This is a genomic window from Rhodanobacter sp. C03 (assembly GCF_002001175.1).
In the GTDB taxonomy this organism is placed as follows: domain Bacteria; phylum Pseudomonadota; class Gammaproteobacteria; order Xanthomonadales; family Rhodanobacteraceae; genus Rhodanobacter.
The window spans coordinates 115,344-1,038,089 of sequence record NZ_MUNT01000001.1 but is presented as its reverse complement, the minus strand read 5'-3'; the positions used below and the strand labels follow the sequence as shown (position 1 = coordinate 1,038,089).

General features: G+C 63.8%; 788 protein-coding genes, 9 tRNA genes, 2 other RNA genes, 4 pseudogenes and 4 riboswitches (1 of these 807 cut by a window edge). Of the genes and pseudogenes, 355 read left to right on the top strand and 448 right to left on the bottom strand.

Annotated features, from left to right (window positions below):
- Positions 1 to 336, top strand: partial view of a mismatch-specific DNA-glycosylase gene (locus B0E48_RS04425; protein ID WP_077516263.1) — the 3' portion only. It extends 174 nt beyond the left edge of the window; 336 of the gene's 510 nt are visible here — the last part of the coding sequence; its start codon lies off the left edge, out of view; it ends in the stop codon at positions 334 to 336.
- Positions 337 to 423: 87 nt separating this feature from the next.
- Here B0E48_RS04425 and B0E48_RS04420 read toward each other — a convergent pair whose 3' ends face one another.
- Complete coding sequence (locus B0E48_RS04420) at positions 424 to 1,713, bottom strand: cytochrome c (RefSeq protein ID WP_077516261.1); 1,290 nt, start codon at positions 1,711 to 1,713, stop codon at positions 424 to 426.
- Positions 1,710 to 2,471: a c-type cytochrome gene (locus tag B0E48_RS04415; RefSeq protein ID WP_077516978.1), complete on the bottom strand. Its 762-nt coding sequence runs from the start codon at positions 2,469 to 2,471 to the stop codon at positions 1,710 to 1,712. Before B0E48_RS04415 ends, B0E48_RS04420 begins: the two co-directional genes overlap by 4 nt.
- 100 nt (positions 2,472 to 2,571) lie before the next feature.
- On the opposite strand from B0E48_RS04415, the gene B0E48_RS04410 reads away from it, so the two are divergent.
- Both B0E48_RS04410 and bla read left to right on the top strand, forming a co-directional pair.
- Positions 2,572 to 4,185, top strand: coding sequence for an amidase (locus B0E48_RS04410; RefSeq protein WP_139350141.1), 1,614 nt, complete (start codon positions 2,572 to 2,574; stop codon positions 4,183 to 4,185).
- Positions 4,186 to 4,336: 151 nt separating this feature from the next.
- Positions 4,337 to 5,218 carry a subclass B3 metallo-beta-lactamase gene (bla, locus tag B0E48_RS04405; protein ID WP_077516257.1) on the top strand — a complete coding sequence of 294 codons (882 nt, stop codon included), beginning with the start codon at positions 4,337 to 4,339 and terminating at the stop codon, positions 5,216 to 5,218.
- Positions 5,219 to 5,251: 33 nt separating this feature from the next.
- Here bla and B0E48_RS04400 read toward each other — a convergent pair whose 3' ends face one another.
- From B0E48_RS04400 to B0E48_RS04130, 55 genes are all read right to left on the bottom strand, one after another.
- A complete protein-coding gene (locus B0E48_RS04400; protein ID WP_077516976.1) occupies positions 5,252 to 6,619 on the bottom strand; it encodes a 3-deoxy-7-phosphoheptulonate synthase class II in 1,368 nt (455 codons plus the stop codon).
- 32 nt (positions 6,620 to 6,651) lie between these two features.
- Positions 6,652 to 7,155: a disulfide bond formation protein B gene (locus tag B0E48_RS04395; RefSeq protein ID WP_077516255.1), complete on the bottom strand. Its 504-nt coding sequence runs from the start codon at positions 7,153 to 7,155 to the stop codon at positions 6,652 to 6,654.
- Positions 7,156 to 7,339: 184 nt separating this feature from the next.
- The gene (gene rplQ, locus B0E48_RS04390; RefSeq protein WP_077442351.1) at positions 7,340 to 7,723 is read right to left on the bottom strand and encodes a 50S ribosomal protein L17; all 384 of its coding nucleotides are present in this window, start codon (positions 7,721 to 7,723) and stop codon (positions 7,340 to 7,342) included.
- Between the two features lie 208 nt (positions 7,724 to 7,931).
- Positions 7,932 to 8,930: a DNA-directed RNA polymerase subunit alpha gene (gene rpoA, locus B0E48_RS04385; RefSeq protein WP_077516253.1), complete on the bottom strand. Its 999-nt coding sequence runs from the start codon at positions 8,928 to 8,930 to the stop codon at positions 7,932 to 7,934.
- A gap of 15 nt (positions 8,931 to 8,945) precedes the next feature.
- Positions 8,946 to 9,572 (bottom strand): 30S ribosomal protein S4, encoded by a 627-nt coding sequence (gene rpsD / locus B0E48_RS04380; RefSeq protein ID WP_077516251.1) that lies wholly within the window; start codon positions 9,570 to 9,572, stop codon positions 8,946 to 8,948.
- A gap of 11 nt (positions 9,573 to 9,583) precedes the next feature.
- Complete coding sequence (gene rpsK / locus B0E48_RS04375) at positions 9,584 to 9,970, bottom strand: 30S ribosomal protein S11 (protein ID WP_007513384.1); 387 nt, start codon at positions 9,968 to 9,970, stop codon at positions 9,584 to 9,586.
- A gap of 12 nt (positions 9,971 to 9,982) precedes the next feature.
- Positions 9,983 to 10,339 carry a 30S ribosomal protein S13 gene (gene rpsM / locus B0E48_RS04370; protein ID WP_077445190.1) on the bottom strand — a complete coding sequence of 119 codons (357 nt, stop codon included), beginning with the start codon at positions 10,337 to 10,339 and terminating at the stop codon, positions 9,983 to 9,985.
- Positions 10,340 to 10,466: 127 nt separating this feature from the next.
- Entirely contained in the window at positions 10,467 to 11,789 is a 1,323-nt protein-coding gene (secY, locus tag B0E48_RS04365; RefSeq protein ID WP_077516249.1) for a preprotein translocase subunit SecY, read from the bottom strand.
- A gap of 4 nt (positions 11,790 to 11,793) precedes the next feature.
- A complete protein-coding gene (gene rplO, locus B0E48_RS04360) occupies positions 11,794 to 12,225 on the bottom strand; it encodes a 50S ribosomal protein L15 (protein ID WP_077516248.1) in 432 nt (143 codons plus the stop codon).
- Between the two features lie 5 nt (positions 12,226 to 12,230).
- Entirely contained in the window at positions 12,231 to 12,431 is a 201-nt protein-coding gene (gene rpmD / locus B0E48_RS04355) for a 50S ribosomal protein L30 (RefSeq protein ID WP_077516247.1), read from the bottom strand.
- On the bottom strand, positions 12,424 to 12,933 hold the full coding sequence (gene rpsE / locus B0E48_RS04350; protein ID WP_077442651.1) for a 30S ribosomal protein S5: 510 nt from the start codon (positions 12,931 to 12,933) through the stop codon (positions 12,424 to 12,426). Before rpsE ends, rpmD begins: the two co-directional genes overlap by 8 nt.
- Before the next feature lie 110 nt (positions 12,934 to 13,043).
- Positions 13,044 to 13,403, bottom strand: coding sequence for a 50S ribosomal protein L18 (rplR, locus tag B0E48_RS04345; protein WP_174566716.1), 360 nt, complete (start codon positions 13,401 to 13,403; stop codon positions 13,044 to 13,046).
- 88 nt (positions 13,404 to 13,491) lie between these two features.
- Positions 13,492 to 14,019 (bottom strand): 50S ribosomal protein L6, encoded by a 528-nt coding sequence (rplF, locus tag B0E48_RS04340; RefSeq protein ID WP_077516245.1) that lies wholly within the window; start codon positions 14,017 to 14,019, stop codon positions 13,492 to 13,494.
- An 11-nt stretch (positions 14,020 to 14,030) separates the two neighbouring features.
- Entirely contained in the window at positions 14,031 to 14,426 is a 396-nt protein-coding gene (rpsH, locus tag B0E48_RS04335; protein WP_077516244.1) for a 30S ribosomal protein S8, read from the bottom strand.
- A 221-nt stretch (positions 14,427 to 14,647) separates the two neighbouring features.
- Positions 14,648 to 14,953 (bottom strand): 30S ribosomal protein S14, encoded by a 306-nt coding sequence (gene rpsN / locus B0E48_RS04330; protein WP_077516242.1) that lies wholly within the window; start codon positions 14,951 to 14,953, stop codon positions 14,648 to 14,650.
- A gap of 14 nt (positions 14,954 to 14,967) precedes the next feature.
- Positions 14,968 to 15,510, bottom strand: a complete 543-nt coding sequence (gene rplE, locus B0E48_RS04325; RefSeq protein WP_174566715.1) for a 50S ribosomal protein L5 — start codon at positions 15,508 to 15,510, stop codon at positions 14,968 to 14,970.
- Between the two features lie 8 nt (positions 15,511 to 15,518).
- A complete protein-coding gene (gene rplX / locus B0E48_RS04320; protein WP_077516239.1) occupies positions 15,519 to 15,833 on the bottom strand; it encodes a 50S ribosomal protein L24 in 315 nt (104 codons plus the stop codon).
- 14 nt (positions 15,834 to 15,847) lie between these two features.
- Positions 15,848 to 16,216 carry a 50S ribosomal protein L14 gene (gene rplN / locus B0E48_RS04315; protein WP_007513359.1) on the bottom strand — a complete coding sequence of 123 codons (369 nt, stop codon included), beginning with the start codon at positions 16,214 to 16,216 and terminating at the stop codon, positions 15,848 to 15,850.
- A 14-nt stretch (positions 16,217 to 16,230) separates the two neighbouring features.
- Positions 16,231 to 16,506, bottom strand: coding sequence for a 30S ribosomal protein S17 (rpsQ, locus tag B0E48_RS04310; RefSeq protein WP_077516237.1), 276 nt, complete (start codon positions 16,504 to 16,506; stop codon positions 16,231 to 16,233).
- A gap of 12 nt (positions 16,507 to 16,518) precedes the next feature.
- Positions 16,519 to 16,704, bottom strand: coding sequence for a 50S ribosomal protein L29 (rpmC, locus tag B0E48_RS04305; RefSeq protein ID WP_077445199.1), 186 nt, complete (start codon positions 16,702 to 16,704; stop codon positions 16,519 to 16,521).
- On the bottom strand, positions 16,704 to 17,117 hold the full coding sequence (gene rplP, locus B0E48_RS04300) for a 50S ribosomal protein L16 (protein WP_077516235.1): 414 nt from the start codon (positions 17,115 to 17,117) through the stop codon (positions 16,704 to 16,706). Before rplP ends, rpmC begins: the two co-directional genes overlap by 1 nt.
- A gap of 11 nt (positions 17,118 to 17,128) precedes the next feature.
- On the bottom strand, positions 17,129 to 17,884 hold the full coding sequence (rpsC, locus tag B0E48_RS04295) for a 30S ribosomal protein S3 (RefSeq protein WP_077516233.1): 756 nt from the start codon (positions 17,882 to 17,884) through the stop codon (positions 17,129 to 17,131).
- Positions 17,885 to 17,899: 15 nt separating this feature from the next.
- Complete coding sequence (gene rplV / locus B0E48_RS04290; protein WP_077516231.1) at positions 17,900 to 18,235, bottom strand: 50S ribosomal protein L22; 336 nt, start codon at positions 18,233 to 18,235, stop codon at positions 17,900 to 17,902.
- A complete protein-coding gene (gene rpsS, locus B0E48_RS04285; protein WP_007082178.1) occupies positions 18,235 to 18,507 on the bottom strand; it encodes a 30S ribosomal protein S19 in 273 nt (90 codons plus the stop codon). The genes rplV and rpsS overlap by 1 nt, the downstream gene beginning before the upstream one ends.
- A gap of 12 nt (positions 18,508 to 18,519) precedes the next feature.
- Positions 18,520 to 19,344 carry a 50S ribosomal protein L2 gene (gene rplB, locus B0E48_RS04280; protein WP_077516229.1) on the bottom strand — a complete coding sequence of 275 codons (825 nt, stop codon included), beginning with the start codon at positions 19,342 to 19,344 and terminating at the stop codon, positions 18,520 to 18,522.
- Between the two features lie 17 nt (positions 19,345 to 19,361).
- On the bottom strand, positions 19,362 to 19,655 hold the full coding sequence (rplW, locus tag B0E48_RS04275; protein WP_056386840.1) for a 50S ribosomal protein L23: 294 nt from the start codon (positions 19,653 to 19,655) through the stop codon (positions 19,362 to 19,364).
- A complete protein-coding gene (rplD, locus tag B0E48_RS04270) occupies positions 19,652 to 20,254 on the bottom strand; it encodes a 50S ribosomal protein L4 (RefSeq protein WP_077516227.1) in 603 nt (200 codons plus the stop codon). The genes rplW and rplD overlap by 4 nt, the downstream gene beginning before the upstream one ends.
- Before the next feature lie 10 nt (positions 20,255 to 20,264).
- Positions 20,265 to 20,906 (bottom strand): 50S ribosomal protein L3, encoded by a 642-nt coding sequence (gene rplC, locus B0E48_RS04265; protein WP_077442333.1) that lies wholly within the window; start codon positions 20,904 to 20,906, stop codon positions 20,265 to 20,267.
- A 20-nt stretch (positions 20,907 to 20,926) separates the two neighbouring features.
- Entirely contained in the window at positions 20,927 to 21,238 is a 312-nt protein-coding gene (rpsJ, locus tag B0E48_RS04260) for a 30S ribosomal protein S10 (RefSeq protein WP_068095401.1), read from the bottom strand.
- Positions 21,239 to 21,693: 455 nt separating this feature from the next.
- Complete coding sequence (tuf, locus tag B0E48_RS04255) at positions 21,694 to 22,884, bottom strand: elongation factor Tu (RefSeq protein WP_077516213.1); 1,191 nt, start codon at positions 22,882 to 22,884, stop codon at positions 21,694 to 21,696.
- Between the two features lie 49 nt (positions 22,885 to 22,933).
- Positions 22,934 to 25,051: an elongation factor G gene (gene fusA / locus B0E48_RS04250; protein WP_077516225.1), complete on the bottom strand. Its 2,118-nt coding sequence runs from the start codon at positions 25,049 to 25,051 to the stop codon at positions 22,934 to 22,936.
- Between the two features lie 242 nt (positions 25,052 to 25,293).
- Positions 25,294 to 25,761 carry a 30S ribosomal protein S7 gene (gene rpsG / locus B0E48_RS04245; RefSeq protein WP_007514548.1) on the bottom strand — a complete coding sequence of 156 codons (468 nt, stop codon included), beginning with the start codon at positions 25,759 to 25,761 and terminating at the stop codon, positions 25,294 to 25,296.
- Positions 25,762 to 25,773: 12 nt separating this feature from the next.
- Entirely contained in the window at positions 25,774 to 26,148 is a 375-nt protein-coding gene (gene rpsL, locus B0E48_RS04240) for a 30S ribosomal protein S12 (protein ID WP_056386848.1), read from the bottom strand.
- A 177-nt stretch (positions 26,149 to 26,325) separates the two neighbouring features.
- Complete coding sequence (gene rpoC, locus B0E48_RS04235) at positions 26,326 to 30,540, bottom strand: DNA-directed RNA polymerase subunit beta' (RefSeq protein WP_077516223.1); 4,215 nt, start codon at positions 30,538 to 30,540, stop codon at positions 26,326 to 26,328.
- Positions 30,541 to 30,565: 25 nt separating this feature from the next.
- Positions 30,566 to 34,726, bottom strand: coding sequence for a DNA-directed RNA polymerase subunit beta (gene rpoB, locus B0E48_RS04230; RefSeq protein WP_077516974.1), 4,161 nt, complete (start codon positions 34,724 to 34,726; stop codon positions 30,566 to 30,568).
- Positions 34,727 to 34,963: 237 nt separating this feature from the next.
- Entirely contained in the window at positions 34,964 to 35,332 is a 369-nt protein-coding gene (gene rplL / locus B0E48_RS04225) for a 50S ribosomal protein L7/L12 (RefSeq protein ID WP_077516221.1), read from the bottom strand.
- A 45-nt stretch (positions 35,333 to 35,377) separates the two neighbouring features.
- On the bottom strand, positions 35,378 to 35,911 hold the full coding sequence (gene rplJ, locus B0E48_RS04220; protein ID WP_077516219.1) for a 50S ribosomal protein L10: 534 nt from the start codon (positions 35,909 to 35,911) through the stop codon (positions 35,378 to 35,380).
- Between the two features lie 345 nt (positions 35,912 to 36,256).
- A complete protein-coding gene (gene rplA / locus B0E48_RS04215; RefSeq protein ID WP_077516217.1) occupies positions 36,257 to 36,964 on the bottom strand; it encodes a 50S ribosomal protein L1 in 708 nt (235 codons plus the stop codon).
- Between the two features lie 3 nt (positions 36,965 to 36,967).
- The gene (gene rplK, locus B0E48_RS04210) at positions 36,968 to 37,396 is read right to left on the bottom strand and encodes a 50S ribosomal protein L11 (protein WP_077516972.1); all 429 of its coding nucleotides are present in this window, start codon (positions 37,394 to 37,396) and stop codon (positions 36,968 to 36,970) included.
- 196 nt (positions 37,397 to 37,592) lie between these two features.
- On the bottom strand, positions 37,593 to 38,153 hold the full coding sequence (nusG, locus tag B0E48_RS04205) for a transcription termination/antitermination protein NusG (protein WP_077516970.1): 561 nt from the start codon (positions 38,151 to 38,153) through the stop codon (positions 37,593 to 37,595).
- Positions 38,154 to 38,160: 7 nt separating this feature from the next.
- Positions 38,161 to 38,556: a preprotein translocase subunit SecE gene (gene secE, locus B0E48_RS04200; RefSeq protein WP_077516215.1), complete on the bottom strand. Its 396-nt coding sequence runs from the start codon at positions 38,554 to 38,556 to the stop codon at positions 38,161 to 38,163.
- An 80-nt stretch (positions 38,557 to 38,636) separates the two neighbouring features.
- Positions 38,637 to 38,712: transfer RNA gene (locus B0E48_RS04195), tRNA-Trp, on the bottom strand.
- Positions 38,713 to 38,805: 93 nt separating this feature from the next.
- On the bottom strand, positions 38,806 to 39,996 hold the full coding sequence (gene tuf, locus B0E48_RS04190; protein ID WP_077516213.1) for an elongation factor Tu: 1,191 nt from the start codon (positions 39,994 to 39,996) through the stop codon (positions 38,806 to 38,808).
- Between the two features lie 77 nt (positions 39,997 to 40,073).
- A tRNA-Thr gene (locus tag B0E48_RS04185) sits at positions 40,074 to 40,149 on the bottom strand.
- Between the two features lie 126 nt (positions 40,150 to 40,275).
- A tRNA-Gly gene (locus B0E48_RS04180) sits at positions 40,276 to 40,349 on the bottom strand.
- Between the two features lie 18 nt (positions 40,350 to 40,367).
- Positions 40,368 to 40,453 (bottom strand) — tRNA-Tyr (locus B0E48_RS04175).
- 103 nt (positions 40,454 to 40,556) lie between these two features.
- Positions 40,557 to 41,045, bottom strand: a complete 489-nt coding sequence (locus B0E48_RS04170; RefSeq protein WP_077516211.1) for an acyl-CoA thioesterase — start codon at positions 41,043 to 41,045, stop codon at positions 40,557 to 40,559.
- A 134-nt stretch (positions 41,046 to 41,179) separates the two neighbouring features.
- The gene (gene ychF / locus B0E48_RS04165; protein ID WP_077516209.1) at positions 41,180 to 42,268 is read right to left on the bottom strand and encodes a redox-regulated ATPase YchF; all 1,089 of its coding nucleotides are present in this window, start codon (positions 42,266 to 42,268) and stop codon (positions 41,180 to 41,182) included.
- Positions 42,269 to 42,342: 74 nt separating this feature from the next.
- A complete protein-coding gene (pth, locus tag B0E48_RS04160) occupies positions 42,343 to 42,930 on the bottom strand; it encodes an aminoacyl-tRNA hydrolase (protein ID WP_077516208.1) in 588 nt (195 codons plus the stop codon).
- A 53-nt stretch (positions 42,931 to 42,983) separates the two neighbouring features.
- Entirely contained in the window at positions 42,984 to 43,649 is a 666-nt protein-coding gene (locus tag B0E48_RS04155; protein ID WP_077516206.1) for a 50S ribosomal protein L25/general stress protein Ctc, read from the bottom strand.
- Between the two features lie 90 nt (positions 43,650 to 43,739).
- Positions 43,740 to 44,681, bottom strand: a complete 942-nt coding sequence (locus tag B0E48_RS04150) for a ribose-phosphate diphosphokinase (protein WP_174566714.1) — start codon at positions 44,679 to 44,681, stop codon at positions 43,740 to 43,742.
- A 52-nt stretch (positions 44,682 to 44,733) separates the two neighbouring features.
- Positions 44,734 to 44,810 (bottom strand) — tRNA-Gln (locus tag B0E48_RS04145).
- A gap of 79 nt (positions 44,811 to 44,889) precedes the next feature.
- Positions 44,890 to 46,272, bottom strand: coding sequence for a 4-(cytidine 5'-diphospho)-2-C-methyl-D-erythritol kinase (gene ispE / locus B0E48_RS04140; RefSeq protein WP_077516204.1), 1,383 nt, complete (start codon positions 46,270 to 46,272; stop codon positions 44,890 to 44,892).
- 9 nt (positions 46,273 to 46,281) lie between these two features.
- Positions 46,282 to 46,887 (bottom strand): lipoprotein insertase outer membrane protein LolB, encoded by a 606-nt coding sequence (lolB, locus tag B0E48_RS04135; RefSeq protein WP_077516202.1) that lies wholly within the window; start codon positions 46,885 to 46,887, stop codon positions 46,282 to 46,284.
- Positions 46,884 to 48,620, bottom strand: coding sequence for a tetratricopeptide repeat protein (locus B0E48_RS04130; protein WP_254423839.1), 1,737 nt, complete (start codon positions 48,618 to 48,620; stop codon positions 46,884 to 46,886). The genes lolB and B0E48_RS04130 overlap by 4 nt, the downstream gene beginning before the upstream one ends.
- A gap of 110 nt (positions 48,621 to 48,730) precedes the next feature.
- On the opposite strand from B0E48_RS04130, the gene hemA reads away from it, so the two are divergent.
- The 4 genes from hemA to ppk2 all read left to right on the top strand — a co-directional run bounded on the left by hemA (position 48,731) and on the right by ppk2 (position 54,089).
- Complete coding sequence (hemA, locus tag B0E48_RS04125; RefSeq protein ID WP_077516200.1) at positions 48,731 to 50,002, top strand: glutamyl-tRNA reductase; 1,272 nt, start codon at positions 48,731 to 48,733, stop codon at positions 50,000 to 50,002.
- 66 nt (positions 50,003 to 50,068) lie between these two features.
- On the top strand, positions 50,069 to 51,148 hold the full coding sequence (gene prfA, locus B0E48_RS04120) for a peptide chain release factor 1 (protein ID WP_077516199.1): 1,080 nt from the start codon (positions 50,069 to 50,071) through the stop codon (positions 51,146 to 51,148).
- A 44-nt stretch (positions 51,149 to 51,192) separates the two neighbouring features.
- Positions 51,193 to 53,298, top strand: a complete 2,106-nt coding sequence (locus tag B0E48_RS04115; protein WP_254423838.1) for a tetratricopeptide repeat protein — start codon at positions 51,193 to 51,195, stop codon at positions 53,296 to 53,298.
- Between the two features lie 17 nt (positions 53,299 to 53,315).
- The gene (ppk2, locus tag B0E48_RS04110) at positions 53,316 to 54,089 is read left to right on the top strand and encodes a polyphosphate kinase 2 (protein ID WP_077516198.1); all 774 of its coding nucleotides are present in this window, start codon (positions 53,316 to 53,318) and stop codon (positions 54,087 to 54,089) included.
- A gap of 3 nt (positions 54,090 to 54,092) precedes the next feature.
- On the opposite strand, the gene yccX is transcribed toward ppk2, so the two are convergent.
- The 3 genes from yccX to B0E48_RS04095 are packed head-to-tail and all read right to left on the bottom strand — an operon-like array spanning position 54,093 to position 56,094.
- Positions 54,093 to 54,359: an acylphosphatase gene (gene yccX, locus B0E48_RS04105; RefSeq protein WP_077516196.1), complete on the bottom strand. Its 267-nt coding sequence runs from the start codon at positions 54,357 to 54,359 to the stop codon at positions 54,093 to 54,095.
- Positions 54,359 to 54,832, bottom strand: a complete 474-nt coding sequence (locus B0E48_RS04100; protein ID WP_077516194.1) for a TlpA disulfide reductase family protein — start codon at positions 54,830 to 54,832, stop codon at positions 54,359 to 54,361. The genes yccX and B0E48_RS04100 overlap by 1 nt, the downstream gene beginning before the upstream one ends.
- A complete protein-coding gene (locus B0E48_RS04095; RefSeq protein ID WP_077516192.1) occupies positions 54,829 to 56,094 on the bottom strand; it encodes a YihY family inner membrane protein in 1,266 nt (421 codons plus the stop codon). The genes B0E48_RS04100 and B0E48_RS04095 overlap by 4 nt, the downstream gene beginning before the upstream one ends.
- A gap of 100 nt (positions 56,095 to 56,194) precedes the next feature.
- On the opposite strand from B0E48_RS04095, the gene wrbA reads away from it, so the two are divergent.
- Together wrbA and B0E48_RS04085 are read left to right on the top strand one after the other, a co-directional pair.
- Positions 56,195 to 56,791: an NAD(P)H:quinone oxidoreductase gene (wrbA, locus tag B0E48_RS04090; RefSeq protein ID WP_077516190.1), complete on the top strand. Its 597-nt coding sequence runs from the start codon at positions 56,195 to 56,197 to the stop codon at positions 56,789 to 56,791.
- On the top strand, positions 56,788 to 57,141 hold the full coding sequence (locus B0E48_RS04085; RefSeq protein WP_077516188.1) for a DUF2069 domain-containing protein: 354 nt from the start codon (positions 56,788 to 56,790) through the stop codon (positions 57,139 to 57,141). Before wrbA ends, B0E48_RS04085 begins: the two co-directional genes overlap by 4 nt.
- A 61-nt stretch (positions 57,142 to 57,202) precedes the next feature.
- Here the strand turns inward: B0E48_RS04085 and B0E48_RS04080 are convergent, their stop codons facing one another.
- The gene (locus B0E48_RS04080; protein WP_077516186.1) at positions 57,203 to 57,988 is read right to left on the bottom strand and encodes a thioesterase family protein; all 786 of its coding nucleotides are present in this window, start codon (positions 57,986 to 57,988) and stop codon (positions 57,203 to 57,205) included.
- Between the two features lie 100 nt (positions 57,989 to 58,088).
- Between B0E48_RS04080 and B0E48_RS04075 the strand changes: the two genes are divergently transcribed.
- Together B0E48_RS04075 and B0E48_RS04070 are read left to right on the top strand one after the other, a co-directional pair.
- The gene (locus B0E48_RS04075) at positions 58,089 to 59,729 is read left to right on the top strand and encodes an acyl-CoA dehydrogenase family protein (RefSeq protein ID WP_077516962.1); all 1,641 of its coding nucleotides are present in this window, start codon (positions 58,089 to 58,091) and stop codon (positions 59,727 to 59,729) included.
- Positions 59,730 to 59,881: 152 nt separating this feature from the next.
- On the top strand, positions 59,882 to 60,373 hold the full coding sequence (locus B0E48_RS04070; RefSeq protein WP_077516184.1) for an asparaginase domain-containing protein: 492 nt from the start codon (positions 59,882 to 59,884) through the stop codon (positions 60,371 to 60,373).
- Between the two features lie 49 nt (positions 60,374 to 60,422).
- On the opposite strand, the gene sufT is transcribed toward B0E48_RS04070, so the two are convergent.
- Positions 60,423 to 60,980, bottom strand: a complete 558-nt coding sequence (sufT, locus tag B0E48_RS04065) for a putative Fe-S cluster assembly protein SufT (protein ID WP_077516182.1) — start codon at positions 60,978 to 60,980, stop codon at positions 60,423 to 60,425.
- A 216-nt stretch (positions 60,981 to 61,196) separates the two neighbouring features.
- Between sufT and B0E48_RS04060 the strand changes: the two genes are divergently transcribed.
- Positions 61,197 to 61,652 (top strand): hypothetical protein, encoded by a 456-nt coding sequence (locus B0E48_RS04060; protein ID WP_077516180.1) that lies wholly within the window; start codon positions 61,197 to 61,199, stop codon positions 61,650 to 61,652.
- 8 nt (positions 61,653 to 61,660) lie between these two features.
- Here the strand turns inward: B0E48_RS04060 and B0E48_RS04055 are convergent, their stop codons facing one another.
- Together B0E48_RS04055 and B0E48_RS04050 are read right to left on the bottom strand one after the other, a co-directional pair.
- Positions 61,661 to 63,139 (bottom strand): NAD(P)(+) transhydrogenase (Re/Si-specific) subunit beta, encoded by a 1,479-nt coding sequence (locus tag B0E48_RS04055; protein ID WP_077516178.1) that lies wholly within the window; start codon positions 63,137 to 63,139, stop codon positions 61,661 to 61,663.
- Complete coding sequence (locus B0E48_RS04050) at positions 63,139 to 63,444, bottom strand: NAD(P) transhydrogenase subunit alpha (protein WP_077516176.1); 306 nt, start codon at positions 63,442 to 63,444, stop codon at positions 63,139 to 63,141. Before B0E48_RS04050 ends, B0E48_RS04055 begins: the two co-directional genes overlap by 1 nt.
- A 150-nt stretch (positions 63,445 to 63,594) precedes the next feature.
- Here B0E48_RS04050 and B0E48_RS04045 point away from each other — a divergent pair, with 150 nt between their 5' ends.
- From B0E48_RS04045 to B0E48_RS04035, 3 genes are read left to right on the top strand one after another with little or no spacing between them, the layout of a single operon-like run.
- On the top strand, positions 63,595 to 64,179 hold the full coding sequence (locus tag B0E48_RS04045) for an RNA polymerase sigma factor (protein ID WP_077516960.1): 585 nt from the start codon (positions 63,595 to 63,597) through the stop codon (positions 64,177 to 64,179).
- Positions 64,176 to 64,610 carry a hypothetical protein gene (locus B0E48_RS04040; protein ID WP_077516174.1) on the top strand — a complete coding sequence of 145 codons (435 nt, stop codon included), beginning with the start codon at positions 64,176 to 64,178 and terminating at the stop codon, positions 64,608 to 64,610. Before B0E48_RS04045 ends, B0E48_RS04040 begins: the two co-directional genes overlap by 4 nt.
- A 3-nt stretch (positions 64,611 to 64,613) precedes the next feature.
- Complete coding sequence (locus B0E48_RS04035; RefSeq protein ID WP_077516172.1) at positions 64,614 to 65,120, top strand: DUF3106 domain-containing protein; 507 nt, start codon at positions 64,614 to 64,616, stop codon at positions 65,118 to 65,120.
- A 53-nt stretch (positions 65,121 to 65,173) separates the two neighbouring features.
- Here the strand turns inward: B0E48_RS04035 and B0E48_RS04030 are convergent, their stop codons facing one another.
- The gene (locus tag B0E48_RS04030; RefSeq protein ID WP_077516169.1) at positions 65,174 to 66,277 is read right to left on the bottom strand and encodes an NAD(P) transhydrogenase subunit alpha; all 1,104 of its coding nucleotides are present in this window, start codon (positions 66,275 to 66,277) and stop codon (positions 65,174 to 65,176) included.
- Between the two features lie 133 nt (positions 66,278 to 66,410).
- Between B0E48_RS04030 and cdd the strand changes: the two genes are divergently transcribed.
- The 4 genes from cdd to B0E48_RS04010 all read left to right on the top strand — a co-directional run bounded on the left by cdd (position 66,411) and on the right by B0E48_RS04010 (position 69,022).
- Positions 66,411 to 66,827 (top strand): cytidine deaminase, encoded by a 417-nt coding sequence (cdd, locus tag B0E48_RS04025; protein ID WP_077516167.1) that lies wholly within the window; start codon positions 66,411 to 66,413, stop codon positions 66,825 to 66,827.
- A 62-nt stretch (positions 66,828 to 66,889) separates the two neighbouring features.
- Positions 66,890 to 67,459: a nitroreductase gene (locus tag B0E48_RS04020; RefSeq protein ID WP_077516165.1), complete on the top strand. Its 570-nt coding sequence runs from the start codon at positions 66,890 to 66,892 to the stop codon at positions 67,457 to 67,459.
- Positions 67,447 to 68,361, top strand: coding sequence for a 5'-3' exonuclease H3TH domain-containing protein (locus B0E48_RS04015; RefSeq protein WP_077516958.1), 915 nt, complete (start codon positions 67,447 to 67,449; stop codon positions 68,359 to 68,361). The genes B0E48_RS04020 and B0E48_RS04015 overlap by 13 nt, the downstream gene beginning before the upstream one ends.
- 94 nt (positions 68,362 to 68,455) lie before the next feature.
- The gene (locus tag B0E48_RS04010; protein WP_077516163.1) at positions 68,456 to 69,022 is read left to right on the top strand and encodes an NUDIX hydrolase; all 567 of its coding nucleotides are present in this window, start codon (positions 68,456 to 68,458) and stop codon (positions 69,020 to 69,022) included.
- A 37-nt stretch (positions 69,023 to 69,059) separates the two neighbouring features.
- Here B0E48_RS04010 and B0E48_RS04005 read toward each other — a convergent pair whose 3' ends face one another.
- From B0E48_RS04005 to rsmD, 7 genes are all read right to left on the bottom strand, one after another.
- The gene (locus tag B0E48_RS04005) at positions 69,060 to 70,106 is read right to left on the bottom strand and encodes a TMEM43 family protein (protein ID WP_077516161.1); all 1,047 of its coding nucleotides are present in this window, start codon (positions 70,104 to 70,106) and stop codon (positions 69,060 to 69,062) included.
- Positions 70,103 to 70,978 carry an MBL fold metallo-hydrolase gene (locus B0E48_RS04000; protein ID WP_077516159.1) on the bottom strand — a complete coding sequence of 292 codons (876 nt, stop codon included), beginning with the start codon at positions 70,976 to 70,978 and terminating at the stop codon, positions 70,103 to 70,105. Before B0E48_RS04000 ends, B0E48_RS04005 begins: the two co-directional genes overlap by 4 nt.
- Before the next feature lie 9 nt (positions 70,979 to 70,987).
- Positions 70,988 to 72,712: a gamma-glutamyltransferase gene (ggt, locus tag B0E48_RS03995; RefSeq protein ID WP_077516157.1), complete on the bottom strand. Its 1,725-nt coding sequence runs from the start codon at positions 72,710 to 72,712 to the stop codon at positions 70,988 to 70,990.
- Complete coding sequence (locus tag B0E48_RS03990) at positions 72,709 to 72,969, bottom strand: YfhL family 4Fe-4S dicluster ferredoxin (protein WP_077516155.1); 261 nt, start codon at positions 72,967 to 72,969, stop codon at positions 72,709 to 72,711. Before B0E48_RS03990 ends, ggt (B0E48_RS03995) begins: the two co-directional genes overlap by 4 nt.
- Positions 72,970 to 73,111: 142 nt before the next feature.
- The gene (locus B0E48_RS03985) at positions 73,112 to 73,615 is read right to left on the bottom strand and encodes a hypothetical protein (protein WP_077516153.1); all 504 of its coding nucleotides are present in this window, start codon (positions 73,613 to 73,615) and stop codon (positions 73,112 to 73,114) included.
- On the bottom strand, positions 73,608 to 74,147 hold the full coding sequence (gene coaD / locus B0E48_RS03980; RefSeq protein WP_077516151.1) for a pantetheine-phosphate adenylyltransferase: 540 nt from the start codon (positions 74,145 to 74,147) through the stop codon (positions 73,608 to 73,610). The genes B0E48_RS03985 and coaD overlap by 8 nt, the downstream gene beginning before the upstream one ends.
- A gap of 40 nt (positions 74,148 to 74,187) precedes the next feature.
- Positions 74,188 to 74,757, bottom strand: a complete 570-nt coding sequence (gene rsmD, locus B0E48_RS03975) for a 16S rRNA (guanine(966)-N(2))-methyltransferase RsmD (RefSeq protein ID WP_077516149.1) — start codon at positions 74,755 to 74,757, stop codon at positions 74,188 to 74,190.
- 74 nt (positions 74,758 to 74,831) lie between these two features.
- On the opposite strand from rsmD, the gene ftsY reads away from it, so the two are divergent.
- The 5 genes from ftsY to B0E48_RS03950 all read left to right on the top strand — a co-directional run bounded on the left by ftsY (position 74,832) and on the right by B0E48_RS03950 (position 78,616).
- The gene (gene ftsY, locus B0E48_RS03970) at positions 74,832 to 75,962 is read left to right on the top strand and encodes a signal recognition particle-docking protein FtsY (protein WP_077516147.1); all 1,131 of its coding nucleotides are present in this window, start codon (positions 74,832 to 74,834) and stop codon (positions 75,960 to 75,962) included.
- Positions 75,963 to 75,979: 17 nt separating this feature from the next.
- Positions 75,980 to 77,032 carry an AsmA family protein gene (locus tag B0E48_RS03965; protein WP_077516145.1) on the top strand — a complete coding sequence of 351 codons (1,053 nt, stop codon included), beginning with the start codon at positions 75,980 to 75,982 and terminating at the stop codon, positions 77,030 to 77,032.
- Positions 77,029 to 78,078, top strand: coding sequence for an A/G-specific adenine glycosylase (gene mutY, locus B0E48_RS03960; RefSeq protein WP_077516143.1), 1,050 nt, complete (start codon positions 77,029 to 77,031; stop codon positions 78,076 to 78,078). The genes B0E48_RS03965 and mutY overlap by 4 nt, the downstream gene beginning before the upstream one ends.
- Before the next feature lie 100 nt (positions 78,079 to 78,178).
- Entirely contained in the window at positions 78,179 to 78,457 is a 279-nt protein-coding gene (locus tag B0E48_RS03955) for an oxidative damage protection protein (protein WP_077516141.1), read from the top strand.
- 83 nt (positions 78,458 to 78,540) lie between these two features.
- Positions 78,541 to 78,616: transfer RNA gene (locus tag B0E48_RS03950), tRNA-Phe, on the top strand.
- A 696-nt stretch (positions 78,617 to 79,312) separates the two neighbouring features.
- Here B0E48_RS03950 and B0E48_RS03945 read toward each other — a convergent pair.
- Complete coding sequence (locus B0E48_RS03945) at positions 79,313 to 79,657, bottom strand: helix-turn-helix domain-containing protein (RefSeq protein ID WP_305793697.1); 345 nt, start codon at positions 79,655 to 79,657, stop codon at positions 79,313 to 79,315.
- Positions 79,658 to 79,783: 126 nt separating this feature from the next.
- Here B0E48_RS03945 and B0E48_RS03940 point away from each other — a divergent pair, with 126 nt between their 5' ends.
- From B0E48_RS03940 to B0E48_RS03925, 4 genes are all read left to right on the top strand, one after another.
- Complete coding sequence (locus B0E48_RS03940; protein ID WP_077516139.1) at positions 79,784 to 80,188, top strand: DoxX family protein; 405 nt, start codon at positions 79,784 to 79,786, stop codon at positions 80,186 to 80,188.
- A gap of 11 nt (positions 80,189 to 80,199) precedes the next feature.
- The gene (locus B0E48_RS03935; protein WP_077516137.1) at positions 80,200 to 80,943 is read left to right on the top strand and encodes an SDR family oxidoreductase; all 744 of its coding nucleotides are present in this window, start codon (positions 80,200 to 80,202) and stop codon (positions 80,941 to 80,943) included.
- A 166-nt stretch (positions 80,944 to 81,109) separates the two neighbouring features.
- Positions 81,110 to 82,060 (top strand): NAD(P)-dependent alcohol dehydrogenase, encoded by a 951-nt coding sequence (locus tag B0E48_RS03930; protein WP_077516135.1) that lies wholly within the window; start codon positions 81,110 to 81,112, stop codon positions 82,058 to 82,060.
- A gap of 68 nt (positions 82,061 to 82,128) precedes the next feature.
- On the top strand, positions 82,129 to 83,049 hold the full coding sequence (locus tag B0E48_RS03925) for an oxidoreductase (RefSeq protein WP_077516954.1): 921 nt from the start codon (positions 82,129 to 82,131) through the stop codon (positions 83,047 to 83,049).
- Positions 83,050 to 83,217: 168 nt separating this feature from the next.
- On the opposite strand, the gene B0E48_RS03920 is transcribed toward B0E48_RS03925, so the two are convergent.
- Positions 83,218 to 85,488 carry an AAA family ATPase gene (locus tag B0E48_RS03920; RefSeq protein WP_077516133.1) on the bottom strand — a complete coding sequence of 757 codons (2,271 nt, stop codon included), beginning with the start codon at positions 85,486 to 85,488 and terminating at the stop codon, positions 83,218 to 83,220.
- Positions 85,489 to 85,759: 271 nt separating this feature from the next.
- Between B0E48_RS03920 and B0E48_RS03915 the strand changes: the two genes are divergently transcribed.
- Positions 85,760 to 86,416, top strand: coding sequence for a hypothetical protein (locus B0E48_RS03915; RefSeq protein WP_139350140.1), 657 nt, complete (start codon positions 85,760 to 85,762; stop codon positions 86,414 to 86,416).
- A 620-nt stretch (positions 86,417 to 87,036) separates the two neighbouring features.
- Here B0E48_RS03915 and B0E48_RS03910 read toward each other — a convergent pair.
- From B0E48_RS03910 to B0E48_RS03880, 6 genes are all read right to left on the bottom strand, one after another.
- Positions 87,037 to 87,978, bottom strand: a complete 942-nt coding sequence (locus B0E48_RS03910; protein WP_077516952.1) for a hypothetical protein — start codon at positions 87,976 to 87,978, stop codon at positions 87,037 to 87,039.
- 68 nt (positions 87,979 to 88,046) lie between these two features.
- Entirely contained in the window at positions 88,047 to 91,784 is a 3,738-nt protein-coding gene (locus tag B0E48_RS03905; RefSeq protein ID WP_077516130.1) for an SNF2-related protein, read from the bottom strand.
- Positions 91,785 to 91,787: 3 nt separating this feature from the next.
- Positions 91,788 to 93,524, bottom strand: coding sequence for an EH signature domain-containing protein (locus tag B0E48_RS03900; protein WP_077516128.1), 1,737 nt, complete (start codon positions 93,522 to 93,524; stop codon positions 91,788 to 91,790).
- Positions 93,524 to 94,252 (bottom strand): flagellar motor protein MotB, encoded by a 729-nt coding sequence (locus B0E48_RS03895; RefSeq protein WP_077516126.1) that lies wholly within the window; start codon positions 94,250 to 94,252, stop codon positions 93,524 to 93,526. Before B0E48_RS03895 ends, B0E48_RS03900 begins: the two co-directional genes overlap by 1 nt.
- 3 nt (positions 94,253 to 94,255) lie before the next feature.
- Positions 94,256 to 96,232, bottom strand: a complete 1,977-nt coding sequence (zorA, locus tag B0E48_RS03890; RefSeq protein ID WP_077516124.1) for an anti-phage ZorAB system protein ZorA — start codon at positions 96,230 to 96,232, stop codon at positions 94,256 to 94,258.
- A 324-nt stretch (positions 96,233 to 96,556) separates the two neighbouring features.
- Positions 96,557 to 96,856, bottom strand: a complete 300-nt coding sequence (locus tag B0E48_RS03880) for a helix-turn-helix transcriptional regulator (protein ID WP_168170283.1) — start codon at positions 96,854 to 96,856, stop codon at positions 96,557 to 96,559.
- 148 nt (positions 96,857 to 97,004) lie between these two features.
- Between B0E48_RS03880 and B0E48_RS17880 the strand changes: the two genes are divergently transcribed.
- Positions 97,005 to 97,358, top strand: a complete 354-nt coding sequence (locus B0E48_RS17880) for a hypothetical protein (protein ID WP_217317804.1) — start codon at positions 97,005 to 97,007, stop codon at positions 97,356 to 97,358.
- A gap of 421 nt (positions 97,359 to 97,779) precedes the next feature.
- Positions 97,780 to 98,097 (top strand): hypothetical protein, encoded by a 318-nt coding sequence (locus tag B0E48_RS03875; protein ID WP_077516117.1) that lies wholly within the window; start codon positions 97,780 to 97,782, stop codon positions 98,095 to 98,097.
- Positions 98,098 to 98,216: 119 nt separating this feature from the next.
- Here the strand turns inward: B0E48_RS03875 and B0E48_RS03870 are convergent, their stop codons facing one another.
- The 6 genes from B0E48_RS03870 to B0E48_RS03845 all read right to left on the bottom strand — a co-directional run bounded on the left by B0E48_RS03870 (position 98,217) and on the right by B0E48_RS03845 (position 107,895).
- On the bottom strand, positions 98,217 to 99,041 hold the full coding sequence (locus B0E48_RS03870) for a hypothetical protein (RefSeq protein WP_077516115.1): 825 nt from the start codon (positions 99,039 to 99,041) through the stop codon (positions 98,217 to 98,219).
- 166 nt (positions 99,042 to 99,207) lie between these two features.
- Positions 99,208 to 102,282 carry a CusA/CzcA family heavy metal efflux RND transporter gene (locus B0E48_RS03865; RefSeq protein WP_139350139.1) on the bottom strand — a complete coding sequence of 1,025 codons (3,075 nt, stop codon included), beginning with the start codon at positions 102,280 to 102,282 and terminating at the stop codon, positions 99,208 to 99,210.
- 47 nt (positions 102,283 to 102,329) lie between these two features.
- Positions 102,330 to 103,520: an efflux RND transporter periplasmic adaptor subunit gene (locus B0E48_RS03860; RefSeq protein WP_077516111.1), complete on the bottom strand. Its 1,191-nt coding sequence runs from the start codon at positions 103,518 to 103,520 to the stop codon at positions 102,330 to 102,332.
- Positions 103,510 to 105,126, bottom strand: a complete 1,617-nt coding sequence (locus B0E48_RS03855; RefSeq protein WP_077516110.1) for an efflux transporter outer membrane subunit — start codon at positions 105,124 to 105,126, stop codon at positions 103,510 to 103,512. Before B0E48_RS03855 ends, B0E48_RS03860 begins: the two co-directional genes overlap by 11 nt.
- Positions 105,127 to 105,319: 193 nt before the next feature.
- Complete coding sequence (locus B0E48_RS03850; RefSeq protein ID WP_077516109.1) at positions 105,320 to 106,003, bottom strand: hypothetical protein; 684 nt, start codon at positions 106,001 to 106,003, stop codon at positions 105,320 to 105,322.
- Between the two features lie 290 nt (positions 106,004 to 106,293).
- Positions 106,294 to 107,895, bottom strand: coding sequence for a glucosyltransferase domain-containing protein (locus B0E48_RS03845; RefSeq protein ID WP_168170282.1), 1,602 nt, complete (start codon positions 107,893 to 107,895; stop codon positions 106,294 to 106,296).
- A gap of 13 nt (positions 107,896 to 107,908) precedes the next feature.
- Between B0E48_RS03845 and B0E48_RS17725 the strand changes: the two genes are divergently transcribed.
- The gene (locus B0E48_RS17725; protein ID WP_168170281.1) at positions 107,909 to 108,067 is read left to right on the top strand and encodes a hypothetical protein; all 159 of its coding nucleotides are present in this window, start codon (positions 107,909 to 107,911) and stop codon (positions 108,065 to 108,067) included.
- A gap of 194 nt (positions 108,068 to 108,261) precedes the next feature.
- A complete protein-coding gene (locus tag B0E48_RS03840; RefSeq protein WP_077516106.1) occupies positions 108,262 to 109,920 on the top strand; it encodes a M28 family metallopeptidase in 1,659 nt (552 codons plus the stop codon).
- A gap of 84 nt (positions 109,921 to 110,004) precedes the next feature.
- Here the strand turns inward: B0E48_RS03840 and B0E48_RS03835 are convergent, their stop codons facing one another.
- Positions 110,005 to 111,003, bottom strand: a complete 999-nt coding sequence (locus B0E48_RS03835; RefSeq protein ID WP_077516104.1) for an alpha/beta hydrolase-fold protein — start codon at positions 111,001 to 111,003, stop codon at positions 110,005 to 110,007.
- Entirely contained in the window at positions 111,000 to 112,622 is a 1,623-nt protein-coding gene (locus B0E48_RS03830; RefSeq protein WP_077516102.1) for an alpha-glucosidase family protein, read from the bottom strand. The genes B0E48_RS03835 and B0E48_RS03830 overlap by 4 nt, the downstream gene beginning before the upstream one ends.
- A gap of 483 nt (positions 112,623 to 113,105) precedes the next feature.
- Here B0E48_RS03830 and B0E48_RS03825 point away from each other — a divergent pair, with 483 nt between their 5' ends.
- The 4 genes from B0E48_RS03825 (at position 113,106) to B0E48_RS03810 (ending at position 122,005) form a co-directional block, all read left to right on the top strand.
- Positions 113,106 to 115,988, top strand: a complete 2,883-nt coding sequence (locus B0E48_RS03825; RefSeq protein WP_077516100.1) for a TonB-dependent receptor — start codon at positions 113,106 to 113,108, stop codon at positions 115,986 to 115,988.
- Positions 115,989 to 116,221: 233 nt separating this feature from the next.
- Positions 116,222 to 117,823, top strand: a complete 1,602-nt coding sequence (locus B0E48_RS03820) for an alpha-amylase family glycosyl hydrolase (protein WP_077516950.1) — start codon at positions 116,222 to 116,224, stop codon at positions 117,821 to 117,823.
- Complete coding sequence (locus B0E48_RS03815) at positions 117,820 to 120,267, top strand: TIM-barrel domain-containing protein (RefSeq protein ID WP_254423837.1); 2,448 nt, start codon at positions 117,820 to 117,822, stop codon at positions 120,265 to 120,267. The genes B0E48_RS03820 and B0E48_RS03815 overlap by 4 nt, the downstream gene beginning before the upstream one ends.
- Positions 120,268 to 120,454: 187 nt before the next feature.
- On the top strand, positions 120,455 to 122,005 hold the full coding sequence (locus B0E48_RS03810; protein ID WP_077516098.1) for a glycosyl hydrolase family 39: 1,551 nt from the start codon (positions 120,455 to 120,457) through the stop codon (positions 122,003 to 122,005).
- A 159-nt stretch (positions 122,006 to 122,164) separates the two neighbouring features.
- Here B0E48_RS03810 and tsaB read toward each other — a convergent pair whose 3' ends face one another.
- Entirely contained in the window at positions 122,165 to 122,857 is a 693-nt protein-coding gene (gene tsaB / locus B0E48_RS03805; protein ID WP_077516096.1) for a tRNA (adenosine(37)-N6)-threonylcarbamoyltransferase complex dimerization subunit type 1 TsaB, read from the bottom strand.
- Between the two features lie 87 nt (positions 122,858 to 122,944).
- Positions 122,945 to 125,242, bottom strand: coding sequence for a hypothetical protein (locus B0E48_RS03800; protein WP_139350138.1), 2,298 nt, complete (start codon positions 125,240 to 125,242; stop codon positions 122,945 to 122,947).
- Between the two features lie 605 nt (positions 125,243 to 125,847).
- Between B0E48_RS03800 and lepB the strand changes: the two genes are divergently transcribed.
- A complete protein-coding gene (gene lepB / locus B0E48_RS03795; protein ID WP_077516093.1) occupies positions 125,848 to 126,522 on the top strand; it encodes a signal peptidase I in 675 nt (224 codons plus the stop codon).
- 4 nt (positions 126,523 to 126,526) lie between these two features.
- On the opposite strand, the gene B0E48_RS03790 is transcribed toward lepB, so the two are convergent.
- From B0E48_RS03790 to B0E48_RS03780, 3 genes are all read right to left on the bottom strand, one after another.
- Positions 126,527 to 126,931, bottom strand: a complete 405-nt coding sequence (locus tag B0E48_RS03790; protein ID WP_217317802.1) for a DUF4440 domain-containing protein — start codon at positions 126,929 to 126,931, stop codon at positions 126,527 to 126,529.
- A gap of 43 nt (positions 126,932 to 126,974) precedes the next feature.
- Positions 126,975 to 127,343: a VOC family protein gene (locus B0E48_RS03785; RefSeq protein ID WP_077516092.1), complete on the bottom strand. Its 369-nt coding sequence runs from the start codon at positions 127,341 to 127,343 to the stop codon at positions 126,975 to 126,977.
- 97 nt (positions 127,344 to 127,440) lie between these two features.
- Entirely contained in the window at positions 127,441 to 129,411 is a 1,971-nt protein-coding gene (locus B0E48_RS03780) for an ATP-dependent DNA helicase (RefSeq protein ID WP_077516090.1), read from the bottom strand.
- 103 nt (positions 129,412 to 129,514) lie between these two features.
- Between B0E48_RS03780 and B0E48_RS03775 the strand changes: the two genes are divergently transcribed.
- The gene (locus B0E48_RS03775) at positions 129,515 to 129,904 is read left to right on the top strand and encodes an MAPEG family protein (RefSeq protein WP_077516089.1); all 390 of its coding nucleotides are present in this window, start codon (positions 129,515 to 129,517) and stop codon (positions 129,902 to 129,904) included.
- 49 nt (positions 129,905 to 129,953) lie between these two features.
- Here B0E48_RS03775 and B0E48_RS03770 read toward each other — a convergent pair whose 3' ends face one another.
- From B0E48_RS03770 to B0E48_RS03750, 5 genes are all read right to left on the bottom strand, one after another.
- Complete coding sequence (locus B0E48_RS03770) at positions 129,954 to 130,487, bottom strand: tetratricopeptide repeat protein (protein ID WP_077516087.1); 534 nt, start codon at positions 130,485 to 130,487, stop codon at positions 129,954 to 129,956.
- 2 nt (positions 130,488 to 130,489) lie between these two features.
- The gene (mrcB, locus tag B0E48_RS03765; RefSeq protein ID WP_077516085.1) at positions 130,490 to 132,832 is read right to left on the bottom strand and encodes a penicillin-binding protein 1B; all 2,343 of its coding nucleotides are present in this window, start codon (positions 132,830 to 132,832) and stop codon (positions 130,490 to 130,492) included.
- Positions 132,833 to 133,025: 193 nt separating this feature from the next.
- Positions 133,026 to 133,865, bottom strand: coding sequence for an NAD-dependent epimerase/dehydratase family protein (locus B0E48_RS03760; protein ID WP_077516083.1), 840 nt, complete (start codon positions 133,863 to 133,865; stop codon positions 133,026 to 133,028).
- 7 nt (positions 133,866 to 133,872) lie between these two features.
- Entirely contained in the window at positions 133,873 to 135,564 is a 1,692-nt protein-coding gene (locus B0E48_RS03755; RefSeq protein ID WP_077516081.1) for a hypothetical protein, read from the bottom strand.
- A gap of 155 nt (positions 135,565 to 135,719) precedes the next feature.
- Positions 135,720 to 137,846: a bifunctional (p)ppGpp synthetase/guanosine-3',5'-bis(diphosphate) 3'-pyrophosphohydrolase gene (locus tag B0E48_RS03750; RefSeq protein ID WP_077516079.1), complete on the bottom strand. Its 2,127-nt coding sequence runs from the start codon at positions 137,844 to 137,846 to the stop codon at positions 135,720 to 135,722.
- A gap of 8 nt (positions 137,847 to 137,854) precedes the next feature.
- Between B0E48_RS03750 and B0E48_RS03745 the strand changes: the two genes are divergently transcribed.
- Positions 137,855 to 138,499 carry a hypothetical protein gene (locus B0E48_RS03745; protein WP_254423836.1) on the top strand — a complete coding sequence of 215 codons (645 nt, stop codon included), beginning with the start codon at positions 137,855 to 137,857 and terminating at the stop codon, positions 138,497 to 138,499.
- A 9-nt stretch (positions 138,500 to 138,508) separates the two neighbouring features.
- Here B0E48_RS03745 and hrpA read toward each other — a convergent pair whose 3' ends face one another.
- Positions 138,509 to 142,645, bottom strand: a complete 4,137-nt coding sequence (hrpA, locus tag B0E48_RS03740; RefSeq protein ID WP_077516942.1) for an ATP-dependent RNA helicase HrpA — start codon at positions 142,643 to 142,645, stop codon at positions 138,509 to 138,511.
- 135 nt (positions 142,646 to 142,780) lie between these two features.
- Between hrpA and B0E48_RS03735 the strand changes: the two genes are divergently transcribed.
- Positions 142,781 to 143,248, top strand: a complete 468-nt coding sequence (locus B0E48_RS03735; RefSeq protein ID WP_077516077.1) for a Dps family protein — start codon at positions 142,781 to 142,783, stop codon at positions 143,246 to 143,248.
- A gap of 93 nt (positions 143,249 to 143,341) precedes the next feature.
- Here the strand turns inward: B0E48_RS03735 and B0E48_RS03730 are convergent, their stop codons facing one another.
- A complete protein-coding gene (locus B0E48_RS03730) occupies positions 143,342 to 146,005 on the bottom strand; it encodes a pitrilysin family protein (RefSeq protein WP_077516075.1) in 2,664 nt (887 codons plus the stop codon).
- A 479-nt stretch (positions 146,006 to 146,484) separates the two neighbouring features.
- On the opposite strand from B0E48_RS03730, the gene B0E48_RS03725 reads away from it, so the two are divergent.
- The 5 genes from B0E48_RS03725 (at position 146,485) to B0E48_RS03705 (ending at position 158,891) form a co-directional block, all read left to right on the top strand.
- Positions 146,485 to 149,118, top strand: coding sequence for a glycosyltransferase family 2 protein (locus B0E48_RS03725; RefSeq protein ID WP_077516073.1), 2,634 nt, complete (start codon positions 146,485 to 146,487; stop codon positions 149,116 to 149,118).
- Positions 149,119 to 149,250: 132 nt separating this feature from the next.
- Positions 149,251 to 151,026, top strand: coding sequence for an autotransporter assembly complex family protein (locus tag B0E48_RS03720; protein ID WP_077516071.1), 1,776 nt, complete (start codon positions 149,251 to 149,253; stop codon positions 151,024 to 151,026).
- Positions 151,027 to 151,033: 7 nt separating this feature from the next.
- On the top strand, positions 151,034 to 154,822 hold the full coding sequence (locus tag B0E48_RS03715) for a translocation/assembly module TamB domain-containing protein (RefSeq protein ID WP_254423835.1): 3,789 nt from the start codon (positions 151,034 to 151,036) through the stop codon (positions 154,820 to 154,822).
- Between the two features lie 108 nt (positions 154,823 to 154,930).
- Positions 154,931 to 156,589: a DUF3300 domain-containing protein gene (locus B0E48_RS03710; RefSeq protein WP_139350137.1), complete on the top strand. Its 1,659-nt coding sequence runs from the start codon at positions 154,931 to 154,933 to the stop codon at positions 156,587 to 156,589.
- 229 nt (positions 156,590 to 156,818) lie between these two features.
- Positions 156,819 to 158,891: a M13 family metallopeptidase gene (locus B0E48_RS03705; RefSeq protein ID WP_077516069.1), complete on the top strand. Its 2,073-nt coding sequence runs from the start codon at positions 156,819 to 156,821 to the stop codon at positions 158,889 to 158,891.
- A gap of 69 nt (positions 158,892 to 158,960) precedes the next feature.
- Here the strand turns inward: B0E48_RS03705 and murD are convergent, their stop codons facing one another.
- The 5 genes from murD to B0E48_RS03680 all read right to left on the bottom strand — a co-directional run bounded on the left by murD (position 158,961) and on the right by B0E48_RS03680 (position 166,861).
- Complete coding sequence (gene murD, locus B0E48_RS03700; protein WP_077516067.1) at positions 158,961 to 160,334, bottom strand: UDP-N-acetylmuramoyl-L-alanine--D-glutamate ligase; 1,374 nt, start codon at positions 160,332 to 160,334, stop codon at positions 158,961 to 158,963.
- Positions 160,334 to 161,674 (bottom strand): UDP-N-acetyl-alpha-D-muramoyl-L-alanyl-L-glutamate epimerase, encoded by a 1,341-nt coding sequence (gene murL / locus B0E48_RS03695; protein ID WP_077516937.1) that lies wholly within the window; start codon positions 161,672 to 161,674, stop codon positions 160,334 to 160,336. Before murL ends, murD begins: the two co-directional genes overlap by 1 nt.
- 25 nt (positions 161,675 to 161,699) lie before the next feature.
- Positions 161,700 to 164,264 carry a bifunctional aspartate kinase/diaminopimelate decarboxylase gene (locus tag B0E48_RS03690; RefSeq protein WP_256363546.1) on the bottom strand — a complete coding sequence of 855 codons (2,565 nt, stop codon included), beginning with the start codon at positions 164,262 to 164,264 and terminating at the stop codon, positions 161,700 to 161,702.
- A 362-nt stretch (positions 164,265 to 164,626) separates the two neighbouring features.
- On the bottom strand, positions 164,627 to 166,141 hold the full coding sequence (locus B0E48_RS03685) for a fumarate hydratase (protein WP_077516063.1): 1,515 nt from the start codon (positions 166,139 to 166,141) through the stop codon (positions 164,627 to 164,629).
- A gap of 138 nt (positions 166,142 to 166,279) precedes the next feature.
- Positions 166,280 to 166,861 (bottom strand): outer membrane beta-barrel protein, encoded by a 582-nt coding sequence (locus B0E48_RS03680; RefSeq protein ID WP_077516061.1) that lies wholly within the window; start codon positions 166,859 to 166,861, stop codon positions 166,280 to 166,282.
- 437 nt (positions 166,862 to 167,298) lie between these two features.
- On the opposite strand from B0E48_RS03680, the gene B0E48_RS03675 reads away from it, so the two are divergent.
- The 5 genes from B0E48_RS03675 (at position 167,299) to B0E48_RS03655 (ending at position 174,534) form a co-directional block, all read left to right on the top strand.
- Entirely contained in the window at positions 167,299 to 168,624 is a 1,326-nt protein-coding gene (locus B0E48_RS03675; RefSeq protein WP_077516059.1) for an amino acid permease, read from the top strand.
- Between the two features lie 51 nt (positions 168,625 to 168,675).
- The gene (locus B0E48_RS03670; RefSeq protein ID WP_077516057.1) at positions 168,676 to 169,212 is read left to right on the top strand and encodes a (2Fe-2S)-binding protein; all 537 of its coding nucleotides are present in this window, start codon (positions 168,676 to 168,678) and stop codon (positions 169,210 to 169,212) included.
- Entirely contained in the window at positions 169,209 to 171,479 is a 2,271-nt protein-coding gene (locus B0E48_RS03665; protein WP_077516055.1) for a molybdopterin cofactor-binding domain-containing protein, read from the top strand. Before B0E48_RS03670 ends, B0E48_RS03665 begins: the two co-directional genes overlap by 4 nt.
- A 257-nt stretch (positions 171,480 to 171,736) precedes the next feature.
- Positions 171,737 to 172,024, top strand: coding sequence for a hypothetical protein (locus B0E48_RS03660; RefSeq protein ID WP_139350136.1), 288 nt, complete (start codon positions 171,737 to 171,739; stop codon positions 172,022 to 172,024).
- 320 nt (positions 172,025 to 172,344) lie between these two features.
- The gene (locus B0E48_RS03655) at positions 172,345 to 174,534 is read left to right on the top strand and encodes a Six-hairpin glycosidase-like protein (protein ID WP_077516051.1); all 2,190 of its coding nucleotides are present in this window, start codon (positions 172,345 to 172,347) and stop codon (positions 174,532 to 174,534) included.
- Between the two features lie 63 nt (positions 174,535 to 174,597).
- Here B0E48_RS03655 and B0E48_RS03650 read toward each other — a convergent pair whose 3' ends face one another.
- The 4 genes from B0E48_RS03650 to B0E48_RS03635 all read right to left on the bottom strand — a co-directional run bounded on the left by B0E48_RS03650 (position 174,598) and on the right by B0E48_RS03635 (position 182,979).
- Complete coding sequence (locus B0E48_RS03650; RefSeq protein WP_077516049.1) at positions 174,598 to 176,193, bottom strand: tryptophan halogenase family protein; 1,596 nt, start codon at positions 176,191 to 176,193, stop codon at positions 174,598 to 174,600.
- 229 nt (positions 176,194 to 176,422) lie between these two features.
- On the bottom strand, positions 176,423 to 178,855 hold the full coding sequence (locus B0E48_RS03645; protein ID WP_077516046.1) for a TonB-dependent receptor: 2,433 nt from the start codon (positions 178,853 to 178,855) through the stop codon (positions 176,423 to 176,425).
- A 423-nt stretch (positions 178,856 to 179,278) separates the two neighbouring features.
- The gene (locus B0E48_RS03640; RefSeq protein ID WP_254423834.1) at positions 179,279 to 181,771 is read right to left on the bottom strand and encodes a glycoside hydrolase family 3 protein; all 2,493 of its coding nucleotides are present in this window, start codon (positions 181,769 to 181,771) and stop codon (positions 179,279 to 179,281) included.
- Positions 181,772 to 181,965: 194 nt separating this feature from the next.
- A complete protein-coding gene (locus B0E48_RS03635) occupies positions 181,966 to 182,979 on the bottom strand; it encodes a LacI family DNA-binding transcriptional regulator (RefSeq protein WP_077516043.1) in 1,014 nt (337 codons plus the stop codon).
- A 372-nt stretch (positions 182,980 to 183,351) separates the two neighbouring features.
- Here B0E48_RS03635 and B0E48_RS03630 point away from each other — a divergent pair, with 372 nt between their 5' ends.
- The 3 genes from B0E48_RS03630 (at position 183,352) to B0E48_RS03620 (ending at position 187,393) form a co-directional block, all read left to right on the top strand.
- Entirely contained in the window at positions 183,352 to 184,815 is a 1,464-nt protein-coding gene (locus tag B0E48_RS03630; protein WP_077516042.1) for an MFS transporter, read from the top strand.
- 36 nt (positions 184,816 to 184,851) lie between these two features.
- Positions 184,852 to 186,540 (top strand): alpha-amylase family glycosyl hydrolase, encoded by a 1,689-nt coding sequence (locus B0E48_RS03625; RefSeq protein ID WP_077516041.1) that lies wholly within the window; start codon positions 184,852 to 184,854, stop codon positions 186,538 to 186,540.
- 334 nt (positions 186,541 to 186,874) lie between these two features.
- A complete protein-coding gene (locus B0E48_RS03620) occupies positions 186,875 to 187,393 on the top strand; it encodes a hypothetical protein (protein WP_217317800.1) in 519 nt (172 codons plus the stop codon).
- Positions 187,394 to 187,472: 79 nt separating this feature from the next.
- Here the strand turns inward: B0E48_RS03620 and B0E48_RS03615 are convergent.
- The 4 genes and pseudogenes from B0E48_RS03615 to B0E48_RS03600 form a co-directional block, all read right to left on the bottom strand.
- Positions 187,473 to 188,254, bottom strand: a pseudogene (locus B0E48_RS03615) (SDR family oxidoreductase).
- A 46-nt stretch (positions 188,255 to 188,300) separates the two neighbouring features.
- Positions 188,301 to 189,317 (bottom strand): annotated as a pseudogene (locus B0E48_RS17990) (urea transporter).
- A 132-nt stretch (positions 189,318 to 189,449) separates the two neighbouring features.
- On the bottom strand, positions 189,450 to 191,369 hold the full coding sequence (locus B0E48_RS03605) for a hypothetical protein (protein ID WP_168170280.1): 1,920 nt from the start codon (positions 191,367 to 191,369) through the stop codon (positions 189,450 to 189,452).
- A 104-nt stretch (positions 191,370 to 191,473) separates the two neighbouring features.
- Positions 191,474 to 192,412 (bottom strand): hypothetical protein, encoded by a 939-nt coding sequence (locus B0E48_RS03600; RefSeq protein ID WP_254423833.1) that lies wholly within the window; start codon positions 192,410 to 192,412, stop codon positions 191,474 to 191,476.
- Between the two features lie 348 nt (positions 192,413 to 192,760).
- Here B0E48_RS03600 and fusA (B0E48_RS03595) point away from each other — a divergent pair, with 348 nt between their 5' ends.
- The 3 genes from fusA (B0E48_RS03595) (at position 192,761) to B0E48_RS03585 (ending at position 195,957) form a co-directional block, all read left to right on the top strand.
- Positions 192,761 to 194,800, top strand: a complete 2,040-nt coding sequence (gene fusA, locus B0E48_RS03595) for an elongation factor G (RefSeq protein WP_077516935.1) — start codon at positions 192,761 to 192,763, stop codon at positions 194,798 to 194,800.
- Positions 194,800 to 195,339: a DUF6438 domain-containing protein gene (locus tag B0E48_RS03590; RefSeq protein ID WP_077516037.1), complete on the top strand. Its 540-nt coding sequence runs from the start codon at positions 194,800 to 194,802 to the stop codon at positions 195,337 to 195,339. Before fusA (B0E48_RS03595) ends, B0E48_RS03590 begins: the two co-directional genes overlap by 1 nt.
- Before the next feature lie 108 nt (positions 195,340 to 195,447).
- Positions 195,448 to 195,957: a GreA/GreB family elongation factor gene (locus B0E48_RS03585; protein WP_077516036.1), complete on the top strand. Its 510-nt coding sequence runs from the start codon at positions 195,448 to 195,450 to the stop codon at positions 195,955 to 195,957.
- A gap of 134 nt (positions 195,958 to 196,091) precedes the next feature.
- On the opposite strand, the gene B0E48_RS03580 is transcribed toward B0E48_RS03585, so the two are convergent.
- The 8 genes from B0E48_RS03580 to B0E48_RS03545 all read right to left on the bottom strand — a co-directional run bounded on the left by B0E48_RS03580 (position 196,092) and on the right by B0E48_RS03545 (position 203,767).
- Entirely contained in the window at positions 196,092 to 197,399 is a 1,308-nt protein-coding gene (locus B0E48_RS03580; RefSeq protein ID WP_077516933.1) for a DUF58 domain-containing protein, read from the bottom strand.
- Positions 197,399 to 198,406, bottom strand: a complete 1,008-nt coding sequence (locus B0E48_RS03575; RefSeq protein ID WP_077516035.1) for a MoxR family ATPase — start codon at positions 198,404 to 198,406, stop codon at positions 197,399 to 197,401. The genes B0E48_RS03580 and B0E48_RS03575 overlap by 1 nt, the downstream gene beginning before the upstream one ends.
- Positions 198,403 to 199,530, bottom strand: a complete 1,128-nt coding sequence (locus B0E48_RS03570; RefSeq protein WP_077516034.1) for a DUF4350 domain-containing protein — start codon at positions 199,528 to 199,530, stop codon at positions 198,403 to 198,405. Before B0E48_RS03570 ends, B0E48_RS03575 begins: the two co-directional genes overlap by 4 nt.
- The gene (locus tag B0E48_RS03565) at positions 199,527 to 201,056 is read right to left on the bottom strand and encodes a DUF4129 domain-containing protein (RefSeq protein WP_077516931.1); all 1,530 of its coding nucleotides are present in this window, start codon (positions 201,054 to 201,056) and stop codon (positions 199,527 to 199,529) included. The genes B0E48_RS03570 and B0E48_RS03565 overlap by 4 nt, the downstream gene beginning before the upstream one ends.
- Positions 201,046 to 202,023, bottom strand: a complete 978-nt coding sequence (locus B0E48_RS03560; RefSeq protein WP_077516033.1) for a stage II sporulation protein M — start codon at positions 202,021 to 202,023, stop codon at positions 201,046 to 201,048. The genes B0E48_RS03565 and B0E48_RS03560 overlap by 11 nt, the downstream gene beginning before the upstream one ends.
- Positions 202,020 to 202,700, bottom strand: coding sequence for an RDD family protein (locus tag B0E48_RS03555; protein WP_077516032.1), 681 nt, complete (start codon positions 202,698 to 202,700; stop codon positions 202,020 to 202,022). Before B0E48_RS03555 ends, B0E48_RS03560 begins: the two co-directional genes overlap by 4 nt.
- Positions 202,700 to 203,218 (bottom strand): RDD family protein, encoded by a 519-nt coding sequence (locus B0E48_RS03550; RefSeq protein WP_077516031.1) that lies wholly within the window; start codon positions 203,216 to 203,218, stop codon positions 202,700 to 202,702. The genes B0E48_RS03555 and B0E48_RS03550 overlap by 1 nt, the downstream gene beginning before the upstream one ends.
- Before the next feature lie 81 nt (positions 203,219 to 203,299).
- Positions 203,300 to 203,767 (bottom strand): SET domain-containing protein-lysine N-methyltransferase, encoded by a 468-nt coding sequence (locus tag B0E48_RS03545; RefSeq protein ID WP_077516030.1) that lies wholly within the window; start codon positions 203,765 to 203,767, stop codon positions 203,300 to 203,302.
- 122 nt (positions 203,768 to 203,889) lie between these two features.
- On the opposite strand from B0E48_RS03545, the gene B0E48_RS03540 reads away from it, so the two are divergent.
- The gene (locus B0E48_RS03540) at positions 203,890 to 204,372 is read left to right on the top strand and encodes a hypothetical protein (protein WP_077516029.1); all 483 of its coding nucleotides are present in this window, start codon (positions 203,890 to 203,892) and stop codon (positions 204,370 to 204,372) included.
- A 43-nt stretch (positions 204,373 to 204,415) separates the two neighbouring features.
- Complete coding sequence (locus tag B0E48_RS03535) at positions 204,416 to 206,191, top strand: acyl-CoA dehydrogenase C-terminal domain-containing protein (RefSeq protein WP_077516028.1); 1,776 nt, start codon at positions 204,416 to 204,418, stop codon at positions 206,189 to 206,191.
- Between the two features lie 179 nt (positions 206,192 to 206,370).
- Here B0E48_RS03535 and B0E48_RS03530 read toward each other — a convergent pair whose 3' ends face one another.
- Positions 206,371 to 206,616, bottom strand: coding sequence for a hypothetical protein (locus tag B0E48_RS03530; protein ID WP_077516027.1), 246 nt, complete (start codon positions 206,614 to 206,616; stop codon positions 206,371 to 206,373).
- A 99-nt stretch (positions 206,617 to 206,715) separates the two neighbouring features.
- The gene (locus B0E48_RS03525) at positions 206,716 to 208,152 is read right to left on the bottom strand and encodes an RNB domain-containing ribonuclease (RefSeq protein ID WP_077516026.1); all 1,437 of its coding nucleotides are present in this window, start codon (positions 208,150 to 208,152) and stop codon (positions 206,716 to 206,718) included.
- A 164-nt stretch (positions 208,153 to 208,316) separates the two neighbouring features.
- Here B0E48_RS03525 and B0E48_RS03520 point away from each other — a divergent pair, with 164 nt between their 5' ends.
- Positions 208,317 to 208,790: a GNAT family N-acetyltransferase gene (locus B0E48_RS03520; protein ID WP_077516025.1), complete on the top strand. Its 474-nt coding sequence runs from the start codon at positions 208,317 to 208,319 to the stop codon at positions 208,788 to 208,790.
- A 107-nt stretch (positions 208,791 to 208,897) separates the two neighbouring features.
- Here the strand turns inward: B0E48_RS03520 and B0E48_RS03515 are convergent, their stop codons facing one another.
- Positions 208,898 to 209,680: a SapC family protein gene (locus tag B0E48_RS03515; RefSeq protein ID WP_077516024.1), complete on the bottom strand. Its 783-nt coding sequence runs from the start codon at positions 209,678 to 209,680 to the stop codon at positions 208,898 to 208,900.
- A gap of 239 nt (positions 209,681 to 209,919) precedes the next feature.
- Between B0E48_RS03515 and B0E48_RS03510 the strand changes: the two genes are divergently transcribed.
- Positions 209,920 to 210,519, top strand: coding sequence for an HNH endonuclease (locus B0E48_RS03510; protein WP_077516023.1), 600 nt, complete (start codon positions 209,920 to 209,922; stop codon positions 210,517 to 210,519).
- 82 nt (positions 210,520 to 210,601) lie between these two features.
- Complete coding sequence (gene dxs / locus B0E48_RS03505; RefSeq protein WP_077516022.1) at positions 210,602 to 212,494, top strand: 1-deoxy-D-xylulose-5-phosphate synthase; 1,893 nt, start codon at positions 210,602 to 210,604, stop codon at positions 212,492 to 212,494.
- Positions 212,495 to 212,656: 162 nt separating this feature from the next.
- Here dxs and prmC read toward each other — a convergent pair whose 3' ends face one another.
- The 3 genes from prmC to B0E48_RS03490 all read right to left on the bottom strand — a co-directional run bounded on the left by prmC (position 212,657) and on the right by B0E48_RS03490 (position 219,757).
- Positions 212,657 to 213,481, bottom strand: coding sequence for a peptide chain release factor N(5)-glutamine methyltransferase (gene prmC, locus B0E48_RS03500; protein WP_077516021.1), 825 nt, complete (start codon positions 213,479 to 213,481; stop codon positions 212,657 to 212,659).
- Positions 213,474 to 217,640, bottom strand: coding sequence for a hypothetical protein (locus tag B0E48_RS03495; RefSeq protein ID WP_077516020.1), 4,167 nt, complete (start codon positions 217,638 to 217,640; stop codon positions 213,474 to 213,476). The genes prmC and B0E48_RS03495 overlap by 8 nt, the downstream gene beginning before the upstream one ends.
- 341 nt (positions 217,641 to 217,981) lie before the next feature.
- Positions 217,982 to 219,757: an FAD-dependent oxidoreductase gene (locus B0E48_RS03490; protein ID WP_254423832.1), complete on the bottom strand. Its 1,776-nt coding sequence runs from the start codon at positions 219,755 to 219,757 to the stop codon at positions 217,982 to 217,984.
- 218 nt (positions 219,758 to 219,975) lie between these two features.
- Between B0E48_RS03490 and B0E48_RS03485 the strand changes: the two genes are divergently transcribed.
- Entirely contained in the window at positions 219,976 to 220,914 is a 939-nt protein-coding gene (locus tag B0E48_RS03485; RefSeq protein WP_077516018.1) for an alpha/beta hydrolase, read from the top strand.
- Here B0E48_RS03485 and B0E48_RS03480 read toward each other — a convergent pair whose 3' ends face one another.
- The gene (locus B0E48_RS03480) at positions 220,915 to 221,838 is read right to left on the bottom strand and encodes a LysR family transcriptional regulator (protein ID WP_077516017.1); all 924 of its coding nucleotides are present in this window, start codon (positions 221,836 to 221,838) and stop codon (positions 220,915 to 220,917) included.
- A gap of 139 nt (positions 221,839 to 221,977) precedes the next feature.
- On the opposite strand from B0E48_RS03480, the gene B0E48_RS03475 reads away from it, so the two are divergent.
- From B0E48_RS03475 to B0E48_RS03445, 7 genes are read left to right on the top strand one after another with little or no spacing between them, the layout of a single operon-like run.
- The gene (locus B0E48_RS03475) at positions 221,978 to 223,207 is read left to right on the top strand and encodes an acyl-CoA dehydrogenase family protein (protein ID WP_077516016.1); all 1,230 of its coding nucleotides are present in this window, start codon (positions 221,978 to 221,980) and stop codon (positions 223,205 to 223,207) included.
- A complete protein-coding gene (locus B0E48_RS03470) occupies positions 223,204 to 224,274 on the top strand; it encodes a phosphotransferase family protein (RefSeq protein ID WP_077516015.1) in 1,071 nt (356 codons plus the stop codon). The genes B0E48_RS03475 and B0E48_RS03470 overlap by 4 nt, the downstream gene beginning before the upstream one ends.
- Positions 224,271 to 224,966: a histidine phosphatase family protein gene (locus B0E48_RS03465; RefSeq protein ID WP_077516014.1), complete on the top strand. Its 696-nt coding sequence runs from the start codon at positions 224,271 to 224,273 to the stop codon at positions 224,964 to 224,966. Before B0E48_RS03470 ends, B0E48_RS03465 begins: the two co-directional genes overlap by 4 nt.
- A 30-nt stretch (positions 224,967 to 224,996) precedes the next feature.
- A complete protein-coding gene (locus tag B0E48_RS03460; RefSeq protein ID WP_077516013.1) occupies positions 224,997 to 225,767 on the top strand; it encodes an SDR family oxidoreductase in 771 nt (256 codons plus the stop codon).
- Between the two features lie 57 nt (positions 225,768 to 225,824).
- On the top strand, positions 225,825 to 226,613 hold the full coding sequence (locus B0E48_RS03455; RefSeq protein WP_077516012.1) for an SDR family oxidoreductase: 789 nt from the start codon (positions 225,825 to 225,827) through the stop codon (positions 226,611 to 226,613).
- 42 nt (positions 226,614 to 226,655) lie between these two features.
- Entirely contained in the window at positions 226,656 to 227,663 is a 1,008-nt protein-coding gene (locus B0E48_RS03450; protein WP_077516011.1) for an NADP-dependent oxidoreductase, read from the top strand.
- Between the two features lie 53 nt (positions 227,664 to 227,716).
- Positions 227,717 to 228,316, top strand: a complete 600-nt coding sequence (locus tag B0E48_RS03445) for a hypothetical protein (protein WP_077516010.1) — start codon at positions 227,717 to 227,719, stop codon at positions 228,314 to 228,316.
- 717 nt (positions 228,317 to 229,033) lie between these two features.
- Here B0E48_RS03445 and rimI read toward each other — a convergent pair.
- From rimI to B0E48_RS03430, 3 genes are read right to left on the bottom strand one after another with little or no spacing between them, the layout of a single operon-like run.
- The gene (gene rimI / locus B0E48_RS03440; RefSeq protein WP_077516009.1) at positions 229,034 to 229,507 is read right to left on the bottom strand and encodes a ribosomal protein S18-alanine N-acetyltransferase; all 474 of its coding nucleotides are present in this window, start codon (positions 229,505 to 229,507) and stop codon (positions 229,034 to 229,036) included.
- Between the two features lie 5 nt (positions 229,508 to 229,512).
- Positions 229,513 to 229,983, bottom strand: coding sequence for a hypothetical protein (locus tag B0E48_RS03435; protein WP_168170279.1), 471 nt, complete (start codon positions 229,981 to 229,983; stop codon positions 229,513 to 229,515).
- Positions 229,984 to 229,991: 8 nt separating this feature from the next.
- Positions 229,992 to 230,771, bottom strand: a complete 780-nt coding sequence (locus B0E48_RS03430) for a phosphatidylcholine/phosphatidylserine synthase (protein ID WP_077516007.1) — start codon at positions 230,769 to 230,771, stop codon at positions 229,992 to 229,994.
- Between the two features lie 124 nt (positions 230,772 to 230,895).
- Between B0E48_RS03430 and B0E48_RS03425 the strand changes: the two genes are divergently transcribed.
- The 3 genes from B0E48_RS03425 to B0E48_RS03415 all read left to right on the top strand — a co-directional run bounded on the left by B0E48_RS03425 (position 230,896) and on the right by B0E48_RS03415 (position 233,748).
- Entirely contained in the window at positions 230,896 to 231,312 is a 417-nt protein-coding gene (locus tag B0E48_RS03425; protein ID WP_168170278.1) for a DUF4124 domain-containing protein, read from the top strand.
- A gap of 110 nt (positions 231,313 to 231,422) precedes the next feature.
- Positions 231,423 to 233,120 (top strand): proline--tRNA ligase, encoded by a 1,698-nt coding sequence (locus B0E48_RS03420; protein ID WP_077516005.1) that lies wholly within the window; start codon positions 231,423 to 231,425, stop codon positions 233,118 to 233,120.
- A 304-nt stretch (positions 233,121 to 233,424) separates the two neighbouring features.
- A complete protein-coding gene (locus B0E48_RS03415) occupies positions 233,425 to 233,748 on the top strand; it encodes an H-NS histone family protein (RefSeq protein ID WP_077516004.1) in 324 nt (107 codons plus the stop codon).
- 97 nt (positions 233,749 to 233,845) lie between these two features.
- Here B0E48_RS03415 and B0E48_RS03410 read toward each other — a convergent pair whose 3' ends face one another.
- The 41 genes from B0E48_RS03410 to B0E48_RS03210 form a co-directional block, all read right to left on the bottom strand.
- Positions 233,846 to 235,126: a threonine/serine exporter family protein gene (locus B0E48_RS03410; RefSeq protein ID WP_077516003.1), complete on the bottom strand. Its 1,281-nt coding sequence runs from the start codon at positions 235,124 to 235,126 to the stop codon at positions 233,846 to 233,848.
- Positions 235,123 to 235,569: an NfeD family protein gene (locus tag B0E48_RS03405; protein ID WP_077516002.1), complete on the bottom strand. Its 447-nt coding sequence runs from the start codon at positions 235,567 to 235,569 to the stop codon at positions 235,123 to 235,125. Before B0E48_RS03405 ends, B0E48_RS03410 begins: the two co-directional genes overlap by 4 nt.
- A 10-nt stretch (positions 235,570 to 235,579) precedes the next feature.
- Positions 235,580 to 236,524 carry an SPFH domain-containing protein gene (locus B0E48_RS03400; protein WP_077516001.1) on the bottom strand — a complete coding sequence of 315 codons (945 nt, stop codon included), beginning with the start codon at positions 236,522 to 236,524 and terminating at the stop codon, positions 235,580 to 235,582.
- Between the two features lie 48 nt (positions 236,525 to 236,572).
- Positions 236,573 to 237,985 (bottom strand): ATP-binding protein, encoded by a 1,413-nt coding sequence (locus B0E48_RS03395; RefSeq protein ID WP_077516000.1) that lies wholly within the window; start codon positions 237,983 to 237,985, stop codon positions 236,573 to 236,575.
- Between the two features lie 39 nt (positions 237,986 to 238,024).
- Positions 238,025 to 239,365: a sigma-54 dependent transcriptional regulator gene (locus B0E48_RS03390; protein ID WP_077515999.1), complete on the bottom strand. Its 1,341-nt coding sequence runs from the start codon at positions 239,363 to 239,365 to the stop codon at positions 238,025 to 238,027.
- Between the two features lie 230 nt (positions 239,366 to 239,595).
- The gene (locus tag B0E48_RS03385) at positions 239,596 to 241,419 is read right to left on the bottom strand and encodes a DUF885 domain-containing protein (protein WP_077515998.1); all 1,824 of its coding nucleotides are present in this window, start codon (positions 241,417 to 241,419) and stop codon (positions 239,596 to 239,598) included.
- A 90-nt stretch (positions 241,420 to 241,509) separates the two neighbouring features.
- Positions 241,510 to 242,739, bottom strand: a complete 1,230-nt coding sequence (locus tag B0E48_RS03380) for an FtsX-like permease family protein (RefSeq protein ID WP_077515997.1) — start codon at positions 242,737 to 242,739, stop codon at positions 241,510 to 241,512.
- A gap of 13 nt (positions 242,740 to 242,752) precedes the next feature.
- Positions 242,753 to 244,060: an ABC transporter permease gene (locus B0E48_RS03375; protein ID WP_077515996.1), complete on the bottom strand. Its 1,308-nt coding sequence runs from the start codon at positions 244,058 to 244,060 to the stop codon at positions 242,753 to 242,755.
- Between the two features lie 55 nt (positions 244,061 to 244,115).
- Positions 244,116 to 245,321: an FtsX-like permease family protein gene (locus B0E48_RS03370; RefSeq protein WP_077515995.1), complete on the bottom strand. Its 1,206-nt coding sequence runs from the start codon at positions 245,319 to 245,321 to the stop codon at positions 244,116 to 244,118.
- A 60-nt stretch (positions 245,322 to 245,381) separates the two neighbouring features.
- Complete coding sequence (locus B0E48_RS03365) at positions 245,382 to 246,692, bottom strand: ABC transporter permease (protein ID WP_077515994.1); 1,311 nt, start codon at positions 246,690 to 246,692, stop codon at positions 245,382 to 245,384.
- Positions 246,693 to 246,758: 66 nt separating this feature from the next.
- Positions 246,759 to 247,997: an FtsX-like permease family protein gene (locus B0E48_RS03360; RefSeq protein ID WP_077515993.1), complete on the bottom strand. Its 1,239-nt coding sequence runs from the start codon at positions 247,995 to 247,997 to the stop codon at positions 246,759 to 246,761.
- Positions 247,998 to 248,005: 8 nt separating this feature from the next.
- Positions 248,006 to 249,313, bottom strand: coding sequence for an ABC transporter permease (locus tag B0E48_RS03355; protein ID WP_077515992.1), 1,308 nt, complete (start codon positions 249,311 to 249,313; stop codon positions 248,006 to 248,008).
- A gap of 64 nt (positions 249,314 to 249,377) precedes the next feature.
- Positions 249,378 to 250,592 (bottom strand): FtsX-like permease family protein, encoded by a 1,215-nt coding sequence (locus B0E48_RS03350; RefSeq protein WP_077515991.1) that lies wholly within the window; start codon positions 250,590 to 250,592, stop codon positions 249,378 to 249,380.
- Positions 250,593 to 250,602: 10 nt separating this feature from the next.
- Positions 250,603 to 251,925, bottom strand: coding sequence for an ABC transporter permease (locus tag B0E48_RS03345; protein ID WP_077515990.1), 1,323 nt, complete (start codon positions 251,923 to 251,925; stop codon positions 250,603 to 250,605).
- A gap of 26 nt (positions 251,926 to 251,951) precedes the next feature.
- Complete coding sequence (locus B0E48_RS03340) at positions 251,952 to 253,184, bottom strand: FtsX-like permease family protein (RefSeq protein ID WP_077515989.1); 1,233 nt, start codon at positions 253,182 to 253,184, stop codon at positions 251,952 to 251,954.
- 1 nt (position 253,185) lies between these two features.
- Positions 253,186 to 254,490: an ABC transporter permease gene (locus B0E48_RS03335; RefSeq protein ID WP_077515988.1), complete on the bottom strand. Its 1,305-nt coding sequence runs from the start codon at positions 254,488 to 254,490 to the stop codon at positions 253,186 to 253,188.
- A 27-nt stretch (positions 254,491 to 254,517) separates the two neighbouring features.
- Positions 254,518 to 255,750 (bottom strand): FtsX-like permease family protein, encoded by a 1,233-nt coding sequence (locus B0E48_RS03330; protein ID WP_077516929.1) that lies wholly within the window; start codon positions 255,748 to 255,750, stop codon positions 254,518 to 254,520.
- Positions 255,751 to 255,762: 12 nt separating this feature from the next.
- Complete coding sequence (locus B0E48_RS03325) at positions 255,763 to 257,073, bottom strand: ABC transporter permease (protein ID WP_077515987.1); 1,311 nt, start codon at positions 257,071 to 257,073, stop codon at positions 255,763 to 255,765.
- Positions 257,074 to 257,105: 32 nt separating this feature from the next.
- Entirely contained in the window at positions 257,106 to 258,365 is a 1,260-nt protein-coding gene (locus tag B0E48_RS03320) for an ABC transporter permease (RefSeq protein WP_077515986.1), read from the bottom strand.
- 10 nt (positions 258,366 to 258,375) lie between these two features.
- Positions 258,376 to 259,692, bottom strand: coding sequence for an ABC transporter permease (locus B0E48_RS03315; RefSeq protein ID WP_077515985.1), 1,317 nt, complete (start codon positions 259,690 to 259,692; stop codon positions 258,376 to 258,378).
- A gap of 62 nt (positions 259,693 to 259,754) precedes the next feature.
- On the bottom strand, positions 259,755 to 261,098 hold the full coding sequence (locus B0E48_RS03310) for a TolC family outer membrane protein (protein WP_077515984.1): 1,344 nt from the start codon (positions 261,096 to 261,098) through the stop codon (positions 259,755 to 259,757).
- Between the two features lie 46 nt (positions 261,099 to 261,144).
- Positions 261,145 to 261,867, bottom strand: a complete 723-nt coding sequence (locus B0E48_RS03305) for an ABC transporter ATP-binding protein (protein ID WP_077515983.1) — start codon at positions 261,865 to 261,867, stop codon at positions 261,145 to 261,147.
- 64 nt (positions 261,868 to 261,931) lie between these two features.
- Positions 261,932 to 263,203, bottom strand: a complete 1,272-nt coding sequence (locus tag B0E48_RS03300; protein WP_077516927.1) for an efflux RND transporter periplasmic adaptor subunit — start codon at positions 263,201 to 263,203, stop codon at positions 261,932 to 261,934.
- Positions 263,204 to 263,378: 175 nt separating this feature from the next.
- A complete protein-coding gene (locus tag B0E48_RS03295; protein WP_077515982.1) occupies positions 263,379 to 263,960 on the bottom strand; it encodes a hypothetical protein in 582 nt (193 codons plus the stop codon).
- Between the two features lie 114 nt (positions 263,961 to 264,074).
- The gene (locus B0E48_RS03290; RefSeq protein WP_174566707.1) at positions 264,075 to 264,284 is read right to left on the bottom strand and encodes a hemin uptake protein HemP; all 210 of its coding nucleotides are present in this window, start codon (positions 264,282 to 264,284) and stop codon (positions 264,075 to 264,077) included.
- 92 nt (positions 264,285 to 264,376) lie between these two features.
- Positions 264,377 to 265,351 carry an aldo/keto reductase gene (locus tag B0E48_RS03285; RefSeq protein ID WP_077515981.1) on the bottom strand — a complete coding sequence of 325 codons (975 nt, stop codon included), beginning with the start codon at positions 265,349 to 265,351 and terminating at the stop codon, positions 264,377 to 264,379.
- Between the two features lie 74 nt (positions 265,352 to 265,425).
- Positions 265,426 to 266,316, bottom strand: a complete 891-nt coding sequence (locus B0E48_RS03280) for an alpha/beta fold hydrolase (RefSeq protein ID WP_077515980.1) — start codon at positions 266,314 to 266,316, stop codon at positions 265,426 to 265,428.
- 50 nt (positions 266,317 to 266,366) lie between these two features.
- Positions 266,367 to 266,888, bottom strand: a complete 522-nt coding sequence (locus tag B0E48_RS03275) for a phosphatidylglycerophosphatase A (RefSeq protein ID WP_077515979.1) — start codon at positions 266,886 to 266,888, stop codon at positions 266,367 to 266,369.
- Complete coding sequence (thiL, locus tag B0E48_RS03270) at positions 266,885 to 267,853, bottom strand: thiamine-phosphate kinase (protein WP_077515978.1); 969 nt, start codon at positions 267,851 to 267,853, stop codon at positions 266,885 to 266,887. Before thiL ends, B0E48_RS03275 begins: the two co-directional genes overlap by 4 nt.
- 26 nt (positions 267,854 to 267,879) lie before the next feature.
- Positions 267,880 to 268,428, bottom strand: a complete 549-nt coding sequence (locus B0E48_RS03265; protein WP_077515977.1) for a GNAT family N-acetyltransferase — start codon at positions 268,426 to 268,428, stop codon at positions 267,880 to 267,882.
- Entirely contained in the window at positions 268,428 to 268,874 is a 447-nt protein-coding gene (nusB, locus tag B0E48_RS03260) for a transcription antitermination factor NusB (protein ID WP_077515976.1), read from the bottom strand. Before nusB ends, B0E48_RS03265 begins: the two co-directional genes overlap by 1 nt.
- Positions 268,874 to 269,335 carry a 6,7-dimethyl-8-ribityllumazine synthase gene (gene ribE, locus B0E48_RS03255; protein ID WP_077515975.1) on the bottom strand — a complete coding sequence of 154 codons (462 nt, stop codon included), beginning with the start codon at positions 269,333 to 269,335 and terminating at the stop codon, positions 268,874 to 268,876. Before ribE ends, nusB begins: the two co-directional genes overlap by 1 nt.
- 42 nt (positions 269,336 to 269,377) lie before the next feature.
- Positions 269,378 to 270,331: a muramoyltetrapeptide carboxypeptidase gene (gene ldcA / locus B0E48_RS03250; RefSeq protein WP_077515974.1), complete on the bottom strand. Its 954-nt coding sequence runs from the start codon at positions 270,329 to 270,331 to the stop codon at positions 269,378 to 269,380.
- A gap of 187 nt (positions 270,332 to 270,518) precedes the next feature.
- Positions 270,519 to 271,610, bottom strand: a complete 1,092-nt coding sequence (ribBA, locus tag B0E48_RS03245; protein WP_077515973.1) for a bifunctional 3,4-dihydroxy-2-butanone-4-phosphate synthase/GTP cyclohydrolase II — start codon at positions 271,608 to 271,610, stop codon at positions 270,519 to 270,521.
- Positions 271,611 to 271,670: 60 nt separating this feature from the next.
- On the bottom strand, positions 271,671 to 272,312 hold the full coding sequence (locus B0E48_RS03240; protein ID WP_077516924.1) for a riboflavin synthase: 642 nt from the start codon (positions 272,310 to 272,312) through the stop codon (positions 271,671 to 271,673).
- A 133-nt stretch (positions 272,313 to 272,445) separates the two neighbouring features.
- A riboswitch (FMN riboswitch) is annotated at positions 272,446 to 272,654 on the bottom strand.
- 105 nt (positions 272,655 to 272,759) lie between these two features.
- Entirely contained in the window at positions 272,760 to 273,857 is a 1,098-nt protein-coding gene (gene ribD / locus B0E48_RS03235; RefSeq protein WP_254423831.1) for a bifunctional diaminohydroxyphosphoribosylaminopyrimidine deaminase/5-amino-6-(5-phosphoribosylamino)uracil reductase RibD, read from the bottom strand.
- The gene (locus B0E48_RS03230) at positions 273,854 to 274,162 is read right to left on the bottom strand and encodes an MmcQ/YjbR family DNA-binding protein (RefSeq protein ID WP_217317793.1); all 309 of its coding nucleotides are present in this window, start codon (positions 274,160 to 274,162) and stop codon (positions 273,854 to 273,856) included. Before B0E48_RS03230 ends, ribD begins: the two co-directional genes overlap by 4 nt.
- Positions 274,163 to 274,212: 50 nt before the next feature.
- Entirely contained in the window at positions 274,213 to 274,722 is a 510-nt protein-coding gene (gene nrdR / locus B0E48_RS03225) for a transcriptional regulator NrdR (protein WP_077446368.1), read from the bottom strand.
- 2 nt (positions 274,723 to 274,724) lie between these two features.
- Positions 274,725 to 275,423: a CTP synthase gene (locus B0E48_RS03220; protein WP_077515970.1), complete on the bottom strand. Its 699-nt coding sequence runs from the start codon at positions 275,421 to 275,423 to the stop codon at positions 274,725 to 274,727.
- A 10-nt stretch (positions 275,424 to 275,433) separates the two neighbouring features.
- On the bottom strand, positions 275,434 to 276,687 hold the full coding sequence (gene glyA / locus B0E48_RS03215) for a serine hydroxymethyltransferase (RefSeq protein WP_077515969.1): 1,254 nt from the start codon (positions 276,685 to 276,687) through the stop codon (positions 275,434 to 275,436).
- A 77-nt stretch (positions 276,688 to 276,764) separates the two neighbouring features.
- Positions 276,765 to 277,637: a DUF817 domain-containing protein gene (locus B0E48_RS03210; RefSeq protein ID WP_077515968.1), complete on the bottom strand. Its 873-nt coding sequence runs from the start codon at positions 277,635 to 277,637 to the stop codon at positions 276,765 to 276,767.
- Between the two features lie 276 nt (positions 277,638 to 277,913).
- Between B0E48_RS03210 and ettA the strand changes: the two genes are divergently transcribed.
- From ettA to B0E48_RS03195, 3 genes are all read left to right on the top strand, one after another.
- Positions 277,914 to 279,575 carry an energy-dependent translational throttle protein EttA gene (ettA, locus tag B0E48_RS03205; protein WP_077515967.1) on the top strand — a complete coding sequence of 554 codons (1,662 nt, stop codon included), beginning with the start codon at positions 277,914 to 277,916 and terminating at the stop codon, positions 279,573 to 279,575.
- Between the two features lie 64 nt (positions 279,576 to 279,639).
- On the top strand, positions 279,640 to 280,455 hold the full coding sequence (pyrF, locus tag B0E48_RS03200) for an orotidine-5'-phosphate decarboxylase (RefSeq protein WP_077515966.1): 816 nt from the start codon (positions 279,640 to 279,642) through the stop codon (positions 280,453 to 280,455).
- Positions 280,456 to 280,518: 63 nt separating this feature from the next.
- Positions 280,519 to 281,493 (top strand): MBL fold metallo-hydrolase, encoded by a 975-nt coding sequence (locus tag B0E48_RS03195; RefSeq protein ID WP_077515965.1) that lies wholly within the window; start codon positions 280,519 to 280,521, stop codon positions 281,491 to 281,493.
- A gap of 56 nt (positions 281,494 to 281,549) precedes the next feature.
- Here the strand turns inward: B0E48_RS03195 and B0E48_RS03190 are convergent, their stop codons facing one another.
- Positions 281,550 to 281,783, bottom strand: coding sequence for a hypothetical protein (locus B0E48_RS03190; RefSeq protein ID WP_077515964.1), 234 nt, complete (start codon positions 281,781 to 281,783; stop codon positions 281,550 to 281,552).
- A gap of 265 nt (positions 281,784 to 282,048) precedes the next feature.
- Between B0E48_RS03190 and B0E48_RS03185 the strand changes: the two genes are divergently transcribed.
- Positions 282,049 to 282,762: a hypothetical protein gene (locus B0E48_RS03185; RefSeq protein WP_077515963.1), complete on the top strand. Its 714-nt coding sequence runs from the start codon at positions 282,049 to 282,051 to the stop codon at positions 282,760 to 282,762.
- A gap of 42 nt (positions 282,763 to 282,804) precedes the next feature.
- On the opposite strand, the gene B0E48_RS03180 is transcribed toward B0E48_RS03185, so the two are convergent.
- From B0E48_RS03180 to B0E48_RS03165, 4 genes are all read right to left on the bottom strand, one after another.
- Entirely contained in the window at positions 282,805 to 284,013 is a 1,209-nt protein-coding gene (locus B0E48_RS03180; RefSeq protein WP_254423830.1) for an acyltransferase, read from the bottom strand.
- Positions 284,014 to 284,094: 81 nt separating this feature from the next.
- The gene (locus tag B0E48_RS03175) at positions 284,095 to 284,376 is read right to left on the bottom strand and encodes a DUF427 domain-containing protein (RefSeq protein ID WP_077515962.1); all 282 of its coding nucleotides are present in this window, start codon (positions 284,374 to 284,376) and stop codon (positions 284,095 to 284,097) included.
- A gap of 1 nt (position 284,377) precedes the next feature.
- Positions 284,378 to 284,914, bottom strand: a complete 537-nt coding sequence (gene def, locus B0E48_RS03170; protein ID WP_077515961.1) for a peptide deformylase — start codon at positions 284,912 to 284,914, stop codon at positions 284,378 to 284,380.
- Between the two features lie 126 nt (positions 284,915 to 285,040).
- Positions 285,041 to 285,844: a DUF4197 domain-containing protein gene (locus B0E48_RS03165; RefSeq protein ID WP_077515960.1), complete on the bottom strand. Its 804-nt coding sequence runs from the start codon at positions 285,842 to 285,844 to the stop codon at positions 285,041 to 285,043.
- 183 nt (positions 285,845 to 286,027) lie between these two features.
- Here B0E48_RS03165 and B0E48_RS03160 point away from each other — a divergent pair, with 183 nt between their 5' ends.
- Together B0E48_RS03160 and B0E48_RS03155 are read left to right on the top strand one after the other, a co-directional pair.
- Positions 286,028 to 288,103, top strand: coding sequence for a carbon starvation CstA family protein (locus B0E48_RS03160; protein ID WP_077515959.1), 2,076 nt, complete (start codon positions 286,028 to 286,030; stop codon positions 288,101 to 288,103).
- A gap of 10 nt (positions 288,104 to 288,113) precedes the next feature.
- Complete coding sequence (locus B0E48_RS03155) at positions 288,114 to 288,317, top strand: YbdD/YjiX family protein (protein ID WP_077515958.1); 204 nt, start codon at positions 288,114 to 288,116, stop codon at positions 288,315 to 288,317.
- A gap of 95 nt (positions 288,318 to 288,412) precedes the next feature.
- On the opposite strand, the gene B0E48_RS03150 is transcribed toward B0E48_RS03155, so the two are convergent.
- The 4 genes from B0E48_RS03150 to iadA form a co-directional block, all read right to left on the bottom strand.
- The gene (locus B0E48_RS03150; protein ID WP_254423829.1) at positions 288,413 to 290,185 is read right to left on the bottom strand and encodes a Mur ligase family protein; all 1,773 of its coding nucleotides are present in this window, start codon (positions 290,183 to 290,185) and stop codon (positions 288,413 to 288,415) included.
- Positions 290,182 to 292,977, bottom strand: coding sequence for a cyanophycin synthetase (cphA, locus tag B0E48_RS03145; protein WP_077515957.1), 2,796 nt, complete (start codon positions 292,975 to 292,977; stop codon positions 290,182 to 290,184). The genes B0E48_RS03150 and cphA overlap by 4 nt, the downstream gene beginning before the upstream one ends.
- A gap of 85 nt (positions 292,978 to 293,062) precedes the next feature.
- Positions 293,063 to 293,911, bottom strand: a complete 849-nt coding sequence (locus B0E48_RS03140; RefSeq protein WP_077515956.1) for a cyanophycinase — start codon at positions 293,909 to 293,911, stop codon at positions 293,063 to 293,065.
- A gap of 79 nt (positions 293,912 to 293,990) precedes the next feature.
- Complete coding sequence (gene iadA / locus B0E48_RS03135; RefSeq protein ID WP_217317791.1) at positions 293,991 to 295,154, bottom strand: beta-aspartyl-peptidase; 1,164 nt, start codon at positions 295,152 to 295,154, stop codon at positions 293,991 to 293,993.
- Positions 295,155 to 295,297: 143 nt separating this feature from the next.
- Here iadA and B0E48_RS03130 point away from each other — a divergent pair, with 143 nt between their 5' ends.
- Positions 295,298 to 295,774 carry a DUF2127 domain-containing protein gene (locus tag B0E48_RS03130; RefSeq protein ID WP_077516918.1) on the top strand — a complete coding sequence of 159 codons (477 nt, stop codon included), beginning with the start codon at positions 295,298 to 295,300 and terminating at the stop codon, positions 295,772 to 295,774.
- A gap of 4 nt (positions 295,775 to 295,778) precedes the next feature.
- Here the strand turns inward: B0E48_RS03130 and B0E48_RS03125 are convergent, their stop codons facing one another.
- The 6 genes from B0E48_RS03125 to xerD form a co-directional block, all read right to left on the bottom strand.
- Positions 295,779 to 296,687 carry a DMT family transporter gene (locus B0E48_RS03125; RefSeq protein WP_077515954.1) on the bottom strand — a complete coding sequence of 303 codons (909 nt, stop codon included), beginning with the start codon at positions 296,685 to 296,687 and terminating at the stop codon, positions 295,779 to 295,781.
- Positions 296,684 to 297,565 carry a glycosyltransferase family 2 protein gene (locus B0E48_RS03120; RefSeq protein WP_077516917.1) on the bottom strand — a complete coding sequence of 294 codons (882 nt, stop codon included), beginning with the start codon at positions 297,563 to 297,565 and terminating at the stop codon, positions 296,684 to 296,686. The genes B0E48_RS03125 and B0E48_RS03120 overlap by 4 nt, the downstream gene beginning before the upstream one ends.
- 92 nt (positions 297,566 to 297,657) lie before the next feature.
- On the bottom strand, positions 297,658 to 298,395 hold the full coding sequence (locus B0E48_RS03115; protein ID WP_077515953.1) for a hypothetical protein: 738 nt from the start codon (positions 298,393 to 298,395) through the stop codon (positions 297,658 to 297,660).
- Between the two features lie 29 nt (positions 298,396 to 298,424).
- Positions 298,425 to 302,288 (bottom strand): phosphoribosylformylglycinamidine synthase, encoded by a 3,864-nt coding sequence (gene purL / locus B0E48_RS03110; protein WP_077515952.1) that lies wholly within the window; start codon positions 302,286 to 302,288, stop codon positions 298,425 to 298,427.
- A 92-nt stretch (positions 302,289 to 302,380) separates the two neighbouring features.
- A complete protein-coding gene (locus B0E48_RS03105) occupies positions 302,381 to 303,262 on the bottom strand; it encodes a DsbC family protein (protein ID WP_343124586.1) in 882 nt (293 codons plus the stop codon).
- Positions 303,237 to 304,154, bottom strand: a complete 918-nt coding sequence (gene xerD / locus B0E48_RS03100) for a site-specific tyrosine recombinase XerD (RefSeq protein ID WP_077516913.1) — start codon at positions 304,152 to 304,154, stop codon at positions 303,237 to 303,239. Before xerD ends, B0E48_RS03105 begins: the two co-directional genes overlap by 26 nt.
- Positions 304,155 to 304,204: 50 nt before the next feature.
- Here xerD and B0E48_RS03095 point away from each other — a divergent pair, with 50 nt between their 5' ends.
- From B0E48_RS03095 to B0E48_RS03075, 5 genes are all read left to right on the top strand, one after another.
- Positions 304,205 to 304,708 carry an RDD family protein gene (locus B0E48_RS03095; RefSeq protein WP_077515951.1) on the top strand — a complete coding sequence of 168 codons (504 nt, stop codon included), beginning with the start codon at positions 304,205 to 304,207 and terminating at the stop codon, positions 304,706 to 304,708.
- Between the two features lie 54 nt (positions 304,709 to 304,762).
- The gene (locus B0E48_RS03090; protein WP_077515950.1) at positions 304,763 to 305,521 is read left to right on the top strand and encodes a methyltransferase domain-containing protein; all 759 of its coding nucleotides are present in this window, start codon (positions 304,763 to 304,765) and stop codon (positions 305,519 to 305,521) included.
- A gap of 88 nt (positions 305,522 to 305,609) precedes the next feature.
- Positions 305,610 to 306,863 (top strand): polyhydroxyalkanoate depolymerase, encoded by a 1,254-nt coding sequence (gene phaZ, locus B0E48_RS03085; RefSeq protein ID WP_077515949.1) that lies wholly within the window; start codon positions 305,610 to 305,612, stop codon positions 306,861 to 306,863.
- 53 nt (positions 306,864 to 306,916) lie between these two features.
- Positions 306,917 to 307,834: a glutaminase gene (locus B0E48_RS03080; protein WP_077515948.1), complete on the top strand. Its 918-nt coding sequence runs from the start codon at positions 306,917 to 306,919 to the stop codon at positions 307,832 to 307,834.
- Positions 307,835 to 308,134: 300 nt separating this feature from the next.
- On the top strand, positions 308,135 to 308,527 hold the full coding sequence (locus tag B0E48_RS03075) for a hypothetical protein (protein ID WP_077515947.1): 393 nt from the start codon (positions 308,135 to 308,137) through the stop codon (positions 308,525 to 308,527).
- 138 nt (positions 308,528 to 308,665) lie between these two features.
- Here the strand turns inward: B0E48_RS03075 and B0E48_RS03070 are convergent, their stop codons facing one another.
- Positions 308,666 to 309,739 (bottom strand): D-alanyl-D-alanine carboxypeptidase family protein, encoded by a 1,074-nt coding sequence (locus tag B0E48_RS03070; RefSeq protein ID WP_139350134.1) that lies wholly within the window; start codon positions 309,737 to 309,739, stop codon positions 308,666 to 308,668.
- A gap of 333 nt (positions 309,740 to 310,072) precedes the next feature.
- Here B0E48_RS03070 and B0E48_RS03065 point away from each other — a divergent pair, with 333 nt between their 5' ends.
- Positions 310,073 to 311,956 carry an ATP-binding cassette domain-containing protein gene (locus B0E48_RS03065; RefSeq protein ID WP_077515945.1) on the top strand — a complete coding sequence of 628 codons (1,884 nt, stop codon included), beginning with the start codon at positions 310,073 to 310,075 and terminating at the stop codon, positions 311,954 to 311,956.
- Between the two features lie 21 nt (positions 311,957 to 311,977).
- On the opposite strand, the gene ppc is transcribed toward B0E48_RS03065, so the two are convergent.
- Entirely contained in the window at positions 311,978 to 314,683 is a 2,706-nt protein-coding gene (ppc, locus tag B0E48_RS03060) for a phosphoenolpyruvate carboxylase (RefSeq protein ID WP_077515944.1), read from the bottom strand.
- 96 nt (positions 314,684 to 314,779) lie between these two features.
- Positions 314,780 to 314,911, top strand: a riboswitch (S-adenosyl-L-homocysteine riboswitch).
- Positions 314,912 to 314,948: 37 nt separating this feature from the next.
- Here ppc and ahcY point away from each other — a divergent pair.
- The 5 genes from ahcY to B0E48_RS03035 are packed head-to-tail and all read left to right on the top strand — an operon-like array spanning position 314,949 to position 320,287.
- Complete coding sequence (gene ahcY, locus B0E48_RS03055) at positions 314,949 to 316,388, top strand: adenosylhomocysteinase (RefSeq protein WP_077515943.1); 1,440 nt, start codon at positions 314,949 to 314,951, stop codon at positions 316,386 to 316,388.
- Between the two features lie 49 nt (positions 316,389 to 316,437).
- Positions 316,438 to 317,844 (top strand): hypothetical protein, encoded by a 1,407-nt coding sequence (locus B0E48_RS03050; protein WP_139350133.1) that lies wholly within the window; start codon positions 316,438 to 316,440, stop codon positions 317,842 to 317,844.
- A gap of 39 nt (positions 317,845 to 317,883) precedes the next feature.
- On the top strand, positions 317,884 to 318,708 hold the full coding sequence (gene metF / locus B0E48_RS03045) for a methylenetetrahydrofolate reductase [NAD(P)H] (RefSeq protein WP_077515941.1): 825 nt from the start codon (positions 317,884 to 317,886) through the stop codon (positions 318,706 to 318,708).
- 24 nt (positions 318,709 to 318,732) lie between these two features.
- The gene (locus B0E48_RS03040; RefSeq protein WP_077515940.1) at positions 318,733 to 319,326 is read left to right on the top strand and encodes a DUF4124 domain-containing protein; all 594 of its coding nucleotides are present in this window, start codon (positions 318,733 to 318,735) and stop codon (positions 319,324 to 319,326) included.
- Positions 319,327 to 319,369: 43 nt separating this feature from the next.
- On the top strand, positions 319,370 to 320,287 hold the full coding sequence (locus B0E48_RS03035) for a branched-chain amino acid transaminase (protein ID WP_077515939.1): 918 nt from the start codon (positions 319,370 to 319,372) through the stop codon (positions 320,285 to 320,287).
- Positions 320,288 to 320,355: 68 nt separating this feature from the next.
- Here B0E48_RS03035 and B0E48_RS03030 read toward each other — a convergent pair whose 3' ends face one another.
- The 8 genes from B0E48_RS03030 to B0E48_RS02995 form a co-directional block, all read right to left on the bottom strand.
- Positions 320,356 to 321,639: a HAMP domain-containing sensor histidine kinase gene (locus B0E48_RS03030; RefSeq protein WP_077515938.1), complete on the bottom strand. Its 1,284-nt coding sequence runs from the start codon at positions 321,637 to 321,639 to the stop codon at positions 320,356 to 320,358.
- A complete protein-coding gene (locus B0E48_RS03025) occupies positions 321,623 to 322,309 on the bottom strand; it encodes a response regulator transcription factor (RefSeq protein WP_077515937.1) in 687 nt (228 codons plus the stop codon). The genes B0E48_RS03030 and B0E48_RS03025 overlap by 17 nt, the downstream gene beginning before the upstream one ends.
- 353 nt (positions 322,310 to 322,662) lie before the next feature.
- Positions 322,663 to 324,378: a M56 family metallopeptidase gene (locus tag B0E48_RS03020; protein WP_077515936.1), complete on the bottom strand. Its 1,716-nt coding sequence runs from the start codon at positions 324,376 to 324,378 to the stop codon at positions 322,663 to 322,665.
- Positions 324,378 to 324,773 (bottom strand): BlaI/MecI/CopY family transcriptional regulator, encoded by a 396-nt coding sequence (locus tag B0E48_RS03015; RefSeq protein ID WP_077515935.1) that lies wholly within the window; start codon positions 324,771 to 324,773, stop codon positions 324,378 to 324,380. The genes B0E48_RS03020 and B0E48_RS03015 overlap by 1 nt, the downstream gene beginning before the upstream one ends.
- Before the next feature lie 57 nt (positions 324,774 to 324,830).
- On the bottom strand, positions 324,831 to 325,337 hold the full coding sequence (locus B0E48_RS03010; RefSeq protein ID WP_077515934.1) for a hypothetical protein: 507 nt from the start codon (positions 325,335 to 325,337) through the stop codon (positions 324,831 to 324,833).
- A gap of 112 nt (positions 325,338 to 325,449) precedes the next feature.
- The gene (rimK, locus tag B0E48_RS03005; protein ID WP_077515933.1) at positions 325,450 to 326,373 is read right to left on the bottom strand and encodes a 30S ribosomal protein S6--L-glutamate ligase; all 924 of its coding nucleotides are present in this window, start codon (positions 326,371 to 326,373) and stop codon (positions 325,450 to 325,452) included.
- A gap of 10 nt (positions 326,374 to 326,383) precedes the next feature.
- The gene (locus B0E48_RS03000; protein WP_077515932.1) at positions 326,384 to 326,836 is read right to left on the bottom strand and encodes a RimK/LysX family protein; all 453 of its coding nucleotides are present in this window, start codon (positions 326,834 to 326,836) and stop codon (positions 326,384 to 326,386) included.
- 33 nt (positions 326,837 to 326,869) lie between these two features.
- Positions 326,870 to 326,943, bottom strand: a tRNA-Gly gene (locus B0E48_RS02995).
- 245 nt (positions 326,944 to 327,188) lie between these two features.
- Here B0E48_RS02995 and B0E48_RS17720 point away from each other — a divergent pair.
- The 3 genes from B0E48_RS17720 to B0E48_RS02985 all read left to right on the top strand — a co-directional run bounded on the left by B0E48_RS17720 (position 327,189) and on the right by B0E48_RS02985 (position 330,054).
- A complete protein-coding gene (locus B0E48_RS17720; protein WP_168170277.1) occupies positions 327,189 to 327,335 on the top strand; it encodes a hypothetical protein in 147 nt (48 codons plus the stop codon).
- A 6-nt stretch (positions 327,336 to 327,341) separates the two neighbouring features.
- Positions 327,342 to 328,052, top strand: coding sequence for a tRNA (guanosine(46)-N7)-methyltransferase TrmB (gene trmB, locus B0E48_RS02990; RefSeq protein ID WP_077515931.1), 711 nt, complete (start codon positions 327,342 to 327,344; stop codon positions 328,050 to 328,052).
- A 184-nt stretch (positions 328,053 to 328,236) separates the two neighbouring features.
- Positions 328,237 to 330,054, top strand: a complete 1,818-nt coding sequence (locus B0E48_RS02985; RefSeq protein WP_077515930.1) for an SLC13 family permease — start codon at positions 328,237 to 328,239, stop codon at positions 330,052 to 330,054.
- A gap of 18 nt (positions 330,055 to 330,072) precedes the next feature.
- On the opposite strand, the gene ltaE is transcribed toward B0E48_RS02985, so the two are convergent.
- A complete protein-coding gene (gene ltaE / locus B0E48_RS02980; protein ID WP_077515929.1) occupies positions 330,073 to 331,092 on the bottom strand; it encodes a low-specificity L-threonine aldolase in 1,020 nt (339 codons plus the stop codon).
- Between the two features lie 113 nt (positions 331,093 to 331,205).
- On the opposite strand from ltaE, the gene B0E48_RS02975 reads away from it, so the two are divergent.
- The gene (locus tag B0E48_RS02975) at positions 331,206 to 333,044 is read left to right on the top strand and encodes a glucan ABC transporter ATP-binding protein/ permease (RefSeq protein WP_254423828.1); all 1,839 of its coding nucleotides are present in this window, start codon (positions 331,206 to 331,208) and stop codon (positions 333,042 to 333,044) included.
- Positions 333,045 to 333,071: 27 nt separating this feature from the next.
- Here B0E48_RS02975 and lptG read toward each other — a convergent pair whose 3' ends face one another.
- Together lptG and lptF are read right to left on the bottom strand one after the other, a co-directional pair.
- Complete coding sequence (gene lptG, locus B0E48_RS02970) at positions 333,072 to 334,172, bottom strand: LPS export ABC transporter permease LptG (RefSeq protein WP_077515928.1); 1,101 nt, start codon at positions 334,170 to 334,172, stop codon at positions 333,072 to 333,074.
- A complete protein-coding gene (gene lptF / locus B0E48_RS02965) occupies positions 334,169 to 335,278 on the bottom strand; it encodes an LPS export ABC transporter permease LptF (protein WP_077515927.1) in 1,110 nt (369 codons plus the stop codon). Before lptF ends, lptG begins: the two co-directional genes overlap by 4 nt.
- 102 nt (positions 335,279 to 335,380) lie before the next feature.
- On the opposite strand from lptF, the gene B0E48_RS02960 reads away from it, so the two are divergent.
- Positions 335,381 to 336,868 carry a leucyl aminopeptidase gene (locus B0E48_RS02960; RefSeq protein ID WP_077515926.1) on the top strand — a complete coding sequence of 496 codons (1,488 nt, stop codon included), beginning with the start codon at positions 335,381 to 335,383 and terminating at the stop codon, positions 336,866 to 336,868.
- Positions 336,869 to 336,888: 20 nt separating this feature from the next.
- Complete coding sequence (locus B0E48_RS02955) at positions 336,889 to 337,311, top strand: DNA polymerase III subunit chi (RefSeq protein WP_077515925.1); 423 nt, start codon at positions 336,889 to 336,891, stop codon at positions 337,309 to 337,311.
- Positions 337,312 to 337,341: 30 nt separating this feature from the next.
- On the opposite strand, the gene B0E48_RS02950 is transcribed toward B0E48_RS02955, so the two are convergent.
- Positions 337,342 to 340,974 carry a hybrid sensor histidine kinase/response regulator gene (locus B0E48_RS02950; protein ID WP_077515924.1) on the bottom strand — a complete coding sequence of 1,211 codons (3,633 nt, stop codon included), beginning with the start codon at positions 340,972 to 340,974 and terminating at the stop codon, positions 337,342 to 337,344.
- Positions 340,975 to 341,106: 132 nt separating this feature from the next.
- On the opposite strand from B0E48_RS02950, the gene B0E48_RS02945 reads away from it, so the two are divergent.
- Complete coding sequence (locus tag B0E48_RS02945; RefSeq protein ID WP_077515923.1) at positions 341,107 to 342,573, top strand: GTPase domain-containing protein; 1,467 nt, start codon at positions 341,107 to 341,109, stop codon at positions 342,571 to 342,573.
- 108 nt (positions 342,574 to 342,681) lie between these two features.
- On the opposite strand, the gene B0E48_RS02940 is transcribed toward B0E48_RS02945, so the two are convergent.
- The 3 genes from B0E48_RS02940 to ubiH are packed head-to-tail and all read right to left on the bottom strand — an operon-like array spanning position 342,682 to position 345,971.
- On the bottom strand, positions 342,682 to 343,476 hold the full coding sequence (locus B0E48_RS02940) for a dienelactone hydrolase family protein (protein WP_077515922.1): 795 nt from the start codon (positions 343,474 to 343,476) through the stop codon (positions 342,682 to 342,684).
- Positions 343,477 to 343,533: 57 nt separating this feature from the next.
- Positions 343,534 to 344,745, bottom strand: a complete 1,212-nt coding sequence (locus B0E48_RS02935) for a UbiH/UbiF/VisC/COQ6 family ubiquinone biosynthesis hydroxylase (protein ID WP_077515921.1) — start codon at positions 344,743 to 344,745, stop codon at positions 343,534 to 343,536.
- The gene (ubiH, locus tag B0E48_RS02930) at positions 344,742 to 345,971 is read right to left on the bottom strand and encodes a 2-octaprenyl-6-methoxyphenyl hydroxylase (protein ID WP_077515920.1); all 1,230 of its coding nucleotides are present in this window, start codon (positions 345,969 to 345,971) and stop codon (positions 344,742 to 344,744) included. The genes B0E48_RS02935 and ubiH overlap by 4 nt, the downstream gene beginning before the upstream one ends.
- An 87-nt stretch (positions 345,972 to 346,058) precedes the next feature.
- Between ubiH and B0E48_RS02925 the strand changes: the two genes are divergently transcribed.
- The 9 genes from B0E48_RS02925 to B0E48_RS02885 all read left to right on the top strand — a co-directional run bounded on the left by B0E48_RS02925 (position 346,059) and on the right by B0E48_RS02885 (position 355,272).
- Complete coding sequence (locus B0E48_RS02925; protein WP_077515919.1) at positions 346,059 to 346,664, top strand: hypothetical protein; 606 nt, start codon at positions 346,059 to 346,061, stop codon at positions 346,662 to 346,664.
- A 19-nt stretch (positions 346,665 to 346,683) separates the two neighbouring features.
- Positions 346,684 to 347,256 carry a cob(I)yrinic acid a,c-diamide adenosyltransferase gene (locus tag B0E48_RS02920; protein ID WP_077515918.1) on the top strand — a complete coding sequence of 191 codons (573 nt, stop codon included), beginning with the start codon at positions 346,684 to 346,686 and terminating at the stop codon, positions 347,254 to 347,256.
- Between the two features lie 11 nt (positions 347,257 to 347,267).
- Positions 347,268 to 348,188 carry a histone deacetylase family protein gene (locus B0E48_RS02915; protein WP_217317824.1) on the top strand — a complete coding sequence of 307 codons (921 nt, stop codon included), beginning with the start codon at positions 347,268 to 347,270 and terminating at the stop codon, positions 348,186 to 348,188.
- Between the two features lie 174 nt (positions 348,189 to 348,362).
- Positions 348,363 to 350,795 (top strand): LPS assembly protein LptD, encoded by a 2,433-nt coding sequence (gene lptD, locus B0E48_RS02910; protein ID WP_139350131.1) that lies wholly within the window; start codon positions 348,363 to 348,365, stop codon positions 350,793 to 350,795.
- A 25-nt stretch (positions 350,796 to 350,820) separates the two neighbouring features.
- Positions 350,821 to 352,164 carry a peptidylprolyl isomerase gene (locus B0E48_RS02905; RefSeq protein ID WP_077515915.1) on the top strand — a complete coding sequence of 448 codons (1,344 nt, stop codon included), beginning with the start codon at positions 350,821 to 350,823 and terminating at the stop codon, positions 352,162 to 352,164.
- 5 nt (positions 352,165 to 352,169) lie between these two features.
- Positions 352,170 to 353,165, top strand: coding sequence for a 4-hydroxythreonine-4-phosphate dehydrogenase PdxA (gene pdxA, locus B0E48_RS02900; protein WP_077515914.1), 996 nt, complete (start codon positions 352,170 to 352,172; stop codon positions 353,163 to 353,165).
- On the top strand, positions 353,162 to 353,950 hold the full coding sequence (gene rsmA / locus B0E48_RS02895) for a 16S rRNA (adenine(1518)-N(6)/adenine(1519)-N(6))-dimethyltransferase RsmA (RefSeq protein ID WP_077515913.1): 789 nt from the start codon (positions 353,162 to 353,164) through the stop codon (positions 353,948 to 353,950). Before pdxA ends, rsmA begins: the two co-directional genes overlap by 4 nt.
- A 71-nt stretch (positions 353,951 to 354,021) precedes the next feature.
- A complete protein-coding gene (gene apaG, locus B0E48_RS02890; RefSeq protein WP_077515912.1) occupies positions 354,022 to 354,405 on the top strand; it encodes a Co2+/Mg2+ efflux protein ApaG in 384 nt (127 codons plus the stop codon).
- Between the two features lie 15 nt (positions 354,406 to 354,420).
- On the top strand, positions 354,421 to 355,272 hold the full coding sequence (locus tag B0E48_RS02885) for a symmetrical bis(5'-nucleosyl)-tetraphosphatase (RefSeq protein ID WP_077515911.1): 852 nt from the start codon (positions 354,421 to 354,423) through the stop codon (positions 355,270 to 355,272).
- Between the two features lie 69 nt (positions 355,273 to 355,341).
- Here B0E48_RS02885 and secA read toward each other — a convergent pair whose 3' ends face one another.
- Positions 355,342 to 358,068, bottom strand: coding sequence for a preprotein translocase subunit SecA (secA, locus tag B0E48_RS02880; protein ID WP_077515910.1), 2,727 nt, complete (start codon positions 358,066 to 358,068; stop codon positions 355,342 to 355,344).
- A gap of 199 nt (positions 358,069 to 358,267) precedes the next feature.
- Positions 358,268 to 359,197, bottom strand: coding sequence for a M23 family metallopeptidase (locus tag B0E48_RS02875; protein ID WP_077515909.1), 930 nt, complete (start codon positions 359,195 to 359,197; stop codon positions 358,268 to 358,270).
- A gap of 27 nt (positions 359,198 to 359,224) precedes the next feature.
- Between B0E48_RS02875 and B0E48_RS02870 the strand changes: the two genes are divergently transcribed.
- A complete protein-coding gene (locus B0E48_RS02870; RefSeq protein ID WP_077515908.1) occupies positions 359,225 to 359,707 on the top strand; it encodes a DciA family protein in 483 nt (160 codons plus the stop codon).
- 228 nt (positions 359,708 to 359,935) lie between these two features.
- On the opposite strand, the gene lpxC is transcribed toward B0E48_RS02870, so the two are convergent.
- The 17 genes from lpxC to rsmI form a co-directional block, all read right to left on the bottom strand.
- The gene (lpxC, locus tag B0E48_RS02865; RefSeq protein WP_077515907.1) at positions 359,936 to 360,850 is read right to left on the bottom strand and encodes a UDP-3-O-acyl-N-acetylglucosamine deacetylase; all 915 of its coding nucleotides are present in this window, start codon (positions 360,848 to 360,850) and stop codon (positions 359,936 to 359,938) included.
- Between the two features lie 452 nt (positions 360,851 to 361,302).
- Positions 361,303 to 362,496, bottom strand: coding sequence for a cell division protein FtsZ (ftsZ, locus tag B0E48_RS02860; RefSeq protein ID WP_077515906.1), 1,194 nt, complete (start codon positions 362,494 to 362,496; stop codon positions 361,303 to 361,305).
- Between the two features lie 130 nt (positions 362,497 to 362,626).
- Positions 362,627 to 363,859: a cell division protein FtsA gene (gene ftsA / locus B0E48_RS02855; protein ID WP_077515905.1), complete on the bottom strand. Its 1,233-nt coding sequence runs from the start codon at positions 363,857 to 363,859 to the stop codon at positions 362,627 to 362,629.
- A 28-nt stretch (positions 363,860 to 363,887) separates the two neighbouring features.
- Positions 363,888 to 364,622 (bottom strand): cell division protein FtsQ/DivIB, encoded by a 735-nt coding sequence (locus tag B0E48_RS02850; RefSeq protein WP_077515904.1) that lies wholly within the window; start codon positions 364,620 to 364,622, stop codon positions 363,888 to 363,890.
- Entirely contained in the window at positions 364,619 to 365,557 is a 939-nt protein-coding gene (locus tag B0E48_RS02845) for a D-alanine--D-alanine ligase (protein ID WP_077516909.1), read from the bottom strand. Before B0E48_RS02845 ends, B0E48_RS02850 begins: the two co-directional genes overlap by 4 nt.
- A gap of 8 nt (positions 365,558 to 365,565) precedes the next feature.
- Positions 365,566 to 367,005: a UDP-N-acetylmuramate--L-alanine ligase gene (gene murC, locus B0E48_RS02840; RefSeq protein ID WP_077515903.1), complete on the bottom strand. Its 1,440-nt coding sequence runs from the start codon at positions 367,003 to 367,005 to the stop codon at positions 365,566 to 365,568.
- Positions 367,002 to 368,075 carry an undecaprenyldiphospho-muramoylpentapeptide beta-N-acetylglucosaminyltransferase gene (gene murG, locus B0E48_RS02835; protein WP_077515902.1) on the bottom strand — a complete coding sequence of 358 codons (1,074 nt, stop codon included), beginning with the start codon at positions 368,073 to 368,075 and terminating at the stop codon, positions 367,002 to 367,004. The genes murC and murG overlap by 4 nt, the downstream gene beginning before the upstream one ends.
- A complete protein-coding gene (gene ftsW, locus B0E48_RS02830; RefSeq protein WP_077515901.1) occupies positions 368,072 to 369,310 on the bottom strand; it encodes a putative lipid II flippase FtsW in 1,239 nt (412 codons plus the stop codon). The genes murG and ftsW overlap by 4 nt, the downstream gene beginning before the upstream one ends.
- Complete coding sequence (mraY, locus tag B0E48_RS02825) at positions 369,310 to 370,410, bottom strand: phospho-N-acetylmuramoyl-pentapeptide-transferase (protein WP_077515900.1); 1,101 nt, start codon at positions 370,408 to 370,410, stop codon at positions 369,310 to 369,312. The genes ftsW and mraY overlap by 1 nt, the downstream gene beginning before the upstream one ends.
- Entirely contained in the window at positions 370,400 to 371,782 is a 1,383-nt protein-coding gene (gene murF / locus B0E48_RS02820; RefSeq protein WP_077515899.1) for a UDP-N-acetylmuramoyl-tripeptide--D-alanyl-D-alanine ligase, read from the bottom strand. The genes mraY and murF overlap by 11 nt, the downstream gene beginning before the upstream one ends.
- Positions 371,779 to 373,284, bottom strand: coding sequence for a UDP-N-acetylmuramoyl-L-alanyl-D-glutamate--2,6-diaminopimelate ligase (locus tag B0E48_RS02815; protein ID WP_077515898.1), 1,506 nt, complete (start codon positions 373,282 to 373,284; stop codon positions 371,779 to 371,781). The genes murF and B0E48_RS02815 overlap by 4 nt, the downstream gene beginning before the upstream one ends.
- Positions 373,281 to 375,098 (bottom strand): penicillin-binding protein 2, encoded by a 1,818-nt coding sequence (locus B0E48_RS02810; RefSeq protein WP_077515897.1) that lies wholly within the window; start codon positions 375,096 to 375,098, stop codon positions 373,281 to 373,283. The genes B0E48_RS02815 and B0E48_RS02810 overlap by 4 nt, the downstream gene beginning before the upstream one ends.
- Complete coding sequence (gene ftsL / locus B0E48_RS02805; protein WP_168170298.1) at positions 375,098 to 375,358, bottom strand: cell division protein FtsL; 261 nt, start codon at positions 375,356 to 375,358, stop codon at positions 375,098 to 375,100. Before ftsL ends, B0E48_RS02810 begins: the two co-directional genes overlap by 1 nt.
- Before the next feature lie 5 nt (positions 375,359 to 375,363).
- Positions 375,364 to 376,344 carry a 16S rRNA (cytosine(1402)-N(4))-methyltransferase RsmH gene (rsmH, locus tag B0E48_RS02800; RefSeq protein WP_077515895.1) on the bottom strand — a complete coding sequence of 327 codons (981 nt, stop codon included), beginning with the start codon at positions 376,342 to 376,344 and terminating at the stop codon, positions 375,364 to 375,366.
- Between the two features lie 41 nt (positions 376,345 to 376,385).
- Positions 376,386 to 376,832, bottom strand: a complete 447-nt coding sequence (gene mraZ, locus B0E48_RS02795; protein ID WP_077515894.1) for a division/cell wall cluster transcriptional repressor MraZ — start codon at positions 376,830 to 376,832, stop codon at positions 376,386 to 376,388.
- Between the two features lie 334 nt (positions 376,833 to 377,166).
- Positions 377,167 to 377,533: RNase P RNA component class A (rnpB, locus tag B0E48_RS02790), an RNA gene on the bottom strand.
- 27 nt (positions 377,534 to 377,560) lie between these two features.
- Positions 377,561 to 378,388, bottom strand: a complete 828-nt coding sequence (rsmI, locus tag B0E48_RS02785) for a 16S rRNA (cytidine(1402)-2'-O)-methyltransferase (protein WP_077515893.1) — start codon at positions 378,386 to 378,388, stop codon at positions 377,561 to 377,563.
- A gap of 82 nt (positions 378,389 to 378,470) precedes the next feature.
- Here rsmI and B0E48_RS02780 point away from each other — a divergent pair, with 82 nt between their 5' ends.
- From B0E48_RS02780 to metK, 7 genes are all read left to right on the top strand, one after another.
- Positions 378,471 to 380,399, top strand: a complete 1,929-nt coding sequence (locus tag B0E48_RS02780; RefSeq protein WP_077515892.1) for a penicillin-binding protein activator — start codon at positions 378,471 to 378,473, stop codon at positions 380,397 to 380,399.
- Positions 380,399 to 380,755: a YraN family protein gene (locus B0E48_RS02775; RefSeq protein WP_077515891.1), complete on the top strand. Its 357-nt coding sequence runs from the start codon at positions 380,399 to 380,401 to the stop codon at positions 380,753 to 380,755. The genes B0E48_RS02780 and B0E48_RS02775 overlap by 1 nt, the downstream gene beginning before the upstream one ends.
- 127 nt (positions 380,756 to 380,882) lie before the next feature.
- Entirely contained in the window at positions 380,883 to 382,253 is a 1,371-nt protein-coding gene (locus B0E48_RS02770; protein ID WP_077515890.1) for an FAD-linked oxidase C-terminal domain-containing protein, read from the top strand.
- A 20-nt stretch (positions 382,254 to 382,273) separates the two neighbouring features.
- The gene (locus B0E48_RS02765) at positions 382,274 to 382,870 is read left to right on the top strand and encodes a uracil-DNA glycosylase family protein (protein ID WP_174566706.1); all 597 of its coding nucleotides are present in this window, start codon (positions 382,274 to 382,276) and stop codon (positions 382,868 to 382,870) included.
- A gap of 131 nt (positions 382,871 to 383,001) precedes the next feature.
- Positions 383,002 to 384,261, top strand: a complete 1,260-nt coding sequence (locus B0E48_RS02760) for a nucleoside permease (protein ID WP_077515889.1) — start codon at positions 383,002 to 383,004, stop codon at positions 384,259 to 384,261.
- 47 nt (positions 384,262 to 384,308) lie between these two features.
- Entirely contained in the window at positions 384,309 to 385,295 is a 987-nt protein-coding gene (dusB, locus tag B0E48_RS02755) for a tRNA dihydrouridine synthase DusB (protein ID WP_077515888.1), read from the top strand.
- Positions 385,296 to 385,443: 148 nt separating this feature from the next.
- The gene (gene metK / locus B0E48_RS02750) at positions 385,444 to 386,643 is read left to right on the top strand and encodes a methionine adenosyltransferase (protein WP_077515887.1); all 1,200 of its coding nucleotides are present in this window, start codon (positions 385,444 to 385,446) and stop codon (positions 386,641 to 386,643) included.
- 131 nt (positions 386,644 to 386,774) lie between these two features.
- Here metK and cysN read toward each other — a convergent pair whose 3' ends face one another.
- The 3 genes from cysN to B0E48_RS02735 form a co-directional block, all read right to left on the bottom strand.
- Entirely contained in the window at positions 386,775 to 388,664 is a 1,890-nt protein-coding gene (gene cysN, locus B0E48_RS02745; RefSeq protein ID WP_077515886.1) for a sulfate adenylyltransferase subunit CysN, read from the bottom strand.
- Positions 388,664 to 389,584 carry a sulfate adenylyltransferase subunit CysD gene (gene cysD, locus B0E48_RS02740; protein WP_077515885.1) on the bottom strand — a complete coding sequence of 307 codons (921 nt, stop codon included), beginning with the start codon at positions 389,582 to 389,584 and terminating at the stop codon, positions 388,664 to 388,666. Before cysD ends, cysN begins: the two co-directional genes overlap by 1 nt.
- Positions 389,585 to 389,654: 70 nt before the next feature.
- On the bottom strand, positions 389,655 to 390,005 hold the full coding sequence (locus B0E48_RS02735) for a Rieske 2Fe-2S domain-containing protein (protein ID WP_077515884.1): 351 nt from the start codon (positions 390,003 to 390,005) through the stop codon (positions 389,655 to 389,657).
- Between the two features lie 78 nt (positions 390,006 to 390,083).
- On the opposite strand from B0E48_RS02735, the gene B0E48_RS02730 reads away from it, so the two are divergent.
- Positions 390,084 to 390,362, top strand: coding sequence for a hypothetical protein (locus tag B0E48_RS02730; RefSeq protein ID WP_077515883.1), 279 nt, complete (start codon positions 390,084 to 390,086; stop codon positions 390,360 to 390,362).
- Positions 390,363 to 390,623: 261 nt separating this feature from the next.
- Complete coding sequence (yedA, locus tag B0E48_RS02725) at positions 390,624 to 391,532, top strand: drug/metabolite exporter YedA (protein WP_077515882.1); 909 nt, start codon at positions 390,624 to 390,626, stop codon at positions 391,530 to 391,532.
- 129 nt (positions 391,533 to 391,661) lie between these two features.
- On the opposite strand, the gene B0E48_RS02720 is transcribed toward yedA, so the two are convergent.
- The 3 genes from B0E48_RS02720 to sucC form a co-directional block, all read right to left on the bottom strand.
- A complete protein-coding gene (locus tag B0E48_RS02720; protein ID WP_077515881.1) occupies positions 391,662 to 393,293 on the bottom strand; it encodes an NAD+ synthase in 1,632 nt (543 codons plus the stop codon).
- A 76-nt stretch (positions 393,294 to 393,369) separates the two neighbouring features.
- Positions 393,370 to 394,242: a succinate--CoA ligase subunit alpha gene (sucD, locus tag B0E48_RS02715; protein WP_077515880.1), complete on the bottom strand. Its 873-nt coding sequence runs from the start codon at positions 394,240 to 394,242 to the stop codon at positions 393,370 to 393,372.
- An 11-nt stretch (positions 394,243 to 394,253) separates the two neighbouring features.
- Complete coding sequence (sucC, locus tag B0E48_RS02710; protein ID WP_077515879.1) at positions 394,254 to 395,417, bottom strand: ADP-forming succinate--CoA ligase subunit beta; 1,164 nt, start codon at positions 395,415 to 395,417, stop codon at positions 394,254 to 394,256.
- 284 nt (positions 395,418 to 395,701) lie between these two features.
- Between sucC and B0E48_RS02705 the strand changes: the two genes are divergently transcribed.
- Together B0E48_RS02705 and B0E48_RS02700 are read left to right on the top strand one after the other, a co-directional pair.
- The gene (locus tag B0E48_RS02705) at positions 395,702 to 397,354 is read left to right on the top strand and encodes an ATP-binding protein (protein WP_077515878.1); all 1,653 of its coding nucleotides are present in this window, start codon (positions 395,702 to 395,704) and stop codon (positions 397,352 to 397,354) included.
- Positions 397,355 to 397,410: 56 nt separating this feature from the next.
- Positions 397,411 to 398,805 (top strand): sigma-54 dependent transcriptional regulator, encoded by a 1,395-nt coding sequence (locus B0E48_RS02700; RefSeq protein ID WP_077515877.1) that lies wholly within the window; start codon positions 397,411 to 397,413, stop codon positions 398,803 to 398,805.
- A gap of 87 nt (positions 398,806 to 398,892) precedes the next feature.
- On the opposite strand, the gene B0E48_RS02695 is transcribed toward B0E48_RS02700, so the two are convergent.
- From B0E48_RS02695 to B0E48_RS02680, 4 genes are all read right to left on the bottom strand, one after another.
- Positions 398,893 to 400,431, bottom strand: coding sequence for a response regulator (locus B0E48_RS02695; protein WP_077515876.1), 1,539 nt, complete (start codon positions 400,429 to 400,431; stop codon positions 398,893 to 398,895).
- Between the two features lie 115 nt (positions 400,432 to 400,546).
- Positions 400,547 to 400,993 carry a response regulator gene (locus tag B0E48_RS02690; RefSeq protein WP_077515875.1) on the bottom strand — a complete coding sequence of 149 codons (447 nt, stop codon included), beginning with the start codon at positions 400,991 to 400,993 and terminating at the stop codon, positions 400,547 to 400,549.
- Positions 400,994 to 401,000: 7 nt separating this feature from the next.
- Positions 401,001 to 402,782, bottom strand: coding sequence for an ATP-binding protein (locus B0E48_RS02685; protein ID WP_077515874.1), 1,782 nt, complete (start codon positions 402,780 to 402,782; stop codon positions 401,001 to 401,003).
- Between the two features lie 155 nt (positions 402,783 to 402,937).
- A complete protein-coding gene (locus B0E48_RS02680; RefSeq protein ID WP_217317822.1) occupies positions 402,938 to 405,289 on the bottom strand; it encodes a GH92 family glycosyl hydrolase in 2,352 nt (783 codons plus the stop codon).
- 131 nt (positions 405,290 to 405,420) lie between these two features.
- On the opposite strand from B0E48_RS02680, the gene B0E48_RS02675 reads away from it, so the two are divergent.
- The 5 genes from B0E48_RS02675 to B0E48_RS02655 all read left to right on the top strand — a co-directional run bounded on the left by B0E48_RS02675 (position 405,421) and on the right by B0E48_RS02655 (position 412,117).
- Positions 405,421 to 406,473, top strand: a complete 1,053-nt coding sequence (locus tag B0E48_RS02675; RefSeq protein ID WP_077515872.1) for a LacI family DNA-binding transcriptional regulator — start codon at positions 405,421 to 405,423, stop codon at positions 406,471 to 406,473.
- Between the two features lie 89 nt (positions 406,474 to 406,562).
- Positions 406,563 to 407,804 (top strand): L-fucose:H+ symporter permease, encoded by a 1,242-nt coding sequence (gene fucP, locus B0E48_RS02670; RefSeq protein WP_254423875.1) that lies wholly within the window; start codon positions 406,563 to 406,565, stop codon positions 407,802 to 407,804.
- 48 nt (positions 407,805 to 407,852) lie between these two features.
- Positions 407,853 to 408,833: a carbohydrate kinase gene (locus B0E48_RS02665; protein WP_077515870.1), complete on the top strand. Its 981-nt coding sequence runs from the start codon at positions 407,853 to 407,855 to the stop codon at positions 408,831 to 408,833.
- A complete protein-coding gene (locus B0E48_RS02660; RefSeq protein ID WP_077515869.1) occupies positions 408,830 to 410,056 on the top strand; it encodes an AGE family epimerase/isomerase in 1,227 nt (408 codons plus the stop codon). The genes B0E48_RS02665 and B0E48_RS02660 overlap by 4 nt, the downstream gene beginning before the upstream one ends.
- 78 nt (positions 410,057 to 410,134) lie before the next feature.
- Positions 410,135 to 412,117 (top strand): M1 family aminopeptidase, encoded by a 1,983-nt coding sequence (locus B0E48_RS02655; RefSeq protein ID WP_139350130.1) that lies wholly within the window; start codon positions 410,135 to 410,137, stop codon positions 412,115 to 412,117.
- Between the two features lie 130 nt (positions 412,118 to 412,247).
- On the opposite strand, the gene B0E48_RS02650 is transcribed toward B0E48_RS02655, so the two are convergent.
- On the bottom strand, positions 412,248 to 414,326 hold the full coding sequence (locus B0E48_RS02650; protein ID WP_077515868.1) for a trehalase family glycosidase: 2,079 nt from the start codon (positions 414,324 to 414,326) through the stop codon (positions 412,248 to 412,250).
- Between the two features lie 57 nt (positions 414,327 to 414,383).
- Complete coding sequence (locus B0E48_RS02645; protein ID WP_168170276.1) at positions 414,384 to 416,945, bottom strand: TonB-dependent receptor; 2,562 nt, start codon at positions 416,943 to 416,945, stop codon at positions 414,384 to 414,386.
- 558 nt (positions 416,946 to 417,503) lie between these two features.
- On the opposite strand from B0E48_RS02645, the gene B0E48_RS02640 reads away from it, so the two are divergent.
- The 3 genes from B0E48_RS02640 (at position 417,504) to B0E48_RS02630 (ending at position 420,549) form a co-directional block, all read left to right on the top strand.
- The gene (locus tag B0E48_RS02640) at positions 417,504 to 418,223 is read left to right on the top strand and encodes a FadR/GntR family transcriptional regulator (protein ID WP_077515866.1); all 720 of its coding nucleotides are present in this window, start codon (positions 417,504 to 417,506) and stop codon (positions 418,221 to 418,223) included.
- A 163-nt stretch (positions 418,224 to 418,386) separates the two neighbouring features.
- On the top strand, positions 418,387 to 419,868 hold the full coding sequence (locus B0E48_RS02635; protein ID WP_139350129.1) for a PLP-dependent aminotransferase family protein: 1,482 nt from the start codon (positions 418,387 to 418,389) through the stop codon (positions 419,866 to 419,868).
- Between the two features lie 129 nt (positions 419,869 to 419,997).
- Entirely contained in the window at positions 419,998 to 420,549 is a 552-nt protein-coding gene (locus tag B0E48_RS02630) for a hypothetical protein (protein WP_139350128.1), read from the top strand.
- A gap of 31 nt (positions 420,550 to 420,580) precedes the next feature.
- On the opposite strand, the gene B0E48_RS02625 is transcribed toward B0E48_RS02630, so the two are convergent.
- Positions 420,581 to 421,927, bottom strand: a complete 1,347-nt coding sequence (locus B0E48_RS02625; protein WP_077515863.1) for an aminotransferase class III-fold pyridoxal phosphate-dependent enzyme — start codon at positions 421,925 to 421,927, stop codon at positions 420,581 to 420,583.
- Positions 421,920 to 423,056, bottom strand: a complete 1,137-nt coding sequence (locus B0E48_RS02620) for a phosphotransferase (RefSeq protein WP_077515862.1) — start codon at positions 423,054 to 423,056, stop codon at positions 421,920 to 421,922. The genes B0E48_RS02625 and B0E48_RS02620 overlap by 8 nt, the downstream gene beginning before the upstream one ends.
- Here B0E48_RS02620 and B0E48_RS02615 point away from each other — a divergent pair.
- The 12 genes from B0E48_RS02615 to B0E48_RS02560 all read left to right on the top strand — a co-directional run bounded on the left by B0E48_RS02615 (position 423,016) and on the right by B0E48_RS02560 (position 437,431).
- Positions 423,016 to 425,148, top strand: a complete 2,133-nt coding sequence (locus tag B0E48_RS02615) for a beta-galactosidase (RefSeq protein WP_077515861.1) — start codon at positions 423,016 to 423,018, stop codon at positions 425,146 to 425,148. The two genes, B0E48_RS02620 and B0E48_RS02615, sit on opposite strands and share 41 nt — an antisense overlap.
- A gap of 46 nt (positions 425,149 to 425,194) precedes the next feature.
- Positions 425,195 to 426,139 carry a 2-dehydro-3-deoxygalactonokinase gene (locus B0E48_RS02610; RefSeq protein WP_077515860.1) on the top strand — a complete coding sequence of 315 codons (945 nt, stop codon included), beginning with the start codon at positions 425,195 to 425,197 and terminating at the stop codon, positions 426,137 to 426,139.
- A complete protein-coding gene (locus tag B0E48_RS02605; protein ID WP_077515859.1) occupies positions 426,133 to 426,777 on the top strand; it encodes a 2-dehydro-3-deoxy-6-phosphogalactonate aldolase in 645 nt (214 codons plus the stop codon). Before B0E48_RS02610 ends, B0E48_RS02605 begins: the two co-directional genes overlap by 7 nt.
- Positions 426,774 to 427,922 carry a galactonate dehydratase gene (gene dgoD, locus B0E48_RS02600; protein ID WP_077515858.1) on the top strand — a complete coding sequence of 383 codons (1,149 nt, stop codon included), beginning with the start codon at positions 426,774 to 426,776 and terminating at the stop codon, positions 427,920 to 427,922. The genes B0E48_RS02605 and dgoD overlap by 4 nt, the downstream gene beginning before the upstream one ends.
- A 40-nt stretch (positions 427,923 to 427,962) precedes the next feature.
- Entirely contained in the window at positions 427,963 to 428,727 is a 765-nt protein-coding gene (locus B0E48_RS02595) for an SDR family oxidoreductase (RefSeq protein WP_139350127.1), read from the top strand.
- The gene (locus B0E48_RS02590; RefSeq protein ID WP_254423826.1) at positions 428,724 to 429,641 is read left to right on the top strand and encodes an SMP-30/gluconolactonase/LRE family protein; all 918 of its coding nucleotides are present in this window, start codon (positions 428,724 to 428,726) and stop codon (positions 429,639 to 429,641) included. Before B0E48_RS02595 ends, B0E48_RS02590 begins: the two co-directional genes overlap by 4 nt.
- A 106-nt stretch (positions 429,642 to 429,747) precedes the next feature.
- A complete protein-coding gene (locus tag B0E48_RS02585; RefSeq protein ID WP_077515856.1) occupies positions 429,748 to 431,196 on the top strand; it encodes a sugar porter family MFS transporter in 1,449 nt (482 codons plus the stop codon).
- 174 nt (positions 431,197 to 431,370) lie between these two features.
- Positions 431,371 to 432,801 (top strand): APC family permease, encoded by a 1,431-nt coding sequence (locus B0E48_RS02580; RefSeq protein ID WP_077515855.1) that lies wholly within the window; start codon positions 431,371 to 431,373, stop codon positions 432,799 to 432,801.
- Positions 432,802 to 432,929: 128 nt separating this feature from the next.
- Positions 432,930 to 434,045 carry a histidine kinase gene (locus B0E48_RS02575; RefSeq protein WP_077515854.1) on the top strand — a complete coding sequence of 372 codons (1,116 nt, stop codon included), beginning with the start codon at positions 432,930 to 432,932 and terminating at the stop codon, positions 434,043 to 434,045.
- Complete coding sequence (locus B0E48_RS02570) at positions 434,042 to 434,782, top strand: LytTR family DNA-binding domain-containing protein (RefSeq protein ID WP_077515853.1); 741 nt, start codon at positions 434,042 to 434,044, stop codon at positions 434,780 to 434,782. The genes B0E48_RS02575 and B0E48_RS02570 overlap by 4 nt, the downstream gene beginning before the upstream one ends.
- A gap of 110 nt (positions 434,783 to 434,892) precedes the next feature.
- Entirely contained in the window at positions 434,893 to 436,197 is a 1,305-nt protein-coding gene (locus B0E48_RS02565) for an ABC transporter permease (RefSeq protein WP_077515852.1), read from the top strand.
- A 1-nt stretch (position 436,198) separates the two neighbouring features.
- Positions 436,199 to 437,431, top strand: coding sequence for an FtsX-like permease family protein (locus tag B0E48_RS02560; protein ID WP_077515851.1), 1,233 nt, complete (start codon positions 436,199 to 436,201; stop codon positions 437,429 to 437,431).
- 169 nt (positions 437,432 to 437,600) lie between these two features.
- On the opposite strand, the gene B0E48_RS02555 is transcribed toward B0E48_RS02560, so the two are convergent.
- Together B0E48_RS02555 and B0E48_RS02550 are read right to left on the bottom strand one after the other, a co-directional pair.
- On the bottom strand, positions 437,601 to 438,794 hold the full coding sequence (locus B0E48_RS02555; protein WP_077515850.1) for a glycoside hydrolase family 27 protein: 1,194 nt from the start codon (positions 438,792 to 438,794) through the stop codon (positions 437,601 to 437,603).
- Positions 438,795 to 438,861: 67 nt separating this feature from the next.
- Entirely contained in the window at positions 438,862 to 440,064 is a 1,203-nt protein-coding gene (locus B0E48_RS02550) for a glycoside hydrolase family 27 protein (RefSeq protein ID WP_077515849.1), read from the bottom strand.
- A gap of 158 nt (positions 440,065 to 440,222) precedes the next feature.
- On the opposite strand from B0E48_RS02550, the pseudogene B0E48_RS02540 reads away from it, so the two are divergent.
- Positions 440,223 to 441,224 (top strand): annotated as a pseudogene (locus B0E48_RS02540) (aldose epimerase family protein).
- Between the two features lie 125 nt (positions 441,225 to 441,349).
- Positions 441,350 to 442,450, top strand: a complete 1,101-nt coding sequence (locus B0E48_RS02535; protein WP_077515846.1) for an HWE histidine kinase domain-containing protein — start codon at positions 441,350 to 441,352, stop codon at positions 442,448 to 442,450.
- A gap of 46 nt (positions 442,451 to 442,496) precedes the next feature.
- Here B0E48_RS02535 and B0E48_RS02530 read toward each other — a convergent pair whose 3' ends face one another.
- The 7 genes from B0E48_RS02530 to B0E48_RS02500 all read right to left on the bottom strand — a co-directional run bounded on the left by B0E48_RS02530 (position 442,497) and on the right by B0E48_RS02500 (position 448,579).
- Complete coding sequence (locus tag B0E48_RS02530; RefSeq protein WP_077515845.1) at positions 442,497 to 442,859, bottom strand: response regulator; 363 nt, start codon at positions 442,857 to 442,859, stop codon at positions 442,497 to 442,499.
- A 118-nt stretch (positions 442,860 to 442,977) separates the two neighbouring features.
- The gene (locus B0E48_RS02525; protein ID WP_077515844.1) at positions 442,978 to 445,059 is read right to left on the bottom strand and encodes a response regulator; all 2,082 of its coding nucleotides are present in this window, start codon (positions 445,057 to 445,059) and stop codon (positions 442,978 to 442,980) included.
- Positions 445,056 to 445,385: a circadian clock KaiB family protein gene (locus B0E48_RS02520; RefSeq protein ID WP_077515843.1), complete on the bottom strand. Its 330-nt coding sequence runs from the start codon at positions 445,383 to 445,385 to the stop codon at positions 445,056 to 445,058. Before B0E48_RS02520 ends, B0E48_RS02525 begins: the two co-directional genes overlap by 4 nt.
- Positions 445,382 to 445,738, bottom strand: coding sequence for a circadian clock KaiB family protein (locus B0E48_RS02515; protein ID WP_077515842.1), 357 nt, complete (start codon positions 445,736 to 445,738; stop codon positions 445,382 to 445,384). Before B0E48_RS02515 ends, B0E48_RS02520 begins: the two co-directional genes overlap by 4 nt.
- The gene (gene kaiC, locus B0E48_RS02510; RefSeq protein ID WP_139350125.1) at positions 445,735 to 447,453 is read right to left on the bottom strand and encodes a circadian clock protein KaiC; all 1,719 of its coding nucleotides are present in this window, start codon (positions 447,451 to 447,453) and stop codon (positions 445,735 to 445,737) included. Before kaiC ends, B0E48_RS02515 begins: the two co-directional genes overlap by 4 nt.
- Positions 447,454 to 447,836: 383 nt before the next feature.
- Entirely contained in the window at positions 447,837 to 448,022 is a 186-nt protein-coding gene (locus B0E48_RS02505) for a CsbD family protein (protein WP_077515841.1), read from the bottom strand.
- 170 nt (positions 448,023 to 448,192) lie between these two features.
- Positions 448,193 to 448,579, bottom strand: a complete 387-nt coding sequence (locus B0E48_RS02500) for a response regulator (protein WP_168170273.1) — start codon at positions 448,577 to 448,579, stop codon at positions 448,193 to 448,195.
- 231 nt (positions 448,580 to 448,810) lie between these two features.
- Here B0E48_RS02500 and B0E48_RS02495 point away from each other — a divergent pair, with 231 nt between their 5' ends.
- Complete coding sequence (locus B0E48_RS02495) at positions 448,811 to 449,077, top strand: hypothetical protein (RefSeq protein ID WP_077515839.1); 267 nt, start codon at positions 448,811 to 448,813, stop codon at positions 449,075 to 449,077.
- A gap of 151 nt (positions 449,078 to 449,228) precedes the next feature.
- Entirely contained in the window at positions 449,229 to 449,456 is a 228-nt protein-coding gene (locus B0E48_RS17430) for a hypothetical protein (RefSeq protein ID WP_139350124.1), read from the top strand.
- A gap of 259 nt (positions 449,457 to 449,715) precedes the next feature.
- Here B0E48_RS17430 and ssb read toward each other — a convergent pair whose 3' ends face one another.
- Positions 449,716 to 450,228 (bottom strand): single-stranded DNA-binding protein, encoded by a 513-nt coding sequence (gene ssb, locus B0E48_RS02490; RefSeq protein ID WP_077515838.1) that lies wholly within the window; start codon positions 450,226 to 450,228, stop codon positions 449,716 to 449,718.
- Between the two features lie 440 nt (positions 450,229 to 450,668).
- On the opposite strand from ssb, the gene B0E48_RS02485 reads away from it, so the two are divergent.
- A complete protein-coding gene (locus B0E48_RS02485; protein WP_139350123.1) occupies positions 450,669 to 451,478 on the top strand; it encodes a hypothetical protein in 810 nt (269 codons plus the stop codon).
- A 56-nt stretch (positions 451,479 to 451,534) separates the two neighbouring features.
- Here B0E48_RS02485 and B0E48_RS02480 read toward each other — a convergent pair whose 3' ends face one another.
- The 5 genes from B0E48_RS02480 to B0E48_RS02465 form a co-directional block, all read right to left on the bottom strand.
- On the bottom strand, positions 451,535 to 451,909 hold the full coding sequence (locus B0E48_RS02480) for a hypothetical protein (protein WP_077515836.1): 375 nt from the start codon (positions 451,907 to 451,909) through the stop codon (positions 451,535 to 451,537).
- 70 nt (positions 451,910 to 451,979) lie between these two features.
- A complete protein-coding gene (locus tag B0E48_RS02475) occupies positions 451,980 to 453,209 on the bottom strand; it encodes an MFS transporter (RefSeq protein ID WP_077516899.1) in 1,230 nt (409 codons plus the stop codon).
- Between the two features lie 111 nt (positions 453,210 to 453,320).
- A complete protein-coding gene (locus B0E48_RS17985) occupies positions 453,321 to 453,734 on the bottom strand; it encodes an alpha/beta hydrolase (RefSeq protein WP_254423825.1) in 414 nt (137 codons plus the stop codon).
- Positions 453,735 to 453,743: 9 nt separating this feature from the next.
- Positions 453,744 to 454,286 (bottom strand): alpha/beta hydrolase, encoded by a 543-nt coding sequence (locus tag B0E48_RS17980; protein ID WP_254423824.1) that lies wholly within the window; start codon positions 454,284 to 454,286, stop codon positions 453,744 to 453,746.
- A gap of 236 nt (positions 454,287 to 454,522) precedes the next feature.
- Positions 454,523 to 454,867, bottom strand: a complete 345-nt coding sequence (locus tag B0E48_RS02465; RefSeq protein WP_254423823.1) for a cyclophilin-like fold protein — start codon at positions 454,865 to 454,867, stop codon at positions 454,523 to 454,525.
- Positions 454,868 to 454,877: 10 nt separating this feature from the next.
- Here B0E48_RS02465 and B0E48_RS17975 point away from each other — a divergent pair, with 10 nt between their 5' ends.
- Both B0E48_RS17975 and B0E48_RS02455 read left to right on the top strand, forming a co-directional pair.
- On the top strand, positions 454,878 to 455,075 hold the full coding sequence (locus B0E48_RS17975) for a hypothetical protein (protein ID WP_077515834.1): 198 nt from the start codon (positions 454,878 to 454,880) through the stop codon (positions 455,073 to 455,075).
- Positions 455,076 to 455,132: 57 nt separating this feature from the next.
- A complete protein-coding gene (locus B0E48_RS02455; protein ID WP_077515833.1) occupies positions 455,133 to 456,026 on the top strand; it encodes a LysR family transcriptional regulator in 894 nt (297 codons plus the stop codon).
- Between the two features lie 44 nt (positions 456,027 to 456,070).
- On the opposite strand, the gene B0E48_RS02450 is transcribed toward B0E48_RS02455, so the two are convergent.
- The 9 genes from B0E48_RS02450 to B0E48_RS02410 form a co-directional block, all read right to left on the bottom strand.
- Positions 456,071 to 456,775 (bottom strand): response regulator transcription factor, encoded by a 705-nt coding sequence (locus B0E48_RS02450; RefSeq protein ID WP_077515832.1) that lies wholly within the window; start codon positions 456,773 to 456,775, stop codon positions 456,071 to 456,073.
- A gap of 24 nt (positions 456,776 to 456,799) precedes the next feature.
- On the bottom strand, positions 456,800 to 459,487 hold the full coding sequence (locus tag B0E48_RS02445; protein WP_077515831.1) for a sensor histidine kinase KdpD: 2,688 nt from the start codon (positions 459,485 to 459,487) through the stop codon (positions 456,800 to 456,802).
- 57 nt (positions 459,488 to 459,544) lie between these two features.
- Complete coding sequence (kdpC, locus tag B0E48_RS02440; RefSeq protein ID WP_077516898.1) at positions 459,545 to 460,129, bottom strand: potassium-transporting ATPase subunit KdpC; 585 nt, start codon at positions 460,127 to 460,129, stop codon at positions 459,545 to 459,547.
- Positions 460,130 to 460,139: 10 nt separating this feature from the next.
- Positions 460,140 to 461,654: an outer membrane beta-barrel protein gene (locus tag B0E48_RS02435; RefSeq protein ID WP_174566705.1), complete on the bottom strand. Its 1,515-nt coding sequence runs from the start codon at positions 461,652 to 461,654 to the stop codon at positions 460,140 to 460,142.
- 72 nt (positions 461,655 to 461,726) lie between these two features.
- Positions 461,727 to 461,945: a hypothetical protein gene (locus B0E48_RS02430; RefSeq protein ID WP_077515830.1), complete on the bottom strand. Its 219-nt coding sequence runs from the start codon at positions 461,943 to 461,945 to the stop codon at positions 461,727 to 461,729.
- 117 nt (positions 461,946 to 462,062) lie between these two features.
- Positions 462,063 to 464,135: a potassium-transporting ATPase subunit KdpB gene (kdpB, locus tag B0E48_RS02425; RefSeq protein ID WP_077515829.1), complete on the bottom strand. Its 2,073-nt coding sequence runs from the start codon at positions 464,133 to 464,135 to the stop codon at positions 462,063 to 462,065.
- 3 nt (positions 464,136 to 464,138) lie between these two features.
- Positions 464,139 to 465,941, bottom strand: a complete 1,803-nt coding sequence (kdpA, locus tag B0E48_RS02420; RefSeq protein WP_077515828.1) for a potassium-transporting ATPase subunit KdpA — start codon at positions 465,939 to 465,941, stop codon at positions 464,139 to 464,141.
- A complete protein-coding gene (gene kdpF / locus B0E48_RS02415) occupies positions 465,938 to 466,030 on the bottom strand; it encodes a K(+)-transporting ATPase subunit F (protein ID WP_077515827.1) in 93 nt (30 codons plus the stop codon). The genes kdpA and kdpF overlap by 4 nt, the downstream gene beginning before the upstream one ends.
- Positions 466,031 to 466,273: 243 nt before the next feature.
- Positions 466,274 to 467,248: a DedA family protein/thiosulfate sulfurtransferase GlpE gene (locus B0E48_RS02410; RefSeq protein ID WP_077516894.1), complete on the bottom strand. Its 975-nt coding sequence runs from the start codon at positions 467,246 to 467,248 to the stop codon at positions 466,274 to 466,276.
- 238 nt (positions 467,249 to 467,486) lie between these two features.
- Here B0E48_RS02410 and B0E48_RS02405 point away from each other — a divergent pair, with 238 nt between their 5' ends.
- The 7 genes from B0E48_RS02405 to B0E48_RS02375 all read left to right on the top strand — a co-directional run bounded on the left by B0E48_RS02405 (position 467,487) and on the right by B0E48_RS02375 (position 473,744).
- A complete protein-coding gene (locus tag B0E48_RS02405) occupies positions 467,487 to 468,503 on the top strand; it encodes a polyprenyl synthetase family protein (RefSeq protein ID WP_077515826.1) in 1,017 nt (338 codons plus the stop codon).
- A 243-nt stretch (positions 468,504 to 468,746) separates the two neighbouring features.
- Entirely contained in the window at positions 468,747 to 469,364 is a 618-nt protein-coding gene (locus tag B0E48_RS02400) for a YceI family protein (protein ID WP_077515825.1), read from the top strand.
- Positions 469,361 to 469,939, top strand: a complete 579-nt coding sequence (locus tag B0E48_RS02395) for a cytochrome b (RefSeq protein ID WP_077515824.1) — start codon at positions 469,361 to 469,363, stop codon at positions 469,937 to 469,939. Before B0E48_RS02400 ends, B0E48_RS02395 begins: the two co-directional genes overlap by 4 nt.
- Positions 469,939 to 470,487: a YceI family protein gene (locus tag B0E48_RS02390; protein WP_077515823.1), complete on the top strand. Its 549-nt coding sequence runs from the start codon at positions 469,939 to 469,941 to the stop codon at positions 470,485 to 470,487. Before B0E48_RS02395 ends, B0E48_RS02390 begins: the two co-directional genes overlap by 1 nt.
- A 12-nt stretch (positions 470,488 to 470,499) precedes the next feature.
- Positions 470,500 to 471,867, top strand: a complete 1,368-nt coding sequence (locus B0E48_RS02385; RefSeq protein WP_077515822.1) for a GTP-binding protein — start codon at positions 470,500 to 470,502, stop codon at positions 471,865 to 471,867.
- Between the two features lie 157 nt (positions 471,868 to 472,024).
- Positions 472,025 to 473,044 (top strand): magnesium and cobalt transport protein CorA, encoded by a 1,020-nt coding sequence (locus B0E48_RS02380; RefSeq protein WP_077515821.1) that lies wholly within the window; start codon positions 472,025 to 472,027, stop codon positions 473,042 to 473,044.
- 187 nt (positions 473,045 to 473,231) lie between these two features.
- Positions 473,232 to 473,744 carry a transposase gene (locus tag B0E48_RS02375; protein ID WP_077515820.1) on the top strand — a complete coding sequence of 171 codons (513 nt, stop codon included), beginning with the start codon at positions 473,232 to 473,234 and terminating at the stop codon, positions 473,742 to 473,744.
- Between the two features lie 477 nt (positions 473,745 to 474,221).
- On the opposite strand, the gene B0E48_RS02370 is transcribed toward B0E48_RS02375, so the two are convergent.
- Positions 474,222 to 476,354, bottom strand: a complete 2,133-nt coding sequence (locus B0E48_RS02370) for a S9 family peptidase (protein ID WP_077515819.1) — start codon at positions 476,352 to 476,354, stop codon at positions 474,222 to 474,224.
- Between the two features lie 268 nt (positions 476,355 to 476,622).
- On the opposite strand from B0E48_RS02370, the gene tfpZ reads away from it, so the two are divergent.
- The 14 genes from tfpZ (at position 476,623) to B0E48_RS02300 (ending at position 491,713) form a co-directional block, all read left to right on the top strand.
- Positions 476,623 to 477,390, top strand: coding sequence for a TfpX/TfpZ family type IV pilin accessory protein (gene tfpZ, locus B0E48_RS02365; protein WP_077515818.1), 768 nt, complete (start codon positions 476,623 to 476,625; stop codon positions 477,388 to 477,390).
- Between the two features lie 304 nt (positions 477,391 to 477,694).
- Positions 477,695 to 478,132: a pilin gene (locus B0E48_RS02360; RefSeq protein WP_077515817.1), complete on the top strand. Its 438-nt coding sequence runs from the start codon at positions 477,695 to 477,697 to the stop codon at positions 478,130 to 478,132.
- A gap of 6 nt (positions 478,133 to 478,138) precedes the next feature.
- Positions 478,139 to 480,154 (top strand): hypothetical protein, encoded by a 2,016-nt coding sequence (locus tag B0E48_RS02355; protein ID WP_139350122.1) that lies wholly within the window; start codon positions 478,139 to 478,141, stop codon positions 480,152 to 480,154.
- Between the two features lie 493 nt (positions 480,155 to 480,647).
- Complete coding sequence (locus tag B0E48_RS02350; protein WP_077515815.1) at positions 480,648 to 481,160, top strand: pilin; 513 nt, start codon at positions 480,648 to 480,650, stop codon at positions 481,158 to 481,160.
- Between the two features lie 139 nt (positions 481,161 to 481,299).
- Positions 481,300 to 483,360: a hypothetical protein gene (locus B0E48_RS02345; RefSeq protein WP_254423822.1), complete on the top strand. Its 2,061-nt coding sequence runs from the start codon at positions 481,300 to 481,302 to the stop codon at positions 483,358 to 483,360.
- 130 nt (positions 483,361 to 483,490) lie between these two features.
- Positions 483,491 to 484,369 carry a glycosyltransferase family 2 protein gene (locus B0E48_RS02340; protein WP_077515814.1) on the top strand — a complete coding sequence of 293 codons (879 nt, stop codon included), beginning with the start codon at positions 483,491 to 483,493 and terminating at the stop codon, positions 484,367 to 484,369.
- Entirely contained in the window at positions 484,359 to 485,291 is a 933-nt protein-coding gene (locus tag B0E48_RS02335; protein WP_139350120.1) for a lysylphosphatidylglycerol synthase domain-containing protein, read from the top strand. The genes B0E48_RS02340 and B0E48_RS02335 overlap by 11 nt, the downstream gene beginning before the upstream one ends.
- An 87-nt stretch (positions 485,292 to 485,378) precedes the next feature.
- Entirely contained in the window at positions 485,379 to 486,149 is a 771-nt protein-coding gene (rfbF, locus tag B0E48_RS02330) for a glucose-1-phosphate cytidylyltransferase (protein WP_077515812.1), read from the top strand.
- Positions 486,146 to 487,222 carry a CDP-glucose 4,6-dehydratase gene (gene rfbG / locus B0E48_RS02325; protein WP_254423821.1) on the top strand — a complete coding sequence of 359 codons (1,077 nt, stop codon included), beginning with the start codon at positions 486,146 to 486,148 and terminating at the stop codon, positions 487,220 to 487,222. The genes rfbF and rfbG overlap by 4 nt, the downstream gene beginning before the upstream one ends.
- Complete coding sequence (rfbC, locus tag B0E48_RS02320; RefSeq protein WP_077516890.1) at positions 487,219 to 487,785, top strand: dTDP-4-dehydrorhamnose 3,5-epimerase; 567 nt, start codon at positions 487,219 to 487,221, stop codon at positions 487,783 to 487,785. The genes rfbG and rfbC overlap by 4 nt, the downstream gene beginning before the upstream one ends.
- Complete coding sequence (locus tag B0E48_RS02315; protein ID WP_077515810.1) at positions 487,782 to 489,005, top strand: class I SAM-dependent methyltransferase; 1,224 nt, start codon at positions 487,782 to 487,784, stop codon at positions 489,003 to 489,005. The genes rfbC and B0E48_RS02315 overlap by 4 nt, the downstream gene beginning before the upstream one ends.
- Positions 489,006 to 489,009: 4 nt before the next feature.
- Positions 489,010 to 489,852: an NAD(P)-dependent oxidoreductase gene (locus B0E48_RS02310; protein ID WP_077515809.1), complete on the top strand. Its 843-nt coding sequence runs from the start codon at positions 489,010 to 489,012 to the stop codon at positions 489,850 to 489,852.
- A complete protein-coding gene (locus B0E48_RS02305) occupies positions 489,849 to 490,913 on the top strand; it encodes a class I SAM-dependent methyltransferase (RefSeq protein ID WP_217317782.1) in 1,065 nt (354 codons plus the stop codon). The genes B0E48_RS02310 and B0E48_RS02305 overlap by 4 nt, the downstream gene beginning before the upstream one ends.
- A complete protein-coding gene (locus tag B0E48_RS02300; protein ID WP_077515807.1) occupies positions 490,910 to 491,713 on the top strand; it encodes a cephalosporin hydroxylase family protein in 804 nt (267 codons plus the stop codon). Before B0E48_RS02305 ends, B0E48_RS02300 begins: the two co-directional genes overlap by 4 nt.
- Positions 491,714 to 491,818: 105 nt before the next feature.
- Here B0E48_RS02300 and B0E48_RS02295 read toward each other — a convergent pair whose 3' ends face one another.
- Complete coding sequence (locus B0E48_RS02295) at positions 491,819 to 492,673, bottom strand: glycosyltransferase family 2 protein (RefSeq protein WP_077515806.1); 855 nt, start codon at positions 492,671 to 492,673, stop codon at positions 491,819 to 491,821.
- Positions 492,674 to 493,075: 402 nt separating this feature from the next.
- Here B0E48_RS02295 and pilB point away from each other — a divergent pair, with 402 nt between their 5' ends.
- From pilB to coaE, 4 genes are all read left to right on the top strand, one after another.
- Complete coding sequence (pilB, locus tag B0E48_RS02290) at positions 493,076 to 494,797, top strand: type IV-A pilus assembly ATPase PilB (protein WP_077515805.1); 1,722 nt, start codon at positions 493,076 to 493,078, stop codon at positions 494,795 to 494,797.
- Between the two features lie 141 nt (positions 494,798 to 494,938).
- Positions 494,939 to 496,207, top strand: coding sequence for a type II secretion system F family protein (locus B0E48_RS02285; RefSeq protein ID WP_077515804.1), 1,269 nt, complete (start codon positions 494,939 to 494,941; stop codon positions 496,205 to 496,207).
- Between the two features lie 117 nt (positions 496,208 to 496,324).
- Positions 496,325 to 497,182: an A24 family peptidase gene (locus B0E48_RS02280; RefSeq protein WP_077515803.1), complete on the top strand. Its 858-nt coding sequence runs from the start codon at positions 496,325 to 496,327 to the stop codon at positions 497,180 to 497,182.
- Positions 497,179 to 497,796: a dephospho-CoA kinase gene (coaE, locus tag B0E48_RS02275; protein ID WP_077515802.1), complete on the top strand. Its 618-nt coding sequence runs from the start codon at positions 497,179 to 497,181 to the stop codon at positions 497,794 to 497,796. Before B0E48_RS02280 ends, coaE begins: the two co-directional genes overlap by 4 nt.
- A 141-nt stretch (positions 497,797 to 497,937) precedes the next feature.
- On the opposite strand, the gene B0E48_RS02270 is transcribed toward coaE, so the two are convergent.
- The 4 genes from B0E48_RS02270 to lgt all read right to left on the bottom strand — a co-directional run bounded on the left by B0E48_RS02270 (position 497,938) and on the right by lgt (position 501,293).
- A complete protein-coding gene (locus tag B0E48_RS02270) occupies positions 497,938 to 498,903 on the bottom strand; it encodes a Nudix family hydrolase (RefSeq protein WP_254423819.1) in 966 nt (321 codons plus the stop codon).
- Positions 498,903 to 499,391, bottom strand: a complete 489-nt coding sequence (locus B0E48_RS02265; protein ID WP_077515801.1) for a dihydrofolate reductase — start codon at positions 499,389 to 499,391, stop codon at positions 498,903 to 498,905. The genes B0E48_RS02270 and B0E48_RS02265 overlap by 1 nt, the downstream gene beginning before the upstream one ends.
- 214 nt (positions 499,392 to 499,605) lie before the next feature.
- Entirely contained in the window at positions 499,606 to 500,400 is a 795-nt protein-coding gene (locus tag B0E48_RS02260; RefSeq protein ID WP_077515800.1) for a thymidylate synthase, read from the bottom strand.
- A 2-nt stretch (positions 500,401 to 500,402) separates the two neighbouring features.
- Positions 500,403 to 501,293, bottom strand: coding sequence for a prolipoprotein diacylglyceryl transferase (gene lgt / locus B0E48_RS02255; RefSeq protein WP_077515799.1), 891 nt, complete (start codon positions 501,291 to 501,293; stop codon positions 500,403 to 500,405).
- Between the two features lie 600 nt (positions 501,294 to 501,893).
- Here lgt and B0E48_RS02250 point away from each other — a divergent pair.
- Positions 501,894 to 504,806 (top strand): TonB-dependent receptor, encoded by a 2,913-nt coding sequence (locus B0E48_RS02250; RefSeq protein WP_168170272.1) that lies wholly within the window; start codon positions 501,894 to 501,896, stop codon positions 504,804 to 504,806.
- Between the two features lie 117 nt (positions 504,807 to 504,923).
- Here the strand turns inward: B0E48_RS02250 and B0E48_RS02245 are convergent, their stop codons facing one another.
- From B0E48_RS02245 to B0E48_RS02235, 3 genes are read right to left on the bottom strand one after another with little or no spacing between them, the layout of a single operon-like run.
- Positions 504,924 to 505,427 (bottom strand): TPM domain-containing protein, encoded by a 504-nt coding sequence (locus tag B0E48_RS02245; RefSeq protein WP_077515797.1) that lies wholly within the window; start codon positions 505,425 to 505,427, stop codon positions 504,924 to 504,926.
- Complete coding sequence (locus B0E48_RS02240) at positions 505,427 to 506,329, bottom strand: TPM domain-containing protein (RefSeq protein ID WP_077515796.1); 903 nt, start codon at positions 506,327 to 506,329, stop codon at positions 505,427 to 505,429. The genes B0E48_RS02245 and B0E48_RS02240 overlap by 1 nt, the downstream gene beginning before the upstream one ends.
- Positions 506,329 to 506,949 (bottom strand): LemA family protein, encoded by a 621-nt coding sequence (locus tag B0E48_RS02235; protein WP_077515795.1) that lies wholly within the window; start codon positions 506,947 to 506,949, stop codon positions 506,329 to 506,331. Before B0E48_RS02235 ends, B0E48_RS02240 begins: the two co-directional genes overlap by 1 nt.
- 204 nt (positions 506,950 to 507,153) lie before the next feature.
- On the opposite strand from B0E48_RS02235, the gene B0E48_RS02230 reads away from it, so the two are divergent.
- Positions 507,154 to 507,966 (top strand): sel1 repeat family protein, encoded by an 813-nt coding sequence (locus B0E48_RS02230; protein ID WP_077515794.1) that lies wholly within the window; start codon positions 507,154 to 507,156, stop codon positions 507,964 to 507,966.
- Between the two features lie 19 nt (positions 507,967 to 507,985).
- Here B0E48_RS02230 and B0E48_RS02225 read toward each other — a convergent pair whose 3' ends face one another.
- A complete protein-coding gene (locus B0E48_RS02225) occupies positions 507,986 to 508,357 on the bottom strand; it encodes a diacylglycerol kinase (RefSeq protein WP_077515793.1) in 372 nt (123 codons plus the stop codon).
- Between the two features lie 346 nt (positions 508,358 to 508,703).
- Between B0E48_RS02225 and B0E48_RS02220 the strand changes: the two genes are divergently transcribed.
- The 4 genes from B0E48_RS02220 (at position 508,704) to B0E48_RS02205 (ending at position 513,767) form a co-directional block, all read left to right on the top strand.
- A complete protein-coding gene (locus B0E48_RS02220; protein ID WP_077515792.1) occupies positions 508,704 to 510,257 on the top strand; it encodes an oligopeptide:H+ symporter in 1,554 nt (517 codons plus the stop codon).
- Between the two features lie 66 nt (positions 510,258 to 510,323).
- A complete protein-coding gene (locus tag B0E48_RS02215; protein ID WP_077516887.1) occupies positions 510,324 to 511,595 on the top strand; it encodes an ATP-binding protein in 1,272 nt (423 codons plus the stop codon).
- Positions 511,596 to 511,679: 84 nt separating this feature from the next.
- Positions 511,680 to 512,264, top strand: a complete 585-nt coding sequence (locus B0E48_RS02210) for a response regulator transcription factor (RefSeq protein ID WP_077515791.1) — start codon at positions 511,680 to 511,682, stop codon at positions 512,262 to 512,264.
- A gap of 114 nt (positions 512,265 to 512,378) precedes the next feature.
- Positions 512,379 to 513,767: a TIGR00366 family protein gene (locus tag B0E48_RS02205; RefSeq protein WP_077515790.1), complete on the top strand. Its 1,389-nt coding sequence runs from the start codon at positions 512,379 to 512,381 to the stop codon at positions 513,765 to 513,767.
- Here the strand turns inward: B0E48_RS02205 and B0E48_RS02200 are convergent.
- The 5 genes from B0E48_RS02200 to B0E48_RS02180 all read right to left on the bottom strand — a co-directional run bounded on the left by B0E48_RS02200 (position 513,739) and on the right by B0E48_RS02180 (position 519,332).
- Complete coding sequence (locus B0E48_RS02200) at positions 513,739 to 514,815, bottom strand: alpha/beta hydrolase (protein ID WP_077515789.1); 1,077 nt, start codon at positions 514,813 to 514,815, stop codon at positions 513,739 to 513,741. The genes B0E48_RS02205 and B0E48_RS02200 overlap by 29 nt on opposite strands.
- Positions 514,816 to 514,847: 32 nt before the next feature.
- Positions 514,848 to 516,122 carry an ABC transporter permease gene (locus B0E48_RS02195; protein ID WP_077515788.1) on the bottom strand — a complete coding sequence of 425 codons (1,275 nt, stop codon included), beginning with the start codon at positions 516,120 to 516,122 and terminating at the stop codon, positions 514,848 to 514,850.
- Between the two features lie 11 nt (positions 516,123 to 516,133).
- Entirely contained in the window at positions 516,134 to 517,300 is a 1,167-nt protein-coding gene (locus B0E48_RS02190; RefSeq protein WP_077515787.1) for an ABC transporter permease, read from the bottom strand.
- Between the two features lie 10 nt (positions 517,301 to 517,310).
- Positions 517,311 to 517,997 (bottom strand): ABC transporter ATP-binding protein, encoded by a 687-nt coding sequence (locus B0E48_RS02185; protein WP_077515786.1) that lies wholly within the window; start codon positions 517,995 to 517,997, stop codon positions 517,311 to 517,313.
- 99 nt (positions 517,998 to 518,096) lie between these two features.
- Positions 518,097 to 519,332 (bottom strand): efflux RND transporter periplasmic adaptor subunit, encoded by a 1,236-nt coding sequence (locus B0E48_RS02180; protein WP_254423818.1) that lies wholly within the window; start codon positions 519,330 to 519,332, stop codon positions 518,097 to 518,099.
- A gap of 155 nt (positions 519,333 to 519,487) precedes the next feature.
- On the opposite strand from B0E48_RS02180, the gene B0E48_RS02175 reads away from it, so the two are divergent.
- The 3 genes from B0E48_RS02175 to B0E48_RS02165 all read left to right on the top strand — a co-directional run bounded on the left by B0E48_RS02175 (position 519,488) and on the right by B0E48_RS02165 (position 522,243).
- On the top strand, positions 519,488 to 520,174 hold the full coding sequence (locus tag B0E48_RS02175) for a fumarylacetoacetate hydrolase family protein (protein WP_077515784.1): 687 nt from the start codon (positions 519,488 to 519,490) through the stop codon (positions 520,172 to 520,174).
- An 83-nt stretch (positions 520,175 to 520,257) separates the two neighbouring features.
- Positions 520,258 to 520,668: a large-conductance mechanosensitive channel protein MscL gene (gene mscL, locus B0E48_RS02170; RefSeq protein ID WP_077515783.1), complete on the top strand. Its 411-nt coding sequence runs from the start codon at positions 520,258 to 520,260 to the stop codon at positions 520,666 to 520,668.
- Between the two features lie 135 nt (positions 520,669 to 520,803).
- On the top strand, positions 520,804 to 522,243 hold the full coding sequence (locus B0E48_RS02165) for a M20/M25/M40 family metallo-hydrolase (protein ID WP_077515782.1): 1,440 nt from the start codon (positions 520,804 to 520,806) through the stop codon (positions 522,241 to 522,243).
- A 66-nt stretch (positions 522,244 to 522,309) separates the two neighbouring features.
- Here B0E48_RS02165 and B0E48_RS02160 read toward each other — a convergent pair whose 3' ends face one another.
- From B0E48_RS02160 to B0E48_RS02145, 4 genes are all read right to left on the bottom strand, one after another.
- A complete protein-coding gene (locus B0E48_RS02160; protein ID WP_077515781.1) occupies positions 522,310 to 522,702 on the bottom strand; it encodes a hypothetical protein in 393 nt (130 codons plus the stop codon).
- A 58-nt stretch (positions 522,703 to 522,760) separates the two neighbouring features.
- Positions 522,761 to 525,859, bottom strand: coding sequence for an efflux RND transporter permease subunit (locus B0E48_RS02155; RefSeq protein ID WP_077516885.1), 3,099 nt, complete (start codon positions 525,857 to 525,859; stop codon positions 522,761 to 522,763).
- 9 nt (positions 525,860 to 525,868) lie between these two features.
- A complete protein-coding gene (locus B0E48_RS02150; RefSeq protein WP_139350119.1) occupies positions 525,869 to 527,002 on the bottom strand; it encodes an efflux RND transporter periplasmic adaptor subunit in 1,134 nt (377 codons plus the stop codon).
- A gap of 209 nt (positions 527,003 to 527,211) precedes the next feature.
- Complete coding sequence (locus tag B0E48_RS02145; RefSeq protein ID WP_077515780.1) at positions 527,212 to 527,676, bottom strand: MarR family transcriptional regulator; 465 nt, start codon at positions 527,674 to 527,676, stop codon at positions 527,212 to 527,214.
- 67 nt (positions 527,677 to 527,743) lie between these two features.
- On the opposite strand from B0E48_RS02145, the gene B0E48_RS02140 reads away from it, so the two are divergent.
- On the top strand, positions 527,744 to 528,262 hold the full coding sequence (locus B0E48_RS02140) for an O-acetyl-ADP-ribose deacetylase (protein ID WP_077515779.1): 519 nt from the start codon (positions 527,744 to 527,746) through the stop codon (positions 528,260 to 528,262).
- A 12-nt stretch (positions 528,263 to 528,274) separates the two neighbouring features.
- On the opposite strand, the gene B0E48_RS02135 is transcribed toward B0E48_RS02140, so the two are convergent.
- The 11 genes from B0E48_RS02135 to B0E48_RS02085 form a co-directional block, all read right to left on the bottom strand.
- The gene (locus tag B0E48_RS02135; RefSeq protein WP_077515778.1) at positions 528,275 to 529,978 is read right to left on the bottom strand and encodes a BatD family protein; all 1,704 of its coding nucleotides are present in this window, start codon (positions 529,976 to 529,978) and stop codon (positions 528,275 to 528,277) included.
- A complete protein-coding gene (locus B0E48_RS02130) occupies positions 529,978 to 531,876 on the bottom strand; it encodes a tetratricopeptide repeat protein (RefSeq protein ID WP_077515777.1) in 1,899 nt (632 codons plus the stop codon). The genes B0E48_RS02135 and B0E48_RS02130 overlap by 1 nt, the downstream gene beginning before the upstream one ends.
- Positions 531,873 to 532,859 (bottom strand): VWA domain-containing protein, encoded by a 987-nt coding sequence (locus B0E48_RS02125; protein WP_077515776.1) that lies wholly within the window; start codon positions 532,857 to 532,859, stop codon positions 531,873 to 531,875. Before B0E48_RS02125 ends, B0E48_RS02130 begins: the two co-directional genes overlap by 4 nt.
- The gene (locus tag B0E48_RS02120) at positions 532,852 to 533,388 is read right to left on the bottom strand and encodes a DUF4381 domain-containing protein (protein ID WP_077515775.1); all 537 of its coding nucleotides are present in this window, start codon (positions 533,386 to 533,388) and stop codon (positions 532,852 to 532,854) included. The genes B0E48_RS02125 and B0E48_RS02120 overlap by 8 nt, the downstream gene beginning before the upstream one ends.
- Positions 533,385 to 534,302 (bottom strand): DUF58 domain-containing protein, encoded by a 918-nt coding sequence (locus tag B0E48_RS02115; protein ID WP_139350169.1) that lies wholly within the window; start codon positions 534,300 to 534,302, stop codon positions 533,385 to 533,387. Before B0E48_RS02115 ends, B0E48_RS02120 begins: the two co-directional genes overlap by 4 nt.
- Before the next feature lie 20 nt (positions 534,303 to 534,322).
- Positions 534,323 to 535,318: a MoxR family ATPase gene (locus B0E48_RS02110; protein WP_077515773.1), complete on the bottom strand. Its 996-nt coding sequence runs from the start codon at positions 535,316 to 535,318 to the stop codon at positions 534,323 to 534,325.
- A 185-nt stretch (positions 535,319 to 535,503) separates the two neighbouring features.
- Complete coding sequence (locus B0E48_RS02105; protein ID WP_077515772.1) at positions 535,504 to 537,693, bottom strand: type IV pilus secretin PilQ; 2,190 nt, start codon at positions 537,691 to 537,693, stop codon at positions 535,504 to 535,506.
- A gap of 56 nt (positions 537,694 to 537,749) precedes the next feature.
- Entirely contained in the window at positions 537,750 to 538,292 is a 543-nt protein-coding gene (locus tag B0E48_RS02100; protein ID WP_077515771.1) for a pilus assembly protein PilP, read from the bottom strand.
- Positions 538,289 to 538,957, bottom strand: coding sequence for a type 4a pilus biogenesis protein PilO (gene pilO, locus B0E48_RS02095; RefSeq protein ID WP_077515770.1), 669 nt, complete (start codon positions 538,955 to 538,957; stop codon positions 538,289 to 538,291). The genes B0E48_RS02100 and pilO overlap by 4 nt, the downstream gene beginning before the upstream one ends.
- Complete coding sequence (locus tag B0E48_RS02090; protein ID WP_077515769.1) at positions 538,954 to 539,712, bottom strand: PilN domain-containing protein; 759 nt, start codon at positions 539,710 to 539,712, stop codon at positions 538,954 to 538,956. The genes pilO and B0E48_RS02090 overlap by 4 nt, the downstream gene beginning before the upstream one ends.
- Positions 539,712 to 540,770 carry a pilus assembly protein PilM gene (locus B0E48_RS02085; protein WP_077515768.1) on the bottom strand — a complete coding sequence of 353 codons (1,059 nt, stop codon included), beginning with the start codon at positions 540,768 to 540,770 and terminating at the stop codon, positions 539,712 to 539,714. The genes B0E48_RS02090 and B0E48_RS02085 overlap by 1 nt, the downstream gene beginning before the upstream one ends.
- Positions 540,771 to 541,018: 248 nt before the next feature.
- On the opposite strand from B0E48_RS02085, the gene B0E48_RS02080 reads away from it, so the two are divergent.
- Positions 541,019 to 543,568 carry a penicillin-binding protein 1A gene (locus B0E48_RS02080; RefSeq protein ID WP_077515767.1) on the top strand — a complete coding sequence of 850 codons (2,550 nt, stop codon included), beginning with the start codon at positions 541,019 to 541,021 and terminating at the stop codon, positions 543,566 to 543,568.
- 78 nt (positions 543,569 to 543,646) lie between these two features.
- Positions 543,647 to 544,318 (top strand): hypothetical protein, encoded by a 672-nt coding sequence (locus B0E48_RS02075; protein ID WP_077515766.1) that lies wholly within the window; start codon positions 543,647 to 543,649, stop codon positions 544,316 to 544,318.
- Positions 544,319 to 544,399: 81 nt separating this feature from the next.
- On the opposite strand, the gene B0E48_RS02070 is transcribed toward B0E48_RS02075, so the two are convergent.
- The 7 genes from B0E48_RS02070 to rpoZ form a co-directional block, all read right to left on the bottom strand.
- Positions 544,400 to 545,695 carry a citrate synthase gene (locus B0E48_RS02070; protein ID WP_077516881.1) on the bottom strand — a complete coding sequence of 432 codons (1,296 nt, stop codon included), beginning with the start codon at positions 545,693 to 545,695 and terminating at the stop codon, positions 544,400 to 544,402.
- Between the two features lie 274 nt (positions 545,696 to 545,969).
- Positions 545,970 to 546,224, bottom strand: a complete 255-nt coding sequence (locus B0E48_RS02065; protein WP_077515765.1) for a type B 50S ribosomal protein L31 — start codon at positions 546,222 to 546,224, stop codon at positions 545,970 to 545,972.
- Between the two features lie 106 nt (positions 546,225 to 546,330).
- A complete protein-coding gene (locus B0E48_RS02060) occupies positions 546,331 to 547,266 on the bottom strand; it encodes a nucleoside hydrolase (RefSeq protein ID WP_077515764.1) in 936 nt (311 codons plus the stop codon).
- Between the two features lie 111 nt (positions 547,267 to 547,377).
- The gene (gene recG, locus B0E48_RS02055) at positions 547,378 to 549,492 is read right to left on the bottom strand and encodes an ATP-dependent DNA helicase RecG (RefSeq protein ID WP_077515763.1); all 2,115 of its coding nucleotides are present in this window, start codon (positions 549,490 to 549,492) and stop codon (positions 547,378 to 547,380) included.
- 95 nt (positions 549,493 to 549,587) lie between these two features.
- The gene (locus B0E48_RS02050) at positions 549,588 to 549,971 is read right to left on the bottom strand and encodes a Rid family detoxifying hydrolase (RefSeq protein ID WP_077515762.1); all 384 of its coding nucleotides are present in this window, start codon (positions 549,969 to 549,971) and stop codon (positions 549,588 to 549,590) included.
- Between the two features lie 88 nt (positions 549,972 to 550,059).
- Positions 550,060 to 552,231 (bottom strand): bifunctional (p)ppGpp synthetase/guanosine-3',5'-bis(diphosphate) 3'-pyrophosphohydrolase, encoded by a 2,172-nt coding sequence (locus B0E48_RS02045; protein ID WP_077515761.1) that lies wholly within the window; start codon positions 552,229 to 552,231, stop codon positions 550,060 to 550,062.
- A 126-nt stretch (positions 552,232 to 552,357) separates the two neighbouring features.
- Positions 552,358 to 552,648, bottom strand: a complete 291-nt coding sequence (gene rpoZ, locus B0E48_RS02040; RefSeq protein WP_007509529.1) for a DNA-directed RNA polymerase subunit omega — start codon at positions 552,646 to 552,648, stop codon at positions 552,358 to 552,360.
- 205 nt (positions 552,649 to 552,853) lie between these two features.
- Here rpoZ and B0E48_RS02035 point away from each other — a divergent pair, with 205 nt between their 5' ends.
- Positions 552,854 to 553,684, top strand: coding sequence for a VacJ family lipoprotein (locus tag B0E48_RS02035; RefSeq protein WP_077515760.1), 831 nt, complete (start codon positions 552,854 to 552,856; stop codon positions 553,682 to 553,684).
- A gap of 82 nt (positions 553,685 to 553,766) precedes the next feature.
- Here the strand turns inward: B0E48_RS02035 and B0E48_RS02030 are convergent, their stop codons facing one another.
- From B0E48_RS02030 to B0E48_RS02000, 7 genes are all read right to left on the bottom strand, one after another.
- Complete coding sequence (locus B0E48_RS02030; RefSeq protein ID WP_077515759.1) at positions 553,767 to 554,075, bottom strand: STAS domain-containing protein; 309 nt, start codon at positions 554,073 to 554,075, stop codon at positions 553,767 to 553,769.
- On the bottom strand, positions 554,072 to 554,752 hold the full coding sequence (locus tag B0E48_RS02025; RefSeq protein ID WP_077515758.1) for an ABC transporter substrate-binding protein: 681 nt from the start codon (positions 554,750 to 554,752) through the stop codon (positions 554,072 to 554,074). The genes B0E48_RS02030 and B0E48_RS02025 overlap by 4 nt, the downstream gene beginning before the upstream one ends.
- Before the next feature lie 25 nt (positions 554,753 to 554,777).
- Entirely contained in the window at positions 554,778 to 555,659 is an 882-nt protein-coding gene (gene mlaD / locus B0E48_RS02020; RefSeq protein ID WP_077516879.1) for an outer membrane lipid asymmetry maintenance protein MlaD, read from the bottom strand.
- Positions 555,660 to 555,740: 81 nt separating this feature from the next.
- Complete coding sequence (gene mlaE / locus B0E48_RS02015) at positions 555,741 to 556,517, bottom strand: lipid asymmetry maintenance ABC transporter permease subunit MlaE (protein ID WP_077515757.1); 777 nt, start codon at positions 556,515 to 556,517, stop codon at positions 555,741 to 555,743.
- The gene (locus tag B0E48_RS02010) at positions 556,514 to 557,350 is read right to left on the bottom strand and encodes an ATP-binding cassette domain-containing protein (RefSeq protein WP_077515756.1); all 837 of its coding nucleotides are present in this window, start codon (positions 557,348 to 557,350) and stop codon (positions 556,514 to 556,516) included. Before B0E48_RS02010 ends, mlaE begins: the two co-directional genes overlap by 4 nt.
- Before the next feature lie 88 nt (positions 557,351 to 557,438).
- Positions 557,439 to 558,071: a guanylate kinase gene (gene gmk, locus B0E48_RS02005; RefSeq protein WP_077515755.1), complete on the bottom strand. Its 633-nt coding sequence runs from the start codon at positions 558,069 to 558,071 to the stop codon at positions 557,439 to 557,441.
- On the bottom strand, positions 558,068 to 558,928 hold the full coding sequence (locus tag B0E48_RS02000) for a YicC/YloC family endoribonuclease (protein ID WP_077515754.1): 861 nt from the start codon (positions 558,926 to 558,928) through the stop codon (positions 558,068 to 558,070). The genes gmk and B0E48_RS02000 overlap by 4 nt, the downstream gene beginning before the upstream one ends.
- Before the next feature lie 92 nt (positions 558,929 to 559,020).
- On the opposite strand from B0E48_RS02000, the gene rph reads away from it, so the two are divergent.
- The 12 genes from rph to cydX all read left to right on the top strand — a co-directional run bounded on the left by rph (position 559,021) and on the right by cydX (position 571,778).
- Complete coding sequence (gene rph, locus B0E48_RS01995) at positions 559,021 to 559,752, top strand: ribonuclease PH (RefSeq protein ID WP_077515753.1); 732 nt, start codon at positions 559,021 to 559,023, stop codon at positions 559,750 to 559,752.
- A 5-nt stretch (positions 559,753 to 559,757) separates the two neighbouring features.
- Positions 559,758 to 560,360, top strand: a complete 603-nt coding sequence (rdgB, locus tag B0E48_RS01990; RefSeq protein ID WP_077515752.1) for an RdgB/HAM1 family non-canonical purine NTP pyrophosphatase — start codon at positions 559,758 to 559,760, stop codon at positions 560,358 to 560,360.
- Complete coding sequence (hemW, locus tag B0E48_RS01985; protein WP_077515751.1) at positions 560,357 to 561,523, top strand: radical SAM family heme chaperone HemW; 1,167 nt, start codon at positions 560,357 to 560,359, stop codon at positions 561,521 to 561,523. The genes rdgB and hemW overlap by 4 nt, the downstream gene beginning before the upstream one ends.
- Before the next feature lie 82 nt (positions 561,524 to 561,605).
- Positions 561,606 to 563,936: a DUF1631 family protein gene (locus tag B0E48_RS01980; protein ID WP_077515750.1), complete on the top strand. Its 2,331-nt coding sequence runs from the start codon at positions 561,606 to 561,608 to the stop codon at positions 563,934 to 563,936.
- Positions 563,933 to 564,292: a PilZ domain-containing protein gene (locus B0E48_RS01975; protein WP_077515749.1), complete on the top strand. Its 360-nt coding sequence runs from the start codon at positions 563,933 to 563,935 to the stop codon at positions 564,290 to 564,292. The genes B0E48_RS01980 and B0E48_RS01975 overlap by 4 nt, the downstream gene beginning before the upstream one ends.
- 164 nt (positions 564,293 to 564,456) lie before the next feature.
- Entirely contained in the window at positions 564,457 to 565,776 is a 1,320-nt protein-coding gene (gene pepQ, locus B0E48_RS01970; protein ID WP_077515748.1) for a Xaa-Pro dipeptidase, read from the top strand.
- A gap of 120 nt (positions 565,777 to 565,896) precedes the next feature.
- Complete coding sequence (locus tag B0E48_RS01965) at positions 565,897 to 566,595, top strand: response regulator transcription factor (protein WP_077515747.1); 699 nt, start codon at positions 565,897 to 565,899, stop codon at positions 566,593 to 566,595.
- Complete coding sequence (locus tag B0E48_RS01960) at positions 566,592 to 568,454, top strand: ATP-binding protein (protein WP_077515746.1); 1,863 nt, start codon at positions 566,592 to 566,594, stop codon at positions 568,452 to 568,454. The genes B0E48_RS01965 and B0E48_RS01960 overlap by 4 nt, the downstream gene beginning before the upstream one ends.
- A gap of 175 nt (positions 568,455 to 568,629) precedes the next feature.
- Positions 568,630 to 568,851, top strand: a complete 222-nt coding sequence (cydP, locus tag B0E48_RS01955) for a cytochrome oxidase putative small subunit CydP (protein WP_077515745.1) — start codon at positions 568,630 to 568,632, stop codon at positions 568,849 to 568,851.
- The gene (locus tag B0E48_RS01950; RefSeq protein WP_077515744.1) at positions 568,848 to 570,413 is read left to right on the top strand and encodes a cytochrome ubiquinol oxidase subunit I; all 1,566 of its coding nucleotides are present in this window, start codon (positions 568,848 to 568,850) and stop codon (positions 570,411 to 570,413) included. Before cydP ends, B0E48_RS01950 begins: the two co-directional genes overlap by 4 nt.
- A 10-nt stretch (positions 570,414 to 570,423) precedes the next feature.
- Complete coding sequence (gene cydB, locus B0E48_RS01945) at positions 570,424 to 571,557, top strand: cytochrome d ubiquinol oxidase subunit II (protein WP_077515743.1); 1,134 nt, start codon at positions 570,424 to 570,426, stop codon at positions 571,555 to 571,557.
- An 80-nt stretch (positions 571,558 to 571,637) separates the two neighbouring features.
- Positions 571,638 to 571,778, top strand: coding sequence for a cytochrome bd-I oxidase subunit CydX (cydX, locus tag B0E48_RS01940; RefSeq protein ID WP_077515742.1), 141 nt, complete (start codon positions 571,638 to 571,640; stop codon positions 571,776 to 571,778).
- On the opposite strand, the gene B0E48_RS01935 is transcribed toward cydX, so the two are convergent.
- On the bottom strand, positions 571,775 to 573,115 hold the full coding sequence (locus tag B0E48_RS01935; protein ID WP_077515741.1) for an aminopeptidase P N-terminal domain-containing protein: 1,341 nt from the start codon (positions 573,113 to 573,115) through the stop codon (positions 571,775 to 571,777). The two genes, cydX and B0E48_RS01935, sit on opposite strands and share 4 nt — an antisense overlap.
- Positions 573,112 to 573,675 (bottom strand): UPF0149 family protein, encoded by a 564-nt coding sequence (locus B0E48_RS01930; RefSeq protein WP_077515740.1) that lies wholly within the window; start codon positions 573,673 to 573,675, stop codon positions 573,112 to 573,114. Before B0E48_RS01930 ends, B0E48_RS01935 begins: the two co-directional genes overlap by 4 nt.
- A 112-nt stretch (positions 573,676 to 573,787) precedes the next feature.
- On the opposite strand from B0E48_RS01930, the gene B0E48_RS01925 reads away from it, so the two are divergent.
- The 6 genes from B0E48_RS01925 (at position 573,788) to rpiA (ending at position 576,465) form a co-directional block, all read left to right on the top strand.
- Positions 573,788 to 574,012: a TIGR02449 family protein gene (locus tag B0E48_RS01925; RefSeq protein WP_077443316.1), complete on the top strand. Its 225-nt coding sequence runs from the start codon at positions 573,788 to 573,790 to the stop codon at positions 574,010 to 574,012.
- A gap of 8 nt (positions 574,013 to 574,020) precedes the next feature.
- A complete protein-coding gene (gene zapA, locus B0E48_RS01920; RefSeq protein ID WP_077515739.1) occupies positions 574,021 to 574,329 on the top strand; it encodes a cell division protein ZapA in 309 nt (102 codons plus the stop codon).
- 107 nt (positions 574,330 to 574,436) lie between these two features.
- Positions 574,437 to 574,623: non-coding RNA, 6S RNA (gene ssrS, locus B0E48_RS01915), on the top strand.
- A gap of 66 nt (positions 574,624 to 574,689) precedes the next feature.
- A complete protein-coding gene (locus B0E48_RS01910) occupies positions 574,690 to 575,295 on the top strand; it encodes a 5-formyltetrahydrofolate cyclo-ligase (RefSeq protein WP_077515738.1) in 606 nt (201 codons plus the stop codon).
- Positions 575,292 to 575,759: an EVE domain-containing protein gene (locus B0E48_RS01905; RefSeq protein ID WP_174566703.1), complete on the top strand. Its 468-nt coding sequence runs from the start codon at positions 575,292 to 575,294 to the stop codon at positions 575,757 to 575,759. The genes B0E48_RS01910 and B0E48_RS01905 overlap by 4 nt, the downstream gene beginning before the upstream one ends.
- Before the next feature lie 64 nt (positions 575,760 to 575,823).
- Entirely contained in the window at positions 575,824 to 576,465 is a 642-nt protein-coding gene (rpiA, locus tag B0E48_RS01900; protein WP_077515737.1) for a ribose-5-phosphate isomerase RpiA, read from the top strand.
- A 67-nt stretch (positions 576,466 to 576,532) separates the two neighbouring features.
- Here the strand turns inward: rpiA and B0E48_RS01895 are convergent, their stop codons facing one another.
- The 4 genes from B0E48_RS01895 to rplM form a co-directional block, all read right to left on the bottom strand.
- Positions 576,533 to 578,431 (bottom strand): chloride channel protein, encoded by a 1,899-nt coding sequence (locus tag B0E48_RS01895; protein WP_077515736.1) that lies wholly within the window; start codon positions 578,429 to 578,431, stop codon positions 576,533 to 576,535.
- A 188-nt stretch (positions 578,432 to 578,619) separates the two neighbouring features.
- Positions 578,620 to 578,693 (bottom strand) — tRNA-Gln (locus B0E48_RS01890).
- 12 nt (positions 578,694 to 578,705) lie between these two features.
- A complete protein-coding gene (gene rpsI / locus B0E48_RS01885; RefSeq protein WP_077515735.1) occupies positions 578,706 to 579,098 on the bottom strand; it encodes a 30S ribosomal protein S9 in 393 nt (130 codons plus the stop codon).
- A gap of 9 nt (positions 579,099 to 579,107) precedes the next feature.
- Complete coding sequence (rplM, locus tag B0E48_RS01880) at positions 579,108 to 579,536, bottom strand: 50S ribosomal protein L13 (protein WP_077440973.1); 429 nt, start codon at positions 579,534 to 579,536, stop codon at positions 579,108 to 579,110.
- A gap of 160 nt (positions 579,537 to 579,696) precedes the next feature.
- Between rplM and B0E48_RS01875 the strand changes: the two genes are divergently transcribed.
- Together B0E48_RS01875 and coq7 are read left to right on the top strand one after the other, a co-directional pair.
- The gene (locus B0E48_RS01875) at positions 579,697 to 580,884 is read left to right on the top strand and encodes a (Fe-S)-binding protein (protein WP_254423817.1); all 1,188 of its coding nucleotides are present in this window, start codon (positions 579,697 to 579,699) and stop codon (positions 580,882 to 580,884) included.
- Between the two features lie 26 nt (positions 580,885 to 580,910).
- Complete coding sequence (gene coq7 / locus B0E48_RS01870) at positions 580,911 to 581,552, top strand: 2-polyprenyl-3-methyl-6-methoxy-1,4-benzoquinone monooxygenase (protein WP_077515733.1); 642 nt, start codon at positions 580,911 to 580,913, stop codon at positions 581,550 to 581,552.
- Between the two features lie 128 nt (positions 581,553 to 581,680).
- Here the strand turns inward: coq7 and speD are convergent, their stop codons facing one another.
- Positions 581,681 to 582,466 carry an adenosylmethionine decarboxylase gene (gene speD, locus B0E48_RS01865; RefSeq protein ID WP_077515732.1) on the bottom strand — a complete coding sequence of 262 codons (786 nt, stop codon included), beginning with the start codon at positions 582,464 to 582,466 and terminating at the stop codon, positions 581,681 to 581,683.
- Positions 582,467 to 582,750: 284 nt separating this feature from the next.
- Here speD and crp point away from each other — a divergent pair, with 284 nt between their 5' ends.
- Positions 582,751 to 583,452, top strand: a complete 702-nt coding sequence (crp, locus tag B0E48_RS01860; RefSeq protein ID WP_174566712.1) for a cAMP-activated global transcriptional regulator CRP — start codon at positions 582,751 to 582,753, stop codon at positions 583,450 to 583,452.
- Between the two features lie 16 nt (positions 583,453 to 583,468).
- Here the strand turns inward: crp and B0E48_RS01855 are convergent, their stop codons facing one another.
- The 13 genes from B0E48_RS01855 to B0E48_RS01795 form a co-directional block, all read right to left on the bottom strand.
- Positions 583,469 to 583,948 (bottom strand): GNAT family N-acetyltransferase, encoded by a 480-nt coding sequence (locus B0E48_RS01855; protein WP_077516875.1) that lies wholly within the window; start codon positions 583,946 to 583,948, stop codon positions 583,469 to 583,471.
- A 42-nt stretch (positions 583,949 to 583,990) separates the two neighbouring features.
- Complete coding sequence (locus B0E48_RS01850) at positions 583,991 to 584,680, bottom strand: HAD family hydrolase (RefSeq protein WP_077516874.1); 690 nt, start codon at positions 584,678 to 584,680, stop codon at positions 583,991 to 583,993.
- Positions 584,681 to 584,685: 5 nt separating this feature from the next.
- The gene (gene trpC, locus B0E48_RS01845) at positions 584,686 to 585,480 is read right to left on the bottom strand and encodes an indole-3-glycerol phosphate synthase TrpC (RefSeq protein ID WP_077516872.1); all 795 of its coding nucleotides are present in this window, start codon (positions 585,478 to 585,480) and stop codon (positions 584,686 to 584,688) included.
- A gap of 77 nt (positions 585,481 to 585,557) precedes the next feature.
- Positions 585,558 to 586,634 carry an anthranilate phosphoribosyltransferase gene (gene trpD, locus B0E48_RS01840; RefSeq protein WP_077515730.1) on the bottom strand — a complete coding sequence of 359 codons (1,077 nt, stop codon included), beginning with the start codon at positions 586,632 to 586,634 and terminating at the stop codon, positions 585,558 to 585,560.
- Complete coding sequence (locus tag B0E48_RS01835; RefSeq protein WP_077515729.1) at positions 586,631 to 587,227, bottom strand: aminodeoxychorismate/anthranilate synthase component II; 597 nt, start codon at positions 587,225 to 587,227, stop codon at positions 586,631 to 586,633. The genes trpD and B0E48_RS01835 overlap by 4 nt, the downstream gene beginning before the upstream one ends.
- A gap of 9 nt (positions 587,228 to 587,236) precedes the next feature.
- On the bottom strand, positions 587,237 to 587,701 hold the full coding sequence (locus B0E48_RS01830) for a hypothetical protein (RefSeq protein WP_077515728.1): 465 nt from the start codon (positions 587,699 to 587,701) through the stop codon (positions 587,237 to 587,239).
- Positions 587,698 to 589,173, bottom strand: coding sequence for an anthranilate synthase component I (gene trpE, locus B0E48_RS01825; protein WP_077516870.1), 1,476 nt, complete (start codon positions 589,171 to 589,173; stop codon positions 587,698 to 587,700). Before trpE ends, B0E48_RS01830 begins: the two co-directional genes overlap by 4 nt.
- A gap of 72 nt (positions 589,174 to 589,245) precedes the next feature.
- On the bottom strand, positions 589,246 to 591,273 hold the full coding sequence (locus tag B0E48_RS01820; protein ID WP_077515727.1) for an ATP-binding protein: 2,028 nt from the start codon (positions 591,271 to 591,273) through the stop codon (positions 589,246 to 589,248).
- 32 nt (positions 591,274 to 591,305) lie between these two features.
- A complete protein-coding gene (locus B0E48_RS01815; protein WP_254423816.1) occupies positions 591,306 to 591,887 on the bottom strand; it encodes a hypothetical protein in 582 nt (193 codons plus the stop codon).
- Entirely contained in the window at positions 591,887 to 592,576 is a 690-nt protein-coding gene (gene pdsR, locus B0E48_RS01810) for a proteobacterial dedicated sortase system response regulator (protein WP_077515726.1), read from the bottom strand. Before pdsR ends, B0E48_RS01815 begins: the two co-directional genes overlap by 1 nt.
- A gap of 737 nt (positions 592,577 to 593,313) precedes the next feature.
- Positions 593,314 to 593,982: a ribulose-phosphate 3-epimerase gene (gene rpe, locus B0E48_RS01805; protein WP_077515725.1), complete on the bottom strand. Its 669-nt coding sequence runs from the start codon at positions 593,980 to 593,982 to the stop codon at positions 593,314 to 593,316.
- A gap of 108 nt (positions 593,983 to 594,090) precedes the next feature.
- Positions 594,091 to 594,909, bottom strand: a complete 819-nt coding sequence (gene djlA / locus B0E48_RS01800; protein ID WP_077515724.1) for a co-chaperone DjlA — start codon at positions 594,907 to 594,909, stop codon at positions 594,091 to 594,093.
- Complete coding sequence (locus tag B0E48_RS01795; RefSeq protein ID WP_077515723.1) at positions 594,906 to 595,214, bottom strand: c-type cytochrome; 309 nt, start codon at positions 595,212 to 595,214, stop codon at positions 594,906 to 594,908. The genes djlA and B0E48_RS01795 overlap by 4 nt, the downstream gene beginning before the upstream one ends.
- Positions 595,215 to 595,345: 131 nt before the next feature.
- Here B0E48_RS01795 and B0E48_RS01790 point away from each other — a divergent pair, with 131 nt between their 5' ends.
- Genes B0E48_RS01790 through B0E48_RS01780 form a run of 3 tightly spaced genes read left to right on the top strand, consistent with a single transcriptional unit; the run spans position 595,346 to position 597,135 of the window.
- Entirely contained in the window at positions 595,346 to 596,242 is an 897-nt protein-coding gene (locus B0E48_RS01790) for a phosphoribosylaminoimidazolesuccinocarboxamide synthase (protein WP_077515722.1), read from the top strand.
- A gap of 18 nt (positions 596,243 to 596,260) precedes the next feature.
- On the top strand, positions 596,261 to 596,731 hold the full coding sequence (locus B0E48_RS01785) for an Mpo1-like protein (protein WP_077515721.1): 471 nt from the start codon (positions 596,261 to 596,263) through the stop codon (positions 596,729 to 596,731).
- Positions 596,728 to 597,135 carry a hypothetical protein gene (locus B0E48_RS01780; protein ID WP_077515720.1) on the top strand — a complete coding sequence of 136 codons (408 nt, stop codon included), beginning with the start codon at positions 596,728 to 596,730 and terminating at the stop codon, positions 597,133 to 597,135. The genes B0E48_RS01785 and B0E48_RS01780 overlap by 4 nt, the downstream gene beginning before the upstream one ends.
- Positions 597,136 to 597,215: 80 nt before the next feature.
- Here B0E48_RS01780 and B0E48_RS01775 read toward each other — a convergent pair whose 3' ends face one another.
- Positions 597,216 to 597,647: a hypothetical protein gene (locus tag B0E48_RS01775; RefSeq protein ID WP_077515719.1), complete on the bottom strand. Its 432-nt coding sequence runs from the start codon at positions 597,645 to 597,647 to the stop codon at positions 597,216 to 597,218.
- Between the two features lie 159 nt (positions 597,648 to 597,806).
- Between B0E48_RS01775 and B0E48_RS01770 the strand changes: the two genes are divergently transcribed.
- Positions 597,807 to 599,174, top strand: a complete 1,368-nt coding sequence (locus B0E48_RS01770) for a hypothetical protein (RefSeq protein ID WP_077515718.1) — start codon at positions 597,807 to 597,809, stop codon at positions 599,172 to 599,174.
- A 112-nt stretch (positions 599,175 to 599,286) separates the two neighbouring features.
- On the opposite strand, the gene B0E48_RS01765 is transcribed toward B0E48_RS01770, so the two are convergent.
- Positions 599,287 to 601,422, bottom strand: a complete 2,136-nt coding sequence (locus tag B0E48_RS01765; protein ID WP_077515717.1) for a beta-agarase — start codon at positions 601,420 to 601,422, stop codon at positions 599,287 to 599,289.
- A gap of 135 nt (positions 601,423 to 601,557) precedes the next feature.
- On the bottom strand, positions 601,558 to 602,886 hold the full coding sequence (locus tag B0E48_RS01760) for an amino acid permease (protein ID WP_077515716.1): 1,329 nt from the start codon (positions 602,884 to 602,886) through the stop codon (positions 601,558 to 601,560).
- 76 nt (positions 602,887 to 602,962) lie between these two features.
- Between B0E48_RS01760 and B0E48_RS01755 the strand changes: the two genes are divergently transcribed.
- From B0E48_RS01755 to dinB, 6 genes are all read left to right on the top strand, one after another.
- Positions 602,963 to 603,799, top strand: coding sequence for a hypothetical protein (locus tag B0E48_RS01755; protein ID WP_139350118.1), 837 nt, complete (start codon positions 602,963 to 602,965; stop codon positions 603,797 to 603,799).
- Positions 603,800 to 603,808: 9 nt separating this feature from the next.
- Positions 603,809 to 604,306: a sigma-70 family RNA polymerase sigma factor gene (locus B0E48_RS01750; protein WP_077515714.1), complete on the top strand. Its 498-nt coding sequence runs from the start codon at positions 603,809 to 603,811 to the stop codon at positions 604,304 to 604,306.
- Entirely contained in the window at positions 604,299 to 604,655 is a 357-nt protein-coding gene (locus B0E48_RS01745; protein ID WP_077515713.1) for a hypothetical protein, read from the top strand. Before B0E48_RS01750 ends, B0E48_RS01745 begins: the two co-directional genes overlap by 8 nt.
- 141 nt (positions 604,656 to 604,796) lie before the next feature.
- Positions 604,797 to 604,872: riboswitch (S-adenosyl-L-homocysteine riboswitch) on the top strand.
- Positions 604,873 to 604,888: 16 nt separating this feature from the next.
- Positions 604,889 to 606,151, top strand: a complete 1,263-nt coding sequence (locus B0E48_RS01740) for a gamma-glutamylcyclotransferase (RefSeq protein WP_077515712.1) — start codon at positions 604,889 to 604,891, stop codon at positions 606,149 to 606,151.
- A 43-nt stretch (positions 606,152 to 606,194) separates the two neighbouring features.
- On the top strand, positions 606,195 to 607,493 hold the full coding sequence (locus tag B0E48_RS01735) for a hypothetical protein (RefSeq protein WP_077515711.1): 1,299 nt from the start codon (positions 606,195 to 606,197) through the stop codon (positions 607,491 to 607,493).
- A gap of 112 nt (positions 607,494 to 607,605) precedes the next feature.
- Positions 607,606 to 608,709, top strand: a complete 1,104-nt coding sequence (dinB, locus tag B0E48_RS01730; protein ID WP_077515710.1) for a DNA polymerase IV — start codon at positions 607,606 to 607,608, stop codon at positions 608,707 to 608,709.
- Here the strand turns inward: dinB and B0E48_RS01725 are convergent.
- From B0E48_RS01725 to B0E48_RS01710, 4 genes are all read right to left on the bottom strand, one after another.
- Complete coding sequence (locus B0E48_RS01725) at positions 608,699 to 610,015, bottom strand: ABC transporter permease (protein WP_077515709.1); 1,317 nt, start codon at positions 610,013 to 610,015, stop codon at positions 608,699 to 608,701. The two genes, dinB and B0E48_RS01725, sit on opposite strands and share 11 nt — an antisense overlap.
- Entirely contained in the window at positions 610,012 to 610,962 is a 951-nt protein-coding gene (locus B0E48_RS01720) for an ATP-binding cassette domain-containing protein (protein WP_254423815.1), read from the bottom strand. The genes B0E48_RS01725 and B0E48_RS01720 overlap by 4 nt, the downstream gene beginning before the upstream one ends.
- A 99-nt stretch (positions 610,963 to 611,061) precedes the next feature.
- Positions 611,062 to 611,460, bottom strand: a complete 399-nt coding sequence (locus B0E48_RS01715; RefSeq protein WP_077515708.1) for a DUF3224 domain-containing protein — start codon at positions 611,458 to 611,460, stop codon at positions 611,062 to 611,064.
- A 50-nt stretch (positions 611,461 to 611,510) separates the two neighbouring features.
- Positions 611,511 to 611,837 carry a hypothetical protein gene (locus B0E48_RS01710; RefSeq protein WP_077515707.1) on the bottom strand — a complete coding sequence of 109 codons (327 nt, stop codon included), beginning with the start codon at positions 611,835 to 611,837 and terminating at the stop codon, positions 611,511 to 611,513.
- Between the two features lie 121 nt (positions 611,838 to 611,958).
- Between B0E48_RS01710 and B0E48_RS01705 the strand changes: the two genes are divergently transcribed.
- Positions 611,959 to 612,540, top strand: coding sequence for a sigma-70 family RNA polymerase sigma factor (locus tag B0E48_RS01705; RefSeq protein ID WP_077515706.1), 582 nt, complete (start codon positions 611,959 to 611,961; stop codon positions 612,538 to 612,540).
- Positions 612,537 to 613,019: a hypothetical protein gene (locus B0E48_RS01700; RefSeq protein ID WP_077515705.1), complete on the top strand. Its 483-nt coding sequence runs from the start codon at positions 612,537 to 612,539 to the stop codon at positions 613,017 to 613,019. The genes B0E48_RS01705 and B0E48_RS01700 overlap by 4 nt, the downstream gene beginning before the upstream one ends.
- A 70-nt stretch (positions 613,020 to 613,089) precedes the next feature.
- Here B0E48_RS01700 and dapB read toward each other — a convergent pair whose 3' ends face one another.
- A complete protein-coding gene (gene dapB, locus B0E48_RS01695) occupies positions 613,090 to 613,911 on the bottom strand; it encodes a 4-hydroxy-tetrahydrodipicolinate reductase (RefSeq protein WP_254423814.1) in 822 nt (273 codons plus the stop codon).
- Between the two features lie 67 nt (positions 613,912 to 613,978).
- Between dapB and B0E48_RS01690 the strand changes: the two genes are divergently transcribed.
- A complete protein-coding gene (locus B0E48_RS01690; RefSeq protein ID WP_217317779.1) occupies positions 613,979 to 614,572 on the top strand; it encodes an NADPH-dependent FMN reductase in 594 nt (197 codons plus the stop codon).
- Entirely contained in the window at positions 614,569 to 614,847 is a 279-nt protein-coding gene (locus B0E48_RS01685; RefSeq protein WP_254423813.1) for a GIY-YIG nuclease family protein, read from the top strand. Before B0E48_RS01690 ends, B0E48_RS01685 begins: the two co-directional genes overlap by 4 nt.
- A 36-nt stretch (positions 614,848 to 614,883) precedes the next feature.
- Here B0E48_RS01685 and ggt (B0E48_RS01680) read toward each other — a convergent pair whose 3' ends face one another.
- The 3 genes from ggt (B0E48_RS01680) to aceF all read right to left on the bottom strand — a co-directional run bounded on the left by ggt (B0E48_RS01680) (position 614,884) and on the right by aceF (position 619,883).
- A complete protein-coding gene (gene ggt, locus B0E48_RS01680) occupies positions 614,884 to 616,665 on the bottom strand; it encodes a gamma-glutamyltransferase (RefSeq protein ID WP_077515703.1) in 1,782 nt (593 codons plus the stop codon).
- A 63-nt stretch (positions 616,666 to 616,728) separates the two neighbouring features.
- Entirely contained in the window at positions 616,729 to 618,510 is a 1,782-nt protein-coding gene (gene lpdA, locus B0E48_RS01675; protein ID WP_077516861.1) for a dihydrolipoyl dehydrogenase, read from the bottom strand.
- A gap of 14 nt (positions 618,511 to 618,524) precedes the next feature.
- Positions 618,525 to 619,883 carry a dihydrolipoyllysine-residue acetyltransferase gene (gene aceF / locus B0E48_RS01670; RefSeq protein WP_077515702.1) on the bottom strand — a complete coding sequence of 453 codons (1,359 nt, stop codon included), beginning with the start codon at positions 619,881 to 619,883 and terminating at the stop codon, positions 618,525 to 618,527.
- Positions 619,884 to 620,111: 228 nt separating this feature from the next.
- Here aceF and B0E48_RS01665 point away from each other — a divergent pair, with 228 nt between their 5' ends.
- On the top strand, positions 620,112 to 620,996 hold the full coding sequence (locus B0E48_RS01665; RefSeq protein ID WP_077515701.1) for an ABC transporter ATP-binding protein: 885 nt from the start codon (positions 620,112 to 620,114) through the stop codon (positions 620,994 to 620,996).
- Positions 620,997 to 621,040: 44 nt separating this feature from the next.
- The gene (locus tag B0E48_RS01660; RefSeq protein ID WP_077515700.1) at positions 621,041 to 624,622 is read left to right on the top strand and encodes a M1 family aminopeptidase; all 3,582 of its coding nucleotides are present in this window, start codon (positions 621,041 to 621,043) and stop codon (positions 624,620 to 624,622) included.
- A gap of 7 nt (positions 624,623 to 624,629) precedes the next feature.
- Here B0E48_RS01660 and B0E48_RS01655 read toward each other — a convergent pair whose 3' ends face one another.
- From B0E48_RS01655 to B0E48_RS01615, 10 genes are all read right to left on the bottom strand, one after another.
- Positions 624,630 to 625,478 carry a mechanosensitive ion channel domain-containing protein gene (locus tag B0E48_RS01655; protein ID WP_077515699.1) on the bottom strand — a complete coding sequence of 283 codons (849 nt, stop codon included), beginning with the start codon at positions 625,476 to 625,478 and terminating at the stop codon, positions 624,630 to 624,632.
- 91 nt (positions 625,479 to 625,569) lie between these two features.
- Positions 625,570 to 626,784, bottom strand: coding sequence for a low temperature requirement protein A (locus B0E48_RS01650; RefSeq protein WP_077515698.1), 1,215 nt, complete (start codon positions 626,782 to 626,784; stop codon positions 625,570 to 625,572).
- Positions 626,785 to 626,849: 65 nt separating this feature from the next.
- Positions 626,850 to 627,170: a DUF2845 domain-containing protein gene (locus B0E48_RS01645; protein WP_077515697.1), complete on the bottom strand. Its 321-nt coding sequence runs from the start codon at positions 627,168 to 627,170 to the stop codon at positions 626,850 to 626,852.
- 82 nt (positions 627,171 to 627,252) lie between these two features.
- Complete coding sequence (locus B0E48_RS01640) at positions 627,253 to 627,537, bottom strand: DUF2845 domain-containing protein (protein WP_077515696.1); 285 nt, start codon at positions 627,535 to 627,537, stop codon at positions 627,253 to 627,255.
- A gap of 30 nt (positions 627,538 to 627,567) precedes the next feature.
- Positions 627,568 to 627,672 (bottom strand): DUF924 family protein, encoded by a 105-nt coding sequence (locus B0E48_RS17960; RefSeq protein ID WP_254423812.1) that lies wholly within the window; start codon positions 627,670 to 627,672, stop codon positions 627,568 to 627,570.
- Complete coding sequence (locus B0E48_RS01635) at positions 627,669 to 627,965, bottom strand: DUF924 family protein (RefSeq protein ID WP_254423811.1); 297 nt, start codon at positions 627,963 to 627,965, stop codon at positions 627,669 to 627,671. The genes B0E48_RS17960 and B0E48_RS01635 overlap by 4 nt, the downstream gene beginning before the upstream one ends.
- Before the next feature lie 4 nt (positions 627,966 to 627,969).
- Positions 627,970 to 628,410, bottom strand: a complete 441-nt coding sequence (locus B0E48_RS01630) for a DUF2383 domain-containing protein (protein WP_077515695.1) — start codon at positions 628,408 to 628,410, stop codon at positions 627,970 to 627,972.
- Between the two features lie 130 nt (positions 628,411 to 628,540).
- Positions 628,541 to 629,296 (bottom strand): DUF2884 family protein, encoded by a 756-nt coding sequence (locus B0E48_RS01625; RefSeq protein WP_077515694.1) that lies wholly within the window; start codon positions 629,294 to 629,296, stop codon positions 628,541 to 628,543.
- A 67-nt stretch (positions 629,297 to 629,363) separates the two neighbouring features.
- Complete coding sequence (locus B0E48_RS01620; RefSeq protein WP_077515693.1) at positions 629,364 to 629,906, bottom strand: hypothetical protein; 543 nt, start codon at positions 629,904 to 629,906, stop codon at positions 629,364 to 629,366.
- Between the two features lie 201 nt (positions 629,907 to 630,107).
- Positions 630,108 to 630,512 carry a hypothetical protein gene (locus B0E48_RS01615; protein WP_254423870.1) on the bottom strand — a complete coding sequence of 135 codons (405 nt, stop codon included), beginning with the start codon at positions 630,510 to 630,512 and terminating at the stop codon, positions 630,108 to 630,110.
- A gap of 326 nt (positions 630,513 to 630,838) precedes the next feature.
- On the opposite strand from B0E48_RS01615, the gene B0E48_RS01610 reads away from it, so the two are divergent.
- Positions 630,839 to 631,255 carry a universal stress protein gene (locus tag B0E48_RS01610; protein ID WP_077515692.1) on the top strand — a complete coding sequence of 139 codons (417 nt, stop codon included), beginning with the start codon at positions 630,839 to 630,841 and terminating at the stop codon, positions 631,253 to 631,255.
- A 154-nt stretch (positions 631,256 to 631,409) separates the two neighbouring features.
- Entirely contained in the window at positions 631,410 to 632,231 is an 822-nt protein-coding gene (locus B0E48_RS01605) for a ferritin-like domain-containing protein (RefSeq protein WP_077516857.1), read from the top strand.
- A 59-nt stretch (positions 632,232 to 632,290) separates the two neighbouring features.
- Here the strand turns inward: B0E48_RS01605 and B0E48_RS01600 are convergent, their stop codons facing one another.
- The 4 genes from B0E48_RS01600 to B0E48_RS01585 all read right to left on the bottom strand — a co-directional run bounded on the left by B0E48_RS01600 (position 632,291) and on the right by B0E48_RS01585 (position 635,030).
- Positions 632,291 to 632,767, bottom strand: coding sequence for a DUF6491 family protein (locus B0E48_RS01600; RefSeq protein WP_077516855.1), 477 nt, complete (start codon positions 632,765 to 632,767; stop codon positions 632,291 to 632,293).
- Between the two features lie 72 nt (positions 632,768 to 632,839).
- Positions 632,840 to 633,289 carry a DUF6491 family protein gene (locus B0E48_RS01595; protein ID WP_077516853.1) on the bottom strand — a complete coding sequence of 150 codons (450 nt, stop codon included), beginning with the start codon at positions 633,287 to 633,289 and terminating at the stop codon, positions 632,840 to 632,842.
- A 63-nt stretch (positions 633,290 to 633,352) separates the two neighbouring features.
- On the bottom strand, positions 633,353 to 634,093 hold the full coding sequence (locus B0E48_RS01590; RefSeq protein WP_254423810.1) for a hypothetical protein: 741 nt from the start codon (positions 634,091 to 634,093) through the stop codon (positions 633,353 to 633,355).
- 49 nt (positions 634,094 to 634,142) lie between these two features.
- Positions 634,143 to 635,030, bottom strand: a complete 888-nt coding sequence (locus B0E48_RS01585; RefSeq protein WP_077515691.1) for a LytTR family DNA-binding domain-containing protein — start codon at positions 635,028 to 635,030, stop codon at positions 634,143 to 634,145.
- Positions 635,031 to 635,183: 153 nt separating this feature from the next.
- Here B0E48_RS01585 and B0E48_RS01580 point away from each other — a divergent pair, with 153 nt between their 5' ends.
- Positions 635,184 to 636,377: an acyltransferase gene (locus B0E48_RS01580; RefSeq protein WP_077515690.1), complete on the top strand. Its 1,194-nt coding sequence runs from the start codon at positions 635,184 to 635,186 to the stop codon at positions 636,375 to 636,377.
- A gap of 2 nt (positions 636,378 to 636,379) precedes the next feature.
- Here the strand turns inward: B0E48_RS01580 and B0E48_RS01575 are convergent, their stop codons facing one another.
- The gene (locus B0E48_RS01575; RefSeq protein ID WP_077515689.1) at positions 636,380 to 636,682 is read right to left on the bottom strand and encodes a DUF3247 family protein; all 303 of its coding nucleotides are present in this window, start codon (positions 636,680 to 636,682) and stop codon (positions 636,380 to 636,382) included.
- Positions 636,683 to 636,839: 157 nt separating this feature from the next.
- Here B0E48_RS01575 and B0E48_RS01570 point away from each other — a divergent pair, with 157 nt between their 5' ends.
- From B0E48_RS01570 to B0E48_RS01550, 5 genes are all read left to right on the top strand, one after another.
- Positions 636,840 to 638,105 (top strand): MFS transporter, encoded by a 1,266-nt coding sequence (locus B0E48_RS01570; RefSeq protein ID WP_077515688.1) that lies wholly within the window; start codon positions 636,840 to 636,842, stop codon positions 638,103 to 638,105.
- Positions 638,106 to 638,164: 59 nt separating this feature from the next.
- The gene (locus B0E48_RS01565) at positions 638,165 to 639,082 is read left to right on the top strand and encodes an arginine deiminase-related protein (RefSeq protein WP_077515687.1); all 918 of its coding nucleotides are present in this window, start codon (positions 638,165 to 638,167) and stop codon (positions 639,080 to 639,082) included.
- Between the two features lie 176 nt (positions 639,083 to 639,258).
- Positions 639,259 to 639,744, top strand: coding sequence for a hypothetical protein (locus B0E48_RS01560; protein WP_139350117.1), 486 nt, complete (start codon positions 639,259 to 639,261; stop codon positions 639,742 to 639,744).
- On the top strand, positions 639,741 to 640,412 hold the full coding sequence (locus B0E48_RS01555; RefSeq protein WP_077515685.1) for a glutathione S-transferase: 672 nt from the start codon (positions 639,741 to 639,743) through the stop codon (positions 640,410 to 640,412). Before B0E48_RS01560 ends, B0E48_RS01555 begins: the two co-directional genes overlap by 4 nt.
- Positions 640,413 to 640,518: 106 nt before the next feature.
- Entirely contained in the window at positions 640,519 to 640,851 is a 333-nt protein-coding gene (locus B0E48_RS01550) for a hypothetical protein (RefSeq protein ID WP_077515684.1), read from the top strand.
- A gap of 80 nt (positions 640,852 to 640,931) precedes the next feature.
- Here B0E48_RS01550 and B0E48_RS01545 read toward each other — a convergent pair whose 3' ends face one another.
- Positions 640,932 to 641,468 carry an OmpA family protein gene (locus B0E48_RS01545; protein ID WP_168170271.1) on the bottom strand — a complete coding sequence of 179 codons (537 nt, stop codon included), beginning with the start codon at positions 641,466 to 641,468 and terminating at the stop codon, positions 640,932 to 640,934.
- A 256-nt stretch (positions 641,469 to 641,724) separates the two neighbouring features.
- Here B0E48_RS01545 and B0E48_RS01540 point away from each other — a divergent pair, with 256 nt between their 5' ends.
- Positions 641,725 to 643,335, top strand: a complete 1,611-nt coding sequence (locus B0E48_RS01540; protein WP_077515682.1) for an MFS transporter — start codon at positions 641,725 to 641,727, stop codon at positions 643,333 to 643,335.
- Between the two features lie 75 nt (positions 643,336 to 643,410).
- Here the strand turns inward: B0E48_RS01540 and aceE are convergent, their stop codons facing one another.
- The 5 genes from aceE to rsgA all read right to left on the bottom strand — a co-directional run bounded on the left by aceE (position 643,411) and on the right by rsgA (position 651,580).
- Positions 643,411 to 646,104 carry a pyruvate dehydrogenase (acetyl-transferring), homodimeric type gene (gene aceE, locus B0E48_RS01535; RefSeq protein ID WP_077515681.1) on the bottom strand — a complete coding sequence of 898 codons (2,694 nt, stop codon included), beginning with the start codon at positions 646,102 to 646,104 and terminating at the stop codon, positions 643,411 to 643,413.
- A 177-nt stretch (positions 646,105 to 646,281) separates the two neighbouring features.
- Entirely contained in the window at positions 646,282 to 648,573 is a 2,292-nt protein-coding gene (locus B0E48_RS01530) for an NADP-dependent malic enzyme (protein ID WP_077515680.1), read from the bottom strand.
- Between the two features lie 113 nt (positions 648,574 to 648,686).
- The gene (locus B0E48_RS01525) at positions 648,687 to 649,961 is read right to left on the bottom strand and encodes a flavohemoglobin expression-modulating QEGLA motif protein (protein WP_077515679.1); all 1,275 of its coding nucleotides are present in this window, start codon (positions 649,959 to 649,961) and stop codon (positions 648,687 to 648,689) included.
- Positions 649,958 to 650,446 carry a hypothetical protein gene (locus tag B0E48_RS01520; RefSeq protein ID WP_077515678.1) on the bottom strand — a complete coding sequence of 163 codons (489 nt, stop codon included), beginning with the start codon at positions 650,444 to 650,446 and terminating at the stop codon, positions 649,958 to 649,960. Before B0E48_RS01520 ends, B0E48_RS01525 begins: the two co-directional genes overlap by 4 nt.
- A gap of 78 nt (positions 650,447 to 650,524) precedes the next feature.
- Positions 650,525 to 651,580: a ribosome small subunit-dependent GTPase A gene (rsgA, locus tag B0E48_RS01515; protein WP_077515677.1), complete on the bottom strand. Its 1,056-nt coding sequence runs from the start codon at positions 651,578 to 651,580 to the stop codon at positions 650,525 to 650,527.
- A 178-nt stretch (positions 651,581 to 651,758) separates the two neighbouring features.
- On the opposite strand from rsgA, the gene B0E48_RS01510 reads away from it, so the two are divergent.
- The 4 genes from B0E48_RS01510 (at position 651,759) to grxD (ending at position 655,607) form a co-directional block, all read left to right on the top strand.
- Entirely contained in the window at positions 651,759 to 653,006 is a 1,248-nt protein-coding gene (locus B0E48_RS01510) for an aminotransferase class I/II-fold pyridoxal phosphate-dependent enzyme (protein WP_139350116.1), read from the top strand.
- 19 nt (positions 653,007 to 653,025) lie between these two features.
- On the top strand, positions 653,026 to 653,646 hold the full coding sequence (locus tag B0E48_RS01505) for an SGNH/GDSL hydrolase family protein (protein ID WP_077516850.1): 621 nt from the start codon (positions 653,026 to 653,028) through the stop codon (positions 653,644 to 653,646).
- A 101-nt stretch (positions 653,647 to 653,747) separates the two neighbouring features.
- Positions 653,748 to 654,605, top strand: coding sequence for a UDP-2,3-diacylglucosamine diphosphatase (locus B0E48_RS01500; RefSeq protein WP_077515675.1), 858 nt, complete (start codon positions 653,748 to 653,750; stop codon positions 654,603 to 654,605).
- A 78-nt stretch (positions 654,606 to 654,683) separates the two neighbouring features.
- A complete protein-coding gene (gene grxD, locus B0E48_RS01495) occupies positions 654,684 to 655,607 on the top strand; it encodes a Grx4 family monothiol glutaredoxin (protein ID WP_077515674.1) in 924 nt (307 codons plus the stop codon).
- A 104-nt stretch (positions 655,608 to 655,711) separates the two neighbouring features.
- Here grxD and B0E48_RS01490 read toward each other — a convergent pair whose 3' ends face one another.
- Complete coding sequence (locus B0E48_RS01490; RefSeq protein WP_254423809.1) at positions 655,712 to 657,007, bottom strand: aspartyl/asparaginyl beta-hydroxylase domain-containing protein; 1,296 nt, start codon at positions 657,005 to 657,007, stop codon at positions 655,712 to 655,714.
- 247 nt (positions 657,008 to 657,254) lie between these two features.
- On the opposite strand from B0E48_RS01490, the gene B0E48_RS01485 reads away from it, so the two are divergent.
- Positions 657,255 to 658,784, top strand: coding sequence for a sulfotransferase (locus B0E48_RS01485; RefSeq protein WP_254423808.1), 1,530 nt, complete (start codon positions 657,255 to 657,257; stop codon positions 658,782 to 658,784).
- Complete coding sequence (locus tag B0E48_RS01480) at positions 658,781 to 660,346, top strand: sulfotransferase (protein ID WP_077515671.1); 1,566 nt, start codon at positions 658,781 to 658,783, stop codon at positions 660,344 to 660,346. The genes B0E48_RS01485 and B0E48_RS01480 overlap by 4 nt, the downstream gene beginning before the upstream one ends.
- A gap of 57 nt (positions 660,347 to 660,403) precedes the next feature.
- Here the strand turns inward: B0E48_RS01480 and B0E48_RS01475 are convergent, their stop codons facing one another.
- The 4 genes from B0E48_RS01475 to B0E48_RS17865 form a co-directional block, all read right to left on the bottom strand.
- Complete coding sequence (locus B0E48_RS01475; RefSeq protein ID WP_077515670.1) at positions 660,404 to 662,251, bottom strand: tetratricopeptide repeat-containing sulfotransferase family protein; 1,848 nt, start codon at positions 662,249 to 662,251, stop codon at positions 660,404 to 660,406.
- Positions 662,252 to 662,317: 66 nt separating this feature from the next.
- The gene (locus tag B0E48_RS01470; RefSeq protein ID WP_077515669.1) at positions 662,318 to 665,257 is read right to left on the bottom strand and encodes a TonB-dependent receptor; all 2,940 of its coding nucleotides are present in this window, start codon (positions 665,255 to 665,257) and stop codon (positions 662,318 to 662,320) included.
- A gap of 501 nt (positions 665,258 to 665,758) precedes the next feature.
- Positions 665,759 to 666,550 carry an AMP nucleosidase gene (locus B0E48_RS01465; protein WP_077515668.1) on the bottom strand — a complete coding sequence of 264 codons (792 nt, stop codon included), beginning with the start codon at positions 666,548 to 666,550 and terminating at the stop codon, positions 665,759 to 665,761.
- A gap of 80 nt (positions 666,551 to 666,630) precedes the next feature.
- Positions 666,631 to 666,774, bottom strand: a complete 144-nt coding sequence (locus B0E48_RS17865; protein ID WP_217317835.1) for a hypothetical protein — start codon at positions 666,772 to 666,774, stop codon at positions 666,631 to 666,633.
- On the opposite strand from B0E48_RS17865, the gene B0E48_RS01460 reads away from it, so the two are divergent.
- Positions 666,755 to 667,699 (top strand): DegV family protein, encoded by a 945-nt coding sequence (locus B0E48_RS01460; RefSeq protein WP_174566711.1) that lies wholly within the window; start codon positions 666,755 to 666,757, stop codon positions 667,697 to 667,699. The two genes, B0E48_RS17865 and B0E48_RS01460, sit on opposite strands and share 20 nt — an antisense overlap.
- Positions 667,700 to 667,746: 47 nt before the next feature.
- On the opposite strand, the gene B0E48_RS01455 is transcribed toward B0E48_RS01460, so the two are convergent.
- Positions 667,747 to 668,529, bottom strand: a complete 783-nt coding sequence (locus tag B0E48_RS01455) for an SDR family oxidoreductase (protein WP_077515666.1) — start codon at positions 668,527 to 668,529, stop codon at positions 667,747 to 667,749.
- Between the two features lie 126 nt (positions 668,530 to 668,655).
- Between B0E48_RS01455 and B0E48_RS01450 the strand changes: the two genes are divergently transcribed.
- On the top strand, positions 668,656 to 668,853 hold the full coding sequence (locus tag B0E48_RS01450; RefSeq protein WP_077515665.1) for a hypothetical protein: 198 nt from the start codon (positions 668,656 to 668,658) through the stop codon (positions 668,851 to 668,853).
- Positions 668,854 to 668,942: 89 nt separating this feature from the next.
- Here the strand turns inward: B0E48_RS01450 and sppA are convergent, their stop codons facing one another.
- Together sppA and B0E48_RS01440 are read right to left on the bottom strand one after the other, a co-directional pair.
- Entirely contained in the window at positions 668,943 to 670,817 is a 1,875-nt protein-coding gene (sppA, locus tag B0E48_RS01445; RefSeq protein ID WP_077515664.1) for a signal peptide peptidase SppA, read from the bottom strand.
- A 38-nt stretch (positions 670,818 to 670,855) separates the two neighbouring features.
- Complete coding sequence (locus B0E48_RS01440) at positions 670,856 to 672,244, bottom strand: MATE family efflux transporter (protein ID WP_077515663.1); 1,389 nt, start codon at positions 672,242 to 672,244, stop codon at positions 670,856 to 670,858.
- On the opposite strand from B0E48_RS01440, the gene B0E48_RS01435 reads away from it, so the two are divergent.
- Positions 672,172 to 673,572, top strand: a complete 1,401-nt coding sequence (locus tag B0E48_RS01435) for a DUF3667 domain-containing protein (RefSeq protein ID WP_254423807.1) — start codon at positions 672,172 to 672,174, stop codon at positions 673,570 to 673,572. The two genes, B0E48_RS01440 and B0E48_RS01435, sit on opposite strands and share 73 nt — an antisense overlap.
- Before the next feature lie 387 nt (positions 673,573 to 673,959).
- Positions 673,960 to 676,134 (top strand): primosomal protein N', encoded by a 2,175-nt coding sequence (locus B0E48_RS01430; protein ID WP_077515661.1) that lies wholly within the window; start codon positions 673,960 to 673,962, stop codon positions 676,132 to 676,134.
- 11 nt (positions 676,135 to 676,145) lie between these two features.
- Here the strand turns inward: B0E48_RS01430 and tatC are convergent, their stop codons facing one another.
- The 4 genes from tatC to B0E48_RS01410 all read right to left on the bottom strand — a co-directional run bounded on the left by tatC (position 676,146) and on the right by B0E48_RS01410 (position 678,402).
- Positions 676,146 to 676,916, bottom strand: a complete 771-nt coding sequence (gene tatC, locus B0E48_RS01425) for a twin-arginine translocase subunit TatC (protein WP_077515660.1) — start codon at positions 676,914 to 676,916, stop codon at positions 676,146 to 676,148.
- A complete protein-coding gene (gene tatB, locus B0E48_RS01420) occupies positions 676,903 to 677,358 on the bottom strand; it encodes a Sec-independent protein translocase protein TatB (RefSeq protein WP_077515659.1) in 456 nt (151 codons plus the stop codon). The genes tatC and tatB overlap by 14 nt, the downstream gene beginning before the upstream one ends.
- A 24-nt stretch (positions 677,359 to 677,382) precedes the next feature.
- The gene (gene tatA, locus B0E48_RS01415) at positions 677,383 to 677,646 is read right to left on the bottom strand and encodes a Sec-independent protein translocase subunit TatA (RefSeq protein WP_077515658.1); all 264 of its coding nucleotides are present in this window, start codon (positions 677,644 to 677,646) and stop codon (positions 677,383 to 677,385) included.
- A gap of 66 nt (positions 677,647 to 677,712) precedes the next feature.
- A complete protein-coding gene (locus B0E48_RS01410) occupies positions 677,713 to 678,402 on the bottom strand; it encodes a lipid-binding SYLF domain-containing protein (protein ID WP_077516848.1) in 690 nt (229 codons plus the stop codon).
- A gap of 95 nt (positions 678,403 to 678,497) precedes the next feature.
- Here B0E48_RS01410 and hemH point away from each other — a divergent pair, with 95 nt between their 5' ends.
- From hemH to B0E48_RS01380, 6 genes are all read left to right on the top strand, one after another.
- Entirely contained in the window at positions 678,498 to 679,553 is a 1,056-nt protein-coding gene (gene hemH / locus B0E48_RS01405; protein ID WP_077516846.1) for a ferrochelatase, read from the top strand.
- Positions 679,550 to 680,395 (top strand): alpha/beta fold hydrolase, encoded by an 846-nt coding sequence (locus tag B0E48_RS01400; protein WP_077515657.1) that lies wholly within the window; start codon positions 679,550 to 679,552, stop codon positions 680,393 to 680,395. The genes hemH and B0E48_RS01400 overlap by 4 nt, the downstream gene beginning before the upstream one ends.
- A gap of 70 nt (positions 680,396 to 680,465) precedes the next feature.
- Complete coding sequence (locus B0E48_RS01395; RefSeq protein WP_077515656.1) at positions 680,466 to 681,803, top strand: TCR/Tet family MFS transporter; 1,338 nt, start codon at positions 680,466 to 680,468, stop codon at positions 681,801 to 681,803.
- A complete protein-coding gene (locus B0E48_RS01390; protein ID WP_077515655.1) occupies positions 681,800 to 682,306 on the top strand; it encodes a DUF1993 domain-containing protein in 507 nt (168 codons plus the stop codon). The genes B0E48_RS01395 and B0E48_RS01390 overlap by 4 nt, the downstream gene beginning before the upstream one ends.
- A gap of 145 nt (positions 682,307 to 682,451) precedes the next feature.
- Positions 682,452 to 684,107: an NAD(P)/FAD-dependent oxidoreductase gene (locus tag B0E48_RS01385; RefSeq protein WP_077515654.1), complete on the top strand. Its 1,656-nt coding sequence runs from the start codon at positions 682,452 to 682,454 to the stop codon at positions 684,105 to 684,107.
- Between the two features lie 122 nt (positions 684,108 to 684,229).
- Positions 684,230 to 684,889: a DsbA family oxidoreductase gene (locus B0E48_RS01380; RefSeq protein ID WP_077515653.1), complete on the top strand. Its 660-nt coding sequence runs from the start codon at positions 684,230 to 684,232 to the stop codon at positions 684,887 to 684,889.
- 15 nt (positions 684,890 to 684,904) lie between these two features.
- Here the strand turns inward: B0E48_RS01380 and B0E48_RS01375 are convergent, their stop codons facing one another.
- Positions 684,905 to 687,862, bottom strand: coding sequence for a bifunctional diguanylate cyclase/phosphodiesterase (locus B0E48_RS01375; protein ID WP_077515652.1), 2,958 nt, complete (start codon positions 687,860 to 687,862; stop codon positions 684,905 to 684,907).
- 266 nt (positions 687,863 to 688,128) lie between these two features.
- Here B0E48_RS01375 and dinG point away from each other — a divergent pair, with 266 nt between their 5' ends.
- The 7 genes from dinG (at position 688,129) to B0E48_RS01340 (ending at position 693,872) form a co-directional block, all read left to right on the top strand.
- Positions 688,129 to 690,234, top strand: coding sequence for an ATP-dependent DNA helicase DinG (gene dinG, locus B0E48_RS01370; RefSeq protein ID WP_077515651.1), 2,106 nt, complete (start codon positions 688,129 to 688,131; stop codon positions 690,232 to 690,234).
- A complete protein-coding gene (locus tag B0E48_RS01365) occupies positions 690,231 to 690,854 on the top strand; it encodes a HutD family protein (RefSeq protein ID WP_077515650.1) in 624 nt (207 codons plus the stop codon). The genes dinG and B0E48_RS01365 overlap by 4 nt, the downstream gene beginning before the upstream one ends.
- Before the next feature lie 26 nt (positions 690,855 to 690,880).
- Positions 690,881 to 691,684: a class I SAM-dependent methyltransferase gene (locus B0E48_RS01360; RefSeq protein ID WP_077515649.1), complete on the top strand. Its 804-nt coding sequence runs from the start codon at positions 690,881 to 690,883 to the stop codon at positions 691,682 to 691,684.
- A gap of 254 nt (positions 691,685 to 691,938) precedes the next feature.
- Positions 691,939 to 692,517 (top strand): NnrU family protein, encoded by a 579-nt coding sequence (locus tag B0E48_RS01355; RefSeq protein WP_077515648.1) that lies wholly within the window; start codon positions 691,939 to 691,941, stop codon positions 692,515 to 692,517.
- An 86-nt stretch (positions 692,518 to 692,603) separates the two neighbouring features.
- Positions 692,604 to 692,801, top strand: coding sequence for a hypothetical protein (locus B0E48_RS01350; RefSeq protein WP_077515647.1), 198 nt, complete (start codon positions 692,604 to 692,606; stop codon positions 692,799 to 692,801).
- A gap of 28 nt (positions 692,802 to 692,829) precedes the next feature.
- Positions 692,830 to 693,420, top strand: coding sequence for a DUF938 domain-containing protein (locus B0E48_RS01345; protein ID WP_077515646.1), 591 nt, complete (start codon positions 692,830 to 692,832; stop codon positions 693,418 to 693,420).
- 47 nt (positions 693,421 to 693,467) lie between these two features.
- Positions 693,468 to 693,872, top strand: coding sequence for a YchJ family metal-binding protein (locus B0E48_RS01340; protein WP_077515645.1), 405 nt, complete (start codon positions 693,468 to 693,470; stop codon positions 693,870 to 693,872).
- Between the two features lie 99 nt (positions 693,873 to 693,971).
- Here B0E48_RS01340 and ligB read toward each other — a convergent pair whose 3' ends face one another.
- The 5 genes from ligB to gltB all read right to left on the bottom strand — a co-directional run bounded on the left by ligB (position 693,972) and on the right by gltB (position 703,723).
- Positions 693,972 to 695,669: an NAD-dependent DNA ligase LigB gene (gene ligB / locus B0E48_RS01335; protein WP_077515644.1), complete on the bottom strand. Its 1,698-nt coding sequence runs from the start codon at positions 695,667 to 695,669 to the stop codon at positions 693,972 to 693,974.
- A gap of 97 nt (positions 695,670 to 695,766) precedes the next feature.
- Positions 695,767 to 696,543, bottom strand: a complete 777-nt coding sequence (locus B0E48_RS01330; RefSeq protein WP_077515643.1) for an NRDE family protein — start codon at positions 696,541 to 696,543, stop codon at positions 695,767 to 695,769.
- A complete protein-coding gene (locus B0E48_RS01325; protein WP_077515642.1) occupies positions 696,543 to 697,772 on the bottom strand; it encodes a spore maturation protein in 1,230 nt (409 codons plus the stop codon). The genes B0E48_RS01330 and B0E48_RS01325 overlap by 1 nt, the downstream gene beginning before the upstream one ends.
- A gap of 69 nt (positions 697,773 to 697,841) precedes the next feature.
- Positions 697,842 to 699,281, bottom strand: coding sequence for an FAD-dependent oxidoreductase (locus B0E48_RS01320; protein WP_077515641.1), 1,440 nt, complete (start codon positions 699,279 to 699,281; stop codon positions 697,842 to 697,844).
- On the bottom strand, positions 699,278 to 703,723 hold the full coding sequence (gene gltB / locus B0E48_RS01315; protein ID WP_077516844.1) for a glutamate synthase large subunit: 4,446 nt from the start codon (positions 703,721 to 703,723) through the stop codon (positions 699,278 to 699,280). The genes B0E48_RS01320 and gltB overlap by 4 nt, the downstream gene beginning before the upstream one ends.
- 296 nt (positions 703,724 to 704,019) lie before the next feature.
- On the opposite strand from gltB, the gene B0E48_RS01310 reads away from it, so the two are divergent.
- Positions 704,020 to 705,255, top strand: coding sequence for a peptidoglycan DD-metalloendopeptidase family protein (locus tag B0E48_RS01310; protein WP_077516842.1), 1,236 nt, complete (start codon positions 704,020 to 704,022; stop codon positions 705,253 to 705,255).
- Between the two features lie 133 nt (positions 705,256 to 705,388).
- Complete coding sequence (locus B0E48_RS01305; RefSeq protein ID WP_077515640.1) at positions 705,389 to 706,792, top strand: S41 family peptidase; 1,404 nt, start codon at positions 705,389 to 705,391, stop codon at positions 706,790 to 706,792.
- 7 nt (positions 706,793 to 706,799) lie between these two features.
- Here the strand turns inward: B0E48_RS01305 and B0E48_RS01300 are convergent, their stop codons facing one another.
- The 11 genes from B0E48_RS01300 to rhlB all read right to left on the bottom strand — a co-directional run bounded on the left by B0E48_RS01300 (position 706,800) and on the right by rhlB (position 721,266).
- Positions 706,800 to 708,269, bottom strand: coding sequence for an efflux transporter outer membrane subunit (locus B0E48_RS01300; protein ID WP_077515639.1), 1,470 nt, complete (start codon positions 708,267 to 708,269; stop codon positions 706,800 to 706,802).
- Complete coding sequence (locus B0E48_RS01295; RefSeq protein WP_077516840.1) at positions 708,256 to 709,443, bottom strand: efflux RND transporter periplasmic adaptor subunit; 1,188 nt, start codon at positions 709,441 to 709,443, stop codon at positions 708,256 to 708,258. The genes B0E48_RS01300 and B0E48_RS01295 overlap by 14 nt, the downstream gene beginning before the upstream one ends.
- On the bottom strand, positions 709,436 to 712,627 hold the full coding sequence (locus tag B0E48_RS01290) for an efflux RND transporter permease subunit (RefSeq protein WP_077515638.1): 3,192 nt from the start codon (positions 712,625 to 712,627) through the stop codon (positions 709,436 to 709,438). Before B0E48_RS01290 ends, B0E48_RS01295 begins: the two co-directional genes overlap by 8 nt.
- A gap of 156 nt (positions 712,628 to 712,783) precedes the next feature.
- Positions 712,784 to 714,163: an ATP-binding protein gene (locus tag B0E48_RS01285; RefSeq protein ID WP_254423806.1), complete on the bottom strand. Its 1,380-nt coding sequence runs from the start codon at positions 714,161 to 714,163 to the stop codon at positions 712,784 to 712,786.
- Entirely contained in the window at positions 714,147 to 714,827 is a 681-nt protein-coding gene (locus tag B0E48_RS01280; protein ID WP_077515636.1) for a response regulator transcription factor, read from the bottom strand. The genes B0E48_RS01285 and B0E48_RS01280 overlap by 17 nt, the downstream gene beginning before the upstream one ends.
- Before the next feature lie 161 nt (positions 714,828 to 714,988).
- Positions 714,989 to 715,846 carry an RNA polymerase sigma factor RpoH gene (gene rpoH / locus B0E48_RS01275; RefSeq protein WP_077515635.1) on the bottom strand — a complete coding sequence of 286 codons (858 nt, stop codon included), beginning with the start codon at positions 715,844 to 715,846 and terminating at the stop codon, positions 714,989 to 714,991.
- Positions 715,847 to 716,019: 173 nt separating this feature from the next.
- Positions 716,020 to 716,736 carry a uracil-DNA glycosylase gene (gene ung / locus B0E48_RS01270; protein WP_139350115.1) on the bottom strand — a complete coding sequence of 239 codons (717 nt, stop codon included), beginning with the start codon at positions 716,734 to 716,736 and terminating at the stop codon, positions 716,020 to 716,022.
- Positions 716,737 to 716,750: 14 nt separating this feature from the next.
- Positions 716,751 to 717,593: a response regulator gene (locus B0E48_RS01265; RefSeq protein ID WP_077515633.1), complete on the bottom strand. Its 843-nt coding sequence runs from the start codon at positions 717,591 to 717,593 to the stop codon at positions 716,751 to 716,753.
- Positions 717,594 to 717,732: 139 nt separating this feature from the next.
- Entirely contained in the window at positions 717,733 to 718,716 is a 984-nt protein-coding gene (gene ftsX / locus B0E48_RS01260; RefSeq protein WP_077515632.1) for a permease-like cell division protein FtsX, read from the bottom strand.
- Positions 718,713 to 719,390 (bottom strand): cell division ATP-binding protein FtsE, encoded by a 678-nt coding sequence (gene ftsE / locus B0E48_RS01255; protein ID WP_077515631.1) that lies wholly within the window; start codon positions 719,388 to 719,390, stop codon positions 718,713 to 718,715. The genes ftsX and ftsE overlap by 4 nt, the downstream gene beginning before the upstream one ends.
- A 121-nt stretch (positions 719,391 to 719,511) precedes the next feature.
- The gene (rhlB, locus tag B0E48_RS01250) at positions 719,512 to 721,266 is read right to left on the bottom strand and encodes an ATP-dependent RNA helicase RhlB (RefSeq protein ID WP_077515630.1); all 1,755 of its coding nucleotides are present in this window, start codon (positions 721,264 to 721,266) and stop codon (positions 719,512 to 719,514) included.
- Positions 721,267 to 721,658: 392 nt separating this feature from the next.
- Here rhlB and trxA point away from each other — a divergent pair, with 392 nt between their 5' ends.
- The 5 genes from trxA to B0E48_RS01225 all read left to right on the top strand — a co-directional run bounded on the left by trxA (position 721,659) and on the right by B0E48_RS01225 (position 727,948).
- Entirely contained in the window at positions 721,659 to 721,985 is a 327-nt protein-coding gene (trxA, locus tag B0E48_RS01245; RefSeq protein ID WP_077515629.1) for a thioredoxin TrxA, read from the top strand.
- Positions 721,986 to 722,172: 187 nt separating this feature from the next.
- Positions 722,173 to 724,053 carry a transcription termination factor Rho gene (gene rho / locus B0E48_RS01240; protein ID WP_077516838.1) on the top strand — a complete coding sequence of 627 codons (1,881 nt, stop codon included), beginning with the start codon at positions 722,173 to 722,175 and terminating at the stop codon, positions 724,051 to 724,053.
- 118 nt (positions 724,054 to 724,171) lie between these two features.
- On the top strand, positions 724,172 to 725,107 hold the full coding sequence (locus B0E48_RS01235) for an ankyrin repeat domain-containing protein (RefSeq protein ID WP_077515628.1): 936 nt from the start codon (positions 724,172 to 724,174) through the stop codon (positions 725,105 to 725,107).
- Between the two features lie 148 nt (positions 725,108 to 725,255).
- Positions 725,256 to 726,623 (top strand): glutamate--cysteine ligase, encoded by a 1,368-nt coding sequence (locus B0E48_RS01230; RefSeq protein ID WP_077516837.1) that lies wholly within the window; start codon positions 725,256 to 725,258, stop codon positions 726,621 to 726,623.
- 74 nt (positions 726,624 to 726,697) lie between these two features.
- The gene (locus B0E48_RS01225) at positions 726,698 to 727,948 is read left to right on the top strand and encodes a lytic murein transglycosylase (protein WP_077515627.1); all 1,251 of its coding nucleotides are present in this window, start codon (positions 726,698 to 726,700) and stop codon (positions 727,946 to 727,948) included.
- Between the two features lie 56 nt (positions 727,949 to 728,004).
- Here B0E48_RS01225 and pyrC read toward each other — a convergent pair whose 3' ends face one another.
- The 3 genes from pyrC to hemB all read right to left on the bottom strand — a co-directional run bounded on the left by pyrC (position 728,005) and on the right by hemB (position 731,302).
- On the bottom strand, positions 728,005 to 729,057 hold the full coding sequence (gene pyrC, locus B0E48_RS01220) for a dihydroorotase (RefSeq protein WP_077515626.1): 1,053 nt from the start codon (positions 729,055 to 729,057) through the stop codon (positions 728,005 to 728,007).
- Between the two features lie 200 nt (positions 729,058 to 729,257).
- On the bottom strand, positions 729,258 to 730,235 hold the full coding sequence (locus B0E48_RS01215) for a PD40 domain-containing protein (protein WP_168170270.1): 978 nt from the start codon (positions 730,233 to 730,235) through the stop codon (positions 729,258 to 729,260).
- 74 nt (positions 730,236 to 730,309) lie between these two features.
- Entirely contained in the window at positions 730,310 to 731,302 is a 993-nt protein-coding gene (hemB, locus tag B0E48_RS01210) for a porphobilinogen synthase (protein ID WP_077515624.1), read from the bottom strand.
- Positions 731,303 to 731,482: 180 nt separating this feature from the next.
- Between hemB and B0E48_RS01205 the strand changes: the two genes are divergently transcribed.
- Positions 731,483 to 733,138, top strand: a complete 1,656-nt coding sequence (locus tag B0E48_RS01205) for a S53 family peptidase (protein ID WP_077515623.1) — start codon at positions 731,483 to 731,485, stop codon at positions 733,136 to 733,138.
- A gap of 114 nt (positions 733,139 to 733,252) precedes the next feature.
- Positions 733,253 to 734,263 carry a glucokinase gene (gene glk, locus B0E48_RS01200; protein ID WP_077515622.1) on the top strand — a complete coding sequence of 337 codons (1,011 nt, stop codon included), beginning with the start codon at positions 733,253 to 733,255 and terminating at the stop codon, positions 734,261 to 734,263.
- Between the two features lie 84 nt (positions 734,264 to 734,347).
- Here the strand turns inward: glk and B0E48_RS01195 are convergent, their stop codons facing one another.
- The 7 genes from B0E48_RS01195 to secB form a co-directional block, all read right to left on the bottom strand.
- Entirely contained in the window at positions 734,348 to 735,580 is a 1,233-nt protein-coding gene (locus tag B0E48_RS01195) for an ABC transporter permease (RefSeq protein WP_077515621.1), read from the bottom strand.
- Positions 735,577 to 736,782, bottom strand: a complete 1,206-nt coding sequence (locus B0E48_RS01190; RefSeq protein ID WP_077515620.1) for a hypothetical protein — start codon at positions 736,780 to 736,782, stop codon at positions 735,577 to 735,579. Before B0E48_RS01190 ends, B0E48_RS01195 begins: the two co-directional genes overlap by 4 nt.
- On the bottom strand, positions 736,779 to 738,686 hold the full coding sequence (locus B0E48_RS01185) for an HlyD family efflux transporter periplasmic adaptor subunit (protein WP_077515619.1): 1,908 nt from the start codon (positions 738,684 to 738,686) through the stop codon (positions 736,779 to 736,781). The genes B0E48_RS01190 and B0E48_RS01185 overlap by 4 nt, the downstream gene beginning before the upstream one ends.
- On the bottom strand, positions 738,670 to 739,335 hold the full coding sequence (locus B0E48_RS01180) for an ABC transporter ATP-binding protein (RefSeq protein WP_254423805.1): 666 nt from the start codon (positions 739,333 to 739,335) through the stop codon (positions 738,670 to 738,672). The genes B0E48_RS01185 and B0E48_RS01180 overlap by 17 nt, the downstream gene beginning before the upstream one ends.
- 111 nt (positions 739,336 to 739,446) lie before the next feature.
- Positions 739,447 to 742,464 (bottom strand): DEAD/DEAH box helicase, encoded by a 3,018-nt coding sequence (locus B0E48_RS01175; RefSeq protein ID WP_077515617.1) that lies wholly within the window; start codon positions 742,462 to 742,464, stop codon positions 739,447 to 739,449.
- A 113-nt stretch (positions 742,465 to 742,577) separates the two neighbouring features.
- Positions 742,578 to 743,603 carry an NAD(P)H-dependent glycerol-3-phosphate dehydrogenase gene (locus tag B0E48_RS01170; protein ID WP_077515616.1) on the bottom strand — a complete coding sequence of 342 codons (1,026 nt, stop codon included), beginning with the start codon at positions 743,601 to 743,603 and terminating at the stop codon, positions 742,578 to 742,580.
- A 10-nt stretch (positions 743,604 to 743,613) separates the two neighbouring features.
- Positions 743,614 to 744,117, bottom strand: coding sequence for a protein-export chaperone SecB (secB, locus tag B0E48_RS01165; RefSeq protein WP_077515615.1), 504 nt, complete (start codon positions 744,115 to 744,117; stop codon positions 743,614 to 743,616).
- A 317-nt stretch (positions 744,118 to 744,434) separates the two neighbouring features.
- On the opposite strand from secB, the gene rpmB reads away from it, so the two are divergent.
- Positions 744,435 to 744,671 carry a 50S ribosomal protein L28 gene (rpmB, locus tag B0E48_RS01160; protein ID WP_072759006.1) on the top strand — a complete coding sequence of 79 codons (237 nt, stop codon included), beginning with the start codon at positions 744,435 to 744,437 and terminating at the stop codon, positions 744,669 to 744,671.
- An 11-nt stretch (positions 744,672 to 744,682) separates the two neighbouring features.
- Entirely contained in the window at positions 744,683 to 744,850 is a 168-nt protein-coding gene (gene rpmG / locus B0E48_RS01155; RefSeq protein ID WP_017463578.1) for a 50S ribosomal protein L33, read from the top strand.
- A gap of 375 nt (positions 744,851 to 745,225) precedes the next feature.
- On the opposite strand, the gene B0E48_RS01150 is transcribed toward rpmG, so the two are convergent.
- Positions 745,226 to 746,419: a fatty acid desaturase gene (locus B0E48_RS01150; protein ID WP_077515614.1), complete on the bottom strand. Its 1,194-nt coding sequence runs from the start codon at positions 746,417 to 746,419 to the stop codon at positions 745,226 to 745,228.
- 209 nt (positions 746,420 to 746,628) lie between these two features.
- Between B0E48_RS01150 and B0E48_RS01145 the strand changes: the two genes are divergently transcribed.
- From B0E48_RS01145 to mutM, 5 genes are read left to right on the top strand one after another with little or no spacing between them, the layout of a single operon-like run.
- Entirely contained in the window at positions 746,629 to 747,354 is a 726-nt protein-coding gene (locus B0E48_RS01145) for an ABC transporter ATP-binding protein (RefSeq protein ID WP_254423804.1), read from the top strand.
- Positions 747,351 to 748,136, top strand: a complete 786-nt coding sequence (locus tag B0E48_RS01140; RefSeq protein ID WP_077515612.1) for an ABC transporter permease — start codon at positions 747,351 to 747,353, stop codon at positions 748,134 to 748,136. Before B0E48_RS01145 ends, B0E48_RS01140 begins: the two co-directional genes overlap by 4 nt.
- Positions 748,136 to 749,491, top strand: coding sequence for a GldG family protein (locus B0E48_RS01135; RefSeq protein ID WP_077515611.1), 1,356 nt, complete (start codon positions 748,136 to 748,138; stop codon positions 749,489 to 749,491). The genes B0E48_RS01140 and B0E48_RS01135 overlap by 1 nt, the downstream gene beginning before the upstream one ends.
- A gap of 3 nt (positions 749,492 to 749,494) precedes the next feature.
- Positions 749,495 to 749,986 (top strand): hypothetical protein, encoded by a 492-nt coding sequence (locus B0E48_RS01130; RefSeq protein ID WP_077515610.1) that lies wholly within the window; start codon positions 749,495 to 749,497, stop codon positions 749,984 to 749,986.
- A gap of 15 nt (positions 749,987 to 750,001) precedes the next feature.
- Positions 750,002 to 750,829 (top strand): bifunctional DNA-formamidopyrimidine glycosylase/DNA-(apurinic or apyrimidinic site) lyase, encoded by an 828-nt coding sequence (gene mutM / locus B0E48_RS01125; RefSeq protein ID WP_077515609.1) that lies wholly within the window; start codon positions 750,002 to 750,004, stop codon positions 750,827 to 750,829.
- A 95-nt stretch (positions 750,830 to 750,924) separates the two neighbouring features.
- Here the strand turns inward: mutM and B0E48_RS01120 are convergent, their stop codons facing one another.
- The 3 genes from B0E48_RS01120 to B0E48_RS01110 all read right to left on the bottom strand — a co-directional run bounded on the left by B0E48_RS01120 (position 750,925) and on the right by B0E48_RS01110 (position 753,800).
- Complete coding sequence (locus B0E48_RS01120) at positions 750,925 to 751,692, bottom strand: hypothetical protein (RefSeq protein WP_077515608.1); 768 nt, start codon at positions 751,690 to 751,692, stop codon at positions 750,925 to 750,927.
- 24 nt (positions 751,693 to 751,716) lie between these two features.
- Positions 751,717 to 752,349: a thymidine kinase gene (locus B0E48_RS01115; RefSeq protein WP_077515607.1), complete on the bottom strand. Its 633-nt coding sequence runs from the start codon at positions 752,347 to 752,349 to the stop codon at positions 751,717 to 751,719.
- Positions 752,350 to 752,468: 119 nt separating this feature from the next.
- Complete coding sequence (locus B0E48_RS01110) at positions 752,469 to 753,800, bottom strand: NAD(P)/FAD-dependent oxidoreductase (RefSeq protein ID WP_077515606.1); 1,332 nt, start codon at positions 753,798 to 753,800, stop codon at positions 752,469 to 752,471.
- Positions 753,801 to 753,925: 125 nt separating this feature from the next.
- Here B0E48_RS01110 and B0E48_RS01105 point away from each other — a divergent pair, with 125 nt between their 5' ends.
- The 3 genes from B0E48_RS01105 (at position 753,926) to B0E48_RS01095 (ending at position 759,308) form a co-directional block, all read left to right on the top strand.
- Entirely contained in the window at positions 753,926 to 755,923 is a 1,998-nt protein-coding gene (locus tag B0E48_RS01105; RefSeq protein WP_077515605.1) for a UvrD-helicase domain-containing protein, read from the top strand.
- Between the two features lie 83 nt (positions 755,924 to 756,006).
- The gene (locus tag B0E48_RS01100; protein ID WP_077515604.1) at positions 756,007 to 757,584 is read left to right on the top strand and encodes a tetratricopeptide repeat-containing sulfotransferase family protein; all 1,578 of its coding nucleotides are present in this window, start codon (positions 756,007 to 756,009) and stop codon (positions 757,582 to 757,584) included.
- Positions 757,585 to 757,727: 143 nt separating this feature from the next.
- On the top strand, positions 757,728 to 759,308 hold the full coding sequence (locus B0E48_RS01095; RefSeq protein WP_077515603.1) for a sulfotransferase: 1,581 nt from the start codon (positions 757,728 to 757,730) through the stop codon (positions 759,306 to 759,308).
- A gap of 137 nt (positions 759,309 to 759,445) precedes the next feature.
- Here B0E48_RS01095 and B0E48_RS01090 read toward each other — a convergent pair whose 3' ends face one another.
- Positions 759,446 to 762,337: a TonB-dependent receptor gene (locus tag B0E48_RS01090; protein WP_077515602.1), complete on the bottom strand. Its 2,892-nt coding sequence runs from the start codon at positions 762,335 to 762,337 to the stop codon at positions 759,446 to 759,448.
- A 582-nt stretch (positions 762,338 to 762,919) separates the two neighbouring features.
- Here B0E48_RS01090 and B0E48_RS01085 point away from each other — a divergent pair.
- Entirely contained in the window at positions 762,920 to 764,497 is a 1,578-nt protein-coding gene (locus B0E48_RS01085) for a sulfotransferase (RefSeq protein WP_077515601.1), read from the top strand.
- A gap of 119 nt (positions 764,498 to 764,616) precedes the next feature.
- Here B0E48_RS01085 and B0E48_RS01080 read toward each other — a convergent pair whose 3' ends face one another.
- The gene (locus tag B0E48_RS01080; RefSeq protein WP_077515600.1) at positions 764,617 to 767,448 is read right to left on the bottom strand and encodes a TonB-dependent receptor; all 2,832 of its coding nucleotides are present in this window, start codon (positions 767,446 to 767,448) and stop codon (positions 764,617 to 764,619) included.
- 244 nt (positions 767,449 to 767,692) lie between these two features.
- Positions 767,693 to 768,724: an AI-2E family transporter gene (locus tag B0E48_RS01075; RefSeq protein WP_077515599.1), complete on the bottom strand. Its 1,032-nt coding sequence runs from the start codon at positions 768,722 to 768,724 to the stop codon at positions 767,693 to 767,695.
- Positions 768,725 to 768,851: 127 nt separating this feature from the next.
- Between B0E48_RS01075 and B0E48_RS01070 the strand changes: the two genes are divergently transcribed.
- The 6 genes from B0E48_RS01070 to B0E48_RS01045 all read left to right on the top strand — a co-directional run bounded on the left by B0E48_RS01070 (position 768,852) and on the right by B0E48_RS01045 (position 776,777).
- Positions 768,852 to 769,748 carry an HAD family acid phosphatase gene (locus tag B0E48_RS01070; RefSeq protein ID WP_077516835.1) on the top strand — a complete coding sequence of 299 codons (897 nt, stop codon included), beginning with the start codon at positions 768,852 to 768,854 and terminating at the stop codon, positions 769,746 to 769,748.
- A gap of 321 nt (positions 769,749 to 770,069) precedes the next feature.
- Positions 770,070 to 770,999: a hypothetical protein gene (locus tag B0E48_RS01065; protein WP_077515598.1), complete on the top strand. Its 930-nt coding sequence runs from the start codon at positions 770,070 to 770,072 to the stop codon at positions 770,997 to 770,999.
- Positions 771,000 to 771,024: 25 nt separating this feature from the next.
- Entirely contained in the window at positions 771,025 to 773,703 is a 2,679-nt protein-coding gene (gene plsB, locus B0E48_RS01060) for a glycerol-3-phosphate 1-O-acyltransferase PlsB (protein WP_077515597.1), read from the top strand.
- Between the two features lie 90 nt (positions 773,704 to 773,793).
- Entirely contained in the window at positions 773,794 to 775,167 is a 1,374-nt protein-coding gene (locus B0E48_RS01055; protein ID WP_077515596.1) for an amidohydrolase family protein, read from the top strand.
- A 142-nt stretch (positions 775,168 to 775,309) separates the two neighbouring features.
- Entirely contained in the window at positions 775,310 to 776,062 is a 753-nt protein-coding gene (gene ubiE / locus B0E48_RS01050) for a bifunctional demethylmenaquinone methyltransferase/2-methoxy-6-polyprenyl-1,4-benzoquinol methylase UbiE (protein ID WP_077515595.1), read from the top strand.
- A 49-nt stretch (positions 776,063 to 776,111) separates the two neighbouring features.
- Positions 776,112 to 776,777 carry a Pr6Pr family membrane protein gene (locus B0E48_RS01045; protein ID WP_077516833.1) on the top strand — a complete coding sequence of 222 codons (666 nt, stop codon included), beginning with the start codon at positions 776,112 to 776,114 and terminating at the stop codon, positions 776,775 to 776,777.
- A 7-nt stretch (positions 776,778 to 776,784) separates the two neighbouring features.
- Here the strand turns inward: B0E48_RS01045 and B0E48_RS01040 are convergent, their stop codons facing one another.
- Positions 776,785 to 777,483 carry a glutathione S-transferase family protein gene (locus B0E48_RS01040; protein WP_077515594.1) on the bottom strand — a complete coding sequence of 233 codons (699 nt, stop codon included), beginning with the start codon at positions 777,481 to 777,483 and terminating at the stop codon, positions 776,785 to 776,787.
- 22 nt (positions 777,484 to 777,505) lie between these two features.
- Positions 777,506 to 778,426: a DMT family transporter gene (locus B0E48_RS01035; protein WP_077515593.1), complete on the bottom strand. Its 921-nt coding sequence runs from the start codon at positions 778,424 to 778,426 to the stop codon at positions 777,506 to 777,508.
- A 140-nt stretch (positions 778,427 to 778,566) separates the two neighbouring features.
- On the opposite strand from B0E48_RS01035, the gene B0E48_RS01030 reads away from it, so the two are divergent.
- The 5 genes from B0E48_RS01030 to pip all read left to right on the top strand — a co-directional run bounded on the left by B0E48_RS01030 (position 778,567) and on the right by pip (position 785,044).
- Positions 778,567 to 779,061 (top strand): Lrp/AsnC family transcriptional regulator, encoded by a 495-nt coding sequence (locus B0E48_RS01030; RefSeq protein WP_077515592.1) that lies wholly within the window; start codon positions 778,567 to 778,569, stop codon positions 779,059 to 779,061.
- A 142-nt stretch (positions 779,062 to 779,203) separates the two neighbouring features.
- A complete protein-coding gene (locus tag B0E48_RS01025; RefSeq protein WP_077515591.1) occupies positions 779,204 to 780,760 on the top strand; it encodes a peptidase S10 in 1,557 nt (518 codons plus the stop codon).
- 16 nt (positions 780,761 to 780,776) lie between these two features.
- Positions 780,777 to 782,339, top strand: a complete 1,563-nt coding sequence (locus B0E48_RS01020; protein ID WP_077515590.1) for a peptidase S10 — start codon at positions 780,777 to 780,779, stop codon at positions 782,337 to 782,339.
- Positions 782,340 to 782,370: 31 nt separating this feature from the next.
- The gene (gene acpA / locus B0E48_RS01015) at positions 782,371 to 784,068 is read left to right on the top strand and encodes an acid phosphatase (protein WP_077515589.1); all 1,698 of its coding nucleotides are present in this window, start codon (positions 782,371 to 782,373) and stop codon (positions 784,066 to 784,068) included.
- A gap of 25 nt (positions 784,069 to 784,093) precedes the next feature.
- Positions 784,094 to 785,044: a prolyl aminopeptidase gene (pip, locus tag B0E48_RS01010; protein ID WP_077515588.1), complete on the top strand. Its 951-nt coding sequence runs from the start codon at positions 784,094 to 784,096 to the stop codon at positions 785,042 to 785,044.
- Positions 785,045 to 785,100: 56 nt separating this feature from the next.
- Here pip and B0E48_RS01005 read toward each other — a convergent pair whose 3' ends face one another.
- Positions 785,101 to 787,065, bottom strand: coding sequence for a serine hydrolase domain-containing protein (locus B0E48_RS01005; RefSeq protein ID WP_077515587.1), 1,965 nt, complete (start codon positions 787,063 to 787,065; stop codon positions 785,101 to 785,103).
- A gap of 252 nt (positions 787,066 to 787,317) precedes the next feature.
- On the opposite strand from B0E48_RS01005, the gene B0E48_RS01000 reads away from it, so the two are divergent.
- The 4 genes from B0E48_RS01000 to B0E48_RS00985 all read left to right on the top strand — a co-directional run bounded on the left by B0E48_RS01000 (position 787,318) and on the right by B0E48_RS00985 (position 791,732).
- Positions 787,318 to 787,959: a glutathione S-transferase family protein gene (locus B0E48_RS01000; protein WP_077516831.1), complete on the top strand. Its 642-nt coding sequence runs from the start codon at positions 787,318 to 787,320 to the stop codon at positions 787,957 to 787,959.
- Positions 787,960 to 788,033: 74 nt separating this feature from the next.
- A complete protein-coding gene (locus B0E48_RS00995; RefSeq protein WP_077515586.1) occupies positions 788,034 to 789,887 on the top strand; it encodes a M1 family metallopeptidase in 1,854 nt (617 codons plus the stop codon).
- 137 nt (positions 789,888 to 790,024) lie between these two features.
- Complete coding sequence (locus tag B0E48_RS00990) at positions 790,025 to 790,969, top strand: alpha/beta fold hydrolase (protein ID WP_077515585.1); 945 nt, start codon at positions 790,025 to 790,027, stop codon at positions 790,967 to 790,969.
- Positions 790,970 to 791,144: 175 nt separating this feature from the next.
- Positions 791,145 to 791,732 carry a sterol desaturase family protein gene (locus B0E48_RS00985; RefSeq protein ID WP_077516829.1) on the top strand — a complete coding sequence of 196 codons (588 nt, stop codon included), beginning with the start codon at positions 791,145 to 791,147 and terminating at the stop codon, positions 791,730 to 791,732.
- A 6-nt stretch (positions 791,733 to 791,738) separates the two neighbouring features.
- Here B0E48_RS00985 and B0E48_RS00980 read toward each other — a convergent pair whose 3' ends face one another.
- The 5 genes from B0E48_RS00980 to ttcA all read right to left on the bottom strand — a co-directional run bounded on the left by B0E48_RS00980 (position 791,739) and on the right by ttcA (position 796,382).
- Entirely contained in the window at positions 791,739 to 792,317 is a 579-nt protein-coding gene (locus tag B0E48_RS00980) for an isoprenylcysteine carboxylmethyltransferase family protein (RefSeq protein ID WP_077515584.1), read from the bottom strand.
- Between the two features lie 76 nt (positions 792,318 to 792,393).
- Positions 792,394 to 793,164, bottom strand: a complete 771-nt coding sequence (locus B0E48_RS00975) for a YgjP-like metallopeptidase domain-containing protein (RefSeq protein ID WP_077515583.1) — start codon at positions 793,162 to 793,164, stop codon at positions 792,394 to 792,396.
- A gap of 119 nt (positions 793,165 to 793,283) precedes the next feature.
- Positions 793,284 to 794,201 carry a recombination-associated protein RdgC gene (locus B0E48_RS00970; RefSeq protein ID WP_077515582.1) on the bottom strand — a complete coding sequence of 306 codons (918 nt, stop codon included), beginning with the start codon at positions 794,199 to 794,201 and terminating at the stop codon, positions 793,284 to 793,286.
- A gap of 92 nt (positions 794,202 to 794,293) precedes the next feature.
- Entirely contained in the window at positions 794,294 to 795,496 is a 1,203-nt protein-coding gene (locus B0E48_RS00965; protein ID WP_077515581.1) for an amino acid aminotransferase, read from the bottom strand.
- A 40-nt stretch (positions 795,497 to 795,536) separates the two neighbouring features.
- Positions 795,537 to 796,382 (bottom strand): tRNA 2-thiocytidine(32) synthetase TtcA, encoded by an 846-nt coding sequence (ttcA, locus tag B0E48_RS00960; protein WP_077515580.1) that lies wholly within the window; start codon positions 796,380 to 796,382, stop codon positions 795,537 to 795,539.
- A 162-nt stretch (positions 796,383 to 796,544) separates the two neighbouring features.
- Between ttcA and B0E48_RS00955 the strand changes: the two genes are divergently transcribed.
- Both B0E48_RS00955 and B0E48_RS00950 read left to right on the top strand, forming a co-directional pair.
- Complete coding sequence (locus tag B0E48_RS00955; protein WP_254423803.1) at positions 796,545 to 796,700, top strand: DUF465 domain-containing protein; 156 nt, start codon at positions 796,545 to 796,547, stop codon at positions 796,698 to 796,700.
- Positions 796,701 to 796,732: 32 nt separating this feature from the next.
- Complete coding sequence (locus tag B0E48_RS00950; protein ID WP_077515578.1) at positions 796,733 to 797,332, top strand: GNAT family protein; 600 nt, start codon at positions 796,733 to 796,735, stop codon at positions 797,330 to 797,332.
- Between the two features lie 101 nt (positions 797,333 to 797,433).
- On the opposite strand, the gene pssA is transcribed toward B0E48_RS00950, so the two are convergent.
- The 6 genes from pssA to B0E48_RS00920 form a co-directional block, all read right to left on the bottom strand.
- Positions 797,434 to 798,834, bottom strand: a complete 1,401-nt coding sequence (pssA, locus tag B0E48_RS00945) for a CDP-diacylglycerol--serine O-phosphatidyltransferase (RefSeq protein WP_077516827.1) — start codon at positions 798,832 to 798,834, stop codon at positions 797,434 to 797,436.
- Between the two features lie 80 nt (positions 798,835 to 798,914).
- Positions 798,915 to 799,907, bottom strand: a complete 993-nt coding sequence (locus tag B0E48_RS00940; protein ID WP_077515577.1) for an HlyD family secretion protein — start codon at positions 799,905 to 799,907, stop codon at positions 798,915 to 798,917.
- Between the two features lie 8 nt (positions 799,908 to 799,915).
- Positions 799,916 to 800,116, bottom strand: a complete 201-nt coding sequence (locus B0E48_RS00935) for a DUF1656 domain-containing protein (RefSeq protein ID WP_077515576.1) — start codon at positions 800,114 to 800,116, stop codon at positions 799,916 to 799,918.
- Positions 800,106 to 802,220 (bottom strand): FUSC family protein, encoded by a 2,115-nt coding sequence (locus tag B0E48_RS00930; RefSeq protein ID WP_077515575.1) that lies wholly within the window; start codon positions 802,218 to 802,220, stop codon positions 800,106 to 800,108. The genes B0E48_RS00935 and B0E48_RS00930 overlap by 11 nt, the downstream gene beginning before the upstream one ends.
- 148 nt (positions 802,221 to 802,368) lie before the next feature.
- On the bottom strand, positions 802,369 to 802,773 hold the full coding sequence (locus B0E48_RS00925) for a DUF4156 domain-containing protein (RefSeq protein ID WP_077515574.1): 405 nt from the start codon (positions 802,771 to 802,773) through the stop codon (positions 802,369 to 802,371).
- Between the two features lie 104 nt (positions 802,774 to 802,877).
- Positions 802,878 to 805,724 (bottom strand): pitrilysin family protein, encoded by a 2,847-nt coding sequence (locus tag B0E48_RS00920; protein ID WP_077515573.1) that lies wholly within the window; start codon positions 805,722 to 805,724, stop codon positions 802,878 to 802,880.
- Positions 805,725 to 805,998: 274 nt separating this feature from the next.
- On the opposite strand from B0E48_RS00920, the gene B0E48_RS00915 reads away from it, so the two are divergent.
- The 8 genes from B0E48_RS00915 (at position 805,999) to B0E48_RS17955 (ending at position 812,097) form a co-directional block, all read left to right on the top strand.
- Positions 805,999 to 806,205 carry a hypothetical protein gene (locus tag B0E48_RS00915; RefSeq protein ID WP_077516825.1) on the top strand — a complete coding sequence of 69 codons (207 nt, stop codon included), beginning with the start codon at positions 805,999 to 806,001 and terminating at the stop codon, positions 806,203 to 806,205.
- A gap of 51 nt (positions 806,206 to 806,256) precedes the next feature.
- Positions 806,257 to 806,727, top strand: coding sequence for a tRNA (uridine(34)/cytosine(34)/5-carboxymethylaminomethyluridine(34)-2'-O)-methyltransferase TrmL (trmL, locus tag B0E48_RS00910; protein WP_077515572.1), 471 nt, complete (start codon positions 806,257 to 806,259; stop codon positions 806,725 to 806,727).
- Between the two features lie 26 nt (positions 806,728 to 806,753).
- Entirely contained in the window at positions 806,754 to 807,404 is a 651-nt protein-coding gene (locus tag B0E48_RS00905) for an SCP2 sterol-binding domain-containing protein (protein ID WP_077515571.1), read from the top strand.
- On the top strand, positions 807,401 to 809,050 hold the full coding sequence (gene ubiB / locus B0E48_RS00900; protein WP_077515570.1) for a ubiquinone biosynthesis regulatory protein kinase UbiB: 1,650 nt from the start codon (positions 807,401 to 807,403) through the stop codon (positions 809,048 to 809,050). The genes B0E48_RS00905 and ubiB overlap by 4 nt, the downstream gene beginning before the upstream one ends.
- 100 nt (positions 809,051 to 809,150) lie before the next feature.
- Positions 809,151 to 809,894 (top strand): pseudouridine synthase, encoded by a 744-nt coding sequence (locus tag B0E48_RS00895; RefSeq protein WP_077515569.1) that lies wholly within the window; start codon positions 809,151 to 809,153, stop codon positions 809,892 to 809,894.
- Between the two features lie 9 nt (positions 809,895 to 809,903).
- A complete protein-coding gene (gene arfB, locus B0E48_RS00890) occupies positions 809,904 to 810,326 on the top strand; it encodes an alternative ribosome rescue aminoacyl-tRNA hydrolase ArfB (protein WP_077515568.1) in 423 nt (140 codons plus the stop codon).
- A complete protein-coding gene (locus B0E48_RS00885; RefSeq protein ID WP_077515567.1) occupies positions 810,323 to 810,919 on the top strand; it encodes a lysophospholipid acyltransferase family protein in 597 nt (198 codons plus the stop codon). The genes arfB and B0E48_RS00885 overlap by 4 nt, the downstream gene beginning before the upstream one ends.
- Before the next feature lie 434 nt (positions 810,920 to 811,353).
- Positions 811,354 to 812,097, top strand: a complete 744-nt coding sequence (locus B0E48_RS17955) for an energy transducer TonB (protein ID WP_077515566.1) — start codon at positions 811,354 to 811,356, stop codon at positions 812,095 to 812,097.
- A gap of 60 nt (positions 812,098 to 812,157) precedes the next feature.
- Here B0E48_RS17955 and B0E48_RS00870 read toward each other — a convergent pair whose 3' ends face one another.
- The gene (locus B0E48_RS00870; RefSeq protein ID WP_077515565.1) at positions 812,158 to 813,198 is read right to left on the bottom strand and encodes a LysR family transcriptional regulator; all 1,041 of its coding nucleotides are present in this window, start codon (positions 813,196 to 813,198) and stop codon (positions 812,158 to 812,160) included.
- A gap of 123 nt (positions 813,199 to 813,321) precedes the next feature.
- Between B0E48_RS00870 and aceB the strand changes: the two genes are divergently transcribed.
- Together aceB and aceA are read left to right on the top strand one after the other, a co-directional pair.
- On the top strand, positions 813,322 to 814,950 hold the full coding sequence (aceB, locus tag B0E48_RS00865; RefSeq protein WP_077515564.1) for a malate synthase A: 1,629 nt from the start codon (positions 813,322 to 813,324) through the stop codon (positions 814,948 to 814,950).
- A gap of 70 nt (positions 814,951 to 815,020) precedes the next feature.
- Positions 815,021 to 816,322, top strand: a complete 1,302-nt coding sequence (aceA, locus tag B0E48_RS00860; RefSeq protein ID WP_077515563.1) for an isocitrate lyase — start codon at positions 815,021 to 815,023, stop codon at positions 816,320 to 816,322.
- Between the two features lie 85 nt (positions 816,323 to 816,407).
- Here aceA and B0E48_RS00855 read toward each other — a convergent pair whose 3' ends face one another.
- The 3 genes from B0E48_RS00855 to B0E48_RS00845 form a co-directional block, all read right to left on the bottom strand.
- Positions 816,408 to 818,201: a sodium:proton antiporter gene (locus tag B0E48_RS00855; protein WP_077515562.1), complete on the bottom strand. Its 1,794-nt coding sequence runs from the start codon at positions 818,199 to 818,201 to the stop codon at positions 816,408 to 816,410.
- Between the two features lie 160 nt (positions 818,202 to 818,361).
- On the bottom strand, positions 818,362 to 819,861 hold the full coding sequence (locus tag B0E48_RS00850) for a YifB family Mg chelatase-like AAA ATPase (protein WP_077515561.1): 1,500 nt from the start codon (positions 819,859 to 819,861) through the stop codon (positions 818,362 to 818,364).
- A 151-nt stretch (positions 819,862 to 820,012) separates the two neighbouring features.
- The gene (locus B0E48_RS00845) at positions 820,013 to 820,270 is read right to left on the bottom strand and encodes an accessory factor UbiK family protein (protein WP_077442975.1); all 258 of its coding nucleotides are present in this window, start codon (positions 820,268 to 820,270) and stop codon (positions 820,013 to 820,015) included.
- Between the two features lie 183 nt (positions 820,271 to 820,453).
- On the opposite strand from B0E48_RS00845, the gene glnK reads away from it, so the two are divergent.
- Both glnK and B0E48_RS00835 read left to right on the top strand, forming a co-directional pair.
- On the top strand, positions 820,454 to 820,792 hold the full coding sequence (gene glnK, locus B0E48_RS00840; RefSeq protein WP_077516822.1) for a P-II family nitrogen regulator: 339 nt from the start codon (positions 820,454 to 820,456) through the stop codon (positions 820,790 to 820,792).
- A 160-nt stretch (positions 820,793 to 820,952) separates the two neighbouring features.
- Positions 820,953 to 821,168: riboswitch (cobalamin riboswitch) on the top strand.
- A 153-nt stretch (positions 821,169 to 821,321) separates the two neighbouring features.
- Positions 821,322 to 823,808: a ribonucleoside-diphosphate reductase subunit alpha gene (locus B0E48_RS00835; protein ID WP_077515560.1), complete on the top strand. Its 2,487-nt coding sequence runs from the start codon at positions 821,322 to 821,324 to the stop codon at positions 823,806 to 823,808.
- A 108-nt stretch (positions 823,809 to 823,916) separates the two neighbouring features.
- On the opposite strand, the gene B0E48_RS00830 is transcribed toward B0E48_RS00835, so the two are convergent.
- Positions 823,917 to 824,213, bottom strand: coding sequence for a GIY-YIG nuclease family protein (locus B0E48_RS00830; protein ID WP_077515559.1), 297 nt, complete (start codon positions 824,211 to 824,213; stop codon positions 823,917 to 823,919).
- 200 nt (positions 824,214 to 824,413) lie between these two features.
- Here B0E48_RS00830 and B0E48_RS00825 point away from each other — a divergent pair, with 200 nt between their 5' ends.
- The 5 genes from B0E48_RS00825 (at position 824,414) to B0E48_RS00805 (ending at position 831,191) form a co-directional block, all read left to right on the top strand.
- The gene (locus B0E48_RS00825; protein WP_077515558.1) at positions 824,414 to 825,439 is read left to right on the top strand and encodes a ribonucleotide-diphosphate reductase subunit beta; all 1,026 of its coding nucleotides are present in this window, start codon (positions 824,414 to 824,416) and stop codon (positions 825,437 to 825,439) included.
- A 117-nt stretch (positions 825,440 to 825,556) separates the two neighbouring features.
- The gene (locus B0E48_RS00820; protein ID WP_077515557.1) at positions 825,557 to 825,943 is read left to right on the top strand and encodes a BlaI/MecI/CopY family transcriptional regulator; all 387 of its coding nucleotides are present in this window, start codon (positions 825,557 to 825,559) and stop codon (positions 825,941 to 825,943) included.
- A 1-nt stretch (position 825,944) separates the two neighbouring features.
- Positions 825,945 to 828,530, top strand: a complete 2,586-nt coding sequence (locus B0E48_RS00815) for a M56 family metallopeptidase (protein ID WP_077515556.1) — start codon at positions 825,945 to 825,947, stop codon at positions 828,528 to 828,530.
- Between the two features lie 132 nt (positions 828,531 to 828,662).
- Positions 828,663 to 829,967, top strand: a complete 1,305-nt coding sequence (locus B0E48_RS00810) for an ABC transporter permease (protein ID WP_077515555.1) — start codon at positions 828,663 to 828,665, stop codon at positions 829,965 to 829,967.
- Positions 829,968 to 829,976: 9 nt separating this feature from the next.
- Positions 829,977 to 831,191, top strand: coding sequence for an FtsX-like permease family protein (locus B0E48_RS00805; RefSeq protein ID WP_077515554.1), 1,215 nt, complete (start codon positions 829,977 to 829,979; stop codon positions 831,189 to 831,191).
- Between the two features lie 73 nt (positions 831,192 to 831,264).
- Here B0E48_RS00805 and B0E48_RS00800 read toward each other — a convergent pair whose 3' ends face one another.
- Positions 831,265 to 833,595: a S9 family peptidase gene (locus tag B0E48_RS00800; RefSeq protein WP_077515553.1), complete on the bottom strand. Its 2,331-nt coding sequence runs from the start codon at positions 833,593 to 833,595 to the stop codon at positions 831,265 to 831,267.
- A 314-nt stretch (positions 833,596 to 833,909) separates the two neighbouring features.
- Here B0E48_RS00800 and B0E48_RS00795 point away from each other — a divergent pair, with 314 nt between their 5' ends.
- The 4 genes from B0E48_RS00795 (at position 833,910) to B0E48_RS00780 (ending at position 837,943) form a co-directional block, all read left to right on the top strand.
- Positions 833,910 to 834,659: a glutathione S-transferase family protein gene (locus B0E48_RS00795; protein ID WP_077515552.1), complete on the top strand. Its 750-nt coding sequence runs from the start codon at positions 833,910 to 833,912 to the stop codon at positions 834,657 to 834,659.
- A gap of 50 nt (positions 834,660 to 834,709) precedes the next feature.
- Positions 834,710 to 835,534 carry an NADPH-dependent 7-cyano-7-deazaguanine reductase QueF gene (gene queF, locus B0E48_RS00790; protein ID WP_077515551.1) on the top strand — a complete coding sequence of 275 codons (825 nt, stop codon included), beginning with the start codon at positions 834,710 to 834,712 and terminating at the stop codon, positions 835,532 to 835,534.
- Between the two features lie 126 nt (positions 835,535 to 835,660).
- Entirely contained in the window at positions 835,661 to 836,230 is a 570-nt protein-coding gene (locus tag B0E48_RS00785; protein ID WP_077515550.1) for a hypothetical protein, read from the top strand.
- Positions 836,231 to 836,296: 66 nt separating this feature from the next.
- The gene (locus B0E48_RS00780) at positions 836,297 to 837,943 is read left to right on the top strand and encodes a tetratricopeptide repeat-containing sulfotransferase family protein (RefSeq protein ID WP_077515549.1); all 1,647 of its coding nucleotides are present in this window, start codon (positions 836,297 to 836,299) and stop codon (positions 837,941 to 837,943) included.
- A 7-nt stretch (positions 837,944 to 837,950) separates the two neighbouring features.
- Here the strand turns inward: B0E48_RS00780 and B0E48_RS00775 are convergent, their stop codons facing one another.
- The 3 genes from B0E48_RS00775 to B0E48_RS00760 all read right to left on the bottom strand — a co-directional run bounded on the left by B0E48_RS00775 (position 837,951) and on the right by B0E48_RS00760 (position 845,028).
- The gene (locus tag B0E48_RS00775; RefSeq protein ID WP_077515548.1) at positions 837,951 to 839,780 is read right to left on the bottom strand and encodes a tetratricopeptide repeat-containing sulfotransferase family protein; all 1,830 of its coding nucleotides are present in this window, start codon (positions 839,778 to 839,780) and stop codon (positions 837,951 to 837,953) included.
- A 67-nt stretch (positions 839,781 to 839,847) separates the two neighbouring features.
- On the bottom strand, positions 839,848 to 842,826 hold the full coding sequence (locus B0E48_RS00770) for a TonB-dependent receptor (RefSeq protein ID WP_254423802.1): 2,979 nt from the start codon (positions 842,824 to 842,826) through the stop codon (positions 839,848 to 839,850).
- A gap of 1,227 nt (positions 842,827 to 844,053) precedes the next feature.
- Complete coding sequence (locus tag B0E48_RS00760; protein WP_254423801.1) at positions 844,054 to 845,028, bottom strand: tetratricopeptide repeat protein; 975 nt, start codon at positions 845,026 to 845,028, stop codon at positions 844,054 to 844,056.
- 500 nt (positions 845,029 to 845,528) lie between these two features.
- Between B0E48_RS00760 and B0E48_RS00755 the strand changes: the two genes are divergently transcribed.
- The 4 genes from B0E48_RS00755 (at position 845,529) to B0E48_RS00740 (ending at position 848,742) form a co-directional block, all read left to right on the top strand.
- The gene (locus B0E48_RS00755) at positions 845,529 to 846,185 is read left to right on the top strand and encodes a hypothetical protein (RefSeq protein WP_254423800.1); all 657 of its coding nucleotides are present in this window, start codon (positions 845,529 to 845,531) and stop codon (positions 846,183 to 846,185) included.
- A gap of 1 nt (position 846,186) precedes the next feature.
- Positions 846,187 to 846,543: a metalloregulator ArsR/SmtB family transcription factor gene (locus tag B0E48_RS17420; RefSeq protein ID WP_139350113.1), complete on the top strand. Its 357-nt coding sequence runs from the start codon at positions 846,187 to 846,189 to the stop codon at positions 846,541 to 846,543.
- Positions 846,540 to 847,001: an SRPBCC domain-containing protein gene (locus B0E48_RS17415; RefSeq protein WP_139350112.1), complete on the top strand. Its 462-nt coding sequence runs from the start codon at positions 846,540 to 846,542 to the stop codon at positions 846,999 to 847,001. The genes B0E48_RS17420 and B0E48_RS17415 overlap by 4 nt, the downstream gene beginning before the upstream one ends.
- Before the next feature lie 256 nt (positions 847,002 to 847,257).
- Entirely contained in the window at positions 847,258 to 848,742 is a 1,485-nt protein-coding gene (locus B0E48_RS00740) for a PLP-dependent aminotransferase family protein (RefSeq protein WP_077515543.1), read from the top strand.
- A 156-nt stretch (positions 848,743 to 848,898) separates the two neighbouring features.
- Here B0E48_RS00740 and B0E48_RS00735 read toward each other — a convergent pair whose 3' ends face one another.
- Entirely contained in the window at positions 848,899 to 851,157 is a 2,259-nt protein-coding gene (locus B0E48_RS00735) for a winged helix-turn-helix domain-containing protein (protein WP_077516818.1), read from the bottom strand.
- A 697-nt stretch (positions 851,158 to 851,854) separates the two neighbouring features.
- Between B0E48_RS00735 and B0E48_RS00730 the strand changes: the two genes are divergently transcribed.
- The gene (locus tag B0E48_RS00730; protein WP_077515542.1) at positions 851,855 to 853,339 is read left to right on the top strand and encodes a PLP-dependent aminotransferase family protein; all 1,485 of its coding nucleotides are present in this window, start codon (positions 851,855 to 851,857) and stop codon (positions 853,337 to 853,339) included.
- A gap of 470 nt (positions 853,340 to 853,809) precedes the next feature.
- Here B0E48_RS00730 and B0E48_RS00725 read toward each other — a convergent pair whose 3' ends face one another.
- Positions 853,810 to 856,662 (bottom strand): TonB-dependent receptor, encoded by a 2,853-nt coding sequence (locus tag B0E48_RS00725; RefSeq protein ID WP_254423799.1) that lies wholly within the window; start codon positions 856,660 to 856,662, stop codon positions 853,810 to 853,812.
- A gap of 203 nt (positions 856,663 to 856,865) precedes the next feature.
- Here B0E48_RS00725 and B0E48_RS17950 point away from each other — a divergent pair.
- Positions 856,866 to 857,209 (top strand): annotated as a pseudogene (locus B0E48_RS17950) (transposase); the annotation flags it as partial.
- A 117-nt stretch (positions 857,210 to 857,326) separates the two neighbouring features.
- Here B0E48_RS17950 and B0E48_RS00715 read toward each other — a convergent pair.
- Both B0E48_RS00715 and B0E48_RS00710 read right to left on the bottom strand, forming a co-directional pair.
- Positions 857,327 to 857,403, bottom strand: a tRNA-Arg gene (locus B0E48_RS00715).
- A 160-nt stretch (positions 857,404 to 857,563) separates the two neighbouring features.
- Positions 857,564 to 859,462 (bottom strand): M61 family metallopeptidase, encoded by a 1,899-nt coding sequence (locus B0E48_RS00710; protein WP_077516814.1) that lies wholly within the window; start codon positions 859,460 to 859,462, stop codon positions 857,564 to 857,566.
- Positions 859,463 to 859,684: 222 nt separating this feature from the next.
- On the opposite strand from B0E48_RS00710, the gene B0E48_RS00705 reads away from it, so the two are divergent.
- Positions 859,685 to 860,788: a GGDEF domain-containing protein gene (locus tag B0E48_RS00705; protein ID WP_343124584.1), complete on the top strand. Its 1,104-nt coding sequence runs from the start codon at positions 859,685 to 859,687 to the stop codon at positions 860,786 to 860,788.
- Positions 860,789 to 860,824: 36 nt separating this feature from the next.
- On the opposite strand, the gene B0E48_RS00700 is transcribed toward B0E48_RS00705, so the two are convergent.
- From B0E48_RS00700 to B0E48_RS00685, 4 genes are all read right to left on the bottom strand, one after another.
- Positions 860,825 to 862,321 (bottom strand): amino acid permease, encoded by a 1,497-nt coding sequence (locus B0E48_RS00700; RefSeq protein ID WP_077515540.1) that lies wholly within the window; start codon positions 862,319 to 862,321, stop codon positions 860,825 to 860,827.
- A gap of 111 nt (positions 862,322 to 862,432) precedes the next feature.
- On the bottom strand, positions 862,433 to 863,695 hold the full coding sequence (locus tag B0E48_RS00695) for a sterol desaturase family protein (RefSeq protein WP_077515539.1): 1,263 nt from the start codon (positions 863,693 to 863,695) through the stop codon (positions 862,433 to 862,435).
- Positions 863,692 to 864,438: a lysoplasmalogenase gene (locus tag B0E48_RS00690; RefSeq protein WP_077515538.1), complete on the bottom strand. Its 747-nt coding sequence runs from the start codon at positions 864,436 to 864,438 to the stop codon at positions 863,692 to 863,694. Before B0E48_RS00690 ends, B0E48_RS00695 begins: the two co-directional genes overlap by 4 nt.
- A 60-nt stretch (positions 864,439 to 864,498) precedes the next feature.
- A complete protein-coding gene (locus B0E48_RS00685) occupies positions 864,499 to 865,542 on the bottom strand; it encodes a glycerophosphodiester phosphodiesterase (RefSeq protein WP_077516812.1) in 1,044 nt (347 codons plus the stop codon).
- A 173-nt stretch (positions 865,543 to 865,715) separates the two neighbouring features.
- On the opposite strand from B0E48_RS00685, the gene B0E48_RS00680 reads away from it, so the two are divergent.
- Positions 865,716 to 866,087 carry a hypothetical protein gene (locus B0E48_RS00680; RefSeq protein WP_077515537.1) on the top strand — a complete coding sequence of 124 codons (372 nt, stop codon included), beginning with the start codon at positions 865,716 to 865,718 and terminating at the stop codon, positions 866,085 to 866,087.
- Between the two features lie 174 nt (positions 866,088 to 866,261).
- Here the strand turns inward: B0E48_RS00680 and B0E48_RS17945 are convergent, their stop codons facing one another.
- Together B0E48_RS17945 and B0E48_RS00670 are read right to left on the bottom strand one after the other, a co-directional pair.
- Positions 866,262 to 866,540, bottom strand: a complete 279-nt coding sequence (locus B0E48_RS17945) for a hypothetical protein (protein ID WP_254423798.1) — start codon at positions 866,538 to 866,540, stop codon at positions 866,262 to 866,264.
- A 249-nt stretch (positions 866,541 to 866,789) separates the two neighbouring features.
- Positions 866,790 to 868,445: a sulfatase-like hydrolase/transferase gene (locus B0E48_RS00670; RefSeq protein ID WP_343124583.1), complete on the bottom strand. Its 1,656-nt coding sequence runs from the start codon at positions 868,443 to 868,445 to the stop codon at positions 866,790 to 866,792.
- 251 nt (positions 868,446 to 868,696) lie between these two features.
- Between B0E48_RS00670 and B0E48_RS00665 the strand changes: the two genes are divergently transcribed.
- Together B0E48_RS00665 and B0E48_RS17410 are read left to right on the top strand one after the other, a co-directional pair.
- Entirely contained in the window at positions 868,697 to 870,685 is a 1,989-nt protein-coding gene (locus tag B0E48_RS00665; RefSeq protein WP_077515536.1) for a bifunctional 2',3'-cyclic-nucleotide 2'-phosphodiesterase/3'-nucleotidase, read from the top strand.
- A gap of 30 nt (positions 870,686 to 870,715) precedes the next feature.
- Positions 870,716 to 871,459 (top strand): hypothetical protein, encoded by a 744-nt coding sequence (locus tag B0E48_RS17410; protein WP_139350109.1) that lies wholly within the window; start codon positions 870,716 to 870,718, stop codon positions 871,457 to 871,459.
- 140 nt (positions 871,460 to 871,599) lie between these two features.
- Here the strand turns inward: B0E48_RS17410 and B0E48_RS00655 are convergent, their stop codons facing one another.
- Entirely contained in the window at positions 871,600 to 873,231 is a 1,632-nt protein-coding gene (locus B0E48_RS00655; protein WP_077515534.1) for a GMC family oxidoreductase N-terminal domain-containing protein, read from the bottom strand.
- An 88-nt stretch (positions 873,232 to 873,319) separates the two neighbouring features.
- Positions 873,320 to 874,240, bottom strand: a complete 921-nt coding sequence (locus B0E48_RS00650) for a LysR family transcriptional regulator (RefSeq protein WP_077515533.1) — start codon at positions 874,238 to 874,240, stop codon at positions 873,320 to 873,322.
- A 126-nt stretch (positions 874,241 to 874,366) separates the two neighbouring features.
- Here B0E48_RS00650 and B0E48_RS00645 point away from each other — a divergent pair, with 126 nt between their 5' ends.
- The 7 genes from B0E48_RS00645 to B0E48_RS00615 all read left to right on the top strand — a co-directional run bounded on the left by B0E48_RS00645 (position 874,367) and on the right by B0E48_RS00615 (position 880,563).
- Positions 874,367 to 875,233 carry a pirin family protein gene (locus B0E48_RS00645; RefSeq protein WP_077515532.1) on the top strand — a complete coding sequence of 289 codons (867 nt, stop codon included), beginning with the start codon at positions 874,367 to 874,369 and terminating at the stop codon, positions 875,231 to 875,233.
- Positions 875,234 to 875,345: 112 nt separating this feature from the next.
- Positions 875,346 to 875,984: a hydrolase gene (locus B0E48_RS00640; protein WP_077515531.1), complete on the top strand. Its 639-nt coding sequence runs from the start codon at positions 875,346 to 875,348 to the stop codon at positions 875,982 to 875,984.
- Positions 875,985 to 876,047: 63 nt separating this feature from the next.
- Positions 876,048 to 876,881, top strand: coding sequence for a pirin family protein (locus B0E48_RS00635; protein WP_077515530.1), 834 nt, complete (start codon positions 876,048 to 876,050; stop codon positions 876,879 to 876,881).
- A 114-nt stretch (positions 876,882 to 876,995) separates the two neighbouring features.
- Entirely contained in the window at positions 876,996 to 877,523 is a 528-nt protein-coding gene (locus tag B0E48_RS00630; RefSeq protein WP_077516806.1) for a nuclear transport factor 2 family protein, read from the top strand.
- Positions 877,524 to 877,794: 271 nt separating this feature from the next.
- A complete protein-coding gene (locus tag B0E48_RS00625; protein WP_254423797.1) occupies positions 877,795 to 878,613 on the top strand; it encodes a creatininase family protein in 819 nt (272 codons plus the stop codon).
- Between the two features lie 44 nt (positions 878,614 to 878,657).
- Entirely contained in the window at positions 878,658 to 879,830 is a 1,173-nt protein-coding gene (locus B0E48_RS00620) for a YncE family protein (RefSeq protein ID WP_077515529.1), read from the top strand.
- A 49-nt stretch (positions 879,831 to 879,879) separates the two neighbouring features.
- A complete protein-coding gene (locus B0E48_RS00615) occupies positions 879,880 to 880,563 on the top strand; it encodes a class I SAM-dependent methyltransferase (protein WP_217317775.1) in 684 nt (227 codons plus the stop codon).
- On the opposite strand, the gene B0E48_RS00610 is transcribed toward B0E48_RS00615, so the two are convergent.
- Positions 880,541 to 882,514, bottom strand: coding sequence for a TIR domain-containing protein (locus tag B0E48_RS00610; RefSeq protein WP_168170266.1), 1,974 nt, complete (start codon positions 882,512 to 882,514; stop codon positions 880,541 to 880,543). The genes B0E48_RS00615 and B0E48_RS00610 overlap by 23 nt on opposite strands.
- Before the next feature lie 378 nt (positions 882,515 to 882,892).
- Here B0E48_RS00610 and B0E48_RS00605 point away from each other — a divergent pair, with 378 nt between their 5' ends.
- The 3 genes from B0E48_RS00605 (at position 882,893) to thrC (ending at position 886,483) form a co-directional block, all read left to right on the top strand.
- Positions 882,893 to 884,053 carry a homoserine dehydrogenase gene (locus B0E48_RS00605; protein WP_077515527.1) on the top strand — a complete coding sequence of 387 codons (1,161 nt, stop codon included), beginning with the start codon at positions 882,893 to 882,895 and terminating at the stop codon, positions 884,051 to 884,053.
- A 23-nt stretch (positions 884,054 to 884,076) separates the two neighbouring features.
- Complete coding sequence (locus B0E48_RS00600) at positions 884,077 to 885,045, top strand: homoserine kinase (RefSeq protein WP_254423868.1); 969 nt, start codon at positions 884,077 to 884,079, stop codon at positions 885,043 to 885,045.
- 118 nt (positions 885,046 to 885,163) lie between these two features.
- Entirely contained in the window at positions 885,164 to 886,483 is a 1,320-nt protein-coding gene (thrC, locus tag B0E48_RS00595; RefSeq protein WP_077515525.1) for a threonine synthase, read from the top strand.
- 104 nt (positions 886,484 to 886,587) lie between these two features.
- Here the strand turns inward: thrC and B0E48_RS17405 are convergent, their stop codons facing one another.
- Positions 886,588 to 887,019, bottom strand: a complete 432-nt coding sequence (locus B0E48_RS17405; RefSeq protein WP_139350108.1) for a hypothetical protein — start codon at positions 887,017 to 887,019, stop codon at positions 886,588 to 886,590.
- On the opposite strand from B0E48_RS17405, the gene B0E48_RS00590 reads away from it, so the two are divergent.
- From B0E48_RS00590 to ubiA, 12 genes are all read left to right on the top strand, one after another.
- Positions 886,992 to 888,587 carry a 2-isopropylmalate synthase gene (locus B0E48_RS00590; protein ID WP_077515524.1) on the top strand — a complete coding sequence of 532 codons (1,596 nt, stop codon included), beginning with the start codon at positions 886,992 to 886,994 and terminating at the stop codon, positions 888,585 to 888,587. The genes B0E48_RS17405 and B0E48_RS00590 overlap by 28 nt on opposite strands.
- A 17-nt stretch (positions 888,588 to 888,604) precedes the next feature.
- Positions 888,605 to 889,549 (top strand): branched-chain amino acid transaminase, encoded by a 945-nt coding sequence (locus B0E48_RS00585; RefSeq protein WP_077515523.1) that lies wholly within the window; start codon positions 888,605 to 888,607, stop codon positions 889,547 to 889,549.
- A complete protein-coding gene (leuC, locus tag B0E48_RS00580) occupies positions 889,546 to 890,976 on the top strand; it encodes a 3-isopropylmalate dehydratase large subunit (protein WP_077515522.1) in 1,431 nt (476 codons plus the stop codon). Before B0E48_RS00585 ends, leuC begins: the two co-directional genes overlap by 4 nt.
- The gene (leuD, locus tag B0E48_RS00575; RefSeq protein WP_077515521.1) at positions 890,973 to 891,554 is read left to right on the top strand and encodes a 3-isopropylmalate dehydratase small subunit; all 582 of its coding nucleotides are present in this window, start codon (positions 890,973 to 890,975) and stop codon (positions 891,552 to 891,554) included. Before leuC ends, leuD begins: the two co-directional genes overlap by 4 nt.
- Positions 891,551 to 892,648, top strand: coding sequence for a 3-isopropylmalate dehydrogenase (leuB, locus tag B0E48_RS00570; RefSeq protein WP_077515520.1), 1,098 nt, complete (start codon positions 891,551 to 891,553; stop codon positions 892,646 to 892,648). The genes leuD and leuB overlap by 4 nt, the downstream gene beginning before the upstream one ends.
- Before the next feature lie 204 nt (positions 892,649 to 892,852).
- Positions 892,853 to 894,556: a dihydroxy-acid dehydratase gene (locus B0E48_RS00565; protein ID WP_077515519.1), complete on the top strand. Its 1,704-nt coding sequence runs from the start codon at positions 892,853 to 892,855 to the stop codon at positions 894,554 to 894,556.
- A complete protein-coding gene (gene ilvC, locus B0E48_RS00560) occupies positions 894,553 to 895,569 on the top strand; it encodes a ketol-acid reductoisomerase (protein WP_077515518.1) in 1,017 nt (338 codons plus the stop codon). Before B0E48_RS00565 ends, ilvC begins: the two co-directional genes overlap by 4 nt.
- Positions 895,570 to 895,640: 71 nt before the next feature.
- Complete coding sequence (locus tag B0E48_RS00555; RefSeq protein WP_077515517.1) at positions 895,641 to 895,982, top strand: hypothetical protein; 342 nt, start codon at positions 895,641 to 895,643, stop codon at positions 895,980 to 895,982.
- A gap of 166 nt (positions 895,983 to 896,148) precedes the next feature.
- Positions 896,149 to 897,942, top strand: coding sequence for a biosynthetic-type acetolactate synthase large subunit (gene ilvB / locus B0E48_RS00550; protein WP_077516800.1), 1,794 nt, complete (start codon positions 896,149 to 896,151; stop codon positions 897,940 to 897,942).
- Positions 897,943 to 898,104: 162 nt separating this feature from the next.
- Positions 898,105 to 898,353: an acetolactate synthase small subunit gene (gene ilvN, locus B0E48_RS00545; protein WP_072759207.1), complete on the top strand. Its 249-nt coding sequence runs from the start codon at positions 898,105 to 898,107 to the stop codon at positions 898,351 to 898,353.
- Complete coding sequence (gene ilvA, locus B0E48_RS00540; protein ID WP_077515516.1) at positions 898,350 to 899,915, top strand: threonine ammonia-lyase, biosynthetic; 1,566 nt, start codon at positions 898,350 to 898,352, stop codon at positions 899,913 to 899,915. Before ilvN ends, ilvA begins: the two co-directional genes overlap by 4 nt.
- Before the next feature lie 228 nt (positions 899,916 to 900,143).
- Positions 900,144 to 901,037: a 4-hydroxybenzoate octaprenyltransferase gene (ubiA, locus tag B0E48_RS00535; protein WP_254423867.1), complete on the top strand. Its 894-nt coding sequence runs from the start codon at positions 900,144 to 900,146 to the stop codon at positions 901,035 to 901,037.
- Between the two features lie 69 nt (positions 901,038 to 901,106).
- Here the strand turns inward: ubiA and B0E48_RS00530 are convergent, their stop codons facing one another.
- Positions 901,107 to 901,811 carry a ComF family protein gene (locus B0E48_RS00530; RefSeq protein WP_254423796.1) on the bottom strand — a complete coding sequence of 235 codons (705 nt, stop codon included), beginning with the start codon at positions 901,809 to 901,811 and terminating at the stop codon, positions 901,107 to 901,109.
- A gap of 24 nt (positions 901,812 to 901,835) precedes the next feature.
- Positions 901,836 to 902,045 carry a hypothetical protein gene (locus B0E48_RS00525; RefSeq protein ID WP_077516796.1) on the bottom strand — a complete coding sequence of 70 codons (210 nt, stop codon included), beginning with the start codon at positions 902,043 to 902,045 and terminating at the stop codon, positions 901,836 to 901,838.
- A 154-nt stretch (positions 902,046 to 902,199) separates the two neighbouring features.
- Here B0E48_RS00525 and bioB point away from each other — a divergent pair, with 154 nt between their 5' ends.
- From bioB to bioC, 5 genes are read left to right on the top strand one after another with little or no spacing between them, the layout of a single operon-like run.
- Positions 902,200 to 903,243 carry a biotin synthase BioB gene (gene bioB, locus B0E48_RS00520; RefSeq protein WP_077515514.1) on the top strand — a complete coding sequence of 348 codons (1,044 nt, stop codon included), beginning with the start codon at positions 902,200 to 902,202 and terminating at the stop codon, positions 903,241 to 903,243.
- Positions 903,221 to 904,414: an 8-amino-7-oxononanoate synthase gene (bioF, locus tag B0E48_RS00515; RefSeq protein WP_254423795.1), complete on the top strand. Its 1,194-nt coding sequence runs from the start codon at positions 903,221 to 903,223 to the stop codon at positions 904,412 to 904,414. Before bioB ends, bioF begins: the two co-directional genes overlap by 23 nt.
- 59 nt (positions 904,415 to 904,473) lie before the next feature.
- Positions 904,474 to 905,256 carry a sulfurtransferase gene (locus B0E48_RS00510; RefSeq protein WP_077515512.1) on the top strand — a complete coding sequence of 261 codons (783 nt, stop codon included), beginning with the start codon at positions 904,474 to 904,476 and terminating at the stop codon, positions 905,254 to 905,256.
- Positions 905,253 to 906,038: a pimeloyl-ACP methyl ester esterase BioH gene (gene bioH, locus B0E48_RS00505; RefSeq protein ID WP_077515511.1), complete on the top strand. Its 786-nt coding sequence runs from the start codon at positions 905,253 to 905,255 to the stop codon at positions 906,036 to 906,038. Before B0E48_RS00510 ends, bioH begins: the two co-directional genes overlap by 4 nt.
- Positions 906,035 to 906,916: a malonyl-ACP O-methyltransferase BioC gene (gene bioC / locus B0E48_RS00500; RefSeq protein WP_077515510.1), complete on the top strand. Its 882-nt coding sequence runs from the start codon at positions 906,035 to 906,037 to the stop codon at positions 906,914 to 906,916. The genes bioH and bioC overlap by 4 nt, the downstream gene beginning before the upstream one ends.
- 98 nt (positions 906,917 to 907,014) lie before the next feature.
- On the opposite strand, the gene B0E48_RS00495 is transcribed toward bioC, so the two are convergent.
- Together B0E48_RS00495 and B0E48_RS00490 are read right to left on the bottom strand one after the other, a co-directional pair.
- A complete protein-coding gene (locus tag B0E48_RS00495; protein WP_077515509.1) occupies positions 907,015 to 907,500 on the bottom strand; it encodes a hypothetical protein in 486 nt (161 codons plus the stop codon).
- Positions 907,501 to 907,608: 108 nt separating this feature from the next.
- Positions 907,609 to 908,199, bottom strand: coding sequence for a DNA-3-methyladenine glycosylase I (locus B0E48_RS00490; RefSeq protein WP_077515508.1), 591 nt, complete (start codon positions 908,197 to 908,199; stop codon positions 907,609 to 907,611).
- Positions 908,200 to 908,288: 89 nt separating this feature from the next.
- Here B0E48_RS00490 and B0E48_RS00485 point away from each other — a divergent pair, with 89 nt between their 5' ends.
- Positions 908,289 to 909,176 carry a DMT family transporter gene (locus B0E48_RS00485; RefSeq protein WP_077515507.1) on the top strand — a complete coding sequence of 296 codons (888 nt, stop codon included), beginning with the start codon at positions 908,289 to 908,291 and terminating at the stop codon, positions 909,174 to 909,176.
- Between the two features lie 70 nt (positions 909,177 to 909,246).
- Positions 909,247 to 910,356 (top strand): sterol desaturase family protein, encoded by a 1,110-nt coding sequence (locus B0E48_RS00480; protein ID WP_077516794.1) that lies wholly within the window; start codon positions 909,247 to 909,249, stop codon positions 910,354 to 910,356.
- Positions 910,357 to 910,380: 24 nt separating this feature from the next.
- On the opposite strand, the gene B0E48_RS00475 is transcribed toward B0E48_RS00480, so the two are convergent.
- Both B0E48_RS00475 and B0E48_RS00470 read right to left on the bottom strand, forming a co-directional pair.
- Positions 910,381 to 911,343 carry a pyridoxal-phosphate dependent enzyme gene (locus tag B0E48_RS00475; protein ID WP_077515506.1) on the bottom strand — a complete coding sequence of 321 codons (963 nt, stop codon included), beginning with the start codon at positions 911,341 to 911,343 and terminating at the stop codon, positions 910,381 to 910,383.
- On the bottom strand, positions 911,340 to 912,350 hold the full coding sequence (locus B0E48_RS00470; protein WP_077515505.1) for an aldose epimerase: 1,011 nt from the start codon (positions 912,348 to 912,350) through the stop codon (positions 911,340 to 911,342). The genes B0E48_RS00475 and B0E48_RS00470 overlap by 4 nt, the downstream gene beginning before the upstream one ends.
- 69 nt (positions 912,351 to 912,419) lie before the next feature.
- Here B0E48_RS00470 and pepN point away from each other — a divergent pair, with 69 nt between their 5' ends.
- The gene (gene pepN, locus B0E48_RS00465) at positions 912,420 to 915,071 is read left to right on the top strand and encodes an aminopeptidase N (RefSeq protein WP_077515504.1); all 2,652 of its coding nucleotides are present in this window, start codon (positions 912,420 to 912,422) and stop codon (positions 915,069 to 915,071) included.
- An 88-nt stretch (positions 915,072 to 915,159) separates the two neighbouring features.
- Here pepN and B0E48_RS00460 read toward each other — a convergent pair whose 3' ends face one another.
- Positions 915,160 to 915,345 carry a hypothetical protein gene (locus B0E48_RS00460; protein WP_077515503.1) on the bottom strand — a complete coding sequence of 62 codons (186 nt, stop codon included), beginning with the start codon at positions 915,343 to 915,345 and terminating at the stop codon, positions 915,160 to 915,162.
- 577 nt (positions 915,346 to 915,922) lie between these two features.
- On the opposite strand from B0E48_RS00460, the gene mnmG reads away from it, so the two are divergent.
- The gene (gene mnmG / locus B0E48_RS00455) at positions 915,923 to 917,797 is read left to right on the top strand and encodes a tRNA uridine-5-carboxymethylaminomethyl(34) synthesis enzyme MnmG (protein WP_077515502.1); all 1,875 of its coding nucleotides are present in this window, start codon (positions 915,923 to 915,925) and stop codon (positions 917,795 to 917,797) included.
- Positions 917,798 to 917,904: 107 nt separating this feature from the next.
- A complete protein-coding gene (locus B0E48_RS00450; protein WP_077515501.1) occupies positions 917,905 to 918,681 on the top strand; it encodes an RDD family protein in 777 nt (258 codons plus the stop codon).
- A gap of 187 nt (positions 918,682 to 918,868) precedes the next feature.
- On the opposite strand, the gene B0E48_RS00445 is transcribed toward B0E48_RS00450, so the two are convergent.
- Positions 918,869 to 919,177 (bottom strand): hypothetical protein, encoded by a 309-nt coding sequence (locus B0E48_RS00445; RefSeq protein WP_139350107.1) that lies wholly within the window; start codon positions 919,175 to 919,177, stop codon positions 918,869 to 918,871.
- Between the two features lie 394 nt (positions 919,178 to 919,571).
- Here B0E48_RS00445 and B0E48_RS00440 point away from each other — a divergent pair, with 394 nt between their 5' ends.
- Positions 919,572 to 920,030 (top strand): winged helix-turn-helix domain-containing protein, encoded by a 459-nt coding sequence (locus tag B0E48_RS00440; protein ID WP_168170265.1) that lies wholly within the window; start codon positions 919,572 to 919,574, stop codon positions 920,028 to 920,030.
- A 303-nt stretch (positions 920,031 to 920,333) separates the two neighbouring features.
- Positions 920,334 to 922,661, top strand: coding sequence for a Tex family protein (locus B0E48_RS00435; RefSeq protein WP_077515498.1), 2,328 nt, complete (start codon positions 920,334 to 920,336; stop codon positions 922,659 to 922,661).
- Positions 922,662 to 922,746 lie beyond the last annotated feature (85 nt).

Below are 922,746 nucleotides of genomic sequence, written 5' to 3'. Positions count from 1 at the left end.
CTCACACCGTCGGAGTTTCCCAATCTGCTCGAATACGGCATCGGACTCACCGATCTGGCCAAGCGTCACAGCGGCAACGATGACGAACTGCCGCGCGATGCGTTCGATATGGCGGCCCTGATCACCAAGATCGAGCGCTACCAGCCGCGAATGCTCGCATTCACCAGCAAGAATGCGGCGCGTGCGGCGCTGGGCCGTGCCGTCCACTATGGTTTGCAGACCGAAGCCATCGGTAGCACACAGCTATTCGTGCTGCCGTCGCCTTCCGGACAGGCGCGCGGGCATTGGGATTTTCTTCCTTGGGAAATGCTGTCTGACTGCATCAGCAAGCTTTGATCTTTTCGTTACTGTCGTAAGCTGGACAACACAAACGACTGCTTTCGAAGCGGCTATTCCAAAAATGCTCCGCCCTCAAGCACACCCTCAATCAATCGGCGTCTGCCGATACTTGCTGACATCACGTTCCAGCACCGCCGGTGCCTTGTTCGTCCATGAGCCGCGGATATAGCTGACGACGGCAGCCACGTCCGCGTCACTCAATTGTTGCGCGAACGGCGGCATCGAATACGGTCGTGGATTGGCCGCCGTCAGCGGCGCGAAGCCGCCCAGCAACACGGCGCGAGTGGCGTTGATGCCGCTCGGCTCGGTGACCGATGAATTGCCGTTGAGCGGCGGATAGACGCCGGCGACGCCGTTGCCGTCCTTGCCGTGACAATCCGCGCAACGCTGCGTGTAGACCTTCTCGCCCTGCGCCACCAGCGCCTTGGCGTTGAACGCTGACGGCTCCTCCGGTGCGGCTGCTCGCGCCGGCAAGGAACCCAGATAGGTCGCCACCGCGTGCAGGTCGTCGTCACTCATGTGCTGGGTGCTGGTCGTCACCACGTCGGCCATCGGGCCGAACGCGGCGCCCTTCGATGACTGGCCGGTTTTCAGCAGGTCGACGATGTCCTGTTCGCTCCAGCCCCGCAGGCCACCGTTCTGTCGCGTGCTCAGATCCGGCGCGTACCAGTTCTGCTGCGGGATCTGGCCACCGGTCAGATGCACGTCCTGCGGCGTGCCGCCGAGCGAGTCGCGCGCCGCATGGCATTCGTTGCAATGACCCAGCCCCTGCACCAGGTAGGCGCCGCGATTCCATTGCGCCGACTGCGCCGGATCGGGCTTGAACACGCCCTCCTTGAAGTACAGCGCGCGCCATGCAGCGAGGCTGTTGCGCACGCTGTACGGAAACTCCAGCGTCGACGCGGTGGCCGGTCGATGCACCGGCGGCAGCGACTGCAGGTAGGCGAACATCGCCAGCGCATCGTCATGTGTCACCCTGGTGTACGAGGTGTACGAGAACGCCGGGTACAGCAGTTCGCCGTGCCGGCCCTTGCCGGCATGCAGCGCCTGCCAGAAATCCTCGAAGCTCCAGTTGCCCAGACCGGTCTCGCGATCCGGCGTGATGTTGGGCACCGGGATATTGCCGAACGGCGTGGCCAGCGAACGGCCTCCGGCAAACGCGGCGCCACCCTGCGCGGTATGGCAGCCGGCGCAGTCGCCGACCGTAACCAAATACTTGCCACGCGCGATCAAGTCAGCATCGTGCAGCGTTGCCGCAGTCACCTTGCTCATCGCCGGTGATGTCGGCCGCTGAGCGCCACCGAAAAACAGCCAGCCCAGCAGCAGCACGACCAGCACCGCGATCAACAGCAACAGCCGAAGCAGCCATTTCATGAGCCGTCTCCCGTCGCGCCCAGGACACCGCACGGCAACGGCGGCGTCACCGAGCCGGCGGCCTGTGCATGCGTGTCGGCCGGCGGCTGGCGACTGGCCAGCGCTGCCGCCACCGCGGTGATATCCGAATCACTTAGCCGATTCGCCACCACCGCCATGCAGTCCGGCGCCACGGTGCCGCGGGTATGCGTGCGCCAGGAACCCAGCTGCGCGCTGAGGTAGTCATACGGCAGGCCGACCAGCCCCGGCGTGGACGGCTGCACGCCGGTCAGCTGGCTGCCGTGGCAACTGGCGCAGGCGGGAATCTTGTTCGCGGGATCGCCCTTGCTGACCAGTTGTTCGCCGCGCTGCAACGTCGCCGCGGAAACCGGCGGCAGCGGCGAGCGGCTGTACGGCACCTGCTGCGCCGCGAAGTATTCGGCAATCTCCTGCATGTAGGCCGGGCTCAGCTGGCGCACGGTGTATTCCATCGGCGCGTACTTGCGCAGGCCGTTCTGGAAATCCTGCATCTGCCGCGCCAGATAGGCGGCTGGCTTGCCGGCCAGACGCGGGAAATAGCCGCTGCCCGGCGTGCCTTCGCCATGCACGCCATGGCAGGTGGTGCAGGCGGCAATACGCTGCTGCAAGGTGTCCGGAGGTGTTGGATGTGTCGGTGGTGCATCGGCGGCGCGCAGAGGAGCGCCGAACAACATGGCGGCCACAAGCAGGGCCGCGGTACCGAACGACTTGGCAGGACGCAGGCTGGCATTTGTGTTCATCGTGCGATTGTACGCGCGCGGCAGCTGATGATCGGTCACGCATGGCGCTAAGCTGGCGCCTCGCGACAACATGCCGCATTCGTCGAACCCGGGGGTTACCGTGAGCCGTCCAGCCGTCTGTTTAGCCGCACTCTTCACTGCCCTGCTCGCTGCCCCGGCCAGCGCCGCCGATCCCGCGCCACCGACGACAGCCTACGCCTCGATCGCGCAGCTGCAGCAGCGCATGGACGCGGGCACACTCGACAGCCGTAAGCTGACCCGACAATTTCTCGAACGCATCCGGCAGATCGATCAGTCAGGCCCTGCCCTGCATGCGGTGCTCGAGACGAACCCCGACGCACTGCAGCTTGCCGCTGCGCTCGACGCGGCACGCCGTGGCAAGACACGCAGTCCGCTGTACGGCATTCCGGTGCTGCTCAAGGACAATGTCGACACTGGCGATCGCATGCTCACCACGGCCGGCTCGCTTGCGCTCACGGATGCGCCGGCACCGCACGACGCCGCACTGGTGGAACGCCTGCGCAAGTCCGGCGCGCTGATCCTGGGCAAGACCAATCTCAGTGAATGGGCCAATTACCGTTCCAGCAATGCCAGCAGTGGCTGGAGCGGAGTCGGCGGACAGACACGCAATCCTTACGCACTCGACCGCAACCCCTGCGGCTCGAGTGCAGGCTCGGCGGCAGCCGTGGCGGCCGGACTCGTCACGGTGGCGATCGGCACCGAAACAGACGGCTCGATCATCTGCCCGGCCTCGATGAACGGCATCGTCGGGATCAAACCCACCTTAGGGCTGGTCAGCCGCAGCGGCATCGTGCCGATCAGCCACAACCAGGACACCGCCGGTCCGCTGGCACGCAACGTGGCCGATGCCGCCGCGCTGCTGAGCGTGATCGCCGGTAGCGACCCGCGTGACCCTGCCACTGCCGACGCCGACAAACATGCTGTTGACTACAGCCACTCCCTCGACCCGAATGGCCTGAAGGGCAAGCGCATCGGCGTGGTGCGTCAGCTGGCCGGTGCCGAGCCGAACGCTGACCGCGTGCTTGAGCAGGCGATCGCGACCATGAAGGCGCAAGGCGCGATCATTGTCGACCCGGTCGCGCTGCCCCATCTCAGTGAATTGGGTGCCGCGGAATCGACGGTGCTGCAGTACGACTTCAAGCACGACATCAACGCCTATCTCGCCACCCGCACCGGCTTGAAGGTGAAGACTCTGGCCGACCTGATTGCATTCGACCAGCGCGAGGCCGCACGCGAGATGCACTGGTTCGCGCAGGAACTGTTCGAGCGGGCCGAGGCGAAAGGGCCGCTCTCGGAAAAGGCTTATACCGATGCACTGGCGAAGGCGAAGCAGCTGGCCGGCCCGGATGGCATCGACGCGGCACTGGCGAAGGATCACCTGGACGCCTTGCTGGCGCCGTCACAAGGGCCGGCCTTCGTCACCGACCCAATCCTCGGCGACCATATCCTCAGCGGTGACCCGACCATCGGCGGCGCCTCACAACCCGCCGCGGTGGCCGGTTATCCCTCGATCACCGTGCCGGCCGGCTGGACCCATGGCCTGCCGGTCGGCATCGTGCTGTTCGGCGCGAAGTGGAGCGAACCCACGCTGATCTCAATCGCCTACGGTTTCGAACAGCACGCCCAAGCATGGCAGCCTCCGCAGTTTCTCGACACGGTGGAAGGCAAGTCGCAACTCGCCGGCAGTCCGTAAATCTCCCCAAATCGGCCACATGGGTGACCGGCGGGTCGCCCTGTTCGGCCCCGTAGGCAGGACAGACTGTGGAAGTCGTTGGCGTAAATGGCGCCACGCGTCGTCACCACCAGCTTTCCTCGACCCACGAGCCATTCGCATGGATAACCGCATGAAACGATCCGCCTGCCGTCTGCTGATCGGCTTAGCTGCGATCACCGCATTGTCAGCCCATGCCGAAGAACCCAGTTGGCACCAGCCGCACAAGCCATTCCGGGTTTACGGCAACACGTACTACGTCGGCACCGAGGGCCTCAGTGCCATCCTGATCACCTCGTCACAGGGAAGCATCCTGATCGACGGCACCCTGCAATGTAATGCGCCACTGATCGAAGCCAATATCCGCGCGCTCGGATTGCGCGTCGAGGATGTTCGCGTGATTCTGAACTCGCATGCGCATTCCGATCATGCGGGCGCCATCGCCGAACTGGCACGCGCCAGCGGCGCACAGGTGCGGGCCAGTGCGGCGGGTGCGCGCGCCTTGATGGCTGGCGGCAACGATCCGGAAGATCCGCTATTCGGCGAGGCTTTGCTCTATCCGCCCGTCGCCCATGTCGGCGTGGTAGCCGACGGAGGCACAGTACGCGTGGGCGACATCACCCTGACGGCGCACTACACGCCGGGACACACTCCCGGCAGCACGTCGTGGACCTGGCGTTCGTGTGAACAGGGTCGCTGTCTGTCCATGGTTTACGCCGACAGTCTTGCTGCCATCAGTGCGAACGGCTTCCGTTTCAGCGACGACGCCACACACACGCATCGCGCGGAGGATTTCCGTCGCTCCATCGCGACGGTTGCCGCGTTGCCCTGCAATATCCTGATGGCCCCGCATCCGGACGCCATCGACTTCATGGACAAGGTGGCCGCACGCAATCGAGGACGGCAACCGGATCCGTTGATCGATCCGCATGCCTGCCAGGCTTATGCCGCCGCGGCTGGTCTCAAGCTCGAAGCGCGCCTTGTCAAAGAACAGCAGGGTCACGCCGCGCGTTAGGCTCGCAGCGGACCCGCTTTCAAGCGATACGCGTCAGGCCATCCCGCCCGACTTGCGCACAATCAGCATCGCCAGTTCCAGCGACTGCTCGTAATTGAGGCGCGGGTCGACCATCGACTTGTAGGCACGGTCGAGATCCGTCTCGGACAGGTCACGGGCGCCACCCATGCACTCGGTGACATCTTCGCCGGTCAGCTCCAGATGCACGCCACCCAGCCGCGTACCTGCCGCGGCGTGGATGTCGAACGCCTGATCCAGTTCGCCGCGGATATTGTCGAAGCGCCGCGTCTTGTAACCGTTCGAGGTGCTCTCGGTATTGCCGTGCATCGGATCGGCTACCCACAGCACGCGGCGACCCTCGTGCTTCACTGCCTCCAGCAACGGAGGCAACGCGGCGGCGATCTTTGCATTGCCCATGCGATGGATCAGGGTCAGACGACCCGGTTCGTCCTGCGGGTTCAGCGCATCGATCAGCGGCAGCAGCTGCGCCGGCGTTACGGACGGTCCAACCTTCACCGCGATCGGGTTGCGAATGCCGCGGAAATATTCCACGTGCGCGCCGTCCAGCGCGGCCGTGCGCATGCCGATCCACGGGAAATGGGTGGACAGGTTGAAAAAGCCGGGATGACGCGGCACCTGTCGCGTCAGCGCCTGCTCGTAGTGCAGCAGCAGGGCCTCGTGCGAGGTGAAGAAATCCACCCTTGAGAAACCGGCAATCGGGCCAGCCAATGTCTCCATGAAGCGCAGCGAATCGCCGATGCCGGCGACCATCTGCCTGTATTCAGCAGCCAGCGGCGAATGCTCGACCCAAGCCAGATCCCAGTATTCCGGGTGATGCAGATCGGCGAAGCCGCCGTCGATCAGTGCACGCACGAAGTTCATGGTCAGCGCCGAATGCGCGTGCGCCTGGATCAGCCGTTGTGGATCGGGGCGACGCGCGGCCACGGTGAACTCGGGCCCATTGACCACGTCACCGCGAAAACTGGGCAGCGTCTGTCCATCACGAGTCTCGCTGTCAGTCGAGCGCGGCTTCGCATACTGGCCGGCAAAACGGCCCACGCGCAGTACCGGCTTCTTCAGCCCGTGCACCAGCACCAGGCTCATCTGCAACAGCACTTTCAGCCGGTTGGAAATGATCGGGCTGGTGCAATCGGCGAAACTCTCCGCACAATCGCCGCCCTGCAACAGGAAGCGCTGGCCCTCCTGCGCCTCGGCCAGCGCCTGCTTCAACGCCAGCACCTCCCACGACGTCACCAGGGGTGGCAACCTGGCGAGCTGGGCGCCGGCCGCCGCCAGCTCGACGGCATCGTCATACTGCGGCTGCTGCAACGCCTCATGCTGCTGCCATGAGTCGGGAGCCCACGGCGTGGGAACGGAGGCGCTGGGCAAACCGGCATTCATCGGTACGGTCTCGATCACGGTGGAAGCAGCAGTCACTTCGACTGGGTTCGGCGGCACGTGGCCACGATCGCCAACACGGCCAGCACGATGAACCACAGCAGGCTCCAAGCCGGCATCGGCAGGCCGAGGATCGGTTCGACCTTGGCGCATTCGCCGGAACCGGTAAACACCAGTTGCAGCACCTTGGCAAACGGGAACGCACTGAACATGTAGTCCAGCGGCGGTCCGCAGGACGGGATCTGGTCAGCCGGCAGCGTCTGGATCCACAGATGCCGAGCGGCCACGGCGATGCCGAAGATCGCTCCGAGCAACGCCCCTCCGGTGAATACCCAGCGGGTGCCACCGCGCGGCGCAAACAGCGCGCCCAGCAGAAAAAACACGGCCATCACGATGAAGCCGATCCGCTGGAAGATGCACAGCGGGCAAGGAATCATGCCCAGTTGATATTCGGCATACAGCGCGAAGCCGAGCAGGCCGACGCAGATCAGGAAGCCGAGAAAAAAACTGACACGGTAGGACCAGCGGAATGGATTCATGGCACATGCTGCGTTGCGGAACAACGACCTTACCTGTTCGCCGGCGCGCTGTCAGCAGGTCGATGGCATTCGGTCGAAATTGGCTGCCTGCCACGCTCAAAAAGCAAAAACCCGGCAGGTTGCCCGGCCGGGTTTTTGTGTATGGACGTCTGAACGCCAGTCCGATCGGGTTACCCCGGGCGGCTTACTCGGCGTCGACTGCCTCGACCTGCGGGCGACCGACCAGCTCGACATACGCCATCGGCGCATTGTCGCCGGGACGGAAGCCGCACTTGAGGATGCGCAGGTAGCCACCGGGACGCTCGCTGTAACGCGGGCCCAGCTCGACGAACAGCTTGCCGACCGCTTCCTTGTCGCGCAGGCGCGAGAAGGCGAGGCGGCGATTGGCAACACCGTCGGTCTTGGCGAGCGTGATCAGCGGCTCGGCCACACGGCGAAGTTCCTTCGCCTTGGGCAGGGTGGTACGGATCAGCTCATGCTTGATCAGCGACGAGGCCATGTTCTTGAACATCGCTTCGCGGTGGCTGCTGGTGCGGTTGAGCTTGCGTCCAGATTTTTGGTGGCGCATGGCAATAACTCTCTATCTGTTGTTATGAAAAGCCGGCACTCAGGTCCGACTTTCCGCGGTTGCCCGCTATTATGAGCTCTATAAGAACGAGCTCTTATGAGAAGTGCAGCCATGAATGGCCGCTTCTGGCACCTGGCGAGAGAGCTATGCCCAAACTCGCCAGTGCGCCGATACCGCTGCGATCATGTGTGATCGCAAAAACAACTCATCAACCCAGCTGCATGCCGTGGGACAAGCCCGGCGGCGGCCAGTTCTCAAGCTTCATGCCGAGTGCGAGACCACGCCCGCCCAGCACGTCCTTGATTTCGGTCAGCGACTTCTTGCCCAGGTTCGGCGTCTTCAGCAGCTCGACTTCGGTCTTTTGTACCAGATCGCCGATGTAGTAGATGCTCTCGGCCTTCAGGCAGTTCGCCGAACGCACGGTGAGCTCCAGATCGTCGATCGGGCGCAGCAACAGTGGATCGAAACCGCTCTTCTCCGCCTTGTCGGTGGCGCTCTCGCGACGCGAGAAATCACCGAACACGGACAGCTGATCGTTGATGATCTCGGCAGCCTTGCGGACTGCGTCTTCCGCACCGATCGTGCCATTGGTCTCGATATCGAGGACCAGCTTGTCGAGGTTGGTGCGCTGTTCGACACGAGCCGCGTCCACTTCGTAAGCCACGCGCAACACCGGCGCGAACGACGCGTCCAGCTGCAGGCGACCGATCGGACGTGCCTCATCATCCGGATGCTGACGCGTGCTGGCCGGCTGGTAGCCGACGCCGCGACGCACCTTCAGACGCATGTTGAGCGCGACATCCTTGGTCAGATGACAGATCACGTGATCGGGGTTGATGATCTCAACCGAATGATCGACGACGATGTCGCCGGCCGTGACCACGCCCTTGCCCTTCTTGGACAAAGTCAGGGTGACTTCATCGCCGGTATGCTGAAGAATCGCCACGTCCTTGAGGTTGAGCAGGACTTCTATGACGTCCTCCTGCAGACCTTCCAGGGTGGTGTATTCGTGCAGCACGCCGTCGATTTCAACCTCGACGATGGCGCTGCCAGGGATCGAGGAGAGCAGTACGCGACGCAGCGCGTTGCCCAGGGTATGGCCGAAGCCACGCTCGAGCGGCTCGACCACCACCTTGGCGCGGTTGGCTCCGAGCTGTTCGACGCTGAGGCCTCGTGGCCGCAGCACACTAGTTGACGAAACTGCCATGCAGAACTCCGGTGATTACTTCGAGTAAAGCTCGACGATCAATGCTTCATTGATGTCGGACGGCAGGTCACCGCGATCCGGCACCGACTTGAAAGTGCCTTCGAATTTCTTGGCGTCGACTTCGACCCAGATCGGACGCAGATCCATGGTGTCGAAAATGGTCGCCGCTTCCTGCACACGCAACTGGGCACGACCCTTCTCGGTCAACGCGATCGCGTCGCCTGCCCGTACCTGGTACGAAGGAATGTTCACCTTCTTGCCATTGACCAGGATTGCCTTGTGGGCAACCAGCTGGCGGGCCTGGGCGCGGGTTACCGCGAAGCCCATGCGATAGACGACGTTGTCCAGACGGCTTTCGAGCAGGCGCAACAGGTTCTCACCGGTGTTGCCCTTGGTCGTCGACGCCTTGGCGTAGTAGTTGCTGAACTGACGCTCGAGCACACCATAGATGCGCTTGACCTTCTGCTTCTCACGCAACTGCACGGCATAATCGGACATGCGCATGCGCTTGTTCGCGCCATGCTGACCGGGTTTGTTTTCCAGCTTGCACTTGGAATCCAGCGCACGCGCCGGGCTCTTCAGGCTGAGATCTGCACCCTCACGACGGGCGAGTTTGCAGGTAGCTCCACGATAACGGGCCATGGGTATGCTCCTTAGACTCGACGCTTCTTGGGGGGACGGCAGCCGTTATGCGGAATCGGCGTGACGTCGATGATGTTGAGCACCTTGTAGCCCAACGCGTTCAGTGAACGCACCGCCGACTCGCGACCCGGGCCTGGACCCTTGATGCGCACTTCGACAGTCTTCACGCCGTAGTCGCCTGCAGCACGGCCAGCCTTTTCGGCGGCCACCTGCGCAGCGAACGGGGTCGACTTGCGCGAGCCACGGAAACCGGCGCCGCCGGCAGTAGCCCACGACAAGGCATTGCCCTGGCGATCGGTGATGGTGACGATGGTGTTGTTGAAGGAGGCCTGCACGTGTGCCACGGCATCCGTGACAACGCGCTTGATCTTCTTCTTGGTTTTGACCGGCTTAGCCATATTCGGAATCCGTTACTTCTTGATCGCGCGACGGGGACCCTTGCGGGTACGTGCGTTGGTACGCGTGCGCTGGCCGCGCACCGGCAGGCCGCGACGATGGCGCAGGCCACGGTAGCAACCCAGGTCCATCAGGCGCTTGATGGCCATACCCACCTCACGGCGCAGATCGCCTTCGACGGTGTACTTGGCGATTTCGTGGCGGATCTTCTCCACCTCGCCTTCACTGAGGGACTTGATCTGGGTGGTGGGAACCACGCCAGCATCCACGCAGACCTTCTTGGCTCGGCTACGGCCGATACCGAAAATGCTCTGCAGACCAACCCAGACATGCTTCTGGACCGGCAAATTGACACCCGCGATGCGCGCCATGATGTACTTTCTCCGATGCTTTTCGTGCGCGGTAAACGCGCAATTCTAACCTGAATTACCCTGACTGGAAAGCCCTGCGACACCACGGTGCCGCGACTCCCCGACTATGACCACTCTGTTGACAGCCTCAGCTGCGACGCAGATTGGCCTTCTTGAGCAGACTCTCGTACTGGTGACTGACCAGATGCGCCTGCACCTGAGCCGTGAAATCCATCACCACCACCACCACGATCAGCAGCGACGTGCCACCGAAATAGAACGGCACATGCCAGGCCTGCTGCATGAACGATGGCACCAGACACACCAGTACCAGATACAACGCGCCGACGCCGGTAAGCCGGGTCATCACCGCATCGATGTAACTGGCCGTGGCACGACCCGGACGAATGCCCGGAATCAGCGCACCCGACCGCTTGAGGTTGTCGGCGGTCTCATCGGCGTTGAACACAATCGCCGTATAGAAGAACGCAAAACCGATCACCAATACCGAAAACACGATCGAGTACAGCGGATTACCTGGACTCAGCGACTGCGTCAGATCCTGCAGCCAGCGCGACTGCTGACCGGTGCTGAACCAGCTGATCGCGGTCGCCGGGAACATCAGCAGGCTCGAGGCAAAGATCGGCGGGATCACGCCCGCCATGTTGATCTTCAGCGGCAAGCTCGAGCTCTGGTTCATGTAGGCCTTCTGCCCACCCGAACGCCGAGCGTAGTTCACCGTGATCCGTCGCTGCGCACGCTCCATGAACACCACGAAAGCAGTCACCAGCATCACCAAGCCAAACACCATCAGCAGCTTGATCAGCGACAGCTCGCCGTTGTTGGCCATGCCCAACGTATGCACCACCGCACCTGGCAGACCGGCGACGATACCGGCGAAGATCAGCAGCGAAATGCCGTTGCCGATGCCACGCTCCGTCATCTGCTCGCCCAGCCACATCAGGAACATCGTGCCGGCGGTCAGTCCGACCACGGATGACATGATGAAACCGAAGCCTGGCGTGTAGACCACCGGCGCGCCACCCGCGGCGACCTGATTCTGCAACGCCACCGCAATACCGAACGACTGGAACGCGGCCAAACCCACCGTGGCATAGCGCGTATACATCGTCATCTTGCGCTTGCCGGCCTCGCCTTCCTTGCGCAAGCCCTGCAGGCTTGGCACGACCGAGCCCATCATCTGGAACACGATCGACGCCGAGATGTACGGGATCACGCCGAGTGCGAACACCGAGAAGCGCGCCAGTGCACCACCCGAGAACATGTTGAACATGTCCATCAGACCGTTGCCGTTGACCAGGTTGGTCATCGCCTCCGGATTGACGCCCGGAACCGGAATGAACGAACCCAGCCGGAACACCACCAGCGCACCGATCACGAAGAAGATGCGCTGACGCAGCTCGGTCAGTTTGCCGAGCTTGCCGAGTGCATTGCCCTTGGCTGCTGCCACCTGATTACTCCACGCTGCCGCCGGCCGCCTCGATGGCTGCCTTGGCGCCGGCGGTAGCCAGCAGACCCGACAACTTCACCGCGCGACCGATTTCACCCTTGAGAACGACCTTGACCTTCTTCGCGCGGCTGCTGATCAGGCCAGCCTGATGCAGCGCGACGACGTCGATCACGTCAGCCTTGAGGTTGGCCAGCTGATACAGCATTACTTCCTGGCTCTCGACTTTCTTCTTCGAACGGAAGCCGACTTTCGGCATCCGACGATTCAGCGGCATCTGACCGCCTTCGAAACCGAACTTGTGGGTACCACCGGCGCGAGCGTGCTGACCCTTGTGTCCGCGGCCCGCCGTCTTGCCCATGCCCGAACCGATACCACGACCAACGCGCAGACGCGTCTTGTGCGAGCCGTCGTTCGGCTTAAGTGTATTCAAACGCATGATGCTTACTCCTCGACCCGGACCAGGTAATAGACCGTGTTGATCAGACCGCGCACCTGCGGGCTGTCCTTCAGGTCGCGGACATCGTTGATCTTGCCCAGGCCCAGCGCCTTGACGCTGAGGCGATGACGCGCCTGCACGCCGCGCAGGCCCTTGACCAGGCGCACGCGCACGGTCTTGTCGGCAGTTTGTTGAGACTTAGCCATTGCCGAGCACCTCATCCAGGGTCTTGCCACGCTTGGCGGCGATCTTCTTGGGCGAGGCAACCGCCTGCAGGCCCTTGATGGTCGCGCGCACCAGGTTGATCGGGTTGCGCGAACCGACGGCCTTGGCCAGCACGTTCTTGACACCGACCACTTCCAGCACAGCGCGCATGGCGCCACCGGCGATCACGCCAGTACCTTCCGAAGCGGGCTGCATGTAGACGCGGGCTGCACCGTGGTTGGCCTTGATGGCGTACCACAGGGTGCCGTTGTTCAGCTCGATGTTCACCATCTGGCGGCGGGCACGCTCCATCGCCTTGGAGATGGCGACCGGCACTTCACGCGCCTTGCCATAACCGAAGCCGACCTTGCCCTCGCCATCACCGACCACGGTCAGTGCGGTGAAGCTCATCTGGCGGCCACCCTTGACGGTCTTGGCCACGCGGTTGACGGCGATAAGCTTCTCGAGCAAGCCGTCCGAATTTTCGCGATCGTTAGAAGACATGTTCTTTTCCATGTGCCCGGCTAGGCCAGGACTTTACTTGCGGCTGAGCCGCTTGGAGTTGTAGGTGAAGCAACGGGAATCAAGACCTGCCTGATTCCCAGGTAGCGCTTTTAGAACTTGAGGCCCGCTTCACGCGCGGCATCGGCCAGCGCCTTGATGCGGCCATGGAAGCGGAAGCCGGAGCGATCAAACGCCACCGACTCGATACCCGCCGCCATCGCACGTTCGGCAACTGCCTTGCCCACCGCAGCAGCAGCGGTCAGGTTCTTGGTACCCTTGAGGCCTTCGGCAACCGACTTCTGCACGGTGGAGGCCGCAGCCACCACGTTCACGCCGGAAGCATCGAACACCTGTGCGTAAATGTGCTGACCGGTGCGGTGTACCGACAGGCGGGCAACAGCCAGCTTGCGGATATGGCAGCGCGTGGACTTGGCGCGACGCAGGCGATTTTCGTTCTTGTTCATCGTGATATCTCCAGAAAGCGGATCGACTTGATTTGGCAGCTCTTGTGAGGAGTGCGGCAATGAATGGCCGCTTCCACACGCAGGGACTGCGTACTTAAGCCTTCTTGGCTTCCTTCAGCGTGATCTTCTCACCGGCATAGCGCACGCCCTTACCCTTGTAGGGCTCCGGCGGACGGAAGCCGCGAATCTTGGCCGCGACCTGACCCACAACCTGCTTGTCGTTGCCCTTGATCAGGACTTCGGTCTGCGTCGGGGTTTCGATGCTGATGCCTTCCGGCGCCTCGAATACCACCGGATGCGAGAAGCCCAAGCTCAGGTTCAGCGACTTGCCCTGCATGGCGACGCGGTAACCCACGCCGACCAGCTCAAGCTTGCGCTCGTAGCCGGTGGAAACGCCGGTGACCATGTTGGCCAGCAGCGCGCGAGCGGTACCGCCGAACTTGTCGTCGGTGCCTTCAGCGAGGCTGATGGTGGCAACACCATTGTCCACAGCGACAGTGACGCCCGGCAGGTGATGCACGGACAAGGTGCCCTTCGGGCCCTTCACGGAGATCGCGTCGGCAGCGACGGTCAGCTCCACACCCTTCGGCAGGGAAATCGGTTTCTTGGCTACACGTGACATCGAAAGACTCCTTATGCCACTTGGCCGATGACTTCGCCGCCCAGACCCTTGGCACGGGCCTGCGCATCGGTCAACAGACCGGCGGAAGTCGAAATGATCGAGATACCCAGGCCGCCGAGGACCTTCGGCAGCTCGTCCTTGCCGCGATACACACGCAGGCCGGAGCGGCTGACACGGGAGATGGTCTCGATGGCCGGCTGGCCCTCGAAATACTTGAGCTTGATCTCGAGCACCGGCTTGCCTTCCTCGGCGGAAGTCTTGGCGTCGAGGATGTAGCCCTCGTTCTTGAGAAGGTCGGCGATCGCCACCTTCAGTTTCGACGACGGCATACGCACGGCCGGCTTGCCCATGGCCTGGGCATTGCGGACACGCGTGAACAGATCGGCGATGGGATCAGTCATGCTCATGAAAACATCCTTCAGAGTGCACCGATATCCGATAAAACCGGAAATCAATCAGATTGTGAGCCGACAAAACGTCGGCCTGCCTTGCGCAGACCGCCGACTATATCAGCATTTCCAGATTTTAGCGAATCTCGATGCGGTAGTCGCATCAGCGGCGGCACAAACATGCCGCCGGGTGAACCGATCGCGAAGCCTCGACTCCGCGAACCGGTCCGTGTCGGGTATTACCAGCTGGCCTTGCGCAGACCAGGCACGTCGCCGCGCATGGTCGCTTCACGCAGCTTGTTGCGGCCAAGGCCGAACTTTGCGTAAACCGCACGCGGCCGACCGGTCAAGGCGCAGCGGGTGCGCTGACGTGACGGGCTGGCGTCGCGCGGCAGCTTCTGCAGCTTGGACTGGGCTTCCATCTTCTCTTCATACGAAGAAGCTGGGCTCAGCACGATCGCCTTCAGGCCGGCGCGCTTGGCGGCGAACTTCTGGACGAGCTTGGTCCGCTTGATATCGCGGTTCACCATTGATGTCTTGGCCATGGATTACGCGCCTATCAGTTGCGGAACGGGAAGCTGAATGCAGTCAACAAGGCCTTCGCCTCGTCGTCGGTCTTCGCGGTGGTGGTGATGGAGATATCCATGCCACGCAGCGCATCGACCTGATCGAAATCGATCTCAGGGAAGATGATCTGTTCCTTGATACCGAAGTTGTAGTTGCCACGGCCATCAAAGGCACGTGCCGACACACCACGGAAGTCGCGGACGCGCGGCAGCGAGATGTTGATCAGGCGATCCAGGAATTCCCACATCTGCGCGCGGCGCAAGGTGACCTTGCAGCCGATCGGCCAACCATCACGGATCTTGAACGAGGCCACGGAAACGCGCGCCTTGGTCGTGATCGGCTTCTGGCCGGCGATCTTGGCCATGTCGGCCACGGCGTTCTCGAGCACTTTCTTGTTGCCCGCAGCTTCGCCCACGCCCATGTTCAGCGTGATCTTGGTGATGCGGGGAACCTGCATCACATTCTGATAGCCGAACTGCTCGGTGAGCTTGGCTACTACCTGGTCTTTATAAAAATTTTCAAGGCGCGTCATGATCGTGTTCCTTACGCGTCCACGACCTCGCCAGTCGAACGGAACACGCGGACCTTGCGCCCATCTTCGAGCGTTTTGGTGCCGACGCGTTCACCCTTGTTCGTGGCGGGGTTGAACAGCTGCACATTGGAGAGATGGATCGAGGCCTCACGCTCGACGATGCCGCCAGCCTGGTTGGCCTGCGGATTCGGCTTGGTGTGACGCTTGATCAGATTCACGTTGGAGACGAACACACGGTCGTCTGCAACACGCAGCACATCGCCGCGCTGACCCTTGTTTTTGCCGGTGATCACGAGGACCTGATCACCCTTACGGATACGGTTCATTTTGTGATCTCCGCTCAGAGCACTTCGGGCGCGAGCGAGACGATCTTCATGAACTTCTCGCTGCGCAGCTCGCGGGTAACCGGTCCGAAAATACGGGTGCCGATCGGCTCGAGCTTGTTGTTGAGGAGGACCGCTGCATTGCCGTCGAAACGGATCAGCGAGCCATCGGGACGGCGCACACCCTTGGCGGTACGAACCACCACGGCATTGTACACCTCACCCTTCTTTACCTTGCCGCGCGGAATCGCATCCTTCACGGTGACCTTGATGACGTCACCGATCGCGGCGTAACGGCGCTTGGAGCCGCCGAGCACCTTGATGCACATCAGCTCCTTCGCGCCGCTGTTGTCCGCTGCGGAAAGCGTGCTTTGCATCTGGATCATGGCTGCACCCTCCCTTAGACTTTGGCGCGCGTGATGATTTCAACCACGCGGTGATGTTTGGTCTTGGACAACGGACGGCACTCAGCGATACGCACGAGGTCACCCTCGTTTGCACCCAGGTCGTCCTGCGCATGCAGCTTGGTCGAACGGCGGATGATCTTGCCGAGCAGCCAGTGCTGAACCTGACGCTCGACCAGTACGGTGACCGTCTTGTCCATCTTGTTGCTGGTAACGCGACCTTCGAGGGTACGCGTCTGCTTTTCTACTTGTTGAATCTGGTTGTCGCTCATGTCGGCCGTCCCTTACTTCTTGCCGCCGAGCACAAACTTCGTGCGGGCGATGTCACGCCGAACGCGGCGAAGCTGGTGCGGCTGAGTGAGCTGGCCGGAGCCTTTCTGCATGCGCAGATTGAACTGCTCCTTGCGCAGATCCAGCAGATGCTGGTTCAGCTCTTCGGCCGACTGGTTATTGATATCTTTGGTGGCCATCACATCACCGCCCGGGTAACAAACTGTGTCTGCACCGAGAGCTTGGCGGCGGCCAGGCGGAATGCCTCGCGTGCCGTTGCCTCGTCGATGCCCTCGATTTCATAAAGCATGCGGCCGGGCTGGATCGGGGCGACCCAGAACTCGACACTGCCCTTGCCCGCGCCCATTCGCACTTCGATCGGCTTCTTGGTGATCGGCTTGTCCGGGAACACGCGGATCCACAGCTTGCCACCACGCTTGACGAAACGGGTGATGCAACGACGGGCGGCTTCGATCTGGCGCGCGGTGAGCGCACCGTGGGTCGTTGCCTTCAGGCCGTACTCGCCAAAGCTGACGAGGTTGGAGCACTGGGCCAGACCGTCGTTACGGCCTTTGAACTGCTTGCGGTATTTGGTTCGCTTGGGTTGCAACATGGCAACTCTCCTTACTTCGCAGTCCGCTCGCGGCGGCCGTCACCGGCCTCGCGACGCGAATCGTTACGACGACCTTCGCCACCTTCACGGCGCGGCTGCGAGGACGGCTCGTCCTTCGACTCCTGCGATGCCGCCGCCAGATCGAAGACCTCACCCTTGTAGATCCACACCTTGATGCCGATGATGCCGTAGGTGGTTTTCGCTTCGGCGGTGCCGTAGTCGATATCGGCACGCAGCGTATGCAGCGGCACGCGACCCTCGCGGCTCCACTCGGAACGGGCGATCTCGGCACCATTCAGACGACCGGAGACGTTGATCTTGATGCCCAGCGCACCCAGGCGCATCGCGTTGCCGACCGAGCGCTTCATCGCGCGGCGGAACATGATGCGGCGCTCGAGCTGCTGCGCGATCGACTCGGCCACCAGCTGCGCGTCCAGCTCAGGCTTGCGCACTTCATTGACGTTGATGTGCGTCGGAACGCCCATCATGTCGCTGACTTCCTTGCGCAGCTTCTCGATATCCTCGCCCTTCTTGCCGATCACCACGCCCGGACGGGCGGTGTGGATCGTCACGCGTGCGGTCTTGGCCGGACGCTCGATCTGGATCTTCGAGATGCCAGCGGCAGCCAGCTTCTTCTTGAGCATGTCGCGGACCTTGATGTCGGCCACGAGATACTTTGCATAATCGCCCTTGTTGGCGAACCACTTCGAGTTCCAGTCCTTGGCAATGCCGAGGCGGATACCGGTGGGATGAACTTTATGACCCATCGTCTATATCCTCGGTCAGTTACCAACAACCACAGTGATGTGGCTGGTGCGCTTGAGAATGCGCGAACCGCGGCCTTTGGCGCGGGCGTGCATGCGTTTCATCGCCGGACCTTCATCAACGAAGATGCTGGATACTTTCAGCTCGTCGACATCAGCACCGAGATTGTTCTCGGCGTTGGCGACGGCCGACAGCAGCACCTTGCGAACAAGGACCGCAGCCTTCTTGTTGGTGTAGGTCAGCACGTCGCTGGCCCGGCCCACGGGAAGCCCGCGGACCAGATCAGCCACCAGGCGTGCCTTTTGCGCCGAGATGCGGGCGCCACGCAGGATCGCTTTGGCTTCGGTGCTCATCACTTACCCTTCTTGTCGCCGACATGGCCCTTGAACGTACGGGTCACCGCGAACTCGCCGAGCTTGTGCCCGACCATGTTCTCGTTGATCAGGACGGGTACGTGCTGACGGCCGTTGTGGATGGCGATGGTCAAGCCGACCATTTCCGGCAGGATCATCGAGCGACGCGACCAGGTCTTGATCGGGCGCTTGTTGTTGGCGGAAACCGCAGCTTCCACCTTCTTTACGAGGTGAAGGTCGACGAACGGACCTTTCTTCAGAGAGCGAGGCATGTCGGTTTCCTGTTACTTCGTACGACGACGCACGATGAACTGCTGCGTGCGCTTGTTGTTACGGGTCTTGTAGCCCTTGGCCGGCGTGCCCCACGGGCTGACCGGATGACGACCACCTGAAGTCTTGCCTTCGCCACCACCGTGCGGATGGTCGACCGGGTTCATCACCACACCGCGAACGGTCGGGCGGATACCCAGCCAGCGCTTCGCGCCAGCCTTGCCGAGCTTCTTCAGGCTGTGCTCGCCGTTGCCGACTTCACCAATCGTGGCGCGGCAATCGACCGAGACGCGACGCATCTCGCCGGAGCGCAAACGCAGCGTGGCGTAACCGGATTCGCGAGCCACCAGCTGCACCGAGGCACCGGCGCTGCGGGCGATCTGCGCACCCTTGCCCGGACGCAGCTCGATGCAATGGATCGTGCTACCCATCGGGATATTGCGCAGCTGCAGGCAGTTGCCAGCCTTGATCGGCGCATCGCGACCGGACACCAGACGATCGTCCACCGCCACGCCCTTCGGCGCGATGATGTAGCGACGCTCGCCATCGGCGTAGCACAGCAGCGCGATGTGCGCGGTGCGGTTCGGATCGTATTCGATGCGCTCGACGCGGGCGGCGATGCCTTCCTTGTCACGCTTGAAATCGATGATGCGGTATTGCTGCTTGTGACCGCCGCCACGATGACGCACCGTGATGCGACCATGATGATTACGACCGCCAGTCTTGGACTGCGACTCGGTCAACGCCGCGTACGGCGCGCCCTTGTGCAGACCTTCCGTACGGACGCTTACCGCGTCACGACGGCCGGGCGAGGTCGGCTTGTGGTTGATTAATGCCATCTCACAAAACTCCTGGCTCAGGCCTTGGCGGACACGTCGATGGTTTGACCATCGGCAAGACGCACATAGGCCTTGCGCTTGCCCTGGCGGCTGCCAGCGCGTTGACGAAAGGCTTTGACCTTGCCCTTGGTGTTGACGAGGTTCACCTGCTCGACCTTGACGTCGAACAACTTCTCCACGGCAGCGCGGACATCGGCCTTGGTTGCCGCGGGGGCAACGACGAATACGTACTGGTTATGCTCGGCCAGACGCGCCGATTTCTCAGAGATGTGCGGCGCGCGCAGCGTATCGAGAATGCGTTCGTTGTTCATGCCAGCCACTCCTCGATCTTCTTCACCGCGTCAACCGTGACCACCACATGGTCGGAACCGACCAGGCTGACCGGATTCAGGCCCATCACATCCAGCACATGGATATAAGGAATGTTGCGCGCAGCCAGGAACACGGATTCGTTGGCATCTTCCGACACCAGCAACACGCGACCGGACACTTCCAGCTCGGCCAGCTTGGCCACCATCGCGGAGGTCTTCGGCGTCTCGATGTCGAAACTCTCGACAACCTTCAGGCGATCCTGACGAATCAGTTCAGAAAAGATCGAACGGATCGCGACGCGGTAGGCCTTGCGGTTGACCTTCTGCTCGTAGCTGCGCGGCTTCGCCGCGAAGGTGCGGCCACCACCGACAAAGATCGGTGCACGGTAATCACCGTGACGGGCGCCGCCGCCCTTCTGCTTCTTGAATTTCTTGGTGGTACCGGACATCTCGCCGCGCGACAGCTGCGACTGGGTACCGGCACGGCCGGCCGCCTGGTAGGCGATCACGACCTGGTGAACCAGGGCCTTCTTGTACTCACCGCCGAACACTTCGTCCGACACGCTGAGCGACTTGGCGCCAATAACATTGAGTTCCATGGCGTTCTCCTCAGCTCTTCGTCGTCGGGCGGATGATGACGTCGCCACCGGTTGCACCCGGTACCGCACCCTTCACCGCGATCAGATGACGCTCGGCGTCGACCTTGACCACTTCCAGACCCTGCTGCGTGCGATTGACCGCACCCATGTGACCGGACATCTTCTTGCCCGGGAACACGCGGCCCGGGGTCTGACGCTGACCGATGGAACCCGGCGCGCGATGCGACAGCGAGTTACCGTGGGTAGCGTCACCCATCTTGAAGTTCCAGCGCTTGATCGTGCCCTGGAAGCCCTTGCCTTTCGACACGCCGGCAACGTCGACAATCTGGCCGACGGTGAACACGTCGTCTGCCTTGATCTCGCTGCCCACGGTGTACTTGCCGAGATCGTCGGCAGACACACGGAATTCCCACAAGCCACGACCCGGCTCAACCTTGGCCTTCGCGTAGTGACCTTTCAGCGGCTGCGTCAGCAGGTTCGCGCGCTTGCTGCCCGCGGAAACCTGGACGGCGCTGTAGCCATCGTTATCGTCCGTCTTCAACTGGGTCACGCGGTTCGGCGTCGCTTCAATCAGCGTCACCGGAATCGAGCGGCCATCTTCAGTGAAGAGTCGGCTCATGCCGCATTTGCGGCCAACCAATCCGATACTCATCTTCGTATCCTGTCTGTCGCTCAACCGAGCTTGATCTGAACATCGACGCCAGCGGCGAGATCAAGCTTCATGAGCGCGTCCACGGTTTTGTCGTTCGGGTCGATGATGTCGAGCACACGCTTGTGAGTACGGGTCTCGTACTGGTCGCGTGCATCCTTGTCGACGTGCGGCGACGTCAGGATGGTGTAACGCTCGATTTTCGTCGGGAGTGGAATCGGGCCGAGTACCGTTGCGCCAGTGCGCTTGGCCGTCTCGACGATCTCACTGGCTGAGCGGTCGATCAGACGATGATCGTACGCTTTCAGCCGAATCCGAATCTTCTGGTTCGCCATAACCGTGTCCTGTTGTCGAAAGAACGTAATGTGAAACGAAACGGCTTCTCACCGCCTCGCACAACCCTTTACCACCACATCGGCAGCCGCAAACCAACTACACGGCCCCAAATTCAAAAAGACCAAGCGAGCGCTAGGCGGCTCGCTTGGACGTAGTTGCGTATCACGCAAAAAAACATAATCAGCAGGGATGCACCCTGTGATTACATTGAATTGCGAGGGCCATCCCGGCCTGCGAACTCGAAGCGCATCCTGCGCCTCATTTCGCGGTAGATCGACCGAGGACCAGCCTCTATCGATAAGCAAGCTGCGAAGTATACATGCAAATTTCGGCTTAGTGAAGTACCCCGATGAAAAACATCGCAGAGGGCCCCCACTTGCCCGGCGCTATCCGACCAACAGGCCGGATCAACGACGGAAGTCATCCCGGCAGCTAGCTGCCGGGATAACAGGACTTACTTGATGACCTTGGCCACGACGCCGGCGCCGACGGTGCGGCCGCCTTCGCGAATGGCGAAACGCAGACCTTCGTCCATCGCGATCGGGTGGATCAGGCTCACCACCATCTTCACGTTGTCACCCGGCATCACCATCTCCACGCCTTCCGGCAACTGGCAAGCACCGGTCACGTCGGTCGTGCGGAAGTAGAACTGCGGACGGTAACCCTTGAAGAACGGCGTATGACGGCCACCCTCGTCCTTCGACAGCACATACACCTCAGCCTCGAAGTCCGTGTGCGGGGTGATCGTGCCCGGCTTGGCCAGCACCTGGCCACGCTCCACGTCGTCACGCTTCAGACCGCGCAGCAGCAGACCGGCGTTGTCGCCTGCCTGACCCTGGTCCAGCAGCTTGCGGAACATTTCCACGCCGGTGACCGTGGTCTTCTGCGTGTCGCGGATGCCGACCACTTCGATTTCGTCGCCGACCTTGATGATGCCGCGCTCGATACGACCGGTCACCACGGTGCCGCGGCCCGAGATCGAGAACACGTCTTCCACCGGCATCAGGAACGGACGGTCGATGACGCGCGTCGGCTCCGGGATATAGCTGTCCAGCGCGTCGACCAGCTTGATGATCGACGGCACGCCGATCTCGCTCTGATCGCCTTCCAGCGCCATGCGGGCCGAACCGTGGATCATCGGGGTGTCGTCGCCCGGGAAGTCGTACTTCGACAGCAGCTCGCGCACTTCCATCTCGACCAGCTCGAGCAGCTCGGCGTCGTCCACCAGGTCCGCCTTGTTCAGGTAGACGATGATGTACGGCACACCGACCTGACGCGACAGCAGGATGTGCTCGCGCGTCTGCGGCATCGGGCCGTCCGCGGCCGAGCACACCAGGATCGCGCCGTCCATCTGCGCCGCACCCGTGATCATGTTCTTCACATAGTCCGCATGGCCCGGGCAGTCGACGTGCGCGTAATGGCGGTTCGGCGACTCGTATTCCACGTGGGCGGTCGAGATCGTGATGCCGCGCGCCTTCTCTTCCGGCGCCGCGTCGATCGAGCTGTAATCCTTGAACTCGCCACCAAAACGTTCCGCACCGACCTTCGTCAGCGCTGCCGTCAGCGTCGTCTTGCCGTGATCCACGTGACCAATCGTGCCGACGTTGACGTGCGGCTTGGTGCGTTCGAATTTACCCTTTGCCATGACTCTGAACCTCTAGAAAAGAACGGTATATGTTGGAAAGTCGGCCTTATCAGGCCTTCTTCATGACCTGCTCGGCGATGTTGTTCGGCGCTTCGGCGTAATGGTCGAATTCCATCGTGAAGGTGGCGCGGCCCTGGGTCAGCGAACGAATTGTCGTCGCATAGCCGAACATTTCACCCAGCGGAACCATTGCATCGATGGTCTTGCCCGACGGCGTGTCGTCCTGGCCCTGGAGCAGGCCACGACGGCGGCTCATGTCGCCCATGACGTCACCGACGTACTCTTCCGGCGTCACCACTTCGATCTTCATGATCGGCTCGAGCAGCACCGGCGACGCCTTCGCGAAGCCCTGCTTGAACGCCATCGAGGCAGCGAGCTTGAACGCCATTTCCGACGAGTCGACGTCATGATAGGAGCCGAACACGAGCTTCACCTTTACACCGACGACCGGGAAGCCGGCCAGCGGACCGCTGGTGATGGTTTCGCGCAGGCCCTTTTCGACCGACGGGATGAATTCCTTCGGGATCACGCCACCGGTGATGTCGTTGATGAAGAGGAAATCATTCTTCACGTTCGGATCGGCACGATCGGCCTCGGTCATCGGAGACAGCTCGATCACGACGTGACCGTACTGACCCTTGCCACCGGACTGCTTGGCGTGCTTGTAATCCGACTTGACGTCCGACGAGCGGATCGTTTCGCGGTAAGCGACCTGCGGCTTGCCGACATTGGCCTCGACGTTGAACTCGCGACGCATGCGGTCCACCAGGATGTCCAGGTGCAGCTCGCCCATGCCCGAGATGATGGTCTGGCCCGACTCTTCGTCCGTACGCACGCGGAACGACGGATCTTCCGCAGCCAGACGGCCGAGCGCGATACCCATCTTTTCCTGATCCGACTTGGTCTTCGGCTCGACCGCCATCGAGATCACCGGCTCCGGGAACGTCATGCGCTCCAGAGTGATGATGTGATCCTGCGCGCACAGCGTGTCACCGGTCGTCACGTCCTTCAGGCCAACCGCGGCGGCGATGTCGCCGGCGCAGACTTCCTTCAGTTCCTGACGCTCGTTCGCGTGCATCTGCAGGATGCGGCCGATGCGCTCTTTCTTGCTCTTGACCGGGTTGTACACGGCGTCGCCGGACTTCAACGTGCCCGAGTAGACCCGGAAGAACGTGAGCGAACCGACGAACGGATCGGTCATGATCTTGAACGCGAGCGCGGAGAACGGCGCCGCATCCTCTGCCTTGCGCGTGGCTTCGTTGTCGTCTTCGTCGATGCCAGCGACCGGCGGGCGGTCGGACGGCGACGGCAGCAGCTGCACCACCGCATCGAGCATCGCCTGAACGCCCTTGTTCTTGAACGCCGTGCCGCAGTAGGTCGGGATGATTTCGTTGGCGAGCGTGCGCTGGCGAAGGCCCGCGATGATCTCGTCCTCGCTGAGGTCACCCTCTTCGAGATACTTGTTCATCAAGTCTTCGGTCGCCTCGGCGGCGGACTCGACCATGAAGGCATGCGCTTCGGCGGCCGTGTCGGCCAGGTTCGCCGGAATCTCCCGGTATTCGAACTTCATGCCCTGGGACTCCATGTCCCAGATGATCGCCTTCATCTTGAGCAGGTCGACCACACCCTCGAAACCGTCTTCGGCGCCGATCGGCACCTGCATCGGCACCGGATGCGCGCCGAGGCGCGCCTTCAGCTGGGCTACCACCTTGTCGAAGTTGGCGCCGGTGCGATCCATCTTGTTGACGAACGCCAGACGCGGCACCTTGTACTTGTTGGCCTGACGCCACACCGTCTCGGACTGCGGCTGCACGCCACCCACGGCACACAGCACGAACACTGCACCATCCAGCACGCGCAGCGAACGCTCGACTTCGATGGTGAAGTCGACGTGTCCGGGGGTGTCGATGATGTTGAAGCGATGCTGGTCCAGCGAACCATCCATGCCCTTCCAGAACGCCGTCGTTGCCGCCGACGTAATGGTGATACCGCGCTCCTGCTCCTGCTCCATCCAGTCCATCGTGGCCGCACCGTCATGCACTTCGCCAATCTTGTGACTGACACCGGTGTAGAACAGGATGCGCTCCGTGGTCGTGGTCTTTCCGGCATCGATGTGGGCCATGATGCCGAAGTTGCGGTAGCGCTCGATAGGAGTGGTGCGTGCCATGAATATTTACCTGTGTCGGGCTACCTGCCCTGATTCAAAACAGCCGTCCGGGCCGTGCTCTATTTAGGAGTCCGCCATGGATGGCGGGGTGTTCTTTGCCGTCAAGGATGACGGTTTGAATCAGATCTCGGCATAGATGCCGGCTTGTTCTTAGCCGCCAAGGAAGACGGCATGAACTTCAAGAATCCGCCTCGGGCGGCGGATTTGTTCTTTGCCGTCATGGAGACGGCAAAGCAAAACAATTACCAGCGATAGTGCGAGAAGGCCTTGTTGGCTTCTGCCATGCGATGCGTTTCTTCACGCTTCTTGGCGGCACCACCACGGCTTTCCGAAGCTTCGAGCAGCTCGGCGGCCAGCTTGCGCGGCATCGACGTCTCGCCGCGCTTGCGCGCAGCATCGATGACCCAGCGCATCGCCAGCGCCATGCGGCGACCCGGACGCACTTCGACCGGCACCTGATAGGTGGCACCACCGACGCGACGCGACTTCACCTCAACCGCCGGAGCGATGTTGTTGAGCGCCTTCTCGACCAGAGCCACCGGCTCGGCATTCTTTTCGCCAATGTGCTGCAGCGCACCGTAAACGATGCTCTCGGCCACGGACTTCTTGCCGCTCTTCATCACCATGTTGATGAAACGGGCGATCAGCTGGCTGCCATGCTTGGGATCCGGCAGAACCAGACGGGCGGGATGTGAACCTTTACGCGACATGTTTCGAGTCCTTTACTTCTTCGGGCGCTTGGCGCCGTACTTCGAGCGCGATTGACGACGCTTGGTGACACCAGCGCAATCGAGGCTGCCGCGCACCGTGTGGTAACGCACACCGGGCAGATCCTTGACGCGACCGCCGCGGATCAGCACCACCGAGTGCTCCTGCAGGTTGTGACCTTCACCACCGATGTAACTGATGATCTCGAAACCGTTGGTCAGGCGCACCTTGGCAACCTTGCGCAACGCCGAGTTCGGCTTTTTCGGAGTGGTCGTGTATACGCGCGTGCAGACGCCGCGACGCTGCGGGCTGCTCTGCAAAGCCGGCGACCCACTCTTGTAGGTTTTGGGGCTGCGGGATTTCCGCACCAATTGGTTGACTGTCGTCATGCGAAGCTGTTCCTGAAAACATAAAGGCAGCCCGAATAAGCTCGGTCTGCCAAGAAGCGGGAATTTAACATGGGCAACCTGCCATAGGCAAGCCAGCACCCTGCCGTCCTGGGCCCGAACACGAGGCGCATCCGTGCGCCTCATTTCGTATGTCAGCGAGTGAAGCCCTGGCCGGGCTTACTCGACACCGTTATCACTACCGGCCGGAGCCTCGGCAAACGAGACTGCAGGCGTGGAGCCGGAGAGAGTCTCCAGATCCGAGGCGGACAAACCGCCCTGACGACGACGCGCTGCGTGGTACGCCAGACCCGTGCCTGCCGGAATAAGACGTCCAACAATAACATTTTCCTTCAGACCACGCAAGCCGTCACGCGTACCACGAACCGCCGCCTCGGTAAGAACGCGAGTAGTTTCCTGGAACGAGGCTGCCGAGATGAACGACTCGGTGGCCAGCGAGGCCTTGGTGATGCCGAGCAGGATCGACTGATACTCGGCCGGACGCTCGCCCTTGGCGATCGCACGATCGTTCTCGCGGTTGATCCGTACGCGCTCGATCTGCTCGCCGCGCAGGTAATGGCTCTCGCCCGGCTCGACGATCTCGACCTTGCGCAGCATCTGGCGAATGATCGCTTCGATGTGCTTGTCGTTGATCTTCACGCCCTGCAGGCGGTACACGTCCTGGATTTCCTTGACCAGGTACGAGGCCAGCGGCTCCACGCCCAGCAGGCGCAGGATGTCATGCGGACTCGGCTCGCCGTCGACGACGGTTTCGCCCTTCTCCACATGCTCGCCTTCGAACACGATGACCTGACGCCACTTCGGAATCAGCTCTTCGTGCTCGTTGCCGTCGACGTCCTTGATGATCAGACGCTGCTTGCCCTTGGTGTCCTTGCCGAAGCTGATGATGCCGGAGCGCTCGGCGAGGATCGCCGGTTCCTTCGGCTTGCGTGCCTCGAACAGATCGGCCACGCGCGGCAGACCACCGGTGATATCGCGGGTCTTCGAGGTTTCCTGCGGGATACGCGCGACCACGTCGCCCACGCCCACTTCGGCACCGTTCTGGATCGACACGATCGCGCCGGCCGGCAGGAAGTACTGCGCGGCAATGTCGGTACCCGGCAGCTTCAGCTCGCGGCCCTTGGCATCTTCCAGACGCACGATCGGACGCAGATCCTTCGCCTGCGTACCGCGGCGTTTCGGATCGGTGACCACCGCCGACTCCAGGCCGGTCAGTTCATCGGTCTGGCTCTGCACGGTGACGCCATCGAGGAAGTCGATGAAGCGCACCACACCGGCCACTTCGGTGACGATCGGATGGGTATGCGGATCCCAGCTGGCGACGGTCTGGCCCGGCTTGACCGGCGCACCGTCCTTGACCGAGATGTTGGCGCCGTACGGCACCTTGTAGCGCTCGCGCTCGCGACCGTTGGTGTCGATCACGCTGACTTCGCCCGAACGCGACACCGCCACCAGGTGACCCTGCTTGTGCTGTACCGACTTCAGGTTGTTGAACTTCAGCGAGCCGGTGGTCTTCACCGTCACGTTGTCCACCGCTGCCGCACGCGAAGCCGCACCACCGATGTGGAACGTACGCATGGTGAGCTGGGTACCCGGCTCACCGATCGACTGCGCGGCGACCACACCCACGGCCTCGCCCATGTTGACCAGATGGCCACGGGCCAGATCGCGGCCGTAGCAGAGCTTGCACACGCCATGTTCGGCGACGCAGGTGATCGGCGAACGTACCTTGAGGATCTGCACGCCGGCCTTGTCGAGCTTCTCGACCAGGGCTTCGTTGAGCAAGGTGTCGCGAGTGACGATCGGCTGATCGTCGTCGCCGGGGGCGTAGACGTCCTCGACCACCACGCGACCGAGCACGCGCTCGCGCAACGGCTCGACCACATCGCCGCCTTCGACGATCGGCTGCATGATGACGCCTTCCTCGGTACCGCAGTCATCCATGGTGATGACCACGTCCTGCGCCACGTCGACCAGACGACGGGTCAGGTAACCCGAGTTCGCCGTCTTCAACGCCGTATCCGCCAGGCCCTTACGAGCACCGTGGGTGGAGTTGAAGTACTGCAGCACGTTCAGGCCTTCGCGGAAGTTGGCCTTGATCGGGGTCTCGATGATCGAGCCGTCCGGACGCGCCATCAGGCCACGCATACCGGCCAGCTGACGGATCTGCGCCACGGAACCACGGGCGCCGGAGTCGGCCATGATGTACAGCGAGTTCATTGACTTCTGGTTGACTGTCTTGCCGTCGACATCCTTCACCTTCTCGGTGCCGATGCCGTCGATCATGGCTTTCGCCACCAGCTCGCTGGTACGCGACCAGATGTCGACCACCTTGTTGTAGCGCTCGCCGGCGGTGACCAGACCCGACTGGTATTGCTGCTGGATCTCGACGACTTCCTTCTCGGCCTCTTCCAGGATCGGCTTCTTCTCGTCCGGAATCAGCATGTCATCGATGCCGATCGAGATGCCCGCACGCGTGGCGAAACGGAAGCCGGTGTACATCAGCTTGTCGGCGAACACCACGGTTTCCTTCAAGCCCAGCAAGCGGTAGCTGGAGTTGATCAGGCGCGAGATGTTCTTCTTGGTCAGCTCGGTGTTGGCCAGCTCGAACGGCAGGCCTTCCGGCAGGATTTCCGCCAGCAACGCGCGGCCGACGGTGGTGTCGACGATCTTGGTCTCGTGCGTGCGGGTGCCGTCTTCGGCAACGTGCACCAGCTTAAGGCGCACCTTGACCTTGGCATGCAGCTCGACGGCGCGGTTGTCGTACGCACGACGAACTTCGGCAATGCCGGAGAACACCATGCCGCCACCCTTGACGTTGATCAGCTCGCGAGTCATGTAGTACAGGCCCAGCACCACGTCCTGGGTCGGCACGATGATCGGCTCGCCGTTGGCCGGGCTGAGGATGTTGTTGGACGACATCATCAGCGTACGCGCTTCCAGCTGCGCCTCGATAGACAGCGGCACATGGACGGCCATCTGATCGCCGTCGAAGTCGGCGTTGAACGCGGTACACACCAGCGGATGCAGCTGGATCGCCTTGCCTTCGATGAGCTTGGGCTCGAACGCCTGGATGCCCAGACGATGCAGCGTCGGCGCGCGGTTGAGCAGCACCGGATGCTCGCGGATCACCTCTTCGAGGATGTCCCACACCTGGGCCTCTTCGCGCTCGACCAGCTTCTTCGCCGCCTTGATGGTGGTGGCTTCGCCACGCGCCTGCAGCTTGGCGAAGATGAACGGCTTGAACAGCTCAAGCGCCATCTTCTTCGGCAGACCGCACTGATGCAGACGCAGGGTCGGACCGACCACGATCACCGAACGACCGGAGTAGTCCACGCGCTTGCCGAGCAGGTTCTGGCGGAAGCGGCCCTGCTTGCCCTTGATCATGTCGGCGAGCGACTTCAGCGCGCGCTTGTTGGTGCCGGTGATGGCACGACCGCGGCGGCCGTTGTCGAGCAGCGCATCGACCGATTCCTGCAGCATGCGCTTCTCGTTGCGCACGATGATGTCGGGCGCATTGAGTTCGAGCAGACGCTTCAGACGGTTGTTGCGGTTGATCACGCGACGGTACAGATCGTTCAGATCGGAGGTCGCGAAACGACCACCGTCCAGCGGCACCAGCGGACGCAGGTCCGGCGGCAGCACGGGGAGAACGGTCAGCACCATCCACTCCGGCTTGTTGCCGGATTCCAGGAACGCCTCGATCAGCTTGACGCGCTTGGTGAGGCGCTTGAGCTTGGTTTCGGAATTGGTGGAGGTGATCTCTTCCTTCAGGCGAATCACTTCGCCCGGCAGGTCGAGCGACTTCAGCAGCTCGTAGACGGCCTCGGCACCCATGCGGGCGTCGAACTCGTCACCGTGCTCCTCGGTCGCTTCCAGGTACTGGTCTTCGCTGAGCAGCTGGCCGCGCTCGAGCGCGGTCATGCCCGGATCGATCACCACGAAGGCTTCGAAGTACAGGATGCGCTCGATGTCACGCAGCGTCATGTCCAGCATCAGGCCGATGCGCGAGGGCAGCGACTTGAGGAACCAGATGTGTGCGGTCGGGCTGGCCAGCTCGATGTGGCCCATGCGCTCACGACGCACCTTGGCCAGCGTCACTTCCGTGCCGCACTTCTCGCAGACCACGCCACGATGCTTCATGCGCTTGTACTTGCCGCACAGGCACTCGTAGTCCTTCACCGGTCCGAAGATGGCGGCGCAGAACAGGCCGTCACGCTCCGGCTTGAAGGTACGGTAGTTGATGGTTTCCGGCTTCTTCACTTCGCCGTACGACCACGAGCGGATCAGCTCCGGCGAGGCCAGCGCGATCTTGATCGCGTCGAAATCCGGCGTCGCGCGCTGCTGATTGAACAGATTGAGCAAGTCTTTCATTCGAAATCTCCGGTGACTGCGCGGATCACTTGATCTCTTCCAGATCGATGTCGATGGCGAGCGAGCGGATTTCCTTCACCAGCACGTTGAAGGATTCCGGCATGCCAGCCGACATTTCGTGGTTGCCGTCGACAATGTTCTTGTACATCTGGTTGCGGCCCTGCACGTCGTCGGACTTCACCGTCAGCATTTCCTGCAGGGTGTAGGCCGCGCCGTAGGCTTCCAGCGCCCACACTTCCATCTCGCCGAAGCGCTGACCACCGAACTGCGCCTTGCCGCCCAGCGGCTGCTGGGTGACCAGCGAGTACGGACCGGTGGAACGCGCATGCATCTTGTCGTCGACCAGATGGTTGAGCTTGAGGTAATGCATGTAGCCCACGGTGACCGGGCGATCGAACGCCTCGCCGGTACGACCGTCGTACAGCATGGTCTGGCCCGACTCGGGCAGATCCGCCAGCTTCAGCATCGCCTTGATCTCGGTCTCTTCCGCACCGTCGAACACCGGCGTCGCCATCGGCACGCCTTCCTGCAGATTGGTGGCGAGCGTGAAGATCTCCTTGTCGGTAAGCGACTTCAGATCGACGTGCTGCACCGCACCGGCCACATGGGTGTTGTAGATCTGGTCGAGGAACTCGCGGATCTTGGCAACCTTCTCCTGCGCCTCGAGCATCTTCTGGATCTTCTTGCCCAGGCCCTTGGCGGCCCAGCCCAGATGAACTTCCAGAATCTGCCCGATGTTCATACGCGACGGCACGCCCAGCGGGTTCAGCACGATGTCGACCGGCACACCGTCAGCGGAATACGGCATGTCCTCGACCGGCACCACGTTGGACACCACGCCCTTGTTGCCGTGACGGCCAGCCATCTTGTCGCCCGGCTGGATGCGGCGCTTCACGGCCAGGAACACCTTGACCATCTTCAGCACACCCGGTGCCAGATCGTCGCCCTGGGTGATCTTGCCCTGCTTCTCCTTGAAGCGCTTGTCGAACTCCTCCTTGTGGCGCTTGACCTGATCGGCCGCACGCTCGAGGAACTCGGTGACTTCCTCGTCCTTGACGTTGATCTTGAACCAGTCGTCCTTCTTCAGGCCGTCCAGATATGCGTCAGTGATTTCGGTGCCACGCTTCAGGCCACCCGGACCGCTCATCGCGGACTTGCCGACCAGCTGGGTACGCATGCGGCTGTAGATCGCGCCTTCGAGGATGCGGAACTGATCGTCCATATCCTTGCGGACACGCTTGACTTCGGTTTCCTCGATCTGCTTGGCGCGCTTGTCCTTCTCGATGCCGTCGCGGGTGAACACCTGCACGTCGATGACGGTACCGTCCATACCCGGCGGCACGCGCAGCGAGCTGTCCTTAACATCGGACGCTTTCTCGCCGAAGATCGCGCGCAGCAGCTTCTCTTCCGGGGTCAGCTGGCTCTCGCCCTTCGGCGTGACCTTGCCGACCATGATGTCGCCGGCCTTCACTTCCGCACCGATGTAGACGATGCCCGACTCGTCCAGACGTGCGAGCGCCTGCTCGCCCACGTTCGGAATGTCGGCGGTGATTTCCTCGGCACCCAGCTTGGTGTCACGCGCGATGCACGACAGTTCCTCGATGTGGATCGAGGTATAGCGGTCTTCCTGCACGACGCGCTCGGAGAGCAGGATCGAGTCTTCGAAGTTGTAACCGTTCCACGGCATGAACGCGATCAGCATGTTCTGGCCGAGCGCGAGCTCGCCCAGATCGGTCGACGAGCCATCGGCCAGCGTGTCGCCCTTCGCCACCACGTCGCCGACGTTCACCAGCGGACGCTGGTTGAGGTTGGTGTTCTGGTTGGAGCGGGTGTACTTGGTCAGCGTGTAGATATCGACGCCAGCATCGTTGTCGCCGACCTCTTCCTCGTTGACGCGCACCACGATACGCGCCGCATCGACCTGGTCGATCACGCCGCCGCGCTTGGCGGAGACGATGACGCCGGAGTCACGCGCCACGGCGCGCTCGATGCCGGTACCCACCAGCGGAGTTTGCGAACGCAGTGTCGGCACGGCCTGACGCTGCATGTTCGCACCCATCAGGGCGCGGTTCGCATCGTCGTGCTCGAGGAACGGCACCAGTGCCGCAGCGACCGACACGGTCTGCATTGGCGAGACGTCCATGTAGTCGACTTCGGCAGCCGGACGCAGCTCGGATTCACCACGGAAACGGCAGGACACGAAGTCCTCGACGAAACCGCCGTGCTTGTCCAGCGGCGAGTTCGCCTGCGCGATCACGTGATCGCCTTCCTCGATCGCCGACAGGTAATCGACCTTGTCGGTCACTTTGCTGTGCGCGACCTTGCGGTACGGCGTCTCGAGGAAGCCGTACGAGTTGGTGCGGGCATACACGGCCAGCGAGTTGATCAGGCCGATGTTCGGGCCTTCCGGCGTTTCGATGGTGCAGACGCGGCCGTAATGGGTCGGATGCACGTCGCGCACCTCGAAGCCGGCGCGTTCGCGGGTCAGGCCGCCCGGCCCGAGCGCGGAGACACGGCGCTTGTGCGTCACTTCGGACAGCGGGTTGTTCTGATCCATGAACTGGGACAGCTGCGAGGAGCCAAAGAACTCCTTCACCGCCGCCGCGACCGGCTTGGCGTTGATCAGATCCTGCGGGGTCAGGCCATCGGCCTCGGCCAGCGACAGACGCTCGCGCACCGCACGCTCGACGCGCACCAGACCGATGCGGAAGGTGTTCTCGGCCATTTCGCCGACCGAACGCACGCGACGGTTGCCCAGGTGATCGATGTCATCGACGGTGCCATGACCGTTCTTGATGTCGATCAGCACCTTCAGTACGTCGAGGATATCGGACGTTACGCCCTGCTCCTTGACCAGGCGCTGGGATTCCTCTTCCTTGCGCTCGCTGAAGTACTTGTGGTCGTACAGCACGCCCGGACCGAGGATTTCCTTGCGGCCCACGCGACGGTTGAACTTCATCCGGCCCACGCCCGACAGGTCGTAGCGGTCGAAGGTGAAGAACAGGTTGAAGAACAGGTTCTGCGCGGCATCCTTGGTCGGCGGCTCGCCCGGACGCATCATGCGATAGATTTCCACCAGCGCCTCCAGCGGCGTCTTGGTGTTGTCGATGCGCAGGGTGTGCGAGATGTAGGCGCCGCGATCGAGATCGTTGACGTACAGCGTCGGCACCGTCTCGATACCGGCCTTGCGGAAGTTCTCCAGCTGCTCGGCAGTGATCTCGTCGTTGGCCGACGCCAGCAGTTCGCCGGTCTTGGCATCGACGATGTCGGTGGCCACGATACGGCCGACCGGATAGTCGTCCGGCACTTCCAGCGCGGTGATGTTCTCGGCCGCGAGCTGGCGCACGTGACGCGCGGTGATGCGCTTGCCGGCTTCCACCAGCACCGTGCCACCGATCGCCAGATCGAAGCTCAGCGTCTCGCCGCGCAGACGCTCGGCGACCAGCTCCAGCGTGGTGCCACCCTTCTTGCCGAGGTGGAACACGTTGTGCTCGAAGAAGATGCCCAGCATCTCCTCGTTGTTGTAGCCGAGCGCGCGCAGCAGCACCGTCACCGGCAGCTTGCGGCGACGATCGATACGGGTGAACAGCGCATCCTTCGGGTCGAACTCGAAATCGAGCCACGAACCACGGTAAGGAATGACGCGTGCCGAGAACAGCAACTTGCCCGAGCTGTGCGTCTTGCCACGGTCGTGATCGAAGAACACGCCCGGCGAACGATGCAGCTGCGAGACGATCACGCGCTCGGTGCCGTTGATGATGAAGGTGCCGGTGTCGGTCATGAGCGGAATCTCGCCCATGTAGACCTCCTGCTCCTTGATGTACTTGACCACCTTCTTCGAGGCCGGGCTGTCCTTGTCATAGATGACCAGGCGCACCGTGGTACGCAGCGGCGCACCGTAGGTCATGCCGCGGTTGCGACATTCGCGCTCGTCGAACGCCGGCTCGCCGAGACGGTAGTCGACATATTCCAGTGCGGCATTGCCCGAATAGCTGGTGATCGGGAATACCGACTTCAGTGCCGCATGCAAACCCTTTTCGCCGCGCTGTTTGGGCGCGACATGCTCCTGCAGAAACTCCCGGTAGGAATCAGTCTGGATGGTCAGCAGGTTCGGCACGCCCAGTACGGGCGGACGCTTGCCAAAATCCTTGCGGATGCGTTTCTTCTCGGTAAACGAGTAGGCCATGATCGGTAGCGCCTCGGTTCGCAGTGACGCCGGTGGTGCACACACCGGCTGAATGAAAAATCAGGTGTTCACAAATCCGTGGATCTGGGAATCGAGAATGTGGAATCGACAGGCGAATCCTTATTCTCCATTCCCCTCCTCGCTCAACTCTTTCGCGCCTAAGCAGGCAAAGCCCGGGGGCTCACGCCCCCAGGCTTGCTTGACGCTAGATCAAACTGACGACGCGCAAGGCGCCAATTACTTCAGTTCGACCGTGGCGCCGGCAGCTTCGAGGTCCTTCTTGAACTTCTCGGCGTCTTCCTTCGACACGGCTTCCTTCAGGACGCCGCCGGCCTCGGTGAGGTCCTTGGCTTCCTTCAGGCCCAGGCCGGTGATCGCGCGAACAGCCTTGATCACGTCGACCTTCTTGGCGCCGGCGTTCTTCAGGATGACGTCGAATTCGGTCTGTACTTCGGCAACCACAGCAGCAGCAGCCGGGCCAGCAGCGGCAACCGGGGCAGCAGCGGACACGCCAAACTTCTCTTCGATGGCCTTGACCAGATCCATCACTTCCATCAGTGACTTGGCGGCTACGGCTTCAACGATTTGTTCGTTGGACAGGGACATTTGATTTACCTCTGGAAATGGATTCAGTTTAGATAGACGACGAACTTAGGCGGGCTCGACTTCGGCCGGGGCTTCGGCGGCGACTTCGTCACCACCCTGCTTGTCGGCCACAGCCTTGACGGCGCGGGCAAACATCGAAGCCGGTTCGGCCAGCAAACGGGCCAGCATGGCCAGAGCCTGTTGGCGGGTCGGCAGCGAGGCCAGCACTTCGACGTGCTCAGCCGGCAGCAACTTGCCTTCCACCGAGACGATTTTCGCCTTCAGCTTGTCGTTGCCCTTGGCGAATTCCTTGATCAGACGCCCGGCAGCGCCGGGTTCTTCCATCGAGAATGCGTACAGCAGCGGACCGACCAGGGCGTCCTTGACGACCTCGAACTCGGTACCGACTACAGCGCGCGAAGCGAGCGTGTTCTTGACAACCTTCAAGTACACACTGGATTCACGAGCCTTCTTGCGCATCGCGGTCATCTGTTCGACCGTGGTGCCCGCATACTCGACAGCAATCAAGGAGTGAGCCTTCGCGGCGATTTCTGCCAGTTCGGCGACTACTTCATGCTTCTGAGACAGATTTAGAGCCATTGCACTCCTCCAAATGAACTCCGCTCACGGCTCCTGCCGCTTGCGGTCCTGGGCGACGCCATCCTTGACGTCGGGGACACTGGGTGTCCCGGGTGTTGGCCTTTCCAGAACAGTCGAACAATTCCAGATCGGGCAGCACCATCTGCGCAGGCCGGATTTGCAAGAAACCCGATTAAGCGGTCCCGCTGGCGACGACGGCGATTCCATGCCAGTGCGAGCTTCCTGCCCGTCGTCATCGCGCGCTGATCGCGCCTGCGGTCTTTGACGGCTGCTCCGGCCTACATAGCCGGGGCTGCCTTCAAAAACTTGCCTGCATCGACGAAACGCCGATGCAGGACTTGATTCTTACTTGGCCGCGATGTTCAGCGACGAGGTATCGACGGCGACGCCGACGCCCATCGTGCTGGACAGGGCAACCTTCTGCAGGAACTGACCCTTCGCCGTGGACGGCTTGGCCTTCAGCAGGTCGGCAATCAGCGTGTTGAGGTTGTCCGCGAGCTGGGACGCCTCGAAGCTGGCCTTGCCGATGGTGGCGTGGATGATGCCCGCCTTGTCGTTGCGGAACTTCACCTGGCCGGCCTTGGCGTTCTTGACCGCGGTGGCGACGTCGGCAGTGACCGAGCCATCCTTCGGGTTCGGCATCAGGCCGCGCGGGCCGAGCAGCTGGCCGAGCTTGCCGACCACGCGCATCGCGTCCGGCGTGGCGATCACACGACCGAAGTCGAGATCACCGGCCTGCATGCGTTCGGCCAGGTCGTCCATGCCGACGGCGTCGGCACCGGCAGCCTTGGCAGCCTCGGCCTTCTCGCCCGGCGGGCAGAACACGGCGACCTTGACGGTCTTGCCGGTGCCGTGCGGCAGCAGCGAGGAACCACGTACGCCCTGGTCGGATTTCTTTGCATCGATGCCCAGACGCACGGACACATCCACCGACTCGGCGAACTTCGCCGTGGCGTTGTCCTTGACGATCTTGAGGGCTTCTTCCAGGCCATAAAACTTGCCCGGCTGCACTGCGGCCGTAGCCGACTTCATACGCTTCGTGAGCTTTGCCATGTCTTAACCCTCCACCACAAGGCCCATGCTGCGGGCGCTACCGGCAATGGTGCGCACCGCGGCGTCGAGATCGGCAGCCGTCAGATCCGGCTCCTTCTGCTTTGCCACGTCTTCCAGCTGCTTGCGGGTAACCTTGCCAACCTTGTCGGTATTCGGCTTCGGCGAACCCTTCGCGGTGCCGGTGATCTTCTTCAGAAGAATCGTGGCGGGCGGGGTCTTGGTGATGAAGGTGAAGCTGCGGTCGGAGTACGCGGTGATGATGCACGGAATCGGCAGACCCGGCTCCAGCTTCTGCGTGGCGGCGTTGAACGCCTTGCAGAACTCCATGATGTTCAGACCGCGCTGACCGAGGGCGGGGCCCACCGGCGGCGACGGATTGGCCTGACCGGCCTTGACCTGCAACTTGATGTAACCGACAACTTTCTTTGCCATGGGATTTTCCTCGCGAGTCCAGGCGCCTTGCGGCTCCTCGCTGTGCACCGGTCCGTGGATGAAAGGAACGGATCCGCCTCATGCGGATCCTGAAACGCGGGCACGCCGGATCAAAAAGATCCAGCGTGAACCGCGCAGTATAGAGATTGGTCAGGCTTTCAGCAAGCCCCGTGCCAAGATGACGCTACCCGCCAGATCAGGCCTTCTCGACCTGACCGAATTCCAGTTCGACCGGGGTCGAACGGCCGAAGATCAGCACTGCAACGCGCAGGCGACTCTTCTCGTAGTTGACTTCCTCGACCACGCCGTTGAAATCGTTGAACGGACCCTCGGTGACTCGCACCATCTCGCCCGGCTCGAACAGCACCTTGGGCTTGGGCTTCTCGACACCCTCGCGGACGCGGCTGAGGATGGCTTCGGCCTCGCTGTCCTTGATCGGCAGCGGACGATCGGCGGTACCGCCGATGAAACCCATCACCTTCGGGGTTTCCTTGATCAGATGCCAGCACTCGTCATCGATCCGCGGCGCCTTGCCCTCGGTATTCGTCTCGATCTGCACCAGCACGTAACCAGGGAAGAACTTGCGATCGCTGCGCCGCTTCTGGCCGCCGCGCATCTCGATCACTTCCTCGGTCGGCACCAGCACTTCGCCGAACCGCTCTTCCATCTCGGCGCGCTTGATACGCTCCTCGAGGGAACGCTTCACCTGATTCTCGAAACCCGAATAGGCGTGCACCACATACCAGCGCTTGCTCATGCTCACCTCAGGCACCCAACTTCAGCAGCCAGTCGAGAATGACTGACTTCAGGATCAGGTCGATCAGACCCAGCAGCAGCGACAGGATGATCACCACCACAATGATGATGCCGGTCGTCTTGATCGTCTCGTCGCGAGTCGGCCAGACCACCTTGCGCATTTCGAACTGCGACTCGGCGATGAAGTTCCGCACCCGCCGCCCCAGTGCGGTGAAGGCGGCGATTGCCAGCGCAAGCACCAGCGCGGCCAGCACACCCAGCAGGCGTACCGACGAGGAAATACTGCCGTCCCGTCCGAACCAGGAATAGGCGACGATACCGGCAACCAGCACCAGCAACGCCAGTACCAGCTTGCCGATGTCGGCGGCGTTCGTGCCCTTGGGCTGTTCTACCTTGGTATTCATGCACAGTGATCGGGTGTCAGCAGCACGCCGGACCCTGCGGTCGGCCTTGCCATCGTCACCCGTCTCGATCCTCGGGGAAGTGGCACGCCAGGAGGGACTTGAACCCCCAACCTGCGGTTTTGGAGACCGCTGCTCTGCCAATTGAGCTACTGGCGTACATGGCTTGAACTTGAAACACGACAGCGAGCGGCCTTGAGTCCGCTCGCCCCGTGGAGTTTGAGCTGCGCACCGAAGCGCGCTGCCCGTATCTTACTTGATGACCTTGGCCACGACGCCGGCGCCGACGGTGCGGCCGCCTTCGCGAATGGCGAAACGCAGGCCTTCGTCCATCGCGATCGGGTGGATCAGGCTCACCACCATCTTCACGTTGTCACCCGGCATCACCATCTCCACACCTTCCGGCAACTGGCAAGCGCCGGTCACGTCGGTCGTGCGGAAGTAGAACTGCGGACGGTAACCCTTGAAGAACGGCGTATGACGGCCACCCTCGTCCTTCGACAGCACATACACCTCAGCCTCGAAGTCCGTGTGCGGGGTGATCGTGCCCGGCTTGGCCAGCACCTGGCCACGCTCCACGTCGTCACGCTTCAGGCCGCGCAGCAGCAGACCGGCGTTGTCGCCTGCCTGACCCTGGTCCAGCAGCTTGCGGAACATTTCCACGCCGGTGACCGTGGTCTTCTGCGTGTCGCGGATGCCGACCACTTCGATTTCGTCGCCGACCTTGATGATGCCGCGCTCGATACGACCGGTCACCACGGTGCCGCGGCCCGAGATCGAGAACACGTCTTCCACCGGCATCAGGAACGGACGGTCGATGACGCGCGTCGGCTCCGGGATATAGCTATCCAGCGCGTCGACCAGCTTGATGATCGACGGCACGCCGATCTCGCTCTGATCGCCTTCCAGCGCCATACGGGCCGAACCGTGGATCATCGGGGTGTCGTCGCCCGGGAAGTCGTACTTCGACAGCAGCTCGCGCACTTCCATCTCGACCAGCTCGAGCAGCTCGGCGTCGTCCACCAGGTCCGCCTTGTTCAGGTAGACGATGATGTACGGCACACCGACCTGACGCGACAGCAGGATGTGCTCGCGCGTCTGCGGCATCGGGCCGTCCGCGGCCGAGCACACCAGGATCGCGCCGTCCATCTGCGCCGCACCCGTGATCATGTTCTTCACATAGTCCGCATGGCCCGGGCAGTCGACGTGCGCGTAATGGCGGTTCGGCGACTCGTATTCCACGTGGGCGGTCGAGATCGTGATGCCGCGCGCCTTCTCTTCCGGCGCCGCGTCGATCGAGCTGTAATCCTTGAACTCGCCACCAAAACGTTCCGCACCGACCTTCGTCAGCGCTGCCGTCAGCGTCGTCTTGCCGTGATCCACGTGACCAATCGTGCCGACGTTGACGTGCGGCTTGGTGCGTTCGAATTTACCCTTTGCCATGCGCGCTAAACCCCGATGGAGTCAATGAATTGATGGAACTGGCCCTTGCGGGGCGGTGACCTTGACGGTCGAAAAGATGGTGCTCATAACAGGAATCGAACCTGTGACCTCTTCCTTACCAAGGAAGTGCTCTACCGACTGAGCTACATGAGCGTATGTATTTCAGCCATCCTCCATGATGGCAAAGAACAGACCGGCATCCATGCTGGACAATTCAAAAAAAGCGTCGATCTATGCAGCAATTGCTTCGATCAACAGCACCTGACACTTGCAGCGCAATGGAGCGGAAGGCGGGAATCGAACCCGCGTAATCAGTTTGGAAAACTGATGTTCTACCATTGAACTACTCCCGCCCTGCGCGGAACTCTTGCTGGTGGAGGGAGGTGGATTCGAACCACCGAAGGCGTAAGCCAGCAGATTTACAGTCTGCCCCCGTTGGCCGCTTGGGTATCCCTCCAACAAAGAACGCGTATTGTGTGGATCGAGCCCCAAACTGTCAACACCTCCCGGTGCCAAATTCGCATGCCGGCGTGAATTTCCAGCGAAATTTTGCGTCCATCTCAGCCCACTGATGCGGCGCGCAGGTCGACCAGCTTCTCCATTCCCTTGGACAGTTCCAGCAATTGCTTCGCCTGCGCCTGCAGCTGACGCTCACTGTCGTCGCGCGGCTCCCAATGCGGCACCGGGGTCGGCTTGCCGTCCTGACTGTCCAGCGCCACAAACACCATCACGCAACTGGTCGCCAGCCGGTGCTCGTCCTTGCGCAGGTCACGCGCCAGCACATCCACGGCGAGATGCATGCTGGAGGTACCGGTGTGGATCAACCGCGCCCGCACCGTGACCATGTCGCCGATCAGGATCGGAGCCACGAACTGGATACCGCTGACCGAGGCGGTGACGCAATACGCTCCGCTCCAGCCCACCGCACAGGCATAGCCGGCCTGGTCGATCCACTTCATCACCATGCCGCCATGCACCTTGCCGCCGAAGTTGACGTCGGTGGGCTCGGCGAGAAAGCGGAACGTCACCTCACTCTGCTGACCTGGCATGTGGACTCCGGCGGAACCAACCAAGAATGGAATCCACATTATGCCTACTGCGGCAGTCAACCTGTTGCCCGGCAAGCGAATGCGCACAAAAAAGCCCCAGACAGGCCGGGGCTTTGCATGCAGCAGAGCGAAGCTCAGACGTTGAACAGGAAGTGCAGCACGTCACCATCCTTGACGATGTAATCCTTGCCTTCCTTGCGCAGTCGACCCGCCGCACCGGCGCCAGCCTCACCCTTGTACTGAATGAAGTCGTCGTAACTGATCGTCTCGGCGCGAATGAAACCGCGCTCGAAATCGGTATGGATCACACCCGCCGCCTGCGGCCCGGTGAAACCGCGCTTGATCGTCCATGCGCGCACCTCTTTCACGCCGGCAGTGAAGTAGGTCTGCAGGTCGAGCAGCCGGTAGCCGGCGCGGATCACCCGATTCAGACCCGGCTCGTCCAGCCCCATGTCCTTCAGGAATTCGTCGCGATCGGCGTCTTCCAGCTGTGCCATTTCCTCTTCGATGGAAGCGCACACCGGCACCACTTCGGCCCCCTCAGTGACGGCACGGGCGCGCACCGCGTCGAGCAGCGGATTGTTCTCGAAGCCATCGTCGGCGACATTGGCGATGTACATCAACGGCTTCAGGGTGAGCAGGAACAGGTCGCGTACCAGCGCCTTCTCTTCCTCGTCCAGGCCGAGGCTGCGTGCGGACTTGCCCTCGTTGAGGCCGGCGGACAGCTTCTGCAGCACTGGCTTCTTCGCCATGGCCTCCTTGTCATTCGCCTTGGCCGCACGCTCGGCGCGGTTCAGCGCCTTGTCCACCGATTCCAGGTCGGCCAGCGCCAGTTCGGTATCGATGGTATCGATGTCGGAGATCGGGTCGACCTTGCCGGCGACGTGGATCACGTCACCTTCGAAACAACGCACCACATGGGCGATCGCATCTACCTCGCGGATGTGCGCGAGGAACTTGTTGCCGAGGCCCTCACCCTTCGACGCACCAGCCACCAAGCCGGCGATATCGACGAACTCGACCGCAGTGGGGATCACCTTCTGCGGATTGACGATGGCAGCCAGCGCGCCCAGGCGCGGATCTGGCACCGGCACTACGCCCACGTTCGGCTCGATCGTGCAGAACGGGAAGTTCGCCGCGGCGATGCCCGCCTTGGTCAGCGCATTGAACAGGGTGGACTTGCCGACGTTAGGCAGACCGACGATGCCGCATTTGATGCCCATGACTTTGAATCCGGAAAATAAAATCGTTGGTGGAAAATCGGAACAGTAGTGCGGAATCAATAGCTCCCGATGCGCTATTCCCGATTTCCCGTCGTGTGCAACTGCTGCATCGCCTTGTCGAACTGGCCATCCACCGCCAGCGGCAGCACGTCCAGCGCGCGCGCAATGCCATCGAGGATCGCGTTCTCGTCCTGCACCGATGGGCGACCCAGCACCCACGGCGTGACCTGATCGCGGTGACCGGGATGGCCAATACCCACGCGCAGGCGATGGAACTTGCCGTGATCCAGATGCGCCATGGTGTCGCGCAGGCCGTTCTGGCCGCCGTGGCCGCCGTCGAACTTCATCCGCACGGTACCGGCAGGCAGGTCCAGATCGTCATGCGCGATCAGGCATTCATCCGGCTCGATCTTGTAATAGCGCAGCGCCGAAACCACGGCGATGCCGCTCTTGTTCATGAAGGTAGCTGGCTTGAGCAGCCATACCGGCTCGCTGCCGATGTGCACCTTGCAGGTTTCGCCGTGCAGTTTGCCGTCGAAACCGAAGCGCCCACCCAGCCCGCTGGCCAAGGCATCCACAAACCAGAACCCGGCGTTGTGCCGGGTTCGGAGGTATTCGGCACCGGGGTTGCCCAGCCCGACAATGAGTCGCAAACCAGCCATGCGGACAAGCAGCAGTGGCGACCCGCACTCGGTGGAGTGCGGGTCGTCGCGGCTTACTTCTTGTCGTCTTTCTTGGCCGGAGCAGCAGCGGCCGCCGGAGCAGCAGTGTCGCCTTCGGCCGGAGCTTCCTCGACCTCTTCCTGCACAGTGTTCGCCGTGACCACCGCGATATCGTGGCTCTCACCCAGATGCAGCGCGACAATTTCGACATTCGCCGGCAGCTTCAGCTCGGACAGGTGGACAATGTCGCCCGGATTCAGCTCGCCCAGATCCAGCTCGATGAATTCGGGCAGATCCTTCGGCAGGCAGGTGATTTCCACTTCGGTCAGGTTATGCGAGATCACCACGCCGGAGGTCTTGCCGGCAGCCGACTTCTCCTGGTTCAGGAAGTGCAGCGGCACGCTGACACGGATGGCCACGTTCTCGTCCACGCGCAGGAAGTCCATGTGCATCATCAGCTGCTTGAACGGATGCTTCTGCCAGTCACGCACCAACACCTTCTGCACCTTGCCGTCGACGTTGAGGTCGAGCACCGAGGAGAAGAACCACTCGTGCTTGGCGGCGAGCAGGATGGTGTTGTGCTCGATCTGGATGCTCTGCGGGTCCTGGCCGGCGCCGTAGACGACGGCAGGCACGAAGCTCGCATGACGCAGGCGGCGGCTCGCACCTTTCCCCTCGTCCTTGCGGCTCTGCGCCTTGATTTCATGAGTCTTGATCATTTCAGTACTGCCTTAGGTTGTGTTTGCCGCCTCGCGGCGGCTTGAATGGTTCCCCCGCGACCAGAGGAACCGAGTAAAGGGACGAATCCCTCAGTCGACGTACAACGAACTCACCGATTCGCCGAAGGCGATCCGGCGAATGGTCTCCGCCAGCAGCTCGGCGACCGAAAGCTGGCGAATTTTCGCACAGGCCTTCGCTTCCGGGCGTAGCGGCAAGGTATTGGTGACCACCAGCTGGTCGAGCTGGGAGCCTTCGATATTGCTGATCGCCGCACCCGACAGCACTGGATGCACGCAGTACGCGACCACCTTGCGGGCACCACGATCCTTCAACGCCGCCGCCGCCGCACACAACGTACCGGCGGTGTCGACGATGTCATCGACCATCACGCAGGTCTTGCCATCCACGTCACCGATGATGTTCATCACGGTGGACACGTTCGCACGCGGCCGACGCTTGTCGATGATCGCCAGATCGGCGTCATCCAGCCGCTTGGCGATCGCACGAGCACGCACCACGCCGCCCACGTCCGGACTGACCACGATCAGGTCGTCCATGCTGTGATTGCGCCAGATGTCGGCCAGCAGCACCGGCGAGGCGTACACGTTGTCGACCGGGATATCGAAGAAACCCTGGATCTGGTCGGCATGCAGATCCACCGTCAGCACCCGGTCGATGCCCGCGGCGCCGATCATCCTGGCAGCCAGCTTGGCGGTGATCGGCACGCGCGCCGAACGCGGGCGACGATCCTGCCGGGCATAGCCGAAATACGGGATCACCGCGGTGACGCTGGCCACCGAAGCACGCTTGAGCGCGTCACCCAGGGCCAGCAGCTCGAACAGGTTGACCGCACTCGGTGCACCGGTCGGCTGCAGCACGAACACTTCCTGCCGGCGGACGTTTTCCTCGATCTCGATCTGCACTTCGCCGTCGCTGAACGTGCTGACCAGCGCCTTGCCGAGCGGAACACCCAGGCGATGGGCGACATCATCGGCGAGGGCGCGGTGGGCGTTACCGCTAAACAGCATCATCGGGGTGGACGTGTCCACAGTGGGTAACCTCGAAAGCAACGACCATCATGAGTGGCTGGGGCGGCAGGATTCGAACCTGCGTATGCGGGAATCAAAATCCCGTGCCTTAACCAGCTTGGCGACGCCCCAGTATTTTGTTCGCTCGTGCCTGTATCTGTATTCGTCGATCGCTGCCCTGCCGCCGACAGCCGTCGTCTTGTCCGTGTGCTCAGTTGATACCGCGATGACGCGCCAGTGCATCCTGCAAGGATGAAACCTCGACACCCGCGGCCATCCATGCCGTGAATGCGCTCGGGCATTGCGCGGCTATCGCCACGACCCGATCGAATGATTTCGCTTCCAGAAACACACAACCACCACTGCCGGAAAGCCGCGCCATCCCAAACCGGCCGAGCCAGTCCAGCGCCGCAGCTACCCGCGGATGGCGCGCGCGCGCCACTGGCGCGAAGGCGTTTTCCGTCGTTTCGCCGGAAGCAAAGGATGAAATTGTCGCCCGCGGGGCATTTCGTGTCAATTCAGCGGCTTGAAAAAGCGCAGCGGTAGGCACCGATTCGTGCGGATCGAGTACCACGTAGTGGCGCCGCGGCAGGCGCATCGGCGTGAGCTGCTCGCCGATGCCCTCGGCCCAGGCTGAACGGCCGCGCACAAATACCGGCACGTCGGCACCCAGTTGGCGCCCGAGTTCGGCCAGCAGGTCCTCGTCCAGATCCAGCTGCCACAGCAGGTTCAGCGCAACCAGTACGGTCGCGGCATCGGAACTGCCGCCGCCCAGCCCGCCACCCATCGGGATGCGCTTGTCCACCTCGATCTCGACACCGAGCGCGACGCCCGCATGCGCCTGCAGCAGCCGTGCCGCCCGCACCACCAGGTCGCTGGCTTCGGGCACACCAGGCACCTCGCGGACACGCCTGATTTCGCCGTCGTCGCGCACGCGAAGGCGGATCTCGTCGCCCCAGTCGAGCAGGCGGAACACGGTCTGCAGTTCGTGGTAACCATCCGGCCGCCGCCCGGTGATGCGCAGGAACAGGTTCAGCTTCGCCGGCGCCGGCCATACCGTCCATTCGCCGTGGGACAGCGGCAACAGCGGGCGGCTCATGAACACCCGCAGATCCTCGGGGAAGCCATTCTCCCGATCACGCTGGCGTGCAAAAGCAAACATCGGATCGTGCTTGTCGACCACCGAAAACCCGTGGTTTGCATAGAACGGCGCATTCCACGGCACATCGGCCAGGGTACCCAGATCGACGCGCCGGTATCCGGCCGCCCGCGCCCACGCGCAGGCATGTTCCAGCAGCGCCGCGCCGATGCCGCGCCGACCATATTCCGGCAGCACGTCGATTTCGGCGATGCCGATGCCGCCACTGCCTGCATCGGTATCCAGCCAGACGAAACCGACCGGCACGGCCGCCGCATCCAGCGCCACCCAGACCAGCCCACGACTGATCGCCCGCTGCAGCAACGCTGGCGGAATCGACATCGCTGCATAGGACGCCCACGCCGGATGGCCGCGGAACAGCTGCACGGCGGCACGCTCGATCGCGCACAAGGCGTCGACCTGCATCGGTACCGCACGTTCAATCGAAAACGTCATGCGCCGGGATCAGTCGAAATGCCACGATTCGATCGACAGCCGCACCTTGTACGGCGGTTTCCCGGCGAACACCACCTTCGGCAGCGGCGGCTGCCGCGTGGCATCCCACTCGCGATAATCGACTGCCCAGCCATCCTGCTGCAGCAACGACGGCAACCGGTCCGTACCGAAGCTCAACTCGGCCGGACCACTGTCGGCGCGCAGGCCTAGCACCCACGCGCGCAGGTCGCGCAGCGGCACCTCCCAGCCCAGCGCCTTGTGCATCAGCACTTCGGCATCCGGTCCATGCAACGGACCGCCGTTCAGTCCCTCGAGCAAGGCGCCGTCCGGACCACCGCTGAGACGGAAATTCATGCCCGAGATCGCGGGCCCGCGCAGCACGAACTCGTATTGCTCGCCGTTCTGCGTCCAGCTGAAACTGCCGCTGCCGCCGGTCTTGCCGTCGGAGACACCGAGCCGGCCCTCCAGGGTCCAGTGATCGGCATGCGCCAAAGCCTGCTCGCGCAGGACCTGGGCATTGAGCAGACCGGCATCACCCTTCATGCGCACCGCCGGCGCGCACGCGGTCAGCAGCAGCGGCAACGCGACTGCGAGAAGTCGGAAGCTTCGCCTCATGGCTGCAACCGCTTCAAGGTTGCCTGCAGGCTGCTGCTATGCGGATCGAGCTTGCGCACCTCGTCGAAGACCCGTTGCGCATCCTGCCGGCGGCCCTGCTTCCACAGCACCTCGCCCAGATGCACGCCGACATCGGCGTCCTTGTGCGCCAGCCATGCGCCGCGCAAGGTCTGCGCCGCCTGATCCAGGTGACCCTGTCGGTATTGCAGCCAGCCCCAGGAATCAGCGATCGCCGGATCGTTCGGTTTGGCCGTGCGTGCAACTTGCAGCAGCTTTTCCGCCTCGGGCAGGTCGCGGTCGGCATCGGCCAGGGTGTAGCCAAGCGCGTTGCTGGCATCGACATCGCCCGGCTTGATCTTCAGCAGGCGCTGGAAATCCTGCACCGCCTGATCGATCTGGCCAGCCTCGGCATAGGTCAGGCCGCGGCTGTAGAGCAGCCCGGGATCGTCCGGCAACACCTGCAACGCACGACTGAACGCCTGCTCGGCCTGCATGTATTTCTGCTCGCGCAGATACAGCTCGGCATCGACCTGATAAGCCTGGCGCAGCGGCTCGGGCTGATCGAGATAATCCATCTGCAGCTGATCCAGCAACTGATGCGCGTCGGCCACCTTGCCCTGCGTGTGCAGGATCAGCGCGCTGCGCAGATCCGCATCGAACGCATGCGGATCGTCGTCGCCGACCTGACCGTACCAGGCCAGCGCCTCCGCATCCCGATGCTGCATCTCGGCCAGCTGACCAAGCAGATACAAGCTCTGCTGACGCACATCCTGCGGTGCTTTCTGCAGTTGCTGATACAGCACCGCCAGTGTCTTGTTGTCGTTGTTGCGCGCGGCCAGTGCAGCGCGCAATGAATAGACCTCGGCATTCTGCGGGCCATGTTCGAGCACCCTGGTGGCACCAGCGTAATCACCACCCTGGCTGAGCATGCCCGCATAGGCCACGCGCAGCTGGGCATTCTGCGGCGCCTTGGCGAGTGCCTTCTGCAACAGCGCGGCGGCGCCGGCGTGATCACCGTCCCTGAACTTCATCTGCGCCGCCCAGGCGTAGGTTTCGGCGCTCTTGAAGCGCTGCACCGCCGCGTCGGCGATCTGCATGGCGTAGGCGTGCCGACCGAACTTGTCGCCGAGTTCGCTCATCGCCAGCCACGCCTGCGCATCGGACGGCAGTCGCTGCGGTGTCGCCAGCGCCTCCAGCAACCGGGCCGCCTGGGCCTGATCGCGGGCACCTACCAGCACGCGGCCGAACTGGCGCCAGGCATCCTTGTCGGTACTACCGATCAGCAGCTCCAGCTGGCGGCGTGCCTCGTCGGCATCGCCGCGATCCAGGGACAGTTCGGCGCGCGCCTCGGCCATCGCCACCGGCGTGGCACCCAGCGCCTGCCAACGATCGAGTGCTTGCTGGGCGGCGGCAGCGTCATGCACCGCGATCGCCAGCTTGGCCGCACGTTCGGCCACCTGCGGATCGTTGCTCAGCACCATCGCCTTGGCGTAATAACCGGATGCTGCCGTCAGGTCGGTGTGGCCCAGCGCCAGCTCACCCGCCAGCAGTTGTGCCAGCACGTCGTGATCGGCATCCGGCGTGACCACCACCACGCGCGCCAGCGGCTGCGCCGAGGCGGTCGGCGGTGTCTTTCGCGAGGGTGCATTGGCACACGCGACCAGACCCAGCGCCAGCGCCGCCAGTGCCGTAAAATGCCGCAGTTGCTTGAACTTGGACGCCCTGCTCCGCACACTACTCTCCAATCTGTTCGCCTGTTTCGGCGCTACCGGCGATCACGCCGGACGCTTTATCAAGCTTAGCCTACGCCGCCGACACCTGCCGCCGGGATGCTCCTCACACCATGCCGCTGATCGCCCTCGGGCTCAATCACCTCACCGCGCCGGTCAGCCTGCGCGAACAGGTGGCGTTCGATGCGGACGCCGCAGGCGCGGCCCTGCACGAACTGACCCGTGAACCTGGCGTGGAGGAGGCGATGATCCTCTCCACCTGCAACCGCACCGAGCTTTACGTCGGGGTGAGCGCCGGTGCCGAGGACATCCCGCTGGCATGGCTCCGCCGTCATCATCGTCTGACCCCCGGCAAGCTGGACGAGTTCCTGTACCGCCACGACGAGCAGGACGCCGTACGCCACATGTTCCGCGTCGCCACCGGGCTGGACTCGATGGTGCTGGGCGAGCCGCAGATCCTCGGCCAGGTGAAGGATGCCTACCAGCAGGCGCGCGCGGCACAGGCCCTGAAGGCACCGCTGGATCGGCTGCTGCAGCACACGTTCGCGGTAGCCAAGCGCGTGCGTACCGATACCCGTATCGGTGCGCACACGGTGTCGGTTGCCTATACCGCGGTACGACTGGCCGAACAGGTGTTTGCCGATCTCAAGCAGGCCTGCGTGCTGCTGATCGGTGCCGGCGACACGATCGAATTGGCCGCGCGGCACCTCGCCGAGAAGCAGGCGCGCCGGCTGATCGTCGCCAACCGCACGCTGGAGTCCGCGCAGGAACTGGCCGGCCGCTACGGCGGCTACGCGATCGCGCTGGCCGACTTGCCGCAGCATCTGGCCGAAGTCGACATCGTGATTTCCTCCACCGCCTCGCGGCAGCCGATCGTGACCCGGGCCATGGTCGAACAGGCGATGACGACGCGCCGGCGCAAGCCAATGTTCATGGTCGACATCGCGGTACCGCGCGACATCGAGGCCAGCGTCGGCGAACTGCCCGACGTCTATCTGTACGGCATCGACGACCTGCGCCAGGTGATCGACGACAATCGCCGCTCGCGTGTCGCCGCCGCCCATGAGGCCGAGGCGATCATCGACCTGCAGGTCGGCCATTACATGGCTTGGCGCCGCGCGCTGACCCTGCGCAATCCCGCGCTGGACATGCGCCAGCACGCCGAGACCTACCGCGACGAAGTGCTGGACAAGGCCCGCGCCATGCTGGCCCGCGGCAAGTCGGCCGACGAGGCGCTGGCGTTCCTCGCCAACACGCTGACCAACAAGCTGCTGCACCATCCCAGCGCGCGTCTGCGCGAGGCGGCGCTGAGCGGCGACCTGGATCTGCTGCAGGCGGCGGAGCGGCTGTATGGACTGGACCAGGAAGTGAGTGAAGAGGAGTGAGAAGTTAGAGAAAGCACCACCCCGCCTTCACTCTTTTCTCACTCCTCTCCACTCACTCCTCATCTCATGACCCCATCGATCCGCCGCAAGCTCGAAGCACTGGCCGAGCGCCACGAGGAAATCGGCCTGCTGCTGTCGCAGCCGGACGTGCTCGCCGACAACAACCGCTTCCGTGCACTCTCGCAGGAATACGCCCAGCTCGAACCGGTCGCCGTGTCGTTGCGCGAGCACGCTCAGGCCGAGCGTGAACTCACCGAGACGCGCGCGATGCTGGACGATCCCGAACTGCGCGAGATGGCTGCCGACGATGTGCGCCGACTGGAGCAGCGCCTGCTCGATCTCGATGGCGGACTGCAGTTGCTGTTGCTGCCGAAGGATCCGCGCGACGAGGCCAACCTGTATCTCGAAGTGCGCGCCGGCACCGGTGGCGACGAGGCGGCGATCTTCGCCGGCGATCTGTTCCGTATGTACCTGCGCTACGCCGAAAGCCGGCGCTGGCACGTCGAAGTACTCAGCGAGCACGCCGGCGAACACGGCGGCTACAAGGAAATCGTCGCCCGCGTCGAGGGCAAGGGCGCGTACTCGCAGCTGAAGTTCGAATCCGGCACCCACCGCGTGCAACGCGTGCCGGAAACCGAATCGCAGGGGCGCATCCACACCTCGGCGGCGACCGTGGCGATCCTGCCCGAACTCGATGAGATCGACGAGATCGAGATCAACCCGGCCGACCTGAAAACCGACACCTTTCGCGCCTCCGGTGCGGGCGGCCAGCACGTCAACAAGACCGACTCGGCGATCCGCATCACCCACCTGCCCACCGGCACGGTGGTGGAATGCCAGGAAGAACGCAGCCAGCACAAGAACCGCGCCCGTGCGATGAGCCTGCTGAAGGCACGCCTGCTCGACGAGGCACAGAGCAAGCAGAACGCCGTGCAGGCCGAGGCACGTCGATTGCAGGTGGGCTCCGGCGATCGCAGCCAGCGCATCCGTACCTACAACTACCCGCAGGGCCGGATCACCGACCACCGCATCAACCTCACCCTGTATCGCCTGCCCGAAGTCATGCAGGGCGATCTGCGCGAACTGGTCGACACGCTGACCCGCGAGCATCAGGCCGACGAGCTGAGATCGCTGACGGCTGGTTGAAGCCCGCGCTTGGCGACGGTGCAGCCATACGCTAGCGTGGGCGGATGAATGCCACTTCTTACCCCGAACTCAACATCCTTCTGGATCGCCTGACCAGACTGATCGAAACCAATTCCAACGCCGAGGCGGCGCAGGTCGCCGAAGATGCGTTGCCGCTTTTTCCCGACTCGGCCGAGCTGCTACGGGTATACGCCATCACGCTGCGCCAGTTAGGCCGTCGCGAAGATGCCCTTCGAATGCTGCACCAGGCCGAGCAACTCAGTCCCGACAACCTGCAAGTGCAGTGCAACCTGGCCAGCCTGGAAGTTGCCGATGGCCAAGCTGACGAGGCGATCGAACGCATGCGCGCTGCGTTGCGCAGTTCGCCTGGCAACCCGATGATCCTGCTGATCCTGGGCAACGCGTTGATGGCCGCCGCACGCTACGCGCAAGCGCGCGAATCTTATTCCTTGGGAACCCATGGCGCGCCCAACCATCCTGGCCTGCGTCTCAACCTCGCTGCAGCCGAACTCGAAATCGGCCACCCGGAACAATGCGCCATCCATGCCAACGAGGCGCTGCAGATTGCACCCAGGATGGCTGGTGCGCATGCCATGCTGGGGCATTCCCATCGCTTGCGCGGCCAGCATGCAGAAGCAGCACAAGCTTTCCAGCGCGCCGAACAATTGGAGCCCACCGAGGGTGAGCATCCCTACCATGCCGCACTCATGCTGGATGATCTGGGCCGGCTGGACGAAGCCCAGAGAGCTTATTCGCGTGCGCTGCAGCTGAATGGCAACAATGGCGCCGCACTCAGCCAGCGCATTTTCACGTTGCGCCGGCTGTGCGACTGGAGTGAACTCGACCTGCTGAGCGCACGCCTGCGAACGGCCGTGGCCGGCGGAATGAGCGGGATCACTCCGTTCGGGTTTCTGGCCGAGGATGCCTCAGCCGAAGAGCAGCGTCACTGTGCCGAAACCTTTGCCGCCACCATCGAAATGCAGATGGCGCCATTGCGCCGACAGCTGGCCTTCAATCATCCGATGCCTGCCGCCGATACTCCGATCCGGGTCGGCTTCGTGTCCAATGGCTTTGGCGAACATGCGACCGGCCTGCTCATTGTGGCGATGCTCGAGGCGCTCAAATCCGGCGGCATCGAGAGTCACCTCTACGCGACTGCCCCAAGTGACGGAGGTATCATCCGCCAGCGTCTGGAAGCGGCCGGCACCGTGCATGAGATTGCCAACCTCACCCTCGCCGCGCAGGCGCAGCACATCCATGCCGACAACATCGAGATATTGATCGATCTGAGTGTCTATTGCGAAGGCTCCAATGCCAAGTTGTTTGCCCTGCGCCCGGCACCATTGCAGGTCAACTGGCTGGGCTACCCGGGCACTTCCGGCGCACCCTGGATGGACTACATGCTGGCCGATGCGGTCGTACAGCCTGATCATCTACGAGCCACAACCAGTGAAAAACTGGTACGACTGCCACGCTGTTTCCAACCCAGCGACACCAGCCGATCAATCTCGGCAGCGCCCTCGCGTGAAGACTGCGGCCTGCCTGCGCAAGGCACCGTATTCGCCTGCTTCAATGCCAGTTACAAGATCAATCCGCAGACATTCAATCGTTTCATGAGCATCCTGGCGCAAACCCGGGACAGCGTACTGTGGCTACTGAGCGGCCCCGAGGACGCCAACCAGCGCCTGCTCGACCAGGCACTCTTGGCTGGGATCGCTGCAGAGCGGCTGATCTTCATGCCCAAGTTGCCGCATGCCGAGTACCTGTCTCGCTATCAGCATGCCGACCTGTTCCTAGACACATTGCCCTACAACGCCCACACCACTGCTTCCGACGCATTGTGGGCCGGTTGCCCGGTGCTGACCTGCATCGGCGAAACCTTTGCTGGCCGGGTGGCTGCCAGTCTGCTGCTGCACGCGGGCCTGCCCGAACTGGTGACTGAGGACGAAGCCGCCTTCGTCGCCTTGGCGGCAAGTCTGGGCAGCAATCGCGAAGCCTTGCAGCTGTTGCGGCATCATCTGGAGCAGCAACGGATCAGTGGCAGCCTGTTCGACATGGCTGGCTACAGCTCCGATTTCCGCCGCGCGGTGCAGGCGATGTCAGCCCGACGACGGATCGGCCGCCCGGCCGCCGATGTCGACATTCAATAAACCATAAAGGTGCCGCAATGGGTGAGCACGCCAGGCATTACCGCAAGAAACTGGAGAAACTGCAGCACGATCTGATTCGACTGCAACATGGGCTGCACACGAGTGGCAAGCGCCTCCTGGTGATCCTCGAAGGTCGTGACGCAGCCGGCAAGGGCGGCGTGATCAAGCGCATCACCGAGAGCATGGATAACCGCGGCTACCGCATCGTCGCGCTGCCCAAGCCGAACGAGCGTGAATCGACGCAATGGTATTTCCAGCGTTATGTCGAGCATCTGCCCAGCGCGGGTGAATTGGTGCTATTCGACCGCAGTTGGTACAACCGCGCCGTGGTGGAACCGGCCATGGGCTTCTGCAGCAAGGCCGAATACACGGCCTTTCTCAAAGCCGCCCCAACCTTCGAAAAGCTGTTGACCGACGACGGCATCATCCTGCTCAAGTACTGGCTGGCGGTGGATCAGGCCGAGCAGGAGCCACGTCTTGCTGAACGTGCAACCGATCCACTCAAGCGCTGGAAACTCTCACCGGTCGATCTGGCCGCACGCCAGAAATATGCCGAGATGGGCAAGCTGCGCGACACCATGATCGAGCGCACGCACACGGCCAGCGCACCTTGGTTCGTGGTCGACTTCAACGACCAGAAACGTGGCCGCATCAACCTGATCCGGCATCTGTTGCAGCAAGTGCCATGGCATGACGCGCCGATCGCCGAGGTGAAACTGCCGCCGCTCAAGGGCAAGCCGAAACGCGAGCACGTTACCGGCAACGCATCGTGGGTCCCCGATACGTTCTGACACTCAGCCGGTATGGAAGCCGCGCAACTCCTGCTCGGGCAGATCTTCGCGACTGACCGCATCGACCTTCGCCGCCGGTGGCCCCAAGTGCAGCCATCGCATCAGTGCATCGAGCGCTTCCGGCGAGCCAGTGGCCAGCACTTCGACCCCGCCATCCGGCAGGTTTTTCACGTAGCCGGTCAGCCCCAGACGCAATGCCTGCTCGCGGGTACTGGCGCGATAGAACACGCCCTGCACCCTGCCGCTGACGATGAACTTCGCCGTCGGCATCACTTGCCGCCGATGATCGCCGTCAACGAGGTGGCCGTGACCGGACCGATGAACTGTTTTGCCACTTTGCCGTCCGGACCGATCAGCCAGGTTGTCGGCAGGCCGCGCGGCTCGTCGAAATCCTTCGCTGGCTTGTCCAGCGTGACCTGCGCGATCGGATAGACCACCGGATGCTTGGCGATGAAGGCCCTGATGTCGGCCGGATCGCTGTCGTCGTACGCCAGCCCGATCGCTGTAACGTTCTTGTGCGTGGCGACAAAATGCGAGATGTCCGGCATCTCCTTGATGCACGGCACGCACCAGGTTGCCCAGTAATTGACGATCACCCACTTGCCGCGCTGCGCGGCGAGATCGAACGTCTTGCCGTCCAGTGTGGTGACCTTGAGCGTGGGCTGCACTGGCATTGCCGCATGCGCAGGCGCGGCGAGCACCAGCGCGAAAGCCAGCGCAACGAACGGTTTGATGAGAGTCATGCAGTTTCCTTGGATTCGATGGTCGCCGATGCCGGAAACGCCAGGTGCAATGACGTACCCAATTGAGTATCCAGCGTCGCGGCCACCTTGGTGAGCAAATCTATCAGTTCGTCCGGCAGGTCGAGGTCCAGCTTTGCCACTTCCTCGGCGGGCTTCAGCGGCAGACGATAACCGGTATGGGCATAGATCCGCAGCAGGTCGGTACTGTCGAGACTGCGGCAGAGCAGCCAGCCAGCGGTCTCGCCTTGCCGGATCAGCTCGGCACGCCGCAGGTCATCGAAATAGGCAGCGATCAAGCCACTGCGCAGATACGGTTCACGTGCCCGCACGACAGCCGGATCCACGCAGACACCCGCGCGCTGCGCCTCGACGAAATGCCGCAGCACCACCATCAGGCCGAGGAATTCCGACCCTTCCGGCAGAACCTTGTCCGGTGCCTGGTACTCGTATGAGGAGATCGACGCAGCAATCGACGCACATAGGATCACGATGATCCACGCCAGGTAGATCCAAAGCAGGAAGATCGGCAGCGCCGCCAGCGCACCATAGATCTGCTGGTAGGTATGCGCGCTGTGCACGAACCAGCGAAAACCCCAGCGCGCAATCTCGAACAGCACTGCGCCGAGCAGCGCGCCAATCGTGGCGTCACGCTTCGACACACGCTGGTTCGGCACCACCACATACAGCAGCCACAACGTGACGAAGGTGACCACGAACGGCAGCACGCGCAACAGACGCCCACCCATTCCGAGCTGCACCGCCGTGCCTTGCAGCAATGGCAGCGCGGTGATGTAGGAACTCACCGCGAGGCCACCGACCACCAGGATCGGCCCCAGCGTCAGCGCTGCCCAGTACAGCAGCAAGCGCGAAACCCAACCGCGCGGGCGCTGCACGCGCCAGATGCGGTTCATCCGGTCTTCGATGCTGACCATCATCGAGATCGCGCTGAACAGCATCACCAGGATGCTGATCCCAGTGAGTCCGCTGGCCTTGCTGGCAAAGGCATTCAGCGCCTCCTGCACATGCCGGCCGGCTGCAGGCACGAAGTTGTGAAACACGAAGTCGAGCAAGGTATCGCGCGCACTCTCGAATACCGGAAACACCGAGAACATCGCCAGCGCCGCCACCATCAACGGCACCAGCGACACCAGCGTGGTGTACGACAGCGCTCCGGCCGTCTCGAAGCACTTGTCGTCGACGAAGCGCTGCCAGAGGAAGCGGCTGAAGCTCGACGTACGGTCGCGGTTGTAACGCAAGGCCATGGACATCCTTTCGTGGATTGCCATCCCGCGCTGGGCGTGACGGCAACATCGGCGGCATCACTCGTTACACTAGCGCATCGCCACTGAATGCCCCAAATGCATGGACATCCTCGTTCTGTACTACAGCCGCAGCGGCCATACCGCCCAGATGGCGCGACTGATTGCCCGCGGCATCGAGGAAGTACCCGGCATGCGCGCGCGCCTGCGCCAGGTGCCACCGGTGGCGCCGGTGACCGAAGTGGCACAGCCGCCCGAGCCCGACGACGGCGCGCCGTACGTGCAGAAACAGGATCTCCTCGACTGCGTCGGACTGGCGATGGGCAGCCCCACCCGTTTCGGCAACATGGCGGCACCGCTGAAATATTTTCTCGACTCGACTGGCGCCGAATGGGCCAGCGGTGCACTGGTCGGCAAGCCAGCCGTCCTGTTCACCTCGACCAGCACGATGCACGGCGGCCAGGAATCCACCCTGCTGACGATGGCGCTGCCGCTGCTGCATCACGGCATGCTGCTGCTCGGCGTGCCCTATACCGAGCCGGCACTCACCGCCACGCAGAGCGGCGGCACCCCGTACGGCGCCAGCCACGTCGCCGGAGCCAAGGGCGACAACCCGATCAGCGACCACGAACGCGAACTGGCCCGCGCGTTGGGCCGCCGACTCGCCGACACCGCACGCAAACTGGCAGCCGGCGCATGAGCACGCGCGTCACCCTGCCGACAGAGCAGCGGGTGGGCTTGCTCGCCTGGACCTCACTAGTCGTGCTGCAGCTGCTCTGGCACGGCTGGCTGTTCCCACCGCAAACCATCCCCTTGTGGCTGGTACTGGCGATCACCGTCATTCCGCTGCTGCTGCCCTTGCTGGCGATCCGCGATCCACGCCGCGCCCTGCTCTGGGTCGGCATTCTCAGCCTGTTCTATTTCTGCCACGGCATCGCCGAAGGCTGGAGTTCGTCCAGCGAACGCTGGCTGGCACTGGCCGAGATCGTGCTGACCTTGCTGCTGATCGGTACGCTGGGTGCCGGCGTGAAGCGCAAGCGGCGCAATTAGCTTGCTACTGAAGTGTCAAAGGAAGTCATAGCAAACACCTGCGCACGATCACCCACTGCCCTCAACCAAACACCACCATGCTCTGCCGGCTCAGCGCCACCGGCTCGCCGTGCGGTCCCCACAGCATCACGCTCTGGTTGGTATAGCCGTCGCGGGCGGCGATCAGTTGGGCATCGACACGCCAGTCGTCCATGCCCAAATCGTCGTAGCGGTCGCGCAGCAGTTCGATCATCCAGGTGAGCGAGCTGCCGGGTGTCGGCGTGGCGAACATCGACAGTGCGATCGGCGGGATGAAGTCGGCGAAGGCGAGCACGTGGGTTTCGTCGGGGTTGCCGTCGTCGCGCAAGGAAAGCTGCAGCACGCTGTCGCGCTGGCTACCGCCGCCGAATGGCAGCTCGCCGCGCAACCAGCGTGCGCGGAAGTGCTGGGTGAAGGCAGGCATCTGACCTTCGATGTAGCGCAGTTCCTTCGATGTCGCGGCCGCTATGGGTGACTGCTCGGGCTGAAAATTCAGCACCGAGGGACGTGCGCTGCCGAACACACCCACCAGACGACACAACGTTTGATCGCCACCGCACAAGCTCGCCTCGACCTGGATCACGCTACGACCTTCGCGCAGGCGTTGCGCATGGATGGTCACGCCGCCGACTGGCACCGGCGCCACGAAGGTCACCTGCAGGGTGCGCAACGGCATGTCCGCCGGCACCAGTTCGCGCATCGCGCGCAAGGCGAGTGCCGCCTGCAGTCCGCCGAACGCGCTGCGCCCCTGCAGCCAGTCCTCGCTTACCGTGGCCTGCCAGTGATCGCCCTGACGCGCTACCGTCTGCATCGCTTCGGAGAATCGCATCGTTCGCCCTGCATCAATCGAGTGGCCTTCGATAATGCCAGCGCGGCGAGCCGAATGCGCATGCCTATACTCGACACCTTGACTCTGGATGGAGATCGCCATGGCCTTCCTGCAGGATCCACCTCAACTGCCGCACCCGTATCGCAGCGACCGCTCACTGCTGGCGCTGGTCGACCGCGTACTGCCGACCGACCGGCGCGCGGCGATCGACGCCGACCTCGACGCGCTGGGCGATTACGCGCAGATGGCGTGGCAGCGCGTGAGCTCAACGACGCGGCGCAAGCCGGTGCTGACGCAGTGGGATGCCTGGGGACAGCGCGTCGACCGGATCGAGTTGACCACCGCGTGGCAGGAAGGCCCGCAGCTCACTACGCGGCATGCAATGCTCGCCACGGGTCACGGCGACAGCGAGCATGCGCGGCTGGAAGAGTTCGCCCGCGTCTACCTGTATCACTTGGCCAGCGAGTTCTATACCTGCCCGCTGGCGATGACCGACGGCGCCGCCACCGCGATCAAGGCGTCCGGCAATCGCGAGCTGATCGAACGCGCGCTGCCGCATTTCCTCAGCCGCGACGCTTCGACCTTCTGGCTCAGCGGCCAATGGATGACCGAGAACGCCGGCGGGTCCGATGTGGGCAACACCGAAACCACGGCGCGGCAGGACGTCAGCGGCCAGTGGCGACTGTATGGGCGCAAGTGGTTCAGCTCGGCGGTGGTCGGCGAGGCTGCACTGGCGCTGGCGCGGCCGGAAGGCGCGGGCACCGGCACTGCGGCGCTGGCACTGTTCTATGTCGAGACGATGGACGGCGAACGGCGCAAGCCGGAACTGTTGATCGACCGCCTGAAGGACAAGCTCGGCACGCACGAACTGCCCACGGCGGAAATCCACCTCGACGGCCTGCCCGCGTGGCCGCTGGGCGAGCTCGCCCACGGCGTGCGCCAGGTGGCGCCGATGCTCAACGTCACCCGCACCTGGAACGCGATCTGCGCGATCGCCAGCATGGCGCGCGCGATCAGTCTGGCGCGCGATTACGCCACGCGTCGGCAGGCGTTTGGCCGTCCGTTGATCGAGCAGCCGCTGCATGCGCAGACACTGGCCGACATGCAGGCCGAGTTCGAAGGGGCGTTCGCGCTCGCATTCGAGGTCGCGCATCTGCTTGGCCGTGTGGAGCATGGCGCCGCCGCACCGCATGAAGCCGCCCTGCTGCGCCTGCTCACCCCGCTGGCCAAGCTATGGACCGGCAAGCTGGCGGTGAAGCTGTGCTCGGAAGCGCTGGAATGCTTCGGCGGCGCCGGCTACATCGAGGACACCGGCCTGCCGCAGCTGCTGCGCGACGCGCAGGTGTATGCAATCTGGGAGGGCACCACCAATGTGTTGTCGCTGGACAGCCTGCGCGCGCTGGCCGGCGACACGCTTGCCGCATTGCGTACAGCCAGTACTGCATGGCTGGAAAACAACGACAACATGCATGCGGCCAGTGCGATCCGGCAAACGCTGGACGCTGCTGCGCGCTGGCTCGATCAGCACGCGGCCACGCGCGATGCGCTGGAAGCCGGCGCACGTGGCGTTGCCATCACCTTGGCGCGCAGTGCAGCGGCGGCCTTGCTGGCGCGGCAAGCCATCTGGTCAAACCGGCAAGGCGATCCACGTCCGGCCGCAGCACTGCAGCGCTTCGTCGGCCACGGTCTCGATCGGCTGGTCACGCCGGATGCCGACAACACCGCATTGTTGCTGGGCTAACGCCTTTTCGGTGGGAGCGGCTTCAGCCGCGATGCTCTTTGGGCAGTTGGAAAAGCATCCCGGCTGAAGCCGCTCCCACAAACAAAAACTGCAGCGACCCGCTCCCTCCCGGCACGGGCTAAAATGACCCATCCCCCTCTTCGGCCACCCGCATGCAACATCTGACCATCGTCACCACCGGCGGCACCATCGACAAGATCTATTTCGACGACAAGTCGGATTACAAGATCGGTGCGCCGCAGATCGGCGAGATCCTCGGCCAGCTCGGCGTGGCATTCCAGTTCGAGGTGATTCCGATCCTGCGCAAGGACAGCCTGCACATGGACGACGTCGATCGCGCGCTGGTGCGCTCAACAATCGAAGCACAGCCGCATCGCCACGTGCTGGTGACGCACGGCACCGACTCGATGGTCGACACCGCGCGTGAACTGACCGGCATCAAGGGCAAGGTGATCGTGCTGACCGGCGCGCTGAACCCGGCGCGTTTCCAGGGTTCCGATGCGGTGTTCAACATCGGTTGCGCGGTGGCCGCGGTGCAGACCCTGCCAGACGGCGTCTACATCACTATGAATGGGCGCGTGTGGGATCCGTCCAAGGTGCGCAAGAACCGCGATGCCAACCGCTTCGAGGAAGCCGCCGGCTGAACGTTCGCGCAAGATTGTCCCCTCTCCCCAGCGGGGAGAGGGAGAACACTCACAGCATGCCGGTCTCGAGTTTGGCCGCGTCGGACATCATCGAATGGCTCCACGGTGGATCGAACACCAGATCCACCTCGGCCTCGCTGACCGTGGGAATCATCTCCAGCTTGGTGCGCGCATCGTCGACCAGGATGTCGCCCATGCCACAGCCCGGCGCGGTCAGGGTCAGCTTCACGTAGACCTTGCGCTCGCCCGACTCGGTCTGCTCCAGGCTCAGGTCGTAGACCAGCCCCAGCTCGACCACATTGACCGGGATCTCCGGATCGAACACGGTGCGTAGCTGGTCCCATGCCAGCTTCTCGACATCCGCATCGGTGGCGTCGGCCGCCACCTCGATCGGTGCGGGCGGCTCCTTGCCCAGCGCATCGGCATCCTTGCCGGCGATGCGGAAAAGGTTGCCCTCCACATACACGGTGAAGCTGCCGCCCAGCGCCTGGGTGATGTAGCCGATCTGGCCCGCCGGCAGGCTCACTACGTCACCTTGCGGCACCATCACCGCCGCGCAATCGCGCGCCAGGGTGAAAGGTTCGCTGCTCAGACTGAAACCACTCATGCCACTCGCCAATCCCGTATCTGCGGGCACGACCGTGCGTCGAACCCAAGCTGTCTATTATGCCGCCCGCCGCGCGGCCCTGCTTGTTCCAGATCAGGTCGAAACCATGGAACTCAAGGATTCGGGCTGCATGCCGCCAGCCTGATGCACGTTATGATGGCTACTTTGCCCGATGGACAAACCCATGTTCCCAGCTGTCCCGCCGTATGGTCGCCGATGAGCGCGCGCACTGTGCTGTTGTTCGTGTTCGCCCTGTTCATCGCCGCCATGCTGGGACTGGCGGCCGGTGCGACGTGGATGGTCGTGACGCTGTACCTGGGCCATCCATTGCCATGGCTGGTGCTGCTGTTCGGCACCTTGCTGGCCTGGACGATACGCAATGGCGTGCGTGCACCGGGTCGGGCCGCCGCGCTGCTGGCGGCCGTCGCCACCGCGCTGGCAGCGGTCTACGTCAACGTGCTGATCGCCGCCGTGCAGATTGCCGGCAATATGGGCATGGGCCTGATCGATGCGTTGCGCACGGCCGGTATCGGCATGCTGTGGCAGCTGGCGCGACTGGCGCTATCCCCGGCCGACCTCGTCTGGGCGGTGCTGGGCATCGTGTTGGCTGCATGGCTGGCCTGGCGCGCACCGCGCAAACGCGCACCCGTCATCGCAGCTGATCGCGGCTGACCAATGACTCAGGCGTCGATCGCCTTCAGCTCGGTCACCAGTTCACCCATCGCAGCCTGACCGTCGCCGTACAACATGCGCGTGTTGTCAGCGTAGAACAGCGCATTCTCGATGCCGGCAAAGCCGGTGCCCTTGCCGCGCTTGATCACGATCACGTGCTTGGCCGCACTCACGTCGAGAATCGGCATACCGTAGATCGGCGACGCCGGATCGGTCTTGGCCAGCGGATTGACCACGTCGTTGGCACCGATCACCAGCGCCACGTCGGTGGCCGGGAACTCCGGATTGATGTCGTCCATGTCGGCGATCAGGTCGTACGGCACGCCGGCCTCGGCCAGCAGCACGTTCATGTGGCCGGGCATGCGGCCGGCCACCGGGTGGATCGCGAACTTCACCTTGACCCCGCGCTTGATCAGCAGCTGGGCGAACTCCCACACCTTGTGCTGCGCCTGCGCCACCGCCAGGCCGTAGCCAGGCACGATCACCACGCGCTCGGCATAGGCCATCATCACCGCCGCGTCGGCCGCATCGACCGGCTTCTGCGCGCCTTCGATTTCCTGCGCCTCGCCGCCAGCGGCGCCGAAACTGCCGAACAGCACGTTGCCGATCGAGCGGTTCATCGCCTTGGCCATCAACTGGGTCAGCAGCGTGCCGGCGGCACCGACCACCATGCCGGCGATGATCATCGCCTCGTTGCCCAGCACGAAACCCTCGAACGCCACCGCCAGTCCGGTGAACGCGTTGTACAGCGAGATCACCACCGGCATGTCGGCGCCGCCGATCGGCAGCGTCATCATCAGGCCGAACAGCAGGGCCAGCACGAAGAACGCCACGATCAACGGCAGGCTGGCATGACCGCTGACCAGCGCGATGCCGATCAGCACCGCCGCAGCCAGCAACAGCATATTGACCACACGCTGACCGGCAAACACGAAACGCTTGTCCAGCCAGCCCTGCAACTTGGCGAACGCGATCAGCGAACCGGAGAAACTCACCGCACCAATCAGTGCGCCGAGCACGCCAAGCGCCAGTTCAACTGGCGACAGTAAACTCACGGCCGCCAGCGTCGATACCGCATTGCTCGCCCAGCTTTCCGGTCGCAGCGGCGAGGTGTCGGGAACGCCGGCCGGATGCAGCAACACGTAACTGTGCACGTAGCCGATCAGTTCGACCGCGCCGATCGCCGCCGCCGCACCGCCGCCCATGCCGTTGTAGAGCGCCACCATCTGCGGCATGTCGGTCATCGCTACCCGCTTGCCACTCCACCAAGCCGCACCGACGCCGATCACCACGGCGGCGATGATCAGGCCGAGGTTATGCATATCGGGCAGGAAGAACGTGGCCAGCACCGCCAGCAGCATGCCGTAGCCCGCCCACACGATGCCGCCCCGCGCGGTGCGCGGCGAACTCATGCGTTTCAGACCCAGGATGAACAGCAGCGCGGCGAGGAAATAACAGGCCTTGATCACGGTCTGCAGCCAGCTCATCAGTGAGCTCCCTTGCCGGCGTCCGGCTTGCTCGGCTTGAACATCTCCAGCATCCGCTCGGTCACCACGTAGCCGCCAGCGGCGTTGCCGGCGCCCAGCAGGACGCCGATGAAGCCGATCGCGGTCTCGAACGGCGTTTGCCCATGGCCTAGCGCAATCATCGCCCCAACCAGCACAATGCCGTGCACGAAGTTGGATCCCGACATGAGCGGCGTGTGCAGGATCACCGGCACCCGCGCGATGATTTCATAGCCGGTAAATGCGGCCAGCATGAAGATATACAGCGCCAGGAAACCGTCGATCATGACCCCATCCCCTATGAGAGCCGCCCGCCAGGACGTTGTGGCTGCATCATACGGATGTGAGTCAACCCATGCGAGTCTGCCGCGTTGAACACGGGAATCGAACCGATGGAGCCCGAGGATGCGTCACCTGACGATGCGGATGCGGCGGCCATGAGCAGCGTAGCCGGCACGCTCGGTGCGCAGCTGTTTGAGGATGCGCGCGAAACCCCCGCCACGCTGGACGCGTTTCTGGCCCAAGTGGAACGTCGTGCGTTCCGCATGGCCGAATTGCAGCTGCGCCAGCGCGAAGACGCCATGGACGCGGTGCAGGACGCCATGCTGCGGTTGGTCAAGCATTACCGCGAGCGGCCTGCCACGGAATGGGCCCCGCTGTTCTGGGGCATCCTGCGCCGACGCATCGTCGATCTGCAGCGCCGTCGCAAGGTGCGCTCGATCGTGGTGGGCTGGCTCGGTGGCGGCCGCGATGACGATGGTGACGAGCTGCCCACATGGGAGCCTGCCGACCAGGGCCCCGGCCCGCTCGACCGGCTGCACGACGCGCAGTCGTATGCCGACATGGCCGCCGCGGTGAGGCAACTGCCGCAGCGCCAGCGCGAGGCGTTCATGCTGCGCATGCTGGAAGGGCTGGATGTGGCGGAGACCGCGCAAGCCATGGGCTGCTCCGAAGGCAGCGTAAAGACTCATCTGTCGCGCGCGATGCATCATCTGCGCGATCAACTGGAGGACTGGCGATGACCTCGTCCCATAAAAACAGAACGGAAAACCGGCCTGACAACCGGCATCAAAAACCACTCGAACAGCGTGCCCGCGAGCTTTATCACGAGGCCGCCCAGCGTATCGACCCGGTCACTGCCGGTCGTCTGCGTGCCGCGCGACGGCAGGCGCTCGCCACCTCGCAGGCGCCACAACACCACACCGCCCGCTGGCTGATTCCGACCGGCGCGTTCGCGGCAGTCGCCTTGGCCGCACTGATGGTGTGGCAGCCGTTGCCACGCCACACTGCACCCTCGAGCACCCAGGTGGCCAACCCGACCGACGCGAGCGCCGATCTCGACAACGAGCTGCCACCCGACGCCGACAAGACCGATCCGAACCTCTACCAGAACCTCGACTTCTACGGCTGGCTGGCTGCAAACAACAGCCAGCCGCCATCCACCAACCGCTGAGCCATGATCCGACACCTTCGTTCCATTCTGCCGCTGCTGTTTGCCGCCTTGCTCGGCAGCGTCATCGCCGCGCCCCTGCATGCGCAGAACGGGCCGCCACCACCGGCGCGCCCATGGAACAGCCTTGATCCGGCCCAGCGCGAAATACTGGCGCCACTACATGAACAGTGGAATACGCTGCCGCCGCGCCGGCAGGCGCGCATGCTGCAATGGGCCGAACACTGGGTCACCCTGCCACCGGCAAAGCAGGAGGAAATCCGCGAACGCATCGGCCGCTGGCAGCAGATGACACCGGAGCAACGCCAACAGGCGCGTGTGAACCAGACCAAGTTTCGCCAGTTGCCACCGGAACAGCGTGAAAAACTGCACGCCGCCTTCGAGCGCTTTCAGCAGTTGCCACCGAAACAGCGCGAACAGCTGATGCGCCAATGGCAGGCACTCCCTCCCAAGCAGCGCCTGCAGTGGTTGAAGCGTTCCGGCCACAACGGCCCACAGCCTAGCGAGCGCTGACTTGCGTCACGAAAATCACCCCGCCTTGCGCGGGGTGATTCTTTATCAGACGCTCAACCGCCGCTGAAGCGGGTCTCGCCAGCGTGACTCACGCAACTCTTGGCGACCAGCTCGTCGTTGAAGTCCGGCTGCAACACGCCGTCATGCACCAGCAGCTCGATGAAGTTGAACACGTTGCGCGCATACATCTCCGATGCATGCAGCGGCGCACCGGCCGGCAGGTTCAGCGGCCCCAGGATCACCACGCCGCCATGTTCGACCCGTTCGCCCGGCCGGGTCAGCTCGCAGTTGCCGCCACCCTCGGCGGCCAGATCGACAATCAGTGCACCCGGCTTCATGCCATCGACCATCGCTGCGGTGAGGATCTTCGGCGCCGGCCGGCCCGGCACGGCCGCCGTGGTGACGATCACGTCGATCGATTTCAGATGTTCGGCCAGCGCCTGCTGCTGGGCGGCGCGTTCCTCCGCCGACAGTTCACGCGCATAACCGCCGCTGCCGGCCGCACTGACGCCGAGCTCGAGAAACTTCGCGCCCAGCGACTCCACCTGCTCGCGGGTTTCCGGGCGCACGTCATAGCCTTCGATCTGCGCACCGAGCCGGCGCGCGGTGGCGATCGCCTGCAACCCGGCCACGCCGGCACCGATCACCAGCACCTTGGACGGGCGGATCGTACCGGCCGCGGTGGTCAGCATCGGGAAGAACTTCGGCGAAGCCTCGGCAGCGATCAGCATGGCGCGATAGCCAGCTACCGCCGCCTGCGAACTCAGCACATCCATCGCCTGTGCACGGGTGGTGCGCGGCAACAGCTCCAGCGAGAACGCGGTCAATTTGCGTGCAGTGAGCGCGGCGACGCGCTCGGCCGCGCCATACGGGCGCAGCTGGCCGACCACCACGCTGCCTTCGCGCAAGCCGGCATACGCCGCGTCGTCCAGCGGCAACACGCAGGCCAGCAGATCAGCCTGTGCGAGCACGCCGGTGGCATCGGCAAATTCGGCCTCGGCATAGCTGCTGTCCGGAAAACCGGCAGCGCGGCCCGCGTCGTGTTCCAAGAGGACACGCAGGCCCTTGCCGCGCAGCTTCTTCGCCATCTCGGGTGTGATGGCCACGCGGCGCTCCCCGGCGGCAGTCTCACGCAAAGCGGCTACGGTGATCGGCATGGTGCAACCCCCTTTGAATGGTTCGGACATCTTAGCGTTACATGCAGGCTTTGATCCGGACAAGCCGGAAAGAGTAAGCTGGCCCGCCGGCATACGCGGCTCGCACCGCCCGGGGTCATCGCCGGAGATCCCGATGCCCGTAGCACCCAACACGTTCGATGATTTGCTGGCGCTGGCACGCCATGCGCGCGAACAAGCTTACGCACCGTATTCGCACTTCCAGGTTGGTGCCGCGTTGCAGACCCGTGACGGCCGTCAGTTCAGCGGTTGCAACGTGGAGAACGCCGCCTACGGCTTGTGCAATTGCGCCGAACGCACCGCCCTGTTCAGTGCGATCGCCGCCGGCTGCCAACCCGGCGACTTCGCCGCACTGGCAGTGATCGCCGATACTGCCGGTCCGGTCAGTCCCTGCGGTTCTTGCCGCCAGGTGATGTCCGAACTGTGCGACGACGCCATGCCCGTGCTGCTGAGCAACCTGCGCGGCGACGTCCAGCAAACCAGCGTGGCCGAACTGCTGCCCGGCTCGTTCAAGCTGCCGCGACGCGCCTGACGGTTCGCGCGTTGCTGGCCTGCCAGTTAGCATGGGCATCCCCGCATCGAAAGAATTGATTCATGTCCGCCGACCTCTCCCTGCTCCAGCAACGCCATTCCGTGCCATCACGCCAGCTCGGCGAGCCGGCGCCGGATGAGGCGAGCCTGCAGGCGCTGCTCGAAGCGGCGATCCGCGTACCCGACCACGGCAAGCTGGTGCCGTTCCGGCTGATCCGCATGCAGGGAGACGCGAAGCTGCATTTCGGCGAGCAGCTGGCCGCGATCGCGATCCACAACAACCCCGAGATGTCCGAGGCCAAACTCGAGAAGGAACGCCTGCGCTATACCTTCGCGCCACTGGTAATGGTGGTCGTCGCCTGCCTGCACGCCGACAGCAAGGTGCCGGCGATCGAACAGAAGCTGTGCGCCGGCAATGTCGCCTACAGCATCCTGCTCGGCGCGTACGCGCTGGGCTATGGCGCGCAATGGTTGACCGGCTGGGCCGCCTACGACGACGAGGTGGCCGCGATGCTCGGCTTGGCGGAACACGAACACGTGATCGGCTTCGTGCACTTGGGCACGCCGCAGTTCGAGGTGCCCGACCGCGATCGCCCGATGCTGGCCGAGCTGCTCAGCACCTGGGCGCCGTGAGTACGCCTGCAACCGGACTTCCAGCCGTCCACCTGGTCGACGGCAGCCTGTATGTATTTCGCGCATGGCATTCGATGCCGGACGAGTTCTTCGACGCGGAAGGCCATCCGGTCAACGCGGTGCACGGCTATACCCGCTTCCTGTGCGAACTGCTGGAGCGCGTCCAGCCCGAACACATCGCGGTGGCGTTCGACGCCTCGCTGACCAGCTCGTTCCGCAACGCGATCTATCCGCCCTACAAGGCCAACCGCGAACTGCCGCCGCCCGACCTGGAACGGCAGTTCGTGCAGTGCCGCGCGGTCACCGAGGCGCTCGGCATCCACCTGATGATCGACCACAGCTTCGAGGCCGACGACCTGATCGGCAGCACGGTGTGGAACCTGCGCGCACTCGGCTGGCGCAGCGTGATCGTTTCCGCCGACAAGGATTTCGGGCAGCTGCTGGGCGAACACGACGAACAGTGGGACTACGCCCGCAGTGTGCGCTGGGGACCGGCCGGCGTGCACGAGAAGCTTGGCGTGCATCCGCAGCAGGTGGCCGACTATCTGGCGCTGTGTGGCGACGCGGTGGACAACATCCCCGGCGTGCCTGGCATCGGCGCCAAGACCGCCGCCGCTCTGCTCAGCCATTTCGGCAGCCTCGATACCCTGCTCGACCGCATCGACGAAGTGGCCTTCCTGCGCCTGCGCGGCGCGGCAACCTGCGCCGCGAAACTGCGCGAGCATGCCGAACAGGCCCGGCTGTACCGCCGGCTTACCCGCATCGCGCTGGACGCCCCGGGCGCCAGCACGATTGAAATACTGCAACGCAAGCGCCAGGAACCCGGCCAGCTCGACAGCCTGTGCGAGCAACTGCGCTTCGGTGCATTCACCCGCAGTCGGCTGCGCGCGTTGCTGCGCTGAATCGGGCGGCACACGTCACCCACCCGCCCGCTGTTGTCGCTGTTGGCTGGACCGGTCAACATGGTCGCCAGCCTTCCTCAACACGCGATCACCGATGAATGATTCCGCCAACCGCATTCCTGCCGACGTCAGTGCCCCAGAGGAAACCCTGTACGAGGGTCGCTGGCTGAGCTTGCGCAAACGCGGCCGCTGGGAATATGCCGAGCGCAACAATCCCGGCGGCGCCGTGATCATCCTGGCGGTGACAGCGGACGATAACGTGCTGTTCGTCGAGCAGTACCGCGTGTCGATCCTGCAGAACACCATCGAGATGCCGGCCGGACTGGTCGGTGATCAAGTCGAGCAGGCCGACGAGAGCGCGCTGCTCGCTGCACAGCGCGAACTGGAAGAGGAAACCGGCTACCGCTGCAAGCGGGTGGAGTTCGTCCATCGCGGCCCGTCATCGTCCGGCATGAGCACCGAGATGATCACCTTCGTGCGCGCGTGGGAGCTGGAAAAAGTGGGGCCCGGCGGTGGCGACGAGACCGAAAACATCGTGGTGCACGAGGTACCACGCCGCGAAGCCGGCGCGTGGCTGTTCGCACGCGCCGCCGAAGGCTATTCGATCGACCCGAAATTGTTCGCCGGATTGTGGTTCATCGAGCACGCCGGGAAACAGTGAATCAGGTTGGATCAGCGCACGACCAGCACGCGATGCGTCAGCGATCCAGCTGCGGCTGGCGCCGCAGACGCCAGATCGCGAGGGCGACGCTGAGCAGCGCAACCACAACCCATGCGCATAGCATGAATGCGTCGTGGCCCAGCCACAGTACGCTGGCCACTGCAGCTACGGCCAGTGCGCCCAGTGCCAGCGCCAGCAGCGCGTCGCCGCGGTGGCGATGCGCCATCAGCAACAGGAACGCACCGAACGCGGCCAGCAGGATGGCCAGCAGCTGGCTGGCCATCACGAATTTCGGTGGCACCGGCAGATCGGGAAATACGTCGAGCAACGGCACCGTACCGATCTCCACGTCATAGCCCTTGCCGTCGGCGGCATCGGCGGCGGCGACCAGTCGATCGCCGTCGATGCGAGCGACGACGGTAACCTCCTGCAGCGGCACGTCGTCCCAGCTCACCCGCAGGTCACCGAGTCGCGGGGCGCCAGGATCCGCGCTGGTCACCAGATGCCCCTGATACGGACTGAAACTGGCCGCGAGATTCGCCGGCAACAGCTTCGGATCCGGCGCAACCTGCTCTGAACCGGGCAGCGCATGCTGCAGCAGCGGCGACAGCTTGAATCCACCCAGCTGCACCAATCCGGCATCGAACTGCTTTCCACTGAGCGGGAAGCTGGCAGGGTTGGTGTGTCCGGCCGGCTGTTCGAAGTGGCTGGCATCGAGCGGATGATCCACCCAGTCCAGCTCGTAATGCACATCGCCGCCAATGTGTATCTCGCGCCACTGGAACATTTCCACGTGACGTACCAATACCGGGGTATTCACCCGCAGGTTGAAATCCGGATCGCGCGGCGCCTCAACCACCTGTGGCGTTCCGACAAGGCGCACCATGGTGCCGTGTTCGCCGGCCTGTGGATTTGCGTTGTGGCCAAGGTCAACCACTTCACCGCCATGCCGCGCGGCGGCGGCACGATAATTGAGCTGACTGCGCACCACCATGGCCATCAGCGCGACGCCGGCAAGCACCAGCAACGCGCCGGCAACATTGCACATCAGATCGTGCACGGAGATCCGGCTGGCCAGTTTCATCGGGCCGCTCCAGCCAGTGATGGCGAAGACGCACCACGCAGCTCGTGCTGTTCGTCAGCCGTGCCAAACCGACCGCGCTCGTCACGCGTCACCCGCGCCAGCGCACAATCATCGTCATGGGTGAAGAACAGGCGCACGCCACGCGCCAGCTTGTCGTCCAGGAATGCGCGTTTCTCGTCGATCAGCTTCTCCGGCCAGCGGTCGTAGCCCATGGTGATGGGTAGATGCACCCAGAAACGACCCGGGATCAGGTCGGCACAGAACACCACGCCAGCGACCTCGGCGAGCATCAGGCCAGGCGTATGACCATCCGAAAAACTGAAGCGCACGGCGTTGCCAAGCGTCTGCGAATACTCGCCCTCGACCAGTTCCAGTCGGCCGCTGGCTTCCAGCAGCGAAGGCAGTTCCGGGATGAACGAGGCACGGTCACGTAGATGCGGCTTGAGCGCGCGACGCCAGTGCTCGGCACCCACCACGAAGCGCGCGTCCGGGAACAGCAGTCGCGGCGGCAGATCTTTTTCCCATGCCGCCAACAGGCCACCGGCATGATCGAAATGCAGATGCGACAGCACCACCACGTCGATGTCTTCGTGGTTCAGACCGGCCGCCGCCAGCGAATCGAGCAGCACATGCTGCGGCTCGACCACGCCATAACGTTCGCGCAAAGCCGGCTCGAAGAACGCGCCGATACCGGTCTCGAACAGCACATTCCTGCCATCCAGGTCCTTCACCAGCAGGCAGCGGCAGGCCAGCGGTATGCGGTTCTGCTCATCCGGCGCAATCCAGCGCGACCACAGCGCCTTCGGCGCGTTGCCAAACATGGCGCCGCCATCCAGTTGCTGCGAGTTGCCGAGGAGCGAGAACAGTTCCATGTCCTGACCTTACTGCACCTTGCCCAGCCCCGACGGCCGACGCGGATCGCTGGCCGCATCGAGCCGGTTGGTCCTGCGATCCCAGGTGACCACGTTCATGAAGCCCCACGACTCGCGCTGCTTGAGCGTGTAGCCCATCTTGGTCAGCGCATCGCTGGTCGCCGGATCGAACGTGCCGTCCTCCACCATCACCTCGTCCGGCATGTACTGATGGTGGAAGCGCTTGTGCGCGGCGATCTGCTGTGCGCTCTCGCCGTCGATGAAATGCAGGATGCCTTCGAGCACCTGGGTAATGATGGTCGAGCCGCCGGGCGAGCCGATCACCGCGGTGCGGTCGGCGCCGATCACGATGCTCGGCGACATCGACGACAGCATGCGCTTGCCGGGCGCCGGCGCGTTCGCCGCGCTGCCGAGCAGGCCGTAGACGTTCGGCTTGTTCGGCACCAGCGCGAAGTCGTCCATCTCGTCGTTCAGCAGCACCCCGGTGCCTGCGGCGACGAAGGTGGAACCCATCACATAGTTCACCGTCGAGGTGACCGCCGCCATGTTGCCGTCGGCGTCGATGATCGAGAAATGCGTGGTGTGCATGCCCGGTTCGCTGGCCTCGGCGCGCGGCAGCATCGACGACGGCGTGGCCTTGTCTGGCAGGATGCCCTGGCGCAGGCCGTCGGCGTAGTACGGCGACAGCAGCATGTCCAGCGGCATCTTCACGAAGTCCGGATCACCGAGATAATCGTTGTGGTCGCGGAACGCACGACGCATCGCCTCGACGATGGTGTGCACGCGATGCGCCTGGTCCATCTTCGTCAGATCGAAGCCGGACAGGATGTTGAGGATCTCGGCGATCGCCACGCCACCGGAGGACGGCGGCGGTGCGGTGACGATGCGGTAGCCGCGATAGTTCAGCACGATCGGCGTGCGCTCCTTCGCCCGGTAGCTGGCGAGGTCGGCCAGCGTCCAGTTGCCGCCGGCCGCACGTACGGCGTCGACCAGCTTCTGCGCGGTCTCGCCGTGATAGAAACCGTCATCGCCATGCGCGGCGATCAGCTCCCAGGTGTGCGCCTGATCCGGGTCGCGCCAGATTGCGCCCTCGGCGGGCGGCTTGCCGTCCGGCAGATACTTGGCGACCGCGGCTGGCCAGCGCTGAATGTTTTTCTGCTCTTCGGCGATCGAGCCGCGCAGACGGGCATCCGGCTGGAAGCCGTCCCGGGCAGTCCGGATCGCCGGTGCCAGCGACTGCTGCAGCGGCAGCCGGCCATAGCGCTTCGCGATGAGAACCAGTCCCGCCGGTTCGCCGGGGATGCCGGCCGAGAGCGGCCCCTTCAGCGCGGTATCGCGGTTCGGGCTGCCGTCAGGATTGAGATAATCCTTGCTGTTCACCGCCGCCGGCGCGGTTTCGCGGGCGTCGATGAAGATGTCGTGGTCGTCCTTCGCCCGATGCAGCACGGCCATGAAGCCGCCGCCGATGCCCGAACTCTCCGGCTCCACCACCGACAGTGTCGAGGCCACCGCGACCGCCGCGTCGAACGCGTTGCCGCCTTTGGCCAGCACTTCGAGGCCGGCATTGGTGGCGAGGTAATTCGCACTGGCAATCGCCGCGTGGCCGGGACGCTGCTGCAACTGTACGGAAGCATGCGCCGGCGTGGTCTTCGGCGCGCCATCGGCGGCAAATGCCGTACTGCCAACCAGCAGCATGCTCAGGACGAGCACTCGCCCATGCAGGGAAACACTCATGCTGCAGACTCCTTGCCCATCAGGTGGCGGTATTTGAGATCGAGTTGCTCATGCGACTCCACGTGTGCGGGGTCGACGATGATGCATTCGACCGGACACACCTCGATGCATTGAGGTTCGTCATGATGACCGATGCACTCGGTGCACAGCGCCGGGTCGATCACGTAGAACTCCTCGCCCAGCGCGATCGCCTTGTTCGGGCAAACCGGTTCGCAGACATCGCAATTGACGCAGGTGTCGAGGATTTTCAGGGACATGGCAATCGATACTACATGCTGGGCATGTGCAGCCCGTGACTAGGGGCGCCCCGGAATGACGCTTTCTCAGGAATCACCCTTCGCCCTGCCCTCTCCCCGCAGGGGAGAGGGGGAACGCGGCCGCGCCAGGCGCGGCCGCTGCTTACATGGCGACGAAGCGAATGGTGGCACCGGTCGGCTTGAGGACGTCATCGACCCGCTGCTCGTCAGCCTTGTCGCCGATGAACAGGACGATCACATCCTTGAACGAACCAGGCTTGGCATCCTTGAACGCGGCGACCAGCAGGTCGGCGGTCTTGCCCGACTCCGGGCCGCCGAACACCAGCATGTTGCCCGGCAGCACGCCACGGGCCACGGTGTCCTGCACGCTCTGCAGCTGACGATCGTTCTGCGCCTTGATGTCGTCGCTGTCGCCTGCCGCCACCATATAGGCATACGGCTGGTTGGCCTTCATGCCCTGCATGTTCTTCTGCACGATCTGGCCGAGGTAGGTGTTCCAGCCCTTGGAGTCGGTGGGGCTGGTCGGCTTCGGCGCCTGCTGCACCTGCTGCTGGGCGTTCTCCTGATCATCCTGCGACTTGTTGCAGCCGCTCAGGCTCAGGCTTGCGGTCAGCGCGACGGCGGCAATGAGAGCGAACTTACGCATGGTTATCACCTTCTGTTTCGGGTTGCTTGTTGAAGCCGGTGCGGCTTTTCTGCCAGCGCTGACGCATGGCCTGTTGTACCGCCGGATGCACGAAGCCGGAGATATCACCGCCGAGGCGGCCGATCTCGCGCACCAGCGACGAGGAAATGAAACTGTATTGCTCCGCCGGGGTCAAAAACAGCGTTTCGGCCTGCGGAATCAGATGCCGGTTCATGCTGGCCAGCTGGAACTCGTATTCGAAATCCGATACCGCACGCAGGCCGCGAATGATCACACCGGCGCTGGTTTCTTCGACGAAGGTCGCCAGCAGGCAGTCGAAACCGCGCACCTCCACGTTCGGCAGATCGGCCAGCGCCATCCGCGCCAGGGTAATCCGCTCGTCGATGCTGAAGGCCGGCCCCTTGCTGGAACTGTCGGCCACCGCCACGATCACCCGCTCGAACAACGGTGCGGCGCGCGTCACCAGGTCGGTGTGACCGTTGGTGATCGGATCAAACGTGCCCGGATAGACGGCCACGCGCGGATTGCCCAAAGGTTTGCTCACGGATCGAAGGTGGCAGTCAAAGTTAGGCCTAGCTTAACGGAACCGCGCGCCGATAGAGCGCAAAGCGCACCTCGCCGGCATGGCCTTCCCGGTGCATTTGCCAGTTCGACGGCAGCGCGAGTGCGCCGGCGCGCGGCGATTCCACGTAAATCCATGCCTGTGCGGCCAGCCAGCCGCCTGTCTCCAGTTGTTGCGCCAGTGCCGGCCACAGCCCCAGTGCAAACGGAGGATCGAGAAACACCAGGTCCTGCGGCTGCGGCGTACCGCGCAGGAAGGTCGTCGCCTCGAGCGCGCTTACCCGGCCAGCGCTTGCCTTGAGTCGTTCGAGGTTGTCGCGCAGCGCCTGCGCCGCCCGCGCATCGCGCTCGACGAACTGCACGCTGGCCGCGCCGCGCGACAACGCCTCGATCCCCAGCGCGCCGGTGCCGGCGCACAGATCCAGGCAGCGCGCGCCGTCGAGTACCGGTGCCAGCCAGTTGAACAAGGTCTCGCGCACCCGCTCGGCCGTCGGGCGCAGGCCCGGCAGATCCGGCACGTTGAGCCGCGAATTGCGCAGGTTGCCGCCGATGATGCGGATCCGCCCCGGGGCGCCGCTCAAGACGCCGGCCCCTCAGCGGCCAGTACGGATGGGAGTGTTAGCATGCCGCCCATTGTCTTTGAATCACGCCTGCAATGCTCAAGTTCTGGAAGAAAAAGCCTGCCGAAACGGCTCCGCCGCAACCCGTCGCCGGCGAACCACCTGCCGCTGCCGCAGAAATCGGTGGCGATCCGGCGTTGAACGAGGCACTCGCGGAAACACCGTCGCCCGCCGAAACGCAGAGCGAGCACGAGCGCTTCGTGGCACCAGTCATTGAAGCGCCGACCGCGACGCCTCCACTCACCAAGCGCAGCTGGCGCGAGCGGCTGTCCGGCAATGCGTTCGCACGCGGCCTCAGCTCGCTGTTCGTGCGCCATCCCAAGCTCGACGACGACCTGCTCGACGAACTGGAAACCACCCTGATCAGCGCCGACGTCGGCGTCGAAGGCAGCACCGAGCTGGTCGAGAACCTGCGCAAGCGCATGCACAAGCGCGAATTCGCCGATGCACCCGCCTTGCTGGCCGCGCTGCGCGAGGCCCTGCTCACCCTGCTCAAGCCGGTCGAGCAGCCGCTCGACGTGCGCGGCAAGCAGCCGTTCGTGGTGCTCGTCGTCGGCATCAATGGCGCCGGCAAGACCACAACCATCGGCAAGCTGGCCCGCCGCTGGCGTGACGAGCACCGCGCGGTGATGTTGGCTGCGGGCGATACCTTCCGCGCCGCCGCCGTCGAGCAGTTGAAGACCTGGGGCGCACGCAATGAAGTGCCGGTGATCTCGCAAGGCCAGGATGCCGACGCCGCCAGCGTGATCTTCGATGCGCTGCAGGCGGCGCGCTCGCGTGGCACCGACGTATTGATCGCCGATACCGCCGGCCGCCTGCATACCCAGGGCGGCCTGATGGACGAACTGGGCAAGATCGCCCGCGTGCTGAAGAAACTCGATGCCGATGCACCGCATGAAGTGCTGATGGTGATCGATGGCACCACCGGCCAGAACGCGGTCAACCAGGTCCGCCAGTTCCGCCAGATCGTCGGGGTCACCGGCCTGGTCGTGACCAAGCTCGATGGTACTGCCAAGGGCGGCGTGGTGTTTGCGCTCGCCCGCGAGTTCGGCCTGCCGATCCGCTACGTCGGCCTCGGCGAAACTGCCACTGACCTGCGCGTGTTCGATGCCGCGGCCTTCGTCGACGGCCTGCTGCCAGCCAGCCTCGGCGACGGTCATGACTGAAGCGTGGAACTGAGCCGATGTCACGCCGACTGCGGCTGATCCTGCTGGTACTCGGTGGCGTGATGCTGGCGGTCGCGCTGGCCGCGATCATCGCCGTCTATCTGCTGCTGCAACCGGAGCGCTTCACCGTCATGCTGCAGACCCAGGCACTCGATGCCGGGCTGGAGTTGAACCTGGCCAGCCCGGCCAGTCCCACCCTGTTTCCACGGCCGGCGCTGGAGCTGTCCGGCATCACGCTCAACGCGCAGGGTGCGAATGCACCGATCCTGCTCGCTTCGCGTGGCCGGCTGGCACTGCCCTGGCAAACCCTGCTCGGCGGACCGCCGGTGATCACCCGGCTGGAGATCGATTCCCCACGCGTCGACCTGGATGCGCTGCAGGACTGGCTGGCCGCGCTGCCCACACAACCGGCCGGTACTCCCCCGAACATTCCGCGCATCGACACCGGCGTCAGCATCAGCCGCGGCAGCGTGGTGCGAGGAGACCAGCTGCTGCTCGGCAACGTCGCGCTCGAAGCCGGCAGCCTGATCTCGGGCCAGCCGTTTCCGCTCAGCATGTCGGCGATCACCGCTGCTAACACATCATTACAGCTGCGCCTGTCCGCCACGCCACGTATCGAAGGCAATGCACTGCAGTTGGACAACATCGAACTGCACCTGTCGCAGGGCAGCGCCATGACCGTGGCCCTGAACGGCAGCGCGCACTGGCATGGCGCGGCCGATGCAGCCGCCAGCCTCGCCGGCAAGCTGGATCAGGCTGACGCCGGCCAATACGACATCTCGCTGAAACTGACTCCGGCCGACCAGGACAATCCGCTGCTGCTCGCGCTGAAAATGGACGGCCCCGACAATCACGCCGACCTGCACCTGCCGCCACTGGCGCTCGCCCATTGGTGGAGCCAGCTCGGCGATGAGCACAACCCGCAACTGACCGTGCCGCCTGCCAGCGGCCATGCGGAAATCGCCCGACTCGAGGTCGGCGGCATCCATATCGAAGGGCTGACCCTGCAGGCAGGCGACGACGTGCCCGTCTCCGCCAGCACCAGCGCATCGGCCAACAAGAAACCATGACAGCCACGCTGGCCACCCGCCTGCTGCACTGGTTCGACCAGTACGGCCGCAAGGACCTGCCATGGCAGCACCCACGCGATGCCTACCGTGTATGGCTGTCCGAAGTGATGCTGCAGCAGACCCAGGTCACCACCGTGGTCGGTTACTTCGAGCGCTTCGTCGGCGCACTACCCACCCTGCGCGATCTCGCCAGTGCCGACGAGGACACCGTGCTGGCGCTGTGGTCCGGACTCGGCTACTACCGCCGTGCACGATTCCTGCACCGCGCCGCGCAGCTCTGCGTCGAACAGCATGCCGGCGAACTGCCGCGCGACTTCGACGCCTTGAATGCGCTGCCCGGCATCGGCCGCTCCACCGCCGGCGCGATCCTGGCGCAGGCGCACGGCCTGCGTTTCGCGATACTCGACGGCAACGTCAAGCGCGTGCTCACCCGCTACCACGGCATCCACGGCCATCCCGGCGAAAGCGCCGTGGAGAAACAACTGTGGCAGCACGCCGAGGCCCATACACCGAACACGCGCGTCGCCGACTACACCCAGGCAATCATGGACCTGGGTGCCACCCTCTGCGTGCGCTCGCGCCCGCGCTGCGAGGCCTGCCCGCTGGCCGGCGACTGCGTCGCCCATCGCGACGACCTCACCACGCAGCTGCCCAGCCGCAAACCGGGCAAATCCATTCCCACCCGCGCCACCGTGATGCTGATCCTGCGCGACCGCCAGGGCCGTGTACTGCTGGAACGACGCGGCCCGCAAGGCGTGTGGTCAGGTTTGTGGAGCCTGCCCGAAGCGACCGACCCGAATGCTGCGTGGCGCATCGCGCAGCAGCATGCGCAGATCGACGATGCACAAGCACTCGCTCCGTTCATCCACGTGTTCAGTCACTACCGGTTGAACATCGAACCGCTGCTGTTCGATCACGCAACAGCAGCCCATGGCATCGCCGACAACCCACAGCTGCGCTGGTGCAGCGCCGAAGAACTGACTGCACTTGGCCTGCCAGCACCGGTGCGCAGCTTGTTGCTCAACATCGCCCGCCCCACATTGTAGGAGCGCACCCTGTGCGCGATGCTCTTGTTGGCTGGATGACTGAAAGCATCGCGCACAGGGTGCACTCCTACCCGACCAGGCAAAGACCCGAGGAAATTTCATGAGCCGTACCATTCATTGCGCCAAGCTCGGCATCGACGCCGAAGGCCTCGACTTCGCTCCTTGGCCCGGTCCGCTTGGCCAGCGCATCTACGCCGAGATTTCCAAGCCTGCGTGGCAGCAGTGGCTGGCCCACCAGACCACCCTGATCAATGAATACCGGCTCAGCCCGCTCGACCCGAAGGCACGCAAGTACCTCGGCGAAGAAATGGAGAAATTCCTGTTCGGCGGCGACTTCGCCAAGGCCACCGGTTTCACCGCGCCAGATGCCGAGTCTTGACGAAAAGCCGCACGTTCGGTCTAATACGCGGCTCCACGCATCATCGGCAACCCTAGCGGCTGTCCCGTGGTTGCAAGGTTTCCGGCCGAGTAGCTCAGTTGGTAGAGCAGGGGATTGAAAATCCCCGTGTCGGCGGTTCGATTCCGTCCTCGGCCACCATGTTTTACGTGTAGATACAATGACTTAGCTCACTCTTCGATTTTTCGAACGGTGAGCTTTTTCTTTTCAGGTTTCACTGAGGTTTCGCTTCATCCCCACCTCGACGAGATTAATCCCCTTCTCGACGAAAATAATTTCCCTGCTTGACGAATGATTGAACCCAACAACGGGCTCTCAAACACCAAGGCGATAATTCATTTAGACGTCCGTTTCCTGGTTGCCATCAGACAACCCTGACATCCTCCATCACCCTACCCTGATGGGTTGCGAGCCACAACTTCGGCAAGCTGTCCGTAGTCTGGGAAGTCTGGGCGCCGTGGAGGCCTCCACATCAAGGATGTTCGACGCACCAGATCACGCCACCTCTTCATGGGGGTGGCGTTTTCGTTTGCCCAAACTAGCCACGCTTGCCGAATGACAGCCCTCATTAGCGGCCTTTCCCGATAGCAGACGCTGGCTGATCAGTATCTGCGAGTTGATCGGCGCTTGCCGGCGCGATTGATCATAATTAACTTGCAACGACCACCCTGTCTGAAGCGCCCCCACCAAGGAATTTTGATCACCGGCGTGGAACACGCTACTCACAGAAATACCGCGCAGACTGTCATCGCCCGGGCAAATTTTGTTTGCGAATATCGGTTCATTTCGTTGATTAGCTCAACGAGTTGGCGGCCCTTTCTGCGAAACCTGAGCCGCCTAAGCTCCTTTGGCCTTGCGTCCACGCGAGGCCGTCTTTGCCGGCACACTTCTACCGTACTCGTTCCACCAGGCTGTTAGCGCCTCCATCGTCGGCCCCAACCCACGCGCCTTTGCCGTGATCTCGTACTCGACGCGCGGCGGCACTTCCGCGAATACCGTGCGGGATATCAGGCCATCAGCTTCCAGTTCACGAAGTTGCGCCGTCAGCATGTGCTGAGTGATTCGCGGTATGGCCTTGCGCAGCTCTCCAAAGCGATAGACCCGCTGGTTGAGCAGCCACATGATTTCCAGCTTCCACTTGCCCGACAGCAGCGCGAATGCGCGGCGCATCTCCTCGTGCATGTTGACCTCATCGCAGCCTTTAGTCTTCTTTTCCATACTAACCATCACTTTTTCATCCTACTTGCTGAGTTTCATCTTAGACGACATTCTCATGGGTGTCGATGTAACCCTGCTTTAGGAAACCTCATGACTCAAAGTTACGTGTACTGGATCAGTACGGCGCTGCTGTCCTTGCTCTATCTCGCCTCTGCGACGACGTACTTAGCCAAAAGGGCTTGGGTTGTCCAAGCACTCGCCGATCTTGGCTACCCCGGCTATCTCGTTCCGCTTCTCACTGCCGTGAAGCTCCTAGCCGTTGCCGCCATTCTGTCGCGCGTCAGCGTGCCGCTAAGCGACCTGGCCTACGCCGGCATGTTCTACCACTTGCTTCTGTCCGCTTTGGCGCACCTCGGCGTTCGTAAACCGAGAGGTGCGGTTCCGGCGGTAGTCGGCGTTGTGCTGCTGGTTGCGTCGTTCGCAACACAGAACATCGCTCGCGAGATTCCGTCCCCCTACGCCCCATCAGTGGGGCGTCAAACAGCCCTCAACTAACGGAGATCAACATGGCTCGACTCAACGGAAAAGTCGCGATCATCACAGGCGCCGGCCGCGGTATCGGTCGTGCCACTGCAAAACTGTTCGCTGCGGAAGGCGCCAAAGTGGCAGTTCTCTCGCGCACCCCAGCCAATGTGGATGCGGTCGTTGCCGATATTCGCGCTTCCGACGGCATGGCGATCGGCTTGCCTTGCGACATTGCCAATGCCGGCGAGATCAAGGCCGCGGTGGAAAAGGTGGTCGCCACCTATGGCGGGATCGACATCCTCGTCAACAACGCCTTCGACTCATCTGCGCCGTTCTCTTCCATTATTGATCTGTCGATGGAGCAACTGCAGCGCAATTTCGAGATGGGGCCGATTGCATATCTGAGAATGATGCAGGCGGCGTACCCTCACCTCAAGGCGAGCGGCGAAGGACGTGTCATCAATTTCGGCTCGATGGCTGGTGTTATCGGCTTGGCGGGATATGGCCCCTACAACATGGCCAAAGAAGCGGTGCGCGCTCTCACTCGGACCGCTGCCCGTGAGTGGGGAGCCGACAAGATCACCGTGAACAATGTACTTCCGGTGGCAGAAACATGGGAGCCGGAAACCAACGTTCCTCCCCCGGCCAACCCGCTAGGCCGCTATGGCTCGCCGGAAGACGACATTGCGCCTGTCGTCCTGTTCTTGGCGAGCAAGGATGCTCAGTTCTTGACTGGATACAGTCTTACTCCCGACGGCGGCTCAATTATCGACAGCGCTCGGTAAACAACGATTTCGTTCGTCAGGCTCCTAGCATCAGTACTCGACAATAACTTCGAGGAGCGTTTCAACTGTCTTTTTTCCTCCTGAACGCGCAGTCCCGGGCCATAAACGCCACTGGCATGTGCGGAATGAGCGTGGCTGCCCAGCCTAGTGTCGTAAGAAAAGATACATGGATAAAAAAATGAAAAGAATACAGTTCCATCGCTATGGTGGCCCGGCAGAAATGCGCTTGGAAGAATATCAATTGCCGGATTTGGCCGATGACGAAATTCGAGTCAGCGTCAAAGCCGCCTCAATCAATCCTGTTGACTGGAAGATCCGGCAGGGTGCGATGAAATTCATGACAGGCCGGAAGTTTCCGCGTGCCATGGGTCAAGATTTCTCCGGGGTCGTCGAGGGCATCGGTCGAGGTGTGAAGCGCCTCAAAGTCGGCGACGAGGTTTTTGGCTCTACCCCCGTGAAAACGTCCGGCTCATTTGCTGAGACGTTGATCACCAAAGAAGCGCTCGCCGTCGCAAAACCCGCTGCCCTGACCCATGAAGAAGCGGCAACGCTGCCCGTGGCGGCCACGACAGCCTGGATTGCGTTGGTGCATAAAGCCCAACTGAAGGCGGGGCAGTCCGTTTTCATCAATGGCGCCTATGGGGCAGTGGGGCAATCAGCTACGCAGATAGCGAAGGCCATAGGGGCAACCGTAGTGGGGCGCGTGCGCGCAGAGTCGATGAGCGCCGCAAAGGCGATAGGTGCTGACGCAGTTCTCGATTACAGGCAATCCCTTCCGGGCAATCTCATGGGGACGTTCGATGTCGTATTCGACACGCATGGAAGTTTGCCGGCCAATGACGAACGTAGGCTTGCAAAGCGCGGAGGCGTGATCCTCGACATAAGCCCCTCACCCACAAAAATGATGCGAGTTGTTCTCTCACGAAGCCGCCATTTCGTAATGGGCAAGCAAGACGAGGCAACGCTGCGGGAAGTCGCGGGGCTTGCCAGCAAGGGGAAGCTGAAACTTTCGGTAGGCCGGGTGGTTCGACTGAGTGAAGCCATCGATCTGATACGGGAGTTGGAAGCCGGCCGTCGCATCAACGGCAAAGGCCTCATTGCCATAGAGACCGCTTGACCTTATGGCCTGCGACGCAAGAGCGAGCTGGGCCATTGGAGCTAACTTTTACCTTAGACGGAATCATCATGTCGAAATCCACAGGCTTCACCGAAGCTGATGTGCCAGACCAGGCTGGCAAATGCTTTATCGTTACCGGCGCCAACACCGGCGTCGGCTATGAGGTCACGCGGGTCCTAGCGCAGCGAGGCGCACGCGTGCTGCTCGCGTGCCGGGATGAAGCGAAGGCGCAAGAGGCGATGGCGCGGATCAGGCTGCGCACGTCAAGTGCGAATCTGGATTTCCTGTCGATCGATTTCGCGGACCTGGACAGCATCCGGACTGCAGCCGAGCGCGTGGCCCGCGAGCCGCGTCTGGACGTGCTCGTCAACAACGCGGGCGTGATGGCGCCACCCCTGATGCGGACCAAGCAAGGCTTCGAGCTGCAATGGGGCGTCAATCACCTAGGCTGCTTTGCGCTGACGTCGCTGCTGCTACCTAAGCTGGGCGATACGCAGGGATCGCGGGTCGTGACGACCTCCAGCGTGGCGCACAAGGGCGCGCAATTCGACTGGAATGACCTTAACGCCCAGAACAGCTACGACCGGATGAAGCGTTACGCGGCCAGCAAGCTGGCCAATGCACTGTTCTTCTTTGAGTTGGACAGACGACTGCGGGCAGCCGGCTCGTCAATCACAGCGGTAGGCTGTCACCCGGGCATAGCCTCGACCAGCTTGGCGCGCAACATGGGGTGGCTGCAAATTTTCAATCCGATCGCCGGGGTCCTGCTCAACAGCGCTGACAAGGGAGCATGGCCCGCGCTGCAAGCCGCAACCGGCGTCGTAAAATCGGGTGCTTACCTCGGGCCCACAGGCCTTCGCGGAATTAGAGGCGTTTCTGGTGAATCATCCCGGTCTGCGGATGCGCAAGACGCTGCATTAGCGCAACGCTTATGGGATGTATCGGTCGCGATGACCGGCATTGATCCCGGTCTTTCTCCTGCGTCTTAGCCGAATTTTTTGAGTTGCGAGTGCGTGAGGTTCAGTATGGAGATACGCCACCCTACCCTGATGGGCTATGGGTCAAACAGTGGGCAAGCTGTCCTTAGTCTGGGAAGTCTGGGCGCCGTGGAGGCCTCCACATCAAGGATGACCGACGCACCAGATCACACCACCCTTTCATGGGGTGGCGTTTTCGTTTCCGACTTCTGCGACCTCTATAACAGGAGCACGTTCTCGATATGCGTTGCCCATCATCATCTTGTAGTGACCTTCATTCTCAGACTTCTCAAAGACCATGCGGAAGACATCAAGATACGTGTCCACTGACACCTCTCCTGCTGTAAAAAACACATCATCTTCCACACCATGCGACCCGTCGTTTGTCCAAGACATCAGCGCTTTGCAAATGGACTTATCGCGACCACTAAATTTGGCGATCAGCTCGTCCAAGGGAACACCGCCAAGGATCTTGAAGTAGTTTTCCAGAATGCGACGTAAGGCATTCTGGATGGTGGTGCTGTTTCGGTTTGGGTCACGCACCTCATGCCACAGCAACTCGTAAGAGGTCTTGATGGGGTTGGTTGCGTGCTTATTCACTTCCGACAACAGATCAGGTTTGCGAATGACCCAATGCGTTTCTGTGCGAACATCTGGACTCTTGACGCCCGTGAATGTGACTTCCTTATGGAAGTAGACATTGTGCGTGAGGATGAACACCTGCTTGATCATTCCACCTGCACGCGCCTCGGCAACCACGTCTCGGATCAAGGTGGAGACAATGAAAAGAACGTCACTGTCCAAGCTCGATACAGGGTCATCAAAAACAACCACGCGCTCTGTGTTCACACCAGATGACGCTTCACTTCCTCGCACCAGTTCAATGAAGTAGAGAAAGGTGACGAACGTCCGCTCACCTTCGCTCAATGAATGCATGGCCTCTGAGTCATCTGCCCGCACCAACTTATATTTGTTGCCATCAAGCTGCTTGATGCTGAAGCTCTTAAAACCGAACGACTTGAGGTTGCCATTGATGCGATCAACAGCGTGTCGTGTGTTGGTGTTCGCTTTTTCTAGTTCAGCAATTGCTGTATCAGAAGCCTCAACGTCACCTGTCAACGCCACTACCTTGTTGTTCAATGATTCAATAGCTGTATCCAGGCCTCCCACCTGGCGCTTATAGGTCTCAAGATCGGTCTTCAAGTCCTCTTCCAGCAAGAGCTTCCATACTTGCGCAATGAGGGTCGCTCGTTCCGTACCAAGATCCCGCACCATCTGGTTGTGCCGCGCCATAGCCACATTGGCACGCACGATCTCCTCCTGCGCCTCTTTCAATGCAGGCCCATGCGCTTCAAGTCGTGTTGTGAGACTTGGCTCCTTTGCCTTGTTAACCAGCCTAGTCTTGTTCAACTCAATCAGCGTGCTGAGCAACCGCTGGGACGACAGAAGACGCTCAGGCTCGATGAATGTTGATTGCGTGTCGATGATGTCCTGAAGTGCCGTCTGGATCTTCGCTGTCTCAAGGAGGTAGCTTGTTTGCAGGTCCGCAATCGCCTTGGTGTCGGTCTCGAAAGCACCATCAAAGTAGCTCTCAAGGTCAGCCTTCAACCTTGTTGGCGCTTTTTGCTGACAGAACGGGCAGTCGCCATGATTGACATCAAAAAAAGCTCGCCCCGTTTTCACCCAATCCGAATTCTGCAAACGATTGATCATGGCCGCGATTGTGGCGTCATTGCGGCCGACAACCGCTCGACCAAGAACATCGTTGGCCTCAAGCAAATCAAGCCCTGCGAGGGATAGTTCAGTGATTGTTGCGACTGGCTGCGGATTGCTCTCAAACAGCGTGCTGGCCTTCTCTTTCAAATCATCGAATGACAGCAGATCAGCTGTGTTGCTCGTGCTTTGAAGGAGAACTTGATCGCGGAACTTCGTTGCAGCACCACGAACCCTATAGTGTTCAAACGCGGTCTTGAAGAACGGATCGTATTTGCGAAATGTCGTCCAGCACGTGTCTGCAAATGCCGCGTTCAATTCGTCTCGCTCTACTTCCTTGCCCTTTGTTCCTGCCTCTTCGTCGCCCTTCAATGTCTTGGTGAACTTCTCGCGCTTTGATATGTGGTCATCGCGCTTGAGTTTTTCAGCTGCTATGTCTAAGACCGCCTGTACATTGATTTCGCCAAGGGTGAAGATGCCCTTGAGCCCAACGGTTGGACTGAAGTTTTTGGTCACAAAATCTCGGTTGTAGACCAAAGTTTGAAGTGGTGTCTGATTCTTCCAATTGATAGCGCATGCACGAAAATCATTGTGCGTGGGGTCACCTATGAGGTTCGACAGCGTTGTCTTGCCTGATCCATTACTACCAAAGAAATAGTTGACCGTGGACAGACCGTTCAACTCCCCGTTGGCTGCACCATAGGTCGCAACACCTGCAATACGCATTGACTCGATCATCCCTTATCCCCATTGGATGTTGCGAAAAATAACGTGCAGCACTCAATCATCTGTCACCGCATGATACCCGTGAAGCCAAGCCCATCGGGGGCCATGCGCCAAGTAGTGCTTCCACTACGCTTCCCTGATGGCGTGATCGAACGGTCAGCGCAACGAACTTGAATCTTCAAGAACATCGTTGCGCTTCACAGAAATCTTTCAGTACCCCCCTTGCGCTCATTCCGATTTCTGTTTGGATGGATATACGGAAACAGAAACGGGAGAAATAATCATGACCGATAAAACAGACGAACCAAGTGCTTGGTTGCTCAATGATGAACCCGACCTCACCCCAGACCAGGTGTGGACGGTATTGGCGGCAGCTGGTCAAGGTGATGTCAAAGTTTTGCGTGAGGGTGTGGCGATTGCTGACACCGCAGAACAGGCATCCAAAGCCATCGAGCGGTCTCGATGGATACCGCTTGTGATCGTGAATGAAACGGCACTAGATGCCCAGATCGCTGAGGCCGAAAAAGCACCCGCTTACGTGGTGCGCAACTTTTTCGGTCACGCTGGCACTCATCGGTTTGGGTGCGTGTTTGCCACCCATGAGGCCAAAAACCCCATTCGCATGGCCTGGGTCCTAGCGGCCAATGAGCAGGCGGCTAGTCACGCGTGGCGCCATCTTGGAGAGACCGAGAAGCCAACAGCAGTATTCAAGGTCTCGGACCTTGTGGGTTTGCGAGATAAAGCTCGTCAGGTGCGCCTTCGTCGTGGCAATGGAGCAATGACGGATGGGAGGGAATTTGCCGATCGAGCCCAGCGATGGAGGAAGTTAGATATTGAACGGATTGGAGAAGATAAAATTGAGGCCAGTCGTAAACGGCTTTCTGAGTGGTTGAACGCCAGTGGGGTGTCAGTCCATCATGACCGACAGGCATCCATGTAGGGAGCGTTCGTCGCACAAGTGGAGACCCCAAGCAGTCATCCCCTTCCCGACGAAAGTCGAAAACCTGACGCGGTTTCGGTTTTTCAGGTTTCAGTGAGGTTTCGGGCTCAGTAAGTCTCCATGGGGTTTGGCAAGGCTCCATAAGGTTCGCCAAATTCCTAACTCATTGAAGAACCGCATTAAATGGGGCTTCCCATTCGTCGAGGAAACTCTTGAAAATCCCCGTGTCGGCGGTTCGATTCCGTCCTCGGCCACCATGTGTAGAACGAAGAAGCCTACTTTAACGAGTGGGCTTCGTCGTTTTTGGGCTCTTGAAGGCCGCTGCCATGCGGATTCCGTAGCTCACGATGCTCACGAAGAAATCCCCAATGTTCCAACGAGCATCTGATCAATTTCGTTGCTCGAAGCTATTTTTCGCCTCGAAATCAGCACTTTTTCCTCGTCGACACGGGGACTGGGAGTCCTCGTGTCGACGAATTGATTTCGCCTCAGACAGCTTATTGATTCAACGGCTTAGCCGCACTTCAATTTTTCGGTCAATGGCTTTTTGCGCTTCGGGGCACGCTGTGGGCACAGGTGGTATCAGGTCCGATCAGGTTCAAACATCATTTCGATCGTGGCTACGAAGCCTTATCTTTAAGCCAGGACAACAATCCTGCCTCAAGCACCATCTTTGGAACCTCATCGGGACCCCACAAAGTGATCTGCTCGGTGGGCTCAACGTTGACCTTCCCTGTATGCCACACGAAAAACATCCGCGCGTGCGCATCAGTGTCCCTGAAATCCTTCGCGTAGCTCTCGAATTCTTTGCCTGATGTCTTGGACTTGATCTGGACAAAGGCTCGCTCACCTGTAGTGGGTAACAGAAGGTCTAAGTCGATTGTCTTCTGAGTTCCACCCGTCCGCGTCTGTCGCCGCCATCCGCTGGACGAAAAGATCAGCTCCACCAATAACTCAAAATCCTTTGGGTCAAGCAACTGAACCATCGCCAGGATTCGGGCTCGCAAAATGACCTCTGCCTCTTCAGCAACCGCTACCTCGGGAGTCGGCTCGTCGTTGATACGACGAAGTAGGTAAGCTCTCTCTGCGACCTCGCAAATGGTGCCGCGGAACATCTGCGTTTTGGTGAGCTTGCCCGAAAGTCGGCTGATGATGAGTGGATCACCACCTATGCTCTCGCGCTTCCAACCATCCACGGTCTGTCGCAAACGGGCGTCATCTTCAATGACGGCCGCGCGGCCTTTGGGTTTGCACCACCAGAGATACCCGCCGTGAAAAGTGATGAAAATGCTGTGCTCGTCGGCCTCATAAAACGTGCGGATCTGTCGAGCATCGTTCGAAGCAGTACCTTCTTTTTTGCGTACAATTTTCCAAAACGCCTGGACGCCACCCCAATCGCCTCGAAGACACATGTCATGTGGTGTTTCGTTGTATCCAAACCACAAGGTGCCGTCTTTCAGACATTTCTTTTCCCAGAACCCCCGCTCGCCGAGCTTGATGAAATAAGCCTTGGTGTTGGTTGGTAGTTTACGTTCAAGCCCCGTATCAGTTTGCTGATCCATCCCACCTTTCCTCCTGCCCTTACCGTCACCGCGCTTAGCAAGTCTTAGGTCAGTCGCCCGATCAGACGTCACCATTCCTTGTAAAGAAGCTTCTCCACGTCCATCAAGGTAACTGGTGTAGCCACCAGCATTTTTTCCAAATCAGATTGCTCAAGAAGCTCGACCTCGTTGAGAGTCGCGTTCATATGAGCCTGACTGTCGAAGCGCTGATTGGTAAGGCAGACACGCTGGAAAGTCACGCCTGGATACTGCTTCGCATAGTAAGCGTGACCCCCAACAACATCTTTGACTGCGCTCCAGCCCAGCGCCCCCCCCTCGCGCTCTGATGCTTTGACTTGAACTAACTTTCCGTCTGTTCCTTCGCGGGGCAACGCAACCACATCAACCCCGTTATCTTTGCTGGGCGGCGTAAGCACCGCATCGTAGCTACGTTTGGTGTAAAGCACGGCCGTAAGTGCCTCAAGGTACTGCCAGTTCATCGAGAGCGCCGTATCCAACGTCACAGGCACTTCAGGAATAGCAATACCAGGTGGAAGCACGTCATCAACAATGAAGTCACCTGGTCGTAGGTCGCCCGCACCATTCAACATATCGCTCGCAAGCCGTCGCTTGATTTCAAGAAGCTCGTTCAGCTTTACATCGAATGTGACAAAGTCGTCCGCCATAACGACGGGGTAGTACACATAGACGTCTTTTTTCTGGCCAATTCGATACGCTCTATCAGTCGCTTGGTCCTCCTTCGCGGGATTCCATGTCCGTGTGTAATGAATCACATGGTTTGCAGCTTGGATATTCACGCCAAAACCGACTGCAACAGGTGACAATATGATCACCCCAAAGCCTGCCCGCTCTTGAAACGACTTGATGCGCTTCTGCCTACTGTCGACGTGGCTGGCTGATGCAGCCGTATCTCCGTTGATGATGTCAGGCCTGAAGTCCAGCGACTCGTGAATGTAGTGCTGTAAAAGGCGCTGAATAACGCGAAACTCGCAAAAAACAATGACCTTTTCTTCCTTACTCTTGATAGCCTTTAGTTGAGACAAAAGCCAATCAAGTTTAGGCGCTTGGATTCGATAGTCAGCCAAGATACTCGGCCTGAAAACGTCCAATCCGAAGCGTCGCGGATCCGTGCATACGAGGCGGAGGTAGTGGAGCAATCCAAGGTGGTTTTTGAAAGGTGCATTTGTATCGGGCTCGCCGCGCTTTTTGAAAACTTCGATGGCCCAAGCGTAAAGCTCACGCTGCTTTTCAGACAGTCGTAGCTTGCGACAATCTTCGACTATGATCTTTTTTGGCAGATCCTTGGCGACCTCCGCCTTGGTTCGCCTCAGAATTTGCGGTGTGATCAACTTACGCAATTCTTCGACCCGAGCAAGCTCTTCAGTGGTTCTAGCTTCTATCGGCTTACGGTAACGGCGTCCAAATTCATTAAGCGCGCCAAGCAATCCCGGCTGCACGAAATCGAACAAGCACCAGATATCTGCCAGTGTGTTCTCAACAGGTGTCCCGGTACATGCAATCTTGAATTCGACGTTCTGCTTCTTCGCAGCGCGCGTCACCATCGCAGCTGGATTTTTGATCTTCTGCGCTTCGTCACAAATCATCAGCGACCAGCGTTGAGAGGCAAACGAGAATTCAAGGTCCCTAAGCGTTTCATATGTCGTGAGAACTATGCGCGCATCTCCAAGCCAGCCTGGCTTCAGGAACTTGGTCAGGCCATCCTCAGATCTTAAGCGTTCGTCGATGCTCTCACGCGGAACTCGGAGCGGAGCCAATTCTTGCCCGTAGGCTGTGAGAATCGGAAGCGCTTCCGCAGTGAAAAAAACCGCAGCCTCTTCCTTCCAATTTTCCAGTAACGATACTGGAGCAACCACAAGCATAGGGTCTGATTTCGGGTCCTTTTCCAGAATCCAAGCCATCAACGTCAGCAGCTGAAGTGTCTTCCCGAGACCCATATCATCGGCAAGTACGGCGCCACGACAGTTGTAGGCTCTATTAGCCAAATAGAGTGATTGAAGCCACGTCACACCTTCGCGCTGGTGAGGCAGCAACGCGTATCCAGGCCGCATTGACGATGGCATTTCGAGCGAGCAACTTTGTGTTGAGAGCGCCTCGCGGCGCTCTTCTGCATAATCAATGTTCTGAATATTCGCTAAGAGCACTGGGCTCTTGCGCGCAACGGTTGTGGTGGCGTCTGGCCGCCTCAGACTCGCGCGATCAAGACGACCTTCATCTGCGTCAGATTTTGCAGCGGTAAACGTCTCCGAAATGCGCACCGCCTCAGCAAGAGGAATTGGTTTGGCGACGCCTGGAATTGAGATTTCGGAGTTACCCGTCGCTTTGGCGTCAGCGATCTTCTGGCGAAATTCAGCCAACGTCTGAGGGCTGAGCGGTATAGAGATAGGCTCGGCCTCACCCTCTGCCACCCACGAAATAATGGGGATGACGTTCTCTGGAAACCAACCCTCATCATCTTTCTTCTTGGCGATGTAGGGAGAAAAATATGGCTTCTCTACGCCGATTTCCTGTACCCGAGATGTGTAGTGCGTCAGATCGTAAATTTGAGCATAGGTGATGACAATTGGAGGTCGCTTACGGTCCTCAAGCGCCTTCTCCAGCTCATGAAGGTATTCAGGTGAATCACCCTGCAGCTCAAGGTCGTAACCGTTCCAGCCAAGCAACTGGTAGTTCTTCGCAAGAGCGGATTTCAGCGACCCGACGAACATTGCAAGTTCATCGTCCGTAAGCCATATGCAGTCCGATGACATCGGACCCAAAGCAGATGCCGTCTCTACAAGAAGCCCAACCTTGAGAGGGTAACCAAATGCGTCCCGTTCGAACCTTGGTAAAAAACGTTCGTACTCGAGCCCAGCCTCCGAACGAGCGCGCTCAAACTGCATTTCGTCGATGACATCGTTGGCATCCTCGCCCAAAGCTGCATATGGATTTAGGATGAACGCTTGCGCACGTGCACCTGCGACGCGACGCATCGGGAGCCGTTTTATTTCCTCGAGAACAGTTCGCACCTTGGGTGAAATGACGACCTGTACGACTCCTTCATTGGTCGGTATGTCATAACGGCCTAGTACACGCGCCTGGCGATCGAATCGATCCAGCCAATCATCAGGAGCGCCGTCGAAACTTGGCTGAACTTCTATGATGGCGTCGTCGTCAACGGTCGCCTTGCGAATGCCGATCGTCAGGCGCTCTGGTGTGAGTACGACCGTGCGATGAAGAAATGAGTCAAGGTTTACATCTGCAGCGACGGCAAGGCGGCGAATTCGACCCCAGCCTAGGCGGTTAGCTTGCCCAGTTCGTTCAGACCCGCCTCGGTGGGCAAACAGACGAATTTCACGAACTAGTGCCCAAAGGGATGACGGTAGCAGCACCTTACGATCGTGGTGCGTAAGGACAGCACCTAGCAGGGATGCTTCATGTGCGAAGGAAGAATCGATTGACCAGTCGCCTATCGCAATTTCGAAAGTTGCGTCCTCAAGGGAATCGTGGCTGCTGACGGTAGCTAGAACCGGCTCAACAGCGGGCAACGCGAGTTCGGACATGCCTTGCGAATACTCGGGATGCACCATCAACTCATAGACTGAATTCCACGAAATGAAATAGCGACCATCCTCAACTTCCGCGAACCCCTCATCCTCAAGCTGTTCGAGAAATCCACCCAAAAACTCTGCGGTCAGCGAACGTGAAAGATCAGTTGGCTGAGTGCCTATACGAACCCCATCCTCGGTTTCAACGCAGTGCCAGCCACTTGGTGGGAGATGGTCGACCTTTTTGAACAGCTTGAACATTCCTCACCCCTGCTTCCACCAACCTTTGTTGTCCTTGTACCGAAAACCCCAGCGATGCAGCACTTGGTTGACGTCAAGATTCGTCGCGTCCGTTTGAACCCATAGGTTGCCGTTGTTCGCCGTCAGGTCGTTGATCTTCAGACCAAACCGCTCCGTAAACGTTGACAACATCACGCGCGTGTAATTGCGGCTCTTCCAGGCATCTATGGTGTCGCTCCCCGCACCAGGATAAGCCTCATGCCTGCGGGTCGACGGTTCCTGCTGAGCGCGCAGCGGACCCTTTTCATGCGTGCCTGCTACAGGTTCGCGTTGGTGCGTTTGTGCAGCGCCTATCTTCTTTGGCTGGATGCCAAATTCGGTGGCAAGCGTCGCCGTGAACATCTCTTCCCAACGATTCCACCCGTGAATACCATCTTGGTGCTGTAACCAAATCCAGTATGCAGAGTGCTTCAGCGAGTTGGTCGCATTCTTTGGCATCACTACTGGACGGTCGAGTCGAAAGGGCAATGGTTTCCTTCCATCGTACCCATAGCAGGCATTGCTGTAGCCGCTAAACTCTACGATCACAAGCGGCCCCATCTTCATGATGAAAGCGTTATTGCTTCTGACGTTGTCTTGCAAGTCGACAACAAGCCCTGCCATCTTCCTTCGAAGCGCTACAAAATCCGATGCTCTGGATGTACGTGCCTCCGTGCCCAAGGCGAAGTGGACCTCGTCAATCGCATTGACGTAGCGCTTCCAGAACTCAAGTCGGCGAGTGTCGCCAGTGCGCTCTTCGGCAAGCAACGTGAAGAATGCCTCAATGAACTCAAGCTTGAGCCATTCAGTAACCATCGCACGAGAAGCCGACGTAACACGACTCCATCGCATGCTATTTGAGGCTAACCAGGGATTTCCCCACCACTCCACTGCGGCGTCACGCAGAGGAACACTCAAAGGCACGGGCTGAACCGTAGCGTGCCTGTTAAGTAACATGGCCAAGCCTTCATTTCTCACTGCCTCGTTATTGCGCAGCATGTCGAGAAGGTGCTCGATAACTTTAAGAAATCCCGCATCTGAACGGCGCTCGGCAGCGCGAATTTGAGCCAGAAAGAGCTCCCTCGTGAACCAAGACGCGTCCGCGATACTCAAGCCTTCCCTCAGTTCGTCAACTTCGCGGCTATCTCCGTCTAGAAATGCCGTCCCATATCTATTACATGGTTCTTGCGACAACACCTGTCTGTGCGACTGAAGAGTATCGACCCAACCAGGATTTCGATCTCCGTCAACTACCATACCCGAGCGGTCGTGCAGGTAAGTTCTTAGCGCCGCCCAATTCTCCCGTCCGATCTGCGGAGCTTCTTTGCTGTGAGGGTCGTAGCTGAAATACCCTGCGAGAAGCCCTTGATAGCATCTTCTGTAATGCTTGCGTGCGGGAAGAATTTGATCGACTTCGCGTAGCAGTACAGGAAAGCGCTCACGATCCTCTATCACGCACATGCGCTGTGGTCCGACTGGAAGTGTCACGCCATAGGACACCAGCCGTGCATCAGTCAGGCTACCGAGCTCCCTCGAAACCCAGAAGCGTTGCACCGCTTCAACCTGCAAGTCCTTCGGAAGATATGACAAAGCTCCCGCTTTCAAGTGCCGCTGCAAGCGAGTGATCTCTTGATCGATCGAATTATCGACTGCCCAAGACCGACCTATCGGCTGCGATGATGCAGTCCCAAGCGATGATTTGAGTCGTTCAAGTGCTGACATTACGGTCCCAAAGCACAGATACCAAAGTTGCCCGCCTCGATGCCCGAAGTCGACGGCCTCTGTTCCTTTACGCCCAGCAAGATTAAGCGCATCTCGACGCGCCGACTTTCCTCGTCAGTATCTTTGGCTGCATTGAAGGAGTATCCGCCTACTAGGAAGAGCGCCCTCACCTCCTCTAGTTGCTGAGGTGTCATAGCCACCTCGCCCGACTGTGGCACGCCGAATAGCGCACATAGAACGCGTTGGCTTCGCTGTAGGCTAAGGTCAAGGTTGCTCAAATATGAGCCCTTCTTGTCGGTGAATCCATCAACGACAATCTGCTTTAGGACGCGCTTCCCCAGCTCATCATCCGATTTCTCCAATATTGCGGGAACGAACGCCCTGAGCAGACGTTGCTGCTCAAGCGTGAGGGTCGAACGTGCGAACGGAAATTGCGCGCGTGCACCAAAATCAATGACTCGACGCGTTCGGTCGACCGTAATGCCCTTGAATCGTTCGTCGTGGGTCACCGCATCAAACCGATCCAGTAGGCGCTCTATATCCTGATTGTGCTGGCTTTCCAGTCGTTGCTGTTCCGTAACTGTCTTGGTCACCTCTAACAACGTTACACACATGACTACAAGAAAGAGGACCATTAGCGCGGTCATCAGGTCAGCATAGGAAATCCAGAAGGGTTTTTCGGCCTCATCTTTGGCTTTCGCACGTACATTGGATCGCATCGATAACATGGGCTACTTCTTCGCCGAGCCAGCGCTTGATACCGTAACCTCAAGCTCTTGAATGGCAGAACCTAGCAAGCCAACCGCATGGCTCAGCTTTATATGAAAATCGCTGTTGGCGCGATCCAAGGTGCGGGTGATGCCGTCGCAAAAAGATTCGTGTGCTGTGGCGAGCACTTCAGTCACGCCCTCAAGATATGTGTCTGCTTCTTTCTGCGCTGAGACCAACTTCTCCGTTGCCGACTGGATACGATCGAGAATGCCTTGGGTCAACGATGCTTCGCGTTTTGCAGACTCGACTACAGCTCGAACTTCGACAAGCATGGAGCCCGTCGCTTCACGGTTGGCTTGATAGTCGACAAGTACGCCTTGAAGCGCAGACGCAGAAGAGTTCAAGGATCCACTGACCTCGGTCATCTTATTCGCGACAGAAGCAGTTTGAGTCATCGCATTGGTGACCTTATCCCCTGCTTGCGAGAATGCGATTGCCCCTTGCTCAAGCGTGCGTGCGCCTGTACTCATTTTGTCGATCGCACTCAAGGTCGTGCGCTCCATAGTTTCGACGCTATGCCGCATTTGGTTGGTGGAGCTGGCCAGTTGCTCAATCACTCCAGATACGGATTCACCCATGGAGCTGACCATATTGTGTGCGTGTGAGGAGAATGCATCTTCTCGTTGCCTTTGGTCTTCGCGAGTTTGGGCAGACTGTGTCTGCAGCACTCCCACAATGCTTCCGACTTGCTTGCCAAGATCCATCAAGAGACTTTGCAACCTCTCACTGGTGTCGGTTTGAGAGGTCGATACAAGCTGACGAATCTGTTCAACGAATGATCGAGTTTGGTCGTTGATCTCAGACTGGCGGCGCTCCATCTCCTCAACGGATTTCGCCATACGTTCAGCCATCGCATCACCAGAACGCTGGTTGGCGGCTTCAAGGCTTCCTACAAGGTGATTCAGCGACTTGACAGCGTCCTGCATGGCTTGGGCGCTCTTCTGGTTCAAATCCTGGATGCCAGAGATTTGGCCACCAAATAGCTCATTCAATCGTTGACTGAAACTCGACATTACGTCTTTGAGCATTTCTGAGGCAGCGCTGCTTTGATCACCGCTGGCTCTGGCAACAAGGTCGCTGATCTTTTCCATCGGCCCCTGAAGGCTGGTCCGAATGCTCCCCGCAATTTCCTGACTTAGAGTGGCGCTGTTTTGCATCTGCGCGGCAATCTGGCGATCAGTGACCTCCTGCAAGATGGTCTTAAGGTCTCCCACAAGCGAGTCCTTGAGAATCTTCGACTGACTAGCAGCATCCTCCGAGGCAAGCACGATGCGCGACAGATAGTCCTCGCCCGCCCCAGAAACGAACAAGCTGTCTATGTATTGCGCAAGGTCTTCAGTGCAGCGATAGAGCGACGTCAGCAACGCTTTCTCGATCAGCGTCACGAGCATCGCAATGGAAATGGCAGCAACGGACACAAAGAACGCTTCAAATACTCCATGTAGCAGAAGGTCCAAGCTCTCGCGCACCTGCCCAGGATTGTCTGAGACGTGAAAAGCCTGGAGACCAGAAATCAAACCTGCAAATGTGCCGATGATGCCGAGGCCCGTAAAAATTCCGGGAAAATGCTTGAAGAGCTCTGTACGTAACCGACCGTCAATTAGAAACTGAGAATTAAAGTAGGACTCCGCTGGAACTGTCGCGCGGAGTGTAACAACGACCGACTTCCCGCCACGGTTCTCTTTCTGTTCGTGCAAGGTCTCGCGGAACTCGTTCCATAGATGCGTCAACTTCGCATCAAATTGGAATACCCTTTTAAGGCCCTCGGAAGTGTTGATTTTTTGCTTGCGCAGTGTGCGAAGAACATGTCCGAGTCGGACTCGAAAGATGATGCCCAATAGCCCAAAAAAGATACAAAATGCTACGAACAAGACCAACAGGACACTTCCAGTGACCTGTAGGGAAAGAGGCGCGTTCTTGAAGAATGACAAGTCCACTACGGGCTCCCAACGATTCGAATCAACAAATTGGCAGCATTCAGTGCGACGCACACTTCTTGTTGCACGCCAGAATAAATATTCAAGACGCCATCCTGCTGCGGCACGACTGATAAGCCGTTACCCAGAGGGGTCTCCTCAACTGAACATTCCATGTTTTCGTCCCCTGTGACGATGCGAAACATCTGATGGCAGATGTTTCTTAAACTTCAGCCTCGGTGATGAGCTCGGCGAGCTTCATGTCCAATCCTTCGGCCATCCTAAGCTACTTGCGCTTGATGTAGCAGACTAGTACTTCGCTGACCCTTTCCCAAGGCGGCGTTTTCATTGACTCTGCCGAGTTGCCTTCTTCCCGCCGAGTCGCCCTTCCACTTCCTTGGCCCATTTCACCAAGTCCGAATCGCAAGCCTGGCACCAGTCCCGCAATTGCAGGCCGTCCAGGCGAACCACACCCCTCTCGGCAGCGCTGACATAGTTTTGCGACCGCCCAAGCCGTTCTGCTACCTGCACCTGGGTCAACGTAGCTCGTTCACGGAAATCACGAAGCACCGCCAAGAAAACGTGATTTTCTGGTCGATGGAGCGATTTCGGTGCTCGTTTGGCACCTTTCTTCAGCACGGCCATAGGCCCGCTCCTCATTGGATCGGGCTCTAAACCTATATTGCATATTGCAATACACCTACTTCGTTTATTTAGCTATTCTCCGTAGTGGCTACAAAGCTGTTTACAGGGCTACGCCTGCCGTAACTGTCCAAACACCTAACCCGAAAACATGTCCTCCACTCCCACACCGCTCGAAACACTCAACGACCCGTTAATTGCCACGTTCGATCAGCTGTCCGAAAGGCAGCACCTGACACCAAAGCAGGTTGCCGTCCTTCTTCAGGTGTCGTGCGATTGGCTGGAAGTGCAACGCGCGAGGGGCCAGTCTCCACCGTGGATTGAAGTCGGGAAGCACATGGTTCGTTACCTGGTCGGCCCTTTGCGAGAGTGGATCCGCTCGAACCAAGCCAATACCCCAGCAACGAGCCATGAGCGGACGCAGCGGAAAAAGGACCGCATTGCTGGCTTGGCCGAGGAACCGCTGCGTGGTCAGCGTCGTTGGCTAAAGGAGAGGTCCAAATGATCGGGGTGAGCAACGTCGCCCGTTTTCATGGCAGCGTTCTTCGCCTGCATTGCGTCAAGGCGATACCAAGCAGAATCTCCTGCTCGATGATGCACAGGGCTCTATGGGCACGGTTTTTGTGGGCACGCTGTGGGCACAGCTGCTATCAGGTTTTACGCCATTTCCATCAGGTGCCATCAGGTTTTGAAAACGCCTAAACCCTTGGAAACCCGCGTAAAACAAGGTTTCCCATTCGTCGGGGATTCTGTTGAAAATCCCCGTGTCGGCGGTTCGATTCCGTCCTCGGCCACCATGCATAGCAACGACTGGGCCCACTTTCACGAGTGGGCTTTTTCGTGCGCGCTCGATAACTCTCCCGTGACGTCGCAATGCAAGATCAACGTGCGAAAATCGGGCTACTCACTGATATCTCGCGTACCTCATGACCACCCAGAAATATGACTTTCGCCAGTTCCAGGAAGAACTCGCCACGCTCGAGCGCAGGGTAGAAAAGCAGCAACCCGTCCCCCCCAGACCGCTCGGCAAGAAGCAGGCTGCTGCCCAACGCCTGGCAATGGCGCGCGAGGAATTTCAGTTGCTGCGAGAGAAGCATGGCCTGACCGTTGCCGACGTCGTTGCGTTCTTTCCCGAGGAAGAAGGCATTGCCTACCTGCAACAACTCATCGCAGCAGCGGCAGCGAAGCCGCGGCGGGCACGCAAAACCAAGGAAAGCTCCGGCAGCGTAGTCATGGATGATTGACCGGCGCCCCGACAATCGATGCCGGGAACGGCGGTGAGTCCGGTCAGTGCCACTCACAGGTAGTCAGTCAACGCGCGCATGAAACCGCTGGCCCCGTTGCCCTGAACTACGCGCTTCGCTCAGGCCAGCGGCAGCTGACTGCTGGCCCGATCCGTTGGAATCACCAGCTGCGTGTATTGCGGGTGCGTGAAGTTGTGAAATGCGAACATGCGCTCCTGCCATCTCTCCCAGCGGTGCCGGTGGACCCGCAGCAGCTCGATGCGGCAGACCTTGCGGTCCGCAAAGCGCTGGTTGAATTCGTTGATCGCGAGCAGTTCGCCGACGTAGGGATTCATGCAGCCGAGGTCGTTCGCGGTCACGTCGTCGAAATAGCTGTAAACGCGCGGCAGATGGGTCGATGGTGGTCCGGACAGGATCTGCAACGCGGCAACGGTCGCACTGTAGTAGTCGAGATCGAATGCGACGAAACCGACCGGCGCATGTTGCTCGGCGATCCATCCTGCCGTCGTCGTGCGTACGTCACCCAGCACCAGTTTTGCGTTTGATAGTTGCTTGCGCAGCTTGTCTGCGTCCATGCGATAGAACCCGGCACCCCAGATGTGCGGCAGGTCGCGGTAGTCCACCGGGGCTGGCATGCCCTCACCACTGTCGAATCCGAACACATCGATACCGACGCCGGTTGCTTCGGATATTTCCGTGGCGGCTCGCTCAAGCGCGATCAGGCCGCGACCACCGGCAACCCCGAACTCGATGGCCGAAATGCGCTCGATGCCCAGCCGGGAAGCGAGCGTCGCTGCCCAGAACAGCCCGTACGCATAGTGCGGGTAAGGGAAAATACCGTGTTCCACGCGCAGGCGGAGCGGCCCGAGCGGGAACCGGCTCCAGAGCTTGAGGAAAAACGGAATCCGCGTCAGCTGCTGGACTATCCCTTCCGAAGCACTCATGGCGCAGACCTCGTTGTGTGATCAGTGAGACCGCTGCCCGTGGACTGCTCCCATCGGACCGCGACTGAACCGGCGTGCTGGGGATACTACAACTTCGCCATGCCCCATCGGCATGGCAAGCCTCTCCTGCCCCGCCAAGCCGATCCCGCATGGCCCCTGGATAACCTCAAACCTCCAGCCGATCGTGCGGACGCGCCACCAGGGCATACAGCGCCGGCATCAGGAAGATGCTGATCAACAGCCGCGTGAACAGGCCGCTGACAATGACCAGCGCAAACGGCCGCTGGGTATCCGTGCCTACGCCGGTGGCCAGCGCCGCCGGCAACAATCCCAGTGCCGCCACCAGTGCGGTCATCATGATCGGGCGCAGGCGCAGGATCGCGCCCTGGCGTATCGCCTCGTTGAGATCGGTACCGCCGAGACGCAGTTCGTTGACGTAGGAGATATACACGACCGCCGTCTGCACCGAGACGCCGAACAGGGCCAGGAAGCCGATGCCGGAGGACACCGAGAACGGTGTGCCGGTGAGCCAGAGCGCCACGATGCCGCCCACCGGTGCCGACAGCAGCACGCCGAGCACGGTGATGAACGGGAATTTGAAATTGCTGTAGAGGGTAAACAGCAACAGGAAAATCAGCGCCAGCGTGAGCGGCAGAATGACATTCAACTGCGCCCGTGAAGCGGTGTATTCCGAGTATTCGCCGCCCCAGTCCAGGTGATAGCCCGGCGGCACGCTGATCTTCTGGTTGACTTGCTGGATGGCGTCTTCGACCGCGCCGGCCAGATCCCGCCCTTCCACCGAAAACTGCACGCCGATGTAGCGCGAATTGTTCTGGCGGTAGATGAAGGAGGCCCCGTTGGTGACCTTGATGTCCGCGAATTCCTTCAGCGGAATCTGCTGTCCGCCGGGCGTCGCCACCAGGATATTGCCGATTTCCTCGGGGTTGTCGCGGTATTGCTGTTCGAGGCGAACGACCAGATCGAACTGCTTTTCTCCCTGCACCACTTCGGTGGCCACGTCGCCGCCGATGGCGGTCGTGATCACGCCATTGATGTCGGCAACGTTCAAGCCGTAACGGGCAATCGCGGCGCGGTTGATCGTGATGGAGAGACTGGGCTGTCCGAGTTCCTGCACCAGGGTCACGTCACGGATGCCACGTACCTGCTCCAGCACCTGCTTGATGGCTTTGCCCTTTTGCTGCAGCGTATTCAGGTCGGAACCGAAGACCTTGACCGCCAACGCGCTCTTCAGGCCGGTCTCCGCCTCATCCACCGCATCCTCGGCTGGCTGGGTGTAATTGAAATTGATGCCGGGGAAGGCCAGCAGTTTCTGATTGATTGCCGCAATCAGCTCGGGCTTGGTGCGATAGGAGCCGCTCCATTCCGAATAGGGCTTGAGGCCTACGTAGAATTCGACGTTAAAGAATCCGGTCGAATCGGTACCGTCGTCGGGGCGACCCAGTTCCGAGGCGACCGTGGTGACTTCGGGAAACGAGCGCAGGATGTCGCGGATCTTCGGAGTGATCTTCGCCGACTCGTCGAACGAAATCGTGTACGGCATCGTGGCGCGCACCCACAGCGCGCCTTCATCCAGCTGCGGCATGAACTCGGCGCCAATGCGCGGGATCAGCAGCAGCGAACAAAGCAGCAGAAGGGTCGAGGCGAGCGTCGTCCCCCATGGACGGGCAAGACAGAAATCGAGACCCTTGATGTAGACCGACTTGGTCGCTTCAAAAGCGCGGTTGTGTCGCTCCTTCACGCCCTTGCGCATGAACCACGCGCACAGCACCGGCAGCAAGGTGAGCGTGACCACCAGGGAGCCGACCAACGCGAAAATCATCGTGTCGGCCATCGGTTTGAACAACGTCCCGGAAGGCCCCGACAAGACGTAGATCGGCATGAAGCTGACCACGATCACTGCGACGGCATAGAACAGCGGACGATCCACCTCCGCTGCCGCGTCCCGGATGATTTCCCTGACGTTGAGTGGTGTTCCCTTGCGTTCGGCGATCTGGCGGAAGATGTTTTCCACCATCACCACCGCCGCATCCACCAGGATGCCGAAGTCGATCGCGCCGATCGACAGCAGGTTGGCCGAGGCGCCCTGCAGATCCAGGCAGATGAAGGCGAACAGCAAGGCCAGCGGTATGGTTATCGCGACAATCAACCCCGCACGCACGTCGTAGAGGAAGAAGATCAGGATCACCACGACCAGCAACATGCCGCGCAGCAGGTTCTGCTCCACGATCTTGGTGGTCAGTCCGATCAGATCGGTACGGTCGTAGTACGGAACAACCTTGACGTCGCTGGGCAGCACGCCACTGTTGAGCTCCTTGGTCTTCGCCTCGACCCGCTTCAGCACGTCCTGGGTTTTTTCGCCCGTACGCAACAGGATGACGCCTTCCACCGCGTCGTCCTGTTTCTCATAGCCGAATTCACCCAGGCGCGGTGCGATCCCGATGACCACGCGGCCGACGTCTTTCAGCAATACCGGGGTGCCGTCATGCACCGCCAGTACCACGTTGCCAATGTCCTCCAGCGTCTCCAGGTTGCCCATGCCACGCACGTAATAGAACTGGCCACCCTGCGAATAAAAGCCGCCGCCGGCGTTGCTGTTGTTGGCCGCCAGCGCAGCTTCCACCTGCACCGCCGACAGGCCGACCGCGGCGATCTTGGCCTGGTCGAGCAACACCTGGTATTGCATGGTGCCACCGCCAAACCCGGAGTCATCCGCGACGCCGGGTACCGACCGGTATTGCGGTTCGACCGTCCAGGCTTCGAGAGTCTTGAGTTCCATCGGCGAGCGGTCGGGGCTCTCCAGCACGTACCGATAGATCAGGCCCGATGGCGCGGACAACGGCGACACCGAAGGGCTCACGCCGGGCGGCAGGCTCAGGCTGGGCAGCCGGTTGAAGACTTCCTGGCGCGTGGGCAGGTCACCCGCACCATTGTTGAACGTGATGATGACGTCGGACAGCCCATACAGCGAGATCGAGCGGACGTTGTTCGAATTCGGAATGCCATTCATGCCGAGCTCGACCGGCACCGTGATCAGCCGCTCCACTTCCTCGGCGGCATGCCCGGGCCACTGGGTGATGATTTCGACGATCGGCGGCGAGAGATCCGGATAGGCATCCACCGGCAGGCGCTGCAGCGAGCGTGCTCCCGATCCCACCAGCAGCAGCGTCATCAGGATGACGAGGAAAGGCTGGCCCAGCGACGAGGCCACAATCCGGTTCATGATCGAGACCGTTCGGGACTGGGACTCGGTGGAAGGCAGTTGCTCGCTCATTGATTTTGCATGAACTGGATGAAGATGCCGCCATCGACCACGATCTGGTCACCACCTTTGACGCCGTCCGGAATGACATATTGGTCCCCGGTGCGCGAGCCCAGTGTCACATGCTGCCGAGCGAAACTGCCATCGCGCTGGACGGCATAGACAAACGGCAGGTTCTCGTCGTCGCGCAAGACCGCCGACACCGGCACCAGCATGCCCGTGCTTTGCTGCCTGGCGTGGATCTGCACGCGGACATACATCTGCTTCTTCAGCAGACCTTTGGGATTCTCGACGACTACGCGCGCGATGACGGCCCGGGTGTCGGGGTTCACCACGGCCGAGATGTTGTCCACGGTGCCGGAAACCTTCTGCCCGTCGACACCGGTCTCCACGTCGGCCGCGTCACCGGTACTCACCGAGGCAAGATCGGAGGCGGAAATCTGCGCCATCACCCATACGCGCGAAAGATCGGCCACGGTAAAGCACGGCGTGGTGCCCGCCTGCAGCAGTTGTCCGGGCGTGATCAGTTTTTCCACCACGGTTCCCGTGATCGGCGAGCGGATCACGCCCTGGATGTGCGGCACCGGCCGGCCGGCCTGGAGGTTCTTGATGGTCTGTGCATCCACGCTCAGCGAGGCGAGCGCCTGCAAGGCGGCATCGCGGTCGGCCTCGGCGCTGGCTGCGTCGGTTTGCGCCTGCTCGTACTCACGCTGGGACACCCCGTTGTGCTGGACCAGATCCTTGTCCACATCGGCCAGCCGGCGAGCGTTCTTCGCCGTGACGAGCGCCTTGCTGTAGGTGCTGATCGCCGCCGCAAAGTCGGGCGAATCAACCAGCGCCAGCGGGTCGCCTTTCCTGACTTGCTGACCGGGGGAAACGAGCAGTCGCGACACCGGACCGGAGAAGGCCGCCAGCACGCTGGTGGCCTGGTCGTTGTCGAAGTCCACCGCACCGGTCGCCTCGGTGGTCTGGTGGAAGGTGGACGCCGCGACGGTAAAAAGCTGGATGTGCTGTCGCTGCGCTGCCGTCATCGTCACATTGCTGGCCTTCACGGCGGCGGCCTGCGCGTTGTCGTCGGTCTGATGTGAGCAGCCGGCACACAACACGATCGTCGTCGCCGCCAAGGCGGCGGCAAGTGCGCGCGGGAATCTGACCCCACGTCCCGCAGCCGACATCCCGCCAAATGATTTACTTTTCATTGTCAGCCTTGCTTGAATCGGTCTTGATTGGGTCAGACTTGATTGAGTCGGTCTGGATCAGATCCGCGCGGTGCCACCAGCCACCGCCCAGCGCCTGGAACAACGCCGCCGTGTCGGCATAGCGATTGGCCTGGGCCTGCACCAGGTTGACCCGCGCTTGCTGATCGGCCTGCTCGGCGCTCAACAGCGAGAGATAGTTCGCGTAGCCGTCCTTCCATTGGCGTTGCGACAGATCCAGGGTGACCTTGGCGGCATCGGCGGCGGCCGCCGCCGCCTTCAGGCCCTCGGCGTCCTGTTGCAGTGCGACCAGCGTGTCGGCAACATTCTGGAAGGCCGTCAGGACCGTGCTGCGATATTGTTCGGCCGCTTCGACATAGGCGGCCTTCGCGGCGCGCTCCTGATGCAGCAGTGTTCCGCCCTGGAAAATGGGGGCGGTGATGGCCGCGCCCAGATCCCAGAAACCTGTGCCGGCCTTGAACACCTGACCAATCGCCAGCGCCGTGCTGCCGGCATCCGCAGTCAACGCAATATTCGGCAGCCGGTTCGCCGTGGCAATGCCGATCTGGGCGCTGGCGGCATGCAGATTGGCCTCGGCCTGAAGCACGTCCGGACGCTGCGCCACCAGCTCCGAAGGAAGGCTCAGCGGCAGTTCCTGCGGCAATTGCAGACTCGCCAGCTCGAATTTTTCAGCCGGCGCCTGACTCGGAAAGCGACCGGCCAGCACGGCCAGCAGATCGTCTTGCTGGGCCAGTTGCTTGAGCAGCGGCGGCAGCGTGGCGGTGACCTGCGCGAGTTGCGATTCCTGTGCGGCCACATCCAGTCGGCCGGCATAACCCTTGGCAAACTGGTAGCGCAGGATCTGCAGCATCTTCGTGTTGATGTCGATCAGCTGACGGGTCGCGTCGACCTGTGCCTGCAGCGCGGCCTGCTGCACCGCCGCGGCCACCACATTGGTGCTCAGCGTGATCTGCGCCGCGATCATCTGGAAACGAACGGCCTGCTCCTGCGCCTTCACTGACTCCAACGTTCGGCGGTTCAGGCCGAACAGGTCGGGTGCATACGAAATGCTGACCTGCGGGGTATAGAGGTTGTACAGCAGTGCATTCGAGCTGGGCGTGGGTGAGATGGTCCCCGGGGTCTTCTGGCGGCTGGCTGAGAAGCTTGCCGAGACACTGGGATAGAAGGCGCCCCGTTGCGCCAGCACATTTTCCCTGGCCACGGACAACGCGGCCTGCGCCGCCTTGAGGTCCGGATTGTTGGCGAGCGAATGTTCGATCAGCTCATTCAGCGGCCTGGAATGAAACAGGGTCCACCAGTCGCCAGGGATGTCGCTGCCCTTGGCAAAGTGCTGCGCTTCCCCGCCGGCAACGTTCGGGCTGACCACGGTGGTCGAGAGCGGGCGGCCGGTGTAATCACTGACCTGGGGGGCAGCAGGTCGCTTGAATTCGGGACCCACGCTGCATGCGGCCACCAGCACACAGGCCAGCGCCACGATCAAGGGCCGTGCGCACGATGACGACGAACGAGCAAGGGACGAGACATCCCCTGTCAGCTCATTTCCGGTCCGTTCGGTTCGGGCAAACACATCGGCCCACGTCTGGTTCATGCGAGCACGTCTTCGAGAGAGGCTGTCCAGACGTAACGATATATTGTTACAAATACAAGCGAAAGCCATATCGGTACTAGAGAATCGAAACGCAGGTTTCCCACGCCATCGCAAGTAACTGCCGCCAGCATGTCGTGACGGAGGGCGCCGCTGGCGCGATAGCCGATCGGCCACCGCGCCAGCGAGGCCGGACTCACATGGTGGTATTGCCGCTATCGGCATGCATGGATGTGCACCGATCCTGCTGGCATTCGATCTTGATCGGCGCAGCGGCGGCGCAGCTCGCCTCGAACAAGGCACGCTGGCCATCCGCCATCAGCACGCGAATGGCTGAATCGCACTGTTCACGCGCTGCCACATTCTGGGCGGCATTGAACATCGGCTTGCCAATCCGCGGGTCCAGGCTGGCCAGACCACCGGACTGGCCGGCTGCCGGCGCGCCCATCGTCGTTGCTCCGGTGTCTGCCTGACCTGCCGTCGACACCATTTGCGACATCACCGTCACCATCTGCGGATAGTGATGTGCCGCACCATCGCTGAAATCGACAATGACGCCGATCAGGCCGCCGAACACGATATTGCCCCATACCATTCCGCGCACATGCGAAGGAACCGATTGCTCGGCGACCTTCGTACCGCCCTTCTCGCAGCTGATGCTCAGCGGAGCGGACGCACGATGCACGATGACCGTGCCTGGTGTCGTGACATGCACCTGGCCGCGGTCATTGGTCAGCGTGCAATCGGCACCGACGATGCTCTGGTCGCCAGCGCGTGCGTCTATCGAGACCGGCTGGTAACGGCCGCCGATGATCGATGCGCATGCCGACAGCCCACACGTCACCGCCACAACGATGATCTGCTTGCTCAACGAATTCATGAGTTCTCCCTGAAGGTGGATACCCGCACGCGCCACGTGTTCGATCGAACACGTGATCGGCAGGAAACTGGAAGCAGTGACTCCGCACCAAGGCCCATCAACCCATGAGCAACATGTCAGACCGACATGACGATGCATTGGCGCGGCCAGCCCCCTGGTCACCGCGCGCGCTTATTCTCACGGGATTCCATGCCCCGAAGCAATTTGTAAGTTCATGACTTTGTTCGCAATATTTTGCGAACACGAACCGCGCCCCAGCAGCTTCCGCCCGGGTTCGGCTTCGCCGGAAGCTAGGCGGTTACCGGTGGCGCGCTGGCCACGCACCGTTGCTGACCGGCCGGGCGTAACGACAACACGGCGATGTCATCGACCAGGTACAGGCGGTAGAACCTCGTGTTGAGCACGGCGGGCATCCGGCAGGTTTCCGCCAGCAGCGCAGCTTCCTGTTGCAAGCCGCCGGCACCGCTCTCGAAACGCAGGTCGGCGACCTCCGGGAGGTAATACATGAGGAACATATGGGTGTGGAACGCATCGTCGACGGAAATGTACGGAATGATCAGCGTGTGGACGAGCGGAATTTGTTCGGCAACATGCGCCGCTACCGGTGCGTATCCGATGCTGCCGTCGAGCAGGAAGGAATGGATGGAATGGCTCACCTTCAACTCGGCAAGATCCTCGGCCAGATGCGCGGCGATCCGGTCCTCGTAGCCCTTCTGCTCACCCAGGGCATTGCCGTAGGCACTGGCGATGACGCACATACCCAGGGCAAGCATGCAGGACACCGACAAGGTCCACACATCCGACCAGCGCCATTGCCGCAGAGCAGCCTGCATGGCGATCAACGCTGCCGCCAGCAGTGCGCCAACTCCCATCAAGACACGCGGCTCGATCTCCGGCCTGAGCAACAGCAGCATGGGACCGAAGACGCAAGCAAGGGCAGCAAGGGGCAGCAGGAGGCTGAGCGCGAACAGGAGCGCACTGACCCAGGCCGGTTGTATCCGGCGGATCCTGAGCGCGTAACGGATGCCGATGGCCACCGGAACCAAGGCGAGCAGGATCAACACGGGCGTGAAGTACCGCCACCATTGCTGGTTGAAACTGTCGCCGATGAACGTATAGAAATCGACGATATTGGTCTTTAGCACCGGAAGATCGCGCAGGCCGTGGATCTTTTCGCTCTGCTGCCCCACCCAGCCGTGGATGTGGATGCCGACGACGAGTTGATAGACCAGCACGGCCAGTCCCGCTTGCCATGCGCGCCACAGGAATGGCAGCATCAACTGGCGCGGTGTGCTGTCGCTCAGTTGGGCCAGCAGCACCTCAAGCAGGATGAAGATCAGGCAGGCATTGATCGCTGGCTGGTAAAAACACAGGCTTGCAAAAAGCGCCAGCACACCCAGCCACCAGCCTCGGCGATCATCCTTGAGCGCGATCATCGGCAGCAGGGCGAGCAACATCGCCGCACTCATGCTGAGCGCATCGAACTTGTAGGACAGATTTTCCAGATAGAACGGCTGCGCGCCGAGCGGAAATGCCACGAGTGCTGCCAGCCATGGCGAGCGAATCGCATATCGGCGGCCAATCAACACGCCGACCCACGCGAGCATGGCGATGGCCCCGATCTGCGTCAGTGGCGAAATGTCCACCAGCGCGGCGTCATAGCACTGCAGCAGCTTCATCAGCAGGGTGGTCAGCGGCCGACCGTTGGAGTCCCAGCCGCTATGGCCGACCAGCGCACGCTTCAGGTCGTCATCGTAATAACGATTCGCGCGCAGGATCGGATACAGGATCAGAAAATAAAGCGCGAGCAGGATGGCGAAAACGCTGTGGTCGCCGCGCGCAGAGCCGGACTGGAGACCGCCGGGGTTTTCGGATGAAATCGACTGACTCACGTATCGAGGTTCCATGAACAAGCAAGATGTCGATGACGAGTACCGTATGCTGCGCGGCAGTAAACCCATGGCTATTTCGCACAATCCGCGAGTACCCCGGATGGCCACGCCGTCACCGGCGCAGAGTATGTTCAGGCTGGCTGAGTTTCTGCTGACTTTGGCCGCTGCATGACGATCCGCCGCGGACCGACCTCACGAATTGCACCCGAGGCGTGGCACAACCATGCCACTCGTTCAACGCAAATTGATTCGGGCCGTCCGGAACCTCGGCTCCCTGCGGGCAACGGAGAGCCGCCAATGGTGGGTAGACCGATCTCCAGTCGCTGACTAGTATCGGGTGTTCCTCCCCCGCGACAGGTACCGCCCGTGAAGCGATTGCTGCTCTCCACCCTTGCCCTGGCCGTATCCTCGGCACTGCTGGCTGCCACCGCGCAGACACCGACGTTCGATCCCCACCGCCTGTCCGCTGAGGTGAAGACGCTGTCCTCGGATGCGTTCGAGGGACGCGGTCCGGCCACGCCGGCCGAGACGAAAACCATCGATTACATGGTGGCGCAGATGAAGGCGGCCGGCTTGCAACCCGGCGGCGACCTCAAGGATGGCCAGCGGACCTGGACCCAGGCGGTACCGTTGCTGCGTACCGAGATCATCGGCACGCCAGAGTTGGCGCTCGCCTTGGGTGGCAAGAACCAGGCGCTGACCCAGGGCAACGAGATTGCCGTGCGCGCACCGATGGACGGCTCGACTTCGGTAACGATCGCCAACGCGCCGCTGGTGTTCGTCGGCTACGGCGTGAAGGCGCCGGAGCGTCAATGGGACGACTTCAAGGGCGTCGACCTGCGCGGCAAGATCGCGGTGGTGCTGATCAACGATCCGGATTTCGAGACTGGCGTGGGTGACTTCGGCGGCAAGGCGATGACCTATTACGGCCGCTGGACCTACAAGTACGAGGAAGCCGCGCGCCAGGGTGCACTGGGCGTGCTGATCGTGCATGAGACCGCACCGGCCTCGTATGGCTGGGCCACGGTGAAGAATTCGAACACCAACACCATGTTCGACATCGTGCGCGACAAGCCGGCTGCTGTGCATCCGCAGCTGGAGGCATGGATCCAGCGTGACCTGGCGGTGGCGATGTTCAAACACGCCGGGCTGGATTTCGACGCGCTGAAGAAGCAGGCGCAGACGCGTGCGTTCAAGCCGGTGACGCTGAAGGGCGAGAGCCTGTCGGCCAGCTTCAAGGTCGACAAGAGCGTGATCACCTCGCACAACATCGTCGGCCGCATCGAGGGCAGCAAGCATCCGGACCAGACCGTGATCTACAGCGCGCACTGGGATCATCTCGGTGTTGGCCAGCCCGACGCCAGGGGCGATCGCATCTACAACGGCGCGGTCGACAACGCCACCGGCACCGCGGCACTGATCGAGCTGGGCCGCGCATTCGCACATGCGCCGCGACCCGAGCGTTCGGTGGTCTTCCTCAATGTCACCGCCGAGGAAAAGGGCCTGCTCGGCTCCGAGTACTACGCGGCGAACCCGCTGTATCCGCTGGCCACCACCGCCGGCGTACTCAACATGGATGCGCTCGACCCGCACGGCCCGACACGCAACTTCACCATCTCCGGCAGCGCCAAGCTCGGTCTGCTGGATGACCTGATCGCCGACGCGAAGCAATATGGCATGGCCTACACCGCGGACTCGCATCCGGAAGCCGGCTATTTCTTCCGCTCCGATCATTTCTCGTTCGCCAAGCGCGGCGTGCCGGCGATCTCGTTCGGCTCGGGCAACGACTGGGTCGATGGTGGCGTTGCCGCCGGCGAGGCGGCGGCGAAGGAATACACTGCCAAGCACTATCACCAGCCGTCCGACGAGTGGCAGGCCGACTGGCCGTTCACCGGCATGGCGCGCGACCTGCAACTGCTCTACACCGTGGGCAGCCAGCTGGCCAATTCCGACCAGTGGCCGGACTGGAGCAAGGACTCGGAGTTCCGCGCCACCCGCGACGCGACCGCGGCCGAGCGTAAATAACCCGGCTCTTGTAGGAGCGGCTTCAGCCGCGATGCTCTGATGTCTTGAAGCAAAGCATCGCGGCTGAAGCCGCTCCTACATTATTCAATGCTGGCCATAGGCCCACAGCAGAAACGGCGGCAGCATCTGCTGCCATGCCGCCTGGTTGTGTTTGCCACCCTGCAGCAGGAACAAGGCGACATCCGTCTGGCGCGACGGGTGTTGCGCGTAGTCCAGGTTGACGGAATAGCCAAGCTGCTGCAGGCCGCGTGCATGAAAGCCGTCGGCACCACGATAACCTTCGATCACATCCTGCACGTCGTTGATCGCATCGATGGTGCCGTTGCCATCGCGATCACTGGTCTCTTCCGCGGTACCCACCGCAAACCACATCTTCAGGCCGGCGCGTTTGCCGCCACGATCGACCATGCCCTGCACCAGCCGCGTGTGCTCGACGGCGGTGGCGTTGCTGCGATCGGCCGCCAGCCAGAACGAGGGCGAGAACGCACCGATCCGGCCGAACACCTCTGGATACTCCCAGCCGAGATTGAACGCATTCAACGCACCCAGCGACCAGCCGAGCATGGCGCGGTCACGAACCGACCGGCGCGTGCGGTAGTGCGCGTCGATATACGGCACCAGCGTGGTGACGACCCACGCGGAGTATTCCTGCGCGCGTGTGCCGATCGGACCGATCGGCGAACCGCCGACGACACTGTGCGCCGTGGTGCGATCGGACAAGCCGTAGCCGCTGGCGCGATCGGCCAGCATGTCGATCGCGACCACGATGACCGGTTCGATCGCATGCTCGCGATACAGCCGCCCCAGTGTCGCCTGCAACCCCACCGCCGGCATGTCCTGGCCATCGTTCGCGTACAGCACCGGGTAACGCCGACCCGTCGCTGCGGCGCTGGCGTAGCCCGGCGGAAGATAGATCGCCAGCTTGATTTTTTCCGGCGCGAACGCCGCTGCATCCAGTTGCAGGTGCACGAGTGCTGTGTCGACAGCAACCGCCGCCGCCGGCACGCTGGCTGACCAGGCATTGCCAGCGCAGCACACCAGCAGCAGGCCAGTGATGAACCAACTGCCACGCCGAGGATTCATCGCGTCAGGCTGGCGAACCACACGCCGTAACCGGGCAGGTGCAACTGGCTGCCGTCGAGATGGGCTTGCAGCAGGCCATGGCCATCTACCGCGACCGGTTTGCTGAGTACGGCCGGCAGCGCCAGTTCGGTGGCCGTGTCCGCGAGGTTGAACACCACCACCATGGCCTGCCCGGCGTGACGGCGGATGAACGCCAGTACCGGTTCGGCGGTGTCGATGAATTCAATGTCACCCCAGCGCAATACCGGCTGCGACTGACGCCAGTGCATGAAGGTGCGGAAACCGTTCAGCACCGAATGCGGATCGCCTTCCTGACGAAGCACTGCCAGCGCGCGGTGTTCCCGCGGCACCGGCAACCAGGGCATGCCGCGACTGAACCCGGCATGCGCATCCTCGTTCCACGGCATCGGCGTACGGCAACCATCACGCCCCTTGAACTGCGGCCAGAACGCGATGCCATAAGGATCCTGCAAAGATTCGTACGGCAGTTCGGCTTCGGTCAGACCGAGTTCTTCGCCCTGGTAAACGCACACCGAACCACGCAGCGAACAGACCATCGCGGTGAGCAGATTGGCCAGTTGTGCCGACGATTGGCCCCTGCCCCAGCGTGTCAGCACCCGTTCGACATCGTGATTCGAGATCGCCCAGCACGGCCAGCCTTCCGTCATCTGCGCTTCCAGCGTCTGCACCGTGTCGCGGATGTGCGCGGCACTGAAATCATCCGTCAGCAACTCGAAGCTGTAGCCCATGTGCAGGCGGCCGTGGCGCGTGTATTCGGCCATCGTCGCCAGCGAATCCTCGGAGGAAATTTCGCCCAGCGCGGCCACATCCGGATAGCCATCCATCAGCGCACGCAGTTCGCCGAGAAAGGCCAGATTTTCCGGCTGGGTGTTGTTGTAGTAGTGGTACTGGAACGCGTAGGGGTTGTCCGGGCTGAAGCCACGACCGACGCGCTTCTCCTTCGGCTTGGGCGGGTTGTCGCGTAACTGACGGTCATGGAAGCAGAAGTTGATCGCATCCAGGCGCACGCCATCCACGCCCTTGTCCAGCCAGAAACGCACGCTGTCGAGGATCGCCGCGCGCACTTCGGCATGATGGAAATTCAGATCGGGCTGCGAGGTCAGGAAGTTGTGCAGGTAGTACTGGCCACGCCGCGGCTCCCACTGCCACGCCGAACCGCCGAACAGTGACAGCCAGTTGTTCGGTGCGCCGCCGTCCTCGCGCGCATCGGCCCACACATACCAGTCAGCCTTCGGGTTGTCGCGGCTCTGCCGGCTTTCGTGGAACCACGCATGCTCGATCGAGGTGTGGCTGAGTACCTGGTCGATCATCACCTTCAGGCCCAGCCCATGCGCCTTCGCCAGCAGGCGATCGAAGTCGGCCAGCGTGCCGAACAGCGGATCGACGTCGCGGTAGTCCGCGATGTCGTAGCCAAAGTCGGCCATCGGCGACTTGAAGAACGGCGCGATCCAGATCGCATCGACGCCGAGGCTGGCCACGTAGTCGAGCCGCTCGATGATGCCCGGCAGATCGCCCACGCCATCGCCGTCGGTATCCAGAAAGCTGCGTGGATAGATCTGGTAGGTGACGGCTCCGCGCCACCAGGGTGCACCACTCATTCGCATGTCCATTGGGTTCCTGCGCGAGTTGTTGCGACGCGCCCGACGGGCGGCCCTTTCGCGGCTTCCCGGGGAGCTTAATGGCTGCATGCGACAGCAGTTGCGACAGTGCATACGTATTCATGGATAGCCGTTATCGCAGCGCAGCATTTATTGCGGATCGATGGTTTGGACGTCCATATGAAAACCATGGACGTCGCTGTGGATGAAGGCTGGCACTGCTTTTTCTGCCTATCCACCGCACACTGACACGCAGAAAAAGGGCCTGCTGCGGCGACCCGCTTTGCAGGATGCGGCGCCCGTTTGCGATGCACAGCAGCAGAATGAATACGTATGCAGGAAACGGCCGGCTTGCAAACGCCGCCCTAACATGACGTCACGTCGACGGGTCATCGGCACATGCATCCGCGCTGCTTACCGAAAACGTTGGGGCAATGACCGCAACCACAACAATATGATGTGCAACCCTGGGAGGGGATAACGATGGTACTGAAACGCAATGTGCTGGCCCTGGCGCTTGCTTCCGCTGGATTCTGCTTCTCGCTTGGTCTCCATGCGGCACCCGCTGACAACAACGCGAATCCGGGCAGCGCATCCGTTACGTCCAATGCGCCGACGCCCAACCCGCAGAGCCAGACCACTACGTCAGACGACAATGCGGCGCCGAAAAAAGCCGACCAGAAAACCCAGCTGGCCAAGAGCCTCGGTGGGATCACGGTGACCGGCTACAACAAGAGCGTCGAGACCGCGGTCGACATCCAGCGCTATGCCGACACCATTCAGAACGTCGTGACCGCCGCGGATATCGGCGGCCTGCCAGACCAGTCGATCGCCGACGCGCTCACCCGTCTGCCCGGCATCACCGCCCAACGCATCGGCGGCGAAGCCTCGCAGATCAACTGCGGCGGTCTTTCGGGCAACTTCATCCAGACCACCCTGAATGGCCGCGCCCAGCCAACGACCAGCGGCACCAACTATGTGCAGTTCGACCAGTACCCGTCCGAGCTGATCAACCAGGCCACCGTGTACAAATCCTCGCAGGCTTCGCTGATCGAGGGTGGCGTGGGCTGCACGATCGCCATGGCCACGGCCAACCCGCTCGATGCCAAGCAGGAACAGACCGTCAACGTCGACTTCCGCGGCAGCTACAACAACCAGGCCAGCGATGTCTACGGCGCCAACTCGATGGGCTATCGTTTCAGTGCTGCCTGGCAGGGCAAGTTCCTCGACGACACCCTGGGCGTGGGCCTGGGTTTTGCGCGCATGGTGCAGCCGCATGTCTCGGAGCAATTCGTTGGCGAGGCGTTTGACGGCCTGCAGACCATCAATGCCGCGGGTCAGCAGGGCTACCCGTCGCAGGGTATCCAGGTGCAGCAGAACGGCGGCAGCGAGCAACGCAACGGCTACGTGGCGACCATCGTATGGAAGCCCACCGACAACCTGCAGGTCGGTGCCGACGGCTTCTTCTCGCGTTACAACGACGGCTCGTTCGGCCGCGGCTTCCGCGGCCAGTTGTTCGATCAGGGCCAGGCGCAGATCACCAACCCGGTGTACCTGCCCAATGGCGCAATCGTCGGCGGCACGGTGAGCAGCGCCGGCAGCAACTTCGGTCTGGAAACCACGGCCGACAACTACACCACGCATTCGAGCGTGTTCTCCGGCGGCCTTAACGCGAAATGGAACAGCGGCCCGTGGACCGTGGTGGCTGACGTATCGGCGTCGCGCGCGGTCAGCTCCCAGATCAATGTCGACACCACGGCCGACCCCTACACCGGCCTGGGCACTGCTAACCCCACGCTGATGAGCCAGTCGCTCACCTACGGGCTGAACGGCCTCAATATCGGCTCGCTCACGGTGCCCAATTCCGGCATCTACACCAACCTCGGCGACATGGCACTGTCACGCTATGGTGTCTATCCCTACGTCTATCACGATAAAAACCAGGGGCTTCGCCTCGAGACCACCTACGAGCTGACCGACAACCCGGTGATCTCCGCGATCGAGGGTGGCGTCTATATCAACAACCATACCTACAACGCCGATCGCAGCGCGTATGTCTACGGCTCGGAATGGGGCGACAATCCGTCGGCCGGTACGCCACTGCCGCTCAACAGCAGCAACGCGGTCACCACCTGCTGGCGCGGCGACTTCGCCAGCTTCCCGTGCTTCCTCGCCATCAACGGCGCAGCCGTCCTCGCCGCTAACGGCGTCACCAACACGACGCCGCTGAAGAGCTGGGCCAACAACTGGACGTACATCCAGAGCGGCCAGGTGGATGTCAAATCGCGCGATGCCTATCTGATGGCCGACATCGACACCAATGTGTTCGATCACAGCATCACCGGCAACGTCGGCGTGCGCGTGGTACGCACTTCGCAATACAGCAGCGGCCTGCAGGAAGTGGACAACAACGCTGGTGTACCGATCACCGACCAGACCGGCGTGACCAGCAGCAACTACATCCCGGTCAACCATGGCGTGACCTATACCGACTGGTTGCCGTCAATCAACCTGGTCTACCACTTCGACGACGCCAACCAGCTGCGCGTCTCCGCCGCCAAGACGATGGCACCGCCGTATATCAGTTCCTTGCTGGCCGGCCATGGCGCATGGGAAGACAGCGGACAGTACAACCTGTGGAGCAACACCAGCCCGTTGCTCAAGCCGATGTACGCGAACACGTTCGATCTCAGCTTCGAGCACTATTTCCCGGAGTCGAGCGGCGCCTTCACCGCGCACGTGTTCACCAAACACGTCGAATCGTTCGTGCAGCAGATCACCTACAACGACTTTGACTTCGCCGGTGCCGGCATCACGGTGCCGATCGACCCGAACACCGGCAAGCCATACCTGAATGGGCAATACCAGACCTCGTTCAACAATACCCAGGGCGGTACGGTCCACGGTCTCGACCTGTTCGTCCAGAAGACCCACTTCCTGCCCGGCATCTGGTCCGGTCTCGGCGTGAGTGCGGGCTTCTCGCTGGCCCAGAGCGCGGTGAAATCGGAGTCGACGATCAGCGGTCCGCCGCAGAACCAGGGCCTGCCGGGCCTGTCCAAGAAGTCCGCCACCGCTGCGCTGTTCTACGACAACGGCACGTTCTCGGCCCAGCTGTCTGGTACCTACCGGTCGTCGTTCGTGTCCGACTCGCAGATTGCCGTGAACAACCAGATCGTCTACTTCGCTCCAGAGACGGTGTTCAACCTCCAAGGCGCGTACAACTTCACCAAGAACTTCAGCTTGCTGGTGCAGTTCCTCAACCTGACCAACCAGCCGACCCGCACTTATTTCGGCAACACGCAGCAGACAGGCACGATCCAGTACTTCGGTCAGACGACCTACCTCGGCTTCAACCTCAAGCTGTAACCGCCATGCCGGACATCGCCCTCACGATGTCCGGCCGCTCTCCCCAAACCCGGCCCCGCGGCATGTTGCGGGGCCGGCTCTTTTCAGCAAGATCCGCATGACATGGCGGAGAGGCGATTGGCCTTCTCTCGTCCGATAGCATCCCTGCCGACAAATCTTCTGCCGGCCTGTTCGCATCAGCTGCCCTGGCTTGCGCCTGCATGACGGATGCGACCCACCCGGAGCAGATCGACATGCCCAGATTCCCATCCCTCGCTTGCGGCATTGCCACCGCCCTCGCCCTGCTTTCGTCCGGGCCGGCCCGTGGTGACATCGGCGTGCAGCAGGCCACTCCCGCAGCAACGACATCGCAGCAGGCGCTGGCCGGCCACGCTCCGTCCAACGTGTGGTACGAGATCTTCGTGCGCTCCTGGGCCGACAGCGACGGTGACGGCACCGGCGATCTCAACGGCATCACTGCACGACTCGATTACCTGAAGTCGCTGGGCGTCAGCGGCATCTGGCTGATGCCGATCAATCCATCGCCGAGTTACCACGGCTACGACGTCACCGACTACTACGGCATCAATCCGCAATACGGCACGATGGCCGATTTCCAGCGCCTGCTGGATGCGGCGCACCAGCGCGGGATCAAGGTGATCATCGACCTGGTGATCAACCACACTAGTGCACTGCATCCATGGTTCATCGCCGCCAGCAAGCCGAACGACCCGCACCACGACTGGTACAGCTGGGCGCAACCAGGCACCGACCTCGCTGCTATCAGTGCCACCGGTACACCAGCCTGGCATGCCACTCCGACGGGCCAGCACTACATCGGCGTATTCACCGGCATGATGCCCGACCTGGACTACGACACGCCGACCGTGCGCGAGGAGATGGTCCGCATCGGCCAGTTCTGGCTGAAGAAGGGCGTCGACGGCTTCCGGCTGGATGCGGCCCAGCACATCTATTACGACTTCAAGTCGCAGGACGGTGACCCGGCGATCCTCAAGAAGAACCTGGCGTGGTGGTCGCAGTTCCGCCACGGCATCGACGCGGTCACCCCCGATGCCTACATGGTCGGCGAAGTCGCGCAGGAAACGCCTGACAGACTGGCACCGTACCTGCGTCCGCTCAGTTCCGTGTTCGATTTTCCACTGGCGAAGCAGCTGATCGACAGTGCGAAGAACGAACGTGCCGGCCAGCTCGGCGCACTGCTCGCGCAAACCGAGGCCGATTATCGCAAGGTCGCCGGCAAGTCGGGCGTGGATGCGCCGTTCCTGTCCAATCACGACCAGGAACGCGTGATGAGCCAGCTCGACGACAACCCGCAGCACATGCGCATGGCTGCCGCGATGCTGCTCACCCTGCCCGGCCAGCCGTTCATCTACTACGGCGAGGAACTCGGCATGCGCGGACGGAAACCCGACGAGAATCTGCGCGAACCGATGCGCTGGAATCGCGCGCCGGACACGCCCGGTGAAACGACCTGGGAAACTCCGACCACGCACGACGATCCAGCGGTATCAGTGGAAGCGGAACAGGCCAATCCCGATTCCCTGCTGCACGACTACACGATGCTGATCCACTGGCGCAGCCAGATCAGCGCACTACGCGATGGTGCGATGGAACCGCTCACGGTAGCGAATCCGCACATTGCCGCATGGAAACTCGATGACGCCACCAGCCACATACTGGTGGTGCACAACCTGTCCGGTACGATGCAGTCGATGCCGCTGGACGTGCTCGGCGAAGCGCACTTCAGCAAGGTGCTGCGCCAGACCGGCGCCGGCGCCGAAATCCACAACGGCAGCGTGAGGCTGCCGCCCTACAGCAGCGTGATCCTGCAATGAGCCTGCGCATCCGCACGCCCCTTCTCTGTGCTTCCGTGGCCCTCGCCGGTTTCCTGGCGCTGCCGGCGGCGCGAGCCGATTTCATTGAGCCGTCGCCGATGACCGTCCACCTCGACGCCAATGGCATCACCATCGACAATGGAACCGGCACCGGCGCGGCAGGCGTGGGTGCGCCGCTCGCCATCCACTTCGACGGTGCCGGTATCTTGCACGTGCAGACTGGTGTGCCTGACGCACCACCTGCGCTGGTACTCGATCCCCATCCGGAACAGATGCAGGCATCGGTGTCGGTAAAGATGAGCGAGGACAAGCGCTCGGTAACGATGACGTCCGAACGACTGGTGGCGACGTGGAACCGCGACACTACCCTGAGCATCGATGACGCCAGCGGCCGACATCTGCTCACCCTGTATCTCCTCGGGTTGGGCGATAACAGGATCGCCTTCATGCATGGCGTGGGCGACGCCATGTATGGCATCCACGGTTTCAATGCCACCGAGCCAGCCACGCCCGGCCTGCTGCGCCAAGGCAACCAGATCGCCAAGGCTGGCGAGCAGGGCTACGCCGGCGCACCGTTCGTGTGGAGCACTGCGGGCTATGGGTTACTGGTGAACAGCGACAGCAACGTGGATTTTCGCGAAACGCTTCCCGGCGGAAAGCCGCATGCGGATCAGCGCCTTGCGAGTCTCGTCATCACTCCGGAGACAAGGGCGACGACCGCGAAACCGGCAAAGTCTGCGATGGATCTCTACATCCTCGTCGGCCAGCCACACCAGCTGTTCGACGCGCTGGCGCAACTCAGCGGCCACACGCCGCTGTTCCCCAAGTGGGCGATGGGCTTCACCAACAGCCAGTGGGGGATCGACCAGAACGAGCTGCTGCAGATCGTCGACACCTATCGCGCCAAACACATCCCGCTCGACAACTTCACGCTCGACTTCGACTGGAAGGCGTGGGGCGAGGACTGGGGCGAGTTCCGCTGGAACACGGCGAAGTTTCCCGATGGCCCCGACGGAAAACTCAAGGCCGAACTGGATCGCCGCGGCATCCACCTCACCGGCATCATGAAACCGCGCGTCCACGTCGATACCGTCGAAGGTCGCTACGCCACTGCGCACGATCTGTGGCGTCCCGGCGAACAGGCCACACCGGACTATTTCTCGCACAAGCCGGTGAAGGACATCGACTTCGACAAGCCGGCAGCGCGCACCTGGTTCTTCAACGACGCGCTGAAAAAGAGCTTCAACACCGGCATCGTGGGCTGGTGGAACGACGAAGCCGACAACACACCGAGCAACACCCAGTTCCTCAACATGCAGCGCACGCTGTACGACGGCCAGCGCGCGATCTCCAACCAGCGTGTGTGGTCGGTCAACCGCAACTTCTGGCTGGGCTCGCAACGTTATGCCTATGGCCTGTGGTCCGGCGACATCCCCACCGGCTTCGCCAGCATGGCCGGCCAGCGCGCGCGCATGCTCAGCGCGATCAATGTCGGCGCGATGCAATGGGGGATGGATGGCGGCGGCTTCAAGGACGGCACGCCGACGCCGGAGAACTACGCGCGCTGGATCGAGTTCGGCGCGTTCACGCCGATCTTCCGCGTGCACGGCGATTTCGGCCAGAAGCGCCAGCCATGGGTATACGGCCCGATCGCCGAGCAGGCCGCCACCGACGCGATCCGACTGCGTTACACGCTGATCCCGTACATCTACAGCTACGAATACCGGCGCCGCGTCACAGGCGTCGGCCTGGTGCGTCCGCTGCTGTTTGACTGGCCGCACGATCCGGCCGTACGCAACGATGTCGACGCGTGGCTGTTCGGCGACTACCTGCTGGTTTCGCCGGTGGTCGAACCGGGCCAGACCGCGAAGGACCTCTATCTGCCGGCCGGCCGCTGGACCGACTGGTTCAACGGCAAGGTCTACCAGGGCGGCCAGACCGTCCATCTGGCGATCGACAGCGAGCACTGGAACGACATCCCGCTGTTCATCCGCCAGGGCGCGATCATCCCGACCCAGGCGGCGATGGATTACGTGGGGCAGGAGCCAGTGACCCAGCTCGAAGTCGAGGTATTCCCGGATACGCAGCGCAGCACATTCGATTATTACGATGACGATGGCAGCACCTACGACTACGAACATGGTGCGTATTTCAGCCAGTCGCTGTCGGTGCAGCAGCAAGGCGATGCGGTGCGATTCGAAACCACCGCATCGGTCGGCAACTTCAAGCCGGCGCTGAAGTTTTACCTGCTGAAGATCCACGGCGCTGCCGCCACCGCCGTCGCCAGCGCAGACGGCGCCATGCCCTCGTTCACGAATCCGGATGTACTTGAGCAAAGCGATGGCGAAGGCTGGGCCAGCGGTCACGACCGCTATGGCTCGGTTACCTATGTACGGGTGAGTGCAGCCGTGGCCCGCCACATCACGCTCACGACAAAGCCATAGAGGGCTCCCATCGCCGTTCCTGGCATCCCGGCAAAAGCCGGAATGCCAGGAAGTCGCGCTTTGAACGAGTGGACGTCCCGCTGAAGCTGTAGGAAACTGTGCCGGCATGTAAACGATTACGTGCCGATGCCAGCTCGCTTCGGCACACCCGTTTCCGCGTCCCCACGCGCCAGAAAGGACCCCGGTGATGACCCTGCTGCGAACGATCCGACACCTCGCCCTCGGCGCTTGCGCCGCCATCTTGCTGGCCGGCAACGCGGCCTACGCCGCCACGGCAGCCAACACCAGCATCCATGTCGATGCAGCGGCCCAGGGCACACCGCTCCCGCATTTCTGGGAACAGATGTTCGGCTCCGGCCGCGCCTCGCTCGCCCTGCGCGACGATTACCGCAAGGACCTCGATGCGGTGCATCAGGCCACCGGCTTCGGCTATATCCGCTTCCACGGCATCTTCGACCACGACGTCGGGCTGGTGCGACGCGGTGCCGACGGCAAGATCAGCTACAACTTCTCCTACGTCGACCAGATCTACGACGGACTGCTCGAACACGGCGTGAAACCTTTCGTCGAACTCAGCTTCATGCCTGAGGAGCTCACTTCGAATCCGAAGGCGATCCAGGAATTCTGGTACCACCCCAACATCGCGCCACCGAAGGACTATGCCGAGTGGGACGCGATGATCGGCGCCTTCGCGCAGCATCTGATCGCGCGCTACGGCATCGATGAGGTGGCCAGTTGGTACTTCGAGGTGTGGAATGAGCCGAACATCGGCTTCTGGGCCGGCTCGCCGCAGCAATCGACCTACTTCACCCTGTACGACCACACCGTGCTTGCGCTCAAGGCGGTCAACCCGCGCCTGCGCGTGGGCGGCCCCAGTACGGCACAGGCCGCGTGGGTGCCGGACTTCCTCAAGCACACGCATGACGCGAAGGTGCCGGTGGATTTCGTCAGCACGCATGTGTACGGCGACGACACCGCTGCCAACGTGTTCAAGACCAAGGAGAACATCCCGCGTGCCGACATGGTCTGCCGCTCGGTGGACAAGGTGCACAAAGAGATCGCCGCGTCGCCATATCCACACATGCCGCTGGTCTTCAGCGAATACAACGCCTCGTACGCGAACCTGCCGAACGTCACCGACACCGTGTTCATGGGTCCATGGATGGCCAACACCATCCGCGAATGCGCGGGCAAGGTCGAGGTCATGAGCTACTGGTCGTTCTCCGACGTGTTCGAAGAACAGGGCGTGGTGCAGAACCCGTTCTACGGCGGCTTCGGCCTGATCGCCGCCGATCGCATTCCCAAGCCGGCATTCAACGCGTTCGCGATGCTGCACCGGCTGGGCGATACGCGACTCGCCATCACCTCCGATTCGGCCCTGGCCACCAAGCGTGCCGACGGCACGATCGTGCTGGCGCTATGGAACTACGCGCCACCGGTGGGCGACACGGCCAGCTATACCCGGGGTGAGCCCAGCGGTACCTCGAAGCACTTCAGTGTCGACGTCGCCCATCTCGCCGTCACGGCCCACGCCACCGTGTGGCGGCTCGATGAGAAACACGGCAACGCTGTCGCCCTGTTCGACCAGATGGGCCGCCCCGACTTCCCCAGCCGCGAGCAGATCACCCAGCTGCGCGAAGCCGGCAAGCCAGCCGCTCCGGAGCAGGTGGACATGCACCACGGCAAGCTCGACATCAGCATTCCGCCGCAGGGACTGGTAGTGATCGAGCTGCATTGAGCCACGCAGCAACTGCCTGAAACACGCAGGCCGCGCTCGACGCGGCCTGCGTACTTCAGGTCAGGTGTGGAAATACTTGCCAATCGTCGAAGCGCTGTCGCGTGTACTGGCTTTCTCGAGAGTGGCATCCAACATTTTGCTCAGCAGAGAGCAAACAACTCAGGCCTTGCCCTGCTCCACCAGCGTCTGCGCCACCTTGTCGCGCAGGTAGACCGGCAAGGCCAGCTCCGGCGCCTGCATGCGGCCAGCGCGGAACTCGCGCAGCGCCAGCTCGGCGACATGCGCGGCCTGCGGATAACGCATGCCATCGGCTGAGTGCAGCGTGCCGGTGAGATGTTGGGACAGTTCCGTGGCATAGGTGGCCCAGCCACTGCCGACCACCTGCCACGCCGCAGCCGCCGGCAAGTGCAAACCCCCGGGTGTGCAGATGCGCTCGTCGTCCAGTACGACCAGGCCGCCGCTGTCGTCGCGGCGATAACAGGCAGCGTAGATCTCGCCCATGCGCGCGTCGATCACGGCGAGGATCGCGGTGCCTTCCTCTTCGGGTGCTTCCAGTGCCAGCGCGGCCAGCGATGAAATGGTAATCACCGGCAGATCCAGCGCCAACGCCATGCCCTGCGCCAACGACACGCCGAGCCGCACGCCGGTGAATGCACCAGGCCCACGACCCACCGCGATCGCATCCAGCGCGTGCCGCCCGATGCCGGCTTCAGCCAGCAGGGCATCGGCCATCGGCAGCACCAGTTCGGTGTGCCGACGTGGCGCTATCTCGCTGCGAGCAATCAGTTCGTCGCCGTGGATCAGGGCGACGGAGCAGGCTTCGGTGGCGGTTTCGATGGCAAGAAGGTTCATGGTTCACCCATGATACCGGCAGTCGACGCCGGCATCATGGGCAAAGCATTCCAGTCCTGGTTCGGCAACACCAGCGCTATGCGTTGCTTACAGGCTGCAACTACTGCTGATCTTGAAATCGAGCACGCCCTTGGCACTACTCTTGAGCGTACCGCCCGGGGTCACCCTCACGCTGCAGGTGCTGCCCGCGGTCGTGCTGACGGTATAGCCGGTATTGGCCGGCAACCCAGTGACGATGTTGCGGGCAGCGCCATTGCTCACGCTGTAGGCGAAACTACCACTGATGGTCGTGTTGGCCGCCCCGCCGTTGTTGATCAGCACGGCATTGCCATCGCTGGCAAACAGCTGCACACCCACCACATTACCCAGCGTGATCAGCGCTGGCTGGACCGTCGCCACCTGGCTGGCGCTCGACGAAAGGTCGAACACCGCCAGCCACTGCTGCGTCACGTTGGTGTTGTTCGGACGAACCTGGGATTCCCAGACCTTGGCCGGGCTCAGATCCGGATAGATCGTCGCTGTGCTTACCTGGGCAGCCGCAGGTAGTACGGTGGTGAGGGCTCCGGCGTACTGACCACCATAGGTGACATCGAGACGATTGAGGCCCGCTGCCGTGGTCGAGGAAACCGGGCTTGCCGGGAAATGCCAGGCCATGTACTGGTCATAGCTGGCACTGCCGGTGGTCGTCCGGTCATAGACCACGAAGCGATTGGGCCGCAGGTAGACGATCTCGCGAGTCCAGCCAGTCACCGCAGGACCGGCGCTGAAGTTGCGGTACATGTCATTGAGCCAGCGAGCTTGAACGAAGACGTAGTCGCTGCCGTCCTCGTAAGCCGTCACCTGGGTACGGACCCCGTTGGACTCGCTGGTATAGGCGCCCTGACCGAACTGCTCCGCCAGCTGCGACCCGTTCATGTGCCGCACGTAGAAGATGTTGTACGGGCGACGATTTCCGGACCCTATATTGCTTGCGCTGAAGTTGCCGTAGTTGTCCGTGTAGACGTCATTCTCGCCCGTGGTGCCCTGCGGGTTGTGCACCGCCCAGCCGGTGGCATTGATCAACAACGGCGTGGCACCACGAACCAGTGCCAGGCTGCCCTGATCAAAATACTCTTCGCCCTGCGCAGGATTGTTGATGTAGGGTCCTGCACGGAACGACATCCAGGTGGCCCCGGTGGTCCAGTCTGAGCGGGCGGCGACGGCGCCCATGCCCTGAGCGAAATACGACGTCGGCAAGGTACTCAGCGGCGCCACCGGCGCACCCGGAGACACTTCAAGAAAGCCAACCCACGGGTCGGCCTGCCCATACTGGGCGTTGGTATTGCTGATGGACATACGGAACTGATTGAATGCGTTGATCTGCGCCGCTGGCGCATTCCAGTAGGTCATCTCGCCGAGGACCTGCTGATAGATCGACAGGTTTGGCGTCCCGGGCGGCTGGGTCGTCGAGCCGGAATGATTGGTATCGCGATCGTCGAAGTAGGTCAGCGACGGCCAGGTGAAGTGCATGGCGTAATTGGCCATATCCACGGGGTAGCTGTAAGGGGCCGAGCCGTTAACGAGGTCCATGCCCGTCGCGGTTTTGACCTCGCGCATGGGCAGGCTCATGTTGAGTACGCCGTAAGGCGCATAGTTGGCGAAGCCTTCTGGCCAGCCACCGCCGGTCAGATGCTTGGCGTAGTAGGGCTGCACGCGTGCGCCGAACTGGTTGGTAAGCCAGTCGTTCCATTGGCTCGCAGCGGTGGAATTTTCGTCGTAGGTAGCCAGCGCGATGGCAACCTGGGCGTGGAAAAATCCTGCGTAATAATTGCTCTGCGGATGTGCGTACTCAAAATCCGCACACCCTCCGGAAGCCTGCCAGGTGGCGATCCACTGGTTGGCGGTGGTGTAGACCTGGGTACGCTGGGCCGGGGTGAGCAACTCGTACAGCCAGTCGTAACCCAGCCCGAAGCCCACTCCGTAGAAGCGGATGACATAACCGTCATCGACGCACGGACTTTCACCCTGGTTGCCGCTCTGGGTGGTGTAAGGGGTGGACATCTTCATCAGGATGTCGACGCCTTTCGCACCATATTGGGCTGCCGCCGTGGGGTTGCTCGTCTTGAGCACCTGGTAACACATGCTTTCGGCCATCAGCGCCGGGAGATAAGACGAACCCTCATAACCCTGACCCACATTGGGGAGATTGGGATAGGTATTGCCGGTGGGGTAATTCACGGTCCCGCCGATGTAAGAGTCGCACGTGGCCTTGAGCGACTGCCATTGCGCGACATTGGCGGCAGCACGCGCACGGAGATTCGTCAGGGTGGCGGAATCCAGAATCAGGCGCGGATGGGGAGCCAGAGTCGGCGCAGCAGCGCTGGCTGCGACCGGCAGTCCAGTCATGCCCATCAAGGCGATGATCAACGGTAAGAGCCTGTCCCTGGCTGAAAAGATGCAAGAAAATGTCATGGGGCGGCCATCCGGTAGATATGTAGAAATGTTGCAGGGCGCACATCCTGAGATCGCTTGGGAGATCCAGGCAAGCACGCGGAGGTGAAATTGAGACCTTCGTCAAGGTTCTCACACCTTTTATGAACAAATCCCACGAAATATGAACAAATCCCCACGAAATTCAGCCATTTGCCGCGATAGCGCGGCTTCGTCTACGGCACAGCAAGATGTCGGTATCGAATATGTTAGTGCTGCATGAAGTGCAGATCCGGCACGCCTTACTGCACCCAACTGTTGTTCGCCGCGACGCAACCGGGCCAATACCGTCGGCATATCGATGCGATCTGGCCGCCATGGAGCGCCCGGGACTTCATCCCGAAGGTCGCGTATCCGGTGTCGCCCCCGACGCGCTGATCTCGGCAAGCCCTGATCGGTAGTTGCCGCGAAGGATTCAGCCGTGCAGAACCTTCGCCTGGCTGGCGTGGTCACTCTTGCTGAGGCATCCGGGATTTGCCGAAGTCGACGGGATGCACCCATCCAATCAGTCAGGGGGTTCCATGCACGCGATCGCGAAGTTTCTGGCACGCAACAAGGGCTTCATCACCTTCATGCTGTGCATGATCATGTTCCGCAGCGCGGTGGCCGACTGGAACGTGGTGCCGAGCGGGTCGATGCAACCCACCATCAAGATCGGCGACCGCATCCTGGTCGACAAGGCGGCCTACGACATCCGCCTGCCGCTGACCCACATTTCGCTGCTGCATCTGGCCGACCCGCAACGCGGCGACATCGTGGTGCTGGATTCACACGCGGCCAACGAGCGGCTGGTGAAGCGGGTGATCGGCCTGCCCGGCGATGAAGTGGCGATGGGCGGCAACGTGCTTTACATCAATGGCCACGCGGCCAGCTATACCGTCGGCAGCTACGACGGTATCCACGACGACCTGCAGAATCCGGCGCATTACGAAATCGAACGCTATGGCGACATGCGCCACGCGATACGCCTGTCGGCGAACTGGCCGAGCCCGGCCAGCACTTTCGGACCGGTAAAGGTGCCGCCCGGCCAGTACCTGCTGCTCGGCGACGATCGCGACAACAGCATGGATTCGCGCTATTTCGGCTTCTTCCCGCGCAACGAGATCGTCGGCCGCTCGCGCTATGTGGCTGCTTCACTGGACCCGCAGCATCACTACCTGCCGCGCGGGGATCGCTTCGGCGCAGCCTTGGACTGACGACTCAGCTGTCTGCCACTTCGGTACCCTGGTGGAACACGATCTTCCAGCCGTCCGGAGCATGCCGCCAGATAGTTGCGCGCCGGGTCAGCCGTAAACCCTGCCGCAACGTGTAGGTGAGCAGGTAGGTATCCGTTGCGAGCTGGCGACAGTGGAAACCCGAGGTCTCCCATACATCCGGCTCGGACGAGTCACGCCGTGCGTCGAGCACGTCGAGGACGCACTGCCGACTGTAGCGCCGGCCGGATGCACCCACTTCCCAGAAATCTGCTTCGGTCATGCGTTCGAAGTCGGCGCGAGTATTGCCGAATTCGGGACGATGAAAGATCGGCTCGCGTTGACGCAGTTCCTCCAGTACACCTAGAAGTTCAGGTGCAGTGGACAGATCGGGCTCGATCTCGACCGTCATCTATCGGACTTTCGCGCCAGCAATCTGAGACAGATACACCGATTTACGCCGGTGGCTGCCACAGCTCGATCCGCGTGCCGTCCGGATCCATGATCCAGCCGAAGCTGCCCAGTTCGTTGGTGTCCGTGCGTTCGTCCACCGCGACACCGTCGGCGTGCAGTTGCGCCAGCAGCGCAGCGAGATCGTCCACGCGAAAATTGATCATGTACGGCTGCGTGCTCGGCGCGAAGTAACCGCTGTCGGCGGCGAACGGCGCCCATAACGTGGAGCCCGGACGCGCCGCATCCTCGTCGAAGCGCACGCCGCCCCAGTCTTCGAGAGGCAGGCCCAGATGTTTCGCGTACCACGCGCTGAGTGCCGCCGGGTCGCGCGACTTGAAGAAGATCCCGCCGAGTCCGATTGCCTTTGCCATCGTCTGCCTCGCTGCACATGCTGTTTTGTGGGAGCGGCTTCAGCCGCGATTTCATTGTGTATCGTATAGCCTGGAAAGCATCGCGGCTGAAGCCGCTCTACGGGTTGCTCACGGACGCGTCGACGGTCATGGCTTGCGCGTCATCGAAGAATGCTCGCACATCGGCCAGTTCGCGCGTGCGCGGCATCGGCGGCAGACTGGCCAGGAACAGCTTGCCATAACCCTTGCTGGTCAGCCGCGGATCGCACAGCACCAGCACGCCGCGATCGTGCACGTCGCGGATGAGTCGACCGGCACCCTGCTTCAGTGCAATCACGGCGCTGGGTACCTGCCAGCCCATGAACGGGTTGATGCCGGATTGTTCCAGCGCCTCCAGCCGCGCCATCAGTACCGGATCGTCGGGTGCAGCGAATGGCAGCTTGTCGATCACCACTACGCTGAGCGCTTCGCCGACCACGTCGACGCCTTCCCAGAAACTCGCCGCACCAAGCAGCACGCCATGGCCACTGGCGCGGAATTCCTCCAGCAGGCGCGGCCGCGGCGCGGTGCCCTGCACGAACAGCGGCCACGGCACCTTGTCCTGCAACAGTTCGGCTGCGCGACGCAGCGCGCGATGCGAGGTGAACAGCAGGAACGCACGGCCATTCGAGGCGTGCAGCACCGGCAATATCGTCTCGATCACCTGCTCGGTGTAATCGCGTGCGTTCGGATCGGTCAAGCCGGACGGCAGATAACACAATGCCTGCTGCGCATAGTCGAATGGGCTCTCCAGACTCAGCGTCTGCGGATCGTCCAGCCCGAGCTGGCGCGCGAAATGATCAAAGTTGCCAGCCACTGACAGCGTGGCCGAGGTATGTATCCACGCCGCATGGGTGCGTTCGCGCAAGCCGCGCATCGGCGCCGCCAGATCCAGCGGCGTGGCGTACAGAGCGAAGCCGCGCGGAAAGCTTTCATACCAACGCACGTCATGATCGCCATGCGATTCGACGATGCGGTCCAGCCGCTCGACGAATAGGTCGGCGCGCTCGTGCAGATTCGTGAAACCACGCGAACGCTCGGCCTGCGAGGCAAGCAGTTCGGCCAGCGTCGCCAGCAGTTCGCGCAGATCGTGCAACCCCTCGCGCACACCGTCGCGATCCTCCAGTTGCTGGAACGCGCCGCGCGACGGCAACGCATCCATCGCCAAGCGCAGCTTGCGCAGTGCGTCCTGCAGCGCTTCAACCGGCTCCAGCAGCAGGCCGATCGCGCCGGTGATGCCGTTGCATTCGGTCAGTGCGTCCTGCGCCAGTTCGGTCAGCTGGCGTGCACTGATGCTCTGCGAGAAAAACTGCCCGGCCAACTCGGGAATCTGGTGCGCTTCATCCAGGATGAACGCTGCAGCGCCCGGCAGAATCTCGCCGAAGCCCTCCTGCTTCAACGCCAGGTCGGCGAACAGCAGATGGTGATTGACCACCACCACGTCCGCCTCCATGGCCTCACGACGCGCCTTCACCACATGGCAGTCGTCGAAGAACGGGCACTCCACGCCGAGGCAGTTTTCCGGCGTTGAAGTAACTCGTGGCCACAGCGGGGACTCTTCCGGCACCTCGGCCAGTTCCATGCGGTCGCCGCGACGCGTGCATGCCGACCACGCGCGTATCGTCGCCAGCTGCGCGGCCTGCGTACGCTCGTAGGTGGCACCCTCACGAACGGCCTGGTCGAGCCGGTACAGGCACAGGTAATTCGCGCGCCCTTTCAGCAACGCCGTCTTCAGCCGCGCACCCAGCACCGAACGCACCTTGGGCAGATCGCGAAAATACAGCTGGTCCTGCAGCGTCTTGGTGCCGGTGGAGATGATCACCCGCTCGCCTGACAGCAGTGCTGGTACCAGGTAGGCGAACGTCTTGCCGGTGCCGGTACCGGCTTCGGCAATCAGCGTGTCGCGACCGGCGATCGCGTGTTGCACCGCGCGCGCCATCGCTTGCTGTGCCAACCGCGGCGCGAAGTTCGGCAGCTCACGGGCGAACGGCCCATCGGCACCGAGCAGGGCGCCAGTATCGTCGGACCCGGTGTCGTCAAGATCAGTCATCCATCAAGTATGGCCGAGTGGACCGGCGCGGCAAACCAGGCCACTCACTGGCATGGGCCATCGCAAAGGTTCACCATGCCAGCACCACAACGGGGAACACATCATGACGACCGAACTGAGCATGCTGGTGTGGAGTGTCGTGCTGGGACTCGTGCAGATCGCGCTCGCCGCGACATGCTCGGTCAGTCAACGCGGACTGGGTTGGGCCGCAGGCGCGCGCGATGGCGTCACGCCAGCGCTGACCGGCGTCGCCGCTCGACTGGATCGCGCCCGCGCCAATTTCCTGGAGACCTTCCCGTTCTTCGTCGCGGTCGTGCTGATCGCCCATCTGCTGCAGCGTCATAGCGGCATGACCGTGCTTGGCGCCCAGCTCTACTTCTGGGCCCGGCTCACCTACGTACCTGTGTATGCCGCCGGCATCGCCTATGTCCGCACTCTGATCTGGGCAGCCAGCATCGTCGGCATCGTATTGTTGCTGGTAGCGCTGTTCTGAAGTGATGTCACCGCTGTTGACCGTGTAATGGGTCGACAGCGGGCCGCACTCAGTACCGCGGAACGCCACCCTTGTGGCACTGCTGCACCCACTTGCGTGCGGTGTCGGCACCGGCTTCGTCGCCAGCCTGCAGGCGCATCTCGACGATGGTCTGCCAGTTGCGCGCACACAGCGGGCCGAGTTTGGGACCGAGCGACCACGACTGGTGGGCGAGCCTTTCCGCGGTGGCGAAGTCCTTCAGGCGTATCGCGATCTCGGCGCGATCCTGCAGCAGGTCGGGCGAGTCCGGGCTGAGCTTGAGTGCCTGATCGAGCTTGGCGGCCGCGTCCGCATAGCGACCAGCCTGCTCGTCGGTGCTGGCAACGTCTTGCAAGGCGGAGACCCCGGGATCGCGCAGCGGGTTGACGTCGATGACGGACTTTTCGCGATCGCCGGCCGCATGGATCGCACCGATCATGTCGTGATCCGGCACCGCCGCCGGCGTGGCCGGAGTCGGCGTACGCTCGAACAGACTGCAGCCGCCGAGCACGCCGGCAGCCAGCAGCAAGGGAAGTACGCACGATCGCTTGAACGGATGCAGCATGGTCAGTTCCGGATGGAGGTATCGGTGGCGGCAGGCGTGGCGCTGCCGGCGGAGGCAGGATGGTCGCCGCCGAACAGGCTCTGTACACCTTGCCAGAAACAGCCTTCGGTATCGCTGGACAAGCTGCCGGCAATCACCGGCACCTGCAGCGCACCTTCGCACTGCGCCTCGGTGCGCTTGCCGTCGGCCGGGTTGATCCAGGCCATTTCCAGTCCCGCCGCCGGCGCGGCGGAAAGCGGCTGGGTCGGCAGCTTGGCAAACAGCTCGCGCCATGCGCGCAGCGCACCGGTAGCGCCGAACAGGCCGGTTGATTTGTTGTCGTCGCGACCCATCCAGAACACCGCCAGATGCTCGCCGGTGAAACCGGCAAACCAGCTGTCGCGGGTGTCGTTGCTGGTGCCGGTCTTGCCGGCGGCATGCAGCCACGCCAGCCCGGAACTGCCAATCGAGCTGGCAGTGCCGCGCAGCGCCACCTGCTGCATTGCCCAGGTGGTCAGATGCACCGCGTCCTGGTATTCGCCGTTGCCGGACTGCACCTGATAGCGCTTGATGGTGCGCCCGTTGCCATCGACCACGCCACGCACAGCCACCAGCGGCAATGCATGGCCGTCGGCGGCGATGTATTGATACAACTGGGTCAGTTGCAGCGGTGCCAGATCCAGCGCACCGATCAGCAGCGACGGGCTGGGATTGACGCCGGTGAGGCCGAACGATTCGAGGAACGATTTGATCCGCGGCAAGCCCACATCCAGGCCCAGCCGAATGCTTGCGATATTCCACGAACGCGCCAGTGCATCGACCATCGGCACCTGGCCGTGGCTCTGGTTGTCGTCATTCTGCGGCGTCCACGTGCTGCCGTCCGGCTGGCGCATGCTGAGCGGACTGTCGTCGAGCAGGCTGGCCAGGTTCCAGCGTTCGGGCTGGGTCAGCGCCACCAGGTAGACGAACGGCTTGATCGTCGAACCGACCGGGCGGCGTGCGTCTAGCGCGCGATTGAAGCCCTGGTCACCCGGAATCTTGCTGCCGACCACGGCCAGCACGCTGCCGGTTTGCGCATCGGTCACCACGGCCGCCGCCTGCAGCGTGTCAGCACGCTTGCCGAGGCTCTTCATCGTGCTGCTGATCGACTGCTCGGTATACAGCTGGGCGGCCGGATCGAGCGTGGTGAATACCGACAGATTGCCCTGGCTCAGGGTCTCGTCATCGAAATCGGCGGTGATCTGCGTGCGCACCAGCTGCATGAATGCAGGGAAACGGTTATGCGGCAGCTGACCGTTGCTGACCACATCCAGCGGCGCGGCCTGCGCGGCATTCACCTGCGCGGCGGTGAGCAGGCCGGTGCTGGCGAACTCCTGCAGCACCAGGTTGCGCCGGGTCAGCGCCCGTGCCGGCGCGCGACGCGGGTCGTAATAGCTCGGCCCCTTCACCATGCCGACCAGCAAGGCAATCTCCTGCGGCCGCAGATCCTCCAGTCGACGGCCGAAGTAGAACTCCGACGCCGCGGCAAAACCATGCACCGCCTGATCACCCTGCTGGCCAAGGAACACGTCGTTGACGTAGGCCTCGAGAATCCGGTCCTTGCTGTAGTGGGCCTCCAGCAACATCGACATCAACGCTTCGTTGATCTTGCGCGTGAAGTTCTGATCGCGGCTCAGGAACAGGTTGCGCACCAGCTGCTGGGTCAGCGTGGAGCCGCCCTGCACGGTATGTCCGGCACGCACGTTGGCGAACGCGGCGCGTGCAATGGCGCTGAAGTCGACGCCGATATGATGCTTGAAATCACGATCCTCGACCGCCTGCAACCCGCTGACCAGCAGCGGCGGCACGTCGGCCAGGCGCACGAAGCGGCGCTCCTCCTGCGTGGCGCCGTACAGCGTGGCGATACGCGCCGGGTCCAGATGAGCCAGCGCGATGTTCTTGTCGTTGGTCAGGTCCTGCACCGACTGCACATCGCCCTTGCCCAGGGTGACACGGATGCGTTTCGGCAGCTCGCCGCCGTCAGGGCCGGCGTAGCCACGCGAGGAAATCGTGTAACGCGTGCCCAGCCTCACCCAGCTGCCGGCCACCTGACCATGGCCATCCTCACTGTAGCCAGCGAAGGTCAGCTCCAGTTCCAGCGCCGCCGGGGTCATCGGCATGCCGGCGGCCAACGGCAATGGGCGCGCGTAGACACGGGTAGGCACTGCGAAGACCAGATCGTTGAAGCGATCCTGCACGCGCTTGTTCAGTACCAGCGTGTACGGCAGCACGAAGCCGAACAACAGGCCCATGCCGATCCAGAACGGAATGCGCAACCACGGCCAGCAGCGGTGCAGGAGCGAACGAGTACGGGTCAAAAAGGCCAACGTGGGGGAATCCGGCAGCAAAGTGTATCGATCATAGGGCCTGCACCCCGGCGCGCATATGAACGCCGGAGCCGGTTTCGGGGCGGAACGGTGGCAATGTGACCAATCACCTGCAGGAGCGGCTTCAGCCGCGATGCTCTGGTGTCGGGATTGGGATCAAGAGCGATCAAAAGCCTCGCGGCTGAAGCCGCTCCTACACAGGCGCCATCCACATCGACGGCTCCGGCCGGAACGGCCGCGGGTTGATGCCGAGCAGCCGCCGCAACTCGTCGTTGTCAGCTACCAGATCGGCGCTCAGCCGGTTCAACGGGCCACGCAACGGTGGCAGCACCTGTTGCCCCAGTCGCAGCAGCCACGCCGGCAGTGGTAGTGGCATGGTGGAACGCGGCAGGCTGCCACGCACGCGAGCAAACATCTCCGCGACCGGCAGCCGTTCGCCACCGCCTATCGGCAGGATCCGTCCGGCCGCCGCCGGGCATTCCAGCGCAGCCAGCACCGCCTGTGCAATATCGTCCGCATGCACCGGCTGACGCAGGCCGTTGCCGGCCGGCAACGGAAACAGTCGCAAGCGCATCGCGCGGCGCGCGATCGGGGTCAGGCTCTTGTCCAGTCCGGCGCCATAGATCAGGGTTGGCCGCAGCACCGTCCAGGCGCAGCCATGACGGGCGCAGGCGGTCGCCAACGCCGCCTCGCTTTCGCGCAACAGGCGCGAGATGTCACGCTCCGCCGGCACGCCGGAATCACGCTTGGTCTCGGCACTCATCGAACTGGTGGCGATCACGCGTGGCGCGTTGTTCAGCGGGACCTGCGACAACCATGCGGCCAGCGCCTCCAGCGGCCCGAAGCTGATGATCGCCGACAACGGCGGCAGCGCTGGCACGCTATCGGACAACGCGCCCTGCAACCATTCCACGCCGGTCTGCGCCGGTCGTGGTTGCCGGCTCAGCGCCAGCACCTGCTCGCCGCTGGCGCGCAGGCGCGGCAGCAGGAAATGACCGATCTGACTGCTGCCGCCAAGGACCAGTACTGTCATCCCACGCTCACGGGCTGGCCTGCAGTCGTGCGCTGAGATCCAGCACACGCGGATGATTCGGCGCAAGCTTGCGGGCGCGATCCAGCGACTGTGTGGCGCCCGCCCGATCACCACTCGCCAGCTGCTGCTCGGCCTGGTCGAGCCACGCTGACGCCAGCCGGTTGCCGAGCGCGCCCTGCGCGGCATTGCCGGGCGCCAGATCGGCGAGATTCGCCAGCATGTCGTTGGCCTGCCCCAGTTTTCCGCCGGCGAGATCCTGATTGAATTGCTGCTCGACCTGACCAGGCAGCGCCTGCAATCCCTGCTGGGCGGCCGCATTGTTGCCGTCGATAGCCAGCGCGCTGCGGTACAGGTCATACGCACTGTCGCCGGGCGGCATCATGATGTTGCCGTTCTGCGTAGCCACCTGGGCGCGTTGCACCAGCTGCGCCACCGCGGCACTTTGCTGCGGCGACAACGATGGCGGTGCGGGAGCGGCGGTTTCGTCATCCGGCGGCGCCGCAGCAGCAGGTGTTTGTGCAGCGCTGGTCAGACGCGCCCGTGCCGCCGCGAGGTCCGCCGATTTCGGCGCCAGCAGTGCAGCCTGATCGAGCAGTTTGCCGGCCTGCGTCGTGTCGCCGGCATCGATCGCCGCGTTCGCCTGCACGGTCAGCGCCTCGGCCACGTCGCCGAGCCCGGCCCTGGCCTGTGCATTATCCGGATCGAGCGCGAGCGCCGCCTTGAAATGGGCCAGCGCGGTATCGTCGCCGGGACCGCCGATGCGGCCAGCGCGCAATGCGTCCTGACCTTGCTTGAGTGCCTCATCCAGCGCACTGCTGTCCTGCTGGTGCACCTGCGCCTGCCGCGCGCGCAGTGCCGGCAACGCACCGTTGTTCGGCTGCAGGGCGGCAAGCTGTTCGATGCTGGCGTTCGCCCCGACACTATCGTTCGCATCGAACGCCTTGCGTGCCCGCGTGGCCAGTGCATCGCCCACCTGATCCAGCCCGTGTGCCGCCACCGCGTTGCCGGGATCGGCCTGCAGCATCTGCCGGTACAACGCACCGGCACCCTGCGGACCATCCAGCTGACCGGCAGCGAGTGCCTGCCGGGCACGTTCGACCAGATCCACGGTCTGCACCTGTGCGCCACGGGCGCTGCTGATCGAGTGATCGAGCCGGTCGATGTCGCTGCCGCCGCCGAGCAATTCACGGGCGACCGCCGCCTGTTGTGCCGCCTGATCGAGTCGGCCCGCCTGCATGGCGGCATCGGCCTGTGACAACTCGGCCTGACCCACCTGGCGCAGACCATCGCGGGCGCGATCATTGTCCGGTGCCAGCGCCAGCGCAGCCTGGAACAGCTCGCGCGCACTGGTGCCGTCCTGGCCATCCAGATGGCCGGCCTGCAAGGCCTGCTGCGCCTGCCCCAGCACGTTGTTGAAATCGGTGCGTGGCAACATCCCGCGCAGGCGGTTCTGGTTGAGCCAGAGCCCGGCCCCCAATCCGACCACCAGCACCAGCAGCAAGGGCAGCAGCCAGCCACGTCGACGGCCGCGACGCGGCGGCGATGGTGCGCGCGTGCGCGAATGGCGCGGCTCGACCGTCACCTGCGGCAGGCCGTCACCGGCTGGCGCGCGCGGCGCATCCAGGTGATCGATATCGCCCAGGGTGGGTTCGGTGCGACCGTGTGAATCCGCTTCGTGCTGGTCTCGGCGTCCGCTCATGATCCATGTCTGTGCAAGCAACGGATGCAGCTTAGCATCGGGCTGTCGACGCGCTTCGCGCCGCCGCAACGCGCGTTCAGCTTGCGGCGCACGCGACCCGGCGAATCCTGCTCGCAATGCTGTCCGGACTTGGACTCTTGCAGGGGCCAGCTAGTTCAGCCGGTACCGACGCGCCGCACGTCGACCACGTTCGGCAGCGCCTGCAGCTTGCCGAGCAGGGTCGACAGCTGGTCGAAGTCGCGCACACGCAGGGTGAAGCGCATCTCCACCTCGCCGCTGTTCGCGATCAGCCGACTGGACGAGGCAATGATGTGGGTGCCGGCATTGCTGATGAGTCCGGTGACGTCTTTCTGCAGACCCTTGCGATCGTAGCCGCGCAGCTCGACATCAACCTCGTAGGCCTGCGCCGCGGCACGTCCCCAGCTGACCTCGATCACCCGATCCGGATCGCGTCGTGCCAGTCGCGCGAGGCTGCCGCAATCCGAGCGATGCACCGATACACCGCGGCCGCGGGTGATGAACCCGCGTACCGGGTCGCCGGGCAGCGGCTGACAGCAGCGCGCCAGCGTGGTCAGCAGGTTGCCGATGCCCTCGATGCTGAGCGCGCCATGTTCGGGCGCCGTCGCGCGCGCGCCGACCGGTGCCATCGATGGTGCCGGCTCCACTGGCTGTGCGGCCTCCTGCAGCACACGGGCGATCTGGCCGGGCGTGATCTCGCCCAGCGCCAGCGCAATCAGCAGCTCGTCATGATTCTTCAGACGGAAATGCGCCGGCAACTTGGCCACGTCCGTCGTCGACAATGCGAGGCGCTTCAGCTCGCGCTCGAACATGCCGCGGCCAACCGCGAGGTTGGTGTCGTGGGCGATCCGATGGAACCATGCGCGCACCTTGTCCTTCGCCCGCGCCGTGTTGAGGTAGCCGTGATGCGGCGATAGCCAGTCACGACTGGGATCGGCCACCTTGGCAGTGAGAATTTCCACGCGATCGCCGCTCTGCGGCTGGAACGTCAGCGGCACGATGCGGCCGTTGACCTTGGCACCGCGGCAACGATGGCCAACCTCGGTGTGCACCAGATAGGCAAAGTCCAATACGGTCGCGCCGCGCGCCAGATCGAACACCTCGCCCTTGGGCGTCAGCAGGTAGACGCGGTCCTCCAGCAATTCGGTATGCAGGTCGGCCGCCAGCGCATTGTCGTCTTCGCCGCGCGGCTCCAGCAGCTTGCGCATCCAGGCGATCTTCGCCTCGAACTCGGCATCGGCGCTGCCGCCCTCCTTGTAGCGCCAGTGCGCGGCCACGCCCAGCTCGTTCGCATGGTGCATGTCGTGGGTGCGGATCTGCACTTCCAGCGTGCGCCCGGCCGGCCCCAGCACGGCGGTATGCAGCGACTGGTAGCCATTGCCCTTGGGCCGCGCGATGTAGTCGTCGAACTCGCCCGGCAGGTGCGGCCAGCGTGCATGCACCACACCGAGTGCGGCGTAGCAGTCGGTGACGTTGTCAACCAGCACGCGCACGGCGCGGATGTCATACAGGTCGGAGAACTCCAGCGCCTTGCGCTGCATCTTCTTCCAGATCGAATAGATGTGCTTCGGCCGTCCGGCCAGATCGGCACGGATACCGGCTGCTTCGAGCGCGCTTCCCAGTTCATCCAGCGATTCGCGGATGAAGGTCTCGCGGTCGGCACGGCGTTCGTCCAGCAGTTGCGCAATGCGCCGATAGGTGTCCGCCTGCAGGTAGCGGAAAGCCAGATCCTCCAGTTCCCACTTCAGCTGCCAGATGCCGAGCCGGTTCGCCAGCGGCGCGTGGATGTCGCGGGTCAGCCGTGCCAGTGCCTCCCGCTCCGGCTCAGGCAACTCGGCCGCCGCACGCATGCGTGCCAACTGCCGTGCCAGCAGCACGAACACCACGCGCAGGTCGCGCACGATCGCCAGCAACAGCCGGCGCAAGCCTTCGGCGGCACCTTCGGGCGACCGCTGTGCATGCAGCGCCCATACCTGCTCGGCCGCCTGTTGCCCGCTGACCAGTCGCTGCAACTCCGCCGGCAGGGTCGCAGCCTGCGCGGCCCACAGTGCCGGATCGACCCGTGCCAGCTCGAACCACAACGCCGCCGCCTGGGTCTGCGCATCGCAGCCGAGCATGCCGAGCAGCTCCAGCACGTCGCCACACTCCGCCTCGGGAACGGAATGTGCGGCACACACCTGCAGCGCCCCGGCCAGCAGCGGCGGCAAGCTGCCGGCACGATCGCGCCACGACAGCAGGCTGGAGGATTTGACGGCTCGGGCCATGAAACAGGATGTCCAGTACGAACCGCTATGGTAGCCGCAGCGATGTGTCGCCAGCCGTCATCCACGTGAACAACTGGGCCAGCGTGAGTGCGATGCTTGGCCTGGAGGTGGTTTACCGCGCAGAATCGCGCATCATTCCGTTCCACGATCCATCGTGCCCAGAGGATTCACCCATGCCGATCCGCCCCCGTCATCTGATCCTTTCCATGCTGCTGGTGCTGCCGTTGTGCGGTCTGTCCGTGCACGCCCAGCAGGCCAGCGGCTTGCAGCAGCGCATGAGCGACACCGAGTTCAAGGCGGCCGGACTGGACAAGCTGTCGCCGCAGGAACTGGCCAATCTCGACAGTTGGCTGAGTACACACGGCAAGGTCACCACGAAAGTGGTCGACGCCAGCGGCAAGCCGATGTTCTATGCCGACAAGGCCACCCGCACCAAGATCAACGCGCATATCGTGGGCCACTTCGGTGGCTGGCATGGCAACGACGAGTTCACCCTGGACAATGGTCAGGTATGGAAGCAGGCCAGCTCGGATGCGCCCTCCTGCATGAGCGCCGACAACCCCGTCGTCAAGGTCAAGCCGTCAATGATGAGCAGCTGGCTGATGTATGTGACCGGCTGCAACGGCGATGTGCACGTCGAGCGGGTGCGCTGACCACGCGACTCAGCCCAGCGCTGCCAGCGCCTTCGCCAGCCGCTTCGCCGAGACCGGTTCGGCGGTCTTCAGTTCCTGCGCGAACAGCGACACGCGCCATTCCTCGATCAGCCAGCGCAGCTCGGCCAGGTTCTCCGCGCCGGTACCGGCGGCGCGGTGCTGCAGGTACGCACGCCAGTACGGCATGACCTGCAGCATGCGCTGCTGGTCCTTCGCCGGATCCTGCCGAAGACGCTCACCGCGCAGGCGCATCGCCTTGAGGTAACGCGGATAATGCACCAGCCGCGACGTCGGCAGCTCACGCAGGAAGCCCGGCGTCAGCAAGGCGTCGAACTGTTCGCGCAGGTCGTCGTAGCTGGCACGCGCGAAGCCCAGCAAGGGTGGCTGCAGCCACGGCTTCAGGTCGGCCTGTGCCTCGATGATCGGCTCGGCCAGCTTCAGCCGCTCGACGCCGGCGCCGAACAGCTCGCGCGAAAATTGCGTGCGCAGCTTTTCGAACGCACCGGCCGTGCGCACGTCCAGATCATGCTGTTCGAGCAAGTCGCTGAAGCCGCCCTCGAGCAGATCCTCGCGCAGCCCTTCGACACCGCCGAGCGGTGCGTACTTCAGCGCCAGTGCGTTGCCGATCGGCAGGCGCCGACGTGCCTGCTTTGCATCGCTGGTCAACGCATTGCGCAGCAGCCGCACCACGCCTTGCCGGTGCGCCGCGCGCGCTTCGTCGCTGCGTTCGAACACGCGCAACGCCACCGTTTCGCCCAGATCGACCAGCGCCGGGAATGCTGTCAGGCCGCCGCCGGAACGCACCTGCGCGGGGATCTCCTCGAAATCCCAGCTGGCCACATCCTCGCGGGTCAATTCGATATCGGTGTTGCGCGAGAACGCTTCCCGAGCCTGACCTTCCCACTGTCCACGCAGCGCGGCGAGGTCGCGGCCGCTGGTCAGCGTTTTCCCGTCCTCATCGTGCAACCGGTAACGCATGCGGAAATGCGGCGGCAGCTCGACGGCGGAAAATTCCGCCGCGGCGATGTCGACACCGGTGGCGCGCTTGAGGAACGTCGCCAGCGTTTTCGCCAGCGGCTCGTCGCGCGGCGACTCGGCTTCGACAAACGCCCGCGCGAAATCCGGCGCCGGCACGAAGTTGCGGCGCAGTGCTTTGGGCAGACCACGGATCAGCTCGGCCACCTTCTCACCCAGCAGGCCAGGCACCAACCATTCGCAACGAGCGGGCGACAGCGCGTTCAACATCGCCAGCGGCAGATGAAGGGTGACGCCGTCGGCTTCGTCGCCGGGTACAAAGCGATATTCCAACTTGTACCTTTGTGGCCGCTCCTGCGCATCCTGCGCCCGATCTTTGGGTGCCTCCTCTTGGGGCGCTCGCGGCAGTCGGCCATCCATGGCCAGCGGCGGGATTTCGAGCGCGGCAGGAAACGCCTTCGCATCCAACCCCGCACCACCGACCATCACGTCATCCAGCGACCAACGCAACGCCGCCTGCTCTGCCGGGCGCGCCTTGCGATACCACGCGTCCAGTGCGCGACTGCTGGCGATCTCCTCGGGCAGCTTGCCTTCGAAGAACGCGACCAGATCGTCCTCGTGACGGATCAGTCCTTCGCGACGCTGCTTCGCCTCGATGCCGAGCGCATCTTCCAGCACACGCTGATTCGCGCGCACGAAATCAGCGCGGCTGTCGATGTCACCACGCACCAGCGCCTCGCGCAGGAAGATCGCGTGCGCCAACGCCGGATCCTGCGGCTGGAACGTCACCGGACGCTTCTCCACCAGCACCAGACCGAACAGGCTGACCTGCTCGTACGCCACCACGCAGCCGCGCTTCTTCGACCAGTGCGCCTCGCGGCAGCTCGTGCGCAGCAGATGCGCCGCCTGCTGCTCGACCCACAACGGCTCGACTCGCGCATTCATCATGCCCCACACGCGACCGCCCACATCGAGAATCTGCGCGGAGAAGATCCAGTTCGGTGGCACCTTGGACAGTGCCGAGCCGGGAAATACGTGGAACTTGCGCTCGCGCGTGCTCTGGTACACGTCTTTCTCGTCCTTGCGGCCGACCTGAGTCGGCAGGCCGGCCAGAAGGCTGCGGTGTACCGATTCGTAGAGACGATCAGCTGAGTCGCTGTCCTGACTCCCTCCTCTGCTTGCAGGGGAGGGTTGGGCAGGGGTTCGCTTTTGACTTTGTGCAACAGAGCGAAAAGCCTCATCCCCTCCCAGCCTCCCCCTGCGCGCAGGGGGAGTAGTCCGGTGTGCATTCCGCGCTTCGTCCTGAGCGGGAGACGAAACATCCTGCTTCCAGCCAAGCTCCTGCACTACCAGCAACAATTGTCGATGCAGCTCACGCCACTCGCGCATGCGCATGAAGCTGAGGAAATGCCGCGAGCACCAGTCGCGCAGTTTCGACTGGGTCAGTTCCTCGTGCGCGTCGTGATAGGCACGCCACAAGTTCAGCACGCCGACGAAATCGGATTTCGGATCGGTGAACAGGGCATGCGCGGCGTCGGCCTGCTGGCGTGCATCGGAGGGGCGTTCGCGCGGGTCCTGGATGCTGAGGAACGACACAATGGTGAGCAGCTCGCGCAGCGAATGCAGCTTCTCACCCTCGACCAGCATGCGCGCCAGCTGCACGTCGATCGGCAGCCGCGCCAGCGTGCGGCCTATCGCAGTGAGTTTGCGCGCGTCGTCGATCGCCGAAATCTCGGCGAGCCGGCGATAGCCGTCCGCCACCACGCGCGGGTCGGGCGCCTCCAGGAACGGGAACGCTTCCACGTCGCCCAGCTGCAGCGCCAGCATGCGCAGGATCACGTTGGCCAGCGATGAGCGCAGCAGCTCCGGATCGGTGAACGCGGCACGGCTGGCGAAGTCCGCCTCGTCGTACAAGCGATAGCAGATGCCCGGCCCGACGCGACCGCAGCGGCCCTTGCGCTGGTCGGCGGCGGCCTGCGAAATCGGCTCCACGTGCAGCCGTTCGAGCTGACTGCGCTGGCTGTAGCGCTTCACCCGTGCTGTGCCGGTATCGATCACGTAGCGGATGCGCGGCACGGTGAGCGAGGTTTCGGCGACGTTGGTCGCCAGTACCACACGGCGCTTGATGCCGGGCTTGAACACGCGATCCTGATCGCCGGCGGAGAGCCGCGCGTACAGCGGCATGATCTCGGTCTCGCGGTATTGCCGCCGCGACAGCAGCTGATGCGCGTCGCGGATCTCGCGTTCGCCGGGCAGGAAGATCAGCACGTCGCCGCGCGGATCGTCGTGGCTGATTTCATCGAGCACCGCGGCGATATGTTCAGCGCTGCCCTGCTGCATGTCCTTGCTGCGGCCCTGCCGCGCGGCGACTTCCTCGAGCGAGCGCCAGCGCAGTTCGACCGGATATGCGCGCCCTTCCACTTCGACTACCGGCGCGCCGTCGAAATGCTCGGCGAAGCGCGCGGTGTCGATCGTCGCCGAGGTGACGATGATCTTCAGCTCCGGCCGCTTCAGTGCCAGCTGTTTCAGATAGCCGAGCAGGAAGTCGATGTTGAGGCTGCGTTCGTGCGCCTCGTCGATGATGATGGTGTCGTACGCGCTCAGCCACGGATCGCCCTGCGTCTCGGCGAGCAGGATGCCGTCGGTCATGAACTTGATCAGGCTGCGCTCGGACACCTGGTCGTTGAAACGCACCTGGAAACCGACGATGTCACCGACCTGCGTACCCAGCTCCTCGGCCACGCGACGGGCGACCGAGCGCGCGGCCAGTCGGCGCGGCTGGGTGCAGCCGATCATGCCCGCCTCACCGCGACCCGCAGCCAGGCAGAGCTTGGGCAGTTGGGTGGTCTTGCCCGAGCCGGTCTCGCCGGCGATCACCACCACCTGATGCTCGCGGATCAGCTTGATGATGTCCTCGCCGCGCGCGCTGATCGGCAGCGATTCGTCCAGGCTGATCGCTGGCTTGGCGGCGACGCGGGCGCGGCGCTTCGCCGCCGAACGCTCGATATCCGCGATCAATGCCGCCAGCTTGTTCGCGTCGGGCCGGCGCGACAGCGCACGCCAACGGCCCAGCAGGCGACCGAAGTCGCGGCTGGAAACCGTGTCCAGTTGCCTGCGCAGGTGGCGCAGGCCGGGATCGGCGGAGGCGTTATGTGGGCGGAGGTCGTTCATCGGACCGCACATGATAGCCGCTGGCGACTCGTCGGCCTGATAGCCACCGGCTATGGATTGCATCGGAAGGATTCATTTCCAGCACGATGGCGTAGTGGCTACTGTTTACCCATCCAACCCGTTAAGGAACAGCACATGGCCATTTCCATCGGTATCGCCAGGAAGGATCGTGAAGCAGTCGCCAAGCATCTGTCCAAGCTACTAGCCGACACCTATTCGCTATACCTGAAGACGCACAGCTTCCACTGGAACGTCACCGGTCCGCAGTTCAACAGCCTGCACACCATGTTCGAGACGCAGTACAACGCACTATGGCTGGCTGCCGACGAAGTCGCCGAGCGCATTCGCACGCTCGACGTGTTCGCGCCGGGTTCCTACAGCCAGTTCGGCAAGCTCACCTCGATCAAGGAGGAAGTCGGCGTACCGGAATGGAAGGAGATGGTGAACCAGCTGGTCGAGGGGCATGAGATGGCCGCCCACACCGCCCGCGGCACCATCAAGGCTGCCGATGCCGCCGGCGACGAAGGCACCGCCGACATGGTCACCGGCCGGCTGAAGGAGCATGAGAAGACGGCGTGGATGTTGCGCTCGTTGCTCAAGTAAACAAATTAGCCACACTGCATGAAGAAACGGCGCTGCTTCGAAAGCAACGCCGTTTCTAAACAGACAATGCCTGATTACCACTCAGAAAGACTCTTACCCCTTCGGCGCCGGCCCCTTGACCGCCGTGACGAACGCATCCGGTCGGATGTGTTTCGCATACGCCTGCTGCACCTCCGGCGCGGTGAGCTTGAGGTAATGCTCGCCAGCGATGGTCATCGCATCGAGCGGCTTGTCCTCGATCGACAGCGTGAGCAGCTGGTTGCCGATCGCACCGAAGCTCGATTCGCCCAGCGGGATCTGCCGCAGCAGAATGCCCTTGGCGCGCTTGAGATCGCTGTCCGATACCGGCGCCTGCTGCATTTGCTTCAGATCCTGCACCACAATGGCGCTGGCCGCAGCGACCTTGGCCGGATCGGAACCGAACGACACCGTATAGGTGCTGCGGTACCTGTCCAGATCGAACTTGGTGCCGACGTTGTAGACCAGCCCACGGGTATCGCGCAGGTCGTGGTACAGCCGCGACGCGTAGAAGCCGCCGCCGAGCACCTGGTCACCCAGGTTCAGTGCATAACGCGTCGGGTCGTTGCGGGTCACGTCGATGGTCTGCGCCATCTGCACGCTGTCCTGGCTGGCGCTGGTGTCGGGCACGTTGAACTGGCCGGCCTTGTTCGCCGGCACGGCGGCGTAGTCCACGTCCGGCTTCGCGCCTTCTGCCTTCCACGTGCCAAACGCCTGCTCCACCACCTGCTTGGCCTGTGCCGGATCGACCTTGCCGACGATGACGATGGTGGTCATGTCCGGGCGGAAGGTCTGCGCGTAATAGCTCTTCACCTTGTCCAGCGTCAGCCCGCTCACGCTTTCCGGGGTGGGATGGCGCAACTGCAGGTCATTCGCCGGCAGCAGGGCCTTGTCCAGGCCGAGCTCGGTGAGGAACTCCGGTGATTGCAGCTGGCCTGCCACCATGCCGGCTATCTGCTGCTGCACCACTGCGAAGGCCGGTGCCGGCATCGCCGGATGCAGCTCGTTGTCGGCCAGCAGCGCGATGCCGTCGGCGAAATGCGCGGAAGGTACCGACAGCGAGAAGCTGCTGCCGGCCGACTCCTTCGCGCTGATCGCATCCAGCGCCTGCTGCAACTGCAGCCGGTTCAGGCTGGCGGTGCCGAACGGAAACAGGCCATCGAGCACGTCCGCCACGCCCTCGTCATCCTTGCCTGCCTGCAGATCCTGGTTGGTCTTGATTCGGCCGAACAGCTCCACGGTGTCGCTGATCGACTCCGGCTGCATGATCAGCCGGATGCCGTTGGACAACGTATAGGACACCGGCTTGAGGGTGGATGGCGGCACCGCCAGTTTCGAAAACGCCTGCAAGGCCCAGTCCGGCAACGCCACCGGCTTGTCCGGACTGGAGGCGAAGCTCTCGGCGCCGCCGAAGCCCTTGCCTTCCACCGGCTTGCCGGAACTTTCCGGGGTGAGGATCGCGGTCACCGCGTGCGCCGGATCGAACGTGGCCCTGGCCAGCGCATTCACCGCCTCGGGCGTCACTGCCTCGAGTGCCTGCTTCATTGCGTCGGGTGAATCCAGTTCCTGGAAGGCCAGGGCTTGCGACCAGGCGTTGGCCAAGCCTTCCACCGAGTTCTTCTTGAACTCCAGCCCGGCAATCGCCTTGCGCTTGGCCGCCTCGACCAGGGCGGGATCGACGCCCTTGGTCGCCGCTTCGGTGAGGATGGATTGCATCTTCGCCAGCACCGGCTGCGGGTTGCCGCCGCGCGGGAAGATGCCTATCGCCACGGCCCCACCCGCCCGCGGCATCCACTCCCCGGAGAAGCCGCCATACAGCGCGGAGCCATCCATGCCCATGCCGAACAGCGCCGCCCGCTGCGAGCCCATCGCTTCACTCAACACCAGCGCCGTGGCGTAATCCTTGTCCCGCATGCCGGGCATGCGGTAGCCGATATAGACCGAGCCATACGGGCTATCGGTAGGCAGCTGCACGGTCTTCGCCTGCACCGGCTTGAAATCGAACGCTGGCCGCGCCGGCAGCTGCTTGCGCGGAATGTCGCCGAACTGCGTCTTCACCTTGGCCAGGGTTGCAGCCGGATCGACATCGCCGGTGATTACCAGGATCGCGTTGTTCGGCGTGTACCAGTTGTCGCGGAACGTGCGCAGCATCGCCGCGCTGGTCTTGTCGAACGACTCACGCGTGCCCAGCGGGGTATGCGCATACGGCGTGTCGTCGAACAGCTGCGCCAACAGCTGCGTGTAGAACTTGAAGTCGGGACTGGACAGGTCGCGCGAGACCTCCTGCTCGATCGCACCACGCTCCTTCGCCCACTCGGCATCGGCGATATCCAGCCCGCGCATGCGTAATGCCTCGGTGTGCAGCGCCACTTCCAGGTCCTGCGAGGGTGCCACGAAGTAGTACTGGGTCACGCCCTGCGTGGTGTCGGCGTTGAACGCGCCACCCATGTTCGCCGCGATCGCCGCCAGCTGATCCTTGCTCAGCCCCGGACTGCCACGGAACATCATGTGTTCCAGCGCATGCGCGCTGCCTGGGAAGCCATCCGGCACCTCGTCCGACCCGACCAGATAGTTCATCTCGGTGGTCACCACCGGCGCCAGCGCATCGCGCACGATCACCACGCGCAGGCCGTTGTCGAGGGTGGCACGGGTGACCTCCGCATCGTTCGTCTTCGCGGCAGCCGTAGTCACAAGAGCCAGCGCGATCGCGGCGGCCAGATAGCTCACAGGCTTTTTCACAAGATGTCCTCTAGGTTTACCAGCAAGATTTTCAGCATTCACCCGTCAGGCAGCCATGCGAAGTCCCCGACAGTGGTCCGCAGCAGGACGAACAGGTCTTCGACACCGGTTGGCTGACGATCGTTTCAGGGTGTCGAAATGATCGAAGAAGCCAAAGCAGCCAGCTGGACAGCCAGCACGACCGTCGTGACGCTCGATAGTGAATCCCGCCCCACGCCGGGTATCCATGACGCCATGCCCGAACAACCGCGTCCCTGACACCGCTACTCCCCAGTGGCCAGATGTTCCCTTGCCGGGTCAGGATGCCCCGGTGCCAAGTTTTATACGCAGGCCGCGGATGGGCGTCAACGAACCGGAATCCCTATTGCGGCTGACCTTGTGCTGACCACGGCCGACGATGTTTGTTGAGCCTGCAGCCCTGCATTGGTTAAGCTCGTCAGGCTTCATCGCCTGTTGCGCAGGCTTCCCCGGGAACTTTTTTGAGCGCCACCGCAGCAAACCACGACAGCCGACATCCCCTGCTCACAGCCCTGGTGCTTGCCTTGGTCGTGGCCGCGATGAATATCGGACTGTGGTGGTGGGGCAACCTGCCGCACGGTCCGGACGACTGGCATGGCAAGATCGGCGGCTTCTCGCTGTCGGTATTCCAGCGCTACCAGAGCCCGTTCAAGCCGAACGACTTCCCCGGCAACGACGATATCGCCGCCGACCTGAAGCTGCTGCACCGCTACACCGACAACGTGCGCACCTACACGATGCAGCAGAACCCGCAGCTGTACCGGCTGGCACAGAAGGAAGGGTTGAAGGTGATGGCCGGCGCCGAGATCGACAAGCGCCTGGACAACAACGAACGCGAGATAGCGCTGTTGATCGCCAAGGCGCGCGCATACCCCGACACGATCACCCGCGTCATCGTCGGCAACGAGGTGTTGTTCCGCAACGATCTCACGCCCGAACAGATGATGACCTACCTGGATCGCGTGCGTGCCGCCGTGCACCAGCCGGTGTCGATCGCCGAACCTGAATATATCTGGCTGAAGTATCCCGAGCTGGCCGACCATGTCGACTTCATCACCATCCACATCTTTCCGTTCTGGAACGGCATACCTGTCGTAACGAATGCCCTCGATCCGGCACAACGCAGTCCCGCATTGAACGCGGCACTGGGCTCGTACCAGGTCGTGCAGCAGCGTTTTCCGTACAAGTCCGTCGTGGTCGGCGAGATCGGCTGGCCGTCCAACGGCGACCGCCACGAGCATGCCGATCCGTCGGTATCCAACGAAGCGATCTTCATCCGCGACTGGTTGCTCGCGGCGAAGCAACGCAATATCGACTACTACCTGATGGAAGCGTTCGACCAGCCGTGGAAGGAAAACCTCGGCGAAGGTCGCACCGGCGCGTACTGGGGCATCTTCAATGCCGATCGCCAGCCGAAGTTCCCGTTTACCGGCCCGGTGACCGAGGACACCGCGTGGCCGTGGAAGGCGATTGCCGCCAGCCTGCTGGCGCTGCTGCCGATGATCTTCTTCGCGCGCCGCTTCAGCCGTTTCAAGCTGATGGGACGATTGTTCTTCTGCATGCTGATCCAGCTCGCCTGCGGCCTGATCACCTGGTCGGCCACGCTGCCGTTCAACTTCTACCTGAGCTGGATCGACTGGACCATGCTGGTGCTGTTGTTCCCGGCCCAGGTCGCGATCCTGGCGATCCTGCTGATCAATGGCTTCGAGTTCACCGAAGTGCTGTGGCGTCCCAAGTGGATGCGCCACGCCGGCATGCTGACGCCGGATCCGCCGGAGAAACAGCCGTTCGTGTCGATCCATCTGGCCTGCTACAACGAGCCGCCGGAGATGGTGATCGTCACGCTCGATTCGCTGGCCGCGCTCGACTACACCAACTACGAAGTGCTGGTGATCGACAACAACACCAAGGATCCGGCGGTGTGGAAGCCGGTGCAGGACTATTGCGAAAAGCTCGGCAAGCGCTTCCGCTTCTTCCATCTGGAACCGTGGCCCGGTTACAAGGCCGGCGCGCTGAACTTCGGCCTGAAGGAAACCGACCCGCAGGCCGACGTGGTGGCGGTGATCGATGCCGACTATGAGGTGCGCGCCGACTGGCTGGCCACGCTCACCGGGCACTTCCACGACCCGAAGGTCGCCGTGGTGCAGTGTCCGCAGGCGCATCGCGAGTTCGAGCACAACACGTTCCGCCGCATGACCGCCTGGGAATACGACGGCTTCTTCCGCATCGGCATGCACCATCGCAACGAGCGCAACGCGATCATCCAGCACGGCACCATGACGATGGTCCGGCGCAACGCGCTGGAAGGCACCGGCGGCTGGTCCGAGTGGACGATCTGCGAGGACGCCGAACTGGGCCTGCGCCTGATGCACGCCGGCTACGACCTGGTCTACGTCGACGAGCTGATGGGCAAGGGCCTGACCCCGGCCGACTTCAAGGCATACAAGAGCCAGCGCTATCGCTGGGCGTTCGGCGCGATGCAGATCCTCAAGGGTCGCTGGAGCTGGATGACCCAGCGCGGGCCGCTCAGTGCCGGCCAACGCTTCCACTTCCTCACCGGCTGGTTCAGCTGGTTCGCCGATGCGCTGCACCTGATCTTCACCCTGATGGCGCTGTTCTGGACCGCCGGCATGGTGGCGTATCCGCAGTACTTCAGCCTGCCGATGCAGCTGTTCCTGATCCCGGTGATTGGCTTCTTCTTCGCCAAGGCGATCTTCGGCATCGTGCTGTATCGCGCTCGGGTGCCATGCAGCTGGTACGACACACTGATGGCCTCGCTGGCCAGCATGGGCCTGAGCCACGCGATCGCCCGCGGCATCCTGCACGGGCTGACCCGCGAGAAGACCTCGTTCGTGGTCACCGCCAAGAGCCGGCGCCTGGGCGGCAGCAACTTCGCCGCGTTCGCGCCGGTGCGCGAGGAAGGACTGATGGCGATCGCGCTGATGCTGTGCATCGTCGGCATGGCCGAGGGCTACGGCACGCGCTACATCGAAGGCACCTTGTGGATGTTCATCCTCGCCGCGCAGTCGATCCCGTACGTCTCGGCCGTGGTCGGCGCGTGGATCGCGCACAAGGCGGGCGACAAGGCGGGTTGATATCGCCTCGGCGATATCAACAAATCAAGCATGACGCTTTGGCTCTGATGCCAGCGTAATAAGCAAGCCAACAGCGACTTGGGTAAGCTGCCCTCACCCCGTGAAGACGCCATCGAGGACGGAACCCCACGCATGCGCCGCCCCCACCGACGCCTGAGCCTGCTGTTACTGCCGCTGGTGCTGTTGTCGACACAGGCCCGGGCCGGCGTGCAGCTGACGGTGGACGGTGTCGACGATCCACTGAAAAGCGCGGTTACCTCCGGCGTCGAGCTGTCGCAATACGCCACTCGCGAGATCAGCGATGCGCAGGTGCGCCGTCTGTACGAACGGGCGACCGATCAGGTGAGATCTGCGCTGGAACCGTATGGCTATTACGACGCAACGGTCACCGGCGAACTGCAACAGGCCGGCAAGGACTGGCGGGTCACCCTGCATGTGAAGCCGGGTGAACCAGTCAAGGTCACCGCGGTCGATGTGCAACTGGACAAGACGGCTGCCGAGATCGCTCCAATACGCCGCGCGCAGCGTGCGATCGAACGGATGAAGGGCAAGACTCTCGATCACGGCGCCTACGACGCCGCCCGCGATGCACTGAGCGCACAGCTCACCGCGAATGGCTATCTGGATGCAAGGCTACTCACCCGCCGGGTCGAAGTGACCCGCGCCAATCGCAGCGCCAGCATCAAGCTGGCCTGGCAAGTCGGACCGCGCTACCGCTATGGCCAGGTGCACTTCGAGGGTTCGCAGTTCAACGACGGCTTTCTCGACCGCTACGTGCCGTTCAAGTCCGGCGACTACTTTTCGCAGGGTCAGCTGCTGCAACTGCAGCAGGCGCTGAACGGCGCCGACTATTTCGCGGTGGTCAACGTGCTGCCGGACGTGGATGAGGCGAAGGCCGGTGTGGTCGACATCAACGTAGAACTAGCGCCGGCCAAGCGGACGATCTATACCGGCGGCCCGTTCATCGGCACCGATACCGGCTTCGGTCTGCGCGCAGGCATCGAGCGACGCTGGGTGAACCGGCGCGGACACAAGTGGAAGAACGAGCTGGTCGTGGCGCAGCGGCTGAAGACACTGTCCACGCTGTATTCGATTCCGCTGCCCGGCGACAACCAGCGCAGCTACAACTTCGGTGCGAACTACCGCGACGCGGATACCGACACTTCGCAGTCACGCACGCTGGAGCTGGTCGCCAACGAGACCCGGCTGTGGCACGACTGGACGCGTACGCTGGGCGTGCATGCACTGGATGGCACGTTCACCGTCGGCAAGATCGGCAACGAGCCGGACAACACTCCCGGCATCGAACACGGTCGCAGCACGGAAGTGTTTGCCGAGGCGTCGCTGTCACGCAAGCAGGCCGACAACTTCGACTTCGTGCATCAGGGCTGGGCAATCAACCTGGCTGCACGCAGCACGGTGGGCAACCTGCTGTCCGACGCCAGCTTCAGCCAGCTCACTGCCGACGCGAAATGGATCCACGCGTTCGGTGAGCGCCAGCGCAACCGGCTGATCCTGCGCGGCAGCGCCGGCTACACCTGGACCGACGATTTCACCGCACTGCCGCCGCTGCTGCGCTTCTTTGCCGGCGGCGACCGTTCGGTGCGCGGCTACGGCTACCAGTCGATCGGCCCGCTCAACAGCGACGGCCGTGTGATCGGCGGCAAGAGCCTGCTGGTCGCCAGCACCGAGCTCGAGCATTACTTCACCCGCAACTGGGGCATGGCCGCCTTCGTCGATGCCGGCAATGCGTTCAGTGGCGTGGACTATCGACCGAAGATCGGTGCCGGTCTCGGCGTGCGCTGGCGCTCCCCGGTCGGCATGGTCCGTATCGACCTGGGCACGCCGATCAACGACTCGCAGGCGCACGGCATCGAGCTGCACCTGGTGATCGGGCCGGACCTGTGAGATGGACATGATGACCGCACCCGCCACTGCGCCCACCCCACCGCGTCGCCGACCCTGGTTGCGCTGGTTCGGCGTGGCGCTGCTTTTCATGCTGGTGCTGCTGGTCGTCGCGGCCGGCTGGCTGCTTGGCACCGCTTCCGGCCTGCGCTTTGCGTTGGCGCGGGTGCAAGCCGCCACGCATGGCGTTGTCGATGTGCAACAGGCGCAGGGGCGTCTGCTCGGTCCGCTGGATCTGGCTGGTATGCGCTACGACGATGGCAAGGGCACTGTGGTGAAAGTGGCGAAGGCGCATCTGGACTTTCGCGCCTGGCCGCTGCTGACCAAACGTGTGCACGTACTCGCGCTGGATATGGAAGGCGTTGACGTGACGCTGCCACCCTCGACGCCGGACAACAACAGCTCCGAAAGCTTCTCGCTGCAGCCGCCGATCGATCTGCTGCTCGATCGCATGCATGTCGGCACGCTGAAGGTGACCCAAGGCAGCCAACTCCTGTTCGCTTCCGACCGGCTCGACCTGGCCGGCGACTGGACCCGGCAGGGCATCGCGCTCAGGCAACTCGCCCTGCGGGCACCGGATGGCCACGTCGACCTCACCGGCACGCTGGCCATCGGTCAGCGCTACCAAGGCGATGGCCACGCGGGCTTCGCGTGGAAGCTCGGTGGCACCGACTACACCGGAAGTATGGTCACGCATGGTGACGGCAAGCGGGCGCATGTCGATCTCACCTTCACGGCACCGACGACCGCGCAACTACAGCTGACGCTGAGCCAAGACGGTGACTACGCATGGACCGCCACGCTCGACGCGCCGCGTTTCGATCCGCAGCCGCTGCTTGGCGACAGCTCGTTGAAGACACTGGCGGTTGCCGTGCAGGGCCACGGCGATCGCTACGGCGGCACGCTCGAAGGCAAGCTTGACCTCAACGACTACCAGCTGCTGTTGCAGCCGCTGCGCGCGTCTGTCAGCCATGACTTCAACACACTGACCCTGCAGCAACTCACGCTCGGCTCGCCGCAGATCAAGGGCAGCATCGCGGCCAGCGGCAGCGTGCAGCTCGACGCCAAGCCACTCAGCGCCGACCTGGACATCCGCTGGAGCGACCTGCTGCTGCCAGCCGAACTGGCCGGCCAGGTGCTGGCCAGCCATGGCGAACTGAAGGCCAGCGGCAGCACCGCGAAATACCACGCCGCAGGCGATGTCGCGATCGGTCCGCCCGGCAAGCTTGCCGCGCTGACACTCGATCTAGATGGCACGCCACAACAGATCACCATGCATACCCTGACGCTGAAACAGCCGCAGGGCCAGCTGCTGGCGAATGGTTTGCTGACCCTGCAACCGGTGCTGGCGTGGCAGGCCAACATCACTGCCAACCGATTCGATCCGAGCCAGCTGTTCGCCGGCTGGAACGGCGCGCTTGATGCCGATCTCGCCAGCAGCGGCAGCCTGCCCAGGGCTGGCCCCGACGCCGTGCTGGAAATCCGCAAGCTCGGCGGCAAGCTGCGCGATCGCACCGTCAGCGCCCGCGGCAAACTGCACCTGTCGCCGAACGAGGTGGTCGATGGCCAGCTTCAGCTGAGCTCAGGCGGCAGCACGGTGCAGCTGGAAGCACGGTCTGGCTCCAGCAACAACGTGGACCTGCAGCTGGCGATCGCCTCGCTGGGCGACTGGCTTCCGAATGCCGGCGGCCGTCTGGACGGCCATTTCAACATCGGCGGACGCCTTCCGAAACTCAGCATCAACGGCCAGCTGCGGGGTCAGTCGGTGAGCTGGCAGCAGCAGCGGGCCGACGCGCTGCACCTGATTGCCGGTATCCCCGACATCAGTCATCCGGCTGGCAAGCTGGACCTGCAGACGACCGGTGTGCATCTGCAAGGACTGACCTTCCAGTACCTCAACCTGCTCGCCGAAGGCAGTGAAGGCGACCATCGGCTGAGCCTCGACGCCCGCGGCAGCCAGCTCTCCGGCGCGCTGGCCCTGCACGGCGCACGCAAGGGCGACACCTGGAACGGGACGCTGGCGACGCTCAACCTCGAACCGCAGGGCATGCCGGGCTGGCGGCTGCAGCAACCCGCGCAGCTGGGTTACCGCGATGGCGCGATGAATCTGTCCGAGCTGTGCCTGAGTGCCGGCGACCCGTTGCTGTGCATTGCCGCGAAACAGGACAAGAGCGGCAAGCTCGACGCCAGCTACCGGTTGCGCGCCCTGCCACTGGCCCTGCTGCTGAACGCCACCGGCGAAGCCGGCCTGCCGGTCCGTGCCGATGGCGTGCTCGACGGTGCCGGAAAACTCCATTGCAACGCAGCTGGCGCGTTCAGCGGCACCGCCTCGCTCAACTCCACCCGGGGCAGCATCACCTATACCGACCGCCCCGACGCGCCCTTGCTGAGCTACGACCAGCTGAGCGTGGATGCCGAGCTCACGCCCGCCAGCCAGCGCATCAACCTGCGCAGTGGTCTCGATCAGGGTGGCCGTTTGGATGGCCAGATCACGATCAGCGGCGCACAGCAATCGCTGGGCGGCCAACTCAACCTGCGCCTGAACAACCTCGCCTTCCTCGAATTGCTGAGCAACGACATGGCGAACGTGAAAGGCCGCCTCGACGGCGCATTCCACTTCGCCGGCACGCTGCAGCAGCCAGCGATCAGCGGCCAGGCCACAGCCGCCGATTTCGCCACCGAGATACCCGCAGCCGGTCTCAAGCTCAGCCAGGGCCGGCTGCTGGTCAGCACCACGGATGCACAGCAGTTCCGTATCGACGGCAACGTGCAGTCCGGCAAAGGAAGCGTCTCAATCAATGGCATTGCCGGTCTTGGTGCGAACGCACGGACCACGATCACGCTCAAGGGCAGCCAGTTCACTGCCGCCGACATCCCCGCCGCCAAGGTGGTGGTCTCGCCCGATCTGACCGTGCAGCAGGATGCCAACGGCATCGCCATTGGCGGCAACGTCAAGCTCGACAGTGCCGACGTGAATGTGGACAAGCTGCCCGGCGCCGGCGCCACCAAGGCGTCGCCCGACGTGGTGGTGATCGACGAGAAGCAACGCGAACAGGCCAGTGGCCGGCTGCCAATCAGTGCGCAGGTCAAGGTGGACCTCGGCAGCAAGACCCATCTGGTCGGCATGGGCCTGGATGGACGACTCAGCGGCGTGCTCACCGTCATCGAGCGTCCCGGCCGCGCCACCACCGGCCAGGGCCAGATAGCCGTGAGCGGCACTTACCGTGCCTACGGCCAGAGCCTGCAGATCCAGCGCGGCCAGCTGCTGTTCGCCAGCACGCCGATCGACAACCCGGGCCTGAACATCCGCGCCATGCGCACACTCAACCCGAACGCCACCATCGACGAAGGCCAGGAAGTTGGCCTGCTGGTCTCCGGCACGGCACAGCGGCCGATCCTCACCGTGTTCTCCAATCCGGTAATGGAGCAGTCCGACGCACTGTCCTACCTGGTCACCGGCAAGCCGTTGTCGCAGGTGAAGGGTGGCGAAGGCGACATGGTCGGTGCCGCCGCTCAGGCACTGGGCTCGGCCGCCGGCGACCTGCTCGCCAAGAGCGTCGGTTCGAAGATCGGCGTGGACGACATCGGCGTATCCAGCAACGCGGCACTCGGCGGCAGCTCTGCGTTCACCGTGGGCAAGTACCTGTCGCCGCGGTTGTACCTCAGTTACGGCGTCGGCCTGTTCGAACCCGGCGAAGTCATCACCCTGCGCTATCGCCTCAGCCATCGCTGGAACCTCGAGGCGCAGAATGCCACCGACTTCAGCCGCGCCAGCCTGAACTACCGCCTCGAGAAGTAACACCGCGACAGCGGCCGTTCAAACGTCGCCCTGATAATCGATTCAACCTCGCACGTCCCCTTCCCCGGAGGTTGTCTCGTGATCCGCAAGCCCCTTGCACGAAATGCGATGCATGCCCTGCTCTGTGCAGGTTTCGTCACCATGGCCGGCTGCAATCAAGCGCCGGCACCGGCACAGAACCCCGCCAGTGCGGCCACGGCAGCCGCTGCGTCATCGACGGCACCGGCTCCAGCACAGACCTCCGCCGCAACGCAGGCCACGCCGTACACGCCACCTTCCGCCGACCAGCTCTACCAGCTGGTGGCGCCGATCGCTCTGTTCCCGGACAACCTGGTCGCCCAGGTGCTGGCTGGATCGACGTATCCGGAGCAGATCACCGCCGCGGACAATCTGCTGAGCCAAAACCCAGGCTTGAAAGGCGACGCATTGCAGGCGCAGGTCAACCCGCAACCGTGGGATGCCAGCGTGAAGGCATTGACGACCTTCCCTTCCGTGCTCGATCAGATGGCCAGGAACCCCCAGTGGACCAGCGCCCTGGGTGAGGCCTACGTCAACGATCCGGCCGACGTGATGAATGCCATCCAGGTGATGCGCCAGCGTGCGGCGCAAAAAGGCAATCTGCGCAGCAATGCACAGCAGGTCGTGCAGACTCAGCCTGTGACCACTCCCGCAGCTACCGAGTATGCCGACGATGATCAGGGCGGCGCCTACTATGACGGCCCCTCGGTGGTGGAAGCCCCGCCACAGACCATCGAAATCATGCCGGCGCAGCAGGACACGGTATATGTCCCCAGCTACGACCCGCAAACCGTCTATGGTGGCGACGTACCGGCCTATCCCAGCTATAGCTACGAAGAGCCGCGACGTTACAGCACGGGCGAAATCGTCACCGCGGGCGCCATCACCTTTGGTGCGGGCATCCTGATCGGCAGCTTGCTGGACAACCATCACCATGACGGCGGCGGCTACAACAATCCGCCACAACCATCGGGCGGCGGCTGGCACAGCTGGGGCATGAACTGGGGTGGTCGTGGCCAAGGCGGAGCTCAACAGCGACCCGCGGTCATCCACAACAACACGACCTATGTGTCGCGCTCCACCACCGTGGTCAATCGCTACACCACCAACAACATCAACAACAGCCGCACCACGATCAACAACGTCGACAACAGCCGCAACCAGGTCGTGCAGAACCGCGACGTGGGCAATCGAATGGTCAACAACCCGTCGCGCCCGGCAGTGAATGCCGTTCCGGCAGCGACACCGCACGGAGCCATGTCGATGCCGCATTTCGGCAAGGTGCCGCAGCAGGAGACGGTCAGGACGCAGCAAGCCCGACTGCCGGCGCATGAGCCAAACAATCTGGAACGAACGAATACCACAGCCCCGCATCCCGTCATGCCGCCGCACACTGAACCAGTGCATGTAGCGGTGACCGAACCGAACCGCGCCGCGCGACCGATGCCGGTGGCACAGCCGCAGCAGCGCGAAACTGTCAGGCCGATGCCGCAACAACACGCCACCCCGATGGCACGGCCTGCAGAAGCCCCTCACTTCGCACCTCGCCCCGCACCAACGCCTCATGAAGCTCCGCCACCTCATCAGGCTCCGCCACTCCGTGAAGCTTCGCCACCCCGGCAGGCTCCGCCACCTCGTCAACCTGCGGCTCCGGCGCAACGCCCTCATGTCGAGCATCCACCAGCACCTCCAGCGCATCCGAATACCGACAAGCACGACAAGAAGGACGACAAGAACGAGCATTCCTGAGGGAACGCCATGGCGCGCGCGTCACCCGCGGACGGTGCGCGCGCAAGAATCGGGCACGGCGCAGCAGGGCCGTGCCGATCTTGCGTGCCGATCTTGAATGTCGATGGGTACGGATGCCCTCACCTGGCTTCACGGGCCGAGCGACGCCGTTCGCTAGCCCATAAGTCATGCGCACAAACCTGGGGCAGCGGACTATCGTGGGCGTCTGATTCCTGCCGGGATAGATGCCATGCGCCAGCTACGTTGGATCCTGACCACCGCCGTGCTGTGCGGCGCCAGTGCATGGGCCGCCACGCCCATGTCGATGTCGCCACCGGGCGGGAGTTCTGCCACCGGCATCGACCTGGCCGGCATCGACCACGGCGTGAAGCCGGGCGACGACTTCTTTCGCTATGCCAACGGCGACTGGCTGAAAACGGCGCAGATCCCGGCCGACCGCTCCAGTACCGGCACCTTCCTCAAGGTGTTCGAGCAGGCCGAGAAGGATACCGCCGAGCTGATCCGCAACGCCGGCAGCAACCATCCCGCCGCCGGCAGCAGTGCGCGCAAGATCGCCGACTACTACGCCGCCTGGATGGACACGACTGCGATCGAGCAGCATGGTCTGACCCCTCTCAAACCGGAACTGACGCAGATCGACGCGATCGCCTCGCGCCAGGATCTGGCCCGCGTGCTGGGCAGTCGCCTGCGCGCCGACGTCGATCCGGTCAACGCCACCAACTTCCATACCGAGAACCTGTTCGGCTTGTTCGTGGCGCAGGGGCTGGAAGATCCCTCGCGCAACATCGCCTACCTGCTGCAGGGCGGCCTGGGCATGCCCAGCCGCGACTACTACCTGTCGAACGACCCGCACATGGCGGCGTTCCGCACGAAATATCAAAGCTATGTCACCGCGTTGCTGAAGCAGGCCGGCATCGCCGATGCCGAGGCGAAAGCGAAGACAGTGCTCGAGCTGGAAACGAAGATCGCCACCGCGCAGGAAAGCCTGATCGACAGCCAGGACGTGCACAAGGCGAACAACCTGTGGCGCTTGGCTGACTTCGCGCAGAAAGCACCGGGTCTGGACTGGGCGACCTACTTCAAGGCTGCCGGTCTGGACGACCAACCGCAGATCGACGCCTGGCAGCCGACCGCTATCACCGGCCTGTCCGCATTGACGGCCAGTGAGCCGCTGCATGCATGGAAGGACCTGCTCCTCTTCCACACACTCGACCACAACGCCGCCCTGCTGCCGCAGGCGTATGCCGACCTCAGCTTCGATTTCTACGGTCGCACCCTGCAAGGCACACCGGCGCAGCAGCCGCGCTGGAAACGTGCCGTGGGCGCCACCAATGTCGAGCTCGGCGACGCCGTGGGTCAGCTCTACGTGAAGCACTACTTCCCGGCTTCGTCCAAGGCCGCGGTGCAGCAGCTGGTGAAGAACCTGATCGCCGCCTTCAACGACCGCATCGATACCTTGAGCTGGATGACGCCGGCCACTCGCGAGAAAGCGAAGGCCAAGCTGGTCACGTTGCGCGTCGGCGTCGGCTACCCGGAAACCTGGCGCGACTACGCCACGTTGGAGATCAGCGCGGACGATCCGCTCGGCAACCATCTGCGCGCCGAGCACTTCGAGTATGCGCACCAGCTGGCCAAGCTGAGCCAGCCGGTCGACCGCGGCGAGTGGTGGATGACACCGCAGACCGTCAATGCGGTGAACCTGCCGCTGCAGAATGCACTGAACTTCCCCGCCGCAATCCTGCAACCGCCGTTCTTCGATCCGAAGGCTGACGCAGCCGCCAACTACGGTGCGATCGGCGCCATCATCGGCCACGAGATCAGCCACAGTTTCGACAACACCGGCGCCGAGTTCGATGCACAGGGCAAGCTTGAGAACTGGTGGACCCCGGCCGACCTGGACCACTTCAAGGCCGCCGGCCAGCAACTGGTACATCAGTTCAACCAGTACCAGGCGCTACCCGGCCTGCACGTCAACGGTGAGCAGACCTTGGGCGAGAACATCGCCGATGTGTCCGGCCTGACAATTGCGTGGCTCGCCTATCACAAGTCGCTGGACGGCAAGCCGGCACCCGTGATCGGCGGCCTCAGCGGCGACCAGCGCTTCTTCCTCGCCTTCGGCCAGGCCTGGCGCTCGAAGATCCGCGATGACGCCCAGCGCCAGCGCCTCGCCACCGACGTGCACGCCCCCGCCGACTTCCGTGCCCAGACCGTGCGAAACCTCGACGCCTGGTATCCCGCGTTCGAGGTGAAGCCCGGCGAGAAGCTGTACCTCGATCCGAAGGATCGGGTGAAGATCTGGTAAGACTCGTCAGTACGCAGAAACAAAAAGGCCGTGATTCCAGTGGATCACGGCCCTTTTCGTCACGGCATATCAGCCAATACCGAGTCCATCGATCCCGCTGATGGCGGCGGCGTCGAAGCCGCCCAGCGCGGTAAAACACCGACCGCGTTCGGCGTAATCCTTGAACTGGTCGAAGCTGGGTGCACCCGGTGATAGCAGGATCACGCCATCGTTCGGGGTACGCGCTTTCGCCTCGGCCACTGCGCTGGCGAGATTGTCGACGCGCACGATGGGGCAACGCACTTCGACCGCACGCAATGCCGCTTCGATACGCGCGCCGTTATTACCCATGCAGATGATCGCGTTCGGTGGTGTGCCACGCATTGCCTCGACGAACGGCGTCCAGTCCAGCCCGCGGTCATGCCCACCGACCAGCACGCTCACCGCGCGACCGTGCAGGCTTTCCAGTGCTGCCAGGGTCGCCAGCGGGGTGGTACTGATCGAGTCGTTGATCCAGTGCCAGCCATCGTGGTCGCCCAATGACTGCAGGCGATGCGGCAATGGCCGGAAATGCGCCAGTGCCGGTGCGGCAGCCAAGGCATCCATGCCGACCGCAGCCAGCGCCGCCAGCGCGGCGCAGGCGTTGAGTGCATTGTGCAGGCCCGGCGCGGCGAGCTGGTCGATTGGAAAGACGTCCTGTGCGCCGCGGCGGATGAAACCGTCGGCGACGTGCCAGCCGGTCGTCTGACCGAACTGCACGCGGTGTGGATGGTCCTGCGTGCGTTCGAGCAGCGCGGGTTGCAGCGCATTGACCAGCAGCTGTTGCGAGACGTCAGCCAGGCGCAGCTTGTCCGCAACATAACGCTCGCGCGAGCCATGCCAGTCCAGATGTTCCTCATACAGACTGGTGACCACGCCAAGTTCCAGTGGCCCCGCCTCGCCGGTCTGGAAGCTGGACAGCTCGATCACCCACAGATCGGCCGGCTGGCCGAGCAGCCCCAGCAACGGCAGGCCGATGTTGCCGGCCAGGGCCGTGCGCACGCCGAGCGAGCGCGACAGGTGCGCGATCAGCGCGCTGGTGGTGCTCTTGCCCTTGGTGCCGGTGACGGCGATCACACGTGCAGCCCGGCCTTGATCGATGCTGTTCTCGCCGAACCACAAGGCGGTACCGGAAGTGAAATGCGTACCCTGCGCCCGCGCGGCGAGCAGGGCTGGCTTGTAGGCCGAGATGCCGGGCGACTTCACCACCACATCGAATCGGCTCAGCGTGGTGGCATCCGGTTCACCGGCGATGATCTCCAGGGCCGAATCAAATGCATGCGCGGGTCCGACTTCAGCCGGCCCGCAGAACAGTGTCAGTACCTGTTCCGGCAGATGCGTGCGCAACGCCTCGATGACCGCGTGCCCTTCGCGACCGAAGCCCCAGATCGCGACGCGTCGGCCGGCCAGATCGGCGATGCGCATCAGCCGATCGCCGCCAGCGCCGCTTGCAATCGGGCCGACACGCGTTGCTCGGCCGACGGCTCAAGCCACGGTTCCAGCGCCAGCTGCGATGCATCCAGCTGCGGCAGGATCTCACTGCGGAAGCGCTCGATCAGCGCATCCTCCTGCCACTCCGGCCGCTGGCTCAGCGCGTACATCGCGGCGCGCGCCTCGGCGCCCTCGCCCACGCATTCGAACGGCTTGTGGTCCTGGTATTCCAGCAGCGCGTCGAAGCCGGCGGCCTGGTTCTCGTCGTCCAGCAAGTTGCGCCCGAAGATTGACAGCAGCCGCGGCTTGGGCAGGAACGGTGCCAGCGCGAGAAACACGAAATGACACTTCGGGCACTGTCCGCACCAGCGGTCAGCCGGCTTGGGACCGAGCAGCTTGAAGTTGCGGTTACAGCTGGAGAACGCGTCGAAGTACGGCGTGAGCTTCGCGAACGCACGAGTGATCGCCAGTTCCGAATACGGCCGCAGCAGCGAGCAGTAATCGAGGTCACTGGCCACGTGCGTGTGCAGCCAGTTGCCGAGCAACTGTTCGAACGCGTAGCCCTTGCTCCACTGATGGTTCACCTGCTGGCCTTCGTATTCCAGCGTGGCCGCCGAAGCGGAACGCTCGTTGGCGAACGCGATCGAGTCGTAGCCGTACAGGATCGCGGCGACGGCGAGGATCGCCGAATTCACCGCGGTCACCGGGATATGCCCGTTCCACGCGCCGAGCCGGTTCAACTCGAACAAGCCCGGCGCCAGCTCGCGCTGGATGTTCAGCGTGGGCAGTCCGGTGCGTTCGGCGCAGGCGGCGATTAACGCGGAATTGCCAACCCATACGGCGGTCGCCTCGCCGCCGATCGATTTGATCGCCTCCACCGCAACCAGCGAATCCTTGCCGCCGCCGATCGGCACCAGCGTGCGTTTGGGCAGACTCAATGTGCCCACGGTCGGCGCGACACCGCCACGAGGGAACGCGATACGCCCACGCAGATCCAGCCCATTGCGATAGGCGAACTCGGCCAAGCCGTGCAGATACAGCTGATCGAGCAGCTCGGCGGTGGCGTCGTCGAGTGGGCCACTGGCCACCTCGATCTTCGGCGGCACGCCGGCCTTGTAATAGCTGACGCCGGCGATCAGATGCAGCAGCTTCAGCGCGGCGTCGAACGCCGCAGCACGCGCGGCCGGAATCGCAGGCGCATGCGGGAAACGAATCCGCTCGATCAATTCCTCGCCGTCGTCAAACGCGTACACCAGCTCAGCCACGCCATCGGCGTAGCTGCAGCGCACGAAACGGAACAGCTGGGTCAGCCGCGGTTGAATCATCTTGCTCACCAATACTTTCTCCAGCGCCAGGCGCCTATTCGATCACGATCTCGTCGGCTTCGTCGCGCAGGTTGTAGTGCGAGGACATAACCTTGCCGTAAGCACCCGCCTGCGCAATCAGCATCACATCGCCCTCCTGCGCCTCGGGCAGGCGGCGATCGGTGCCGAGCACGTCGCCACTCTCACAGATCGGACCGACCACTTGGTACAGCGCCGTAGCTGGCTCAGCGAGCCGGCTGAGATTGACGATCTCGTGCCAGGCGTCGTACAGCGCGGGGCGGATCAGGCTGTTCATGCCGGTATCGATGCCGAGATAGCGGAACGCGCCCTTGCCCTTCTGCTGGGTTACCCGCGCCAGCAGCACGCCGGCATCGGCGACCAGGTAACGACCCGGCTCCATCCACAGTTGATATTGCGGATAAGCCGCCTTGACCTCACGCAGCACGCGATCGAGTTCGGCGATATCCAGCCGCGCCTCGCCCGGATGCGACGGCACGCCGAGGCCGCCACCGATATTCAGGAACGTCACGCTACCAATGCGCTCCGCCAGGCTGGCCAGCTGCGCATAGACCTCGCCCCAGTGGCCGGCATCGAGCACGCCCGAGCCCAGATGCGCATGCAGGCCGCGTACGATCACGCCATGGGTTTCGGCTTGCTGCAGGAAGATCGCAAGCTGATCCAGCGGCAGACCGAACTTGCTGCCGCTGCCGCCGGTGCGCACCTTTTCGTGATGACCGAGGCCACGACCCAGGTCCACCCGCAGCACGATCTCCCTGCCGCGGAACAACTCGCCCCAGTGCTCGATCGGGTACAACGAATCCAGCGTCACGGTGGCGCGGGTGCCGAGCGCGAAAACGTAATCCTCGCGCGGCGCGAAGTTCGGCGTGAACAGCAGCGGCGTGGCTTCCGGCACGATCGCGCTGACCGCCTTCAATTCGCCCGGCGAGACGCACTCGAACGCGAAGCCTTCGGCGACCAGTGCGCGCAGGATCGCCGGATGGGTGTTCGCCTTCACCGCGTAGTGCAGACGATCGACGGCGCTCAGCGTGTTCAGCTCGCGCGCCTGCTGGCGCACCGTCGGCAGGTGATAGACGTAACGCGGCGTGGCCTCGGCAGCCAGTTCGAGCAGACGCTGTCTTTGCGACTCGCGCCACCATGCCGTCGCTGCGCCGGGCACTTCGCCACTGCCGTACAACGCCTGCCAGCTGGGGCCGAACAGTTCACTGTCGTCAGTGCGCAGTGCACCGGCGCCGATCAGCAGGTCGTGCAAATGCGGCAGCAGCGTATCGACCACTTCCTCGTCCACCACGAAGGTGAGGTTCAAGTTGTTCGACGACTGCGAAATCATGTGCACGCGCAACTGGCCGAACTCGGCCAGCACGCCGGACAGGGTATGCAGCAACGAGCGCATGCCGCGACCGACCAGGGTGATCGCCGCACACGGCGCGATCACCTTGACCCGGCACACCTTGGCCAGATCGCTGGCCAGTGCCGCGATCGCGTCGGAGTCGAGCAGGTTCTCGGTGGGATCGAGCGACACCGTGACATTGGTCTCGGCCGAGCCGATCAGGTCCACCGACAGGCCGTGCTGCTTGAAGTGCGTGAACACGTCGGCGAGGAAACCGACCTGCTGCCACATGCCGACTGATTCCATCGACACCAGGGTGATGCCCTTGCGCGCGCTGATCGCCTTGACGCTGGGCGCATGCGCGCGCACTTCGGGACCGATCACCGTGCCGTCGAGCTCGGGTCGATTGGTGTCCTTGATCAGCAGCGGCACACGCGACTCGCGCAACGGCGACAGGCAACGCGGGTGCAGCACTTTGGCACCGGTGGAGGCGATTTCCTGTGCCTCCTCGTAATCCAGTCGCTGCAGCAGGCGCGCGCCCGACACCTGACGTGGATTGGCGGTGAACATGCCGGCCACGTCAGTCCAGATCTCCACGCGCTGCGCCTTCAGCAACGCGCCGAAGTAGGAGGCGGACGTGTCGGAACCACCACGTCCAAGCAGTACGGTGCGACCTTGTGACTCACGGGCGATGAAGCCCTGGGTGATGAACACCTCGCCCAACGTCGCCAGCCGCGCAGCCAGCACCGGATCGGGTCGCGAATCGACCATCGACGACAACAACCGGGTGCGTTCGTTCTGGTTCGGCAGGGCGATCGCAGCGAGGCAGTCGCGGGCATCCAGCCATTGCGTGGTCAACCCACTGTGGCTGAGGAATGCTGCACCGAGCGCACTGGACATCAGTTCGCCATGCGCCTGCACCTGCGCCTGCCAGGCCAATTCGCCGAGCGTGGCGACACCTTCGTCGGCGAGTCTGGCCAGATCGGCAAGCCGATCGCCGAGCGTGTCCGGCATCGCCAATTGCATATGATCGAGCAGGTCGTAGTGACGCTGCGCAATCGCCTTGGCCGCTTCGCTGCGTTTGCCTGACTCGCCTTGTGCGCACATTTGTTTGAGCGCATCGGTGACGCCGGTAAGCGCAGAAACAACCACCAGCACGCGCGCACCCTCGGCGCGGCGACTGGCGACCAGCTCACGGATGTTCTGCCAGCGTGGCAGCGTGGCGACACTGGTGCCACCGAACTTCATCACGATCCAGGGGGCGTCGGCAGGAAGCGACGCGGGGCTTTGCGGGTTCACAGGTACCTTCAGCGGTGGTTGGGGAAAGACAATCTGGCCAGTGTTGCGCCGCAGCAGGCGGAATGCAACCGCTTGGAGGTTTCAGGCGTTTGGATGGCTAAATGCGAGGGCGTATGGCCCGAAGAACCGTCATCCCGACGCAAGCCGGGATCCAGTGACTTCTTTCCGCCAGACGTGCAGTCGCTGGATCCCAGCGCTCGCTGGGATGACGGGCCAGGTGAAGGCTCTCGCGAGCACCTGCCCCTCACCTCGATCCGCTCCTCCCGAAAAGGGGACTTCCTATGGTCGCCAAAGGGAGAGGAAGACAGTTGGTGTTACGCCACGACCACGGGAATCTTGCCGATCCGCGCCTGCCATTCCTTCGGCCCGGTCTGATGCACCGAGGTACCGGCGGAATCCACCGCCACCGTCACCGGCATGTCCTGCACAGTGAACTCGTAGATCGCCTCCATGCCGAGATCGGCAAAGCCGACCACGCGCGAAGCCTTGATCGCCTTGGACACCAGATACGCCGCGCCACCGACCGCCATCAGATACACCGACTGGTGCTTCTTGATCGCCTCGATCGCTGCCGGACCACGCTCGGCCTTGCCGACCATGCCGAGCAGGCCGGTCTGCGCCAGCACCTGCTCGGTGAACTTGTCCATGCGCGTGGCGGTGGTGGGGCCGGCTGGGCCCACCACTTCGTCGCGCACCGCGTCGACCGGGCCGACGTAATAGATGAAGCGGCCCTTGAAATCCACCGGCAGCGGCTCGCCCTTGTTCAACATCTCGACCATGCGCTTGTGCGCGGCGTCGCGACCGGTCAGCAGCTTGCCGTTGAGCAACAGCACTTCACCCGGCTTCCAGCTCGCCACTTCCTCGCGCGTCACGGTGTCGAGGTTCACCCGGCGCCCCTTCGAGCTGTCGTAGGTCAGCTTCGGCCAGTCTTCCAGCGATGGCGGATCGAGCATCACCGGGCCGGAACCGTCCAGCGTGAAGTGCGCATGGCGGGTCGCGGCGCAATTCGGGATCAGTGCCACTGGCAGGTTCGCCGCGTGGGTCGGGTAATCCTTGATCTTGATGTCGAGCACGGTGGTGAGGCCACCCAGGCCCTGCGCACCGATGCCGAGCGCGTTGACCTTCTCGTACAGCTCGATGCGCAGTTCCTCGGCGCGATTGCTCGGGCCGCGTGCGATCAGTTCCTGGATGTCGATCGGCTCCATCAGCGCCTCCTTCGCCAGCAGCATCGCCTTCTCGGCGGTGCCACCGATGCCGAGGCCGAGCATGCCCGGCGGGCACCAGCCGGCACCCATCGTCGGCACGGTCTTCAGCACCCAGTCGACGATCGAGTCGGACGGGTTGAGCATCACGAATTTCGATTTCGCCTCGGAGCCGCCACCCTTCGCCGCCACGATCACGTCGAGCTTGTCGCCCGGCACGATCGACACGTTGATGATCGCCGGCGTGTTGTCCTTGGTGTTGATGCGCTTGCCGGCCGGGTCGGCCAGGATGCTGGCGCGCAACTTGTTGTCCGGATCGTTGTAGGCGCGACGCACGCCCTCGTTGATCATCTCGTCCAGCGACAACGTGGCGTCCCACTGCACGTTCATGCCGACCTTGAGGAACACGGTGACGATGCCGGTGTCCTGGCATAGCGGGCGATGGCCCTCGGCGGCCATGCGTGAATTGATCAGGATCTGCGCCATCGCATCCCTGGCGGCGGGGCTCTCCTCGCGCTCATAGGCGGCGGCGAGGCCCTTGATGTAGTCGACCGGGTGGTAATAGCTGATGTACTGCAGTGCGTCGGCGACGGACTGGATCAGATCGTCTTGCTTGATGATGGTCATGCGGGAACTTCAATGAGGGCGCCACAAGCGGGAATCCGCAGCGCAACCTGTCTATTGTGCCGCAACCAGGCCCAGCCTCAAAAAAACAACGGCCGCACAGGCGGCCGTTGCTGCTCTCCTGGCAGAAGCGATCGAAGCTCAGAAGCGATATTCGGCAAAACCCGAAACCACACCGATATTGTCGGCGTAGCTCGAACCAGCGTACTTCACCCGGCCACGGTAATTGTCGTAGCTCGCACCCAGGCTGAAGTGTGGCGTGATGTCGTAACCGACGCCGACGCCAGCGTAACCGCCATTGCCACTGTAGCTCTGCGAACCAAATCCACTGATGTTTTCCACCAGTGTGGAGCGGAAATACCCCAGGCGACCGGAGACAAACCACTTGTTCACAAATTTGTACTTGAGGTTGATGCCCAGGAGCGGACCCTTGCCCTGCGCACTGTAATTCGCACTGATGGCTCCGTCAGTCACCGTGCCATGCGCCTTGCCCAGATCGACATAGCCGGTTTCGACGCCGAAATCGACCACATCGCTCTGCCAGCTGTACCCGCCACGCACCGCGACGCTGACATCCGTACGGTCACTGAAACCATTGTCGTTGTAATGCGACTGGCCCAGATTCCCGTTGATGAAAAATGCACCCGGATCAGTGGCAAATGAAGTGGTAGAAACTGCAGCCAGCGCGACGGCAATGGCGGTTAGATGAAATCGCTTATTCATAGCTTCCCTGTCTGGTGTTATTTGCTTATTTGTCCCCCGCAGCCCCATGCACGCGAGAGCGCGCATTCTTGCCAATTCACCAACACATCCGCAAGTAACGTAAAAATATGCGAATCAATCAGCGGAGGATTCACTGGAATCGCAAATACTTTCTAAGGCATGACACTTTCGCAGTGGTAAATGCGCCATGCAGTTTGCGAGATCCACATGCGGCGTGCTTCAGGCGGACCGCGTCGCTGTGGCTGGGGATATCACCACGATTCGATGAAACGCATCATGCCCCGTTCAAGTGATCGGACAACCCCACGCGATGGCAACTTGCGAGGCGCGAGGGAGCCGCATCGCGCCAGAATTTCTGGTAATGCCCGACGGTACACCGGCTTGCCGGACCCATCATCGACCGCCATGCTGTCGGGCCTGTCCTCGCGATCGACCTCATGAGCGAACCGACCACTTCCCGAACCTACCTGCGCAGCCTGCGCCCGTGGGACGCCGCCCTGATCGTGGTTGGCGGGATCATCGGCGGCGGCATCTTTCTCAACCCCGGCATTGCCGCGCAGAGGACCGAGTCGGGGCTGGCGTTGCTGCTGATCTGGGCCGGTGCCGGCGTACTCACCCTGATCGGTGCGCTGTGCTACGCCGAGCTCGGCGCACGACGGCCCCATGCCGGCGGCAGTTATGTCTACCTGCGCGAAGCCTTCGGGCCACTGGCCGGCTTCCTGTTCGGCTGGACCATGCTGCTGGTGATCTATTCCGGTTCCACTGCAGCGGTGGCGACGATCTTCGCCAGCTATGCAGCGGCCGTGTTCGGCCTGCCACCGTCGATGACACTGCCGCTGACGGTCGGCGCACTGGTCTTCGTCAGCGGCATCAACCTGTTCGGCATCCGCCTCGGCGCACAGATCCAGAACCTGTTCGCCCTGCTCAAATTGCTGGCAGTGGCAGTGCTGGTGATATGCGGGCTGTTCCTCGCCGGTGCCGGCCACGGCCAGATACTGGCGGTCGATCCGACTCGCAGCGGCGTCGGCTTCATCGGTGCGGCGTTGCCGGTGCTGTTCGCGTATTCCGGCTTCACCTATCTCAACAACCTGGCCGGTGAGGTGCGCGATCCGCAACGCACGCTGCCACGCGCACTGACGCTCGGCATGCTGCTGGTGATCGTCGCCTACGTGCTGGTGAACGTGGCGTACCTGACCGTGCTTGGCCATGCCGGCCTCGCCGCCAGCCATGCCCCGGCGGCGGACGTGATGCAGCAGGTGTTCGGCCCGCTTGGCGCCAAACTGATCGCGCTCGGCGTGGCGATTTCCACGTTGGGCTTCTGCAACATCACCCTGGTCGCTGGCGCGCGCGTGCTGCAGGTGATGGGCGAGGACGGGCTGTTCTTCCGTGTGGTGGCGCAGCTGCACCCGCGCTATCGCACGCCGAACACCGCGCTGCTGTTGCTGGCCGGCTGGGCGATCGTGCTGGCGCTGTCGGTCGATTACGGTCAATTGCTGGATTACGCCACGTTCGGCGACTGGTTGGCCTGTGCGGTCGCTGTCTCCACCCTGTTCTGGTATCGCCGCCGCGACGACAGCACCGCCAGTTTCAAGGTCCCCGGCTATCCATGGCTGCCGCTGCTGTTCATTGTCACCGTAGCGTGGGTGGTGGTGGTGACAGCACACAACAACCCGCGCAACGCCGGCATCGTTACGCTGATCATGGCCGCCGGCGTGCCGGTGTATCTGGTCTGGCGCCGCCTGTTCAGTCGTGCACGCACCTAAGGCACCGGCAGCAATGCCACAATGTGCGGATAGAACTTGAGGAGAGGATGGATGGCGCCAGTGCAAGCCCAGGCCGTGCCGGTCACTTCGGAGAATGCCATCGTGCCCGAGAAGGCGCGCGATGGCATCGATCTTGAGATCAACGCCGAGCGCTATCGCCACACCGGCGATCCACAGATGCCCTTGCTGTGGTACCTGCGCGACGTGCTGCGGCTGACCGGCACCAAATACGCCGGCATGCGCGGCGAAACCGGCGCCGACCTGGTGCTGCTGAACGGCAAGGCGGTCTCGGCGGTCGCCCAGCCGATGGCCAAGCTGGCCGGCAAGTCGGTCACCACGGTGGAGGGCCTGGCCGCCAACGACGGCAGCCTGCATCCGGTGCAGCAGGCCTTCATCGACGAAGATGCGATCGGTTGCGGCTACTGCACGCCCGGCTGGCTGATCGCCGCTGTCGACCTGCTCAGGCGCAAGCCGAATCCCAGCGATGACGATATCGACCAGTTGCCGAACCTGTGCCGCTGCGGCTGCCAGACCCGTGTGCGCCGCGCGATCAAACGTGTCGCCGCCGGCAAGGCGGGTCAGGCATGAACGACCACATCCCGGCTGACCGCATCCGACTCTCGCGTCGCCGTTTCCTGCAGGTGCTCGCCGGCGGCGCCGGCGTGCTGATGGTCGGCATCCGCACCGCCAGCGCCGCCGATGCGCCGCTGCCGCTGGCCATGCTCGGCGACACGTTCTACGACCTCGGCGCGTACGTGCGCATCGACAGCGACGGCAACGTGCTGATCGGCGCACGCGACCCGGACACCGGCACCGGCGTGGCCACCTCGCTGCCGCGGATCATCGCCGACGAACTCGATGCCGACTGGAACACCGTCAGCGTGGTGGCGCTCGGCCTCGGCGTGAGCGACAACAACGGCCAGCCGCGCTGGACTTACGGACACCAGGTCGGTGGCGTCGGCGGTTCGATCCCGGCTGCCTGGAATGATCTGCGCCAGGTAGGCGCACTGGCGCGCTGGCTGCTGCTGCAGGCTGCCGCACACCGCCTCGGCGTGCCAGCCGACAAGCTGCGCTGCGATGCCGGCACGGTGATCGCGCCGGATGGTCGCCGCTTCAGCTACGCCAGTCTCGCCGAGGACGCCAGCAAGATCGCGCTGCCGAACAATCCGCCCGCGGTGAAGACACCCGACCAATACCGGTTGATCGGCAAACCGGCCGGCGACGTCGACGCACGCGCCATCGTCACCGGGCAGATGCAATATGCGATCGACCAGCACTACGGCGAGGCACTGGTTGCCGTGCTGGCGCATTGCCCGTGGCCCGATGGCACCCTGGCGCATATCGACACCAACGACACCCTGGCGGTCAAGGGCGTGGTGAAGGTGCTGCAGTTGAAACCGGAACCCGGCCAGCTGCTGGGCAACACGGTGATCGCGCCGGCAGTAGCCGTGCTGGCCGAAGATACCTGGTCGGCGCTGCAAGGCCGGCAGAAGCTCAAGCTCGAATGGAAACCCGGCGCCAGCGGCAGCGAAAGCAGCAATTCGCTGGAACAGCAGGCCGGCGCCCTGCTCGCCGGCAAGACCGATCCTACGGCACGCGTGCGCAACGATGGCGATGTCGATGCCGCGAGCAGGAAAGCCGCACGCCGGCTCGACGCCATCTACTACCAGCCGTGGCTGGCGCATGCCACCGCCGAACCGATGAACTGCCTGGTGCGGCTGGACAAGGATCACGCCAGCGTGGTGGTACCCACTCAGGCGCCGCAGAAGGCCTGGGCCGTGGTGCAACGCCTGACCGGACTCGGTCCCGCGCAGATCGAGATCAGCGTGCCGCGTATCGGCGGTGGCTACGGCCGCCGGCTCGACCATGACTATGTGGCCGAGGCGGTGATGCTGGCCAAGGCAGTCGACAAGCCTGTGCGCCTGCTTTGGACGCACGGAGAGGATCTCGATCACGACTACTACCGCTCCGGCAGCGTGCACCAGCTCAGCGCGATCATCGACCACAAGCGCCAGCTGACCGGCTGGAACCAGCGCTTGGCCAGTGCCTCGGCGCTGATCCATCGCGGTGTACCGGACAACCGGCTATGGACGTCCGAACTGCAGGCCGACCAGTTGCCGGCCGCGCTGGTGCCTAACTACCGCAGCGACTGGTACGCCCTCAATGCGTCGATCCCGCGCGGCCCGATGCGCGGCATGCCGCAGCTGAGCAACGCATTCGCGGTGGAAAGCTTCATCGACGAAATCGCGCACAGCATGAAGGAGGATCCGCTCGACACCCATCTGCGCCTGCTCGGTGCGCCGCGCCAATTGTCGTTGAGCGCTGGCGGCGTGCTGGACACTGGCCGGCTGACCAACGTGCTGAAGCTGGTTGCCGACCGCATCGGCTGGAAGAACTGGCTGCACAGCGTGAACGGTCTCGGCATCGCCTGCTGGCACGTCGACGGTGCCTATGTCGCACATGCGATCGAGGTGGCGATGCAGGGCGAGAAGCTGATCATCCATCGTGTCGTCTGCGCGGTCGATGTCGGTCGCGTGATCAACCCGCAGGGTCTGGAAGGCCAGGTTGCCGGCGCCACGCTCGATGCGCTCTCCATCGCGCTCAACCTGGCGATCACGTTCAAGGACGGCCAGATCCAGCAGCACAATTTCAAGGACTACCCGCTGGCCAGCATGGCCCAGCTGCCCAATGCGGTGGAAGTGATCGTCGTCCCCAACGATGACCTGCCGCCCACCGGTGCCAGCCTGCTCGCCATGCCCACCGCCGCTCCTGCGCTGGCCAACGCGGTGTTCCGCGCCACCGCCGTGCGCGTACGCCGACTGCCATTGATGAAGGAGCTGCTGCGGCTGCTGTAACTCGTGATCAGTGACGGCGGAACCGGTGCGCCGCACATGCGCCGTCGTGCCGCTGACAGGAGGGCGTCAGCGCAGGAAGAGCCCTACGTACGTGCTGAAGTACACCTTCGGCGCGTGCTCCATCCGAAACGTCAAGCTGCCGCGGGCCTATACTCGGACGCCAGGCGCGACACACACGAAACCAACGACAAGAAGCGAACATGAAACGATATATGGCCTGCGTCATCAGCATGACCTTGCTGTCAGGGTGCTCAAGCGTGGCGAAGTTGCGCGATTCGACACCGACCGCTGTCTATATCGGAAGCAACAGTGCGGAGGATGTCGCGTCGTGCGTGTCCAGCGCCTGGTCAACCAAGCCGCTGCACATGACCACCGCCCAGATGATTGGCGGCATCAGCATCCAGCTTCAGCAGAATGCGGATGGTCCGATTGTCGCGCTGGTGGATATCAAGCCGGTCGGGGCAAACACGACCGCAAAGTACTACTCGCAGCTGCCCTACGACGACACCTGGTACTTCGAGCAAGTCAAGCACTGCATGATGTAGTCAAGCCAGGTAGCCGATCGCCGCCGCCCGGATCAGGGCCTGCCGCAGCGCAGGCTGTTCCGGCCTCCGAGTTCTCGCGAGCATGATCGGCACCTCGGGACTCATTGCGGCATCCCCTGCTTTCACACCCGCATGAATACGTATGCAACCGCTGGTTGCTGCACTGCGACACTGTCTACCATGCATAGTCCACGCTGATCGATCCTGGCGTCGATGCTGCGCCTGCAACATGCGGGGCATATCGCGCCATGACATAACAGCTGCAGGAGGGGCGTGCCGATGAAGCATCTGATCCATACCGGGATACCTGCGGTGCAAGCATGCTGAACATGCTGCTGGCCGCGGCGATGGCGGCAGGCGCGAACGCGCCGACGTGGCAGGAGGGGCTGGACTGGCACGGCGTGCACGTGAGCATGAGTCGCGATGCACAGGATGCCTACACGCTGGCATGGCCGTACGGGCAGCGCGTGATCCCGGTACAGCCGCTGCACGTGGATACCGCCAGCCCGCTGTTCGACGGCTTGTTCGCGATGGCGCAGGACGATCTGCAGCAGGATTCGGTGACGGCGATCCGCGATGGCGCGTTCGATCACGGCCAGCCGATTCCCTGCGTGTGTTTCGAGACCGGCCTGAAGTGGCCGTATGTGTGGACACGCGATCTGTCGTATTCGGTCGACCTCGGCCTGTGGCGCTTCGATGCTGCACGCTCACGCAATGGCCTGCGCTTCAAGCTGTCCGATGTGCGCGTGCCGTCTGCGCCGGAGGGCCTGTATGTAATGCAGGACACCGGCTCGGGCGGCAGCTGGCCGATCAGCACCGACCGCGTGGTGTGGTTCCTCGGCGCGCAACACCTGCTCGGCGACAAGGCGTTCGCCGAGAACGTCTACCATGCGCTGGGCAACACGCTGACGCAGGATCGGCAGTACGCATTCGACGCCGGGTTCGGCCTGTATCGCGGTGAGACCTCGTTCCTCGACTGGCGCGAGCAGACCTATCCGGCTTGGACAGCGAACGACGTCGTTGCCATCGGGCAATCATTCGCGCTGTCCACCAACGTGCTGCACTACCAGGCACTGCAGCTGGCTGCCACGCTGGCCAATGCGCACCACGATGCGAAGGCTGCCAGCACTTACCGCGCGCAGGCCGCCGCACTGAAGTCCGCGATCAACGCGCACTTCTGGCGCGCTGACCGTGGCCTCTACATGAGCTACCTCGGCGGCGACGGCACGCCTTACGACACTTACGACCTGCTCGGCATCGCGCTGGCGATCACCAGTGGCGTGGCCGATGGCGAGCGTGCGCGGCAGACGCTGGCGAACTATCCGACCTGGCCAGCCGGCAGCCCGGTGATCTGGCCCGAGCGTGCCGACCAGCCGATCTACCACAACCGCGCGATCTGGCCGTTCGTCAGCGCCTATGCGCTGCGCGCCGCACGCGTGGTGAACTCGCCGTCACGCATCGCACATGAGATCGAGTCGGTGATGCGTGGCGCCGCGTTGTACGGCTCCAATATGGAGAACTACGAGCTGTTGACCCAAGGCCAGCACGTCGACGAGGGCAAGCTCAGCGGCCCGGTGGTCAACTCGCCGCGGCAGGTGTGGTCGGTGGCCGCCTACTTCGCGGTGGTGACCGAAGGCGTGTTCGGTCTCACCGAAGACGGTCGCGTCGAACCCAAACTGCCCACCTCGCTGGTGCCAATGCTGTTCGGCCAACGTACGTCGATCACGCTGAACTTGCCGGACCGGGACATCACGTTGCAGCTTCCCGCGCACCACGACGGCAACTTGCTGGTCGCCGACCGCACCGACACGCACGGTAAAAACACGGTCGTGACGCTCAAGGCGATCCAGGTACAGGACACGCCGCTGCGCATCGATGCACCGTTGTATGCACCATCTGCTCCGCCCGCGCCCGTGCTGACCGCCACTGCCGGTGGCTGGCACGTGCAGGTCGACGGCAAGGTGATGCTCTATCTCAACGGCCAGCGCCACGGCAGCATCGACGGCAACGACCAGCTCGCACGTCAGCCGGGAGTGATCTGCGTCAGCGCCACGCGCATCGATGCACAAGGCCTCGAATCGCTGCACAGCCCCGACACCTGCGTGGGCGATGTCATGAAAGTCGCTGGCAACTGGCCGCGCACGTGGACGGCACCGACCACCGGCAACTATCGCGTTTCACTCGACTACGCCAACGAACATGGCCCGATCAACACCGGCGTCACCGCCGCAGTGAAGATGCTGCTGATCCGCTGCGATGGCAGCGACGAGCAGCTCCTGCCGATCGTGATGCCACACAGCATCGGCGTGCAGGGCTCGACCTGGGGCCGCTTCGCCGCGAAAGCCGGCGCCCGCTGCCAGTTCGCCCTCGATGACGGTTTCAACATGAGCTATCTCGCCCACTTCGCGCATTACACCGGCGGTGTCGGCGGTAGCGACGGCCCGTTGAACAGCGCAAGCATCGGCGATCTGCTGATTGCGCCACTGGGCGGCAGGGTCGCCACGCCATGAAAAGCTGATCCTGCCCCAACCCCTCCCTTCAACGCGAGGAGCCCGACAGGGACAATCTGCAGTTCAACCACTGGCGGATGCAGCCATATCCGCATCTGGCCGGATGCGCTGCATATGTTCGCGGCACAGCTGTTCGACCAGCGCACGATGATCCGGCAGATCGTCGAGTGCGCGAGCGGCCGCCTGGCGGATCATCGCGAATTCCCGGCGCGCCGCTTCCATGTGCGGATAGGCACTGCGCATTGACTCGAGGTCGGTCTGGAACTCCATGCCGTACAGCACGTACTGCCAGCTGGCGGTCATGAACATTTCCAGGTCGCCGACGAAATCCAGCCGATGCGGCGGCCGCAGCTTCCACTTAGCGAGCTTTTCCTGCAGGGTTTGCGGGATGCTGGCGGCGTCGCAGTTGTCGATCCAGAACGGCGAGTCGCGCCGCTGGCTCAGGCAGTAGTGCATCTTGATGAAGTCGATGATGCGGTCGTAGCGTGCAACCATCATCTCGTTGAAATGACGTGCGGCGCTTTCCATGTTGTCGGTGTCACCTGGCAACAGATGAGTAAGCAGATACGTAGCCAGTTCGATCAACGCGATTCCGGTCGATTCCAGCGGCTCCACGAAGCCGCCCGCGAGGCCGACCGCAACGCAGTTCTTGCGCCAATGCTCGGGCCGGTAACCGGTTTCGAACTTGATGTGCATGGCCGTCAGCCCTTCGCCGGCCGCACCCAGGTAACGGCGAAACACTTCCTCCGCACGTTCCGCATCCGTGTGGCGCGAGGAATACACGTAGCCGACACCGCGGCGCTTCTGCAAACCGATGTCCCAGATCCAGCCGGCTTCCTGCGCAGTGGAAATGGTGTAAGGCGGGATCGGCGCATCCGGCTTCGCATAAAGTACCTGCATCGCCACGGCGCGATCGGCGAACAGGACGTCCCGGCGGCTGTGAAACGGCGACTGCATGATGCCGCCGATCAAGGCGCTGCGCAGGCCGGTGCAATCCACGTAGAGGTCTGCGGTCAGCTCACCCAGTTCCTTGGTCACCACACATGCGATGGCGCCCTGTTCGTCCAGCACGGCGCGTTCGACTGTCGCGACGTGCCGCTTCACACCCAGCGTTTCCTGACCGTGTTCGGCCAGCACCTTGGCAAAGCAGGCAGCATCGAAATGGAACGCATGATTCATCGGCCCCTGATAATCGGGATCGGTCGGGCGCCTCGGGCCGCGTCCGTGATCGACCAGGGTGCTCTGCATGGTCACTGCATCGGCGAACGACACACCCGCGGGAGCGGCTCCCAGCAGCCAGTACGGCAATAGCTCGGGGCCGCCGGGTCGCTGACTCGGTTGGCTGAAGGGATGAAAGAAATGGTCGCTGCCGGGCGTGCCTGGCGACCTGACCCAATGGCGATAGTGGATACCTTGCTTGTAGGTTGCCGTAGCCTCCACCAGGAAACGTCGCTCATCCAGTCCGATCGCCGCCAACGTGCCGCGGATCGAAGGGAACGTGGCCTCGCCCACCCCGAGCAGGCCGATATGGTCCGACTCGACCAGATGCACCTGGACACTGTCCGGATGAACCGCATTCATGGCTTTCGCCAGGTAACACGCAGCCAGCCAGCCGGCCGTACCGCCACCCACCACAAGCACTTTCTTCAATCGCGGCATGTCTTGTTCCTTGCGCAGGCGGTGCAGACGTCACCGCTGGTTTGACACCCGGTAAAGGCACGGTCGGTTTTCACCGCAACAACCTGCTCTCGTCGCGCCCTCGAAAGAAAGGCCGGACCCCCACGAGGGTCCGGCCAAAGTGCCATTCAGGGGAGGATTGAAGACATCCTCGTCGTGATGCCTTCAGAACGGCAACAGTGTTGCGTCACTAGCCGCGCGGACTCGATCATCAGAACCAGAAACCCAACTGGACACCGTAGGTACGCGGCGGCAGGTATTGGGAGATGTACAGCAGGTTGCCATTGACCATGCTGCTGCCTGCGCTGGTCTTGATGCGGTCGTTGGAGACGTTCTGCACATACAGGTTGACGTACCAGCGATCGCCCGGCTCGCTGTAACGCAGCGACAAGTCCTCACGCACATACGCCTTCTGCTTGTCAGGAGCACCCAGGTTGAACCAGCTGAGCCATTGCGCACTCTGGTACTGGGCACTCAAGCGCGGCGTCAGACGGGCGCCATTTCCCAGATGGAAGTCATGCTCGTAGATGCCGGTCAGCGAGACGTTCGGTGCGTGCGGCAGATCGTTGCCGGTGACATTCAAGCAGTTGCCCACGCCCAGCGGTGCAGTCGGCGGGCAGGCCGGGAAACCGGCGTAATCGTTGCTGCCGGCATAAAGCAGCGTGCCGAGTTTCTTCTTGGGAATGGCCGAGAAAATCAGGTTGGCGCGGTCATCCTGTTGCTGGAAAGCCAGCTCTGACTCGAAGCCGATCACTTCGGTATTGCCCTGCACATTGGAGAAGCCCAGACCATGCGCGCCATTGGCATAGGTGATCGGCGCGGACAGCTGGAAATTCTTGAAGTCTTCGTAGTAGGCGGCGCTGTTCCAGGTCAGATGTCCGTTGAAGAACGCGAACTTCGTGCCGACTTCGTAGTTGGTAAGCGACTCGGGCTTGTACAGCGCACCACCGTCCTGAGTGCCGCCGGACTTGTAGCCGGTGGAGACGCTGGCATAGGCCAGGCCATGCTCGCCGATGTCGGTGTCTACACGAGTCAGCCAGGTGATCTTGCTCTTGCTGTACGTGGCGGTGTTGTACTGACCTGCACTAAAGCCCGTCGCCGGGCCCGGCAGGACACCTGGCGAAATCGGCATCTGTGGCACGGTCGGATCGTAGTCCCAGTCCCAGTTGATGCCGCCGTCGTTGGCCTTGTCGTCATGCGACCAGCGTGCGCCGGCGGTCAGACGCCAATGATCGGACATATGCCAGGTGGCCTGACCAAACACCGCCTTGGACTCCACCGTTTCCTTCGGCTGGATGAACGAACCCTGCCAGCTGACCGTACCTTGCTGGGTACCGTTCATGATCGGAATGTCGAAGCGGATGTTGTTGTCTTCGTACTCGTAGTAGGCGCCGACGATCCAGTCGACTGCCTGCTGCCCCTTCGACTTCAGGTCGATTTCGCTGCTGTAGCCCTCGTAGTTCGAATAGTTGGTGCGGTCTTCCTGGTGCACACCGCCGGTGGTGAAGCTGGTGGGTACGGCCACGCCGACATCCTGGTCGAAATCGCTCTTGCCGGAATAGCGGTTATAGCCGGCGATATAACTGAGCTCCATGCCGTCGTTGATTTCCCAGTCCATCCGGCTACGCACGGTCTTGGAGGTTCGATCCAGGTATGGTGCGGTGTCGATCAACGCCGACCAGAAATCCTGGCCCGGGCGGGGCTGCTGCATCAGGCTCAGGCTGGGTGTGCCTCGATCAATGAAATACTCGTAAGACAGGTTCCACTTGAACGAGTCGCTGGGTTGCCACAGTGCGCTCACGCGGGCGGCGGACTGATCCTGCGAGTTGTACTTCTTGCCGCTCTGGATGAACTGGTTGAGGTTGATCGGCTGGAAATTTGCCGCAGTGCCACCCGACGCGAGGTAGGTCGCCTGCTGCTGCGCCACCGACGGGATCTCGCTGGCCGGGTTCTGGTAGTTGACGTAGCCATCGTGCTGCTCGTGCACCACGGCCACACGCATCGCGAAGGTGCTGCTGACAGGCAGGTTGATCGCGGCACGCGTACCCATCTGGCTGTAGCTGCCCGCCTCTATCTGCCCATTGCCATAGAAGCCGCCGGTGATGTCGGGCTTGGCGGTCTGGAAGCTGATGGCGCCAGCGGTGGAGTTGCGGCCCCACAGTGTGCCCTGCGGGCCGCGCAGCGCTTCGACCCCGTCCATGTCCAGCAGCAGGCCCGAGGCAGCCTCGGCGCGAGGTGCATACACGCCGTCAACGAAGGTCGCGACTTCCGGATCGGCATACTCGGTCTTGGCGCTGTCGTTGCCGATACCACGCATGGTCAGCGTCACCACGTCATGATCACCCTCTGACGTACCCTGCAGACCCGGCACCAGCTTGGTCAGATCCTGCACGGTCATCACGCGCTCCTTGTCCAGCGTGTCCGCGGTGATCGCCGTGACTGCCACTGGCGTTTTCTGCAGCGGCGTTTCGCGCTTGGTCGCGGTAACCGAGATGGCATCCAGATCCTTGACTTTCTTGTCAGCGGCGTTCGGATTCTGGGATGGCGGGTTTGGCGCCGACGCGTCCTGACCTGCCGCAAGCAGCGTGCCCGGAGCGAGCACGAGTGCCATGGCGACATACAACAACTTGTGATGCAGATTCATCTGGCTCTCCCTCTAAATCGTTCGGATGATTGTTGACCGCCACGAACACCGGCCAAGACAAAGATTTCCCCGCTCCCCACGCCACGCCGTTGATCCTGAAATGACAGCGCTGTCATTGTTCGATCATAGAGCGCCTTTGCGATGAATGCTTGTCGCACAGCAACAAGCCATCAAGGCATTTACAAGCTCATGCTTTACGGCTCCTCCCGCCGCTTGCCCGGCCTTCCAACCACTTGTTATTGATGCAACGCAAATGGACGTCTTGGCGTCCAATCCTGCGAAGACGGCGTCCGCCTGTCGAACCGCGCTCGCTGCGGGCGGAGTCGCCCATCCCGAAGTCATGCCAGCACAACGATCCAGCCGACCTCGCGATACCCGCGATGGACACCGGCAGCATCGCCACTGCGAGCGACGGCTCGGCATTCATGGCTTGTCCCCATGGGTCGGGCACGTCAGCGTCCGGTCCGCCACCGTGCCGAGCGATACATCGGTGATGGCGACCTGCTCACCGGAATGACTGGACCATTCGAATGGCCGGTCCAGTCTGCTCATGTCGGCACCGGCATCGCGAAAGCATTTCAGCGGGAGGCCCAGGCGCAACCACTGCCCGTGCGGCAACACGGCGAGCTGTCGGCCGACCGGCACCTGGCCACCGCAGCCGGTGCCGCAACCGACACCGATCGAAGTTTCCTCGGGCGACAGCGCATCGACCCGCAACGTGGTCACCAGCAACACATCGCCATTGGTTTCACGTTCCACGTCCAGCGGCGCAGGTGCCACCAGCGCGACATCTGCCGCACCGGTGCCGGACCAGCTCAGGCTGCGCGCGTCTTCCTGCGCCTTGTAGTCGAGGGCGCCAATGCGCAGGCTGCCGTCGGGCGTGGCCGCAGGGGTGGCAGCGACATTCATGGCTGCGCCGTTCGCGCCGGTCAGGCTCAGCGTGAAACCCTGCGCCGGCTTGCCATGGGTGAAGTAGACGCCAGCCCGGGCAGCACTCAGCTCGATCCCGGCATCCTCGGACAACGGGCCGGTGTTGTCGCGATCGGCATAGGTCAGGCCGAAGCCGTAGGGGAACTGCGGATGCTCGCCTCGCGCAACTGCGGCGACGGGAATCTGTACCGCGCTGCGCGGCCACGCATAGGCCAGCTTGCCGTGGAAGTCGTGCGCGATGCGGCCGTCGCGGGTGCGCAACAGCACGTCGGCAATGCCCTCGCCTTCGCTGCCCGGCAGCCACGCCACCACGAAGGCATCGGCGGCGTTGATCTCGCGATTCATCCACAGCGGTCGCCCGGTCAGAAACACCGCCACCACCGGCACGTCCTGCCCATGCAGGCGACGCAACAGGTCGAGGTCGTGGTCGTTGCCCGGACGGTAGGCCAGGTTCGGCAGATCACCCTGGAATTCGGCGTAGGGGTCCTCGCCGAACACCACGATGGCGACGTCGGGCTTCTGCTTGTAATCGCCATCCACCGACAACTCGGCGCTGCCGCCAGCCGCCTGCACCTGCGCGTGGAGACCAGCCCAGATCGAGGTGGCCCCGGGGAAATTCGCATTGGTCAGGCCGGTGCCCTGCCAGGTCAGCGTCCAGCCGCCGTTCTGCTTGGAGATATTGTCGGCGCCGTCGCCGGCGACCAGGATGTGCTTGCGCGGATCGATCGGCAGCACGCCATGGTTGTTCTTCAGCAGCACCAGCGACTCGCGTACCGCCCGGCGTGCCAGTGCGCGATGCGCGGGACTGCCGATCACCTGCGCCGACCGGGCCACCAGCGGGTTGGCCGATGGCGGACCGGCCTCGAACATGCCCAGGCGCAGCTTCACCCGCAGGATGCGAGTCACCGCATCGTCAACGCGACTCATCGGGATCACCCCAGCCTTCACCTCGGCCAGCGTGTTCTTGTACAGGCCTTTCCAGGAATCAGGCGCCTCCAGCATGTCCAGCCCGGCGTTGTATGCCACCGGGCAATCCTCGTTGGTGCAGCCGGGTACTTGGCCATGCGCATTCCAGTCGCCCAGCACGATGCCGTCGAAGCCCATGCGTCCCTTCAGCACGTCGGTGATCAGCGCCTTGTTGCCGGCCATCTTGACCCCGTTCCAACTGGAGAACGAGACCATCACCACCTGCACGCCGGCCTTGATCGCAGGCGGATAACCGGCCGCGTGCACGTCGCGCAGCACTGCCTCGCTGACCTCGGCGTCGCCCTGGTCCTTGCCGTCGCGGGTGCCGCCATCGCCGACGAAGTGCTTGGCGGTGGCGATCACGTGTTCAGCATCCAGAAACTGCGGCGTGCCCGGCTTGCCTTCCAGCCCTTCGACCACGGCGGATGCGTACTGCGCCACCAGCGCCGGATTCTGAGAATAACCTTCGTAGGAACGGCCCCAACGCACGTCTTGCGGCACCGTGAGCGTGGGCGCGAAAGTCCAGTTGATGCCGCTGGCGCGCAGTTCCTGCGCGGTGGCCTCGCCGATCTCGCGGATCAGCTGCGGATCGCGCGTGGCGCCCAGCGCGGAGTTCTGCGGAAACAGCGTGCTGCCGACCAGGTTGTTGTGGCCATGTACGGCGTCGATGCCGAACAGCACCGGGATCGCCAGGCGGCCGCCCGAGGTGTCCATCGAGGCGTGGTAGAACGCATCGGACAGCTGCTGCCACTGCACCGCCGTTGCGGTCTGTTGCCCGTTCGGCTTGGAGTTGCCACCGGCCAGGATCGAGCCCAGGCGGTATTTGCGCACATCGTCCGGGGTCACGTACTTGATGTCGGCCTGGATCATCTGGCCGACCTTGTCAGCCACCGACATCGTCGCCAGCAGCGCCTGCACTCGCGACTCGAGCACAGGATCAGGCGTTAGCGGCGAGCTGCCTTTCGGCCACAGTTCGGGGTGGACAGTGGCCGCGTCGCCGGCCATGGCGGGAACGGTCATGAGCAGCACGCCAGCGAGTGACAAGACCATGGAGAGGCGTCGCAGCAACGGGCTCGATGGGGGCGACAGTGGCACGGCAAGACTCCAGGCTGGCGCACCGGCGATGCGCGTCTGAGTCGCAGGGTGGCATAAATGACAGCGCTGTCAATTTGCTTTGCAACATGAGCGCCAAACCAGGCGGCGGAGCGCCGGCCTCAGGGTACGGCGGCAGTGGAACCGCGGATCTGCAAGACGAAGGGCACCTGCACCAGCTGGCCAGCGCCGTGACCGCGCAATGCGCCGAGCAATTGCTCGGCCGCGATCTTGCCCATCTCGCGACTCGGTTGCTGGATGGTGGTGAGCGCCGGCCACAGCTGGCGCGACAGCGGCGTATCGTCGAAGCCACAGACCGACAGATCGTGTGGCACCTTCAAGCCGTACTCGCCGGCTGCCCACATCACTCCAGTGGCCATGTCATCGTTGGCGGCGAACACCGCCGTCGGCCGTTTGGCCAGCGCAAACAACTTCCGCGCTGCCTCCACGCCGGAGCCAAAGGTGAAGGCGCCCTGCACCACCAGAGCCGGATCCTCCGGCAGGCCCGCGGCGGCCATCGCCTCGCGATAGCCAGCCAGACGCCAGCGGCTGGCACCGTGGTCGGCGATGCCGATCACGTGGGCAATCCGCCGATGCCCCAGTTCCAGCAGATGTTCCACGATCGCCCGTGCCGCCCGCTGCTCGTCCATCGTCACACCGATGGTTTTGCCACGCCGCTGCGGCGACACGCTGGCATACGGTACGTTGGACTCGCGCAGGCGTTTCAGCAGCGGCGCGTAGTCGGTAATCGGTGGCGTCAGCACGACGCCATCAGGGTGGTGGTCGGAAATCAGCGCATCGAAGCGGCGGATGAAATCATCACCGCGCATGCGTAACGGACGCACCATCATGCTGTAGCGATGCGCGTCGCAGGCCTCGAGTACACCATCCTGGATCTCGGCCAGATAGGTCGAGGCCGGGTTGTCGTTGTTGTCGTACAACATCGCCACCAGGAACGAGCGATTGCCCGCCAGACTGCGCGCCGATGGATGCGGGCGATAGTCCATCGCCTCCATGGCAGCGCGCACGCGCTGACGCGTGGCATCGGTCACGTTGGCCTCGTCATTGAGTACGCGCGATACCGTCTTGGGCGATACGCTCGCTGCGCGCGCCACATCTTCGAGGCGTACCCGCATGGATTCTCCGCTGTCGTCACACTGTCGATCGACTATGCCGCCAGAGCCCTCCGCTTTACAAGGAAGATCGGCGTTGCGGCCGGATTGCCGCTACGCGGCGTGCCGGCATGGCCATGAATACGTATGCAGGCGCTGGTTGCTGCACTGCGAAGCTGCCTACCATGCAGGGCTGTCACCCGGCAGCGAGGTGCGCCGATGCTGCGCCCGCAGCATGCGGGATGCGCCACGCCATGACATAACTGCTGCCTGAGGGGGAGGTGCCAATGATCCAGATCAACCACAGCTCAGCACCCACGGTGCACGCGTGCTGAGCATGCCGCCAGCGAACGCGGGTGTGTCGCGCGACATCACCTGCAACAAGGGTAGCCACCGATGACGCCGAAACCCGCACTGTCGTTCTGGCAGATCTGGAACATGTGCTTCGGCTTTCTCGGCCTCCAGTTCGGCTTTGCGCTGCAGAACGCAAACGTCAGCCGGATCTTCCAGACGCTGGGCGCGAACGTGAACGACATCCCGGCGCTATGGATAGCCGCGCCACTGACCGGGCTGATCGTGCAACCGATCATCGGTCACTACTCCGACCGCACCTGGAACCGCCTGGGCCGGCGCCGGCCGTACTTCCTGGTCGGCGCGGTGTTCGCCTCACTGGCGCTGCTGTGGATGCCGAATGCGCCGATGCTGTGGGTGGCCGCCGGCCTGCTGTGGATCCTGGATGCGTCGATCAACGTGTCGATGGAGCCGTTCCGCGCCTTCGTCGGCGATCAACTGCCCACGCAACAGAGGCCAGCCGGTTATGCGATGCAGAGTTTCTTCATCGGTGCCGGCGCGGTGATCGCCTCCATGTTGCCGTGGATCCTGGCGCAGTTCGGTGTGGCCAACGTAGCACCGGATGGAGGCATTCCCGATACGGTGAAGTACGCGTTCTACGCCGGCGGCGCGGTGCTGCTTGGCGCGGTGCTCTGGACCATCCTGACCACGCGCGAATACCCGCCTGCGCAACTGCAAGCGTTCACCGACAACGTGGCGGATGAGCCGGAGGTGGATGCAACGCGCGCCTGGCGACCGGGCCTGCTGCTATTGCTTATCGGTATCGCAGTGCTGTTCGCGATCAGACATTTCGCACTGGAGAAAGAGGTCTACCTGCTGGCCGGCGGCCTGATCGTGTTCGGCCTGCTGTTCGCATGGCTGAGCCGCACCCGCAGCCACGGCATGCTGCGCGAAGTGATGGGCGACCTCTACGGCATGCCCACCTCGATGCGGCAGCTGGCCTGGGTGCAGCTGTTCTCCTGGTTCGCACTGTTCGCGATGTGGATCTACACCACCTCGGGCGTGACGCAGACGATCTACGCCACCACCGATACCGGCTCGTCCGCCTACAACGAGGGCGCCAACTGGGTCGGCGTGCTGTTCGCCGCGTACAACGGGTTTGCAGCACTTGCCGCGGTGGTTATCCCGCTGATGGTACGCAGATGGGGCCTGCGCATCAGCCACGTGGTGAACCTGTGCCTTGGGGGTGCCGGCCTGCTGTCGTTCCTGGTCATCCGTGATCCGCATTGGCTGCTCGCCTCGATGGTCGGCGTCGGCTTTGCATGGGCCTCAATCCTGTCACTGCCTTATGCGCTGCTGTCGGACAACCTGCCCACGGCGAAGATGGGCGTCTACATGGGCATCTTCAATTTCTTCATCGTGATCCCGCAACTGCTCGCCGCCAGCGTGCTCGGCCTGCTGCTGCGACTGTGCTTCCACAACCAGCCGATCTGGGCACTCGGCCTGGGTGGCGCCAGCCTGCTTATCGCCGGCCTGTGCACGCTGCGCGTGCCCGACCCCGAGGCCTGACCAGAACGCCCGTATCCCGCTCCACGGAAACGAACCATGCCCAAGCTGCGCCTGCTTCCTGCCCTCGTCGTCACCCTCGCCTGCAGCCTCGCGCACGCGGCGACGCCGACCAAGGCACCCGAGTTCGTCGGCACCGATGCACCCTTCGCATCCAACGCGATCTACTTCGTGATGACCGACCGCTTCGTCAACGGCGATCCGTCCAACGACCAGCGTCACCAGGGCGGCGCGCATCCCACCTTCGACATTCCGGTGCCGGGCGCGCCCAAGGGCCAGAGCGCGAACATCGGCTACCTCGGCGGCGACTTCAAGGGCGTGCTGGACAACGCCGGCTACATCCGCGGCATGGGCTTCGGCGCGGTGTGGATCACCCCGATCGTGCAGAACCCGGACGAGGCGTTCACCGGCGGCGACCCGGTGAGCTGGGGCTCGAAGTTCACCGATCGCGGCAAGACCGGTTTCCACGGTTACTGGGGCGTCAACTTCTACAAGCTCGACCCGCACCTGCCGAGCAAGGGACTCGACTTCGCCCAGTTCACCACGGCGATGCATGCGCAAGGCCTGAAGGTGGTGCAGGACATCGTCGCCAATCACGGCTCGCCCGCCTTCAGCATGCCGAAGGCGCAGCCGATGTTCGGCCAGATCTACGACAAGAGCGGCAAGCTGATCGCCGACGAACAGAACCTGCGGCCGGACCAGCTTGACCCCGTGCGCAATCCGCTGCATCGCTTCTATCACGCGTACGAAGATCTGGCCCAGCTGTCCAACAACGACGACGAGAATCCGGAGGTGCTGGACTACTTCGTCGGTGCCTATCTGCAATGGGCGGGCGAAGGCGCCGACGCGTTCCGCATCGACACCATCAGCCACATGCCCACCGCGTTCTGGAAACAGTTCGCCGCGCGCATCCGCGCGAAGCATCCGGGCTTCTTCATGTTCGGCGAGGCGTTCGACTACAGCCCCGACAATATCGGCCAGTACACCTGGGCGAAGAACGGCGGCATCAGCGTGCTCGACTTCCCGCTGCGCGAACGTGTCGCCGACGTATTCGAACACCCCGGCAGCGACTACGCGCACCTGCTCGATCGCCTCTACCTCACCAACGGCCCCTACGCGAACCCGTACGACCTGGTCACGTTCTACGACAACCACGACATGGCGCGACTCAACGCCAGCGACAACGGCTTCATCGACGCCAACAACTGGCTGTTCACCGCGCGCGGCATCCCGGCGATCTACTACGGCTCGGAAACCGGCTTCGAGCGCGGCAAGGCCGAGCATGAAGGCAACCGCAACTACTACGGTCAGCCACGCATCGACGCCGCGTCGAACAGCCCGATCTACCAACACCTCAAGCGCATCGCGCAACTGCGCGAAAAAACCCCGGCACTGCAACGCGGCCTGATGCTGCCGCTGCATTTCGCCGGCGACCAGGCCGCGTTCTATCGCGTGTACCAGAAAGGTGACGTGCATCAGATCGCGCTGGTGCTGCTCAACAAGGGCGACCAACCGGCCGATTTCACCATTAGCGATGACTTGCAGCCGGGCCGCTGGAAAGCCGCCTTTGGCGAAAGCGCGATCGACGTGCCCAACGGTGGCAGTCTGCATGCCAGCGTTGGCGCACATGACGTGCAGGTCTATTTGCTCGATGCAGTCACCACCCGTAGCGATCTTGTTGCCGAGCTGACACGGCTGATGCAGGAACGCGGGCATCCGGCCAACTAAATCACCGGGCTCTTGGCACTTAGACTACGGAATGTTCAAGACATAAGGCGTTAGATAGCCAATGCCGAATTTCGTCCCAAACGGCTACTGCATTTACTGCCCAAATCCTAGCGACTCGGATGAGCATGTCATCCCCTATGGGCTTAACGGCAACTATGTCCTTAAATCCGCCAGCTGCTCTGAGTGCCGCGACATCACCAGCAAATTTGAACTGGCATTGCTTCGCGGATCTCTAGCCCAGTTACGAGTTGGGCACCAGTTCCCAACAAGGCGTCCACAAGAGCGGCCAAAATCATTTCCCTTATTGGTCACAAAGGCAGGGCATGAGTCTAAGGTGGACGCCTCGCCGGATGCCCACCCCCTGGTGCTGAGCCTGCCTCTTTTCCCGAAACCTAAGCTTCTGTTCGGAGACGCAAGTGACCCGCAGCTAAGACCAACCCGGGTTGTGGCTTTTAACTTGAACTCCATAGATGCCGTTGTATCAGCACATAACGCAGATACAGTTGCTATTGTTCAGAAGCTTCAGTACGTCGAACTGGCAAGACTCCTTGCAAAAGCGGCATATGGCTTCTTGGTTGGCGAGCTTGGAAGAGATCGAGTTAGGGGTAGCTATTTGTTGCCCATAATATTCGGAGACATGAGTTCAGCAGGCCTTTACATTGGCTCCTGCGACAAGATGGCTATCGCAGACGAAGACGATCCGGCTCTTAGCTACCAGTCATGGCGTTTGCCACCCAACCTAGGTGGCGGCGAGATCGCGGTAGTCATCATGCGGCTACTGCCGCATATGAAGGAAAATCCGGCGTACATTGTTCTATGTGACTTGCATGAAAAGCACAGTGACACTGCCTAACAGCTCATTCAAGCCGACGCTACGCGCGGTTTAACTCCGGCGCTTTCTCAACCTCTAGCTGAGCCCATCAAACCACCGATCACACCACCCCACCATCCACGCGCACCGCCGCACCGGTAGTCGCCGAGGCCTGCTCCGAGGCGAGATACACCACGAGATTGGCGACTTCCTCGACGGTAGCGAGCCGCTTGATCAGCGACGACGGGCGATGGGTGGCGATGAAGTCACGTTCGACCTGCTCCAGCGGCACACCTTGCTCCGCCGCGATCTTGCCGAAGAAGTCGCCGACGCCTTCCGAGCGCGTCGGCCCCGGCAGGATCGCATTGACAGTGACGCCCGTACCGGCCAGCGACTCGGCGAGGCCACGCGACACGGCGAGCTGGGCGGTCTTGGTGGTGCCGTAGTGAACCATCTCGGCGGGGATCTGCACGCCCGACTCGCTGGAGATGAACTGCACGCGGCCCCAGTCGCGCTGCGCCATGCCCTGCGCGTAATGCCGTGCGAGGCGCACGCCGCTCATCACATTGACCTCGAAGAAGCGCAGCCAGTCCTCGTCGGGAATGTCGAAGAACCCCTTCGCTCGAAGATGCCGAGGCTGTTGACCAGGATGTCGGTCTGCGGCACCTGCGCGATCAAGTGCTCGGCGCCTTCGCGCGTACCGAGGTCGCCGGCCACGCCACTGAGGCGTGCACCGCTGACGCTCCTGACGATGCTGGCGATAGCTTCGTCCACGCGTGCCGGCGTGCGCCCGGTGATGACGACGTGCGCACCTGCCGCCGCGAGGCCGCTGGCGATCGCCAGGCCGATGCCGGCGGTAGAGCCGGTGACGATCGCGTGGCGCTGACTCAGGTCGATATGCATGGGATTCTCCCGATCAAGGCAAGGACGCGGCGCAAGGCCTGATTCGTCAGTTATGCCGCAGCCGTGGAAATAGCGGGCTGGCGAGCACGAAGAACCACACCACCAGCACGAACGGAAACGTCAGGGCCGGCATCCCGATCGGCTCCAGTGCAGCCGACATGGCGGCGAACACCACGGTCGTGGTGATCGCCGCGAGCAGCGCATAGGCGATCGAAACTCTATCCAGCACGAAGAACACCGCGCCCAGCGCGATTGCCGCCAGCACGGCATTGAAGCCGAGCGCACCGGAGCGAATCGCCGGCTCGGCCGCGCCCATACCCCAGGCGACCAGCAGCCCCGTCAGCGAGCCCAGCAGGGCCATGACGCAGGCCACCCGCGAACTGACCAGCAGCGCTAGCGCGAAGATCACGCCGGTGATCACATTGCCCTAGAAGAACACCTGCGCCACACCGTTGAACAGACCCTCCAGCACCGTCGACACGCTCACGACGCCCTCGACGGCCGCCGCCTGCGGCAATCCAGCCGTCGGCAGCACATGTGTCGAATGCAGTCGGCCGAACCGCGCGCACGCCAGCAGGAAACCCAGCGCGGTGAACACGAACGGCGCCGTGAGCACGGGCATCTTCCAGACGCTCAGCAGGTTGAGCATCGCGGCCATCAGTACCGTCGTGCATGCGGCAGCAAGCACCACATAACTCCAGGTCAACCCGTCCGGCTGCAGGAAATACAGCAGTGCAATGGCGACCAATGCACCATTGAAGCCGAACATGCCGGCACGCAGCAGCGAACGGTCGACCGCAAGCAGCATCGCCGTCGCCGTACTCACCACCACACCGACCAGCACCGCCAGCCCGAAGATCATCGAGTTGTAGAAGATCCCCAGCAAGAACAGCAGACCGGCATAGCTGTTGTTCTGCAACATCACCTGGCCGATGCCACGAAGCACTGCATCGATGAATCCCAGCAGCTGCCGGCTCGGGCTGTCGCCGTCGACGACAAGCCCGCTCGCGGTGAGCTTCACCGGGATGACTATTGCTGTGCTGTGGCTATCCACGGGTTCCATGCGGCGCCTTTCCTGTCGGTGTTGCAGTCAGCAAGACGAGTGCAGCAAGCCTGCTGTGCAGACGGCAGGCCACGCATCGTTTCATGCAGCAGCTCGCTGGGCAAACGGCACGCTATGTACCCGCAACCACGCTCAATGGAACTGATCGCTCGCCGGCACCCATGTACTGGACGACGGGGTTGCCGGATGCGCCAGCTTGACCGGCAAGGTGATTGCTTCGCAGCCGGGCGGCGGCGGGCCGCCGGCAACGCGTGCTTCGGCGCATTGCACGCTGTTGTCGAGTTTGATCGGTGTTGCCGCCGCCGTGCTGGCCGATGCTGCAGGGGTGGGTGCTGCAACCGGATTGGCCGGAGCCAGGTGCAGTCGGTCGTAGACCTTCGCCGCCACCGGCTTCGGCGGTGGATCCGGATTGTCGCAACCGAACAAGGCCATCGGCAGCAGCGGCACCACTTTGCATTCGACGCGCACGCCGCGTGGCAGGTGGAAGGTATGCGCCACGGTGGTTTTTTCCACCGCATGACGCAGCACCGTGTCGACCGAGCTCTCGCCTTCGGGCGTCCAGTCACTGTCGAAGCGGGTCGGTTTGTAGCCGATGTTCGGCGTGCCATGACCCATGATTTCGGTGTCGCCGTGCGGTTTCAGCTGCACGTAACCGTTGGGCTCACCCTGCTTCGCTCCCTCGGCGGCGCCAGGCTGGTTGCCGCCGAGCTGACCGGGACCCTGCTGCTTGCCAGCAACACCCTTGCTGCTGCCCTGCCCGGGCTTCGGTTGCAGGCCATTGGCCTGATTGCCTGCACTTTCCGGCGCCGCCGCCACGCCGTTGGGCACACCTGGCGTGGCGGTATCGCTGCCAGATGGGCTGGCGTTCGGCGCGGTGCTGACATCACGCTCCGCACTGGTCTCATCCGGACTAGCGGTAGCCGCTGGCTTTGCGCTCGCGGTGGATGCTGACGCCGCGGCCGACTTGTTCGTCGGCGCTGGTTGGGCAGCTGCCGTGACGACGGGTGCAGGCGGCGCGGTGAGTTGCGGTCGTTCGATGGACGGCTGGATGGCCGACGCGATCGCCTTGTCCGCCGGCTCGATCTTCACCACCGGCACCTGCGGCCGCACTTGCGCCGGTGCCGCTGGCGCCAGCGGCACCGCTTCCAGTTCGGCTTCGGCAACCTCGATCTTCGGCGCCTGCAACTGCGGCTGCTCGTGCGGCGCGCTGGGACTGGGCACGCTCAGGCTGGTTTGCAGGTTCACCGTGGGCGCGGGCTGCGCGGGCAGCGGGATCGGTTGCAGCTCAGGCACCGGTGGGGCCGCGGGAACCTCGGCACGTTCTGGCGTCACGCTGGGCGGCGCGCTGGACTTGGGCACCACTGTGGTCAACGCGATGCTGGATACGGTGATCGGTGGCGACGCCGGCGTGGGCAGCTCCGGCAACGCCAGCGACGCGGGTGGCGGCAGCGGGCGAGTGCCTTCGAGTTGCGGCCGGCGCACGGACTCGGGCTGGAACTTCGGTGGCACCGGCGGTTGCAGCGACGGCGTGGGCAGGTTCACCGCCGGCGGCTCGGCGGCCAGCGGCACCGGTTGCAACTGTGGCGTCGGCGCCGGCTGCGGCAGGCTCACCGGCGGCGTGGGCGCGGCCACGGGTTTCGCTGCCAGCGCGCTGGATTTCACTGCCTGCGCGACCACCGGCGGCGCGGGCGACGGCTTGGGCGGTGGCGCAACCGTCATCTGCATGCTCGCCCCGGGCTGGCTGGTGACTATGGGTCGACTGGCACGACCCTGATGGCGCGGCCCCAGTTCCTTCGGCGGCGTGCCCAGCACCGGTGGCGGTGGCGGCGGTTCGGGTGCCTCGATCAGACGCACCTGCAGGAACTGCTGCTTCGATTCCGGTGGCGGCTTCACCTCATAGGCCGGACCGAGCACGAAGGCGAACAGGCAAATCAGGTGCACCAGCAACGCGCCCAGCGCCGCGACCACGTGCAGGCCGCGTTCGCGCGGACGCTCGCGGGTGCGCGAACTAAATACGAACAATGGAGCAGTCGCCGCCTGCGGCAGGTTCATGACGAACCATTCCGGCTCACTGGATGAACGGTCGCCAGGTCGATCGGAAGGTGTACGGGGCATGCCGCCAGTGTAATGGGCGCAACCACGGTTCCGCATGACACTCAGGGATGACTGGCGGCACCCGCACGCTCACGCAATTCGGCTTCAACCGCACGGTTCGGCGTGTCGATCGGACAACCCCACTCCAGTGGCTTGCCGGCACGATACATCGCGATGCACGCCTCGACGCCGGGTGGTTTGGGCGCATGCGGATCGACGGCGAGCGGTTTGGCCGGCGCCATGCTCAGACGCTCGTCGCCATCCTTCGCCGAGGGCGGTGGCGGCGGATCGCCGCCGCAGCCACCGGCCAGCATTGCGATGGAAATGCCGCAGTGAATACGCACTCCGCCGGGCAGGTTGATGGTTTTCTTGACCGTGGTCTTGTCCACCAGTTTCTGCAACGCGTTGTCGACCGCATTGCCATTGCCGCTCCAGTCGTTTTCGAAGCGCGTTGCCTGGTACTTGACCGGACTATCGTGCTGCATGACCTGCATGTCGCCCTGTGGCCGGTTCTGCACGTAGCCGGGCGTGGGGGCGCTGGCGGCAGGCGCCGGCAACCGCGGCTTGCCGTTCTGGTCATACAGCGACGACGTGTCGACCGGTTTCGGTGTCGGCAGCTGCACCGTCATCGCATCCTTTGACACCGGCTCGCGCGGCTTCGGCAACGCGCGTGGTGGCGCAGCCGGCGGCGCAGGTACCGGCGGCGGCTTGACCGCGACCGGCGGCGCACGCGTGATGAAACGCACCTGCAGCACTTCTTCCGGCCGCACGACCTGCACCGTCGGTGCCGGCGGCCGCATCTCGAACCAGATCACCAGCAGGAACGGCAGGTGCAGCAACGCGGCCACGACCAATGCCAGCCAGCGCGAGCGGCGCTCCGAGCGCGCCTCGCGCCATCGCAGCTGGCGCAACCGCGCCCGGGTCGCCCCGTCCAGCGGCATCAACCCACGGCCCGACGGAGCCTCGTCGGGGGAGTGCGGGTTGTGCTGTTCGGCCTGCAACGGATGAACGATGACGACACCTCGGTGGCGCGGATGGCTGCGGGCAGGATGCCGAATGGCGCTTGAACCCGGCAGGACTGGCCACGCGGGTGCCGGTGGGAGTTCACGTGCCCATGACAGACCGCCGCGGCGTGCCGCCGGTTCCCCGCACTGCAGCTTGACCGTACCGGCGGTTCGCTCAAGTCTAGGCGGGCGGCGTCATGCGCCGCCCCGCCATGACCGCCCTCGGCTTGTATCTAACGAAGGACGACCATGACGGCCCGCCACTTCAGTCGCCAACGCGCGGCTTCGTGCGGCGCCGTTGTCCATGCCGGCACGAACTGCGCCCAGTCATGGGAGGGTCGCATCGTGTCGTACACCACGGAAAACATCCGCAACATCGCGCTCACCGGTCATGCCGGCGTGGGCAAGACCACGTTGTTCGAAGCCCTGCTGCTGGCCGGTGGCGCGATCCAGACAGCCGGTTCGATCGAACGTGGCAGCACGGTCTCGGATACCGACAGCCAGGAAAAGGCGCGCGCCCATTCGATCGACAGCTGCGTCGCGCATATCGACCACAGCGGCTGCCACCTCAACCTGATCGACACCGCCGGCTACGCCGATTACCGCGGCGCCACGCTGTCTGCGATGGCCGCGGTGGAAACCGTGGTGGTGGTGGTCAATGCGATCAACGGCATCGAGCACGGCACCCGTCGCATGATGGCGCATGCACACTCGCGCGGACTGGCGCGCATGCTGGTGATCAACAAGATCGATTTCGATGGCGCCAACCTGGCCAAGCTGGTGGACGCGTTGCGCGAGGAATTCGGCAGCGAATGCCTGCCGGTGAACCTGCCCGCCGGGCGCGGCAAGCGCGTGCTCGACTGCTTCTTCCACAGTGCAGGTGACACCGATTTTTCCTCGCTGGCCGAGGCGCACCAGCGCATCCTGGACCAGGTCGTCGAAATCAACGAGACGATGATGGGGGCCTACCTCGACGCCGGCGAAGGCGCGTTGACACCACAGCAGCTGCACGATGCGTTCGAACAATGCCTGCGTGAAGGCCACCTGGTACCGATCTGCTTCGTCAGTGCGCGCACCGGCGTCGGCGTCAACGAACTGCTGGAAGTCGCCGAACGACTGCTGCCGAATCCGGCCGAGGGCAATCCGCCGCCGTTCGGGCGCGGCGACGGCACGCCACTGGTGATCAGCGCCGATCCGAAGAGTCATGTGATCGCCGACGTGTTCAAGATCGTCAACGATCCGTTCGTCGGCAAGCTCGGTGTGTTCCGCGTATGGCAGGGCACGATCCGTCGCGACAGCCAGCTGCTGATCGACGACGGCCGCAAGCCGTTCAAGGTCGGCCATCTGTTCCGCGTGCAAGGCAAGACGCACGTGGAGATCGAAGCGGCGATTCCTGGCGACATCGCCGCGGTGGCGAAGATCGAGGACATCCACTTCGATGCCGTGCTGCACGACTCGCACGACGAGGACCTGATCACGCTGGCGCCACTGGCATTCCCGGCACCGATGTATGGCCTCGCGCTGGAACCCAAGCACAAGGGCCAGGAGCAGAAGCTGTCCAATGCCCTGGGCCGGCTGGCCGAGGAGGATCCGTGCTTTCGCGTCGAGCACCACAAGGAGCTCAACGAGACGGTGGTGCGTGGGCTCTCCGACCTGCATCTGAAAGTGATGCTGGAGCGTATGCGCGAACGTTACGGTGTCGAGGTGGCGACCCATCCGCCTCGCATCGCCTATCGCGAGACCATCGCCGGCCATGCCGAAGGCCATCATCGGCACAAGAAGCAGACCGGTGGCGCCGGCCAGTTCGGTGAGGTGTTCCTGCGCGTGGAACCGCTTGAGCGCGGCACCGGTTTCGAATTTGTCGACGCGGTGAAGGGCGGCGTGATTCCCGGCCAGTTCCTGCCGGCGATCGAGAAAGGTGTACGACAGGCGATGGAACACGGCGCAATCGCCGGCTATCCGCTGCAGGATCTGCGGGTGACCGTGTACGACGGCAAATACCATCCGGTCGATTCGAAGGAGGTCGCCTTCATCAGCGCCGGCAAGAAGGCGTTTCTCGACGCGATTGGCAAGGCGCGGCCGATCGTGCTGGAACCGATCGTCAACGTCGAGGTGGCGATTCCCGAGCACAACGTCGGCGACGTCACCGGCGGCCTCGCCGGCAAGCGTGCGCGCATCATGGGCACCGACACCCAGCGCGGCGGCGAACTGGTGATCAAGGCGCAGGCGCCGCTGGCCGAACTGATCGACTATCCCACTGAACTGAAATCGATGACCGGTGGTCGCGGCCGCTACAGCCTCGACCTCAGTCACTACGAAGCGGTGCCGTCGAATGTGCAGAAGCAACTCAGCGAGGCATGGAAGCCACATGCGGAGGAAGACTGATGTACACCAGTCGCAGCATGATCGTATGTGCGGTGCTGTGGTCTGGCACATGCACGCTGCCTGTCGAAGCCGCACCGGATCAGCCCCTCCGCAACGCCAGCGTCACCCTGCAGCGCAGCAGCTGTTTCGGCAACTGCCCCGCTTACAGCGTGACGGTGACCTCGGACGGTCAGGTCAGCTTCGAGGGCCACGTCCATGTGCAAACCGGCAGCGCCCGCGGTCATGCCACCCCAACGCAGTTCGCGAATATTCTCGCCGTGGTGGAACAAGTCGGGTTCCGCTCGATGCGCGACAGCTACGTCTCCAGCGATGACGGCTGTGTCGTGCTGATGAGCGACCAGGCCGGCGTGAAGATCACCGTCGTCGATACGACCGGCAGCAAGACGGTGAACTTCTACAACGGTTGCACCGGTGCCACCGCCGATGCGGCGCGTACAGGCATCCAGCGGCTGGCCCGCAGCATCGATCAACAACTGGCCACCGCCCGCTGGATCGGCAAACCGGCCGCACCAGGCGATGCTGGAAAAACCGATCGCTGACCTCACTTCGCCTTCATGGCCGCCGCAGCAGCGTCTGGCTGGCGGCGGGATGATCGCCACTTGCCACCCCATCTGCGACCTGATTGCGCATCGCCGCGGGAGAACACGATGAGCCGAGCCTTCACCAAGGAGTCCGATGACGGCGATGCACCGGCGTTGCCGGACCTGCCGCTGAGCACGCACCCGAACTACGTCACTCCGCGCGGTCTGGCGCAGCTGCAGGCACGGCTGCAGGCAGCTACCGCGCGACGCGATGCGTTGAAGGCCTCGACCGACACGATGACCCTGCAGAACGAACTGGCGCCACTGGAACGCGAACTGCGCTGGCTCCACGCGCGGGTGGACAGCGCGATCGAAGTGGACCTGCTATCGCAGCCACAGGATCGCGTCACGTTCGGCGCGAACGTCAGCGTGGACAGCAGCGAAGGGGCACAACGTTACTGCATCGTCGGCGAAGACGAGGCCGACGCCGAACAGCACCGGGTCAGTTATCTGTCGCCGCTGGCACAGGCGCTGCTCGGCGCCCGTGTCGGCGATGAGGTGAACTGGAAACGGCCGGCCGGCGATCTGTCGATCGAGGTCATCGCGATCGACTACGACGGCGAGATCCAGGCGTAAAGACCTGAGCCTTTCACCCACGACAGAACCTGTAGGAGCGGCTTCAGCCGCGATGCTTTCGGATGGCCGAAGCAGAAGATCAACAGCATCGCGGCTGAAGCCGCTCCTACAGGTGAGCGATCCTTGCGTGATCGCTACAGCCGGCCGCCCCGCTTCATGCTGAGGTAGCGCTCGATCAGCGCGCCCGACAGCTCGCTGCAACTGACGTCGAGCGTGTTCACGCCCTCGCGGCGCAGGCCTTCATGCACGCGCTCGCGTTCGCTCAGGTAGTGCATCGCGGCCGCACTGCGGATGCCGGTTTCCAGGCTGTCGCCGGCTTCGGCAGCGACCCGGTCCAGCGCCAGTTCGCGCAGGCTGACCAGCATCACCAGATGACGCTGTGCCAGCATCGTCACCGCCGCGCGCAGCTCCGCATCGTCCTCGTCGCGCACGTTGGTGACCAGCACGATCAGCGCGCGTCGCTGCTGATGTGCCTGCAACGCGCTGGCCGCAGCGAGGTAATCGGTCGCCAGCGGCATCGCCTGCAGGTCGTAACCGGCGGCCAGCAGCATGTCCATGCCGCCACCGCCCTGCTGCGGCGGCAGCCAGCGTTGCTGCTGGCCAGTGCAGGCCAGCATGCCGACCGCATCGCCCTGGCGCAGCGCGATGCTGGCCAGCGCCAGCGATGCATTCAGCACGTGGTCGAAATGCGCCAGATGGTCGTCCTGCGCCAGCATGCGCCGACCGCAGTCAAGCATCAGCACCACCTGCTGGTTGCGCTCGTCGCGGTACTCACGCGAGATCAGCCGGTTGCTTCGCGCAGTGGCCTTCCAGTCGATCTTGCGCAGGCTGTCGCCAACGCGGTAATCGCGCAGCTCCTGGAACTCGGTGCCTTCGCCGCGACGCCGCTGCAGCCGCGCGCCGACGCTGCGCGAAGCCAGCTCCACGCTGAGCCCGGCAAGCTCCGCCAGCGACGCGAAATTCGGATACACCTTAACCGTCGAGGTCGCGCCAATCACCCGGCGCGAGGTCCAGCAATGCCATGGCGAGCGCAGTTGCAGGTGGCAACCCTCGAAGCTGAACTGGCCGCGGGCATCCGGGGTGACCGCGTAATCGAGCAGCAATTCGTTGCCGGGCTGCAGCGACAACGTGCGTGGCATCCCGCGCACTGCCCAGCCACCTGGATGCAGGTCGTGCAGGCGCAAGCGCTGCGCACGCGTCGCGATGGCGCGCAGGCGCAGGCCCACACGCGCCTCGGGACCGAGCGGCATCACCGGCGCCACTTCGCGCTGCAATTGCGGCGAAGGCATCCGGCGCAGACGCCAGCCATCGAGCAACGCCAGCAGCGCGATGACGAGGCCGCAGGCCAGCCATGTCGGCAACGGCAGCCAGCCCAGACTGGCCAGCACACCAAGTGCGGTCCAGCTGGCCAGCAGCCACAACAGGAGCGGTGCGGGCCGCATCATTGGCGAGGTGCAGGCACCTTGTGCAGCAACGCAGCAAGCACGTCATCGGCACGCTGCCGCTCGATCAGCGCCTCCGGTGCCAGCAACAGGCGATGCCGCAACGCCGGCAACGCCACCGCACGCACATCGTCCGGGGTGACGAAATCACGCTCGTCGAGTACGGCCTGTGCGCGCGCCAATCGCGCCAGCGCCAGTCCACCGCGCGGGCCGGCGCCGCCGATCACACCCGGCCATTCGCGCGTTGCGCGCACGATGCGTACGGCGTAGTCGGTCACTGCGGCATCCATGCGGATCGCCGCGACGCCCTGCTGCAAGGCCAGCAGTTCCGGCTGGCCCATCACTGGCTGCACCCGCGAGACATCGAGGTCAGCGGCCACCTTGCCGTTGACCACGCCGGCGACTATGCGGCGCTCATCCTCCAGCGTGGGATAGCCGATCACCACCTTGATCAGGAAGCGGTCGAGCTGCGCCTCGGGCAACGGATAAGTGCCCTCCTGCTCGATCGGGTTTTGCGTGGCCACCACCATGAACGGCGCCGGCAACGGAAAGCGGCGACCCTCGATGGTGACCTGGCCTTCCTGCATCGATTCCAGCAACGCCGCCTGCGTCTTGGCCGGCGCACGGTTGATCTCGTCGGCCAGCAGCAGGTTCGCGAACACCGGGCCACGACGGACCTGGAAGCGCTCGCTCTTGGGATCGTAGATCGCATGACCGGTGACGTCCGCCGGCATCAGGTCCGGAGTGAACTGCACACGACCGAAGGTGCAGCTGACTGACGCGGCCAAGGCACGTACCAGCAAGGTCTTGCCCAGGCCGGGCACGCCCTCGATCAGCACATGGCCAGCCGCCAGCAGCGCCAGCAACACCTGGTCGAATACTTCGGTCTGGCCGATGAAGGCCCGTGCGACCTGCTCGCGCAGAGCGCGCGCATGCGCGCCGAGTTCGGCCAGCGAGAGCGTCACCGGCGGCGTGGCCGGCGCGGCAGTAAGTGTTTCGATCGTCATGGGCGGCTCCTGAGTCGCGCCAGGGTGGTGATGCATGCGCGAAACGCCTGCGCGTTCGCGGGTGACTGGAAGGCCTGCGCGATCTGCTCGGGAGCCAGCTGGCTGCGCTGCGCGAGGCGCGCATACAGGGCATCGCCGTTGAGCATGACGCAGGCCGGATCGCGGCGACGCAGGCGGGTCAGCACGGCCTGGCAGGCCAGGTTGTGCAGGCTGCGTCCGCTGTCGCGGCGGTAGATGAATTCGCCGGCCGCCTGCACATGTTCAAGCAGGGCGCGACGATGCAATGCGGGTGCCGGCATCAGCGGGCCGAACCGCTCGCTGCGCATGGCCATCCAGGCGGCCAGCAGCAGGCTCAGCGCCAGCAGTGCCGGCCAGCCTTTGAGCAGCAGCAGTTTCAGGAACGACATGCCATCCAGTGCGTAGACCAGATAGATCTCGCCCTGCCCGAGATTCGGCGCCAGCAGGCGCCAGGCAAACTGCTGCGCCGCGCTGCTGCGCAATTGCTCGCGCGAGATCACGTCCATGTCGACCAGCAGGCTGATCGAACCGGCGTCCAGCTTCGTGCGGGCAAACAGGTAACCATCCTGCAGGTTGCCGATCGCCGCATCGACGGCCGCGCCGGCAACCGGATTCAGCCGGAAGCGCTGGCCACACAACTGCACTTCGTCATTCGCCTTGTCCCCGGCAGCACCGCTCGCGCGGATCGCACTGCAGGCAAATTCCGCCGGGCGCGCATCGAGCAGGTTCAGCGCCTCGAACAGTGGCGTGTGCACGGCACTCGCGGGCGAGCCCGGCGACAGCAGCAGGTGGCCGCCGTTGCGCACCCACGCCACGATTCGCCGGGCATCGTCGACATCGATGCGACTGATGTCATCGCCCAGCACCAGGGTGTCGCCAGGCCGCAGCGGCATCTGCCGCGGATCCAGCGAGGTCAGCGAGGCCACCGTGAAATCCAGTCGGCGCAGCGACTGATCGAGCGCAAAGAAACGGTTGAAACTTGCCTCGCCATGCGCAGGCACTCGCTGCGTGACGTCCTTGCGTTCGAACGTGGCGAAGAACGCGCCAGCCAGGAGCAACCCCACGCCCAGCGCCAGCAGGCTCACCAGGATCGTGTTCCGGTTCATGCCGGCGCTCCCGCCTGCGCCGGCCAGCCAACCAGCAGGCTCTCGACGACGACGTCATCCGGGTAGCGTCCGGCATAGGCGGCGAATTGCCAGGTGCGCACGATCGCGATAACGCGCTGGGCACGCGCCGGGTCGGCCATCGCCGCGGCCTGGCGCAACCAGTCTGCCTCGGTCGCATCGATCGACGCTGGCAGTTGCAGCAATCGCGCGGTCTGTTCCACGCAACCGCGATACAGCAGGGCGAGTGCCTCGCGCTGCTGCTGTGCGCCCCACAACGTGCGGATCGCGCCGGCCAGATCGCTCGGCAGCGGCGTATCGGCCATTACCTGCGCTCGCCATGTCGGCGCGGGGGTGACAGGCGCCGCATCGACGACGACGCGCGTACGCTGCCAGCGCCAGACGAATCGCAGCAATGCACCGACCACGACCGCCAGCAGCAGCCACAGACCCAGCTTCAGGATCATAGCCACCAGCGCAGCGAACCCCGGAAACAACGGCTGCATCGGCGTGCGTACGGGCTGTGGCGTGGACGCGTACTTGAACACCCACTCGCGCGCCTTGTGCTCGCCGCCGAAACGCGGGTCACGATAGACCTCGGTAGCCGCAGCCGCGAAGCGTTGCTGGTCGGCGCCGTCTACGGGTTGCTTGAATACCTGTTCCAGCGAAGTCGGCGGCGCCACTCGCGAACCGTGCGAGCTACTCGCCGCATGGCTGGACAGCGGCCAGCAACAAGCGCAGGCCAGCAGCACGGCCAGGGTCTTGCCACTCGCCTGCAGCCGCTGGCGCAGGCGACGGAACGCCAGGTCGATATCCCACGCTTCCAGTTGCGTGCGCCGGTTGAGGTACAACGCAAATCCGCACGCCACGTACAGCGGCTCGATCACGCTCATCGCCAGATAGGCCACCAACGAAGTCAGCAGCATCCAGATCGTCGATGCCGCGTGCACGTCGACGCGGAAGAAGTCACGCAACGAATCCGGCAGCCATTCGCGTGGAATCAACAGCATGGCCAGCAGCCATACACTGAGGAACAGCACCAGTTCGAATTGCAGGCAGCCGTAAGTGAGCAGGCTGGCATCCGTCACGATGCGCCTGCGCAACACGCTCCAGCGCGCCGCCCGCTGTCTGCGTGGCAGCCCTTCGAGCAATTCCAGTGGCAGGCGCAGCGAACGGTTGCTGTCGATCCGCAACCAGCTCAACGCCGCCCACGTGCTGCCCCACGGCCACTGACCCTGGCCACGCAGGGTCTCGCGCCAGCCTGGCGCACGATCGAACACCGCGCGCGACAACACGTACAGCGGCAGCCGGTCGAACAGCGGCTTCAGCCACCACATCAATACCAGCCCCAGCCACGGCAGACCCAATGCAACACCGAGTGCATTGCAGGTCACGAATACCGGCAAGGTGAACGCAAACCATGCCGACCACACGGCGCGCGCATTCGCACGCAGCATCGTGGCGCCCAGATCCAGCGCCTCGCGCGGCGCACGCGGCCGCAGCACCACGCTGATCCGCTCAAGCTCCATCGCTGCGCTCCCGGCCACCACGCCACAACCAGCCCAGCACCAGCAACCACAGCAGCGCGCCGCTGCCGAATTTCACGCCGTTCGGCAACGCGGCGATCGACGACCAGTACGCCTCGATGAAGGCCGCGGCCAGCAGCATCGCGAACGCGCCCAGCGCCAGCTGCGCACCGACCCAGCCGGCGGCGACCAGCGCCGGCCCGCGTCGTTGCCGACCCGGCATCAGCAGGGTGAGGCCCAGCTGCAGCCCGGCGCCGCCGGCAATCACCAGCGCGCTCAGCTCGAACGCCGAATGCCCCACCACGAAGCGCCAGAACGGTCCGCCATAGCCGATCGCGTCGAGGTGCCCGGCCACGCCGCCGATCAGCACGCCGTTGGCGGCCAGCACATAGATCGCACCGACGCCGAAGAACAGCCCCGAGGCAAAGGTGCGGAACGCGATGCTGACGTTGTTCATCACGTAGTAGCCGAACATCTGCAGGTCGGTGCCGCTGCTGCGGCCGATGTGGGGATTACCCGGGTCGTACATCTTTTCGAACTGCGCCAGCTGTGCGCTGCTGAATACCGTATGCGCCAGCTCGGGTCGCAGTTGCAGCAGCACCAGCGTCACCAGCGCCGGCAGATAGAACAGCAGTGCCGCCGCGGTCATGCAGCGCCACTGCGACCGCACCAGTCGCGGGAAACCGGCGAGCAGGAACATCGCCACCCGATGCCAGCGTGGCGCCGGCGGCCGGTACAGCACGCGATGTCCCTGCTGCACCAGACGTTGCAGCCTATCGGTGACCTCGCGGCTGTAGCCGCGTCCACGCGCTAGTGCCAGCTGATGGCACAGGCGCCGGTACGACTGCGGAAAATCCAGCGTATGTTCCTGCCGCATGGTGCGCTGCGGCTGCCGATCGAGCGCACTAAACCAGGACTGCAAGTCGTCCCACTCGCAACCGTGCATGGCGACGAAGCGCTCCTGCTTCATGCGCGTCCCAGCAGCCAGTTGGCGTGAGCGATCAGCTGCGACACCGCGGCGGTGTCGCGACGCCCGGTCAGCGGCAGCAGCAGATTGGCCAGTTCCTCCTGCCGCTGCAGAGTGAGTTGGCCAGAGCGTTCGGCAAACTCCACCAGCGCGGCCTGCTCGTCCGCTGCCAGCACCACCGGTGGCGGTATGGCCGCGACAGTCGGCACCTGCGTACCGGCCGGCAGCTCGACCGCGTGCACCACCATCGTGCCGGCCACGATATCGCCGAGCCGGCGCGCATGCGGATCGATCAGCGTACAGACCAGGCCGACGCCGTACACGCCCGGCAACACATCGACCACGCGCAACAGGTTGCGCACCACCGACGGCACCCACGTCACCGGCGTGCCATCGGCATTCACCACGCGCAAACCGAGCGCGCGCTTGCCCAGCGTCTGGCCGTCCAGCCAAACCTCGCACGCCACCGAGTAGGCCCACATCAGGGCGAACAGCAACAGCATGGCCAGCCCGTTGCCACCGACGCCGAGCAGCCCCAACGGAATCATCGCCAGCATGAACACCCCCATGCGCAGCAACGCATCGAGCATCCATGCCTGCGCGCGCGGCAGCGCACCGGCCGCGCGCAGACGCAGGCTGATCCCTTCGGGAGTTTCTATCTCGCGTACCGTGTCGAGCATCAAACGTCGACGACGATGGTGTCGGCGATCAGGTCATGCAGGCAGCGTCGTTCCTTGCCGAAGATCAGCAGCGGATCGACCAGATTGATCAGCCTGCCGACCACGGGAATGATGCCGATCAGGATGATCGGAACGACCCGCAGGAAGATGTAGCGAACCAAGCCGACGCGATTGCCATCGGTACGCACGATGGCGATATCCAGTGCACGCTTGCCGATGGTCTGGCCGCTGCGATGAATCAAGATGCAGTTGACGACGAAGATGCCGATCAGCAGAGCCAGACCCAGCAGCATCACGCCCACCATCGGCGCGGCCGGCTTCAGCCCGTGCTTGACGTCACCTGCCATGGTGGCGCCCCAGATGATCGGGAGTAGCCAGATCAGATTGACCAGGAGATCCAGCAATGCAGCGCCAAGGCGTTTGCCACGCCCGGTCTTGCGGTTTTCCAGATCATACGCATCCCATGCGGCCGCATCGTCGACCACGGCCGCTGGCGCGGCATATGGATTCGCTTCCATCACTCCCCCTGTTGCTGTTCTCGTTGCCCTCCCCCATGTCGGGCAACGAGGACGAGTATAGAAGCGAATTTTGACCGCTGACTAGCGCTTGGACTTGAGCAGGGTACCGGTGCATTTCGGCGAACCGCACAGGCACACCCACAGCTTCTTCAGGCGCGCGGTGTGCGGTACTTCGAGCACGATGCCATAGTCGTATGTGAGTTCGTCGCCGGGCTTGATCGCACGGATCGTCTCGATCACCACCCGGTCCCTGCGCGGATCGCCACTGGCGCTTTCCTCGACCACGGCGCGACAGTTCGGTGCGCAGCTGTGGTTGATCCAGCGCGCGCTGTTGCCGTGCTGGTTGGCGTCGATGATGTAGTCGTCGTTGAGGGTAAACAGGAACGTGTGGCCGGTCTCGCCGCCGTCGCCATACAGATCGTCGGCTTCGGCATGGGTCAGCAGCTTGCCCTTGTACTCGATGATTTCCTCGCCCTTGGCGATCGGGGCGGTGGCGAATACACCGTTGCCGTGGATTGGCGAACGGCGGGCAGTGATACGACGGGTCATGAAGGCTTCTGCTGGCTGGGAACGGACCCACGATGATGCCCGCTGCACCGCGCGATGGGAACCGCCGCTGACTTTGTCATGCCAGCTGGGCTAAGATTCAAACAATCGTTTGAGGAACGGCCATGAAACGACTGTTGTGCGGCTTTCTGCTTGCCATGCTCGCTGCCGGCCTGACCGCTTGCGGGCCACAAAAGAAAAGCGTCTACCCGCCTACGCTGAGTATCCAGCAGCTGGTGGTGCGGCCAGGCGGCCAGTGGCAGCTGACCGTGCGCATCCAGAACAACAGTTACGGCGAGATGGATTTCAAGTCGCTCGATGGCCGGCTGCAGATCGCCGAACTGGTGCCGATCCGCCTGCACACCACCTTCGAGCGCGACATCCCGGCGCTCGCCGGCGATGTGATCCAGCTCGATGTGCTGCCCACGGCGCCGATGAGCGCGGCACTGCAGGCCATCGCGGGCAAGGGCAGCGCCGGTTCGCTCGCCTACCGCATCAGTGGCAGCACCAACGCCAAGCCGGAGCAGGAAAAGCAGCCGCGCGATTTCGACTTCAACGGCAACGACTGGCTCTCGCCGGTGCCGGGCATCCCCAACACTTATCGCTGACATCGCCTTCTACACGACGCCACCTTTCACCAAAGGAATCACCATGACCATCTACAAGGCCCCGCTCGACGATCTGCGCTTCGCCCTGTTCGACGTGCTTGGCGCCGAATCGACCCTGACCTCGCTGCAGGGTGGTGAAGGCCACACCCGTGACCTGCTCGACGCGGTGCTGGAGGAAGCCGGCCGCCTCAGCGAGCAGTTGCTGGCGCCGACCAACGGCCCCGCCGACGAGGAAGGTTGCCACTTCGACAAGGCCACCCAGACGGTGACCACGCCGAAGGGTTTCAAGGAAGCGTTCAAGCAGTTTGCCGAAGGCGGCTGGACCGGCCTGACCAATTCCGAAAAGTACGGCGGCCAGGCGCTGCCCGGCGTACTCGGCATCGCGACCACCGAGATCTTCCAGTCCGGCAACCTGGCGTGGAGCCTGTATCCGCTGCTGTCGGAGGGCGCCACCCACGCCATGAAAATGCATGGCGAGGAATGGCAGCGCGAGCGCTTCATGAAGCCGATCGTCGAAGGTCGCTGGACCGGCACGATGTGCCTGACCGAACCGCAGGCCGGCTCCGACCTCGGCCTGCTGAAGACCCGCGCCGAACCCACTGACAACAACGCCTACAAGATCACCGGCACCAAGATCTTCATCAGCGCCGGCGAACACGACCTCACCGAGAACATCGTGCACCTGGTGCTGGCGCGCCTGCCCGACGCGCCGGAAGGCAGCCGCGGCATCTCGATGTTCATCGTGCCCAAGTTCAAGGTCAACGAGGACGGCTCGCTCGGCGCACGCAACACCGTCGCCGCCGGTGCGATCGAACACAAGATGGGCATCCACGCCTGCTCCACCTGCGTGATCAACCTGGACGGCGCCGAAGGTTATCTGATCGGCAAGCCGCACAAGGGCCTGATGGCGATGTTCACCATGATGAATGCCGCACGCCTGTCGGTTGGTGTGCAGGGCCTGGCGCTGGCCGAACGCGCGCTGCAGAACAGCCTCAACTACGCGCGCGAACGCCTGCAGTCGCGTTCGCTGTCGGGCCCGAAGTTTCCCGACAAGCCGGCCGACAATCTGCTGGTGCAACCGGATGTGCGCCGAATGCTGCTGACCCAGCGTGCCTTCGTCGAAGGCTCACGCGCGTTGCTGCTGTATACCGCGCTGCAAACCGACGTCGAGTCGCGCAGCACGGATGAAGCCGCGCGCAAGGCCGCGGGCGAACTGGTCGCGTTTTTGATTCCGATCGCCAAGGGTGTGGTCACCGAGCTGGCGCAGGAGTGCACCAAGGAAGCACTGCAGATCTACGGCGGCCATGGCTACATCGCCGAGAACGGCGTCGAGCAGTTCGTTCGCGACGCCCGCATCATCACCCTGTACGAAGGCACCACCGGCATTCAGGCGGCCGACCTGCTGGGCCGCAAGATCCTCCAGCTGCAAGGCGTGGGCTTCAAGCACTTCCTGCAGGAGATCAGCGCGTTCTGCCAGAAGCACAGCGCCGATGAAGCGTTGCGCACCCTGATCGGGCCGCTGGCGATCATCACCAAACAGTGGGGTGACCTCACCCTGCAACTCGCCCAACGCGTGCAGGCCAACCCGGAGGAACTCGGCGCCGCCGCCACCGACTATCTGTACTACTCCGGCTATGTCAGCCTCGCCTACCTGTGGGCACGCAGCGTGGCTGCCGCCGAAGCCAGCACGCAATCCGCCGCGTTCAAGCAGGCCAAGCGCGACACCGCCAGCTTCTACTTCACGCGCATCCTGCCGCGCACGCTGGTGCACAAGGCGGCGATCGAGGCCGGCGTGGCGACCTTGCCAGAGATCGCCTGAGACATCGCCCGAACATGGGCAACAAAAAAAGCCCGGGCAAGCCCGGGCTTTTTCTTGACAGCACTGACAGGCAGCGACGTTCGACAGAAAGCTACCGGGTTCGGCCGGCCCCGGAACGATGTGTCGAACTTGGTCATCTTTGGCTCAAGTGCGGCATCACCGACAACCACCGGCATGCCTCACTGTCCGAAGGGGTCCTGCAGGGAGCCACTGCTGAAGCGCAGGTACTGCCGGATCAATTCTTCATGAGCTTCGGCGACCTCGAGGAGTTCGCGCGCCATGGCTTCCTGCGCAGCGGCGAGCGCCGATTGGTATGACACCGGTGGCGGTGCCGGCGGCGCCTTGGCGACCCGCAACTCCGGCACATCGGCCTTCACCAGTTCGGACTCGAGCAGATAGGAGATGTCGTAGGCATGATCGTTCATGCCACAGGCCATGCAACAGTCTTGCCAATGCATGGCCAGTCATCGCATCCGCTGGTTCAACCCGGCGTGCCGTGGAAGCCGGTGCGCCTTACAGGCCGGTTATCCCGCCAGCTCGAAACGCGTGGTGCGCTTGACCGGATCCGCCTCGACCAGCTTCACCTTGACATCGGCACCCAGCGGCAGGCTGGACGTGCTGGAAACACTGGCCTCGATCGCGGGATCGCGCACGATGACCACACCTTTCCTGGGATCATTGGAGGCAACCTCGACGATGGCGCCGGCGAATGTTTCACCTACGCGCGACGCCAGCACCTCGGCTTCGGCGAGGTCGAGTACGGCCTTCTCATACTGGCGCGCTCGGTGGCCCGAAGCCTGCATCGTGGCAGGTAGACCAGGCAATGCGGCCAGTACCCAGGCCGGTACCGGTTGCTTCGCGCACAACGCCACGCAGACTTCACCAGTGTAGCGGTCGACCAGCCGGCGCAGCGGCGCGGTGGCGTGGGTGTATTCCGCCGCCAGCGCCCACTGCTTCGGCTGTGCGGGCAGCTCGCCATTGAATGCCGCGTAGCCGGCACCGCGCAACACCGTGGTGCACGCAGTGAGCATCGCGACATGGGTGTCTTTCGTGGGATCCAGCGAGCGGATGAAGTCGGGATAGCTCTGCGCCGATGGCCAGTCGATACCGAGTGCCTGCGCGGTGATGCGCAAGCGCTGCAGTGACTGCACTTCGGGTTCGGGCAGCGTGCGCAACAGACCGACCTTGGCCTGCACCATCAGCTGTGCCGCTGCCATGCCCGTCAGCAGCGAGATCTGCTCGTTCCAGTCCTCGACCGCCAGACGTGCGCGGAAGGACAGCGTCCACTGCCCGTCGACCACGTCGATCTCCTGTTCGGGCAGCGGCAGGCTGATGCCGCCGCGAGAGAACTCGCGCTGCTGGCGCAGCTCGCCGATCTCGCGCAGCACGGCCCACATCGGATCGGCGGTGCCGGCATCGATCAACTGCTGCACACCGGCGTAATTGAGCTTGGCGCGGCTGCTGACGCGGGCGCGTCGCACGTCGATGCTGCTGATCTCGCCGCTCTTGTCCAGTTCGATCGTCCACAGCAGGGCCGGACGCAACTGACCGGGCAGCAGCGAGGTGGCGCCCTCCGACAGTACTTTCGGATGCAGCGGGATCTTGGCATCCGCGCCGTACAGCGTCTCGCCACGCCGGTTCGCCTCAAGGTCGATCGGATCGCCGGCAGTGACAAACGCCGCGACATCGGCAATCGCGTAGTAGACGCGATAACCACCATCACTGCGTTCGACGTACATCGCCTGATCCAGATCCATCGACTCAGGCGGGTCGATCGTGATCAGCGCAATATCGGTGCGATCGAGCTCCGGCAACCGCGGATTCGCTGCCACCTGCTCGGCGGCAGCCTCGACGTCTGCTGGAAACGCCTGCGGCAGTTTCAGTTCGGTCTGGATTTCGCGCATGCCCTGCGCGAGTACATCATCATCGGCTTGAACGTGGATGCGGCGGGTGGTCGACACGGGCGATCTTCCTGGCGTAATGCCTGTCGGCAGTGCAGGGCCAACACATCGCCCCGGCGAATAGTCATACCGCCCGGAATATACACGCGTCGTTCGGGACTTCCACGGCTGGCGCGCTGGGTGTAGAAACGGCAGGGTCATCCCCCGCATTCTGTCGACACCCCATGACCACCACTTCCCTGCTGATCCGTCTCGCCGAAGACGACGACGACTTCATCCTCTCGCTGGTACCGCGCTTCGTCGATTTCACCCTGCCGCCATGGCGACGCCGGCACGAATGCGTCGAGGGCATCCGCAACGACCTGCTGCGCCATCTGGAAGACCAGCCGGCGAACAGCTACCTGTTCGTGGCCGAGGACGCGGACGGCATACGGGTTGGTTTCATTCATCTGCAACGCACCGCGGACTTCTTTACCGGGCGCAGCAATTGCCACATCTCCGATCTGGCCGTGGCACCGCAGCACGAGGGCAACGGGGTCGGTCAGGCCCTGCTGGCACATGCTGAGGGCTGGGCACGCGAACATCATTGCCAGCTGGTGACGCTGGCGGTGTTTCCCGGCAACGAGCGGGCACGCGCGCTGTACGAGGCGACCGGCTACGCGCCGGACCTGTTGCGGCTGGCCAAGTCGGTGCGCTGAGCGCAAACAGGCACAAAAAAAGATGGTGCTTGCGCACCATCTTTTTCAAGCATCGGATCGCCTGTTTCGGCATCCGTCGCCACAGCAGCTCACCGGCCGACCGATACTCAGTTTCGGGTGGCGCTGCCGGCCGCTTCAGCCAACTCGCGTGCGCTCAGGCGCTGGGTCAGTCGATCGATATTGGCCAGCGACAGCAGGTGCGCGTAGATCCAGCCGAACACACCTTCACGCAAGAACTCATGGGAGGTCTTCTCGTCCAGCGTGCGCAGCTTGTTCTCGCTGATCACGAACAGACCATTGAGGCTGATCGACTGGCCTTCGGCACCATCCTTGCCCTCCTTCTGCAAGCGGACATTGCGCGGCTCCAGCAGGTCATGCTTGTTGAGCTGTTCCACAAACCACCTGGTGCGAGCCACGTTCTGCTGGAACTCGCTGAGGAAGCCGACTGCATTGGTCAGCATCTCGCTATCAGTACCGTCTTCCTTGAACAGGCGCTCGCCCTCGGCCGTGTTGAAGCCTTCGTAACGTTCGTCGAGGAACACGGCGAAATCGTCACCTACCTGATCGGCCGGCTTCTCCGCCAGCACGAATGGATAACGGCGTACGAACGCTGGAACATAAGTATTCGGCGCCCACAGGCCATCGGCATCGACGAACAGGTTCTCGTTCTCACGCAGGCCGAGCAAGGCCACCGGACCGGCGGTAGCCGCGTCATTGCCGGCAAACACGATCAGCAGATCGCGCGCGGCAACAGCGAACTCGATACCGGTGATCGGCACCGAATGCACGTTCATCGCGAACTTCACGTTCGGCACGCCCTTCAGGCGCAGATCCTTGTGTTCCGCGCGGTTGAGCGGTACCGGGTGCTCGTAGAAAAGAACTTCAGCCACGTTTATTACCTCTGCCCCCGCCGTGCCGGGTCACCACTGAAGCGCCCCTACCAAACCCGGCGTCGGGTCTGTGTCGACTGCTGATCATATCAGCGCGGCTGCGCGCCCGCGACTTTGCCACAAATGGCCAGCTGATCGCCTTTGCATGCGTTTTGCAATGAAATTGGTCTATGCTGGCTCCAGACAAGCATCCCGCATCGCTGAAACGCTCTCAAGGCCCAGGCTGAAGGACGATCTACATGCTGATGGAAGTGCCAGGTCAGGCCGATCTCAACGCGACCCGCGTGCTGTCGCTGGACTCGGCCGGCCGCATCCTCGACTGGATCAGCTGGCAGGAGGCGGTCTGCTTGTATGTTCGGGACGCCGTGGCCTGGACCTTGGGCGACCCTTGCCTCACCGTGCATGGCGGCATGAATCGCCTGCATGGCGTGCAGAGCCTGATGCAACTGCATCCGATCATCGCCAGTACCGGCCGCTGCCGCGATCACGCCGTGGATCCTGCCCCAGCACTGACCAATACCGCGTTGTTCGCCCGCGACCGCCATCTGTGCCTGTACTGCGGCGATCATTTCAGCCGCGGCGAACTGACCCGCGACCACGTGCTGCCGATTTCGAAGCACGGCAAGGACAACTGGGAAAACGTGGTCAGCGCCTGCCTCGCCTGCAACCTGAAGAAGAGCAACCGCACTCCGCAGCAGGCCAACATGCCGCTCCTGGCAGTGCCGTACCGGCCAAGCTGGGTCGAGCATCTGATCCTGTCCAACCGCAATATCCTGGCCGATCAGATGGATTTCCTGGTCAGCCATCTGCCGCGCGATCGGCGTCCGCACGCCGCCTGAGAGCGGGTCTTGGCGCCCTTGCGCCCGGATTCCGCCCGGCATCGCCCTTGCCCCGCCTCGCCGCTGGGCCAACAATACGCAGATGAACGATCTTTCCCACTATCCCCATCTCGCTCCGATCGAGACGCCGGCCGACCTGCGCCGGGTGCCCGATGACGAACTGCCCGCGGTTGCTGACGAGTTGCGCCAGTACCTGATCGAGGCCGTAGCCAGCTCCGGCGGCCACTTCGGCGCGGGCCTGGGTGTGGTCGAGTTGACCGTGGCGCTGCACCACGTGTTCGACACGCCGCATGATCGGCTGGTATGGGACGTCGGCCACCAGTGCTACCCGCACAAGATCCTCACCGGTCGGCGTGAACGGATCACCACGATCAAGAAGAAGGACGGCCTGGCGCCGTTCCCGCGCCGCGAGGAGAGCGAGTACGACACCTTCGGCGTCGGCCACTCGTCCACCTCGATCTCGGCCGCACTGGGCATGGCGATCGCCGCACAGCGCAAGGGTGACCATCGCAAGGTCGTGGCAGTGATCGGCGACGGCGCGATGACCGCCGGCATGGCGTTCGAGGCGCTGAACCACGGTGGCGACGTCGAGCCGGACATGCTGGTGGTGTTCAACGACAATGGCATGTCGATCAGCGAGAACGTCGGCGCGCTGACCAAGGTGATGGCGCGCGCGATGGCCAGCCGCCGCCTCAACGAATGGCGCGAACGGGCCAAGCGGGCGATACCGAAACAATCCTTCTTCGGCCGCTTTTTCAAGCGTTGGGAGGAACACGCCAAGGGCATGTTCGTGCCCAGCACACTGTTCGAGGAACTCGGCTTCCACTACACCGGTCCGATCGACGGCCACAACATCCCGCAGCTGCTGCAGGCGCTGCGCACGGTGAAGAACCTTCCCGGCCCGCAACTGCTGCATGTGATCACCACCAAGGGCAAGGGCTACGCCCCGGCCGAACAGGCGCAGATCGAATACCACGCGGTCGGCCCATTCGATCCGCAGGCCGGTCTGGTGAAGAAGAACGCGCCGGCCAAACCCAGCTATACCGAGATCTTCGGCGACTGGCTGTGCGACCAGGCGGCAGCCGACGAGCGCCTGCTCGGGATCACCCCGGCGATGCGCGAGGGCTCCGGCCTGGTGCGCTTCTCGAAGGAATATCCGCAGCGCTATTTCGATGTGGCGATCGCCGAGCAACACGCGGTGACGCTGGCCGCCGGGATGGCCTGCGAAGGCGCCAAACCGGTGGTGGCGATCTACTCGACCTTCCTGCAGCGCGCCTACGACCAGGCGATCCACGACGTGGCGCTGCAGAACCTTGACGTCACCTTTGCGATCGATCGCGCCGGCGTGGTCGGCCCGGATGGCGCCACTCATTCCGGCAGTTTCGATCTCAGCTTCCTGCGCTGCCTGCCGAACATGCTGATCATGGCGCCGGCCGACGAGAACGAGTGCCGCATGATGCTGAGCACCGGCTTCCAGTACCACGGTCCGGCGGCGGTGCGTTACCCACGCGGCAGCGGCCCGGGCGCCGCATTGCGCAAGGAACTCGACACCCTGCCGATCGGCAAGGCCGAGCTGCGCCGTCGCGGGCATGGCCTGGCGATCCTCAGTTTCGGCGTGATGCTGGCGCCGGCGACGGAGATCGCCGCCGAGCTCGACGCCTCCCTGGTCAACATGCGTTTCGTGAAACCGCTGGACGAGGCGCTGCTGCTCGAACTGGCGAAGAGCCACGATACCTTCGTCACGCTGGAAGACAACGCGATCGCCGGTGGTGCCGGTTCGGCCGTGGCCGAGTGCTTCGCCGCACATGGCGTCGTCAAGCCGATCCTGCATCTCGGCCTGCCGGACGTCTATCTGGAACACGGCAGCCGCGAGGAAGTGCTGACGATGGCCGGCCTCGACCTGCCCGGTATCCGTCACGCGATCCGCGCGCGGTTCCCGCAACTGGCCACATCGAACATCGCCAGCATCGGCTGATATCCCAGCCATTCCGACCTGTAGGAGCGGCTTCAGCCGCGATGCTTTTGCTCTGGATTTGCCATTGCAAAGCCAAGTGCTTTCGCTTGGCAGCAATAAAACCTGAAGAGCATCGCGGCTGAAGCCGCTCCCACAAAACCAAGAAGCCCTACGCGCAGCGGCCTACCCAAAGCGCCCGCCACTGACCCGATCACGTGCCTCCAGGTCCTGCGCGGTGAATAGTTCCGCATAGCCCGCCTCGTGCAACAACGCTCGCGCCGCATCGCCCTGGTTCCAGCCATGTTCGAACAGCAGCCAGCCAGCCGGATGCAGGTGCCCACGCGCGTCACGCACGATGCAGCGGATGTCGTCGAGGCCGTCATCGCCCGACGCCAGCGCGCTGGCCGGCTCGAAGCGCAGATCGCCCTGCGCCAAATGCGGATCGGCCGCCTCGATGTACGGCGGGTTGGAGACGATCAGGTCGAAACGCTGGCCGGCCAGTGGCGCCAGCCAGTCACCGTGCAGGAAGGTGAGGTTGCCGATGCCGTGGGCTTGCGCATTGCGCTGCGCCACGGCGAGCGCAGCGGCACTGGCATCGGTGGCGATGACCTGCGCGCGCGGACGCTCATGCGCGATCGCCAGCGCGATCGCGCCGCTGCCGGTACCAAGATCCGCCACGCGGCAAACGATCTCTGGCGGCAATCGTAGCAATGCCTGCTCGACCAGCAGCTCGGTCTCCGGCCGCGGAATCAGCGTCGCCGGCGTGACTTCAAGTTCCAGCGACCAGAAGCCGCGATAACCGGTGATATAAGCCACCGGCTCACCCTGCACCCGGCGATCAACTAGGGCCACGAAGGCCGTCTGGACGTCCGTATCCAGCACGTCGTCGACATGCGCGAACAACCAGCTGCGTGGCTGCTGCAGCACTTGCAGCAGCAGCAGCTCGGCATCGAGGCGTTCGCCGAGCTGCTGCGTGGCTGCGGCCAGCACGCTGCGAATATCAGGCATCGTGGGGGGACTCCGTCGATGACGGCGGCAGTTGCGGCGGCAGCACGCCCGGCTTCGGCTCACGCTTGCGCCAGTAGCCGCCGCGCGTCCACGCATCGAAGGCCCAGCGCAACCAGCCGATCAGCGCGTTGGCCAGCCATAGCGCCCAGGCCAGCATGGCCAGCTTGTAAACCCACAGCGAGACGCTGAACACGCCGCCAACCGGCAACACGCCGTCACTCTGGTCAGCAAACCAGCGCAGGTTCCATGCGCCGGAGTCGTTACCTGCCACATGCATGTCCGGCAGCCCGAGCAGTCCCTTGGGCACCGCGGCGATCAGCACCGTCAACGCCAATAGCGTGAGTGCGGCAAGCCCCAGCTGCAGCAGGTTGAACTTCGTCGTACCCAACGATTCCGAAGGTGTATTGCGCGCGCGGATTCCCAACAGGATCAGCCAGACCACCACCAGTGCGTACGCACTCCACGCAAAGGCGGAGAAACCGAGCCCGAGCAGCAACCAGTGCTGGAAGCGCAGCGGCGTCGGCGCATAGCGTGCCAGCAGCCACGCCACCAGCAACAACACGATCAGCTGCGACCAGTACAACACGGCCGGTCCCACCGTCGGCCCCCACGTCCATAGCACCCAGCGGTCCTGCGGCAGCTGCAGCGAGAGGTCGATGTTCGCCACCGGCGCGTGCAGATCGAATACCGGGGTGCGCATGCGTGCGCCGACACCGTCCGGCTCACGCAGACGCAGTGTGTACGTATGCTCGCCAGGCAACAGCGGCAGGCCGAGCTTGCCGTCGCGCACGGCAAGATTGATCGACTCATCGTCGCGCTTCGCATCCAGCAGTTCGCTGCCGGCAGGTAAGCTGATCGCGTGCTCGCCACCGCGGGTGCTGCGCGCCTGCAGGGTCAGCGTGACTTCGCTGGCACGCTCGCCTGCTGTGCTGGCCAGCTGCACGTTGTCGAAGGCAAGGCTGTCACCTGCCACCGCCACCGGCTGGCTGAGGGCGAGCTGCAGGCTCTCGCCGGGCAAGGGCTGGAAACGCAGGCCGTCGTTGCTGGCACTGGTCGGCATACCCTTGGCATCGACATGCCACATCGGCGCCGCATGTACTTCCCATACTTCGGCACGTTCGCCCAACGCGGGGGCCTGCAGTGAAAGTTGTGCCGTGTGATCGAGGCGACTGGTCCAGCGCACGACATTGCTGTTCGCGTTGAAGGTGACACTGATGCAACCGTCCTTGACCACTGCATCGTCGCCGAGCGGATGTTCGCCGGGCAGCAGCGGCAGGTTGGTACTGAAGCCACCTTCCTGTGGCGCGATGCGTTCGACCTGGTTCTCCACCACCCAATCGACGCCCAAAGCAAGGCTGCGGGTCAGCCGCACATACGGCGGAAAACTCTGCACCGCCGGCAGGCTCTGGCCATCGCTGGCAGTGCGCACACGATGCAACGCGATGCTGTCGCCCAGCGGACGAGCATCGTCGACCCCATCCAGCGACCAGCCCTGGCCGCTGAACACGATACGTTGCGGTCGCACGACGAAGTGCAGGTTCGCACTGTCTGTCGCCTCGATGCGGTAATGCAGGCTGACCCGATGCACGCCGCGATCCAGCCGCAGCAGCAGTTGATCGTACTTGCGCGTAAGCGCTGCATTGGGATGACCATCCACGCTGACGTCGGACAGTTGCAGCGCATCGTCTGCCTGCGGCAACGGCAGCGCGATCGGCGCACCGACATGCGTTTCCAGTTCCAGATCAAGCGCATCGGCGCTGACCTGCAACTGGGCCTGCGCGATGTCGGCACACGCCGGCACACACTTTGGTGCCTCGGTGAGGCGGTCGCGCAGCTGGTTCAGCAGTTCCTGGCTCGGCATGCTCTGCGCCTGCGCACCATGCGGCATGAGCAACAGGGCAAGCAGGGCAGCACCCATCACGCCGCTGCTGCGCCAGTCACGCCAGCGACCATGCAGCGGCAGCAGCAAGCTGCTCACCAGCTTCGCCAGCAGCGCTGCCAGCAAGGCCACCATCAGCACGCGCAGCAGGCGCACCAGCCACGCCGGCGCGATCACCAGGCGCGTGCTCTGCTGGGCGGTCACCGGCCCGGACCAGCCGAGGCGATAGTTGTTGCCTTCATCCCAGTGCGGGGTGCCGGCGCCGGCCTGGATCAGCGCCCGGCTGTCCAGCTGCGAGCTCACCAGTGTGGAAGCCGATACCAAGGTACCCGTCACGACCACACTCTGCAGTCCTCCCGATGTAGCCGTATCCACTGATTCCACTACCGACGATGGAGCGGCATTACTGCTCATTTCTTCGACGGGCGTTGGTGGCGCCGGTGGCGCCGGTGCCATCTGCCGAATGACTTTGGGCGGCGCCTGTTTCATCGCCGCATTGGCATAACCCTCGTCCTGCGTCGCGGGCTCGATGAAATTCGCCGAGACGATGCGGCTCTGATTGGCCTGTTCCAGTTGCGGGTGCAGCGCGTACTGCAGCTGCGCCGCGACGAAGGGCAAGCTCCACAGCAGCGCCAGCGCGTAGATGGACACCGCCGCGATGCGTGCCGTCGAGCGCAGGCGCCCTTCGGGCAATGCACGCAACAACAACGCCAGCGCAAGCACAACCGCCAGCGTCCACAACGGCGCGTCGCTTTCGTGTAGCGCCAGCATCAGGTAGCCGGCCGCCAGCACCGCCCATGGCCAGCCGAGCAGGCGTCCGGCCAGCAATGCAATCAGCGCCACCACGAACAGGTCGAGCAGACTCCACTGCGCCATCCAGGAGTCCGGCGAACGGTCCGCACCACTCGCCCCGAGCAGGCGGTAACCATGCGGCAGGTGCAAGGTCGCGTCGATGCCCTCCAGCGGAACTTGCCATCCCGAACTCGGAATCGTGCCGCCATGTGCGGGCAGGCGCAGGCCGGCGTTGAGGTTGAGCCGCCGATCGCGCAGCTCGATTCCGCTCAGACCATTCGCGCCCTTGGTGACCAGCAATGGATTGCCGTTCTGCGTGGCACGCTGCAACTGCCACGGTGCGGCCACGTCGAGCCGCTGGTGATGGCGAAGCTCGCCGCCGAGATGATCGGCAACGCTGAGACCATCACCGTCGAAATCCAGCCACAGCTGGCGCTGCAGATGCAGCTGATCGCCCTGGCCGCCCTCATCGCCGCGATTGCCCTGCTCGATGACTAGGCCGGAGGCATCGTTCAGCACATAAGCTGGCAGATCGCTCCAGTCGTCCGGCACACCCGCTTGCGAAGCATCGGTGGCATTGCCTTCCACGCGCGTGTTGCGCAGCGTGGTGTCATCGGCATAGCTCCATATTTCCTGCCGTGGCCACGGTGCCGCAGGCAGTTTCAGTGCAACCTTGCTCAGAGGATCGACGCTGCGCGCGGCGAGCGTGACCGTCCACTGCCCCGGTCGCAGCTGCACGCGCAGCTGGCCATCGTTCTCCAGCCGTGCCGGCAGATCACCGGACAGGGCCGTGGCGACAAAACCGCCCGGCAATACTGGCCCGAGCAGCTGCTCGCGTGCACTGCCGGTGATGTTGAAATGCAGCTGAGTCTCCAGCGTGGCGGGCAGGCCATCCTCGAGGTGTCGGTAGACGCGCAGCGACAGCGCATCGGCAGCACGCTGTGCGGTGGCAGCTTCGCCGAGGGTAAGCTGATCGCCATTGCGCTCGATGTGCGCGACCGCTGCACCATCGACACTCAGCGTGACCAGCCCGATTGTAGCGGGCACACGCAACTGCGCCGGTCGCGCCACCCAGGGCAGGCTTCCCTGCAACTGGTAGTCGCCCGGCACCAGCCACAGCATCGGCTGGCCGCTCCGTTGCAAAACGGTGGCCGGCTGGTTGTTCGCACTGACCTGTTGCGGCCAGTTTTTCTGGTCGCCTGGCAACGCCACCCAACTCGGCGCATCCACGTGCACGCCCAGACTGAAACGCCCACTGTCCTTGCCGGCATCGAGCGTCAAGCGACCTGCCCACGCGCACTGGTAACTGTTGCCATTCGGCATCTGGCTCGCGAGAAATGGGCAATCGTGCTGCGGCACGTCGTGCAGCACCCAGGCCTGCCAGTCGCGCAGCGGCGGCGGTACATCCTGCGCCAGTAATGGTGTGACAAGCAGCAACCACAGACCCAGCAATCCAAAACCCAGCAACCGTGGCGATCGACGAAGCATGCGATTCTCCCTGTATGCCCGCGGGCCGGCACAGTGTAGGTGGAACACGGCGGGCATACAGCAGTCACTGCATGCTAATGGACTACTTGCTCGCATCTGCATGCAGGTCAGATCAACTCCTGATGAAACGCAGCCTGCCGTGCAAGGAGGTTGAACGGCAAATAACAGCAGTCAAGCCGATGGAGCATCCACAGGAAAACGCATGCCGAGCAATACACTCGGCTGCACCCGCAGCCCGTTTCGTCGAAACCTGCTCGCCACGGCACTGATGCGGCATGGCGGCATCCATGAAAGAAAGCCGACCGTGTAGATCCGGCCCTCGTGAGCCAGTACTCGTCGTGTCAGCCGGCTTCCGGATGCAGATAACGATGCACCGCCTGGACCACCACCGAACCCTCGCCCACGCTGGAAGCTACACGCTTGACCGAACCGGAACGCACGTCACCCACAGCGAAGATGCCAGGCTTGGTGGTGGCGTACGGCGATTCCAGCAGGTGGCCTTCGGCGCAACGCCCGGTTAGCACGAAGCCATGCATATCGAGTGCGAGGCAGTCGCGCAACCAGTCCGTGCAGGGCTCCGCGCCGATCATCACGAACATGTTGCCCACCGGGCGTGTGGTCACTTCGCCCGTATCGCGATGTCGCCAGCTCACATGCTGCAAGTGTTCCTCGCCATCGAGGTCGACGATCTCGCTGCGTGCATGCAGGGTGATCGCCGAGGAACTGGCAATACGCTGCACGAGGTAGTCGGACATGGTGGCGGCCAGCCCATCGGAGCGCACGAGCACATGCACATGCGCGGCGATGCCCGAGAGAAATACCGCCGCCTGCCCGGCGGAGTTGCCGCCACCGACCACGACCACTTCCTCGCCCCTGCACAGCTGGCCTTCCATCGCCGTGGCCGCATAGTGGATGCCGGCGCCCTCGAAACGCGCATAACCGGGTACATCGAGCTTGCGATAACGCGCACCGGTGGCAACGATCACCACGCGTGCGGTGATCACCTGCCCGTCGTCCAGCTGCACTCGATAAGGCTGCGCAGCGCAGTCGACGCCCGCGGCATGGCGCGAGATGGCCAGCCGCGCGCCGAACTTCTGCGCCTGCGCCTGCGCGCGCCCGGCCAGCGCCTGGCCCGAGATGCCGGTGGGGAAGCCCAGGTAGTTCTCGATCTTCGACGACGTGCCAGCCTGCCCACCTGGCGCGAGACCCTCCACCACGATCGTGGACAATCCTTCCGACGCTGCATAGACAGCGGCAGCCAGACCGGCCGGGCCGGCCCCCACCACCACGACGTCGTAAACGCGTTGCGGATCGATGCTCTCGGCGATACCAAGCTCGTCGGCAAGTTCGGCCGTGCTGGGGTTCTGCAGGAAGCATTGTTCGGAACAGATCACCACCGGCAGCTGGTCGTGGCGCAGCTGGAAGCATTCGATGAAGCCGTCGGCTGCCGGATCGACCTCGGTATCGATCAACCGGTGCGGATAGCCGTTGCGTATCAGGAAGCGCTCCAGCCGCAAGGTGTCGGCGCTACGCGCCGGCCCCACCAGCACCACGCCGCCGTAGCCCATGCGGATCAGGCCCACGCGGCGCAGGATGAAGGCGCGCATGATGATTTCGCTGATGTCGGCCTCGGATGCCACCATGCGGCGGAAGTCGTCCGGCGGCAGGCGAACCACGCGACTGTCCATCGCCGCACGCGCCGAGGCCAGGATGCTGCGCTGGTTGAACAGGTTCATCTCGCCGGTGAACTGCCGTGCCGCATGCATGCTGAACACATGGGGCTGGCCATGCTTGTCCAGCTCGAAGATCTCGATCAAGCCATCCAGCACCAGGAAGAAATCCGCGCCGCGCTGCCCCCGTTCAAACAGCAAGGTACCGACCGGCACATGTTCTTCCCGACCGTAGGCCGCAATGCGCTGCACCATCTCCAGGCTCAACCGCGGGAACATCTGCTCCCTGCGGTGCATGGGATCGGTGGGGTCGTAGACGACCTCGGGCAATAGCGACTGATCCGACATGCAAGACACCTCGTCATGGGTCATGCCGGCGACATCGCCGGGATCTCCTGCGGTCATCGTCCAGCGGCAGACCTGTGTGGCGCCGCGCTGACAGGACATCCTGCGCGCACATCCGTATCGGGGGCAAGTCAGCGTTGCGAAGGCGACATGGCCTCGGCAATCGACTTGACGAGACGTTCACGAAACCAGCGATGCGCCTGATCTCGTTCTTCGATGATTGGCGGCGAACTGCATCCCTGACCCGATCGGTTACGTATCTCCTGCAGTGCCTCCGCATCAACCTCCACTACTTGGCACCACACGATTAAAGGCTGCCCATGAGTCCAGCTCCCCGACGTCCGTCCGCAACCCCACACCGTCGCCTGCTTGCCACCGCCGCGCTGCTGCTCGGCAGCAGCCTGCTCACGGGTTGTCAAGCAGTGCTGTTTGGCAGTCTCAACGCCACCACCGGCAAGACCGATGTGGTCGTGCAACGCGATGTGACGTACGACCCGGCGCACCAGTTGGCACTGGACGTCTATCGCTTGCCTGGCACAGCGCGCGCGCCGGTGGTGGTGTTCTTCTACGGTGGTAGCTGGAAGTCCGGCAAGCGGCAGTGGTATCGCTGGGCGGCCGAGGCATTGGCCAAACGTGGTCTGGTGGTGGTGGTCCCCGACTATCGCAAATGGCCGCAGGTTCGGCTGGATGGTTTCATGCAGGACGCCGCGCGTGCGGTGGCGTGGACCCATGCGCACGCCAGCGACTACGGCGGCGATCCGGCCTCGTTGTTCGTGATGGGTCACTCGGCCGGCGCACATATCGGTGCGCTGCTGGCCACCGACGCGCACTGGTTGAATGCCGTCGGCATGCAGCCACGACAATTGGCCGGCTTCATCGGTCTGGCTGGTCCGTACGATTTTCTGCCGTTGAAGGATCCGGATTTCATCGACATGTTCGGTACCACGCATGATGCACAGCTGCGCTCGCAGCCGATGTACTTCGTCAACGGCGATGAGCCGCCGATGCTGCTGATGCAGGGCAGCACCGACAAGATCGTCTGGCCGCGCAATGCCGAATCACTGGCGCGTGCCTTGCGCAAAGAAAACGAGCCGGTCGAGGTCAAGCTCTACCCGGATATCGGCCACTTCGCGATCCTGTTCTCGATCTCGAAACCGCTGCGCGACAAGGCACCGGTGATCCAGGATGTCGTGCAATTCATCCACGAGCATCCTCGGGCGACATCCGTGGCAGCGCCAGCAGAAGCCAGCGCGCCGTGATCAGCGGCGCACCGGCTCGATTGCCTGGGTGATCGCCTCGAACACCCATTGCCGAAACCAGGTATGCGCGCGGTCGTCGTCTTTCGACGCATGCCAGTAGGCCAGGATGGGAAACGCCTTCAACCGGATCGGCAACGGCTGCACGGCAATCGGCAACAGCGTGGCCAGGTGGTTGGCATACGAACGCGGCACGGTCAGCAGCATCTGCGTGGCCGCCGCGATCTGGCACGCGGAAAAGTAGTGCTGACTGACCAGCTGCACGTGACGGAACATGCCGTTCTGGCCGAGCAGCATATCCAGCGCATTGGCCTCGCCCAGCGCCGACACGGCGATGTGCCGGGCGCTCATGTAATCGCTGCGCCTGAGTTGCGTGGCGCACGGATGATCGGCACGCATCACCACGACCAGTGACTCGTCGAGCAGACGCTTGCTGGAAATGTGTGCGCTGGCCCGCAGCGGTCGATCCACCACCAGATCGACCGTGCCTGCGGCCAGCTCCCGTTCCACGTCGTCAGCGGCAACGCGACGACTGACCACGCGCAACTGCGGTGCATGCTGTTCGATCCGTGCCAGCAGCGAAGGCAACGCGATCGATTCCAGGATGTCGCGAAAACCGACAGTCAACTCGAGATCCAGCTGCGCCGGATCGAAACGCGGCTGTGCATGTGCGCTGGCATGCAGGCCCTTCAGATGCAGCTGCACGGCCGGCATCATCGTGCGCACCTTTTCGGTCGGCAGCAGGCGGTTGCCCTGACGCACGAACAGCGGATCACCGAGCTGATCGCGCAGGCGCTGCAAGGCATGCGTGACCGCCGGCTGGGTCAGGTGCAGCACGCGTGCAGCAGCGCTGACGCCGCCATGGCTGTAGATCGCGTCGAGTACGCGGAACAGGTTGAGGTCGATGCGATTGTCGGTGCGGTCCATGTCCTGCTCCCTACCGAGTGCGTGCTGATGACAGCAGCGCCAAAGTCATCAGCCATGTTAATGGATAGTCATAAAACATATTCATTTCACTAATCATTGGAGCGAGGCGTAGGCTGGCCGCTGGTCAGGAGAAACGCACGTGGACTTCGCCGCTTCAGAACGTACGCAGGCTCTCGTCGAACGCCTCTCCGCCTTCATGTGCGAGGAGGTGGTGCCGGCCGAACGGATCTACGCCACGCAACTGAGCGGCAGTAGCGACCATCGCCAGTGGCAGCAACCGGCGGTGATGGAAAGCCTGAAAGCGAAGGCACGCGCAGCCGGACTGTGGAACCTGTTTCTACCCGATGCCGAACACGGCGCGGGACTCAGCCACATGGACTACGCGCCACTGGCCGAGATCATGGGGCACTCCTTCATCGCGCCCGAAGTGTTCAACTGCAGCGCGCCCGACAGCGGCAACATGGAAGTGCTGCACCGCTACGGCACGCCGGAACAACGGGAGCGCTGGCTGCAACCCCTGCTTGCCGGGCAGATCCGTTCGGCCTTCGGCATGACCGAGCCGGACGTGGCTTCTTCCGACGCCACCAACATGCAGGCCACCGCCACCATCGAAGGCGATCAGGTCGTGCTTAACGGACGCAAGTGGTGGACCACCGGCGCCGGCCATCCACATTGCCGCTTCGTAATCTTCATGGGGCTGAGCGATCCGCACGCCGAACCGCACCGCCGCCACAGCATGGTGATCTCCCCGCTCGACAGTCCGGGCGTCACCATTGAGCGCATGCTGCCGGTGTTCCATCACTTCGACGAACCGAACGGCCATGGCGAGTTGAGCTTTACCAACGTACGACTGTCGGTGGAGAACGTGATCCTTGGCGCGGGCCGCGGCTTCGAGATAGCACAGGGTCGGCTCGGGCCCGGACGCGTGCATCACTGCATGCGCGCGATCGGCGCGGCGGAGCGCGCGCTGACCCTGCTGTGTGCACGTGCACGTTCACGCGTCGCATTCGGCAAGCCGCTATCCGAACTCGGTGGCAATCCGGACATCATCGCCAACCTGCGCATGGCGATCGAGCAGGCGCGCCTGCTGACGCTGAAGACCGCCTGGACATTGGACACGCACGGCACCAAGGCCGCGCTCAGCCTGATCTCGCAGATCAAGGTGGTGGTGCCGGCGGTGGCCCAGCAGGCGGCCGATGCGGCGATCCAGATCCACGGCGGCGCCGGCCTGTCCGACGATTTTCCGTTGGCGCAGCTGTACGCGTATGCGCGTGTGCTGCGTCTGGCCGACGGCCCGGACGAAGTGCATCGCGGTGTGATCGCGCGGCTGGAAATGAAAGCGCAAGGCGCACAGGAGTCGGCGCGATGACCACACCGCTGGATCAACCGCGTGCAGTACGTGACGAGGATGCGCTCGACCTGCAACGCGTCGATGCGCTCCTGAAGCAGCACATCGCCGGACTCGAAGGTACGCCGACGCTCGCGCAGTTTCCTGGCGGTGCCTCCAACCTCACCTACCTGATCACCTACGGCGACCGCGAGCTGGTGCTGCGTCGTCCACCAGCCGGCGCCAAGGCGAAATCCGCGCATGACATGCTGCGCGAGGCGCAGGTGATGGCGGCGCTGAAGTCGCACTATCCGTATGTCCCAGCGATTCTCGCCACTTGTAACGACAGCTCGGTGATCGGTCATGACTTCTACGTGATGGAGCGGCTGCGCGGCAGCATCCTGCGTCGCGAACTGCCGCCCGAGCTGGGTCTCGATGCGGATGGTGTGCGCCAGCTCTGCCTGGGCTTCATCGACCGCCTGATCGAACTGCATCAGGTGGATGCGTCGCTGCCCGAGCTGCAACACATCGGCAAGGGTGGCGGCTATATCGCGCGGCAGGTGGCCGGCTGGAGCGATCGCTGGCAGAAGTCGTTCACCGAAGACACTGATGCCTGTGCCGATGTTGTGACGTGGCTGGCGGCGAAACAGCCGACACACGACAACGCCAGTTGCGTGATCCACAACGATTACCGCTTCGACAACGTGGTGCTCGATCCCGATCATCCGCTCCACATCATCGGCGTACTGGACTGGGAGATGGCCACCATCGGCGATCCGCTGATGGATCTGGGCGGCTCGCTGGCGTACTGGGTGCAGGCCGACGACGATGCCACGTTCCAGTCGTTCCGCCGCCAGCCGACGCACGTGCCCGGCATGCTGACGCGACGTGAGGTGATCGATTACTACGGACAGCGCAGCGGCCTGCATGTGGACAACTTCGATTTCTACGAAGTGTTCGGACTGTTCCGGCTGATGGTGATCATCCAGCAGATCTACCGTCGTTTCGCGTTGGGCCAGACCAGCAACCCGCAGTTCGCCGGCTTCGGCCAGGCCGCCCGCTACATGGGCGGACGCTGCCGCCGCATCATCGGTCGCTCGACGCTGTGAGCACGCGCAGCCTGCTGCTGATACGTCATGGTCAGGCCAGTTTCAGTGCCGATGACTACGACCGTTTGTCGCCGGTTGGCGAAGAACAATCGCGACAATTGGGTTCGTGGCTGGCGGCGTGCGGATCGACCCCGGACCTGATTGCGATCGGCCCTCGCGAACGACATCGGCACACGGCCGAGCTGTGTCTTGAAGCGGCCGGCATCGACCTGGTACCACTGATGTTGGACGGTCTGGACGAAGTCGATCACCGCGAACTGCTCGCGCGACATCGCCCTGACATGGAAGGACCCGGCGCACTGCGCGCGGAGTTGAAGCAGGTGCCCGATCCACACCGTGCATTCCAGCGCCTGTTCGCAGATGCCGTCACGCGCTGGGTCGACGGTGCGCACGACAGCGAGTACCAACTCACTTGGCCGAGCTTTCGCAGCAATGTGATGGCTGCACTGCAGACACTGACCGAGCATCCGGCGCGCACGATCTGGGCGGTCACTTCGGGCGGCCCGATCGCTGTAATCACCAACGCACTGATCGACGCGCCGCTGGCACAGACCTTCAAACTCAGCTGGCCGCTGGTAAACACCGGCCTCACGCGGCTGCGGCTCGGCCAACGCGGTGCGACGCTGATTACCTACAACGCGTGGCCGCACCTGGAACACGCGAACGAGCATCACCTCGTCACGCTGCGCTGACTCCTCCCACCTTCGCCAAGAGACCTCGCCATGAGTACCACTCCGAACTTCGATCTCAAGGGCAAGATCGCCATCGTCACCGGCGCCAGCCGCGGCATCGGCGCCGAAATCGCGAAACTGTTGGCGGCGCACGGCGCGCACACGATCGTCTCCAGCCGACGCGAGGCCGACTGCCAGTTGGTGGTCGACGAGATCGTCGCAGCCGGCGGCTCGGCCGAAGCCTTCGCCTGCCATATCGGCGAGCTGGCGCAGATCGAGGCGCTGTTTGCGCATGTGACGCAACGCCACGATCGGCTCGACATCCTGGTCAACAACGCAGCCACCAATCCCTACTTCGGCAGCATTCTGGATACCGATCCGGGCATCTTCCAGAAGACCGTCGACGTGAACATCCGCGGCTATTTCTACATGTCCACCCATGGCGCAAAGCTGATGGCGGCCAGCGGCGGCGGCGCGATCGTCAACGTGGCATCGGTCAACGGCGTGGTGCCGGGCTTCCAGCAGGGCATCTACTCGATCACCAAGGCCGCCGTGATCTCGATGACCAAGGCGTTCGCGGTGGAATGCGCCGCCTCAGGCGTGCGCTGCAATGCGCTGCTGCCGGGACTGACCGACACCAAGTTCGCTTCGGTGCTGGTGAACACGCCAGCGATCCTCAAGCAGGCGCTGGCGCATGTGCCGATGCGCCGTGTGGCGCAGCCTTCGGAGATGGCCGGCGCCGTGCTCTATCTCGCTTCCGATGCATCTTCGTACACCACCGGCGCGGTGCTGAACGTCGATGGCGGCTACCTCTGTGTCTGATCCGATCAACACCACTCCCATCGACATCATCCTCATCAACATCGGCAGGAACGCGCCATGACCGAACCTTCCGCACAACGCGTCACCGGCAAGCGCGCCTTCGTCACCGGCGCGGCCGGTGGCCTCGGTGCCGCGATCGCGCGCATGCTCGCGCGACACGGCGCGAATGTCTTTCTTACCGATATCGACGAAGCCGGCGTGCATGCGGTGGCCGACGACATCAATCACGAACGCGGGCGGCAGGTTGCCTGGTCCGCCGCGCAGGACGTGCGTGACGAGGAGCGCTGGCATGCGCTGCTGGCCGAAGCGAACGAGGCCATGGGCGGCCTTTCCGTACTGGTCAACAATGCCGGCATCGGTTCGCTCGGCACGGTGGAACAGATTGAGCTGAAAGAGTGGCGCCGCGTGATGAGCGTCAACGTGGAAAGCATCATGCTCGGCTGCAAGCACGCGCTGCCGCTATTGCGTGCACATCAGCCCGCGTCGATCGTCAACATCTCCTCGCTGGCCGCGTTCAAGGTCGGCCCCGATTACACCGCGTACAACACCTCCAAGGCCGCGGTGGCAATGCTGACGAAATCGGTCGCAATCGACTGCACGCGGCAGAAGATCGACGTGCGCTGCAACTCGATCCATCCGGCCTTCATCCGCACCGGCATCGTGGCGCCGTTCTTCGACGCGCTGGGCGAGGAGGAAGCCACCCGCAAGCTCACACACGGCATTCCCATGCACCGTCTCGGCGAACCGGACGATGTCGCCTATGCCGTGTTGTATCTCGCCTCCGATGAAAGCCGCTACGTCACCGCCGCCGAAATGGTGATCGACGGCGGCGCCTGCGCCGTATAGTCGAACGCACTCCTCTCCCCTTCCCGCATCACGGTGAACCCCATGTCCTACGTCAATCGTCAGCTGCGTCTGAAGACCCGCCCCGAAGGCCTGGTCAAACGCGAGAACTTCGACCTGGTCGAGCAAGCCGTGCCCGAGCTGAAGGATGGCGAGGTGCTACTGCGCGTGCTGTATCTGTCGATGGATCCGACCAACCGCGTGTGGATGCGCGACATCCCGCAATACCTGCCGCCAGTGGCGATCGGCGAAGTGATGCGCGCGCTGGGCCTGGGCCGCGTGGTGCAGTCGCGCTCGGCGCAATACAAGGAAGGCGACCTGCTGCAGGGCCTCACCGGCTGGCAGGACTATCTGGTTCTGCACGAGAGCGCCAAGGGCTACGTGCGCCTGCCCGCCGATCCCGGCATTCCGCTGCCCACCCTGCTCGGCGCCTGCGGCATGAGCGGCGTCACCGCCTATTACGGCCTCACCGACATCGCCCCGGTGCAGCCCGGCGAAACCCTGGTGGTCTCCGCCGCAGCCGGCTCAGTCGGCTCCATCGCCGGCCAGATCGGCAAGATCCACGGCGCCCGCGTGGTCGGCATCGCCGGCGGCGCCGACAAATGCCACTATCTCACCGACGAACTCGGCTTCGACGCCGCCGTCGACTACAAGGCTGAAGACTTCAAACAGCAACTCAAGGCCGCCACCCCCGACGGCGTGCACGTCAACTTCGAAAACGTCGGCGGTGAAGTGATGCGCGCCGTGCTCTCACGCATGGTCATCGGCGGGCGCGTCGCCCTATGCGGGCTGATCTCCGGCTACAACAGCGGCGAACGCCCCAGCGACGACTTCGGCGTATTCGTGATGAAGCGGCTCAGCATGCGGGGGTTTCTGATACTTGATTACACGAAGACGCGTGAGGCGGTGCAGACGCTGGCTGGGTGGATTCGTGAGGGGAAGTTGAAGGCGGAGGAGACGGTAGCGGAGGGGTTGGAGAATGCGCCCGAGGTGCTTAATCGGTTGTTTGATGGGAGTCATCGGGGGAAGTTGGTGTTACGGGTGACCGAATGACCGGACAAACAGACTTACAATTCAGGTTGTGACCCTATCCACAGGCTACACAGATGGCGCAAATACCACCTGGCTCAAAGGACTTGATGGTAAACGGGAAGGTTGTCGGTCAGTACATCAGCACTGGCGACACCGAACTCGATCTACCTATCGCGCGAGCAAGGCTGCAAGAACTCGGCTACGAGCAGCGCGAGTTGCCCCTCTGGATGCACATACGGCAGCAGGCGATCTATTTCCAAGACACTTGCACATTGCTGTGGAACACGGAGTTAGCTCGCCCACCTCCCCGGAGGCCGTTCGCGCTCATTCCCTACGCAGTGAATACCGCCTTTTGTGTTGAGCTCTATTTGAAGGCGTTGGCACTTAAGCACGGGAGGAAGCTCCGAGGACACGAGCTTCTAGAGCTTTACAACGAACTTCCACCCGAAGCGTTGGCTGATATTGAAGCCAGCATTCCTGATGCGCTTAGGGATGTACCACTATCTGGCGAACCAGTAGTTCCAGAATTTATTTCAATGATGAACAACGTGTTTGTTCATTGGAGATATGCCTACGAGCACCAAGAACTGGCTCAACTCCGAATGGACGTCTTAAGCTTCATGCGTATGTTGATGTTCTACGCATGCCGAAACATTGTCCCTAAGCCTGCCTGATAGCGTAGGGCTCTGATCCAGAGCAACCAGCATCCTTCATTTCCGAGTTGGTGCAGGACTTGAACGCCCAGTACTCGCGTTCGGGGTCAGGTTCAGTGCTGGTCGAATGTCTGCTGGGACTGTCGAGTGTTTCGCAGAAGCAGGAGCTTTCGTGCGCCTTCGGCGCCCGAGTTACTTTCTCTTTGCGTGGCCAAAAAGAAAGCTAACCAAAGAGAAAGGCCACCCCGCTTGGTGCTTGCCGGGCATCCTGCCCGGCAAGTCCGTGAGCCGGGGCCGGGCTTTTCGACAGGACTCCTGTCCTGACGAAAAGGCATCGGCATCCATGCCGATGCCCCTGCGGGCCTGTCGTCTCCGACTCACCGCCGCACAGGGGCCCCGGTAGAGCAGCGGGCCATCGTGGCCCGCACTCGGTGAGAAGCTCAGAAGCAACAGCAACGAAGCGTCGCTTCGTTCAAGCTCTTGCACTGCTCTTGATCTGGCTCCTCTAAAAGTAAGCGCAGGATGCGCGTCGCTCTACCCGGGGCCCCTCTGAAGCGGCGGGCGGGTGGAGGAAAAGCCCGCAGGGTGGTTCGCATGGATGCGAACCAGTTTGGCGTTAGGGCAGGATGCCCTACGCCCTTCGGGCCAGCTTCGCTGTTCGCGCACGCTCCTGCGTGCACATGGACAAGCAAAAGAGAAGTACGTCGCCCTCCGAAGGAGGGTGAAAACTCTTGTTCGCTAAGCCGAAGGCAACAACTCCAGCGCCATCACGATTGCTTCCTCGCGCCCATCCCGCGCTGGGTAATAACGCGGCCGCCGCCCGATCTCGACAAACCCCACCGACTCATACAACACCTTCGCCAGCGGATTCGATGGCCGCACCTCAAGGAATACGCGTTCGGCACCATTCCAGCGCGCGATATCCAGCAGCCGGCCGAGCAGATGGCGACCCAACCTGCGCCCGCGAAAGGCAGGATCGATGCAGATATTCAGCAGATGCGCCTCGCCCGCGCCCATCGACAGGATGCCGTAACCGACAATCGTCGCGTCCACACACAATACCCAGCACGGATGCCCAGCTTTCAGGCAATCGTCGAAGATACCGTGCGACCACGGGTAGTCGTAGGAGGCAGCCTCCATCGCACTGACCACCGCCAGATCCTCGCTGTGCATGCCGCGCACCTGGATCACCGGTTTGACGACGGCAACCATCGCGGTTAGCTGCCTGCCGCGGCCAGCACACGGCGCAGACTGCGCAGTGCGCTCCACAGCCGTCGCTTGGCGGCGGCACTGGTCAGTACCAGCGCTGGCTCGTCGGCCAGCACAATCTGTGCACGGTGCACCGCCGCCGCCGGCAGGCTGCGGCCCAGCGCATGCGCCTGTGCCTCGCCGAACACCAGATAGGCATTCGCTTCCGGTACGTCGGCGGCCAACTGCCCACCTTTCACCGTGACCCGCGCGGCACGCGCCAGGCTCGCCCCGCACGCGCTCAGCGCACGCCCGAGCAGGTCGAGCTCACGCGTACTGCAGGCCTCGGGCAACACCACCACGCAGGCAACGCCTGCCGCCACGTCAGCCACTTCGGCCATCGTGGCGTGATCCGCCGGCAAGGCGCGACGCACCCATGGCGTCACGTCCAGCGCACGCAGGACGCGCGCGCGGTGGCTGGCACTGACGGGTTGGCGCATCGGCTGGATCATGCCGGGTTGCGCCTCGCGCGGCGGCGCATGGCCAATCCCCAGATCGTACCTACCGGTCCGGACAGCAGATAAAGCGTGAAGCCGACGAACAGCACCCGTGCGGTGTCGAGGATCAGCAGCGCCAACAGCAGCACCGCACCGACCATCCAGACAAACGGTACGCGCTGACGCTCGCCCATCGGCAACGATTTGAAACTGAAATAACGGAACCGGCTGACCATCAGCAGGCCCACCAGCACGGCGATCGCCGGGGTGACGAAGCACAGGTCGTCGCCGGAAAAACCGGATTTCTCCGCACTCCACACGAACGACATGCACACGCCAGCGGCGGCCGGACTGGCCAACCCCTGGAAATAACGCTTGTCGGCCACGCCGACCTGGGTGTTGAAGCGCGCCAGTCGCAGCGCGGCGCAGGCGGCGTAGACGAACGCGGCGGCCCAGCCCAGCTTGCCCCATAGCGGGCCGAAATCCTGCAGCGACGACAGCGACCACGTATACATCACCAATGCCGGCGCCAGCCCGAAGCTGACCAGGTCGGACAGCGAGTCGTATTGCACACCAAACTCGGTCTGGGTGCCGGTCATCCGCGCCACCCGACCATCCATGCCGTCCAGCACCGCAGCAATGAATACCGCCACCGCGGCCTCGCTGTAACGTCCGCCGATGCTGGCGATAATCGCGTAAAACCCTGCAAACATCGCCCCGGTGGTGAACAGGTTCGGCAGCAGGTAAATACCCCGATGGCGTGGCGGGCGTACGGGCGTGGGCTCGCTCATGAATCAAGACCGTGACAGGATGCGCGCAGTGTAAACCATCGGCTGCTTGAGTCCGGGCAGCCGGAGTGATAACAAGACACCCTTGGAATCGTCCACTGGCACTACCCCTGATATGGAGAACACCATGCACCGTTCGCTGATCGCCGTGGCGCTGCTGTTGTTGGCCCCGCTGGCCTCTGCCCAGGTCTACAAATGGACGGATGCCAGCGGCACCGTGCACTACTCGCAGGATGCGCCACCCCAGGGCACCAAATTCTCCAAGGTGACCACCAACGGCACTGTGCAACCGCTGACCACACCCGCCCCAGCCGCTACCAGCAACGAATCCGCTGCCGCGATGCCGCCAGCACCGATAGCCGACACGCCAGAGAACCGCAACAAGCTGTGTGCCTCGCTGAAAGCTGATCTCGCCACACTGCAGGGCAGCGCTCCCGTGGTCATGCAGCAAGGTGGAAAAACGACCGCGCTCAACAACGATCAGCGCAAGCAACAGACCAGTTCGGCGCAGGCGCAGTACAGCCAGTATTGCCAGAGCCAATAACCGACCACGTCATGGGTGCCGGCGGTTTTCGACTTCCGGCATATTAGTGACCAGCGACCGTGCCGGCAGGCCGCTACAATAGGCGTCTTTACCACGCCGGAACTGCCCGCATGCGCCTCAGCCAATTCCACCTGGCCACCGTCAAGGAAGTCCCTGCCGACGCAGAAATCACCAGCCATCGGCTGATGCTACGCGCCGGCATGATCCGCAAACTCGCTTCGGGCTTGTACACCTGGTCGCCGCTGGGCCTGCGTGTGCTGCGCAAAGTGGAAAACATCGTACGCGAGGAAATGGACCGCGCCGGCGCGATCGAAATGCTGATGCCGACCATCCAGCCCAGGGAGCTGTGGGAGGAAAGCGGCCGCTGGGCGAAGTTCGGCCCCCAGCTGCTGAAGATCAAGGATCGCAAGGAGCAGGAGTTCTGCTACGCCCCCACCGCCGAGGAAGTGGTCACCGATTACGCGCGAAACGAGCTGAAAAGCTACAAGCAGCTGCCGGTCAACTTCTACCAGATCCAGACCAAGTTCCGCGACGAGATCCGCCCGCGTTTCGGCGTGATGCGCGCGCGCGAATTCCTGATGAAGGACGCCTATTCCTTCCATCTCACCCAGGAATCATTGGCTGAAACCTATGCAGCGATGTATCAGGCGTATACGCGCATTTTCACCCGACTCGGCCTGAGCTTCCGCGCCGTGCAGGCCGATACCGGCGCAATCGGCGGCAATGCCAGCCATGAATTCCAGGTGCTGGCTGATTCCGGCGAAGACGCCATCGCCTTTTCCGACGGCTCCGAATACGCCGCGAACCTGGAGAAGGCCGAGGCATTGGCGCCAATCACCAACCGCCCTGCGCCGGGCACAGCACTGCAGCGGGTCGACACACCAACCCAGAAAACCATCGACGAAGTCAGCGCCTTCCTCAAGGTGTCGCCGCAGCAATGCGTGAAAACACTGCTGGTGCGCGGTCGCGATGGTCTGGTGGCGCTGTGCCTGCGCGGCGATCACGAAATCAACGAAGTGAAGGCCGGCAAGCTGGCCGAACTGCCGGACGAATCGGTACTGGCCAGCGAGGAAGAGATCCTCGCCGCCACCGGCACCCGTCCCGGCTTCATCGGACCGGTCGGCCTGCCGGAGTCCATTCCGGTCATCGTCGACCGCGATGCGGCCGTGCTCGCCGACTTTGTCTGCGGTGGCCACGCCGATGGCAGCCATTACACCGGCGCGAACTGGGATCGCGATGCTCGGATCACCCGCATCGCCGACCTGCGCAACGTGGTCGAGGGCGACCTGTCGCCAGATGGCCACGGCGTGCTGCACATCGCGCGCGGGATCGAGGTCGGCCACGTATTCCAGCTCGGCCAGAAATATGCCGAAGCGCTTGCTGCCACCGTGACCGACGACCAGGGCAAGGCGCAAGTGATGAGCATGGGCTGCTACGGCATCGGCGTCAGTCGCATCGTTGCCGCCGCGATCGAACAGCGCCACGACGAGGCCGGCATCCTCTGGCCCGAGGCGATGGCCCCGTGGCGCGTGGTCGTGTGCGTGATCAACCAGCGCAACGTGCCTGAGGTTACCGAGGCGGCCGAAGCGTTGTACCAGCAGCTCAACCAACGCGGCATCGAGACCGCACTGGACGACCGCGGCTTGCGCCCGGGCGGCATGTTTGCCGACATGGAGCTGATCGGTATTCCGCACCGCGTGGTGGTAAGCGAACGCGGCGTCGCTGCTGGCACGCTGGAATACCGCGCGCGCGGTGAAAGCGAAAACCGCTCGGTCAACCAGGATGAGTTGTTTGCCCTGCTCGGCTGAATAGCTGTCACATCCGGTTTATCCCGTGAAACGGCCGCCTTGCGCGGCCGTTTTCGCATTCGGCAATCACCCACGGGGTATTCCGGTGTATCGTTTATTAAAATCGCATGCGTTCGATTAATTATCGTTTAATAGACAAGTCGCCTCGCGACATGCCCCTCGCTTTACAAATATTCCGAAAATCAGCGAGAATTGACACTGCAGCACTGTGTCAGGCTCAACTCCCCAATAATAGCCAGACCATAAGCTGGACATAGCCAGTCCATTTAATTCAATTACCGACACTCAACCCCGGGAGTCCATCATGGCCGTCGATATCAAGAGTCTCAATCACACCCAGCTCAATGACCTGATCAGCAAGGCGCAGGTGCGCCAGAACGAACTGCGCAAGGAAAAGGTCGCCAAGCTGCGCGACAAGGTGCACGCGCTGATCAAGGCCGAGGGTTATACCTTCGAAGACATCTTCGGCAGCGCGCGCGGCAAGGCCAAGCGCACTACCGGTACGGTCGCACCGAAATATCGCAACCCGGCCAATCCAGCGCAGACCTGGTCCGGTCGCGGCAAGCGCCCGCACTGGTTCAGCGACGCACTGAAGGCCGGCAAGAAGGAAAAGGATCTGGCAATCTGATTGCCGCTCCGAAAAGGTCCGTTCCAAATTGGAATCACCTCATCGGTAAATCCATAAAAAAACGCCGGCCTGAAAGCCGGCGTTTTTTGTTTCAGCCTTACAGCGACCGGCGCGGCGAAACCAGCAAGTCGCCGAACATCAATCCGGCCACCAGCGAAACCAGCAGGGTCAGCAGCAGCAACCCGGTATCCATACCCAACGAGGTATTGCGGTCGAGCAGAAACGACATGCTGCGAAAACCGACGCTACCCGGTACCAGCAGCAGAATGCCGGGCTCGCGAATGACGGCGCCCGGCCTGCCCGCGTATCGCGCATAGATATTCGCCATGGCACCCAGCAGCAGTCCACCCAGGAATACGCCAAACGGTGCGGCCGGCAGTGAGCCGGAAATGGCGCCGCCCCAGCGCGTGGCCAGATAACCCACGATCACCGCCACGATCACCACCGGCCAGTCGCGCCGGGCTGCGCGGAACAGGATCGCGAACGCGATCGCCGCCACCAGCAGGGCCGGATAATCGGTCCATGCCGGCAATGGCGGCAACGCGAAATCACGCGGCGTAATACCCAGCGCGGCACACAACTGGGTGGCCGCGATCGTGCCGAAGGTGAGCTTGAGCAGGGTCGACATCGCGCCGCCCATGCGCGCCATGCCGGAGACCAGATGCTGGCTGGAGATCTCTCGCACTGCCGTGGTCAGCGACATGCCCGGGATCAGGATGATCAGGCTGGCCAGCACCACCGACTTGATCGCCAGCGGCACCACCAGCGCGCTCACCACGATCGTCACTGCGGTGGCCACCAGCGCACAGATGGCATCGCTGGCCACCGCCAGCCGTGGCCGATTGGCCGCCAGCAGCGTGATGCCGCCGATGATCACGCCGATCACGCCGGCGACCAGCACATCCACCCATGCGCTGTGCAGGAACAGTGCCGCAATGCTGCCGGCGGACAGGCCGTAACTGGCGATCAGGCCGATCTTCTCGCGGCGCGTATCCGGCCGGCCCAGCGCACGCAACCGATGGAAACCCTCACGCAGATCCAGCTCGCCGGCGATCGCGTGATCGGCGATTTCGTCAGCCTGACACAGTCGCTCCAGATTCACTTCACCCGGCGCCAGTCGCATCACCTGGGTGCTCTGTGCCACGCCCTCCTCGCCCTGGGCCAGGTCGGTGAAGGAAATGATGATCGCGGTGGGACTGGACCACACATCGGCCGCCAGCCCCAGCCGTTGTGCGACCCCGGCCACCGCCATCTCCAGACGCGGTGCGGACGTCCCGTACTGATGCAACCGCCGCGCCAGCTCCAGCAGAAACGCCATGCGGGTATTCAGCGCCGTGGTGGCGAACTGCTGCGGACTGATGGGGTTGCCGGTAGTCATGCCGCCGCACGCACCTTCAACGTACTGCCGTCGACCGCAATCACTTCCACCGTGCTGCCCAGCGGCAGATCAGGCCCACTGACCAGCCACTGGCCGTCGCCAACGCTGGCCTTGCCGCGACCGTTGACGATCGGCTCGATCAGCTCGTAGCGCTGACCGATCATCTGCTCGGCCCGCCGGTTGAGTCGCTCGCTGCCCGGCTCGCGCCGCTCCAGCTGCGGCCGCAACAGGCGCGCATAAGCGACACAGGCTGCCAGCGCCAGCAACGCGAACAGCACCGCCTGGGTCAGCAGCCCCAGCGAGGGCACGGCCCACAGCACCACGCCCATCGCCGCAGCAGCCAGACCGATCCACAGCATGAAATAACCCGGCAGCAACACCTCACCCGCAATCAGCAGCAGTGCCAGGATCCACCACAGGTAGTGCGCGGAAAGCTCCCACATGGCCGCCACCTCAGCGCAGCGGCGGCTGGATCGCCGCCGACTTCTGCTGCTGGCCCAGCGATTCCTTGGCCAGCTCGGCGATGCCGGCCAGTGAACCGAGGATGCCGGTGGCCTCGATCGGCAGCAGCAGCATCTTCTGGTTCGGCGACTTCGCCATTTCCTTCAACGCCTCGACGTAGTTGTTCGCGACGAAGTAGTTCAATGCGTTGACGTTGCCGCCGGAAATCGCGTCGGAGACCATCGTGGTCGCCTTCGCCTCGGCCTCGGCCGAACGCTCGCGCGCCTCGGCGGCGCGGAATGCGGCTTCCTTCTCGCCCTCGGCAGCCAGGATCACCGACTGCTTCTCGCCTTCGGCCTTGAGGATCGCCGCCTGACGGAAACCCTCGGCATCCAGAATGTTCGCGCGCTTCTCGCGCTCGGCCTTCATCTGCCGTGCCATCGCGTCGATCAGGTCGCGCGGTGGCGCGATGTCCTTGATCTCGATGCGGTTGACCTTGACGCCCCACGGATGGGTCGCCTCGTCCACCACACGTAGCAGTTTGGCGTTGATCGCATCGCGCTGGCTCAGCGATTCATCCAGGTCCATCGAGCCGAGCACGGTACGGATATTGGTCATGATCAGCGCCAACGAGGCTTGCTCCAGATTGGATACCTCGTAGGCCGCCTTGGAGGCGTCGAGCACCTGGTAGAACACCACGCCGTCGACGCGCACCACGGCGTTGTCCTTGGTGATCACGTCCTGCGACGGCACGTCGAGCACCTGCTCCATCATGTTGATTTTGCGCCCGACTGCCTGGTAGATCGGGATCAGGAAGTGCAGCCCCGGACTCAAGGTGCGGGTGTACTTTCCGAATGTCTCCACCGTCCACTCGAAGCCTTGCGGCACGATGCGCACCAGCTTGGCCACACCGACCACGACGACGAACACGATGACCAACGCGAGTAGCTGTCCCATGATTTACCCCATTCCCTGAAGAAGACTGGAGTATAGGCGAGCCGGCTGCTATCTCGATGCGACCTGCGGCAGCAACAGGCTCACACGCAAACCGCCACCCTCGCGGTTGGCCAGCAGCACGCGGCCGCCGTGTGCCTCGGTGATCTCGCGCGCCAGCGCCAGACCCAGCCCGGTGCCGGAGCGTTTGGTCGAATAGAACGGCAGCAATGCCTGCGCCAGCACGGTCTCGCTCATGCCGGGGCCGCGGTCACTTACCTCGATGCGCAGCTCGCGACCGACATCCAGAATCGACAGCGTGACCTCGTCATCCGCACCACCCGATTCGTGCGCGTTCTTGATCAGGTTGATCAGTACCTGCTCGATCTGGATCGCATCGAAATGGCCGGGATGGCTGGGTGCCGGCGTGGCCAGCCGATAGTGACAATGCAACGCCAGCCCATCCAGGAACGGTGTCCATGCCACGGCGACCGGTTGTGGCGTGGGCAGTTTGGCGAAGCTGGCGTAGCCGGCGATGAAACCATGCAGGTGCAGCGCGCGTTCGCTGATGGTCGCGAACACACTGGGCAATCGATCGAGCTGCCCGCGCCGCGCCAGTTCCGCGCCGGAATGCGCCAGCGAGGAAATCGGTGCCAGTGAATTGTTGAGCTCATGGCTGATCACCCGGATCACCCGCTTCCAGGTCGCCACTTCCTGCCGCGACAGCTCGCGCGTCATGCGCCGGAACAGCTGCAGTCGATGCGGGCGCCCCTGCAGACGAAAGGCACGCTGCGACAGATGGAAAGTTTCCTCGCTGCCATCCATCTCCACGCTGAGCAAGGCATCTTCACCGCTCTCCACCGCCTTGCGCAGGGCCTCCGGTGCATCGGCGAGCAGCTCGGCAAAATCCAGACCGTTCAGGCTGCGTCCCTCGTTGAACAAATGCCGCGAGGCGATGTTCGAGTAGGCGACACGACCAGCCGCATCGGACAGCACCAGCGCCACCGGCGTGTTCTGCACCACGGTATCCAGCAGCAGCTCGCGTTGGACCAGGTGCTGGCGCTGTTCGCGCAGGGTCTGCCCCAGTGCGTTGTGCATGCGGATCAGTTCACCCAGCTCGTCACGCCGGTTCACCGCGATCGAGAAGCTGAAATCGCCATCGCGATAACTGGTCACCGCGCCTTCCAGCGCACGCAGCAGACGACTGACCGGCGACATCGCGCGACTAGCCAGCCAAAACGCCAGCAGCAACAGCAGCACGGCGGAGACACCGAGGCCACCGTAGATGCCCAGATGTAGCTCGTGCGGCGCATCGATCGCCGCCGCCGTTGCGGTCAGCGGCTTTGCCGTCAGCGCGCTCTGCAGCCACAACAACAGCTGCGGCAGTGGCCACTGCGTGACACCGGCATAGATCAGCGCGCCGGCCAGCGCCGCCACGCCAAGCAGCAGGGTCAGGCGCACCTTGAGAGTCATCAGCGGTCGCATGGCCACAGCATCCCTGAAAAATCGATCAATGCCTATGCCTCAGGCAGGTGTGGCCAGACCGTAGCGTTCCATCCGCCGATACAGCGCCTGGCGCGACAGACCGAGATTCTGGGCAGCGCGACTGACCACGCCGTCGGCCTTGTGCAAGGCGGTTTCCACCGCCTCACGACTGGGCTCGTCGAGATTGCGCGCGGCGACCGCGGCATGCTGCGGCAGGTTGAGCAGTTCTGGGGTGATCGGATTGCTGCCCGTCAGCAGCGCAGCCCGCTCGATCGCGTTCTTCAGTTCGCGCACGTTGCCCGGCCACGGATAGCTCAGCAACGCCTCGCGGGCGGCGTCGCCGAGCTCGGCCCGGCCATCCAGAAAGAATTCGGCGAGCGGCAGGATGTCGTCACTGCGCTCGGCCAGCGACGGCAGGTTCACCTCGATCACGTTGAGCCGGTAATACAGATCCTCGCGGAACGTGCCGGCACGGATCATCGCCTTGAGATCGGCATTGGTCGCGCTCAGTACACGCACCTTGACCTGACGCGTGCGACCGGAGCCGAGCCGTTCGAACTGGCCGGTCTCCAGCACGCGCAGCAGCTTCATCTGGCCGGGCAGCGGCAGATTGCCGATTTCGTCGAGGAACAGGGTGCCGCCGTCGGCCAGTTCGAAGCGGCCCTCGCGCGCCTTGTTCGCGCCGGTGTACGCGCCCGCGTCGGCACCGAACAATTCGGCTTCGATCAGTTCGCCGGGCAATGCGCCGCAGTTCACCGCGACAAACGCACCGCGCTTCACCGCCGAGTTCGCGTGCACGATTGTCGCGATGCGCTCCTTGCCAGTGCCGTTCGGGCCGGTGATCAATACCGGCACATCCGAGCGCGCGATCTGGCAGGCCAGATCCAGCGTGCGTGCCATCGCCTCGGAGGCGAATACCAGGCCGTCCAGATCATATTTCTTCTGCAACTGCTCGCGCCGCTGGCGCCGCTCACGCCGGCTGCGCGTCATCTCGCGGGTGGACTCGGACAACTCCAGCAGGTTCTCCACCGTGGCCAGCAGCTTGTGGTCATCCCACGGCTTGGCCAGGTAATCGGACGCACCGGCCTTGACCAGTTCCACCGCGGTCTCCAGATGCGTCCATGCGGTAAGCAGGATGACTGGCAAGTCCGTGTGGCGCTCACGGATCGCCCGGAACAGCGCCACACCCTCCTCGCCCGAGGTGGTATCAGCGGTGAAGTTCATGTCCTGGATCACCACGTCGACCGCCTCGCGATCCAGCAGCGCCAGTCCTTCATTTTGCGTCAACGCGGTGAGCGGGCGGATCTCATGCAGCGACAACGCCAACGAGAGCGCCTCGCCCACGGCCGGGTTGTCATCGATGATCAGGACGGTTCGCATCTTTCTTCTGCACATGCGGACATGGATGCCGCTCCAGCCATAAAGGTTGCCATGACTATTGGACTATTCAAGCATGTTGGCATCGGCGCTGCGCCTGGTGGCTCACCCTGTGGGAGCGGCTTCAGCCGCGATGCTTCTGGTTTTGCCATCGAGGCACCAGGAGCGTCGCGACTGAAGTCGCTCCTACAAGGAGCAGCGGTCACCTTGCGGGCAACCGATGACTCGACAACTCACTCCGCCACCGGATGTGCCGGTGCCTTGCCTGCCTTCACCGCGGCGATCCAGTCGTTGACGCGCGTCTCCAGCACATCCAGCGGCAGTGCGCCGCCACCGAGGATCTCGTCGTGGAACGCGCGAATGTCGAACTGGTCACCCAGTTCCTTTTTCGCCCGCGCGCGCAATTCGAGGATCTTCAGCTCGCCCATCTTGTAGGCCAGTGCCTGACCCGGCCAGGTGATATAGCGATCGGTCTCGGCCTGCACGTCCGGCTCGTCCTCGCTGGAATGTGCATGGAAGAAATCCACCATCTGCTGGCGCGTCCAGTGCTTGTAGTGCACGCCGGTATCGAGCACCAGGCGATCGGCACGCAGTAACTCGTCGGACAGGCGGCCGTAATCGGATAACGGATCCTTGTAGAAGCCGATGTCCTTGCCCAGCTGCTCCGCATACAGCGCCCAGCCTTCGATGTAGGCGGTGTAACCGGCCTGCTGGCGGAACGGTGGCAACGCCGGCAGCGTCTGCGCGATCGAGATCTGCAGATGGTGGCCAGGCACGCCTTCGTGGTACGAGGTCGACTCGATCGTCAGCACGCTGCGGTTGGCAAAATCACCGGTGTTGACGAAGATCTGCCCGGGCCGCGAACCATCCGGCGTGCCCTGATGGTACTCGGCGGCGGCGGCTTCCTTCTCACGGAACGCTTCCACCGGCACCACCTCGACGCGGGTCTTCGGCAGCATGCCGAACAACTTCGGCAGCTCCGGCTGCATCTGTGCCAGATAGCCGCGATAACGGTTGAGGATGTCCTCGCGCGAGGTCGCGTGCGTCTTCGGATTGCTCTTCAGCGAGGCGCGGAAGCTGGCCAGATCGGCAAAGCCCTGCGACTTGGCGATCTTCGTCATCTCGCCCTCGATCCGCTTGACCTCGGCCAGTCCGAGTTCGTGGATCTGTTGCGGCGGCTTTTCGGTGGTGGTCATCTGCTCCACGTCGAAGCGATAGATCGCGTCGCCATTCGGCAACCCCCACACGCCAGGCTGGGCGCGCCCATGCGGCGCGTAATCTTTCGCCACGAATTCGCCCAGCTTGTGATAGGCCGGGCGCACGTCCTGATCGATCGCGGCGAGGATCTCGTCATGCAGGCGCTTCTGGTCGGCTACCGACACCGACTTCGGGAAATGCTTCAGTGGCTCGGCAAACAGACTGTCCATGCCAGCCGGTTTCTCGATGCTGCCGATCTGCTTGACGACCGCTTCCAGCAGATATTTCGGTGGCATCATCTTGTCGCGCATGCCCTGCTGCGCCACCGCGGTCACCTGGTCGAACAGCTTCGGCACCGCCTTGAGGCGCGCCAGGTAATCCTCGTACTCCTTCGTGTTGTCGAACGGAATCGAACTGACGAAGCCGGCCAGCGCGATGTGCGCGCCGCTCATCTGGTCCAGCGGCATCTCGTACAGCTTCAGGTCGTAACTTTTGAGGTTGTCCTTGAGCTGGCGCACCATCAGTTGCTGGTTCAGCTTGTCGGAGTCGGCGAAGCCGGTGGTATCGATCGCCTCGAAACGCTTCAGGAAATCCGCGGTCACCTGCCGCTCGGTCGCCGCATGTGCCAGCGACGCATCGCTCCAGCGGTCGTTGTAACGCAGGTCGCCGAGAATGGTGGCGAACTCTGGCGAATTCTGCAGCGTGTGCTGCCATTGTTCGGCCAGCAGCGCATTGAGCGCCGCCACCCGGGTCGCCACATCCGTCGATGCGACTTGCGCAGCAGGCGCAGCCTGCACCATTGAAACCATAGTCACCGAGCCCAGCAGGCTCGCACAGATCAGCAACGGCAAGGTCTTCATCAGGCTCAGCTCCGGATTGTATTCATGGGACCATGAAGGTTCATTGTGACTGCCGCGGGAGGCATCTTCCCGTGCCAGATTGCATGGTACTTACACCGATCGCGTCGCCACCACCGGCGGCACAGCCGCCGCTCGCAGCGCCGGACCAAGCACGGCCAGCTGGCCGAGCAGCCACAGGACGATCGCTGCAGCGGGCAGATAGGCCAGTGGCAAGCGTGGCAGCTCGTATTGCTTCATCAACATCAGATTCAGCGCCACTGCGAGCCCCAATCCAAGCGCGATACCAGCACTGACGATCAGGAAATTCTCGGTCTGGAAGTAACGGAGGATGTCGCGCCGGGTGGCGCCGATCGCGCGGCGGATGCCGATCTGATGCATGCGCTGCTGTACCCAGAAGCTGGACAGTCCGATCACACCCAGCGCAGTGAGCGCTAGCAGGCAACCGATCACCACCAGCAACAGCCAGATCAATGCGCGGTCGTCGTGGAAGTAGTCCGAGACGGTATCCGAATAGCTGTGGTTTTCGGTGATGATGCGTTGGTCGTCCACGCGATCGAGCACCTTGGGCAAATTGCGCAACGTGGCGTCACGCACACCCGGCTGCGTGCGAAGCACGTACATGTTGCCTGTTGTCAACGTTACCGGCAGCAACATGTTGAGATCAGCGCCGCTCTGCTTGTTGATGCTCGGGTTGAGTAGATGATCTGTCACGCCCACGACATGGGTGACACCTGAATTCCTGTCGCCCAGAAAAATGGGCTTGCCCAGTGGATCCTCTCCGGGCCACATTTTTTCCGCCAGCGACCGGGTGATGATTACCGATGGAGGGGGCGCCCTGCTGCCCTGGAACGGATCGTAGTCCTGATATTCCTGCGACAGAAAATCACGCCCCTGCGACAGCCTGATCCCGAGCGTATTCACCACACCTGTCGTCCCGGCATACATAATGACGGTGCAAACCGAATCGGCATCCGCCCCGCCTGCCTTGCGCGCTATGCAAGTGCCCCACGAGCCGGTGGAGCTGAGCGGCAGCGAATTGGTGATGACCGCCGACTTCACCCCGGGCATGCCGCGCAGTGCGGCCAGATCGGCGGCGGCCCGACTGGCTTGGCTGGCTGATGCGCTGGCGTCACCGATGCCGCTGCTCTCGGCCCATATCAGCTCGTTGTCCGCCACCCCGGTTTGCATGCGCATGGTCGCCAGGTGGTTGCCGATAATGAAGATGCCATTACTGACGATCGCACAGGTAAGCGCGATCTCCAGAACCACCAGAATCACCACGGTCTTGTGGTGCTTCAGTGCGGAAACAATAGGATGCATGACGTGCGTCTCCTCACTGGATCTTCAGGACACGAGCAGGCTGCACGCGACACGCGCGCCAGGCGGGGAACATCGCCGCGAGTACGGTGGCGCACAGCGCGAGTACCAGCGTCGCACCCAGCATCGCCATATCCAGATGCGCATACGGCGCGTACTCCACCGGCTGATGACGCACGATCCACAAGCCGCCAAACGCCAGCAATAATCCTGCAATACCGCCTGCGATGCCGATCAAGGACGCCTCCGTCAGCAACTGCGCGAAGATCGACTGCTTCGAAGCACCCATGGCACGCCGCACGCCCAGTTCGCTGCTGCGCCGCAGGAACTTCACCAGCAGCAACGCCACCGTGTTGACCAGACAGACCAGCATGAACCCCAGCGCCAGCAAGGCTTGCAGTTGCACGCTGCCGGGTACGACATGGTTGTAGTCCAGCCAGCCCATCAGGTCATGCAGCCGCGTGTTCGGTGGACGCTGGAAGCGCCCCAGCGTCTTCTGCTGCTCGGAGTAGTGCACCAGAAACTCGCGATACGCCTGCACCTGGGTCGGCGTGTCCAGCTGTACCCAGAACTGCATCCATACGCAGTTGGCATTTTTCATGTTGCGCGGATCGGGAAAGCCGCCGTGGCCCCAGCAATTCATGTTACCGGAAGTACCCTGGCCAAGTGCTATCGCCGTTTCAAGCGGCAGAAACACATCCTCGGTCTTGTGGTAGCTACCTTGTGTCAAATCGTAGAAATGCGGCACTGGATCCCAGTGATCGACCACGCCTATGACGCGAAACACATCCTTGCCCAGGCGCAGCGCCTGGCCCACCGCATGGTCGGCACCGTAGAGCTTGTCGGCCAGTGTGCGCGAGATCACCGCCACGCGTGCCTGCCTGTCGTCGTCATCGGCCGTCCAGCCGCTGCCATATAGAAACGGCACGTCGAACATGCTGAAGAAATCGGATGACGTGTAACGCGCATCGGCGAAGAAGGCACGGCTCTTGCCCTGCGGCGGACGTACGGTGACGCGACCACCGGTCGTTGCCACCTGATGACTGCCCTTGCGCGCATGCAGCAGGTTCATTGCATCGATCCATGAAAACTGATCCATCGGCTCCCTGCCCGGTGTGTAGCCTTCCATGTCTTGCGGATCGATCTGCGGGTAGAACAATCGCACGCTCTTGTCCGGCAGCGGATCGGCGGTCATCACATGCAGCACGGTAATCATCGTCATGCTGGCACCAATGCCAAGCCCGATCGCCAGCACCATGAGCGCCGTGAGCACCTTGTTGCGTTTCAGACTTCGCAACGCCAGATCTAAGTAATAACCGAACATTCCATGTACCCCTGAAACAGTTGAAATCACGTGGTGCTTTACCTGTTCCTTCCCATCACACTGACCGCGTCGCCACCACCGGCGGCACCGCTGCAGCACGCAACGCCGGGCCGAACACGGCAAGCTGACCGAGCAGCCATAGCGCGATGGCACTCCCTGGCAGGTAATACCAGGGCATCCGACTCATCTCGTAGTGCTCCATCAAGTACAGGTTGATACCGAACGCCAGCGCCATGCCAGCCAGCACACCCGCCGTACTGAGCAGGAAATTCTCGGTACGGAAGTAGCTGAGGATATGCCCACGCGTGGCACCCACGGCGCGGCGTATGCCGATCTGCCGTCGCCGCTGCTGCACCCAGAAACTGGTCAGGCCAACGATGCCGAACGCCGTCACTGCCAGCATCACCACGCATACCAGCACCAGCATCCACACCATGCTGGTGGTATCGGCGAAATAGTCGGAACGCATGCCGGCGTAGGTCTTCCCTTCCACTACGGCGCCCTGCTGCAGCTTGCCCAGCACCTGCACCGCCTCGCGCTCCACGCGTTCGCGATCCTGCGGTGCGCTGCGCAAGACGTAGTCACCCATCACCCCGTCGGGTTGTAATGGATAGAACACGCTGGAATACATGCCGCCCGGACCGCTGAACTTGGGATCCTGTGCCAGTACATCGGCGACCACACCGACGACCGTCCAGCTCGCGGAGTTGCTATACAAGGTCTTGCCCAGCGCGCTCTGGCGTGGCCACAACCTGTTGGCATCGCTCTGCGTGACCAGCGCGACATGGCCGGTGGAAGCGAAATTCTTGAAACCGCTGCCGGCGTATTCATCCGCATTGAACCATCGGCCTTGCAGCAGGCGCAGTCCCATGGCCCGCTCGCCGTCGCTGCCGATGAAATACACCGAGCTGTTCACCGTGGTATTCGCATCCGGCTTGGTGACGAAGGGTGACAGCGCCGGATTCTGATCCAGCGGCATGCTGGTTGCTGCGGCCACCGCCGTGACACCGGCGATGCCGCGCAAGGCGGCAAGATTGCGCGGAATGTCGCTGGCGGCGAGTTTCGGATCGGCGCCATTCACGGTGACCACCGAGATGCCCTGCTCGTCGATCGCATTCGACCAGTGGATGCTGGCCACGCGCTGGCCGATCATGAACACGGCATTGCAGAGCACCGCGCAGGCCAGCGCGATCTCCAGCACGATCAGAGTGGCCGGGATGCGATGCTTGCGCAGGCTGGCGAGTATCGGACGGATTTCCATGTTGCGGTTCCTTGAAAAGTGCGGCCATGGATGGCTGCTTTCACGCGCAGGGAAAGCGCGTTAACTGGCTTTCAGTTGCGGAGCGGGCGCGACCACGCAGGCGCGCCACGCGGGCAGCAGGCCGGCGATCAGACTGGAAACCAGCGCGACCAGGAAGGTGAACAGGAACATCGACAGATCCAGATGCGCGAGGCTGGCGTATTGCGCCGGCTGGTGGCGGATGCCCCACAAGCCCAGCTCGGCGAAGCCCAGGCCCAGCATACCGCCGGCCACGCCGACGATGCCGGCCTCGACCATGAACTGCGCAAAGATCGCACCGCGCGAAGCGCCCAGCGCGCGGCGCACGCCGATCTCGCGCGAGCGGCGCAGGCATTTGGCCAGCAGCAGGCCCACCGTATTCACCACGCAGATCAGCAGGAAGCCGAGTGCCAGGCCGGCCTGCAGGCGCACATCATCGGGCACCACCTGTTCGTTGCGCAGCCATGACATGAGATCCCAGAAGGCCACTCTGGACAGCTGGAACCGCCCCAGCGCGACCTGCTGCTGCGCGTAGTTGGCCAGGAACAGCTTGTAGGCCGAAGCCTCGTCGGCACTGGACAACTGCACCCACAAGCCCAGCCAGATGCTTTGGGCGGTCTCCAGATGCTGCATGTCGGTATGCTCCGGCCCATACGACATGACCGTATTCGGCGTGATGCCGTCGGCACGCGCACCCTGCAAGGGCATGAACACCGCCTCGCCCTTGCCGTAATCGCGCCCACCCAGATGTACCGCGTAGAAGCGCGGCTGCGGCGCCCAGGGTCGCAGCACGCCGATGATGCGGAAGTCGTGATCTTCGATGCGGATCGTGCGCCCTACGCTGTTCGCCCCGCCGAACAGTTTGTCGTTGAGGAAACCCGCGATCACCACGACCTGCTCACGACTTTCGTCGTCCGCCGAAGCCCAGCCTGCGCCGTACTGGAATGGCGCATCGAACATCGGAAAGAAGTCCGACGTGGTCAGCACCCCGTCGGCATAGAACGCTTTCCCGTCCTGCGCCTGCGGCGTCACCTTGACCTGCGACAGCGCCATCACCGCCTGCCGCTGCGCCTTGCGGGCATGCAGCAGATTCATTGCATCGACGTAGCTCATCAGCCACGGCAACTTCTTTCCGCTGCGCGAGAAAGGCTGATCTTTCGGATAAGGATCCAGCTGCGGATAGAACAACTGCGTACTCTTCTGCGGCAACGGATCGCCCGACAGCAGCTTGAGCACGGTCAGCGTGGTGATCGTGGCACCGATACCCAGCGCCAATGCGAGCACCATCAGCATGGTGAGTACCTTGTTGCGCCTGAGGCTGCGCAGTGCCAGATCGAGGTAGTAGGCGAACATGGTTGATCCTTCGCGTTGCCGTGCAGACTCTTCCCAAGTCATCGGGAGGAGTGACATTTCAAACATTCACACCGATCGCGTTGCCACCACCGGCGGCACCGCTGCCGCGCGCAGCGCCGGACCGAGCACGGCCAGCTGGCCCAGTCCCCACAGAATCAATGCGCCGATCGGCAGGTAATACAGCGGCAGCCGCGGCAATTCGTAGTGCGTCATCAGCAGCAGGTTCAGCGCGGACGCCAGCAGCATGCCCAGCACGGTTCCGCCGCTGACGATCAGGAAATTCTCGGTCTGGAAGTAGCGCAGGATGTCGCCGCGGGTGGCACCGATCGCGCGGCGGATGCCGATCTGACGCGTGCGCTGCTGCACCCAGAAATTGGCAAGGCCGGCGATGCCCAACGCGGTGACAAAAAACAGGCCCAAAGCCGAGGCCAGCAGCAAGCCGATCATGGTGGTGTCACGCTGAAAATAGCTGTCACGCATTTGCGTATAAGTACGAACTCTTTTTGCCGGAATGATCCGTTGCGGGTTCACCTTGTTGAGTACGGCTACGGCGGCCTTGAGCACACGTTCACTGTCCCGCGGCGCACTACGCAAGAGATAGGTGACGCTGTTGTCATTGGGCAACTGTGGCCACAGCATGGTGAACTGGTTGATGCCTGCGTCGCGCAAATACGGACGCAGCAAGGTATCCACAATGCCTACGATACGGACGGGGGTGTCCGAACCGTTGTAGAGGCTCTTGCCCAGTGCTTGCGCACCGGGGTAAAGACGCTCGGCCAGCTCGCGGCTGATGATGGCGGCACTGATGTCACCCGTCTTGTAGTCATCGGGCAGGAAGTCACGCCCGGCGATCAACTTCAAACCGAGTGCAGCGAGTTCACCGGGCGAACCGGCCAACGTCGCGAACTCGGCGCAGGCGGACTGACCATCTATCGAATTCGCCTTGATGGCAGCCTCCATCGCCTCGCTACTGGCACAGGCTCCGGTTGAACTTTCGCTACCGCCCAAAGGCAAGGTGTCCACCGCGACGGCCGCGGTCACGCCCGGTATACCGCGTAGTGCGGTCAGATCTTCCGCGTGGTGGATCCATGGGGTCGCGTCTGCCTTGACGCCCTGACTTTCGAGCATGGACAAGGATGTTTCATCGATGCCACTGTCGATGCGCACCTCGCCCCATCGAGTGACGATCATGAAAGCCACGTTGCAGACGATGGCGCAAGTCAACGCGACCTGCAGCATCAACAGCGCGGTGGTGAGGCGGTGATGGCGCAGGCTGGCAAGTATGGGCTGGAGCGGAAGGTTCATCACGGGTCTCACAGGGTTTTCAATTGAAGTGCAGGCGCGATATGGCAGGCGCGCCATGCGGGCAGCAGCCCAGCCAGCACGCTGGCCACCACGGCCAGCGCAAAGGTACTCAACAGCATGGCCGTATCCATCTGCGCCAGCTGCGCATATTCGTCAGGCCGACGACGAATACCCCACAGCCCCAGTTGCGCCAACAGCAGACCCAGGCCGCCACCCACCAAACCGATCAAGGCCGACTCCACACCGAACTGCACAAAGATGTCCCGTCTTTGCGCACCCAGCGCACGGCGCACACTCACCTCGCCACTACGGCGAAGAAATTTCGCCAGCAGCAAGGCCACGATATTGACCATGCAAACCATCAGAAAACCCAGCGCCAGCCAGCTCTGCAATCGCAGGTCATCGGGTACGAGGTGCAGCGTGACCAAGCGCTCCCTCAAACTGTCGAGTCGCGCACTGTCGGCAGGTCGCTCGTAGACGCCCAACGCCTTTTGTTGGGCCGAATAATCGAACAGAAAACGGCGGTACGCAGCGACTTGGTCCGGCTTGTCCAACTGCACCCAGAACTGCAACCAGGTGACGCTCGATGCCGTCAGATCACCGCTGAATTTCTTCCACGAAGAAACATTGCCACTGGTATCGAGTTTCAAATCCACGGCGGTCGCCAGCGGCAGAAAGAACTGGTCGGACTCGCCAAATTTATGCGCGGCGGCGTCGGCGTAGAACATCGGCTGCGGCGCCCATGGTGCGGTAACGCCGATGACACGGAATGTGTGCTCCCCCAGCTGCACCATGCGACCCGCGCTGTCGTCGGTGCCAAACAAGGTGCGACTCAGCGCTTCACTCAGCACCACCACGCGGGAACGTGCGGTGTCGTCCGTGGCAGTCCACGCATGGCCCGCAACAAAGCGCAGCCGAAACATCGCAAAGAAGTCCGCCGTGGTGTAACGCCCATCGATGGTGAACGGATTCGCACTCACTTTTTCCGGATGCGCGACAAGATTTCCGCCTGACATGGCCGCCTGTCGCGTACCTCGATGTGCCGCCAGCAAGGCCATCGCATCGGGCCAGGTCATATTGTCGGTGGGGTCGGGAGCCAGTGCGTTTTTGCGACGGTCCAGCGGCGTGGGGTCCAGGTGCGGATAGAACAACTGGCCGCTGCGGTCTGGTATTGGATCGGCCGACATCACGTGCAGCACGGTCATCATCGTCATGCTGGCACCTATGCCCAATCCGATGGCCAGCACCATCAACGCGGTGAGGATCTGGTTGCGCCGCAGGCTGCGCAGTGCGAGATCAAGGTAATAGCCAAACATTCCATGTACTCCGTTGAGTTTCAAACTCTTCTCTACTGGCGATGAAATCGTCAGTAGAGAAGAGTTAAACAGATCGTGTCGCCACCACCGGCGGCACCGCCGCCGCGCGCAGCGCCGGGCCGAGTACGGCTAACTGGCCCAGACCCCACAAGATCAATGCGCCGATCGGCAAGTAATACAGCGGCAGCCGCGGCAATTCGTAGTGCGTCATCAGCAGCAGGTTCAGCGCGAACGCCAGCAGCATGCCCAGCACGATGCCGAACGTGACGATCAAGAAGTTCTCGGTCTGGAAGTAACCCAAGATGTCACCGCGGGTGGCGCCGAGTGCACGGCGGATGCCGATCTGCCGGCGTCGCTGCTGCACCCAGAAACTGGCGAGGCCGACGATGCCGAGTGCGGTGACCAGCAGCATGGCTGCGATCACGCCGAGCAGGATGCCGGCCATGGTGCGGTCCTGCTGAAAGAAAGTTTCCCGCAGGCTGGCCACGCTCTGGCTGGTGGCGGTTTCCAGCACAGCGTCGGGTGCGATCTTGGCGATAGCCGCACGCGCGTCACGCAGCACGCGCGAAAGCTCCTCGGGCGACGCGCGCAAGAGGTAGGTGCCGGCAAAATGTGCGCCAGGTTGGGACGGCACGAAAACCGACCATTCGATGGTGGAAGGACCGCCCTCGCCTGGAGACGGTCGCGCCAGATTCGCCACCACTCCCGCCACCCTGAAGTGCGGCCGGCCGACCCAGAACTCCTTGCCGATGGGATCGACACCGGGCCACGCGTGTTCAGCCAGCGACTGCGAGACCCACACCAGCGCATCGTCGGGTACGAAATGAACGACGGGCTGATAGTCGTCATCCTGCGGCGCGCGTCCTGCGATCAAGCGCAGTCCCAACGCCGTGAAGCTGCCCGGTCCGCCCGTGTAGAAATTCACCACGCCGGCGAACTGCTTGCCCGCCGCATCCGTGGTGATGCCGGCGTTGTTCGGCGAGCCGCCGAACGGCACGGCGTTGATCACGCTTACCGACCGCATGCCGGGAATCGTGGCCAGGCCGCTGAGTACGCGGGCGTTGAGGTCGACGCCGTCCTTTTCATCGAAACCGGTGAGCTTGATGGCGGCCAGTGCACGCTCATCGACGCCGCTGTGAATCCGGATCTGCTGCACACGGTTGGCGATCAGGAAGCAGGCATTGCACAGCACTGCACACGCCAGCGCGATTTCCATCGCGATCAGCACGGTGGCGACGCGATGTTTGCGCAGCGCGGAAAGAACCGGGCGAATCTGCATGTCGTCGTCCTCAAGTCATCTTCAGCTGCAGGCCCGGCGCCATCCGGCTGGCGCGTATTGCAGGCAGCAGGCCAGCCAGCAGGCTGGCGGCAATCGCCAAGGCAAACGTAGCCAGGAACATCGCCGTATCCAGATGCACCAGATCGGCATAGGCCACCGGCTGGCGACGCACCAGCCACAACCCCAGCAAGGTCAGTAGCAGACCACCGATGCCGCCCAGCAAACCGATCAATCCGGCCTCGAACAGGCACTGCGCCATGATCGCTGCACGACTGGCACCCAGCGCACGGCGCACCCCGATCTCGCCGGATCGGCGCAGGAACTTCGCCAACAGCAGGCCCACGGTATTGAACAGGCAGATCAGCAGAAACGCGAAAGCCACCCACATCTGCAGGCGCACGTCGCTGGGCACCACGTGATTGAAGTCCAGCCATCCCATCAGGCTGCGCAGCTGCGTGTTGTCGGCGCGCGCGAAACGACCGGCGGACTTCTGCAACGCGGCATAGTCGGCCACGAACTGTCGATAGCTGCGGACCTTGGCCGGGCTGTCCAACTGTACCCACAGCGTCATCCACACGCAGGGCGATGTCTGCAGGGTCGCATCGCTTTGGGGCATGCTCCAGCAGGTGAAGAAATTGAAACCGACAGGATTGATGTCCGACGAACTGTTGAGCGGCAGGAAAACATCCTCGGTGCGACCATAGAAGTCGCCGGTCTGGCCATCGTCGAAGCGCCCGCCCGCCACGTCATAGAATTGCGGCGAGGGGCGCCACGCATCCAGCACGCCGACGATGCGCACATCCGAGTCTTTCAGCCGAAGCGTGCGCCCCACACTGTCGGCGCCGTTGAACAGCTTGTTGTTGAGGTCCGCGGAGATCACTGCCACCCGCGCGCGGCTGGCATCATCCTGCGCCGACCAACCGTGGCCATAGCGGAACGGTACGTCGAACATCGGAAAGAACTCGCTGGTGGTGGACAGCACCTGCGCCATCAGCGGCGGCAGATTCACCTGCGGCGCGGTCAGCTTCAGCTGGCCGTGCGCGATCAGCGCCTGCCGGTCGGCGCGATGCGCGCTCCACAGATCCACCGCCGAACGATAATCCATCATGTCGTAAGGCAGCGACGGCCCATCTGGATAGGGGTTCGGATCGACCTGCGGGAAAAACAACGTGCCGCTGCGCGTGGGCAGCGGATCGCACGACAGCAGATGCATCACGGTCAGCGTGGTCATGCTGGCGCCGATGCCGACCGCGATGGCAAGCACCATCAGCGCGGTGAGCACCTTGTTGCGCTTGAGGCTGCGCGCGGCCAGATCCAGATAATAGGCAAACATGCATCAAGCTCCCTTCCTGGAATGCATCAGACCGACCTTGTCGCGACTACCGGTGGCACCGCCGCCGCGCGCAGTGCTGGGCCGAATACCGCGATCTGACCAATCACCCACAGCAACGCCGCACCCACCGGGAAATAGATGACCGGCAACCGCGGCAGTTCGTAATGCATCATCAGGAACAGGTTGATGCCGTAGGCCAGCACCATGCCCAGCACGATGCCGAGTGTGGCGAGCAGGAAGTTCTCGGTCTGGAAGTAATGCAGGATGTTGGCGCGGGTGGCGCCGAGCGCGCGGCGCACGCCGATGGTGCGTCGACGCTGCGCCACCCAGAAACTGGCGAGGCCGACAATGCCCAGTGCGGTGACGATCAGCAACGCAAGGCACACACCCACCAGGATGCCGGTCATCGCGCGATCGTTCGCGAAAAATGCGTGGCGCGCCTCGTCATAGGTGCGCTTCTGCAGCACCACGCGATTGGGGTCCAGTTGCTTCAGCGCGGCCAGCGCGGATTTCAGCACCCGCTCGCGCTCCTGCGGCGCGCAGCGGATCAGGAAGCTGGCACCCTGCGACACGTTCATGCTGATCGGCCATACCGTGCTGTATTCGACGCCCTTTGACAGCCTGTTCGGCCGAGCCAGGTGTGCCACCACGCCGACCACCCGGAACGCAAGGCCCTGGCCCAGATAGATCTGCTTGCCCAGCGCGCTCTGCCCCGGCCATAGCCTGTCGGCCAGCGCCTGGGTAACCACCAGTACTTGCGGCAAGCCCTTGAGGTCCCCGGTGTGCAGGGCTGCCACGGCAGTATCGAGATTGACGAATTCGTCCGGCCGGAAATCACGCCCGGCCACCAACTTTGTGCCCAGCGTAGACAGCAGGTTTTCACCCATGTACTGGGTGACGTCTGCCGTGTCCTCCCGCTGCTGCGGATCGAGCTTGATACCGCTGTTCGACGAACCGCCATCGGTGAATGGCATCTGGAAGACCAGCGCCACCTGCGTCACACCCGGAATCTGCCGCAGTGCCGCCAGATCGGTTTTGGCGCGCGCCTCGGCATCGGAGCGGTTGCCGATGTTGGCCAGCTGGACCTGCACCAGCTCATGCTCGGCGATGCCGCTGGGCAGATTCATGCGCTCCAGTCGCTGACTGACCAGGAACACCGCGTTGCACACGATCGCGCAGGTCAACGCGATTTCCAGGATAAGCAGCCATGCGGTGATCTTGTGCCGCCGCAGGGTGGAAAGAATCGGCAGGATATCCATGTCAGTTGCTCTTCAGTTGCAGGGCAGGAGTGATCTGGCAGGCGCGCCAGGCCGGTAGCAGGCCGGCCAGCAGGCTCGCACCCAGCGCCAGCAGGAAGGTGGTCAGCAGCATCCCGGGATCCAGATGCGCAAGCGCCGCGTAGCTGGCCGGTTGCTGGCGCACCAGCCACAGGCCCAGAAAAGCCAGCAGCAAACCGCCGATGCCGCCGCTGAGACCAATCACACCGGCCTCCACCAACAGCTGCGCGAACAACGCACGGCGCGAGGCGCCCAACGCACGGCGCACGCCCAGCTCACCCGCCCTGCGCATGAACTTGGCCAGCATCAGCCCCACCGTATTGACCAGACACACCAGCAGGAAGCCGAATGCCAGCCATACCTGCAGGCGCACGTCGCCGGGCACCACCATCTGGTAGTCCAGCCAACCCATCAGATTGCGCAGGCGCACATTCGGCGGTCGCTGGAAACGCCCCAGCGCTTTTTGTTCCTGCGAGTAATGCACCAGGAACTCTTTGTACACCGCAGCCTGCGCCGGGCTGTCCAGTTGCACCCAGAACTGCAGCCACACGCAGGTTGCGCTGTGGTCCGGGCGTGGCCCCGCCCCACCGTTGCCCCAGCAATCGACGGAGCCATCATGCGCAAGCTGCAGATCCTGCGAGGTGGACAGTGGCATATAGACGCCCTCGCTCTCGGCATAGTTGGTCACATTGAGGTCGTAGAAATGCGGGTTCGGGCGCCAGTCGCCGAGCACACCGACGATGCGCAATGCCGTGCCCTCCAGCCGCAGCATCTGGCCTGTACTGTCCTTGCCGCCGAACAACTTGTCGTTCAACTTGCTGCTGATCACCACCAGCCGTGCGCTGCTGTCGTCATCGGCAGCGCTCCAGCCATGGCCGTACTGGAACGGCACACCAAACATCGGAAAGAAATCGGCGGTGGCGAAGCGCGCGTCCTCGTAGAATGGGTCGAGCGCGGACTGCGTCGGCTGGATCGCCACCGTGCCGCCGGTCATCAGCGCCTGGCGATCGGCCCGCTTCGCCTGCAACAGGTTCATGCCGTCAGTCCAACTCACCTGCTCCATCGGCTCCTTGTCGGAGTCGTGACCGGCGCTGTCACGCGGATCGACCTGCGGGTAATACAACGTGCTGCTGCGCTCCGGCAGCGGGTCGCCCGACAGCACATGCAGCACGGTCAGCGTGGTCATGCTGGCGCCGATGCCCAGCGCGATCGCCAGCACCATCAGCGCGGTGAGTGCCTTGTTGCGCCTGAGGCTGCGCAGGGCCAGATCGAGGTAATAACCAAACATTGCTGTCCCCTGTTTCATAGCGATGGTTCAAACCGAGCGCGTAGCTTCCACCGGCGATACGCGCGATGCGCGCAATGCAGGCGTCAGTACCGACGCCTGGCCAAGTAGCAACAAAGCAATGACGCCGATGACCACATAGCCCAACGACAACCGCGCCATCTCGAACTGGGTGACCATCCACAGATTGATGCCGATCGCCAGCAAGGTGCCGAGGACCACGCCGATGCCGCCGATCAGCAGGTTCTCGGTGAGGAAATAGCTGAGGATGTCGTGCCGGGTCGCACCCAGTGCGCGGCGGATGCCGATCTGCTTGCGCCGCTGGCCGACCCAGAAGCTGGTGAGGCCGACGATGCCGGCAGCGGTGATCGCCAGCAGCACCGCGCTGATGATGCCCATCAGGATCGCCATGCCACGATCGCTGTCGTAGGCACGTTCGCGCACCTGGGCAAAGCTCAGCTCGCCGTCCTTGGGATCGATGATGCGCATGCGATTTTGTGCGTTCAGCGCCTTGGGCACCTCGCGCATGGCGGCGGCGAGCTGGCCCGGTTTGGCCCGCACGATGTAGTACAAACCTTGCGGTTCCGCCACGCGCATTGGCCACAACAGCGACTGGTAGGCATACGTCGTGTCCCATGTCGAAACGCCCTGCCGCTGCAACAGGTCGACGATGCCGATGATGGTGCTCGGTGTCGGACTCATCGCGTAGAGCGGTTTGCCCAGTGCCGATCCATCCGGATACAGCCGGTCGGCGAGTGCCCTGGTCACGATCACCACGGGTGGAAAGACATCCTCGCGCAAGCCGATCCGGCCGACCTCGTCGGCGCGGAAATTGCGCCCGGCCAACAGCTTCACGCCCAGCGTGTCGATCGTCTGCTCGTCGCCCAGATAGACCGACCCATCGGTGGTCGGCTGCACCTGCTCGGGTGTCAACGTGATGAAGTTGTCCCAGCCGCCACCACGCAGTGGGTAGGAGTTGCTGGGCGAGGCATCGCGCACGGCGGGCAACTGTCGCATCGTGGCCAGATCGGTCTGAATCTGCGCATCGATCTGCGGCGTCGACGACTGGCCTGCCCATTGGTTATGGATCACGAACAGGCTGGCTTCGTCGATGCCGGTCGGCTCGGAAAGATGGGCCAGACGCTGCTGGATGATGAAAAGTGCGTTGCACACGATCGCCAGGGTCAAGGCGATCTGCAGCGCGATCAGCACCGTGCCAGCCCGGTGATGGCGCATGGCGGCAAGTATCGGTTTGATCTGCATCATGGCTGCGCCCTAGTTCGACTTCAGCTGCCAGGCTGGCTGCACCTGCGCCGCGCGCCAGGCTGGATAGAACGCCGCCGCCACGCTGGCGAGAATGGCAACCACCAGGGTCAGCCCCACCAGCGAAAGATCCAGATGTGCCAGGCGCGCGATCTCCGGTCTGAACAACAGGCCGGTGCCGGAGATGCCTGCGGCGGTAAGCAACAGACCCAGCACGCCGCCGGCCACGCCGACCGTGGCCGCTTCCATCAGATATTGCTTGTAGATTTCGCGGCGCGATGCGCCCAGGGCGCGACGCACGCCGATCTCCGCGGCCCGGCGCATGAACTTGGCCAGCAACAGGCCGATCGTGTTGATCAGGCAGATCACGAAGAAGCCCAGCGAGACCATCAGCGAGATGCGGCTCTCCGGTGGCACCACGTGGTTGAAGTCGAGCCACTGCATCACATTGCGCAGACGCACGTTGGGTGCCCAGGCGAAACGCCCGGCGCGTTGCTGATCCGCGGCATAGCCATCAAGAAACTGGCGGTAGCGTGCCACCTGCACCGCACTGTCCAGCTCCACCCACGGCGTGACCCATACGCAGTTGCTGCGCAGCCAGTCGTCCCAGCCAGTGGCCGTCAATTTTCCGCGGCAGCTGTTGTTGCCGGTGGTATCGATCTGCAGATCCAGCGCACGCGTGAACGCCACATAGAAATCCGCGGGATCTTCGAAACCGCCGCTGCCGAACAGCGCGAAGAAGCGTGGCTTGGGATCCCAATGCCGGGTCACGCCGACGACGCGGTAGTCATGCCCACCCAAGGTGACTTCGCGTCCCACACTGTCGGCACCGCCGAACAGCTTCTGGTTGAACTCCCCGCTCAGCACCACGACCGCGGCGTGTCCCTCGTCATCCGCCGTACTCCAGCCGGAGCCGTACTGGAACGGCACCTCGAACATCGGGAAGAAATCGCCATAGACCGCATAGCCATTCACCGCGACCGGCAGGCTACGGTTGCCGCCGGGCAACACCGACAGTTGCACCGGATACAGCAAGGTCTGCTGCGTGGCCTGGTGCGCGCGCATCAAGGCCATCGCGTCGGTGTAGCTCAAGGCTGAAGGAGGCTCGCCCTTTTCATTCTGCTGCGGACCCCAGTTGTCGACCTGTGGCGTAAAGAGCTGTGCGGATTTGTCCGGTATCGGATTGCCCGACACCGCGCGGAATACCGACCAGGTGGTCATCGAAGCGGCCACACCCAGACCGATCGACATGACCATCAGCACCGTCAGCGCCGGATTGCGGCGCAGACTGCGAAGGCCAAGGGTCAGGTAGTGGACGAACATCGATCAATCGCTCCCGTGCTATGCGTCAGGAATCAGGCGGCGCGCGTCGCTTCTACCGGCGGCACGTTGGAGGCGCGGCGGGCCGGCACGAACACCGCCGCCTGACCGATCGCCAGCATCGCCAGCACACCAGTCGCCACGTAAAGCAGCGGGATGCGCGTCATCTCGTAATGCGTCATCAGCCACATATTGAGGCCCACCGCCAGAAGCACGCCCAGCACCACGCCTACGCCGGCAATCAGCAGGTTCTCGATCTGGAAGTAATGCAGGATGTCGATCTTGCGGGCACCCAGGGCGCGGCGTACGCCGATCTGCCGATGCCGCTGACCGACCCAGAAACTGGTGAGACCGACGATGCCCGCCGCCGTGACGCACAGCAGGATCAGGCACACCACGCCCATCAGGATCGCCATGCCGACATCGGCGCGATAGGCGCTGGCACGTATATCGGCGAATGACTTGACACTTTCATCGTCGTCCAGCACGCGCATCGGATTGACCGCATACAGCGCCGCAGGTACGGCGTGCATCGCCGCATCACGCCGGCCCGGCTTGGCGCGCACCACATAGCGTGCATAGCTCGAATCCAGCCGGGTCGGCACCAGGGTCGAGTACCAGGCGAAGTCGTTGCCCCAGCTGCCCGTGCTTGGGATCTGCAGGCGTGCGACCACGCCGATGATGGTGCTCGGCGAGCTACTGCCATCCGAATAGATCACCTTGCCTACCGCGCTGCCTTGCGGGAACAACTTGTCGGCAAGCGCCTGGGTCACGATGATGACTGGACGGTCGCGCTGATCGCGGGCGCCCTGGTGCTGCACGTCTGCGGCAGTAAACGCGCGTCCGGCGACCAGGTGCAAACCAAGCGTGGCGAGCACCTGTTCGTCGGTGAAGTAATACGCCGTACGCGTGCCGCTCTTGTCACCCAGTTGCTGTCCGGGCTTGATCGACACCGAGCCCGTCCACGAGGAATTGAGCAGCGGCACCGAATTGCTGGGCGTCACCGAGGCCACGTCAGGCAGGTTGCGCAGCGCGGCCAGATCTTCTTTCTGCATGACATCGAGTTTTTCCACGCCAGCCGGATCGTCCGAACTGGGTGCACCCACCCATTGCTGGGAAACCAGGAACAGATCGTTCTCATCCAGACCGGTGGGCCGGTTCACCCGCTCGACACGCTGACCGATGATGAACACCGCATTGCAGACGATCGCCAGGGTCAACGCGATCTGCAGCGAGATCAGCACCACGCCAGCCTTGTGCTTGCGCAATGCCGCAAGAATGGGATGCAGGGTCATGATGCGCTCCTCAGTTCGACTTGAGCTGCCACGCGGGTTGCACGCGTGAAGCACGGAAGGTGGGATAGAGGCCGGCCAGCGTGGTCGCGATGACAGCCACCAGCAGGGTCAGCGTGAGCAACGAGAAGTCGACCCGTGCCAGCGCGGCGATGTCCTTGGGCAGCACCCAGCCCACACTGACCACGCCGACACCGGTCAGCAGCAGGCCCAGCACGCCACCGGCCAGACCGATGATGCCGGCCTCGGTAAGGAACTGCGCATAGATCGCCATGCGTGGTGCACCCAGCGCACGCCGTACACCGATCTCGCTGCTGCGGCGCAGGAATTTCGCCAGCAGCAGACCCGCGGTATTGACCAGGCATGCGAGCAGCAGGCCCAGCGCCACCAGCAGCGACACCTTGGTGTCACTGGGCACGACATGCTGGTTGTCCAGCCACGCCGGCAGATCGCGCAGACGGTTGTTCGGCGCCCAACCGAAGTGGCCGGATTGCTGCAGGTCATGCGCATAGCCATCGAGATACTGCTTGTAAGCCGTTGCCGCTGCAGCGTCGTCCAGCTCGGCCATGTACGCGATCCACACGCAGGCGGAGTGCTGCAGGCCGACAAAGCCCGACTCGGTAGGAACCGCGTTGCAATTGGTATTGCCGTCGTTGGGGATGCCCACGGTGATCGCGCGCTGGAACGGCAGGAAGACATCCTCGACGCCAGTGGAGAACCCACCGCTGTTGACCACATCGAAGAAGCGCGGCTGCGGGTTCCAGTCGTTCAACACGCCCACCACGCGATAGTCCTTGCCCTCGACGTTGACCGTCTTGCCCACGCTGTTGCTGCCGCCGAACAGCTTCTGGTTGAGCTTGCTGCTGATCACCACCACCGCGGCGCGTTGTGTATCGTCGTCGGCACTCCAGCCGCTGCCGTACAGGAACGGCACGTCCAGCATCGGGAAGAACTCGCTGTACACCGCGTGGCCGCTGACGTTGATCGGATGCTTGCTGGCGTCCGCCGGCACGATCGATGGAGAAATCTGATACATCGCCGACTGCAGCTTGGCGCGGTGATCGCGCATCAGGGTGATCGCGTCGTTGTAGTCCATCGCATTCGGCGGCTCGCCGTCGCTGCCGCGTCCGTTCGGTCCCCAGTTGTCGATCTGCGGCACGAACAGCTTCGCCGACTTCCACGGGATCGGATCGCCGGATACCGCACGGAACACCGAATAGGTGGTCATCGACGCGGCCACGCCGAAGGCAATCGTCAGCACCATCAGTGCGGTGAGTCCGGGGCTGCGCTTCAGGCTGCGCAGGGCCAGTTCAAGGTAATAGGCAAACATGGATCAAGCCTCCGCGTGGATACTGATGTTCCGTGCGCAATGCGCGACAGGGACGGTCGGGTTCATTGCAGCAACCGGTTGATGTCTTCCAGGTCGTGGATGTCCACCGTGCCCGCAACCTGTTTGAGCAGCAGCTTGTTGAGGATGAACTGGTGGCGCACGTAGGTGTATTCGGTCTGCACATTGGCCAGCTGCTCGATCGCGAACACCACGTTGGTGAGGCTCTGCGTGCCGATCTCGTAGCCGGCGCGCATCGACGCCAGCGATTTGCGTGCGGCCTCCACCGAGGTTCGCGCCGCGTCGACCTGATCGATGCCATCCACCACCAGGTTGAAGTAGTTGTTGGCATCGCGTGCAGCCTGGCGGCGCTGGCTCTCCAGCGTGCCGGCATCCTCATCGCGCTGGGCAATCGCCTGGCGCACCTGCGACTGGGTAAGTCCACCGCTGAAGATCGGCACCGTCAGGGTCAGCCCGATCGTGGTCACGCCAGGACCGTAGGCTGCCGCACCCGGCACCGCGCTGGACCAGCTGCCGAACTTGCCGTACTGCACCGTGGCGCTGAGCGTCGGCAGATGACCGGCGCGCGCCGCCGACACCCGATGTTCATCGGCCGCTACTGTGTAGTGCGCGGCGAGAATGACCGGATTGCTGTGCATCGCCGCATCCACCCAGGCCTGGGCCTCGGCCGGTACCGGCGCCTGCATCGGCAGATCCTCGCGCAACTTCTTCAACGTACCGGTCGGCTTGCCGGTGATCTGTTCCAGTCCGCGCTGCGCGTCCTTCAGCGTGTCCTGTGCGGTGATCCGCTGGGACTTGATGTACAGGTAATACGCCTGCGACTGGCTCACGTCGGAGGCCATCGCCAGACCATTCTTGAAACGCGTGCTGGACTGGTTGAACTCCTGCTTGTAGGCATCCTCGTAGGAACGGTAGACGTCGAGGTTGTCCTGCGCGACCAGCACATTGAAGTAGGCCGCGGAAACGCGCACGTAGAGGTTCTGCAGGGCCGCCTGGTAAGTCTGATCTCCGGAATCCCTGGTCGCCTGCGCGGCCCGGAGACTGGCGATCGCGGCGAGGTTGATGATCGGCTGGCTGAGCACGCCGCTGAGATCGCGCTCGCGTGTGTAACCGCTCGAACCGGTGTCCACGATATTGCCGTTGGAGCTGGTGATGGAACCGCTGCCGCCACGGATCTGTTCCAGCCCCAGCCCGACCGACAACTGCGGCAGCAGGGCCGAGCGTGCCTGCGGCACGTTCTCGGCCACCACCAGGCGCGCGGCGTCGGCGGTGCTCAGCACCGGGTCATTGGCGACGGCCTGCCGATAGGCATCCATCAGGTCCTCGGCATGGCCCGGCAGCGGCGCCAGGACCATGCAAAGCAGCAGGGGCAACAACTTCACACGCATGGAAGGTTCTCGCAGTCGATGAATGACTCGGCGTACATGGATGGCATCAACCGGAATGGGCTTCGCCGTGCAGATGGGCACCGGCGTGGAAGCGCGGATCCTCCGACAGGTCCACCACCTGGCCATCGATGATGTGTACGTTGCGCTGCGCGCGTGCGGCCAGTTCCGGATCATGCGTGACCATCACGATGGTGGCGCCTTCGCGATGGATATCCTCGAGCAGTTCGAGCACGCTGCGCGCCATCTGCGTATCCAGGTTGCCGGTCGGTTCATCCGCCAGCAGCAGGCGCGGCGAGCCGGCCAGCGCACGGGCGATCGCCACACGCTGCTGCTGACCGCCGGAGAGTTCGGCCGGATAATGCTTGGCACGCGAGGCCAGACCGACGCGTTCGAGCGAATCCATGATCCGCTGCTTGCGCTCGGCCGCCTTCATGCCGCGGTAGCGCAGCGGCACTTCGATGTTGTCGAACACGTTGAGGTCGGGGATCAGGTTGAACGCCTGGAAGATGAAGCCGATCTTCTCGTTGCGGATCTTCGAGCGCGCGTTGTCGTTGAGGTTGCTCACCTCGATACCATCAAGGTGGTACTCACCACCGCTGAAGGTTTCCAGCAGGCCGGCGATGGTCAGGAAGGTGGTCTTGCCCGAACCGGACGGACCGGTGACGGCAACGAACTCGCCCTCTTTCACGTCGATGTTGAAATCGCGCAACGCATAGGTCTCCACCACTTCGGTGCGGTAGACCTTGGACAGGTGGGTCATCTTCAGCATGGTTGTTCCTCGGTGGTGGTAGGGGTGTTTCTGGTCCTTCCCCTGCATCAGGGGAAGGAGTGCATCAATTGCTGATCGCGACGCGGGCCGCGCTCTTGAAGCTGTCGGTGCCGGAGATCACGATGCGGTCGCCTTCCTTCAGGCCATCGAGGATCTCCACCTTGTCGATGCTCGAGGCGCCGACGCGGATCGGGGTCTTGCTGGCAATGCCGTCGCGTACCACGTAGGCGTAGCTGCCACCGGATTCGTCCACGAACGAACCGCGCTGCACGGTCAGCACGTTGTCGCGCTTGTCCAGTAGCACGCGCACCGACAGGCGCTGGTTCTGGCGCAACTGCTTCGGCGTCTCGCCGTCGAAGCGCAACCGGGCGGCCACTTCACCATTCACCACTTCGGGCGAAATCGCACTGACCAGACCCTTCCAGGTATTGCCGTTGCCGCTGATCTCGCCGGACATGCCGATGCCGAGATCACGCGCGAAGCTTTCCGGCACCTGCATCTCCACCTGCAGTGCAGACAGGTCGATCACGCTGAGCAGTTGTGCGTCCTTCGCCACCGTGGCGCGTTCGGCAATGAACAGCTGGCCGACCTGGCCATCGACCGGCGACTTCACGTTGAGGTCGTCGACCTGGCGCTGCAGGTCCTGCACCACCAGCAGCTGGTTGTCATGGGCCAGCTTCTTGGCCTGGATGTTGAATTTCAGGCTGTCGTTGTTCATGCCCAGATCGGACTTGGCATGGGCGAGCGTGATACGCGCCTTTTCCAGCACGTCCTTGGCCTGGTCAACCTCGATGCCCTTGGCAGCACCTGCGGCGAATGCCTTCTGCGTGCGGTCCAGCGTGGTTTCCGCACTCTTGTCGTCGATTTGCGCGTTGTCGTAGGCCTTCTGCAGATCGCTGCGTTTGGTGCGCGCATCCACCTGCGCCTGCAGGTAGTCGACCTGCATGCCGTCGGCCTTGGACTGCTCCTGCGCCAGCTTGTTGCGCAGTTCCGGGCTGTCGACCACGGCAAGCACCTGGCCCTTCTTCACCGTGTCGCCCGCGTGCACCTGCAGCGTCACCGCACCACCGTAGGTGGCGTACATGGTGGGGCTGACCGCGGCGACCACCTTGCCCTCGGCGGCAATGTCGCGCACGAACGGACCACGTTCGACGGTGGCGAACGCCAGCCGCGAACTGCTGACCGAGGCGGAGGCGGAGAACAGTCGGCCTATGCCCGGCGCCAGCCATACCAGCAGCGCCAGCACGGCCACGCCGACGCCGGCCAAAATCAGCCGGCGCTTGCGGTTGGGTTTGACCTCGACTATGCGGTCTTGCGCAGAAGTATCGCGAATCATCATGCCGTTCCTGACCGCGGACAGCGCGGTTGCACTACGATGACTGCAATCCGTGTGCCAGCCGGAATGGCTAAAAATATTTACTTATTTTCAATGACTTGTGATGCAAGCCAGCGCACATTTGAGTGTCCGCGGACACTTCACGGACAGCCGGACGAACGTCCGCCGCGATGGTTCAGCGCCTCGTCGTCGGCTGCCATGCCTGCGCTTCTTCGCGGGCAATCTGCGCAACCAGCTGCCGGCTCAATGCGGACACGCGGGTGGTCGTCTCGGCGCCAAGCACGTCCAGCCCAGCCAGCCGGCGCATATGGAAACACAGCAGTTGCGCAGCGACCGGTCGACATGGATGCGACCTACACGCAGGTGATGGTGCACCGAGTGGTTTCGCACTGCTCAGCAGCGCATCCCATGCGAGGTAATCGGTATCCGGCAACAGATGCAGTTGCGCACTCGGTCGCCCATCGCGATCGATGCACTCGATCCACTCGCGCGGCCCCTCGACCGTGATCGTGCTGGCTGCCATCAATCGATGACCCTGCAGCAACGGCGCCAGTTGCATCGACTCGATCAGCAAGCCGCGCGGCAACTGCCGCGTCGGCCGCCGCGCGGATTGCAGTTGCACGTACAGCACACTGCCCAGTGCCGGCAGATTCCGGACCAGCAGTATCGGCGCCAGTCGCAACCAGCGCCGGCTGATCGTCGTGCTGATGGCGCGCGGCCAGCATTCCTGCAAGCGGTGGATCAACGGACTGAACATCGGAACCTCCGACAGATACAGCCCAGCTGGCGCCCTCACGGACCGCACTGGCGACAGGCTTGGTGGACACGCGGCGCCGAGCAGCAGCCGTGCGATGAAGCAGCTGGCAACTGCTTACTTGGTCAGGATCAGCTTGTCGTTGCGGGTCAGGCGCAGGTGGTATTCACCACCTTGATGCTGGATCACCAGTTCGCGCGCACCGGCCAGCAACGACTGACTGGAGACATGCCGCGTCCCTGCAGTCGCGACGCCAGGCGACGGGCGACGCAACGCGGCCAGCGGTTGCGGCAAGGACAAAGGCAAGGAAAAGGCAGGTGTCGACATGGCAGATTCCACAGGAAGTCAGTGTAGTCGAATGATAATGATTCTCATTTAACTGTCAACCATTCCGTACGCTGCCACGCCGATACACCCGGTCAAGCTGCTTCGACGATCCGCCGGATCCGCTGCGCAATCCCCGCGTCCAGTCGTGGCAGGACCTCCAGCGCATCCAGGTTATGTTCCAGCTGCTCGCGTCGGCTGGCGCCGAGCATCACGGTGGAAACATGTTCGTTGAGCAGGCACCAGGCGATCGCCAGCTGCGCCAGGCTGACATCCAGCTCGTCGGCGATCGGCTGCAGCGCGCGCACCTTGTCGATGCGTTCGTTGCCATGACCAAGCACGCTTTCGCGCAGCCATTCGTAGCCCGGCTGGGTCAACCGCGAATCGGCCGGCACGCCGTCGTTGTACTTGCCGCTGAGCAAACCGGACGCCAGCGGCGACCAAATCGTGGTGCCCATGCCATAGGCGGCATACAGCGGCGCATACTCCACCTCGACCCGCTCGCGATGCAGCAGGTTGTACTGCGGCTGTTCCATCACCGGCGCATACAGATGATTTTCATGCGCGATCCGATGCGCCTCATGGATCGCCTCGGCCGGCCACTCGCTGGTACCCCAGTACAACACCTTGCCCTGACGGATCAGCGTATCCATCGCCGCCACGGTTTCTTCGATCGGCGTATCCGGATCGGGCCGATGGCAGAAATACAGATCCAGATAGTCGACACGCAGGCGCTGCAGCGCCTGCCTGCAGGCCTCCATCACGTGCTTGCGCGACAACCCGCGCTGGGTTGGCAACGGTTTGTCGTGTGCACCGAAGAACACCTTGCTGGAGACGCAGTAACTGTCGCGCGGAAAACGCAGGTCGGCCAGCACGTCGCCCATCACCTGCTCGGCCACGCCGTTGTTGTAGGTCTCGGCGTTGTCGAAAAAATTCACCCCGCGATCGTGGGCCAACGCGAGCAGGTCACGCGCCTGCGTTCGCCCCACCTGTTTGCCAAAAGTGACCCAGGCGCCGAACGACAGCGCGGAAAGTTGCAGGCCGGTGCGACCAAGGCGGCGATAAAGCATGGGGATGCTCCTGTGTCGGGGAAGATCACCAGCATGACAACTCTTCATGCTTGGCGTCCAATCGCGATATCAAATCACTGCATCGATGATTGAGGTTTGCGGATCCATGTATTGAAAAAGGCTAGGATTCGGACCTCATATGCATTACCGCTGTAACGATAAAGATCGACGTGCTTCGCACCGTGAATGACCCACAATTCCTTTGGCGGAGATGCCATCTTGTACATCGCCATCGATTCATCGAGTCGGGTGTGCTGGTCAGCATCACCGACGATGAGAAGTTTGGGTACGTGAATCTGGCCGATTCTATCGATAGGACGCATCTGATCCAGTGTTATGCCGAGGTGTGGCCGGACCGTGCTGAGCAACAAGGGCGCAAACCATCGGCCCAGGGCACCAGCATGAAGTTCCAGGCGATCATTCACTGCCTGAGACAGTGTGGGATAGACCTGCTCCAATACAATCGCATCGACGTCGAGTATTGGCTCGGCAAGCAAGGTCGCCGCACCACCCATCGAGGTACCGATAATGCCCACTCGCTCACCGGGCGCCAGCTCCTTCAAACGAGCCAATGCCGCGGCAGCATCCTTCGCCTCGAGATAGCCGAAGGTGATCGCCTTGCCGCTGCTCTCGCCTGATGCCTGAAAGTCGATCAGCATTACCGAATAGCCAGCCGCATGCAGAAACCTGGCGCGGTCCAGCATACTCAAGCGATTTGCGCGTACCCCGTGCAGCAGGAGTACCGCGCCGCGGCCCTGCCCCGGCGCGAACCAGCCTTGGATAAGCGCACCCGAGGGACTTCTAAAAGCAACCGGCCACGCTGGAAAATCCGGTGGTGGGGTGCCAATTTTTGCAGCCGCAGGATGGATCAATACGTCGCCAGCTATCCAGATGCCTGCCAGCAGCGCGACCGCAATGGTAATTAACCCGAATGCAGCTATGCGCAGGATCCGATACCTTCTCACCGCTGCACCTTTTGGTCATTACCGAACAGCACACACGATGCGGTAACTCACTACAGAACGTACAGCCCAAGCGCCAACACGATGGCGGCAAAAACCCCGGCGACTACGTCATCGACCATCACACCCATGCCACCTTTCAGATGCCGGTCTAGCCAGCTGATCGGCCACGGTTTCCACACGTCGAACAGGCGGAACAGCACGAAGCCGGCCGGCAACATCCACCATGCGAATCCGTTGGCCGGCAGCAGCGCGGGAATCAGCAGCGGGATCAACGCGATCCACTGGCCGATGAATTCGTCCCACACCAGACTGCGGTGATCATCGACACCGACCGCACGCCCAGCCACATTGCAGGCCCATACGCCGACGCCAAAACCGAGCAGCAACACGAGCAGATAAATCGGAAGTGGCAGCTCGCGCAGCAGCAGCCACGGCAGCAGCGCCGCCAATGAGCCGAACGTGCCCTGCGCCACCGGCGTCAGCCCCGAACCGAAACCGCAAGCCAGCCAACCCGCAGGCGTGGCCAGCAAGGCACGACGCTGTTCAGCGCTGAGGGTCTTCTTGGCGCTCAAGCGAAATGCTCCCAGCCAGATCGATCCGTGTTCAACCATGCACCGTCTGCGCCGCGCACACGCACACTCTTTCCTTCCACGATACGGCCAATCCGCGTCACGCCACAGCCGAGCCGCGAGAGATCCGCCTGCACGTCGGCGAGCCGCTGCGCCGGCACGGTGAAGCACAGTTCGTAATCGTCGCCACCGCTGAGTGCGAAATGCAGCGCCGTCGCCTCGTCGTGCAGGCCCAACAACGCCGATGAGCGTGGTAGCAGCGCCGCCTCGATCTCCGCGCCGACTCCACTGGCCGTGCAGATATGGCCGAGGTCGGCGAGCAGGCCGTCGGAAATATCGGCGCAGGCACTCGCCTGCCCGCGCAACGCGGCGCCGGCGGCCAGTCGCGGCACGGGGCGGTTGAGCCGTTCGATCAGGAACTCACGCAGACTGCTGCGCGGGTCGTCGTCGCGCCAGGGATGCTGCAAGGCGTGCAGCCCCGCGGCGGCATCACCCAACGTACCGGTGACCAGCACTGCATCACCCACGCGCGCACCGGCACGCGTTAGCGCCTTGCCCGGCGGCACGAAACCGTGCACCGCCACGCTGATGCAGAGGGGGCCGCGAGTGGTGTCGCCGCCGACCAGGGCGAGCCGGTGCGGCTGCGCCAGCTGAGCGAAGCCTTCGGCAAAGCCCTCGACGAAAGCGGCATCGGCCGCTGGCAGCGTCAGCGCCAGCACCGCCCAGGCCGGGCTCGCGCCCATCGCGGCGAGATCGGACAGGTTCACCGCCAACGCCTTCCAGCCGATATCGGCGGCGGCCGTGCCGCGTGGGAAATGGACGCCATCAACCAGGGTGTCGATCGCCACCGCCAGTTCCTGCCCTGCCGGTACCGCGAGTACGGCGGCATCGTCGCCGATGCCCAGACGCACGTCGTCGCGTGGCTGCGCCGTGTGGCGACGGATCAGTTCAATCAGATCGAATTCCATCAACGGATCGCCCGATGAAGATGCAGCTAGCGAGTAAAAACGAGGGTGGGACTGTCGTGATAGACCGTCTGCTGCCACAGCCGGAACCCGGCTTTCTCGGCCACCCGGATCGAGGGCAGGTTCTCGGGCGCGATGATGCACACCACGCGCAGCTCGGGCCGATGCGCCTGGCCCCACGTCGTGATCGCCGCCACCGCCTCGCTCGCATAGCCGTTGCCATGCGCCTGCGGCGCCAGCACCCAGCCGAATTCCAGCATGCCTTGCAGCGATGGCTGCATGTCGCGCTTGAAATCGGCAAAGCCGATATCGCCGATATAGCGACCGCTATCCTTTTCCTCGACCGCCCAATAGCCGTAGCCGAGCAGACTCCACAGCCCGACGTACTGCAGCAGACGCTTCCACACTTCCTCGGCCGTGAACACGCGGCCACCGATATAGCGGACCACCTCGGGATCGGACCAGATCGCCATGCAGGTAGCGTAGTCATCTGCCCGATGGGCGCGCAGCCGCAGCCGCTCGGTCTCGATCACCGGCACCAGTTCAACGGACGGAAAATCTGCCACGACCGCAGTCATCAGCCCCGCTTCTCGACGGTGCGCAATTCGGCGGCGAGCTTGTCCAGCACACCATTGACGTAGCTGTGGCCATGATCGGCGCCGAAACGCTTGGTGACCTCGATCGCCTCGTTGATTACCACCCGGTACGGCACGTCCGGGCGAAACTTCAGTTCATACGTGGCCAGGCGCAGGGCAGCGCGTTCGATCGGATCGATCTGCGCCACCTCACGGTCGATGTGCGGGCGCAGACACGCATCGAGTGCGTCGACGTTGGTCTCCACACCGTGCAGCAGATCCTCGAAGTACTCGAGGTCGGCCACTTCCATGTCCTGCTCGTGACGGAACTGATCGATCACCGCATTCATGTGACTGCCACTCATCTGCCAGGCGTACAGCGCCTGCAGCGCGCGGCGACGGGCACGCGAGCGAGCGGCGAGATCGATGCCTTCCGGACGCTGGTTCATCACAGCTTCCCGTACAGGTTGACCATTTCCAGCGCGGCGATCGCTGCGTCGGCACCCTTGTTGCCGGCCTTGGTGCCCGAGCGCTCGATCGCCTGCTCGATGCTGTCGGTGGTCAATACGCCGAATGCCACCGGCACGCCGGAAGTGTGCGCGGCCAGCGAAAGACCCTTGGCACACTCACTGGCGACGAAGTCGAAGTGCGGAGTGGAGCCGCGGATCACCGCGCCCAGCGCGATCACCGCCACGTACTTGCCGGAGTTCGCCAGCTTGTGCGCGGCCAGCGCGATCTCGAACGCGCCCGGCACGCGGATCAGATCGATCGCGTCATCCTTCACACCATGACGCACCAGGGCGTCGCGGGCGCCGGCCACCAGCGGCTCGACGACGAAGCCGTTGAAACGGCCGGCAACGATGGCAAAACGGCCTTTCGGCGTGGCGAAATCGCCTTCGATGATCTTCATGGATTGCAGTTCCTGTGGGCGAGCCCATGCGGGCCAGCTATTTTACGGGTTTTCGACCGGACTGGCCGGCACCGGCCGGTCGAAATGGGGATAACCGGAGAAATCCAGCCGTGCCTGGCCACCGGATACCCGCAAACGAGCCGGCGCACCGAACGGCAAGGTGAACTTGTCCGGCTCATGGCCGAACGGCAGGTTGGCGATCACCGGCACGCGCGTCAGCCGGCCGATCTGGGCAAACCCGGCGCTGAGATCGTAACCGTTGTCATAGGTACTGGGCCGGCAAGCGCTGAAGTCGCCGAGCAGCAGTGCGCGCTGCCGATCCAGCACGCCGGACAGGTGCAGCTGGTACAGCAGCCTCTCGATCCGGAACGGCGGTTCGCCGACGTCCTCGACGAACAGGATGCCGCCGTCGATCTTCGGAAAATACGGCGTGCCAAGCAGGCTGCACAGCATCGCGAGGTTTCCGCCCCATAGCGGCCCTTCGACATCCAGCTCGGTCTCGCCATCTGCGTCCCAGCTCGCGTTGGCCTGCGGCGCGGTGACCGTGCCCCAGAAGTGCTGCCAGGTGAAATCGCTGAAGGTCGCGGCGCCGAAGTCCGGTCCCAGCATCGGGCCGCCGAACGTGATCAATCCACTCTTCGCATGCAATGCCATCTGCAGCGCAGTGAAATCGCTGTGGCCGACCAGCACGGTGTTCGCTCCGCTCAGACGCTCGCGCAACGCGGCGTAATCGATGTACTCCAGCAGCCGCGTGGCGCCGTAACCGCCGCGTATCGACAACGCGATATCCGGCAGCTGCTCGCAGGTCGCCAGCGCATTGAGGTCGTCGACACGCTGCGCGTCACCACCGGCATAGCGCAGCTCGGTGCGTTCGAGCACATCGATCCCGTCGACCTGGCAACCCGCGGCCTGCAATCGCCCGACGCCACGCATCATCGCAGCACGGTCGTGCGGATAGCCGGAGGGCGCGATCAGGCGGATATGCGTTTCGGACATGGGCTTCGTCAGTGGAAGAAAACCGGATTATGCGGTGATGCAGCGGCTGCCGCATGGCAAAGATGTGGCATCGTCGGGCAGCGCATGGAACATTGTAGGAGCGGCTTCAGCCGCGATGCTCTTCAGCGCATCAGCCAGAAGCATCGCGGCTGAAGCCGCTCCTACACAGAATAGGCGGGGCTGTCGGCTACACGTACTCGACCACTTCCAGATCGAACCCGGCCAGGCCCACCAGCTTGCGCGGCGTACCCAGCACGCGCAGCTTGTGCACGCCAAGGTCGGCCAGCATCTGCGCGCCGAGACCAAGCTGGCGCCATTCCTGTTGCTGCGCCTCTTCCGGCGCCTGCGTGCTGGGCTGGCGATTCAATCGGGCCAGCAAGGCTTCCGACGTATCCTCGCCGGACAGCACCAGCAGCACGCCGCGATCCTCGTCGGCGATCCGGCGCAGTGCCGAGGTCACAGTGAGGCCGAGATCGTCGCGCTTCAGATGCAGCACGTCTGACAACGTATTGCGCACATGCACGCGCGACAGCACCGGCGCACCATCATTCACCTTGCCGCGCACCAGCGCGTAATGCAGGCCATGACGGATCGCATCGCGGTAGGCGATCAGGCGGAACGGGCCGAACTCGGTTTCCACCTGCTCCTCGTGCACGCGCTGCACGGTCTTCTCGGTTTCCAGCCGATAGCGGATCAGGTCAGCGATCGAGCCGATCTTCAAGCCGTGCTTGGCCGCAAAGATTTCCAGCTCGGGACGGCGCGCCATCGAGCCATCCTCATGCAGCACCTCGATCAGCACAGCCGATGGCTCCAATCCAGCCAGCGCAGCCAGATCGCAACCGGCCTCGGTATGCCCGGCACGGGTCAGCACGCCGCCTGGCTGGGCGGTGAGCGGGAAGATATGGCCGGGCTGGGACAGATCCTGCGGCTTCGCATCGGCTTTCACCGCCACCTGGATCGTGCGTGCGCGATCGTGCGCGGAGATGCCGGTGGTGACACCCTCGGCCGCCTCGATCGAGACGGTGAAATTGGTGTGGTAGGCCGAGGTGTTGTCGCTCACCATCGGGCGCAGGCCGAGCTGGCGCGTGCGCTGCTCGGTCAACGTGAGGCAGACCAGTCCGCGCGCCTCGCGCACCATGAAGTTGATGTCTTCCGGTCGCACCATCTGTGCGGCCATGATCAGATCACCCTCGTTCTCGCGATCCTCGTCGTCGAGGATCACCACCATACGGCCGGCGCGGATGTCTTCGAGGATTTCGGGGATGGTGTTGAAAGCCATGATGTGGGTCTCGTTGTGATGTTCTCCCTCCCCCAGCATGGAGGGGGAGGAGCTAAAGAATCAGGCAAATCCGTGCTGCTTCAGAAACGCCTCATCCAGCCGCGGCGTCTCGCCGCTGGACAGCAGCCGTTCGATATAGCGTGCCACCACGTCCACTTCGATATTCACCGCGTCACCGACGCGACGTACATGGAACGCAGTGTGCTCGACTGTGTGCGGAATCAGGTTGACGCCGAAGCGATGACCGGCGACCTCGTTGACGGTGAGGCTGGTGCCGTCGATGCAGACCGAGCCCTTCGCCGCGATGTAACGCGAGATCCCAGCGGACACCTCGAACGTCCAGCGTTGCGAGCGGCCGTCCGGCGTGATCGACACCACCTTGCCGAGACCATCGACATGACCGGAGACTAGGTGACCGCCGAGTCGGTCGGCGAGGCGCAGCGCCTTCTCCAGGTTCACCGGATCGCCGGGCTTCAGCTTGCCCAGCGAGGTCAGCGACAGCGTCTCGTTGGAGACATCCGCGCTGAAGCCACGCGGCTCCAGCGTGATAGCAGTAAGGCACACGCCGGACACGGCGATCGAATCGCCCAGTTGCACATCGGTGAGATCAAGGTCGGCCGTATCGACGGCCAGACGCACGTCGCCGCCGCGCGGCTCGAGCCGCGCGATGCGGCCAACGGACTGGATGATGCCGGTAAACATCAGCACAGCTCCGGCAGGAGGGCGATGTTTCGCATGAACAGGATCGATTTCATGAAACGTTTCCCGCGTTGGACAACAAGCGAAAAACGCCCCAAGGCATGAGGCCGACGCACAGCTGCAAGGCCACGCATCCGACCGTCTTCTCTTTATCCGGACTGTGAGGAAACTGTCGCCAGCTTCCAACCGTCGGCTCCGGCATCTGACCGGATCTGCTGACCCTTGACCTGCTCCATGACGGATCGTCCATCACGGACCGGACCAAGGCGCTCGCGGGCTTGTTGTCAGGCGTGAACCCTTCAACCTACCGCCGGTGGGGAATTTCGCCCCGCCCTGAAGACGCTATGTGAGTTTTGCCGGCTGGGCCGGCCGATGCAGTCTAACACCGCCGCGGCACCGACTCCTGCGGTAGCCGCGAATGCAGTGTTCGCCACCACGTACAGTCCGCGCTCAGAGCGGACGCAGGCGCAGACGCCAGTCATTGCCGACCTGACCCTGTTCGACCGGACGCAGCTGCCAGCGCTCAGCCATGTCGGTAAGTGTGTGCAGTCGCAGCAGCGGGCGCGCACCGTCGCCCAGTAGCACGGGCGCGACATAGAGCAGCAACTCGTCGACCAGGCCGGCCGTGAACAGCGCACCGCTCAGGGTCGGCCCAGCTTCGACATGCACTTCGTTGCAGCTGCGCCCGGCCAGCAAGGCGAGTACGGCAGCAAGATCGAGCGCTTCGCCCTGCTCCGGCACAACCGCATGCTCAACCAGCTCGAAACGATGATCCGGTGCCGCCGTTGCGGCATGCAGCAGCAGACTCGGCGTCGTGCCGTCCAGCACGTGGCTACCGGCTGGCGTGCGCAGCTGGCGATCCAGCACCACGCGCAGCGGTGGGATGAATTCCTCGCCGGACGGCAAGCGCACCGTCAACCGCGGGTTGTCCGTTAGTACCGTGCCACTGCCGCTGAGAATCGCCGAGCTGCGTGCGCGCCAGCGCTGTACGTCGGCGCGCGCGGCCTCGCCGGTAATCCAGTTTGATTCGCCGTTGGCCAATGCTGTGCGGCCGTCCAGGCTCATCGCCAGTTTCATCCGCACGAACGGACGGCCGCGTTCGATCCGGCTGAAGAAACCGATGTTGAGTTCGCGTGCGGCTTCGCGCATCAGGCCCGACTCGACCGTGATGCCGGCTGCGCGCAGTTTGCCGATGCCACGTCCGTCGACCTGCGGGAACGGATCCTCTGCAGCGATCACCACGCGCGCCACCCCAGCGGCGATCAGCGCATCCGCGCACGGCGGCGTGCGCCCCTGATGCGCGCACGGCTCGAGTGTCACGTAGGCGGTCGCACCGTGCACACGCGTGCCGGCCTCGCGCAGCGCGAACACTTCCGCATGCGGCTCGCCCGCGCGCTGATGCCAGCCGGTGCCGACGACGTCCGCGCCATGCGCCATCACGCAGCCAACGCGCGGATTCGGTTGCGCGGTAAACAAGCCGCGCTCGGCCAGCCGCAGCGCATGCGCCATATGCGCGTGGTCAAGTGCCGAGAAGGCTGGCGCGTTCATGTGTCCAATTCCAGTGCAGCGTGAAGCTTCTTCGGCGCGACACGCCGCCACGCATCCCGCAGCAGCTGGTGTACCCACGCCTCTTCCATCCCGGCAATGCGCACATGCGTCCAGCCATGCTTGCCCCAGCTTGGATCGGCTTCGAACAGATCATCGGCCGACATGCGCAGCACGTCGAGTTCATCAAGGGAAAACTTGAGAATGACGCGATCATCGCGACGGGAAAACTGCGCGAAGATCTTGCCCCGCACACGGAACGATGGCGTGCCGAAGTGATCGACCTCCTCCGCCTGCGGCAGCTGCATGGCAAGTTCGCGGAAGCGATCCAGCGTCACCATGCGCAGTCAGCCCGCGCTCACTTGTCGCGCCTGCCGCCACCCAGCAGCGGCAACTGCATCTCGTCCAGCCCCGGCAGGTCGCGCTCCAGCTTCTCGATCTCCTCGCGGAACGCGTGCACGTCCTCGAATTTGCGGTAGACCGAGGCGAAGCGCACATAGGCGACCTGGTCGAGGTTCTTCAGCTCGCGCATCACCAGCTCGCCGAGCTGGCGCGACGATATTTCGCGTTCGCCGCTGCGACGCAGGTCGTTGATGATGGTGCGCACTGCGCTATCCACATCATGGCTTGGCACCGGCCGCTTCTGCAGTGCACGCTCGAAGCTCACTCGCAGCTTGCGCTCGTCGAATGTCTCGCGGCGCTCGCCACTCTTGACGATCGTCGGCAGCTTCAGCTCGGCCGTCTCGAACGTGTTGAAGCGCTCGCTGCATTGCGGACACTCGCGCCGACGACGCACGGTGCTGCCGTCCTCGGTCAATCGCGAATCGATCACGCGGGTGTCTTCGTGCTGGCAGAAGGGGCAATGCATGCTTAGTAAGTGTCGATCATCGTCTGCACGAAAGCACGCACCAGCGGTGGCAATCGGCCCTGTAGTGAGCCACGCTCAGGCTGGAACAGTGTGGCGACGAAGAATGGATGATCATCTAGTTCGATGCCGCGCACGTCGCCAGCAGCATCCAGGGCACTGATGCGTAGCGCCCCGTTGGCAACAGCCTGACGAAAATCTGGACTCAGTCCATAGCTGCAGTGATAACCCTCGACGATCGAGGTTGTTCCATAGGCCTGCGCAAGCCGCGAGCCTGCGACGAGCTGCACCGCATCGGTGACCTCGACCAGTGAGCACAGCAGCGGCACGATCACCTGGCGTTGCGCCTGCGGCGCCGTTTCAGCGTGCTCGGCATCGGTCCAGCCCAGCACATTGCGTGCGTATTCGATCACCACGTGCTGGAAGCCGCCGCAGGTGCCCAGGAACGGAACGTGGCGCTCGCGTGCCACCTGAATCGCGGTGAGCGCACCGTCCATGCTGCGATACGGGCTGGCCGGTACACACCAGAGGCCATCGAACTCGGCCAGCGCGGCACCATCACTGACCTGCTCAGTTGGCACCCAGACCGGCTCGATCTCCACGCCGCAGGCATCGGCTGCCATTCCCAAGGCCAGCGGAATGGCGCGATGGGCGACCACATCCTCATTGCGGTCGCCGATCAGTCCGATCTGCAAGGCATGCATGCCGATGGGCTCAGCCGTACACCGGGTACTTCTTGCACTGCGCCGTGACGTTCGCGCGCACCTTGGCGATCACCGCTTCGTCGCCTGGCGCATCCAGCACATCGCAGATCCAGTTCGTCAGCTCGATGCAATCCGCTTCCAGATAGCCGCGAGTGGTGACGGCTGGCGTGCCGACGCGCAGGCCGGAGGTGACGAAGGGCTTGCGCGGATCGTTCGGCACGGCGTTCTTGTTGACGGTTATATGCGCGTTGCCCAGCGCTTCTTCGGCCGCCTTGCCGGTGACTTCCTTGCCGATCATGTCGACCAGCATCAGGTGGTTCTCGGTGCCGCCAGAAACGATCTTGTAGCCACGCGCCATGAAGGTCTTGGCCATCGCCTTGGCATTCTTCACCACCTGGGTCTGGTAGGCCTTGAACTCGGGCTCCAGCGCTTCCTTGAACGCCACTGCCTTGGCGGCGATCACGTGCATCAACGGGCCGCCCTGGATACCGGGGAACACGATCGACTGCAGCTTCTTCTCGATCTCCTCGCCCGCGCCCTTGGCAACGATGATGCCGCCGCGCGGGCCACGCAGGGTCTTGTGCGTGGTCGAGGTCACCACGTGCGCGTGCGGCAGCGGGCTCGGGTACACGCCGGCAGCGATCAGGCCGGCGACGTGTGCCATATCGACGAAGAACAGCGCACCGACCGAATCGGCGATCTGGCGCATGCGCGCCCAGTCGACCACCTGCGAGTAGGCACTGAAGCCGCCGACCAGCATCTTCGGCTGATGCTCCGTAGCGAGGCGCTGCACCTCGTCATAGTCGATCAGGCCATCCGCATCGACGCCGTACTGCACCGCGTTGAACAGCTTGCCGGAGATGTTGACCTTGGCACCGTGGGTGAGATGGCCACCATGCGCAAGGCTCATGCCGAGGATGGTGTCGCCCGGCTGCAGCAAGGCGAAGTACACCGCCTGGTTCGCCTGCGACCCGGAATGCGGCTGCACGTTGGCGTAGGTCGCACCAAACAGCTGCTTCAGACGCTCGATCGCCAGCTTCTCGGCGATGTCGACGTACTCGCAGCCACCGTAGTAGCGCTTGCCCGGATAGCCCTCGGCGTACTTGTTGGTGAGCTTGGAGCCCTGCGCTTCCATCACGCGCGGGCTGGCGTAGTTTTCCGAAGCGATCAGTTCGACGTGGTCTTCCTGGCGCTGACCCTCATCGGCGATGGCCTTGGCCAGTTCATCGTCATAACCGGCGATCGTGCAGTTCTTCGGAAACATTCTGGCCTCGGCAGATGGGGAGCGGGGAGTAGCCGGAAAGTGTAGCGCTGCCGGGCGTTTGCGGCCACCGCCCGGGCTCAGCGGTCATTTCCTCCGTGCCGGTGCACCGCCGAGACCAGCACGTAGCTGATGATCATCAGCAGCAGCCACGCTCCCAGCTTGCCGACCGGCACCATGCTCCAGCCATGCCGCTGGGCCGGATAAAGCCACGCCTTGGTATACGTGCCGACGTTCTCCGCCAGCCAGATGAACAGCGCCACCAGCCCAAAGCCCAGCAACAGTGGCATGCGCCGGTGCACGCGACGGATGCGGTAATGCACCCAGCTGCGGCCGAACAGCAGCACGAGTGCTGCAAACAGCACGGGACGGGCATCCGGCAGGAAGTGATGGGTGAAGAAGTTGAGGTAGATCGCCGCCGCCAGCAGTACGGTCGCGCCAAACGGCGGATGCCGGCTGAAACGGAAGTCGAACAGCCGCCACGCCCGGGCAATATAGCTGCCGATCGATGCGTACATGAAGCCGCTGAACAGCGGCACGCCGCCCAGGCGCAGCAGCGAGGACTCCGGATAACTCCACGATCCCATTGCGGTCTTGAACAGCTCCATCAGCGTGCCGACCACGTGGAACAGCAGGATCACCTTCGCCTCTTCCAGGCTTTCCAGCCGCAGCGCGAGCAGGCCCAGCTGGATCGCGATGGCGGCCAGGGTGAGGAAGTCGTAGCGGGCCAGCGGCGCCGTAGCCGGGTACCAGCGCCACGTAGCCAGCAGCAAGGCCACCATCAACCCACCGAACAGACAGGCTGAAGCCTGTTTCACGCCGAAACAGACCAGCTCGTGCATGCCCACGGCCCAGCGCCCATGGACCCGCAATTGCCGTGCGATGCGGTGATCCAGCCCGATCAGACGGCGCATCGGAGCTGTCGTCGTCCATGTCACTGGCTTTGCTTTCATCGTCCATCCTTGCCATGCAGAAGATCGCAGGATGGCGGACGGTTCTGGCGCACCACGTGCCGGGAAGTGGAATGGCGCGGGCAATCGCTATGCCATGCGTCCGGAGCCACGCGGAATCTGTCACGACGCGCCGGGCATCGTTTTGCGGCATGGCAAGCGGCTGACGGCCAGCGTCATCGAAGCGGCGCGCCAACCCGCTATAATGCGCGGTTTGACGCACTCCCTTTCCAGTGCCGGCCTCACCGAGGCGGCGCGGTGCACGCCTTCGGAGGTTCCATGCAGTACATCTACACCATGAACGGGGTCAGCAAGATCGTTCCCCCGAAGCGCCAGATCATCAAGGACATCTCGCTCAGCTTCTTCCCGGGCGCGAAGATCGGCCTGCTCGGCCTGAACGGCGCGGGCAAATCCACGGTGCTGAAGATCATGGCCGGCGTGGATACCGACTTCCAGGGTGAGGCGCGTGCTGCCCCAGGTATCAAGGTCGGCTACCTGGCGCAGGAGCCGCATCTGGATCCGGAAAAGACCGTGCGCGAAGCGGTCGAGGAAGGCGTCTCCGTCATCCTCGACGCACAGAAGCGCCTGGACGAGGTCTATGCCGCCTACGCCGAGGAAGGCGCCGATTTCGACAAATTGGCGAAAGAGCAGCAGGAACTCGAAAACCTGCTCGCCGCCAACGACGCGCATGCGCTGGAGCGCCAGCTGGAAGTAGCCGCCGACGCGCTGCGCCTGCCGCCGTGGGACGCCAAGATCGGTCCGTTGTCCGGTGGTGAAAAGCGCCGCGTGGCGCTGTGCCGCCTGCTGCTGTCCAAGCCGGACATGCTGCTGCTCGACGAGCCGACCAACCATCTGGACGCCGAGTCGGTCGACTGGCTGGAGCAGTTCCTGCAGAACTACCCCGGCACCGTGGTGGCGGTGACGCATGACCGCTATTTTCTTGAGCACGCTGCCGAGTGGATTCTGGAACTCGATCGCGGCCGCGGCATTCCGTGGAAGGGCAACTACACTGACTGGCTGGAGCAGAAGAGCGAGCGCCTCGCCCGCGAGGAATCCGCCGAGAAGGGTCGCCAGAAGGCGCTGGCGCGCGAGCTGGAATGGGTGCGTTCGGCCTCCAAGGGCCGTCAGTCCAAGGGCAAGGCGCGTATCAACCGCTTCGAGGAACTGAACTCGGTCGAGTACCAGAAGCGCAACGAGACGAACGAACTCTATATCCCGCCGGGCGAGCGCCTGGGCCAGGAAGTGATCGAGTTCAAGAACGTCAGCAAGTCGTTCGGCGATCGCCTGCTGATCGACGACCTTTCGTTCAAGGTGCCGCCAGGTGCCATCGTCGGCGTGATGGGTGCAAACGGCGCCGGCAAGTCCACCTTGTTCAAGCTGATCACCGGCAAGGAAGCGCCGGACAGCGGCGAGGTGAAGCTCGGCCACACCGTGCAGCTGGCCTATGTGGACCAGTCGCGCGATGCGCTCGATCCGAACAAGAACGTGTGGCAGGAAGTATCCGACGGTGCGGACATCATAACGATCGGCAAATACGAACTGCAGTCACGTGCGTATATCGGCCGCTTCAACTTCAAGGGCGTCGACCAGCAGAAGATGGTCGGCACACTCTCCGGTGGTGAGCGCGGTCGTCTGCATCTGGCCAAGACCCTGATGCAGGGCGGCAACGTATTGCTGCTGGATGAGCCGTCCAACGATCTGGACGTCGAGACGCTGCGCGCGCTGGAAGACGCGATGCTTGAGTTCCCCGGCTGCGCGATGGTGATTTCGCATGACCGCTGGTTCCTCGACCGCATCGCCACCCACATCATCGCGTTCGAAGGCGATTCGCACGTCGAATTCTTCCCCGGCAACTACAACGAGTACGAAGCCGACAAGAAGCGGCGCCTCGGCGATGAAGGCGCGAAGCCGCATCGAGTGAAGTACAAGAAGCTGGCGTAAGCGCAACAAGGCACCGTCATTCCGGCGCGGACCGGAATGACGGCAAAGATTACCGGAGACCACGATGAGTTTCATGCAGTCACTGCAATCAGCCTGGCAGCACAACAACTCGCTGGTCTGTGTGGGTCTCGATCCGGAACCATCGAAGTTCCCTGCCCATTTGCGTGGCAACCCGGATGCGGTCTTCAAGTTCTGCAGTGCCATCGTCGATGCCACCGCCGACCTCGTCTGCAGCTACAAGCCGCAGATCGCCCACTTCGCCGCCTTGCGCGCCGAAGACGCGCTGGAACGGTTGATCGCGCATATCCACCAGAAACATCCGGACGTGCCGGTGATCCTCGACGCCAAGCGCGGCGATATCGGCAGCACCGCACAGCACTACGTCAGCGAGGCGTTCGATCGCTATCGGGCCGATGCAGTCACGTTGAATCCGTATCTTGGCCGCGACTCGGTACAACCCTTCCTCGATCGTGCCGACAAGGGCGTGATCCTGCTCTGCCACACCTCCAATCCGGGCGCCGCCGACCTGCAGGACCTCGACGTAGGCGGCATGCCGCTGTACCAACATGTGGCGCAGATCATCGCGCGCGACTGGAATACTCGCGGCAACTGCGCCCTGGTCACCGGCGCTACCTGGCCGGAACAGCTCGGCGAAGTGCGCGCCCTGGTCGGCGACATGCCGCTACTGGTGCCCGGCATCGGCGCACAAGGCGGCGATGTCGAGGCCGTGGTGCGCAATGGCCGCACCGGCACCGGCAGCGGTCTGCTGATCAGCTCGTCACGCGCGATCCTCTATGCCGGCAATGACGAGGATTACGCGCAGGCCGCACGTATTGCGACGCTGGAACTGCGCGACACGATCAACCGCTATCGCGACTAACGACGGCTTTACTCGTCGTATTGATCGCGACATAGTCGACTCTCGGATCCCCGAGGGCGATGCATGCGCACCCCTGTAAAAAGCGACAGACCGATCGATCACACGCGCCGCCGTTTACTGCAGGCAGCGGGCGTATCACTGGCAGCGATGGCCTGCCCTTTCCCGGTGTTCGCACGCGATGGCGCACCCGCCGCGCGCTCCCGCCTGATCCTGCTCGGCACGGCCGGCGGCCCCACGCCCAAGGCGGATCGCTCCGCACCGGCAAATGCCATCGTGGTCGATGGCGTGATCTATGTGATCGACTGCGGCAATGGCGTGGGGCGGCAGATGGTGAAAGCCGGACTCGACCTCGGCGCAATCCGCAACGTGTTCATCACCCACCAGCATTCCGACCACAACGCCGACTACGGCAATTTGTTGCTGCTGGCTTGGGCGGGGCCGTTGCACAGCCGGGTCGATACATGGGGACCACCGCCGCTCAAGGAGATGACTCGGCTGTTCCTCGAAATGAACGACTACGACATCCGTACACGGATCGCCGACGAGGGACGACCACCGCTGGCGCCGTTGATCGTGCCGCATGAACTGACCGCAGCAGGTGTCGTGATGCAGGACGCACGGGTGAAGGTCACCGCCGCACTGGTACAGCATCCGCCGGTCGCGCCGGCCTTTGCCTACCGCTTCGATTGCCCCGACCGATCCATCGTGTTCTCCGGTGACACGCGGCCATCCGCAAACTTGGTGGCGCTCGCGCGCGGCGCCGACGTGCTGGTACACGAGGTGATGTACCTGCCCGCGCTGAACAAGCTGATCGCCACCGAGCCGAACGCCAGCCGTCTGCGCGAACACCTGCTGGCCAGCCACACCACCACCGAGCAGGTGGGTCGCATCGCCACCGAGGCCGGCGTGAAGACGCTGGTGCTCACGCACTTCGTGCCCGGCGGCTATCCGCCGATTCCGGATGAGGTGTGGCGCGATGCCGTGGCACCCCACTTCAAGGGGCGCTTGATCGTGGGGCATGACCTGCTGGAAATCTGAAGCCCGGCGGCTGCAGCCGCCGGATCACTGCGCGAATGTATTCGCGCCCTGACCGGTCATCCTGTCGCGGTCTTGGCCGCCTGCAACATCTTGGCCTTCAGATCCAACGCATCGGCCGCATCCAGCAAGGCACGTGCAAAACTGCGCACCTCGGCCGGGCGCAAGGCATACCAGTTGCCGCTTTTACCCACTTCGGCCACGTTGCGACCCGCACGCGATATGCAATGCGGCCGGAAAATCACCATGCCGGTGAGCGATTCCGAGCTGATATCCGCAGAGACAATCTGCATGTGCGTTTCATCTTCTTTCTTCACCGTACTTCTCCCGGGCGGATAGCCGCCCTTCTGCAGCTTACGCTACCGGGAGTTCTACGGTTGTTGGATGTGATGCAGCCGGCTCGATGCGTATCGGTTTTGTCAGCGACAAGTCAGGTGCAAGGCTGACTCGGGTCATGCAATCATCCGGCAGCCCGGCATATGCAACGCCATTCCTCTGGCGCCAGGCGATGTTCCGGATGGTGCTTTCTTCACCTCCCCATACAAGGAGTTGTCTCGCATGACTGAATCCATCGACATCCGCCCCGAGGACTGGAACCGAATGCAGCGACAGATCGGCTGGCTGCGTGCCGGTTTGATCGTGGCACTGCTACTGCTCATGGCGTTGACCATCCGCGTCTTTCACCAGCGTTCCGACAAAATCATTCGCACGCAGGGCATCGTCATCGTCGACGCGCAAGGGCATGACCGCATCCTGATCGGCGCGCCCGTGCCGGCCAGTACCGATCGCACACGCAAGGACGATGCCTCCGACGGCATCATCTTTCTCGGCAAGACTGGCGCAGATCGCCTCGCGCTCGGACAAACCCCCACCGTGCATATCGATGGCAAGACCTACAAGCGAAGAGGCGATGACAACAACTACGGCATGACGCTGTACGACACCAAGGGCAGTGAGCGCGGCGGCATGGCTTTCATGGGCACAGGACGCGTCGGACTCGCGCTCGATCGCGCCACGCCTCCGTACGAGGCCATTGGCCTGATGGTCGATGACCAGGAGAATTTTGCCGGGATGTACATCAACTACGGCGATCCCAAGGCACAGGACTCTGCCATCGAATTCGGCACCGATGCCAACAGCGCCCACGTCCAACTCAAAGGCAAGGACGGCCTACCGCGCGCAAAGCTGGATCTCGACGGGACGAACAAGCCGGCGTGGCAGTTCGACGACGCGGAATCGGCAGCGAAGGCCGCGCAGGACCAGAAGCACTGACGACAGCAAGTCGCCTGCACAGCCAGCGGCTGCGCAGGCGACTCAGTCGGCCACGATGCTCACCGGCTGGCGTGGCCCGACAGCAGCCGGTGCATGCAACAGCCTCGCACGCAGCCAGCGCTCGCACGGCGTCGACAGCCAGCGCTCAACTGCTATACCCAGCAACCAACACAGCGGCAGTGTCAGCAGATACCACAGGAAGCCGAGCCGCATGTCGCCGCCAGCGAGTCTGAACAGCCACACCACCGGCGTCACCACAAACATGTGGGTGAGATAGATCTCGTAGCTGAGCCGCCCCCAGGAACGCAGCCAGTCCAGGCCGCGCCAGGGATGCCAATCACCACGGCGCCGGCGTTGCTCGCAGGCCAGCAGCAGGCACAGCGCCGAGAGCGCCAGCAACAGCATGTAGCCATCGCGCAACAAATCCCACATCAGCGCACCGTCGATCGTCGTCGCCAGCAGGCCGATCGCGCCCAGCCATCCCAGCAAGGTAGTCGTGCGTGCCGGAAGCGTGCGCGAGCGTGCTGCCAGCAAGGCACCGAGCACGCCGAGCGCGATCGCCGACATGCCTGGCAGGTAGGCCTTCTCCTGCCAGATCTCGTTGCCGCGCAACGCGGCGTGCGTCCATGGCATCGACAGCGCGAGCACGGCCAGCAGCGGTACTAGCACCCAGCGCCGGCGCGTCAGCAGGCAAGCCAGCGGAAAGCCGATGTAGAACACTTCCTCGATCGACAACGACCACAGCACGTCCCAGTTGCCCGGCAGATAGCCCGTGTGCCCCTCGTACCAGTTCAGATGCAGCCCGATGACAGCCCAGATCGCGCCCGGCAGGGACTGGCCGGGGCGACTGATCGTGTAATCCGGGACCGCCAGCAGGTGCAATACCGCGAGCACGGCAATCAGCACCAGCAGGCAGGGCACGATGCGGGCGAAGCGACGCGCGTAGAACGCGCGCAAGTCGATCCGCTCCAGGCCGCCCCAGCGTTGCAGTGCGTTGCCGGCAATCAGGAAGCCGGAGATGACGAAGAAAACGAACACGGCCTCGTAGCCGTTGTAGTTCAGCCGACTCAGAAACCACGATGGCAGCACATCGGCCAGCGCGGTCTTCTTCAGCGGAATGCGCAGGCCGAGGTGATTGAGAATGACGAACAGGATGGACAGGCCGCGCACGAGGTCGATGCCGGGATTGCGGCGTGCCGGCGCGGACTGCGGATCTTTCCCGTCGAACATCGACGGCTGCATGGATTCCATCGGTGACATCGGCTGCCCCGTCGTCAAAGAGCAGCATCATCCATGCACAGGCGTCGCCGCATCAATGCCGGCGCACAGGAATCATGCCGTGACTTCCACCCCGCGCCAGAACGCCACGCGGCCCTTGATCTCGATGGCGGCCTCTTTCGGTGTCGGGTAATACCACGCGGCATGGGTATTCACCTCGCCATCCACGATCACGTCGTAATAGCTGGCCGTGCCTTTCCACGGACAGACGCTCTGGTGCTCGCTGGCCCGGAAGTACTCGCGCCGCATCGACTCGGCGGGAAAATAGTGATTGCCCTCGACGACAACGGTGTCATCGCTTTCAGCCAGCAAGGTGCCTTTCCAGATCGCTCGCATATCATTCGTCTCCGATGTCCTGGCCTGGAAACAGCACGTCGGTGTAGCCGAACTTGCTGAAGTCGGTGATGCGCGAGGGATACAATCGACCGATCAGGTGATCGCACTCATGCTGCACCACGCGGGCATGGAAGCCCTCGGCGGTGCGCTCGATACGCGTGCCCTGCGGGTCGACGCCTTCGTAGCGGATCAGCGAGTAGCGGCTCACCGCCCCGCGCAGGCCGGGCACCGACAGGCAACCTTCCCAGCCTTCTTCCATATCCTGCGACAGCGGCGTGATCACCGGATTGAGCAGGATCGTGCGCGGCACGGCCGGCGCATCGGGATAACGCTCGTTGCTGTCGAAGCCAAAGATCACCAACTGCAGGTCGACACCGATCTGCGGTGCGGCGAGGCCGACACCATCGGCGGCATGCATGGTGTCGAACATGTCGGCGATCAGCGCGTCGAGTTCCGCACCGCCAAGCATGGCGTCGGGCACCAACGGGGCAATGCGCAACAAGCGCGGATCGCCCATTTTGAGGATGTCGCGGATCATGGGAACCTCACAATCAGATTGCGTCTACCTACTGACTGTGGCTTTCGCAGCGTGAATACAAGCCTCCGCATGCGATTCCCTCATTCCGGCTCATGCCGGAATGAGGGAATCGCAGCATTCCAGCGATCAGCCGCCGAACACCTTCTTCAACAGATCGGTGCTGCGCGCAGCGGGGTTGTGGCGGATCGACTGCTCCTCTTCACCGATCATGGTGAACAGCCCATCCAGCGTCTTGCCGGTCACGTAGTTGTCCAGGTCCAGCGGGCTGCCGCCGCTGCCCGACTTGTGTCCACCGCCGAGCGAGCCGAGTGAACCGAGCGTGCTGCCGAGTCCGCCACCACTGCCGGCGGTGAATTCCTTGTACTTCTCGGTGCAGCCGACGCTGGCGGTGGCCTTGGCCACGATCGGGTGGATGCGCGCAGTCAGCGCGTCGCCAGCCACGCGGCGGAAGAAGTCGGTGGCCGCATGGTCGCCGCCGGTGAGGATGCCGCGTGCGTCGCTCAGCGTCATCTTGCGGATCGCGTCACCGAAGATGTCCGCCACCTTCGGCACGGCCTCCTCGGCGGCACGATTCAGGCTCAGCTCGAATGCGTCGACCCGGGCGCCCTGACCCATCTTGCGCGCGAGATTGCCGGCCTGTTCAAGTTTGCCCGGCAGTGGAATGCGCACCTTGGCATTCTTCCAGAAGCCGTCGCTGCGACCGAGACTGTTGATCGCGTTGGTAGTGCCCTTGGCCAGCGCTTCCTTGAGGCCGGAGGCGATATCGCTGTCCGGCAGGCCACTGCCGAGCTTCGACGAACTGGACATCGGCGACGACTGTTTGGCCTTGTTCAACAGATCCTTGAACTGCCCGGATCCGGCGGCACTGACCGGCAAGGTGGCGGCGACGAGAACGAGGCCGAGCAAGCCGTAGCGAACCGTGATGCGCATAACGAACTCCTTGTGGTCGACACGTAGGCCAGTGTACCCCCGCGCCCAGCCATCCACATGACAGGTCACGCAGGGCCATTCGACCAAAGGCCAATGCCGGTTGCTTCGGTTTGGCATTGACCGTCGCCGTCGACGGGGCGACTCTTGCCTTACCCACGAGAAGAGCCACTCATGCAAGCAGTCATGCCCGCGCCCATTCCAGTCAGGCCGAGTCCCGCAGCCAGGATTCTGTGGGTCGCCATCGCCATCGTCGGTGCGTTCTGTCTGGGTGTGGTCGCGTTGCGCCGCGGTGAACCGATCAATGCAATCTGGCTGGTCGCTGCGTCAATTTCGATCTTCGTGATCGGCTACCGCTACTACGGCAAGTTCATCGAGCACTCGGTGCTGAAGCTGGATCCCACCCGCGCGCCGCCCTCGGTGCTGCGCAACGACGGTCTCGACTACGTGCCCACCGACAAGTGGGTGGTGTTCGGCCACCATTTCGCCGCGATCGCCGGTGCCGGCCCGCTGGTCGGCCCGGTGCTGGCCGCGCAGATGGGTTACCTGCCCGGCACGTTGTGGATCCTGTTCGGCGTGGTGTTCGCAGGCGCGGTGCAGGACTTCATGATCCTTGGACTGTCGCTGCGCCGCGATGCTCGCTCGCTCGGCCACATGCTGCGCGAGGAACTGGGCCCGGTCGCCGGCGTGGTGGCGATGTTCGGCGTGCTGGTGCTGATGATGATCGTGCTGGCGGTACTGGCGCTGGTGGTGGTCAAGGCGCTCACGCACAGCCCGTGGGGCACCTTCACCGTAGCGGCCACGATCCCGATCGCGCTGCTGATGGGCGTGTACTTGCGCTGGTTCCGCCCGGGCAAGATTCTGGAGGTGTCGATCATCGGTCTGGTGCTACTCTTGGCCTCGATCGCATTCGGCAAGACCGTGGCCGATTCGGCCACATTGGCGCCGCTGTTCGACTTCGATGCGAAGGCGCTGGCGTGGCTGCTGATCGCCTACGGCTTCTGCGCCTCGGTGCTGCCGGTGTGGCTGTTGCTGGCACCGCGCGATTACCTGTCCACCTTCCTCAAGATCGGCACCATCGCCCTGCTGGCGCTGGCGATCTTCCTCTCCGCACCGACCCTGCAGATGCCGGCGGTGACCAAGTTCATCGACGGCAGCGGCCCGGTCTTCCAGGGCGGCCTGTTCCCGTTCCTGTTCATCACCATCGCCTGCGGCGCGGTGTCCGGCTGGCACTCGATCATCGCCTCGGGTACCACCCCCAAGCTGCTCGCCAACGAGGGCCAGGCGCGTCTGGTCGGCTACGGCGGCATGCTGATGGAAGCGTTCGTGGCGATCATGGCGCTGATCGCCGCCTCTTCGCTGCACCCAGGCGTGTACTTCGCGATGAATTCGCCGGCCGCGATCATCGGCAGCACGGTGCAGGATGCAGCCACCACGATCAGCCAGTGGGGCTTCGTGGTGACCCCGGACGAGTTGTTGCAGACCGCGAAGAACATCGGCGAGTCCAGCATCCTCGGTCGCGCCGGCGGCGCCCCGACCCTGGCGGTAGGCATGGCGCAGCTGCTGCACAACATCATCCCCGGCGGCAGCATGATGGCGTTCTGGTACCACTACGCGATCCTGTTCGAAGCGCTGTTCATCCTCACCACCGTCGATGCCGGCACCCGCGTCGGCCGCTTCATGATCCAGGAAATCGCCGGCCTGATTCACAAGCCGCTGCAGGAAACCAAATCGTGGGCCGGCAACCTGCTCGCCACCGCGATCTGCGTCGGCCTGTGGGGCTATTTCCTCTATCAGGGCGCGGTCGATCCGCTCGGCGGCATCAACACGCTGTGGCCGCTGTTCGGCATCGCCAACCAGATGCTCGCCGCGATCGCGCTGATGCTGGCCACCGTGGTGGTGGTGAAGCTGAAACGCGAGCGCTATGTGCTGGTGCCGGGCATCCCGGCGATCTGGCTGATCGTGTGCACCATGGTCGCCGGCTGGGAGAAACTCAGCGGCCCGATCAGCTTCACCGCCGCGGCGCAGAAATACGCGCAAGCGATGCAGGACGGCAAACTGCTGGCGCCGGCCAAGACGCCGGCCGCGATGCAGCAGATCGTCACCAACAACTACGTCGACATGGCGCTCACCGGACTGTTCATGCTGCTGATCGTGGCGATGCTCGGCTTCTCGCTGCGTGCCCTGATCCGCGCATGGCAAACCAACCACCCGACCGCGCACGAAGAACCGTACGTGGCATTGAGCAGCGTCGCCAACTGAGGAGGCCGTGATGAACAGGTCGATGCAGGCACTTGAATCAGGCTGGAAGTGTGCGGTACAAACCGCCCGACTCTGCTGCGGCGTGCCCGACTACGATGCCTACGTGAAGCATCTGCGCGAGCATCATCCCGAGCGCGAGGTGCCCGACTACAAGGCGTTCTTCCGCGAGCGGCAGGAGGCGCGTTACAAGGGCACCGGCGGGCGGTGTTGCTGAAGGCAGCACCTGCAACTCCTGTAGGAGCGGCTTCAGCCGCGATGCTCTGCTCTGGAGCTATCGCGGCTGAAGCCGCTCCTACAAGGTAGCCACGATCATGGCAGCGGCATACCTGCGTGCCAGTTCGCCAGCTGCAGGCGATCGAGCAACTCGACCGCCGCCTGTCGCGCCTGCATGCCATGCGTGGGCAGCACCAGCACATCGCCGTCATGCGCCCAGACGAGCAGGCCGCGCACGGCATCAAGCTCGTTAAGACATTCGATCACGGCTTCCGCCGGCACGGCCCGACGCACCAGCTCATCGCGCAGGATGCTGGCGATTTCGCCGGCCACGCGGCCACGCATGAAACCCTCGATATCCTTCAGCACCACGCGCCGCGGATGGAAGCCGGCGGCAACCGCGGCGAGTTCACGGATATCGGCATCCTCACGATTGCCGGCCTGGCCCAGCACCAGACCAAGACGTCCGTGGCTCAGCGATGTCGTCGCAACACCCAGCAGACCGCGCAGGCCCTCCGGGTTGTGCGCGTAGTCGACGAACACCTCCAGCGTGCCGAAGCGCCAGTGCTGCAGGCGGCCGGGATTGTCGGCATGCGCGCTGCCGAAGCGTGCCAGCACGTCGGCGATGGTTCCGGCAGGAATGCCGAGCGCCGCCGCGGCCAATGCAGCTGCCGCAATATTCGCGATGTTGTAGCCGGCGCTGCCGGCGAAGCTCAACGGCATCTGCGCGACAACACCCAGGTCGTGATCGACACCTTGATGGAACAGGTGAAGATGGCCGTCGCGCACGGCGCAGGTGCTGCCCCCATGTTCGCGCTGGGCGCGCAACAACGGATGCGCATCGTCGAGCGCGAACCAGCCCAGCGGCACTAACATCGCAGCAGCCAGCGTGGCCAGCACGGCGTCATCTGCATTCACCACCAGCAGGCCAACGGCGCCGAGCACACGCGCAACGGTGAGTTTCACCGCCGCCAGGCCATCCAGATCGTGGATGCCGTATTCGCCGAAATGATCGTCGCTGACGTTGGTGATCACGGCCACGTTCGCGCGCTGCACGGCGAGACCACGACGCAGGATGCCGCCGCGCGCGGTCTCCAGCACCGCGGCCTCGACCTGCGGCTGACGCAGCACTTCGCGCGCACCGGCGGGGCCGGAGAAGTCGCCGGAGTCGATCGCACGGCCGTCAACGAACACGCCATCGGTGCAGCTATGCCCGGCATGCCAGCCATGCGCCTGCGCCATCGCGGCGAGTAGTCGCACGGTGGTGGTCTTGCCGTTGGAGCCAGTCACCAGCGCCACTGGAATATCGTGCAACGCGGTCCACGGCACGGCGTCGATGGCAGGAAGATTTTTCAGCGGCCAGCTGCGGACACCCGTTCCTTGGCCGATCGAAAACATGTCATCGTCGATCAACACGGTAAGCCCACGCGTTTCGGCGGCCTGCACCAGAACCGGCAGTTCGGGCCGGTGTTCGGCAGCGGCGAACGCGTGCAACGTGTGCAGCGCGGAAGCTTCGTCCCATGCGGCGGGATGCCCCGGCGCATGCAGGCCCGCATCCACGGCACGCTCGGTGGCCAGCGTCGCCAGCCACGCCCATTCGTTCACTTCGGTCGCGCTGAACAACTGGTCGATTGGCGCTTCGAAGGCGAGTGCCGCGCCACTGGCATGCCGGCGCACCACGAGCGACACGTCACCCCAGCCGAGTGCTCGGCAGGCAAGCTCCGTGCGCACGCACCAGCCATCCAGCAACGCGTCGTCGATGACAACACCGATGGTTTCCAGCACCGCGCCGGCGCCGTCGAAGTACAGGTTGGAACCGGTGAGGCGGCGCGAATCGTCGAATGGCAACGCGGTAGGCAGAATGCTCAATCGTCACTCTCGCGGGAGAAACGCACGCCGCGTTCATCGCGCACCACGTCGCCCAGATCGGCAAAGCTCGATTCGTCGAACGACGCTTCAGTTACCGGCGGCGTAATCGGAGCCGCAGCGGATTCCGCCCTCAGCTCGGCCGTACCTTCGGGGCGGAACTTGATGATCTGTTTCCACGAACGCACCAGTGCATCGGCAAACACGAGCAACAGGTCGCCGGCGCGGCCCATGCCCAGTGCAGCATCGATCGCCTTCTGCTCGTCAGGGATGAGCGAGATCGCCGCGTCCGGCACACCGGCCGCGCGCAGCGCGCGCGCCAGGATACCCGGCACCTCGTCGCCATCGCGACCACGCAAGGCATCGTCACGGCGACAGATGTAGTGATCGAAACGGCCGGCCACCGCGTCGGCGATCGCCACCAGATCCTCGTCGCGGCGATCGCCGGGGCCGGCCAGCACCACGATGCGCCGACCGGTGACGTCGAGGCGCCCGGCCAGGTCGGCCATCACCGCCACCGCATGCGCGTTGTGACCGTAATCGAACAGCACCTTGAACGGATGCTCGCTATACACGTTCATGCGCCCCGGCGCCTGGAAGAACGTGGTGTCGAACGTGCGCAGGCCCTGGCGGATCGCGTCCAACTTGATGCCCAGCGAGAACGCCATCGAGGCGGCGACCATCGCGTTCTGCACGTTGTGCAGCGCGCGTCCTTCCAGCGTGGCCGGGATCAGGTGCGTCCACAGCAGCGGGATATGGCTGCCCTTGTCGTACAGCGTGATCATCGCGCCGTTGACGCCCGCTTCCAGCGCACAGGCACGACCGCCCGCGCGCACATGCTCGCGCACCAGCGCGTGCGACGGGTTCATGGTGACGTAGCAGATCACCTTGGCGTCGGTGTAGCCGGACATCTTCAGCACCAGCGGATCGTCGGCATTCAAGACCGCGCAATCGGTGGCCACCTCGATCACGATGCGCTTCACCTCGGCGAGCTGCTCCAGCGTGTCGATGCCCTTCAGACCGAGATGATCGGACTGCACGTTGAGCACCGCGCCAACGTTGACCTTGGTCACGCCCATGCCGGCGCGCAGCAGGCCACCGCGCGCGGTCTCCAGCACCGCGATGTCGATCTGTGGGTCGGACAGCACCATCCGCGCCGACACCGGCCCGGTCATGTCGCCCTCGACCGTGCGCTGGCCGTCGATATAGACGCCATCGGTGGTGGTGAGGCCCGGCGTATAGCCGGCCATCTTGGTGATGTGCGCCAGCATGCGCGCGGTGGTGGTCTTGCCGTTGGTGCCGGTGAGCGCCGCGATCGGCACCCGCGCCGGCGAGCCGGGCGGAAACAGCATGTCGATCACCGGGCCGGCCGCGTCACGCGGCGTGCCCTCACTCGGACTCACATGCATGCGGAAGCCTGGTGCCGCGTTGACCTCGCAAATACCACCACCAATGCTCTTGTAACTCTCAGCGATATTGGTCGACAGAAAATCCACGCCGCCGACATCCAGCCCGATCGCGCGGATCGCGCGCACCGCCATGTCGCGGTTGTCCGGATGGATGATGTCGGTGACGTCGGTGGCAGTACCGCCGGTGGACAGGTTCGCGGTGGAACGCAGGTAGACGATCTCGTCCGCCTTCGGCACCGACGCGACGGTGTAGCCGACGCGCTCCATCATCATCGTCGCCTGCGCGTCCAGCTCGATCCGGGTCAGCACCTTCTCGTGGCCGACGCCGCGGCGCGGATCGGCGTTCACGACTTCGACCAGCTGCGCGATCGTGCTGCTGCCGTCGCCGATTACATGACCCGGCGTGCGTCGTGTCGCCGCGACCAGTTCGCCGTTGACCACCAACAGCCGGTGATCGTCGCCGCTCAGGAAATTCTCCACGATCACCGAGCGCGAATGCTCACGCGCGGCCTTGAAGCCTTCGACAACCTGCTCGTCGGTCATCAGATGGATCGAGATGCCGCGGCCATGGTTGCCATTGAACGGCTTGGTCACCACCGGCACACCGAGCCTGCGTGCGGCGCGCAGTGCACCCTCCTCGCTCTGCACCAGTTCCTGCTTGGGTACCGGCAGGCCAAGCGAGGCGAGGATCTTGTTGGTTTCTTCCTTGTCGCTGGCCAGTTCCACCGCGATATGCGGCGTGCGTCCGGTCACCGTGGCCTGGATGCGTTGCTGGTATTTGCCGTGACCCAGTTGCACCAACGACTGGTCGTTGAGGCGCAGCCACGGGATGTCGCGTTCCTCGGCCGCGCGCACCAGCGACGCGGTGGACGGCCCGAGCGCGCGGCGCTGCGCGTAGCGGATGAACTCGTCGCGCGCGCTCGTCCACTCCCAACCTTCCGGCACGTTGCCGCGCACCTGCAGTTCAGCCGGCAGCAACGAGGACAGCAGGCGCAGGGCCAGCTCACCGGCGGCAATGCCCTCCTCCTTCTGCACGTACTCGTAGACCACCGAATACACGCCTGGCTTGTCGACGCTGCGCGTCTTGCCGAAGGTGACATCCTCGCCCGCCACGTTCTGCAGTTCGATCGCCACGTGTTCGAGCACATGACCAAGCCAGGTACCCTCGCCTTCGCGCATACGGCGGATGAAGCCGCCGGGTTCGCGGTACGAGCAACCGTGTTCGGCCAGCCCCGGCAATGCGGCGATCAGGCCGTCGACAAACGTGGCGCCGAGCTTGCCGGTCGGCCACTTTTCGAGTTCGCCGAGATCGAGTTCGAGCCGGATGACCGGAAAATGCGCATACAACGACGGGCCGACGAAAACGGAACGTTCCAGAATGCGCATGGGCTTGATCCTTGAGCCGGAGGCTCACTACTTATGTGGTTTACGCCGGAAGCAGGCTTGTAAGAATTTTGGCTGCAGGCTCGCTTCAGGCAATTTGTTTCGGTGTCGCCAGCGTACCCGCCGAGGCGTGGCGCGTCTGCATGTTGAACGTGGCCCCGGCGATCAGCACATGGATGGTCATGCCCAGCATGCACACCGTATCGTGCTCGCCAGCCTCGGCCATCGAGGAGAACTGCAGATTACCCGCATCCAGCACGGTAACCGCACCGCTACCCTCGACCTCGACCGTGTTGTCAGGGCGAATGAATGCAGCGGTGTCCTCGTCCAGACCGATGCCGACCGCATATGGGTTGTACGCCAGTGCGGCCATCAACCGGCCGAGCCGGTCGCGCTGGCTGAAATGCTGGTCGATGATGAAACGGTTGGTCAGGCCCAGCCCCGGTGCCAGCCGCACGCTGCCGGCGGTGGGTGACAGGCCTTCCTTGCCGAACGCGATCATGTGCTCGCTGAGGATGCTGGCGCCTGCGCTGGTGCCACCGACGTGCACGCCACGCGCATTCAATGCGCGGATGCGTTGCGCCACCGGCGTGCCGCCAAGCATAGTCGACAGGCGCAACTGGTTGCCCCCGGTGAAGAAGATGCCGGTAGCCTGATCGAGCCGCTCCAACCGATTCTTCTCCACCGCGTCGCGACGCATGTCGAAATCGAGCACGCTGACCTCACCGGCGCCCAGGCCGGTGAACAATTTCTCGTAACGAGACCCCGTATCGGCAAGCTGACTCGCCGTCGGAATCACCACGATATTCGCAACGGTGCCGCCGCACAGGCGAACGAAACGCTCAAGAATGCGCGGGTCGTTCTCTTTCTCCTCCGCGCCGCCGATCGGTACGATCCAGCCGCGCTGCTCCCCTTCTATCACCCTGCTGGGACTCATCTGGCTCTCTACTTCTTTCGATGTCATACGGTTCTCTGAGTCGGTCGGATCATGCGATCCATGCTGACGCATCGAACGTCTAAATGGCGTTCTCGAACGTGCCGCAATGTTCAATGTGGCCGTCGCGCACATGCACGACGCCGCCGGCTATTACATCATGCGCGGCGCCGGTAGCGTCCAGCGCCACCAAGTCCGCATCGGCGCCGACCCGGATCTGGCCCTTGGCGGCCAACCGCAACAACCGCGCCGGATTGCTGGTGAACGCCGGCAGTGCGCGCTCCAGCGGCACGCCACGCGCCAGCACCTCGTTCAAGGTTTCCAGCAGCGCGCCGGATTCGCCCACGCCCATGCGACAGACATGGCCGTCACCGTCGAACACCGGCAGGCAGCCACCAGCATCGGAACTGACCGTGATCCGTTCGGCCGGAGCCGGACTGTCCAGGAAACGGATCAAGCCATCCGCCGCGCTCCAGGCGTCCTCGCCCTCCTCGACCGGAAATGCGGTGAGGTCGATCGTGCAGCCGTGTGCGGCCAACTCCAAGGCCTCGTCGAACAGCGCCTTGCGCCGGTTCACGTGGGTGGGATGGAACACGCGTGGCGGCAATTCGCTCTGCGCCAGCGCGCGGCGCACCAGTTCCAGCCCGCGTGGACCATCGCCCAGATGCAGGTGCAGCACGCCAGCCTTGCCGGTCATCAGTCCGGCGACGTGCGCATCGGCAGCCAGCCGCAGCAATTCATCCAGCGTCGGCTGACTGGAGCGGTGATCGCTGATCGCCACTTCGCCGATGCCGATCAACGCCTCGATCAACACCAGGTCGCCGCGCACGCTGCCTGTCAACGTGCGCGGGGGCACGTGATAGCCGCCGGTGAAGGCCAGTGCACTCAACCCTTCCTCGCGCAACGCGTACACCGTCGCCAGCAGATCGCGCGGGCCGCGCGCCACATCGTCGGTACCGAGCAGGCCGATCACCGTGGTGATGCCGGCGCGAGTGAAGCGCGACACGCCCAGCGGCGGCACGCGTGTACGGAAACCCGCCTCGCCACCGCCACCAGTCACATGCACGTGTGCATCGATCAGCCCGGGAATCAGCCGGCGCCCCTGCAGGTCGATCGTCTCCACTGCCAGCGTGGCTGGCAGCTCGGACAATGCCGCGCCCATCCACAGGATGCGACCGCCACCCAGCAGCAGATGTTGCTGCCCCAGCGGTTCGGGCGCATGGACCTGCGCATTGCGTAACAGCATGAGATTCATCGTTGCAGCGTGCCGATCACCCGCGATGGCGTCAAGGGATGCCGGATGCCACCTCGACCAATCCTTCCACGGCGGCGACAATGGGCCATGAGCTTTCGATCATCCGCGCTGCCCACCACCCCGGCGATCTCCCCATGACGTCCATGCCCCAGCACGAACCCCGGCATGTCGGCCTGCGTGTGATCGCAATCTACGAGGCGGTCAAGACGCTCGGCCTGATCCTGGTGGCGCTCGCCGCATTCCATCTGAACCGCACGCAGAACTTCGATCACCTGGTGCACTGGCTGGAACACCTCTCGCTGGTCGATACCGACGGCCTGCGCTGGAAGCTGGTCAACCTGCTGCAGGAGATGGGGCCGAGCAAGTTCGTCGCGATCGGCATCGTGGCGCTGGCCTATGCGGTGATCTTCGGCATCGAGGGCATCGGCCTGTGGCTGGGCAAGCACTGGGCGGAATGGTTCACGGTGATCGCCACCGGCTCGCTGATCCCGCTGGAACTGTACGAAACGCTGCACCGTTTCGGTTGGCTCAAGCTGGCCACCCTGGTCGGCAACGTGATCATCATCGTCTACCTGGTGCGCATCGCACTGCAGCCGCGCACGAAGAACTGAGCCGTCACACCTCGTGATGCACCGCTTCGGCCGGCATTGCGTCGGCGCGTTCGCCGCGCCGCGGCATCAGCTCGACCAGATACATCGCCGCCAGGATCAGGCCGCCGCCAGCCAGCATGCGCCAACTCAGCACATCGCTGCCCAGCGCCACCGCGAAGGCGGCGGCGAACACCGGTTCGGTGGTCATCACGATCGCCGCACGGGTGGCTGGCAGGTGCGACTGCGCCCAGGTCTGCATCAGCATCGCGCCGGCGCCAGCGATCAGCGCCATGTACAGCACCGCAAACCATGCGCTGGGGTCAGGCGGCTGCAGCGGCCCCCGCGGTACGGTGGCGAGCAGGCAGACCGCGGCGATCGCCACCATCTGCACCGCCGACATGCCGAACGCCTCGCCCTGGCGCGACCACTGGCCCAGCCCGACGATGTGCAGGCCATACAGCGCAGCCGAGGCCAGCGTCAGCCATACGCCCAGATCCACCGAGACGCCATTGAGCGACAACAACGCCAGCCCGGCGGTGGACAGCAGCACCGCCAGCCAGACGACGCCGGCCATACGCTGACGCAGCAACAGCATCGCCAGGATCGGCGTGAACACCACATACATGCCAGTGGCGAAACCGCTGATGCTGGGCGCAATCATGGACAAACCCCAGGTCTGCAGCAGCTGACCAGCACCGTAGACGACACCGAGCAGCAGGCCGCGCTGGACCTGCTTGCGGCCAAGCCGCCATACCGGCTGCGCGAACAGCGCCAGCATCACCAGCGCGGCGATGGAAAAACGCACGGCGAGAAAATCCGCCACCGACATGCGCGCGACCACGTCCTTGATCAGCACGAAGGTCGAGCCCCACACCGCGGTCATCGCCAGCAGACCGATCGTCGCCAGCGCGGTGATCCGTCGCGACGCCGTCATCGACGCAGCAACCGCCGCCACAGCTGCCCGGGAACCTGCAGCAGGAAGTGCGCCCAGATACCCAGCCACACTGCCGCAGCCACCAGCGGCTTGCGCGCCGCCGGGTCGTGCTTGCGGAACCAGCGCCACATGCCGCGGTGCTTGTGGCGGCTGACGAACACGGGCCGGTGCCGGCTGGAACTGCCCTTGCCGTGCAACACGCGGACATCGCCGGCCAGCAGCACCTGATAGCCAATGTCGCGCACGCGACGACACAGATCGAGATCCTCGCAATGCAGGAAATAGCGCTCGTCGAAACCGCCAAGACGCTGGAACATCTCCCGCGTCATCAGCATCAACGCGCCCGACACCGCTTCGGTCTCGATCACTTCGGCGGGTATCTCCTGCTCCACATTGACCGTCTCACCGGGTCGGCCGAGCAGACTGTTGAGCGAACGCTGCAGCAACGGATCGCGCCGCCATGAAGCCGGATCGGGACGACCATCGTCATCGCACACCACCGCACCGATCAGGCCGGCTTTCGGCCGGGCCGCCAGCAGCGTCAGCAGTCGATGCAGGTCCCCGTCCTGCACCAGGCAATCGGGGTTGAGCACCAGCAGGGCCTGTCCTCCGGCCTGCCTGGCGGCCAGGTTCACCGCCGGACCGAAACCTAGATTCTTGTGGTTGTAGACCACCTTGAGCCGCGCGTCGTGTGCGTAGGCGCGTTCGATCGCTGCCGGCACGCCGTCACGCGAGGCGTTGTCGATCAGGATCAGTTCCAGCGACAGACTACTGGCCAGCAGCTGGCGCACGCATGCGCGCAGTGTCGGGCCACTGTCGGCGGATACCACGATGACGCTGAGCGCCAGCGAGAATGGCGAATGATGTGAGGCAGAAATATCCACCCTGCAAGTATGCGCGGAGACACGCGGCGGGAGAACCGCTTGCCGCTAAATAATCAGGATGATCGAGCGCGAACGACGGCCCGCGCTCAGTCCTCGTCGTCCTGGCCCAGTACGGCCGGCAGCGCCAGCGGCATGTCGCCTTCACGTCGACACAACCACGGCTGTTCGTGATGCCAGCCGCACAACCGCCAGCCGCGCAGGCGATGTCTACGATGGTGCTCACGATCCCACAGCACGATGCCATGGTCGTTGGGCATGCGCGCCACGAACCAGCGTCCCACCGGACTGAACGCTGCGTGCGGACCGACGCCGTCGATCCCGCTGCCGTCGGCAAACTGGAAATTGCCGCTGCGGTATTCCACGCGATGGGCGAGCGGATCGGTCAGCCCCTCATCTGTCGACTGCCAGACCGGCAACTGCAGCTCGATGATTTCCGCGACCGGACCGATCGGCGCCAGCGCCAGCTCGGGCCATTCGGCGGATGTCGCGGCGGCCGGATCGTGACGCTGCGCCCGATCCAGCCACGCCTCCATGCCAGCCAGCAAGGTGTAGCCGGCCAGCGCACCGAGCAAGGCCGCACCCCATGCAAACGCATCGCCGCCGAATGCTCGCTGCAGCGCAAGCAATACACCCGCCAGGCCCCAGCGCAGACCACCACGCAGCAAGGGTGCATGTCCGGCCAGACGCTGCGGCCGCAACAGCAGCACCGCCATCAGCGCAAGCAGCAGCGGCAGCCCAATCCACCACGGCAACAGCGCCAGCAAGCCGGCCCAAGCCAGCGCCGGCAGCAGCAGGTTCCATGCGATCGGGCGGCGCGGGGCCATCGCTCAGCGCCGCGACGCGTGATAAACGGTCAGCCGCACCACACGCGGGCGTTGCGGAACATGCGCATCCACGGTGAGTCCTCGCCCCAGCTGTCTGGATGCCAGCTCAGCTGCACGCTGCGGAATACGCGCTCGGGGTGCGGCATCATGATCGTCACGCGGCCGTCGGCAGCGGTGAAGCCAGCCAGACCGCCGGGCGAGCCATTGGTGTTGAGCGGAAAGTTTTCGGTCGGCTTGCCGCGGTTGTCGACGAAGCGCACCGCACCGTTCGACTTCGACGGGCTGCACACCTGCGGAAAGCTGACCCGGCCTTCGCCGTGCGCCACCGCCACCGGAATCCGCGAGCCGACCATGCCCTTGAAGAACAGGCTCGGCGTATCGAGGATCTCCAGCGTGACCAGCCGCGATTCGTATTGCTCCGACGCATTGCGCAGGAACTTCGGCCAGTGCTGTGCGCCCGGAATGATCTCCTTCAGCTGCGCCATCATCTGGCAGCCGTTGCACACGCCGAGCGCGAATTTCGTCGGGTCGGCGAAGAACGCGGCGAACTGCGCGCGCAGCATCTCGTTGTACAGGATCGAGGTAGCCCAGCCGCGACCCGCGCCGAGTACGTCGCCGTAGGAGAACCCGCCGCAGGCAGCGAAACCGCGAAAGTCCGCCAGCTTGATTCGGCCACTGGCCAGATCGGACATGTGCACGTCGACCGCATCGAAGCCGGCGCGGGTGAACGCGGCCGCCATCTCGACCTGGCCGTTGACGCCCTGCTCGCGCAGGATCGCGATGCGCGGACGCGCGCCGCTGTTGATCAGCGCCGCGGCCACGTCATCGACGGGATTGAAGCTGAGTTTCGGCGTGATGCCCGGATCGGCATCGTCGAGCCGCCACGCCTGCTCCGCATCGGCACTCTGCGGGTTGTCGCGCAGGCGCTGCATCGCATGACTGGTCTCGTTCCATGCCTTGAACAGCGTGTTCCAGTTCCACTTGAACATGGTGTCGACACCGTGGAACAGCTTGATGCCGAGCTTTTCCTTCGGGCGACCGATGCGATAGCTGATGCCGGCCAGGCCATATTTCACCAGCAAGGCCTCGAACGCTTCGCGATTCGCTTCGGCCACCTGCATCACCGCGCCGAGTTCCTCGTTGAACAGTGCGCGCAACGTCGCCTCGGCCCAGCCGTCCAGCTGGATCTCCAGGCCGCAGTGGCCGGCAAAGGCCATCTCCAGCAAGGTGGTGATGACACCGCCATCGGAACGATCGTGATAGGCCAGCAGCAGGCCACCGGCATTCGCCTCCTGCACCAGTTCGAACAGCGCCTTCAGCTGCTTGGCGTCATCCAGATCCGGCGGCACGCCGCCTGAGCGGTTGAACACCTGGGTCAGCGCGGAGCCGCCGAGGCGGTCGCGTCCGGCGCCCAGATCGATCAGCCACAGTGCCGAATTGCCGCGATCGAGCTTGAGCTGCGGGGTCAGTGTGCGGCGCACGTCGGTGACGCGGGCGAAGCCGGTGATCACCAGCGATACCGGTGATACCGTGCGCTGCGGCGTATCGCCGTCCTGCCACACGGTCTGCATCGATAGCGAGTCCTTGCCGACCGGGATCGAGATGTCCAGCTGCGGGCACAGCTCCATGCCGACTGCCTTCACCGCATCGAACAGGGCAGCGTCTTCGCCCGGATGATTCACCGCCGCCATCCAGTTTGCCGAGAGGCGGATCTCGCCGAGGCTGGCGATCGGTGCGGCGGCCAGGTTGGTGATCGCCTCACCGACGGCCAGGCGCGCCGCGTCGGGACTGCTGAGCAACGCCACTGGCGCGCGCTCGGCCATCGCCATCGCCTCGCCTGCATAGCCGTTGAAATCGGCGATGGTCACCGCGCAATCGGCCACCGGCACCTGCCACGGACCGACCATCGGATCGCGATGATTCAGGCCACCGACGGTACGGTCGCCGATCGTGATCAGGAAGTTCTTGCTGCCCACGGTGGGCAGGCGCAGCACGCGCAGCAGCGCCTCATCCATGCCGATGCCAGACAGGTCCGGCAGCAGGTCGACGCGCGGCTTGATCCGCTTCGCATCGCGATGCATCCGCGGCGGCTTGCCGAACAGCACGTCCATCGGCAGGTCGATCACGGTCAGTTCGCGGCGCGGATCGGTCAACAGCAGCCGGCGCTCGACCGTGGCGTCGCCGACCACCGCGTACGGGCAGCGTTCGCGCACGCACATCGCCTCGAATTCGGCCAGGTTTTCCGGGCCGATCGCCAGCACGTAGCGCTCCTGCGACTCGTTGCTCCACACCTGCATCGGCGACAGCGACGGGTCGTCGCAGGGGATCTGCGACAGGTCGATCACGCCGCCGACGCCAGCGTCGTTGAGCAGTTCGGGGATCGCGTTGGACAGGCCGCCGGCACCGACGTCATGCACACTGACGATCGGATTGTTCTCGCCGCGCGCGCAGCAGGCGTCGATGACTTCCTGGCAGCGCCGTTCCATCTCGGCGTTGTCGCGCTGCACCGAGGCGAAGTCGAGCTCGGCACTGGATGCACCGCCGGCGACCGAAGAAGCGGCGCCGCCGCCGAGGCCGATCAGCATCGCCGGGCCGCCCAGCACGATCACCTTGTTGCCCGGCTGCACCGGGCGCTTCAGCACATCGCCGGCGCGCAGGTTGGCGAGGCCACCGGCAAGCATGATCGGCTTGTCGTAGCCACGACGCAGGCCCGCTTCACCGGTCTCGTGCTCGTAGCTGCGGAAATACCCGCCCAGACACGGCCGGCCGAATTCGTTGTTGAACGCGGCGGCGCCGAGCGGGCCGTCGCGCATGATCTCGAACGCGCTGGCCATGCGCGGCGGCAGCGGACGATTCACTTCCCACGGCTGCGGATGCCCGGGGATGCGCAGGTCGGACACCGAGAAACCGGTGAGGCCGGCCTTCGGCTTGCCGCCGCGGCCGGTGGCGCCCTCGTCGCGGATCTCACCACCGGCACCAGTGGCCGCGCCAGGCCACGGTGCGATCGCGGTGGGGTGATTGTGCGTCTCCACCTTGATCGCGAAATCGATACGCTCTTCGTGGCCGCGCCACACGCCATCGACCGGATCGGCGAAGAAACGCTTGCCGACGCTGCCCTCGATCACCGCGGCGTTGTCCGAATAGGCGGACAGCGTATGCGCCGGCGAATGCTGGTGGGTGTGCTTGATCATGCCGAACAGGCTCTTGTCCTGCTCCGCACCGTCCACCGTCCAGCTGGCGTTGAATACCTTGTGCCGGCAATGCTCGGAATTCGCCTGCGCGAACATGAAGAGCTCGGCGTCGGTGGGATCGCGACCGAGTTCGGCGTAACGCTCGACCAGGTATTCGATCTCGTCGTCGGCCAGCGCCAGGCCCAGCCGCGTATTCGCCTCGGCCAGTGCCGCCTGCGGATCGGCGCCACGTGCGACATGCACCAGGTCACCGGGCGAGCCGGCCAGGAACAGGCCTTGCGCGTCCTCGATGCGGGTCAGCACCGACTGCGTCATCGCGTCGTGCAGCACCGCCATGATCGCGGCGTGATCCGGCGCTTCGGCTGGTGGCAGGCCGGCAACCTGCCAGGCCAGCCCGCGTTCCACCCGGCGCACTTCGAAACCGGCACCATGCAGGATATCGGTGGCCTTGCTCGACCACGGCGAGATCGTGCCGAGTCGCGGCACTACCCATAGCGTGGCCGGCTCCGGCGCGGCATCCTTCGCTTCCAGCACGCTCAGCAGGCGCTGGCGCAAGGCTCCTTCCGGCGCGGTGTCGGCATCGATGAAGTAGACGAACCACGACGCCTGCACGCGCACGCCACGATGCAGGGCATCCAGACGGGCATTCAGACGTTCGAGGCGGAACGGCGAGAGGGCGCTCTGCCCGTCGAGTGCGATCATGCGGGGAACGGCTGCTAGGCGATGGAAACGCCTATTCTAGCTCATGCTGCAATACGGCATAAGCGCCATCGGCATGCCGCGCCGGAATGGCCTCAGCCGCCCTGTTGCAGCGCCTTCAACAGCTGCTCCGGCGTGACGTAGCCACCGAGCGTGCGGCCGTCGGGGCCGAAGATCGTGGGAGTGCCGCTGACGCCCAGCTTCACGCCCAGATCGAATTCATCCTTGACCGGATTGCCGCAACTGGCCTGCTTCGGTGCATGGCCTTGCTTCGCCGCGGTGAGCGCCGCCTTGGGGTCGGCCGCGCACCATACCGACACCATCTCGGTATAGGTCGGCGTGGGACGCCCGGCGGTGGTGGTTACGCCCTCGCGCGGCCACGCCAGATATTCCACTGCGATGCCTGCCTTGTTGAACGCCGCCACCTCTTCGTGCAACGCCCGGCAGAATCCGCAGGTGACGTCGGTGAACACGGTTACCGTGTACTTCGGGTTCGCCGGCGCATACACGATGCGCGCAGACGCCGGCACCTTGGCCAGCTCGTCCTTGCGGAAACGCGCCCAGGCCGCGTCACTGGCACTCTCATGCCGGCCCAGGTCGACCAGGTCGCCGTTCAGCAGATACTTGCCATCGGCGCTGATGTAGACCAGCTGGCCCGAGGCAATTACCTGGTAGAAGCCTGGCATCGGCGCCGGCTGGATCGAGTCGACCCGGACCTTCGCCGACAGGCTGTGGATCGCCTGCTGCACCATCTTCTCGGCGGCCGGCGTTACCGCTGGACCGACGCTGGCAACACTCTCGGCCGCGCTGACGCCGCATGCGAATCCAGCGACACATGCCGCCAGCAACAGTTTCTTCAACATCATCAACCTCAGGACAGTCCATTCCGCGTGCACGTTGCTGGCGGAACCGGCCCATTCTCGCACAACCGGTCCAGCGCCCTGCCGCGCATCACCCACGCGGATGATGCTGCGCATGCAGCCGTTTCAGGCCCTCCTTCGCCACCAGCGTGTAGATCTGGGTGGTGCTGAGTGAGCTATGACCGAGCAACATCTGCAGTGCACGCAGGTCGGCGCCGTGATTCAACAGGTGGGTGGCGAACGAATGCCGCAGCACATGCGGCGAGATGCGTTTCGGGTTGATCCCGACGGTCAGCGCGTAGCGTTTCACCAGGGTCCAGAACATCTGCCGAGTCATGCCTTCGCCGCGTTTGCTGAGGAACAGCGCCGCCGGTTGCCGGCCTTTGGCCAACTGCGGGCGCACGTCGGCCAGATAGGCCGCAATGCGTTCCAGCGCCAGCTCGCCGACCGGCACCAACCGGTCCTTGCCGCCCTTGCCGGTGACCCGCAGCACACCCTGGCGTGTATTCAGTGCCGTCAGCGGCAACTCGACCAGTTCGGACACGCGCAGGCCGGAGGCGTACATCAGCTCCAGCATCGCGCGATCGCGCAGACCCAGGGCGGCCGCCAGATCCGGCGCATTGAGCAAGCCTTCGATCTCGCGCTCGGCCAAGGCCTTTGGCAGGCTGCGCGGCATCTTCGGGCGCTCGATCAGCAAGGTCGGATCGGCGAAACCCGGCTCGCTGCGGGCGAGAAACGCGTAGTAGCGACGGAACGCCGACTGCCGCCGCGCGATCGAGCGCACCGCGACTGTGCGTGCACCGTGGTACGCGGAAATATCCTCGCGCCGGGCCGTGTGCAGGTTGCGATCGCGACCGGCCAGCCAGGCGGCCAGCGCTTCCAGATCACGCCGGTACGCCTCCAGCGTGCGCTCGGCCAGGCCATCCTCCGACCACACCCGTTCCAGGAAGCTGGCGATGCTCAGCCGATCGGCATCGGCGATACTGGTACGGCTTTCTTCCTTCTTCATGCGCACGATGCTGGGCATTGCGCGCGCACTACGCAAGCGACCCATCACCGATGCCGACCATCCTGCACACCACTGATCTTCCCTGCCCGCTGTGGCGTCGCCTGCTCGCGCTGGTCTACGACCTGCTGATCGTGGTGGCGATCGTGATGGTGGTCGGCCTGCTGTGCCAGCTGGCCACCGGTGGCCAGCTGATCCGTACCGGCGGCAAGGCGATCGTGCCGATCTGGTATCAGGCACTGCAAGCGCTGGTTGTGGCGGCGTACTTCGTCAGCTCGTGGCGCCGTGGTGGACAGACTGTCGGCATGCGGCCGTGGCGCATCCGGGTCACCCGCGACGATGGCGGCACCCCCTCCCTGCAACAGGCGGTGATCCGCGTGCTGGTGGCGGCGGCACCGCTGGTGCTGCTGATGCTGGAGCCGATGATTGGACTGCATATGACGCTATGGACGCTGCTGATCGTGTGGGCCGGCTGGTTTGCGGTGGGGCTGTTCGATCCACGCCGGCGCGCCCTGCATGATCTTGCCGCGCATACGGAAATCCGCTTGCTGCGCTAAGAGCCTGTTCAAAGTTTCACATTCTGCTCAGCACATACCCGATTCAATCCGGCGATGCCCAGCTCACGCCCTGCCGAAAACCGCAGCGATGCCGAACTGATCCGCGTCAACCGCGGCTTCTACGAGTCGTTGTGGGCCGAAGCCACGCTGATCGAACCGGAGCGTTTCAACACCTGGCCATTGGTGCACCAACTAGCCAGCACCGCGAGCCGCCGGCTGGAGGTGGCGCCTGGCCTGCGTCCGCGGTTACCGTTGCAAGGCACCTGCTTCGTCGACCTCAGCCACGCCGCACTGCAACGTCTGCATCAGCGTGGCGCGGATGCTGTGCACGGCATGATCGGCGCGTTGCCCTGCGCGAACGCCAGTTTCGACCTGATCTGTGCGCTCGACATCCTGGAGCACGTCGCCGACGACGATAGCGCGCTGGCCGAGCTGGCGCGGGTGGCGATGCCGGGCGCCACTGTATTGCTGTCAGTGCCCCTGCATCCGGAAGCCTGGACTGCGTTCGATGATTTCGTCGGCCATTGCCGGCGCTACGAGCCGGCGCAGATCGTCGCCCGGCTGGCGCAACACGGCTTCACCATCGAACACAGCGCGGTCTATGGCATGCAACCGAAATCCTCGCGCCTGCTCGATCTCGGCCAGTGGTACCTCACCCACCGGCGCGAGCGCGCGATGTGGTGGTACAACCGGGTGTTCATGCCGCTCGGCCTGCGCTTCCAGAAGGCGCTGCAGTGGCGCGCCGGGCTGGGGGATACGCAAGGGGTCGACGAGTTGCTGCTGCATTGCCGTTACCGCCAAGTCACTGATTGAGCTGGCACAAGGGATTGCGGCGGCGCAACACGGCGAGGGGAAACGGCGCTAAGATGGAAGCGTTTTCGTCTCCGGCCAACCCCTCACGATGCTTTACCAAATCCACGAATGGCAGCGCGCCTTCCTCGGCCCGCTGAGTTACTTCGCGCAGGCCAACGCGAGCATGCTCAACGACAACAGCAGCCCATTCGCGCAATTGCCGGGTTCCCAGCGCATGGCCGCCGGCTACGAACTGATCCACCGGCTCGGCAAGGACTACGAGAAACCGGAATTCGACCTGCATACCGCCGCCGCGCACGATCACGAGATCGCGGTGATCGAACGTGTCGCGCTGGCCAAGCCGTTCTGCCAGCTGAAGCGCTTCAAGCGCTTCAGTGACGATCAGGGCACGATCGAGAAGATGAAGACCGATCCGGTGGTGCTGGTGGTAGCACCGTTGTCGGGTCATCACGCCACGCTGCTGCGCGACACCGTGCGCACGCTATTGCGTGACCACAAGGTCTACATCACCGACTGGGTCGACGCGCGCATGGTGCCGACCGCCGAGGGCAGCTTCGGCCTGGACGACTACATCGCCTATGTCGAGGAATTCATCCGGCACATTGGCGCCAGTTCGCTGCATGTGATCTCGGTGTGCCAGCCGACCGTACCGGTGCTGGCGGCGGTGTCGCTGATGGCCGCACGCGGCGAGCCCACCCCGCGCAGCCTGACCATGATGGGCGGCCCGATCGACCCGCGACGCAGTCCCACCAGCGTCGACAACCTGGCGACCCACCAGCCGCTGTCGTGGTTCAAGGGCAACGTGATCCATACCGTGCCGCCGAACTATCCCGGTCGCGGTCGCGAGGTCTACCCCGGTTTTCTGCAGCACGCCGGGTTCATCGCGATGAATCCCAACCGGCACCTCAACTCGCACTGGGATTTCTACCAGGACCTGGTGCGCGGCGATCTCGACGATGCCGAGTCGCACCGCAAGTTCTACGACGAGTACAACGCCGTGCTGGATATGCCGGCCGAGTTCTATCTCGACACGATCGAGAAGGTATTCCAGCAGTTCCTGCTGCCACGCGGGCTGTGGGACGTGGCCGGCGAGCGGGTGAATCCGGCCGCGATCAAGCGCAGCGCGCTGCTCACCGTCGAGGGCGAGCTGGACGACATCTCGGGCCTCGGCCAGACCCAGGCTGCGCATGACCTGTGCAGCGGCATCCCGGCCACGCGGCGTGCGCACCAGGTCGTCGAGGGCGCCGGCCACTACGGCATCTTCAGTGGCCGTCGCTGGCGCGAGACGGTCTACCCGCAGGTGCGCGACTTCATCCGCAAGTTCGATCGCCCGGCGCGCTGACCCCGCAAATCCGCCATGATTCCCCGTGCCTTGCACGGGAAGTATGCATAGCCATGCCTGACTACCAAGCCATCCTGGACGAAATCCGCGACGAGGTGCGGCCGCTGCTATCGCAGGGCCATGTGGCGGACTACATACCGCGCCTGGCCAGCGTGCCGCGCGAGAAATTCGGCATGGCGGTGGTCACGCTCGATGGCGGCCTCTACCAGACCGGCGATGCCTTCGAGTCGTTTTCGATACAAAGCATCTCCAAGGTATACACGCTGACCCTGGCGCTGCAGTCGATTGGCGACAGCTTGTGGCAACGGGTGGGTCGCGAACCCTCCGGCAACGCGTTCAACTCGCTGGTGCAGCTGGAGCTGGAAAACGGAATCCCGCGCAATCCTTTCATCAATGCGGGCGCGCTCGTCGTTGCCGATGTGGTACTCGCCACGCGGAAAGATCCCCGCGCGCAGTTGCTGGCCACGATCCGCGGCTGCAGCGGCAACCCCGGCATACGCGACGATACGGAAGTCGCGCTGTCGGAGAAGGCCAACGGTTTCCGCAATGCCGCGCTGGCCAATTTCATCCGCAGCTTCGGCAACCTCGAGCATGCGATCGACGACGTCCTCGATTTCTACTTCTACCAGTGTTCGCTGGCGATGAGCTGCGTGGACCTGGCGCGCGGATTCCTTTTCCTGGCCAATCAGGGACGTTGCCCGTGGAGTGGCGAGAACATACTTTCGTCGGATCAAGCCAAGCGCATCAATGCACTGATGCTCACCTGCGGCACCTATGACGCGGCCGGCGATTTCGCCTATCACGTAGGCATCCCCGGCAAGAGCGGCGTCGGTGGCGGCATCGTCGGGGTCATCCCGAACCAGCTGGCGGTGGCGGCGTGGTCGCCGGCGCTCAACGCCAAGGGCAATTCACTGGCCGGCAGCGCCGCGTTGGAGCGCTTCACGGCCAAGACCGGGCTGTCGATCTTCTAGTTGCAGTTGGCGATTGCCTGAATCCACATGGCCGAACACACGGCCACGCTGACTGACCAGCAGCGAACGCCTTTGGCTCCAGGGCGACTTCCACACCAGCCACCCGCAGGCGATGCCCGAGGTTCTCGGTCTCGACAGCATCGAAGCTCATGCAGTCGGGGATGACAGGGGGCTGTCATCCATAACCATAACGAAGCCCTTATGCAGCGTGGATATTCACTCCAACATAGTCTGCAGACAGCACTATTTGCGCCATCGGGCAACCCCAATCATTCCCTAAGGATTCCCGCATGCATCCGCGTGATCGCCGTCGCATGCTGGCGGCGCCGACGCGCTGCTGGTCGGCACCGCCAGCATGAGGATGCCAGCATGAAATTTGCATGTATCGCCTTGTTGATTCTCGCCGTCGCCCTTGCCAGCCAACTGCCGATATCCGGGGTGCAGGCGCAATCCACTCTGATCATTGATTGCACTGCGCACCAGCTACCCAGCCAGCAATTAGTGGCGAATGCGCTTGGCCTGCACAATTTTGATCAAACCTACGCCGCACGCGAGCACGTGGTGGAAACCGCCGAACGCGAGTGCCTGCGTGGCGCAAGCCGCGTGATGTTCAGCGGGAACGACGAAGCGCTACAAACCGCGCGCACGTTACGCGATCAAGGCGCTTTGGCCACGACCAACAGACCGCACTGAAATGCCCGCAAAGCAGTATTTTTCGGCACTCCAGGCCCCTTCTCCGCTGAACAGATGAAGGAAGACCTTTGCGGCGTCATCCAAACGCTGCGGGAGTGACGTCCGCATTGCAGCAAGCCTACGAGACGCGGGCGACAATCATGAATTGCGGTGACTCGAGGCCATGATCACCGACCGCTTGGTGTTGCGGTGGGCCAGCCTGGTTGCGCTGCGCCTTGGATGGGCCGCGAGGTTGCGGCGAGGACAAGTGACGCCGCGATGCCGAGTGCAGATGTTGCGCGCGACAGGGTCGCGCTTGCCACGGCGATGGTGGTGCTGCGGCACCGGCACCGCTTCAGCCTCGGCGCTTCCGATCGGGGACAGCGCGGCCAGGACCCGGTGCGCCATGCTGCTATGAGTACTCCCAGCCTCAGCCACCAGGATCGCCGGGGTCTGGCGATGATCGAAACCATCATCGAGCAATCGAGCCATCAGATTGTCGCGAACTGCTGCGGTACGGCCGCCCATCACCACAGCAAAAAGACGCTGGCCATCCCTGACTGCGGTCGATGCCAGATTGAAGCCGGACGCATCGGTGAAGCCGGTTTTCAGCCCATCCATGCCCGGATAGCGATCCATCAGATGATTGTGACCGCGCACAAGCCGCCCGCGGAATACGAATTCCTTGGTCGCAAAATAAGGCGTGTCCTGCGGAAAGTCGTGATACAGCGCGATGGCCAGTTTCGCCATGTCGCGTGTCGTCGTCGCGTCATCCGGGTCAGGCAAGCCGGAGGCATTGCCGAAACGGGTATCCGTCATGCCGATGCGCAGGGCTTGCGCATTCATCATTTCGACGAAGTGGTCCTCGGAGCCACCGAGTCCTTCAGCCATCACGGTCGCCGCATCATTGGCCGATTTCGTGATCATGCCGAGGATGCAATCGCGCACCGAGATCGTCTGCCCTGCGCGTAGTCCAAGCTTGGTCGGCGCCTTCGCCGCCGCCCAGGCCGACACCGGCAACAGCTGATCGATCTGCAGCTTGCCATTCTGCAGCGCCTGGAAGGTAAGGTAGAGCGTCATCATCTTGGTCAGCGAAGCCGGATGATTCTGCTCGTCGGCGTTGACCGCACTGAGAACCTGGCCAGTCGCCGGATTGACCACGATGGCGGCGTAGCCGGCATGGGCCACACCCATGAAGCTGCTGAGGCCAGCCAGTAGCGCTGCTGCAAACATGCCGCGCAGCCGGCGCAGCGACCGCCCTGGCTTTATGAACTTGATAGCCAACCTTGTCACCCCGTTCCTGAACTGCAACATCGCCACACGTGGGCGCGAACATAATGCATAGTCGCCGGAATATCCATAGGTAATGCACGAACTTCCCTTATCAACCATATGTTTTTAAATAGGTTGTTAGATTTGTGTGTTTCACTCGATATCAGGCATGAGTTTATTTGCTGCGATGGCTAGCCCAGGTTCGCGTGGACATTCCGACATTTTCGCGCCCCACTCCGAGCACCTGTCGTCAGTTGAGAGGGCTTTCAACAAGCCAGCCGCTACAATGGGCGGATGTCTCTTATCCAACTGCAACGCGTCGACTTCAGTATCGGCGGCCCTCTCCTGCTCGAACACGTTGATCTGTCGATCGAAACGAACGAGCGTGTATGCATCGTCGGCCGCAACGGCGAAGGCAAATCCACCCTGATGAAGCTGATCGACGGCGAGCTGCGTGCCGACGACGGCGAAGTACGCATACAGAACGGCGTGGTGATCGCGCGGATGGCGCAGGAGGTGCCACAGGACACGGCCGGTAACGTATTCGACGTGGTCTCCGAAGGTCTCGGCGATCTCGGCCACCTGCTGGCTCGTTATCACCATCTGCTGCATGAGTTGCATACCCAGGCCGATTTCGACGCGCTAGGCGAAGTGCAGACGCAGATCGAGGCACAGCATGGCTGGGACCTGGATCGCCGCGTCACCGAAGTGCTGACCAAGCTGGAGCTGCCCGCGGAAACCGACTTCGCCGCCCTGTCCGGCGGCATGAAACGCCGCGTACTGCTGGCACAGGCGCTGGTGCGCAAGCCGGACGTGCTGCTGCTGGACGAGCCGACCAACCACTTGGACATCGAGGCGATCGGCTGGCTGGAGAACTTCCTCAAGCAGTTCGCCGGCAGCATCATCTTCGTCACCCATGACCGCAGCTTCCTGCGCGCGCTGGCTACCCGCATCGTCGAGATCGACCGCGGCTCATTGACCGACTGGCCGGGCGACTACGACAACTATCTGCGTCGGCGCGAGGAACGGCTGCACGCCGAGTCGCAGGCGAACGCGTTGTTCGACAAGAAGCTGGCGCAGGAAGAAGTGTGGATCCGTCAGGGCATCAAGGCCCGGCGCACCCGCAACGAAGGTCGCGTGCGCGCACTGAAGGCGCTGCGCAACGAACGCGCCGAGCGGCGCAATCTCGGCGGCAACGCGAAGATGACGCTGGCTACCGCGCAGGCATCGGGCAAGAAGGTGATCGACCTCAAGCACGTGCACCAGGCCTACGGCGGCCGCGTGCTGATCGACGACCTTTCCACCACCATCATGCGCGGCGACCGCATCGGCATCATCGGCCCGAACGGTGCCGGCAAGAGCACCCTGCTCAAGATCATGCTGGGCGAACTGCAGCCGCAGCGCGGCGTAGCGGAAATGGGCACCAGCATCCAGGTTGCTTATTTCGACCAGCATCGCCTGCAGCTCAACAACGAACTCAACGCGTTGGACAACGTGGCCGAAGGCCGCGAGTTCATCGAGCTCAACGGCCAGCGCAAGCACATCGTGGGTTATCTGCAGGATTTCCTGTTCTCGCCCGAACGCGCCCGTGCACCGATCACTCGCCTCTCCGGCGGCGAGCGCAACCGGCTGCTGCTGGCCAAGCTGTTCGCGCAGCCATCCAACCTGCTGGTGATGGATGAGCCGACCAACGACCTCGACGTCGAAACCCTCGAACTTCTGGAAGAACTGCTGACCGACTACCAGGGCACCCTGCTACTGGTCTCGCACGATCGCGCCTTCCTCGACAACGTGGTGTCCAGCACCCTGGTGCTGGAAGGCAACGGCCAGATCGGCGAATACATCGGCGGCTACACCGACTGGCTGCGCCAGCGACCGAATGCCGCCACAGCGGTTGCGGCCGCGACAGCCAAGCCGGGCCTCACCCGCAACGAGCCAGCACCGGCAACGGCGACACCCAAGCGCAAGCTGAGCTTCAAGGACCAGCGTGAGCTCGAACAGCTGCCCGTACGTATCGAACAACTCGAGACTGCGATCGCCGCACATGGCGAGGCGATGACCGCACCGGAGTTCTTCAAGCAGGACAGCGCAACGATCACCAGGGCGAACGAAGCGGTGGCGAAATTGCAGGCGGAACTGGAAGTCGCCTACGCACGCTGGACCGAACTGGATATTTGAATAGTCGGCAGCGCATGCTGCTCAACCGGTATTCTGCAAACCCTGTGATACGCCGTTGACGCAGGCGACCAGTGCCTGCAGCAGCGGCTCGTCCATGCCACCGCCTTCGCGCCAGCGCCGCAACAGATCGACCTGCAGCAGGCTCATCGGGTCGACGTAGGGGTTGCGCAGGCGGATCGAGGCGGCGAGGCGAGGCTCGCCCTGCAGCAAGGCGTCAATGCCCTTGAGCCGCAGCAGCCCACGCCGGGTGCGTTCAAACTCTGCGCGGATCAGGCCGAAGAACTCTTCGTGCAGCGGACCGGACAGTTTCGAGAACGCCTCGGCGATATCCAGATCGCACTTGGCCAGCACCATCTCCACATCGTCCAGCAGGTTGCTGAAGAACGGCCAGTCGCGCGCCATCTCGGCCAGCTCCGCGTCGCCGAATTCGGCAACACCCTGCTCCAGTGCCGTGCCTAGTCCGTACCACCCGGTGATGATCGAGCGACATTGGGTCCACGCAAATACCCACGGGATCGCGCGCAGATCCTGCACGCCGCGCATGCTGCGCCGGCTGGCCGGGCGCGAGCCCAGCGTCATCCGCTCGATCACGTCGATCGGTGTGGCTTGCCGGAAATAATCGACGAAGTGTTCGCGCTCGACGAAGGTACGATAGGTCTGCCGGCTGCTCGTCGACAGCGCGTTCATCTGCTCGCGCCAGCGCTCCTCGCGCGGCTCGGTCTCGCGTGGGCGCAAGCTGGCGCGCAGCACAGCACCGACGGTCTGCTCCAGGTTGCGCAGCGCCATCGCGCGGATGCCGTACTTACGATGGATCACTTCGCCCTGCTCGGTCACCCGCAATACGCCAGCTACCGCGCCGCGCGGGGACGACATCAGCGCCGGCGTGATGCGCGCGCCGCCACGACTGGCCGAGCCGCCGCGACCATGAAAGAACGCCAGCTTGATGCCGGCGGCATTCGCCACTTCCAGCAACTCTACCTGGGCGCGCTGCAGGCCCCAGCGCGAAGCCAGTGTGCCACCATCCTTGCCGCTGTCGGAGTAACCGAGCATCACCCATTGTTGATCGTTGCGCGCAGCCAGATGCCGGCGATATACCGGATCATCAAGCAACGCGCGCAACGTGGCCGGCGCGTTCTTCAAATCGTCGACGGTCTCGAACAAGGGCGCGATGTTCAGCGGAACGGCGTCGTTCTCGACCAGGCCGCCGTAACGCGCCAATGCCAGTACCGCCAACACGTCGGCGGCCGAACGCGCCATGCTGATGATGTACAGGCCGACAGCCTCTCGGCCGTAACGGCGACGGGCATCGCCCAGGGTGGCGAACACGTCGTAGAGCGAGGTGACTACGTCGGCGTGACTGATCGCGAAGCGCTCCTTGCCACTGGCATAGCCGCGCATCTGCTGCGTGCGTTCGTCGGGCGCAAGCTGCGGCCATGCCGCGTTGTCCAGCAACGCGGCCAGCGCATCGTCATGCACACGCGAATCCTGCCGTACGTCCAGCCGCGCCAGGTGCAGGCCGAACGTGCGCACGCGACGGATCAACCGCTGCACGGCATAGGCACCAGCATGCAGGCCGTGATGGTCGACCAGGCTGGTGACGATCAGCTGCAGATCGTCAAGCAGTTCGGCCACGGACGTATAGCCTTCCGGATGGCTGTCGTCATGAGTGGCTTCGAGGCGTGCACCGATCACCGTCAATAGGGAGCGATACGGCATGTCGGCATGCCGTGGCCGTATCGTTTTGGTTGCAGAAGGGAAGCGCGCACGATAGTCATCCAGCCGCTGCTGCAGCCGTGCGTCGACGGCCACGCGGCTCTCGGTCTGGCTGAGCAGGCGCGCCAGCCCCGCCACATCGGCCACGTAATGCTCGATCACATGCGTACGCTGGGTCGCCAGGCTGGCAGCGATGGTGTCGGCGCCGACGTTCGGATTGCCGTCCATGTCGCCACCGACCCAGGTGGCGAAGCCGAGCAGTTGTGGCAATTTCGCCGCCACGCCGTAGACCGTCTGCAGTGCCTCAGCCAGCGATTCGTAGAGCGCCGGCACGATGCGGTAGATCGGGTTAGCCAGATAAAAGCCGACGTGATGGTGTTCGTCCTGCACGCTTGGCCGCACCGGCGAGGCCTCGGCGGTCTGCCAACCGGAGGACAGCGCCATGTAGATGCGGTCGTCGTCCTCTTTGCGCTCCTGCGGCGTGCGATCCTGATCGAAGCCGTCGATCAGCGAGCGCACTATCGCCTGCTCCTTTTCCAGCAGCGAGCGGCGCACCGCCTCGGTCGGATGCGCGGTGAACACCGGCTCGATCCACAACCGATCCAGCCAGCCGATCAGCTCGTCCGCGCTGACGCCCTGCGCCTTCAGCCGGCCCAGTACGTCGAGCAGCGATTCCGGCTGCGGCGCACTGCCCTCGCGCTGGTAATCGCGACGACGCCGGATGCGGTGCACCCGCTCGGCGGTATTCACCGCCTGGAAATAGGTGGCGAACGCGCGCGCCAGCGCTTCGGCATCTTCGGCGCCCAGCCCGGCCAGCGAAGCGGCCAACTCGTCCATCGAGGCACCTTCATGGCGCCTGCGGATCGCGGCGATACGCACCTGTTCGACCCGCTCGAAGAAAGCCGCGCCCCCCTGCTCGGCCAGCATGCGTCCGACCATCGCACCCAGCCGGCTGACATCCTCGCGCAGCGGGCCGTCGTGCGGCAGAAACTCGGGTTCGCGGCTTGCTTCCACGCGGTGACTCCAGTGCCTGGTGAACGGCCAGCCTACCTAATCCGGGCAAAGGAGGCATCAAACAGCGTCTCCAGCTACAATAGCGGGCTTGTACTGCCCGCCGAGGGGCGCTGCGACCGTTCTCGTGAATGTGGATCCAATCCGCAACAGCCTGCACATCCGTGTGCGGACTCTTCACATAGACGGCCAGGCTCGGTGCGGCACGTTCCACAACGGCGCCCGGTTGTTTTTACGCGAAGCAATTCGCAATAAACCGGAGATACCCATGAACGCCGCTATCAAAGAAACCAGCCACGACTACAAGATCCGCGACCTGTCGCTTGCCGACTGGGGCCGCAAGGAGCTGGACATCGCCGAGCACGAGATGCCGGGCCTGATGTCGATCCGCAAGAAGCACGCCGCCACCCTGCCGCTGAAGGGCGTGCGCGTGACCGGTTCGCTGCACATGACGATCCAGACCGCCGTGCTGATCGAGACGCTGAAGGACATCGGCGCCGACGTGCGCTGGGCCTCGTGCAACATCTTCTCGACCCAGGACCACGCCGCCGCCGCGATCGCCGCGACCGGCACGCCGGTGTTCGCCTGGAAGGGCGAGACGCTGGAGGAATACTGGGACTGTACGATGGATGCGCTGTCCTTCCCCGACGGCAAGGGCGGCTTCCTCGGCCCGCAGCTGGTGGTCGACGACGGCGGCGACGTCACGTTGCTGATCCACAAGGGCTACGAACTGGAAAATGGTTCGAAGTGGGTCGACGAGAAGGCATCCTCGCATGAAGAACAGGTGATCAAGAACCTGCTCAAGCGCGTGCACGCTGAGCGACCGGGTTACTGGCACACCGTGGTCAAGGACTGGAAGGGTGTCTCCGAGGAGACCACCACCGGCGTGCACCGCCTGTACCAGCTGGCCGAGGCGAAGTCGCTGCTGATCCCGGCGATCAACGTCAACGACTCGGTCACCAAGAGCAAGTTCGACAACCTGTACGGCTGCCGCGAGTCGCTGGCCGATGGCCTGAAGCGCGCGATGGACGTGATGCTGGCCGGCAAGGTGTCGGTGGTCTGTGGTTACGGCGACGTCGGCAAGGGTTGCGCGGCCTCGCTGCGCGCCTACGGTTCGCGCGTGGTGGTGACCGAGATCGATCCGATCAACGCGCTGCAGGCGTCGATGGAAGGCTTCGAGGTCAACACCGTCGAGAGCACGCTCGGCCGCGCTGACATCTACGTCACCACCACCGGCAACAAGGACGTGCTGACGCTGGATCACCTGAAGTCGATGAAGGACCAGGCGATCGTCTGCAACATCGGCCACTTCGACAACGAGATCCAGGTCGACGCGCTGAACGCGATGGCCGGCGTCACCAAGATCAACATCAAGCCGCAGGTGGACAAGTATGTGTTCGCCGACGGCCGTGCGATCTTCCTGCTCGCCGAAGGTCGTCTGGTGAACCTCGGCTGCGCCACCGGCCATCCGAGCTTCGTGATGTCCAACTCGTTTGCCAACCAGACCCTGGCGCAGATCGAGCTGTGGGCGAACAAGGACAGCTACGAAAACAAGGTCTACATCCTGCCGAAGAAGCTCGACGAGGAAGTCGCACGCCTGCATCTGGAGAAGATCGGCGTGAAGCTGACCACGCTCACCAAGGAGCAGGCCGGTTACCTCGGCGTGCCGGTGGAAGGCCCGTACAAGCCGGATCATTACCGCTACTGATCGCTTCCGCTGCTCGCGGATACGGCAAGAGGAATAAGCAAACGCGCGGTTGAACCGCGCGTTTCTTTTTGCATTTGTACCGCTATTTCATACGCATCATTCACTAGTTTTTACGATCGCTTCCCAGCGTGTTTCTTGCGCGAATCCTGATGCTAATCTGCAGTTGCCGGCAACGTTTGCAGTTTGCACGGTGCTTGTTCCTGATTTCAGGATGGTGAGTATGGGGGTCGACCACCACACTGTGCCGGCGATTGTGTTGGGCCGCGGCCCAACGGCGCTCGGTATTCTGCGATGCCTGCAACTGGCAGGCATTCCTGCCTATGTGGCCTGCCCGCCGGGCGATCATGTGACGCGCTCCCGCTGGTTCCGGCCTACGCCGGGACCGACGCCATGGGATGGTGCGATCGGCCCGCATGCCTACGACATATTGCGCAACATGCCGCTGGCCGAGGCGGTGTTGATCCCAGGCGCTGACGACGTGGCCTTGTGGCTGGCAGACCTTCCGCACAGTGAACTCGGCGGCCGCTTCAAGGTGAGTACCAGCTCACGTCTGTCACAGGAAATTCTGCAGGACAAGTCGCGCTTCGCGGCTTTTCTGAAAAGCACCGACATCCCGCATCCGCCCACTTTTCGCATCGACTCGATCGCCGACATCGATGCGATTCCGTTCGATACGCTCGACCGTGTGTTCATCAAACCGGTCAACTCGCAAAAGTTCAGTGACGTCACCGGCGTCAAGGGCATCTGGGTCAAGCGCAAGGAAGATATTTATGAAGCCTGGCACAAGCTGCACGAGCAGGGCTTCATGTTGATGGCACAGGAATACGTACCGGGCTCAGCTGCAGATCATTACTTCGTCGATGGCTTCCGTGACGCGAGCGGCAGGTTGACTGGCCTGTTCACGCGCCAGCGCATCCGGATCTCTCCTCCAGACTTCGGCAACAGTTCGTATTGCCGCAGCATTCCGATCGAAAACCTGCAGGCGCCGGTCGACAGCATGACCACGCTGCTGTCCAGACTGGATTACCGCGGCATCTTCAGTGCGGAATTCAAGCGGGACGCGCGGGATGGCAAATTCCGCATCCTCGAAGTCAACACGCGTGCCTGGACCTACGTCGAATTTGCTGCACGCTGTGGCGTGAATGTCTGCGAGATGGCTTACCAGGATGCGCTGGGACTGCCGGTGGCCGTTGCGTCGAAAAAATACGTGGTGGATGCCGGCTGCGTTGATCTGCATCGCGACATCAGTACCGTCTGGACACAGGATGCAGCTACCCGCGGGCCACTGCCCAGGATCCTGCTGCAATGGGTACGCGCTCACTTCCATTCCTTCCGCTTCGACGACCCCAGCCCCGGCCTGTCCGTGGCACGGAGAGTGGTGGCACAACGCCTGAAGCGATATTTCGGTACCTGGCCGATCCTTTCAGCACGCATGCATCGCTTCATCGCGAAATAGAGATATATACTTGTCGGCATTGCGACCAGGAACCCAGCAATGCCGGCCATCAGCTTCGAATTCTTTCCGCCCAAGACCGATGAACAGCGTGCACAACTCGATCGCGCCGCTCAGGTACTAAAGGCATATCAGCCGGAATACGCCTCGGTCACGTTCGGCGCCGGCGGCTCGACGTTGAGCTACACCGGCGAAACCGTGGCGCGCTTGCATGCGCAGCATGGCTTCAACGTAGCGCCGCATTTGTCCTGCGTGGGCGGCACCCGCGCCGAGCTGGCTGCATTGCTGGACGAATACCGCGCGGCTGGCTACCGCCGCATTGTCGCACTGCGCGGTGACATGCCTTCCGGCATGGCCACCGCCGGTGATTTCCGCTATGCCGCCGAGCTGGTGGGCTTCATCCGCGAGCACTGTGGCGACCACTTCCATATCGAGGTGGCGGCATATCCGGAAACCCATCCGCAGGCCGATGACGCGCTGCGTGACCTGCAGCATTTCAAGGCGAAGGTCGATGCCGGCGCGAACGGCGCGATCACCCAGTACTTCTTCAATCCCGACGCGTATTTCCGCTTCGTTGACGACGTGCGCAAGCTCGGCGTGAATGTGCCGATCGTGCCGGGCATCATGCCGATCGCGAACTACAGCCAGCTGAAGCGCTTCTCGGACATGTGCGGTGCCGAGATCCCGCGCTGGATCGCCAAGCGCATGCAGGCGCATGGCGACGATGCCGAATCAGTGCGCGCGCTGGGAGCCGAAGTGGTGGCGCAGTTGTGCCGGCGCCTGCTCGACGGTGGTGCACCGGGGCTGCATTTCTACACGCTCAACCGCGCCAAGGCGACGCAGTCGGTGCTGCAACAACTTGCCTGAGCCAGCGGCGGGTATGCTTGGGCAATGCGCCGGTTAGCCGCCCTGTTGTGCCTCATCCTGCTCGCCTGGGCCACGCCTGCTGCGGCGCAGACCGAGATTCACCGCTGCATCGGCGCGGATGGCAACCCGCTGTTCACCGATCAGCCTTGCGCCGCCTTGCAGGCCACGTCCGTCAGCCCCGCGACAGCACCTGGTAACGGCAGCGCAGTTGCCGAGCCACCGCCAGTCCTGTGCGCTGCCAATCTCGGCGCATTGCGGCAAAGCGTGATCGATGCATTCGCCAACCGCGACGCCAACCGGATGGCCGGTCTGATGCTGTGGGGCGGCTACGGTCGTGGTGCGGCGGTTGCGGACATCCGTTCGCTGGGTAACCTGATGAAGCAGCCTCTGCTCGATATCAGTCCCGCCGACAATCCAGTGCCAGTTGACGGTGATCCGCCCGCGCCAGCCAGCAGCAGCGCCGACCCGCTCGACCCCAATCCAGCCGTAGCCACACCAGCGGCGAGCAATCAACTGGTGTTGCATACGGCCGGCAACGATGGCAGCGGCAGTCCGCACGAACTGCGCTTCGACATCGTGCACCGTGCCGGCTGCCTGTGGCTGCGCAACGCGGATTGAGCCCCCAGCGGGTATCATGGGCAGTCCCCATTGGAGAACCGACATGGCGCAGCAATACCCCGAGTGGATCTGGCAGAACGGAAGCATCAAGCCATGGGCCGAAGCGACCACGCATGTGATGTCGCACGCGCTGCATTACGGTTCGTCGGTATTCGAGGGCATCCGCAGCTACGCCACACCGGACGGCGCCGCGATCTTCCGGCTCACCGATCACCTGAACAGGTTGTACCAGTCGGCCAAGATCTACGACATGGTGCTGCCGTATTCCGCCGATGAGCTGGCCGCCGCCTGTCGCGCAGTGATCAAGAAGAATGGACTCGGCGCAGCCTATCTGCGTCCGGTCGCCTATCGTGGTTTGGGCGGTTTCGGCTTGTCCGCCGAGACGCCGATCGACGTTGCCGTGGCGGCATGGCCGATGGGTCCCTACCTCGGGCCAGAGGCGCTGGAGAACGGCATCACTGCCTGCGTGTCGAGCTGGCAGCGCTTCGCGCCGAACACCATCCCGGCTGGTGCCAAGGCCGGCGGCAACTACCTGTCCGGCCAGCTGATCGCGCGCGAAGCGCGTCGCCTCGGCTTCGGCGAAGGCATCGCACTGGCTTCCAGCGGCCTGCTCAGCGAAGGTGCCGGCGAGAACCTGTTTCTGGTGTTCGACGGCGTGCTGCATACCACTCCGGCCAGCGCCTCGATCCTCACCGGCATCACCCGCGACACGCTGAAGACGCTGGCGCGCGAAGACGGCATCGAAGTGGTCGAGCGCGACCTGCCGCGCGAATACCTGTATCTGGCCGACGAGATCCTGATGTGTGGCACCGCCGCCGAGGTCACCCCGATCCGTGCGGTCGACGGCAAGCAGATTGGCAACGGTACCGCCGGCCGTGTGACGCGTCGCCTGCAGGAGCTGTTCTTCGGCCTGTTCGACGGCCGTACCCACGACAAGTGGGGCTGGCTGGAATCGGTCTGAGACAAGCCGATCGCAAAAGAAAACGCCCCGCATCGCGGGGCGTTTTCTTTTATGGCTACGGGTCTGCATCAACTGAACACGATGCTGGCAATCGCACCGTTCGCATCACTGCGCGGGCGCATCGAGACATCCCAACCATACAGCTCACACAGCCGGCGCACGATCGCCAGGCCAAGGCCGGCGCCGCTGCCGCCGGCCCCCTCACCACGCACGCCACGCTGGAACAGACGTTCGGCATCCTCCGGCTTGATCCCGGGACCGGTATCGATCACCTCGATGCGCCCGTGTCCCACCTCGACCCGCACACTGCCCTCGAGCGTGTACTTGATCGCGTTGCCGATCAGGTTGGTCAGCGCCACCGACAATACCGAAGCCGGCGCGTTGATGCTGACCGATTCGCTGACCGCCAGATCGATGGTCAGCGGCTTGCCGCGCATCTGCGGACGCTGACTTTCGATCACATCGGCGGCGAGCTTGCCGACATCGGTGGTTTCGCCGCGAGTCGGGCCGCGTCGCTCGGCGCGCGACAGCAGCAACAATGCCTCGATCAGCTCGGTCGCCTGACGCGAGGCGCGCTCGATGCGCTTCAACCGCTCACTCAACTTCTCGGTAAGATCGGGCGAACCCTGCAGCAGCTCGGTCGTGCTGGCGATCACCGCCAGCGGCGTGCGCAACTCATGGCTGACGTCGGAATTGAATTCGCGATCTCGCTCGACCATCGCGGTGAGCCGCTCCGAATATTCGTCCAGCGCATGCGCCAGTTCACCCACCTCGTCATCGGCGAAATGATGCGCCAACGGTTCGGCCTTGCCGACCTTGCGAAAACCACGCAGGCGGTTGGCCAGATCGCTGACCGGCTTGAGTACCTTGCGCGACAGCCACAGTCCGATCGCCAGCGAAAGCAGGCTGAACAGCAATACGGCAGCCACCAACGAAACCACCAGTTGCTGCTTGCCCAGATCTTCGCGACTGATGTCGTAACGGGTGAAGCCGATGATGCCGTTCTTGCGCTGCACCGCCAGCTTGTAGTGCCTTTGCTTGCCTGCGCCGTCGGTCTCGTAGATATCGTGAACCCCACTACCGAGGTTCTGCCACGCAAGCGGCATCTTGTAGAGCGTGCGATCGCTCTTGACCCATCCCTCGACCAACTCGGATACGAACGGCCGATCGGGATGTTCGATGGCATTGTCGACGGCCTGATCCACGTCGCTCTGCATACTGGCATTGATCAACTGGTTCTCCACCTTGGCGCGCACGTACAACGCGGCCACGGCAAACAACGCGCTGAGGCCGAAGCCGAACAGCGCGAAGGAGACGATCAATCGAAACCGAAGCTTACGCCTGGACTGCATCCGGCTCGACCATCCGATAGCCAATGCCGTGCCGCGTGTGGATCAGCGGCTTCTCGAACGGTTTGTCGATCGCCGCACGCAGGCCATGAATATGCACGCGCAGCGAATCGCTGTCCGGCAGTTCCTCGCCCCATACGCGCTGTTCCAGATCCTGCCGGGTGACCACCGACGGACTCGCCTCCATCAGCGCCTGCAGCAATTTCAGGCCGATCGGATTCAGCTGGATCGACTTGCCCTCGCGATTCACCGTCAACGTGTCGAGGTTGAACGTGAGATCGGCCACTTTCAGCACGCGGCTCTGCGGACCCTTGCCACGGCGCGCCAGCACTTCCAGTCGCGCAGCCAACTCCTGCAGCGCAAACGGCTTGGTCATGTAGTCGTCGGCCCCGGATTCGAAGCCGGTCAGTTTCTGCTCCAGCGCATCGCGCGCGGTGAGCATCAGGATCGGGGTCTGCTTGTGTGCCTCGTGGCGCAGCTTGCGCGCCACTTCCAGGCCGTCCATGCCAGGCAGTGTGAGATCCAGCACGATCACGTCAAAATCGTGCACCACCGCCAGATGCAGGCCGGTGACGCCGTCACCGGCGAAATCCGTTACGTGACCACGATCTTCCAGATAATCGCCGATGTTGGTCGCGATATCGCTGTTGTCTTCGATTACGAGTACGCGCATGTGTCACTCCTGCGCAGCCGACGCACGGGACGGCTGAGGGTGCCAGCTTAACAAGCTTGCGTGAATGAAGCGCGCCGCCTGTGGCACGAAGCTGAACGCGCTACCCAACTGACAAGAAAAGAGACAAGAAAAAGGCCCAGATGTGCGACTCGTCGTCGCTCCACCTGGGCCCAAACTACTTGCCCCGATACCATCGTCCACCGTCATCCACCCTCAGCGGCTGGAGTGCCATGCAGAAAACAGCACCTGCTTTATAGAAGGTGCCTGGTTATGGTGCAGTTAACCCGCACCCACTTCACTGTTAAACATCGCGCAACCCGTAGCGTTTTCGTGATGATGGTGATGACCTCGATTCAGGGCTGCGCCGGACGATCAGCCACTCGACCGATGCGCGCTATCACCTCATCGGATTCACGACAGATGTGCGTTCCAGTGACTATCTGGCAATCAGCCTGCTGTCGGGCAGCCACGCTTCCAGTACCACTCGCTTTGAGTGTGAACGCTACTGTCTGACGATATTGCCGAGACGTTGCACCCGCTTCGGGCAATGCATATTTCCACGTGCGCAGTGCTTCGATCGCCGACTGATCGAATACGCCCGCTGGCTGGGCGCTGATCACATGAGGATCCTGTACGTCGCCTGCGGCAGACAGGCCAAACTCGACCACCACCTGCCCTTCGATGCCACGCACAAATGCCGCATGCGGATAGGCTGGCTGACGGGTGCGGATCAGCGTCGGCATCAATCCATCCGATGGTGCAGCGGGAACCGCCGACACAGGGGCTGCAGCCACCGACACGCCATGTCGAAACGGCATCAGGTCAGCCACTTGCAGCGGCGCAAACTGCGGCAGCTTCATCGCAGTGGGTGCCAGCGGCATGATCGCACCTGGATCCGCGTCATCCGCTGTCGGCGCCGCACTTTCCACCGGGCGCAGCAATTCGACATGCGTCGGGGTGAGATCGGCTGGATGCCAGCTCACGTCGGCATGCATCAACGGTAGCCCCGAAGGCGTCAACACCGATTGCAACTGGATGATTGCTTGCCTCAGATCCCGCTGCAGATGATTCTGCCTCCACTCCAGGCGCAATGTGAGCGCTACCAGTGCAGCGCCGAGCAACACGGCTACAAAACGCGCAGGCGTACGCATCCCTGCACCGTTACGCTCAGGCAGCACCATGTGCTGCACGCGATCCAGCAGCACGCCGCCATTGGCGGCGAGCAGCAGCGAGGCATGCTGTTGGCGCAACTCTCCAAGCTCGGCCAGCGCTGTCACGAAAGCATGCCGGCTACCGCCGCTGACCGAAAGCGCCAGCTCATCGCAGCAGATCTCGCGCTCATTGCGCACATCACGCGACACCCAGTGCACCACCGGATGATAGAAACACAGGGTCTCGAGAACGACCTGGAACAGGTTGGCAAACGGATCCCAACGCCGCAAATGTGCCAGCTCGTGGGCAAGGATCAATTCGATCTGCGCCGCGGGGAAATTGCACGCGACGGCCATCGGCAACAGGATCACCGGCCGCATCCAGCCGACCACCGCGGGCGTGGCAATGACCTTGCTGCACAACACCGTGATGCGTCGACGCAGACCGAAACGTTCGGCCATCGCGGCGACCTGATCCTGCCATTCCGGCAACAGTGCAGCCATCCGCACGAGCGCCTTCAGTCCGCGCCATTGACGCCATGCCCGCAACGACAACAGCAGCACGCCGAGTGACCATGCCAGCACCAGCCACGGCAGGAGTGCGTCTAGATCGGCATCCCATGCCCAAGTCGTCGTACTGGCGGCTGCGCCGTAACCCGCCACGACCGGGGTCACCAGTTGAGTGGCCGCCGGAATGATCTGCGGCGCCGCTTCCAGCAACCGCCACAGGGTCAGCAACGGACACAGGGCCAGTGCAACCAGGACAGCCATGCCGAATCGGTAGCGCGCCTCGCCACGCGGCAGCACCGCACGCGCCACCGCATACAGCAACCCCAGCAACACCCCCTGCCAGACAAAATGCAGCAACATCCAGCCGACCACCCGAACACTCGCGAGCATCACCGGCAATGCGTCCATCACGATGCATCCTTGTCGAGCTTGTTCAACAGGCTGCGGATCTCGCGCAACTCCTGGCGGCTGGCGTGCTGGCTGCCAAGCGCATGCAATACGAGCTGCGAGGACGATCCCTCGAATACCCGTTGCACCAGATCCAGCAGAAACCGCTTCTGGGTGCGCTCCTTGCTGACCGCTGCACGGTACACATGCGCGCGCTGCGTATCATCGCGCTCAACCAGTCCCTTGGCATGCATCAGTTGCAAAAATTTCAGCGTCGTGGTGTAGCCGGTGCTGACACTGGGACGGAGTACATCGTGCACTTCACGTACGGTGCATCCGTCATGCAGCCAAAGGACGTGGAGAATCTCCAGTTCCGCCCCGGTCGGCTTCGGATCAGTGTCTGGCTGCAACTTCATGTCAACTCCCCACATCGAGGCTGAACCCGCATTCTGCGGTTTCACATGCACCCGGGACTAGTGTCCGCCCTTGGGGCCAGGGAAGGAACTACCCGACGGGTTATTCACCTGCTGCATTTGCTGTTGCAGGTTCTGGGTGTCGCGGTGTTCCTGTTCGACCTCGCGATATGTGCGACAAACCGTCTTGGGTATATGGGAGCCCAGCGGCGCCACCGTCTCGCACACCATCCGCTTGTCGTCACTACGGGTCAAAATCGCGTTGGCTGCTTCCTGGTCGTTGAACAGCTGAACTTTATCGCTCTGATTCATCTGCGCGATGGTGTCACTTTTGTCGAACAGCGATTGCATCTCGGTGAAGATCGTGTCGATCTTTTGGCGATTCTTCTGGTCGATGAATTCGTAACGTCCACCCGGCTGCATCTCTTGATGCACTGCCATCACCACTGTGGCGAAATCGCCCTTGTTCTCAGCCTTTACGATCACTTCCGCCTTGGCGTAAACACCACTTGTCTGCAGCAGCGCTGCACCCACAAACGCCCCCACCAGCCAGAACCTCAGTTTCATGCCTCATTCTCCCCGGATCAGGCCGTGTCCCGATATGGAACACCCAACACCCGACCGTCCCTCGATGAATGGTAGGTCAGCCGCCGGAACGCTGTCAACGAAGGCATTCGTACTAAACGCTTCGTAAAACATTTCTACGTGTCCTCCTGCTCGGTGCCGTGTCACCAGCCTGCGCCTGCAGAAGATCCACAATGGCGCCCGCCACATCGACCCCGGTGGCGGCCTCGATACCTTCCAGGCCGGGTGATGAGTTCACTTCAAGCAGCAGCGGCCCGCGGTTGGAGCGCAGCAGATCGACGCCCGCGATACCCAGCCCCAAAGCGCCGGCGGCGCGTACTGCGATACGCTTTTCCTCCGCGCTCAAGGTCGCTGCCACGGCCGTGCCGCCGCGGTGCAGGTTGGCGCGGAACTCGCCGGGGCTGGCATCGCGCTGCATCGCCGCGACCACCTTCTTGCCGACCACGAAACAGCGCAGGTCGCTGCCCTTCGCCTCGGCGATGAACTCCTGCACCAGGAAGTTCGCATACAGGCCGCGAAACGCCTCGATCACGCTCTGCGACGCACTGCGCTTCTCGGCCAGCACCACGCCGGTGCCCTGGCTGCCTTCGTTGAGCTTGATCACATGCGGTGGATCGCCAAGCAGGGCCAGCACGTCGGCGGTGTCGTCCGGATTGTCGCCGAACACCGTGACCGGCATGTCGATGCCCTGCGCGGCAAGGATCTGCAGGCAGCGCAGCTTGTCGCGCGCGCGCAGCACCGCATCGGAGGGATTCGGCGTGTACACGCCCATCATCTCCAGCTGACGCAACACCGCGGTGCCATAGAACGTGCTGGTCGTACCGATGCGCGGGATCACCGCATCGATATCGCGCACTTCCTTGCCCTTGTAGCGGATCGCCACCGCGCCCGGTGCGATGCGCACATAGCAGCGCAACGGATCGAGCACGCGGACCACGTGGCCGCGTTCGCGCGCGGCTTCGACCAATCGCTTGGTCGAATACAGGCGCGTGTTGCGCGACAGGATTGCAATCTTCATACAGGGGCCGTCATGAAAGGTTGTTGGCCGCCATCAGCGGCCGCGACTGGGTATAGGAACGTGCCGGATCCACCGCAAAGCGCCCGCTCAGGGCACTGCGGCCGAGCAGCAACGGAAACAGCATATGCCGGCGGTCGGTCAGATTGATGTCGACACTGAAATGCAGCCCGGCCAGTTGCACTTCGCTGCGGATGAACCAGCGCTCGGTGCGCCGGCCACCGGTGTCGGTCACCGCGCGCCGATCCAGCGCTTGTGCCTCGCAACACACTTCCTGCGGCTGGCGTCGACCGATATGCATCGTGAAGCGGAGCCAGGTCGCGCCGTCACGCTGGAATTCCTCGAGGGTATCGACATGCAGCGAACTGCTACGCGCACCCGTATCGAGCTTGGCCTTGAGCAGGCCGATGCCGAGCTGCGGCAACGCTAGCCGCTCCCGCCAACCGAGAGTTATCAAATCCGCCATGTGGGTTCGGGATTGCTCGGTGGGGATCGGGGTTGGAGCGGGTGAAGGGAATCGAACCCTCGTCAGTAGCTTGGGAAGCTACAGCTCTACCATTGAGCTACACCCGCCTTGGCCTGCGGATGGTAACCCGGGACTCGGGCGGTTGGAACTGCTTGACCGCTCCATCGCCGCGCTCAAGGACTCGACTTGCTACAAAGACCAGACTGGCGCCGCATGAATTGCAAATGGCAGCGGGCTGAATCAACCCTTCGATCCGGGTGGGCCGAACCATCTACGCGGGCTGCTCCCGGTCGGGCCTGACGCCGCACCTCGGTGCCGTCACGACAGCCGCTACAATGCCCGCATGCACATCATGCGCAATGGACAACTAGGCGACTGCACCTCCACCGCCTTCGCACAGCTGCTGGAACAGGACGGCCGTGTCGTATTTCGGGCCGAGGCGCATTCCACCCGGCGCTGCGCCTCGGTGTCCAACCCCATCGACGGCACAATTGGCTGAGTGGACATGAGTAAACATCACGACCACGACGATAACGCGCCGGAATACATGCGCCGCATCCGCAGCTTCGTGCTGCGCGAGGGCCGCATGACGCCGGCGCAGCAGCGCGCGTTCGACACGCTGTGGTCGCGCTACGGCATCGACTACCGTGGCACACCGCACGACTTCAACACGAACTTCGGCCGTCACGCACCGCTGGTGATGGAGATCGGTTTCGGCAACGGCGAGGCGCTGGCCTGGGCCAGCGAGCACGATTTGGCGCGCGACTTCCTCGGTATCGAAGTGCATGGCCCCGGCGTCGGCCGCCTGATGAATGCGCTGGCCGCACGCGACGCCAGCAACGTGCGGCTTTACAAGCACGATGCGGTGGACGTGCTCGAACACGAGATCGCGCCCGGCACGCTGGCCGAGGCGCGCATCTGGTTCCCCGATCCATGGCACAAGAAGCGCCACAACAAGCGGCGGTTGATCCAGCCGGAGTTCATCGCCCTGCTCGCCTCGCGCATGGCACCGGATAGCCTGCTGCATCTGGCCACCGACTGGCAGCCGTATGCCGAGCACATGCTCGAAGTGATGGAAGCCGCGCCGGACTGGCGCAACGCGATCAGCCCCGGCCAGTACGCCGAGAAACCTGCGTGGCGGATCGAGACGCACTTCGAGCGGCGCGGTCTGAAGCTTGGTCATGGCGTGTGGGATCTGCTTTATCGCCGAACCTGAGCGTGCCTCCCTGAAGTCGGACATGTAATGGAGGTTCACCAGCAGCCGCATCGGCACGCTTATACTGCGGCATCCATCCAGGGACGAATCGACGCAGCGTGAAGCTTCCACTGCCCCGCCGTATCCGCCGTAACCCGCCGCCCTTCCGGGACGTCAGCTAGTGGGACTCTCGCTCACCCCCGAAATGATCCTGGTACTCGGGCTGGTGGGCTTCACCATGCTGATGCTGGTGCTGGAGTGGATCCGCGCCGACATGGTCGCGCTGCTGGTGGTGGTGGTGATCGGCCTCACCGGGCTGATCCCGTCCGAGCGTGTGTTCAACGGTTTCGCCGGCAACGCGGTGATCGCGATCATCGCGATCATGATCATGGGCGAAGGACTGGACCGCGCCGGCGTACTCAACCTCACCGCGCGTTTCGTGATGCGCATGGCGCGCGGCGTGGAATCGCGTCTCGGGGTCGTGATCAATCTGGTCGCCAGCCTGTTCAGCGCAGTGATTCCGAGCCAGGCGCTGGCCGCACTGATGATCCCGGTCAGCAGCCGGCTGTCCGCGCGCACCGGCGTGCCACTGTCGCGCCTGCTGCTGCCGATGGCGTTCTGCATCCTCACCGCCACCAACACCACGCTGATTGCGAACTCGCCGCTGATCGTGCTGAACGACCTGATCGCCAGCGCCAACGTGAACCTGCCGCCGGGCGCACATACGATCCCGAAGTTCGGCCTGTTCAGCGTCACCCCGATCGGCCTGGCGCTGGCCCTCGTCGGCGTGGCGTACTTCTACTTCTTCGGCCGCAAGCTGCTGCCCGGCCATGAGGACGAACGGCTGAAGGTGACCCCTGGTCGCACCGAGAGCTACTTCGCCGAGACCTACGGCATCGGCGGCGAGACCGCCGAACTCACCGTCACCGCGGAAAGTCCGCTGGTCGGCATGAGCATCGGCGAAGTCGAGCAGTTGCACGATGCGCCAATGATCCTGGCGATCAAGAGCGGCAACGATGCGCGCATGGCGCCGCCGGCCGACCTCGTGATCTGGGTCGGCTCGGTGCTCGGCGTTCTCGGCCCGCGCGATCAGCTGACCCAGTTCGCCAACAACCAGCTGTGCCGGCTGTCGACCCGCATGCGCCAGCTCGGCGAGCTGTTCAACCCGAGCCGCGCCGGCATTTCCGAAGTGGTGATTCCGCCGGTCTCGCGCTTCATCAAGCAGACCGTGGGCGAGCTGCGCCTGCGCAAGCGCTTCGGCATCTCGGTGCTGGCGGTGACCCGCGGCGAACAGGTGTTCCGCGACGACGTGCGCGCGGTGACCCTGCGCGCCGGCGACACCGTGGTGCTGCACAGCAACTGGCGTGACCTGTCGCTGGCCGCCGAGGACAAGGACCTGGTCGTCGTCACCGATATCCCGAAGGAAGAGCAGCGCCCCGGCAAGATCTGGCAGGCGGTGGGCTTCTTCGTGATGGCCAAGTGCCTGGCGCTGTTCACCAACCTCGACCTGTCGGTGGCGATGATGACCGGCGCGATCGGCATGCTGCTCACCGGCGTGCTGAACATGGACGAGGCTTACAGGGCCATCAACTGGAAGACGATCTTCGTCACCGCCTGTCTGATTCCGCTGGGCTGGTCGATGGATTCCACCGGCACCGCGGCATGGATCGCACAGATCGTGCTGCAGCATCTGGGTGGCGCATCGCCGTGGGTGCTGCAGGCGTGCCTGGCCATCCTCACCCTGCTGTTCTCGCAGGTGATGTCGAATGTCGGCGCCACCGTGATGATGGTGCCGATCGCGATCAGCGTGGCGGTCGCCACCGGCGGCAATCCGTCCGCCTATGCCTTGATCGTGGCGGTGTCCTCGTCCAACACCTTCCTGCTCAGTTCCGGCCATCCGGCGCTGATGATGGTCACCGGCCCCGGCGGCTACAAGGGCAAGGATTTCCTGCGCGTCGGCGCGCCGCTGACCCTGCTGGTGCTGGTCGTCACCCTGGTCGCGGTCAACCTGTTGTTCCGCTGAGCGCGCTGACCGCGCGCCTCAGTTCCGCTGGAAGAAGGTCGCGAACGCCGCGACCGTGCGTTCCACGCCGTCGTCGTCGATATCCAGATGCGTCACCAGCCGCAGCGTGGGCAGATAACCGACGCTGATGCGGATGCCGGCGGCGCGCAGATGGACGTCCAGCTCACGCAGTCGCGCTGCCGGCACGTCGATGAACACCATGTTGGTGTATTGCCCGAGCAGGTCGATGCCGGCGATCTCGCGCAGGCGACCGGCCAGGTGGGCCGCACGATGGTGATCGTCGGCCAGCCGTGTCACGTGGTGATCCAGTGCGTACTGGCCCGCCGCGGCAAGGATGCCGGCCTGGCGCCAGCCGCCGCCGGTGACCTTGCGCCAGCGTCGCGCCTTGTCGATCAGCGCGTGCGAGCCGACCAGTACCGAGCCGACCGGCGCGCCGAGTCCCTTCGACAGGCAAATGGATACGGTGTCGAAATGCCGTGCAATCTCCCGCGCAGGTACACCGCAAGCCACGGCAGCGTTGTACAGACGCGCGCCATCCAGGTGCAGACCCAGCCCGCGCTCACGCGCGAAATCATGCGCGGCCTGCAGATAGTCCAGCGGCAGTGTTCGGCCGTGCCAGGTGTTTTCCAGTGCCAGCACGCGCGTGCGCGCGAAGTGCGGATCGACCGGCTTGATTGCCACGGCCAGCTTGTCCAGCGGCAGCGAACCGTCGGCGTCATGCGTTATCGGCTGCGGCTGGATCGAGCCCAGCACCGCCGCGCCACCACCCTCGAATTTGTAAGTATGCGCGTCGGCGCCGACCAGGTATTCGTCGCCGCGCTCGCAATGCGACATCAGCGCCAGCAGGTTGGACTGCGTACCGGTCGGCACGAACAGCGCGGCCTCGAAGCCGAGATCGCTGGCCATGCGCTGTTGCAGCGCGTTGACCGTTGGATCCTCGCCATACACATCGTCGCCAACCTCCGCCGCCAGCATCGCCGCGCGCATCGCGTCGGTGGGGCGGGTCACGGTGTCACTACGCAGGTCGATCACGTCCACGGCAACGCCCTCTGGCTCAGGAAACCCCATCAGCTTGATCGGTCACGCAGGCGCAGGCAACCAGCTGCCTTCGACGCGCGCGATGACCGATTCAGCTGAGCTCAAGCAGTAACATGGCGAAATTCGCACTGTGCATTCGCACATCCAGGGGTTTTGCCGTCGTGTCGATCCTGCGCCTCTATCTGCGCGTGCTGCAATTGCTGGCACCCGAACGCAAGCTGGCGATCACGCTGGCGCTGGCGAACCTGGCACTGGCCGGCGTCTACTTTCTCGAACCGATGCTGTTCGGCCGCGTGGTCGACGCGCTGGCAGCACCGGGTCCGAGCCGTGCGCCACGGCTGATCGCGCTGTGGGCCCTGGTCGGCTTCGGCGGCGTGGTGGCCAGCGTATGGGTATCGCTGCACGCCGACCGCCTCGCGCACCGGCGCCGGCTGGCCGCGATCGCCGCGTTCTTCGAGCATGCCGCCGCGCTGCCACTGGCATTCCACGGCGAGCACCATACCGGCCGGCTCGCACGCATCATGAACAACGGCGTCAGCAACTTGTTCAACCTGTGGCTGAGCTTCTTCCGTGAACATCTCGCCACCTTGCTGTCGATCTTCGTGATGATCCCGATCGCACTGGCGATGAACTGGAAACTGGCCCTGCTGATGATCACGCTGATGGTCGTTTTCGCGGTATCCAACGCGGTCGCGGTGCAGCGCACGCACAAGGCGCAGGGTGAAGTGGAGGAACTGCACCACGAGATCGCCACCCGCGCCGGCGACGTGTTCGGCAACGTTACCGTGGTGCAGAGTTTCACCCGGCTCAGCGCCGAAGCCGCCGCACTGAAGGAAATGATGACGCGGGTGCTGGCGGCGCAATATCCGGTGCTGCGCGGCTGGGCGATCCTGTCGGTGCTGAACCGCGCGGCCAGCACGCTGACCATCGTGGCGATCTTCGCGCTCGGCACCACGCTGCATGCGCATGGCGAAGTGACGGTAGGCGGCATCGTCAGCTTCGTGGGTTTCTCGCTGATGCTGATCGGCCGGCTGGAACAGTTCGCCAGCTTCATCTCCGGCCTGTTCTTCCAGACCCAGTCGCTGCATGACTACTTCGCCGTGCTCGACCAGCGCCCGGCGATCGTCGAATCGCCGGATGCCGTCGCGCTGCCGCGCGTGCGCGGCGAGGTGGTGTTCGATCAGGTCAGCTTCGGCTACGACCCGGTGCAGCCGGCGCTGCATGGACTGAGCTTCCGTGCCGACGCCGGCTGCACGATCGCACTGGTCGGCCCGACTGGCGCCGGCAAGACCACCGCGCTCAGCCTGCTCTATCGCGCCTACGATCCGTCCAGCGGCCGGATCACGATCGATGGCCATGACATCCGCGCCGTCACGCTCGATTCGCTGCGCCGGAACATCGGCGTGGTGTTCCAGGATCCGGGCATGTTCTACCGCTCGATCCTCGACAACCTGCGTGTAGGCAAGCCGGACGCCGATCTCGCCGAAATCGAGAAAGCGGTCGCCGCGGCCGAGGCCGCCACCTTCATCGCGAACAAGCCGGAAGGGCTGGAGACCCTGGTCGCCGAACGCGGCCGCTCGCTGTCCGGCGGCGAGCGCCAGCGGCTGGCGATCGCCCGCGCGATGCTGAAGGATGCGCCGATCCTGGTACTCGACGAGGCCACCAGCGCACTGGACAACGCCACCGAGGCACGCATCCAGCGTGCCCTCGACACGCTGACCCAAGGGCGTACCACATTCGTGATCGCGCATCGGCTGTCCACTGTGCGCAACGCTGACCTGATCCTGGTGCTGGATCAGGGACAATTGGTGGAACAAGGCCGTTTCGATGAGCTGATCGAACAGGGAGGCCTGTTCGCGCAACTGGCCGAAGGCGGCAAGTTCGCACCGGATGCGCAGGCGATCACCGGCATCGACGTCGAAACCGCCGAATCACTGGCGATGCTGGACTAGGTTGCCAAGTGAGCCAGCCCGGAACCGTCAGGCGTGCTTGCGAAAATACAGCCACGCCGCCAGCGCCAGGACCATGGCCGGCAGCAGATTGGCAGCCAGCGGCGGAATACCGTAGACCGTGCCGAAACTGACCATCGCCTTCTGCAGGAAATACCAGCCGATTGCCAGCAACATGCCAATGAACATGCGCTTGCCCAGCCCACCCGAACGCAAGGCACCAAACGCGAACGGCATCGCGCACAGCACCAGCACCAGCACGTTCAGCGGGTATAGCGCACGTCCCCAGAACGCTACGGCGTAAACACCCGGGCTTTCGCCATTGGTCTCCAGATAGAGCATGTTGCGCCGCAGGTCGCGCATGGCCAGATACTGCGGCTGGATCAGTGACTGCTCCAGCACATTCGGGTCGAGCCGCGACTCCCAATGCTCGTTGGCTGCCGTGGTGGTGTGCGTGCCATTTTCGTCCAGCGTGGTACTGCGCACCTGATCGAACACCCATTGCTTGCCATTGTGCTCGGCCGTCTTGGCCCAGTCGAAACGGCTCAGCTGCCCGTCTGGCGTCAGGGTGAACACCCGCACGTCTGCCAGTTGTATCGCATCATGCCCGTTCACCTGCCGTAGCAGACTGCTCTTGGCATTGATGAAGCGATCGCCATCGCGCGCCCACAAGCCGCTGCTGGTCGAACCGATACTGCCTGACGATTTCAGGCGAAGGTCCATCGTCTGCGCCTGCTGATCGCCCCATGGCGCGGCTGTTTCACCCAGGACCACCACCCCGACCATCAGCACCGCGACCACGCCCACGGCGGATGTCGCGATACGCAGCTTGGACATGCCGGTCGCACGCAATGCGGTCAGTTCGCCGGTAGCGGCCAGGCCACCCAGTCCCAGCAGGCCGCCGATCAGCGCCGCATTGCCGAACATCTCGTAAAGCCGGCGCGGCGTGGTGACGAGGATATAGACGATGGCGTTGGTCAAGGTGTAGCCGTTCTTGCCGATGTTGCCGAGCTGCTGCAGGAAATGCAGTACCGCGTCGAAACCGGTGAGCACCAGCCAGACCATCAGCAGTGAACTGAGCACCGTGATGCCGACCAGCCAGTCGACGCGCTTGATCCGCATGGCACTCATCGGGCGACTGCCCGGCGCGGTTTGCGCGCGACATACTGGCTGCGGAACATCCAGGCAGCGAACGCGAAGACCAGCAGGCTCACCATCCACATCGGCGTGGCATGGTGCCAGTGTCCCTTGGCAAGCTGTCCGCGACAGAGCGCCAGCAGCAGGTAATACACATAGAAGCTGAGCACCGCCAGCAACAGGCGCCCGAACCGCGGCTCGCGCGGAGTCTGCCGCGACAACGGCAGCGCCAGCATCAACAACACCAGGCTCATCGCCGGCGCAATGGTGCGCCAGGCGAATTCGGCGCGTGCATCGGCGTTGTCCGTCCCCCATAGCACGGAGGTATCCAGGCTCGCCGCCGGATCCTCGGTCGTGCTGTCGGATTGCACATTGGACAGCGAGGTGTCGTTGCGCTCGTACTGCATCTTGCGCCAGTTGTCGGCACCCAGCGGGATCTCGTACTGCCAACCGTTGTAGAGCGCCAGGAAACGGTCGGTGCCGCTGCTCTCCTGATACATCTGGCCGTGCTTGCCGGTGATCAGCTTGATCTTGCGGGTGCCATCCTTGTCGATACGCTCGGCGGCAATGAAGGTGTTGCCGAGCACGCTGCCATCGCGGCTCAGGGTGTCGACGAAGATGATGCCGCCCTTGCTCGGCAACGGCGTGAAGCGCCCCGCATCCAGGCCGGCGGCAATTACTGAACGGTTCGCCGCCGACACCAGCGCGTCCGACGTGCGGTAAGCCCACGGCCCGAGCCACAGCGACACCACGGCCACCAGCACTGCCACCAGCACCGCCAACAGCGCCATCGGTCGCAACAGGCCACTCGCCCCCATGCCGGAAGAGGCCAGCACGTGCATCTCGCTTTCGCGGTACATGCGGCCGAGGCCATACAACGCGCCAAGGAAAGCCGAGAGTGGCAGCAGGGTGGGCAGCCCCTCGATCATGTTCAGGCCCAGCACCTGGAACATCACGCTGGCCGGGAAGCTGCCGTTGGCCACCTGCTTCAGCACCTGCGCGAAGGTGGTACCGGACATGATGGCCAGCAGCACAATCGCGGTGGCGAGCATGGTCTGCCCCAGCTCGCGCAGGAAATAGCGGTCGAGAATGCTCAGCATGCGATAAACTTGTCCGCTTATTACCCGATTGGCCCGATCGGGCCGACAAACCACAAGTCTAGCCTGTCCGGCCATGCCCGGGCTCATGCAGGAACCATCCCGATGACACTCCAGTTCAGCCTCGGCACCGCCGCTCCCGAAACCGTTGATGCCTCCTGCGTGCTGGTCGGCGTCTACGAACACGGTGTGCTGACCAGCGCCGCCGCCCGGGTCGACAGCGCCACCGACGGTCTGATCAAGCGCCAGGTGGAGAGTGGCGACATCAGTGGCAAGGCCGGCAGTACCACGTTGCTGTTCGCACCGTCCGGCGTCACCGCGAAACGCGTGCTGGTGGTCGGACTGGGTGCACAGAAATCGTTCGACGCAGCACGTTTCCAGAAGGTCACCATCGAAGCGGCACGTGCCGTAGGCAAGCTGCCGATCAGCGACGCGGTGTCGTATCTGACCGAAGTCGACGTTCCCGGGCGCGACAGTGCCTGGCGCGTGCGCATCGCTGCGCTGGCGAGCGATCACGCCGCCTACCGCTACACCGCCACGTTCAAGCCACGCGACAAGAGCAAGCAGGCGGAACTCGGCACGCTCACGTTCGCTGCTGGCGACGACGCGCACGCCGGCCTCGAGCAGGCACGTGCGATCGCCGCAGGCGTGCGCTTCGCCCGCGATCTGGCCAACCTGCCACCGAACATCTGCACCCCGGCCTATATCGCCGGGCAGGCGCAGGCGTTTGCGGAAGGCAAGGACAAGGTCAGCTGCAGCGTGCTCGACGAGGTCGAGATGGACAAGCTCGGCTTCGGCTCGCTGCTGGCGGTAGGCCGCGGCTCGGTCAACAAGCCCCGGCTGATCGTGCTGGAATACAAGGGCGGCAACGACGGCGACAAGCCGTATGCGTTTGTCGGCAAGGGCGTCACGTTCGACTCCGGCGGCATCAGCCTGAAGCCGGGCGCGGGCATGGAGGAGATGAAGTTCGACATGGGCGGCGCGGCCGGTGTGCTCGGCGCGTTTGTCGCCGCCGTGACGATGGGCCTCAAGCTCAACCTGGTATGCGTGGTGCCGAGCGTGGAGAACATGCCCGACGGCGACAGCTACCGTCCCAGCGATGTGCTGACCAGCTTGTCCGGATTGACCATTGAGGTGTTGAACACCGATGCCGAAGGTCGCCTGATCCTGTGCGACGCGCTCACCTACACCGCGCAGACGTTCCAGCCACACACCCTGATCGACGCTGCCACGCTCACCGGTGCCTGCGTGATCGCCCTCGGCAAGCACGCCACCGGCCTGATGAGCAAGCACGACGACCTCGCCGCCGAACTGCTTGCCGCCGGCGAGGAGACGCTCGATCGTGCCTGGCGCCTGCCGCTGTGGGACGACTACCAGACGCAACTCGATTCCGGTTTCGCTGACGTTGCCAACATCGGTGGCAAGAGCGCCGGCGCGATCACCGCCGCCTGCTTCCTGTCGCGCTTCACCGACGGCCAGCGCTGGGCGCATCTGGACATCGCCGGTACCGCCTGGGATGAAGGCCGCAAGGGTCTGGCCACTGGCCGCCCGGTTGCGTTGCTGACGCAGTGGCTGCTGGATCGCGCGGGCTGAGCAACCGGAACCGACCATCGATGCCCCGTGCCGACTTCTACCTGATCGACAAGCCGCGTTTTCGCGAGCAGCCGTTGCTGCTGGTGTGCGAACTGGCGAAGAAGGCGTTTGCGGCACAACAGCCGACGCTGATCCTGACCCGCGATTACGCCCAGGCCGAAGCGCTCGATGAACTGTTGTGGGCGTTCGACGAGGACACCCTGATTCCGCACCAGCTGGCCGGCGACGACGACGACGCACAGACCGCGGTACTGATCGTTCCGCCGGGCATCGACAGCGACGACCGCCCGCTGGTGATCAACCTGCGCGAGACCTGCCCAGGTGGCCAGTGCCGGCGCGTGCTGGAAGTGGTCGCCGCGGATCCGGCCGAGCGCGACGGCTCACGCACCCGCTGGCGCGAATACCAGCAACGCGGTTTCGAACTGCACAAGAACGATATGTAGGCTCAGGCCCGGTTTTTTGTGGGAGCGACTTCAGTCGCGATGGGTCTGTGGTAGAGCATCGCGACTGAAGTCGCTCCCACAGGCCACAGGCGCCGACAGCGCCACCACGACCTGCGCCAGCGCAGCAGCCAGCTGCTCACCGGTGAGCGGCTTGCGCAGAAAACCGTCCATGCCCGCGGCGCGCGCGCGCGTCTCATCCTGACTCCCCGAGCGCGCGGTCACCGCGATGATCGGCATGTGCGCTGTGGCCGGCTCGCGCTGACGGATCAACCGGGCAATCTGGAAGCCGTCCACACCAGGCAAGTCCAGATCCAGCAGCACAGCATCGAAGCGTGCCTGTGCCAATTCGGCCAGGGCGGCCAGTCCATGGATGACATGCACCACCACATGCCCCTGCTGTGCAAGCAGGCCGCCGATGACCGCCGCCACGATCGTGTCGTCCTCCACCAGCAGCAAGCGATAGTGACGACCCGCATGCGTATCCTGCGATGGCGTCGGCAGCAGTTGCGCAGGCTCGGCCAGCGGCAGACGAACATGAAACGTACTGCCGTGCCCCAGTTGCGACTGCAGCTCGATACTGCCGCCCATCATGCTCACCAGTTCGCGGCAGATTGCCAACCCCAGCCCGCTGCCGGCGCGCCGTTGCGGGCCATCCTCCTGCTCGAAGCGCTGGAACAGTCGTGTCTGGCTGGCCTCGGAAATGCCCGGACCGGTATCGCTGATACTGAAGCGCAAGTCACCGGCCAAGCGCTGTGCGCGCAAGGTCACGCTACCGCGTTCGGTGAACTTCAACGCATTGTTCGCCAGGTTCAACAACACCTGCTTGATCCTCACCGCATCGCCGATCACCAGCGCCGGCAGATCGTCGGCGATGTCCAGCTCGAAGCGGACATGCCTGGACTGCGCCAGGCCGCGCTCCAGCTGGGCCACGTCCTTCACCAGCTGACGCGGATCGAACGGTGCCAGCTCCAGCTCCAGCTTGCCGGCCTCGATGCGCGCCAGATCCAACGCATCGTTGAGCAGTTTCAGCAGCATGCTGCCCGAGCGTTGCATGGCCTCGGTGTAGTCGTGCTGCTGCGGATTGAGTGGCGTGCTCTGCAGCAGCTCGGCCATACCAAGCACGCCGGTCATCGGTGTGCGGATCTCGTGGCTGAGTGTGGCAAGGAACTGGGTTTTCGCCGCACTGGCTTGCTCGGCCAGACTGCGGCGCTGTTCGGCCAGCTGGATCTGGTGCCGATGCGCCAGCCGACGACGCCACGCCAGCAGCAGCAGCCATGCCAGCAGTGCCACCAGCACGGCATAAATCAGCCACGCCCACCAGCGCGTCCACGGCGGCGCCTGCACATGCATGCGCAGCTGCGTGGCGCGATGCGTCCACGTACCCCGCGCGCCGGAGGCCATCACGTCCAGTGTGTAGTCGCCGGCACCGAGCCCGCTGAAATCGCGCTCACCGCGATCGCCCGTGTCGACCCAGCCGCTGTCGAAACCGCTCAGCCGAAACCGGTAATGATTCGCCGCTGGATTGACATAGGAGAACACCCGCGCCTCGACCTCGAGCTGGCTGTCCTGCCAGCCGATCTCCAGGGGCTTCTCGCCAATCGGCAAGATCTGCGTCACGCCGTGGTGGCGCACACTGACCCGGGTGATCGACAACTGCGGCTCGTCGGCCTGTGGACTCACCCAATCCGGGTCGAAGGCTGCCACGCCACCCAGGGTAGCGGCATAGATATAGCCGCTAGGCATGTAGGCGTAACCGCGCGAGAACTCGCCATTGGTCAGGCCATCTTGCAGACCGAACGAGCGGAACCGCCCGCTGCGCGGATCGAAATACCACAGGCCATCATGACCGAAGATCCACACGCGACCGATCGTATCCACCCGCAGATCCGTCACGTTGACCGAGGGCCAGCCGTGTGCCGCGTCAATTTGACGATCCAGCACCAAACCCTTCCCACGAAAACGATAGAACGCGAGCTTGTCGGCATTGGCCATCCACACGCCATCCTTGCTGAAATCGAACGCGTCAACGGATTGCCCGGCCGGCGCCCCGGGCACCATCTCGAAGCGATCACGCGCCGCGTTCAGCCGCATCATGCCGCCATCACTGGCATACCAGAAGACGCCATCCCGCAGTGTCATCTGGCTGCCCCACAGCACCTTGTCGCTCGGCCCATCCAGCGGCACCGGGGTCAGCGCCAGCGTTTCCGGATCGATGCGGAACACACCCTGGCCGAATGTGCGCACATACATCTGGCCGTCCGGACCCGGCTCGACCTCCAGCGGACGCTCCATCCGCTTGTTATCCGGATCGACCTGCTCGGCGTTGCCGTCCGCGACGCGATACAACGCCCCGTGCACCGCCACCCACAAGCGCTGCCTGGCGTCCTCGGTCATGCCAACCACATCGCCACGCAGGCCGGACAGCACATGCTCGATCTGGCCCGTCACCGGATCGAGCCGGTCAATCCGGCCATCGCGCTCACCGACCCAGACATGACGGCCATCCTTGCCACGCGCCATCGTGGTGGCAATCGAATCACGCAGGCTGGTCGGGTCGTCGGGAATATGGGTGAACCGACTGAACCGGCTCCAGCCAGGGGCCAGATAGGCCACCCCGCCATCGTACATGGCCGCCCACAAACCGCCCTCGCGATCGACCATCAGTTGCCACACCCAGGTACCCGGCAAGTTGCCGTAGAGCACCGGTCGATCGCTCATCGCGGTCGTCGGACCGCCCGCCTGCGCCTGCAGGAACAACCCTTTCTTGGTGCCGACCCACAGGCGACCGGCGTTGTCGCGCGCACTGCTCATTACGTCGGTGGCAGGAATCACCGATGCGGCGAAACGATGGGCTACGCCGTCCTTGCCGACGATCATCAAGCCATCGGTGGTCGCAATGCGTACCTCGTCACCCTCGCCGTCGATGCGCCACACATCCATAATCCGTTGGGGGTCGTCCGACAGCACCTGCCGGATCTGCCCATCGACATCGCGCACGAACACGCCATGGTCGCTGCCGATCCACAGCCGCTGCTGCGGATCGACATACAGCCCCGCGACCGTACCGAAATCCGCGGGCTGCATACCCAGCAATGGATTGACCACGTGTTCGAAGCCACGCCCGTCAGCTCGCATGCGGTCAAGCCCACCCGCACTGCCAACCCACAGACTGCCATCGGCGGTCTGTGCGACCGCCCATACACGATCGCTGGCAAGGCTGGCCGAGACAGCCGGATCATGGCCCCAGTGCAGAAATTTGCCGGTAGTCGCGTCGTAACGATTCAGTCCCGCATTCAGGCCAGCGGCCCACAGGCGACCCTGTCGGTCGATCTGCAGCGTGGCAATGCCGTTGTTGTACAACGAACCCGGATCGTTCTCGACATGGCGAAACACCTCGAAGTCGACGCCATCGAAACGCGCGAGGCCGCCCTTGGTTCCGAACCAGATCGCACCATCGCGATCCTCCACCACCGCGTACACATTGGTGCTTGGCAGGCCATCAGCTGTGCTGTAACGCCGGAACTGCGGGGTCGGCAACGGACCGGCTGCTGACGCAGGCAGCGAGGCGACGGCTGAAGCCGATGCCGGAAGCACAGGTGTCGACATGGCGGGCGCCAATGCACCCAGCAAGACGAGCATCCCCAGCAGAAAAGCCGCTTTCATGAATCCCCTTGATGCCCCCGATCAGGCGCGGCGGCCTACCGGAATCGAGGCCGATTCCGGCCCGTTCACCCGATGATGCCAAATCCATCTGCCTACGGCGAGCCTGAAGACACAGCCGCTACACTTGCCGGCATGTCTCGTCGCCTGCGCTTGCTGTTCACCGCACTGGCTGTAGCCGCCCTGTTGTGGCTGCTGCTTGCCGCCGCCGAGCGTGCGCTGGCGCTGGCACAACGGTTCCTGGCGCTGCCGACCTTGCTGCAGTGGATCCTGGGCAGCGTGCTGGCACTGTTCGCGGCGGCAGCCCTGATGGTGCTGTGGTGGTTGCTGCGCCCGCGCCGCAGGAGGCGCCTGCTGCCGGTGCCTGATCGCGGCAACCTGGAACAGCGCATCGGCCAGCTGCGCGCACGTGGCGCGGATACCGGCGCGCTCGCCTCGGAGCTCGGTGAACTCGATCGCCGCCGCGCCAGCGCCCGTATCTATATCGCGCTGTTCGGTGAAATCTCCACCGGCAAGTCCAGCCTGATCCATGCGTTGGCGCCCCATGCGAATGTCGCCAGCGACGCGCGCGGCGGTACCACCCGTGAAGTCGGTCACTACGACAGCGCATTGCCGGATGGCCGCGCACTGGTGATCGCGGATGTGCCCGGTAGCCGCGAGACCGGCGGCGAGGCGCACGAAACACTGGCCCGCGACGAAGGCTTGCGCGCGCATGCCGTGATCTACCTGTGCGCCGGCGACCTCAACCGCGGGCAGGCCGACGAACTGCGTTGGCTCGCCAGCTTCGGCAAGCCGCTGCTGCTGGTGCTGAACAAGGCCGACCAGTGGACGTCGGTTGAGCGCGAACAGTTGCTGGGTCACCTGCGCCAGCAGTCGCGCGGTATCGCCAGCAGCGTCGTGGCCATCAGCGCCGGTGGCAGCGAACGTTATCAACGCGAACTTGCCGACGGCGGTACCGAGTGGGTCGAACGCCAGCGCAAGCCTGCGATCGAACCGCTGCTGCAGGCACTCGACCGGCTCACCAGACCCGGTGCTGAAGGACTGGAGGATCTGCGCGAACATGCCGTGCTGGCTGGCCTGCACGAGCGCACCGGCACGCTGGAAGCCCGGGCCCGCGACGACGAGGCGCAACGCATTGTGCGCAAATACACCCGCCGCGCGATCGTCGGCGCACTTGCCGCGATCGCACCAGGCAGCGATCTGGTGATCCAGGGCGTGCTAGCCGCCGGCCTCACCCGCGCCCTCGCCGAGGTGTACGGCGTGAAAGTCAGTGAAGTACAGATCGAAGACTTCGTGCAGCAGGCCAGACTCACCCTGCGCACCGGCAGCTCGATCGTGCTGGCCGTCGCCGGCAATGCGCTGAAGGCATTCCCCGGCCTCGGCACGCTCGGCGGCGGCGTGCTGCACGCGTTCGCCTACGCACTGATCTTCGACTCGATGGGCCGCGCACTGGCCGCCTCGCTGGCCGAGCGCCACACACTGGACCAACACGATGCTGGCGCGCGCCTGAAGGAACTGCTCGCCGATACCGGCAGCACGCGGCTGCGCCAGCTCGCCACGCTGACGATGGAATCGGTGCGCGAGCGTGACCGCACGAATTGACCTGCTTCAAGCCAGCAGGACGGCCACACCTGGCTCGTAGGAGCACCTTCTGCGCGATGCTTTGTGACGTGATGAAGAGCCATCGCGCGCAAGGTACGCTACAAAACCTTACGGCGTACCGGCAAATGCTGCGCGCAGCCAGTCATGCATCAACCGGTAACTGCGTGCAGCAGCACGTTCGTCATAACGACAGCCGGCTGAGTTCTCGCCGACCTCGGTGAAGCAATGCACCGCATGGCCGATCACCACGAACTGCCAATCCGCCGGGCTGGTGCGCATCTCGTCCATGAACTTGTCCGCGTCGGGCATGGTGCCCTTGTCGTCGGCGCCGTTCATCGCCAGCACGCGGGCCTTGATGTGCTTCGCCAGCGCCGGATCATCGGTGGTCAGACCGCCATGGAACGACACCACCGCGGCAATGTCCGCCCCGCTGCGCGCCAGATCCAGCACCGCAGAACCGCCAAAGCAGAAGCCGATCGCACCAAGTTTGCCGGCGTCGATCGGTGCGCTGGCAGCCTGCGCCTTCAACTGGGTCAGCGCCTCGTTGATCCGCTTGCGCATCAGTGCGCGATCGCCGTACAGCGGCTTCACTGCCGCCTGCGCCTGCTCGGCATTGCCCTGCTGCGGTCGCACGCTGGCGCCGTACATATCGGTGAGCAGGATCACGTAATCCTTGCCGGCGATCATCTCGGCCTTCTGCACGGCCGCATCGTTGATGCCGTACCAGTTCGGCACCATCACCAGGCCGGGCCGCTTCGCGCTGGTCGCGTCGTCGTAGACCAGCACGCTGTGGAAACGTGTGCCATCCAGCGTCCATTCGACCGGCCGGTGGATCATCTTCGCCTGTGCGGCGAAGCTGGCACCCGCCAGCAACAGCAGACAGCCAAGTCGGGCAATGCGCATGATGAATCCTCCGGTGGATGAAAGGTTCGCTCACCGGTGCGCAGGTGAGCAGCATAACTAAAGCCCGGCCGCGTGCTCCGAGATGCGCCGTTTCAGCGGCGACAGATGATCGAGCACACGTACGCCGAGTCCACGTGCGGCGACCAGCGCCGGCGACTGCCACGCATAGATCCGCGACAGCGCATCGAAGCCCAGCGCATCGAGCGTGTCGGCGCTGCGCCGGCGTCGTGCGTAACGACGCAGCACATGCGTGGCACCAATATCGCGACCGGCAACGCGTGCGGCAACCAGCGTGTCACGCAGCTCGGCCACGTCGCGCAAGCCCAGGTTGACGCCCTGCCCGGCCAGCGGATGCACCGCATGCGCGGCATCGCCCAGCAACACGAAGCGTTCGGCCTGATAGCGTTCGGCCAGCTGCAGCTTCAACGGAAACGCCGCGCGCTTTGTGCTGTCGACGATCCGGCCCAGCCGAAAATCGCTGGCGATGCCAAGTTCGTCGAGGAAAGCCTGCTCATCCAGCGCCAGTACGCGTTGGGCTTCGGCTTCGGGCAGCGACCACACCAGCGAACTGCGGCCATCGGCCAGCGGCAGCAAGGCCAGTGGCCCGCTCGGCAGGAACCGTTGCCAGGCAGTGTTCTCGTGCGACCGCTCGGTGGCCACATGCGCCACCACCGCACGCTGCGCGTAATCGCGACCGCGCGTGCCGATGCCGGCCAGCTGGCGCAGCGGCGAAGCGGCACCATCGGCAGCCACCAGCAGGCTGGCAGTCAGTGTCTCACCGTCCGCCAGTTCCAGTTGGATGCGATCATCGCGCGCCTCGAAACCCTTCACCTCGGCCGGGCACAGGCGACGCACGCCGGCTGCCTCGAGCGCCCGCCACAACGTCCACTGCACCAGGTTGTTCTCGACGATGTAGCCGAGCAGGTCTCGCCCTTCGCTGGCTGCATCGAAATCGATTGCATCGCCGCTCTCGGCGTCCCATACATGCATGTGTGCATACGGGCCGGCACGGGCAGCGCGAATGGACGTCCAGACGCCCAGATCATCCAGCAAGGCCAGTGATGACGGTGCCAGGCCGACCACCCGCAGATCCACTTCGTCGCTCACGCTCCATGCCGTCGGCGCACGCACCTCCAGCAGGGCGGTGCTGAAGCCGGCACGTGCCAGCGCCAGTGCGGCGGCAGCGCCGACCATGCCGCCACCGACTACGGCGACATCCAGTGTCGGCGCACGGCGGCGGCTCGAAGCCTCGGGTACCGCTGGGCTCATGGCAACCGCTCCAGCACGGCGTGCGGCGGCTCACCGCGAAAACCCATGCCGCGCCGCGCCAGTGCGCGTTGCAACGGCGGCAGGCGATCGCAGGCCAGCAAAGCCAGCGAGCGCAACGGCGCCAGCAACGGCTGCGGCAGGCAGGCCAGCCGCACCAGGCCGTGACTCATCGCCATGGTGCCCTCGCGATCCGGCGCACGGCGTGCGGCATAGCGTTCCAGCAGATCGGCAGCACCCGGATCGGAAGCAGCCGCCATCAGCTCGGCCAGGGTCAATGCATCGCGCAGGCCGAGATTGAAGCCTTGCGCGCCGATCGGATGCACGGTCTGCGCGGCATTGCCGACCAGCACCGCGCGCGGGCCGGTCAACTGCGCGGCGGCCACGCGGTGGATCGTGTACGGATGGCGTTCGCCGGGCCGGCTCAGTCGACCCAGCCGCCAGCCGAAACGCCGCTGCGCCAGTTCGATGAAGCCCGCATCGTCGAGCGCGGCCACCGCGTCCGCTTCATCGGCCGCCACGGTAAGCACCAGCCCGCAGCGGCGTTCGGCCAGCGGCAGCAGCGCGACCGGGCCGTCATCGGCAAAGCGTTCGAAGGCGCGGTTCGCGTGATCGCGTTCCGGGGTGATCGTGCAGACGAACAGCGTCTGCTGGTAATCGTGGCGCTCGGCCTCGATGCCGAGCTGCGTGCGCACGAACGAGCCGGTACCGTCGGCACCGACCAGCAGCGGCGTGTCGAGGCTGCGCATGCCATCGGGTGTGTTGATCTGCGCGCGCCAGCCGTCGGCCAGCGGCTCCAGTGCGGCCAGCATGGCGGGCGCCAGTCGGGTCAGCCGGGTACATTCGTCGAGCCGGCGCAACAGCGCCGCGCCGAGTTCGCGTGCGGGCAGCGTCCAGCCCAGCGCGTCGACACCCTGCTTGTCCGCATCGATGCGCGCGCTGCCGAATTCGCCGGCGCGGCTGACGCGGATATGTCGGATCGGGGTGGCTTGCGCGGCGGCATGCCGCCACACGCCGATCGCATCGAGCCCGTTGACGGTGGCGCGGGCCAGCGCCAGGTTGCGTTCGTCGTAACTGGGCTGGGCATCGGCGCGCGGCGCGGCGGTTTCGACCAGGGTGGCAGCGATGCCGGCCGCATCCAGCGCGATCGCCAGACTGGCGCCGACCAGGCCGCCACCGACGATCAGGACACTGGATTCGTTCAAGGTCGGGGATGCGGGCACATTCATGCGCCGATGATACGCGTAGAGGCTGCCTGCGTTGCAGTGCATTGGGCTAGACTAGCGGTCTGTTCAGACGCCCATATGGAGCCCCTCATGGTCAAGACACTGACCCAACGCCTCGGCATCTTGCTGGCACTCGCCGTGGTGATGGCGGCTACCCGCATCCACCTGTCCCTGCTCCACCACAACATAGAAGATGCGTCGTGGGCGATCTTCTTCCTCGCCGGCTTCTGGCTGCGCGGCGCCGGTCGCTGGGCGTTCCCGTTGCTGATGGCCGAAGCGGTGCTGATCGACTATCTGGTGATCAACAGCCAGGGCATCAATTTCTGGAGCCACTACTGCGTCTCGGTGGCCTACTGGTTCCTGATTCCCTCGTATTTCAGCCTGTGGCTGGGTGGCAGCTGGCTGGCGAAGCACCAGGTCGGCCTGCGCCTGCAGACGCTGGGTATGGCCGTCGTCGCGCTGGCGGCCAGCTGGGCCGCGTGCTACCTGGTTTCCAACGGCAGCTTCTACTGGCTCAGCAACAGCGTGCCGCTGCCGCGCAGCTTTGCCGCATGGTTCGCCAATCTGGGCGACTGGTACCTGCCGTTCCTGCAGACCACGGCCTTGTATGTCGGCCTCGGTGCCGTCGTGCACGTGCTGGTCATCCAGGTCGCGCGCGCCGTGAAGCAGGCTGACCAGCCGACGCTGCCACGCTGAGCCAGCGCGCCGAATCGCCATGGGTAACCGTCTCTCGAAAATTTACACGCGCACCGGCGACGACGGCAGCACCGGCCTCGGCGACGGTTCGCGGGTAGCCAAGGATTCGCTGCGCGTGGCCGCCTACGGCACGGTGGACGAACTCAACAGCACGATCGGCATGGTGCTCGCGGCGGATGGTGTGAGCCCCGCGGTAGCCGACGTGCTTGGCCAGGTGCAACACGCGCTTTTCGATCTCGGTGGCGAGTTGTGCATCCCTGGCATGGCCATGATCGAAGACGCTGACATCGATCGGCTTGAACAAGTGCTGGACGGCTTCAACGACCCGTTGCCGCCGTTGAAGGATTTCATCCTGCCCGGTGGCGGCATGGCCGCTGCCTGTTGCCATCTGGCGCGCACCGTGTGCCGTCGTGCCGAGCGCGAAGTGATTGCGCTGGCACGAGTGGAGGACATCCGCAGCCAGCCGCAGCGCTATCTCAACCGGCTGTCCGACCTGCTGTTCGTGATCGCGCGCGTGCTGGCGCGCGCCAGCGGTCATGGCGAAGTGCTGTGGCAGCATGAGCGCCGCCGCAAGCCCCAAGCTGCCGGATAAGCCGCCGCATGCTGCGGCTGTACACCCATCCCGCCTGTCTGCAGCACGATCCCGGCCCGGATCATGCCGAGCGCCCGGCGCGGCTGCGCGCGGTGCTGCAGGCACTGGATCACGACCGCTATGCCGCGCTCGACCGGATCGAGGCGCCGCGTGCCACGCGTGAGCAGCTGCTACAGGTGCACAGCACCGCCCACGTCGACCACATCTTGGCCAGCGCCCCGCCGGAAGGTGGTACGTATCGACTGGACGAAGACACCGTAATGTCATCCGGCTCGGTCGAGGCCGCCCTGCGCGCCGCCGGCGCCACGGTGGCCGCGGTTGATGCCGTGCTGTCCGGCGCGGCCCTGCGCGCATTCTGTGCGGTGCGCCCGCCTGGTCATCACGCCACCCGCGAACAGGCGATGGGTTTCTGCCTGTTCAACAACATCGCGGTAGCCGCCATGCACGCACTGGGCACGCATGGCCTGAAACGGGTCGCGATCGCCGACTTCGACGTGCACCACGGCAACGGCACGCAGGACATCTTCGAGCGCGAACCGCGTGTGCTGTTCGTTTCCAGCCACCAGTCGCCGTTATATCCGGACAGCGGGCGCGAGGACGAACACGGCGTCGGCAACATTGTCAATGGCACGCTGTCGCCAGGCGCCGGCTCGCACGAGTTCCGCGAACTGTGGGACAGCGTGCTGCTGCCGCGGCTGCACGCGTTCAAGCCGCAGCTGGTGCTGGTCTCGGCTGGCTTCGATGCACACCGCAACGATCCTCTGTCGGATATCCGGCTGGGCCAGGAAGACTACGCCTGGATCACCGAGCGGCTGGTGGCACTGGCCAGCACGCACGCCGGCGGCCGGCTGGTTTCCACCCTGGAGGGCGGCTACGACCTCGTCGCGCTGTCCGCCTGTACCAATGCGCACGTCAGTGCGCTCATGGTCTAAACCACGCGAAGTGCGCTCGCTTCGGGGTCAGCTCGACACCCCATTCGGCGTCGACCCTGCTCAACTTCTGCCCACTCATGCTGAATCCTCGCATGGCCCGGATAAAGGTTTGCCTGCCGTCTGCGGGGTCTTTCTGCTAGCTTAACGAGCCTTCAAAGCCGGCAGACTTCCATCGTGATGTCCAAGTTTCCTCCACGCCGCCTGTTGGCGGTTGCCGCCGCCCTTGCCCTGATCGGTGGCCAAGCCGATGCCAAGGGTAGTCAGAACCGTCCCAAGACCTCGCTGGATGGGTCGGAACAGGTCTGCCCGCTGGGCTCATTCCACTGCACGCCGCGGCCGTACAACTACGCGATGTGCCGGCCCAACGCCATGCTGGAGTTCTACGACCCTACCCTGAGCACGGATTCCGACCTGCGCGATATCAGCCCGGCATATGTCAGGGCAAAGTCGGTGAACAGTTCCAGCCAGACGATCTACCACCTGGTTGGCGATGCCTGGCTGACCCGCGCCGACCAGCGGTTGCAGGCCGATACGATCGACTACAACGACGACACCACCGACTACGACGCCCGCGGCAACGTCCGTTACCAGGAAGCCGGCCAGCTGATGGCGGGCACCCATATGCGTGGCAATAGCGATGCCAGCCGCGGCATCGCGGACGACGTGCGCTATCAGCTGCTGGATACACGCGGCAACGGCGTGGCCAAGCAGGGACAGATGCTGGATGCCCAGCACACCCGCTACTCGATGGCCACCTATTCCACCTGCGACCTCGGCAACCATGTGTGGGAGTTCCGCGGCAAGACGATCACCCTCAACAAGGACACCGGCGTCGGGGTGGCGCGTAATGCCACCATGCGGATCGGCAAGGTGCCGTTCCTGTACCTGCCGTATTTCAGCTTCCCGATCGACCACCGGCGCAAGAGCGGCTTCCTGTACCCGACCTTCAGCCGAAGCAGCCGCTCCGGCTTCGAGATCAGCACGCCGTACTACCTGAATCTGGCACCGAACTACGACGCCACTCTGGACCCACGCATCTATACCTCACGTGGGCCGATGCTGGCTGGCGAGTTCCGTTATCTCTTGCCGGGCAGCAGCGGCCAGCTCAACGCGGAATACGTACCGAACGACCACGGCGAGAGTGACGGCCTGGCCAACACCCAGGGCACCTCCCGCTACCTGGTCAGCTATACAGATCGCACAGCGCTGTGGACGGGCTGGACCTTCGTCGGCTCGTACAACCATGCGTCGGATAGCAGCTATCTCTACGACTATGGCAACGCGCTGTCGCATACCGTGATCTATGCCCTGGCCAGCAATGCCGCGATCATTGGTGGCGGCAAATGGTGGAATGCGTCGTTCGGCGGCACGCTCTACCAGAACACCAACCCGTTCGCGACCGACTCCTCACTGCCCTACCAGCAACTGCCCTACGCAAACTTCAGCATGAATGTGCCGCTGACGCATTGGCTGCAGTTCGGCATGGACGACGGTGCGGTGGCGTTCCGCAAGAACGGCTACGTCGAGGGCCAACGGGCGGATCTCTATCCCTATCTCGCCGCCGATTTCGGCACAGCGGCGTGGTTCGTGCGGCCGAAACTGGCCTACCGCTACACCGCCTATCAACTGACCGGCGGCTACCAGGACTATGGTTACTACGGGCTGCTCGGCAGTGGCACGGCGTCGCCGTTCACGCAGCAGTCGCCCAGCCGTTCGCTGCCGGTCGTCAGCCTCGACAGCGGGCTGGTGTTCGATCGCAGCACCTCGCTGTTCGGCCAGAGTTTCACGCAGACCCTGGAGCCGCGGCTGTACTACCTGTATGTGCCTTACCGCAACCAGAACAATCTGCCGCTGTTCGACACCAGCCTGATGTCGTTCGACTACTGGCAGCTGTTCTCGCCGAATCAGTTCTCCGGTGCGGATCGCCAGATGAACGCCAACAACCTCACTGGCGCGATCACCACCCGTCTGCTGGATGACGATGGCGTCGAGCGCCTGTCGGCAAGTTTCGGACAGATTCGCTATTTCACGCCGCAGCGGGTGCAACTGCCCAGCGGACCGAACACGGTCACTCCCTTCACCGACTGGTCCGGCTCGGATTACGTGGCCCAGCTCAATCTGCAGCTCAGCGATCGTTGGCGCCTCAGCAGCGAATACCAGTGGAGCCCGAACAGTCGGGTCACCGACATGGCATCGCTGGAACTGCAGCACCGGTTGGGCAATGACGGCATCGTCAACTTCTCGTACCACTATCGCCGTGGCCTGATGGAACAATACAGCGCCTCGGCGGTCTATCCCCTGTCCGAACGCTGGCGCCTGCTCGGAGCCTGGACGTATTCGGTCGCCATCAAGAACATGATCGAGGCACCGACCGGCACCATCGATGCCATGGCGGGCGTGGAATACGACAGCTGTTGCGTCACCCTGCGGCTGGTTGACCGCAGCTACGTGAATCAGGGGTATTACGGACTTGCCCCGCTTCCCGCCGGCAGCAATATCAATCTTCGCGACAATGCCATCATGTTCGAGGTGGTCTTCAAGGGGCTCGGCTCATCGGGCGGCCAGATCGACTCCCTGTTACGCCGTGATATTCTCGGCTATCAATAATCGCAGCAGTCACCGGTTTTCACTGATGAAGCAACCCATTGCATTTCTCCTGATCGCACTCGCGATCATATTCCCTGTTCATGCCCAGTTGCTGACCCCAGCCGCACCGGCCGGCCAGCCGCTGGATCGCATCGTAGCCGTCGTCAACGATGACGTGATCCTGCAGAGCGAGCTGGACAGCGCCGTGCGTTCGATCCAGCAGCAATACGCCAGCCAGCCCGGGCAGCTGCCGCCGATGAACGTGCTGCAGCAACAGGTACTCGATCGGCTGGTGCTGATGCGGTTGCAGCTGCAGAAAGCATCCGATCAGGGCGTCCATATCTCCAACGATGACGTCAGCCAGGCGGTTGCCAGCGTGGCCCAGCAGAACAAGCTCACTCCTGAGCAGCTGCGCGCCGAGGTGGAGCGGTCCGGCGACAGTTTTGCGGCATTCCAGGAGCAGCTGGCCGATCAGATCACCGTGCAGCGTCTGCACCAGAGCGTGGTGCACGACTCGGTCTCGGTCACCGACAGCGAGATCGACAACCTGCTGAACAGCCCGACCTACAAGGCCGGTGAGGTGCATCTGGCGCATATCCAGATCAGCATTCCCGGGGGTGCCGACGCCGCGGCGATCCAGGCCAGTCAGGCCAAGGCCGAGCAGGCGCTCGCCGCGATCAAGGGCGGCATGGATTTCAATGCCGCAGCGATCCGCTATTCCGATGCCCCCGATGCACTGGATGGTGGCGACCTCGGCTGGCGGCGGATGGACGAGATTCCGCCGGCGTTCGCCGACACGATCGAGTCGATGAAACCCGGCGATGTCAGCGCGGCCCTGCGCGGCCCGACCGGTTTCCATATCCTCAAGCTGGTCGACCAGCGCCAGCCCAGCAAGCAGATGGTCACCGAGTTCCATGCCCGGCAGATCCTGATCAAGCCGAGCGAACTGGTGACCCCGGCGCAGGCCGAGCAGCAGGCGCAGGATCTGTACAGCCGCATCGTCAACAAGCATGAGGACTTCGCCGCGCTGGCGAAGGAATACTCCAAGGACGACACCACCGCCAACGTCGGCGGTGACATGGGTTGGTTTGCGCAGGACACGTGGGGCTCGATCATCGCCAAGCAGCTGGACGGCCTGAAGGACAACCAGGTCTCGCCGCCGTTCCAGAGCGAGGTGGGCTGGCACATCCTGCAGCGCCTCGGCACGCGCCAGAGTGACCAGACCGTGCAGCTCCAGCGCGACCAGGCACGCGCGGCGATCGGCAACCGCAAGGCCGATCAGGCCTACGACGACTACCTGCGCGACCTGCGCGCGAACGCCTACATCAACATCCTGGTGCCCGAGCTGCGCGAGACCGGCAGCCAGGCCGCCACTGGCACATCGCCGTAAGTCGCTTGGGCACGCATCTCCCCCGGCTCGCGGTCACTGCCGGTGAGCCGGCCGGGATCGGTGCGGAACTGCTGATCCGTCTGGCCGCCAGTCCACTGGCGGCCGACCTCGTGGCGATCACCGATCGCGACCTTCTGGAACGCGCCGCCGCACGCTGCGGCGCCCGCATCGAACTGATCGACGACGATGGCAGCACGCAGTGGCAACGCCGCTCCGGCACGCTGCGCCTGCACCATGTGCCGCTGGCGATTGCCGAGGTTCCCGGTCAACCGGACCCGCGCAACGCCGGACACGTGCTGGCCACGCTGGCTGAGGCGGCCGATGGCTGCATGGCGAATCGCTACGACGCCGTGGTCACCGCACCGCTGCAGAAGTCCTCGATCAACGACGCCGGCATCCGCTTCAGCGGACACACCGAATTTTTTGCCGAGCGCACTCACGCCGACGTGGTGATGATGCTGGCCAGCCCGGAGTTGCGGGTGGCACTGGCGACCACCCACCTGCCGCTGGCGGCGGTATCGGCGGCAATTACCCGCGAATCACTGACCCGCACGCTGCGCATCGTGCATGCAGAGTTGCGTCACAAGTTTGGTATCGCCGAACCACGCATTGCCGTGCTGGGCCTGAATCCGCACGCTGGTGAAAGCGGTCATCTCGGCCACGAGGAAGTCGACACCCTGATCCCTGTGCTGAACGCATTGCGCGACGAAGGCATGCACCTGCTTGGGCCGCTACCGGCCGACACCGCCTTCGTGCCGGCACAGCGCGGTCACTATGACGCGGTGCTGGCGATGTATCACGATCAGGCGCTACCGGTGCTGAAAAGCGAAGCGTTCGACCGCACCGTCAATCTCACCCTCGGCCTGCCGTTCATCCGCACCTCGGTCGATCACGGCACCGCGCTGGACCTGGCCGGCAGCGGCCGGGCCGATCCAGCCAGCCTGATCGCTGCCGTACGGATGGCGATGGACCTGGTCGAACGCAGGAAATCAGCCACATGAATGCCCGCCCCAAGAAAAGCTTCGGCCAGCACTTCCTGCACGACCGGCGTTACATCGAGCGCATCGTCAGCGCGATCGCGCCGAAGGTCGAGGATTTCGTGGTTGAGATCGGCCCCGGCGAAGGTGCACTGACGCTGCCGTTGCTGGCGGCAGCCCACAAGCTCACCGCGATCGAGCTCGATACTGACCTGATCCCCGGCCTGCAGGCGCGCGCCGCGGCCGCCGGCGAACTGCACATCATCCACGCCGACGTACTGAAGGTGAACTTCACCGCCCTGGCACACAGTCACGGCGTGGAACGACTGCGCATCGCTGGCAACCTGCCCTATTACATCTCCAGTCCGATCCTGTTCCACTGCGTCGAACACGCCGCGGCGATCCAGGACATGCACTTCATGCTGCAGAAGGAAGTGGTCGACCGGATGGCAGCCGAACCGGGCAGCAAGGTGTATGGACGGCTGTCCGTGATGCTGCAGCTGGCGTGCCGGGTCGAACCGCTGTTCGACGTGCCGCCGGAGGCGTTCCGGCCGCCGCCGAAAGTCGAGTCCGCGGTGGTGCGGCTGATGCCGCTATCGGCTGACGAGCTGCATGACGCCCGACCCGAACACGTTTATGCGGTGGTCAAGGCAGCGTTCGGGCAACGGCGCAAGACACTCGCCAACGCACTCAGGCAGCTGATGGACGCCGATGCGATCCGCCGTGCCGACGTCGACCCCAAGGCCCGCGCGGAAACGCTCGCCCCGGCCGACTTCGTACGCCTGGCCAAGGTCTACGGCAACTTCTGAGTCCCACGCATGTTCACTATCGATTGCGGCCGCGCCACCCCATTCCAAGCGGCAGGCCTTACAATCGGAGCATGACTGAAAAATCTTCCTACACGATCGACGTGCAGGTCGAAACCCGTTTCGTCCCCGATCAATCGAAGCCCGGTGACAATCGCTACGTTTTCGCCTACACCATCACCCTGCGCAATGCCGGCAACATGCCGGCACGCCTGCTCACCCGCCACTGGCTGATCACCGATGCCAACGGCAAGGTGGAGGAAGTGCGCGGCGACGGCGTGGTCGGCGAGCAACCGTGGATGCGCCCTGGTGACGATTTCAAGTACACCTCGGGCGCCGTGCTGGAGACCTCGGTAGGCACCATGGGCGGCAGCTATCAGATGCTCGCCGATGACGGCACGCAGTTCGATGCGCCGATCCCGACCTTCACCCTGTCCATCCCGCGTACGCTGCACTGATGGCCCTGCTCTGAGATGGCCACGTATGCGATCGGCGACGTGCAAGGCTGTTACCCCGAACTGCAACGTCTGCTGGACAAGCTGCGCTTCGATCCGGCCCAGGACCAGCTGTGGTTCTGCGGCGACCTGGTCAACCGCGGCGGGCAGTCACTGGAGACCCTGCGACTGATCCACGGCCTGCGCGAGCATTGCGTGGTCACGCTCGGCAACCACGACCTGAGCCTGCTGGCGATCGCCGAACGGCGCCCGGATGCGCAGGCGCGGGTGAATCCCGAACTGCGCGAGGTGCTGTTCGCCGATGACGCGCCCGTGCTGTTCGAATGGCTGCGCTCGCAGAAACTGCTGCACCACGACGAACAGCTGAACTGGACGATGGTGCATGCGGGCCTGGCACCGATGTGGACCCTGCGCCAGGCCCAGCGTGCTGCGCAGGACGTCGAGCGCGAGCTGTCCAGTCCGCGCCATCCGCGCCTGCTGCGCAACCTGTTCGGCAACCGGCCAGCGTTGTGGTCCAGCCGCCTGCTGGGGCTGGATCGTCAGCGCGCGACGATCAACACGATGACCCGGATGCGCTACTGCGACGTCAACGGCCGCATCGACTTCGAGGCCAAGGATATTCCCGGCACGCAAAAACCCGGCCTGTATCCGTGGTTCGAGGTCCCCGGCATGCGCCGCCGCGACACCCGCATCGTGTGCGGCCACTGGTCGGCGCTCGGCCGCTTCGCCGGCCTCGGCGTGCATGCGATCGACACGGGCTGCGTCTGGGGCGGTCAGCTCACTGCGCTGCGGCTGGACGGTGAGGAACCGCAGTACATCGCGGTCAACGCCGAGCCGCACCGCAAACGACCGCCGGGCGTCGCGGACTGATTTCGATTGCCCAACCCAACCCATGAAAAACCCCGCCGCAGCGGGGTTTTTCATGGGTTGGGCGCTGATTCAGGCCAACTGGCCATGACAGTGCTTGTACTTCTTGCCCGACCCGCACGGGCACGGGTCGTTGCGGCCGATCTTGGGGCCGTCCTGCTGAGCCGCTCGTGGCTCGCCCGCCTGTCCCTGCAAGGGATCGGCGCCACCGAAGGCATCCAGCGGCGCACCGCCACCGGTCGCCAGCATCTGTTTCTGCAGACGCTCGGCCATGCGCTGCTGCTCGGCTTCCATCGCGGCGACTTCCTCCTCGCTGCGAATGCGGATCCGCGCCAGCATCTGCACGATCTCGGCCTTGATCCGGTCGAGCATCTCGGAGAACAACCGGAACGACTCGCGCTTGAACGCCTGCTTCGGATCCTGCTGCGCATAGCCGACCAGGTAGATGCCCTGGCGCAGGTAGTCCATGTTGGACAGATGGTCCTTCCAAGCGTTGTCGACCACGGTCAGCATGATGTGCTTCTCGAGCTGGCGCATGGTGTCGGCGCCGATCTGCGCTTCCTTCGCCTGGAACAGCTCGTCGATAGCGCCACGCACATGCTCGAGGATTCTCTCGGCATCCACCTCGTGCTGCTGCTCGACCCAGTGCTTCAGGTCGAGCGACAGGCCGAACGCACCTTCCAGCTCGCGGTCGAGGCCGGCCAGATCCCACTGCTCGTCGATACTCTCGGCCGGCACATGCGCGCGCACCATTGACTGCGCCACATCCTCACGGATGTCGGCGACGGTGGCCGATACATCGTCGCCCTCGAGCAACTCGTCGCGCTGGCGATAGATCACCTTGCGCTGGTCGTTGGCGACGTCGTCGAATTCCAGCAGGTGCTTGCGGATGTCGAAGTTGTGCTGCTCGACCTTGCGCTGGGCCTTCTCGATCTGCCGGCTGATCATGCGATCTTCCAGCGCGTCGTCGTCCTTCATGCCGAAGCGCTTCATCCAGCGGACCAGGCCCTCGCCGCCGAAGATGCGCAGCAAGTTGTCTTCCAGCGACAGGTAGAACCGCGAAGAGCCGGGATCGCCCTGGCGGCCGGAACGGCCACGCAGCTGGTTGTCGATACGCCGCGATTCGTGCCGCTCGGTGCCGATGATGTGCAGGCCGCCGGCCGCCAGCACCTGCTCGTGCAGCTTCTTCCATTCGGTCTTGGCGCGCTGGCGATCGATCTCGCTGGCGTCTGCCGGCAACGCCGCGAGGGCGGCGTCCAAGCTGCCGCCAAGCACGATATCGGTACCGCGACCGGCCATGTTGGTGGCAATCGTGACCTGGCCAGGTGCGCCGGCCTGCGCCACGATGTGCGCCTCGCGCTCGTGCTGCTTGGCGTTGAGGACCTCGTGTGCCACACCGGCCTTTTTCAGCATCCCGGACAGCAGTTCGGACACCTCGATCGAGGTGGTACCGACCAGTACCGGCTGACCGCGCTTGTGGCAATCCTTGATGTCCTCGATCACCGAGCGGTACTTCGGATCCTGCGCGAGGAAGATCATGTCCGAGTTGTCCTTGCGGATCATCGGCATGTGGGTGGGGATCACCACCACCTCCAGGCCGTAGATGCTCTGGAACTCGAACGCCTCGGTGTCGGCCGTGCCGGTCATGCCAGCCAGCTTCTTGTACATGCGGAACAGGTTCTGGAACGTCACCGTCGCCAGCGTCTGGTTCTCGCGCTGGATCGACACGCCTTCCTTCGCTTCGACCGCCTGATGCAGACCGTCGGACCAGCGGCGGCCCGGCAGGGTGCGGCCGGTGAATTCGTCGACGATGATCACCTCGCCGTCGCGCACGATGTAATCGACGTCGCGCTGGTAGATGCCGTTGGCGCGCAGCGCGGCATTGAGGTGATGCACCACCGCCAGGTTCTTCGAGTCGTACAGACCGCTGTCCTGCTCGATCACGCCAGCGGCGCGCAGCAGCTCATCGGCATGCTGCATGCCTGCCTCGGACAGGTGCACCTGCTTTTGCTTCTCATCGACCCAGTAGTCGCCGCTACCGTCTTCCTCGGTTTGACGGACCATCTGCGGCACGATCTTGTTCACCGCGAGATACAGCTGCGGGGAATCCTCGGCCGGCCCGGAGATGATCAGCGGCGTGCGCGCCTCGTCGATCAGGATCGAGTCGACTTCGTCGACGATCGCATAGTGCAGGCCGCGCTGGTAGCGCTGCTCCTTGCTCAGCGCCATGTTGTCGCGCAGGTAGTCGAAACCGAATTCGTTGTTGGTGCCGTAGGTGATGTCGGCAGCATACGCCGCGTGTTTGTCGGCATGATCCATGCCGGGATAGACCACGCCTACGTTCATGCCGAGGAAGCTGTACAGCTTGCCCATCTGCGCGGAATCGCGCCGGGCCAGGTAGTCGTTGACAGTGACCACGTGCACGCCGTTGCCGGCGAGCGCATTGAGGTATACCGGCAGCGTGCCGACCAGGGTCTTGCCTTCGCCGGTCCGCATCTCGGCAATCTTGCCGGAGTGCAGCACCATGCCACCAATCATCTGCACGTCGTAATGGCGCATGCCGAGCGTGCGCTTGGCTGCCTCGCGCACCACCGCGAACGCCTCCGGCAACAGCTTGTCCAGCGACTCGCCTTCGGCAATCCGCTGCTTGAACTCGGCCGTCTTGCCACGCAGGGCATCGTCACTGAGTTTCTCGAACTCGGCTTCCAGCGCGTTGATACGGATAACGGTACGGGAAAGCTGGCGCAGTACGCGATCGTTGCGGCTACCGAACAGGCTCGTCAGGGCACGATTGAACATCGATCTTCCGGATAGGGAAACAGGATGCCCGCAACAGACACGGGCCAATCGGGCATATTACTACATGCCGGCTGGAGCAGGCCCGGTAGGACACCCCTCCAGCCGGCCCGTGCAGCAATCAATCGCCGCACCGGACCGAGTCAACGTGAATGGCGCCGAGCCCGACGGGATTCAAGGGTAGCTGACCGCAGCACGCGGACTACCGGTGATTGCGCACGAATGCCAGCGGATTGACCACGCGACCGTCGTACCAGACCTCGAAATGCACATGCGACCCGGTCGAGCGGCCGGTGGATCCGGCCTGGGAGATCACGTCGCCCACCTGCACGTGCTGACCGGGATGCACGTCCAGCGCACTGTTGTGCGCGTAACGCGTCATGTAGCCATTGCCATGGTCGATCTCGACCACATTGCCATAGCCGCTGCGCACGCCGGCATACGTCACCATGCCTTCGGCCACGGCATGCACGGGAGTGCCGAGCGGGGTCGCAATGTCGATGCCGGTATGCCGCGCCGAGCGGCCGTCGAACGGATCGGCACGCACGCCGAAATACGACGAGATATAGCCTGGCACCGGCATCCCGGTGGGTTTCAGGTTCGATTCGATCCTGGCATCCAGCAACAGGCTCTGCAGCGCGGACAACTGCGCCTGCTGGGTGTCCAGTTGACTGGCCAGCTGACTGATGCTGCTGTCGAGCGCCGGCGGCAACGCATAGGCGCTGCCACTGACATCCTCGACGCCACCGATCGCCGGCGACTGGTCGAAATTGAATTCGCCGTCGTCGAGCTTGCCGACCTGAACCAGCCGCTCGCCGAGCGCATTCAACCGGGTCGACTGGGCCTGTAGCTGACCCAGCTTGACCGCCAACGCGTCCAGGCCGCGCTGAGCATCCTGACGCACGCCGCCCAACTGCGTGTTCTGTTGCTTGATCTGCTGCTGCAGATCGTGAATTTCCGTCAAAGCCCGATCGCGCGGACTGGCCAGCGTCAAAGCCAACGCCACGCCGAGCCCGACACAACCGAGCACCGCCACGGCCAGCGCCGAAAACAGCTTCCAGCGCAGGCGCCGGTCAGCCAGATCAAGAGTCTTCGGTAATTTTCTGGCACGTGATACGAGTATGATTTGCATGTTTTTCCAACATCGAATTCGGGCACCATGCAGCGCGTCGCTCCAGCCATTTCCCGCCGCATCGGCAACGGACCGAAGTCCCTGGTCGAATGCGGCTCCTTCGCGACACTGGCCAGAAAGGCCGGCGCGCTGGAAGCGCTGGATCGTGCACTGCGCCAAACGTTGCCATCGCCGCTGCGCGAGCAGGTGAGATTCGCCGACCTGCGCAACGACTGCCTCGTCTTTCTGGCATCTTCACCGGCCTGGGCATCGCGCCTGCGTTTGATGCAGACGCAGATCCTTGCCACCGCACGCGCCATCGGCACCTGCGCCAGTTCAGTCACCGTGAAAGTGGCCCCCCAACCACCGGCCACCATCGAGCCGGATCGGTCAAAACCGCTTTCGCCTGCGGCAGCCAGCCATCTTCGGGCCGCTGCCGCATCACTTACAGACCCCGAATTGCGGGTGCTGTTCCTGGAGTTGGCGTCCCTCGCCGAGACCACTGATTCCGGAGCCGACGGAACGCCTTGAGCGTCCGGCATCGCCTCGAATGTTGCACGCGGTCAGGCCCTAGGCCCGCCGCAAGTGGATTGCGAAGTTTGGGTTTATACCATGCTCTTCCGCTCGCTGACACCCACAACCGTCGTCAGGACTTACCGCGGACTCGTCCGTATGTGATTGATTTCACAAAAGTGAAACGGCCGTGTCTCGCGACACAGCCGTTTCAGTGGGAACTTGCGCAGGGTGGCTGCGGCAGACTCAGATCGCCTGCGCCGGATGCGCGTAGGAGATCGGCGAGGTGGCCGGATCGTCCTGATAGCTGACCTCTTCCCATGCCGTGGCATCTGCCATCAGCGTGCGCAGCAATTTGTTGTTGAGTTCGTGACCGGACTTGTGCGCGTGATAGGCGCCGATCAGGCTGTGCCCGAGCAGGTACAAGTCGCCGATCGCATCGAGAATCTTGTGCTTGACGAACTCGTCCTCGTAGCGGAGGCCGTCCTCGTTCAGCACGCGGTAGTCGTCCAGCACCACGGCATTGTCCATCGAACCGCCCAACGCGAGGTTGTGCTCACGCATCATCTCGATATCGCGCATGAAGCCGAAGGTACGCGCGCGGCTCACTTCCTTGACGAAGGAGGTGGTGGAGAAGTCGATCTCGGCGCGCGAGGTGCGCTTGGAGATGATCGGATGGTTGAACTCGATCGAAAAGCCGACCTTGAAGCCTTCGAATGGCTCGATGCTGGCCCACTTGTCGCCTTCCTGCACCTTGACCGGCTTCTTGATCCGGATGAAGCGCTTGGCCACGTTCTGCTCTTCGATGCCTGCGGATTGCAGCAGGAACACGAAGGGGCCGGCGCTGCCATCCATGATCGGCACTTCCGGCGCCGACAGGTCGACGTAGGCATTGTCGATACCCAGACCAGCCATCGCCGAGAGCAGATGTTCGACCGTGGAAACACGCGCCTCGCCGTTCACCAGCGTAGTCGACCAGCTGGTATCGCCCACATTGTCCTGGCGTGCACGAATGTCCACCGGCGGACTGAGGTCGGTTCGACGAAACACGATGCCGGTGTTCGGCGCTGCCGGTCGCAGCGTCATGTACACCTTGTCACCGGTGTGCAAACCAACGCCGGTGGCCCGGATGATGTTTTTGAGCGTACGCTGCTTGATCATTTTTGTTGGTACCCGTGGAGGCAGCAGCCAATCAGGGACGGATCCTAACACAGTTTTAACCTGTGATAAAGCAAACCGCACCGTACAGTCTGATTAAGTCTTCATGTTTCTTTCATGCTTGGTACACGCGAACTTCAGGGTTGTTTCTTCCGCCATCTGACGATTCGACGCGTCACCCCATGCCAGGGACGGGAGTCCGGCACGGGGTAACGAACCAGCCAGCACGGGGAACCCCGTACGGCGGGTCATGCGTCATCCGGACGCACAGTCTTGCTGCTTTCACAGCGAACATCGATCCGATCACGGTCAACCCTCAGCTGCCGCCACAGCCAAACCGGCCGGAGCAACTCCACCCCGACTGCGAACAGTCGGAACGGACACGCTTGAGAACTGACCCGTGCAACGGGCGTTCGTTCAATTTTTTCGCACCGCCTTAACTTGGCTGTCCAGCCTCAATCAGCCTGACGCCGCAAAAATGCCGGGATATCCAGATAATCGAAGCCCGGATCGTTGCCCTTGGCTGGCATGGCCGCTTCCGTACGACTGCTGTTGCTGACCGTCGTCACCTCCGGATTCGCGTAGTCGACCACTTCGTTGCCGGTGCCGGTACGCAGCACGACCGGACGCGGGCGCATCTGCATCTGCTGTGTCTCGACCATCCGCATCGGCGGCTGCTGACGCGAGGCGACGGCACGGTTGAGGCCGGTGGCCACCACGGTGACGCGCACGTCGTCCTTCATTTCCGGGTCGAGCGAGGTGCCGATCACCACGGTAGCGTCTTCGCTGGCGAAGTCATGAATGATACGACCGATTTCGTCGAATTCGCGCATGGTCAGGTTCGGACCGGCGGTGACGTTGACCAGGATGCCGCAAGCACCATTGAGGTTGACGTCTTCCAGCAGCGGGTTCTTGATCGCCGCCTCGGCTGCCGCCTGTGCACGGTCGTCGCCGCGTGCGGTACCCGAGCCCATCATCGCAAGGCCCATCTCCGACATGACGGTACGCACGTCCGCAAAGTCGACGTTGATCAGGCCCGGAGCGGTGATCAGATCGGCGATGCCCTGCACGGCGCCCTGCAGCACGTCGTTGGCGGCCTTGAACGCATTCAGCAGAGTAACGTCGCGCCCGAGCACGCTGAGCAGCTTCTCGTTCGGTACGGTGATCAGCGAATCGACGTGCTGCGACAGGTCTTCAATACCCTTCAGTGCCACCTGCATGCGCCGGCGACCCTCGAACGGGAACGGCTTGGTGACCACGGCCACGGTGAGGATGCCCTTTTCCTTGGCCAGCTGTGCCACCACCGGTGCTGCGCCGGTACCGGTACCGCCGCCCATGCCGCAGGTGATGAACACCATGTCGGCGCCTTCGAGCATCGCCTCGATCCGTTCACGATCTTCCAGCGCCGCCTGACGGCCGACCTCGGGATTCGCGCCGGCACCGAGACCCTTGGTCACGTTACCACCGAGCTGCAGGTGGGTGCGCGAGCTGCAGCTGGTCATCGCCTGGGCATCGGTATTGGCGACGATGAACTCGACGCCTTCGATGTTGGAGTTGAGCATGTGCGCCACGGCATTGCCGCCGCCACCGCCCACGCCGATCACTTTGATGACTGCATTGGGTGCGAGTTTATCAATCAGTTCAAACATTTCCCGTCCTCCGTAGAGTTGTTGTCGTTGTAACCAGGGATCGCGACTCCTGTCGGTCCATGGTGGTGGGCGGATATCCTTCCGCCCGGAGCGACGCTTCCTGCGTCACCCAAAAATCAAAAAAGAAACATCAGAAATTCTTGGTGATCCAGCCGCGCAGCTTGCCGACCAGACCGCCGACGCTGCCGCCGACCGGCCCGCTCGTCCGCATCCCGCCGGCGCGCGCACCGTGCAGCAGCAAACCCACACCGGTGGCATGCAGCGGACTGGAGACGACTTCGCCGAGACCATCGATCTGTTGCGGCACGCCGATGCGCACCATCTTGTGGAAGATCTCCTCGGCCAGCTCCAGCGCACCTTCCATCTTCGAGGCGCCGCCGGTCAGCACCACACCGGCCGCGACCAGACTCTCGTAGCCGGAGCGGCGCAGCTGGTCCTGCACCATCTCGAAGATTTCCTCGTAACGCGCCTGCACGCTCTGCGCGAGCGACTGCCGCGCAAGCCGGCGCGGCGGACGATCGCCGACGCTGGGTACCTGGATGGTTTCCTCGGCGTGCGCCAGCCCGGTCTGCGCACAGGCGTACTTGATCTTGATTTCCTCGGCATGCGCGGTCGGCGTATGCACGCCGTAAGCGATATCGCTGGTGACCTGGTCGCCACCGACCGGCAGCGAGGCGGTGTAGCGGATCGAGCCCTGGGTGTAGATCGCGATATCGGTGGTACCGGCGCCGATGTCGACTAGGCACACGCCGAGTTCGCGCTCGTCGTCGGTCAACACGGCCTTGGCGCTGGCCAAGGCCGATGGCACCAGCTCGTCCACTGACAGGCCACAACGCTGGATGCATTTGGTGATGTTCTGCACCGCCGCCGCCGCGCCGGTGACCAGATGCACGTTCGCCTCCAACCGCACGCCACTCATGCCCACCGGCGAGCGGATGCCGTCCTGGCCATCGATGCGGTATTCCTGCGACTCCTTATATAGAACCTTGCGATCGGCCGGGATCGCCACCGCGCTGGCTGCCTCCAGTACCTGCTCCAGGTCGCCCGCAGTCACCTCACGGTCGCGGATCGCTGCGTTGCCGTGCGAGTTGCGGGTTTCCAGATGGCTGCCGGAGATCGACGCGTACACCGAGCGGATGTCGCAGCCAGCCATCAGCTCGGCCTCTTCCACCGCACGCTGGATCGAATGCACGGTCGATTCGATGTCAACTACCGAACCGCGCTTCATGCCACGCGATACATGGGTGCCGATGCCGATCACGGTGATCGGCTCGCCCGGCTCGTACTCGCCGACGATCGCCACCACCTTCGAGGTGCCGATATCCAGACCGACCACCAATTGCTTGTCGTTGCGAGGTTTCATAGGGCGGCCTTCAATAGGCAGATCGTCTTCATGTGCGGGGCGAGCCTCCAGCGTTGGTGGCGGCCGCTTGCGGCCAGCGCACGGCAAATCCATTGGTGTAGCGAAGGTCGGCGTAGGCGAAGCCATCGGCGTGGCCGGCGATCAGCTGCGGGTAGACCGTGAGGAAGCGGCGCAGCCGACGGCCGGCCTGCGCACGGTCGCCGATCACGATCTGTGCTCCGCTGGCGGTACTGACGCTCCAGCTGCCGCGTTCGGTCAGGGCGACGCCGGTGATCTGCAGATGGGTGCCGGCAAACGCCTTCTGGGTTTCGGCGTAGAAGCTCACCACCTCGGCCAGCCGTGCATCCGGCCCATGCAGGCTCGGCAATGCGCCGGTGTCATCCATGCCCGGTGCGTCGAACACCAGGCCCTGCCGGCTGATCAGTTGCTTGTCGTTCCAGCGCGCAAACGGCTGGCGCTCGTAGATGCGCAACAGCAAGGTATCCGGCCAGCGCTTGCGCGCCTCCGCCGACTCCACCCACGGCAGCGCGGCGACAGCCTGCTGCACAGCATCGAGATCCAGCGCGAAGAAGCCCTTGCCCAGCCGCGGCAATACCGCAGCACGGATCTCGTCCGGGCTGACGTGCTTGAACTCGGCCTGCACCGTCAATTGGGTCACCGGCCAGCGGTTGGCCGCAAACCATCCGCGCAGCACGCCGACGATCGGCAGCGCGACCAGCGCGATGGCCAGACACCAGGCAACGAGGCGGATGGTTCCCTTCACGCGCCCTCCCGGAAACTGGTTTCGAGCACGCGCCAGCACAGTTCCTGGTAATCAATCCCGGCAACCGCGGCGGCCTTCGGGACCAGCGAGTGCGAGGTCATGCCCGGCGCGGTGTTCACTTCCAGCAGCCAGTTGCGACCGGTTCGGTCGCGCATCACGTCGACGCGGCCCCAGCCGTAGCACCCGAGTGCATCGAACGCCTGCAGCGACAGCGCACGCAGCTCGCTCTCGGCATGGCCTTCCAGGCCGGGACAGAGATAGAGCGTGTCCTCGGCGATGTATTTCGCGTTGTAGTCGTAGAACGCGCCCTTCGGCACGATGTGGATCGTCGGCAACACCTCCCGACCGAGGATGGCGACAGTCAGTTCGTCGCCTTCGATCAGGGTTTCCATCAGCAGGTCGCCCGGATACTTCGCGGCCAGTTGCACCGCCTGATCGAGTTGCGCTTCTTCGAACACGCGGGTGACGCCCACGCTGGAGCCCTCGCAGGCCGGCTTCACGATCAGCGGGAATCCGATCTGCTTCGCCGCGGCATGCACATCGGCCCCGCGTGGCAGCGCGACGAATCCTGGTGTGGTCAGGCCGAGCGATTGCCACACGCGCTTGGAGCGCGTCTTGTCCATCGACAACGCCGAACCGAGCACACCCGAACCGGTGTACGGGACGTTGAGCGATTCCAGCGCGCCCTGCAGCACACCGTCCTCACCACCGCCATGCTGGCCATGCAGGATGTTGAACACGCGCGCGAAATGGCCGGCACGCAGCGCATCCAGCAACGCCGGGATGCCGTCGATCGCGTGCGCGTCGACGCCGCGCGCCTGCAGCGCCGCCAGCACGTTGCGGCCGGAGTCGAGCGACACCTCACGCTCGGCCGAGCTGCCGCCCATCACCACGGCGACGCGGCCGAACTGGGCGGGATCATTGATCTTGTTCACGACGATACTCACTTGCTTGTCCTCAGATGACCGGTTTGCGCCAGCTCCACCGCCGCCGTGCCGATATCGCCTGCACCGAGCAGCAGCAGCAGGTCGCCGTCGCGCAGCAGCGCCGGCAGGGCTTCCTTCAGATCGCGCGGATGCTCGACCAGCACCGGATCGACCTTGCCGCGCGCACGCACCGCACGCGCCAGCGCGCGGCCGTCGGCGCCGGCGATCGGCGCCTCACCGGCCGGATAGACATCGGTCAGCACCAGCACGTCGGCCTCGGCCAGCACATTGGCGAAGTCGTCCAGCAGATCGCGCGTGCGGCTGTAGCGGTGCGGCTGGAAGCCGACCACCAGCCGGCGCTCGGGCCAGCCGCCACGTGCAGCGGCGAACACCGCGGCGAGCTCGCGCGGATGATGGCCGTAGTCGTCGACCAGCAACACGCTGCCCTGATCGAGCGCGATCTCGCCGCGCCGATGGAAACGCCGGCCGACGCCCTGGAAATGTTCGAGTGCATGCGCCAGTGCATCCGCCTCGACGCCGAGCTGCCAACCGATCGTGGCGGCAGCCAGCGCATTCAATACGTTGTGCCGACCCGGCAGATTCAGCTTCACCGGCAGCGCGTCGCCACGGTTCGGCAGCACCAGATCGAAGTGCATCTCGAAACCGTGCTGGATCAGGTTCAATGCGCGCACATCGGCATCTGCGGTGTCGATGCCGTAGGTCATCACACGGCGCGTGGTGGATTTCGCCAGCTCGGCAACTTCCGGATCGTCCACACACAGCACAGCCAGACCGTAGAACGGCAGCCGGTGCAGGAAGTCGGCGAACGCCTTCTTCACCTGGGCGAAATCGCCGCCGTAGTTCTCCAGGTGATCGGCATCGATATTGGTGACTGCGGCAATCACCGGCGAGAGCAGCAGGAACGAGCCGTCCGACTCATCCGCTTCTGCCACCAGGTACTGTCCGGTACCCAGTCGCGCGTTCGCACCGGCCGCATTCAACTGGCCGCCGATCACGAAGGTCGGGTCATAGCCGGCCTCGGCCAGCACGCTGGCGGTGAGGCTGGTGGTAGTGGTCTTGCCGTGGGTGCCGGCGATCGCCACACCACGACGGAAACGCATCAACTCGCCGAGCATCTCGGCGCGCGGGATCACCGGAATGCGGGCTGCGCGCGCGGCGACCAGTTCCGCATTGTCCTGCTTGATCGCACTCGAGGTCACCACCACGTCGGCGTCGCCGATATGTTCGGCGGCATGGCCGACATGCACGGTGATGCCCAACCGCTGCAGGCGCTGCGCCGTTGGCGAATTCGCACGGTCGGAGCCTGATACCGCATAACCGAGGTTATGCAGCACTTCGGCGATGCCGCTCATGCCGACGCCACCGATGCCGATGAAGTGCACGCGGCGAAACGTGCTCATCAGATCCTCATGCGCATGCAGGCGACGCGGCGTCATGCGGCCACCTCCAGGCAGGCGGCAGCGATCACGTCGGCTGCGTCGGGCTTGGCCAGCGTGCGCGCGGCTTCGGCCATTGCCAGCAGCTGCGTGCGGTTGCCCAGCAGCGACTCCAGTCGCTGCGCCAGATTCTGTACGTCCAGATCCATCTCCTGAATCACCGCTGCTGCACCAACAGCCACCAATACTTCGGCATTACGCGTCTGGTGGTCGTCCACCGCGTGCGGGAATGGCACCAGCACAGCGCCGAGTCCAGCCGCGGTCAGCTCGGCCAGAGTCAGCGCGCCCGCGCGGCAGACCGCCAGATCGGCCCAGCCATAGCTGGCGGCCATGTCATCGATGAACGGCACCACCTGTGCCTCGACACCGGCCTTCGCATAGGCCTCGCGCGCCTCGTCGAGACCACGCGTGCCGGACTGGTGCAGCACCTCGGGGCGCTGCTCCGGTGTGAGCTGTGACAGCGCCTGTGGCACGGCCAGATTCAGGGCACGCGCACCAAGGCTGCCGCCAAGCACCAGCAAACGCGACTTGTCGTTGCGCATCGCCATGCGCTGCGCCGGCTCGGGCAACGCGGCAATCGCAGCACGCACCGGATTGCCAACCCACTCGGCCTGCGGTAATGCATCCGCAAAACCGGCCAGCACCCGCTTCGCCAATCCGGCCAGCTTGCGGTTGGTGAAGCCAGCCACGCGATTCTGTTCATGCACCAGTAACGGCCGCCGCAGCAGCCACGCGGCGAGGCCGCCGGGGCCAGCCACATAACCACCCATCGACAGCACGCTGCGCGGCTTCACCTTGCGCAGCACAGCCAGCGACGCGATCAGCGCGCGCAGCAACATCAGCGGTGCCAGCAGCCGGGTCTTCAGGCCCTTGCCGCGCAGGCCGCCGACCGCCACCGTGTGCAGCTCGATCCGGTGCGCGGGCACGACTTTCGTTTCCATGCCGCCAGCCGCACCCAGCCACACCACTGGCACGCCTTGGGCGCGCAGGCAATCGGCCACGGCCAGCCCGGGGAAGATGTGGCCGCCGGTACCACCGGCCATGATCAGCACGGGCGCGGAGGCAGTCATGCGGCCACCGCCTCGCGCGGCTTGACAGCGACATTCGCATCGGCTGCCGCCACGGCGCCCGGCATGCGCTTGGTCACTTCACGCGCATCCAGCGCGCGATTGATTTCGAACGTGGCACGCAACAGCACGCCAGCCATCGCGCAGGTCAGCACCATCGACGAGCCGCCGTAGCTGATCAACGGCAGGGTCAGGCCCTTGGTCGGCAGCGCACCGAGATTCACGCCGACCGACACGATCGCCTGCATCGCCAGCATCAGCGAAATGCCGAACGCGACATAGCCGGCAAAGCGCTGGCCGATCTCGACGCCCTTCAAACCCAGATACAGGCCACGCCCCACCGCCAGCGCAAACAGCCCCATCACCAGCAGCACGCCAGCCAGGCCGAGCTCCTCGCCGATCACCGCAAAGATGAAGTCGGTGTGTGCTTCCGGCAGATAGGACAACTTCAGTACGCTGGAGCCCAGCCCCACGCCATCCCATTCGCCGCGACCGATCGCCATCAGCGACTGGGTCAGCTGGAAGCCGTCGTTGAACGGATCCTTCCACGGATCCATGAACGAGGTCAGCCGCTTCATGCGATAGCTCTCGCCAGTCGCCGCGATGTACAGCAGCGGCATCAGCGGCAAGCCCATGATGAACAGGAAGATCGGCCGCGCGCCGCCGAGCCAGACCATCGCGATGCTCACCGCAATCACCAGCGTGGCCGAGCCGAAATCGGGCTGCGCCAGCAGCAGCAGCACGATCACACCAGCGACCATGATCGGCTTGATCAGGCCGAGGAAGCGCGTCTCGACACTCTCGCGATGACGTACCAGATAACTGGCGATGTAGATCACGAGGATCAGCTTCACCGCCTCGACCGGCTGGAAGCTGGTCACCAGCAGGTTCAGCCAGCGTCGCGCGCCGTTGATGCGCATGCCGAAATGCGGCACGAATACCGCCAACAGCAATACGAACGCCACTGCCAGCAGCGGGAACGCATGCCTTTCCAGCAACTTCAGCTCGGTGCGCATCGCCATGCCGGCAGCGACCATGCCCAAGCTGAGAAAGAGCAAGTGCTTCTTGAGGAAGTAGAACGCGCCCACGTGCTGGCTGTCGGCCACGGCGATCGAGCTGGAGGTGACCATCACCACGCCGACGCTGGCCAGCCCGATCAGCGCAACCAGCAGCCACAGGTCGAAGCTGCCGCGCGGCCCCAGCCGGCGTTTTGCCTGAGTGGTGTCGAAGTCGAACATCAGCGCACCTTCAACGTGGCAAGACCGACCAGCACCAGCACCACGCTGATGATCCAGAAGCGCACGATCACCCGCGGCTCCGGCCAGCCCTTCAATTCGAAGTGGTGGTGGATCGGCGCCATCCGGAACACGCGTTTGCCGGTGAGCTTGAAGCTGGCGACCTGGATCATCACCGAGGCGGTTTCCATCACGAACACGCCGCCCATCACCAGCAGCACGATTTCCTGGCGCACGATCACCGCGACACAGCCGAGCGCGGCCCCCATCGCCAGCGCGCCGACATCACCCATGAACACCTGTGCCGGATACGTGTTGAACCACAGAAAGCCGAGGCCCGCGCCAGCCAGTGCGCCGCAGAAGATCGCCAACTCGCCCGCACCGGGAATCGAGGGAATCCCGAGGTACTCGGAAAACAGCTTGTTGCCAGCCAGGTACGCGAACACGCCCAGCGCGCCGGAAACCAGCACGGTCGGCATGATTGCCAGCCCGTCCAGTCCGTCGGTGAGGTTCACCGCGTTGGAGAAGCCGACGATCATGAAATAGGTCACCACCACGAAGAACAGTCCCAGCGGCAGCACCACGTGCTTGAACAGCGGCACGTACAACGCGGTCTCCGCCACCGGCAGGGCGGCGACCGCCGCTGGCGCGCTGTAGTACAGGAACAGCGCCGCGCCGAGGCCGAACACCGATTGCCAGAAATACTTCCAGCGGCTGGCTAGCCCGCGACTGTCCTTCAGCACCAGCTTGCGGTAGTCGTCGTAGAAACCGATCGCGCCGTACGCCAGCATCACGGCCAGCACCACCCACACGTAGCGGTTGTGCAGATCGGCCCACAGCAGCGTGGCGACGCTGACCGAGAGCAGGATCATCACACCGCCCATGGTCGGTGTGCCGGCCTTGACCAGATGTGTCTGCGGACCGTCACTGCGCACCACCTGGCCAGCCTTCAGTGCAGCCAGCCGGTTGATCAGCCACGGCCCGCACAGCAGCGACATTGCCAACGCGGTGAGCGCGGCCATGATCGTGCGGAAGGTGATGTACTGGAACAGATGCAGCGAGGTGAAATGCCGCGCCATCCAGTCCGCCAGTTCAAGCAGCATCGGAGGCACCTCCCTGATTCTTGTCCGCATGGCCCGGATGACCGCCGAGCGCCAGCACCACCTGCTCCATGGCGGCCGAACGCGAGCCCTTTACGAGACAGGTGACGCCGCCATGCAGTTGCGCCTGCAGCGCAGCGATCAGTGCCGGCTTGTCGCTGAAATGTTCGCCCTGTGCACCGAATGCCTCGACGGTGGCCGCGCCGAGCGGCCCGACCGCAAACAGCCGCTCGATGCCATGCTCACGGGCGCGTGCACCGATACCTGCATGCAGCGTGCGTGCGTCCGTACCCAGTTCGGCCATGTCGCCCAGTACCAGCCAGCGTTCGCCAGCGGCCAGCTGCAGTGTGTCGATCGCTGCCGCCATCGAGCTGGGATTCGCGTTGTAGCTGTCGTCGATCAGCGTCCAGCCAGCTGCCATCACCTCACGGCGCAGCCGGCCGGCCACGCCCGCGACCTGCTCCAGTCCGGTGACGATGGTGTCCAGCGGCACCTCGAGGGCCAGCGCGACCGCCGCCGCCGCCAACGCATTGGCGATGTTGTGGCGACCGGGCAGCGGCAACGCCACCTCGGCATCGCCACGCGACGTGCTCAGCAGGAAACGCGAACCGTCGACGCGCTGTTCCACGATATCCGCACCCACATCCGCCGGATGATCGAGGCCGAAACGCAGCTGTTTGCGCGTACCGGCCAGTCCGCCGAAGAAACTGGCGAAGCTGTCGTCGGCATTGATGATCGCGATGCCGTCGACCGGCAACGCCTGATACAGCGCACCCTTGGTCTCGGCCACGCCTTCGATGCTGCCCATCCGCGCAAGATGCGCCGGCGCAATGAGGGTGACGAGGCCGATATCGGGCCGTGCGATGGCAGCCAGATAGGCGATATCGCCCGGCTTGCCGGCGCCCATCTCGAACACGGCGTATTCCGTATCCTGTGGCATCGCCAGCAGGCTCAGCGGTAGGCCCAGCTCGTTGTTGTAGTTGCCGCTGCTGACGTGGGTGCGGCCATGTCGCGACAGGATCGACGCGACCAGCGTCTTCACGGTGGTCTTGCCATTGGAACCGGTGATGCCCACCACGCGCACGTCGCGCTGCGCCCGCACCGCACTGGCCAGGTCGCCCAGTGCCAACGCGCTGTCATCGACCAGTACCTGCGGCAACGCGTTGTCGACCTTGCGTGTCACCAGCGCAGCCACCGCGCCGCGTGCAGCCGCCTCGGCCAGATAGTCGTGACCGTCTACGCGTTCGCCCTTGATCGCGACGAACAGGTCGCCTTGTTTCAGTTTTCGGGTATCGATCGCGACGCCGGTGACAACGACATCGGCACCGAACAGCTGCCCGTGGGTCCACACGGCAATCGCGCTCAGCGGCATCATGCGCGCGGCTCCCGGCTGATCCGTTCCAGCGCCGCATGCGCCACCGCCAGATCGTCGAACGGGCGCTTGCCGGCGGCGCCTTCCTGATAGGTCTCGTGGCCCTTGCCGGCGATCAGCACCACGTCGCCGGATTGCGCCATCCGCAGCGCATGGCCGATCGCCGATGCCCGATCGCGCTCCACCATCATCGCGCGCGCCGCCTGCATGCCGGCCACGATCTGCGCCACGATCACGTCGCCATCCTCGCCTCGCGGATTGTCGTCGGTGACGATCGCGATATCCGCCAATCGCGCGGCGATCGCGCCCATCAGCGGACGTTTGCCGGCATCGCGCTCGCCGCCGCAACCGAACACGCAGATCAGCCGACCGGCGCAATGCGCACGCACCGCGCTCAGCGCCTGTTCCAGCGCGTCCGGCGTATGCGCGTAATCGACCACCACCAGCGGCAAGCCCTGCAGGCCACCGAGTCGGCTCATGCGGCCATTCACCGGCTGCAGCTGTTCGACCGCGGCCACGATGCGCTCGAACGACTCGCCCAGCGCGCCAAGGCACGCCACCACCACGAGCAGGTTCGCCACATTGAAGCGGCCGAGCAGATGGCTGTTCAGTGCACGCGATCCCCACGGCGTGCGCAGCCGGAACGCCAGCCCCTCGGCCGTGGTGACGATGGCACTCGCGGCAATCTCGGCTTCGGCATCATCGGCCATGCTGAAACGCAACGGCTTCACGCCGGGCGGCAGTTGTGCTGCCAGCTCATGACCGAACGCATCGTCGATGTTGATGACCGCACTCTGCAGCCCCGGCCACGCGAACAGTTTCGCCTTGGCCGCACCGTACGCTTCCATGCTGCCGTGATAATCCAGATGATCGCGGGTGAGATTGGTGAACGCCGCCACCTCGAAGTCCACCGCAGCGACGCGACCCTGTTCCAGAGCATGCGATGACACTTCCATCGCCACGTGACTGACTTCGGCATCGCGGAAATCCGCCAGAAACGCCTGCACACTGATCGCATCGGGCGTGGTGCGCTCGCCTTCGCGCAACTGGCCATGCACGCCGGCGCCGAGCGTGCCGATGGTGGCCGCGCGATGGCCCAGCAAGGTCAGTGCCTGCGCCAGCAATTGCACGCAGGAGGTCTTGCCGTTGGTGCCGGTGATGCCGATCACGCGCATCGCTTCGGCCGGACGGTCGTGGAAGCGCGCGGCGATTTCACCGACCTGATCGTGCAGGCCGTCGATCCACAGCAGCGGCACGTCGAGCGCCGCCACGTCAACGGCCGGCGCTTCGGCGAGCACCACCTGGGCACCGCGCTGCACGGCGCCAGCGGCGAATTCGATGCCATGACCCTGGCTGCCGCGCAACGCGAAAAACGCGTCGCCGCGGCGCACCTTGCGCGAGTCCAGCGCCAGCCCGGACACCACGATGCGGCCAGCACCCGGGGTCGCGGCCACCTGCACATCGGCAATCCCCAGCAGCAACTGATCGAGATGACCGGTGCTCATGGCGTCGCCTCTTCGGCCGGCGCTTCTTCGATGTTCGGCGCGACAGGCGGCTGATTACCCGTCAGCCCGTTCTGAACCTGCAAGGGGCCGCCGACGTACCAGCGGCCGATATTGTCGGGTGGGATATCAAGCAGGCGCAGCGCGCCCGCCATGACCGTTGCAAACACCGGCGCCGAAACCAGGCCACCGTAGTAGCTGCCCTTCCTTGGATTGTCGACCACCACGGCTGCCACCAGCCGCGGGTTGGTCGCCGGCACCATGCCGGCGAATGCAGCGCCGTAGTTGTCCTTCGAATAGCCGCCTGCCATGGCCTTGTGCGCCGTGCCCGTCTTGCCGGCCACCGTGTAATTGGCAATCCAGGCATACGGTGCCGCCGTGCCACCTGGCTGGGTAGTGGTTTCCAGCATGTCCACCAGCTGCTGGGCTACCTGCGGCTCGATGATCACCTTGGCATCGTTGTCGTTGCCCTTGATGAAGGTCGGCGAGTGCATGACACCGCCATCGGCAATCGTCGCGTAGGCATTGGCCAATTGCAGCACGGTCACGTTGAGGCCATAGCCATAGCCCAGGATGGCTTTTTCCAGCGGCCGCCATTTACCTCCGACCTGGAGATAGCCGGATGCTTCACCCGGGAATCCGCTGTTGGTGCTGTTGCCAAAGCCGAACGCACGATAAGTGTCGTACATCAGCCCGGTATCGAGCTGCATGGCGATGTGCGCGGCACCGACGTTGCTCGACTTGGTGATCACGCCGGTTGGACTCAGCAGCCCGTAGTTGTGCGTGTCGTGGATGTCGTGGCCCTGGAAAAACCAGTGGCCGCCGGTGGTGTCGATCAGCGGACTGGTCGGCGTGTACTTGCCGCTGGACAACGCCGCCGCCATCAACACCGGCTTGATCGTGGAGCCCGGCTCGAGCACATCAGTCATCGCGCGATTGCGCCGATTCGACGCCGACGTGCTGCCTACCGAATTCGGGTTGTAGGTCGGCAGGTTGACCATCGCCAGCACTTCACCGGTTTTCACGTCGAGTATCACCATCGAACCGGAATCGGCCTGGGATTTTTCCAGCGTGCTTTTCAATTCGCTGTAGGCCAGAAACTGGATGCGCCGGTCGATGCTCAGGGTGAGATCACGCCCGGGCTGCGGTGCGCGCACCTGTTCCAGATCCTCGACGATATGGCCCTTGCCGTCCCTGATCACCCGCTTGACGCCCGGCTTGCCGGACAACCAGTCGTCGTAGGCCAGTTCCAGGCCTTCCTGGCCGTGGTCGTCGATATTGGTGAAGCCGAGCACGTGCGCGGTCACTTCACCGGACGGGTAATAGCGCTTGAATTCGCGCTGGCCGTTGATGCCGGGAATGTCCAGATCGAGCACGGCTTGCGCCGCCTCTGGTGACATCTGTCGGCGCAGATAGACGAACTCGCGACCCGCGCGCTGCTCGAGATACTGCTGGATGTTGGCCGGGTCGTCGTTCAGCACCTTGGCCAGCGCCGGAATGCGGTCGGCGTTGTCCAGCACCTCGGACGGATTCGCCCAGATCGACATCACTGGCGTCGACACCGCCAGCGGCTCGCCGTTGCGGTCGAAGATGGTGCCGCGCGACACCGGGATCTTCATCTCGCGCAGGAAACGCGCGTCGCCCTGGCTCTGGTAGAACTGCTTGCGCACCACCTGCAGGTCGAACGCGCGCGCGACCAGCCCGAGCGAGGCCAGCCCGAGCAGACCGACCACGATCGTCATGCGCCGGCGTGCGCTGGGACCCGTGCCGTGACGGCGGCCTTGCCGGGCGGGTGTGCTGTGATCGCGCCAGCCCATCAGTGCAGCAACCGGATGTCTTGCGGGCGCGGATCGACCATGCCCAGTCGCTGGCGCGCTTCGTCGTTGATGCGCCGCGGCTCGGCATAGGTGGCCTGCTCCAGTTCGAGCTTGCCGTATTCGATGTTCAACTCGTCACGCTGGTTCTGCAGCCCGGTCAGGTTGACGAACAGCACGCGGCTTTCGTGGCGCGTCCACACCACGCCGATCGCACTGGCGAGCACCGCCGCCAGCAGCATCAGCATGAACAGGCCGCCGATCACCTTCATGCGTGGCCCTCGTGCGACAGCGTCTGCTCAACCAGTTTCTCCGCCACGCGCAGCACGGCCGAGCGCGAACGCGGATTGGCCGCCATCTCGGCATCAGACGGGAATTGTGCCTTGCCGACTGCAACCAAGCGCGCCGGCGCAGCCTGCACCGGCGGTCCGCGGCGGCTGTTCTGCACGCGACCGGAGTGATCGCGGATGAACAACTTCACCGCACGATCTTCCAGCGAATGAAAGCTGATCACCGACAGCCGACCGCCCGGCTTGAGCCGTTCCAGCGCCGCATTCAGACCCTGCTGCAGCGCGTCCAGCTCGCCGTTCACGCGGATGCGCAACGCCTGAAAACTGCGCGTGGCCGGATGCTTGCCCGGCTCGCGACGACCGACCACGCGCTCGATCAGCGCAGCCAGCTGACCGGTGCGGGTGAACGGCGTGACCGTACGATCAGCGACGATCGCGCGAGCGATGCGGCGGCCGTGACGCTCTTCGCCGAAATTCCACAACACTTCGGTGATCTCGCGCTCGTCGGCCTGCGCCAGGAAATCCGCAGCGCTTTCGCCCTGGGTGGTGTCCATGCGCATGTCCAGCGGCGCATCGGCCATGAAACTGAAGCCGCGCGCGGCTTCGTCCAGCTGCGGCGAGGACACGCCCAGATCGAGCAGCACGCCGTCCAGACCAGGGGCGGTTTCATCCCACTCGGCCAGACTGGAGAAATTGGCATGCCGGATCGCCACACGCGGGTCGCCGGCAAACTCGGCCTGCGCGGTGGCGATCGCGGCGGGGTCACGATCCATCAGCAGCAGCCGACCGGCGGGGCCGAGACGCGACAGTACGGCGCGAGCATGACCACCGCGTCCGAACGTCCCATCGAGATAGCGCCCGTCAGACTGCACGGACAGACCCTCCACCGCTTCACCCAGCATCACCGGGATGTGCTGCAACTGCTCGGAGCCTGAATTTGTATTCCGGCTCTTGGCCATGCCGCGCTCCCGCCCCCTTCATGTGTTTGTCGCCGCGTCCGTCACAGACGCAGTTCGGCCATTTCGTCTGTGATGTCGTCTTCGCCGATCGTCTGGCGGATCGTCCTGAGGTGCTCTTGCTCGCTCCACAACTCGAACTTGTCGCCCATGCCAAGCAGCACTGCTTTCTTGTCGATACCGGTGGTGGCGCGCTGACTGGCGGGCAGCAAGATCCGCCCGGCGCTGTCCGGCTCGACCACGGCCGCCGCGCCGACCAACTTGCGCTGCAACTCCCGGTGCTTGGACCGGACGTTGGACAGCGCATTTACCGCATCGCGCACGCGCTCCCACTCGGCATACGGAAACAGCCACAAACAGCCCTCATCGAACGGGTTGTAAGTAATCACCAGACGATTGGCGCACTCGCCCGCCACCTGCTCCCGATACGCGGTCGGAATGGCCAGGCGGCCCTTGTCGTCTACGGTGATGGCGGTTTCGCCTTGGAACACAGTGCCTAGACTCCACTAAAACCCACAATTTCACACTGGAACCCACGATAATCTCGCCCCATGAGACTGTCAAGGGAAATCGCTCGGAAAATCGCTTGTGAATCAAGGAGAAAGGCGAAGTTGTGACGGTAATTCCAGCGCTTTCTCACAAACATCTTCAAGGTGTTTGAAAGCAAGGGATTTTTTATTTCGACAATCGCGCTACCAAGGCGCCAAAGCGGCGGCGATTCGAGGTTTCAGGCACTCCAGGGATGAATCGGCGTTCATCCCGCGCGCCCCCACGCAAGATTCCCGACGCGGATGACGCCGCGTCGGGAATGCCTTGCTCGGGAATAGGTGGAGTCGGCCTGTAAGCCGGGTTCTGTACGTCTTGCGACGCGACAGTCATTCCTCTCGGCCAGACGTCGCCGTCTGGCTCCAGCAACCTACCCGGGAACAACGCGGGCCGCGTTATCGTTCCCCTATTTGGTCTTGCTCCGAGTGGGGTTTACCGTGCCGTACGACGTTAGCCCCGTACGCGGTGCGCTCTTACCGCACCCTTTCACCCTTACCACGCACATCCGAAGATGCCGTTCGGCGGTCTGCTCTCTGTTGCACTGGCCGTCAGCTCACGCTGCCCAGGAGTTACCTGGCACTCTGCCCTGTGGAGCCCGGACTTTCCTCGATGCACTTGCGTGCGACGCGACTGCCCGGCCGACTCCACTGACGATTGTACTCCACGCGAGACCTCAGCCCTCGTAGAGCAGCTTGCGCGGCGCGCCGGTGATCGCCGCGGCCATCTTCGCCGCCTTCGCCGGCGGCAGTTCCTCGCGCAGGATCGCGAAGATGCGTTGGCCCTCGACCAGCTTCGCATCGGCTTCCTCGCCACGCCCAGCCACCAGGATCACGCATTCACCACGCTGCTGGTCGGGATCGGATACGACCCGCGCGGCCAGTTCCGCCAACGGCTCACCCAGCACCGTCTCGAACATCTTGGTCAGTTCGCGCGCCAGCACGGCCTCGCGCTCGGCACCGAAGACATCGCGCATGTCGGCCAGACTCTCGGCCACGCGATGCGACGACTCGTAGAAGATGAGCGTGCGCGCATCGCCGGTGAGTTCCTGCAGGCGACTGCGGCGTGCCGCCGCCTTCGGTGGCAGGAAGCCCTCGAACACGAATCGATCGCTGGGCAAGCCCGCCACCGACAGCGCAGCAATCGCCGCGCAGGCACCCGGTACCGGAATGCAGCGAATGCCGGCAGCGCGCGCGGCGCGCACCAGACGGAAACCCGGATCGCTGATCAGCGGCGTGCCGGCGTCGGAAATCAGCGCCACCGAATCGCCTGCCTCCATTCTGCGCACGATCGCATCCACCGCATCGCGCTCGTTGTGATCGTGCAGGGCGATCAATGGGGTGTCGATATTGTGATGCACCAGCAACGGCCGACTGTGACGGGTATCTTCGGCGGCGATGACCGCAACTTCGCGCAAGGTCACGATGGCGCGGGCAGACAGGTCGTCGCGATGGCCGATCGGAGTGGCGACCACCCACAGGCTGCCGGGCTGAACTGATGACATTTTGAGAACTCCTGCGCCGCGAGCCGGCAATCCGATCGGCTATGATCGCGCATTGATGACCATGACGAACAAGGGATTTCCCATGCGCTTCATGCGCCTCTCGCGCACCGCCGCGATCGGACTGGTGTTTTCGCTCGCCCTGTGCGCCTGTGTGCCGACCAATGTCCAGCGCTCGCCGGCGGAAATCGCTGCCGCGCAGAGCGCCGACGCACTGGCGCAGCAGGGCCAGTACGAACAGGCCGCGCAGGCGTACCTGACGCTGGCCGCCCAATCCTCGGGTCACGCCGACAGCTACCGTCTGCAGGCCGCCGAAGCGTGGCGCCAGGAAGGTCAGATCGAACGCGCCGCGCCCACCCTGGACAGCATCAAGCGCCAGCGCCTGAGCGGCGACGAGCCATTGCAATTTGACCTGCTGCGCGCCGAACTGGCACTCAGCCGGCACGATGCACAGACCGCCCTGCAACTCACCACCCAAACCGGCGTCAGCGTGCCGGCCGCGATGCAGCTGCGCCTGCTGGAACTGCGCACGCGCGCGATGCAGGCCAGTGGCGACAACTGGGGCGCGGCGCGCACCCGCGTGCAGATGGACGACCAGCTGAGCGGCTTCGATCACACCCAGAACCGCCGGCAGATCCTCGACCTGCTCAGCAAGGTCGACGTCGACTCGCTCAAGCAGCGCGCCGCCGCCATGAAGCCCGGCGACCGCATGCTGCCATGGATCAACGAGGCGCTGAGCCGGCAAGGTATCGCGGTGGCAAGTCCGCAGCCGGAACTGCAGCAGCCGGTCGGCACCTTGCTGCCCGGTGCGGATGCAAATGTGCGTGAGGGTTACAAGGCACCGGCCAAGTTGGCCTTGCTGTTGCCCAGCGACGGCAATTACGCGGCCGCCAGCACGCCGATACGTGAAGGTTTCTTCGCCGCCTATCTCGATGCCGGACGCAACCATGCGCCACGCCCCGTCGTGCGCGTGTATGACAGCCACGGCACCGCCGAGGGCGCCATCAAGGCGTACCAGCAGGCGGTCAGCGACGGCGCCAATCTGGTGGTCGGCCCACTCACCCGCGGCGAGGTCTCCGCCGTGTTCGGCCAGGCGCAACTGCCGGTGCCTCTGCTCGCGCTCAATCATCCGGACGACCGCGAGCTGCCGTCCGGCGACACCAGCGAATTCGGCCTGCTGCCGGAAACCGAGGGCGCCCAGGCCGCCGACCACATGATCGAACGCGGTCTGCATCATGCCTATGTGCTGGTCTCCAACGACGATTTTGCCCAGCGCGCAGCCGGTGCATTCAAGGCCGAACTGGATGCCCGCGGCGGTCAGCTCGACGGCACGCAGACCCTGACCAACTTCAACAACGTGGCCAGTGGGTTGAACATTCCGCATGCCGGCTCCGCCGTTGCCGCCAATGCCAGCAACACCGACGCCACACCTAAACCTTCCGATACCAGCGCCGGCGACGACACCGGCATTTTCATCAGCATGCGCCCGAACCAGGCCCGGATGCTGATACCGCAACTGCAGATCGCCAACATCCACTTGCCGGTGTTCGCCACCTCGCACGTCTATGACGGCAGCGACGACGCCACCGCAAACCGCGATCTCGATGGCGTGGAGTTCTGCGACGCACCGTGGCTGTTCGATGCCCAGCCCGGCCTGCCAAGTCATGACGCCATCGCCACCCAGCTACCGTCTGCCCACGGTGCTGCCGCCCGACTGTTCGCGTTCGGCATGGATGCGTGGAATCTGGTGCCGTATCTCGACTGGCTGCGCAAGCACCCGGGCAGTTACATGCCAGGTGCCACTGGCCAGCTCACTGCCGATCAGTTCGGCCGCATCCGCCGCGTGATGATCTGGGCGAAGTTCCAGGACGGACTGGCGCACCCCTTGAGTGGCAGCCTGCAAATGGATGACGTGCCATCCAGCGCACCACCCACTGGTACCGAACCGGCGCCAGCAAGCTCCGCACCAGCGAGTGCCGCGTCGACCGGCGCCGCGCTGCCCATGCCGGGCTGATGCGCGCCGCTGGCGACGCCTACGAGCAACGCGCCTGCGCCGAGCTCGAACGCGCCGGACTGAAACTGCTGGCGCGCAACTACAGCACCCGCCATGGCGAGCTGGACTTGGTGATGCGTGAAGGCGACACCGTGGTGTTCGTCGAGGTGCGCTACCGCAAGAGCGCCAGTCACGGCGATGCCGCTGCTTCGGTCACCACCAGCAAGCAGGCCCGACTGATACTCGCCGCCCAGCACTGGCTGGCCGCGCATCCGCAACACGCGCGACGCGCCTGCCGCTTCGACGTGGTCAGTTACGACGGGGCGGCCGACGCCATTCACCGCGACTGGTTGCGCGGCGCGTTCGAGGCTGGTTGAAGCGCTTCTTGTAGGAGCGGCTCAGCCGCGATGCTCTGACTTGATGGTTGTACAAAGGCATCGCGGCTGAAGCCGCTCCTACAGACATTTCGGCAAATCCTTCCTGCAGGTGAGATAGGCTCTGAGGATGCCGCTTCCCACCGAACTGCTCGCCCGCCTGCGCGAGATTTTCCCCGCCGACGCATTCGCCAGCGGCGAAGCCGAGCGAATTGCTTATTCGTACGACAACTCGCGCCAGCACGCGTTGCCTGATGCGGTGGCGTTCCCCACCGAGCATGCCCAGGTCGAAGCGCTGGTGCGGACATGTCGTACATACAAGGTGCCGGTGATCGCCCGCGGACGCGGCAGCAACACCACCGGCGCCACGGTGCCGGTGGATGGTGGTGTGGTGGTGAGCTTCGAGCGGATGAACCGGATCCTGCGCATCGATCCGGACAACCGCCTTGTAGTGGTCGAGCCCGGCGTGTTGAATGGCGACCTGCAGCAGGCACTGCTGCCGCACGGTTTCTTCTGGCCACCCGATCCCTCCTCCGCGCCCTGGTGCAGCATCGGCGGCAATCTTGCCTGCAACTCGGCCGGCCCACGCACGGTGAAATACGGCAGCCCGCGCGAGAACACGCTGGGCCTGCGCGCCGTTGCCGGCAACGGCGAAGGTTTCCGTTGTGGCACCTATACCAGCAAGGGCGCCACCGGCTACGACCTGACCCGCCTGCTGATCGGATCGGAAGGCACCCTGGCGCTGATCACCGAAGCCACCCTGAAACTCACCCCAAAACCTTCGGCCGTGCGTACGCTGCGCGCGACCTATCGCGATGTCGGCAGTGCCGCGCGAGCGGTGGCGCGGATCATGGCGCAACCGGTGACGCCGTGCGCGCTGGAGTTCATCGACGATGTGGCGCTGAAGCTGGCCCACGCGCATGGCGGCGACAGCGTGCCGCTGGCCGGCGCGATGCTGATGATCGAAGTGGATGGCGAGCCGCAGGCGCTGCCTTCCGCCGTGGAAGCCGTCTCACATGCCGCACGCGGCGATGGGCTGGAAGAACTGCGCCTCGCCGAAACCGCCGAGGAAACCAGTGCGCTGTGGTCGGCGCGCAAGGCGCTGTCGCCGGCACAACGCACGATCTCGCCGAACAAGATCAACGAAGACGTGGTCGTGCCGGTCAGCCACCTGCCTGCGCTGGTCGATGGCATCAAGCAGATCTCGGCGAAGCACGATGTGTTGATCGTCACCTTCGGCCACGCCGGCAACGGCAACCTCCACGTCAACCTGCTGCCACGCGACGACGCCGAGCGCGAACGCGCACATGCGTGTCTGGCCGAGGTATTCGCGCTGGTGATTTCACTCAATGGCACGCTGTCCGGTGAACATGGCATCGGCATGGTCAAGCGGGAATTCATGCCGCTGGCGCTGTCGTCGAGCACGCTGGACCTGATGCGCAATATCAAGACCGCGTTCGATCCTGACGGCATCCTCAATCCGGGCAAGCTGTTGCCTTGAGTCGAGCATCGGGAATCGGCATGCCTGACCAGCTGGACAAACTGCTCACCAAGATCCGTGCCTGCCGACTGTGCGCGGCACACCTGCCACTGGGTCCGCGGCCGGTGCTGCAGGCTTCGACCACATCGCGCTTGCTGATCGTCAGTCAGGCGCCGGGACGCAAGGTGCACGACAGCGGCATCCCGTTCAACGACGTCAGCGGCGATCGCCTGCGCGACTGGTTGGGCATCGGGCGCGACTCCTTCTACGACGCCAGCCGCATCGCGATCGTGCCGATGGGTTTCTGCTTTCCCGGCACCGGTCGTGGTGGCGATCTGCCGCCGCGACCGGAATGCGCACCGACCTGGCATCCGCGCCTGCTGCCGTTGCTGAAGCAGGTCCGACTGACCTTGGTGATCGGCCAGTATGCGCAGGCCGGCATCCTCGGCGTGCCGCGCGGCACGCGCCTCACCGACACCGTGCAGGCCTGGCGTGAACATCTCGCGCAGGGCTGCCTGCCGCTGCCGCATCCCAGTCCACGCAACCGGTTGTGGCTGGTGCGCAATCCGTGGTTCGAAACGGAGTTGCTGCCGGTGTTACGCAAGTGCGTGAACACCGCACTGCACAGCTCCGACTGAGCACGTCGGACTGGGCAAGCGCTGCAGCGCGCCTTGCCGGTCCCCTGCGGCATCCTCTAAGGTGCTTGGGCTGGTGGCCACGGGGCAGTTCCCTCGGCTATGTCAGGGGACACACTGTTGGATATCTGCTTGTGAATCTGAAGCTCCGCCTTGTTGCGATGAATTTTTTGCAGTTCTTTGTCTGGGGCTCCTGGCTGATCACCATCGGTGCCTACTGGTTCCAGAACCGGCATTGGTCGGGCGCGCAGTTCGGCGCGATCTTCTCGACCATGGGCATCGCCTCGCTGTTCATGCCCTCGATCATGGGCATGATCGCCGACAAGTGGATCAATGCGGAAAAGCTCTATGGCGGCCTGCACATCGCCGGCGCCATCGTGCTGTTCGCGATACCGCTGGTCGACAATCCCACCACTCTGTTCTGGGTGATGTTGCTCAACATGATGTGCTACATGCCGACCATTTCGCTGTCGATCGCGGTGGCCTACTCGGCGTTGAAGGGCAGCGGCAAGGATGTCGTGATCGATTACCCGCCGATCCGCGTGTGGGGCACGATCGGTTTCATCGTGGCACTGTGGGTGGTCAGCCTGCTGCATCTGGAAACCTCCACCGGCCAGTTCTACGTGGCCTCCGGCGCAGCGTTGCTGCTTGGCGTGTACGCCTTCACCTTGCCGCCGTGCAAACCCAAGCTCGGACACGGTCCGAATCGCTCGCTGCTCGACACGCTCGGCCTGAATTCATTCGCCCTGTTCAAGAACAGCAAGATGGCGGTCTTCTTCATCTTCGCCATGTTGCTGGGCGCCGCCCTGCAGCTGACCAATGCGTATGGCGACACCTTCCTGCATGACTTCGCCAACGTCGATGCGTACAAGGACACGCTGACGGTGCGCTATCCCGCCATCATCATGTCGATTTCGCAGGTCTCCGAAACGCTGTTCATCCTGGCGATCCCGTTCTTCCTGAAACGCTTCGGCATCAAGATGGTGATGCTGATCAGCATGCTGGCATGGACGCTGCGCTTCGGCCTGTTCGCCTACGGCAACCCGGGCCCCGGCCTGTGGATGATCGTGATGTCGTGCATCGTGTATGGCATGGCGTTCGACTTCTTCAACATCTCCGGCTCGCTGTTCGTCGAGGGACAGAGCGACCCGGCGATCCGCGCCAGCGCGCAGGGCCTGTTCATGCTGATGACCAACGGTGTGGGCGCGGTGCTGGGCAGTTCGCTGAGCGGCCTGATCATCCAGTTCTATTTCACCGATGCCAATGGCAGCAAGGACTGGCACGGGATCTGGCTGGCCTTTGCCTCGTATTCGCTGGTGGTGGCGGTGCTGTTCTTCTTCCTGTTCAGGCACAAACACGAGCCGCAGCACCTTCGGGTTCTGCCGACGCACTGACGGCGCCGCGCCGGGCCAGCAGCGGCCGGGCCGGCTACAATGCGCGGATGCGCATCGGCCCCTACCTCATCGACCCGCCCGTGGTGCTCGCGCCGATGGCGGGCGTCACCGACAAGCCGTTCCGCCTGCTGTGCAAGCGGCTGGGCGCGGGTCTTGCCGTATCGGAAATGACCAATGCCGATCCGCGCCTGTGGCACACGCGCAAGTCGCTGCAGCGGATGGATCACATCGGCGAACCCGAGCCGGTCAGCGTGCAGATCGCCGGCTACGACCCGGCGATGCTGGCCGAGGCGGCACGCTTCAACGTCGCCAATGGCGCGCAGCTGATCGATATCAACATGGGTTGCCCGGCCAAGAAAGTCTGCAACGTGTGGTCGGGCTCGGCGCTGCTGCAGGACGAGCCACTGGTGGCGCGCATCGTCAAGGCCGTCGTCGATGCGGTCGAGGTACCGGTGACCTTGAAGATCCGCACCGGCTGGGACCGACAGAACAAGAACGCCCTGAACATCGCACACATCGCCCAGGACAACGGCATCGCTGCGCTGGCCGTGCATGGCCGTACCCGTGCCGACAAATACGAAGGCGACGCCGAGTACGACACCATCACCGCGGTGAAGGCGGCCGTGCGCATTCCGGTACTGGCGAACGGTGATGTCAGCACGCCGCAGCAGGCGCGTCACGTGCTCGACGTCACCGGCGCCGATGCATTGATGATCGGCCGCGGCGCGCAGGGCCGACCGTGGATCTTCCGCGAGATCGCGCACTATCTCGCCACCGGCGAGCTGCTGCCCGAGCCGGAGCCGACCGAAGTCGCCACGATCCTGCTCGGCCACCTCGAACAGCTCTATGCGTTCTATGGCGAGCTGGCGGGTGTGCGCATCGCGCGCAAACACCTTGGCTGGTACGCCAAGGACCGGCCGGAGAACGCCGCATTTCGGCAAGTGGTCAACCGTGCTGAATCGGCCGACGCCCAGCTGCGCCTGACCCGCGACTATTTCGCCGCCCTCGCCGCCGGCGAGCGGCTCGCCGCCTGAACGAATCCCTGTACGGCCGTCCATACGGCTGAACATCCGCCTAACCCTTTCGACCCCAGAATCGCCCGGGGCTGCAAAACCGGGAGCGTCGATGTATCATGTCGGGCTTCTTGTATCTCTCTATCCGCACGAAAGGATATATACCGCGATGTCCAACTACCTGTTCACCTCCGAATCGGTCTCCGAAGGCCATCCGGACAAAGTCGCCGACCAGATCTCCGATGCCGTGCTCGACGCGATCATCGCGCAGGACCCGCGCGCCCGCGTCGCCTGCGAAACCATGGTCAAGACCGGCGTGGCGATCGTCGCCGGCGAAGTCACCACCAGCGCGTGGATCGACCTGGAAGCGCTGACCCGCAAGGTCATCATCGACATCGGCTACAACTCCAGCGAAGTCGGCTTCGACGGCGAGACCTGCGGCGTGCTGAACCTGATCGGCAAGCAGTCGCCGGACATCAACCAGGGCGTGGACCGCAAGAACCCGGAAGACCAGGGCGCCGGCGACCAGGGCCTGATGTTCGGCTATGCGACGAACGAGACCAAGGACATGATGCCGGCGGCGATCTACTACTCGCACCGCCTGGTCGAACAGCAGGCCAAGGTCCGCAAGAAGAAGAACTCGCCGCTGCCGTGGCTGCGCCCGGACGCCAAGAGCCAGGTCACCCTGCGCTACGAGAACGGCGTGGCTACCGCCATCGACGCCGTGGTGCTGTCGACCCAGCACGATCCGAGCGTGAAGCAGAAGGATCTGATCGAAGGCGTGCGCGAGCTGATCCTCAAGCCGGTGCTGCCGGCCAAGCTGCTGCACAAGGGCACCAAGTTCCACATCAACCCGACCGGCAAGTTCGTGATCGGTGGCCCGGTGGGCGACTGCGGCCTGACCGGCCGCAAGATCATCGTCGACACCTACGGCGGCTGGGCCCGTCACGGTGGCGGTGCGTTCTCGGGCAAGGATCCGTCCAAGGTCGACCGTTCGGCTGCCTATGCCGCGCGTTATGTGGCGAAGAACATCGTCGCCGCCGGCATTGCCGACCGCTGCGAAGTGCAGGTCAGCTACGCGATCGGCGTGGCACATCCGACCTCGATCTCGGTGACCACGTTCGGCACCGGCAAGATCAGCGACGACAAGATCGAGAAGCTGATCCGCAAGCATTTCGACCTGCGCCCGTACGGCATCCTGCAGATGCTGGATCTCATCCACCCGATGTACCAGCAGACCGCCAGCTACGGCCACTTCGGCCGTACCCCGCAGAAGGTCAAGGACGCCAACGGCAAGAGCTACACCACGTTCTCGTGGGAGCAGACCGACCGCGCCGATGCGCTGCGCGCCGATGCGAAACTGAAGTAAGTCAGCAGCTGCCCGTTGTTGAACAGAAACCCCGCGGCATGCCGCGGGGTTTCTGTTGTGGGGCCTCGGCAACGGAAGCAGTGGCTGAACTACGTCAGGGGTTCAACCTGGCGAGTCAGTACGCTGGTCACTCAGCGATGCCCGATAAGCACCGCGGTCACCTGTTCGGCCAATGCCTCCACCGTGTGGTTGACCGTCTCCAGATGCACTTCGGGCTGCTCGGGTCGCTCGTACGGTGAATCAATGCCGGTGAAGTTCCTGATCTCGCCGGCACGCGCCTTCGCGTAAAGCCCCTTGACGTCGCGCTGCTCGCAGATCGCCAGCGGCGTGTCCACGAAGACTTCCCGGAACTCGCCTTCGGCGAACAGTTCGCGCGCCATGCGCCGCTCGCTGCGGAACGGGCTGATGAAGGAAACCAGCACGATCAGGCCGGCCTCCACCATCAGCTTGGCCACCTCGGCCACGCGGCGGATGTTCTCGACGCGATCCTCGTCGGTGAAACCCAGATCGCGGTTGAGCCCATGCCGCACGTTGTCGCCGTCCAGCATGCAGGTGTGATAACCCAATGCGTGCAGGCGCTTTTCCACCAGGTTGGCCACGGTCGACTTGCCGGAGCCGGACAGGCCGGTGAACCACAGGCAGGCCGGCGCCTGACCCTTGATCCGTGCACGCGCGGTGCGATCGACATCCATATGTTGCCAATGGATGTTGTCGGCGCGACGCAGGGCGAAGTTCAACGTGCCCGCTGCCACCGTGTTGTTGCTCTGCCGATCGATCAGGATGAACGCACCCATCTCGCGGCAGTGCTCATACGACTCGAACGCAATGGCGTGATCGAGACTGAGGTTGCAGTAACCGACTTCGTTCAACTCCAGCCGTTTGGCGGCCAGCGGCTCCTGCGTGTTGACGTCGACCTTGTGCTTGATCTCGGTGACCTGCGCACTCACGGTGCGTGTGCCGATCTTCAGCCAGTAGGATCGCCCCGGCAGCAGCGGCGCCTCGCCCATCCACAGCAGGTGCGCGGCGAACTGGTCGGCTACCTGCGGTGGTTGCGCGGCCGCGACGATGACATCGCCACGACTGATGTCGCGCTCGTCGGTCAGCGTCAGCGTGATCGCAGCGCCAAGGCTGGCACGCGGCAGATCGCCATCGGCCGTGACGATGCGCGCCACCCGCGAACGGACGCCACTCGGCAGCACCACCACTTCATCGCCCGGCGCAATGCAACCGGCGACAACGTGGCCTGCATAGCCGCGGAAGTTCTGATCGGGCCGGCATACCCATTGTACCGGCAGGCGGAAGCCGACATCGTCGACCACATGCGCGACCTGCACCGTCTCCAGACGCTCCAGCAGGCTGGGTCCGTCGTACCAGCCGATGCGATCCGAACGGCTGCTGACATTCTCGCCGCGCAACGCCGACAGCGGCACCGCGCTGACCTGCGCGATGCCCATCGAGTCGGCCAGCTCGCGATAATCCGTCTCGATCGAACGGAACACGTCCTCGGAGTAATCGATCAGGTCCATCTTGTTCACCGCCAGCAGCACATGGCGGATGCCGAGCAGCGCGCAGATATAGGTATGCCGGCGCGTCTGCGTCAGCAGGCCCTTGCGCGCGTCGACCAGCACCACCGCGAGGTCGGCGGTGGAAGCACCGGTAGCCATGTTGCGCGTGTACTGCTCATGCCCGGGACAATCCGCCACGATGAATTTGCGCCGCTCGGTGCTGAAGAAGCGGTAGGCAACATCGATGGTGATGCCCTGCTCGCGCTCGGCGGAGAGGCCGTCGACCAGCAAGGCGAAATCCAGCTCACCGTTCTGCGTGCCGTGGCGCAGGCTGTCGCCTTTCAGCGCCGCCAGCTGGTCGTCGAACAGCAGCTTGCTGTCGTACAGCAGGCGCCCGAGCAGGGTGCTCTTGCCGTCGTCCACGCTGCCGCAGGTGATGAAGCGCAGCAGGCTCTTGGTTTCGTGCTGCTGCAGGTAGGCGTCGATCGCCGTGCCCGCGTCATGCTCCGTGCGCATCAGAAATAACCCTCCTGCTTCTTCTTCTCCATCGACGCGGACGGATCTTGGTCGATCACCCGGCCCTGACGCTCGGAGGTGCGCGCCACCAGCATTTCCTGGATGACTGCCGGCAGCGTATCGGCCTCGGACTCGATCGCGCCGGTGAGCGGATAGCAACCCAGCGTGCGGAAACGCACCTTGCGCATTTGCGGGACCTCGCCCGGGCGCAGCGGCATGCGCTCGTCGTCGACCATGATCAGCGTGCCATCGCGCTCGACCACCGGCCGCTCGGCGGCGAGGTACAGCGACGGCACCTCGATCTTTTCGCGGTAGATGTACAGCCAGATATCCAGCTCGGTCCAGTTCGACAGCGGGAATACACGCACGCTCTCGCCCTTGGCGATGCGTGCGTTGTAGAGGTTCCACAGTTCCGGCCGCTGGCTCTTCGGATCCCAGCGATGCTGCGCGTTGCGGAACGAGAACACGCGTTCCTTCGCACGCGACTTCTCCTCGTCGCGGCGTGCGCCGCCGATCGCGGCATCGAACTGGTACTTGTCCAGTGCCTGCTTCAGCGCCTGGGTCTTCATCACGTCGGTATGCACGGTCGCGCCGTGGGTGAACGGGCCGATGCCCTGCGCCACGCCATCCTGATTGATATGCACGATCAGCCGGCAGCCGGTTTCCTGCGCACGGCGATCGCGGAACGCGATCATCTCGCGGAATTTCCACGTCGTGTCCACATGCAGCAGCGGGATCGGCGGCGGCGCCGGATAGAACGCCTTCTGCAGCAGGTGCAGCAGCACCGAGGAGTCCTTGCCGATCGAGTACATCATCACCGGGTTGCGGAATTCCGCCGCCACCTCGCGCAGGATGTGGATGCTTTCCGATTCCAGCTGATTCAGGTGCGATGTGTGCGCAAGCGTATCGAAGTTGGTCATGTTGCTGCCGTTGATATCCGTCCGGATTCTAGTCGGGGCCGTGCGATTTGCGTAATGGCCTGCTCGACAGCTACATGCCAACAGACAGGTGAACGACATCGTCCACCACCTGCACGGCAACCTCCCGCAGATGTTCGCCGCGGCAAGGCCCGGCGATGCACAGCCCATCGCCTTGATTGAAGGTGGCGCCATGCACGGCGCAGATCAGCGTGTCGTTCTTCAGCAGAAACTTGCCCGGCGCATAGTCCAGCCGGCGTCCCGTATGCGGGCAGACGTTGAGATAACCATGCACCTGTTCGCCGTGCCGCAACAGGATCAGGCTCTCCTCGCCATCGGCCAGCATGGCGTCGACGGCGGTAGCGCCGCCATCGGGAATTGCATCCAGCCGGCATAACGGCTGGGCGGGGGTAACTATATCCATCGGCACTTGCCTCGGGGGCTGGATGGCCCCATCGTTACACGCGTAAGTCGTTGATTTTACCACACGGATTTTTAACACATGCACGTCTCCATGCCCTCCATGCGCCGTTCCCGTCATCCGCTGGTCCGCGCGCTGTCGCTGCTGATCGGTGTGGCACTGATCGGCGTGCTGCTGGTGTTCGGCCTCGTTGTGGCGGGCGTGTTGCTGGTCGGCGGCAGCTTGCTGCTGGCCTGGCGCCAGTGGAAGCATGCGCGCAACCCGGCCAGGCCCGCCGCAGCACGTGCCGCGCATCAGCCTGATGTGCTGGAAGGCGAGTTCGTGGTGATCCAACGGCAGGGCCGTCCCGTCGCGCATTGAGCGCATGATCCTCCTGTAGGAGCGCATCCCCGGATCGAGTCCGGGGCAGGTTCTGTGCGCGATGCTCTTTGTGGGGGCGACCTCAGTCGCGATAGCTTTTTTGGAAGACCAGCAAGAGCATCGCGACTGAAGTCGCTTCCACGCGTCGTTCGCGCACGACCGAAGGAGGATATGCTGCGCTTCTTCCAAGACACGACTGGCCCTTGCGGACAACGGGCGTGCGCTCACGGATAATGCGCCGTCCCCACACGATCCGCCCTCATGTCCAACCACCCTGCGGCCAACACGCCGCATCGCCTGAGTGATCCCCACGTACTTATTCCCGTGGCGCTGTTCGCGCTATACGTGATCTGGGGCTCGACTTATCTGGGCATCCGTTACGCCCTGGAAAGCTACCCGCCGTTCCTGCTCGCCGGCGTGCGCTTCCTGTGTGCGGGCGTGGCGTTGTATGGCTTTTTGCGGCTGCGCGGGATGGCGCCGCCGACGTGGCTGCAATGGCGCAATGCGGCGTTTACCGGCTTGCTGCTGCTCGGCTTCGGCAACGGTCTGGTCTGTTTTGCGGAAGAGCGGGTGAGCTCCGGCATCGCCGCGGTGGCGGTGGCCAGCATGCCGCTGTTCGCCGCGCTGTTTTCCGGCATGTATGGCGAGTGGCCGAACCGGCGCGAGAGCATCGGCCTGGCGATCGGCTTCGCCGGCGTGATCGTGTTGAATCTGGGTAGCAGCCTGTCCGGCTCACGGCTTGGCGCGATGGCACTGCTGGTCGCCGCGATGTGCTGGGCGTTCGGCTCGGCCTGGAGCCGTCGCCGGGAAATGCCACCAGGGCCGATGAACACCGCCGCGCAGATGCTCTGCGCCAGCATCGCCCTGCTGATCTTCGGCTTTGCCAGTGGCGAGCAATTGCCGGCACATCCGACCATGCGCGCCACCCTGGCCGTGGTCTATCTGGCCGTGTTCGGCTCACTCATCGCGTTCAGTGCGTACCTGTATGTACTGAAGCGTGCGCGACCGGCGCTGGCCACCAGCTACGCCTACGTCAACCCGCCGGTGGCCGTGCTGTTCGGCGTGCTGCTGGCAGGTGAGCACGTCGGCCCGTACGATCTCGCCGGGATGGCGATCATCCTGCTCGGTGTGCTGGTGATCACCTTGGCGAAACAGAAACGGGCGCACTGACTGCCGGGGAAGCGGAGGCTCGGGTCGCTCTCGTAGGAGCGGCTTCAGCCGCGATGCCTCTAGCCGGTGTGCCGCGGTGTGTCGCGAAGAGCATCGCGACTGAAGTCGCTCCTACAGAGGGAACGGCGTTCAGCGCCAGCCGGACGTGATCGGATAACGCCGCTCGCGACCGAATGCCCGCGTGGTCACGCGCGGTCCTGGTGCCGACTGTCGGCGTTTGAACTCGTTCAGCAGCACCAGCCGCACCACCCGCCGCACGGTGTCGACGTGAAAGCCCTGCGCGGCGATTTCCGCCTGTGACTGCTCGCCTTCGATGAATCGCTCGAGGATCGCATCCAGCTCGTCGTACGGTGGCAGCGAATCCTGATCGGTCTGGTTGTCACGCAACTCGGCGGAGGGCGGGCGCTCGATCACCGCAGCGGGAATCATGTCGACTTCGCCGGTCCGCGCCGCCTGCGCATTGCGCCAGCGCGACAGCTTGTACACCACGGTCTTGTAGACGTCCTTCAACGGCGCGTAGGCACCGCACATGTCGCCATACAGCGTGGCGTAACCCACCGCCATCTCGCTCTTGTTGCCGGTCGCCAGCAACAGGCGGCCGTGCTTGTTGCTGAGCGCCATCAGCATCACGCCGCGGGTGCGCGACTGCAGATTTTCTTCGGTGGTATCGGCTGGCTTTCCGGAAAATGCGGGGGTCAGCGCATTGACGAACGACTCATAAGTCGCCTCGATCGAGATCACGTGATAGTCCACGCCGAGCCTTATCGCCTGCGCGCGCGCGCCATCCAGCGACAGCTGCGAGGTATAGCGCGTCGGCATCATCACCGCGGTGACACGTTCGGCGCCCAATGCATCAACTGCCAGCGCGAGCGTCAGCGCCGAATCAATGCCACCGGACAAGCCGAGCAGTACACCGCCGAAACTGTTCTTGTCGATGTAGTCGCGGGTGCCGCGCACCAGGGCCGCGTACAGCGTGGCTTCGATGCAGGCATCTGCAGGCACCGGCCAGTCTTCGGCGTGCAAGGTGCGAGTTATCGGATCGAACTCGGCCCACAGCAGCACATCGACGAAAGCCGGTGCGCGTGCCGCGATCGAACCGTCACCGTTGACCAGCAGCGAAGCGCCGTCGTAGACCACCTCGTCCTGGCCACCGACCAGGTTGAGATAGACGATCGCACAGCCAGTTTCGCGCGCGCGCGCGACCAGCACGGCTTCACGTTCAGCCTGCTTGGCGTCGTCCCATGGCGACGCGTTGATCACCACGATCAGCTCGGCGCCGGCCGTCGCGGCCTGCTCTGCCGGTTCGGGGCGCCACACGTCCTCGCAGATCAATAGCCCGATGCAGACGCCATCGATCACCGCGGTAACCGTCGCATGACCCGGGCGGAAATAGCGCTTGTCGTCAAACACGCCGTAATTGGGCAAGGCCTGCTTGTGCGCGGTGACCTCGACCCGGCCACCGCGCAGCAGGCTGGCGGCGTTGTACACCTCGCCCTCGCTGTGCGGATGACCGACCAGCGCAGCGACGCCATTGGTGGCAGCGGCCAGTGCGGTCAATTCGCTGTCGCAGGCAGCCAGGAAACTCGGGCGCAGCAGCAGATCCTCCGGCGGATAACCGCTCAAAGTCAGCTCCGGAAACACCACGAGCGCGGCACCACCGCTGCACGCCTGCGCGATCAGGTCGCCCACCTTTGCGGCATTCGCCGCTACCGCACCCACCGGAAAATCGTGTTGGGCCAGCGCCAGCCGCAGCCTTGCCATGGTCCTGCTCCAGAAATGACGAAGGCCGCAACCCTGAGGGGTCGCGGCCTTCGCATTTTAGCGCGCCAGCGCCGACTTACTTCATCAGCTTCGCGAGTGCCTTGCCCAGATCAGCCGGCGATTTCACCGTGGTGACGCCAGCCTTCTCCAGTGCGGCGAACTTGGCTTCCGCCGTGCCCTTGCCGCCGGAGATGATCGCACCGGCATGGCCCATGCGCTTGCCCGGAGGCGCCGAAGCACCGGCGATGAACGACACTACTGGCTTGGTCACGTACTCGGCAATGAACTCAGCCGCGTCTTCCTCGGCCGAGCCGCCGATCTCGCCGACCATGATGATGCCCTGGGTCTGTGCATCGTCCTGGAACAGCTTCAGGCAGTCGATGAAGTTCAGGCCGTTGATCGGGTCGCCGCCGATGCCGATGACCGTGCTCTGGCCCAGGCCTTCGTTGGTGGTCTGGAACACCGCTTCATAGGTCAGCGTGCCGGAGCGCGAGACGATGCCGACCTTGCCCGGCATGTGGATGTGACCCGGCATGATGCCGATCTTGCACTCGCCCGGGGTGATGATGCCGGGGCAGTTCGGCCCGATCAGCACGATCTCCGGATGCTGCTGCAGCACGTTCTTCACGCGCAGCATGTCGAGTACCGGGATGCCTTCGGTGATCGCCACGATCACCTTGATACCGGCATCGATCGCTTCCAGGATCGAGTCAGCCGCGAACGGCGGCGGCACGAAGATCACCGACGCGTCGGCGCCAGTCTCGAGGACTGCTTCATCGACCGAATTGAAGACCGGCAGGCCGATATGCTCGGAACCGCCCTTGCCCGGGGTCACGCCGCCGACGACCTTGGTGCCGTAGTCGAGGCACTGCTGTGCATGGAAGGTGCCCTGCTGGCCGGTGAAGCCCTGCACCAGCACCTTGGTGTTTTTATTGACGAGAACGCTCATTCGATTGCTCCTTAAACCTTGGCCGCAGCCACGGCTTTCTGCGCCGCGTCGTTGAGATCGTCGGCCGGCGTGATCGCCAGGCCGGAATTGGCCAGCAGTTCGCGGCCCTGATCGACATTGGTGCCCTGCAGGCGCACCACCACGGGGATCTTCAGGCCCACTTCCTTGACCGCGGCGATGATGCCCTCGGCGATCAGGTCGCAGCGCACGATGCCACCGAAGATGTTGACCAGGATGCAGCGCACCTTGTCCGAGGACAGGATCAGCTTGAACGCCTCGGTGACGCGTTCCTTGGTGGCGCCACCGCCGACGTCGAGGAAGTTGGCCGGCTCGCCGCCTGCCAGCTTGATCACGTCCATCGTGGCCATCGCCAGACCGGCGCCGTTGACCATGCAGCCGATCGAGCCGTCCATCGTCACGTAGTTGAGGTTGTACTGCACCGCCGCGGCTTCGGCGGCATCTTCCTGGCTCAGGTCGCGCATCGCAGCCAGATCCGGATGACGGAACTCGGCGTTGTCGTCGGAGTTGACCTTGCCGTCGAGCGCGGCGAGGTTGCCGTCTTCCAGCACGGCGAGCGGGTTCAGCTCGACCAGGGCCAGATCCTTCTCGTTGAACAGCTTGTACAGGCCCAGCATGATCTTGGTCAGCTGGTTGACCTGCTTGCCGTTCAGATCCATCGCGAAACCGAGCTGGCGGCACTGGTACGGCTGCAGGCCCTCGACGAAGTCGATCACGATGGTGTGGATGTCTTCCGGCGTCTCTTTCGCGACCTGCTCGATGTCCACGCCGCCGTGCTTGGAGGCGATGAACGAGACGGACTTGCTGTCGCGGTCGACCAGGATCGACAGGTACAGTTCCTTGGCGATATTGGTGGCGTCGGTGACCAGCACCAGGTTCACCGGCAACGCACGGCCGGCGGACTGGTAGGTCTCCATGTGGGTGCCGAGCATGCCCTTGGCAGCAGCGCGCACTTCATCAAAGCTGCGGCAGAACTTCACGCCGCCGGACTTGCCGCGGCCTCCGGCATGGATCTGCGCCTTGACCATCCACTGCGAGCCACCAAGGTGCTTGGCGGCGTCGACGGCGGCGTCGGGAGAGTTGGCGATCTTGCCCGGCGGTACGGCGATGCCGTACTGCGCGAACAGTTCTTTGGCCTGGTATTCGTGGAAATTCATTCGATACCTCGAGCGAACGGGAAAACATGGCGGCCGCACGCTTGGACACGACGTGGGTCAGGAAGGTCGGACGGCGGAGTGACGCGCTGCCGAATGCAGTGCGCATGCCGGTGAACCGGCAAAACCGCGCAACACGGCCGCCTATTTTCGCGGAAGCGGGCGGTAATGAAAAGGGCAACGTGCCAAGCCGCCCCGGCAACCAGGCCTGATGCGCCCCGGCGCGCCGTTCCAACGCCAATCAGCCCGTCTATACTCGTCCGGAACCGCCATGGAGTGCCCGCCACGTGTCCAGTGCGCCACCCTTCTCCGCTACCCCCACGGGTACCGCGACGATCCGCCACGAGCTGACCTTCCTCAACACGTTCCGGCTGGTGCAGGCGCTGGTCTACATTGGCCTGGCCTTCAGTCCGACCGGATTGGGCTGGCCCAAGCTGGCTTCGCCCGGTCTCGCCCACAGCGTAGCCGCCGGCTACCTGCTGTTTGCCTTGGTTGCGCTGCTGTTCAACCGGCGCAGCATGGCCTACGTCAACATGGCCGTGTCGGTGACGCTGGCGGTGGACATCCTCGCCGCCGTGCTGGCGATTACCGCCATGCACGATGCGCGCATCGGCATTGCGATGATGCTGGCGGTGAACCTGAGCGCCGGCGCGCTGATCCTGCCGTTGCGGCTGTCCAGCTTCTTCGCGGCACTGGCCACGCTGGGCGTCCTTGGCCATACCGCCTTCGGCACGTCGGACAATCCCGGCGATCGCGATCTGCTGGAGGCGGCGCTGTTCGGCCTGGCCTATTTCGCCAGCACCACGCTGTGCCATGTGCTGGGTCGGCAACTGCGCGCCACCGAGGCGCTGGTCGAGCAGCGCAGCAGCGACCTGGCCAACCTGTCGCAGATCAACGAGCTGATCATCCGCCGCATGAAGACCGGCGTGCTGCTGGTCGACGACGCCAACCGCATCCACCAGATCAACGAATCGGCCTGGATGTTGCTGGGCAACCCCGGCGCCGACCAGCGCGACCTGGGCCAGCTGGCGCCGGAACTGTCGCGCCGGCTGTATCACTGGATGACCTCCGGAAAACTGGACGAGACCGCCACCCAGCTCGCCGATGGCGTGCCCGAGGTGGTGCCGCGCTTTACCCGGCTGGCACCGAACGACGATTCGCACGTGCTGATATTTCTCGATGACACCTCGCTGCTGTCGCGCCGGGCGGAAGAACTCACCCTGAGCTCGCTCGGTCGGCTATCCGCCTCGATCGCGCACGAGATCCGCAATCCGCTGGCGGCGATCCGCTACTCGGCACAACTGCTGGCCGAATCGCAAAGCATGGATGCCACTGACCAGCGCATGGTCGAGATCATCAACAACCATTGCATCCGGCTCAACGAGATCATCGAAAACATCCTGCAACTGTCCCGGCGCGAACGCTCGCGGCCGGAAACACTGGATCTCGGTCGCTGGACCCAGGCCTTCGTCGAGGAATACAGCCAGGGCAACGACCTCGGCATCGATTCGCTGCGCGCGATCGCCAGCAACGGCGCACCGGTCGCGGCCGTGGCCGATCCACAGCAATTGCAGCAAGTGTTGTGGAACCTGGTGCAGAACGCGCTGCGCTACGGCCGCCTGCCCGGTGAACCGGCGCGGGTGATGGTGGTGACCCGGCAGGGCGAGCACGGCGTGCCGATCCTCGAAGTGATCGACCGCGGCCCCGGCATCGCGCCGAAGGTGGCCGCGCAGATTTTCGAGCCGTTCTACACCACCCACGAATACGGCACCGGCCTGGGCCTGTACCTGGCCCGGCAGATGAGCGAGGCCAACCAGGCGGCGTTGGAGTATGTCCGTGTGGCCGGCGGCGGCAGCTGCTTCCGGCTGGTGCTGACGCCACCGGCGCGCAGCCCGGCCGCGTCGGACCCGCTGGAGGCCATTCACACCTCCACGCGTTGACCTTTTGGCCTGCCCTAGTAACCTGCAGAGTATTCCCTGTCCTACCAAAGAAGCCCATGACTGCACAGACCGTTCTGGTCATCGACGATGAACGCGACATCCGCGAACTGCTGACCATCACGCTGGGTCGGATGGATCTGCAGGTCGACGCCGTAGGCACCGTGGGCGAAGCGCGCCGCGCACTGGCCGAGCGCAGCTACGACCTGTGCTTCACCGACATGCGGCTACCCGACGGCAACGGCCAGGAAGTCATCGAGCTGATCGCCGCGAACCACCCGGACATGCCGGTGGCGATGATCACCGCCTACGGCAACGTCGATGCCGCGGTGAACGCGCTGAAGGCGGGCGCATTCGACTTCGTCTCCAAGCCGGTCGACATCCAGATGCTGCGCGGCCTGGTACGCACTGCCCTGCGGCTGGCCGAGGAGAAACGCACCGGCGGCGGCGCGGCGAAGATCGGCGATTCCAGCGAACGCCTGATTGGCACCTCGCCGGCGATGCAGCAGGTGCGCGCCACCATCGGCAAGCTCGCACGCAACCAGGCACCGGTCTACATCGCTGGCGAATCCGGCGTGGGCAAGGAACTGGTGGCCCGGCTGATCCACGAACAGGGTCCGCGCGCAAGCGGTCCATTCGTGCCTGTCAACTGCGGCGCGATTCCGTCCGAGCTGATGGAAAGCGAATTCTTCGGTCATCGCAAGGGCAGTTTCACCGGCGCCGGCGCCGACAAGGCAGGCCTGTTCCAGGCCGCCCAGGGTGGCACGCTGTTTCTCGACGAAGTCGCCGAACTGCCGCTGCACATGCAGGTAAAGCTGCTGCGCGCGATCCAGGAAAAAGCGGTGCGCCCGATCGGTGGTCGCGACGAAATTCCGGTGGATGTGCGCATCCTGTCCGCCACCCACAAGAACCTCGGCCAACTGGTCGAGCAGGGCCAGTTCCGCCAGGACCTGTTCTACCGCATCAACGTGATCGAGCTGCGCGTGCCTCCGCTGCGCGAGCGCCGCGGCGACGTGCCGCAATTGTCCGCGTTCATCCTGCAGGCACTGTCCGGCAAGAGCGGCGACAGCGTCGGCCAGTTGTCGCCGGCGGCACGCGAGGCGCTGGACGCATATGACTTCCCCGGCAACGTGCGCGAGCTGGAAAACATCCTCGAGCGCGCGATGGCGATGTGCGATGGCAGCAGCATCGACGCTCCCGATCTGATGCTGCCGCAGCGCAGTGCGCGCGCAGTCAGTGCGGAGGTGCCGGCATCCAGCCACGAGGCCCAACCGGCGCCATCAGCCGCCGCCGGCGCCGACGGCGGCCTCGACGACTACATCAGCAATATCGAGCGCACCGCCATCGTCAAGGCGCTGGAAGAATCGCGTTACAACAAGACCGCCGCCGCACGAAAACTCGGCATCACCTTCCGCGCGCTGCGCTACAAGCTGAAGAAACTCGGCATCGACTGAGGCGCAACCGGCTGTACCCGGCCCCATGTGGGCCGGCTTTCCTCGCAGCGACGGTGTCGCCTACCGGAGCACGTCGACGGCACCGACTCAGCCCCCGCCACTGGCAGCCGCCAGCGCCTTGCGCAGCGTGCGCAACAGCACCTGGGTAGTGACCGGTTTGTCGATCACGTACAGATGCGCCAGCGCAGGCAATTCGTGCAGATCCGGTGGTGCACCGGGACGCGCCAGGAGGATCACGGCGCCGGTGTAGCCCTGTTCGATCAGCGCGGCCAGCGTGCGCACGCCGGTGAACAGGTTCATGTCCGCATCCAGCACCACCAGATCAGGCAAACCGCCGGCCTCGATCCATTGCAACGCCGCGGTACCGCTCTGGCTGGCATGCGCCTGATAGCCGTAGGCATCCAGCGTGTCGGCCAGCAGCGACAGCTGGCCGGCCTCTTCCACCACGATCAGCACGCGTTCGGCGGCGCCTTCCAGGCTGTCCTGCTCATCCAGTGAGTCACCGTCAGCAACCAGCTCCTCCAGCGGGATATACAGATCGAAACGGGTGCCGCGACCCGGCGCGCTGTCCACCCGCATCACGCCGCCGTGACTGCCGACGATGCGCTTGCACGACAACAAGCCCAGTCCGGTGCCGGCTTCCTTGGTGGTGAAGAACGGCTCGAACAGATGTTCCAGTACCACCTGATCCATGCCGGGGCCGCTGTCGATCACGCTGATGCGCAGGTAGTGGCCCAGTCGCCGCTGTTCTTCCGGCAGGAAGAAGTCCGCCGCCAGCTGGATCTGCGAGGTTTCGATGCGCAGGTTGCCGCCATCGGGCATTGCCTGGATCGCATTCAGGCACAGGTTGAGCAGGCACTGCTGCAGTTCGGTGTGATTGCCTTCGAACGACAACTCCGGGTCGTCGATCGCCAGCTCCATCGTCACCGAGCGCGGCACGCTGCCCTGCATCAGCAGGTCGAACGCGCTGAACAACGAACCCAGCCGCACCTGCTCCGCGCGGCGCGCACCACGCGCGAACGACAGCATCGAGTGCACCATGTCCAGACCGCGCTTGCCGCAATCGCGCACCAGTTTTCCCAGCCGTGCCAGGCGTGGGTCGTCCTGGTAATCCTGCAGGCTGTCGCCGGCCAGCAGCAACGGCTGCAACAGGTTGCGCAGATCGTGGCTGAGGCCACCGGCGAGCATCGCCAGGCTCTCGAAGCGCTGCGCGCGGATCAGTTCCGCCTCGGCGCGACGATTGGCCTTGCGCGCCTCGACTTCGGTGAGCGCACGACGTACCGCGCTGGCCAGCCGGGCTGGATTCTGCTTGAGAATGTAATCGGTGGCGCCATTGCGTAACGCCTCGATCGCCGCGTCTTCACCCTGCGTGGCGGAGATGAAGATGAACGGCAATTCCTCGTCACGTTGACGCAACAGCTTGAGCGCATGGTCACCGGAAAAGCCGGGCATGCTCAGATCGGACAACACGATGTGCGGCTTGAACTCGTCCAGTGCCGCGACGAAACGCGCCTCATCGTCGACCAGTTGCACTTCGTAGACGATGCCATCGCTGTCGAGTTCGGCCAGCACCAGCTCGGCATCGAGCTGACTATCCTCGACTTGCAGCACACGAATGGTCGACATGATACGAAGCTGCCGGTTTGGCATGGTAATTCTCACGACTTCACTGGCCTGCACTGGCGGTGTGCACCTGTCGCGAGCCGCACCTGCGCTGCTCGCCCCCTGCCTCGCAACCTTTTCAATCCTTCTCGGGCGCCTGATTCAGCACCGCCCAGAACTGCCCCAAGGTGCGTACCGCCTCGAAGAACTGATCTACGTCAACCGGCTTGATCACATACGCATTGGCGCCCAGATCCCAGCTACGCGCCAGATCGCTTTCCTCGCGTGAGGACGACAGGATCACTACCGGAATCCGTCGCATCCGTTCGTCTTCACGCATGTGGGTCAATACGTCGAGCCCGTTCATGCGCGGCATCTTGATATCCAGCAGTACCACCGCCGGATCGCCGGGCTCGCGCGTGGCCCACGCCCCACGCGAATAAAGATAGTCCAGACAGTCCACACCGTCTTCCACATGTACGACCGGATTGACCAGGTGCGCTTCGTTCAGCGCGTCGATCGCCATTTCTGCATCGGCCCGGCTGTCTTCAACCAGCAAGATGGTACGCAGCTCTTTCTTGATCATATCGGTCTCAGTTATGTGCCCCGGCCAGATCGGTGGCCGGCAGCGAAAAATGGAAACGGGCACCCTTCCCGAGCTCGGCATCGGCCCAGACGCGCCCACCATGACGGACTACGATGCGCCTCACATTGGCCAGACCGATGCCGTTGCCGGGAAACTCCGAGGCACGATGCAGCCGCTGGAATACACCGAACAACTTGTCGGCATATTGCATGTCGAAGCCCGCACCATTGTCGGCCACGGTGAATTCGTAATCGCCATTGCGGCCCTGCTGCGTGCTCACCTCGATGCGAGCCACTTCGCAGTGACCGGTGTACTTGACCGCGTTGCCGAGCAGGTTTTGCCACACTGTGCGCAGCATGTTCTCGTCGCCGATCACCATCGGCAACGGCGCTACAGTCCATATGATGCGTCGCTCCTGCACCCCCGATTCGGCCAAGCCACGTGCTTCATCGACCAGCGACTGCATGTCCACCGCCTGCAGGCGCAGCGCGCCACGGCCGAGCCGCGAGAACACCAGCAGATCATCAATCAGCACGGCCATGCGCTGCGCCGAACCCGAGATCACCTCAAGATAGTGAGCCGCCTTGACGTCGACATGCTCGGCCAGATGATGCTCGAGCTTGCGTGAAAATCCCGCGATATGGCGCAGCGGCGCGCGCAGATCGTGAGAGACCGAATAGCTGAATGCCTCCAGCTCACGGTTGACGTCGGAAATCTGCGTCACCTTGCCCTCGAGCTGGCGGTTGAGCTCGTTGACTTTCTGCTCGGCCAGCGCACGCACAGTGACATCGCTCACGGTCAGCAGCAACGCGGGCGCATCGGTTTCCCTTTGCTGCAGGCGGCGCGCATTGATCACCACGTGCCGATCGACTCCATCGACCGTGCGCTGGATCATGTCGTAGTCCCACAACTCGCGATCGCGCAGCAATACATCGGTGAGCCGTTGCAGCAGGGCGCTATCGCTCCAGGCGCCCTCACCCATCTGTGCCAGCGGTTGCGCACGCTGCTGCGGATCCAGCCCGTACAGCTCGCTGAAGGCCGTATTCACCAGCAGGCTGTGAAGATTCCCGTCGAACAACGCGATCGGTTCGCGCACCGCCTGCAGGATCAACTGCGAACGTTGCACCGCCCGGTTTTCGCGAGTCTCGGCCACCTCGCGCCGGCCGATCTGCCGCTCGGACGCGATCACGATGATGGCCAGCAGCAGCAGCTGCGCCAGCGCCGTCACGCTCAACACGATACGGCCGTTCATGGCCTTTTGCCCGGCAGCCTTCTGACGAACCTGCAGCAGGTTGTCCTCGTTCTGCACGATGGCGCTGACCTGCGTGTTCATCTTGAACAAGTCGCCGGCATCCCGCAGTGACTGCCGGGCGCCGGGCGCATCGGCTTGCTGCAGCCGTGACAACGCCTGATTCATCAGGGCCATGCGGCCATTGATATCGGTCTCCAGCGCACCGATCTGGATCTGCTGATCGGGATTGTCACGCGTCATCACGCGCAACTGGCGCAGCATGGATGGCACTTCGCCGCTGGCTTGATTCGCGCGCTTGCGGGTCAGTTCATTGCCGTCACCGACCAGCAACCGGTAGCTTGCGGCCTCGCTGCTGCGCATCTCGTAGGCGATCTGAAAGGTCAGCGCTTTTATCGCGTTTGAATGAGCCACCCATCCCGTGGCCGTCTGGCTATCACGCGTATTGGCCAGGGTGACCACATACGGCAAGCCGACGATGATCAGCATCGCAAACAGCAAGCCGCCCACACGCCAGTTCGTGATATCCGTGATTTTCATGTGAAATGACGCATTGAAAACTTTGATGGATGAAACATCGCCGCATTCTGGCATGTTTTGACGGCTCGCCAATCAGCGTCGCGAAGGCTGCAAACGAGTCATCGGATCCATCGCAGCGACCCGGCTTGCTGCGCCCGGGTCACCGCGGCAACGGCTCACTGGCCGTAGCGACTCATCGCTGTCGGCCTCGCCGCATCATCCGTTCCCCACCGCATGTTCGGGGCGGCTTGCATGCTGAAATGCAGCTCGCCACCGGCGAGGATTTCGGCGTGATGCAGATAGACGCGATCCAGCGGCTTGCCGTTGAGCGTCACCGCACCGACATACGGATGCGCATCATCCAGCGGCGCGGCACTCACGCTGAACGTGCGCCCATTGCTCAGGTGGAGCGCCGCCTTCGGCACGAACGGCCGACCGATCGCATACTCGTCGCTGGCCGGCGTCACCGGATAGAAGCCCAGCGCCGTGAACACATACCACGCCGACATCTGGCCAAGGTCATCGTTGCCGGCGAGGCCGTCGGGCCGCGTGGCGTACTGGCTGTCCATGATCTGCTTCAGCCGCTGCTGCGTCTTCCACGGCGCACCGGCGTAATCGTACAGATAGGCGATGTGATGGCTCGGCTCGTTGCCGTGCGCATACCAGCCGATCAGTCCGGTGATGTCCTCGACGTTCTTGAACTGCGCCGGATCGACCTTGGCATCGAACACCTGGTCGAGTTTGGCGGTGAACTTCGCATCGCCGCCCATCGCGCCGATCAGTCCGGCTGCGTCCTGCGGCACGTACCAGGAATACTGCCAGGCGTTGCCCTCGGTGTAGTCGCTGCCGTAGCCGGCGAAAGCCGGATCGAACGGCTCACGGAACTGGCCGTTGCTCAGTTTCGCGCGCATGAAGCCGGTTTTCGGATCCCAGGCATTGCGCCAGTTGCCGGCACGCTGCTCGAACGTGGCCGCGATATCGGTCTTGCCCATCGCCTTGGCCATCTGCGCCAGCGACCAGTCGTCGTAAGCGTATTCCAGCGTTTTCGAGGCAGCCTCCACTTCCTTGTCGATCGGCACGTAGCCGAGCTTCATGTAGTCGCCAAGATCGCCGTACGGCGCATAGGTCGCGCTCGCCACCATCGCCTGCATCGCTGCATCCGCATCGAAACCACGCACGCCCTTGATATAGGCATCGGCGATCACCGGCACCGCGTGATAGCCGATCATGCACCACGTCTCCAGCCCCTGATACGCCCATACCGGCAGGATGCCGAACGGGCTGGCCTCGCGTGCAGCGATGAGCGAGCGGATGAACTGCGTGCTGAGATCGGGCCGCAACAACACCATCAGCGGCTCCTCGGCGCGATAGACATCCCACATCGACCAGCTGGAATAGAACTCGAACCCGTCGGCGTGGTGCACCTGATGATCCGGCCCACGGTAGTCGCCGTTGACGTCCATGCTCAGCGTCGGCGCCAGCATCGCGTGATACAGCGAAGTGTAGAAGCCGGTGCGCTGCGCCGGCGACCCTGCCACGTCGATCACCGACAACGCCTTGTTCCAGGCCGCCGTGGCTTCCACGCGACGGCCGTCAAAATCCCAACCCGCACCATCCTGATCGAGGTTGGCGATCGCGTTTGCCTGGCTCACCGACGAAATCGCCACCTTCACTTCGAGCGGCTGCTTCAGCTTGCCGAAATCGAATACGCCGACCAGTGCACGACCGTTCTGCGCGCTCTGATCTTCCGGCTGATTCCCAGGCCCCGCGAAGCCCTTGTAGACCATGTCCGTCTCGCGGTCATACAGCTCGCGCGACGCCATCGGCTGCGAGAAACGCATCGCAAAACAGAGTTCACGTCCCGGCGCCCAGCCACGGGTGGTACGACATCCAGTGACCGTGCCATCCGGATGTACACGCAGATCGGCCCACAGCACTTTGCCCGGGTAGTCGTAGATGCTCGGACGCAGGTCGAGCAGCACATGCGCCGGCTTGCCGGTCGGGAAGGTGTAGCGATGCCAGCCGACCCGACGCCCGGCGGTCAGTTCCGCGCGTACGCCGTAATCGCTCAACGTCACCGCGTAATAGCCGGCCTGCTCCACTTCGCTGGCGTGGCTGAAACGCGAACGGTAGCCGCTGCCGGGTTTGGCCGGATCGCCCGGGTCCAGTTTCACTTCACCCGCGATCGGCATCACCAGCACATCACCCAGATCCGAATGGCCTGAGCCGGAGAAGTGCGTATGCGAGAAACCCATGATCGTGGGATCGCCGTACTGGTAGCCGGCTGCCCACTTGTAGGCGTGCTTGAAGTCCGGCATCGCCGTATCCGGCGACAACTGGATCATCCCGAACGGCACCGTGGCACCAGGAAAAGTATGACCATCGCCGCCGGTGCCGATGCGCGGATCGACCTCGGCGGCATGACCGTTTGCGGGGCTCGCCGCCTGGGCGATTCCAGGCGTGACAACCACGATGCCAAACGCGGCAGCAACCAGCCAGGGGAGTAAGTGACGCGAACGGACGGTCATCATGAGCCTCGGATTTGGATCGATCTAGATCGGCAAGCTAACACCCGCGACGGGCTAACGCATGCTGCGCCGCGACGTGCGCATCTGCATCGATAAGCTACATTTGGATCGTTCTAATTCGGCATAACTCGATGTCCAGCCATACCCCGATCGGCCGCAAGGTAACCTTGAATGACATCGCTGCCGGCTGCGCGCTATCAAGGGCCACCGTGTCACTGGTATTGCGTGGCAGTCCGCTGGTCAACAAGCACACCCGTGCAAGGGTCGAGCAGGAGCTGCGTCGGCAAGGTTACGTCTACAACCGTGCCGCCGCGAATCTGCGTCGGCGCACCTCATCCAGCATTGCCTTGGTCCTGAACGATTTGACCAATCCGTTCTTCGCCGAGTTCGCCGCGGGAGTGGATCAGACCTTGGGCGAAGCCGGCTTCGTCACCCTGCTCGGCTGTACCGGCGAATCGGCGACGCGCGAGCAGGCCGTGCTGAGTTCGCTGCTGGAACACGGCCCCGGCGGCATCATCCTGTCGCCGGCCGAGCACAGCAACGCGCATGAGGTGCTGGCGGCGATCGGCACGCAGGCGCCGTTGCTGCTGTTCAATCGCGAACTGGGCGGTGCCATGCCCGAGTTCGCCCACTGGGACCAATTGATGCTGGACAACCAGCACGGCACCCGTCTGGCCACCGAGCACCTGATCGCACGCGGGCATCGGCGCATCGCCTTCTTCGGCGGTCACCTGGATTCCAGCTCGTGCCGCCAGCGCCATGCCGGCTATGCGCAGGCGATGCAGGCGGCCGGACTGACGATCGAGCCGCACTGGCGAATCGAGTGTGCGCCGACCCGACTTGATGCCGCCCATCAGACCCATGCCTTGTTCACCGGCACGCCCACGCCAACCGCCGCAGTCTGCTACAACGATGCGGTGGCGCTGGGATTGATGCTTGGGCTGAACCAACGCGGGCTGCGCCCAGGCAAGGATTTCGCGCTGACCGGTTTCGACGATATCGCCGAAGCCGCACTGGGCATGCCGCCGCTGACCACCTTGTCGACCGCACCGCGCGAGCGTGGACAGCAGGCGGCACAATTGATCCTGCAGCGGCTGCACGAACCTCAAGCGGACAGCCGCAAGACCATCGCAGCGGTGCAACTGATCGTGCGCGAAAGCAGCTGTCCACCTTCTACCACCTGATCAACCGGGGAACTCGCATGGCTTTCGCTACTCCGCCGCAATCACCCATCGCACCCGGCGCCCGCAACGAGCGCTACACCGATTACCCGATGGCGATGGGTGTGCTCACCACGATCTTCTTCATGTGGGGCTTCCTCACCTGCCTCAACGACATCCTGATCCCGCATCTGAAGTCGATCTTCCAGCTCGGCTACGCGCAGGCGATCCTGGTGCAATTCACCTTCTTCGGTGCGTACTTCCTGATGGCGCTGCCGGCCGGCTGGCTAGTCGCCGCGCTGGGCTACAAGAAAGGCATCGTCGCCGGACTGACGATCGCCGGACTGGGCGCGCTCGGTTTCTGGCCCGCAGCAGAAATGCATCTGTATCCGGCATTCCTCGGCGCATTGTTCGTGCTGGCCACCGGCATCACCGTGCTGCAGGTGGCCGCCAATCCGTACGTGGCGTTGCTGGGTCCGGAAAAAACCAGCTCCAGTCGACTGACCCTGGCGCAGGCGCTGAACTCGCTCGGCACCACGTTGGCTCCCTTGTTCGGTGGCCTGCTGATCCTGTCCAACGTGGTGAAGGATCCGCCAGCGCTGGCCGCGCTGGCGCCGGCCCAACGACTGCTTTACGACACCCAGCAGGCACAGGCCGTGCAGTTCCCGTATATCGGGCTGGCCGTGGTGCTGTTCCTGCTGGCGGTGTTCGTGTGGCTGTTCCGCTTGCCGGCGCTGACCGAGGCCACCGACCAGGGTGACCATGCCCGACACGGCTTCGCCGAGGTGCTGCGCCATCCGCACGTGCGGTTCGGCGTGCTCGGCATCTTCTTCTATGTCGGTGCGGAAGTGTCGATCGGCAGTTTCATGGTCAATTACCTCTCGATGCCGGACATCGGCCACATGAGCGAACAGCAGGCCGCGCACTACGTATCCTGGTACTGGGGCGGCGCGATGGTCGGCCGCTTCCTCGGCTCCGCACTGATGGCAAAATTCTCGCCGCGCAAGCTGTTGGCCACCTTCGCCGCAATCAATGCACTGCTGGTGCTGACCACCATGCTAAGCAGTGGCGATGTGGCGATGTACAGCATCATCGCGATCGGCCTGTTCAACTCGATCATGTTCCCGACCATCTTCGCACTCGGTATCGAGCGGCTGGGACCGATGACCAGCAAGGCCTCCAGCCTGCTGATCATGGCAATCGTGGGCGGCGCGATCGTCCCTTACGTGCAGGGCGTGCTCGCCGATCACATCGGCTTGCAGCACGCGTTCTTCCTGCCGCTGCTTTGCTATCTGTACATCCTGTTCTACGGCATCCGCGGCTCCCGCATCGAGGCGTTGCCGCAAACCAGCTGAAGGTGGCGCCGCGAGCACCGAGTTTTCCATTCCGGGACATCAAACTGCATGACCACACGACCCATCCTGTGCTTCGGCGAGGCACTCATCGACTTTCATGCCGAGGGCGGCGACGGGTCCGGCTTCGCGCGGCATTTCGTGCCGTTCGCCGGCGGCGCCCCGGCGAACGTCGCCGTGGCGGTGGCCCGGCTCGGCGGTGCCGCACGTTTTGCCGGCATGCTGGCGCGCGACCGCTTCGGCGATTTCCTGCTGCACAGCCTTCAGCAGGCCGGCGTCGGCACCGATGATGTGAAGCGCACCGACACAGCGAACACCGCACTCGCCTTCGTCACGCTGGACGCCCACGGCGAGCGCAGTTTCAGTTTCTACCGCGAGCGTACGGCCGACCTGCTGTTCCGTCCCGAGCACTTTCGCGCGGATACCTTCCGCGATATCGCGGTGCTCCACGTCTGCTCCAACAGCATGACCGACCCGGCGCTGGCCGCGACCACCCGCGAGGGCATGCAGCGTGCATACGGCGCCGGCGCACTGGTCAGCTTCGATCTCAACCTGCGTCCCGCCCTGTGGCCGGCCGACGTCGATCCGCATCCGCTGCTGTGGCCGGCACTGCATCTGGCTGACGTGGTGAAACTGTCTGCGGAGGAATTCACGTGGCTCGCACGGGATGGCGAACAGGCGGCACTCGACCGCCTGTGGCAGGGCCGCACGCGGCTAGTGGTGGTGACCGATGGCGCGAAACCGCTGCGCTGGTTCCATCCCGATGTCGAAGGCGAGCTGCCGTGCTATCCGGTCGAGGCGGTCGATGCCACCGCTGCCGGCGACGCCTTCGTCGGTGGCCTGCTGTGCTGCCTCGCCGAGCTGGCCGTCGCACCCGAGCGGATCGACCAGCTGGTGACCGAACTGCCACGTCTGCACGCCATGTTGCGCTTTGCCGCGGCCGGCGGTGCGCTGACCGCCACCCGCCAGGGTTCGTTCGCCGCGATGCCGCGCGGCGACGAAGTGCTGGCCTTCATGGAGGGACAGGCATGAACACGTCGCCGAGCATGCCTGACTTCCACTCCGCCGTATTCCTGCGCAGCCATATCGCGCAGACGATGGCGTTCTATCACCCGCGTGCGATCGATCTGGCCGGCGGCTTCTTCCACTACTTCAAGGACGACGGCACGATCTACGATCGCCAGCATCGTCACCTGGTCAGCAGCACACGCTTCGTCTTCAACTACGCGATGGCTGCGATCGAACTCGACACGTCGGATTCCCTCAATCGCGAGTATCTCGACGCCGTGCGGCATGGCCTGCATTACCTGCGCGAGGTTCATCGCGACCCGCACAGCAGCGGCTATGCCTGGACGATCCGCGACGGCCAGCCGGAAGACCGTACCAACCATGCCTATGGCGTGGCCTTTGTGCTGCTCGCCTACGCCACCGCCTACAAGGCCGGCATCGCCGAAGCCGCCGCGTGGATGGACGAGACCTGGCAATTGCTGGAACAGCGCTACTGGGATGCGCCCGCCGGGCTGTACCGCGATGAAGCCGATGCCAACTGGCAGTTCAGCGACTACCGTGGGCAGAACGCAAACATGCACATGTGCGAGGCGATGCTGGCGGCTTACCAGGCCAGCGACGAACCGCGTTATCTGGAACGCGCGCTCACGCTTGCCGATCACATGACCCGCGGTCAAACCGCCCAGACTGGTGGACTGGTGTGGGAGCATTACGACCGCGACTGGAACATCGACTGGGACTACCACCGCGATGATCCGAAGCACCTGTTCCGCCCGTGGGGTTTCCAGCCCGGCCACCAGACCGAATGGGCCAAGCTGCTGCTGATCCTGGAACCGCTGCTGCTCGAACGCGGTCGCGAGGAAAACTGGCTGTTACCGACCGCGAAGCAATTGTTCGACACCGCGCTGGCACGTGCCTGGGACAACCAGCACGGTGGCATCTGCTACGGCTTCGCACCGGACGGCAGCGTGTGCGACGACGACAAGTATTTCTGGGTACAAGCCGAATCACTGGTCGCCGCCGCCCTGCTGCATGCTCGTACCGGCCTGGCCGCCTATGACGACTGGTACGGGAAACTGTGGGCGTACGCGTGGCAGCATTTCGTCGATCACCGCTACGGCGCGTGGTACCGCATCCTCACCCGCACCAACCGCAAGATCGACGACGAGAAAAGCCCCGCCGGCAAGACCGACTACCACACCATGGGCGCGTGCTACGAATTGCTGCATGTGTTGCCGCCGCACTGATCCAGCGGAACGCGCCGCCACTCTTTTCTCCACCGCATACCTGATGCCGCAAGCACCTCCATCCCCTGGAACTGATGCATGAAAAACCTCACGCTCCCATGCTTCGCTGCCTGCCTGTCGCTGCTTTCCACAGCGGCATTGCCCGTACATGCCGCGGATGCCGGCACCGCCTCACGCTTCGATCCACTGCAGACCTTTGCGCCCTACGTCTACCCGCAGTCGGCGAACGCCTATCGCTCGGCCAGCGGCAGGCCCGGCCCGCTGTTCTGGCAGAACCATGCCGATTACCAGATCAAGGCCACACTCGACCCGGCCAGTCGCAAGCTCAGTGGCAGCGAAGTGATCAGTTACACCAACCACAGCCCGGACTCACTCGACGTGTTGTGGCTTCAGCTGGATCAGAATCGCTATCGCAAGGATGCGCGCGGCGCATTCACTGGACGTTTCCCGAAGGAATTCACCGACGGCTACACCATCGCCTCGGTCGAAGTGGAAGACACACACGGCCATCAGCAGGCCGTGAAATGGGCGGCTTCCGACACCCGCATGCAGGTACAACTGCCTGAGGCGCTGAAAGGCAACGGCGGCAGCCTGCGCGTGCATATCGCATGGAGCTACACGGTGCCTGGCGAGTTCGGCGGCCGCACCGACGTCAACTCCAGCAAGAACGGCGAGATCTTCGAGATCGCGCAGTGGTATCCGCGGCTCTGCGTTTACGACGATCTGCGCGGATGGGATACCGCGCCCTATCTCAACAGCGAGTTCTATCTGGAATACGGTGATTTCGATTATTCGGTCACCGTGCCCTCGGACATGATCGTGGTCGGCTCCGGTGAACTGCTGAATCCGGCCGAGGTGCTGACGAAGACCGAGCAGCAGCGGCTGGAACAGGCGCGGCACAGCGACAGCACCGTGATGATCCGCAGCGCGGAGGAAGTCACCCAGCCGTCCAGCCGTCCGCAGCAGGGTGGCACGCTGACTTGGCACTACCGCATGCACAACACGCGCGACGTCGCATTCGGGGCCTCGAAGGCGTACGTGTGGGATGCCGCGCGGATCAACCTGCCCGAAGGCAGGACGGCGCTGGCGATGTCGGCGTATCCGGTCGAGAGCGCCGGCGCTGCCGCCTGGGGTCGCGCCACCGAATACCTCAAGGCCTCGACCGAGTACTTCTCGAAACAGTGGTATTCGTATCCGTGGCCGGTGGCGATCAACGAGGCCGGCACCGCCGGCGGCATGGAATACCCCGGCATCACCTTCGACTCCAAACACTCCAGGGGCAGCGACCTGCATGGCCTGATCGCACACGAGATCGGGCACAGCTGGTTCCCGATGATCGTGGGCAGCAACGAGCGTCGCGATGCGTGGATGGACGAAGGCTTCAACACCTTCATCGATGTCTACGAGGCGGACGCCTTCAACCACGGCGAATACGCGCCCAAGCGAGACAGCGAGTACGCCCCCGGCAGCGGCAGCCCGGCCGACCAGATGGCAAAGGTGATGCTGGATCGGCAAGCCCCGCCGTTGCTGATCGGCGCCGACATGGTGGCGGAGAAATATCGCCACCCGATCACCTACTTCAAGGGCGCGTTCGGCATGGTGCTGCTGCGCGAGCAGATCATCGGGCCGGAACGCTTCGACCCGGCGTTTCGCAAGTACATCGCCACCTGGGCGTACAAGCATCCCAGCCCCTCGGATTTCTTCCGCTTCATGGAAAGCGAAACCGGCGAGGATCTGGGCTGGTTCTGGCGCGGCTGGTACGAGCACGACTGGACACTGGACCTGGCCGTGCAGCAGGCCACGTATACCGATGGCGACTACCGCAAGGGCATCGACGTCACCGTAGCCAATCTCGACCAGCTGGTGCTGCCCGCCACGCTCGAAGTGCTCTACGACGACGGCAGCAAGCAAGACGTCCGCGTGCCGTGGGAAACCTGGCAGCAGCACCGCAGCTACGTGATCCATGTGGACGGCACGCACAAGGTGAAATCGATCAGCATCGATCCCATGCATGTACTGCCGGACATCGATCGCAGCAACAACACGATCAGCATGCCGTGAGCGACTGATCGCGCGCCGCTACTTGTCGGCACACGAGAAGGCGGCAGTCCTGCGACTGCCGCCTTTCGTTTGACTACCCATCAAATCCGTACCAGAGCGGCTCCGGGGCGACGCTGGCGAACAAGCGCGATCACCGCGCGTGGTGGTCATCCGTCCGCTTCTGCAGCAGCAATAGATAGCTGGCGGCGGACCAGCTGAAATTGGCTGATTGATAGCCCTGGCCGGTCAACGGGTCGTAGTTCTCATACACGGGGGCCTGCTGCGTCAGGCCCTTGGCGTTGAGTACCAGACGGCGTGCCATGGCGTCGGCCTGCCGGTCGTAGCCATAGCGCCGGAGAGCCTCGACCCCGAAATAGGCTTGATCGAGCCATACCGGACCACGCCAATAACCCTTGATCGGTGAAAAGTGCGGGTCGTCGGCGGCGAGTGTTGGGAACGGCATGAAGGTGGCGAACTTGTTCGGGTCCAGCATGATCCGGATCACCGACTTGGCCTGATCGGGAGTCGCCACGCCAGCCCACAGCGCCGTCCAGCCTTCCGAACCATAAACGCGCACGGGATCGCCGCTGCCCAGTTTGATATCGAAGAAGTAACCGCGCGTCTTGTCGAACATGCGTGTCTGAACAACGGTCTTCATCGTCGCGGCCTCTTTCAGCCACTGTGCGTGATCCTGGGTCTTGCCGAGGATGGCCGCGACCTGCGCCAGATCCAGTTTTTCCTTGTACAGGTAGGCATTGAGATCGGCCGACGCCTGATCCATCGACCAGGCGCCCTCACCATTCTTCAGCATGCTGATGGCATCGAAGCGGACGCCGTTGTCCATGCCGCTTTCCCACTTCGCGGCGACCTTGCTGCCGTCGGTCGAACCATATTCGGCCAGACCGTCGTGATCGTGATCGCGCGCCGTGAACCACCAGCGGTGATAGCGCACCAGCTTGTCGTACATCTCGGCCAGAAAGGCCTTGTCGCCGGTAGCACGATAGATTTCCAGCGTCGCCCACACCGCCAGCGGCGGCTTGGTGTCGCGCCAGTTGTTGCCTGCCCTGTCGAGGTAGATGCAGTCCGGAACCATGCCGTCGGCGGCCTGGTAGTCGAACATCGCGCGCATCTGATCGCGCGCGAGTTGGGGCGCGAATTGCGCCAGTGCCGCCGCGTGCTTCCACGAATCCCAGGACCAGAATCCGTTGAAATCGGGATTGGAATACGAAGGGACGACACCGTCGTGATGCAGGTCGCCACGCGGCGCTCGCCAGTTCCCCAGAAGGGTCAGCATGGCCTTGACGGAAACCCGTCGTGCGACCTCGTCGGGAATACCGGCAAGGTGGCTTGATGTCACGGACTTCAGATAGTTGTCCCAGCGCGCGCGATTTTGCGTCCAGGCCGAAGCGACATCGACCGGCGTTGGCTGGTCGGCATGGACGTCGTAAACCAGGGTCTGCTCGACAAAGACCGTTGCCGTCTGATTCGGCTTCAGATGCAGGGGCTGGTCCAACGCGATGCGGTAGTCGGCTCCCGACAGCGTGACCCGGTAAGTGGGAGTGCCGTCAGCATGAAGCCGCGTGGTCAGCTTCGAGTTCGAGTTGGCGAAGGTTTGCGCCACCGTATCGCCGTCCTTGACCAGCCCGGCCTGCTGCTGGGGCATCACGCGCCCGGCAACGGAAAGATCCACGTCCTGCGCTGTTGTCGCGGTCAGCTCGATCCGCACCAGGGCATGCCAGGAATCGGCAAAGAAAAAGGTCTCACGCACCGTCAAGTCCGGGCCGGAAAACTGGCGTACCAGATAGCCCGGTGCAGCGTGGCTATCGACCGGGTTCAGGGCGATGTTCTGGTTATTGGTGGCATCCCGTAATGCCACCTGGGCGAAGCGCGCACCGATCCATTGGCCATTGCCAAGACTGTGCACGAAGGGGCCGGAAAATCCGGTTGCCAGATCACCGGCAACAGGCAGGCTGTAGCCATGCCACGAACCGGCGTCAAAAAAGATGTTGAAGCTTCGATCCGTTGGCGTCTGCGGTGCACCATGCAGGTCGAGCACATCGAGATAGCTTGTAGCGGCATCGGCCTGATTGACGACTGGCTCAGCCCGCGCGCCCCCGCCGCCAAGATTAAAGACCGCGATAGTCGCAGCAACGATCAGGAGTTTGATGGGTGGACGCATGACGTATCGTTCCTTCGCGCGGACCGCTGGTGAGGAGGCCGCGTCGGCCACGGAAGCAGCCGACGCGACGCAGGTTCCCGGATGGCAACGGTTTCGTTCCCTAGGATTTTAGAACTTGTACTTGACCTGGAAGTTGACTTCACGCCCCTCGATCGAGCGGGCGAGAATCACCCCGCCGCTGCTGGCAAAGCCGAACAGGCGGGCATTGCCCTCGGTGATGCCAATCTGGTTGGTGACGTTGGTGCCGCGCAGACTCAGCATCCAGTTCTGGCCGATGTTGGCGTTGGCACCGAAGCTCACATCGTAATAGCTGCCCATCGGCTGCTGCATCAGCTGGTCGCTGAAGCGGTTGCCGATGTGCTCGTAGGTGGCCCAGAACTTCAGGCTGCCCCAGCTGGTTGGCACTTCGTAGGCTGGCGTCACGCGGTACTGGATCTCGGGCTGGCGATCTACCGTCATGCCGGCGATGCTGCTGCACAGGAAACTGCCGTCCTGCGCCTGATACGTCACGCAGCCCGCGTAACGGTTGTAATGGCCGTGCATGTAGTTGCCGCTGAGCGCAACGGAGAAGCGCTCGAACGGCTTGAGCATCACCTGTGCGTTGACGCCATTGGTCATCGAACCGTAGACGAGGCTGACCAGCCCCGTACTCAGCTGGATGGAGTACGGCACGCCGATGAACTGGCGATGGTACGCACTGATATCCGCGTAGATCCACGGTGCCTGGTACTTGAAGCCCATCTCGTAGTTGTGGATGTGCTCGGTCGGCGGATTGCCGAGGTTCACGATGTCGTCGAAGCTGGGCAGGAACGCGCCGTTGTTGACGCGGGCGTACATGCTCATGTTGTCGGCCAGCTTGTAGTTGGCGCCCAGTGTCCACGACGCCGCGCCACGGTTCTGGCCGTAATGGGTCCAGCTGTCGATCAGGTATTCGGCGTTGTTGTTGTAGACGGTGTTCGGGTTGGCGTCGAGGTCGCCCGACGCGGTGTTCTGGAAGTTGCCGCCGATGTTGTCATGCTGCCAGCGCACGCCGCCGTCGAAGCGCCACTTGCCCACCGTCCACTCGTCGGCGAGGTAGAACGCCGTGGTGGTGGCGTGCCAATCCTCGTTGAACGCCATCCACGACGCCGGGCCGGTGGCCCAGAACAGGCCCTGCTTGTCGGTGAGCTGGTAGACGTTGCCGCCCTCGGTGTAGTCCACCGCGATCGGGGTCGGATTGTTCTTCGCCTGCAACAGCATGTTGAGGCCGTCGGCTTCGGAGTGGTCCATGCCGTACACCGCGGTGTAGTTGCCGAAGGTCAGCGTGTTGCCGTCGAAAATTTCCTTGCTCAGCCGGAACTCGTTGCTGAGCGAGTGGATGCGCTTGTGGATGTACTCCGGGTTCTGCACCGAGACGTTCTGGTTCAAGTCCGCCGGCTGGCCGTTGTTGGTGTAGACCGCCGTGGCGGTGCCGCCGGACGGCAGGCCGAAGTCGGCGACGGAACCGGTGATGAACTCGCCCAGCGAGGTCGGGTTGGCGCCGGTGCTGTAGAACGCCGTGGTGTCCATGCTGCCGCCGACGAGGATGGCCTTGTCGGAGAGCGACCAGCCATTGTCGAACTCCAGATCGAGGTTGGCGCCGACCACGTGCATGTCACCGCCCTGGCCGTTGGCCATGTCGATGTTTTGCCCGCCAGGCGTACAGCCGCTGGTGAAGCAGGGCGTGGTCTGCAGGAACTGGTAGCGATCGGCGTTGCTGCCGAAGGTGCCGGTGAGCGGGCTGAAACCCGGATAGGGCGAGAACTTGCCCGCGGACGGGTTGTAGATCGGCGTGTCGGTAACCCACTGGTTCTTGTCCTTCAGGTCACGCGCGTAGAACATCAGCGAACCGTGTTCCAGATCGTGGCTGAGCGTGGCGGTGAGCTGACCGCCCTTGTCCGAGGCGAACTGCGGATCGCGCACACCGTCCGACTTGCGCCAGAAGCCACCCACGCTGCCGTACCAGCCGCTGTCCTTGCCGCCGATCGGGAAGCCGTAGAAGCCGTCCAGCCGCTCCATGCCTTCCGAGCCGTAGGTCACGCCGATGTCGCCACCAGGCGTCGAGGAACCTTCCTTCAGAATGAAATTGGCGATCAGGCCGGGCTGGCCGTTGCCGTACAGCACCGAGGTGCCGCCCTGCACGGCTTCGACGCGATCGATGGTGTCGTCGAGGCGGAACATCGCGTCGGTGAAATAGTCCCACTTGGGGAACAGCGGCGAGCCGTTCATCTGCAGCGTCACGAAAGGGGCGCCACTGTCGGATGGGAAGCCGGCGACCTCGATGTTCGCGCCGGTCTCGCCGCCGGACGATTCCGGATACACGCCGGGCGACATCTTCAAAAGGTCGGCCGTGCTGACCGGGTTGAGCTCCCTGATCTGCTCGCTGGTCGCCGTGGTGACCGAGTAGCTGGCATCGATCTTCTTGATGCCACCAAAGGCGGAGTTGCCGGTGACCACGACGGTGTTGAGCGTCTGCGCCGATGTCGCTTCAGCGGGTTTCTGCTTGCCGTGCTCGGTCGATGGCGCGACCTGCGATGGCGTAGCCTGGGACGCCGTGGACTGGGACTCTTGGGCCTGGGCAGCACCGGTCGCCAGCATGACGCCGATGGCAACGCTTAGAGCCCGTCGATTGATCTGCGTGCAATTTCTCATGATGAATCTCCTCCCCGAAACATATGGATCAATAGTTATTTGGCTGGACTCGATGCCGTTGCGCCTGCGCGTGGCCAGGTCCATTCGGTGTTTGAAGCTGTTTCGTTCCTTCGCCGCGGTCCCTGCCACAAGCCGGGCAGCGTCGAGAACGCATCCTAGCCCAGAAAACTCAATTTGTACTACCATAGTATAAAAGACGGATAGACGTGACGAAGACGCGCCTAACCGCACGCCATGGGACGCGGCCCGCCGGATGGCGATTCGACAGGTAGGCAGGGACGGGCGCAGCAGCGATGTCACCACCGGCCGGCAAGCGCCGGGCATGGTCGATGGCTGGCTCAAAGCAAGGCGCGGACGTGGCCAGCAACAAGGTGCCGGCGGTTAGAGAAGCGCGCTGCTGCGGTTGAATTTCAACCCGAGGCCGCCGGATATATATGCGTGCCGCGCAGACTTCCCACGGTATATTTGTATGATCAGTTCCAGGCGCTACCGCACTGCAACATGCCGTGCTTGCCTGACAACGCTGAAAGCGCCCTTACCGCGGAGAGAAGCTGAAAAATGAAAGCGACGGATGCACGCAATCTGCACGGCCATGTGATCCGTGAGTTGGGCAAGCGGATTGTTATCGGTGACTTGCGTCCGGGCGATATCTTGCCGCGCGAGGAGGCTCTGGCCGAAAGCATGGATGTCAGCCGCACGGCCCTGCGCGAAGCCTTGAAAGTCCTGTCTGCCAAGGGCTTGATCGAGTCGCGCCCGCGCGTGGGTACCCGCGTACGTGCGACGCACTTCTGGAATCAGCTGGATGCGGACGTCCTTTCCTGGCGTTGCGCCTCGATGCCGACCGACGACTTCATCGAAAAACTGGTGGAGATGCGCGAAATCATCGAGCCGGCGGCAGCGGCCGCGGCAGCACGCCGCCGTACCGCGACTCAACTGTCCAACGTGGAGCTTGCCTACCGAAAAATGGAGGCGGCCCGTGACCCTGAAGAGTGGGCCGTGGCAGATCTCAGCTTTCACGATGCCGTGCTTCAGGCGACCGGCAACGAATTGATGATCTCGCTGTTCTCGGTGGTCGAAAGCGCGCTCGGGATGTTCTTCGTGTTGTCGGCGAAAACGGCCGGCAACTTCAGCTATTCCCTGCCACACCATCTGAAAGTGCTTGAAGCGATCCGCCGCAAACAGCCGGAGGTCGCACGCAAGGCGATGCAAAGCATGATTGAGGATTCGCTGGCCAACCTGCACAAGAAGCGCAAGGGTAGCTCCAGGAAAGCTTCCTGATGCTTATCCTGCTGAAACCCGCCACCAGTTGCGTTTGCAAATCCGTCGACACCCATGCTGTCGTTCGCTCCGCCATCATTGCTTGAAGCTGCAGTAACTTCTTCACCGTCTCGCGCTATTGAGCCACTTCGGAAGAAAAACCGTGGCGAGTGATGTGGAGGGTATGCGTAGTCTGTTCGAAATTGCTTTTGACCCGCCGCCCAGAGGAAGCCGCCGATCTGCGGAATCCGTCTACGCGCAGTTGCGCGCCGCAGTTCTTGATGGTCGGTTGGTTCCCGGGTCCAAACTCCCGGGGGAGCGTCAGTCGGCTGTCTTTTTCGGTGTATCGAGAAACACGGTTGCTCGGGTTTATGCGAGGCTGGCGATCGAGGGCCTGGTACAGCCCCGGCAAGGCTCGGGAACGTATGTGGCGGCGAAGCAAAGTCGCCCGCCGCGCGAACCCTTCCTGGCACAACAAACGCCCGATCCACGTCTGAATTCGCTGTGGTCGCAGCCCGAGCTGGCCCGGACACTCAACTTCTGGCAAGACAATCAGCGTACAAGGGCGCCGAGCGCGGCCGCATTCCTGGATTTCCGGCCCGCGCTGGTCGATCCGCGATTATTCCCCTTCGAAGCATTTCGTCGGGTGAGTGCCAAGCAGCTCCGACGAATGGAATTGAAGCCGCCTGCCTTCAAGAGTCCGCAAGGCAACCAGGGTCACTACCCGCTGAGGGCAGCCATCGCGACGCACATTGGCATCTCGCGCGCGCTCGTGTGCGAGCCCGACGATGTGCTGGTTACCGCCGGCGCGCAGCAGGCTTTCGATATTCTTGCCCGTGTACTGGTAACCCCTGGGGTTACGACGGTCGCCATTGAAGATCCAGGTTACCCGCCGATGCGCGCTGCATTTCTCGCTGCCGGCGCCAAGCTTGTACCCGTACCGGTCGACGCGGAAGGGCTGGTGGTCGACGCCCTGCCGATCCCGGTACAGATTGTCTGCGTATGCCCTTCACACCAATTTCCGTCCGGCGTATCCATGTCAGCGCCGCGGCGGGTGGCACTGCTCGAATTTGCACGCAGGCATGGGGCCGTCATCGTCGAGGACGATTACGACGGAGAATTCCGCTACGACGGCACGCCACTGCAGGTGCTGCGATCCACGGCGACCGCGGCTGATGTGTTCCACGTCGGCACCTTCTCGAAGTGCATGCTCCCTGCACTGCGACTGGGATTCACCGTGGCACCGCAGTGGGCCATGCCGGCGCTGATTACCGCGAAGAACTGTCTCGATTGGCATTGTCCGACGTTGACGCAAATGGCGGTTGCCCGTTTCATCGCGGATGGGCATCTGGCGCAGCACGTGCGAAAGCTTCGTGACGTATACAAGAAGCGACGGGATCTCATAGAAGAAATACTCCGATCGGACTTCTCGGGAGAACTGTCACCGATGCAGTCGCACTACGGCATGCATGTGGCGGCGTTCTCGACCCCGTCCAAGCGCCTCGAACGCGTCACCGCACGATTGCTGGAGTCAAACGTGCATCTGCATTCGTTTGAACGCTATTTTTTCGGCGCACCCACATCGGAAGGCCTGGTTTTCGGTTACGGAGCCGTCGATCTCAAGGCTATCGAGCAGGGTATGCAGACATTGCGGCGCGTGCTCTAGCCGGCGGTTGAGAAACCTCCCGACGCCGCGTCAGCAAAGTGGACCACCCCAAATTTCTCCGACTGGCCCTTCTGACGCTGCGGGTTTTCCCTAAAGTTTCATCTTGGGATTGGTTACGCGGAGAGCGCAATGATGTGGCGACTACTGTTACGTGGAGTCATGATTGCCGGTGTTCTTGCATGCGCGTCCTTGAATGCAAGAGCCGCGTCGCCTCGGGACGGCGCTCATGATTTCGACTTCGCTCGCGGGGTTTGGCATACCCATGCCACGCAAGTGCTCGACCCGTTCGATGGCGGGACCCACACGGTGACCATGGACGGTACAAAGACCGCGCGGCCGGTTTGGAATGGTCGCGCGTGGCTTGAGGAAATCGAGGCCGACGGCCCCAACGGACATTGGGAAGGCGCGACGCTCTTCGTCTATAACGCCAAGGCCGGGCAATGGAGCCAGACTTACATCGACAGCGACTCGGGAGAGATCGAGGCCCCGACCATCGGAAGCTTCAAGGACGGTCGGGGCGAATTTTTCGGTACGAGCGTCTATAAGGGCCGTACGGTTCTGGTACGCGGGGTCTGGTCTGACATCACGACCAACTCTCATCGCTTTGAGATTTCCTACTCCCGGGACGGCGGCCGAACATGGGCAACCGCGTTCAAGGCTTACTTGACGCGGCTGAAGTGATCGCGCTCGGGCTTCCGCTCGTCATGCCGGACTACAACCCGCGCAATACCTGATCGAGCTTGTCCAGAAATTCTTCGGCGTTGGCCTGGCTGAACACGATCGGCGGCTTGATCTTCAGCACGTTGTCGTCGGGGCCTTCGGTGGAAAGCAGCACGTGACGTGCCTTCATCGCTTCCACCACGGCCTTGGCCTTCGGCTGGTCGGGCGTTCTCGCGGCGCGATCACGCACCAGCTCGGCACCGACAAACAGGCCGCGACCGCGTACGTCGCCGATGCAATCGTGCCGTTGCTGCAATTCGCGCAGTCCGTCCATCAGGAACTGACCGACGCGACGTGCGTTCTCCTGCAGCTGTTCGTCGGCAATCACATCCAGCACGGCCAGCGCGATCGCGCATGACACCGGATTGCCGCCAAAGGTATTGAAGTACTCCATGCCACTGACAAAGCTGGCGGCGATCTCCGGCGTGGTCACCACCGCGCCCATCGGATGGCCGTTGCCGATCGGCTTGCCGATGGTGACGATATCCGGCACGACGCCTTGGGATTCAAACGCCCAGAAATGTTCGCCGACCCGGCCAAAGCCGACCTGCACTTCATCGGCCACGCAGACGCCGCCGGCCGCGCGCACGGCCGCGTAGGCTTCAGGCAAGTAACCTTCCGGCAGCACGATCTGGCCGCCGCAGCCCAGCAGCGATTCGCAATAGAACGCCGCCGGCGCGATATCACGCTGACGCAGACCGTTGATGGCTGCTGGCAGCAGTTGGCCATACTGCCGACCCGCCGCGGCCGTTTCGCGGAAAGGCCCACGATAAGTGTCGGGCATCGCCACCACACCCACATGCGAACTCTGCCCTGCCCCACCCTTGCCGTTGAACTTGTACGGGCTCAACTCGACCATCGACGGTGAATGGCCGTGGTAGGCGTGATCCACCACCACCACACCCTGTGCCTTGGTGTGTGCCCGCGCCAGGCGCAGCGCCAGGTCGTTCGCTTCGGTGCCCGAGTTGGTCAGGAACACGACCGACAACGGTTCGGGCAAGGTGGCGGTCAGGCGCAGCGCATATTCGACGATATTGTCATGCAGATAACGGGTATTGGTGTTGAGCTGCGCCATTTGCGCCTGCCCTGCCGCGACCACGCGCGGATGGCAATGCCCGACATGGCAGACGTTGTTGACCATGTCCAGATAGGACTGACCGTGCTGGTCATACAACCAGATACCCTCACCACGAACGATCTTGAGCGGCTCGTTGTACGACACGCTGAGGGTCGGATTCAGCAGCCGTTTGCGCAAGCGCAGGATGTCGGCATTGCTACGCTGCGGCACGTTGCTGGCGGTGGCGCCGACGGTCGGGCCGGAGGCGGTGGGATCAGTCATGGCTTGGTTCCAGAAAGGGGCCGACGATGGCATCGTGGTCGACTTCAGCGAGTTCGCGCAACAACGCGCGCACGCCTTGCTGCGACACGAGGATGAATGGGTTGTCAGGCTCTTCCCGATGCGCGCGCGTCGCCATAAGCACGCTGTGGCAAAGGCGCGCGAGGATGAAGGCATGCAGTTGTTCGAGCTCGACGCGCTGCAACGGACACTGCGCCTGATAGCCGCGAACGATCGTGCGCGCACACGCCACCGGATCGGCCTCATGCTGCATCGCATAGGTACAGGCGATCGCCAGATCGGCCAGCCGGAAACTGGTGCACATATCGCCAAAATCAATCACCGCGCGAACGCGCAGTCCATCGCCGTCATTCGCCACGATCACATTCAGGTCGTTGGCATCGTTGTGCAGCACCGTGATCGGCAGCTGCGTTCGCCATGACGGCAGGCGGGCACAGAACGCCTCGGCGTGCGTTTGCACGATGGCGCGCAGCCCGGCATCTTCGATATGCGCGATTTCGCCGCGCAGTGTTGGCAAGCGCAGCAGATTCCAGTCGTGCTGGCGGTCGGCCGCCGGATGATGAAAGTCCTGCAACCCGCGCGTCAGCCGGCCGACCGCGCCGCCGAGGCTCTCATGCAACGCCGCGCGCTGCGTCTGCGGGACTGCTCCGATGGCATCCGCATACGTCGTGCCGGGCACGAAGCTTAACACACGCACCTGGCACGGCTGCCCCGCGATCGGCAAGGTCAACAGGTGCTCGCCGTCCACGGCGAGCTGCACCCGCGGCCACTGCAACGTGGGCTCGCACTCAGCCAGCGTCATCATGGCCTGATTCTCGAGGTCCAGATCCAGCCGCGACCATGACGGGTGCGCCACCTTCAGCACATACTCGCCATGGCCGGTGCGGATGCGGAAGTTCTGATCGGCATACGATGGCAGGGCGCAAATATCGCCATGGATGCGCCAGTGCCGGCCAGCCAGCGCCAGTGCCGCGTCAGGAGTCAGGATGTCCATAGGATCGCGCACGAATATTGCGGGAGTCTTAATTGTAGTATAAGTTGACATTTTAAACTCACCACAGGCGCATCCCATGTTTCGGCCCTTGCTGGCGGCGGTATTGGCCACTGCCATGATGATCACCGCTGCCAACGCGAACCCGGTCGATGCCGGCGGCCCGCATCCGGCGCCGCTGCAAGGCGCGGCGTTGCTGCACCAGCGCGAGCCGATGAGCTTTGGCGTGTTCTATTACCCGACGCAATGGCCGCGGAACCAGTGGCAGCGTGACTTCGACGGCATGGCCAAGCTCGGCTTCGACTTCACGCACATGGCCGAATTCGACTGGACCTACCTGGAGCCCGAAGAAGGCCAGTTCGATTTCACATGGCTCGATCACGCCATCGACCTGGCCAGCAAGGCTGGATTGCGCGTCGTCCTCGGCACGCCGTCGGCGGCGCCGCCGAGCTGGATGGACGAGCGCTACCCGGAGGTCTACCGGGTGGACGAACACGGCCAGCGCCATGAACACGGCATCCGCGCGGAAGTATCCCTGGCCAATCCGAAGTACGAAGCCTTCGTGGCACGCCTGGTCACCGCCATGGCCGAGCATTACGGCCACGATCCGCGCGTCTGGGGTTGGCAGGTCGACAACGAGCCCGGCAGCTTCCTCGACTACAGCGACAGCGCGCGGGCGGCGTTCCAGGCTTGGCTGCAGAAGAAGTACGGCAGCATCGAGGCGATGAATACCGCATGGGCCGGTTCGTTCTGGAGCACTCGCTACGGCAGCTTCAAGCAGGTGCACCTCCCGAATGCCACGCTCGCGGCCGAAGACAAGCTGAGCCCGCATGCGCAGCTCGACTTCGCCCGCTTCCAGGCCGACACCACCGCGCACTTTCTCGATGTCCAGGCGCTGATCATCAAGAAGTACGCCCGCCCCGGGCAGTGGGTGACGACCAACTACACCAACGTCTCCACCGGCACCGATCCGCGGCGGACACATGACCTGGATTTCCCGACCTTCACGCTCTATCCGGTCGCCGGCGCCAACGTGCTGGGCGGCGATAGTTTCGAAATCGGCAAGCCCGCCAACCTGATGGAAGCCGCGGCATATTTCCGCTCCATCAACGGCACCTTTGGCGTGATGGAATTGCAGCCGGGTCAGGTGAACTGGGGCGAGATCAATCCGCAGCCGATGCCCGGCGCGGTCAGCATGTGGATATGGCATGCCTTTGCTTCCGGCGCGTCCTTGCTGAGCACCTACCGTTATCGTCACCCGCTGCGCGGCAGCGAGATGTATCACGAGGGCATCGTCGGCACCGACGGCGTGACGCTCTCGCGCACCGGGCGTGAATTCGTCGACACCCTGCATCAGATCAAGGCGCTCGAATCGCAGCTCGACAGCAAGGCACCGCTGCCGCAAAAACTGGCGGCGCGCTACACCGCCTATCTGTGGAGTCAGGATGTTTTCTGGGACCTGGAGATCCAGCCGCAAACCACGTTGTGGAACAGCTGGGCCTACCGCAACGGCTACACGCTGGCCGTAAAAAGCACCGGCGCGCCGATGGATTTCATTGCGGAAGACGATGATTTCAGCCGCTATCCGTTCCTGATCGCGCCGGCTTACCAGATGGTCAGCAAGCAGCTGGCGGACAAATGGCGGCGCTATGTGGAACAAGGTGGCCATCTGATCCTGACCAGCCGCACCGGGCAGAAAAACGAGCTCGGCCAGTTCCATGAAGGACCGTGGTATGCACCAATCCTCGATCTGATCGGCGACGATGTCGATGGCTTCGACATGCTGCCGCCGAGCGCCAGCGGACACGTCACCGCGGACGGCAAGACGCATGACTGGCACCGCTGGGCTGACATTCTCACGCCGCGCCCAGGCACCCAGGTGCTCGCCACCTATGCCGATCATTACTATGCCGGCAAGGCCGCGGCAACCACCCGCAAGCTGGGCAAGGGCAGCGTCACCATGATCGGCGTGTCGACCGATGACGGCGAGCTGGAGCGTGAAATCGTGCGCAGCGTCTATCAACGTGCGGGCGTGGCGATCGAGGATCTGCCGAAGGGCGTGTTCCTCGACTGGCGCGGCGGCTTTGATTTCATGGTGAACTACAACCCGCAGCCGTTTGCCCCTGTGCTGCCGGCAAGCGCGAAGATCGTACACGGCCAGGTGCCGCTGGCCCCGGCGCAGACGCTGATCTGGAAGGACACCACGCCGTGATGCACCTAACATCCGTATTGCTGTGCCATGGGGGAAACTTGAATCCATGAGCGGTTTGATCGGACTCGACTGGGGCACCTCCGGCCTGCGTGCCTACTGGCTCGATGAGGTTGGCGAAATTCGCGAGACGCGAGCGCGCGCTTGGGGCATTCGTCATCTGCCGGATGGTGGCTTCGATGCCGCGTTGACCGATATCACCGCGGGCTGGCCCCAACTACCGCGACTGGCCTGCGGCATGATCGGCAGCCGCCAGGGCTGGCTTGAGGTGCCGTACTTGGACCTTCCCGCCGACACGGCGCAGCTCGGCAGCGCCGTCCGCAGTCTTCGCGCCAACGATGGTTCGGACGTCCATATCGTTCCCGGCCTGCGCAATCCACAAGGCCCCGACGTGATGCGCGGCGAGGAAACCCAGCTGTTGGGCGCGCTTGCCTTGCGCCCGGCACTGATCCCCGATTCCACCTGGATCCTGCCGGGCACGCACAGCAAGTGGGCTCGTGTGCGCGATGGCACCGTGGTCGATTTTTGTACCCTGATGACGGGCGAACTGTTTGCGCTGCTGCGGCAGCATTCGATCCTTTGTGCCGGCTCGGGCGATGCTGCGGTGAATCCTGCCGCGTTTGCGCGTGGCGTCATCGCGGCGCGCGACAGCGGCAGCGCCGGAGCATTCAGCCGGCTGTTCTCGGCCCGCGCCTTGATGCTCGACGGTGCGCTGGCGCCGGACGCCGTGCCCGAGTATCTCTCCGGCCTGCTGATCGGTGAGGAGCTGCGTTCCAGCCTTGCCTCGAATCGTTTCCCCCACGACGCACCGCTCCAGCTGATTGGCGATGCCGCGCTGTGCGCGCGTTATCGGCTGGCCGCATCCCAATTCCACCTCGATCTCGCCGAACCCATCGTGGACGCCGCCGCGCACGGGCTGTGGCAGATTGCCTGCGATATCGGTCTGGTCAGCACCGGTTCGCCCACGGCGCCCAAGGAAACTTCTTCATGCTGAGCTCCTGGCTCAATCCCCTGCCCCTAGTCGCGATCCTGCGCGGCATCCGTCCCGACGAGGCAGTTGCGATCGGCCACGTGCTCGCCGACGCCGGCTTTCGCGTGCTGGAAGTGCCGCTCAATTCGCCACAGCCGATGGAAAGCATCCGTCGGCTCAGCCAGTCTCTGGGCGACAGCTTTCTTGTCGGTGCCGGTACCGTGATGACTCCAGCCCAGGTGCAAGAAGTCGCCGACGCCGGTGGCCGTCTGATCGTGATGCCGCACGCCGACACTGTCGTGATCCGCGCGGCCAAGGAAGCGGGCATGGTCTGCGTACCCGGTGTCGCCACGCCCACCGAAGCCTTCGCCGCACTCGCGGCCGGCGCCGACGGGCTGAAGCTGTTTCCTGCCGACCAGCTGTCGCCCGAGGCACTCAAGGCCTGGCGTGCTGTGCTGCCCAAGGAACTGCCGGTGCTGCCGGTCGGTGGCATCACGCCCGACAACATGGCGGCATGGGTCGCCGCCGGCGCGCAGGGGTTCGGCATTGGTTCCGCGCTGTATGCGCCCGGCCTCGATGCCGATGAAGTCGCCAGCCGCGCTCACGCCTTCGCGCAGGCGTGGGCGACGGTCTCTCCAAAATCTCAGGAACACCGTGCATGAAGATCACCAAACTCACCACCTTCCTGGTGCCACCGCGCTGGTGTTTCCTGCGCATCGACACCGATGCCGGCATCAGCGGCTGGGGCGAGCCGGTGGTGGAAGGCCGCGCACATACCGTGGCCACCGCCGTCGATGAACTGTCCGACTACCTGATCGGCAAGGATCCGCGCCACATCGAGGATCTGTGGAACGTGATGTACCGCGGCAGCTTCTACCGCGGCGGCCCGATCCTGATGAGTGCCATCGCCGGCGTTGACCAGGCGCTATGGGACATCAAGGGCAAGCATCTCGGTGTCCCGGTGCATGAGCTGCTTGGTGGCCCGGTGCGCGAGCGCATTCGCGTGTATTCGTGGATCGGCGGCGACCGTCCGGCGGATACCGCGAAGGCCGCCAAGGCCGCGGTCGAACGCGGCTTCACCGCCGTCAAGATGAATGGCACCGAAGAAATGCACTTCGTCGACAGTCACGCCAAGGTCGAGCGCGTGCTAGAGAACGTGCAGGCGGTGCGCGAGGCGGTCGGCCCGCACATCGGCTTGGCCATCGATTTCCACGGCCGCGTGCACAAGCCGATGGCCAAGGTGCTGATGCGCGAGCTGGCGCCGTACAAGCTGATGTTCATCGAGGAACCCGTGCTGTCCGAGCATCTAGATGCGATTCCGGAACTCGCCAGCATCGCGCCGGCACCGATTGCGCTGGGCGAACGTCTGTATACGCGCTATGACTTCAAGCGCGTGCTGCAAATGGGCGGCGTCGACATCATCCAGCCCGACCCCTCGCATGCCGGCGGTATCACCGAAACGCGCAAGATCGCGGCGATGGCGGAAGCCTACGACGTGGCGCTGGCGCTGCACTGCCCGCTCGGCCCGATCGCGCTGGCAGCGAATCTGCAGCTCGATGCGGTATGCCACAACGCCTTCATCCAGGAACAAAGCCTGGGCATCCATTACAACGCGGCCAACGACCTGCTCGACTATGTGGTCGACCGCAATGTTTTCGCCTACGCGGATGGCTACGTCACGATTCCCGGCGGCCCCGGCCTCGGCATCGAGGTCAACGAAGCCTACGTCGCCGAGCGTGCCGAGGTTGGCCACCGCTGGCGCAATCCGCTGTGGCGCCACGACGATGGCAGTGTCGCCGAATGGTGAGCATCGTGGCTATGCCATCACCCGATTCCGGAGCCTGCTGATGCCTTCGTTCGCCAGCTATCCCAGCCTGATCGACCGCAGTGTGCTGATCACCGGCGGTGCCAGCGGCATCGGTGCGGCCTTCGTCGAAGGCTTCGCGCGCCAGGGTGCGCGGGTGGCGTTTCTCGATGTGGACGATGCCAGCGCGGCGTCGCTGTGTGCGTCGCTCGCCGACGTGCCGCATGCACCGCACTATCTGCACTGTGATCTCACCGATCTGGATGCACTTCAAAAAGCGATCGTCGAAGCCCGCGCGCAGATCGGACCGATCGCCGTGCTGGTCAACAACGCGGCCAACGACGCGCGCCACACACTGGCCGAGATCGACTCAGTCGATTTCGAGCGCAACGTGGCGGTGAATCTGCGTCACCAGATCTTCGCCACCCAGGCGGTGATTCCCGACATGCGCCAGCTCGGCGGCGGCTCGATCATCTGCCTGGGCTCCACCGGCTGGATGAAAAAGAATGGCGGCTATCCGCTCTACGCGATGGCCAAGGCGGCGATACACGGTTTCGTCAACGGCATGGCGCGCGAACTCGGCCAGCAGTACATCCGCATCAACAGCCTGGTGCCGGGCTGGGCCATCACCGACAAGCAGGCGCGCCTGTGGCTGGACGACGCCGGTCGCGAGGAAATTGCACGCACGCAATGCATGCCCGGTTTCCTGATGGCGGATGACCTGGCACGTGTCGCCCTGTTCCTCGCCGCCGACGACAGCCGCATGTGTACGGGACAGGATTTCATCGTGGACGGCGGCTGGGTATGACCACACCGACCGTACTGGCGCCGATGGACCTCGCGCTGGACGCTGGCAACACCTTGGGTGAAGGCGTCGTCTGGTGCGAGCGCGCGCAGGTGCTGTACTGGACCGACATCCAGCGCGCCACGCTGTACCGCCTGCACATTGAAAGCGGCACGCTGGAACACTGGCCGATGCCGGAACGACTCGCCTCGTTCGCACTATGCGAAACCGATGGCTGGCTGCTTCTGGCGCTGGCATCACGATTGGCGTTCTTCCGTCTCGCCGATGGCCAGCTGCAGACACTGCACGAGATCGAGCCCGGGCTGCCCACGCGCTGCAACGATGGTGCCTGCGATCGCCAGGGCCGCTTCGTGTTCGGCACGATGCACGAGCCCGCCGAGGGCAACAAGCAAGCGCTCGGCAGTTTCTGGCGACTCAATGCCGACCTCAGCCTGGAACAGCTGGCACTGCCGAAGGTAGCCATCAGCAACAGCATCGCCTTCAGTCCCGACGGCACCACGATGTATTACTGCGACTCGCTGTCACGCAGCATCCAGCGCTGCGCATACGGCGACACGCTGGGCACACCGCAACTGTTCACGAACCTGGGCGAGCTTGCTGGCGAACCGGATGGCTCGTGTGTCGATGCCGATGGTTCGCTGTGGAACGCGCAATGGGGCCTGGCTCGCGTGGCCTGCTACGCCGCTGACGGCTCGGTGCGCCAGCTGTTGCCGGTACCTGCGCGCCAGCCGACCCGGCCTGCCTTTGGCGGTCCCGATCTCGATACGCTCTATGTCACCAGCGCGCGCGATGGATTGTCTGCGGCGCAGCTGGATGCCGACACCCACGCCGGCGCACTGTTCCGTTCGCGGATCGGCGTGCGCGGTCTGCCCGAACCACGCTTCGCAGGCATGCCGCCAGTGAGCAAAACTCCATGAGTACGGGCCACGGCAAGGTTGTCCCGGTCCTATTTGTCATTCCCGCTTGTGCGGGAATGACGGTAAAAACAAAGCCGCACGCACGCCATCCCACGTGGAGAGATTGATGAGCATCACCAGCGCAGCACCCGCCGCCAGGCACAGCAAGACCGCTGTCATCTTCGTCTGCATCCTCGCCGCTCTGGCGGGCCTGATGTTCGGCCTCGACATCGGCGTGATCGCCGGTGCGCAGCAGTTCATCCAGAAGGACTTCGGCATCAACGACGATACCCTCAGCTGGATCGTCAGCGTGATGATGCTCGGCGCCGCGCTGGGTGCGCTGGTGGCTGGCTGGCTATCCAGCCAGCTTGGCCGCAAGCGCACGATGATCCTCGGCGCAGTCCTGTTCGTCGGTGGCTCCGTGCTGTGTGGCGTGGCACCGACACCCGAAGTTCTGATCGTGGGCCGCCTCGTGCTGGGTGTCGCCATCGGGCTGGCCAGCTTTACCGCGCCACTGTATCTCGCCGAGGTTGCGCCGGAGTCGATCCGCGGCGCGATGATCTCGATGTACCAGTTGATGATCACCATCGGCATCCTGGCCGCCTTCCTCTCCGACACCGCCCTCAGCTACTCGGGCAACTGGCGCTTGATGCTGGGTATCATCGCCATCCCCGGCGCGCTGTTCCTGCTCGGCGTGGCCTTCCTGCCGGAAAGCCCACGCTGGCTGCTGATGAAAGGCCGCCAGCCGGAGGCCGAGCAGGTGTTACACAAGCTGCTCGGCAACCGCGACGCCATCGCCAGGGAAATCAGCGAAATCAAGGAGCAGCTGAAGACGCCGCAGAACGGCGTGCAGATGTTCCTGCAGAACGCCAACTTCCGCCGCTCAGTGTGGTTGGGCGTGCTGCTGCAGGTGATGCAGCAGCTCACCGGCATGAACGTGGTGATGTACTACGCGCCGCGCATCTTCCAGGGCATGGGCTACAACACCGAATCGCAGATGTGGTTTACCGCCATCGTCGGCCTGGTGAACGTACTGGCCACCTTCATCGCCATCGGTCTGGTGGACAAGCTGGGCCGCAAGCCCATCCTGTACATCGGCTTCGTGGTGATGGCGATTGGCCTCGGCGTGGTCGGCACCATGATGCATCTGGGCGTCCACACGCACGGCCAGCAGTTCTTCACCGTGGGCATGCTGCTGGTATTCATCGTGGGCTTCGCGATGTCGGCCGGCCCGCTGATCTGGACGTTGTGCTCGGAAATCCAGCCGCTCAAGGGCCGAGACTTCGGCATCGGCTGCTCCACCTTCACTAACTGGGTGGCCAACTGGCTGGTCGGCCTCTCGTTCCTGCCGCTGCTCAACAACATCGGCCAGGCTGAGACGTTGTGGCTCTACGCCGCCTTCAACGCGGTCTTCATCGTACTCACCTTCTGGCTGGTACCGGAAACCAAGGGCGTCACGCTGGAGCAGATCGAGCGCAATCTGATGGCCGGTCATCCCTTGCGCGAGATCGGCAGCAAGCCTGCGCCCACATCATCAGGCTTTCGCAAGCAAGCAGCGGAAGACGCCGCATCCTGATTTGAGGAGATGTGATCCCAGTACAGATGTGCTGCGGCAGTCAGGAGACCTGACGGGCAATCGCGCCGTTGCAGGGATCTACCGCAGCCTCTGTCTGATCGAACTTGGGCGCGTCCGCTTTTTCAAGCGCCGCGCCTTGACGTTGAGTCCACAACACATCAGGGGAAGCGCACGATGACTACAACGCCGGCAGCAACGAATGAACCTGGCCTGCATCGTGTGCTCGGCACCCGTGATCTGGTGCTGTTCAACATCGCAGCGATCGTCGCATTGCGCTGGCTTTCGATGGCGGCGCAGGTGGGGCCTTCGAGCCTGGTGCTGTGGCTGCTGGGACTCGTGGGCTTCTTCATTCCCCTGGCGCTGGCAGTACTCGAACTGAGCTCGCGCGTGCCCGGACAAGGTGGCCTGTACCTGTGGTCGAAGACCGCGTTCGGCGACATGCATGGCTTCATCGCCGGCTGGACGTACTGGGTCTCCAACCTGGTCTATTTCCCGTTCGCGCTGCTGTTCAGCGCCGGCATCTTTCTGCATGTCGGCGGCGACCGCTGGCTGACGCATGCCGGCGACGGCAGCTACAACCTCGTCTACTGCCTGACGGTACTGTGGGCCGCGACCGGACTCGGCATCCTTGGCCTCGAACGCGCCAAGTGGCTGCAGAACATCGGCGGCATCGCGACCTGGTCGGCGGCGGCACTCATCCTCGTTGCCGGTGCGCTGGCCGCGTACCACTTCGGTGCGGCCACCGCGATCACCACGACGAACGTGCTCCCCGACTTCAGCAAGCTCGCGACCTTCTCCACCTTCGCGACGATGGCCCTCGCCTTCCAGGGTCTCGAACTCGGACTGATCCTCGGCGGAGAAATCAAGGATCCGCGCCGGCAGGTTCCGCGCGCCACGCTGATTTCCTGCGTCGTCATTGCAGCCATCTATATCGCCGGCACGGCATCCCTGTTGATCGCGCTACCCGCCTCGACGATCGACATCATCGCCGGCATCCCCCAGGCGCTGTCCGCGATTGGCGAACGGATCGGCCTGCCGATGTTCGGCGCGCTGACCGCAGCACTGGTCACGGTCGGCACGATCGGCTCCGTTTCTGCGTGGGTCACGGGCACGGCGCGGCTGCCCTTCGTGGTGGGCGTCGATCGCTACCTGCCCGCCGCACTGGGACGCCTGCATCCCCGGTATGGCACGCCGCACGTGGCCTTGATCACCCAGGGCATCCTGACCTCGCTGGTGCTGGCGGCGGCGCTGTCCGGCTCCAGCATCCATGAGGCCTACATCATCCTGGTCGACATGACCGCGATCATGTCGCTGCTGCCCCTGCTGTACATCCTGCTGGCCTTTCCGCTATTGCGCCGCCGCGCCGCCGGTCGCAACGAAGGCGTCAACCTGTCGCCCGGTGGCACCTTCGGTTGCTGGTTGGCCGCACTGACCGGTTTCGCGGTGACCTTGCTGGCAATCATCACCTCGATGATTCCACCCACCGACAGCAGCAACCCCGGCCTGTTTCTGCTCAAGGTGGTGGGCGGCTCGGCACTGCTGATCGGCATCGGGCTGCTGTTTTACCGGCATGGCCAGCGGCAGGTCAGGCATTCCTCGTCCTGATTCTGCGCCGACACTTCAAGGCCAGTGCGTACTGCCACTGAGCCGACCATAGCCGCTTTGCCCCTCACAGGTCCCGCTTGCCACATTGACAACGTCCGTCGCCGCAGGCGCGGCTACACTCGATCACCATGAACGCGTTATCTCGCCCACTGCCGGCAAGCGTCGACACCGACTACGGCGCGACGCTTCCTTCGAAGACCTTGGCCACGTTTTGGACGCTGTGGGCAGCATTCTGGCTGCTCATGATCAGCGTTTCGATCGAGAATGAGCTGCATGATCCGCTCACCCTGTGGTGGGAGCCAGTCCTGTGGGAGGGGAGTTCGGCACTGATCTCAACGGGATGGATGTGGCTTGCCGTCCGGGTTCGCGGGCACCATGCGTCGTATCTGGACAAGCCCTTGATCTGGTTCGGCAGCTACCTGCGGTGGTTGCCGTTGGTCTTCATCACGTGGATCACGGCGGTTTACACGATACGACATGGCGTCTACGCCGCCGTGGGCCGCACATACGAGCACCCAGGCTGGGGCTTCGTCTTTGTATACGAGAGCATCAAACTCACGATTTTTGCGGGACTGTGGCTCGGGATCCTGTTTGGTATCGATTCCTATGCACAGTGGCAACTCCAGCGGCACCATCTGTTGCAAACACAGAAAGCGCTGACCGAGGCGCAGCTTGCACAGCTTCAAGGCCAGCTGCGGCCGCATTTCCTGTTCAACGCACTCAACACCGTCTCGGCCCTGATGCATACGGACGTGGCGCGGGCCGACCGTTTGGTGGCCGCGCTCGGAGATCTGCTGCGTATCAGTCTTCGGTCCAATGAGCATGAGATGACGCCGCTCGCTGAAGAACTGCGCACGCTTGAGCTGTATGCGGACATCATGCTTGAACGGTTCCGGGATCGCGTGACGCTGGACTGGCTGATCGACCGGGCTCTGCTTGACACTCCCGTTCCGGCACTGGTATTGCAGCCCTTGCTTGAGAATGCGTTCAAGCACGGCGTCGAACCTACGGTGGCGCACGTGCGCATCGTTGTCAGTGTCCGGCGCGAAAACGGCTCACTGGAAATCGTCATCCGCAACTCAGGGTCCATGCTGGCGCCGGAGCACAGTGACGGAGTGGGATTCCGCAACTGCCGGGAGCGGCTCGGCATCATCTATGGCAATGCATCGTCTCTGCTGGTCCACAGCGAGGACGACGGCGTTGCCGCGCGCGTCTTGATACCGCTGATGGACACCATTCAATGATCCGCGCCGTGATCGCCGATGACGAGGCGCCAGCCCGCGAGAAGCTCGAACGCTGGGTGGCCGAACAACCGGATATGACCGTGGTCGGATCGGCCGAGGACGGATTGTCCGCGGCGCAGTGCATCGAACAACTCCGCCCGGACTTGGCCTTTCTTGATGTCCAGATGCCGACATTGTCGGGACTCCAGGTCGCGGCGCAGCTCGAGCCGTCGAACGCGCCGCTGATCGTGTTCGTGACCGCCTTTGACGAGCATGCGGTGAAGGCGTTCGATCTCAATGCGGTCGACTATCTGCTCAAGCCATACGACCTGGATCGCTTCACACGCACCGTGCAGCGTGTCCGCGAACGGCTGCATGCCCATGAGTCCGGCGCTACGGCGGTAGCGATTGGACGAGCACGGACCCCTGCTTGCGAGCGCTTGCTCGTACCGGATGGCGAGCGGCTACAACTTATCGATGCGGCATCCGTCGAATGGCTCGAAGCCGACGGCAACTACGTCCACGTGCATACCGCTACGCGCACGTACTTGCTACGCAGGACACTGCAGGACCTGCTGTCCCAACTGGGAGAACAACGCTTCGTGCGGATCCACAAGTCGACAGCGGTGAACCTCGGCTCCATCGGATCGCTCACCCCTCTCTTCAAGGGCGACTACGAAATCCACCTGCACAACGGGCGCATTCTCCGGCTCAGCCGACGGTATCGCGACGCGTTATTCGCCCGCATGGGGCAGTAGTTCCCTCTCGCCACACCGACGTCTCCATTCACCCCAAATCTGCTGTCGGCTGGTTGCCGGCGGATCAAGCTCCTGCTTGCAGAAGCAGAAGCGAATGAAGGGGAAAAGGAATGTTCGGCTACTACGTTGACCTTGCCTTGCGCAGCCTCCGGCGCAACAAGGCGCTCACCGCGCTGATGGTGCTGGCTATTGCGCTGGGTATCGGCGCCAGCATGACCACGCTGACCGTACTGCACGTGCTGTCCGGCGATCCGTTGCCAGGGCGCAGCAGCACGTTGTACGCGCCGCAGCTCGATCCACGCGACATGGGCGACTATCAACCGCAAGGCGAACCGCCGGATCGAGTCAGCTGGGTCGACGGCATGAACCTGTTGCAGGCGAAACGGGCGGGTCGCCAGGCGCTGATGACAGGCGGTTCGGTAGCCATCCAGCCAGCGCAATCCGCGCTCGATCCGTTTTACCAGACCGCGCGCTACACCACGGCGGATTTCTTTCCCATGTTCGGCGTGCCGTTCCAGTATGGCCATGCCTGGGGTGCGCCCGAGGATGCGGCCAGCGCAGCCGTGGTCGTGATCAGCAGCACGCTCAATGACAAGCTGTTCGGCGGTCGCGACAGCAGCGGACGCATGCTGCGTGTGGAGGGTCATGCCCTGCGCATCATCGGTGTACTGGGTGACTGGCGGCCAAATCCGCATTTCTATGATCTCAACCTGAAGAGCTACGGTGGGGACGAAGGTGTCTACCTGCCGTTGTCCACCTCGCAGGATCTGCATCTGGCGCATCTGGGCGGCGCTGATTGCTGGGGCAATGGTGGTGACGGCGCCACTCCCGCGCATACGGCACCTTGTGTGTGGCTGCAGGTCTGGGTGCAGTTGGATACGCCGACCCAGGCCGCCGCGTACCAGCAGTTTCTGATCCATTACTCGCTGGAGCAAAAGTCGCTGGGCCGCTTTCTGCGCCCGCCCAACGTACGCCTGCGCAATCTGATGCAGTGGCTGGACTACGAGCAGGTCGTGCCCGGTGATGTGCGGTTGCAGAACTGGCTGGCGCTGGGTTTCCTGCTCGTGTGTCTGGTCAATACGGTAGGCCTGATGCTGGCCAAGTTCCTGCGCCGCTCCGCCGAACTGGGTGTGCGCCGTGCGCTGGGCGCATCGCGGCGTGCGCTGTTCATGCAGTTGCTGGTGGAGTCCGCTGTGATCGGGCTTGCGGGTGGGCTTGGCGGTCTGCTCCTGGCGTACCTCGGGCTGTGGCTGGTGCGACGACGGCCGGCGGATTACGCGCCGCTGGCGCATCTGGATGGCGCGATGCTGGGGATGACGCTCGTGCTGGCGGTGGTTGCCAGTCTGCTGGCAGGCGCGCTGCCCGCCTGGCGCGCCTGCCAGATCACTCCCGCCCTGCAACTGAAGAGCGATTGACATGGATATCCGACCGATTCTGTCCACCCTGCGCCGGCACAAGATCACCGCATCGCTATTGATCCTGCAGATTGCGCTGACCTGCGCCATCGTGTGCAACGCGGTGTTCCTGATCCACCAACGCCTGCAGCAGATGGACATTGCCAGCGGCATTGCCGAGCACGAACTGCTGCAGATCAAGTTTGCGTACATCGGCGATCGACCGGATGCCTATGCGCAGGCGCAAACCGATCTGGCGACACTGCAGCAGATCGCCGGGGTGCAGGCGGTAGCCCTGGCAAACCAGCTGCCGTTGAGTGGTTATTCCATGTCCAACAGCGGCATCAAGCTGCGCCCTCAACAGCAGCAGACCTCGCTCGAGGTGGCGAGCTACTACGGCCAGAATCTGCTGGCCACGCTGGGTGTACGGCTGATTTCGGGGCGCGATTTTCAACCCGATGAACTGGTCGACCTGAAAACCGCGCTGCCCGCGTTGCACAGCGGCGACATGAAAAATCTGCCGCACACCGTGATCGTCGACCAGGCCGTCGCCGCGCGTCTGTGGCCAGGCCAGAACGCGCTGGGCAAGACGATCTACTTTGGCAACGACATACCGATGCAGGTGGTCGGTGTGAGCGCGCCACTGGCACGACCGGATTCGCTGCAGATGGGCGCGCAGAACAGCATCGTGTTTCCGATACGCCTGACCGCGACCGAGGGCGGAAGCTATGTGATTCGCACCACCTCGGGGGATCGCGAGCAGGTGCTGAAATCCGCGCTGGCGGCGCTCAAGCGCCTCGATCCCAATCGCATCGTGCTGGAGCAGCGCACCTATGACGAACTACGCGATGGGTACTTTCAGGACGACCGGGCCATGGCTGGCATGCTGGCTGGGGTGATCGCGGCGCTGCTGCTCGTGACCGCGCTGGGTATTGCCGGCCTGGCCAGCTTCTGGGTTGGACAGCGCCGCCGCACCATCGGCGTGCGCCGCGCACTCGGTGCCACTCGCGGCAACATCCTGCATTACTTCCAGACCGAGAACTTCCTGCTGGCGACGATCGGCATCGCGCTCGGCATGGTGCTGGCCTACGGCATCAACCTGCTCCTGATGCTGCATTATGAATTGCCGCGACTGCCGGCGATCTATTTCCCGATCGGCGCGATCGCGCTGTGGTTGATCGGCCAGCTCGCCGTGCTGGGGCCGGCGCTGCGCGCCGCCGCCGTGCCGCCGGTCGTGGCGACGAGGAGCGTTTGATCTCCTATGGGTAAGATCTTTCAACGTCCGCTATCTGGTGAGCAGATAGCGATGACGGCTGACCGGTCCTGGCCGATAACAGCCAGCTTGACTGCCGGCCGCGGTCAGTTTCACTGGCGAAGCTGGTTAGGTGGCTGGCGTTTGGCGCCAGCGCAACCAATCTGCTGGATCAATCCAGCCGAACCATCACCACGCCATGCGACGGCACCTCCGCGGAGAAGCTGCCTTTCGCTTCAGGCAAGTCTTTGTGAGTCCACAAGTCGCGCACCTTCAGGCTCAACGATGAAGGAAGGTGCAAGTCATCCCACGTCACCGTGATCGGATGGCTGGCCTTGCTGCGATTCAGCAGGACGACGGCGCGACCGCCACCTTTCAGCGGCCGGACCCAGACTTCGTAGTCACCGTGTTTGGCCACGCGACTCGCCTGCACACCGAGCGGATCCTGATCGATGGCGATCACTTCCTTGTTGGTCAGGATGGCCTTGGTCTCCGGCGTCATCGTGGCGAGATCGTTGCCGGCCATCAAGGGTGCCGCCAGCACCGCCCACAGGCTGAAATGCGATTTGTATTCCTCGAACGTCATCTTGCCGTTGCCGACTTCCAGCATGTCCGGGTCGTTCCAGTGACCGGGGCCGGCATAGCCTGCCAGACCGACCTGCAGGTCGAGGATGTCCATCACGCTGTGTTCGAAGCCGTGCCGGCCTTCCCAGTGGTCGTAGATGTCGTCGGTGGTGCGCCACATATTGCCGACGCCCTTGCCCCACAGCCACGGTTTGCTCAGGCCCCATTCGCAGATGCTGAAGACGATCGGCCGCCCGGAGGCGCGCAAGGCGTCGCTCATCGTCTCGTAGGTGGATTTGGCGTCCTGGCTATAGGTCGAGCACCAGTCGTATTTCAGATAGTCGACACCCCAGGACGCGTAGGTGCGTGCATCCTGATACTCATGCCCCAGGCTGCCCGGACGCTTGCCGCAGGTCAGCTTGCCGGCATCCGAATAGATGCCGAACTTCAGGCCGCGCGAGTGGATGTAGTCGCCCAGCGCTTTCATGCCGGAGGGGAAGCGTTGCGGATCGGCGACGATTTGTCCCTTGGCATCGCGCCCGCTCTGCCAGCAATCGTCGATGACGATGTACTCGTAACCGGCGTCCTTCATGCCGGAGCTGACCATGGTGTCGGCCGCCTGACGAATCACCGTCTCGTTGATCGCGCAGCCAAACTTGTTCCAGGTGTTCCAGCCCATCGGCGGCGTCAGGGCGAGGCCGTTGGACTCCCGCGGCGGCGGCGCGCGCTCGGCCTTGACCGTAGCGACATGCATGAATCCGACAGCCAGCAGGCCGCTCAGAAAACCAGAGATCCGCTTCATGGAGAATCTTTCCAATAAGTAAGATGGATGAGGTCGCCGGCGGCATGTCGCCGGCGACTTCTAGAGATCAGGTCTCGACGCGGATCATCACCACGCCGTGCGGCTGCACATCGGCGGCGAAGCTTCCCTGCGTCTTGGGCAGATCCTTGTGGCTCCACAGGTCGCGCACGCGCAACTCCAGCGTTGCCGGGTAGCCCAGCGCCTCCCAGCTCACGCCGATCTTGTGGGTTTGCTTGCTGCGATTGAACAGCACGATCGCGCGACCACCGCCTTTCAGCGGCTTGACCCAGACTTCATCGTCGCCGTTCTTGGCAAGGCGACTGGCCTGGATACCCAACGCATCCTGGTCGACAGCGATCACTTCCTTGTTCAAGAGGATCGACTGGGTTTCCTTGCTCATGTGCGCCAGGTCGTTGCCGGCGATCAGCGGCGCGGCCAGTACGGCCCACAGACTGAAGTGCGATTTGTATTCCTCGAAAGTCATGCCGCCGTTGCCGACTTCCAGCATGTCCGGATCGTTCCAGTGGCCGGGGCCGGCGTAGCTCTCGAGTCCCACCTGCATGTCCAGGATGTTGGTCATGCCGTTGTAGTGACCGTCGCGGCTCTCCCAACCGTCGTAGATGTCACCCGACATGCGCCACAGATTGCCGATCGTCTCGCCCCACAACCACGGCTGGTTCTTGCCCCATTCGCAGATGCTGAAGACGATCGGCCGACCCGAGGCGCGCAAGGCGTCGCTCATGGTCTCGTAGCTTGACTTGGCGTCCTGGCTACCGGTCGAACACCAGTCGTACTTCAGATAGTCGACACCCCAGGCGGCGTATTGGCGAGCGTCCTGGTACTCAAAGCCGCGGCTGCCGGGACGGTCCGCGCAGGTCTTCTTGCCAGCGTCGGAATAGATGCCGAACTTCAAGCCCTTGCCGTGGATGTAATCCGCCAGCGCCTTGATGCCCGAAGGAAAGCGCTTGGGATCCGCCTGGATGTCACCGTTGCTGTCGCGCTCACCGTGCCAGCAGTCGTCGATGACCACATACTGATAGCCGGCGTCCTTCATCCCCGAGCTGACCAGCGCGTCCGCCGCTGCATGGATGACGCTCTCGTTGATGTTGCAAGCGAATTTGTTCCACGAGTTCCAGCCCATCGGCGGCGTCAGCGCCAGTCCGTTGGACTGGCGGGGCGACTGTGGCGGCGCTACTTGCGCGATCGTGAACGAGGACATGAAGGACACGCCGAACACCAACATCAACAAAGCCAGGGTGAACCGTTTCATCTTGTTTCCTCAATCGATATCGTCGGGCCTGTACTGGCCCGAGCAAAGGACCGCCTGGCGTTGCCATGGCTTTCCTGCAGCCCGTGTCATTTGTATGATAATACGATCATATATCGTCGGTCGCCGCAAGGCCGGGAAGTAGCAGAGGGGTCGAACGCGTGCGAATTATCGGAAACTGCGGAGGGCACCCCGTCCAGGAGATCGTACTCGGCAAGCCGGGAGGGCTGAGCGCCACTGTCATCAGCTGGGGCGCAACGCTCAAAGGCCTGCGCCTGCCCTTGCAGGACGACCGAGATCAGGAGGTGGTCCTCGGACTGGACAGTCTCGACGACTATCTCGCCCATGGCGCGCACATGGGCGCGATCGCCTGACGCGTTGCCAATCGCATCGGCGGTGGCTCGTTCACACTGGACGGCAAGGTTTATCACCTGCCGCGAAACGATCGCGGTCGATCCACCTTGCACGGCGGCGATGGCGGTTTCGGCCAGCGGTCGTGGCGATTGCTGAGCCATGACGAAAACCAGGTCACGCTCGGCTTGACCTCTTCCGACGGCGACCTGGGATTTCCCGGAGCCGTAGCGGTCGTCTGCACCTATCGCCTGCTCGCGCCGTCCATTCTTCGCATCGAAATCTGCGCGGAAGCCGATGCGCCCACGCCGCTGAACCTGGCCACACACAGTTACTTCAATCTCGATGGCAGCCCGACGATCGACGGCCACCGCTTGGCCATCCACGCTGCATCCTACACACCGGTCGACGCGGACCTCGTTGCGACAGGAGAAATCCGGTCCCTCGACCGAACGCCTTACGATTTCCGCCAGCCGCGCGCCGTGGGCGCCGACGTTTTCGACATCAACTATGTACTCGAACTGCGGACGCGAGAACGCCCATCGCTTGCTCATGCCGCCAGCCTGGTGAGCCCCACCAACGGCGTGGCCCTCGAAATCTGGACGACCGAATTCGCGCTGCAGTTCTACGACGGACAAGGCTTGAATGCAGAACGCCTCGGTCCAAGCGCCGGGCTGTGCCTGGAACCGCAGGGTTTTCCCGACGCCCCCAATCAACCGGGTTTCCCAAGCGTCACCCTGAGACCGGGAATGCCCTATCGTCAGGTGACCGAGTATCGACTGAGCCTGGGCGAGCCTTCCGCTTCAACTTAGACGAATGATCTCAGTCTAGAAAAAATACCGATTTCTCGGGCATTTATAGACCAAAAGGCAACATCCTCTATCAAAGGTACGCTTTAAAAGGGCTTTTGCGATGGGGCCGCTATCCACAAAAACTCATGGGCTCCCCGGGCACCATCGCGCCTCAAAAAGACTGTTATTCTGATCAGATGGGTGCCCATATATCGAGTGCTGAGCGAGAAGGCCTGTGTGGGGCTGATGAGTCCGCTCGCGCCACGAACGACGTTGACTCCGACGAGCAATTCTTAAGAAGCGTGCTGGCTTCGTCGGCCGATTGCATCAAGGTGATCGACCTCGACGGCAACCTCTTATATATGACCGATGAAGGCCAACGGCTCATGGAAGTCAGTGACTTCAACGCCATTCGGGGTTGCCCATGGCCCGAATTTTGGCAAGACGGTTTGGACCAACATGCGATTGCTGCAATTCAGGCTGCCCGGCATGGAGGAGAGGGCCGCTTCGAAGGCATGGCGCACACATGCCTCGGCACGCCCAAATGGTGGGACGTGCGCGTAACGCCCATTCGAGACGCCCATGGTGAACCTAGAAGCCTCCTAGTCGTATCGCGCGATATCTCGGTATTGAAAGAAGCGCAGAGTCAGCAACGCTTGCTGATGGAGGAGCTAGCCCACCGCGTCAAAAATATTATTGCGGTGGTGCAAGCTATTTCGATGATGTCGCTGCGCGACGGCACCGATATTGCTGAAGGCCGGGAGGCGCTCAATTCGCGATTGCTGGCTTTGTCGCATGCGCAAGACATCCTGCTTAGTAACACGGGAGAAGTGAATGCAACGCTGGCCGGCTTACTATCGAGGATAATTTCCATCCACGGCGACGCGAATCAGTTCGAGATCGCTGGACCAGAGATGATCGTTGGTTCGACATTCGCGCTGGGGTTTTCCCTTGTCATGCACGAGTTGCTCACCAACGCGCTCAAATACGGTGCGCTCAGTCGCGAGGGTGGTAAGGTCGTCGTCTCTTGGGAGTCGGCAGGCGACCCCGAAAACAAACGTTTGGAGTTTTGCTGGGCGGAAAGAGGAGGTCCGCTGGTGGTCACGCCTAGCCGTAAAGGGTTCGGTTCTCGCCTCATCGAACGCAGTCTGGTCAAACGCCCAACGTCCTCGGCGCAAGTTATCTACGAACCGACCGGCGTAATCTTTCGCCTGAACGTCCTTGAGCAGGACTTGATCGTCGATTGATAACGCGGTTCCCGCGTAGAGAGAAAAAATCATTCCTTTCAAGCGTTCAAACTTTGCCGACAAGCTTTTCCAGCGCGAGCTTGATTGCCTGCATGTCATACGGCTTCTGCAGGACGTCCGCTCGATCGAAGCGCTCAGGAATGCTTTCTCTTCCATGGCCAGATGCAAACAGGAATGGAATGTTGCGACTAAGAAGCGCATCCGCGATCGGAAAGCTATCTGTCTTGCCCAACGAAACGTCGAGGATGGCAACGTCGATGGCTTCACTCTTGGCCAATAAGAGACCATCGTCGAGGCGTTCGGCAATCAGGACGCGATAGCCGGCAGCATCAAGCAAATCTTCCAGGAGCATCGCCACCATAGGCTCGTCCTCGACTACGAGAACGCAAGGTTTTGAAAGGGTATTCATGGTCAATTCTCATTCTTACCACCCGCGTCGACGTGCGGCGGCTTAGTGAAATAGGGAACGAGCTAGGCAACTCATTCTCGTGCAGTAGGCCCAGAGGTCGGTGAATTCCGCGCGACAATTAGGTGGGATCGTTCATCACCGTCTGCACAGCAAGCGAGAGGTCAACTTGAGTGTAGGGTTTCCGCAAAAGTTGCAGGCCTTGCGCCAACTCACCCATCGCGATTCTCTGGGCTGTGTAACCGGAAGTAAGCAACACGGGAATCGCTGCGTGCTTGACCTTCATTTCGTTCACGAGATCGATGCCATTCATCTCGCCGGGCATGATGACGTCGGTGAAAACCAGGTCTACACGTTCGCCGCCATCAATCAGCTTCAGTGCGTCACTTCCATTCTCGGCTTCCAGAACCGAGTACCCCAGATTTTCCAAGAGGCTACGTGCCACCGCGCGCACGTCATTATCGTCTTCGACAACAAGGACAATCCCCTTTCCCTTGACCTCAACCACAGGGGCTACGGTCGCTTTGATCGTTTCGGGCCTCGTTGCGCGTGGAAGATAGATGAGGACAGTCGTGCCGACTCCAGGATGACTTTCAATAGCGACGAAACCACCGGACTGGCGAGCAAAGCCATAAACTTGACTGAGCCCTAGCCCGGTGCCTTTCCCGACCTCCTTGGTCGTAAAGAAAGGCTCGAACACCCGGTTGATAACATCGGCCGTCATACCCATTCCAGTGTCGGTGAGCGAGACGACGACATAATCTCCCGCGCTGGCGCCATTGGCGGCGGCGGCCCTCGCGTCCAGCTTTCGGATCGCGGTTTTCAGCGTGAGCTTGCCACCCTGTGGCATCGCATCGCGCGCGTTGATGGCAAGATTCAGGATCGCGGTTTCCAGCTGGTGTGGATCGGTGCGGCAATACCATTGATCAGGCGCTTTCTCGATGTGCACAGTCACCGCTTCGCCCACAGCGCGGTCAAGGAGGTTCTCGAACGTGTCGAGAAGATCCTCCACGCAGATTGCCTCGGCGCGAAGATCCTGGCGCCGCGAGAACGCGAGAAGTTGCTGATTGAGCTTTGCGCCGCGCATCACGCCGTGCCGCGCGGCAGCGAGATAACGCACGCTCTTCTCATCCTTGTCGATGCGCTGATCAAGCATGTCTATGCTGCCACCGATGACCATCAGCAGATTGTTGAAGTCATGCGCAATGCCTCCCGTAAGCTGGCCGATGGCCTCCATTTTCTGTGATTGGCGTAGTTGTTCCTCAACGAGGCGGCGCTCGGTGACGTCGGAGATGACGCCACCAATACGAATCGCTCTGTCATTCAGGTAGAAAGTTCGGCCCTTGATCTGTACCCAGCGGACAGCGCCGTCGCTCAGGCGATGGATGCGCTTCTCGATTTCAACCGAGCCTGTGCTTTCGGCGCACAGAAATGCCTCGCTTACTGCCCCGCGGTCTTCAGGAATGAACTGGGAGAGCATCATCGGCAGCCCCCAGGCTTTGACCGTATCTGTGTAACCGAAAATCTGGTCGTAACGCGTCGACCGTGTCACGGTGTCGCTTACAAGGTCCAGGTCCCAGTGACCCATGTCAGCAGCAGAAAGCGCGAGCTGCAGGCTGTCTTCGACACGACGACGCTCATCAATTTCGCTGGCCAGTTGCATATTTGCCGCAGCCAGCTCATGGCTGCGCTCGCGACTGTGAGTCAGGTCGGTGACGACACCGCACAACACATTGGGCATCTGCTCGTCGACCTTAAGATCGGCGATGGACACGTTGACCGGAACCAACCCATTCGCTCCCAACAACGTGAACTCGGCGGAGCGACCCACACCACGACCGCTTGCCATCAGATGACGGAATGCAAAGATGTCCGTGCTCAACAAAAAACGCTCGATGGACTCGCCGATCAGTGTCTCACGACCAACGCCAACGAGCGTGGCAAAGCGATGATTGCAATAAAGCATGACCCCTTCATCGCTCAGCGTTACGGCCCCTTCCTGCATCTGCTCGATCAGCACGCGATAGGGACGATCGGCGTTCTCTAGCGTATAGACCTGTTGACCGCTCGGGCCGCCCACCACCACCGCATCGACGTCGCCATTGCGTATGGCTGCCAGTGTTTCCTCTGCTTCGCGCAATCGATCCTGCAGCTCGACAAGCTGGGATTGATCGATACCGGCGAATTCGGGATGCCGGTTCATGAATGAGCTTGGTCGTCCTCGCCAAGCGGAGCAAGATCAAGGCCAGCGAGCACGCGCTCGCGATCGGAGAGATCACCAATAATTCGTCGCAATGGTTCTGGAAGAATCTTGACCAGCGTCGGCGTTGCAATGATCTGCAACTCTTTGGTGGCCTCGGGATTCTGATAGATATCCACTACTTCAAGGTCGAAGCGGCCTTCGAGATTTTCCGCACAGATGCGGCGCATATTTTCGATCGCCCGTGTTGAGCGTGGCGTCGACCCGGTGATGAACAGACGCAGCTTGTATGGACCTTGCGGCAGATCCGCATCGTCGTGTTGGGTCATGTTGGGCTCGCAGTCTTGGGGCGAATGTCGAGACCCACCAACACTCGTTCGGTGTTCGAGAGATCACCGATGACACGTTTGAGGGGTGGCGGAAGATGTCTAACAAGGGTTGGCAATGCCACGATCTGATCGCCTGCAGCAAGCTGTGGCGTGACAAGGAGATCAACCACGTCGATCGTGTAACGACCGGCGAGATTGCTTTCGCAGAGTTTCTTGAGATTCGCGATTGCAGCCAGCGATTTCGGTGTCTGGCCCGCCACGTAAAGGCGCAGGTTGTACTCTCCTGATTCAGGTTCCGAAAGACCATTCGGGGTGTCAGCGACGGGCCCATCGTCCTGCTTAGTGACGATCATGAGCGCACCCCACGGATTGCCGCCATTTCGGAGCGCTCGGATCCGTGAGCGAGCTCACGGGCCTCTTCCTGCTCGATCAAGGTCGCCATCTCCGCCTCTTCGGTTTCAAGTGCAGCACGCAACTCGGCGATCTGCCGATCGAGCGCGGCGCGCTTCCGCGCCACCTCGCGCCGCCTCCGCTCGGTGGCCTGCTTGCGCGATAGACCTGCTTCACGTTCGCGCGCTTCCTGTGCAATACGAGCGGTTCCGGTTAGCACGCCATCCGGACCGACGTAGGCATCGACCATGTGAATTCCATGATTGGTCAACTGGTATTCCCGCAGCTGTTTCGAGTGGTTCATGCCACGTGACTTCAGCAGGTAGAGCACCCGATTGCGCTCGCCGTTCGCCTCCGTGTCCTTGAGCGAGATCCAGGTATCCATCAGCGACGACACGCTGCGTTCGCTCTCGCTCATCTGCTCGCCTGATGAGGAAAGGCTGGTGAAAAGTGCAGTGATGCCCTTGCTCTTGCAGATGTCGGCCAGCCGAATCAGCGTCGAATGGATCTCAGAGGATGGACCGCGAAATGCGGAGATTGGATCAACCACGATAACTTGTGGCGCAAACTCCTCGATGTCGCGGTTCATCCGCGCCAAGTGCATCTCGAAACCATAGAGACTGGGGCGCGCCGCCTGGAAGTCCAGTAGCCCGCTGTCGATGTGCTGATCGAGTTTGAGACCCACCGACGCCATGTTGCGCACGATCTGGTCCGGTGACTCCTCGAAAGCGAAAAAGAGGCACCGCTCGCCACGTTCGCATGCTGCGTTGACGAATGCTGAGGCAAAAGTTGATTTCCCGGTGCCGGCTAGTCCCGATATCAGAATGCTGGAACCACGAAAGTAACCACGAATGCCGAGCATGTCGTCCAAACCTGGTACGCCTGTAGGCACCGATTCGTGCGAAATTCGGTGTCCCAGTTCCGCCGAAGTGATCGGCAGCACGCTGATGCCATGTTCGTCGATAAGGAAAGGGTATTCATTGGTTCCATGGGAGGAGCCGCGGTATTTCACAACACGCAGGCGTCGCGTGGTGACCTGATCTTCTACGCGGTTGTCCAGCAGAATCACGCAATCGGATACGTACTCCTCGATGCCGTAACGGGTCAGCTGACCATCGCCGCGCTCACCGGTGATGATCGCAGTGACGCCTTTGTCCTTGAGCCATGCGAACAACCGGCGCAGTTCGGAACGCAGGATGGCCGTGTCGTCCAGCCCCGAGAACAAGGCCTCGATGGTGTCGAGCACCACGCGTTTCGCGCCGATGGAATCGATAGCGTGGCCGAGCCGCACGAAGAGACCTTCAAGATCGTATTCACCGCTTTCTTCAATCTCGGCCCGCTCGATGTAGACGTGATCGATGACCAACTGCTTTCGCTCGACAAGCTCGGCAACGTCATAGCCCAGCGATGCCACGTTGGTTTCCAGATCACGCGCGCGCTCCTCAAAACTCATGAGCACGCCGGGCTCGCCGAATTTGTTGATGCCATTGACCAGGAAGGTCATCGCGAACAGAGTCTTGCCGCAGCCTGCAGCACCGCATAGCAAGGTGGGCCGACCTGTTGGAAGTCCGCCAAGCGTCAGCGCATCGAGCCCCTTGATTCCAGTCGGTGTCTTGCTCAATGGCGCGAGGCGGGTGGAGCTAGCCGCTGCATCGACTTTTGTACGTTTTGCGGCCACGAGGTGCTCCGGTTGGTTGCTATTTCGAGCCGCGCTGTATCTACCAGAACCCCAGCGTTCCCATAGCCGAATCGCTGGACCGGGCTGAAGGCAAAGCACGTACTTATACGGATTCAAAGCTACGGTCTGTTAGCTCGGCGTGATGCTGCATGGCGCCGAACGCTCGCTATCCACTTTTGCCGCATACATAGCCTCTCAAAGGACCTCGACCTAACATCCGGACAGGTCGGGGTGTCAAGATCATCTGAGGAAGCGACGCCGCTTCTTTCGCGACGCTGGTTACGCAAATACCCCGCGCGCCCGACAAGCGGTAGAGCTGAGGGAATTCAGGAAGAGAAAAAGGCCGGTCAGACTTCGACCGGCCTTTTTGCGGCGCGAATGACTCAGCGCTTTTTTGCTTCGTCGCGAGCGCGATCAGCAGCCTTGCCGACGGCATTCTGGACTTTGCCAGCGTTCTTCTCGACGGTGCCCGCTACTTCTTTCGCCTTGTTGCCAGTCACTTTGCCGACCACTTCCTTGATGGCGCCTTTGACTTCGTGCTTGGTGCCTTCGGTTCTGTTCTTGTCCATGACTCTCGACCTCTCAAACCGCGAGCGTGCGGTGGCCGAAAATATAAAAGGTGATTCGTCTCGGACCCGTGAAGCTGACGATGTGCAGCATGTGCGCGTTCATGCGGTCGCTGTCAAGAAACCCGACACGCATCGGTGGACGTCGGCCGTCAAAGATTCCAAGTCGATCGTCAGGTGGAAGCAGTCACCTGAGCACGTGCCTGCTTGATGGCGTGCAGCAGTTTTTCTGATCCGAACGGCTTCTGCAGAAATATCGCCCTTGCCGGAAAGTTGGCCATTTCGTTTCTTGCATCGGCTGACACGATCAGGATTGCAGCATTGGGCTGCATCTGCTCCGCGATATGAGCCAAGTCAATGCCCGATTTCAGGCCGGCCAACAGAACGTCCGCGATGAGGACATCGATGTGGTGAGCAGCCAGAAAGTCACACGCTTGAGTGAACCCATCCGCAGAAAGCACCTGGGCACTTGCTTGGCTTGACAGCAGCAGTTGAATGGATTCGCGCACGCAAAAATCGTCGTCAACGATCAGAACGACCCATCCCGCGCCCGTATCCATATCCCCGAACCTAATCCAAGCCGGCATCCGGCTGTCGTTTCACACTACTCGCTTATCCCGGCGTCCACTCACAAACTTGCACACTTCATCTTGATTGTGCCGACAGCCCAGGCGCAGCACCGTTGCGCACCAGAAGATTTCGGTGCCGACTGGCCCTGAAGGGCTCCCAAAAGTTCGCGAAGGCTTCACGAACTCGGAAGCATCGTGCGCGCGACACGAGGAGAGATTGCGATGCTTCAGCTTGATCCGCCCATTCCCATGAACACGCCAAAAGGTGAAGGGTTCGCTCATTTCGTCATTGACTATGGCCCCGAATCCGATCTGTATTGGACCGTTCTGATCACGGAGACGGGCGAAATCTGGACCTATGCGAACCGCCATGTCCGCGCCTCCAAAAACATAACGCTGGGTCGCACGAATCCGTCGGTGCCCACCACTTTTGGTTCGGAGCCTGTGCCGATAAGACCCCGTGGCCTGGATACACCAGATCGGTCGTGAGCCTGCGGGAATGCTGCAACCAGTGATCCCCTCCAGAGAACACTAGACGTTCACTACTGGTGAATGTGCGGGACTTAAGAGATCACCCTGCTTTGATACGAATTCCGTCATCGTCGCTCATCCTCAGCATGCGATCGACAGAGAGGCGCACATGAACGAGCGAAACGCCCGCGCAGAACACAACACGCAGTATTCGGTGCCACCCATATTTGATGGCGATTTTGGGTGGGATACAGAGCGCAATGAAATTCGAGATCCCGGCAATGGTTCAGCCGCGTCGAAACGCTCGGCATTGAACTCCAAAGACGGAATCAAGAATGGCAGCGAAGAAGGAGGCGAACAGCCCCAGCCAAACGAAAAACCGCACGAGTCAAGTTGACTCGCTCCAGACCGCAATTGCAGGGCACCGGCAATCGAGGTCCTCAATCTGAGTAGCGCACGTGGCTTTAAACCCCGGACGTTATAAGCAGCGCTATTGCTTGGGCGACATGCCGCGTGGGCTTTTTGATGGAGGCTGTAGCTTAGAGGAGCTCTCGATGCCAGAAATGATGTGAAAACGTCCAGTTCCGACAAGAAAAACCCCCGATTTCTCGGGGGCTTATAGGTCAAAAAGCAACAGTTTCGTTCTCAGGTGTCACCTAGAACGGAATCTCGTCATCCGCGAAGCCGCTGTCGGCCGGTGCCGGCGACTGCCGCGACGGAGCGCCGTGGTCATCGCTGCCGCGCGACTGGTTGCCATAGTTGCTGCCGCCCTGACGCTGCTGGCCACCGCCGGTGCTCTGCGGACGCTCACGCTGGCCGCCACCGCCGCCTTCGTTGCTGCCCAGCATCTGCATTTCGCTGGCAATGATGTCAGTAAAATATTTTTCCACGCCATCCTTGCCGGTGAACTTGTCGGTGCGGATCGAACCCTCGATATAGACCTGACGACCCTTCTTCAGGTACTCGGCGGCGATCTCGCCGAGGCGGCCGAAGATCTTGATCCGGTGCCACTCGGTACGCTCCTGCTTCTCACCGGACTGCTTGTCGGTCCAGGATTCGGAGGTGGCCAGACTGAAGCTGCAAATGCTGACGCCGCCGCCGGTGCTGCGCAGTTCCGGGTCCGAGCCCAGGTTGCCGACCAGGATGACTTTGTTGATGCCACGTGCCATGGGATGTCCTCTGTTGAGCCGGCCGTACATAAGCGGTAGTTACGGCCGGAGTGGTGAATCTGATTGGCTATGATAACCGCGCGAGCCGCCGATGCCACGTGCGCAAACCCCGCTCGGGCGTGGGCCGGCTCCGATGCAGACCGCCTGCGGTCAGCTCGGGTAGACCGAGTCTTCGCCCGATTCTGAGGGCCTCGAATAACTTCAAATGTCCGTCATTCCAGCGAAAGCTGGAATCCAGTGCCTTGGCCGATCAAGGACTTGGAGTCGCTGGATCCCAGCTTTCGCCGGGATGACGAGCAATAGCCGGGTTATTCGAGGTTCCTTTCTGGCACAGCCGGCCTGTCGCCCGTGCATCCACCGGTCGGATCCAGCCGTATCTCCTGCTGCAACGGGTACTTACGCCCGGATGCAGCAAACCCCATGGCTGCCGGAGTAATCCCTTGACGATGAAACCCCATCGGCGCGTCTGTGCGCTGGGACTGACACTGGCGCTAGCCGCTTCCGCCAGCGCACTGGCCGGCACCGACGCCAACGCCGTTCACCACGTCGAAGGCAAAGCCTTCGCCGGCGCGGACGACCACCTGATGTATCGCGAATCGCACTGGCTGTACGACGACGGCGGCAACTCGTCACGGCTGGTGCTTTACCGCTGCCCGGACGGCAAGCCGTTCGCACGCAAGCTGATGCACGACGACGGCAACGCGCAGGCACCGGATTTCGTGCTGGACGATGCGCGCACCGGCTACCAAGAAGGCGTGCGCAGCGTAGGCGGAAAACGCGTGGTGTTCGCCCGCGTCGACAAGGGCGCGCAGGAGCGCACCGCCGCACTCGATACCTCGCCGATGCCGGTCATCGACGCCGGTTTCGATGCCTACATCCGCAACCACTGGGACAAGCTGGGCGAGGACGGCAGCGACAAGATCCCGTTCCTGGTACCCAGCCGGCTCGGCACGCTCGGCTTCAGCGTGAAGCGCATGGCCGACGCACCGGTGAATGGCCGCGATGCCCGGCACTACCGCCTCAGCCTGGACAACCTGATCGGCTTCGCCCTGCCGCATATCGACGTGGCCTACGACGCGAAGACACGCGAGCTGCTCAGCTTCAACGGCCTCGCCAACATCCAAGGCAGCAACGGCGAGAACGTCAAGGCCAGAATCGTGTTCGACCCGGCGCAGGACAAGGACGTGAGCCGTGCCGATCTTGATGCCGCCGCCAAGGCGCCGCTGGATGGGCAGTGCCGGATTCCGTGAGCACATGCCGCGATGTTGTACGGGTGATCGGCCGTCATCGCGGCTCTTGATGACATTCAGTCTGCGCGCGAACGGGTCGCGTGCCAGATCCACGCGATCAGCAGAACTTGCAACGGCAAGCGCACCCACAGCAGCGTCAGCCACAAGGTCGATGCATGCGCAGCCTGCGCATTCAGCAGCATCTGCACATTGGCCGGCAATACGGACAGACACAACGCGATCAACCCATATCCCGCCCAGCGACGTGTCACGTGCCACAGCACGCCAAGGCCACCGGCCATCTCGCACAAGCCACTGATGACGACGAGCGCCCGATGCCAGGGCAGCCATGCCGGCATGATTCCCATGTAGTTCGCAATGAACAGGAAATGGAACGTGCCCGCGGTGATGAAGAACAGCGCGAGCAGCCAGCGGGACAGGTTTCGTTTCATGGGTGGCTGCTGTGAGCGAGTCATCGTTGCATTGGAACAGATCGCGACCCTGTCCTTTTCAGCCGGAGCCTCAGCATCCGGCACCATCATTTGCAGGACGCAAACGACGACCGCTGCCTACGACCAACGCTGCAAGCAACAACATCACCGCCCCACCGATCCAGGTTGCGGTCAGCGACAGGTGATCCAGCAGCAACCCGCCGAACGCTGCGCCCAGCATGATGGCAAGCTGGATGGCTGCCACCAGCAGGCCACCGCCGGCATCGGGTTCGTCGGCGATGCCCAGCGATAGCCACGTGGACCATGCCACGGGAATCGCCGCGTTGAGCGTGCCCCACACGATCAGGATGAGGGCCACCGGCCACAGCAAGTATCCAAAGCCAAGAAACGCCAGCGTGGTTACCGCCAGTGCCAGCGGCAGCAGGGCAAGCAGGCGGTAGAGATGCCGACCCAGCAATGCGCTGGCGCCATAGGTGCCCGCGAATCCGGCCAATCCCAATCCCAGCAGCAGTAACGACAACTGGCTTACATCGACGCCTGTACGCGTTTCAAGAAACGGCCGCAGGTAAGTAAAGGTGGAGAACGCCCCGGCAAACGACAACATCACTCCCACCATCGCGAAGGCGACGTTGCGGCGCTTCAGCAGCGCGAACACGTTCGTCCTGCGTGCCGTGGCGTCAGCATCCGGCGGCATGGCCGGCAGGCTGCGCCACTGCCACAACAGGTTCACGACGACGAGCGGCACCAACGCCCCGAACACACCGCGCCAGCCGATCAATCCGCCCACATAGCTGCCGATGGGCGCGGCAAACGCTACGGCCATGGCGTTGCCTGTGTAGAGCACGCCGAGCGCCTTGGGCACGGATGGCGCCGGAACCAGACGCATGATCGTCGCGGTGGCCAGCGCCCAGAACCCGCCGATGGCGATGCCCAGCAGTGCCCGCGCCGCCATCAGCATGAGGAAGTTGGGCGCTGTCGCGATCAGCACCAGCGAGGCCAGCATGGCGACCGTCAGCGCCATCAGCACGCGACGGCGATCACGGCGCGCCACCACGCTGGCGATCATCAGGCTGGAGAACACGGCGAACAGCCCCGAGATGGAAATGGCTTGTCCGGCCAGGCCATCGCTGGCATGCAGGTCGGCGGCAATCGGTGTCAGCAGGCTGACTGGCATGAACTCCGAGGCGATCAGCAGCGCCACGCACATGGACAGGGAGCCGACGGCGCTCCATGCCGCCCGTTGACTGGCATGGCCGCGGCTCCCGGATGACGCGATGAGGGTGGTCGAAGGAGTGGACATGGCGGGATTCATTGGTTGATGACTTGAAGGACAACGGCGCGTCCGTTTTACGGGACGCTCCACGTGCGGGTTGGTGTTCGCCGCAATTACGGTTTCGGGAACGAGCTTGAGTTACTTCAGATTGGCTTGGAAGAATGCAGTCAATTTGTCAAACGGAATGAGGTTGACGCGATCGTAAAGATCCACGTGGCCAGCACCAGGCGCAATGACAAGCTCCTTGGGTTGACCTGCAAGCCGGAACGCCTCTTCGCTGAACTCTCTGGAGTGCGCGTTCTCGCCCGCGATGAAAAGCATCGGACGCGGGGAAATCGTCTCAATGTCATCGAACGGATAGAAGTTCATGAACTTGACGACACCGGTCAGTGTCGGATGCGTTGTGAGTTGCGGCGATGAACCTTCGGGGGTGTATTCGCCTCGCGGGGTGCGGTAGAAGTCGTAGAACTCGCGTTGCATCGGGTCCGTGTTTTCGTCCAGTTGGTGCACCGTGCCGCCGGTATATTTAGTTTCGCCACCGATGAATTCCACGTAGCGCTGCTATGCCGCCGCTTCAAGGATCTTCTTTCGCTGCTCGAGCATCTGTGAGTGCTTGAGGCCGTTACGGCTGGCGGCTCCCATGTCATACATGCTGATCGTGGCAATGGCTTTCATGCGCGGATCGATCTTGGCCGCACTGATGACGAAGCTGCCACTGCCGCAAATGCCAAGAACGCCGATGCGATCTCTATCCACGAACGACTGCGTGCCCAGATAGTCCACGGCTGCGCTGAAGGCCTCGGAGTAGATCTCCGGTGCAACGGCGTTGCGCGGCTGGCCCTCACTTTCGCCCCAGAACGACTGGTCGATTGCGAGGGTGACGAAGCCCCGCTCGGCCAGCTTCTGCGCATACAGATTCGAGCTTTGCTCCTTCACCGCGCCCATCGGATGACCGACGATGATCGCTGGATGCCTGGCATTGCGATCGAGACCCTTGGGAGTGAACAGATTGCCGACGACCTTCATCTTGTATTGGTTGTCGAAAGTGACCTTCTGCAAGATCACCTTGTCGCTCTTGTAGAAGTTGTCTGCACCATTGGACATGTCTTGACCCGTCGCAGTGAATGAAAATGAGCTGGCCAGTAGTGCCAGCAATAGAAAGAGCTTTTTCAAAGGCACTCCTCATATCGAAGCGACCAGGGTCGCGTTGTCGATCACGAATCAATGCTTCACATCGGCCCGTGACGACCGCTGCTGGATGGCATGTTCATGCTCGATGTCTTCTCTGAAGACGTGATGGATGGAATGAAGAGAGCGCCCCGCGTTTTCGCACAGGTCCATCAATCCGTGATGCGTTCGATCCTGACTTTCAGCGACCCGAGTCGCTGCAACGCGGGCAAGCCCGTATCCACATGGCCCAATCGCACAAGCCCACGTGAGGTGCCGTTGCCGCCTTTGACAAAAATCGCCAGGTTGCCCCAGGGGGCGTAGTAAGTGATGTCGCCCGTCTTCGCCTGCATGCCGGCGGGTGCGCCAGCCGTGGAAAGCTTGCGCGGCAGATCGGCGATGCGCTCGATATCGGCGTACTCCTTCAGCGTCAAGGACAGCGGCAGCAGCGCGGCGAAATCGCGGGAAGCGGCGGTGTCGTCCAGCGTGGCGGTGACGACGTCGCCATCGACGTCCATGCGGATCTTCATGGAATGCTCCTGTGATGATCTGGACGCAGCCTCAGCCGATGGCGATGCCACGGACGTGCCGGGGCTGCATGCCGACACGCCCAGCGCCGTACCCATGAGCAACGCCAGCGTCACGCGCTGGGCTCGCGACGAAAACTTGTGGATGAGCTTTTGCATCGGCGCATTCTTCCGCACGCACGAGAGCCTGACTAGCTAATGGATGCTTAAAGAGCATATAAGCATCACTAATCAATCTTTCGTGGAGAATGCATCCATGGCCAGACGCAACCTCAACGATCTCCTGTCCTTCGTCACAGTGGCGCGGGAGGGCAGTTTCACTCGCGCGGCTGCGCTGCTGGGCGTGACCCAATCGGCGCTCAGCCAGGCCATACGCGGCCTCGAAGCGCGTCTCGACATCCGGCTGCTTACGCGTACCACGCGCAGCGTTTCACCCACGGTCGCCGGTGAACGCCTGATGCAGGCGATCGGCCACCGCTTCGACGAGATCGAAACAGAACTGGATCTGCTGACGGAGCTGCGCGACAAGCCAGCCGGCACGGTGCGCATCACCTGCGGCGATCACGTCTTGCGTACCACGCTGTTGCCGAAGATCACGCCGCTGCTGCACGAGTATCCCGACATCAAGGTGGAGTTCGACGTCGACTACGGACTCAGGGACATCGTGGCGGATCGTTTCGATGCGGGCGTGCGCATGGGCGACACCATCGACAAGGACATGATCGCGATACCGATCGGCCCCAAGTTGCGCATGGCCGCTGTCGCCGCGCCGGCCTACTTCGCCACGAATCCCAAACCCAAGACACCGCACGACCTGGTGGCGCACCGCTGCATCAACCTGCGCTTTCCGACGAGCGGCGGCTTGTCGGTCTGGGAGTTCGAACGCCGGCGGCATCCATTGAACGTTCGCGTCGATGGCCAGATCGTTTTCAACACCACGCCGCCTGTCGTGACGGCCGCGCTGGCAGGCCTGGGCGTAGCCTTCCTGCCGGAAGACGAGTTCGCACCGCACATCGAGGAAGGGCGACTCGTGCGCGTGCTGGAGGACTGGTGCACGCCGTTTCCGGGCTACTACCTGTATTACCCCAGCCGCCGCCAACCACCGCCCGCCTTTTCCCTCATCGTCGACGCATTGCGCCTGCCCGCGTGATGCCGCCCCGCGCCTTTACCGCGCATACCCAGGCAGCCATTGAATCACTGCACCCAACTTCCCCCCAGAAACCGATACCCCACTCCCGGCTCCGTCTTCAACCAACGCGGCGACACCGGATCGTCGCCGAGTTTTTGGCGTAGCTTGCCGAGCACGATGCGCAGATAGTGGGTGTCCTGCACATGGGTGGCGCCCCATACTTCGCGCAGCACTTGCTGCTGGGTCACTACGCGACCGCTGTGGCGCAGCAACAGGGCCAGTACGGCGTATTCCTTGCGGGTGAGCGATAGCGGTACACCGTCCAGATGCACTTCGCGGCGCGCCAGGTCGACCGCGAGATGGCCGTCGTCGTAACGCGGCGGCAGCTCCGGTTCGCCGGGGCGGTTGCGCAGCAGTGCGCGCAGGCGCGCCATCAGTTCCTGGATGCCAAACGGCTTGGTCATGTAGTCGTTGGCGCCGTGATCGAGCGCGCGCACCTTTTCACTCTCGGCATCGCGCACCGACAGCATCAGCACTGGCAGCTGGCTCCACTGGCGCAGTTCGGCCAGCACCGCGTGACCTTCCATGTCGGGCAGGCCGATATCGAGGATCACCAGGTCGGGCGATTGCGTGACGGCCAGCGCCAGTCCCTCGGCCGCATTGGCGGCGAGCAGCACCTCGTAGCCTTCCGCGCGCAGGCCGATATCGAGGAAACGGCGGATCTGCGCCTCGTCGTCGATCACCAGGATGCGCGGAGCGGCTGAAGTCATAGGAGTGGCGTCATGGGAATGGCGTCATGCGTCAGTGTCGGGCGGTGGCGGCAACGGCAGGCTGATACGGATGGTGGTGCCGATGCCGTCGCCGGGCAAGGCCTCCACGCTGCCGCCGTGCGCGCCGATCATGCCACGGCAGATCGCCAGGCCCAGTCCGGTGCCCTGCGGCGCACGGTCGCCGCGCGATACCGAGTAGAACATGTCGAAGATCAGCGCCCGCTCTTCTTCCGGAATGCCGGGGCCGCGATCGCTGATGTCGATCAGCAGGCGTTCGCCGGTGCTGTGCACGCTTACCCGCACCGGCTCGTCCGGCGGCGAGAAGCGCGCGGCGTTCTCCAGGATGTTGAACAGCGCCTGCTCGATCAGCGCGGGATGCACGTAGAGCAGCACCGTCTCCGGCGGCGCCATCGTCTCCACGCGCAACTCCGGGAACAACTTGCGCAGGCGCGTCACCGCGGCGGCCACGATTTCGGCGCTGTCGGTCCAGTCGCGGTTGAGTTTCAAGGTGCCGTGGCCGAGCCGGGTCATGTCGAGCAGGTTCTGGATGTAGCGGTCCAGCCGCTGACCCTCGCCTAGGATGGCCTGCAGCAATTCGCGGCGTTCCTCCTGCGGCAATTTTTCTTCGTAGCTGATCAGTGTGCCGGCGGCACCGATCATCGAGGCCAGCGGCGAGCGCAGGTCGTGCGACACCGACGACAGCAGCGCGTTGCGCAGGCGCTCGGTCTCGCCCTGCACGCGCGCGCCTTCGAGTTCGTCGGAAAGTCGGGCGCGCTCCAGCGCCTGCCCGATGTCCTGCGTCATCGCCAGCGCGAGACTGCGCTGGTCCGGATCGGGCTCGCGCAATGCCGGGTCGAAGCGCAACGCCACCGCGCCCAGTGGCCGGCTCTCGCTGCCCAGCGGCAACACCCAGCACGGCGCGCCATTCAAGGTATCCGTGTAACGCCCGGCTTGTTCGCCATGGCGGTCGCTCCAGTCGGCCGCAGCCAGATCCTGCGGCAACAACGCACGTTCCGGCGGCACGCTCGCCACCACGCGCAACACCTGCTCCGCATCGCGGGCGAGGATGGCGGCGTCGCAGCGAAGCGCATGCGCCAACGCCTTGCTGCCGACGTCGCGGATGCCGCCGGCATCGGTGCTGGCGGTCAGTTGCTGGCCCAGCGTGAGCAGTGCGCGCGCCTGCACGTGCGCGCCACGCAAGGACTCCACCTGGCTGGCCAGCCGCGTGGCGAGACGGCTGCAGACCAGCGCCGCCACCAGGAACAGCGTCACCGCCAGCACGTCGTCGAAGTTGGAGATCGCCAGGGTGTAGCGCGGCGGTGCGAAGAAGAAGTTGTAGCCGAGGAAACACAGGATCGCCGTATAGACGGCCACCGCCATGCGCGTGCGCACCGCCACCACCAGCACCGCGGTGAGGAAGATCAGCGACAGGTTCGCCACCGACAGGTAACGGTCGGCCACGAACGCCAGCCCGAACGCGACCAGGGTGGTCAGCGTGGCGTAGATGTATTCGCTGCGCGAACCGCGCGCGGACGGCTGCGGCAGACGCAAGCGTCGGCGCGCCTTCGCCCGCTCGCTCGGCGTGGCGATGATGGTCAGCTCAAGGTGTGCACCACGGCGCAGCAGCAGCTGGGTCAGCGAGCGGCCCAGCATGCGTGCCACCACCCGTTCGCGGGTGCGGCCGAGGATGATCTGGCCGACGCCCTCACGATCGGCGTGCGCCAGCAGTTCATCGGCGATCGCATGGCCGCGCAGGATGATCGCCTCGCCGCCGAGCCGGCGCGCCAATCGCATCGCCGCATCGCGCCGCTCTCGGCGGGCGGGATCCAGCCGCGCACCGGTATCGACGAAGGCGACGCTCCACGGCGCACCGCGACGCTCGGCGATGCGCCTTGCCACTCGCACCAGATACTCGCTCTGGCCGTGGCCATCGATCGCCGCCAGTACGCGCCGGCGTACCGTCATCGCGCTGCCGCGCGCCAGCATGTGCTCGCGAAGGTCGCTGTCGACGTGGCCGGCGATGGTGTCCAGCGCCAGCTCGCGCAAGGCGGCCAGATTGGTCGGCGAGAAGAATGCGTCGAGCGCGGCGGCGGCCGTTTCCGGCACATACACCTTGCCCTGCTTGAGCCGACCGATCAGTTCACGCGGCGGCAGGTCGACCAGCACGATGTCGCGCGCGTGATCGAGGAAGGCATCCGGCACCGTCTCGCGCACGGTGATGCCGGTGATGCGTCGCACCTGGTCGTTGAGGCTTTCCAGATGCTGCACGTTGAGCGCGCTGTACACCTCGATGCCGGCATCGAGCAGCTCGGCGATGTCCTGCCAGCGCCGTTCGTGCCGGCCACCCGGCAGGTTGCGATGCGCCAGTTCGTCAACCAGCAGCACAGCCGGCTTGCGCGCCAGCGCGGCATCCAGATCGAACTCGGTGAAGTCGCGTTCGCTGCCGTCAGACGACTTGTAACGCACCTGGCGGCGCGGCAACACTTCCATGCCTTCCAGCAGCGCCGCGGTTTCGGCACGACCATGCGTCTCGACCACGCCGACCACCACGTCCACACCCTGTCGCTTCAGTTCCCGCGCGGCGGACAGCATCGCGTAAGTCTTGCCGACGCCGGGGGCGGCGCCTAGAAAGATCTTCAGCCGATGCGTGCGCTCGTCGTGTTCGGTGCTCAACAGAGCATCGGCACGTGCTTCGCGGGAGGGTTCGGTCATGCCCAAGGTTCGTTCATGTGTGAAGCAGTCCGGTGAATGGCGCCTACGTTAGCGCGATCAGCTGCCGTGCGTCTGCGGTGCGTCCAGCGCCAGGTTGAGCTGCAGCACATTGACCCGCGGCTCGCCGAACACGCCGAGCTGGCGCCCGCTGGTGTATTCGTTCACCAAGGCCTGTACCTGCGAGGTACTGAGCCCGCGCGCCTTCGCCACCCGCTCCAGCTGGTACTGCGCCGCCGCCGGGCTGATCTCAGGATCGAGACCACTGCCCGAGGCGGTGACCAGATCCACCGGCACCGGTGCGGTGTTGCCCGGATCGACGGCACGCAGCGCGGCGATGCGCTGCTTCACCGCGTCGGTCAGCGCCGGATTGGTCGGGCCCAAGTTGGAGCCGCCGGAGTTGGTGCCGTTGTTCGCCTGCGGCGTGGTCGCCGACGGACGGCCCCAGAAGTACTTCGGGTCGGTGAACGACTGGCCGATCAGCACGGAACCGATCGGCTTGCCGTTCTTCACGATCAGGCTGCCGTTGGCCTGCCGCGGAAAGACCAGCTGGGCCAGTCCGGTGGCCACCAGTGGATAAAGCACGCCGGTAATCACCGTCATCAACAACAGCAGCATCACCGCATTGCGCAAGAGCTTGGTCATGATCATTGCCTCAGTAGTGCAGGATCGCGTCGAGCAGCGCGGTCGCCTGGTAGTTCTTCCTTCCGCCGTCATACGCCGGGAAGTCGTAGGCACGCTCGTAACGCAGCTCCGGCCGGATCTCCAGATCCGGCGACACCCAGTGCGTCATGCCGATCGTGTGACTGGAATAGCGCGTGGCGAAGCCGGTGCGCTGGCCCTGCACGTCGTTGTAGAACTCGTTGCGGATCGAGACCATGTTGGTCGGGTTCAATTCAATGTTCAGATAGTTGACGATGCCGTAGGCCGGGTTGTTGCCGAGCGGGAAATTCGGCGCTTCACCGAGTGGATAACCCGGTTCGCCGACCGGCGCATGCGACTGCGACGGATCGGTGGCCAGCGACTGGTTGCGCACGTAGATGTGGTACGCCTCGGTCAGCATGTGCACGTTCGGGCTGAAGCGATGCCCCCAGGTCAGCACGAATTCCTGCAGGTTGTTATAGGTCTGGTTGGAGCGGTTGTACGACTCCACGCAGGGATACAGCATGTCGTTGTTGGACTTGGACACCCAGCGCACGCAGGCCTGCGCGCTCAACCGGCTGGTGCTGTCCCAGATCGCCGAATCGTCACCGCCATGTACACCCAGCTGCAGCGTCCACTGGTCGCTGAGCTTGGTCGTAGTGATCACACCCATGTTGGTATACGCATCGACCGTGTACAGAATCGAATGCGTCAGCAAGTAATTGTTCGGCGAGAACTGCGCCTCGATGTCGGGCAGCGAGAGGTAGCGACCGGCGGTGATCACCATGCCCTGCGCGACCCACGGGATGTACAGGTCGACATACGCGATCATCGGATCGTTGCCGTAGATCTTGCCGTTGAGCGGTTGGCTCGGCGCGGGGTTGTTGAGCAGTTGGTCGCTGGTGACACCCTTCATCGTGGTGTAGTGATAGTCGTAACCGTACAAATCGTCGAAATGGAAGCCCCAGTCGATGTGATCGGTCTGCACCGTGTCGGGAACGCGCTGGATGCGAAACAGCGCCTGGTCGAATTCCACCCGGTTCGGCCGCGTCGCATAGGACAGCGGGTAGTTGGTGAAACTCGAGCTACTGAGATTCATCGACGGATTGATCCAGCCGTACATCTCGATGCGATTCTTCTGCATCCAGCTACCCACGGCCGTGCACGACAGCGCCTTCTCCAGCGGGTATTGCGAGTTCTCGTCAGGCACACCGATCGGGAAATCCACGCCACCCAGCTGCCACTCGGCCGACGGGAACGGCGGCGAGCTGAACGGCGAATCCATGCCGCGGCGCTTGGCCGCGGGCGCGTTCGGATCGGCCGGCTGCGCGTCCTCGCGATAGGCCGCGGCCAGGCGGCTGAGGAATCCGGCCGAACAGTCATTGCTCGCGACATGCGCCACCGGTGCCGAGATGACCGATTGCGGATCGGACGTGCTGCTGCCTGACTCGGCAGTGGTGGCCATCAACTGACCGATCGGCAACATCGCGAACAGAACCGCACTGGAAATTACTTTTTTGCACAACATGGGAATCCCCTGCAAAAACGGCTCGTATCGAGCCGCGACTTTGGTGATGAAAGAATCGTGTTTCGTGTGGTCTCAGATACCGGCGTAGCCGCCGAGCACGTAGTCGTTCTCGGCACTATTCGCTGCGTTCTGGGGGCTCGTACCGGCGACGATGGCGGCGACCGGCTCGCTGCGCGGTCGCAGCGGCAGCGCGATCACCACGTCGCAGTCGGAGTCGTTGGCCGACAGGCGCAGCTCCATATCAGGATGGGTTTCGTCGGGCAGCGATACCGAAAGTTTCAGTGTTTGCATGACATAACTCCATGGAGAGAAACCGTCATCTCAGCGAAGGCCTGGACCCACATTCCGCGATACGCGAGGCTGCCGAGAAGCGATTCCGGCCTGCGCCGGAATGACGGGAAAAAGAAATCAGGCCAGTCCGCACAGGACCAGCAACATGTCGATGAGCTTGATGCCGAGGAACGGCACCACGATGCCGCCCAAGCCGTAAACCAGCAGGTTGCGGCGCAGCAGCGCACCGGCGCCGAGCGCGCGGTACTTCACGCCCTTCAGCGCCAGCGGAATCAGGAAGATGATGATCAGCGCGTTGAAGATCACCGCCGAAAGAATCGCGCTCTGCGGCGTCGCCAGATGCATCACGTTGAGTGTATTGAGCGCCGGATAGGTGGTGGCGAACGCGGCGGGAATGATCGCGAAGTATTTGGCGATGTCGTTGGAGATCGAGAACGTGGTCAGCGAGCCGCGGGTGATCAGCATCTGCTTGCCGATCTCCACCACCTCGATCAACTTGGTCGGGTTGGAATCGAGGTCGACCATGTTGCCGGCCTCTTTCGCGGCCTGCGTGCCGGTGTTCATCGCCACCGCCACGTCGGCCTGGGCCAGCGCCGGCGCATCGTTGGTACCGTCGCCACACATCGCCACCAGCCGGTTCTGCGCCTGGATGTCGCGGATCAGCTTGAGCTTGGCTTCCGGCGTGGCCTCGGCAAGGAAATCGTCGACACCAGCTTCGGCCGCGATCGCCGCAGCCGTGAGCGGGTTGTCGCCGGTGATCATGATGGTCTTGATGCCCATCCGGCGCATCTCGGCGAAGCGCTCCTTGATGCCGCCCTTGACGATGTCCTTCAGCTCGATCACGCCCAGTGCGCGTGCACCCTCGGTGACGATCAGCGGCGTGGCGCCGCGCCGCGCGATGTCCTCGGCCATGCGCTTGACCAGCGGCGGCAGGTGACTGTTCTGTGCCTCCAGGTGTTTCTCCACGGCATCCAATGCGCCCTTGCGGATCTGCCGCGTATCGAAATCGACACCGCTCATGCGCGTCTGCGCGGTGAACGGCACGAACTGCGCGTGCATCGCTTCGAGCTGCTGTTCGCGCAAGCCGAAGTTCTCCTTCGCCAACACCACGATGCTGCGACCTTCCGGCGTTTCATCGGCCAGCGAGGCCAGCTGCGCAGACTCGGCCATGACTTTTTCGTCAATGCCCGGCGCCGGATAAAACGCCACTGCCTGGCGATTGCCCAGGGTGATGGTGCCGGTCTTGTCGAGCAGCAGCACATCGACGTCGCCAGCTGCCTCGACCGCACGGCCGGAGGTGGCGATCACGTTGGCGCGGATCATCCGGTCCATGCCGGCGATACCGATCGCCGACAGCAGCGCGCCGATCGTGGTCGGGATCAGGCATACCAGCAGCGCGATCAGCACCGTGAGCGTGATCGGATGACCGATGCCCGCCGCCTGCACGCTGTAGATCGAATACGGCAGCAGCGTGGCGCAGGCCAGCAGGAAGATCAGGGTGAACTTCGCCAGCAGGATGGTCAGCGCGATCTCGTTCGGCGTCTTGCGCCGTTTGGAGCCTTCGACCATCGCGATCATGCGATCGAGGAAGCTCTCGCCCGGATTGCTGGTGATGCGCACCACCAACCAGTCCGACAGCACCTTGGTGCCACCGGTGACCGCGCTGCGGTCGCCGCCGGATTCGCGGATCACCGGTGCGGATTCACCGGTGATCGCGCTCTCGTCCACGCTGGCTGCACCGACCACCACTTCGCCGTCGCCGGGCGCCTGCTCGCCGGCCTCGACCAGCACGTGGTGACCGGTACGCAGATCACTGGAGGGAATGAAGGTAATCGCTGCATGGCGATCGGCCGACGCCAGTTTCTTCGCGATCACATCCTTGCGCGAACTGCGCAATGCATTGGCCTGCGCCTTGCCGCGGCCCTCCGCCAGCGCCTCGGCGAAGTTCGCGAACAACAGGGTGAACCACAGCCACAGGCTGACCCAGAAGATGAAGCCGGTCGGCGCCTCGCCGTGACCGGCGAGCGCCTGCGCCCACAACAACGTGGTCAGCACGCTGCAGACGAACACCACGAACATCACCGGGTTGCGGAACTGCAACCGTGGCGACAGCTTGCGGAACGAATCGGCCATCGCCGTGAGCACCAGCTCGCGGCTGAAGCCGCTAGCTGCTTGAGTTTGTGCGGTCATGATTCAGTGTCCCGACATCAGGGATTCGGCGATTGGCCCCAGGGCCAGTGCCGGAAGGAAGGTCAGCGCGCCGACCACGACCACCACGCAGGCCAACAGCGTGATGAACAGCGGCGTATGCGTAGGCAAGGTGCCAGCCGATTCGGGTACGTGGCGCTTGGCGGCGAGCGAGCCGGCCATCGCCAGCATCGCGATGGCGAGCGGGAAACGTGCAAGGAACATGCAGATGCCGAGCAGCACGTTCCAGAATGGCGTGTTCGCCGAGAGCCCGCCGAATGCACTGCCGTTGTTGTTGGAGGCCGAGCTGACCGCGTAGAGGATCTCGCTGAAGCCATGCGCGCCGGGATTGGCCACGCCTGCCACACCCGCCGGCGTCATCACCGCGATAGCCGTACCAATCACCACCAGTGCACACGGCAGCAGCACCGCAAGGCTGGCCATCTTCATCTCGTAGGCTTCGATCTTCTTGCCGAGGTATTCCGGCGTGCGACCCACCATCAGCCCGGCGATGAACACCGCCACCACGGCGAAGGCGAGCATGCCGTACAGACCCGAGCCGACACCGCCGAAGATCACCTCGCCCAGTTGCATCAGCCACATCGGCACCAGGCCGCCGAGCGGAGTCAGCGAGTCGTGCATCGCATTCACCGCGCCGCAGGAGGCGGCCGTGGTGATCGCCGCGAACAGGCCGGACGCGGCGATGCCGAAGCGGGTCTCCTTGCCTTCCATGTTGCCGCCGGCCTGCAGCGCCGAGGCATGCGCATCCACCGCCAGCCCATGCAGCGCCGGATTACCGGCCTGCTCAGCCGCCACCAGGGCGATCGTCAACGGGATGAAGATCACCAGCATGGTGGCGAGGATCGCCCAACCCTGGCGCCGGTCGCCCACCTGCTTCCCGAACATGTAGCAGAGCCCGCCGGGGATCAGCAGGATTGCCAGCATTTCGATGAAGTTGGAGAACGGCGTGGGGTTCTCGTACGGGTGTGCCGAGTTCGCGTTGAAGAAACCGCCGCCATTGGTGCCAAGCATCTTGATCGCGATCTGCGACGCGGCCGGGCCCATCGGCAAGGTCTGCGTCGCGAGCTGCGCAGGTTTGGTTTCCGGGTTGCCGGAGGCATCCTTGACAGGGTTGCCGGCAGCGTCGGTCACCGGTTGGGCATAGGTGCTGGTTTGCGCCACCGGTACATCGACATAGGACTTGAAGTTCTGCACCACGCCCTGCGACACCAGCAGCAAGGTCATCAGCAGCGACAGCGGCAGCAACACGTACAGCGTGCTGCGCGTGAGATCGACCCAGAAGTTGCCGATGCTGAGCGAACTGCGCCGGCTGAAGCCACGCACCACCGCCACCAGCACCGCGATGCCGGTCGCCGCGGAAAGGAAGTTCTGTACCGCCAGACCCAGCATCTGGGTCAGGTAGCTCATCGTCGACTCGCCGGCGTAGCCTTGCCAGTTGGTGTTCGTGGCAAAGCTGATCGCCGTGTTCATCGCCGAATCGGGCGACACCGCAGCAAAGTGTTGAGGATTCAGCGGCAACCACTGCTGCACACGCTGCAACAGGTAGACGACCAGCACGCCGAGAACGTTGAACAGCAGCATGGCCAGCGCGTAACGCTTCCAGCCCATGGCTTCGTCACCGCGGATACCGCACAGGCGATAGATCACGCGCTCCACGCCACCACCAAAACGGGTAACCCGGTTCGGCGCATCGGCAAACACCAGCGCCATATAGCTGCCGACCGGCTTCACCAGCAGCAGCAACACCACCAGGTACAGGCCGACCTGCAGGAAATCATTGGTGGTCATTCGAACCACTCCGGCTTGAGCAGGGCCACACACAGGTAGCCGGCCAGCGCCATGGCGATCAGGCCGGCGACGACATAAAGGACATTCATGACGGGAAACTCATGCAGTAGGGAAAGGCAGACACGGCGCACCGCGTTACTTGCGTGGACTCAGCCGATCGCAGATCAGCGCAAAGCCCAGCGTGGCCGCGCACAGCACGAGCAGGAACAACAGGTAGACGAAATCCATCGGCGTCGACTCCATGAAAGGACGACGCGCACTGTAGGAAGTGCCGTATAAGAACGGGGTATCGGGACAGCGGCTACGCGTATAGAACGCGTAAATTTTCCGGCTCAGGCCATCATATGCAGCGAATCATCAGCGGGATCAGCCGCCAGCCGCTCGACCATGTAGCCGGCCGCATCCCATGCATCGAGCCCACCCAGCAGCGGACGCACGTTGCGATAACCTATCCCCATCAGCAGCTTGGCCGCCTTGGCCGCGGAGACCTCGTTCGGGCAACTGCAATAGATCACCAACTCGCGCTCCGGCGAGATGTCCTGCAGCGCCCCGGCAACGCCATCCAGATCGGCCAGCAGCGCGCCGGGAATGATCCGTGTGTCGAGCAGACGTGCAGCTTGCGAGCGTACATCGACCACCACCGGAGTCTGCCCGTCGGCGATGGACTGATTCAATTCCTCCACCGTGATGCGCGCCATGCGCAGGGCAATCAGCAGGCGCCGACGCTGCCACCACTTGGCGGCGATGTAGAACGCGAGCAGAACGAGCAGCAACTCGAACGCGACGGTGCCGGCGCTGGCCATCGCCGCCAGCAGATCGTCGATCTGCGCGGCGAACACGTAACCGAGCCCGACCGCCACGCCCACCCACAGCAGCGAGCCGAGGCCATCCAGCAACACGAAGGTGCCGGCGCGCAAACCCATCGCGCCGACCAGCGGCGGCGCCACCGTCGACAGCCCCGGCACGAACTTGGCGATCAGCAACACGCGCCCGCGCCAGCGCTGAAAGCGCAATTCGGACTGCTTCACGCAGGAATCCGGCGACAGCGAGATGCGGCAGATCGTGCGCATCACGCCGGAACCGAAGCGCCGGCCCGCCCAGTACCAGAGCAGATCGCTGAGCAGGCAGGCGAGCACCGCGGCCAGTACCACGCCCGTCAGCGGCAACTTGCCATTCGCGCTCAGCGCACCGGCCACGATCATGGTCGGCACCGCCGGCACCGGCACGCCGGCCTGTTCCACCAGCACATTGAAGAACACCAGCAGCAGGCCGTACTGGGCGATCAACTCGATGATTTGATGGGCCATCGGATCGGTACTCGAGGCACGGTTCCGCATAAACCGCAGGCGCTCATGATTGGGCCGGCCAGCATCGATTGCAAACCGTTTCGGTTGCCCAGCGTGACATCCAGCCGCGCCGCCCCGACCCGCGCAAACAAGGTCTTTCGCCTGGAACATCGCCCTATGGATGCTGTCCAGGGCTGAAACCGCGGCGCAAGTCGCTGTGCGCCTCTATAATCAGGGCATACGCCGCCTTGAAGCCTCCATGAACTCGATGCCCGCCGACGCCAGCCGCCCCGCCGACTTCGCCCATGTGCGTGACCTTGCCGCTGCCGACATGCAGCGCGTCGATGCCCTGATCCGCCAGCGCTTGTCCTCGGACGTGGTGCTGATCAACCAGATCGCCGACCACATCATCGCCAGCGGCGGCAAGCGGCTGCGCCCGATGCTGCACGTGCTGGCCGCCGGCGCCGCCGGCTATCGCGGCGATCACCACACCAAGCTCGCCGCGATCATCGAGTTCATCCACACCTCGACCCTGCTGCACGACGACGTGGTCGACGAATCCGACCTGCGCCGCGGCCGCAAGACCGCCAACGCGCTGTGGGGCAACGCCGCCAGCGTGCTGGTCGGCGACTTCCTGTATTCGCGCTCGTTCCAGCTGATGGTGGAACTGGACGACATGCGCATCATGCGCATCCTCGCCGACACCACCAACACCATCGCCGAGGGCGAGGTGCTGCAACTGCTCAACATCGGCAACGCCGACGTCAGCGAAGCGGCCTATCTGGCGGTGATCGAACGCAAGACCGCGGTCTTGTTCGCCGCCGCCACCGAACTCGGCGGCATCCTCGGCGGCCTGCCGGAAGCGCAAGTAACCGCGCTGCGCCGCTACGGCATGGAACTCGGCTACGCGTTCCAGATCGCCGACGACCTGCTCGACTACACCAGTGACGCCGGCACCCTGGGCAAGAACATCGGCGACGACCTCGCCGAGGGCAAGCCGACCTTGCCGCTGATCTATGCGCTGGAACATGCTCAATCAGATCCGGCGAATCCAGAGCAGGTACAGTCCTTGCGCCACGCGATCGAACACGGTGGCCTCGACTCGCTCGACCGCATCATCGCCTCGATCCGCGACTCCGGCGCGCTGGAGCGCACTCGCGAACGGGCCGTGATTCACGCGCAGGCTGCGCGCGCGGCACTCGCCACGCTGCCTGCGTCCGCCTACCGAGATGCGCTGGCCACGCTAGCCGACTACTCGGTGCAACGCACGTTCTGACCGCGTTCGCGGAGTTCCTGTAGGAGCGACTTCAGTCGCGACGCTTCGGATTTGTTGTTGCTTCAGGGCAAAGAGCTTTCATACTCCTGCAGCGATCGAAAGCGTCGCGGCTGAAGCCGCTCCTACAAGAACCATGTGGCGGCGAGGGCAGCTGCACCCATCCGCAATTGGGTTGCCCAAGGAAACCAACCGTTCCGCCCCCGACGCTGGCACCGTCGCCGCCAATCGGCCAGACTTCGCCTCATGCCCCGTTTCCGCTCAATTCTTTGGCTGTTGTGGCTTGCAGCAGCGCTGCTGCCGCTGGGATCGGCGCATGCCGCCAGCGCCAGCTACCGCTACGACACGGTGCACAGCCAGATCGTCTTCAGCATAAGCCACGACGGCTATTCGCGGCCGTTTGGGCGGCTGCACATCGCCAAGGGCTGGCTGCGTTTCGATCAGGACGACTGGAGTACCGCGGCCACCGAGCTGGACATCGACCTGGGCAGTCTGGACATGGGCGATGCGGACTGGAACAAAGCTGTTTGCAAGCCAAACCTGCTCGACTGTACGCATGATCGCTATGCACACTTCGTCAGCGCCAGCGTCGAACGCAAGGATGCCCAGCACGGCGTGCTGCATGGCCAGTTGAGTTTGCGCGGTACAACCCAGCCACTGAGCATTCCGTTCACCTTCAACCGCGCCGGAAGCACAATCTACGGCATGCACGACGTGGCGGGCTTCTCTGCCAACCTCACGCTGGATCGCAATGCCTTCGGCATGACCAGCTTCTCCGGCTCGATCGGCCATCAGGTGAGCATCTGGCTGGAACTTGAGGCAATCCGCGACGACGCCACGCCCACTTCGAAGGAACAACCATGAGTCTGCGCAGCAATGACCGCCAATGGGGTTCGGTGGCCAAGTTCTTCCACTGGATCATCGCGCTGGCCATCATCGGCAACGGCATCTTCGGCCTGCTTATGGACCAGGCGCATTCGCCGATGCAGAAGATCAACTGGCTGGCCCTGCACAAGTCGATCGGCCTGACCGTGCTCGCGCTGTTCCTGCTGCGCGTACTGTGGCGCTGGAGTGATGGCCGCCCGCCGGAAGAACCGGGCCCGCGCTGGCAGCAACTGGCTGCGCGCCTCATCCACGCTGTGCTGTATGCGCTGATCGCAGCGATCCCGCTCAGCGGCTGGTGGTACAACTCCGTCACCGGCAAGCCGCTGCAATGGTTCAAGCTGTTCAACCTCCCGGCGCTGGGTGCGAAGAACGACGCCCTGCGCCACTTCTCGCATGGCGTACACGAGTACCTGTTCTGGCTGCTGGTGCTGGTGCTGGTGGCGCACGTCGGTGCGGCGCTGAAGCATCATGTGTTCGATCGTGACAACGTGCTGCGTCGGATGCTGCCGTTCGGCCGCCCGCGCAACGATTCCACTCCCCGAGGAGAATCCTGATGAAACGCGTTGCTGTCCTTTTGCTCGCACTCGCGCTGCCCTGTGCCGCTGCCGCAGCCGATTACAACGTGCAGCCTGCGGCTAGTACGCTCGGCTTCAGCGGGACGTTTCAGGGCGCTTCCTTCGATGGCAAGTTCGGCCAGTGGAACGCGGCGATCAGCTACGACGCGGCGAAGCTCGCCAGCTCGAAATTCGACGTGACGGTGACCCTGGCCAGCGTGAAGACCGGCGACAAGGATCGCGACGGTGCCCTGCCCGGCTCCGATTTCTTCAATGTGGCGAAATTCCCGCAAGCACACTTCGTGACAACCGGCTTCCATCAGAACGGTGCGCAAGTGATTGCCGACGGCAACCTGACCCTGCGCGGCGTGACCAAGCCAGTCAGCCTCAACGTGACGTTCAAGCCGCAGAGCAATGGCGCCACGCTGGACGTGGTCGGCACGGTGAAGCGCCTCGACTTCGGCGTAGGCACCGGCGATTACGCCGATACCTCGGTGATCGGTGCAGATGTGAAGATCAACGCACACCTGCAACTCGCGCCGAAATAAGCGGGCATCACGATGGCAGGCGACAAGCTGTGGCAACGCCTGCGCGGCTGGCTTGCACCCGAGCATGCCGGCACCATCGCGACACCCCCGCCGCGCAGCACCACGAACGGCTCGACGCGGGTAGCCGACAGCCTGCGCAACCTGCTCGATGATCCGACCATTCCAGCCTCGGTGCGCAGCGAGCTGGCCACCGATTTCGGTCGCATCGAGCACATGCTGGACAAGCTCGAACGCGGCGAGCTGCACGTCGCCGTGTTCGGCCGTGTCTCCACCGGCAAGTCGGCACTGGGCAACGCGCTGCTCGGCCGCGCGGCATTCACCGTCGGCGTCCTGCACGGCACCACCACCGACGCCGCGCACGCGATGCTCGACGAGGCACAGCACGACGGGCTGGTACTGATCGACACGCCCGGCATCAACGAACTGGATGGCGAAGCGCGCGAGCAGCTCGCGTTCGAAGTCGCCGAGGTCAGCGATCTGGTGATCTTCGTCTGCGACGGCGACCTCACCCGCGAGGAACTCGACGCGCTGAAGACGCTCGCCGCCACGCAGCGACCGCTGCTGCTGGCTTTGAACAAGGCCGACCGCTACGGCCGTGATGAATTGGGTAGCCTGCTCGAACATCTGCGCCTGCGCGTCAGTGGCCTGGTTCGCGCGGAAGACGTGCTGGCGGTGGCGGCACATCCCGCCGCGCAGCGGGTAATCGAAGTCGACGTGCACGGCCGTGAACAGGCGCATGAGCAAGCGCGCTCGCCCGACGTCGCCGCCTTGCGCGAGCGCCTGCTGGCGATTGCGGCACGCGAAGGCAAGACGCTGTCCGCGATCAATGCCGGGCTGTACGCCGGGCGGCTCACCGACCAGGTCAGTGCGCGCATCGCACAGACGCGGCAGGCGGTCGCCGCGAAACTGATCCGGCATTACTGCATCGCCAAGGGCGTGGCGGTCGCGCTGAATCCGATTCCGGTCGCCGATCTGCTCGCCGCTGCCGGACTCGATGCGGCGATGGTGGTGCAACTGTCACGCGTGTACGGACTGCCGCTGACCCGCGCCGAATCCGGCCGGCTGGTGGCAGTGATCTCGGCCCAGCTCGCCGCGCTGATGGGCGCGATCTGGGGGATGCAGCTGGTTGCCTCGGCGCTGAAGGGCGTCAGCGCCGGCCTGTCGGTGGTGGTCACCGCCGCCGCGCAGGGCGCGCTCGGCTGGTACGCCACCGTGCTGATCGGCCGCGCCGCCGAGCGCTATCTGATCGCTGGCAAATCCTGGGGCGAAGCCGGCGCCAAACGCGCCGTCGCCGAGATCGTCGCCAGCCTCGACCGCGATTCGATCCTGCGCGAGGCGCGCGAAGAAATTCTGAAGCGGCTGAAATCTCGCCGCGTGTAACCGCACCTTGCGCGCCATCACCTACCCTGTAGGAGCGGCTTCAGCCGCGATGCTCCTGCGTTCCAACCATGGAAACATGTCGCGGCTGAAGCCGCTCCTACAAAAAATTCGCGCTCCTGCAATTGCCCTGTCTTGCAGCGCCGGGCATCATGCGCCGATGAACCTGATCACGCCGCCAGCACCAGCACCGTCGACCACCGAGCAACCGATGGTGGTCAACTGCATCGCCTACAAGAACGACGGCAGCCGGATCGGCGACATCAGCCTCGACGCCATCAGCGACGTGCTGAAGGAACCGGACACCTTCGTCTGGGTCGGTCTGCACGAGCCGGACGAGACCCTGTTGCTGAAACTGCAGCAGGAATTCGGTTTGCACGACCTCGCGATCGAGGACGCACACGCCGCGCACCAGCGCACCAAGCTGGAGACCTACGGCGACTCGCTGTTCCTGGTGGTACAGACTGCCCAGCTGATCGAGGGTCATCTGGCCTTCGGCGAGACGCATTTGTTCCTCGGCCCGCGCTACCTGGTCAGCATCCGCCACGGCGCCTCGCTGTCGTATGCGCCGGCGCGGCGCACCTGCGAGCACACGCCGGCGCTGCTGGCGCTTGGCCCCAGCTACGCGTTGTACGGCGTGCTCGATTTCATCGTCGACAACCTGCTGCCGATCGTGCGCGACTTCCGCGAGGAACTGCAGCAGCTGGAACAGGACATCTTTGCCGAGACGTTCAAGCGCAGCACGGTGCGGCGGCTGTACGACATGCAGCGCGACCTGATGACGCTGCGTCTCGCGGTGGCACCGTTGCAGGACATCATCAGCCAGCTGGTGCGGCTGCATCCGAACCTGATCCCGGACGAACTGCGCGCGTATTTCCGCGACGTCTACGACCATGTGTTCCGCGTCAACGAATCGATCAACGCGATGCGCGAAATGCTCACCGCCGCGATCAACGTCAACCTCTCGCTGGTCACCTTCGGCCAGAACGAGGTGATGAAGAAACTCGCCGGCTGGGCCGCCATGCTCGCCGCGCCCACCCTGCTCACCAGCTGGTACGGCATGAACTTCACCCACATGCCCGAACTCAGCCAGCCGTGGGCCTATCCCGCCGTCGTGGTGGCGATGTTTTGCGTGGTCGGCGGTATCTATATCGGGCTCAAGCGGGCGAAGTGGCTGTGAGCCGAGACCGATTCGCCCTCTTGTAGGAGCGACTTCAGCCGCGACCGTGACGCATGTGCGTGGCGGGTCGCGGCTGAAGTCGCTCCTACAAGAGGCGTCAGTACTTACAGCCATCTCATCCGGTAACCACGGAGAAAATCGCGCGATATCCATTCCCGTATCATCGATACGCGGGCAACTTGGCCGCATGCGCACACTCTCATCTCACGGCCACCATCGCTTGCGAATCGGGCGCTGTTCGCTACCGGGCCAACTTTATCTGCTGACCTCGGCAACATACGAGCGCAGGCCGTACTTTCTAGACACCGATCTGGCCCGGCTTGCAGCCCGCTCGCTGTCACTCGCCAGCCATTGGCATCCCAGCCACTGCCTCTGCTGGGTATTGATGCCGGACCACTGGCATGGCCTGGTCGAACTCGGCGAAGGTGAAACGCTAACCACCGTCGTGCAACGCATCAAAGGCACCACGGCGAGAGCCGTGGGATTGCATGACCCAAATGTCAGGCCGCTCTGGGCCAAAGGCTTCCACGATCGCGCGCTGCGATACGACGAGTCCAGCCGGCAAGTGGCGCGTTACATCATCGCCAATCCATTGCGGGCAGGACTGGTCAAGGACGTGATGGATTATCCGTATTGGAGCGCCTGTTTCATGGAAACGGGTTCGGATCTTGGAAGCCTTGGCTGCACGGGTCGCGGCTGAAGCCGCTCCTACAAAAAGCTCACAGCAATCCGGTTCCTGTAGGAGCGACTTCAGTCGCGACCGGCCCGATGCAACCTGCTGCCCCGCGGTCGCGGCTGAAGCCGCTCCTACAAAAAGCGCACAGCAATCCGGTTCCCTGTAGGAGCGACTTCAGTCGCGACCAGCCCGATGCAACCTGTTGCCCCGCGGTCGCGGCTGAAGCCGCTCCTACAAAAAGCGCACAGCAATCCGGTTCCCTGTAGGAGCGACTTCAGTCGCGACCAGCCCGATGCAACCTGCTGCCCCGCGGTCGCGGCTGAAGCCGCTCCTACAAAAAGCTCACAGCAATCCGGTTCCTTGTAGGAGCGACTTCAGTCGCGACCAGCCCGATGCAACCTGTTGCCCCGCGGTCGCGGCTGAAGCCGCTCCTACAAACGCAGGTGGCTACATATGCAAACGGCGGCCCGAGGGCCGCCGTTTGCATCACATGGAACGCGCTCAGTTCGTGGCGGCTTTCGGCGCATCCACGGCGGTCCACTGCTTCAGCCACGCGTTGACCGCGTCGTGCCACTGCACGCTGTTGTGCGGCTTCAGCACCCAGTGGTTCTCGTCCGGGAAGGTCAGGAATTCGCTGGGGATGCCGCGGCGCTGCAGCGCGGTGAAGGCGCCCAGGCCCTGGGTGATCGGGATGCGGAAATCGTCGCCGCTGTGCACCACCAGCATCGGCACGCGCCAATCCTTGACGTGGTTGAGCGGGTTGAACTTCTCGTAGTTCTCCGGGTGCTCGTACTGAGTGCCGCCGTTCTCCTTCTCCTCGAACCACAGCTCCTCGGTGTCGTAGTACATCGCGCGCGTATCGAACACACCGTCGTGGTCGACCAGGCACTTCCACGGCTGGTTCCACACGCCGGCGATCCAGTAAGTCATGTAGCCGCCGTAGCTGGCGCCGAGCGCACAGGCGCGGTTGCCGTCGAGGAAGCTGTACTTGTCCAGCGCCGCCTTCCAGCCCAGCTTCAGATCCTCCAGCGGCTTGCCGCCCCAGTCGCCGGAGATCGCATCGGTGAAGGCCTGGCCGTAGCCGGTGGAGCCGTGGAAGTTCACCGTCACCACGGCGAAGCCCTGACCGGCATAGGTCTGCGGATTCCAGCGGTAGCTCCAGCCGTTCGTCATCGCACCCTGCGGGCCGCCGTGGATGATGAAGGCGACCGGATAGGTCTTGCCCGGCTGGTAGTCGACCGGCTTGACCACGTAGCCCTGCACGGTGGCGTTGTTCGCGCCCTTGAAGTTGAAGAACTCGAAGTCGCCGACCTGCGCGTTCTTCAGATCCTCGGCGTTGTAATGAGTGACCTGCTTCAGGTCGCTGCCGTTGGCCTTGGCAACGTATAGATCGGCCGGGCGCTTCAGGTCGTCGCGAGCCAGCAGCAACTTGTCGCCGACCAGCGAATAGTCGTCCACGGTGCCGTCGCCGGACAGCCGGGTGACTTCGCCATTGGCCGGATCGATCGCGAACAGCGGATGCTGTCCCTCGTCATCGGCGGTCGCATACAGCGTCTTGCCGTCGGCGGAAATCGACAGGCCGCCGGGCGAACGATCCCACTTCGGGTCGACCTCGCGCTTCGCACCGGTGGCCAGGTCCAGCGCCATGATCGCGAAGCGGTCGGCCTCGAAGCCCGGCGTCTTCATCGCCAGGTAGTACAACGTCTTGCCGTCCGGCGACGGCACCGGGTACGCATCCCAGGCCTTGTTGTCGGCGGTGAGGTTGCGCGGTGCGGCCGAGCCATCCACCGGCACGCTGTAGACATCGAAGTTGGTCGACCACGGCTCGCTGCTGCCGGCGATGCGCGCGTCGAAATACACGCTCTTGCCATCCGGCGCGAAGTTGAACTCGCTGGCGTCGCCAAACGGCTTGCTCGGCACATCGCCGTCGATGCCGCGGCTGAGCAGGGTCGGCTCCGCCGCCAGCTGGCCCTTGCCGTCGAAGCGGGCGACATACAACTGATTACGTCGACCGTTCGCCCAGGTATCCCAGTGCCGCACGAACAGCTTGCTGTACAGCGTGCCGCTGGCCTTGTCCTTGTCACGCGCCGCGACACGCTGCTGTGTGCAGGCCAGCGTGGCGCAATCGGTGAACACCTCGTACGACAGCAACACGCGCTTGCCATCCGGCGACAGCTTGTAATCGTTGATGTCCAGCGGCGCATGGCTCACCTGCACCGGCGCCGCATGCTTGGTCAAATCGAGACCGCCCTTGCCCCCCAGATCCACCCGCCACAACTGCGCCACGCCCTTGGCCGGCGCCACGAAATACAGGCTGCGCCCATCCGCCGACCACAGCGCCGAGCCGCCCTTGTCGACCACCTTCACCGGCTCGCCTCCCTTGCCCGAAAGGTCCAGCACGTACACCGCGTTGACGCCCTTGTTCGCGGCGTAGTCGGTGCTGCGCACGCCAAACGCGGCATAGCGCCCGTCCGGCGACAGCTGCGGACCGCTGACCCGCTGCATCATCACCAGGTCACGCACATTGAACGGATGCGGACCTTGCGTCTTGGCGAAGCTGGTATCCACGGCGTCGGCCGCCATCGCAGGTGCAGCCACCAGCGCCAGCAGCAGCGCGGCAATCAGAGGTTTCATGGTCGGTGTCCCCGGTCGAGTGAAACCGTGACGGTAAGCGCCAAATCCGCTGCAGGCAAGTTTTGCCTGGATCGGCACATCTGGATCGGCACCTGTAGGAGCGACTTCAGTCGCGATGCCTTTCAAGCTGCAGCGAAGCCAGAGCCCGCGGCTGAAGCCGCTCCTACAAAAGCAACCCACTCCCAGACGCGTGCCATGCTGCACCGATAAACACGACGTCGTATATTTCGCCACGATCTGTTTTGCCTATCACCCTCAGAGCCACGCCATGTCACGCTGGAAAGCCGCTGCCATCCATCTGTCGATCAGCCTGGTCCTGGCTGCGATCGTCGCCACCCTTCTGTACACCTTGTGGTTTCCCCCACCATATTTCCGCGCCGCCGGCGCCGGCACCCTGATACCGCTGCTGATGGGTGTCGACATCGCCATCGGTCCGCTGCTGACCTTGCTGGTCATGACTCCAAGCAAGCCCAAGCGACTACGCCGACTGGATCTATCGATCATCGTGATCCTGCAGGCCGTGGCGTTCGGCTATGGCTTCCATGTCATCTACCAGGCGCGTCCGGTGTTTATCGTTGGCGAGGTCGATCGGTTGGTGGTGGTGGCGGCCGATCAACTGAGCGACACCGACTTGGCCAAAGGCAGCCGGCCGGAATACCGCACTCGCTCCTGGAGTGGACCTCGATTGGTGGGGGCGTTGCCGCCGAAAGCGGACCGCACTTACGACGTTGTCGCGCAAGCCATGTCCAGCGGCAAGGATATCGATCGACTACCCGAGTTCTACGTGCCTTACGAACAAGTAGTCGACGGCCTGATGAAACATGCCCTCCCGCTTGAGCAGCTGAAACCCGCGAATGATGAGCAACACCGAGAGTTGACACAGCTGGAACAGACAGCCGCATCGCATGGACACACCCTGCATTTTCTGCCATTGGAGCGCCAGGACGCGGATTACACGGCCATCCTCTCGCCTGATCAACAACAACCGATCGCCGTGCTTCCCATCGATCCGTGGATCAAGCCGTCCAAAAAGTGACGCTTCGCGTCACTTGATGACGTTTATTTGCAGATCGAGGTCGCATCACGCGACGTGCTCGACAAATCCTTACATTCCCCCAATTTTCCCAGTTGCTGCGTTGTGCGCACACGCGCACAATCCCGCAACCTGCCAGGCACCGATGCTGGTTTGGTATGGGGATGGCACGTCACGTGCTAGATCAGCCATGAGCTTCCTGGTCGTTACTGACCACGAGTATGGGGTCCGATCCTGCCTAGGGGGATATGGGACCGGGGCTCAGGGGGCATCACTACGGTTAGCTAACCAATACAGAGGAACCACCATGAAGAACCTGCAGAAAGGCTTTACCCTGATCGAACTGATGATCGTGGTTGCGATCATCGCCATCCTGACCGCCATTGCGTTGCCGGCGTACCAGGATTACACCGTCCGCAGCAAGGTCACGGAGACCATGGTGCAGATGGATGCAGCCAAGCTGGCTGTGACCGAAACGGCTGCCAGCCTCGGTGGTCTGGCCAATGTCACGGTTTCGAACTCCGGCTATGCGTTCCCCGCCAACGGCACCACGTATGTCGCATCGGTCACGATTGGGGCCGGCACTGGCGTGGTCACCGGCCTCAGCAAAAATACGGGCGCTGCTGGCGCTGCTCCTTCGATGTCGCTGAGCCCGTCCTCCAAGGCCGCCGGCGGCCCGCTGATCTGGACCTGTGCGCCAGTTGCAGGCGCCGTCAAGTACCTGCCGGCCAGCTGCCGCGGCTGATAGGTCTTGGCGTTTCGCCAACAAAACCGTTCCATCATGCCCCGGCCTGCGCCTAGCGGCCGGGGCATTTTTTTGACGCATGCGTGGCCATGGTTGCTGGGCATACTGGCGCTGACCGTACTGGTCTATCTGCCTGGCTTGCATGGCCCGTTCCTGTTTGACGATCCGCCGAACATCGTGCAGCCCATCAGTGCATGGCTGGGCGGCCAAACCGGCTGGCAGGAAATCGTCTTTGGCAATAATTCCGGCCCGCTGCATCGCCCGCTGTCGATGCTCACGTTTCTCGCGAACGCCGCAGCCAGTGGGGTGATGCCGTGGCCATTCAAGGCCACCAACCTCGCGATCCACCTCGCCTGCGGTGGATTGATCTACGCATTGCTGTCCCGGCTGCTTTCACGCGATCCACAGCTCAAAACACGTGCCCGGTTCGCCGCATTGATTGTCAGCGCCATCTGGCTGCTGCATCCGATGCAGGTGAGTACCGTGCTGTACGTGGTACAGCGCATGGAACAACTCAGCGCACTATTCACGCTGACGGCATTGCTGATTTATGTTCATGCGCGCAAGTGTTTCGATCAGGGGCGTACACGAGCCACCCTGATCGACCTTTTCCTGCTGTTGCCGCTGGCCACACTGGCCGCGATATTCAGCAAGGAGAATGGCGCGCTGGTGCCGCTTTTCTGCCTGATACTCGAACTTGGCTATTTCCCTGACAGCAAGGAAACGGCGCGGCCGAACGCCGTGAAACTGTTCTTCTGTCTGACGTTGCTTATTCCGGGCCTGTTTGCGCTGGGTTGGTGTGCATTGCATCCGCAATGGCCGGTTGCGGGCTATTCCGGGCGCCTTTTTACGCTGGGTGAGCGCCTGTTGAGCGAGCCACGGGTATTGATGGATTACATGGGCGCCCTGCTGCTGCCGCGTGGTCCGGCACTGGGCTTGTACACCGACGATTTCGCCGTCTCACACAATCTGTTCAACCCAGTGACCACGTTGCCGGCGATCCTCGGCCTCATCGCCCTGATCGCTGCAGCTTGCTGGTCACGCAGGCGTATTCCAGCGTTTTTCACCGGCATCGGCTTCTATCTGGCTGGGCACGTGATGGAATCGACAGTGTTTCCGCTGGAGCTGTATTTCGAACACCGAAACTATCTGCCTTCCGCAGGATTTTTCCTGGCCATCGTCGGACTGGCACATTGGGCTGGTTTGCGTCTGCTGCCGCACATGACGAACCCGGCTCGTTCCCGACGCTTGCTGGGCACAGGGGTCGTTACACTGTTACTCGTACTGGGCGTCGCCACACTGGCGCGCGCTTCGGTATGGGATTCCTGGTCCGTCATGGCGGCACAAGGCGCACACCAGCACCCCGATTCGATACGGGCGCAAATGGATCACGCTACCAACCTGATGGCGGAGGGGCGAGTTGATGAGGCACAACAAGTCCTTGATCATGTAGCCACCATCCAGGATCCAGCCGCGCAGCATATCGCCGTGATCGACACGGTGCTCCTTCAGTGCATGGTGCATCACGAGGCGAGTCCGGTCTCGGTCGCCCGGATCAGCGCCATAAAAGGCGCCAAGCTGCAACTGCCAGAAATGCTCGCCTTCGAGATGCTCGGTGGCGCACTGAATACCCACGACTGCCAGGGCCTGGGCACGGCGCAACTGGCCACCATGATTACGGACATCGTCGACGCTGCGCCACAACCAGGCGCCTTGATTCAACTCTGGCGCAGTCGCTACATCGCATCAAATCTGTATCTGAATGCGGGGCAATACATCAAGGCTGAGCAGCAAGCGTCACTGGCGTGGGAGACAGGACATGCTGACCCGGCCATCGGACTGCTTTTAGCCAATCTTGAATACGTCAACGGCAATGTTGCAGGCGCAAAGATCGTGCTGGCCGATGCGAACAGGCACATCGCATGGTGGGATCGACGCAATCAGGAACTGAGCGTCAAACTCAAGCAACTCTTTGAGAGTCCGCCACCGGCAAATGTTATTGGTGAGCCACGGCCGCAATAGCCGCCAGACATGTAGCCCCGATCAATAGCGTGGTCTTGCCATGCATGGCGCATGGACAAGCAAAACCTCAAGCTGATCGACAAGCTGCAGCAGCAATTCAACGGCATGCCAACCAAGACCGCGACCGCGACCGTAGCCAGCGTGCCATCAACTTATTCATCCTGAGCACGATCGCCACGAAGGCGGCCGACGAAATTTCCTGCACCGTGATGCCGCCCCACCCCTGATGCAGCCACCGATGAATGGCGCCATACGCCGTATCCGTGGCCCGAAATACCCGACTCCGCGATGGGTTGCACCCGTTGGAAGGATTGAACGTTGGCGGCAAGCTGGACCAGACGCTGCAAGAATTGCGTGCGTTGCCCGGCATGTGCTGATAACGGGCTGCCCTGTCCGCACGGTATCCTGCTTGACCGACACAGTACCGCTTGAACTACAGTTGAGAGTGGCAGCGCTTTCGCCCTGCTCCAGCCCGCACCAGGGAGTCCTGCTGATGAATGCACCGCAAGGCAAGTCCACTATCACCATCGTCGTGTCGCTCCTCGTGCTGATCGTGGTGGCCGCCGTCGCGATTCCTGCATGGCGCAATCACCAGACCAGCAGTCACGTCGCGGACGCACTCAAAGTCACCGACGCGGCCAAGCTGGTGGTGATGGAGTCGGCCACCGTGCATGGCGGGCTGGCGCACATCCAGGCCGGCGAGCTGAACTACAGCCCGGCAGCGACGGCCAGCCCGTACGTGGCGAACATCGCGATTGCCGCAGATGGGCGCATCACCCTGGCCACCCGCGACACTGGCGCCACGCCGGATCCGGTACTGGTGTTGAGCCCCTCGGAAAACTCCGCCGACCATAGCGCCGCGCCGATCAGCTGGAGCTGCAGCGTGGTCGCTGGCGATCCCGACCTGATCCCGCCCAACTGTCGCGCGACCACGCCTGCGGCAGCTTCGAGCGCCCCGGTCGACGCGGCGACGGCAGCCGGTGTATCGCCCGCCCATTCGTCCTGAGCATGAGCGCCGCGCAGCGGAGCCCTCAGGATCGTTTGTCATATGAGCGTGCCTCGTACGCAGCCTGCGCGACGGGGGCTGCTCTCGCGTTTGGTATCCATGGCCCGCTCATGCCCCACCGCGCGACGGGTTGCACTGGATGATCCCTGCATATCTACGTCGCCATGCAGGCGCCGGGCTGCTTGTTGTCGCGCTGCTACTGGTGACTGCGATCTACTGGCCCGGCCTCTCCGGCAGCTGGCTGTTCGATGATTACCCCAACATCGTCGACAACCACGGTGTGCAACCGAATGAAGTGAGCATTCCGGCCTTGGTGCGCGCCACGCTCTCGTCGCCTGCCAGCGAGTACAAGCGTCCCCTGGCTTCGCTCAGTTTCGCCGCCAACTACATTGCCACCGGCCTCGATCCCTACTGGATGAAGCTGACCAACCTGGTCATTCATCTGTTGAATGGGTTGCTGGTGTTTGTGCTGGCGCGGCTGTTGCTGCGCTCTGCGAATAGCCGCAAAGCCCCTGCTCGTGTGGGAGCGGCTTCAGCCGCGACAGCACCGTCCCTTGTGAACGACGGCGCCCCCACCAAGAGCATCGCGACTGAAGTCGCTCCCACATCCATGCATGTGGACATCATCGCCGCGCTGATCGCGGCCGGCTGGATGCTGTTGCCGATCAATCTCACCGCGGTGCTGTACGTGGTACAGCGCATGGAGAGCATGGCGAACCTGTTCGTGCTGCTTGGCCTTATCGGCTATGTGGCCGGGCGACGGCGGATGCTGGCGGCATCCACGTTGCTGCCTGCCCATCGTGCAGGATGGCGCTGGGGTCGCCTTTCTCCGGACACCCGCGGCTTCACCCTATGCCTGCTTGGCATCATCGTGCCCACGGCGCTTGGCCTGCTGGCCAAGGAAACCGCGGTGCTGCTGCCGCTGTATGCACTGCTGGTGGAGTGGATGCTGTTCCACTTCCACACATCGTCAGGCAAACGCGACTGGCGGATCATCGGCAGCTTCGGGGTCGTGCTGGTGCTGCCGATGCTGATCGGCTTTGGCTGGTTGCTGCCCGGCCTGCTAAAGCCGGAAGCCTGGGCCACCCGCGATTTCACGCTGAGCACGCGTCTGCTCAGCGAGGCACGCATTATTGTCGATTACATCCGCTGGACCTTGCTGCCGACACTGGATGCGCTGTCGTTCTATCACGATGATTTCCGCATCTCGACCGGACTGCTGGCACCGTGGAGCACACTGGCCAGCCTGGTTTTGCTGGCTACACTAGTGGCGCTGATGCTGTGGCTACGCACGCGCCAACCACTGGCCGCGCTGGGCATCGCGTTGTTCCTTGGTTGCCAGTTGCTGACCGGTACCGTCCTGCCGCTGGAATTGATCTACGAGCACCGCAATTACTTCGCCAGCTTCGGCTTGCTGCTGGCGGTCGTACCATTGCTGGCCGTACCACGATCGTTTCGCTTTGCCCGGCTTCGATACGTACTGCTGGCAGGGCTGATGCTGGGTTGGACGACGCTGACCGCGATGACGGCATATGCCTGGGGCAGCCCGTTGCGGCTGGCGCAGGAGCTGGCCTTGCGCGCACAGGGGTCGCCACGTGCGCAGTACGAACTGGGCCGTACCTACATCATCTATTCGCACTACGATCCCACGTCGCCCTTCACCCGGCTGGCCTACGCGCCGCTGGAAAAAGCCGCGGCGCTGCCAAACTTCTCGATCCTGCCGGAGCAGGCGCTGATCTTCATGAATGCGCGTATGCAGCTTCCTTTGAAAGATGCATGGTGGGACAGCATTGACGCCAAGCTGAAGGCACATCCGCCGGGCGTGCAGGACGAGAGTGCGCTGGCCTCCTTGACCCAGTGCGCGCGCGATGGTCAATGCGAGCTGCCACCCGAGCGCATGAAACAGGCTTTTGCGGCAGCACTGTCACGTCCGGCCCCTACGGCGCGTCTGCTTGCCACCTATGGCGACTACGCATGGAACGTGCTGGGCGATCACGCCCTCGGTGCCAGGATGACCGAGCAAGCCGTCAAGGCCAAGCCCGACGAACCCGCCTATCAGATCACCCTGATCCGCATGCTTGCCGCACAGGGGCATACGCAAGGCGCACAGGAGGTACTTCGTCAATTGCGGCTGCTGAACTTCGGCGGCCGTTTGAATGCCCAGTTGGCCGAACTGAGCGCACTGCCTGGCATGAAATGAAAGTGCATGTTGCCGAAGTACCCACTCATAGAGCCGCCCCGTATCATTGGTCAGTCGATACCTGTCAGCAAACTGATCACGAACTACCCGCACTGCCTTCCCATGTTGAAGGTGGCACGAAGGAACCGTAATGCAAGAAGTGAAACCCGATTCCGTGTATCCCCTGATGACCATCGGCATCCCCGTTTTCAACGAAGAGCGCTTCATTGACTCTGCCTTGAGCTCCTTGCGCAGCCAGGATTACCCGAACCTGGAAATTATCATTTCCGACAATGCCTCGACGGATCGCACACTGGAAATCTGCCAGCGCCATGCCTCGGAGGATCCACGCATACGGATCGAAAGTGCCGTCGAAAATCGCGGAGTCATTGCGAATTTCCAGCACGCAGTGGACCTCGCATCCGGCGCTTATTTCATGTGGGGCTCCGGCCATGATCTGTGGACGTCGCACCTGGTGTCGGAATGCGTTGCACTACTGGAAGCAAACGATGGAGCCTGCCTCGCATTTGCTAGCTCACGCTGGATCGGCGCGAACAATGAGCCACTTGCAAGGGCTTCGGGTTGGAGCGACACCCGTGACCTCGCTGCGGCTGCGCGGTTTTTCACCGTCTTCTGGGGCAACATGCATCCCGTCATGGGTGTGATGAGAGTGGAGCGATTGCGTTCCTGCTTGCCCATGCCAAGCATGGTTGGTGGCGATTTGGTTTTACTTGCCAATCTGGCCTTGCGTGGTGGGTTCCTGCATGCGCCGCATTCGTGCTGGTCGCGACGGGAATTTCGCGCGGAAAAACACCACAATGACAAGTTGAAACGCTATGCATCGCCTTCGATCGGCATTGCCAGATCACGCTTTGCACGCATGTTCCCGCTGCTCCAACTTCCGTTCGCGCTGATCAAAGTCTTGCTGCGCTCCAGACTCCCAGTCGTCGACAAGCTGGCCATCGTCGCTGCACTGATACCGTCCTTGCCATTACGTTATCTCGTTGGCCGGCGCAGCCATGCTGGATAACATCAGAACTGCCTTGCGCAACAGTCACACGCTCCGGCGCGTATTCGCTGCATCGCGCTGGATCTTTGGTCCAGCCGCGGTGATTTTCCTGATCATTGCCGGGGTACGTGCGCGTGGAGCTTTCGAGGCAGTCTCGTTGCATACGCAGCTGATTCCGCTGGCCATCACCGTCTTGCTCTGGGCGTCACTCAATCTGCTTGGTCCGGTTTTCACCTGGATTGTGTTGCGCGAAACCGGCGCGCGTATTCCATACGGGACGGCGCTGAAGATCTATGTGGGCAGACTGCCTGCCAAGTATCTTCCGGGTGGCATCTGGCAAACCGTTTCGCGGATGATGGACCTGCATCGGCTGGGCGTTGAGCGCTCGCAACTCACCGTACTCGTCATGCTGGAGAACCTGATGCCACTTACCGTTGCGATGGCCATCGGCGGGACGTTCATGCTGATCGCCGGCGAAGCCACGCATCTCGCAATCGCGGCGATGGTGATTGGCGTGGTCGTGCTGGCATGCCTCCCGCTTGTCTTGCGCCATCGTCTGTTGCTGCATAAAAGCCGATTCGCGCTGCGCACCTATTTCCTCGCAACCCTGGTCGATGTGGCTTTCTGGCTCGTCGCTGCCACCGCTTTTGCCTGCTACTGGTATTCGTTTCCAACCATCCATACAGACATCCCCCGACTGCAAGTGTATGGCGCATACCTGCTCGCCTGGTCTGCCGGATTCATGAGCGTGTTTTCACCCCAGGGCATTGGCGTGTTCGAGTCGGTGATCAGTCTCTTCCTGAAGGGTGCTCTCCCCTTTGGCGAGGTAGCCGTGCTGGCTGCGGGATTTCGTGCCGTGATGCTGGCCGCAGATTTCATCACTTATGGTGTGTTGCTCCTGGGTCGGCATGGCCGCAGGGCTCTTCGTCCGGGCAAGCATTGAGGGTATCCTGCTCAAGTAATTTGCCTGAAATAACAGCACCGCCGACGAGCGCATGACGCCAACCTGCTTTTTTGGAAACCACTGGACATGAAAGCTGTAATTCTTGCGGGTGGACTCGGCACTCGCCTGAGCGAAGAAACCACGATTCGACCCAAGCCCATGATCGAGATCGGGGGCATGCCGGTGCTTTGGCACATCCTCAAGATCTATTCCCATCATGGCATCAATGATTTCATTATCTGCCTGGGCTACAAGGGCTATGTGATCAAGGAATACTTCGCCAACTATTTCCTGCACATGTCGGACGTAACCATCGACCTGTCCACCAACCGGCTGGATGTCCACCACAAGCATGCCGAGCCCTGGCGCATCACCCTTGTTGATACGGGGGAGCACACCCAGACCGGCGGACGATTGAAGCGGGTGGAAAACTATCTGGACGGCGAGACATTCTGCTTCACCTATGGCGACGGTCTTGCCGATATCGACATCACCGCTCAACTTGCATTCCATAAAACCAGAAATGGTCTGGCCACCATGTGCGCCGTACAACCGCCAGGGCGGTTCGGCGCCATCGACATCCAGGACAACCGGATCATTCGCTTCGAGGAAAAGCCCTCTGGCGATGGCTCGTGGATCAACGGCGGCTTCTTCGTGCTGGAGCGCGGCGTACTCGATTACATCGATGGCGACGCCACCATGTGGGAGCGCACGCCGCTCGAAGCATTGGCCCGCGACGGCCAGATTTCTGCCTATACCCATGAGGGTTTCTGGCAGCCCATGGACACGCTGCGGGACAAGCTCAAGCTTGAGGAGCTCTGGCAGAGCGGCAATGCACCGTGGAAAGTCTGGCCTTGAAAGATCTGTTTGGTGGCAGCTATGCCGGACGCCAAGTCCTGGTTACCGGGCATACCGGTTTCAAGGGCTCATGGCTGTGCCTGTGGCTGACTGCACTTGGCGCTCGGGTCACAGGCCTGGCACTCGCGCCTGAAACCGATCCAGCGCACTGGTCCCTGCTCGGCTTGAACCATGTGCGCGATCTGCGCATGGATTTGCGCGACGGTCACGCAGTGCGGCAGGCAATTGAACAAGTCCAGCCCGAGATCATCTTTCACCTGGCTGCACAGCCGCTGGTGCGGCGCAGCTATCGCGAACCTTTGACCACCTTCGATACCAACGTGCTTGGACTGGTGCATCTGCTGGAAGCCATCCGTGGTGTGCCGTCAGTACGAGCGCTGGTCAATGTCACCACCGACAAGGTCTATCTGGAACAACCGGTCGATGCCGGTTATCACGAAGACCACCCCTTGGGTGGCCATGACCCTTACAGCACCTCCAAGGCCTGTGCCGAACTTGTGACGGAGTGCTATCGCAAGAGTTTCTTCCATGAACAGGGACCACGGGTAGCTACCGCACGCGCAGGCAATGTCATCGGCGGGGGCGACTGGTCGGAGGATCGACTGGTGCCGGACCTGATACGTGCCGCGTCGACCGGCGCCATGTTGCAAATTCGCAATCCGGATGCCATTCGCCCCTGGCAGCATGTGCTGGAACCTTTGTCGGGCTATCTCCGACTCGGACAAGGCCTGCTCGCCGGAGATCCGGTTGAAGGTCCATGGAATTTCGGACCGGCAGCCGACGCCACGTTGCCCGTGCAGGCGCTCGTGGCGCAGATGCAAACCCAGTGGCCCGGTTTGCGCAGCGAGCGCCAGCCAGGCGACCACCCACATGAGGCAAAGACGTTGCGACTGGATTGTTCGAAAGCCGCGCAGATGCTTGCATGGCGCGCCGTGTGGAATGCCGAGGACACGCTTCGGTACACCACTGCGTGGTACCGCGCCTATTACGAACGTGGCCAAGTACACAGCAGCGATGATTTGCAAAATTATGTGGCTGCTGCGCGCTCTGCAGGCCTGGGTTGGGCAGCATGAAGATTCATCGCACCCCACTGGACGGCTTGATGCTGATCGAGACCGTGCCGATCCGGGACGAACGTGGCCAATTCGTCCGGGTGTTCTGCGAAACCGCCTGCGCCGAGTTGCGGCCCAACCTGCACTGGACGCAGATCAATATTTCCTGCACTTCGCACGTGGGTAGCGTTCGCGGCATGCATTTTCAATATCCGCCGGCGGCCGAAGCCAAGCTGATTCGCTGTCTCCAAGGCCGCGTATTTGACGTTGCGGTCGATCTGCGCGCCGGCTCGCCGACTTTTCTGCATTGGCACGGCGTCGAACTGGGCGAAGACGGGCCGATGGAATTCTTCATACCCGAAGGGTTTGCCCACGGCTTTCAAACTCTCACTGACGACGCGCAATTGCTGTATCTGCATACCGCTGCGTGGGATCGCCAGCATGAAGGCGCGCTTCGTCATGATGACCCGGCCTTGTCGATCGCATGGCCGCTACCCGTAACCCAGGTTTCGGAAAAGGATCGCAACACACCGTTGCTGGACGACAAATTCACCGGTGTCTACTTTAGCGAGGTTGAATCATGAAGTGCCGGTTTTGCGCAACGCCGTTGCAGGACGTATTCCTCGACCTCGGTAGCGCGCCACCCTCGAATGCCTTCCTGGCGGCGAGCTCACTCAACGCACCGGAAACCTGGTTTCCGTTGAAGTTGTTTACTTGTGGAACGTGTCGACTGGTACAGGTCGACGAAGTGCAATCGCACGCAGCGTTGTTCGCTCCGGACTACGTCTACTACTCCTCATTCTCACGCTCGTGGCTGGCTCATGCCGAACGCTACGTCGGAGAAGCCGTGACCAAGCTGGGACTGGACCACAGCAGTCTGGTGATGGAGATAGCCTCCAACGATGGCTATCTCCTGCAATACGTCGCCGCTCGTGGCATCCCCTGTATCGGCATCGAGCCCACCAATGGCACGGCGAACGCCGCGCGACAGAAAGGCATTGAAACCCTGGAGCGTTTCTTTGGTCGAGAATTTGCCGACGAGTTCGTGCGCGAACGGCGAACGGCCGATCTGATCGTAGCGAACAACGTGTTGGCACATGTGCCTGACATCAACGACTTTGTCGCCGGGATGGCGGGGGCTCTGGCTCGTGAAGGCACGATAACAGTGGAATTTCCGCACCTGATGGAACTGGTCGCACAACGGCAGTTCGATACGGTTTACCACGAACATTTCTCGTATTTTTCACTGCACACCGTACGTAACATCTTCGCTGCCCATGGCCTGTGCGTGTGGGACGTCGAACAGCTGCCCACGCACGGCGGATCGCTACGCATCTGGGCCACGCATGAACACAGCCAGCGCACCGAGACTCCTGCTGTCGCGGAATTGCTGGCCAAGGAGGCTGACGCGGGCATGCGGGATGCGGCCTACTACAGGGATTTCCAGATCCAAGCCGACGAGGTCAAGAACGGCTGCCTTACCTTCCTGCTGGAGCAGCGTCGGGCCGGGCGCAAGATTGCCGGTTACGGAGCTGCCGCCAAAGGCAATACGCTGCTGAACTATGCCGGAGTGAAACCCGACCTGCTGCCATACGTGGTCGACGCATCTCCACACAAGCAAGGGCACTGGCTTCCCGGGTCACGGATTCCTGTCGTCGACGAATCGCGGCTGCGCGAGGATCGACCCGATTTCGTGCTGATCCTGCCGTGGAATCTGCGCGACGAAATCACTGCTCAGCTCAGTTACATTCGCGAATGGGGTGGCCGCTTCGTTACTTTTGTTCCCGGCCTGAGCGTGGAGTAGACGGATGCGCGTTGCCATCACTGGCGCAAGCGGGTTTGTCGGTCGGCATGTGTTGCGCGAGCTGCAGGCGCGTGATGTGGACATAGTGGTCGCAAGCCGAACATCGGAGCGATCATTTCTCGAAAACAGCAGGACGGAAATTTTGCCGATGGACATCGCCAAGGTGTCCTCGGATCCCTACCAATTGATGGGCGCCCCCGACGTGCTTGTTCATCTGGCGTGGGATGGGCTGCCCAATTATCAATCCCGCGCACACATCGAAACCGAGCTCCCCACACAGCTACGATTTCTCGAGGCATGCCTGACATCAGGCTTGAAGAGACTGGTTGTGACTGGCACCTGCTTTGAATACGGCATGACTTCAGGTGAAATTTCCGAGAGCAGCGAGACACAACCATGCACGCAATATGGTGCTGCCAAAGACACGTTGCGAAAGCATCTCGAAGAGTTGAATTCCACTTGTCCCTACCAACTGGCATGGTTGCGACTTTTCTATCTTTATGGCCCAGGCCAATCGAAAAATTCGCTGTATTCCTTGCTGACAACCGCGATACAGCGCGGTGATACCGAGTTCGACATGTCTGGCGGTGAGCAAGTACGGGATTTCCTTCCTATTCAAGAAGCTGCTCGAATCGTCTGTGACATAGCGTTGTCTCCGATTGATGTAGGCGTCGTCAACGTCTGCAGCGGCACACCCACTACGGTGCGCGAACTCGTCGAAGCGTGGATCGTCGAGAGACATTCAAGCATTACGATGAATCTGGGACGCATTCCTTATTCCGAGATCGAGCCGATGTCGTTCTGGGGAACCCGGGGGAAACTGGACGCAATTTTGGAGGCATTGTGAGCAAACAAGAACTTTTTCGGCTGCATGGTGTTCCTGCCTACCAGAACAAGATGTTCAATAGTCCTGAGGCTGCGAAAAGCTGCCCCTCTGGTGATGTCGTTCTGGTGCAGGACATGAAGACTGGGCTTGTATTCAACGATGCCTATGACCAAGAAATACTCAATTACGACGAGAGCTATCAAAACGAGCAAGGGCACTCGCACATCTTTCAGTCTCATCTGAATGAAGTGCTTGGAAAAATTGACTTACACTTTTCGGGTGGACGAATCCTTGAGGTCGGTTGCGGAAAAGGAGGCTTTCTGGATCTCATTCGGCAGCGGGGACACGACGCCATCGGTGTTGATCCCGCCTATGAAGGCGATGCACCCTATATTCACAAGCAGCACTTTGATGCCAGTCTGAAGATCAAAGCGGATGCAGTTGTATTGCGCCACGTACTCGAGCACATACCTCAGCCTTTGGAGTTTTTGCGTGCCATTGCTTCAGCCAATGGTGGTCAAGGGAAAATCTATATTGAAGTCCCATGCCTGGATTGGATAATTCAGCAACGTGCCTGGTTTGATGTTTTCTATGAACATGTCAATTACTTTCGCCTGTCCGATTTCAATCGCATGTTCGGTGTCACTTACGAAATGGGCCATTTGTTCGGCGGTCAATATATCTACGTGATCGCGGAATTAGCGTCATTAAGGGAGCCCGAATTGGTCGGGTTGGTTGATGTCGTCCACTTTCCACAAAATTTTTTGGGCGAGCTCGAAGGCTGCTTGAATACACCATTGAAGGCGAGTAACAGGATAGTGTGGGGCGCCGCTGCCAAAGGTGTCATGTTTTCACATCACATGGCAACACGCGGGGCACCGCTGGACTTTGCCATCGACATCAATCCCGCTAAGCAAGGAAAATTCTTGGGTGGATCAGCGCTGCCGGTCCTTTCACCAGCAGATGGACTGACAAAACTTTCAACTGGTGGCGACGTGTTCGTGATGAACTCAAATTATATGGAAGAAATATCCAGTCTTGGCGGCAATCATTTGAACTACATCTCGGTAGATCGCACATGAATAATTTCACAAACGAAGTTGATGGTCGCGTCAGAAAAAACATGAACGACGAGGCTTTGAAAGCGTGTACGCAATCCTTCATGCAAGCATCTATTGCCGCGATGTACTCTTATAACTTCTCGACCTTGGGTCGCCCGATCATCCAGTATCCCCAAGACATGGTGGCAATGCAGGAATTGATCTGGCAGGTCAGGCCCGATCTCATCATCGAAGCAGGCATCGCCCACGGCGGCTCGTTGATCCTCAGCGCATCGATGCTCGCACTGCTCGACTACTGCGATGCAGTGAACAGCGGACAAAAGCTCGACCCGCAGGCTACCCGCCGCCGGGTACTCGGCATCGACATCGATATCCGCGCCCACAACCGCACAGCGATTGAGGCACATCCGATGGCGCATCGGATCGACATGATCCAGGGCTCCTCGATCGCTCCGGAAATAATCGCCAAAGTTCACCAGGCCGCAGCTGGCTACGAACGGATCCTGGTCATCCTCGATTCCAACCACACGCATGAGCATGTTTTGGCTGAACTCGAAGCCTACGCGCCACTGACCAGCCAAGGCAGCTATTGCGTGGTGTTTGACACCGTGGTGGAAGACCTTCCTGATGCCATGTTCCCTGACCGTCCGTGGGGTAAGGGCAATAACCCGAAAACGGCGGTGTGGGAGTATCAGCGTCGCCTGAAAGATGAAGGCCGGCTCGCCGCAGATGGCGCGCCCTTAGCATTCGAAGTGGACAAAGCGCTGGAGAGCAAGCTGCTTATTACCGTGGCGCCCGATGGGTATCTTAAGCGTCTTTAAGCGGAATGCTTCAAAGTGTCCCGGCTACAGCATCTCGCAACTCGCTTGCGAGATGCTGCAGGAATTGCCGATACCGCGGACCTGCGGGGTCACAACTGATCTCATCTAGCTGTCACGTCGATACATGAGCGCTGTGACCTGCTCGGATATCAAGCCGATCAGGAATACGATCACGGCTGCACTCCACATCAAGGTGCTGCCGTTGGTGAGCCGCCCATCGTGCATGAAGGTCCATGCGTAATTGAAGCAACCCAGCAGAAAGAACACTGCACTGGCCGGCACGAACAGCTTCAATGGCGAGTACAGCGTGGCGATCTTGAAGATGATCAGCAGGAAGCGCAGACCGTCGCGTACTGGCTTGATGTGGCTCTTGCCAACCCTCTGGGCAGCCTTGATCGGCACATAGGCAACCGGATAGGCGCTGCGGAAGAACGCCATAGTGCTGGTGGTGGGATAGCTGAAACCGTTCGGTAGCAGGTGGATGAACTCGCGGAACTTGTCCGCGCGCACGGCGCGGAAGCCGGAGGTGAGATCCAGCACGGGATGACCGGTCATGCGCGTGGCCAGCCAGTTGTACAAGGTGTTGGCGAGGCCGCGGCCGACACCGGCTTGGCTGCTCCAGTCGCGCGCGCCAACCACCATGTCGTAGCCGCGGCTCAATTCCTGCAGCAGGCGCGCGATATCGGCCGGATCGTGCTGGCCGTCACCATCCATGAACACAAGGATGTCACCGGTCGCTGCACGTGCGCCGCGCTTGATCGCCGCGCCGTTGCCCATCGAGTACGGCGAGGACAGGCATGCGACGCCATTGTCCTTGCAGATACTGCGGGTGTCGTCGGTGGAACCGTCGTCGACCACGATGATTTCGGCCTCGGGATGCGTGGCACGCAGGCGAGGCAGCAGCGCGGCCAGCGCAGGCGCCTCGTTCTTGGCGGGCAGAATGATGCTCAGACGGTTCAACAGATGGCTCCCCTCGGGTGAACAGGAATCATAGCGTGAAGGCTGGACGGCGGTTTGGTCAGGATGCCGGGGGCATCGGTGCGCTCGATTGAGTCCTGCTTCGTCGGACGTGGACTGCCCGCTTGAACCAGCGGACGGTCTTAGGTGCTCATCCGACAGATGCACGAGTGACAGGTGCACGAGCTCACCTGTGCATGCGGGCTTGGTTTGGCATGCGCGATTGGGCTTGATCGTGGTTGCCAAGGGCAAGCATCACGCACAAGGTGCGCTTCTACACGACGGGAAGACAATCGGTGTCTTGTGCGCCGCATCACGTGACCGCTCCGGCTTGCAGGCAAAGGATGACCTGCGGGCCGGACTGCGGTAGATTCAACCACATACAGGGGCAAGGTCGAGTAGGTTATGTCATCTCAATTGCAACCGTCGCTCGCGGGTCTGTCCGGCATGGCGCGCCGGCTGGTGTCCGAAGGGGTGCTGCCGGAGGCCGACGTACGCAAGGCCATGGCCGACAGCAGCCAGAACAAGACCACCTTGGCGGCGTGGTTGCTGGACCGAAGCCTGGTCGATAGCACCCAGCTGACCCAGATCGCCTCGGCCGAGTTCGGTATGCCGATGATGGATGTGACCACGCTGAATCCCACCACCATGCCGATGGATCTGATCAGCGAAGCGCTGATCACCAAGCACCAGGCGCTGCCGCTGTTCCGGCGCGGCAAGCGGCTGTTTGTCGGCATCGCCGATCCGATGCAGTCACATGCACTGGACGAGATCAAGTTCCACTCCAATTGCATGGTGGAGCCGATTCTGGTCGAACGCGGCTCGTTGCTGCGGACGATCGAAACCCTGCTCAACAGCATCCGCAACAGCATGCCCGACATGGGTGGCGGCGACCTGGACGACCTGGATATCGAAGGCGGCGACGAGGAGTCAGAGTCGAGCGGCATTGATGCCAACGCTCTGGACGATGCACCGGTGGTGAAGTTCGTCAACAAGATCCTGGTCGACGCAATCCGTCGCGGTGCTTCGGACATCCATTTCGAGCCGTTCGAGACCCAGTACCGGGTGCGTCTGCGCATGGATGGCATGTTGCGTGCGGTGGCCAGCCCGCCGATGAAGATGGCGAACCGCATCTCCTCGCGCATCAAGGTGATGGCGCAACTGGACATCGCCGAGAAGCGCGTGCCGCAGGACGGCCGCATCAAACTCAACCTGTCCAAGACCCGCGCCATCGATTTCCGCGTGAGTTCGCTGCCGACCCTGTTCGGCGAGAAGATCGTGCTGCGCATCCTGGACGGCTCCTCCGCCAAGATCGGCATCGAGAAGCTCGGCTATGAGCCGGAACAGCAGAAACTCTTCATCGACGCGATCCACAAGCCGTACGGCATGGTGCTGGTCACCGGCCCAACCGGTTCCGGCAAGACCGTGTCGCTGTATACCGGCCTGAACATGCTCAACACCGACGAGCGCAACATCTCGACGGTGGAGGACCCGGTGGAAATCCGCGTCGAGGGCATCAACCAGGTGCAGCAGAACGTGAAGCGCGGCATGACGTTTGCCAGCGCGCTGCGCTCGTTCCTGCGCCAGGATCCGGACGTGATCATGGTCGGCGAGATCCGCGACCTGGAAACCGCCGAGATCGCGATCAAGGCGGCGCAGACCGGCCACATGGTGCTGTCCACCCTGCATACCAACGACGCCGCGCAGACCATCGCGCGCCTGATGAACATGGGTATCGCGCCGTACAACATCATCTCCTCGGTGACCCTGATCATCGCCCAGCGCCTGGCGCGCCGCCTGCACGAATGCAAAAAGCCGATGGAACTGCCGCCGGCCGTGCTGTTGGCCGCGGGCTTCAGCCAGGCTGACATCGACGCCGGTCTGACGGTCTATGAAGCCGTCGGCTGCGACAGTTGCAACGAGGGCTACAAGGGCCGCGTGGGCATCTATCAGGTGATGCCGATGCTGGAGGACATCCAGAAAATCATCCTGCAGGGCGGCAATGCAATGCAAATCTCCGAGGTGGCCCGTGCCGCCGGGGTGAACGATCTGCGCGCGTCGGCCCTGCTCAAGGTAAAGAATGGGTTGACCAGCCTGACCGAGATCGATCGGGTAACCAAGGAGTGACCGTCTGTTCCGCGACGCCCGTAGCATCGAACATGCGGGCGGCGCCACGGTTTGGGGCGGCCGGGTGACATAAGCTGTATAAACAACTTGTCCACTGCCGACTTCGGCAGGTCTGGACTGAACTTCCGGGGGAAGATGCGTATGGCCACGGCTACCGCAAACGCAAACAAGACGCGCGCGCTCGGCGCCCAACGGGCCGAAGTCAGCCGGCTGACCACCTACGAGTGGGTGGCGCTGGACAAGCGCGGCAAGCGCATGAAAGGCGACATGCCGGCGAAGAACGCCTCGCTGGTCAAGGCCGAGCTGCGCCGCCAAGGCATGAATCCGCAGACGGTGAAGGAACGCGCCAAGCCGCTGTTCGGCGCTTCAGGCAGCACGGTCAAGCCGGGCGATGTCGCGATTTTCAGCCGCCAGATCGCCACCATGATGGCGTCCGGCGTGCCGATGGTCCAGGCCTTCGACATCATCGCCGATGGCCAGAAGAACGTCCGCTTCAAGAACATCCTGCTGGATGTGAAACAGAACATCGAAGGTGGCGCGGCCCTGCATGAGGCGCTTGGTCGCTACCCGGTGCAGTTCGATGAGCTGTACTGCAACCTGGTGCACGCCGGCGAGACCTCCGGCGTGCTGGATACCGTACTGGCTACCGTCGCCACCTACAAGGAGCGCACGGAGTCGATCAAGAAGAAGATCAAGAAGGCGCTGTTCTACCCGATGATGGTGTTGGTCGTGGTGTTCCTGGTCTGCCTGATCATGCTGCTGTTCGTGGTGCCGGTGTTCGCGAAGACCTTCAAGGATGCCGGCGCCGACCTGCCGGCACCGACCCAGATCCTGGTCAGCGCCTCGCAGTTCATGCAGAGCTACTGGTGGTTGGTGATCGGCATTGTCGTCGGCGGTGTCGTTGCGCTGATCGTTGCGAAGAAACGCTCGGTGAAATTTGCCCACTTCCTCGACCGCATGGCGCTGAAGATGCCGGTGATGGGCAATATCGTGCGCAATTCCGCTATCGCCCGCTTCGCCCGCACGCTTGGCGTCACCTTCCGCGCCGGCGTGCCGCTGGTCGAGGCGCTGGATGCGGTATCGGGTGCCACCGGCAGCGTGGTCTATGGCGACGCGGTCAAGCAGATGCGCGACGACATCGCGGTGGGCCACCAGCTGCAACTGGCGATGAAACAGACCGGCCTGTTCCCCAACATGGTGGTGCAGATGACCGCGATCGGCGAGGAGTCCGGTTCGCTGGACAACATGCTGTTCAAGGTGGCCGAGTTCTACGAGGAAGAAGTCAGCAACGCCGTCGACACTCTGTCCACCCTGCTTGAACCGATCATCATGGTGGTGCTTGGTACCCTGGTCGGCGGCATGGTAATCGCGTTGTACCTGCCGATCTTCAAGCTCGCCGGCACGTTCTGACACGACCCCAACAAACCAAATCAAAGCCGGCGGGCAATGCCCACCCTACAATGGCATCACGCTTCGTAGGGCGGGCATTGCCCGCCGCTTTTATTTGCAAAAACACAAGGCCGATGCATGCCCGACCTCCCCTTTGCCCTGTGGATCGCCCTCGCCGCCGTACTGGGGCTGCTGGTCGGCAGTTTTCTCAATGTGGTGATCCTGCGCCTGCCGGAACGCATGGCGGCAGGTTGGCGGCAGGAGGCACGCGAAGTACTGGAACTTGAAGCCGACGCCGCGCCGCTGCCGCCGGGCATCGTGCGCGAGCCTTCGCACTGCCCGCAGTGCAAGCATCCGTTGTCGGCGCTGGACAATATTCCGCTGTTCGGCTGGCTGCTGTTGCGCGGGCGCTGCCGCTACTGCCAGGCGCGCATCTCGATCCAGTACCCGCTGGTGGAGCTGCTCAGCAGCGTGCTGAGCGCGGTGATCGTGTGGAAGTTCGGACCGACATGGCCTGCGCTGGCGGGACTGCTGCTGACCTGGACCCTGATCGCGCTGTCCGGCATCGACTTTCGCACCCAGTTGCTGCCAGACCAGCTGACGTTTCCGCTGCTGTGGCTGGGCCTGCTGCTGGCATTGCTGCCGATGTTCGTCGCCGCACCCGCGGCGATCATCGGCGCGGCCATCGGCTACCTGAGCCTGTGGAGTGTGTATTGGGTATTCAAGCTGCTGACTGGCAAGGAGGGCATGGGCTACGGTGATTTCAAGCTGCTTGCTGCGCTGGGCGCATGGATGGGACCGGTGGCGCTGCTGCCGATCATCCTGCTGTCGTCGCTGATCGGCGCACTGGTCGGCGGCAGCCTGATCGCGTTGCGGCGGCACCAGCGCGAGGTGCCGATGCCGTTCGGCCCGTTCATCGCTGCCGCCGGCTGGGCCTGGTTCGTGGCCGGACCGGAGCTGCTGCAAGGCTACATGCACCTGACCGGGCTGCGATGAGCGAACCGCGCGCCATGATCGTCGCGCTGACCGGTGGCGTCGCTGCCGGCAAGAGCGCGGTGGCGCGGCGCTTCGAAACACTCGGTGTGCATGTGCACGATGCGGACATCGCTGCTCGGGAAGTGATCGAGCCCGGCACCCCGGGGCTGGCTGCGGTCATCGATACCTTCGGCGCTGGTGTGCTGGATGCATCGGGTCGGCTGGACCGTCGGGCGATGCGCCAGCGCGTGTTTGCCGATCCAGCGGCGCGGCAGATGCTGGAAGCGATCATCCATCCACTGGTGCGCGAGTGGTTGCATGAGCATGCACTGGCCGAACGCGGACCGTATGGACTGCTGGCGATTCCGCTGCTGGCGGAAAACATCGCGCACTATCGCTGGGTCGATCGCGTGCTGCTGGTCGACGCCCCCGAAACCATGCAGCTCGCACGGCTTATGAGTCGCGATGGCATCGACGAGACGCTGGCCCGGCGCATGCTGGTCCAGCAGGCCAGCCGCGCCGAGCGACTGGCGCTCGCCGACGACGTGATCACGAATGATGGCGACGAAGCTGCCCTCGACGCAGCCGTCGCCGAACTGCATCAACGCTATCTGGCGCTGGCGGCCACCGCGTAATCCTGCGTAGGAGCGCACCCCCGGATCGAGTTCGGTGGAGGCTCTGTGCGCGATGGCCTTTGCCGAAAAGCTATCGCGTACGACCGAAGGAAGTCCCTTGCGGGCAGGGTTCACTCTTACAGCCCCGATTGGCGGACGTCTTTACGGCCAGAATTCGCGCATGCCGGCAACGCCCTGCCCGCTGTGCTGGCGGGCCTGGGCGATCTGCAGGGGAGCCGCGCCGCCCAGCGCATACACCGGCAACGACGCGGCCTCGGCCAGCGACTGGAATCTCGGCCAGCCCAACGGAGATGTCTGCGGGTGGCTGGGAGTGGCGGCTACCGGCGACAGCGTGGCGAAGTCCGCCTCGACCCGTGACGCCTGCGCCAGATGCGCCGCATCGTGGCAACTGGCGCCGACCAGCTGCTGCAGTGGCAACGGACGCTCGGACAACGCGGACAGTTGCGTGCTCCTGAGGTGCACACCGATGCCCAGGCTGCGCGCACCCTCGACATCGCCATGCAGCAACAACTGCGTGTCATGTCGTCGCGCCAGCGGCAACAGGGCGGCTGCCAGTTCGCGCACCAGTTCACGCGGCCATAGCGGCAGGCGCAGTTGCAGCATCCGCTCACCGCGCACGATCGCGTGGCCGATCCGCTCGAACCACAGGCCGCGTTGATCCGGCGATACATCCGACGGCGTGATCGGGTAGCGCGGCGGCAGCCGCAGCGCCTGCAGGATCGCGCGATCGGCCAGCGTGAGGATGGCCGGATCGACCTGGGCCGGCAGCAGCCACTGCAACGCCTGGCCTTCCCGCGATTGCGGCACGCCTTCCCATTGATCGACCTGCCATGTATCCAGCAGCAGCTCGCGATCGACGTAATGACGCGGCACCCGGATCAGCGGCGCGGCGCGTTGCAGGTTGATGCCCAGCTCCTCATGCAGCTCACGCGCCAGCGCGGCCAGGGGCACCTCGCCTGGCTCGAGCTTGCCACCGGGAAACTCCCACATGCCAGCCAGATGTTTGCCGGGCGGACGCTGCGCCAGCAGCACACGCCCCTCGGCATCGAGCAGGACGCCGGCCATCACATGCATGACCACCGGCTTGGGCGCGGCGGGTGCAGGCATCAGCTGTTGCGCAGGTATTCAACCATGTCGAAATCGTGGGCGTGCTCGGCATCGGCCTTGTGGTGCACACGCGAGACCTCGACCCAGTCGCTGAAATGCACGCCCGGGAAGAACGTGTCGGCACCATCGACCGCGGCGGCGACCCAGGTCAGGTACATGCGCCTGGCGCGCGGCAACGCCTCGGTAAACACCTCGCCGCCACCGATCACCATCAGTCCGGTGTTGTCGGTGCGGGCCTGTGCTTCCTCCACCGAACGCACCGTGATCTGCCCGGGGAACGGCGCCTCGTGCCGGCGCGACAGCACCAGGTTGACCCGATCCGGCAGCGCGCGGCCGATCGAGACCGCCGTGTTGTAGCCCATCAGAACGTTCTTGCCGGTGGTCAGCTGCTTGAACCAGCGCAGGTCATCCGGCAGGTGCCACGGCAGCTGTCCCTTGCGGCCGATAGCGAAGTTTTCGTCAAGTGCGGCAATCAGCGAAATGGCCATTTTTAATCCTTGGAAGGCATGTTCGATGGAGTGGCCCACGCCTGCGGATGGCGCTGCCGAATGCCTCGAATCTTAGCAGGATGCGTTGCATCCCAGAGGTGAGGGTGTGACCGCCTGGCATGGGGTTGTGGATGGGCTGGCGAGCGGCAACTATTGCAGCGCATGAGCGTGTTTGCAGGGCGGGCAATGCCCGCCCTACGAAGCCGGATACCGGCTACACGGCGACGGCGGCCTTGATCGCCGGGAGCGGCGCATAGCCTTCGATGGCGATGTCCTCGTAGCGGAAATCGAAGATCGAACGCACGTCGGGATTGAGCTGCAGTCGCGGCAGCGGCTGGGGTTCGCGGGTCAGCTGCAGCCGCGCCTGCTCGATGTGATTGTTGTACAGGTGCGCATCGCCCAGCGTGTGCACGAAATCGCCCACGCCGAGCCCGCACACCTGCGCCACCATGTGGGTGAGCAGCGCATAGCTGGCGATGTTGAACGGCACGCCGAGAAAGATGTCGCCCGAACGCTGGTACAACTGGCAGCTCAGCTTGCCGTCCGCCACGTAGAACTGGAACAGGCTGTGGCACGGCAGCAGCGCCATCTTCGGCAACTCGCCAACGTTCCATGCGCTGACGATCAGCCGGCGCGAATCGGGGTTGCGCCGGATCTCGTCGACTACCCAACGGATCTGGTCGACCACGCCACCGTCGGCGGTCGGCCACGCGCGCCATTGCTGGCCATAGACCGGTCCAAGGTCGCCGTTCGCATCGGCCCATTCGTCCCAGATCCGCACGCCGTGTTCCTTCAGGTAGGCGATATTGGTATCGCCGCGCAGGAACCAGATCAGCTCATGCACGATGGACTTCAGGTGCAGCTTCTTGGTGGTGACCAGCGGAAAACCTTCCGTCAGATCGAAGCGCATCTGCCAGCCGAACACGCTGCGCGTGCCGGTGCCGGTGCGGTCGGTCTTTTCGGTGCCGTGGTCGAGCACGTGGCGGAGCAGGTCGAGGTAGGCGCGCACGATCAGCCCTTCGCCGCCACAGGGGCGAGCGGCAACGTGGGTGCACGGCGCGACAAGGCGATCAGCCACAGACCGATCAGCACCAGCGGCAACGACTGCAGCTGCCCCATCGTCACCCAGCCGAAGGCCAGATAACCCAGCTGCGGATCCGGCAGCCGCACGAATTCCACCGCGATGCGGAAGCAGCCGTACATCAGCGCGAACAGACCCGACACCAGGTAACGCGGCCGCGGCTTCATCGACACCAGCCAGATCACCACAAACATCACGGCGCCTTCGAGGACCATTTCGTACAGCTGGGAAGGATGCCGCACCAGGCCACCAAACTGCTGCAGTTGCGGCAACCATGCCGGATGACTGTCGACATAGGCCACGTCATCGGCACGCGCATTCGGAAACAGCATGCCCCACGCCAGCGCAGTGGGTTTGCCCCACAGTTCGCCATTGATGAAATTGCCCAGCCGGCCCAGACCCAACCCGATCGGCACCAGCGGCGCGACGAAATCCACGGTGTCGAAAAAATGCAGGCGCTGCCGGCGCGACCACCACCAGCCGGCCGCCAGTACGCCGAGCAGGCCGCCATGGAAACTCATGCCGCCGTCCCACACCTTGAACAGGGCCAGCGGCTCGTTCCAGATCCAGTGGATGCCGCCGGCGTAGTAGAACAGCATGTACCAGACGCGGCCGCCGACGATCACACCCATCATGCCGTAGAAAAACAGGTCGCCCAGCGCATCGCGGCTGACCGGCAAGCGCCCGTGACGCCGGCGATATTCACCCAGCACGGCAACGCTCAGGAAGCCGAGCAGATACATCAGTCCATACCAGTGCACCTGGATCGGGCCGAGGTGAAAAGCCACCGGATTGAAATGAACGACGAAAGGCTGGGGCATGGTGGCAACAGTGGCTGGCAAAGACCAAGTGTATCCGGGCCGGCCCATGGGGAGGTCAGCCATTCGATCGTCGACTCCGAGTGGTCAGCGGATGGCGCCATCGTGTCACCAACGCCTTGTGCACCATCGGGACATGCCATCGACGCAGGGGTGGCCGAATCAAATCGCCTGACGCCGGCAGCTTCGATGCCGGCTCACGGGGCAACGCGCCACTCCAGGCACTGAAGCGTGCCACATGACGTCCGCTGGCAACCCGCCAGCACCTCAAGGATGCCGGAGCCAGTCGCCGTACCGTCGCACGCCATCACGATCCCGCAGGCTTCGAAAAAGTGAACCTCATCACTATTTCTCGTTTAATTAAGTACTTGAAACGCTGCTTTCGAACAATGGTCGACCGGCCATAACGTAATTACACGACGTTTTTTCTTGCGAATCGACTGCGTTTTGGCTTACCGTCGGCCCCACTTCGTCTTTCCCCCAAGCTCGACGATGCCGTGGTGCGTGATCCCAACCCCGGGTAAGACGCGCCGTCCCAGATGCCTGAATGACTGGCTTTCCAAGCCGGTCCACGGCTGCTTTTGTTCGGAGTTTTTCCAGATCATGAAACAAAATACTTTGCTCGCTGCCGCCATCGCGGCAGCGCTGATGCTGCAGACGTGGACAGTTTCTGCGCAGGATGCGACCGCCGCCACGGCCCAGGACAGCGCCACCAGCAAGACCAAGCAGCTCGATACCGTGACGGTAACCGGCAGCCGCATCTCGAACCCGAACGTGATTTCGCCGACCCCGGTGAGCGTGCTCACCTCCGCTGACATCAAGGCGACCGGCGCGATCAACATCGGTGACGTGATGACCACGATCCCGCAGTTGGCCACCACGTTCACCATGGGCAACTCGACCCGCTTCATCGGCACCGCCGGCGTGCAGTCGCAGGATCTGCGCAACCTCGGCACCGACCGTACGCTGGTGCTGGTCAATGGCCGCCGCTTTGTCGGCGCCAGCGCCGGCAGCACGGCAGTCGACGTGAACATGATCCCCGCCGACTGGATCGAACGCGTGGAAATCATCACCGGCGGCGCCTCGGCGGTGTACGGCGCCGACGCCGTCACCGGCGTGGTCAACTTCATCCTGAAGAAGAACTACCAGGGCGCCAACCTGCATGCACAGTTCGGCAGCTCCGAGCACGGCGGCTTCAACAAGGAGCTGCTCTCGCTGACCGGCGGCATGAACTTCGCCCAGGACCGCGGCAACATCGCGGTGTCGGTGGAGCATAGCGACCAGGCTGCGCTGGAGTTCCACGACCGCTTCGGCCAGAAGTCCTACGCCGCGATCAAGACGCCGAACGGCCCGACCGATACCGCACTGTTCGACAATGCAGGCGGTTACACCAATCTTGACAGCGGTACGTTCTACCTCGGCAAGAGCTCGACCGACATCACCAACCGCTACGTGTTCAATCCGGACGGCAGCGTGCGCAAGCAGCGGTTCGATGGCACCTACGACAACGCCGGCCGTTGCCAGGATTGCGACTACCTGGATCTCAACTCGGTCTCCCAGCTGCAGCCGCGATACGGTCGCACCACGCTGAGCGCAGTCGCCTCGTTCGACATCACGCCGGAACACCGCCTGTACGCCGAAGGCACCTACAACCACGCCGACGTCAAGAAGTTCAGCCAGCCGGCGTTCTCCAGCACCAGCCACACGCCCTACAAGATCGCGCGTGACAATGCCTACATCACGCCCAGCCTCGCTGCGCTGATGGATGCCAACAACCTCAAGTCGATCACCCTGTCGCGCTTCGACACGGATGCGGGCCGCCGCGGCGAAGACACCAAACGCGACACCGTGCGTACCGTGTTCGGCGCCAACGGCATCATCGCCGGCGACTGGGACTACGACGCCTCGGTGAATTATGGCGAAACCAGCGAGACCCGCCATAATCTCAACAACCGCATCGTCGATCGCTTCAACGCCTCGATCGACGCGGTGCGCGACGGCAACGGCAACATCGTCTGCCGCTCGACGCTGAATCCGAACTCGGTCAACACGGGCACCGGCACGGTACTGAATCCGCTCGACGTGGCGGGCTGCGTGCCCACCAGCCTGTTCGGCGCCGGCGCGATCAACCCGGCTGCGGCGCAGTGGTTCAATACCACCACGACCACCAAGTCCAAGCTGACCCAGTTTGTCGGTGGCGGCACGATCACCAACAACAACCTGTTCGAGATGCCGGGCGATGCCGGTGCGGCCAGCGTCGTCGGTGGCGTCGAGTTCCGTCGCGAAACCAGCCATCAGAACACCGATCCGCTGGACGTCGCCGGTCTCACCTTCCTCAACGCAATCCCGAGCTCGGGTGGCGCGTATGACGTGAAGGAAGGCTATATCGAAACCGCGATGCCGCTGCTGTCCAATCGCAGCCTCGCCAAGAACCTGACCTTCGATGCCGCCGTGCGTTTCTCCGACTACAGCACCATCGGCCACACCAAGGCCTGGCGCTGGGGCCTGGACTGGGCCATCGACGACAACATCCGCCTGCGCGGCACGGTGTCCAGCGCCGTGCGTGCACCGAACATCGACGAACTGTTCAGCGGCCAGTCGCAGAACTTCTTCACGATCACCGATCCCTGCTCGGTCAACCAGCTCAAGAACGGCGCGGATCCGGCGGTGCGTGCCGCCAACTGCGCCGCGCTCGGCGTGCCGGCCAACTTCCAGTCCACCCGTACCAGCTCGGTACAAGGCATCTCGGGCAGCAACCCGAACCTGAAGCCGGAACAGGGCCGTACCTGGACCGCCGGCCTGGTGTTCACCCCGCAGTTCCTGGACGGTTTCGGCCTGACCGCGGACTACTGGAACATCAAGCTGACCGACGCGATCAGCGCCATCAGCGGCCAGGAAACTGCCAATCGTTGCGTGGATACGCCCAGCGGCATCGGCAACATCTACTGCGGCAACGTGACCCGCGACAGCGAGCATGAGATCAACTACGTCCAGTCGATCGTGCAGAACATCTCGGCACTGAAGACCTCGGGTGTCGACATTGGCACGTACTACACCCATGCCCTGGGTGCCGGCACCATGCGCTGGAACCTGGACGCTACCAAGGTGATCGCGTTCACCGAATATCCGTTCCAGGACGACCCGGAAGAGTCGATCCAGGACAACGGCACGTTCGGCTTCCCGAAGTGGAAGGCTTCGCTGCGCGCCACCTATACGCTGAACAACTGGATGCTCAACTGGAACACCCGTTACTTCTCGTCGATGCTGCGCGTGAGCAACGAGAGCTATAAGTCGAACCCGACCTCCACCACGCCGATCCGTTACGGCGCCGGCTTCTTCAACGATGCCAAGGTCAGCTACACCTTCGACAAGACGGGCCTGCAGGTGTACGCGGGTATCACCAACGTGTTCGATCGCAATCCGCCGGTCAACGTCTTCGGTGTCGGTAGCGAAGGTGCCGGCATGTACGACGCCCTCGGCCGTAGCTACTACGTCGGCGTCAACTACAACTACTGATCAGCCTATCGATCTACCGTCGTAGCCTTGGGGCCGGCTCTTGCCGGCCCCATTTTTTTGCGTTGTTGCAGCGTGCGGGAAGAGAGAGGTCGGTGCGATGGCGGTTGCTGCCGCCCCCTACAGCAGCACCGGCCGATCCGGCAGTTCGTCCGGGTTGGCCTTGTCGTTGCCGGGGAAATGCCGCAGCAGCAAGGCATGCGCCGCGGCGATGCCTTCGAGGCTGCCGCCGCGCCATTGGCCGCGCGCATAGCATTCACGCATGCGTGTGCAGACCGCATCCCATTCGGCCGTGGTCACGTGCGCGGCAATGCCACGGTCGGCGACGATCTCGATGCGGTGTTCGGCCATCAGCACGTAAAACAACACGCCGCTGTTGTGCTCGGTATCCCATACCCGCAACTGGCCGAACACCTGCCGGGCGCGGGTGGGCGCATCGAGGCCCTCCAGTACCGCCAGCGGGGCCAGTCGCGACTCGATCGCAAAACGGACTTCACCGCGATGGTTGCGCTCACCCGCGGCAATCGCTGCGGTCATTTCATCGAGCAGCGCCTCCGGGAATCGACGATGCAACTGGAGCCAGCTACCGAACAGATTGGTCAGCATTCGCTGCATGCGTGCCATCACCAACTCCCCGAAGCGCCACCACCACCGAAACCGCCGCCACCACCGCTGAAACCACCACCACCACCGCCAAAGCCGCCACCGCCAAATCCGCCGCCACCGAAACCACCGCCCCCAAATCCGCCGAAACCACCCCAGCCACCACCACCAATGGAACGACCGGCACTGACCGGCGGCAGCATGAACAGGCCACCGAGCAGCGCACCGAACAATCCGGCCCCAAGCGAAGCCAGCAGCCACAACACGCCACCGGTAATGATGATGCCCAACGGCACGCGCACAAATACGTTCTTTACCCCCAATGCACCACGCACGAAGATCGCCACGAATACCGCGATCATGAGAATGCCTTGCAGTCCCGGGCCGGCATGTTCCTCGCTGGGTGCGCCCTGCACCGGCGGTGGCAACGGCTCGCCATTGATCAGCTGGGTCAGCGCACCCACCGCGTCGCTGATGCCGCCAAAATAGTCGTTGTTGCGGAATTTCGGCGCGATGTATTCGCGGATGATGCGTGCGCAGGCCGCGTCGGGAATCGCACCCTCCAGACCGTAACCCACTTCGATGCGCACGTTGCGGTCATTCTTGACGATCAGCAGGAACACACCATCGTCGATGCCCTTGCGGCCGATCTTGTTCGCCTCGGCCACCGCCAGTGAATAGTCATCGATCGCCTGCCCCGCTGTGCTGCCGGTCATCAACACCACCAGCTGCGCACCCTTGGCTTTCTCCAGCGCGACCAGTTGCGCATCCAGCTGGTCGACCTGTGCCGCGGTCAGCGTACCGGTGAGGTCGGTGACGTGACGTACCAGCTTCGGCACGGCGGTGTCCGCATGCAGCAGCACCGGCGACAGCAACGCCATCGCCAGCAACAGCAGCAGGCGCGAAAAGCGCCGAGGCATCATCAGTGCGCCGAGGCGGCAGGTGCCGGTGTGCTGTTGCCGAAGTCCACGGTCGGCGCGGTGGAGATCGCCTTCTCGTTGTCCACGCTGAAGTTCGGCTTCACCGTGTAGCCGAACATCTTCGCGGTAAGGTTGTTCGGGAAGGTACGGATCATCGTGTTGTAATCCTGCACCGCCTGCACATAGCGGTTACGCGCCACGGTGACCCGGTTCTCGGTACCTTCCAGTTGCGCCTGCAGGTTCTGGAACAGGCCATCGGCCTTGAGGGTCGGATAGTTCTCGCTGACCACCATCAGCCGCGACAACGCACTGCCCAGCTCGCCCTGCGCGGCCTGGAACTTCGCCAGCGCCTGCGGATCGTTGGCCATCTCCGGCGTCATCTGGATGCTGCCGACCTTGGCGCGGGCGTTGGTGACTTCGGTGAACACCTTTTCCTCGTGCTGGGCATAACCCTTGACCGTATTGACCAGGTTCGGCACCAGGTCGGCACGCCGCTGGTACTGGTTGATCACTTCCGACCAGGCTCCCTTGACCGCCTCGTCCTGTTTCTGCATGGCGTTGTAGCCGCAACCAGTGAGCATGACGGAAAGCAGCAACAGTACGCACAGACGCAGGGTATTCATGGCATCACTCCAGCCCGATGGGTATGACCATTGCAGCATCCATATCGCGGCAGCGCAATCAATCCCAGCCGCACGGAGCGGGATTCGACGGCCAGGGACTACTTTATTGTGGCACGCATGGATACTAAGCTTTGACTGGCATGTGTCCGACGGAACGGCCTGCATGGCCGAATCCGCTTCTCAGGGAACCAAGAGGAGGCAATCATGAAGCATGTACATCAGCGTATTACCCGAGCGGTCATCGGCACCCTGCTCGCCTGCACGGTCATCGCGGTGACCGCCCAGCCGGCTGCTGCAGACGGCCCGCTGCAAGACAAGACCTCGCAGGAGGTGCTGGACGCGATGAGCCGCAGTTCCACCTGGGGCCATCCCGACCAGTACGGCGAGTTCACCGGCATGCAGCGCTACGCCGCCGGCAATTATCAGGCTGCGATGAAATACTTCCTGATTGGCGCGCGTTACGCCGACAAGCTGTCGCAACTCAGCATCGGCCTGATGTACCTCAACGGCCAGGGCGTGCAGAAGGATCCGGTCACCGCGTTTGCCTGGATCGCGATCGCCGCCGAACGCCAGTATCCGCAGTTCCTCGCCACCCGCGATTCGGTGTGGGCGCAGCTCGACGCGCAACAGCGCGAGCAGGCCAAGGCAATGCTGGAAAAACTGTACCCGGAATACGGTGACCCCACCGCCAAGCAACGCATGGCAATGGAGCTGCGCTGGACCCGTAGCGAGTTGACCGGTTCGTATCTTGGTTTCGGAAGCGACTCGGTGACCAGTCTCACACCCGAACAGTTCAACGGCACCGGCCCCATGCCGGCGTGCGGCGCGAAGACGATCGGTGGCGCGGCCATCACCGGCTGCGGCAACCTCTACGCATCCTGGCGCTGGGATCCCAAGCAGTACTTTGCGGCGCGTGACGGCGAATGGACCGGCACCGTCCATGTCGGCGCGCTGAAGAAGGTCGACGCGTCCCAGCTGCCGGTCAAGCAAACAGACCAGCAGAAGGACATCCAGTAAAACTGGTTGCCGCGCTCGCTCAGAGCCAGCGCGGCAGCAGGATCAGTCCCCAGCTCAGCGCCACCAGCACCAGCAGCACGAACACCGCCGCCGAACCCATGTCCTTGGCGCGCCCGGCCAGTTCATGGAACTCCGGGCTGACCTTGTCGACCACGGCCTCGATCGCCGAGTTGAGCAGTTCGGCCGACAGCACCAGCAGCGGCGCCAGGATCAGCGCGAATTTCTCCAGCCCGCCGTCTCCCAGCCACAGACCAAGCGGCACCAGCACGGTGACCATACAGGCCTCCAGCCGGAACGATGCCTCGTGACGCCAGCCGGCGCGGAAACCTTTCATCGACCACTGGAACGCATTCCAGAGCTGCTTGGGACCACGAAAACCTTCGGCTGCCATATCGACGCGACCGTTCAGCAGGACGCCGGCGACAGCCGGTCAGAAGCAGCAGAACTGGTCACAACCAGCGGACAGGCGGCCCGCAAAAGTTCAAGAATCGGCATGGCGAACGGAGTTCCCGGAAGGCGTATAAGCCATTGATGATGCCACAGGCGGCCCGCATAGCCGATGTCGCGTTGAGAGGCCAGCACAGCCAGCCATCATCCGCAAGCTTTTGTCATGCGGCAGTGCAGCTACACCAGGATGGCGAATAGGTTACGCTTCTGCGGTTGTGATCCGTTCAGAATCACATGCCTTACGACGATGCCATGGCATCGTCACGTTTTGAATCACGCACGGAAAAGATATGGCAATCCAGAACCCGCCCGTCTCGCAGACGCGCTCTTTCAGCACCGTCTTCCTGATCGAAATGTGGGAGCGCTTCGGCTTCTACGGCATGCAGGTGTTGATGGTCACCTACATGATCAAGAAGCTGGGCTTTGTCGACAGCAAGTCCAACCTGGTCTGGGGCGCCGCGGCGGCACTGATCTATGCCACGCCGGCCATCGGCGGCTGGGTCGGCGACAAGCTGATCGGCACCCGTCGCACGATGCTGATCGGCGCGGTGGTACTGGCGCTGGGCTACGCGATGCTGTGGATTCCCACCGACAACGCCTACTTCCTGTATATCGCGCTGGGCGTGATCATCGTTGGCAACGGCTTCTTCAAGCCGAACGCCGGCAACCTCGTGCGCAAGATCTACGAGGGCGACGACACCAAGATCGACAGCGCCTTCACCATCTACTACATGGCGGTCAACATCGGCTCGACCATTTCGATGCTGCTGACCCCGTGGATCCGCGACTACGTCGGCGCCCGCTACGGCGACGACTGGGGCTGGCATACCGCGTTCGGCGTCTGCGCGATCGGCCTCATCCTCGGCCTGATCAACTATTCGCTGATGCATCGCACCCTGGCCCATGTCGGTTCACCAGCGGACGAGGAGCGTGTCAACTTCAAGCGCCTCGGCCTGGTCTTCCTCGCCGCGATCGGCATGGTGTTCGTCGCGGCCTTCATCCTGCAGAACCAGGAAGTGGCGCGCATCTGCGTGTACGCTGCCGGCGTGGTCATCCTGGGCATCTTCGTGCACCTGATCCGCAGCAGCGAACAGCATGAACGCGCCGGCCTGATCGCCGCGCTGGTGCTGGTGGCGCAGACGATCTTCTTCTTCATCTTCTATCAGCAGATGTCGACTTCGCTGAACCTGTTTGCACAGAAGAACGTCGACCTGTCGTTCAACCTGTTCGGTATCCATCTGTTCGACTGGATCCCCGAGCAGTTCCAGTCGCTCAACGCGATCTGGATCGTGCTGCTGAGCCCAGTGCTGGTACTCATCTACAACACGATGGGCAAGGTCGGCAAGAATCCGTCGGTGGCCGCCAAGTTCGCCTGGGGCTTCGCCGCCGTGGCGATCGGCTTCTTCATCTACGGCGTCGGCGCCCGCTTCGCGGTGAACGGCCAAGTCTCGTCGTGGATCATGGTGTGGGGCTACGGCCTGTATTCACTGGGCGAACTGCTGGTCAGCGGCCTCGGCTTGGCGATGATCGCCCGCTACGTGCCGGCGCGCATGGGCGGCTTCATGATGGGCGCCTACTTCGTCGCCTCCGGCATCTCGCAGTATCTCGGCAGCGTGGTGGCGAACTTCGCCAGCATCCCCGAGCACATCGACAATCCGCTCGACTCGCTGACGATCTACACCGCGCTGTTCAACAAGCTCGGCTTCGCCGGCATCGGCTGCACCGTGATCGCGATCGCAATGCTGCCGCTGATGAACAAGTTGTCGGCCAGCCACTCCGATGCGGCGACCAACCATAACCCGCTGCCGGCCGTGCGCAGTGAGGAATTCAACACGCCGTCCTGACCTGGCGAGCCCGCCGCGCGCTGCGCGGCGGGCTCCACGGGTTGCCCGCAAGCCCGGATGATCACCATGCCGCATCGGCCCGCCCAACGCATCGGCCCGCTCGCGCTGACGCGCACGCTGGCGTGGCTGCGGCTCTGCGCGATCGCCGGGCAAAGCGTGGCCGTGCTGGTCTGCGCCTGGTGGATGCAACTCGATATTCCGCTGCTGCCGCTGCTGCTCGGCATCGGCCTGCTTGCGGTGTTCTCGGTATTCGCCGCGTGGCGGTTGCGCCAGCCGTGGCCGCTGCGCGAATGGGAAACCATCGGGCACATCGCCGCCGACACGCTGGTGCTCGGCTATCTGCTGTACTTCACCGGCGGTGCCAGCAATCCCTTCATCACCTTGCTGCTGGTGCCAATCGCGCTAAGCGCCGCGGCACTGTCGGTACGCGCGATCCTGGCGGTTTCCGCACTGGCCGGCGTCGCGTACCTGATCCTGCTGTACTGGCATGTGCCGCTACCGATGCCGATGCATGGCGAAGTGCACGGCGGCTTCTCGCTGCACGTGGCCGGCATGGGCGTGAACTTCGTGATCAGCGCGCTGCTGCTGGGCTTCTTCATCAACCGGCTGGCGCACGCGCTGCGCATGCAGCAGCTGGAAGTGCAGCGGGTCCGCGAGCGAGCGCTGCGCGACGAGGGCATTCTCGCCATCGCCACCCAGGCCGCCGGTGCCGCGCATGAGCTCAATACGCCGTTGTCGACGATGCGCACCCTGCTGCCCGAACTGCGCCGCGAGCATGCCGGCGATGCCTTGCTGACCGAGGATCTGGCGCTGCTGGAAGGCCAGGTCGATCGCTGCCGCACGATCCTTCGCGAGATGGTCGCTTTCGGCAAGGCGCAGCTGTCGCAGGAACCGGAACGGCTCAGCGTGAAGCAATTCATCCACGGCTGCCTGGAACGCTTCCAGCTGCTGCGGCCGGAAGCCGAGCTGACTCTGGTGCTTGACGAGGCCACCGCGCAAACCGTGTTGCGCACGCCGCCGGGCCTGCGCCACGCGCTGCTCAACCTGCTCAACAACGCCGCTGATGCCTCGGCCAGCCGCGACTCGCACGTGGTGCTGCTGCAAGTCGCGCGCGATGCCGGCTGGCTGCAGTTGCGCATACGCGATCACGGACCCGGTTTTGGTGCCGGCGGTGAACCGCTTTCGCTCGGCCACTCGCAGAAGCAGACCGGCCTTGGCATTGGCCTGGCGCTGGCCGAGGCCACCGCCGAACGCCTGAACGGCACGCTGACCGCTGGCAATACCGAGCAAGGCGCCGAGGTGTGCCTGCGTCTGCCACTGGCCGTGATCGCCGAATAGTTGAGCACTGCGACACGACGCCACGTGCATGGATTGTCGCATCCGGCAAGAATGGGCACTGCGCCACTTCGAGGAGCCGCTGCAATGACCGAGTTGCCCCACGCCGCCACGACACGCCCGCTGTTGCTGGTCGACGACGATGCCACCTTCGTCCGCGTGCTGGCACGCGCACTGGTCTCGCGCGGCTTCGAGGTCATCACCGCGACCAACTTCGACGAAGCGCGCGCACTGACGCGCCGACAGCACCCGCGCTACTGCGTACTCGATCTCAAGCTGGGCGAGGAGAACGGCCTGCGGCTGATTCCCGAGCTGCATGCCCTGGTGCCCGACCTGCGCGTGTTGCTGCTGACCGGCTACGCCTCGATCGCCACCGCGGTGGAGGCGATCAAGCGCGGCGCGCACGATTACCTGGCCAAGCCGGTCGACGCCGACGCGGTGGTGCGCGCCCTGCTCGACGGCGACAGCAGCGAGCTCGACGAGCATGAACTGCCGGACACGCCCGAGGCCCCGCTCGCGCTGCGCCGGCTGGAGTGGGAGCACATCCAGCGCGTGCTGACCGAATGCGACGGCAACATCTCCGAAACCGCACGCCGGCTCGGCATGCATCGGCGCACCCTGCAACGCAAGTTGAGCAAGCATCCGGTGCGCGAGCGGCCCGAACGCGAGTAGCACCCTGGCCGTCGGACCTTCGACCTTCGTCGCGTTGCCCTTGCGGCGGCCGCTGCGCGACCATCGTGGGATAACTCAAGGGAGAGCCGCATGAATGCGACACGCGATGGATTCATGGCACGCGCAGCCCTGCGTAGCGCCGCCTGGGCAGAACACTGGTTTCCCGATGCATGGGTGTTTGCCGCGCTTGGCGTGATCGTGGTGGCGCTGGCGGCCTTCGCTTTTGGCGCCACACCCACCGCGGCGGTCAGCGCATTTGGCGACGGCTTCTGGAGCCTGATCCCGTTCACCATGCAGATGGCGTTCGTGGTGATCGGCGGCTACGTGCTGGCCACCGCGCCGATCGTGGCACGCTTCATCGATCTGCTGGCCCGCGCTCCGCGCACGGGGCGCGGCGCGATCGTCTATGTGGCGCTGGTCAGCATGCTGGCATCGCTGCTGAGCTGGGGTTTCTCGCTGGTGTTCGGCGGCCTGCTGGTACGTGCGCTCGCGCGGCGCACCGACCTGCGCATGGATTACCGCGCCGCCGGCGCAGCGGCCTACCTCGGTCTTGGCGCGATCTGGGCGATGGGGCTGTCGTCATCGGCGGCACAGCTGCAGGCGAATCCGGCCAGCATGCCGCCCGGCTTGCTGGCGATCACCGGCGTGCTGCCCTTCAGCGAGACGATCTTCCTGTGGCAATCGTTCGTGCTGACCGGCGTGTTGATCGTGGTGTCGCTGCTGATCTGCTGGACCACCGCGCCATCGGAAGCGAACGCACGCACCGCGCAGGATTTCGACATCAGCGAAACTTCGACACCAGCGCTACCGCCGCGCACGCGTCCCGGCGAGTGGCTGGAATACAGCCCGCTGCTGTCGCTGGCGATCGGCCTGCTCGGCCTGGGCTGGCTCGGCCATGAGTTCGCCAGCAAGCCGGCGATCAGCGCGATCGCCAACCTCAATACCTACAACTTCCTGTTCCTCACCCTCGGCATCCTGTTGCACTGGCGCCCGCGCAGTTTCCTCAATGCGGTGAGCCGCGCGGTACCCAGCACCTCCGGCGTGCTGATCCAGTTTCCGCTGTACGGCGGCATCGCCGCTCTGCTCACGCAGACACCGGGCTTCGGCGGCGAGACGCTGGCGCATCGGCTGTCGAATCTGTTCGTGCATATCGCGGGTACCGAGAGTTTCCCGGCGGTGATGGGCGCTTACTCCGCCGTGCTCGGCTTCTTCGTGCCGTCCGGCGGCGGCAAGTGGCTGGTCGAAGCGCCGTATGTGATGCAGGCGGCGAACGACCTGCATGTGCATCTGGGTTGGGCGGTGCAGGTGTACAACGCCGCCGAAGCGCTGCCGAACCTGATCAACCCGTTCTGGATGCTGCCGCTACTCGGCGTGCTGGGACTGAAGGCGCGCGACGTGGTCGGCTACACCTTCATGCAATTGGTGGTGCACGTGCCACTGGTGCTGGGCCTGCTGTGGCTGCTCGGCTTGACGCTCACGTATGTGCCGCCGGTGATGCCGTAAGCGATGGTGCGAACGGAAGCGGCACGAAGCTGGGGCACACGGCATGGTTGTCTACCGGTAACGCCTGCATCCAGCCAAGCAGTGGCGGCAACAGACGGTCGGTACGCACCGGCAGAATCAAATGCCCTTCCTGCGACACATCCACATAGCTCGCACGTGGCGAGCGTCGGGCCAGCTCGCGCAAGGCATCGTCCGCAATCAGGTTGTCCTCGGCACCACGCAGGATCAGCACGCACGACGGCGTGTGCGCCAATGCCTCGCCCGGATCGACATGGGTCAGATCGACACCCAACTGCCGGCTCGCGCGCTGGATCGCCTGATCCACTTCGCGCTGGCGTATCCATGACGCCAGCCAGCGATGACCAAACAGGTCACTGGCCGGTGCACGACGGATAACCGCCGCGGCATTGGCATAGGGCTCCAATGCGATCACCCCATGCACGTCCGCCAGCTTCGGCGCGGTGAACAACGCCACCGTGCCGCCATAGGAAACCCCGAACAGATACAGTGGGCCTGGCAGCCGGTTCGCCGCACGCAAATCGTGCACCAGGTCGACGATGTCATCCGCCTCGCGCGGGCCATAGCCCACCGGCGCATCAGCCGACTCGCCATGGCTGCGCAGGTCGGGCATCACCACCACATAGCCGGCGCTGGCCAACTGCAGTGCCCAGCTTGTCAGCGTCGACCCCTCCATGCCCCAGGGATGCAGCAGGATCACGCTGCCGCGTGCGGGAAGCACAGGCGCCTCGGCTGGCTGGCCACCGAGATCGAGCGTGAAGTTGAGCGCGGGATTCCGACCCTCGCGCCACTCCTCGATCTTGATCTTGATGTCGTAGGCACGCGGTTGACCATACCAGTAGGCCATACGTACACCTTGCTGTGTATGCATGGTGTCGAACTGGAAATCGCCTCGTTTCAGCAACTGCCGGAACCACGCGAGCTGCTCACGGTTGTCGTGACCCGGTCGCTCGATCTGACGTGCCACAAAGCTCGTGCAGCCGCCTAACGCAAACAGCAGCAACATGATCAGCCATCGTCCCTGACGCATCCCTGCCTCCTTCAGAAATCAACCCGCTTTGATCATAGCTCGCGCAATGCCGTAGTCACCGGCAGCCGCGCCGCGCGCACCGCCGGAAACAGGCCGCCGATGAAGCCGATCGTGAGTGCCCACAGCAGGCCGACCCACAACAGCTCCGCGGAGACCTTGAGTTCGAAGCTGAGCTTGCCGACCGTGCCGGCCGCCAGCGTGGAGGCGCTGTAGCCGTTGAAGACCAACCATGCCAGCACACCGCCTATCAAGCCACCGAGCAGGGCCAGCAGCATGGTTTCCAGCATCACCGCCACCACCACAGGCAGGCCGCGGAAGCCGATCGCGCGCAGCGTGGCAATCTCGCGCGCACGTGCCGCGACCGCGGCGAACATGCAGTTGAGTGCGCCGAAGATCGCGCCGATCGCCATGATCGAACCCACCACGATACCGATCACGGTGAGGAAGGTGCTCATGCCTTCGGACTGCTTGCTGAAGTAGTCCAGCGTGGTGCTGACATCGACCTTGAGTTGCGGGTTCGCTTCCAGCTCGGTCTTGAAGGCATCGAACGCCTTGGGGTCGGCCAGCTTCACGGTAACCGACGCGCGGCTGCTGCCGCGGCGATAGGTGTCGGCCACCACGCCCGCGTCGCCCCATATCTCGGAATCCATCGCATCGCCGGAGGCGAACACGCCGACCACGGTCCACAGCTGGCTGCCAAGACGGATCTCGTGACCCGGCTCCAGTCCGGCGAACTGCTTCGCTGCACCCTTGCCGACAATCAGCTCACGCATGCCGGGATTGAACTTGCGGCCCTCGATGATCTTCAGGTTCGGTCGCACCGCCCAGGCCTGTTCACCGACACCGCGCAACTGCACGCTGCCCTCGTCGTCCGCTTTGCCGCCTTTCAGCGGCAGGTTCGCCGCGACCACCAGCTCGGGCGAGGCGATCGGCTGCCCCTTCGCATCCTTGGCGATGCCGACGGCCTGCGGGATCAGGGTGACGCTGTCGTGATCGAGCACCGACATCACTTCGGAGGCGGAGGCGCCACGCATCACGATGGCGGTATCGGCACTGCCGGTCTTGTTCAATGTCTCGCGGTAACCGTCGCTCATCGCCAGCAACGCGACCAGAACGGCGACCACGCCGGCGATACCCACCACGATCACCGACGACATGCCGAGCCGCTGCCTGAGCGTGCTGAGGCCGACCGACGTGATCGAAACCGCCTGCCGGCCCTGTCGGGTCAGCAGCATCCAGATCGCCAGGAAAACCGCAGACACCAGCGCGAGGGTGGAAAACAACAACATCAGAAAGTGCAGGAACATGCTCGTTCTCCTCAGCGCCCGGCCAGTGCATCGACGATATTCAGACGCATCGCGCGGATCGCCGGCAGCGCGCCGACCAGCAGGCCGACCGCGATCATCAGCAGCAACCCGTGCGTCCAGATGCCCGCATCCACCGGGGCCATCGGTATCGCGCCCCCCATCTTCGACTGGATACCGCCCACCATCAGCATCGCCAGGCCAAGGCCCAGCACGCCGCCGAGCAACAACAGCAGCACCGACTCGGCCAGCACCATCGCCAGCACGCTATGGCTGGAGAAACCGATCGTCTTCAACACCGCCAGTTCGGAAGTGCGCTCGCGCACCGCCTGCATCATGGTGTTGCCCGACAGCAGCAGCAGGGTGAAGAACACCGCGCCCATGATCGAGCTGACGATCAGGCCGATGTCGGCCAACTGCTTCATCCACGATGCGGTAGCCGCGGCCTCGGTCTGCGTGCGCGTCTCATGATCGGAATTCGCCGAAATCGCATCGATCGCCTTGGCCACGCGATCAGCCTGATTCACGTCGGTGACGCGCGTGACATACCAGCCCACCGTACCGCGGTTGTATGGCGTGGTCTCGTCGAAGTACTTCCAGTTCAGCAGGAACATCTGGTCGTAGAAGCCGCCGGCCTTCTTGTCCTTCGAATGCAGGATGCCGACGATGTCGAACGTCCAGTTCTTGCTGCCTTCGTGGTTCGGAAAGATCGTCGACTGCATCGGGATCTTGTCGCCCACCTTCCAGTGGAATCGCTCAGCCAGCTTCTCGCCGACCAGCGCGCCGGTGCGGGTGGTGTCGAATGCCTTGCGCTCGGCCGGGCTCACTTGCATCTCCGGATAGAGATCGAGATAGTTCGGCTCCACCGCGAAGCTGAAGACCTGGTTGTGCGGATCCTGGTAGGCGCCGCCGAACCAGTTCGCGTAGGTCACCATCTTCACGCCCGGCACCTTGGCAATCTGTGCTTCCAGCGACTGCGGCAAGGTCTGGATAAAGGAAAGCCGGGAGCCGGTCTGCAGGCGCTCGGCACCATTGGCGCTGTTGCCGGCCTGGTCGAATCCCGTGCGCACCGCATCGAGCATGCCGAACAGCAGGAACGCGGCGATGATCGACACCAGGGTGAGTATCGTGCGGGTCTTGCGCCGGAACAGCGCAGCCCAGATCAGATGAAGGTATTTCATCGTCGTCTCCTCACGCCGTTGCCTGTTCGACCAGGGTGCCCTTGTCCAGATGCAGCGTATGGCTGGCGTATTCGGCTGCCTTCGGATCATGGGTGACCATCACGATGGTCTTGCCGTGTTGGCGGTTGAGCTGCTGCAGCAAGCCGAGTACATCCTCGGCGGACTGGCGGTCCAGGTCACCGGTCGGCTCATCGCAGACCAGCAAGGTGGGATCGGAGACGATGGCGCGGGCAATCGCCACACGCTGCTGCTGGCCGCCGGATAGCTCGCCCGGCTTGTGCGTAGCGCGATCGGCCAGACCCACCAGCTGCAGCGCGATCGCCGCGTTCTTTCGGCGCTGGGCGCCAGAGAGTTTGGTGAGCAGCAAAGGCAGCTCGACATTGCGCTGCGCCGACAGCATCGGCATCAGGTTGTAGAACTGGAACACGAAGCCGACGTTGGATGCGCGCCATTTCGCCAGCGCACCGCCACCAAGCTGGTCGATGCGCTGGCCACCCACGGTGATGCTGCCGGCGCTTGGCGTGTCGAGGCCACCCATCAAATTCAGCAAGGTGGTCTTGCCGGATCCGGACGGCCCCATCAAAGCCAGGAAGTCGCCTTCGGCGATCTTCAGATTGACGTGGTGCAGCACCTCGACCTTCTGCTTGCCGCGCTCGTAGGTCTTGGCGAGATTCTGGATATCGATCAGTGTGCCCATGCTGGATCTCCGATGAACATGAAATTATTTGTAGGAGCGGCTTCAGCCGCGATGCTTTTCGGTTGTCGCGGCTGAAGCCGCTCCTACAGGAAAGTGGAGCTACGGGTTTTTCATCTGGACGTCTGAACCATCATGCAGCGCGGCCGGCGGCGCAACCACGACGCTGTCACCTGACTTCACTGCTGTCGGCAGCAGACGCAGTTCGCCATAAGCCTGTGCAGCCGGATTCACCGTGCGCTGGTGCACCTGGGCGCCCTCGACCACGAACACCACGTCATGCCCGGCGCGCTGCACGATCGCCGTGGCCGGCACCAGCACGCCTTGCGGCGCCTGTGCGCTGGCCTGCGGCTTCACCTCCAGGAACGACACGCGTACGCCCATGTCGGGCACGATGCGCGTGTCCTTCTGCTCCAGCGCCACGCGCACCTTGATGGTGGCCTTGCCGCGATCGGCCGCCGGCACGATCGCGATCACGTGGGCGGCAATCTTCCAGTCCGGATACGCATCCAGTACCGCTTCGGCCGGCATGCCCGGCTTGACCCGACCGATATAGGCCTCGTTGACGTCGACATCGACTTCCAGCGAATCCATGTCGACGATGGTGCCCACGCCGGTGCGGGTGAAGCCGCCGCCGGCGGAGAACGGCGAGATGATCTCGCCGACCTGGGCGTCCTTGGTGGTGATCACGCCGGTGAATGGTGCGCGCACCACGCAGTAATCGAAATTGACCTGTGCACCGATGACCTGGGCATCGGCGGAGGCTGCTTGTTTCTGCTGCGAGACGAGGATGGCGCGCGCGCTGTCGGCCAGCGTCACTGCCTGCTCGGCCGCCTGCTTCGACACCAGCCCTTGCGCAGCCAGCGACTGCTGGCGTGCCGCGTCACGCAGGTTCTGCGCCAACTGGGCCTGGTACTGCGCCACCAGCGCGTGTGCGGCAGCGGCCTGCGCCTTGGCCGTGTCGAGAGCGGCCTTGTACGCGCTGTCATCCAGCCGTGCCAGCACCTGATCCTTGCTGACGTGATCACCTTCCTCGATCAGCACCGCGGTGAGCGTGCCGGTGATCTGCGCCGACACCGTGGCCTGCCGCCGCGCCGTGACATAACCGGTGGCCTGCAGCACCGCGCCGGCCTCGCTGCCTGACGAGGGTGTTACTGCAACAGCGGTCTGCACCGCCACTGCACGATGACCCAGCAGCATCCAGCCGGCGCCGCCCAGCAGCAACAGAACCACGACGATCGCACCGACGATCCACGGCCAGCGACCGCCGCCACCATCGTGATCGTCACGCTGATGGCGCTCGATGCGCAGTTCCTTCAACAGATCGGCGTTGTCCACTCGTATTCCCCGCCCGGCATGCCGGTTGCTCGATAGGTGCAAGATTGGCCGATCGGCCGCAGTGCGATCAGGGTGCAGCATCAACCATCGTCAATGACAGCTGTCACCCGCGCAAGCCCCGACTGCCACCCGATCAGTTTGCTACGCTTGCCGACATGACCTACACGATTGCCCCACCCGTCCTTCCCAGCCTGCCGGTCAGCGGCAGCGACCAGCGTTTCCCGATCCGCCGGGTATTCTGCATCGGTCGCAACTACGCCGAACATGCCCGCGAGATGGGCGCCAGCGTGGACAGGTCCGCGCCGATGTTCTTTTGCAAGCCGGCCGACGCCGTGGTCAGCGACGGCGACGACGTGCCCTATCCCTCGGCCACCACCGACCTGCATCACGAAGTGGAGATGGTGGTTGCGCTCGGCAGCGGTGGCCGCGACCTTACGCCGGAACAAGCTGTCACGCTGGTGTGGGGCTATGGCGTGGGGCTGGATCTGACCCGCCGCGACCTGCAGGCGCAGGCCAAGGCCAATGGGCATCCGTGGGACGTGGCCAAGGCGTTCGATCATTCCGCACCGGTTTCCGCGCTGCGTCCGGCCACCGAAGTCGTGCTGGATGCCAACAGCGTGCTGCGGTTGAGTGTCAACGGCGAGCTGCGTCAGCAGACCACGCTAAGTGAAATGGTGCACAGCGTGCCGCAAATTATTGCGTCGCTGTCCGCGTTGTTCGAGCTGAAACCCGGCGATTTGATCTTCACTGGCACACCCGCCGGAGTTGCTGCGTTGCAGCGTGGTGATCGCTTCCATGCCGAGCTGGTCGGCGTGGCCGAGCTGAAAGGCCGCGTCGTCTGAATTCATACGCCAACCCCTGTGCCTAACGATATCCGTGCGCTAAAGTCCATAGGCCATTCGGCCCAAACCACGGAGAATAAAGCATGAGCATGCTGCAGGAATTCAAGGCTTTCGCCATGCGCGGCAGCGTCGTTGATCTGGCAGTTGGTGTAGTCATCGGCGGCGCGTTCGGCAAGATCGTCAGTTCGTTGGTCGACAAGATCATCATGCCGCCGATCGGCATGCTCACCGGCGGTATCGATTTCAGCCAGCTGAAATGGGTGCTCAAACCGGGCGATGACAGCGATCCGAAGCACAAGATCGCCGAAGTGGCGGTTGGTTATGGCGATTTCATCAACACCATCATCACCTTCCTCATCATCGCAGCCGCCATCTTCGTGGTGGTCAAGATGATCAACAGCATGCAGAAGAAACAGGAAGCGGCTCCGGCTCCACCGCCGGCCGACGTGGCCCTGCTCACCGAGATCCGCGATTTGCTGAAGAGCAAACCGTAAGCCGATACCGTATCCCCAGGGGCCGGGCCATTCTTGTGGCCCGGCCCTTGTCGTTTCCACGGCAGGCATGACTTCTGGCCTAAGCGATACCTGACATCGGCGCCATAATCGGGGTTTCCCCTGCGGAGTTCTCCGATGCGCCGTCTTCCTCTCACCCTGTTGTCCGCCAGCCTGCTGCTGGCCACCGGCATCGCCAGCGCCGCCAGCCCCACCAGCATTCCCGCTGCAGCCGTAAAGACGGCCGAACAGCTGCGTGACCGGGCCATGCATGACGATACCGGCTACCGGATCGTCGCATCGCTGACCACCGAGGTCGGTCCGCGCATGGCCGGCAGTGATGCCGACCAGCGTGCCCGCGACTGGGCGATCGCGAAGTTCAAGGCGCTCGGCTACGACAAGGTCTATACCGAAGCGGTCACGTTCCCGTTGTGGGAGCGCCGCAGCGAACATGGCGCGATCGTGGCGCCGTTCCCGCAGCCGCTGGTGCTGACCGCGCTGGGCTATTCGCCCGGCACGCCGAAGGGTGGCCTCACTGCGCAGGTAGTGAAGTTCGACAGTCTGGATGCCTTGAAAGCGGCTGATCCGGCCAGCGTGAAGGGCAAGATCGTCTATATCGGCTACCGCATGCAGCGCCACAAGGACGGCCACGACTACGGCATGGGCTCGGCTGTGCGCACCGCCGGGCCGGTGATCGCTGCCGCCAAGGGTGCTGCCGGCTACCTGTTGCGTTCGGCCGGCACCGATGCGAACCAGCGCATTGCACATACCGGGGTTACCGGCTTCACCGATCCGGCCAAGGCGATTCCCGCCGCCGCACTGTCCAACCCCGACGCCGACCAGCTCGAACGCGTGCTGGCCTATGGCAAGCCAGTGAGCGTAAAGCTGGACCTGGACTGCGGCATCGTCGGCGAATACACCGGCGCGAACGTCATCGGCGAGATCACCGGCAAGAAGTACCCGGATCAGGTGGTCGCGATCGGCGGTCATCTGGATTCCTGGGATCCGGGCACCGGCGCGATCGACGATGGCGCCGGCGTGGCGATCGCGATGGCCGCCGGCAAGCTGATCCACGACCTGCCGCAGCGCCCCGACCGCACGATCCGCGTGATCGCGTTCACGAACGAGGAAATGGGTCTGTGGGGCGGCAAGGCGTATGCCGAGAAACATGCTGCCGACGTCGGCAAGTTCCAGCTCGGCACCGAGTCCGATTTCGGTTCGGGCCCGGTCTGGCGCATGAGCGCCAGCGTGAAACCCGCGGCACGCGATGCGATCGGCCAGATCGCCAGGGTGCTGGCACCGATCGGCGTGGCTTACGATGCCGAACATCCCGGCGGCGGCGGTTCGGATCTGTCGCAGATGCACGGCAAGGGCATGGCCGCGCTGTCGCTGACCCAGGACGGCACCGATTATTTCGACTGGCATCACACGTCCAACGACACGCTGGACAAGATCGACCCGAAGCAGCTGGCACAGAACGTGGCGGTTTACGCCACCTTCTCGTACATGGCCGCGCAGGCCGACGGCAACTTCGGCTCTGCACCTGGCGCTTTTGCCGGAGACGGTGCCGGCGAATAACTGCACCTGCTTTGAGTCAATGAAGAAGGTGGCCATATGGCCACCTTCTTCATTTCAGGCTGCGCTTCACTTCGCGTAATACTGCACCGACGTCACCAACGGTTGTGGGATGCAGAACGTTTGCGGCATCACGGCGATCGCCACCGGCACCAGCACCTGCTTCTCGACACCACCCACGCTCGCGCACGAGACATCCGATGGCAGGCGGTAATGGATGATGCGCACGGTGTACTGCGGACACACATCCGAGCAGGGAAATTCGGCGACCACCGGCACGTTCTTGTAACGGCCTAATTCGACCGTCGTGTTCATCAGCGCGGCCTTGTCCCATGGTTTACCGGCGTAGGCTTGCAGCGCGGCGGCGTCCATCTGTGCAGGCCCGGTCGCGCAGGCGGTGGCGCCGATGGTCACGCCAGCGATGGTGATGAGTACGGTCATGATCGATGCCAGTCTGCGCATGTTCGTATCCTCGCTGAGGAAGAAACCAGCCTGGCCATCACCGACTGAAGCCCGCCAATTACTGCGCCGGCAGCGCTCTGGTCTTGCCGGCTCGCTGAAAACGTTGTTGCAACCGATCCATGTACAGATAGATCACCGGTGTCAGATAAAGCGTGAGGATCTGCGACACCACCAGGCCGCCCACCACCGCCAAGCCCAGCGGGCGGCGCGACGAAGCACCGGCGCCCATGCCGAGCGCGATCGGCAGCGTACCGGCGAAGGCCGACATGGTGGTCATCATGATCGGACGGAAGCGCACATGGCAGGCCTCGACGATCGCCTGCGCCGGCGTCATGCCTTCCTCGCGTTGCCGTTCCAGCGCGAAGTCGATCAGCATGATCGCGTTCTTCTTGACGATGCCGATCAGCATCACGATGCCGACGAAGGAGAACAGGTCCAGCGGCGCACGGAAGATCATCAGCGTCAGCAGCGCACCGACACCAGCCGCCGGCAGGCCGGAAAGGATCGTCAGCGGGTGGATGAAGCTCTCGTACAGGATGCCGAGCACCAGATAGATCACGAACAACGCCAGCACCAGCAGCAGACCCATGCCCTGCATCGATTCCTGGAATGCCTGCGCGGTGCCCTGCACGCTGCCGGTGATCGACGCCGGCAGGTTGATCTGCTGCATGGTGCGGTTGATGCTCGCCACGGCCTGGCTCAGGCTCACGCCAGGTGCCAGGTTGAACGAGATCGTCACCGCCGGCAGCTGGCCCTGATGATTGACCGTCAGCGGCTGCGCCGCGCGCGTGAAGCTGGCCACCGCGCTGAGCGGCACCAGCTTGCCGCTGCTGGAGGTGACGTACAGTTGCGAGAGGATCGCCGGGTCGTCCTGCTGCGCGTAGTTGACCTGCATGATCACGTAGTACTGCGTGGTCGAGCCGAAGATCGTCGATATCTGCGTCTCGCCGAACGCGTCGCCGAGCGCGGTCTGCACCTGTTGCATGGTCAGCCCCAGCGGCCCCAGCTGATCGCGGTCGACCTTGACCACGATCGACGGCCCGTTGAGATCCAGATCGGTGGTGACGTCCTGGAAACCGGGGAGCTTGCCGAAGGCATCGAGCACCTTGCCCGACCACGCATACAGCGTATCCAGATCGACCGATTGCAGGGTGTACTGGTATTCCGCGTTGGACTGCCGCCCGCCGATCTGGATCGCTGGCGGATTCTGGATGAAGGCACGCACACCGGGAACCACGGCGAACTTCTTGCGCAACTCCTGGATGATCTGGTCTGGATCCAGCGTGCGCTCGCCGGACGGTTTCAGCGAAAGGAACAGCGAACCGTTGTTGGTGGTGGTGCGCGAGCCGCCGCTGCCAACCGATGACATGAAGGAATCGACGTTCGGGTCCTTCGCCACGATCGCCGCCAGCTGCTGCTGGCGCTGCGCCATGCCCTGGATGGAAATATCGTCGGGGCCTTGCGTGTTGACGCTCAACCGACCGGTATCGCCGGCCGGAATGAAATCCTTGTCGACCACCACGAACAGCAGCGCGGTAGCCAGCAGGCTGACGAAGAATACCCCCAGGATCACCCGCGGATGCACGACCGACCAATCCAGCGTGCGTACATAGCCGCGCCGCACACCCTCAAAGCCACGGTCGAACCACAGCACCACGCGCGCCTTTTTTTCATGCTCGGCATGCTTCACGAAACGGCTGCACAGCATCGGCGTCAGCGTAATCGAGACGAAGCCGGAAATCAGGATCGCCACACTCAGCGTCACCGCAAACTCATGGAACAAACGCCCCACGATGCCGCCCATGAACATCACCGGCAGGAACACCGCCACCAGCGACAGCGTCATCGAGAAGATCGTGAAGCCGATTTCGGTGGCACCCTTGAGCGAGGCCTCATAGGGATCCATGCCGGCTTCGACGTGGCGCACGATGTTCTCCAGCATCACGATCGCATCGTCCACCACGAAGCCGACCACCAGGGTCAGCGCCAGCAGCGAGAGGTTGTCCAGGCTGTAACCCAGCGCGAACATCACGCCGAACGTGCCGATGATCGACACCGGCAACGCCAGCGCGGGAATCAGCGTGGCCGAGACGTTGCCGAGGAACAGGTAGATCACCAGCACCACCAGCACACCGGCCAGCAGCAGGGTGAACTGCACGTCGTCGACCGAGGCGCGGATCGAATCCGAGCGGTCGTACAGTACGGCCAGCTTGATCGATGGCGGCAGGGTCGCCTCGAACTGCGGCAGCACCGCGCGGATGCGGTTGATCGTGTCGACCGTGTTGGAACCCGGCTGACGCTGGATCGCCAGCACGATCGCGCGGTCGTTGTTGAACCAGCTGGCGACCTGGTCGTTCTGCACGCTGTCGTCCGCATGCCCCAGTTGCGACAACCGGATCGGTGCGCCGTTGCGATAGGCGATGATTACATCGTTGTACTGCGCCGCGCGCTGCAACTGGCCATCCGAGGTGACCTGCAGCAGCTGGCGGCTGCCATTCAACGAGCCAGTGGCGAGGTTGACGTTGGCGGCGGACACCGCCTGCTGGAAGGTGTCGATGCCGACGCCGTTGGCCGCCAGCTTGCTGGGATCGACACTGATGCGCACTGCGTACTTCTGCGAGCCGTAGACATTCACCTGCGCCACGCCGTCGATCATCGACAGGCGCTGCGCCAGCTGCGTCTCGGCATAGTCGTCCACCGTCGACAACGGCAGCGTGGCCGAACGCAGGGTGAGATAGAGGATCGCCGCGTCGGCCGGATTGACCTTGCGGAAGGTCGGCGGCGTCGGCATGTTGGTCGGCAATTGCCGCAACGCGCCGGAGATCGCCGCCTGCACGTCCTGCGCGGCGCCGTCGATCTCGCGATCGAGCTCGAAGGTCAACGTGATCGAGGTCGAACCCAACGCACTCGTCGAGGTCATCGACGAGATGCCGGCGATCGTCGAGAACTGTCCTTCCAGCGGCGTGGCCACCGCCGAGGCCATGGTCTCCGGCGACGCACCCGGCAGGCTCGCGCTCACCGTGATGGTGGGGAAATCGACATTCGGCAGTTCGTTCACCGGCAGCTTCGGGTAGGCCGCCACGCCAAACACCACCAGCGCGATCATCAGCAGCGCCGTCATCACCGGTCGGCGGATACACAGGGCGGGCAGATTCATCGTCGTCACTCAGCCGTTGTCGCTGACGACGTGCACATGCGTGCCATTCACCAGCAGCAACTGCCCGTCGGTGACCACCTGCTCGCCGCCGTCCAGACCCTTGTCGATCACGATCTGGTTGCCGCTGCTTTCACCCGCCGTGACCATGCGCTGCTGCACCGTGCCATCCGCGGCGACCACGAACACGAAGCTGCCGTTCGGCGAGTTCTGCAGCGCCACCACCGGCACGGTCACCACCTTGGTCAGTCGCGTGGTCGGCAGGGTCACCTCGACGAACTGCCCCGGCGTCAGCTCATCGTCAGTGTTCGCATAGCTGGCTTTGAGCTGGATGGTGCCGGTGCTGGTGTCCACCGCGTTGTTGATGAAATCCAGCGAAGCCTGCAGCGCGCTCTGGCTGCCCGGAATCTTTGCCGTCACCGGCAATGCACCACGCGCATACGACGCCTTGAGTCCGGCCAGCGCGGATTGCGGAATGGAGAACGTGATGTAGATCGGACGCACCTGGTTGAGCACCACCAGGTTCGTGCTGTTCGCACTGACCTGCGCGCCGGGATACACCAGCGGCGCACCGGCGATGCTGTCGACCGGCGCATGGATCTGTGCATAGCTCAGCTGCGTGCGCGCCAGCTCCACGGCGGCGTTGTCGGCCTTCACCGAGGCTGCATACAGACCCTCGTTGGCCTTGTAGGTATCGACATCGGACTGGGCCACATAGCCCTTGGCCAGCAACGGGGTGTAGCGCTTCAACAGGGACTGCGCATTCACCAACTGCGCCTGGTCCTTGGCCAGATTGCCCAGCGCCTGATCCAGCTGCGATTGCAGCAGGCTGGGATCGATCCGGATGATCGTCTCGCCCTGCCTGACCCGGCCACCCGGCTTGAACGACAGCGACAGCAACTGTCCGTCCACCCGCGACTGCACGTTGACCGTGGAATAGGCTTCCGCGCTGCCGATCACCTTCAACGAAAGATCCAGGTTCCCGCGCTGCGCCCTGGCTATCTTGACCGGCACCGTCTGGGCCGTCGTGGCATGGTCTTTTGCAGCTGACTTGCCGGCACTTCCCAGCAGGTAGTGGGCGCCGATGCCAATGACAGCCAGCATCACGACAACCAGCACGAATTTCTTCCAGGTATTGCGCTGCATGATTTCTCCGGCCACGGGGGCCGCTGGCGCGGCAACTGCATCGCGATGCAGCGCTGCCTGAACTCAGGGGGCGTCAGGGGGATGACCAGGATGTAACGCGTGCCCGGCCGACCCGTTGACTGTCATGACACATGATGCGCCTTCCATCCATGCAACCGACCTGTACCGATGGCACATGACAGATCGATGGAACGATAGCGACCGCTGATTCATTCGTCGCGACCCGGCACCGTATCGATGGCATCCAGCGCCTGCAGGTTTTCCTTGATCCGGTTGAGCACCGTCATCGCCTGTGTCAACTCCGCATGCGTGATGCCGGCGGTGGCATCGCGGCGCAGATCGCGGGCAATCAGCTCCATGCCGTCGATGATCCCGCGTGCCTGCTCCGTGGTGTACAGCCGCCATGCACGACGATCCTTCGGATCGGCACGGCGTTCGACGAAACCCGCGGCCTGCAGCCGGTCGATCACCCGGCCCACCGCGATCGGTTCCATTTCCAGGGATTCGGCCAGCTCGGTTTGCCGCAAGCCTTCGCGGTGATACAACATCTTGGTCGCGCGCCATTGCGCCCGGGTCAGGCCGAACCTCACCGCACGCCGATCGAAGTGCTTGCGGAACAGCAAGGTCACGTCGTTGAGCAGATAGCCGAAAGAAATGTCTTCCGTATTCGCCATGATCCGTTGCAACCTCCGCGTACCGGGATACCTGCCGGAAGCATAAGCCGCCACCCGCGCCGAAACCATGCCCATCAAGGTCATCACCGCCGACATCACCGGACTGCACCTTGACGCCATCGTCAACGCCGCCAATCCTGGCCTGCTCGGCGGCGGCGGCGTGGATGGCGCGATTCATCGCGCCGCCGGGCCGGCCTTGCTGCAGGCCTGTCACGCGCTGCCCGAGTGCGCGCCCGGCGTGCGTTGCCCGACTGGCGAGGCGCGCATCACGCTGGGCTTTGCGCTGCCCGCGCGCCACGTGATCCATACAGTCGGGCCGATCTGGCATGGTGGCGATCACGGTGAAGCGCTACTGCTCAAGCACTGTTACCGCAACACGATGCGCCTGCTGCGCGAACACGGCGGACACACGATCGCGTTCCCCGCGATCAGCTGCGGTGTCTACGGCTACCCCGCCGCGCTGGCGGCGGCAGTGGCAGTAGCCACGCTGCGTGACGAGTTGGTCGCCACGGACGACATCGACGTGACGCTGTGCTGCTTCAGCGAAGGCATGCAGACGGTGTTCCAACGGGCGCTGGCGCCGTAGGGCGCGAGCCATTCAGTGCAGCTTGAACGGATACAGCGGCGGCAGTTCGGGATTTTCGTCTGCCGCAGCGGCAACACGCCACACAAAGCCGCGCTTGAACACTTCAGCCAGCGCCGGATTGCCTTCGGCTACTGGCGCACCGGCGTAGTGACGTTGCTGCAGGGCCGCGATCGCCGTGCACTGCGATGCGTCGCCCAGCGCGGAGGCCAGGTCACCCAGATGCTGGATCGCCGGCCGTTCGGCGCGGGCCCACGCCAGCAGGGTGCGCACCTGCGCCGCGGTATCGCTGCCACGGGCTGCCGCGATGAAAGCCCGCTGGCATTCGCGCGCCGATGTCAGCGCAGCCACCGGAGTGGCGGGCGCCACTGCCGCGCGGCGACGGCGCCACAGCCACCATGCCAGCACACTGAGCAACCACAGGCCGAGGCTGGCCAGGGCGATCCAGCGCCATGGCGTGACCGGCACAACGGCGTTCGCCGCCTCGGTCGTTGACGGCGTGACCGCCAGGCTCGCCGCTGACGCAGCTGCCGGCGGGGTCGGAGCGGCAGCCGACGCGCCCAGCGCGGGCAGGATCGTGATGCTGCGCGACGGAATCTGCGCCACTTCCATGCGGTCGCTCAGCACGTTCCACCATTTCAGCGTGGTGGCGGGAATGGTCAACGTGCCGGCGCGTTCCGGCACGACCGCAAACGCCTGCTGCCGCCAGCCGACGATCCACTGCTCGTCGTGGTGGTTGCCGCTGGCCGGCTTGTCCGGATACACGGTGGCGCCATCCAGCGACGGCAGGCTCAGCGCCGGCAGCACCTCGTATGACAGACCCGTCGCCTGCAGGTTCATCGTGAGGTTCAGCGGCTGGCCCACCCGCGGCGAATCCTGCGCGGTCGGCAAGCCATCCAGGCTCAAGCTGAGCTGCCGCGCCGGCAGCCACGCGAGCTTGCCCCAGTCGGCGGGCGCCGTCTGCACCTCGATCGCCAACGCCGGCGCACTCGCCGAAACCGGGATGCTGGCACCGAAGAAACTGTTGGGATCGTTCGGGTCGATCGCCTCGCCCTGGAAATTCGCCGCGGGAATCTCGATCTGCCCGGCACGTTGCGGAATCAGCGCATAACGTTGCTCCAGCACATGATAGGTACGGCCGCCGCGCTCAGTGTCGTAGTTCAGGCCATTGCCGAGCGGGCTGATCTGCGCGCCATCGACCTGCGGTGGCGCCGGGGCATCGCCATTGATGCGGTTCGCGTAATACAGCCGCACCACATAACTCAGCTGCTGGCCGACATAGCCGTGCGCCGGCTCGACCTGCGACTCCATGAAGACATCCTTGTGCGTGGCTGCGGCCGTCGCCGGGTCGGGCGCGTCTACCTGCAGCTGCAGCGGCGTGGTCTGGCTGCCGGCCACGCTCAGCGCGGGAATCTGCAAGTCGCCCACATGCTTCGGCCGCAGCGCGATGCCGAACGTCATGCTGGAGCTCGCCCGGCCATTGACGACACTGAGGCTGCTGTTCTGCGAGCTGCTGAGTATGTCGAAGTCATTGCTCAGTGCACTGAGATCGGGCGCAGTGACATTGCCGGCGTTGCCGTTGACGCGCAGGTTCAGCGTCACTGTCTCGCCGAGCTGCACGCTATTGCGATCCAGGCTGGCGGTCACGTCGGCGGCATGGCCGAGCGAAGGGATCAACAGCAGCGCCAGCAGCCACACTGCGATGAGTCGTCGAAACATCACGGCTGATCATCCTCGTCTGCTGCGCCGCCGTGGCGCTGTCGATATTCCAGTTCGAACTTGCGCCGCAGCAGCGCGCCGGGATCGTCCGGCACCCGCTGCAATGCCTGGCGCAAATCCGCTGGCAGCTTCGATTGCGGATCGTCCTGAGCCATCGCACCGAGCTGATGGGTTGGCGTGCCCGACTGATTCTTCGGTTGTCCGGCCAGCGCCTTATCCATCTGCTGCTGCAGGGCCTTCTGCGCCTGCTCGGCCTGCGCCTTCTGTTCGGCTTGCTGCTGCGCAGTCAGCGGTTTGGGCTGATCGCCGGATTGATCCTTGCCGGAACGATTGTCGTCCTGCTGATCCTGCGCTTTCGGCTGCCCGTCCTGGGCCGCTTTGTCGGATGGTTTGCCGCTGCCCTGCTCCGACTTGTCGTCCTGCGACTGTGCCGATTTCGACGGGTTGTCCTTGCCCTGCTCGCCCGACGAGGACTGTCCCTTGTCGCCGTTCTGACCCTGCTGCTGTTGCTTGTCCTGCTGCGGCTTTTCCTGCGGTTGCTTGCGCAGCCAGTCCTCGACCGCTTGGCGATTCGCCCTGGCATCGGCATTCGCCGGATCGAGTTTCAACGCATGATCGTAGGCAGCGATAGCTGGTTGATATTGGCCCTGACGGGCCAGTGCATTGCCAAGGTTGTAAGCCGGATCGCTGCCGGGTGAATGCTGCAGGTCTTGAGCCGCACTGGCGTAATCGCCGGCGCGATATGCGGCCGCGCCACGCCAGGCCGGATCGCGCGCCAGCTGCTGCGCCTGTTTTGCGTCACCGCGGCGCAGCGCCTGCGCCGCCTGCTGGTCGGGACGCTGCCACAGATCGTGCCAGCTCATCGCCTCCGCGCGGGTCGGCAACAGCGGCAACAGCACCAGTGGCAACACCAGCAGCCAGCCACGCCGGAAAGCCAGCGCCACGATCGGCAGCAACGGCAGCAGCAGCCACGGGCCACGGTCCTGCCATTCGTCACCGACCTGTCCGCGGGCCACGGTTGCCGGGCCGGTGCGCAACTGTGCATGCAGTGTATCGATGTCGCCGCGATCGGCGCTCATCGGCACATAGCGGCCACCGCCCGCGGCGGCCAGCGCACCGAGCGCTGCGTCATCGCGCCGGGCCAGCGTCATCCGGGCTTGCGCGTCATGCAGAAAACCGCCGTCGGCCAGCGGTACCGGGCCGCCCTGCGACGTGCCCACGCCGAGTACCGATACCCGCACCCCGGCAGCCTTCGCCTTGCGTGCCGCAGTATCCGCCGCCGCATCCGCCTGATCGGTGATCAGCACCAGCGAACCACCGCTGGCATTGGCGTCATGGATCAGGGCTATACCACGCTCGATCGCCAGTGCCGCGTCGTTGCCGTCCACCGGCATGGTGTCCGGCGCCATCGCGTCGAGCAGGTCGTCGAGGCTGTTCGCATCGGAGGTCAACGGTGCCACCACGAAGGCTTCCCCGGCATAGCCGATCAACGCATTCAACCCATCGCGATTGCTGGCCAGCAGGTCATGCGCCTTGTAGCGCGCGCGGTCGAGCCGGCTCGGCGCCATGTCGCGCGCCAGCATGTGCTGCGACAGCGAGATCGCCACCACTTGCGCCGCCCGACTGGCATACAGCGGCTGCGTGACGCGGCTCCAGCTCGGACCGGCCAGTGCCAACGCGCACAGCGTCCAGCCCAGCGCGAACAACCACAGCGGCAGACTGCGATTGCCCGCACGGCCGCGCAACAGATGCGGCAGCAGGTCGGCATCGACCAGTCGCGACAGCTCCAGCTGCGCCACATCGCGCCGTGCGCCGAGCCACCCCAATAGCGGCAGCACGACCAACGCGAGCAGCCACCACGGCCGCAGGAAATGGAATTGCTGCAGCGCTTCGCTCATGCCGGCTGCTCCGGCGCGCGGCCAAACCGGCGCGGCACGATCACCAGCAGCAACAGCACGACCGCGGCCAGCAACGGCCAGCGGAACAGTTCATGCCGCGGCCGCAGGGTCGGTCCATGCTGCGGCATCGGTTCCAGCGCATCGATCGCGCGATAGGCATCGGCCAATTGATGGCTGTCGGTGGCGCGGAAAAACTGACCGCCGGTTTCCGTCGCGATCGTGGTGAGCATGTCCGCATCCAGATCCGCCGAAGGATTGATCAGCTGGCTGCCGAAGAATCCCGGTACGCGCATCTGCGTGGCACCGATGCCGATGGTGTAGATGCGCACACCAGCCGCCTTGGCCGCTTGCGCCGCCTCGCGCGGCGATATGCTGCCGGCATTGTTGACGCCGTCGGTGAGCAGCACCAGCACGCGCGCCTGTTCGGGCAGCGCCGACAGCCGCTTCACGGCCACCGCGATCGCATCGCCGATCGCCGTCTCCGTTCCGGCCAGTCCCACCGCCGCACCCTGCAATTGCGCGCGTACCGCCGACAGATCGTAGGTCAGCGGCGTCACCAGAAATGCCTGGCTGCCGAACAGGATCAGGCCCATCTCGTCACCGCTGCGGCGATTGATGAAGTCGCCGGCAATCGCCTCGACCGCACCGAAGCGGCTGACCGGCTGGCCAGCCAGCTCCATGTCCGGCGTGTGCATGCTGCCGGACAGATCCACCGCCAGCATCACGGCGCGGCCGCTGCGCTGCTGAGCTTGCGGTGGCCCGACCCATTGCGGGCGCGCCGCGGCGGCCAGCAGGCACAACCAGGCCAGCGCCAGCAGCCAGGGCGCGATGCCATGCGCGACGTTGCCACTCACCGTGATCAGCTGCAGTCCCGGCTGTGGCAGATGCAGCGCCTGCCCCGGCGCGGCTGGCCGCAGCCAGTGGCGCAGCAGCCAGGGCAGCGGCAGCAACACGATCAGCCAGGGCCATGCGAACTCAGGCATGTGCTTGCTCCGTCACGACCGGTTTCCAGTTCGACGGCTTCAATGCCAGATCCAACCACTGCCGCACGGCTGCCACCGCCGCAACATGATCGAACTTCGACTGCGGGCGATAGATCACGTGTTCCAGCGCGAGCAATCGATCCAGTGTGGTCGTATCGATCGACACCCTTGTCAACGTCTGCCGCCATGCTTCGCCGCGCTGCTGCGTGGCCATCGCATCGTGCCGGCGCGCCACACGCCGCAGCAGCTGATGCAAACCATTCGCCAGCGCTGCCTGATCAGCGTCGTGCTGATGCCGACGCGCTAGCGTATCGAGTTCGAGCAGGACCTGCTCATGTTGCCGGGTCACGCCTCGATGCCGTCGCCACAGCCAGACACCCAGCAGCAGCGCCGTCAGCACCAGCGCGCCCAGCATCCACCAGCCCGGTGCCGGCGGCCACCACGAGGGCTCGGGCGGCAGATGGATATCGCGCAGCGTGGGGCCCGCTGGCGCTGTCGTCGCGCCGGGCTGGGTCGGCAACGCGCTCATCGTGCGGTCCTCGCGACGCCGAACAGGCCCGTGATCGACGTCAGCGGATCGGCCACGGTATCGATACGGCTCCAGCGCAAGTTCAGGGATTGCGCCAATTCGGCGAGCCGGGCCGGACCGGCACCGAGCGCACGTTGAAATTCGCGACGCTGGCGTTCGGACTGCAACAACACTTCGCTGCGTTCGCCCGCATGCTCCAGCGGATAACGCCCCGGCGGCGCCAGCGCGAGTTCCAACGCATCGGCGACCACCAGCACGCTGACGGCCGCGTGGCGGGTGAGATCGAGCAGGCGCTGCCGTACCGACGCATCGCCGCTGAAGCCGTCACTGATCAGCAGCACACGGCTGGCGCCGTGCAGCACGCGGCCAGCACGGGTCAGAGCATCGGTCAACGATTCGGCCTTGTCCGGGTCCGGCGTCGGCAGCGCATCCCATTCGGCCAGTGCGCCGCACACCGCCAACGCACCGCGCGGACCGCCCTGCGGGCGCAGCAACTGCTCGGCATGACCGAACGCCATCACCCCGACCCGTTCACCGGCTCGCACCGCATACCAGGCGGCACACGCCGCGGCACGCGCCGCCTGCACCGACTTGAAGCGCACCTGCGTGCCGAAGCGCATGCTGGCGTGGGTATCCAGCAGGATCAACAGGCAGCCTTCGCGATCTTCCTGGAACAATTTGGTGTGCAGCTTGCCGCTGCGCGCGGTAAGCCGCCAGTCGAGCCGGCGCACATCGTCGCCGGCCTGATATACACGCGACTCGGCGTAGTCCATGCCGCGGCCGTATAGACGGCTGGACTGCTGACCGCTGCGCACCGCGCGACTGAGCAACGGCGCCATGCGCACACGACCGACCCGCGCGCGCAACGCGATCAGTTCGGCCAGCGATACCTGGCTGCGGCCATCACCATCCATCCGGGCTTGCACGACGGCGCTCACGGCAGCGGCACGAGATCCAGCAGGCGGTCGATCACCTGATCCGGCCGCACACCCTCGGCTTCAGCCTCGTAACTGAGCAGCACGCGATGACGCAGCACCTCATGCGCGATCGCATGCACGTCCTCGGGCAACACGTAGTCGCGTTCGCTCAGCCACGCCTTTGCCCGCGCACAGCGGTCCAGTGCGATGGTCGCGCGCGGACTACCGCCCCAGGCGATCCAGCGCTTCAATTCGGGCCCGTAGCGGCCGGCATCGCGTGTGGCCAGAACCAGTTGGGTCAGGTATTCCTCCAGTGCCGGCGCCATGTGGATCGCCATCGCCGCATCACGCGCGGCAAACACCTCGGCCTGACTCAGCAGGGCCGCCGGCGCGGCCACCGGGTGCGCCCGGTGGCTGGCCTGCTCGCGTGCCAGTTTGAGTATCGCCAGTTCGGCGATCGCATCCGGATATCCGATCGTCACATGCATCAGGAAACGATCGAGCTGAGCCTCCGGCAGCGTGAACGTGCCTTCCTGCTCGATCGGATTCTGCGTCGCCATCACCATGAACAAATCGGGCAGCTGCCAGGTGCTGCGCCCCACGGTGATCTGCTGCTCGGCCATCGCCTCCAGCAACGCCGACTGCACTTTTGCCGGCGCGCGGTTGATCTCGTCGGCCAACACGATGTTGTGGAACAGCGGGCCACGCTCGAACTCGAAGCTGCCCGATTGCGGACGGAACACATCGGTGCCGGTGAGATCGGCCGGCAACAGGTCGGGCGTGAACTGCACCCGATGGAAATCCGCCTTGATCCGCGCCGCCAGCGCCTTCACCGCCGTGGTCTTGGCCAGACCGGGCGCACCCTCGACCAGCAAGTGGCCATCAGCCAACAGGGCAATCAGGAGGCAATCGATCAGATGCGGCTGGCCAATGACGCAGCCTTGCAGCTCCTCGCGCAATCGCGCAAAGACCAGTTGCAGATGGCTCTGGGATGGGGTTTCGGGCATATCCATGATCAGTTTCCGTGGTCGATGCAGCGCAGCCTGGATCCAGTCTGCCGCAACGGGAAGCAGAATCCGACCGCGTGCTACAGACCATAACCGGCGCAGGAAGTTTAACCAGCCCTGCCGCGTCGTCGGGACGACTCAAACAAAGAGGCGGCCGAAGCCGCCTCTTTGTGCTGCAGTACCTGATGAACTTACTGCAACGTGTCGCTGAGGATGCGCGGCGTCACGAAGATCAGCAGCTCAGCCTTGGTATCAGAGCGGCTGGAGTTGCGAAACAGGACGCCGATGCCGGGGATATCGCCCAGACCTGGCACCTTGGTGACCGTATTCGTCTTGTTGACCTCATAGATGCCGCCAAGTACCACCGTCTGTCCATTGTCCACCAGCGCCGAGGTATTGACCGAACGGGTGTCGATGGTCGGCACCTGGCCACTGCCCGGCACCGTGATATAGCCAGCCAGTGCATCCTTGGTCACGTTGATCAACAGGTAGACGCGGTTGTCGGCAGTGATCGTCGGGGTCACCTTCAACTCCAGCACGGCATCCTTGAAGGCCACCGTGGCGGTGCCACTGCCGGCTGCGCCACCGCTGCTGTTCTGGAACGTGACGTAGCCGATTTCCTGGCCTTGGCGGATCACGGCTTCCTGCTGATTCGCGGTGATCACGCGCGGACTGGAAATCACTTCGCTGCGACCTTCGGTCTGCGCCGCGTCAAGTTCCAGATCCAGGGCGTAATTGGCACCCAGGATGGCCAAGCCAAAACTTCCAGCCGCATTAGCTGCAGAAACAGGCAGGTTGACGTTGAGCCCACTGGCCGTCCCGTTGCCGTTGTCCGAACCTCCAATCGAGACCACATTGCCACCACCGGTACCCGCCTGCAGAGCTGGAGTAGCGGTGGCCGAATTCTGGAACTGGGTGTTGTTCTTGCGGCCGCTGACGCCGAACTTCGCACCCAGGTCACGGGTAAAGTCGTCGGTGGCGATCACGATGCGCGACTCGATCAGCACTTGCTGCACCGGCTTGTCCAGCACGGCGATCAGGTCGCGCAGCTGCTTGATCTTGTCCGGCGTATCGTTGAGCAGCAGCATGTTGGTGCGCTTGTCAAAGGAGGCACTGCCCCGCTGTGACAGGAAACCCTTTTGGGTATTTGCGCTGGTGCTACCACCGCCACCACCCGTAGCCTGCAGGCTGCCCGTGGTCAGCAGCTTGGCGATATCCGACGCGCTGCCGTAGCTGATCGGGATATATACGGAGACCAGGTCAGCCGAGTCCTCCGCCTTTTGTTTGGCGTCGGCAATATCCTGTTCGTACTTGGCTAGCTCGGCCTGCGGCGCGATCCAGATCACGTTGCCATTGCGACGTTTGTCGAGGCTCTTGGCGCGAAGGATCACATCCAGCGCCTGATCCCACGGTACATTGACGAGGCGCAGGGTGACACTGCCGCCGACGCTGTCCGAGGCGACCAGATTGAGCTTGGAGACATCGGCGATCAGCTGCAGCGCCGAGCGCACCGGGATGTCCTGGAAGTTGAAGGTGACGCGCGAGCCGTTGTAATTCGCCTCCTGTCCGGCCTTGGCCAGCCTGGCGTCCTTGGCATCGACTTTCTTGGGCGCCACTTCGACCACGTACTGATCAGCGGTCTGGTAGGCCGAAGTATCAACATTGCCCTTGACCGCGATTTCCATGCGCACACCACCACCCATGCCGGCACGGGTGACGATCGACTGCACAGGCGTGGCAAAGTCAAGCGTATCCAGGCGCTGCGCCAGGTTGGCCGGCAGGTTCGCGTGATCGATCGTGACCAGCAGCTTGTCGCCCGTGCGGGTCATCTCGGCGTTCGCACCGCTGCCGCTGAAGCTGATCAGCACGCGGCCTTCGCCATTCGGACCACGCCGGAAATCGATATTGGAGATCGCCGGACCATTCGCGGCCGACGGCAAGGCCTTGCTCGGATCGATGGTGGCCGCGGTGGTCACGGCCTGGTCCGCCGTGCCGTTGTTGATGGTCAGCACCAGACTGTTGCCTTCGACCTGTGAGCGGTAACTCGACTCGCGCATCAGCTCGACCACCACCCGGGTGCGCCCGCCGGCCGCGACCGCGGATACGCCGGAGGTCGAGCCCTTGCCGATGTCCAGATGGCGTGCGGCTGCATTGTCGGTATCGGCAAAATCGATCGCGATGCGTGGCGGATTGCCGGTGCTGAAGATCTTTGGCTGCGGCACCGGGCCGTTACCGAAGTCCATATGCAGCTGGACTGCTCCGCCTGGCAGCGCGTCGTAGCTGACGTTCTTCAGCGTCGCACTGGCTGCCATCGCGGCACTGGCCCAGGTAGCAGCGGCGAGCACCAGGCCCATCAGCATGTAACGGCTTGCATGGCGCATGACACGGCCCCGGACGGATTGGATTTGGTTGGTCATTGCATCAGCCCCTGTATTCCTTATTTCGCGTCGAGCGCGATGCTGGCCGGACGTTCCATCCAGCCACCATTACCGTTGGATACCAGCTCGACCAGATCGATATGATCATCGCTGATGGCCGTGATGTGCCCGTAGTTCGAACCTATGTATTCGCCGGCGTGAACACGATGAATCACGCCCTGGGGATCCTTGACCAGCACTTCCATGCCGGAACCGGAGCCCAGCGTGCCGACCATCTTCAATGTATCCAGCGAGAACATCTCCAGCGGCTGCTTGGCGCGGTTCGCATCCGGCCGTGGACCGTTGGCCGCGTTGTTGGTCTGCAGCTCGGCCGTGCTCGGACTGAACGGATCACGCTGACCCTGATCGTCGTACTTGAATGTCTCGAACGTCTTGATCACGGGCAGCGGCGGAATCGGCGCTCCCTTCCTGGCTTTTTCCTGTGCGACCCAATCGCGCAGATCCGACATGCCGCGGGTACAGCCACTCAGCACCAGGGCGGTGCCCAGCATCAGCAGCAGGCGCGCGGCATGGGCCGGCTTGATGGCAGCAAACTTGTTCATTTCTGCCCCCCCGCCTTGGCGTTCTTCTTGTTTTCCTTGTTCGCAGCGGCGCTCTCTTCATCATCCAGATAGCGGTAAGTCTTCACGGTGCCCTGCAGGACCAGCTGCCCGTCCGAAACCGCTTCGCCCTTGGTCGGTGTCTTCGGCGTCAGCGAGACGTCGTGCAGGGTCAGGATCACGACCCGCGGCAATGAGGCTACGCCGCTGATGAAGGTGCCGAACTGGTGATACGTGCCCGTCATGCGCAAGGTGATCGGCTTTTCCGCATAGAAGTCCTTGGGCACTTCCGGACCGGGCTGGAACAAATCGCTCTGCAGACCCGCCGACAGCGCGGTCTGCGAGATGTCGATCAGCAGCTCGGGCATCTCGGTCTTGCTGGGCAACTGCCGCAGCAACTGGCGCAGCATGTCCTGCATCTCGTCAAGCTGCTGTTGCAGGGCCTCGAGGTTGACCGCCTTGGCCTGTTTGGTCGAGAACTCCTGCTTGAGGCCCTCTTCCTTGCTGGCCAGTGAGGTCAGCGTGTCCTGCTGGCTGCTGACGAAGAAATACCAACCCACCAGCAGCACCACCGCAAACACCAGCACGGTGAAGAAAATCTTGACCGATTGCGGCCAGCCACCGACGTTGTTGCGGTCCAGACTGCGAATTTCGTCGAGGAACTTCATGGCTTGGTCCCTCCCGTGGCAGCTGCACTCACCGGTGGCGTCCCGGATGTAGCCGCTGCGGTGGGCGCACTGGCCGAATGTGCCGATGCAGCAGCGACGGGAGCCGCCGTGGTGACGTTGACGGATGTGCCGGTTGCCGCCGGTGCAGGGGGAGTGGATATGCTGCCGGCAGCGGCGGGAGCCGAGCCGTCTCCACCTGCTGCATCGTCTGCCTTTGGCCGGCTCAGAGCCACGTCCAGACCGAATGCATAAGGCATGCGCGAGGAGTCATGGATGTTTTCGGTCTTGCGCAGGTCGGCATGACCCATCCAGGGCGAAACCTCGATGTTGCGCATGTACTCGGCGACGCTGGAATTGGACTGTGCCACACCGTCAAGCGACATCGACTGGCCGTTCTGCTTGACGCCGGTCAGGCGCGCACTGGAGGGGATCGTCTTCACCAGTTCGTCGAACAGGTGCACCATCTGCGAGCGATCCGCCTGCAGTTGTTCGATGATCTGCTTGCGTGCCAGCAAGCTCGCGCGCACCGTTTCCAGATCCTTGATCTTGGCGATGCGCACGTCGAGCTGCTTGATTTCGGTCTGCAGGTAGCCATTGCGTTCGTTCTGGTTGTCGATGCGCTGATCCATCCAGAACACCCACAGCAGCATCACACCCAGTGCCACCACGAAGGCGGCGAGCAGCTGCATGTAGAACTCGCGTTCACGCAGTTTGCGCCGCGCCGCGCGCCACGGAAGTAGGTTGACGTGTGCCATCAGTCGAAGCTCCTCATGGCGAGGCCGACCGCGATCATCAGCGCCGGCGCATCCTGGGCCAGCGACTGTGCCTGCACCCGTGGCGAAAGCGACATGCGCGCCAACGGGTTGGCGACGACGCAGGGGACGCCGAGCTGTTCTTCCAGCATCGGACCCAGCCCCTCGATCGAGGCGCAACCGCCGGCCAGCACGACCTGGTCGACCTTGCTGTATTCGCTACCCGCAAAGAAGAACTGCAGCAGGCGGCTGATCTGCTGGATCAGCGATTCCTTGAACGGCTCCAGTGCCTCGGTTTCGTACGATTCGGGCAGGCCGCCCTTGCGCTTGGCGCGACCGGCTTCCTCGTAGGAGAGACCGAAGCGGCGCATGATTTCGTCGGTGAGCTGCTTGCCGCCGAATACCTGCTCACGCGAGTAGATCGTGCGCTGGTTGCGCAGTACCGACAGCGTCGTCATGGTGGCGCCGATGTCGACCACCGCCACCAGCGCGTCACGACCGACGTTCAGCTGGTCGGCGACCATGGCGAACGCGTTTTCCATCGCGAACGCCTCGACGTCGATCACGCTGGCGGTGAGCCCACCCAGATCCAGCGCTGCCACGCGCATGTCGACGTTCTCGGTGCGCGAGGCCGCCAGCAGCACGTTGTTCATGTCGGGGTTGTCGCGTACCGGCCCGATCACCTCGTAGTCGAGGCTGACTTCATCGATCGGATACGGGATGTACTGGTTCGCCTCGACCTGGATCTGGCCCTCCAGATCGTCGTCGGAAAGCTCGCTGGCCATCGGGATGACGCGGGTGATGACCGCCGACCCGGCCACCGCGGCTGATGCATGCTTGAGCTTGGAGCCCGAGCGCGCCAGGGCGCGGCGGATCGCGTCACCTACCGCCTCGACCTCGACGATGTTCTTTTCGACCACGGCGTTGGGTGGCAATGGCTCGACCGCGTAATGCTCCACGCGATAGCGACCGCCCGCTTGACTTAGCTGCAGCAGCTTGACGGCAGTCGAACTGATGTCGACACCAATCAGCGCCGGCTTCTTGGGTGTAAAGAGCCCCACGGTGTATCCCCCTTACCGCTGACGCCCGAACCAGAATCCTGGCGGGATGCGCAGTGGCATTAAATCGAAAAATTAACGCAATGGCAACGGTCTACAGAAACTTTCTCAAGTAATTGGCGTGATGTCCACCACATTTGTGGAATCGTCCCCGCTGGCGCAACCCTTGCTTTGGCGAGCCCCACCTGTCGGCCATACTGCTACATCTATACTCTGCCATGTTTTGACTCAGGTCTCGCTATCCCCACACCATGCGAATTCTCAAGCGTCTGTTGCGCTGGGCACTGATCCTGGCCTTTTCCGGTTTGCTCCTGATTGTTATCGCGGCAGGTGTGGCGTATTGGCTGGTCGCTCCAAGACTCCCGTCGGTGGCACTACTCAAGGACTACCACATGCAGGTGCCGCTGCGCGTCATGAGCGCCGATGGCAAGTTGATTGCCAGCTTCGGCGAGACGCGGCGCATCCCGGTGGTCATGGCCGATGTACCGGATCTGCTCAAGCACGCCGTGCTGTCTGCCGAGGATGCGGATTTCTACCATCACCCAGGCGTGGACTGGCGCGGCATCGTGCGCGCCGGCTGGCATGTCGTGGTGACTGGCGGCGACAAGGGACCCGGCGGCTCGACGATCACCCAGCAGGTGGCGCGCAACATCTTCCTGAGTCCCGAAAAACTCTATTCGCGCAAGCTCACCGAGATCTTCATCGCGCTGCGCATCGAGCATGAACTCAGCAAGGACCAGATCCTCGAGCTGTATCTCAACAAGATGTTTCTCGGTCATCGCTCCTACGGCGTGGCCGCAGCGGCGGAGTATTACTACGGCAAGACGCTGGACCAGCTGACCGTCGCCGAGTGCGCGCTGATCGCCTCAAGCTTCCAGCTGCCCTCGGTGGTCAATCCGATCAACAGCCCCAAGCGCGGAATCGCCCGACGCAACTGGGTGCTGGGCGAGATGCTCAGGCACGGCTACATCACCAAGCCCGTCTACGAGCAGGCAATCGTCGAACCGAACCACGCCTTTCCGCACGAGCAGCCAATCGAGGTGGATGCACCGTATATGGCGGAAATGGTGCGCCGGCAGGTGCTCGACCGACTGGGCAACGAGGCGCTTACCGAGGGCTACGTGGTCAAGACCACGCTGCAGAGCAGCCGCCAGCAGGTTGCGGTGGAAGCGTTGCGCAATGGCCTGATCACCTACGATCACCGGCATGGCTGGCGTGGACCGGAAGCGCACCAGGATCTGCCCGCGCAAGCCAGCGACCAGGATTATGACGATCTGCTTTCCGGCTACACCGCCATCTCGGGCCTGCAGCCGGGCGTGGTCACCACCAGCAGTGCGAAGGAAGCCACGGTTTATCTGGCCAGCCACGAAAGCGTGAAGCTCGATCTGGCCGCACTCAGCTGGGCCCGCCCGCATATAGACGAGAACCGTGTCGGCGCAACTCCACGCAGCGTCGATGGCGTGCTGAAGCGTGGCGATATCGTGCGACTGTCGCGCAACGACAAGGGCGACTGGCAGCTCGACCAGATTCCGGCCGCCCAGGCGGCGCTGGCCTCGATCAATCCGGAGGACGGTTCGATCCAGGCGCTGGTCGGCGGTTTCAATTTCGGCCGCAGCAAGTTCAATCGCGCGGTGATGGCGGCGCGCCAGCCTGGATCCAGCTTCAAGCCGTACCTGTATTCGGCGGCCTTCGAGCGTGGCTTCACGCCGTCCTCGATCATCAATGATGCGCCGCTGGCGCTGCCCGATCCGTCGAGCCCCGGCGGCCTGTGGACGCCGTCCAACGACGACGGCAAGTTCGCCGGGCCCATGCGCCTGCGCGAAGCCCTGCTGCAATCGAAGAACCTCGTCTCGGTGCGTCTGCTCGATGCCATGGGCCTGCGTTTCGCGCGCCAGTACGTCACCCGGTTCGGCCTGCCGCTGGATGCGCTGCCGCCCAACCTTTCGCTGGCCCTCGGCACGGCCTCGGTGTCGCCGATGGGGATGGCGCGCGGCTACGCGGTGTTCGCCAACGGCGGCTATCTGGTCACCCCGTATTTCATCAGCGAGATCGACGACCGAAATGGCAAGCCGGTGTACCTGGCCAACCCCGCCCGCGCCTGCAGCGACTGCCAGGAACGCCTGCTCGACACGAGCCCTCCAGGGCCGCCGCCAGCCGACATGTTGAAGACCCCGGCCAACGACGTCGCCGTCGCCGGCACCGCCCAGGCGCCAGCGGAAGCCAGCAGCATCGATGGCGTGGGCGTTGCGGCGCTGCCTGCGGATATCCATGGCGAGAACAGCCACCCGCCCGTGCTCGCCCCACGCGTGATCGACCCGCGCAACGACTACCTGGTCACCTCGCTGATGAAGGATGTGATTGCCAGTCCCCGTGGCACCGGCTACGCCGCCAAGGCGCTGAATCGTGCCGACCTGGCCGGCAAGACCGGTTCCACCAACGATCATCGCGATGCCTGGTTCGTCGGCTTCAATGGCGACCTGGCGACCGCGGTATGGGTCGGCTTCGACGATTTCAGCGCACTGGGCAAATCCAACGGCGTCGGCGAATTCGGCGCCCAAGCCGCGTTGCCGATCTGGATGGATTACATGGGCGCCGTGCTGAAGGGCTTGCCGGAGAACACCTTGCCGATGCCGCCCGGCATCAGCACGGTCCTGATCAATCGGCAGAGCGGCCTGCCCACCGCGGAGGGCGATCCGGACGCCATGAACGAGATCTTCAAGGTGGAGGACGTCGATCGCCTGCGTACCCAGGCCAGCCAGCAAAAAGAGCAGGATCAGCAGCACGCGTACGATATCTTCTGACCCGCGATCTTCTGAACTTTTGGCCGGCCGCTTCGGGTAAGGTGGGGGCGCCGGTTACCGAACGACGAGGAGCACACCATGTCGCGAGGCGAACATCACCGCATCCATGCGCATGATCGAGTGCAGCGCAATCGACTGCGCGTAGCCCAGGAAGCCGCCCGCCTGATGAGCGAGCACGGTATCCGCGATTTTCACCACGCCAAGCTGAAGGCGGCCGAACGACTCGGCATCCTCGACACGCAGGCGTTGCCACGCAATCTGGAGATCGAACAGGCGCTGCGCGAACACCAGCGCCTGTTTCTCGCCGACAGCCAGCCGCAATTGCTGCGCCAGCGACGGGAGGCGGCCGCCGAGGCGATGCGATTCCTCGCCGCATTCGAGCCGCGCCTGGTCGGCGCCGTGCTCGAGGGCACCGCGGATGCGCATTCGGCAGTCTGCCTGCATCTATTCAGCGACGATCCCGATGCAGTCGACCTGTATCTGCGCGAGCATGGCGTCCCGGTCGAGACGCAGACCCGGCGCCTGCGTTACAGCCGCGACGAGCAACCGGAATATCCGGTATTGCTGTTTGCCGCCGACGAGCTGCCGTTCGACCTGACCGTGCTGCCGCGCGATGCCTTGCGCCAGGCGCCACTGGATCGCGCCGACGACCGCCCGATGCGCCGCGCCGCGCTGACCCAGGTGGAAATCCTGCTGGCGGAAGACGATGACGACGCGTTCGAACAGCGCCTTTCCGCCGCACTACGCTGAACCCGCACCGTTGCTCCAAACAAAAAAAACGCCCCGGTTGAAGCCGGGGCGTTTTTTGTTTGCCTCAATGCAAGCCGTCAATCAGCGCTTGGCGGTCGGCGTGTAATCGCGCACGTCGGCGCCGGTGTAGATCTGGCGCGGACGGCCGATACGCGATCCCGGGGTCTCGTGCTGCTCGATCCAGTGCGCGATCCAGCCCGAGGTGCGCGCGATCGCAAACATCACGGTGAACATCTCGGTCGGGATGCCCAGCGCCTTGTAGATGATGCCTGAGTAGAAATCGACGTTCGGATACAGCTTGCGCTCGACGAAGTAGTCGTCCTTCAGCGCCGCCTCTTCCAGCTTCATCGCCACCTCGAGCAGCGGGTCGTTGACGCCCAGCTCGGCCAGCACCTTGTGGCACATCTCGCGGATGATCTTCGCGCGCGGATCGAAGTTCTTGTACACGCGATGGCCGAAGCCCATCAGGCGGAAGCTGTCGTTCTTGTCCTTCGCGCGCAACACGGCTTTCTCGACATTGTCCGGCGTGCCGATTTCCTCGAGCTGCTTGAGCACCGCCTCGTTGGCGCCGCCATGCGCCGGACCCCACAACGCGGTGATGCCGGCGGCGATCGACGCGTACGGATTGGCCCCCGTGGAGCCGACCAGACGCACGGTCGAGGTGGACGCGTTCTGCTCGTGGTCGGCGTGCAGGATGAACAGCAGGTCCAGCGCCTTGGCGGCCACCGGATTCAACGTCAGCGGCTCGCTCGGCACCTCGAACATCATGTGCAGGAAACGGGTGACGTATTCGAGGTTGTTGCGCGGATAGCGCACGGGCCAGCCGATCGAATAGCGGAAACAGGCCGCCGCAATCGTCGGCATCTTCGCGATCAGACGGATCGCGGCCATCTTGCGGTCGGCCGGATTCTCCACATCGAGATCATCGTGATAGAACGCGGACAGCGAGGCGACCGCCGCGGCAAGCATCGCCATCGGATGCGCATCGTGGTGGAAACCCTGGAAAAAGTTCTTCTGCGCCTCATGCATCATCGTGTGATGCGTGATTTCGTGCTCGAAGCCCTCGAACTGCGTCTTGTTAGGCAGCTCGCCGTTGAGCAGCAGGTAGGACACTTCGAGGAAGTTGGACTTCTCGGCCAGCTGCTCGATCGGATAGCCGCGATACAGCAACACACCCTGGTCGCCATCGATATAGGTGATCGCACTCTTGGTGCTGGCGGTGCTGCCGTAGCCGGGGTCGTAGGTGAAGTGGCCGGTGTCCTTGTACAGCGTGCCGATGTCGATGCACGCCGGACCCAGCGTGCCGCTGATCAGCGGCAGCTCACTGCTGCGGTTGCTCGACTCATCCAGCAGCTTGACGATCTTGGAATCGGACACGGAAACCTCCTTCATGTGGGTCACCACCGACGGCAACCGCAATGACGGCGCCGTCCGGCGAGGGAATGTCTGGCATCGCACATTGGGGAAAGATGCGATGCGATGGACGCCATGGCGTCAGCTCACCGACTATTATCGCATAAGCCCTCACCCACATTCGATGGCGAATGGTCGAATGGCGGCCACGAAAAAACACGGGGCAAGCCTGCGCTCGCCCCGTGTTTCGAATCGAATCTCGTGGTCGGCCAGCGCAGACGCTGGCCGCTACCGTCGATTACTCTTTGACGGTGCCCGCATAGCGGCGACGGAACTTGTCGACGCGGCCGCCAACGTCCAGCGACTTCTGCTTGCCGGTGTAGAACGGGTGCGAATGGCTGGAGATATCCACCTTGATCAGCGGGTACTCATTGCCGTCTTCCCACTTGATGGTTTCCTTGCTGGACATGGTCGACTTGGTCAGGAACGAGAAGTCGGACGACAGGTCCTGGAACACCACCGGGTTGTAGTTCGGATGGATATCAGGCTTCATGACAGGCTCTAAAGCGGTGGTGAAAAGAGCGGCATTGTAACGAGAAATCGACCTCCGCCGCAAGCCGGCGCTCATGCAAGCGCCGCAGCGTCCTCAGAACGCCATATCAGCCTGGTGCACCCAGCGCGCGCCGCACCATCGCGGCAAAGCGCGCGTGATCCACCTCCAACACGATATTCGCCTGCGCCGGCCGGCCCAGCCGCGCGGCCCAGTCGACCACGGTGGCGCCACGGGTCAGGCGCCCATCCAGCTCCACCGCCACCGCGCGCGTCTCGCTGCGGGTGACGATCGTGGGGTCGATCGCCACCGCCATCGCCAGCGCATCGGCCGCGATCACGCCGCTGCGGTCATGCTTGGCGTTGTAACGGCGCGCCGTGGCGACGATCTGTCCGAAAAAGTCCGCACGCTGGTCGCCGGCCGCCAGCCAGCCATCGAATTCGGCATCGTCGAAGGCATGCCGCAAGGTGGCCTCCCAGTCGACCAGGTCGAACGACGGGAACGCCTCGAACACCACGTGCGCCGCCTCCGGATCGAAGCCGACATTGAACTCCGCCGGCACCTTGCCGGTGTTGCCGTGGCCGGTCACCGCGCCGCCCATCACCACCAGCCGGGCGACCCGCTCGGGCAACGTGGGATCAATCCGCAGCGCCAGCGCCAGATTGGTCAGCGGCGCCAGTGCCACCAGGGTCAGCTCGCCCGGGCGCTCGCGGGTCAGGCGCAACAGCGCCAGCGCGGCGGACTCGTCTGTCAGCGGGGCCCTCGGTACCGGAAAACCGACATCGCCGAAACCGTCCGCACCATGCACGAACGCAGCATCCTCGTCCGGCGCGCGCACCAGCGGGGTGGCACAGCCGGCAAATACCGGCGCGGCGCTGCCCATCAGATCGAGCAAGGTGCGTGCATTGCGCACGGTATGCTCGAGTCCCACGTTGCCGGCGGCGATGCTCAGGCCGGCGATGTCGGCATGCGCGTGCGCCATCAGGATCGCCAGCGCGTCGTCCACGCCGGGGTCGGTATCAATCAGGAGTTGCGGTCGAGTCATGGCGTATCGTCGTTGTGCAATCGCTCAGTGTATGGGACAGGAACGCGGAATCGCAAAGGCTGGAACACCGCGTGATGGCGTTCCACTATTCCCAACACCAACTCCCTGCACTCAGGCATTCACGTAGCGCGCGGCGCCACCGATCCAGCGTTCGATCAGCCGTTCGGTCTGCTGCGGATGCTTCGCCAACATGCGCGCGCCCACCTGCTGCACGGCCGGCAACAGATGCGCGTCGCGGGTCAGATCGGCGATGCGGAACGCGAGCTGGCCGGTCTGGCGGGTGCCCAGCACCTCGCCCGGGCCGCGCAGTTCCAGATCCTTCTCGGCGATGCGAAAGCCGTCGCTGGTTTCGCGCATCACCTGCAATCGCTCGCGCGCCAGCTGGCCCAGCGGCGGCTGGTACAGCAGCACGCAATTGGAGGCTAGCGCACCGCGGCCGACCCGGCCACGCAACTGGTGCAGTTGGGCCAGCCCGAGTCGCTCGCTGTTCTCGATCACCATCAGGCTGGCTCTGGGCACGTCCACGCCGACCTCGATCACCGTGGTCGCGACCAGCACCGACAGCTCGCCGGCCTTGAACGCATCCATCACTGCCTGCTTTTCCTTCGGCTTCATGCGACCGTGAATCAGGCCGATCTGGAAACCGTTCAACGCGGCAGACAGTTCGGCGTGCGCCACTTCGGCCGCCTGCGCGCGCAGTTGCTCGGACTCTTCGATCAGTGTGCACACCCAGTACACTTGGCGCCCTTCGCTGCAGGCCACATGAATACGCTCGATCACCTCGGGCCGCCGTGCATTCGAAATCGCAATGGTCTGCACCGGCGTACGTCCGGGCGGCAATTCATCGATGGAAGACACGTCCAGATCGGCATACGCGCTCATCGCCAAGGTGCGCGGGATCGGCGTGGCGGTGAGTACCAGCTGGTGTGGCACCAGTTCGCCGTCCCGGCCCTTGTCACGCAAGGCGAGTCGCTGCTGCACTCCGAAGCGGTGTTGCTCATCGACGATTACCAGCCCGAGCTGTGCAAACGTCACGCCCTCCTGCATCAGTGCATGCGTGCCGATCACGACCGCTGCACCCGCAGCGGTCCGCTCCAGTGCCAGCTTCCGTGCCTTGCCGCTCAGCTTGCCGGCCAACCATTCCACCTCGATGCCGAGCGGTTGCAGCCAGTGCCGGAAATTGTGCAGATGCTGCTCGGCGAGCAACTCGGTCGGTGCCATCAAGGCCACCTGGTAGCCCGCTTCCACCGTAGCCAATGCGGCCAGCGCGGCCACCACCGTCTTGCCGCTGCCGACATCGCCCTGCACCAACCGCAGCATCGGCTTGGTCTGCGCCAGATCCTGTTCGACTTCCGCGCTGACGCGCTGCTGTGCCGCCGTCAACTTGAATGACAATCCGGCAAGCAGTTGCCGGCGCAAGCCACCGCTGCCACCCAGTGCTGGCGCGTGTCGGAGGCGCACCGCCGCGCGCATGCGCTTCAGGCTCAGATGCTGGGTCAGCAATTCCTCGAACGCCAGTCGCTGCTGCGCCGGATGATGGCCGAGCATGAGCTGGCCCAGATGCGCGTCCGGCGGCGGCCGATGTACATACAGCAACGCATCGCGCAACGAGGTCAGACCGTGTTCGGCGCACAGCCCGGGCGGAATCAATTCCAGTTGTTCTGCGGTTGGCAGCAGCGCCAGCGCCTTGCCGATCACGCCAGCCAGACGTTTCTGGCCAAGGCCTTCGGTGGTCGGATAGATCGGACTGAGCAGATCATCGACAGCAACGGCAGCGTCGCCGCTCAGCCGCTGATACTGGGGATGCACCATCTCCAGCCCTTGTGTGCCATGGCGTACTTCGCCAAAGCAGAGCATACGCGTCCCGGGCAGCAACTGCTCGGCCTGGGCGCGATTGAAATGGAAAAAACGCAGCAGCAGCGTCTGCTGACTGGCGTCGCCGATTGCCACCTTCAATTGCGGGCGATAGCGGAAACCCCGCTCGACCGCCTCGACCACGCCTGCGACCTGTGCCCGTTCGCCGACGCACAGATCCGCGATGGCCGTTACCCGGGTCTTGTCCTCGTAGCGCAGCGGCAGGTGGAACCACAGGTCCTGCACCCGCTCCAGCCCGAGCCGCGCCAGCGCGGCGACCAGTGCCGGGCCGATACCGGGCAGCGCACTGACCGGGGCGATGCCTGGATCGGTGTCGACAGCGGGAGCGGAACGAGGGGTACGAACGACCATGACGTGCAAGCCTAACCGAGCACGTCCGATTGTCGTAATCCGTGCAGCGCCGTCGACTGTCGGCGCCGAACGCAGAACCCGATCAGGCCATCCCCCTACGGCAGCACCATCACCGCGTCGACTTCGACCTGTGCCGCCTTCGGCAACCCCGACACCTCGATGGTGGAGCGCGCCGGATACGGCGGCTGGAAGTATTCCGCCATCACCGCGTTGACCGCGGCGAAGTTCGCCAGGTCGGTGACATAGATGCCCACGCGCACGATCTGCGCCAGCGAACCGCCGGCGGCCTGCGCCACCGCAGTGAGGTTGTCGAACACCCGTCTTGTCTGCATCGTGATGTCACCGTCGACCAGCGCCGCGGTGGCCGGATCGAGAGGTATCTGACCGGAAAAGTACACGGTATTGCCGGCACGCACGGCCTGCGAATACGGGCCGATCGCGGCCGGTGCCAGCTCGGTGGTGATGATGATGCGGGACATGGGGCTTCCTCGAGTGGAAAGTGGAGAGGAGTGAGAAACGAGAGGAGGATGTTACCAGCCCTCGTTTCTCACTCCTCTCCACGCACTTCTACAACGGATAGCGATACGCCCCGCTGACCACGCCAGTACGGCGCACACGACGGATCACGTCGGCCAGGTGCTTGCGGTTCTTCACTTCCATCGTGAACAGCAAGGTGGCGGCGGCAGCATCGCGCTCGACATATTCCACATTCTCGATGTTCGAGTCGGCCGCGGCGATCGCGGCAGCCACGGTGGCCAGCACACCGGGGCGATTGATCACCTCGATGCGCAGCTCGGCGCGGTAGTCGCCTTCGACGTCGCGATCCCATTCGATCGCCACGCAGCGCTCCGGCAACTTGCGCAGCTCGACCACGTTCGGGCATTCCTCGCGGTGCACCACGATGCCCTTGCCCGAGGACAGGTAACCGATGATGTCGTCGCCAGGCAGCGGGTGACAGCAGTTGGCGAAGCTGAGCACACCGCGTTCGGCGCCGGTGATGCGAATTTTCTCGCGCGCATGCGGCGGCATCTTCGCCTTGCTGCCGCCGACCCGCTTGCCGCGCGACGCCAGTAGCTGGCTGGCGACCACGTCGGGCATGCGATTGCCCAGCGCGATATCGGACAACAATTCCTCCAGCCGCTTGAGCTTGGAGGCCTCCAGGAAACGATCCAGCACCGCCGCCGGAATGCCATCCAGGCTGCTGCCTTGCGCGTCCAGTGCGCGATCGAGCATGCGGTGACCGAAATCCACCGCGTCCTCGTGCTGCAGATGTTTCAGATACTGCCGAATCGCGGTGCGCGCCTTGCCGGTGACCACCACTTCCAGCCACGCCGGATTCGGCACCGCCGACGGGGCGGTGATGATTTCCACCAGCTGGCCCGATTCCAGTCGCGCGCGTAGCGGCAACAGCTTCTTGTCGACGCGCGCCGCCACCGCATGATCACCGACATCGGTGTGCACGGCGTAGGCGAAATCGAGTGCGGTGGCGTTGCGCGGCAAGGAGAGAATGTCCCCGCGCGGAGTGAACAGATAGACCTCGTCGGGAAACAGATCGATCTTGACGTTCTCGATGAACTCCGATGACGAGGCCGTGTTCGCCGAGCTGTCGGCCAGCGAGGACAGCCATTCGCGCGCACGCGCCTGCGCACTGTTGGCCGGTCCGCTTTCGGTCTTGTACGCCCAGTGCGCGGCAACGCCGCTCTCGGCCACCGAATCCATCTCGGCGGTACGGATCTGCACCTCGATCGGCGCGCCGAACGGCCCGAGCAGCACGGTATGCAGCGACTGGTAACCGTTCGCCTTGGGTATCGCGATGAAGTCCTTGAAACGCTTGTCGACCGGCTTGTACAGCCCATGCACCGCGCCGAGCGCCATGTAGCAGCTCATCGCATTGTCGACGACCACACGGAAGCCGTAGACGTCCATCAGCTGGGTGAAGCTCTTGTGCTCGCCGCGCATCTTCGAATAGATGCTCCACGGCGACTTGATCCGGCCGACCACGCTCGAGGTCAGATGATCGGCCGCCAGCCGCGTGGTCAGCGCCGTCTCGATCTTGCCCATCGCCTCACGCCGGTTGCCGATCGCCGCACGGATGCGCTCGCTGATCACCCGGTAGCGATCCGGGTACAGCGCGCGAAAGCCCAGATCCTGCAACTCCGCCTTGAACTTGTTCATGCCCAGCCGCTGCGCGATCGGGGCATAGATCTCCAGCGTCTCGCGCGCGATGCGGCGGCGTGAGGATCCGTCCTTGGCGCCGAGCGTGCGCATGTTGTGCAGCCGATCGGCCAGCTTGATCAGGATCACGCGCAGATCGCGCGCCATCGCCAACAGCATCTTGCGGAAGCTCTCCGCATCGGCTTCCTGGCGACTGCCGAAGCGCATCTTGTCGAGCTTGGTGACGCCATCGACCAGCTCGGCCACCACCTCGCCGAATTCGGCGGCGAGCGCCTCGCGGGTGAGTTCGGTGTCTTCCAGGGTGTCGTGCAGGATCGCCGCAATGATCGTTTCGGCATCCAGCCTCAGTTCGGCCAAGATCCCGGCCACCGCGACCGGATGGGTAATGTACGGCTCACCACTCTTGCGTTCCTGCCCCGCGTGCGCATCGGCACCGATCAGGAAGGCACGCAACACACGCTCTACCTGCGCTTCGGGCAGATAGGCAACGCGCTCTTTCAATGCCAGCACATATGGCGGCAAGGCGGACAGGTCGACCGAAGCGGGATGGATGGCCGCCGTCATCGGTACTGGCGCCAGCTCAGGCGCCCACCTCGGCGCAGGTACCACGGACGACTGCCAGACGCGCGCAAACCATCACACCGGACCCGCCGGTGTGGCAGCCGCGCGTTCTACAGCAGCCGTCATCCATCAGTCGTCGCCGCCCTTGGACAGATCGTCGTCTACTTCAGCCGCGGCCCATTCCAGCGCTTCGCGCTCGGCGCGCTCGCGCTCGGCCTTGTCGATCTGGTCGATCGTGGCCTGATCGATGCGGCGCGCCGCGATCTCGCGCAGCGCCAGCACGGTCGGCTTGTCATGGTCGGGATTGACGGCCGGTTCGGCACCTTTTTCCAGCTGACGTGCGCGCTTGGTCGCCATCAGTACCAGCTCGAAACGGTTGTCGACTACCTCGAGGCAGTCTTCCACGGTAATGCGTGCCATGCGAAATCCTTAGGGAATAAATAACTTATATGGTCTGACAGTGTAGCCAGCGGGTGCTTGGCTGGCAATGCGAGCGGCGCGTATGATGGCCGGCTGGAATGGCCAGGAACGCCGGCGAGCGAAAGCGCACCGAAAGCCGTGCAAGATATAAAACCAGACAGTACAATTATATTGTCCCCGCCCTCGCTGCGATCCCCTTGTACCCATGCCCCCACAGCCGCGCTTTCCCGCCCTGAGCCGCTGCCTGCCCCTGCTCGCGATTGCGTTGCTGGCCGGCTGCACGATCGCCAAACCGCGCACCGACGACCCGCTGCAGAAGTACAACCGCGAGGCCTACAAGTTCAACGACAGCATGGACAAGGCGGTGATCCGCCCGGTCGCGGTGGGTTATCGCAAGGTGACCAATGCGCCGGTGCGCCGCTCGTTCAGCGATTTCTTCACCAATATCCGCATGCCGATCACGGTCGCCAACGACCTGCTGCAGGCGCGCCCGAAACAGGCGTTGCAGAGCAGTGGCCGCTTCATCGTCAACCTGACCCTGGGCATCGGCGGCTTCTTCGATCCGGCCAGCCAGCTCGGCCTGCCGCTGGAAGACAACGACTTTGGCGTCACCCTGGCACGCTGGGGTGTTCCAGAGGGCGACTATCTGGTGCTGCCTCTTGTCGGCCCGAGTACGGTGCGCGATGTATGGCGTCTGCCGGTCGACAGTTACTTCTTCGATCCGTTGAGCATTTTCGCCAGTAACCACCATTACAACGGCCTGGAGTACCTGCCGCAGGCGATGTATCTGGTGACCTTGCGCTCACGTGGCATCGACGCCGAGGGTTTCCTGCAGTCCGCCTATGACCCCTACGTGTTCATCCGCGACGCGTATCGGCAACAGCGCCTGTACGCGATCTACGACGGCAACCCGCCGGCCGAAATCATCCAGCAGATGCAGGGCCTGGACGACAAGAACTTCGACCCCGACCAGTTGCTGGATCAGCAGCACGAATGGGAGAAGGAACATCCCGGCCAGACCAACCCGAAGCAGTGAGGGCAATGGCGGGATCACGGTAATAAAAAGAAGGGCCCCGATGGGCCCCTTCTTTTTTACCAGACTGTCGCAACGAGTCGGGTCAGGACAGCAGTTGCTCCACCTCGCAAACCGTGGCCAGCGCCTGCATGCCGACCGGCATGTGAACCACCTGCAGGCGGCGACCTTGTCGAGCAGCCTCGGCGACGACAGCGAGCACACACGCCAGCCCGGCGCTGTCGCTGCGACTGACGTCGGCCAGGTCGAGCCAGGCCAGCTGGCCAGTTGCCAGTGCGGACTGGATCGCCTGCAATGCCGGCGCCGCGGTGTCGAAATCCAGCACACCGTCCACGCCGAGCGTACCCGGCGTGGCGGTCTGCAGCCGAAACCCGCTTTCAGCGCCGGTCGTCATTGCGCGCCCTTGCTGTCCTTGTCCAGCGTCTCCAGTGCCTTCTCGCCCTGGTTTTCTAGGTTCTTGATCAGCTGCTCGATGCCGACCTTGCGGATCTCCGCATCCACCTGGTTGCGGTAATTGGTGACGTAGGAAATGCCTTCGATGATCACGTCGTAGGCTTTCCAGTCGCCGCTGCGGCTCTTGCGGAATGCGTAGTCGATCGACACCAGCTTGCCATCGTCCAGCACCACCTGGGTGCGCACCACGGTGCGCTTGTCGTTGAGGTCGCCGTTGAACGGCAGCACCTTGACCCGGCCGCGGGTGTAGTTCAACAGCCCCTCGGCGTAACGGTGGGTGATCGAGTTGTAGAACGCCTTGGCGAAGCGCTCGCGCTGCGCCGGCGTCGCTTCACGGGCATGCTGGCCGAGCACCAGGATCGAGGCGTAATCGATATCGAAGTGCGGCAAAAACACTTCGTCGATGATGCTGATCAGCTTGTCCTGATTGCGCTTCAGCTCGTCCCGGTGACCCTCGATCGCAGTGGCCAGTTGATCGGCAATGCCCTGCACGATCTGTACCGGGGCCTGCTCGGTGGTGGCCGGAGCGGCCGCCGGCGCAGCCGTCTGAGCAAAAGTCGGGGCGGCAACAACAGTGCCGAACGCAAGGGCGGTAGCAAGAGCCAGTCTGCGCAACATGGAAAACTCCTTCAGCAGAACCGGCTCAGTGCTTGCCGGTGGGGGCGGGGGTATCTGACGATTTGCCGTCGCCGGCATCTTTCTTGTCGCTGGGCGAACCGTTGACCAGGAACTTGCCGATCAGGTCCTCCAGTTGCATCGCGGACTGGGTCAGCACCATCTCGTCACCGTTCTTGAGCGCATCGGGCGAACCGCCGGGCTGGATCGCAACATACTGGCTGCCGATCAAACCGCTGGTGAACACCGCGGCGGATGAGTCGTCGGGGATCGCGTTGTAGCGCTTGTCGATCGCCAGCGTGACTTCGGCATCCAGCTTCACCGGATCGGCCACCACCGACTGCACGCTGCCGATCGGCACACCGGCCATCTTCACCGGGGCACCGACCGAAAGCGTGCCGACATTGGTGAAGTTCGCCTTCACCGCATAGGTGCCGCCGAGATTGTCGGCCGTGCCGCCGGCGCCGAAGAATTTGCCGATCATCTCCTCCAGTTGCTGCGCCGGCTTGGTCAAGGCCAGCGTGCCGCCGTCGGCCACGGCCTTCTTCGAGCTGCCGTACTGGATGCCGATGTACTGATCGCCAAGCAGCCCGCTGGTGAAGATGGTCGCCACCGAATCGAGCGGGATCTTGTCGTAGCTCTTGTCGATCGCCAGCTTCACGTCGGCCACTTCCTGGCCCGGCTGCAACGTGATCGATTGCACCTGGCCGACCCGCACACCGGCAATCTTCACCGGCGCACGCTCCTTCAGCTGGCCGATGTTCGCGAAATGCGCATCGACGGTGTAACTGGCACCTTGGTGCACGTTTGCCACCGAACTGGTCTGGGTGGCCAGGTAAGCCAGCGCGGCGAACCCGAGCACGATGAACAGGCCGGTGCCGACGGCATAGGAACTTCTCGGTTGGCTCACGGCACGATCCTCAATGAAGAATGACTCGTTGAACAATGGGAAATAACGGTAGTGGTCATGGCGGCAGTCACCTCAGCGCACTCACATGAGAAACGCGGTCAACACGAAGTCCAGCGCCAGGATCGCGATCGACGAGGCAACCACCGTGCGGGTGGTGGCATAGGCCACACCCTCGCTGGTCGGCGGTGTGGTGAACCCCTGGAATACCGCGATCAGCGACACCACCGCGCCGAACACCAGGCTCTTGAACAGCACGCCGTTGACGATATCGGTGTGCACGACCACCACCGCAGTCATGTTCGACCAGAACGTGCCGTTGTCGATGCCGAGCCACGTCACGCCGACCAGGTGACCACCGAAGATCGCCATCGCGCAGAACACGCAGCACAGCAGCGGCATCGCGATCAGTCCCGCCAGGAAACGCGGCGTGGCTACATAGGCAATCGGGTCGACCGCCATCATCTCCATCGCGTCGATCTGGTCGGTGGCGCGCATCAAGCCGATTTCGGCGGTAATCGAGGTGCCCGCGCGTCCGGCGAACAGCAGCGCGGTCACCACCGGCCCCAGCTCGCGGTACACCGCCAGCGCCACCACCATGCCGCTGGCCGAAGTGCTGCCGAAAATCGACAGCACGTTGTACAGCTGCAGCATCAGCACCATGCCGATGAACAAGCCGCAGACCATGATGATGGCCAGGCTCATCGCACCGACGAACCACAATTGGCGGAGCGTTTCGCACGCATAACGGAAGCTGCGCGGGACCGACGCCAGCAGGGTGAGCAGGAACAGGCCGCACAGACCGATCTGGGTCAGCGACTGGACCACCACGTTGTTGCTGTGTGGTGCACGCACGTTCATTTCGCCGCTCCAGTAAAGCCCAGTGCCTGCGCCAGATTGCCGGCCGGATACTGGAATGGCACCGGGCCATCCGCCTCACCGCCGAAGAACTGCCGCGTCCACGGCGAACCGTCATTCGCGATGGTCTTCGGATCGCCCTGCGCCACCACCTTGCCATTGGCGATCAGGAAGACATGATCGGCGACCTGCTTGATCGCCTCGAGCTCGTGTGCCACCAGCACGCTGGTGATGCCGAGCGTCTGGTTGAGCGTGCGGATCAGTTTCAGCACCTGGTTCAGCGCCACCGGGTCGAGCCCCACGAACGGCTCGTCATACAGGATCAGCATCGGATCGAACACGATCGCCCGCGCCAGCGCCACGCGACGCGCCATGCCACCGGACAGCTCGTTCGGCATCAGCCGCGCCGCACCGCGCAAGCCCACCGCCTGCAGCTTCAGCAGCACCAGGTTGCGGATCAGCACTTCCGGCAGCTTCGTATGCTGGCGCAACGGAAACGCCACGTTCTCGAACACGTCGAAATCGGTCAGCAGGGCCGAGTTCTGGAACAGGTAGCCGATCCCTTCGCGCAGCTTGTACAGCTCATCGCGCGACAGGTTGGCCACGTTCTGGCCATTGACGCGGATCTCACCCGCATCGGCGCGCATCTGGCCGGTGATGTGCTTGAGCAAGGTAGTCTTGCCGGTGCCGCTGGGGCCCATGATCGCGGTGACCTTGCCGCGCGGGATATCCAGATCCAGCGCGTCGAAGATGGTCTTGCCGTTGAGCACCGTGGTCAGCCCACGGATCCGCACCAGCGTGCTGTCATCGGGCGTGGCGCGAACGGGGTCGGTCATGGGCAGCAATAGCTCTGGGGGAGCGGACAAGGTAGCCGAAGCGCCGGGCGAAGGCCATGCAGGCCGCGCCGGGCCGCTTAGCCATCGCTCAGGCCTCGGCGGCCAGCAGTTCGGCGATCAGCGTCTCGTGCCGCCGCCACTGCAGGGCGCTGCGCAGGCGCACCGCCCGCACGATCGCCTGCAGGTCGGCCAGCGCATTTTCGAACACGTCGTTGACCAGGATGTAGTCGAATTCATGCGCATGGGCGATCTCGCCACGCGAATTGCGCAGGCGCCGCTCGATCACCTCGGCGCTGTCCGAACCTCGACCGCGCAACCGGCGTTCAAGTTCCGCCCGCGACGGTGGCAGGATGAACACGCTGACGCAATCGGGCTTGCTACGGCGGATCTGTTCGGCACCTTGCCAGTCGATCTCCAGCAGAACGTCGCGCCCCTGCGCCAGGAGATCCTGCACCGACGTGCGCGAGGTGCCGTAAAGGTTGCCGTGCACTTCGGCATGTTCGAGGAAGATGCCTTCGGCGATCTCGCGTTCGAACTCGCCGCGCTCGACGAAGTAGTAATGCCGACCGTACAACTCGCCGCTACGCGGCGGCCGCGTGGTATGCGACACCGACAGCGAGATCGCACTCTCGCGCTCGAGCAGCGCATTGACCAGGGTGGACTTGCCGGCACCCGAGGGGGCGGCAACCACGAACAGCGTGCCTTCGAGCGGCGCGTTCATTCGATGTTCTGCACCTGTTCGCGCATCTGCTCGATCAACACCTTCAGCTCGACCGCGGCATTGGTGCTGCGCGCATCGACCGACTTGGAGCCCAACGTGTTCGCTTCGCGGTTGAATTCCTGCATCAGGAAATCCAGCCGGCGGCCGACCGGTTCCTTCAGGCCGAGTACGCGGCGCGTTTCGCCGATATGCGTGGCGAGGCGATCCAGTTCCTCATCGACATCGGTGCGGGTGATCTGCAGTACCAACTCCTGCTCCAGCCGGCCCGGCTCCACCGGTTGCTTGAGATCGGCCAGCCGTGTTTCCAGCCGGGCGCGCAACGCGGCACGGATTTCCGGCATCCAGCCACGTACGTCGGCGACTACGCGTTCGATGCTGTCCAGCTTGTCGCGCAGGATCTCGCCCAGCTTCTCGCCTTCGCGTTCACGGGTGGCGGTCAGCGCATCCAGCGCGCGATCGAGCACATCGAACAGGGCAGCCTGCTGCGCTTCCGGATCCATTTCGGCCTGCTGCATCACGCCGGGAAAGCGCAGCAATTCGGTGAATTGCACCTGCATGCCGGGAAAGCGCGCGACCATATCCAGATTCAGTTCCGACAAGCGAGACAAAAGCGCGTTGTTGATCTGCAGCGATTCGCTACGCGAATCGCTGGCGCGGCGCACCGTAACGTCCAGCTTGCCGCGCGACAGCTTCGCCGCGATCCGTTCGCGCAACTGCGACTCGAAACTGCGCAGATCGTCCGGCAACCGCGGACTGAGTTCCAGATAACGGTGGTTGACCGTGCGCAGCTCGCAGCTGAGCGTGCCGGCGGGACCGGTGGTTTCGGCACTGGCGTAAGCCGTCATGCTGCGGATCATCTGGTGCTGTCCGGACGTGGGGAAAGGGTGCAATGGTAAACTCTCCCGTCCCGCCTTGCCCAATCCGGCCAAGCGACGTCAGGAACCACCCCATGAATTCCGTCACCCGCCCCAGTGGTCGCGCCAGCGACCAGCTGCGCAGCGTCAGCATCGAACGCCATTACACCCGCCACGCCGAGGGCTCCGTACTGGTGAGCTTCGGCGACACCCGCGTGCTGTGCACCGCCAGCATCGAGGATCGCGCGCCGGCATGGCTGCGTGGCAAGGGCGAGGGCTGGGTCACCGCCGAATACGGCATGCTGCCGCGCGCCACCAACACCCGCATGCAGCGCGAAGCCGCGCGCGGCGGTCAGGGCGGTCGCACGATGGAGATCCAGCGGTTGATCGGCCGCAGCCTGCGTGCCTGCGTCAACCGCCAGGCGCTGGGCGAACGCGTGATCACCCTTGACTGCGACGTGCTGCAGGCCGATGGGGGCACCCGCACCGCGGCGATCACCGGCGCCTATGTAGCCTTGGTCGATGCAGTGAACCTGCTGATGAAGCGCGAGAACCTCAAGCGCAACCCGATCGTCGGCGCGGTCGCCGCGGTGTCGGTCGGCATCTATCAGGGCCTGCCGGTGCTCGACCTGGATTACGTCGAGGACTCCGGTTGCGACACCGACATGAATGTCGTCATGAACGATGGCGGCGGTTTCATCGAGGTGCAGGGCACCGCCGAAGGCCATGCGTTCCGTCGCGACGAGATGGACGCCCTGCTGGCGCTGGCCGAGAAAGGCATCGGTGAATTGGTGGTCGCACAGCGTGCGGCGCTGGCGCAGGGCTGAGTACGATGTCGCGCATCGTCTTGGCCAGCAGCAATCCGGGCAAGCTGAAGGAGTTCGGCGCACTGCTTGCCGACAGCGGCCTCGAAGTCATCCCGCAGGGCAGCCTGGGCATCGAGGATGCCGAGGAAACCGGCCTGACCTTCATCGAGAACGCGTTGCTCAAGGCGCGCCACGCCGCTCAGGCCAGTGGCCTGCCGGCGCTGGCGGACGACTCGGGCTTGTGCGTGGACCATCTGCACGGCGCGCCGGGGCTGTACTCCGCGCGCTACAGCGGCAGCCACGGCGATGCCGCCGCGAACAACGCCAAGCTGCTGCGCGAACTCGATGGCGTGCCGACAAAGCAACGCAGCGCGTTCTTCATCTGTGTGCTGGTGCTGCTGCAGCATGCCGACGATCCGTCCCCGTTGGTTGCCGAAGCACGCTGGCACGGTCGCATCCTCACCGAAGGTCGCGGCACAGGTGGTTTCGGCTACAACCCGGTGTTCCTGCCCACCGGCTACAACCAGAGCGTCGCCGAGATGGATGACGCACTGAAGAACCAGCTCAGCCATCGCGGCCAGGCACTCGTGCTGCTGCACGAGCGGTTGAGCGAACTGCGCCACGCATGAGCCTGATCGCACCGCCGCTGGCGTTGTATATCCACATGCCGTGGTGCGTGAAGAAATGCCCGTACTGCGATTTCAATTCGCATGGCCTGCGCAGTGAACCGCCGCCATACGCTGACTACATCAACCATCTGCTGGCCGACCTGGATGCCGATCGCGCTGACTTTGCTGCGGCGCTCGAAGGTCGACCCGTCATCAGCATCTTTTTCGGCGGCGGCACACCGAGCCTCTTTTCACCCGAACTGATCGACCGCCTGCTTGATGGCGTGCGCGAACGCCTGCCGCTGGTCGACAACGCCGAAATCACCCTGGAAACCAATCCCGGCACGGTCGAACACGGCCGCTTCGACGGTTATCTGGCAGCCGGGGTCAACCGCATCTCGTTCGGCGTGCAGAGCTTCGACGACGACAAGTTGAGGCGACTCGGCCGCATTCATTCGTCTGACGAAGCCGAGGCCGCGGTGAAGTCGGCGCAGGACGCCGGCTACGCCAACATCAACCTCGACCTGATGTACGCCCTGCCGCAGCAAACCCTGGCTGGCGCACTGACCGACGTGGCCCGTGCCGTCGCCCTGCAGCCCACGCATATCTCGCACTACCAGCTGACGCTGGAACCAAACACCGCGTTCGCCGCCAATCCGCCACCGCTGCCCGACGACGATCACGCCTGGGCGATGCAGGAAGCCTGCGAAGCCCACCTCGCCGACGCCGGCTACGGCCAGTACGAAATCTCCGCGTATGCCCTGCCCGACCGGCGCTGCACGCACAACCTCAATTACTGGCGCTTCGGCGACTACCTCGGCATCGGTGCCGGCGCGCACGGCAAGCTGAGCGATACCGGCACCGGCCAGGTGCACCGGCGCTGGAAAACCCGCCATCCGCGCGCCTACCTGGAGGCGGCCGGTGGCGCGACGCGCATCGGTGGCGACAGCGTGGTCAGCCCGGCCGAGCTGCCATTCGAGTACATGCTGAATGCGCTGCGCCTGATCGACGGCGTGCCGATGGCGGACTTTGCCGAGCGCACCGGCCTGCCAGCGGAACGCATCGCCGCAGTCCTGACCGCAGACTGCCAGCGCGGCTGGCTGCACGACGATCCGCAACGCCTGCGCACCACCACGCTGGGCCAGCGTTTTCTCAACGACGTGATCGCCAGTTTTCTGGACTGAAACCACCCTTCCGGGAGCGATGGCATACCCGCAGGAACCAGCATAAACTAGCCCCCACCAGGGGAATAGACAGGTTTCATTCATGGATGTCGGGCAGGATCGGCGTCGCGTACTTGCGTCCCATCAACCAGGTCGCCTCAAAGACGGTCGCTGGCCTGCACGCGCGCAACAATTGCTCGAGGCCAGCCACACCTTATGTGTGGAAGGGTTGCATGCGCCGTTGCGGCGATCCCTGGGCGAATTCGAGTTGCAGTTGTTCGCGAAGGCTGAGCGTGCGCGCGGGCACAACGAACAGCAGGATTTCTTCGCCAGCCGGCAGCGCGTGCTGCAGGACCAGGCCCAGTTCGAACAGCGCTTCATGGAACTGCTCGGCACAGCCTTCAATGATCTCGATTCCGATGCTGCCAAGGCGGCGTCGGCGCAAACCGACGCAAAACCCTGGCATTCGCTGGAACTGCTCGATCCCGCCGAGCAGGAATTGACGATGACGGTGGAGCAGCTCGGTGCGCGTGGCGAAGTGCGCCACAGCAGCGTGCTGCACGAACTGAGTTACCGCATGGCCGTGCTGATCGGCGCACCGCCGCTGGAGGGTGAGGCACTGCCGCTGGGGCCGCATGCCCTGGCGCGGGCATGCCACCAGGCCAGCATCGCGCTGGACTTGCCGCTGGCACATGAGCTGCTGCTGCTGCAGAACTTCGACCTGTGGCTGATCCAGGCTCTGGCACCGCTGTACACCACCATCAACGCACACCTGCAGGCAGAAGGCATCCTGTCGCAATTGCGCAGCAGCATTCCGATCCCGCGCCAGATCAGCAAACGCCCCCACGGTGCCTCGCCCACGGAAGCTGCTGCCGAACCTGTTGCTGCGCCGGCTGCCGAACCAGCGCATCATGCCAGCGCAAGCGGTGCCCCCATCGAAGTACTCGAATCGCTGCGCGACCTGCTGGCGCAGCGCCGCTCCGAACAGGGCATGGCGAGCGGCCAGCCGGCTGGCCGCGCCGCCAGTACCGATGAACTGCAGACTGCGCTGGGCGCGCTGCAACAGCATCTGGCCCAGGTCACCGATCAGGCCAGCCGCGAACTGCGCAGCGCGCAGCGACTGCGCGAGGAATTGCTGATCCAGCTCAATATCGACAACCCCAGCGGCGCACCGCCCACCCAGCTGAGTGGCGTGCAGGGCGACACCGTGGAACTGGTCGCGATGCTGTTCGAGCAGCTCGGCCAGCAACTGCAGCACGGTGGCAATGCGCGCGCCCTGCTCGGCGACCTGCAACTGCCGGTGTTGCGCATGGCGGTGGCCGATCAGGAGTTTTTCGAGAAGCCCGAGCATCCGGCGCGCAAGCTGCTGGATACCGTGACCGGGGCGGCCAACGACTGGCTCGATGGCAGCGACGACGAGAGCAACCGCCCGCTGGCGACCAAGCTCGAACAACTGGTCGCACGCGCCAACAAGGAAGCACCAAGTGCCGGGCTGTATACCAGTCTGCTGGCCGATATCGAACATCATCTGGCCCTGCTCACCCGCAAGGCGCAGGCCGCCGAACGCCGCCATGTGGAAGCCGCACAAGGTCGCGAGCGGCTGGATCAGGCGCGCCACCGTGCCGGCGAACTGATGGCCGAGCGTTTTGCGCTATCGCCACCACGTGGCCTGTTGCGCGCCCTGCTGGAGCGGGCCTGGTCGGACGTGCTGGCACTCACCCTACTGCGTCACGGCGAGGACAGCGAGGCGTTCGAGGCACAACTTGCGATCACCGACCAGTTGCTTGGCCGCTTGCCGGTGACCGACCTGGCGCAATTGAAGCAGGACGTGGAAAGCGGCCTGCAGCAGATCGGCATGCACACCGAAGAAGCCGAGCAGGTGGCGCAGCGCCTGCTCGGCACGGACAAGGCCGATCCCGCCGTCGAACTGCCCAGTGCCACCGATCTCGCGTTGCGTCTGAAACAGCATCACCGCCTTGGCGAGCAGCAGTCCACCCAGCCGGTCACTCCGGCCCATACCGTTCAACCCGCCAAGCAATCCACCCAGCCCGAGCCAGTCGTTGCGGCCCGTCCGGCGGCACCACAGGCGCCGGAGCCAAGCCCGCGTGAGCGGCGCATCGAGCAGCATCTGCGCCAGCTGCCGTTCGGCAGCTGGTTCGAATTCATCGACCCGAGCAACGGGCATATCGCACGACGCAAACTGGCCTGGTATTCGCCGATGTCCGGCCGCTGCCTGCTGGTCAGCCGGCGCGGCCAGCGCGGCGAGGAAATGAGCATCACCCAGCTGGCCCATGAAATTGCCGCCGGCCGCGTATGCGAAGTGGTGGAGCAACGCGAAAGCATGCTCGATCGCGCCTGGCGCAGCCTGACCGGCACTCTGCGTCAGGGCGCCGGCCCACGCCATTCCGTTCCGCAGGAGTCCGACCGCCGATGAGCCCGCACGACCATGCCAGCAACCAGCGTCGCGCCGAGCGCAAGCGCGCCACGTTCACGGCCATCGTGACCGACGTGATCAGCGGCCTGCCGATCGGGCATCTGGGCAATCTTTCCAGCACCGGCATGTTGCTGATCAGCGCGCAGGCACCACGCAGCGAAGCGCTCTATCAGGTCAGCATCCCGATGCCGGGATCGGGGCGACTGCTGACCCAGTCGCAGCCGATCGAGGTCGGTATCCAGGAACAATGGCATGAGCCCGCCGCCAGTTCCGGACAGATCTGGGCCGGCTACCGGATCGTGGCGATCACGGACGCCGATGCCGCCCGGCTCGACGGCTGGCTGGCACAAGCCTGACGCTCATCGGCCTGACCCGCTGGAAGTGACGACGATGGCGCGCGATCATGGGCGCCCTCCCTTCCCTATCCCACGTCATACCATCCCACGCCATCGCGGGCAGCTTGAGTCCGGCACGCGAGTGTCCCTGCCGCGGACGGCGTAGCTTGCCTGCAGGAATCCCCATGCACGATCAACTCGCCTCGCTCTATCCGCAGCATCTGGCCACCCTGCGCGAACGCGCTGACCGGGCGCTTGCGCTCGGCGATTTCGATCACCTCGTGATCACCGCCGGCACGCCGCTGCGCAAATTTCTGGATGACCAGGACTATCCGTTCGTGGTCAGCCCGCACTTCAAGCATTGGCTGCCGCTGACCGACGCGCCGGGCAGCTGGATCGTCTACACGTCGGGCAACAAGCCGCGGCTGATCTTCCTGCAACCGCGCGACTACTGGCACGTGGTGCCTCAGGCGCCGCACGGCTACTGGGTGGAACATTTCGACATCGTGATCGTGCGCAACGCCGCCGAAGCGGTGGCACAACTGCCCGCGGGCCAGCGCGCGGTGATCGCCGCCGATTGCCCCGCCACCGAGGGCGTCGAGGCGAACAATCCGCAGGCCGTGCTCGACTACCTGCACTGGCATCGCAGCTACAAGACGCCATACGAACTCGCCCTGATGCGCGAAGCCAGCCGCATCGGCGCGCGCGCACACCGCGCCGCCGAGGCCGCCTTCCGTTCCGGCCGCAGCGAGTTCGGCATCCACCTGACCTACCTCGCCGCTGCGCGGCAGACCGATGCCGAACTGCCGTATTCCAGCATCGTCGGTCTGAACGAGCATGGTGCGGTCCTGCACTACACGAATTTCGATCGCGTACCGCCGGTGCACAGCCGCTCGTTCCTGATCGACGCCGGCGCCAACGCTGCCGGTTACGCCAGCGACATCACGCGCACGTACGCGTCGCCGCAGGCGGCCGAGTTCCAGGCATTGATCGACAGCGTCGATGCCGCGCAGCAGGGCTTCGTCGCGAAAGTGCGCGCAGGACAGAGCTATCCGGAACTGCATATCCATGCCCATCACGTGCTGGCCGGCGTACTGCGCGAACACGGTTTTATCCGCATGAGTGCGGAGAGCGCCGTCGAATCCGGCGTGAGCAGCGCGTTCTTCCCGCACGGTCTGGGCCATCCGATCGGCCTGCAAGTGCACGACGTCGCCGGCTTCCAGCAGAACGAGCACGGCGGCAGCATCGCGCGCCCGGTCGGGCACCCCTATCTACGCATGACCCGTGTGCTGGAAGCAGGCATGGTGGTGACCATCGAACCGGGCCTGTACTTCATCGACATGCTGCTGGCCGAATTGCGCGACAAACCGTTCGCCAGCGACATCGACTGGGCCAGGGTGGACAGCTTCCGCCAGTACGGCGGCATCCGCATCGAGGACGACGTGGTGTGCACCGACGGTGCTCCGGAAAACCTCACCCGTGATGCCTTCGCACAGCACGGCTGACCTGCAGCGGGAAACCTCCGTATCGTGAAATCCCGATGAGCGCCAGCGCCGTATACTGTCCCGGCTGGGCGTCGACCGACCTCCAGTCAGGTGTCGGGACAGCGGGGGCTGGCGCAACGAATGGAATCAGCAGAGAACGGCATTGATCTGAGTCCGACCCTGATCGTGGAGGACCATCCGGCGATGCGGCAACGACTGCTGCAACTCGTGGTGGGTCTGACCGGTTCGGACGCACAAATCACCACTGCCAACAGCATCGCCAGCGCCAAGGCCCTGCTGGACGAAGATGCGAGCGGCGTGGCGCTGATCGATATCGGCCTACCCGACGGCAATGGCATCGAACTGATCGCGTGGCTGCACATCCATCGCCCGCAGGTGACCTCGGTGGTGATCTCCGCATGGGGACACGAAGATACCGTGCTGGCCGCTCTGCGCGCCGGCGCGATCGGTTACCTGCTGAAGGAACGCGACGACGTCGAGTTGAGCCTGGCCTTGCAGAGCATCCGGCGCGGTGGTGCGCCGATCGACCCGAACATCGCCCGCGGCATTCTTGCCTTGCTGCAGCTTTCTGCCGAGCCGGTGACCACCGGCGCACGCGTAGCGGAAGTGGCCGAGCGTTCGGAGCACGCCCTGTCCGAGCGCGAGTCGGAAATCCTGCGACTGGTCGCGCGCGGCTACAGCAACCGTGAGATCGCCGAGCTGATCACGCTGTCGCGCTTCACCATCGAGGGTTACACCAAGAGCATCTATCGCAAGCTGGCGGTGCGCTCGCGCACCGCGGCGGTATTCGAGGCGAAGGCCCTGGGTCTGCTGTATTGAACTATTCGCGGCTCGCGTGGCTGTGCCTCGCATGGCTGCTGGCGGCATGCACGATCAGCACGCTGCAGGCGCAATCGGTGGCGTCCACCGTCGTGACGCTCGATCGCGCCGAAGCCGTGCAGGCGGGGTGGGATTCCAGCATGCCACCCGCGACCGGCTGGGTGCCGATCAAGTTGATGGATTACTGGAACACCCGTTGGCCACATCACGATGGCGTGGTCTGGTATCGGGTGCACTGGAACCAGGCCAGCACGGATGCACCGATAGGCCTGCTGCTCGATTACGTCTGCATGGCCGATGCGGTCTACGTCAACGGCAGCGTGGTCTATCGCGACCCGCAGCTGGTCGAGCCGTTGTCACGCAGCTGGGTCGCGCCGCAGTTTTTCCTGATCGACAAGCCGTTGCTGCACATCGGCGATAACACGTTGCTGGTGCGCGTTTCCGGCCTCGCGGCCTACCAGCCCGGCCTCGGCAAGGTACAGATCGGCAGCAACTCCGCGGTACAGGCGTTGTATCGCAGCGGCATGCGCTGGCGCTACGACGTGCGCCTGTTCAACTTCGCCATCAGCGCCGTGCTCGGCGTGCTGTTCGGCATGCTCTGGCTGTTGCGGCGCCGGGACACCGTCTACGGCTGGTACGCACTGAGCACCTTGTTCGGCGCCGGTTATGCCTGGAACTACGTCACCGCAAGCACCTGGCCGTTCGCCAGCACCGATGCGTGGCAGGCCTTCGTGGTCGCCTTGCTCGTGACGTCGACATGCAGCTTCACCGTGTTCCTGCTGCGCTTCTGCGAACGCCGCTGGCCGCGCACCGAAGCCGCCATGGGGCTCGCCAGCCTCGCCGCCTTCGCGTTCGCCCTGCTCGACCCGCACCGCATGGGCCCGTGGCGCAACGTATGGGTGCTGCCCACCATCCTGTTCTACTACGCGACGATCGCCACCTTCCTGTGGCATGCCGCACGCAGCCGCCGGATCGAAGTGCGCGTGCTCGGCATTTCCATGTTGCTGCCGATCCTGCTCTCGTTCCACGACCTCGCGCTGTACCTGGAGCTGATCCACGGCAACAACTATATTGGTGCGCTGACCTCGCCGCTGACTCTGGTCGGCATGGCGTTCGCTGTGGCCTGGCGTTTTTCCGCGGCGATGCGCCGGGCCGAAGGCTTCAACGTCGAACTCAGGCACAAGGTCGACATCGCCACCACGCAACTCGGCGATACGTTGGCACGCGAGCACGCGCTGGCGCTGGACAACACCCGCATCGGCGAACGCCTGAACCTGGTGCGCGACCTGCACGACGGCTTCGGCGGCAGCCTGCTCGGCGCCATCGCCGCGCTGGAAAACCCGCAGCGACCACCGGAACCTGCGCACGTGGTCAGCACCTTGAAGGAACTGCGTGACGACCTGCGCCTGGTCATCGATACCACCACTCACGAGCAGGACTCCGACCTGGCCGGCCTGCTCGCGCCGCTGCGCCATCGGTGGAGCCAGCGTCTGGACGTGGCCGGCATCGACAGCCGCTGGCGGCTGGACGGCCTCGACGGGCTGCATCTCGGCCCCGCACGCAGCCTCGATCTGCTGCGCCTGTTGCAGGAAGCGCTGACCAACGTGCTCAAGCACAGCCACGCCAGCCGCGTGGACGTCGCCGTGGGCCGCGCTGACACGCAGCTGTCCATCGAAGTGCGTGACGACGGCGACGGTTTCGAACCAGGCGTGGCACACGACGGTCGGCCCAGCGGCGCGGGGCTGGCCAGCCTGCGCGCCCGCGCCACGCGCCTGGGCAGCGTGCTGGTGCTTGATGCGTTGCCCGGCCGTGGCGTCACTTTGCGTCTGGACGTCCTCCTGCAAGCATCATCGCGGTAATCCGGCCACCTGTTCGTGTTTGAGCTGATGACCGGCAACATGACGTGTGTTGCCAGCCACCTTGGTCAGCCCGATGGGACATACGCAGATTGCCGCAGGCTGCGGCATTACTCCGCACGACAGTTGCACGGGCGAAGCGTATTCTCGGTGAATATGTGATGCACTGGATCGCCGCATGTCCATATCGTCTGTCGAACTGGATCGCCACGTTCTGCCAGCTCGCCCGCTGCGTCGACTGACATTCGAGTTGTTCGGCGTGATCGCCCTCAAGATCGCAGTGCTGATGCTGATTTGGTGGGTGGCGTTCGCGCCGCAACCGAAACCCGATGCCAGTCCGGATGCGATTGCGCATCGATTGGCGCCCACCTCGCAAACTCCATCCGCAGGTCACCCATGATCATCGATACCGATGTCGTCACCTTGTCACGCCTGCAGTTTGCGCTGACCGCGCTGTACCACTTCCTGTTCGTGCCGCTGACACTGGGCCTGGTGTGGATGCTCGCGATCATGGAGAGCGTCTACGTGATGACCGGGCGCGAGGTGTGGAAGCGCATGGTGCAGTTCTGGGGCGTGCTGTTCGGCATCAACTTCGCGATGGGCGTGGCCACCGGCGTGACGATGGAGTTCCAGTTCGGCATGAACTGGGCGTACTACTCGCATTACGTCGGCGACGTGTTCGGCGCACCGCTGGCGATCGAGGGGATGATGGCGTTCTTCCTCGAAGCCACCCTGGTCGGTGTGTTCTTCATGGGCTGGGATCGCATCTCGCGGATCAAGCATCTGCTGGTGACCTGGTTCCTCGCGCTGGGCACCAGCCTGTCGGCATTGTGGATCCTGATCGCGAATGCGTGGATGCAGCATCCGGTCGGTGCCGCATTCAATCCGCAGACGATGCGGATGGAAGTGACCTCGTTCTCCGAGGTGTTCTTCAATCCGGTGGCGCAGGACAAGTTCGTGCACACGGTAAGCGCCGGCTACGTGATGGGTGCGATGTTCGTGCTATCGATCAGCGCATGGTATCTGCTGCGCGGACGCAACGTCGATTTCGCCAAGCGCTCGATGACGGTGGCGGCAAGTTTCGGGCTGGCGGCGGCGCTGTCGGTAGTGGTGCTGGGTGATGCATCGGGCTACACCGTGTCGCTGAACCAGAAGATGAAGATGGCGTCGATCGAGGCGATGTGGCACACCGAACCCGCGCCGGCGTCGTTCACCCTGTTCGGCATACCCGACGTGCAGCAGCGCACCACCCACTTTGCGGTGAAGATTCCCTGGGTGATGGGCCTGATCGGCACCCACTCGATCGACGAGACGATGCCCGGCATCGCCGAACTGGTGGATGCCGCCAAGGGCCGCATCGGCAACGGCATCCAGGCCTACGACGCGATGCTGATGCTGCGTCAGGACAAGGACAATGCGCAGGCCAAGGCCACCCTTGCTGCGCACGACCAGGATCTGGGTTACGCGCTGCTGTTGAAGAAGTACGTCGATGATCCGCGCCAAGCCACGCCGGCGGATATCCAGCAGGCTGCCGATAGCACCATCCCGAATGTATCAGTGCTGTTCTGGGCGTTCCGCATCATGGTCGGCTGCGGTTTCTATTTCATCGCGCTGTTCGCGTTCTCGTTCTGGAAGGCCAGCACGCGCCAGCTGGACAGCCAGCGCTGGTATCTACGCCTCGCGCTGTGGAGCCTGCCGCTGCCCTGGGTCGCGATCGAGCTGGGCTGGATCGTCGCCGAATACGGGCGCCAGCCGTGGGCGATCGAAGGCGTACTGCCGACGGCACTCGGCGTGTCGTCGGTCAGTGCCGGTCAGGTACTCACCTCGCTGGGTGGCTTCGTGCTGTTCTACACCGCGCTGGCGATTGTCGACGTGATGCTGATGCGCAAGTTCATCCGCAAGGGGCCGGACGGTTTGGGCATCTGGCCGTCCATCGATCCATCCACCGCGACCGGTCACTGAGGACATCACCATGCTCGACTACGCCACGCTGCGGGTGATCTGGTGGGCCCTGCTCGGCACCCTGCTGATCGGCTTCGCGATCATGGACGGCTTCGATTTCGGCGTCGCCGGCCTGCTCAAGGTGCTGGGCCGCGACAACGAGGAACGACTGGTGCTGCTGGAAGGCATCGAACCAACCTGGGAAGGCAACCAGGTGTGGTTCATCCTCGCAGGTGGCGCCACGTTCGCGGCGTGGCCGATGCTCTACGCGGTGTCGTTCTCCGGAATGTATCTGGCGATTGCACTGGTGCTGCTGGCCTTCATCCTGCGCCCGGTCGGGTTCAATTTCCGCGGCAAGATCCATGACCCGCGCTGGGCTTCGTTGTGGGACTGGATCCTCACCGGCTCCGGCTTCGTGGTGATGCTGGTCGCCGGTGTCGCGTTCGGCAACTTGTTCCTCGGTGTGCCGTTCCAGTTCGACGGCGACCTGCGTATGAGCTGGCATGGCGGCTTCTTCGAACTGCTGCATCCATTTGCGCTGCTGTGCGGGCTGGTGTCGTTGAGCATGCTGCTGGCACACGGTGCCTGCTGGGCCGGGCTGAAGGCCGACCACGTGATCGCAGCACGCGCGGTGCGGATCGCGCGCTGGATGACGCTGCTCTATGCGGTGCTGTATGTGCTGGCCGGTGTGTGGGTGGCCTACGGCCTTCCCGGCTACGCGATCGCCGGGCCCGTCGTGACCGATGGCGCTTCCAACCCGCTGTACAAGCAGGTCGCCGTCGGCGGCAGCTGGTTTGCCAGCTACATGCAATATCCATGGTTCTGGAGCGCGCCGCTGCTGGCGCTGGTCTCGGCCGTCGGCGTGCAGGCGCTGATCGGTCGGCGCAGTGTCGCCGGCTTCATCGCCAGCAGCCTGATGGTGGGCAGCACGATCGCCTCGGCCGGCTTCGCGCTGTTTCCGTTCCTGCTGCCGTCCAGCCTCGATCCGCGTTCCAGCCTCACCGTGTGGGACGCTTCCTCCAGCCACGGCACCTTGCAGCTGATGCTGATCGTCACCGCCGTATTGCTGCCGATCGTGATGATCTATACCAGCTGGGTGTACCGCGTGATGCGCGGGCGGGTCACGCTGGAACAGGTGCGCAAGGCGCATGGCGGCGGGTATTGAATCGCTGCAACACCTAATCGCTGGAGAATCGCGGCTGAAGCCGCTCCTACAACAGCTGGCACGATTGGAGGTTCGCTGACATGTGGTATTTCGCATGGATACTTGGACTGGGACTGGCGTGTGCCTTCGCCATCCTCAATGCGATGTGGTACGAGGTGCATGCCACCGACGCGGCAAACCGCGAGCGCAATGATGCGGAGTTGCCGGACGAACTGAGCTAGCGCGCGGCCAGCAACGCCTCGATTTCATCCGCCTGCTTCGGCATCGCCGCGGTAAGCACTTCGTTGCCGTCGCGGGTCACTACCACGTCGTCCTCGATGCGGATGCCGATGCCGCGCCAGCGTTCGGCCACCGAACGATCGTCCGGCGCCACGTACAGGCCCGGCTCCACCGTCAGCACCATGTCCGGTTCGAGCAGTCGTGATTCACCGTCGATGCGATAGTCGCCGACGTCGTGTACATCCAGTCCCAGCCAGTGGCCGGTCTTGGCTGGAAAGAATCGTTTGTAGCTTTCCTCGGCGATCGCCGCATCGGCACTGCCCTTGAGCAGGCCGAGCTGGCACAGGCCTTCGGTGAGTACGCGTACCGCCGCCGTATGCGCGGCACTGAACGGACGGCCGGGCCGCACCTCGTCGATGGCCGCCAGCTGCGCGGTCAGTACCACGTCATACAGGGCGCGCTGCTCGCGGCTGTAACGGCCGTTGAGCGGAAACGTGCGACTGATGTCGGACGCATAGCAGTCCAGCTCGGCACCGGCATCGATCAACAGCAGTTCGCCATGGGTGAGCGGTGCGCGATCGGCCCGGTAATGCATCGCGCAGGCATTCGCGCCGCCGGCGATGATCGGTGCGAATGCCGGCACCGCGCCGCGGCGGCGCATCACCCGCAGCAGTTCGGCCTCGACCTCGTATTCGCGGTTGCCGGGCAGCGCCACCTGCAGTGCCGCCAGATGCGCCTCGACCGCGATCGCGGCTGACGCGCGCATCAGCTTCAGTTCGGCGCGCGACTTGTACAGCCGCAGGTCGTGCAGCAGATGACCGAGTGCAACGAATTCCTTCGGCACCACGCCGCCGCCGCGCAACTGGCGCAGCTTGCGCATCCAGCCCAGCAGCTGCGCATCGAATTCCGGTTCGCGTCCGAAATGGCAATACACGCGGCCGCGGCCCTCGATCATGCCGGGCAGGATGTCGTCGATGTCCTCGATCGGGAAGGCATCGTCCATGCCGTACTCGGTCACTGCGCGCTCGGTGCCGATCGTCTGGCCGTGCCAGAGTTCGTGTGCCGGATCGCGCTCGCGGCAGAACAGCACCACCTCGCCGTGCCGGCGGCCCGGCAAGAGCGCCAGCACCGCATCGGGCTCGGGGAAACCGCCGAGATAATGGAAGTCGGAATCCTGCCGGTACGGCCACGCTGCATCGGCATTGCGCATGCGCTCGGTCGCCGCGGCGACCAGCAGCACGGCATCCTCACCGGCCATCTGCATCAGCTGGTGGCGGCGTCGTGCGAATTCTTCCGGCGTGATCGCCAGTGCAGCCAACCCTGGTGCGGTGGGAATCAATGCACGGTGCCGCTGGCAGGTCCGTCGTGCGCAGTGCATTCGGTGTGCAGCAGCATCGCGCCGACCCGTACGAATTCCTGCACCTCGATCAGCGCGTCTTCGTCCTCGTCTTCATTGTCGAAATCGAACGACGAGCCGGCGATATTGCCGAAGTCCCGCAGAACCTCCTGCGCCTCCTCCGACAGCTGCGCATGCGCGGGCGTACCGGCGAGACCGAAGCCACCGAGGAAACCGCGACACCAATCGACCATCGCCTCGGCGCGCTCGGGCAGCGGGCGGTCGTCTTCCGGCAGCAACGGTTCGAAACCGAGTTCGGGATCGGCCAGTTCGTTCTCGCACTGTTGCGCCAGCCGCTTCAGCAGCGCCGCGTCGTTCGCCGTCGGCTCGGTCGCCTCGCCATCCAGTTGCAACGCGGCCAGCACGGACGTGCCGCGCAGAGAGCCGCCGCCAGCCAGGTAGCCACACAGCGAACCGTGCAGTTCGCTGGCCTCGGTACCCAGCCGCAGGCGCATGATCAGCGCGTCGATGTCGTCGTGGCCCACAAGCCCGCTAGCCGTCATGGTGGTGCTCCTGCAAGTAATGGCCGCCAGTTTAATGCAGCCACCATGCCTGCCACCCACTCCTGCCGGCGGCCTGGCTGATTTCGGCCAGCGTCCTGTTATAGTTTCGTTTATGAGTACGCCTGATCACGTCCATCAAGAACTGGCCGCGCTGGCCCAGCAGCTCGACCGGCTGCTCGATACCGTGCGCCGGCTCAGCGAGGAAAACCGCAGCCTGCGCCAGAGCCAGGAGCAGCTGTCCGGTGAGCGCGCGGGGCTGCTCGCACGCAACGAGCAGGCACGCAGCCGCGTCGAAGCGATGATCCAGCGGCTGAAATCGCTTGAAAGCAATGGTTGATAGAACCCATGTCCAGCAGTGAACCGGTCGCGCTGCGACTGATCGACCGTGAATTCCTGATCGCCTGCGCGCCGGAAGAGCGCGATGGCCTGCTCGAAGCGGCCGGCTTCCTCGATCGCAAGATGCGCGAACTGCGCGCGAACGCCAAGGCGCCCAGTTTCGAACGGCTGGCCGTACTGACCGCGATCAGCGTCACCCACGAATTCCTGACCCTGCGCAAGCAGCATGATGGCCAGGAACAGCGTCTCGGCGATGGCCTTGCCGCATTGCGCAGCAAGTTGGATGCCGCGCTGGACGGCGATCTGCTGAAGCGTTGAATGCCGCGGCGCCTGGGACATTGCAGGACGTGTCGCGCCGTTCGATGAACCCGGACTGTCATGCGCCAGTGGCGCATTGCCGGGCAAGCGCCTAAGATCGGTCTCGGCGTTTTCTGCGATGTTCGCCAGCACACTCTTACATTTGCCTTGTTCCTAAATACGGCCCCGGGTCGGCTTCACATCGGCTGTTGTGCATGTCCGCCACGTGCGGAAAGCCTCGAGGCCATGTAGCCCTCCCACCTGATCCATCTTGGATCAAGGTCGTTTGGTGTGCAGCGGCACCGCGGTTGACGCCACTTATTCCCCGCCCCGTTCGTCTCGCGATGAACGGGGCGCACTTTCGACGGAGATGCGCGAAACGTGGACGCCACCGCCCAACGACGCGAGCTTCGCCAGCGCCTGGCCGACCAGCGCCGCGCCCTCACGCCACCCCAGCGCATCGCCGCCGCGCAAGGCCTGCGCCGCAGTCTCGAACAACTGCCCGAATACCTCACCGACAGCCGCGTTGCCGGTTACTGGGCCAGTCATGGCGAATTGCCGCTGAACCTGGTGATCCCGCCACTGGCCACGCGCGGCCAGCAGTTCCTGCTACCGGTGATCGGCAAGGGGAAGCGCCTGCGTTTCGCGCCGTGGCAATCCGGCGAAGACGTGCAGCCGAACCGCTACGGCATCCCCGAGCCGGTCGCGCCACGCGAACTGCTGGAGCCGTTCCAGCTCGACCTGGTGCTGGTGCCCTTGCTCGGCTTCGACCGGCGCGGCAACCGGCTTGGCCACGGCGGCGGCTATTACGACCGCAGCTTCGCGTTTCTCAACGAACAGGTGCGTCCGACCGAGCCGCTGCTGGTCGGTATTGCCTACGATTTCCAGGAACTGGAAATCGTAGGCAAGGAATCCTGGGACGTTGCGCTTGATTTCATCGCCACTGATCGCGAGCTGATCGATTGTCATCTGGAGCCGACTGCATGACTGAACGTCCCATCCGACACTGGCTGATGAAATCCGAGCCCGATGCGTTCTCCATTGACGACCTCAAGCGCAAGCGCATCGAAGCCTGGGACGGCGTGCGCAACTACCAGGCGCGCAACTTCATGCGCGACGGCATGCGGCCCGGTGACAAGGTGTTTTTCTATCATTCCAACTGCGCCGAGCCGGGCATCGCCGGCATCGCCGAGGTCGCATCCGACGCTTACCCCGATCCCAGCCAGTTCGATGCCAAGAGCAAGTATTTCGACCCCACCAGCAAGCGCGAGGAACCGCGCTGGATGCTGGTCGACGTGAAATTCGTGAAGAAACTCAAGCGCACGATCACGCTGGACGAACTCAAGGGCTACGAGGTGCTGGATGAAATGCAGCTGCTACGCAAAGGCAACCGGCTATCGGTGATGCCGGTAGCTGCCACCGAGTGGCGCTACATCCTCACGCTCGAATGACCCGAATCGGCTCCGCGCCGTATCCATCCGCCGTCCAGACAACTCTATTCCCGGAACCGACCTCATGAGCAACCCGAACGAAAAACGCCAGGCCGGTGAGGCCGCGATCCGCTACGTCGAGGACGGCGCCATCGTCGGCGTCGGCACCGGCTCCACCGTGGCGTTCTTCATCGATGCGCTGGCCGATCTGAAGGATCGCATCCAGGGTGCGGTCTCCAGCTCGGAGCAGTCCACCGCGCAGCTGAAGCGCCTCGGAATTCCGGTGCTCGACCTCAACAGCGCCGGCCCACTGACGATCTACATCGATGGTGCCGACGAGTGTGACCCGTACAAGCGCCTGATCAAGGGCGGCGGCGCCGCGCTGACGCGCGAGAAGATCGTCGCCGCCGCGAGCGAGAAGTTCGTCTGCATCATCGATTCCAGCAAACGGGTCGACCTGCTCGGCAAGTTCCCGGTGCCGATCGAGGTGATCCCGATGGCGCGCAGCTTGATCGGCCGCGAGATCGTCAAACGCGGCGGTCAGCCGGTATGGCGCGACGGTGTGGTCACCGACAACGGCAACTGGATCATCGACGTGCATGGCTGGCAGATCGCCGACCCGGCCGCACTGGAGGGCGAACTCAACCAGCTGCCCGGCATCGTCACCGTGGGCCTGTTCGCGCGCCGTCCAGCCGATGTGGTGCTGATCGGCGACCAGGTGATGTAACCCGGCCACGCATGCTAGAACCTTGATGAAAAACGGCCCATGCGGGCCATTTTTCGTTTCGCATGCATTACACGGTGGGACGTGGTTTCAATCCGTCACGGAAGCGCAGATGGCGGGAAGACTTGCGCGCCTCGCGCAGCCGACGCCCATGCGCGGAGAGCAGATCGCCGCGAGTGATGATGCCGACCAGCTTGTGCGGATCGTCCTTGCTCACCACGATCAGGCGGCCCACGCTCTCGGCCACCATGTGATCGGCGGCTTCGCGCAGCGAGTGGCTTTCGTTCACCGCGATCGGCGGCCGCGTAAGCAGCTCGCCCAGCGACAAGGTGTAATGCCATTGCGGATCGAGCAGGGTACGGCGGGTCAGCACACCGCGCACGCGGCCGTTTTCGTCCAGCACCGGATAACCCTGGTGTTGTGTCTCCGGCATGCCTTCGGCCAGCCAGCGGCGCACTTCGGCCAGTGCCTGCGTGGTGTGCAGGGTCACTACCTCACGCGTGCAGGCTTCGCCCACGCCGACTTGGTCGAGATAGTCCGCCACGTATTCGGATGGCACACGCACGCCACGACGGACGATCTTCTCAGTCATGATGGTGTTGCGCATCATCAGCGCCGAGATCAGGTAGGCCGCCGTGCAGCCGCCGAGCAGCGGCAGCAGGCCAGCCGGCTGGCCGGTGGTCTCGAACGCGAACACCACCGCCGTGAGCAGCGCCCGCGAGGCGCCGGCAAAGATCGCCGCCATGCCGACCAGCGCGGCGATGCGTGGATCCACCCCGAACTGCGGCGCCACCGTGACAATGCCGATGCCGATCAAGGCACCCAGCGCGCCGCCGATGGTGAACAACGGTGCCAGCGTGCCGCCGGAAGTGCCGCTGCCCAGCGCAATCGACCACGACACGAACTTCATCACGCACAGGAACGCCAGTGCCCCCAGCGTCAGCTTGCCGTTGATGATGTTCTCGATATTGGTATAGCCCACGCCCAACGTCAGCGGCGCGTAGTAGCCGATCAGGCCCACCACCAGACCGCCGAGCGCCGGCCACCACATCCAGTGGATCGGCAGCTTCTCGAACAGGTCCTCGATGCCATACACGATCCGCGTGGTCCATACGCTTACCACGCCGATGATCGCGCCGATGATCACGTAGAGGAACAGCGCCATGCCGCCGGGCGCAGCCAGCACCGGCATCTGGAACACTGGTGCCGAGCCCTGCAGCGCGTAGCGCACGCCGGTGGCGGCGACGCAGGCCAGCGCCACCGGGATCAGCGAGCGCGGGCGCAGTTCGAACAGCAGCAACTCGACTGCCAGCACCACCGCGGCGATCGGCGCGGAGAACACCGCCGCCATGCCGGCTGCCGCACCGGCCGCCAGCAGCACCTTGCGCTCGCTGCCGGTGACCTTCACCACTTGGCCGATGAACGAGCCCAGCGCGCCGCCGGTGGCGATGATCGGACCCTCGGCGCCGAACGGGCCGCCGGTGCCGATCGCGATCGCCGAGGAGATCGGTTTCAGGAAGGTGATCCGCGGCGGAATCTTCGATTCGTTGAGCAGCACCTGTTCCATCGCCTCGGGGATGCCATGGCCACGGATCGCGCGCGAACCCCAGCGCGCCATCACGCCCACGATCACACCACCGACCGCCGGAATGACCACCACCCACCAGCCCAGATGCGGTACCGCATCGGCCGGCGACGAGAATGCGGTGGACCAGCGGCCGTAGAACGCCAGATTCGTCACCAATCCGATAAGCGCAGTCAACAACTTCGCGATCACGGCCGCCAGCGCGCCCAATACGATCGACACCGCGGTGATCCGCAACACACGCTTGTCCACCAAAGTCGAACGGCGCGGCATGCGTGCGGCGTCCAAGCTAGCGCTCATCGAAGGTGCCAGCGGCAGTGCGTCCGTGCTGCCCTCGGTGCGCACACCGGGATGACCGGGTTCGTTCTCGTTTGCAGCAGTCATCGATCCGCCCGACGCGTCAAAACCGGAAATTTTACGCTGACGTGAAGCAGAACCGAAGAGAAGCGGACCCTGATTCAGTGCGAAACATCTTGCAGTTGCATACCACCGGCGGAAACGAAAAAGCCCGCCAGAAGGCGGGCTTTTTGCCGTATCACCATGCATCACTGCATGGTGTCGGGATCGGGATGTGGCAGCCCCGGATGGATTCGAACCACCGATGCCTGAGTCAGAGTCAGGTGCCTTACCGCTTGGCGACGGGGCTATAAAGCTGAGTTTAGCGCTTCGAGAACTGCGTGGCGCGACGTGCCTTGTGCAGACCGACCTTCTTGCGCTCGACTTCACGGGCGTCACGGGTCACGAAACCGGCCTTGCGCAGCGGCGACTTCAGGGTTTCGTCGTACTCGATCAGCGCGCGGGCGATGCCCAGACGGATCGCGCCGGCCTGGCCGGTGATGCCGCCACCGGCAACCGTCACTGTGATGTCGAACTTGTCCGTGCTCTGGGTCAGCTCAAGCGGCTGGCGCACGATCATGCACGAGGTCTCGCGACCAAAAAAGGCCTCGAGCGACTTGCCGTTGACTTCGATCGCGCCCTTGCCCTTGCGCAGGAACACGCGGGCGGCGGAGGTCTTGCGGCGGCCGGTGCCGTAATTCTGCTGGATCGTCATGATGGTTCCTTAGAGTTCCAGCGCCTGCGGCTGCTGTGCGGTATGCGGATGCTCGGCGCCGCCGTAGACCTTGAGCTTGCGGTACATCTCGCGGCCCAGCGGGTTCTTCGGCAGCATGCCCTTGACGGCGATCTCGATCACGCGCTCCGGGTAGGTCGCCAGCAGGTCCTTCAGACTGGTGGTCTTCAGGTTGCCGATGTAACCGGTGAAGCGGTGGTACTTCTTGTCGTCCAGCTTGGCACCGGTGACGGCCACCTTCTGCGCGTTGATCACCACGATATAATCGCCGGTGTCGCAGTGCGGGGTGTATTCCGGCTTGTGCTTGCCGCGCAGACGACGAGCGATTTCGGTCGACAGGCGACCGAGCGTCTTGTTCGTGGCGTCGACCACGAACCAGTCGCGCTTGACGTTGTCTGCATTGGCGCTAAACGTTTTCATTTCAGAATACCTAGTCTGCCGCGGTGAGGCGGTACGCGTAATCGATGGAACAAAGGCGCGAGATGATAGCGGAGCTGTCATCCATGGCGCAAGCCCACCGACCGGCGGGCTGTGAGCTGGCAATGATAGCATGATGACCATGCCGCTTGAAAAGTCCCCCATGCGCGCGCCTGCTGGCCGCATCGCCGAGCTGGCCGACCAATGCGTGCAATGCGGGCTTTGCCTGCCGGTATGCCCCACCTATGCGCTGGACCGGAACGAGGCGGAATCGCCGCGCGGGCGCATCGCGATTGCCGCGGCGCTGGCCCGCGGGCTGGCCGACCCCACCGCCGGACTGCGTGAACATCTGGATCACTGCCTGGGCTGCCTGAACTGCGAAAAGGCATGTCCGGCCAACGTGCAGTACGGCGAACTGCTGATCGAAACGCGTGCCCTGCTGGGGCCTGCACCGCAATCTCCTCGGCAATTACTGAACCTGATCAAGCGCCCGGTCCTGATGCGCGCGCTGCGCCAGATCGGTGGCTGGCTGGCGCTGTCACGCTGGAAGGGCTGGCTGGCACGGCGGCGGCCGGCGACCTCGTCCTGGCGTGCTGCCCTGCTGCTGATGCCCACTGAGGCCCCGGCGGCACGCGCCCGGGCCGGCGGCAAGAACCATGGACAGCCACGCGTGGCGCTGTTTCCCGGCTGTGTGGCCAGCATCGACGATGCCGAGGCGCAGCAGGCGGCGATCACTCTGATGCAGGCCGCCGGTTTTCAGGTCAGCCTGCTGCCCGCGTTCTGCTGTGGCGCGATGGACCTGCACGGCGGCGCCGCGGAGCTCGCCGAACAGGCCGCACAACGAGTGCGCCAGGCCTGGGGCACCAGCGGTGCCACGCAACTGGTTTCGGTGACGCCCGGTTGCCTTGGCACGCTGCTTCGCGCGCTACCAGGCGTGACCGTGGTCGACCCGGTGGAACTGCTGGCAACGCACGTCAATGCATTGGCCTTCCACCCGCTGGCGCAACGGATCGCGCTGCACCTGCCGTGCACGCAGATCAATGTGGCGCGCAGCGACAACGCCTTGTTGCAGCTGCTGCGCCGCGTGCCGGAGCTGGAAGTGATGCCGTTGCCGCGACCGCCGTACTGCTGTGGGGCCGCTGGCAGTCATCTGCTGGAATTCCCCGAACGCGCCGCAGAACTGCGCGACGCGACACTGCGACAAGTCACCACGCTGGATCCGCAGCAGCTGTTGTCGTCCAATATCGGCTGTCGCCTGCATCTGGCCGCCGGGATCGATGCGCAGGGCCTGCACTGGCCGACCCGGCATCCACTGACATTGCTGGCCCAGCAATTGATACACGCAAGTTGAACGTACCCATTCCAGCAGGAAAGCCCATGAACGTCCGCACACTGACCCCGCTCGATCGCCTGCTCGCCGGCTGCGAACGCGCACTGGAAGCGATCGCCGGCGCGCCGGTGGCCCAACGCGCCTCGCCAGCTATCGGCATCGGCGAAGCCGAGCTGGACGATGCCGAACGCCGCCATGCCGCCGGCCTGATGCGGATCAACCATACCGGCGAGGTCTGCGCACAGGCGCTGTATTTCGGTCAGGCCGCGCTGGCACGCAATGCGGACAACCGCGAGCACCTGCTGCACGCCGCCGCCGAGGAAACCGATCACCTGGCCTGGTGCACGCAACGCCTGCAGCAGCTGGACAGCCACCCCAGCTTGCTCAACCCGTTGTGGTACGCCGGCAGCTATGCCATCGGCGCGGTGGCTGCACTGGCTGGTGATCCGGTCAGCCTCGGCTTCGTGGTCGAGACCGAACGCCAGGTGGAAGCCCACCTCGCCGAGCATCTGGAACAGCTGCCTGCACAGGATGGACGCTCGCGTGCCGTGCTGACCCAGATGCAAGCTGACGAGATCCGGCACGCACAAGCCGCGCAGCAACGAGGCGGCATCGAACTGCCGTTCCCGCTGCCGCAGCTGATGCATGTCAGCTCGATGGTGATGAAGACGGTGGCGTATCGGATCTAGGACGGATACCTGTATGTAGGAGGGCTTCAACCGCGATGCTTTTGATCGCACATGGAGAAAAGCATCGCGGCTGAAGCCGCTCCTACAGAAAAGCCTATAAAAAAACCCGCCTTCGGCGGGTTTTTTCGTCACATCAGGTTGCGGCCGTGGAACAGTTCCTCGATCTCGCGGCGCAGCAGCTGCTCGATGCGCTGGCGCTCCTTGAACGACAGGTCGTCGGCATGCGAGTCGAACAGGTACGTATCCAGGTCGAAGTCCTTGATGTGCATCTTCGTGTGGAACATGTTTTCCTGGTACACGTTGACGTCGAACATCTCGTACTTCTGACGGATGTGCTTGGCCAGGTAATCCTGCACCGAGTTGATCTTGTGGTCGATGAAGTGCTTCTTGCCCTTCACGTCGCGGGTGAAGCCGCGCACGCGGTAGTCGCACACCACGATATCCGACTCGAAGCTGTCGATCAGGTAGTTCAGGGCCTTCAGCGGCGAAATCACGCCACAGGTGGCCACGTCGATGTCCGCGCGGAAAGTCGCAATGCCGTTGTGCGGATGCGTTTCCGGATAGGTATGGACGGTGATGTGGCTCTTGTCCATGTGCGCGACCACGGCACCGGAAATGGTGTCGCGACCGAGCTTCTCCAGTACCGGCTCCTCGGAGATCAGCATCGTCACCGAGGCGCCCTGTGGGTCGTAATCCTGGCGCGCGATGTTGAGGATGTTCGCGCCGATGATCTCGGCCACGTCGGTGAGGATCTGGGTCAGGCGGTCGGCATCGTACTGGTCATCGATGTACTCGATGTAGTTGCGACGCTGGTCTTCCGACACCGCGTAGCAGATGTCGTAGATGTTGAAGCTCAAGGCCTTGGTCAGGTTGTTGAAACCCTGCAGGCGCAGACGGGGAAGCGGTTTGACCACGGCGGCTCTCCATGACCGGACATCCGGTCAGCAGTAGAGGCGGGTTAGCGACAAGGGTCCCCGCAGAATGGTGTGGAGTACAGGCAGGTAGCCTGCACGACCCTTGTGAACGGTATGCGACAAGCTCGTCGCCACCGAAAGACTGCGAAGTATGCGGCAAAACGGGAAGAAATTGAACCTTCGGCAAGCCGCCCAGGTTTGCCATAATGCTTGGCTTGTGGGGGAATCGCAGGCACGCACGCCGCGGCGATAGTGCTCGCTGCGGGCAAACAACCAGTTCGGGGATAATTGTGGCGCAACTCAAATACCAGCTCCAACAGGCTTTCGAGCGATCCCAGGCTCCAGCCGGCTTTGCCCCCGACCCTGCCGCGATGGAGCGTTTCCTCGGGCTGTGTCACCGCCGCCGTTATCCCGGCAAGACCGCAATCATCCGCCCCGGCGATCCAGCCAACACGCTGCACTATGTGATCGAGGGTTCACTGGCGGTATGCACCGAGGACGAACAAGGGCGCGAACTGATCCTCGCCTACATCAGCCGCGGCCAGTTCATCGGTGAGATGGGCCTGTTCGTGGAGCAGGCGCAGCGCGAGTCGATGGTGCGCACGCGCACGCCGTGCGAGATGGCCGAGATCAGCTACGAGCGGCTGTTCCAGCTGATGGAAGGTCCGCTGCGCGAGGAATGCCCGAAGATCCTGTTCGCGATCGGCGCCCAACTCACCAATCGTCTGTTGCGCACCTCGCGCCAAGTCAGCCGGATGGCCTTCATGGACGTCACCAACCGCATCTCGCGCACCCTGCTCGACCTGTGCCAGGAACCGGATTCGATGACCCACCCGGATGGCACCCAGATCCGCATCTCGCGCCAGGAAGTGAGCCGCATCGTCGGTTGCTCGCGCGAGATGGTCGGTCGCGTGCTCAAGCAGCTGGAAGAGCAGCGGATGATCGACGTCTCCGGCAAGACCATCGTGGTGCGCGGCGCCCGCTAGGGCTGGCGTCGGCGCCTTACTTCGGCGCGTAGATCATGTAGACGTCCGCACGCGCATAGTGCGAGCCGGCGCGGATCGTCGGCTGCAGCACGAAGCCTGCCTGCTCGTACATGCGTAGCGCCGGCTGCAAGCTGCTGTTGGATTCCAGGAACAGGGTGTGGCCGCGACGGTGGTGAAATTCGGCGATCGCCGCCTCCAGCAGCAGGCGCCCCGCGCCCAGCCCGCGGAACGCTTCGTCCACGCCCATCTTGGAAAGCTCGTAGACGCCAGGCGCCTCATGCAGCAACGCACAGGTGCCGATCACCACATCGCCCAGCCGCGCGAAGAAGATCGCGCCACCCGGTGCCAGCACCGCATGTTCGGGATCACGCAGGACCTGTTCGTCGATCGGCTCGATCACGAAGTGCTTCTGCAGCCATGCCGCATTGAGCGTGTAGAAGTGCTCGCGCAGACTTGGCTCGAACGGCACGATCTCGACCTGCGGCTGTATCGACATGATGTGCGTGGCCAGAATCCGTGGGTGCCGCGGCAAATATAGTCAGAACCACTCGACGCGGGTGATCGTCCGGCCCAGCGCCTTCTCGACCTTTTTGCACAGCGCGGGCGTGCCGTTGACCAGCACCGCCTCGGTGGCCAGCTTCAACATCGGCGCATCGTACAGCGAGTCGCCGTAGGCTACCTGCCACGCGGTGAGCCCGTGTTGCGCCAACTTCTCGACCTTGCGCCGACCCACGTTGTGCCACTGCGGCCGCATGCCAAACCAGCCGCGGCGCAGTTGCGAGGCAAGTACCTCCAGATTGATCAGGCCCAGCTGTTGCAGGATCCCGCTCACCAGGGTGTGCTCGCAGCCGGTCACCACGATCACCCGATCACCCGCCGCCTGATGCCGGCGCAACGCCTGCAGACCGTCGCGGCAGAACAGTCGTGACTGCTGCACCAGGCTGGCGGCGAACGCGTTCGCCGCAGCCTGGTAGCGCTGGTCACCCAGGCCGAACAAGGCGATGCGCACCAGTGTACGTATCGGCAGCCGACGCGAGAACAATCGCTGTACCAGCAACAGCGGCAAGCACAGCACCGCCAGCAACCCTCGCCATAGCGAACGGCGGTAACGCTCGCGGATGAACAGGTAAAATGCGGTGCCGTGAATCAGCACGCCGTCGAAATCGAACAACACCACCCGCTGCCCCACCATTCCAGCCGACACCGCGTCCATCTCCCCCTTTGGCATGATGGTCACGGCGTGGCGAACAACCGTCGCAATTCGCTGCCCGGATCCTCGGCGCGCATGAACGCCTCGCCGATCAGAAAGGCCTGGATGCCACCCTCGCGCAGACGCGCCACATCTTCCGGCGTATGGATACCCGACTCGGCCACCAGCACGCGGTCGTATTCGATCATGGCCTGCAGCGTCAGCGAGGTTTCCAGCGAAGTCTCGAAATTGCGCAGGTTGCGGTTGTTGACACCGATCAGCGGCACCGGCAACGCCAGCGCGCGCTCCATCTCTTCCTCGTTGTGCACCTCGCACAACACGTCCAGATCGAGCTCGGCGGCGAGCAGGGACAGCTGCAGCAACACGTCGTCGTCGAGTGCGGCGACGATCAGCAGAATGCAGTCGGCACCGATCGCACGCGCCTCGTACACCTGGTACGGATCGATGATGAAATCCTTGCGCAACAGCGGCAGTGAACAGGCCGCACGCGCCTGCTGCAGGAACGCCTCACTACCCTGGAAGAAGTCGCTATCGGTCAGCACGGACAGGCAGGCGGCACCCGCCTGCTCGTAGCTCTTCGCGATCGCTGCGGGGTCGAAGTTCGCGCGGATCACGCCCTTGCTCGGGCTGGCCTTCTTCACCTCGGCGATCACCGCCGGCAGGCCGGCGGCGATCTTCGCCTCGATCGCGGCGGCGAACCCGCGGGTATCCGGCTGCTCCGCAATGCGCGTCATCAGCTCGGCGAGCGGCAGCTTCACCTGGCGTTCGGCAATCTCTTCCGCCTTGCGGGCGAGAATGCGGTTGAGGATGTCGGTCATGGCATCTCGCTCGTTGCTGTAGGAGCGCATCCTATGCGCGATGGCGATGTCGTGGCGTCAACGCGATGAACGTGCAGTTACATCGTACCGGCAAACCGCCGCGTAGCTGCCACGAAGGCCTGCATTTTCGCATGCGCCGCACCGCTGGCAATCGTGGCGCGGGCAAGTTCGATGCCGTCGTCGATGGACTCGACCACATTGGCCGCGTACAGGGCGGCGCCGGCATTCAGGCAGACGATGTCGTGCGGGATGCCGCGGCGACCTTCCAGCGCTTCCAGCAGCATCGCCTTCGACTCATCCACGTTGCCCACCCGCAAGTTGCGGCTGGAAGCCATCGCAAGGCCGAAATCCTCGGGCTCGATCTCGTACTCGCGCACCACGCCATGGTGGAGCTCGCCGACCAGTGTGGCCGCGCCCAGCGAGATCTCGTCCATGCCGTCGCGCCCCCACACCACCATCGCGTGCTGTGCGCCGAGCTGCTGCAGCACACGCACCTGGATGCCGACAAGATCGGGGTGGAACACGCCCATCAGGATGTTCGGCGCGCCGGCCGGGTTGGTCAGCGGACCGAGGATGTTGAACAGCGTGCGCACGCCCATCTCCTTGCGCACCGGCGCCACCACCTTCATCGCCGGATGGTGGTTCGGCGCGAACATGAAGCCGATGCCGGTCTCGGCCAGGCATTCGGCCACCTGCGCCGGCTGCAGGTCGATCGAGGCACCGAGCGCCTCCAGCACATCCGCGCTGCCCGACTTCGACGACACGCTGCGCCCGCCATGCTTGGCGATGCGCGCGCCGGCGGCGGCGGCCACGAACATCGACGCGGTGGAGATGTTGAAACTGGAAGCACCGTCACCGCCGGTGCCGACGATGTCCAGCAGATGCTCGGTATCGCCGGTGACTGGCACGTTCGCCGACAGCTCGCGCATCACGCGAGCCGCGCCGGTGATCTCGCCCACGGTCTCCTTCTTTACGCGCAGACCGGTGATGATCGCCGCCGTCATCAGCGGGCTCACTTCGCCGCGCATGATCTGGCGCATCAGCGCGATCATCTCGTCATGGAAGATCTCGCGGTGCTCGATCGTGCGCTGCAACGCCTCCTGCGGCGTGATCGTGATATCCCGACTGGCTTTGCTGATCACGTCCGCGTTCATGCGGCCAGCTTCAGCGGCAGGCCAAGGAAATTGCGCAGCAGATCATGGCCATGCTGGGTCAGGATCGACTCCGGATGGAACTGCACGCCTTCCACCGGCAGCGTCTTGTGGCGCAGGCCCATGATCTCGTCGATCGAGCCGTCCGGATTTTCCGTCCACGCGGTGACTTCCAGGCAATCCGGCAGCGACGACTGCTCCACCACCAGCGAGTGGTAGCGCGTCGCCTCGAACGGATCCGGCAGGCCGGCAAACACACCCTGGCCGCGATGGCGCACCGGCGAGGTCTTGCCATGCATGATCTGCTTGGCGCGGATCACCTTGCCGCCGAATACCTGGCCGATCGCCTGATGGCCCAGGCACACACCGAACACCGGAATTTCGCCGGACAGTTCACGCAGCACGTCCAGCGACACCCCCGAATCATCCGGCGTACCCGGCCCGGGCGAGATCATGATGTGCGAGGGCTTCAACGCGCGAATGCCGGCCACGTCCAGCGCATCGTTGCGCACCACCTTCACCTGCTGTCCCAGTTCACCCAGGTACTGCACGAGGTTGAAGGTGAAGCTGTCGTAGTTGTCGATCATCAGCAGCATGGGAAAGTCTCAAGCTTTCAGAAAAGTAAGTGCGCGCATATTTGTCATGTCCAGCAACCAGACTCTCGCAAACTTAGAACTATCTGTCTCGGCCTGGATCATACGAAACGCTTCCGATTGAGCACCGACCCAAAGACCGTCAATCGGCGTCGCTCCTTCGTGAATCACCAGATCAATGCAGCCTCCAAGATAATTCTTTGCATTCTTGCTTCTGATCGCATTGACAACACCTTCCACGTCAATACGGAAATTTGAGTAACCGGATCGCCCGAGGCGAACTTTCCTCTCAATTGTCTCATCGGTCAGCAACGTCAGCTCAAAACCACGCTCATTGTCTTCGATGATGCATGTCAGGTCTGGACTCGGCGGATCGAGCTGGCGTATTGAATCAGACTCCACTTTCAAGCCAGCAGCCTGAACAAACATATCAAAGACATCCCGTTCAAACTGCCGCTTGTCGGCAGCAGAACTCACAACCCCTTCGCCGCCTGCGCCACCGCACGGAACAATGCCCGTCCCTTGTTCATCGTCTCCTCCCACTCGGCCGCGGGATCGGAGTCGTAGACGATGCCGGCGCCTGCCTGCACGTGCAGGCGACCGCCCTGGATGACGGCGGTGCGGATCGCGATGGCAGTGTCGGCATCGCCCCACCAGCCGATCCAGCCGATTGCGCCGGCGTAGATGTTGCGCTTGTACGGCTCCAGCTCCTGGATGATTTCCAGTGCGCGGATCTTCGGCGCGCCGCTGAGCGTGCCGGCGGGGAACGTGGCCTTGAGCACATCCATGTAGCTGAGGTTCGGGAGTGCGGTTCCCTGTACCTGCGAGACGATGTGCATCACGTGCGAGTAGCGCTCGATCGCGAACGACTCGCTCACCTCGACGCTACCGACCTCGCTGATCCGACCGACATCGTTGCGGCCGAGGTCGATCAGCATCACGTGCTCGGCGCGTTCCTTCGGATCGGCCAGCAGCTCGGCTTCCAGTGCCTGGTCCTCGGCTTCCGTCGCACCGCGCTTGCGCGTGCCGGCGAGCGGGCGCACCACCACCTTGCCGTCACGGAGGCGCGCGAGTGTCTCCGGTGAAGAACCGACAATCTGCGTATCGCCCAGATCGACGAAGTACATGTACGGGGACGGATTCATGGCGCGCAGTGCGCGGTACACATCGACAGGCCGCGCATTGAAACCAACGCTGAGGCGTTGCGACGGCACCACCTGGAAAATGTCACCAGCGCGAATGTATTCCTTCGCACGTTCGACCATCGCCTCAAACTCTGGCTTGGTGAACGAGGATTTGAAATCGCCCTCGTCCAGCGCGATCGACTGGGTGAGCTGCGGATAAGAGGCACCACCCTGACGCAACCGATAGACCAGCGCATCGAGCCGGCGTTGTGCCTCGGCGTACGCCTGTGGCTGCGACGGGTCGGCATGCACGATCAGGTACAAGCGGCCCTTGAGGTTGTCGAATACCGCGACTTCCTCGGCCAGCATCAGCAGCACATCGGGCGTGCCGAGTTCATCGGCACGATCCCACTGCGCAAGCCGCGGCTCGATGTAGCCGATCGTCTCGAAGCCAAAGTAACCGACCAGACCACCGCTGAATGCCGGCAATTGCGGCAGGCGCGGCACGTCGTACTGCTGGCGCAGCTTCTCGATCTCGCCCAGCGGGTCGTCGAGGTGGCGGCGCTCGGTGATCTCGCCGGAGTCTTCCACTTCCAGCTCATGGCCGCGCAGGCGATACACCCGCTTCGCCGGCAAACCGATGATCGAATAACGTCCCCAGGTGGCGCCGCCCTCGACCGATTCGAACAGGAAGGTGTACGGGCCGTCGGCCAGTTTCAGGTACACCGACAGCGGCGTGTCGAGGTCGGAAAACACCTCGCGCACCAGCGGGATGCGCGTATGTCCCTGGGCAACCAGCGCGTCAAATTCGTCTCGGGAGATCACGTGGGCAATCCGCATGGCCAGACTGAGGAAGCGGCCATTGTAGGCGAAGCGCGGACCCAGCCACCTCTCCGCTCAGCCACTCAAGCGCTGGCGTGGCATTCCATGCAACTGCAGACTGAAGGCCACGCCGCTGCCGTCGTCGAGATTGCGGGCCGAGGCCACACCACCGTGGCGCTCGGCCACCAGCCGCACCACGTACAGGCCCAGGCCCAGATGCGGCGCTTCGCCGGGCGTGGCCTTGTCGCGCAGGCTGACCAGCGAGTCGAACAGCCGGCCCTGCATCGTTTCGGGCAACAGCGGTCCCTGATTGGCCAGCTCGATCTCGGCACCGGCGTCGACCACCCGCAGGCTCAGCCGCAACCAGCCATGCTCCGGTGTGAACGACAGCGCGTTGTCGAGCAGTTTGTCCAGCGCCTGCGCGATCAGCTCGGGCGCGCAGTGCAGATGCAACGGCGCTTCGGGCAACACGCAGTCGAGCCGGCGCGGATCGATCAGCGGACGATAGGCATCGGCGCAGCCGCGCACCACGTCGCGCAAGTCGACGTCCTCGGGTTCCGCCGCCGTGATCGAGCGTTCCATCCGGCTCGACTCGCTCATGGCACGCACCAGCGCACCGAGTCGCGCCACCCCGTCGCGGGCGCGCGCCAGATACGGCTGCGCTTCGGCCGGGAGCGCTGCGTGCTCGAGGTTGTCGAGCGAGGACTTCACAATCGCCAGCGGCGTGTTGAGTTCGTGCGAGAGTTTCGAGGCCAGCGTGCGCAGGTAATCGGTATAGCCGCCGACTACCTCGAACAGTCGCTCGAAGCTGCGTGCCAGATCACCGATCTCGTCCGGGGCATCGGTCATCGGGAAACGACCCTGTTCGAACAGGCCGTCCAGACGTCCATCGTTGAGCTGCGCGCGCTCAGCCGCGTTGCGCAGTCGCCCCAGCCGCAGACTGAGCCGGGTGGCAAACGCCAGCAGGATGCCACCGGCGATCAACAGCACACCGAAGCTGGTCAGCAGCAGGCCAAGCAACGCGCGATTGGCCAGCAACGGCACGGCGCGGCTCGCCTGCTCCAGCAGCAGTACACCGTCGATCTGGCCCGCCCGCTCGATCGGCACGGCCGCGCTCAGCACCACACTGCCGCGCTCCTCGCCGCTGCGCCAGACGCTGACCGGCTTGCCGGCACGCGCCGCGCTGACTTCGCGAGTGTCCAGCCGCGGCACATCCTGCGACCACAGACTGGCATCTTCCAGCCGGGTCGCCAGCAGCGAGCGATAGATCAACGAGGCGAACCAGCCCGGCTGGCCATCGGTGCCGGGCGTGGTATTCAGGCGTCCGCTGCGCGCCAGCAGCCAACCCTGCGGCGACAATACCCGCGCCTGTACCTGGTCGGGCGCCAGCTGGGCCAGCTCGCTGGAAAGCGCGTTCGAGTAACGCAGCAGCGGACGCGTATCGGACGCCATCGGATCGCCGCCAACACGGGCGTCGTATACGCCGACACCGAGCACGCGCAACGGCAGGTTGCGCGGCAGGCGCAGTTCCACCCGGTAACCGCTGCCGTCCTCCTGCCATTGCGCGGTGATCAGCTCGGGCAGGCCATCGACAATCGGGTCGAGCGGCCGTGCCGTGAGCAGCCCAGGTGCTGCACTGGCCAGCAGATAGCGGCGCTGCCCGGCAGCGTTGCCGAGGGTCAGGACCAGGTGATCGGCCGCCAGCGCATTCGTGTCATCGGCATCGGCGCGGGTGCGTTGGGTCTCCGGCACGTCTGCATACAGGTAGAGCCCGTCGTCGTCCTCGGCCAGCAGCAGCTGGCCACGCGGGTGCCCGGACTGCATCAATGGCTGGCTCCATGGTGTCAGCGGTGCCCAGTCGTCGCCGTAACCATCCACGGTGATCGGACTCGACGTCTGCTGCACGTACCAGCCTTTGGCCAGTTCCGGCTGCACCGCACCGGTCACCACCAGACTGCGTGCCACCGCGCGCGCGGACGCCAGCAGCGCCTGCGCCTGACCCTCGCGCAACAATTTCTCCATCTGCTGCACATACAGCCAGCCCGCGACCGGCAACGCGAGCGTGCACAGCGCTACCAGCAGCAGTTTGCGGCGCAGGGTCATCGTGTGGCCATCGGAATCATCGCGGCGCGTAGTCAGCCGCCATGCGCTGGCGCGGCCGCAGCCACGTCGCGCTGATAACGCGAGGCCATCACCACCTGCATGAAGTCATCAAGCAATACGCGTCGTAGCGGATCCGCATCGTCGAAAGTCATCGACCAGCTGAGACGGATGCCGCTGTCCTTGCCGGGGTCGCAGAACACCACTACATCGTCGACGTGATCGCTGCCCTGATAAACCGTCGCCTCGCACGGCATGACCGGATGCTTCACGGTCAAGCCTGTGACCTTCGCGGCCGGATCGGCCTGAAGGAAATGCTTGCGGTCGGCCTGCACTTCCATCCCCAGCGTGGACAGTCTGCGTGGCGTCACATTGAGCACCATCACCCGCTGCGGCTTGCCGGTCCACTCGCCCTGATAGAGCACGGCGTCGACACCGATGGCCTTGGCATACGTGCAGCAGTCGCGCGTCCAGCCGGTCGGCGATACCACGGCGATCGCCCACGCTGGCGCATTGCCGTCACGTGCACCTTGCGCCAGCGCGTTGTCGGCCGGCTTGGCCGCCTGGGCAAGTCCGACAAACGCGAACAACGACAGCATGAATGCCACTCGCCGCATCACGGCTTCCACCGATAACCCACGCCATGCACGGTTTCGATCGCGTCGAACTCCGGCGCCACCGCGACGAACTTCTTGCGGATGCGCTTGATGTGCGAGGTGATGGTGGCGTCGTCGACGACGAGTTCCGCCTCGCGCATCAGCTGGTCGCGGTTCTTCACGTGGCCGGGGAAGCGGATCAGCGTGTGCACCATCCAGAACTCGGTGACGGTGAGTGGCACTTCCTCGCCGTTCCAGCTGATCCGCATGCGCTCGGATTCCATTTTCAACGCGCCGTGCTCGATCACCGTTTCGCTGGACGCCGGCGCCTTGAGCGATTCGATCCGACGGAACAGCGCGGCGATGCGCGCAGCCAGCTGGTGCAGGCTGGTGTCCTTGCTGAGGTAGTCGTCGGCGCCCAGGCGCAGCCCGGAGATCACGTCGAAATCCGAATCGCGCGCGGTGAGGAAGATCAACGGCAGCGTGGATGACTTCGCGCGTAGTTCACGGCACAGGTCGAAGCCACCCTCCGGTTCGTCACCGAGACCGATGTCGATGATCACCAGCTCCGGCAACCGCATCGCGAACGCACTGGACGCTTCCTGGCGCGAACCGTAACCGCGCGCGTCGTAGCCGAAACGGTTCAACGCCTCGACGTAGTTGGCTCGGATCAGCGGTTCGTCTTCGACAATGGCAATGCTGCGGCCCATGGCGCGCTCCCTGTGTAATGCGCGCAGCGTGCTATGCGCAGCGCCACCGCGCAAGCCATGCGGCATCAGTGCCCGTGTTTTGCCACAAGCCAGCGGCAAGCCGGCCCGATTGCGCCTGCGCTGACGCCGCGGCCGGATGTTTGATGTGAACCATGCACCACGCATGGAGCCGACTGATGTCAAAGATCGAACCCACCGAACGTGACCCGAATGCCGAGCTGCGCGACTTCGAACCGCTGCGGGTGACGCTGGCGCTGGGCGCCCTGCTGCTCGGCCTGATCCTCGGCATGCATTAAGTCGGAGTCGACGCCATGCGCATAAACATCTTCAAACTTTCAGCCGTGGAAGGCATGGGTGCGTCCGGTGCGAAGGAAATCGCGCCGGACGCGGGGCACGAAGAGCCCGATCCCGATTGGCAGCCCATCTAGCGCACCTGTATTCCGTTCGACATGGTGGTTACTTTCCCCTCCTTGCGAGGGGATTTTTTTGAACCTGAACCGGATCGAGCCGTCGATTCAGCGTGTTCAGGCTTTGTCCGGAACCAAACCGGATCGACCCGGTCAATACTTGCGATTGGTGCCAGTTCCATTGCCGTGGAATGTGCCGATGCGGCCGTGCCCCTCCCTCCGATGCGGTCGTATCGGCACACACCAATCCATGGTGTTTCCTCTCACGTCATCCGACGACGTTTATCCCGGTGCAGCTGTTCTCCGCGCCGGGATTTTTATGGGTGATGCTCAGCCGATCGCCTTGCGCATGGCGTCAATCTCGGCACGGTAATCCTTGGCATGGAAGATCGCCGAACCGGCGACGAAGGTGTCGGCGCCGGCAGCGGCAATCGCTCCGACATTGTCGGCGGTGACGCCACCGTCCACTTCCAGCCGGATCGCGCGGCCGCTGGCTTCGATGCGCTGGCGTGCCTGGCGCAGTTTCTCCAGCGTGCCGGGAATGAACTTCTGGCCGCCGAAACCCGGGTTGACCGACATGATCAGGATCAAGTCGAGCTTGTCCATCACATAGTCGAGGTAATCCAGCGGCGTGGCCGGATTGAACACCAGCCCGGCCTGGCAGCCCGATTCCTTGATCAGGCCAAGCGTGCGGTCGATATGCTCGCTCGCTTCTGGGTGAAAACTGATCAGGCTGGCGCCCGCCTTGGCGAAGTCCGGCACGATGCGGTCGACCGGCTTGACCATCAGGTGCACGTCGATCGGCGCCGTGATGCCGTAGCCACGCAGCGACTGCAGCACCATCGGGCCGATCGTGAGGTTCGGCACGTAATGGTTGTCCATCACGTCGAAATGCACCCAGTCGGCACCGGCGGCCAATGCCGCAGCGGTGTCTTCGCCCAGTCGCGCGAAATCGGCGGCGAGGATGGAGGGGGCGATGATCGGGGATTGTTTGCTCATGGCAGCTACCAGCAGAGGTTGTCGTGTCTGTAGGAGCGGCTTCAGCCGCGATGCTCTTGTGCAAACAGCGAAAGCATCGCGGCTGAAGCCGCTCCTACAAGTCTATGGCTATTTGAAGCCGCGCTGTTCCTTGATGCGGTCGTAGGCGGCGTTGATCTCGCTGGCACGCGACTCGGCGCGCTTGCGCATGTCTTCGGGCAGGTCGCCGAGGCGGTCGGGGTGATGTTCGGAAATCAGCTTGCGGTAGGCACGCTTCACCGCACGATCGTCGGCGCTGCGCTCGATGCCGAGTACCGCGTATGGATCCGGTCCCTGCGTGGCGCGCTGTGGCGGTACGTAACCACCTCCGCTCGAACCCTGACCTTGCTGCCCATAACCATAACCGCGCTGACCGCCACCGTTCCACGCGTAGCCCTTCATTGCCATCAACGCCATCAGCTCCATCTCGCTGATCCGCAGCGCGAACGCGAGCTGACGCAGGATTCCCATCTTCTCCGGCCCCGGGTTGCCCTCGGCCAGCACGGTATCGATCACCACGTCGAGCACCGGGAATGCATGATCGCGGCGCATGCCGACCCAGTTGCGCAACGCCGTGATGGTCTGGGTGACGTCGAATTCCGGCTGCTTGCCGACATTGAAGCTGACCACAGCCTGCTTGCGCAGCTCGGTGTCCAGATTCATCCGGGTCATCATGCGTTCGGCAATCGCGATCTCCTGCTCCGACACGCGGCCGTCGGATTTCGCCACCGCGCCGAGCAGGGTGAACAATGGACCGACAAAGCCGCCGGCTTCCGGCGTGGCGTTCTTGCGCTGGCTATGCCGCAGGTTGTCGAAGATGAAGCCGACCACCGCGCCGGTGACCGCACCGGGCAGGTGGCCGAGAATCAGGCCGAAGAATGCGAACCACAGCGTGTAGGAAAAACTCATGGATGCGCCTGCGGTGACTGCGCGTTGTACCAGCGCGCCAGTGCGTCGAGATCGACGTCGCTGACCGGGCCGATCGCCGCGCGCATCAGCGGCACGTCGCGGCGGCCGTCGCGATACTGCTTGAGTGCGCTGCGTAGATAGTCCAGCTGCTGGCCGGCCAGGTTCGGCACACCGGGCATGCTGGCGTGACCGGTCTCGCCGTGGCAGGCCGCGCACAGGCCCAGCCGGGTCGGCTGCGCCGGGGTCTGTGCGCAGATGGGGAGGGCGGCGACCAGGCACAGCGCCGCGATCAGTAAGGTTCGCATCGGCAACACATGGGGATGAAGGCGGACAATTCTAGCAGTGCCCGGCAACGCGACCTGCCAGGTGCGACTTTCCGGCATTCCGGCCACAGCGGCTAGAATAGACAGCTCCCCCGCCTGCGGAACCCTTCGCCGTGCCCACCACCCTGTCGCAATCGAACCTGCCCGGCCTGGAACTGATCCATCGCGGCAAGGTGCGCGATGTCTACGCGTTGTCCGACGATCGACTGCTGATGGTCGCCACCGACCGGCTGTCGGCGTTCGACGTGGTGCTGCCCAACCCGATTCCGGGCAAGGGCGAGATGCTCACGCAGATCTCCAATTTCTGGTTCGGCAAGACCGCGCACCTAGTGCCGAACCATCTGCTCGACGTGCCGCTGGCCGAGGTACTGCCGCCGGGCACCGACCTGGCGCTGTACGAGAAACGCGCGGTGGTGACGCGGCGGCTGAAGCCGGTGCCGGTGGAGGCGATCGCCCGCGGCTATCTGATCGGTTCGGGCTGGAAGGATTACCAGGTGAGCGGCTCGCTATGCGGCATCCAGTTGCCCGCCGGCCTGCAGCAGGCGCAACAACTGCCCGCGCCGATCTTCACCCCGTCGACCAAGGCCGCCGCGGGCGACCACGACGAGAACGTCAGCTACGACGTGGTGGTTGATGCGGTCGGCACCGAACTGGCCGGCAAGGTGCGTGACGCCACGCTGGCGATCTACCAGTGGGCCGCCGCCTATGCGGCCGAACGCGGCATCATCATCGCCGACACCAAGTTCGAGTTCGGCACCGACGCGGACGGCAAGCTGTATGTGATGGACGAGATGCTGACGCCGGACTCCTCGCGCTTCTGGCCCGCTGACGAATACCGCGTCGGCATCAGCCCGCCCAGCTACGACAAGCAGTTCGTGCGCGACTGGCTGGAGACGCAGGACTGGAACAAGACCGCGCCCGGCCCGGTGATTCCGGACGAGGTGATCGCGCGAACCGCCGCCAAGTATGCCGAGGCGTTGCAGCGGCTGGCTGGCATCCGACTCAGCTGAATTCGACGGGGGAGTGCCATGCGCACCATGCAGGACTGGCTCGACAGTTACAGCGGCGATCATCAGAACCCGACCAACCAGCTGTTCCACTGGTTGTGCGTGCCGCCGATCGTGTGGTCGGTGATCGCGCTGCTGTGGACGATCCCGGTACCGGCCTCGCTCTTGCGTCCCGGCTCATGGTCGGTGCTGGTAATGGTGCTGGCGTTCTACTGGTACTGGCGGCGCTCGCACCGGCTGGCCCTGGCGCTGCTGCTCGCGTTTGCCGTGCTGGGCCTGCTCACCAACTTCCTGTACTACCAGCTCGGCGGCGCGTCGCTGTGCTATCTGGCGATCGGCGTGTTCGTGGTCGCCTGGGTCGGCCAGTTCATCGGCCACCAGTTCGAGGGGCGCCGCCCCAGTTTCCTCACCGATCTGTCATACCTGCTGATCGGCCCCGCGTGGCTGATGGCCAAGCTGCTGCACAAACTGGGATTCAAGCAAACCACATGACGACCCTGCTTACCCTGGTCAGCAGCCTGCTCTGGTGGGTGCTCTACAGCAGCATCGGCGCACTGTTCTTCGCCCTGATCGGCTGGTCGGTGCTGCGCTGGACCGAACGCTGTGCGGTGGTGTTCAACCGCATCTATCTCGCCTGTCTGCTGTGGACGATGATCGGCCTGCTGCTGATCACCGGTGTGGCCGCGTACGAGGGTCACCTGCATCCGCCGTATGCAGCGTTGCTCAACTCCGGCCTGCTGCGCTGCGCCCTGGTGCTGGACATGCTGATCGGCACGTTCCTGCTGTGGCGGCTGACCCCGCGCATCGACGCGCACCGCATCCGCCTCGGCAGCGCCTGCATGGCGGTGGCCGCGATCATGGCGATCAGTTTCGGGATTGCCACCAGCCTGGCGTGATCCTGCCGCTGCTGCATACCGAGAGGGCGGAGTTCATCCGCCCTCTCTGCATTTGAATCATTGAAAACGCGTTGCCGTATTCAGTGCATCCCGAATATCGCGGCACCGAACACCATCGCCATGATCAAGCCGATGACCAGGGCACATACAAAGCCAATCACCATATAGACCAGCTGCACCAGACAAGCCTTGCCGTAGCCGATCTGGTTACCGTCCTGTGCCAGCAGCAGGTAGTTGATCACCGCGGCGCCCACCAGAAAATTCACGACCACCGACAGCAGGCCACCCGCACCGCCGTGCAACACCATGCCCAGCACCACCGATGCCACCACCACGGCAACAAAGGTCAGCAGAACCACGCCAATCGAGCGCAGGTAAGACGGCATGTAACCGACCACGATCCGGAATGCCAGGCACAGCACCAGCGCGCCGAGCAGGATGCCGCCGACAACCATGACCAGCAGGCCCAGCATGCCCATGCCAGCCAGCGCAGCAAACGAAGAAGTACCCATAAAGCCCCCTTGAAGTGGAAGAAAGCCGTCGCGTGGCACTCCCCATGCCCGACGGTGGTGCCAGCCTAGCCGATTCCATCGCCACGTGGCTGACGGCACTGTCTCCCGCCGCGAGACGGGGGCAAGCTATACCACCCGCTCGCTTATTTAGAGTGTTCCATGAGCCTGCGCAGCCTGTTCGTCGACTTCAACAGTTACTTTGCCTCGGTCGAACAGCACGAGGACCCGACCCTGCGCGGGCGGCCGGTCGGCGTGGCGCCGGTGGCCGCCGAAACCACCAGCCTGATCGCCGCCAGTTACGAGGCGAAGGCGTTCGGTGTCAGCACCGGCACAATGGTGCGCGAGGCGCGACGGCTGTGTCCCGGCATCGAGATCCGCGTGGCGCGACCGGAACGTTATGTGTACTGGCATCATCGCCTGATCGAGGCGATCGACCACGCGATTCCGATTGCCCGTGTCGGCTCGATCGACGAAGTCGCCTGCGAACTGGTCGGCCGTCAGCGCCAGCGTGACATCGCCGAAGCCATCGCGCAGCAGGTGAAAGACGAAGTGGCGCTGGCTGCTCCCGGCGGCGCGATCCGCTGCTCGATCGGCATCGCGCCGAATGACTTCCTCGCCAAGACCGCCTCGGACATGCGCAAGCCCGACGGCCTCACCGTGATCGAGCAGGCCGATCTGCCGCAGGCCCTGCATGGGCTGGCATTGCGCGACTTGTGCGGCATCGGCCAGTCGATGGAAGCGCGCCTGCACGAAGCCGGCATCACCACCGTGGCGCAGCTCACTGCCGCCGACAAGCACCGGCTGCGACACGCCTGGGGCGGCATCGAGGGCGAGCGCATGTGGGGCGTGCTGCGCGGCGCGTGGCTGCCCACCGCACCCACCGAACGCGGCTCGATCGGCCACTCGCACGTACTGGGCCCGGAACTGCGCAGCGCCATCGGCGCCCGCGCGGTACTGAAGAAACTGCTGGTGAAGGCGGCCATGCGCATGCGCCGCGAAGAGATGCTAAGCGGCGCCATGGCCGTGCGCATCCGCTTCATCGGCCACGACCAGCGCTGGGAACGCGATCTCGCCTTCGACCCCACCGACGACAGCCGCGAACTGCTGCGCCTGTTGAACGGCATGCTGGATAGCGGCAACCGCCGTCGCTTGTTGCCGGGGCCGACAAACGCCACGCCGCTTTCAGTCAGCGTGACCCTGATGCGACTGGTACCACGTACGCAGAGCAGCGGCTCGCTGTTCGCCCCGACACAGGACACCGGCCGCGTCGACGCACTGGTCGACCGCATCAACGCAAAGTTCGGCTACAACAAGCTCTACTTCGGCAGCATGCAACTGGCACTGGAACACGACGCCGCGCCGATGCGCATTCCGTTCAATCGCGTCCCCGATACAAAGAGCGAGAACGAGGCCACGCATGAAAGCGATGCCAGCCATGACGCGCTTTGGCTGCAGTCGCTGAATCGGTTCAAGGTGCTCGCTGAAGGCGAGCATCGGCGACGGGAGCGTGGTGGCAAGGGCAACTGATACACGCCACATCTCTGACTTCGTAGGGCGGGCACTGTTCGCCGACTTTTTGACCTACTGCGAGTTTCCGCAAGAGCGGCGGGCAGTGCCCGCCCTACGAAGCGTTGTACCTTCAATCATGTGGGCGAGTGACACCCAGATTCGCCGCATGAACGGCCTCGACAAAACCACCAAACGGAATATCCGTAATCCCCACCAGCCCGATATGGCTATTCTCGCCATCAAGCAGTCGACCAGTCACTGGCTGGTCGGCGTACTCGAACCAGTGCGCGCCGACGATATCCGGATCAGCCGCGGCGGCAGCGATGAACTTCGCATACGCCTCGCCACGCTGCTGCTCGTTCCACACCGATACCACGCCCTTGCCGAACGGGCCGCGGTCATCCGAGCCGAAGTGGAATTCGCCGATAAGCACCGGCTTGTCGAGCTTCTTCATCGCTACCGCATCGAAGCCATGTTGCGGCAGGTCGGCGTAGACGTTGAAACTGACCGCGTCGCAGTACTGCGCGCAGGCGGCGACGGCTTCGGGCGTGTTCACCGCGAAGCGGCCGCCTAGGAACAGATGATGCGGATCATGTCGGCGGATGGCTTCGGCGACGGTGCGGAAATAGGTGTCGGCATAGCGTCGCAGCCACGTGCTGTAATCGGCGGTGATCGCCGGATGCGCTTCGTTCGGCGTGGGCGCGGCGAAGCCGGTGACGTTCATTGCATCCCATGAGCCCAGTGCAATGCCCCACGCGGCGGACAGCGTTTCCGGCGCCACGTATTTCTTGCGCAGTATCGCGATGAACGCCTGCTTGGCCGGACTCTTCGCGTCGCCAGCCAGCGTGCCGAGAGCCAGACCCCAGCGGCCTTGCGGGCCGCTGCCGGCCCAGGCCAGTTCGTTGTCGGCGAAATAGCCGAGCAGGTACGGATCGTCGCTCACGTCGGCGCTCGCCGTTGTCACCGCCGCTTCGGTCGCCCGCACGAAGCGCGGATCGAACGGGTCGGGCATGCGGCCCCAGTAGTCGTAGCCACTGGAGACATTCGCGTAGTCGCCGTCGATATTGATCGAGCGGGTATACGGCAGCCGATGCGCGTGACCCAGCGCGTCGTCGCTCCAGTTGCCGATGGTGTTGAAGCCCCACGCCTGCAGGCGATCCAGCGTACGCGTGCGCCATGCGTCCAGCCAGTTCCTGCCGTCGACGCGATACAGGTTCGCCGCGTAGAAATCGAACCAGCGGCCGTGGTCGTAGCCAATGCCCGCGCTGGCGCCCTGATCCTTGTTGCGGTTGTCGCCGCTGCCGTAGAACGCCGCCCACCCACCACTCGCCGGCGGTAGATCCTTGAACATGAACTCGCGGCCCTCGATATAGCTGCGGCCACCGTCGGCAATCACCGCGTTGACGCCGAGCGAGAAGAACGCATGACCGTCTGGTGTCACCAGTTGCCAGCGACCAGCGGCTTTCTGCGTGTGGAACCAGCCGGTCTTGTTCAAGCCATGGACATCCAGACGTCCACCGTAGGCATCGAGCTCGCTGGCCGGAGTTCTGGTCATGGCCGCCTTCCCGGCCGCGCGTAACGCGGCATCGGAATCGATTTTCTCCGGCCATTGGCCACGCGTGAATTGTCCGTAGCGGTCGACGATGCCGGCATATGCATCGTGCAGCGTGGCCTCAGCTGACGCGGTATCGACACGACCGAACAACAGCGTCTGCGTGGCCTGCGGCGCGGGCACGCCGAGGCGGATGGCACTGACCTTGTGCAGATCCAGCGCGCCCTGCACCGAGGTTGCCAGCAGGGTCGGCTGACCGTGATCGTCGAACGGCATCGGCGGCCCCACCTGCATGCCCTCGCCGCGCGGCGACTCGGCGCGAAGTGGCATCACCAGCGTCTGCGCTGGCCCGGCCGGCACACCCACGGTCGCCTGCAGATGTTGGCCGGTGGCATCCTCGATATCGACCGTCAACGTCACCGCCCATGCCATCGCGTTCTGCATGCGCAGATGCAGTTCGCCCTGCTTCGACCAGTCCCACGCGCCATGGGCAGCGGTCAGCACGATTTGCGGATGCGCCGCGGGCTGGAACGCATAACGTTGTTGCGCCACACCGTCGCTGGCGTGCTCGACCGTGCCGACTCGTTGCACATGATCGAGGGCGAGATGGGTCGCGGCAGCAGGGTCGGCAAGATCGAGCACGTCCGGCACCGTTGCTGCGTGGCAGGCGCTCAGCCCGAACAGGCACAGCCAGACCAATGCATGACGTTTCATCAACCGAAGCCTCACGGAAATACCATCGAACTGTAGGAGCGGCTTCAGCCGCGATGCCTTTGGCGTTTCGATTCGAACAAGAGCATCGCGGCTGAAGCCGCTCCTACGACCGAAGGAAGTCCCTTGTGGACAGGATTACGAACGTCGGCGCGACCACCACTGCCAGCCGTAATACACCGGCACGCCCAGCGCGATGATCAGCAGGCTCATGCCGGCATCGCCCGGCGCGTGGATCGCACTGGCCACGATCACGCCGAACACGGTGATCACGAAGATCAGCGGCAGCAACGGATAGAACGGCACCCGGTACGGCGCCGGCTGGTCGATGAAGTGCTTGCGATACCAGAACAGCGTGGAGATACCAAACATGTGCCCCAGCCACTCGCCCACCGTGGTGTAGTTGAGCAGCTGGTTGAAGCTACCCGATACGGTCAGCACGATCGCCCATGCACCGAGCACGGCCAGCGCGATCTGCGGCGCGCGCGTGCGTGGATCGACGCGCCCGGTCGCGCGAAAGAACACGCCGTCCGCGCCCATCGTCTGCAGCACGCGCGCGCCGCCGGCGATCGCGATACTGCAATAGCCGAAGGTGGAGCAGGCAATGCCGACCTCGATCACGGTGGCACCATGCACACCGAACAGCTTCTGCATCAAATCCGCCGCCGGCGCCGCGCTGGTCGCGAGGCCGGCATGGCCGAGCCCGGCCAGGTAGGCGAAGTTGACCAGCACGTAGCACAGCACCACGCCGGCCATGCCCATGCCCAGCGCGCGCGGCAGGGTGCGTTGCGGGTTGCGCACTTCGCCGGCCAGATCGTTGAGGTAATGAAAACCGCCATACGCGAACAGCACCGGCAACAAGGCGCCGGCAAACGCCCATGACGACACCGGCCGCGTGGTATCCACTTCCAGAGCCAGTCCGAGCTGGCCATGCGCCAGCACCAGGCCAGCCACCACCAGCAAGGCGATCGCCATCACCTTCAGCACGGTGAAGATGTTCTGCATCCATGCGCCGGCGCGGATACCGAACAGGTTGATGCTGACGATGAACACGATCGCGCCGACCGCGACCGGCATTTCGTAGAGCCGGCCCAGGCCCAGCGCCCGGCAGAAATAGACGGCGAACTTGGTCACCACCGCCGCTACGCTGCCGGGATAGTTGATCAGCGCCATGGTCCAGCCGAACAGGAACGCCGGCAGCAGACCGAACGCCTCGCGCAGGTACACATAGATGCCGCCCGCCTGCGGCCGCCGTGCGCCGAGTTCGGCATAACACAGTACGCCGGCCAGGGTCAGCAGGCCGCCGATCGCCCACAGGATCAGCACCTGCATGCCGGACGACGTGTTCTGCGCCACCGTGGCCGGCGTGATGAAGATGCCCGCCCCGATCACGCCGCCGATGACGATCATCGCGGCGTCCCAGGTGTTCAGGCGACGGGCATAGGCATTGGCGGGTTCGGTCAGCATGGACGCTACCTTGCCATTGTGGATGGTGTTTCAGCCAGTCCCGGATGACAGGCGGCTTATTTGGCGGAACTGGCGAATGAAAGAAATTCGCGCTGGCGTGTATATATTCGGGAAGGCGGCCATCCGGTCGCCGCGAGGGAACCGCATGAAGCACACACACCGACTCATCCTCGGCTCGACCCTGTTGCTGGCGCTGACGGCTTGCCAGGCACCAAACGATGGTCGCGTCGGCCAGGCCATCGCTCCGATGGAACTGAAAATCTATGCCGTGCCGCCGGAGCAAACGCCCAATCTGACCGAAGCGCTGGGCAATGCGTTGGGGAAAGTGGGCAATGTCACCATGCCCGCGCCCGGCAAGTTGCTGGTCTACGCTCCTCGCGATGCGCAGGCCTCGATCAGCGCGGCGATCACCAGCCTTGGCAACGCGTCGCCCGCAGACCAGAAGTCCGCACAAGTGAACTTGCACTTCTGGATTGTCGACGGTGCAACCGGCCCCGGTAGCGACGACGCGGCCTTGCAGCCGCTGTCGGCCACGCTCGACACGGTGCGCCAAACGATGGGGACGTTGCATTTCCGGCTTGACCAGACGCTTTCCGCGATGGCGTCGGCTGGCCACGGCGGCTCGATCGTTGCCACAACGAGCGGTGGCTATCCACGCGCCATCGACTTCACAGTCAATACCATCAACGGCAACAGCATCGACCTGGATGTTGGCTACGACGATCAAGGCCGGGGCGGCCTCGCCAAGTTCAGGACCCAGATCGATGCCGAGCCCGGCCACTACGTGGTACTGGCACAGGCCCCCGGCGCCTGTGCCCCCGCGCCGCTTGGCGGGATCTCACCGCCCTGTCCTGAAAAGCCGGCCTTGCGCCTGTTCATCGTCCGCGCGGACCGCCTGCCGCCACACGCCTGAACCAGCAACATGACACTGCGCCAGGAAGCGCTCTACGCCAGCTATCGTCGACTGGAACGGCCGCTCTACAACGTGCTCTACCGCCAGCTATGGCAGGCCGAGGATTGCCAGGACGTCATCCACGACGCCTACGTGCGCGTGTGGGAGCGGCGCAGCAAGGTCGATGAGGGCACGCTGGATGCCCTGGTGTGGACTACCGCGCTCAACCTGGCGAAGAACCGCCTGCGCTGGCGCCTGCTGCGGCGACACGAGGAGCTGGACGAGGAATCACTACCGTTGACCGCTGATGGACAGCCGCAGGACTTCCTCGCCACGCGCCGGCTGCATCAGGCATTGCGGCAACTGCCGCGGGCCGCGCAACAGATCCTGTTGCTGTCGGAATTCAGCGGCCTGCGCGGCAACGAGATCGCGACGGTGCTGGGCATTCCGGCCGGCACGGTGGCCTCGCGCAAGCACCAGGCGATGGAGCGATTGAAAACCTTGCTGGGAGCGTCCCTCGATGCATGAATCCGACCGTCTGTTCATCGACCTGCAACCGCCGCCGGATGGACTGCAGCGCCTGCAGCGCACCATCGCGAACCGATCCGATGGCACGCGCCGACACAGCCTGCGCCTCGCCGGCGCCGGCGCGTTCGCGATGTTCCTGCTGGCACTGGCATGGCTGCTGCCGGGCGTCATCGCGCGACACCGCGAAACCACGGAACTGATGTCGGCCTTGCATGCGGCCGTGACTCCGCCCACCGATGGCATCCAGGTCGTCGACGGCGCCGCGATCGAACTGCCCAGCGGGCAGGCTGGCGTGCGTCTTTATCTGGTGCAATCGGCCAGCCCGGCAGCACGCACCCTACGGCATTGAACGACACCGCTCGGCCATCGACAAGGTAGCCGCCGCGCCGCCACCCGCAAATTGACAAGCACCATCCGCCTCGGAACACTGTCGCCGGCAACGCAACATGCGCTGCCGGTTTGTGCGCAGCGGTGATCCCGCTGGGCCATCGCTACCGAGGGGTGCTGCAGCGGATCCCGGTCCGCCACGCTTGGTAGGCGATTCCTCGCAAGGGCGCCCTTTCCATCACTGGAGATGTCGCCATGTCTGTTCACGCTGCCGCTCGCCGGCTTGCCCTCGCCACTTCCGCGGACTATCCGTGCATCCAGCCGGACGATGCGCACCTGGCGACCTCGCTGGAACACCTCGGCATCCAGCCGATCGTCTGCGTCTGGAATGACCCGGACGTCGACTGGTCGACATTCGACGCGGTGCTGATTCGCACCATCTGGGATTACTTCAAACACCACGCAGCATTCCTGGCCTGGCTGGACCGACTCGACCGGCTGGGTGTGCCTACCATCAACGACAGCGCCCTGCTGCGCTGGAACAGCGACAAGCGCTACCTGCTCGAACTCGTCGAACGCGGCGTCGACATCATCCCCACCCGGCTCGCCGGCGCGGGCGAGTTGCAAGACGTGTTGGCAACAATGCCGGCACAGCCGGTGGTGATCAAGCCGACGATCAGCGGCGGCGCCTGGCACACGCTGCGCGGCAACACCGACGATGCAGCGTTCCTGCAGGCGGTAGACAGGTTGCCGCGCGAGCTCGACTACCTGGTACAGCCGTTCGTGCCAGAGGTCGTCAGCGCCGGCGAATGGTCGCTGCTGTACTTCGAGGGCGAGTTCAGCCACGCGGTGCTCAAGCGCCCAGCCAGCGGCGACTACCGCGTGCAGAGCGAACATGGTGGCAGTGTCGACCCGATCGAGCCGGATGCCGCGACGTTTGCTGCCGCCGAACGGGCGCTGGCCGCCCTCGCCACGATGGGATACGGCGACCTGGCGTATGCGCGCATCGATGGGGTCGTCTGCAACGGCCGTTTCCTGGTCATGGAGCTGGAGCTGCTCGAGCCATCGCTGTTCCTGGCCGGGCAGCCGCAGGCAGCCGAGCGCTTCGCACGGCAGCTGTCCGCGCGACTGGATCGGCTGCATCCGGGCACAGCTGCTGCCACCGAATACCTGTTCTCCTATGGCACCTTGCAGACCGCCGCGGTGCAGCTGGCCACATTCGGCCGGCAACTCGCCGGTCAACCCGATCGTCTGGACGGTTATCGTCGCGAGCTGATCCGCATCGACGATCCGCAAGTCGTCGCCACCAGTGGCGCCAGCCACCATCCGATCGTGCACGACAGCGGCAACCCGGAGGACTCGGTCAGCGGCACCGTGTTCCGCCTCAGCACCGCCGAGCTGGCTCGTGCGGATGCCTACGAGGTGGACGACTACCGCCGCGTCGCCGTCACGCTCGCCTCCGGCACCCGCGCGTGGATCTACGTCGGCGCCGCGCCGGAATTCTTCACCGAAGCATGATCGCTACCGCTACCATCGACCCGAGCCACCAGAGCACACGGGCATGAGCGATACCGCCGCGCCGGGCCACGATCCCGACCAGTTGCCGAAGCACACCACGCCCACCTGGGAGGTCGAGCTGCTGATCTCCGGCGTGGCGGTGTTCGCCATGCTGCAACTGCCCGGCTGGCTGGATGACCAGCTGTTCGCGCTGCTGCCGCGGCTGAGCACCGACTTTGCCGGGGTGGTGTTGCCGCTTTACATCTACCTGAAAACCGCCGCGGTGATCCTGGCGGTGACGTTCGCCCTGCACCTGTTGCTGCGCGCGAACTGGATCGCCCTGGTCGGCATGCACTCGGTCTACCCGGACGGGGTGCTCTGGGAAAATCTGCGCATGGGGCCGGTACAGCGCGAAATCGACCGGCACCGGCACGGTTCCACCGGCGACTCGATCGAACGCGCCGACAATCGCGCCACCGTGGTATTCGCCATCGGCGTGATGCTGGCCACGCGGCTGCTGATCATCAGCCTGATGGTTGCCGTGGTGTTCGCGGTGATCATGACCGGCCTGAGCCTGACCGGCCTCCACGCCGACATGTTCCTGGTATTCAGCCTGTGCGTCGTGACCCTGATAGTGCTGTTGTTCGGCGCCCATGAGATCGACCGCAGGTTCGGCGCCAGGTTGCGCGAAGGCGGTGCCGTGCAACGCGGACTGGCCGCGATCTTCAGGTACTCCGGGCTGTTCGGCATCAGTTACCGCTCCGAGGTCATGTCGTTGCTCGCCAGCCACAGCAACGAGCGTCGCATCAATCGCCTGATTCTCGTCGTGTTCGCGGTGTTGTTCGGTGCCGTGACGTTCGGCCTGAACTCGATGAAGAAGCCGCTTCAGGCCGGCAGCTACGGGCTGTTCCCGCGCAGCGTCGACGACTCCCGCACGTTGCGCAGCAATTACTACGACGACCAGCGCGATCCGCTGCACGATCCGATGACCCCGTTCGTACAAAGTGCGGTGATCGAGGGATCCTACCTGCGACTGACCGTGCCGTACCAACCCCAGCGCGACGCGCCAGCCATGCAGAGCCATTGCGCCCGCGCGCTGATGCTGCCTCATGGCGATGCGCGCGGCGACGCCTTGCTGGAATGCATGGCGCGCCTGCGCGCGGTGTCGCTCGACGGAACGCCACTCGCCACGCTGCACTACGACGTCGGCAGCGATTCGCGTACCCGTCGCCCCGCGCTGCAGGCGATGATCGATGTGCGTTCGCTGGCCAGCGGTCGCCACGTGCTGCGTGTCGAGCACGCACCCGGAAATGATGACGCGAGCGAAGGTAACCACGCCGACGTGATTGCGTTCTGGCGTTGAGCACGAAACCTCCGCGCGGACCGCAGCGCCGCGCACGTCGCCAATCACTGCTGACACACCGCGACAGTGGCTGCATCTAGAATCCGCACTACCGCTTTTCCCGGTTGCCCTCGTGTCCGCACCACCACGAAAAATCCTGCATATCGACATGGACGCGTTCTACGCGTCGGTGGAGCAGCGCGACGATCCGTCGTTGCGCGGCAAGCCGGTAGCGGTGGCATGGCGCGGCGCGCGCTCGGTGGTATGTGCCGCGAGTTACGAGGCGCGCGTGTTCGGTGTGCGCTCGGCGATGCCGGCGATCCGCGCCGAGCGGCTGTGCCCGCAGCTGATCTTCGTGCCGCCGGATTTCGTGCGCTACAAGGCGGTGTCGCGGTTAGTGCGCGAGATCTTCGCTCGACATACCGACTTGATCGAGCCATTGTCGCTGGACGAAGCCTATCTCGACGTCACCATGACGAAGACCGGGCTGCCTTCGGCCACCGCCACCGCCGAAGCGATCCGTGCGGCGATCCGCGAGGAGACCCAGCTCACCGCTTCCGCCGGCGTGGCGCCGAACAAGTTCCTCGCCAAGATCGCTTCGGACTGGAACAAGCCCGACGGCCTGTGCGTGATCCGCCCGCACCAGGTGGATGCGTTTCTCGCGCCACTGCCGGTCGGCCGCCTGCCAGGCGTGGGCAAGGTGATGGAGGCGAAGCTCGCCGTGCTCGGCATTGCCAGCGTCGGCGAACTGCGTGGCTTTGTGCTGGCGGAACTGGAGCAGCGCTTCGGCCGCTGGGGCAGACGGCTATATGAACTGGCACGCGGCATCGACGAACACGCGGTGCAGCCCGAGCGCCCGACGCTGCAGGTCTCCGCCGAGGATACGTTCGAGCACGACCTGCTGCTCGACGAACTCGAACCACACATCCGCCAGCTCGCTGAAAAGGCATGGGCCGGCCATCAACGCGAAGAAAGCCGCGTCGCGCGCACCGTCGTGCTGAAGCTGAAGACGTCGGACTTCCACACGCTCACGCGCAGTCTCACGCCGGCCACACGCCCGCAGTCGGCAGCCGAACTGGCTGATATCGCCTGTGCACTGCGTGAGCGCGTGGAACGTCCTGCCGACAGCCGCTACCGGCTCGTCGGTGTCGGCCTGGCCGGCTTCGTCGAGCAGGACAGCTACCAGGCGCAAAGTGACCTGTTCGACACTCCGGCGAAGGCGACCGTCAGGCCCTGATCCAGCGCAGCAGCTCGCGCCACGACGGCTTCTTGCCGTACATCAGGATGCCGGTGCGGTAGATCCGCGCGGCCAGCCAGACGCAGGCGAGCAGTGCGAGCACCATCAGGCCCAGCGACAGCGCCAGTTGCAGCGGCGGCACCGAACTCAGTGACCAGCGCACCGGCATCGTGAAAGGCGCGAACAGCGGGATGTACGACATCGTCACGCCCAGGCTGCCGGTCGGATCCTTGATCAGGCTGAACACGGAGAAGAAACCCACCAGGATCGACATGGTGACGAACACCGCGTATTGCTGGGTCTCCTGGATCGTGTTGCACATCGCGCCGATCGCCGCGTACAGCGCGCCGTAAAGCAGGAAGCCCAGCGTGAAGTAGAGCAGGAACACCACCAGCAGGCCCGGCGCCATGCTCGGAATCGGAAAGCTGTGCACCGCGTCCGCGCTCATGCCGAACAGGCCGGCCAGGTGCGCACGCTGGCTGCTGACCAGGAACACCGAGCCGCCCCAGATTGCCATCTGTGCGAGGCCGGCCATGCCCACGCCAAGCACCTTGCCGAGCAGCATCTGGAACGGCGTCAGCGACGAGGTCAGCACCTCCATGATGCGCGAGGTCTTCTCCTCGATCACCGAGGTCATCGTCTGCTGGCCGTAGAGCAGGATCGAGATGTACAGGACGAAGCCCATGAAATAGGCAATCAGGAACGAGTCCTCGCCGCTCTGCCCGGTCAGCTTGCCGTCGGACACCTTGGTGGTATCCATGTCGGCCGGTGCCATCGCGCGCTTCACCAGCGCCGCATCCACGCCCGACTTGCCGAGCCGCACACCGGCAAGTGCATTGGACACGCTGCGCTGCAGCTTCGACATCGACTGCATCGCGCCGACGTTGCTGCCGTAGTAGGCCAGCTTGCCACTGGCCAAGGTGTCGTCCGTAAGCACCAGCACGCCGTCCCAGCCGTCTTTCTGCTTCTTGCTGGAAAAGCCGGTGCTGGCGATCAGATCGTCGCGCACCGCAGCCAGGTTCGCCGCCGTAGCGGGAAACACCTGCACGCTGTAACGGGCCTCGGTATCGGGCCCGTCGCCCAGCCTTTCCGTCAGCATTGCCTGGCTGACCGACTGGCCCAGCCCCACCGAGGACGCGTCCACCACGGCGACCCGGCTGGCGCGGTCCGAGCCGCTCATCATCAGCCCCGGCAGCACCGCCATCAGCACGATGAACACCGGCAGCAGGATCGTGGAAATCAGGAACGCCCGGGTTCGCACGCGCTCGACGAACTCCCGGCGGATCACGGCGATGATCTTCTTCATGCGGCTGCTCCGGCGTGCGCGACGGCGGCATCGGCGCCGACCTTGGCAATGAAAATGGCATGCAGCGACGGCTCGACCACCTCGAACCGGCGCAGACCGACCCCTGCGTGCACCAGCGCCGCCAGCAGTTGCTCCGGATCGGCACCATCGGCCATCTGCAGCTCGGCCGAGGCACCGTAATCGTCGACGCGGGCAATCAGCGAACGGTCGGCGAGGATCGTCTCGGCGCGTGACTTGTCGTGGCTGAAGCCCAGTGCGACATGCCGGCCGCCGAAGTCCGCCTTGACCTGCGCCACCGTGCCGCTGACCACGGTCTCGCCGCGCGCGATGATCGCGATGTGATCGCACATGCGCTCGGCCTGCTCCATCACGTGGGTCGAGAACAACACGGTGCGACCGCTGGCGGCGATCTCCACCACGATGTCCTTCATCACCTGGGCATTGACCGGATCGAGTCCCGAGAACGGTTCGTCGAGGATCACCAACTCCGGTTCGTGCAGCAGTGCGCCGGCAAACTGCACCTTCTGCTGCATGCCCTTGGACAGATCCTCGACCTTCTTCAGCGCCCACTCGCTGATGCCCAGCCGCTCCAGCCACGCCTGCGCGCGCCGGCGTGCGTCGGCACGCGAGATGCCCTTGGTCTCGCCCAGGAAGATCAGGTGATCGAGCACCTTCATCTTCTTGTACAGCCCGCGCTCTTCCGGCAGGTAGCCGATGCGCGCCGACAGCTTGCGGCTGCCATGCGCGGAACCGAACAGCGACACGCGGCCCTCGTCCGGTTCAAGGATGCCCATGATCAGGCGGATCATGGTGGACTTGCCCGCGCCGTTCGGCCCGAGCAGCCCGAAGATGCCACCGGCGGAAACCTCCAGCGATAGACGGTTGACGGCGGTATGTCCTGAAAACCGCTTGGTGACGGATTCGACGCTGACGCTCGGCAATGGCATGGTCCCCCTGTCCCTGGCATGTCGGGCACGCGGCCCCCTTTCGCGAAAATAGCATGCGGGCGGGGAGGCGCGCAGATGACCTATGGCAGAGGCTCGCGCTCAGCCCGCCTCGGGCAGCGTGTACTCGAAATCGTAGAAATGCTGGCCATCTGTAATCGTGATCGCCAGCGTGCCGGCCAGTCCCTGCAACTCATCGCTACCGGAATCGGGCACCACCGTGATGGTCAACTGCGGCGTACCGCGCGTCATGATGCCGCTGTGCTGCAGTGCGAACGAGCCGCTGCGTCCATGCAGCGTACCGTTGACCCGCTCCAGCGCGACGTAGCCAGCTGAACCTTCGACCGCGGTGCGTGTGGCCAGCATCTGACCCCTGCCGGTCGCGGCGAGGTCGCCGTGATACTGCTTGTCCAGCGCCATCCGGCCAATGCTGGCGTCACCGACACCGTCTTCCGCCGGCTGCGAAAACATCTTCACTTCGAACGTACCGCTGGCGTGCATGGGGATGGCTCTCCGCGTTCGGAGCGTTATGGTCGCACCAAACGGATCGCCTAGCTCAGCTTGCGCGAGATCGCGAAGAACGCCAGGTTGCCCAGACCGGTGGCGCCGGCCAGCACCGCAACCAGACCGGGGGTGACGTCCCGCCAGTTGAACCACTGGATCAGGCCGAAGCCGACCGCGACCGACACCAGCACGATGCCCCAGCGCAGCGAGGAGTTGCGCCGACGCAGCGCCTCGTCGCGCAGGATCGAATTGACCAGATCCTCGGAACCGCCGGCGTTGACCATGTGCCGGCGCACCATGGCGTCGACACAGACCTTGATCGAGTAGGCAATGCAGATGAACAGGCTGATCGGGATAAAGTCGCCGAAATTCATGGAGCTCTCCTTGGGTTGATGGCGGAATGACTGACTGTCGGGACCATAGATACGCCCGCCCTCATGCCGGTTGCAGCAACCCGCTTGCAACCATTGTGGCAATGCGCGTATCCCTTGCGGCATGGAAGACATCCGCAGCAGCCCGGACCGCGAACTGGTCGACGCCGTGCTGGCCAACCGGCCGGGCGCGTTCGAGCGCCTGGTCCGCGAGTATCAGGGGCTGTGCTGGCACATCATCCAGCGGATGGTGCGTCACCCCGAGGATACCCGCGAGCTGTGCCAGGACACCTTTCTGCGCGTGCATCAGTGCCTGCACCAGTATCGTTACGAGAGCGCGCTGAAATCATGGATCGGGCGCGTGGCCTACACCATTGCGTTACGTCACCTGCAGCACAAGCGCATTCCGCTGCTCGAAAACACCGACGACGGCGATGACTATGCGCTGGTGGAAAACATCGGTGACGGCTTCGATCTCGAAACCGCCTGTGCCGACGCGGAAACGGCGCAGCACCTGCACGCCGCGATCGAGGCGCTGCCGCCATTGCAGCGCACCGTGCTGACCCTGTATTACCTTGAAGAAATCACGATACCCGAAATTGCCCGGATTACCGGGCTGGCCAGCGGCACCATCAAGAGCCACTTGTTCCGGTCGCGATTGCGCCTGCGCGGCGCGCTCGAAGCCCGGACCGGAGTTGCAGCATGAACCATGACATCGACGACACCATCCCTCCCTTCGACGACGCGGCCCACGAACGCGAATGGCTGCTGCAGGAACGCGCCATGCGGCGCGAACGTCTGCACCTCGACCCCATCGGCGACGATGCGCGCACGCGGCGTTACCGCCTGCTCGCGCGCGCCCTGCGCGAGCCACTGCCGCATGCGCTGCCTGCGGATTTCGCGCAGAAGCTGGCCGCACAGGTCGCGGCCAGTCCGGCCCGAAAGGTTGCCTCCGACACGCGTTTCGAATTCACGCTGCTGCTGGCGTTGGCGACCGTCATGGCCGTGGCCGCAGGTGCGGTGGTGGCGATGTACGGCGACACGTGGCTGCCGTCGTTCGTCGCGATCCTGCCCGCCCCGCACACATCAGCCAACCGCTGGGTGCTGGCACTGGTCGGTTGCCTGGGCGCGTCCTGGCTATTGGGGCGATGGCAACAGGCATCCCGAACCACCACGCGCCGGTAGGAGCGCACCCTGTGCGCGATGCTGTTTGCTCTTTTGCACGGAGCAAGAACATCGCACACAGAGTGCGCTCCTACAGATCCAGCACCGCATCCAGTCCACGATGCAGGCCAGTCAGGCCGGACACCTTGCGGATCGCCAGCAGCGCGCCGCCGACGTAAGGTTTCGCACTGCTGCCGGCGTTGTGACGCAGACTCAGCGTCTGATCCGGCATGCCGAAGATCGTCTCGACCCCGATCACGAAACCCGGAAGGCGCAGCGCATGCACCTGGCTGCCGGCCAGCGTGCCGCCGCGTGTTTCGCGCATGCCGATGATCTGCTCCAACGGCACCTCCAGTGTCGGCTGGCGCACCTTGCCCAACCGCCCAGCCAGCTCGCGCACGGTGCCGCTGGGCGCATCCGGCTTGCCGGCCGAGGCATAGTCGATGATCTCCCATTGCGGAATGAGCTTAGCCGCCATCTCGGCAAACTTGATCAGCAGCACCGCGGTCAGCGCAAAGTTGCCGCAAGCCAGCACACCGCGCTGCCGCTCGCGCGCCAGCGCGTCGATCTGCGCGTAATCCTCATCGGTGAGGCCCGAGGTGCCGACCACCACATGCGCGCCATGCTCCAGCGCAGCAAGGATGTTCGCCTTCGCGCTGTCCGGCTTGGTGTACTCGACGAAGACATCGCAGGGCTGCGTCAGTGCTTCGGTAGCGCTGGCAAAGATCGGTGTCGCCAACCGTGGCTCACCCAATACCTCGCCCAGTTTCTGTCCCGCGTGCTTGCGGGCTACCGCCGCGACCAGCGCGAGGTCATCGGCGGCGGCGATGCCGCGTGCCAGCTCGGAGCCGGCCCAGCCGGTGGCACCGGCAACACACACCTTCAGTGACATAGTGACCTCATTGTTCTTCATGGCGTGACCACGGCAGAGTAATCTGGTGGTGAGGAATTGTCCTGCAAGACAAACCAGCGGATCGAGCATGACCGTCAAGAACCAACCGATGTCGATTGCCGTCCTGCTCGGCTCGGTACGTCATGCAAGGATGGGTATACGCGCAGCGAAGCTGGTGATGCAGGCGCTCGCAACGCGCGGCCATGAGGCCGTCCTGGTCGATCCGATGGAAGTGCAGTTGCCGCTGCTCGACCGCATGTACAAGGAATATGCGCCGGGTACAGCGCCCGAAAGACTGGAGAACCTGGCCACGCTGTATCGAAGCGTCGACGGCTTCCTGATCGTCAGCGGCGAATACAACCACGGCATCCCGCCGGCGATGAAGAATCTACTCGATCATTTCCTCGAAGAGTATTTCTGGCGGCCGTCCGGCATCGTCTGCTATTCCGCCGGCCAGTTCGGTGGCGTGCGCGCGGCTGTCGCCTTGCGCGCCACGCTGGCCGAACTGGGCATGCCGAGCGTTCCCAGCGAGTGCGCGATTCCGCGTATCGCTTCATCGCTCGACGAAAACGGCCATGCACAGAACGAGCATGTCACGCATACGCTCGATCGATTTCTCGACGAATTCCTCTGGTATGCCCGCGCCCTGAAGCGCGAACGGCTGGACGGTACGCCGTATTGAACGCTCAGACACAACCCCTGGAAGCGAACGGCAGCTGGTGTCTGTACCTGATCGAATGCCGCAACGGCAGCTACTACGCCGGCATCACCAACCGCCTCGACGCACGCTACGCCGCACATGTGGCGGGCCGCGGCGCGCGTTACACCCGCGCCAATCCGCCGCTGCGGCTGCTGGGCTTTCGCAGTTATCCCGACCGCGCCAGCGCATCGCGCGCGGAGTGGGCGATCAAGCAGTTGCCGCGGGAGCGAAAGCTGGCGTTTCTGCAGACTGATTGAGTGATGTGACGTGTGCAACACCCTGCACGCGCCACATCAATACCCGATCACCTCGCCATCCTTGCGCATCTCGGTGGCGCCCCAGTACACGTGCTGCTTGGCGTCGAACATGATCGCCTCGTAGCCGCCGAAATTGCCGGTGCCAGCCACGACCTTGTAGCCGCGTTTGACCAGCTCGGCCTTCACTGCGGGATCGAAGCCCGACTCCATTTCCACCGTGCCGATGCCCTGCGATGATTCGCCGGTGGGTTCGGCGTTGCCGTAGTGGCGCCAGCGTGCGGCATCGCCGGCGTCCTGCACGTTCATGCCGTAGTCGATCATGTTGGTCAGCACCTGGATGTGACCCTGCGGCTGCATGTCGCCGCCCATCAGGCCGAACGACATGTACGGCGCGCCGTCCTTCATCACGAAGCCGGGGATGATGGTGTGGAACGGACGCTTGCCGGCGGCGTAGACGTTCGCCGCGCCAGGCTTGAGCGAATACAGCTCGCCGCGATCCTGGAACATGAAGCCGAGACCGTCGGCGACCAGACCCGAACCCATGCCACGGTAGTTGGACTGGATGATCGAGACCATCATGCCGTCCTTGTCGGCAGTGGTGAAATAGGTGGTGTCACCGTTGAACAGCTTCGGATCGCCGGGACCGATGTCCGCGTTGGCGTGGTCGAGATGAATCAGCTTGCGCCGCTGGTCGGCATAGCCCTCGGACAGCAGGCCCTTCATCGGCACATCGACGAAACGCGGGTCGGCGTAATACTTGGCCAGATCCTCATAGGCGAGGCGCTTGGCTTCCAGCATCACAGTGATCGCATCGGCGCTGCCCACGCCCATCTTCTTCAGGTCGAAGCCCTTGAGCAGCTGCAGCATCTCCAGCGCGGCGAAGCCCTGCCCGTTCGGCGGCAGTTCGTAGACATCGTAGCCGTGGTAGTTCACCGACTGCGGCGTCACCCACTCGCCGTGGTAACCGGCAAAATCCTCATAGCGCAGGTCGCCGCCGATGCGCTTGAAATAGGCATCCATGGTGTGCGCGATCGCGCCCTTGTAGAACGCATCGCGGCCGCCCTGCGCGATCAGCGTGAGTGTGCGGGCCAGATCGGGATTGCGGAACACCTCGCCCTCGGCCGGTGTGTGGCCGTCGATGAGGTAGGTGTGGCGCGCATTCGCGCTTTCCTCGATCAGCCCGTGCATCCGCTCGAACGCGGCCATGTTGCCCTTCCAGTACTGGGCAACCAGCTGGGTGACCGGGAAACCGTTCTGGGCATAGCCGATCGCCGGCGCCAGATCGTCGGCCAGCGAGAGCTTGCCGAACTTGTCGTGCAGCGCGCCCCAGGTATCGACCGTGCCCGGCACGGTGATCGGCAGCGAGCCGACGGCGGGAATGTGATCCTTCGCCGACAGGCCGGCCTTGAGATACGCGGCCTTTACCTCGGCCTGCATCTTCGCCAGATCGCGACCCTTCGCCGATGGGCCGGAACCGTTGTAGCCGTAGAGCTTGTGCGTCTTCGGATCCCACACGATCACGAAGCAGTCGCCGCCGATGCCGTTCAACACCGGCTCCATCAGGCCGAGCGCAGCATTTGCCGCGATCGCGGCATCCACCGCGCTGCCGCCCTTCTTGAGGATGTCGATCGCGATCTGCGAGGCCAGTGGCTGTTCGGTTGCCGCCATGCCGTGCTGGGCCAGCACCGGTGAGCGCGAAGCCCATGGCTGGCCGGAGTAGCGATCGCCGCGACTGATGTCGGCACTGGCATTCGTCGCGGCGGTGAACCCCATGAATAGTGCGATAGCAGCACCGATTCTGACCTGCGAAAGATTCATCACGGTTCCCTTGATGGATGTTCGGTGCAACGCAGGTTCTTCACTTCACCAATGCAGTGCTGCTCACTTCTTTTTCGGCATGTACAGATCAGTGATCGTGCCTTCGTACACCTCGGCCGCCATGCCGATCGACTCGCTCAGCGTGGGATGCGGGTGGATGGTGAGGCCGATGTCGGCAGCCTCGCTGCCCATCTCGATCGCCAGCGCGACTTCGGAGATCAACTCGCCGGCGTGCACGCCAACGATGCCGCCGCCGACGATGCGATGGGTGGCTTCGTCGAAGATCAGCTTGGTGAAGCCTTCCGTGCGGTCGATGCCAATCGCGCGGCCGCTGGCCGCCCACGGGAACTTGCCCACGCCGATCTTCAGGCTTTTTTCCTTCGCCTCGCGCTCGGTCACGCCGACCCAGGCGATTTCCGGATCGGTGTAGGCCACCGACGGAATCACCCGAGCGTCGAAATGGCTCTTCTGTCCGGCAACGACTTCCGCAGCGACCTTCGCCTCGTGCGTGGCCTTGTGCGCCAGCATCGGCTGGCCGACCAGGTCGCCGATCGCGAAGATGTGCGACACATTGGTGCGCATCTGGCTGTCGACGTTGATGAAGCCTCGCTCGGTGACAGCGACGCCAGCCTTGTCCGCACCGATCTTGCCACCGTTCGGCGAGCGACCCACCGACACCAGCACGCGGTCGAACAAGGTGGTCGCGGGAATGCTGTCACCTTCGTAGCTGACCTCGATGCCCTTCTTGGTCGCCTTCGCCTCGACTACCTTGGTCTTCAGGTGCACGCCCTTGAGCTTGCCACCGATGCGCTTGGCCAGTGGCTTGATCAGGTCGGCATCGGCGCCGGGGATCAGCTGGTCCATGAACTCGACCACGGTCACTTCGCTGCCCAGCGCGGAATACACGGTCGCCATTTCCAGACCGATGATGCCGCCACCCACGACCAGCATCTTGTTCGGCACGTCCTTCAGCTCCAGCGCGCCGGTGGAGTCGACGATGCGCTCGTCGTCCCACGGGAACGAGGGCAGCTTCACCGACTGCGAACCGGCGGCGATGATCGCGTACTCGAAACGGATCAGTTTCACGCCGTCCTTGGTCTGGACTTCCATTTCGTTCGGCGAAACGAAGCTGCCGTTGCCTTCGAGCGTACGCACCTTGCGCTGCTTCGCCATCGAAGTCAGGCCGCCGGTGAGCTGACCGACCACCTTGGTCTTGAAGCCACGCAGCTTGTCGATGTCGATCTTCGGCGCGCCGAAGCTGACGCCGTGCGCGGCCATCGAGGCGGCTTCGTCGATCACTGCGGCAGCATGCAGCAGCGCTTTGGACGGGATGCAGCCCACGTTGAGGCAGACGCCGCCGAGCGTGGCATAGCGTTCCACCAGCACGGTATCGACACCCAGATCCGCGGCGCGGAACGCCGCCGAGTAGCCGCCCGGGCCGGAGCCGAGCACGACCAGCTTGCATTCGATGTCGGCCTTGCGGCCGGAAGCACCAGCGGCTTGTGGAGCCGGAGCCGCGGCGGGTGCGCTCGCAGCAGGTGCCGGCGCAGCAGCCTTGGGCGTCTCGACTTGTGGTGCCTCGACTTCGGGCGCAGCAGCATCGCCAGCGACTTCCAGCACGGCAATCACCGCGCCTTCGGAAACCTCGTCGCCCACCTTGAGCTTCAGCTCCTTGATCACGCCGGCAGCGCTGGAGGGTATCTCCATCGTCGCCTTGTCCGACTCCAGCGTGATCAGGCTCTGCTCTTTCGCCACGGTGTCGCCGGCTTTCACCAGCACTTCGATCACCGGCACGCTGCCGTGACCGCCGATGTCGGGAACCTTGATTTCGATCGTGTTGGCCATGGTCATTCCCTCGGTCAGAGCAGCAGGCGACGGATGTCGCCGAGCTGGGTGGCGAGGAACGCTGCGAAGCGCGCGGCGAGCGCGCCGTCGATCACGCGGTGGTCGTAGGACAGCGACAACGGCATGATCAGCCGCGGCGCGAACTCCTTGCCGTTCCACACGGGCTTCATCGCAGCCTTGGAGACGCCGAGGATCGCCACTTCCGGCGCATTGACGATCGGCGTGAAGCCGGTGCCACCGATACCGCCGAGCGAGCTGATCGAGAAGCAGCCGCCCGACATCTCGGCCGGACCGAGCTTCTTGTCGCGCGCCTTCTTCGAAATCTCGCCCAGCTCGCGGGCCAGGTCGAGCAGACCCTTCTTGTCGACATCGCGAATCACCGGCACCACCAGACCGTCGGGCGTGTCCACCGCGATGCCGATGTGGAAGTACTTCTTGAGAATCAGCTTCTCGCCGCTCTCGTCGAGAGAGGCGTTGAACTGCGGGAACGCTTTCAGCGCCGCCACCACCGCCTTCATCTGGAACACCAGCGGGGTGACCTTGAGCTCCCTGTTCTCCTCGCCGAGCTTCTTGCGGAACGCCTCCAGCTCGGTGATGTCGGCATCGTCGTGCTGGGTGACGTGCGGGATCATCGCCCAGTTGCGCGCGAGGTTGGCACCGGAAATCTTCTGGATGCGCGAGAGTGCCTTCTCCTCGATCTCACCGAACTTGGCGAAGTCGATCTTCGGCCACGGCAGCAGGTTGAGGCCACCGAGCGATGCCGCGGCGCCGCCGCTGGGTCGTGCGCCGGAAGCAAGCGCATGCTTCACATAGGCACTGACGTCCTCGCGCTGGATGCGGCCGCCACGGCCACTGCCCTTCACCTGCTGGATGTCCACGCCCAGCTCGCGCGCGAACGCGCGGATCGCCGGGCTGGCGTAGGGCGCATCGCCCGGCATCACGATGCTGGCGTCGAGCGGCGGTCGCGCGGTGGGCGGCACGTCGCCTTCTGGTGCATTGCCCGGCTGCACGCCCTGGCCGGCGATCGGTGCGGGCTTTTCCGCGACCGGCGGCGGCACGGCAGCTTTGGCGGGCGCGGAGGCCGGCGCCGGAGCTGCCGCTTTCGGTGCTTCGGTGGCGGGTGCCGCGGCTGCGCCATCCACCTCGATGATCGCGATCACCGCGCCCTCGGACACTTCGTCGCCCACCTTCAGCTTCATTTCCTTCACCGTGCCCGCGAACGGCGCGGGAACTTCCATGGTGGCCTTGTCCGACTCCAGCGTGATCAGGCTCTGCTCCTTCTCCACGTGGTCGCCAACCTTGACCAGCACCTCGATGACGGGGACGTCGGCATGGCCGATATCGGGGACAAGGGCTTCTTTAAGGTCGGCCATGATGACTCCTGCGATGGCGAGGCGTGCCGCTCGGGGATGGCGGACGCGTAGAAACCTCAATCATAGCGAAGCCGTGCCCGATTCGTATTGCACAAAAGCAGCGCAAGCCCGCGCCAACGCCAACCATGCGCACGCGTATGCATGACCTTGAGCGCACGCACACGCCCAACCCATGCCCTAATCTGGAACTCAGCCAACACCGCGCCAGGCGGTACAAGGAAGCAAGCCATGCTGACGATTCGCGACCTGTCGAAAACCTACGCCAACGGAGTGCGGGCACTGCGCGGCGTGTCGCTGGATATACCCAACGGCATGTTCGGCCTGCTCGGCCCGAACGGCGCAGGCAAATCGTCACTGATGCGCACGATCGCCACGCTGCAGGATCCGGACGAAGGCACGATCAAGCTCGACGAGATGGATCTGCTCGCCGACAAGCAGGCCACCCGCCGCCTGCTCGGCTACCTGCCGCAGGAGTTCGGGGTGTACCCGAAGGTCTCGGCCGAGGCGATGCTGGAACATTTCGCCGTGCTCAAGGGCGTCACCGTAAAGAGCGAGCGGCGCGAGCTGGTCGAGGCGTTGCTGCGCCAGGTGAACCTGTGGGATGTGCGCAAGCGCAAGCTCGGCACCTACTCCGGCGGCATGCGCCAGCGCTTCGGCATAGCCCAGGCGCTGATCGGCGATCCGCGACTGGTGATCGTGGACGAACCCACCGCTGGACTCGATCCGGAGGAGCGCAACCGCTTCCTCAACCTGCTCGCCGAGATCGGCGAGCGGGTGGTGGTGATCCTGTCCACGCATATCGTCGAAGACGTCACCGACCTGTGCTCGCGGATGGCGATCATCGGCCAGGGCCAGGTGCTGCTGAGTGGCGAGCCTGTCGAGGCGATCCGCTCGCTCGACGGCCGCGTGTGGCGACGCACGATCGACAAGGCCGAGCTGGACGGCTATCGCGCCCGCATGAACATCCTGTCCACCCGCCTCGCCGGCGGCCGCACCCTGCTGCATGTGCTGGCCGATACCCGGCCGGAAGAAGGCTTCGAGGCCGTCGCGCCCGATCTGGAAGACGTCTACTTCGGCCGCCTGCGCGCGCAGGCCACCGCCAAGGCCGCCTGACGCCAGCCGCTGTTTCGGCAGTCTTCCATTACAGGGACGGGAATATGTTTTTCGAGATACTCCGATTTGAATTGCGCCAGCAGCTGAAGGCGCCGCTGTTCTGGATCATCGCCGCGGTGTTTGGCGCACTCGCCTTCACCCTGGTCAGCACCGATGCGGTGATCATCGGCGGTTCCAGCGGCAATGTGCTGCGCAATGCGCCGCTGGTGATCGTGCGGCTGCTCAGCGTGCTGACGCTACTCAGCATGTTCCTGGTGACGGTATTCGTCGCCGGAGCGGCGCTGCGCGATTTCGACCAGCGCACCGCGGAACTGTTCTTCACCACGCCGATGAGCCGCGGGGCCTATCTCGGTGGCCGCTTTGCCGCCGGTTATCTGGCCTCGCTGGCGATCATGCTGGCCTGCGCGCTGGGCATCGCGCTCGGCGGCATGATGCCGTGGATCGATGCGCTGCGGCTGGGCCCGGCCAGCTGGCACGGCTATGCGTGGGCGTTCGGCGTGATGGTGGTGCCGGACATGCTGTTCATCGCCGCGCTGCTGTTTCTGCTGGCCACTACCACGCGCTCGCTGCTGGCCACCTATATCGGAATAATCGTCTACATCGTGCTGCAGAGCATCGTTGGTCAGTTGACCAAGGACGTCAACAATCACTACGTTGCCGCCATGCTCGATCCGTTCGGCGGGCGCACGGTCGCGCTGGCCACCCGCTACTGGTCGGCGTATCAGTCCAATCACGAGCTGCCCGCACTGACTGGCGTGCTGTTGTTCAACCGGTTGCTGTGGATCGGCGTCAGCCTTGCCATGTTCGGCGCCACGTTTGCACTGTTCCGGCCGAACCGCGAAGGCCTGCAGTTGCCGCGGCGCAAGAAGCGTGCGGAGCCGCCGATGCTGCGCCCGCAGGCCGGTCACGCCACGCTGGCGCTGCCCAAGGTGCGTCTGGCCGACAACCTTGGTGCGCACCTGCTGCAACTACGCACGCAGTTCGCATTCGACACGTTCGGCGTGCTGCGTGGCGTGCCGTTCCTGATCATGCTGGCGCTGGGCCTGGCCAATCTGTTTGGTGTGTTGACGCTGTCCGGACAGATCTATGGCACCGCGACGTGGCCGGTCACCCATCAGGTACTGGACGGCGTGCGTGGCAGCTTCCAGTGGCTGCTGTTCATCATCATCACTTTCTACGCCGGCGAACTGGTGTGGCGCGAGCGCAGCCAACGCTCGGCCGAGGTCACCGACGCGTTCCCACTGCCGGACTGGATCCCGCTGACCGCCAAGCTCGGTGCGCTGCTGGCGGTGATCGTGGTGTTCCAGCTGGTCGGCTCGCTGGTCGGTATCGGCTGGCAGCTGGCACACGGCTACACGCATCTGGAGCTGGGCCTGTATCTGGAGACACTGACGCTGGATACGGTCCCGTTCGCGTTGCTGGCGGCACTGGCGCTGTTCCTGCAGGTGCTGTCGAACAACAAGTTCCTCGGTTACCTGCTGACCATCCTGTGGTTCGTCTGCCAGATCGGCTTCGGCCTGCTGCATTGGGAACAGAACCTGTACAACTACGGCAACGTGTCATCCACGCCGTATTCGGACATGAACGGCTTCGGGCATTTCCTCAAGGCCGCGCTGTGGTTCGACTTCTACTGGGCGAGTTGCGCAGTGGTATTGCTGGTGCTGGCCGCACTGTTCTGGGTGCGTGGCACCGGGCAGGTGTGGCGCGAGCGGATGCGCGAAGCGCGCGCACGGCTGCACGCACCGACGAAGATTGCACTGGCGCTCGGCCTGCTTGCCTTCGTCGGCAGCGGCGCGTGGATCTACTACAACACCAACGTGCTCAACCATTACCTGAGCAGCAGCGACAAGTTGAAACAACGCGCCGACTACGAGAAGAAATACGCGAAGTACAAGGATCTGCCGCAGCCGCGCATCACCGCAGTAAAGGCCGATGTCGACATCCATCCCTACCAGCGCAAGCTGGAGATCCGCGGCCACTACACGCTGGTCAACAAGCACGACACGCCGATCAGCGAACTGCATGTGAATTACACCGACGGCTTCACGCTGAAGTCGCTGGATTTCGCGCCGCACGACACGGTCAGCGTGGACAAGGATCTCGGCTACACCATCTACAAGCTGAAAACGCCGCTGGCACCGGGCGCGTCGATGAACTTCGACTTCGACCTGGAATATGCGCCGAAGGGCTTCACCAACAGTCCGGAAGGCAGCTTCCTCGCCTATAACGGAACCTTCTTCAACAGCGGTGTGCTGCCGCAGTTCGGCTACCAGACGGAAGCGCAGATCACCGATCGCAACGACCGCCGCAAATACGACCTGAAGGGTGAGGTGCCGCGGATGCCAAAACTCGGCGACGAGAAGGCGCGCGCGAACACGTACCTCAGCAACGACGCCGACTGGATCAGCTTCGATACCACGGTATCCACCGCCGCCGACCAGATCGCGGTGGCACCGGGTTACCTGCAGAAGGAATGGACCGCGAACGGGCGGCACTATTTCCATTACGTCATGGACCAGCCGATGTTGCCGTTCTTCTCCTACCTCTCGGCACGCTATGCCGTGAAACACGAGATGTGGAAGGGTGTGGATGTTTCGGTGTACTACAACCCGGCACATGCATGGAACGTGGACCGGATGATCCAGGGTGCGAAGGACGCGCTGGACTACTACGACGCGAACTACACGCCATACCAGTTCCACCAGCTGCGCATCCTGGAATTCCCGAACTACGCCGCTTTCGCGCAGTCGTTCGCCAACACGATTCCGTTCTCCGAGTCGATCGGCTTCATTGCCGACCTGCGTGACAAGTCGAAGATCGACTATGTCTATTACGTCACCGCTCATGAAGTGGCCCACCAGTGGTGGGCGCACCGGGTGATCGGCGCCAACATGCAGGGTTCGACCATGCTCAGCGAATCGCTGGCGCAGTACTCCGCGCTGATGGTGATGAAGCAGAAGTACGGCGCCGACCAGATGCACAAGTTCCTGAAGTACGAACTGGACAATTATCTGGTGGGTCGTGCCACCGAGAAGCTGGCCGAAGAACCGTTGGCGAAGGTGGAGAACCAGCAGTACATCCATTACCGCAAGGGTTCGCTGGTGTTCTATGCGCTGCAGGATTACATCGGCGAGAAAAATCTCGATGCGATGCTCAAGCAGTTCCTCATCGACAAGGGTTTCCAGCAACCACCGTACACCACCTCGCAGGAATTCATGGACGCACTGGCCAAGGCAGCCGGGCCGAAGTGGCAGCCGCTGCTAGATGACTTCTTCTGGAAGATCACCCTGTTCGACAATCGCGTGACCGAGGCCACCGCGAAAAAGCTGCCGGACGGCAAGTACGAAGTGACCATGAAGGTGCACGCCGGCAAGGTCTACGTCGACGGCACCGGCAAGGAAACCGACGCCATGCCGGATATCCCGATCGACATCGGCGTGTTCGCTGCGCCCGTCGACGGCAAGGATGGCAAGCCGCTGTACCTGAAGAAGCAGATGGTGGCGAACGGCGACAGCACGATCACCGTGACCGTCGACAGCAAGCCGTTCGATGCCGGCATCGATCCGTACAACGAACTGATCGACCGCGTTTCCAGCGACAACCGGCGGCCGGTGACGCTGCAGTAGCGGCGGCTCAGTCCGGTTTCGCCACGGGTGGTATCACGCCCTGGACCAGCCGGATATCCAGCGGCGGTGTCGGTATGCCAATCTCCTGCGCGTCGATCCGTTGCTTGATCGCGCGCAGCAACTGGGCCTGGACTGCCGAGTTGTCGCTGACTCGGGTCCAGCCGCGCAAGACCAAGTTCACCTTCTCGCCAGCCAGGCTATCGATCGATACGCCTGGCGTTGGATCTTTCAATATCCGTGCGTCGGCTTCGAACAGTTGCGTGATGGCGGCCATCACCTTGTCGATGTCATCGCGATGGCTGACGCCGAATTTCAATTCAAAGCGGCGCGTACCTCGGCGATTGAAATTGAGGATGGCGTCGCCACCAATTTTCGCGTTCGGCACGATCGCCTCGCGGTTGTCCGGCAGGATCAGCAGCGTATGCATCAGGTTGATGGTTTCCACCGTGCCCTCGATGCCGCCGGCGGTCACGTAGTCACCGACACGGAAGGGCTGGAACACGACAAGCAGCACACCCCAGGCCAGGTTGCTCAGTGAGCCTTGCAGCGCCAGCCCGACCGCCAGTCCGGCCGTGCCCAGTGCGGCGACCAGGGGCGCTGAAGGTATGCCGGCCTGGGTCAACGCCATCACGATCAACACCGCCACCAGCACGCCGTAGAACAGGTTGCGCAGAAAACCGCTCAGCGTGGTGTCCACTCGCGCGCGCTGCAGCGCCCGCTGCGTGACATTGGCCAGCCGTGCGGCCAGCCAGATGCCCAGCAAGAGAATCATCAGGGCTTCCAGCAGATGCAGTCCGTTCGTGATGACGGCTTCGGCAAGATCGTGCCCGAGCAGGCGTTCCAGAAAATCATGCATGGCTGACGGCTCATGGAAAAACCGGCGCCAGACTAGCAAACCCGCCATGAAAATTCGCCGACGGCGACAAGCGCATGACTCGGTTCACAGCCTACTCGCGCAATGCCTGTCGCACGGTACGCAACGAGCACACCTCCCACAGCGCCACCAGTACCAGCACGGCCGTCGTCGCCATGCCCAACGGAGCCACCGACCAGTACGTGAGCGTCAGCGCCAAGACCACCAGCAAGCCGAGCCCGATCAGATGCGACAGCGGCAGGTTGGTGCTGTTCACCGTCTTCTTGAACCACGCATTGCCGAACAGATACAGCGCGGGACCGCCCAGCAGCACGGCGCCGCTGATCGTGTCGACGTGCTGCGCTGCGTCGCGCAAGGTCAATTCGTCCGCCACCGCACTGACGATGATGCCGGCGACGATCAGCAGATGCAGATAGGTATAAGCAACCCGCGCCGTGCGGCCGGGATCGGCTGATTGGCGAATCGCGCGGCTGCCGCGCTCGGCTGCCAGATCGAAATAGATCCACCACATCGCCACGCTGCCGACGAAGGCGCTGACGAAGGCGAGCAGCGCCTGCGGTTGCGCCAGGGTGTCGGCAAAACTCGACCCGGTCACCAGCACCGACTCGCCCAGCGCGATGATCACGAACTGGCTGCAGCGTTCGGCAAGATGGCCACCGTCGATGTCCCAGTCAGCGGTACTCGATCGACCCAGACCCGGCACCGGAAAGGCCAGCGCCGGCCCGAGGTATTCCAGCACCAACGCGGCAATCCACAATGTCCAGCGCGATTGGCCGTCCAGCCAGCCGCCAGCCAGCCAAAGCGCACCGGAGATGACCAGCCAGACCGTGATGCGCTGGAAGTTGCGCGTGTTCGCCGGCGCGGTATTGCCCAGCGCCCACAACATGAAAAGCGTGCGCCCCACCTGCATGAACACGTAGGCGCCGGCAAACAGCAGCCCGCGTTCACCGAACGCCTCGGGCAACGCGATCGACAGCAGCAACCCGGCCAGCATCAGTGCCAGCAACAACAGCCGCACCAGCGGGCGTTCCGGATCCAGCCAGTTGGTGACCCAGCTGGTGAACACCCACACCCACCACACCGCAAGGAACAGCAGCAGCACCTGTAGCGCGCCGATCATGTTCAGGCCATGCAGCAGTGTGTGCGACAGCTGGGTCACCGCGTAGACGAACACCAGGTCGAAGAACAGCTCGATATTGGTGACCTTGCTGTGAGCACTCGCATGACGCTCGCGAAGCAAGCTGCGCCGCGCCGGACGGGCGCGGTCGGCTGACGAGGGAATACTCATGCGACGACCTCCGGCAGATTTTCATCTTTATCGCATGACGGCCCGGATACCGCCACGCGACCGGGTCAGAGCCGGTGATCCTCTATATCGCTGACCCGACTGTCGACGAAGGTCACCACGGTGACACGGCCGTCGCGGCGGTAACGCCACTGCTCTCCACCCTGATCCTTGCTCACCACGCGAACACCGCCGCGGCGGCTGCCACGACTGCTGCCGCGACTTTTCGAACTGTGCTTGTGCGACTTTGACGACGGCTTGCCCAGCAGCTCAGTGACGCGCTCGGGACTGTCGCCGGCGGTGAGCACCTGATTGCCCACCCGCAAGGTAGTGGACGCCTGCACGGCGGCGCTGAACACGAACAAGGCGATGATGAGACACATGCGCATGACCTGCTCCCTGGTCCGATGAAATCCTGTTGAAATCTGGCTGATGAAATCCGCTAGTGCTTACCGCTGCGGTGGACCCGCCTCAGCCGCGACGTTCGTCAAGCTTGTCCTCGATCGAGGAAACCTTGCCGGCGATGATGGTCACGGTGATCACATGGCCGTCCTCGCGGAGGAATTGCCAGCGTTCACCGCGAAACGCCCCGAACGCGTTCTCTACCGGCTCCTTGTAGACCGGCGTACCCAGCAGATCGAGCGCGTGCGCGGCTGTGTCACCGACCGACAGCACCTGCTGGCCGACCCGCAGGGTCGAGCTGGCATAGACACCCAGACTCAAAGCCAGCAGCGGTATCAGCAGCAGACGACGCATGGCACTCTCCTTCGTATGATGGGATGCGTTTCAAAAACCGGCGCCCGGATGGACGAGATAAAGCAGCTCTTCCGGCGTACTGCGACGACCCAGGACGACATTGCGATGTGGAAAGCGGCCGAAGCACGCGATCACCTCGCGATGTCACCGAGCATAATCGAAAAATTCTGCGCAACGCTCACGTTGTTCCGCGGGATCTCCGCGCGCAGCACGCCGAACTGTTCCACCGGGATCTGCTGAAAATCCATGTTTTCAGCGTGTTCCAGCGGCACGTAGGCGAATACGCGCTGCAGCGGCGACAATCGCCGCTCGTCGCCACGGGCGATGGCTGACAACGCCACGCGCTGAGCCTTAACGTCCTGCGCCCAAGCACGCGGCTCGCTGCGATACAGGTTACACACGGACACCGCAGCTATCGGAATCGCCACTGCATCAGTAGCGGGCGCTGCCCACCAGGTTGTGCATGTCCAGATGGATGCCGCGCAGGCGCGGCAACTGCCGGCGCAGAATCAGTGCCGACTCTGCCGGTACGGCGGCAATCGCCTTCTCGAACGCGTGCAATAGCGCACTCTCGTGATGCGCCAGCACACCGATCCAGGCGCTGTCGCGACGCACGATCGTATGCACCAGCCTGCCAGCCAGATGACGGTGCACGATAGCGTGCCAGCTGCCGTGTTCGCGCGGCTTGTCACCGCTGGCGCGCAACTGCGCCTGCAGGTCCGCGATCAACAGGTCCAGCGTCTGCACGTTCTCACTCAGCACCATCCGCAGCCCCGGCTCGCAACTTGCGGCGGCATGCCGATACAGCCGCTGCAGGTCGATGCTGCGCCGGATCAAGGCATTGCAGATGGCTTGCGGGGGGCGCGACGGCACGGCCGCCTCCTGGCTGGAAGATGGGTCAATCACGGTGCCATCGTCGTCCTTGGCGACTTAGCGGGAGATTAACCTGCGGCAGTTTGCCGAATCGCGGTCAGCCCACAGTCGGCTCCACGGGGTTCACTGCTCACTGGCCGATCTGCAGCAGGTTCAATGGCCGGCCGTTGCTGCCGCGCACGCCTTGCTGCAGCTCGGCCAGCCGCTGGATCGACGGGCACAGTGCCGCAACCTGCGGGCGTATGGCTGCCTGTATCCGCTGCTGCAGACGCGGCTGCAGGTCGGTGGCAAGTGCCGCGGCGCGGTCACGCAGATCCGCCGCGGCCTGCAGGTCACCACTCAGGGCCGCGTTGATCGCCTGCTGGCCGAGATCGGCCCCCAGCAGCGGCACCAGATCGGCCGCGATCTGGTTCATGGTTTGATCGGCCGCATCACCCTGCCAGTCATGGGTACTGCGGCTGGCGGCGATGCGCTGCTTGAGCTCACTTGCACGTGCGCTCAAACGGCGATCGAGTTCGGCACGGGTATCTGCGCTCAGACCCAGACCGTCGACCTCGGCACGCATCGCCTGAACTGCTATATCCACTCCGTTCTGCGCCACCGTACGCACCCGCGGCGCCAGTGCGCGCAATTCACGTTCGAACAGCGCCAGGCGATCCTGATCCTCCGCATTCAATGTTACGACGACGCCATCGGTACGCAAGGCACCCTGCTGCAACTCGACGTGGAAGGGTGCCGGCGATGGGCGATCGAACAGCAGGCTGTCCGGCTTCAGCGTGACGTCGTAGCTGCTGCTGGCGCGGCAGGTCGTGGCTATGTCTTGCGCATGCAGGGCCATACCGGCGAACGACAATACGAGAAAGGTTACTGACTGCAGCAAGCGCATGGGTTAGTCCGTTGAAAGAAGATCCACTCAGCGATAGCCGACATCATCGCAACCAGCGCTGAACTGCTCAGCGGCGACGCGAGCGGAACTGTGCACGCACCGTCGGCCGACCCAGACGCCAGCTCAGCCATAGCAGTAGGGGCACGGCAACTGCATTGAACACCAGCGCCAGCTGCATGGTGCGATACACCTGCGGCAACTGTTGTTGCATCGCGGCACTCAACTGGGTGCCACTGGCACTGGCGGAAATCGACTGCCACTCGCGCAACAACAGGATGCCGCTGAATAACAGCCATACCGCGAGCGCCAACGCCGCGACCCGCATGCAGGGCCGCGCCCAGGCCTGACGCAGGATGCAGCCAGCGCAGACCACGATCAGTACAAGTGCTGCCAACAGGTAGGCCGCGTCCCAGCCAAGCATGCCGCGCAGCGCCGCGACCGCATCAGGCTGCGCCGGTGCCAGACCCTGCAGTTGTTCCCACACCAGCTGCGCGTGGCGCACATACTGCAGACAGCCGAGCGCTGAAAACAGCAACAGCGCCCACACCAGCACGCGCCAGATGGTCAGCCCGCGCGGCCGCGCGGATTGGTCGTGCAACACCAGAACCATCAGGGCGCCGCCTTCAGCGTGGCCAGGTCGCTCATCACCTGGAGGCTCGACGCGAGCAGACGGGAAAGGCAGCGCAAGACGGAATCTCCAGCAGGGAAACGGGGAAGAAGTTCAGCCTTCGCAGTTTACGCGCACCCAAGCGAAGGGCGCCATGCGGCGCCCTTCGTTATTACAGCATGTCTGCCTGACAGCCCTCAGGTATCAACGCGGCTCGATAGTGAATTTGCCTACCGAGACACCCAGGTTGACGCCCTCACCAGTACCGGCCAACGCCAACGAGGTGGTGCCCTTGGTCAATACCTGCGCCTGGGAACTCCTGACCACGCCAGCCTCGGCGCCGGCCTGTGCATAGTCGCCGAAGACTTCGTGGATACCGTGCACGTTGCTGATCTCGCCCTTGCCATCGTTGATGCGGTATTTGCCTGCGGTGATGCCACCGCCGACCACACTGATCTTGACGTTGGCAGTCTGTCCGTTGTCACAGCGAATGGTACCGTTGCCCTCGGCATGCTTGTAGATCAACGACCATCCAGCAAGATTGAACCTGAGATGGCACTTCACCATGGCCTCATCGGCGTGGGCGCTGGAAGTCGGCAGTGCTGTCATTGCCGTCGCGCAAGCCAGCACCACGGCGGCCATACCAAAAGTACGCTTGATCATCGTCATCTCCTTGAATAGATTTTCCCGACACAGGGTCGAACGTGCGTCCCAGAGGGGCGGCACGCCACTGCGTGGTGGATCAAGATTGTGTACCGCCGCGTGATTGTGGCGTGCAGAAGCTGCCGCCCCGTTCAGATTTCCAGTCTTTGATGCTTAACTAACAGCTTGCCGTGCAGACTGGCAGGTGCGAGCCGACAATGCCGTGTCGCCGGTTGTGGCGCGGCTGAAACACTGCATAGACTCAAGGCGCCATAACGCAGCGAAGGATATCCATGGTCAAGTATTCACTGGTGGGTTACGACGGCTCCGATGCCTCCCGGCGCGCCTTTCAATTCGCGATCGATCTGGCTCGCTGCGGCAGCAGCCGGGTGCGCGTGGTGTCGGTGCTGCAGGTCACCGAAGGTGGCGCCGACGCCTCCGCCCTGATGATGGCCGACTCCGGCACCCAGCGCGTCAAGGAACTGCTGGAGGAACTGACCACGATCGTGCCCGATGCCGCCAGCCTGGTTGATGTCGAGTTGACCTACGGCAGTCCCGGCGACGTGTTGCTGAGCCAGATCGAACAGCATGGTGTCGATCACATCGTGATCGGCCACACCGAGCGCGGCGCCCTCGCACGCTGGCTGCTCGGCTCGGTATCCAACAATGTATTGGCGCGTGCCCACGTGCCGGTGACGGTGGTGCGCTGAGGCACGCTTGCGCCGAGACACGACACCGAACTGCGCGACTGCAAGTCGGCGCGCGTTAATCCAGCAGCGGCGCAAGGCCGTATCCTGTTTCATCCCTCGTCATGCAATGACAGGCCACCGGTCTGCCATCGCTGATACCAAACAGGACGTTCGCTTGAGCTATTCCCCCGCCCTGCCCTGGACTCTGGAGAGTCTTGATCTCAGTCGTATCGATGTCGCGCGTGTGCGCCACGATGAAGATCTGTTCTTTCTGCTGTGCAGTTCGTCGTTCGTCGAGAGCGGCTCGGATCTTTACACGCAGAACCTGATCGACCATTTCGACGGCGACCAGGAGCTGCAGACCTGGCTCCACCAGCACTGGGAGCATGAAGAACTGCAACATGGCCGCGCCCTGAGCGCGTATGTGCGCTGTGTGTGGCCGGAGTTCGACTGGGAGAAGGGTTTCAAGGCGTTCTGGGACGAGTACGGCACCGTGTGCACGGCCACACAACTCGAACCCTGCCGCGGGCTGGAACTGGCCGCTCGCTGCGTGGTGGAAACCGGCACCGCCAGTCTGTACCGCGCATTGCACGAGCTCACCGACGAGCCGGTGCTGAAGCAACTGACCAACCACATCAAGAGCGATGAGGTGCGGCACTACAAGCATTTTTACGAGCATTACCGGCTATACCGGGAGCGCGAGGGCTTCGGGCGCTACAAGGTATTTCGCGCGATCCTGCGTCGTGTCAACGAGATCAAGGGCGAGGACAGCGACATCGCGCTGCGCCATGTGTTCAACCAGTGCTATCCGCAACACCAAGGCAGTGAGACGGAGTTTCGCCGGATCAGCGATCGCGCGCAGGGTCTGCTACGCCGGCACATTCCGGCCACGATGACGGTGAAGATGCTGCTCAAACCGCTGGATCTGCCGCCGCGGCTTCAGAACATGCTGGAAAAACCGCTGGCGCGGATCAGCGGCAAGCTGTTTCTGCACTGAAACGCTCTGCCGATAGGCTCGGCAGAGCAGACCATCGATCGGAGCCGTTTGATCGCTGCCTAGTTGCCGCTGACCGGTGGCGGTGTGGCGCCGGCGTTGTCACGTGCCATCACGTCGACGTGACGCTGGGCTTCCTTCTCAAGCTTGAAACGCGCCAGATCCAGCGGTCGAATCTGCTTGATCGCGCAAGGCAGATTGCCGCGTGCCGTGAGGATTTTATCGAAGCCGACCGACACTTCCCCGGCAAAAGACGTAAACCCGATACTGTTGGTGACTGTCAGACCGCTGCAGGGCCAGGTATCCAGCAGGAACGCACGCGTGGGGCGCGTATAGACCACCAGCTGGGTATCGTTGAGCGGCTCCCACGAGTCAACCGAAGCTCCCGCCACCAACCGGAAACTGCGTACCGGTGCGCCGGCTGCCGCCACATAAGCAGCCTGTCGTAGCTGCATCTGTTGCACAGACGGCCCGCTGGCGCAGGCGCCGAGCAGCACCGTCAACGCGCAACCGATCCATGACAGGGATGACTTGGACATGACCGCGACCTCCATGGAACGATGTCTGATGATGCAGCGATTGCCGATATGCAGCCCGCACGGACACCTGCATCACTGTCCGCCGGCAGGCACCTCGCGCGGCTTTTCGTCGATCTTGCGCTGGGCCTGTTGCGCAGCCCGCAGATGGCTCACATCGACCGGACGGATCTGCGTGATGGTGCAGGGATAGTTGTTCCGCCCGGTCAGTACGCGGTCGAAACGCACCGATACCTCATTGAAGCTGGAGGTCAGTCCGATCGCATTCGCAAACGTCAGATTCGGGCAGCCATCCACATCAAGCAGCCATGCCTGGTTGGGCCGGGCATAGACCACCAGCTGCTGGTCGTTCAACGCCTCCCATGAATACAGCGGGCTGAAGAAGCGGAAACTGCGCACGGGCGCGCCGGCTGCCGCCAGATACTGCGCCTGGCGCTGACTCTGTCGTTGCGCATAGGGCACGCTGGAACAGCTTGCGAGCAGCCCGGCTACGAGCAACCCGGAGAACAGATGCATGAATTTCATGGCGACCATCTCCATCGGGAACAGGTTTGATAACGCATCACCCGGCCACAGGCATACACCGGCTTACTTCTTTTTGCCCTTGCCGAGGCTGACCCACTTGGCCGGATCAAAGCCGCCTACTTCATAGACCAGGGTCTGCTTCTTCTCACCTTCGGCGAAAGTCACATCCAGACTGATCTTCTTCGCCTTGTGCAACATCGTGATGAAACCCTTGTCATCGACCATCATCAGCGCCGGCTCGCCGGTTGGTGGCGCGAACACCTTGATATGCGCCGGCTTGCCATCCACCGTGGCGGTCAGCGTGCAATTGCCGTGGCAGATGAAGCCAGGCTTGCTGCCGTACAGGAACACGCTCTGGCCCCAGCTGGTATGCCGGCGCAACACCAGCTGCACCCGGTCGTTACCCGACGGCTGGCTGCTGACGATGGTGGCGGTGGACTGCGTGCCGCCGGCCATCGGCGACACCTGATACACCCACAGCGCGGCCAGCCGGTTCTTCTCGCTGGCTTCGGTATAGCGCTTCTCGATCGCCGGCAGGCTCTGCTGCACTTCCTTCGCTGCAGCGCTGTCCGGATAGTGGTTGACGATGTCATGACCCATCGACACCGCCATCCCGTCGTTGCCGATGCGCAGCAGCTGTCGATAGGTATCCAGATTGCGCGCCGCCGCGGCGGCCTGAACCTGTGCCTGCTGTTGCGACGCATCCGGCGCGGGTGCGCCGCCCTGCGGCGAACAGGCCGCGAGCATCAAGGCCACACTCAGGACGGCGCCAGCGAATCGATAGCGGCAAGGTGAATTCATCATCGACGGTCGTCGCTCGGGAGACAGGTGTCTAGCTTGGAACGATCCACGGCTAAGACGCAACCGGCTTCGCGCAGTCCGGCTGGCCAAATCGCTCGCGCAATGCCGCCCGATAACGCCGACTGCAGGGAATCTTCACACTGTCGCGCAGCTGCAGACGGGCGTCGCCGGTCTCCAGCGGCTCGATCTCGGTGAGGTAATCGAGATTGACGAAATAGCTGCGATGCACCCGCACGAAACGGGCCGGATCCAGCCGCTCCTCGATCCCGGCCATGGTCGCGCGCAACGGATAGTCGCGACCGCGCACATGCAGGTTCACGTAATTGCCGGACGCCTGCAGCCATTCGATCTCGCTGGCATTGACCAGAAACTCCCGGCCCAGCTTGCGCACCAGAAAGCGCTCGGGCCGCTCGACCGGCTCCACCGGCGGGCCTTCCTCCGGCGCGACCAGCAACCGCGCCTCGCCCTGCAGGCGCAGCAGCCATAGTCGATACAACGCCAGCATGGCGATGATCGAGAAATAGGTGCGCACATCCTTGAGGTATTCGTAGCCGAAATTGGGCCACCACAAGCCAAAATCGTAATGCTGCCCTGCCATCGCATAGGCCAGCTTGCGTAGCGCGATCATGCCGCCGACGTGGATCAGGCTGAACGGCACACTGGCCAGCAGATGCAGCGGCAGGCTGCGTCGCCAGGTATCGAAACGGAATGGCCAGCGTCGTTCGACGGCAATCACCGCTGGCACCAGCGCCAGGAGTACCAGCGCGCTGCTCCACTCCCACGACCACGGCTCCCATGCCGGCAGCGCGGCATGATCGATCGCCGATGTCACGCTGTTGAACGTCGCGTTCAACACATACGACGCAAGCCAGAAACCGATCTCGAACGGTCGCCGCCAGCGCTGGAAGTCCCGGTAATCGAAAACCGCGTGATTCGTCATGCGGCGATTCTACGGGCAACGCTGCCGATTGCCCCGGGCTTCGTCCCCAGTTACCTACCGTTCGTCACTATCACCCGTCCATCAGTCACTTGGCGCATGAGGACGAGATGAAAGCGCACCAGCATGACGACACTTTCCACCGGAGTTTCCAGCATGACTCGCCGCCATGATATCGACGCGCTACGCGTACTCGCGTTCGGCCTGCTGATCCTCTATCACGCCGGCATGCTGTACGTGGCGCCGGTGGCTGACTGGCAAGGCATGCCGCTGCACAGTCACTATCTCGCTACGTGGCTGCAATACCCGATGCTGTTCGTGAATCGCTGGCGGATGGAACTGCTGTTCCTGATCTCGGGGCTGGCGGTGCATTTCATGCGCGGCAGGACCGGGCTGGCCGGACTGGCGTGGAAGCGCACGCTGCGCCTGCTGCTGCCGCTGGTGTTCGGCATGCTGGTGGTGATCCCGATCCAGTCTTACGTGGGTGGGCTGACCGACCATATGATCGCGCCGTGCTTCGGGGCGTTCCTGCTGCACTACTGGACACACGGCTACGAGGATTACGGACTGACCTGGGCACACCTATGGTACCTGCCCTACCTTTGGCTCTTCACGATGCTGCTGTTGCCGTTGCTGCCGCTACTGGAATCGCGCCTCGGCCAGCGCCTTCGCGCGGGTTGCCTGCGGCTGCGCGGCGCGAGCCTGTTGGTGCATCCGGTGCTGCCGCTGTTCGCGTATGGCGTGCTGCTGTCTTGGCGTTATCCGGAAACGCATGCGCTGGTCGGCGACTGGTACGCGCTGGCGCTCTACGCCACGATGTTTTTCTACGGCTACCTGCTGGGCACAGACAACGGCCTGTGGGCGGAATTGTCGCGCCTGCGGCGCGTCACGCTGGCGCTGGCGCTGGCCTGCTTCGCGGCGTACCTGTGCCTTGACCGGTTCGCCGGCCAGTTCGCCCACGCGCGGGCGGCCGTGATCGTGGTCAAGCTGCTCACGGTCTGGCTGCACTACAGCTACACCTGGATCGCGATTACCGCCATCCTCGGCTGGGGACACGCGCTGCTCAATCGTCCGTTCCGTTGGCTGCCGTATGCGCGCGAGGCGGTGTACCCGTGGTACGTACTGCATCAGAGCCTGTTGCTGTTCTTCGCCTGGCAGTTGCTACCGCTGGGTTTGGGGCCGGTGTCCGAGCCAGTATTGATCCTGCTGGGCACGATCGGCGGCTGTGCGGTGCTGCACGAGTTCGTGATCCGCCGCACGCGCTGGCTGCGACCGCTGTTCGGACTGGACGCACCGCACTCAGGGCCCAAGGTGAGCGCCGCTCCGCGACTGGCCGACGATCTGGCCTGAGCTCAGCTTTTGCCCACCATGCTCAAATCCAGATGTTCGACGCGTACAACTTGATCGAGCCATACGTGCCGGCTCCAATCCGGCACATCGGGTCGCCGCAACTGCACCCGGGCGTTGACGCCCTCGTGCTCGTGGGCATCGCGGAACACCTGCACGTTCGGCCGCTTGCTGACCACGCCATCGCAGCTGCTGCCGTCCTTCATGACCAGCACCACATGGCCATGCTTCGGCAGTTGGTCAATCAGTGATTCAAGCTGCCGGACGCTGGCCTGGTCGGTATAGACACGTTCTGCCTGTCTGTCCATGGACTCGCCTCAAACGACCCAATGGGCTACGACGCTAGTCGTCACAATGGCAAGGGCGTGTCAATTTGACCCTCTCCAAGCTGAATGATCAGCGCGATCTCCGGTACTTTGCCGACGTCGGTGATGCCCCGATAATGGGCGACCCCAAGGACACCCGATGTCATCCCACACCACGCCGGCGGCGGATTCGCTGCTGCAGCATCGCGCCTTTGTCGCATTCTGGTTCGCCCGGATCGCTTCCAGCTTCGGCTTCCAGATGCTGTCGGTGGCGGTCGGCTGGCAGATCTACGCGACCACCGGCCGCGCGTTCGACCTGGGCCTGATCGGGCTGGTGCAGTTCGTGCCGTCGGTGCTGCTGGCGCTGCCGGCCGGACATGTGGCGGACCAGTTCGAGCGCCGGCGGATCGTGCTGATCGGACAGATCATCGAATGGATCGCGATCGTGGTGCTCGCCGGGTTGACCCTGACCGGGCATATCCACGAGATCGGCATTCTCGCGCTGGTATTCGTGATCGGCGTGGCCAAGGCGTTCGAGTTTCCCGCGCTGCAGTCGATGCTGCCGGCGCTGGTGCCGGCATCGATCCTGCCGCGCGCGATGGCGGTGAATGCTTCGGCCGGCCAGGCGGCGATGATCATGGGCCCGGCGCTGGGCGGTCTGCTGTATGTCGCCGGGCCGGGCGTGGTCTACGTGGTGGCTGCCGCGCTCTACCTGATCGCCGCCACGCTGATGAGCCGGCTGCGTTACGAGCAGGCGCCGCCCAGGCGCGAGCCGGCCACGCTGAAGACGCTGTTCGCCGGCGTGCATTTCATTCGCGAACGCAAGGATGTGCTCGGCGTGATCTCGCTGGATCTGTTCGCCGTGCTGCTCGGCGGCGCCACCGCGCTGTTGCCGATCTTTGCGAAAGACATCCTGCATACCGGCCCGTGGGGCCTGGGACTGCTGCGCGCCGCGCCGGCGGTGGGTGCATTGCTGATGTCGCTGTGGCTGGCGCAGCACAGCCTGCAGCGACGGGTCGGCTCGATCATGTTTGCCTCGGTGGCCGGCTTCGGTGTGACCACCCTAGTATTCGCGCTCTCTTCCACGCTCTGGCTGTCGCTGCTCGCGCTGTTCGCGCTGGGCGCGTTCGACATGGTCAGCATGGTGATCCGCAGCTCGCTGGTGCAGCTCGATACCCCGGACGACATGCGCGGCCGCGTCAGCGCGGTGAATGCAATCTTCATCAACACCTCCAACCAGCTCGGCGAGTTCGAGTCCGGCATGCTGGCCGCGTGGATGGGGGCGGTACACGCCACCGTGCTTGGCGGTGTCGGCACCCTGCTGGTGGTCGGGCTGTGGATGGCGATGTTCCCGAGCCTGCGCCGGCGGCAGCGGCTGCATGTCGAAACTCCCGCGCCGGACACGCCGGTAGCAGATATTCTTTGATTCCTGGTAGGAGCGCACAGGTGCGCTCCTACCCATCCAGCAAATCCGGGGCCCGTAACGTGATCACCACATCGCCGAACGAATTCCTCGAGTCCTACGCCACGCTGTCGCCGTTGCCTGATGCGGCGGCCACCGCGCGCGCGGCATACCTGGTCGCGCCGGCCGAGTTCACGCTGGCGGCGGAATCGGCGCGCGACAACCGCTACATGGACATGAACCTCACGGTCGATCCGCTGAAGGCACTTGCCCAGCACAGCGCGCTGGCGCAGGCGCTGCGCGCGGATCTTCCGGTGATCACCTTTCCCGGCAACCCGGCCACGCCCGACGCGGTATTTCCCAACAACGTGTTCGCCACCGCACCTGGCCGGTTGATCATCGGCCGCATGCGTCATCCGGTGCGTCAGCGCGAGGCCGAGCGTTACGACATCCGCGACTTCTTCGGCGACGTGCTGGGTTACGACGAGATCGACCTGTCCGGCTGCGATGACCTGGTCGCCGAACTCACCGGCTCGTTGATCATCGACCGCGCGCGTGGTGTAGGCTACTGCGGCCTCAGCGAACGCTGCGATCTGGCCGGCGCGCACGCGATGCACAAGGCATTCGACCTGCGCCTGACGTTCTGCTTCGAGCTGGCCGAATCCGAATACCACACCAATGTGGTGTTGGCCCTGCTGGCCAGCCGCGCCGCGATCATCGCCGCCGACGGTTTCCGCGACCCCGCTACGCCGCAGGCAATCGCCAAGGCCTACGGCCAGCGCGCAATCTGGCTGACTCCGGCGCAAAAACAGGCGTTCGCCGGCAACGCGATCACCTTGTCCGACCAACGCGTATGGATGAGCGCCTGCGCCGCCCATGCGCTGACCGATGAGCAGCGTGAAACCCTGGCCGATTACGGCTTTGCCGTCGGCGCGATGGATCTGAGCGAGATCGAGAAAGCCGGTGGCAGCCTGCGTTGCTGTGTGGGCGAGATTTACTGACCAGCCGTTCGAGCAAGACAGAACATGGGCCGATCTGCAAAGCCGGATCTTGTTGAAGGAGCGTACCGATGTCCATGTTGCCACCACCGATCCGTTCCAGCTTCGTCACTGTCTTGGGCTGGATCTTTGTCTGCCTGGCGGGTTTCGCCACGCTGATTGGCCTGCTGCAGAACCTGATGCTGCAGCTGGTATTCCTGCCGACCATGCAGCAGCAGATGGTCACTCAGCCAATGCCGCCGAATATGCCGGTATCGATGGGCTGGATGTTCGGTCACATGATCTGGTTTTTCCGCGCCTTCCTGCTGTTATCGATCACTACATTGATCGCCGCCATCAGCCTTCTGATGAGACGCAACTGGGGCCGTTTGCTCTTCATCGGACTGATGGGTTTCGCCATCGCCTATCAAATGCTTGGCTTGATATTTCAATGGTGGTTCATGGGCTCGATGCAGCAGATGATGCAACTTCCGCCCAACGCGCCTGCGCACTTTACCGACGGCATGCATGGCTTCATGCTGGCGATGCAGGTTTTCAGTGCGATCATGGCTATTGGCTTCAGCGTGTTGTTCGGCTGGATCATCAAGCGCCTATGCAGTGCAGCGGTACAGCGCGAATTCGGCAGGGTAAACGCCTCACCCACCTTTCTCGGCAGTCCACCATGATCACCGTTCACCATCTGAACAACTCGCGCTCGCAGCGCATCCTGTGGCTGCTGGAAGAACTCGGTGTGCCGTACGAGATCAAGCGCTACCAGCGCGATCCAAAAACCATGCTGGCGCCGCCGGAGCTGCGCGCGGTGCACCCGCTGGGCAAGTCGCCGGTGATTACCGATGGCGAACTCACCCTGGCCGAATCCGGCGCGATCATCGAATACCTCGCCGACCGCTACGGTGCCGGCTCGCTGATTCCCGCGCATGGCACGCCCGCACGGCTGCGCTGCAACTACTGGCTGCATTACGCCGAAGGTTCGGCGATGCCGCCGCTGCTGCTGAAGCTGGTGTTCCGCAAAGTCGAGAGCGCGCCCGCACCATTCTTCGTGAAGCCGATCGCGAAAGGCATCGCGCACAAGGTGATGAACAGCTTTGTCGATCCGCAGCTGAAGTTGCATCTGGATTATCTGGAAGGCGAGCTGGGCAAGAACGAGTGGTTTGCCGGCAACGCCCTCAGCGCAGCCGATATCCAGCTGAGTTTTCCGCTGGAAGCCTTCGCGGCGCGTGGCGGGCTGGATGCCCGTTACCCGCGACTGACGGCGTTCCTGCAACGCATCCATGCGCGGCCGGCGTATCAGCGCGCGTTGCAGAACGGTGGCGAATACCATCTTGGCGGCTGATTCCGCGCTCCATAGCTGAACGGACAACGGCATCGACTGCTGCCGTCTACGCACTGCTCACGACCTCGCTGGCAACCTGCCACTTCAGATAGCGAGGAGAAGACTGATGCGTAATCGTGATATCGAGCGACAGATCCGCGACGCGGGCGAACAGGCTGGCGAGCGCGTGCGTCATTACGCTGATGGCGCCGCCAGCAGTGCGCAAAACCTGTTCGATCGTGGCCGTAGTCTCGGCGAGCGCTTTGGCAAGCGCGGCAACCATTACAGCCAGCGACTGACAAATGCGGCCGAAGATTTCGCCGATGAGGCGAATTATCACTATCGCCGTCTGCGCCGCCAGGTGAATCGCCATCCGACGGCCAGCGTGGCGATTGTCGCCGGCACCATCGGCGCGTTCCTCTTGCTGCGCCACGTGTTTCGCAACCGCGACGACGAATGAATCGCCGGATTACCGTTAACTGACTCCATGACCGGCTGCACGCAGCCGGTCATGGAGTGCGGGAACTCTGCAACGCCGACTTACCGGACTGCCGTGATATTCACTTCCACGCGCCGGTTCGGCGCCAGGCAGTCACGCAGCCGCTGGCCAGTGATATTCGGGCAGGCAGCCACCGGATCGGCATCACCTCGGCCTTCGGTGGTGATCACGCCACCATCCACGCCATGCTCGACCAGGTAATCGCGCACTGCGTCGGCACGCCGGAGTGATAGGTCGTCGTTCTGTGCGCGGTCGCCGATCCGGTCGGTATAGCCGACGAGATTCACCGCATGGATGCTCCTGGATTCGTGCAACTCCGCCACCAGCCGATCCAGTTGACCGCGGCCGCGTCGGGTCAGGCTGTTGATGTCGGACTTGCCAAAGGCGAACAACGCGTCCGCCCCCAGCGTCTCATGCCGGTTTTCGACCGCTGGTGCCGGTGCCGGCATTTCCCGCTGCATCGGTGCCGGCATCATCACCATCGGTCTGGCCCGGTAGACCGGACACGGACAGCAGCCAGCCAGCAGCACGGCGGCACCCGCCGACGCGATCATGCTCATGTGTATGGTCTTGTTCATAGTCTCCATCCTTCGTGCGGTCAGATGAGCTGATGAAAACACCAGCGACCGCCATGGGCGCAGTCGCTACTCCTCGCAATGACATGACCGCTGTTGCTCTGCCGTACGGACGTTGCTGCTGCGCCGACGCCACCGGTCCATGGCGACGCCCATGGCTGTCATGGCGCAAAACTTATCCGCGCGTATCGCTGGCGGTGATGACACTCCACAGAATGCGACTGCTATGCTGAATTTTTGCGCACCAAGCAGCCGACCCATGTCCTCGAAAGACATCGCCTTTCATCACCCCGTGGCGTTCTGGCTGGGCTGTGCCACCGTGATCGCGGGGGTGCTGGCACATCTGCCGATGCTGGTCATGGCCGCACCGATGCACTATCACCTCGCCGGCATGCCGATGGACAACACGATGCGTATCGGCATGCTGCTGGTACCGCTCGGCGTGCTGCTGGCTGGCTATGGCCTGATGCCGCGGATGGAACAGATGCGACGTACGCTGCGCGCCGACCGCAGCCCGCTGCCGTTTCATATTGCCGATGGCGTGCCGCTCAATCGCGAGCACTGGAAGCTGGTGACCGTGCTGACCATCGCACTGGCGGTGGACGTGATGAAACCGGCGACGATCGGCTTCGTGATGCCGGGCATGTCGGCCGAATACGGCATCAGCACCTCGACCGGCGGCCTGCTTGCGCTGTCGGCACTGATCGGTACGACGGTCGGCTCGATCGTGTGGGGCCGGCTGGGCGACCTGTTCGGCCGCCGCGCGACCATCCTGCTGTCGGCACTGATGTTCATGGGCACCTCGATCTGCGGCGCGATGCCCGCGTTCGGCTGGAACCTGCTGATGTGTTTCATGATGGGCGCCGCTGCCGGCGGCATGCTGCCGATCACCTTCACCCTGATGGCCGAGACCATTCCGACCGCGCATCGCGGCTGGCTGCTGGTGGCACTGGGCGGCATCGGCACCTCGGCGGGCTATCTGCTGGCATCAGGTGCGGCCACGCTGTTCGAGCCAAGCTACAGCTGGCGCGCGCTGTGGCTGCTCAACCTGCCCACCGGCGCGCTGATCGTCTTCCTCAACCGCTACATTCCCGAATCGCCACGCTTTCTTGCGCTCGCCGGACTGGAGGATCAGGCGCGCGCGGTGCTGCAGAAATTTTCCGGTGGTGCCGTGCCGCTGATTCCAGATGTAAATCACGCGCTGGAAACCGCCCAGTCGCAGCAACATGAGCCGCCGCGGATCGGCATGCGCCGCCTGCTGCGCGGTCGGCACGCACCGATCACCTGGGGCTTGATGGTGTGCGCGATCGCCTGGGGACTGGTGAACTTCGGCTTCCTGCTGTGGCTGCCGGCGAACCTGGTCAAGCTGGGTATCGATGCGCACGCCAGCAGCGCGCTGCTGGCGCGTTCCGCGATCCTCGCGCTGCCCGGCATCGGCATCGTGGTGTGGTTCTACCAGCGCTGGAGCAGCATCCGTACCCTGGTGCTTTTCATCGGATTGACCGCGCTTGCGTTGCTGTTCTTTTTCGCGATCGATCTGACCGATGTGCGCGTCGCCTCGATCACCACCGTGGGTACCGTGGCGTTGCTGTTGAGCATCAGCGGGGTGATTGCCACCCTGATTCCCTACGCCGCCGAAATCTATCCGGTGCACCTGCGCAGCAGCGGTGCCGGCCTGATTGCCGGCAGCTCGAAATTCGGCGGCATCCTGGGCGCGGTGCTGGGTGTGCTCGGTCTGTTCAACCATTTCATGCTGTCGGCCCTGCTGATCGCACTGCCGATGACGGCGGCAGCCTGGATGCTCGCGCGACGTGGCATCGAAACGCGCGGCCACGGGCTGGAAGCGATCCAGGACGCACTGGCCGAATAGCGCATATCGAAAAGCCGCCAATCGGCGGCTTTTCGAATCGACTCACCTTGCATCCGAGCGACGGGCTCGCCGACTTCAGACCGTCTGCGGATTCGGCTTGTCCGGATCGAGCTTGTATTCCTTGATCGCGCGGCTGACGTCCTTGGCGTTGACCTTGCCGTCCTTCGCCAGTGCGGCCAGCGCGGCATGCGCGATCCAGTAACGATCGACCTCGAAGAACTCGCGCAAGTGCGCACGCGTGTCCGAACGGCCGTAGCCATCCGTGCCGAGCACGGTGTAACGCATGCCGTCGGGCATGAACGCGCGGACCTGGTCGGCGAATTCGCGCACGTAGTCGGTGGCGGCGATCGCCGGACCCTGACGACCATCGAGCAGCCCGGTGATGTACGGCACGCGCTGCTCCGCTTCCGGGTGCAGACGGTTCCAGCGCTCGGCATCGAAACCGTCGCGACGCAGCTCGATGAAGCTGGGGCACGACCAGATGTCGGACTTCACGCCGAAGTCCTTCTCCAGCAGTTCGGCCGCCGCAATCACCTCGCGCAGGATCGTGCCCGAGCCGAGCAGTTGCACGCGCGGCTCGCCCTTCTTCGGCTTGCCGCCATCCTTGAACAAATACATGCCCTTGATGATGCCGTCCTCGACGCCTTGCGGCAGGTCGGGATGGCTGTAGTTCTCGTTCATCACGGTGATGTAGTAGTAGATGTCCTCCTGCTCCTGCATCATCCGGCGCGTGCCGTCCTGCAGAACTACCGCGACCTCATACGAGAACGTCGGATCGTACGACTTCACGTTCGGGATCGTGCCGGACATCAGGTGCGAATGGCCGTCCTCGTGCTGCAGACCCTCGCCATTGAGCGTGGTGCGACCGGCAGTGCCGCCGATCAGGAAGCCGCGCGAGCGCATGTCACCGGCCGCCCAGCACAGGTCGCCGATGCGCTGGAAACCGAACATCGAGTAGTAGATGAAGAACGGCAGCATCGCCTGGTTGCTGATCGAATAACTGGTCGCCGCGGCCATCCACGAAGCCATGCCGCCGGCCTCGCTGATGCCCTGCTGCAGCACCTGGCCCTTCTGGTCCTCGCGGTAGTACAGCAGCTGGTCGGAGTCCTGCGGCTTGTACTTCTGGCCGAACGGCGCATAGATGCCGATCTGGCGGAACATGCCTTCCATGCCGAACGTGCGGGCCTCGTCGGCGACGATCGGCACCACGCGCTCACCGAGCTGCTTGTCGCGCAGCAGCAGGTTGATGCCACGTACCAGCGCCATCGTGGTCGAGATCTCGCGCTCGCCGGTGCCCTTGGTGATCTGCTCGAACGCGGCCAGCTCCGGCGTCTTCAACTTCGCCTCGGCCTTGCGCCGGCGCTGCGGCAGGAAGCCGCCGAGCGCCTTGCGACGCTCCAGCATGTACTGCACTTCCGGCGAGTCCTTGCCCGGGTGGAAGTACGGCACATCCTTCAGCTGGTCGTCGCTGATCGGAATCTGGAAACGGTCGCGGAAATGCCGCACCGCCTCCTCGTCGAGCTTCTTCTGCTGGTGGGTCGGGTTCTGCGACTCGCCGGCCGCGCCCATGCCGTAACCCTTCACGGTCTTGGCCAGGATCACCGTGGGCATGCCCTGGGTGTTCGACGCCGCGTGATACGCGGCGTAGACCTTGTGCGGATCGTGGCCGCCGCGATTCAGCCGCCAGATGTCGTCGTCGCTCAGGTTGGCGACCATCTCGCGCGTCTCCGGATACTTGCCGAAGAAATGCTCGCGCGTATACGCGCCGCCGAACGCCTTGCATGCCTGGTATTCGCCGTCGACGGTTTCCATCATCAGCTTGCGCAGCACGCCCTTGGTGTCACGCGCGAGGAGCGGATCCCAGTAGCTGCCCCAGGCCAGCTTGATCGCGTTCCAGCCGGCGCCGCGGAATACGCCTTCCAGCTCCTGGATGATCTTGCCGTTGCCGCGCACCGGACCGTCGAGGCGCTGCAGGTTGCAGTTGATCACGAAGATCAGGTTGTCCAGGCCTTCGCGACCGGCCAGCGAGATCGCACCGAGCGACTCCGGCTCGTCCGTTTCGCCGTCACCGAGGAAGCACCAGATCTTGCGGTCGCTCTTCGGCACCAGGCCGCGGTGCTCCAGATACTTGAAGAACTGCGCCTGGTAGATCGCCTGGATCGGACCCAGTCCCATCGACACTGTCGGCACCTGCCAGTAGTCCGGCATCAGCCACGGATGCGGATACGACGACAGCGCGCGGCCCTTGCCGACCACTTCCATGCGGAACAGATCCATCTGGTCCTCGGCCAGACGGCCTTCGAGGAACGAGCGCGCATAGATACCCGGACTGGAATGGCCTTGGTGGAATACCAGATCGCCAGGGTGGTCGGCGCTCGGCGCACGCCAGAAGTGATTGAAACCAACGTCGTACAGCGTCGCGCTCGAAGCGAAGCTGGCGATATGCCCGCCCAGTTCGCCCGGCTTGCGGTTCGCACGCACCACCATCGCCATTGCGTTCCAGCGGATCAGGGTGCGGATGCGCCATTCCATCGCGGCGTCGCCGGGGCTCTTGGCCTCCTGGCTGGGCGCGATGGTGTTGACGTATTCGGTGGTCGGATTGAACGGCAGGTAGCCGCCCGAACGCCGGGTCGAATCGACCATCCGTTCGAGCAGGAAGTGGGCGCGTTCGGTGCCGTCGTGCTGGATCACCGCATCGAGCGAGTCCATCCACTCGCGGGTTTCGGTGGGGTCGATGTCCTGGTTGAGGATATCGTCGAGCTGATCCATGAAGATTCTCCGCGGCACCGTTGCAGCGCCAGACTTGAGGGGACTCCCGCCGTCGGGGCAGCGGCGGGTCAACAGCAGAGTTTAGCCGCCGCGGCGCACCAGCACCAAACGGACGCCCATTCGCCGGCGCATGGATCGAACACCGCGCCCCGCCGGCCGGGGCGCGGTCAAGTCACGTCAACTACGCCGTTCACCCTGTGCGGCGCGAATCTGCGCATCCACCGCGACGATCGCCGTCATGTTGACCACGCGCCGGGCGGTCGATGCCGGCGTGAGGATGTGTGCCGGCTTGTCCAGCCCCATCAGGATCGGCCCGATCGCCACGCCGTCGGTCATCACCCGCACCATGTTGTAGGTGATGTTGGCGCTGTCGAGATTCGGCAGCACGTACAGGTTGGCGCGGCCGCTCAGCGTGGTGCTGGGGAACATCCGCTGGCGCAATGCCTCGTCCCACGCGGTGTCGGCCTGCATCTCGCCATCCATCTCCAGCTTCGGCATGCGCTCCCTGAGGATTTGCCACACCTTGCGCATCTTCGCTGCGCTGGGGTTGTCATGGCTGCCGTAATTGGAGTGCGACAACAGCGCCACCTTCGGCTCGATGCCAAACAGCTTCAGGCGATACGACGCTTGCAACGTCGCCTCGGCAATCTGCTCGGCGGTCGGGTCGACCTGCACATGGGTATCGACGAAGAACCAGGCACCCTTGTCGTTGATCACACCGGTCATCGCCGAGGTGCACTGCACACCCTGGTCCAGGCCGAACACGCTGCGCAGGTAGCCGAGCTTCTTGTGGAAACGACCGACCAGGCCGCAGATCATCGCATCTGCCTCGCCACGCTCGACCATCAGCGCCGAGATCAGCGTGGGGCGCGAACGCAACAGGTTCTTTGCCGCCGCCGGCGACACGCCACGACGCTCGGTCAGCGCGTGATACTGCTGCCAATACTCGTTGAAGCGCGGATCGTCATTGATATTGGTCAGCTCGAAATCGACGCCGGCGCGCATGCGCAGACCGAGCCGCTCGATACGGGTCTCGATCACGTCCGGGCGGCCGATCAGGATCGGGAATGCAAGCTTTTCGTCGATCACCGTCTGCACCGCGCGCAGCACGGTCTCTTCCTCGCCCTCGGAATAGACCACACGCTTGCGATCGGCACGCGCACGTTCGTAGACCGGCTTCATCAGCAGACCAGTGCGGTAGATGAACTGGCCGAGTTTCTCCTTGTACGCGTCCATGTCGGTGATCGGCCGCGTGGCCACACCGGAATCCATCGCCGCCTGCGCCACTGCCGGCGCCAGCATCACCAGCAAGCGCGGATCGAACGGGCGCGGGATCAGATACTCGGTGCCGAACGTGGGCACCTCGCCACCATAGGCGCCGGCCAGGTCGCCCGCCTCCATCCGTGCCAGTCCGGCAATCGCGTTCACGCAGGCGAGCTTCATCGCCTCATTGATACCGGTGGCGCCCACATCCAGCGCGCCGCGGAAGATGTATGGGAAGCACAGCGCATTGTTGACCTGGTTCGGATAGTCCGAGCGGCCGGTGGCGATGATGCAGTCCGGACGTACCTTCTTCGCATCTTCGGGCGAAATCTCCGGATTCGGATTGGCCAGCGCCAGGATGATCGGCTTGCCCGCCATCGTGGCGACCATTTCCGGCTTCAGCACGCCGCCGGCGGACAGCCCGAGGAAGATGTCGGCGCCGTCGACGATCTCGGCCAGCGTGCGCTTGGCGGTATCGCGTGCGTAGCGCTGCTTGTCCGGATCCATCTTGTCACGGCCGCTGTACAGCACGCCCTCGCGGTCATAGGCGAGGATGTGCTCCGGCTTCATGCCCAGCGCCACCAGCATGTCGAGACAGGCAATGCCGGCGGCGCCGGCGCCAGCCGTGGCCAGCTTCACGTCGCCGATTTTCTTGCCGACCACTTCCAGCGCGTTGATCACGGCCGCGCCGACGATGATCGCGGTGCCGTGCTGGTCGTCGTGGAATACCGGGATCTTCATCCGCTCGCGCAGCTTGCGCTCGACGATGAAACACTCCGGCGCCTTGATGTCTTCCAGGTTGATGCCGCCGAAAGTGGGCTCCATCGCGGCGATGATGTCGACCAGCTTGTCCGGATCACGCTCGTCCAGCTCGATGTCGAACACGTCGATGCCGGCGAATTTCTGGAACAGCACGCCCTTGCCTTCCATCACCGGCTTGCCCGCCAGCGGACCGATATCACCCAGGCCCAGCACCGCCGTGCCGTTGGTGATCACTGCCACCAGGTTGCCGCGTGCGGTCATCTCGCTGGCCGCGTTGGGGTCCGCGACGATCGCCTCGCAGGCATAGGCCACGCCGGGCGAATAGGCCAGCGACAGGTCGCGCTGGGTCAGCAGCGACGTGGTCGGGCTGACCTTGATTTTGCCCGGACGCGGATGACGGTGATATTCAAGAGCGGCTTGGCGCAGATCTTCGGGGATGGCCATGGATGTGTATTTGTTGAGGGAGGGGGCGGTACCCGCCACAGGCGGTTGACCATCTGTGATGTTAGCACCGGGGCGGCCCGAACCGACCCGTTTCCGCGTTGCCGTGGGCGCCGCTAGACGCTTTGCAGCAGCTCGTCGCCATGCACCCGGTTCATGTGGATGCCGTTGATGAACACCGAAAACGCCAGCTTGCCGGCCAGCCCGTGGACATGCTGCATCCACGGCGGCAGCCAGCGCGGCGGCAGGATCGCGCCGGACGCGAAGTGCGGCTGCAGCGCGATCACGTCGTGCAGGGTCATTTTGCCGGCAAACAGGTGGCGCAACAGATCCATCCGCTGCTGCTTGAACGCCCAGCGGAAGAAGGTGTGCACGGTGAGCAGGCCGGACAGATACACATTGTCCTTGGCGAACGCCGCGCCGCCGGTCAGTGGCACGCCGCGGAACACCCGCTGGGCCGAGTGGAAGCTGTCAGACACGCTCTGCCCGCAGGCGCTGAAGTACTTGTAGACCTCGACGAAATCGGCGCCGTTCAGCGCCATGTCGATCGCCAGGATGCGCAAGCTGATCCGCTTGAGCCGGGCAATGTCGATCGCGCCGGACATCAGCTCGGCGAATACCGCCAGGCCCTCCTGGGTCGCAGTGACCCGTGGCGAGGTGCGCGCCAGTGAGGCCAGCAGCGGCTGCTGGCGTCCGTTCAGTGCGGTCAGCGAGTGCACAAACGCCTCGTGCGCGAGCAGCTGGTGCCGGTCGTACTCGCTGAAACTGGTGCCGTCGCGCAGTCGGATGCGGGTGGCGCCGGCCGCTGCCTTGGCGGTCAGCTCAGGATCCACCTCCACCTTGATCATGCCGGCACCGAAGAAATCATCCAGCGTCTTCGTCAGCTCATCGCGCAGCTGACTTGCCGACATGTCCACGCTGCTGTCGTCGGCCAGCAGGTCCGCGCCCAGCTCGTCGGACAGTTCGACGAAGTAATGCGCTGCATCGAGGTTGCTGCGCTGGCTGCCGGGAATCAGATCGCCCGGCTTGCCGTACAGCGCGATCGAAGGCGCGGTAACGCACGCCGTGCCCACCGCCTCCAGCATTTCCGCCGCGATGCGCCACGATTCGGCGGTGCGACGCAGGTAGTCACCCAACGGATCGTTGTCGCCGGCTTCGTGCTCGATCACGGCCAGTTCGGCGCGTGCGGCGCCAAGATCCGGTCGCGTGTAAGTCACTTCCGGCAGCGTGAACTGGCCGTTGCCATAGGCCGCGATCATGCGGTCCTCCAGCGAAGCCGGCCACGCCACTGTCGGCAGGATATGGATGCCACGCACAGCCGCCAGCAGGCGCTGGTCGAGCGCGGCATAACGTTGCAGCTCGGGCGCAATGGCACTCGCCGGCGTATTCATCGCTGGACTCCACGCAAGGCATCGACGCGTTCGATCAGTTCAGTGGCGATCGGGTCGGGCTTGAACGCGCTCATGAAGCCGCGCGGGCTGGCCGGCATGAAGGTGAGATTGCGCCCGAAGCGGGAATCCGTCCGCAGCATCAACGTGACGCGCCGCGGGTTGGTCATCGTGGTGGCGTTGACGTTCATCACGTCGCGCAGCGCCACGCGGATCTTCTCGCCATGGTTCTTCACCACCAGATAATCGCCGTCCAGCCCGACCTCGTCCAGCAGGTCATGCAGCAGCTTGCGGTAGAGCAGCAACATCACGCCAAGCATGAACAACGGCATCAACACCAGCGGGAAAAACGGCTGCGATGGCGGGTCCGCACGGGCATGCTGCATCTCCCAGACCTGCACGCCGAAGATGATCAGCACAAAGCCGATCCACAGCACCGGAAAGACCCGCTTGTAGAAGAACGTGAGCGACGATGACAACCGACGCATGCCTGCACTCCGCAGCAACGATGCCGCGATACTAGATGCTTTGAGGCATGTCGTGCGCAGGAACGGAAGGCATGGACATCAGTCCCGCTCGCGCTGCCCGCGATGCCCGTGCGGCCGCTCGATCGGACGGCCACCACGCTGCCGGCGCAGGCGCGCTTCCAGCGTCGCCGCCTGCTCCTCGCGCTCATCGTGCAGCTTGAGATAGTTGCGCCAGCGGCCAGGTGTCAGTTCGCCGGTATCCAGCGCCACCTGCACCGCACAACCCGGCTCGCTGCCATGGCCACAGTCGGCGAAGCGGCAACGCTCGGCCAGCGCCTCGATGTCGGCGAACAGGTCGAGGTTTTCCTCGCCGGTCAGTTTCAGCTCGCGCATGCCGGGTGTGTCGATCAGGCAGCCACCGCTGGGCAGTTGCAGCAGCGCGCGATGGGTGGTGGTGTGGCGACCACGGCTGTCGTGGCTGCGTACTTCGGCCGTGGCCATCGTCGCCGTGCCAAGCAAGGTGTTGGTCAGGGTGGATTTGCCCGCGCCGGATGACCCGACCAGCACCGCGCTGTCGCCCGGCTGCAGGTACTGCGCCAGCAGGGTGACGCTGGCCGGATCCTTGCCGTTCAAGGGATGGATCGGGATGTCCGCCGGCAGCCGTGCACGCAGCGCCGCGATCTGCTCCGCGGCGTCCTCGCGCGTGTCCAGCTTGCTCAGCAGCACCACTGGCTGCGCGCCGGAGTCCTCGGTCAGCGACAAATAGCGTTCGATCCGCGCCGGATTGAAGTCGCCGTCCAGTCCGGTCAACACCAGCACGTAGTCGATATTGGTAGCGATCAATTGCCGCTCGTAACGCTCGCCGGCCGCCGCGCGCGACAACACCGTGCGTCGCGGCGCCACCGTAACGATATGCGGCGGCGTACCGTCTTCCAGTTCGACGAAATCGCCGACTACCGGTCGCTCGGCCGGATCGATACCGCGCTTGAGGAAGCGCCCGTCCGGCTGCGCCCCGAACAGGGTCTCGCCGTCATGCAGCTCGTAGCCGGCGCGATGCTGGGCGACCACCCGGGCCAGCCGCAACCCGGCGGCAGGCAGCACATCGCCACGCCAGCCAATGCGTCGCAGGCGTTCGATCGTTTCGAGATCGCTCATTCAGGGAGTTCGGTCTGCACGGTTTGCCGATTATGCCCTGCCCGGAGATTGCCCGCCGATGAACCGGAATCCGCCCGGGCCGGCGCTCGCGCTGCGCTGCATCACGCTGCTAGCATCGACCTGCCGGCGGTGGCGCCGGTGCGTGGACTGTATTCCCAGACTTCGAAGGATGCCGGCGTTGACCTCGATCACACCCAGTGCGCACCTGGCGGACGTGCGCTATGAAATCCGCGGCGCGCTGACCCGGCGCGCGCGCGAGCTGGAGGCCGCCGGCCTCGACATCATCAAACTCAACATCGGCAACCCCGGCCGTTACGGCTTCGAGGCACCGGCGCACCTGCGCGAGGCGATCGCCGGCCATCTGCATGAGAGCGAAGCCTACGGCCACGAGCAAGGGCTGGAACTCGCCCGCGAGGCGATCGCCGCGCAGCAGCGTGCGCGCGGTGCGCGCGGCGTCGAACCGGAACGCATCTTCATCGGCAATGGCGTCAGCGAGCTGATCGACCTCAGCCTGCGCGCCTTGCTGCAGCCCGGCGACGAAGTGCTGCTGCCGAGTCCGGATTATCCGCTGTGGAGCGCGGCCACCATCCTCAACGGCGGCCAGCCGCGCTATTACCACTGCCTCGCCAGCCATAGCCACCTGCCCGATCCGGACGAGATCGAGGCGCTGGTCACGCCACGCACCCGCGCCCTGGTGCTGATCAATCCGAACAACCCGACCGGCGTGGTGTATCCGCGCGCGCTGCTGCAGCGGCTGGTGGCGATCGCGGCGCGACATCGCCTGCTGTTGCTCGCCGACGAGATCTACGACGAGATCCTGTACGACGGCGCGAGTTTCCAGCCGCTGGCCGAGGTTGCCGGCGAACTGCCCTGCCTCAGCTTCGGCGGTCTGTCCAAGGTGCATCGCGCCTGCGGCTACCGGGTCGGCTGGATGAGCCTGTCCGGCGATCACGCACGCAGCGCGGCCTACCGCGATGCGCTGCAGCTGCTTGCCGCGCTGCGGCTATGCGCCAACGTCACGGCGCAATGGGCGGTGTTGCCGGCCCTGCAGGATGCGCCGACGATCGGTGCCTTGACCGCGCCCGGCGGCCGCCTGCATGAGGCACGGCGCATCGTGCTGCAGGCCGTGGCCGCCAGTGAATACCTGGAACTGGTCGCGCCTGCTGGCGCGCTGTATGCGTTCCCGCAGGTCCGGGCCGACCGCTTCGCCGACTTCGACGACGAGGCCTTCGCTCTGCGCCTGCTGGAGGAGGAATCCGTGCTGGTGGTGCCCGGCACCAGCTTCAACGTGCCGCGCAGCCGGCACTTCCGGCTGACCCTGCTGCCGCCGCCGGCGCAACTGCGCGAAGTCTTCGTGCGGATCGAACGGGTGCTGGAGCGAATGGCACAGGAGCAGTCGCCACGCTCCGCCGCTGCAGTAGCCTGAGCCAAACCATCCGCCCATGATGCCAGCCGCCCCGCCACTGCATTACCTCGCCCTCGGTGATTCCTACACGATCGGCGAAGCGGTGGCCGCGGATCAGCGCTGGCCGGCCGTGCTGGTGCAGCGCTTGCGCCGGGCCGGGGTGGTGATCGACGACCCAACTATCGTCGCCGTCACCGGCTGGACTACCGACGAGCTGGCGCAGGGCATCGACGCGACGCCCATGTCCCCGCCGTACGACCTGGTCAGCCTGCAGATCGGCGTCAACAACCAGTACCGCGGCCGCTCCGCAGGTGAGTACCGCAACCAGTTCGCCAGCCTGCTGGCGCGTGCGGTCGCCCTGGCCGGCCATCGCGCCACGCGGGTGGTGGTGGTGTCGATTCCGGATTGGGGTGTCACCCACTTCGCGCATGAACAGGGCCGCGACCGCGCGCAGATCGCCCGCGAACTGGACGTCTACAACGCGATCGCGCGCGATGAAACTTCGCGTGCCGGCGCGCACTTTGTGGACATCACCGGCATCTCGCGCCGCTATCCAGTACTCGCCGCCGCCGATGGTCTGCATCCCTCGGCCGCGCAGTATGCGTTGTGGGTCGATGCGATCCTGCCCGTGGTGCGCGCGGCACTGCGCCCGTCACGCTGATCCAGCGCGCTCCGCCGCAACCCGGCTGCAACCTGTTCGCCATCGCACGGTGACCTTGCAGCTGCAGACTGACGCCCCGGCATCCACCGGGAGTACGCGCCATGACGACCCTTCGCTGCCGCAGCGCCTTCATCTCCGATGTGCATCTGGGAACACCTGACTGCAAGGCCGATTACCTGCTCGACTTCCTGCGCAAACTGCGCTGCGAAAAGCTCTATCTGGTCGGCGACATCATCGACCTGGAGGCGCTGGCCCGTCGGCCCTGGTGGCCGCCGGAACACAGCGCCGTGATTGCCGAAATACTCGACCTGGCACATCGTGGGATCGAAGTGATCTACATCCCCGGCAACCACGATGCACCGATGCGCGGCCTGCACGGCCAGGCATTCGGTGGCGTGCAGATCGAACTGGATGCCGTGCATGTCGGCGCGGACGGTCGTCGCTATCGGGTCAGCCACGGCGACGAGTTCGACCCCGAACAGATCGGCCGCGGCTGGATGCAGCACTTCGGCGAGGCGATGCATCGCCTGATCTGCTGGAGCAATCGCCGCCTGCATGCGATGCGGCAGCGGCTGGAACTGCCCTACCTGCCTCTGTCGATCATCGTCAAATCGCATATCGGCAAGGCGCTGGCGTACATCCGCGCCTATGAGGAACGCGTGGTTGACGATGCCCGCGAGCGCGGCTTCGACGGCCATATCTGCGGCCATATCCACTTCGGCCACGTGCGCGAGCTGGATGGCGTGCTCTACCTCAACGACGGCGACTGGGTCGAGCACTGCACCGCCCTGGTCGAGGACCACACCGGCGCGATGGAACTGATCCACTGGAGCGAACAGCCCGCCGCCTTGGGCCGGGCCAGCCGTGAACTGGTATGGCCCTCGCCGGCTGCCGCGCTGGCGCTGGCACCGCTGGGCGTCTGTCCACGCGATCTCAGCGAGCTGCACCGGGCGGCCTGAACCACGTACGCCTTGAAGGCCAGCAGGATCACCGCATATCGGGCGGCGTATCATTGTCTTCTTTAGCCGGAGTTCCCCATGCCCCTCGACAACACCACCCGCGAACGTATCGAAACCCTGCTCAAGGACCACCGCGTGGTGCTGTTCATGAAGGGCGACCGCCAGCAGCCGATGTGCGGCTTCTCCTCTGCCGCCACCAACACGCTCAACGAACTGCTGCCGGACTACCACACGGTCAACGTGCTGGAGGACCCGGAAATCCGCGAAGGCATCAAGGCCTACGGCGACTGGCCGACGATCCCGCAGTTGTACGTGGAAGGCGAACTGGTCGGCGGCGCCGACATCATCCGCCAGATGTACGGCAACGGTGAACTGCACACGCTGTTCGGCGTGGCCGCACCGGATCGCACCCCACCGCAGATCACCATCACCGACGCGGCCGCCGAGGCGATCCGCCAGGGCACCGCCAACGCGCAAGGCGTGGCGCTGCATCTGGAGATCGGCCCCGACCACAGCGCCGGCTTCCAGCTCGCCCCGGCCGGCGAGCACGACATCGTCGCCCACGCCAACGGCCTGGAAGTTCACTTCGATCCGGCCAGCGCCCAGCGTGCGAAGGGTATCGTGATCGACTGGGTATCCACCGTGCAGGGCGAAGGCCTCAGCCTGAAGTTCCCCGGCACGCAGGAGATCGGCTCGCTCAGCGTGCAGCAGCTCAAGGCGCGTCTGGCCGCACACGACATCACCCTGATCGACGTGCGCCCCGCCGCCGGCCGCGCCCACGCCGCGCCGCTGGCGCAGGCACGCGTGCTCGAGGACGAGGGCTACGAAAGCCTCGCCGCACTGCCGAAAGACACCGCGCTGGCCTTCATCTGCCACCACGGCATCTCCAGCCGCGGCATGGCCGAGCGCTTCGCCGCGCACGGCTTCAGCAACGTGCACAACGTGGAAGGCGGCATGGATGCGTGGGCGCGAGAAGTCGATTCGGCCGTGCCGATTTACTGACAGGCACCCTGCATTGGCGAATCTCGAAGGCGCCCGCTCTGCGGGCGCTGCTTTTTTGCGGTAGTCGCAGAAACCGATGACACCGCCAACCGGCGAGGTGGATTTCAGCCTTGTGGAGTGGCCACTTCGGTACTGCGATTGAAATCGCCAATCGCTTCAACCAGATCGGTCACTGCGGCACGCTCGGCTTCGCTCAGGTCGGGATTCCAGCTGTCAAGAATCAACACCACACGCGTCTCGCTGCTGTTGTTCCACGCCTCGTGTTCGAACGTGTCATCGAAAGTGACGCAGCGTCCCTCCTCCCATTCGTGAATCTCGCCGCCCACCCGGATGGCGCAATCCGGTGGCACGATCAATGGCAAATGCGTGACCAGGCGCGTGTTGGTGACACCGCGATGCGGCAGGATATGCGTACCCGGGCGCAGCACCGAATAAAGCGTCTCTGGCGCGTGATCACGAATGCGCGCCAGTGGCAGTGCATCCAGTAGGCCGGAAGTGCGTGGGCAGCTCGCGCATTGTTCGTCGTAGCGCACACCGTGGCGATAGAAGAAGTACGCATCCCACGCCGCTGTCTGGTTGCCGGATGCGCGCAGGTATCCATCGAGTTCCGCGGGCGAGTTGATGCCGAGAAACGGCTGCAACGGTTGATTTTCCGCCAGCACCGTTCGCAACTCCTCCCGAATCATCCCGGTGGCGGCCTCCAGCTCCCGGTGCCAGGGAAAGCGTTCGCTTGCGTAGTACGCCTGGCTTGGCACGCCAGGGAAATAGAGGAACTTCGGTTTCTGTCGTGGATCAGGCGGAGACAGTGCCTTCTCGCCGAGATAAATCGCAAGGCAATCTTCCACACGCGAAAGTTCGGAGCGGCCGTAACGCTGCTGCAGAGGTTCGAGCACTTGGTGGAAAAGCCGGGGGCGCTCGACATCAATGAATCGGATCGCATGCTTGACCGCGTCGCGGATACTTGGCGCCGTAGTCGAGTCACCCAGCCAGCGACCTTGCACCTGTGCGGTATTTACCGCGCCGAAATAAGCCACCAGTGCATTGTGCGCCTCCCCCAGCCGTTCCAGTGCCATGCCCAGACGCAGGCGCGCCATGAAGATGTGCGGCGCCAGCTCAATTGCTCGCTGCAGGCTGGCCACCGCACCATGCAGGTCTCCAGTCGCCATCTGCGCCGTACCCAACTGGTGCAGTGTATTCGGGTCGTTCGGGCGTGCCTGGTCGGCGACAAGCAGCATGGCCACGGCGCGCATGGCTTCCCCACGGACCAGATAGCGGCTGGCGACAAATTGCAGCGCTTCCATGTCAGTGGGAACTATCTCAAGCAGCCGCGCGAAGTGCTGTTCAGCCAGCACGACATCACCGTGCTGCAGCCCGTCGTATGCCATTTTGCGCAACGTCATGGCACTCTCGTGAAGCTCACTGTTCATCGCCTGATTACCGCCGAACGGGTTTTGTCCAAGAAGAAACCCGGCAGTCAGCCTCACTGCCGGCACGTACTAGGCATCATAATAATGATGTTCGAAAAACTGTGGGCTCGTCCTTGCAACCGCAGGATGATGCGTCACGGAAGCCACGTCCTGTTCTGACCAGAGATCTTTGATGAATCCACGTTTACACGGGCTGGATCCCGCCGCCATCCAATATGTCATGTCCGCAGGACAGGCACTCGATGGGGGACGCCTTGATGATGCCGATCGCCAACTGTCTCGCGCGCTGGCGGTATACCCGAACCATCCCGAAGTGTTGCGTTTGCAGGCAGGTATTCATAGTTTGCGCGGCCAGCATCTCGATGCGTTGCGAGTGATCCGTCGGGCACTGGCGCAGCGCCCGCAGGATCCGCTCTATCACAATACCCTCGGTTCGCTGCTGGGCACGGCAGGCGACTATGAATCGGCGATCGATGCACTGCGCGTTGCCTGCAATCTTCAGCCTGGCCTGGTCATCGCCTGGTACAACCTCGGTGTAATGCTGACCAAATCCGTGCGCAATGACGAGGCCGTGGATGCGCTGCAGCGGGCTGTCTCGCTCGCACCCAACCATGCCGCCGCGCGCGCCCTGCTCGCCGATATGCTGCGCACGCGAGGACAGCTTGACGAAGCTGCCACCGAATACCGCCAGCTGATCGCCCAATATCCGGCGGCCGGCATCGCCTGGTGGGGACTGGCTGATCTCAAGACACAGCGCTTTACCGAAGATGACATCAAATGCATGCGCTCGGCGCTGCAGCTCCCCGCGACAAGCGATGACGACCGCATTGCAATCGGCTTTGCCTTGGCCAAGGCGCTCGATGACAGCGGCGAGTATGCCGATTCGCTTGCCGCACTGGAGCAGGCCAATGCCATTGCACTCCACCGTCAGGCTTGGCATGGCGAAAAGTTCTCCGACAATGTCGAGGCCATAGGCGCAGTGTTCGATCCACCACCTGCCGGTGCGCCGGAACCGCTTGGGCGCGAGGTCATTTTCATCGCCAGCCTGCCACGTGCAGGCTCTACTTTAGTCGAACAGATCCTTGCCTCGCATTCGTCGGTGGAAGGCGCCGGCGAGTTGCCCGATCTGCCCTACGTGCTGGCTGAGGAATCGCGCCGCCGTGGCAAGCCGTTTCCACAATGGGTCGGCGACATGCAACCGTCCGACTGGGAACGGTTGGGCCGTCGTTATCTGGAGCGCACCGCGCATTGGAGACGACGGCGCCCCATCTTCACTGACAAGCTGCCCAACAACTGGATCTATATCGGCGCCATCCGCGCCATGCTGCCGGGCGCACGTATCGTGGTCTGCCGCCGCGACCCGCTGGAAACATGTTTCTCGTGCTATCGCCAGCGCCTGGACAGCAGCAGCGGCTACACGCGCACCTTCGATGACCTGGCCCGCTTCTGGCGCGACTTCGACCGCAGCGTGCGGCATTGGACCACGCTGCACCCCATCTCCGTACGCGAGCACAGTTACGAGGCATTGCTTGCCGAACCGGAGGCGCATATCCGCGAACTGCTGGATTTCTGCGGGCTGCCGTTTGAAGACGCATGCGTGCACTTCCACGAGAACCAACGCGAAGTGCGTTCGCCCAGCGCCACCCAGGTACGCCAGCCACTGCGCCAGGACATGGCACGTGCGCCCCGTTATGGCAACTTGCTCGATCCGCTCAGGAAAGCGCTCGAGCTGCCACCCTGGCGACCATGACAGCCTCGCTCACGAGCACGACACGGCTCGCCGCGCTGGCGCAAGCCTCGGAACAGGAGTGGCTGGAGAGCGCCCGCGCCCTGATTCTGCGCGGCGATCTGGATGGCGCGTTTGCCATCTTTACGGCAGCGGCAGCGCGGTATCCCGCCTCGGGTGAAGTGCGTGTGGGTCTGGCCGGCCTGTATTGGCAAATGCAACAGCATGTGGAAGCCGAGGCCCTGTTGCGCGACTGGCTGGCGCAGCGTCCTGACCACGTCGGCGCCACATTCCTGCTGGCCGGTCTGCTGCGCGAGCAGGGCCGCATGCAGGCGGCCGCCGAAGCGATACGGAAGCTGTTCGAGCATGGCAGGCAAGATGCCGACACGGTGATCCAGGCCGTCGAGACGCTCGACGACTACGGCCGCCCACAGGATGCCGCAACCATCTGCGAGGCCGCGATTGCCACCGGCTCGGCCGACCCGCGCATACACGCCTATGCGGGCATGCTGGGTATCCAGCTGGGTGAATTCCCACGCGTGCGCGAACGCTACAACTTCGCGCTCGGCCATAGCCCCGAGGCGGTGGAATGGAATATCCCGATAGGCCTGTCCGGCCTGCAACGCTATCGGGACTCCAGTCACCCCGACTTCGCGCTGTTCCACGATGTATTGAGCCGCCCCGGACTGAGCGACAAGGCGCGCATCACCACCCTGTTCGCCCTCGGCAAGGCGCATGACGATATTGCCGACCATGCGCAGGCTGCACGCTATCTGCACGAGGCCAACGCACTGGCCCATGCTGCCAGCACCTGGTCGCGCAAGCAGTGGAACCGATCGATCGAGGCACGCGTCGCCGACAGGCCGTATCCGTTCGCGCTACCCGCACCCGTCGGCTGGGTGCCGATATTCATCGTCGGCGTGCCGCGTTCCGGTACCACGCTCCTGGCCGAACTGATCGCACGGCATCCGCAGGTCCGAAATCAAGGTGAACTCGGCTGGCTCAAGATCCTGACGCAGCGGCTTGCACTGATGAACCGCAACGAGCGCGGTCCGTTCGAGCAGGCCGCCTCGGTCTATGCGGCACAGCTTCGCCAGGATGATCACCATGCACATTGGTTCATCGACAAACAGCCTTTGAACCTGCTGCATGTCGACCTGATCATGGCGCTATGGCCCAATGCGCGCATCATCCATTGCCAACGCCATGCACGCGATACTGCGCTATCCCTGTGGTCGCAATCCTTTCATGATCGGGCACACGACTATGCCTACAATCTCGGCGACATCGGCGCGCTGATACGGGGTTGCCGCCGCTTGGCCACGCATTGGAACGCCCGCTATCCGACGTCGTTCCGCACGGTTCTTTACGAAGACCTGGTGACGGCGCCGGAAGACATCATGGCCGCACTGAACGACTGGCTCGGAGTGCCCGCCATGGATCCTCCCATTACCGCGCAGGAACCACATGCCATCAGTACCGCCAGTACTTGGCAGGTGCGCCAACCGGTGCATACACACTCCATCGGACGCTGGCGCGATTACGTACCCTACCTGCCGGAACTGCTGCGGATCCCGGAGCGATAAGCCCCATTCGCCGGGCAACTTCGCCACGATGCAATGTGTCCCGATCAGCCATGCCAGCTAGTCCGCAGACGAGCTGCCGCCTGTGCCGTCGTCATAGCCCCAATGCCTCAGCATGGGCTCGAGAATGGGCAGGATTGGCTCGAACTGGCGACGATAGCGATGCCAACGGTCAAGCCCTTTCCGGTTCACCGGCTCGATCACCTGCGAGTAGCTGGGTGTGCCAATGTAAGCCTTGCTGCGCGCATGCCGGTCGAACTCCAGCATCGGCGAGGCATCTGCCAGCTGCAGGAATTCCGTGATGCGAGTCGCCTGTAACGGAAAATCCGTTACCAGATCTTCGTAGCGCGACACCATCACGGATGGCTTGAAGATACTCACATCTTCAAGCCATGTCGTCATGGCCTGCACGTAGGCTTGCGCCAGCCGTTCAAGGCTGGAACAGGCGGCAGCCAGAATGCTGGAGCGGAAATTCTGCATGTAGCAGCTGAGGATCACATCGCATGGATGGCGCAACGCCAGGATGAACCTTGCCTCAGGAAACAGGCGATGGATTATCGGCAGCCACAGCATGTTCAGCGGATTCTTGTCGATCAGCTGCGTGTTCAAACGGCGCGAAATGCGCTCGGCCACCATGGCGTGGTAACGCTTGCGCAATTCGTCGCAATCGAACTGCTGCAATACGCCGAGGTCATCCAGGATGCGTGGATTTTGTCGACGCAGTATCAGTGCCAGACGACTGAAAAAAGGATTCTCGTCCATGGACTGCAGCCCGGGATGCGCGTCCAGCATCTGCTCAAGCAGAGTCGTACCCGAGCGCGGGAAGCCCACCACGAAAACCGGCGAGTCGTGCGCCTCGGGCGCGATCAGCTTCGGCCAGCGCGCATACTGCAGCGCCGGGATGCGCGGAGCATCCGTCGGCAACGCGTGTGCCCCCGGCTCGAAAAATTCGGGCGAGGCGAACTGGAATTCGTGGCTCTGCCGGCGGTGTGCTTCTCGCAGGGCCGCCATCGCCGCATCCGTATCGCCCTGCCGATCGCATGCTGCGCCGAGGTCGAAATAATGAACAAAGTCATCGTCACCATGCGGTCCGCATTGCTCCAGCAATTGCCTGGCACCCACCGGGTCCTTCTTCCGAAGCGCCAGCCCGGCCAGGATATGCAATGCCTCCGTCCGCTGTGCATCGGGCACGCCCGGCCCCATGCGAACTACCGGAAGTACCAGTTCCTCCGCGTCCGTCAGTCGATTGAACCGCTCGTAGATACTGGCCAGCAGGAGTCTCACTTCCGTGTAACCAGGCTTCCAAGCAAGCACGTCCTCCAGCAATGCCGCGGCGGCGGGAATATCGTCCTGCAGGGTCAGTACCTGGGCCAGCTCCAGCTGGAGCGTGTCGTCATTCAACGGCAGCCAGTTCCGCCACGGGCCAAGCAGTTCCCTTGCACCCTCGAAATCCTGGCAGAGACTGCAGGCTCTGGCGGCATGAATACGCGCCAGCGGCGACTCCCGATCAAGTTCAAAGGCGTCCAGCAACGCCACGCGGGCGGCCAGATACTCGTGCCGCTGGATCATCAACAGTCCCAGGTGAATCCTCGGCATCGGATTGCCTGGGTCCATCTGTACTGCTTTCGAATAGGCCTGCTGGGCATCTTCCGGCGCACCGGCCGCTGCGAGGGCGATGCCGTAATTGTTCCAGTGCTCACTGCTCATTGGGAACAGCTGCGTCAACTGAGCATAAATCGGCAAGGCTTCCTGGAGTCGTTCCTGCGAATGCAGGCTCATGGCCAGCAGCAACAGGAGACTCTCGTCCTGCGGAAACTCGAGCAGTGCGGTGCGACTTAGCTGCTCCGCATGATGTGGCTGGCCTGCGTTCAGCGCTGCGGCGATCTGGGGAATGGCGTTGGAAGTCATGGGGTCCAAAAAAAATGGGCCGCGTGATCCACGCGGCCCATCAAGACTAACGTTTAATTAAGCGACTTAGAACTTGACCGTCACGCGAGCCCAGAAATAGCGGCCCATCAGGTCAAAATCGCTCGGATCGGTATTGGCATTGAGCGTGTTGTTCGCGTACAGCATAGGCGGCTGCTTGTCGAACAGGTTGTTCACGCCGACATCCACACGCGTGTTGTACGGCTCGATGTTGTAGCCGAACGACACGTCGTTGTAGACCGTCGCGCCGTACTTGAGCACGGTACCCGGCACACCGTTCGGCTGCGTATCCTGCTCGGTAAACGCCGGACCACCGTTCTGGAAGCGACCGATGTAGCGCATGCGCCACGAGGCACTCCAGTTACCCTGCTGCCAATCCACGAAACCCTGACCACGCCAGCGCGGGAACAGGCAGACGCCGACGTTGTCCGGGCAAGCTGCCGCCTGCGCTGAGCCGTAAGGCAGGAGGTGACCGGCATTGTTGTAGACGTCCGAACCCGTGTTCTGCTGGTAGTACTTCAGGTAGGTCGCGTTGACGCCGATGTTGAACTGGCCGAAGGAGAACTGCGGCAACTTGTAGTTGGCCGAGAAATCGACGCCGCCGGTTGACAAGGCACCCAGGTTGGCGGTCGGCTCGACAAAGCCCTGTTGCAGCTGACCCGCATTCTGACCACTCGGCACGCGCTTGATGTACTGGCAGAACACCGTCTGGCCAGACGCGCAGAGATTGAGCACGCTCTGCATGCCGATCGAGGTGATGGTGTTGTTCAGGTTGACGCGCCACAGGTCGACCGTGGTGGACAGACCCGGCACCCACGACGGGCTGTATACCGCACCGAAGTCATACGACTTGCCGGACTCCGGCTTGATCGGGAAGCCTGCGACTGAAGCGCCCTCGGTGATTGCCGAAGCCTGCGTCTGCGACTGCACGAAGCTGTTTACGAAGCTGCCATCGGTGGGCACGAACTGACAAGCCAGTGCCAGCGGCGAACCCGCCGGGGCACCGGTGTAACCGGTACACGGATCGCTGTGGATGTTCGGCGCATCGGAGCCCGACGAGAACAGCTCCGAAACGCTCGGCGCGCGGAAAACTTCTTCCATCGTGCCACGCAGCAGCAAGTCGTCGATCGGCTTCCACTCCAACGCGAACTTGAAGTTGTTCGTGTTGCCGAAGGTGCTGACGCGCGAATAACGGTCGCCGATGGTCAGGTTCAACGACTGCACGCCCGGCAGGCCGCTCAGGATCGGGATGAACGCTTCGGCGTACAGATCCTTGGTGTTGTAGCCACCCTGCAGGCCGGCCAGGCACTGGCTGCCCAGGATGCAGCTGCCGGTGGTCGGATCGAGCAACAGCTCGGTATCCGGATTGATCACATCCCTTTCCTGACGATACTCGGCGCCGACCGCCAGCTGCACGGCACCGGCCGGCAGACTGAACAGCTCGCCGCTGATGCCAGCGTGCCAGGTCTTTTCGATCAGGTACTGGTTGGAGGTGGCGGACGCCACGGCGGCGCGCGCTGCTGCGGCGCTGGCCGGAGCATTGATGTCGAACGGGTTGAACTGGCACGCGACCGCGCTCACACCGGCCGGGCAGGTAGCCGTACCGTCGGCATTCAGCGTGGAAGGACCCGTGTACAAGGCGGTCTGGTTGACCAGGCCACCCGTCGTGGTGACGATGCTCTCATGGCCATAGTTGAGGCCAACGTCCCAGTTCCAGTTCTTGTCGAAGACCGTGAAGTCACCACGGAAGCCCGTATTGATCTGGGCATCGGTTCGGCTGCTCGAGGCAAAACGCGGACCGACCGAGGTCAGACGCGAGCGGAAGCCCAAGGCGCTGCCGTTGTATGCATCGCCCTGATTCGGGTTGAACGCATTGAATGGATCGAGCGAGGCGCCTGTGGTATCGGTGCCGTATACCGCCGGTGCCAACTGGAAGCTGGCCGAGGTCTTCTCGTAGATGGCATCCACATAAGCCGATACATGGTCGCCGAGGTGGTACTCACCGTTGATGAAACCGCCGGTACGCTCCTGCGGGGTCATGTCGAGGTTGACCGCCGAATAGTTGTACTTGTCGGCCGCCGTATAGCAATGGTAATTGGCCGGCGTCATCTGGGTGCTGTTGCCACCCGGATTCAGCGACACGAAGTCGCTGGGGCAATTCGCGAACGCTGCTGCTGCAGTGCTGCCTGCCGGTACCTGGATGCGGCCCACTGGCGTGGACGAAGAACCGCCGATGATAACCTGGCTGCCGGCAAGGGTCAGCGCATTCTTGGAGAAGCTGCGGTTGCCCGCCAGGACGCCATCCTGCTTGTTGTAGGAGAGGCCAGCCATGATGCTTCCCTTGTCGGACGACTGTCCGAAAGTGAAGGTGTAGCCGGCTTGATCGCCATCATTGTGATCGGATTCACCAACGTTGGCGGTGAACTGCGCGCCCTGGTAGTCCTTGCGCAGAATGAAGTTCACCACGCCGCCGATGGCGTCCGAACCGTAGGTAGCCGATGCGCCGGTGGGCAGCACTTCGATACGCTCGACCGCGTCCGCCGGAATGGCGTTCGGATCCTTGCTCAGCAGACGCTGGCCGTCGACCAGGATCAGCGTGCGCTTCGAACCCAGGCCGCGCAGGTTGATGCTCGATCCACCCGTACCGCCGCCGTTGTTGACCTGCGGATTGACGGCGCCGCCGGTCATCGCCGGGAGCTGCTGAACCAGGTCGCCCAGCGTCATCTTGCCGGTAGCCTGAATCTGTGCGCGGTCGATGGTGACGACCGGGCTGGCCGTTTCCAGATCAACGCGTCGGATCAGCGAGCCGGTAACCACAACGGTCTGCAGCGACTTCGCTTTCTGCTGGTCAGGCTGACTGCTACTGGTTGTGGACTGGTTGCTGGTGTCCTGGGCAAATGCCGTACCCGATGCGCCAACCGCGATGACGGCACCCAGCGAAAGCGCCAGGCGAACCGACGAAGAAAGTTTTGTGACCCCAAGTTTCATAAAAGACACCCTCCGATTAATTATTACCATGGGTCAGAAAACGTTCTGCCCAAAAACTGCGACTTAGCCCGATCTCCCAGGCCGATGAACTTCAGACCCACGACTCCCGATCTTTGCCGATACTAACAGGCAAATAACGCTACGTGAACACGTAACACACCTCTCGGGCTGGTCATAACTTGCGACCCAAGACGGCGTCATGGCGCCATGTCGGCCATCAGCCCACGCAACCCAGCCAGCTACCGTGGGCCTTTATCATGCCTGCTTTACGGATTGTCAACAAAATTTGTACAAGCAAGAACTTACGGAATATTGTGAAGACGGGTTCGATTTCCAGCCCACAACTAAGGCCGATGAACCGCCTGATTGATGCCCCAGCACCCCTTGAACAGAGGTGGGAGCACCCCAACCGCGCTCCGCTGGCCCCGAATGATGTTGCGGCCGAGCCGGTCCTGGACGCATCCCTGCTTATCCGTGATTCAGGGTCCACCCCAAATCGACTCATTCCGTTTCAGTATCTTCCTCGAAGCGCAGATGTTTCACGCTGCGACCGTTGCGGCGCACCAATTTGAGTGCCTCGATGCCGATCTTGATATGCGCCTCGACGTACTGCGAGGTGACGCTGCGGTCGCTGGCTTCGGTTTTCACCCCTTCCGGGATCATCGGCTGGTCGGACACCAGCAATAGCGCGCCGCAGGGAATCTTGTTGGCGAAGCCGGCGGCGAAAATGGTGGCGGTCTCCATGTCCACCGCCATGCAGCGGGTGCGACGCAGATAGTCCTTGAAGGTGTCGTCGTGCTCCCACACCCGCCGGTTGGTGGTGTACACCGTGCCGGTCCAGTAGTCATGGCCGAGGTCGCGGATCATGGTGGACACCGCACGTTGCAGCTGGAACGCCGGCAACGCCGGCACTTCCGGCGGCAGGTAGTCGTTGCTGGTGCCTTCACCACGGATCGCCGCGATCGGCAGCACCAGATCGCCGAGCTGGTTTTTCTTCTTGAGGCCGCCGCACTTGCCCAGGAACAACGCCGCCTTCGGTTCGATCGCGCTGAGCAGATCCATCACCGTAGCCGCATTGGGGCTGCCCATGCCGAAATTGATCAAGGTGATGCCATCGGCCGTGGCATTCGGCATCGGCCGGTCGCGGCCCTGCACCTCCACCCCGTGCCATTGTGCGAACAGATCCACGTAATGACCGAAGTTGGTCAGAAGGATGTGCTCACCAAACTGCTCCAGCGACGTGCCGGTATAGCGCGGCAGCCAGTTGGAGACGATTTCCTGCTTGCTCTTCATGTGAGTGGTACTCGTAATGCGTTACCGGCGACGCCACGCCGGCAGGATGCCAGAGACAGTCGATCCATATTAAAGGCTGTTCACGAGATCGGGGGCGGCTCGATTGCCCGGCCGAGCCGCCCGATCCGGGCAACTTTCGATTGAAGCTGCAGTCCCATATTGCGTGTTATGTTCGATTTGCCATTCATGACGGGGGGATACGTGATGCGGATGGGCTTGGCCATTGATGCTTCCTGCGACCTGTCGCAGGAGTTCCTGCAAAAACACAACGTCGCGATCATGCCGATCACCGTGAAGGTGGATCGCGAAACATTCATGGATGACCGCCGGCCCGAAGAGCTGCAGCGCTTCATCGACCGCCGACTCGGCAGCCGCAGCCATTCGGCGGAAACCGAGCCATGCCCGGTGGACGAGGTGCAGAAGCTGTTCCTCGACAAGCTGGTGCTGGACTACGACTGCGTGTTCTGCCTGACCATCACCGCCACGCGCAGCCCGATCAACGAGCATGTGAACCGCGCCAGTTTCGCGATACTCAAGAACTACCGGCAGGTGCGCGAACAGGCTGGCGTCCCCGGCCCGTTCATGATGCGCGTCGTCGATACCCGCAATGTCTTTGCCGGAACCGTGCCGGCCATTTACGAAGCGGCACGCCTGATCGCCGCCGATGAGCCGCCAGCCGCGATCCGTGAGCGCCTCACGCATATCGCCAACAACAGTTACGGCTACATGTTGCCGCGCGACCTCATCCATCTGCGCAACCGCATCAAGAAGCGGGGCGATCGCAGCGTGAGCCTGTTCAGCGCTATGGTCGGTACCGCGCTGGACATCAAGCCACTGTTGCGCTGCTTCCGCGGCGAGACCGGCCCGGTCGGCAAGGTACGCGGTTTCGATCATGGCGCCGAAGTGTTGTTTGACTACGCGACGCAGCGGGTACGCGCCGGTCTGTTGGTACCGGTGGTCTGTGTCAGCTACGGCGGCGACCTGGCCGTGCTGGCGAAGCTGCCCGGCTACGCAGGCCTGCGTGCGGCCTGCGAGGAAACCGGCGTCGAGTTGATGGAGGCGCCGATGAGCATCACCGGCATGGTCAACGTGGGCGAAGGCGCGGTGACGCTGGGCTTTGCCGCCGAGGAACACGTCGCCGAGTTCTGATGTTCTCGCTGCCTTGCGGCTGGCTGGCATCCGGCCAGCCATCGCGATCAGAAACCGTCGTTGAGGAAACCACCATCGACCGCCAGCACCTGTCCGGTGATGTAGCTGGCTGCCGGCAGACACAGGAACGCGATCGCCGCAGCGACCTCTTCCGGCTCGCCGATCCGCCGCAGCGGCGTGTGATCGAGCACCTCGTCCAGGTAATCGACATCGGCCAGCGCCGGTTCCGAACGCTGGGTGCGGATGTACCACGGTGCCACCGCATTGACACGGATGCCGTCCACTGCCCACTCGACCGCGAGGTTGCGGGTGAGCTGGTGCAAGGCCGCCTTGCTCATGCCGTACGGCGAACCGGTGCGCACATGCGTGATGCCGGACACCGAACCCACGTTCACGATCGCCGCGTTCGCATGCTGCACCAGTTGCGGGTGCGCCAGTCGGCACATCTCGAACGCCGAGAACAGATTCTGCTCGAACACCATGCGGACTTCGTCGTCGCGATAGTCCAGCGTGGCCTTCGGCTGGTTGCCGCCGGCGTTGTTGACCAGCAGCGAAAGCGGCGCGCCCAGATCGGCGATCCAGTCGAACACCGCCAGGCGTTCTTCCGCCTCGGTCAGATCCGCGCCGAACGCCAGTACTTCGACATCGGCAAATTCGTCGGCAAGCTCCACCCGCACCTGTTCGAGATAATCCTCGTCACGCGCCACCAGCAGCAGATCGGCACCGAGCCCGGCCAGCTCGCGCGCCGTTGCGTAGCCGATGCCCTTGCTGGCGCCGGTGATCAGGGCGGTATGGCCTTGCAGCTGCCAGGTGTCGATGCGGCTGTTCATCGATGCAGCTTAAAGCGTCGCCCCCGGCGCGCCTAGCTCGGAGACACGACGGCACGCCGACATGATCCTTGCCGGCGCCCGCGCATGGCAGGACACTCATGCACTCAGCCTAGTGCGAGAACCCTCATGAAGACGCTGCCGCTCCTGCTCTGCGTACTGGCTCTCGGCGCCTGCTCCGGCAAGCCGCCGGAACCGCAAGCCAAGCCGGCCGATGTCGCCACCCCGTTCGATGCCCTGAAGGCGGACGAACAGCGCGCCCGGGATGTGCAGAAAGTCGTCGACAAGCAGGCCGAGGAACAACGCAAGCAGATCGAGGCGCAGTAGGAGCCCACCTTGCGTGCGATGGCTCTTAGGCACGTCACCGGAAAGCATCGCCCACAAGGTGGGCTCCTACCCAGTTCGCTGATGACCGCTCAGTGCGGGCTGCACAGGCAGTCCGCATAGATATTGGGCGTACCGGCCTTCGCGTTGCGCAGCAGCTGCAGTTCGGGCGCCAGCGCGGGTAGCTGGGCCACCCAGCTTGGCAGGCGGAGGCCCCAGGACTGCATCACACGCACGCTGGCATTCTGGTTGAGGCCGATCAGGAAGCGCCCGAAGCCACCCAGCGGGGCCTCCTGATAACGCACCGGATAGTCGTTGCCCAGCTTGGCCAGACTGGCCGCATCGGCGACCGCATCGCCCAGGCCACCGAGCTGGTCGACCAGGCCGCGATCGAGCGCCTGCTGGCCAGTCCATACGCGGCCCTGCGCGATCGTGTCGATCGCGTCATAGGTCTTGCCACGCGCCTTGGCCACGTTGCCGACGAAATCGCGGTAACCCTTGTTGATGATCGCCTGGATCACCGCGCCGACTTTCGGATCCAGCGGGCGGGTGATGTCGAACGCACCTGCCATCGGTCCGGTGCCGACACCGTCACTCTGGATGCCGAGCTTGGCCAGCGTGCTGGGCACCGAGTAGTACATGCCGAAGATGCCGATCGAGCCGGTGATGGTGTTCGGCTCGGCGAAGATGCGGTCCGCATTCATCGAGATCCAGTAGCCGCCGCTGGCCGTCACATCGCCCATCGACACCACCACCGGAATGCCGGCTTCGCGGGTCAGCTGCACTTCGCGGCGGATCTGCTCGGCCGCATACACCTCGCCGCCGGGGGAATTGACCCGCAGCACCAGCGCCTTGGTCTTGCGGTCTTCGCGCGCCGTGCGGATCAAGGCCGCGGTGGATTCACCGCCGATCGAACCGGGCGACTGCTTGCCACCGGCGATCTCGCCTTCGGCCACCACGATCGCCACACCCGGCGTAAACAGCTTGCCGTCGCTCGGCATGCCGGCGACATAGCGCGCCAGATCCACCTGACGGAAGCTGTGACCCTTCTCGTCGGCGGCCACGCCCTCCTTGCGCAGCATCGCGATGAGATCGGCGCGGGTGGCAAGACCATCGACCAGATGTTCGTTCAAAGCCAGCTGGGCCAGGTCACCCTGGGTACTGGCGATGGTCTGCGGCAGATTGTCGATGTCGGCGCGCAGCGCTGCCGGATCGAGTTTCCGCAACTTTGCGGTCTCGGCGAGGTAGCTGTCCCACAGTCCGCCCATCCAGTAGCTGTCGGCTTCCTTGGACTCCGGCGAGGCGTGATCGAGGATGTACGGCTCGGCCGCACTCTTGAATTCGCCGACGCGGAACAGGTGCACGTCGACGCCGAGCTTGTCGAGCAGGTCCTTGTAGAACAGGCGGTAGTTCGCCAGCCCAGTGATCATCACGCCGCCCTGCGGGTCGACCAGCAGGCGGTCGGCATGCGCGGCCAGGTAATACTGGCCCTGATCCAGGTTGACCGCCCAGGCGATCACCGGCTTGCCGGCCGCGCGAAAACGATCCAGCGCCGCGCCGACCTCGCGCAAGGCAGCAAAGCCGCCGCCCTGCAACTGATCCGGCAGCAGCAGGATGCGGCTGATCCGCTTGTCTTTCGCCGCCGCGTCGATCGCACCCACCAGATCGCGCAGTTGCACCTGCTTCGGTTCGTCGCCGGACAGACCGGCCAGTGCGCGCTGCAGCGGGTCGATGCTGTACTGCTCGACCAGTTGTCCCTGCGGCCTGATCACCAGCACCGTGCCGTCCTGCAGCGTGCGATCCATCCGGCTGCCGGCCACGCCTGCGGTCAGCAGCAACAGCAGGACGAACAGCACGGTGAAAAACACCAGGTTGATGATCACCAGCCGGACCACGTTGATGCCACGTCCGAGCGTGCACAGGAAAGCCCAGAAGCCGTTGCGACGGGGCGGAAGCGGTGGTGTCATGCGTGATCTTCCAGGGTGATGGCAGCTAGCGTAACCGGTCAGGCCGGCGCTGACATGGTGACGGGAGTACGGCGCCAGCGCTGCTTCCATGCGCTGCGCCAGAAACGGGTGAACAACATGACCGCGGCGACCGACAGGCCGGCGATCAGCCCCACCCACATGCCGCGCGCGCCCATGCCGCGATGGAACGCCAGCCACCAGCCCACCGGCATGCCGACCATCCAGTACGCGAACAAGGTGATCGCCATCGGCACGCGGGTATCCTTGAGACCTCGCAGTGCGCCGTTGGCGGCGACCTGGATGCCATCGGAAAACTGGAACAGCCCCGCCAACATGATCAGCTGAGCGGCCAACACGATCACCTTGGGATCATGCGTATACAGCGTGGCGATGAAATACGGCATGCCAAGCATCAGCGCAGCCGACAGCACCTGGGTCACCAGGGTCAGGCCGATCCCGCAGAAACCGGCATAACGCACGCCACGCTCGTCACCGCGTCCCACCGCGTTGCCGACGCGCACGGTGATCGCCATCGCCAGCCCGAGCGGAATCATGAAGAACAGCGAGGCGATGTTGATCGCCACCTGATGGCTGGCGATCACGTCCTCGCCCAGCGTGGCGATGATTAACGCCGTCGCCACGAACAGACCGGCCTCAGCCAGCAGGGTCACTGCCATCGGCAGGCCGATATGCACCAGCGCGCCGATCCGGCGCAGGCTCGGCCATTCGAAATGATCGAACAGGCCCAGTCCGCGATAGTTGCGCCGGCAGATCACATAGATGCCGAACGCCAGCAACTCCAGCCACAGCACGATCGCGGTAGCGACGCCGCAACCATGCGCACCCTGCGGCGGAATGCCCAGCTTGCCGAACATCAGCACATAACCCAGCGGCACCAGCACAGCCAGTCCACCGAGACTGAAGTACATCGACGGCCGGGTCAGCGACAGCCCTTCGGACAAGCCACGCAACGCGAAATAACAGGTCAGCGCCGGCGCGCCCCAGCTGATCGCCAGCAGGAAACGCTGTACGTCGTCGCGCAGGCTCGGGGTCACGCCGATCAGGTCGATCAGCGGTGCCGCATGCCGCACCGCGAACCACAGCAGCACGCCCATGCCCAGCGCCAGCCACAGCGCCTGACGGAACACGGCACCGATCTCGAGCCGGCGACCGGCGCCGTCGAGCTGCGCCACCGACGGCGGCACCGCCATCATCATGCCGATGCCGCTGACGATCGCCAGCGACCAGATACTGGCGCCCACGGCCACCGCACCAAGCACGTGCGCACTGACATGCCCGGCCAGCACCGCATCGATCACGTTGCTGCCGATCGCCGCCAACTGGGCGCAGATGAGTGGCAAAGCAAGGCGCACAGTGGCACGCATTTCATGCAGCAGACGGGTGCGCTCGGGGCGGAACGGTTTCATCGACACAGCAGACTCCAGGGCCGGTCATTCTACCTGAGCCCCTTCGTCACGACCTGCGTGCCACCGCGGTATGCGAAGATCGCCGGCGGCATCGCATGGATCTCCCGATGAACCAGCAATTGACCGACCCGACGACAGAACTCCACTGCATCCACTGCACCAACTGCGGCACGCCGCTGCAGGGGGTGTTCTGTCATGCATGCGGCCAGTCCATCCACAGCGTGCTCAAGCCTGTGCACGGCATGATGGAAGATGCCCTCGACCTCGTACTCAACGTGGACGGCCGGGTGGTGCATACGCTGCCGCCACTGTTCATGCGACCGGGCCTGCTGACCCTGGAATATTTCGCCGGGCGCCGCATGCGCTACTTGGCACCGTTTCGCCTGATGTTCGTGCTGTGCCTGCTGTCCCTGTTTGTGCTGCAGCTGGCGATGGACAGCGGAGCGCTGAGGTTCAACCCCACCGTGACGGTGCATAACTCGGGCTTCAAACGGGCGAAGACACCGGCCGACGTGGATCGTCTGCTGCAGAAGCAACTCGCCCAACTCGCGCCCACCGGCCAGATCCCGATGCTAGGTTCGCTGGTCGGTCATCAGCTGGACGAGGAGCGGCTGCAGCTGGTCCGCGAAGCCATGCAGCGGCGCGTCGAGCTGGGTGACAAGACGGCCGTAGTCCCCGCCAAGGTCGAAGACCTGCCCGCGTTACTGCCGAAGCCCGCGTCCAATCCGCCCCCGCCCACTGAGCTTCAACAACGGGATCCATTTGACAGCTACTGGAACATGCAGAAATACCCGATCCATGTGGGCTGGCTGCCGGGGTTTCTCAATCAGCGACTCAACCGAACGGTCCAGCATGTCCACGAGAATCTCGACGCGCTGGATGAGGATGGCGGCAACTCTGCAACGGCATGGGAACGGCTTGTCGGGCAGCTCTTCTCGATCCTGCCGATGACGATGGTCCTGATGCTGCCGCTCTTCGCACTGCTGTTGAAGATGGTCTACCTGTTCCGCCGACGACTCTATATGGAGCACCTCATCGTGGCCCTGCACAGCCACGCGTTCCTGTTCCTCAGCCTGCTGCTCGGCACACTGCTTTATCTGCTCAAAGGTGCCCTTGCACCGCACATGGGCTGGATCAATGTCCCGGTCGGCCTGCTGCTTGCCGCCCTGTGGACCTGGGCACCCGTCTATCTGCTGATCATGCAGAAGCGGGTGTACCGGCAAGGCTGGTTCCTGACCGGGCTGAAATATCTGTTTGTAGGCTGGTGCTACTGCTGGCTGCTGGGATTGGCTCTGCTGGCTGCTTTCGCGGTCGGACTGGCGTCCTGAAGCGGCTGCCGAGGCGGGTTTTGCACAGCGTCATCAGCCTGTCAAGGCAACCGGGGGGCATTTGTCAATTGTGTGAACGTCTGCCGATCGACATTTGCAAGTTATTGAAATTGAAATTGTTTTTCACTTGACCAAAACTTGGTCAAGTTGTCGTGAAAGGCGCCACGACGCCCTTTGGGGCACCCCCTCCCCGTTGCATCCACAGACTTATCCACAGTGCTTGTGGATAAGCACAAAAATCTCACGAGCTGAGCCACTTACCCCCGGTTTCTCGATGACTGGACAGAAAGTGCGCGCAACTCGCGCGCAAGGTTTGCCTCACGGCGCCCCTACGGCGTGCGGCTAGCGCAGGCGGCGCGGTTACACTGGCCCGTCCACGAGGTAGCCATGCCCGCCGTCCTTCGCGTTGCCCTGCCGGTACCCCTGCCGACCCTGTTCGACTACCTGCCGCCCGCAGCCGGTGAGGCGTATGTGGGCAGCCGGGTGCTGGTGCCGTTCGGCCGCGGCAAACAGGTCGGCGTGGTGGTGGCCGTCGATGCCGAAACCGCGGTTGGTGGCAGCCGCCTGAAGCAGGTGATCCGGCTGCTTGATGAGGTGCCACTGCTCGACACCGAACTGATGCAGACGCTGGGCTGGGCCGCCGACTACTGGCTCGGTGCACCGGGCGAGGCCTACGCGAATGCATTGCCGCTGGCGTTGCGCGAGGCGAAACCGCCGCCGGTACTCGGCGACGAATACTGGTCGCTCAGCGGGGCCGGCCGCAGCGCCCACGACGCCGGCAGCCGGCGCGGCGGCAGCCAGAGGCTGCTGGCGCTGCTGGCCGACGGCGCGCTGAGCGCGCAGGAGTTGAATGAACGCCTGCCCGGCTGGCGCGACGCGGCGCGTCGACTGGCCAGTGCCGAGCTGCTCGAACGCAGCGAACGGCCGCCGCTCGATCGCCCGTTGCCTGCATCCTTCGCTCCGCAACTCAGCGACGAACAGCAGCAGGCGGTTGCTGCGGTCGCCGCCAGCCTCGGCCAGTACCAGCCGTTCCTGCTCGACGGCGTCACCGGCAGCGGCAAGACCGAGGTGTATCTGGCGCTGATCGAGCAGGTGCTGGCGCAAGGCAAACAGGCGCTGCTGCTGGTGCCGGAAATCGGCCTGGCGCCGCAGACCGTGCGACGCCTGCGCGAACGGCTCGGGGTGATCGTCGAGGTGCTGCACTCCAACCTGTCCGAAGGCGATCGCGCGCGCGCGTGGCTGCGCGCCCGCAACGGCAGCGCGCGGGTAATCCTGGGCACTCGCTCGGCGGTGTTCACGCCGCTACCGCAAGCCGGCCTGATCATCGTCGACGAGGAACACGACAGCGCCTACAAGCAGCAGGAAGGTTTCCGCTATCACGCGCGCGACCTGGCCCTGCTGCGTGCGCGTGCGCTGGGTGTGCCGGTGCTGCTGGGTTCGGGTACGCCGTCGCTGGAATCGCTGGCGAATGCCGAGGCCGGCCGTTATCGCACACTGCATCTGCGTGCGCGCCCTGGCGCGATCCGGCCGCCGCAGGTGCAGATCATCGACATGCGCGCACAGCGGCTGGAGCACGGCATGTCGCCGGCGCTGTTGACGGCGATTGCCGAGACTGTCGCACGGGGCGAGCAGGCGCTGGTGTTCCGCAATCGCCGCGGTTACGCCCCGGTGCTGCTATGCCACAGCTGCGGCTGGCATGCCGAGTGCCCGCGCTGCGACCGTCCGTTGACCCTGCATGCCGGCCGGCGCCAGTTGATCTGCCATCACTGCGATTACCGCCAGCGGATGCCGGTCGCTTGCCCGACTTGCGGCGCCGGCGAGCTGAAGCCGCAAGGCCAAGGTACCGAGCGACTGGAAGAGGCGTTGATTGCGCAGTTCCCGCAGGTGCCGGTGCTGCGCGTCGACCGTGAAACCACCCGCCGTCGCGACGCGTTCGAGCAGTTGCTGGCCACGCTGCAGGACGACAAACCCGCAATCCTGGTCGGCACCCAGATGCTGGCCAAGGGCCACGATCTGCCCAACCTCACCCTGGTCGCGATCGTCGGCGTGGACGAGGGATTGCACAGCGTGGATTTCCGCGCCGGCGAACGGCTGGCCCAGCTGGTGGTGCAGGTCGCCGGTCGCGCCGGCCGCGCACGCAAACCCGGACGCGTATTGCTGCAGACGCATCAACCGGAACATCTCCTGCTGCGTACGCTGCTGGCGCATGGCTATGCCGCCGCCGCACGTGAGCTGCTGGCCGAACGGCGGCAGATCCTGCTGCCGCCGTACAGTCATCAGGTGCTGCTGCGCGCCGATGCGCCGCAACGCGAGCATGTCGATGCGTTTCTCGCCGCCGCGCATGCCACGTTGCCGGTCAACGATCAGCTGCAGATCGCCGGCCCGATGCCGGCGCCGATGCCGCTGCGTGCGGGTCGCCATCGCGGTCAGCTGCTGCTCGAAGCTGCCAGCCGCAGCACGCTGCATGGCATGTTGCGCTCATGGCAGCTGGCCTTGATCGCGCTGCCCTCGGCACGGCGGGTTCGCTGGTCGCTGGATGTCGATCCGATCGACCTGTACTGACTTGTGCAGGATCAGCCCGGGTCAGGCCGCAACGACCCCGGCTTCACCAGCCAGCGCACCGCCAGCACGCCCAGCTCGTACAGCAGGCACATCGGAATGCCGAGCATCATCATCGAGGTGATGTCCGGCGGCGTGATCAGCGCGGCGATTGCGAACGCACCGACGATCGCGTAACGCCGGCCACTGCGCAACTTTTCCAGATCGACCACACCGATCGCGGCGAGGATCACCACCGCCACCGGCACCTCGAAACACAGCCCGAACGCGAAGAACATCAGCATCACGAAATCGAGGTAGTGGGTGATGTCGGTCATCATCTCCACGCCCTGCGGCGTCACTGCGGTAAGGAAGCGAAACGCCGCCGGCAACACCAGGAAATACGCGAACGCGCAGCCGAGATAGAACAGCCCCATGGCCGCGATCAGCAGCGGTCGCGCCAGTCGCTTCTCATGCTTGTACAGGCCCGGACTGACGAACGCCCACAGCTGGTACAGGATCACCGGCATGCTGATGAACAGAGCCGTATAGAAAGCCAGCTTCAACGGCGTGATGAACGGGCTGGTCACCTCGGTGGCGATCAGGTGCGCACCCTGCGGCAACCGTGCGACCAGCGGCGCGGCCAGCTCGGCATACAGTCGGTTCGCGAACGGCACCAGCACCAGCAGCACCAGCACGACCGCCGCGACCGACTTGAGCAGGCGCGTGCGCAGTTCCAGCAGGTGCGAGAACAGCCCCTGCTGCAGGTCCTCAGCGACCGGCGTATCGGATTCAGGCGCCGCCATGCGCGGCCTCTCTGGTGGTGACCGGTGGCTCGCCCAGTGGCAACTCAGCCTGCATCTGGCTGGCCGGCTCGTCGCGAGCTGCCTCGGTTAGTGCGGCCGCAGGCTCCTCCGTGATCGACGCAGCATGGCTCGTCGCGTCTTTGACCGATGCATCCCTGATCATCGCGGCGGCATCGGCGAGCGGCTCATGCGCCTGCTGCACCGTATCTTTCGCCGCGTTCTGCGCGGCCTCTGCCTGGGCGGCCGCTTCACGCGCGGTGCGCCGGATCTCCTCGATCTCCAGCTCCCGCTCGACCTCGGCGCGCACGTTGTCCCAGCCGCTGCGCACGCGTCGCAGCAGCGCACCGGCGGTACGCGCGGCGCCGGGCAACTTCTCGGGACCGAGCACGATCAGCGCGATCAGGGCGAGCAGCACCATTTTGCCGAGACTGATCTCGATCATTGCCGCGCTCCGCCCGCCGCGTGCTTACTTGGTTTCGCTGGAGTCGCGCTGACTCTGCGTGGTGTTGGCGCTATCGGTCGGAGGCGGGTCGGCACGCAGCTGTTCGGCGGCCTTGCGCGCGGCTTCCTCTTCCTTCTGCTTCGCCTCGTCGTCACCGCTGAGGCCTTTCTTGAAGTCGCGGATCGCCGCGCCGAGATCCGGCCCGAGATTGCGGATCTTCTTGGTGCCGAACACCAGCAACACGATCACCAACAGGATCGCCCAATGCCAGATACTGTCAAAACCCATAATCAACCTCGAGGCGGATTCCAGCCAAGTCGTGCTGGCGCAGAACGCGCCGACACTTCGCAATAATTATCGCGAAGTGTACTCCTCAAGCCGGTCGCGGAAATCGACCACCGGCCCCGGCACGTTGCTGACACCACCTTCGAAGATGCGCCGCGGCGTGATGCCGGCGCCATACACCGCTTCATTCGCATCGTAATCGATGCGCAATGCCGCGCCGTCGATCGCCACGCCGGCAAACAGGCCACGGGCGCGTGAATAGGAATAGATCTCGGCCTTCATCTGCTCGTCGGTGGAGGCGCTGGTGGTGCGCCCGACCGGACCGGCCGCGGCCGATGCATCGGCGCCGAGGGTGAACTTGCCGCGCACGATCGAGTCCACCCCGCGCTGGGTACGGAACACCAGGATCACATCGGTCGAGGACACGCCGACCTGAAAGCCCACGCTGCCACCGGTCATGCTGATGAAGCTGGGGTTGGACCAGGTACCGTCCGGCCCCTTTACCGAGATCAGGCCCTCGCCGCGGCGGCCACCGAAAACGAAGCCGACCTTGAGCATGTCGGGAATCACCGCGATCGCCCGCGCATCGCGCAACAGGTCCTGCGGAATCGCCTTGTCCGGTGCCTGCATGATGTCGTTGAGCACGCGCACGGCGTTCTGTGCACGCACCAGCGGCGGATCTTCGGCATGCGCGGCCATCGCCGGCAGCAACAGGGCGAGACCAATCAACAGCAGACGATGCAGTGGTGTCTTGAACATGGACAGCTCCACTTGATTTCGGGGATGGGGCGGTGCACCGCGGTGCACCAAGGCTTGTGGCAGACTCCACGGCTAATCCAGCCATGACTGCCACGATGCCACGCAGCAATCACTATACCGGCGTTGCCGGCCATTCCGACGCGTCGGGCGTTCAGTCCGTTCAGGCTGGCGTGCTGCTGGTCAATCTGGGCACGCCGACTGCGCCCACCGCGAAAGCAGTGCGTCCTTATCTGGCCGAATTCCTCGGCGATTCGCGCGTGATCGACTACCCGCGCTGGCTGTGGTGGCTGATCCTGCATGGCGTGATCCTGCGGATCCGTCCCGCACGATCGGCGCACGCCTATGCACGGATCTGGACCGAGCAGGGTTCACCGCTGCGCTTCGGCAGCGAGGCACTCGCCGCCGGCCTGCAGGCCGAGCTGGATCGGCAGCAACCGGGCACGCTACGCGTGGCGCTGGCGATGCGTTACGGCGAACCGTCCGTGGCACATACGATCGAACAGTTGCAGCGCGAAGGCGTGCGCCGGCTGCTGGTGCTGCCGCTCTATCCGCAGTATTCGGCCACCTCCACCGGCTCGGTGATCGATGCCGTCGCCGACACGTTCAAGAGGCTGCGCTGGCCACCCGAGTTGCGCCTGGTCAATGACTATCACGACGATCCCAGGCATATCGATGCGCTGGCGACCAGTATCGAACGCTGGTGGGCGACGAACGGCCGTGGCGACAAGTTGCTGCTGTCGTTCCACGGTATTCCCGAGCGATACGTGCAGCTGGGTGATCCGTATTTCGACCAGTGCCAGACCACGGCACGCTTGCTGCGCGAGCGCCTGCACATCAACGCAGACGACATGTTCGTCAGCTTCCAGTCGCGCGTGGGCCGCGAGCCATGGCTGCAGCCCTACACCGATACCAGCGTGCGCCAGCTTGCCGCCGAGGGTGTGAAGAAACTCGACGTGGCCTGCCCCGGCTTTGCGGTGGATTGCCTGGAAACGCTGGAGGAAATCGCCATGCAGAACCGCGAGTTCTTCCTCGCTGCCGGCGGCGAAACGCTGCGCTATATCCCTGCGCTCAACGACAGTGCCGAACAGGTACGCAGCCTCGCCGCACTGGTGCGACGGCATGTTCGAGGCTGGCCGGAATCCATCGCGTGATCGCACCGATCGAGCGCCGCATCGCGCTGCCGCACCTGAGCCTGAGCGCACAGGTCTGGGGTGATGAAGCACTGCCGCCACTGCTTGCTCTGCACGGCTGGCTGGACAATGCCGGCAGCTTTGCGCTGCTGGCACCCATGCTGGCGACACGGTTCCGGGTGATCGCGCTGGAGCTGCCCGGCCACGGTCATTCCGATCACCTGGCTGCCGGCGCCAGCTATCGCTATCTCGACTACGTGCAGACGGTACTCGCCGCCGCCGATGCCTTGCAGCTGGATCGCTACAGCCTGCTCGGTCATTCGCTCGGTGCCGGGATTGCCTCGCTGGTGGCCACCGCATCGCCGCAACGGATCGAGCGCCTGTGGTTGATCGAGGGTCTGGGCCCGCTCGGTGACGACGGCTTGCATACCCTGCAGCGTTTTCGTGACGCGTTTGTACCGCGGGGCGGCAATGCCAAGCCGTTGCGCGTCTTCCACAGCATCGCGCAGGCGGCCAGCGCACGCAGCATGGTCAGCGGTCTGCCGGCCGAGCTGGCACAACCGATCGTCGGACGCGGGCTGATCGAAGCCGACGGCGGCTGGCGCTGGCGCAGCGATCCCCGGCTGACCCGGCCCAGCCCCGTGCGACTGGCCGAATCGCAGATCCACGCCCTGCTCCGCGGCATCGAGGCGCCCACCGCACTGCTGCTGGCGCGGCCGGCCGCCTCATACCTGCCCAGTGCACCGATGCAGACGCGTGCGGCATGTGTGCCGAGCATCACAATCAGCCACATGGATGGTGGTCATCACCTGCATCTCGAACACCCTGCAGCAGTCGCTGCCTGGATCGGCACGGCAACCTGACGCGGCACCCGCACATGTAGCGACAACGCCGTTCGGCTATCGTGCACATCCCATCGCCTCGCTTCGCCCCATGGATCAGCCACCCACCCTCGCCGCGCCGCGCCACCGCGCCGCCCTCAACTTCATCTTCGTCACCGTGATGCTGGACATGCTGGCGTTCGGCATCATCATCCCGGTGCTGCCGCACCTGATCGTGCAGCTGATCGGCGGCAGCATCGCCAAGGCCGCGGTCTGGTCGGGCGGATTCGGCGCACTGTTCATGCTGATGCAGTTCGTGTTCTCGCCGGTGCAGGGCGCGCTGTCGGACCGTTTCGGCAGACGCACGGTGATCCTGATCTCCAGCTTCGGCCTCGGCATCGACTTCATCGTGATGGCGCTGGCGCCGGTGCTGTGGCTGCTGTTCGTCGGCCGTGCGGTGTCCGGCATCTGCGCAGCAAGTTTCTCCACCGCGAACGCCTATATCGCCGACATCACGCCGAAGGAAAAACGCGCAGCCGCATTCGGTACGCTGGGCGCCGCGTTCGGCATCGGCTTCATCATCGGCCCGGCACTGGGCGGCTTTCTCGGCCATCTGCATATCCGGCTGCCGTTCTGGGTCGCGGCGGTGTTGTCGCTGATCAACTTCTGCTACGGCTACTTCGTGCTGCCCGAGTCGCTGCCGAAGGAAAAGCGCAGCGTGCGTTTCGACTGGCGTCATGCCAATCCGTTCGGTGCGGTGGTGTTGTTGCGCCGCTATCCGCAGGTATTCGGGCTGGCCGTAGTGTTCTTCCTGATCAACCTGGCGCAGTTCTCGCTGAACTCCACCTACGTGCTGTATGCCGATTACCGCTACGGCTGGGGACCGCAGGCGGTCGGCCTTACGCTGGGCCTGGTCGGCCTGTGCAGCGGGCTGGTGCAGGCCGTGCTGGTGCGCCGGCTGATGCCAAAGCTGGGCGAGCGGCGGATGATCCTGGCCGGGCTCGTGCTGTGCATCGTCGGCTACGTGTTCTTCGGCTTTGCCTCGCTGCCGTGGCTGTTCCTGCTCGGCATTCCGTTCCTCAGTCTCGGCGGTCTGGCCGGGCCGCCGGCGCAATCGATGATGACGCACCAGGTCGATCCGCATGAGCAGGGCCGCCTGCAGGGCGCGCTGACCAGCCTGGCCAGCCTCGCCGGCATCTTCGGGCCTGCGCTGTTCGCCAACATCTTCGCGCTGTTCATCAGCGATCACGCGCCGGTGCAGCATCTGCCTGGCGCGGCATTCGTGCTGGCCGCGTTGCTGCTGTTTGCCGCCGCACTGATCGCGGTGCGCGTAATGCGTCATACACCGGCCGAGCTGCCATTGGCATCCGCCGATATCGTCCCCACCCTGCCCTTCAACGAGTTTTCATCCGAATCGATTCCCCACGTCCCACCGGAGCAATCCCCATGACACTGTCCATGTATCAGGCTGCCGTCCCCGTTTTCGTCCGCGCACTCGGCAATCTCAAGCACGTGCTGCAGAAAGGCGCGGAACACGCGAAGGCGAAGAGCGTTACCGACGAAGTGCTGCTGCAGACCCGGCTGGTCCCCGACATGCTGCCGCTGGTCAAGCAGGTGCAGATCGCCGCCGACATGGCCACCCGCGGCACCGCCCGCCTGGCCGGAGTCGAGCCGAAATCGTTCGAGGACAACGAGACCACGCTTGAGCAGGTCTACTCGCGCATCGACAACGCGATCGAGTACATCAAGACATTCAAGCCCGAGCAGATCGACGGCAGCGAGGGCCGCACGATCGTCCTCAAGATGCGCAGCGGCGAGATGACGTTCGAAGGCCAGGCCTATCTGCTGGGCTTCGTTCTTCCGAACGTGTTCTTCCACTGCACTACCGCGTACAACATCCTGCGCGAGGCCGGCACCGAGATCGGCAAGATGGATTTCATCGGCCAGGCGTGATCGGCGGACAAACTGCTTCACTGTGGGAGCGGCTTCAGCCGCGATGCTCTGCATCAATCGCGGCTAAAGCCGCTCCCACAGATCACGCCGGCACGATATCTGCGAAAATCCCGCAGCTGATTTCAGTTTCCGGATTCCCAGGCCCATGTTGCGACTGACCGACCTCAAGCTGCCGCTGGATCACAGCGAGGCCGCACTGACCGCCGCGATCCTCAAGCGGCTGGATATCGAGGCCGCCGCACTCACCAGCTACACCGTCGCCAAACGCAGCCATGACGCGCGCAAGCGCGGTGCGATTGCGCTGATCTATGCGCTGGATATCGAGACCACGCAGGAAGCGGAACTGCTGCGGCGCCACGCCGACGATCAGCACGTCCAGCCCACGCCGGACACCGATTACCACTTCGTCGCCCGGGCACCGATCCAACTGGAACATCAGCCGCTGGTGATCGGTTTTGGCCCGTGCGGCCTGTTCGCTGGGCTGATCCTGGCGCAGATGGGTTTCCGTCCGATCATCCTCGATCGCGGCAAGGAAGTGCGCGAGCGCACCAAGGACACCTGGGATCTGTGGCGCAAGCGCAATCTGCATCCGGAATCCAACGTGCAGTTCGGCGAGGGCGGCGCCGGCACGTTCTCCGACGGCAAGCTGTACAGCCAGATCCGCGACCCGCTGCACCACGGCCGCAAGGTGCTCACCGAGTTCGTCAAGGCCGGTGCGCCGGAGGAAATTCTCTACGTCAGCAAGCCGCACATCGGCACGTTCCGGCTGGTGACGATGGTGGAGAACATGCGCGCCACGATCGAGTCGCTGGGTGGCGAGATCCGCTTCAGCCAGCGCGTCGACGACTTGCTGATCGAGCCCGGCGCGGACGGCCAGCAGCAGATCCGCGGCGTGACCCTGGCCAGCGGCGAGCAGATCCGCACCGACCACGTGGTGCTGGCGGTCGGCCACAGCGCGCGCGATACCTTCGAGATGCTGCACGCACGCGGCGTCTATCTTGAAGCCAAGCCCTTCTCGATCGGCTTCCGTATCGAGCATCCGCAGTCGGTCATCGACAGCGCCCGCTTCGGCCCGCAGGCCGGCCATCCGATCCTCGGCGCAGCCGACTACAAGCTGGTGCATCACTGCAAGGGCAGTCATGAGGGCAACGGTCGATCGGTCTACAGCTTCTGCATGTGCCCCGGCGGCACCGTGGTCGCGGCCGCCTCCGAGCCGGGCCGCGTGGTCACCAACGGCATGAGCCAGTATTCGCGCAACGAGCGCAACGCGAACGCGGCGGTGGTGGTCGGCATCGAGCCGTCCGACTTTGCGCCATTCGACAGCAGTGGCAGCCCGCTCGCCGGCATCGCCTTGCAGCGTGCACTGGAAAGCCATGCCTACACCCTGGGCGGCGAAAACTACAGTGCGCCGGGCCAACTGGTCGGCGATTTCCTCGCCGGCCGTGCCTCGCATGACTTCGGCGACGTGCAACCGTCCTACAAGCCGGGCGTGACTCTGGGCGACCTTGCCAGCGCGCTGCCCGCTTATGCGATCGCGGCAATCCGCGAGGCATTGCCTGCATTCGAGCGCCAGATCCGCGGCTACGCGATGCATGACGCGATCCTCACCGGCGTCGAGACGCGCACTTCCTCGCCGGTGCGGATCAAGCGCGACGACAGCCTGCAGAGCCTCAATACCCGTGGTCTCTACCCCGCTGGCGAAGGCGCTGGCTACGCCGGCGGCATCCTTTCCGCCGCCGTCGATGGAATCAAGATCGCCGAGGCAGTAGCGCTGAGCATCACAGGCATATCGAAACCCTGACGTTGTTGCGCATTCGCAAGACGATGTCCAGCGACGATTGATTGCACCACCTTGTGACCATATCTAGGGCGGATCTCCAGTCACCGCCGCCTGCGGTGCTCACGTTTACCGAAGGTGCTCCCATGTCCACGCAAGCCACTCCCGTCCCGGTCCGCATCGATTTCGTCTCGGATGTTTCCTGCCCGTGGTGCGCGATCGGACTCGCCTCGCTGCAGCAGGCGCTGGCGAAACTGGATGGCGAGGTCGCCGCGGAAATTCATTTCCAGCCGTTCGAACTGAATCCGCAGATGGTGCCGGAAGGCGAGGATTCCACCGAGCATCTGGTGCACAAGTACGGCAGCACGGCCGATCAGATCGATGCCAATCGCGCGGCGATCCGTGACCGCGGCGCCGCACTGGGTTTCACTTTCAACATGGATCGGCGCAGCCGCGTCTACAACACCTTCGATGCGCACCGCCTGCTGCACTGGGCCGAACTGAAAGGTCGCCACCTGGCGCTGAAACAGGTACTTCTGCGCGCCTATTTCACCGATGGCGAGGACGTCAGCGCGCATGCCACGCTTGTGCGACTGGCCGGCGAGGCGGGGCTGGATACCGAGCGTGCGCGGCAGATTCTTGCCAGCGATACCTATGCCGACGAGGTACGTACGCAGGAGCAGTTCTTCCAGAGTCGCGGCATCCACTCGGTGCCCGCCACCATCATCAATGGCAAGCATCTGATTTCCGGCGGACAACCGCCGGAGGCGTTCGAGCAGGCGTTGCGGCAGATCACGGCGGGGTAAGCGAAAGCCACGGGTTCACGCATCGGCGGCACAGAATTCCAGCCAGTGGCTGATCGGCGCTGGATGGCCGAGCAGGTAGCCCTGGCCCATCTCGCAGCCCATCGCCAGCAGGACATCGCGCTGGGTCTCGGTCTCGATGCCTTCGGCGATCACCTGGATGTTCAGGGCCCGCGCCAGCGCCAGGATCGCAGCCACCACCGTGGTGCTGCTGCTGTTGTGGTCCTTGTCCAGCTCCTGCACGAACGCGCGGTCAATCTTGAGCATGCGCAACGGCAGTGAGTGCAGGTAGCTCAGTGACGAGTAACCGGTGCCGAAATCGTCCAGTGCAGCACCTACGCCGGCCATCCGCAGGCGATCGAGCGTGGCGCGCACTCGCTCGGGGTTGTCCAGTAACGCACCTTCGGTGACTTCGAAGATCAGCCGCGTGGGGGGCAGGCCAGTGCGTTCAAGCAGCTGGATCAGCCGCGCATCGAAATCCGCGTGGCGCAGATGCAGAGCCGAGACATTCACCGTCATGAATGTGTCGCCCCGACCATGCTGCACCAGCTGCCGACAGCTGAGTTCGAACATGCGCCAGTCGATCGTTTCGATCAGTCCGCAGTCCTCGGCAATCTTCATGAAATCCGCCGGCCTGAGCAGACCTTGCCGTGGATGGTTCCAGCGGATTAACGCTTCGTAGCCCACCGTCTCGCCGCCGTCGAGCCGGCAGATCGGCTGGAAATACGGCTCGAACTGGTCATGCTGCAGTGCCTGACGCAGCTCGACTTCCAGCGCCAGCACATCGACCACGTTCTTGGCCAGCGTCTCGTCGAACAACTCGAAACGCTTGCGGCCCAGCTCCTTGGCTCGATACAGCGCAATGTCGGCATCGCGCAACAACTCGTCGGCCGTCTGGTAATGATCGTCGCCGATGGCGATGCCCACGCTGGCGGTAGGTTGCAACTCCTTGCCGGCAACCAGCATGGGTACTCCGAGTGCATCCAGCACACGCTGCGCCACCGTCATGGCACCCAACGGAATCTCCGCATCCTCCAGCAGGATGGCAAACTCGTCGCCGGCCAGACGCGCCACCAGATCGGGATGACGCACGCAACTTGCCAGGCGCGCCGCGACCTCCTTCAGCACCTCGTCACCGGCCAGATGCCCGAGACTGTCGTTGATGATCTTGAAGCGGTCGACATCCAGATACAGCAGGGCGCAACGACGCCACGGCTCATGCTTGATGGTGGCCAGCACGCGGTCGATGCGATCGCGCAGGTAACCGCGATTGGGTAGCCCGGTCAGCGAATCGTGCATCACCTGATGCCTGAGCTGATCCTGTACGCGTTCGCGCTCGCTGATTTCCTTGCGCAATGCCAGCGTGCGCTCTTCCACCCGATGCTCAAGCTGCTCATACGCGCGCCGCAGCGACTCGGCGGAGCGGCGGCGGACCAGACTGTTGGCGACCTGCGACGCCACGAAGCTGAGCAGTTCCTGGTCCGCTGGCCCGTAGACGATCGAGGGACTGTAGCTCTGCACCGTCACCAGCCCGATCACCTCGTCGCCGACGATCAGCGGCACGCCCAGCCAGGACATCGCCGGCGCGCCCGAGCGCCCCGACGCCACCTCGCCCTGACGCACGAGTTCCTCGATGTCCGCGTTGTTGGCCCACAGGGCGTTGCCACAGCGCAGTACGTATTCGCTCAGGCCACGGCCCAGCGGACGCTCTTGGGGTGGTGCCATGACCGCATCCACCGAGTAGGGAAAGGTCAACCGCTGGCGGTCGTCGGAAAGCAGGGCAATGAAGAAATTTTCCGCATTCAGCAGCTCGCCGACCACAGCATGTACGCGCCGATAAAACTCGCCCTGATCGATATCCGCCGTGGCCAGCTCGGCGATCTGGAACAAGGCCACCTGCAGATGCTCGGCGCGCTGCCGCTCGATGATTTCCAGTTGCAGTCCACGATTGGCTTCGGCCAGTTCCAGGGTGCGCAAATGCACCCGCTGTTCCAGATCCGCCTTGCTCTGCTTGCGTTCCACTGCGGTGAGGATATGGCTGCCGACAAACTGCAGCAGGGTCAGATCCTCATCCGAAAAGCCGATGTCATGCCGATAGCTTTGCACCACCAGCGCGCCGCATGGCCGACCGTCACGCAACATCGGCACACCCAGCCAGTCGTAGCTGTCCGATCCGATCAGCGCAACCGGCCCGGATACCTGGGCGAGCAGTTCTTCGGTGTCGCCCATGCGCGCCTTGCCATCACGGATCACGTACCAGGTCAGCGTGTGCTCGATCGTGCTCAGTGGCAGATCCTGACCCACTTCGAACACGGCTGGGGACTCGACATCGACGAAATACAGGAAGCGGATCGTGTCCTGTTCCGCGTTGTGCAGCACGATGAAAAAGTTTTCCGCATACATCAGCGTGCTGACGATGGCATGGATGCCACGCAGCATGTCCGGCATGTCGCGCTCGGAACCGGCCAGATCGGAGATCGCGAACAATGCACACTGCAGGGCCTCGGAGCGCGCCAGCTGCTGATGCGCGCGCTGCAGCTCGATCCATTCCAGCGTCCGCTGCAGATGCTGACCGGCGAGCAGCAGCGGCACCGCCAATTTCCCCGGAAAGCCGATGCCGTCGTGCTCCGCCTGCAAGGTCAGCAGCAGCAGTACAGGTTCCGGCTGCCGGCACAGACGCAGCGCAATGCGGCGTCGATCCGCTGGATGTCGGCAGGGTTGGTCTGATTCGCTGGCAGTGCGCAGCCACGGCTCATCGGCAACGTCCATCCGGGTCGGTGGCACGCTGTGATGACTGGTCGGCTGCCCCAGATCCCACAGCACGCAGGCGGCCTTGCAGCCCAGTTCGGCCTGCGTCAGGTCCGCAATCACCTCGGCCACCTCGTCAGGCGTATGCGCCGTCGCGAGGCTGGCCAGCCATGCCAACTGCAATGAGTCGTCGCAGGACGTCGCTCCCGCAGCATCCGCGTGCTTCATCGAAAGAGCTCCCCACAGCCCAAGCGCACCAGCATCCGGCGTCAGCATACCCTTTCACGGGGCGTAATCCGCCCTACCCCGAAGCCGGCATCGCCCCTTCTCCGGGTAAGCAGGCACGCAATACCGATAAACTGCCTCATTACATCCCCCCTCTTCCTTCGAAACGACGCGCACGTCGACCCCGACACCGGAACCCTTCGAGCGACGGTTTACCGACAGCACCGCCCGTATTCCATGCATAACTTGCGCCATAGGTGCCATCCAACATGCTCGCCGACACCACCAAAGACGCCATCCGCGCCGCCTATGCACGCCTGAAGGACGGCCTGCCGGGCTTTCGCGCCCGCGCCTCGCAGGGCAGGATGATCGCCGAGGTGGCCAAGGCGTTCGGCCGCACCGGCGGGGTGGCGGTGATCGAGGCGCCGACCGGCACCGGCAAGTCGATGGCTTACCTGATCGCCGGCGTGGCCGTGGCACGTTTCCAGAAGAAGAAGCTGCTGATCGCCACCGCCACGGTGGCGCTGCAGGAGCAGCTGGTGCAGCGCGATATCCCGCTATACCTGCAACTGAACGGCATCGAGGCCAAGGTGGCGCTGGCCAAGGGCCGCGGCCGCTACCTGTGCCCGCGCAACCTGACGATGGCGGCAAACAGCCTCAATGACACCGCGCAGATGGGCCTGGCCGGTTTCGACGCCGACCTGGTGCTGTGGACCAAGCCACCGCAGGCACGCGACAAGCAGGCGCTGGCAAAACTGCGCGCCACGTTCGACCGCAACGAGTGGAACGGTGACATGGACAGCGCTCCAGAAGCCGTCAGCGACCTGTTGCGTCCGATGGTGACTACCAGCGCCGGCGGCTGCACCGGGCGCAAATGTGGCCAGTTCATGATCTGCCCGTTCTTCGCCGCACGCCGCGCGGTGGACGATGCCGAGATCATCGTGGCGAACCAGGACCTGGTGCTGGCCGACCTCACCATGCCGGGCGAGGACGAGGGCTGGGGTGGGGTGATCCTGCCGCGACCGGACGAGACGCTATACATCTTCGACGAAGGCCACCACGTGCCGGGCAAGGCGATCGACCGCGGTGCCAGCGAGGTCTACATGAATGTCACGGTGCGCCAGCTGAGCCGACTCGGCCGGCAGGTGCATGCGGCCTATTCGCTCACCGACAAGCAGACCTTGGGCAAGCTGTCGCTGGATGCCGGCGACGCCAAGCTGCAGGAACTGAGCAACACGCTGGAGGAACTGGAGAAGGAAATCCGCCTCGACTGGCTGCCCGACCCGGCCGAAACCGAGCCGATGTATCGCGGCTCGCTGGGCCAGCTGCCGGAAGCATGGGTGGAACATGCGCGTGTGCTCAGCCTGTACACCAGCGAGGTGCAGCGCTGGCTCAGCGCAGTACGTCGCGCCGTGGTCGAGATGACCGACGGCGGCCCGACCCAGGAAGCGCTGTCGCGCGAACTCGGCATCGCGCTGGAGCGGATCGGCAAGCAGGCCAGTTGCTGGCGCGCGTGGGCCAGCGACGATCCCGATGGCATGCCGCCGCTGGCGCGCTGGGTCACCCTTGGCGGCGATCAGCAACTGGTCTGCCATGCCTCGGCCGTGTCTGCCGGTGGCTTGCTGCGCAGCGTGCTGTGGGGCAACGCCAGTGGCGTGTTGATGACCTCGGCTACGCTGAGCGCAGGTGGCAACTTCCGCGGTTTCGCCGATGCGGTGGGCCTGCCCGACGATGCGGTGACGCTGAGCCTGCCTTCGCCATTCGACCTCGCCGCGCAGGCTCGACTGGAAGTGCCGGCGATGCGTACGTTGCCCGATGCGCGCGAAGCCCACGCCGAGGAAATCAGCGAGTGGCTGGCGGAAAACCTCGACTGGGATGCCGGCAACCTGGTGCTGTTCACCTCGCGCGTGAAACTCGATCGGGTGCTGCAGAAACTACCGATCGCCCAGGTGCGCAAGGTGCGCGCGCAGGGCTCGCTGGGCAAGTCGCAACTGATCGCCGAACACATCGCGGATATTGAAGCGGGCCGCGGCAGCACCTTGTTCGGCCTGGCCTCGTTCGGCGAAGGCCTCGATCTTCCAGGCAAGCTGTGCGAGACGGTGGTGATCACCCAGCTGCCGTTCGCGGTGCCGACCGATCCGGTCGGCGCCACCTATGCCGAGTGGCTGGAATCGCGCGGACGCAACCCGTTCATCGAAGTCAGCATCCCCGAGGCGACCCGTCTGCTGACGCAATACTGCGGCCGCCTGATCCGCAACGAGACCGACCGCGGCCGCATCGTGCTGCTGGACCGTCGCGTGGTGACCAAACGCTACGGCAGCGGCATGCTGAAGGCGCTGCCGCCGTTCGAACGTATCATCGAGAGAACCCCATGATCATCCGTCTGTCCGATTGCCCCCCGCAGCCTTGGAAGAACGGCCTGGGCAGCACCCGCGAAATAGCCATCCATCCGGATGGCGCCGGCAGCGCCGATTTCCTGTGGCGCGTGAGCATCGCCGAGGTCGACAGCGCCGCACCGTTCTCCAGTTTCCCCGGCATCGACCGGCAGATCGCCTTGCTCGACGGCAACGGCTTCACGATGACGCTGGACGGCGATCGCGTGCACGCGTTGACCACACCGTTTGTACCATTCGCGTTTGCCGGCGAAGCTGGAGTGACGGTGGCGCTGGTTGGCGGCGCGACACGCGACTTCAACCTGATGGTGCGCCGTGCCAAGGCGCGTAGCAACATCCGGATATGGCGAGAAGCGGGGGCCTACCGACTCGACCGTAATGTGGTACTGCTTTACTGCGCAAAAGGTCAGATTGACGTGGGTAGCGAGGCCTTGCAGGCCGGCGATAGCTGGATCAACTCCATGGACAACCCAAGTCCGATCAGCCTGCATCAGGATGCCATGGCCTTCGCGATTCACGTCGAACCTTTGATACAAAGGGAGTCGGCATCGATGGCACGGACGCTCTTCTGCGGCACCCCTTCAGCTACGATTCGCAGTTGACGCATGAGCAAGCTGTGGAGGCTGTAATGCAGGGATTATCGTCCTTTGATGAACTGGTCGAGCTGTTCAGGAATTATGGCGGCACACCTGAGTTGTATTTATCGCAGCATTATCAGCGATTCATTGTGACGCTTGAGGAATTCAGCTCATCCTGGGGTGAGGAACGTGGTCGCCGCGTGCTTGACGTCGGCGCTCACTGGCTGCATCAGGCTGTGCTGTGGCGTCAGGCGGGGTTTGAAGTCACCGCCCTCGATCTCCCAGGCACTTTCGAAGTGGAAAGCGTAAAAGGCATCGCCAAGACATTTGGTATACCGCTGTTGAAATGCCCGAATCTGGAGCAGGCTCGCGAGTTGGAAGCGCTGGCGGATGATTCGGTTGATATCGTTTTGTTCACCGAAATTCTTGAACATATTACCTTCAACCCAGTGACGTTCTGGCGCCAGATTTATCGCGTCTTGGCACCGGGTGGACGCATCGTCGTCACCACGCCAAATTACTACTCGTGGAAAGGGCGCGCCTGGAACGTGGCGCGGTTTCTGAGCGGGAAAGGCGGCGGAATCAGCGTCGACAATGTGCTTGGAACGTATACTTACGGGCATCATTGGCGCGAATACAGCAAAGCGGAGATCCTGCGATATTTCGAGCTTCTATCGCCAGATTTCATCCCGGTCAAGTCACGCATCTTACCTAGCTATGCGCGATCCAGTGTGCGCTGGAAACGCACGGTGCAGCGTGTACTGGATCGAGTCCCCATCCTGCGTCCCAATTTGCACGTCGAAATCGAGTTGCGGACAAAGGTGCGCAGCATCGTGATGGAGCCGAAGTGGTGATGAAAGCTGATTTTGATGCTTAGAAATCGTCGTGGAGGCAATCAGCAACACCACGAAAACGAGCAATGCAGCAAACATCATGCCGCCCTTGCTATCCGATCGCGGTCTGCAGCACCCGCGGTGAACTGCCGCGCATTTGAAGCAGTCGGTATCATCTCTCACTGAGGTTCATGCGGCTTGTCCATTGGCAAATCGCCTCGGCGTTCTCACGAAGTCTGACTAGTCGCACCACCCAACCATGATGGAGACCTGGCATGTCCGTGCTGATCCTTGGTCTGCTGATCTTTCTCGGAGCACACTCTCTGCGCATCTTCGCCAACGACTGGCGCAGCCGGCAAATTGCACGGCTCGGCGAGAAGCGCTGGAAAAGTCTGTTCGCGCTGACGTCGATCATCGGCTTCGTGCTGATCTGCTGGGGCTTCGGACTGGCCCGCCAGCAACCCGTGCTGCTGTATGCGCCGCCGCTGGCGCTGCGTCATCTCAATGCGCTGTTCACGCTGATCGCGTTCGTGCTGTTTTTCGCGGCGCGTGTGCCGCACAACCGCATCAAGGCGAAACTGCACCACCCACAAGTACTGGCGGTGAAAGTGTGGGCATTCGGCCATCTGCTGGCCACCGGCATGCTGCACGACGTGGTGCTGTTCGGTGCGTTCCTGCTGTGGGCGATCGTGCTGTTCGCCGTATCGCGCCGACTCGACCGGCGGGCCGGCACCACCTATCCGGCGGGTACGCTCAAGGGCGACGTAGTGACCATAGTGATCGGCGTGGTGGTTTGGGCCATCTTCGCGTGCTGGCTGCACCTGTGGTTGATCGGCGTGAATCCGATGGGCTGACCTGAATGGGGTGGCATCAGTCATCTACGCAGGCGCATCCGCCTGCGCTAGAGTCTGCCCACTCCACCCATCCCGAGGTCATCCTCATGGCCGGTTTCCTGCTCTGGTTGCTTCTCCTGGTGTTCTGCTGGCCGCTCGCCCTGCTGGCGCTGGTGCTGTACCCGATCGTGTGGCTGTTGCTGTTGCCATTCCGGCTAGTCGGCTTCACCGTCGGCGCGATATTTGCCTTCCTCGGTGCCTTGCTGATGCTGCCGGCACGCGTGTTGCGCGGCCGACCGGTCTGAGCGCACCGGCTCGATCGACGCTGGCCTGATGGAGAAACCGCATTCGTCCTCGTGCAAACGCAACCGCGAGCCGATCCTCGATGTGCTGCGCCGGCATTTGGCCGACCACAGACATGTCCTGGAAATCGGCAGCGGCACCGGCCAGCATGCGGTGCATTTCGCCGCAGCCCTGCCACAGCTGACCTGGCAAAGCTCGGACCGCGCGGAGAGCCTGCCAGGCATCCGCGCGTGGCTCGACGAGGCAGAGTTGCCGAACACGCCACCCCCGTTGGAATTCGATGTCACCGGCGCGTGGCCCACTGCGCGCTACGATGCGATATTCAGTGCCAATACGTTGCACATCATGGCGTGGCCCGAGGTGGAACGCCTGTTCGCGCAGTTGCCCGCCGTCACCACACCCGATGCCACGTTGATCATCTACGGCCCGTTCAACTATGAAGGCCGTTACAGCAGTGACAGCAATGCCGCGTTCGACCAGTGGCTCAAGGCACGCGGCACGCATATGGCAATCCGCGATGCCGAAGCTGTCGATTTGCTGGCAGGCAAGGCAGGCTTTGACCTGATCGACGATATCGCGATGCCGGCCAACAACCGTTGCCGCGTCTGGCGACGCACCTAGGGCTGAAAACGCCTGCACAAACCCGCCGAACCGGGTACAAAGGCGGCATGAAGTCGATCGACACGCTGACCCCCTGTCCTTGCGGCAATCCGGCCGGTTACACCGCATGCTGCGGCCCTCTGCACGACGGCGTGGCATCCGCTGCCAGCGCCGAGCAACTGATGCGTTCGCGCTACAGCGCTTATGTACTCAAACGCGAGGATTACCTGCTGGCGAGCTGGCATGCCGACACACGCCCGGCATCGCTGCGGCTGGCTGCCCAGCAGCCACCGCCCACCTGGTTGGGTCTGGAGATCCGCCAGCAGCAGAACATCGATGGAGAACATGCAACCGTGGAGTTCGTCGCTCGCTACCGCCTGGGCGGCGGTCGCGCGCAGCGACAGCATGAGACCAGCCGCTTCGTGCACGAACACGGTCGCTGGTATTACGTCGACGGTGAGCTCAAGGGCTGAACGAAGCAACCGTTGGAGCGACTTCAGTCGCGATGCTTGTCCTGTTCCACAAGAGCATCGCGACTGAAGTCGCTCACACAAGTACCGGCAGAGGACCGCTCAGAATCCCTGCACACCCACCTGATGCAATCGTGTCGCCTGCATCCGCACATCCGGATGTGCAAAAAACTCGACCAGACGATCCGCGCGACTCGGGCCGATGCCATCGATGGCCTGCCACTGGTCTGAACTGCGCGCGCTCAGGATGGCCCAGTCCGACAACTCGGCATTGCCACTGGCCGGTATACCGAGTGCGTGCAACCAGCGGGCGAACGAACGCTGGCGAGCGCCGGCAAATGCCTGTGTCAGCGCGCTGGCGCGCGCCTGTCCAAATCCGGGGATGGCGGCAAGCTGCGCTGGTGTCAGGTCAATCCAGTCAAGCAGCTCGTGGATCAACCCGGCGTCGATCAGCGCCTGCCAAGTGCCGACACCCAGACCATCCAGCTGCAGACCCTGCTCGCCACTCAAGCGCAACAGGCGAGCACGGAATTGCTCCTCGCAACCAAGCTTAGCCTGCCAGCAGCTCAGCGGATCGTGCTTTCCGGGATCCGGTGGCGTCACTTCAGCACGCTGCTGCGTGCGCCATACCACCGACTGCAGACGCGGAATGGTCAAGCCAGCCAGCACCACCTCGACCTGATCGCCGGGACGGATATCCAATTGCCGCCAGCGCGCCACCGAGCCCACGCTGACCCGTTGCACGCGATGATCGTCCAGCTGCACCGGCACCAGCTCCAGCACCGGCGTGATGCGGCCACTGCGACCGACCGTGAAAGTCACCGCACGCACCTCGGCTAGCGCCGATGCCGCCGGATATTTCCACGCAATAGCCCAGTCGGGTGGTGCCGCCTGCCACGTCGCGGCAGGCGGCCGATGGCCTTGGCGCACCACCGTGCCGTCAGCGGCAAATGGCATGGCGTGGCGATACCACTGCTCGCGCCAATGCCTGACTTCCTCGATCGTCTTGACCGGATGCGTATACGCCACGCTGTCGCCCAGACCCATCGCCTGCAAGCCGGCCAGCCGGGCCGGCATGTCGGCCGGACCGCTGGGCCAGTCCCATACGAACAGGCCGATCTGTGCGGCCGCCTTCGCATCCAGCGTGTCGCGTGCCAGCGCACCGGCTACCGCGGAGCGTGCATTGACGCCGCCGGCGCTGGCCTGCACGTGACCGGGCAGGCGCCAGTAGAGCTCACCTTGCAGTACCACGCGTGCCGGTGCGTTCGGCAGGTGTTTCGGAATCGCGTCGATGCGCTGTGCCAGCGCGGTCCAGTCCGAGCCGCGCAGGCCATCGCCACGACTGGTCGCCTGCTGCAACCGGCCGTCCAGATACAACAGGGTGACCGCCACGCCATCGGCCTTCGGCTGCACCCACAGATCGCCCTCATCGTGCGCATGCATCCATGCGGCCAGTGCCGCGGCATCGGGCAACTTGGCCAGCCCGGTCTGCGCCACCGGCGTGCGCACACGACCCGTGGCGTCGGCCAGGTGAGCGAGCGCCGCCGGTGCCTGTGCCGGAAAGCAGCGTCGCCAATGGGCAAGACGCTGCAACGCCTGATCGTAGACAGCGTCGTCGACTGGCGACTGGCCGTCGACCCGGTACGCATGGTTCCAGCCATCGAGCCGGTCATGCAGCGCCTTCATCTCCTGACGCGCCTGCTCTGGTGACCACGCGGGACAATCGGCCGCGTGGACTCCACCGGCGGCCAGTAAGGCAATACCGATCGCGGTGATCGGCAACAACCATCCGATGCGCATTGAAGCTCTCCGTCCATGGATATGGACGACAGGCTAGCCAACGGTCGGCGATGCTGGCAGGCGACCAGCGTCGACAACGCGCGTAGGCGCCGGCCTCTCAACGGATCGGCGACGAACCTGTCATGCGCAGTGTGGTCTCGCCATCGAAGTGGCCATTCGGCCCGAAGCGGCGCTCCACGATCACGCCGCTGCCGTCATGACCGATCGCCACCACCGTGCTGGCGCGGGTGCCGTAGTGTTCGCCACGGATGAACGCGGATGACAGCCAGCGTTCGCGTTCCAGCCCGACGCCGGTGTCCGGCAACTGCGCATCGGGCGCGACGTGCTCATCGGCCAGCGCTGCGAACAACGGTGCGAAATCGTTTTTGCCAGCGCTCTCGATCCAGGCCTGCAGGTGCCGTATCAGCGCACGCGTCTTCGGCCACGGCGTGTTGAAGTCGGCATTCGACAAGCCGTGCACGCCGGGCATCACCGTCTGCGCGCGCGGCTCGGGACGATTGCCCAGATAGAACGCGTCGTGCGCATCGAAGGTGAGCAGGTTGAATGGCCGATAGTCCGCCGCTGAACGCAGCAATTGCTGGGCGTGCGCCTTGGCATCCGCACTTTCGCCGAGATAATCGGTCGCCAGCATGCCGCGTGAAACGCCCAATTGCGGATCACGTGGATCACGCACGTTCGTCACCACGCAGCAGCGCCCTGCATCGGTCACGCCCAGCCAGGTACCACCAGCCTGCAGATCACGGCCACCGATGATCGGCGCATCCTCCCAGCGCGACAGCGGCGTGCTGGGACGCGCATGAAACTCGTCGCGATTGCCGGCCAGCAGCAGGCGCCAGCGCGGATGCACGTTCCAGGCAAAGGCAATCAGGCACATCAGCCGAAGAACCAGTAACAGACAGCGATGGAGCCGAGCACGCCGGCCAGATCTGCCAACAGCGCGCAGCCCACGGTGTGGCGTATGCGCTTGATGCCGACCGCTCCAAAGTACACGGCGACCACGTAGAACGTGGTCTCGGTGCTGCCCTGGATGGTGGCGGCGAGCAGCGCCGGAAAGCTGTCCACGCCGGAGTGATGCATGGTCTCGATCAGCATCGCGCGGGCGGCGCTGCCGGAGAACGGCTTGACCAGCGCGGTGGGCAGCGCATCGACGAAGCGATCATCCAGGCCCGCGTGCAGCACCAGCCAGCGGATACCGTCGAGCGCGAAATCCAGCGCGCCGGACGCGCGCAACACGCCGACTGCGCACAACATCGCGATCAGGTAGGGCAGCAGATCCTTCGCCACCTCGAAGCCCTGCTTCGCACCATCGAGGAAGCTCTCGAACAGCGGCACCTTCTTGTACGCGCCGGCGCACAGGAACGCGATGATCACGCCGAACAGCAACAGGTTGCCCAGCAATGCCGACAACGAGGCCAGCGCCACCGCCGTCAGCGAAGCCAGCAGCGCGATGAAGCCGCCGAGCAGCAGCGCGCCGCCGCCCAGCCACGCCAGTACCACCGGATCCCATAGCTTCAGGCGCTGCATGTACGCCACCGACAGCAGGCCGGTGAGGTTGGCGGCAAAGTGCGCCAGCAGGATCGGCAGGAACACCAGCGTCGGATCATGCGCACCGGCCTGCGCGCGATACATGAACACGTTCACCGGCAGCAGCGTCAGCGACGACGCGTTGAGTACCAGGAACAGGATCTGCGCATTGCTCGCGGTATCTGCCGAAGGGTTCAGCGTCTGCAGCTCGCGCATCGCACGCAAGCCGATTGGTGTGGCGGCATTGTCCAGCTGCAGCGCGTTGGCGGCGAAGTTCAGCGTGATCAGGCCGATCGCCGGATGCCCGCGCGGCACGCCCGGCATCAGCCGCGCGAACAACGGTCCGAGCATGCGGGCGAGGCGATCGACCAACCCGGCCTGTTCGGCGATGCGCAGGAAGCCGAGCCACAACGTGAGCGTGCCGAACAGCAACAGCATCACCTTGACCGACAGATCGGCCATGTCGAACAGCGAACCGACGACCGCGGCGAACACGCCCTCGTCGCCACCGATCAGCCAGCGCGACAGCGCCGCCACCGCAGCGGTGAGGAAAAACCCGAACCAGAGTCTATTGAGCACGCAGCGCGCCGTCAGCCGTCATCAGGCTGGAGCTTAATCAACCTGACACATGCTTGGACAGCACCACACTCAGGCAACCTGTTCGATCGCCGTCATCGCCAGCTCGCTCAACATCTGCGCGATCGAGCTGGCAGCCTCCCGCCCGTCGTGCACGGCGCGCACCACAAGGTCGGCACCGCGCATGTTGTCGCCGCCGGCGAATACTCGCGGATGGCCCGTCTGGAACGGCAGCCGGCCATCGCCACCGGCGAGGATACGGCCAGTGGAATCCAACGTGATGCCGTGCTCGGCGCACCATGCCGGCGGACTCGGGCGGAAACCGAAGGCCTGGATCACCACGTCGGCGCGCAGCTCGGTTTCGCTGCCTTCGACGTTGCGCGGGCGTGGCCGACCGTCGCCTTGGTCGACCAGCTCGGTAGTCACCACGCGCACGCCACGCACCTTGCCCTGCTCGCCGATCAAGTCCAGCGGCTGCCGATGGAACAGAAACTTGACGCCTTCCTCACGGCTGTAAGCCACCTCGCGGCGCGAGCCGGGCATGCTCGCTTCGTCGCGACGGTAGACGCAGGTCACCGAAGCGGCACCGAGGCGGATCGCGGTGCGGTTGCAGTCCATGCCGGTATCGCCACCGCCAAGCACCACCACGTGCTTGCCGTTGAGATCGAGCGCGGGCGGTATGGGCTGATCATCGAGCAGGCGGTTCGCGTTCGCGATCAGGAACGGCAGCGCGTCGTGCACGCCGGCGAGTTCACGGCCCGGCAATTCACCATCGACGAAGGTGTAGGCGCCGGTGCCGATGAACACCGCGTCGTAGTCGTCGAGCAGGCTTTCAAGCGTGATGTCGCGCCCGATCTCGACGCCGAGATGGAACTGCACACCCATGCCTTCGAGCACTTCGCGGCGCGTGCGCACCACCGCCTTGTCCAGCTTGAACGGCGGAATGCCGAAAGTGAGCAACCCACCGATCTCGCGCTGGCGATCGAACACATCCACCGCGATACCGGCACGACGCAGGCGATCCGCACACGACAGTCCCGCCGGTCCCGCGCCGACCACCGCCACGCGCCGGCCGGTTTCCACCACGCCGGAAAGATCCGGCCGCCAGCCCTGGCGAAACGCCTCATCGGTGATCGAGCGTTCGATGCTGCCGATCGTCACCGAGCCGAGGCCTCCCTGCTCCAGCGTGCAGGCGCCCTCGCACAAACGATCCTGCGGACAGACGCGGCCGCAGATCTCCGGCAGAGGGTTGGTCTCGTGCATCAGCGTGGCCGCTTCGAACAGCCGTCCTTCCTGCACCAGCTTCAACCAGTCCGGAATGTAGTTGTGTACCGGGCAGGCATGCTCGCAATACGGATTGCCGCAGTCGAGGCAGCGCTCGGCCTGGCCCGCCGCAGATGCCGGCGCGAAATCGCCGCTGATCTCGCCATAGCCGAGCACACGGATCGCCACCGGCACCGCCTTGGGCGGCTGGCGCGGCAGGTCGAGGAAGCGGAACAGTTTGTCGCTCATGCCGCCCTCCGCAGTTCTTCGGCCAGCGCGGCGAGGCTCGCGGCCTTCGGCTTCACCAGCCAGAACTTGTATTGCAGACCGCGGAAATCGCGCAGCACCTGCCGCCCCCAGTCGCTGCCGGTCAGCTCCACATGGCGGGTGACCAGGTTGCGCAGGTGCTGCATGTAGTTCTCCATGCCCTCCGGCGAGATACGCAGAATGTCGACCAGCTCATGGTTGTAGCAGTCGACGAAATCGCGTTCGAGATCGAGCACGTAGGCGAAACCGCCGGTCATGCCGGCGCCGAAGTTGAGCCCGACCTTGCCGAGCACTGCGACCACGCCGCCGGTCATGTACTCGCAGCAGTGATCGCCGGCGCCCTCGACCACCGTCTGCGCGCCGGAGTTGCGCACGGCGAAACGCTCACCGGCGCGGCCCGCGGCATACAACTCGCCACCGGTGGCACCGTACAGGCAGGTGTTGCCGATGATCGCCGCATCCTGGCTGGCATACGGCGCATCCAGTGGCGGACGCACCACGATGCGGCCGCCGGCCATGCCCTTGCCGACGCCGTCGTTCGCCTCGCCGATGAGGTCGATATGCACGCCACCTGCGTTCCACGCACCGAGGCTCTGTCCCGCCGCCCCTTCCAGTTTGAGGGTAATCGGGTGTTCGTCCATGCCATGGTCGCCGTGCCGGCGCGCAATTGCACCTGACAGCCGCGCGCCGATCGCGCGATCGGTGTTGGCAATCGCATAGCTGAAGTGGCCGCTCTCGCCCAGTTCCACCAGCGGCGCCGTATCCGTGGCGATGCGTGTAGCCAGTGCGGCTTCGTCGCGCACGGGATTGCGCGCCAGCGTGCAGGCGAAGTCGCTGCTCGCACTCAGGCCCCGACCATCGATCAACGGCGTGAGGTCGAGTTTGTGCTGCACCGCCGTACTGCCTGCGATCTGCTGCAACAGCTCGGTGCGCCCGACGATCTCGCCAAGGCTGCGCACACCGAGTTGTGCAAGATGTGCGCGTACATCCTCGGCGACGAAACGGAAATAGTTCATCACCATCTCGGGCAGGCCAATGAAGTATTCCTTGCGCAGCACCGGATGCTGGGTCGCCACGCCGGTAGCGCAATTGTTGAGATGGCAGATGCGCAGATACTTGCAGCCCAGCGCCACCATCGGGCCGGTGCCGAAGCCGAAACTCTCGGCGCCAAGCAACGCCGCCTTGATCACATCGAGGCCGGTCTTCAGGCCGCCGTCGGTCTGCAAGCGCACGCGACCGCGCAGGTCGTTGCGGCGCAGCGTCTGCTGCGTTTCGGCCAGGCCCAGTTCCCATGGCGTGCCGGCGTACTTGATCGAGGTGAGCGGACTGGCGCCAGTGCCACCGTCGTGACCGGAGATGGTGATCAGATCCGCACCGGCCTTCACCACGCCGGCAGCGACCGTGCCGACGCCGGCATGCGAAACCAGCTTCACCGAGATCAGCGCGCTCGGATTCACTTCCTTGAGGTCGTGGATCAGCTGCGCCAGGTCCTCGATCGAATAGATGTCGTGATGTGGCGGCGGCGAGATCAGGCCGATGCCGGGCTTGGCGTAGCGCAACCGCGCGATGGTGGCATCGACCTTGTGCCCGGGCAGCTGGCCACCCTCACCGGGTTTGGCACCCTGCGCGATCTTGATCTGCAGCACTTCGGCGTTGACCAGGTAGGCCGGCGTGACGCCGAAGCGGCCGGAGGCGACCTGCTTGATCTTCGACATTTTTTCGGTACCGTAGCGCGCCGGGTCTTCGCCACCTTCACCGGAATTGCTGCGCCCGCCGAGCCGGTTCATGCCGATCGCGAGCGCCTCGTGCGCTTCCGGCGACAACGCGCCGAGCGACATGCCGGCCGAATCGAAACGCTTGAGTATCGTCTCGACCGGCTCGACCTCATTCAGTGGAATCGGTAACGCGGCAGGTTTCAGTCCGAGCAGGTCGCGCAGCGCCGACGGCGGGCGATGATCGACGTGATCGGCATAGATGCGGTAATCGGCCGGGTTGCCGCTGCGCACCGCGTGCTGCAGCGTGGCGATCACGTCCGGGTTGTACATGTGGTATTCCCCGCCGTGCACGAACTTGTACAGGCCGCCGGCGCGCAACGGCAGCGCCTGGTTCCACGCCTCCGCCGCAAGCAGCCGCTGCTCGTGTTCCAGATCGGCAAAGCTGGCGCCACCGATGCGCGAGGGCGTGCCGGGGAAGCACAGCGCGACCACGTCCGGCGCCAGTCCGACGATCTCAAACAGCTGCGCGCCGCGATAACCGGCAATGGTGGAGATGCCCATCTTGGAGAGGATCTTCAGCAGCCCCTTGCGGATGCCGCGCCGGTAACTGCGTCCGATCTCCAGCCGGTCGCCCTCGATATGGCCCTGGTGGCCCAGCTCGAACAGGCTCTGGTAGGCCAGCCACGGATAGATCGCGGTGGCGCCGAAGCCGACCAGGCAGGCGAACTGGTGCGGGTCGCGCGGCGTGGCGGTCTCCACGATGATGTTGCACTGGCAGCGCAGCTCATGCTCGATCAGGTACGCATGCACCGCACCGGTGGCCAGCAGCGCATGGATCGGCAACTGCTCGCGCTGCGGATAGCGGTCGCTGAGGAATACCAGCGCACAGCCACCGCGCACGGCCTGCGCCACTTCATCGCAGAGCCGGCGCAATGCCGCTTCCAGCCCCTCTTCCGGCGCATACATCAGGTCGAAGCGCGGCGTGCCGGTGAACTGCGGCAGCGCCAGCAGCTGGCGCAGCTTGCGCTGCGACAGGATCGGCGAGTTGATCAGGACCTGCTTCGCGTTCTCCGGCTTCAGCTCGAACACGTTGCCTTCCGGCCCGATCTGGGTGATCAGCGACATCACCAGCTTCTCGCGCAGCGGATCGATCGGCGGATTGGTGACCTGGGCGAAGCCCTGGCGGAAACGGTCGAACAGCGGCCGCACCTGGCGCGACATCGCCGCGACCGGGGTGTCGTCGCCCATCGAGCCGGTGGCTTCGGCTTCGAGTTCGGCGATCACCTTGAGCACCGTCTCGCGCTCCTCGCGCGACAGGCCATACAGCTTCTGATAGCAGTGCAGTTCGTCGGCGGGCAACGGCTCGGCCGCCAGCGAAGGATCGATCAGGTCCGATTCCAGGTAGCTCACGCCGGCGCGCAGCCAGTCGCGGTACGGCGCGCGCTTGCGGTTGATCTCGTCGATGTCGGCATCGCGCAGCAAGCGATGCTGCACGAAGTCGACCGCGATCATCTCGCCCGGTGCCAGCCGGCCCTTGGCGATCACGCGTGCGGAGGGCACGTCCCACAGGCCCGCCTCGGAAGCCACGATCAGATGGTTGTCGTCCGATAGCGCCCAACGTGCCGGGCGCAGGCCGTTGCGATCCAGCGTGCAGGCAGCATAGCGGCCATCGCACATCACCAGCCCGGCCGGGCCGTCCCACGGCTCGCTGTGCAGCGCGTAATACTCGTAGAACGCAGCGAGATCCTCGTCGATGTTCTCGCGCGCGGCGAACGCCGGCGGCACCAGCACACGCATCGCAGCGAGCAGGTCGAGACCACCGGCCAGCAAGATTTCCAGCGCGTTGTCCAGGCTTTCCGAATCGGAGCCTTGCTGTCGCACCAGCGGGCCGATGTCCGAAAGATCCACCAGCGGCGAGCGCATGATCGACTCGCGCGCCTGCATCCAGCGCCGGTTGGCACGGATCGTGTTGATCTCGCCGTTGTGCGCGAGCACGCGAAACGGCTGCGCCAGCCGCCACTGTGGCGTGGTGTTGGTGGAGAAGCGCTGGTGGAACACCACCGCGTCACTGGCCAGTGCCGGATGCCGCAGGTCCGCAAACACCTCGCGCAACTGGCCCGGCGCCGCCATCGCCTTGTAGCCGATCACCTGGGCGGACAGGCTCACCACGTAGAACTGCGGATCATCCACCAGCGCTGCCTCGGCACGCCGCCGCGCACGGAACAGCGCTCGCTCGAACGTATCGTCATCCATCGCCGCGGCAGCATTCACGAAGACTTGGCGCACGCGTGGACAGGTAGCGCTGGCAAGTGGCCCACAAGCCTCGGCATTGATCGCCAGCTCACGCCAGCCGGCCACGGTCAGTCCAGCCTCGGCGAGTTGCTGCTCGAATATCGCCACTGCTGTCGCGCCATCGGCCAGATCGAGAAACACCAGCCCGGCGGCAAAACGTTCGGCCGGTGCAAAGCCGGCTTCCGTCGCCAGCGTGCGCAACCACGTCGCCGGCCGATGGATCAGCACGCCGCAACCATCGCCGCTGATGCCGTCGGCATTGACGCCGCCGCGATGGGAAAGTTTTGCCAGTGCCGAAAACGCCGTATCGACCAGCGTCGTGCTGGCGCGCCCATCGATCTGCGCGACCAGCCCGAAGCCGCAGCTGTCGTGCTCGAAAGCCGGGTCGTACAACGTCATGCTGCCTGGCTGCGCCATCATGCCTCCCGGCCGGTGGACTTGCTGGGCGCGCGCAACCGGCGGTGCCATCAGCACCGTCGCTGCACACGAGGTGTGATCCGACTAAAGCACAATTGTTGCGTCGCGTCAAAATTTATTTGGACGGCTATATGTCGCGACTCATCGCCGGCGCGTGGGCGTCCGCACGACCAGTGCGCCGATATGGCGGCCGGCGGCGGCTGACCGGCCATACCAGTGCTGCGAACCTGATGCGGTCCGGACCTTCCGATCAGTCCGGCTCGCTACCACCGCCCGGCTCGACGATAATCGGCCGCATGCCCAAGCCCAACCGCATCTCCCGCGCACTCTTCCCCTGTCTGCTGTTCACCGTCAGCGTTGCCGTCACGGCACCACCGGCGCTGGCGCGCCAGGACAGCCAGAGCCAGGCGGAACAGGCTGCGGCGAAGCAGAAGCTGGCCGACCTGCGCAACAAGATGGAAGCACTCGCCAAACAGCAGGCCGATACCGCCGAACGGCGCGACAGCGCCAATGCGGAACTGGCCAAGCAGGCCAATGCCCTGGCCGTCGCGGCCCGCGCGGTGCACCAGACCGACACCGAGCTGGGTGCCAAGCAGCAGCAGTTGGACCAGCTGGAGCAGCAGCGTGCCACCCTGAAACAGACGCTGGACAGCCAGCGCGCGGCAATCGCCGACCTGTTGCGCGCCACCTATGCGCTCGGCCAGGGTTCCGATCTGCGCCTGCTGCTGGGTGACGAGGACGTGGCACGGATCTCGCGGGCCTTGGTGTATTCGAAGTACTTCCAGCAGGACCGCGTGCAGCGCGTGCAGCAATTGATGACCGACCTGACCAAGCTGCAGGAGCTGGAAAGCACGATCACCACCGAGCAACAGGCACTGCAGACCACCAAGGCACAACGCGAGCAGCAGGCGAAGACGCTGGCCCAGCAACGCGCCGCACAACAGAAGCTGGCCGCCGCGACCGATGCGCAATACAAGGATCAGGCGGAACGGCTGGCTGCGCTCAAGCAGAATGCGCAATCGCTCAACAACCTGGTCGACAAGCTGCAGAAGGCGATCGACCAGGCCGCACGCGAAGCGGCCGCACGCGAAGCTGCGGCACGCGAGGCTGCCGCGAAGAAACATCCCGGGCACAAGCTGCCGCCACCGCCGCTCGAGGTCGGCAGCGCCAGCGCGAACATCCGCGGCAACCTGCCCTGGCCGGCCAGCGGCGTAGTCAACAGCTACGGCAGTGGCGTACTGATCAAGGCCAGCGGCGGCAGCGAGATCCATGCCGTGGCTCGCGGCCGGGTGATCTATGCCGGCTTCCTGCGCGGCTACGGCATGCTGCTGATCGTCAGCCACGGCAATGGCTGGATGAGCATGTACGGCAACAACGAGACGCTGCTGCACGGCGTCGGCGACCAGGTCGAAGCCGGCGAGACGATCGGCACCGCCAGCCCGCCGACCGGCGTCAACACCGGCATGTACTTCGAGCTGCGCAAGGACGGCCAGCCGGTCGACCCGCGCACATGGCTGAGCCAGCGCCGTTGACGCCAGCGCCACGGCGCCGCAGGCTAGCCTCCAACTTTCGATGAATTACGCTGGCGTTCGGTTGTCGAACATACTGTCCACTCTTTTCGTCGCGTGGCCGCGCGACGTCTGCTCGTTGCACGGAGTCACCCGCATGCCTCTTTCCAACCATCGCCAGATTGTCCTGCTGCTGGCCATGCCGCTGCTGCTGGCGGTGCCGTACGCGCGCGCACAAACCGCGCCGGCCAGCGCCGCCAGCCTGGCTGCGCCGCCGGTCGACCTGCCGGTCAGCGGCAGCCACGCGGATGCCCCGGCGCATGCCGGTACCAGCTCCGGCGCCGACCAGGTGGATCTGGACGACATCCGCAACTTCAGCCGCGTTTACGACGTGGTGCGCCAGGCCTATGTGGAAAAGGTCGACAACAAGACCCTGATGAAGGCCGCGATCACCGGCATGCTCAGCGGGCTCGATCCGCACAGCGAATATCTGGACAAGGAAGGCCTGGCCCAGCTCAACGAGGACACCACCGGCCAGTACAGCGGCCTCGGCATCGAGGTACTGCAGGAGGATGGCGGCCTGCGCATCGTCTCGCCGATCGACGACACCCCAGCCGCGCGTGCCGGCATCAAGGCCGGCGACAGCATCGTCAAGATCAACGGTACGCTGATCGATCCGCAGAATGTCGGCAGCATGTTCGACCAGCTGCGCGGCAAGCCCGGCAGCAAGATCACCCTGACCATCGTGCACCCGAACAGCGACAAGCTGATCGACCTGCCGCTGGTGCGCGAGAACATCGAGATCGGCAGTATCAAGGTGCGCGAGCTGGAGCCCGGCTATGCCTACATCCGGATCACCCAATTCCAGGACGACACCGTCAGCGATCTGAACAAGAAGCTGGGCGAATTGATCGCGAAGAACGGCCCGCAGAAAGGCGCCGTGCTGGATCTGCGCAACAATCCCGGCGGCCTGCTCACCGCGGCGGTGGGCGTCAGTGACGACTTCCTCAATGCCGGCGTCATCGTCACCACCCGTGGCCGGCTGCAGGACTCCAACATGAGTTTCAGCGCCCACCACGGCGACCAGCTCAACGGTGCGCCGATGATCGTGCTGACCAACAATGGCACCGCCTCGGCCGCGGAGATCGTTTCCGGCGCGCTGAAGGACAACCACCGTGCGCTGACCATGGGCCAGCGCACGTTCGGCAAGGGCGTCGTGCAGACCGTGATACCGCTGGATGCCGACCATGCGGTGAAGATCACCACCGCACGCTACTACACGCCGAACGGTACCTCGATCCAGGCCGAAGGCATCAAGCCCGACATCGCGCTGGCCGACCTGACCGTGAACAAGGCCGACAGCGCGCCGAGCCTGATCAATTCCGAAGCCGACCTGCCGAACCATCTGGCCAACGAGAACGCCAAGGCCGGCACCGATATCAATGACGACGGCAGTGCTGCCGATGCCAAGCTGGCAACCGGAGACTATGCGCTGGCGCAGGCATTGAATGTGCTGAAAGGCATGGCCTTGGGCAAGACTGCTGCTGCCACCAACCACTGACGCATGGTTAGCGAACGCGATCCGCCGTATCGGAATCTTTCCGGGTGGTCAGCTGGTCGACCGACCAGCCGCCGCCCAGCGCACGGATCAACTGCACACTGGTGCGCAACTGCTGCGTATCCAGATCGAGCTGGCTGCGCCTTGCTGTCAGCGCCACCGTCTGTGCCTGCACCACGTCGAGATAACTGACCGCGCCCTGCTTGTATCGGTCCATCGCCAGATCCACCGAATGCTGCGCGGCATTGGCGGCATCCTTCTGGTCGGTCAGCGCCACCCCGTTGTGATCGAGCTGGGCCAGGTTGTCTTCGACTTGCGCGAACGCATTCAGCACCACCCCCCGATAACGCGCGCCGGCTTCGTCGGTGGCTGCCTTCGCCGCCGCGACACCAGCCTTGCGCCTGCCGCCGTCGAAGATGGTCTCGAACAGGGTCGGTCCGATTGCCCACAGGCGATTCGGCAGGGTCAGCAAGCCGGCATATTCGGCACTCTGGAAACCACCCATCGCACTCAACGTGAGCGACGGGAAATAGGCTGCGCGCGCCACGCCGATACGTGCATTCGCGGCAGCGACGCGGCGCTCCGCCGCGGCGATATCCGGACGACGCTGCAACAGGGTCGAGGGCACGTTCGGCGGCACCTGCGGCAGGACGATTTCAGCCGTCTTCGCCCTCATGCTGAACTGATCGGCAGAGTCACCGACCAGCACCGCGATCGCGTCCTTGACCAGCGCACGCTGCGCCAGCGCTTGCGACCACAGCGATTTCGCCGAGGACAACTGGGTCTGTGCACTCGCCACGTCCAGCCCGGAAGCGATGCCGCCGGCATGCCGTGTCTGGGTCAGCTGCAGCGCTTTCTGATAGGCGTCGATGCTCTGCTGCAGCAAGGCGATCTGCTGATCGAGCCCGCGCAACTGGATGTAATTGTCGGTCAGCTGCACCTGCAGGCTCAGCTGCGCCGAGGCCAGGTCGGCGGCGGCGGCCAACGTATCGTCCTTGCCGGCTTCGACCGTATTGCGCACGCGACCCCACAGGTCGAGTTCGTAATCGACCTCGCCACTCACCGTGTACGAATCGTAATTGGCCGGTGACGCACTGGGACCGGTCAGCGGACCACGCAGCGGTTTAGCATCGGACTGGCGGTCGCGTTGCCCGTTACCCGTGGCGCTGACCTGCGGAAACAGCGCCGAACGCGCCTGCAGGTTGAACGCCTGCGCCTGTCGGTAATGCGCCAGCGCCGCGGCAAGATCGGCGTTGTTGCCCAGCAGGCGCTGCTGCAGCTGGTCGAGCTGTGGGTCGTGGTAAAGCTGCCACCAGTGATCGCGCGGCAACTGATCGGCGGGCTGTGCCTGCTGCCACGGTCCGTTGTCCTGATAAGAGGCCGCCACTGGCACAGCTGGCACTTTGTACGCCGGCGCCAGCGAACAGCCGGCGAGCGTCACGCCGGCTACCAGCAGCAGGATGAGTTCAGGCTTTCGCATGAGGCTTGGCCGTGGCTTCAGGAGTGGCTATCTGCACGCGATCACCGTCAGCGAGACCGTCGGGCGGGCTGTCGATCACGCGGTCATCGGCGTTCAGGCCCGAGCCGATCTCCACGTTCTTGCCGTAGTCGTGCAGGATCGTCACCGTCTTGAAGCTCACCCGGTTGTCGGCATCCACGGTAGCCAGATGCAGGCCACTGGCGTTGAAGATCAGCGCGCTGGCCGGCACGCGCAAGGCGGACCCATTGGCGATCTGGTTGAGGCGTACGCTGGTGAAACTGCCCGGCATCAGCTTGCCATCGGCGTTGTCGACCGACAGCTGGATCAGCGTGCTGCCGGAGCCGGCATTGACCGCCTGCGCGGAAGCCTCGACCCTGGCGGCGAACGTGCGCCCCGGATATTCCGGCACGCTGAGCATGGCGGTGGCACCGGCGGGAATCGACGGCACGTAACTCTGCGGCACCTGCACGTAGACGCGCAGCTTGCGTACATCGGACACCACGAACAGCGCCTGGCCACTGCTGCTGCCGGGATTGATCAACGCGCCGATGTCGGTATTGCGCGCGGTGACCACGCCATCGAACGGCGCGACGATGCGGGTATAGCCCTTCATCGCCTGGATGCGATCCACGTTGGCTTGGGCCGCATGCGCCAGTGCCTGCTTGGCGGTGAAGTCGCCGGTCTTCTCGTCCACTTCCTGCTTCGCCACCGAATCGGAGCTGAGCATTGCCTGCCAGCGTTTCGCGGTGGTGGCCGCCAGAGCCGCATTCGCCTGGGCACTGGCTAGATCCGCCTTGGCCTGCAGCAGTTGCTGGTCGAGATCGGGCGTCTCGATCTCTGCCATCAGCTGGCCGGCCTTGACCGGCGCGCCGATGTCGACCTTCCATGATTTCAGATAGCCGCCAACACGCGCATAGATCGGTGCCTGCGTGTACGCCTCGATGCGTCCGGGCAGTTCGAGCGGCGAACCCGCAGCGCTTTTCTCGGGCGCCGCGACGTTGACCGTCGGCACCGTCTGCTGGTCGGTCCAGGTTTTCAGATGCCGTGCCTCGACGATGCGCGTGGCAATGCCGATGATGACGATGGCCACGACCACGACCACGGCGATCAGACCGGCCAGACGGATACCGCGATGCGATGGCAGCGTTGCCTTGGGGAAGGTTGAATCAGACATGGGCAGGCTCTCCGGTAGCGGGCGCCGGTGCAGAAACATGGCGGTAGTGCGCGTGGATGATGCTAAACACCACCGGCACGAAGAAAAGCGTGGCCACGGTCGCGAAAATCAGGCCGCCGATCACCGCGCGACCGAGTGGCGCATTCTGCTCGCCGCCCTCGCCGAGACCCAGCGCCATCGGCGCCATGCCGATAATCATCGCCAGCGCCGTCATCAACACCGGACGGAAGCGCACGTAGCCGGCCTCGAGCGCGGCGTCCAGCGCACGGCCGTGCTCGAACAGGCGCTCACGGCAGAAACTCACCACCAGGATCGAGTTGGCCGTGGCCACGCCCATGCACATGATCGCGCCGGTCAGCGCCGGCACCGACAGCGTGGTATGCGTGGCGAACAGCATCCAAACGATGCCGGCCAGTGCAGCGGGCAGCGCGGTGATGATCACGAACGGATCGCTCCACGACTGGAAGTTCACCACGATCAGCAGGTAGATCAGCACCATCGCGCCGAGCAGGCCGAACAGCAGGCCCGAAAACGCACTGTTCATCGTCTGCACCTGACCGAGCAACTCGACATGCGAGCCCTTCGGCAGACCACTGGCGTGATCGTTCAACACTTTCTGGATATCCGCAGCCACGCCACCCAGATCACGATCCTGGGTCGTGGCGAAGATCTGCACCACCGGCTGGATGTTGTACTGGTCGACCACCGCATTGGTGGCCTGCCGGCTCAACGTCGCCAACCCGCCCAATATCTGCGAGCTGCCGTTGCTGCCGGTGATCGAGAGATTGCGCAACGACGACAGCGAGTCGAGGTTGTACTGCGGCGTCTGCATCACGATCGGATAAGAAATGTCGTTGGCCGGGTTGAGCCAGAAGGTCGGTGCGACCTGACTGGAACCGGCGAGATTCACCACCAGGCTGTTGGTGACGTCGCGCTCGGTGATACCCAGCAGCTGCGCCTGTGTGCGATCCACGTCGATCTTGAAGCCGGGGCTGCCCTGCGACTCCTGGATACGCGCGTCCACCACGCCGGGAATGCGTTTGACCTCACGCAACAGCGTGTCGGCGTATTTGAAATTCGCCGGGAGATTGCTGCCGCGAATCTGCAGGGTGATCGGCGCGGGCGAACCGAAGTTCAGGATCTGGCTGACGATATCGGCCGGCGGAAACGAGAACGTCACTCCCGGGAATTCCCGCGGCAGCTGCTCGCGCATCTTCCGCACGTACTCGGCCGTCGGATGATGCCCTTCGTTCAGCGCGATCTGGATGTCGCCATCCTGCTCGCCGATGGTGCCGGTGTTGTTGTAGGTGTTGTTGATGCCGCTGGCGGGCAAACCGATGTTGTCGACCAGGGTACCCAGTTCGCTGGCCGGGACGATGCGCTTGACGCTCTGCTGGATCTGCGCGAACAGCTCCGCGCTCTGTTCAAGCCGGGTACCGACCGGCGCCCGCACGTGCATCAGGATCTGCCCGGCATCCACGTCGGGGAAGAAGTTGCGTCCCAGCATCGGCACCAGCGCAAACGAGAGCACTACGAAGGCGAGAAAACCGATCACGAAGATCCGTCGGTGTTCCATCGCCATCGCCAGCAAGCCGTGATAGCCAGCGCGCACCCGCTCGAACGAAGCTTCGAAGCGGCGCTGGAAAAGCACCAGCGGATTGCGCGTCGGCGGCGCCTCGACATGCTGGCCATGCTCGTCGACATGCGGATGCAGCATGTACTTGGCCATCGTCGGCACCAACGTGCGCGACAGGATGAACGAGGCGATCATCGCGAACATCACCGCTTCGGCCATCGGCACGAACAGGAAGCGCGCGACACCATCGAGGAAGAACATCGGCACGAACACGATGCAAATGCACAGCAGCGACACGAACGCCGGGGTGACGATCTGTGCGGCACCGTCGAGGATCGCCGGCTCGACCTGCTTGCCCTGCTCCAGATGCCAGTTGATGTTCTCGATGGTCACCGTGGCATCGTCGACCAGGATGCCCACCGCCAGCGCGAGGCCACCCAGCGTCATGATGTTGAGCGTCTCGCCGATCGCCGACAGCGCGGCGATCGAGGACAGGATCGCCAGCGGAATCGAGATCGCGATGATCACGGTGGAGCGCCAGCTGCCGAGGAACAGCAGGATCATCAGGCTGGTCAGCGCCGCGGCGATGATGCCTTCGCGCGCCACGCCGCTGATCGCCGCCCGCACGAAGATCGACTGATCACCGATCGGCGCCACCTTGAGGTTGTCCGGCAGGCTCGCCCTGGCTTCTTCCAGACGCTGCCGGATCCCGGCGACGATCGCCAGCGTCGAGGCCGAACCGTTCTTGAGCACGCTCATCAGCACCGAGCGATTGCCGTCCACATGCACGATATTCGTCTGCGGAGAATTTCCGTCCAGCACATGCGCCACGTCACGAACATAGATCGTGGTGCCGTTGACCGTCTTGACCGGCAGATCACCCAGCTGCGCGAGCTCGCTCGGCGCGTTGTTGAGCTGCAGGGTGTATTCGAACTGGCCGATCTTCTGCGTGCCTACCGGCGTCAGCAGGTTCTGTGCAGCCAAGGCATTGGCCACGTCCGCCGCGGAAAGACCGCGCGACTGCAGTGCCGACGGATCAATGTCGATCTGCACCTGGCGGGTCTTGCCGCCATACGGATAGGGGACCGCGGCACCGGCCACCGAGACCAGTTGCGGGCGCAGGATGTTGGTCGCCAGGTCGCCGAGGCTCTGTTCGGTCAGTCCCTTGCCCGACAGGGCCAGCTGGAGGATGGGCACGGTCGACGCGTTGTAGTTGAGGATCAACGGCGGGTTGGCCCCCGGCGGCAGCTGCTTGAGCAGGGTCTGCGATACCGCGGTCACCTGCGCATTGGCGGTGGCGATGTTCACCGTCGGCTGGAAGAAGATCTTGACGATGCCGAAGCCGGCGATCGACTTCGCCTCGATGTGCTCGACGTCATTGACCGTGGTGGTCAGCACCCGCTCGTACGGCGAGGTGATGCGGCCTTCCATCTGATCCGCCGGCAGGCCGGTGTACTGCCACACCACCGCGATCACCGGAATGCGGATATCCGGAAAGATGTCAGTCGGAGTCCGTAGCGCGGACAGTGGTCCGATGATCAGGATCAACAGCGCGAGAACGACGAAGGTATAGGGTCGCGACAAGGCGATCCGCACGATGCCCAGCATGGAGTATCCAGCGAGAATGTTGCGTAGCGGCAAATTTTGACATGCCGCACTGCGCCGCTACCGTTTCGGTGCATGAAGATATTTTCATATTCGGCCGCGGTGTCGCGCCGAACGCACGTTTCGTGACGCTGAAACCCGACACCACGATCGCCGCGGCTACACGGCGGCGGCATCTCGGCAATGCAGGCTCAATCGCGCACCGCTATCACCAGCATTGTCCGCAATCTGCAGCGTGTAGCCATGCAGGCGTGCGATCGCGCTGACGATGCTCAGGCCCAGTCCGGACCCCGGCGTGCTGCGGCAGCTCTCGGCACGATAGAAGCGGCGCGTCACCGCGTCGCGCTGATCGGGCGGGATGCCTGGCCCGCTATCGCACACGTCCACCCATGGACCATCCTCGGCAACCCGCGCGCGGATATCGACGCGACCACCGGGCGGAGTGAACTTGATCGCGTTGCCGACCAGGTTGCTCAACGCCTCCAGCAGCAGATGCCGGTCCGCATGGATCGGCGGCAACGACGGCTGCTGCAGCTCCAGCCGCTGACCGCGGTCCTCGGCCAGCGGCAGATACAGCGCATGCACTTCCTGCAGGATCTCGGCCAGATCGACCTGGTCGAATCCGGCGCGACGCTGCTGGTTTTCCAGCTCCGAGATGCGCAGCAACGCGCGGAAGCGATCGAGCAGTGCATCGGTGTCGACCAGGCATGCCTCCAGCGTTTCATTCTCGCTGCTGTCTGCACCGAACTGCTGCTGCAAGCGGTAGATCCGTGCGCGCAAGCGGGTCAGCGGCGTGCGCAGGTCGTGCGCAATGTTGTCGCAGACTCCTTTCACTTCGCCGAGCAGGCGCTCGATTTCGTCGAGCATCGCGTTGACGATGCCGGCCAGCATGTCCAGCTCATCGCCGCGCCGGCTCACCGGCAGGCGTTGGGCCAAGTCGCCGCGCATGATCGGCAGGGTGGCTTCGCGAATCGCATGGACGCGCCGCAATGGTCCACGGGAAAGCAGCCAGCCGCCAAGCAGGCCGGGTACCACGGTCAACGAGATGCCCCACAGCAAGGCCTGCAGGATGATCGTGCCGATCCGGTCGACGATGCTGGTATCCCGCGAGACCAGCAGGATGCGCCCGTCCCGCAGGCGCACGGCCGCGGCGCGCACGCTGACATGCGCATGGCCATCGCTGCGCGCCAGACCTTGCGGCACGATGGCCACCGGGCCATTGATCAGCACATTCGGTGGCAGCACGGTAATCGTTCCGGCCAGCGCTTTTCCGTGGGCGTCGAACAGTCCCCAGGCGTTGAGTTGCCGCGTCTCCAGCGAGACGTAGTCATCCAGCGCGCGCAGTCGCGTGGGTTCGTCCAGCATCGAGAAGTAATCCGCCTGACGGCCGATCAGCTCGTTGGAGACGCGCGTCAGATAGCTGGCTGCCTGCCAGTGGATCAGGCCGATCACCACGATGCCCCACAGCGCGAAGAACGAGCCATAGATCAGGATCAGGCGCGCGGTGGTGGAACGCCAGTTGTCAGTCAGTCTGCGCAAGGCTGTACCCCGAGCCACGTACGGTATGGATCAGCGGCGCACAACCCGCTGCATCAATCTTCTTGCGCAACCGGCCGATGTGCACATCGATCAGGTTGGTACCGGGATCGAAATGGAAACCCCACACCGTCTCGAAGATCATCGTGCGAGTCAGCACCTGACCGGCATGGCGCATCAAAAATTCCAGCAACTTGAATTCGGTAGGCAGCAGCGACAGCTGGGTATCGCCACGGCGCACCACATGGCGCACCAGATCAAGCTCCAGATCGGCGACGCACAACAGTGTCTGCTGTGCCTGCTGGCGATGCCGGCGCAGCAGCACATCCACCCGCGCCACCATTTCGTCGGGAGCAAACGGCTTGGTCAGGTAATCATCGCCACCGGCGCGCAGGCCACGCACGCGTTCGTCGACGTCGCTTAGCGCACTGATCATCAGCACCGGCGTGGCAATGCCCTGCCCGCGCAGTTGTGTCACCACGCTGAGCCCGTCGAGGCCAGGTAGCATCAGGTCCAGTGTGATCGCGTCGTAGCAGGGATCCGCCGCACGCCGCAGGCCTTCGCGTCCATCCGCCACACGGTCGGTATCGATGCCATGGCTGGCCAGTTCCGCCGCGATCTCGCGCGCCGTGACGTCGTCGTCCTCGATGACCAGAATGCGTGGCATCGATCATTTACCAAGTGCAATACTGAGAGCGAGCATAACGACAAATCGGCAGGATCGCCGATTTGCACGGCGATAGCCGCCCATAGGGTGAGGCACATGGATGTGCCGAATGAAACGGCCTCCCGAAGGAGGCCGTTTGTAGTGACTCATGTACGCATCGCTCAGGCGGCGAACAAACCGCGCATCTTCTTCATCGCGTTCGCCTCGACCTGACGGATACGTTCGGCGGAGACACCGTATTCGTCGGCCAGATCCTGCAAAGTGGCCTTGTCGTCGTCGAGCCAGCGGCGCTGAATGATGTTGCGCGAACGCTCGTCCAGGTTCTTCAAGGCGCTGGACAGCGTCGACATCTGGTTGTCGGCATCGTCGGCGTCGGCCACGTTCTCGTACGGGTCGGCGCCTTCATCGATCAGGAACGCCGCTGGTGCCGGCTTCGCATCGTCGTCGGCATCCGCCGGCGCTTCGAAACCGATATCACGGCCGGACAGACGCGATTCCATCTCGCGCACGGTCGCCTCGGGCACGCCCAGATCCAACGCCACCGTGCGCACCTCGGCCGCGTTCATCCAGCCCAGGCGCTTCTTGCTCTTGCGCAGGTTGAAGAACAGCTTGCGCTGCGCCTTGGTGGTGGCGACCTTGACGATGCGCCAGTTCTTCAGGATGAACTCGTGCATCTCGGCACGGATCCAGTGCACCGCGAAGCTGACCAGGCGCACGCCCTGATCCGGATCGAAACGCTTGACCGCCTTCATCAGGCCGATGTTGCCTTCCTGGATCAGGTCGGCCAGCTGCAGGCCGTAGCCGTTGTAGCCACGCGCCACATGCACCACGAAACGCAGATGCGACATCACCAACTTCTTGGCCGAAGCCAGATTGGCCTCTTCGAGGAAGTCGCGCGACAGCGCCTGCTCCTCTTCCGTGGTCAGCACCGGAATCCGATGCACCGCAGAGATATAGGCATCCAGACTGCCCACTACGCTCGGTAGCGGAAAGTTGGCGGTCACCAAGGCTTGAGACATGGGTGGAACCTCCTGAATGACATCAAAGTTTAGCACTCGGGTGGTTGGAGTGCTAAGCCGGTGATTAGTTCGACCCGGATGGGCTCGGGGACTTAATGAACCGTATCGTACAGATATTTACGGCTCTTGTCCAGCGGCCCCATGGCCTCGACATGAGGGTCGCCCAGCAGCATTCAAGCGGGCGTGAAACCGCCCTGCAATGCGGAACGCGGCGGCAGCGACCAGTCGATCAGCGCGTGGCCGCGGGATTCGAGGTAACGGTTGGCAGCCGAGAAGTGGCCACAACCGATGAAGCCGCGGTGGGCTGACAAAGGCGACGGGTGTACCGAATTCAGCACGCAATGGCGACTGCCATCGATCAACTGGCCCTTGCGCTGGGCGTAGGAGCCCCACAACAGGAACACCAGACCCTCGCGCTCGCGGTTGAGTGCGTCGATCGCGGCATCGGTGAAACCTTCCCAGCCTTTGCCCTGATGCGCGCCGGCGCGGCCGTCCTCCACCGTCAACACGCTGTTGAGCAGCAGCACGCCGCGATCGGCCCATGGCGTGAGGCAACCGTGGTCGGGTCGCGCGATGCCGAGGTCACGCTGGATCTCCTTGAAAATGTTTTCCAGTGACGGGGGCACCCGCACGCCAGGGCGCACCGAGAAGCACAGGCCATGCGCCTGGCCCGCGCCGTGATACGGGTCCTGGCCGAGGATCACCACCCGCACCGCGTCGAACGGGGTGTGTTCGAACGCGGCGAAGATTTCCGGACCGGGCGGATAGATCCGCTTGCCGGCGTGCTTCTCCGCACGCAGGAACGTCGCCAGCGCCTGCATCTCGGGGCGTTGCAGATAATCGCCGATGCGCGCCTTCCACGACGGCTCCAACCGGATCTTTTCGGGCATGGGCCGCTCGTCGCTCATGCCTTGCTCGCGCGCTCGCGCAGGTGCCGTGCCACGCGCAGTTGGAACAGCAGCTTGGTGATCAGCAGTTTTTCCTCGACCGGCTTCTCGACCAGATCGTTCGCACCGGCGCGGATCAGCGCGGCCTGGTTAGCCGGGTTCTCGTCGCCGGTCATCACCAGCACCGGCAAGCGACCCTTGCCGTAACCGAACTCGCCACGGATGTGTTCGAGCAGGTCGCCACCGGTCAGCTCGCCTTTCAGGCTGACGTCGGTCAACACCACGTCGGCGCCGACCCAGCCCAGCACGCGATCGGTCTCCAGCAGCGCCAGCGCATCCTCCACGCTGACCACATGACGCACGGTGAGTCCGATCTTCTCCAGCATGCGACGGGTCGCCAGGGCCACCACGCGGCTGTCCTCGACGTACAGCACGGTGCCCTCCGCGGACGTCTGCGGGCTTACATAGCCGCGGATGAACTCGGCCAACGCCTGGAAACCCAGCGCCTTGTCGAAATAATCGGTGACGTGCTCGCCGAGCGAGCGCCGGTGCAGGCGATCCTCGACATCGCCGGAGACCACCACGATCGGCACGTAGATCTGCGGCGCAGACTCGCGCACGAAGCGCGCCAGTTCCAGCCCGTCCATGTCGGGCAGGCGCAGCGCGATGGTGATGAAATCGAACACGCCTTCGCCGAGTACCTGTTGTGCATCGGCGCCGCTGCCGCAACCGACGACTTCGACGCCGGGCAGCTCGGCCTGCAGTACCCGGGTGATCAACTGCCGCACCACGCGCGAGCCGTCGACCACCAGCACACGTGGTGCCTCGGTGAGCAGGCGACTGCTGATATTTGTACTCATTCCTTGGCTAATCCACTCGACTCGTGGCGATCCCTGCCGATGAACCTGCGAGCGCACCCCCTGCGCCCGCTTTCCGCTACAGATAATGCATTGACCGCCACGTCGATGCTGCGATTCGCATCGCCTTCGGCAGAGTCCCTCAGCCCAGCTTGCGCAATTGCCAGGCACTCACCAGTCGCGCACCAAGCCAGCCCAGCGCAGCCGCCGCCACCGGCACCGCCAGCAACAGCCACAAAGGCAGACCACCGACTTGCAGCTTGCCATCATAGGCCCGGCTCAACTGTGCCACCGGTCCGGCCAGCGCGAACTCGATCAGCACCGCCAGCAGCGCAGCGAGGATGCCGCTGAACAGGCCATACCAGATCCCGGCATACAGATACGGCCGGCGCACGAACGCACTGCTGGCGCCTACCAGCAGCAGCACGCCGATCTCCTCGCTGCGGCTGGCGATATCCACCCGCACCGTGTTGCCGACCACCAGCAAGGCCGCCAGCGCCAGCAACGAAGCCAGCACCAGCACGACACGATTGCCGACGCCAAGCAGCGCATCCAGCCGCTGCCGCCAGCTGCCGCTGTCCTGCACCAGCTCGACGCTGCGCATCGTGCGCACATCGGTCACCAGCTGCTCGAGCGCGTCGGCACTCACTTCCGCGCGCGGTTGCAGTTGCAGCACATACGGCAGCGGGTTGCTGTCCAAGCTCTGCAGGGCACCGGAGAAACCCTGCATCTTGGCCAGTTCATCCATGCCCTGTTGCGGGGTTTTCACGGTGACCGCAGCCACCTCGGGACGATCGCCCAGCTGCTTGGCCAGCAGTTGCGCCTGCTGTTCGCTCTGACCGGGCTGCAGGAACACGCTGATCGCCTGGGTCTGACCCAGCGCATCGCCGAGCTTCTGCACATTGCCCAGCAACAGGTAAAACGCCAGCGGCAACGCCAGCGCCAGGCCCATCACCGCAATCGTCAGCAGGCTGCCAAGCGGACGCGAGGCGAGCCGGCGCAGGCTGGCCGCCGCGCTCCAGCCGTGATGCTCCCGCCAGTTGCCGAGACGGCGCCCGCGAGTGTGCTCGTTGCGCGGCGGCGCATCGGGCGTGGTTGTGTGGCTGGCTTCGGGCGGCGTGTTCACAGCACCTCCTGCGCTGCCAGGTCAGCAACCAGCCGGCCATGGTCGAGCACGATCACGCGCTTCTTCATGCGTTTGATCAGCGGCAGGTCGTGACTGGCGACCAGTACGGTGGTGCCGACCTGCTGAAACTCGCCGAACAGGCCCATGATCTCCACCGCCAGTTGCGGATCGAGGTTACCGGTCGGTTCGTCGGCAATCAGCAAGGTCGGACGCGCGACGATCGCGCGGGCAATGCCGACGCGCTGCTGCTCGCCAGCAGACAGGGTGTCCGGCAGCTGGCGTTCGTAGGCAAGCAGGCCGACCTTCTCCAGCGCCGCGCGTACGCGTCTGGCGCGCTCGGGCTTGGCGATGCCGCCGATCACGAGCGGCAGTTCGACGTTGGCAAATACCGTGCGTTCCATCAGCAGGCGGTGATCCTGGAACACCATGCCGAGCTGCCGTCGCCATTTCGGAATGCCGCTGCGGCGGATCTTCGACAGACTCTTGCCGTCCATGCTGATCGTGCCGTGCGAGGGCCGCTCGATCAGACCCAGCAGCTTGAGCAGGGTGCTCTTGCCGGCACCGGAGTGACCGGTGATGAAGGCCATCTCGCCGGTCGGCACCTCGAACGAAAGCTGCGAGAGCGCCTCATGGCCACCTTCGTAGCGCTTGCTGACTTGATCAAAATGGATCACCGAGTATCCCCGAGCCTGCGTGCCGTCATATCAGCGCCAAGGATAAGGGAAGCCGGCATCAAGATGCGGACTTCATGCGTCCGCTGATCGCCACGAGTTCAGCCCGTGGCGATCGATGCGCTCAGCGGCCGGTGAACAGCCGGGTCAGCCGGCGGAACAAGCCGGGCTTTTTCGGATGGGCGTGTTCGCCGGTCTTGCCGGAGGTCACCGCGACCTGCCGCGACGGCCGGTTGTGGGTGCTGCCGGTGGACTCCGTCGCATTGCGCTCGCGCGGCGGACGACGCTCGCCCCGCGGCGCACGGTTGCCCTCGGCCACGGCGGTGGTGTGACCGTTCGTCTCGACGCCATCGGTTGGCGCGCCTTCGCGACGACGATTGCGGCCGCCACGACGACGACGCGGCTTGCGTGCACCTTCGGCAGCGACGCTGCCGTCAGCCGCCGGAGCTGCCTCGGTCTGGTGCACGGCCACGGCCACCGGCTGCTCGGTCGCGACACCGCCGTCGACGACGGGTACGAACGGCTTGCGCTCGCGCGGCGGACGCGAAGATCCGGTACGGCCGGCACCACTGCGCTCGCCGCTGCGGCTGGAGCCACCAGAGCGACGCGGCGCCTCGCCCGGACGCGGCGCCACTACATCGCCGAAGGCGGCGCTGTCGGCCGCCGCATTCGCGGCGAACTCGGCATCGATTGCATGCGGCTTGGGCATGATCAACAGTTCCGGATCCATCGACGCGACCGGAATGCTCTGACCGATATAGGTCTCGATTTCCGGCAACGACATTGCGTACAGATCGCAGGCGAAGCTGATCGCGTCACCCTCGGCACCGAGTCGCGCGGTACGGCCGATGCGGTGCACGTAATCCTCCGCTTCGTGCGGCAGGTCGTAATTGAAGACATGGCTGACCGCCGGAATGTGCAGACCGCGTGCGGCCACGTCGGTGGCCACCAGGATGTCCAGCTGGCCGTCCTGGAAACGCTGCAGCAGCTTCTGCCGCTTCAGCTGCGGCACATCGCCGGAGATCGCGCCGACGCGGCAGCCGTGGCGCTTGACCCGTTCGGTGATGCGCTCGGCGGCGGCCTTGGTATTGACGAAGATGATGCTGCGGCTCGGCTTGGTGCGATCGAGCAGATTCAGCAGCAGCGGCATCTTCTCTTCTTTCGCAGGGAAGTAGACCAGCTGGCGCACCTTGTCGGCGGTGACGTTGTCGCTCTCCACCACCAGCTTCTCGGCGTTGTGCATGTGCTCGTAGGCCAGCTCCAGCACGCGGTGTGACAGAGTGGCGGAGAACAGCAGCACCTGACGCTGCTCGCGTGGCGGCAGCCGGCGGAAGATGAAGCGCACGTCCTTGATGAAGCCGAGATCGAACATGCGATCGGCTTCGTCGATCACCATCACTTCGACGCTGTTGAGGCTGAACACGCCCTGCTTGTGGTAGTCGAGCATGCGACCTGGGGTGGCGATGATGATGTCGCAGCCATCTTTCAATTGCTGGCGCTGCTTGTCGTAATCGACGCCGCCGTAGATCAGTGCGCTGCGCAGGCCCGTGTGGCGGCCGATCGCCTTGGCGTCCTTCTCGATCTGGATCGCCAGCTCGCGCGTCGGCGCGATGATCAGTGCGCGCGGATCGCTGTCCTTGCGGTCGGCCACGGCCGGCGTGGTCAGCAGGCGATTCATCAGCGCGACCAGGAAGGCGCAGGTCTTGCCGGTGCCGGTCTGTGCCTGGCCAGCGACGTCGCGGCCGGCCAGTGCCAGCGGCAGGGTCATTTCCTGGATCGGCGTGCAGCGGGTGAAGCCGCTGTCGTCCAGGCCTTGCTGCAGCAACGGTTGAAGATCGAAATTGGTGAAGAAAGTGTCGGTGAGTACGGTTTGTGACATATGCGGATGGGTAACCTTGCCTGACGGCGGCGGGATGCGCTGCAGCCGCTTCAGACGCCGAAGGTCGGCGGAGGGCGGCGCAGGACGGGTGCGCGATGCGCAGCGAAGCGGCTCAATGTCAGGGTCAACAAGGTCGCGCCGCGGCTGGCGACGCCGTATTTGCCGGCGGTCTGACGGGCAGCTGTGCAAGCTGCCCTTGAATCGTGCCCGGAGTTGCGCTGGAATGAAGACTTGCCGTCACGGCATGCCCTCTTCCTGTTCAACCCATGCTTCATGGGCGCCTGAGTGTAGCTGATGACGGCCTCACGGTCGCTATCTCCTTGTTTTCCCGAGTTTGCCACCCCACTTTAGTCACCCCGCACGTTTTGCGCCCCCAGCCACGGAGATCCCCGGTGAGCGACCTGATTACCCATGTGAATGACGACGCCTTCGACGAGCAGGTGCTCAAATCCGAAACTCCGGTGCTGCTGGATTTCTGGGCGGAATGGTGCGGTCCGTGCAAGGCCATCGCGCCGATGCTGGATGAGCTGGCCGTGCAGTACGAAGGCAAGCTGCGCATCGTCAAGGTCAACATCGACCAGAACCAGCAGACCCCGCGAGCCTATGGCGTGCGCGGCATCCCGACCCTGATGGTGTTCAAGAACGGCAAGGTCGAGGCGACCCAGATCGGCGCCGTCAGCAAGGGTCAGCTGACCCAGATGATCGACAAGGCCATCTGATCCACCTGCTCCAAATCCGCTGCATGAAGCCGGCCCGGCATTGCCCGGCCGGCTTGCGAGGCTTTACGCCGATACGCAGCGGGTGCTAGATTCATCGCGTCCGTCGGGACAGTCCTGTCCCCTTGCGCCTTCCGCGCGACGCACACCCTCCCTCCTGTAATTCAACGGCGCCCCGCGAGGATTGCCCGTGTCCGATAACGAAAACAACATCCCGAACGACGCCAAGCGCGCCGATACCAGCCCTGCTGCCGAAGGCAAGCCCGAGCCGCGCCCCCGCGCGCCGCGCCGCACGGCGGCGGCGATTGCAGCGGCCAACGCAGAAAAAGCAGCAATGAGCGACAAGACGCCATCCGCCGCCGCGTCAGCGCCGCCCCCGGCACCAGCCGAACGGCCGACGCCAGCGCAGGCAACCCAGGCGCCAGCGCCACGTAACGAAACATCACCGCAGCGGGCGCCGCAGGAACCGCGCGAGCCTGCCGCTTACCAGGGCCAGAACCAGAATCAGGATCCGGCGTCGAACCCGAATCAGGGCCAAGGTCAGAGCCAGAACCAGGCCCAGGCGCAAAACCCGAACCAGGGCCAGAACCCGAATCAGGGCGGCCAGGGCCAGAACCCAGGCCCGAACCCGAACAACCCCAACAATGGTCCTCGCGAAGGTCGCGACGGCCGTGGCCGTCGCCGGCGCAACGAGCGCGGTGGCAATCCGAATCCGAACCCGCAGCAGCCACGTCCGCAGCATCAGCGCCCCAACCCGAACGGCCTGCCGGTGGATGACGACAACGCCGATCCGGGCAGCAATGATCGCGTCATCAACCTCACCGAACTGAAGCGCAAGAACGCGATCCAGCTGCTGGAATTCGCCGAGTCGCTGGGCCTGCACGAAGGCATCGCCCGCGCCCGCAAGCAGGACGTGATCTTCAACGTGCTCAAGGCGCACGCACGCTCAGGCGGCGGCATCTGGGCCGAAGGCGTGCTGGAAATCCTGCAGGACGGCTTCGGCTTCCTGCGTTCGGCCGACGAGTCCTACCTGGCCGGCCCCGATGACATCTACGTGTCGCCCAGCCAGATCCGCCGCTTCAACCTGCGCACCGGCGACTACATCACCGGCCGTGTGCGCCATCCGAAGGAAGGCGAGCGTTATTTCGCGATGCTGCGTGTCGACGACATCAACGGCGATCCGCCGGAAGCGTCGAAGAACAAGATGCTGTTCGAGAACCTCACCCCGCTGTTCCCGCGCAAGTCGTTCAAGCTGGAGCGCGGCAACGGTTCGAGCGAGGACATCACCGGCCGCATCCTCGACCTGATCGCGCCGATCGGCCGCGGCCAGCGTGGCCTGATCGTCTCCCAGCCGAAGTCCGGCAAGACGATGATGCTGCAGAACATCGCCCAGGCGATTACCTACAACCATCCCGACGCGCACCTGATCATGCTGTTGATCGACGAGCGTCCGGAGGAAGTGACCGAAATCGCCCGCACCGTGCGCGCCGAAGTCATCTCCTCGACGTTCGACGAGCCGGCCGTGCGCCACGTGCAGGTCGCCGAGATGGTGATCGAGCGCGCCAAGCGCCTGGTCGAGCACAAGAAGGACGTGGTGATCCTGCTCGACTCGATCACCCGCCTCGCCCGCGCCTACAACACCGTGGTGCCGAGCTCCGGCAAGGTACTCACCGGCGGTGTCGACGCGAATGCGCTGCAGCGCCCGAAGCGTTTCTTCGGCGCAGCGCGTAACGTCGAAGAAGGCGGTTCGCTGACCATCATCGCCACCGCGCTGACCGAAACCGGCAGCAAGATGGACGAGGTGATCTACGAGGAGTTCAAGGGCACCGGCAACATGGAAGTGCACCTGAGCCGCCGCATCTCCGAAAAGCGCGTGTACCCGGCAATCGACATCAACCGCTCCGGCACCCGCCGCGAGGATCTGCTGATCGAGCCGGACATGCTGGCCAAGATCTGGATCCTGCGCAAACTGCTGCACCCGATGGACGAGCTCTCCGCAATGGAGTTCATGCTCGACAAGATGAAGAACACCAAGTCGAATGACGAGTTCTTCAATTCGATGAAGCGCTGATCCCGCTTCATCGCATCACCCAGAAAGGCCGGCTCTTCGCCGGCCTTTCTCTTTGTGCGCACTTGCGGAAGTGCCCTCCTTCGGCTGCAATCGGCCGGAAGTCCAAGGGGAAACACTTATGCTTTTGCGTGTTACGTTGCTTGTGCTTGGACTGTTACTCGCAGGGTCGGCCGCAGCCGATCAGAAACCTTTTCCGCTGGCACAGATATGCCCATATCAGACCGCCCTCATACGCAAGATTGCGCTGCACGGCGTTTTCGATGCGCCTCCTGCCATCAACACCCTGATGCTGAATGTGATAGACGGCAAGTTGCCGCAAGTACGTCAGCAGCTGATCGAAATGAATAAGGGCGATGCAGTGCGTTGGCGGCAAACCGCATTGATCATCGCGGCCTACGCGAGAGAGCCTGCCATGGTGGCTGGCCTGCTGGACGATGGCGCCTTGATCGATGCTCAGGGAACGCTGCCTGCCCTCGACCGCAAGTTTCGCGATCAGCTCTTGGCTGAAGTGAAGAAGGATCCTAAATGGGATAGCGTCGATCCAGACCCGAAGACAGCACGCTTGCTGGACGCAGATTTTCTGTTCGACGGCCGCCCCGAGGGTCCCGTAGCGACCATCGCAGCGCAATGCAGCGATCTGACGACATTGGATGTCGCGTTGAGCCACCACGCCAACCTGAAAGCACGGACTACACATAGCAACGATGTCATGGTCATGGCGGTGATCGCTGACGATCCGGTCATCGTCAAACGTCTGCTCGATCACGGTGCCGACCCCTCGATCGCCTTGGGCGACTCTTCCGACGGACTGATTACGGCCATCGCCGGGGGCAACGCAGCCATGGTGACGCTCTTGCTGGATCATGGCGCCGACCCCTGTGCCGAATATCGAAGCCGCCAGCAGCGAATCGACGCGTACCAGACCAAGCATCACAAGCAGAAGAGGGTGTTGCCCACCGACGCCGAGGTCGGTCGCCGCAAAAATCTGCCCGATGATCTGGTCGCCCGACTGATCTGCCCTGCGTTTGACACGGCGAGTGCACACGCCCACTGACGGTTGCTCCCGGGCGCGCCATCGGCACTTCCAACGAATCGCCGTACCGCACCATCTGTACCGCCCCGTCCAATTATTTGCCCTCACCCCCTTTTCGTTGTCACGCAACACCCCCATAGTGACTCGCTCACCCAGCGAGGCTTTGCCCGTGTCCATACCCAGTGCCGTCAAGAGCACCCCGATCCGGGACCGCCAGCAGTTGACCGATTACCTCGCTGCCGGCGAGAAGCCGCGCGAGGCGTGGCGCATCGGCACCGAGCACGAGAAGTTCGGCTTCCTCACCGACAGCCTGCGTCCGCCGACCTTCGAGGGTGATCGCGGCATCAAGCTGCTGCTGGAAACCATTGCTACCCGCTACGGCTGGGACGTGGCCCGCGAAGGCGAGAACCCAGTAGCGCTGTCGCGCGACAAGGCCTCGATCACGCTGGAGCCGGCCGGCCAGCTGGAGCTGTCCGGCGCGCCGCTGGAGACGATCCACCAGACCTGCTGCGAGGTGAACTCGCATCTGGAGGAAGTGCGCTCGATCGCCGACGGCATGGGCCTCGGCTTCCTCGGCATGGGCTTCCAGCCGAAGTGGCGCCGCGACGAGATGCCGTGGATGCCGAAGGGCCGCTACAAGATCATGCGCGAATATATGCCCAAGGTTGGCTCGCTCGGCCTGGACATGATGACGCGCACCTGCACGGTGCAGGTGAACCTGGATTTCTCCAGCGAAGCGGACATGATCAAGAAGTTCCGCGTGAGCCTGGCGCTGCAGCCGATCGCCACCGCGCTGTTCGCCGATTCGCCGTTCACCGAAGGACGTCCAAACGGCTATCTGTCGTATCGCTCGCACATCTGGACCGATACCGACAAGGACCGCACCGGCATGCTCGACTTCGTTTTCGCCGATGGTTTCGGCTACGAGCGTTACGTCGACTACATCCTCGACGTGCCGATGTATTTCAGCCTGCAGGAGGGCAACTACCTCGACCTCGCAGGACAGGATTTCAAGAAGTTCATGGCCGGCGAACTGCCGATGCTGCCAGGCGCCAAGGCGAACATGAAGGACTTCGCCGACCATCTCACCACCGCATTCCCCGAGGTTCGCCTCAAGCAGTACCTGGAAATGCGCGGTGCCGACGGCGGCCCGTGGAACAGGCTGTGCGCGCTGCCCGCGTTCTGGGTCGGCCTGCTGTATGACGACGAAGCGCTGGATGCGGCATGGGATCTGGTCAAGGACTTCAGCCGCGAGGAGCGCCACGCGCTGCGCGATGGCGTGCCGAAGCATGCGCTGAAGCTGCCGTTCCGCAACGGCACCGTGCGCGACCTCGCCGAAGAAGCACTGAAGATCGCCGGCCACGGCCTCAAGCGTCGCGCCCGCCTCAACAAGAACGGCGCCGACGAGAGCATCTTCCTGGAACCGATGATCGAGATCGTGCAGGCCAACCAGACCCCGGCCGAACGCAAGCTGGAACTGTTCCACGGCGCCTGGAACGGCAGCGTCGATCCGGTGTTCCGCGAGTTCGCGTACTGACGAGCATTCAAGCTACCCAGTGCAAGCCGCTATGATCGTTGCTTGCACTACCGTCAGCTGTACAAGGATGCCCGATGCCCAACGCATACCGCCTCACCTTGACGCTTGCTTGCCTGTTGATCGCGCCATGCCTGACATCGGTCGTGCAGGCGCAGGACACGACCCCACCGGCACTCAGCCAGACCGAGTTCAGCCAGTGCTTGGCCGGACTGCGGCACGGCGACAACTTCGCACGCATCAGCGATGGCACATGGAAGCAGTACACAACGAACCTCGCACCGGACGGCAGCATCCTGCCGCTGCTCGACAAGCAGCCTGAATTCACCCTGCCTGCGTGGGATTACATCGCGATGCTGGTGGACCAGGAGCGCGTGGCCGATGGCCGCGCCGCCTACCAGCAATGGCTGCCCGTGTTGCGCCAGATCCAGAGCCGCTACGGCGTCGATCCGGCGATCGTGGTCGGCGTATGGGGCGTGGAGAGCAACTTCGGCAAGATCACCGGCGGCCGGCCGCTGGTGCAGTCGCTGGGCACGCTGTCGTGCTTCGGGCGGCGGCAGGCGTATTTCCGCGGCGAGTTCGCCGCGGCGCTGCAGATCCTGCAGAACGGCGACATCGCACCGGACAAGCTCAACGGTTCATGGGCCGGCGCGTTCGGGCAGACCCAGTTCATGCCCAGCACCTTCCTGCACACTGCCGTCGATTTCGATGGCGACGGCCACCGCGACGTGGTCGGCAGCGTGCCCGATGCGCTGGCCTCCACCGCCAACTTCCTGCATCAGGCGGGTTACCGCACGGGCGAGCCGTGGGGGCTGGAGGTAAAACTGCCGGCCGGTTACGCGGGCAGCTCCGCCCGCAAGAGCAAGCACGACGTCGCGTACTGGATCGCGCAGGGCATCAAGCAAGCCAACGGCAAACCGCTGCCGCCGAATCTGCCCGACACCGGTCTGCTGCTGCCCACCGGAACACAGGGCCCGGCGTTCCTGACCGGCAAGAACTTCGACACCATCTACAGCTACAACGCCAGCGAAAACTACGCGCTGGCGATCGCGCAGTTGTCCACCCTGGTCGGCAACGACAACGATCACATCGGCTTCGTCACGCCGTGGCCCACCGACGACCCCGGCCTGTCCCGCGCCGAAAACCGCGAACTGCAAACCCTGCTGCAAGCCCGTGGCTACGACATCGGCGCGCCCGACGGCCTGATCGGTACCAAGACCCGCGTCGCGATCCGCACCGAACAGGGCCGGCTGGGCATGCCGGTCGATGGGCGCGCGGGACAGAAAATGTTGGCGGCGCTACGCGCGCAGCCAAGCGCAGCGCACTGATCAATCATCCCGCAAACGGAAAGATGCGCTGCGCAGGAAGGTTCTGTGTCAGCCGATCAAGCAGAAACCGTCTCCACCACCGACCACGCGACCGACTCGCCGGCCCGCATCGGCTTGCAGGTCGATCCGGCCAGCGGATATTCGTCCGGCACGATCCATGACGAGCGCTCGAGCGCGATGCGATCCTCGTTGCGCGGCAGACGGTAGAAGTCCGGGCCATGGAAGCTGGCAAACGCTTCGAGCCGATCCAGCCGACCGGCCTGCTCGAATGCCTCGGCATACAGTTCCAGCGCCGCATGGGCCGTATAGAGTCCCGCGCACCCGCAGTCCGTTTCCTTCGCTTCGCGCGAATGCGGCGCACTGTCCGTGCCGAGGAAGAAATGCGGATCGACGCTGGTAGCTGCCTGCAACAGGGCGGCGCGATGCGTCTCGCGCTTGAGGATCGGCGCGCAGTAATTGTGCGGGCGGATACCGCCTTCGAACAGCGCATTTCGGTTGAGCAGCAGATGATGCGCGGTAATCGTGGCTGCCACGTTGGCCGGGGCGCCACGGATGAACTCAACCGCATCACGGGTGGTGATGTGCTCAAGCACCATGCGCAAGGCCGGGAACCTGGCCTGCAGCGGCAGCAGATGGCGCTCGATAAAAACGCGTTCGCGATCGAAGATGTCGATGTCCGGATCGGTGACCTCGCCATGCAGCAGCAAGGGCAGGTCGTGCCGCTCCATCGCTTCGATCACGGGATACACCCGCGACAGCTCGCGTACGCCGGAATCGGAATTGGTGGTGGCTCCTGCCGGGTAGTACTTCACCGCGAAAACGCTGTCGCTCGCCTTGGCACGCACGATTTCCTCGATCGGGGTGTTCTCGGTGAGGTACAGCGTCATCAACGGCTGGAAGCGCATGCCCGCCGGCAAACTCGCGAGTATCCGGCGGCGATAGTCTTCAGCCTGGGCGACCGTGGTCACCGGCGGCTTCAGGTTCGGCATCACGATGGCGCGCGCGAATCGCTGCGCGGTGTGGGCGATCACCGAAGCCAGTGCATCGCCATCACGAAGGTGCAGATGCCAGTCATCAGGGCGGGTGATTTCAAGACGCGTGGGTGTCATGGATGGCGGACTCGATACAACCTGGATTGCACATGGTATCGCGTCGCTACGGTCGGGTCGTCTGGCCCGCCAGCAACTGACAACCAAGAAGCAGAGCTTTCACCCTCCTTCGGAGGGCGAGGTGGCGAAAGAGAACTGGTCGTTAGGCAACGGGATCGCGCAATACACGTGACTCTCGCTCACTGCTCAGGAAACTGCGATCAAGGCAAGTGGGATGGTACCGCGATCACCGCGATGCCAGGGCCATACTTTCCGCCAGCCTTGGGTTGTCTGGCCGAGAACGCAATCAACCTACCATCCGGAGACCAAACGGGGTGTTGGGCGTTGAGAGCGTATGGCGTAAGTTGCCGGATGCTTCGACCATCCTTGGCGGCTACAAAGACAGCATAGAAACCTGGGGAGAAGCTGGACCGATTGCTCTCAAAGGCGATCCGGGTTCCGTCCGGTGACCAGGAAGGAGCTCGCCCCTCCAGCGGGGCTTGCTCTAGTGGATGGGCGTCTCCTGTCGATGAGATCAGCCAAATCGTGTTCTTGGTTTGATCGTACAGCTGCCCTCGATTTGGCTGCGCTGCAAGCGCGATCCACTTCCCATCGGGAGACACTGACGACATCCCAGCCAAAAGCAGGTGCTGCTGCGTCAACACCTGCGACTTTCCCGTGGCAAGGTCGATCTTGCGGATCGTGTTGTTGCTACCGTCGAGCTCGGCGATTTGCGTGCCGCTCGGGTACCACGATGGATAAAAGAATTGCGGCTTCGAGGACGGGTAGGCAGCACGGATGTGCGTGCCATCGGCATTCATCAGCCAGGTCGAAGCAGACTTGTCTGCTGCGAGACCGGTAAAAGCGATTTCGTTGGTCGTAGACGACCAGCGTAAGCGGGTCTCTTCGACAGGAGCCGCATTTTTTGATATGGGCCGAATGTCTCCACCGGAGACTTCTACGACATACGCTTCCCATCTCCCCGGCCCCAAAGGATGTCTTTCGAAGATGATTCGACTGCCGTCGGGAGAAAATGCCGGGCCATAATCTGCGCCGTCTGCATCGGAAGTAACGAAGCGGATCGAAGATCCGTCAACAGACGGGCTCGCCGCCACTTCGGCGCCAAAGAGTGCAATTGAAGCCACCATGGCGACGGTCTTCAGCCAGGTGAAATGCATTCGTTGAGTCACTTTCTGCATCGCTCCGCCAAGAGACGCTACTCGGTACAAGCGGCCGAACCACAGCCTGTGAATCTGCCAATTACAGGCTTTACCTACTCTCCGCGCAACCATCGTGCCGCATCGATCGCGTAGTAGGTCAGGATCGCATCCGCCCCAGCCCGCTTCATCGCCGTCAGCGACTCCAGCACCACCGCCTTCTCATCCAGCCAACCATTCTGCGACGCAGCCTTCAACATCGCGTACTCGCCACTCACCTGATACACGAAGGTCGGCACGCCGAACGTGTCCTTCACCCGCCGCACGATGTCGAGATACGGCAGGCCCGGCTTCACCATCACCGCGTCGGCGCCTTCGTTGATGTCCAGCTCGACTTCATGCAGTGCCTCGTCGGAGTTGGCGACGTCCATCTGGTAGGTGTGCTTGTTGCCCTTGCCGAGGTTCGCCGACGAACCCACCGCATCGCGGAACGGGCCGTAGAACGCGGAGGCGTATTTCGCCGAGTAGGCGAGGATGCGGGTGTGGATGTGGCCGGCTTCTTCCAGCGCCTCGCGGATCGCGCCGATGCGGCCGTCCATCATGTCCGACGGCGCCACGAAATCCATGCCGGCTTCGGCCTGCGCCAGCGACATCTTGATCAATGCCTCGACGGTCGGCTCGTTCATCACGTAGCCGGTCGCGTCGACCAGGCCGTCCTGGCCATGCGTGGTGTATGGATCGAGCGCGACGTCGCCGATCAGGCCCAACTCGGGATACTTCGCCTTCAATGCGCGAGTGGCGCGCTGCATCAGGCCCTGCGGATTCCATGCCTCGGCGGCGTCCTCGCTCTTCACCGCCGAGCCCGGCGACGGGAACAACGCCAGCGCGGGAATGCCGAGACGCACGCATTCGCCGGCCAGCTTCAGCAGCTCGTCGATCGACAACCGATCCACGCCTGGCATCGATGGCACCGCTTCGCGCTGGCCTTCACCCTCGATCACGAACGCGACCATGATCAGGTCGCTCGCCAACAAGGTGTTCTCGCGCATCAACGCACGTGAGAAGGCATCGCGGCGCATGCGGCGCATGCGGATGGCGGGAAAGCTCATGGCAGATCCTGACTTGTGATATCCCGGGCATTTTAGGCCACAACGCACAGCCCGCGGCCGCGCTGCGACATTGCCTGCGCGCCCTGTCGCCACGGACCCAACATCGTGGACACCTTGCCGTAACGCTTTGGGGTGCACCCTCCGCGCCACGACCCGCCGTTCCCCACCGGAGGAAGCCTCATGAGCAAGACCACGCCCGCCGCCGCGACTTCCCATTGGCCACTGCCCGCTGGCGTCCGCTATCTGGGTCCGCATGCCCCGGACGAAACGCTCGATGTAACCCTGGTGCTGCGACGCAAGGGCCCGCTGGGCAAACTGGCGCCGTCAGCATCGCGCAGCGCCCGACATGCCGATTTCGTGGCGCGCTACGGCGCCGATCCGGCCGACGTAACGCGCCTGCGCGACTTCAGCCGTCAACACGGCCTGCAGGAGCTGGCCTGCGACGAGGGGCGGCGCACGCTGCATCTGCGTGGCACCGCGCAAGCGCTGCAGCAGGCGTTCGGTGTGCAACTGGGCCATTACGAGCTGACGCCTGGCGGCACGCCCTACGTGGGCAGCGCGCAGGCACCCACCCTGCCCGATCCGGCCATCATCGCCGTGCTGGGACTGGACCAGCGTCCGGTCGCGCAGCCGCATTTCCGCATCGCTCAGGCGCAGCCTTCCACGACCTATACGCCGCTGCAGGTCGGCCAGCTGTACAACTTCCCCGCCGGCGACGGCAGCGGCCAGATCATCGCGATCATCGAACTCGGCGGCGGCTACCAGCAGGCTGATCTGGATACCTATTTCAAGTCACTCGGCCTGGCGACACCTTCCATCACTGCCGTTTCCGTCGACAGCGGCAGCAACCAGCCCGGCGGCGACGCGGATGCGGAAGTTTTGCTGGACATCGAAGTCTCCGGTGCGCTGGCACCGGCGGCAAAGCTCGTCGTCTATTTCGCCGGCAATACCGACCAGGGTTTCTACAATGCGATCTCGCAGGCCGCACACAGCAGCACCCAACCGGCCAACGTGATGTCGATCAGCTGGGGAGGCCCCGAAAGCGGCTGGAGTACGGCGTCGCGCAATGCGATGGAGACCGCGCTGGAAGATGCCGCCGCACTCGGCGTGACAGTGACCGTGGCGGCCGGCGACAACGGTTCCAGCGATGGCGTCAGCAGCGGCCAGCCGACGGTGGATTTCCCCGCGTCCAGCCCTTCGGTGCTGGCCTGCGGCGGTACCGAACTGTTCGGCAGCGGCAGCACGATCAAGAGCGAAGTGGTGTGGAACGAGACTGCCGGCAACGAAGGGGCCACCGGCGGCGGTGTCAGCGCGGTGTTCGCACTGCCGACATGGCAATCAGCGTCGAAGGTGCCGGCAGCGCCGGGCGGTTTTGTCGGCCGCGGTGTGCCGGATGTCGCCGGCAACGCGGACCCGCTCACCGGCTACGCCGTGCGCGTCGACGGCCAGGACGAGGCCATCGGCGGCACCAGTGCGGTTGCGCCGCTGTGGGCCGCACTGGTGGCGCGGCTCAACCAGCAGCTCGGCCACTCGCTGGGTGCTGCAAACGCCAGCTTGTACGGCATCGGCAGCAAAGCGTTCCGCGATATCACCCAGGGCAACAACGGCAGTTACGCCGCCGGCCCGGGCTGGGACGCCTGCACCGGACTGGGCAGCCCAAACGGACAGGCCTTGCTCAGCGCCTTGCAGAGCGTATCGCCCACTCCCGCGCCTGCGCCAAGTCCCGCACCAAGCCCTGCACCTGCACCAAGTCCCGCACCCGCACCTAGCCCACCACACAAGCACAAGCACAAACCACCCGCCTCTGGTGGCAAGCACCCCAAGGGCAAAAAGTAGTTCTGGCCAGACCATCGAACCGTGCCAGCCAGCTTCCCGGATTCGCCGGGATGCTGGACGATGGTCAGTATTCACGGCACGCTTGCCGTTTCCGCGTCACCCGATGGAGTTCCGATGCACGTTCCGGCCCCGACCCTGCTCGCCGATCTCGGCGGAACCAACGTGCGTTTCGCCGTTTCGGATCCGGCCGCGAGCATGCCGTTCCAGATGGACAACGTGCGGCGTTACCAGGTCAGTGATTTCGCTTCACTGGCCGACGCGATCCGCCAGTACTTCACCGACAGCGGGCTGCGCGCGCAGCATGCGCTGATCGCCGCCGCCGGCCGCATCTACGATGGCGAGACGGTGCAGATCACCAACAATCCATGGGCCATCTCGGCACACAAGCTGCAGGCCGAACTGGGTCTGCAATCGGTACGACTGGTCAACGATTTTGCGGCGCAAAGCATGGCGGTGATGCTGCTGCAGCCGAGTGACCTGGTGCCCGTCGGCAAGCTGCCGTTGCCGCAGCTGGGTGCGCAGGACGAACAGACCTTCGTGATCGTCGGCCCGGGCACCGGACTCGGCGTCGGCGGCCTGCTGCTGCGCCAGGGCAAGTGCAGCGTGCTGCAGACCGAAGGCGGTCATGCCGGCTTCGCGGCGCATACGCCTGAGGACATCGAAATCCTCACGCGCCTCAACCAGCGCTACGGCCGGGTTTCCAACGAGCGGCTGATCAGCGGTAACGGCCTGGTGAACCTGTATACCGTGCTCTGCGAGATCGCCGGACAGACGCCCGAGACGCTGAAGCCCGAGGACATCAGCGCACGCGCCAATGCGAATAGCGACTCACTGTGCGTGCAGGTCGTGGAAACCTTCACCGGCATCTTCGGCAGTGTCGCCGGCGATCTGGTGATGACGCTGGGCGCGTGGGATGGCGCGTATCTCACCGGCGGACTGGTACCGATCCTGCTGCCGTGGATGGAGCGCGGCGGTTTCCGCGAGCGCTTCGAGGCGAAGGGTCGTTTCCGCGTCATGATGGAACAGGTGCCGACGCAGGCGATCATGAATCCCGAACCCGGCCTGATCGGCGCCGCCGCACTGGCGGTGGTGGACTCGGGTGGCTCGCTGTTGCGGCGGAAGTGAAGCCACGGCCTCGACGCTGAACTTTCTCGGCGCGCCGAATGACACGCAGCAGGCATCCCTGCATGCGTGTCAGCCGTGTACGGATTATTCGTCGCGAATGGCCGCAATCGGGTCCAGCGCAGCCGCCTGACGTGCCGGGTAGATGCTGAAGGCCAGACCGATCAGCATGCAGGCCAGCACCGAGGCGATCACGCCGATCGGCGCCCACGCCACCTGCCAGCCGGCAAACGCGGCGATCGCGTAGGCCAGCAACGCGCCGAACAGCAGCCCGATCAGCGCGCCCGAGGCGCAGATCACCAGCGCCTCGCGCAGGAAGCGCGCCACGATGTCCTGCCGCCGCGCTCCGATCGCGCGCAGCAAGCCGATCTCGCGGCGTCGTTCCAGCACGTTCGCCAGCATGATGTTCATGATGCCGATGCCGCCGACCAGCAGGCTGACGCCGGCGATCGAACCCATCACCACGCTGAAGATGCGCTGGGTCTTCTGGTTCTGCTGATACAGCTGCTGCGGCACGATCAGTTGATAATCGCTGGCGCCGGCATGGCGCTGATTGAGCAGCTCGGTGAGTACGCGGGCACCGGTAGCGAGGCCCTCGGGATCCTGCAGCCGCAGCATGAAGCGATCGACTTCGTCCTCCATCGGCTGGAAGCGGAGGCGCGCCCGCGCGCTGGCCAGTGGCACGAAGATGCGGTTGCTGTCGGCACCCAGCGCAACGCCCTCGAACTTGTCCTGGCCCAGGTCGCGATCGGCCAGCACGCCGACCACGCGCAGCCAGACTTGGTTGACCTTGAGCAGCCGACCCAGTGGCTTGCCGTCGGGGAACAGGTCGTGCGCAACCTGGTGACCGAGCACGGCGACCGCGGCGAGGCTGGCGTCATCGTCCGCATTCAGTGCGCGGCCTTCGGCCACCTGCAGCGAGGCCAGCTGGAAATAGTCCGGGCTGATGCCGCTGACTTCCGCATCGGCATGTCCGCTGTCGCTGAATACGCCCCAGCGCTTGACCCGCTTCTCGGCCGCGTAGTGCTCGGCCGACGGCACCACGTCCAGCGCGGCGCGCGCATCGGCCACGGTGAGGCCGAGGCTGCGCGCACGGGTTTCCTTCAGCGCATCGCCGTCCTGGCTCTTCGCCTCGACGATCAGGTTGTGCAGGCCGAGGCTGTCGACCAGCTTCAGCGCCTCGCGCCGGCTGCCCTCGCCGACGCCCTGCATCGCGACAATCGCACCGACGCCGAAGATCATGCCGAGCAGGGTCAGCAGGGTGCGCAGCTTGCGCCGCGAGAGTTCCTCGATCGCCTCGCGCCAGCGTGCGGAAATCATTTCGCCTCCTTGGCGGTAGTCGCACCCAGCAGCACGCGGTCGCCTGGCTGCAACCCATCGAGCACCTGGGTGCGAGTCGCGCCGCGCACGCCGAGCTTCAGCTTGCGCGTCTGCACCGTGCTGCCGTCGAGCACCTGCACACTCGATTCAGCGCCGTCATGGCTCAGCGCCATGTTCGGCACGCTGAAACCCTGCTCCACATGCAACAGGACGATCTTGCCGACGAAACGCTGGCCGGGTACCCAGCCATAGCGGCGCGCCACCTCGGCCGGCACGGTCACCTTCATCGCCAGATACTTCACCGGGTTCTCGCTGCTGCGCGGCTGCGCCGCGGTGGCGACCCAGCTGAGCCTGGACGTCACGTGCTGGCTCGGCATGCCCCAGCGATGCAGTTCCACCGTATCGCCGACCTGGACGCCCTGCGCCTCGATCTGCGGCACCATCAGCTGCACTTCAAGCGCATCCAGGTCGGGCAGGCTGGCGAAGCTGTTGCCGCCATACAGGCTGCCGCCCACATGTGGCAGCTGGTCCGACCAGTTTTTTTCGAGCATCAAAACGCCGGCATGCGGGGCGCGCAGCTCCAACGCTTCCAAGTCATCCTGCTTCTGTTTCGCCACCGTGTCGAAGCTGCTGCGCTGTGCGTCGAGTACGGCCAGTTCGGCGTTGCCGCGCGAGGCGGATGCATTCTCGCGCCACTGCAGGATACGTTGACGCACGTCGAGGTAATGCACGTCCTGCACCGCATCGAGGATGTCGTTGCGCGCCATCGCTTCCAGCGGGGCGTTCGCGTAGCGTTCGGCGATCGCATGCTGCACGGCCACCTGGGTCAGGTCGACCCCGAGCTGGCCACTCTTGTCGTCCAGTTCGGCCTGCTTGGTCGCGCGCGCCAGCAGGTTGCGCTCCAGGTCGATCCGCGCCTGCGCCAGATCCTGCTTGCTCTGCTCAGCCGAGAAACGCGCGACCAGTTCGCCCTTCGCCACCATGCTGCCATCGGGCAACATCCAGTTGAGCTGGCGTGTCGTCCACTGCGCACCGGGTACCAGCAGCAGCATCGGCTTGGTCGAGCGCAATTCGCCCTCGGCCTGCACGCTGAATTCCAGCGGCCGCGCCTGGGCCCGCTCCAGCACCGTGCGATCCGCAGCGGCATGGCCGCAACCGCCAAGCAGCGGCAACAGCAGTGGCAACCACCCGCGGCGACTCATCGGGAAGCTCCCGGTGTGGCGGGAATTTCCACCTGCACCGCCTGCCCGGGCTTGAGCTTGAGTAGGCCCGGATCCTGATCCAGTCGCACGACCAGATCCACCACCGGCACCGCCTCGACCCGCGATTTGCTGTGCACGGTGCCGCCTACCTCGGCGATGCGGCCGCTCATGCTGCGGTCGCCGCCACCGGCGATCACCACGCGCACCGGCTGACCCGGGCTGACCCGACCGAGGTCACGTTCGGGCAACGCGGCACGCACAGCCAGTGTCGACAGGTCCGGCATCTGCGCCACCGACTGACCACGCCAGATCTGTGAACCCACATCGACCTTGCCACCGCTCCAGTTGTCCTGGTGCAGCACGATGCCGTCGCGTGGCGCCGTCACGGTCAGCGAGGCAAGCGATGCCTTCAACTTCTTCACCTCGCCGTCGAGCAGGCTGGCATCGGCATCGGCCATGCGCTGTTCGGCGGCACGCTCCTCGGCGGCCACCCGCTCACGCTGCGCGGTCAGTGCCATCCTGTGCTCGGCCTTGACCCGCGCGATCACCAGCTTCTGATAGTCCACTCGTGCGATGTATTCCTTCGGCTGGTCGGCCTTGCGTTGCGCCTTTTCCATCTCGGCCCGCGCCTGCGCGGTGGCCAGTTCGGCCTCGCGCGCGCGATCGGCCAGGTCCAGCCTGAGCTGCTCCTGCGTACGCAGCTTCTCGCCCAGCTGGCCCTGCTTGGTAGTCAGGTTCTTGACCACGTCGCCAGCGTCGAACACCACCAGCATGTCGCCCTTCTTCACGACGTCACCGTCACCGGCCATCTGGGTCACGGTCATCTGCCACAGACCATCCACCGCCGGCGGCGAGATCGCCACACTGCGCTGGGCATAGATCTCGCCATCCACGTGCAAGGCTTCGTCATGACTGACCATGGGCGGCCCGCCGAGGTCACCGGCATCGGTGAGATCGCTGTCGATCCGCACGCTCATGCCCGGCCGCAGCGACAGCGGCAGCTTCGCCGGCAGCGCGATCTCGACTTCGAAATAACGACCATCACCCCAGGCATTCTTGTTGGTGGAGGCGCCCGCTATCGCGCGGATGCTGCCCTGCAGATCGCTGCCCGGCAGCGCGTCGAAATGCAGCCGTACCGGCTGGCCGACCTGCAAGCCCACTCGATCAGGCTCCAGCACCCAACCGCGTACGTTGTAACCATCGCCGCTACCCACCACTTCGCCCACGCTGGTGCCGGGGAAGCTGGTGGAACCCTCCTCGTAGCGACCACCCGTACTGAACACCGTGTCGAAACCGTGGATCACCGTGCCATCGCGCTCCGCACGCACCACGGCGCTCGCCACCTGATCCTGGCTGAAACTCAGCGACAGACTCTGCTTGCGCAATTCCAGCGCGCCATCCTGGCGTCGCCGTGCGACGGCGGCGATCGCCTGCGCGACCTCCTGCTTCTTCAAGGCCAGCGCGCGCTCGGTGCGCTGCATCTCACCCTGGTGTCGGTCGTAATCGAGCGCGGAGATCAGCGACTTCGGAATCACCGCGTCCACTGCGGCGGTATCATGCTCGGCCTGCGCATCGGCCAGTGCGAGTTCGGCATCGGCCTGCTTGAGTTCGAGATCGGCGATTTCCTTCGCACTCTTCGCGGTCGTTTGCTCGAGCTGTGCCTGCAGCGTGCGCAGCTCGGTCTCGGCCGGACCGGCATCGATGCGCAACAGATCGTCGCCCTTGTGCACCCGTGCACCGTCGGCCACGTAGTAGCGCAGCACCACTGGCGAACTCATCGACGGCGGCGTGAAGATGTCTTGCGCATCGGCCACCTGCACCTCGCCACCGAACACCGTCGCCAGCGCCGGCAGCGGCGCCAGTATCAGCAACAGCGCGGTGAGCGCCTCAAGCCGCCGAATCATGTTCGATCCTCCCATCGCGCAGGCTGATCTGGCGCTGCGCCCGCGCGGCAACGTCGGCATCGTGGGTGACCAGCACCACAGTCTGGCCGCCGGCATGCACTTCGGCGATCAGTGCCAGCACGTCGGCGGCGCTCTTCGAGTCGAGATTGCCGGTGGGTTCATCGGCCAGCAGCAGGGCCGGCTTCATCAGCAGCGCGCGGGCGATCGCCACGCGCTGCATCTGGCCGCCGGAGAGCTGGCCGGGACGATGCGCCAGGTGTCGCTGCAGGCCCATACGCTGCAGCAATTCGTGCGCGCGCTGCTCCAGCCCCTCGTCGGAGCCGCGCAGGAAGCGCCGCGGCAGCAAGGTATTCTCCAGCACGCTAAGGCGCGGCAGCAGATGGAACGACTGGAACACGAAGCCGATGCGCCGATTGCGGAAATCGCTGGCGCGTTCGTCGTCGAAGGTGGAGACATCGACGCCATCGAGCAGGTAACGCCCGCTGTCGGGGCGATCGAGGCAACCGAGCATGTTGAGCAGGGTCGACTTGCCGGACCCGGACGGCCCGACGATGGCCATGAACTGGCCTTGCGGCACCTCGAAGCTGACTCCGTCCAGCGCGGCAATCGTTTGCCCACCCACCCGGTAATGGCGGGTCACCGCTTCCATGCACACCATCGCGTTGGCGCCCCCGTAAAACCCTATCGTTGGAGTTTTACGGCTTGAAAGCTGCTTTGGCAAGTATCTTTCGGCACCGACAACGCGCCGTACTTTCCCGGATCATGCCGGCGCCAGCAACGCATCCAGATCGACCTGGTCGAAGCTGAGCTTTTCGCGGCTGCCACCACCTTCCAGCACCGCGGCGGCCAGTTCGGCCTTGCGCGCCTTCAGTTCCTCGATGCGTTCCTCCACCGTACCTGACGTAATCAGGCGGAACACGAACACCGGCTTGTCCTGGCCGATGCGATGCGCGCGATCACTAGCCTGCGCTTCGGCAGCGGGATTCCACCACGGGTCGTAATGGATCACGGTGTCAGCGGCGGTGAGGTTGAGGCCGACGCCGCCGGCTTTCAGCGACAGCAGGAACAGTGGCACCTCGCCGTTCTGGAAACGCTGCACCGGCTCGGCGCGGTCACGCGTGTCGCCGGTGAGGGTGACGTAGCGGATACGCTTGCGATCGAGTTCGGCGGCGATCAGTTTCAGCATGCCGGTGAACTGCGAGAACAGCAGCACCTTGCGGCCCTCGTCGAGCAGCGCCGGCAGCATGTCCATCAGCAGTTCGAATTTCGCCGACTCGTGCACGCCGCGCGCGACTTCCAGTTTCACCAGGCGCGGATCGCAGCAGACCTGGCGCAGCTTGAGCAGCGCATCGAGCACCACGATGCCGGAGTGCGCGATGCCGCGCTGGGCGATCACCTCGCGCAGTTCCTCCGCCAGCGACAGGCGCAGGCCTTCGTACAGTTCGCGCTGGCGACCTTCCAGCACCACGCGGCGGGTGATCTCGGTCTTCGGCGGCAATTCTCTGGCAACCTGCGCCTTGGTCCGGCGCAGGATGAACGGCGCGAGGCGCAGGTTGAGTCGTTGCTGGCATTCCTCGTCGTGCTGCTTCTCGATCGGCACGCGATAGAAGCGACGGAACGCGCCCTCGTCGCCAAGCAGCCCGGGGACTGCCAGATCGATCTGCGACCACAGTTCGCCCAGATGATTTTCCAGCGGCGTACCGGTGAGGCAGACATAGCGCGGCGTGCGCAGGCTGAGCAGCGCGCGACGTGCCTGCGTGCGCGGATTCTTCACCTGCTGCGCCTCGTCCAGCACGATCAGCGCGAACGGTTGCTTGCGCAGGGTGATCACGTCGCGCGGCAGCAGCGCGTAGCTGGTCAACACGATGTCCTGCGCACCGAGCTGGATGAATTCCTCGGCGCGTTGCGGGCCGTGCAGGGTCAGCACGTGCAGGTCCGGCGCGAAACGGGCGATCTCCGATTGCCAGTTCGGGATCAGGCTGGTCGGCACTACGATCAGTGCCGGCTGAGTCAGTGCGCCGTGTTGTTTCAGCGAGAGCAGATGGGTGATCAGCTGCAGCGTCTTGCCCAGGCCCATGTCGTCGGCCAGCACGCCGCCGACGCCGGCCTCGGCCAGCGCATTCAACCAGCGCAGACCCTCGCGCTGATAAGGCCGCAACTCCACCGTGAGTCCTTCCGGCACCACGTCGCTGGCGCGATCCGCCGCATCACGCAGACGAGCGGCAAAGCCGCGCAAGGATTCGGATGCTTCCAGCGTGCCGCTGCCGGGCATCGCCGCCACCAGCTCCTCCAGCCGGCCCGCCTGCACCCGCGGCAGATGCAGCTGCTTGCGCGGTTTCTCCAGATACTCGGCCAGCGGTGCCAGCAGTCCGCGCAACTCTTTCAGGCGCACCGGCACGCGGCGGCGCGTATCGACCGGCGCATACCACACGGCGTCTTCCGGTTCGTTCGGCGCCGGCCTCAGGTTCAACTGATGCTCGGCCAGCGCCTGCGCCACCGCGGGCAACAGGTTGTGCCGCTGGCCGTCCAGCTCGATGCCGATTTCCAGATCGAAGGAATGATCGTCGGCATCCTCCACCGCGTGGCCATACCAGCGCACCGGACCTTCCAGTACCTCGAACGGAAAGCTCGGTGCATATTCCACCTGGAAGTTTTCCGCTTCGAGCTTCGGCCGCAAGGCGAGCCAGCGCGCCGGCGTGTTGACCTCCAGCGCACCGGCGTAGCCGGTGCCGGGGAACAGCCACGCATCATCGGGCAAGGTGTCGGCCACGTCCCACGGCAGCCCCTCGGTATCCACGCCGGGAGTCAGGCCGGCACGCTCGAGCTGTTCCATCGCGGACAGTTCTTCGGCGCGACGGCGGGTGATCTCGACCAGCTGGCCGTTGCGCACGCGGCGCACCAGCGGTTCGCCGCCGCGACCGGGCAGGCGCTCGCCAGCGTAGTCGAACGCCAGTCGCGCATAACCCAGCGGCGGCGTGCCGGCGGCCAGTCGCGCGTGCCGGGTCAAGGCATGCAGGATCAGCACCGGCTTCGGCGCCAGCTGCGAGCGGCGCAGCTCGCCGAACACCTGCGGCAGCGGCACCCGCGTCGCCAGCCGGCTGCCCGGCAGGCGATTGCGCAGGCGACGACCGTGCTCGTGCTTGAGCGGTGGCAATTCCAGCCAGTGGGTTTCCTCGGCTGCGGCATCGAACAGGCCCAGCGTGGCGCGCTCGGCGTCGAGATACCACAAGGCATCGATGCGCAGCAGGCGCTGGCTGTGCGGCAGCAGCGGCAACAGACGCTGGCTGCCGTCCGGTTCCATCTGCCAGTGCCAGTTGAGCTGATGCGACTTGCCGCGTGACAGGCGCAATCCGGCCAGACCGCCGAGGAAACACGGCGCGGTGTCGAGGATCTCGGCGAGCAAGGTGTCGCCGACGTGGCCGGCGAGTCGCGCATAGCTGCGACTCTTGCGCACGTTCTGCGGCAAGCCGAGCATGGTCGCGGCGAGCCGCTGCTCGTGTGGCGGCAAGGTCGATTGCGCCAGGTGGCGGCTGTCCATCGGCACCGGTCGCGTGTAGCGGCCGTGCTCGGCCGTGCTCAGCAGGACCGGCGCCACATCCAGCCGGGCAAACGCGGCGCCATCCTCCGGCACCACGTCCAGAAAGAAACCGAGTATGCCGCGATCTTCGACCGTGGCCGGTTTCGGCGCGGCCAGCATCCGCCGCCATGCCTGCGGCAAGGCCTCGTCATCGCCGGCGGGCGATGTGGCGTCGTGCTGTTTCTCGTCCGGCTGCTGCATGCGCATGCGATCCGTGGCGACAACCAAAACGTTGAGCTTAGCAGTGCCGGGGCTCCGTGCGGCGCCATCAGAGCGGCCGATTTATCAGCCCGTGCTCTCGCTCACCGTAAGGCTCAGGCGGTACCGAACAGGTCGCGCGGATATTCCGGTTTCTGCTCGCGCGCCATCAGCGTCTTGAGCCCGTCGACCGGCGTGACCTCGCCGTGCAGCACGGCACGCACGCCGGCACTGATCGGCAGGTCCAGCCCGTGCTTGTCGGCCAGACGCGCCACTTCGTCGGCAGTGAGGATGCTCTCCACCACCTGGCCGATCCGACGCACCGCCTCGTCGATCGCCACACCTTGTCCCAGCGCGAGGCCGAGCCGGCGGTTGCGCGACAGGTCGCCGGTGCAGGTCAGCACCAGATCGCCCAGACCGGACAGGCCGATCAGGGTCTCCGGCCGGGCGCCGAGCGCCACGCCGAGGCGCAGCATCTCGTTCATGCCGCGGGTGATCAGGCCGGCGCGCGCATTCAGGCCCAGCTGCATGCCGTCGGCGATGCCGGTGGCGACCGCCAGTACGTTCTTCATTGCGCCGCCGAGTTCGGCACCAAGCATGTCGCTGCCGGAATACGCGCGCAGGTTCGGCGCATGCAGCAGGCCAGCCAGCTGTTGTGCAAACGCATCGTCTTCCGAATGCACGGTGACCGCGCTGGGCAGGCCGGCGGCCACCTCGCGCGCGAACGATGGCCCGGTGACCACCGCCGCGGCACGACCGGGCAGCTGTGCCGCGACCAGCTCGTGCAGGAAGCGTCCGGTGCCCGGCTCGAAACCCTTGGTCGCCCACGCGATCGCCGTATCCGCGTCGAGCAGCGGCGCCAGCTCGGTCAGCATCGAGGCGAATGCATGGCTGGGCACCACGATCAGCACGATCCCGGCTCCGCGCACGGCGGTGGCCAGGTCACTCTCGTAATTCAGCTCGGGCGGCAGTTCGACGTCCGGCAGGTAGCGCTGGTTGCAACGGCTCGCCGCCATCGCCGCCAGCGCCTGCCGGTCGCGCCCCCACAGCCAGGTCGGTACTCCGTTGCGCGCTGTCAGGGACGCCAGTGCGGTACCCCAGGAGCCGGCACCGAGGACGGCCAGAGTCGGACGTTCAGCCATGTCGGGTCGCTCAGCTGTTGAGCGTGGCCGGGGCCTGCTCGCCACCCATCGAGCGGCGCTGCTGTTCGGCGAACAGCGCGTCGAAGTTGATCGGCTGCAGCAGGAACGGCGGGAAACCGCCTTCGATCACCAGCGAGGAAATCACCTGGCGCGCATACGGAAACAGCAGGTTCGGGCAGTAGCTGCCAATGATTCCCGCGTGATCCATCTCGTTGAAGCCGGAGATGCCAAACAGGCCGGCCTGCTCCACTTCGGCCAGGTACGCGGTGCGCTGGCCGACCGTGCAGGTCAGGGTGAGGCTGAGCACCACTTCGTACAGGCTGTTGCCCAGGTCGGTGGCCTTCTGGGACAGGTTGAGCTGCACCTGCGGCTGTTCGTGCTCGTTGATTTCCTGGAAGATCTGCGGCGCACTCGGCGCCTCGAAGGAAATATCCTTCACATAGATCTTCTGCAGCACCAGCTGCGGCTGGTTGTCCTGACCGTTGACCAGGTCGTTGGTGCCTACTTCTGCCATCGGGAATCCCTCAAGTTCGGTCTGTCAAAAGAGACCGATTGTTCCATACATCCCCCCGCGACGCACGCCGGTCGGCATCCGGCGAGCCCGTAAAGATTGCGCACAGCCTTGTTTTTCTGCGAGAATACGCGGCTCGCCTCGATCGACCCGGTGTTTCCGGGCAGTCCGCCACGCGGTACGGACCTCACGATCATGCGTGGCAACAACCTCCAGCATCGCGTGGCGCACAGCGCCGCTGGGCCGATGTCACCCTGGCTAACGGGTGCTAAACCGACTTTCAAAGCCCCGGCTTCTGAAGTCATTCAACGGAGGTCGTCATGGCCCGTGTATGTCAAGTCACCGGTAAGGGTGTGCAGAGCGGCAACAACGTCTCGCACGCCAACAACCGTACCCGTCGCCGCTGGTTGCCGAACCTGCATGAGCGTCGCTTCTGGGTTGCCAGCGAGAATCGCTGGATCAAACTGCGTGTGTCCAACAACGCCTTGCGCACGATCGACAAGAATGGCATCGAAGCCGTGATTGCCGAGATGCGCGCCCGCGGCGACAAGGTCTGAGGATTTAAATCATGGCTAACAAGACCCAAGACAAGATCCGCCTGATCTCCTCGGCCGGCACCGGCCACTTCTACACCACGCAGAAGAACAAGAAGAACACGCCGGAAAAGTTCGAGTTCAAGAAGTACGATCCGGTCGTGCGCAAGCACGTGATCTACAAGGAAGGCAAGATCAAGTGAGCAAATGGCCCACGCGCGCAGCGCGTGGCTAGCCATTTGGTCATCCCTGCGCAGGCAGGGATCGCTTCTGCTCTTGCTCACGCATCCGCAACAGCGACACTGATGCCGCCAAGAAAACCCGCCCTCGTGGCGGGTTTTCTTTTGCCCGAATGGTTACTCGAACCGGGATCTGCATGGTTGATGCGAAAGGCCAGATCGTCATCTATTCCGCTACCGAAAAGCGATGACCAGCCTCGATGTTGAAAAGCGATTCCGGCCTTCGCCGGAATGACGACATTGGAAGGTATTTGGAGGTCTCTGGCCACACACTCTCACCGGCCAAAAAACAAAACCCGCCACGAAGGCGGGTTTTGTTGAACCGTTGTTCCGGATGAATCAGGCAGTCGCGACCGCGTAGCCCTTGAGCCGCTGTGCAAACTCCTGCAACGCACGGATACCGCTTTCCTCGGCCTCATGGATCCACTGCTGCAACCCCTTCAGCGCCTGCTCGGCACCGCGCTGCTCCATCAGCGCCGCGAGGCGATTGCGGAACTCGACCACGACCGTCAGCGTCGGACGCTTGGCCAGCACGGCCTGCATGCGATCGCGTCCTTCGCTGTCCAGCCAGCGGCCACCGTCAGCCATGGCCAGGCGGATGCGACGCGGCATCGACTTCAGGCTTTCGCCAGCGTTCTGCGCCTCGTCGCTGAGGGTCGGCATGATCACACCACGGTAGTAGTCGGTCATCGCCTGGAAGCGGTGGGTCAGCACCGCTTTCAGCGTGTCGGCGTCCGGCAGGCGCACGTTCGGGCGCACATCGAGCGACGGTGCCACGCGCAGCACCTTGGCCAAGCCGACCGCACGGAACATGCAGATCGCTGCCCAGCCGATGTCGAACTCCCACTTGCGCAGCGCGAACTTGGCCGAGCTAGGGAAGGCATGGTGATTGTTGTGCAGCTCTTCGCCGCCGATCCAGAAGCCCCACGGGATCAGGTTGCGCGCGGTGTCGGCACTCTCGAAGTTGCGGTAGCCGGCCCAGTGGCCGATACCGTTGACGAAGCCGGCGGCCCAGAACGGGATCCACACCATCTGCAGGGCCCAGATCGCGGCGCCGATCACGCCGAACAGCGCCAAGCTGATCAGCAGCATCAGGGTCGGGCCCCAGTACGGGTGCGCACCATAGACATTGCGCTCGACCCAGTCATCCGGGGTACCGCGGCCGTACTGCTCCATGTCCTGCTTCGACTCGCAGGCATCGCGATACAGCGAGACGCCGTCCCAGAACACCTTCTTGATGCCGTAGATCATCGGGCTGTGCGGATCTTCCTCGGTCTCGACCTTGGCGTGATGCTTGCGATGCACCGCCACCCATTCACGGGTGACCATGCCGGTGGTCAGCCAGCCCCAGAAGCGGAAGAAATGCGCCAGCACCGGGTGGAAATCCACACCGCGATGGGTCTGGCTACGATGCAGGTACAGCGTCACCGTGAAGATGGTGAGCTGGGTCACGATCAGTATGTAGATCAGCATCTGCCCCCAGCTTGCGCCGGTGAGACCGTTGTTCAGGAAATTGAGCACTGCATCGAGCATGGAAAGCACCGGGTAGGGGACGGAGTCAGTCTAATCGAGGGGTTTCCATACCCGCCAGCATGGCTTAGCCCACAATTGTAACAGGCCGTCAAGGGGGAGACGCTAATACGTCGTTAGTTCGCACGGCTGGCAATCGCCTGTTGTCTAAACAGTGGGGGCGCCGTGACAATCAGGCAATGACCTTGCCAACCGACGTATCTGCAGCGCCCATGCTGCGACTGGACCAGCTCAGCCGCCGCCGCGCCGGCCGCCCTGCCGTGCAGAACCTGAGTCTGTCACTGTCCCGCGGCCAGGTGCTGGGCCTGCTCGGCGTCAATGGCGCCGGCAAATCGACCACCTTGTCGATGATTGCCGGAGCACTCCGGCCGGACCGCGGCAGCATCCAGCTGAACGGCGCGGATTTCCTGGAGCAGCCCGAACTGGCGCGCCGATTGATCGGCTGGCTGCCAGAACGTGCCCCGCTGTGGCCGGAACTGACGGTAGGCGAACATCTGGACGCGCACGGCCAGCTGCGCGGCATGCGCGGTGCGGCGTTGAAGCAGGCACGCGCGGCAATCATCGAGCGGTTGGAACTGCAACCGCTGGTTCGACGTCTCGCCGGCGTATTGTCTCAGGGCCAGCGCCAGCGCCTGGGCCTGGCCTGCGCATTGCTGCATCGACCGGCCCTGCTGGTGCTGGACGAGCCGGGTAACGCGCTCGATCCGGTCCAGGTCGCCGCGCTGCGCACGCTGATCCGCGAACAGGCGGCCGCCGGTACCAGCGTGATCCTTTCCACCCATCTGCTCGCCGAAGTGACCGCCGTCTGCGATCGCGTGGCGATCCTGCACGAAGGCACGCTGCGCCACGACGGTCCGGTACGCAGCGACGATCACGCCGCACTGGAACGAACCTTCTTCGAGATCGCGATGAACGAGCGCAAGGCGCAAGCCGCATGACGATACTCGCCGTGACGCGGCTGGAACTGCGCCGCCTGTTCGTGCGTCCGCTGGCGTGGGTGTTGGGCGCACTGACGCTGGCCGAGCTGGCCTGGCGTTTTGTGCTGCTGCTCGGCAGCTTCCTGGCCGGCCAGATCAAGCTGGCCGCCCTGCCCGCCGGCCCCGGTTACACCGACCTGGTCGGCGTGCCCTTGCTCAGCAGCATGCTGACCGGCGGCTTCCTGCCATTCGGGCTGGCCGAACTGGCTCTGATCATCGTGCCTCTGCTGACGATGTCGGCGATCGCCGGCGAACGCAGCAACGGCACGCTGCCATTGCTGTTCGCCAGCGGCCTGCCCGCCTCGCGCATCGTGCTGGGCAAGTACCTGGCCGTGCTGGTGTGGTTGCTGCTATGGCTGGCACTCACCCTGGCGATGCCGCTCAGTCTGACCCACGCCATCCATCTGGATTGGGGCAAGCTGGCTGCGGCGGCACTCGGCATGGCCTTGATGCTGGCGGCGTTGGCCGCCGTGGGGGTCGCCTGCTCGGCCTTCGCCTCGCATCCGGCGATCGCTGCCGCCGCCAGCATGATGCTGGTGCTGGCGCTGTGGATCGTGAACCTCGGTGCGCAAATCGCCGGGGTCGACAACGGCGTGATCAACTGGCTGGCGATGAGCACACACCTGGAAACGCTGCTGCGTGGATTGGTCGCCAGTTCCGACCTGCTGTGGTTCGTGCTGCTGATCGTGCTGGCGCTTGCGCTCGCGATACGCCGACTGGCCACTGAGCGGGAGCGCAACTGATGGGCACCCTGTTCAGACGTCTGGACGGCTGGCTGTTCGCGCTGGTCCTGCTGCTTGGCGCCGGTGCCATCGGCTATCTCTCCGTTCGCCATGATCACATCGCTGACTGGACGGCCAGCGGCCGCGCCAGCCTCTCGCCAGAGACCAGCGCGGTGCTGGACAAGCTCAGCGGGCCGGTCGAGATCGTCAGCTACGCCAACCCGCAGGGCAGCCTGCGCCAGACCGTGGCCGGCTTCGTGCAACGCTATACCCGGTTGAAACCGGACCTCAGCCTGCGCTTCGTCGATCCCCAGCAAGATCCGGCGAAGATGCGCGAGCTGGGCATCACCGTCGACGGCGCGCTGATCGTGCATTACCGGGACCGCGAACAGCGGCTCGACGAACTGTCCGAGCGCAGCATGACCAATGCGCTGGAACGCCTTGCGCGTGGCGGCGAGCGCATCGTGGCGTTTGTCACCGGCGACGGCGAGCGCCGCGCAGATGGCAAGGGCAATGCCGACCTCGGCACGTTCATCTTGCAGCTGGAACAGCGCGGCATGCGCGCGGTACCACTGAACTTCGCCCAGGTCAGCGGCGTGCCGCAGCACACCGACCTGGTCGTGCTGGCCAGCCCCACGGCGGCGCTGACGCCCGGCGCTGTCAAGGCGCTGACCGATTACGTCGGCAATGGCGGCAACCTGCTGTGGCTCAACGAACCGGGTAACGATGACCTGGGTACCAAGCCGCTGGCCGATGCGCTCGGCGTACACGTATTGCCCGGCGTGCTGGTGGATGGCAACGGCAGCGCGCTCGGACTGCAGGACCCACGCCTGATTGCACTGGGCGACTATCCGATCCAGGCGATCACCCGCGGCTTCACGCTCACCACGCTGTTTCCGCAGGTCTCGGCGCTGGCCCAGGTAAGTCAGACCGACTGGGCGGTGGTGCCTTTCCTGCGCTCCAGCGCGCAGAGCTGGACCGAGTTCAAACCGATCAGCAACGACGGCAGCTCGACCATTCACTACGACGCTGCCGCTGGCGAACTGAAGGGCCCGCTGGATTTCGGCTTCGCATTGAGCCGGCTGTCGCCCAGCCCGGACAAGAGCGAGCAGCGCGCGGTGGTAATCGGCGATGGCGATTTCCTGTCCAACACCTTCCTCGGCAACGGCGGCAATCGCGCGCTCGGCGAGCGCATCTTCGACTGGTTGCTCGGCGACGACAAACTGGTCGACCTGCCGCCACGCGGCGCACCGGATCGTCTGCTGCAGATTTCACAGACCGAATTGAACACGATCAGCTTCGGCTTCCTGCTCGCGCTGCCCGTGCTGCTGCTGCTGAGCGGTGGCCTGGTCGTGTGGCGCCGGCGGCGACGCTGAGTGATGAGACGCGCCACCCGCCAACGCCTGATCCTGCTGCTGATCGTCGCGGCCCTGCTGGTGCTGGTCGGCTGGCAGCTGCGACACGATGCGCAGAGCGATACCGGCAGCTTGACCACCCTGGATCCGGCCAGCATCAGCCGCATTGCATTGACCCTGCGCGGTACGCCGACGATGCATTACGAAAAACGCGACGGCCACTGGTGGCGCACCGACGGCACGCCGGCCCGCGCGATCGATGGCCGTCTTAATGAGCTGGCCGCCACCGCCGCGGCGCACGTCCTGAGCTGGCGTCCCGCCAGCGATTTCGAGCCCGCAAAGATCGGCCTGACACCACCGCAAGCGGTGCTGGAACTGGACGGGCAGGCGCTGGAATTCGGCGAGTCGTCGGTCACCGGACCGCAGCACTATGTGCGCGTCGGCCAGCGGGTGGCGCTGGTATCGACGCGCTACATGCCGCGATCGCCGGCCCTGCAGACCACCGAGCTGCACTGAACGGCGGAACCGACCTTGCCCGAACTGCCCGAAGTCGAAACCACCCGCCGCGGCATCGCACCGTACCTGATCGGTCGGCGCGTACTTGGCGTCACCTTGCGTCGGGCCGACCTGCGCTGGCCGATTCCGCCGGAGATCAGCGAGCTGCTGCCGGGACAGCGCATCGAGGCGGTGGAACGTCGTGCGAAGTATCTGTTGTTGCACACCGAAGTCGGCAGTGCGTTGCTGCATCTGGGCATGTCCGGTGTGCTGCGCGTGTTGCCGCCGGATGCACCGGTCGGCAAGCATGATCATGTCGACATCGCACTGGAACGCACGCCGGCGCAGGCACCACGGATTCTGCGTTTCACCGACCCGCGCCGCTTCGGCTGCCTGCTGTGGCAAGCACCCGGCGAGACCCACGAACTGCTGGCGAAGCTCGGGCCGGAACCGCTCACCGATGCGTTCGACGGCGACCTGCTGTGGCAGCTGTCACGCGGGCGCACCGCGGCGGTGAAGCTGTTCCTGATGGACAACGCGGTCGTCGTGGGCGTGGGCAACATCTACGCCAGCGAGGCGCTGTTCGCCGCCGGCATCGACCCGCGCCGCGCCGCAGGCGCTGTCTCGCGGGCGCGCTATGCGCGACTCGCCATGGAGGTGAAACGTATCCTCGCCTGGGCGATCGAACGCGGCGGCACCACCTTGCGCGACTTTCTCAGTCCCGACGGCGCGCCGGGTTACTTCTTCCGCGAACTCAATGTGTATGGTCGCGCCGGCGAAGCGTGTCGCGTTTGCGGCACGCCGATCAGGCAGGTCGTCTTGGGACAGCGTTCGACATTCTGGTGTCCGCATTGCCAGCGCTGAATCGCCAAATTTGTAGGAGCGACTTCAGTCGCGATGCTTCATGTTTTCATGCTCAAGAGCATCGCGACTGAAGTCGCTCCTACAGGGATTGTGGATCACTCCGGCCACTGGAACTCGGCATAGGTATTGTTGAAGTCGGGATCTTCCAGGCCGCCGCCGAGATGCACCACGACGCCACCCTGGATGCCCTCGATCTCCAGCTTCTGACCCTCGCTGAAGTGCGCACCGAGCGCCTCCAGTTCGACCAGCCGTTCGCACAACAGGCCGGCGCGGTCGAGCACGCGGTCGGGAACCTGACGGATGCTGATGTCGGGGCGACCGAACTTGCGCATGCCGCGGGTGTGGATCCATGAATGATCCGGCTTGCCATCGTTGTCGCGCAGGATCAACAGATGGTTGCGGATCGGCGCACCGTCGCGGATCAGGTAATGCCGGCGCCAGGCATCAGCATCCAGCAAACTCAGAGTCTGCGGATCGAGGATCGCCACGCCGCCGATGTCGAGCAGGCCGGCCAGCACGCCCAGGGTGTCACGCAGATAGCCGGTGTCCGCGCTGTCCTTGAACTTGCCACGCACGATCAGTACTTCGGGCGCGTCGAGCGCACGCTGATAGGCCTGCGGTGCATCTTCCTTGAACATGCGGCCCATCGCACCTTTCAACGGATAGCCTTCCCACTGGCGCAAGGCGCTGTGGTAGTGGTTGGTCGACTCGATGCCCGACGGCAGGCCCTGGCTGCCGTAATCAATGGACGGCACGCGCACCGCCTCGAACTTCCCGAACACGTAGAACTGCAGCAGGACTTCCTCGTCGCTGGCCTGCCAGTGCGGGCGTTGCCAGGCGGGGATGGTGATCGGGTTGTTCATGGGAATCCTTGTGATGGGCGCCGCTCAGCGGCTCTCGCCAAGTGGTAGCACCGACTGCTGCAGTTCGATGCGGCCACTACCTTCGCTGATCTTCTTGAACTCGGCGCGACTTACCGAGACATAGCGGTCGTTGCCGCCGATCTCAACCTGCGGCCCCTCGGTCACCGCACGACCATGTTCGTCCACCCGCACCACCATGGTGGCCTTGCGTCCGGTATGACAGATCGTCTTGATCTCTTCCAGGTTGTCGGCCCAGGCGAGCAGGTAGCGACTGCCCTCGAACAATTCGCCACGGAAGTCGGTGCGCAGGCCAAACGCCAGCACCGGAATATTGAGCTGGTCGACCACATCGCTGACCTGCCACACCTGCGACTTCGTCATGAACTGCGCCTCGTCGACGAATACGCAATGCAGCGCGCCGTGAGCGGCGATGTCTGCCTTGACCAGCGCCAGCAAATTCTCGTCGCCACCGAAACGCCGCGCGTTCGCCTTCAGGCCGATCCGCGAAGCGACCACGCCGTCACCATAGCGGTTGTCCAGCGCCGGGGTGAGGATCAGCGTGCGCATGCCGCGCTCGTGATAGTTGTACGCGCTCTGCAACAGCGTGGTGGTCTTGCCGGCATTCATTGCCGAGTAATAGAAATAGAGTTTGGCCATGGGCGTGCAATCGGGTCGTTACCGTGCATGGTAGCGCGAGCGTCCTGTAGGAGCGGCTTCAGCCGCGACATGGTGGCTGGTCGCGGCTGAAGCCGCTCCTACAACGACAATTTCTGGGCTCAGGCCTTGTCCAGCGGCGTATTGCCGCCGGTGAACTGTGCCCGTGCCTGCGCCAGCCGGTACTTGTGCTCGGCACGCCAGCGCCGCCAGTCGCGCAGGCCGCAGAGCGCATAGACCAGCTTGAACAGCTGCAGCCGCCACAGCACCTTCGGCGTATCGAACAGGTCGCCGGCAAGCATCGAGATCACGCCCTGCTCCAGCTGCCAGGTATTGCGTGGCTGGCGGAACATCTGCTGCATCACCGGTCCGTTGAAGCGGTAGATGAAGAACGAGAAGCGCGCCATGCCGGCACGCTGGCGTTTCTCCAGCTTGCGCAGCAAAGCCGGCTCGCGCTTCGGCTCGCGCAGTGACTGATCAACCATCTCGACCGCCTGCTCCGCCCCGCTCATCGCCAGGTACACGCCGGAGGAGAACACCGGATCGAGGAAGGCGAACGCATCGCCGACCAGCACCCAGCCCGGGCCGCCCATCCGGGTCGAGTCGTAGGAGTAGTTGCCGGTGACGCGTATCTCGTTGCCGATCAACTCGGCATGCTCGACGCGCTGCCACAACGCCGGACTCAGCTTCAATGTGTCGAGCAGGAATTCTACCGTGCGACCCTTGCGCTGCTTGAGATAGTCCGGCCGGCATACCGCGCCCACGCTCATCACCCGGTCCGGCAGCGGGATCATCCACATCCAGCCGTGTTCGAAGCTGTAGATGCTGATGTTGCCGGCGTCTTCGCCGGGCCGGTATTCGGCACCGCGGAAGTGGCCGAAGATCGCCGCGCTCTGGTGCTGCTCGTTCTTGCGGTGGAGCTTGTGCTTGGTCGACAGCAACGCATCGCGGCCACTGGCATCGACCACGTAGCGCGCCTCGATGCCGTAGCTGCGGCCATCGTCGGCCTTCACGTCAAGCCAGGTCTCGCGTGGGCCGCGTTGTTCGACCCGCACCACCTCGTGCCCTTCACGCGCATCGGCACCGCATTCGCGCGCGTGCTGGTACAGCATCTGGTCGAAATCCTGCCGCCAAACCTGGTACGCGTGCGGCGGACTCTGTCCGATCGCGCGGGCAAACGCGTAGGTGTTGTAGCCGCGCGCGTTGTCCGCCTCGAAGTCCGCGCCGGGCTTGAACACGCCCAACGCACGCACCTTGTCCAGCACGCCGAGCCGCTCGAATACCGGCAGGTTCATCGGCAGCAGCGATTCGCCGATATGAAAGCGCGGATGGTGCGCCTTCTCCAGCGCGATCACCTTGTAACCACGGCGCGCCAGCAGCGCCGCCGCCGTGCTGCCACCCGGGCCGCCGCCGATCACCACCACATCACACTGTTCGACCGTCTGATCCGCCATGCATCCCTCCGCCCGGCGCCGTCACCCCGACAGCGACCTCCAGCGGCCGATTATGGCGCAGACCGGGCGGCCAGCCAGTGGGGCTCTGTTACCATCGTGCGCCGCCTCACGTATCGCCTCGATCCATGCTCAATCCGCAACAATTGGCCGCCGTCGAACATTGCGACAGCCCGTTGCTGGTGCTGGCCGGCGCCGGCTCCGGCAAGACCAGCGTTATCACCCAGAAGATCGCGTACCTGATTGCGCGCCGGAAACTGGCGCCGTCGAAGATCGCCGCGATCACGTTCACCAACAAGGCTGCGCGCGAGATGCGCGAGCGCGTGGCCCAGTTGGTCAGCACGGAGGATGCCGCGGCGCTCACCGTGTGCACCTTCCATGCGCTGGGACTGAAATTCCTGCAAATCGAACATGCGCGCGCCGGCCTGCGCCGCGGCTTCTCGGTGCTGGATGCCGATGACAGCAACGGCATCGTCAAGGAGCTGGCGCCGAAAGGCGTGAAGCCGGACGTGCTGTTCGGCATCCGCAACCTGCTCAGCCGCGCCAAGAACGGCGGCCTCTCGCCGGAGGAAGCACTGGCCGCCGCACGCAGCCCGCGCGAGCTGGAAGCGGCGACGATCTACGACATGTACCAGCAGCGCCTCGCCGCCTTCAATGCGGTCGACTTCGACGACCTGATCCGGCTGCCGCTGCGTATCCTCGAAGCCGACAGCGAATGCCGCGATGCCTGGCGCGAGCGGTTCCGCTACCTGCTGGTGGACGAATACCAGGACACCAATGACGCGCAATACCGCCTGCTGAAAGCACTCACCGGCGAGCGCGGCGGCATCACCTGTGTCGGCGACGATGACCAGAGCATCTACGCCTGGCGCGGCGCGAATCCGGAGAACATCGACCAGCTCGGCCGCGACTGGCCGAGCCTGCGCGTGATCAAGCTGGAGCAGAACTACCGCTGCGGCAAACGCATCCTGCGCGCGGCGAACCAGTTGATCGCGAACAACCCGCATCTGCACGAAAAGAAGCTGTGGAGCGAGCATCCGGAAGGCGCGCCGATCCGCGTACTCGAATGCAAGGAAGCCGAGCACGAGGCCGAGCGCGTCGCCGCGATCGCCACCACCCTGGCGGAAAAGCACAAGGCGCGCTGGCACGATATCGCGATCCTGTATCGCGGCAACTTCCAGGCACGCGTGCTGGAGAAAGCGCTGCGGCTGGCACGGATTCCGTACCACCTCACCGGCGCCTTGAGCTTCCTCGACCGCGCCGAGGTGAAGGACCTGCTGTGCTATCTGCGCCTGCTGACCAACCCCAGCGACGACGCCGCGTTCCTGCGCGTGGTCAACGTGCCCAAGCGCGAGATCGGTTCGACCACATTGGAGAAGCTCGGCCAGCTTGCGCAGAGCCGGCACAGCTCGCTGCTCGATGCCACCCGCAGCGACAGCGTGCTGCGCCAGCTCACCCCGCGCCCGGCCGCCGCGCTGGCCTCGTTCGCAAGCCTGCTCGACGAACTGCGCAGCGCCTCGTTGCACGAGAGCGCCGCCGATCTGGTCGAGCTGATCCTCAAGCGCACCGGCTACGCCGCGCAGATCGCCGCCGGCACGCCCGACGCCAGCGTGCGCGAACGCAAGCTGGGCAACCTGAAGGAACTCGCCGACTGGTTCCGCGCGATGCAGAGAAATTCGAATACGTCCGGCGGCAACAGCGCCGGCGATCTCGCCTCGCAACTCGCCCTGCTCAGCCACGCCGACCGCGACGAACCCGGCAACGCGGTGCGCATGATGACCCTGCACTCCGCCAAGGGCCTGGAGTTCCGCTTCGTCTTCATCGTCGGCTGCGAGGACGGCACGCTGCCGCATGAAGGCGCGATCGACGAGGGTCGTATCGACGAGGAACGCCGCCTGATGTATGTCGGCATCACCCGCGCTAAAGAGCTGCTCACGCTGTCGTGGTCGGCCAAGACCAAACGCTACGGCGATGTCCACAACAACCAGCCCAGTCGCTTCCTGCACGAGCTGCCGCAGGCCGACCTGCACTGGCAGGGCAAGGATCCGGAGGCAGACAAGGAAGCCGTGCGCGAAACCGCCGAATCGCATATGGCGAAGATCGCCGCGATGCTGGCGTCCGGCTAGTGATCGCATGCAGAAGCGCGCAGACTTTCCTACGATACCCGCAGCAGTCACCGCGCTGACTTTCTTTACGTCCGGGAACGACCATGGCTGATCCGGCCCAGCTCTACGCGCAGCTCGTGGCAACCTTCAACCGCGGCAACTGGCCGGAAGCACAGGCACTGGCGACACAGCTGCTGCCGTTCGCACCGAACCATGCCGGGGTCTACAGCATCGCCGGCGTGGTCAGCCTGGAGTTGCAACAGCTGGCTCAGGCCGTGACATATCTGCGCAGGGCTGCCGAGCTGGATCCCACGCGAGCTGACTTTGCGACGCTGTATGCAAAGGCACTTTCTGCAGCCGGCCTGCCAGGCGAAGCGGTACTTGCTGCCGATCTTGCGCTGGCCTTGTCGCCCGATGACCCGATGACGCTGGATACCCTTGGCGTGATCTATACCCAGGCACGGGCGCATGAGCGAGCCGTCGCAGCATTCCGCGCCGCCGTAGCACGCTCGCCGACACAGGCTTCATGTCGTTTCAATCTGGCCACTGCCCTGGTAGCCATCGGTGACCTTGACGCTGCCGAGCTGGAATTCGAGGCGTGCATCAAACTGGCGCCGAAGTACTGGAATCCGCATCTGTCGCTGGCACAGCTAGGACGGCAGACACCGGCCAGAAATCATGTGGAACGGTTGCAGTCGTTATTGCTGCAGTATCCAGGCGATGTCGCCGCCATGACCTATCTGAACATGGCGCTGGCCAAGGAATACGAGGATCTGGCCAGCTACCCCAAGGCGTTCGAGTGCCTCGTGCGCGGCAAGTCAGCAGCACGCGGAGGTCGCCGCTATTCGATTCAGCGAGATCAAGTCATGTTCGAGAAACTGACGCGCGCCTTTCCGGAACCGCAACCCGAGTCGCTGGGTGATCCCACCGAGGAACCCATCTTCGTGGTGGGCATGCCGCGTTCGGGTACCACGCTGGTGGAACGCATCCTTTCCAGTCATCCGGATGTCTACGCTGCGGGCGAACTGCAGAACTTCGCGACGGCACTCCAGCGCGTCTCGGGCAGCCAGACGCCGGTGCTGTTCGATCCTGAAATCATCACACGAGCGCGAACGTTCGACTGGAAACGGCTCGGCGCCGACTACCTTTCGAGCACACGACCCGCCACTGCATACAAGCCGCGTTTCATCGACAAGCTGCCGCACAATTTCCTGTACGCGGGTTTCATCGCACGCGCGTTGCCCAACGCCAGGATCATCTGCCTGCGTCGCGATCCGATGGACACTTGCCTCAGCAATTTCCGCCAACTGTTCGAACAGACCTCCACTTCTTTCGATTACTCGTACGATCTGCTCGACACCGGCAAGTATTTCGTCCTGTTCGACCACTTGATGGCACACTGGCAGCGCGTATTTCCCGGACGCATCCTTGAACTGGAATACGAAACACTGGTGGATACACAGGAAGCCAGTACACGACAATTACTCGAATTTTGCGGGCTGCCCTGGCATGACGCCTGCCTGCAGTTCGAGAACAATCCGGCACCCGTAGCCACGTTCAGTGCGACGCAAGTACGCACACCGCTGTACCGATCCGCCATCCGTCGCTGGAAGAAATACGAAGCGGAATTGGCCGAGTTGCGTATGTTATTGAGTGATGCAGGCATAAAATTCAGCGCATAACGCGAGGGCCTGTTGATCCGCATGCATGCTCGCTGCAACGATGTCTCAAGCATGGCATTCGCGCGTTCAAACGATGCCTTCCGTGAAATGCAATCACACTATTCTCAATTCTCATCTCAATTCTCAGCGCGAATCAGGATTCCATGACTGACCCGGCCGAACTCTTTGCCCAGCTCACTACCGCGTTCAATCAGCGCGCATGGCCGCAGGCACAGCAGCTGGCTGATCGCCTGCTGCCACTCGCGCCACGTCATCCGGGTGTGAATTACATCGCCGGCATTGCATATATGCAATTAGAGCAATTGCCACAGGCGCTGGAGTACCTGCGCCGGGCGGGGATACTGGAGCCCACCCGGGCTGACTTCGCCGTGCAGTACGCCAAGGCACTCTGCGCCGCGCGCAGGAACCGCGATGCCAGGGTTGTCGCAGACCGGGCGATGGCCTTGTCGCCAGGCGATCCGATCACGCTGGACACGCTGGGTGTGGTCTATACCCAGATCGGTGAATACGGATCGGCGATCGCGGTATTCCGCCAGGCCGCATCGCTTGCCCCGACTGACGCATCCTACCGATACAACCTGGCCACCTCGCTGGTCGCCGCCGGCGACCTCGACGACGCCGAGGTCGAGATCGAGGCCTGCCTGACACTCGACCCCAAGTATTGGCGGGCGCATCTGACACTCGCGCAACTGCGCCGGCAGACACCGGCCAGCCATCATGTGGAACGGCTGGAATCGCTGCTGCCGCAAATTGCCGCCACCGATACCACAGCGCAGGTCTGCATCAACATGGCACTCGCCAAGGAATGCGAGGATCTCGCCGACTACCCGAAGGCGTTCACCCATCTCGTTCACGGCAAGTCGGCCGGCGGTGCCGACCGCGACTATTCAATCCAGCGGGACGAGGCACTGTTTGCGGCCATTGCGGAGAGTTTCCCGGAACCACGGACTGATCCGACGATTGGCCACCCATCCGGCGAGCCGATCTTCATCATCGGCATGCCGCGCACCGGTACCACGCTGGTGGAGCGGATCATCTCCAGCCATCCCGACGTGTACTCCGCGGGAGAACTGCTGAATTTCGGCATGTCGCTGAAGTTCCTGTCCGGCAGCCAGACGCCGCCGCTGATCGATTCGGGTACGGTCGTCGGTGCGCGCAAGGTCGACTGGAAACTGCTTGGCGAGACCTACCTTGCCAGCACCCGTCCGGCCACCAGCCACACGCCGCACTTCATCGACAAGCTGCCGCACAATTTCCTGTATGCAGGCTTCATTGCCCAGGCGCTCCCCAACGCGAAGATCATTTGTCTGCGACGTGATCCGATGGATACCTGTCTCAGCAATTTCCGTCAGTTGTTCGCTCCCAAATCAGCATACTTCGACTATTCGTTCGACCTGCTCGACACGGGCAGATATTACGTCCTGTTCGATCGCCTGATGGCGCACTGGCAGCGAGTGTTGCCGGGACGCATTCTCGAAGTGGCTTACGAGACCCTGGTGGACTCGCAGGAAGCCAGCTCAAGGCAGTTGCTGGAATTTTGCGGCCTGCCCTGGAACGATGCCTGCATGCACTTCGAGGCAAACCCGACGCCAGTCGCCACCGCCAGCGCCGTACAGGTACGTGCACCGATCTACCGCAGCGCACTCAAGCGCTGGAAGAAATACGGTCCGCAATTGAACGAGCTGCGGGATCTGTTGAACGAAGCCGGCATCTCGATCTCTTGATGATGGCCGCCGGTTGCGTCTCTCGCGCTGAACCGGAGACGCGAGCATCAGCTGCCGCCCAGTCATACTGATGAGCCACAAAATGAAACGGCCCCGCCGAAGCGGGGCCGTTGGATCAGGCGATTCAGCTGTGGCGCTTATTCGCCGCTCGTGCCGAACTTGTAGTTCGCCTCGACGTACATGGCACGACCGTAGATGTTGTAGTTGAATACGTTGTACGGCGTACCGGTGGTACCGGGATAGCTGTGATCCACCGGCGGCATCTTGTTGAACACGTTATCGACCAGGAACGACAAGCCGAGGCTCTTGATCGGATTGAAGGTCACGCTGAGGTTGGACAGAACCCAGGGCGCCAGCTTGCCGGTTCCCTTGCTGGTGTAGTTATTGGCCACAGTGGCCAGATAGTTCGGCGTGCTGCCATAACGGTTGACATACCAGGTGGCCGTCCACTTGTCCTTGCTCCAGGTCAGCGAACCATTCGCCTTCGTCTTGAAGTCGGTACTGTAGTTGGGATTGGTCAGATAGTTGACCGATGGATCGGTTGGGTAATCCTGATACGTGTGCTTCAGCTCATCGGAATAGGACAGGGCAAGCGACAACTGGCCCAGGTAGCCGATGTCCTGGACATAGCTGAAGTTTGCCGTGATCGCATTGACCTGCTCGTTGGCGACATTGAGCTTGGGCGTCACGATCTGGGTGATACCACCCAGCAGCGGGATGCCAGTCGATGATGTCGTGCCTGGACCGCGGGTAATGAAATTGAATGCCTGCGAACAAGTCGCCGAATTGGGATCAATCGTCTTGATATCGCACAGATACTCCGTATTGGAGAGCTGGGTTGCACTGACCGAGGCAACTTCGTTGTTGATATCCCAGTGCAGGTAATCCACGCTGACCGACATCCGCTCGATCGGTGCCCAGACAAAGCCGTAACTCCACACCTTCGCCGTGATCGGCTTCAGCGCCGGGTTGCCATAGGTCACCCCGTGATACTGCACGCTGTTGTACAGGCTGGGGCAGTTGGCGAGCGTGCTGCCGCTGAAACCCAGTCGACCGCAATTGAGAAAATCCGTGACGCTGTCGTAGAAACCGCTCGGCAGCTGGAACTCGTCAGACAAGGTGGGCACCTTGAACGCGGTACCGTACTTACCGCGTATCAACAAGGATTCGAACGGACGATACTCGATGCCCAGGTTGTAGGTCGGATGACTGACATTTTGACCCGAGACGTTGTAGCTGTCGTAGCGGGTTGAAGCATCCAGGGTCAACTGGCTCAGCAACGGAAACTTCATCTCGGCGGTGGCCGCGTAACGCGAACGATGGCCTGCACCCGGCGTGGCGCTGGTACCCCAGACATACGGAACCTGATTGCCGTTCCAGTCCACTGTCTCCAGCAGACGCGGGTCAGGCGAGTCGTTCCAACCCTGGTTGCCACCCTCGAGCACGGCCGCAACGCCGGCGTCGCCACCGGGCAAGGTGAACAACGAGGCATCGGTAAGCTGCAGGCGCAACATGTTGTCCCAGGTCTTGGAACGACTGTCGGTATAGCCCGTGAAGCCCTTGAAGTCCGACTGCGATACCGGCTGGTAAAGTCCGGCGTAATTCGGCTTGAAGACGGGATAGCCGTAATACGTACCCAGCTGCGGCCCCAGCACATGGTTCGCGAAATACGTTTCCATCGGAATAGTGAAGCGCTGGAAATCGTGGTCAAGCAATTTATCGTCGGAATGCGTGAAGCCGAGATCGTAATCCCAGTTTGACTGGCCGAAAGTACCCTTTCCGCCGAAGGTCAGCATGTAGGAGTTTTCGGTACTCTTGTTCATGATATTCGAGTAGCCGCCGACTTCCTCCGGCGAAAACACATGCTGGGCGAGCATGAGGCTTTGCAGGCCCGGATCCCAGTAATAGCCACCACCGGAGGCAGCTGCCACCACGTTGCTACCCCAAAATGTCGTACCGGCACCGTTCGTGTACTTCTGCTCCTGGTAGTTGTAGAGCAGATCGCCGTACAACTGCAGATTGTCGTTCACGTCGAACGTATTGTGCGTATAAATGTTGGCCGTCTTGTTGTCCGTGGTGACCGTTCCGTAACCCGGGGTGTACTGTGAGCCGCAGTAGTCGCCACTGCCATTGCGATGCTGCTTGGTCAGCGTGCCGTTCCACTGGCTGGAGACATTGGCGCAGTTGTCCGGATCCAGGAACTGGTAACCCGAAAGCGCACCACCGGCACTGGTGAACAGGTAATCGCGCGAGGCCGTCGGCGGCGTGGTTCCCTCGGTATAGAACTGCTTGGTCAGGCTGCGGTCACGGGTCCAGATCGGCTGTGTCGATTCGAACTGAAAACCTACCAGTGAATTGAATTTGCCGGCACTGAAACTGTCGGCCAGGCTGATCCGGCGATCGGCACCGCCACCATCCGAATGCCAGCCGTAGCGCACATCAATGACAGGTGCATCGATGTGCTTCTTCAGCACGATGTTGATCACGCCGGCGATCGCGTCCGAACCGTACAGCGAGGACTGGCCACCCGGCAGGATGTCGATATGGTCGACCATGTCAATCGGGATGCCGCTCAAGTTGTTGAACGTGTCGCTACCGTTGTACAGGCCGGGGAAATTGCCCATCGGCCGACCGTCGATCAGGTACTTCACAAAGCCGACCGGCAAGCCGAACAGACTCAGGGTCTGTGCGCCTGGCGTGAACGAATTGGTGAACTGCGAACCCTCCACGCTACCTGTCGCAAACGACGACTGCTGCAGTGCATCGGCAATGGTGGCGAAGCCCCGGGCCTTCATGTCCTGCGCAGTGATCGTGATGATCGGCGTGGCCGTCTCGATCTGCGTCTGCGGAATCAGCGAACCGGTCACGGTGACCGCCTGCAGCTTCTTGGCGTTCTTGGTGCTGGGCGCCTGATCGGAGCTCTGATCCTGCTGTGACGATGTACTCGGCTGAGCATCCTGCGCGTACGCGGTGGTATAGCCAAGCGCCAGGGCTGCCACGATGGCAACGGCAATTTTCGACTTGATCATGTGTTCGGAACTCCCCTCAGAGTTTTTCAGCAATGTGTTTGAACCCGTCATTCAGTGGACGGGTAATCGGCGCGAACCGGCATTCGAAATACGGAACACACAAACCAGCACACTCCCTGCCGGTCGGTCGATTCATGGCGCGTTAGCGTTCTAACATGCCCACGAAAGTGTGCGCAACAAAATATTCACACATCAAATCAAAACGTATGATAGTGCGTCGTAATCTTGCGATTACGCAAGAAACAGCGATTCGACAGCAGCCGACTCGACAGCTTTCTCAAGAGCCCAGTTTCGGCCGCGGCCAGCGAAACGAAACGCCATGGCGAAGCACATGGCGAGTCGCCTCCCGACCAACCGTTACCAGGCGCGGGGCCCGCCGAGTCAAGCATGGCGAAGAGCAGGCTGGCCACCGCGTGGCCGGGTTAGATGGCGTGAGCCGAAGCGAGGGATGCCGCCACGTTACAATCGGCCACGGTCCGTGGGCGATGTGCAACTTCCTCACCCTGTTCGTGACCGCAAGTTCATCGTGATGAACTGCCACATTTTCGTAATTTCCAACTTCCACATCCCAGCTGGAATTCCATGACCGATCCCGCCGAACTTTTTGCCCAGCTCACCGCGGCGTTCAATCGGCGCGCATGGACGCAGGCGCTGCAACTGGCGGAGCAACTGCTGCCGCTCGCACCACACCATCCAGGCGTGAACTACATCGCTGGCATTGCCCACCTGGAGTTGCAGCAGATGCCAAAGGCGCTGGATTGCCTGCACCAGGCCATGCAGCTTGAACCCCGCCGCGCCGACTATGCGACGCAGTACGCGAAGGCACTGGCTCTCGTCCGCTTGATGCGCGATGCACGGCTCACCGCCGATCGCGCCATGGCGTTGTCGCCTGATGACCCGATCACACTGGACACCCTCGGCGTGATCTACACGCAAGCAAACGCGCATGAGCAGGCGGCGATGGCCTTTCGCGGCGCTGTAGCACTCATGCCCAGTCATCCTCCCTACCGGTTCAACCTGGCAACCGCCTTGGTCGCAGCGGGAGATATCGACGCCGCCGAACATGAGCTCGAGGCATGCATCGGGCTGGCTCCCGGCTACTGGAAGGCGCACTTGACTCTCGCGCAACTGCGACGACAAACGCCGACCAGCAATCATATCGAGCGGCTGCAGTCGGTCTTGTCGCAACTGGCCGACAACTCCGATGCGCAGACCTACCTCAACATGGCGCTGGCGAAGGAATACGAGGACATTGCGGACTATCCCGCAGCATTCGGTCATTACGTGCGCGGCAAATCGGCCGGGCGGCATACGCGTGGTTATTCCATCCAGTCAGATGAAGTCCTGTTTGACGCGCTGACAGCGGCCTTTCCCGATCCAGAGGTGACGACATCTGGCTGCCCCACCGAAGAACCCATCTTCGTGATCGGCATGCCGCGCACTGGCACCACGCTGCTTGAGCGCATCATCACCAGCCATCCAGACGTGTATTCCGCCGGCGAGCTGCAAAATTTCGGCATGGCGCTCAAGTATGCAACGCGCAGCCCGTCCGCGTTGCTGCTCGACCCCGAGACGATTGCCCGCGCAAGTCATGTCGACTGGAAGGAAGTGGGAGAGACCTATCTTTCCAGCACGCGCCCCGCTACCGGGAACAAACCGCATTTCATCGACAAGCTGCCGCACAATTTCCTGTATGCGGGCTTCATTGCCCACGCACTGCCCAACGCGAAGATCATCTGTCTGCGGCGTGATCCTATGGATACCTGCCTCAGCAATTTCCGACAGTTGTTTGGAGCACTTTCGCCTTATTACGGCTATTCGTTCGACCTGCTTGATACCGGCAGGTATTACGTTTTATTCGATCGCCTGATGGCGCACTGGCAGTGCGTATTCCCGGGGCGCATCCTGGAAATGGATTACGAGACCCTGGTGGAATCGCAGGAAGCGAGCTCGCGGCGATTGCTGGAATTCTGCGGGCTGAGCTGGAACGATGCCTGCCTGAGTTTCGAAAACAATCCGGCACCGGTCAATACGGCGAGTGCCGTACAGGTGCGCGCACCGGTCTACCGCAGCGCGCTCAAGCGCTGGAAGAAATACGAGCCGCAACTGCGTGCGCTGCAGGCGCTACTGGACGAAGCCGGCATCAAGCTGGCTCAGTAATTCGGCCTGCCGATATTCTGCGCACTGTCGCGGCCCTCGGGAAAAACCATTCGAGGCGCTGTAAAAAAAACGGCCCCGCCGAAGCGGGGCCGTCGATGACACGAGTGCAGTGAAGACGCTTACTTCGCGCCGGCACCGAACTTGTAGTTTGCCTCGATGTACATGGCGCGACCGTACACGTTGTAGTTGGAAGTGTTGTACGGCGTGCCCGCGGTACCCGGATAGCTGCGATCCAGCGGCGGCATTTTGTTGAACACGTTGTTGACCAGGAACGACAAGCCGAGGTTCTTGAGCGGGTTGTAGGTCACGCTGACGTTATACAGGGTCCACGCCGGAAGCTTGCCAGTGCCCGTATGGGTGTAGTCGTCGTACACCGTGGCCAGGTAGTTGGGCGTACGACCGTAACGGTTGGCGTACAGCGTGGCGCTCCACTCGTCCAGGCTCCAGGTGATCGAGGCGTTGACCTTGCTCTTGAAGTCGGTACTCCAGTTCGGATGACGCAGCAGGTCGATCGCCGGATCGCTCGGGTAGTCCTGGTAGGAGTGCTTCAGCATGTCGCTGTAGGACGCATTGAAGGACAGTCGGCCCATCGCGCCAATGTCCTGCAAGTAGCCGAAGTTGGCCGTGATGGCATTGACCTGCTCGTTGGATACGTTGACCTTCGGCGTATAGATTTCCAGGATCGGACCAAGCAGGCCCGGGGTGAGCGCGGTACCGCGAGTGATCTGGTCAAACGCCGCCTGACAGGTCTGCGAGCTCATCGCGATCGTGCCGACATCGCACAGGTACTCGGTGGCCGACAGGCCGTCCGCACTCTGCTGGTTCACTTCGTTTTTGATGTCCCAGTGCAGATAGTCCACGCTGACCGACATTTTCGACATGGGCGCCCAGACGAAACCGTAGCTCCATACTTTCGCGGTGATCGGCTTCAGGCTCGTGCTGCCCGACTGCTGGCCGAAGAACTGCACGTCGCTGTACTTGGTCGGACAATCGGCGACGTTCGGACCGCTGTAACCCAGGCGGCCGCAGTTGGCATAGTCGGTCACCTGGCTGTAGTAGCCACTCAGGCCCTGGAATTCATCGGCCAGGGTCGGCACCTTGAACGCGCTGCCATAGCGGCCGCGCAGCAACAGGGATTCGAACGGACGATACTCGAGGCCGAGGTTGTAGGTGCCGTGGTTGACGTTCTGGCCCGCGACCTTGTAGTCGTCGTAACGGCCGGACACATCCAGGGTCAGCTGGCTCAGCAGCGGAACCTTCAGCTCGGCCGTGGTCGCAAAGCGTGAGCGATGACCCGCACCCTGCACGTCGGTGGTGCCCCAGATCTCGCCGTCGAGCAGACGCGGATCGGGTACGTAGGACCAGCCCTGGTTGCCGCCTTCGACCACCACCGCGATACCTGCGTCACCTGCCGGCATCGAGAACAGCGACGCGTTGGTCACCTGACCGCGCAGCATGTTGTCCCAAGTCTTGGAACGGGTATCCGTGTAACCGGTAAAGCTGCGGAAATCCGACGGCGACATCGGCTGGTAGAACGCATTGTAGTTCGGGGAGAAGGCTGCGTACGCGCCGTAATAGGGATCCAGGCCATGCTGCGGCCCGAGCACATGCGAACGGAAGTAGGCATCGATGGCGCCATCGAAGCGCTGGAAATCATGCGCCAACAACTTGTCATCCGAGTGCGTGAAGCCGACGTCGTAGTCCCAGTTCGACTGGCCGAACGTACCCTTGCCACCGAGAGTCAGCATGTACGAGTTCTCGGTCTGCTTGTTCATGATGTTCCTGTAGCCGCCGACATCCTCCGGCGAGAACGCGCGCTGCAGGTTCACGAAGTCGTCAAGGTTCTCGTCGTAGATGTAGCCGTAGTCGACCGAGGTGCCCCACCAGGTGTAGCTGGAGCCCACCGAAGTCTTCGTCTCCTCGTAGTTGTACAGCAGGTCGCCGTACAGCTGCAGGTTGTCGCTGACGTCGAACGTGGTGTGGGTGTAGAGGTTGACCGTCTTGTCGTCGTTAGTGACCGTCTTGTAGCCCGGGCTATAGAACGATCCGCAGTAGTCACCGGAGTTCTTGCGGTGCTGCTTGGCTTCGGTGCCCCCGAACTGGCCGGTGACATTGGAGCAGTTGTTCGGATCCTCGAACAGGTAGCCGGCACCGGTGCCGCTGTTGACCAGGTAATCACGTGAAGCCACCGGGACACTGGTACCCTGGGTGAAATACTGCTTGGTCAGGTCGCGATCGAAGCCCCAGATCGGCTGTGTCTTCTCGAACTGCACACCCACCAGCGCGTTGAATTTGCCGGCGCTGAAGCTGTCGGCCAAGCTGATGCGACGGTCGGCACCGCCGCCGTCCTTGTGCCAGCCGTAACGCACGTCGATCGCCGGGGCGTCGATGTGCTTTTTCAGCACGATGTTGATCACGCCAGCAATGGCGTCAGAACCATATAGCGACGACTGGCCACCCGGCAGGATGTCGATGTGATCGACCATGTCCATCGGGATGCCGCTGAGGTTGTTGAACGCATCGCTGCCGTTGTACAGGCCGGGGAAGTTGCCCATCGGGCGACCGTCGATCAAGTACTTCACGAAACCGACCGGCAGGCCGAACATGCTCAGCGTCTGCGCGCCCTGGGTGAACGACGCCGAGGTCTGCGCGCCCTGCACACTGCCGGTGGCGAATGATGACTGCTGCAGCGCTTCGGCCACGGTAGTAAAACCACGGACCTTCATGTCCTGCGCGGTAATCGTGATGACCGGCGTGGCCGTCTCGATCTGCGACGACGGGATCAGCGAGCCAGTCACGGTGACCGCTTCGAGCTTCTTGGCCTTGGTGCTGTCAGGCGCCTGCTCAGTGCTTTGCTGGGACGTATCCGTCTGGGCTGACTGCGCATAGGCGGAGGTATAGCCAAGCGCCAATGCAGCCACGATGGCAACGGTAATTTTCGACTTGATCATGTGTTCAGAACTCCCCTCAGAGTTTTTAGCTAGCGGGCAACCCCGTCCGTCAGTGGGCGGGCTATCGGCACGAACCGGCATCCGGGATGCGCAAACCAGCGTTCTCCGTGCCGGTTGGTCGATTCATGACCGGCAAGTTTTAGCACGTCGTCGAAAGAACTTGCAACAATTTCTTCACACAATGCGCATGATTTTTCATCACGTTGGATCTTGCGTTTGGGAAGTATCGGGGACTACGCGGGCATCAGATCAGCTTTTCCGCTTCCAGCTCGCTCTTCAGATAGGCGTAATAGATCGGCGCGGCGATCACGCCCGGCAGGCCGAAGGCGGCCTCCATCACCAGCATCGCAATCAGCAATTCCCACGCGCGGGCGTGGATCTGGGTACCGACGATGCGCGCGTTGAGGAAGTATTCCAGCTTGTGGATCAGCACCAGGAAGCCGAGCGCGGCGACACCAACCCCGAGCGACACCGACAGCGCGGCGACGGTGACGGCGGTGTTGGACAGCAGGTTGCCGACCACCGGCAGCAGTCCGACGATGAAGGTCAGCACCACCAGTGTCTTAGCCAGCGGCACGTGGATGCCCAGCAGCGGCAGTGCGCCGAGCAGGAAGATCGCGGTGAACAGGGTATTGATCAGCGAGATCTTGATCTGCGCGAACACGATGTTGTGGAACGCCTCGGCCAGCCGCTGGCAGCGCAGGCCCATCGCCGCGGCGAGCGGCCCGACCTGATGCGCAGGACGGGCACGGCTGAGCGCGATGATCGCGCCCAGCACCAGCCCGATGATGATGTGCACGAACACTCGCACCGCGCCCTTGCCGGCCAGCTGCAGGGTCGCCGCATGCTTGCGGGCCAGCTCGACCGCGCCCACCCGCAGGTCATCGACGCTGTCCGGCAGGTGATCGACCACCACGGCCGGCAATTGCTGGCGGGCTTTCTCCACCAGCGGCATCAGTTGCTGCTGCCAGAGCAGCTCGGGGTTGCCGATCTCGCTGCGGAAGAAGCTGATCGCACCGAGGATCAGCAGGATCAGCAAACCCACCACGATCGCTCCCAGGGCCGCGACCACCAGCACCCTCGCCCGATCGCCGGAGATGCGCTGGCCCAGCAACGGCGTTACCGCCTGCACCAGTTCGTAGACCAGCAGACCGGCCAGCAACGCCGACAGCAGATGCAGCTCGATGATCGACAACAGCGCCACCGCGGCCAGCACGCAGCTCACGTAACGGATCAGCGGAGAAGACTCGCGCGGCGCGGGCGTAGGGGAGTTCATGCGGATCGCAACCGTGAGGGCGTCGGGACGGTCAGTCTGTCAGCAGGTCGCGATGGCTGCCAGCCTGGACACGCGGCTGTCGTAAACTCCGGGCATCGTCATGGTCTTCATGTTCAAGGATTCCCGCATGTCTGTTCGTCTGTCCCCGGCTCTGGCCGTGTTCGCCCTGCTCGCCGGTTGTGCCAGTGTGCCGCCGCATCCCGCTGCCACGGCACCGGCACCACCGGCCGCAACGGCTGTCGTCACCGGCGTCGCCGCCGATGACAACCTGAATGCGGTGGCATGGACCCAGACCGCGATCGAACACGACCTGATCTACCTGCAGACCTATCGCGACGCCGAGTCGCGCCTGCTGGCCGCGCTGCACGACCCGCAGTGGGATGCACTGGACAAGGCGGATCGCACGACGCCGCTCAAGGGCCTGAAACCCGCCGTGGTGCTGGATATTGACGAAACCGTGCTGGACAACTCGCCGTATCAGGCGCGCGTGGTGAAGAGCGGCGGCGAATTCAACGAGGCCGACTGGGCGGCGTGGTGCAAGGAGCAGCAGGCCCGCGCGATGCCCGGCGCAGTCGAGTTCACCCAGTTCGCGGCGAAGCACGGTATCGCGGTGATCTATCTCTCCAACCGTGCCAAGGATCTGGATCAGGCCACCATCGCCAACCTGCGCAAGGTAGGTCTGCCGGTGAACGGCCCCGAGGCGTTTCTCGGCCTGGGCACGGTGCTCGAGGGCTGCGAGCAGGCCGGCACCGAGAAGGGTTGCCGCCGCCAGCTGGTCGCCCGGCAGTACCGCGTGCTGATGCAGTTCGGCGACCAGATCGGCGATTTCGTCGATGTGCTCGACAATTCCGACGCCGGTCGCCGCAAAGTCATGGCCGACTACCTGCCGTGGATCGGCACGCGCTGGTTCGTGTTGCCGAACCCCACCTATGGTTCGTGGGAGCCGGCGCTGTTCAACAACGACTGGAGCGCCCCGCGCGAGCAGCGCCGGCAACAGAAGATCGACGCCCTGCGCTACCAGTAACGAATTTTGTAAATTTGCTTACCAATCAATGTAATACAAGAATAAACAAAAGTATTGCCTTAACTTTAACAAACAAGTAATATTTGTGTTGCCGACACCTGCTGACCAACATTTTGCAGACGAGGCCATTTCCCTTCCGGCTCTGCCGGATTTCCCCGTGAGGCTACGCGCCCGCGGGGTTTTCTTTTTGTGGCGCAGCATCTTCCGGCGCGAAATCCTGCGCCCGGCCCTTGTTTCGGTGCCACCGCGACCCTTACCCTGCCCGTTCACCGCGCCACTTGGGCGCATCCCTGTCCGTTGTCCCTGCCGCGAGAACCTTCCATGCGTCTGCCCGCCCTTCGTTATGCCCTGCTGCCCCTGTCCGCCGCACTGCTGCTGAGCGCGTGCCACGGCAAGGACGACGCCTCGCAGCCGGGTGGCAGCACGCCGCAGGCCGCCCTGCAGGGCACGATCGACCTGCTCAAGGCAAACGATCTCAATGGCTTGTGGAAGCACGCGCTGCCGCCAGCGGACTATGCCAACCTGCGTGCCGACTGGAGCCGTCACGCACAGGACGCGGAGCCGATCACCGCCGAGGATCGCGCGAAGTTCAGCCAGACGATGCAGCAGTTCACCGCGCCTGACGCCGAGAACAAGCTGTACAGCGAGCTGCAGCCCAAGCTGGCCACGATGGAACAGCAGTACAAGGACCAGCTGCCGGTGCTGATCAGCGTCGGCGAAGCACTGGTGAAGAACACCGTGGCGCAGAACAAGAACCTCACCGACGCACAGAAGACCCAGACCAGCAACGTGCTCGACGTGCTCGCCCCATGGGCGCAACAGGCTCCGTGGTTCGACCAGGCCAAGGCGAAACAGGCGATCGGCGTGGCGGTGACCACCGTACGCAAGCTGGACCTGAAGAGCCCGGACCAACTGCGCGCGATGGATTTCGATACCGCGATGGCGAAGTACGCGACCGGCCTCGGCGGCGCCAAACAGGTGCTGGCGACCTACGGCCTGTCGGTGGACGACACGCTGAACTCGGTCAAATTCACCCCGGTATCCAGCAGCAACGGCCACGCGGTGGTGAAGATCGACTACACCCTGCTCGGCAAACCGCTGTCGACCGAATCGACCCTGGTGCAGCAGGACGGCCGCTGGTACAGCGAGGACATGCTGAACCACGTACGCCAGTCGCATCAGCAACTGATTCAGCCCCCGGCCAGCAGCAGCGCCCCGGCCGCCGCCGGCACCGCGCCAACGAAAGACTGAACAACGCAGCCGTTAGGATAGACGGATGCAGAATATCTACACCGCGGATTCCACCGTTCGCCAGCGCGCTCCCTGGTGGTTCAACCTGGCCGGACAACTGTTGCAGCCGTGGCTGCGCATCCGTCGCGATCCGGCCGAACCGGCCGCCTTGCTGCAGGCCGGCGTGCCGGTCTGCTATGTGATCGAGCGTGACGGTTTCTCCGACGCGCTGATCCTGCAACGCGCCTGCCGCGAGGCCGGCCTGCCCAACCCGATGCAGGCGCTGGCCGGCACCCGTCGGCGGCGCTCGGTGTTTGCGCTGGCCCGGCGCGACGGCTGGATCTTCGGCCGCAACCGCAAGCGCGCGCCGAACGAACCGCTGCGGCAGCTGGTGCGCTCGCTGGAAGGCATGCCGGATCGCGACATCCAGCTGGTGCCGGTATCGATCTATGTCGGTCGTGCGCCGAGCCGTGATACCGGCTGGTTCCGCGTGCTGTTCTCGGAAAACTGGGTAATGGTTGGCCGCTTCCGCCGGCTGCTCGCCGTGCTGCTGAACGGGCGCGACACCGTGGTGCACTTTTCCGCGCCGGTGTCGCTGCGCAGCGTGCTGGCCGAATCCGGCGAGCTCGCGCCGGAACGTTTCACGCGCAAGATCGCGCGGGTATTGCGCACCCACTTCCATCGCATCCGTGCCGCGGTGATCGGGCCGGATCTGTCGCATCGGCGCACCGTGGTCGATGCCGTGCTGAATGCCGAACCGGTGCGTGCCGCGATCGCCGCCAGCGCTGCCAAGGAAAAGATCAGCCACGCCAAGGCCTGGCGCAAGGCGCACAAGCTGATGATGGAAATTGCCGCCGACTATTCGCACCCGGTGGTGCGTTCGGTGTCGTTCCTGCTGTCGAATTTCTGGAACAAGCTGTACGACGGCATCGCCATGCACCACTTCGACAAGGTTCGCGCGGTCGCGCCCGGCTACGAAGTGGTTTACGTGCCCAGCCATCGCAGCCACGCCGACTACCTGCTGATGAGCTATCAGCTGCATGTATCCGGCGTGGTGGTGCCGCATATCGCCGCCGGCGTGAACCTCAACCTGCCGGGGATCGGGCCGATCCTGCGCCGTGGCGGCGCGTTCTTCATGCGCCGAAGCTTCACCGGCAATCCGCTGTATTCGGTGGTGTTCAAGGAATACATGGCGCAGCTGATCGACCGCGGCGTGCCGATCGAATACTTCACCGAGGGCACCCGTTCGCGCACCGGTCGCCTGCTGGCGCCGCGCGGTGGCCTGCTGTCGATGACCGTGCGCGCGTTCCTGCGTGCGCCACGTCGACCCGTGCTGTTCCAGCCGGTGTACATCGGCTACGAGAAGCTGATGGAGGGCAAGAGCTACATCGGCGAACTCAGCGGCAAGCCGAAGGAGAAGGAGTCCCTGCTCGGCCTGCTGCGCGGGCTGAAGGTGCTGCGCCAGCGCTATGGCCATGTGGCGCTGAACTTCGGCGAGCCGATCGAGCTGACCCCGCTGCTGGATGCCGCCAGCGCCGACTGGCGCGCGACCAGTGCCGACCCGGATGCCAAGCCGGACTGGCTCAACGGCGTGGTCAACCAGCTCGCCGAACAGATCCAGATCAACATCAACCGCGCCGCCGACGTCAATCCGATCAACCTGCTGGCGCTCGCCCTGCTCGCCACACCCAAGCACGCGATGGCCGAAAGCGACCTGCTCGCCCAGCTCGAACTGAGCAAGGCCCTGCTGGAAGAACTGCCGTATTCCGATCGCGTCACGCTGACCCCGATGAACCCGGCCGGGATCATCGCCTACGGCGAACAGATGAGCTGGATCCAGCGCGTGCAGCATCCGCTCGGCGACGTGCTCACCGCCACTGGCGAGCAGGCGGTGCTGCTCAGCTACTTCCGCAACAACGTGCTGCACCTCACCGCCGCTGCCGCGTGGGTGGCCTGCTGCTTCCTCAACAATCGGCGCATGTCGCGTGCCTCGGTACTGCGACTGGGCAAGATCATCTACCCGTTCATCCAGAACGAGCTGTTCCTGCCGTGGGACGAGGACGGCTTCGGTGCGCAACTGCAGGCGACGATCGACTTCTTCGTGCGCCGCGGAATGCTCGAATCCACCGGCGATGGGCGCGTACTGGAACGTGCACCCGGCCAGGACGACAGCGCGTTCCAGCTCAAGGTGATCGCGCGCAGCCTGATCCAGGCGTTCGAGCGCTACTACATCACGATCGCCGCGCTGGCCAAGAACGGCCCGCATACGATGACCGGCGCCGAACTCGAGAACGCCTGTGCACTCACTGCCCAGCGGCTGAGCCTGCTGAACGAACTGTCGGCACCGGAGTTCTTCGACAAGGCGCTGTTCCGCGGCTTCATCCAGAAACTGCGCGAACGCCGCATCGTGTGGACCGACGATGCCGGCAAGCTCGACTACGCCAGCGCACTGGATGGCATCGTGCGCGACGCCAGGGTGATTCTGTCGCGCGAGGTACGCCACTCGATCCTCAAGATCACGCCCGGCGGCAACGAGAAGGAACCGTCGTCGCCGAACGAGACCGTTGCTGCCGAGGCCCTCGTTGCGCAGGATCCACCTGTGACCACCGACGACGCCTCCAGCGTGGAACTGCATCAGCGCCACGTCGATGCCGAGCATCATCTGCACGCGCATGCCGATGCGCCAGTCGTAACTGACGACACCGCTAAACCACCACACGAATAGACGGGCGCGGCAGCGCCGTGCCGAACGTCACGTGACGCTGGTCGGTGTGCGCGCCTAAGATGGCCGTCTACCCTGCCGGAATCACCGACCATGACTGCACGCTCAACAACTGCGCGCCGTGCGCTGGCCTGCACCGCCATCCTGCTGTCGCTGCCGGCAGCCGCTCTCGCCGCCGACGCGCCAGCCCATCACGACGTCAGCGTGCTGCACTGCGCGCGCCTGCTCGACACCGCCGCTGGCAGGATGCTTGGCGAGACCAGCGTGATTGTCGACAGCGGCCGCATCAGGGAACTGCATGCCGGCGCGGTGGACACCAAGCCGTATCTGGATGCCGCCCGCGCGGCCGGCGTGTCGTTCCAGTACGTCAACCTGCCCGATGCCACCTGCCTGCCCGGCCTGATCGACAGCCACGTCCATCTGACCATGCAGTTCAGCCGCTCCACTTATAGCGACAAGTTCCGCCTCAATCCCGCCGACTACGCGATCCTCAGCACGGTCTATGCGCGACGCACCCTGCTGGCCGGCTTCACCTCGGTGCGCAATCTCGGCGACGAGCACAACGAATCCATCGCGCTGCGCAACGCGATCAATGCCGGCACCGTGTCCGGTCCGCATATCTTCAGCGCCGGCCAGTTCATCGGCACCACCGGTGGCCACGCCGACCCCACCAACGGCTTCCGCATGGATCTCGCCGGCGATCCCGGCCCGAAGGACGGCATCATCGATTCGCCCGAAGATGCCTGGAAAGCGGTGCGCCAGCATTACAAGGATGGCGCCGACCTGATCAAGATCATGCCTTCCGGCGGCGTGCTCGACGAAAGCAGCAGCGCTGACAACGCGCAGATGACGATACCCGAGATCCAGGCCGTGGTTGCCGCGGCGCACGACTACGGCTTCACCGTGGCGGCACACGCGCACGGCGCCGAGGCGATCCGCCGCGCCATCATCGGCGGCGTGGATTCGATCGAGCACGGTACGTTCATGGACGACGCCGACATGAAACTCATGAAGGAACACGGCACCTGGTACGTGCCGACCATCATCGCCGGCAAGTTCGCCGAGGAAAAAGCGAAAGAAGGCTGGTATCCGCCACAGGTCACGGCCAAGGCGGAACAGGTCGGGCCGATCATCCAGGCCACCGCCGGCAAGGCCTACAAGGCCGGCGTCAAGATCGCGTTCGGCACCGATGCCGGCGTCTATCCGCACGGCGAGAACGCGAAAGAGTTCGCGTACATGGTGCAGGCCGGCATGCCGCCGATGTTCGTGCTGCAGGCCGCCACCACGCATGCCGCCGAACTGCTGCACAAGCAGGACCAGCTGGGCCGGATCGCGGTCGGCCGCGGTGCCGACGTGATCGCGGTTCCCGGCAATCCGCTGGACGACATCACCGCCATGCAGCACGTCAGCTTCGTGATGAAGGATGGTGTGATCTACAAGGAAGCCGGCAAGCCCACACTGCCCTGAGGCAATCGAGCCTGTGGGAGCGGCTTCAGCCGCGATGCCGTTGATCTGCCTGAAGCATCGCGGCTGAAGCCGCTCCCACAAGAACCGTTGCCGCAGGGAATCGCAAACCGCGGCGAGTAGTCGATCCTGTAACATTGCACGCATGAACGAGCAGCCCAAAACCACCCATTTCGGCTACCGCGATGTGCCGGTCGGCGACAAGCAGAAGCTGGTCGGCCAGGTATTCACCTCGGTCGCGCGCAGCTACGACCTGATGAACGACCTGATGTCGTTCGGCGTGCATCGGCTGTGGAAACGCCATTTCGTAGCGATCAGCGGCGTGCGCCGCGGCGATCGCGTGCTGGACCTGGCCGGCGGCACCGGTGACATCGCCGCCCTGCTCAAACCCGTCGTCGGTGACACCGGTGAAGTGGTAGTGGGCGACATCAACGCGGCGATGCTTGGCGTCGGCCGTGATCGCATGACCGATCGCGGCCTGGTCAGCGGCCTGCGCTGGGCCCAGCTCAACGCCGAAGCACTGCCGTTCCCGGACAACTCGTTCGATGCGGTGACCATGGCATTCGGCCTGCGCAACGTCACCGACAAGGACAAGGCACTGGCCGACATCTGCCGCGTGCTCAAGCCAGGCGGCCGTCTGCTGGTGCTGGAGTTCTCCAAGGTGCAGAGCGAAGTTTTCAGCAAGCTCTACGATTTCCACTCTTTCAAGATCCTGCCCAAGCTCGGCCAACTGTTCGCCGGCGACGCCGACAGCTACCAGTACTTGGCCGAATCGATCCGCAAGCATCCCGATCAGGAAACCCTGAAAGGCATGATGGAACGCGCCGGCTTCGGCCGTGTCGAAGTGCGCAACCTGAGTGGCGGCATCGTGGCCATCCATCGGGCGTACAAGCTGTAAGACGAATCCGCAGCACCGACCCGCCCGACCACATCGACGGATGTTGTCCATGCCGAACCGTTATCGCCTGTTTGCCGCCACCGCTGCCCTGCTCGGCTGGTTCGCGCTCGCGCTGCAACTGTTGCTGTCGATCCAGCTGACGATCGCGAACGGCCAAGGCGCACTGGCCGGGATATGGGCTTACGTCGGCTACTTCACCATTTTGACGAATGTGCTGGCCGCGCTGGCGCTGACCGCCGATGCGCGCGCGCCGCGCGGAGCAGTCGGCCGTTTCTTCACCCGGCCTGACGTACACACCGCGATCGCGATGAGCATCGTCATCGTCGCGGCGATCTACAACCTGATGCTGCGCCAGCTGTGGCAACCGCAAGGCTGGCAGATCGTCGCCGACAACACCTTGCATGTGGTGATGCCGGTGCTGTTCCTGCTGTACTGGTGGCTGGCGGTGCCGAAGGCGACGCTGCGCTGGCCGCAGGTCATTCACTGGCAGTTGTATCCGGCCGCCTATTTCGCCTACGTGCTGGTGCGTGGCGCGGTGGATCACTGGTATCCGTATCCGTTCCTCGACGTCACGCAGCTGGGCTATCTGCGCGTGCTGGTCGATGCCTGCGTGGTACTGCTGGTGTTCGTCGCGGTTGCGCTGCTGCTGGTCGCGCTGGGGCGCTGGCAGGTGCGGCGCGCCAGCAAGGGTACACCGCTGTCTGTGCAGTCCTGAAACGACATCACCCTGCCGGCGCGCGCAAGTCCGCCAGCAAGGTGCCAAACCGCTTTACCTCCTCTTCGTGCTCCGCATCGCGCCAGCGCTCCTGCAGCGCGTCGGCATACCAGCGACGCATCCCAGGCAGTTCGCGCAGGCGTTGCGCGTACGCAGTCGCCACATCACCCAGCTTCAGATCATAGGTCTGGATGCGAAAGGCCACCGGGGCGAAGAACGCATCGACGGCACCGAACGCGTTGCCAGCCAGGAACGGGCCGCCGAAACGCGCAAGACCCTCGTTCCACAGCTCGTCGATACGCGCGATATCGCTGCGCAACGCCTCTGGCAGATCGTTCGGCAGGCGGATGCGCAAACCGCAGCTCAACGCGCAATAAGTGCGCAGGGCACTGAAGCCCGAATGCATTTCGGCGGCCGCGCAGCGCGCCCAAGCACGCGCCTTCGGATCGGCCGGCCACACGCAGGGATGACGCTCGGCCACATACTCGGCGATCGCCAGCGAATCCCATACCACCGTGTCGCCGTCGTGCAGACAGGGCACCTTGCCGTTTGGCGAGAACGCGCGGAAGGCACTCCAGCTCGATCCGGTACCGGGCGCGAATGACTCCAGCCGCTCCTTGAACGGAATGCCCAGTTCGCTCAGCAGCAGCCACGGCCGCAGCGACCAGGACGAGTAGTTCTTGTTGGCGATATGCAGCTCGTACATGCCACGATCCTTGTTGGATGGCCTAGTTCTGTTCGCAGGTATCGTGGACCACCGGCACGGCCGGTGCCGGCCGCCGCCGCGCGTTCGCCAGCACCACTCCGACGACAGTAATCACGCCGCCGATGAGGGTCAACGCAGTGAGCCGCTCACCCAGCCACACCCAGCCAATCAGTACCGCGATCGGCGGCGAGAAGTAGATGAAGCTGGACACCTGCGAGGCGGAAGCGCGACGCAACGCGGCATTCCACGCGAGATAGCCGACGAAGCTGGGCGCGATGCCCAGCCACAGCAATGCGGCGATATGCGATCCCGGCGCCGTCAGCAGCGCCTGCGGCAGATGCCAGCCGGACGGCAGCGTGCCCAAGGTGCCGGCGAAGAACGTGAAAGCGGTGACGCCGATCATGCTGTTGCGGGTGAATAGCGGCTTCTGCCCCACGAAATAGATCGCCGAGGCGAGCACGCTGAGCAGCACCAGCGCCGCCATCGGCTCGAACTTCACCTGCTTGCCGCTGGCCAGCACCACCATCACCACGCCGACCAGCGCCACGCCGAGCCCGACCAGCGTGCGTGCGGACAGGCGCTCATGCAGCCAGATCGCCGATACCGCCGCCGTGGCCGCAGGCACCAGCGAGATCAGGATCGCCGCGGTACCGCTGGCGATGCGCGTTTCCGCATAGTTGAGGCACAGGTGATACACGGTCAGCCCGATCACGCCGAGCAGCGCCAGTTGCGGCCAGTCGCGCCGCGCCGGCAGCGGTACACGTTTCACCAGCAACAACACGGCGAAGCACAGCGAGCCGATCGCCAGCCGCGCGAACGCCACCTCGCCTGGGGTGAACGAGGCCAACGCATAGGCAATCGCCGCATATGCCGACGACCAGGTCAGCAGCGCGATGCCGATGTAGAAAAGGGCGCGCCCGTCAAGGCGCTCAGAGGTGTCCATGGGGAACGGATTCCGAGGCGGGGAAGTGCGCATCCTAGTCTTGGCGATGACGCCGAGGAATAATGCATCGAATCGTCTTCGGGATGTTTCGCCGTCGATCGAATCAAACAGTACGTGATCCCGCCTTGGAATCGAAAGTCATGGAAACAAAGCTTGAACTGGACAACAAGGATTGGCAGTTGCTCGAAGCGCTGCAGCTGGATGCGCGCCTGGGCTATGCCGAGCTGGGCCGCAAGGTGCGCCTGTCAGCGCCGGCGGTAGCCGAGCGGGTGAAGCGGCTGGAGGAAGCCGGGGTGATCAGCGGCTACCGCGCCGCCGTCAACCCGAAGCGGCTGGGCTACGAGATCAGCGCGATGATACGGTTGCGTTGCGACGGCATCACCTGCGCCCGTATCGGGGCCCTGGTCGCGGATATCCCCGAGGTGCTCGAATGCCGACGCCTGGCCGGCGAGGACTCTGCGCTGCTGTATGTGGTGGCGATGTCGATCAGCCATCTCGAATCGGTGCTCGACCGCCTGCTCAAGACCGGCGCCAGTACCAGCACCACCACCTTGATCGTGCTGCAGACGCCGCACGAGAACCGCCCAGTGACGCGCGCAATGTGGAACGCCGCGCGGGCCATGTCGCGCGACTGACGTCCGCACTGGCAGCGATGCCTGGACCAGACATGCGCCAGCGTATTTAGACGTCCAAGTCTTGACCAGTACTTTTGTCACGGTCGCCGACGCTGGCAGGCACGCATACTCCAGTGCTGATTCGTGTCGACAAAGGGTTCCCATGCGCCATCTGATTTCCTTGATGCTGGCCAGCGCATTCGCGCTTGCGCCGCTGGCTCCCAGCCATGCCGACGAAGCCCCCGCGGCAGCCAAGGCCAGCACCGGCAAACACCATGAGGCCCACGACGCCAAGGCGCCGGATACGGAAAACGCCACGCGCACACAGCACAGCGTCAGCATCGGCGGCCACAGCATCAAATACACCGCCACCGCAGGCACGCTGATCATCCGCGACGACAAGAACGAGCCGCAGGCCAGCGTGTTCTACGTGGCTTACACCATCGACACCGGCAAGCCGGAAAAGCGGCCGGTGACCTTCCTGTACAACGGCGGCCCGGGCTCCTCCAGCATGTGGCTGCACATGGGCTCGTTCGCACCGATGCGGATCGAGACGGCCAGCCCCGAGGCCACCGCACCACCGCCGTATCATCTGGTACCGAACAGCAACAGCCTGCTCGACAAGACCGACCTGGTCTTCATCGATGCGGTCGGCACCGGCTACTCGCGCCCGCTCGGCAAGGCCACTGGCAAGGACTTCTGGGGCGTGGACCAGGACATCTCCGCGTTTTCCCGCGCGATCCAGCGCTACGTGAGCCTCAACAAGCGCTGGAACTCGCCGAAATTCCTGTATGGCGAAAGCTATGGCACCACCCGCTCCGCCGCACTGGTCGATGCGCTGCAGGACCAGGGCATGGCGTTCAACGGCGTGATCCTGATGTCGTCAATCCTCAACTACGGCATTCGCATTCCGGGTTACGACGAAACCTACGTCGGCTACCTGCCGAGCTATGCGGCGGCGGCGTGGTACCACAACAAGATTCCGAACAAGCCAGCCGATCTGAAGACTTTCCTCGATCAGGTGCGTGCCTGGGCGCAGGGCCCGTATGCTGCCGCCCTGGCACAAGGTCAAAATCTACCAGCCGCCCAGGTCGATGCCGTGGCACAGCAGCTCGCTGCCTATACCGGCCTGTCCGTGCAATACGTCAAGGAAGCCAACCTGCGCATTGACCTTGGCCGTTTCCGCAAGGAACTGTTGCGTGACCAGCGCCTCACCCTGGGCCGATACGACAGCCGTTTCACCGGCACCGACCCCGACGCCGCGGGTGAAACCCCGGACTACGATGCCTCCGACACCGGCATCAGCGGCGCTTTCGTCGGCGCATTCCACGATTACGTCGACAAGCAGCTCAACTACCACACCGACCTGGACTACCGGCCCACCTATGGCGAGATCAGCAAGGGCTGGGACTGGAAGCACAAGGCCGCCGGCGTGAATCGACCGCTGCCACTGGCCTACGTGGCCGGCGACCTGGCCCATGCAATGCGCACCAACCCCAACCTCAAGGTGCTCTCGGTCAACGGTTATTACGACTTCGCCACACCGTTCTTCATCACCGAGTACGACCTCGCGCACATGAACCTCGACCCGTCGCTGCGCGGCAACCTGCAGTTCCTGTACTACCCCTCGGGGCACATGATCTATCTCAACACTGACGCGCTGAAGCAGCTCAAGACCGACCTCGCGCCCTTCTACGACCACGCCGCTCCGCAGCGTTGACACGGAACCATCCACCATGCGTCGATCCTCATTCGCCCCACTCGTCCTCGCCCTGCTGCTGACCCTCGGCAGTCCCGTCCATGCCGACGACACGACACCGAAGGATGCGACCAAGACGGCGCAGACCGACAAGGACAGCAAGAAGGATGAGCTGCCGATCCCGCCCGAACATGCCGTGGTCAGCAAGCACAGCGTGCGCATCGGCAATCGCACGGTCAGCTACAAGGCCACCGCAGGCACCTTGCTGATCAAGGACGACAAGGACAAGCCCACGGTCAGCGTGTTCTACGTCGCCTACACCGTGGATGACGGCAAGCCGGGCAAGCGGCCGGTGACTTTCATGTACAACGGCGGCCCCGGCTCGTCGAGCATGTGGCTGCACATGGGCTCGTTCGGCCCGGTGCGCGTGGCCAACCGCGGCGACCAGCCGATTCCGCCGCCGCCGTATGAAACCGTGCCGAACGACTACAGCCTGCTCGACAAGACCGATCTGGTCTTCATCGACGCGCCCGGCACCGGCTACTCGCAGCTGGTCGGCGAGGCCAAGGGCAAGGATTTCTATGGTGTGGATCAGGACGCCGACGCGTTCGCCAAGTTCATCACCCGCTACATTGGCGACAACCATCGCTGGAATTCGCCGAAGTTCCTGTTCGGCGAGAGCTACGGCACCACCCGCTCGGCGGTGCTGGTGAAGCTGCTCCAGGAGCAGGGCATGGAGTTCAATGGCGTCGTGCTGATGTCCTCGATCCTCGACTTCAACGTGTGGTCCAGCACCGGCATCGACCATGCCTTCATCGTCAACCTGCCAACCGAGGCGGCGATCGCCTGGTACCACAACAAGGTTCCCAACAAGCCGGCCGACATCGCCAGCTTCCTCGCCGGCGTGCGCCATTTCGCCGATACCGACTACACGCTGGCGCTGGCCAAGGGCGATGCGATCGAGCCGGCCGAGGCCGACCGCATCGCCAACCAGCTGAGCCAGTACATCGGCCTGTCGCCGACCTATATCAAGCAGGCCAACCTGCGCATCGATCCCAGCCGCTTCCGCAAGGAGCTGCTGCGTGACCAGCGCCGCACGGTCGGACGTCTGGATGGCCGTTTCGAAGGCATCGATCCGGATGCCGCCGGCGAGACGCCCGACGGCGATGCTGCCAGCGACGCCGCCACCGGCGCCTACCTGGCCGCGTTCAACCAGTACGCCGAGAGCGAGCTGAAGTACACCGGTGACCATGCGTACCTGCCGAACAACTACGGCGTGATCAACAGTGGCTGGGACTGGAAGCGCAAGGGTGGTCACGGCTTCACCCAGGCACCGTACGTCGGCACCGATCTGTCCGACGCAATGCGTCGCAATCCGCACCTGAAAGTGTTCTCGGCCAACGGCTACTACGACCTCGCCACGCCGTTCTATGCCACCGAGTTCGATCTCGGCCATCTCGGCCTCGACCCGGCGATCCGCAAGAACATCGAATTCGGCTTCTACCCGTCCGGGCACATGATCTATTTCGACGTGGATGCGCTGAAGCAGGTCAAGGCGGATCTGGCACGCTTCTATGACGAGACGGCGCCACAGTCCTAGAATCGGAAGCTGAACCCAATCGACCGATCCGATGACCCGCAAGCCCACTGACCAGCCGCCGGTGGCGGCTGACGACGCCCCACTCAATCCCGAACGCCGGCGCCTGCTCGGTGGCATCGCACTGGCCGGTGCGGTACTGAGCCTGGGCAGCTGTCGGGCGCCCGATGAAAGCCGGCCAGCTGCATCCGAGACGAGTGCGAACACGCTCGACACCTTGCTGCGCCAGCACATCCAGCAGGTGGTGGTGCTGTACGCGGAGAACCGCAGCTTCAACAACCTGTTCGCACACTTCCCCGGGCTGGCGCAGCCGCTGAAGGACCTCGATTCGCCCGAATACCGCCAGCGCGATCGCGACGGCAGCCTGCTCACCACCTTGCCGCCGATCTGGGGCGGGCTGGCACCCCATGTACAAAACGTCGATGGCCAGCACTACCAGATCGGCGAGGATGCGATCACCGGCCTGCCGAACCGGCCGTTTGCCCTGCATACGCCGGACGGCGCGCCACTGCCGCAAGGCGTGGTCACGCGCGACCTGGTCCATCGTTTCTACGAAAACCAGCTGCAGATCAATGGCGGCAGGAACGATGGTTTCGTCGCCTGGGGCAATACCGGCGCGATGGTGATGGGCCACTATGCGAACAACGCGGACAACCTGCGGCTGTGGCAACTCGCGCAGCAGTACACCTTGTGCGACAACTTCTTCATGGGCGCCTTCGGCGGTTCGTTCCTCAACCATCAATACCTGGTCGCTGCACAGCCGCCGTTCTACCCGGACGCGGAACAGCGCCCGGGGAAATTCCAGCTGGCCCAGGTCGAAGGCGACGATCCCACCGGGATCCGCCCGGTACTGACCGACAATACGCCAGTCAGCGCGATGCAGGGCCGCGCGAAGTTCGCCGCGCCCGATGCGCTGACGCCCGACTTCTGGGCAGTGAACACGATCGGCCCGGCCTACGCACCCGCGTTCAACCACGATGCGCACAATCCGCAGCTGGCCGATGCCGACAGCCCGACCACGCTGCCGCCGCAGGTGCACCTGACCATCGGCGATACGCTCTCGGCCGCCGGGGTCGACTGGGCCTGGTATGCCGGCGGCTGGCAGCTTGCGCTGGATGGACATGGTGACGGCGACCATCACGTGTTTCCGGAAAGTCCGAATTTCCAGATCCATCATCAGCCGTTCAACTACTTCCAGAATTTCGCGCCGGGCACGCCGGCGCGGCAGCAGCACCTGCGCGATGCCGGCATCGGCGAGAGCGCCAACGGCAACCATTTCATCGCCGCGATCGAGGCCGGCACGCTGCCACCGGTGTCGTTCTACAAGCCGCAGGGTGACCTGAACATGCATGCCGGCTACTCCAGTGTGGAAGCCGGCGATCGCCACCTCGCACGCATCGTCGAGGCGCTGCAGAAAAGTCCGCAATGGCCGCACATGCTGGTAGTGATCACGGTCGACGAGAACGGGGGCTGGTGGGATCACGTGGCGCCACCGAAGGGTGATCGCTGGGGACCGGGTTCGCGCATCCCCGCGCTGCTCGTGTCGCCGTTCGCGAAGAAGGGTTTCGTCGACCACACCATCTACGACACCGGCTCGATCCAGCGTTTCCTCACCCGCCGCTTCGGGCTGGCGAAGCTGCCCGGCATCGTCATGCGCGACCAGGCCATGATCGCCGCGGGCGGACCGCCACCGGGCGACCTCACCGCGGCGCTGCAATTCGACATCAGCTGACCACCGCCTTACCGGACTTACCGCCATGCGCGAGATGTATCCCGAGATCGAGCCGTACCGGACCCATCGCCTCGCGGTCGATGCGACCCACACGCTGTACGTGGAGGAATGCGGCAACCCCGCCGGCCTGCCGGTGATCTTCCTGCATGGTGGCCCCGGCGCGGGGCTGGCGACCTATCATCGGCGCTTCTTCGATCCGGCGCGCTACCGCATCGTGCTGTTCGACCAGCGCGGCGCCGGTCGCTCCACCCCGTTCGCCGACCTCACCGACAACACCACCTGGCATGTGGTCGCCGACATCGAGGCGATCCGCGAGGCGCTCGGCATCGAACGCTGGGTGGTGTTCGGCGGCTCCTGGGGTTCCACGCTGGGACTGGCGTATGCGCAGACGCATCCAGAACGCGTGCTCGGCCTGGTACTGCGCGGCATCTTCCTGTGCCGGCCGGCGGAGATCCGCTGGTTCTACGAGGAAGGCGGCGTGTCGTGGATCCTGCCGGAGAAGTGGCAGCGCTACGCCGCGGCGATTCCAGCGGAAGAACGCGGCGAGATGATGGAAGCCTACTGGCGCCGGCTCAGTTCGGACGATGAAGCCGTGCGGCTCGCCGCGGCGCAGGCATGGGGCGCTTGGGAAGGCGGCAGCATCACGCTGGAAGAAAGCCCGGAGACCGAGGCGAGCTTCGCCGCACCCGCGGTCGCGCTGAGCCTGGCGCGGATCGAGGCGCATTACTTCCGTAACCTGTGCTGGCTCGAACCGGATCAGCTATTGCGCGACGTGGTGAAGATCCGGCACATCCCCGCCACCATCGTGCACGGCCGCTACGACATCATCTGTCCCGCGAAAAGCGCCTGCGACCTGCATGACGCCTGGCCGGAAGCCGAGTTCCATATCGTGCTGGCCGGCCACGCCGCGTCGGAGCCTGCGATCGTCGATCAACTGGTGCAGGCCACCGACAAGCTGGCGGATCGCTACGGCTGACGCGACTTCGTACGTTACGCAAACCGGCAACGGGCTCGACATCCGGCGCATGCGCCTCAGTAGTTCAAATGCAGATTCAGCAGATGCAGGCTGAAGGCGAACCAGAGGGTGGCGCAGCAGGCGAGCACGAGTGCCGTGCTGTTCAACTTGCGCCACCAGCCGCCCGGCTCATGCCAGGCACAACGCGCATTTGCGAGCACGGCGACGGTGCCGAGAATGGCCAGCACGCCGATCAGCTGGATCACGCGCAGCGTGCCGTCATAGCGATTGCTCATGTTCGCGATATGGGCGTTCATCTGCACCACTACATAGGCCCAGCCGCCGAAGAACAGCAGGTGCGCGATCGCCGCCACGCGGCTCCCCCGGTACCAGCGCTTCGCGGTGCCCTGTAGCGCGAACGGCTTGCCGCAGCGCCAGCGCACGACGGCGGCCACCGGCCACAGCAATGCGGTCAGCAGGAACACCAGCAGGGCAGCAACCAGCAGCGGCAGGTTCCACGCGGCCGACTGCCAACCCGGCACCGGCATGAACACCACCACCGGCGCACCTTCATCGATCGAAAGCCAGCGCAACTTGCCGTTCTGCATGACGGCACTGAGATGGCTACCGCCGTCGACATCGCGCCACATCATCGGTGCCACTTCACGCCAGTGCCGTGGCTGACCCGCCAGGTTCTTGAAAGCGGGCGTCACGAGGGTGCCATCCTGGTTCATCGAGATCGTCGACTGCGACAGCAGGTTCGACATCGCCAGGAAACTGGAAACCGAGACGCGGCTGCTGAGGTAGCGCCCGACCAGCAGGGCGCCGTCCCCGCGCGCACTGGCCAGCGTCGGCTGTGCTACCCCCGGCGGCGCCGGGAAGTAACGATCGGCGAAACCGTCGAGCAACTGCCGGCGCAGGCCGCCATCGCCAGCGCCGTCGATGGAAACAAACACGCCCACGTTCTGCCGCATGAACAGCATCAGTTCGCTGTGGAACAGTTCGGTGTCGCCGCCGTGGCCGATGATGTCCTGGCCATTGCGATCCATGTGATAGAAGCCGAGCGCGATCGGCAACAGGCCGGGTACCGAATAGCGGGTGAAGTCGTGCATCTGCTTCGCGGTTTCCGGACGCAGAATCTGCGCGTCGGCATAACGGCCATCCTGCAGCTGGGCGATCATGAAGCGGCCCATGTCCTCGCCGCTGACCGACATGCCGCCGGCCGGCGCGGCTGGAATCAGCTCGAACGGTCGTGGTGACGCGCTGGCCTGCGCGTAACTCAAGGCCATGTCGGCCTTGAACGGTGCCGGCAACGGCTGGCGGAACGTCGCATGCCGCATGCCGAGTGGCTGGAGGATGTGCTGCTCGATGTAGCTGTCGAACGGCTGGCCCGACACGCGCTGCACGATATAGCCGGCCAGCGCGGCCCCGTAGTTCGAGTAAGCCGCGACTTCACCCGGTGGATAGATGCGCGCGGGAATCCACTCCTTCAACCAGGCTTCGTTGCTCATGAGCGATGCGGGATCGGCGGCAAACAGGTTCTTGGCGGTTTCCTCCAAGCCCGGCGTATGCGTCATCAGATCGCGTAGCGTGATCGGCTTGCCGTCGCGCGGCGGGATGGTGAAGTCGAGGTACTTGTTCACGTCCTGATCGAGATCGAGCTTGTGCTGCTCGACCAGCTGCATCACGGCGGTCCAGGTGAAGGTCTTGGAAATCGAGCCGGGGCGGAACAGCGTGATCGCCGGATCGACCGGCTTCTTCGCCGCCACGTCGGCATAACCGTAGCCCTTGGCCAGCAGGATCTGGCCATCCTTGACCACCACGACCACCGCGCCGGCGAGGTTGTTCTTCTTCAAGCCGTAGGGAAACAGGCCATCGAGCCAGGCCTCCGCATCCGCCGCGGTCAGCTCATGCGCGCCGAGCGGCACCGGAATCGCCGGCGCTTGATCGGGCAAGGGATGGATCTGGATCTGCTGCGCCACGCCGAGCGACGCAACCAGCGAAAAAGCCGCGGACACAAGCATGCATGACAGGCGTCTCATCGGCGCAACTCCGGGCGGCTTTCAAGCTGGGGATTGTAGTGACGTTGACTGTGGGACTTTCGTCAATGACATGCCGCTGGGCATCATTTCGTTTGAGACGGAAATCACCGAATCGTTCATCGGCACCGGCGACAAGCTGCGCCAGGCAGGTCGTTCGCCATCCGGCGTATCGATAACGCGCGCAAGAAACGGATGGCGGATACCGCGGCGTGCACCAAGACTGTGCTTCCCGCTTCCTTCGGAACACCACCCGTGCTGACCCTGTTCGACTACCTTCCCTCGCAGAACGCCTGGAAGGTGCGTTTGCTGCTGAATCAGCTTGACCGACCGTACCGCACGGTGCCGGTAAGCATCTTCGAAGGCGAGGGCCAGACGGCCACTTACCGCCAGATCAGCCCGACCGGCACGGTACCGGCGATCCGGCTCGATGACGGCCGTGTACTCGCCGAATCGAATGCGATCCTCGCGTATCTCGCCGAAGGCACGCCGTACCTGCCGCGCGATCCGTTCGAGCGCGCGAAGGTGCAGCAGTGGCTGCATTTCGAACAGGAGCGGGTGGAGTCGGTGATCGGGGCGCTGCGCCACTGGACGATGACCGGCAAGCTGTCGCGCCGTTCGCCCGAACTGGTCGCGGGCAAGCGCGCCGGCGCACAACGCACGCTGGACATTCTGGAACGCGAGCTGGCGATCCGGCCCTTCATCGCCGGCGACCACTACACCATCGCCGACATGGCGCTGTTCGCCTACGCCAGCCTTGCCGGGGAAGCCGGGCTGTCGCTGGATGCCCACCCGCACTTCCGCGACTGGATCGCGCGAATCGAGGCGCAGCCGGGGTTCCTTGCCTGCATGCACCCGTATGCGATCGACCCGCATTCGGTGAATGAATTGCCGTAAAGGCGAACTTCCGCCACAGGCGGCCCTGGCGGCGGCGATGGCATACTCGGCGTTTTACGGCCCGAGACTTGCCCATGCGCCTTCTGCCCATCCTCGCCTTCGGCACGCTGATGCTGCCGCTGGCCGCCCATGCCAGCGAGCCGCACTCCTATGCGCAGCCGGACCAGGTGGTCGTGACCCATCTCGACCTCGACCTGAAGCTGGACTTCCCGCACAAGCAACTCGACGGCCGGGCCACGCTGAAGCTGGACTGGAAGAACCCGCAGGCCACGTCGCTGGTGCTGGACACGCGTGACCTGAAGATCGCGAAGATCGAAGCGCTCGGCGCCGACGGCAAGACCACGCCGCTGAAATATGCGCTGGCACCACGCGACAAGCAGCTCGGCGAGAAGCTCACCATCGCCACGCCGACGCATCCGGCGCAGGTGCGCATCGTCTACACCACATCACCGGACGCTTCCGGCCTGCAGTGGCTGACCCCAGCGCAGACGGCGGACAAGAAACTGCCCTTCATGTTCTCGCAGTCCGAGTCGATCCATGCGCGCTCGTGGGTGCCGCTGCAGGATTCGCCGGCGATCCGTTTCTCCTACACCGCCCACGTCACCGCGCCGAAGGATGTGCGCGTGGTGATGAGCGCGCTCAACGATGCGAAGCATCCGTTGAATGGCGACTACTCGTTCGACCAGCCGCATCCGATCCCGTCCTACCTGCTGGCGATCGGCGCCGGCGATATCGCGGTGAAGGAAACCGGCCCGCGCTCGGCCGTGTATGCCGAGCCTTCGGTGGTCAGCAAGGCGGCGCACGAGTTCGAGGACACCGAACAGATGATCGCCACCGCCGAGAAGCTGTACGGCCCGTACCGCTGGGGCCGCTACGACATCCTGGTGCTGCCGCCATCGTTCCCGTACGGCGGCATGGAAAACCCGGACATGACGTTCGCCACGCCGACCGTGCTGGTCGGCGACAAGAGCCTGGTCTCGCTGGTCGCGCATGAGTTGGCACATTCGTGGTCGGGCAACCTGGTCACCGCCGCGTCGTGGCGCGACATCTGGCTCAACGAAGGTGTCACCACCTACGTGCAGGGCCGCATCACCGAGGCGCTGTACGGCAAGGGCCTGGCCGACGAGGAGGCACTGCTCTCGGCCCGCGCGCTGCAGAAGGAGATCGGCGCAATGCCGGCCAATTCGCAGAAGCTGGCCCCGGACCCGCGCGGCATCGACGCCGACGATTCGCTGTCCGACGTTGCCTACGACAAGGGTTCGTGGTTCCTGCGCACGCTGGAACAGCGTTTCGGCCGCGCCACGTTCGACGACTACCTCAAGGGCTACTTCAACCACTTCGCGTTCCAGAGCATCACCACCGAGCAGATGCTCGACTACATGAAGCCGAACCTGATCGAGAAGTACCCCGGCAAGATGAGCTGGGCCGAGGTGCACGACTGGGTCTACGGCAGCGGCATCCCGAAGGATGCGCCGCTACCCGATTCGCCGCATTTCGACGCCATCGACCACGAGCGCACGGCCTTTCTCGCTGACCAGCTGAGTGCCGACAAGCTCGATGCGAAGGGCTGGAACACGCAGGAATGGATGTACTTCCTCGACCGCCTGCCGGATGTCACCCCGCTGGCCAGGATCCAGCAGCTCGACACCGCCTGGCATCTCACCGGTACGCCGAACGCCGAGATCGGCATGCGCTGGTACAGCCATGCGATCGCCGCCGGCGACAAGGCCGTCTGGCCGGCGGCGGCCGAGCACATGATCCGTATCGGCCGGCTGTATCTGACCGTGCCGTTGTACAAAGCCCTGGTCGGAACACCAGGTGGCCTGGCCTACGCCGAACAGGTCTACGCCAAGGCCAAGGCCGGCTACCACCCGCTGACCCAGCAGGTGGTGGAAGATCTCGTCGCCAAGGCGAAGAAAGCGCAGTAGTCACAACTCCCAGCTCTCCCGTGCGACCGAAGGGAATCCCTTCGGTCGCACGGGAGAGCGCATTGCCAGTCACGACCCCTCAAGAAACCATCATGCCGCCATCAACCAACGTCACTGCCACTCCACTCTGGAAACGCATGCTGCTGCGCCGGCTGAAATTCCTGGCGTGGCTCGCCGCGATCCTGGTCATCGTGCTGGGCGGCAGCTATCTGTTCGCACCGCAGTTGCTGCTGCGCGCGAACTTCATGCGCGAGGCGATGACCGCGCACCTGGAGAAGCACTCGGTGCAGGCCGGCGATACCCGCTGGGTCTACTACGAAGGCGGTGACGGCCCGACCATCGTGCTGCTGCACGGTTTTGCCGCGAACAAGGAGGTCTGGCTGCCCGTCGCCAAACTGCTCACGCCGCACTTCCACCTGATCATTCCCGATCTGCCCGGCTGGGGCGAGTCCTCGCGCGTGGCCGGTGCCAGCTACAACGTCGACGCCCAGGCCGCGCGGCTGCAGGCGTTCGTGGAAACGCTCAGGCTGCAGCGCTTTGTGCTGGTCGGCCATTCGCTGGGCGGCGCCATTGCTGGTGTCTATGCGACCGAGCACCCGGAGCATGTCACCGAACTGGCGCTGGTCGATGCCTATGGCCTGAAGTCCCAGGAAAACGCGTTTACCCGCGAGGCCATGGCCGGCAAGAACCCGTTCCTGTTCGACGACCGCGCCGGCTTTGCGCGCGCCACCGCGCTGGCCTTCGAGAAACCACTCGATCTGCCGGGCCGCATCGTCGATGTGCTGGTCAAGCGCAACCAGCAGGATCGCGCCTTCATCCAAAGCAATTTCAACGAGCTGCGCGACCCGTCGCAATACCTCGCGCTGCAAAACCGGCTGGACCAGTTCGCCATGCCGGTACTCGGCCTGTGGTGCCACGACGACAAGATCGTCGACCTCTCGGCGCTGGACAGCCTGCGCAACGGCCTGACCCACGCCAGCGCGATCAGCACCAGCATCATCAACGGCTGCAACCACATGCCGATGCTGGAGAAGCCCGAGCAGACCGCGCAGATCCTCACCGGATTCGCGCTCTCGCATTGAGCTTGAGTCGTGCAGGCAGTGCTGCCATGCGGCAAGTCTGCGGGATCGGGTCAGCTGGCAGTCAGCTGCGGGCCATGGATCATTGTGAATTGCCCATGACAACATGTGACAATAAAGCCATGACTCTGGAGATTGGGGTGTTTTCTTGCAAGATGACGGAAACATGCAGCGACCGATGATGCGGAACCTCGTGCAGGCGGGCGTGGATTCCATCGTGCGCATGTCGAGCACCCCGACCAATTACTGGGTCGAGGTCGGCGTTGACGTCACGCTGGGCCTGCTGCTCATCGCCGAAGGCTGGCGGTTGCATGCCGGCAGCCCGCTGACCGCATTTCTGGCCGTCGTGCTGGGGCTGTTTGCCTTCAGCTTTGTCGAGTACTTCTTCCACCGCTGGATGTTCCACACACGGATACCTCTGTTCGAGCAGGGCCATCGCATGCATCACGAGCGCCCGCTTGGCTACGACTCGTTGCCGTTCTTCCTGCCCGGAGCGGTGCTGTTGATCCTGACGGGCCTGTGCGTGCTGGTCGTCCCCGCCGGGTTTGCCCTGCTGATGATGGGCTCGGTAACCTTCGGCTACATCGCCTACGGACTGAGCCACTTCACCATTCACCATGTGCGCTTCAAGCACCCGTTGCTGCGCCGCTGGGCCGGTGCCCATCACGTGCACCATTACCATCCGGACAGCAACTTCGGCGTCACCACGCCGCTGTGGGATGTGCTTCTGGGCACGCGCTACGTGCGACAGCCCAGGAAGATCTGAGCAGCTTCAGAGTACGCCAGGCACCAGCGCTTTCACCCGCCGCATGTAGTCGGCGTAGGCATCGCCGAAGTATTCGCCAAGCCAGCGTTCCTCCAGCCGCAGCTTGCGCCAGAACGACACGGCGACGATCGCCACCGCAAGCAGTGCGCGCCACTCGCCGATCATCACCGCGGTGCCGAGGAAGGCCAGCAGCAGGCCGCTGTAGATCGGATGCCGCACGTAGCGATAGGGGCCAGCCTCGATCAGTTCGTGATCCTGCTTGAGCTGCACCACGCCACTCCAGTTGCGGCCCAGGATGACGCGCGCCCAGCAAGCAAACAGCAGCCCGGCGTACGTCATCAGCAGTCCCAGCCATACCAGCCACAGCGCCGGTGGAACGAAATTCGCATCCAGCACGGTGCCGGAAAACATTTTCAGCGGCTGCAGCAGCGCGACCGCCAGGATGATCGGCAGCCAGTACTTGCCCATGCGCGACAGCGACGACTCGACCCGCGTGGCCTGCTTTACCCCGCGTGCGCTCCACACCCAGTACAGCAGCCACGTCAGCCACGCGCCCGTAGTGAAAGGCCCGAAAGGAATCTGCATGCGGTGATTTCCCGTTGGCAAAGCCGGATGATATCGATAGTCGGATGTCATTGACCGGCCGGTCGCAAACGCTCCATCAATCGGCAACGTCGCCCACCAGACGATCCAGTTCGGCCTTGAGGATCGCGCCATGCTGGCGCAGCCAGTCGCGCTGTTCGCGCCACTCCGGCAACAGATTGCCGACCTGTGCCCAGAACCGCGGCGAGTGGTTGCGCACCTTGAGATGACACAGTTCGTGCACCAGCACGTAGCGCAGCGCGGCCGGGGGTGCCAGCGCCAGCGCGAGATCGAGATTGATGCGATCACGCGTATCCAGGCTGCCCCACAGACTCTTCATCGGACGGATCTTGAGCGACGTCGGCGCCAGCCCGAGCTGCGGCACGTAGCTGGCCAGCCAGCGCGAAACGTCACGGCGGATCAGCGCTTCCAGATGCGAAGCGAGCAGGCCGCGCGCGATCGGCAACGCGCGGGTGTGCGGGCGCGGGATCACCAGGGTCAGCCCGGTGGCATGCGGCTCGATCTTCGGATAGGTGCCCTCGGCCCAGTCCAGCTCGGCCAGCTCACCACGCAGCGGAAAGCTGCAGGGATAGCCGAGCCGCAGCGGCGGCAGCGGCTTGAAGATCAGGTGCAACTCGTCGAGCTTCTGTTCCAGCCACTCGGCATGACTGCGCAGGAACGCGTTGACCTGGGCCGGATGCGTGCCGTTGGGATAAGTCACCCGCGCGCCCGTCGGCGTGACGGTTAGGCGCAGCCGGCGCGCGCGCGGATGGGCGGCCTTCAGCACCCGAATGATGCTGCCGCCAACCGTCGCCAGTTCCAGCCAATCGCCTTCCAGATGCTGCGCCATAAGCCTGCCCGTTCGTACCAAGGCCTGTTCGGATATCAGTGGGGGATTCCGCGCCGCCCGCAAGCGGGCGGACGACCAGTATGGCTCTCCGGCAGGTCAAACGGGAATGGTTTTTTCGTTCAGCTGTCGGCCGGACGCGGCAACCCGAACCATTCCTCCAGCTTGCCCAGCAGCCGCTCCAGTTCCAGCGTCAGCAGGGCGAAGCTGGCATCCAGCTCGGCCTGGGCGTCCTGCTGGCTGTCGCCCAGCTCGTCCATCACCACGTCGAGGAATTTCAGCTTGCGAATGATCAAATCCTCGCCCAGCACGAAGCTGATCCGCTCATCGAACGTGAGACCGAGCAGGAAGACCTGCTTGCCGTTGCGCAGATGCTCCTTCACCTCTTCGGCATCCAGATCCTGCCGGCGACAGCGGGCGATCGCGCCGGTGGCGGTGGCCGGGTCGCGCAGCTCGCACTCGTCGCCCAGAGCCAGCCCGGCCGGCAGGTTGCCGTTGGCCAGCCAGTCGGTCATCAGCACCCGCGGTCCCTCTTCCGGCGCCAGCGGCACCGCCGGAAAGCTGCCCAGCGCCTCGCGGACCTGGGTCAAGGCGTTCTCGGCCGACTTGCGGCTGGAGGTATCCAGCACCAGCCAGCCATTTTTCTTGTCGACATAGGCCGACATCCGCGACTGCCGCACGAAGGCGCGCGGCAGCAGTTCGGTGAGCAGGTCTTCCTTGATCCGCTTGCGTTCGCGGCCGCCGACCTTGCGGCCTTCCTCTTCGGCGATCTTCTGCACCTTGCGATGCAGTTCGTCGTTGATCACCGCGGCCGGCAGCAGCTTGTCCTCACCACCGACGGTGAGCAGGGTGCAATGCTTGACTGTATGCGTGAGCGGCTCGCCTTCGCCGCGGCCGACCGGCGGCACGAAGCCCTTGGTGAACATCTCCAGCGGCCCGCACGGGCGCAGCCGATGTTCGGCCAGCGCGTCATCGAGGCGCTTCAGATCGGTGGCAACGGCGGGGGAAAAACGGAACAGCGTGAGATTGCGAAAGAACATTCAAGATCCGGATGAGGTGCGGCCCGAAGGCGAGGTTTGCCATGGGTCATTCCGGGCTGAGCCGGAATGACCCATGATGATGGGTGAGAGGATCAGCGGCTGACGGCAGCTACGGCGGCCGCCACCGTATCAAGGTTGGCGCGATTCAGCGCCGCCACGCAGATGCGACCGCTGTCGAGCGCGTAGATCGCGTACTCGTCGCGCAGCCGGTGCACCTGCGCCTTGCTCAGGCCCGAATAGGAAAACATGCCGGCCTGCTTGTTGATGAAGCCGAAATCCGGCGCACCGAGCGCGGCCAGCTTGTCGACGAAACCGGCGCGCATCGCATGAATGCGTGTACGCATCTCGCCCAGTTCCTGCTCCCAGCGCGCGCGCAGCTCGGCACTGCCGAGCACGCCGGCGACCAGGCTGGCGCCATGCGTGGACGGGCTGGAATAGTTGGCACGAATGGTCTGCTTGATCTTCGACAGCAGCCGAGCAGCCTCATTGCGATCCGCACCGACCATCGACAGCGCACCGACGCGCTCGCCATACAGCGAGAACGACTTGGAGTACGAGTTGGCGACCACGAATGCCTCGATGCCCGATGCCTGCAGCAGACGCACGGCGATGGCATCCTGCTCGATGCCCTGGTCGAAACCCTGATAGGCCATGTCGATGAACGGCAGCAGCCGGCGTTCCTGCAGCAGCGCGATCACCTGCTGCCATTGCGCCGCGTCCAGGTCCACGCCGGTCGGGTTGTGGCAGCACGCGTGCAACAGCACCACCGTGTCCGGCTCCAGCTTGCCCAGATCCTCCAGCATGCCGGCGAAATCCAGGCCATGGCTGGCCGGGTCGTAATAGCGGTAATCGAGCAGCTCGAAGCCGGCGGTGCGGAACACCACATGGTGGTTACCCCAGCTCGGGTTGCTGATCGCGATCTTCGCGCCGGCGCCGGCCACCTGCTTGAGCAGATCGGCCGCCACGCGCAACGCCGCGCTGCCGCCGATGGTCTGCGCGGTGGCCACCCGTCCGGCCGCCAGCAGCGCCGATTCGGCACCGAACAGCAATTGCTGGGTGAGCTGGTTGTACGCCGGCAGGCCATCGATCGGCAGGTAACCGCGCGGCTTGCCGGCCGCGACCAGCGCCTGCTCCACTTCGTGCACCGTCGGCAACAGCGGGATGCGGCCTTGCTCGTCGATGTAGATGCCCACGCCCAGATTGATCTTGCCCGGACGCGGATCGGCCAAGTAAGTCTCAGTCAGACCCAGGATCGGATCGCCCGGGGCCATTTCAACGGATGCAAAGAAGGACACGGCGGCTACTCAACAGGTGGGGTGGAAGGTCGGTGGAACATCAAGCTTGCGTTATGGCGATCTCATCCGCTGCGCCGGCAGGCAGCGTACTCAGCGCGGCGAAATCGAACAGCGTGCGATCGGCTAGTTGCGAGGGTGACACATGGCCGAGCGCGCGGAAGATGTTCTCGCTGCGACCAGGCTGCACTTGCTCCCATTCCGCCAGCATGCGCTGGATCGCCTTGCGCTGCAGGTTGTCCTGCGAGCCGCACAGGTTGCACGGGATGATCGGGAACTGCTGCTGGGCCGCGTACTCGGCAATATCCGCTTCCTTGCAATATGCCAGCGGCCGGATCACTACATGGCGGCCATCGTCCGAGCGTAGTTTCGGTGGCATCGCCTTCAGCTGCGCCTGATAAAACATATTGAGGAAAAACGTGGCGAGGATGTCGTCGCGATGGTGGCCGAGCGCGATCTTCGTGATGCCATTGGCTGCGGCCCAGCTGTACAGCGCACCGCGGCGCAAGCGCGAACACAGGCTGCACATGGTCTTGCCTTCCGGGATCACCCGCGTCACCGTGCTGTAGGTGTCCTGCTCGATGATGTGGAACGGCACGCCGCGCGCCGTAAGATAATCCGGCAGCACGTGCTCGGGAAAGTCCGGCTGCTTCTGGTCCAGGTTCACCGCGATCAGCTCGAAGTGCACCGGCGCTTTCGCCTGCAGCTGCAGCAGGATGTCCAGCAGAGTGTAGGAATCCTTGCCGCCGGACAGGCACACCATCACCTTGTCGCCATCCTCGATCATGCCGAAATCGCCAATCGCCTGTCCCACCTGGCGACGCAGGCGCGTGGCCAGCTTGTCGGCCTCGGCGGCTGGCGTGCGGATGAACTCGGGCTGGGCGGACATGACGGCCAATCGGGTGGGGTGGACCACCATTGTAGCCGGCTGGACGATCGACTTCCGGCGACGCCAAACGGCGCTAGACTAGAAGGGTTCTCCCCAGTCGTTGCCGCCGCCATGCAGGTTCAGGATCACGCCGAAATCGTCCATCTGCTCGCCGAGCTGAAGATGGAGCATCGCGATCTCGACGCCGCGATCGAGCAACTGGCCACCGCGATCGGCCGCGATGAGCTGCAGCTGACCCGGCTGAAAAAGCGCAAGCTGCTGTTGAAGGACCATATCGCTCGGCTCGAAAGCAAGCTGATCCCGGATCTCGACGCCTGAGTATCGGCCGCCACGCCAACGCCGGAACCTCGATGAAGCTTGCCCCGACCCAGCTGCAGGATGAACACGTCGCGCTGGAACCACTGAGTCTCGATCACGTATCTGCGCTGGAAACCGCCGCCGCGGATGGCGAACTGTGGAAACTGTGGTTCACCAGTGCGCCGGCGCCCGGCCACGCACGCGCCTATGTCGAGAAGGCACTGCAAGGCCACGCCGATGGCGTGATGCTGCCGTTCGTCGTACGTGAACGATCCAGCGGCGACATCGTCGGCACCACCCGCTATTACGACTATGTGGCGGAATTGCCGCGCGTGGCGATCGGCTACACCTGGTACGCGAAACGCTGGCAGAAGAGCCATCTCAATACCGCCTGCAAACGGCTGCTGCTCAGGCACGCGTTCGAAGCGCTGGACTGCGTGGCGGTGGAATTCCACACCGACCATCGCAACCTCGATTCACAGCGCGCGATCGAACGCCTCGGTGCCCAGCGCGAAGGCGTGCTGCGCGCCCACAAGCGCCGTCCTGATGGCACGCTGCGCGACACCGTCTGCTACTCCATCCTCGCCAACGAATGGCCTGATGTGGATCGCTGGCTGGGCTTGCGGCTGCAGCGCCTTGCCGCGCAATCGTAGGACTGTGCGATCCATGTAGGAGCGACTTCAGTCGCGATGCGTGTGGTTGTCTCGCAGAAAGAGCATCGCGACTGAAGTCGCTCCTACAACAGCCGTCTTGATCACAGCAACCGATTGACCAGCCGGTCGAGCCGGGTGCGGTTCAACCGCTTCAGCTGCTTGCGCACTTCAGCGGGGTAATGCCGTGGACTTTCCAGCGCGAGGTGATCAGGCAGGCGTGTCGCATGCTGCCGTAGCGCCGTCCACTCGGCCTGATGCTTCGCCTGCAGCAAGCGCGAGGGGTCCCGCAACAACAGGCCATTTTCCAGATCCAGCGCCCATGCGCGCGGATTGAGGTTGTTGCCGGTGAGCACGGCGATGTCGTCATCGACGAACAGACCCTTCAGGTGATAGCTGTTGTTGCCGTCGCGCCACAGATGCAGGTTGAGCTGACCACTGGCGATCTGCCGGCGATGCGCCCGTGCGAAACGCCGCAGATTGTTTTCATAGAGGTACGGCAACAACCCGATCGTCTTGAACGGCTGCTCCGGAGGTATGTAGAAATCGTTGGCGGTTTTGTCGCCAACCATGATGTCGATCGTGCAGCCGCGCCGCAGCAACTGGCCAAGCACGACACGCACTGGCCGCGGCAGATTGAAATACGGTGTCAGCAGGATCACCCGCTCGCGCGTGCTGCGCAGCAGCGCCAGCAGGATGTCATTGAGTGCGTTGTCGCTACGACCGAAGCCGAGCAGCGGCGTCACCGCCACATCGGCCGGCCCCGGCGCCTGGTGCGGCACCTCGTAGTGTGCCTGCTGCAGCATCTGGCGGAACTCGCGGATCGGTGCCTGCAGCGTGCGCGTGGCCGGGACCTCAGGCACATTCAACCGACGCACCGCGGCGCTCTCGACGAAACAGCGCTGCACGAAGGCCGCCATCGCATCGGCCAGCCCGTGATGCCGCAACAGGTGATAACGGTCGAGTCGATAACGCCCCTGCCGCTGCAGATAGACATCGTTGAGACTCGCACCGCTGTACAGCACGGCATCGTCGATGACGAAACCTTTCAGATGCAGTACGCCGAACAGCTCGCGGTTCTGCACCGGCACGCCGTAGATCTCGACGCCGGGCCCGAGCCGCGCGGCGTACTCGCGATACATGCCGGCATTGCCTTCACTTTCCTGCTTGCCGATCAATCCACGCTGCGCGCGATGCCAGTCCACGAACACCGAAATCTGCAACGCCGGATGCCTCGCCTTCGCCGCATACAACGCGTCCAGCACCTCGCGGCCGCCTTCATCGTCCTGCAGGTACAGCGTCACGATCACGATTCGCCGGGTAGCCTGCGCGATGTGCTGCAGCAATGCGTGGCGGAACGCCGCGGGATCGGGCAGCACCTCGATCGCGACAGCCGGCAGCGCGAACGCAGGCAATGCCTCCAGCAGCGCCCTGGCCTTCGGCGCGCGCAGCGGCGACAGGATCCGCCGCGCCAGGCGACGAGGTGTGGTCAGCAACTTGTTCATCGGTGGCATGGCATCCAGGGCACCACCCATCATCGCAAACCCTTGCTGGTGCGCATAGCCGCAACCACCATGCGTTTCGCCTAGTGCGGCTGTACCTCGATCGTGGCGGTCATTCCCGCGGCAAGTACCAGGTCGGCCGGCAGATGATCGCTGTCGATCGCGATGCGCACCGGCACGCGCTGGGCCAGCCGCACCCAGTTGAAGGTGGGATTGACGTTGGAGAGCAAGTCCGTACCGGTGGGATTGTCGCGATCGCCGATACCGCGGGCTATGCCGGTGATGGTGCCCTTGAGGTGTACGCCGCCGGCCAGCAGGCGGATGTCGACCGAATCGCCGATACGCAGCTGCGGCAGCTTGGTTTCCTCGAAGTAGCCGTAGATGTAGTAGCTGTGACTGTCGATCAAGGCCAGCCGCGGGCTGCCGACGACGGCGTAGTCGCCGACGCGAACCTCGAGATTGGTGACGTAACCGTCCGTTGGCGCCCGCACTTCGGTACGGGCAAGGTTGAGCTTGGCGGTGTCCAACGCGACCTGCGCCTGCTCCACCGCAGCCAGTGCCTGTTCGCGCGCGGCGCTGGCCTGGCTGCCGCTGGCCTGTGCCTGCTGCCAGCCGGCGCGGGCAGCCATGGCGGCAGAAGCCGCATCGGTGCGCGTTTCCTTGGCGATCACGTCGCTGAGTTGCTGGCGTCGCGCGGCCTGTTCCTGGCGCATCTCGAACTCGGTCTTGCGCGCGGCGGCAGCGGCCTGCGCGGCATTGATGTTCGCTCCAGCGGCGCGTGCACTGGCTTCAGCGGCGGCAAGGTTCGCCGCGGCCTGCGCCACCGCGTACTTGTAACGATCCGGATCGATTGTGAACAGCAGGTCGCCCTTGTGCACGGTCTGGTTGTCGACCACGGCCACCTGCGTCACCAGGCCAGATACATCCGGTGCGATGCGCACCACCTCGGCGCGCACGCGGCCGTCGCGGGTCCATGGCGCGTAAAGGTAGTGCTTCCACAGCGCGTGCCCGAGCAGCAGCGCGACGACGACGACGGCGGCAGTGATCAGGAAGCGCAGCAATGACTGGGTTTTCATGGGATGACTCAGTGGATCAATAACAGTCCGGCGACGCCGAACAGACAGACGAACAGGGCCAGCCGGAACAGCGAGGGATGCCAGACCTGGCGATACAGGCCGAGGCGGCCGACCAGCATGTCGAGCAGCACCATCAGCAGCAGGCAAAGCAGAAACACCGGCAGCAAGCCCGGCACCAGCACGCCATAGATGGCGATCTCATGCGGCATGAACGGACTCCGGCGAAGGTGGCGGAATATACGCGGCGAACGGCGATTCATCATCGCGCAATGCGCTGCGCAGCTGGTACAGATGCAGCCGCAATGGCTGCTCGGCGGCCGTGGCGATCGCCGCATGCACCGCAGCGTCCGCGTCGCGCCAGCGCGCCGCATCGGGCGCGTGATAAAGCCGCGCGATCGCCTGCATCGCGGCAGTGGCCGTGTCGCGCACGGCCGGCGCGATCCTGCTGTCGGCAGCCAGCTGCTGACGCAACTCGATCATCGTGCGGCCGCTCTCCAGCACAGCGAGTGCCCACGCCAGCATGCTGCGTGATTCGTCGCTGCCCGGTCGCGTATAGGTCACCACCTGCTGGAACAGATCGCGAACGAGGCTCTCGAAACGCCACGCCAAGCCTTCCAGCGGCGCGGTCGCCGCCAACACGGCCTGCTCGCGCAGGCGGCGAAACTGGCGTGTGCGTTGCCAGCTGCTGCCGATCACGCTCGGCAGCAGGATAAAAGCGGCGCCGGCCAGCGCGAGACCGGCGACCTGCGCGATGCCGTCGTTGAGGAAATGCGCCGGGTCGTACACCATCGGATTCTTCAGCGCGAGGATGTAGACGAAACCCAGCGTGTAGCCGGCGCCGACGCCCGGCAGCGTATCGCGCGTGCTCAGATACGGGCCGATCAGCATGAATCCTGCACTAGCGCCGATCAGCGAGGCGAAATCATTGCTGCCCGGCAGCAGAACGTACACCACCACGAAAGCCGCGAGCATGCCGGAGGCATAGCCGTAAAAGGTGTGCATGGCGGCACTCACCGGATTCGGTGAAGCGGCCAGCAGGCCGCTGAAGATCGTCGCCAGCAGCATCGCGCTGACTCCGAATGGCCAGCCGCTGGCCAGCCAGAAGGCACTGAGCGCCGCCATCGTGAGAAAAGTTCGCAACACACCGACCAATGCGCCGGGAACATCGTTGCCGCGCTTGAAATGCACCTTCTCCACACTACCGCGCACCTGCGCTTCGCGCAGCGAGCCTTCCAGTGCCGCGAAGTCGCGCAACTCAGTCGCAAAGCGCTGCAGCAACGCGGCACCGGTGTCGAATTCCAGCAACGCCAGTGGCGCTGTCAACGATGCTCGCATGGCTGCAACCTGTGCCGGCAACTGCGCCACGCATCCATCCAGACGCGCCGCCAACACGGCGGACTGGTGCTGCTGCGCCAGACCGGGGGAGAGTGCGCTGCCAAGCGGCCGGTACAGCGCGATCAAGGCGTCCGCCACGCTGGGACTGCCGCCGCGCTGCAAACGGTTGATCAGGTGATGCAGCGACTGGAAGCTGGTCACCGCCGCCATGTAGCGCTGGTTGAGCAGCCGCATGCGGGTGCTGCGGGCATGCACCTCCGGATCCTCGAAGATCACCGAGGCACGCATGTCCTCCAGGCGCACCGCGGCGCGCGCCAGCGCGAGATTCGCATGCTCCATCTGTTCGCGCGGCATGTTGCCGGCCGTGCTGTCACGCACGAAGTCGATGAACAGGTTGAATTGCGCCTGCGCGCTCTGCCGCAGCAGCAGGCGCAACCGCTCGGGCCACACCAGGTCGCTGACTACCGCGGCCACAAGGATGCCAAGCAAGACTTCGCTGACGCGCATCACCGCCGAATCGAACACGCCGAGCGGATTGTTGATCGCTGGCAGGGTGACGATCGCGGCGGTGTAACCGGCCAGCACGAAACCATAGGACATGAAGTTGCGATACAGCGTCGCACCCCCTGCGCACAACGCCACCCACAGCGACAGGCTCAGCAGGAACAGTTCGCGCTGCTGCGGAAACAGCGACATCAGGGCCAGTCCGAACAGACTGCCGGCGAGCGTGCCGATGGCGCGATAAAAGCTCTTTGCCAGCACCATGCCGCTGTGCGGATGCATCACGATCGACACCGTGATCATGGTGGTCGAGGGCTGTTCCAGCTGCAGCCACATCGCCAGCCATGCCGCGAGGTAGATCGCCAGCAGCGACTTGCCCACGAAGATCCAGGCGCGCCACTCGCCGGCAAGAAACTCGGCCAGCCACGGCCAGCGCGACGAGGCCGGTACGGATTCGATGGCGGGAACGACAGACATCGCTCAACCCTGCTCCAGCTGCGCTGCCTCGCCAGGGAGGACAGAGGCAATCAGAACTCCACATTACCAGCGCTGTCGATGTCCGTGACGTGGACGCTTGCGAAAAAGGCGCCGCAAGGCGCCTTTCGTTTCCAGATGGCCACCAGACTCAGCCGCCATGTACCGGGAAGGTCTGTGCATTGCCGGGCGCGGAACCGGCGTTGGCAGGTGGGTTCGACGAACGGATCGGGTTGATCTGGCGCGTGCCGCACTGGTACGCACCCCACGGCTGCGAGCCGTTGGATGGTTCGGCCAGCGGCTTGATGGTGTCGGCATGCATTTGCGCCGCCTGGTTGCGCGCCAGCACTTCCAGTTCGTCGCGCACGGTGATGTTGTTGCGGTCGACCGGGCCGACATGATCCATCACTGACACAGTGACCTTGCCCAGATCGCGGCAACTGGAGACATCGCCGCTCCACGCGGTACGGACATTCTTCGCAGCATCGTCCAGGGTGATGCCCCAGCTGCAGGCGCTCAACAACACGGGGACGAGCAACAACAGGGACTTGCGCATGAAAGGCTCCGCAATGACATGAAAGAAAGAGGCCGAACCGTCACCGGCCCGGCCTCCATCCTAACGCGGTGATGCGCCGGCGTGCTGTACGCCGGCTTACTTCCTCACTTCACCAGCTGGCCATCGGCATCGATCACCTGAACCTCGCCGAGGTTCAGTGCGCGCACCGGCGCCTCGATCTTCTTGAGATCACCGACGATCACCCAGGTTATCGCCGTGGGTTGCACGATTTCCTTGATCGCCACTTCCGCGGCTGCAGGGGTGACCGCTTCCAGATGCGACTTCAAGGTCTGCACGTAATCGTCCGGCCGGTGGTACTGCACGATGCCGTTGATCGCACCGAGCACGGCGCTGGTGGTTTCGTAGCTGCCCGGCAGCGCGCGCACACGCTGATCCTTGATCTTGGCAATCTCGTCCGCGGTCAGTGGCTTGTCGCCGATCACCGCACGCGCTTCCTTCAACACCTCGGCTGCCGACTCGGCGGTCTTGTCGGTCTGCACCGGCGCGAAGAACAGGAACGGCCGCTGACCCTGCGCATCCATCAGCATGCTGTTTGCGCCATAGGCCCAGCGCTTGTCCTCGCGCAGGTTCATGTTCAGACGCGAGGTGAACGTGCCTCCGAACGCACCGTTGGCTGCCTGGATCGCCAGGTTGTTGTCGGCGCGGGTGGGCGGCGCCAGCAATCCGGCGAGGATCAGCGACTGCGGGGCGTCGGCGCGGTTGATCAGGAACACCCGCGGCTTCGCCTGTGCCGCCACCTTGGCGATGTTCTTCTTCGGCACTGCGGTGGCAGGCGCCTTCCAGTCGCCGAACACGGCATCGAGCTGCGGAATGATCTGCGCCAGCGTGGTATCACCGGCGACCAGGATCTTCACGTTGTCCGGGCGCAGCCAATCGTGCTGGAACGCGACCAAATCAGCGGCAGTCAACGCCTTGATCTCGCTCTCGGTGCCCGAGCCGGTGAACGGGATGCCATACGCGTGATGCTCGCCATACAGCAGCGGCGGCAGCGTGCGCAGAGCCAGACCGGTGGGCTGGGTCTTCTCCTGCGCAATACCGGCCAGCCATTGGCCACGCACGCGTTCGATGTCTTCCGCCTTGAACGCCGGATTGCGTACCACGTCGGCAAACAAAGCCAGTGACGGCTGCAGCTGGTCGTTCAACGCGTTGAGCCAGGCATCGCAGTAATCCAGTGCGCAGCCAGTGGCCACGATGGCACCCAGTCGCTGCTTGCGTTTGGCCACCTCGACCGAGTCGAGGTCCTTGGTGCTCTCGCTCATCATGTTGGAAGCAAAGCTGGCGGTGCCGAGCTTGCGGCCCTGGTCGGCGGCGTAACCCGCATCGAACACCAACTGCACCTGAGTCACCGGGATGGTATGGCGCTCGGCCAGGATCACCTCGATGCCATTTTTCAGCTTGCCACGCTCGAGCGTGGGGAAACTCAGCTCGGGAAATTGATTGACCTGGGGCACGCCGCTACTGCGCTCGAGATCGCTCTTGGCCACACTATAGGAATGCTTGGCCGGCAGCTTCGGCTGCGGGCGACCGGTAGCCGTTCCCAGGGCAACCACCTTGGCGTCCTCGGCAGCCGGATCAAAGCCCTTGTCAGCCGGCAGCACGGTCAGCAGGTAATCGCCCTTGCTCAACCACTTGTCGGACGCCGCCTTGACGCTGGCGATGCTGGCCGCTTCGGAACGCGCGAGATCCTTCTTGTAGGCCCCCGGATCACCGCGGTAGACCTGCCCTTCGGCCAGGATCACCGCCTTGCCACCAAAGCCACCGACCTTCTCCAGGCCACGCACGAAATTGGCGCGATTGGCCACCTTGGCGCGATCCAGTTCATCCTGGGTCGGGCCGTCGGCGAGAAATTTCTTCAGCTCCTCGTTGATCACGGCCTCGACCTTCGCCGGATCGACACCCTGCTTCACGTCGGCCTGGATCTGGAACTGGCTGGCCAGTGCGAATTCGCTGATACCGGCAGAGATATCGTCGACCAGCTTGTCCTGATAGACGAGGCGCTGGTACAGCCGCGAGGTCTTGCCACCGCCCAACGCGGTGGAGGCGAGGTCAAGCTGGATCGCATCGTCGCTGCCCAGCTGCGGCACCACCCAGGTACGGATGATGCGCGGCTGTGCCACATGGTCATGCTGCACGCCACGAGTGGAGGCCTGCAGTGGGGTGATCCACGCCTGTTGACGCGCCACCGCCGGGCCGGCCGGAATGTCACCGAAATACTTCGCGGCCTTTTCCTTCGCCTGCGCCACGGTGATGTCACCGGCGAGGATCAGGGTGGTATTGGCGGCACCGTAATTGCTGTGGAACCACGACTTCACGTCGTCCAGCGACGCGGCATTGAGATCGGCCATCGAGCCGATCGTGTCGTGCTGGTACGGATGGTTGGCCGGATAGGTCCTGGCCAGGATGTTCTCGTCGACGCGGCCGTACGGGCGATTTTCGCCCTGGCGCTTTTCGTTCTGCACCACACCGCGCTGGGTGTCGAGTTCCTTCTGGCCGATCGCGCCAAGCAGGTGGCCCATGCGATCCGATTCCATCCACAGCGCCATGTCCAGCGCGGTAGTCGGCACCGTCTCGAAATAGTTGGTGCGGTCGAACCAGGTGGTGCCGTTCATGTCGGTGGCACCGGCCTTCTCGAACGGCTCGAAATACGTGCCTTTGTGGTTCTCCGAACCGGAGAACATCAGGTGCTCGAACAGATGCGCAAATCCGGTCTTGCCCTTCGGCTCGTCGCCGGAACCGATGTGGTACCAGATGCTCACCGCCACCACGGGCGCCTTGTGGTCTTCATGCACCACCACGGTCAGCCCGTTGGGCAGGGTGAACCGGGTGTAGGCGATATCCGGAATCTGGCTGGATGCCGCGGCCGTCGGAGCCGCCAGCGCCGGCAACGCTCCGGCCATAAGGGTAAGCAGGCCCGCCAGTAGCAGGACCATGGGTTTCTTCGTCACGATGAACCTCCTTTTCCACGAATGTGACCATCGAGGCTAACGGCGCAGCGGCTTGACCGCAATAACCTGCGAGGAAACAGCGGCCAGCTGTCCGTCCGACTGTCCGGTCACTCCGTCCGGGTGTCCGCGGACAATCAAACGGTCCTCGCAAGGGTAACAATAACTGTTCAATATCAATATCTTATTCGTGACATCGAGCTTGGCACGGCGATTGCCCTTCTCTAGCCACAGGGACCTATCCCTTCATCGGAGAATGACCATGAAATTCGAGACCTTGATGTTGCGCACGCTGTTCGTTGCCTGCATGGCCGTCTGCTCACTGATCATGGGCGCCATGCTGACGGCCACGCCACCTGCCGTGCAGCTGGCTGCCAACCACAACAGCATCAGCTCCATCCTGCTGGCCGCACCGAGCAGCTGCGCGTTGCCGGCGGATGGCGTGGTTTGTCCGCGGCAGAACGGTTGAACGCAAAACACGAATCACCGCCGAAGTGCGCGGACACGCGATAATGGCTGGATGCTGCATGTCATCCTGTTCCGCCCCGAGATCCCGCCGAACACCGGCAACGTGATTCGCCTGTGCGCGAATACCGGCGCCGCGCTGCACCTAATCCGACCGCTCGGTTTCGAGCTTGACGATGCACGATTGCGCCGCGCCGGCCTGGATTACCACGAGTACGCCCGCGTCGTGGTGCATGACGATCTGACCAGCTGTCTCGGTGCGATCGATACGTCGCGCGTGTTCGCCTTCACCACCCGCGGTCGGGTCGCCCACGTCGATGCGCAATTTGCCGATGGTGACGCTTTGCTGTTCGGCTGCGAGACCGCGGGACTGCCGGCGGATGTGCTGGAAACGATCCCCGCCGAGCAGCGACTGCGCCTGCCGATGTGCCCGGACAGCCGCAGCCTGAACCTGTCGAACACGGTCGCCGTGGCGGTGTACGAGGCCTGGCGCCAGCTCGGTTTCCCCGGCGCCGTGAACGTCTGACCCCGGCGGCCGGCTACAATCGCCGGATGAATGCCGCCACTCCCAACTCCTGGTTGCCGCAACCACTGCGCAAGCTCGCCGGGCGCGCGCTGGAAACCGCGCTGAACCATACCTTGTCGCTGGATCCGGACACGCAGCAGCGGCTCGCCACACTGAACGGCCGCAGCGTGCAACTGCATCTGCGCGGGGCGGAAATTGCACTGGCAGTAACCGTCGAAGACGCACGTCTGAAAGTCGGGCCGCCGCAAGACGACAGCCAGCTGCGCGTCGCCGCCACGCCGGGCAGCCTGCTGGCGATGATGTTCCGCCGCGACGACGACGGCATCGCGCCAGGCAAGGTAGAGATCGCCGGTGACGCCGAGCTGGCACGCCGGCTGGAAAAACTGGCCAGCAAGTTCGCCCCGGATTTCGAGGAGGCGTTCGCGCGTACCTTCGGCGACGTGCTCGGTGTGCCGCTGGCCAAGGCCGTGCGCAAGGGCCTCGCCCACGCGCACGAGACCGCCACTCATCTCACCGAAGACAGCGCCGACTGGCTGCGCGACGAGGCACGCATCGCGTTGGCACCCGGCGAAGTCGAGGGGTTCCTCGATGGTGTGGACCACCTGCGCGAGCGTAGCGAACGGCTGGAGTCGCGCGTACAGCGATTGATTCAACGCCTGCAAGGCAACGCCGCGTGACGCCGCTGAAGGTGGTGCCGCGGCTGCTGCGGGTCGCTTCGGTATTGCTGGCGTATCGCCTCGACGAACTGATCGACGCGACTCATCTCTATCGACCGCTGAAACTGCTGCGCCCGCTGGTGGCGCGGCCGCGCATCGATATCCGCGGCCTGTCGCGCGGCGAACGCCTGCGCCACGCATTGACCGATCTGGGACCGATCTTCGTCAAGGCCGGCCAGGTGCTGTCGACCCGGCGCGACCTGATACCGGCGGACATCGCCGACGAATTGTCACTGCTGCAGGATCAGGTCGCGCCGTTCCCCGGCAGCGAGGCGCGCGCGATCGTCGAGCGCGAACTGAAATCGCCGGTTGGCCAGTTGTACGCCCGGTTCGACGAAACGCCACTGGCCTCAGCCTCGATCGCCCAGGTGCACGCGGCCACGCTGCACGACGGTCGCGAAGTCGTGGTGAAAGTGCTGCGCCCCGGCATCGATGCGCAGATCGCCCGAGACGTGAAGCTGCTGCACTCACTCGGCGAGCTGGCCCAGCGCTGGCATCCGAACGCCGACAAGATCCGCCCGCTCGATGTGGTGGCCGAAGTCGAGAAGATGCTGGAGAACGAACTGGACCTGCAGCGCGAAGGCGCCAGCGCCAGCCTGCTCAAGCGCAACTTCGAGAGCGGTGTCGACCTGTATGTGCCGGCCGTGCACTGGGAGCTGACCGCACAGCGCGTGCTGACGCTGGAACGCGTGCACGGCATCAGCAGCGACGACATCGCCGCGATCGACGCCGCCGGGCTCAACCGCAAGGCGCTCGCCGCGAAAGGCGTGCGGGTGTTCTACGAGCAGGTGTTCCGCGACAACTTTTTCCACGCCGATGCGCACCCCGGAAATATCTGGGTCGACCCGACGCGCACTGGCGAGCCGCGTTTCATCGCGCTGGATTTCGGCATCATGGGTTCGCTGCCGGAGGCCGACCAGTACTGGCTGGCGCAGAACTTCATCGCATTGTTCGAGCGCGACTACGCGCGCATCGCGCAACTGCATGTCGCCGCCGGCTGGATGCCAGCCGATGTGCGAATGGATGAACTGGAGGCTGCGGTGCGCACCGTGTGCGAGCCGTACTTCACCCGCCCGCTGTCGCAGATCTCGCTGGCCGAACTGGTGGTCAAACTGTTCCAGACCGCTCGCCGCTTCGAATTGACCCTGCAGCCGCAGCTGATCCTGCTGCAGAAGACCCTGCTCAACATCGAAGGCGTCGGCCGCATGCTCGATCCGGAGATCGACATCTGGGCGGTGGCGCATCCGGTACTCAAGCGCATCCTGCGCGAACGCTACAGCCCGCTGCGCACCTTGCGCGACGTGCGCAAGCGCTTGCCGGAATGGCTGCACAACGCGCCGCAGTTCCCCGAGCTGGTACGCGATGCATTGCGTCAAATCGGCCGCGGTGAGCAACGAAGCATGAGCGACCCGCAGGCACTCCAGCTGCTGCGCGAGAACGCCAAGCGCCTACACCAGTTGCTCGCCTGCGGCCTGCTTGGCAGCGCTCTGCTGATCGCCGCCGCACTGCTATGGACAATGGCGCCACAACACGGCAGCTGGCCGCCGCTGCTTGCCGGTGTCGTTGGCCTGCTGACCTTCGCCATCGGCTGGCCACGTTCGCGCTGAACTCTGTGGAAGCGGCTTCAGCCGCGATCGCTCTTCCTCGGTACAACGTAAAAAGCATCACGGCTGAAGCCGCTCCCACATCAGTCCACCGACTATCCACATGCTTGAGATTCTCTACCAGGACGACGCGCTGATCGCGGTGAACAAGCCGGCGAACCTCGCCGTGCATCGCTCGAAGATGGTCGGCAACGCCGAGGAATTCCTGATCGACCAGTTGCGCGAACAGATCGGCGACAGCGTGTATCTGGCACACCGACTCGACCGCGCCACCAGCGGTGTACTGCTGATCGCGCGCAGCAAGGACGTCGCCGCCGCGCTCGGCGAACAATTCATGGGCCGCTCGGTACACAAGCAGTATCTGGTGGTGGTGCGCGGATGGCCCGATCCGCTGGAAGACGTGATCGACTATCCGCTGCCCGGTTCGCGCGAGACCGGCCCTCGCCGCGAGGCACGCACGCAGTACCAGCGACTGGCCACGATCGAGGTGCCGATCGAGCTGGGCCGCTATTCGCAGCAGCGTTACGCGCTGGTGCTGGCCGAGCCGGAAAGCGGTCGCTTCCGGCAGATCCGCAAGCATCTCGCGCATATCCATCACCCGGTTATCGGCGACTGCCAGCACGGCCGCGGCGACCACAACCGGCTATACAAGCAGCACTTCGGTTGTCACCGCATGCTGCTGCATGCGTGGCGGCTGCGTTTCGCGCATCCACTCAGCGGCGCGCCGATGCTGATCGAGGCACCACTGGATCGCGAGTACGCTGCGCTGCTCGAGCGCTTCGACTGGCCGCGACCACCGTTCGATGAAAGCACGCTCGCTTCCACCAGCCACCCGGACGCCGGCTAAACTGCCTGCATGTTGATCGTCAGCCCCAGCATCACCCTGCCCGAGTCCGAACTGTTCGAGCGCTTCCTGCGCGCCGACGGTCCCGGCGGCCAGCATGTGAATCGCACCGAGAGCGCGGTAGAGCTGCGCTTCGACGTGATCAACTCGCCGTCGCTGCCGGAAGAAATCCGCACCCGTCTGCTGGCGCGGCGGGACCGTCGCATGACCAGCGAAAGCGTGCTGGTGATCCAGGGTCGTCGATTCCGTGATCAGGCACGCAACCGCGACGACGTACGTGATCGACTGGTCGAGATCATCCGCGGCGTCTTGGTGCCGCCGAAGAAACGCGTCGCCACCAAACCTACGCGCGCCTCGAAAGAGCGCCGGCTGGTCGGCAAGCAGCAGCGCGGCAAGATCAAGCAGGCCCGTTCGGGCAAACCGGATTTCGAATGAAGGGCCATCTTCCGACACCGGTGCAACTGCCACCGCGCATGCCGCACCTGCGCGACGGATGGCACCGCAGGAGCTGCCGTGCCGTATTGCGACTATGCGGCTGGAGCCTGGTCGGCGAATTTCCCGACGTGCCCAAGGCGGTGTTGATCGCCGCGCCCCATTCGTCGTGGTGGGACGGCGTGTGGGGCCTGCTCTTGAAGGTAGGCATCGGCGCCGACGTGCATTTCATGGGCAAGCAGGAATTGTTTCGCGGGCCACTTGGCAGTTTGCTGCGTCGACTGGGCGGCATGCCTATTGATCGCGGCGCCGCGAAAGGTGTCGTCGAACAGATGATCGACCAGTTCCGCCAGCACGATGCGTTGTGGCTGGGCATTGCGCCGGAAGGTACGCGCAAGGCCGTGGCGCGCTGGAAGAGCGGCTTCTGGCATATCGCCCATGATGCCGGCGTACCGATCGTGATGGCCTACTTCAACTATCCCGACAAGACCATCGGCATCGGCCCATTGTTCAAGACCAGCAACGACATGGACGCGGACATCGGCCGCCTGCGTGCGTTCTACGCGCCGTTCAAGGGCAAGCACCGCAACGTTTGACCCCACCCTATACATCCCGAGAGCCTCTCCATGCTCGCATCCAGCACTACGACGCCTTCCTGCTCACAGACATCGCGCTCAACCTCACGCCGGGGCGGACACGTTCTATATCTGCGCGCTATATCTTCGCGCGCAGTGGCCGCGAAGGTCATGCCGTGCCGCGCTGTGCACCAACGTATCCGGCGTGGTGCACACGCTGGCTGCGGTGTTGGGCCTGTCGGCGCTGCCAATGACTTCGGCGCCAGTATTCGCGGCGCTGAAATACCTCGGCGCTGCGTATCTGGTTTGGCTCGGGCTGCGCATGCTGCCGGGTACCGCCCACAGCAGCGGCAAGGCACGACATGGAGCGTACCTGAGCGCTATTCTGGTCGCACAGTGGCAAGCATCGCGGCGCGAACTAACAGTCAACGTCAGCTCTGGTCAAGGGGAAAGTCATGAAGTTTGCAGTACTGGTTGTACTCGCAGTCCTCTTCGCAGCACCGTCAATCGCCGAACAAGCCTGGAAGCCGCTGGGTCAGCCCATTACCGCTGCGCTGGATGTCGACGCGCAAGGTCATGTCACCCACACGCAGCTAGTCGGCAACAACACCGTGCCTGCGTTGCAAACCCTGGCAGCGCAATCCACCCGCAACTGGAAGTTTGTACCTGCCACGGTGGATGGCAAGGTGGCTCCGTCGCGCACTTACGCATCGCTAGCCGCGGAGGGGCGCGAGGTCAACGGCAGCGAACAGTTGCGCCTGCACTACCTGTCGCATGGGCCAGGTCGTACTTTCATGCAAATGCCGGCCTATCCCAGCGAAATGGTTCGCCAGGACATTGAAGCGGTAGTGACCGTCGACGCCAGCGTCGATGCCAACGGTGCACTGTCTGATGTGCATATCGTCAATGCCAAGACCACCCATGCCGCAAAAGGCGAACTGTTCTATCGCGCGGTGACTGACGCCTTCAAGAAAGACCGATACCTGCCGGAGCTGGTCGACGGCCGGCCAGTCACTACCCACATACGGACACCTGTGACCTTTTGCCTTGGCGACAAGACGTGCAACGTCAGACATCTCGATCACGCCATGGATGCACCCCACGGCGCCGTCGATGACACCAAGTCCGAAACAAGCAGTTTTGCCGACATTCCTGTCGCGCTCGACAGTCCGCTGAAACTTATATCGACACAACCGTGAAGACTGCGGACTGACACAGCGCGCGCAGCGTCGTGACTTCAGGTATCGGCTGACGGCAGTTCACCGCGCGGAATGCCCCGACTCGTCGTAGTCACGATGAGTCAACAGGCCCGGACGGATCAGGTCGATGAAGGCGCGCGCCTCCGCGCTGAGGAACTTGCCCTTGCGCATCACCACGCCGTAGCTGCGCTGCGGGAAGTATTGCTTCATGTTGCGCACGGCGAGGCGGCCGTGATCGGCCTCGGTGATGCAGATGCCGGTGACGATCGAGATGCCCATGCCCATCGCAACGTATTCCTTGATCACGTCCCATCCGCCCACCTCGATAGCGACGTGGTACGGCACCTGGCGCTGCTGGAACACCAGGTCGACCAGCCGGTAGGTGGACAGGCGCTGCGGCGGCAGGATCAGCCCGTACGGCGACAGATCCTCCAGCGTGACCTTCTCCTTCGCTGCCAGCGGATGATCCAGCGGCATGATCAGCATCGGGTCGTAGTGATGCACCGGCGCCCAGGCGATGTCATTCGGCACATCCAGCATCGAGCCCACCGCGAAATCAGCATCGTCGGCGCGCAGCAGCGCCATGCCGTCCTTGCCGGTGACATTCGCCAGTTGCAGCTGCACGCCGGGAAAGCGCTCACGAAAACGGCGCACCAGCTCGGGCAGCAGGTATTGGATGGTTGAGGTGCCGGCCGCGATGGTCAGCCGGCCGCCCTGCAGCCCCTGCACCCGGCTCTGGAAATCGCGATCCAGCGTTTCCCAGCCCTCGACCAGCGGTCGCGCCAGCTCGTACAGCGCTTCGCCGGCATCGGTGAGGTTGATGCGGCGACGCCGGCGTTCGACCAGGCTGACGCCCAGCTCCCGTTCCAACGCCTGCAGCAGCAGGCTGATCGTGGGTTGCGACAGGTACAGCGCCTCGGCGGCACGGGTCAGCGTGCCCAGTTTCACCACGCTGACGAAGGCACGCAGCTGCTTGTGCCGGTTGCCCTTGTAGTAGAAACGACCGCCGACCTCATGCGTCGACTCACTGTCGGCAGGCTTTTTTGTTGCACTGCGGCGGCTTTTTTTGGCCTTGTTCAGCGAGACGGCGGGCGATTTCATTCCACCATTTCAATACCTTAAATTGATCATTGTCAATGCTCATATAAATGATTGAAACATTCACTTTGTCAAATAGATGATTGATGACCTAGCTTCGAGCCACCCAGAGAACGGAGCGAAGTCATGGCAGTACCCAGGGAACGACTCGACACAGGCATGGTTGAAATCCATGCCGACCACAGCGGTTACGAGAGCATCCTGACGCCCGCCGCCCTGGCTTTCCTGGCGCAGCTGCATGGTCAGTTCGAGTCCACGCGGCAGCGCCTGCTGCAGGCCCGCCGCGTCCGTCAGGCCAGTTACGACGCTGGCGCACTGCCGGACTTCCGTGCCGACACCGCCGCGATCCGCGAGTCGGACTGGCGCGTGGCACCGATCCCGGCGGCGCTGCAGGATCGCCGCGTCGAGATCACCGGCCCGGTCGAACGCAAGATGATCATCAACGCGCTGAATTCCGGCGCGAAGGTGTTCATGGCCGACTTCGAGGATTCCTCGGCACCGACCTTCGCCAACCAGCTCGACGGCCAGCTCAACCTGCGCGACGCGGTGAACGGCACGATCGAACTCACCACGCCCGAAGGCAAGCACTACCACGTCAATGACAATCCTGCCGTGCTGGTGGTGCGTCCACGCGGCTGGCACCTGGTCGACAAGCACCTCAGCGTGGACGGCGAGCCGATGGCCGGCGCACTGGTCGATTTCGGCCTGTTCGTATTCCACAACGGCCGTGCATTGCAGGCGCGCGACCGCGGCCCGTACTTCTACCTGCCCAAGCTGGAGGCGATGGAAGAGGCCGCGCTATGGGACGAGGTGATGGCGCTGGCCGAGGGTGAGCTGAACCTGCCGACCGGTTGCATGAGGGCCACGGTGCTGATCGAGACGCTGCCGGCAGCATTCCAGATGCACGAGATCCTGCACGCGCTGCGTGGCCGCATCGTCGGCCTCAATTGCGGTCGCTGGGATTACATCTTCTCCTACTTGAAGACTCTGAGAGATCATCGCGACCGCCTGCTGCCAGAACGCGGCCAGGTGCTGATGACCGTGCCGTTCCTGAAGGCGTACTCGGAATTGCTGATCCAGACCTGCCACCGACGCGGCGCGTTCGCGATGGGCGGCATGGCGGCGCAGATTCCGATCAAGGGCGATGACGCCGCGAACGAAGCCGCGTTGACCAAGGTGCGCACCGACAAGCTGCGCGAAGTGAAAGCCGGTCACGATGGCACCTGGGTCGCGCATCCGGCACTGGTGCCGGTGGCGCAGCAAATCTTCGACCAGTACATGCCCGCACCGAACCAGCTCGACGTGCTGCGCACGGATGTGCAAGTGAGCCGCGAGCAGTTGCTTGCCGCGCCAAACGGCACCATCAGCCGCGCCGGTTTCGACAACAACGTCGAAGTCTGCCTGCGCTACACCGCGGCATGGCTGGGCGGCCTCGGCTGCGTGCCGATCCATCATCTGATGGAAGACGCCGCCACTGCCGAGATCGCCCGCGCGCAGCTGTGGCAGTGGCTGCATCATGCCGACGTTCCGGCCGACGGGACGCCGGCCGGAGGCGCGCTGGAGTTTGCCGACCACGCACCGATCGACTTCGCCTTGTTCGATCACGCGCTCGCCGCCCATGCCCATCGCCTGCGCGACAGCGATGTACCCGGCGCCCATCGCGTCGATGCCGCCGCGGCCCTGCTTTCCGCACTGACCCATGCCGACCAGCTCGGCAGCTTCCTGACCCTGGCCGCCTACGACCAGCTCGGCTGAGCTAAAGCATCGCGGCTGAAGCCGCTCCTACATTGCCTGCAAAAAATATTCGATTCCACGGAGCCACGCCATGAAAAGCACCACGCTGCCCACTGCCGAACAGATCACCCTGGACTGGAACAACAACACCCGCTGGGCCGGCATCCAGCGCAACTACACTGCCGAGGACGTGGTGCGTCTGCGCGGCACCGTTGCCATCGAGCATTCGCTGGCACGCCGTGGCGCCGAACGGCTGTGGAAGTCGCTGCACAAGGAAGATTTCGTCAACGCGCTCGGTGCGCTCACCGGCAACCAGGCGATGCAGCAGGTCAAAGCCGGCCTGCAGGCGATCTACCTCAGCGGCTGGCAGGTCGCGGCCGACGCCAATGTCGCCGGCGAGATGTATCCGGACCAGTCGCTGTATCCGGCGAACTCGGTGCCACTGGTTGTCAAGCGCATCAACAACACCTTGCTGCGCGCCGACCAGCTACATCACGCCGAGGGCAAGGACGATATGGACTGGCTGGTGCCGATCGTTGCCGACGCCGAGGCTGGTTTCGGCGGGGTGCTGAACGCGTTCGAGCTGATGAAGGCGATGATCGAGGCGGGTGCCGCCGGCGTGCATTTCGAGGATCAGCTGGCCTCGGTGAAGAAGTGCGGCCACATGGGTGGCAAGGTGCTGGTGCCGACCCGCGAGGCGGTCGACAAGTTGAACGCCGCGCGCCTTGCTGCCGACGTCGCCGGCGTGCCGACCTTGCTGGTGGCGCGCACCGATGCCGATGCCGCCGACCTGCTTACCTCCGACATCGACGAGAACGACAAGGCCTTCGTCACCGGCGAGCGCACCGTCGAGGGCTTCTACCGTGTGCGCCCGGGCCTGGACCAGGCGATCAGCCGCGGCCTTGCCTATGCGCCGTACGCCGACCTGATCTGGTGCGAGACCAGCAAGCCGAACCTGGAAGATGCACGCCGGTTCGCTGAAGCCATCCACGCGAAATTCCCGTGCAAGATGCTGGCCTATAACTGCTCGCCCAGCTTCAACTGGAAGAAAAATCTGGACGACGCCACCATCGCGAAGTTCCAGAAGGAACTGGGGGCGATGGGCTACAAGTTCCAGTTCATCACCCTGGCGGGCTTCCACAGCCTCAACTACGGCATGTTCGATCTGGCGCACGGCTACGCACGCCGCCAGATGAGCGCCTTCGTCGAACTGCAGGAAAAGGAATTCGCCGCCGCCGAACGCGGCTTCACCGCGGTGAAGCATCAGCGCGAAGTCGGCACCGGTTACTTCGATCAGGTGACCCAGGCGATCCAGCAAGGCCAGTCCTCGACCACCGCGCTGACCGGCTCGACCGAGGAAGCACAGTTCGCGCCGCGCCACGCGGCCGCATAGAGCGCAAGAAGTGAGTGAAGAGGAGTGAGAAGTGAGAGAGAGCTGGCGGCGTGCTCTGCACCTGCTTTCTCTCACTTCTCACTCCTCATATCTCACTCCTGTTCTCGGGCACCAGCGCAATTACCGTCCAGCCCGGCTTCGGCTCCAACTCGCGCTTGGTCGAGGCCACCCGCAACGCACCCTTCTCCTCCACGCCGAACATCAGCACGGTATTCGAGCCGTATTGCTCGATGAAGTGCGGCCAGTCGAAGGTGGTGCTGAGACGGGTCAACTTGATGCGCCAGCCCTGTCCGAGCATTTCAGCAAAACGGCCGTGTGTCATTTCCTCGTCGAACAGCGGCGGCGCCAGCAGGCTGCCAGACAATGCCGCGCGATCGGTGCTTTCCTGCGGGGTCAAGTTGCGCAGCCGGTAGACCTTGTCGCGCCCAAATTCCTGGCGGTAGTGCACGCAGGCCAGAGAATTGCGCTCGCGATGGGTGGACACCGCCAGCAGCCGGCCGATGCCGGTGAGATCCAGATGGCGCTCGGCATGCGGTGAGGCGGGATTGCCGAAAAATGTGGGCAGTCCTTCCATCCGCGCCCGACGGATGCCTTCCCAGTCATCATCGGCCAACATCACACGAAAACCCGCCTCGCTCAGCGCCATGCCGATCGCTCGGGCCACCTCGTCAGAACCGAAGATCAGCAGGCCGCGCGGCTCCGGCTCGGCCACCTTCAGCCACTTCGCCAGCGGCCGTGCGGTCGCGCTCTGCAACACCACGGTGCCGATGATCAGGATGAAGACCAACGGCACCAGTGCGCCAGCACCCGCCACGCCCAGCGCATCCAGGCGCAGTGCAAACAGTGCCGATACCGACGCCGCCACGATGCCACGTGGAGCTACCCAGCCGATCAGGGCGCGCTCGCGCCAGGTCAGCGCACTCCCCATACTCGACAGCAACACCGTCAGCGGGCGCACCACCAGCTGGGCAATCACGAACAGCGCGATACCCGCACTCAGCATGCCGTCGGGCAGCGGCCAGTGCAGCCGCGCCGCCAGCAGGATGAACAACACCGACACCAGCACGGTGGTCAGGCTTTCCTTGAAGTCGAGGATGTCATCGATATGTACGCCGCGCATATTGCCCAGCGCGATGCCCATGATGGTCACCGCCAGCAATCCCGATTCATGCGTAATCACATTGGAAACGCTGAAGGAGAACAGCACGGCCGCCAGCACCGCGTAGTTCTGTAGATATTCGGGAATCATCTGTCGGCGCAGCAGGGATCCTGTCAGCCATGCACTCAGTGCGCCGATCACCGTGCCGCAACTGATCGTGGCGATGAAGATGCCGATGGTGTGGCCTTCCTGCCGCGACACGATCGCCTCGAAGATCAGCACCGCGAACAACGCACCGAGTGGGTCGATCACGATGCCTTCCCAGCGCAAGGTGTTGGCGACGCGTGCATTCGGTCGCAGTGTGCGCAACATCGGCGCGATCACCGTCGGCCCGGTGACGCAGGCCAGCGCACCGAACAGCAGGGCGATCGACCAGCTGAGCCCGGCCACGAGGTGCGCCGCCATTGCCAGCAGCAGCAACGCGGTCACCGCGCCGTAACTGACCAGCCCGCGCACCACGTGGCCGATGCCTGGTAACTCGTGGAAGCGCAAAGTGAGGCTGCCTTCGAACAGGATCAGCGCCACCGCCAGCGACACGATCGGGAACAGCAAGCCGCCCAGCAATTTGTCGGGATCGAGCACGCCACTGACCGGCCCCAGCAGGATGCCGGCCAACAGCAGGAACAGGATCGCCGGCAGCTTCACCCGCCACGCCAACCACTGCGACAGGAAACCGATCATCAGCATGCCGGCGAGCATCAGGCCGAGCTCGATAGTCATCGCAATCCCTGGGCGAACGTCAGGCCGCTATCGGAGCATGCGCCACCACGCGCGTCTAGAGCGAGAAGCGAGGGAAGAGGAATGAGAAGTGAGAGAAAAGCCGGGGCGCGCCATGATTTTGCTTTCTCTCACTTCTCACTCCTCTCCACTCACTCCTGCTTCACAGCCTCCGGTATTGCAGCGCTTCGGCCAGATGCTCGCGTTCCAGCAAGGCCGCACCACCATCGAGATCGGCGATCGTGCGCGCAACCCGCAACACGCGGTGATAGGCACGCGCGGACAAGCCCAACTGTTCCAGCGCCTTCTCGAACCAGCGCCGTTCGGCCGCACCCAGCGCGCAATCACGCTCCAGCTCGCGCGTGCTGATTTCCGCGTTCGGCCGGCCCGCCCGCATCAACGATTGCCGACGCGCCTTGAGCACGCGCGCGCGCACGGTGGCGGAATCTTCGTCGCGCTCGCTGCGCGGTGCACCGAGGTCGGCGAGAGGTACCGGCGGCACTTCCACGCAAAGATCGATGCGGTCAAGCAGTGGCCCGGAAATGCGCGAGCGATAGCGCTGGATCTGGTCGGGCGTGCAGTGGCAGCGCTGACGCGGATCACCCACATAGCCGCACGGGCACGGATTCATCGCCGCAACCAGCTGAAACTGCGCCGGGAATGTCGATTGCCGCGCGGCCCGCGAGATCACGATGTGGCCGGACTCCATCGGTTCGCGCAGCACTTCCAGCACGTGTCGGCTGAACTCCGGCAATTCGTCCAGAAACAGTACGCCGTTGTGCGCCAGCGAGATCTCGCCTGGCCGCGGATACGAGCCGCCACCAACCAGCGCTACCGCTGATGCGGTGTGATGCGGCGCCCGGAACGGCCGGCGGCGCCACTGCGCGAGGTCGGTATCCCGCCCCGCCACCGACAGCACGGAGCAGGTTTCCAGCGCCTCCGACTCGGACAACGGCGGCAGAATGCCGGGCAGCCGTTCGGCCAGCATGGTCTTGCCGGTACCCGGTGGCCCCACCAACAACAAGTGATGGCCGCCGACAGCGGTGATCTCCAGCGCGCGTCGCGCCTGCAGCTGACCACGCACATCACGCAGATCCGGGCCGCTATCCGCACCGCCATCGCTGGGTATGCCGATCGGCGCGGACAGCTCCTGCGCCCCACGCAGCCAGCCACATACCTCGGCCAGCGTATCGGCCACCCGCACATCCACATCCGGCACCAGCGCCGCCTCGGCGGCATTCTCACGCGGCACCACCACACGCCGGCCGCGCGCACGCGCGCGCAGCAACGCCGGCAGCACCCCGGAAACGCTGCGCAGCGTGCCGGTTAACGCCAGCTCGCCCAGAAATTCGCAGTCATCCAGTTTTTCGCGCGGCACCTGGCCGCTGGCCGCGAGGATGCCCAGCGCAATCGACAGGTCGAAACGGCCACCGTCCTTGGGCAACTCGGCCGGCGCCAGATTCACGGTGACGCGGCGGTTGGGATATTCGAAGGCGGTGTTCTGGATCGCTACACGCACGCGATCACGCGCCTCGCGCACTGCAGCCTCGGGCAGGCCGACGATATTGGTGGCGGGCAAGCCACCGGAAAGATGCACCTCGACCATCACCTGCGGTGCGGCAATGCCTTCCTGCGCACGGCTGAGGGTGACGGCAAGGCTCATGCGGCCGCCGGCCGATGTCGCACGGGGAATGGGTCGCTGATATGCACGGACATCATGCGACTCCATCCGCAAGTACTGGATAAATAACCGCCCCCGATCGCTCTCGGGGTGAGGTGACGGATCGGGGGCGGCTCCCGGGAGGTGGTTGTTGCTAGCCCCCGCGGGCAGCTACGGCAGCCTCGAGTTCGGCTACGCGTCGCTCCAATTCGTCGACCTTGGCGCGGGTACGCGCCAGCACCTGTGTCTGGACTTCGAATTCTTCGCGGGTGACCAGGTCGAGGCGGCGCAGTCCCTGCGCCAAAACGTCCTGGAAGTTGGCTCGCAAATCCTGTTGCGCCTGTGCCAACCCTGGCGGTACCAACGACACAAGTCGCAGGGCAATCTGATCGATATCCTGCCTATCCATCATGGATAGCGCCTCAAGCTCGTCGAGATAAATAGTAGATGAATGGAAATCGAGGTCGCCATCGGTACGCTCCGTCAAAAACTGTAGGGATTGTCCTACACAGCCAGCACTCAGGCGACAAGCCTGCGTCGGGCAGGCAGAATGCCGCTTTATCGTGTCGATCTGTATCGATTCAAGGAAAAGCCCATGAAGCTGGTCGTGGCGGTCATCAAGCCATTCAAACTGGACGATGTGCGCGAGGCGCTGGCCGAGGTCGGCGTGCAGGGCGTGACCGTGACCGAGGTGAAAGGCTTCGGCCGCCAGAAAGGCCACACCGAGCTGTATCGCGGCGCCGAATACGTGGTCGATTTCCTGCCCAAGATCAAGCTGGAAGTGGCGATCGCCGATGATCAGCTCGATCGCGTGCTGGAAGCGATCCAGCACTCCGCCCGCACCGGCAAGATCGGCGACGGCAAGATCTTCGTCAGCACGCTGGAACAGGTGATCCGCATCCGCACCGGTGAGCTGGATCACGACGCGCTCTGATCCCTGCCAGCGCACCCTGACGCGCCGGATGGTTCCGGCCCCGCAGTAACCTCAAGCCATGAAAAATGTAATCCCGTGACAGCCCGCGCCGCGCCTTGCTGCGCACGGCTTATCCCCCGACTTGTGCACAACTTGTTGGGTTGACCCTGCCCGGCGCACCCGATATGTTGTGTCCGTCGGTGCCCGTCCAGACGCGATCGTCGGTCGGGCTTAAAAGGGAATCCGGTGTAATTCCGGAACTGCCCCGCAGCGGTAAAGCGGAAACGAACGTCGCCACATGCACTGGTCGTCCACGACTGGGAAGCGGGGACAAGTAGGCGGATCGCAAGATCCATGTCCGCAAGTCCGAAGACCTGCCGGCACATCGGGACGAACGTGTCCCGGTGCGTAGTGACGGCTTCCGCGGGGAGGCACGTCGCAGTGCAGTAGGCCGCATGGCGCCTGCATTGTGACCCGTTCCCGGAATCCATCGCTTCAGGCCCTGCGCGCGGGAGCAGGCGTTTGATGTCCATGCCGGGAGCTCACAGCCATGCAACCTCAGAATACCGCTACCCGCGAGCGCACCAGCGCGCGCGTCGATTCACCAGCCGATGCCGCGACCGATGCGGCGGCGTCACCTGACGACTCATTCGCCTTGACCCCACCGCACAATCCCGGCCAGATGCGCGTGACCAAGCGCAACGGCGGTCAGGAAACCGTCGACGTCAACAAGATCGTGCGCGCGGTGACCCGCAGCAGCGAAGGCCTGCATGGCGTCGACCCGCTGCGCGTGGCGCTGAAGACCATCGGCGGCCTGTACGATGGCGCCACCACCCAGGAGCTGGACCAGCTTTCGATCCGCACCGCCGCGGCTCTGACCGCCGAAGAGCCGGAGTACGGCCAGCTCGCCGCACGCCTGCTCGGCGCCTACATCGACAAGGAAGTGAGCGGCCAGGAAATCCAGAGCTTCTCGCAGTCGATCGCGCGCGGCGCGAAACTGGGCATCCTCAATGCGCGCCTGCGCGATTTCGTCGCCATCAACGCGCGCAAGTTGAACGACGCAATCGATCCGCTCGCCACCCGCCGCTTCGAATACTTCGGCCTGCGCACGGTGTACGACCGTTACCTGCTGCGCCATCCGCAGCTGCGCTTCGTGATCGAGACGCCACAGCATTTCTTCATGCGCATCGCCTGCGCGCTCGGTGGCAACGAGATCGGCGAAACGCTGGAACTCTATCGGCTGCTGTCCTCGCTGGAATACATCGCCAGCTCGCCCACTCTGTTCAATGCCGGCACCGCGCATGAGCAGCTCAGCTCGTGTTACCTGCTCGACTCGCCGCTCGACTCACTGGAGTCGATCTACGACAAGTACGCCGATGTCGCCAAGCTCAGCAAGTTCGCCGGCGGCATCGGCCTGGCTTATTCGCGCGTGCGTTCGCGTGGCTCGCTGATCAAGGGCACCAACGGCCATTCCAATGGCTTGCTGCCATGGCTGAAGACGCTGGACGCCTCGGTCGCCGCGGTGAACCAGGGTGGCAAGCGCAAGGGCGCGGCCTGTGTGTATCTCGAATCGTGGCACGCCGACATCGAGGATTTTCTCGCGCTGCGCGACAACACCGGCGATGACGCACGTCGCGCGCACAACCTCAATATCGCGAACTGGATCCCGGACGAATTCATGCGCCGCGTCGAAAGCGATGGCGACTGGTCGCTGTTCGATCCGAAGGTGATGCCGCATCTGGTCGACAGCTGGGGCGAAACCTTCGATCGCGCCTATCGCGAAGCCGAAGCGAACGGCCTCGCGGCGAAGACGGTGAAGGCACGCGAGTTGTATGCCCGCATGATGCGCACACTGGCGCAGACCGGCAACGGCTGGATGACGTTCAAGGATCGCTGCAACGCCACCAGCAACCAGACCGCCCATCCCGACAATGTGATCCACCTGTCCAACCTGTGCACCGAGATCCTCGAAGTGAGCTCGGCCAGCGAGACGGCCGTGTGCAATCTTGGCTCGGTGAATCTGGCGCGGCACGTGGTCCGCGCCGCCGATGAAAGCTACGCCTTCGATTTCGAACAACTCGCCTCGACCGTGCGTACCGCCGTGCGCCAGCTCAACCGGGTGATCGACCTCAACTTCTATCCGATCGACACCGCGCGCACCGCCAACATGAAGTGGCGGCCAGTCGGTCTCGGCGTGATGGGTCTGCAGGACGTGTTCTTCAAACTGCGCCTGCCATTCGACTCAACGGAAGCGCTGGCACTGTCCACCCGCATCGCCGAGGAGATCTATTTCCACGCGCTGTCGATGTCGACCGAACTGGCCGCGGTCGAAGGCGCCCACCCGGGCTTCGCCGAGAGCCGGGCGGCGAACGGGGAACTGCAGTTCGACTACTGGCCGAATGCCACGCCACAAGACAGCGCACGCTGGGATGCACTGCGCGAACGCATCAAGCAACACGGCCTGCGCAACTCGCTGCTGATCGCGATTGCCCCGACCGCGACGATCGCCTCGATCGCCGGCTGCTACGAGTGCATCGAGCCGCAGGTCAGCAACCTGTTCAAACGCGAGACGCTGTCGGGCGATTTCCTGCAGGTCAATCGTTACCTCGCCGACGAACTGAAGACACTCGGCCTGTGGACATCAGAGATCCGCGACGCGATCAAGCTGGCGGAAGGTTCGATCCAGGGCATAGCGGCGATTCCGGAACGCCTGCGCGCGATCTATCGCACGGTGTGGGAGCTGCCGCAGAAGGCACTGATCGAACTCGGTGCCGCGCGTGGCGCCTATATCGACCAGAGCCAGTCGCTGAACCTGTTCATGGAAAACCCGAACATCGGTCAGCTCAGCTCGATGTACATGTACGCATGGAAGGCCGGCATCAAGACCACCTACTACCTGCGCTCGCGTCCAGCCACCAAGATCACCAAGACCACCGTGTCGACGGACAAGACCGTGCTGGTCGTGGATCAGGCGCAGGCCAACGCGGCGGTGTTCTGCTCGCTGGAAAATCCCGAGTACTGCGAGGCCTGCCAGTAAGCCCCGAGCCCGTCATTCCAGCGAAAGCTGGAACCCAGTGCCCTTCGCCCGATGAAGCAGAGGCATGGATTCCAGTTTTCGCTGGAATGACGGTGAGGGAGGGGGAATTCAGTCGCAAATCTCCGTATACAAATCCCGCCAGTACGGATTGGACTTCTCGATGAGCTCGATCTTCCATGCACGCTTCCACGCCTTGATCGCCTTCTCCCGGGTGATCGCGGAGTCCATCGTCTCGTGCAACTCGAACCAGACAAGGTTGTGTACGCGATGACGTTTGGTGAAGCCATCGAGCACGTTGTTTCGATGCTGCCAGATGCGTGCAGGCAGATTGGAAGTAACGCCGACATACAAGGTGCCGTTGCGGCGGCTGGCGAGGAGATAGACGCAAAGATTTCGTTCTTGCATGCAGTGAATCCATTCCCGCAGTTCAAGCGTCCAGAAATCTACCCATGAAACGACCGTCATCCCAGCGAAAGCTGGGACCCAGAGCCCCTCGCTTACATGACATCGCGGCGAAAGCCGAAGTCACTGGGTCCCAGCTTTCGCTGGGATGACGAGCCAACGCACTCGCGCCTCACCGGCTGCGAACCACACAAGGAAAACCCATGCCCGCCCAACCCATCCGCAACGCCCACATCCTCGACCCGGGATTCGAGCTCACCCTGCGCCCGATGCGTTATCCCGGTTTCTACGAGATGTACCGCAACGCGATCAAGAACACCTGGACAGTCGAGGAAGTGGATTTCTCGATGGACACCGCCGACCTTTCGTCGAAGATGTCCCCCGCCGATCGCCACCTGATCCATCGCCTGGTGGCATTCTTCGCCACCGGCGACACCATCGTGTCGAACAACCTGGTGCTGAATCTGTATCAGCACATCAATTCGCCCGAAGCGCGCATGTACCTATCGCGCCAGCTGTATGAGGAAGCGCTGCACGTACAGTTCTATCTCACCCTGCTCGACACCTATATCCCCGATCCGGCCGAGCGCAACATGGCGTTCGCGGCGATCGAGAACATTCCCTCGATCCGCGCCAAGGGCGAGTTCTGCTTCAAGTGGATCGACTCGGTGCAGGACTTGCGGCGATTGGAGACGCGTGAGCAGCGGCGGCAGTTCCTACTCAACCTGATCTGCTTCGCCGCCTGCATCGAAGGCCTGTTCTTCTACGCCGCATTCGCCTACGTCTACTATCTGCGCTCGCGCGGCCTGCTGCATGGCCTCGCCGCGGGCACCAACTGGGTGTTCCGCGACGAGAGCGGTCACATGGCGTTTGCCTTCGATGTGGTGCGCACAGTGCGCGAGCAAGAGCCCGAGCTGTTCGACGACACCATGCGCGCGCAGGTCGAGCAGATGATGGAAGACGCGATCGCCTGCGAAACCCTGTTCGCCGAGGACGTGCTCTCCGGCGGTGTGGTCGGACTGTCGGTGAAAGACATGCGCCAGTACCTCGAATACTGCGCCGACCAGCGCCTCGCTCAGCTCGACATGCCGAAGAAGTACGGCGCGAAGAACCCGTTCGACTTCATGGATCTGCAGGACGTGCAGGAAGTGACCAATTTCTTCGAGCGCCGGGTGTCCGCGTATCAGGTCGGCGTGCAGGGCGAAGTGGCGTTCGATATGGCGTTTTGACGCGCCCGATTCACCCGGCGGCCCGCGCTGGCACAGAGGATGCCACCCGGCCTATTGACTACACGTGTAGGCATGGCGTAGCGTGACTACATCTGTAGTTACGCGGAACCTTCGGCCATGCTCAAATCTACCATCGGCGACCAGGAACTGGCGCTACTGCATCACATCGACGAATGCGGTCACGCCTCGGTAGGCGAAGTGGCCGTTGGCTACGGCGAGCCGCGCGGACTGGCGCGCTCCACCGTGCTGACCATGATGGAACGCCTGCGCAGCAAGGGTTATCTCAAGCGCCGGCAGGTCAAGGGCATGTACCGCTACAGCACCGCCACCGGGCCCGGCGAGGCGATGCGCAGCGCGGTCGGTAGCTTTGTCGAGAAGACATTAAGCGGTTCCGTCTCGCCGTTCGTGGCCTGGATGTCCGAGCACGCCGAAGTATCCGACACCGAGCTGGCGCAGCTGGAAGCGCTGGTGACGCAGCTGCAATCCAAGCGCAAGGAGTCGTGAGATGGACACGATGCATACCCTCACCGATACCTTGCTGATCCGCCTCGCCTGGACATCCGCGCAAGCGGTGCTGCTGATCGGCGCGCTATGGCTGCTGGGTCGCTTGATGCCGCGATTGTCACCGGCAATCCGTTGCATGCTGTGGTGGGTGCTCAGCGTGCAGTTGATCGTCGGCCTGGTCGCCAGCACACCGGTGAAATTGCCACTGCTGTCACCGGCATCGCCGCCCGCCTCCATCGTGGCAACGGCCAACCAGCAGACCACCGCGATCGCGCCATTGGACGAATCCAGCACACCCTCGGAGGTTGCCGGGCCGTCCTTGCCCACTACTCCGGCGATGACGACTGCGCAGTCGACAACGCCTACGTCGATGCCAACGCGTCCGTTCCCCTGGCGTTCGTTCGTGGTGACATTGTGGCTCGTCGGCCTGCTGGCGCAGCTGCTGCTGGTTGCGCGGCAATGGCGAAAAACGCGTCTGCTGCTGCGTGAATCCGCGCCAGCGCGCGACGAAACGCTGCAGGCAGCCTGCTCGCAGCAGGCCCGCATGCTCGGCTTGCGCCGCTGTCCGCAATTGCGCGTGTCGCATGCGATCACCTCGCCCCAGGTGACCGGTCTGTGGCGTCCCACCGTCCTGCTTCCGGCCAACGAGTTACTCACGCCGGAAGAATCATCGATGGCGCTCGCCCACGAGCTGGCCCATCTGCGCCGCGGCGATCTCTGGCTGGGCTGGGCACCGGCGATTGCGCAGCGACTGTTCTTTTTCCACCCGCTGGTGGCATGGGCGATGCGCGAGTACGCACTCCACCGCGAAGCCGCCTGCGATGCGCAAGTGCTGCAACAGCATTGCACGGCACCGCAGGACTACGGGCGCCTGCTGCTGCGCCTCGGCGTGGCCCAGCCCATGCACTCCGGCCTCGCCGGGGCATCCCCCACCTTCCAGAACCTGAAAAGGCGACTGACCATGTTGCAGCAAAGCGTGAATCCTTCGCAGTTGCGCACGCGTGGCTGGTGGCTCGTCGTGCTGATTGCGCTCGTCGGCGTGCTGCCCTATCGCGTGACGGCCACCGGTGCGACCGCGGCGCAGGCCGCCACCCAGACGGGTGAACTGACGGCCGTGCCACCGCCGCCGCCCACACCTCCCGCCCCACCAACTCCGCCGACTCCGCCACCCGCGCCGCCGGTTCCAGCGCACCTCGCCAGTGGCTTCTCGGCCCATCATGTCGACATTACTACCCGTACCGATGCCCGCGATGGCTTCGCACTGTTCGATGGCGATTCGATCACCGTCAACGGCACGGACAACGACCTGGCCATCGCGCAGCGGCTGCACCAAGGCAACGAACCGATGCTGTGGTTCCGCCGCGGAGACCAGGCCTACCTGATCCGCGATACCAGCTACATCCAGCGCGCCAGGGTCGCCTACGCGCCAGTCACGGCGCTGGCCAGGCAACAGGGCCAGCTCGGCGGTCAGCAAGGCCAGCTTGGCGGCAAACAGGGCGCACTCGGCGCACGCCAAGGTGCGCTCGGCACCAGACAAGGGAAGCTGGCCAGCGAAGAGGCAAGGCTGACCGTGCAATCCGGCCAAGACCAGTCCTCGGCAGCGCTGGAAGCGCAACGGGCCAGACTGGAAGCCAGTCAGAGCGAGCTCGGCCGGCAGCAGGATGAGCTTGGCCGCGAGCAGGAAGCACTGGGCAAGCAACAGGAAGCACTCGGCGCGCAGCAGGAAGCACTGGGCAAGCGCCAGCAACAGGCGACGGAACAAGCGGATCAGCAGATCAGGAAACTGCTGGACGAGGCGATTGCACATGGCGCTGCGCAAAAGCTCGGCATGAACCCGATGCCGCAGTCCGCCGCCACACAGGCACGACAGCTGCCCGGTTTACCGCCGACACCGCCGCTCTCGAAAATGCCGGCGCTGCCACCCGCACCACCGACACCGATTGCACCGCCACCGTCGGCAGCCGCCACAACAACGACATCCGCCAATCAGACCCGACACCGCGACAGCGACATCACCACGGTGGAACCCGGCAGCAAATATGCCTATGCCCTGTACGACCACAACGCCCGTGGTGAAACCGTATTGATCAACGGTGACCGCGCCGATGTCGCGATGGCCAAGCGCTTGCACACCACGGATACGGCACCGATGTTCTGGTTCCGCCGCGGCGATCAGACCTACCTGATCCGTGATCCCGCTTATGTCGAGCGCGCCAACGCCACCTACGCTTCGGTGAGCGCGTACTGGCGCGATGCGGGCAAGCTCGAAGGCGAGAAGTGGGAACTGAAGGGGCCGCTGGAAGGCTTGCTCAACCGGCAACGCGATGTCGAGGAGCAGCGTCGCGATCTGCTCGCCGACGCGCAGGCACCCGCCGCCACACAGCGCCTGGCAAGTCTGGACGCACAGCAACGCGAGATCACCGCACAGATGGCCGATCTCAACCGGCAACTGGTCGCGCTGCAACCGAAGCTGGCTGCGATGACGCAGCGCCAGCAACAGGTCGTCGCACAGGCCAATCTGCAGGCATCGCAGTTGATCGACGAGGCACTCGGCAAGGGCGTGGCGCAGGAAGTCAGCCGCCGCTGAGGCACCGCCGCCTCGGCAGCAGAAACCGGCGATCGCCGCCGGTCGTTTGAACGCACACATACCGCCTGTTTTCGCAGGCGGCGGGGACGGCTGTGTCCGTCAACGCCCTGCATGGCTACCGGGAGGCTCACGATGTTCGGCTATTACTTCGCGCTTGCGCTGCGCAGCCTGAAGCGCAGCAAGGTGCTTACCGCACTGATGATCCTCGCCATCGGTCTGGGCATCGGCGCCAGCATGACCATGATCACCGTGCTGCACGTGATGTCGGGCGATCCGCTGCCTGGGCATAGCGCGCAACTGTACGTACCTGTGATCGATCCCCTTCCGCTGGAGCGCAACAAGGCTTCCAAAGACAGTGCGCCCACCGGCAACCTGACGTGGCCGGATGCGATGAACCTGTTGCGCACCCATCGTGCGGACCGGCAGGCGGCGATGGTGGCAGGCTCGGTGCCGATCCGTCCCGCGCAGGCGTCGTTGCGACCATTCTTCCAGCCTGGGCATTACGTCACCGCAGACTTCTTTTCGATGTTCGGTGCACCGTTCCGCGCTGGCGGCGGCTGGACCGCCGAGGATGACGAGCAGCGCGCACGCGTGGTCGTGCTCAACACCGAACTCAACCGCAAGCTGTTCGGCGACATGCCGGGCATCGGCCGCACGGTGCGATTGAAGAACACCGATTTCCGCGTGGTCGGCGTACTCGATGACTGGTATCCACAACCCACCTTCTATGCCCAGGTCAACGATCGCTCCTTCGGCAAGACCGACCAGTTTTTCCTGCCGTTGCAGACCGCGCTGGATCTGAAGTTCGATTTCAGCGGCAGTTTCATGTGCTGGGGCAATGGCGCCGGTGGCCGCACCAGCGATCACTGCACCTGGTTGCAGTTCTGGGTGCAACTGGACAACCCGGCCAAGGCGCGCGCCTACCGGGACTTCCTCGGCGACTACTGGCGCGAGCAGCAGACGCATGGCCGCTTTCCGCGCCCCGTTAACGCGCAACTCTACGGCTTGATGAACTGGCTCACTCGACAGCAGGTGATCCCGTCCGACCTGCGCCTGCAACTGTGGCTGGCCTTGGGTTTTCTCGGCGTATGCATGGTCAACATCGTCGGCCTGCTGCTGGCGAAATTCCTGCGCCGCAGTGGCGAGGTCAGCGTGCGCCGGGCACTGGGTGCGCAGCGGCGCGACATCTTCCTGCAATTCGGCATCGAGTCGGCGGTGATCGGCGTGGCTGGCGGCGTACTGGGCCTGGCGATTGCCGAGCTTGGCCTGTGGAGCGTGCGGCAGCGGCCCGACGGCTACGCGCAACTGGCCCAGATGGATGCCGCGATGCTGCTGGACACCTTCGTTCTGGCGGTGTTCGCCAGCGTGCTGGCCGGACTGCTGCCGGCCTGGCGCGCCTGCCGCATCACGCCTGCCCTGCAGCTCAAGACCCAGTGAGGTAATCCCATGCCGCTGCGACCACTGCTCGCCAGTCTCACCCGTCACAAGCTCACCGTGCTGTTGCTGACGCTGCAGGTCGGCCTGACCTGCGCCATCGTCTGCAACGTGGTGTTCATGATCGTCAACCGGACCGCACAGATGCGTCAGCCCAGCGGAGTGGCCGAAGACGAGCTGGTGATGATCGATAGCATCGGCCTGGACGAAGGTGAAAACCCGCTGGCCCGACACGCAGCGGACCTGGCGGCGCTGCGCAACATCCCCGGCGTGACAGCCGTGGCTGCCGTCGATGCGTTGCCGTTCAACGGCAACGACTGGAGCAATGGCATCGCCACCACGCCGAACGCCGATACCGACCTTACCGCCACCGCCTACAACGGTACCCCCGGCGAGCTCGGCACGCTGGGCCTGCACCTGCTCGAAGGACGTGATTTCCTGCCGGACGAATACCTGCCGATGGACAGCGCGCACGACTGGGCCGGCATCAATCATGTGCCGGTCACCATCATCACCCGCGCGCTGGCCGAACGGCTGTTCTCCGGTCAGAGCGCGCTGGGCAAGCTCATCTATCCCGGCGACAACCCGGTACGCATCGTCGGCGTGGTCGACCACCTGCTGCGACCGCATCTGCGCGAAACCGCCAGCAACGATTACAGCACCCTGTTTCCGATGCTGCCGGACAGCAACGATGTCACTTACGTGTTGCGCACGGCACCGCAGGAACGCGAGCGCGTGCTGAAGCAGATGGCCGAGGTGCTGAACCAGCTCGATGGCAATCGCATCCTGCGGCAGGCGCAGACGTTCAGCCAATTGCGTACCGACTTCTTCCGGCGCAATCGCACCATGATTGGCCTGCTGCTGGCCGCAGCAGCCGGGCTATTGTTCGTCACCGCGTTGGGCATCGCCGGCCTCGCCAGTTTCTGGGTGCAACAGCGACGACGCTCGATCGGCATTCGCCGCGCGATCGGCGCCACTCGCAACGACATCCTGTGTTATTTCCAGGCCGAGAATTTCCTGATCGTCGGCGGTGGCATCGTGCCGGGCATGCTGCTGGCCTATGCGCTCAACCTGTGGCTGATGACGCATTACGAACTGCCACGGCTGCCATTCCTCTACCTGCCCATCGGCGCCGTACTGTTGTGGCTGCTCGGCCAAGGCGCGGTGCTTGGCCCGGCATTGCACGCAGCGGCGGTACCGCCGGTGATGGCCACCCGGGCGGACTGACTGGCGCAGGCGCGGGGTACGCACGGATAGCGACAAGCGGAGCCGTGCCGGACTCCGCTTGTCGCTGCTGGCCTCACATCCACGGCCACGCCTTCAACTCGTATTCTTTCGGCGGTGTATCGCCGGCGAGGTTGCGCACGAAATAGTCCCAGCGCCGGCGCGTGGCATACGGCGTGGCCGCGGCGTAACCGTGATGGGCATTCGGGATCAGCAGCAGGTCGAAGTCCTTGTTGGCCTTGATCAGCGCGTCGACCACCAGCAGCGTGTTGCTGGTCGGCACGTTGTCGTCCATCGTGCCGTGCACCAGCATCAGGTGACCCTTGAGGTCCTTCGCCAGGTTCTGGTTGGCCTGGTCGTCGTAATTGCTGCTGCCGTCAGCGTGAGTCACCAGCAGGCCCTGGTATTTCTCGGCCCAGTCGTCTTCGTAGTTGCGGTTGTCGTGGTTGCCGCTTTCGGCCCAGCCCACCTTGAAGAAGTCCGGATAGCGGAACATGGCATCCGCCGTGGCGAAGCCGCCGCCCGAATGACCCCAGATGCCGACGTGATCAAGATCGATCCACGCGTGCTGCTTGCCGAACTCCTTGATGCCGGCGACCTGATCCGGCAGCGTGTTGTCGCCCATGTTGGCGTAGTACGCATCGTGGAAAGCCTTCGAACGCCACGGCGTACCCATGCCATCGATCGCGACCACGATGAAGCCAAGTTCGGCCAGCGACTGGTTGTCGCCGTTGGCCGCCAGGAAGCCGAACGTGCGCACCGAGCCGGTCTGCGGGCCGGGATAGATGTAGTCGATGACTGGGTATTTTTTGTGCGGATCGAAGTGGGTTGGTTTGAACATCACGCCGTACAGATCGGTCTTGCCGTCACGCGCCTTCACCGTGAACACCTGCGGCGGCACCCAGCCGGCGGCGCGCAGGCGCGAGATATCGGCCTTGGCCACGCTGGCCATCGTCTTGCCGTCGTCACTGCCGCGCAGGACAGTCACCGGCGGCGTGTCGGTAGTGGAATACGCATCGACGAAATACTTGCCGTCCGGCGACAGCGTTACCATGTGGTCGGCGGCTTCCGGGGTGAGCAAGGTCGGCCGACCACCATCGAAACCCACCTTGTAGAACTGCTGGTAATAGGGATTCTCAGCATGTTCGCGGCCGACACCGCGGAACCACAGCGTGCGGCTCTTGTCGTCCACGCGCAGCACTTCGGTGACATTGCCTTCGCCCGTGGTGATCGCGTGCTTGAGCTTGCCGCTGGCGAGGTCGTACAGATACAGGTTGCCCCAGTTGTTGCGCTCGCTGAACCAGATCACCTCGTTCGACTGTGGCAGGTAGGTCCAGTTGACCTTGCCGTTGCCGCTCTCGTAATAGGTCGGCACGGTTTCGTTGAGCACGTCGTGCACCTTGCCGCTGCGCGCATCGGCCACGCGCAAGGTGGCGCTCTTGTGGTCGCGCGAAGTAGACACGAAGGCCAGCGTCTTGCCATCCGGCGCCCACTGCACGTCGTCCCAGCCACCGTCCGGGCCGCAGCTGACGTCGTCGCACAAGGTGGAACGATGCTGATCCGGCGGCATCTGCAGGCGCACGACCTTGTGCGTGGGCACGTCGATGATGACGCGCTCGATCATCGTCACGTCCTTGTCGCCAACCAGCGGATATTTCCACGCCTCCAGCTTCGGGTGTCCGACATTCGTGCTGATCATGTACATGTCGCCGGTCTTGCGCTGGTCCTGCTGGAACGTGGCGATCTGCGTCGAATCCGGTGACCACACCAGGATCGCGTTGTCGGTGTGCTTCCAGCCGGCGTTGTCAGTGGCGTAGCCGAAGTTCTCCACGCCGTCGTTGGTGAGCCGGGTTTCCTTGCCCGTCGCCACATCGCGCAGCCACAGATTCCAGTCGCGGATGAACGCCGCGGATTTCCTGTCCGGTGACAGCACGATCGGTTCGTTGTTCGCCGCCTGCGCGCCCTTGTCGGCCACACATGCCGCCGCCTGCATGTCGCACAAATACTGTTTGTCGCGGACCGTGATCCCGAGACGCCCATCCGGCTTCACGCTGTAGCCGGTCACCGGCAACTTGCTCGCGTCGACCGGCTTGTCGCTGAGCTTGCCCAGCGCGGCGGCGAGCTTGACCTGGTCGAACAGCGGCGCAGCCTTGCCGCTGGTCACGTCCATCTGCATGAAATGGTCGCCGTGACTGTCATGGTCGCGGTACCAGAAGTGGGCGTCATCCAGCCAGTCGGCCTTCTGCACCGCATGATCGACCAGCGGCGCGACGTTGTAGCTCATGAAGCGCTCGGCCTGCGCGTAATCATTCGCGCCCAGCGTCCGGCCCTGCGCGGCGACGCCAGCCGACAGCAACCCCATCACCACAGCGCCGAACAGGCGCGACTTGCCGCTCATCACATGCATACGTTTCTCCACGAAAGCCAGAATGACATGGCGGCGACACTGCCCCGTCGATGCCCAATCGACCGATGCTAACCCGATATCGAACCGGCGCCCCATGCCAAAGGTTCATGCCGCCACCCGGCCCTGGCTGTCGCGCATCTGAACGCAATATCTTGAGAAGCCGTTCCCCGCTTGACGCGCCTCGTAGCCTCGCACAGGCTGATCACCCTGTACTGCGCCGTAGCCATCTTTTGCTTGCCGCAAGCAGCGCAGCCATCTTTTACTTGCCGTAAACAGGGTAACCATATTCTGCTGACTGCAATCGGAGTCGTTCGATGTCTGATCGCCTGAGAATCATCGGCAATTACATCTCGCCTTATGTGCGCAAGGTGCTGGTATGTCTGGAGATGAAAGGGCTCGATTACGAGATCGACCCGATCGCACCGTTTGTCGGCGACGACCAGTTCTCGCGGCTCAGCCCGCTGCGGCGCATCCCGGTGCTGATCGACGGCGGCTTCGTGCTGAATGACTCCTCGGTGATCTGTCAGTACCTGGAAGACCGGCATCCGACGCCCGCGCTGTATCCGGCAGATATCGCCGACCGCGCGCAGGCACGCTGGTTGGAGGAATACGCCGACACGCGGCTGGCCGGCGGGCTGATCTGGAAGCTGTTCTATCAGCTGGCGATCAGGCGCCACATCTTCCGCGAGGCCACTGACGAGGCGGTGGTGCAGCAGGCGCGCGACGTGGAGATTCCCGCCGCGCTCGACTACCTGGAGAGCCAGTTGCCGGAAGACGGCTTCGTGTTCGGCCCGCTGTCGATCGCCGACATCAGCATCGCCAGTTTTTTCCGCACCGCCTCGTTCGTGCGCTACGAGATCGACGCCGCCCGCTGGCCGCACAGTGCCGCCCTGGTCGCGCAAGTGCAGGCGTTGGCGGTATTCCAGAAACTCGCCCGCTTCGAGGACTGCATGCTGCGACTGCCGCTGGCCGAGCAGCGTGGCGCACTGATCAGTGCCGGTGCTCCGCTGACCAGCGACACCTTGGGCACCAGCACGCCGAGGCACGGCGCTCCACGCGAATAAACCCACCCCTGCAAGCGAGGGGAGCCGCCAAAGCCGCTAAACTTCGCGGCATGACTACGCCCGAACACTCCCCGCTCGGCAAGAACACGATCTACGCCGACCATTACGACCCCAGCCTGCTGTTTGCGATCCCGCGCGCCGACAAGCGCGCGGAGATCGGCGTGGCCGAGCCGCTGCCGTTCCACGGCGTGGACATCTGGAACGCCTACGAACTGTCATGGCTGGACCTGCGCGGCAAGCCCGTGGTGGCTCTGGCCGAGTTCCGCGTGCCGGCGACTTCGCCGAACATCATCGAATCGAAATCGTTCAAGCTGTACTTGAACGGCTTCGCGCAAGAGCGCATCGCCGACGCGGATGCGCTGATCATCACGTTGACGCACGACCTGTCCGCCGCGGCCGGTGCAACCGTCAGCGTGCAACTCCGCGCAGCGAATGCCGCGGCACTCCCGGCCATCGATCTGGACGGCCATCTGCTCGACGCACAGGACATCGCCATCGACCACTACGGTCCGCCGCAAGCAGAGTTCCTGCACGCGGATGCCCGCGCCAACCCGGTCGAGGAAACCGTGGTCTCGCACCTGCTGCGCTCGAACTGCCCGGTCACCGGCCAGCCGGACTGGGGCAGCGTGCAGATCGCCTACCGCGGCACACCGATCGACCACGCCGGCCTGCTGCGTTACCTGGTCTCGTTCCGTGATCACAACGAGTTCCATGAGCAATGCGTGGAGCGCATCTTCGTCGACCTGATGCAGCGCTGCGCACCGCAGCAGCTGAGCGTGTACGCGCGCTATACCCGTCGCGGTGGCCTGGACATCAACCCGTTCCGCAGCAGCACACCGGCAACACCGGGCAATCCGCGCACGGTCCGCCAATAGCAGGTTCCCATTGCGGATGTGACGGCGCCGCCACCCGGTAACCGGCGCTTCATATCGGCAGGGCTAGCCTCGGTAGTTCGATCGGGTAACCGAACAGCACTGCCTCACTGCCAGTGGAGTTTTCGCATGACACGTTTCGCACGTTCCACCGCGCTGTACAGCATCTGTCTTGCCAGCCTGCTGCTTGGTGCCTGCGGCAAGCATCCCGCAGCGCCACCAGCCACTCCGCCGGCCACCGCTGCCAAGGCCGCCGCCCCGACGCCCACCCCGGCCACCGCCCATACGGCTGCCGCTGTATCAGGCACCCTGGTGACCAGTATCGCGACGGCGCCGCCTGCCAGTGCCGCCAGCGCCCCACTCAGCGTGGCCAATGTGACGTTGGGCAACGCGGTCAACACCGCGCATCAGGTGACCCAGCCGAGCAACCGCTTTGCGCCCGGCGACAAGACCATCTATGCCAGCGTCGCCACGGCGGGCCGCAGCGGCGGCGCCACGCTCAATGCCAAGTGGAGTTATCTGGGAGGCCAGGGCCAGCTGATCAGCAGCATCAGTCAGGCGATCGCCACCGATGGCCCGGCCGTCACCACCTTCATGGTGCAGAACCCCGACCTGTGGCCGGAGGGCAAGTACAAGGTCGAGATCTCGCTCGATGGCAAGCCAGTGAGTACCCAGGACTTCGAGATCGCCAGGCCCTGATTGGTCTTGCCGATTGCCCGATAGAATTGCCGGATATCCGATACCTGGTCATCCGGGCCTATCAAGATGGTCGCACGCGACAGTTCACTGAAAACCTCGGACCCCATCGACCGGTGTATGGGTGGGTATGACCGTGAGCTGGCCAGCGGCCACGCAGATGCCGCGAAACAGGCCTTGCTGGTTTCGCTGACTGAACGTCCTGAGCAGGACTGGCTGCAATGCATACGCAGCCTGGTATTGCGCAGTCATATCGGCACGGCTGGCGCCGTGCTCATCGCCGCGCTCAAGCTTTATCCCGATTCGGTCGATCTGCGCTTTGCGCTGGCTGGCATGCAGCAGCAAGGCAACCAACTTGCGCAAGCCGAAGCCAGCTTGCGTGAGGTGCTGGCAGATCAACCGGGCCACGTTGCAGCCACCTTCCTGCTGGCGCGCGTGCTGGAGCAGCAAGGGCGTTTGCAAGCCACGGCCACGGCAGTACGCGCACTCTTTGCACACGCTCGACAAGATATGGAGACGCTTATTCAAGCGGTGGAGCTGCTTGACGGCTGCGGTCGGAAGCAGGATGCCGCGGCCCTCTGCGAGGCTGAAATTGCTGCCGGTTCGACCGATGCACGCATCCATGCCTATGCCGGCATGCTGGAAATCCAATTGGGGGAATTCGATCGCGCACGGCGAAATTATTCCATCGCGCTCGCCAAAAACTCGCAGGCAATCGAATGGAATATCCCCCTCGGACTCAGTCGTTTGCAGCGATACAGTGACGACAGTCATCCCGATTTTCATCTGTTCCGGAATTGCCTGGAAAACCCGCTGCTCAGCGAAAAGGCACGTACCACCATACTGTTCGCGCTGGGCAAAGCGCATGACGACATCGGCGATTACGCTCAAGCTGCAAGCTACCTGCGCCAGGCCAACACCATGGCACATGCGGCTACCGCGTGGTCGCGCAAACATTGGCGACGCGCCGCCGATGCACGCATCGCCCGACCACCGCTTTCGATCGCCCTCCCCGCACCGGACGATTGGACCCCCATATTTGTCGTAGGAGTCATGCGCTCGGGAACCACCTTGGTAGCCGAGTTGCTGTCGCGCCATCCGGACGTGTGCAATCGGGGGGAACTTTCCATTCTGCCCTTGCTCGCGCAAAAGCTCTCGGGCATTCCCCAGGGGAGGAGTGAGGCATTCACGCAAGCCGCAGCCACCTATGAAAGCCAGCTCCGCCAGGACGACTCCAGTGCGCGCTGGTTCATCGACAAGCAGCCGATGAATCTCATGCAAATCGACTTGATCATGGCGCTTTGGCCGAATGCGCGAATCATCTATTGCAAACGCAACCCGCGGGACACCGCGCTGTCGCTCTGGTCGCAGTCATTCCTCGATGACGCGCAAGGGTACGCCTACGATTTCACGGATATCGCCACCGTCATCAAGGATTGTGCGCGTGTGATGGCGCATTGGCACAAACGTCACGCAAAGGCGATCTATCCCCTCTCGTATGAGACGTTGACTGCGGATCCTGCCGCAGGCATGGCGGCACTAGCCGAATGGCTTGGCCTGCCGCCATGTGAGCTGCTCACCGCCAGGAGCACGTCGACAACGATCAGCACGGCCAGCCTGTGGCAGGCGAGACAGCCGGTCTACACCGGTTCCGTGGAACGCTGGCGACACTATGCGCACTACGTACCGGAACTGCTTCGCATTTCCGCGCGTTGAGAACTCGTCAATCGTCGGGATGGCCTGAATAGCCCCAATGTTCAAGCAGGGGTTCCACCACGGGCAGCAGGAGCTCGAATTCGCGACGATAGCGCCCCCACCGATTGAGTCCGGCGCGGTTCACCGGCTGGATGACCTGGGTGTAGCTCGGCGTGCCGATGTAACCCTTGTTGCGCGCATGCACGTCGAACTCCCGCAGAGGCGCATCCTCCGCGACCCCAAGGAACCGGGCAATCATCCGGGTTTGCCGTGGAAAATCCGTCACCAGATCCTCGTAACGCGAGACGAGTACATGTGGCTGGAAGACGTCCACATGATGCAGCCAGTGCTCCATGGCCATCACGTAGGCCGTGGCCACCCGTTCGAGACTGGCGCATGCCGTGACGAGGGCGGTGGAACGAAAGTTCTGCATGTAGCAACTCAGGATCACATCGCATGGATGGCGCAGGGCCAGGATGAATTTCGCCTCGGGAAACAGCCGATGGATCATCGGCAGCCACAACATGTTCAACGGGTTCTTGTCGACCATCTGCGTCTGCCAGTTGCGCGGTACCTTTTCGCAGACAAGCGACCAATAGTCCTTGCGCAACTCGTCGCAGTCGCGCTGCGAAAGCTTGCCCAGATCCTGCGGGATATCGACGCCATAGGCACCCAGTCGGTCAGACAGGATGTTGAAAAACGGACGCTCGTCCATCGACTGGAACGTGGGGTGGGCATCCAGCATCTGTTCCAGCAGCGTGGTACCCGAGCGCGGGAATCCGACGATGAAGATCGGCGAGCTCAATGCATCGGGCGCCTGCAGCTTCGGCCAGCGTCGGTATTCAGCGACTGTCACGCGAACCTGGGCGGTGGGCAGCACGGGAGCGCCCGGCGCAAAGCTGGAGGGCGACACCAGTTTCATTTCCTCCATCTGTCTGGCATGGGCAATCGCCAAGGCACGCATGGCATCTTCTGTCGCACCCAGCTTGTCGCAGACCTCGGCCAGGATGAAATAATGCGCGTAGTCGCAGCTATCACGCGGGCCTGTCCGTTCCAGCATGTTGCGTGCGTCGGTGAGGTCGCCCTTGCGCATCGCCAGTCTCGCTTCCTGATGGATGATTTCCTGACGCGTCGCCTCGTCCAGCGCAGGCTGGGTTGCGCTTATTTTCCGCAATAGCAAGCCGGCCTCATCGAGGCGATTCATCCGTTCATGCAAGGCGGCCAGCTGGATCAGCGTCGGTAGATGGGCCGGTGAGCGCAAGGTGATATCTTCGAGCAGCTGTTGCGCTGCCTCCGCGTCGGCCAGCGTCGTCAATACGTTTGCCAATTCCAGCTGCAGTTCGTCATCGTTGAGGGGCAGCCAATGTCGCCACGGTTTCACCAGCTCGTTGGCCTTGGTGTCGCTGCACAGCGAACAGGCGCGGGCAGCATGGATGCGCACGTAGGGAGAATCCGGATTGAGTGCATGCGCTTCCAGCAGGGTCTCGCGCGCATCAACGAAGTCCCTGAGCTGAAGCAGGAGCAGGCCAAGATTCATCAGGATGCCTGCGTTGTCCGGAGCCACGCGCTTCGCGACTGCATAGGCTTGCGCCGATTCCTGCAACGAACCGGATTCGCGCAGCGCGGTGGCATAGTTTCCCCAGTAGACGCCTGAGTCGGGGGACATGTCAGTCAACCGGGCATACACCTCGATCGCTTCAGCCAACTTGTGCTGGAGATGCAGGCTGATCGCCAGCAGCAGCAGGACATCCTCGTCATGGGGCCGCATCAGCAACTGCTCGCGGCTAAGTTGCTCGGCTCTGGGCAAAAGCCCCGCACTCAACGCCGCGGTAATCAGTTCAAGATTCGATGAGGTCATGTCATCTCGATAAAAAGGCCGCGCGACATGGTCGCACGGCCCTCCACGCTGGTGCATTGCGGCTGGCTCAGAACGTTACTGTCACCCTACCCCAGAAAAAGCGGCCTACAACATCGAAGTCCAGAGGATCCGTGTCCGAATCCAGCGTGTTGTTGGCGTACAGTATCGGCGGCTGCTTATTGAAGAGGTTGTTCACGCCGAAATCGACGCGGGTATGCAACGGCTCGATGTTGTAGCCGAGCGATATGTCGTTGTAGACCGTCGCGCCATACTTCAGCACCAAGCCATCCAGGCCGGGTCCGGCCGGGTGCACATCCTGCGAGGGGTCCAGCGAACCCATCTGGAAGCGGCCGATATAACGCATGCGCCACGAGGCGGTCCAGTTGCTCGATTGCCAGTTCAGATAGCCTTGTCCGCGCCAGCGGGGAAACAGGCAGCTGCCGGCGCCCGTGGTCGGGCCAGTGCCGGACGGGCCGGAGGGGCACGCGGCGGCTTGGGCCGAACCGTTTGGCATGAAGTGGCCGGCATCGTAGTAGGTGGTGTTGGCCGGTGTGCCCGGTGCCGTGTTGACGTTGTAGTACTTCAGGTAGGTGGCGTTCACGCCTACGGTGAACTGGCCGAAGCGGTCGAATTGCGGCAGCTTGTAGCTCGCCGAGAAGTCGACGCCACCGGCAGCGGTATTGCCCAGGTTGACGATCGGATCGACAAAGTTCGATGCGATCTGTCCCTGGCTGGGGCCGCTGGCGATGCGTTGGATGAACTGGCAGTAGTACGTCTGGTCAGCACCGCACAGGTTCAGCACGCTCTGCGTGAAGATCGGCGTGATCGCGTCATTGAGGTACAGATGCCATACGTCCGCGGTGGCGGACAGGCCCGGCGCCCAGCTCGGGCTGTATACCGCGCCCAGATCGAAGGTCTTGCCCCGCTCGGCCTTGAGTTTGACACCAGCCGGCACCGCACCTTGCAGGAGCGCAGTGTCCTGCAGATTCTGCGCCACGTTCTGGTTCACGAAACTGCCATCGGTCGGTACGTTCACACAGGCCGGATTGACCGGGTTGCCGGTATAGCCGGTGCAAGGGTCGTTTTTGACGGTATCCGCGGATACCGCCGGTGCCGCATACAGTTCCCACAGATTCGGTGCACGGAACACCTGTGCTACCGTGCCGCGCAGCAGCAGATCATCGATCGGCTTCCACTCGATCGCCAGCTTGGCGTTGTTGGTGCTGCCAACATTGTTGTACTTGGAATAACGGTCGCCGAGAGTCACGTTCAGCGACTTCACGCCCGGTAGATCCGTCAGCACTGGAATGAACGCCTCGGCATACACCTCCTTGACGTTATAACCGCCCTGCACCGCCCCTGTGCACTGGCTGCCGAGCACGCACACGCCCAGCGAATTGACCTGCAGCAGGGGGTCGACGACGCTATGCAAGTAATCCTTCCGGTAGCTCGCGCCGGCTGCCAATTGCACCGTGCCAGCCGGCAGATCGAACACGCCGCCACTGACATCGACGTGTATGGTCCGCTCGATCTGGAGGTAGTTTTCAAGCGCCGGTGAGGCAGCAGCGGCCAACGCGGCTTTCGAAGCCGGCGAATCCAGATTGAACGGATCGAACGGGGTGCATGCGCTGAGGGCGATCGGTGCAGCTGGGGTACCGCACTGCACCTGGCCCTGTGCATTGAGGAAGGATGGCCCGGACCCCGCGTAAAGCGGTCCGGTATTGGGCAGGTTGTTCACCATGAGGGTCAGCGAGGTGTGTCCGTAGTCGAGCCCCGCGTCCCAGTTCCAGTCATGACTGCCGAGCGTGATATCGCCTTTCACGCCGGTGATGATCTGGCCGTTGGTATTGGAACTGGCGGTAAGGCGCGAACCGAGCGCTGACAATCGTTCATTGAACTGGGCACCATCGACTCCGTTGTAATCGACGCCGAACGGGTTGAAGTAGCTCTGTGCCGAGAGGCTGGCGCCATACGGCGTGCCGTACACCGTCGGCGCCAGTGAGAATGCCGACGAGGTCTTGTTGAAGTACGCGTCCATGTACGCGGTGACATGATCGCCCAGGTTGTAGTTACCCAACACGAACAGGCTGGTATGTTCCTGCGGCGTCGTGAGCAGGTTGACCGCTGCATAGTTGTATTTGTCGCTGTTCGGGCCGCTGTTCTGGTAGCAGTGGTAATCGGTAAGCGCATTGGCGCCACTGGCCGTAGGATTGCGCGCCAGGAAACCGCTGGCGCAGCCCGGATAAGCAGCGGCCAGCTGGGCAGCCATGGGGCCAGTCGTCGGAATCTGGATATGCCCGTAAGGTGACGAACTCGAACCGCCGACGAAGCGGGACAGTGCGCCATGGCCGGTCGTGGTGAGCGTCACCGCATTGGCCGAAAATTTGCGACTGGCCGCCGAGATGCTGTCGCTCTTGTTGTAGTCCACGCCAGCCATGATATTGCCCTTCTCGGACGTCTGGCCGAACGTGAAGGTGTAACCCTGCTGGGCGCCGTCGTTTTGATCCGACTCGCCGTAGTTCACCGAGAACTCGGCACCCTGGTAGTCCTTCTTCAAGATGAAGTTCACCACGCCACCGACCGCGTCGGAGCCATATACCGAAGACGCGCCCGTGGTCAGCACGTCGATGCGCTCGATCATGTTGGCCGGGATCGCGTTGACGTTCTTGTTGAGCACCCGATGGCCGTCGATCAGGATCAGCGTCCGGTTCGAGCCCAGACCGCGCAGGCCGATGGTGGAACTGCCGGAGCCGCCACCGTTGTTGACCGCTGGATTGACGCCATTGCCGGTTACTCCCGGCAGATCCTGCACCAGGTCGCCCAGGGTCAACTTGCCGCTGGCCTTGATTGTCGCCGCATCGACAGTGACCACCGGACTGGCCGTTTCCAGATCGACACGGGGGATGTGTGAACCGGTCACCACCACGGTCTGCAAAGTGGCTGCTTTTTGGGGAGTGGCTTGATCCGACGTTTGCGCGTTGGTCGAATTCTGTGCAGCGGGTTGATTGCCGGCATTCTGGGCAAATGCGCTAGTAGTGATGCCCATGGCAGCAACCGCGCCGAGAGAAAGCGCCAGCCGAACTGCCGAAGAAAGTTTCTTGACCCCAAGCTTCATGACACCCTCCGATTAAATTCATGGGCTGGAAATATTTCCACCCAAATCGTTTATTGGCCCTGGATGGATCCATGTACTGCATCAGTCACGTAATGCTTTCATCGCCATAAAATCGCAAGCCAGCCTTATTTCCATATTTAATGGGAATACTTTAATGACAATGTGCTAACCCGTTTTGGCAAGAAGGCGAGTGGCCAATTTCAGCAAGACATCACGCTCGACGGATGCTTCAAGGAGCTCCGTCTTCAATCGCCTGATCTCAGGCGGTGCCATAGCCCTCTTTCCGGAGCGGAATCGTCGCACCCACACTCGTACTGCATCACTCTGAATATTGAGACGCGCCGCGGCCTCACCCGCCGTCAAACGGCGTTCTATCACCAACCGTACGGCCTCACTTTTCAACTCATCCGAGTAAAATTTTGCGCGCATACAAGCACCAGTCGTGATTGACTCTCGCCGCTTGAATAACCTGTTGTGCATACCTTCACAGAGTGGAAGGTGCCGAAGTTCCAATGCCGTCGCTGCAGGTTTCGACCCCCGTGCTGGAGACTCGGCGAATTTTTTTGATTACCATGTTTTGACGATATATAAACGAAATCAAACTTGGTATATCCACTCATCCCATAATTTGCCATGACCAATTTTCATAGCCACTTTCATGCAAATGTTTATGACCACTTCTCGCGAATAGATGATCCGGCGTGGTTGTAAAAATTTGGCAAACAAAAATCTGACATGACCACTTTGTTCGCTCTGCATATAACCAATACAGGGCGTGGCATGTTGCCGAAATCCAACTTTGACGACCGGCAAAACTCGACTCTGAAGTGCAGAACACGGCCATCGTCATCACGCCCAAGCCACAAACGCGCCAGCCGCAGCCACGGCGGTTTCTTATGCGGTCATCGCTTGTCCATGTTCAGATGAGAATGCGCGGCAAGAGTGATACCCAGGCCCGGCAGCACCAATGAAAAGCACGACTGAACACCGAGAGATGCGTTGGATAACGACAGTTCGGTCACTGCTGTCGCAGCAAAGTCCGCAGCTTTTGCAAATCTGGTTTTCAGAGCCTGCTTGGGCAGGGCGAGCTGTCCTGAAAAGTACTCAGCCCGGACCTTCTCCGAATCACCTGCAAGGATTAATCCGTATCAAAATTTGTCATTGCGGCGAATGTTCCAGCCCTGCGCTGTGCTGGTCAGTCGCACTTTCCTGGGCGAGCGTGTGGGCGCGGTGCAAGGCACGGATTGCGCGGCGGCTGTCACCCAACTGCTGGTAGGCGCGAGCCAGTCCCAAGTAGAAACGGGGATCGCCGTCGTACATATGTATGGCCTGCTTGTAATGCGTCACGGCAAGCGCATAGTCGCCTTGCTTTTCATCATGCAAGGCCAGCAGGAACTGGTAGTAGGGATCCTTCTGTTGCACCTTCTCCAGGCGCTGCTCGAAGATTGTGCTGCGAGCCTCATCACCGTTGTCCTGGTACAGCGTCACCAGGTTGAAAAGCGCGTTCGCATTCACCGGATCCAGCGCGAGCGCTTTCAGGTAGTCGCGTTCGGCGGCACGCGAATCGCCCTGGTACAACTGAAGCACACCAGCGTTGCTCCAGCTGTTGGCGTAGCCGGGATCCAGCTGCAGCGACATCGTCATATAGGGCGCAGCCACCGCGGGCGATGCGCTCAGCATCAGATCGGCGGCACGATTGTTGTAGTAGAGCGCCAACAGTTGCCGGTCAGTAATTTGCTTGGGAGCATCGCGCGCGATCGTCGTATCTCGTGCAAAATCCACGGTGAAGTGCGCTTCACCGATGACGACTTCCGCACTGACATGATTGAAACGATAGATGGTGCCGTCTTCCTCGCGCCACGCCACGACCTCGCCGACACCCTGTCCGTAGGATCGCATGCCTGCTTCGCGTGCCAGCGCCACAGTCAGCAAGGTGAAAGTCAGGCAGTTGGCCTTGCGCGTGCGGTAGGCCTGCTCGACCGTCGAGGTGGCGTCAACCGCATACTGGATGCCCAGGCCCGGATTTTGGCTCAGCATGAAATTCACCAGCCGCTGCAACCGGGACGTTGTTGAGCCGCCTGGGCCGATGACCTGCTGCTGCAGTTGCGCGCGCAACTCCGGTGGCACGACCATGATCTGTTCCGGGCGCGGCATCTGCGATGACGCAGGCGCAACCGATGCCGGCACGGTGATTGACCATGCCAGCATTCCTGCGTACACCCAAGTCAGCATGCTGGAACCCTCAACTGATGCGTCTTCCAGGCATCAGACGGACAGATGTCGCGGGCCGAATGAATCAATGCTTGATGAGATGATCCGCGGTGTGGAAACACCACGATCCGCTGTTTGCCTGGGGCAGCCGCAAGACCTGCGATGCCTCTCCAGGCAGTGCGCAGATGAAAGGAACTTTCACGTCCGAAACCTTCGCGCAACGGCCAGTTCGCTGCACTATAGACGTCCAAACCATATTCTTGCATGGCCAATTTGGCGTCATTAGACATAGCCAATCCTAGGAACGCAGGTTGACAGCCTCGAAAGCCTTCCCATATAGTTCACCATATAGTGAACTATATGGGAAGGGACGAACCGTGCGAACAATGATCCGAGCGGGCGCCTGCAGCCTGATTCTCCTGTTGAGCGCGGTCACGCAGACCAGCGCCAAGGAGGCGAAGGGCCCATACCCGACCCCGGCATCCTTTGAGCAATTCCGGTTCGCCAACCCATCCGACGAGATCGCCATGGCACGCAGCGCCGCACCGGCCTCGATCTCGAACGACGCCGAGATCCTGACGCTCGGAAGCCAAGGCTACGAAACTGCGGTGAAGGGCAAGAACGGCTTCGTGTGTCTTATTCAACGTTCCTGGGGCGACCCGTTCGACGACCCCGAGTTCTGGAATCCCAAGGTCCGCACGTCCCTCTGTTTGAATCCCGCCGCCGTGCGTTCCGTGCTCCCGAGCTATCTGGAGATAACACGCTGGGTATTGTCGGGCGTACCCAAGGCCACGATGATCGAGCGCACCAACGCGGCGATAGCGACGCACGCTATTCCGGATCCGCTACCGGGCTCGATGTCCTACATGATGTCCAAGCAAGGCTACATCAACGACGGTAGCGGCCACTGGCATCCCCACGTAATGTTCTTCATGCCACATACCGACAGCGCGGCTTGGGGTGCCAACTCTCCCGGCGTCCCGGTGTTCTCCCAGGATGTCAGCCCACAGGTCACGATCTTCTTCGTTGTGGTGTCGAAATGGTCCGATGGGAGCCCTGCGTTCCCGGAGAAACATTAGGATGCTGAATCACCCCACTGCGGACCTCAGCCGCACGTTCGCGGCCCTCGCCGATCCGACGCGCCGTGCGATTCTCGCGCGGCTGGAACGCGAGGAGAAGGTATCGATCAGTGCGCTGGCCGAACCCTTCGCGATCAAACTGCCTGCGGTGATGAAGCACCTCGACGTGCTGGCCGACGCCGGGCTGATAACGCGCTCGAAACAGGGTCGCACGGTCGATGTCCGTCTGTTTCCGGAGCCACTGCGGCAGGCCACGGCCTGGCTTGAACGTTACGAGCGCTTCTGGTCGCCACGCCTCGACCGACTCGCCGCCCATGCCGAGAACAAGGAAGCCGAGATGCGAAGGAAGAACAAATGACGAGCTTGACCCTGGTTCGGCGCATCGCGGCGCGCCCCTCGATCGTCTTCGATACACTCACCACCGCCGAAGGCATCGCCAGCTGGTGGGGGCCGGACGATGGGCCGGTGCTGGCGGCGCAGAGCGATGTACGCGTCGGCGGCGACTACCTGGTCCGCTTTCGAATGCAGGATGGCAGCGAGCACGAGGCGCGCGGAGAATACCTGGAGATGGTCAGGCCCGAGCGCGTGGTCATGAGCTTCCGTTGGGCCGTCGGCGGGGCTCCCGAGGAGATCGGCAACATCTCGCGTGTCGAGATGGAGCTGCGGGCGATCGGTGATGAGACCGAGCTCACCTTCACTCATGCGAACCTGATCGCTGCGTCCATACCGAGTGCATCCAAACCGAGCCACGAGCAAGGTTGGAGTGTGGCGTTGGACAACCTGGTGCGGCAACTGGCTGGCAACGACGCCCCGTAGATCACCCCATCAGCAGGAAACGAAAACCGAACGGCACTTGAGACCAGTGTCGGGAGTGCGGCAGTCGTTCATGCCGGCAGTGTCGGCGAAAGCAACCTGCAGTTGCTTCGCCATGCGACGAAACGTTCAGCCGAGGAGCCTGACTAGACTGCGCGCATGAACGATGCCACGTGAACTGTCGAAAAGGCCGCCTTTCTTTCGTCGCCAAGTGAGGCCGGCTTCACGATCCGTCACTTTCGTGCGAGGTGCAGTCCAAATGTTTCTCGAACTTGATGGACAGGGCCCGCAGTACAGGCAATTGATTCGTGCCTTGAGGGCAGCCATCCTCAGTGGGCGGCTGCTGGCGCACGCGCGGTTGCCGTCTACGCGCGAGCTGGCTCTGGAGCTGGGTTGTTCACGCATCACGGTGCTCACCGCATACGAGCAATTGCGCGCGGACGGCTATATCGATGGTCAAGTGGGTTCCGGGAGCTACGTCAACGCGTTACCGATCGAGACCATGCCCCTGCCTCAGGTCAACACGACCACCATCGCGGCGCAATCGCGATTCGCGGAGCGTGCGCGACAGTATCAAGGTTTGCCGATTGCGGAACTGCATCGCGGCACGCGCTTCAACCTGCAATACGGATCGTCGCATATCAACCCATCACTCAGTGCCATCTGGGCACGGGAGCTGTCCTGGGCCGCGATCCAAAGCCCGCTTGGTTACGGCGCTGATCAGGGACTACTGGCCTTGCGTGAGCAGATCTGCAGCTACCTTTCGCTACGACGCGGCATACAGACTTCCGTTGATCGTGTACTGATCGTCAGCGGCACCCAGCAAGCTATCGCGCTGACCGCGCGCGTACTGCTCAACGAAGGAGATACCGTGGCCATCGAAGAGCCTCATTACTGGGGCGCCTGGCAGCAGTTCAGCGCGCACGGCGCACGCCTGCTTCCGATCCGGTCCGACAACGAAGGATTGCTCTGCAACGAATTGCCGACCGTGGCTCCGCGTCTTGTGCTTGTCACTCCCGCCCATCAATTCCCCACCGGCTCGGTACTGTCGTTGACACGCCGGATCGAGCTACTGAGCTATGCAGATAGAGCGTCATGCTGGATTGTCGAGGATGACTACGACAGCGAGCTCCGCTACGACTCGCAGCCATTGGCGACCCTGCATTCGCTGGATACTCGCGATCGGGTGATCTACGTGGGAACCCTTTCCAAGGTAATGTTTGGCGCCCTCAGGCTTGGCTATATGGTCTTGCCACAGGCGCTGCGCGCTGATTTCGTCAGCGCAAAATGTCTTGACGATCGTGGCTGTCCGACGATCGAGCAGGCAGCGCTGGCACACTTCATGGAAGACGGCGGCTTCGAACGCCATCTTCGATTCGTGACGAGAGAACTGCGGTCCCGTCGCGGGGAGCTGATCGAAAGCCTGCACCGCCATGCCGGCGAGCGCGTGCAGATCGGGGGAACCCACGCTGGCATGCACGTTGTCGTCTGGCTACCCGACTACGACCATGCACAGATCGATGCACTGATAGCCCTTGCGCATGAACGCGGACTGGGTCTGCATTCGGTAGCACCACACTATGACGAATGCCCAGTCGTGCCGGGCCTCATACTCGGCTACTGTGGGCTGTCCAAGGCACAACTGCGCGATGCCACGCAATTGTTTGGCGAATGCCTGGACACGATCGACGCCATCGCGCGAAGACACGACACGAAACAAGCCGTGAAATACGCGAGCAGCTGATCGAGTTGAGCCCTCGAATGGTGCGCCCGGCAGGATTTGGACCCACGCCCTTGGCGGACGGTTCAACAGTTTCTGCTCTGTCGCCAAAGAATCCGACGATGCTCGATACCCGGCAGCACGCACCGGTCTGCGTTACGGAGCAGCGTAGCCGGCAAACTAGTTGGTGCTGGGCGACTTCAGCAACAACGCCTTGAAGCGTGGATCGTCGCGCAGCGAGTCCCAATCCGGGTCGAGCCGGAGCAACGCGCTCGACAGGGGGGCGCCATTAGTTATGGACAGCACGCGTCCGATCAGCGCGATGGCCTGGTCGGGCTGGCCGACCCGCACATACAGCTGTGCCTGCGACGCGAGCATATCCGGTCCGGTGAGGGCATCCTTGCTGACCGGCATCAAGGCGACGGCACGCTCGCCTTCAGCGACGGCCTCGGCTTTCCGGCCGAGCCCGGCATACGCGAATCCCAAGGCCAGATGCAGGTCCGCGTCGTCCGGTCGCTCGACGAGGGTGGCGCGCATGCGCGCCGCAACCTCGGTATACGTCGCCGTCGCCTTGTCCGTGTCTCCCGCCGCCTGCAACGCCCACGCCAGATACAGGCGTCGGGGCAGGACAATGTTGTTCGGGTCGGCCCAGTCATCGGCCTTGTCCGACTCGACTATCTTGATGGCGCCGGCATAATCGCGCGTCAGCCAGCGCTCGAAATACATGGTCATGATATTGCTGGTGTAGGCATCGCTGCCCGGCGCAAGCGCGGCAAGCGCGGCGCGCAGCGGCGCCGGATCGCCTTTCCACATCAGCTGATTGAAGGCCTGTGCCACACGGTTGCCGACAGGATCCCGGCTCACCGCGATGGCGCCCGCATAAGCCAGCTCGGCATCTGCGTAGCGATGCATGCTCTCGTAGGTCACGGCGAGCTGGTTGAACGCAAACTCACTATGTGGATCAAGTACGGTGGCCGTGCGAAACAGTGCCACCGCCTCATCCCAGTGACCCTGGCGCCGGGCGATCGAGGCGATGATGAGTTCCACGGTGGCACTGTTGGGCAAGGCACGCCGGGCCAGCTCCAGTTGGGTGGCGGCAGCGGCGTAGTCCCGATGCCCCCAGTAGTCATACAGCCCCAGCGCGTAATGTCCCTGGCCCAGGTTCGGCTGCAACGCCAGGGCGCGATCAGCGGCGGTCTTTGCCGCGGCCAGTCGCGCGTTCGTGCGATCAGGCGCAAAGAAATACATCTGCATGTTGGCACGTGCCAGCGCGGCTGCAGCCAGCGCGAAGTCCGGATCCTTGACCAGTGCCTGTTGATACAGCGCGATCGCCAAGGGCAATTCGGACTGTGACAGTCCGGGATCATCGAAGGCGCGGTTGGCGTGCACGCCAGCTTGCAGATACAGATCGTAGGCTGCGGCGTTCGAGGTCGGCATTCTCTCGATACGCGCGGTCTCGGCGGACGTCAGCTGCACCTTCAGCGCCTCCGCCACATTCTGCGCGACCTCGCCTTCCACATTGAAAACGTTGTCCAGCGTGCGCGTATAGGCTTTCGCCCAGAGATGGTTGCCGCTGCTCGCATCGATCAGTTGCACATTGATCAGCACCTGATTGCCGGCCTTCTGTACCGTGCCTTCGAGCAGCGTCGCCACACCCAATTGTCGAGCTATGGCTTTCACGTCTTCCGGATGGCTCGGATACTTCTCTGTCGAGGTGCGGGCGATCACCTTGAGTCCGCCGATACCCACCAACTGGGTCAGGATCATGTCTTGCATGCCGCTGGCGAAATACGCGTTGTTCTGGTCAGTACTGAGACTCTCGAACGGCAGCACCGCAATGGACTTCAGATCGACCGCCGGCACCGTGTCCGCCGGGTGGCGTGCGAATTGGTGCCACCCGAGCAGCGCGGCCGCCACCACGAGCAGACCGATGATCACGGCCACGAGTCGGCTTTCGAGCCGACGTGTCTTGTCAGGCGGCAACGATGTTGCCGGACCCACTGCCGTTGCGGCCGATGGCGCGGCGACAGTGCTGGTGAGGGCGGGCAAGAACACAGGTTCCGTGGCCGCTGATGCCCTGTCCGCAATCAACTCCTCACGCGACGCGGCGGATCGCACCTGGGCATCGAGGCGGAAGCCGACGCCATGCACGGTATGCAGATAGGGGCTTTCTTCGCCGCTCTCGCCGAGCGCATGACGCAACACCGCGATGATGCGACTGAGTACGGCAGGCGTGACATGGGCATGCCCCCACACCACGTCGAGAATCTCGTCGCGGCTCAACACACGGCCGGGTTCGCGCGCCAGCAGCACGAGTACGGCAAATGCCTTGCGCTCGAGCGCGACCTCCTCGCCATCGACAAACAGGCGATGACCCAGGGTGTCGATCTCGACCCTGCCGAATGCAATCCACGCAGCAGGGGCGGACGCTATAGCCATTTGTTCGACCTCCATTCCCGCTCCTGCTCCTGTTCAGGTTACACCAAGTCTGAAGCGAGCCTCGGCATGACCAAGCGTGGATTTCGTTGTTGACCGAACAGCATTCCAGCGCCCTCTGAACCCGATGCTGGTATTGGTTACCTTTACGCTGGTTCTGCAAGGTCCGCCATGGGTTAAAAGGCACATCTCCGGTCCGCCCATACGAGCTGTATGAGGTGCGTCGCCCCGGGGCGTGAATGCACGTCTGACGCAACAGAAGACCGTACGTCTGAACGACGAACAAGGGGCTGGCAAATCGACCTCCACCCATTGGGGACAACCAAGGCCCCGGATGACCCTGGTCAACACCGCGGTACTGGCCAGCGCTGTCCAGAACGGGTGTCCAATCGGACTGGAATCCGCAACCCGGGCATGGCTCGGGTCACTGCGCATCGATTAGGACAGCGGACGTGGCGCGCCGACCGCAGACTTCTGTCTTGGCCAGCTGCTGCGCACCACCAGCCTCCGCGTCGACCGGCTGCCCGACGCGACGGAGCCAAAGACGAAGCACGGCCCCAACCACTCGCGCCAGCGAATCGCGCCCGCTTCCGCAAATAACCTAGCAAACGCCTCACGCTTTTTGCGAAATTTCCTCAAGCAGCGCCCGCGATGGGGGCCTAGGGTCTCGCATACGGGCACCCCGCTTGTTGAGGTTTTCATGTTCCTCGAATTCGATGGCCAAGGGCCGGCTTACGCACAACTTACCCGCGCCTTGAAAACTTCCATTCTCAACGGGCGATTGAAAGCCGATACGCGCCTTCCGTCCACCCGCGCACTTGCTCTGGAAGTTGGCATGTCGCGCATCACCGTATTGACGGCTTATGAGCAACTCCGTGCCGAAGGCTTCGTCTATGTCCGGGTCGGCGCTGGCAGCTACGTCAGCCACCTGCAAACCTCCCCACCCCTTCGCCTGCTGAAGGCGGAGCCGATCGCGGCACCGTCGCGTTACGCAAAGCGTGCGAGAACGCAGAGAGATCCATCGATCACGCGCCGCCATCACGGGCTGCGTCTGAATATGCAATATGGCGAACCGATGACCCAACCCGCGTTGAGTACCCTATGGGCCCGTGAACTCGCTCGCGCTGCGGTTTATACCCCGCTCGAACGGGGCGACCCGCAAGGACTGTTTGCCTTGCGCGAGCAGATCTGTCGCTACCTGGCACTGCGGCGCGGTGTCGATGCGCATCCGAACCATATGCTCATCATCAATGGCGCACAACAGGCCTATGCCTTGACCGCGCGTGTCCTGCTGAACGAAGGAGACGCCGCTGTAATGGAGGAGCCGCATTACTTCGGCATGTGGCAGTCATTCGCTGCGCACGGTGCCAGCCTGTTGCCCGTGCGCACGGATCACGAGGGCCTGGTATGCGCCGAGTTGCCAGTGCAGGCATCTCGCCTGATCTGCGTAACGCCTTCCCATCAGTTTCCTTCCGGCCCGACCATGTCGCTGTCACGGCGCCTGGAGCTGTTGCGTTATGCCGAAGCAAGGCAAAGCTGGATTCTGGAGGATGACTACGACAGCGAGTTTCGCTTCGACTCCCAACCCCTGGCTGCCTTGCGTTCGCTCGACGATGGCGACCGCGTGATCTATGTGGGCACGTTTTCCAAGGCGCTGTTCGGCTCGATGCGTCTGGGCTACATGGTGTTGCCCGCCGCGCTGCGTCAGGATTTCATCAACGCCAAATATCTGGCCGATATTTGCAATCCGGTGATTGAACAGGCCGCCCTGGCGCACTTCATGGAGAGCGGCGGCTTCGAGCGACATCTGCGGCAAATGGGCAGAACGCTCAAGGCGCGCCGCGAAGTGCTGATCGACGGGCTGCGGCGTCATGCCGGTGAGCGCATCCAGATTGCGGATTCGCACGCCGGTATGCACGTGGTTGTCTGGTTGCGCGACTACGATCACGCACAACTGGAGGCCCTGATCGATTACGCGCATGAGCACGGACTCGGCCTGTACCCGATTGCGCCGCATTACCACACAAGGCCCGCCATACCTGGCCTTCTTCTCGGCTACTGCGGGCTGTCCAGTCTGGAGCTGCAGGAGGCTGCCCAATTGTTCGGCGCATGCCTGGATGCGATAGATGCAGGAACGGTCTGCAGGTCAATGGAATCGTTGCCCTTGAGGCGACACTCCGGATGATGGTTTGGCCCATTTGAGAGAAACCCGCGAACACGGTCGCCCTGTTCAAGCCGGCTGATGCGATCCGTGTGCACGCGGCAGACTTCAGCTGTATGCCGTTTCCGAAAAACGGGCCGCTGGCGGCGTAGCCACCCGACCGCGCGTGCAAATCTCGCAGGCTGCTTTCGAGCGTGAGTTCGAACCGGTACGCATGCTGGAAGACGCTACTGCGCGCGCCGCAGCAGCGAGTATCGCTTCACCATAACTTGGCCGTTTTGGCCACTTTATGGCGATAAAGCCCACGCCCAGCGAAGGGCCGTGCACTTTGAGATAGATCGGACTAGCGATGTACCTCCCTAAAGGGGTGAATACGAGCTGTTCCCAAGCTGATCAACAAATCCGCAGTCGACTGCTCCATGCAGCTCGTGCTGCCCACGCATAAAAACGGCCCGCGAAGGCGGAGCCGTTTGGATTGAAGCAGACTCTGGCAATTACTGAGCTGAGGGTCTGCCGAACTTGTACGTCGCCTCCAGATACAACTGGCGCCCATACACACTGTAATTCGCTGAGTTGTAAGGGCCGAATACATAACCGGGATAACTGTTATCCACTGGCGGCATCTTGTTGAAAAGGTTGTTCACCAGGAAGGACAGCGTCAGATTTTTCGTCGGGCTGTATTGCACGCTGCCGTTGTAGGTAACCCAGGCTGCCAGATAACCCGTACCGGGCGCCGAATAATTATCAAGTGTGGTCGCCAGATAGTTGGGCGATCGACCATCACGGTTGGCAAACAACGTGGTGGTCCATTCGCCTAGACTCCAGGTCACCGAGACATTGGCCTTGGTCTTGAAATCGGTACTGTACAGCGGGCTGTCCAGGTAGTTGATGAACGGGTCGCCCGCGAGCGGTTGCTCTTCATGCTTTAGCTCGTCGCTGTAACTACCGGAGAACGACAAGCTGCCATAGGCGCCAATATCTACCTGATAATTCAGATTGGCGGTGATGGCATTGACCCGTTCCCGCGCTATGTTCTGATTCGGCGTATAGATATCCTCAATCGCACCGAATTGATTGCGCGTGATCGCATTGATCGCATTGATGCAACTCGGTGTAGTGGGATCAAGAATCCCCTGCAGACAAAGGGAGTTCTCCTGTGAAATCGTGTCCGGTGGCACCGTCCCCACTTCGTTGCGGATGTCGAAGTGCAGATAATCTACGGTCACTGAGAGCTTCGATGTCGGCGCCCATACGACGCCATAGTTCCAGTCTTTCGCCGTGATCGGTTTCAGATTGACATTGCCCGAGGTGCTGTTGAAATAGCTTGCCTGAGAATAGACGCCCGGACATTGGCCCAAGGTGGGGCCCGTGAACCCCAACTTGGCGCAGTTGTAGTAATCGGTGACCGAGCTGTAGTAGCCGCTCGTCCCGGAATACTCATCAGCCAAGGTGGGCATCTTGAACGCCGTGCCGTATTTGCCCCTGAGCAGCAGACTCTCGAAAGGGCGATATTCCAGCGACACCGTATACGTATTGTGCTTGACCTGGTGGCCGGATACTTCGTATCCGTCCCGACGACCGGACACATCCACGGTCAGTTGCTGCAGCAGAGGAAAATTCAGCTCGGTCGTGACGGCATAGCGCGAGCGATGCCCGGCACCCTGGTCCGCGGTATAATTGTAGATATCTCCATTGAAATAACCCGGGTCGGGCACATAGCCCCAGCCTTGGTTGCCTCCTTCCAGCACGACCGCGAGGCCGGCATCGCCGCCTGGCAAGGTGAATAGCGAGGCATTTGTCACCTGTCCGCGCAACATATTGTCCCAGGTCTTCCCCAATGTCGTGGCATAACCGGTGAAGCTATGATATTCCGCTGGCGTAATCGGGGTATAGAAAGCGGCGTAGTTGGGCTCGAAGACGGGCACCCCGTAACCATCAGGATCCGGCCCCAGGGTCGATGTCAAGTCCGGGCCCAGCACACGATTGGTAAAGAAGGTATTGATGGGATTCGTGAAAGCGACGTAACCACGTTCGTTGGTCTTGTCGTTGGAATGCGTAAAACCCAGATCGTAGTCCCAGTTCGATTGCCCGAACGTGCCTTTTCCACCCAGGCTGAACATATAGGCGTTTTCGACCTGCGTGTTCATGGAGTTCTGGTAGCCACCCACTTCTTCCGGCGAGAAGATACGCTGCAGATCCGTGTACTGGGCCCGGATGGGATCGTAAAATGTCAGGCCTGAACTTGAAGTCAGCCAGTCGGTGGCCCCTCCCGGCTGGTATTTCTGCTCCTGGTAGTTGTAGAGCAGGTCGCTGTACAACTGCAGGTTATCGTTGACGTCAAAGGTCGCGTGGGTATACAGGTTTGCGGTCTTGCTTTCATTGGCCAGCGTGACATAGGCCTGTTCCCCGTAGTACGACCCGCAATAATTTCCGCTATTGGCGCGATACCTGTACCCCGTCGTTCCGCCGAACCCAGCCGTCGTGTTGGCGCAATTGTTGGGATCCGCGAATTTATAGCTATCAATGCCCAGCGTGGGATCAGTGGCCAGATAATCCCGCTCCGCGATGGGTCCGCCGACGGCATCAAGATCAGCCTGGGCGGTCAGCGACCGATCGTAGGCCCAGATAGGTTGCGTACTCTCGAATTGCACGCCGGCAATCAGGTTGAATTTGCCGACATTGAAACTATCGGCCAGATAGCCCCGACGCGCCGCACCGCCGCCGTTGCTGTTCCAGCCGTAGCGCACGTCCAGCACTGGTGCGTCGATCTTCTTCTTGAGCACGATATTGATCACGCCGGCAATCGCGTCCGAACCGTACAATGACGACTGCCCGCCCGGCAGGATGTCGATGTGGTCGACCATTTCGACCGGAATGCTGCTCAGATTGTTGAAAACATCACTGCCGTTGTAGAGCGCGGGGAAATTGCCCATCGGGCGGCCGTCGATCAGGTACTTCACGTAACCGGGCGAGAGGCCAAACAAGCTAAGCGTCTGTGCGCCTTGTGTGAAAGTTCCTACAGCCTCAGGGCCTGTCACGCTGCCTACCGCATTGGAAGATTGCTGTAGCGCCTGTGCCACCGTGGCAAATCCACGCGCCTTCAATTGGTCCGCCGTGATGGTCACTGTGGGCGTTGCCGTCTCGATTTGCGTCTGCGGAATCAGCGAGCCGGTTACGGTGACCGCCTGCAGCTTCTTGGCCTTGGCGGCGTCCGGCGCTTGATCGGTGCTCTGCTGAGATGTGCTCTGCTGGGATGCATCGGTCTGGGTCGACTGCGCATAGGCAGAGGTATAGCCAAGCGCCAGGGTTGCCACCACGGCAACCGTCAATTTCGACTTGATCATCATCCAGATTCCCTCGGATTTTGGAAAAATCATTGAGGTGGTGCACGCACCTTGAACAATCCCTACCAGCACGCATTTTTGGCAGTATTAGCAATACCTAAACGGAAAGTGATTTCATATATCCAATTTTGCTCGGTTCGCACAGGACCAGTTGCGGCGTCACCCCATTCTGAGTAACACGAGGCTTTAGAGTCCGATCCCATGAGATGAGGAGATCGGACGTGAAGAAGCATTTTTCGGAAGAAAAGATCATTGGCTTCCTGCGGGAAGTCGAGTCAGGTTTGGCAGTGAAGGAGCTGTGCCGCCACCACGGCTTCTCGGAGGCCAGCTACCACCTGTGGCGCAACAAGTTCGGCAGCCTGAGGTGTCCGAGGCCAAGCGCCTGCGCGAACTGGAGACGGAGAACACGCGGCTGAAGAAGCTGCTGGCCGAGTCGATGCTGGAATCGAGGTCACTCGCGAAGCGCTGCGAAAAAGTGGTAACCGCATCGGCACGACGGCTGCTGGTGCGGCAGATGATTTCCCAGGGACTGAGTGAGCGGCGTGCATTGCGCACTGAGCATTCCACCAGCACCGTTCGCTATGCCAGCAACATGTGCATGTGCATGTGCATGTGCGCGTGGCCAATTTATGGCTTAACGCACAACATGGGAGGCATCACGGAAAGATGGTGCGCCCGGCGGGATTCGAACCCACGACCCCTGCCTTCGGAGGGCAGTACTCTATCCAGCTGAGCTACGGGCGCATGTATGGCCGCGTGGTGAAGGGCAAATGCCGACACCACGGGGAGCGCAGTATAGCGGAGTTGCCGAGGGGCGTGGACGAGCTGGCGACTGGTTTGGCCATGGCCAAGCACCCTCGTCCGTTCCGCGCCCCGGGAGATCCGTGAGCGCGGCCGGTGAACCTCAGCGTGCCTTGAGCAGGTTGGCCAGCGTGTCGGGCTTGCTGCTGTCGCGTACCAGGTGCGGGTATTTCAGGCCGTCGTGGTAGTCGACGCGGATGGTCTTGTACTGGTCGAAGTTCTTCACCAGCAGCTCGATGCCCTGGCTCTTGTCCTTCGCCGCGGCGGTAACCGCATCCTTGAGTGCATCGGCGTCGTAGTCGTGGCCGTTGACGGCGATCACGCTCATGCCCGGCGAGATGCCGGCCTTGAACGCCGGGCCGTCCCACAGCACGTCGCCGATCGCGCCATCCTTGCCGACCGAGAGGCCGATCGAGTAGGTGAGGTCGGCGGTGTGCCGACGTGCTTCCACCGCCTTCACCGCCGCCGAGGGCTGGTCGGTATAGACCAGCTTCCAGCCGTGACCCTCGATGCCGCCGATCAGCGGACCGTGACCGTCCAGGCGCGTGCGCAGATAGCTGGCCCAGTCGAACGGCTCGATACCGTTGAGCGTCTTCACCACGTCGTCGAAGGTATAGGTATTGGCGGCCCACTCGCCGTTGGCCATGCCGAAGAACGCCTTGCCGAAATCGTCGATGGAATGCTTGCCCTTGCTCAGCTCGCGCAGGCGGGCATCGACGTCGAGCCAGATCATCTGGCCGCCGGAGTAATAGTCCTCGCTGGCCTGGTAGTTGCGGTACGGCAGCGGTGCGCGCTGGGCGATGATCGGGTCGTTGGTGGTGTCCTGAATGTTGCGCCAGCTGGCGAGCCCGGGGCGACCCTGGTCGTAGGTGGCGGCAACGAAGGCCAGCATGTCGCGGGTCTGCTCGTCGGTCCACAGGCCCGAGCGCGCGGCCATCACGTAGCCCCAGAACTGGGTCTGGCCCTCGTACACCCACAGCAGCGAATCCTGCATCGCCACGTTGAAGTTCGGCGTCCACAGGTCGGCCGGCCGGCGGTACTTGCCATCCCACGAATGGTTGAATTCGTGCGGCAGCAGATCGCGCACCACCGAGTTCTTGTCCCATTCGGTGAAGTAGCCGGTGCCGACGCCGTCCTCGCTGGAGCGGTGATGCTCCAGCCCGTTACCGCTCATCTTGTCGCTGAGCGAGAAAAGGAAGTCGTAGTGGTCGTAGTGATGCGCGCCATACATCTTGTACATCTGCTGCACCAGGTTCTGGTGCACCTTCAGCTGCGCCGGGGTGATCTCCAGATACTTCGGCGCATCCGCCACGATGTCCATGTGCACCGGCGCTTTCGCGCCCGGATCCAGGTCGACGCGCTTGAAATACTTGCCGGCGTAGATCGGCGAATCGACCAGGTCGTTGTACGTGATCGGCTTGAAGTTCACCGTGTCGCCATCATGCGAGGCCACTTCCAGCGCGCTGCCGAATTGCCAGCCGGCGGGAAACTTCACACTGGCTTCGGCCATGATGCGCCGACTGTAGTAGCCGGCCGGATACACCGTGTTGGCGTTCCACTGCAGGTTGAGCATTTCCGGCGTCATCACCACGCGGCCCTCGCGGGTGCTCTGCGGCGACAGGAACTGGAAATCCAGCTCGACGCTGCTGGCGCCCTGCGGCACCTCGACGTGGAACGCGTAGACATTCAGCGTATCGCGCTTCCATGGCAACACCTTGCCGTTCGCGCTCACCACCAGCCCGGCCAGCTTGTCGATCGGGCCGGTCGGTGAATGATTGCCCGGCAGCCACTGCGGGTACAGCAGGGTCAGCGGACCCGGCTGCGCCGGCACCACCTCGTGCACGCGGAAGATGCGATGGGCCACGTCGGTGGCATCCACGCTGATCTTCAAGGTGCCCTGGTACGGCACATCCTGCGGCGCCGGGACATCCGCCAGTGCGGCGAAACTGGCCAGCCCGAAGGCGGTGGCGGCAAGGGCGGAAGCGAGGCGGGTGACTTTCAAAAGCATTCTCCGGCATGGATGGGGTGATTCGGACACCTGCCCAACCGGGCTGCCAGACCGGTCAGATGCAGGGAATCCGCGCCATGGCACGGATTCAAGGGGTCGATGCTAGCCCCGTCACACTGCGCTTAACCCATGCCGAAGGTCATGACCGCATGCCGGCGCAGTCGGCGGTGGCCATCTGCAAGCGTTCATGGCATCCATCTTGCTGGATGCAGGGTGATGACCACACCTACTCCCAGCGCCAAGACCCGCATGCACGCCCTGTTTCCGAATCCGCAGCGCACCGACAACCCGGAGCAGCACCGCGAATACATTCGCTATCTGGCGCAGCAGATGAGGCCGATGATTCATGCGCTGATGCTGGTGGCGGTGCTGGCTTACGTAACGGCTACCGGCGCCGCCACCGTGTTCAGCGCCTCACCGCTGTCACTGTCGCTGCGACTGACACCGCTCCTCCCACTGTTCCTGGTGGCGGCGGCAGTTCGACGCGTGCAGCAACCGCGACTGCTCAGCCTGCTGACCCTGCTGTGCGTGCTGCTGCTGGAAATCGGCATCAACCTCAATGGCATCGGCCGCGTGCAGGGGCAGCCTTGGGTCATGCCGGGCCTGTTGCTGCCGGTGGCCTCATCGGTGGTCTGGCTGGAAGCCTGGGACTTCGCCATCGCGATGGCCTTGTGCGCGTTCGGGCCGTTGCCGATGCTGCTGCTTCGCACTGGCAACGGCGTGCACGTGGTGCAGTACGTCGTCTACATGGCGATCGCCATCGCGCTGTCGGCGGTGCTGCGCGGCTTCATGGCGCGCACCTTGTTCGAACAGTACCGGCTCGAACGCCAACTGCGCGAGCAGGCCAACACCGACGGCCTGACCGGCCTGCTGCGGCGCAATCGCTTTCTCGAGCTGGCGCGGCTTGCCCTGCATGACATCTGCCGCGAACACAAGCCGGTGTGCATGCTGTTTCTGGATGCAGACCACTTCAAGCAGCTCAATGACGATCATGGTCATGCCGCCGGCGATGCCGCACTCATCGCGCTGGCCGCGACCTTGCGGGCGCAGATGCGCCAGACCGACCTGATCGGCCGCATCGGCGGCGAGGAATTCGCGATCCTGCTGCCCGGACTCAACCTGCAGCAGGCCGCCCAGCGCGCCGAACAGTTGCGCCGGGCCGTGCATGCGATCCGGCGCCCGGACGGCGTACTGACCGTCAGCATCGGTATCGCCGAGTGCAACTACCCCGGCGAGGCGATCGAGACCCTGCTCGCACATGCGGACAAGGCCATGCGTCAGGCCAAGAACGGCGGCCGCGACCGCATTGTCAGCGCCTGATCAAATCAGGCACAAACCGCCTCGTACTGCACCGGTTCATGCCAGCTTGCTGTGTCGAATGCCGTACGCGAAATAGATCACGCAGCCCAGCGCCATCCAGATCACAAAGCGTTCGTAGGTGATCCACGGCAGGCCATAGATCAGCACCGCTGAGAACACGATGCCCAGCGGAGCGGTGAACCACACCGCCGGCGTGCGGAAGTTGCGCTGCAAGTCGGGCCTGCGCACACGCAGCAGCATGATCGAACCGCAAATGATGATGAAGGCACTCAGCGTGCCGATGTTTACCAGCTCGGCCACCTCGCCGATCGGCAGCAGGCCGGCGATCAGTGCGGTAAACAACCCAAGGATGATGGTCGGCCGCGCCGGCGTGCCGAAGCGCGGACTGACCTTGGCGAACCACGCCGGCAGCAGGCCATCACGCGCCAGCGCAAACCAGATCCGCGCCGCGCCCAGCATGAAGGCGAACAGCACGCTGGTGACGCCGATCACCGCGGCGATCGCGATGATGATGCTGAGCCAGTGCAGGCCAATCGATTCGAACGCATCGGACACCGACGCATCACCGCCGAGGTGGCTGTACGGCGTGATGCCGGTGAGTACCAGCGACACCGCGATGTACAACACCATCGCGATCGCCAGCGACAGCAGCACCGCGCGCGGCAGATCACGCTGCGGATGCTTGGCCTCTTCCGCCGCGGTGGTCAGCGTGTCGTAGCCGAACACCGCGAAGAACACCACGCTGGCGCCGGTCAGCACGCCCTGCCAGCCGAAGTGGCCGAGGCCGGTGGTGGCATCGACCACGCGCGCGGGAATGAATGGATGCCAGTTCGCGGTATTGATGTAGAACACGCCCACCAGCACCACCAGCAGCACGCCGATCACCTTGATCGTCACCACCGCCGTGTTGAAGCGCGCGCCCCATTCGGTGCGCACGGTCAGCAGCACCGCCACCGCTACCGAGACACCGGCGGCGATCACGTTGAAACGATGACCGTCGCTGGGTGCGGCGATCGCGGTCGCGCCGTGCGCGCCGAACACTTGCTGCAGGTAATACTGCATGGTCTGCGCGCTCATGCTCTGCTGCGCCCACTCCGGCAGATGCACGCCGGCGGAGGTCAACAGCACCTGCACATAGCCGGACCAGCCGATCGCCACCACCGCGACCACCAGCGCGTATTCCAGCAGCAGATCCCAGCCGATGATCCAGGCGACGAACTCGCCGAGCACCGCGTAGCCGTAGGTGTACGCGCTGCCGGTGACCGGGATCAACCCGGCGAACTCGGCATAGCAGAGTGCCGCGCAGGCACTGCCGAGACCCGCAATGATGAAGCTCAGCGCGACTGCCGGGCCGGCATTAGTAGCAGCCTGCTGGCCGGCCAGCACGAAGATGCCGACGCCGATGATGCCGCCGATGCCGATCGCGGTGAGCTGCCACAAGCCCAGCACGCGGCGGAAATCGCCACGCGAGCCCACCTCCGCCTGCAACTGCTCGACCGACTTGTGCCGCACCAATTTGCTGAAGAAACTCATCGCCTGACCCTGTGGAAGCAAGCGGCGATCATAGCGAATGCGCCCGGACACACACAGCGCACTGCAACACGACCGCTGGAACTGTAGGAGCGGCTTCAGCCGCGACGCCCTTCAATTCGCCACGGAAGCCATACCCGCAACAGAAGCCGGCCGACCCAGCCACGGCAATGCCAAGGCGCTGAGCCCGAACACCGCCGCGATGGCGAGCGCGATATGGCCGTCCAGATGGTCGATACCGAACCAGCGACCGAGCAACGGCGGCAGCAGCGCAGTCAGCAGCACGCGCAGACCTTCCACCCACAACGCCCAGCGCCGCCGCTCCATCAGCGCGCCGAGCACGCTCAGGCTGGCCACCAGATAGAGCGCATAAGCGAGCAACGCCGGCAGGCTGGCGCTGCCGGCCATGCCCAGGAACTGCGTAGTCATCCCCAGCAGCAGCGCGAACTGCACCAGGGCATAAACCATCAATGCCTTCGGCACCGGCGGATCGAAACGCTCGCTGGGCATCACGAAGGCCGGTTTCGGATAGCGCGCCGCCACGTCGGCCGGCCGCCAGCCCGGTGGCTTGATCCACAGCAGCAGCTTGTCGCGCCAGCGCTGCGCGTGCCACGCATCCACCGCCGTGTGCCAGTACACCTCGGCATTCGCCCATAGCGGATTCCAGCTGCGCAGTGGCGAGCGCGTGCCGTAGACCGGCGGATCGTTGTCGTCTTCCTCGACGAAACTGCCGAACAGCCGGTCCCACACGATCAGGATGCCGCCGTAGTTGCGGTCGAGATAGCGATCGTTCACCGCGTGATGCGCGCGATGGTTGGACGGCGAGCAGAACACCCGGTCGAACCAGCCGAGCCGGCCGATCTGTTCGGTATGCACCCAGAACTGGTACAGCAGGTCGATCAGCGCCACGATCACGAACACCTTCAGCGGTACGCCGAGCACGGCCAGCGGCAGGTAGAACAGCCAGCTCAACAGCACGCCGCTGCCGGTCTGGCGCAACGCGGTCGACAAGTTGTAGTGCTCGCTCTGGTGATGCACCACGTGCGCGGCCCACAAGATGTTCACCTCGTGTCCGCAGCGGTGCAACCAGTAGTAGCAGAAGTCGTACAGCAGCAAGGCGCCAGCCCACACCCACAGGCTGTCCGCCGGCAGCGTGAACAGCGCCAGATGCTGCACGCACCAGGCGTAGATGCCGAAGGTCAGCAGCTTGCTGAACACGCCAACGACCTGCGAGATCACCCCCAGCCCGATGCTGTTCATCGCGTCATTGGTGGCGTACGCGCGCCGGCCACGCAACTTCGCCACCAGCAGTTCGATCCCGATCAGCAGGAAAAACACCGGGGTGGCCCAGGTGATGATGAGTTCCGACGTGTTCACTGTGCAGCACCTGCCCCGACCAGGATGTCGTCGCGCTGCACCGAGCGCGCGATCCACCACAAGGCCAGATAATACGTCGACAACACCCACAGGCTCGATAACGGGATCGCAGCGTGAAAGCGATTCCACGCCAGCACGCTGTCGCTGAGCATGAACAGCATGGCGCCCACAGCGGCGCGCCGCGCGCTGCCAGCCTGCGCATCGCCACGCCGTACAAACGTCCATGCACGTGCGAGTGCCTGCCCGCCCATGCTGGACAGCACCACGACGTAGACGATCACCGGCAACCGCAGCGGTGCCGCGATCGAATCCCACAGCAAATACAGATTGATCGCGCCGTAGGCGAGGCTGGCGAGCAACCACCACGGCCGCGCACCAAAACGGCTGTCGCCGATGAAGGCCGCGATAAAACACTGGTGACCACACAGGAACGCCACGAGTCCTGGCACGAACAGATCCTGCGGCAGCATCAGCAACACATCGCCCAGCAGCGAGCAGACGATACCAACCAGTATCCAGCGCTGGTAGCGCACAGACAGCGGCGGCTGTGTGCGCCATGCCAGCAACAGGATCAACACCGTGGCCAGCGGCTTGCACAGCCAGTGCAGCCACAGCCAAACCGCACTGGCCGCACCGCTGGCCATCAGTGCGCCGACGATCGCGCCCAGCGCGACCACCAGCGTGGCCAGCGCAAGCCAACGGGAGACCGGCCGGGATACGGCTGGCAACGTGATGACGGACATGCATGACCCCACATAGACTGGCACCCGATCATAGCCGCGCCGCCGCCCGGGTGACGCGCTTCAGCGCGCGTCGAGCGCCTTGCGGCCGATCGCCGGAGCGTCGGTGAAGAACGCATCGATGCCGGCGTCGAGGCAGGCGCGGATCTCGGTGATCGAGCCGGCTTCGTTGAAGCTGGCCGGATCGTCGCCCCGCCACAGGCTGCGCGGCAGGAAGTGGTTTTCCGGGCGGAACGTATACGTGTGCACCTCCAGTCCTGCCGCATGTGCTTCATGCACCAGCGCAGTCGGCGTGGCGAATCGTCCCGCCGCATCGAGCGGCACGATCGCGCGACTGTGCGGGCCGATCGCATCGGCGTAGGCGGCAACTTCACGCAGGCCATCCGGCGTCATCATCCGCGCATAGTCGAGCTTGCCACCCGCCACATCCCACGGCTGCTCCGCGGGATCGCCCAGCAACTGCAGCAGGCGGATGTTCGTCGGCGCGGCACCCAGCCGTTCGCGCAGGTAGCGCAGATTGCCAATCTCGAACGACTGGATCTCCACCGGCGCATGGCGCGTATACGCCTGCTCGGCCAGCGTGGCCAGCAGCCGCTCCTCCATCGCCAGGCCGAGCCCGGCGAAATAGCTGCCGTGCTTGATCTCCGGAATGATGCCTACCATGCGGCCGCCAGTTGCCGCGGTCGACGCCGCCAGCTCGATGATCTCCTCCAGTGTGGGTATCTCGAACTCGCCGTCGTACTGCGTGCTGCGCCATTGCGGCAAACGCTCACGCGCACACAGCGTCTTCAGTTCGGCCAGCGTGAAGTCTTCGGTGAACCAGCCGGTCGTGGTCTGGCCGTCAATCACCCTGGTGCTCCGGCGCAGGGCGAACTCTGGATGGCTGGCCACATCGGTGGTGCCACCAATCTCGTTCTCGTGGCGCGCCACCAGCACGCCATCCTTGGTCATCACCAGATCCGGCTCGATGAAGTCGGCGCCGTCGGCGATCGCCCTGGCATACGACGCCAGCGTGTGTTCCGGCCGCCATGCCGGCGCACCGCGATGGCCGATCACCAGCACCTTCGCGGCGAGCGGCCTCTCATGAGCGTGCGCGGCAACGGACATGGCCAGCATTCCGGTGGTTACGGGGGCAATCCAGCATAAAGGTTATTGCCTGAGCCTCTCGCAAGCGACGATACGAAGAGCAATCCGCAGGGTCCACATGCGTGTAAAGCGCGTAAGATCGGATGCGGAGTCCACCGCGCAGGGATGCATTCCTCGCCGCTGGAGGTAGCATCATGATTCGCCTGGTTCTAACCGCGTTGCTCGTGACCTTGGCATTCGACGCACAGGCATCACCTGACACCTGTCGCATCACTGGCACCGCTTACGACTACACCGGACACCCGTTGCCCGCCGCCGTGATCGGCCTGATGGATCGGCAAACGAAGCAGACCACGTACCGCGCAGCCGATGCGAATGCCGCATTTGCATTCGCCGATCTTCCCGTGGACATCAGTGGCCAACGTTACCGGCTCGATGTGGTGAGTCCGGCCATCGAAGTCACCGGCAGCCATATCCCGACACGCTCCATCCTTGGCATCGCACCCGCTTTCGCATGCGGTGCCGGTCAGCGTGTGCGTGCAGACGTAAAGGTCGAAGTACGCTGACGGGAACGCTCTGTCCAAGACCCGTACGCGCCCGGACGAGTTCATGCTGAACCGCTTCTTCGTCTTGATTGGCGAAGCAGTTTGGTGCTTGATCGTCAGCCGTGGCGTTGATGAACGCGCTGGTCCAGACAGGCATCGGGGTTTCAGCGAATGTCGCTTGAGGAGCGCGCTTTTCTAGCGCGTGGTACGCACGACACAACCCGCGCCATACAGGTCGCGATAGACCTGACTCACCCGCTCTTCCAGTTCACCGCCTTGACGAGACTTGTTGAAGGCGTCGTTTAGCTGCTTCTCGGCAAGATGCAGGTTGCGCAGGAACCGCCGGGTGTCGTTCGACAGGCCGAGTTCGGCCATCTGCTGTTCCAGGATCGCTTCGTCTTCGACAATCCGTGCTTGCTGATCTTTCGATGTGATTTCGGTGAGCATGGGCGTGCCGGTCGTGAAGTCGTTCATGACCGTTACCAAGCAAGACACTTGCCAGTACGCCGTTGCCCAAGACAACACCCGGACGCGCACAAGCTGGCTCCCGCATGCCGCTCAAGTCTTCACACGAACATGAATGGCGCGCGCGATGTGCATCACACTTTCATGTGAACCGGGAGGCCGGGGAGTGCCGCATGACGACAGAAACTGCCCTTGCCTGACCCCACGGTCAGCCGTGGAAGTGCGGTACGCACATCCGGCGCCAACCAGATCCACCCTTCACTGATACACGTGCAGTCGCCCGAAGGTCCACGCATGGTAGGAGTCGATCAGGCCGGGTACGCCGCAGTCGTCGTAGAGCCCGTTGCAGCGCGTGCGCAACGCGGTCTCCGCGGAGAAATACGCATCCTTCGGCACGCCGGCGGCCTGCAACACCATGCTGGGCAGGAAGGCGATGTCGAGCATCGGATAGCGCGGCAACGGCGGCCCGGCGAAGTTGCTCTTGATCATGTAGTAGGTCAGGTAATCGCGGTACGGCTGCAGCGGCGTGGGCAGCGTGCGCTGCAGGCCGCGGATCAGTCCGTCGAACGATGGCTGGTGGTCGCCGAAGTGCACCAGTACTGTCGGCTGCTCACGGTCGAGGAAGTCGTGCTCCAGCCCGCGCATCGCCACGTCGGAATCGTGCAGGCGCGACAGATAGGTATCGAAGTTGAGTGCCGGCGTGGCCTTCAGGCCATGCAGCAGGTTCTGGAACGGTACCGGCAGCGTCGACATCGGGTCGTCGTGCGGGCCGTGCTGGTTGATCGTCAGGATCATCACGAACACCGGCTGGCCCGGCTTCTTCACCTTGTCGTAAACGCGCTTGGCCGCGTCGAACATCTGCTTGTCGGTCTCGTCCCATTCTTCCAGGCCGAGCTCGTTGACGTCGTACAGGTGATCGAAGCCATACGCCGTGTACGCGTTGCGGCCGTTGATGAAGTTGCCTTCGGTCGGGTAGATGCCGATGGTGAGATAGCCGAGCCGGCGCAGCTGCAGCGCCAGCGCATCATGCACGTGCGGCGCCAGCACGAACGGCGCATACATGCCGCCGGGTCCGAAGATGTCCTGCGGCATGCCGGTCAGCGTGGCGAACTCGCTGACCCAGGTGCCGCCACCGAAGGTATGCACGCGCAGCACGCCGGTGCCGCGGGTGCGCGCATCGGTCTGGAACATTGCCAAATGGCATGCCGGCACGGTGCACACATCGTAGATCGATGGATCGAAGGTGCTTTCCTCCAGCACCTGCACGATGTCCGGATACGGCGGTGGCGCGGCACCCGGTTCGCCCGCCGCGGTCGACCCCCACTGCTGCTCGGCAACGGCATCGCTGGACATCGCCGGCAAGGTCACAGCGGAGTCGCGGAAGTTGACGAAGAAGTTGGTCAGCTGCGCGTCGTCGGAAAGCTTCTCCCATACATTGCGCGAGTGCACATGCGCGAACAGGCCGCTCGGCAGCATGCACAACCAGAACGCGAACACGCCGAGCGCGATACCGCCGACGCGCACGCCAAATGCCGGCCAGCGCCGCAATCCGCGCAGCACGCGCCAGTCCCAGCGCCACACCAGGTACAGCAGCGGCGGCACCAGCACGCAGATGCCGATCCCCAGCAGATACAGATGCGGGTAATGCTTCAGCGTATCGACCAGACTGGTGCTGGCGTAATAGATGAAGTCCGACGGCATCAGCTGCGATTCGAGATAGCGCTGCTTCAACTCCGAGATGAAATGCAGTGCGACGAACAGCCCGCCACTGACCACCAGCGCGGTGGCCACTCGCGCAAACACGAACAGCAGCACGACGAACGTGCACAGCATCAGGCTTGCGATGAAAGCCTTCTGCAGCGGTTCGGGCTCAAGCAGCGCCGTGCTGGCGACGCAGACGGCAAAAAGGATCACGGCACACAGCGACACCACACGGGCCCGCGTGACATGTAAAAAGATTTGACGCATAAAGTTGAAAGTCCCCCTGTAAGGACTCGGCGTGTGACCAAGGCGCCATCTTACGGTCTTGCACCGGCAACGGGCGGATTGCCCGGCGCGCCGTTCCACCGGCGTTGGGTAATGCAGTGCACGCCATGCAAGGCAAAGGGTCACCCCGATCTGTTAGTTTTTACGGTCTGAACCCGCACGCGCCCTACGGAACCACCATGTCACCACGTCGTCTTCCCCTCACCATTCTTGCCGCTTCCCTGCTCGCCGGTTGCGCCAGCCATGCCGTCAAGCCGAACCCGCTGCTGCAGGACGGCGCGCGCGCGAACGTGGCGATCCTGGAAACCACCGACATCCATGCCAACGTGCTGAGCTACGACTACTACAAGCTCAAGCCGGACGACTCGCTTGGCTACGAGCGCACCGCCACCCTGGTCCGCCGCGCGCGCGCCGAGTTTCCCAACACCTTCCTGTTCGACAGCGGCGACACCATCCAGGGCAGTGTGCTGGCCGATTATCAGGCGCTGGTGAAGCCGGTCGGCTGCGACCAGGAGCTGGCGATTTACAAAGCGATGGATACGCTCGGCTACGACGGCGGCACCGCCGGCAACCATGAATTCAACTACGGCCTCGGCTTTCTGTCGCAAGTCACCGGCACGCCGATGAACGTCGATGGCGGCCATGCCAACCAGTGCGCCGGCCCGCATTTCCCGCTGGTGCTGTCCAACGTCGACAGCGCGCGCAATGGTCAGCCCATCTTCAAGCCGTGGGCGGTGGTCACGAAAACCATCGAGGCGTATACGCAGGACGGCAGCAAGGTCAGCGTGCCACTGAAGGTCGGCATCATCGGTTTCACCCCGCCGCCGATCATGCAGTGGGACAAGCAGAACCTGGCCGGCAAGGTCACCGTCAGCGGTGTGGTCGAGGCGGCGCAGAAGTACCTGCCGGAACTTGAGGCGCAGCATCCCGACCTGATCGTGGCGATCCTGCACGGCGGCCTCGACACCGCGCCGTACACCCCGCAGATGGAAAACGGCGGCTGGTACCTGGCCGGCATGAAAGGCATCGACGTGCTGCTGCTCGGCCATTCGCATACCGAGTTCCCTGGCCCGCATTACGCCGGCATGAAGGACGTCGACGCACGACTTGGTTTCGTCCGTAATGTGCCGGCGGTGATGGGTGGTTTCTTCGGCAAGGACCTGGGCGTGATCCAGCTGGTGCTGAATCGCCAGAACGGACGCTGGGTAGTCGACCTCGACAATACGCACAGCGAAGTGCGGCCCATTTGTCCGCAGAAGAACCAGTGCGTGCCGGTCGATCCGGAGATCGCGCCGCTGGTGCAGCAAGCGCATGAAGCGGCGATCGCCTACGTCAACACGCCGATCGGCAACAGCACGCTGCGCCTGAGCAGCTACTTCTCCGACGAGGGCAACATGACCGCCCTGGCTGCGGTCAACGCCGCGCAAGCCGACTACGTGCGCAGCGAACTGCCACGACTACATCCGGAGCTGCGCGATGTGCCGGTGCTCTCCGCCGCCGCCGCGTTCCGCAGCGGCTTCGGCGGCCCCGACGACTACACCGACGTCGCGCCCGGCCCGCTGACCCTGCGCAGCGCCGCCGACCTGTACTTCTATCCGAACACGCTGGCCGCGGTGAAGATCGACGGCGCCGGTCTCAAGGCCTGGCTGGAGCAGTCCGCCGAACGCTTCCACAGCATCGACCCGAGCAAGGCCGACGCACAGGAACTGATCAACGACCACGTCCCCGGCTTCAACTTCGACCAGATCCAGGGCGGCATCCACTACGTCATCGACGTGTCGAAGCCGGTCGGCCAACGCATCACCTCACTGACGTATCACGGCAAACGGGTCACCCCGAACCAGTCGTTCATCGTCGTCACCAACAACTACCGCGCCAGCGGCGGCGGCAACTTCCCCGGCCTCGACGGCAAAAACATCGTGCTGTCCGCGCCCGATGGCACCCGCGAGATCCTGGCCAAGTGGCTGGAGCAGCATCGGACGATCGGCGCAAAGGATCTCGAACCGACTTCATGGAAGTTTGCGCGGTTGAAGACGCATGGTCCGGTGGTGTTCAAGGGCGCCAGCGACAAGCAGGCGCTGGCGCATGAAGCGGGTCTCGACGATATCCAACAGCTCAAGGATCACGGCGACGGCACAGCGACTTATGCGATCGATTTTTCGCATTGACATCTAAGCCACGAAGGTCGGGAGCGAAGGGTGCTGGATAAACTGCAAAGACTGTTATCTGGCGAGCCTAGAAGCTCAGCCAACCAAGTCACATCGCCGTTGCCTTCATTCATTTCCGATGAAGCGCCATGCACACTTCCCAAAGGCTTTTACGTATACGCCCACACGACATCGAAAGGTCAACCGTTCTACATCGGGAAAGGTACTGGTCGTCGCGCTTGGTCACTAGATCGAGAGACACTCTGGAATCACTACGTCGAAAAACATCTACAGGGTGAGTATCGCGTAAAGATCGTGGCTGACGGACTTACGGAGGATCAAGCTCTCGAGCTTGAAGAAGAGCTCATGCAGCAATACGGAGCAACACTGGTCAACCGCCAGAACTTCGGTCGTGGAATAAACCTCGCCGAATGGAAGCGCGAGGAGGAATTTCGTCGGCAGCGCGACGAGGCAGTTGCGACCGCAAGTAAGGCAAGCCGAGTTGACGAGCGCATCAAATACTTGGAAAGCGCATTAGCCCTGCACGATCAGGCCTCGGCATGCAATGTGGAACCCGGACTGGTTGGGCAGATCCTCCGTGAACTTCCGCCACTTGGAAATTTCGAAATCATCAAGGCACTCGTGACGGCTCATTTAGAAGCCGCAAATGTCGAAGGTGCCGATTTGGCACTCCGAAGGTATCTCGCTCGATATACAGGCCACGTGAGCCATAAGGGCATAGGCGTAATTCAACGACGCGTTACAAAAGCGATGGCAAAGAAGGCGAAACCTTAGGTCTCGCGATAAGGTGAGACCTCTCGAACACCTACCCATCGACAGCCAGATCGTCGATGAGCCGATGCGGCGCGGTGGCAAAACGATGCCACCCTGCGTGCCAGCAGAACACGCTACAAGGTTCCCGCGAAGAATGATGATTAGACAGCGGGGCTACACCCCCCGCTCGCGCGGCTTGCCGCAAGAATCATATCCGCCGCCTTCTCACCGATCATCGCGCAAGGCGCCTGCGTATTGCCGCTGATCACGCGCGGCATGATCGAGGCATCGACCACGCGCAGGCCTTCGATGCCGCGCACGCACAATGAGGGATCGACCACGGATTCCGCATCGCCGCCCATGCGGCAGGTACCGACCGGGTGATAGATCGTATCGGCGTGGGCGCGGATCAGCTGGCGCAGTGTTTCGTCGTCATCGCATCCCGTGCCGTAGATCGTGCGCCCATTCCAGCTGGCCAATGTGGACGCGGCCATGATGCGCTGGCTGATCCTGGTGCCGGCGACCAGGGTGTCGAGGTCGCGCGGATCGCTGAGGAAATTCGGATCGATCAGCGGCGCCTTGCCCATATCGGCGCTGGCCAGGCGAACCTGGCCGCGGCTGTGCGGACGCAATACGCAGACGTGGATCGAATAACCCGAACCCAAATGCAGCTTGCGGTTGTGGTCGTCGACGATGCCGATGCAGAAGTGCAGTTGCAGGTCGGGCCGGTCGAGCGAGGGATCGCTCTTGAGGAAGCCGCCGGCTTCGGCCACGTTCGTGGTCAGCATGCCGCGCCCGTCGCGACTCCATGCGCGCATGCTCATCATGCCTTGGTACAGCACCGGCAAGCTGATGCCGAACAGGCCCGGCGCCTTGGCGCGTACATTCAAGGTGTAGTCGACATGGTCCTGCAGGTTCTGTCCGACTTGTGCGCGATCCGCCACCACATCGATGCCGTGCTCGCGCAGGTGTTCGGCTGGACCCACGCCCGAGGCCATCAATAGCTGCGGCGAGCCGAACGCACCGGCCGACAGGATGACCTCGCCGCGCGCGCTCAGCGAATGTTCGACCCCGCCATTGCGATAGACGACGCCGGTGGCACGCTTGCCCTCAAAGCGGATACGCCGGACCTGGGCATCGGCGATCACCTGCAGATTGGCTGGCCGCGCGCCAGCCGCACCGAGGTAGGCTTCGGCGGCATTGAAACGGCGGCCGGCTTTCTGGAAGACCTGATAGGCGCCGACGCCTTCCTGCACGGCGCCGTTGAAATCGTCATTGCGCGGAAAGCCCGCTTGCACGGCAGCATCGATCAGGGCGTGAGTCGCCGGATTGCGCTCGCGCAGATCCTCGACCCGCAGCGGACCGCCGACGCCATGCAGCGCCGAGGCGCCGCGCACGTTGTCCTCGCCGCGCTTGAAATACGGCAGCACGTCGTTCCAACTCCAACCGTGGCAGCCCAGCGCTGCCCAGCCGTCGTAATCCTGCGGCTGACCGCGCATGTAGATCATCGCGTTGATCAGGCTGGAGCCACCGACGCCGCGCCCGCGCGGCTGGAAACCCTGGCGCCCCTGCAGCCCCGCCTGCGGTGTCGTGGTGTAGGCGTAATTGGCCGAGCCTTTCAGACCCACCAGACCGGCAATGCCCAGCGGCACTTTCGAGAGGAGCGGCGTGCGCTCCGGCCCGGTCTCGAGGATGGCGATGGTCAGGTCGGGCCGCGCCGCGGCCAGTCGCGCGGCCACCGCGCAACCGGCCGGGCCGGCACCCACAACGAGATAATCCACCGAGTCGGCCATCGTGCGTATCCTCAAGGAGCCGTTGGGGTATCACCGCACCATACGTGATCATGACGCGAAGCAGTAAGCAGGTGACGCGTTCGGGAATCTAGCCTTCGTCAGCCAGCTGCTCGAATTCCCCAGCCAGATAATCGATCAGCTGACGCACCGCCGGCAGCAGCCCGCGGCGCGACGGGAAGATCGCGTGCGCGATGCCGCTCTGCGGTGCCCAGTCCGGCAGGACACGCTGCAGGGTTCCCGCGCGGAATTCATCGCGGATGGTCATGGTCGGCAGCTGCACGATGCCCACGCCGGCGAGTGCTGCCAGCCGCAGCGCCATCATGTCGTCGGTAACCAGACGCGGTGTGTGCGTTGCCACCACGCTGCGGCCGTCCGGGCCGTTGAGCTGCCACACATGTTCGCTGCGCGTGCGCGCCAGATCGAGGCCGAGACCGATGCTGGGCACGCCATGCAAGTCTGCGGGCACGCGCAGCGGCGGGTGCTGTTCCAGCAACGCAGGGCTGGCGATCAGACATTGCGGACTTTCGCCGAGCACCTTCATCACCAGATCGCTGTCCTCCAGCGGCGGAAAGCGCACGCGCAGCGCGAGGTCGTAGCCTTCCTGGATCACGTCCACGCGTCGGTTGGTCGCATCCAGCTGCACCTGCACGCGTGGATGGCTGGCCATGAAGCGGGCCAGCATCGTGCCGATCTGGAAGTGCAGCAGCGCCACCGGACAGGCCACGCGCACGATGCCTTGCGGCTCGGCGCGGGTGAGGTCGATCAGCTCCTGCGCCGCCTCGGCTTCGACCAGCATCGCCTTGCAGTGGCGGTAATAGTCCTGGCCCAGCTCGGTGACCGAAAAACGCCGGGTGGAACGCTGCACCAGGCGCACGCCCAGGCGTTCCTCCAGCATCGCCACGCGCCGGCTGAGCTTGGACTTGGGGATGCCGAGCGCGCGTCCGGCCGCGGCAAAACCGTGGTGTTCCACCACCTGGACGAAATAGAACAGGTCATTGAGATCCTGCATCGCGGCGTCCAGCGTTCCATGGATAGGACACTGAGGATAAGCCACGCCAGCTACCGGCGGCAGTGACCCGGGTTCACCATGGCGCCCATGCCTGCGGCCACTCCGGCCCGCAGCGAAGGAGATCCCATGAAAAAGATTCTTGGCGTGTACAGCGCCCCGCAACAGCATTGGGTGGGTGACGGCTTTCCGGTGCGCTCGATGTTCTCGTACAACAGCCACGGCCAGCATCTCAGCCCGTTCCTGCTGCTGGACTATGCCGGCCCGATGGCGTTCAAGCCCGCGACGCAACCGCGCGGCGTCGGCCAGCATCCGCATCGCGGTTTCGAGACCGTCACCATCGTCTATGAGGGCGAGGTCGAACATCGCGACTCCACCGGTGCCGGCGGCAAGATCGGCCCCGGCGACGTGCAGTGGATGACGGCGGCGTCCGGCATCCTGCACGAGGAGTTCCACTCGCACGAGTTCACCCGCAATGGCGGCACGCTGGAGATGGTGCAGCTGTGGGTGAACCTGCCCGCCAGCGACAAGATGGCCGCGCCGGGTTACCAGACCCTGCTCGACGCCGACATTCCGGCGGTCGATCTGCCCGATGGCGCCGGCAAGCTGCGCGTGATCGCCGGCGAGTACAACGGCCATCGCGGCCCGGCGCACACGTTCACCCCGATCGACGTGTGGGACGTGCGGCTGAAGCAGGATCATGCGGTGGATTTCGTGGTGCCGGCAGGTCGCACAGTCGCGTTGATCGTGCTGCGCGGCACCGTGCAGGTGAACGGCAGCCAGGTTGCCCGCGATGCGCAGATGGTGACGTTCGATCGCGCCGGCGACGAGATCTCGCTGGAAGCGAACACCGACGCGACCATCCTTCTGCTCAGCGGCGAACCGATCGACGAACCGGTGGTCGGCTACGGCCCGTTCGTGATGAACAGCCAGGAAGAAATCCAGCAGGCGTTCACCGACTTCAGCAGCGGCAAGTTCGGTCGGATGGCGCACTGAATCGAAACGGCTCCCGCCTTCGGGCGGGAGCCGTCAGCTTGGCCATGGACTCGGCGCCAGCATCACGCGTGCTGCGTATCAGCACATTCCGCTCCCCCCTTGGAGAAAGCTCATGGCAAGCGAACCCATCCGTGATCCGGTCAAGGATCATTTGCTGACCCCACAAAACTCGGCCCTGATCGTCATCGACTACCAGCCGGTGCAGGTCAACTCGATCGACTCGATGAACCGGCAACTGCTGATCAACAACATCGTCGGCACCGCGAAAGCGGCCGTGGCCTACGGCCTGCCGATCGTGCATTCGACGGTGAACGTGAAGAGCGGTGCGAACAAGCCGCCGATCGCGCCCTTGCGCAAGGCGCTCGCCGGCATTCCCACCTACGACCGCAGCACGATCAACTCGTGGGAGGACGTCGAGTTCCGCAAGGCGGTGGAAGCGACTGGCCGCAAGAAGCTGATCATGACCGCGCTGTGGACCGAGGCCTGCCTGACCTTTCCCGCACTCGATGCGCTGAAGGAAGGCTACGAAGTCTATGTGGTGGCCGATGCGGTAGGCGGCACCTCGCTGGCCGCGCACGAGATGGCGCTGCGTCGGATCGAGCAGGCCGGCGGCAAGATGATCAGCGTGGGCCAGCTGTTCTGCGAACTGCAGCGCGACTGGGCACGCACCGATACGGTGCCGGCCTTCATGAACCTGTTCATCGAAACCGGCGGCACCATGGGCATCCAGCTTTCCTACGATCGCGATTGAGCTGCGCTTTCCGGCACGTCGCACCGAAACCTCCGTTGAATACACTTCTGAAGGAGTACCTGCTTGGATCGCAACGTCACACAGATCATTCCAGCGCATGACCTCATCGACGATGGCGACATGCACCTGCGCCGCGCACTGCCGCAGGAGCAGCGCACGGCGCTCGGCCCGTTCGTCTTCATCGACCATTACCGCCACCGCAGCCAGCGCGGCATCGGTGACCGCCCGCATCCGCACGCCGGCATCGAGGTGGTCAGCTACCTGCTCGACGGCGGTGTCGAGCATCGCGACAGCATGGGTTTCCGCGATCGGCTGGGACCGGGCGACGCGCAGTTCATCCGCACCGGACGCGGCATGCTGCACGCCGAACAGCCGACCGGTGGCCGCCACGGTCTGCAGCTGTGGATCAGCCTACCGCCGGAACTCAAGCAGGTGGAGCCCAGCTATACCTCGCTGCGCGCTGCCGAAATGCCTGACCTGATCGGTCCCGGTTCACGGCTGCATGTCGTCGCTGGGCAGGTGAACGGTGTGCAGGGCCCGATGGCGCTGAGTGGTGGCGCCGTGTTCGCCAGACTGCACCTCGATGCGGGTGCGAGCATGGCACTGGACGTCGAGCCCACGCCCGAGCTGGGGATTTATGTGCTGCAGGGCCAGGTCGATGTCGGCGCTACCCGTTTGACTACGGGCGCGCTGGGCATCCTGGGCAGCGGCAGCCAGGTGCACATTGCGGCACATGGTGACGAAGCCGTCGAAATCGCCTTGCTCGGCGGCCAACCGGTGCAGGGCGACGTGCTGTTCTCCGGCCCGTTCGTGATGGACACGCCCGAGCGGCTCGAACAGGCGAAGCGTGACTTTCTCAGCGGTCGCATGGGGCGGCTCGAAGGCGTGCCGTTCTGACGTTCAATATGATCTGACTTGATGCAGCCGCAACTCAAAGAGACAGAACAGCAGTTCGCCCAGGCGTCCGCAGCACGACGCCTTTCCTTCACCACGTGGCATCTGGAGAACTCCATGAAAAGGCACGATCTGTTCCGCACCAAAGTTGCCGCACTGGTCCTGGCTGGCGCGCTGGGGGTGCTCCCTGCGCTTCATGCGAAGGATGCTGCCACCACGCCGTTCCCCGTTTCGAGCGATCCCGCCGTCAGCGCCGAGCAGCACGCGGTGTATGCCGTGGTCCATCAATACGAGTCGGCGCTGAATGCGGGCGACACCAAGGCGATCGTCGATCTGTTCGCCAAGGACAGCGTGGCGGAATGGAACGAGAAGCACACCTACGCCACGCGGCAGCAGAAGATCGATGGCTATGGCGCGCTGTTCAAGATCGCGAAATTTTCCACTGTGTTCGAGTACGACGCGGTCAATATCTATGGCGATGCCGCGGTGGTTCGTACACATCACCACGTCGGTGCCGCGGTCATCGAGAACGGCAAGAAGGTGATCGATTACAACCGCGAGGTCTTCGTGCTGAACAAGGTCGACGGCGTGTGGAAGATCGTGCTGTACACGTTCAACACTGATCCGGTGCAAGGCGAAGGTTGACCTCTGGCTTCAGCATGATCGACATGACCACGGCAGGCATGATCCTTTCCGACCTGCAGTGGTCATGCACCGCCCGGTGATTTCCAGAACCAAGCTGCTCTTGCCGCCATGAGCCATGGCAAACCTTGCGGCAAATACAGCAGAGCCAGTACAGCAGCTGACCGGGGTGCGCACGGCAGGTAGTTTATCGACACGCAACCGGCAATGATGTGCTGAACTATCGGCACCCTTTCCGCCCGCGCCCTGCGATGCCTGCCTGCGAGAATCCTTCATGATGCGTCATTCAGTGCGACTGATCTTCGCGGTTACCGTTTTGCTCCTCGCCGCACAAACCGCGTTGGCACAGACGCCGAAAACCGTGCTGCTGCAGGACCTCACCTGGACGGAACTGCGCGACCAGATCCAGGCCGGCAAGACCACCATCATCATTCCGATCGGCGCGACCGAGCAGAGCGGTCCGGATGTCGCACTGGGCAAGCACAACGCGCGCGTGGCGTGGCTGTCGCAAAAGATTGCCGAGGGGCTGGACAACGCGCTCGTGGCGCCGGTGATCGCCTATGTGCCGGAAGGCAGTTACGCGCCGCCGACATCACATATGCGCTTTCCCGGCACCATCACCATTCCGGATGACGTGTTCGAGAAAACGCTGGAATCCGCGGCGAACAGTTTTGCAGTGCACGGCTTCACGAACATCGTGTTTCTGGGCGACCACGGCGGTTACCAGAAGGACATCACGCTGGTGGTAGCCCATCTCAACAAGGCGTGGGCAGGTACGAAGGCCCGTGCCTTCGTGCCGCCGGAATATTACGCGACCAGCTCGGACGGCTACGCGCAGATTCTGCGCCAGCACGGCTACCGCGATGACGAGATCGGCACCCATGCGGGGCTCGCCGACACTTCCCTGCAACTTGCCGTCGCGCCGCAGATGGTCCGGCTTGATCGACTACACAGCGGCGCGAAGCTCGGCCCGGCGGACGGCGTCTACGGCGGCGACCCGCGCCGTTCCAGCGCCGAACTCGGCCGGCTGGGTATCGACGCGATCGTGTCGCGAACAGTCGATGCGCTCAGGAAGGACACGGCTGGGCGATAATGCGACGGCTGACTCCTCCCCCATCCCTTGATAGCGAAATCGACATGACTACACGTTCCCATCGTTTTTTCCGGATCGCCGCGTGTGTCGGCGTCGCTCTGGCAGGTGCCGGTGGCGCCTCCTTGGCCGTTGCCGCGCAGTCGGTCACGACAGTCGCCGGCATGCCGCGGGTCGTGGATGCCAGCAACATGTACAGCGAGGCTGGCGTCAATCACTTCAGTCCCGTCGTGGCTGGTGCGTTGCCGCGGATCTATGTGCCGAACCTGCGTTCGAAAAGCGTATCCGTGATCGACCCGGCGACGTTCAAGGTGGTCGACACCTTCCCGGTCGGCCAGAGCCCGCAGCACGTGGTTCCGTCATGGGATCTGCAGACGCTGTGGGTGACCAACAACGCCGAAGGTAAAAACGACGGCAGCCTCACCCCGATCAATACGAAGACGGGCAAGCCGGGCAAGGCCATCCCGGTCGACGACCCCTACAACATGTACTTCACCCCGGACGGCAAGGAAGCGATCGTGGTGGCGGAAGCACACGCGCGGCTGGATTTCCGCGATGCGCATACGATGGCGCTGCACAACAGCCTTCAGGTGCCGGAGTGCAAAGGCATCAATCACGCCGATTTCTCGATCGACGGCAGGTACGCGATCTTCACCTGCGAATTTGGCGGCAAACTGGCCAAGATCGACATGGTCAAGCGCCAAGTGGTGGGCTACCTCTTGCTCGACAAGAAGGGCATGCCGCAGGACATCCGCGTCTCGCCCGATGGCAAGGTGTTCTACGTCGCCGACATGATGGCGAATGGTGTGTACCTGATCGACGGCGACAGCTTTACCAGGATCGGTTTCATTCCGACCGGTGTCGGCACCCACGGGATGTATCCGAGCCGCGACGGTACGAAACTGTATGTCGCCAATCGCGGTACCAACCAGATTCACGGCAAGCGCCACGGCAATGGCAGCGTGTCGGTGATCGACTTCGCCACGCGCAAGGTCGTCGCGAACTGGCCGATTCCGCATGGCGGCAGCCCGGACATGGGCAACGTCAGCGCCGACGGCAAGCTGCTGTGGCTGTCCGGTCGCTTCGATGATGTCGTCTATGCGTTCGACACCACCACCGGTGCGGTCAGATCGATCAAGGTCGGCGCGGAGCCGCATGGGCTGGCCGTCTGGCCGCAGCCCGGCCGTTATTCGCTGGGCCACACCGGGATCATGCGCTGAGCTGGTGACCGGCAAGCGTCGCCCACGCGCTGCCCTCGTGAGAGATGGCATGAGCATCGATCCATTCAGCGATGCGAAGATCGTCGATGCCTGGGGCAGGAATGCCGCGCCATGGACCGTCGCCGTACGCAAGCAGCAGATCGAGAGCCGGCGACTGGTCACCGATCAGGCGATCATCGAGGCCACCCTCAGCCGCTCGCCGCGCTCGGTGCTCGACCTCGGCTGCGGCGAGGGTTGGCTGGCCCACGCGCTGGCGGCCCTCGGCATCGACGTGATCGGGATCGATGCGATTCCCGCGCTGATCGAGCAGGCGCGGCTGGCTGGCGGTGCTGACTTTCGGGTGATGTCGTATGAAGACATCGGTGCCGGCAAGCTCGACGCGTCGGTCGATGCCGTCGTGTGCAATTTCGCCTTGCTCGGCAAAGAATCCGTTGCAGGGCTGTTTGGCGTCGTCCGCTCGCTGCTCAACCCACAAGGCACATTCCTGGTGCAGACCCTGCATCCGGTCGCCGCCTGCGGCGACCATCCTTACCAGGATGGCTGGCGAGCAGGCTCCTGGGCCGGCTTCAGTGCCGATTTCAGCGACGCAGCGCCCTGGTATTTCCGCACGCTGGAAAGCTGGGTCAGGCTTTTCCCGGAACATGGCCTACGCCTGCTGGAGCTGCGTGAGCCGCTGCATCCGCAGATGCAGAGGCCCGCGTCGGTGATCTTCATGGCGCAGGCGGCCGATTGACCAGCTTCGCCGCCACGGCACGGCAGTCGTAAGGCGCGTCTCGCGCGGTGCAGAAATCCGGCCACTTCGTCGCCTTCCAGATCGCGACGAGGCCGAGCTTCGCCGCCAGCGCCATGAAGCGTGGATCGGCGCGGAACTTCACAGCGTAGGGTCGAAAGAAAATCGACGGGTTTCCGACGTAAGGCGCGTTGCGCAGAGGCGTCCGCATCTCGCCGATGCTGGCATAGGCATCGTCGATGCGACCGACCACCATGAAGTTGAGCGCCGCACCGAAAGCACCGTCCGGGCCGGCATTAAGCGCCTTGATCGCACCTGCCGCCGCCTCGACTGTGGCTGGCGACGGATGCGCCCTGGCATCCGCCTCCAGCCGGAGCAGGTGCACGTGCGCCGAACCTAGCCCAGCCGTGATCGCGGGATCGTCGAGCGTTGCGGCGGCCTTGGTCGGGTCGGCGTAGCGCGCCGCCAAGGTTCCCGCGAAATCTTTGAGATTGTCGTTGTCGGGCCAGGTCTTCAAGGCGGCAGTAAGCATCGCCTGCGCCTCGTCGATGCGATCGAGGTTCGCCAGCGTCATGATGACCTGCAGTGTCTTGGGCCAGAATTGTGGTCCCGAATTGGCCGCGCGCATCGCATAGTCGAGCGCTTCGTTGGTGCGGCCGACGTTGATGAGGCCAGAGGCGTAGAAGTAATTGCCGATCGGATCGTCGGGATTGAGCGTCAGTGCCTGCGTGAGGTCGGCCTGCGCCGCCGACCATTCGCCGATCTGCGTCCTGGTCATGCCGCGCGCCACCCAGGCGGCCGAGTTGCGTGGATCGATCGCGAGCGCGCGTGCCGCGGCATCCAGCGCTTCCTTGCGCGCGGCGGGCTCGTCGTCGTCACTTTCTCCGACGATGAAGCCGTTCCATTCGGCAAGCGTGCCCCAGCCCTGCGCGAAATCGGGGGCCAGTCGGGTGACGTCACGCAGCAGCTTGCGGGTTTGCAGGTCGTCGCCGCTCGGCAGCGCTTCGCAAGCCTGCAGATAGACCTTGAGTGCCTCGACGCTGACGATCGAGCGGTCGCGCGCAGTCTCGTCGAGCGCGCAAACGAACACCGCGCCCATGCGTACCTCGGCCTCGTGGTGCATGGCGTCGGCCTCGGCGATCGGCCGCGTCAGGTTGGTCGACCAGATGATCGCGCCATCCGCCGCCGAGTTCAGCGTCAGCGTCGAATGCAGCTTGCCCGCCACGCTGCGGACGCTGCCGTTCAAGGTGAAATCGGCGGCGATCGTGGCGGGAGCCCCGGCGGTTGTCCCATCGAGCACCCGCAACTTGGAGCCGCCGGACGTGACGATTTGCGCGAGATCGGCGGCAAAGCCCTGCGAGAAGGACGCCGCCGCCTGATCGCCGGGCAGCGTATCGAATGCCGCGACGCGGATGCTCGGCGCGTCGCCGTGATCGGCCTTCGACCGATAGATGAAAAGTGCGGCCAGCAACGCGGCGATGGCGAACGCGGCGACGATCAGCATCTTTCGACCCGGCCAGCGCAGCCGGCGAGCGCGTCGGTCGTGCAGCGGCAGCGGCTCGGTCGCAGGCCCCTGCGTGTCCAGCCATTCGATCAACTTGCACCACGCCGGATCGTTCGGCGACCCGCGCCAGTGCGACAGGTCGATGGACTGTTTCAGCATGAATGCCAAAGGGACGGTACACGGTTCGATGAGGACCGGCACGAGCTTGGAACGGTCCTGCGCGTAATGCGCTTCGCTGCGAACCCACTCGGACGTGACCGAGCGCGGCGACCACAGGACTATTACGCTCGCCGCCGCCGCGATCTCCTGTTCGATCGTCGTATCCCATGCCTGGCGCGGGGTCAGGCCTTCATCCCACCATACCGTCCGGCCGCTCTTGCGCAGCGCGGCGACGATTACGGCGGCCCGGGCGCGATCCTCTCGCTTGTAGCTAAGAAAGATATCCGCCACGCCGATGGCCTGAGTCTCAGTTGCCCCGAATCATCGTAACAGGCCAATGCATCCGCGAACCGCCGCAAAGGTTGCAAATGAATCGGTTGACCGCACTGCAACATCGGCGCTAACGTCGGAACCATGTCGCCGCTTTCCACGCCAGCACGCATGCACGCTGTCCCGGTTTCCACCGGGCATCTGCCGTTGCCGGCGGGCGTCAACTCTCGTTCCATCGCCACCACGATTACGACTACCACCACGACTCGGTCGGGGTGGGTGTCCGTGCGCGAATAGGTTCTTCACTACGCAACGGCCCCGCCCTCGATGAGGCGGGCCGGCGCACTCCCACAGCACAAGCCGATCCGCCAGCGAGCACGGGCCTCATAGGAGGTCATCGTGAATGTCTGTGCACCCCAACTTGCCTCCCCGCCACCCTCATTGGGCTTCGCCGTGCCGACTGCGCGGCGGCGACGCGCGCTGGCGGTTGGACTGATCGGACCTGGCCGCGTCGGCAGTGCGCTGCTCGCCCAATTGCGTGCCGCCCAGCCACGGTTGATGCGCGAAACCGGACTGGAGCTGCAGCTGTGCGGCATCGCTGCCAGCCGGCGGATGTGGCTGGACTGCGACGATCCCGAACTCAACCATGCCGGCCGCGACCATCACGGTGAGCGAGCGCAGATCTGGCGGCCGGGCAACCTCGACGAATTCGCCGCGCACGTACGCGGCAGTGATGGCCGCCACGCGCTGCTGATCGACTGCAGCGCCAGCGAGGTCGTCGCCGGTCACTACGCCGACTGGCTGGCCGCCGGGCTGCATGTGGTGACGCCGAACAAGCTGGCTGGCAGCGGCGCGCTGTCACGCTGGCAGGCGATCCGTGCCGCCTGCGCCGACGGCATGCGCTTCCGCTACGAGGCCACCGTATGCGCCGGCCTGCCGGTAGTGCAGACGCTGCGCGACCTGCTCGATACCGGCGACGAACTGCTCGCGGTGGAGGGCATGTTCTCCGGCACGCTGGCCTGGCTGTGCAACCGCCATGATGGCCAACAGCCGTTCTCGGCACTGGTGCGCGAGGCGCATGCGCTGGGCTATACCGAGCCCGATCCGCGCGACGATCTGTCCGGCCTCGATGTGGCGCGCAAGCTGGTGATCCTGGCGCGCGAAGCGGGCTGGCCGCTGTCGCTGGAAGATGTCGTGGTGGAAAGTCTGGTGCCGCCCGCCCTGGCAGCCTTGCCGCTCGAAGCCTGCATGCAGCAACTGCACGAACTGGATCCATTAATGTCCGCCCGGCTGGCCGAGGCGCGGGCCACCGGCGGCGTGCTGCGCTATGTCGCCAGCCTGGACCGCCACGGCCGCGCCCGTGTCAAGCTGGTCGTGCTGCCGGCGAAGCATCCGTTCGCGCATACGCGGCTGACCGACAACATCGTGCAGTTCACCACGCGCCGTTACTGCGACAATCCGCTGTCGGTGCAAGGCCCCGGCGCCGGTCCCGAAGTGACCGCCGCCGGTGTGTTCACCGATCTGCTGCGCATTGCCGACTCGCTGGAGGTGCGCGCATGAACTCCTCACTGCTGGAACCCGTCATGGCTTCACCGCGTCGCCCCAAACTCCCGCAGGTCGCCTGCGCCTTCGCCCCCGCCAGTGTCGGCAACGTCGGCGTGGGTTTCGACCTGCTCGGCCACAGCGTGGCCGGCGCCGGCGATCGCGCCGAGGTGCGTCGCATCGACGAGCCGGTGGTGCGTATTGCGGCGATCCGCGGCTGTGTCACCGAACTGCCGACCGATCCGCGTCAGAACACCGCCGGCGTCGCCCTGCTCGCGCTGCGCAAGGCGCTCGGCCTGCAGCACGGTTTCGAGCTGGTGCTGCACAAGGGCATCGCGCTGGGGTCGGGCATGGGCGGCTCGGCTGCATCGTGCGTAGCTGCATTGGTCGCCGCGAATGCATTGCTGGTGCAGCCGTTGCCGCGTGAATCGCTGTATGGCTTCGCGCTGGATGGCGAAGCAGTGGCCAGCGGCAGTCGCCACGGTGACAACCTCGGTTCGATGCTGCTCGGCGGCCTGGTGCTGGCCACCCACGAGCGCCTGTTGCGCATCGAGGTGCCGGCTGCGTGGCATTGCGCGCTGGTGCATCCGCATGTGGTGCTGGAGACCCGCAAGGCGCGCGCCGCGCTGGCCGGCCACTACGAGCTCGGCGAGTTCGTCGCGCAAAGCTCGAACCTCGCGCTGGTGCTGGCCGGCTGCTATCGCGGCGACGCGGCGCTGGTGCGCGAAGGACTGAAGGACGTGCTGGTGGAGCCGCGCCGCGCGCCATTGATACCGAACTTCGCGCGGGTGAAACAGGCCGCGCTTGAGCATCACGCACTCGGCGCCAGCATCTCCGGCGCCGGCCCCAGCGTGTTCGGCTGGTACGACAATCGCGCCGATGCCGAAGCCGCGTCCGTCGCGATGCAGGCTGCGTTCGCCGAAGCCGGCCTGGACAGCGATGCGTGGGTGTCGCCGATCGATGGGCCGGCGGCCGCGCTGATCGCCTCCATCGACGAGACCCAATCGTGAGGCCGCCCTGTAGGAGCGACTTCAGTCGCGACATGCCCCAGCCTCATCGCATGGCCGTCGCGGCTGAAGCCGCTCCTACAGGGCCCTTGCAACCGGGTGCCTGCCATTCGAGGCGCACATGAGCGAACCGGTGCGCTATCACAGCACCCGCGGCGCCGGTCCAACCGTGCCGATCAGTCAGGCGATCGCCGCTGGACTCGCGCCCGATGGTGGCCTATATGTGCCAGAGGCATTGCCGTCAATCGATCCGGCTGCGTTCGATCCGCACGGCTCGTTGGCCGACACCGCCACAACCTTGCTGGCGCCGTTCTTCGCCGATGATCCGCTCGGCGACGAATTGGCGGCGATCTGCGCGGAGGCGTTCACGTTTGACGCACCGCTGCGTGCAATGCCGGCGCTTCCGAATACCATGATGCTGGAGCTGTTCCAAGGCCCCACCTCGGCCTTCAAGGATTTCGGCGCACGCTTCCTCGCCGCCTGCTTGCGCCGGCTGCCGCGCACCGATGCACGACCACTGACGATCCTGGTCGCTACTTCAGGCGATACCGGTGCGGCAGTTGCTGCAGCTTTCCATCGCCAGCCGAACGTGCGCGTGGTGATCCTGTATCCCGACGGACTGGTCTCACCTCGGCAAGCACACCAGCTCGGCTGCTTCGGCGACAACGTTACTGCGCTACGCGTGGCCGGCCGCTTCGACGATTGCCAGCGCATGGTCAAGGCGGCACTCGGCGATGCCACGCTGCAGGCGCAGCTGCCGCTGTCATCGGCCAACAGCATCAGCTTGGGCCGCCTACTGCCGCAGATGAGCTACTACGCGCACGCCGCGCTGGGCTGGTGGCGCGAACACGGCACACCGCTGAACTTCATCGTGCCCACCGGCAACCTCGGCAACGCGCTGGCCTGCCTGTGGGTGCGCGAGATCGGCCTGCCGGTGGGCACTGTGCGGCTGGCCTGCAATGCAAACGCCACCCTGCCCGACTATTTTTCCGGCGCCGCTTACGCCCCGCGCGAAGCGGTCGCCTCGTTGGCGAATGCGATGGACGTGGGTGCGCCGAGCAACTTCGATCGGCTGCGATGGACTTATCAGGATGAACACACCTTACGTGAGCAACTGCAGGCCGCCAGTGTCGACGATGCGGCGATCCGGCAAACCATCGCCAGCCACGCACACGACCACGGCGACGTGTTCTGCCCACACACCGCCACTGCCGTGCATCTGCTCGATCGGCTGCGCGCGAGCGGCGACACAACTCCGTGGGCCGTGGTCGCCACTGCGCACCCGGCCAAGTTCGAGAGCGTGGTCGAACCGCTGATCGGGCAATCGCTTGCGGTGCCCGTGTCACTCGCGGCGATGCTGGCCCTCCCGGCCTCGTCCGAGCCGCTGGCTGCCGACGAAAACGCATTGCGGCAATGGCTGCTGCAGCACGCCCAAGCTTGATGGCACAGGATGAATGCGGAGCCGCGATGACCGGTCGCCGGGCAGTCCCAAGTCAGTTGCGGCAGGCTTTGCAGCTCTATCCATGTGCGCCGACCGATCACCACTTACCCTGAATGTTCGCGCGCGCCACGCGCGCGCAAGGCATAAGCCTCTCTGTCGTATGGATGGCTAGCCATCCATACCGCAATCGCTGTGATCGAGCGATCAGTTTCAAAGGAAACTGTTGACGTGCCATTTCGGCTTCGCGTATGGTCGGTCACATGTCGCAACGCAACAACCCCTGCCGCACCGCCGAAACCAACCGTCTCCCGACGGTTGCCGGCCTGCTGCAGCTTCGCGGCACGCTCCTTCTTGCCCTTGTACTCGTACTCCTTATTACCAACGGAGGTGCGGGCTGAGGGCATGTGTCCAGGTAGATAGAAAGTAACCTGAAGACTCCCAAAGAACCCCGCACCGGCAACGGCGCGGGGTTTTTTGTTGCCCTCGGCTCGCATCCACGGAGCCAGCGATGAACCCCGAATCAGACGTAGCAGCATCAACATCCGGCAGCGTCCACGCTGCCGCCGATCGCGTGCGCATCTTCGACACCACCTTGCGCGACGGCGAGCAGGCGCCCGGCTTCTCGATGGATCGGCGTACGAAATTGCGCATCGCACAAGCGCTTGAGGCGCTCGGCGTCGATGTGCTGGAAGCTGGCTTCCCGCAGGCCTCGCCGGATGATTTTGCCGCGGTGGCCGAGATCGCACGCACGCTGAAGACCACCACGGTGTGCGCACTGGCACGCTGCCAGAGCGGCGACATCGACAGCGCCGCGCGCGCACTGGAACAGGCGCGACACGCACGCATCCATGTGTTCCTGTCGACCAGTCCGCTGCACCGCGAACACAAGCTGGGCATGAGCAAGGCGCAGGTGGTCGATGCCGCGGTCGCAGCCGTCGAACGTGCACGCGACTTGTGCCACGAAGTGGAGTTCTCTGCCGAAGACGCATTGCGCACCGAACCCGAGTTCCTCGCCGAGGTGTTCAGCGCCGCCGTCGCCGCCGGCGCCACCACGCTGAATGCGCCGGACACCGTGGGCTACACCACGCCGTCCGAAATTGTCGAACTGTTCACCTACCTGCGCCGGCATGTGCGCGATGCCGACAAGGTGATCTTCTCCAGCCATTGCCATGACGACCTGGGCATGGCGGTGGCGAACAGCCTGGCGGCGGTGAGCGCCGGTGCGCGCCAGGTGGAATGCACGATCAACGGCATCGGCGAGCGCGCCGGCAACGCCGCGCTGGAGGAGATCGTGATGGCGCTGAAGGTGCGTGCACCGCACTTCGGCGTCGGCACCCGCATCGACACGCGCCGGCTGTATCCCACCTCGCGCCTGCTGACCCAGCTGACCGGGCAGGCGGTGCCGCGCAACAAGGCGATCGTGGGCGACAACGCGTTCGCGCACGAGTCGGGCATCCATCAGCACGGCATGCTCAAGCACCGCGGCACCTACGAGATCATGCGTCCGCAGGACGTCGGCATCGCCGAGACGAAGCTGGTCATGGGCAAGCACTCCGGCCGCGCCGCCTTGCGTCAGCGCCTGGAAACCCTGGGCCACACGCCGGATGACGCGGCACTGGATGCAATCTTCGCGCGCTTCAAGACACTGGCCGACAAGAAGCGCGAAGTGCACGACGAGGATCTGGAAGCGATCGCGCTGGGCCTGGATCCGGACGCCGCCGGCCCATGGCGGCTGGTGCAACTGAACACCAGCACGCATCTGGGCGGCAGCGCCTCGGCTTCGGTGAAGCTGCGCCATGACGACGGCCGCGAAGCCGGCGAAGCGGCGATCGGCGATGGCCCGGTCGATGCCGTGCTGCGTGCGATCGAACGCGCCACTGGCAGTGACCTGCAGCTGACCGATTTCCAGGTACGCGCAGTCAGCGAAGGCGGGGACGCGCAGGGCCAGGCCCAACTCACCGCCCGCCACGCCGCGCGCGAATGGCGCGGCCACGGCATCAGCACTGACATCGTCGAGGCCACCGCGCTGGCCGCGCTGGCCATCGTCAACCGCATCGAGCGACAGACACCGGCCACGCCGCCGGTCGCCGTCGCCAATCTGTAATCAGCCGAGGAATCTCCATGAGCAACACGCCTTTCCTCTGGCACAACGGCCGCATCAAGCCCTGGGCCGATGCCAGCGTCCATGTCAGCACGCATGCCCTGCACTACGGCTCATCGGTGTTCGAGGGCGAACGCGTCTACGCCACGCCGCAGGGCCCTGCGTATTTCCGGCTGGCCGAGCACACCCGCCGATTGTTCGAATCCGCCGCGATCTACGAGATCGAGATCGGCTACAGCGAGGACGAGATCAACACCGCCTGCGTCGAGCTGATCCGCGCCAACGCGATGCGCTCGGCCTATGTGCGGCCGATCGTGTTTCGCGGTGCCGGCGGCCTGGGCGTGCTGGCGAAGGATGGCGCACCGGTCGAGGTGGCAATCATGGCGCTGGACTGGGGCGCGTATCTGGGCGACGCGATGGAAAAAGGCGCGGACGTCTGCGTGTCCTCGTGGCATCGCCCCGCACCGAACACCTTACCTAGCTGGGCCAAGGCCGGCGGCAATTACCTCAACAGCCAGCTGATCGGGCTGGAAGCGCGCCGCGGCGGCTACGACGAAGGTATCGCGCTGGGCCACAACGGTCTGCTCAGCGAAGGCGCCGGCGAAAATCTGTTCCTGGTCAAGCGCGGCAAGTTGCTCACGCCGCCGTCGAGCGCCGGCATCCTCGCCGGCATCACCCGCGACAGCGTACTCACGCTGGCCGCCGATCTCGGCATCACGGTGGAAGAGCGCGACCTGCCGCGCGAGGCGCTGTACACCGCCGACGAAGTGTTCATGACCGGCACTGCCGCCGAGATCACGCCAGTGCGTTCGGTCGATCGCAAACCGGTCGGCAAGGGTGCGCCTGGGCCGATCACCAAGCAACTGCAGCAGGCGTTCTTCGGCCTGTTCGATGGCCGCACCGAAGATCGCTGGAACTGGCTAACGCCGGTCCACGCCAACATCACTGCACAGGAGGCTGCATGAGCGGCAAGACCTTGTTTGAAAAAGTTTGGGACGCACACGTTGTCGTCGCCGAAACCACCGACACGCCGGCCGTGCTCTACGCCGACCTGCATCTGGTGCATGAGGTGACCTCGCCGCAGGCATTCAGCGAACTGCGCGAGCGCGGCCTGCAGCTGCGCCGCCCCGATCGCATGCTGGCCACGCTGGACCACTCCACGCCGACCTTGCCGACAAATGCGGACGGCAGCCGCCCCTACGCGAATGCCGAGGCGCAGGCGCAGGTGACCCAGCTGGAAACCAACTGCCGCGAGTTCGGCGTCGAGCTGCACGGCTGGGACAGTGCCGACCGTGGCATCGTGCACGTGATCGGCCCCGAGCTGGGTGCCACCCAGCCCGGCATGACGATCGTCTGCGGCGACAGCCACACCTCAACCCACGGCGCGTTCGGTGCGCTGGCGTTCGGCATCGGCACCACCGAGGTCGGCCACGTGATGGCCACGCAGTGCCTGCTGCAGCGCAAGCCGAAGACCATGGCGATTCATGTGGACGGCCACTTGCCCGCCGGTATCAGTGCGAAGGATCTGATCCTGCACATCATCGGCGCGATCGGCGTCGACGGTGGCACCGGCTACGTGCTGGAGTACCGCGGTGCAGCGGTCGAGGCGCTGTCGATGGACGAGCGCATGACCGTCTGCAACATGTCGATCGAGGCCGGCGCGCGCGCAGGCCTGATTGCACCGGACGACACTACGTTCGCGTGGCTGAAGGGTCGCCCCCGCACCCCGCAGGGTGCCGCGTGGGATGTCGCCGTCGCGACGTGGCGCGCGCTGCGCAGCGATGACGGCGCAGCCTACGACCGCGAAGTGCGCATCGATGCCAGCGCGGTGAAACCGACGGTCACCTACGGCACCCATCCGGGCATGGCGATCGCGATGGATGCGCCGGTGCCGGCCGCGACCAATGCACAGGAACACCGCGCACTCGACTACATGCAGAGCAAACCTGGCCAGCCGATGCAGGGCACGCCAGTCGACGTGGTGTTCGTCGGCAGCTGCACCAACTCGCGCCTGTCGGATCTGCGCGAAGCGGCCAACGTCCTGCGTGGCCGTCGCGTCGCCGACGGCGTGCGCATGCTGGTGGTGCCGGGTTCCGAAGCGGTGCGCCGCGATGCCGAGCGCGAAGGCCTGCATCAGGTATTCACCGCCGCCGGTGCCGAGTGGCGCGTGCCCGGCTGCTCGATGTGCATCGCGATGAACGGCGACCTGGCCCAGCCAGGCCAGCTGGTGGTGAGCACCTCCAACCGCAACTTCGAAGGCCGCCAGGGCAAGGGCGCGCGCACCGTGCTGGCCAGCCCGGCCACCGCCGCCGCGTCCGCGCTGGCCGGCCGCATTGCCGATCCGCGCGACTACGCCGTGCGCGATAACCGCCGGCAGGAGCAAGCCGCATGAAGCCCATCACCCGCATCCACTCGCGCACCGCCGTGCTGGCCGACGAGAACATCGACACCGACCGCATCATCCCGGCGCGCTTCCTCACCACCACCACCCGTGAAGGGCTGGGCAAGCTGTGCTTCAACGACTGGCGCTACCAGGCCGATGGCAGCGACAACCCGGCGTTTCCTTTGAACCAGCCGCAGGCGCAGGGCTGCTCGATCGTGGTCGCCGGACGCAACTTCGGCTGCGGCTCCTCGCGTGAACACGCACCGTGGGCCCTGCTCGACTACGGCGTGCAGGCGGTGCTGTGCAGCGAGATTGCAGACATCTTCCGCGGCAACGCGTTGAAGAACGGCCTGCTGGCGATCGTCATCGACGAACTGGAACACCGCTGGCTGCTCAAGCACCCCGGCATCGAACTGGTGATCGACGTGCGCGAGCAGTTCATCGCGCTGCCCGACGGCGGCCGTATTCCGTTCCGGCTGGAACCGTTCGCGCGGCACTGCCTGCTCAACGGCGTCGACCAGCTTGGCTACCTGCTGCAACACAGCGATGCCATCACCGAATACGAACAAGCCCAGGAGGCTGCATGAAAGCCCACATCGTCACCCTGCCCGGCGACGGCGTCGGCCCCGAAGTCACCGCCGCTGCAGTCGCAGTGCTGAAGACAATCGCTGCCCGCTACGAACACGAGTTCACCTTCGACGAGCAGTTGATCGGCGGCGCCGCGATCGACGCCACCGGCGCGCCGTTGCCGGCTGAGTCGCTGGCCGCATGCCAATCCGCCGATGCCGTGCTGCTCGGTGCCGTCGGTGGACCAAAATGGTCCGACCCGAACGCGTCGGTGCGCCCTGAACAGGGACTGCTGGCGCTGCGCGCTGCGCTAGGTGTCTACGCCAACCTGCGCCCGCTGCAGGTACATCCGGCGCTGGCCGACCTGTCGCCGCTGAAGAACGGGAAACTGGAGAACGTCGACGTGCTGTTCGTGCGCGAGCTGACCGGCGGCGCTTACTTCGGCGCCAAGACGCGCACAGCCGACACCGCCACCGACGAATGCAAGTACACCGTCGTCGAAATCGAGCGCGTGGTGCGCCGCGCGTTCGAGCTGGCGCGCGGCCGTCGTCATCACGTCACCTCGGTGGACAAGGCAAACGTGCTGGAAACCTCGCGGCTGTGGCGCAGCACCGTGCAACGCATTGCCGCCGACTATCCCGACGTGAAGGTCGAGCACCAGCTGGTCGACTCGATGGCGATGCTGCTGCTGACCCAGCCGAATCGCTACGACGTGGTGGTCACCGAGAACCTGTTCGGCGACATCCTCACCGACGAGGCCGCCGCGCTGGCCGGTTCGCTCGGCTTGCTGCCGTCAGCGTCACTGGGTGAAGGCAAGGCCGGCCTGTACGAACCGATCCACGGCTCGGCACCGGATATCGCCGGCCATGGCGTCGCCAATCCGGTCGGCGCGATCCTTTCTGCCGCCATGCTGCTGCGTCATTCGCTGGGGCTGGAAGCCGAAGCGGTGGCCGTCGAGACAGCGGTTGACCAGGTGTTGCGCCATGGCCCGCACACCCGCGACATCGGCGGCAGCGCCGGCACCGCCGCAGTGTGCGACGCCGTGCTGGCAGCGATCGAGGAGTACGCCGACAGCGCCGCCGCTTTCTTTCGCGGAACACGTGCATGCGGCTGATGCGAACACCCGGCTCCCATCAACAGTTTCCCAACGGAGACGTATCCCATCGATCCGCGGACGTCTCCGTATTTTCTGCCGTCCCCTGCGTGCTTCCGGCACCGGATGCCCTCCGTGCGTTCCCAAGGCGCACCTTCCCGTCCGTGTCGCCAACTTCCCTTGCACGCAGGGGACGCTTTTTCTTGTCAATCCAACGGAACACCCATGCGCAGTGACCTGATCAAGAGCGGCCCCGACCGCGCACCCGCCCGCGCCATGCTGCGCGCCACCGGACTGGACGACGCGGCGATTGCCCGACCGCTGGTCGCGGTGGTGCACACCTGGTCGAACGTGAGCCCATGCAACCTCAACCTGCGCGAGCTGGCGGTCGAAGCGGCCGCCGGTATCCGCGCCGCCGGCGGCACGCCGATCGAGTTCAACACGATCGCCGTGACCGACGGCATCGCGATGGGTACGCCCGGCATGCGTGCCTCGTTGATCAGCCGCGAGGTGATCACCGACTCGATCGAGCTGGCGGTGGACGGCCACTGCCTCGACGCGATGGTGGTGCTGTGCGGCTGCGACAAGACCATTCCTGCCGCGGCGATGGCGCTGGCGCGTTTGAACATTCCCGGTGTCGCGCTGTACGGCGGCAGCATTGCGCACGGCACGCACGACAACCATCCGATCACCATCCAGCAGGTGTTCGAGGCCGTCGGCGCACATGGCGCCGGCAAGATCGACGACGCTGAACTCGCCGCGGTCGAGCGCGATGCCTGCCCCGGCGCCGGCGCCTGTGGCGGTCAGTTCACCGCCAACACGATGGCGATGGTGCTGACCACGCTGGGCCTGTCGCCGATGGGCTACAACGACATCCCCGCCACCCATCCAGCCAAGGGTGCCGCGGCCTATCGCTGCGGCGAGCTGGTGATGGAATGCCTGAAGACCGAGCGCACGCCACGCGAAATGCTGACACGCACTTCGTTCCGCAACGCCGCCCGCATGGTCGCCGCCACCGCCGGCTCTACCAACGCCGTGCTGCACCTGCTGGCGATCGCGCGCGAGGCCGGCGTCGCGTGGGCGCTGGAAGATTTCGAGCCCGCCTCGGTGCATACGCCGGTGATCGCCGACCTGCTGCCCGGCGGTCGCTACACCGCGGTCGAGCTGTTCGGCGCTGGTGGCAGCGGGCGCGTGGCGCAGGAGCTGATCGCCGCCGGCATGCTGGACGATGCGCCCACCGTCACCGGCCGCAGCCTGTTTGCCGAAGCCGCCGCCGCACCACGCGCCGAGACGCAGAATGTAGTGCATCCGGTCACCCGACCACTGAAACCGCGCGGCGGCTATTCGATCCTGTACGGCAACCTCGCGCCGGAAGGCTGCATCCTCAAGCTCGCTGGCAAGAGTGGCAACTTCGAAGGCAGCGCGCGCGTGTTCGAGAGTGAGGAGGAAGCCTTCGCCGCCGTGCAGGGCGATCGCATCCACGCCGGCGACGTCATCGTGATCCGCAACGAAGGTCCCGCCGGCGGCCCCGGCATGCGCGAGATGCTCGGCGTCACCGCGGCGCTGGTCGGTCGCGGCCTCGGCAACGATGTCGCGCTGATCACCGACGGCCGTTTCTCCGGCGCCACCCACGGCTTCATGGTCGGCCACATCGCACCGGAAGCGGTGCGCGGCGGCCCGATCGCGCTGCTGCGTGAGGGCGATCGCGTGGTGATCGATGCCGAACACCGCGAGCTGCGCACCACGGCCGATCTCGCCAGTCGTCGTGCCAGCTGGCAGCCGCCAAAACCGAAAGTCACCCAGGGCGCACTGGCCAAGTACGCGCGTCTGGTCGGCTCCGCCTCCGACGGCGCCACCACCCAGCTGCATGCCGCGATCGCCCCATCCAAACACACCCACACCGAAACCACTGAAGGAGTTGCCGCATGAGTACCGCCCCAACCAACCCACTCGCCAAATCCCGCATTGCCGTACTCGGCTACGGCAGCCAGGGCCGCGCGCATGCGCTGAACCTGCGCGATTCCGGCCTCGACGTCGTGGTCGGCCTGCGTCCCGGCGGCCCGACCTGGCAGCGTGCCGAGGCCGATGGCTTTGCCGTGGTCGAGCCAGCCCATGCCGTGCGCGGCGCCGACCTGGTCGCCGTGCTGACTCCGGACATGGTGCAGCCGGCGCTGTACAAGGAAGTGATCGAGCCGAACATCAAGCCGGGCGCCGCGCTGTTGTTCGCGCACGGCTTCAACGTGCACTTCAAGCAGATCACCCCGCGCGCCGACATCGACGTGATCCTGGTCGCGCCGAAGGGCCCCGGCGCGCTGGTGCGCAGCGAGTATGAGCGTGGCCGTGGCGTGCCGTGCATCTGGGCGGTGCACCAGGACGTCAGCGGCCACGCCGAGGCGAAGACCAAGGGCTACGCCGACGGCATCGGTGGCGGCCGCGCGATGATCATCAAGACCGACTTCAAGGAAGAGACCGAGACTGACCTGTTCGGCGAGCAGGCGGTGCTGTGCGGCGGCGCCAGCGAGCTGGTAATCAAGGGTTTCGAGACCCTGGTCGAGGCCGGCTACCAGCCGGAGATCGCCTACTACGAAGTGATGCACGAGCTGAAGCTGATCGTCGACCTGTTCTACGAGGGCGGCCTGACCAAGATGCTGCAGTTCGTCTCCGAGACCGCGCAATACGGCGACTACGTCAGCGGTCCGCGCGTGGTCGACGCCGGCACCAAGGCACGCATGAAGGACGTCCTCACCGACATCCAGGACGGCACTTTCGCACGCAACTGGACGGCCGAATACAAAGCCGGCCTGCCGAACTACAAACGCCTGAAGCAGGCCGATCTCGATCATCCGATCGAAGTGGTCGGCGCCAAGTTGCGCGCGCAGATGCCGTGGTTGCAGCCGTCCGCTGCCAAGGCTGAAGCCGCGCCACTGAAGAAGGTCGGCTGACAGCCAGTAACAGGCTTCCCGCCAGTTGTGGCGGGCAGCCTTATCCGATGCATTGAACGAGGAGATTCACCGTGAAACGTTTCCATATCGCCCTGGCCGTCGCCAACCTGGAAGCCTCGATCGCCGATTACAGCGCCCGACTCGGCCAGCCACCGCAGGCCCTGGTTTACGGCGTCTACGCGATGTGGCGCACCGACAACCTCAATTTCTCGATCCGCCAGCAACCCGAAAAGGCCGGCCAGATCTGCCAGCTCGGCTTCGAGGACGACATCGCGCAGGGCTTCACCAGCAGCACCGACGTGAACGGCATCGCGTGGGAACGTTTTTCCACGCTGGAGCAGGACCTGCAGATCATCGCCACCTTTGGCGTGCCGGTGCATCCGGCGGTCGAGCGCGACCTGATTCGCAATTGACGGGCGAAGTCCGTCGTTCCGGTGCAGGCCGGGATGAACACAAGGAGCGACCCGGACATCGCCACACACCATCCACCCACAGGAACCAGACGTGACGACTTCAGCGCAGACGACGCAGCCTAACCAGGCCATCGCCATCGACCAGCACCCGCTCACCGGCCACGCGATGAGTGGCGCCGACGTGATCGTGCAGGTATTCGCCGACCAGGGCGTCGAGGTGATGTTCGGCTATTCCGGCGGCGCGATCCTGCCGGTGTACGACGCCGTGTTCCGCTACAACGCGACACATCCGAAGGACAACGGCGACGAACCGATGCCGCTGATCGTGCCCGCCAACGAACAGGGCGCGGGCTTCATGGCCGCGGGTTATGCGCGCGCCTCCGGCAAGGTCGGCGTGGCGGTGGTCACTTCCGGTCCCGGCGCCACCAACATGGTCACGCCGGTGCGCGACTCGATGGCCGACTCGATCCCGCTGGTGGTGATCTGCGGCCAGGTGAGCACGGTGGCGATCGGCAGCGACGCGTTCCAGGAGGCGCCGATCAGCAACATCATGGGTGCCTGCGCCAAGCATGTGTTCCTGGTCACCGATCCAGCGCAGCTGGAAGCGACCCTGCGTACCGCGTTCACTCTCGCCCGCAGCGGTCGCCCCGGACCGGTGGTGGTGGATGTACCGAAGGACGTGCAGAACACCACGCTGAAGTTTCATGGCACCGGCGAGCTGGCACTGACCGGTTACCGCGCGCGTCTGCGCGCGGTGGAACAGTCGGCACTGAGCGATGCCGACTGCGCCGCCTTCTTCACGGCGTTGATGCAGGCAAAGCGTCCACTGATCTACGCCGGCGGTGGCGTGATCGCCGCCAGTGCGGCAACCGCATTGCGTGCATTCGTCGACACGTTCGGGCTGCCGGTCACCACCACCTTGATGGGCCTGGGCGGCTTCGACACCACCGATCCATTGGCGCTGCACATGCTCGGCATGCACGGCACCGCGTATGCGAACTACGCGGTGGAGGATTGCGATTTCATGCTGACGCTGGGCGCGCGCTTCGACGACCGCGTGGCGGGCGTGCCGGACAAGTTCGCGCCGCGTGCGAAGTTCATCGCACACATCGACATCGACCCGGCCGAAATCGGCAAGGTGAAATCGGTGCACTGGCATCACGTCGGCCCACTGGTACGCGCACTCGAGCGCCTGACCAGTTACGGCCGCGCGCACGGGTTGCAGCCCGCGTTCGATGCCTGGCATACGCACGTGGCCGAGCTGAAGCGCATGCATGCGTTGAACTATGACCGCAGCAGCGCGCTGATCCAGCCATACGCCGTACTGGAGGCAATCAATCGGCATACCGATGGCCGCGCGATCATCAGCACCGGTGTCGGCCAGCACCAGATGTGGGCGGCACAGTACTTCGACTTCCGTGCACCGCGGCATTGGCTCACCTCCGGCTCGATGGGCACGATGGGCTTCGGCCTGCCGGCGGCGATCGGCGCGCAGTTCGCGCATCCCGACAAGCTGGTCATCGACATCGACGGCGACGGCAGCATCCGCATGAACCTCGGCGAGCTGGAAACCGTCACCACCTACAACCTGCCGATCAAGGTGGTGGTGCTCAACAACGTTGGTGATGGCATGGTGCGGCAGTGGCAGAAGCTGTACTTCAAGGGCCGCTTCGCCGCCTCCGACAAGAGCCTGCACAAGAAGGACTTCGTGCTGGCCGCGCAGGCCGACGGTTTCGCCTGGGCGCAACGGCTGGAACGCACAGAGGATCTTGAGGCGACGATCGCCGCGTTCCTCGCCTTCGATGGTCCCGCGTTTCTGGAAGTGATGATCGATCCGGATGCCGGCGTGTATCCGATGGTCGGCCCCGGCGCCAGCTACGCGCAGATGATCACCGGCGATTTCATTGCCTCGCGTGCGGTGGCGGTCACGGGCGAGGCGGCCCCTTCGAACATGTTCTGAGCTTTTGATTTTCTCCTTGCCTGGCCTGGAAACCTCCAACGACGTCATTCCCGCGAAGGCGGGAATCGCTCCACCGCTCTCAAGAGCGATTCCCGCCTTCGCGGAAATGACGAACAAAGAGATTGCCTCCCGGAAAGGAACCAACTACCGGAGTCATTCACCATGAACCACACGCTGTCCATCCTGTTGCAGAACGAAGCCGGTGCACTGGTGCGCGTGGCCGGGCTGTTCGCCGCACGCGGCTACAACATCGACACGCTGACCGTCAGCGCCACCCACGATCCGGCTGTCTCGCGACTCACCCTTAGTCTGCAGTGCGACGATGCTGGCGTCGCGCAGATCTTGCAGCAGACGCGCAAGCTGGTCGACGTATTGCAGGTGGCACATCCGGCGACGGCACTGGCGGCATGAATGCAGTCGCCGCACCTGCTTCCGATGACGATGCGCTAGCAGCCGACGATCTTCTGGCACAGATCCGTGCCGCACGCGTTTACGACGTGGCACACGAGTCGGCACTGGAATGCGCGCCGCTGCTCAGCGCGCGACTCGGCCAGCCAGTAATGCTCAAGCGCGAAGACCAGCAAGCGGTGTTCTCGTTCAAGCTGCGCGGCGCGTACAACCGCATGGTGCAGTTGGACCCGGCGCAACGCGCGCGCGGCGTGATCGCCGCCTCCGCTGGCAACCACGCGCAGGGTGTGGCGCTGGCCGCGGCGAAACTCGGCATCCACGCCACCATCGTGATGCCGGTGACCGCGCCACAGGTGAAGGTGGATGCGGTGCGCCGGTTCGGTGGTGCGATGGTGCAGATCGTGCTGGCTGGCGACTCCTATAGCGACGCGCAGGCCAAAGCGACACGCTTGCAGGGAGAACGCGGCGCCACCTTCGTGCACCCGTTCGACGATCCGGCGGTAATCGCCGGCCAGGGCACCGTGGCGCTGGAAATCCTGCGCCAGCATCCCGGCCCGCTGCACGCGGTGTTCGTGCCGGTTGGTGGTGGCGGACTGCTTGCCGGCGTGGCCGCGTGCATCAAGGCGCTGCGACCGCAGGTACAAGTGATCGGCGTGCAGGCGGCCGATGCCGACGCGATGGTGCGTTCGCTTGAGAACGGCACGCGCGTAGCACTGGACGAAGTCGGCCTGTTCGCTGACGGTACCGCGGTGAAGCAGGTCGGCGCACTCACCTTTGCGCTATGCAAGCAGCATGTGGACGCGATGCTGCGGGTAGACACCGACGCGATCTGCGCAGCGATCCGCGACATCTACCAGGAAACTCGCAGCGTGCCGGAGCCATCCGGCGCACTCGCGCTGGCCGGGCTGAAGCAATATGTCGCTACTCACGGCGACGGCAGCGGCGCGCTGATCGCGATCGTCTCCGGCGCCAACATGAATTTCGATCGCCTGCGCTTCGTCGCCGAACGCGCCGAGGTCGGTGAGCAACGCGAGGCGGTGTTCGCCGTGACGATACCGGAGGAACGCGGCAGCTTTCGTCGCTTCTGTACCACCCTGGGCCGGCACAGCATCACCGAATTCAACTACCGCATCGGCGATGCCAGCTCCGCACATATCTTCGTCGGCGTGCAGATCGCCAGCCGCGATGAACGCGAGGCGCTGGTGAACGCTTTCCGCGAGCAGGTCTTCGACGTACTCGACCTCACCGACGACGAGCTGGCCAAGCTGCACCTGCGCCACATGCTCGGCGGCCGCTCCTCGCTGGCACAGCATGAGCGGCTGTACCGCTTCGAATTCCCCGAGCGCCCCGGCGCGCTTACCCACTTCCTCGGCCAGCTGCACCCGGACTGGAATATCAGCCTGTTCCACTATCGCAACCACGGCGCCGATTACGGCCGCATCCTGGTCGGCATCCAGGTGCCACCTGATGAGCATGCTCTGCTGCCGTCGTTTCTGGCCGCACTCGGTTACCCGCATTGGGATGAGAGCGACCACCCCGCCTACCGGCTGCTACTGCGGCAGTAAACGGGATGGCTCGATGTCGGCCACAGCCATCACGCTGCATGTACTGAAGTGATCCAGCGCGCGAACAGAGCACGGCGGCCACGCTAAACTCGGCGGATGGCCCCTCCTCCCCGCAAACGCCAGCGACGCAATACCGCACCCGCGCCCACCGCCCGGCCACGGCCCGGTGTGGCGAAGCCCGTTGCCAAGCCAGTCCAGCCAGCCGATAGCTCGACCCGTGCCACGCGCGTGCTGAACTGGCTGCTGCGGAAGCTGCCGCCAAGCCAGCGCGAGAAGGCGCTGGACTATCTGGTGCTGACCCGGATGGATCGGCCGATCGGCGCGCTGCTGCTGCTGTGGCCGACCTGGTGGGCGCTGTGGCTGGCGGCCGGCGATTTCCCACCGTGGAAGCCACTGATCATCTTCACCCTCGGCGTATTCGCCATGCGCGCGGCCGGCTGCGCCATCAACGACTTTGCCGATCGCAAGCTCGACCCGCAGGTCGCGCGCACCGCCGGGCGACCGATCGCATCGGGCCGGGTCACGCCGCGCGAGGCACTGCTCGTCTTCGCCGCGTTGCTTATATTCGCCTTCATACTGGTGCTGTTCACCAACCGGCTGACGATCGAGCTGTCCTTCGCCGGCGCCGCGCTGGCGGCGATCTACCCGTTCACCAAGCGCTACACCTATATGCCGCAGGTGGTACTCGGCGCCGCGTTCGGCTGGTCGATCCCGATGGCGTTCGCCGCGGTGACGAATGCAGTGCCGCCGGTGGGCTGGCTGCTGTTCATCGGCAACATCATCTGGTCGGTGGTCTACGACACCGAGTACGCAATGGTCGATCGCGACGACGACCTCAAGGCCGGTGCCAAGTCCACCGCGATCCTGTTCGGCGACGCCGACCTGCCGATTCTCGGCGTGCTGATGGGCACCTTCGTACTGGCCATGCTGTTCGTCGGCCAGCGCGCCGCGCTGGGCTGGCCGTACTGGCTGAGCCTCGCCGTCGCCGCCGGCCTGTTCGGCTACCAGCTGTGGCTGGTCCGCGCGCGCGCGCGCGATGCCTGCCTCACCGCGTTCCGCCACAACAACTGGCTGGGACTGGCGGTGTGGATCGGTATCGTGCTGGCGCTGGCGGTGCGCTGAGAGCGAGGAGTGAGTGAAGAGGGGTGAGAAATGAGCGGGCCATCGCTCTTACTCACTTCTCACTCCTCTTCACTCGTTTCTCGGCTTTGGTGCCCGCGCCAGTGCCCACACATCCACCCGCTGCACCCCTGCGCGCTTGAGCACACGGGCGCATTCGGCCACGGTGGCGCCGGTGGTCATCACGTCATCGAGAATCGCCACATGCGCAGGCAACGCAATATCTGAGTGCAACGCGAATGCGCCGCGTACATTGCGGCGCCGGCCGACGGCATCGAGTTCGGTTTGCGCATCGGTGCGATGCAAGCGTTGCAGCACATCGTGACGCAGCGGCACACCTAGTTCGCGCGCCAGCGGACGACCGAGTTCCAGTGCCTGGTTGTAGCCACGCTGGCGCAACCGGCTGCGATGCAGCGGCACCGCCAACAGCAACTGCGGCAGATCGATTGGACATGGCTCGCGTCGCCACAGGGTCGACAACACGCGGCCGGCGGCGAGATCGGCACCGAACTTGTAGCGCGACTCCAACCGGTCCAATGGCCAGCCGTAACGGAACGGCGCCCATGCCGCGTCCCAGGGTGGCGCGCGACGCAGGCATTCGCCACACATCGCCGCCGGCGCCGCCAACGGCAACGCGCAGCGTGCGCAGCAGCTGCGGTTGCGCGGCAGTTCGGCCGCGCAGTCAGCACACAGGTCGACACCGTCGGATCCAGCGGCACCACACAACAGGCAGCGCCACGGCAGCACGAAGCGCTGCAGGTATCGAAAAGGCTTCATCAGCGCATCCATGCGCATCTCCACTCAGCGGCCGGGCGGCTTGTACAACGCAGCGTCGAGGATCGACCACAGGTGGATCAGCCAGCCGAGCAGGACAATCCACAGCAGGGCAGCCAGCACGAACATGATGATCGCCTTGAGCAAACGCCCCTGTACCAGCTGGCCCAGCCCGGGGATAAAGAAACTGCAGATGGCCGCGAGCACATTGCCACTGCTGCCTTGTCCTTCACTCATGCTGATCTGCTCCGTGTCACCTTGCATCGATGGTGTGATGGTAACGGCTGGGCTGTGTCCATGTCCGCGTCAACCATTCGCAACACCTGTCGAGTTGACACGCTTCGGGGCGACTCCCACACTTTCGCGATTCATGTATGGGAGTTGCTGTTCCATGGTCGACACCGCCATCCGCCACGACTGGACCCGCGCCGAAGTGGCCGCACTGTTCGCGCTGCCGTTCAACGAGCTGCTGCATCGCGCGCACTCGGTGCATCGCGAACAGCACGACCCGAATGCGGTGCAGGTGTCCACCCTGCTCTCTATCAAGACCGGCGGCTGCCCGGAAGACTGCGCCTACTGCCCGCAGGCGGCGCGCTACGACACCGGCGTGCAGGCGCAGAAACTGATGAGCGTGGAAGCGGTGCTGGAGCGCGCGCAGGCGGCCAAGGATGCCGGCGCCAGCCGTTTCTGCATGGGCGCGGCCTGGCGTGGTCCGAAGGATCGCGACGTGGTGAAGGTGGCCGAGATCGTCCGCGCGGTGAAAGGCCTCGGCCTGGAAACCTGCGCCACGCTGGGCATGCTGAGCGGGTCGCAGGCGGACACACTGAAGGCCGCCGGGCTCGACTACTACAACCACAATCTCGACACCGCGCCGGAGTTCTACGGTGAAGTGATCCACACCCGCCAGTACCAGGACCGGCTCGACACTCTCGATCATGTGCGCGCCGCCGGCATGAAAACCTGCTGCGGTGGCATCGTCGGCATGGGCGAGTCGCGCGATCAACGCGCCGGCCTGCTGCAGACGCTGGCCAACCTGCCCGAGCATCCGCAGTCGGTGCCGATCAACCAGCTGGTGCAGGTGGAAGGCACGCCGCTCAACGGCACCGCGGCGCTGGATCCGTTCGAGTTCGTGCGCACGATCGCGGTGGCGCGCCTGCTGATGCCGGCCTCGATGGTGCGCCTGTCGGCCGGTCGCCAGCAGATGGACGATGCGGTGCAGGCGCTGTGCTTCTTCGCCGGCGCCAACTCGATCTTCTACGGCGAGAAGCTGCTGACCACCGGTAATCCGGATGTGGAACACGACCGCGCGCTGTTCCGCCGGCTCGACCTGCATCCGCTGCAGGTGGTCGAGGAAAACAGCACCGTGCATGCGGACATCCTGGAAAGCGAAGCGACTGGCTGCGGACAAAGCTGTGGCTGCAGCGCCGCGGCCTGATCTGCTCGAACGATTGGCCGCACAGACGGCCGAACGTGAGCACGCGCAACTGCTGCGCCGGTTGCGCACGATCGATCACGTCGACGGCCCGTGGCTGGAAACCGGCCACCAGCGCCTGCTGTCGTTCTGCAGCAACGACTACCTCGGTCTGGCGCAACATCCGCAGCTGATCGCCGCACTCACCCGCGCGGCCAGACAAGCCGGCGTCGGCAGTACGTCGGCGCATCTGATCTGCGGCCACCGCACGGAACATGCGGAACTGGAAGAAGCGCTCGCCGTCTGGACCGGACGCGAGCGTGCGCTGCTGTTCTCCACCGGCTACATGGCCAACCTCGGCGTGCTGCAGGCGTTGCTGACGCGCGGCGATGTCTGCCTGCAGGACAAACTCAACCATGCCTGTCTGCTGGATGGCGCGAAACTCAGCGGCGCCGAACTGAAACGCTATCCGCATGCCGATGTGGCTGCCGCCGCGAGGCAACTGGCGTCGAGCCCGGATGCCGCCGCATTGCTGGCCACCGATGGCGTATTCAGCATGGACGGCGATGTCGCGCCGCTGCGCGAATTGGCGACCTTGTGCGCGAACGAGCACGCCACCTTGATGGTCGACGACGCGCACGGCCTCGGCGTGCTCGGCCCGCACGGCGCCGGCAGCATCAGCGCCGCAGATCTCGGACAACATGAAGTCCCGTTGCTGATGGCCACGCTGGGCAAGGCGCTCGGTTGCGCCGGCGCTTTCGTCGCCGGCCCAGCCGCCTTGATCGAGGGCCTGATCCAGTTCGCGCGGCCGTACATCTACACCACCGCGATGCCACCGGCGCTGGCAGCCGCCGCACTCGAAGCGGTGCAACTGGCGCAGACCGAAGGATGGCGACGGCAGAAACTTGCCGCGTTGATCGAGCGCTTTCGCCGCGGTGCGAGCGAACTCGGCCTGCCGCTGGCGAACTCGACCAGCGCGATCCAGCCGCTGCTGCTGGGCAGTGCCGATGCCGCACTGGCCGCGGCACAGTCACTGGAAGGACAAGGCCTGCTTGTCAGCGCGATCCGCCCACCGACCGTGCCGCAAAGTCAGGCGCGCCTGCGCATCACGCTGTCGGCGGCACACGAGGAAGCGCACGTCGACCGCCTGCTGGCCGCACTGAAAACCCTGCACTTGCCACCCTCAGCCGCCTGAAAGCAGGCGACCAGCCGCCGCCGCGTATAATTGCCCGCTTGCTTTACCGATACCCCCGCATGTCGATCGTCAATATCTCCGCCTATAAATTCATCAGCCTGGACGAGCTGCCCACGCTGCGCGAGCGGCTGCGCGAACGCTGCGAGGCGCTGGCGCTGAAAGGCACGATCCTGCTGGCGCCGGAAGGCATCAATCTGTTTCTCGCCGGCGGCCGCGCGTCGATCGACGGTTTCATGGCCACGCTGCACGAAGATCCGCGCTTTGCTGATATCGAGCCGAAGGAATCGTTGTCCGACGATGCGCCGTTCAGCCGCATGCGGGTGCGCCTGAAGCAGGAAATCATCACCATGCGATTGCCGATGGTCCGTCCCGAAGGCGGTCGCGCACCCGCGGTGGATGCACTCACTCTGCAGCGCTGGCTGGATCAGGGCCATGACGATGAGGGCCGCGAAGTCGTGCTGCTGGACACCCGTAACGACTACGAGGTCGATGTCGGCAAGTTCCCGCTGGCAGTGGATTACCGCATTGCCAGCTTCACCGAGTTTCCTGCGGCAATCGCCGCCGACCGTGCACGCTACGAGGGCAAGACCATCGTCTCGTACTGCACTGGCGGCATCCGTTGCGAGAAGGCCGCGCTGCACATGCGCGATCTCGGCATGTCGGACGTCTACCAGCTCGAAGGCGGCATCCTGAAATACCTGGAACAGACCGACGGCACCCACTGGCACGGCGACTGTTTCGTGTTCGATGGACGCGTTGCGATCGACAGCACACTGACGCCGGCCGGCATTCCGATGCCCGCACCGCGCGCCAAAGACAAGGACAAGGACCCCGGCGCATGAGCCTGTACATGGAGAAGCGCGGCCACGGCCCGGTGCCGATGGTGCTGCTGCATGGCTGGGCGATGCACGGCGGCGTGCTGGCCCTGCTGGTCGAGGCGCTGGAAGAACACTGCACGATGTACGTGGTCGACCTGCCCGGCCATGGCTATTCACGCGACTGCGGACTGCCGCTGGAGCCGAGTGACTGCGCCGCCGCGATTGCCGCGATCACCCCGCCGGCGATCTGGCTGGGCTGGTCGCTGGGTGGACTGATCGCGTTGACTGCCGCACTGGATCTACCGCAGCAGGTACGCGGCCTGGCGATGCTGTGCGCCACGCCGCGCTTCGTGCGCGATGCCAGCTGGCCGTATGGCAACGATGCCGCGATGGTGCAGCAGCTGGCTACCGATCTGGAAACCGATTACCACGGCACGATCGAGCGCTTCCTCGCGCTGGAGGCGATGGGCAGCGCCGATCCACGCGCCGAACTGCGACAGCTGCGCACGCTGGTATTCGCCCGCGGCGAACCCGATCTGCGCGTATTGCAGGAAGGCATCCGCATCCTGGACACCGGCGACCGCCGCGCCGGCTTGCCCGACCTCAGCGTGCCAAGCGCATGGATCGCCGGCCGCCGCGACCGGCTGGTGCATCCGCAGGCGATGCAATGGTCGGCCAGCCAATGCGGCGGCAGTTACGACGAAATCGATCACGCCGGCCATGCACCGTTCTTCGGCCATGCCGATGCGGTGGCACAGGCACTCCAGCCCTTGCTGGCACACATTCACCCTGAGCACGTCCGATGAGCGACTTCCACCTCGACCGCCAGCTGGTGCGCCGTCACTTCGGCCGCGCCGCCAAAAGCTACGAACAACACGACGTGCTGCAGCGTGAAGTGCAGGCCGCCTTGCTGGAGCGTCTGGACTTCTATACGCAGACACCACAACGCGTGATCGATGTGGGCGCCGGCACCGGCCGCGGCAGCGCGCTACTGAAGCAGCGTTATGCCAAGGCCGAAGTGATCGCCGTCGACCTGGCGCTGCCGATGCTGCGCGCGGCGAAACAGCACGCAAGCTGGCTCAAGCCCTTCCAACGCGTCTGCGCCGAAGCCACGGCGCTGCCGCTGCCCGACCACAGCATCGACGTGCTGCATTCCAACCTGTGCTTCCAGTGGATCGACGACCTGCCCGCACTATTCAACGAATGCGCGCGCGTGCTGAAACCCGGCGGCCTGCTGGCGTTCTCCACCTTCGGCCCGGATACGCTGAAGGAACTGCGCGCCTCATGGGCCGAAGCCGACCAGCAGGCACATGTCAGCCGCTTCCTCGACATGCACGATGTCGGCGACGCCATGCTCGCCGCCGGCCTGCGCGACCCGGTACTGGACGTGTTCCGCTACACCCTGACCTACAGCGAGCCGCGCAAACTGCTCGAAGAACTGCAGGGCCTCGGCGCCACGAATGCTGACAGCACACGCGAACGCGGCCTCACCGGCAAGTCACGCTACCAGCGCATGCTTGCCACCTATGAAGCGATGCGCGTGGACGGGCGCATTCCGGCGACGTGGGAAGTCGTCACTGCGCATGCGTGGGGGCCGCCGATTGGTCAACCACGCCGCGGTGCCGATGGCGGCGAGATTGCCAGCTTTTCGATCGAGAATTTGCGTGGGTCGAGGCGGCGCTGAAATCGAAGATTTTGCGGAATCCGGAATGTCCGCTTTGGGTGGCGGACCTTCGTTTGCCGTCCGCTACGCAAGGACCGCTCGCGGCTAGTGGCGGACCACTAATCAATTCTTCCGACCTGCCTGACGAGCTTCGCAGCAAGCGGTTTGAAGTCAGCTATGTATCCCGATATGTATCGTTTTTTTCCATTACGCAGTCGAAGGGTCAGCACCTGCGCCCGCCCTTCCGTCAGATCAGAGTCGACGATGTCATGCATATCAAACTGATGCCTTGGGAACGCCCCTACCACGACCTTGCTACCTGTAACTTCAACTCTATACATCAGGTTTCGGAGCCAAACCACAAAAAAGGGAAGCGGGAAAAATACGTGGTAAACCACAAATGAAACGGCGTCGCTCGGGATGCTTTTCCAGAACGGGAGGATCTCAAAAAATACAAAGCCCGCGAAACACAAGAAAGTATAGGCATAGGGAATTCTGTAAATCTCCGTATCCCCTACGATTTGATGGTGCTGCCTCATTGCCAATGCCACGTATATGATCGCGGCCGGCACCAAAAGCAAACCCCAATAGTGCGAAATATTCATAGTGCCCCTTTGCTTTCGTGCATCTTAGCCACATGCGGTTCGAACTTGCTCAACGCTTCTTTTGAAGGTCTGCTTTGGGTGAAAGCGGTCATTCACAAGAAATAACGCTCACTTCTTCCCGCTACATGCTTTGTGCCGGAAACACCCGACAAGATGATCATTGATCATCCCGGTCGCCTGCAGCAGCGAATAGCAGATCGTCGTGCCGACGAAGCGGAAGCCGCGCTTCTTCAACGCCTTGCTCATGCGGTCGGACAACTCGGTGCTGGCCGGCACTTCGCTCTTGTCGCGCCAGCGATTGACCAGCGGCTTGCCGTCGACGAATGACCACAGATAAGCGTCCAGACTGCCGAACTCATCGATCACTTCCAGCGCAACTTTCGCGTTGTCGCGTGTGGCCGTCACCTTCAGGCGATTGCGGATGATGCCGGGGTCGAGCAGCAGATTTTCCAGTTCGCGATCCTTCATCGCGGCGACGCGGGCGATCTCGAAATGGTGGAAGGCCTTGCGGTAGTTCTCGCGCTTGGCCAGTACGGTGTGCCAGGACAGGCCGGCCTGTGCACCTTCCAGGCACAGGAACTCGAACAGCGCGCGATCGTCATGCAGTGGCGTGCCCCATTCGGTGTCGTGGTAGTGGCACATCAAGGCATCGCTGCCGGTGGCCCAGTGGCAGCGTGGCAGGTCGGCAGGCTTGGTCATGGGTCCGGATCCGGCAGGTACAGGAAGAGCGCCGGCACAACGTAGCCGACACCGCTAGACTTGTCGCCCCCTTTCCTGCCGGCCTGCGCATGTCGTCTTCCTCCTCGCCACGCCGCGGCGCGGTGCTCGCGCTGCTCGTCACCATCCTGGTCTGGGCCTACAGCTGGGTGGTGATGAAACAGGTGCTGGCGCATGCCGGGCCGTTCAACTTCGCCGCGTTGCGCTACCTGCTGGGCGCGGCGGTGCTGTTTGCGGCGCTGCTGATCTCGCGGCAATCGTTGCGACCGCCGCCGCTGCTGCCGACGATCCTGATCGGCCTGTGCCAGACCGCGGCGTTCCAGGGGCTGGAGCAATGGGCGCTGCTCGACGGCGGCGCCGGTCATGTGGCGCTGCTGGCCTACACGATGCCGTTCTGGGCGGTGCTGCTGGCGTGGCTGCTGCTGGGTGAACGGCCGAGCCGGCGACACTGGCTGGGGCTGGCGCTGGCCGCGCTGGGCCTGCTATGCATCATCGAGCCGTGGCATGGCATGGGCAGCGTGGTGAGCACCACGCTGGCGATTGCCGGCGGCGTGGCGTGGGCGGCCGGCACGGTGCTGAGCAAGCGGCTGTTCCGCCAGCGCACGTTCTCCGTGCTCAGCCTCACCGCGTGGCAGATGCTGGCCGGTGGCGTGGCGCTTGCCGTGGTCGCGCTGGCGGTGCCGCAACGCCCGATCGACTGGAACTGGGCCTTCATCGGCGCACTGGCCTATAGCGTGGTGCTGGCGTCCAGCCTGGCATGGTGGCTGTGGTCGATTGTGCTGCAACGCCTGCCCACCACGGTGGCCAGTCTGTGCAGCCTCGGCGTGCCGATCGTCAGCGTGCTGCTGGCGTGGCTGATCCTGCACGAACAGCCGTCGATGATGGAAATAGTCGGCATCGCCCTGGTGCTGCTGGGTCTGGTCGCGGTCAGCGGCGTGGGCGCGCGGCGACGCGCTTGAGGGGGCCATTCAGCCTCCGGCCTTGCACGCGGCGATATCATGCAACGCTGCCGGAACTGAAGAAATGCCGATGTTTGATTTGTCTCAATGGTGGGCTCACGGGGTCAGTTGGCTGAGTGCCCATGCGGTCGTGCCCTTCCTGGATGTGTTGCATCTGAACGGGCTGGCCGGCGATCCCAACGACATTTCCGCCTCGCTGATGATCGCGGCGCTGCAGGTGGGCATCATCGGCTTCCTGTTTCGCCCGCTGGAAACCTGGTTTCCGGCCGAAAAGTGGGCCGATCGCAAGCTGACCCTGGTCGACCGCAACTACACGCTGCTGATGCTGCTCGGCATCTTCCCGCTGTTCACCTATCTGGTGCTGACCCCGTTCAGCCATCTGTTCGGCGGTGTCGACAGCGCCACCTCGAGCACCGGCTCGCCGTTGGCGCTGACGCACTGGATACCGTGGTTCAACCAGCACCCGTTCGTGTTGTTCGCGACGTACTACGTGGTGTACGACTTCGTGTACTACTGGATGCACCGCACCCAGCACGCGATCCCGTGGTGGTGGGCGCTGCACAGCATGCATCACAGCACGCGCCAGATGAGCTGCTGGACCAACGATCGCGGCAGCCTGGTCGATGGTTTCATCCAGTCGATGATCCTGGCCGTGGTGGGCCTGGTGATCGGCGTGGATCCGGACGAGTTTGCGTGGCTGATGCTGCTCGGCGAACTGGTGCAGAACTTCTCGCATACCAACACGCGCATCGGCTTCGGCAAGGTGTTCGAGCGGGTGTTTGTCGATCCGAAATTCCACCGCCTGCACCACATGCTGGTCGATCCCGAGCGACCGACCCTGCATATCTGCAACTACGGCCAGGTGCTTTCGATCTGGGACGTGCTGTTCGGTACGTCGCTGTATGGCCTGGCACCGCGACCGACCGGCGTGGGCGATCCGGTCGTCGATGCCGACAACGACCACGGCCTGGTCGGTCTGCACTGGGCCGCACTGAAGCGGTTCTGGGGCGCGGTGCGCTGTATCGAGGGCTGGACACCCGGCGAGGTGGCGTTTGGCGAAGGCTACCGGCCGATTCCGGTCAGCCAGCTGGACCTGCATGTGTTCGAACACAAGTCGCCAGCCACGGCCGTCGCCGAAGCGGATCCGGTCAGCAGCACCACGTCGGCGGAAGTGGCCTGACCCCTGCTTTCGCAGGGGCGCGCTCTAATACCAGGGCAACACCTGCAGATCGACGTTGCCGCCGGTCAGCACCACGCCGACGCGGCGTCCGGCAAAGCGCTTGCGCTGCTGCAGGATCGCCGCCAGCACGGTGGCGCTGGACACTTCCACCACCTGCTTCAACTCCGACCACAGCAGCTGCATCGCGGCGATGGTTTCCGCGTCGCTGACGGTGATCACGTCCACCTTATGAGCGCGCAAGGCATCGAGGTTGCGCTCGCCGACCAGTGCACGCAGGCCGTCGCACAGCGTGTCCGGCACCACGCTGGTGACGCGTGAACCACGGGCCAGTGATTGCGCGGCATCGTCGGCGCCTAGCGGCTCCGCGCCGAACAGGCTCAGTGACGGATCGATCGCATGTGCAGCGATCGCCGCGCCGCTGGCCAGGCCACCGCCACCGACCGGTGTGATCAGCGCATCCAGTCCCGCTGCCTGTTGCAACAACTCCAGCACCAGGGTGCCCTGCCCGGCCATCACCTGGGTGTCGGCATACGGGTGCACCAGCACCGCGCCAGTGATCTTTTGCACCTCGGCCGTCATCGCCTCGCGAGCGGCCTGGGTCGGCGCGCAGCGATGCAGGATCGCGCCGGCGCGCCCGATCGCCGCGATCTTCGCGCGCACCGCGCCTTCTGGCACCACCACATGCGCAGCGATGCCGCGGGTAGCAGCGGCCATCGCCAGCGCATTGCCGTGGTTGCCGGACGAATGCGTGACCACGCCGTGCGCAGCCTGCTCGTCACTCAACGCCCATACTGCATTGCAGGCGCCGCGGAACTTGAACGCACCGCCGCGCTGCAGGTTTTCGCATTTGAAATACAGCTCGGCGCCGCTCAGCGCATCCAGCGCATCGCTACGCAATACCGGCGTAACCCGCGCATGCGGCGCGATGCGCGCGGCGGCATCGCGGATCTGTTCGAAACTTGGCAACGCACCCAGCGAAGAACTCATGGCAACTGGACCTCCACGCCACAACGGAAGCTGCGCTCGGCACCGGGCAACAGGCGGATCGCGTCGGCGCATTCGGGCCGGTTGAATGCGTCGGCCATGCATTCCATCGGCTCCAGCGCGATCGCGCGGCGTGCATCGCGGCTGATCGTGTCGGCGGTGAACGCATGCATCACGCCGTGTTCCTGCCATACCGCGATGCCGAGCCCGCTGGACGGATCGCGCAAATGGGTGCGGATGCGGCCATCGGCGTCGGCAGTCAGGTTCGTGTATTCATGATCGAGAATGCTGTCGCCAAGCAGCCGCGGCTTGCGGAAATCGAGGGCTGGCACCTCATCGAGTGCCACAAATGCCGCCGCACCGGGCAGCGCGATCAGGTCGGCATCGGTGCGGATCAAGGTCTGCGCGGGAATCTGCAACTGCCAGCCATCGACCGTGGTATCGGCCAGACGGAAATACGGGTGCCAGCCGAAGAAGCACGGTGCCGCGCTGTCGCCGACATTGCGCATGCGCACCTCCAGCGTGATCCCGCCGGCATCCAGCGTGAAGGTCACGGTCAGGTCGATCGCGTGCGGATAGCCCGGCTGCGGACGGATCGACTTCGTACCCAGCGTCACCCGCGCAGCATGTTCATCCGCCTCGAGTGCCGTGATCTCGAACTCCGTGTCGCGCACAAAGCCGTGCCGGCTGGCACGGGCAGCACCAACGACACCAGGTTGCAGATCCTGCGACTGGCCGTCGAAGCGGTAGCGAGCATCGGCGATCCGTCCGGCGAACGGCACCATGATCGCGAAACGCGAACCCGGTCGACTGGCCACTTCGGCCGCATCGCGGTAGCCGTCGGCCAGATCATGCGTGACGCCGTCCAGCGCCACCTCGAAGCTGAGCAGGGCCGCGCCATGGCGCGCGATGCGCAGGCGCCGGCTGGCGCCGGGACCGGTCAGCACCACGATCTCCTGCTCGCCGAGCCGGGCGCGCTCGGCGGTATAACACGCTGCATTCGATGGCATTACCGGGTTCTCCTGCCGTTAAAGCACCCCATGTTAGCCTGATCAATACTCACACCTATTGTTGTCCGCATGAATGCACTTTCCGAGCAAGCCCCTGCACTGATTCGTCTCAACGATTACCGTGCACCCGCCTGGCGGGTCGAGACGGTCGAGCTGGATTTCGACCTCGGCATCGATGCCAGCGAAGTCTTCGCCCGCCTGCTGTTGCGGCGCGATCCGGCGCAGACCGCGCCGCTGCGGCTGGATGGCGAGGACCTGCAGCTGCTGTCGATCGCGCTGGATGGCGAGCAACTGCCGGCCACCGCGTATCGATACGTCGGCAACGTGCTGGAAGTCGATGGTGCTCGCGACGGCAGCGTGCTGGAAACCCGCGTACGGCTGCGCCCGGCAGCGAACACTGCGCTGGAAGGCCTGTACCTGTCTGGCTCGCGCGAAGCCGGCTTCCTGCTGACCCAGTGCGAGGCCGAAGGCTTCCGCCACATCACCTTCTTCCCCGACCGGCCCGACGTACAGTCGCGCTACAGCGTCACCCTGCGCGCCGACCGCGCACGCTTTCCCGTGCTGCTGGCGGGCGGCAACCCGGACGGCGCCGGTGAACTGGAGGGTGGCCGGCATTGGGCGCGCTTCGTCGATCCGCATCCGAAACCCAGCTACCTGTTCGCGCTGGTGGCCGGCCGGCTGGAAAAGATCGAGCGCGACTATGTCACCGCCGACGGCCGCGCGGTGCAGCTGAATATCTGGGCCGAGGCTGATGTTATCGACCGCTGCCACTACGCGATGGACGCGCTGGAACGCTCGATGCGCTGGGACGAGAAGGCCTATGGCCGCAACTACGACCTGGATGTGTTCCACGTCGTCGCCACCCACGACTTCAACATGGGCGCGATGGAGAACAAGGGTCTCAACATCTTCAATGCGAAGTATCTGCTGGCCGACCCGGACTCGACCACCGACGACGAATATCGGCATGTCGAAGCGGTGGTCGCGCACGAGTATTTCCACAACTGGAGCGGCAACCGCGTCACCTGCCGCGACTGGTTCCAGCTGTCGCTGAAGGAAGGGCTGACGGTGTTCCGTGAGCAGAGTTTCTCCGCCGACATGAATTCCGCGCCGCTGAAGCGCATCGAGGATGTCGCGCTGCTGCGCCGTGCACAGTTCCCCGAGGACGCCGGTCCGCTGGCGCATCCAGTGCGCCCGGCGCAATACAGCGAGATCAACAATTTCTATACCGCCACGGTGTACGAGAAAGGCTCCGAGCTAGTACGCATGCTGGCCGGCGCCTTGGGCAAGGACGGCTTCCGCCGAGGCATGGATCGCTATTTCGAACGCAACGACGGCCGCGCGGCCACGCTGGAGGATTTTCTCGGCGCGCTCGGCGAAGCCAACGGAATCGACCTCACGCCATACCTTGCCTGGTACGCCCAGGCCGGCACTCCGCGACTGAAGGCGCACGGCCACTACGATGCCGCCCGGCGCGAATACACGCTCACGCTGGCCCAGCAGATACAGGCCGGCGCCGAACACGGGCCGAAGGTGCCGCTGCCGATCCCGGTCAAGCTGGCCCTGTTCACGCGAAACGGCGACATGCTGCCGTTGCATGTGGACGGCCAGCCATCCACCCGTGAGACCGAATGCATGGTGGTACTGGCACAGGCCGAGCAGAGCTTCGTCTTCAACAACGTTATCACCGCGCCGGTGCCTTCCCTGCTGCGCGGATTCTCCGCGCCGGTGATCCTCGACTTCGACTACACCCCGGATGAACTGGCCCTGCTGCTGCGTCATGACATCGACGGCTTCAATCGTTGGGAAGCCGGCCAGCAACTTGCCGCACGCGCTTATGAGAACCTGCGCGACGGCGGGGCAACCGATGCGGTGCAGGCCTGGTGCGATGCGCTGGCGTTCCTCTTCGACAACGACGACATCGAGGATGCGTTGTTGGCCGATCTGCTGACTCCCCCGGGCGAAGTCGAGCTGGCCGAGCGAGAGACGGCCGTCGACCCCCTGCGTATTCACGCGCTGCGCGAGAACCTGCAGCAACAGCTGGCCGAGCGGCTTGGCGCGACGGCATTGCGCCAGCGTTTCCACACGCTGTCAGCGCATACCAACGCCCGGCTCGATGCCATCAGCCAGGCGCGCCGGCGACTCAAACGCCGCGTGCTGGAGCTGCTGAATCTGGTCGACAGCAGCAGCGCCCGCGTGTTGGCCGCGGTGCAATACCGGGAGGCGCCCGGCATGACCGACCGCCTCGCCGCGCTCACCGTGCTGGTGCACAGCCAGGCCGCGCAAGCCGCGCCGGCGCTGGCCGACTATCGCGCACGCTACGCCGACAACGCACTGGCACTGGACAAGTGGTTTGCGGTGCAGGCGCAGTCGCCCGGCGATGCCGCGCTGGAACGCGTGCTGTTGCTGGAACAGGATCCGGCGTTCACCTTGAAGAATCCAAACCGGGTGCAGGCATTGCTGGGCGCCTTCGTGCGCGGCAATCCGAGTGGCTTCCATCGCGTCGATGGCGCCGGTTATCGATTGCTCGCCGAACGGCTGATCACGCTGGATGCGTTGAATCCGCAAGTTGCAGCGCGACTGGCTACGGCGTTCAACGGCTGGCAGCGACTGGAGCCGCAACGACGCGAGGCTGCACGCGCGGCGATTGCAAGACTGGCCGGGCACGATGGACTTTCGCGCAATCTGGCCGAGATCATTGGCAACGTACTCAATCGCTGAGCCGCGGCGGGGCGGCGTGCAGCTTGCCTGTCCCGAGGCGTCACCCCGATGTGCGTGGCGTGATCGCCATGCACAGGTATCACATGATTCAGATGGCCAGATGATCCAGTGCTTCGATCAGGCTCTGCATGCGTGACTCCAGGTCCGGCTGCAAGGCGTCGCGCTCGTCGTCTTCGCGCTCGTACAAACCATCGATCGCCATCTCGACCTGACCGATCTCGATCAGCAGATCGTGACGCGGATAAACCGGCTCGAAGTTGAAGTTCATGTCCATGGTGGATCTCCTTCGTCTTGGTGAAGGAGATAAAGCATCTGTCGTGCCAAAGTGTGATGTCAGTCACGCTCGATGGGTGACTTTGATACGGCGACTGACGCTGCACGTCAGCTGGTGCCGCGGCCCGGCACAAAATCCCCTTTCAGTCACTCTTTGTTCACGCGTTCGCGGTGAGAATCACCAAGCGTTTCACGAAAACGCAGCTCTCTGCGCCTGACAAGATTCCGGTTTCTGGCGCTCGGCAATACGGTCATCCTGGATTCCCCCTGTTCCTGAGACCGCCGAGCGCCAGATCTATCAGCACAAGGCCCCGCGGCTACAAACCGCGGGGCCTTGTCTTTTCAGGCTTGCAAAAGACGACGGCACCCCGAGGGGTGCCGTCTTGCTTCCTTTCCCGGTACGCAATCGAACCCCTGTCCGTTCGATCTCGGCGCGCGTAGTCGCGCAGCGTCTGCCCGTGAAAGTGCTGATTGGATAAAGCAGGAAGCATGCCAGCAGCACGAATCCGCCGGCAAAGTATTGATGGCGCTACCATAGCGCCCTGTTTTGTCACTTTTTGCACGCTCAGGTCAGTTCCATGCGCCATCCGACCCACTACGACGTCATCGTGATCGGCGGTGGCCACGCCGGCACCGAGGCCGCGCTGGCCGCCGCGCGTACGGGTGCGCGCACGCTGCTGCTAAGCCACAACATCGAAACGATCGGCCAGATGAGCTGCAATCCGGCGATCGGCGGTATCGGCAAGGGCCATCTGGTCAAGGAGATCGACGCGCTGGGTGGCGCGATGGCGCACGCTGCCGACCGCGCCGGTATCCAGTGGCGCACACTGAATGCCTCGAAGGGGCCGGCCGTGCGGGCCACCCGCTGCCAGGCCGATCGCGCACTGTATAAAGCCGCCATCCGCCATATCGTGGAAACCGAGCCGAACCTGCAACTGTTCCAGCAGGCGGTCGATGACCTGATCATCGAGAACGGCCGCGTCACCGGCGTGGTCACCCAGATGGGCCTGTCGTTCGGCGCAAAGACGGTCGTGCTCACCGCCGGCACCTTCCTCGCCGGCAAGATCCATATCGGTCCGGCGCAATACGCCGGTGGTCGTGCCGGTGATCCGCCGGCCAGCACGCTGGCGGCCAAGCTGCGTGAGTTGCCGGTGGCCGCTGATCGCCTGAAGACCGGCACACCGCCGCGCATCGACCTGCGCAGCATCGATTTCAGCGAGCTCGAAGAACAGCCCGGTGACGATCCGGCACCGGTGTTCTCCTATCTCGGCACGCGCGCCGAACATCCACGCCAGGTCAGCTGCTGGATCACCCATACCAGTGAACACACGCATGCGCTGATCCGCGGCGCTCTGGACCGTTCGCCGCTGTACACCGGCCAGATCGAAGGCGTCGGCCCGCGCTATTGCCCGTCGATCGAAGACAAGGTAGTGCGTTTCGCCGAGAAGGGCTCGCACCAGATCTTCATCGAGCCGGAAGGGCTGGATACATTCGAGGTCTACCCCAACGGCATCTCCACCTCGCTGCCCTACGACGTGCAGCTGGCGCTGGTGCGCTCGATCAAGGGCTTCGAGAACGCGCATATCACCCGGCCCGGCTACGCGATCGAATACGACTACTTCGACCCGCGCGGGCTGCATCCGTGGCTGGAAACCAAGGCGATTCCCGGACTGTACTTCGCCGGCCAGATCAATGGCACCACCGGTTACGAGGAAGCGGGCGCGCAGGGCCTGATCGCCGGACTCAATGCAGCACTCGCCGTGCAGGGCAAGGCGCCGTGGTTCCCACGCCGCGACGAGGCCTATATCGGCGTGCTGATCGATGATCTGACCAGCAACGGCACGATCGAGCCGTATCGCATGTTCACCTCGCGCGCCGAATACCGCCTGCACCTGCGCGAGGACAACGCCGACCTGCGTCTCACCGAGGCCGGCCACGCACTGGGCGTGGTGCCGCAGGCGCGTTTCGACGCGCTGCGCAACAAGCGCGAGGCGATCGAGCGCGAGACGCAGCGTCTTGGCGCGTTGTGGGCGGCGCCGAACAATGCGCTGGGCGCCGCGATCGAACGCCAGCTCGGCATCGCGGTGAGCCGTGAAACGAATGCGCTGGACCTGCTGCGCCGGCCGGAACTGGACTACGCGAAACTCACCAGCGTCGCCGAACTCGGCCCCGCAGTGGAACGCGACGATATCGCCGGCCAGGTCGAGGTACAGACCAAGTATTCCGGTTATCTGGAACGCCAGCGCGAGGAAATCGAGCGCCAACGCCGCAACGAGCACACCGCGATTCCCGCCGGTTTCGACTACGACAAGGTGCGCGGACTGTCGGCCGAGGTTTTGTTGAAGCTAAAACGCACACAGCCGGCCACACTCGGTCAGGCTGCCCGCGTCAGCGGCGTCACGCCCGCCGCCATCTCGCTGCTGCTGGTGCACCTGAAGCGCCACGCTGCCTGAGCGAGGGCATTCCGGTTGCCGGTTGCCGTACCGGTACTTGCGGCATGCAGCATCCACCGGCACTCATGGCATCATGCCCACTTTGACCAGCCTGGGGAGTGAGCACGATGGAAATATGGATCGGTCGGGACGGTGAACGGCATGGCCCGTACAAGGAAGACGATGTGCGCCAGTGGCTGCGCAGCGGCAAGGTAAGCCGCGAGGATCTGGCGTGGTACGAAGGCCTCGCCGACTGGCAGCCGCTGTCCGTGCTGTTCCCGGATGAGGTGCGCAGCGCACCGGCCGCCGACAACCCGTATTCGGCACCCACCGCCCCGTTGCAGTCACTGCCGCAGACCACCGCTGCTGCGCTGGAGGACTATGCCGGCTTCTGGAAGCGCGTGGCGGCCTACATCCTCGACGCCATCGTTCTATACATACCGAACATGCTCATCATGAAAGCCATGGGCAGCGATGCGGCTCAAGCGACCCTGCGGCAGGCCATGCTCGCCGCACCAGGTGATCCGCACGCGATGATGGCAGCCTATGGCCAGTTCTACTCGTCTATCGCGGCCGCATCCCTGATCACCACCGCATTGGCGTGGCTGTACTTTGCCTTGTGCGAAAGCTCGGCCTGGCAGGCCACCGTGGGCAAACTGGCACTGGGTATCCGGGTCACCGACATGCAGGGCAACCGGATCAGTTTCCTGCGCGCGCTGGGTCGTTATCCGGCCAAGATCCTCAGTGGCATCATCCTTTTTATCGGCTTTCTGATGGTCGCCTGGACCCAGCGCAAGCAGGGCCTGCACGACATAATCTGTAGCACCCTGGTACTGAATGGCCGCGCCAGCGAATTCAAGACTACCCCGGCTTCGTCCGGCACCGGCAACTCGTTCAGCGCTTGAGCTGCAGCCGGAAATGAAGGACTGGCGGCGTGACGCCGTCAGCCCTTATCCCGGAATCCGGCACCTGCAGTGCATCCCGAGTCCCTGCCGCACCAACGCCGTTGACTGCGTGGTGCGCTCTTGCGGTCGATCGCAACGCGCTGTTCCAGCGGCAAGCCCAAGCCGATCCCGCTGCGCCGAAGCCGAATCAATGGATGTCCACGACGGCAACCGTGTTATCGGGGCTGGTCCAGCGGATCTGCTTCACCATGCCGTTCGAGTCGTCGACAGCTACAGCGGCAATCGTCTGCGGACCCAGTCCAACATGACGTCGGCCTTCCCAGCTGCTGGCCGCGCGCTGTGCCTTGGCGAACTCCGCAGGGGTGTGGCCAACAAAGGCCACCAATTCGTAGCCGATATGCAGGTCAGTGACGTAGGTCTCGTATTGTGCGGCGCTGGCGCTTCCGACACAGGCAAGGCCGAACAGGGCGGTCGTGGCAATCATCAGACGTTTCATAAGGCTCTCCTGACGGACGAAATGTCCGTGAGGTGACCATAGGCCGACGCAGTCGACGGAGCATGAGGAATTCGCGGGGAAATCGCCGGGAGAATCTGATGATTTCGCATGGTTTCCACTTCAGGCGGATCTCACCCCCAAAAGACGCGGCGAAAGACGGGTTTGCTACAGGCCATGCCGATTAAAACTACCGACGACGCCACCTGAAGCACGAGAAATTCCGAACACTCGCCTGGCAGGCCAGAGCGAGGCGCCCGCCAATCGCATGTCAGACAAACGGGATCGGCCATGTTCTACCCCGTCCGACCGAGATGACACCTTTCGGCGCCAAAGCGCATGCTCTAGCCACAGGGAGAGCGCACAAGAGGACATGATCATGGTCACGATGGTGACAATGTCCGTCCCAGGCAGCCGCTGGATCTATCAATGCGACGACATCGTCGTCGAACCACGCGCGCACCGCCTGGAGCGCAACGGACATCCGATCCTGGTGGAGCCCAAGGCGTATGCCGTGCTGGTCGCGTTGATCGAGCAGGCCGGCGCGATGATTGGCAAAAATGCACTGCTCGATACGGTCTGGGGGCATCGCAACGTGACGCCAGGAGTACTCACCCGGGTGATTTCGCAATTGCGCAACGCCTTGGGCGACCCACCGCATAACCCACGCTATATCGCCACCGTGAACTGCCTGGGCTATCGCTTCATTGGCGAGGTGCATCGGTGCGAGGCATCCCCGGCCGCACCGACCATACCGCGGGAAGTCACGTCCATGAGGACTGCAACCGACACCCGATTGATGGAACGACGCCGCGCGGCCGAGCGGCGCAACCATCCCCGGCGCGATGCCTCCTGATGAGGCCGTTCAAGGAAGGCGCCCGCATGTGCTCTGGCGTCTTCCGTCCACATCAGACTCAGACGCCGTCCTGCTCGTGCAAAGTCAGCACGGCCTTGTCCTCGGGTGCCACCCGGTTCCACTTCTGCATGTAATCGACACGCTTGGCTTACCCTTTGAATGGAGGGTCGGCAGGATGCTTCCCGCGCGGCGCGGCAATCACCCGCCACGGCAGCAAGAGGGCAAACGCAGCTTGCTATCATCACCAGCTTGATTGCATCACCCGGCGCGACGCGCCATAGCTCAAGGAGCAGAAAGTCACTCATGCCCAGCATCGAACAACGCATTGCCCAGGACATCGCCGCCAAGACCGAACAGGTGCGCGCGGCGGTGGAATTGCTCGACGGCGGCGCCACCGTGCCGTTCATCGCGCGTTACCGCAAGGAAGTCACCGGCGGTCTGGACGACACCCAGTTGCGCCTGCTGGAAGAGCGCCTGTATTACCTGCGCGAGCTGGAGGACCGCCGCAGCGCGATCCTCGCCAGCATCGAGGAACAGGGCAAGCTGAACGATGTATTGAAGAACGACATCCTCGCTGCCGACACCAAGGCGCGGCTGGAGGATCTGTATCTGCCGTACAAGCCGAAGCGCCGCACCAAGGCGCAGATCGCGCGCGAAGCCGGACTGGAACCGCTGGCGCTGGGCCTGCGCGAGGATCCCACGCTGACGCCCGAGGCAATCGCCGAAAAGTTTGTCGACGCGGAAAAAGACGTTGCCGACGTGCGCGCTGCGCTCGACGGCGCGCGCGCGATCCTGATGGAGTCGATCGCCGAGGACGCCCACCTGGTCGGCGAGTTGCGCGACTGGCTGTGGGCGCAGGGGCAGATCCGCGCGAAGCTGGTCGAAGGCAAGGAGAACGAGGGCGCGAAGTTCCGCGATTACTTCGATCACGTCGAACCGGTCGGCAAGATCCCTTCGCACCGACTGTTGGCACTGATGCGCGCGCGCAACGAAGGCATTCTCGAACTGGAACTCGCACCGGCCGCCGATACCGAGCAGGGTCATGCCGAAGGCGAAGGCCGCGTCGCCGCGCACGCCAACATCCACAACCGCGGCCGTGCCGCCGATGCGTGGCTGCGCGAAACCGTGCGCCTGACCTGGCGCGTGAAGCTGCATCTGCATCTAACCCTCGACCTGTTCGGCCGCGTGCGCGAAGGCGCCGAGGACGAGGCGATCCGCGTGTTCGGCGACAACCTGAAAGACCTGATGCTGGCCGCGCCGGCTGGAGCGAGTACGGTGATGGGCCTGGACCCGGGTATCCGCACCGGCGTCAAGGTGGCGGTGGTCGATGCCACCGGCAAGCTGCTCGCCACCGATGTCATCTATCCGCACGAGCCGCGCCGGCAGTGGAATGAATCCCTCGTGCAGTTGGCGAAGCTGTGCAAGCAGCACGGTGTGAATTTGATCGCGATCGGCAACGGCACCGCCTCGCGCGAAACCGACAAGTTGACCGGTGAACTGATCAATAAGCTTCCCGAGGCCAAGCTGTCGAAGATCGTGGTGAGCGAAGCCGGCGCCTCGGTGTATTCCGCCTCGGAAATCGCCGCGAAGGAATTCCCCGAACTCGATGTGACCCTGCGTGGCGCCATCTCCATTGCCCGCCGCCTGCAGGACCCGCTGGCCGAGCTGGTGAAGATCGAGCCGAAGGCGATCGGCGTCGGCCAGTACCAGCACGACGTGAACCAGATCAAGCTGGCACGCGCGCTGGATGCGCGCGTCGAGGATTGCGTCAACGCCGTCGGCGTGGACGTGAACACCGCCTCCGCCGCACTGCTGTCGCGCGTGGCCGGCCTGTCCGTGTCGGTCGCGGAGAACGTGGTGAAGCACCGCGACGCGAATGGCCCGTTCGCCAACCGCAAGGCACTGCTGAAAGTGCCGCGGCTCGGCGACAAGGCCTTCGAGCAGTGCGCCGGCTTCCTGCGCGTGCCAAACGGCGACAACCCCCTGGACGCCAGCTCGGTTCACCCGGAAGCCTATCCTGTGGTCGAACGGATCATCGCTCAGTGCGGCCGCGAGGTGCGCAACATCATCGGCGACAGCGGCTTCCTGCGCGGCCTGAAACCGGAGCAGTTCACCGACGAGAAATTCGGTGTGCCGACCGTGCGCGACATCCTGAAGGAACTGGAGAAACCCGGCCGCGATCCACGCCCGGAATTCGTCGCGCCGAGCTTCGCCGAAGGCGTCGAGGACGTGAAGGATCTCAAGCCCGGCATGATCCTCGAAGGCCGCGTCACCAACGTCGCAGCATTCGGCGCGTTCGTCGACATCGGCGTGCATCAGGACGGTCTGGTGCATGTCTCCGCGCTGTCGCACACCTTCGTCAAGGATCCGCGTGACGCGGTGAAGGCCGGCGACATCGTCAAGGTCAAGGTGATGGAGATCGACCTGCCGCGCCAGCGCATCGGCCTCAGCATGCGGCTGAACGATGAACCCGGACAGGCGCGTGGTGGGCGTCCCGCCGTTGGCGGCAACCCGGACGGCAAGCGCGATGCCCGCAACGGCGGCCGGCCGGCCAGCAGCGCGCCCAAACCGGCAGCGGCACCGGCCAACAGCGCCTTCGCCGACGCGCTGGCACGCGCCGCCAAACGTTGACGCGGCCACGATACGGAAGCGCGCTGCAATGCAGCATGCGCTTCCGTATGGGGTGCATTAACGTAACGCTCATATAACAAGGCCA

What these genes read in the sequence shown, in the direction of transcription:
- B0E48_RS01705 (WP_077515706.1), top strand. Translation starts at nt 611,959, where the DNA reads ATGGAAGACATCCGCAGCAGCCCGGACCGCGAACTGGTCGACGCCGTG.
- B0E48_RS03780 (WP_077516090.1), bottom strand. Translation starts at nt 129,411, where the DNA reads ATGACTGATCTTGACGACACCGGGTCCGACGATACTGGCGCCCTGCTC.
- B0E48_RS02515 (WP_077515842.1), bottom strand. Translation starts at nt 445,738, where the DNA reads ATGATCGTCACTAAGCAGGACGATGGGCCCGTCGCTGACACCCCGAAT.
- B0E48_RS00920 (WP_077515573.1), bottom strand. Translation starts at nt 805,724, where the DNA reads ATGGTCCTGCTACTGGCGGGCCTGCTTACCCTTATGGCCGGAGCGTTG.
- B0E48_RS00600 (WP_254423868.1), top strand. Translation starts at nt 884,077, where the DNA reads ATGGCTTCACCGCGTCGCCCCAAACTCCCGCAGGTCGCCTGCGCCTTC.
- ribD (WP_254423831.1), bottom strand. Translation starts at nt 273,857, where the DNA reads ATGAACGCGCCAGCCTTCTCGGCACTTGACCACGCGCATATGGCGCAT.
- B0E48_RS00640 (WP_077515531.1), top strand. Translation starts at nt 875,346, where the DNA reads ATGGCAAGCGAACCCATCCGTGATCCGGTCAAGGATCATTTGCTGACC.
- mraY (WP_077515900.1), bottom strand. Translation starts at nt 370,410, where the DNA reads ATGCTGCTTGAACTGGCGGACTGGATGGCGCGGCATTTCACCTCGCTG.
- B0E48_RS00990 (WP_077515585.1), top strand. Translation starts at nt 790,025, where the DNA reads ATGCTGCTGCGCCGGCTGAAATTCCTGGCGTGGCTCGCCGCGATCCTG.
- B0E48_RS03355 (WP_077515992.1), bottom strand. Translation starts at nt 249,313, where the DNA reads ATGTTTGGCTATTACCTTGATCTCGCACTGCGCAGCCTGCGGCGCAAC.
- B0E48_RS02060 (WP_077515764.1), bottom strand. Translation starts at nt 547,266, where the DNA reads ATGACTCGACCGCAACTCCTGATTGATACCGACCCCGGCGTGGACGAC.
- B0E48_RS02570 (WP_077515853.1), top strand. Translation starts at nt 434,042, where the DNA reads ATGATCCGCGCCGTGATCGCCGATGACGAGGCGCCAGCCCGCGAGAAG.
- B0E48_RS02315 (WP_077515810.1), top strand. Translation starts at nt 487,782, where the DNA reads ATGAAGTGCCGGTTTTGCGCAACGCCGTTGCAGGACGTATTCCTCGAC.
- apaG (WP_077515912.1), top strand. Translation starts at nt 354,022, where the DNA reads ATGACTGAAAAATCTTCCTACACGATCGACGTGCAGGTCGAAACCCGT.
- B0E48_RS00770 (WP_254423802.1), bottom strand. Translation starts at nt 842,826, where the DNA reads ATGGGCATCACTACTAGCGCATTTGCCCAGAATGCCGGCAATCAACCC.
- B0E48_RS03905 (WP_077516130.1), bottom strand. Translation starts at nt 91,784, where the DNA reads ATGTTCAAGCTGTTCAAAAAGGTCGACCATCTCCCACCAAGTGGCTGG.
- B0E48_RS03330 (WP_077516929.1), bottom strand. Translation starts at nt 255,750, where the DNA reads ATGCAGATCAAACCGATACTTGCCGCCATGCGCCATCACCGGGCTGGC.
- cydX (WP_077515742.1), top strand. Translation starts at nt 571,638, where the DNA reads ATGTGGTATTTCGCATGGATACTTGGACTGGGACTGGCGTGTGCCTTC.
- B0E48_RS01520 (WP_077515678.1), bottom strand. Translation starts at nt 650,446, where the DNA reads ATGCGTCGGTTGTCATCGTCGCTCACGTTCTTCTACAAGCGGGTCTTT.
- thiL (WP_077515978.1), bottom strand. Translation starts at nt 267,853, where the DNA reads ATGGAATTCGATCTGATTGAACTGATCCGTCGCCACACGGCGCAGCCA.
- B0E48_RS01410 (WP_077516848.1), bottom strand. Translation starts at nt 678,402, where the DNA reads ATGTTCAAGACACCACTGCATCGTCTGCTGTTGATTGGTCTCGCCCTG.
- pyrC (WP_077515626.1), bottom strand. Translation starts at nt 729,057, where the DNA reads ATGACACCCACGCGTCTTGAAATCACCCGCCCTGATGACTGGCATCTG.
- B0E48_RS03320 (WP_077515986.1), bottom strand. Translation starts at nt 258,365, where the DNA reads ATGACCCTGCATCCCATTCTTGCGGCATTGCGCAAGCACAAGGCTGGC.
- B0E48_RS02205 (WP_077515790.1), top strand. Translation starts at nt 512,379, where the DNA reads ATGGCACGCGCAGCCCTGCGTAGCGCCGCCTGGGCAGAACACTGGTTT.
- rpmC (WP_077445199.1), bottom strand. Translation starts at nt 16,704, where the DNA reads ATGGCCACCAAAGATATCAATAACCAGTCGGCCGAAGAGCTGAACCAG.
- B0E48_RS00725 (WP_254423799.1), bottom strand. Translation starts at nt 856,662, where the DNA reads ATGATGATCAAGTCGAAATTGACGGTTGCCGTGGTGGCAACCCTGGCG.
- B0E48_RS03180 (WP_254423830.1), bottom strand. Translation starts at nt 284,013, where the DNA reads ATGGAATCCATGCAGCCGTCGATGTTCGACGGGAAAGATCCGCAGTCC.
- B0E48_RS01625 (WP_077515694.1), bottom strand. Translation starts at nt 629,296, where the DNA reads ATGCGCTTGCTGCAGTCAGTAACCTTTCTCGTATTGTCGTTCGCCGGT.
- B0E48_RS03935 (WP_077516137.1), top strand. Translation starts at nt 80,200, where the DNA reads ATGGCTCGACTCAACGGAAAAGTCGCGATCATCACAGGCGCCGGCCGC.
- mlaE (WP_077515757.1), bottom strand. Translation starts at nt 556,517, where the DNA reads ATGAACGTGCGTGCACCACACAGCAACAACGTGGTGGTCCAGTCGCTG.
- rpoH (WP_077515635.1), bottom strand. Translation starts at nt 715,846, where the DNA reads ATGTCTCAAGCCTTGGTGACCGCCAACTTTCCGCTACCGAGCGTAGTG.
- B0E48_RS04070 (WP_077516184.1), top strand. Translation starts at nt 59,882, where the DNA reads ATGCAACATCTGACCATCGTCACCACCGGCGGCACCATCGACAAGATC.
- lgt (WP_077515799.1), bottom strand. Translation starts at nt 501,293, where the DNA reads ATGCCCCAGCCTTTCGTCGTTCATTTCAATCCGGTGGCTTTTCACCTC.
- B0E48_RS03965 (WP_077516145.1), top strand. Translation starts at nt 75,980, where the DNA reads ATGTCACGCCGACTGCGGCTGATCCTGCTGGTACTCGGTGGCGTGATG.
- B0E48_RS03675 (WP_077516059.1), top strand. Translation starts at nt 167,299, where the DNA reads ATGAGCGAACCGACCACTTCCCGAACCTACCTGCGCAGCCTGCGCCCG.
- tuf (WP_077516213.1), bottom strand. Translation starts at nt 39,996, where the DNA reads ATGGCAAAGGGTAAATTCGAACGCACCAAGCCGCACGTCAACGTCGGC.
- B0E48_RS02610 (WP_077515860.1), top strand. Translation starts at nt 425,195, where the DNA reads ATGAGCGGTTTGATCGGACTCGACTGGGGCACCTCCGGCCTGCGTGCC.
- B0E48_RS01365 (WP_077515650.1), top strand. Translation starts at nt 690,231, where the DNA reads ATGATCATCCGTCTGTCCGATTGCCCCCCGCAGCCTTGGAAGAACGGC.
- B0E48_RS01085 (WP_077515601.1), top strand. Translation starts at nt 762,920, where the DNA reads ATGACCGATCCCGCCGAACTTTTTGCCCAGCTCACCGCGGCGTTCAAT.
- B0E48_RS00620 (WP_077515529.1), top strand. Translation starts at nt 878,658, where the DNA reads ATGACTACACGTTCCCATCGTTTTTTCCGGATCGCCGCGTGTGTCGGC.
- B0E48_RS02285 (WP_077515804.1), top strand. Translation starts at nt 494,939, where the DNA reads ATGGCCACGGCTACCGCAAACGCAAACAAGACGCGCGCGCTCGGCGCC.
- rimK (WP_077515933.1), bottom strand. Translation starts at nt 326,373, where the DNA reads ATGAAGATTGCAATCCTGTCGCGCAACACGCGCCTGTATTCGACCAAG.
- B0E48_RS02495 (WP_077515839.1), top strand. Translation starts at nt 448,811, where the DNA reads ATGCTTCAGCTTGATCCGCCCATTCCCATGAACACGCCAAAAGGTGAA.
- B0E48_RS02615 (WP_077515861.1), top strand. Translation starts at nt 423,016, where the DNA reads ATGTTTCGGCCCTTGCTGGCGGCGGTATTGGCCACTGCCATGATGATC.
- B0E48_RS00460 (WP_077515503.1), bottom strand. Translation starts at nt 915,345, where the DNA reads ATGGACATGAACTTCAACTTCGAGCCGGTTTATCCGCGTCACGATCTG.
- B0E48_RS00735 (WP_077516818.1), bottom strand. Translation starts at nt 851,157, where the DNA reads ATGGCTATAGCGTCCGCCCCTGCTGCGTGGATTGCATTCGGCAGGGTC.
- rpsG (WP_007514548.1), bottom strand. Translation starts at nt 25,761, where the DNA reads ATGTCGCGTAAAGGTTCACATCCCGCCCGTCTGGTTCTGCCGGATCCC.
- B0E48_RS01205 (WP_077515623.1), top strand. Translation starts at nt 731,483, where the DNA reads ATGAGCAAGACCACGCCCGCCGCCGCGACTTCCCATTGGCCACTGCCC.
- B0E48_RS03415 (WP_077516004.1), top strand. Translation starts at nt 233,425, where the DNA reads ATGGCCGTCGATATCAAGAGTCTCAATCACACCCAGCTCAATGACCTG.
- rpsS (WP_007082178.1), bottom strand. Translation starts at nt 18,507, where the DNA reads ATGCCTCGCTCTCTGAAGAAAGGTCCGTTCGTCGACCTTCACCTCGTA.
- B0E48_RS00885 (WP_077515567.1), top strand. Translation starts at nt 810,323, where the DNA reads ATGAAGGGCCATCTTCCGACACCGGTGCAACTGCCACCGCGCATGCCG.
- B0E48_RS03265 (WP_077515977.1), bottom strand. Translation starts at nt 268,428, where the DNA reads ATGACTGCGGTCGTGGCAGATTTTCCGTCCGTTGAACTGGTGCCGGTG.
- ribBA (WP_077515973.1), bottom strand. Translation starts at nt 271,610, where the DNA reads ATGGCTTTCAACACCATCCCCGAAATCCTCGAAGACATCCGCGCCGGC.
- B0E48_RS04115 (WP_254423838.1), top strand. Translation starts at nt 51,193, where the DNA reads ATGAATGCCACTTCTTACCCCGAACTCAACATCCTTCTGGATCGCCTG.
- secE (WP_077516215.1), bottom strand. Translation starts at nt 38,556, where the DNA reads ATGAATACCAAGGTAGAACAGCCCAAGGGCACGAACGCCGCCGACATC.
- B0E48_RS03680 (WP_077516061.1), bottom strand. Translation starts at nt 166,861, where the DNA reads ATGAATAAGCGATTTCATCTAACCGCCATTGCCGTCGCGCTGGCTGCA.
- B0E48_RS03990 (WP_077516155.1), bottom strand. Translation starts at nt 72,969, where the DNA reads ATGTCCCTGAAAATCCTCGACACCTGCGTCAATTGCGATGTCTGCGAA.
- B0E48_RS02390 (WP_077515823.1), top strand. Translation starts at nt 469,939, where the DNA reads ATGAAACGCGTTGCTGTCCTTTTGCTCGCACTCGCGCTGCCCTGTGCC.
- B0E48_RS01770 (WP_077515718.1), top strand. Translation starts at nt 597,807, where the DNA reads ATGAGCCTGCGCAGCCTGTTCGTCGACTTCAACAGTTACTTTGCCTCG.
- rplD (WP_077516227.1), bottom strand. Translation starts at nt 20,254, where the DNA reads ATGGAACTCAATGTTATTGGCGCCAAGTCGCTCAGCGTGTCGGACGAA.
- rplM (WP_077440973.1), bottom strand. Translation starts at nt 579,536, where the DNA reads ATGAAAACGTTTAGCGCCAATGCAGACAACGTCAAGCGCGACTGGTTC.
- B0E48_RS00650 (WP_077515533.1), bottom strand. Translation starts at nt 874,240, where the DNA reads ATGCAGGATCTCAATGACCTGTTCTATTTCGTCCAGGTGGTGGAACAC.
- B0E48_RS03640 (WP_254423834.1), bottom strand. Translation starts at nt 181,771, where the DNA reads ATGACCGTTCCCGCCATGGCCGGCGACGCGGCCACTGTCCACCCCGAA.
- rpsH (WP_077516244.1), bottom strand. Translation starts at nt 14,426, where the DNA reads ATGAGCATGACTGATCCCATCGCCGATCTGTTCACGCGTGTCCGCAAT.
- B0E48_RS00445 (WP_139350107.1), bottom strand. Translation starts at nt 919,177, where the DNA reads ATGAAACGTCTGATGATTGCCACGACCGCCCTGTTCGGCCTTGCCTGT.
- B0E48_RS02465 (WP_254423823.1), bottom strand. Translation starts at nt 454,867, where the DNA reads ATGGACGTCGATGGCGACGTCGTCACCGCCACGCTGGACGACACCGCC.
- B0E48_RS00450 (WP_077515501.1), top strand. Translation starts at nt 917,905, where the DNA reads ATGGAAATATGGATCGGTCGGGACGGTGAACGGCATGGCCCGTACAAG.
- ftsA (WP_077515905.1), bottom strand. Translation starts at nt 363,859, where the DNA reads ATGAAACCTCGCAACGACAAGCAATTGGTGGTCGGTCTGGATATCGGC.
- B0E48_RS01590 (WP_254423810.1), bottom strand. Translation starts at nt 634,093, where the DNA reads ATGATGAATTCACCTTGCCGCTATCGATTCGCTGGCGCCGTCCTGAGT.
- B0E48_RS02210 (WP_077515791.1), top strand. Translation starts at nt 511,680, where the DNA reads ATGACCGAGTTGCCCCACGCCGCCACGACACGCCCGCTGTTGCTGGTC.
- B0E48_RS03550 (WP_077516031.1), bottom strand. Translation starts at nt 203,218, where the DNA reads ATGGAAGCGAATCCATATGCCGCGCCAGCGGCCGTGGTCGACGATGCG.
- B0E48_RS02270 (WP_254423819.1), bottom strand. Translation starts at nt 498,903, where the DNA reads ATGCCTGCACCCGCCGCGCCCAAGCCGGTGGTCATGCATGTGATGGCC.
- B0E48_RS01905 (WP_174566703.1), top strand. Translation starts at nt 575,292, where the DNA reads ATGACTGAACGTCCCATCCGACACTGGCTGATGAAATCCGAGCCCGAT.
- rplO (WP_077516248.1), bottom strand. Translation starts at nt 12,225, where the DNA reads ATGCGTTTGAATACACTTAAGCCGAACGACGGCTCGCACAAGACGCGT.
- B0E48_RS01540 (WP_077515682.1), top strand. Translation starts at nt 641,725, where the DNA reads ATGTCCTCGAAAGACATCGCCTTTCATCACCCCGTGGCGTTCTGGCTG.
- B0E48_RS01715 (WP_077515708.1), bottom strand. Translation starts at nt 611,460, where the DNA reads ATGCACGCCAGCGGTACGTTCGAAGTGAAGATGTTTTCGCAGCCGGCG.
- B0E48_RS01295 (WP_077516840.1), bottom strand. Translation starts at nt 709,443, where the DNA reads ATGTCTGATTCAACCTTCCCCAAGGCAACGCTGCCATCGCATCGCGGT.
- B0E48_RS02115 (WP_139350169.1), bottom strand. Translation starts at nt 534,302, where the DNA reads ATGGATGGTGATGGCCGCAGCCAGGTATCGCTGGCCGAACTGATCGCG.
- B0E48_RS03420 (WP_077516005.1), top strand. Translation starts at nt 231,423, where the DNA reads ATGCGCCTCAGCCAATTCCACCTGGCCACCGTCAAGGAAGTCCCTGCC.
- ispE (WP_077516204.1), bottom strand. Translation starts at nt 46,272, where the DNA reads ATGACGTTTTCGATTGAACGTGCGGTACCGATGCAGGTCGACGCCTTG.
- B0E48_RS03580 (WP_077516933.1), bottom strand. Translation starts at nt 197,399, where the DNA reads ATGCGGCCCGCACCGCTCCTGTTGTGGCTGCTGGCCAGCTGGACCGCA.
- ilvB (WP_077516800.1), top strand. Translation starts at nt 896,149, where the DNA reads ATGAGTGGCGCCGACGTGATCGTGCAGGTATTCGCCGACCAGGGCGTC.
- B0E48_RS01490 (WP_254423809.1), bottom strand. Translation starts at nt 657,007, where the DNA reads ATGACGTTGCGCAAAATGGCATACGACGGGCTGCAGCACGGTGATGTC.
- B0E48_RS03945 (WP_305793697.1), bottom strand. Translation starts at nt 79,657, where the DNA reads ATGCACGAGGAGATGCGCCGCGCATTCGCGCTGCTGTCGGGCAAGTGG.
- B0E48_RS03915 (WP_139350140.1), top strand. Translation starts at nt 85,760, where the DNA reads ATGACCGATAAAACAGACGAACCAAGTGCTTGGTTGCTCAATGATGAA.
- ftsY (WP_077516147.1), top strand. Translation starts at nt 74,832, where the DNA reads ATGCTCAAGTTCTGGAAGAAAAAGCCTGCCGAAACGGCTCCGCCGCAA.
- B0E48_RS03625 (WP_077516041.1), top strand. Translation starts at nt 184,852, where the DNA reads ATGCCCAAGCTGCGCCTGCTTCCTGCCCTCGTCGTCACCCTCGCCTGC.
- gltB (WP_077516844.1), bottom strand. Translation starts at nt 703,723, where the DNA reads ATGGCGCAGCCAGGCAGCATGACGTTGTACGACCCGGCTTTCGAGCAC.
- dinG (WP_077515651.1), top strand. Translation starts at nt 688,129, where the DNA reads ATGCTCGCCGACACCACCAAAGACGCCATCCGCGCCGCCTATGCACGC.
- B0E48_RS01615 (WP_254423870.1), bottom strand. Translation starts at nt 630,512, where the DNA reads ATGACAGCACTGCCGACTTCCAGCGCCCACGCCGATGAGGCCATGGTG.
- B0E48_RS01385 (WP_077515654.1), top strand. Translation starts at nt 682,452, where the DNA reads ATGTTGCGACTGACCGACCTCAAGCTGCCGCTGGATCACAGCGAGGCC.
- B0E48_RS03825 (WP_077516100.1), top strand. Translation starts at nt 113,106, where the DNA reads ATGGTACTGAAACGCAATGTGCTGGCCCTGGCGCTTGCTTCCGCTGGA.
- B0E48_RS01140 (WP_077515612.1), top strand. Translation starts at nt 747,351, where the DNA reads ATGACGATACTCGCCGTGACGCGGCTGGAACTGCGCCGCCTGTTCGTG.
- B0E48_RS03745 (WP_254423836.1), top strand. Translation starts at nt 137,855, where the DNA reads ATGTCCAGTACGAACCGCTATGGTAGCCGCAGCGATGTGTCGCCAGCC.
- ubiE (WP_077515595.1), top strand. Translation starts at nt 775,310, where the DNA reads ATGAACGAGCAGCCCAAAACCACCCATTTCGGCTACCGCGATGTGCCG.
- B0E48_RS17405 (WP_139350108.1), bottom strand. Translation starts at nt 887,019, where the DNA reads ATGCTGCTACGTCTGATTCGGGGTTCATCGCTGGCTCCGTGGATGCGA.
- B0E48_RS03015 (WP_077515935.1), bottom strand. Translation starts at nt 324,773, where the DNA reads ATGAAGTTGCAGCCAGACACTGATCCGAAGCCGACCGGGGCGGAACTG.
- ftsZ (WP_077515906.1), bottom strand. Translation starts at nt 362,496, where the DNA reads ATGTTTGAACTGATTGATAAACTCGCACCCAATGCAGTCATCAAAGTG.
- B0E48_RS03710 (WP_139350137.1), top strand. Translation starts at nt 154,931, where the DNA reads ATGCATGCCCTGCTCTGTGCAGGTTTCGTCACCATGGCCGGCTGCAAT.
- B0E48_RS03520 (WP_077516025.1), top strand. Translation starts at nt 208,317, where the DNA reads ATGACCACCACTTCCCTGCTGATCCGTCTCGCCGAAGACGACGACGAC.
- B0E48_RS02660 (WP_077515869.1), top strand. Translation starts at nt 408,830, where the DNA reads ATGAACACGTCGCCGAGCATGCCTGACTTCCACTCCGCCGTATTCCTG.
- B0E48_RS02030 (WP_077515759.1), bottom strand. Translation starts at nt 554,075, where the DNA reads ATGACGACCGGCGCTGAAAGCGGGTTTCGGCTGCAGACCGCCACGCCG.
- B0E48_RS02385 (WP_077515822.1), top strand. Translation starts at nt 470,500, where the DNA reads ATGGCAGGCGACAAGCTGTGGCAACGCCTGCGCGGCTGGCTTGCACCC.
- B0E48_RS03530 (WP_077516027.1), bottom strand. Translation starts at nt 206,616, where the DNA reads ATGAACGATCATGCCTACGACATCTCCTATCTGCTCGAGTCCGAACTG.
- yedA (WP_077515882.1), top strand. Translation starts at nt 390,624, where the DNA reads ATGTCCAACCACCCTGCGGCCAACACGCCGCATCGCCTGAGTGATCCC.
- B0E48_RS02735 (WP_077515884.1), bottom strand. Translation starts at nt 390,005, where the DNA reads ATGGATATAGTTACCCCCGCCCAGCCGTTATGCCGGCTGGATGCAATT.
- B0E48_RS01180 (WP_254423805.1), bottom strand. Translation starts at nt 739,335, where the DNA reads ATGGAAGCGGTGACCCGCCATTACCGGGTGGGTGGGCAAACGATTGCC.
- rpmB (WP_072759006.1), top strand. Translation starts at nt 744,435, where the DNA reads ATGGCCCGTGTATGTCAAGTCACCGGTAAGGGTGTGCAGAGCGGCAAC.
- B0E48_RS02945 (WP_077515923.1), top strand. Translation starts at nt 341,107, where the DNA reads ATGTCTCGTCGCCTGCGCTTGCTGTTCACCGCACTGGCTGTAGCCGCC.
- hemB (WP_077515624.1), bottom strand. Translation starts at nt 731,302, where the DNA reads ATGAGCTTTCCCGCCATCCGCATGCGCCGCATGCGCCGCGATGCCTTC.
- cydP (WP_077515745.1), top strand. Translation starts at nt 568,630, where the DNA reads ATGTCCATATCGTCTGTCGAACTGGATCGCCACGTTCTGCCAGCTCGC.
- B0E48_RS03360 (WP_077515993.1), bottom strand. Translation starts at nt 247,997, where the DNA reads ATGAACCTTCCGCTCCAGCCCATACTTGCCAGCCTGCGCCATCACCGC.
- glyA (WP_077515969.1), bottom strand. Translation starts at nt 276,687, where the DNA reads ATGTTTCCGAAGAACTGCACGATCGCCGGTTATGACGATGAACTGGCC.
- B0E48_RS02310 (WP_077515809.1), top strand. Translation starts at nt 489,010, where the DNA reads ATGCGCGTTGCCATCACTGGCGCAAGCGGGTTTGTCGGTCGGCATGTG.
- B0E48_RS01595 (WP_077516853.1), bottom strand. Translation starts at nt 633,289, where the DNA reads ATGAAATTCATGCATCTGTTCTCCGGGTTGCTCGTAGCCGGGCTGCTC.
- B0E48_RS01575 (WP_077515689.1), bottom strand. Translation starts at nt 636,682, where the DNA reads ATGGACAGACAGGCAGAACGTGTCTATACCGACCAGGCCAGCGTCCGG.
- dapB (WP_254423814.1), bottom strand. Translation starts at nt 613,911, where the DNA reads ATGAAGAACAATGAGGTCACTATGTCACTGAAGGTGTGTGTTGCCGGT.
- B0E48_RS00825 (WP_077515558.1), top strand. Translation starts at nt 824,414, where the DNA reads ATGCCCGCCCAACCCATCCGCAACGCCCACATCCTCGACCCGGGATTC.
- ettA (WP_077515967.1), top strand. Translation starts at nt 277,914, where the DNA reads ATGCAGTACATCTACACCATGAACGGGGTCAGCAAGATCGTTCCCCCG.
- B0E48_RS03290 (WP_174566707.1), bottom strand. Translation starts at nt 264,284, where the DNA reads ATGTCGACACCTGCCTTTTCCTTGCCTTTGTCCTTGCCGCAACCGCTG.
- B0E48_RS03130 (WP_077516918.1), top strand. Translation starts at nt 295,298, where the DNA reads ATGACGTCCATGCCCCAGCACGAACCCCGGCATGTCGGCCTGCGTGTG.
- B0E48_RS02730 (WP_077515883.1), top strand. Translation starts at nt 390,084, where the DNA reads ATGCACGTCTCCATGCCCTCCATGCGCCGTTCCCGTCATCCGCTGGTC.
- lpxC (WP_077515907.1), bottom strand. Translation starts at nt 360,850, where the DNA reads ATGATCAAGCAGCGTACGCTCAAAAACATCATCCGGGCCACCGGCGTT.
- tsaB (WP_077516096.1), bottom strand. Translation starts at nt 122,857, where the DNA reads ATGAACCTTCTTGCCATCGAAACCGCCACCGAAGCCTGCTCCGTCGCC.
- B0E48_RS02230 (WP_077515794.1), top strand. Translation starts at nt 507,154, where the DNA reads ATGAAGCATGTACATCAGCGTATTACCCGAGCGGTCATCGGCACCCTG.
- B0E48_RS02405 (WP_077515826.1), top strand. Translation starts at nt 467,487, where the DNA reads ATGAACTCGATGCCCGCCGACGCCAGCCGCCCCGCCGACTTCGCCCAT.
- B0E48_RS04095 (WP_077516192.1), bottom strand. Translation starts at nt 56,094, where the DNA reads ATGGCCTTGCGTTACAACCGCGACCGTACGTCGAGCTTCAGCCGCTTC.
- iadA (WP_217317791.1), bottom strand. Translation starts at nt 295,154, where the DNA reads ATGCTGTTACGCAATGCGCAGGTCCATGCGCCCGAACCGCTGGGGCAG.
- B0E48_RS02455 (WP_077515833.1), top strand. Translation starts at nt 455,133, where the DNA reads ATGGCCAGACGCAACCTCAACGATCTCCTGTCCTTCGTCACAGTGGCG.
- rplQ (WP_077442351.1), bottom strand. Translation starts at nt 7,723, where the DNA reads ATGCGCCACCAAAAATCTGGACGCAAGCTCAACCGCACCAGCAGCCAC.
- B0E48_RS00820 (WP_077515557.1), top strand. Translation starts at nt 825,557, where the DNA reads ATGCTCAAATCTACCATCGGCGACCAGGAACTGGCGCTACTGCATCAC.
- B0E48_RS02135 (WP_077515778.1), bottom strand. Translation starts at nt 529,978, where the DNA reads ATGTTTCGACGACTCATCGCAGTGTGGCTGCTGGCGCTGCTGTTGATC.
- B0E48_RS02595 (WP_139350127.1), top strand. Translation starts at nt 427,963, where the DNA reads ATGCCTTCGTTCGCCAGCTATCCCAGCCTGATCGACCGCAGTGTGCTG.
- B0E48_RS03240 (WP_077516924.1), bottom strand. Translation starts at nt 272,312, where the DNA reads ATGTTTACCGGCATCATCCAGTCCGTTGGCCGCATCGCGCGGCTCGAG.
- B0E48_RS02140 (WP_077515779.1), top strand. Translation starts at nt 527,744, where the DNA reads ATGCCCATCAAGGTCATCACCGCCGACATCACCGGACTGCACCTTGAC.
- B0E48_RS03400 (WP_077516001.1), bottom strand. Translation starts at nt 236,524, where the DNA reads ATGGGACAGCTACTCGCGTTGGTCATCGTGTTCGTCGTCGTGGTCGGT.
- dxs (WP_077516022.1), top strand. Translation starts at nt 210,602, where the DNA reads ATGAACGATCTTTCCCACTATCCCCATCTCGCTCCGATCGAGACGCCG.
- aceE (WP_077515681.1), bottom strand. Translation starts at nt 646,104, where the DNA reads ATGGATCAGCTCGACGATATCCTCAACCAGGACATCGACCCCACCGAA.
- B0E48_RS00565 (WP_077515519.1), top strand. Translation starts at nt 892,853, where the DNA reads ATGCGCAGTGACCTGATCAAGAGCGGCCCCGACCGCGCACCCGCCCGC.
- ahcY (WP_077515943.1), top strand. Translation starts at nt 314,949, where the DNA reads ATGAACGCCGCTATCAAAGAAACCAGCCACGACTACAAGATCCGCGAC.
- arfB (WP_077515568.1), top strand. Translation starts at nt 809,904, where the DNA reads ATGTTGATCGTCAGCCCCAGCATCACCCTGCCCGAGTCCGAACTGTTC.
- B0E48_RS01735 (WP_077515711.1), top strand. Translation starts at nt 606,195, where the DNA reads ATGAGCGATACCGCCGCGCCGGGCCACGATCCCGACCAGTTGCCGAAG.
- B0E48_RS00985 (WP_077516829.1), top strand. Translation starts at nt 791,145, where the DNA reads ATGATGCGGAACCTCGTGCAGGCGGGCGTGGATTCCATCGTGCGCATG.
- B0E48_RS02145 (WP_077515780.1), bottom strand. Translation starts at nt 527,676, where the DNA reads ATGGCGAATACGGAAGACATTTCTTTCGGCTATCTGCTCAACGACGTG.
- glk (WP_077515622.1), top strand. Translation starts at nt 733,253, where the DNA reads ATGCACGTTCCGGCCCCGACCCTGCTCGCCGATCTCGGCGGAACCAAC.
- B0E48_RS00740 (WP_077515543.1), top strand. Translation starts at nt 847,258, where the DNA reads ATGTTTCTCGAACTTGATGGACAGGGCCCGCAGTACAGGCAATTGATT.
- B0E48_RS01750 (WP_077515714.1), top strand. Translation starts at nt 603,809, where the DNA reads ATGACACTGCGCCAGGAAGCGCTCTACGCCAGCTATCGTCGACTGGAA.
- B0E48_RS01650 (WP_077515698.1), bottom strand. Translation starts at nt 626,784, where the DNA reads ATGAGTATTCCCTCGTCAGCCGACCGCGCCCGTCCGGCGCGGCGCAGC.
- B0E48_RS04395 (WP_077516255.1), bottom strand. Translation starts at nt 7,155, where the DNA reads ATGAATCCATTCCGCTGGTCCTACCGTGTCAGTTTTTTTCTCGGCTTC.
- B0E48_RS03645 (WP_077516046.1), bottom strand. Translation starts at nt 178,855, where the DNA reads ATGAATCTGCATCACAAGTTGTTGTATGTCGCCATGGCACTCGTGCTC.
- B0E48_RS03010 (WP_077515934.1), bottom strand. Translation starts at nt 325,337, where the DNA reads ATGAAACTGAGGTTCTGGCTGGTGGGGGCGTTTGTGGGTGCAGCGCTG.
- cdd (WP_077516167.1), top strand. Translation starts at nt 66,411, where the DNA reads ATGCCCGTAGCACCCAACACGTTCGATGATTTGCTGGCGCTGGCACGC.
- B0E48_RS03670 (WP_077516057.1), top strand. Translation starts at nt 168,676, where the DNA reads ATGGCGCCAGTGCAAGCCCAGGCCGTGCCGGTCACTTCGGAGAATGCC.
- B0E48_RS04100 (WP_077516194.1), bottom strand. Translation starts at nt 54,832, where the DNA reads ATGACTCTCATCAAACCGTTCGTTGCGCTGGCTTTCGCGCTGGTGCTC.
- B0E48_RS01895 (WP_077515736.1), bottom strand. Translation starts at nt 578,431, where the DNA reads ATGACTGCTGCAAACGAGAACGAACCCGGTCATCCCGGTGTGCGCACC.
- B0E48_RS03750 (WP_077516079.1), bottom strand. Translation starts at nt 137,846, where the DNA reads ATGGCCCGAGCCGTCAAATCCTCCAGCCTGCTGTCGTGGCGCGATCGT.
- B0E48_RS02770 (WP_077515890.1), top strand. Translation starts at nt 380,883, where the DNA reads ATGCCGCTTCCCACCGAACTGCTCGCCCGCCTGCGCGAGATTTTCCCC.
- rplF (WP_077516245.1), bottom strand. Translation starts at nt 14,019, where the DNA reads ATGTCACGTGTAGCCAAGAAACCGATTTCCCTGCCGAAGGGTGTGGAG.
- rpoC (WP_077516223.1), bottom strand. Translation starts at nt 30,540, where the DNA reads ATGAAAGACTTGCTCAATCTGTTCAATCAGCAGCGCGCGACGCCGGAT.
- B0E48_RS01925 (WP_077443316.1), top strand. Translation starts at nt 573,788, where the DNA reads ATGAGTACGCCTGATCACGTCCATCAAGAACTGGCCGCGCTGGCCCAG.
- B0E48_RS02300 (WP_077515807.1), top strand. Translation starts at nt 490,910, where the DNA reads ATGAATAATTTCACAAACGAAGTTGATGGTCGCGTCAGAAAAAACATG.
- B0E48_RS03895 (WP_077516126.1), bottom strand. Translation starts at nt 94,252, where the DNA reads ATGTTATCGATGCGATCCAATGTACGTGCGAAAGCCAAAGATGAGGCC.
- B0E48_RS00730 (WP_077515542.1), top strand. Translation starts at nt 851,855, where the DNA reads ATGTTCCTCGAATTCGATGGCCAAGGGCCGGCTTACGCACAACTTACC.
- B0E48_RS01055 (WP_077515596.1), top strand. Translation starts at nt 773,794, where the DNA reads ATGACTGCACGCTCAACAACTGCGCGCCGTGCGCTGGCCTGCACCGCC.
- B0E48_RS02775 (WP_077515891.1), top strand. Translation starts at nt 380,399, where the DNA reads ATGCGCGCCGCTGGCGACGCCTACGAGCAACGCGCCTGCGCCGAGCTC.
- B0E48_RS02360 (WP_077515817.1), top strand. Translation starts at nt 477,695, where the DNA reads ATGAAGAACCTGCAGAAAGGCTTTACCCTGATCGAACTGATGATCGTG.
- B0E48_RS02925 (WP_077515919.1), top strand. Translation starts at nt 346,059, where the DNA reads ATGGTCAAGACACTGACCCAACGCCTCGGCATCTTGCTGGCACTCGCC.
- fucP (WP_254423875.1), top strand. Translation starts at nt 406,563, where the DNA reads ATGGCGATGGGTGTGCTCACCACGATCTTCTTCATGTGGGGCTTCCTC.
- B0E48_RS02565 (WP_077515852.1), top strand. Translation starts at nt 434,893, where the DNA reads ATGTTCGGCTACTACGTTGACCTTGCCTTGCGCAGCCTCCGGCGCAAC.
- bioC (WP_077515510.1), top strand. Translation starts at nt 906,035, where the DNA reads ATGAGCGACTTCCACCTCGACCGCCAGCTGGTGCGCCGTCACTTCGGC.
- B0E48_RS01745 (WP_077515713.1), top strand. Translation starts at nt 604,299, where the DNA reads ATGCATGAATCCGACCGTCTGTTCATCGACCTGCAACCGCCGCCGGAT.
- B0E48_RS00905 (WP_077515571.1), top strand. Translation starts at nt 806,754, where the DNA reads ATGAATGCCGCCACTCCCAACTCCTGGTTGCCGCAACCACTGCGCAAG.
- B0E48_RS02220 (WP_077515792.1), top strand. Translation starts at nt 508,704, where the DNA reads ATGGCAATCCAGAACCCGCCCGTCTCGCAGACGCGCTCTTTCAGCACC.
- B0E48_RS01215 (WP_168170270.1), bottom strand. Translation starts at nt 730,235, where the DNA reads ATGCAGAAAGTGACTCAACGAATGCATTTCACCTGGCTGAAGACCGTC.
- B0E48_RS04040 (WP_077516174.1), top strand. Translation starts at nt 64,176, where the DNA reads ATGACCTCGTCCCATAAAAACAGAACGGAAAACCGGCCTGACAACCGG.
- coq7 (WP_077515733.1), top strand. Translation starts at nt 580,911, where the DNA reads ATGAACGTCCGCACACTGACCCCGCTCGATCGCCTGCTCGCCGGCTGC.
- B0E48_RS03295 (WP_077515982.1), bottom strand. Translation starts at nt 263,960, where the DNA reads ATGTTCAGTCCGTTGATCCACCGCTTGCAGGAATGCTGGCCGCGCGCC.
- B0E48_RS02345 (WP_254423822.1), top strand. Translation starts at nt 481,300, where the DNA reads ATGATCCCTGCATATCTACGTCGCCATGCAGGCGCCGGGCTGCTTGTT.
- B0E48_RS01005 (WP_077515587.1), bottom strand. Translation starts at nt 787,065, where the DNA reads ATGAGACGCCTGTCATGCATGCTTGTGTCCGCGGCTTTTTCGCTGGTT.
- B0E48_RS03095 (WP_077515951.1), top strand. Translation starts at nt 304,205, where the DNA reads ATGCCGACCATCCTGCACACCACTGATCTTCCCTGCCCGCTGTGGCGT.
- B0E48_RS00830 (WP_077515559.1), bottom strand. Translation starts at nt 824,213, where the DNA reads ATGCAAGAACGAAATCTTTGCGTCTATCTCCTCGCCAGCCGCCGCAAC.
- B0E48_RS01345 (WP_077515646.1), top strand. Translation starts at nt 692,830, where the DNA reads ATGGAGAAACCGCATTCGTCCTCGTGCAAACGCAACCGCGAGCCGATC.
- B0E48_RS02585 (WP_077515856.1), top strand. Translation starts at nt 429,748, where the DNA reads ATGAGCATCACCAGCGCAGCACCCGCCGCCAGGCACAGCAAGACCGCT.
- ppk2 (WP_077516198.1), top strand. Translation starts at nt 53,316, where the DNA reads ATGGGTGAGCACGCCAGGCATTACCGCAAGAAACTGGAGAAACTGCAG.
- B0E48_RS00510 (WP_077515512.1), top strand. Translation starts at nt 904,474, where the DNA reads ATGTCGATCGTCAATATCTCCGCCTATAAATTCATCAGCCTGGACGAG.
- B0E48_RS01755 (WP_139350118.1), top strand. Translation starts at nt 602,963, where the DNA reads ATGAAAGAAATTCGCGCTGGCGTGTATATATTCGGGAAGGCGGCCATC.
- B0E48_RS01020 (WP_077515590.1), top strand. Translation starts at nt 780,777, where the DNA reads ATGCGTCGATCCTCATTCGCCCCACTCGTCCTCGCCCTGCTGCTGACC.
- nrdR (WP_077446368.1), bottom strand. Translation starts at nt 274,722, where the DNA reads ATGCATTGCCCCTTCTGCCAGCACGAAGACACCCGCGTGATCGATTCG.
- secB (WP_077515615.1), bottom strand. Translation starts at nt 744,117, where the DNA reads ATGGCAGAAGTAGGCACCAACGACCTGGTCAACGGTCAGGACAACCAG.
- B0E48_RS00980 (WP_077515584.1), bottom strand. Translation starts at nt 792,317, where the DNA reads ATGCAGATTCCTTTCGGGCCTTTCACTACGGGCGCGTGGCTGACGTGG.
- B0E48_RS01430 (WP_077515661.1), top strand. Translation starts at nt 673,960, where the DNA reads ATGCCCGCCGTCCTTCGCGTTGCCCTGCCGGTACCCCTGCCGACCCTG.
- B0E48_RS01120 (WP_077515608.1), bottom strand. Translation starts at nt 751,692, where the DNA reads ATGAACAACCCGATCACCATCCCCGCCTGGCAACGCCCGCACTGGCAG.
- B0E48_RS01760 (WP_077515716.1), bottom strand. Translation starts at nt 602,886, where the DNA reads ATGCTGACCGAACCCGCCAATGCCTATGCCCGTCGCCTGAACACCTGG.
- B0E48_RS02245 (WP_077515797.1), bottom strand. Translation starts at nt 505,427, where the DNA reads ATGGCACGCATGCAGCGAATGCTGACCAATCTGTTCGGTAGCTGGCTC.
- B0E48_RS00680 (WP_077515537.1), top strand. Translation starts at nt 865,716, where the DNA reads ATGATTCGCCTGGTTCTAACCGCGTTGCTCGTGACCTTGGCATTCGAC.
- B0E48_RS00950 (WP_077515578.1), top strand. Translation starts at nt 796,733, where the DNA reads ATGAAGCTTGCCCCGACCCAGCTGCAGGATGAACACGTCGCGCTGGAA.
- B0E48_RS03930 (WP_077516135.1), top strand. Translation starts at nt 81,110, where the DNA reads ATGGATAAAAAAATGAAAAGAATACAGTTCCATCGCTATGGTGGCCCG.
- murC (WP_077515903.1), bottom strand. Translation starts at nt 367,005, where the DNA reads ATGACGCCGCGTCGCCTGCATGCGCATGAGGATCTGATGAGCACGTTT.
- B0E48_RS03140 (WP_077515956.1), bottom strand. Translation starts at nt 293,911, where the DNA reads ATGAGTCCCAGCAGGGTGATAGAAGGGGAGCAGCGCGGCTGGATCGTA.
- B0E48_RS02550 (WP_077515849.1), bottom strand. Translation starts at nt 440,064, where the DNA reads ATGAAACGGTTCACCCTGGCTTTGTTGATGTTGGTGTTCGGCGTGTCC.
- B0E48_RS01025 (WP_077515591.1), top strand. Translation starts at nt 779,204, where the DNA reads ATGCGCCATCTGATTTCCTTGATGCTGGCCAGCGCATTCGCGCTTGCG.
- B0E48_RS03345 (WP_077515990.1), bottom strand. Translation starts at nt 251,925, where the DNA reads ATGTTTGCCTATTATCTGGATCTGGCCGCGCGCAGCCTCAAGCGCAAC.
- B0E48_RS01375 (WP_077515652.1), bottom strand. Translation starts at nt 687,862, where the DNA reads ATGAAGCACGCGGATGCTGCGGGAGCGACGTCCTGCGACGACTCATTG.
- B0E48_RS03860 (WP_077516111.1), bottom strand. Translation starts at nt 103,520, where the DNA reads ATGAAAAGTAAATCATTTGGCGGGATGTCGGCTGCGGGACGTGGGGTC.
- mscL (WP_077515783.1), top strand. Translation starts at nt 520,258, where the DNA reads ATGAGCATGCTGCAGGAATTCAAGGCTTTCGCCATGCGCGGCAGCGTC.
- B0E48_RS03380 (WP_077515997.1), bottom strand. Translation starts at nt 242,739, where the DNA reads ATGCATCCTATTGTTTCCGCACTGAAGCACCACAAGACCGTGGTGATT.
- B0E48_RS01105 (WP_077515605.1), top strand. Translation starts at nt 753,926, where the DNA reads ATGCTCAATCCGCAACAATTGGCCGCCGTCGAACATTGCGACAGCCCG.
- B0E48_RS01310 (WP_077516842.1), top strand. Translation starts at nt 704,020, where the DNA reads ATGCCCAAGCCCAACCGCATCTCCCGCGCACTCTTCCCCTGTCTGCTG.
- B0E48_RS03800 (WP_139350138.1), bottom strand. Translation starts at nt 125,242, where the DNA reads ATGACTGGACTGCCGGTCGCAGCCAGCGCTGCTGCGCCGACTCTGGCT.
- B0E48_RS04030 (WP_077516169.1), bottom strand. Translation starts at nt 66,277, where the DNA reads ATGCCGATCACCGTAGCCGCTTTGCGTGAGACTGCCGCCGGGGAGCGC.
- B0E48_RS02640 (WP_077515866.1), top strand. Translation starts at nt 417,504, where the DNA reads ATGAAAGCGACGGATGCACGCAATCTGCACGGCCATGTGATCCGTGAG.
- B0E48_RS02520 (WP_077515843.1), bottom strand. Translation starts at nt 445,385, where the DNA reads ATGACCCAACACGACGATGCGGATCTGCCGCAAGGTCCATACAAGCTG.
- B0E48_RS03425 (WP_168170278.1), top strand. Translation starts at nt 230,896, where the DNA reads ATGCACCGTTCGCTGATCGCCGTGGCGCTGCTGTTGTTGGCCCCGCTG.
- fusA (WP_077516225.1), bottom strand. Translation starts at nt 25,051, where the DNA reads ATGGCACGCACCACTCCTATCGAGCGCTACCGCAACTTCGGCATCATG.
- B0E48_RS01555 (WP_077515685.1), top strand. Translation starts at nt 639,741, where the DNA reads ATGATCACCGTTCACCATCTGAACAACTCGCGCTCGCAGCGCATCCTG.
- B0E48_RS03390 (WP_077515999.1), bottom strand. Translation starts at nt 239,365, where the DNA reads ATGCGAACCGTCCTGATCATCGATGACAACCCGGCCGTGGGCGAGGCG.
- B0E48_RS01815 (WP_254423816.1), bottom strand. Translation starts at nt 591,887, where the DNA reads ATGCGGCGAGTGGCATTCATGCTGTCGTTGTTCGCGTTTGTCGGACTT.
- B0E48_RS02885 (WP_077515911.1), top strand. Translation starts at nt 354,421, where the DNA reads ATGGCCACGTATGCGATCGGCGACGTGCAAGGCTGTTACCCCGAACTG.
- B0E48_RS01645 (WP_077515697.1), bottom strand. Translation starts at nt 627,170, where the DNA reads ATGCGCATGTGTCTCATCATCGCCTTGTTCGTGTTCAGCGCCGCCGTG.
- purL (WP_077515952.1), bottom strand. Translation starts at nt 302,288, where the DNA reads ATGATCGCACTCGACGGGCAGAGCGCCCTCTCGCCGTTCCGCCTCGAA.
- lolB (WP_077516202.1), bottom strand. Translation starts at nt 46,887, where the DNA reads ATGAGGCGAAGCTTCCGACTTCTCGCAGTCGCGTTGCCGCTGCTGCTG.
- B0E48_RS02400 (WP_077515825.1), top strand. Translation starts at nt 468,747, where the DNA reads ATGCCCCGTTTCCGCTCAATTCTTTGGCTGTTGTGGCTTGCAGCAGCG.
- B0E48_RS03350 (WP_077515991.1), bottom strand. Translation starts at nt 250,592, where the DNA reads ATGCAGATTCGCCCGGTTCTTTCCGCGCTGCGCAAACATCGCGTCGCC.
- B0E48_RS02810 (WP_077515897.1), bottom strand. Translation starts at nt 375,098, where the DNA reads ATGGGCTGGCGCGATCACAGCACACCCGCCCGGCAAGGCCGCCGTCAC.
- B0E48_RS01465 (WP_077515668.1), bottom strand. Translation starts at nt 666,550, where the DNA reads ATGAAGAGCAAGCAGGAAATCGTCTCCAACTGGCTGCCGCGCTATACC.
- B0E48_RS01485 (WP_254423808.1), top strand. Translation starts at nt 657,255, where the DNA reads ATGTCCGCAGGACAGGCACTCGATGGGGGACGCCTTGATGATGCCGAT.
- B0E48_RS03635 (WP_077516043.1), bottom strand. Translation starts at nt 182,979, where the DNA reads ATGCGGGTACGCCTCGAAGATGTGGCGCGCGCAGCGAGCGTATCGCCC.
- B0E48_RS00490 (WP_077515508.1), bottom strand. Translation starts at nt 908,199, where the DNA reads ATGACCAAGCCTGCCGACCTGCCACGCTGCCACTGGGCCACCGGCAGC.
- B0E48_RS00925 (WP_077515574.1), bottom strand. Translation starts at nt 802,773, where the DNA reads ATGCGCAAGTCCCTGTTGTTGCTCGTCCCCGTGTTGTTGAGCGCCTGC.
- B0E48_RS01390 (WP_077515655.1), top strand. Translation starts at nt 681,800, where the DNA reads ATGACACTGTCCATGTATCAGGCTGCCGTCCCCGTTTTCGTCCGCGCA.
- def (WP_077515961.1), bottom strand. Translation starts at nt 284,914, where the DNA reads ATGATCCGCGACATCCTCAAAATGGGCGATCCGCGCTTGTTGCGCATT.
- B0E48_RS03630 (WP_077516042.1), top strand. Translation starts at nt 183,352, where the DNA reads ATGACGCCGAAACCCGCACTGTCGTTCTGGCAGATCTGGAACATGTGC.
- B0E48_RS03705 (WP_077516069.1), top strand. Translation starts at nt 156,819, where the DNA reads ATGCGCCAGCTACGTTGGATCCTGACCACCGCCGTGCTGTGCGGCGCC.
- B0E48_RS01110 (WP_077515606.1), bottom strand. Translation starts at nt 753,800, where the DNA reads ATGGCGGATCAGACGGTCGAACAGTGTGATGTGGTGGTGATCGGCGGC.
- B0E48_RS03485 (WP_077516018.1), top strand. Translation starts at nt 219,976, where the DNA reads ATGAGTCCAGCTCCCCGACGTCCGTCCGCAACCCCACACCGTCGCCTG.
- B0E48_RS02045 (WP_077515761.1), bottom strand. Translation starts at nt 552,231, where the DNA reads ATGACGGCGGCCATCCATCCCGCTTCGGTCGACCTGTCCGCCTTGCCG.
- B0E48_RS00785 (WP_077515550.1), top strand. Translation starts at nt 835,661, where the DNA reads ATGACACGTTTCGCACGTTCCACCGCGCTGTACAGCATCTGTCTTGCC.
- rpmG (WP_017463578.1), top strand. Translation starts at nt 744,683, where the DNA reads ATGGCTAACAAGACCCAAGACAAGATCCGCCTGATCTCCTCGGCCGGC.
- B0E48_RS03560 (WP_077516033.1), bottom strand. Translation starts at nt 202,023, where the DNA reads ATGAAGCAGGAGCGCTTCGTCGCCATGCACGGTTGCGAGTGGGACGAC.
- B0E48_RS02450 (WP_077515832.1), bottom strand. Translation starts at nt 456,775, where the DNA reads ATGACTTCAGCCGCTCCGCGCATCCTGGTGATCGACGACGAGGCGCAG.
- rpsN (WP_077516242.1), bottom strand. Translation starts at nt 14,953, where the DNA reads ATGGCCAAGACATCAATGGTGAACCGCGATATCAAGCGGACCAAGCTC.
- B0E48_RS02960 (WP_077515926.1), top strand. Translation starts at nt 335,381, where the DNA reads ATGACACTCCAGTTCAGCCTCGGCACCGCCGCTCCCGAAACCGTTGAT.
- B0E48_RS01095 (WP_077515603.1), top strand. Translation starts at nt 757,728, where the DNA reads ATGACTGACCCGGCCGAACTCTTTGCCCAGCTCACTACCGCGTTCAAT.
- B0E48_RS00615 (WP_217317775.1), top strand. Translation starts at nt 879,880, where the DNA reads ATGAGCATCGATCCATTCAGCGATGCGAAGATCGTCGATGCCTGGGGC.
- glnK (WP_077516822.1), top strand. Translation starts at nt 820,454, where the DNA reads ATGAAGCTGGTCGTGGCGGTCATCAAGCCATTCAAACTGGACGATGTG.
- B0E48_RS01350 (WP_077515647.1), top strand. Translation starts at nt 692,604, where the DNA reads ATGGCCGGTTTCCTGCTCTGGTTGCTTCTCCTGGTGTTCTGCTGGCCG.
- B0E48_RS04060 (WP_077516180.1), top strand. Translation starts at nt 61,197, where the DNA reads ATGAGCGCGCGCACTGTGCTGTTGTTCGTGTTCGCCCTGTTCATCGCC.
- B0E48_RS01545 (WP_168170271.1), bottom strand. Translation starts at nt 641,468, where the DNA reads ATGAACAAGACCATACACATGAGCATGATCGCGTCGGCGGGTGCCGCC.
- B0E48_RS03775 (WP_077516089.1), top strand. Translation starts at nt 129,515, where the DNA reads ATGACGACCGAACTGAGCATGCTGGTGTGGAGTGTCGTGCTGGGACTC.
- B0E48_RS01090 (WP_077515602.1), bottom strand. Translation starts at nt 762,337, where the DNA reads ATGATCAAGTCGAAAATTGCCGTTGCCATCGTGGCAGCCCTGGCGCTT.
- kdpA (WP_077515828.1), bottom strand. Translation starts at nt 465,941, where the DNA reads ATGACCACCAATGATTTCCTGCAGGTCGGCCTGTACCTGGTGGTGTTG.
- B0E48_RS03335 (WP_077515988.1), bottom strand. Translation starts at nt 254,490, where the DNA reads ATGTTTGGTTATTACCTCGATCTGGCCCTGCGCAGCCTCAGGCGCAAC.
- rfbF (WP_077515812.1), top strand. Translation starts at nt 485,379, where the DNA reads ATGAAAGCTGTAATTCTTGCGGGTGGACTCGGCACTCGCCTGAGCGAA.
- B0E48_RS04045 (WP_077516960.1), top strand. Translation starts at nt 63,595, where the DNA reads ATGAGCAGCGTAGCCGGCACGCTCGGTGCGCAGCTGTTTGAGGATGCG.
- nusG (WP_077516970.1), bottom strand. Translation starts at nt 38,153, where the DNA reads ATGAGCAAGCGCTGGTATGTGGTGCACGCCTATTCGGGTTTCGAGAAT.
- mnmG (WP_077515502.1), top strand. Translation starts at nt 915,923, where the DNA reads ATGCGCCATCCGACCCACTACGACGTCATCGTGATCGGCGGTGGCCAC.
- B0E48_RS03835 (WP_077516104.1), bottom strand. Translation starts at nt 111,003, where the DNA reads ATGAATCCTCGGCGTGGCAGTTGGTTCATCACTGGCCTGCTGCTGGTG.
- B0E48_RS03315 (WP_077515985.1), bottom strand. Translation starts at nt 259,692, where the DNA reads ATGTTTGCCTATTACCTTGAACTGGCCCTGCGCAGCCTGAAGCGCAGC.
- trmL (WP_077515572.1), top strand. Translation starts at nt 806,257, where the DNA reads ATGCTGCATGTCATCCTGTTCCGCCCCGAGATCCCGCCGAACACCGGC.
- B0E48_RS03830 (WP_077516102.1), bottom strand. Translation starts at nt 112,622, where the DNA reads ATGAGTGGTGCACCCTGGTGGCGCGGAGCCGTCACCTACCAGATCTAT.
- B0E48_RS02165 (WP_077515782.1), top strand. Translation starts at nt 520,804, where the DNA reads ATGCGCCGTCTTCCTCTCACCCTGTTGTCCGCCAGCCTGCTGCTGGCC.
- B0E48_RS02100 (WP_077515771.1), bottom strand. Translation starts at nt 538,292, where the DNA reads ATGAACAAGTTTGCTGCCATCAAGCCGGCCCATGCCGCGCGCCTGCTG.
- tfpZ (WP_077515818.1), top strand. Translation starts at nt 476,623, where the DNA reads ATGTCACGCTGGAAAGCCGCTGCCATCCATCTGTCGATCAGCCTGGTC.
- B0E48_RS03570 (WP_077516034.1), bottom strand. Translation starts at nt 199,530, where the DNA reads ATGAACCGGAACACGATCCTGGTGAGCCTGCTGGCGCTGGGCGTGGGG.
- B0E48_RS00955 (WP_254423803.1), top strand. Translation starts at nt 796,545, where the DNA reads ATGGAGCATCGCGATCTCGACGCCGCGATCGAGCAACTGGCCACCGCG.
- B0E48_RS01585 (WP_077515691.1), bottom strand. Translation starts at nt 635,030, where the DNA reads ATGACGAATCACGCGGTTTTCGATTACCGGGACTTCCAGCGCTGGCGG.
- B0E48_RS00810 (WP_077515555.1), top strand. Translation starts at nt 828,663, where the DNA reads ATGTTCGGCTATTACTTCGCGCTTGCGCTGCGCAGCCTGAAGCGCAGC.
- B0E48_RS02000 (WP_077515754.1), bottom strand. Translation starts at nt 558,928, where the DNA reads ATGATCCGCAGCATGACGGCTTACGCCAGTGCCGAAACCACCGGTCCC.
- B0E48_RS02765 (WP_174566706.1), top strand. Translation starts at nt 382,274, where the DNA reads ATGCCTGACCAGCTGGACAAACTGCTCACCAAGATCCGTGCCTGCCGA.
- B0E48_RS01780 (WP_077515720.1), top strand. Translation starts at nt 596,728, where the DNA reads ATGACGACCCTGCTTACCCTGGTCAGCAGCCTGCTCTGGTGGGTGCTC.
- plsB (WP_077515597.1), top strand. Translation starts at nt 771,025, where the DNA reads ATGCAGAATATCTACACCGCGGATTCCACCGTTCGCCAGCGCGCTCCC.
- B0E48_RS00855 (WP_077515562.1), bottom strand. Translation starts at nt 818,201, where the DNA reads ATGACTATCGAGCTCGGCCTGATGCTCGCCGGCATGCTGATGATCGGT.
- xerD (WP_077516913.1), bottom strand. Translation starts at nt 304,154, where the DNA reads ATGAAGAAGGAAGAAAGCCGTACCAGTATCGCCGATGCCGATCGGCTG.
- tuf (WP_077516213.1), bottom strand. Translation starts at nt 22,884, where the DNA reads ATGGCAAAGGGTAAATTCGAACGCACCAAGCCGCACGTCAACGTCGGC.
- B0E48_RS01835 (WP_077515729.1), bottom strand. Translation starts at nt 587,227, where the DNA reads ATGCTGCTGATGATCGACAACTACGACAGCTTCACCTTCAACCTCGTG.
- prfA (WP_077516199.1), top strand. Translation starts at nt 50,069, where the DNA reads ATGACCCCATCGATCCGCCGCAAGCTCGAAGCACTGGCCGAGCGCCAC.
- B0E48_RS01280 (WP_077515636.1), bottom strand. Translation starts at nt 714,827, where the DNA reads ATGCCACGCATTCTGGTCATCGAGGACGACGACGTCACGGCGCGCGAG.
- B0E48_RS01975 (WP_077515749.1), top strand. Translation starts at nt 563,933, where the DNA reads ATGAGCCCGCACGACCATGCCAGCAACCAGCGTCGCGCCGAGCGCAAG.
- B0E48_RS04055 (WP_077516178.1), bottom strand. Translation starts at nt 63,139, where the DNA reads ATGAGCTGGCTGCAGACCGTGATCAAGGCCTGTTATTTCCTCGCCGCG.
- B0E48_RS01115 (WP_077515607.1), bottom strand. Translation starts at nt 752,349, where the DNA reads ATGGCCAAACTCTATTTCTATTACTCGGCAATGAATGCCGGCAAGACC.
- yccX (WP_077516196.1), bottom strand. Translation starts at nt 54,359, where the DNA reads ATGCCGACGGCGAAGTTCATCGTCAGCGGCAGGGTGCAGGGCGTGTTC.
- B0E48_RS03815 (WP_254423837.1), top strand. Translation starts at nt 117,820, where the DNA reads ATGAGCCTGCGCATCCGCACGCCCCTTCTCTGTGCTTCCGTGGCCCTC.
- B0E48_RS03545 (WP_077516030.1), bottom strand. Translation starts at nt 203,767, where the DNA reads ATGACCCGTCGTATCACTGCCCGCCGTTCGCCAATCCACGGCAACGGT.
- bla (WP_077516257.1), top strand. Translation starts at nt 4,337, where the DNA reads ATGAAACGATCCGCCTGCCGTCTGCTGATCGGCTTAGCTGCGATCACC.
- B0E48_RS03555 (WP_077516032.1), bottom strand. Translation starts at nt 202,700, where the DNA reads ATGCTCGACACGGTACGCGAGATAGAAACTCCCGAAGGGATCAGCCTG.
- B0E48_RS00495 (WP_077515509.1), bottom strand. Translation starts at nt 907,500, where the DNA reads ATGAATATTTCGCACTATTGGGGTTTGCTTTTGGTGCCGGCCGCGATC.
- B0E48_RS03920 (WP_077516133.1), bottom strand. Translation starts at nt 85,488, where the DNA reads ATGATCGAGTCAATGCGTATTGCAGGTGTTGCGACCTATGGTGCAGCC.
- recG (WP_077515763.1), bottom strand. Translation starts at nt 549,492, where the DNA reads ATGGTCGTTCGTACCCCTCGTTCCGCTCCCGCTGTCGACACCGATCCA.
- B0E48_RS02190 (WP_077515787.1), bottom strand. Translation starts at nt 517,300, where the DNA reads ATGAAATACCTTCATCTGATCTGGGCTGCGCTGTTCCGGCGCAAGACC.
- B0E48_RS01380 (WP_077515653.1), top strand. Translation starts at nt 684,230, where the DNA reads ATGTCCACGCAAGCCACTCCCGTCCCGGTCCGCATCGATTTCGTCTCG.
- kdpB (WP_077515829.1), bottom strand. Translation starts at nt 464,135, where the DNA reads ATGACCGCACAAACTCAAGCAGCTAGCGGCTTCAGCCGCGAGCTGGTG.
- rplX (WP_077516239.1), bottom strand. Translation starts at nt 15,833, where the DNA reads ATGAACCGTATCCGTAAGGGTGATCAGGTCCTCGTGATCACCGGCAAA.
- B0E48_RS02920 (WP_077515918.1), top strand. Translation starts at nt 346,684, where the DNA reads ATGGGTAACCGTCTCTCGAAAATTTACACGCGCACCGGCGACGACGGC.
- B0E48_RS17865 (WP_217317835.1), bottom strand. Translation starts at nt 666,774, where the DNA reads ATGGCCAAGCCCATCCGCATCACGTATCCCCCCGTCATGAATGGCAAA.
- metK (WP_077515887.1), top strand. Translation starts at nt 385,444, where the DNA reads ATGTCCAACTACCTGTTCACCTCCGAATCGGTCTCCGAAGGCCATCCG.
- B0E48_RS03160 (WP_077515959.1), top strand. Translation starts at nt 286,028, where the DNA reads ATGCCCGCGCCCATTCCAGTCAGGCCGAGTCCCGCAGCCAGGATTCTG.
- B0E48_RS01045 (WP_077516833.1), top strand. Translation starts at nt 776,112, where the DNA reads ATGCCGAACCGTTATCGCCTGTTTGCCGCCACCGCTGCCCTGCTCGGC.
- B0E48_RS04080 (WP_077516186.1), bottom strand. Translation starts at nt 57,988, where the DNA reads ATGCGATTCTCCGAAGCGATGCAGACGGTAGCGCGTCAGGGCGATCAC.
- pepN (WP_077515504.1), top strand. Translation starts at nt 912,420, where the DNA reads ATGAATGCACTTTCCGAGCAAGCCCCTGCACTGATTCGTCTCAACGAT.
- B0E48_RS01620 (WP_077515693.1), bottom strand. Translation starts at nt 629,906, where the DNA reads ATGGTTCTGGTGTTGCACGACCAATCCGCGCGGCCGCGCGGGCTGACC.
- B0E48_RS02590 (WP_254423826.1), top strand. Translation starts at nt 428,724, where the DNA reads ATGACCACACCGACCGTACTGGCGCCGATGGACCTCGCGCTGGACGCT.
- B0E48_RS02110 (WP_077515773.1), bottom strand. Translation starts at nt 535,318, where the DNA reads ATGGATATGCCCGAAACCCCATCCCAGAGCCATCTGCAACTGGTCTTT.
- B0E48_RS03865 (WP_139350139.1), bottom strand. Translation starts at nt 102,282, where the DNA reads ATGAACCGGATTGTGGCCTCGTCGCTGGGCCAGCCTTTCCTCGTCATC.
- B0E48_RS01185 (WP_077515619.1), bottom strand. Translation starts at nt 738,686, where the DNA reads ATGATTCGGCGGCTTGAGGCGCTCACCGCGCTGTTGCTGATACTGGCG.
- B0E48_RS03365 (WP_077515994.1), bottom strand. Translation starts at nt 246,692, where the DNA reads ATGTTCGCCTACTACCTCGATCTGGCACTGCGCAGCCTCAGGCGCAAC.
- B0E48_RS02010 (WP_077515756.1), bottom strand. Translation starts at nt 557,350, where the DNA reads ATGACCGACCCCGTTCGCGCCACGCCCGATGACAGCACGCTGGTGCGG.
- rpe (WP_077515725.1), bottom strand. Translation starts at nt 593,982, where the DNA reads ATGAGCAAACAATCCCCGATCATCGCCCCCTCCATCCTCGCCGCCGAT.
- B0E48_RS02035 (WP_077515760.1), top strand. Translation starts at nt 552,854, where the DNA reads ATGCCCCCACAGCCGCGCTTTCCCGCCCTGAGCCGCTGCCTGCCCCTG.
- B0E48_RS02080 (WP_077515767.1), top strand. Translation starts at nt 541,019, where the DNA reads ATGCGAATTCTCAAGCGTCTGTTGCGCTGGGCACTGATCCTGGCCTTT.
- leuC (WP_077515522.1), top strand. Translation starts at nt 889,546, where the DNA reads ATGAGCGGCAAGACCTTGTTTGAAAAAGTTTGGGACGCACACGTTGTC.
- B0E48_RS01340 (WP_077515645.1), top strand. Translation starts at nt 693,468, where the DNA reads ATGAAGTCGATCGACACGCTGACCCCCTGTCCTTGCGGCAATCCGGCC.
- B0E48_RS01980 (WP_077515750.1), top strand. Translation starts at nt 561,606, where the DNA reads ATGGATGTCGGGCAGGATCGGCGTCGCGTACTTGCGTCCCATCAACCA.
- grxD (WP_077515674.1), top strand. Translation starts at nt 654,684, where the DNA reads ATGCCCCTCGACAACACCACCCGCGAACGTATCGAAACCCTGCTCAAG.
- B0E48_RS00940 (WP_077515577.1), bottom strand. Translation starts at nt 799,907, where the DNA reads ATGAAAACCCAGTCATTGCTGCGCTTCCTGATCACTGCCGCCGTCGTC.
- B0E48_RS02125 (WP_077515776.1), bottom strand. Translation starts at nt 532,859, where the DNA reads ATGCCTGAGTTCGCATGGCCCTGGCTGATCGTGTTGCTGCCGCTGCCC.
- B0E48_RS01190 (WP_077515620.1), bottom strand. Translation starts at nt 736,782, where the DNA reads ATGAGTCGCCGCGGGTGGTTGCCACTGCTGTTGCCGCTGCTTGGCGGT.
- B0E48_RS04150 (WP_174566714.1), bottom strand. Translation starts at nt 44,681, where the DNA reads ATGATGCTGTTTAGCGGTAACGCCCACCGCGCCCTCGCCGATGATGTC.
- B0E48_RS01855 (WP_077516875.1), bottom strand. Translation starts at nt 583,948, where the DNA reads ATGTCGATACAGCCGCAGGTCGAGATCGTGCCGTTCGAGCCAAGTCTG.
- murD (WP_077516067.1), bottom strand. Translation starts at nt 160,334, where the DNA reads ATGCGCATCGCCGATCTGGCCGGCCGACGCGTCGCGATCTGGGGCTTC.
- B0E48_RS03210 (WP_077515968.1), bottom strand. Translation starts at nt 277,637, where the DNA reads ATGAAAGCAAAGCCAGTGACATGGACGACGACAGCTCCGATGCGCCGT.
- B0E48_RS01700 (WP_077515705.1), top strand. Translation starts at nt 612,537, where the DNA reads ATGAACCATGACATCGACGACACCATCCCTCCCTTCGACGACGCGGCC.
- B0E48_RS01820 (WP_077515727.1), bottom strand. Translation starts at nt 591,273, where the DNA reads ATGACCCTGCGCCGCAAACTGCTGCTGGTAGCGCTGTGCACGCTCGCG.
- lptG (WP_077515928.1), bottom strand. Translation starts at nt 334,172, where the DNA reads ATGAGTGCCATGCGGATCAAGCGCGTCGACTGGCTGGTCGGCATCACG.
- rph (WP_077515753.1), top strand. Translation starts at nt 559,021, where the DNA reads ATGAATTCCGTCACCCGCCCCAGTGGTCGCGCCAGCGACCAGCTGCGC.
- B0E48_RS01560 (WP_139350117.1), top strand. Translation starts at nt 639,259, where the DNA reads ATGCTGCAGCTGGTATTCCTGCCGACCATGCAGCAGCAGATGGTCACT.
- ggt (WP_077515703.1), bottom strand. Translation starts at nt 616,665, where the DNA reads ATGAATCTTTCGCAGGTCAGAATCGGTGCTGCTATCGCACTATTCATG.
- B0E48_RS02500 (WP_168170273.1), bottom strand. Translation starts at nt 448,579, where the DNA reads ATGGATACGGGCGCGGGATGGGTCGTTCTGATCGTTGACGACGATTTT.
- B0E48_RS02575 (WP_077515854.1), top strand. Translation starts at nt 432,930, where the DNA reads ATGAACGCGTTATCTCGCCCACTGCCGGCAAGCGTCGACACCGACTAC.
- B0E48_RS03105 (WP_343124586.1), bottom strand. Translation starts at nt 303,262, where the DNA reads ATGCGCAGCATCATCCGCGTGGGTGATGCGCGGCAGGGCGCTGGACCG.
- B0E48_RS03435 (WP_168170279.1), bottom strand. Translation starts at nt 229,983, where the DNA reads ATGCGCCAACCCGTCAGTGCCAGCCACCGCGCGCGCGTCCTGCGTGCG.
- rpsK (WP_007513384.1), bottom strand. Translation starts at nt 9,970, where the DNA reads ATGGCTAAGCCGGTCAAAACCAAGAAGAAGATCAAGCGCGTTGTCACG.
- B0E48_RS03020 (WP_077515936.1), bottom strand. Translation starts at nt 324,378, where the DNA reads ATGGACGCATTGCCGGTGATGCTCGCGAGTGTTCGGGTGGTCGGCTGG.
- B0E48_RS01195 (WP_077515621.1), bottom strand. Translation starts at nt 735,580, where the DNA reads ATGATTTCCGCACGCTGGCGCGAGGCGATCGAGGAACTCTCGCGGCGC.
- ttcA (WP_077515580.1), bottom strand. Translation starts at nt 796,382, where the DNA reads ATGTCCGCCCAGCCCGAGTTCATCCGCACGCCAGCCGCCGAGGCCGAC.
- B0E48_RS00525 (WP_077516796.1), bottom strand. Translation starts at nt 902,045, where the DNA reads ATGAGTGAAGGACAAGGCAGCAGTGGCAATGTGCTCGCGGCCATCTGC.
- B0E48_RS02655 (WP_139350130.1), top strand. Translation starts at nt 410,135, where the DNA reads ATGAAAAACCTCACGCTCCCATGCTTCGCTGCCTGCCTGTCGCTGCTT.
- B0E48_RS01500 (WP_077515675.1), top strand. Translation starts at nt 653,748, where the DNA reads ATGACGACCCTTCGCTGCCGCAGCGCCTTCATCTCCGATGTGCATCTG.
- B0E48_RS00805 (WP_077515554.1), top strand. Translation starts at nt 829,977, where the DNA reads ATGCCGCTGCGACCACTGCTCGCCAGTCTCACCCGTCACAAGCTCACC.
- sucC (WP_077515879.1), bottom strand. Translation starts at nt 395,417, where the DNA reads ATGAATTTCCACGAATACCAGGCCAAAGAACTGTTCGCGCAGTACGGC.
- kdpF (WP_077515827.1), bottom strand. Translation starts at nt 466,030, where the DNA reads ATGAATGTCCTTTATGTCGTCGCCGGCCTGATCGCCATGGCGCTGGCC.
- B0E48_RS03430 (WP_077516007.1), bottom strand. Translation starts at nt 230,771, where the DNA reads ATGAGCGAGCCCACGCCCGTACGCCCGCCACGCCATCGGGGTATTTAC.
- B0E48_RS01450 (WP_077515665.1), top strand. Translation starts at nt 668,656, where the DNA reads ATGAAGACGCTGCCGCTCCTGCTCTGCGTACTGGCTCTCGGCGCCTGC.
- gmk (WP_077515755.1), bottom strand. Translation starts at nt 558,071, where the DNA reads ATGAACGCGCCGCTCGAAGGCACGCTGTTCGTGGTTGCCGCCCCCTCG.
- B0E48_RS03755 (WP_077516081.1), bottom strand. Translation starts at nt 135,564, where the DNA reads ATGAGCGGACGCCGAGACCAGCACGAAGCGGATTCACACGGTCGCACC.
- rplJ (WP_077516219.1), bottom strand. Translation starts at nt 35,911, where the DNA reads ATGGCTCTAAATCTGTCTCAGAAGCATGAAGTAGTCGCCGAACTGGCA.
- B0E48_RS03715 (WP_254423835.1), top strand. Translation starts at nt 151,034, where the DNA reads ATGATGACCGCACCCGCCACTGCGCCCACCCCACCGCGTCGCCGACCC.
- B0E48_RS02690 (WP_077515875.1), bottom strand. Translation starts at nt 400,993, where the DNA reads ATGATCAAGAAAGAGCTGCGTACCATCTTGCTGGTTGAAGACAGCCGG.
- B0E48_RS03855 (WP_077516110.1), bottom strand. Translation starts at nt 105,126, where the DNA reads ATGAACCAGACGTGGGCCGATGTGTTTGCCCGAACCGAACGGACCGGA.
- prmC (WP_077516021.1), bottom strand. Translation starts at nt 213,481, where the DNA reads ATGCCTGATATTCGCAGCGTGCTGGCCGCAGCCACGCAGCAGCTCGGC.
- pth (WP_077516208.1), bottom strand. Translation starts at nt 42,930, where the DNA reads ATGGCTGGTTTGCGACTCATTGTCGGGCTGGGCAACCCCGGTGCCGAA.
- B0E48_RS02075 (WP_077515766.1), top strand. Translation starts at nt 543,647, where the DNA reads ATGTCGCGAGGCGAACATCACCGCATCCATGCGCATGATCGAGTGCAG.
- B0E48_RS03385 (WP_077515998.1), bottom strand. Translation starts at nt 241,419, where the DNA reads ATGAAGACCTTGCCGTTGCTGATCTGTGCGAGCCTGCTGGGCTCGGTG.
- rplC (WP_077442333.1), bottom strand. Translation starts at nt 20,906, where the DNA reads ATGAGTATCGGATTGGTTGGCCGCAAATGCGGCATGAGCCGACTCTTC.
- rsmI (WP_077515893.1), bottom strand. Translation starts at nt 378,388, where the DNA reads ATGTCATCAGTTCAGCCCGGCAGCCTGTGGGTGGTCGCCACTCCGATC.
- B0E48_RS01725 (WP_077515709.1), bottom strand. Translation starts at nt 610,015, where the DNA reads ATGAAGAAGATCATCGCCGTGATCCGCCGGGAGTTCGTCGAGCGCGTG.
- B0E48_RS03540 (WP_077516029.1), top strand. Translation starts at nt 203,890, where the DNA reads ATGAAACGACTGTTGTGCGGCTTTCTGCTTGCCATGCTCGCTGCCGGC.
- B0E48_RS02435 (WP_174566705.1), bottom strand. Translation starts at nt 461,654, where the DNA reads ATGTTGTGCAAAAAAGTAATTTCCAGTGCGGTTCTGTTCGCGATGTTG.
- B0E48_RS02335 (WP_139350120.1), top strand. Translation starts at nt 484,359, where the DNA reads ATGCTGGATAACATCAGAACTGCCTTGCGCAACAGTCACACGCTCCGG.
- B0E48_RS02265 (WP_077515801.1), bottom strand. Translation starts at nt 499,391, where the DNA reads ATGGCCATTTCGCTGATTGCCGCACTTGACGAAAACTTCGCTATCGGC.
- ilvN (WP_072759207.1), top strand. Translation starts at nt 898,105, where the DNA reads ATGAACCACACGCTGTCCATCCTGTTGCAGAACGAAGCCGGTGCACTG.
- B0E48_RS02215 (WP_077516887.1), top strand. Translation starts at nt 510,324, where the DNA reads ATGCCGCATCGGCCCGCCCAACGCATCGGCCCGCTCGCGCTGACGCGC.
- B0E48_RS01360 (WP_077515649.1), top strand. Translation starts at nt 690,881, where the DNA reads ATGCAGGGATTATCGTCCTTTGATGAACTGGTCGAGCTGTTCAGGAAT.
- B0E48_RS02430 (WP_077515830.1), bottom strand. Translation starts at nt 461,945, where the DNA reads ATGCAAACACTGAAACTTTCGGTATCGCTGCCCGACGAAACCCATCCT.
- B0E48_RS03065 (WP_077515945.1), top strand. Translation starts at nt 310,073, where the DNA reads ATGTCTCTTATCCAACTGCAACGCGTCGACTTCAGTATCGGCGGCCCT.
- wrbA (WP_077516190.1), top strand. Translation starts at nt 56,195, where the DNA reads ATGGACATCCTCGTTCTGTACTACAGCCGCAGCGGCCATACCGCCCAG.
- B0E48_RS00895 (WP_077515569.1), top strand. Translation starts at nt 809,151, where the DNA reads ATGCTTGAGATTCTCTACCAGGACGACGCGCTGATCGCGGTGAACAAG.
- hrpA (WP_077516942.1), bottom strand. Translation starts at nt 142,645, where the DNA reads ATGAACGACCTCCGCCCACATAACGCCTCCGCCGATCCCGGCCTGCGC.
- B0E48_RS03455 (WP_077516012.1), top strand. Translation starts at nt 225,825, where the DNA reads ATGACCGAACCTTCCGCACAACGCGTCACCGGCAAGCGCGCCTTCGTC.
- B0E48_RS02955 (WP_077515925.1), top strand. Translation starts at nt 336,889, where the DNA reads ATGCCCCGTGCCGACTTCTACCTGATCGACAAGCCGCGTTTTCGCGAG.
- B0E48_RS03125 (WP_077515954.1), bottom strand. Translation starts at nt 296,687, where the DNA reads ATGACGGCGTCGCGACGGATCACCGCGCTGGCGACGATCGGTCTGCTG.
- B0E48_RS03405 (WP_077516002.1), bottom strand. Translation starts at nt 235,569, where the DNA reads ATGTGGGAGCTTTCCGCGCACTACCTGTGGTGGATCCTGGCACTGCTG.
- B0E48_RS01235 (WP_077515628.1), top strand. Translation starts at nt 724,172, where the DNA reads ATGCTTTTGCGTGTTACGTTGCTTGTGCTTGGACTGTTACTCGCAGGG.
- B0E48_RS01065 (WP_077515598.1), top strand. Translation starts at nt 770,070, where the DNA reads ATGCGTCTGCCCGCCCTTCGTTATGCCCTGCTGCCCCTGTCCGCCGCA.
- B0E48_RS00530 (WP_254423796.1), bottom strand. Translation starts at nt 901,811, where the DNA reads ATGAAGCCTTTTCGATACCTGCAGCGCTTCGTGCTGCCGTGGCGCTGC.
- murG (WP_077515902.1), bottom strand. Translation starts at nt 368,075, where the DNA reads ATGACTGCCTCCGCGCCCGTGCTGATCATGGCCGGTGGTACCGGCGGC.
- B0E48_RS01710 (WP_077515707.1), bottom strand. Translation starts at nt 611,837, where the DNA reads ATGAATTTCGGCGACTTTATCCCGATCAGCCTGTTCATCTGCATTGCC.
- rpoZ (WP_007509529.1), bottom strand. Translation starts at nt 552,648, where the DNA reads ATGGCACGCATTACCGTGGAAGACTGCCTCGAGGTAGTCGACAACCGT.
- rpoA (WP_077516253.1), bottom strand. Translation starts at nt 8,930, where the DNA reads ATGGCAGTTTCGTCAACTAGTGTGCTGCGGCCACGAGGCCTCAGCGTC.
- B0E48_RS02635 (WP_139350129.1), top strand. Translation starts at nt 418,387, where the DNA reads ATGCGTAGTCTGTTCGAAATTGCTTTTGACCCGCCGCCCAGAGGAAGC.
- B0E48_RS03605 (WP_168170280.1), bottom strand. Translation starts at nt 191,369, where the DNA reads ATGAACCTGCCGCAGGCGGCGACTGCTCCATTGTTCGTATTTAGTTCG.
- B0E48_RS02445 (WP_077515831.1), bottom strand. Translation starts at nt 459,487, where the DNA reads ATGACCGAACCCTCCCGCGAAGCACGTGCCGATGCTCTGTTGAGCACC.
- B0E48_RS00850 (WP_077515561.1), bottom strand. Translation starts at nt 819,861, where the DNA reads ATGAGCCTTGCCGTCACCCTCAGCCGTGCGCAGGAAGGCATTGCCGCA.
- B0E48_RS03880 (WP_168170283.1), bottom strand. Translation starts at nt 96,856, where the DNA reads ATGGCCGTGCTGAAGAAAGGTGCCAAACGAGCACCGAAATCGCTCCAT.
- B0E48_RS01455 (WP_077515666.1), bottom strand. Translation starts at nt 668,529, where the DNA reads ATGAACAGCCGCATCGACACCTGGCAGCTGCAAGGCCATACCGCCCTG.
- hemH (WP_077516846.1), top strand. Translation starts at nt 678,498, where the DNA reads ATGCCACGCAGCAATCACTATACCGGCGTTGCCGGCCATTCCGACGCG.
- aceB (WP_077515564.1), top strand. Translation starts at nt 813,322, where the DNA reads ATGGCAGTACCCAGGGAACGACTCGACACAGGCATGGTTGAAATCCAT.
- B0E48_RS00760 (WP_254423801.1), bottom strand. Translation starts at nt 845,028, where the DNA reads ATGGTCGTGCCACCGGAGTTGCGCGCGCAACTGCAGCAGCAGGTCATC.
- rplK (WP_077516972.1), bottom strand. Translation starts at nt 37,396, where the DNA reads ATGGCAAAGAAAGTTGTCGGTTACATCAAGTTGCAGGTCAAGGCCGGT.
- B0E48_RS03720 (WP_077516071.1), top strand. Translation starts at nt 149,251, where the DNA reads ATGCGCCGCCCCCACCGACGCCTGAGCCTGCTGTTACTGCCGCTGGTG.
- B0E48_RS03510 (WP_077516023.1), top strand. Translation starts at nt 209,920, where the DNA reads ATGCTGATGGAAGTGCCAGGTCAGGCCGATCTCAACGCGACCCGCGTG.
- B0E48_RS01300 (WP_077515639.1), bottom strand. Translation starts at nt 708,269, where the DNA reads ATGCGAAAGCCTGAACTCATCCTGCTGCTGGTAGCCGGCGTGACGCTC.
- B0E48_RS01600 (WP_077516855.1), bottom strand. Translation starts at nt 632,767, where the DNA reads ATGTCCAAGTCATCCCTGTCATGGATCGGTTGCGCGTTGACGGTGCTG.
- B0E48_RS02380 (WP_077515821.1), top strand. Translation starts at nt 472,025, where the DNA reads ATGAACCTGATCACGCCGCCAGCACCAGCACCGTCGACCACCGAGCAA.
- B0E48_RS04020 (WP_077516165.1), top strand. Translation starts at nt 66,890, where the DNA reads ATGTCCGCCGACCTCTCCCTGCTCCAGCAACGCCATTCCGTGCCATCA.
- B0E48_RS02480 (WP_077515836.1), bottom strand. Translation starts at nt 451,909, where the DNA reads ATGAAACGAAACCTGTCCCGCTGGCTGCTCGCGCTGTTCTTCATCACC.
- thrC (WP_077515525.1), top strand. Translation starts at nt 885,164, where the DNA reads ATGAGCGAACCGGTGCGCTATCACAGCACCCGCGGCGCCGGTCCAACC.
- B0E48_RS03185 (WP_077515963.1), top strand. Translation starts at nt 282,049, where the DNA reads ATGACTGAATCCATCGACATCCGCCCCGAGGACTGGAACCGAATGCAG.
- B0E48_RS01225 (WP_077515627.1), top strand. Translation starts at nt 726,698, where the DNA reads ATGCCCAACGCATACCGCCTCACCTTGACGCTTGCTTGCCTGTTGATC.
- B0E48_RS02700 (WP_077515877.1), top strand. Translation starts at nt 397,411, where the DNA reads ATGACTGCACAGACCGTTCTGGTCATCGACGATGAACGCGACATCCGC.
- B0E48_RS03870 (WP_077516115.1), bottom strand. Translation starts at nt 99,041, where the DNA reads ATGAGTGCTTCGGAAGGGATAGTCCAGCAGCTGACGCGGATTCCGTTT.
- dgoD (WP_077515858.1), top strand. Translation starts at nt 426,774, where the DNA reads ATGAAGATCACCAAACTCACCACCTTCCTGGTGCCACCGCGCTGGTGT.
- B0E48_RS02065 (WP_077515765.1), bottom strand. Translation starts at nt 546,224, where the DNA reads ATGAAGCCTGATATCCATCCGAACTACAACCCGGTGGTGTTCCAGGAC.
- B0E48_RS03035 (WP_077515939.1), top strand. Translation starts at nt 319,370, where the DNA reads ATGGCGCAGCAATACCCCGAGTGGATCTGGCAGAACGGAAGCATCAAG.
- B0E48_RS01795 (WP_077515723.1), bottom strand. Translation starts at nt 595,214, where the DNA reads ATGCGAACCTTACTGATCGCGGCGCTGTGCCTGGTCGCCGCCCTCCCC.
- djlA (WP_077515724.1), bottom strand. Translation starts at nt 594,909, where the DNA reads ATGAGTTTTTCCTACACGCTGTGGTTCGCATTCTTCGGCCTGATTCTC.
- B0E48_RS00590 (WP_077515524.1), top strand. Translation starts at nt 886,992, where the DNA reads ATGAACCCCGAATCAGACGTAGCAGCATCAACATCCGGCAGCGTCCAC.
- rpmD (WP_077516247.1), bottom strand. Translation starts at nt 12,431, where the DNA reads ATGGCTAAGTCTCAACAAACTGCCGACAAGACCGTGCGCGTGCGCCTG.
- B0E48_RS00485 (WP_077515507.1), top strand. Translation starts at nt 908,289, where the DNA reads ATGTCGTCTTCCTCCTCGCCACGCCGCGGCGCGGTGCTCGCGCTGCTC.
- B0E48_RS17945 (WP_254423798.1), bottom strand. Translation starts at nt 866,540, where the DNA reads ATGAACGACTTCACGACCGGCACGCCCATGCTCACCGAAATCACATCG.
- B0E48_RS03230 (WP_217317793.1), bottom strand. Translation starts at nt 274,162, where the DNA reads ATGCAGCTGCCGCAGGCGGAGGAGGTCGATCACTTCGGCACGCCATCG.
- B0E48_RS02410 (WP_077516894.1), bottom strand. Translation starts at nt 467,248, where the DNA reads ATGGCCCATCAAATCATCGAGTTGATCGCCCAGTACGGCCTGCTGCTG.
- B0E48_RS01550 (WP_077515684.1), top strand. Translation starts at nt 640,519, where the DNA reads ATGCGTAATCGTGATATCGAGCGACAGATCCGCGACGCGGGCGAACAG.
- B0E48_RS03495 (WP_077516020.1), bottom strand. Translation starts at nt 217,640, where the DNA reads ATGCTTCGTCGATCGCCACGGTTGCTGGGTTTTGGATTGCTGGGTCTG.
- ychF (WP_077516209.1), bottom strand. Translation starts at nt 42,268, where the DNA reads ATGGGCATCAAATGCGGCATCGTCGGTCTGCCTAACGTCGGCAAGTCC.
- kdpC (WP_077516898.1), bottom strand. Translation starts at nt 460,129, where the DNA reads ATGACCAAGCTCTTGCGCAATGCGGTGATGCTGCTGTTGTTGATGACG.
- rplP (WP_077516235.1), bottom strand. Translation starts at nt 17,117, where the DNA reads ATGTTGCAACCCAAGCGAACCAAATACCGCAAGCAGTTCAAAGGCCGT.
- B0E48_RS02130 (WP_077515777.1), bottom strand. Translation starts at nt 531,876, where the DNA reads ATGAGCGAAGCGCTGCAGCAATTCCATTTCCTGCGGCCGTGGTGGCTG.
- B0E48_RS00690 (WP_077515538.1), bottom strand. Translation starts at nt 864,438, where the DNA reads ATGTCCGTCATCACGTTGCCAGCCGTATCCCGGCCGGTCTCCCGTTGG.
- B0E48_RS04400 (WP_077516976.1), bottom strand. Translation starts at nt 6,619, where the DNA reads ATGAATGCCGGTTTGCCCAGCGCCTCCGTTCCCACGCCGTGGGCTCCC.
- pip (WP_077515588.1), top strand. Translation starts at nt 784,094, where the DNA reads ATGCGCGAGATGTATCCCGAGATCGAGCCGTACCGGACCCATCGCCTC.
- B0E48_RS03395 (WP_077516000.1), bottom strand. Translation starts at nt 237,985, where the DNA reads ATGCGACCGCTGATGACTCTCAAGGTGCGCCTGACCCTGCTGCTTGGC.
- B0E48_RS03000 (WP_077515932.1), bottom strand. Translation starts at nt 326,836, where the DNA reads ATGGCGGATTTGATAACTCTCGGTTGGCGGGAGCGGCTAGCGTTGCCG.
- pdsR (WP_077515726.1), bottom strand. Translation starts at nt 592,576, where the DNA reads ATGGGCCGCAGCATTGCCATTGTCGAAGACGAACCGCTGATCCGAGCC.
- rplN (WP_007513359.1), bottom strand. Translation starts at nt 16,216, where the DNA reads ATGATCCAGATGCAAAGCACGCTTTCCGCAGCGGACAACAGCGGCGCG.
- trpD (WP_077515730.1), bottom strand. Translation starts at nt 586,634, where the DNA reads ATGAACGCGGACGTGATCAGCAAAGCCAGTCGGGATATCACGATCACG.
- rplV (WP_077516231.1), bottom strand. Translation starts at nt 18,235, where the DNA reads ATGAGCACCGAAGCCAAAGCGATCCTGCGTGGCGCCCGCATCTCGGCG.
- cphA (WP_077515957.1), bottom strand. Translation starts at nt 292,977, where the DNA reads ATGCGCATTCTGGAACGTTCCGTTTTCGTCGGCCCGTCGTTGTATGCG.
- rplL (WP_077516221.1), bottom strand. Translation starts at nt 35,332, where the DNA reads ATGTCCCTGTCCAACGAACAAATCGTTGAAGCCGTAGCCGCCAAGTCA.
- B0E48_RS02905 (WP_077515915.1), top strand. Translation starts at nt 350,821, where the DNA reads ATGAAGCAACCCATTGCATTTCTCCTGATCGCACTCGCGATCATATTC.
- B0E48_RS02250 (WP_168170272.1), top strand. Translation starts at nt 501,894, where the DNA reads ATGAAACAAAATACTTTGCTCGCTGCCGCCATCGCGGCAGCGCTGATG.
- B0E48_RS02280 (WP_077515803.1), top strand. Translation starts at nt 496,325, where the DNA reads ATGCCCGACCTCCCCTTTGCCCTGTGGATCGCCCTCGCCGCCGTACTG.
- B0E48_RS04000 (WP_077516159.1), bottom strand. Translation starts at nt 70,978, where the DNA reads ATGGAACTGTTCTCGCTCCTCGGCAACTCGCAGCAACTGGATGGCGGC.
- B0E48_RS03410 (WP_077516003.1), bottom strand. Translation starts at nt 235,126, where the DNA reads ATGACTACCGGCAACCCCATCAGTCCGCAGCAGTTCGCCACCACGGCG.
- B0E48_RS03025 (WP_077515937.1), bottom strand. Translation starts at nt 322,309, where the DNA reads ATGCGCGTACTCGTAATCGAAGACAACAGCGATATCGCGACCAACATC.
- B0E48_RS00585 (WP_077515523.1), top strand. Translation starts at nt 888,605, where the DNA reads ATGAGCAACACGCCTTTCCTCTGGCACAACGGCCGCATCAAGCCCTGG.
- B0E48_RS03585 (WP_077516036.1), top strand. Translation starts at nt 195,448, where the DNA reads ATGAGCCGAGCCTTCACCAAGGAGTCCGATGACGGCGATGCACCGGCG.
- murF (WP_077515899.1), bottom strand. Translation starts at nt 371,782, where the DNA reads ATGATGCCGCTGAGCGCGATTGCCGTGTGGACCCACGGGCAGCTGTTC.
- B0E48_RS03910 (WP_077516952.1), bottom strand. Translation starts at nt 87,978, where the DNA reads ATGGATCAGCAAACTGATACGGGGCTTGAACGTAAACTACCAACCAAC.
- B0E48_RS02580 (WP_077515855.1), top strand. Translation starts at nt 431,371, where the DNA reads ATGACTACAACGCCGGCAGCAACGAATGAACCTGGCCTGCATCGTGTG.
- hemW (WP_077515751.1), top strand. Translation starts at nt 560,357, where the DNA reads ATGAGCCTGATCGCACCGCCGCTGGCGTTGTATATCCACATGCCGTGG.
- B0E48_RS00815 (WP_077515556.1), top strand. Translation starts at nt 825,945, where the DNA reads ATGGACACGATGCATACCCTCACCGATACCTTGCTGATCCGCCTCGCC.
- B0E48_RS00995 (WP_077515586.1), top strand. Translation starts at nt 788,034, where the DNA reads ATGCGCCTTCTGCCCATCCTCGCCTTCGGCACGCTGATGCTGCCGCTG.
- B0E48_RS02975 (WP_254423828.1), top strand. Translation starts at nt 331,206, where the DNA reads ATGGCGAAATTCGCACTGTGCATTCGCACATCCAGGGGTTTTGCCGTC.
- trpC (WP_077516872.1), bottom strand. Translation starts at nt 585,480, where the DNA reads ATGACCGACATCCTCAACCGCATTCTCGCCCGCAAGGCGGAAGAGATT.
- B0E48_RS00870 (WP_077515565.1), bottom strand. Translation starts at nt 813,198, where the DNA reads ATGAAATCGCCCGCCGTCTCGCTGAACAAGGCCAAAAAAAGCCGCCGC.
- lepB (WP_077516093.1), top strand. Translation starts at nt 125,848, where the DNA reads ATGCACGCGATCGCGAAGTTTCTGGCACGCAACAAGGGCTTCATCACC.
- B0E48_RS02120 (WP_077515775.1), bottom strand. Translation starts at nt 533,388, where the DNA reads ATGAGCGCGTTGCCGACCCAGCCCGGCGCGACGACAGCGCCAGCGGGC.
- B0E48_RS03040 (WP_077515940.1), top strand. Translation starts at nt 318,733, where the DNA reads ATGCGCCGGTTAGCCGCCCTGTTGTGCCTCATCCTGCTCGCCTGGGCC.
- B0E48_RS03760 (WP_077516083.1), bottom strand. Translation starts at nt 133,865, where the DNA reads ATGACAGTACTGGTCCTTGGCGGCAGCAGTCAGATCGGTCATTTCCTG.
- B0E48_RS04420 (WP_077516261.1), bottom strand. Translation starts at nt 1,713, where the DNA reads ATGAAATGGCTGCTTCGGCTGTTGCTGTTGATCGCGGTGCTGGTCGTG.
- B0E48_RS01850 (WP_077516874.1), bottom strand. Translation starts at nt 584,680, where the DNA reads ATGCCAAAGGGGGAGATGGACGCGGTGTCGGCTGGAATGGTGGGGCAG.
- tatA (WP_077515658.1), bottom strand. Translation starts at nt 677,646, where the DNA reads ATGGGTTTTGACAGTATCTGGCATTGGGCGATCCTGTTGGTGATCGTG.
- B0E48_RS01765 (WP_077515717.1), bottom strand. Translation starts at nt 601,422, where the DNA reads ATGAAACGTCATGCATTGGTCTGGCTGTGCCTGTTCGGGCTGAGCGCC.
- B0E48_RS03925 (WP_077516954.1), top strand. Translation starts at nt 82,129, where the DNA reads ATGTCGAAATCCACAGGCTTCACCGAAGCTGATGTGCCAGACCAGGCT.
- B0E48_RS01395 (WP_077515656.1), top strand. Translation starts at nt 680,466, where the DNA reads ATGGATCAGCCACCCACCCTCGCCGCGCCGCGCCACCGCGCCGCCCTC.
- pyrF (WP_077515966.1), top strand. Translation starts at nt 279,640, where the DNA reads ATGAGTTTCATGCAGTCACTGCAATCAGCCTGGCAGCACAACAACTCG.
- rimI (WP_077516009.1), bottom strand. Translation starts at nt 229,507, where the DNA reads ATGGTTGCCGTCGTCAAACCGGTGATCCAGGTGCGCGGCATGCACAGC.
- B0E48_RS01305 (WP_077515640.1), top strand. Translation starts at nt 705,389, where the DNA reads ATGCCTCTTTCCAACCATCGCCAGATTGTCCTGCTGCTGGCCATGCCG.
- cydB (WP_077515743.1), top strand. Translation starts at nt 570,424, where the DNA reads ATGCTCGACTACGCCACGCTGCGGGTGATCTGGTGGGCCCTGCTCGGC.
- B0E48_RS17430 (WP_139350124.1), top strand. Translation starts at nt 449,229, where the DNA reads ATGAACGAGCGAAACGCCCGCGCAGAACACAACACGCAGTATTCGGTG.
- B0E48_RS02350 (WP_077515815.1), top strand. Translation starts at nt 480,648, where the DNA reads ATGAATGCACCGCAAGGCAAGTCCACTATCACCATCGTCGTGTCGCTC.
- B0E48_RS00440 (WP_168170265.1), top strand. Translation starts at nt 919,572, where the DNA reads ATGTCCGTCCCAGGCAGCCGCTGGATCTATCAATGCGACGACATCGTC.
- B0E48_RS01930 (WP_077515740.1), bottom strand. Translation starts at nt 573,675, where the DNA reads ATGACGGCTAGCGGGCTTGTGGGCCACGACGACATCGACGCGCTGATC.
- B0E48_RS02530 (WP_077515845.1), bottom strand. Translation starts at nt 442,859, where the DNA reads ATGAATACCCTTTCAAAACCTTGCGTTCTCGTAGTCGAGGACGAGCCT.
- B0E48_RS02475 (WP_077516899.1), bottom strand. Translation starts at nt 453,209, where the DNA reads ATGTCCACTCCTTCGACCACCCTCATCGCGTCATCCGGGAGCCGCGGC.
- tatC (WP_077515660.1), bottom strand. Translation starts at nt 676,916, where the DNA reads ATGGCGGCGCCTGAATCCGATACGCCGGTCGCTGAGGACCTGCAGCAG.
- B0E48_RS01480 (WP_077515671.1), top strand. Translation starts at nt 658,781, where the DNA reads ATGACAGCCTCGCTCACGAGCACGACACGGCTCGCCGCGCTGGCGCAA.
- B0E48_RS01610 (WP_077515692.1), top strand. Translation starts at nt 630,839, where the DNA reads ATGGTCAAGTATTCACTGGTGGGTTACGACGGCTCCGATGCCTCCCGG.
- B0E48_RS01570 (WP_077515688.1), top strand. Translation starts at nt 636,840, where the DNA reads ATGTCATCCCACACCACGCCGGCGGCGGATTCGCTGCTGCAGCATCGC.
- B0E48_RS02225 (WP_077515793.1), bottom strand. Translation starts at nt 508,357, where the DNA reads ATGGCAGCCGAAGGTTTTCGTGGTCCCAAGCAGCTCTGGAATGCGTTC.
- B0E48_RS03300 (WP_077516927.1), bottom strand. Translation starts at nt 263,203, where the DNA reads ATGATTCGCGATACTTCTGCGCAAGACCGCATAGTCGAGGTCAAACCC.
- B0E48_RS17880 (WP_217317804.1), top strand. Translation starts at nt 97,005, where the DNA reads ATGTCCTCCACTCCCACACCGCTCGAAACACTCAACGACCCGTTAATT.
- B0E48_RS03900 (WP_077516128.1), bottom strand. Translation starts at nt 93,524, where the DNA reads ATGTCAGCACTTGAACGACTCAAATCATCGCTTGGGACTGCATCATCG.
- B0E48_RS04010 (WP_077516163.1), top strand. Translation starts at nt 68,456, where the DNA reads ATGAATGATTCCGCCAACCGCATTCCTGCCGACGTCAGTGCCCCAGAG.
- rplB (WP_077516229.1), bottom strand. Translation starts at nt 19,344, where the DNA reads ATGGCATTAATCAACCACAAGCCGACCTCGCCCGGCCGTCGTGACGCG.
- B0E48_RS03165 (WP_077515960.1), bottom strand. Translation starts at nt 285,844, where the DNA reads ATGCGCATCACGGTTCGCTACGGCTTGCTCGGCCTCGTTCTCGTCGCC.
- B0E48_RS02370 (WP_077515819.1), bottom strand. Translation starts at nt 476,354, where the DNA reads ATGAAACCTCTGATTGCCGCGCTGCTGCTGGCGCTGGTGGCTGCACCT.
- lpdA (WP_077516861.1), bottom strand. Translation starts at nt 618,510, where the DNA reads ATGGCCAACACGATCGAAATCAAGGTTCCCGACATCGGCGGTCACGGC.
- B0E48_RS01290 (WP_077515638.1), bottom strand. Translation starts at nt 712,627, where the DNA reads ATGCTGGGCATCGTGCGGATCGCCTTGTCGCGACCCTATACCTTCGTC.
- acpA (WP_077515589.1), top strand. Translation starts at nt 782,371, where the DNA reads ATGACCCGCAAGCCCACTGACCAGCCGCCGGTGGCGGCTGACGACGCC.
- cysN (WP_077515886.1), bottom strand. Translation starts at nt 388,664, where the DNA reads ATGCGCACGGAGCATGACGCGGGCACGGCGATCGACGCCTACCTGCAG.
- cysD (WP_077515885.1), bottom strand. Translation starts at nt 389,584, where the DNA reads ATGACCAACTTCGATACGCTTGCGCACACATCGCACCTGAATCAGCTG.
- ftsW (WP_077515901.1), bottom strand. Translation starts at nt 369,310, where the DNA reads ATGTTCGACTTCGACACCACTCAGGCAAAACGCCGGCTGGGGCCGCGC.
- B0E48_RS00775 (WP_077515548.1), bottom strand. Translation starts at nt 839,780, where the DNA reads ATGACCTCATCGAATCTTGAACTGATTACCGCGGCGTTGAGTGCGGGG.
- B0E48_RS03785 (WP_077516092.1), bottom strand. Translation starts at nt 127,343, where the DNA reads ATGGCAAAGGCAATCGGACTCGGCGGGATCTTCTTCAAGTCGCGCGAC.
- B0E48_RS01320 (WP_077515641.1), bottom strand. Translation starts at nt 699,281, where the DNA reads ATGAGCGACAAACTGTTCCGCTTCCTCGACCTGCCGCGCCAGCCGCCC.
- B0E48_RS02555 (WP_077515850.1), bottom strand. Translation starts at nt 438,794, where the DNA reads ATGAAGCGGATCTCTGGTTTTCTGAGCGGCCTGCTGGCTGTCGGATTC.
- B0E48_RS02665 (WP_077515870.1), top strand. Translation starts at nt 407,853, where the DNA reads ATGACCACACGACCCATCCTGTGCTTCGGCGAGGCACTCATCGACTTT.
- B0E48_RS01530 (WP_077515680.1), bottom strand. Translation starts at nt 648,573, where the DNA reads ATGGCCATCCCCGAAGATCTGCGCCAAGCCGCTCTTGAATATCACCGT.
- B0E48_RS03305 (WP_077515983.1), bottom strand. Translation starts at nt 261,867, where the DNA reads ATGCTGAAGATGACCCACCTGTCCAAGGTCTACCGCACCGAAGTGGTG.
- B0E48_RS02535 (WP_077515846.1), top strand. Translation starts at nt 441,350, where the DNA reads ATGGGCTCCCCGGGCACCATCGCGCCTCAAAAAGACTGTTATTCTGAT.
- B0E48_RS02185 (WP_077515786.1), bottom strand. Translation starts at nt 517,997, where the DNA reads ATGGGCACACTGATCGATATCCAGAATCTCGCCAAGACCTACGAGCGC.
- coaE (WP_077515802.1), top strand. Translation starts at nt 497,179, where the DNA reads ATGAGCGAACCGCGCGCCATGATCGTCGCGCTGACCGGTGGCGTCGCT.
- B0E48_RS02780 (WP_077515892.1), top strand. Translation starts at nt 378,471, where the DNA reads ATGCGCTTCATGCGCCTCTCGCGCACCGCCGCGATCGGACTGGTGTTT.
- B0E48_RS17955 (WP_077515566.1), top strand. Translation starts at nt 811,354, where the DNA reads ATGAAGTTTGCAGTACTGGTTGTACTCGCAGTCCTCTTCGCAGCACCG.
- B0E48_RS03565 (WP_077516931.1), bottom strand. Translation starts at nt 201,056, where the DNA reads ATGGAGCTTGAGCGGATCAGCGTGGTGCTGCGGCCGCGTGCGCCGCGC.
- B0E48_RS01100 (WP_077515604.1), top strand. Translation starts at nt 756,007, where the DNA reads ATGGCTGATCCGGCCCAGCTCTACGCGCAGCTCGTGGCAACCTTCAAC.
- B0E48_RS01460 (WP_174566711.1), top strand. Translation starts at nt 666,755, where the DNA reads ATGCGGATGGGCTTGGCCATTGATGCTTCCTGCGACCTGTCGCAGGAG.
- B0E48_RS03770 (WP_077516087.1), bottom strand. Translation starts at nt 130,487, where the DNA reads ATGCTGCATCCGTTCAAGCGATCGTGCGTACTTCCCTTGCTGCTGGCT.
- B0E48_RS03490 (WP_254423832.1), bottom strand. Translation starts at nt 219,757, where the DNA reads ATGTCCTGTCAGCGCGGCGCCACACAGGTCTGCCGCTGGACGATGACC.
- lptF (WP_077515927.1), bottom strand. Translation starts at nt 335,278, where the DNA reads ATGCTGAGCATTCTCGACCGCTATTTCCTGCGCGAGCTGGGGCAGACC.
- nusB (WP_077515976.1), bottom strand. Translation starts at nt 268,874, where the DNA reads ATGAACCAGCGTCCGGAAGGCATCGATCTCGCCGCTCGCTCGCGTGCC.
- pilB (WP_077515805.1), top strand. Translation starts at nt 493,076, where the DNA reads ATGTCATCTCAATTGCAACCGTCGCTCGCGGGTCTGTCCGGCATGGCG.
- B0E48_RS03480 (WP_077516017.1), bottom strand. Translation starts at nt 221,838, where the DNA reads ATGGACCGCACCGACAATCGCATCGACCTCAACCTGTTCCGCGTACTC.
- B0E48_RS02050 (WP_077515762.1), bottom strand. Translation starts at nt 549,971, where the DNA reads ATGTCCCGCATCATCATCACCACCGAGCTGGCACCGGCCGCGATCGGC.
- B0E48_RS02200 (WP_077515789.1), bottom strand. Translation starts at nt 514,815, where the DNA reads ATGCGTCAGGGACGATGGCTGATCATGTTGCTGCTGTTTGCGTTAGGC.
- B0E48_RS00685 (WP_077516812.1), bottom strand. Translation starts at nt 865,542, where the DNA reads ATGTCCGTTGCCGCGCACGCTCATGAGAGGCCGCTCGCCGCGAAGGTG.
- B0E48_RS01720 (WP_254423815.1), bottom strand. Translation starts at nt 610,962, where the DNA reads ATGCCATTGCCGAGCGTCAGCGTCGAATCCGTCACCAAGCGGTTTTCA.
- rpsL (WP_056386848.1), bottom strand. Translation starts at nt 26,148, where the DNA reads ATGACGACAGTCAACCAATTGGTGCGGAAATCCCGCAGCCCCAAAACC.
- B0E48_RS01150 (WP_077515614.1), bottom strand. Translation starts at nt 746,419, where the DNA reads ATGCTCGATGCAGTGCTCAATTTCCTGAACAACGGTCTCACCGGCGCA.
- B0E48_RS01440 (WP_077515663.1), bottom strand. Translation starts at nt 672,244, where the DNA reads ATGAAACCGTTCCGCCCCGAGCGCACCCGTCTGCTGCATGAAATGCGT.
- B0E48_RS01640 (WP_077515696.1), bottom strand. Translation starts at nt 627,537, where the DNA reads ATGCGTCGTCTGCTGCTGATACCGCTGCTGGCTTTGAGTCTGGGTGTC.
- B0E48_RS03375 (WP_077515996.1), bottom strand. Translation starts at nt 244,060, where the DNA reads ATGTTCGGTTATTACTTAGATCTGGCGTTGCGAAGTCTGAAACGCAAC.
- secA (WP_077515910.1), bottom strand. Translation starts at nt 358,068, where the DNA reads ATGTTCAATCGTGCCCTGACGAGCCTGTTCGGTAGCCGCAACGATCGC.
- B0E48_RS03820 (WP_077516950.1), top strand. Translation starts at nt 116,222, where the DNA reads ATGCCCAGATTCCCATCCCTCGCTTGCGGCATTGCCACCGCCCTCGCC.
- B0E48_RS01965 (WP_077515747.1), top strand. Translation starts at nt 565,897, where the DNA reads ATGGAATCAGCAGAGAACGGCATTGATCTGAGTCCGACCCTGATCGTG.
- B0E48_RS02695 (WP_077515876.1), bottom strand. Translation starts at nt 400,431, where the DNA reads ATGTCGACCATTCGTGTGCTGCAAGTCGAGGATAGTCAGCTCGATGCC.
- B0E48_RS02940 (WP_077515922.1), bottom strand. Translation starts at nt 343,476, where the DNA reads ATGCGCATTGCCCGACTTGGCTGTCTGCTGTTGCTGGCGGGTGCCAGC.
- B0E48_RS03285 (WP_077515981.1), bottom strand. Translation starts at nt 265,351, where the DNA reads ATGCTTTATCGCCGCCTTGGTCGCACCGGCCTGCAACTTTCCGCGCTG.
- B0E48_RS00705 (WP_343124584.1), top strand. Translation starts at nt 859,685, where the DNA reads ATGACCACACCTACTCCCAGCGCCAAGACCCGCATGCACGCCCTGTTT.
- B0E48_RS03310 (WP_077515984.1), bottom strand. Translation starts at nt 261,098, where the DNA reads ATGCGTGTGAAGTTGTTGCCCCTGCTGCTTTGCATGGTCCTGGCGCCG.
- B0E48_RS00835 (WP_077515560.1), top strand. Translation starts at nt 821,322, where the DNA reads ATGCAACCTCAGAATACCGCTACCCGCGAGCGCACCAGCGCGCGCGTC.
- bioH (WP_077515511.1), top strand. Translation starts at nt 905,253, where the DNA reads ATGAGCCTGTACATGGAGAAGCGCGGCCACGGCCCGGTGCCGATGGTG.
- rsgA (WP_077515677.1), bottom strand. Translation starts at nt 651,580, where the DNA reads ATGAGCGATCTCGAAACGATCGAACGCCTGCGACGCATTGGCTGGCGT.
- ligB (WP_077515644.1), bottom strand. Translation starts at nt 695,669, where the DNA reads ATGCGCATCGGATGGTTGTTGCCGATCACCGCGATCGGTATTGCCTTA.
- B0E48_RS17980 (WP_254423824.1), bottom strand. Translation starts at nt 454,286, where the DNA reads ATGTCCAATGGTGCAGACAACTTCTACAAGAGCGACAAGGTGATCTTG.
- B0E48_RS02395 (WP_077515824.1), top strand. Translation starts at nt 469,361, where the DNA reads ATGAGTCTGCGCAGCAATGACCGCCAATGGGGTTCGGTGGCCAAGTTC.
- B0E48_RS00435 (WP_077515498.1), top strand. Translation starts at nt 920,334, where the DNA reads ATGCCCAGCATCGAACAACGCATTGCCCAGGACATCGCCGCCAAGACC.
- B0E48_RS02235 (WP_077515795.1), bottom strand. Translation starts at nt 506,949, where the DNA reads ATGAATACCCTGCGTCTGTGCGTACTGTTGCTGCTTTCCGTCATGCTC.
- B0E48_RS02815 (WP_077515898.1), bottom strand. Translation starts at nt 373,284, where the DNA reads ATGAGCACCGGTCATCTCGATCAGTTGCTGCTGGGGATTGCCGATGTG.
- B0E48_RS02150 (WP_139350119.1), bottom strand. Translation starts at nt 527,002, where the DNA reads ATGCAGCGCAATACCTGGAAGAAATTCGTGCTGGTTGTCGTGATGCTG.
- B0E48_RS02155 (WP_077516885.1), bottom strand. Translation starts at nt 525,859, where the DNA reads ATGAATCTGCCCGCCCTGTGTATCCGCCGACCGGTGATGACGGCGCTG.
- B0E48_RS01265 (WP_077515633.1), bottom strand. Translation starts at nt 717,593, where the DNA reads ATGAGTACAAATATCAGCAGTCGCCTGCTCACCGAGGCACCACGTGTG.
- B0E48_RS03735 (WP_077516077.1), top strand. Translation starts at nt 142,781, where the DNA reads ATGGCCATTTCCATCGGTATCGCCAGGAAGGATCGTGAAGCAGTCGCC.
- pssA (WP_077516827.1), bottom strand. Translation starts at nt 798,834, where the DNA reads ATGAACAAGTTGCTGACCACACCTCGTCGCCTGGCGCGGCGGATCCTG.
- B0E48_RS01690 (WP_217317779.1), top strand. Translation starts at nt 613,979, where the DNA reads ATGACCGTCAAGAACCAACCGATGTCGATTGCCGTCCTGCTCGGCTCG.
- B0E48_RS03450 (WP_077516011.1), top strand. Translation starts at nt 226,656, where the DNA reads ATGTCCTACGTCAATCGTCAGCTGCGTCTGAAGACCCGCCCCGAAGGC.
- ssb (WP_077515838.1), bottom strand. Translation starts at nt 450,228, where the DNA reads ATGGCACGTGGCATCAACAAAGTCATCCTGGTCGGCAACCTGGGCTCG.
- B0E48_RS02525 (WP_077515844.1), bottom strand. Translation starts at nt 445,059, where the DNA reads ATGAACCGGCATCCCGAATTCGCCGGTATCGATCAATCCCAGCTTGTC.
- B0E48_RS01170 (WP_077515616.1), bottom strand. Translation starts at nt 743,603, where the DNA reads ATGGCTGAACGTCCGACTCTGGCCGTCCTCGGTGCCGGCTCCTGGGGT.
- B0E48_RS00930 (WP_077515575.1), bottom strand. Translation starts at nt 802,220, where the DNA reads ATGTCTGTCGTTCCCGCCATCGAATCCGTACCGGCCTCGTCGCGCTGG.
- ilvC (WP_077515518.1), top strand. Translation starts at nt 894,553, where the DNA reads ATGAGTACCGCCCCAACCAACCCACTCGCCAAATCCCGCATTGCCGTA.
- phaZ (WP_077515949.1), top strand. Translation starts at nt 305,610, where the DNA reads ATGCTTTACCAAATCCACGAATGGCAGCGCGCCTTCCTCGGCCCGCTG.
- B0E48_RS01660 (WP_077515700.1), top strand. Translation starts at nt 621,041, where the DNA reads ATGTTTTTCGAGATACTCCGATTTGAATTGCGCCAGCAGCTGAAGGCG.
- B0E48_RS03190 (WP_077515964.1), bottom strand. Translation starts at nt 281,783, where the DNA reads ATGCAGATTGTCTCTGCGGATATCAGCTCGGAATCGCTCACCGGCATG.
- ilvA (WP_077515516.1), top strand. Translation starts at nt 898,350, where the DNA reads ATGAATGCAGTCGCCGCACCTGCTTCCGATGACGATGCGCTAGCAGCC.
- B0E48_RS02505 (WP_077515841.1), bottom strand. Translation starts at nt 448,022, where the DNA reads ATGGACAAGAACAGAACCGAAGGCACCAAGCACGAAGTCAAAGGCGCC.
- rpiA (WP_077515737.1), top strand. Translation starts at nt 575,824, where the DNA reads ATGAGCAACCCGAACGAAAAACGCCAGGCCGGTGAGGCCGCGATCCGC.
- B0E48_RS00970 (WP_077515582.1), bottom strand. Translation starts at nt 794,201, where the DNA reads ATGTTCTTTCGCAATCTCACGCTGTTCCGTTTTTCCCCCGCCGTTGCC.
- B0E48_RS02620 (WP_077515862.1), bottom strand. Translation starts at nt 423,056, where the DNA reads ATGGCAGTGGCCAATACCGCCGCCAGCAAGGGCCGAAACATGGGATGC.
- B0E48_RS00795 (WP_077515552.1), top strand. Translation starts at nt 833,910, where the DNA reads ATGTCTGATCGCCTGAGAATCATCGGCAATTACATCTCGCCTTATGTG.
- B0E48_RS00645 (WP_077515532.1), top strand. Translation starts at nt 874,367, where the DNA reads ATGAAAAAGATTCTTGGCGTGTACAGCGCCCCGCAACAGCATTGGGTG.
- B0E48_RS01070 (WP_077516835.1), top strand. Translation starts at nt 768,852, where the DNA reads ATGTCTGTTCGTCTGTCCCCGGCTCTGGCCGTGTTCGCCCTGCTCGCC.
- hemA (WP_077516200.1), top strand. Translation starts at nt 48,731, where the DNA reads ATGCCGCTGATCGCCCTCGGGCTCAATCACCTCACCGCGCCGGTCAGC.
- ldcA (WP_077515974.1), bottom strand. Translation starts at nt 270,331, where the DNA reads ATGTCCGAAACGCATATCCGCCTGATCGCGCCCTCCGGCTATCCGCAC.
- B0E48_RS00665 (WP_077515536.1), top strand. Translation starts at nt 868,697, where the DNA reads ATGTCACCACGTCGTCTTCCCCTCACCATTCTTGCCGCTTCCCTGCTC.
- B0E48_RS02090 (WP_077515769.1), bottom strand. Translation starts at nt 539,712, where the DNA reads ATGGCACACGTCAACCTACTTCCGTGGCGCGCGGCGCGGCGCAAACTG.
- B0E48_RS01040 (WP_077515594.1), bottom strand. Translation starts at nt 777,483, where the DNA reads ATGTACGAGCTGCATATCGCCAACAAGAACTACTCGTCCTGGTCGCTG.
- B0E48_RS03575 (WP_077516035.1), bottom strand. Translation starts at nt 198,406, where the DNA reads ATGACGATCGAAACACTTACTGCCGCGCCGGCCACGCCGCCGGTGACG.
- queF (WP_077515551.1), top strand. Translation starts at nt 834,710, where the DNA reads ATGACTACGCCCGAACACTCCCCGCTCGGCAAGAACACGATCTACGCC.
- rplW (WP_056386840.1), bottom strand. Translation starts at nt 19,655, where the DNA reads ATGAACAACGAACGCATTCTCGATACGCTGCGCGCGCCGCACATCTCT.
- B0E48_RS03810 (WP_077516098.1), top strand. Translation starts at nt 120,455, where the DNA reads ATGACCCTGCTGCGAACGATCCGACACCTCGCCCTCGGCGCTTGCGCC.
- rhlB (WP_077515630.1), bottom strand. Translation starts at nt 721,266, where the DNA reads ATGTCACAAACCGTACTCACCGACACTTTCTTCACCAATTTCGATCTT.
- B0E48_RS03370 (WP_077515995.1), bottom strand. Translation starts at nt 245,321, where the DNA reads ATGGAAATCCGTCCGATACTCGCCAGCCTGCGCAAGCATCGCATCCCG.
- B0E48_RS01030 (WP_077515592.1), top strand. Translation starts at nt 778,567, where the DNA reads ATGGAAACAAAGCTTGAACTGGACAACAAGGATTGGCAGTTGCTCGAA.
- B0E48_RS02175 (WP_077515784.1), top strand. Translation starts at nt 519,488, where the DNA reads ATGACCTACACGATTGCCCCACCCGTCCTTCCCAGCCTGCCGGTCAGC.
- B0E48_RS17420 (WP_139350113.1), top strand. Translation starts at nt 846,187, where the DNA reads ATGCTGAATCACCCCACTGCGGACCTCAGCCGCACGTTCGCGGCCCTC.
- B0E48_RS01475 (WP_077515670.1), bottom strand. Translation starts at nt 662,251, where the DNA reads ATGACTTCCAACGCCATTCCCCAGATCGCCGCAGCGCTGAACGCAGGC.
- B0E48_RS02195 (WP_077515788.1), bottom strand. Translation starts at nt 516,122, where the DNA reads ATGTTCCTGCACTTTCTGATGTTGTTGTTTTCCACCCTCGCGCTGGTG.
- B0E48_RS02160 (WP_077515781.1), bottom strand. Translation starts at nt 522,702, where the DNA reads ATGCGCAGACTGGCATCGATCATGACCGTACTCATCACCATCGCTGGC.
- B0E48_RS01655 (WP_077515699.1), bottom strand. Translation starts at nt 625,478, where the DNA reads ATGCATGATTTTCTGGAACGCCTGCTCGGGCACGATCTTGCCGAAGCC.
- ribE (WP_077515975.1), bottom strand. Translation starts at nt 269,335, where the DNA reads ATGAAGATCATCGAAGGCGATTTCGCCACGCCGAAAGGCCGTTTTGCC.
- B0E48_RS03590 (WP_077516037.1), top strand. Translation starts at nt 194,800, where the DNA reads ATGTACACCAGTCGCAGCATGATCGTATGTGCGGTGCTGTGGTCTGGC.
- B0E48_RS01075 (WP_077515599.1), bottom strand. Translation starts at nt 768,724, where the DNA reads ATGAACTCCCCTACGCCCGCGCCGCGCGAGTCTTCTCCGCTGATCCGT.
- aceF (WP_077515702.1), bottom strand. Translation starts at nt 619,883, where the DNA reads ATGGCCGACCTTAAAGAAGCCCTTGTCCCCGATATCGGCCATGCCGAC.
- B0E48_RS01355 (WP_077515648.1), top strand. Translation starts at nt 691,939, where the DNA reads ATGTCCGTGCTGATCCTTGGTCTGCTGATCTTTCTCGGAGCACACTCT.
- sucD (WP_077515880.1), bottom strand. Translation starts at nt 394,242, where the DNA reads ATGAGCGTTCTCGTCAATAAAAACACCAAGGTGCTGGTGCAGGGCTTC.
- B0E48_RS02025 (WP_077515758.1), bottom strand. Translation starts at nt 554,752, where the DNA reads ATGTTGCGCAGACTGGCTCTTGCTACCGCCCTTGCGTTCGGCACTGTT.
- B0E48_RS03080 (WP_077515948.1), top strand. Translation starts at nt 306,917, where the DNA reads ATGCCTGACTACCAAGCCATCCTGGACGAAATCCGCGACGAGGTGCGG.
- B0E48_RS03685 (WP_077516063.1), bottom strand. Translation starts at nt 166,141, where the DNA reads ATGACCATCATCAAGCAAGACGATCTGATCCAGTCCGTCGCCGACGCA.
- B0E48_RS04415 (WP_077516978.1), bottom strand. Translation starts at nt 2,471, where the DNA reads ATGAACACAAATGCCAGCCTGCGTCCTGCCAAGTCGTTCGGTACCGCG.
- B0E48_RS02560 (WP_077515851.1), top strand. Translation starts at nt 436,199, where the DNA reads ATGGATATCCGACCGATTCTGTCCACCCTGCGCCGGCACAAGATCACC.
- B0E48_RS04005 (WP_077516161.1), bottom strand. Translation starts at nt 70,106, where the DNA reads ATGAAACTGGCCAGCCGGATCTCCGTGCACGATCTGATGTGCAATGTT.
- B0E48_RS02935 (WP_077515921.1), bottom strand. Translation starts at nt 344,745, where the DNA reads ATGAGCCCAGCGGTACCCGAGGCTTCGAGCCGCCGCCGTGCGCCGACA.
- B0E48_RS01775 (WP_077515719.1), bottom strand. Translation starts at nt 597,647, where the DNA reads ATGGGTACTTCTTCGTTTGCTGCGCTGGCTGGCATGGGCATGCTGGGC.
- B0E48_RS00935 (WP_077515576.1), bottom strand. Translation starts at nt 800,116, where the DNA reads ATGCCGCATGAGATCGCCATCTATGGCGTGCTGGTGCCGGGCTTGCTG.
- dusB (WP_077515888.1), top strand. Translation starts at nt 384,309, where the DNA reads ATGCGCATCGGCCCCTACCTCATCGACCCGCCCGTGGTGCTCGCGCCG.
- B0E48_RS01505 (WP_077516850.1), top strand. Translation starts at nt 653,026, where the DNA reads ATGCCAGCCGCCCCGCCACTGCATTACCTCGCCCTCGGTGATTCCTAC.
- B0E48_RS04170 (WP_077516211.1), bottom strand. Translation starts at nt 41,045, where the DNA reads ATGCCAGGTCAGCAGAGTGAGGTGACGTTCCGCTTTCTCGCCGAGCCC.
- rsmA (WP_077515913.1), top strand. Translation starts at nt 353,162, where the DNA reads ATGAATGCCCGCCCCAAGAAAAGCTTCGGCCAGCACTTCCTGCACGAC.
- B0E48_RS00655 (WP_077515534.1), bottom strand. Translation starts at nt 873,231, where the DNA reads ATGGCCGACTCGGTGGATTATCTCGTTGTGGGTGCCGGCCCGGCCGGT.
- B0E48_RS01875 (WP_254423817.1), top strand. Translation starts at nt 579,697, where the DNA reads ATGCGCGCGCCTGCTGGCCGCATCGCCGAGCTGGCCGACCAATGCGTG.
- B0E48_RS01035 (WP_077515593.1), bottom strand. Translation starts at nt 778,426, where the DNA reads ATGGACACCTCTGAGCGCCTTGACGGGCGCGCCCTTTTCTACATCGGC.
- B0E48_RS00975 (WP_077515583.1), bottom strand. Translation starts at nt 793,164, where the DNA reads ATGGCGCAGCATCTGGAAGGCGATTGGCTGGAACTGGCGACGGTTGGC.
- B0E48_RS03195 (WP_077515965.1), top strand. Translation starts at nt 280,519, where the DNA reads ATGCGCACCCCTGTAAAAAGCGACAGACCGATCGATCACACGCGCCGC.
- sppA (WP_077515664.1), bottom strand. Translation starts at nt 670,817, where the DNA reads ATGACACCACCGCTTCCGCCCCGTCGCAACGGCTTCTGGGCTTTCCTG.
- rsmH (WP_077515895.1), bottom strand. Translation starts at nt 376,344, where the DNA reads ATGGCCAAGAGCCGGAATACAAATTCAGGCTCCGAGCAGTTGCAGCAC.
- B0E48_RS00700 (WP_077515540.1), bottom strand. Translation starts at nt 862,321, where the DNA reads ATGAGTTTCTTCAGCAAATTGGTGCGGCACAAGTCGGTCGAGCAGTTG.
- pepQ (WP_077515748.1), top strand. Translation starts at nt 564,457, where the DNA reads ATGCACGATCAACTCGCCTCGCTCTATCCGCAGCATCTGGCCACCCTG.
- B0E48_RS01470 (WP_077515669.1), bottom strand. Translation starts at nt 665,257, where the DNA reads ATGAAACTTGGGGTCACAAAACTTTCTTCGTCGGTTCGCCTGGCGCTT.
- B0E48_RS02985 (WP_077515930.1), top strand. Translation starts at nt 328,237, where the DNA reads ATGATCCTGGTACTCGGGCTGGTGGGCTTCACCATGCTGATGCTGGTG.
- rpsE (WP_077442651.1), bottom strand. Translation starts at nt 12,933, where the DNA reads ATGTCTTCTAACGATCGCGAAAATTCGGACGGCTTGCTCGAGAAGCTT.
- B0E48_RS01330 (WP_077515643.1), bottom strand. Translation starts at nt 696,543, where the DNA reads ATGTGCCTGATTGCCTTTGCCTGGAACGTGCATCCGCGCTGGCGCCTG.
- rpsC (WP_077516233.1), bottom strand. Translation starts at nt 17,884, where the DNA reads ATGGGTCATAAAGTTCATCCCACCGGTATCCGCCTCGGCATTGCCAAG.
- B0E48_RS03790 (WP_217317802.1), bottom strand. Translation starts at nt 126,931, where the DNA reads ATGACGGTCGAGATCGAGCCCGATCTGTCCACTGCACCTGAACTTCTA.
- B0E48_RS03940 (WP_077516139.1), top strand. Translation starts at nt 79,784, where the DNA reads ATGACTCAAAGTTACGTGTACTGGATCAGTACGGCGCTGCTGTCCTTG.
- aceA (WP_077515563.1), top strand. Translation starts at nt 815,021, where the DNA reads ATGAAAAGCACCACGCTGCCCACTGCCGAACAGATCACCCTGGACTGG.
- rplA (WP_077516217.1), bottom strand. Translation starts at nt 36,964, where the DNA reads ATGGCAAAGCTCACGAAGCGTATGAAGTCGGCTACGGCCGCAGTGCAG.
- B0E48_RS17975 (WP_077515834.1), top strand. Translation starts at nt 454,878, where the DNA reads ATGGAATGCTCCTGTGATGATCTGGACGCAGCCTCAGCCGATGGCGAT.
- B0E48_RS02645 (WP_168170276.1), bottom strand. Translation starts at nt 416,945, where the DNA reads ATGAGAAATTGCACGCAGATCAATCGACGGGCTCTAAGCGTTGCCATC.
- B0E48_RS01580 (WP_077515690.1), top strand. Translation starts at nt 635,184, where the DNA reads ATGACTCGCCGCCATGATATCGACGCGCTACGCGTACTCGCGTTCGGC.
- B0E48_RS00845 (WP_077442975.1), bottom strand. Translation starts at nt 820,270, where the DNA reads ATGATGGATAGGCAGGATATCGATCAGATTGCCCTGCGACTTGTGTCG.
- tatB (WP_077515659.1), bottom strand. Translation starts at nt 677,358, where the DNA reads ATGATCGAGATCAGTCTCGGCAAAATGGTGCTGCTCGCCCTGATCGCG.
- B0E48_RS02680 (WP_217317822.1), bottom strand. Translation starts at nt 405,289, where the DNA reads ATGACCGTCCGTTCGCGTCACTTACTCCCCTGGCTGGTTGCTGCCGCG.
- B0E48_RS01145 (WP_254423804.1), top strand. Translation starts at nt 746,629, where the DNA reads ATGCTGCGACTGGACCAGCTCAGCCGCCGCCGCGCCGGCCGCCCTGCC.
- B0E48_RS04075 (WP_077516962.1), top strand. Translation starts at nt 58,089, where the DNA reads ATGGCCTTCCTGCAGGATCCACCTCAACTGCCGCACCCGTATCGCAGC.
- B0E48_RS02375 (WP_077515820.1), top strand. Translation starts at nt 473,232, where the DNA reads ATGCGCACACTCTCATCTCACGGCCACCATCGCTTGCGAATCGGGCGC.
- ung (WP_139350115.1), bottom strand. Translation starts at nt 716,736, where the DNA reads ATGCCCGAAAAGATCCGGTTGGAGCCGTCGTGGAAGGCGCGCATCGGC.
- B0E48_RS03155 (WP_077515958.1), top strand. Translation starts at nt 288,114, where the DNA reads ATGAACAGGTCGATGCAGGCACTTGAATCAGGCTGGAAGTGTGCGGTA.
- sufT (WP_077516182.1), bottom strand. Translation starts at nt 60,980, where the DNA reads ATGAGTGGTTTCAGTCTGAGCAGCGAACCTTTCACCCTGGCGCGCGAT.
- B0E48_RS03985 (WP_077516153.1), bottom strand. Translation starts at nt 73,615, where the DNA reads ATGCGTAAGTTCGCTCTCATTGCCGCCGTCGCGCTGACCGCAAGCCTG.
- B0E48_RS00480 (WP_077516794.1), top strand. Translation starts at nt 909,247, where the DNA reads ATGTTTGATTTGTCTCAATGGTGGGCTCACGGGGTCAGTTGGCTGAGT.
- rdgB (WP_077515752.1), top strand. Translation starts at nt 559,758, where the DNA reads ATGTCGCGCATCGTCTTGGCCAGCAGCAATCCGGGCAAGCTGAAGGAG.
- metF (WP_077515941.1), top strand. Translation starts at nt 317,884, where the DNA reads ATGCCGGCCATCAGCTTCGAATTCTTTCCGCCCAAGACCGATGAACAG.
- ubiH (WP_077515920.1), bottom strand. Translation starts at nt 345,971, where the DNA reads ATGAATGTGCCCGCATCCCCGACCTTGAACGAATCCAGTGTCCTGATC.
- B0E48_RS01740 (WP_077515712.1), top strand. Translation starts at nt 604,889, where the DNA reads ATGTCTGTTCACGCTGCCGCTCGCCGGCTTGCCCTCGCCACTTCCGCG.
- B0E48_RS01175 (WP_077515617.1), bottom strand. Translation starts at nt 742,464, where the DNA reads ATGCAGCAGCCGGACGAGAAACAGCACGACGCCACATCGCCCGCCGGC.
- B0E48_RS03650 (WP_077516049.1), bottom strand. Translation starts at nt 176,193, where the DNA reads ATGCCGCGATTGAAGAAAGTGCTTGTGGTGGGTGGCGGTACGGCCGGC.
- B0E48_RS01130 (WP_077515610.1), top strand. Translation starts at nt 749,495, where the DNA reads ATGAGACGCGCCACCCGCCAACGCCTGATCCTGCTGCTGATCGTCGCG.
- B0E48_RS03955 (WP_077516141.1), top strand. Translation starts at nt 78,179, where the DNA reads ATGAGCCGTACCATTCATTGCGCCAAGCTCGGCATCGACGCCGAAGGC.
- rpsD (WP_077516251.1), bottom strand. Translation starts at nt 9,572, where the DNA reads ATGGCCCGTTATCGTGGAGCTACCTGCAAACTCGCCCGTCGTGAGGGT.
- B0E48_RS02630 (WP_139350128.1), top strand. Translation starts at nt 419,998, where the DNA reads ATGATGTGGCGACTACTGTTACGTGGAGTCATGATTGCCGGTGTTCTT.
- B0E48_RS02675 (WP_077515872.1), top strand. Translation starts at nt 405,421, where the DNA reads ATGTCCAGCCATACCCCGATCGGCCGCAAGGTAACCTTGAATGACATC.
- B0E48_RS17415 (WP_139350112.1), top strand. Translation starts at nt 846,540, where the DNA reads ATGACGAGCTTGACCCTGGTTCGGCGCATCGCGGCGCGCCCCTCGATC.
- ggt (WP_077516157.1), bottom strand. Translation starts at nt 72,712, where the DNA reads ATGAGTGTTTCCCTGCATGGGCGAGTGCTCGTCCTGAGCATGCTGCTG.
- B0E48_RS04155 (WP_077516206.1), bottom strand. Translation starts at nt 43,649, where the DNA reads ATGATCAAGACTCATGAAATCAAGGCGCAGAGCCGCAAGGACGAGGGG.
- B0E48_RS02240 (WP_077515796.1), bottom strand. Translation starts at nt 506,329, where the DNA reads ATGATGCCTCGGCGCTTTTCGCGCCTGCTGCTGTTGCTGGCGATGGCG.
- B0E48_RS03070 (WP_139350134.1), bottom strand. Translation starts at nt 309,739, where the DNA reads ATGTTTGCAGCAGCGCTACTGGCTGGCCTCAGCAGCTTCATGGGTGTG.
- B0E48_RS02875 (WP_077515909.1), bottom strand. Translation starts at nt 359,197, where the DNA reads ATGCAAATCATACTCGTATCACGTGCCAGAAAATTACCGAAGACTCTT.
- B0E48_RS03535 (WP_077516028.1), top strand. Translation starts at nt 204,416, where the DNA reads ATGACCATCTACAAGGCCCCGCTCGACGATCTGCGCTTCGCCCTGTTC.
- B0E48_RS00630 (WP_077516806.1), top strand. Translation starts at nt 876,996, where the DNA reads ATGAAAAGGCACGATCTGTTCCGCACCAAAGTTGCCGCACTGGTCCTG.
- B0E48_RS04050 (WP_077516176.1), bottom strand. Translation starts at nt 63,444, where the DNA reads ATGATCGACGGTTTCCTGGCGCTGTATATCTTCATGCTGGCCGCATTT.
- B0E48_RS17725 (WP_168170281.1), top strand. Translation starts at nt 107,909, where the DNA reads ATGAACAAGCAAGATGTCGATGACGAGTACCGTATGCTGCGCGGCAGT.
- B0E48_RS03220 (WP_077515970.1), bottom strand. Translation starts at nt 275,423, where the DNA reads ATGCATGCCTTGCAGATCGGACTGATCGGCGACCGCAATGAGGATGTG.
- B0E48_RS03175 (WP_077515962.1), bottom strand. Translation starts at nt 284,376, where the DNA reads ATGCGAGCGATCTGGAAAGGCACCTTGCTGGCTGAAAGCGATGACACC.
- B0E48_RS03090 (WP_077515950.1), top strand. Translation starts at nt 304,763, where the DNA reads ATGCCCAGCTCACGCCCTGCCGAAAACCGCAGCGATGCCGAACTGATC.
- rpsI (WP_077515735.1), bottom strand. Translation starts at nt 579,098, where the DNA reads ATGACGATCCAGCAGAATTACGGCACCGGCCGCCGCAAGACCTCCGCC.
- B0E48_RS03445 (WP_077516010.1), top strand. Translation starts at nt 227,717, where the DNA reads ATGGCGCAAATACCACCTGGCTCAAAGGACTTGATGGTAAACGGGAAG.
- B0E48_RS03325 (WP_077515987.1), bottom strand. Translation starts at nt 257,073, where the DNA reads ATGTTCGTCCACTACCTGACCCTTGGCCTTCGCAGTCTGCGCCGCAAT.
- B0E48_RS01080 (WP_077515600.1), bottom strand. Translation starts at nt 767,448, where the DNA reads ATGATCAAGTCGAAAATTACCGTTGCCATCGTGGCTGCATTGGCGCTT.
- B0E48_RS17720 (WP_168170277.1), top strand. Translation starts at nt 327,189, where the DNA reads ATGCGCAATGGACAACTAGGCGACTGCACCTCCACCGCCTTCGCACAG.
- B0E48_RS00475 (WP_077515506.1), bottom strand. Translation starts at nt 911,343, where the DNA reads ATGAGTTCTTCGCTGGGTGCGTTGCCAAGTTTCGAACAGATCCGCGAT.
- B0E48_RS01525 (WP_077515679.1), bottom strand. Translation starts at nt 649,961, where the DNA reads ATGAATACGCCGGCGAGTGCCATTGCGCCCGAGCTGCAACGTTATGCC.
- B0E48_RS01665 (WP_077515701.1), top strand. Translation starts at nt 620,112, where the DNA reads ATGCTGACGATTCGCGACCTGTCGAAAACCTACGCCAACGGAGTGCGG.
- B0E48_RS02685 (WP_077515874.1), bottom strand. Translation starts at nt 402,782, where the DNA reads ATGAAAATCACGGATATCACGAACTGGCGTGTGGGCGGCTTGCTGTTT.
- B0E48_RS00780 (WP_077515549.1), top strand. Translation starts at nt 836,297, where the DNA reads ATGGTCGCACGCGACAGTTCACTGAAAACCTCGGACCCCATCGACCGG.
- B0E48_RS03655 (WP_077516051.1), top strand. Translation starts at nt 172,345, where the DNA reads ATGCTGAACATGCTGCTGGCCGCGGCGATGGCGGCAGGCGCGAACGCG.
- B0E48_RS04035 (WP_077516172.1), top strand. Translation starts at nt 64,614, where the DNA reads ATGATCCGACACCTTCGTTCCATTCTGCCGCTGCTGTTTGCCGCCTTG.
- bioB (WP_077515514.1), top strand. Translation starts at nt 902,200, where the DNA reads ATGGTCGACACCGCCATCCGCCACGACTGGACCCGCGCCGAAGTGGCC.
- B0E48_RS03030 (WP_077515938.1), bottom strand. Translation starts at nt 321,639, where the DNA reads ATGCAGTCCAGGCGTAAGCTTCGGTTTCGATTGATCGTCTCCTTCGCG.
- B0E48_RS02340 (WP_077515814.1), top strand. Translation starts at nt 483,491, where the DNA reads ATGCAAGAAGTGAAACCCGATTCCGTGTATCCCCTGATGACCATCGGC.
- mutY (WP_077516143.1), top strand. Translation starts at nt 77,029, where the DNA reads ATGACAGCCACGCTGGCCACCCGCCTGCTGCACTGGTTCGACCAGTAC.
- B0E48_RS00915 (WP_077516825.1), top strand. Translation starts at nt 805,999, where the DNA reads ATGAAATTCGAGACCTTGATGTTGCGCACGCTGTTCGTTGCCTGCATG.
- B0E48_RS01950 (WP_077515744.1), top strand. Translation starts at nt 568,848, where the DNA reads ATGATCATCGATACCGATGTCGTCACCTTGTCACGCCTGCAGTTTGCG.
- leuD (WP_077515521.1), top strand. Translation starts at nt 890,973, where the DNA reads ATGAAGCCCATCACCCGCATCCACTCGCGCACCGCCGTGCTGGCCGAC.
- B0E48_RS02625 (WP_077515863.1), bottom strand. Translation starts at nt 421,927, where the DNA reads ATGACTGATCCCACCGCCTCCGGCCCGACCGTCGGCGCCACCGCCAGC.
- rpsQ (WP_077516237.1), bottom strand. Translation starts at nt 16,506, where the DNA reads ATGAGCGACAACCAGATTCAACAAGTAGAAAAGCAGACGCGTACCCTC.
- rpsM (WP_077445190.1), bottom strand. Translation starts at nt 10,339, where the DNA reads ATGGCGCGCATCGCGGGTGTCAATTTGCCGGTCCAGAAGCATGTCTGG.
- B0E48_RS02720 (WP_077515881.1), bottom strand. Translation starts at nt 393,293, where the DNA reads ATGGCAAGGCTGCGGCTGGCGCTGGCCCAACACGATTTTCCGGTGGGT.
- B0E48_RS03340 (WP_077515989.1), bottom strand. Translation starts at nt 253,184, where the DNA reads ATGGATATCCTGCCGATTCTTTCCACCCTGCGGCGGCACAAGATCACC.
- pilO (WP_077515770.1), bottom strand. Translation starts at nt 538,957, where the DNA reads ATGAAGTTCCTCGACGAAATTCGCAGTCTGGACCGCAACAACGTCGGT.
- B0E48_RS03460 (WP_077516013.1), top strand. Translation starts at nt 224,997, where the DNA reads ATGAGTACCACTCCGAACTTCGATCTCAAGGGCAAGATCGCCATCGTC.
- B0E48_RS02950 (WP_077515924.1), bottom strand. Translation starts at nt 340,974, where the DNA reads ATGAAAGCGGCTTTTCTGCTGGGGATGCTCGTCTTGCTGGGTGCATTG.
- B0E48_RS02105 (WP_077515772.1), bottom strand. Translation starts at nt 537,693, where the DNA reads ATGCGCCATGCAAGCCGTTACATGCTGATGGGCCTGGTGCTCGCCGCT.
- B0E48_RS03115 (WP_077515953.1), bottom strand. Translation starts at nt 298,395, where the DNA reads ATGGCCCCGCGCCGCCCGATCGCATGGAACCTGCTGCTGCCGGCGCTG.
- B0E48_RS01135 (WP_077515611.1), top strand. Translation starts at nt 748,136, where the DNA reads ATGGGCACCCTGTTCAGACGTCTGGACGGCTGGCTGTTCGCGCTGGTC.
- B0E48_RS03470 (WP_077516015.1), top strand. Translation starts at nt 223,204, where the DNA reads ATGACCACACCGCTGGATCAACCGCGTGCAGTACGTGACGAGGATGCG.
- B0E48_RS03850 (WP_077516109.1), bottom strand. Translation starts at nt 106,003, where the DNA reads ATGAATTCGTTGAGCAAGCAGATCATCGTTGTGGCGGTGACGTGTGGG.
- B0E48_RS03875 (WP_077516117.1), top strand. Translation starts at nt 97,780, where the DNA reads ATGACCACCCAGAAATATGACTTTCGCCAGTTCCAGGAAGAACTCGCC.
- rfbC (WP_077516890.1), top strand. Translation starts at nt 487,219, where the DNA reads ATGAAGATTCATCGCACCCCACTGGACGGCTTGATGCTGATCGAGACC.
- leuB (WP_077515520.1), top strand. Translation starts at nt 891,551, where the DNA reads ATGAAAGCCCACATCGTCACCCTGCCCGGCGACGGCGTCGGCCCCGAA.
- B0E48_RS04085 (WP_077516188.1), top strand. Translation starts at nt 56,788, where the DNA reads ATGAGCACGCGCGTCACCCTGCCGACAGAGCAGCGGGTGGGCTTGCTC.
- B0E48_RS02870 (WP_077515908.1), top strand. Translation starts at nt 359,225, where the DNA reads ATGCAGCGCGTCGCTCCAGCCATTTCCCGCCGCATCGGCAACGGACCG.
- rpoB (WP_077516974.1), bottom strand. Translation starts at nt 34,726, where the DNA reads ATGGCCTACTCGTTTACCGAGAAGAAACGCATCCGCAAGGATTTTGGC.
- B0E48_RS03665 (WP_077516055.1), top strand. Translation starts at nt 169,209, where the DNA reads ATGAACGACCACATCCCGGCTGACCGCATCCGACTCTCGCGTCGCCGT.
- trmB (WP_077515931.1), top strand. Translation starts at nt 327,342, where the DNA reads ATGAGTAAACATCACGACCACGACGATAACGCGCCGGAATACATGCGC.
- B0E48_RS00800 (WP_077515553.1), bottom strand. Translation starts at nt 833,595, where the DNA reads ATGCATGTGATGAGCGGCAAGTCGCGCCTGTTCGGCGCTGTGGTGATG.
- B0E48_RS01785 (WP_077515721.1), top strand. Translation starts at nt 596,261, where the DNA reads ATGCGCACCATGCAGGACTGGCTCGACAGTTACAGCGGCGATCATCAG.
- B0E48_RS00470 (WP_077515505.1), bottom strand. Translation starts at nt 912,350, where the DNA reads ATGCCATCGAATGCAGCGTGTTATACCGCCGAGCGCGCCCGGCTCGGC.
- B0E48_RS00625 (WP_254423797.1), top strand. Translation starts at nt 877,795, where the DNA reads ATGATGCGTCATTCAGTGCGACTGATCTTCGCGGTTACCGTTTTGCTC.
- zapA (WP_077515739.1), top strand. Translation starts at nt 574,021, where the DNA reads ATGTCCAGCAGTGAACCGGTCGCGCTGCGACTGATCGACCGTGAATTC.
- B0E48_RS02605 (WP_077515859.1), top strand. Translation starts at nt 426,133, where the DNA reads ATGCTGAGCTCCTGGCTCAATCCCCTGCCCCTAGTCGCGATCCTGCGC.
- rpsJ (WP_068095401.1), bottom strand. Translation starts at nt 21,238, where the DNA reads ATGGCGAACCAGAAGATTCGGATTCGGCTGAAAGCGTACGATCATCGT.